Origin of the sequence: Burkholderia sp. F1 (genome assembly GCF_050813845.1) — a bacterium.
GTDB classification, from domain to species: Bacteria; Pseudomonadota; Gammaproteobacteria; order Burkholderiales; family Burkholderiaceae; genus Burkholderia; species Burkholderia ubonensis.
Map to the genome: position 1 here is coordinate 170847 of NZ_CP172421.1, position 886534 is coordinate 1057380.

The window sequence follows — 886534 nt, forward strand, 5'->3', positions numbered from 1 at the left end:
GCCACAGGAGAATCGGAATGAATGAGCAAGTCAGTGACGAAGTCGTTCAAAGCACCATCAACGGTGCGATTTTGCGTGCCCGAGGAGGCAAGGGGGACATCGTGGACCAGGTGAGCCGCGCATTTCGATCGTTGCAGTCGCTCCGTCGTACGGACCGCCCGGAAGACATCAATCTTGCCGCCGCCGAGCACTACATGTATGCCCGGTTCCTGGCGGGGGCGACGGGCGACCCGTTGGTCAAGGCAACGCCGACGCTGTACGGGGCGAAGAAACGGGTCTATTTCGCGCTCGGCATTCAGGACAGGATGGCGACCAGCCCCGGCAATCCCGTGTTAGCCCCGAACAGCTCGGTCGAACGTTGGGGACTCAAGGGGGCAAAGGACGGCTTGCGCGACTACTCGGCCGTCAACAATGGACAACCCGCCGATCGTTTCGGCGCGTCGCTCAGCACGTTGCGCGAGGAAGCATTGCGATACAAGCGAGGCTGATGCGCCATGTGCCGCACGCCGCTGTCCGCAATTGGCACAGCGTGACGCGTGCGAGCCGCTGAAAGTGTTCCGAATCGGCACAATCGCCGGGATGGTGGGCGCGCGGTGCGCGCGCGGGCGGGGCGGTGCACGATGGCATGCATGTTGCTGTGTAGTCAACGCGCGCAACCGGCGCCGCAATTGCACAAAGCAAGATGAACAGGAGACATCTGATGAACCCGTTTGACCTGAAACAACTGGGCCTCGACGTCGAATACCCGTATCGCCAGCAGTACGACAACTACATCGGCGGCAAGTGGGTGCCCCCGGTCAAGGGCGAATACTTCGAGAACGTGTCGCCGATCAACGGCCAGCCGTTCTGCCGCATTCCGCGCTCCGGCGCCGACGACATCGAGGTCGCGCTCGACGCGGCCCACGCCGCGCGCCGCAAATGGGGCAAGACGTCCGTGACCGAGCGCGCGAACCTGCTGCTCGCCGCGGCCGACCGGATGGAAAAGAACCTGAAGCTGCTCGCCGTCGCGGAAACGATCGACAACGGCAAGCCGCTGCGCGAGACGATGGCCGCCGACCTGCCGCTCGCCGTCGATCACTTCCGCTATTTCGCGGGCTGCATCCGCGCGCAGGAAGGCGGGATCTCCGAGATCGACGACAACACGGTCGCGTACCACTTCCATGAGCCGCTCGGCGTCGTGGGCCAGATCATCCCGTGGAACTTCCCGCTGCTGATGGCCGCGTGGAAGCTCGCGCCGGCGCTCGCGGCGGGCTGCTGCGTCGTGATGAAGCCGGCCGAGCAGACCCCCGCGTCGGTGCTCGTGCTGATGGAGCTGATCGGCGACCTGTTCCCGCCGGGCGTGATCAACATCGTGAACGGCTTCGGCAAGGAGGCCGGCGAAGCGCTCGCGACGAGCAAGCGCATCGCGAAGATCGCGTTCACGGGCTCGACGCCGGTCGGCAAGCACATCCTGCGCGCCGCCGCCGACAACCTGATCCCGTCGACGGTCGAGCTGGGCGGCAAGAGCCCGAACATCTTCTTCGCCGACGTGCTCGATCAGGACGACGCGTTCCTCGACAAGGCGCTCGAAGGGCTCGCGATGTTCGCGCTGAACCAGGGCGAGGTGTGCACGTGCCCGTCGCGCGTGCTGATCCAGGAGTCGATCTACGAGCGCTTCATCGAGAAGGCGGTCGCGCGCGTCGAGCGCATCAAGGCAGGCCATCCGCTCGACCTGCAGACGATGATCGGCGCGCAGGCGTCGCAGCAGCAGCTCGACAAGATCCTGTCGTACATCGACATCGGCCGCGGCGAAGGCGCGCAATGCCTGACGGGCGGCGAGCGCACGGCGCCGGCGGCCGACCTCGGCACGGGCTACTACGTGAAGCCGACGATGCTGCTCGGCAACAACAAGATGCGCGTGTTCCAGGAAGAGATCTTCGGGCCGGTCGCGTCGGTGATGACGTTCAAGGACGAGCAGGAAGCGATCGAGCTCGCGAACGACACGTTCTACGGCCTCGGCGCGGGCGTGTGGACGCGCAACGGCACGCGCGCGTACCGGATGGGCCGCGAGATCGAGGCCGGCCGCGTGTGGACCAACTGCTACCACCTGTATCCCGCGCACGCGGCGTTCGGCGGCTACAAGCAGTCGGGGATCGGCCGCGAGACGCACAAGACGGCGCTGTCGAACTACCAGCAGACGAAGTGCCTGCTGGTCAGCTACCAGGCCGAGGCGCTCGGGTTCTTCTGATCGCCGTTGGCGCGGGCGCGCGCCGTTCGCGTTCGCGCGCCGGCGCGCGTCAGCCCGCGCCGGCGCGTCCCGCGAGGAGCCGACATGGCGGAACCGATTCGATCGATTTCCCGGGATCCGGTGTTTCACGACGGCGAGCTCGACGCGCATCGCCGCTTCGGCGTCGTCACGACGCGGCTGAGCATCGGCGTGCGGCATTTCATCGAGACGCAACCGTTCATGTTCGTCGGCGCCGGCCGCGGCGGCCGTGCGCCCGTGACCTGCGACAACGTGCAGTCGATGCGCGACGCGCGCGTCGTGCGGCTGCGGCCGGGAGACGGCGCGTGATCCGGCGGGTCTTCCAGTGCGGCGCGTCGAACGGCAACCGCGCCAGCGCCGCATGCGCAACGGGCGGGCGGCGCTCGCGCGGCTGCACCAGCCGGGTGCGCGTCGTGCGGCATCGCGGTCAGCCCGAATTGCGCGTTCGGGCACGGTGTCGTTGAATGACGGGCTTGTGCCGGGGCCTGTCCGCGATTCGGCACGGGACTTGCGTGACATGCGCGGTTCCGGACGGTTGAAGGAGAAACACGATGAGTGAACGAGTGGAGCGTGCCGGCGAGCCGACGGCCGAGGACACGCAACGCAGCGCGCAAGGCGGTGACGTGCCGGCCGGGCAGGCCGTCGTCAGCGTCGCGCACGACGCCGACGAGCAGGCGCGCAACCTGATCGGCTGGCGGCAGACCTACGACCAGCTCGCGGCGGGCCGCTTCGTCGGCACGCTGACCGAGCTGCCGCTCGACACGATGAAGCTGTTTCGCGAATCGACGAGCCACATGCTGCGCCAGGCGTGCGAGGTGCGCGGCGATGCGTACTGGTTCGGCATCCCGCTCGTGCGCGACGGCGGGGCGCGCGTCGACGCGCACCGGATCGAGGCCGGCGCGCTCGCGTTCCGGCCCGGCAACGTCGAATTCGAATTGCTGACGCCCGCGCAGTTCTCGATCTACGGCGTCGTGGTGCGCGGCGACGTGCTGCGCCGCTACGCGGAGCAGGTCGAGCGCTGCGGGCTCGACGACCGGCTGCCCGCGCAGAGCGTGATGCAGGTCGGCGAGGCGCGGCTCACGCGCCTGTGCGCGCTGCTCGGCGCGCGGCTCGACGACGCGGCCGCCGCCGCGCCGCTGTCGGACCCGCTGCGCAACGACCTGCAGGCCGAGGTGCTCGCGGCGCTGTTCGACGTGTGCGCGCTGCCCGCCGACGGCGCGGCCGGCACGGCGCTGTCGCGGCGACGCCGGATCGTCGAGCAGGCGCGCGACTACGTGCTCGCGCACCGCTCGCGCCCGGTCGGCGTGCCCGAGCTGTGCGAACAGCTGCACGTGAGCCGCCGCACGCTGCAGTACTGCTTCCAGGACGTGCTCGGGATGGCGCCCGCGACCTACCTGCGCACGCTGCGGCTGAACGGCGCGCGCCGCGACCTGTGCGGCCGCGCGGTGGAGTCCGTGCAGGACGTCGCCGAGGCGTGGGGCTTCTGGCACCTGAGCCAGTTCGCGACCGATTACCGGCGGATGTTCGGCAAGCGGCCGTCGGAGACGCTGCGCGACAGCGTGACGATGGTCTCGGTGGGGTAAGGGCGGGGTAGCGGCGTATGCGCGCTGGCGGCGCGGGTCAAATGACCGGCCAGTCCACCGCCTCCCAATCGACCGCGCGATAGGCGGCCGCGACCGCCGCGACGTCGTCCGGCGCTTCGCTGCGGTGCCGCCCGCGCAGCGCGTCCGGCATGTCGAGCGCGACCGGCACGCAATGCGGATAGTCGCGCACGCGCAGCGCCGGCGCGATCGTCGTGAAGCACGCGAGCGTCGGCACGTCGAAACCGTCCGCGAGGTGCGCCGCGGCGCTGTCCGACGCGAACAGCACGCTCGCCCCCTTGATCCATGCGATGAATGCCGCGGTGTCGCGCGCGAATCCGCTCGCGTCGACATAGGCGGGATGCGCGACCGGCCCGAACCCGACCACGGGCAGCCGGTAGCGCCGCGTGAGCCGGTCGACGAAAGCGGCGCGCAACGCCGGCGGAACGCTGCGCACCGCGGTGGTCGCGCTCGGGCAAAACAGCGCGTACGGCCGCCGCCACGCATCGGGCAGCGCGGGGAGCGGCAGGCGTGCGAGCCAGCGGTTGCGCTTGGCCGACGCGGGCAGCGCCGCCGGGTCCGCGCCGAGTGCGGCGAGAAAGAAGTCGATCATCGGCAGCCGCGCGAAATCCGGCCAGTACAGGTGATTGCCGAGATCGATGCAGTGCGTCGCGGCCGGCAGCGCGTCGGCCGGCCACGGCAGCGCGCGCGACGGCGCGACGACGTCGGCCGCGAGCGCATACAGCGTCTCGACGTAGCGCGGCGCGCCGGCAGGGCGGTACAGCGTGAAGCGCAGCCCGGGGTGCGCTTCACGCAGCGCGGCGAGCGCGGTCAGGCCGATCGCCGAATCGCCGAGCGTGACGCCCATGCCGTTGATCACGTGCACGTGCGGCGCACCGTCGTAATCGAGCCGGAATGGCTGCGTCGCCGCGTGCAGCAGGCCCAGCGCGAGGGCGGCCGGCACGTGGCCGACGGCGCGGCCGTGGCCGTGCTCGAGGTCGTAGGGCGCGACGAGCGTGCCGTCCGGCGCGAGCAGCGTGCCCGGCCAGACGAGCGCCTCGTCGGGCGACAGAGCGGCTGTGGCCGGCACGGCGCACGGTCCAACGTCATGCGCCGCGCGCGCGACGCCCCTGCTCCCGGATCTGCGCGAGGGTCGCCGCCGGCGTGCAGGCTTCCTGCGGCACGCGGATCTCGATCAACGCGGGCAGGCCGCAGGTGAGTGCGCGCTCGAGCGCGGGCGCGAATTCGGCGGTGCGCTCGACCGTCTCGCCGTGCGCGCCGAACGCACGCGCATACGCGGCGAAATCCGGGTTCGTGAGCCCGGTGCCGTGCACGCGCCCCGGATAGTTGCGCTCCTGATGCATGCGGATCGTGCCGAAATGACTGTTGTTGACGACGATCACGACGATGTTCAACCCGTACTGCATCGCGGTCGCCAGCTCGCTGCCGGCCATCATGAAGCAGCCGTCGCCAGCCAGCGCGACGACCTGCCGGTCCGGATACAGCGACTTCGCGGCGAGCGCGGCGGGCACGCCGTAGCCCATCGCGCCGCTGGTCGGCGCGACCTGCGAGCGGAAATGGCGGTACGCGAAATGCCGGTGCAGCCAGATCGCGTAGTTGCCCGCGCCGTTGGTCAGGATCGCGTCGTGCGGCAGGCGCTCGCGCAACTGCACCATCACGTCGCCGAGCTGGACGTCGCCGGGCATCGGCAGCGGCGCGTGCCAGTCGAGATACGCGCGGTGCGCGTCGGCGGCGCTGCCGGCCCACGCGGGCGCGGCCGGCGGGTCGAGCGCGGCGAGCGGCGCGGCGATCTCCGGCATGCCGGACACGATCGGCAGGTCGGTCGCGTAGACCCGGCCGAGCTCGTCCGCGCCCTGGTGGACGTGGATCAGCGTCTGGCGGGTCTTCGGGATGTCGAGCAGCGTGTAGCCGCCGGTCGTCGCTTCACCGAGGCGCGGCCCGAGCGCGAACAGCAGGTCCGCCTCGCGGATGCGCCGCGCGAGCGCGGGATTGATGCCGAGCCCGACGTCGCCCGCGTAGTTCGGATGCGCGTTGTCGAAGGTGTCCTGATAGCGGAACGCGCACGCGACCGGCAGCTGCCAGCGCTCGACGAAGGTGCGCAGGTTCGCGCACGCGTCGATCGTCCAGCCGCTGCCGCCGACGACGACCAGCGGCCGCTCGGCGCGCGCGAGCCGCTCGCGCAGCTCGTCCATCTGCGCGGCGGACGGCGCGGCCGCGACGCGCTTCGCGGGCGGCGCGACCGGCTGCGAAGCGCACGGCTCGGACAGCACGTCCTCCGGCAGCGCGAGCACGACCGGGCCCGGCCGGCCCGACATCGCGACGTGGAACGCGTGGCTCAGGTATTCGGGGATGCGGCGCGGGTCGTCGATCTGCGCGACCCATTTCGCCATCTGGCCGAACATGCGACGGTAGTCGATTTCCTGGAACGCCTCGCGGTCGAGGTGTTCGCGCGCGCACTGGCCGATGAACAGGATCATCGGCGTCGAATCCTGGAACGCGGTGTGCACGCCGATCGACGCGTGCGTCGCGCCGGGCCCGCGCGTGACGAACGCGACGCCGGGGCGGCCGGTCAGCTTGCCGACCGCCTCCGCCATGTTCGCGGCGGCCGCCTCGTGGCGGCAGACGACCGTCTGGAGGCGCGCGGTGTGGTCCGCGAGCGCATCGAGCACGGCCAGAAAGCTCTCGCCCGGCACGCAGAACGCGCGTTCGACGTGATTGGCGAGCAACGCATCGACGAGCAGGCGCGCGCCGTTGACGCCGCGCGGCTCGAGATCCTCGGAATGCGACATGGGATGCCGTCTCCCTGGGTAGCGGGACGTACAGCTTACGCCGGTTCGGGGGCGGGTGAAAAGTGCCGGAACGCGGATGGGGGGGAAAGATCAACGGCTGGCCGGACGGCCAGCTTGTGCGCGTCCGCCAACCGGTGAAAAGTACCGCAACGGGTGCCGAGTCGAATCCCGACCCGGATCGCTGAAGTTACGCCGCCAAGTAACAATAAGATGGTCGCTCATTCTTGCACTGCACTGGAATCCGAACGCATGCGAGGATCGTGCCGCCATCATGGACTTCATCGGCCAGGACAACCCCGTGGCCGCGCTGGAGCTGGACGAACTGATCGATGAAATGGCCGACGCGTTGCCGGCGCATGTCGAGCTGTATCGGCCGGGGCGCGTGCAAGGCACGCGCGAGAGGGTGATCGCGCCGAACGACGCGCTCGCGTATCGGATCCGGAAAGCCGAGGGTGTGATCGAAACTCTGCGCGTGCTGCATGCCGGGCAGCAGTGGCCGTAGCGAAAAAGGCCGGGGCTTGAATGAATGATGCCAACCGGAGCCGTCGATGTGTGCTCGGGGGGAGGGCGAGGCGCCCCCGAAGCCAATGCCGCCACGGCGACGCACTCCCGAGCTGTCAGGGATGCATCTTTTCCGATGTGGCAATTGGCGTAGGTCAATGTACACACATGGATTTACATTTTGCCGGAGGTGGACTAATGTACATCCATCGTACATCCGTATTTGGAGGTAACCATGCATACCACCCGAGTATTCAGGAACGGCAACTCCCAAGCAGTGCGTATTCCTGCGGACCTCGCTTTCGAGCGCAGCGACATCGAACTCGAAATCGAGCGAGTGGGCGATGAAATTCGCATTCGACCTGCTCGGCGGCCGTTGGCTGGCGTGCTCGAGAAGTTCGCGAAATTCGGGCCGGATTTCATGTCCGACGGACGTGGCGAGCACGAGCAGGCCGAACGCGAGGGTCTGTGATGCCGCGTTACATGCTCGATACCAACATGTGCATCTACCTGATGAAGAACCAGCCGGAGCAGGTCGCGAAACGCTTTGCGCGGTACTACGTCGGTGACGTGGTGATGTCGGCGATCACCTATGCCGAACTCGAATATGGCGTCACGGTCTGCGCGAATCCCGATCGCGAGCGCCGAAATCTCGCGGCGTTGATCGAGGACATTCCCGTCGCCCCGTTCGGTGTGGCGGCGGCGCGGGCCTACGGGCCGGTCCGGGAGGCAACGCGGGAGCGCAAGAAAGGCCATCTGGACAAGCTGATCGCTGCGCATGCGATTTCGCTTGACGTTGTACTCGTGACCAACAACGAGCGGGACTTTGCCGGCTATCCCGCTGTGAGGCTGGAGAACTGGCTGAACGATTAGGAGCCGTTTCCGCCTTCAGTGGAAACGGCTCTCGCACCCCACCATCAGCACTCGACGATATTCACCGCCAGCCCGCCGCGCGACGTTTCCTTGTACTTCGTCTTCATGTCCGCGCCGGTTTCGCGCATCGTCTTGATCACCGAATCGAGCGACACGTAGTGCGTGCCGTCGCCGCGCAGCGCCATGCGCGCCGCGTTGACCGCCTTCACCGACGCCATCGCGTTGCGCTCGATGCACGGAATCTGCACCATCCCGCCGACCGGGTCGCAGGTGAGGCCGAGGTTGTGCTCCATTCCGATCTCGGCTGCGTTCTCGACCTGTCGCGGCGTGCCGCCGAGCACCGCGGCGAGCGCGCCCGCCGCCATCGAGCACGCGACCCCGACTTCACCCTGGCAGCCGACTTCCGCGCCGGAGATCGACGCGTTCAGCTTGTACAGGATGCCGATCGCGGCGGCCGTCAGCAGGAAGTCGATCACGCCCTGCTCGTTCGCGCCCGGCGTGAAGCGCGTGTAGTAATGCAGCACCGCGGGGATGATGCCGGCCGCGCCGTTGGTCGGCGCGGTGACGACGCGCCCGCCGGCCGCGTTTTCCTCGTTGACCGCGATCGCGTACAGGTTGATCCAGTCGATCATCGACAGCGGGTCCTGCAGCGCGCGCTCCGGGCTGCCCGTCAGCGTGCGATAGAGCTGCGGCGCGCGGCGCTTGACCTGGAACGGGCCGGGCAGGTTGCCGTCCGCGTCCGGGTTGCCGATCCCGCAGCCGCGCGACACGCACGACTGCATCACGCTCCAGATCTTCAGCAGGCCGTCGCGGGTTTCTTCCTCGGTGTGCCACGCGCGCTCGTTATCCCACATCAGCTGCGCGATCGACTTGCCGGTCGACTCGGTCAGCGCGAGCAGTTCCGCCGCGTTGGTGAACGGGTGCGTCATCTGCTCGGCGGCGCTCAGCACCTTGGTGTTCGGCGCGCCGGCCGTCACGACGAAGCCGCCGCCGACCGACAGGTAGGTGCGCTCGACCAGCACCGCGCCACTCGCGTCGGTCGCGCGCAGCTTCATCCCGTTCGGATGCTCGGGCAGCGCCTGGCGGTAGAACGCGATGTGCTCCTTCAGGACGAACGGAATCGGGTGCTTGCCGAGCAGCGCGAGCGTCTTCGACGTGCGCACGGCTTCGAGCCGGGCGGCGATCGTTTCGGGATCGACGGTGTCGGGCGCGTCGCCGAGCAGGCCGAGCATCACGCCGCGGTCGGTGCCGTGGCCCTTGCCGGTCGCGCCGAGCGAGCCGTACAGCTCGACCTTCACGTTGGCGGTCGCGTCGAGCTGCCCGTCGCGCTCGAGGCCCTGGACGAACATCAGCGCGGCGCGCATCGGGCCGACCGTGTGCGAGCTGGACGGGCCGATGCCGATCTTGAAGAGGTCAAACACGCTGACTGCCATTTTGTTTCCTGTGTTGCTGTAAGTAGTCTAGCGCGCCTGCAGCGGCAAGCACGCGGCTAGCCATGCGGGCGGCGTCGGGGATAGCTGCTGCGCGACGCGGGCGTAGCGCCCGTCGAGCCGCGCGGCCAGATGAAAGAGCTCGGTGGCGTTTTTCGGGTCCCACTGCCCCGTGTAGCCGGGAAGGCCGGCTTCGCGCCGCTTCGCGTCGAACGCGACCGGCGAATGCACGAATTCGTCATGCGTTTTCTCGCCGCGCGCGTACGGCACGAGCCAGTCGAGCGCGGCCGCGAGCGTCGCGCCGTTCGCGCCCTTTTCGCGCAGCCAGTTGCGGTTGAAGCGGCGCGCGGCGAGCGCGGCGGTCACGAGCGGCTGCAGGTCGTACACCGCGTAGTGCAGCGCATCGCGCTCCGTGAAGTCGTAGGTCGTGCCGTCCGCGGCGATGTTGTCGGCGAGATGCTCGACGAACAGGCGCTGCGCGGCGTTCATCATCTTGCGGTCGCCGAGCGTGAACGCGGACAGCGCGATCAGCTTGATCCGGTGGCTCTGCCAGTTGTTGCGCCAGGTGCCGGCGAGCGGGCGCTTCTGCGCGTCGATCTGCGCGACGTAGCCGGCGCCGAGCTTCGCGATGAACGCCGACGCGGCGTTGCGGGTCTTCACCGGCAGCGCGCTCGCGGTCATGTCGTACGCAAGGATCAGGCTGTCGAAGCGGGTCTCGTCGATCGGGTTGAAGCTCGGCTGGTAGGTGGCGACCCACGCGGACAGGAAGCGGTCGACGAACTGCAGGTAGCGCGGATCGTTGGTCACGCGCCACGCGAGCGCGGCGTCGCGCATCAGGTCCATGTCCTTCATCGCGGCGACGCTCTGGTCGTAGAGCCCTTCGTGCGGCAGCGTGCCTTCGGTGTGCACGCGCGGCAGCGCCTTCGGCTGCTCGCCGAGATGCGCGTCGACGCCGCGGATCAGCGCCTGCACGCCCGGCTCGGCCTGGGTCGTCTCGCTCGACTGCAGCGCGGGCGCCGCGCAGAAATTCATCGCCGCGCGCGCCGCGCCCGACGCGCCGAGACCGGCGGCGGCGAGCGACAGCGACGCGACGAGCGTCGGCACGAACCGGCGGGCGCGCACGCGCCGCGCGTCGCGGTCCGGAAACATCGGACGCACCATGCGGAACTCCTTCATTGGCTGGATCGCGTGTGATGTTAGCCGGATTGGCGGACGAACGTGAGGCGGATTGGCGCCCCACGCAAAAACCGCACGCAACCCGGAAGATTGCGTGCGGCGCGGCATCGGACGAACCGGGAAAGACGCGCGCGTTACGCGTATTCCGACATCGGCACGCACGCGCAGAACAGGTTGCGGTCGCCATAGGCGTTGTCCGCGCGGCCGACGGGCGGCCAGTACTTGTTCGTGCCGAGCGACGCGACCGGATACGCGGCCTGCTCGCGCGAGTACGCGTGCGGCCATTCGTTCGCGGTGACGACGGCGGCCGTGTGCGGCGCGTGGCGCAGCGGGTTGTCCTCGCGATCGGCGCGGCCTTCCTCGACCGCGCGGATTTCCTCGCGGATCGCGATCATCGCGGCGATGAAGCGGTCGAGCTCCTCCTGCGATTCGGATTCGGTCGGCTCGACCATCAGCGTGCCCGGCACCGGGAAGCTCATCGTCGGCGCGTGGAAGCCGTAGTCCATCAGGCGCTTCGCGACGTCGTCGACGGTGATGCCGCTCGAGTCCTTGATCGGACGCAGGTCGAGAATGCACTCGTGCGCGACCAGCCCGCCCGGGCCCGAGTACAGCACCGGGTAATGCGGCGCGAGGCGCTTCGCGATGTAGTTCGCGTTGAGGATCGCGGTTTCCGTCGCGGCGGTCAGGTTTTTCGCGCCCATCATCGCGATGTACATCCACGAGATCGGCAGGATCGACGCCGAGCCGTACGGCGCCGCCGACACCGCGCCGATGCCTTCCTCGCCCCGCGCGTAGCCGGTCGAGCGCTGGTTCGGCAGGAACTTCGCGAGGTGCGCGCCGACCGCGACCGGGCCGACGCCCGGGCCGCCGCCGCCGTGCGGGATGCAGAAGGTCTTGTGCAGGTTCAGGTGCGATACGTCGCCGCCGAACTGGCCCGGCGCGGTCAGGCCGACCATCGCGTTCATGTTCGCGCCGTCGACGTACACCTGGCCGCCGTGCGCATGCACGATCTCGCAGATCTCGCGCACGTTCTGCTCGAACACGCCGTGCGTCGACGGATACGTGATCATGATCGCCGCGAGGTCCTTCGCATGCTCGTCGGCCTTCGCCTTCAGGTCGTCGATGTCGACGTTGCCCTGCGCGTCGCACGCGACCACCACGACCTTCATGCCGGCCATGTGCGCGGACGCGGGGTTCGTGCCGTGCGCGGACGCCGGGATCAGGCAGACGTCGCGGTGGCTTTCGCCGCGCGACGCGTGGTACGCGTGGATGATCAGCAGGCCCGCGTACTCGCCCTGCGAGCCCGCGTTCGGCTGCAGCGACACGGCCGCGTAGCCGGTTGCCGCGACGAGCATCTGCTCGAGCTGGTCGATCATCTCGCGGTAGCCGACGGTCTGCCCGGCCGGCGCGAACGGGTGGATCTGGCCGAATTCGGGCCACGTGACGGGCAGCATCTCCGACGTCGCGTTCAGCTTCATCGTGCACGAGCCGAGCGGGATCATCGAGCGGTCGAGCGCGAGGTCCTTGTCCGACAGGCTGCGCAGGTAGCGCAGCATTTCCGTTTCCGAATGGTGGCGGTTGAACACGTGGTGCGTCAGGTACGCGCTCGTGCGTTCGAGGCCGGCCGGCAGCGCGGCGGTGCCGGGCAGGCCCGCGTCGAGCGCGTCGACGTCGGGCGCGGTGCCGCCCGCGGCTTGCGCGAAGATCGCGAGCAGGGTGGCGAGGTCGCCGCGCGTCGTCGTCTCGTCGACCGAGATGCCGACCTGCGTGGCGCTCACGCGGCGCAGGTTGATGCGTTGCGCGGCTGCGAGTTCGTGGAGCTGCGCGGTGCGCGCGCCGGTGTCGATCGTCAGCGTGTCGAAGAACGTGTCGTTGACGGTCGCGAAGCCGAGCTGCTTCACGCCGGCGGCGACGAGCGCCGCGATGCGGTTCACGCGCAGCGCGATCGTCTTCAGGCCGTGCGGGCCGTGGTAGACCGCGTACATGCTCGCCATGATCGCGAGCAGCGCCTGCGCGGTGCACACGTTCGACGTCGCCTTCTCGCGGCGGATGTGCTGTTCGCGCGTCTGCAGCGCGAGACGCAGCGCGGGCTTGCCCTGCGCGTCGACGGTCACGCCGACGAGACGGCCCGGCATCTGGCGCTTGAATTCGTCGCGCACGGCCATGTAGGCGGCGTGCGGGCCGCCGAAGCCCATCGGCACGCCGAAGCGCTGCGAGTTGCCGACCGCGACGTCCGCACCCCAGTCGCCGGGCGGCGTCAGCACGGTGAGCGCGAGCAGGTCAGCCGCGACGACCACGTGGCCGCCGGCTGCGTGGATGGCTTCGGTGAGTGCGCGGTAGTCGCGCACGTCGCCGTTTACGCCCGGATATTGCAGCAGCACGCCGAACGCGTTCGACTGCGCGGCGTCGGCGGCGGGGCCGGTCTTGACCTCGATGCCGACCGGCAGCGCGCGGGTGCGGATCACTTCGAGCGTCTGCGGCAGCACGTCGTCGGCGACGTAGAACACGTTCGATTGCGGCTTGCCGACGCGCTGCAGCAGCGTCATCGCCTCGGCCGCGGCGGTCGCCTCGTCGAGCAGCGACGCGTTCGAGATCGCGAGGCCCGTGAGGTCGGCGACCATCTGCTGGTAGTTCAGGAGCGCCTCGAGGCGGCCCTGGGAGATTTCAGGCTGGTACGGCGTGTACGCGGTGTACCACGCCGGGTTTTCGAGCACGTTGCGCAGGATCACCGCCGGGGTGTGCGTGTCGTAGTAGCCCTGGCCGATGTACGAGCGGAACACCTGGTTCTTGTCTGCGAGCGCGCGCAGCGCGGCGAGCGCTTCGGCTTCGCTCTTCGGTTGCGCGAACGGGCCGAGCGGCAGCGTTTCGGCGCGGCGGATCGATGCGGGGATCACGGCGTCGATCAGGGCGGCGCGCGTCGCGAAGCCGAGCGTGTCGAGCATCGCCTGCTGGCTGGCGGCGTCGGGGCCGATATGGCGTTCGGCGAACGCGTCGTGCGTTTCGAGCGCGGCGAGCGAGAGGGGCGTGCGGTTCATCAGGCGGTCCGGGTGTTCGAGCTTCATGGCAATCCTGCGGTCGCGGGGCGCGGCCCGTCCTGCCGGGCCGGCGCGCCGCGCGATTCGTGAGTAGTTGGGTTAGCCGACCAGCTTCGCGTAGGCGGCTGCGTCGAGCAGGTTGTCGGTCGATGCGCCGTCGGCGAGCTTGATCTTGAAGAGCCACACGCCGTATGCGTCGCTGTTCACTTCTTCCGGCGCGTCGGCGGCGTCCGCGTTGATGGCGACCACTTCGCCCGACACGGGCGAGTAGATGTCCGACGCGGCTTTCACCGACTCGACGACGCCGACCGCGTCGCCTGCCTTCACCTGCTTGCCGACCGGCGGCAGTTCGAGGAAGACGATGTCGCCGAGCGTGTTCTGCGCGTGATCGGTGATGCCGATCGTCAGCGTGCCGTCCGCTTCGGTGCGGATCCATTCGTGTTCGTCGGTGTACTTCAGATCGGCCGGGACGTTGCTCATCGGATGCTCCTGAATAGAAAGGGTGTGATTCTTCGTTCGGGCGCGCCGCGCGGACGCGCCGGGTGTCGTTTCGCCGGGCGCCATGCCGCCCGGCCCTCCGGGTCGTTACGCAGCGAGGACCTTGCCGTTGCGCACGAACGGCAGTTTTACCACGCGCGCGGGAAGTTGCTTGTCGCGAATCTGCACCTGCACGGTGTCGCCGATCTGCACGGCCGCGGGCACGCGCGCAAAGGCGATCGACTCCTGCATCGACGGCGAGAACGTGCCGCTCGTGATCTCGCCTTCGCCGTGCGGCGTGACGACCTTCTGGTGCGCGCGCAGCACGCCGCCCGCCTTGCCGTTCTCCTTCTGCAGGATCAGGCCGACGAACGCGGCGCGGGTGCCGTCGCGCTCCAGCGCGTCGCGGCCGACGAACGCGCGCGGCGCCGACAGGTCGACCGTCCACGCGAGGCCCGCGTCGAGCGGGGAAACGGTTTCATCCATGTCCTGGCCGTACAGGTTCATGCCGGCCTCGAGGCGCAGCGTGTCGCGCGCGCCGAGCCCGCACGGGCGCACGCCGTTTTGCTGCAGCGCGTTCCACAGTGCTTCGACATGGACGGCCGGAACGATCACCTCGAAACCGTCTTCGCCGGTGTAGCCGGTGCGCGCGACGGTGAGGTCGCCGAACGGCGTGCCCGCGACCTGCGCGGCGTTGAACGGCTTGAGCTCGCTCGTCGCGGCGCGCGCGGCGGGGATCGTCGTCCAGGCTTTTTCACGGGCGTTCGGGCCCTGCACGGCGACGATCGCGAAATCGCGGCGCGGCGCGATCGTGACGCCGTAGCCGCCTTGCTCGTTGAGCTGGTTGAACCACGCGATGTCCTTCTCGGCGGTGCCGGCATTGACGACGACGCGGAAGAATTCCTCGGTGAAGTAATAGACGATCAGGTCGTCGATGACGCCGCCCTGCGGATTGAGCAGGCACGAGTAGAGCGCCTTGCCGGGCGTCTTGAGCTTGCCGACGTTGTTCGCGACCGCATGCTCGAAGAACGCGCGCACGCGGCTGCCGGTGAAATCGACGACGCACATGTGCGACACGTCGAACATGCCGGCGTCGGTGCGCACGGCCTGATGCTCTTCGATTTGCGAGCCGTAGTTGACGGGCATGTCCCAGCCGCCGAAATCGACCATGCGGGCGTTGAGCGCGCGGTGCGCGGCGTTGAGCGGGGTATGTTTCAGTGCAGTCATCGAGGCCTCAGGCAAGGCGCTTGCGCGCGGGACAATACGGCGATGTGCCGACCGCCGCGGCCTTGGGCCTGCGGGCGGTGCTGTACATGCCCCTCTGTCCTCGATACCTGAGAGATTGCGCCGCGGGCCAGGCCCAACGAACGCGCGCCCCTTCGGTGGGCAGCCTGCCCGCGCTGCATTCGCGCAGCGGGCTACTGCCGCTCTCCAGAGTGCGAAGACCGCGGCCTGCGACGTGCGCAGGCGGGATGCTTCGACGCGGCCGGTCCTTTTGCCTGAGAGTTTGCGGGTGTGCCCCTTCGGCGGCGCGACCGGCGTTTCAGCAACGCGGTCACACGCTCTCCCGACGCGTGCGGGCGACTGTACGCGAGCCCGGAAGCCTTGTCAATTTGGGCAAATCGGTGTCGCTTCGCGACAAGCGGCGGCAGGGCGCCGCCGCGTTTTTCGTCCGGCTGCGGCCGGCGTCACTCGCCGATCGCGCGCGCCGCGGTGTCGAGTTCCTGGTTCAGCACGCGCTGCTCGTCGCCGGACAGGCCGCCGCCGTGCTGCGTGGCCATGTCGTTCGCTTCCTGGCGGATCACGTCGAGGCGGTGGTGGAGCTGCGCGCCGTACGGCGGCGGATAGTAGCCGCCATTGACGCGCGAATCGATCCGGCGATGCAGGTTGTCGATCCGCCCCTGGATCTGCTGCGCGCGCTCGAAGCCGACGACCTGCGGACTGGGTTGCGGGGCGACTTGCGGGGCGGGGCGGGGCGGCGGCGGCGGCGCCGGGCGACGCTGCGGCGGCTCGACGATGCATGCCGCGAGCGAGGAAACCAGGGCGCAGCACACTGCCGCGCGAATCAACCGTTGCATCAAAATTCTCCTGACGGTGTGGTGTCGGTTTGGTGTCGGATCGACTTTTTTGAGAAACGCATCAGACAGGAGCACCGCTGACTTTCGTTCCCGCGCCATTTGTAACCGATTGTTCAGGCTTGGGCCGCTCAGACCATCTTGCGCACGAACGGCAGGCGCCTTCCTTCGTGCTCGCTTTGCGCGGCGAGCTCGATGATCGTCATCACGTCGACCGCGTCTTGCGGCGTGACCGGGAACGGCGCGCCTTCGCGGATCGACGCGGCGAGCGCGCGGTAGAACTCCGCGTACTGGCCGTCGAGCGTCGGCACCGGGCGCTCGGTTTCGACGTCGCCGTCGAGCACGCGCAGCACGCCGGGCGGGTTGCCGCCGCCGAACTCGACGTCGTCGGGCGTGAGGCCGGCCTTCAGCTGGTCTTCCTGCGTGTCGAGCCCGAACTTCTGGTAGCTCCCGCACGTGCCGTGCAGCGTGAAGCGCGCCGGCTCGATCGCCGACAGCGCGCTCGCGTGCAGCGCGACGTCCTTGTCCGGGTAGCCGAGCTGCAGGTGGACGAAGTCGGGCGCCGAACCCTTGTCGCGGCGGGTCTTGACGGTCGCGCTCACCGTGTCGGGCAGGCCGAACAGCGCGAGCGCCTGGTCGATCAGGTGCGGGCCGAGGTCGAGCAGCAGGCCGCCGCCGCGCGCGGCTTCCTCGCGCCAGCGCACGCGCACCTGCGGCCGGAACCGGTCGAAATGCGATGTCGCACAGGTGATGCGGCCGAGCTCGCCGGATTCGACGAGGCGGCGCACGGTGAGGAAGTCGCCGTCCCAGCGGCGGTTGTGGAACGGCGCGAACACGCGGCTGCGGGCGTTCGCTAGCCGCGCGAGCGCGAGCGCCTCGTCGGACGTCAGCGTCACCGGCTTGTCGACGACGACGTGGCGGCCCGCGTCGAGCACCTGCCGCGCGAGCGCGAAGTGCGTGTCGTTCGGCGTGGCGATCACCACGCACTCGATGTCGTCAAGGGCCAGCAGTGCGTCAAGATCGGCCACGATGCGGGCATCCGGATACGCGGCCTGCGCGCGGTCCGGCTGCCCGGTGGCGATCGCGGCGACCTGCGTGCGGCCGCTCGCCGCGATCACCGGCGCGTGGAACGTTGCGCCGGCGAAACCGAAACCCATCAAACCAATCCTGAGCAATGACGACATGGCATTCCTTGGCAACAAGCGAAACGTGAGGACGGCGCGCCGTAACGGCGCGATGACGACCGGCTATTTTGGCACGACGGCGGTCTCGAATCCGGCGCGATTTTTGCGCTCGCGCACGTCGGGGCGCGCGGCGTGGCCCGCGCCGGCTCAGCCGTCCAGCCGCTGCCGCAGCGCGGCGGCCGCCTGCGCGGCCCACGACGCGCACGCGGCCGCGCCCGGATGGAAGCCGTCGGAGGCCATCAGGTGCGGCTCGAGCGGCACCGTGCAGGGCAGGAACGTGCAGCGCGGCTGCGTTGCGGCCCAGCCGGCGAGCGTCGCGTTGAGCCGCTTCGCGCGCAGGCCGAGATACCACCGCAGCGGCTGCGGCAGCGCGGGAAAGCGCTCCATCGGCGGCACCGCGGACAGGATCATGTGCTCGACCCCGAAGCGCGTGGCGAGCAGCGCGACGAGCGTCGCCTGCGCCGCGCGCCAGCGGGCTGGCGGCACGCCCGCCGTCACGTCGTTGACGCCGAGCGACGTGACGGCCGCGTCGAACGCGTCGGCCGGCTCGGCGGCGAGCCAGTCGACGAGATCCTGCGTCGTCATGCCGGTGCGCGCGAGCAGCTTCCAGCTCACCCGGCGAAACGGCGCAAGGGCGTTCGAGAGCTGCCCGGAGAGCGCGTCGCGCTGCGTCGCCACGCCGACGCCCGCGGCGGCGGAATCGCCGAGCACGAGCAGGCGCAGCGGCGGGCCGTCGCCGGTCACGCCGCTGCGCGGGCCGGCCGCTTCCTCGAGGCGCGGGGTGACGCGGCGCACGTAGCGTCCCTGCGCGAGCAGCAGCGGGCCGAGCGCGGCGGTGGCGAACTGGTATCCCATGGTGTCGATCCGGTGACGATATCTCTATATATAGAGGGGGCAATGGCCCGCGGCCGCTCATTGTCGCGCAACCGCCACCGCGCGTACCCGAATTGGCCGAACGGACGGGGACGCTTGCCCCGTCCGCCCGCACAGCCCCGCCCGGCGGGGCTCCGGAATCCGCCGCCGCGGCCGTGTTAGCATGCGCGTCCTGCCCGTGCGTCCGCATGCCCGACCTGACGCCCCGCGCGCGGCATCCTCCCGGCGTCCCGCCGTCAACCGCAACACCATCCGCAACCATGTCCGCAGGCCTCAATCCCGCTCAGAACGAAGCGGTGCGCTATCTCGACGGTCCCTGCCTCGTGCTCGCCGGCGCGGGCAGCGGCAAGACCCGCGTCATCACGCAGAAGATCGCGCACCTGATCGAAGCCAAGGGCTTCGAGCCGCGCCACATCGCCGCCGTCACGTTCACCAACAAGGCGGCCGCCGAAATGCGCGAGCGCGTGTCGAAGCTGCTCGAAGGCAAGACGCTCACGACGCCCGGCAAGGAAGGCCGCAAGGTGCCCGTGAACCAGCTCACCGTCTGCACGTTCCACTCGCTGGGCGTGCAGATCCTGCGCCAGGAGGCCGAGCACGTCGGCCTGAAGCCGCAGTTCTCGATCATGGATTCGGACGACTGCTTCGGGATGATCCAGGAGCAGATCGGCACGACCGACAAGGGCCTGATCCGCAAGATCCAGAGCACCATCTCGCTGTGGAAGAACGGCCTCATCATGCCCGAGGAGGCGATGACGATCGCCGCCAACGAGGACGAGCACCAGGCCGCGCTCGTCTACCGCAACTACGTCGCGACGCTGCACGCGTACCAGGCGGTCGACTTCGACGACCTGATCCGCCTGCCCGCCGAGCTGTTCGCGCGCAACGAGCAGGTGCGCGACCGCTGGCAGAACAAGCTGCGCTACCTGCTGATCGACGAGTACCAGGACACCAACGCGTGCCAGTACGAGCTGCTGAAGCTGCTCGCCGGCCCGCGCGCGGCGTTCACCGCGGTGGGCGACGACGACCAGGCGATCTACGGCTGGCGCGGCGCGACGCTCGAGAACCTCGCGCAGCTCGGCAAGGATTTCCAGAAGCTGCACGTGATCAAGCTCGAGCAGAACTACCGGTCGACGGTGCGCATTCTTACCGCCGCGAACAACGTGATCGCGAACAACCCGAAGCTGTTCGAGAAGAAGCTGTGGTCCGAGCACGGGATGGGCGACTCGATCACCGTCACGCCGTGCAACGACGAGGAGCACGAGGCCGAATCGGTCGTGTTCCGGCTGTCCGCGCACAAGTTCGAGCGGCGCGCGCAGTTCCGCGACTACGCGATCCTGTATCGCGGCAACTTCCAGGCGCGGATCTTCGAGCAGGTGCTGCGGCGCGAGCGGATCCCGTACGTGCTGTCCGGCGGCCAGTCGTTCTTCGACAAGGCCGAGATCAAGGACCTGTGCGCGTACCTGCGCCTGATCGCGAACGCCGACGACGATCCCGCGTTCATCCGCGCGATCACGACGCCGCGCCGCGGCATCGGCAACACGACGCTGGAAGCGCTCGGCTCGTTCGCGGGGCAGGCGAAGGTGTCGTTGTTCGAGGCCGTGTACATGGGCGGCATCGAGGCGCGGCTGTCCGCGCGCCAGGTCGAGCCGCTGCGGATGTTCTGCGACTTCATCCAGCGGCTGACCGAGCGCGCGGACAAGGATCCCGCGACCGTCGTGCTCGACGACATGATGGAGGCGATCCACTACGAGGCCTACCTGTACGACGCGTTCGACGAACGGCAGGCGCAGTCGAAATGGCAGAACGTGCTCGAATTCCTCGAATGGCTGAAGCGCAAGGGCACCAAGCCCGAGGCGGCGGAGGCCGTCGATGGCGAGGCGGAGGGCTTCCACAACGCCGACGGGCTTGCCGATACCGGCAAGAACCTGCTCGGCCTGATCCAGACCGTCGCGCTGATGTCGATGCTCGAAGGCAAGGAGGAGGACCCGGATGCGGTGCGGCTGTCGACCGTGCACGCGTCGAAGGGGCTCGAGTATCCGCACGTGTTCCTGGTCGGCGTCGAGGAGGGCATCATGCCGCACCGCGGCGGCAGCGAGGACGACGGCCCGATCGACAGCGAGCGGATCGAGGAGGAGCGCCGGCTGATGTACGTTGCGATTACGCGCGCGCAGCGCAGCCTGCACCTGAACTGGTGCAAGAAGCGCAAGCGGGCGCGCGAGACGGTCGTGTGCGAGCCGTCGCGCTTCATCCCGGAGATGGGGCTCGACGAAGCGCCGCCGCCCACGCCGGAGGAAGCGCCGATGACGCCGAAGGATCGGCTCGCGAGCCTGAAGGCACTGCTGCAGAAGTGATTGCGGCCGCGTGACGGACGGCCAGGCAAAACCCCCGCGATGCTTGCCGCAGCGCGGGGGTTTTTCGTTGGGCCGGCCTGAGCGCTACTTCGCCGCGTTGACCATGTAGTCGACGGCGGCCTTCACGTCGGCGTCCGACGCGTTCGACCCGCCCTTCGGCGGCATCGCGCCCTTGCCGTGCAGCGCGTAGTTGTAGACCGTGTCCATCGGTTCCTTCAGGCGCGGCGCCCAGTCTTCCTTGCTGCCGAACTTCGGCGCGTTCAGCACGCCGGCCGCGTGGCAGGCCTGGCAGACCTGCGTGTACAGCGCCTTGCCGGCGGACGCGGCGTCGGCGCTGGTCGGCGCGGCCGCCGGCGCTTCGCCCGCCTTCGGGATCGCGGCGATCGCGGCCTGCGCGGCGGCGATCTGCGCGCTCGCGGCCTCGGCGGCGCCCGACGCGGGCGCGGCGCCGGCCGCCGCCGCCGCGTTGGCGGCCGGCGCGGCGGGCTCGGGGAAGTTCGCGCCGTCGTTGTTCGCCATGTAGACGATCGCGCGGGCGATCTCGTAGTCGCTGTAGTCGTCCGGGCTCGTGCCGCCGCGCGGGGGCATCGCGCCCTTGCCGGCGAGTGCGGTCTTCAGCATCGTGTCGAAGCCCTGCGAGATGCGCGGCGCCCAGTCGTCCTTGCTGCCGAATTTCGGCGCGCCCGCGGCGCCCGTGCCGTGGCAGGTCACGCACACGGCCTTGTAGACTTCCTCGCCCGTCTTGTAGGTGCGCGGCGCATTGGCGTCCTTCACGTCGACCTGCGCGAGCGGCGCGATGCGCTTCGCCACCTGTTCGTCGGACAACGCGTCGGTGCCCGCGCCGGAACGGAACGCAACGTTGGCGTAGGTGGCGAACAGGATGATGAGGACGATCGGAATCGCGAACGACGCGATGATGAGGGCGATCAGCTGCCGGGGCGTCTGGATGGGAGATTTGTGGGGTGCTTCGCTCATGCTTGCCTCGTCTCCGTGAATAGGAATTGTGAGCGGTGCAACGGCAAAATGGCTGTGCAAAGAAGCACGGACGATTATAGACGGAACGTTTACATCACGGCGAGCGGCGCGGCGGCGCGTGTTTACCCGCACGATCGCCGCCCGGCGGGCGATTCACCGGCATGGTGGACGCGTCATGGGAAACCGGGTATCCTTGCCGTCTTGCCATCCGTGGTCGGCCAGTATCTGGGGTCGCTCCACTGTCACACAGGCGCCCGTAGCTCAATGGATAGAGTACTGCCCTCCGAAGGCAGGGGTTGCTGGTTCGATCCCAGCCGGGCGCGCCAATCGCAGTAAGGCTTTCAGCGGTATCCCTCCGTCGTCGGACAGACTCGTTGCAGCTAGACTGCAGCCAGCATCGGCGCGGGCTCGGCCGTCAGCGGCGCGACCCAGTGCGCCAGGTGGTCGGCCGACAGGTGCGCGTATCGCTGCACCATTTCCATCGTTTCCCAGCCGCCCAGCTCCTTGAGCACCTGGAGCGGCGTGCCGCGCTGTACGTGCCAGCTCGCCCACGTGTGCCGCAGGTCGTGCCAGCGGAAGTCGTGGATGTGCGCGCGGTCCAGCGCCTTGCGCCAAGCTGTCGTCGTGGTCTGATAGACCGGCTTGCCCTGGTAGACGAACACGCTGCCGGCGAACCCGGGCGCGCGCTTCGTCGCGAGCTGGCGGCGCAGCACGGCGATCGCCGTGTCCGACAGCGGCACCGTGATCGCCTTCTTCGCCTTCGCCTGGTCCGGGTGGATCCACGCGACGCGCCGCGCGAGGTCGACCTGCGACCACTGGAGCCCCGTCACGTTCGAGCGGCGCAGCCCGGTCTCGAGGCTGAAGCGCGCCATGTCGGCGAGATGCCCGGGCAGCGCGGCGAGCAGCCGCTCTGCTTCCGCCGGCGACAGCCAGCGGATCCGCTTCGACACGACCTTCGCGCGCTTCGTGACCGGCGCGCGATCCAGCCATTCCCACTCGACGGCCGCGTTCAGCACGGCCTTCAGCACGCCGAGCACGCGGCGCACCGTGCCGTCGCTGACGGTCCGGCCGGTCTCCACGACGCCGTGCCGGGTGCGCACCACGCGCGGCTCCCGCCGTTTCGCGAGCGCGATCGCGTCGATGCGGTTCCGGTCGATGTCGGCCAGCGCGACGCCGGTGAGATGCCGGTCGAGCCAGCGCAGATGCGTCTTCGACGTTTCGAGGCTCGGCAGCCCGTCGCGGTCGACGACGTACCGGACGACCGCGTCGTTCCACGTATGGCGCGGCTTCGTGCCGAGCCGCGCCTGGTTCCACAGGTCCACCTTCAGCCGGTCGTGGAATTCCTGGGCCTGCGCTTTGTCGCGGGTGCCAGTGCTTCCCTGTATCGGCGCTCCGCCGCCAGGGGGGGACAGCTTGTATTGCCAGTTCGGGCTGGTTTTTCGTTTGTAGAGCGACATTCGTTCACTTCCTCCAGCGGTTCGCCCTGCGCCGCTCGCGGGAGCCATTCTCCGGCGAGGTAGCGCTGCAGGGCAGCGATCGAGAACATCCAGCGCTTGCCGACCTTGCGGCCCGGCAGCGCGCCGGCCTTGGCCTTCAGGCGCACCGTTTCAGGGTGCGCGCCGAGCAGGGCCGCCGCGCCGAACAGGTCGACGGTCGCCGCGGGCGCGGCTTCGGCGTGCCGCGCGCCGGGGGGGCAGGCAGCGCAACTCGTGGATCCGTGGCGTGCACGAGAAATGTTCATAACGCATTGATTTTCATGGGTTTTGTTTGCCATCATTCACGCGTGGCGGCCCCGGCAAACTCATGGCGCGAAAAACGGGCAGCGCGTGCGACCGATGGCGACGCGCGCACGACTCGTGGCATCCGATGCCGGTCGATGCCCGCCGCTTCCCGGTTGTCTTTCTTCTTCTTTTTCAATGAGTTGAAGAGGGAGAAGAAAGAGGCGGCCGCGGCCGGCGCGAAACCCGGACTCGTGGCAAAAACGGCCCGACACATGGCGGATCGTGCGCAATGCGCGGCGGCAGTTCGCTCAAGAATCAAGGACTTGCAAGCGGACCTCCGCAAAATCCACGATTCGCGCGCGCTGCCTGCCGGTTCCCCGCAGAGTGCCCCGCCTGCCGGCCGGTTCAGCGGTTCGCCGTTCATGCGCGGCCTCCCTGCAGCGCGTCGGACGCCAGGTCTTCGCGCACGGACACGTGCAGGCCGAACGCGGCCAGGCGCTCGAGCGAAACCGGCGTCAGGTACGGCACGCGGCGCATGTAGATGCGGCGCTCGACCTCCTTCTCGCCGACCACGACGCCGGCGTGCTTGAGCTGCGCCTTGAACACGCGGTCGGACTTCACCGGCAGGCCGTTCCACTTGTCGCGCAGCGCGCTCGTGTGCGCGAGGTGATCCATCACGTGCCCGGTGCGCAGCAGCAGGCAGAACTCGCCGTCGACGGTGTCGAACGTGTACGGATGCTTGTAGTTGCCGCCGTCGATCTCCGACAGCACGGTTTCCATGATCCAGACCCACGGCTCGCGATCGGCGCTCGTCTCGGCGACGTGGCCGTTCATCTCGGCGATCAGGTCGCGCGGGAAGTCGCCTTCGCTCGGGTCCATGCCGGCGAACTCGCACAGGTAGCGCCACGCCAGCGCGACGGCCGCGTAGTTGCCCGCCATGCGCCGCGCGCCGTCGTCCTCGCCGCTCGCGCGGCAGCTGGCCAGCGCCTTGTCGCGCAGCGTCGCGTACTGGTCGAGCATGGCGCGCTTGTCCAGGCCAGCCAGGAATTCGAGCCATTGCCGGACCGGGAAGCGCGGCAGGTCGTCGGGCAGCAGCGGCCCGCGCTTGCCGGTCAGCGTCGTGCGCACCAGCTTGCCGAGCAGGCTGCGCACCGGCACGTCCTCGCCGGCCAGCATCACCGGCGCGCACAGCAGGTATTCGGTCATGTCGCTGCCGCGCCGCGTCACCGTGTACTGGTAGTTCTCCTGCAAGAGACCGACCGCCTTGTCGATCACGTCCTGCCGGCGCGCGGACAGCTCCTCCCAGCCGACCGGATGGCTCGTGTGGCTGATGCTGGTGAGGAGCCGAAATTCGGTCTGCAGCGACTGTCCGGAGAACATCGTGAACGCGAGCGAGCGCTCGAGCCGCTTGATCAGCGTCGACTTGCCCGCGCCCTTGTTGGCCTGGATCGTGAGGTGCGGCCAGAAGCCGAGCAGCGCCTTCAGATGGCCGCCGAGCGCCCACACGAGCGGGATCGTCGCGGCGTTCTGCCGGAACGTCGTCTGGTACGCGGCGATCACGCGGCGCGCGTCGCTGGCGAGGCCGCTCGGGAACGTCAGGTTGTGATACGGGCACTGCTTGTCCGCTTCGGTGAAGTAGCAGTCCGGGCCTTCGTTGACGATCAGCCGGCCGTCGCGCCACGCGAGCCCGACGAAGTTCGCGGCCTGGCGCGCGCCGAGATCCGCGCCGCGCTCGAGGATGTTGACCATCCGCTTGAACGGCGCCGGCGCCCAGATCGGGCCGAACTTGCCCCACTGGTCGACGTTGTGCAGCTGGTCGTCGAGCATCACGCGGCGGATCAGCTGCGCGCCGTGGCGCGGCGCCTGCACCGACACGGCGAAGTAGACGGTCGGCGCCTGGTCGGCGTCGCCCGTCATCGTCGACGTCGCGCTCGCGACCGACACGCGGCTGATGCCGGCGATGCGGAAGCCGCACAGATCCGTCATCACGGGCGTTTCGACACCGGATTCCTCGTTGCGGTCCAGCTTCGTGATGTAGCTCGTGAAGTCGGGCCGCGTGCGGAAGCGCCAGTACTGAGCGAAGTCGTGCGGCGGCAGGAAGATGCGCGGCCGGCCGCGGCGCGTCGCGTCGCCGGGGAGGCCGGCGACCAGCCACGGCTCGAACTGATCGAGCGCGCGCGCCAGCTCGGCCGGGCCGCGCAGCTGCAGGTAGTCGTTCACGTCGTTGATGGGCTGTTGCGTCGTCTCGCCGTCCGCGAGGTCCGCGAGCCAGCCGGCCTGGTCGACGAGCACGGCGCTGATGTTCAGCGCGGTGAGCCGCTCGTGGAGCGCCCATGCGGCTTCCGGGCCGGGGCGGTGGCCGGCGCGCGGGTGGCCGTCCGCGAACGGCTCGTCGTTGTCGAGGCAGATCACGACGTGCTTGCCGCGCAGGAACGCGAAATCGATGCGCTCGACGTTCGCGAGGCCGCGCAGCGCGAGCGCGGCGGTGCCGGGCAGCGCGCAGGTGTCGACCGACAGCGCGTTGATCGCGCTTTCGACGATGACGACGCGCTTCGCCTTGTCGAGCCGGCGCGCGTCGGCGGTCCAGCCGTAGCCGGCCTTGTCGCCCTGGGTCTGCGTCTTGACGCCGCCGTTGAGCGCGGGGTCGACGTAGCGCATGTCGACCGCGACGACGCGCGCGTCGCCCGGCGCGCGCACCACGAACGCGGCGGCCGGGCCGCCGTGGCCGACGTCGCCGGCGGCGACCTTCGGGCTCGTCCACGTGTTGAAGCCGAGCGTGCGCGCGGCGATCGCCGCGTCGAGCGCCGCGGCGGAAATGCCGCGGCCGCCGAGGTATTCACGCACGCGGCCGCGCTCGGCGACGCAGCGGTCGGCGATGTACTCGACGGTCGACTTCTCGCGGCGTTCCGCCGGCGCCGGCCGCTCGGCCGGCAGGCCGTAGGCGTCGTGGAGATAGCGCACGGCGTCGGCGACGGTGCCGCCGCGCGCATGGATCACGAGGTCGATGCACGAGCCGCCGGCGTCGGCGCTGTGGTCGCGCCAGCCGGTGCCGTGCTTCGGGTGGTTCACGTAGATCGACAGGGACGGGCTGCGGTCCTCGTGCTGCGGCGAGTGGTAGAGGGCCCGGTCGCCGCAGCGGCCGCGCTTCAGGCCGAGGCGGCCGGCGAGGTCGTGCAGGTCGATGTGCCGTTTCAGTTGGTCGATCGAAGCCATCGTTTATTGCTGCTGTTCAGGTTGCTGCCGGGGGTGTTGCGCCGGATTGCCGGTCGTGGCGGGCGATGCGACGAGCGCGCGCAGCGCGGCGGCGGATTGCGGGAAGCCGAGCGCCAGGCGATCGCCGAGGGCCGTGACGAAGCCGGCGAGCGCGCGTTGCCGCGCGGCGCTGTCCGGCGGGTTGTCGAAGCTCGGCACGTCGGCGGCCGCCGCGATCGCGGCCCGGAGCACGGCGTCGTGCGGCGCGGGTTCGAGGGAGCGGTTCATGCGCGGGCCTCCCCGGCGGCCGTGCCGGCGAGGTGCGCCGGGCGGCGGAAAATCGCGTGGCCGGCAGGTCGCCGGGCGGCGCGGCCAGGAAGGGGCGAGACGAGGGTCGTGATCATCGCGTGTCCTTTTCGACGGCAAAAAGAAGCCCCTCGCGCCGTTCAGGCGCGATGCGAGGGGCAAGGCAGGGGCGGGAGCTAGGGCGTCAGACGGGCAGTTCGAGCTGCGCCGCGAGGCGTTCGCGCACGTGCGGCGAGAGCGGCAGCTGCAGCGACAGGTTCGGGATCGCGGACGGCGACAGCGTGCGCGCGAATTCCATGTTCACGACGTACGTGTGGCCGCACTCCGGGTTCGTGCACTGGAAGGTGATTTCGCGAAAGGTCAGCGACATTTCGCGGCTGCTGCGCGCGGTGGCGCGCGTGCGGCAGTGCGGGCAGCGGTTCAGGATTCGCATTTCGTCTTGCTCCGGGCGGCCGGCGCGATGCAACGTTGGCCGATTGGCGAGTGGGTGTGTGCGCGCACGTGGTCCAGAATCGACACGTCGCGCGCGGGATCGAGGGACATGAAGGCGCGTCGGTTCAATGGCGCGCGGTGCGGGAGCGGGGCGCGGCGATCGCGCGCAGATGGCTCGCGCCGATGCGGATCAGCTCGCGCGCCATGCTTGAAATCGAGCGGTTGCGCTGCGCGGCGAGCTGCTCGAGCTCGCCGCGTTCGGTCGGCGTCAGCCCGACGTAGACGGGCTTGCCGGACATCGTGCCGCGCGGCGAACGGCGCGGGCCTTTGGAGGTGGTCATGGTCGGTATACTTTGTTGAGATAGTCTTGCGTTACGGTGAGGCTAGTCTAATGAGCAAAAAACGACGCGTCAATTGTTAATGGGTAATTTATGACACAAATCGGGAGTCGCTTGCGAGACGAGCGCTTGCGGATCGGACTCAGCCAGGATGAGTTTGCGACCGTGGGTGGCGTCGCGAGACGCTCGCAGTCCGCGTACGAGTCGGACGAACGCTCTCCCGACGCGGCCTATCTGCTGGCCGTACGCGAGATCGGCGTCGACATCGGCTACGTGCTGACCGGCGAACGGCTTGCCGCCGACGGCGCGGCGGCGGAGCAGGGCGTGCGCGACGCCGACGAGGCGGAAGTGCTCGCGATGTACCGGCAGCTCAACGAAGCCGGCAAGGCGTCGCTGCATGCGTTCCTCGCCAGCTGCATCAACACGGGCGCGATGCTGCAGACGGCGACGCCGCGGCGCGCGAAGCGCCTGTCGGAGAATCGCCGCGCGGCGCTCGACCAGCGCACGGCCGAAAACGTCGATCGCGCGATGGCCGAGCTCGAGCGGCTGAAGGCCGAGCGCGCGGCGAAAGAGCCGAAGAAGTAGGTTGCGCGGCGCCGCGCGCCGGCGTCGGGTGAATCAGGATCCCGTGCATCGACGCCGGCGGACGCGCGCCGGTCCTTTTGCATCCGGCTGCCGCACGAGGCGGCCCGGAGGGCGTCGGCGTTCCCGCTTCGCCGTCGTCCCGCCATCCCGCCATTCGGCGAAATCCCGGTTTCCGTTCCTGTGAAGCTCCCGCCGCCAGTGGCCCGGGTGCATGCTCCCGCGCCCGGGCACGCGCGGGGCCGTGGCATTCGGACGTTTCGCAAAGGCATCGGATAAAATCCGAACAATCACTGTATATCCATACAGTATTGGTTTAGCATTCTGAAAGCCGGCGAGGCTGGCGACGGTGGGAATTCCGAGGCTACCCCCGTCGCGTCAGGCGGCCCCGCCGGTTGATGACTGTGTTTGTGGAGACCGGAAGAATGAACAGCAACAGTGAGCACAACACCGGCACGATTGGCGCGTCGATGCCGGCTGATCATCACGCGGACACCCGCGGGTCGTCGATGTTCACCCCGCGAGTCCGTACGGACCTGACCGCCGATGAGCGGGCCGACGCGCATGCGGCGATCGACACCGCGATGCAGTCGGTCGGCCAGGTGCTCGAGGCCGCGCTGCAGGCGATGGCGAACCTGCGCGATGCGCGCGCGACGTTGACGCAATGCGGCGACGGGCGGGACGCGCGCCTGAATCTCGGCGGGCAGCAGACCTCCCGCTGAGCCGCGGTCATGCCTGACGCCGTCGCGACCGGTCGCGCGACGACGTCCGGAATCGCCACGCAGGCCGGCTTTCCGTCCGGCCCCTCCGTCCTCTCATTCCTCCCGATCCGAGCCGCGCATCCGGCGCCGCGCTAGTGCTTGCCGGACGTCGCGCCACCTTGCTTCTTCTTCGAATCCTGGCGCACCTCGAGCTCGAGCTCCGTCGTGAAGCCTTCGCTGCCGAGCTTGTGCGTCGCCTTCTTCACGAGCCACGGCGTGTCGTCGATTTCCGGCTTGAAGCCCGACACGGTGACGGGCATCTCGGGAAACAGCTCGGGCCGGCCGAGCGCGAGCGTGCAGGTCAGCGTCGCCTGCTGGCGCTGGATGCGCGCGTATTCGGCCTGCGCCGCCGCGTGCGCTTCCGCTTCGGTCGCATAGTCCTGCGGCAGCACCTTCGTGTTCTTGCCCTTCTCGTCGCCGACCACCACCGACTTGCGCTGCGCCTTGCCGTTCGAATGGTAGTGCGCGCGCACCGCCGCGTAGCTGTCGCGCTGCTCGATCTTGTAGTGATGCTGGTCGCCGCTCGCACGCGTGAGCGGCAGCACGTCGAGCGGCTTGCCGCTCGCCGTCTTGCCGCCGCCGATCGGCAGGAACAGCAGATGTCGGGTCTTCACGGTCATCACGGCGTCGTAGCGCTTCGCAAGGCGCGTCAGGAACGACATATCGGATTCGTGCGTCTGGTCGATGTGGTCGATCAGGATCTGCGCGAGCGTCGCGTCGACGGCCGGCTTCAGCCCGTGGCGCGCGGCGATGGCCTGCACGATCGCGCCGATCGTCTGCCGGTGCCAGCTCTTTTCCCGGCGCTCGTGCATGCGGTTCGTCATCGACGCCGAGCGCGCCCTGATCGTGATGATGTCCGGCGCGCCGCTGTGTTCGACCTGGTCGACGGTGAACGTGCCCTTGTCGACGAGCGGCTCGCCGACCCAGCCGATCGACACCGCGATGCTCGCGCCGCGCAGCGGGATCGCGAACGTGTTCTGCGTGTCGTCGATCACCAGGTCGAGCATGTCGGCCTCGTCCGCGCGCGATTCCACTAGCTGCAGGCTGACGAGATTCGGCGCGATCAGCCGCGACAGGTCGCGGCCGTCGAGCGTGATCCGGTAGTCGGCCTGCGGTTGCGTGCGTCCGGTGCGGGTCGGCCGTTCGCCCGGCTTGCAATCGAACGTGCTCATGGCTTGGCCGCTCCGTCGCCTTCGTTCGCCGGCGCACCGTCGTCTTCCGCCGGCGTCGCTTCGGCCAGCACGCCGTCGTCGACGCGCTTGAGCACCAGCGTGAAGTCGATCTTGCGCGGCACGCCTTCCTTCGTGTGATACGTGCCCGTCACGCTCAGGCTGTCGATGATGTACGCGCCATAGACGTAGCCGTTGCCGTCGACGAGCACGTACGCGTCACCGACGTCGCCCATCCGCGCGAGCGTCTCGATCGACGCGATCTCGCCGATGCCGTTGTCGGGCGCGACCGTGCCGCTGAGGGTGATCGTGTCATCGCCGGCGCCGGTGAACTGGCTCGCGTCGCGCACGCCGATGCGCGCGGTGGCGCGGTGCTTCCAGTTGCGCTGGCGCTGGAGCTGTTTGTACGGCACGGTCGCCAGGCTGAAAACGAACTGGTCGAGCGACATCATCATGGGCGGGTTTCCTTTCGTCGAAGCGGACAATCAATCGGACAGGCGCGAGCCGGCGCGCGAGGCCTTGGCGCGTTCGGCGCGTTCCAGCTCGACGCGCACCAGGCGGGCGAGCTCCGCCGCGTTGACGCCGGGCGGCGGGGTGATGTTGATGGTGATCGGGGCGGGCGCGGGCGGCGCGCTCGCGGCGGCGGCCGGTGCCGTGAGCGGCGCGCGGTTGCCGATCGGCAAGGCACCGGCCGCTGGCGTGTTGGCCGCGAACGCAGGCGCGCTGATCAGGGACGCAGCGGCGGTTCCGAGCGTGGCAAGGATGCTCCGTGCATTTACCGGGCTGCCGAACGGGCTGCCCGGGATCAACGCTTTTATGCCGGAAGTTCCCGGGAACCAATCGAGCGGCATGCTGGGCAGGTTCACCAATGCGTCCAAGCGATTTTTCATCGAGTCGATCGACCAAGGGGGCGTGCCACTGCCCGGTTTCTTGAGATTCGGACTGAGTCCGTCGAGCAACTCGCCGATGCCGTTCGATTTGTCGGTGCCTCCTTTCTTCCACAAGGTGATGCCGCCGGCGATGATTGCCCCTGCCGTGGCCGCCGCGATTACCGGATGCTTCGCCGCAAGCGGGATGACTCTCGGAATGACTCTCGCCGCAACCGGCCTGACATTCCTGAGCGCAGCAGTCGCCAATCGGCCCAACCCCTGGCTGATACCCTGGAACGCACCCGTCGCCAATCGTCCCGCTCCCTGTGCGATACCCTGGAGTGCACCGGTCGCCATTGTTCCGACGCGGGTCATGACGGACTTTCCGAGCGAGGTCGGCAAATGCTCCAGGATCGGCCCGCCGAATTTGAGTACCCCGGCGAGCGCGGCGAAGGCGGTGGCGAAGATGCTGGTGGCCGTGCCATGCTCCTGCATGAGCTTGACGGTCTTTTCGGTCAAGGTTCCCGTGGCGTCCAGCGCCGCGTTGTAATTGGGCTGGAGCGTCTCGCCGGGAATGAGCTTCGCGTCGCTTGCATGCGCACGCACGACGCGCTCGCGGCCCGACGTCGTCTGCAAGGCCATTGCATACGTCGGGTCGACGCCGGGGGTGTCGGCGCTGCCCTGCGCGGTCTCGCGAATCTCCTTCGCCAGCTCGGACACCGCCGTGAGAAGTTGTCGCGCGTCCTTGTCGGGGAGGATCCGCGCAAGCTCGGAATTCACCTGGTCGGGGCGGATGATCCCCTTCGCTTCGAACTTCGGCTTCAGCACCTGTTCGAACCATTCGAACGGCGAGGCCTGCCGCAGGTCGTCGCGCCGCAGCGCGCCTGGCAAGAGCTTGTCGAACGCGCCGTTCTTCTTGTAGGCGACCCGCTTCGGGTCGATCAGGTCGAGCTCGATCATCCGCTTCACGCCGCTGGCGTTGAGCTTGCCCGGGAAGGCGCTGCCGGACAGCGCCGCGAGGTCTTTGCCTGCTTGTTCCCCGCCCAGTTTATGAACGACCGGCTCCATCTGGTAGTAGAACACTTCGCTGCGCAGCCGCTTGGCCGCGTCGCCGCCCGCTTTGGCGAAGTCGTTCCACTTTTCGCCGCTGACCCGGCCGTCGGTTGACCAGATCATCTTCTGCGCGGCATTCAATTCGTTGGCGAACGTCGCCGGGTTCTTAAAGCCGTCGCGCTGTTCGATCACCTTCATCATGCCCAGTATGACTTCGTTTCTCGCCTTCGCGTCTTCCTCGCCGAACAACACGGAGTTCGTGAGCTTTATCCTCGACAGCGCCGGCGCCGCGATCCTGGTGTGCTCCTCGTCGCCAAGATCCTTCTGCAAGTCGGCTATCAGGTCCAGGTTGTCGCTGATCGACTGGCCCTTGACCCGCATCTCGCGCGCGTAGTTCGCCAGTGCCTGCGACCCGCCCGCCAGGCGGATCCGCAGGGCCGCGATCTCGGCCTGTTTCGCTTCGTCGAGCAGCCCGGGCAGCATGTCGAACATTTTCCCGCCGACGTCTTTCATCGCCGAGCCGTACTCCGACAGGGTCCGCTTCGGCGTCTTCTTCTCGCGCTGATCGATGACCTCGTCCAGTTCGCGCTCGTGCTGCGTGAGTTTGCCCGTGTCGGCCGTTGCCACGGCGAGCTGGCCGCGCAACTTGCGCAGCTGGTCGGCTTGCCTGCCGAACGTGACCGCCAGGCGCGAGGCCGCGCTTTGTGCGTTCTCGAAATCCTGGATCATCCGGTGCGACGGCGGGCCGGACGCGTTCAGCGCCTGGCCGAGCGCATCGACGTGCGCACGCGCCGCCTTGAGCGCCAACGCAGTATCGGCGAGGCCGCGGCGCATCTCGCGAAACTCGCCGACGCGCTGCTGCGTCTTCGCCATGTCATCCAGCTCGCGGCGGGCTGCCTTCAGCGAGTCGGCCAGCCCCTTGTTGCCGGTCAGCATCATTTGCAGGGGCTTCGTCATGTTGTCGACCATGTCGAACATGACGCGCAGTTTCAGAGTGTTGTCCATCGTCGATCGTTTCGCTCATTCGGCGCCGGCGCGCACCCGCGCGCGCTCGCGCCAGTCCATCAGCTCGGCCAGGCTGAAGGCATCCATCACGGGTGGTGTCCAGCCGAACACCGTCGCGATGTCTGCCATCGCGTCTTCTATGCGGTCGGGGAGGCCAGTCGGGATTTCACGGCCTTCGGCATCAAAAAACCGGCGAAGATGCCCCCCAGCTGCACGAGGTCGGCGGGGTCGATGTTCGCGACGTCGGCTTCGGTGAGCGTCGGCGAGCTGATGCGCGGCAGCACCTTCGACAGCGCGGCGACGTCGAGGCTGACGAGGTCGGACAGCGACACGCCGCGCAGCTCGCCCGATTTCGGCTTGCGCAGCGTGATCGCGGTGATCGTCTGGTCGCCGCGCACGAGCGGGGTGTCGAGCGTATGCGTGGCCGGATCGTCCTGCGCGGGCGTGGCCGCCGCTGCGCTCACGGCGGCGGCGGGCGCTGCGGACTGCAGGTCGGTCACGGCTTGGTCGGGTTGAATCGGGTTCATGGTGGTCCTGTCGGATAAGAAGGGAGTGACGCAGGTTCAGGCCCGGCCCGCGGATGCGGCCGGGCCCGGGGTTACAGGCCGATCGCCTTGCGCAGTGCCGCGAGCAGGTCGTTGCCGTTGATCTTCTCGACCATGTTGATGAAGTCGATCTCGATCAGGTCCACGCCGTTGACGGACAGCTTGTAGTAGCTGGCGACGGTCGTGACCTTGAACGACGTGTCGTCCTTCGTCTTCGCCGAGCCCATGTCGATCGAGCTGTGACGGCCCTTGATGACGATCTCGATCGCGTCGACGCTGGTCGAATCCGCGGCCTGGTAGGCGCCGGCGAAGCGCAGCAGCACGCCATCGTGCTTCGTGATCGCGTACTGGCTGAGCACCGAGCGCATGAAGCCGCCGCAGGTCCATTCGAGCTGGATCCCTTCCTGGCCCATGTCGAGCTTGATCGGGCCGTTCATGCCGCCGCCCTGATAGTCCTCCATCTTGCGCGTGAGCTTCGGCAGCGTGATGTCGACAACCTGCCCGACGAAGTTCTCGCCGTTCTGGAACAGGTTGAATCCCTTGAGTTTGCGAGGCATACCCATCGTGTTTGACTCCTGGTGAGGCCGACTGTTACGCGCTGACGCGCGCGGCGAAATCGGCGAGATAGCGGTCGGTGATGCGCTGGCGCAGCATCAGGTTTTCGAGCGGCGGAACCGGCGTGTACTCGTAGTCGAGATACGCCTTGCCGGACTTCAGCACGTCGGTCGTGTTCGGCTCCGGGTCGTACCAGGCCGAGCCGCCGATCAGGTAGCCCTGCGACGTCCATTCGCGGAACTTGCCGTTGATGGTCTCGATGATGTCGCGCGGCAGCGAAGGATTGAGCGGGCCGTCGATGATGGCCATCTGCGCTTCGGCGATCGAATCCGCGATGACCTGCGCGGTGCGCGTGTAGTTCTCGAACGCGAACAGCGGATCGTCCGAGCACGTGCGCGAGCCCCAGAAGCGGAAGCCGTTGCGGTTCACGAGCGTCGTCACGTCCTGCTCGTTCAGATAGCCGGCATCGGTCGCCGGATCCTGCAGATCCCACGACACGTCCGCGCTGATGCCCGTGACGCCGTTCACGCCGACGTTCGACAGCGTCTTGTGCCAGCCCGTGTCGTTGTCGATCTTCGCGCGCAGGCCCGCCGCGTACGCGGTGGCCGGCACGACGACGGTCGAGTTGGTCGCGTCGTCCCACGCGAGGAAGTCCGGCCAGATCACCATGATTTCGCGCTGGCTGAACTGCTTGCGATACGCAACGGCGTCTTCCTTCGTCTTGGCGCCGTTGGCCGACACGTACGCGAACGCGCGCAGCGACTGCGCGATCGACGCGAACGCGGCGGCGACCGGCTGCGTGTCGAGGCCCGGCGCCGCGAGAATGCGCGGCTTCACGCCGAAGCGCGACTGCGCGCCGAGCAGCGCCTTCATGCCGGTGTACTTGCCGTCGGCGGTGACGGCGCCGATCACGTTGGTGTTCGTTTCAGCGGCGTCCTTGCCTTCGGCGACGCGCACGACGATCGTGACGGGCTTGGTCTGGCGGCCGATCGCGTCGAGCGTGCGGCGCAGCGTGCCTTTCTTGCCGGCCTTGCCGAGCGCGGCGACGACGTTGGTCAGAAGGACCGGGGTGTTGAGCGGGAACGCGGTGGCGTCGGCGTCGTCGGCCGTGCAGACGATGCCGAGCACGGCCGTCGAGATCGTGCGGATCGGACGGGTGCCTTCGTTGATTTCGATGACGCGTACGCCGTGGTGGTAATCCTGCGGCATGGTGTGTGGCTCCTGTGTTTGCTTGCGGAAGAGAGAAAACGGGATGAATCCCGTGCGGATCAGGTCGCGGTTTCCGCGACCGGAGCTGCAGGTGCGCTCGGCTCGGCCGGTGTGCTGGGCTCGACCGGTGTGCTGGGCTCGGCCGGCGGCGGTACGTACGGCGCGGGCGTGGCGGGCCACGCCACCGCATCGGGGAACGTGTCCGCCTGGATGGCCGACACGAGCGCCATCTGGTACGCGGACCAGGCCTTGAAGTAGTAGGTGCCTTCGTCGTCGAGCAGGCCCGCGGCGTACGCATCGGCCTTGCCGGCATTTGCCTTGCGAGCGGCTTCGAGCCGTCGTTCGAATTCGGCCATCGCCGCGGCGCGCTTCTCCTGCTGGAGCAACTCGGGCGGGACGGTCCAGGTGCCGTCGATCCATGCGTGGCGTGGCGACGGCCGTGCTTCGGTCGTCAGGCCGAGGTCGTCGGGCGTCTTGCCGGCGAGGGCGATTTCGACCGGCTCGCCGGTCTCGGTGCGATAGCAGATCCGCCCGCGGTAATCCGGCAGGAGGATCCACACGCCGTCGCGATGGAACGGCCAGGTGGTCGGCGTGCGCGGCGGCGGCGCGTCGAGCGTTGCGGATGCCGGGACGAGCCAGCGTTGGTCGTTGCGCGGATCGGCGTCGGGCTGGCTGCTGCTCAGGTATTCGCCGGTCGAAGGGCTGTAGTGGTGAATCAGCATGTTTCGGTATCCAGGTTAATAGGCGCGGATCATGGCGAGCAGCGCGATGTTGCGCGGCCGCGCTTCGTTGCCGCCGTCGGCGTTGACGGTGATGGCATGGCTGTGCGTGCCGGCGCCGCCGATGCCGACGTTGTGACCGTGGCTGCCGGCGCCTTCCGTGTTGAATTCGTGGTTGTGGTTGCCGGCCGGACTCGTCAGCCCCCACACGTTGTCGTTATCGGTGCTCGAGGAGCCGACGTTGTTGGGGGCTCCCCATGTTCCCCACGGCGGGCGGTAGCTCGGGTTTTCGCCCCACGGCGAGACGTGCTGGTGATCGCCCACGCCACCCGTCCATCCGTGGTGTCCGTGCCAGCCCTGCGCGTCGGTCCACGCCGAGTGGTTGTGGTCGCCGCTTTCGGCTGCACTCGCGCCGTGGTTGTGCCACGCGTTGACGAAGCCTTGCCATTGGCCGAGGCCGCGATTCGAATCCACCCCGCGCCCGTCATCCCAGCAGCGAATGAAGTCGCCGCGCAGCTCGGGAATTCGAAAGGTCGTCGCGCCATCGCCGATCGAGAAGGTGCCAAACCAGCCGGCGGCCCAGTCCGCTTCGGTGGAGAGCGCGCCACTGGCTTGCGCATAGGCCCAAAGCGCGGGATAGTCGGCGCGCTTCAGAAGCGCTCCGTTCGCCTTCAAGAAACCAGCTCGCACCGTTGTGCGAGGTTCGAAGACGATCTGACCGATCTGCGCGGTCAGCATGGCGTCGGCCACAAACTGCGCTGGATTGAGGTTGGCGCTATCCCAAGGGGTCGCGCCAGCGAACGCGGGCCGCTTCGCGAAGTTCACGACCCCGCTTTGACGGGAAATCCAGAGCGGGTTATCGATCCACGCACCGTCATCGCCGCGCCGGGACAGATACCAGTTCGATCCCGCGTTGCCGCCTGACTCACCGCCGTTGTCCACGCCCATTTCCCATCGCGAGACTCCGGCCGTCAACCAGTTCATGGCGCGGTAGGTTTCAGCGTTGCCGTTTAGGATGAAATAGGAATTGCTTGCGCCCCTACTGACCCATACATCCCCGGTGAAGGTTGCGCCAGTCGTCTGCGCCGGTCTCGGTAGGTTGCCCGTGTGCCACACGGGATAGGTCGCAACGAGGAGGTTCCGTTGGGCAAAGTCGTAGCTCCACGCCCCCTTCGTAGGCGACCACCATCCTGCGCCGTTGGGGTTCGCATAGAAGTAGCCGTCATTCTTGCCGACCAGAAGTCGTCCCTCGTCGCCGTCACGATTTACGGAAACGGACGTACCGTTGACGGCTACGTTACCGCCGAACGCTGCCCCGGAGCCCGAAGCATCGAGCGTCACGAAACCAGTCCCAAGATGTACCGTGAGGGGGCGGGCGGCGTTCCATGCGGCGTCCCTTCCCGTCGCGTTCGACAGGAGCAGGTAGAGGTCGGTCCCGTCATTGCGGAGCATGGCGTCCTGCGTCCCTCGAAGGCGAATCTGAGCGCCCCCCGCATCGAATCCGCCCGCGTCCAGCGAACCGGTGAATCTGCCGCCACCGCTTACCTGGAGCCCAGCCGCGCCGTCATCCATCGTGTCGCCGACCAGCACGCGACCGCCGCAGGTGATGCGCACGGCGCGCGCCTGATTCGCATCGGTGATGGCGTCGTTACCACTGGCCTTGTTGACCCAGACGTCGACGTACTCGCGCCCCCACGCCCCATTGTCGAAGCCCGCCCGCATCGTCGCGACCAGGCGCGTCCCGGTATCGGCGACGTCGCCGCTGAACGTGCCAAACAAGCGCACGCGACTTTCCCGGCCGTTCTTTCCGGACGGCGGACGAATGGTGACGTGCGCGGTTTCCGGGCCGGCGTCGAATTCGGTGACGACAGGACCCGTGAACTTCGCGCCGGTCAATGCCGCGTACCGCGTCGCGGCGGTCTTCGGCGTGACCGCGCGCGTGTCGTCGGCGCCGCCGTCCACTTCCGCCTGCGTCGCCAGCTCGACCACCCCTTGCCGCTCGGTCGTCGCCGGCGGGTTGAGGAACGACGCGTCGCCGAACACGAGCTGCGTCGCGTCGATCGACGCGAACTGCAGGTCGGTCGACAGCAGCAGCAGCGCGGCCGGCGACTTCTCCATGATCGGCGTCGCCTGGCCGTAGGTGGCCAGCAGCACGCCGTTCTCGAGATAGAGGCCGAACCCGTACAGCGAGTACTGGTCCGCCGTGTCGTCCTTCAGCGTCGCGTGAACCGTGTCCGGCGCGATGTTGGCGCCGCCGAACGTCGTGATGCGCTTCAGCTCGTTCGGCAGCTTCGTGAGCCCCTTGTCGGCGACGAAGGGTGCATTCGCAAGACCGATTGCCACGACCTGGTGGGCGCTGGTGCCGCCATTGCCGGGTGCGACGAGCGCTGCGCGGCCGGCGTCGGTGATGAGGATCTGGGTAGCCATATGCGATCAGTAGTCCGTGAGGTTCAGGCGGCGGTAGACCGCCACGCGCGCGGCGGCGCCGACCCGTTGCCGGCCTCGCATCGCGAAGCCCTGCGTGAACGTGTAGTGCGCGCGTACCGGCTTGGTCCGGTCGATTTCCGCGACGATGTCGGCGACGTATTCGGCGGTCGGCGGCTCGCCCTCCTGGCCGCTTACCGTCAGCACGATGTCGAACGTGCCGGGCTTGCCCGGCGGGGTCTGCTCGAACCATTCGCGCAGCACGAGGTTGCCGCCGAAGGTCGCGACGACTTCGCGCACGGCCGCGGCGGTGCCCTTGCGGCGCGCGATCGGAATCGCCTGCCTGACGCGGGCGCGCTTCACGTGCTCGGGCCAGTAGTCCTTCCACGCGTCGACGCCGAGATGCCACGCGAGCCACGGCAGCAGGTCGAAGCGGACGGCGTCCGGGTTCATCAGCGTCGCGAGCGGCGTCGGCACATCGTCGATGCGCGCGTTCACGGCGGCGAGGTTGCGCTCGAGCCGGGTCGCATTCGGCGGCAGGATGTCATTCATTGCTGTACACCCCGGCGTCGATCAGCTCGATCCCGGTGCAGTACGGCGCCTGTTGCTTCGTCGCCGGAATGCCGGCGAGCGGGCTTTCGAGGATCACCTTCTGCACGCCTGCCGCGCGAGCGGCCGCGTAAATGCCGTCCAGCGTGACTTCCATCCCGAGCCGGTGCATGTCGTCCGCGTATTTCTTCATCGCCTTGTTGGCTTGCGCGAGTGCCACGGCGCGATCCGGTCCGGCAAAGAACACCAGCCGCGCGCGAATCGCGTAGCGCAGGATGTCCGCGGCGCGCACCGTCACCTTGTCGGTGAGCGGCCGCACGTCGTCGGCCTGCAGCGCGGCCGTCACGGCGTCGACCAGTTTCTGGTCCGCCGTGCCGTCGCCGTCGCGCGCGAGCACGGTGACGAGCACTTCGCACGGCGCGGGGCTGACTGCCGAAGCGTCGAGCACGCGGCCGTCCGCGTTGCGCGCATGCGAGACATACGCGCCTTCAGGGCCGGCGACGGAGAAGCTTTGCGGCGCGAGCTGCGTGCGGGCGCGCAAGTCGATGTCGCTTTCCATGACTGCCGCAATGTTGTGTTCCGGGTCGGCGTGCGTGATCGTCAGGCGCTGGATGCCGAACAGCGCCGCGAGATGGTCGAGGTCCTCGCCGATCGCGTACGCGAGCATGACCGCGCGCGCTGCGTCGTTCACGCGCTGGCGCAGCACGAGCTCGCGGTACGCGTTCTCCTGCAGCAGCTTCACCATCGGCTCCGATTCGAGCGCGAGCGTGGCGGCGATTTCGGCCTGTTCCGTCGCCGGATACAGCGACACGAGCCGCGCCTTGCGCTCGGCCAGCAGCGTTTCGTAGTCGAGCGTTTCGACGACGTCGGGCGACGGCAGCTGCGAGAGATCGATCGGGGTCGCGCTCATGCCGGGCTCCCGTGCGCGACCGGCACGCGCGTCGTTACGGCCGTGCCGCTCTCGCTCGTCCAGCCTTCGATGTCGAGATAGATCGCGCCGGCTGCGGCGTTCGAGTCGTCCGCGGCGAGCACGACGCGGGTCAGCGTGAGGCGTGGCTCCCAGCGCATCAGCGCCGTCGCGACGGCTGCGTACAGGCGCGTGCGCATGGCGCCGTTGGCGGGCGCGTCGATCAGGTCGGGCAGCTCGGAGCCGAACGTGCGGCGTTTCACGCACGACGCGAGCGGCGTCGTCACGATCTTGCCGATCGACTGGTAGAAGTGGCCGAGGCCCGAAATCGAGCGGCCGGTGTTCGCGTTCATGCCCTTCATTGCGGTTGGCTCACCAGTTGTCCATCGCCCTGTTCGCGATGCGTGTGATGCGGGAGGCTGATGCCTTGCGAGGTCACTTCGCGGGTGAAGCTGGCCGCGCCGTCGATCTGCATCGTGGCGCCGCCTGCGCCGCCCTTGCCGGTCATGCCGGACTCGAACGCGAGCGGCCCCTTGACCGTCATCGCGCCGGTGCAGGTGGTCTGCTGCGCGTCGAGCGTGATGGTCTCGGCCTGCACGGTCGCGGCTTTTGTCTGCACGGTGACCGATCCTGGTGCTACGACGAGCACGGTCGCGCCGGCGGGCAGCTCGGCCTTGAGCGCATGCGTGGCGTGGTCGTACGCGACGCTCGCGCCGTCGGGGTAGACGCGCGTGTGCGTGTCGGGGCTCGACGCCGGCGCCGGGGCGGCGTCGGAATAGAGGCCGCGCAGCGCGACGCCCTGGGCCGGATCGCCCATCGGGCAGAGCAGCACGACCTGCTCGCCCGGGGTCGGCGGCAGCCAGTCGCGCGTGGTGCCCGCGGTGCAGGCGATCCACGGAATCCAGTTGGTCTGCAGTCCGCCGCCGTCTTCGTCGGGAGTGCCGACCGAGACGCGGCACAACGCGGCCGCATGGTCGACCGCGAGGATCGTGCCCTTGCGCACCGCGTTGCGTGCCTGCCGTTGAATTTCGTTAGCGTCCATGTGGTCATGGTGCCGGGCGGGGGCTTGCGGGGCGAGCGATCGCGTGTGTCGTGGCGGTGAGGACGGAACGGGCGTGAGGCGGGGCGCGGCGATGATTGTCGAGGAGCGCGAATCGATTGGCGTGGTGATGGGGGCGGGGCGGGTTGCGCGCTTCTTCTCTGCGTTTAGGGAACTGGAACACGCACGCCGGCCGATGCCATGATCGCGGCCGGGCAGGCGTTTCGTGGAATCGTTGCGTGGGGCAAGACACCGGAGCGCGCGGATCCGGCGTTCTGGAGGATGCGCGCGACTGGCCAGGGTCATTGCATGGGCGAGGCGTGCGCGGAACGTGGCGTTTCCGCCCTGGCGCATCGGCGCGAAGCGGCAGGTGATGGCGAGGTGCATCAAGCTCGCGAGCGAAGTCTTGCTGCGCCGACGTTGGTCAGCAGGGCCAGTGTGTGGGACGGGAGTGCGGTGGCGTCGTCGTCGGCCGTGCAGAGGGTGCTGACGACGATCGGCCAGGTGATGCGGATTCGGCGGGCGCCATCGTTGATTTCGATGGCGCGTACGCCGTGGCGGTCATCCTGCGGCGTGCCGTCGACGCCGGGTTGGCCGATGGGGAAGGGTGATCAGGCAATCCCGGTCACGAAGTCCGGTGTCGGCGGAAGAGCGATATACGGCCAGCCGTCCGCATCGCTGAGATCGCGCAGCGCCTGACGGTATTTGATGAGCGTCGAGAACTGCGCGGCCGAAAGCGTCGTGCCGTTACCGATCAGCTTCTCGTCCTGGTGGCGCGATACGAGCCAGTCGGTCTTGCTCATTGCCAGATCGCGCTGCGTGCGCATGGATGCTGCGACATCGTCACGTGTGAGCGCAGGCGGATCGATCAGCGCGGGGCGCATATTCGCATCGAGTGCTGCGCGCTTGCCACGTGACTGACCGTCGATCAATGTCCGCCACTCGTCGTCCGAAATGTCGACGACCTTCGTGCCCGGCGGGGCGGGACTGTCGATGGTATCGTAGAAGGCAACGATGATGCCCTTTGCGTCGCACGCTGCTTGTTTTTGGCCCATTTCTAATACCCAATCGCGATGTAAGACAGAGTCGCCGTTGAAGAACCGACTCCGTTGACGTAAATGAATTCGGCACCAGTCTTGGATTTGCTCTCAAGTGACCAATTCATGTACGAACCGTATACATTTCCCCCGGCAATTGCCCCAGCCGCCTGCAGGCAGGCATTGGGGAATGCAATAGGCCACGTGAAAGGCGTGAACAGAAATATGCCGGTTGTCGTGTAGCCTACGGATAACGTGCCCCACTGAACAATCAACCCGCTCGGCAGCTTCTGATAACCGATAGGCAAGAGGCTCGCACCAAACGCAGCCGAATACCGCAGGTTCGCCGTCGTCACCTCGATGTTGATGTTGTCCGCGTCGACGACGAACGAAATCGCGTCACCGGGATTCAGGGTGACAGTCGACTCCATCATCCTTGTCACGGCGACAAACTTCGCCGAGCCGTTGATCGCCAGCGTCGTCTGCCCTGCAGCGGTGTAGTTGGCATAGACGGTCATTCGCACACCGTCTTTCAGTTCCGCGAAGTTGATCGTCTGGGTCGTGCCGGGTGCCAGGACGTACACCTGCATACCCGCCTGTGCCGCGCCCAATGTCCCGCTGGTCCTCGTGACGTAGCTGCCACGCATGTTGCCGAGCGACTGCTGCACAAATGCCGTCGGGGCCACCTTGTCGCTGCTGTCGAACTGCGCCGGCGTCGGCGCCCTCGGCGTCCCTTTGAATACCGGCGACTCAATCGGCGCCTTCTGCGCGAGCGCATTCGTCATCGTCGTCGCGAAGCTCGGATCGTTGCCGAGCGCATTCGCCAGCTCCCTGAGCGTATTGAGCGCCTCCGGCGACTGATCGACGAGCGCCGCCACCTTCTGCGCGAGATCCGCCTTCGTCGCGTATTGCGGATACGGATCGACGGCCCCCTCGTGCGCGTCCTGCCTGTCCTTCAAAAACCGCGTCCGATTCGCCAGCTGCCGCAACGGCACGTTGTCGATCCCGTCCGGCCCGCCCTCGACCGGATCGGACGTTTCGAACTGGCGGATGCCGGGTGTCCAGGTCGAGCTTTCAACCAGGTCAGTCATGACTTGATACTCCCTCTGTTGTACTGGCCGTCGCGATGCGCGAAGCCGTTGTAGCGAATCGGTGCCTCGCGGTAGTCCAGCGACACCAGCATCGAGCGTCGCGGCGCATAGCGCTCCAGCACTGCCTTCAGGTTGTCCGCCTGGTCGCGCGTGATCGGCCGCGACAGCTTGACGATGTATTCCGCCCACGCCGATTCACGGCCGTGCACGTAGTCGCCGTTATAGGTCGCCGACCCGTCGCGCCGGCGCACGCGCCGGCCCTCGACGATCGTCACCTCGCCGAAGCCGAGCCGGCGGATCACTTCACGCACCGCCCACGGCGTGCCACGCCTCTGATGCAGCTGGATCGCACCCCGGACGAGCGCGCGGCGCGCATCGTCGGACTCGGCGAGCTCCCACCCGTCGACCGACACTTCGGCGGCGAGATACGGCAACAGGTCCGCCTGGCAGCGATCCGGGTTCCAGTAATCGCGAACCGGAATCGCCAGGTCCTCGGCGGCGGCCAGCGCGCGCGCGGCGCGCCGCTCGAGCGGCGTCGCGTTCGGCGGCAGAAGTTCACTCATAGATGCCGCCGTATTCGATGACGACGTCGACGCAGTACGACGCCTGCGTCGGGCCGATCGCGAGGTCGCCGGCCGGCTCGATCAGCTCGGTCTTCGACAGGCCGGCGGCCTGGCAGACGCCCTTGATCGCCGATTCCGCGACGCCGACGCCGAGGCGGCGCACCTTGTCGGCATACGCGCGGGCGTTCTTCGTCGCCTGGGCGATCAGCACGTCGGCGCCGACCGGCGAGCGCGTATAGCCTTTCGCGCGAATGCGGTAGCGGACGATCTCGGCCGGGCGCGCGAGCACGGTGTCGTTCAGCGGCCGTTGATCCTCGGCCGACAGCGCGGACTCGACCGCGCGACAGAGCGCATCGTCGGCCGTGCCGTCGCCGTCGCGCGACAGCAGCGTGACGAGCACGTCGCCCGGCCGCGGGCGCGTGGCCTTCGCATCGAGCAGGCGGCCGTCGACGGCAAGCGCCTTCGATTCGTACGCGGCAGCCGGGCCGGCCACGCTGAAGCCCTGTGGCGCGAGCTGGATGCGGCGGCGCAGCGCTTCGTCGTCCTCGTAGACGGCCGGGATGTTGTTGGGGATGTCAGCGGGGGAGACGACGAGCCGTTCGATCCCGAACAGCGCCGCGCGCTGGTCGAGGTCGCTGCCCTTCGCGAACGCGAGCATCACGGCCCGCACGGTGTCGTTGATGCGCTGGCGCAGCACGAGCTCGCGATAGCAGTTCTCCTGCAGCAAGCGTGCGAGCGGCTCGGATTCGAGCGCGACCGTCGCCGCGATTTCGGGCTGCTCGTCGGCGGGCCAGAGCGCGATCAGCGCGGCCTTCCGGCGTGCATGCAGCGTTTCGAAATCGAGCGCCTCGAGCGCGTCGGGGGCGGGCAGGCTCGACAGATCGATGAGCGCGGAGGCCGTCATGCGGCACCTCCCTGCGGCACCGCGACCCACGTCAGCGTGTTGCGCGCATCGACCTGCGCGTCGTCGACATGCGTGATCACATGCTTGCCGTCCGGCCCGGTCGTCACGACGACGCTTTCCGTCAGCGCGAGCTTGATCGACAGGTCGGCCGCGGCCTGGTCGCGGGCGATCATCTCGAAGGTGATGCCGTCCGCGCGCACGGCGGGGTTCGTCACGAGGTCCGGCTGGTTCGCGCGCACCCATTCGACCAGCGCGACGAACACGGGGTCCGCGTCGCCGGCGAAATTCGGCGCGAGCACGCGGGCCACGTACCGGTATTCGAACGACGGCGTCAGCGTGCCGGTCGCGGCGAGCGACCCTTGCTCGACGAGCACGGCCAGCTTGCCCGGGTCGGTCCCGAGCGCGGGAACCGCGGCGACGAGCGCGCGGCGCAGGCTGTCGGGCTTATTCATGCGGATGCTCCACGTTATCGGCCGGCTGCGTCTTCGCCTGGCACGTCGCGATCATGTCGACCTTGGCCGCGCACGTCGCCCACGCCGCCTTGACGGTGGTGAGCGCCGCATCGAGGTCACCGTTGGTGCGCGGCGCGAGCGCCGGCAGCGTGCACGGGCTCACCGTCTGGCAGGGGGCCGACGTAATCGTCGGCGCCGGCGAGAGCGGGACTGGCTTGCAGGCGGACAACGTCGTCAGGCAAACGAGTGTCAGCCCAGGCGCGAAGCGCGGCGTTTTCATCGATCAATCTCCGGTTTTCAAGTCGAACGGCGTCGAGCTTCGACGCGATCGCGTTCTGCGTGCGGTCGAGCCGCGCTTGCTGCGTGGCGCGGTCGGCGGCGTCCTGCTGCAGGCGCTGGATCGTGCCGTCCCGGTCGGCCAGGCCCTGCCGCGCGTCGGCGAGTTGCTGCCGGGCGGCGGCCAGATCGGCATGCAGCTCGCGCACGTACAGCGCGGCGGCCGCGCAGGCGGCAAGCACGAGCACCCCCGCGGCGAATTTCGCGGCGAGCTCGCTCATGCCGCGGCGTCGGCAGCGTCGGCGGCTCCGGCCGGCGCAACAGGCTGCGACGCATACCGGTCGTACGCGCGCGCGAGCTTGACGTCGTAGAGGTTCGCCGCGTAATCGGGCCCGTTGTAGCCGCGCGCGAACGCGGCCCAGTCCCGGGCGCGCAGCGCGGCGAGCAGCCTCGCGTCCGCGGCGACGAACCGCACGAACGCGTCGAGGTGTTCCGCCTCGCCGCTTTCCATCCGCGCGACGAAGTCGTCGATGCCCGCATAGCCGAGGCGTTGCCAGTGATAGCCCATCACCTGGAACGCGCCCCAGCTCGCGGACTCCCACGCCGCGCGGGCGTCGATCACTTCGGCCGCGGCGAGGCGCGTGTATTCGGCGGTGCCGCCGCGGTAGCCGCCGCGCGTTTGCGACACGATGTCCGGCTGCTTCGCCGCGAACGGCGCCGGATCGATGCCGCGCGCCTGCAGCCGCTTCCAGAAGACATGACGCTCGAACAGGATGACCGGCCGGCCGTCGGGCAGGAAGCCGGCGCCGCGCGATTCGACTTCGTTGACCGCGCGCACGCAGGCGAGCGGGGTGCCGAGCGTGCGCGCGGCGCGTTCGAGATCGGCCAGCGCCAGGTGTTTCGGATCGCGCTGGCCGGTGGCGAGCGCGGCGTACGTCTTGGGGCCGGCGACGCCGTCGTCGACGAGGCCGGTTTTCCGTTGCAGCGCGATGACGGCGGCTTCGGTGGCCGCGTCATAGACGTGCGTCACCTGCACCGGATAGCCGGCGCGGATCAGGCGGCGTTGCAGCAGGCCCACGTCGTCGCCTTGGTCGCCGAGGCGGCGGGTTTTCATGATTCATTCTCTCCGCAGAAGGCGCGCGACGTTGCCGCGCGCGCCGTACACGAACATCGCCAGCAAGACCGCCGTGGCCGCTTCGAAGAAGCCGACGGCTTCGGCATGCAGCAGCAGCTCGATCGATGCGCCGCCCGTCACCACGACGAGGGCCCACGCGACCCACGACACATGGCGCCGGTGCCGCGCGCCGTTGCGCCGGTAGGTGAGCACGCGTACCAGCGCGGCGACGTGCGCGGCGAGGGCGATCAGCGCGAGCGGGATGTGCATGTCATCCCCCTTTGCGGAACAGCGACAGCAGGTCCAGGGTCTTGACCCGCTCGATGAGCTGCAGCGTGACGGCGATCACGAGCGCGGCCGCGAAGAACGCGGCGACGCCCGTCGAATGGATCGGCGTGGCGCTGACGATTTCCGGCGCGGCGAGATAGCCCATCACGAGCGAAATCAGCAGGTAGGCCGCGCGTCGCGCGACGCCGATCTCCTTCGACGTGACGACGACGAGCGCCGCGCCCGTGAACGCGCCGATCAGCGCGTTGCCGTCGATGCCGGGCGCGAGGCCGGCGAGCCCGATCGCGGTCGACAGCACCGCGGCGGTGGTGGTATTCGGTTCGGCCATGGCGGCGTTCCAGGGTCAGTCAAACAGTTGCAGCAGCGGCTTCGTGCTCGACACGGTGTCGAGCGGCGGCAGGTAGACGGGCATGCCGGCCGGCAGCACGACGCCGAGATCGGCGAGACCGGTGTTGGCCTCGAGCACGGTTTCGACGGTGCCGTCCGTGCGGCCGTAGTGCCGCCAGCACAGCGCGTCGACCGTGTCGCCTTGCAGCGCGCGCACGATCATGGCCGGCCCCCTCGATGCCGGACGGCGCGACCGTCGCGGGCCGCGGGTGCCGACGCGACGCGGAAGAATGTCGATGTCGAGTTGCTTGGCATGGCGAGGTGTCGAACCGTGAGTCAGTGAAGAGGGTTCTCATGTTCGAACTTCGCGCGGCGGGGCTCAACGAGCGGCGTGCGTCGTCCGCCCGGGCACGCAGCGCGGCGCGTGCCCGGGCGAACGGGGCGTCTTACGCTTCAGGAAATGGCGCGGCGCGGTGCCGTGCAGCCGGATTGCAGCTTGGATGAACTGGCGGGGCCTTGATTGACCTTGTGCAGCCTTGGTTTTGCGGCGGGCGAGTGGCGCAGGGCCTTGATGGGCAAGGGAGGGCGATGCGTAGGTAAAACTCCGAAGGCAGGGGTTGGCGCGCCGCTCACCCCTGCTGCGCCAGCCTCTCGAGGAGCGCGTCGATCTCCGTATCCGCGAACACCTCGATGCCATGCTGCCGGAGCAGCGCGGCAGTGACGCCCGCGCCGGCATGTCTGTTGCCCGCAAAGCTGCCGTCGTAGATGAAGCTGCTGCCGCATGACGGGCTGCCGTCGGCCAGCAGCGCGAAACCGCAGTCATGCGCGCGTGCCAGCGCCAGCGCCGCCTCCGCGCCGGCGATGAAAGGCGCCGTGACGTCCGCTCCGGTCGCGTCGACGATGCGGGCGGCGCCCGCCAGCACCCGCTGCCCCGATTCGCCGCCGGCGATTTCGGCCGGCGGCCGCGGCACGCCGAATCCCCCCGACAGCTCAGGGCAGATCGGCACGAGACGTCCTTCGCGCTGCCATTGGTCCAGCGCCTGATGCGCGGCCGTCCTGGCCGAGCCGTTGTAGCGGACCGGCTGGCCGAGCACGCACATGCTGACCAGGATCTTCTGCTTCGTCCGCATGTCGTCTCCTCGCGCGGGATGGTGGAAGGGCCTGAAATTCTACGGCAAGCGTGCCGACGCACGGCGCGTGCTGCGCGCCGCGCCGTCATGCGAGAATCTCCCGCAACGACAACAGCAAGCGTCGATCGCGGCGGCCGTCCGCGCATCGCGCCGACCTCCGATGCCTCCATTCCCGACTTCCGCCGCCGCAGCCGATGCGGATGCGCTGACCGAACCGCAACGCGCGCTGCTCGCGCGCCTGCAGGCCTATGCGCCCGACGCGCCCGATGCACCGCTGCCGTACAGCCGCCGTCTCGCCGAAGCGGAGCACTGGCCATACGCGCATGCGCTGGCCGTGATCGACGAATACAAGCGCTTCGCGTTCCTCGCGCAGGCGGCCGGCCATCCGGTCACGCCGTCGCATGCGGTCGACGCCGCATGGCACCTGCACCTGCAATACACGCGCGAATACTGGGACGTGTTCTGCGCGGACGTGCTGCGCGCGCCGCTGCATCACGTGCCGGGCGCGGGTGTGCCCGACGAGGCCGCGAAGTACGCGCAGCAATACCGGCAGACGCTCGACAGCTACCGGCGGCTGTTCGGCTGCGAGCCGCCCGCGGCGATCTGGCCGCGCCCCGCGGCCGAGCCCGCCGACGTCCCGGCGCAGCGCGCCGAACCGCGCGACGGCCCGTCCGGCGAGCACGCCGCGCCGTCGGGCGCCACACGCACGCAAGGCTGGCGGCGCTTCGCGAAGCCCGCATGGCTGGCGGCGGCGATCAGTGTGGCGGCGACCTGCGCGTCCGCGAGCGACTTCAACGTGCTGGCGTTCGCGGGGCCGGAATTTCTCGCGTTCTACCTGCCGCTCTGCATCGCCGCGCTGCTGCTGATCGCGGGCCTGCAGTGGATCGAGCACCGACGCCGCGCCTGGGGAACGCGCGCCAGCGAATCGTCGCCCGACCTGAGCGCGGAGGAAGCGGCCTATCTCGCGGGCGGCGGCGCGCGGATGGCGCAGGTCGCGACGCTGTCGCTCGTGCATGGCGGTGCGATCGAGCTGGTGCACCAGGCCAACGGCGCGCGGGTGCGGATCGGCGATCCGCAACACGCGGGCCCTTATGGCGCCGACTGGGAATGGCTGAGGAAGCAGCTCGGCGGGGAGACGAGCTACCACGCGTTTCGTCAGCGTCTCGCATGGCGCGAAGGTCACTGTGAGGTCGCATTGCACCGGAAAGGCTGGCTCTGGGCGCCGGGCGAAATGCGGACGGCGCGGATGGCCGCGCGCGCGATCCTGCTGCTCGTGCTCGGCGTGGGAGCGGCGAAACTCGCGATCGGCCTGAGCCGCGGCCGGCCGGTGCTGCTGCTGATGATCTTCATGGCGGCATTCATGGCGGCGTACCACTTCGTGGTCGGACAGCTGCCCGGCTTCGGGCGCGGCGGCATGACGAGCGGCGGCCAGGCGGCGCTCGACGCGCAGCGGAACGAACGCCAGGGCGACCGCGCGACCCCGGACGGGCTGCTGTGGACGGCCGCCTTGTTCGGCGCCGGTGCGCTCGCCGGCACCATTTGGGCCGAGCATCTGAGCGCGCTGATGGCGCCGCCGCCCGTCGTCGCCGCGAAAACCGGCGGGTCGAGCGGTTCGTCCGACTCGGATGCCGGGGACAGCAGTAGTTCGAGTTCGTGCGGATCGTCGAGCTCGTGCAGTTCGTCGAGCTCATGCAGCTCGAGCAGTTGCGGCGGCTGTTCGAGCAACTGAACGCGTCGCGAGCGCGGGCCGGCCGCGCTCGGGTTTTTAATTTGAGATAAAAAGCGGCGGCCGACGACGCCCTGCGATACCACGATGAAATCGATCGAATGCTGCTTCGCACTTAATTAAGTGGCGACTCATCCGTGCCGAAAAATTGCGTCGAAATATTATATTGAGATAATAAAAAATAATTTCGCGTGATGTGCAAATAAATGGATTAAAGAAATTCGAAAGACCTCCGTAAACGACGAATGCATAAGGGGAAATTCAACTTTGCATTGATTCGTACTTTTACGATGAGGCTTGAAATGAAGTACTTCGCGCACAGCATCAAATTCAAGGTCATTCTCGCGTTCGTTGCCTGCGTCGTCCTGATGGCGGCGATCGGCGTATTCGGAATCAACGGTCTTGCCCGCCTCAATTCGAATGTCGCCAACGCGTATTCCGGCAATACGGTGCCGATCAGCGAACTGTCCGAAATCCGCGCCGCCGAGCTCGGCATCCTGCTGAAATTGCGCCAGCTGCAGCTCGACCGCGACCCGGCACGGACCAGGGCGGGCGTCGCGGCGGTGCGCGCCGAGCTGGCGCGGCTCGACGCAACGTGGGCCCGCTATTTCCCGGGCGCGGTCACGAGCGACGGCGAGCGCCGGATCGCCGAGCGGATGCGGGACGTGCTGCCCGGCTTCCGTGCCGGGACGGACGACGCGCTCGCGATGCTGGAAAGCGGCGGCGACGCGCCCGGCGCGGCCGTCGACCGGCTGGCGCCGACTGCCGACGCGCTGCGGCGCGCGATCGACGACAACATCGCGCTGAACATCGTCCAGGCGAAAGCGTTCGCCGAGGACAGCGCCGCGACGTTCGCGCGGATCTTCTATGCCGCGATCGCGCTCGTCGGCGTCGGCGTGCTGGTCGCGGTCGGCGTATCGGCCTACCTGCTGCGGCAGATCACGCGGCCGCTCGATCGCGCGGTGCGGGTCGCCGGCGAGATTGCGGCCGGCCGGCTCGAGAACGGGATCGTCGTCGATTCGCACGACGAATTCGGCCGTTTGCTCGACGCGCTGGCCGTGATGGACCGGCAGCTCGGCGACACGGTGCGGGGCATCAAGCGCAATGCGGAATCGGTGACGATCGCTGCGCACCAGATCGCGAGCGGCAACGCCGACCTGTCGGCACGAACCGAAGCGCAGGCCGCGTCGCTCGAGCAGACCGCGGCGAGCATGACCGAGCTCGCGGAAACGGTGAAGCACAACGCGGACAACGCGCAGCAGGCGAACACGCTGGCGACGCGCGCGTCGGGAATCGCCGACGCCGGCAACGACGCGGTGCTCGGCATGGTCGGCACGATCGAGGAGATCAGTGCCAGTTCGAGCCGGATTTCCGACATCACGGGCGTGATCGAGTCGATCGCGTTCCAGACCAACATCCTCGCGCTCAATGCCGCCGTCGAGGCGGCGCGCGCGGGCGAGCAGGGGCGGGGCTTCGCGGTCGTCGCGACCGAGGTGCGCAATCTCGCGCAGCGCTCGGCCGCGGCCGCGAAGGAGATCAAGGAGCTGATCGCGTCGTCGGTCGCGATGATCCACGACGGCGCGAAACAGGCAACCGACGTCGGCGCGACGATGGGGCAGGTGAAGCTGGCGATCAAGCAGGTGTCCGACATCGTCGCCGAAATCGCCGCCGCGTCGCAGGAGCAGAGCCGCGGCATCGAGCAGGTCAATCAGGCGGTCGTGCAGATGGACGACGTCACGCAGCAGAATGCGGCGCTCGTCGAGCAGGCGGCCGCCGCGGCGCGCTCGCTCGAGGATCAGGCGGACAGCCTGAAGGACGCGATGGCCGTATTCAGCGTCGCGGATGCGCGTGCCCCGGCGCGCGCGCCGGCGGCCGCCGCGATCGCGCACGCCGCACCCAGGCCGCAGAAACTGGCGACGGCGGTCCCGGCGCCCGACGGCGCGACGTGGGAGACGTTCTGACGCCGCCCGCGCCGCAGCACATGCGGCCGGATGCGGCCGCGCGCGCAGGCCGCCCGAAGCCGCGCGCGATCCGGCGCGTCTCTTTCGAATGCCGTTCGCCGTGACGGGGACGGTCGCCTGCCCGATGAACCTTTTCTCGTGCCTGACCAATGACGATCTCACCGTGGAGACGCTCGCCGACGCGTGCCTGCGCTTCGACACGGCCGACCGGGATCAGCGACTGGTCGTGCAAGCGCTGGCGATGCCGATGCTTGCGCGACGCCTGACGTGGCTGCGGCTCGTGCTGCGGGCGAGCCCGGGCAGCGCTGCGACGCGCTCGACGATCGAGCGGATCGAGCGCGCGCTCGCGAGCGCGCGTGCGCGGCTCGGCCTCGACGGCGAATGCGGGGCCGCCGCCGGCGCGGCCGGCCGCCCCGGCACAGGTGGCCGCTGAGGGCGACGGCCGCGTTGCCGCGGCGCGCCTCGTCGACGCCGCCGCCGTTGACGAGGCGTGTGTCGACGCGCGGGATGCGCGGCCATCGGCACGTCGCAAGCCGGTGATCTTGCCGCGATCAGGTCCATCGGCCGCCGCCAAGGCCGAATGTCGGGTTGGGGGGCTGTTTCGTCCCGTTTTTTACGAGGGGTGGCCCGTGATCACGATCTTCAAAGAAACAAGAATTTAATTTTCCGTGAATCGAACGCGTCAATGGCATGGATGCTCGATTGCGCGGTACGCGGGTTCAACCCGACCATGACATGTGAAATATTCTCCGGCAATGCCGAGGGAGCGATAACCGGTCGATCATGCAGTACTGTTCCCTGCAAATGCGGATTTTGATCGATAAAGAACGACACTCGTGCGACATTCCGCAATGAAAGCGCGATGAAATTAGCATAGAAGCCGGCGCCATAGATCGCAACGTGCGCATCTTCCGGAAGCGAGTCTTCGAATTTCCGGATTTTTTCTGCGATACCCTTCCAGTACGCAGACATGTCAGTCGCGCGGGTACGCAAGTCTGCAATGACCGAATCCTCGGGAGCCGATGGAATCCGGTCCATTCCAGCATTGCGCGCCATCACGACATAGGCTGCATCATGCGCCGTCGCGTCGACGGAAACATGGTCAAATCCGTGGCGCTCGAGTGAAACCCGAATCGATGTCTCGCTAAAGTGGTTGATATGATCGGCCACCACGAAATCTGCGATATTTTGATATGCGTTCGGGACGATAAAATAAAAAATCCCGCCCGGCTTCAACAGGTGCTTGATATTGCGGATCGCAGTGTCGAGGTCGCTGACATGCTCCAGCGCATAGAAAGACAAGACCACATCCAATGCACCGTTCCAGTCGGGATCAGGGATGCCCACCGCGGTATGAGGTGGTTTGGGAAACCGCTGCCAGAACCGCTGGTACCTGTCCGTCAAGTCGAAAAGATAAGGCTCGATGCCCGGATTCGATGCCAGCAATTTACGCAGCGTGGGAGCTTTTGCGCAACCGTAATCGAGCACGCGACAGCCATCCGGAAAGGTCAGCTTCGATTGCAAAACGGCGGCTTGATGATCGGCCCGAAACAGAGGCTGGCCATCCACGATTTTATAGACCTGGTCATCGTCTTCGCTGGCGTCATTGATCGCGTATTCAGTGGAATAATACTCGGCCAGGTTAGGGAGCTCGCTGGTTTGCAAATGACCGCAGCGATCGCAAAAATAAACATACGTGCGACCCTGAACCAGGGTGCTCATCGTGGTGATCGAATGATTTTCTGGCGATTCGTAAATTGGCAAAGATAAAGCGCCATGACATGCATTGCAAGTCAAGCTCATTGAACACCTCGAACAAAATAATCGGCAAAAATGGTTTCTATCTCAGTGCCGGCGGCAACGGCACCTTTCCAGCCAATTTCCATGCCGCTGGGATCTCTGAAATTGAAAAAACGCGACTGTATGGACCATCTCGAGCGTACTGATCGATTGAAGCCGGATTGATGAATTGTCAGGTAATCCATCACGATGACATCGCCCGGTTGGGTCAGCGGGGATGACTGCTCGTATTGATTTGCCACCGTTTCTTCGTCCAGCATCGAAATCTTATAGGCGCCGCTTTTGCCGGCATAGGCGTCGTCCTTTATGTACTTGCGCAGCCCGTCCTGATGCGAGCCGAGGCAATAGATGACTGGGCCGGTCTCCGGCAGAATCGGCATCAACGGGGTCCATAGCACGATGCCATCCATGCTCTGTGGCTGAAACAGATACTCCTGATGCCACTGACTGCGGAATTTCTCCTCGCCGGGATTGTCGATGCGAATGCCGTAGCTCGCTGTGCCGATACCTGCGAAGTCCGTGCCCCGTATGCTACAAAACAGGGCCTCGCTACGCTCACCGGATATCAGGCGCAAGAACGCGGGAATCTGCTTGACGATATCGTAGACTTCACCGCCATAATCCCGATTGATTTGGATGAGTTCGCTAAATCCGGAGTCGAAACAAGACGGCGAGAAACGCTCACGTTGAATGCTCAGCCCATGCCGATCCATCACCAGCCCGATAATTTCGTAGATGGCTTTCTGGATCGGCAAAATGTCTCGCTCGACATCATGGAACCCGCGGAGCACGACAACGCCGTTCTGGTTGAAGGCTGCTTTATCGGAGTCGCTCAACATGAATTCAGCCATTCTTGTTTCTCTTGCAAATTAAGATCAGGTTGTCTTTTCGGACAATTACTGTGGCGCCGGCCTCGGAAAGCTGCCGCACGATCTCGCCGCCGAGTATCGAGCTTGCACCGGGGACGACGGCTGATTTCATTGGCATTCCAGTTCCATCAGCAATCCGACACACAGATCCGGAAAATCAACACCAACCCGCAGCATGGCCTGGAGATTGCCATCGAAATCTTCCAGGGTTTTCAGAACACCCAGGGGGAGGGGTTTGAGATAAATGCCTTCCTCATGGGTGATGCGATAGCCGGATCGCTCGACGGCTTCCCTGAGCGTGTCGCGACAATACTGCCGCTGATGACCAAGGGATATATCGTTCTGGTTGAGACTGTATATGTCGTCAATCAATCCAAGCTCCAGCCCAAGCCGGCGATTGAGGGATTTGGCATTGGGGACCGCGACATATACCTTCCCGTTTGGCTTTAAAAATGGCCGGTAGCGCTCCAGGATCAGATCTGGATCGTCGACATGTTCCAGAATAAAACCCATTACGATGACATCAAATTTGGTATCTGGCGTGTAGTCTTCGAAATAGCCTTCAACGATGCTTCCCTTGAAGTCAGGGTGGTTCTTTTTGAACTGCTCGATGACGATGGAAGAACCATCCACTACCACCTGCTCGTCACAAGCCCCGGAGAAAATACGAGCCGTATATCCGTGACCAAGCCCCAGCTCCAACAACGCCGAAGCATGGTGGAAGCGCTCGATGATTCGCTGAGGATACCAATTCAGGATCAGGTTGTTTTCGATCTCCGTCGCGGAATTCGGAAGATATTCAGACGAAACCGCATTCAAATCTTTCTTCATGCTGTGCACTCGTTCCCGTGAATTGCTTCAGGCTGCAGGCTTGCGGCGCAGAAAGCCGTCGCGGGCTACCGTGATCTGCAGCTTCTTCTCCAGCGGAAGATCGATTTCGAACTCCGGATGGGAGGGCAGCCATTCATGCACGGCGGTTTTCGGGCTGTTACCCGGGTGCCAGGGGCGGTTGGTACACAAGGCAGGCGGCATATCCTCAACCACGGTGTCGAACACGACGCAATAGCTGCCTTCCGTGACCATGGGTGCATAGGCGTCCAGTTCTGCCAACACATGATCATGCGTGTGGTTGGAGTCCAGGCAGACAAGAACACGCCTGGCGTCTCCGCAGAGCGCACGCACCTGGCTAACCGTTTCCGGCGCGATGCTCGATCCCTGCACCATCGAGATCAGGTGGCTGAGCGGGTGTGCTTCAATGGCCTCGCGGTTATGTGCGCGAATATCAATATCAACGCCGATCACCCTCCGGCCAGACTGCCCCGGCACGAGTGCGGTTTTGCTGGTCTGGGCATCGCAATAGTCGAGCAGCGCGAGCATCGAGGCACTCAATATCAGCGAGCCACCGTGAGCGATACCGGTCTCGATGATCACATCCGGACGCGTGGCCCAGATGATTTCCTGCATGGCCTGGATGTCCTGCGGGTATTGGATGATAGGGCGGCCCAGCCAGTTGAAGTTGTAGGTATAGGCTCCCACCGTCCCCGCACGGAGCATCCAGTTCATTGTCTGCTGCGACAACACATCGTCGGCGGCCAGGCGCTGGATGTTGGCCTGAACTTCATTCTCGAATTGTTGGGTTGGGCTTGTCATGAATGTTCTGTGTTGGGCTGAATGATTTCTATACGATCAATGCGGCCGCCGATTTGCGCGCCAATATACAAATTCTCATAGCAGAATGGCTCGAAGCCTGCCTGCTTCATTGCCCGGGCCGTGCGGTCGATGTCGTATGGCACGCGTACGAGCGTGACTCGATCGCCCGCCAGAATGGCGTAGGCTGCCCGGGGATCACCATCCCGCGGCTGGCCGACTGAACCAGGGTTGCAATAGCCTCGTTTGCCGAAGTCGGCCAGACACTGAACATGCGTGTGGCCAGAAAACAGCCAGCGCACGTCTTTGGGGATGATGTCTTCACTCACCGTGTACAGATACTGGTCGCGAACATCATCCGGTCCGCCGTGCACAAACAGCGCCCCATGGTCCAGATGGTGATCGACTGATTGCTTGAGCCATTCGACCTGATCGGGGTTGAGGATGCTTTTCTGAAAGTTGATGATCTGCGTGACGACTCGGGATCGGGGGCAGTCTTCGTTAAACGTGATGTAACGGTCGTGGTTGCCGAGAATATTTAGCGAACCTAATGATGTGAGCAGATCAATGCATTCTCCGGGCTGAGCCAGATAGCCCGCGACATCTCCCAGGGAGAGAAACTGGCGGCAACCTCTGTTGCGGGCATCGGCGACGACAGCCTCCAGTGCCGGGAAATTGCCGTGGATATCAGACAGTATCGCGATCATGGATCACATAGTCCTCGGCATACCGCCAGCCGATACCGGTTGAAATGTTCGGCGTGCCGGGCGTCTGATTGAACAGATAGTAATCAATCGCCATAGCCGCTTCGTTAAAGCCGAATGCTGTCCGCAGCGAATTGCTGCTGGAGAACCGTGGGTTGATCTCCAGCAGCCAGGCGGTCTCTCCCTCGATACGGAACTGTAGATTGGTTGGCCCAACAGGCTGGAAATGCTGTACCAGCGTGTTGACCGCGCGGGCAATCACCGGGTGGTCGAGCACCACCTCGGCTTCCTGTGTGTTACCGGCAGTTGACAACTTGCGCCGCAGGATCAGGGGGCCGATCACACGTCCTTCACCTAGACCAAATACGGCCACGGTGTACTCCTCGCCGGCTTGTCCCACGATGCGTTGCAACATCCACTCGGTTTGAGTTTTGTGTTTCCAATAGGCAAAATCGCGCTCGTCCTCCAGAACAACGATGCCGCGCGAGCCGTTGCCTCGCAGGGGTTTGAGCAGCAGTGGGGGCGGGCCGAGGGTGTTCACTGCTTCGGCCCATTCCCGGGGCTGTAATGACGGGATCGCCGGGTAGCCGATAGCGGCCAGCCGCTGCCCGAAGATCCATTTGTCGGCGGTAGCGTCGATCAGGTCCGCACTGTTGAGCACCACACTCGCGGTCCCGCTCTGAAATACTTGCCGGTGCTGGTGAAAGAACCCGGCATCGCTTTCCAGGCCCGGCATGATTAACTGGATGCCGTGAGTCTTGATGATGTGCTGCCAGAAATCCACGTACGCGGGGCTACGCTCATCCACATCTGGCTTTTGTTCGAACACGTCCACCAGGTAAGGGGCAGGCGAGCGGCGACTACGGTCCACGCCGACGATGCGCACACGCCGGCCTGAGCGGCGCAGGCTATTGATGATCCCTTGCCCGATGATCGCCCCGACACCCGTGACGGCGACGGTAATCCCGGAGTCGGCTGCCGACACGGCATTGCTCATGTGCTTTTCCGCGAGCTCATGTCGCGCCAGTTGACGGTCTGCGGACGCAGGAACTGCTTGCCCGCGCGGCCGTGGTTCGCAATCAGATCGAGGCTGCTGACAAAGGGATCGAAGTCACCATGCAACTGCGGATAAGGCAGCTTGGCGTAGTCCATGTATTCAACGGCGATCCCGTGCCGCTCGAATTCATCATGCGCGAGGTAGTTCAAGGCGCCTTGCCCGGTAATGTAGGTCGTACCTTGCAGATGCTGTACGAGGCCAAGAATGCGATCATGTTTGTGGCCGCCCACGTCAAGTTCAGCAGAGTCGTAGAGTTTGTCTTGCAGGGCGATATCGAAGTACCGGCACACCGCCTGCATCGATGCGAGCGACAGTGCGCCAAGATGAGGCTGTGGCTGCGCGTAGACGGATTCGACCAGTGCCAGCATTTCCCGGACGCAGGGTGCCTTGGCATATGCTTGGGAGAGCGTACGTAAATGCCGCTCACGCCAGTCAGAATGGACAGTCTGGATCTGATCGATCCTGGCGCTACGGTCAGACTTCTCTAATGGCACCGTTAGCCAAAGCGAGCCATGTTGAGTTTTGATCTGTACGCGATTGGTAAAGCTCCTGCGAGCAAATTGCACATCCGCGTAATGAACGAATCTGTCCGCAAGGACGATTTGCTCGAGCAGTCCGACCCACGGAAAGAACATCGGTTGGGAAATGACGATCTTCATGTGGCCGACTCTTTTCGGTCGCGAACGATGTCGAGTACGACGTCGGCTACCGCTTGAATGGCTGCATCAGACATGTCGTGGTACGACGGCAGATTGACGGCACGTTCGGCAATCGCGTAACTATTGGGGGTGTCGCGGGCCGGCCCATTGAACAAGCCAGTCTGGGTCAATGGGTAAAAGAACACGCGCGCATCAATACCGCGCCCGGCAAAGTGCGCCATCAGCATTTCACGCGTGATGCCGAGTTCGGCATCGAATACGACACTTGGCATCCAGTAGCCGTTCTGGCCATGTGGGGGTTCGGGATTGAGGTTAAGGCCCGGAATTCCACCGAGCCAGTGTCGATACCCGTCGAAGATGGCCCGCTTGCGGGCGATCAGCTCGTCAATGCGTTCCAGCTGTGCGCAGCCAATGGCGGCCTGCACGTTGGACATTTTGTATTTGAAGCCGATGAACTCAGGCCAGAACTGCTTGCCGCCCGGCACGCGACCGTGGTTACTCAGCGCAAGTACGCGCTCGTAAAGGGCGTGATCGTGTGTGACGAACATCCCGCCTTCGCCGGTGGTGACGGTCTTGGTGCCGTGAAACGAGAAGGTGCCAAAACGGCCTTGCGAACCGGCCGGATGTCCGCGCCAATGAGAGCCGATGGCTTCTGCAGCATCCTCGATCACTGCAATGCCGTGACGACTGCCGATCTCCAGTAGCCGATCCATGTCGCACAGGTTGCCATACAGATGCGTGGCGATGATGGCGCGTGTGCGTGGCGTAATGGCCGATTCGACTTCCGACGGATTCAGACACCAACTGTCGGGCAGTATGTCGACGAATACCGGCGTGGCGCCCAGATGCATGACCGGCGCGACGGTGGCGATCCAATTGGTGTCGGCCAGGATAACTTCATCTCCGGCGCCGATCCCGAGAGCGGCAAGCCCCATATGCATGGCGCCCGTACAGCTGGACGTGGCAATCACGTAGGGTGCCTGAATGTGTGCGGAGAACAATTTTTCGAAGCGCTCGATATACGCGTAGCACTGTTCACCCCAACCATGGCGCGCGGCATCGGTTGCGTATTCGACCTCGCGTTCGGTGATCGACGGCTTGGTGTAGTAGATACGGGACACAAAACGCTCCGCTTAGAAAACGTTGACCGACGGCACCGCCACCGCGAACTCCGCCCCCCACTCGCGCACATGCGCAAGCTGCCGGGTCACCTCGTCGGCGATGTTCCAGGGCAGGATCAGCACGATGTCCGGGCGCCGCTCGCGCAGCACATCGGGTGACAGGATCGGGAGATGGCTGCCGGGCAGATACTTGCCTTGCTTGGACGGCGCGGCGTCACACACGTAGGGCAGCAGGTCGGGGCGCACGCCTGCATAGTTGAGCAGCGTGTTGCCCTTGGCCGCCGCGCCATAAGCTGCGACTGTGCGGCCCTGGCGCTTCTGTTCGAGCAGGAAGTTCAGCAGGCCATCCTTGAGCGCGTTGGCGCGGGCCTGAAAACCTTGATAGGCGCTTCCGGTATAGTGATTGAGGCCGTAGCGGCGCTCTTCTGCCAGCACCGCCGCGACTTGCGCACTGTTGCTGCGCGGGTCGTCGGCATGGCAGCCATAAACCCGCAGGCTGCCGCCATGCGTGGGCAGCAATTCGACATCACAGACGCGCAGTCCGGCCGCAGCAAAGATGCGCGTCACGGTGCCCAGCGACAGGTAAGAGAAGTGCTCGTGGTACACCGTGTCGAACTGAACCTGCTCGATCAATCGCAGCAGATGCGGAAACTCCAGTGTGATGGTGCCGCCGGGCTTGAGCGCCGCCTTGAGGCCGGCGGTGAAGTCATTGACGTCCGGCACGTGCGCATACACGTTGTTACCCGCGATCAGGTCGGCCTGTTTGCCTTCCTGTGCGAGCCGCCGGCCGAGCGCCTCGCCAAAGAATTCGCGCAGCACCGGAATGCCGAGTGCTTCGGCGGCCTGTGCGGTGCTCGCGGTCGGCTCGATGCCGAGGCAGGGAATGCCGGCTGCCACGAAGTTGCGCAGCAGGTAGCCGTCGTTGGATGCCACCTCGATGACCAGGCTGTCGGCGCCGAGTTGCAGGCGGGACGTCACCATTTGCGCGTAGACCCTGGCGTGGGCGAGCCAGCTCTGCGAGACGGAGGAGAAGTAGGCGTAATCGTGGCTGAACAGTTCGTCGGCACGCGCGTAGTCTTCTGTCTGCACCAGTCCGCAGTCGTGACACACGAACAGCTTGAGCGGGAAATGCGTTTCCGGCGCACGCAGAGCGGCTTCGGTCAGGTAGGCGTTGGATGGCGGCGCAAAACCGAGATCCAGAAACACGTGGGTCAGTTCGGTCGCGCAGTGGCGGCACTTCATGAGAGGATTCCGGAAAAATCGCGGGTGATCAACGGGTGCGCCCGGTCGCGCTGCGACAGATCGGCAACCGGCAACGGCCAGTCGATGGCCAGTGCCGGGTCGTCATGGCGGACGCCGCCCTCAGCCTCGGGAGTGTAATGCGCGGTGTGCTGGTAGAGCAGTTCGGAGTCGGGCGCGAGCGCCTGGAAGCCGTGCGCGCATCCTTCGGGAATAACGAGCATGCGGCCGTTTTCGGGTGTCAGCTCAACAGCATGCCAGCGCAGAAAGGTCGGGGAATCGGCGCGCAGGTCGACCGCCACATCCCACACCTTGCCGCGCAGGCAGCGCACGAGTTTCATCTCGGCGTGTGGCGGGCGCTGGTAATGCATGCCGCGTACCGCACCCATCTGGGCCGTGCGCGAGAAATTGGTCTGCACGATGCGCCGCTTGCCGATGGCAGGCGCCAACTCACGGTCACAGTACAGGCGCTGGAAAACGCCGCGGTGGTCGGAGAACGCCGCGCCTTGCACCACCACCACGCCAGAAATGCCAGTGGCTTCGATCTTCATGCTGCGCACCACGCAAGACCGGCGCGTGTGGCTGCGTCGATGTATTGGTCGAGCTGCTGCGTGCTGACGATTTCGCCGCGCTCCAGCCAGGCCCGATACCAGGCGACGGTTGCCGCCAGCGCACCGTCAAGCCCCCACACCGGTTGCCATTGCAGGTCGGCATGCGCCTTGGCGCTGTCCAGATACAGCAGGCGCGCTTCATGCACATTGGCCTGTTCGGCAACGCGCCAGCGCATGCGCGGCCAAAGCTCACTGATGCGGCTCATCACCGTGCGCACGGACTGGTTGCCTTCAGCGGCGGGGCCGAAGTTCCACGGCGCGGCAGCATCCCGTGCCCCATCCAGCAAGCGCTGACCCAGCAGCAGATAACCGCTGAGCGACTCCAGCACGTGCTGCCACGGGCGGGTCGATTCCGGCGAGCGGATTTCGACTTCGCAGCCCGCCTCGGCCGCACGCACGAGGTCAGGGATCAGGCGGTCTTCAGACCAGTCGCCGCCGCCGATGACATTGCCGGCGCGTGCCGAAGCCAGCAACGCCGCATCGGCCATGTGCATGAACGATGAGCGGTAGCTTGCCACCAGCAGTTCGGTGGCGGCTTTGGAGGCGCTGTACGGATCATGCCCGCCCAGCCGGTCAGCTTCCCGGTAGCCCCAAACCCACTCGCGGTTCTCGTAGCATTTGTCGCTGGTTACGACCAGAATGCCGCGCACGTTGGCAGCGTGCCGGCAACTCTCCAACAGGTTGGCCGTGCCAATGACATTCGTGCTCCAGGTGTCCACCGGCTCCCGGTAGGAGCGGCGCACCAGCGGCTGCGCGGCCAGGTGAAATACGATCTCAGGCTGCACGTCGGCCACCACCCGCGCGAGCGCAGCGCCATCGCGGATGTCGAGCCGGTGCTCGGCCATGTCGAGCTTGAGCAGTTCCCAATGGTTGGGCGTGGTCTCGGGTGGCAGGGCCACGCCCGTCACGTCCGCGCCCAGCCGCTTGAGCCAAAGCGCCAGCCAGCTGCCCTTGAAGCCGGTATGCCCGGTCAGCAGGACACGGCGGCCGCGATAGGCATCGCCAAACAGCGTCATGACCACACCTTCCAGCGCGGGTCGTTCGCCCACATGTCTTCAAGCTGGGTTTTGTCGCGCAACGTATCCATGGCTTGCCAGAAGCCACCATGCTGAAAAGCCATCAGCTGGTCTTCGCTTGCCAACTGCTCCAGCGGGGTGGTCTCCCATGCGGTCTGGTCACCATCGATGTAGTCGAGCACCCGAGGCTCCAGCACAAAAAAACCGCCATTGATCCAGGCGCCGTCACCAGCGGGTTTTTCCTGGAAGCTCTGCACGCCTGCGCCGTTCAGGTTGAGCGCGCCGTAGCGCCCAGGCGGCTGGATGGCGGTGACCGTCGCCAGCTTGCCGTGCTGGCGATGAAACCTGATGAGCGCGCCGATGTCCAGATCGGTGACGCCATCGCCATATGTGAAGCAGAAGGACTCGCCTTCCAGGTACTCCCGCACGCGCTTGAGACGCCCGCCCGTGAGCGTATGCGGGCCGGTATCGACCAGCGTGATGCGCCACGGCTCGGCATAACGCTGGTGCACTTCCATCTTGTTCTGCGCCATGTCGAAGGTCACGTTCGACATGTGCAGGAAATAGTTGGCGAAGTACTCCTTGATGACATAGCCCTTGTAGCCCAGGCAGATCACGAAATCATTGATCCCGTAGTGGGAATAGATCTTCATGATGTGCCACAGGATCGGTTTGCCGCCGATCTCGATCATGGGCTTGGGCTTGAGGTGCGATTCTTCGCTGATGCGCGTGCCGAGGCCCCCGGCAAGGATCACGGCTTTCATGCGGCAGCGCATCCATCGAGGTTGATCTCACTCGCCGTAGCGGCCGCTACGCCGTCCGACGCCATCCGCGTCCAGAAATCCAGGTATCGCGCACCGCTGCCGCTGATCACCTCGTACAGTCCGGCGATCTCTTCCAGCATCGTTTTCGGCTCAAACTGCGTTGTCTTCAGATATTTTTCCGCAAGCGCCCGGACATGAATCGCATCCGGACAGGACGTGAACTCGGGACCCACGTAGTAGTTGTCGTTGAGCGAGTGCAGCCAGGCGCCATGCCAACCTCGAAACCACGCGCTCGCCGCGATATTTCTTTGATCGGCGGCGACGGGAAAATCCGGGGACTGGATGAGAAACGCGCCTTCGACGGCCAGCATCAGGCGTGACAAGATCCAGAGGGAAACAGGATGACCGAAGAATTTTGCGTAACGTATTTCGGTGTTGACGGTCTGATCGCGCAGATGATTCGCAATGTTGTAAATAAAATAGGGCTGCGCCGCCAACTTCAGCCGTCCGGAACACGCCACGAACAGGGACATAAGCTGGTCGTGATGTGACATCGGGTTGGGGAAGGCGTGCCACAGCTTGTAGCTTGCGAGCAAAACGTTCCGGTCAACGATCGCGTGAAAAATCGGGTTTCCGAGTCCGATCGTGTTTGCGACGCCCGTAACCCGGGTGCCGAATGCGACATCGTCCACACCGGGCAACTGGTGAAAGTCGTAACCCGTGCCAAGCTCCCGTCCAAATTGCCCCATCGTCCCGATGAAGCTGTTGTCTGCGTTCAGAGCGGCAATCAGCCCGGGAAAGGCGGCGGGCAAGAGCGTATCGTCGTCCCCGACCGCCATCACATAACGCCCCGTAGTCTGCTCGAGTGCGAACAGATGGTTCTTGAGTTCGGGGCCTTTGATTACGCGAAAATTCTCGCTTGCGAACGTGCTCAGAAACGCGAATTTTTCCGGCAGCTCCGAGTTATCGGAGACCACGACTTCAATATTCCTGTTGGTACGTGCGAGCTCGCAAGCCGCCATAATGACGGAGTAGTGCCGCGGTCCGGCATAGTGGGTGGGAATGAAGATCGAGAGGTCAAACATTGACATGCGCCACCAGGCTATTTAGAGACGGTTTCAAAAAGAGCCACAAGTACTGCTAACTTGTCCGGCAAGCTGTAAACCCGAGCCGTCATGACAACCGGGTCAGGGGGATGGGGAAGCCGATCATCGATGACGCGCGGTGGAAACTGATCGAGCCACTTCTGCCGCCAGCCAGGCCACGTCGATTCAAGTATCCCGGGCGCAAGCCGGTGCCGGATCGTGCGGCACTGACAGGCACTCTGGTTGTGCGGAAGACCGGCGTCTCCGTATCCGTTTCGAGCGACGTGCCGACATCCATGAAGCTTTCCTCAAACTCGGCTGCAGGTTGATCTGCTGGAACACCTTGCAGCGGACTCAACAGACTTGATGAAACCGTCTCTTAGATTCTCGCGCCATGCCACCATCGACACGGATTACCTGCCCGGTAACTAACGTCGACGGATCCGAGGCAGGAAACAACGCAACGTTCGCAAATTCCGGCGGCATCGCGGGTCGTTTCGCCGATCATGCAGCGTCAACCGTGGAAAGCCCGACCGACGCTTCGGATGCGCGAGCGCCCCGCTCCACCCCAGCGGCTTTTGTCACCACGTCAATAACGCGGTTTTGCGATGACTCATCGAGGGCGGGATAAATCGGCAAGCACAGTATTTGTCGCGAGATCTCCGTCGCAGCCGGCAGGTTGTCCGTCATCGCCGATGGCAAGTCCCGATAGTCCGGAAACTCGCTGATCAAGGGATAAAAATACCGGCGTGCCCAGACGTTCGCGACGCGCAACTGATCGTAGAGCTCGTCGCGCGTGAGAGGAAACGCTCCCGTGACACGAACGGGAAAGTACGAATGATTGGCTGTAGCGTGTTCCGATACCTCGTGCAACACCAGCCCTTCGATACCTTCAAACGCCGAACGATATCGCTCGACGATGCGCGCCCGCTGATCGAGGAGCTTGTCGATATGCTGCAACTGCAGCAATCCAAACGCTGCTTGCAGTTCGTTCATCTTGGCGTTGATGCCGGGCTTGACAACGGTCACTTCATCGGCAAAGCCAAAGTTCTTCAGGTAATCGATGTGGCGCTTGGTCTCGGCATCGTGGCAAATGATTGCGCCACCTTCGAACGTGTTGAAGACCTTTGTGCCGTGAAAGCTCAGCACCGACATGTCGCCGAATTTCAGCACCGACTGACCGTTCTTGCGCACACCGAACGCATGCGCGGCGTCGTAGAGAACCCGCAGCCCATGGGTGCTTGCAATGCGTTCGATTGCCTCGACGTCGCATGGATTGCCGTACACGTGAACGGGCAAGATGGCTGTGGTGCGCGGCGTGATGGCTGCCTCGATCTTTGCCGGGTCGAGGTTCATGCTCGTCGGATCGATGTCGGCGAAGATGGGCCGAATACCATTCCAGTGCAGCGCATGCGTCGTGGCGACGAAGCTGAAAGGCGTGGTGATCACCTCCCCGGTCACTTTCATCGCCTGCAATGCGGTGATGAGGGCGAGCGTGCCATTCGAAAACAACGAGAGATACTCGACCCCCAGATAGCGGCACAGCGCCTCTTCGAGCTGCGCGTGAAACGGACCGCCGTTCGTTACATGCTTGCTCTCCCAAATTTTTTCCAGGTATGGAAGAAACTCGTCCAGAGGCGGTAGGAAAGGCTGCGTAACCGGTATGAGTTTTTCCATGGCGGTCGAAGGTTGCCGGCTGCGCGGTTCGCGCATGCTATCAATGCGACCTAGGTTACCCGTTCACACACGGCCTCGATCGTGCAATCAGACGCCAGAAAGACACCCTATTCCGTGAATGCCCGTGGCGGCCCGCCGACACGACCTCGGAACTGGCCGGGAAATTGCCGCCTGTTCCGGGGATTGGCGGCATGATCGACCTGCTACGCTCTGCTGCATCGGGCGCGTTCTACGCAGCGTCTGCTTTGGGCCTGGCCTGAAGCCGTCGGGCAAGGCGATGCGCACCCACTTATTTCGGAAAGGATTCGGTTCGATGCCCACGGTCAGCATTCTTATTCCCGCGTACAAGCCGGAGTATCTCCACAAGGCATTGTCCACCGCGCGAGCCCAGACCTTCACGGATATCGAAATCCTGGTGGGTGATGACACGGCCGACGGCAAGCTTCGGGAAATCGTCGAGAGCTTTGACGACCCACGCATTCGATACTTTCATCACGGCTTTCAGGACGGCCTGAAGAATTCACGAGGGCTGTGGGAGAAGTCCACCGGAAAATACGTCAAGTGGCTGTACGACGACGATATGCTGGGTGCGTCGTCTGTCGAAGTCCTGGTCAATGCGCTTCGCCTTCAGCCGGACGCGGTCATGGCGTTTCACGAGCGCGTATTCATCGATGCGGACGACAAGGTGATTCACGTGCCGGCGGCGCTGGTCACGGCCGGCCACATCGCCCGTATCGACCGGAATTTTCTGGTGCAGAACATGGTGGGGCACGCAAGCAATTTTATCGGCGAGCCCAGCAACATCATGATGGTTCGCGAGGGCGTCGATATCGCGGCTGTGATGATGTATCGCTCAAGAACCGTCAAATTTCTCACCGACGTTGCGATGTACCTGAATCTGGCCGAGCAGGCTCCACTGGTTCTGGTCGGCGGCTTTCACAGCGGCTTTCGCTCGCACCCGAACCAGAATTCGAGCGGCACCAGCCCGATCATCGCCGCTGGCTACTACGAATGGGAACTCATGGTGAGAGGCGAGGCTACGGCGGGTCTTTTGTCCGGGGAGGCGTTGAATGGCGCGAGTGAGCGACTGAAGCAGCTTTACGCCCATGGCGTCCAGACGCGCAACATCAGCGAGCTTGACGTATTCATTCAGCACCTCGATGAATTGACGGAGCAGCCCGTGGCCGAGCTTTTCGATTCGCCGCGCTTTCACGCGGATATCGCGCTGGTGCACAAAATGATGGCGGCCCGCGCCGGCGCAACCCAGGCCCCGTCATCGATCCCCCCAGCGGCGTGATACCCGCGGCGCGGGTAGCGACGCTCACCGGCAATTCGAATTGCTCAGCTTTCTCAGCACATAGCTCCCTTCATAGCCGACGAGCTGCCCAATCGCTTCATAGTCCCGGAACAAGCCCGCCTCTCGAATTTCGTCGACGGCCGGGCCGACTTCCGGTGAACACTCGGTGTCCCCATAGTCGTCGAAGACGATATAGCCGCCCGGGACGACAAAGCGCTCGTACAACAAGAAATCGGTCCAGACATGCATGCGCAGATGTCCTCCATCGATGTGGAGAATCTTGATGCGTTTGGTCAGGCTGGCCGTGACGGCAATGGCATTCTGCGAATAGGCCTGAATCAAATTGCAGGAGGGAAACAGCGTGTTATGAAAGTAAGAGACCTCCTGCACCTGCCCCTTCAGCTCGAACGGATCGATTCCAATGAATTTGGTCGTGTCGTTGAGAAACCGTTGCATAAACGCCAGCGATTTGCCCTTCCAGACGCCAATTTCAACGACATCTCCACTTAGAGATGCCACGTCCAGGCACAGAAACCCAAGCAATTTGACATAGGAATGGAACGAAAGCTCCGTCCTGTCCATGAACCGGGCCGGCATGGCCGCATAGGCCGCCTCGTAGTCACGGGAGATTTTCTCCCATTCTTCGTCCACTCGGGCTGCGATTGACGGCGTGTTGATAAACGCCTGCAAACAGACTTGCGACGCGTAGCTCATATGTATTCCAGATTAATCGACACCAAGGGGAAAAGCTGCTGCACGGGGAGCGGAATCAATGAAGTTCAACAGTTCGGGCTCGATGTGAGCTTGCCCGAAGGCTTGCCGGAGGAGCCGCTGCAGGAAGTTCAGCCGGCCGCAGCCGCGCTCAGGCACTGCCTCATCCCATGCCGACGGCGGACCGGATGCGCATCGAAAACGATTGTAGGGCGGCCCGGCGCGCTGATTTCAGGGAATACAACCCCTTATTCCTGTCTTTTCGGTCGTTGCTCGTGGCGTCGTGCGGGCAGATTGCAGCCTGGACGCGGCAGATTTGTCCCGATCTACCCCGTTCAGCCTTGATTTTGTGGTTTGCGAGTTGCGCAAGGTTTTGATTTGTAAGGGGTTGGTGCGTTTTGGTAAAACCTCGAAGGCAGGGGGGCGATCCCGGCCGGGCGCGCCAGGAATTGCAGGCAGAACGAACCGGCTATCGCGTCGGCGTCGTGACGGCCCTTTTCGTTTGACGCACCGTTGTGCCGACCTGTCAGGCACGTTGCCGCGTCGCTCCCTCCGTCAGTCCGCGCGCTCCGGGCCCCGCCTGAAACCTCTAATTGGCGGCTTTTTCCTCGCTAGCTCTCCGATTCGACTTCCTGACGCCGATGACATACTTGTGCCACTGACTCGCAGTGGTGCGCCGTCGCGCGTCCGCTGCGCAAAGGTCTACGCGGCCACGCGGAACATTTCGCGGCGGGTTCGCAGCAACTTACGGTGTTCAAACGTGACACGAAAACTCTTGATCTACGGCGCGGGCGGGTTCGGCAAAGAGGTCATGGACGTCGCGCGTCGTCAGGCCGCCGGGCAGTGGAAGGACATTGCGTTTGTCGATGACATCTGCCCGGAGCGCACGCGCTACGGCGCGGCTGTGCTGCGTTTCGACGATCCTGAAGTGCGCGGCCGCCTTCACGAAATTGAGTTCGTGATCGCCGTCGGAGAACCGGCCGGACGCGAAAAGCTCGCACAGAAGTTGCGCGAAGCGGATGCGCGCCTCGGCAAGGTGGTCGATCTCAGCTCGATCGTCGCCGATACGGCGCGTCTTGGCGATGGTGTCGTCGTTACGCCGTTCTGCTCGGTGTCGAGCGATGCCGTGCTCGGCGCCAATGTCTGCGTGAACACGATGGCCATCGTGGGCCACGACGTGCAGGTGGGCGAGCACACGGTGATCTCGTCGCAGGTGAACGTCGGCGGCGCGTGCACGATCGGCTCCGGCAGCTATATCGGCATGGGCGCGCTCATCAAGGAGGGCGTGCGCATCGGCTCCAATTCGATCATCGGCATGGGTTCGGTCGTGTACGGCGACATTCCCGATGATGTGATCGCGCTTGGCAACCCCGCGCGCGTCGCGCGTCCCAATACCGACCGCAAGGTCTTCAAATAGAACCGGTAGCGAAAATGACCAACAAGGAAACATACGACAAGGTGTTCATGGACTGCTTTTCGGTCCCGCAGGACGCACTCAACGCGGAATTCGTCTATCAATGCGTGCCGTCCTGGGATTCGGTCGGCCACATGGGCATGATCGCTTCGCTGGAAGAAGCCTTCAACATCATGATGGAGACGGAAGACATCATCGAGTTCGGTTCGTATACGATCGGCATCGACAAGCTCAAGAAGTACGGCGTCGAGATATGACATCCGGACTGGTCAGCCGGCAGCACCCCGAGCGCGCCGCCCTCATTGCCGAGGACGGGCGCGTGCTGCGCTATGCGGAACTGCACGCGGCTATCGACCGATGCGCGGGTGATCTGCCGGCTCGCCAGCTGATTTTCATCGTCGGCTACAACGATGTGCCTACGGTGCTGTGCTATCTCGCGGCGCAATCGAGCGGCGCGGTGCCGCTACTGCTCGGCAGTTCGATTCACGTGGATCAACTCGAGCATCTGATCGACGTGTACCGTCCCGCGCTGCTCTTCATGCGTGCTGACGCCGCATGGCCCGACGCGTGGCCGAAGTCGCGCGCGACGCTGGTGCGCGAGACGGATGGCTATGGTCTCTATGCGCTGCCCACCAACTGCACGGCACGTGCGCTTCACCCCGATCTCGCGCTGCTCCTCGCAACGTCGGGCTCAACGGGTTCGCCGAGGCTGGTGCGCCTGTCCGCCACCAACCTGAAGGCGAATGCGGCTTCGATCGCGGAGTGTCTCGAGATCACGCCCGACGAGCGAGCGATCACGACGCTGCCGTTCAATTACTCGTACGGTCTCTCGATCATCAATAGCCATCTGTACGCGGGTGCGTCGGTCATCCTGACGAACCGCTCGCTGATGGACGCCGACTTCTGGCGCACGCTCAACGCGCAGCGCGCGACGAGTTTCGGCGGCGTGCCGTATAGCTACGACATGCTGTTGCGCCTGCGGCTTGCGCGTATCGACATGCCGACCGTCCGCACGCTGACGCAGGCGGGTGGCCGGATGGACCCGGTGAAGCTCCAGCAGGTCATCGAAGCGTGCCATGCAAGAGGCATCCGCTTCGTGCCGATGTACGGACAGACGGAAGCCACGGCGCGCATCGCCTGGGTGCCGGCGGATGAACTGGCGCGCGTGCCGGGTAGCATCGGCCGCGCGATTCCGGGAGGGCGTCTATGGATCGAGCGCGAGGACGGAACGACCGTCGACGCGGCAGGCGAAGTTGGCGAGCTGATCTATGCAGGTCCAAACGTTTCAATGGGATACGCGCAATGCGCCGATGATCTCGCGCTCGGCGACACGCTGAATGGCGTGCTTCGTACAGGCGATCTCGCGCGCCACGGCGAACAGGGCGCGATCTTCATCGAAGGGCGCCTGAAGCGTTTCCTGAAGGTATTCGGCATTCGCGTCTCGCTTGATGCCGTCGAGCGCATGGCGGCGGCGCAAGGCATCGAGTGCGCCGCGAGCGGCTCGGATGACCGTCTCGTCGTCCACGCGATCCTGACGCCCGATTGGACGCCGCAGTCGCTGCGCGACGATCTCGCGCGCCGCATCGGCGTGCATCCCTCTGCGCTCACCGTGAGTGCGGTGCCCGCGCTGCCGCGGCTTCCTACGGGAAAGGTGGATTACCCATGTCTGGCCCGGATGTCCTGAATACCGTCGAGGACGATATCCTGCAGTGGCCCGCCTACGGTCTGCCGAAGGCGCAGAAGGACGCACGTCTGCTTGCCGGGTTGCGCCGTCTGACCGACCTGCATTACGACGCGTGCGTGCCGTATCGCGCGGTGCTGGACAAGATGGGCGGCGAGCGCGCAGCGCTCACGCTCGATGCGCTGCCCTTCCTGCCCGTGCGCCTTTTCAAGCACGAGACGCTGGTGAGCGTGCCTTCTGCCGACGTCGTGAAGACGATGACCTCGTCGGGAACGAGCGGCCAGCGCGTCTCGCAGATCTTCCTCGACCGGCAGACCTCCGCGCTGCAGGTCAAGGTGCTGTCGCGTATCGTCGGCGACCTGATCGGCCCCAAGCGCATGCCGATGCTCGTGATCGATTGCCGCGCGACGATCGCGGACCGCTATCGCTTTTCCGCGCGCACGGCGGGCATTCAGGGCTTCTCGATATTCGGTCGCGACGTCGAATTCGCGCTTGACGACGACATGTCGCTGAACGTCGAACGCGTGCGCCGTTACGTCGACAAGCATGCCGGCTCGCCGATCCTGCTGTTCGGCTTCACGTTCATCGCGTGGCTGCATCTCGTGCGCACGCTGGAGGAATCGGGCGAGACGCTCGCGCTCGACAATGGCGTGCTGGTGCACGGCGGCGGCTGGAAGCAGTTGCAATCGCAGGCCGTGAGCGCCGAGGAATTCAAGCAAAGGCTGCGCGCCGTCACGGGCCTCACGCGCGTGCACAACTACTACGGCATGGTCGAGCAGACCGGTTCGATCTTCGTCGAATGCGAGCACGGCCATCAGCATGCGTCGTCGTGGTCGGACGTGATCGTGCGCGATCCCGTCGACTTCGGCGTGCTTGCGCCGGGCCGGCGCGGGCTCGTCCAGTTGCTGTCGGTGCTGCCGCACAGCTATCCGGGCCATTCGCTGCTGAGCGAGGACGAAGGCGAAATCGTCGGCATCGACGATTGCCCGTGTGGACGCCAAGGCACCTACTTCAGGATTCATGGTCGCATTCAGCACGCCGAAGCGAGAGGTTGCAGTGATACGTATTCCCGCTGAGATCCTCGCGAAGATGACCGTGCTGGCGGGCAATCCGGCGCAGGTCTCGAACGCGCCTGCGCCCGTCTTCGATCCGCTGCGGGTCGATTTCCTCGCCGACATGTCGCGCGCGCTGCTCGCGCATCCGGTTGCGCGCACGATGCCCGACGTCGTGAGCTTCGCGTACTGGAGCCGCCGCGCGAACCTGACCCGACTCGGCGTGGCGCAGCTCGAGAACGACGACCGCGCAAGCGGCGTGCTGCGGCTCGGGCTCGGCCTGTCGTTTCATATCTGCCCGTCGAACGTGCCGGTGAACTTCGCGTTTTCGCTGGCGTTCGGCCTGCTGTCCGGCAATACCTGCGTGCTCAGGCTGCCTTCGAAACCCTCGGCGACGGCCGAACACATCGTCGACGCTGTCGCGATGCTGCTTGCCCAGGACAAATACGCGCCACTTTCGGATGCGATCGTGCTCGCGCGCTTCGACCGCGACGACGATGTCAACCGGTTCTGGCTCGGCGTGGCCGACGCGCGCGTCGTGTGGGGCGGCGACGCGACCGTTGCGCACCTGCGCAGCCTGCCGTGCCGCCCGCGCTCGCGCGAGGTCGCTTTCTCCGACCGCTATTCGTTGTGCGCGATCGCGCCGGAAGCCGTACTCGAACTCGATCAGGCCGGTTTGCGCGCCCTGTGCTCGCAGCTTTACAACGATCTTTATCTGATGGATCAGGCTGCGTGTTCGTCGCCGCAACTGCTCGCGTGGATTGGCGACAAGCGCGCGGTGAAGGCCGCGCAGGCGCGTCTGTGGCCCGAGCTGGCGGCGCATGCGCGCATGCGCTATGTGCCGCAGGCCGTACAGGTGATGGACAAGTATGTGGATGCCTGTCGCCATGCCGTCGGCAACGAGCAGGTGGTCGCGATCGAGCGACACGGCAACGTGCTGTACCGGATCGAAATCGCCGACGTGACGCCCGACCAGGACAGCCGGCGCGGCTACTTCGGCACGATCCACGAGGTCGCGCTCGCGTCGCTCGCGCAGCTTGCGCCAATCGTCAACGAGCGCTACCAGACGCTCACGTACTTCGGCATCGAGCTGGCGAAATTGCGCGCGTTCGTGCTCGACGGGCGCTTGCGCGGCGTCGACCGCGTGGTGCCGGTGGGCCGCGCGCTGGACATGGACGTCATTTGGGACGGCTACGACATCGTGGCCGGCCTGTCGCGTGTCGTCGATCTGCGTTGATCCGCAGCCGGCGCACCCATTACACGAGGAACAGATGGAAACGATCGAGCAGAGCGAAGGCTTCAGCCTCAACTGCGTGGAACTGCAGGCGTACCAACCGAACCGCTACCCGTTTCTGATGATCGATCACGTCGACGAAGTGGTGCCGGGAAAATTCGCGCGCGGCTACAAGAACCTGACAATGAACGAGTGGTACTTCCCCGTTCATTTTCCCGATGGTCCGAACATGCCGGGCGCGCTGCAACTCGAAGCGCTCGCGCAGATGCTGACAGTCGCGGTCACGACGCTGCCCGGCCTGAAGGGCAAGGTCACGCATGCGCTGCAGCACACGGTGCGCTATCGCAAGGAAGTCCTGCCGGGCAAGAAGTTCGAGATCGAAACCGAGGTGCTGTCGTGGCGCCGTGGCATCTGCAAGGGGCGGGGTATCGCGCGCGTGGACGGCGAGATCGCCTGCGAAGCGGACATGATGATAACGATCCCCGAGATCCTCGAGCAGTTTCTGCCGAAGAAGCCTGCGTGAACATGAAGGACATCGCGGACATCGTGATCGTGGGCTCCGGCGCGAGCGGCGCAGCCGCCGCCTGGCGGCTTTCGCGCGATCGCGCGCTGCGTATCGTCTGCCTCGAGCAGGGCGAACGGATGGACCCGGCCGGCTATCCGTCGACTCGTCCCGACTGGGAACTGGAGCGCGCCGGCGCGTTCAGCTCGAACCCGGCCGTGCGCCAGAGCGCGGCAGACTATCCGATCGACGATTCGAACTCGCCGATCGCGATCGCGAACTTCAACGGCTTCGGCGGCAGCACGATCCTGTATTCCGCGCATTTTCCGCGCTTTCATCCGTCGGATTTCCGAACGCGCAGCCTCGACGGCGTCGGCGACGACTGGCCGCTTTCCTATGACGACCTCAAGCCCTGGTTCGCCGAAAACGAACGCCTGATGGGCGTGGCCGGACTGGTCGGCGATCCCGCGAACCCGGATTACGATTCTCTGCTGCCGCCCGTGCCGCTCGGCGAAGCCGGACGCGCGATGGCGCGTGCGTTCAACGCGCTCGGCTGGCACTGGTGGCCGTCGTACGCGGCGATCAATACGCGTCGTCACGGCAATCGCGGCGCGTGCATCAACCTGGGGCCTTGCAATACCGGCTGTTCGCAGGGCGCGAAGGCGAGCGTCGACGTGACCTATTGGCCCGCCGCGCAGCGCCAGGGCGTCGAAGTGCGCACCGGTTGCCGCGTGCGCGAGATCACGCTCGATGGGCGCGGCCGCGCCGACGGCGTCATCTACTTCGACGCGCAAGGCCGTGAACAGCGCCTCGATGCACGCGTGGTCGTGGTCGCGTGCAGCGGCGTCGGCACGCCGCGACTGCTGCTGAATTCGAAGTCGAGCGCGTTTCCCGACGGACTTCTCAACGACAACGGGCTGGTGGGCCGCAATCTGATGCTGCATCCGCTCGCGTACACCGAAGGCGTGTTCGAGCGCGATCTGCGTTCGAGCATGGGGCCGCACGGCGCGTGCATGCTGAGCCAGCAGTTCTACGAGACCTCGGCGGAGCGTGACTTCGTGCGCGGCTACACGATGCAGGTGTTGCGTGGAGCGCCACCAGCGGAAACGGCCGTGTCGGGCTATTTCATGCGCCAGGTGCCGCTCGGTCCGGATCATCATCGGCGCTTCGCGCAGCTCTACAATCGCACGGTCGGTATCGCGGTCATCAGCGAAGACTTGCCCGAACCGGAAAATCGCGTCGAGCTCGATTTCGACCACTGCGATTCGAGCGGAATGCCGGGCGTGAAGGTTTTCTACAGGCTCGGCGAGAACACGAAGCGCATGCTCAAGCATGGCATCGACACGAGCAAAGAGGTGTTCGCTGCCGCAGGCGCGAAAGTCGTGTCATCGTTCGCACCCGTCCGGCATACCGGATGGCATCTGATGGGCACGGCGCGCATGGGCGATGATCCCGTGACGTCGGTCGTCAACCGTTACGGCCAGGCGCACGCGGTGAAGAATCTGTTCATCGTCGACAGCAGCATTTTCGTGACGTCGGGTGCGGTGAATCCCGTTGCCACGGCCCAGGCGCTCACGCTGCTGGCGAGCGACTGGCTCGCGCGCAACCTCGACACGCTGATGAACGGCACATCCGGCGCGACGGACGATGCGCCCGTCCCAACCTTGATGGAGGCGCAATGATCGGGCTCGTACTCGACACGATGCTGCCCGGCGACGCCGAACTCGGACTGCCGGGCGGGGCGCAGGTGGATTTCGAGGGTTACGCGCTACGCCATCGCGTAACGGCGCAGGTGGACGCGTTGCTGGTCGTGCTCGCGCGCGTCGCGCAGGACAGGTTCGGTGCCCCGTTCGAATCGCTCGACGCCACGCAACGTCTTGCCGCGATCAACGCCTGCAAGCTCGCCGACGTGCGCGCCTTCACCGCGTTCGTCACGCACGCGATGCGCGCGTATTACACCGACCGCAACGTGCTCGCGCGCATCGGCGCGGGTGCGGTGCCGCCGTTTCCCGAAGGCAACGCGCTCGACGCCGACGACTGGATGCTGCTCGAGCCCGTCTATGAGCGCGGGCCGATCTGGCGCGACGCGAACGTCTCGTGAGCCGGCGCACACAATGAACCATCAGGACACTTCGATGTTGCTAAAAGACAAGGTGGCTTGCGTCACCGGCGCGAACCGGGGTATCGGCGACGCGATCGTCCGGACCTTCCTCGCTAACGGAGCGCGCGTGATCGCGTGCGTGCGCGACCCGGATGCGTCGCAGACTGCGCATTGGCTCGCGTCGCTCGACGCGGAACACCGCGCGCAGGTGCAGACGGTGCCGCTCGACCTCGCCGACGAGGCTTCGGTGAAGGCGGCGGTGAAGGCGATCGCAACGGCCTCGGCGCGGCTCGACGTGCTTGTGAACAACGCGGGCGCGGCCAGCGGCGCGATCATGCAGATGACCTCGATGGCCGAGCTGCGGCGTCTGTTCGACATCAACTTTTTTGGCCAGATTCTGTTCACGCAAGGTCTCGCGCGTCTGATGGCGCGCAACAAGGCCGGCTCGATCGTCAATCTCGCGTCCACTGCCGCGATGATCGCCGACCCCGGCACGCTGGCTTACGGCGCGAGCAAGGCCGCCTTTGCGCGCGCCACGCAGAGCATGGCAACGGAACTGGGCGCGTCGGGTATCCGCGTGAACGCGATCGCGCCGGGCCCGACCCGCACCGACATGTATGAGCAGATGACGCCTGCCGCGCGGGAGCGGCTCGTCGAATCGTCGGCGCTCAAGCGCGCCGGCGAGCCGCAGGACATCGCGAATGCCGCGCTCTTTCTCGCCTCGGAGCTGTCGTCGTTCGTGACGGGACAGATCCTGCGCGTGGACGGCGGCATCGTTTGAACCGGGAACGCCTATGACCACCTATCCAGAAATCGAGCGCATGGCGCGCACGATACGCCGCAAGATCATCGACATCAGCCATCACTGCAATCTCAGCACGCACCTTGGTGGCGGGCTTTCGATGGTCGAGATCATGGCGACGCTCTACGCGCGCGTGCTGCGCCATGACGCGCGCGACCCGCGCTGGGCACAGCGCGACCGCTTCATTCTCAGCAAGGGCCACGGCGTGCTCGGCTATTTCTCCGCGCTGCTGGCGGCGGGCGTGATCGACGAAGCGACCTTCAACACCTTCCAGACCAACGACAGCGACCTGATCGCGCATCCGGTGATGAATGCCGATCTCGGCATCGAATCGTCGAACGGCAGCCTTGGCCAGGGACTGTCGATGGCCGTCGGCATTGCGCTCGCGGCGAAGAAGCGCCAGCAGGCGTTCAAGACCTACGTGCTGCTCGGCGATGGTGAATGCAACGAGGGATCGGTGTGGGAAGCCGCGATGTCGGCGGCGCAAATGCGCCTTGACAATCTCGCCATCGCAATCGACTACAACAAGCTGCAAAGCGATGGCGATTCACGCCAGATCATCGATCTCGGCGATCTTGCGGCGCGCTTTCGCAGTTTCGGCTGGGACGTGCACGAAGTGGACGGCCATGACGTCGCGCAATTGGTCGCGGCCTTCGAGGCGCCTTCGCAGGGCAGGCCGCGCGCGGTGGTCGCGCATACGGTGAAGGGCAAGGGTGTCTCCTTCATGGAGAACAACAACGAATGGCACCACAACCGCCTGACGAAGGCGAGCTACGAGCAAGCGGTGGCGGAACTGGACGCGCTCGACGCGGGCGCGTCCGAAGCTGCTGCCGCGCTGGCATGACGGAGACGACATGATGCTGGAAATCAATGCAAGCAACGCGCGGCAATGGTCACGTCTCGGCTCGCGCGGCGTATTCGGCCAGGCGGTGCTGGCGCTGGGCGACCGTTATCCGGACCTGATGGTGATGTCCGCCGATCTCGGCAACTCGTCGGGGCTCGATCGCTTCAAGAAGACGTATCCCGAGCAATTCCTGAACGTCGGCATCGCCGAGCAGAACATGATCGGCGTCGCGGCTGGGCTCGCGAAAGAAGGCTACAACGTGTTCGCGACCTCCTTTGCGCCGTTCATCTCGATGCGCGCCGCCGAGCAGATCCGCATGAATCTCGGTTACATGGAGATGAATGTGAAGGCGGTGGCGATCGGCAGCGGCGTGTCGATGGCGTTCCTCGGCAATTCGCACTATGGCATCGAGGACGCCGCCGTGATGCGCGCGATTCCCAACATGACGGTCGTGTGTCCCGCCGACTGCGCGGAAATCGTCAAGACGGTGGAGGCGGCCGCGCAGTTCAAGGGGCCGATGTACATCCGCCTGACCGGCGCGGTGAACAATCCGCCCGTCTATACGGAAGACTATGACTTCCAGATCGGCCGCGCGATTACGCTGCGCGAAGGGGCGGACGTGACGATCGTCGCGACGGGATCGATGGTGCATGAATCGCTGGTTGCGGCGAAGCTGCTCGAAGAGCAGGGCATCGCGGCGGGCGTCGTGAACATGCATACGATCAAGCCGCTCGATACGGCCGCCGTGGACGTGGCGTGCGCGCGGTCGAAACTGATCGTGACGGTGGAAGAGCATTCCATCGTCGGCGGTCTGGGCAGCGCGGTTGCGGAATACAAGGCGGCTCTGCGCAATGCGCCGCCGCAGCTCATCATCGGTTTGCCGGATCGCTTCGACAAGGCGGGCGAATATCGCTACCTGCTCGAAAAGCACGGGCTCGTCGCACCGAAGATCGCGGAACGTATCCGGGCGTTCATGGACGGCTCAAAAGACTGAGCAGGATGCGCCGCCCGGCGAGCGGGCGGCGCAGCGTCGCGCACGATCGACGACGGCCGGTTTGATCAATGGCTCGAGCAGACCGCGTCGACAGGCATCAGCTCAGGTCAGAGCGCGTTCAGGTGCCGCCGACTCTTCCCGATAGCGCGCGATCAGTCGTTCTCGTGCTTGAATGAACCGGTCGAAATACCCGCGGAATCCGGTGATGCCAGCCGCGTATTTCAGGGCGTCGAGTGTGACCATCTCCTCGCGGTATTTGCCGCCCAGTAGTGCATTGTCCGCGAGCAGCAATGTCGAATCGAAATTCCGGACTTTCCATTCGGCCGCTTCGGCGCTCAGGATGATCGACGCGATGCGTTCGATCACGAATACCTTCGCCGGTGTCGGCAGCACGTAGCGCTGGTTGCTGTTCAGTTGCTGGGCAAGCTCGGTATCGCCCGCCTCGGCAACCATGAAAATCCGCTCGCACAGCGTGAGCCAGCGCTGCCAGAAACGCGGTTTCGCGACGAAATAATTGCAGTACACCGTACCGGCGGTGCTCATCACGAGACCGTTCATCAGCGCTGCGCTGTCGTGGTGTGGGGCGATCAGTGTCATCACGCCGGCGAGCGTCGAGGAAATACCCGGATGCCAGTATTCGGCCTGCTCGAACACGTTCTTGAAGAACGCGATATTGCTGAAGTACGGAGAGAACGTCACGACGTCCACGTCGTCGGGCGTGTCGGCCAGAAACCGCTCGACCTGCGCGGAACTCAGTCCTGCCTTTTCTCTGAATTTTGGTGAAAAGAAACCGTAGCGCGCATCCGGGTCGAGTGTGTTTTCCAGCAGGAAACGTCGGATCGGCCAATACTCGTACCAGTCTGGACGCTGTCCGGTGTTGTCGAGCGCGATGAAACCCGGATCGAGTTTCGCGCGCGTCTCGGGCGAGTAGTAAATCTGATGGACGTAATTTCTCATCGAAGTCCCGACGTCTGGCTGGGCGCGGCGAGCGCTTCGACGCGCTTGAGTACGGCCGGCTGCTGTTCCAGGAATTTTCGGTAATACGCTTGATTGCCCGTATGAACGGCGGCCAGCTTTAGCGCGTCGAGTTCGATCAGTTCGTCTCGGCAGGCACTGGCAACGTTCGGGTCAGGCATGGACATCGAGTCGTAAGGCCGGACCTTCCAGGAAGTGGGTTCCAGGCTCAGGATCAACGACGCGATGCGTTCGACGACGAAAGCGCGAGCCAGCGTGGTCGGTTCGCTGCGCACGGGCGCGTTCAGCAAACGGGCAAGGGCGCTGTTGCCGGCTTCGGCTGCAGTGAAGATCGCTTCGCACACGTTCAGCCAGCTTTGCCAGAAACGCGGTTTGGCGACGAAATAGTTGCAGTACACCGTCTCCGCGGAACTCATGACGAGGTTGTCCAGCACCGCTTTGCCGTCTGCGCCCGGCGCGATGAGTTCAATTGCGCCTTCGAACACTGGCGCGATGCCGGGGGAGCAATATTCGGCCTGCTCGAACATGTTCTTGAACAGTGCGCCGCTGCTGAAGCAAGGCGAAAACGTCACGACGTCCACATCGTCCGATGTGGTCGCCAGAAACTGATGGACTTGATCCGCCGTCAGCGACGTCTTCTGGTGGAACGCCGGCGACAGATAGCCGTAGCGCGCCTCCGGGTCGAGCGTGTTTTCCGTCAGGAAACGCCGGATCGGCCAGTACTCGGGCCACTCGGGCCGCTGCCCGGTGTTGTCGAGCGCGATGAAACCGGGATCAAGCACCGCGCGGGTCTCGGGCGAGTCATAAATCTGGTGGACAAAGTTCTTCATCACGATGCTTGCTGGAAAACCGGACGTCGTTTCGTGCAACTGCGGGACGTGCAAATCTTGCTGGCATCGGAATGCGTATCCGTCCGCACGTCGCAAGCCGGACATCTTTCTACGATCAAGTCTATCGATCGCCGCCAGGATCGAATGTCGGATTAGCGGGCTGTTTCACCCTGCTTTTCGACGGATGCGCGGGTGTCCTGCGCGATTTTCGGAGCGCCCGCGGTGGCTGCTTGCAGTCGCGGGAATAGCGACCAATTCCGGCACCTGATCACCGGATTGGAACGCGGTGTGCGCGGGGAGAATTCGGACACAGTCGGAGACTGTAAGTGCGTGCGCCCGCAGGCTGCGGCCGACTCTGGCGCGGCTGCGGCGACGTGCCGCTCGCGCCATTTCCGACAGCGCGCCCCGCGCGGCCGCCGCGTCGGCGCCGCCGCGTTTCGAACCCCGTATTGGCTAGCAGGACGACAGATCTCATGATGCCCATTTCCCCCGCCACCGCCACGATCGAACACGCGCTGGCGCACCATCAGGCCGACCGGCTCGAAGAGGCCGAGACCCTGTACCGGCAGATCCTCGACACCGATCCCCGGCACGCGGACGCGCTCCACCTCCTCGGCCTGATCGGCCATCAGTACGGGCGCTATCAAGAGGCATCCAGCCTGATCATGGCGGCGATCGAGGTCAAGCCCGACGCGATCTACTACTACAACCTCGGCAACGTGATGCAGGCGGACAACCGCCATGCCGCCGCCGCCGAGTGCTTCCGCCTCGCGACCGAACTGCGGCCCGACTACGTCGATGCGTACAACAACCTCGGCAACGCGCAGCGGCTCGCCGGCGACGCCCGCGCGGCCGTCGATGCGTTCTGCAAGGTCATCTCGCTGCAGGCGGACAACGCCAAGGCCTACAACAACCTTGCGAACGCGCTGTTCGACCTGAACGAGATTCCGGCCGCGCTCGAGGCATACCAGCACGCGGTCGCGCTGCACCCCGAACTGCCGGAGCCGCGCAGCAACCTGCTGTTCGCGAGCCACTGCAGCGAGTCGTTCGACCAGGACGCGTATCTTGCCGAGGCCGCACGCTACGACGAACTCGTCACGCGCCGCGCGAAGCCGTGGACGGACTGGCTCGTCGACCTGACCGCCCGCGTCGGGCGGCCGCTCAAGGTCGGCATCGTGTCGGGCGACCTGAAGTCGCATCCGGTCGGCTATTTCATCGAGAGCATGCTGAAGCATCTCGACGCGAACCGGATCGAGATGCATGCGTACCCGACGCGCGACGTCGAGGACGACGTCACGGCCCGCATCAAGCCCTGTTTCTCGACGTGGACCTGCCTCGCCGGCCTGAGCGACGAGGCGGCGGCCGCGCAGATCCGCGCGGACCGCATCGATGTGCTGCTCGACGCATCGGGCCACACGATCTACAACCGCCTGCCGCTGTTCGCGTGGAAGGCGGCGCCGCTGCAGGCGAGCTGGCCCGGCTACTTCGCGAGCACCGGCGTGCGCGCGATCGACTACGTGATCGGCGACCGTCACGTGCTGCCGCCCGCCGAGGCCGCGCATTTCACCGAGCGGCCGTGGCATCTGCCGGACAGCTATCTGTGCTTCACGCCGCCGGCCGATGCGATCGACGTCGGCGCGTTGCCGATGCTCGCGAACGGCCATCCGACCTTCGGCTATTTCGGCAAGCTCGCGAAGATCACCGACCGCGTCGTCGCGGTGTGGTCGCGCGTGCTGCAGGCGGTCGCGGGCGCGAAGCTGTTCGTGAAGGCGGAGCACCTCGACGATCCGCGCGAACAGCAGGCGCTCGCCGAGCGCTTCGCGGCGCACGGCGTCGATGCGTCGCGCCTGATCCTCGAAGGCCGCTCGCCGCGCGCCGAGTACCTGGCCGCGTACCGGCGCGTCGACCTGATGCTGAGCCCGTTCCCGTACCCGGGCGGCACGACGACCGCCGAAGCGCTGTGGATGGGCGTGCCCGTGCTGTGCCGTCGCGGCGACCGCTTCCTGTCGCACATCGCCGAGAGCCTGCTGCATGCGGCGCGGCTGCCCGAATGGATCGCGGACGACGACGACGCGTACGTCGCGAAGGCCGTCGCGCAGGTCGGCAAGCCCGCCGAGCTGGCGGTGCTGCGCACGACGCTGCGCGCGCAGGTGCTCGCGTCGCCGCTGTGCGACGCGCCCCGCTTCGCCCGCAATTTCGAGGACGCGCTGCACGCGATGTGGGCGCGCCACGTCGAAGCCGCACCGGAAGCGTCCGCGTGAACGGCGCATCGGTCCTGATCACCGGCGGCGCGGGCTTCCTCGGCTCGCACCTGTGCGAGCGCCTCGTGAACGCCGGCCACGACGTGATGTGCGTGGACAACTTCCACACCGGCAGCAAGCAGAACATCGCGCACCTGATCGGCCGCGTGAATTTCGAGGTGATCCGTCACGACGTGTGGCTGCCGCTGTACGTCGAGGCGGACCGCGTGTTCAACATGGCGTGTCCCGCGAGCCCGGTCCATTACCAGAGCGACCCGGTGTCGACGGTGAAGACGGCGGTGCTCGGCGCGATCAACATGCTCGGCCTCGCGAAACGGTGCGGCGCGCGCATCCTGCAGGCGTCGACGAGCGAGGTGTACGGCGACGCGCAGCAGCATCCGCAGCAGGAAAGCTACTGGGGCAACGTCAATCCCAACGGGCCGCGCGCGTGCTACGACGAAGGCAAGCGCTGCGCGGAAACGCTGTTCTTCGACTACCACCGGCAGCACGGCGTCGACATCCGCGTGGTGCGGATCTTCAACACCTACGGCCCGCGCATGCGCGCCGACGACGGCCGCGTCGTGTCGAACTTCATCATGCAGGCGCTGCGCGGCGAGCCGATCACGCTATACGGCGACGGCAGCCAGACGCGCTCGTTCTGCTACGTCGACGATCTCGTCGAAGGGCTCGTGCGGATGATGGACCAGGACGACGACACCGGGCCGATGAACCTCGGCAATCCGAGCGAGATCACGATCCGCGAGCTGGCCGAGTGCGTGCTGCGCCTGACCGGCTCGAAGAGCCGCATCGAATACCGCCCGCTGCCGACCGACGATCCGCTGCAGCGCCGGCCCGACATCGGCCGCGCGCGCCAGCGGCTCGACTGGCAGCCGGGTGTCCAGCTCGAGGACGGCCTGAAGGAAACGATCGCCTACTTCCGCAACCTGGTGAAAGCATGAGTCTCAAACTGATCGACGCCGCCTGCCCCGTCTGCGCGCACTCGGTCGCCGCGCCGTTCTTCGATGCCGGCGCCTGCACGCTGGCGACGCTCGCGTGGCCCGATTCCGCGGAAAGCGCGCGCGCGCTGCCGCGCCATGCGCTCGAGTTCGTGCAATGCCCGCGCTGCTCGCACGTGTGGAATCACCGCTTCCGTTACGACGCGATTCCGTACCAGAGCAATCCGAACCGCATGTTCAACAACGGCGGCATCTGGAAGGGGCATCTGGCGGCCACGCGCGACCTGCTGCTCGGCAACCTGTCCGCCGCGCCGACGGTCGTCGAGATCGGCTGCGGCGAAGCGCATTTCGTGCGCGGCCTCGCGCAGGCGAGCGGCGGCGGGCGCTTCATCGGCTTCGATCCGAACGCGAGCGTCGGCACCGGCAACGGCATCGAGTTCCATGCGCGCCTGTTCGAACCGCTCGCCGACATGGCGGCGTTCAGGCCCGACGCGATCGTGATCCGCCACGTGCTCGAACACCTGACCGAGCCGGCGAAGCTCGTCGAGCAGCTCGCGTGGGGCGCGGCGAGCCAGCCGAACCCGTGCTGGCTGTTCGCGGAGGTGCCGTGCATCGACCGCGTGTTCGAGACCGAGCGGCTCGCGGATTTCTTCTACGAGCACGTGTCGCAGTTCACGACCGAATCGTTCCGCGCGCTGATGGCGCGCGCCGGCGAGATCGTCACGCTCGCGCACGGCTACGACGGCGAAGTCGTCTATGCGCTGGTCCGGCTCGGCGTGCCGGCGCCCGTGCGCGCGCGCGCCGACGCGGCGGCGCGCTTCGCGGCCCGCACGGTCGAGCATCGCGCGGGCATCGCGCAACAGCTCGCCGAGCTGGCGACGTCGGGCCGGCGGGTCGCGATCTGGGGCGGTACCGGCAAGGCGGCGGCGTTCATCCATTTCTTCGACGCCGATGCGGCCCGCTTCCCGCTCGTCGTCGATTCCGATCCCGACAAGGTCGGCACCTACGTGCCGGGCACCGGGCAGCAGATCGTGTTCCGCGACGCGCTGAAAGCCGCGCCGGCCGACGTGATCATCATCCCGACCCAGTGGCGCGCGCGCGACATCGTCGCCGAGATGTCCCGCGAAGGGATCGCGGCGTCGGCCGTGATGATCGAGCACGGCGGCAACCTGATCGATTTCGGACGCGACCCGCATCCGTATTGAGCAGGGCGCGAGATGGACGGAACCGCACAGGCATTGCAGGCGGCGCTCGCGCATCACCAGGCGGGACGCCTCGCCGAAGCGAAGACGCTGTACGACGCGATTCTCACCGCGCAGCCGGGCCAGCCGGACGCGCTGCATTTCCTCGGGCTGCTCGCGTGCCAGCTCAAGCAGTACGACGCGGGGATCACGTTGATGCAGCAGTCGCTCGTCGAGCGGCCGGATGCGTCGTACTTCAACAACCTCGGCAATATGCTGCGCGAATGCGGTCGGCTCGACGACGCGATCGCGCACTACCGCCGCGCGGTGGCGTTGCGTCCGGACTATCCGGAGGCGCACAACAACCTCGGCAACGCGCTGCGTGACGCACGCGACCCGGCGGCCGCGATGACGAGCTGCGCGCGTGCGATCGAGCTGCGTCCCGGCTACGCGGAGGCGTACAACAACCTCGGCAATGCGCTGCATGACCTGGGCGAGCACGACGCGGCGGCCGCGAGCTACGGCAAGGCGGTCGTGCACAACCCGCAGTACGCGCAGGCGTACAACAATCTCGGCAACGCGCTGCGCGCGCAGGACAAGCTCGACGCGGCGGCCGACGCCTATCGCCGCGCGCTCGCGCTGCAGCCCGGCCTGCACGTCGCGCGTCACGGCCTCGGCCTCGTGCAGTGGTCGCAGGGCGCACTGGACGAAGCCGTGAGCACGTTGCGGATCGCGGCCGAAAGCGACGATGCGAGCGTCCACAACAATCTCGCCGGCCTGCTGCGCGACACCGGCGACCTCGACGGCGCCGCCGCGCACTTTGGCCGGGCGATCGAACTGGACGCATCGATGGCGGTCGCGCACGCAAACCTCAGCGGCGTGCGTCGCCGGCAGATGCGCTACGCGGAAGCGCTCGCGCATGCGCAGGACGCGATCCGGCTCGCGCCGGACCTCGGCGACGCGCACAACAACGCGGGCAACGCATATCACGGGCTGGAGCAACTCGACGCGGCGCAGGCCAGCTATCGCACGGCCGTCGCACTGAATCCGGCGGACGCCGGCGCGTGCCACAACCTGTCGGCCGTGCTGCTCAAGCTGAACCGGCTCGACGAGGCGCTCGCGTATTGCCGGCGCGCGCTGGACGCCGGCGCGCCGAGCGCATCGATGCACGTCAATCTCGGCGACATCCTGCGCGCGCAGGGCAACGTCGACGCGGCGGTGCCCGCGTATCGCGACGCGCTTGCACGGATGCGCGACGACACCGACGACGGCGCGGCCGACGTGCTGGGCCGGCTCCTGTTCAGCGCGGCGGCGTCCGCGTGCGTGAGCCCTGCCGACTACCTGGACGATGCGCGGCGCTACGGCCGGCACCTGGCCGCGCGTTCGACGCGCTACGCGCACGATCCGCGCGAGCGGGCCGCGCGCGCGCAAGGGCGGCCGCTGCGTGTCGGCTTCGTGTCGGGCGACCTGCGCCAGCACCCGGTCGGCATCTTCCTGGAAAGCGTGCTCGCGCATCTCGATCGCACGCGCATCGACCTGCGCGTCTATGTGACCTCGGACGAGGAGGACGCGATCACCGCGCGGCTGAAGCCGCATGCGGGAGGCTGGCGCTCGATCGCCGGGCTCGCCCCGGACACGGCCGCGCGGATGATTCATGACGACGGGATCGACGTCCTCGTCGACCTCGCGGGTCATACGCAGGACAGCGGGCTCGCCGTGTTCGGCTGGAAGCCCGCGCCGGTGCAGGCGAGCTGGCTCGGCTTCTTCGCGTCGACCGGCTGCGACGCGATCGACTACTTCATCGGCGATGCCCACACGCTGCCGGACGCCGAGGCGCATCACTTCGTCGAAAAGCCGTGGCGGCTGCCGGACAGCTGGCTGTGCTTCACGCCGCCGGCGTACGACGTCGCGGTCGGTCCGCTGCCGATGGCGGCGCGTGGCCATCCGACGTTCGGCTGCTTCGGCAAGCTCATGAAGATCGGCGATGACGTCGTGCGCGCGTGGTCGCGGCTGCTGCATGAACTGCCGGCGGCGCGGCTGCTGCTCAAGGCGCAGGAGCTCGACCGCGCGAGCGTGCGCGACGCGACGATCGCGCGCTTCGCGCGGCACGGCATCGACGCGGCCCGGCTCGAATTCGAGGGCGGCTCGCCGCGTGCGGAATATTTCGCCGCGTACAACCGCATCGACGTCGCGCTGAGCCCGTTCCCGTACCCGGGCGGCACGACCACGGCCGAAGCGCTGTGGATGGGCGTGCCGGTGCTCGGGATGAAGGGCAGCCGGTTCGTCACGCATATCTGCGAGAGCGTGCTGCACGCGGCGGGGATGGGCGACTGGATCGCGGACGACGAGGACGCTTACGTCGCGAAGGCGCTTGCAGCGGTGCGCGACCGCGAGCGGCTCGCCGCGCTGCGCGCCGGGTTGCGCGCGCAGCTGCTGACATCGCCGCTGTGCGACGCGCGCCGGTTCGCGGCGCATCTCGAAGCAGCGTTCCTCGGCATGTGGCAACGCTATACGGATACGGCAAACGAAGCATGAACACAATCCACGACACTCTGCAGTCTGCACTGACGCATCACCAGGCCGGGCGTTTCGCCGAAGCAAAGGCGGTGTACGAGGCGATCCTCGCCACGCAGCCGGGCCAGCCGGACGCGCTGCATTTCCTCGGGCTGCTCGCGTGCCAGCTCAAGCAGTACGACGCGGGGATCGCGCTGATGGAGCGCTCGCTCGTCGCGCGGCCGGACGCGTCGTACTTCAACAACCTCGGCAACATGCTGCGCGAATGCGGGCGGCTCGACGACGCGATCGCACACTACCGCCGCGCGGTGGCGCTGCGGCCGGACTATCCGGAGGCGCACAACAACCTCGGCAACGCGCTGCGCGATGCGCGCGACCCGGCGGCCGCGATGGCGAGTTGCGCGCGTGCGATCGAGCTGCGCCCCGGCTACGCTCAGGCGTACAACAACCTCGGCAACGCGCTGCAGGATCTGGGCGAGCACGACGCGGCGGCCGCGAGCTACGGCAAGGCGGTCGTGCACAACCCGCAGTACGCAGAGGCGTACAGCAATCTCGGCAACGCGCTGCGCGCGCAGGACAAGCTCGACGCGGCGGCCGACGCCTATCGCCGCGCGCTCGCGCTGCACCCCGGGTTTCGCGTCGCGCATCAGGGGCTGAGCGCGACGCTGATTGCGGCCGGCGATCCGCACGGCGCGGTCGAGCATGCGCGCGCGGGGCTCGATCCGCGCGACGCGGACGCGCACTACGTGCTCGGCAAGCTGCTTTGCGGCATGAACGATTTTGACAACGCGACCAGAGTGCTCGCGCAGGCGATCGAGATCGATCCGGCACATGCGCCGGCGTGGGCCCGGCTCGGCGAGCTTGGCTGCCAGCGCGGCGAATACGAGCAGGCGGTGCAGCTGTGCCGTCGCGCGATCGAGCTCGATCCCGAATTGGCCGAAGCGTACAACTTCCTCGGCGTCGCGTATCTCAACCTTGACCGGATGGACGCCGCGGAGCTGAGCCACCGGCATGCGGTCGACCTGAACCCGGGCGATGCCGACGCGCATCACAACCTCGCCGACGCGCTGTATCGGCGCGACAAGCTCGACGAGGCTGCGAAGCATTACGAGATCGCGCGGGCGCTCGGCGCCGATCCGGTGAAGATTCAGCTGACGCTTGGCGACATCCTGTGGGCGAAGCGCGATTTTGCCGGCGCGGTGGACGCGTTTCGCGCGGCGGTCGATCAGGACCCGTATCGCGCGTATGCGCGGCTGATGTTCAACATGTCGAGCTCCTCGGCGTTCGAGCCCGACGAATGGGTCGCGGAAGCGCGCCGATACGGTGAGTATCTTGCGCGTGATGCGCACCCGTTCGAGCACGACCGCGCGCAGCGCGTCGCGCAGGCGCAGGGGCGGCCGCTGCGCGTCGGCTTCGTGTCGGGCGACCTGCGCCAGCATCCGGTCGGCATCTTCCTGGAAAGCGTGCTTGCGCGGCTCGACCGCTCGCGCATCGAGCCGCATGCCTATGTGACCTTCCTCGTCGAGGACGACGTGACCGTGCGGCTCAAGCCCGCCTTCGCGAGCTGGAACACGCTGACCTGCATGAGCCGCGAGCGGGCCGCGCAGGTGATCCGCGATGACGACATCGACATCCTGATCGACATGGCCGGCCACACCAACTGGAGCGGGCTGCCGGTCTTCGCGCACAAGCCCGCGCCGGTGCAGGCGAGCTGGCTCGGCTTCTTCGCGACGACCGGCTGCTACGCGATCGACTACTTCATCGGCGATGCCCACACGCTGCCGGACGCCGAGGCGCATCACTTCGTCGAGAAGCCGTGGCGGCTGCCGGACAGCTACCTGTGCTTCACGCCGCCGGCGTACGACGTCGCGATCGAATCGCGGCCGATGTCGGCCAACGGCAGCGTCACGTTCGGCTGCTTCGGCAAGCTGACCAAGATCAGCGACGACGTCGTTGCGCTTTGGTCGCGCATCCTGCACGCGCTGCCGGACGCGCGCCTGCTGCTGAAGGCGCCCGAGCTGGGCGTCGGCGACCTGAACCAGGTGACCCTCGACCGTTTCGCGCGGCACGGCATCGGCGCGGACCGGTTGATCCTCGAGGGCGGCTCGCCGCGTGCGGAATATTTCGCCGCGTACAACCGCATCGACGTCGCGCTGAGCCCGTTCCCGTACCCGGGCGGCACGACCACGGCCGAAGCGCTGTGGATGGGCGTGCCGGTGATCGGGATGAAGGGCAGCCGGTTCGTCACGCACATCTGCGAGAGCGTGCTGCATGCGGCGGGCATGGGCGACTGGGTCGCGGACGACGAAGCCGCGTACCTGGAGAAGGCGGTCGCGTTCGCGCGCGACCGCGACGCGCTGGCGACGCTGCATGCCACGCTGCGCGAGCGCACGCTCGCGTCGCCGCTGTGCGATGCGGCCCGCTTCGCCCGCAACCTCGAGGACGCGCTGCACGGCATGTGGGCCCGCTATGCGGCCGGTGACGCGCCGGCCAGGGACGCACGATGAGCGGGATCGCCCAGCAACTGGAAGCGGCGCTCGCGCATCATCAGGCCGGCCGCCTCGCCGATGCGCGCGTGCTGTACGAAGCGATTCGCCGCTGTGAGCCCGATCACCCCGACGCGACGCATTTCCTCGGCCTGCTCGCGTGCCAGCTCGGGCAGTTTCCCGCCGGTCTCGCGCTGATGGAACGGGCGATCGCGTTGCGCGCCGATCCGGTCTATCTGAACAATTTCGGCAACATGCTGCGTGCGCACGGCCAGCTCGACGACGCGATCGCGTCCTTCCGGCGCGCGGTCGCGTTGAAGCCCGACTATGCGGAGGCGCACAGCAACCTCGGCAACGCGCTGCGCGACGCGCATGATCCGGACGCCGCGATGCTGAGCTGTGCGCAGGCGCTCGCGTTGCGCCCCGATTACGCGCAGGCGTACAACAACCTCGGCAACGCGCTGCAGGACAAGGGCGAACTCGACGCCGCCGGGCGCGCGTACGACAAGGCACTCGCGCTCGAGCCGGCCTATGCGGCCGCGTGCAACAACCGCGGCAACGTGTTTCGCGCGCAGGGCCGGCTCGACGATGCGGCGAGCTGCTACCGGTGCGCGGTCGAACTGCAGCCGGACCTGTACCCCGCCCATCGCAGCCTCGGGATCGTGCTGTACGAGCGCGGCGAACTCGCGCTCGCGATCGAGAGCCTGACGCGCGCGTCGCAGGGTGGCGACACCGAGGCCCATTTCAACCTGGCCGCCGTGTTCGACCGCGCGGGCGATCTCGACGCCGCGGCGGCGAGCCTGCGGCGCGCGGTGGCCGCGGCGCCCGACCGCGCGGACCTGTATCACCACCTTGCGCAACTGCTGGTCCGGCAGGGCAAGCGGCCCGAGGCGCTCGAATGCTGCCGGATCGCGCTTGCACTGCCCGGCCAGACCGCGCAGATGCACGCGGTGTTCGCGGACATCCTCTGCGCGCTATGGCACTTCGAGGCCGGGTTCGCGAGCTACGATCGCGCGCTCGCGCTCGATCCGGCGTACCGCAATGCGCATTCCGGCCGCATGTTCTATCTGGCCAGCACCGCGTACTGCCCGCCCGCGCAACTGCTCGACCATGCGCGGCAATTCGGCGCGCGGATGGCGGAGCAGGCGTCGCCGAGGCGGCATGCGCCGCGCGCGGCCGACGGGCGGGCGCTGCGCGTCGGCCTCGTGTCCGGCGACCTGAGATCGCATCCGGTCGCGGTGTTCCTGCAGAGCGTGGTGGCGGCGCTCGACCCGTCGAAGGTCGCGCTCGCCGCGTACGCGACGCAGTCGGGCGAAGACGACCTGACGGCCGCGCTGAAGCCGCACTTCGCCATCTGGCGCGACATCACCGCGCTCGACGACCGGGCCGCGGCGGACCTGATCGCGAGCGACGGCATCGACATCCTGATCGACATGAGCGGCCACACGTCGCTGAATCGTCTGCCGCTGTTCGCGTGGAAGCCCGCGCCGGTGCAGGCGACGTGGCTCGGCTACTTTGCGACGACGGGGATCGCCGAGATCGACTACGTCATCGGCGACCGCCATGTGCTGCCGGCCGACGAAGAGACGCACTTCGTCGAGCGGCCGTGGCGGCTGCCGGACAGCTATCTGTGCTTCACGCCGCCGGACCATCCGCTCGTGGTCGGACCGCTGCCCGCCGGACGCGACGGCGTCGTGACGTTCGGCAGCCTCAACAACGCGAACAAGCTCGGCGACGCGGTGATCGCGCTGTGGGCCCGCGTGCTGCATGCGGTGCCGGGCTCGCGCCTGCTGCTGAAATCGCCGCAGCTCGACGAAGCGGCGCTGCGCGCAAATCTGGCCGCGCGCTTTGCCGCGCACGGCATCGCCGCCGAACGCCTGCTGAAGCGCGGAGGCTCGACGCGCGTCGCGCATCTGGGCACGTTCAACGACATCGATATCGCGCTCGATCCGTTCCCATATCCGGGCGGCACGACGAGCCTGGAAGGGCTGTGGATGGGCGTGCCGCTGGTCACGCGGCGCGGCGAGCGGTTCCTGTCGCACATCGGCGAGAGCATCCTGCACACGCTCGACATGCCGGAATGGATTGCGCAGGACGACGACGACTATGTCGCGAAGGCGGCCGCGTTCGCGAGCGATCTGCCGCGGCTGGCGGCGGTGCGGGCGGGGCTGCGGGCGCGCCTGCTGCGCTCGCCGCTGTGCGATGCGCCGCGCTTTGCGCGTCACCTGGAAGCGGCGTTCGCGCAGATGGTCGACGCGGCTGTCGAACGGGCGGCGCGCGGGTAACGGCGACGGTGAGGCACGGCGCGCGTGATCGTGCCGCGCCGCCCGACCGTCGACGACTTCCCGCGATCGACCAAAAAAAGAGCCGCATTGAAGCGGCTCGACGGTACGGCGACAACGGTCCGCTCGACTGGCGGCGTCTTGTGGTTCGAAAGGCGCGGCGCACGACGCGCCGGGCCGGTCACAGCATGCCGGTCGTCTGGTACGCGCTCGCGGCCTTGATCCGGTCGCGGGACTGCGCAAATTCCACGCTCAGACGGTCCCGGTCCGCTTGAGCCTGCTCCGCGATCGTCGCGTCGATCGCCATGATCTGCCGGAGCAGGTCCAGCGCGTCCGGCGTCTGGTCACTGGACAGGCCCATCAGCAGCGGCGAGCGCTCGTCGGCGAGCGCCGCGACGCGCTCCCAGTCGCGCGCGTCGGTCGCCGACTGCATGTCGCGGGTCAGGTCGAATGCGCGGGACAGGGTGTCGATCGTCATGGTCAGGCTCCGTCGGTGCGGTGCAGCGGTGGCTTACTTGTTGGTGGCCATCGCGCCGGCGCTGTTCTGGCCGCCGAACAGCTGCGTCAGATAGCGGGTGTTGTTCGCCATCGTCGCCATCAGCGTGTTCAGCGCGGTGAACTGCGCATTGTACTGATTCGTCAGCTGGGTCGCGTAGGTCGACAGCTGGGTCTGCTGATTCGTCAGGTTCGTCACGTCCGCGTTGATCGCCTTGGTGCGCTGGTCGATCAGGCCGTTCGTCTTCGTGTAGTTGGTGATCGTCGACGAGAGCGTCTGGCCGATGCCGTTGGTCGTGTTGAAGATCGCCGACACCGCGGAGCTGTTCGACGCGAGGGCCGTGGTCAGGGTGGCGGTGTCGACCTTCAGCGAACCGTCGGCGTTCAGGTTGATGCCGATGGAGGCGAGCGAATAGGTATTGCCGCCCGTCGTGACGCCGCTGCTGAGCGCCGTCGCGAGCGTGTTCTGGATCGAGTTCAGCATCGAGTCGCCGAGCAGCGGGCCGGCGTTCGACGACGTCGGGTCGTAGGACGACAGCTGTTTCGCGGTGGTCACGAAGCTGGTGTACGCGTTCGCGAAATTGTTGATCGCGGTCGTCATCGCGGACGTGTCCTGCGACAGCGTGATCGTCTGCGGCGTGTTGAGCGCGAGGGTGCCCGGCGCCAGGTTCAGCGTGACGCCCGTCAGCGCGCCCGACACGCTGTTCGACGCGCTCGTGACCGGCGTGCCGTCGATCGTCAGCTTCGCGTCGGCGGCCGGCGTGGTCGTCGCGTAGCCCGACGTCAGTTTCGAATTGACGCCCGTGCCCGTGATCGCGATGGCATTGGCTGCGCCGGTCTGGTTCGATTGCAGCACGAGGTGCTGGCCGTCCGAACCCGTGATGACCGATGCGGTGACGCCGGGGTTGCCCGACGCGGAGTTGATCGACGTGGCGATGTCGGACAGCGCCGCGCCGGCCGACACGTTGACGTTGAACGCGGGGTTGCTGCCGTACGTGATGCTCAGCGAGCCGGACGAGATCGTATCCGACGACGTGAGGCCGGCCGACGTCAGCTTGTTGGCGGACGCGAACTGCGAGACATTGACTTGGTACGAGCCCGCCACTGCGCCGGCGCCGCTCTTGATCGTCGTCGTGATGCCGGTGCCGCTCGCCGTCGCGGCGAGGCTCGCGAGCGTGCTGCCGTTCGACAGGCCGGTGAGGGCGGTCTGCAGCGCGGACATGGCGGACTTCAGCTGGCCGATCGCGGTCAGTTGGGCGTTGTCGGCGGTCAGCTTGCCATTGAGGATGGCCGCTTGTCCGGCCGTCTTCGACTGAACCAGCGTCGAAACGAGCGAATTGACGTCGAGCGTCGAATTGGTCGAGCCCGCGATGAGCGATTGCCCGGCCTGGGCCAGGATGCTGCTGACATTCGCGCTGGTGATGGGGGTTGTGGTGGTCATGCCGTTGCTCCGGTCGTCCGCGCAATCAACGTACGCGATGCGGCGGGTGGCCGCGGTTCAAAGCAAAGAGGGAGGCGTGCCTCCCTGGAGAATTCGGATTCGGGCTGTTCCGGCGGCGTCGCGATGCGTCGCATGGCGACGCCGCCGGGCCCGGAGGCGGGCGGGCGCGTGGCCCGCCGCGCGTACTGCGAGATTAGCCCTGGAGGAGCTTCAGGACTTGTTGCGGCATCGAGTTCGCTTGCGCCAGAACCGAGATGCCTGCTTGTTGCAGCACTTGCGCCTTGCTCAGGTTCGCCGTTTCCGTCGCGAAGTCCGCGTCGGTGATCTGCGAGCGAGCAGCGCTCATGTTGGTCGACTGGGTTTGCGTCGTCGTGATGGCAGCCTGGAACGTGTTCTGTGCTGCACCCAGCGTTGCCTGGAACGTGTTGACTTGCTTCAGTGCTGCGTCGATCGACGTGAGCGCCGTTTGCGCGACCGTCTGGTCGGTGACGCTGACCGAGCTGACGCTCATGCCCGAGGAGTTCCACGTCGTCGAGCCGAAGTTGACGCTGATGGTCTGGTTCGCTGCTGCACCGATCTGGAACGTGACGGTGCTTGCGCCGCCCAGGACTGCTTGGCTGTTGAACGTCGTTTGCGATGCGACACGGTCGATTTCGCCGAGACGCGTCGTCACTTCAGCCTGCAGGTTCGCGCGGGCGCCCGAATCCAGCGAGCCGTCGCCTGCTTGCTGTGCCAGCACGCGGATACGTTGCAGGTTGTCGATCGTCGACTGCAGCGCGCCGTTGGCGGTCTGGATCATCGAGATGCCGTTGTTCGCGTTCGCAACGCCCTGGTTCAGCGCGTTGATCGCTGCCGTTTGCGACGTCGAGATCGCGAGGCCTGCCGCGTCGTCAGCTGCGGTGTTGATGCGCTTGCCCGACGACAGGCGGTTGATTGCCTGCGACAGCGCGTTTTGCGTGCCCGACAGGTTCGTCTGCGTCGACAGCGACAGGATGTTGGTGTTGATGTTCAGCATTTGCTTCCTCGTTTGGGAAAACGCCTGTGTGAGGCAGGTTTTCAATCTCGGCGTCGCGCTTATCGCGAGTTGCGCTGGCCGCCTTTCCTGGTTGACGGCGGCATCCGGCGAAAACTTTAGAGGGTTGCTGAAGGAAATTCGGGACGGAAAGATCGGGCGGCCCCGCGGACCTCGGCCAACCGTCGGCCAACACAAGGCCGGCGGGCGCGCCGGGCGGTTCCGGCGGCTGATTCGCAAACCGCTCGTCCGGCCGCGGCCGTCGAGGGTCGGCCGCGGGGAACGCGAAAAGGGTGGTTTTCTCTGTGATTCCCTGATATCATGGCGGGCTGAATTGAGATTTTCTGTCACGCCTGTGCCGTATCGGCACGTTTGCTGGCAGTCAAACGCGGCGCTGCACGCGGCTTGTGAAGCGTACTCGCGGTGCTTTCCGCCTCTCTTTTCCGGCCTCCGAGGCCGTATTTCCGCTCGTTTCGCCTGTTGTGGGAACGCCCGGATGGCCGGTGCGTGGCGCTTGGCCGCTACGTTTTTGACCGTTTAAGCAATTTAGGAACGACATGACGACGATTCTTCTGAAAGAAAACGAGCCGTTCGAAGTGGCGATTCGCCGCTTTCGCCGCGCTATCGAAAAAAATGGCCTGATCGCTGAACTGCGCGAGCGCCAGTCCTACGAAAAGCCGACCGCAGTCCGCAAGCGCAAGAAGGCAGCTGCCGTCAAGCGCCTGCACAAGCGCCTGCGCAGCCAGATGCTGCCGAAGAAGCTCCACTAAGAGCGTCTGACGGTTCGCCGCGAAACGGCGGAGCGTGCTTCGAAAGAAGCCGCTCCGCCGTTTTGCTTTTGGGGCGGCGCGCAGGCAGGCGCGAGCGGCGCGGGGGCAAGCCCGCGCCGCCGCCGTCAGAAGTCGATCCGGGCGCTTACGCTCACCGTGCGCGGATCGCCCGGCTTCACGTAGTCGGCGTACTGGAATTCCCAGTAGCGGCGGTTCAGCAGGTTGTCGAGCGACGCACGCAGCGTGACGTCGTGGTGGCCGATGCGGGTCAGGTAGCTCGCGCCCGCGTTGACGACGAGGAAGCCCGGCGCGTCGATCCCGCCCGCCGCGCGCAGCGGCGTGGCGCCGGTGAACTTCGCGTCGACGCCGAGCGTGAGGCCCGGCACGGCCGGCACCGCGTAGCCGAGCTTGCCGGCGACGACGAAGCGCGGCGCGCCCGCGACGCGATTGCCGTTGTTGGCCGCGCCTTTCGCGTACCACGCGTCGAGCAGCATCAGGTCGAGCCCCGCGTTCCAGTGCCGGCCGAGCTGCGCGGTTGCGCCGAGCTCGAGCCCCTGGAACACCGCTTCGCCATCCTGAACGTAGACGTTCGCGGCGTTCGCGTACTCCGCCATGCGCTCGATCCGGAACAGCGCGGCCGTCGCGCTCCAGCGCGCCTGCTCGCTCTTGATCCCGACTTCGTACTGCTTGCTGCGCAGCGGCTTGAGCACCTGGCCCGCGTTCGCGTAGACGTCGTTCACGCGGCTGCCCGGTTCGAGCGATTCGACGTAGCTCGCATAGGCGGTGGTGGCCGGTGCGACCTTGAACATCACGGTGAAGGTCGGCGTCACGACGCCGTTCTGCGCGTAGCCGGGGTTCGCGCCGCCGGTGGGCTTGAACGAGGTCTGCTCGTAGTTCATGTAGCGCGCGCCGGCGAGCACCGACCAGCGCTCGGTGAGCGCGATCGTGTCGCTCGCGAACAGCGACTTCTGCGTGATCTCGCTGTCGCGGTACTGGACGAAGCCATGCGGGCTGTCGAAGCGGTACGGGTTCGGCGCATACAGGGTGCCGGCGCCGAGTGGCTGGGACACGCTGTTCGTCGAGTAGTCGTTCGACTGCTTCTGCCAGGCCGCGCCGATCACGATCCGGTGACTGAACGGGCCGGTGCGGACCTTGCCCTCGAGCATTGCCTGCCACTGGCTGAAGTGGTGGCCCTCCGCCCCGACGTAGCGGCTGTCGGTGTAGTCGCCCGCCGCGTTCTGCAGGGTCAGCGTGCTCTCGTTGCGCTTGCGCGCCGCCTTGCTGTAGCTGTACGTCGCGCTGAGCTGCCAGTCGGGCGCGAGCTGGTATTGCGCGCCGAACGTGTAGAGCTGCAGGTTCGTGTTCAGGTACTGGTCGCTGCCGCCGAGGTTCGTCGTACCGCCGCTGATCGTCGCGGGCAGTGCGCCGCCCTGGTAGCGGCCCATGAAGATCGACGCCGTCTGGCCGGTCGTGCGCCGCTCCTGGTACAGCGCGCCGAAATTCACCGACAGGTCGCGCGTCAGGTTCGCCTGCAGTGCCAGCGACACGCTGTCGCGGCGGATGTTGCCGTCGTTGTACGTCTTGCCTTCCTCGTGCGTCGCGTTCAGCCGCGCGCCGAACATCCCGTTCGGCCCGAAGCGCTGGCCCAGATCGACATGCTCGGTCCAGATGTTCGTGCTGCGATAGCCGACGTCGATGCTGCGCACCGGCGCTGCGCCCGGCTGCTTCGTCACGTAGTTGATCACGCCGCCCGGCGTCGCGAAGCCGTACATGAAGCCGCCGAGCCCCTTCAGCAGCTCGACGCGTTCGAGCTGCTCGTACGGCATCGTGATCCCGTACGCGATGAACGGCAGCCCGTCGATCTTGAAGCCGTTCTGCCAGTCGACCTGCATCCCGCGCACCGTCGCATAGCTGGCCCACGCCCCGTACGCGCCGCTGTTGTCGGACACCGACGCGTCGCCCGCGAACACGTCGCCGAGCTTGTACGGCCGGCGCGCCTCCAGTTCCTCGGACGTGACGATCGTGGTCGAGAACGGCGTGTCGAGCTGCCGCAGGCTGCCGAGCGCGCCGCCCGAGATTTCGTCGCGCAGGTGCTGCGGCGAATCGTGGGTCGCCGTCACGTTGACGGCCGGCAGCGTGGCTGCGTCGGCGGCGGCCTCCCCGGCATGCGCGTGCGATGCGGCGGCGAACGCGAGGACGGCGGCGAGCCGGAGCGGATGGGAGGCGAGGCGGGCGCGAGGCAAGGTCATGATATCGGCTGAGTGAATAATACTGCGAATGATTCGCATTCGTATAAAATGTCGCGCATCGTATCAAACGCGGTCGCGTGCACGTCAAATCCATGCCGGGGAAAAGGACATTCGCTGTCTTGCGTCGCTGTCTTGCCTCGTTGTCCTGCCTTGCGACGCGCGGCAGCGCGCACAACCGCCCGACTTCCAAGAAAAACCGATGATCTGCCCGACTCCTTGCCGGCTCGACCGGCGTCCTTTCGGCGCGCCGGCCGCTTTCGTCCGCGGGTACGCGCGATGACCGCGTTCCTGCGGCCCTGGCTGGTGCGGCTGCACCGCTGGCTCGGTCTCGCCACCGCGCTGTTCCTGTTCGTCGCGGGGCTGACCGGGGCGGTGATCGCGTGGGATCACGAACTCGACGCGTGGCTGAATCCGGCGTTCTACGACGCGCGCAGCGGCGGCGCGCCGCTTTCGCCGCTTGCGCCGCTCGAACTCGCGAACCGCATCGAGGCGGCCGATCCGCGCGTGCAGGTCACGTATCTGCCGCTCGGCGTCGAGCCGGGGCGCACGCTCGTGGTCGGCGTGCAGCCGCGCATCGACCGCGCGACGGGCCAGCCGTATCCGCTCGACTTCAACCAGATCGCGGTCGACCCGGCGACCGGCGCGGTGCAGGCCCGCCGCGAGTGGGGCGCGCTATCGCTGGCGCGGCTCGAGCTGGTCCCGTTTCTGTACCGGCTGCATTACACGCTGCACCTGCCCATGCGCGGCGGGATCGACCTCGGCACGTGGCTGATGGGGCTCGTCGGGATCGCCTGGTGCGTCGACAGCCTGATCGCGCTGTGGCTTGCGTTCCCTAGCCTGAAGAGCTGGCGCAAGTCGTTCGCGTTTCGCGTGAAGCGCGGCGGGTATCCGCTCGTGTTCGACCTGCACCGTTCGGGCGGCGTGTGGATCTGGGGGCTGCTCGCGGTCGTGGCGGTCACGTCGGTGTCGATGAACCTCGGCAACCAGGTCGTGAGGCCGCTCGTCGCGCGCCTGTCGCCGCTTGCCGCGACGCCGTTCACGAACCCCGAGCGGTTTCCGCCCGCGCCGGCCGGCAGCGCGCCGCTCGCGCGCGAGCGGATCGTCGCGATCGCCCGCGACGCGGCGCGCGCCGACGGCATTGCCGCACCGGTCGGCGGGCTGTTCTTCGCGCCGGCGATGAACGTCTATGCGATCGGGTATTTCGCGCCCGGCAACGACCACGGCGACGTCGGCCTCGGCAACCCGTGGCTGTACTGGGACGCGACCACCGGCCGTCGGGTCGCCGCGGTCGTGCCCGGGCGCGGCTCGGCGGGCGACGTGTTCATGCACGCGCAGTTCCCGCTGCACTCCGGACGGATCGCCGGCGTGGCGGGGCGCGTGCTCGTCAGCGCGCTGGGCGTGGTGATCGCGATGCTCAGCGTGACGGGGATCTGCATCTGGCTGAAGAAGCGCGTGGCGCGCGCCCGCGCGGCGAGCGGAGGGCGGGCGGCGGCTGCGCCGCGTATCGTGCGGTGAGTGGTGCGGTGAGCGGCGCGGGGCCCGGCGCACCGCCCGTCCGCGAACGGGCGGCGCCCGCCGCTATCCGCCCGCGCGCCTGCGTGCCGGCCGCTTGCCGCCCAGCGCCGCGCACTGCGCGTGACACGGGCAGCCGACCTCGTGATCGTTGACCATGCCGGTCGCCTGCATCAGCGCGTAGCAGATCGTCGAGCCGACGAACTTGCAGCCGTAAGCCTTCAGCGCTTTGCTGAGCGCGTCGGAGCGCTCGGTCGACGCGGGCGCGTCGCGATACGACTGCCACGCGTTCTGGATCGGCGCGTGATCGACGAACGACCACAGGAACTTCGCGAGCGAGCCGTGCTCGTCGCGAATCCGCTGCACGGCCTGCGCGTTCGCGACCGCGGCCTGCACCTTCGCGCGGTTGCGCACGATCCCCGGATCCTGCAGCAGCTTCTCGATGCGTTGCGGCGTGAAGCGCGCGACGGCGTCGACGTCGAAATCGGCGAACGCCGCGCGGTAGCCCGCGCGCTTGTTCAGGATCGTCGACCATGACAGCCCCGCCTGCGCGCCTTCGAGGATCAGCATCTCGAACAGGTGACGATCGTCGTGCGACGGCACGCCCCACTCGGTATCGTGATAGTGAGCGTCCGCTTCCGTCTTCACCCAGTTGCACCGCTGCGACATCGTGTGCCTCACTTCCAGTGTCGATTCGATCGCGCCAGCATAGCGGAAGCCCGCTACGCGGCAAAGCCGGCCGAACGGCAGATGGGCGCGCGGCGCCGATCCGGTTAAGCTTGGCGCCTGTTCGAATCGGCAGGATGAAGTGATGACGGATATTCTTTTCGCGATCGGCATCGACGGCGGCGGTACCGGCACCCGCGCGGTGCTGGCGGATCGGCAGGGCCGCGAGCTCGCGCAGGGGCGCGGCGGCCCGTCGGGGCTCGGCCTCGGCATCGAGCGCGCGTGGGCGTCGATCGGCGCCGCGTGCGCGGACGCGTTCACGCAAGCGGGGCTCGCGCTCGACTGGTCGCGCTGCGTGCTCGGCTGCGGGCTGGCGGGCGTCAACAACGCGAGCTGGCTCGCGGCGTTCCGCGCGCAGGCGCCGCTCGACGCGCTGGTGGTCGAAAGCGACGCGTATACGACGGTCGTCGGCGCGCACGGCGGCGCGCCGGGGCTGATCGTCGCGCTCGGCACCGGGAGCATCGCGGCGGCGCTCGATCCGGTCGGCGCATGCCGGATCGCGGGCGGCTTCGGCTTTCCGTCGGGCGACGAGGCGAGCGGCGCCTGGCTCGGCCTGCGCGCGCTCGCGCATGCGCAGCAGGCGCTCGACGGCCGCGTGCCGCGCGACGCGCTGGCCGACGCGCTGCTTGCCGAGATTGGCGCCGCGGATCGCGACACGCTCGTCGAGTGGTCGTGCGATGCGAACCAGACGGCCTATGCGCGCCTGGCGCCGATCGTCTTCGCGCATCGCGCGCATCCGTATGCGGCGGCGCTGATCGCGCACGCGGGCGACGAGATCGGCAAGATGATCGACGCGCTCGATCCGCGGCGCGCGCTGCCGGTCGCGCTGTGCGGCGGGCTCGCCGACGCGCTCGCGCCCGCGGTGCCGGCGCGCCACGCCGGGCGGCTGCGCGCGCCGCTCGAGGATTCCGCGCACGGCGCGCTGAGGCTCGCGCTGAGGTTCGCGTTCAAGGCGGCGCCGGGCGGCTGAGCGGCGTGGCTTGCCGGGGCCGGCGCCCGGCAAGCCGCGCGCGAACCTGACAACTTCCCGACGCGGCCCGGCGCGCGACGCTAGAATAGCGATTCCGCATAGCCAGCCGCGCCCTATCCCGTCCCATGTACAAAGTCATCGCCACCGATCTCGACGGCACCCTGCTGAACAGCGATCACCAGCTCGACCCGTACACGATCGAAACCGTGCGCCGTCTCGACCGCGACGGCCTGCAGTTCATCATCGCGACGGGGCGCCACTATGCGGACGTCGCGGGCATCCGCGACCTGCTCGGCATCCGGCCGTACCTGATCACGTCGAACGGCGCGCGCGTGCATGCGCCCGACGACACGACGATCCACGCGCAGGACATCGATCCGGCGATCGTGCGCCGTCTCGTGCAGCCCGATATCGCCGGCACGCATGGCCGCGTGATCGTCAACCTGTTCGCCGATCACGGCTGGCTGATCGACCGCGATGCGCCGCACCTGCTCGATTTCCACCAGGATTCGGGCTTCCGCTACGACGTGATCGACATGGCGGCGCATGCGGGCACGGACATCGCGAAGGTGCTGTACATCGGCGAGCCGGCGGATCTGGCGGTCGTCTCCGAACGGTTGCACGCGCAATTTGGCGACGCACTGTACGTGACGTACTCGCTGCCCGACTGTCTCGAAGTGATGGCGGCGAACGTGTCGAAGGGCCGCGCGCTGCGCGCGGTGCTCGGGCGGATCGGCGTCGAGCCGGGCCGCTGCATCGCGTTCGGCGACAACATGAACGACATCGACCTGCTCGAAACCGCGGGCCACGCGTTCATGATGAACAACGCGAACCCGGATCTCGTCGCGCGCCTGCCGCACATCCCGCGGATCGGCAACAACTTCGACGCGGGCGTCGCGCGCCATCTGCGCGCGCTGTTCGCGCTCGAGGACGGCGCCGCGACGCGCTGAATCCCCCGGGGCACGTTCCCGTGATTAAAAAATTCATTCTGGCGGCCAGCGCAAGCCCGTCATTGGCGTGAGCAGGCCCCAATGAAAAACGGGCGCCGACGGCGCCCGTTGAATTTGCCTGCCTCGCTTTTGTTCGACAGCGTGAGGCTCGCTGCTCCTGCTCGCTTGACCCCGTAGTGTTTTATTCGCTTGTGCGAGCGGATGCCGACGGCAGCAGGCCGGGGGCGTCGTCGCGCCCCGCGACCAGCGGATAGATGACCCCGGCGAGCGCCGCGCCGATCAGCGGCGCGACCCAGAACAGCCAGAGCTGCCCGATCGCCTCGCCGCCGACGAACAGCGCCGGGCCGGTCGAGCGGGCCGGGTTCACCGACGTGTTGGTGACCGGAATCGAAATCAGGTGGATCAGCGTCAGGCACAGGCCGATCGCGATCGGCGCGAAGCCGGCCGGCGCGCGCTTGTCGGTCGCGCCGAGAATCACGAACAGGAAGAAGCCGGTCATCACGACTTCGCAGATGAATGCCGCGCCGAGCGCGTAGTGGCCGGGCGAGCGCTCGCCGAAGCCGTTCGTCGCGAAGCCGCTGCCGACAACGTCGAAGCCGGGCTTGCCGGTCGCGATCAGGTACAGCACGAACGCGCCGAGCGTCGCGCCGATCACCTGCGCGACGATGTACGGCACGAGATCGCGCGCCGGGAAGCGGCCGGCGACCGTCAGGCCCACGCTCACCGCAGGATTCAGATGGCACCCCGAAACATGTCCGATCGCGAACGCCATCGTCAGCACGGTGAGGCCGAAGGCCAGCGCGACGCCGGCAAAACCGATGCCGAGCCCCGGAAAGGCCGCTGCCAGCACGGCGCTGCCGCACCCGCCGAGCACCAGCCAGAAGGTGCCGAATACCTCTGCCGCCAGCCGCCGAGAAAGGTTCATGTAGGAAATTCCGTTCAAATGGTGTGAAAGACGACGGCGGTGCGCTCGACGCCGCCCTGATTTGGTCTGGATTATAGGAAACGAAGCGGGGCCAAGAGGGTCAACGATTGTTAAATAGGAATGCTGGACGAACGGCTTTTATTAGAATAAGTCCGCATTCTCGATATAACCGTTTCGGTTAAAAATGCCAGCATTTATTGCGACGGGTACGGTGGCAGTGCGGATTGCGTAACGGATGCTTTGTGTCTAGGCTGGAATTGCCGGGGCCGCATCATGAAACAGGGAGCCGAAAATGTCTCAATACGCGAAACTCAAGGCGCAGATCGCCGATTTGCAGGCCCAGGCGGATGAAGTGCGCCGCCAGGAAGTCGAGGCGGTAATTGCCGACGTTCAGCGGGTGATCGCCGAATACGGGCTGACCGCCCAGGATCTGGGATTTGCCGAGCGCGCGCGGCGCGGCCGTCCGCCGAAAAAGGCGCCGCTGCCGGCGAAATACCGCGACCCGAAGTCGGGCGCCACCTGGAGTGGCCGAGGCAAGCCGCCGAATTGGATCGTCGGCAAAAACCGCGACCGTTTTCTGATCGGCTGATGCAGAGGACGTAACGAAAAGAGCCGCATCGTCGATGTGGCTCTTTCGTTTTTCGCGGCCGATTTCGGCGCGCATTTCCGCGCCCGTTTCCGGGCGAATTTGCGGAGCGTCAGCCGCCTGCGACCCGACGCAATGCCGGCTGTTTAGTCGCCGCGCAAAGTGTTTCGTAGGTGTCGACGTAGCGCTGCGCCATGGCGCTCGCGGTGAAGCGCGTGTCGAAGCGCGCGCGAATCGCGTCGCGCGACAGGCTGTCGATACGGTGCAGCGCGCCGACCGCGCCCTGCACGTCCTCGACGATGAAGCCGGTCACGCCGTCCTCGATCACTTCCGGCACCGAGCCGCGGTTGAACGCGACGACCGGCGTGCCGCACGCCATCGCCTCGATCATCACGAGGCCGAACGGCTCCGGCCAGTCGATCGGGAACAGCAGCGCCTTCGCGCCGGAGAGAAACGCGGGCTTCTGCGCCTCGTTGATCTCGCCGATGAATTCGACGTGCGCCTCGTCGAGCAGCGGTTCGATCACTTCCTTGAAGTAGTCGGCGTCGGCCTTGTCGACCTTCGCGGCGATCTTGAGCGGCAGTCCGCTTTGCGCGGCGATCCGGATCGCGGTGTCGACGCGCTTTTCCGGGCAGATCCGGCCGAGGAACGCGAGGTACTCGGGCTTCACGCCCGGTTGCGGCGTGAGCAGCGTGCCGGGCAGCCCGTGATACACGGTGCCGGCCCACGCGGCCTGCGGCAGCGGCTTGCGCTGGTTGTTCGAGATCGACACGACGGGCGCGTCGGGGAACGCGTCGAACACCGGCTGCAGCTCCGGCAGGTCGAGCCGCCCGTGCAGCGTCGTCACGTACGGCGTGTCGAGGCGCGACATCAGCGGGAACGGCAGGTAGTCGAGATGGAAGTGCAGCACGTCGAATTCGTGCGCGACCCGGGCGACCTGCTCGAGCAGGCGTATATGCGGCGCCATCGCATCGCGGATCGACGGATCGAGCCGCAGCGCGCGCGGCCAGGCCGCTTCGAGGCGGGCGGACGTGACCGAGTCGCCGCTCGCGAACAGCGTGACGTCGTGGCCGAGCTCGACGAGGGCTTCGGTGAGGTAGGACACGACGCGCTCGGTGCCGCCGTAGAGTTTCGGCGGAACGGCTTCGTAGAGCGGTGCGATCTGGGCAATGCGCATGGACGATCTCCGGTGTCGGCCAGGGCAGGCGTTAGAGTACCTGCTCTGACCCCATGTAAAACGGTCGATCGGAGCGTATGCTTCAACGTTCGGCTCCGATCCCGGACCAAGCTGCTCGGGCGGTGAAATTTGCCGACGCGCGCGGGTGGCGGCGGGCGGCAGCGCTCCGGACGGCAAGCTGCGAGGGGGCGGCCGGCACGCATCGCGCCACCGCCCATCGAAGCCATTATCGGGATCGGTCAGAAGGGTTCGAGTGTTTTTTCAAACACTTAAGGCTTGTTACACGCTGAAATACGAGAAAACCCCGATAAACGGGGCCGGGCGCAGTATGTGAGACGTCCAAGTCAATTGTTGCGCGTCCGTGAAAAAGTACTATAATTTTTACCGATCTCCGCGCCGACAACCCTCTCCCGTCGGCCTTCCGCGGCAATCCGCCACGTCAAATCAACAATTTTCCTTTCAATTGCCTTTGTAGGAAAAATTCCTACACGGTTTACAGACAAATCCTGCGCGGCGCACGCCACTTTGCTGATACCGGCGCAAAACCTGTTTAGCCAAAATCCCGTTGTAAGACCATAAACATGCCGATTGCGCGCCACGAGCCGCCACGTCGAGCAAACGTTTTCATAACACGAATGGCCAAAGGCTCTTAACGGGGAAATCATGAGCGCTACAAGCGAAATGCTCAGTGAGATCAAAGAGGTAAACCTGTCGTACCTCCTGCTCGCGCAACGCCTGCTGCGCGAGGACAAAGCGATGGGCATGTTCCGCATGGGAATTTCCGAGGAACTGGCCGATGTCCTCGGGAACCTCACGCTCGCCCAGACCGTGAAGCTCGCGGCGTCGAACCAGATGCTGTGCCGCTTTCGTTTCGACGATCACGCACTGCTGTCGTCGCTAGCCGACAAGGGGCGCAGCACCGTGGTGTCGCACGCCCATTCGGCGATCCTGATGGCCGGCCAGCCGGTCGAAAGCGTCCGCTGACGCTCCCTGCCCTGCGTTCGTCCCGGTGCGCCGCGCCGGCGGCCGGCGCATGGGCGTCTGATCCGAAGCAACGAGAAGCGGACGGCTAACACTTATGGCAAGCAAAAGCGTCGTGGTCGAGGTGAAGGAAATCACCCTCGCCATCGAACTGATCGAACTGGGTGCCCGGCTGCAGTTGCTGGAGGCGGAGACGAGCCTGTCGCGGGATCGTCTGATCAAGCTGTACAAGGAGCTGAAGGGCGTGTCGCCGCCGAAGGGGATGCTGCCGTTCTCGACCGACTGGTTCATGACGTGGCAGCCGAACATCCACTCGTCGCTGTTCTACAACATCTACCGGTTCATGCAGGATCACGGCCGCTGCGAGCCGATCCAGGCGATCGTGAAGGCGTACCGGCTGTATCTGGAGCACGTGAACCTGTCCGGCGACGAGGCGGCGCTGAGCCTGACCCGCGCGTGGACGCTCGTGCGCTTCTTCGATTCGGGGATGCTGCAGATGACGCCGTGCACGCGCTGCGGCGGCCATTTCGTCGCGCACGCGCATGATCCGCATCAAGGTTTCGTTTGCGGGCTCTGCCAGCCGCCGTCGCGTGCCGGCAAGACCCGCAAGGCAGCGGCCGCGCAGGCAGGGCAGGCGGCGCTCGCGGTCTGAGCCCCTCGGGGCGGGGGGCGCGGGGCAGGAGCCGGGCGCCGCAGGCAGGCCCGAGCCGCCGCGGAATGCTGGTAAACACGGCCCGGCGGCCGCCGCGGGGCGCCCAAAGTTTTCCTGCCGACTGCCGTAAACCACTTAACGGCGGTCTCCCCGCCGGTCATTCGTGAGGGACAGGCAGTGCTGATTATCGTAGGAACACTCGTGACGATTTTGTCCGTCTTCGGCGGTTACGCGCTGGCTGGCGGGCATCTGGGCGCATTGATCCAGCCGATCGAAATTCTGATGATCGTTGGCGCGGGCGTGGGCGCGTTCATCCTCGGCAACGGCATGAAGACCATCAAGGCGACCATGCGCGTGCTGCCGACGCTCTTCAAGGGCTCCAAGTACACCAAGGACGTTTACATGGAGCTGATGGGGCTCCTGTACGTGCTGCTCGCGAAAGCGCGCAAGGAAGGCACGCTGACGCTCGAGGCCGACATCGACGATCCGGACAAGAGCCCGATCTTCACCCAGTATCCGAAGATCCTGGCCGATCGCCACATCGTCGAATTCCTGACCGACTACCTGCGGCTGATGGTCGGCGGCAACATGAACGCGTTCGAGATCGAGAGCCTGATGGACGAGGAGATCGAGACGCATCACGCGGAAGGCGAAGGCCCGGCGCACGCGCTGATGCGCGTCGGCGACGCGATGCCGGCGTTCGGCATCGTCGCGGCCGTGATGGGCGTCGTGCACACGATGGCGTCCGCCGACAAGCCGCCCGCGGTGCTCGGCGCGATGATCGCGCAGGCGCTGGTCGGCACGTTCCTCGGCATCCTGCTGTCGTACGGGCTGATCGGCCCGCTCGCGAGCCTCGCCGAGCAGCGCGTCGCCGAGTCGACGAAGATGTTCCAGTGCATCAAGGTTACGATCCTCGCGAGCCTGAACGGCTACGCGCCGGCGATCGCGGTCGAGTTCGGCCGCAAGGTGCTGTTCTCGACCGAGCGGCCGTCGTTCGCCGAGCTCGAAGAGCACGTGCGCCGCGTGAAGGCGAAGTGACGCGGAGCGCCCGATGAGCAAGAGCAAGGATCGCGCAATCGTCGTCAAGCGGGTGGCCCCGCAGAAGAAGGGCCACCACGGCGGCGCCTGGAAGCTCGCGTATGCGGACTTCATGACCGCGATGATGGCGTTTTTCCTGTTGATGTGGCTGCTGAGCTCGGTGACGCCGGTGCAGCTCAAGGGGATCGCCGAATACTTCAACACGCCGCTGCAGGCCGCGCTGTTCGGCAGCGGCGATCGCAGCTCGCAGGATTCGAGCATCATCAACGGCGGCGGGCGCGACATCTCGAGCGTCGACGCGGGCTCGACGCGCCGCACCGACGGGCAGACGAGCCTCGCGGACCGCGTCGCGAAGAAGAACGACGACGAAGCGCAGGCCCAGGCGCAGGGCGCGCTCGAGCGCCGCGAGCAGGCGCGCCTGCACGACCTGCAGATCAAGCTGATGGCCGCGATCGAGGCGAACCCGACGCTGCGCCAGTTCAAGCAGCAGATCCGCATCGACTCGACGCTGATGGGGCTGCGCATCGAGATCGTCGACACGCAGAAGCGGCCGATGTTCGCGATGTCGAGCGATCACGTCGAGCCGTACATGCGCGACATCCTGCGCGAGATCGGCAAGACGCTGAACGACGTGCCGAACCGCATCATCGTCCAGGGCCACACCGACGCGGTGCCGTACGCGGGCGGCGAAGGCGGCTACAGCAACTGGGAGCTGTCGGCCGACCGCGCGAACGCATCGCGCCGCGAGCTGATCTCGGGCGGCATGGACGAATCGAAGGTGCTGCGCGTGCTCGGCCTTGCGTCGACGCAGAACCTGAACAAGGCCGATCCGCTCGACCCGGAGAACCGCCGGATCAGCGTGATCGTGCTGAATCGCAAATCCGAAGAGGCGCTGATGCGCGACGACGCGACGACCACGACGCTGTCGGCCGACGCCGCGGGCTCGAAGCAGCTCGCGCAGCAGATCGCCGCCCCGGCGACGGCAGGCGTGCGTCCGGCGCTGGCCGGCGTCGCCGCGTCCGCGCCGCGACATTGAGGCTTCCGAGACAGACATGATCCGAACCATTCTTGCCATCGACGACTCCGCGACCATGCGTGCGCTCCTGCAGGGAACGCTTGCGCAGGCCGGCTACGACGTGACGGTTGCGCCGGACGGCGAAGCCGGCTTCGACATGGCGGCCACCGTCGCGTACGACCTGGTGCTGACCGATCAGAACATGCCGCGCAAGAGCGGCCTCGAGGTGATCGCGGCGCTGCGCAAGCTGACCGCCTACGCGGACACCCCGATCCTCGTGCTGACGACCGAGGGCAGCGACGCGTTCAAGGGCGCGGCGCGCGATGCGGGCGCAACCGGCTGGATCGAGAAGCCGATCGACCCGGCCGTGCTGATTGACCTGGTCGCGACGCTGTCCGCGCCGGCCGATTCCTGATTTGACCGCGACGACCTTATCCGGTGACCCGGCATGACTCTCGACATCACTCAGTTCTACCAGACATTCTTCGACGAGGCGGACGAGCTGCTCGCGCAGATGGAGCAGCTGCTGCTGAATCTGGACGTCGACGCACTCGATCCCGAGGACGGGGCGGCGATCTTCCGCGCCGCGCATTCGATCAAGGGCGGCGCGGCGACCTTCGGCTTCACGGCGCTCACCGAGACGACGCACATTCTCGAATCGCTGCTTGACCGCGTGCGCAACCATGAGCTGAAGCTGACGAAGGAGATGGTCGACGTCTTCCTCGAGGCGAAGGACGTGCTGTCCGACCAGCTCGCCGACTATCGCGCGAGCGCGGAGCCCGATGCGGCAGCCGCCGCGGCGATCTGCGCGAAGCTCGAACGGCTGAAGGCCGGCAGCGGCGCGGGCGAGGCGGCGGCAGCCGCTGCGCCGGCAGCACCGGCCGCGCCGGCGGCATCGGCGGGAGGCGGCGCGCCCGATCACGTCATCGAGCAGGCGTTCGAGGCCGCACATCCGGCCGCCGACGCGGCGGCGGACGCCGGCGGCCCGCACCTGAAGATCACGCTGTCCGGCGTCGACGCGAAGGACCGAGAGCTTCTCGCCGAGGAACTCGGCAATCTCGGCCACATCGTCGGCCGCGAGGAGGCCGGCGGCGACCTGACGCTGTGGCTGCAGTCGGACGTGTCGACCGACGACATCGTCGCGGTCTGCTGCTTCGTGATCGACGAGAGCCAGATCAAGATCGGCCGCGGCACCGCGCCGGCCGCGCCCGCGTCCGCGGACGCACCGGCCGCCGCCGCGCAGCCCGCCGCAGCCCCGGCCGCGCCGGCCGCCGCCGCCGCGCCGGCCCCGGCCGCGCAGCCCGCCGCGCCCGCGCCGCAGGCTGTCGCCCAGCCGGCCGCACCGCAGGCCACCGCCGAGCCGGCGCATGCGCCGCAAGCGCATCCGCACCACGACGACAAGCGCGCGCGCCCGGCCGCCGCGGCCGCATCGGGCGGCGAGGGCAGCTCGATCCGCGTCGGCGTCGAGAAGGTCGACCAGCTGATCAACCTGGTCGGCGAGCTCGTGATCACGCAGGCGATGCTCGCGGAAACGGCGAGCGCGTTCGACCCCGCGCTGCACGACCGTCTCTTCAACGGGATGGCGCAGCTCGAGCGCAACGCGCGCGACCTGCAGGAAGCGGTGATGTCGATCCGGATGATGCCGATGGACTACGTGTTCAGCCGCTTCCCGCGGCTCGTGCGCGATCTCGCCGGCAAGCTCGGCAAGCAGGTCGAGCTCGTCACGTTCGGCCAGGCGACCGAACTCGACAAGAGCCTGATCGAGCGGATCATCGATCCGCTCACCCACCTCGTGCGCAACAGCCTCGACCACGGGATCGAGACCGTCGACAAGCGGCGCGCGGCCGGCAAGGACGCGGTCGGCCAGCTCGTGCTGTCGGCCGCGCATCACGGCGGCAACATCGTGATCGAGGTCAGCGACGACGGCGGCGGCCTGAACCGCGAGCGGATCCTCGCGAAGGCCGCAAAGCAGGGGATGCAGATCTCCGAGAACATCAGCGACGACGAAGTCTGGCAGCTGATCTTCGCGCCGGGCTTCTCGACCGCCGAGACGGTGACCGACGTGTCGGGCCGCGGCGTCGGCATGGACGTCGTGAAGCGCAACATCCAGGCGATGGGCGGCCACGTCGAGATCTCGTCGCACGCCGGCAAGGGCACGACCACGCGCATCGTGCTGCCGCTCACGCTCGCGATCCTCGACGGGATGTCGGTGAAGGTCGGCGGCGAGATCTTCATCCTGCCGCTCAATTTCGTGATGGAGTCGCTGCAGCCGTCCGCGGAAGACATCTACACGGTCGGCAACGGCGAGCGCGTCGTGCGGGTGCGCGGCGAATACCTGCCGCTCGTCGCGCTGCATGAAGTGTTCTCGGTGGAAGACGCGCGCACCGACCCGACCCAGGGGATCGTCACGATCATGGAAACCGAGGGACGCCGCTTCGCGATGCTGATCGACGAGCTGGTCGGCCAGCAGCAGGTGGTCGTGAAGAACCTGGAAACCAACTACCGCAAGGTGCACGGCATCTCGGCAGCAACGATCCTCGGCGACGGCAGCGTCGCGCTGATCGTCGATGTCGCGGCGCTGAACCGTGAAACCCGTGCGACGCATGGCGCCAATCCGGCCGCCGCGCTCGCGTTCTGACTCTCGCCATCAACCGATTGGGGGCAAACGTGTCTGCTGAAGTCCAAATGATCAATCCGGCCGCGGCGAACGCGGCCACGAGCCGCCGCGACGCGGAGCATGGCGATGCGACCGGTCAGGAATTCCTCGTCTTCACGCTCGGCGACGAGGAGTACGGGATCGACATCCTGAAGGTGCAGGAGATCCGCGGCTACGACAGCGTCACGCGCATCGCGAACGCGCCCGATTTCATCAAGGGCGTGATCAACCTGCGCGGGATCATCGTGCCGATCGTCGACATGCGGATCAAGTTCCACCTGGGCCGCGTCGAGTACGACCACCAGACCGTCGTGATCATCCTGAACGTCGCGCATCGCGTGGTCGGGATGGTGGTCGACGGCGTGTCGGACGTGCTGACGCTGTCGACCGAGCAGATCATGCCGGCGCCGGAGTTCGGCGCGACGCTGACGACCGAGTACCTGACGGGCCTCGGCACGGTCGACGGCCGGATGCTGATCCTGATGGACATCGAGAAGCTGATGTCGAGCCGGGAGATGGCACTGATCGAGACGCTCGGCGTATAAGCGCGCCGGGCGCAAGGAATTTCGGGAGAACCTGCGATGTTGCAAAACTGGTCGATCCGCACGACGCTCACGGCGGTCGGACTCATCCTCGCGTGCCTGGCCGCGGCGGTCGGCGGGCTCGGCCTCTATGCGCTCCATCACGCGAGCCGCTCGCTCGACGAGATCGCGCATAACGATCTGCCGGCGATCGCCGCGCTCGACGACACGTCGTCGTACCTGCTGCGCGCCCGCGTGTCGCTCGACCGCTTCCGCTCGATGGCCGAAGGCGGCAACGCCGACGAGGCCGCCAAGGTGCTGGCGCGCGCGCAGGAGCTGTTCGCGAAGTCGAACCAGAACTGGCAGACGTTCCAGTCGACACCGAAGAACGGCGTCGACCAGGCGCTCGTCGACGAGCTCGCCGCGCGCTACGCGACGATCGTCAAGGAAGGCATCGAGCCCGAGTTCGCGGCCGCGCACGCAGGCGACATGGCCGCGTATCACGCGATCGCCGACACGAAGATCAGCCCGATGTTCGTCGCGTACGACCAGGCGTCGTCGGCGGTCTTCAACGCGCTGCAGGCGCGCGCGGAAGCGAGCCAGGGCGCGACGCAGTCGCGCATCGCTCTGATGATCGCGCTGATCACGGCGGGCATCGCGCTGTCGCTCGTGATGGTGGTCGCGATCCGCTTCGCGCTGCGCGGGCTGATCATCCAGCCGCTCGAGCAGGCGGTCGCGCACTTCGAGCGCATCGCCGCGGGCGACCTCACCGAGCCGGTGCAGGTCCAGAGCACGAACGAGATCGGGCGCCTGTTCGGCGGCATCCGCCGGATGCAGGACGCGGTCACCGCGATGGTGCAGTCCGTGCATCGCGGCGCGGAGTCGATCGACGTCGGCGCGCGCGAGATCGCCACCGGCAACACCGACCTGTCGCAGCGCACGGAAGAACAGGCCGCCTCGCTGCAGGAAACCGCGTCGAGCATGGAGCAGCTGACCGGCACCGTGCGGCAGAACGCCGAGAACGCGCGCCAGGCGAGCCAGCTCGCGGTCAACGCGTCGGACATCGCGACGCAGGGCGGCGACGTGGTCGGCCAGGTGGTCGAGACGATGCAGGACATCGCGACGAGCTCGGGCAAGGTCGTCGACATCATCGGCACGATCGAAGGCATCGCGTTCCAGACCAACATCCTCGCGCTGAACGCGGCGGTGGAAGCGGCGCGCGCCGGCGAGCAGGGCCGCGGCTTCGCGGTCGTCGCGGGCGAGGTGCGCTCGCTCGCGCAGCGCAGCGCGACCGCCGCGAAGGAAATCAAGCAGTTGATCGGCGATTCGGCCGACAAGGTGCAAAGCGGCTCCGAGCTGGTCGCGCGCGCCGGCTCGACGATGGACGAGATCGTGCAGGCCGTGCGCCGCGTGACCGACATCATGGGCGAGATCAGCGCCGCGTCCGAAGAGCAGTCGACGGGCATCGAGCAGGTCAACCGCGCGGTCGGCCAGATGGACGCCGTCACGCAGCAGAACGCGGCGCTCGTCGAGCAGGCCGCGGCCGCGGCCGCGTCGCTCGAGGAGCAGACGCGCCAGATGAAGGCGGTCGTGGCCGGCTGGCGCGTCATCGGCGGCATCGCGCATGCGGCCGCGCCCCAGCGATCCGCACCGCCCGCGCTGCCCGCCGCGCGCCCGGCGCCGCAACCGGCCGCCGTGCCGGCGCTGCCGCATGCAGGACACGCAGCCCACGCACACACGCATGAACCGCAGCCCGTGAAGCGCGCCGCGCTCGCCGCCGAACCGAAGGCGTCGTCGGGCAGCGCGGCGGCGGCGGGCGGCTATGCGCCGCGCGTCGCGAAGCCGGCCGCAGCGAAGCCCGCCGCGCCGGCGGCGAAGCCCGCGCTCATGCGGCCCGCGCTGTCCGGCGACAAGCCGGCGCCCGCGGCTGCCGGCAGGTCCGACGACGACTGGGAGACCTTCTAAACCATGCTGACCGCGCGCGCTCCACATCGTGCCGAATCCCAGGACGCTTCGCCACGGGCCGGTGAGGCCGGGCGTGACTTCGCGTTCACGGCCGCCGACTTCGCGCGCATCCGCTCGCTGATCCACCAGCGTGCGGGGATTTCGCTGTCCGAGCACAAGCGCGACATGGCGTACAGCCGGCTCGCGCGCCGGCTGCGCGCACGCGGTCTCGACACGTTCCGCGACTATCTCGACCAGCTAGAGCGGGAGGACGATCCCGTCGAGTGGGAGGCGTTCACCAACGCGCTGACGACGAACCTCACCGCGTTCTTCCGCGAGGCGCATCACTTTCCGATCCTCGCCGACTTCGTGAAGGGCCGCGACGCGCCGGTGTCGGTGTGGTGCTCGGCCGCGTCGACCGGCGAGGAGCCGTATTCGATCGCGATCACGCTGATCGAGGCGCTCGGCGACTCGGCTGCGCGCAGCGCGTCGATCCTCGCGACCGACCTCGACACGCAGGTGCTCGCGAAGGCCGAGGCCGGCATCTACACGTACGACCAGGTCAAGCACCTGTCGCCGGAGCGCCTGAAGCGCTTCTTCCTGAAAGGCACGGGCGCGCAGGCCGGCCGCGTGAAGGTGCGCCCGGAGCTGCGCGCGATGATCCGCTTCGAGCAGCTCAACCTGACCGATGCCGACTACGGGATTGGCAAGCCGTTCGACGCGATCTTCTGCCGCAACGTGATGATCTACTTCGACAAGCCGACGCAGGGGCAGGTGCTGTCCCGCTTCGAGCCGCTCGTGAAGCCGGGCGGCCTGCTGTTCGCCGGCCACTCGGAGAACTTCACGTATGTCACGCAGGCGTTCCGGCTGCGCGGCCAGACGGTCTATGAACTGACGCGCGACGCGCCGCGCGCGCGCATGAGCGGGGCCGCGACGCCGGCCGTCGGGGAACGCCGATGAGTGCGCTGCCGATCGCGACCAACCGCTACTTCGACAACCACTTCGGCCTGCCGGGCGTGAAGCTGTTGCCGAACGAGTTCTACACGACCGGCGACGACATGGTGCTGGTGACCGTGCTCGGCTCGTGCGTCGCCGCGTGCCTGCACGATCCGTACGCGGGCATCGGCGGGATGAACCACTTCATGCTGCCCGACGACGGCGCGGACGCATGCGCGGCCGCGTCCGAGTCGATGCGCTACGGCGCATACGCGATGGAAGTGCTGATCAACGAAATGATCAAGGCAGGCGGCCGCCGCGAGCGCTTCGAGGCGAAGGTGTTCGGCGGCGCGGCCGTGCTGGCCGGCATGACGACGATCAACATCGGCGACCGCAATGCGGACTTCGTGCGTCGCTATCTTGCGCTCGAGCGCATCCGGATCACGGCGGAAGACCTGCAGGGCGTGCATCCTCGCAAGGTCGCGTTCATGCCGCATTCGGGGCGCGCGGCAGTGAAGAAGTTGCGTTTGCAGGTGCATGGCGTCACGGAGCGCGAAGCGGCGCTCGCGGCCGAAGCAGGGCGCGCCGGGCGGCCGCGCGCGCACGTCGAGCTGTTCAGCGCGCCGGCGAAGCGTCCCGCGCCGGGCCAGCCCGGCGCGATCAACCTCGCGAAGCAGCCGGGCCCGGCCCGGCCGGCGGCGCGACCGCGTATCGAGCTGTTCGGCGCGCGCGGCGGGGCCGCAGGCAGCCCGCTCGCCGGCGGCGTGTACGCCCAGTCGATATCGAAAAAGCAGGAGGCATGAACGCAGTGCAAAAGATCAAGGTATTGTGCGTCGACGATTCGGCGCTGATTCGCAGCCTGATGACCGAGATCATCAATGGCCAGCCCGACATGGAAGTGTGCGCGACCGCGCCGGATCCGCTCGTCGCGCGCGATCTCATCAAGCAGTACAACCCGGACGTCCTGACGCTCGACGTCGAAATGCCGCGGATGGACGGGCTCGACTTCCTCGAGAAGCTGATGCGCCTGCGGCCGATGCCGGTCGTGATGGTGTCGTCGCTGACCGAGCGCGGCTCGGAAATCACGCTGCGCGCGCTCGAGCTGGGCGCGGTCGACTTCGTCACGAAGCCGCGCGTCGGCATCCGCGACGGGATGCTCGACTACGCGGAGAAGCTCGCCGACAAGATCCGCGCGGCGTCGCGCGCCCGCGTGCGACAGGCGCCGCAGCCGCAGGCCGCGGCCGCGCGCGCGGCAAGCGGCCATCCCGCCGCGCCGATGCTCAACAATCCGCTCGTCAGTACCGAAAAGCTGATCATCGTCGGCGCGTCGACGGGCGGCACCGAGGCGATCCGCGAAGTGCTGACGCCGCTGCCGCCGGATGCGCCGGCGGTGCTGATCGCGCAGCACATGCCGCCCGGCTTCACGAAGTCGTTCGCGCAGCGCCTGAACGGCCTGTGCCGGATCGCGGTGAAGGAAGCCGAGCACGGCGAGCGGGTGCTGCCCGGCCACGCGTACATCGCGCCGGGCCACGCGCACCTGCTGCTGGCCCGCAGCGGCGCGAACTACATCGCGCAGCTGTCCGACGAGCCGCCGGTCAACCGGCACCGGCCGTCGGTCGACGTGCTGTTCCGGTCGGCGGCGACGCACGCCGGCAAGAACGCGATCGGCGTGATCCTGACCGGGATGGGCCGCGACGGCGCGGCCGGCCTCCTGGAGATGAAGCGCGCGGGCGCCTACACGTTCGCGCAGGACGAGGCGAGCTGCATCGTGTTCGGGATGCCGCGCGAGGCGATCGCGCTGGGCGGCGCCGAAGAGGTCGTGCCGCTCGCCGACATGAGCCGCCGCGTGATGGCGCGTCTCGCGGATCGCGTGCAACGCGTATAAGGAATTGTGACGGACGCGCGCTATCATGCACGCGTCCCGACGAAACGAATCTGGAAAGGAACAATGATGGACAAGAGCATGAAAATCCTGGTGGTGGACGACTTCCCGACGATGCGCCGGATCGTCCGCAACCTGCTCAAGGAACTGGGCTACACGAACGTCGATGAGGCGGAAGACGGCGCGGCCGGTCTCGCGCGGCTGCGCGGCGGCACCTACGACTTCGTGATCTCCGACTGGAACATGCCGAACCTCGACGGCCTCGCGATGCTCAAGGAGATTCGCGCGGACGCGGCGCTTACGCATCTGCCGGTGCTGATGGTGACGGCGGAGTCGAAGAAGGAGAACATCATCGCGGCGGCGCAGGCCGGCGCGAGCGGCTATGTCGTGAAACCGTTTACGGCCGCGACGCTCGATGAAAAACTCAACAAGATCCTCGACAAGCTGGCAAAGACCGGGAGCTGACGTGAACGAGCCGATCCACGCGGCGATGGCGGGCGCGGGCTTTGCCGCCGACAGCCATCCTGATGGCGCCGATCTTGCGGCCGACCGCATCCTCGCGCGCATTGGCTCCGTCACGCGCGCGCTGCGCGACTCGATGCGCGAGCTCGGGCTCGACAAGCACGTCGAGCGCGCGGCGGAAGCCGTGCCGGACGCACGCGACCGGCTGCGCTACGTCGCGACGATGACCGAGCAGGCGGCCGAGCGCGTGCTGACCGCGATCGAGCTCGCGAAGCCGATGCAGGAGCGCATGCAGAACGAGGCCGAGGCGCTCGACGCGCGCTGGGCGCAGTGGTATGCGGCGCCGATCGAGCGCGCGGAGGTCCGCGAGTTGATGGACGACACGCGCTCGTTCCTGCGCGCGCTGCCGGACGCGACGTCCGCGACCAGCGCGCAGCTGCTCGAGATCATGCTCGCGCAGGACTTCCAGGACCTGACCGGGCAGGTGATCAAGAAGATCATGGACATGGTCTACCTGATCGAGCAGCAGCTCCTGACCGTGCTGGTCGAGAACATCGCGCCGGAGCGGCGCGAGCAGTTCGCGGCGACCGCGGCCGCGCTCGCGGCCGAGCAGCCGATGAGCAGCACCGGCAGCCCCGCGTCGCTGCTGAACGGCCCGCAGATCAATCCGGAAGGCAAGACCGACGTCGTCCAGGACCAGGCGCAGGTCGACGACCTGCTCGCAAGCCTCGGCTTCTGACTTTCCCGCGGGCGCGGCGCGACGTCAAGCGACGCCGCGCCGCGCGCCCGCCGGGGCTTCGGGCGAATCCTCATACGCGCCGTTGACACTTCGTTACACTCCGCAGGCATACTACGCTTCAAGCTGTATCAGAATCACCGTTCGTCGGTTTGTCTGACATGACGCGACGGCGTCGCGGTTCGCACCGCGCCCGCCGTTGACAACGAGGCAAGTCCCTGGGGGGGAACGTGAAACTGAAACGACTGGGCAGTGCCGTTGCGTACGCGACGGCCTCGATGGGCGTGCTGTGGAGCATCCACGCGCACGCGGAACTGGGCGGCGCACCGATGTCGCCGCCGGCGGACGACCACACCGCCACCGTGCGCGCGCTGCAGCGCGCGATGCGCGCGGCCGACGGCTCGTCGGCAGGCGCGCCCGCCTATACGGTGCGCGAGCTTTCGCTCGCGTCCGGCACCGTGATCCATGAATACACGTCCGCCGCCGGCACCGTGTTCGGCGTCGCATGGCGCGGCCCGACGATGCCCGATCTCGGGCAGGTGTTCGGCAGCTATCTTCCGCAGTACAAGGCGGGCGTCGAAGCGGCGCACGCGGCGCGCGGCTGGCGCGCGCCCGTGTCGGTCGACTCGAGCGCCATCGTGATCCGGACGGGCGGCCACATGGGCTCGTTCACGGGCCAGGCCTGGTTGCCGCCGGCGCTGCCTGCCGGCGTGACCGGCAACGACATCCAGTGACCGGGAGAGCGACCTTGCGAATTTCTCGTACCTTCATTCGCTGGCTCGGCGCACTGAGCCTCGCGGCCGCCACGGCCGTACTCGTCGCCGCGTGCGGCGGCGGCGACAGCGGCGGCTCCCCGCCGCCGCCCGCGCCCGCCGCGTCGAACACCGCGGTCATCACCGTCGGCCGGGGCGTCGCGAACGTCATCAACATCCCGACCGTCAGCGTGACGGTCTGCGCGCCGGGCACATCGAACTGCCAGGTCGTCAACAACGTGCTGGTCGATACCGCGTCGTACGGGCTGCGGCTCGTCAGCGACGTGGTGCCGGGCGTGCTGGGCAGCCTGCCCGTGACGACCGTGAACGGCGCGCCGCTCGCCGAGTGCGGCAAGTTCGTGTCGACCTACACGTGGGGCTCGGTGCGTACCGTCGACCTGAAGATCGGCGGCGAAACGGCCAGCGCGCTGCCGGTGCAGATTCTCGGCGACCTCGGCACCGCCAACGTCCCGACCTCGTGCACGAACAACGGCACGGCCGCCAACTCGGCGGCCGCGCTCGGCGCGAACGGCATCCTCGGCATCGGGCCGGCGCCGTTCGACTGCGGCGCGACCTGCACGACATCGACGTCGTCGTTGAGCAACAACTACTACGCGTGCCCGAACGGCAATGCGAGCTGCAACGTGACGCTCGTGCCGCTCGCGCAGCAGGTGGCCAATCCGGTGCAGCGTTTCGCGAGCGACAACAATGGGGTGATCGTGCAGATGCCGGGCATCTCGGCCAACGGCCAGGGGAGCGCGACGGGGCTGCTGACGTTCGGCATCGGCACGCAGGCCAACAATGCACTGGTCGCATCGGCCGTGCTGCCGTCGACGACGACGGGCGACGTCACAGCCTCGTTCCTCGGCCGCACGCTGTCGCCGGCGGCCGGTGGCGGCGCCTTCTTCGATACGGGTTCGAACGCCTATTTCTTCGACGACACGCAGACGCGTTGCACGAGCAATACATCGTTTTACTGTCCGTCGGGAACCGTGAACTATACGGCGACGCTCACGGGCCAGAACGGTGCGCAGGCAATGGTGACCATGCCGGTCGCGAATGCGGATGCGCTGTTCGCGAATCCGTCGACGTACGCGTTCAATGATATCGGCGGGCCTTTCGGCAAGACGCCGGTCACGAACCCGGCACCATGGCTCGATATCGGCCTGCCGCATTTCTACGGCAAGACGATCTACTTCGGGATGGACCTGCGCGGCAACGGCGGCGCCGCGCCCTACGTCGCATTCTGAGCGGCGGCGGGCGGACCGCATGGCAAAGGGGGCGAGCGATCGCCCCCTTTTTTTATTGACCCGGCGCGGTCGCGCAGCCGGCCGCGAGGGCGCAGGCGAGCGAAACCAGCGAGACGAGCGGGGGGCGGGCCACGGCGCGCCCCCGGCAAAGCGGGAAACGGCGCAACGGTAGCGTGATCACGCCTGCGATTCCGGATTTGCGAAAGCCGGCGATTTTCATGCGTGTGTTTCGTTATTCGTCGATTTCGATTTGTCCATTATCGGGTGCCGCCGGTTTTGTCAGGATGCAATTATTTAAAAATAACGCGCGTGCGGAAGAGGCGGTGCCCGGCGGCCGCCTGCCCCCGTCAGCGGCATGTGTCGCGGCGCGTCGGCCCGGGCGCGCGAATCGCGCTGCCCGCCGGCCTCGTAAAATCGGAATAATCCGAAAAATCCTACCTATACTTTTCGCGTGACTCCGGAGGCGTTGATAAGAACAGGAGGTGAACGAAATGAACTTCACGGATGCCATTCGTTCAGCGCTTGATCAATATCCAGGATTCGAGGGCCGTGCGCGCCGCGCGCAAAGCCCGCTGATCGCCTTCGTCACGCGCGTCGGCAGGACGGTGCCGCTCATGGGGCGGCGCGCGCACCGCGCGGACCATCCCGGCCGCTTCGGCCCCGATCCGCTCGTCACGGGCTGACCGGCGCGGGCCCGGTGCGCCCGTCCGCGCACCGCCGGCCGTCCCCGCGCCGTCATCCGCCCGATTCTCCGAAATACCCCCCTTTCCAGGCTTTGCTCGACCGATCGGCGTTTGACGCGTCCATGAATAATCGGTGTCACTGGAAAGCGGCATCCCGCCGTACCCGTCCGGAGGACCCGTGGCAGACGAGAGCGATCTCGACAAAACCGAAGCCGCCACTCCCAAGCGCCGCGAGAAGGCGCGCGAGGAGGGGCAGGTCGCGCGCTCGCGCGAGCTGGCTTCGTTCGCGCTGCTCGCGTCGGGCTTCTACGGCACGTGGCTGCTCGCGGGACCGATCGGCCAGCACATGCAGACGATGGTGCGCGGCGCCTTCACGTTCGACCGCGCGATCGCGTTCGACACGAGCCGGATGCTGATTTCGGCGGGCAGCGTGAGCCTTGAAGGGCTCGCCGCGCTCGCGCCGCTGCTCGCGATGATGGGGGTTGCCGCGCTGCTCGCGCCGATGGCGCTGGGCGGCTGGCTGCTCTCGACGAAGACGTTCGAGCTGAAGCTCGACCGGCTGAACCCGATTACGGGCCTCGGCCGGATCTTCTCGATCCAGGGGCCGATCCAGCTCGGCATGTCGCTCGCGAAGACGCTGGTCGTCGGCGGGATCGGCGGCATCGCGATCTGGCGCAGCAAGGACGAACTGCTCGGCCTCGCGACGCAGCCGCTCCACGCGGCGTTCGCCGACGCGCTGCACCTCGTCGCCGTGTGCTGCGGCACCACGGTCGCCGGGATGCTGGTCGTCGCCGCGCTCGATGTGCCGTATCAAATCTGGCACTACAACAAAAAGTTGCGCATGACGAAGGAAGAAGTGAAGCGCGAACATCGCGAGAACGAAGGCGATCCGCACGTGAAGGGCCGGATCCGCCAGCAGCAGCGTGCGCTCGCGCGGCGCCGGATGATGGCGGCCGTGCCGAAGGCCGACGTCGTCGTCACGAACCCGACGCACTTCGCCGTCGCGCTGCAATACACGGACGGCGCGATGCGCGCGCCGAAGGTCGTCGCGAAGGGCGTGAACCTCGTCGCCGCGCGCATCCGCGAGCTCGCGGCCGAGCACAACGTGCCGCTGCTCGAAGCGCCGCCGCTCGCGCGGGCGCTGTATCACAACGTCGAACTCGAACGCGAGATCCCCGGCTCGCTGTACTCGGCCGTCGCCGAGGTGCTCGCGTGGGTGTACCAGCTCAAGCGCTTCCGTTCGGAAGGCGGCGCGTTCCCGGCGGCGCCGGTCGATCTCGACGTGCCGGCCGAACTCGACAAGGGCGCGTCGGTGTCCGACGACGACGCGCGCGAGGAAGCCGAAGACGTGCTCGGCGCGCACGCCCGCACCGGCCAGGGGGGTAACGCATGAGCACGCCAGCCGGCCTGTTCGCGAAGCGCCCGAACCTGCTCGCGGGCACCAACCTGCGCGCGCTCGCGGGCCCGGTCCTCATCTGCATGATCCTGGGGATGATGATCCTGCCGCTGCCGCCAGTGCTGCTGGATCTGCTGTTCACGTTCAACATCGCGCTGTCCGTGATGGTGCTGCTCGTCAGCATGTACACGATGAAGCCGCTCGACTTCGCGGCGTTCCCGAGCGTGCTGCTGTTCTCGACGCTGCTGCGGCTGTCGCTGAACGTCGCGTCGACCCGCGTCGTGCTGCTCGAGGGCCACACGGGCCCGGACGCGGCCGGCCAGGTGATCGAGGCGTTCGGCCACTTCCTCGTCGGCGGCAACTTCGCGGTCGGCATCGTCGTGTTCGTGATCCTGATGATCATCAACTTCATGGTGATCACGAAGGGCGCGGGGCGGATCGCCGAAGTGTCCGCGCGCTTCACGCTCGATGCGATGCCCGGCAAGCAGATGGCGATCGACGCCGACCTGAACGCAGGCCTCATCAACGAGGAGCAGGCGAGAAAGCGCCGCACCACGGTCGCGCAGGAAGCCGAGTTCTACGGCTCGATGGACGGCGCGTCGAAGTTCGTGCGCGGCGATGCGATCGCGGGCCTGATCATCATGGCGATCAACGTGATCGGCGGGCTGATCGTCGGGATGATCCAGCACGACATGACGTTCGCGGCGGCCGGCACGAACTACACGCTGCTGACCATCGGCGACGGCCTCGTCGCGCAGATCCCGTCGCTCGTGATCTCGACCGCGGCCGGCGTGATCGTGTCGCGCGTCGCGACCGACGAGGACATCGGCACGCAGATCACCGGCCAGCTGTTCGCGAACCCGCGCGTGCTGACGATCACCGGCGCGATCATCCTGATCATGGGGCTGATCCCCGGCATGCCGCACTTCGCGTTCCTGCTGCTCGGCGGCGGCGCGATCTGGCTCGCCCGCACGCAGACGAAGCGCGCGGCGGCCCGCAAGGCGGCCGGCGACGTCACCGAGATCGCGCCGCCCGCCGCGCTGCCCGCCGACAGCCACGAGGCGACCTGGGACGACGTGCAGCTGATCGACCCGCTCGGCCTTGAAGTCGGCTACCGGCTGATCCCGCTCGTCGACAAGAACAGCGACGGCGAGCTGCTCAAGCGGATCAAGAGCATCCGCAAGAAGTTCGCGCAGGAAATCGGCTTCCTGCCGCCCGTGATCCACATCCGCGACAACCTCGAACTGCGGCCGAACGGCTACCGGATCGCGCTGAAGGGCGTCGAGATCGGCATCGGCGAAGTGTTCCCGGGCCAGTGGCTCGCGATCAACCCGGGCCAGGTGACGGCCGCGCTGCCCGGCGCGCTGACCACCGACCCGGCGTTCGGGCTGCCGGCCGTGTGGGTCGACGTCGCGATGCGCGAGCAGGCGCAGGTGTACGGCTACACGGTGGTCGACGCGAGCACGGTCGTCGCGACCCACCTGAACCACCTGGTCGTCCAGCACGCGGCCGAGCTGCTCGGCCGCCAGGAAGTGCAGGCGCTGATCGAGCGCACCGGCAAGGACGCGCCGTCGCTCGTCGAGGACCTCGTGCCGAAGACGATTTCGCTGACGACGCTGCAGAAGGTGCTGCAGAACCTGCTCGAGGAAGGCGTGCCGATCCGCGACATGCGCACGATCCTCGAAGCCGTGTCCGAGCACGCGGGCCGCATCACCGACGCATTCGACATCACGGCCGCGGTGCGGCTCGCGCTCGGCCGCGCGATCACGCAGCAGTGGTATCCGGGCTCGGGCGAGATGCAGGTGATGGGCCTCGACGCGAATCTCGAGCGCGTGCTGTCGCAGGCGCTCGCCACGGGCGCGAACCCGGGCCTCGAGCCCGGCCTCGCGCACGCACTCCTGACCGGCACGCAGCAAGCGCTGCTGCGTCAACAGAATCTCGGGCTGCCGCCCGTGCTGCTCGTGCAGCACGCGCTGCGTGCGATGCTCGCGCGCTTCCTGCGCCGCAGCCTGCCGCAATTGAAAGTGCTGTCGTATGCCGAAGTGCCGGATACACGCACGATCAAGGTCGTTAACGTCATCGGGGGTTCCGCTTGAACATTCGCAAATTCACCGGGCCGACGAGCCGCGACGCGCTGCGGCTCGTGCGCGAGGCGCTCGGCGCCGACGCCGTCGTGCTGTCGAACCGCACGCTCGATGACGGCAGTGTCGAAATCGTCGCGCTCGCCGACGCCGAACTGTCGGCGATCACGCCGCCGGGCGCGGCCGGCGCAGCCGCGCTGCCCGGCGCGGCGTTCCGGGCCGGCGCGCTGACGCCGGCGGGCGCGGCGCCGCGTTCGGCCGTCAATCCGTATGCGATGGGCGACGGCGGCTTGCCGGACGTGTTTTCGTCGGTGTTCGGCGCGAGCGCCGAGACGACCGACGCGCCGGCGGCGCCGGTGGCGGGTTCTGCCGCCGCCGCTGCGTCCGCCGCAGGATCGCCTGCCGCGGGATCGCCCGCCGCAGGATCGCCTGCCGCCCCTTCCGAACCCGCGCCGTGGCTTGTCGAGCACGCGAAGCGCCTGACGCAGCAGCGCGAAGCGCTGATCGCGCGCGCGCAGTCCGCGCCGGCGGCGGAAGTCGCGCCGCGCGCCGCGCACGAAGCGACGCCGCCCGAGTGGGCGCGCGACATCGTGCGCAACGTCGCGCGCCGCGTGCCGGCGGACGACGCCGCGCCGCGCCGCCACGCCGCCGCGCCGGCCCCGAAGGCGGCGGACCGCGCGCGCGTGCCTGAAGACACGGCCGCCGCGGTGGCCGACGCGGTGAAGGCGCGCATCGAGCGGATCGTCAACGACACGGTGATGAACGAGCTCGGCTCGCTGCGCGGGATGATGGAGGAGCAGTTCGACAGCCTGATGTGGCATGAGCGCCAGCGCCGCAGCCCGGTGCACGGCGCGCTGACGAAGCATCTGTTCGCGGCCGGCTTCTCCGCGCAGCTCGTGCGGATGATGGTCGACAACCTGCCGCAGGGCGAAGGCGAGCAGACGTTCGAGCAGGCGGCCGAATGGGCGCAGTCGGTGCTCGAGTCGAACCTGCCGGTGCTCGACAGCGAGGAAGCGCTGATGGAGCGCGGCGGCGTGTTCGCGCTGATGGGGCCGACGGGCGTCGGCAAGACGACGACCACCGCGAAGCTCGCCGCGCGCTGCGTGATGCGCTTCGGCGCGAGCAAGGTCGCGCTGCTCACGACCGACAGCTACCGGATCGGCGGCCACGAGCAACTGCGGATCTTCGGCAAGATCCTCGGCGTGCCCGTGCACGCGGTGAAGGACGCCGGCGACCTGCAGCTCGCGCTGTCCGAGCTGCGCAACAAGCACATCGTGCTGATCGACACGATCGGCATGAGCCAGCGCGACCGCGCGGTGTCCGACCAGATCGCGATGCTGCACGGCGCGAACACGCCGGTGCAGCGCCTCCTGCTGCTCAACGCGACGAGCCACGGCGACACGCTCAACGAGGTCGTTCAGGCGTACCGCAGCGCGGCCGGCCATCCGGACGCGGCATCCGCGGAGCTCGCCGGCTGCATCCTCACGAAGCTCGACGAGGCGACCCACCTCGGCGGCGTGCTCGACACGGTGATCCGCTACAAGCTGCCCGTCCACTACGTGTCGACCGGCCAGAAGGTGCCGGAGAACCTGTACGTCGCGACGAAGAAATTCCTGATGAAGAGTGCCTTCTGTGTGCCGCGCGACGGCTCGCCCTTCGTGCCGCAGGACGAGGACATGCCGACGCTGCTTTCTGCGTTGACCGCACGTTCGACCGCCGAGCTGCACGAGGTGCGTTTTGGATAAAAGGATGATCGACCAGGCCGAAGGACTGCGGCGCCTGCTGGCCGGGCGCGCATCGAGGATCGTTGCGGTGGCGGGCGGGCCGGCGGGCGTCGGCTGCACGTCGACCGTCGTGAACCTGGCCGCGGCGCTGGCCGCGCTGGGCAAGGACGTGCTCGTCGTCGACGAGCGCGCGGACGTGCATTCGGCCGCCGCGACGCTCGCCGGCTCCTGGCTGCGGGACGGCGAGCGCATGCGCGTGGCCGCCGGGTTCGGCGTGTGCGCCGCGTCGCGGCTCGCGCGCGCGGGCTACAGCGACGCGCAGCTCAGCGACTTCGTCGACGGCCCGGCCGACATCGTGCTCGTCGATGCGCAGCTCGACGCCGACGGCGGGTTCTCGGCGCTCGCGCGCGAAGCGCACGACGTGCTGATCGTCACGCGCGTCGCCGCGCAGGCGATCACCGAAGCGTACGCATGCATGAAGCGGCTGCATTTCGCGCATGCGATCGCGCAGTTCCGCGTGCTGACCAATCACGTCGGCAGCCACGCCGACGCGAAGACCGCGTTCGACAACCTCGCGGGCGTCGCGAGCCGCTACCTGACCGTGTCGATCGCCGACGCGGGCTGCGTGAGCGCCGATCCGCTCGTCGAGCATGCGCGCGAGCTCGTGCGCACGGCGGTCGACGCGTTTCCGTCGTCGCCGGCCGCGCGCGATTACCGGCAGATTGCCGCCGACCTGCTGTACTGGCCGCTGCGTCCGCGGCCGGGCGCCGGAGCGGCGCGCGCGGGCGGCAGCACGTCGTTCGAGGCGGGCGCGGCGCACGCCGCGTGAGGGCCACCGGAGGGAGAGAGCCATGATGTACAACGCTCAAGGAAAGATTTCTCAGGCTGACGTGCTCGCGCAATACGCGCCGCTCGTGCGCCGCCTGGGCCTGCAGCTCGTCGCGAAGATGCCGGCGAGCGTCGATCTCGACGACCTGATCCAGGCCGGGATGATCGGCCTGATGGACGCGGCCGGGCGCTACAAGGAAGACCAGGGCGCGCAATTCGAGACCTACGCGACGCAGCGGATCCGCGGCGCGATGCTCGACGAGCTGCGCAGCAACGACTGGCTGCCGCGCAGCCTGCGCAAGACGTCGCGCGAGGTCGAGCATGCGGTGCACCAGGTCGAGCAGCACCTCGGCCGCGCGGCGAGCGAGGCCGAGATCGCGCAGCACCTGAACATGCCGCTCGACGAATACCAGGGGATGCTGCAGGACCTGCACGGCAGCCAGCTCATCTACTACGAGGATTTCGACCGCGCGGCCGACGACGAGCCGTTCCTCGACCGCTATCGCGTCGATCACGCCGATCCGCTGTCGTCGCTGCTCGACGAGCACCTGCGCGAGGCGCTGGTCGAGGCGATCGAGCGGCTGCCGGAGCGCGAGAAGCTGCTGATGTCGCTGTACTACGAACGCGGGCTGAACCTGCGCGAGATCGGCGCGGTGCTGGAAGTGAGCGAGTCGCGCGTGTGCCAGCTGCACAGCCAGGCGGTCGCGCGGCTGCGCGCGCGGCTGCGCGAGCAGGCGTGGGTCGGCGCGGAGAACTGACCCCTTTCAAGCGCACGCAAGGCGGGTACGCAATATTCCCGCCGATTTGCTACAATCCCACCCGTTTTCCGAGGAGCGTTGCGACGGACCATCCCGTGTCCGCCAGGCTCGGAAAGCTTCACCAAGCGGCCGGGCCGCGGCGCAATGCGCCGGCTCCCGCTTCCTGAACGGCGCTCACGTCACCATTTTCTAGAACTTTTTTTAGAAAGGAGGGCGTGATGAACGCCGTCATCGATTCCAAAGCTTCCAATGATTTCGTCGTCGCCGACATGGCGCTTGCCGGCTGGGGCCGCAAGGAACTGAACATCGCCGAGACCGAAATGCCGGGCCTCGTGCAGATCCGCGACGAATACAAGGCGCAGCAGCCGCTGAAGGGCGCGCGCATCGCGGGCTCGCTGCACATGACGATCCAGACCGGCGTGCTGATCGAGACGCTGAAGGCGCTCGGCGCCGAAGTCCGCTGGGCATCGTGCAACATCTTCTCGACGCAGGACCACGCCGCCGCCGCGATCGTCGAGTCCGGCACGCCGGTGTTCGCGTTCAAGGGCGAATCGCTCGACGAATACTGGGAGTTCTCGCACCGCATCTTCGAATGGCCGAACGGCGAATTCGCGAACATGATCCTCGACGACGGCGGCGACGCGACGCTGCTGCTGATCCTCGGCTCGAAGGCCGAGAAGGACCGTTCGGTGATCGCCAAGCCGACCAACGAGGAAGAAGTCGCGCTGTACAAGTCGATCGCGAAGCACCTCGACATCGACGCGAACTGGTACTCGAAGCGCCTCGCGCACATCAAGGGCGTCACCGAAGAAACGACGACCGGCGTGCACCGCCTGTACCAGATGGAAAAGGACGGCCGCCTGCCGTTCCCGGCGTTCAACGTGAACGACTCGGTCACGAAGTCGAAGTTCGACAACCTGTACGGCTGCCGCGAGTCGCTCGTCGACGGCATCAAGCGCGCGACCGACGTGATGATCGCGGGCAAGGTCGCGGTCGTCGCGGGCTACGGCGACGTGGGCAAGGGCTGCGCGCAGTCGCTGCGCGGCCTCGGCGCGACCGTGTGGGTCACTGAAATCGATCCGATCTGCGCGCTGCAGGCGGCGATGGAAGGCTACCGCGTCGTGACGATGGAATACGCGGCCGACAAGGCCGACATCTTCGTGACGGCGACCGGCAACTTCCACGTGATCAACCACGATCACATGAAGGCGATGCGCCACAACGCGATCGTCTGCAACATCGGCCACTTCGACTCGGAAATCGACGTCGCGTCGACCCGCCAGTACCAGTGGGAAAACATCAAGCCGCAGGTCGACCACATCATCTTCCCGGACGGCAAGCGCGTGATCCTGCTGGCGGAAGGCCGCCTCGTGAACCTCGGCTGCGCGACCGGCCACCCGTCGTTCGTGATGTCGAACTCGTTCGCGAACCAGACCCTCGCGCAGATCGAGCTGTTCACGCGCGGCGGCGAGTACGAGAACAAGGTGTACGTGCTGCCGAAGCACCTTGACGAGAAGGTCGCGCGCCTGCACCTCGCGCGCATCGGCGCGAACCTGTCGGTGCTGTCGGACGAGCAGGCGTCGTACATCGGCGTGTCGAAGCAAGGCCCGTTCAAGCCGAACCACTACCGCTACTGATGCAGAAGCCGCCGCCCGCCGGCGGCGGGGCGCGCCGCGAAGCGTTTTCGCGCGCGTCTCGCAACCGGCGCGGCGGCGCCGCCGTTCCGCCAGAGCGTCCACCGAACCGGAGCATTACATGAGCGTCATCCTGTCCTGGATCATCAATGCCCTCGCGCTGCTGATCATCACCTACCTGGTGCCGTCGATCCACATCAAGAGCTTCGGCACCGCGCTGATCGTTGCGGTCGTGCTGGGGCTGATCAACACGGTGATCCGGCCGGTGCTGATCCTGCTGACGCTGCCCGTCACGGTCGTGACGCTCGGGCTGTTCATCCTCGTCGTGAACGCGCTGTGCTTCTGGTTCGCGTCGTCGCTGCTCAAGGGCTTCGAGGTATCCGGGTTCTGGTCCGCGTTCTTCGGTTCGATCCTCTACAGCATCGTGTCCTGGCTGCTGTCCGCTCTGATCTTCGGCCAGCGCAATATCGGCTGAGCGGGCCCGTCCAGCGCCTCCTGAATCATGAAACCGATCGAACTCTCGTTTGAATTCTTCCCGCCGAAGACGGCGGAAGGCGTCGAGAAGCTGCGCGCGACGCGTGCGCAGCTGCTGCCGCTGAAGCCGAAATTCGTCTCCGTGACGTTCGGCGCCGGCGGCTCGACGCAGCAGGGCACGCTCGATACCGTGCTCGACATGCAGAAGGACGGCCTCGAGGCCGCGCCGCACCTGTCGTGCATCGGCTCGTCGAAGGACAGCCTGCGCGCGATCCTCGACCAGTACCGCTCGCACGGCATCCGCCACATCGTCGCGCTGCGCGGCGACCTGCCGTCCGGCATGGGCGAGGTCGGCGAGCTGCGCTACGCGTCGGAGCTGGTCAGCTTCATCCGCGCGGAGCACGGCGACTGGTTCCACATCGAGGTCGCCGGGTATCCGGAATACCATCCGCAGTCGCGCTCGCCGAAGGCCGATCTCGAGAACTTCGCGCGCAAGGTGAAGGCCGGCGCGAATTCCGCGATCACGCAGTATTTCTTCAACGCGGACGCGTATTTCCGCTTCGTCGACGACGCGCGCAAGCTCGGCGTCGAGGTGCCGATCGTGCCGGGCATCATGCCGATCACGAACTTCTCGCAACTGATGCGCTTCTCCGAGATGTGCGGCGCCGAGGTGCCGCGCTGGATCGCGCGCCGGCTCGAGAGCTTCGGCGATGATCGCGACGCGATCCGCGCATTCGGCGCGGACGTCGTCACGGGCCTGTGCCAGCGGCTGCTCGACGCCGGCGTGCCGGGGCTGCATTTCTATACGCTGAACGGCGCTGCCGCGACCAAGACGATCTGCGAGCGGCTCGGCGTGTAAGCGCCGCGCGGCTGCGCAGGCTGCGACGAAGCCCTGCCGGCATTGCCGGCGGGGCTTTTTTTCGTTTATGGCTACGGGCCACCAGCTGCGGGCGGCCGGCTAGCGGCGCGCGGCCGCGCGCGTCACCCCCGCGCCTGCATCAGCGGCGGCCGGCGGTCGAACCACGGGCGCGCCTGTTCGAGCTGCCGCGCGAGCTTCAGCAGCAGCGCGTCGTCGCCGTGGCGCGCGGCGAACTGCACGCCGATCGGCAGGCCGCGCGCGTTCCAGTAGAGCGGCACCGACATCGCCGGCTGGCCGGTCAGGTTGAAGAGCTCGGTGCAGCCGGCCCACGCGAACGCCTTCTGCGACGCCTTCGCGAGCATCTCCTTCAGCAGCGGCTTGATCGGCAGCGCCGCGAGCAGCTTCATCTGCGCATGCTCGAACGGCGTCGGCTGCAGCTCGCCGATCTTGACCGGCGGGCCGGCGAGCGACGCGCACAGCAGCACGTCGTAGTGCGCGGCGACGCGCGCGACCTGCACGGTGAGCTGGCGCTGCCACTCGAGCACGTCCGGCAGCCGCGTGCGCGCGAGCCGCCGGCCGACCACGGCCATCGCCCACGTCGCCGCCTCGAATTCGCCGCGTTGCGGCGTGCGGCCCGTCAGCGCGCGCGCGCCGAGCACCATCTCCTCGGCGATCGTCGCCCACAGCGTCAGGAAGGTCTCGCCGGTGCGCGCGTAGTCGAGGTTCAGCGTCGCCGGCTCGACGTGATGGCCGAGCGACGCGACGAGCGCGGCGGCGTCGTCGAGCGCCGCGCGCGTATCGTCGGCGAGCGCCGGCGCGAGCATCGGGTGGGTGACGAGGCCGATCCGCAGCGCGGCGGGCGGCGCGCCGAGTTCGCCGAGGAAGGTGCCGGGCGCGCCGGGCGGCAGCGTCCGGCCGGTCGTGACGTCGAGCAGCAGCGCGCTGTCGCGCACGCTGCGCGCGACCGCGTGCTGGACGACCAGGTCGCCGTTCGTCGGCATGTCGACGAGCACCGGGTTGCGGCTCGGCTTGAGGCCGAACAGCCCGCAGCACGACGCGGGAATGCGGATCGAGCCGCCGCCGTCGGACGCGTGCGCGAGCGGCACGATGCCGGCAGCGACGGCCGCGGCCGCGCCCCCGCTCGAGCCGCCGGGCGTGTGGTCGAGGCTCCACGGGTTGCGGCACGCGCCGAACAGTTCCGGCTCGGTATACGGCATCTGGCCGATCTCGGACGTGTTGGTCTTGCCGAAGACGTTGAGCCCCGCCGCGCGGCTTTTCGCGATCAGCGGCGAATCGGCGTCAGGCACGAAATACCGGTAGTGCCGGCTGCCCATCGACAGCGGCAGCCCTGCGACCGCCGCGCCGAGATCCTTGACGAGATAGGGGACGCCCGCGAACGGGCCGCCGGATTCGTGCAGCGCGGCGGCGCGCTCGCGCGCGCTGTCGTAATCCTGCAGCACGACCGCGTTGATCGCGGGATTGACCGCTTCGGCCTGCCCGATCGCGGCGTCGATCAGCTCGCGCGGGCTCGCCTTGCGTTGGCGGACGAGCTCGGCGAGGCCGATCGCGTCGTGGGCCAGATAGTCCGAATGCACCGCTGTCACCCCCGTTGTGACGTGTGGCGATGGAAGCCGGCGGGGCGGGCGGGCCGCACCGCCGTGCCGCTTACAGTTGCTCGGCGAGGAACGTCAGCGTGCGGCCGTGCGCGAGCGCCGCCGCGCGCTGGTTGTACGACGCGCGCTCGGCGCAGTTGAAGCCGTGCTCGGCGCCCGGATACAGATGGAACGCGGCGTTGTCGCGGCCGGCGAACGCGGCCTTCACCTGGTCGACCGCCGTCAGCGGGATCCCGTGGTCGTTTTCCGCGTAATGGAACAGGATCGGCTGCGTGACCTTGCCCGCGACGTCGAGCACGTTCTGGATGCCGCCGCCGTAATAAGCGACCGCCGCGTCGATCTTGCCGGTCGCGGCCGCGAGATACGCGAGGCGGCCGCCGAAGCAGTAGCCGATCGCGGCGACCTTGCCGTCGACTTCGGGCCGCGTGCGCAGCAGGTCGGCCGCCGCGGCGACGTCCGCGACCGCGAGGTTCACGTCGGTCTTCTGCAGGAGCTCGATGCCCTTGTCGCGGTCCGCGCCTTCGTAGGCCAGCTCGACGCGCGGCTGGGTGCGCCAGAACACGTCCGGCGCGAGCGCGACATAGCCGTCGGCCGCGTACTGGTCGGCGACCGAGCGGATATGCGCGTTCACGCCGAAAATCTCCTGCACGATGATGACGGCGGGACCCTTGCCGCGCCGCGGCAGCGCGAGATAGCCGCCGAAGCTGTCGTTACCGGTCGGGATGTCGATCCATTGGGCAGTCACGTTGCACTCCTGGCGAGCGAGGCCGCGCCGCGCGCGCCTCTCGGGATTGAAAAAAGGGACGGTCTAGTGTGCCACCAATCAGCAGCGGTTGCAGTGCGTGCCGCCCGCTTCTCGCGCAGCGAACGTTCCGTTCACGATTATTCATTTTTCGGTGGCGCGGCGCTTCGGTAGAGTCGAACGCATCGACCCATTACAACGCGCTTTCGCGCGCCACCGAAGGATCCGCTCATGTCAGTCCGCTCGCTGTCCACGCCGTTCGCCGAACGCCTCGGCCTGCGCCTGCCGCTCGTGCAGGCGCCCATGGTCGGCGCGACCACGCCCGCGATGGTCGCCGCCGCATCGAACGCCGGCGCGCTCGGCAGCCTCGGCGGCGGCGCGTTCGCGCCCGAACGTCTCGCCGACGAGGTCGCGCAGATCCGCGCGGCCACGGACCGCTCGTTCGCGGTCAACCTGTTCGTGCTGCCGGAGCTCGTGCCCGACGCGGCGACGATCGCGCGCGCGCTCGCGGCGATCGATCCGCTCAACGCGGCGCTCGGCCTGCCGCCGGGCGTCGCGCCCGCGCGCTTCGCGCCCGATTTTCGCGCGCAGCTCGACATGCTCGTGTCGCTGCGCGTGCCGGTCGCGAGCTTCACGTTCGGCGTGCTCGACGCGGCCGACATCGCCCGGCTGAAGGCGGCCGGCACCTACGTGATCGGCACCGCGACGCATGTCGCGGAAGGACTCGCGTGGAAAGCGGCCGGCGCCGACGCGCTGTCCGCGCAGGGCGCCGAGGCGGGTGGCCATCGCGGGACGTTCATCGGCGCGGCCGACGACGCGCTGATCGGCACGCTCGCGCTCGTGCCGCAGCTCGTCGATGCGACCGGGCTGCCCGTGCTCGCGGCGGGCGGCATCATGGACGGCCGCGGCATGACGGCGGCGCTCGCGCTCGGCGCGCAGGCCGCGCAGCTCGGCACCGCGTTCCTGACGTGCGCGGAAAGCGCGATCGCCGCCGACTGGAAAGCACGATTGCTCGCGAGCGCGGACACGTCGACGCAGGTCACGCGCGCGATCACCGGGCGTCATGCGCGGGGGCTGCGCAACACGCTGATGGCGCGGCTCGGCGAGCGCCCCGGCGACGTCGCGCCGTATCCGGTGCAGAACGCGCTGACGCAGCCGCTGCGCCAGGCCGCCGCGCGCGCGAACGACGGCGACTATCTGTCGCTGTGGGCCGGGCAGGGCGCGCCGCTCGCACGGCGGCGCGGCGACGCACTGACGACGTCGCAGCTGATCGATGCACTCGACGCCGAATGGCGAGCGGCGGCCCGCTGATCGCGCGTCATTCGAGTGCAATGAAACGCGCGTTCGGGCGTGCGTTCGGGCGTGCGTTTTGGCGTGCGTTTTGGCGTGCGTTTGGCATCGCGATACCGTGCTTAAAATGATGATCATGAATGTTGCGCGCGCGTGTTGAAAAAGCCTTTCAATAAGGTGTCAGAACTAGCGGAAACCCTTATCCAGCGGGCGTTGTGGCGATGCCGGAGGGTGGCCTGATACGTGCTTGCATCGGTAGTGTTATCACTACCCTAAAAAAGTCCCACAAATTAATTTGATCACCTACACTTCGGCGCAAGTACGGGTGGGCGGCTGCTAAAAGCGGCCGCTTCGCGTGCTTGAGGCCAAGTGCATGAACGATGCAACCGGCGAATCGTCCAGTGATGGCAAGCACAGGGATGGCAGCGGGGCACCGGGCGATGGCGTTTTTGGGGATCGAAACTGGAGACTTATATGAATATCAAGATGCAAAAGCTGCTGCCGATCGCCGCAGCGGCAACGCTGTGCGTTGCTGCCGCAGGCAATGCGTCCGCCGATCAAGTCGTCAAGATCGGCCACGTCGCGCCGTTGACGGGTGGCATTGCACACCTCGGCAAGGACAATGAAAACGGCGCGCGTCTCGCGGTCGAGGAGATCAACGCCAAGGGTCTCACGATCGGCGGCCAGAAAATCACGCTTCAGCTTGATCCGCAGGACGACGCAGCCGACCCGCGCCAGGCGACGCAAGTGGCGCAGAAGCTCGTCGACGACAAGGTCGTCGCGGTGATCGGTCACCTGAACTCGGGCACGTCGATCCCGGCCTCGAAGATCTACAGCGATGCGGGCATCGTGCAGATCTCGCCGTCGGCGACCAACCCGGCTTATACGCTGCAAGGCTTCAAGACGACGTACCGCGTCGTCGCGACCGATGCGCAGCAGGGCCCGGCGCTCGCGAACTACGCGCATTCGAAGGGCATCAAGAGCGTCGCGGTGGTCGACGATTCGACCGCGTACGGCCAGGGTCTCGCGAACGAATTCGAGAAGAAGGCCAAGGCGCTCGGCCTGAAGGTGCTGTCGCACGACGCGACGAACGACAAGGCGGTCGACTTCCGCGCGATTCTGACCAAGATCAAGGGCGAGAATCCGGACGCGATCATGTACGGCGGCATGGACGCGACGGGCGGCCCGTTCGCGAAGCAGGCGAAGCAGCTCGGCGTGCGCGCGAAGATCTTCGCGGGCGACGGCGTGTGCACGGAAAAGCTGGCCGACCTGGCCGGCGACGCGACCGACAACGTCGTGTGCTCGGAAGCGGGCGCTTCGCTCGAGAAGATGCCGGGCGGCAGCGCGTTCAAGGCGAAGTTCGAGAAGCGCTTCGGCCAGCCGATCCAGATCTACGCGCCGTTCACGTATGACGCGGTGTACATCGTCGTCGACGCGATGAAGCGCTCGAATGCGACGGACCCGGCGAAGATCCTGGCCGCGATGCCGGCGACGAACTACACGGGCGTGATCGGCACGACGACCTTCGATTCGAAGGGCGACCTGCAGCACGGCGTGATTTCGCTTTACAACTACAAGGGCGGCAAGAAGACGCTGCTCGACGAAGTGAAGATGTAAGCGAGCGGTCAACGGCAGGGGTAGAAACGCGCATGCGGCAACGCATGCGCGTTTCTTTTTGCGGGGTGCGCAACGCGTGCCGGCCTGCGGTCAGATCTTCAGGTGCGCGAGCACCTTCGGCGCGACGGCCGCGACGAGCGCCGCGCACAGCGCGACGACCGCGAGCCCGATCGTCAGGTTGGCGGCCTGCGCGACCGCGCCGATCACGACCGGACCGAACAGCAGCCCGAAATAGGCGAGGCCGGCCACGTGCGCGAGGCCTTCGGCCGCGTGGATGCCCTTCACGCGCGCGGCCGCGGCGAACAGCACCGGCATCATGTTCGCGAGCCCGAGGCCCATCAGCGTGAAACCTGTCAGCACCGCGGCCGGGTGCGGCAGCAGCAGCGCACCGATCATCCCCGCGCACGCGAGCGACGCGCTCGCGAACACGAGCTGCGGCGCGCCGAAGCGCGCGCGCACCGCGTCGCCGGCGAAGCGCGCGGCCGCCATGCCGCCGGAGAAGGCCGCATACGCGGCGCTCGCGAGCGCGGGGCCGGCCGCGACCACGTCGCGCATGTAGACCGTCGCCCAGTCGTACATCGCGCCTTCGGCGATGAGCGCCACGAGCGCGATGCCGCCGAGCATCCACAGCGCGGGCGAGCGCCAGCGGTTGCCGCCGCCGTGCGCATGCGCGTGATGCGGGACGTGCGGCAGCACCGACGGGCACGCGGCGACGAGCACCGCGGCGCTGGCCGCCGCGGCGAGCGCGAGGTGCGCGGCGGGAGCCATGCCGGCCGACAGCAGTGCGCCGCCGGCCGCCGCGCCCGCCATCCCGCCGACGCTGAACATCCCGTGCAGTGCCGACATGATCGGCCTGCCGATCGCGATCTCGACCGCGCTCGCCTCGGCGTTCATCGCGACGTCGAGTGTCGCCATCGAGAAGCCGAACAGCGCGAGCACGGCGAGCAGCAGCGGATAGTCGGGCACCACGAGGATCAGCGCCGCGCACGCCGACATCACGAGGCCGCCCGCGAGGCACGCGGTGCGCGAGCCGACGCGCGCGATCCAGCGCGCGACGGTCAGCATCGCGGCGATCGAGCCGCCGGCCACCGCGAACAGCGCGATGGACAGCAGCGCGGGGCTCAGCGCGAACTTGTCGCGCACGGTCGGCACATGCACGCCCCACGACGCGTACATCATGCCGGCGACGAAGAACAGCGCCATCGTGGCGGTGCGGGCCCGCTGGCGAACGGGGAGCGAAAGGGCGCGGTGCGCGGCGGGCGCGGCCGCGAGGTCGGGGGAGGAGTCGGACACGTCAAGCTCTGCAGAGGAAAAATGATCGAACGCTCGAGAGACGTCGATCGAGATTCGTCCGATTCTATCGAACCGCTTACGATTTTGCTGGCGCGGTGGTTGTCGTTCGACGCCGCGCGCACGTTGCCCGATTCGCCGCGACGGCGCGAGTAACATCGATCCAACGCGGCGCGCACGATGCGCCGGCTTTCGACCGCAGGAGTTTTCGTGAACATCGACCCCGCCCTTGCCCTGCACCTGCTGCACCGTTGCGCGCTCGGCACGCTCGCGACGCACGCGCGCGAGCCGCAAGGCTTTCCGTATCCGACGGTCGTGCCGTTCGCGCCGGACGCGCGCCACCGGCCCGTGATCCTCGTGAGCGGCCTCGCCGAGCACACGCGCAATCTCGCGGCCGATCCGCGCGCGGGCTTTCTCGTCGTCGATGCACCTGACGGCGACGTGCTGAACGCCGAGCGCGCGACGCTGCTCGGCCGCTTCGCGCCGGTCGACGCCGATCCGCATCTCGTCGCGCGCTACCTGCGCTACGAACCGGACGCCGCACGCTATCTCGCGCTCGGCGATTTCACGTTCTGGGCGCTCGACGTCGAGCGGCTGCGCTATATCGGCGGATTCGGCCGGATGGGCTGGGTGGACGGCGCGACGCTCGACGCGCGGGCGCCGCTCGGCTTCGACGACGAGCAGGCGCTGTGGGCCGCATACGACGCCGCCGACGAGCGCCGCGCCGGGCTCGACCTGCTGGGCGTCGACCGCTACGGCGCCGACTGGCGGCGCGACGGCCGGCGGATCCGCACCGCGTTCGACGCGCCGCAGACGGACACCGGCGCGCTGCGCACGCAACTGGTCGCATGCGCGCAACGTGTGGCGTGACGTCGCGGACATCGATCGTGTTTAATCGGTTGACTATACAAGTCGATTTTTCCGATCCTGTCGTCTGATGAAAGCTTTGATTTTTCAGATGCAGGGTAATTGCGTATGCTGAAAGTCTTAATAGTCGCCTGCTTTTGTCCTAATCTCGCTGTAAGGACATGGAAAATTGAGAAATGGCCGCGACGGGTCAAAATGACCCGGCCGAATGGCAATTCAACTCGGGATTTTCATTGAGTCCGCTTCATTCAATTCTGTTTTGTGCTAATCTCTGCCTTCAAAATCCGAGGCACAAATATTTCAAGAATGGCGAGCCGGCTCAAGACTGGCGCCATTGGTCAGATAAAAAGGGAAACTATGTCTTCTTACAAGGACCTGCTGGCCCAGCGGGAAAAGCTGGAGAAGCAAATCGAAGAGGCGAAGTCGCGCGAATACGCGGAAGTCCTCAATGACGTGAAGCAGAAAATCGCTGACTACGGCTTTACGCTCGCCGAGCTCGGCCTGAGCCGTGCGAAGGCTGGCAAGGTCGGCCGTCCGCGCGCCGGCGTCGCGGCAAAATACCGCGATCCGGAATCGGGCGCGACGTGGTCGGGCCGCGGCAAGCCGCCGCGCTGGATCGCCGGCAAGAACCGCGAACAGTTCGCAATCTAAACGCCTGTTCGACAGTCTTGCACTGAAAGGCCGCGTGTCCTTGACGGGAGCGCGGCCTTTTGTTTGGGTGGGTTGGGTGCCGCCGGCGCCCGCCGGCTGTCACGAAAATGTCACAATCGGTGTGAATGAAAATGCGACCCGTTCGCATAACCGGTTGATTTAAATGAGAAATTTGGGGTTATTGGAATGGCGTGCAACGCGCCTTGGTAGAATCCGATATCGCATCCCCTTATCTCATATTTCATGTCCACCTTTTCCGGCGACGCGCATAGCGGAGAAAAGCACGCGGTTGCGCGCAAGAGCACGCTGGTCAGTATCGTGCTCAATGTCGTGCTGGCGACGTTTCAGATCGTAGTCGGCACGATTGCGCATTCGCAGGCGCTGATTGCTGATGGCATCCATTCAATCTCCGATTTGATCTCGGATTTTGTCGTCCTGGTCGCGAATCGCCATAGTGGCGCAATGCCGGACGCCGATCACAATTACGGGCACAGCCGTTACGAGACGGTTGCATCGCTGTTTCTCGGCGGGATTCTGATCGCGGTGGGGATCGGCATGCTGTGGCGCGCGGGCGATCGCCTCGTGCATCTCGAGGACATTCCGCCCGTGCATTTCAGTGCGCTGGTCGTCGCGGTCACCGTGCTGGTGTCGAAGGAGGCGCTGTTCCGCTACATGCTGCGCGAGGCGCAGCGCGTGCGTTCGGCCATGCTCGTCGCGAATGCATGGCATGCGCGCTCGGATGCCGCGTCGTCGCTCGTGGTCGCGATCGGCATCGTCGGCAGTCTTGCCGGCGTGCGGCTGCTCGACCCGATTGCCGCCGCGATCGTCGGCTTCATGGTCGCGCGAATGGGCTGGACGTTCGGCTATGACGCGCTGCAGGACCTCTCCGACCGCGCGCTCGACGAGACCGACACCGCGGAGATCCGCGCGCTGCTCGCGGCCACGCCCGGCGTGCGCGACGTGCACGACCTGCGCACGCGCAAGATGGGCGACTCGGCGCTCGTCGATGCGCATATCCTCGTCGACCCGATGATCTCGGTATCGGAAGGGCATTACATCGCGGAGACCGCGCGCGCTCGCGTGCTGTCCGACCGGCGTGTGCTCGACGCGCTGATCCATGTCGATCCGGAGAACGACGCGGCGCGACGGCCGGCGCTCGCGCTGCCGCCGCGCGACGAGATCGCGGCACGGCTCGAGGCCGAGCTCGCGCGTCGCGGCCTGCGCGCCGACACGGTGAATCTCCACTACCTGAGCACGGGGCTCGAGATCGACGTGACGCTCGCGCCCGATCCGCACGCAAGCGCCGATGCCGACGCGGCGCTGGCCGAACGGCTCGACGTCGACGCGCTGGCGCGGCAGTTCGGCGCGCGCCGGATCAGTTTCACGCGGGCGGTGCAGGAGCGTCCGTGACGGGGACGCGCTAGAGCGGCAGCTGGGTGTCGAATTTGATCTCGCGCAACACGACGCTCGTGCGCACCTGCGACACCGCCGGAATCTTGAAGATGCGCTCGTGCAGGAACACGTCGTACGCCTTGATGTCGGGCGCGACGATCTTCAGGATGTAATCGGCTTCCCCGGTCGTGCTGTAGCACTCGGTGACTTCCGGGCACGTCGAGATCTCGCGCTCGAACTGCTCGACGCCGCCCTCGTTGTGCCGGGTCAGGTGCACGTGCGCGAGCGCGCACACGTGCAGGCCGAGCTTTTCGCGATCGAGCAGCGCGGTGTAGCGCTGGATCACGCCGGATTGCTCCATGTCCTTGATGCGTCGCCAGCACGGCGTGCTCGACAGGCCGACCTGGTCGGAGATTTCCTGGACGGAACGGCGCGCGTCGAGCTGCAACAGGCGAAGGATTTTTTGCGAAAAGGAATCGAGCGTCACCTGCGCCTCCATGCGGCAGCTACAACACTCCGAATGTTAGAGGGGCGCGAAAAGAAAGGCAATCCGATGCGCCGCCGCTGAGGGAGATTCGCTAATTTGCGCGCGGGTCCGTAGGATTTTGTCCCGCTGTGCCGTCGTCCGCCGCGGCGTCGGCGGACGACGCCCGCGCCGCGAGCGCGGCCTGCTGCACGCGCAGGTCGGCAAGCATGTTGCAGAACAGCGCGCCTTGCTCGATCGCGTCGTCGAGCGCGACGTGCGTGTGCGGATGATCGTCGAACCAGTGCTTCGGGAAGCGCGGCTTGATTGCCTTGCGGTACGGCAGGCCCGTCATCGCGAACGCGAGCGTCTTGATGTCGAGCGCTGACCACGAGAACGGGCAGCGGCCGGCGAAGCGCATCATGTACCAGAACATGAACGTGAAGTCGAAGCCGGCCGGCATCGCGACGAACACCGGCTTGCCGGGCAGCGCCTCGACCCAGTCGACGTACGCGACGAGCGCCGCTTCCGGCGCTTGCAGGTCGCGCCGGCACGCGGCCCACGCATCGGGCTGGGTCTTCCACCACGCGTCCTGCACCGGATGCGGCTGCGCGCCGGGCAGCGTCTCGAGGTTCGCGGAAAACGTCGCGATCAGCTGCTTGTCCTCGGTGTACGCGGCCGACGCGAAGCTCAGCATCGAGTGCGGGCCGGGAATCGGGCCGTCGGCCTCGACGTCGGTGCTGACGTAGATTTCCTGAATCGCCTTCTGGTTCATCCGAACACCTTGTCCGAGACGAACGGATTCGTGCGGCGCTCGTCGCCGAACGTCGAGACCGGGCCGTGGCCGGGCACGAACGTGACGTCGTCGCCGAGCGGCCACAGCTTCTCCTTGATCGAGCGGACGAGGTCGGCGTGGTTGCCGCGCGGGAAATCGGTGCGGCCGATCGAGCCCGCGAACAGCACGTCGCCGACGATCGCGAGCCGGTGCGGCCGGCTGAAGAACACGACGTGGCCCGGCGTGTGGCCCGGGCAGTGGTAGACCTCGAGCGTCTCGTCGCCGAACTGCACGGTATCGCCGTCGTTCAGCCAGCGGTCGGGCTCGAACGCGTCCGCGGCCGGGAAGCCGAAGCGCTCGCTCTGCGTCGGCAGCTTCTCGATCCAGAAGCGCTCGTCTTCGTGCGGCCCTTCGATCGGCACGCCGTAGCGGGTCGCGAGTGCCTTCGCGCCCGCGCAGTGATCGATGTGCCCGTGCGTGAGCAGCACCTTCTCGACCTGCACGTTCTGGCGGGCGACTTCCTGTTCGATCCGTTCGAGATCGCCGCCGGGATCGACGACGGCGGCGCGGCCGGTCGCCTCGCAGACGAGCAGCGAGCAGTTCTGCTGGAACGGCGTGACCGGGATGAGCGTGACTTTCATGGAAGCACCGGCGGGTTGAAAGGTCCGATTGTACCGGGCGAACACGCGGCCGGCCGGCCGCGCCGCGCGGGCCGCGCGACGCGCGACGCGCTCGCGAGCATGTCGATTGTTACAGCCATAGCGAGAATCAATGGTGTGCCGGGGCCGGTTTCCGAGACACGTTTTTGAATTCTGTATAATGGCGCCCATCCTGCGTGAAATTTACGCAATCCGCTGGTGTTCGAACCCCGCTTGACACGGGGTCATGAGCACCGTCAAAGCATCGGCCGCCGGGGAGTCCGGCGGTGAATCCAGCACCGAATGTTCGGTGCTCACGTCTTGTCCGGCCGGGTGCTGCGCGCCCGCTGCGGCCTTGCTGCCGCGCCGCCGGATGAGGCCTGTGCCGCCGTTCCTGTGCGTTGGCTGAATCGACGCGCGCGAACGTGAGAGCCATGTTCGATGGCGGCATGTGGGGTCTGGTCAGGCTGCCGGGGACAGGTTGCGCCAGACGTGAAAGCTAATCAGGACGGTTGCGGCGAGTACGATAGCCGCGTCCATGCTAGCCGCCTGCTCGTGTTCGAGCGGGGCGTGCACGCATTTGCCGTCCGGGCCGCATAGCAATGTTGTGAAGACGCGGCCCGAACCAGAAGGCGACACGTCGATGAAATTTCGATTTCCGAGCCGATTCGGAACTTTGGCTGTATTTTTCGCGCTGACGGGCTGTGCCGTGCCGCCCAGCCAGACGAGCAGCAACACGAACCAGAAGAACGCGGTCAGGACGACCGCCGCGGACAACAGCTCGCAACTGAATTTCGATTCGGCGCTGGCGTCGATGCCGGCTGCCGACAGCAAGGAAGCCAAGGGCACGTCGCTCGCCGATGCGCAGCCGATCGACGGCGCCGACGTATCCGATTTCCGCCAGACCGGCCGGGCGTCGTGGTACGGCAGGGGCTTCCACGGCCGCCGCACCGCGAACGGCGAGCGCTTCAACATGAACGCGTTCACCGCCGCGCATCGCACGCTGCCGCTCGCGTCGTACATCAGGGTGACGAACCCGTCGAACGGCAAGTGGGTCGTCGTGAAGGTCAACGATCGCGGGCCGTACAAGCGCGGCCGGGTGCTCGACCTGTCGTATGCGGCCGCGAAGGTGATCGGTCTCGTGCACGCCGGCACCGGGCGCGTGAAGATCGAAGGGCTGTCGCCGAAGGAAGCACGCGACGCGCGCAACGAAATGCTCGCGTCGATCACGTCGCAGTAACCGTTTCTCGCACGGCCGCGCATCAGCCGGGCGCCAAGGTCGAAAGGGCTGCCTATGGGCAGCCCTTTTTGCATCTGCGCGCATAGGCGTGCCCGGGAACGGCACCCGCCCGGCCTGGCGCGCGGCGCCCGCCGGTCACGCGCCGGTCACGCGCCGGGCCGCGTTCGTCAGTCGTTCCCTTCCTTGAGCACGAGCGCGCGCGCATACAGCGCGTTGCGCGATGCGCCCGTCAGCGCGGCCGCGAGCTTGGCCGCGCTTTTCACCGGCACCTCTTCCAGCAGCAGCCTGAGCAGCGCGTCGTGCGCGGTGTCGTCGGCCGCGCCCTGGTCGGCCGGCGCGCCTTCGACGACGAGCACGAACTCGCCGCGCTGCCGGTTCGCGTCCCCTTCGAGCCACGTCAGCCCTTCGGCCAGGGTGCCCTGGAACAGCTGCTCGTGTAGCTTGGTCAGTTCGCGCGCGATCAGCAGCCGGCGCGCGGGCCCGAATGCGTCTGCGAGCGCGGCGACCGTCTCGACGATCCGGTGCGGCGCTTCGTAGAACACGAGCGCGTACGGATGCGCGGCGAGCGCCTGCAGTTCGGTGGCGCGCTGCTTCGCCTTCGGTGGCAGGAAACCCGCGAACGTGAACGCGCCGGCCCAGTCGCCGGCGACGCTCACCGCGGTCACGGCCGCGCTCGCGCCCGGCAGCGGAATCACCGCGAAGCCGGCCGCGCGCACCGCGTCGACGAGCCGCGCGCCGGGGTCCGAGATGCCGGGCGTGCCGGCGTCCGACACATACGCGACGCGTTCGCCCGCGCGCAGGTGCTCGATCACGCGCAGCGCGGCTTCGCGTTCGTTGTGCTCGTGCGCGGCGACGAGCGGCTTCGAGATCCCGTAGCGGGCGAGCAGCTGGCCCGTATTGCGGGTGTCTTCGGCGGCGATGCGGTCGGCGAGGCCGAGCACGTGGAGCGCGCGCAGCGTGATGTCGGCGGTGTTGCCGATCGGCGTCGCGACGATGTAGAGCGCGGCGCTCGGGTAGTGCTGCGTGTGCGCAAGTTCGAGGAGGGCAGTCATGGCGGGCAACGCGCGCGGTCGCGGCGCAAGCGGAACAAGGTCGGCATTGTGCCACGGGGCGCCGGCCGGATCGGAGGGCGGACGCGCGCCGTCGCGCGCGGATGGGCAGCCGATTGCGCGCACGGACAACTTTTCCGGCGCGGCGCGATCCAAGTCGGTCGGCGCGGCATTCGAGGCGCGGGCGCGGCAGTTCCTCGAACGCCGCGGGCTCGCGTTCGTCGCGGCGAACGTGACGATGCGCGGCGGCGAGCTCGATCTCGTGATGCGCGAGCCGGACGGCACGCTGGTGTTCGTCGAGGTGCGCGCGCGACGCAGCGTCCGGCACGGCGGCGCGGCGGCGAGCGTCGGCTGGCGCAAGCGCACGCGGCTCGTTGAGGCGGCCCAGCGCTTCTGGGCGCGGCACGGTGCAGGCGCGCCGTGCCGCTTCGACGTGGTCGCGTTCGAGGCCGGGCAGCTCGTGTGGCTGCGCGACGCGTTTCGCGCGGACGACGCGTAACGCGAGCTGTGACCAGATGTAAAGAGTTCCGCCGGCCTCCGGGGAGAGGCCGCGGAGTACGGTAAACTCGCCGCACTCACGATGTCGCGCGATGCCCCATCACGCATAGCACCCGATCAGGAATCGATGTCAGTCGAACGTATTCAGCAACATTTCCACGACAGCGCCGCGCTTCACGTCGAAGCCGGCGACGCGCTGTCGCTGCCGATCGCGGCCGCGGTCGACGCGATGTTCGCCGCGCTGGCGAACGGCAACAAGATCGTCGCATGCGGCGACGGCCCGTCGGCCGCCGCCGCGCACTACCTCGCCGTGTCGCTGGTCGGCGGCTTCGAGCGCGAGCGTCCGGGCCTGCCGGCGATCGCGCTTGCCACCGACGCGTCCCATGCCGGCATGACCGGCGCGCTGGCGCCGGATCAGCTGTTTGCGCAGCAGGTGCGCGTGCTCGGGCAGACCGGCGACATCCTGCTGGTGCTGGACCCGACCGGCGCGTCGCCGCGTGTGCTGGCCGCCGTCGACGAGGCGCACGAGCGCGAGATGACGGTGGTCGCGCTCACAGGCGGCAGCAGCCTTGCGCTGGCGGCCGCGCTGTCCGACACCGACATCCCGATCAGCGTGCCGGCCGACCGCGCGGCGCGCATTTACGAAATCCATCTGCTGACCATCCACTGCCTGTGCGACGGCATCGACGCGATGCTGCTGGGTGAGGATTGAACGAAGGAGAGCCGTCAATGAAAAAAAGCCGCGTCCAACAGACGCTCGTCAGAACCACGCTGCTGGCCGCGCTGACGGCCGGTCTCGCCGTGTCGCTACAGGGCTGCGTGCTCGGGGTGGTGGGCGCCGCGGCCGGCGGCGGCGCGCTGATCGCGACCGACCGCCGCACGCTCGGCGCGCAGACGGAAGACCGCGAGATCCAGCTCAAGGCGACGACGCAGATCAACAACAGCCTGCCGGACCAGTCGCACGTGGGCGTGACCGTGTTCAACCGCCGCGTGCTGCTGACGGGCGAAGTGCCGAACGATGCGTCGAAGCAGCGCGCCGAGGAAATCGTGCGCGGCATCAACAACGTGAACGGCATCGTCAACGAGCTGGCGGTCGGGCCGGCCAGCTCGCTGTCGGATCGCGCGAACGACTCGTACCTCGAAGGGCGCGTGAAGACCGCGCTGATCGCGACGAAGGACCTCTCCGCGAACAACTACAAGGTTGTCAGCGAGCGCGGCAACCTGTACCTGATGGGGCTCGTCACGGTCGACGAAGGCAACCGCGGCGCGGAAGTCGCGAGCCAGGTGCCGGGCGTCGAGAAGGTCGTGAAGGTGTTCCAGTACATCAGGTCGCAGGACGCGCAGGCGCTGCAGGCGGCGGCCCCCGCGAGCGGCGCGTCCGCGGCGGCGGCTGCGCCGGCTGACGGCACGACGGTCGGCGCGGTGCCCGACGCGTCGGTGACGGCGACGCCGCTGCAGTCGCCCGCGCCGATCTCGAATTCGACCAACGTTCATCCGGGCAATCCGAAGGCGGCACCGCAATGAAGCTGAAGCAGTGGATTCAAGGCGCCGCGGCCGCGGCGCTGCTGGCGGGCACGTTCGGCGCGATCGCGCACGCGGACGTTGGCGACGGTCTGAAGGTCGCGCGCAGCAATGCGTGCATGGGCTGCCACGCGGTCGACCGCAAGCTGGTCGGCCCGTCGTTCAAGGACATCGCGGCGCGCTACAAGGGCGATCCGCAGGCGGTCGCGAAGCTGTCGAAGAAGGTGAAGGAAGGCGGCTCCGGCGTGTGGGGCGCGATCCCGATGCCCGCGCATCCGCGCATGAGCGATGCGGACGCCCGCTCGGTCGTCGAATGGGTGCTGGCAGGCGCACCGTCGAAGTAATTTGACGCTATTGCCAAGCGCGCGAAAGCGTGTGTATGATGTTTGCTTGTTGGGGCGGTAGCTCAGCTGGGAGAGCGTCGCGTTCGCAATGCGAAGGTCGGGAGTTCGATCCTCCTCCGCTCCACCAACAGAATCCGAAGGGCTCGATCGCAAGATCGAGCCCTTTTTGTTTGCGCGTCGTCATGGCGGCACCGGCGCGACCCGTGTTTGAAATCTGTCACCAAGTGACCTTTCATAGGCAGAGCCGGATGCTTCGAACGTGGTTTTTCATTGCATTGATGATATGTGTACCGGCCGTCGCGGGTATTTATATGTCGACGCAAGCGCCGCACCGGCCGGTGGCGCCGGATCAGCGGCCCGCACTGATTCAATTGGGCGATCCAAAAGCGTTTCTGGTCAACGGGCCGACGACGCGGGTAAGCCGTGACAGCTTCTTCACCTCTGACGACGCCCTCCCCGGGGGAGCGTCCGGCGACCCCGCCGGGATCGACACACATCATGCCGAAGCAATTCCTCACGGTGGTCACGTATCCATCACGAATGAAAGTGGCCTGATGTTCTACGAAGTCACCTGGGCTTCTGATACCGGACGCGTGCAGTACCGACAGGGCCAGGACACGGTTGAGTTTTCAAATGTCTTTTCGGTCCTTGGTGCGGCGGACAGCGACGATGCCGCAGGGATCTATGAATGGACCGTACAGTTTCCCTGGGCGAGCGGCAGTACACAAACTCCACGCGCACTGGAGGCGTTGACCAGGGCCGGCTGGCATCGCTATATCGATGCGGATGATCCGCGACTGACAGGTCGCTGGTCCGTCAAGTATGCGCTGCCCGACAAGTGCCCGCGTAACGAAATGTCCATAGCCGAGGACCGTGGCCACGACCTTTATTCAATGGATCCGGGCTATCCACTCGATGCCGCCGAAAGCAAGTGCATCGATGGCGGGACATGGGTGTTTTAAAAGGATCGTGTGTACATCACTGTCCAAAACATTCCGGTAACCCGAATCGACATCAACAGCGAGGCCTCGTTCTATCGCGCATACTTCGAACCGGGATCGGAGAAATGGAAACGCTGGAGGGAATTTCTTCCCGCCGAACTGCAGAACGCGCAGGCCAAGCGAACTGCACGGGAAAAGGAACTGATGGCGAAAGGGTATCCGATTGACACGGCGTACAAGCCTCCCCCCTTTGAGGTCGAACTGTTGAAGGAAGCACAACGAGGCGGGCACTGACGAGCCAGTGCCGGATGCGCGTTGATTCAAAGGGCTCGATCACGAGGTCGGGCCTTTTTGTTTGCGCGTTGCGTCGCGCGAACCACCGTCTGCGCTGCTCGATGGCGCGCCGCCGCCCGTTCGGTCACGCGCCCCGCAAAAAGCTCGGCCTTTTCGGATCGTAAGTCCACCCCGGCACGAGGCAGCGCATCGCGACCGCATCGTCGCGCGCCGTGCCGCCGACCTGCCGGTACAGCGCATGCGCGGCCTCCACCTGCGCGATGTCGAGCTCGATCCCGAGCCCCGGCCGCTCCGGCACGGCCACCTGGCCACCGACGATCGCGAGCGGCTCGCGCGTGAGCCGCGCATCGCCTTCCTGCCAGATCCAGTGCGTGTCGATCGCGGTAATCGCGCCCGGCGCGGCGGCCGCCGCATGCGTGAACATCGCGAGCGACACGTCGAAGTGATTGTTCGAGTGCGAGCCCCACGTGAGCCCCCAGTCGCGGCACAGCTGCGCGAGCCGCACCGAGCCCTGCATCGTCCAGAAGTGCGGATCGGCGAGCGGAATGTCGACCGCCTGCAGGCGGATCGCGTGATCCATCTGCCGCCAGTCGGTCGCGATCATGTTGGTCGCGGTCGGGATGCCGGTCGCGCGGCGGAACTCGGCCATCACCTCGCGTCCCGAATACCCGGCTTCCGGGCCGCACGGGTCTTCTGCATACGCGAGCAGGCGGCCCTGCCCGCGGCACAGCGCGATCGCTTCATCGAGCGACCACGCGCCGTTCGGGTCGAGCGTCACGCGTGAATCGGGAAAGCGCGCCTTGATCGCCGCGATCGCTTCCATCTCGTCCGCGCCCGCCATCACGCCGCCCTTCAGCTTGAAATCGGCGAAGCCGTAGCGCTCGACCGCCGCCTCCGCCTGACGTGCAATCGCGGTGGGCGTCAGCGCTGCCTCGTTGCGCAGCCGGAACCAGGCTTGCGGCGCGCCCCGTTCGTCGCGGTACGGCAGGTCGGTGCGCTGCCGGTCGCCGACGTAGAACAGGTACGCGAGCATCGGCACCGCGTCGCGCTGCCGGCCTTCGCCGAGCAGCGCCGCGACGGGTACGTCGAGGTACTGGCCGAGCAGGTCGAGCAGCGCGGCCTCGATCGCGGTGATCACGTTGTCCAGCCGCAGGTTGATCTCGTGCGGCTGCCGCAGCACGGCGGCTTCGCCGGCCGACGTCACCTCGTGCCGGATCGCGCGGCCGGCCGCCGGGCCCGCTGCGCTGCCGCCGGCCAGCGCCGTGCGCACCGCGTTGAGCGTCGCCTGGTAGCGCCCGATCGGCTGGCCGACCACGAGACCGGTCATGCGCTCGAGCGCCTGGCGGATCCCTTCGCCGCCCGGCACTTCGCCGACGCCGGTCCGCCCGCTGCTGTCGGCGAGGATCACGAGGTTGCGGGTGAAGAACGGCGCGTGCGCGCCGCACAGGTTCAGCAGCATGCTGTCGCGCCCGGCGACCGGGATCACCTGCATGCGCGTAACCAGCGGGGTGCCCGGCGTCGGGCCGGCGCTGCGGGGTTCGGACATCGCTTCGCTCCTGGTTGGCGCGGGCGGCCGGGCGCGCCGGCGCGAGCCCGCGTCGTTCATTCGAGCTCGACGCGGCGGATCTCGCCGACGACGAGCACGTAACAGATCACCGCGACGAGCGCATGCGCGACGACGTAGACGAGCGCGCCGTTGAACGAGCCGCTGCGCTCGACGATGTAGCCGATCGCGATCGGCGTCGTGATGCTCGACAGGTTGCCGCAGGTGTTGAGCAGCGCGCCGCTCAGGCCGGCGATCTGGCGCGGCGCGGTGTCGGCGTTGACGGCCCAGCCGAGCGCGCCGAGCCCCTTGCCGAAGAACGACAGCGCCATGAACAGCACGACGAGCACATGCGATTCGGTGTAGTTGCAGATCACCATCGACATCGACAGCAGCATGCCGATGACGATCGGCACCTTGCGCGCGACCGACAGCGACACGCCGTGCTTCAGCAGCGCATCGGACACGACGCCGCCGAGGATGCCGCCGAGGAACCCGCACACCGCCGGGATCGACGCGACGAGCCCGGCGTTGAGGATCGACATGCCGCGCGCCTGCACCAGATAGACCGGAAACCACGTGATGAAGAAATAGGTCAGCGCGTTGATGCAGTACTGCGCGACGTAGATGCCGATCAGCATCCGGCTCTTCAAGAGCGCCTTCACGTGGCGCAGCTGCGGGCCGCCGTCGCGCCGGCCGGTCGCCTGGTCGATGTTGACGAGCGCGCCGCCGTCGGCGAGATAGTCGAGTTCGGCGCGGTTGATGCGCGGGTGGTCCTTCGGGTCGTACACGATGCGGTTCCACACCGCGACGAACGCGAACCCGAGCACGCCCATCACCGCGAACACCGACTGCCAGCCGAACGCGTGCACGAGCCAGCCCATCAGCGGCGCGAACACGACGGTCGCCGCATACTGCGCCGCGTTGAAGATCGCCGACGCGGTGCCGCGCTCAGGCGCAGGGAACCACGCGGAGACGATCCGGCTGTTGGCCGGGAACGACGGCGCCTCGGCCGCGCCGACGCAAAAGCGCAGCGCGAACAGCAGCGCGAACGCGGCGCCGCCGCCGAAGAAGCCGATCGCGCCTTGCAGCAGCGTGAACAGCGACCAGAAGAAGATGCTGAACGCGTAGACGATGCGCGACCCGTAGCGGTCGAGCAGCCACCCGCCCGGCAGCTGCGCGACGACGTACGACCAGCCGAACGCGGAAAAGATGAAGCCGATCTGCACGTGGCTCAGGTGCAGCGCGCGGGCGAGGCTCGGGCCCGCGATCGAGATCGCGGCGCGGTCCGCGTAGTTGATCGTCGTGACCGCGAACAGCGCGGCCAGTACGAGCCAGCGCACGCGGGTGCGCGCGACCGTCGCCGACGCGGACGCCGGCAACGCGTGGAGCGGATTCATGCTGTCTCCTCCGGAACGGAAGGGGCCGCGGCGCGGCCGGCGCGTCGGGCGCGCTCGATCTCGTGTCGGTGCTGCCGGTCGGCGGCGCGGATCAGGCGGATGCCCGCCGCCCGCGCGTCGGCCGGACGCCTCTACCGTCGCCGCGATGCGCGACGATCGAGCACGTCCGGGTCATTCTTGCATGGCGAATATTCCGCTTTCATGCCAATTCATGACTTGATCGATTCAGTTTTTGAATCGCCGTTCGAATCGCCGCGCTACGCCGCTTCCGGCGCCGCGGCGCGCGGCCCGGCCACGTGCCGCACGAGGAACTCGACCGCGGCGCGCACGCCGGGCAGCTGGCCGCGGCGGTGCGGCATCAGCAGCGTCGTGGTCACCTGGCCGGCGTGCCACGCGGGCAGCACGCGCACGAGCGCGCCCGTTTGCAGCGCGTCGCCGGCGATCCAGTCCGGCAGGCACGCGATGCCGAGGCCGGCGACGGCCGCCTGCAGCAGCAGCGTCGATTCGTCCGCGTGCAGGCGGGGGCGCGGCGCAATCTCGACGCTGTCGCCCCCGCGGCCGACGCGCCACGGGGCGGATTGAAGGTTCGGATACAGGCCGTCGTGCTGCGCGAGTCCGGCCGGCTCGGCCGGTTCGCCGCACCGCGCGAGATAGGCCGGCGACGCGACGAGGATGATCGGCGAAACCGCGAGCGGGCGCTGCACCAGCGCGGAGTCGGGCAGCGGCGCGAAATGGCTGCGCACCGCGATGTCGAAGCCTTCCTGCGCGAGATCCACGAGCCGGTCGCTCGCATGGATCTGGAGCTGCAGCTTCGGATGGGCGGCGGCGAGCGCCGGCAGGCAGGGCGCGAGGAAATGCTGTGCGACCGGCACCGAGCTCGTGATGCGGACGACCCCGCGCGGCTCGGCGGCCTGCCGCAGCACCGCGTCGCGCGCGCTCTCCGCCTCGATCACTGCCGCGCGGGCGTGCTGGAAGAAGTCGGCGCCGACCGGCGTCAGGCGAAAGCTGCGCGACGTGCGGTGCACGAGCCGCGCGCCGAGCGTGCGCTCGAGCTCGGCGACGCGCTTGCTGACCGTCGATTTGGGCAGGTCGAGCAGGCGGGCGGCAGCGGACATGCTGCCGGCTTCGACCGCCTGCACGAAGAGGTAGAGATCGTTCAGATTCACCGGTCAGCGTCCACAAGTAGAAACGACGGGTTTCGATTTTACCGGCTACAGCGGCATCGTTCGAAATGCGAGCATTCGAACTCGTTCAATCACCCGGATATGTCCGATGTCTCCGATCCTTTTCTATGGTGTTCCCGCAGGCTGCTCGTTCGGCTCGATCGTCGCGCTCGAGTGGGCCGGCCGTCCGTACCGACTGTCCCGCATCACGATGCCCGGCCTCGTGGCGAGCGACGCGTTCCTCAAGCTCAACCCGCTTGCCGAGACGCCGGCATTCATCACCGAGGCCGGCAACGTGCTGACCGAGAGCATCGCGATCCTCGGTCATATCGGCGCGCAGGCGCCCGGCACCGGTCTCGCGTTCCGGCAGGGCACGCACGATTTCGACCGGCTGAACCGGATGCTGGCGTATCTCAACACCACGTTCTTCAGCGCGTTCGGCGCGCTCTGGTACGTCTACGAGCACGCCAGCGAAGGCGCGGAAAAGGAGGCTCTGCAGGCGTACGGCCGCAACCGCGTGATGCGCGCGCACCGGCAGCTCGAGGCGATGCTCGGCGACGGCCCGTGGCTGCTCGGCCGGCAGCGCACGCTCGCCGACGCGTACTTCGCGGGTCTCGCCCGCTGGGCCGACTATCACCAGGTGTTCGACGGCGCCGCCTTCCCGCGCATCGCCGCGCTGCGCGCGCGGCTCGGCGACGATCCCGGCGTGCAATTTGCCCACGCGATCGAGGACGAGCGCCCGCTGCCGGCCTCGACGGCGTTCGAGGGGCACGTCGCGCTCGATGCCGCGCTTGCGCTCGCCCGGTTCGCGCCGGCGTCCGCGCCGGCCTGACGGCGGGAGCCGTCACCGCGCCCGCAGCGCGTCGACGATATTCATCCGCGCGGCGCGCATCGCCGGCAGGAAGCCGCCGATCAGCCCCATCGCCAGCGAGAACAGCAGCGTCTTCACGACGATGGCCGGCGTGAGCACGAAGCGGAACGACAGGTCCGAGAAGGTCTGGAAATTGGTGGTCGAGAACGACGCGAACTGCATCAGCGCCGCGCAGCCCAGCCCGGCGACGCCGCCGACGAGGCCGAGCAGCAGCGCCTCGAGCAGGAACGCGGCGAGCACGTTCGCGCGCTTGAAGCCGAGCGCGCGCAACGTGCCGATTTCCGCGACCCGGTTGGCCACGGACGCGTACATCGTGATCATCGCGCCGATCATCGCCGCGATCGAGAAGATCGACGACAGCGTGATGCCGAGGATGTTGATGAAGGTCGACAGCGCCCGCGACTGGTCGCCGTAGAACGCCTGCTCGCGCTTGGCTTCGTCGGCGAGCCGCGGATCGACGTCGATGTCCGCCTTGAAGCGCGCGAATGCATCGGCTTGCGCGATGCGCACGATCATCGACGAATAGCCGGTGCGCCGGAATGACTGCATCAGCTGGTCGACGTCGCCCCAGATCTCCGAATCGAAGCCGCTGCCGCCGGCGTCGATGTGGCCGACGACGGTCCAGTCGCGCTGCGCGAAGCGCAGCCGGTCGCCGATCCGCGTGCCGCTGAAGCCTTTCGCGATCGCGCTGCCGACGACGATCTCGGACGAACCCGCGTTGAACATGCGCCCGGCCGCGAGCCGCACGCGGGGGCGCAGCCCGAGGCCCGCCGGCGACACGCCGCGGATGACGACGTTCGACGGCTTGCCGGTCGAGGTCTTCACGAGCGAGATGAGCACCACCGCCTCCTTCGACGCGAGCGGCCGGCCGTCGGCCCCGAGCGCGACCGACGGATGCATCTCGATGACGTTGGCCTGCTTGTGGTCGATCGCGCTCTGCACCTCGGTTTCCGCGCCCTTGCGGATCACCACGACGTTGTCGGGCTCGCCGGTCGACACGAGCGTCTTCGTGAGGCCCGCGTCGAGCATCAGCACGGTCGCGAACACGAACACGACGAGCGCCATCCCGCCCGCGGTGAGCACGGTGGTCAGCCGGCGGGCCCACAGGTTGCGCGCGATGTAGGCGAGCGGAATGGCCATCGCCGCGCCTAGCCGATGGCCCGCAGGCCTTCGACGACGCGCACCCGCGCCGCGTGCCACGCCGGCACGAGCGCGGCCGCGACGCCGACCGCGAGCGAGCAGGCGGCCTGCAGCGCGATCGTCTGCGCGGACACGTTGAAGACGGGGAACACGCCGCCTGTCGCCTGCTTGAACAGGTTCGCCGCCGGCGGCATCGCGAGCATGCCGAGGCTGCCGCCGATCGCGGCGATCACGAGCGATTCGCCGAACACGAGCAGCGCGAGGAACCCGGGGCCGAAGCCGAGCGCCTTGAGCGTCGCGTATTCGGTCGTGCGCTCGCGCGCGCTCATCGCCATCGCATTGGCCATCACGGCCATGATGATCACGATCACCACGTAGGACACCACGCGAATCGCCGCGATGATCTGGTTCGACATCGCGACGAAGCCGAGCTGGAACGCCTGCTCGGTTTCGGTGAGCGTCTCGGCGAGCGAGTTCTTGAACACGGCGTCGACGTTGCGGGAGATCGCGGCGGCATCGTCGGAGTTCGCGATCCCGAACACGTACACGCCGACCTGGTCGGCCTGCCGCGGCGTCGTCTTGCGCACCCGCTCGTTCAGGTAGTCCCAGTGGAAGATCAGCTGCCGCGTGATCGTCGATTCGTCGCGCCCGTCCAGGATGCCGCGCACGACGAACTCCCAGGTGCCGGGGTAGATCGTGCCCTTGATCGGGATCACGTCGCCGACCTTGAAGCCGAACTGGTTCGCGAGCTGCCGCCCGATCAGGCAGCCCTTGCGGTCGCGCTGGTAGTCGGCGCGCTGCTGCGCGGGCAGGATGAGCTCTGGATACAGGTCGAGATAGTTGTCCGACACGGCGAACTGCGCGAAGAAGTTCTTCGGCTCCCGGTAGATGCCTCCGAACCAGTTGGAGCGGGCGACGATCGTCACGCCGTCGACGCCGCGTATCCGGTTCTCGTAGCTCACCGGCAGCGGAAACACGAGCGAGATCGCGTTGCGCGTGACGAGCCGCGCATTGGACGCCGCGGCGGCGCCCGCGTACCACGCGTCGACGACCGTGTGCAGCAGGCCGTACGCCAGCACCGCGATGGTCAGGCCGAGCACGGTCAGCAGCGTGCGCAGCTTGTGCCGCAGCGCGTTGCGCACGATCAGCTTCAGCGCGTACATCGTGCGACTCCGCGAGCGTGCTCAGCGGGCCTGCCCATTGGTCAGCTCCCCTTTTTCCAGATGCACGAGCGCCTTCGCCGCGCCGGCCGCATGCGCGTCGTGGGTCACCATGATGATGGTCTTGCCGAGCTCGGCGTTCAGGCGCTGCATCAGCGCCAGCACCTCGGAGGCGGACGCGCGGTCGAGGTCGCCGGTCGGCTCGTCGGCGACGATCAGCGCGGGATCGGTGATCAGCGCGCGCGCGATCGCGACGCGCTGCTGCTGGCCGCCGGACAGCTCCGACGGGTAATGGTCCATCCGGTTCGCGAGGCTCACCATGTCCAGCACCAGCTCGACGCGCTCGCGCCGCTCCTGGCGCGACAGGCGTGTGAGCATCAGCGGCAGCTCGACGTTCTCGAACGCGGTGAGCACCGGCATCAGGTTGTAGAACTGGAAGATGAAGCCGACGTGGGCGGCGCGCCAGTCGGCCAGCGCCGCTTCCGCCAGCCGCGTGATGTCGAGTCCGCCGACGCGCAGCTCGCCGCTGTCGGGCCGGTCGATGCCGGCGACCAGGTTGAGCAGCGTGCTCTTGCCGGAGCCCGACGGCCCCATCAGCGCGACGAAATCGCCTTCGCCGATGTCGAGCGTGATGTCGGTCAGCACCGGCACGGTCTGCACCCCGCGCCGGTACGACTTCGCGACGTGGCTGATCTCGACGAGCGGGGCGGGCAGGGCGGACGGCGCGGTATTCACGCTATTTCTTCGCGACGGTCACCTTCGCGCCGTCCTTGAGCTTCGCTGCGGGCGCCAGCACGAGCGTGTCGCCCGGGTGCACGCCGCGGATCGCGACGAGTTCGCCGATTCGCGCGCCGGTCGTCACGGCCGTCTCGCGCACGGCGTCGTCCTTCACGACGAACACCACGTTGCGGCCGTCGCGCTCGGCGACCGCGCCGGCCTGCACCGCCGTCACGGGCTGCTTGTCCTGCGCCGACACGGGCTTCGACAGGAACGCGATCTTCGCGCTCATGTCCGGCAGCACGCGCTCGTCGCGGTCGACGAAGCGCACCTTGACCAGCACGGTCGCCTTCGAGCGGTCCACCGTCGGCACGATGCGCGACACGCGGCCGGCGAAGCGCTGGTCCGGCAGCGCATCGAGCAGCATCTCGCACGGCTGGTCGACGCGGATCCGCGCGATGTTCGATTCCGCGACGTCCGCCTCGACCTCGAGCGTGGCCATGTCGGCGATCGTCACGACCGCGCCCTTGCTGTCCGACGCGGACGAGAACGGCGTGATGTTGTCGCCGACGTTCGCGTGCTTTTCGAGCACGACGCCGTCGAACGGCGCGCGGATCGCAGTCTGGTCGACCGCGACCTGCGCGGCCTGCGCGTTGGCCTCGGCCGACGCGATCGCGGCCCGGCTGCTGTTGACGGAGGCCCGCGCCTTGTCGACGCGCGCGAGATCGGTGTCGTACTGCGCTGCCGGCACCGCGCCCTTCGGCGCGAGGATTTCGGTGCGATGGAACGCAATTTCGGCGTCCTTCAGTTCGGCCTGCTGCAGCGCCAGGTTGGCTTGCGCGACCTTGACCTGCGCGAGCGCCTGCCCGAGCGCGGCCGCGACGTCCCGGCTCTCGAGGCGCGCGATCACCTCGCCTTGCTTCACCCGCGTGCCTTCGAGCACGCCGAGCCATTCGACGCGGCCCTGGGCCTTCGATGCGACCGCGGCCTTGCGCTGCGGCACGACGTAGCCGGTCGCGTTGAGCAGCGTGTCGTTCTGGAACGGATAGGCGGAGGTCACGGTCGTCGTTTCGACCGTCTGCCGGCCGGTCAGCGCGAACCCCGCGCCGATGGCGACGGCGACGACGAGCGCGATGGCCGCATGGCGGCGCCAGGGGCGCCGTTGCTGCGCGGCCGCGGTGAGCGACGGCCGGTCGATTTTCAACCTGTCCAGATTGTGATCGGGCAATTTGGAGCGCCTCGTGGCGGTCGCGGGCCGGTTTCGGGGGAAGGGACGGAAGCCAGGCCAAGTATAGCGTCGTATCGGCGGCCGGCGACGGGCGCTTCCTGACCCGGCCGGCAGGTTCGCGCGAGCGCGTCAGGGAAAGCCCGGATGCTGCAGGCTACCTGTCAACTCGCCGCGACGGCGGCGCGTTATGCAGCCAGTGCGTCAGTATTCGTCGCGCGGGGAAGGCGAAGGCCGTCCCGGCGGCGCGGCTGGCGTTCCGATGCGGATGCCTCGCATCTTTCATACCGGTTCGCTTGATTTTTTCCCTGACAGAGGAAGAACAATGAAGAAGACGCTCGCTTCGATCATGACCGCAGCATTCGCACTCGCATCGGTTTCGGCATTCGCACAGACTGCAGCGCCGGCCGCCGAAGCACCGGCCGCCGCATCGGCGCCGGCCAAGGCCGACAAGGCCAAGCCGAAGCACAAGCTGAAGTACCACGGTTCCGCGAAGGGCAAGGCGAAGGCCGCCGCCGCTTCCGCCGCCGGCACGAACGACACGGGCACGCAGAACTAAGACGCTACCCGCTCGCGGCCGGGTCATCCGGCCGGATGCCGCAACCCCGCATGTTGGCGCATGCGGGGTTTTGTTTTTTCAGGCGCCGGGCGCGACCGCGCGCATCGCGTCGACGACCGTGCGCATGCGCCGCCAGTGCGAGCCTTCCCAGAATACGCGCTGGCACACGTCGCAGGCGGCGAAGCGCCGGTGGCGCTGTCGCACGCCATCGGGCACGCGCAGGGCCGCGTCTTCGGCGCTCAGCGGATGCAGTGGCGCGTTGCAGCGCAGGCACAGGCGGAACGGCCGCATGTGCGGCGCCAGATCGAGCCGCGTGAACAGCTCGCGCAACTGCGCGGCCGGCTGCAGCGCATGCAGGTAGCAGCCGCGCGCGACCGCGCGCCGCTTGAGCAGCTCGCGGTCGCGGGTGAGGACGATGCGGCCGTCCCGCGCGGCGAGCACGGCGATTTCGTCGTCGCTGAAATGATTGTCGTAGCAGGTATCGAAGCCGGCGAGGCGCAGCAGTTGCGCGAGGCCGCCGAGGTGCGCGTCGGCGACGAAGCGCCAGTCCGGCGGCGCCGGCGCGCGGGCGCCATCCACCTGTTGCGGCGCGCGTTCCGGGTAGACGTCGACGCGGTCGCCGTCCGCGAGCCGCCGGTCGAACGGCGCCGGCGCGCCGTTCACGCACAGCCGCCCGACCTCCGTATGCGGCACGCCGAGCGCCTCGACCATGTGCTTGACGCTCGCCTCGCTCCCGCACGCGCGGGCGAACGCGCGGTCGCGCAGCGTTCGCGCAAGGAACGCGTTCAGTTCGCCGTGGAAACGGAAGGTCGCGGTCGCCATGCGCGCAGTATCGCATTGCGCAGGCGGCGGCGCTGCCTGCAGGTTGCACGCGATTGTGTTTAACTCGCGGATTCACTTGTCGAAGGAGCGTGCGATGGATCTCGGATTTATCGGGCTGGGCGAAATGGGGCAGGCGATCGCGACGAACCTGCTGAAGGCGGGGCACCAGGTGCGGGTCTGGAACCGTTCGCGCGAGCGGACCGGGCCGCTCGTCGCGCTCGGCGCGCAGGCGGTCGACACGCCGGCCGACGCGTTCCGCGGCGACGCCGTGTTCTCGATGCTCGCCGACGATGCCGCCGCGCGCGGGATCTTCGACGACGCGCTGCTCGCGCAGGCGCCGCGCGGCCTGATCCACGTCAACATGGCGACGATTTCCGTCGCGCTCGCCGAGTCGCTCGCGCACGAGCATGCGTCGCGCGGCCTCGACTATGTCGCGGCACCCGTGATGGGGCGGCCGGACGTCGCGGCGGCGGCGCGCCTGACGATCATGGCGGCCGGCCCGGCGGAAGCGATCGACCGGATGCAGCCGCTGTTCGACGCGATCGGCCAGAAGACCTGGCGGCTCGGCTCGCTGCCGCAGCATGCGAACGTCGCGAAGCTCGCCGCGAATTTCACGCTGGCGTCGGCGATCGAGACGCTCGGCGAGGCGTCCGCGCTGCTCGCCGGGCACGGCGTCGCGATGCGCGATTTCCTCGACGTGATCACCCACAGCGTGTTCCCGGGGCCCGTGTACGAAGGCTACGGCTCGATGATCGCCGAGCGGCGCTACGAGCCGGCGCGCTTCAAGGCGCGCCTCGGCCTGAAGGATGTCCGGCTTGCGCTCGTGGCGGGAGACGCGGTGTCGGTGCCGCTGCCGCTCGCGAGCCTCGTGCGCGACAACCTGCTCGATGCGCTCGCGCACGGCGGCGGCGAGCTGGACTTCGCGGTGCTCGGCGAGGTCGCGTCGCGCCGCGCGGGCCGCTGAAGCGGGCGGGCGGCGCGGGACAAATCCGCGCCGCAGGCGGCATAATCGTCGTTTCGTTTTCCTGCGCGCAGAGGCGGCAATGAGCTTGCATACGTGGTGGCTTTTCGTGGCGACGGTGTTTGTCGTGTCGGCGATTCCCGGTCCGAACATGCTCCTCGTGATGACGCACGGCGCGCGGCATGGCCTGCGGCGCTCGTCGGCGACGATGGCCGGCTGCCTGAGCGCGCTGGTGCTGATGCTGTCGGTGTCGGCCGCCGGGCTCGGCGTGTTCCTCGAGGCGTGGCCGGCGATGTTCAACGCGCTGCGCTATGCGGGCGCGGCCTACCTGATCTATCTCGGCGTGAAGGCGTGGCGCGCGCGCGTCGATGCCGACACGCCCGGCGCCGACGTCGAGCCGGTGGCCCGCCAGGCCGCGCCGGCGTCGGGCTGGGCGCTGTTCCGCAACGGCTTCCTGGTCGCGGGCAGCAACCCGAAGGCGATCCTGTTCGCCGCCGCGCTGCTGCCGCAGTTCATCAACGCGTCCGAGCCGACGCTGCCGCAGTTCGGCGTGCTGGTCGCCACGTTCGCGGTGATCGAGGTGAGCTGGTATCTCGTCTATGCGTCGTTCGGCATGCGCATCGGCGCGACGCTGAAGAGCCAGAACGTCGCGAAGGCGTTCAACCGGCTGACCGGCGGCCTGTTCGTCGGCTTCGGCGCGATGATGGCGCTGGTGCGGCACTGATTCCGGCGGTTTTCGGCTGCTTCGGCCCGACGCCCCGTCCTCGTCCGAGGGCGGGGCGTTCGTCTTTCAGGGGCGTGCGCCGGGCACGGCCGCCGTGCCGGGGCGACGCTCGGCCAGGAGCCCGAACGCGCCGGCGGCGCCGGTGAACGCCAGCGCGACGCCGCACACCGCGGGCCAGCCGCCCCATGCCCACGCGCTGCCCGCGAGCGCCGCGCCGAGCGCGCCGCCGACGAAGAACGATCCGACGAACAGCCCGTTCAGACGCCCGCGCGCGGCCGGATTCAGCAGATTGATCGCGCGGCGGCCGAGCGTCTGGTCGGTGACCACGCCCGCGTCGAGCAGCGCCGCGCCGGCCGCCAGCAGCACGAGCGCCGCGCGGCGATGCGTGTGCGCGTCGAAGCCGAACCATCCGGCGCCCGCGACGCCGATCGCGACGAGCGCCGCCAGCATCGCAACGTGCGCGAGCCGCAGCGCGGCGGGGCCGTGGCCGCGATCGCCGGCCCGGCCGGCGAATGGCGTTGCGATCACGCCGCTCGCGCCGGCGAACGCGAACAGCGCAATGCCGTGCAGCCCGAAATCGAACGGCGGCTGCGCGAGCCGCAGCCCGATCGCGGTCCAGAACGCGCTGAACGCGGCCATCACGAGCGCGGCGGAGAGCGCGTGCCGGCGCAGCACCGGCTCGTCGGCGAGCAGGCGCCCCATTGACGCGAGCAGCGCGCGGTAGCCGGCCGTCGCATGCGGCCGGCGCGCGGGCAGCCGCAACGCGAGCACGGCGGCGATGGCCGCGTCCGCGGCCGCGGCCAAGCCGTAGAACGCACGCCAGCCGAACGAGCCGGCGATCAGGCTCGCGAGCGGCCGCGACAGCAGGATGCCGAGCATCAGCCCGCTCATCACGTTGCCGACTGCGCGGCCGCGCTGCGCGTCAGGCGCCATCGACGCGGCCATCGGCACCAGCATCTGGATCACGCTCGACGCGGCGCCGGCCGCGAGCGTCGCAAGCAGGAACACGGTGCCCGACCGCGTGAGCGCCGGAAGCGCGAGCATTGCCGCGCACACGGCGAGCGTCGTCACGATCACCCGGCGATTCTCCAGCAGGTCGACGAGCGGCACGAGCAGCACGAGCCCGGCCGCATAGCCGAGCTGCGGCAGCATCGCGACGAGGCCGGCGAGGCCCGGCGGCAGGCGCAGCTCCGTGCTGATCGGGCCGGTCAGCGGTTGCGCGGCGAACAGGTCGACCACGATCACGCCGACCGTCGCGGCGAAGAACAGCGTCATGCCCGCGCTCAACGCAGGCGTTGCGCCGCCGGACGCGCGCGGCGCGGCGGCAGGGCAGAAGTCGGCACGGCGAGTCATCGTGAGCCCGTCGGGAGTGGAAAGTCCCAATCGTAGGTGGCTGATGTTTATGCGACAATTGAAATATGTCTAACATGATTATGCGAGTTTGTTTTGAATACGCGCGATCTGCAGGCATTCGTCGCGGTGGTCGACAGCGGCTCGATGGTGGCCGCCGCCGCGAAGCTTCATCTGACGCAGCCGGGTCTCACGCGGCGCGTGCAGAATCTCGAAACCCTGCTCGGCGTGCCGCTGCTCGAACGGCAGAGCAAGCCGCTGAAGCCGACCGCCGCTGGGCGTGAGGTCTACACGCTCGCGCGCAACGTGCTGGGCGCGGTGGACGAATTGATGGCGGTCGGCGTACCGGACAGCGAACCGTCCGGCGAGCTGCGCATCGGCGTGCCGCCGTTCCTGTCGGAGCTGGCGCTCGAGCGGCCGGTCGACCGGCTGCGCGACGCGTTCCCGCGCCTGACGCTGCGCGTCACCGCGGGCTGGTCGCCGGCGCTCGTGGAGGGCCTCGAACGGGGCGCGCTCGACGCGGCGGCGGTCATGATGCCGGCGAGCGCGGCGTTGCCGGATGCGCTGACGACGACGCTGCTCGGCACGCAACCGGCCGTGCTGGTCGCGGCGCGCGACTTCCCGCTGCCCGACGGGCCGCTGACGCTCGATGCGCTGTCGCACTTTCCGTGGGTGCTGAGCCAGGACGGCTGCGGGATGCGCTCGGCGCTGAGCCGCGCGTTCGGCTCGGCCGGGCTGCCGTTCAACGTCGCGGTCGAGGCATTCGGGTCGGATCTGCAGCTGTCGCTGGTCGCGCGCGGCGCGGGGGTTGGCATCGCGTCGCCGACTGCGCTCGCGCGCAGCGCGCATCGCGATGGGCTGCGGGTAGTCCGTACCTCCGGGCTGGAGACGCGGATCAACATCTGGCTTGTGCACGGCGCGCTGCCGGGCCGCCTGCTGCGGCCGGTCACGCTGCTGCGGGATGCATTGGCCGAGGTGCTGGCGCAGGAGAAGCAGATGGGGTCAGAAGTGCTGACCGTTTAGAGCCGGCATTCGAGGGAAAATCCTGATTTTCGCAACAGAAATGTTGCATTGCGGAAACCGATTCGCTATAGTTACACCTGTCTCCTCCATGTCTCCTCTGATATGGATTCAGCCCGCCTCTTAGGCGGGCTTTTTTTCGTCCAGATTTTTCCGATCAGCGTCAGAACTTGTACGACATCCCGATGTAGCTGATGATCGGATCGGCCTTCAGGTCCGATTTCGACTCGGCGAGCGTCGTGCCGTCGGCCGCCTTGATCGTCACTGTCGACGTCGTCTTCAGCGGGATGTAGGTGACCGACGCGACGAGCCCGAAATGCTCGGTGATGTTGTACTGCAGGCCCGCGTTGAACACCGGCTGCCACGACGACGACGCCTTCGCGTCCACCGAGGTCTTGCCCGGCTTGCCCGCGCCCGCCGCGAGGATCGCGCCGAGGTTGTCCTGCGTCTGCTTGACGAAGTTCGGGTTGAGCTGCAGGTCGCTGAACCAGTTGTACGACACGCCGAGGCCGAGGAACGGCCGGAACGTCGCGGTGGCCTGCCCGAAGTAGTACTGCAGCAGCACGGCCGGGCTCCACTGCCGCACGCTCTTCACGATCGGGTTGACCGATCCGAGCCCGATGTTCTGCGTGCCGAGCGCGCCGGCCGGGCCCGGCGGCTTGATCGTGCCCTGGCCCGACACCTTGAACACCGGCGGCACGCCCGCCACCGACGTGACCGCGATGTGGTCGGTGAGGAAGTGGCTGACCGTGAGGCCGACGGTGTCCGCGCCGCTCGTGCGCAGCCCGGTGCCCGGCGACGTGAACGACGGCGGCAGGCGCAGCGGCGTGTTGATCGGCGTCGGCGCGACGTTGGTCGTCATCGGCGTGCTGCTCTGCTGCGGCATCACGTGGAACCAGCCGAGCGTGACGACGTTGCTGCCGGCGCTTTGCGCGTGCGTCGCGAGCGGCGCCAGCGCGGCGGCGCCGGCCGCCGCGCCGAGAAGGATCTTCTTCATGACGGCTCCCGTGCCCGCTTACTGGACGAACGCGCCGATCGTGAAATACGGCGTCGGATTCGCGTTGTCGAGGAAGCCGAACACGCCGCCCGTGAAGATGAACTTGCCGGTGGGCGCCGTGCTGCCCGCGCCCGTGTGGACCGTCGTGACCGTGCCCGGCACCTTCTGCGTGTAGTCGAGGTCGAGCGGGGTCGCGAGCGATGCCTGCGCCGGCTGGAACGGATCGAGCAGCGTCGCCTGGTTGTTGATCAGCGCGGTGGTGCGGTAGTTGAACGCGCTGTCGACGCCGATGTACTCGCCGTTCTGCGAGCCGACCGTGATCGCCGTCTGCGGCGCGAGGATCGAGATGCTCGATTCGTCGTCGGCGGTGAGGCCCGGCACGCCGTTGCTGTCGGGCTGCACGTTCGGGTTCGCGACGCCGGTGCGCACGAGGATCGGCACGAGCTGGTTGCGCAGCTTGCCGACGATCATGAAGCCCCTGCCGTGCGGCAGCGTCGACAGCGTCGGCTTGAGCTGGCTCTGGTAGCTGTTGGTCTGGAACGCGCCGCTGCCGTCCGCCGACTGCGCGAGGTTCGTGCCCGGCTGGCGGCACGTGCCGGCGAACTGGCCGGTCGTGTCGCACTTGATCCACGTGCCGTCGGCGTTGATCGTCACCTTCGCGTCGATCGACACCGGCGCGAACTGCTGCGACGGCACTTCGCCGAAGCCGACGTGGCTGTACGTGCCGGCGAGGTTCGCGAGGTTGGTCTCGATTGCCGAGAAGCCGATGAACGGGTAGTACGGGAACTTCGTGTCGGGCACCGCTGCCTGGCCGAGCACGCCGCCGAACTGGATCTCCTTGCCGGGAATCGTGCCGCCCGCGACGCCGAAGCCGACGAAGATGCGCGCCGGGCGCGACGGGTCGAGGCTCGCGCCGTTCAGGCGGAACGCGCACTGGTTCAGCTTGTTGGTCGGCAGCAGCGTTTCCTGCGTGAGCGTGCCGCTGTCGACGGTGCCGGCGCGCGTCGGCGTGACGGTGCCGGTGGTGCGCGGAACCGGCGATTCGATGTAGCTGACCTGCCAGGTCATCCTGATCGTGTCGAGCTGCAGCTTGACGAGCTCGCCGCTGCCCGCGCCGCCGGTGTAGACGGTGCCGTAGTCGAGCGCGGCGGGGCAGAGACGGTCTTCGACGAGCGGCGGCGGATTGTCGCTCCCGCCACCGCATGCCGAAAGAAGGGGGGCGGCCACGGTGGCCGCGAGAATGAAGTTCCGCTTCATGTTGCTCCTCCAGTATTTGTCTTGTGTGGCGGCCGGCTCCCTGTCGGCCGCTTCGTGTTTGTGCGTCGTCCTGCCGGCGCCGTGCCGGGCGCCTCTGGTTCGTTGCCGCGACGGCGTGCGCCGCCGCGGTTCCGCCGTTATTTCGCCGTTACTTGCTGATCTGCGCGCCGACGCCGAAGTACGGCGCCGACGACGTGCTCGCGTTGGCCGACGTCGGCGTGACGCCGCCGTTCACCGTGCCCTGCACGAGCGTCGCGTACAGCCCGCCCGTCGCGATCAGCAATCCTGAATTTGCCGCGTAGCCCGAATTGGCCGGCGGGATCGTCCGCAGGTTCAGCAGGCCCGGCGTCGCCTGGCCGTAGTCCAGCGTGAAGCCGTCCTCCGCGGCCTGCGTCGTCGGGTTCACGAACGTGGCGTTCCCGCCGCGGATCAGCGCGGCCGTGTACTTGAAGTTCGAGTCCGCGCCCGCGTAGCCGCCGTCGATGCCGCCCGACGCGAGCGCCGTCGCGTTGCCGAGCACCGCGATGCCCGATTCGTCGTCGACCTGCGCGTCGGCGTGCAGCGGCGGCGTGCCGAGGTTCACGTTGCCGGTGCGCACGATCACGGGGACCGTCGCGCCGTTGAGCTGGCCGATCACCATGTGCGCGGTGGCCGACCTGCCGGTCTGGCCGACCAGCGGCAGGCTCGTCTGCGGCAGCGTTTGCGGCGCCTTCGCACTGTCGAAGTAGCCGCCCTTCGCGCTGGCCTTCCACGGGGCGCCGGTCGTCTGGCAGCCGCCCGCGCTCGTCGACGTGCACGCGCCGCTCGCGTCGAACGTCTCGCTCGAGTTCGAACCCTTGGTCGCGTAGTTCGACGACGGCACGAGGTGATAGATCAGCGCGTTGTACGTGCCCGGCAGCTTCGTCAGATCCGCCGTCGTGCTCGCGAAGCCGAGGAACGGATAGAAGTCGAAGTGGCGGTTCGGCACCTGGCCGACGTTCTGCACGATGCCGGGGATGATCGTCAGGCCGTCGTACTGCACCGTCGCGCCCGGAATGCCGCCGCCTGCCACGCCCATGCCGACCAGCAGCATCGGCGGATTGGCCTGGTTGAAGTCGGCGGCGGTCGAATACATCGAGCCGTCGCCGGCCGTGCCCGAGCCAGGCGTGAGGACGAACGCGCAGCGCGTCTGCTCGGCGGTCGGCAGCGTGCCGGTCGGCGGGTGTATGACCTTGCCGGCGATCGTGGTGCCGACGCGCGTGGGCGTGACGGTGCCGGTTTTCAGCGGAATCGGCGATTCGAGCCACTTGAGCGTGTAGGTCATCGCGACCGCGTCGATGTTGACGCTGACGATTTCGCCGCTGCCCGCGCCGCCGAGATACGTGCTTTTCACGATGTCCGCGTTGGCCGGGCACAGCGCGCTGTTGACGGGTTGCGACGCAGGCGGTCCCTGCGTGCCGCAGCTCGAGCCGGAACATTGAGGCGCTTCGATCGGGGCGGGCGCGCCGGAATCCCCTCCTCCACATGCGACGAGCAAAGGGGCAATGGCAAAGGCCGTTGCCACCCCCTTCGATAAGGTGTGCGACATGCCGCTGTCTCCAATCGTTTAATTGTGCGAGTTAATGTCGCTGCCCGTATTTTTGCTGTCAATTGATGAACCCGTCTAAAAAAGACGATTGAAACGGCGGCGGTCCGATAAATGCCTTCATGCAGGGGCATTCAGTAAGAATTAAAACGCAAGGTGTGCTGACGATGTGCGCCGGGGCAGGTATGGCGCGGCGCGCGGAGAAATGCCGGGCGGCCTTTTGGCCATTACGGCAGCGTTTAAAGCGGCGGTATCCGGTTTATCCCTATTCGGGATTGACTGGATAAAACTGAAGCGGGATTAATCGAATGGAGGTCGCGCAATTGAAAGCTTGTAAATTATTGTAAATCCGGTCCCGGATTATCATTTATTGCTTATTGCGGGCAAATAAAAAGCCGGCCAGCCGCCGGCTTTGCATCGCATGAGAGGATGATCAGTGATTGAGGCCCGTGTCCTCGGCTGCGCCGATGTTGAGGTTCATGCACTGGATCGCGGCGCCCGACGCGCCCTTGCCGAGATTGTCGAGGCGCGCGACGGTCACGAAGCGCTCTTCGTTGCCGAACACGAACAGGTCGACGCGGTTCGTGTCGTTGTTCGCCTGCACGTCGAAGAAGCCGGTGTCGAGGTTGTCGTCGGCGTTGAACGGTGCGACGCGCACGAACGCTTCATCCGCGTAGTACTCGGCGAAGATGCGCTGCACGTCCTGCGGCGTTGCGCGCTTTGCGAGCTGGCCGGGCGTGAAATACGTCGTCACCGCGAGGCCCTTGAGGAACGGGCCGACGATCGGCGTGAAGATCGGCGCCGTGGCGAGGCCCGTGTGCGCGGCCATTTCCGGCAGATGCTTGTGCGTGAGGCCGAGCGCATACGGGCGCGGGCTCGCGAGCTTCGCGGCCGACGCGGGGTTTTCGTAGTCGGCGATCATCGACTTGCCGCCGCCGCTGTAGCCGGTGATCGAGTGGCTGTGCGCGGCGAACGTCGGCGCGACGACGCCGGCGTCGACGAGCGGACGCATCGCGAGCACGAACGCCGAGGCATGGCAGCCCGGCACCGCGATGCGCTTCGACGTGCGGATCTTCTCGCGCTGCGCGCGGGTCAGCTCGGGCAGGCCGTATGCCCAGTCCGGGCTCGTGCGGAACGCGGTGCTCGCGTCGATCAGCGTCGTGTCCGGGTTCTCGACGAGCGACGCCGATTCGCGCGACGCGACGTCCGGCAGGCACAGGAACGTGACGTTCGACGCGTTGATCAGGCGGCGGCGTTCGTCGACGTCCTTGCGCTTCGCTTCGTCGATGCGCAGGATCTCGATGTCGCTGCGGGCGGACAGGTATTCGAAGATCTTGAGGCCGGTCGTGCCTTCCTGGCCGTCGACAAAAACTTTGGTGCTCATTTCGCTCTCACTGAAACGGGGCCACGGCGCTTGCACGCCGGAAAACCGCCATTCTAAGACTTCATGCGGCGGGCCTGCACCGCACGGGCCGAAAAAAAGACGGCCTCGCGGGCCGTCTTGTGTCCCTTTATCGGGGCAGGCCGCTTCAGCGGCCGCCCGCGATCCAGCGGGCCGTCGCCTCGGCGACGCGCCGGCCGAACGCCTTCGCGGTCTCGAGGTCGCCCGGCAGCGGCGCTTCGTCGGGCGACGCGTCCGACGGCGATTGCGCGAGCAGGCCCGTGAAGCCGCCGACGAAGTTGATGTCGTTGCGCGTGGCCGCCTTCGAGTTGGCCGGCATCAGGCCCGTGCCGACCCACACCATCCCATGCTGCATCGCCAGCGTGACGAAATATTGAATCGTCGAGAACTTGTCGCCGTTCATCGTCGCGGAGTTCGTGAAGCCCGCGGCGATCTTGTCCTTCCATTTCTGCGCGAACCACGGTTTCGACGTCGCGTCGGCGAACGTCTTGAACTGCGCCGACGGGCCGCCCATGTAGGTTGGCGCGCCGAACACGATCGCGTCGGCCGCGTCGAGCGCGGCCCAGCCTGCGTCGTCGAGGTCGCCGACCGCGACGAGGCGCACCTGCGCGCCCGTGTCCTGCGCGCCGGCGTGGACGGCTTCGGCCAGCTTCTTCGTATGGCCGTAGCCGCTGTGATAGACGATGACGATGCTCGACATGAGGTGTTCTCCAGATGAGGACGAAGGGAGCGCCGACGCGCGGCGGCGTGCCGCGATCGGTCACGACGAGTCTAGCAACGCGAAATGACGCAAAAAACTGCAATGGAGCAGGACGGAGTTTCGCGGGCGTCGGCAATCGGCGGCGCGCTGCCGCGCCGGCTTACTGTCCGTAATGCACGACGAGCGTCGCGGTGCCGATCGTCTGCGTGCCGATCTCGTGCTCGAACATCGGCGCGGGGCGGCCCTGGCCGATGCGCAGGTCGGTGCTCTTCAGCGCGTAGATGGTGATGATGTAGCGATGCGGCTTGCCGGGCGGCGGGCATGGGCCGCCGTAGCCGTCGATGCCGAAATCGTTGCGCGCCTCGCTCGCGCCGATGCGCCGCAGGAGGCCCGACGCGCTCGCATCGGCGGGCAGGCTCGTGACGGTGAGCGGCAGGCTTGCGACGGCCCAGTGCCACCAGCCGTGGCCGGGCGCGTCCGGGTCGAATATCGTGATCGCATAGCCGTGCGTGCCGGGCGGCGGGTTGCGCCACGACAGTTGCGGCGAGCGGTTCGCGCCCTTGCAGTCGCCGCGGTCGAACAGCTGCGCGGCGCCGACGCGGCCGCCCGGCGACAGGTCGTCGCTCGACACGGTGAACGCGGAGGAGTCCGCATGCGACGGCATGCAGGCGAAGGCGGCGACGCAGAGGAGGGCAAGGGCGAGCGGAGACGGGCCGTTCGATGACGCAGGCGGAGCGATCTGGCGACCCACACGCATATGGCGCTTCTCCCGTCACATGGGCCGGGCGGGTGAGCCCGGCATCATTTGTTGTCGCGAAGGTGATTGCGGCGATGGAGCAAGTCTAGCATTAGGGTTCGATGAGCGACGCATGTCGTGACAGATGGCCGCGACAGACCCGGGACGCGGCGCGAAAAAAAAGCCGCCCGCCGTGAGGCGAGCGGCTTGTGCCGCGATGGCGCCGGCGTGCCCGCCGGCGCGGCATCACTCCTGGGCGCCGGTCGCGCCGCCGTGCGCGGCCGACCACTCGGCCGGCGAGTGCAGGAATTTCTCGACTTCGTCGAGCGTCTTCGTCTCGAAGTAGCCCGACGCCTTCGCGACGCGCAGCACGTCCCACCAGGTCGCGAGCGCGTGCAGGTCGACGTCGATGTCCTTCAGGACCGACACGCTCTCCTTGAAGATGTTGTAGTGGAACAGCACGAAGCAGTGGTTCACCGTGGCGCCTGCCGTGCGCAGCGCGTTGATGAAGTTGATCTTGCTGCGGCTGTCGGTCGTCAGGTCCTCGACGAGCAGCACGCGCGAGCCTTCTTCCAGATGGCCTTCGATCTGCGCGTTGCGGCCGAAGCCCTTCGGCTTCTTGCGCACGTACTGCATCGGCACCATCATGCGGTCGGCGATCCAGGCCGCGAACGGGATGCCGGCGGTTTCGCCGCCCGCCACCGCGTCGATCTGCTCGAAGCCGACGTCGCGCAGGATCGTCGCTTCCGCCATTTCCATCAGGCCGCGGCGCACGCGCGGATACGAGATCAGCTTGCGGCAGTCGATGTAGACGGGGCTGGCCCAGCCGGACGTGAAGATGAAAGGCTTTTCGGCGTTGAAGTGCACCGCCTGCACTTCGAGCAGGATTTTGGCGGTCGTGTCGGAGATCGTCTGACGATCGAAGCCTGTCATGGGCATTCCTTGGATGGTGAGCGAGGAGCGGGCGCGTGCCCGGTGGCGCAGCAAGGGGAGCCCGCCCGCGAGGGCCGGGGCGCGACCGGGGAGCCGATCGTATCGCTGCGCGCGTAGCCGGTTATTTTACCCGATTCGGGCTGATTTCGACGGACTTTGCATGCGCTTGCCGCCGTGTACGGAACAGTCCGGAATAAACGGGGCTTGATCGGCGGGCCGCTGCGAGGCCCGCGATGCCGCGCCGCAGCAACGCACACTATGCGCGGGGTGTACACTAGTCGGCCCTAGAATAATCGCTCAGTACTTTGTACTTTCCTCTTGCCACCCGCCGAGGTTCGATCGCGCGCCGATCCGGCGTGCAACGGCCGTCGCAATCGAATACCCCCTCGATCCACGCATCCGCGGCTCAAGGTGCTGCGTACTGAGCACTCGCATTTCTCTTTCGCATGTCTCTCGCAGGTCAATCATGGACGAACAACTGAAGCAGGCCGCTCTCGCCTATCACCAGAACCCGAAACCCGGCAAGATTTCGGTCACGCCGACCAAGCCGCTCTCGAACCAGCTCGATCTGTCGCTCGCGTATTCGCCGGGCGTCGCGGCCGCGTGCGAGGCGATCCACGCCGATCCGCTCGACGCGCAGAAGTACACGTCGCGCGGCAACCTCGTCGGCGTCGTGACGAACGGCACCGCGGTGCTCGGCCTCGGCAACATCGGCCCGCTCGCCGCGAAGCCGGTGATGGAAGGCAAGGGCTGCCTGTTCAAGAAATTCGCGGGCATCGACGTGTTCGACATCGAGCTGTCGGAATCCGATCCGGACAAGCTCGTCGACGCGATCGCGATGCTCGAGCCGACGCTCGGCGGCATCAACCTTGAAGACATCAAGGCGCCGGAGTGCTTCTACATCGAGCAGAAGCTGCGCGAGCGGATGAAGATCCCGGTCTTCCACGACGACCAGCACGGCACCGCGATCATCGCGTCGGCGGCGATCCTGAACGGCCTGAAGGTGGTCGGCAAGACGATCGGTGAAGTGAAGCTCGTGTGCTCGGGCGCGGGCGCGGCGGCGATCGCGTGCCTGGACCTGCTCGTGAAGCTCGGCCTGAACAAGGCGAACGTGCTCGTTTGCGACTCGAAGGGCGTGATCTACGAAGGCCGCGGCAACCTCGATCCGTCGAAGCAGCGCTACGCCGTGACGACCGATGCGCGCACGCTCGGCGACGCGATCGTCGGCGCGGACGTGTTCCTCGGCTGCTCGAGCGCCGGCGTGCTGAAGCAGGACATGGTCAAGACGATGGGCGAGCGCCCGCTGATCCTCGCGCTCGCGAACCCGGAACCGGAAATCCGCCCGGAAGACGCGAAGGCCGCGCGCCCCGACGTGATCATCGCGACCGGCCGTTCGGACTACCCGAACCAGGTCAACAACGTGCTGTGCTTCCCGTTCATCTTCCGCGGCGCGCTCGACGTCGGCGCGACGACGATCACGGAAGAGATGAAGCTCGCCTGCGTGCGCGCGATCGCCGAGCTGGCCGAGGAAACCGACCAGAGCGAGGAAGTCGCGAAGGCGTATGAAGGCCATTCGCTCGAGTTCGGCCCGGAATACCTGATTCCGAAGCCGTTCGACCCGCGCCTGATCATCAAGATCGCGCCGGCCGTTGCGCAAGCCGCGATGGATTCGGGCGTCGCGACCCGTCCGATCCAGGACATGGACGCGTACCGCGAGCAGCTCGGCGCGACCGTCTACCGCACCGGCATGGTGATGCGCCCGGTGTTCGCGACCGCGAAGAAGGCCGCGGCCCGCATCGTGTTCGCCGAGGGCGAGGACGAGCGCGTGCTGCGCGCCGCGCAGTTCGTGCTGCAGGAGAAGATCGCGAAGCCGATCATCGTCGGCCGTCCGTCGGTCGTCGAGATGCGCTTGCAGAAGATCGGCTCGAAGCTGAAGGCCGGCGTCGATTTCGAGATCGTCAATCCGGAAGACGACACCCGCTATCACCAGTACTGGCAGGCATACCACGAGATCGGCGCGCGCGACGGCGTGACGCCGGAAGTCGCGAAGGCGGCGCTGCGCAAGTTCAACACGCTGATCGGCGCGATGCTCGTCCACCTGGGCGACGCGGACGGCATGATCTGCGGGATGATCGACACGTACCACAGCCACCTGAAGTTCATCGAGCAGGTGCTGGGCCGCGCGAAGGGCGCCGAGCATTTCGCGGCGATGAACCTGCTGATGCTGCCGGGCCGCAACCTGTTCCTGTGCGACACGTACGTGAACGAGGTGCCGAGCGCCGAACAGCTCGCCGACATGACGATCCAGGCCGCGGCCGAGATCGAGCGCTTCGGCATCACGCCGAAGGCCGCGCTGCTGTCGAACTCGAACTTCGGCAGCGCGCCGTCGGCGTCGTCGCGCCGGATGGCCGAGGCCCGCAAGCTGATCGTCGAGCGCGCGCCGCAGCTGGAAGTCGACGGTGAAATGCACGGCGACGCGGCGCTGTCCGAAGTGGTCCGCAAGGCCGCGTTCCCGGGCACGACGCTGTCCGGCGAAGCGAACCTGCTGATCATGCCGAACGTCGAAGCGGCGAACATCGCGTACAACCTGCTGAAGATGGTCGGCGGCGAAGGCGTGACGGTCGGCCCGCTCCTGCTCGGCGCGGCGAAGCCGGTTCACATCCTGACGCCGGCCGCGACCGTGCGCCGGATCATCAACATGACGGCGGTGGCTGCGGCGAACGTGAACACGAAGTAAGTTCGCACGAGCGGTCGCGCCGCGCTTCGCGCACGGCGCAAAGGAAAACGCCACGGAACCCGGGTTCCGTGGCGTTTTTTTCATGGGGGCCACGAGCAAACCGTGGCTTGCGGGGCCGGCGTGCCGGCCCCGCGCCCCGTCAGGCGACCTGCTGCCGGCTCTGGCCGCCCGTCGGCGAACGCCACTGCGCGAGCAGCGCGTTCCACTTCGTGCGAACCGCGCGCAGGTTGTTCTCCTTCACGTGGCCGTAGCCGCGGATGCCGTCCGGCAGCGCGGCCAGCTCGAGCGCGAGCGGGCGGTTCGCGGCCGTCAGCTTGCCGACGACTTCGCCGATCAGCGCTTCGTACTCGCCGATCAGCGCGCGCTCGGTGCGACGCTCCTCGGTGCGGCCGAACGGATCGAGGCCGGTGCCGCGCAGGACCTTCAGCTTCGCGAGCATCCGGAACGCCGGCATCATCCACGGGCCGTACGCCTTCTTCACCAGATGGCCGTGCGCGTCCTTCTTCGCGAACAGCGGTGGCGCGAGGTGGAATTTCAGTTTCCAGTCGCCTTCGAACTGCGCGGACAGGCGCGCGAGGAATGCCGGATCGGACTGCAGCCGCGCGACCTCGTATTCGTCCTTGTACGCCATCAGCTTGAACAGGTTGCGCGCGACCGCCTCGGTCAGCGGCTCCTGCGCGTCGCCGTCCGCCAGTGCGCGCTCGGCGGTGCGCACCTGGTCGACGAACGCCGCGTAGCGCGATGCGTACGCCGCGTTCTGATACGCGGTGAGGAATTCCACCCGCTTCGCGATCAGCGCGTCCACCGACTTCTTCGTGTGCAGCGCGATCACCGTCGCACCGGCTTGCGCGGCGCGCGCGCCGCCGGTCGCGGCCTGCTGCACGCTCGCGAGGTCATGTGCGGCGCGGCGGCCCCAGTCGAACGCCGCGCGGTTCTTGTCGACCTGCACGGCGTTCAGCTCGATCGCCCGCTCGAGCGACGCGAGCGTGAGCGGCAGCCAGCCCTTTTGCCACGCGTAGCCGAGCACGAACGGGTTCGTGTAGATCGCGTCGCCGAGCAGCGCGACCGTGAAGCGGTTCGCGTCGACGAGATCGACCGCGTCGCCCGCGGCCGCGCGGATGTCCTGCTCGGCCGACAGGCCCGGGAACGACCAGTTCGGGTTCTTGATGAACTCGGCGGTCGGCGTCTGCGCGCTGTTGACGACCACGCGCGTCGCGTTGTGGCGCATCCGCGACGTGCATTCGTCGCCGGCCGTGACGAGCGCGTCGCAGCCGATCACGAGGTCGGCTTCGCCCATCGCGATCCGCGTCGCGTGGATGTCGGTCGGCGCGTGCGAGATCTGCACGTGGCTCATCACCGCGCCGCCCTTCTGCGCGAGGCCGGTGACGTCGAGCACGGTCACGCCCTTGTTCTCCAGGTGCGCGGCCATCCCGAGCAGCGCGCCGATCGTGACGACGCCCGTGCCGCCGACGCCCGTGACGAGCACGCCGTACGCACGGTCGATCGCCGGCAGCGCCGGCTCCGGGATCGGCGGGAGCGCGCTGCCGTCGACCGACACGGCCTTCGGCTTCTTCAGCTGGCCGCCCTCGACCGTCACGAAGCTCGGGCAGAAGCCCTTCACGCACGAGAAGTCCTTGTTGCAGGTCGACTGGTTGATCTGGCGCTTCGTGCCGAATTCGGTTTCCAGCGGCTCGACCGACAGGCAGTTCGATTTCACCGAGCAGTCGCCGCAGCCTTCGCACACCGCGTCGTTGATCACGACGCGCTTCGCCGGGTCCGGAAACGCGCCGCGCTTGCGGCGGCGGCGCTTCTCGGTCGCGCAGGTCTGGTCGTAGACGAGGATCGTCGTGCCTTCGATCTCGCGCAGCTCGCGCTGCACGTCGTCGAGCTGGTCGCGGTGATGGATCGTCACGCCCGGCGCGAGCAGCGCGGTCTTGCCGTCGTACTTTTCCGGCTCGTCGGTCACGATCACGATCTTCTTCGCGCCTTCCGACGCGAGCTGGTGCGTGATCTGCGGCACCGTCAGCACGCCGTCGACCGGCTGGCCGCCCGTCATCGCGACCGCGTCGTTGTACAGGATCTTGTACGTGATGTTCGCTTTCGACGAGATCGCCGCGCGCACGGCGAGCAGGCCCGAGTGGAAGTAGGTGCCGTCGCCGAGGTTCGCGAACACGTGCTTCTCGTTCGTGAACGGCGCCTGGCCGATCCACGGCACGCCTTCGCCGCCCATCTGGCTGAAGGTGCTCGTGTTGCGGTCCATCCACACGGTCATGTAGTGGCAGCCGATCCCCGCGATCGCGCGCGAGCCGTCCGGCACGTTGGTCGACGTGTTGTGCGGGCAGCCCGAGCAGAACCACGGCTTGCGCTCGGTCGTCACGTGCGGCTTCGCGAGCGCGGTTTCCTTCGCGTTGATGACCGCGAGCCGCGCGGCGATGCGCGCGCGCACGTCGGACGGCAGTTCGAACTTCTCGAGGCGCGTCGCGATCGCCTTCGCGATGATCGCGGGCGACAGCTCGTAGTGCGCGGGCAGCAGCCAGTTGCCCATCGGCACCGACCATTCGCCGCCGGCGCCGTCCTTCTCGTCGAACTTGCCGAACACGCGCGGCCGCTGTCCGTCGGGCCAGTTGTACAGCTCTTCCTTGATCGCGTATTCGAGGATCTGGCGCTTTTCCTCGACGACGAGGATCTCGTCGAGCCCGCGCGCGAACGCCTGCGCGCCCTGCGCTTCGAGCGGCCACACGCAGCCGACCTTGTACAGGCGGATGCCGATGCGCGCGCAGGTCTCGTCGTCGAGGCCGAGGTCGGTCAGCGCCTGGCGCACGTCGAGGTACGCCTTGCCGCCCGTCATGATCCCGAAGCGCGCGTGCGGCGAGTCGATCTCGATGCGGTCGAGCTTGTTGGCGCGCACGTAGGCGAGCGCCGCGTACCACTTGTAGTCGAGCAGGCGCGCTTCCTGCACGAGCGGCGGGTCGGGCCAGCGGATGTTCAGGCCGCCGTCCGGCATGATGAAGTCGGACGGCAGCACGATCTCGGTGCGATGCGGGTCGATGTCGACCGATGCCGACGATTCGACCACGTCGGTCACGCACTTGAGCGCGACCCACAGGCCCGAATAGCGGCTCATCGCCCAGCCGTGCAGGCCGAAGTCCAGGTATTCCTGCACGTTCGACGGGAACAGCACCGGCAGGCCGCAGGCCTTGAAGATGTGTTCGGACTGGTGCGCGAGCGTCGACGATTTCGCCGCGTGGTCGTCGCCGGCGAGGACGAGCACGCCGCCGTGCTGCGACGAGCCGGCCGAGTTCGCGTGCTTGAACACGTCGCCGGTGCGGTCGACGCCCGGGCCCTTGCCGTACCACATGCCGAACACGCCGTCGTACTTCGCGCCGGGGTACAGGTTCACCTGCTGCGAGCCCCACACGGCGGTGGCGGCGAGATCTTCGTTGAGACCGGGCTGGAAAACGATCTGGTGGGAAGACAGGTGCTTCTTGGCCTTCCACAGCGACTGGTCGAGGCCGCCGAGCGGGGAGCCGCGATAACCGGAGATGAAGCCGGCGGTGTTGAGGCCGGCGGCGCGGTCGCGTTCCTGCTGGAGCATCGGCAGGCGCACCAGCGCCTGGATGCCGCTCATGTACGCGCGGCCGCGTTCGAGGGTGTATTTGTCGTCAAGCGTGACGGACTTCAGCGCGGCTTCTAGGGACGCGCGTTGGCCTGCGTCTAGCGGGGCATTCATTGATGAGTCTCCTCCACCCAGTCTGGGATCGCCAAAACTTCGTTTGCTTCGGCGTCTTGTGAACACGTCGGCAGTGGCCGGCATATTGGCCGGTTTTAGCCGATGGTAGCACTGGGAAAAACCCGCCGCTCGTCGTCAAAATTGCCGGAGCGGCCGGGCTTCGAGCACGTTTTACGCGTTACAGCATGTAAAAGCATGTAAAGCCGCGCACATCGTCCGGCACTTGTCGTTAATCTGGGCGGCCTGTCGGAGGTGCCCGCCGGCGTCGATTGTCATGACGAAAGCGGGGAGGCGCCGGCAGTTCAACAGGAGGTGCCAATGAACACACGTCATATCCAGAGTTTCCTGATCGTGTCCGCCGCGTTTTTCGCGATGACCGGCCCGGTGCGCGCGCAAGGCGCGAGCGCACTGGCGGCAGCGGGCGTGCAGATGCGCCAGATCGCGCCCGCGCAGCACGCCGATGTGCAGCCGTCGGGCGTGCGCCTGGTCGCGCCGGAGGCGAATGCGCATTGATCGGGCCGGGCGGTCGCACCGGCCGCGTCGATGAACGTCGATAAAAAAGGGCGGAAATCCCGGGATTCCCGCCCTTTCTTTTTGCGCCGGTGCACGCCCGCTGCCGCCGGGCGCGCCGCGCCGTGAGCGTCAGGCCTTGTCCTGCACGACGCCGCGGCGGATCTGGTCGAGCTCGATCGATTCGAACAGCGCCTTGAAGTTGCCTTCGCCGAAGCCCTGGTTGCCCTTGCGCTGGATGATCTCGAAGAAGATCGGCCCGATCTGGTTCTCGGTGAAGATCTGCAGCAGCAGGTCGTCGCGTGCGCCGTCGATCAGGATCTTGCGCTTCTTCAGTTCGTCCAGCGGCTCGCCGTGGTTCGGCACGCGGCGGTCGACGAGTTCGTAGTACGTGTCGATCGTGTCGAGCAGCTTCACTTCCTTGCTGCGCAGGCCGTCGACCGCGCGATAGATGTCCGACGCGCCGAGCGCGATGTGCTGGATGCCTTCGCCGTGATACGCGTCCAGGTATTCCTGGATCTGGCCGGCCGTTTCCGAGCCTTCCTCGTTGATCGGGATGCGGATCTTGCCGCACGGCGACGTCATCGCCTTCGACTTCACGCCGGTCACCTTGCCTTCGATGTCGAAGTAGCGCACTTCGCGGAAGTTGAACAGGCGCTCGTAGAACTCCGCCCATTCCTGCATGCGGCCGCGGTGCACGTTGTGCGTCAGGTGGTCGATGTAGGTGAGGCCGTGGCCGACCGGGTTCGGGGTCGCGCCGGGAATCGGCTCGAAGTCGACGTCATAGATGCTGATGTCGCCGATCGCGCCCGGCTGCGCGCCGTTCTTGCCGCGCCAGCGGTCGACGAAGTAGATCAGCGAATCGCCGATGCCCTTGATCGCCGGGATGTTCAGCTCCATCGGGCCGGTCTTGTTGTCGAAGCCCCATGCGCCGAGTTCGAGCGCGTGCTTGTAGGCCTTCGCGGCGTCCTGCACGCGGAATGCGATCGCGCAGATCGACGGGCCGTGCAGGCGCGCGAAGCGCTGCGCGAACGAATCCGGCTCCGCGTTGATGATGAAGTTGATGTCGCCCTGGCGGTACACCGTCACGTCCTTGTGGCGATGGCGCGCGATCGCGGTGAAGCCCATCCGCTCGAACAGCTGGCCGAGCGCCTTCGGGTCCGGCGCGGTGTACTCGATGAATTCGAAGCCGTCGGTGCCGACGGGGTTGTCCCAGGTGGGGATCTGCATGGTTGTCTCCGGTTCCATGCCGGGCGGTCGACCGCGGCGAGCGCTTGCGCGCCTGCCCGGATCGCCGGCCGGGATTGATGCGCGCCGCGAAGCGCGCGATGAATCAGTGCGTGCGACAGAGTGTAGCGGGCGAGGGGAGGCGGAAACTTGCGAACTTGATCGTGGCTGACTACGATGGCGCAATTTCCAGTCTTGAATTCATGCTTGGGAGGCAGAAGATGGCGCAAGTGGAATTGGATGCCATCGATCGGCGGATTCTCGCGATTCTTCAGGAGAACGGCCGCCTGTCGAACCAGGAGATCGCCGAGCGCGTGAACCTGTCGCCGAGCCCGTGCCTGCGGCGGATCCGGCGACTCGAGGAGATCGGCGTGATCACCGGCTACGTCGCGCTGCTCGATCCGCAGAAGCTCGGGCTCGACCTGCTCGCGTACGTCAGCGTGCGGCTCGAGAAGCGGGGCGGGCTCGCGCCGGTCCGCGCGGACGAGACGCCGGCGCGCGCCGGCGCGACGCATGCGGAGCTGTTCCGCGCGGCGGTGCAGACCTGGCCGGAAGTGGTCGCCTGCCATGCGATGACGGGGGACATGGATTACCTGCTGCGGGTGCAGGTCGAGGACATGGCGCACTTCTCCCGCTTCGTGCAGGAGCAGTTGCTCCACCATCCGTCGGTGATCGACGTGAAGACGAGCTTTTCGCTCGAGTGCTTCAAGGAGACGACGGCGCTGCCGATCCGGTCGATCCGGTAGGGGGCGCGACGTGACGTCGGGAAGTGCGACCGGGTGCGCCGCGTCGGCGGGCCCGGTCGGCCGATGTCAGGCCGTCAGCGCGACGGGCATCAGCGATTCGATGAACTTCGACGTGCGATGCGCCTGGCGCTTGAGCGCGTAGTCGAACACCGCTGCCTGTTCCTGCAGCATCTCGGCGATGATCGTCGAGTGGTCGGCGGGCGGCAGCGACAGGTACGCATCGGCTTCGCCGTACGCATACTCAATCCGCATCCCGGACTTCTTCGCGATGTGCATCATCGTCGCGTTGCGCGACAGGCAATGCATGTACAGCATCGTCACATGCGTGTTGCGGCTGCGGATCGCCGCGCGCTCGAACAGCTTCGAGCCGACGCCGCGGCCGCGCGCGCTTTCGAGCACCGACACGCCGAATTCGGCGGTGCGCTTGTCGCCTTCGGCGGGCAGGTAGGCCAGGTGGCCGACGCCGATCAGCTCGAGCGCGTGATCGAACACGCCGAACACGGTGTCGCGGCCGAAATCGATCGTGCGGACATAGTTCTCGATCACGTGGTCGGGCACCACCTGGCCGAAGCGCAGCAGGCGATCGTCCTCGTCGAGCGAGAGAAAGTGGGTGAGCATCTGCTCACGGTCTTTGGAAGCCAGTTCCCTGACGAGAACCGGCGCAGCACCGGCGGTGCCGACGACATCGGCCGGGCCGTGGATATGCGTGTTCATCGTGGGTTCCTCAATGTGTGACCGTACTGCGGGTTGTGCAATGCAGCAGCATTTTACCCGACAGCAGGCTCCCGGATTGGGGAAAACCCGTACTCGTTTTGGAGGTGGCGTTCTAAATACGCTTAACTAAGTCCGCAACTGTTTGATTTTTAATGATTAAAAAATTCATCATATGAAATGCATGGCGGGGTGTCGCAGTGTCTCCGCCACGCAACGTTTGCTGCTCCGCGGCAATCAGGCCGACGAAGACATCCCGCGCTCGATCATGTCGATCACCTGCTCCGCGAAGTCGCGGTAGCCGAGGCGCCCGCCCGGCTTGAGCCACGTGAACGTCCAGTTGATCATCCCGAACACCATCATCGTGACCGACGTCTGGTTTTCCTTCGAGATCCGCTCCGGATACGCGCGCGCGAGCTGGCGCGCGAAGGCTGCGACGATGTCGCGCTGGCGGTCCAGCACGATCTCGCGCTGTGCGTCCTCGAGGTACTTCACGTCGTTGAGCAGTGCGACGTGGCGGCTGTGCGACGTCTCGTATTCGGAGAGGAACGCGCGCACGAGCTCCGCAAACGCCTCGCGCTCGGTGAGGCCGCGCCGCTGGCTCGTGCCTTCGACCTCGGCGATGATCAGCATCAGCCGCTTCGTGTAGCGGTCGAGCAGGTCGAACAGGATCGCTTCCTTGCTCTCGTAATAGTGATAGAGCCGCGCCTTCGACGTGCCGCTTGCGGTGGCAAGGTCGGACATCGACGTGCTCGGGTAGCTCGTCTGCGCGAACTTTTCGGCGGCGAGATCGAGGATCTGCTCGCGCTGGGATTCGTGATCGGGGGCTCGGGTGCGGGCCATGGTCGAATGCGGGGATTAGCGTTGCGGCACGGTGGCGCGGGCTGCGCGCACCTGCGTGGAATGGAGGTCGGCGGTGTCGTCCTGCAGCTCGAGGCGGCCGGCGGCGGCGAGTTCGCGGCAGCGCCACAGCGCGATCGAATCGCTGACGAACAGCCCGCCGCGGTCGGCGTCGGCCATCACGCCGCCGGCGAGACGCCGCGTCGGCAGCCAGCCGTGTTCCGCATGCGCGAGGATCAGCGTGTCGAGGTCGCCGTAGTGGCCGCTCTTGATCGTGTTGCTGACCCAGTAGCGGAGTTCGGCGTCCAGGTGCTTGGCTTCCTGCCATTCGAGCGCGAGCCGGCCGATGCGCAGCACCGAGATCGGGGCGGCTTCGGGCAGCTTCGCGAGCAGTTGCGCTGGCGAGAACATGCCGGTCGCGCATGCGCGGTCGGCGCGCGTCGACGCCGCGCCGAGATCGGCCTCCGACAGCCGCACTTCGTTCAGGCGCTGCGGCACGTTGCGCAGATGGTAGGCGACGCGCCGCAGCAGCAGCTTGTCGCCGACGCTCGGCGCGTGCCAGACGACCACTTGGCCGGTGTCCATCGCGAGCAGGTCGAGGCGCGCGAATTCGCGCTCGACTTCCGCCTTCCAGTCGGGAATCTGGTCGCCGAGCACGCGTTGCCAGAACGCGGCGCGGGTCTCCGGCGTCTCGTCGACGCCCTTGAGCGGCCCGACGGCCAGGTCGTCGAGCAATCCGACGACGCGCTCGTCGCGTCCCGCCTGGGCGAGCGCCTCGCTGAGCGACGTGGCGGCGCTGCCGCCCTGAATCACGTGAATGGTACTCATCGGCCTGTCGTCAACAAAAGAAAACCGCCGGCCGGCCGGACTTGCATCGTCCGGCGGGCGGGCGGGCCCTAGTGTAAGCGAGATGTGTGACGACGAGAAACCGGCCGGCGGGCGACACCCGGTCGCGGACCCGGCGCCGCGCCGCTCGCTCAGCGCTCGTCGTAGCTGACCACGACCTTGTCGCTGACCGGGTGGCACTGGCAGGTGAGCACGAAGCCGTCCTTCACCTCGCGCTCCTCGAGCGTGTAGTTCTTTTCCATCCGCACTTCGCCCTCGAGCACCTTCGCGCGGCACGTGCAGCACACGCCGCCCTTGCACGCGTATGGCAGCGCGAGGCCGGCGCGCAGGCCGACGTCCAGCAGGCTCACGCCTTCGTACGGCAGGCGCAGCTTGCGTTTCTTGCCGTCGAGGACGATTTCGAGGTCGGCGGCGGGCGTCGCGTCGGTGATCTCGACGGCCGGCACGCCGGCCTGCGGCAGCGGCGTGCCGAAGCGCTCGACGTGGACCTTCGCTTGCGGCACGCCGGCCGCCTTCAGCGCGGCCTCCGCGGCGTCCATCATCGGCGCGGGGCCGCAGATGAACGCCTCGTCGATCGAGTCGGCCGGCACCAGCGCGTCGAGGAACGCCGCGCACTTCGCCTGGTCGAGCACGCCGTTGAACAGCTCGACGTCCTGGAGGTCGTCGGACAGCACGTGATACAGCACGAAGCGGTTCATGTAGCGGTTCTTCAGGTCCTCGAGCTCCTCCGCGAACATGATCGCGTCGACGCTGCGGTTCCCGTAGATCAGCGTGAACGTGCTGCGCGGTTCGAGCTCGAGCGTCGTCTTGACGATCGCGAGCACCGGCGTGATCCCGGAGCCGCCGGAGAACGCGACGTACTGCTTGCCATGCTCCGCGTTCAGGTGCGTGAAGAAGCGGCCGTCGGGCGTCATCACGTCGATCGTGTGGCCGGGCCTCAGCGTATCGAACGCGAAGTTCGAGAATCGCCCGCCGCGCACGCGCTTGATGCCGATGCGCAATTCGCCGTCGCGGTCGTAGTCGGTCGTGCCGACGCAGATCGAATACGAGCGGCGCGTTTCTTCGCCGTCGATATGGGTTTTCAGCGTGACGAACTGGCCTTGCGTGAAACGGTATGCGTCGCGCAGCTCGGGCGGGATCTCGAAGGAGACGGTCACGGCGTCGGCGGTCTCGGGCCGCACGTCGCGGATACGCAGCGGATGGAATTGCGGGGTCGCCATATTAGTAAGGTTTGAAGTAGTCGAAGGGTTCGCGGCAGTCGACGCAGCGATACAGCGCCTTGCAGGCGGTCGACGCGAATTGCGCGAGCCGCTCGGTGCGCGCGGAGCCGCAGCGCGGGCAGACGGGCGCCGCGACCGGCCGCGGCACGAAGCGCACGACGTTCTCGCGCGGCGCGGCACTGCCGCACTGGCCGACCGGCGGCGCGATCCCGTAGGCGCGCAGCTTGTCGCGCGCTTCCTGCGTGATCCAGTCGGTCGTCCATGCGGGTGCGAGCACGGTCGCGACGCGGTGCGGCGGCAGGCCGGCCTGCTGCATCGCGGCCGCGATGTCCTCGGCGATCTGCGACATTGCCGGGCAGCCGGAGTAGGTCGGGGTGATCACGACCTCGAGCTGGCCGTCGTCCGTGCGCCGGACGTCGCGCAGGATGCCCAGCTCGCGGATCGATACGACGGGGATTTCCGGATCGGGCACGGCCTCCAGCACTTCCCACGCCCGCGCGAGCAGCGGATCGGCATGGTGCGGGGCGGGGGCGGCGGCGAGGGCGGATGGGGCGGACATCGCGAGGCTCCGTTTGACGTGCGCGTTACCAGCTCGCGCCCGGATGCTGGCGCGCGAGGCTCTGCATTTCGGCGAGCAGGTAGCCGATGTGCTCCGAGTGCTCGCCCTGCTTGCCGGTGGTGACGTGCTGGACGGGCGCCGGCAGTGTCAGCGTCGCCTCGGCGAGCGCGTCGTCGACGTCGGCGCGCCACGCGGCCTCGAGCGCGGCCGGCGCCGGGCCGATGCACTGTGCGGCGATCGCGTCGTCCACCTGGTCCGCCGCGAAGAACTCGCGCGTATACGGGGTCAGGTAGTCGAGCGCGGCTTGCGCGCGGCGGTGCGATTCGTCGGTGCCATCGCCGAGCCGCGCCAGCCACTCGCGCGCGTGGTGCAGGTGATAGCGGGTCTCCTTCACCGATTTCGCCGCGATGGCGGCCAGCGTCGCGTCGGCCGACGTTTCGAGCGCGCTCCACACATGCAGCATCAGCGCCGCGTAGAGGAAGTTGCGCACGATCGTTACCGCGTAGTCCTTGTCGGCGTGCGCGGTGCCCGACACCGGGCCGTAATGCGGCAGCTCGGCGAGCGTGAAGTTCGCGAACTCGCGTTCGGTGCGGAAGTACGCGTAGTCGTCCTCGGTCTTCGCCGCGCCGTTGAGCTGACGTTCGAGGTCGGCCGCGTGGGTATACAGCATCCGCGCCTGGCCGATGAGGTCGAGGCTCATGTTGGTCAGCGCGATGTCTTCTTCGAGAATCGGGCCGTGGCCGCACCATTCGGCGTTGCGCTGACCGAGGATCAGCGCGTTGTCCGCGAGGCGCAGCACGTAGCAGAGGTGTTCGGGCGTGATCGTCATGGCGCGGGCGTTACATGTGGTTGACTTCATCGGGCAGCGTGTAGAACGTCGGGTGGCGATAGATCTTGTCGCCCGCCGGCTCGAACAGCTCGGCCTTCTCGTTCGGATCCGACGCGGTGATCGCCGCCGACGGCACCACCCAGATGCTCACGCCTTCCTGGCGGCGCGTGTAGACGTCGCGCGCCATGCGCAGCGCCATCGATGCGTCGGCGGCGTGCAGGCTGCCGCAATGCTTGTGGTCGAGGCCCTGCTTGCTGCGCACGAACACTTCCCAGATCGGCCATTCCTTGTTCATCACTCTCTCCTGAATCCTGAATTCGATGGTTGCCGCTCAGGCGGCTTGCTGCTCGGCGCGGGCGCGGCGCTTCGCTTCGTGCGCGAGCGCGGCTTCGCGCACCCACGCGCCGTCGTCGTGCGCCTTCACGCGGGTCGCGAGGCGCTCCCGGTTGCACGGGCCGTCGCCGTTGACGACGCGCCAGAATTCGTCCCAGTCGATCGCGCCGTAGTCGTAATGGCCGCGCGCCTCGTTCCATTGCAGGTCGGGGTCGGGCAGCGTCACGCCGAGCACCTTCGCCTGCTCGACGGTCGCATCGACGAATTTCTGCCGCAGGTCGTCGTTCGTGATCCGCTTGATGCCCCATTTGGCCGACTGGTTGCTGTGGACGGAGTCGGCATCGCTCGGGCCGAACATCATCAGCACCGGCCACCACCAGCGGTTCACCGCCTGCTGGACCATCGCGCGCTGTGCGTCGGAGCCCTTCATCATCGACAGCAGCGCGTCGAAGCCCTGGCGCTGATGGAACGACTCCTCCTTGCACACGCGGATCATCGCGCGCGCATACGGGCCGTACGTGCAGCGACACAGCGGGATCTGGTTCATGATCGCGGCGCCGTCGACGAGCCAGCCGATCACGCCGACGTCCGCCCAGGTCGGCGTCGGGTAATTGAAGATGCTCGAGTATTTCGCCTTGCCGGCGTGCAGCGCGTCGATCAGCGCGTCGCGCGACACGCCGAGCGTTTCGGCCGCGCTGTACAGATAGAGGCCGTGGCCGGCTTCGTCCTGCACCTTCGCGAGCAGGATAGCCTTGCGCTTGAGGCTCGGCGCGCGCGAGATCCAGTTGCCTTCGGGCAGCATGCCGACGACTTCCGAGTGCGCGTGCTGCGAGATCTGGCGGATCAGCGTCTTGCGATAGGCGTCGGGCATCCAGTCCTGCGGCTCGATCTTGCCGTCCGCGGCCATGACCGCGTCGAACCGCGCCTGCTCGGGCGACTCGGCGGCCGCGTCGAGCGGGGCGACGTTGCCGGGGATGTCGAGGGATTGCGTGTACATGGCGAGGCTCTCGTCCGGTTGAATGTGTGCGAAGTATAAGCCAACCGACCGGTCGGTTAATAAATTATTTTGGCGATACGCGAGTGATGCGGGTAAACGACAGGAGAGGGTGGGCGTAGTCGTGCCGATGGGGAACGAGTGGCGGCGCGCAGTGCCGAACCGCATCTGCGGCACAATGCCCGCTTTCCGATGAGGATCTTGCCGATGTCATTTCGCAGCAGTCTTGCCGCGGTCGCGCTGGGCGCGTCCGTTTTCCTGTCGTCGCTAGCGGCCGGCGCTGCGCCGGCGGGGTGGGTTGCCGCCTGGGCTACCGCACTGCAGCCGATTCCGGATCTGGCCTCGCCGCCGCCGCTTTATCGCGCGCCCGACGTTGCAGGCAGGACGGTCCGGCAGATCGTCTACCCGACGGTGGCGGGCCGGGCGGCGCGGATTCGGCTGAGCAATGCGTACGGCAGTGCGCCGTTGGTCGTCGAGTCGACGAGTCTGGCGCGGGCCGGTGACGGCGCGGCGTTGGAGGATGGTGTCCCGGTTGCGGTGCGGTTCGGCGGGCGGGCGTCGGTGACGCTGGCGCCGGGACAGGAAATCGAAAGCGATCCGGTGACGATCGACGTGGCGACCGGGCGTCCTTACGCGGTCAGCCTGTATATGGGAGCGCATCAGCGGATGACGGTCTGGCACCGCGTATCGAACCAGGTCAATTACGTATCGGAGCCCGGTGACCACACGAAGGACGCTGGCGCCGGCGCGTTCCGAACGCGGTTTACCCAATATGCGTGGGTAACGGAACTCGCGGTCGAGGCCGGGCCCGCGCGCGCGAGCGTCGCGGCGATCGGCGACTCGATCACCGACGGGCTGCGCTCGAGCCTGAACCGGAACCGCCGCTGGCCGGACGCGCTGGCGCGCCGGCTGGCGGCGCCGGATGCGATCGGCGTGGTGAATCTGGGCATCAGCGGCAACCGGCTGCTCAGCGATTCGGCCTGCTACGGCACGTCGCTGCAATCCCGCTTCGAGCGTGACGCGCTATCGCGCTCGGGGGTGAAGGCGGCGATCCTGCTGATCGGCATCAACGACATCAACTTTGCGGCGATGCCGCCTCGCGTCGGTCTCGATTGCGATCATCCGCATACGCAGGTGAGCGCGGCGTCGCTGATCGACGGCTATCGCCGGCTGATCGATGCCGCGCATCGCCAGGGCGTGAAAATCTTCGGCGCGACCCTCACGCCGGCGGCGCTGCCGGCCGGGCGCGAAGCGATCCGGCTGGAGGTGAATCGCTGGATCCGGAGCGGCGGGGTGTTCGACGGTGTCGTCGATTTCGACGAGGCCCTGCGCGATCCCGCGCATCCGAGCGTGCTGCAGCGCCGCTACGATAGCGGCGATGGCATTCATCCGAGCGATGCGGGCTATGCGGCGATGGCGGACGCGGTGCCGGTCGAGCGGCTGCAGGCGGCGGTTGCCGGGAAGTGAGAGGCGCACTTCTCTTGCTCTATATATATGTGGGGCATGGTTGAACGTCACACGCCGCCTCCCGATTCGTCATCACCAAAGCCCCCGTGCGCGGCAGCGCACGGGGGCTTTTTAATTTATTTCGCGAAACCCCTTGCGCAGAACGCGGGAGGTGCCTAGAATCACGCCTCTTTCGCGCTCACGGCAACGCGGCGCGGAAGGGGGAAACGGAGCTGGTTGGCGGTCCTGTTGGGACACCCGGTCAGCGAAGGAAGATGAACCCCGCAGTCGCAACGATGTAGTAAAAAAAGTTGTTGACGAACTGCGAAACAGTGTTCATAATCTCGTTTCTCTGCTGCTGACAACGCAGCGCTGCTGAGAAAGGCGAAGTGCTTCTCGCAGAAATGCTCTTTAAAAATTAACAGCCGATAAGTGTGGGCGCTTGATGACCGCGAGCCGATCTTCGGATCGGATTAGCAAAAGTATCAAGAGTCTCACACTAAAGTAAGTCAGGTTTATGAAGCAATTCATATTCCTGTCAGCTTTGAGTGAGCGACCGGTTCTACGGAACCGAAAACAGTAACAGGTTTGAACTGAAGAGTTTGATCCTGGCTCAGATTGAACGCTGGCGGCATGCCTTACACATGCAAGTCGAACGGCAGCACGGGTGCTTGCACCTGGTGGCGAGTGGCGAACGGGTGAGTAATACATCGGAACATGTCCTGTAGTGGGGGATAGCCCGGCGAAAGCCGGATTAATACCGCATACGATCTACGGATGAAAGCGGGGGATCTTCGGACCTCGCGCTATAGGGTTGGCCGATGGCTGATTAGCTAGTTGGTGGGGTAAAGGCCTACCAAGGCGACGATCAGTAGCTGGTCTGAGAGGACGACCAGCCACACTGGGACTGAGACACGGCCCAGACTCCTACGGGAGGCAGCAGTGGGGAATTTTGGACAATGGGGGAAACCCTGATCCAGCAATGCCGCGTGTGTGAAGAAGGCCTTCGGGTTGTAAAGCACTTTTGTCCGGAAAGAAATCCTCTGCCCTAATATGGCGGGGGGATGACGGTACCGGAAGAATAAGCACCGGCTAACTACGTGCCAGCAGCCGCGGTAATACGTAGGGTGCGAGCGTTAATCGGAATTACTGGGCGTAAAGCGTGCGCAGGCGGTTTGCTAAGACCGATGTGAAATCCCCGGGCTCAACCTGGGAACTGCATTGGTGACTGGCAGGCTAGAGTATGGCAGAGGGGGGTAGAATTCCACGTGTAGCAGTGAAATGCGTAGAGATGTGGAGGAATACCGATGGCGAAGGCAGCCCCCTGGGCCAATACTGACGCTCATGCACGAAAGCGTGGGGAGCAAACAGGATTAGATACCCTGGTAGTCCACGCCCTAAACGATGTCAACTAGTTGTTGGGGATTCATTTCCTTAGTAACGTAGCTAACGCGTGAAGTTGACCGCCTGGGGAGTACGGTCGCAAGATTAAAACTCAAAGGAATTGACGGGGACCCGCACAAGCGGTGGATGATGTGGATTAATTCGATGCAACGCGAAAAACCTTACCTACCCTTGACATGGTCGGAATCCTGAAGAGATTCGGGAGTGCTCGAAAGAGAACCGGCGCACAGGTGCTGCATGGCTGTCGTCAGCTCGTGTCGTGAGATGTTGGGTTAAGTCCCGCAACGAGCGCAACCCTTGTCCTTAGTTGCTACGCAAGAGCACTCTAAGGAGACTGCCGGTGACAAACCGGAGGAAGGTGGGGATGACGTCAAGTCCTCATGGCCCTTATGGGTAGGGCTTCACACGTCATACAATGGTCGGAACAGAGGGTCGCCAACCCGCGAGGGGGAGCTAATCCCAGAAAACCGATCGTAGTCCGGATTGCACTCTGCAACTCGAGTGCATGAAGCTGGAATCGCTAGTAATCGCGGATCAGCATGCCGCGGTGAATACGTTCCCGGGTCTTGTACACACCGCCCGTCACACCATGGGAGTGGGTTTTACCAGAAGTGGCTAGTCTAACCGCAAGGAGGACGGTCACCACGGTAGGATTCATGACTGGGGTGAAGTCGTAACAAGGTAGCCGTATCGGAAGGTGCGGCTGGATCACCTCCTTTCTAGAGCTATCTCGCACAAGTTGAGCGCTCACGCTTATCGGCTGTAAATCAAGACAGACTCAGGGGTCTGTAGCTCAGTCGGTTAGAGCACCGTCTTGATAAGGCGGGGGTCGTTGGTTCGAATCCAACCAGACCCACCAATTGTCTGGCGGAACACACCTGAGGAAGTCTCTGTACATGGGGGCATAGCTCAGCTGGGAGAGCACCTGCTTTGCAAGCAGGGGGTCGTCGGTTCGATCCCGTCTGCCTCCACCAATCTTCAATGACAAGCGTTCGACGTGGTCGAATCCTTGTCATTGGCGATTGAGCCAGTCAGAGTGATATGAGTAACACCATATCGGCTGTCGTTCTTTAACAATCTGGAAGAAGTAAGTAATTTGGATAGCGGAAGCGTCTTTGAGATGGACGTGAAAACTATCCGGGTTGTGATTGTATCGATGTATCTCAAGATGATTCGAACTTCATGTTCGGCTCAATTGGAATACGGCACAACGCGAGAACTCAACCTGTAACGAGACAGACTCGTTATAGGGTCAAGCGAACAAGTGCATGTGGTGGATGCCTTGGCGATCACAGGCGATGAAGGACGCGGTAGCCTGCGAAAAGCTACGGGGAGCTGGCAAACAAGCTTTGATCCGTAGATGTCCGAATGGGGAAACCCACTCCTTTTGGAGTATCCATAGCTGAATACATAGGCTATGTGAAGCGAACGCGGTGAACTGAAACATCTAAGTAACCGCAGGAAAAGAAATCAACCGAGATTCCCAAAGTAGTGGCGAGCGAAATGGGATGAGCCTTGTACTCTTTATTTGTATTGTTAGCCGAACGCTCTGGAAAGTGCGGCCATAGCAGGTGATAGCCCTGTAGGCGAAAACAGTATGAAAGAACTAAGTGTACGACAAGTAGGGCGGGACACGTGAAATCCTGTCTGAAGATGGGGGGACCATCCTCCAAGGCTAAATACTCGTGATCGACCGATAGTGAACCAGTACCGTGAGGGAAAGGCGAAAAGAACCCCGGGAGGGGAGTGAAATAGATCCTGAAACCGCATGCATACAAACAGTCGGAGCCTCGCAAGGGGTGACGGCGTACCTTTTGTATAATGGGTCAGCGACTTACGTTCAGTAGCAAGCTTAACCGTATAGGGCAGGCGTAGCGAAAGCGAGTCCGAATAGGGCGTTCAGTTGCTGGGCGTAGACCCGAAACCAAGTGATCTATCCATGGCCAGGATGAAGGTGCGGTAACACGTACTGGAGGTCCGAACCCACTAACGTTGAAAAGTTAGGGGATGAGCTGTGGATAGGGGTGAAAGGCTAAACAAACTTGGAAATAGCTGGTTCTCTCCGAAAACTATTTAGGTAGTGCCTCGTGTCTCACCTTCGGGGGTAGAGCACTGTCATGGTTGGGGGGTCTATTGCAGATTACCCCGCCATAGCAAACTCCGAATACCGAAGAGTGCAATCACGGGAGACAGACATCGGGTGCTAACGTCCGGTGTCAAGAGGGAAACAACCCAGACCGCCAGCTAAGGTCCCCAAATATAGCTAAGTGGGAAACGAAGTGGGAAGGCTAAAACAGTCAGGAGGTTGGCTTAGAAGCAGCCACCCTTTAAAGAAAGCGTAATAGCTCACTGATCGAGTCGTCCTGCGCGGAAGATGTAACGGGGCTAAGCTATATACCGAAGCTGCGGATGCGTGCTTGGCACGCATGGTAGGAGAGCGTTCCGTAAGCCTGCGAAGGTGCGTTGAAAAGCGTGCTGGAGGTATCGGAAGTGCGAATGCTGACATGAGTAGCGATAAAGGGGGTGAAAGGCCCCCTCGCCGTAAGCCCAAGGTTTCCTACGCAACGTTCATCGGCGTAGGGTGAGTCGGCCCCTAAGGCGAGGCAGAAATGCGTAGCTGATGGGAAGCAGGTCAATATTCCTGCACCATTGTTAGATGCGATGGGGGGACGGATCGCGGAAGGTTGTCCGGGTGTTGGAAGTCCCGGTCGCTGCATTGGAGAAGGCGCTTAGGCAAATCCGGGCGCGGAATTCAAGGGTGTGGCGCGAGCTTCTTAGGAAGCGAAGCAATTGGAAGTGGTTCCAAGAAAAGCCTCTAAGCTTCAGTCTAACGATGACCGTACCGCAAACCGACACAGGTGGGCGAGATGAGTATTCTAAGGCGCTTGAGAGAACTCGGGAGAAGGAACTCGGCAAATTGGTACCGTAACTTCGGGATAAGGTACGCCCTTGTAGCTTGACCAGCCTGCGCTGGAAGGGTGAAGGGGTTGCAATAAACTGGTGGCTGCGACTGTTTAATAAAAACACAGCACTCTGCAAACACGAAAGTGGACGTATAGGGTGTGACGCCTGCCCGGTGCCGGAAGATTAAATGATGGGGTGCAAGCTCTTGATTGAAGTCCCGGTAAACGGCGGCCGTAACTATAACGGTCCTAAGGTAGCGAAATTCCTTGTCGGGTAAGTTCCGACCTGCACGAATGGCGTAACGATGGCCACACTGTCTCCTCCCGAGACTCAGCGAAGTTGAAGTGTTTGTGATGATGCAATCTACCCGCGGCTAGACGGAAAGACCCCATGAACCTTTACTGTAGCTTTGCATTGGACTTTGAACCGATCTGTGTAGGATAGGTGGGAGGCTATGAAACCGGAACGCTAGTTTCGGTGGAGCCGTCCTTGAAATACCACCCTGGTTTGTTTGAGGTTCTAACCTTGGCCCGTGATCCGGGTCGGGGACAGTGCATGGTAGGCAGTTTGACTGGGGCGGTCTCCTCCCAAAGCGTAACGGAGGAGTACGAAGGTACGCTAGGTACGGTCGGAAATCGTGCTGATAGTGCAATGGCATAAGCGTGCTTAACTGCGAGACCGACAAGTCGAGCAGGTGCGAAAGCAGGTCATAGTGATCCGGTGGTTCTGTATGGAAGGGCCATCGCTCAACGGATAAAAGGTACTCTGGGGATAACAGGCTGATACCGCCCAAGAGTTCATATCGACGGCGGTGTTTGGCACCTCGATGTCGGCTCATCTCATCCTGGGGCTGTAGCCGGTCCCAAGGGTATGGCTGTTCGCCATTTAAAGAGGTACGTGAGCTGGGTTTAAAACGTCGTGAGACAGTTTGGTCCCTATCTGCCGTGGGCGTTGGATATTTGAAGGGGGCTGCTCCTAGTACGAGAGGACCGGAGTGGACGAACCTCTGGTGTACCGGTTGTCACGCCAGTGGCATCGCCGGGTAGCTATGTTCGGAAGAGATAACCGCTGAAAGCATCTAAGCGGGAAACTCGCCTTAAGATGAGATATCCCTGGGGACTAGATCCCCTTGAAGGGTCGTTCGAGACCAGGACGTTGATAGGTCAGGTGTGTAAGCGCAGTAATGCGTTCAGCTAACTGATACTAATTGCCCGTAAGGCTTGATCCTATAACAAGTCTGTTTTACAGCGGTTGAATGACCGCGATGTGTGCGATACGCACAACCTAAATTACTGCTTCTTCCAAGATTGGTCGCGCTGCGAAGCGACGCGACAACCCTCTTTGCCTGATGACCATAGCGAGTCGGTCCCACCCCTTCCCATCCCGAACAGGACCGTGAAACGACTCTACGCCGATGATAGTGCGGATTCCCGTGTGAAAGTAGGTAATCGTCAGGCTCCCTAAGCCAGAAACCCCCGCCCAAAAGGCGGGGGTTTTTGCATTTCTGCGCCGGATCTGCACGGCGCGCGCTGGCGTGCCAAAACGTAAGCCATCGTTCTGTCCGGGCGCTCCGGGTTGCCGACGCGGATCGGCGCTACGGCCGGTCGATCAATGCACTGGCCTTGCTGCTCGTGTGCCGCTGCACGGCACCATCTCTCGGCTATTCAGCCATCCCCGGCCGCACCGAACACCAGCTGGAAACTACGCGACGTCCGCCGCATGTCTGCGGCAGAAGCGTCGGCGCCGTGCAGCCTTTCTGGTCACGTCCCGGGCGTCGGCAATGCAAGTGTCGCAGCGCGAACGTGGGACGCTCAGGGCGTTATGCAGGGTAGCTTGAACGGCTGTTCGGTGCCAATGCAGCCAGAAGCCGAGTTGAGCCGAGCGAACAGACGGACATGAGCCAGTTTCGTTGACCGGCCGACCGCGAGGCTGATACTCATGGCAGCGTGCGCGGTGCGAGCAAAAGCGCGCGAACGTCGCGCCACGGCAGGAGCACGCCTTCGCCCCGGCAGTTTCTCTCGGCCTCCGAATACGCATTGAACGCGGCAAAGAGTCCTTCCTTCCTGGGCGAAAGCAGGAGTGACCACTTCCAATTCGCCATCTTCTTCGCGCCCTGGTTGCGACATTGCGAGCCGTCACATTCAAAGCTTCGGAACGCTTCGTCAACGCATGCCTTGTCATCGCGCTCGTCCGCAGCGCGTCTTAGCGCGAGCGACACGACGTCGTTTCCTTTCGTGAAGTCGAAGGTTTCGATTCCGGCGGCCGGAAAGCGAACCGTTCGAGTCCAGTCGAGGGGATTGCCGGTCGCGAGATCGTAGGTCGTGGTATTCCAGCCGCTTGACGGGTGAGCTGCGCCTGGCCAATCCCAATAGCATGTCGCGTCGACCGTGAACAATCGGGTATTGGCGAATGCCACCGTCGGTGTGCAGCTCGAGTCGCCTTTCGGTCGCGCCATGAGTGCCAGGCCGACCGTCTCCCGAAACACGCGATCGAGCTCTGCGTTGATGGTTCGCATTGCTTCCGCGGATGGCCCGCTCGTCAACTGAGGAGCGGTTGCGCCACTTCGCTTTTCGGTGATGAATCGCCAGGTGACGGCGCGATCAGCCGACGTCTTCTTGTGTGCGGAATTCTCCGTCGGCCCTTCCACCCGCAAGCAATCGTAACCGCGTTCGGTTGCCGACGATCCGTGAAAGTTCGCGTCGCAGGTGGCGCTCGTGCGCGCCAGCCGGATCGGCAGGGTGGTGACCGTCCGCGCGCTTTTACGCCACGTCCCGGATGCCGATCCGGATGCGAACGAGAGGGACCAGACGCCGGTCGGCTCGGCACAGGCGCTTGGTTCGTCGCCGCCGCCGGAAAGGGGGCACTCAATGAATTCCCCCGCGTTGACGGTCGGGACCAGACCAATGTCGACGCCTTGCGAGCGATAGAAGTAACGGCCGATCGCCTGCTTGTCGTGCTGGTAGAAACGTAGAACGATCGGCGACTTGCCGATCGTGCCGCGGTAGAGGCTTTCATCCGGCGCGGCGTGCGCGATGTGCGTGACGAGTGAGGCGGCGATCAGCAGCGCGCATAAGAGGCGCATGGAAGCTCCTGGTGTCGGGTTCGAGTCGAGCGCCCGGCGTTCCGTTGGTGTCGCAGGCTGCGCATTTGGATCCGGACCCTACACAGACTAACGTGGCGCAACGAAGGGCGCCAGCCGCCGCTGAGTCGCAACGCTCGAGCATCGGGAACGAAGAAATGAGCGTGCCTTGGCATGCGCGGCCATGCGTTCGTGCGACACGGTTGACTGCGGTTGCCACTATGCGCAGCGGTTGGCGGTGTTGGACTGAAAAAGGTGCCGGATCTGGGGCGCATCCGAAATGTGGATGCGAGCGGGCCGCTTCGATCACAAGGGGCGTCTCGCGTGCGCAAAAGAAGGTCTGATCACGTTCGGCACGAAATTTGCGGTTTTTTTGCGTTTACCCGCTTGGCTTTATCGCGCGAAGGTCGTATGATGGCGGTCTTCCGATTTTTCAGCGTGAACTCAGGTTCGCGACGGAACGGTCGGAGTCTGACGAAGATGCGTGCATCGGTGCGCCAGGTGTGACTTTCGTCGTTTGCGAGGGCGTTATCGCTCGACGCGGCGCCGATGAGAGGCTTGGGGCATATCGGTCGGGTGCTGGTGAAGAGAATGAAAATAATCTTCGCGGTGTGCTTGACAAAGGTTCGATGCACCCCCATAATCGTCAGTTCTCTACGGAGGGGTGCCCGAGTGGCTAAAGGGGGCAGACTGTAAATCTGTTGGCTTACGCCTACGTTGGTTCGAATCCAACCTCCTCCACCAAGACATCAACGCAGAGAGCGGTAGGGAATCGTTAGTGGCCCGCGCGGGTGTAGCTCAATGGTAGAGCAGAAGCCTTCCAAGCTTACGACGAGGGTTCGATTCCCTTCACCCGCTCCAGTCTGTGCAGTTGAAGCATGAAATCGCCCATGTGGCTCAGTGGTAGAGCACTCCCTTGGTAAGGGAGAGGTCGGCAGTTCGATCCTGCCCATGGGCACCAGCAGTATAGTCAGTGTCTGTTTGCGCGCGGCGCAACATGTGAAATTCCTTTCGGGAGTTGAAAATGGCCAAGGAAAAATTCGAGCGGACCAAGCCGCACGTGAACGTTGGTACGATTGGTCACGTTGACCACGGCAAGACGACGCTGACGGCGGCGATCACGACCGTGCTGACGAAGAAGTTCGGCGGCGAAGCGAAGGCATACGACCAGATCGACGCGGCGCCGGAAGAAAAGGCACGTGGTATCACGATCAACACCGCGCACGTCGAGTACGAAACGGCTAACCGCCACTACGCACACGTCGACTGCCCGGGCCACGCTGACTACGTGAAGAACATGATCACGGGCGCGGCGCAGATGGACGGCGCAATCCTGGTGTGCTCGGCAGCAGACGGCCCGATGCCGCAAACGCGTGAGCACATCCTGCTGGCGCGTCAGGTTGGCGTTCCGTACATCATCGTGTTCCTGAACAAGTGCGACATGGTGGACGACGCTGAACTGCTCGAGCTGGTCGAGATGGAAGTTCGCGAACTGCTGTCGAAGTACGACTTCCCGGGCGACGACACGCCGATCGTGAAGGGTTCGGCAAAGCTGGCGCTGGAAGGCGACACGGGCGAGCTGGGCGAAGTGGCGATCATGAACCTGGCAGACGCGCTGGACACGTACATCCCGACGCCGGAGCGCGCGGTTGACGGTGCGTTCCTGATGCCGGTGGAAGACGTGTTCTCGATCTCGGGCCGTGGTACGGTGGTGACGGGTCGTGTCGAGCGCGGCATCGTGAAGGTCGGCGAAGAAATCGAAATCGTCGGTATCAAGCCGACGGTGAAGACGACCTGCACGGGCGTGGAAATGTTCCGCAAGCTGCTGGACCAAGGTCAGGCAGGCGACAACGTCGGTATCCTGCTGCGCGGCACGAAGCGTGAAGACGTGGAGCGCGGCCAGGTTCTGGCGAAGCCGGGTTCGATCACGCCGCACACGCACTTCACGGCTGAAGTGTACGTGCTGAGCAAGGACGAAGGCGGCCGTCACACGCCGTTCTTCAACAACTACCGTCCGCAGTTCTACTTCCGTACGACGGACGTGACGGGCTCGATCGAGCTGCCGAAGGACAAGGAAATGGTGATGCCGGGCGACAACGTGTCGATCACGGTGAAGCTGATTGCGCCGATCGCGATGGAAGAAGGTCTGCGCTTCGCAATCCGCGAAGGCGGCCGTACCGTCGGCGCAGGCGTTGTCGCCAAGATCATCGAGTAAGCCAGTTATTCGTTGATCGACAGTTTTGGGGCTGGCATCGGCCAGTCCCAACATGGTCTAGGGGTATAGCTCAACTGGCAGAGCGTCGGTCTCCAAAACCGAAGGTTGGGGGTTCGATTCCCTCTGCCCCTGCCAAAAAATCGCCACGTGTTCTACGTGGCATTTGTTTTAAGGTGTTATGGCGAATCCATCCGTCGAAACTGTAAATACCTCCGGCGATAAGCTGATGCTGGCCCTGGGCGTATTGTTGGTCTTGGCCGGATTCGTGGGCTTCTTCTGGCTGGGCGGCCAGGAGTGGTATGTCCGCGGTGCCGCATTGACGGTGGGGTTGATCGCCGGCGTGGCCGTCGGTCTGATGTCGGCGCCTGGCAAGAGCCTGATCGCATTTGCCAAGGATTCGTACAAGGAAGTCCGGAAGGTCGTTTGGCCCACCCGCAAGGAAGCAACGCAAACCACGCTCGTCGTGTTCGGTTTCGTGCTCGTGATGGCGATTTTCCTCTGGTTGAGCGACAAGTCCATCGAGTGGGTGATTTTCTCGGCGATTCTGGGTTGGAAATGATATGAGCGATACTCCGGCATCCCCGAGCGGAAAGCGTTGGTACGTTGTGCACGCCTACTCCGGCATGGAGAAGAGCGTGCAACGTGCGCTTCAGGAGCGCATTGAACGTGCTGGCATGCAGGACAAATTCGGTCAGATCCTGGTTCCGACCGAAGAAGTGGTCGAAGTCAAGGGTGGCCACAAGGCTGTGACCGAGCGTCGTTTCTTCCCCGGCTACGTGCTGGTGGAAATGGAAATGACGGACGAAACGTGGCACCTCGTGAAGAATACCGCGAAGGTCACCGGTTTCGTCGGTGGTGCGCGTAACCGCCCGACGCCGATTTCCCCCAAGGAAGTCGAGAAGATCATGTCGCAGATGCAGGAGGGCGTGGAGAAGCCGCGCCCGAAGACCCTGTTCGAGGTCGGCGAGATGGTTCGGGTCAAGGAAGGCCCGTTCACGGATTTCAATGGCACCGTCGAAGAAGTGAACTACGAAAAATCGCGTGTGCGTGTGTCGGTCACCATCTTCGGTCGCGCTACTCCGGTCGAGCTCGAGTTCGGCCAGGTCGAAAAAGTTTGATCCCGATTCGGTGGGCAGCCTCGGCTGCCCACCTTCGCGCTTACGGCCCGCGTCATGGCTGTTGAGGAGCGTCAGTAGCCGAGCGGCGAACGCGCGTTATCACTCACCGAGCGCCGCTTGGCGTTCCAACGAGGTTTTCAAATGGCAAAGAAGATTGTCGGCTTTATCAAGCTGCAGATCCCTGCAGGTAAAGCCAACCCGTCGCCGCCGGTCGGTCCGGCACTGGGCCAGCGCGGCCTGAACATCATGGAGTTCTGCAAGGCGTTCAACGCGCAGACTCAAGGCATGGAGCCGGGTCTGCCGGTGCCGGTGGTCATCACGGCATACGCTGACAAGAGCTTCACGTTCGTGATGAAGACGCCGCCGGCGACCGTCCTGATCAAGAAGGCGGCGAAGGTGGACAAGGGCTCGAGCAAGCCGCACACCGACAAGGTCGGTTCGATCACGCGCGCTCAAGCCGAAGAAATCGCGAAGACCAAGATGCCGGACCTCACGGCAGCTGATCTGGACGCAGCCGTTCGCACCATCGCTGGTAGCGCACGCTCGATGGGCATCACCGTGGAGGGTGTGTAAATGGCTAAGATCTCCAAGCGCCGTCAGGCATTTGCCGCCAAGGTCGACCGTCAGAAGCTGTACGCGATCGAAGACGCACTCGCACTCGTGAAGGAATGCGCGAGCGCGAAGTTCAACGAGTCGATCGACGTCGCAGTTCAGCTCGGCATCGATGCGAAGAAGTCGGACCAGGTCGTTCGTGGTTCGGTCGTTCTGCCGGCAGGTACGGGCAAGTCGGTTCGCGTTGCCGTGTTCGCGCAAGGCGAGAAGGCCGAGCAGGCACGTGCAGCAGGCGCGGAAATCGTCGGTATGGAAGACCTGGCTGAGCAGATCAAGGCTGGCCAGATGGACTTCGACATCGTGATCGCTTCGCCGGACACGATGCGTATCGTCGGTACGCTGGGCCAGATCCTCGGCCCGCGCGGCCTGATGCCGAACCCGAAGGTCGGCACCGTGACGCCGGACGTCGCGACCGCCGTCAAGAACGCGAAGGCTGGCCAGGTCCAGTTCCGCGTCGACAAGGCCGGTATCATCCACGCAACGATCGGCCGTGCATCGTTCGAGTCGACCGCGCTGCGTTCCAACCTGTCGGCGCTGATCGAAGCGCTGCAGAAGGCGAAGCCGGCAACGAGCAAGGGCGTGTACCTGCGCAAGATCGCACTGTCGAGCACGATGGGCGTCGGCGTGCGTGTCGACCAGGCTACGCTGGCCGCGCAGTAAGCAAGAAATTCGGGCCGCTTCGCATCGCGTAGCGGCCCTAAAGGGCTTTGGGCGGTTGTCCGTGCAGTAGGCGGGCAACCGGTTATCAAAGACCGTTGGTGGGAGAGCAGCAGTCAGGCGATCCCTTAATTCAAGCCAACGCAGATGGCGAACCCGAAAAAGTTTTGCAGTGGTGAAGCCGCAGGCCGCGAAGCGATTCGCGGCGTGAGGTGGAAATACTCCTAACGAGTCGGACGCCGTTGTTGAACGAGGTACGTGTGGTTTCGCCATACCGGCAGGCTGAACGTATCGTTTCTGGAGGCTAACCGTGCCGCTTAATAGAGAAGACAAGCAAGCCGTCGTCGCTGAGGTTGCCGCGCAAGTCGCGAAGGCCCAGACCGTTGTGCTGGCTGAGTATCGTGGAATTGCGGTTGGCGATCTGACCAAGCTGCGCGCGAAAGCGCGTGAGCAACAGGTTTACCTGCGCGTGTTGAAGAACACGCTGGCGCGCCGCGCCGTCGAAGGTACGCCGTTTGCTCCGCTGGCAGAGCAGATGACTGGCCCCCTGATCTACGGCATCTCGGAAGATGCAATTGCTGCTGCGAAAGTCGTCAACGACTTCAGCAAGAGCAATGACAAGTTGGTCATCAAGGCTGGTTCGTTCGATGGCAAGGTGATGGACCAAGCTGGCGTGCAAGCGCTGGCAAGCATCCCGAGCCGCGAGGAACTGCTCTCGAAGCTGCTGTTCGTTATGCAATCGCCTGTTTCCGGCTTTGCGCGCGCTCTCGCCGCGCTGGCTGAGAAGAAGCAAGCCGAAGCTGCGTAATCGAACGCACATCAGCGTCACTGATCGCTGGCTGTATCCGTATTCAATTTAGGAGTATTTCAAATGGCAATCGCAAAAGAAGACATCCTGGCAGCAGTCGAAGGGATGACCGTTCTGGAACTGAACGAACTGGTCAAGGCGTTCGAAGAGAAGTTCGGCGTGTCGGCAGCTGCTGTTGCAGTCGCTGGCCCGGCAGGCGGCGGCGCTGCTGCTGCTGCTGAAGAGAAGACCGAATTCACGGTCGTTCTGGCTGAAGCCGGCGCCAACAAGGTTTCGGTCATCAAGGCAGTTCGCGAACTGACGGGCCTGGGCCTGAAGGAAGCGAAGGACCTGGTTGACGGTGCACCGAAGCCCGTCAAGGAAGGCGTCGACAAGGCTGCTGCTGAGGAAGCCAAGAAGAAGCTGGAAGAAGCAGGCGCGAAGGTCGAAGTCAAGTAAGTTCCGACGCGCTGTGCGAAGGCTGGCGGTATTTCCACCGCCGGCCTTTTTGTGCTTTGTGGGGACGTTATTCTGGCACTCTTTCTGGAGCCCGAATAAAACGCCCCCAGAAGCCAAAGATAACCGTCTAATCGTCGTGAATGCGTTGCGATTGGCGTTTCTCTTTGTCTTCTGAAGCGACTGCAGAAGGCAAGTTTGGTCGGGTAGCGGGCAACACAGGCATCCGCTGCCGTCAGCCAGCGGTTGGTAGCGGCCAACCACCAAGCTTCTCGGCTCGTTCAAGCCGTCGGACGGCCATCGGGTCTCAGTCGGTGAACACTCGGGTTTGACACGTCCAGGTATTCCGCCTCGATAGCACCCGCCGTGATTCGGAGATCGTATGCAATATTCCTTCACCGAGAAGAAGCGCATTCGCAAGAGTTTCGCGAAGCGCCCCATCGTTCACCAAGTTCCTTTCCTGCTGGCCACCCAGCTTGAATCATTCAGCACGTTTCTGCAAGCTGATGTGCTGACGGCGCAACGCAAGCCTGAGGGTTTGCAGGCCGCTTTCACATCCGTATTTCCCATTGTTTCGCACAATGGCTTCGCGCGTCTCGAGTTCGTGAGCTACGCGCTGTCCTCGCCGGCGTTCAACATCAAGGAATGCCAACAGCGGGGCCTGACGTACTGCTCCGCGCTGCGCGCGAAGGTGCGTCTCGTCATCCTCGACAAGGAATCGCCGAACAAGCCGGTCGTCAAGGAAGTGAAGGAGCAGGAAGTGTACATGGGCGAAATTCCGCTCATGACGCCGACGGGCTCGTTCGTCATCAACGGCACCGAGCGCGTGATCGTCTCGCAGCTGCACCGTTCGCCGGGCGTGTTCTTCGAACACGACAAGGGCAAGACGCACAGCTCGGGCAAGCTGCTGTTCTCGGCACGGATCATTCCGTACCGCGGCTCGTGGCTCGACTTCGAATTCGATCCGAAGGACATCCTGTATTTCCGCGTCGACCGTCGCCGCAAGATGCCGGTCACGATCCTGCTGAAGGCGATCGGCCTCACGCCGGAACAGATCCTCGCGAACTTCTTCGTGTTCGACAACTTCACGCTGATGGACGAAGGCGCGCAACTCGAGTTCGTGCCGGAACGTCTGCGCGGTGAAGTCGCGCGTTTCGACATCACGGATCGCGACGGCAAGGTCATCGTCCAGAAGGACAAGCGGATCAACGCGAAGCACATTCGCGATCTCGACGCCGCGAAGACCAAGTTCATCTCGGTGCCGGAAGACTACCTGCTCGGTCGCGTGCTGGCGAAGAACGTCGTCGACGGCGACACCGGCGAAGTGATCGCGAACGCGAACGACGAAGTCACGGAAAGCGTGCTCGAGAAGCTGCGCGAAGCGGGCATCAAGGACATCCAGACGCTCTACACGAACGACCTGGATCAGGGCCCGTACATCTCGTCGACGCTGCGTGTCGACGAAACGACCGACAAGACGGCCGCGCGCATTGCGATCTATCGCATGATGCGTCCGGGCGAGCCGCCGACCGAAGAAGCGGTCGAGGCGCTGTTCAACCGCCTGTTCTACAGCGAAGAAGCGTACGACCTGTCGAAGGTCGGCCGCATGAAGTTCAACCGCCGCGTCGGCCGTGACGAGATCACCGGCCCGATGACGCTGCAGGACGACGACATCCTCGCGACGATCAAGATCCTCGTCGAGCTGCGCAACGGCAAGGGCGAAGTGGACGATATCGACCACCTCGGCAACCGTCGCGTGCGTTGCGTCGGCGAACTGGCGGAGAACCAGTTCCGCGCCGGTCTCGTGCGTGTCGAGCGCGCGGTCAAGGAACGCCTCGGCCAGGCCGAAAGCGAAAACCTGATGCCGCACGACCTGATCAACTCGAAGCCGATTTCGTCGGCGATCCGCGAGTTCTTCGGCTCGTCGCAGCTGTCGCAGTTCATGGACCAGACCAACCCGCTGTCGGAAATCACGCACAAGCGCCGTGTTTCCGCACTGGGCCCGGGCGGTCTGACGCGCGAGCGCGCAGGCTTCGAAGTCCGCGACGTGCACCCGACCCACTACGGCCGCGTGTGCCCGATCGAGACGCCGGAAGGTCCGAACATCGGTCTGATCAACTCGCTCGCACTGTATGCGCACCTGAACGAGTACGGCTTCCTCGAGACGCCGTACCGCAAGGTCGTGGACAGCAAGGTGACCGACCAGATCGACTATCTGTCGGCGATCGAGGAAGGCCGCTACATGATCGCGCAGGCGAACGCCGCGATCGACGAGAACGGCACGCTGGTCGACGAACTCGTGTCGTCGCGCGAAGCCGGCGAAACGATGATGGTCACGCCGGACCGCATCCAGTACATGGACGTCGCGCCGTCGCAGATCGTGTCGGTTGCAGCATCGCTGATTCCGTTCCTGGAGCACGATGACGCGAACCGTGCACTGATGGGCTCGAACATGCAGCGTCAGGCCGTGCCGTGTCTGCGTCCGGAGAAGCCGGTCGTCGGTACGGGCATCGAGCGCACCTGCGCGGTCGACTCGGGCACGACGGTCCAGGCGTTCCGCGGCGGCGTCGTCGACTATGTCGACGCAGGCCGTATCGTGATTCGCGTGAACGACGACGAAGCGGTCGCAGGTGAAGTCGGTGTCGACATCTACAACCTGATCAAGTACACGCGTTCGAACCAGAACACGAACATCAACCAGCGTCCGATCGTGAAGATGGGCGACAAGGTCTCGCGCGGCGACGTGCTGGCCGACGGCGCCTCGACGGACCTGGGCGAGCTCGCGCTCGGCCAGAACATGCTGATCGCGTTCATGCCGTGGAACGGCTACAACTTCGAGGATTCGATCCTGATCTCGGAGAAGGTCGTGGCCGACGATCGCTACACGTCGATCCACATCGAAGAGCTGAACGTCGTTGCACGCGACACGAAGCTCGGGCCGGAAGAAATCACGCGCGACATCTCGAACCTGGCGGAAGTCCAGCTCGGCCGTCTCGACGAATCGGGCATCGTGTACATCGGTGCGGAAGTCGAAGCGGGCGACGTGCTGGTCGGCAAGGTGACGCCGAAGGGCGAAACCCAGCTGACGCCGGAAGAGAAGCTGCTGCGCGCGATCTTCGGCGAGAAGGCATCGGATGTGAAGGACACGTCGCTGCGCGTGCCGTCGGGCATGAGCGGCACCGTGATCGACGTCCAGGTCTTCACGCGTGAAGGCATCCAGCGCGACAAGCGTGCGCAACAGATCATCGACGACGAACTGAAGCGCTACCGTCTCGACCTGAACGACCAGCTGCGCATCGTGGAAGGCGACGCGTTCCAGCGTCTCGCGCGCATGCTCGTCGGCAAGGTCGCGAACGGCGGTCCGAAGAAGCTCGCGAAGGGCACGAAGATCGACCAGGCTTACCTGGAAGACCTCGACCACTACCACTGGTTCGACATCCGCCTGGCGGACGACGAGGCAGCGGCGCAGCTCGAAGCGATCAAGAACTCGATCGAAGAGAAGCGTCACCAGTTCGATCTCGCGTTCGAAGAGAAGCGCAAGAAGCTCACGCAAGGCGATGAACTGCCGCCGGGCGTGCTGAAGATGGTCAAGGTGTACCTCGCGGTGAAGCGCCGCCTGCAGCCTGGCGACAAGATGGCAGGCCGTCACGGCAACAAGGGTGTCGTGTCGAAGATCGTCCCGATCGAAGACATGCCGTACATGGCCGATGGCCGTCCGGCAGACGTCGTGCTGAACCCGCTCGGCGTGCCGTCGCGGATGAACGTGGGGCAGGTTCTCGAAGTGCACCTCGGCTGGGCCGCGAAGGGCCTCGGCTGGCGTATCGGCGAAATGCTGCAGCGTCAGGCGAAGATCGAGGAACTGCGCGTGTTCCTGACGAAGATCTACAACGAGTCGGGCCGCCAGGAAGACCTGGAAAGCTTCACCGACGACGAGATCCTCGAACTCGCGAAGAACCTGCGCGAAGGCGTGCCGTTCGCAACGCCGGTGTTCGACGGTGCGACCGAGGAAGAAATGGGCAAGATGCTCGACCTCGCGTTCCCGGACGACATCGCGGAACAGCTCGGCATGAACCCGTCGAAGAACCAGGTCCGCCTGTACGACGGCCGCACGGGTGAAATGTTCGAACGTCGCGTGACGCTCGGCTACATGCACTACCTGAAGCTGCACCACTTGGTCGACGACAAGATGCACGCGCGTTCGACGGGCCCGTACTCGCTCGTGACGCAGCAGCCGCTGGGCGGCAAGGCGCAGTTCGGTGGCCAGCGTTTCGGTGAAATGGAAGTGTGGGCGCTCGAAGCGTACGGCGCATCGTACGTGCTGCAGGAAATGCTGACGGTGAAGTCGGACGACGTGAACGGCCGGACCAAGGTGTACGAAAACCTGGTCAAGGGCGATCACGTGATCGATGCAGGCATGCCGGAATCCTTCAACGTGCTCGTGAAGGAAATCCGCTCGCTCGGTATCGACATCGATCTCGACCGCAATTAATCGGACTACGGAGAGAAAGCAATGAAAGCTCTGCTCGATCTATTCAAGCAAGTCCAACAGGAAGAAGTTTTCGACGCGATCAAGATCGGTCTGGCCTCGCCGGACAAGATCCGCTCGTGGTCGTTCGGCGAAGTGAAGAAGCCGGAGACCATCAACTACCGTACGTTCAAGCCGGAACGCGATGGTCTGTTCTGCGCGAAGATCTTCGGGCCGATCAAGGACTACGAGTGCCTGTGCGGCAAGTACAAGCGCCTGAAGCATCGCGGCGTGATCTGCGAGAAGTGCGGCGTCGAAGTGACGCTGGCGAAGGTGCGTCGCGAGCGCATGGGCCACATCGAGCTGGCCTCGCCGGTCGCGCACATCTGGTTCCTGAAGTCGCTGCCGTCGCGTCTGGGCATGGTGCTCGACATGACGCTGCGCGACATCGAGCGCGTGCTGTACTTCGAAGCGTACGTGGTGATCGAACCGGGCATGACGCCGCTGAAGGCGCGGCAGATCATGACCGAAGAGGATTACTACAACAAGGTCGAGGAATACGGCGACGAATTCCGTGCCGAGATGGGCGCGGAAGGCGTGCGTGAGCTGCTGCGCGCGATCAACATCGACGAGCAGGTCGAGACGCTGCGCACCGAGCTGAAGAACACCGGCTCGGAAGCGAAGATCAAGAAGTACGCGAAGCGCCTGAAGGTCCTCGAGGCATTCCAGCGCTCGGGCATCAAGCCCGAGTGGATGATCCTCGAAGTGCTGCCGGTGCTGCCGCCGGAACTGCGTCCGCTCGTGCCGCTGGACGGCGGCCGTTTCGCGACGTCGGACCTGAACGACCTGTATCGCCGCGTGATCAACCGTAACAACCGGTTGAAGCGTCTGCTCGAGCTGAAGGCGCCGGAAATCATCGTCCGCAACGAAAAGCGGATGCTGCAGGAAGCCGTCGACTCGCTGCTCGACAACGGCCGTCGCGGCAAGGCGATGACGGGCGCGAACAAGCGTCCGCTGAAGTCGCTCGCGGACATGATCAAGGGCAAGGGCGGCCGCTTCCGTCAGAACCTGCTGGGCAAGCGCGTCGACTACTCGGGCCGTTCGGTCATCGTGGTCGGCCCGACGCTGAAGCTGCACCAGTGCGGCCTGCCGAAGCTGATGGCGCTCGAGCTGTTCAAGCCATTCATCTTCAACAAGCTGGAAGTGATGGGCGTCGCGACGACCATCAAGGCTGCGAAGAAGGAAGTCGAGAACCAGACGCCGGTGGTGTGGGACATCCTCGAAGAGGTGATCCGCGAGCACCCGGTGATGCTGAACCGTGCGCCGACGCTGCACCGTCTCGGCATCCAGGCGTTCGAGCCGGTGCTGATCGAAGGCAAGGCGATTCAGCTGCACCCGCTCGTCTGCGCGGCGTTCAACGCCGACTTCGACGGTGACCAGATGGCCGTTCACGTGCCGCTGTCGCTCGAAGCGCAGATGGAAGCGCGCACGCTGATGCTTGCGTCGAACAACGTGCTGTTCCCGGCCAACGGCGATCCGTCGATCGTGCCGTCGCAGGATATCGTGCTGGGTCTGTACTACGCGACCCGCGAGGCGATCAACGCGAAGGGCGAGGGCCTGTCGTTCACCGGCGTGTCGGAAGTGCTCCGCGCGTACGAGAACAAGGAAGTCGAGCTGGCATCGCGCGTCAACGTGCGGATCACCGAAATGGTCCACAACGAGGACACGTCGGAAGGTGCGCCGGCGTTCGTGCCGAAGATCACGCTGTACGCGACGACCGTCGGCCGCGCGATCCTGTCGGAGATCCTGCCGCACGGCCTGCCGTTCTCGGTGCTGAACAAGCCGCTGAAGAAGAAGGAAATCTCGCGCCTGATCAACACGGCGTTCCGCAAGTGCGGTCTGCGCGCGACGGTGGTGTTCGCCGACCAGCTGATGCAGTCGGGCTTCCGTCTCGCGACGCGCGCCGGCATCTCGATCTGCGTCGACGACATGCTCGTGCCGCCGCAGAAGGAAACGATCGTCGGCGACGCCGCGAAGAAGGTGAAGGAGTACGACCGCCAGTACATGTCGGGTCTCGTCACCGCGCAGGAACGCTACAACAACGTGGTCGACATCTGGTCGGCGACGTCGGAAGCGGTCGGCAAGGCGATGATGGAGCAGCTGTCGACGGAGCCGGTGACGGACCGCGACGGCAACGAGACGCGCCAGGAATCGTTCAACTCGATCTACATGATGGCCGACTCGGGCGCCCGGGGTTCGGCGGTGCAGATTCGTCAGCTGGCCGGTATGCGCGGCCTGATGGCGAAGCCGGACGGCTCGATTATCGAGACGCCGATTACCGCGAACTTCCGCGAAGGCCTGAACGTGTTGCAGTACTTCATCTCGACCCACGGTGCACGTAAGGGTCTGGCTGATACGGCACTGAAGACCGCGAACTCGGGTTACCTGACGCGTCGTCTCGTCGACGTGACGCAGGATCTGGTCGTGGTCGAGGACGATTGCGGCACGTCGAACGGCGTCGCGATGAAGGCGCTGGTCGAAGGCGGTGAAGTCGTCGAAGCGCTGCGCGACCGTATCCTCGGCCGCGTCGCGGTGGCGGACGTCGTCAATCCGGAAACGCAGGAAACGCTGTACGAATCGGGCACGCTGCTCGACGAAACCGCGGTCGAAGACATCGAGCGCCTCGGCATCGACGAGGTGCGCGTGCGCACGCCGCTGACCTGCGAAACGCGCTACGGCCTGTGCGCGGCCTGCTACGGCCGCGACCTCGGCCGCGGCTCGCTCGTGAACGTCGGCGAAGCGGTCGGCGTGATCGCGGCGCAGTCGATCGGCGAACCGGGCACGCAGCTGACGATGCGTACGTTCCACATCGGTGGTGCGGCATCGCGTGCGGCAGTCGCTTCGTCGGTCGAAGCGAAGAGCAACGGTATCTTGCGCTTCACGGCCACGATGCGTTACGTCACCAACGCGAAGGGCGAGCAGATCGTCATCTCCCGTTCGGGCGAGGCGCTGATCACCGACGATTTCGGCCGCGAGCGCGAGCGTCACAAGATCCCGTACGGCGCGACGCTGCTGCAGCTCGACGGCGCGGCGATCAAGGCCGGCACGCAGCTGGCGACGTGGGACCCGATGACGCGTCCGATCATCACCGAGTACGGCGGTACGGTGAAGTTCGAGAACGTCGAGGAAGGCGTGACGGTCGCGAAGCAGATCGACGACGTGACCGGTCTGTCGACCCTCGTCGTGATCGACGTGAAGCGCCGCGGTTCGCAGGCTTCGAAGAGCGTGCGTCCGCAGGTGAAGCTGCTCGACGCGAACGGCAACGAAGTGAAGATCCCGGGCACGGAGCACGCGGTGCAGATCGGCTTCCAGGTCGGCGCGCTGATCACCGTGAAGGACGGCCAGCAGGTGCAGGTGGGTGAAGTGCTCGCACGTATCCCGACCGAAGCGCAGAAGACGCGTGACATTACCGGCGGTCTGCCGCGGGTGGCGGAACTGTTCGAAGCGCGTTCGCCGAAGGATGCGGGCATTCTCGCGGAAGTCACCGGCACGACGTCGTTCGGCAAGGACACGAAGGGCAAGCAGCGTCTCGTCATCACGGATCTCGAGGGCAATCAGCACGAGTTCCTGATCGCGAAGGAAAAGCAGGTGCTGGTCCACGACGCTCAGGTCGTCAACAAGGGCGAAATGATCGTGGACGGCCCGGCCGATCCGCACGACATCCTGCGTCTGCAGGGTATCGAGGCGCTGTCGCGCTACATCGTCGACGAAGTGCAGGACGTGTACCGTCTGCAGGGCGTGAAGATCAACGACAAGCACATCGAGGTGATCGTTCGCCAGATGCTGCGTCGTGTGCAGATCACCGACAACGGTGATACGCGCTTCATCCCGGGCGAGCAGGTCGAGCGTTCGGACATGCTGGACGAGAACGACCGCATGATCGCCGAAGACAAGCGTCCGGCGTCGTACGACAACGTGCTCCTCGGTATCACGAAGGCGTCGCTGTCGACCGACTCGTTCATCTCCGCGGCATCGTTCCAGGAAACGACCCGCGTGCTGACCGAAGCGGCGATCATGGGCAAGCGCGACGATCTGCGTGGCCTGAAGGAAAACGTGATCGTCGGCCGACTGATTCCGGCTGGTACGGGCCTCGCGTTCCACAAGGCGCGCAAGGCCAAGGAGTCGTCGGATCGCGAGCGTTTCGACCAGATCGCAGCGGAAGAGGCGTTCGATTTCGGCACGCCGAGCACGCCTGCTGCGGAAGAGCCGCAACAGCATCCGGCAGCCGAGTAAGCGCGGGCGGCGCGAGCCGCCTCGCTACGCTGTCGCTGAAACCGCCCAGTTTCGACTGGGCGGTTTTTTTTATCCGTCGTTCACGCGCATGACGGGCTTGCCGCAGGCCCGTCATGCGCGCGAACGGAACCAGTCCGGATGGCCAACGTTGCGCGATTCGCCGCGCGACCCGCGAGCGGGTTGTTAAAATCCGGGTCATCGTTTGCCGTCCTCGTTCTCATTCATGTCCCGCGCCCTCGAAATTCTCGACGAAGTCTTTGGTTATTCCGCGTTTCGCGGCCAGCAGGGCGAGATCGTCGAGCACGTCGCCGGCGGTGGCGACTGCCTCGTGCTGATGCCGACGGGCGGCGGCAAGTCGCTGTGCTACCAGATTCCCGCGCTGCTGCGCCGCGAGGCCGGGCAGGGCGCCGGCATCGTCGTGTCGCCGCTGATCGCGCTGATGCAGGATCAGGTCGCCGCGCTCTCCGAAGTCGGGGTGCGCGCGGCCTACCTGAACTCGACGCTGTCCGGCGCGGAGGCGGCCGCCACCGAGCGCGCACTGCGCGAAGGCGACATCGACCTGCTGTACGTCGCGCCCGAGCGGCTGATGACGGGTCGCTTCCTCGACCTGCTCGACCGCGCGAAGATCGGGCTGTTCGCGATCGACGAAGCGCACTGCGTGTCGCAATGGGGGCACGATTTCCGCCCCGAATACATCCAGCTGTCGGTGCTGCACGAGCGCTTTCCGTCGGTGCCGCGCATCGCGCTGACGGCCACTGCCGACGCGATCACGCGCGACGAGATCGTCCATCGCCTCGCGCTCGACGATGCGCGCGTGTTCGTGTCGAGCTTCGACCGGCCGAACATCCGCTACCGGATCGTCGAGAAGGACAACGCGCGCGCGCAGCTGCTCGACTTCATCCGCGCCGAGCATACGAACGCCGACGGCACGACCGACGCCGGCGTCGTGTACTGCCTGTCGCGGCGCAAGGTCGAGGAGACGGCCGAATGGCTGAAGTCGCAGGGCGTGCGCGCGCTGCCGTATCACGCGGGGATGGAATTCGAGGTGCGCCAGAAGCACCAGGAGATGTTCCAGCGCGAAGAGGGCATCGTGATGTGCGCGACGATCGCGTTCGGGATGGGCATCGACAAGCCGGACGTGCGCTTTGTCGCCCACCTCGACCTGCCGAAGAGCGTCGAAGGCTATTACCAGGAAACCGGCCGCGCGGGCCGCGACGGCCTGCCTGCGAATGCATGGATGGCGTACGGCCTCGGCGACGTCGTCCAGCAACGCAAGATGATCGACGAGTCCGATGCGGACGATGCGCACAAGCGCGTGCAGACGTCGAAGCTCGACGCGCTGCTCGGCCTGTGCGAGACGATCTCGTGCCGCCGCGTGCGCCTGCTGAACTATTTCGGCGAGGCCAGCCAGCCTTGCGGCAACTGCGATACGTGCATCGAGCCGCCCGATTCATGGGACGCGACGCGCGAGGCGCAGATGGCGCTGTCGTGCGCGTTCCGCGCGCAGCGCGCGAGCGGCTTCAACTTCGGCGCGAGCCACCTGATCGAGATCCTGCGCGGCAGCCGCAACGAGAAGGTCCTGCAGCGCGGCCACGACACGCTCAGCACGTTCGGGATCGGGGCGTCGCTGTCCGAGCCGGAATGGCGGGCGATCTTCCGGCAGCTCGTCGCGTACGGCTACCTGGCCGTCGACCACGGCGGCTTCGGCGCGCTGGTGCTGACCGAAGCCGCGAAGCCGGTGCTGAAGGGCGAGGAGAAGGTCACGCTGCGGCGCTACGTGAAGCCGCAGCGCACGCGCCAGTCGTCGAGCCGCAGCGGCACGCGCGTCGACCCGACGACCGGCATGAGCGCGCGCGAACGCGCGCGCTGGGACGCGCTGCGCACGTGGCGCGCGGAGACGGCCAAGGCCGACGGCGTGCCGGCCTACGTGATCTTCCACGATGCGACCCTGGCCGAGATCGCGCGCAACGCGCCGGAGACGATCGACGATCTGCGTCACATTCCGGGCATGGGTATCCGCAAGCTGGAGCGTTTCGGCGACGAGATCATCGACGTCGTCGAATCCGCCTGACGAGACTGTTTCCCGAGCCCCGGCCGCGCGGCCGGGAAATCACGCAAGCCGTTGACTTGCTTGGTATTTCCGGAATATGATGCTAGGTTCCGGTTCTTGGCGGGACAGGTCGCGTGCGAAAGTTCGTGCCCGTTTTCCGGATCCGGAGGTCAATCGCACCTCGATTCTCGCTTTGCCCGAAATCGATGTGCGGATTTTGTTCAATTTCAGGAATAAACAATGCCAACCATCAACCAACTGGTTCGCAAAGGCCGTCAGTCGGAAACGACGAAGAGCAAGAGCCCGGCCCTGCAGGACTGCCCCCAGCGTCGCGGCGTGTGCACCCGTGTGTACACGACGACGCCGAAGAAGCCGAACTCGGCACTCCGTAAGGTCGCCAAGGTTCGTCTGACGAACGGCTTCGAAGTGATTTCGTACATCGGCGGTGAAGGCCACAACCTGCAGGAACACTCGGTTGTGCTGATCCGCGGCGGCCGTGTGAAGGACTTGCCGGGTGTGCGTTACCACATGGTTCGCGGCTCGCTGGATACCCAGGGCGTCAAGGATCGTAAGCAGGCGCGCTCGAAGTACGGCGCGAAGCGTGCGAAGGCTGCGAAGTAAGCAGTGTTCGATTAGGGATCGCCTCTGGGCGGTCAAGGCGGTGGTGCCGGATTACCGGTGCTGTCGAGTAAGTGGTCACCCGGCCAAGCTGGTTAGTCGTGAAGATGTGATCGGGTTAGTTGGTGGCCGCGGGGCTGAGAAACAGCTCCAACTGAACAGGTAAAGGAAGAAACATGCCGCGTCGTCGCGAAGTCCCCAAGCGGGAAGTGTTGCCGGATCCGAAGTACGGCAACGTAGATGTAGCCAAGTTCATGAACATGCTGATGCTGTCCGGCAAGAAGTCGGTCGCTGAACGCATCGTTTATGGCGCGTTCGAACAAATCCAGACCAAGGGTGGCAAGGACCCGCTGGAAGTGTTCACGGTTGCGCTCAACAACGTGAAGCCGGTGGTCGAAGTGAAGAGCCGTCGCGTTGGTGGTGCCAACTATCAGGTTCCGGTCGAAGTGCGCCCGTCGCGTCGTATGGCATTGGCGATGCGCTGGTTGCGTGAGGCTGCGAAGAAGCGCAGCGAGAAGTCGATGGCTCTGCGTCTTGCTGGCGAACTGTCCGAAGCGGCCGAAGGCCGTGGCGGCGCGATGAAGAAGCGCGATGAGGTTCACCGCATGGCGGAAGCCAACCGCGCATTCTCGCATTTCCGTTTCTAAGCGCCAGGCTGGGCTTTTAGCGGAAAAAAATTCCGGGCGGGTGCGCTTTTCAGGCGCCTCGCCCGTTTGTGTTGAGGCGTGATGCGACAGGGTCGCATCACGCCAACCCAGTAGAGGATCAAAGTGGCTCGCAAGACTCCTATCGAGCGCTACCGCAACATCGGTATTAGCGCTCACATCGACGCCGGCAAGACGACGACGACCGAGCGCATTCTGTTTTACACCGGCGTGAACCACAAGATTGGTGAAGTTCACGACGGTGCAGCAACGATGGACTGGATGGAGCAGGAGCAGGAGCGTGGCATCACGATCACGTCCGCTGCTACCACGGCCTTCTGGAAGGGCATGGGCGGCAACTATCCGGAACACCGCATCAACATCATCGACACCCCGGGCCACGTCGACTTCACGATCGAAGTGGAGCGTTCGATGCGCGTGCTCGACGGCGCGTGCATGGTGTACTGCGCAGTGGGCGGCGTGCAGCCGCAGTCGGAAACGGTGTGGCGCCAGGCGAACAAGTACAAGGTGCCCCGTCTCGCGTTCGTCAACAAGATGGACCGTACCGGCGCGAACTTCTTCAAGGTCTACGACCAGCTCCGTCTGCGCCTGAAGGCGAACCCGGTTCCGGTCGTGGTGCCGATCGGCTCGGAAGAGAACTTCAAGGGCGTCGTCGATCTGCTGAAGATGAAGGCGATCATTTGGGACGAAGCGTCGCAAGGCACGAAGTTCGACTACGTCGACATCCCGGCCGAGCTCGCCGGCACCTGCCAGGAATGGCGTGAAAAGATGGTCGAAGCGGCTGCGGAAGCCAGCGAAGACCTGATGAACAAGTACCTGGAAGAAGGCGATCTGCCGGAAGCCGACATCGTCAAGGCGCTGCGCGACCGTACGATCGCGTGCGAAATCCAGCCGATGCTGTGCGGTACCGCGTTCAAGAACAAGGGCGTGCAGCGCATGCTCGACGCCGTGATCGACTTCCTGCCGTCGCCGGTCGACATCCCGCCGGTCAAGGGCGAGCTGGAGAGCGGTGAAGCAGCCGAGCGCAAGGCGTCCGACGAAGAGAAGTTCTCGTCGCTCGCGTTCAAGATCATGACCGACCCGTTCGTCGGCCAGCTGATCTTCTTCCGCGTGTATTCGGGCGTCGTCAACTCGGGCGACACGCTGCTGAACTCGACCAAGGGCAAGAAGGAACGCCTCGGTCGTATTCTGCAGATGCACGCGAACCAGCGTGAAGAAATCAAGGAAGTCCGTGCAGGCGACATCGCTGCTGCGGTCGGCCTGAAGGAAGCGACCACGGGCGACACGCTGTGCGATCCGGCACACCCGATCGTGCTCGAGCGCATGGTGTTCCCGGAGCCGGTGATTTCGCAGGCTGTCGAGCCGAAGACCAAGGCCGACCAGGAAAAGATGGGCCTCGCGCTGAACCGTCTCGCGCAGGAAGATCCGTCGTTCCGCGTGCAGACAGACGAAGAGTCGGGCCAGACCATCATTTCGGGCATGGGCGAGCTCCACCTCGAAATTCTGGTCGACCGGATGAAGCGTGAATTCGGCGTGGAAGCGACCGTCGGCAAGCCGCAGGTTGCGTACCGCGAAACGATCCGCTCGACGGCGAAGGACGTCGACGGCAAGTTCGTCAAGCAGTCGGGTGGTCGCGGCCAGTACGGTCACGCGGTCATTACGCTCGAGCCGAACGAGCAGGGCAAGGGCTACGAGTTCTTCGACGAGATCAAGGGTGGCGTGATTCCGCGCGAATACATCCCGGCGGTCGACAAGGGTATCCAGGACACGCTGAAGTCGGGCGTGCTGGCTGGCTTCCCGGTCGTCGACGTGAAGGTCCACCTGACGTTCGGTTCGTACCACGACGTTGACTCGAACGAAAACGCGTTCCGCATGGCCGGTTCGATGGCGTTCAAGGAAGCGATGCGCAAGGCGAACCCGGTGGTGCTCGAGCCGATGATGGCTGTTGAAGTCGAGACGCCGGAAGACTACATGGGCAACGTGATGGGCGACCTGTCGGGCCGCCGCGGTATCGTCCAGGGCATGGAAGACATGGTCGGCGGCGGCAAGATCGTCCGCGCGGAAGTGCCGCTGTCGGAAATGTTCGGCTACTCGACGTCGCTGCGCTCGCTGACGCAAGGCCGTGCAACGTACACGATGGAGTTCAAGCACTACTCTGAAGCTCCGAAGAACGTTGCCGACGCGATCATCAGCGCGAAGTCGAAGTAAGCTGCATCTACCAACCGATTATTTTTTGATAGAAGAGAATCATGGCAAAAGAGAAGTTTGAGCGGACCAAGCCGCACGTGAACGTTGGTACGATTGGTCACGTTGACCACGGCAAGACGACGCTGACGGCGGCGATCACGACCGTGCTGACGAAGAAGTTCGGCGGCGAAGCGAAGGCATACGACCAGATCGACGCGGCGCCGGAAGAAAAGGCACGTGGTATCACGATCAACACCGCGCACGTCGAGTACGAAACGGCTAACCGCCACTACGCACACGTCGACTGCCCGGGCCACGCTGACTACGTGAAGAACATGATCACGGGCGCGGCGCAGATGGACGGCGCAATCCTGGTGTGCTCGGCAGCAGACGGCCCGATGCCGCAAACGCGTGAGCACATCCTGCTGGCGCGTCAGGTTGGCGTTCCGTACATCATCGTGTTCCTGAACAAGTGCGACATGGTGGACGACGCTGAACTGCTCGAGCTGGTCGAGATGGAAGTTCGCGAACTGCTGTCGAAGTACGACTTCCCGGGCGACGACACGCCGATCGTGAAGGGTTCGGCAAAGCTGGCGCTGGAAGGCGACACGGGCGAGCTGGGCGAAGTGGCGATCATGAACCTGGCAGACGCGCTGGACACGTACATCCCGACGCCGGAGCGCGCGGTTGACGGTGCGTTCCTGATGCCGGTGGAAGACGTGTTCTCGATCTCGGGCCGTGGTACGGTGGTGACGGGTCGTGTCGAGCGCGGCATCGTGAAGGTCGGCGAAGAAATCGAAATCGTCGGTATCAAGCCGACGGTGAAGACGACCTGCACGGGCGTGGAAATGTTCCGCAAGCTGCTGGACCAAGGTCAGGCAGGCGACAACGTCGGTATCCTGCTGCGCGGCACGAAGCGTGAAGACGTGGAGCGCGGCCAGGTTCTGGCGAAGCCGGGTTCGATCACGCCGCACACGCACTTCACGGCTGAAGTGTACGTGCTGAGCAAGGACGAAGGCGGCCGTCACACGCCGTTCTTCAACAACTACCGTCCGCAGTTCTACTTCCGTACGACGGACGTGACGGGCTCGATCGAGCTGCCGAAGGACAAGGAAATGGTGATGCCGGGCGACAACGTGTCGATCACGGTGAAGCTGATTGCGCCGATCGCGATGGAAGAAGGTCTGCGCTTCGCAATCCGCGAAGGCGGCCGTACCGTCGGCGCAGGCGTTGTCGCCAAGATCATCGAGTAATATCGACGATCCGCCGGGTGGTGTATCATTCGGCGTCTGATAGTGCCCGGGGCCGGGCGCCCGCTCTCCGCGGATGCCCGGCCTCACGTTCTTTTCGTGATTCGGCGATGCAATATCGCCTCGCTCTTTTCAAGGAATCGTCATGCAGCAACAGAAAATCCGCATTCGTCTGAAGGCTTTCGACTATCGTCTGATCGATCAATCGGCTGCCGAAATCGTCGACACGGCGAAGCGGACTGGCGCAATCGTCCGTGGCCCGGTGCCGCTGCCGACGCGCATTCAGCGTTTTGACATCCTGCGTTCGCCGCACGTCAACAAGACGTCGCGCGACCAGCTCGAAATCCGTACCCACCAGCGCCTGATGGACATCGTCGATCCGACCGACAAGACGGTCGACGCGCTGATGAAGCTCGACCTGCCGGCAGGCGTCGACGTGGAAATCAAGCTGCAGTAAGGCTTCCAGCGCCGCCCGGCCTGCCGGGTGGCGCTAAGTCTTTGATTGCTTGCAGAAAACGAAGGGCCCGGCTATAATGCTTGGCTTTTCGCGTATTCGCGTAAAAAAGTCGGGCCTTGCGTGCCCGGCATTTTGTAAATCAGCCCCGACCAATCGCAGTCGGGAATGGAGAAAACGATGAGCCTTGGACTCGTAGGTCGCAAGGTTGGTATGACCCGTATCTTCACGGCTGAAGGGGATTCGATTCCCGTCACCGTGCTGGACGTGTCGGACAACCGCGTGACGCAGATCAAGACTGTTGAAACCGACGGCTACACGGCCGTGCAGGTTGCATTCGGCTCCCGTCGTGCATCGCGCGTGACGAAGCCGCTGGCAGGTCATCTTGCCAAAGCCGGTGTCGAAGCCGGTGAAATCCTCAAGGAATTCCGCATCGATGCGGCCAAGGCAGCTGAGCTGTCGAACGGCGCCATCGTTGGTCCGGACCTGTTCGAAGTGGGCCAGAAGGTCGACGTGCAAGGCGTGTCGATCGGTAAGGGCTACGCCGGTACGATCAAGCGTTACAACTTCTCCTCCGGCCGTGCCACGCACGGTAACTCGCGCTCGCACAACGTGCCGGGTTCGATCGGTATGGCGCAGGATCCGGGTCGCGTGTTCCCGGGTAAGCGCATGACGGGTCACATGGGTGACGTGACGGTAACGGTGCAGAACCTCGAAATCGCTCGCATCGACGCAGAGCGCAAGCTGCTGCTGGTCAAGGGCGCGATTCCGGGTGCGAAGGGCGGCAAGGTTTTCGTGACGCCGGCCGTGAAGACCAAGGGGGCGAAATAATGGAACTCAAGCTCCTGAACGCAAATGGTCAGGAAGGTGCAGTGGTTAACGCGTCGGACGTCGTGTTCGGCCGTGACTACAACGAAGCGCTGATCCACCAAGTCGTCGTTGCTTACCAGGCGAACGCTCGCCAGGGTAACCGCGCGCAGAAGGACCGTGAGCAGGTCAAGCACACGACCAAGAAGCCGTGGCGCCAGAAGGGTACGGGCCGTGCTCGTGCCGGTATGTCGTCGAGCCCGCTGTGGCGTGGCGGTGGTCGTATCTTCCCGAACTCGCCGGAAGAAAACTTCTCGCACAAGGTCAACAAGAAGATGCATCGCGCAGGTCTCTGCTCGATCTTCTCGCAGCTGGCCCGCGAAGGCCGTCTGTCGGTCGTCGAGGACATCGTTCTCGAAGCGCCGAAGACCAAGCTGCTGGCCAACAAGTTCAAGGCCATGGGTCTCGATTCCGTGTTGATCATCACCGACACGGTCGACGAAAACCTGTACCTGGCTTCGCGCAACCTGCCGCACGTGGCAATTGTCGAGCCGCGTTATGCCGACCCGCTGTCGCTGATCTACTTCAAGAAAGTGCTGGTCACGAAGGCTGCGGTCGCCCAGATCGAGGAGTTGCTGTCATGAGCGAGATTCGCAAGAACGATCATCGTTTGATGCAGGTCCTGCTCGCACCGGTGATTTCCGAGAAGGCGACGCTGGTTGCCGACAAGAACGAGCAAGTCGTGTTCGAAGTCGCACCGGATGCCACGAAGCAGGAAGTGAAGGCGGCTGTCGAGCTGCTGTTCAAGGTTGAAGTTGATTCCGTCAACGTGCTGGTTCAGAAGGGCAAGCAAAAGCGCTTCGGCCGTTCGATGGGCCGCCGCAAGGACGTGAAGAAGGCATACGTCTGCCTGAAGCCCGGCCAGGAAATCAACTTTGAAGCGGAGGCCAACTAACCATGGCAATCGTCAAAGTCAAACCGACATCGCCGGGTCGCCGCGCGATGGTCAAGGTGGTCAACAAGAATCTGCACAAGGGCAAACCGTTCGCGGCGCTGCTCGACACGCAGAGCTCGACCGCCGGCCGTAACAACAACGGCCACATCACCACGCGCCACAAGGGCGGTGGTCACAAGCAGCACTATCGCATGGTCGATTTCCGTCGCACGAAGGACGGCATTCCGGCGAAGGTCGAACGTCTCGAGTACGACCCGAACCGCAGCGCGAACATCGCACTGGTGCTCTACGCAGATGGCGAGCGTCGCTACATCATCGCTCCGAAGGGTCTGACCGTCGGCCAGCAGCTGATGTCGGGTTCGGAAGCGCCGATCCGCGCAGGCAACACGCTGCCGATCCGCAACATTCCGGTCGGTACGACGATCCACTGCATCGAGATGCTGCCGGGCAAGGGCGCGCAAATGGCGCGTTCGGCTGGTACGTCGGCCATGCTGCTGGCGCGCGAAGGCGTCTACGCGCAGGTTCGCCTGCGTTCGGGCGAAATCCGCCGCGTGCACATCGAGTGCCGTGCAACGATCGGTGAAGTCGGCAACGAAGAGCACAGCCTGCGCCAGATCGGCAAGGCCGGTGCAAACCGCTGGCGCGGTATCCGCCCGACGGTGCGTGGCGTTGCGATGAACCCGGTTGATCACCCGCACGGTGGTGGTGAGGGCAAGACGGCTGCAGGTCGCGACCCGGTGAGCCCATGGGGTACGCCGGCTAAGGGTTATCGCACCCGCAGCAACAAGCGCACGACGACGATGATCGTCCAGCGCCGTCACAAGCGTTAAGGAGTAGGCAATGGCACGTTCTGTTAAAAAAGGTCCGTTCTGCGACGCCCATTTGCTGAAGAAAGTTGAGGCGGCTGCAGCTTCGCGCGACAAAAAACCGATCAAGACCTGGTCGCGTCGCTCGACGATTCTGCCGGATTTCATCGGTCTGACGATCGCCGTTCACAACGGCCGTCAACACGTTCCGGTGTACATCTCGGAAAACATGGTCGGCCACAAGCTTGGCGAGTTCGCACTGACCCGGACGTTCAAGGGTCACGCGGCCGACAAGAAGGCCAAGAAATAAGGGGCAATCAAGATGGAAGTGAAAGCAATTCATCGCGGTGCCCGCATCTCGGCGCAGAAGACGCGCCTTGTGGCTGACCAGATCCGCGGTTTGCCGGTCGACAAGGCGCTGAACGTTCTGACGTTCTCGCCGAAGAAGGCGGCTGGCATCGTGAAGAAGGTTGTGCTGTCGGCAATCGCGAATGCGGAGCACAACGAAGGCGCCGATATCGACGAGCTCAAGATCAAGAGCATCTACGTCGACAAGGCTGCATCGCTCAAGCGTTTCACCGCGCGCGCCAAGGGCCGCGGTAACCGCATCGAGAAGCAATCCTGTCACATCACTGTGACGGTCGGGAATTAAGGAGCCATACGATGGGACAGAAAATTCATCCGACTGGCTTCCGCCTGGCTGTCAGCCGCAATTGGGCGTCGCGCTGGTACGCGAACAACAACAATTTCGCGGCGATGTTGAAGGAAGACATCGGTGTTCGTGAATACCTGAAGAAGAAGCTGAAGAACGCTTCGGTTGGTCGCGTCGTCATCGAGCGTCCGGCAAAGAACGCGCGCATCACGATTTTCAGCTCGCGTCCGGGTGTCGTCATCGGCAAGAAGGGCGAGGATATCGAGCAGCTGAAGACGGAACTGCAACGCCGCATGGGCGTTCCGGTTCACGTCAACATCGAAGAGATCCGCAAGCCGGAAACCGATGCGCAGCTGATCGCTGACTCGATCACGCAACAGCTCGAGCGCCGGATCATGTTCCGTCGCGCGATGAAGCGTGCGATGCAGAACGCGATGCGTCTGGGTGCCCAGGGCATCAAGATCATGAGCGCGGGCCGTCTGAACGGTATCGAAATCGCACGTACGGAGTGGTATCGCGAAGGTCGCGTGCCGCTGCACACGCTGCGTGCCGACATCGACTACGCGACTTCGGAAGCGAAGACGACCTACGGGATCATCGGCGTCAAGGTGTGGGTGTACAAGGGCGATACCCTTGGCCGCAACGACGCGCCGGTGGTGGAAGAAGTAGCCGAAGACAAGCGTCCGCGTCGCAATGCGCGTCCGGGCGATCGTCGTCCGCGCCGTGACGGCGAAGGCGGCGCTCCGGGTGCTCGCCGTGGCGCACCGCGCCGTGGCGCCGGCAAGCCGGAAGACGGCAAGACTGGAGAATAACGATGCTGCAACCGAAACGCAGGAAGTATCGCAAAGAGCAGAAGGGTCGTAACACCGGCAAGGCGACGCGCGGCAACGCGGTGTCGTTCGGTGAATTCGGCCTGAAGGCGATCGGTCGCGGCCGTTTGACCGCGCGTCAAATTGAAGCGGCGCGTCGTGCCATGACGCGTCACATCAAGCGTGGCGGCCGCATCTGGATTCGCATTTTCCCGGACAAGCCGATTTCGCAGAAGCCGGCCGAAGTGCGTATGGGTAACGGTAAGGGTAACCCGGAGTACTACGTCGCCGAGATTCAGCCGGGCAAGATGCTGTATGAAATGGACGGCGTAACCGAAGAACTGGCACGCGAAGCGTTCCGTCTGGCTGCAGCGAAGCTGCCGCTGAAGACGGCGTTCATCGTGCGCCAGCTCGGCGCCTAAGGAGAACACATGAAGGCTTCCGAACTTCTCCAGAAAGACCAGGCCGCGCTCAATAAAGAGCTGGCGGACCTGCTGAAGGCGCAATTCGGCCTGCGCATGCAACTCGCGACCCAGCAGCTCACGAACACGAGCCAGCTGAAGAAGGTTCGTCGCGACATCGCACGTGTGCGGACCGTCATGACTCAGAAGGCGAACCAGAAATGAACGATAGCGTGAAAACCTCGCTGAAGCGGACGCTGGTCGGTCGGGTCGTCAGCAACAAGATGGACAAAACCGTCACCGTGCTGATCGAGCACCGCGTCAAGCATCCGATCTACGGCAAGTATGTCGTGCGCTCGAAGAAGTACCACGCGCATGATGAAGCGAACACCTGCAACGAAGGCGATCTCGTCGAAATCCAGGAGACCCGTCCTGTTTCGAAGACGAAGGCCTGGGCGGTGTCGCGCCTCGTCGAAGCAGCCCGCGTCATCTAAGCGGGTCGAGCGGTAGGGCAGTAACAGGCACTTCGCCACGAAGTGCTTGAAATCGCAAAGTTTTTGCTTGCGTGACCGGGATTGTTTGTTATAATCCCGGTCTTCCCTCTTTATGGGAGCCCCGTCGCGGGCGAAGTTGGTGGGGGAAGCGGACGGGCGCCAGCCTGCTCCGAAAGATTCACCGAATTGCGATGGCGGGTTTCGTTTGCCGTCGCTGCTGTTCCAACCCAAGCAGCCGATTGGCTGACGGGACCAAGACTGACCGAATGCATCATGGTGGTGCATCCGGATTAAGTTGGGAAAGACAAACCATGATCCAGACCGAATCTCGGCTCGAAGTAGCCGACAACACGGGTGCACGTGAAGTCATGTGCATCAAGGTGCTCGGCGGCTCGAAGCGTCGTTATGCCAGCATTGGCGACATCATCAAGGTGAGCGTCAAAGAGGCAACGCCGCGCGGGCGCGTGAAGAAAGGCGAAATCTACAACGCCGTGGTGGTCCGCACCGCCAAGGGCGTTCGCCGTCAAGACGGCTCGCTGATCAAGTTCGACGGCAACGCCGCTGTGCTTTTGAATAACAAGCTCGAGCCGATCGGCACCCGTATCTTCGGGCCGGTCACGCGTGAGCTGCGTAGCGAACGATTCATGAAGATCGTTTCGCTGGCGCCGGAAGTGCTGTAAGGAGTCGCGATGAACAAGATTCGCAAGGGTGACGAAGTCATCGTCATCGCAGGCAAGGACAAGGGCAAGCGCGGCGTCGTGCTGGCTGTCGGTGCTGAGCATGTGACGGTTGAGGGTATCAACCTCGTCAAGAAGCATGTGAAGCCGAACCCGATGAAGGGTACGACGGGCGGCGTGGAAGCGAAGACGATGCCCCTGCATATTTCGAACGTCGCACTGGTCGACGCGAATGGCAAGGCGTCGCGTGTTGGCATCAAGGTCGAGGAAGGCAAGAAGGTTCGCTTCCTGAAGACGACCGGTGCCGTACTGAGCGCCTGACGCAGCGGAGTAAAAAATGGCTCGTTTTCAAGAGTTTTACAAAGAAAAGGTTGTGCCCGGCCTGATCGAGAAGTTCGGTTACAAGTCGGTCATGGAAGTGCCGCGTATCACCAAGATCACGCTGAACATGGGTCTTGGCGAAGCGATCGCTGACAAGAAGATCATCGAGAACGCCGTTGGCGACCTCACGAAGATCGCTGGTCAGAAGCCGGTCGTGACGAAGGCGCGCAAGGCAATCGCAGGCTTCAAGATCCGCCAGGGCTACCCGATCGGCGCGATGGTGACGCTGCGTGGCCGTGCGATGTACGAATTCCTCGACCGTTTCGTGACCGTTGCCCTGCCCCGCGTGCGTGACTTCCGTGGCGTGTCGGGCCGTGCTTTCGATGGCCGCGGCAACTACAACATCGGTGTGAAAGAGCAGATCATTTTCCCCGAAATCGATTACGACAAGATCGACGCGCTGCGTGGGCTGAACATCAGCATCACGACGACTGCGAAGACCGACGACGAAGCAAAGGCTCTGCTCGCCAGCTTCAAGTTCCCGTTCAGAAACTGAGGTTACCGTGGCTAAACTGGCACTGATCGAACGTGAAAAGAAGCGCGCCCGCCTGGTCGCGAAGTTCGCAGCAAAGCGCGAAGCGCTGAAGGCGATCATCGAAGACCAAAGCAAGTCGGAAGAAGAGCGCTACGAAGCACGCCTGGAGCTGCAGCAACTGCCCCGCAACGCAAACCCGACCCGCCAGCGCAACCGCTGCGCGATCACGGGCCGTCCGCGTGGCACGTTCCGTAAATTCGGCCTCGCGCGCAACAAGATTCGTGAAATCGCATTCCGTGGCGAGATTCCTGGCCTGACCAAGGCGAGCTGGTAATAGGAGAAACATAAATGAGCATGAGTGATCCTATCGCCGATATGCTGACTCGCATCCGCAACGCGCAGATGGTCGAGAAGGTATCGGTCGCGATGCCCTCGTCGAAGGTCAAGGTTGCAATCGCGCAAGTCCTGAAGGACGAAGGTTATATCGACGATTTCGCGGTGAAGGCTGAAGGCGCGAAGGCAGAACTGAACATCGCGCTGAAGTACTACGCTGGTCGTCCGGTCATCGAGCGCCTCGAGCGCGTGTCGAAGCCGGGCCTGCGCGTGTACCGCGGCCGCAACGACATTCCGCAGGTCATGAATGGCCTCGGTGTGGCAATCGTGTCGACGCCGAAGGGCGTGATGACCGACCGCAAGGCGCGCGCTACGGGCGTCGGCGGCGAAGTCATCTGCTACGTTGCTTAACCGAAAGGAGAGAGGAACATGTCTCGAGTAGGTAAGAGCCCGATCGCGCTGCAAGGCGCGGAAGTCAAGCTGGCCGACGGTGCAATCACCGTCAAGGGCCCGCTGGGCACCATCACGCAAGCGGTCAACCCGCTCGTGAACGTGGCGAACAACGACGGCACGCTGAACCTGTCGCCGGCGGACGAAAGCCGCGAAGCAAATGCACTGTCGGGCACGATGCGCGCGCTGATCGCGAACATGGTGCACGGCGTGACCAAGGGTTTCGAGCGCAAGCTGACGCTGGTTGGCGTCGGTTATCGTGCGCAAGCGCAAGGCGACAAGCTGAACCTGTCGCTGGGTTTCTCGCACCCGGTGGTGCACCAGATGCCGGAAGGCGTCAAGGCTGAAACCCCGACGCAAACCGAAATCGTGATCAAGGGGATCAACAAGCAACAAGTCGGTCAAGTGGCTGCGGAAGTCCGCGGTTACCGTCCGCCGGAGCCGTACAAGGGCAAGGGCGTGCGCTATTCCGACGAGGTTGTGATCCTCAAAGAAACGAAGAAGAAGTAAGGGTGCGCAATCATGGATAAGACTCAATCTCGCCTGCGCCGCGCTCGCCAGACGCGTATCAAGATCGCTGAGCTGCAGGTCGCGCGTCTCGCCGTGCATCGCACGAACACGCACATCTACGCTCAAGTGTTCTCGCCCTGCGGCACCAAGGTGCTGGCCAGCGCGTCGACCCTCGAAGCGGAAGTGCGCGCCGAGCTCGCCGACAAGTCGGGCAAGGGCGGCAACGTTGCTGCCGCAACGCTGATCGGCAAGCGTATTGCCGAGAAGGCTAAGGCCGCCGGCATCGAATCCGTCGCCTTCGACCGCTCGGGCTTCCGCTACCACGGCCGCGTGAAGGCGCTGGCTGAGGCAGCTCGCGAAGCTGGGCTCAAGTTCTAAGGAAGGAATTCGTCATGGCAAAGATGCAAGCGAAAGTTCAGGCTGACGAGCGCGACGACGGCCTTCGTGAAAAGATGATTTCGGTCAACCGCGTGACCAAGGTCGTGAAGGGTGGCCGTATTCTCGGCTTCGCCGCACTGACCGTGGTTGGCGACGGCGATGGCCGCATCGGTATGGGCAAGGGCAAGGCGAAGGAAGTGCCGGTTGCCGTCCAGAAGGCAATGGAACAAGCTCGCCGCAACATGTTCAAGGTGCCGCTCAAGAACGGTACGCTGCAACACGAAGTGCACGGCAAGCACGGCGCATCGGCAGTCCTCCTCGCTCCGGCGAAGGCAGGTACCGGTGTGATCGCCGGCGGCCCGATGCGCGCAGTGTTCGACGTGATGGGCGTTCAGAACGTCGTGGCGAAGAGCCACGGTTCGACGAACCCGTACAACCTCGTCCGTGCGACGCTGGACGGCCTGCGCAAGCAGTCCACCCCGGCAGACATCGCGGCGAAGCGCGGCAAGTCCGTCGAAGAAATTTTGGGCTAAGCCCGGGTGGTCACCATGTCTGAAAAAACTGTCAAGGTTCAGCTCGTGAAGAGCCTGATCGGGACCCGCGAATCGCACCGCGCGACCGTGCGTGGCCTGGGCCTGCGCCGACTCAACTCGGTTAGCGAGCTGCAGGATACGCCGGCGGTCCGCGGCATGATCAACAAGGTCTCGTACCTGGTTAAGGTCATCGCGTAAGCGGCCGACTACGGATCAAGGAGTTGATATGGAATTGAATAACCTGAAGCCGGCAGCTGGCGCCAAGCACGCCAAGCGTCGCGTCGGCCGTGGCATCGGTTCGGGCCTCGGCAAGACGGCTGGCCGTGGTCACAAGGGTCAGAAATCGCGTTCGGGCGGCTTCCACAAGGTCGGCTTCGAAGGCGGTCAGATGCCGCTGCAACGTCGTCTGCCGAAGCGCGGCTTCACGTCGCTGACGAAGGAATTCGTCGGTGAAGTGCGCCTGGGCGACCTCGAGAAGCTGCCGGTCGACGAAATCGATCTGCTCGCACTGAAGCAAGCCGGCCTGGTCGGCGAGCTGACGAAGAGCGCAAAGATCATCGCCACCGGTGAACTGAAGCGCAAGATCGTCGTGAAGGGTCTCGGCGCCACCAAGGGTGCGCGCGCTGCGATCGAAGCGGCTGGCGGTTCGTTTGCCGAGTGACACGCCTAGCGCGTCGTCTCTAGCATTTGCATCGGAGAAAGTACTTGGCTAACAGCCCGAGTCTTGCAAAACCCGGTCGAAGCACGGCGAAATTCGGCGATCTGCGCCGGCGAGCGATGTTCCTGCTCCTGGCGCTGATCGTCTATCGCATCGGCGCGCACATCCCCGTGCCGGGCATCGATCCGGATCAACTGGCTAAGCTGTTCCAGAGCCAGGCGGGCGGCATCCTGGGCATGTTCAACATGTTCTCGGGTGGCGCGCTTTCCCGCTTCACGATCTTCGCGCTGGGGATCATGCCGTACATCTCGGCGTCGATCATCATGCAGCTGTTGGCGATCGTCTCGCCGCAGCTCGAAGCGCTGAAGAAGGAAGGGCAGGCAGGGCAACGGAAGATCACGCAGTACACGCGGTATTTCACCGTGGTGCTCGCGACCTTCCAGGCGTTCGGTATCGCGGCCGCGCTGGAAAACCAGCCGGGCCTCGTCACCGACCCCGGCATGCTGTTCCGTCTGACGACGGTCGTGACGCTGGTAACCGGCACGATGTTCCTGATGTGGCTGGGTGAGCAGATCACCGAGCGAGGTCTGGGCAACGGTATTTCGATCATCATCTTCGGCGGGATCGCAGCAGGGTTCCCGAACGCCGTCGGTGGGTTGTTCGAGCTGGTTCGTACGGGTTCGATGAGCATCATTTCGGCGATCATCATCGTCGTTCTGATCGCCGCGGTGACTTACCTGGTCGTGTTCATCGAACGCGGTCAGCGCAAGATCCTCGTGAACTACGCGAAGCGCCAGGTCGGCAACAAGATCTACGGCGGGCAGTCGTCTCACCTGCCGCTGAAGCTGAACATGTCGGGCGTGATTCCGCCGATCTTCGCATCGTCGATCATCCTGTTCCCGGCAACGATCCTCGGCTGGTTCAGCACGGGTCAGCCGTCGGGAAGCTGGTTCTCCAACACGCTGCATAACGTGGCGGAGGCGCTGAAGCCGGGCCAGCCGGTCTATGTGCTGCTGTACACGCTGGCGATCGTGTTTTTCTGCTTCTTCTACACCGCACTGGTGTTCAACAGCAGGGAAACCGCGGACAACCTGAAGAAGAGCGGCGCGTTCGTGCCGGGCATCCGTCCGGGCGAGCAGACTGCGCGATACATCGACCGCATCCTCACGCGTCTGACGCTGGCCGGTGCGATCTACATCGTCTTCGTGTGTCTGCTGCCGGAATTTCTGGTGCTGCGCTGGAACGTGCCGTTTTATTTTGGTGGAACGTCGCTGCTGATCATTGTCGTCGTCACGATGGACTTCATGGCGCAGGTGCAGTCGTACGTTATGTCGCAACAGTATGAGTCGCTGCTCAAGAAGGCTAACTTCAAGGGCGGCAACATCCCAATGCGCTAAAAAGGACCTATGGCCAAGGACGATGTAATCCAGATGCAGGGTGAGGTGATCGAAAACCTCCCGAATGCTACCTTCCGCGTGAAGCTGGAAAACGGCCATGTCGTGTTGGGGCATATCTCCGGAAAGATGCGGATGCACTACATCCGCATTCTTCCGGGCGACAAGGTGACGGTTGAATTGACGCCTTACGATCTGTCGCGTGCGCGGATCGTGTTCCGGGCGAAGTGATTTGGAAAAAAGGGTAATATCATGAAAGTGATGGCATCGGTTAAGCGCATTTGCCGCAATTGCAAGATCATCAAGCGCAAAGGCGTCGTTCGCGTGATCTGCAGCTCGGATCCGCGCCACAAGCAGCGCCAAGGCTGACCGCGCGTTTGTTTGCGCTTTTTGTTTGAGGAAAAACAATGGCTCGTATCGCAGGGGTTAACATCCCGAATCACCAGCATACCGAGATCGGCCTGACGGCAATCTTCGGTGTTGGCCGCACTCGCTCGCGCAGCATCTGCGTTGCAGCTGGCGTGGAATTCTCGAAGAAGGTCAAGGACCTGACCGACGCAGACCTCGAAAAGCTGCGTGAAGAAGTGGGCAAGTTTGTCGTCGAAGGCGATCTGCGCCGTGAAGTGACGATGAACATCAAGCGCCTGATGGATCTCGGCTGCTACCGTGGTGTTCGTCATCGCAAGGGCCTGCCGATGCGCGGTCAGCGTACGCGTACGAACGCGCGCACTCGCAAGGGTCCGCGTCGTGCAGCGCAAGCGCTGAAGAAGTAAGCGGAACTGACAGTTACAGGAAAACGTAATGGCTAAGGCTTCGAACACCGCGGCGCAACGCGTTCGCAAGAAGGTCAAGAAGAACGTCGCTGAAGGCGTGGTTCACGTTCACGCGTCGTTCAACAACACGATCATCACGATCACCGATCGCCAGGGCAATGCACTGGCATGGGCGACGTCGGGCGGCCAGGGCTTCAAGGGCTCGCGCAAGTCGACGCCGTTCGCTGCTCAGGTTGCTGCTGAGTCGGCCGGTCGCGTGGCGATGGAATACGGCGTGAAGAATCTGGAAGTGCGGATCAAGGGCCCCGGCCCGGGTCGTGAGTCGGCAGTGCGTGCACTGCACGGCCTCGGCATCAAGATCACCGCGATTTCGGATGTCACTCCGGTTCCGCACAACGGCTGCCGTCCGCCGAAGCGTCGTCGCATCTAACGATGTGTTGGCGCAATGCCTGTCGCCGCTTCGCGTCGACGGGCTGTGCTTTTTTGATTGACTAAGCCCACCGTTCGCCCCAAAGGGCGCGAACTAGCGCGGATCGCGATCCGCGTGACTGATTGATAAAGGAATGCAAAGTGGCACGTTATATCGGCCCTAAGGCCAAGCTGTCCCGCCGTGAAGGCACCGACCTGTTCCTGAAGAGCGCGCGCCGCTCGCTCGCTGACAAGTGCAAGCTCGACAGCAAGCCGGGCCAGCACGGCCGTACTTCGGGCGCACGTACGTCCGACTACGGCACGCAGCTGCGTGAGAAGCAAAAGGTCAAGCGCATCTACGGCGTGCTGGAGCGTCAATTCCGCCGCTACTTCGCTGAAGCCGACCGCCGCAAGGGCAACACGGGTGAAAACCTGCTGCAACTGCTCGAGTCGCGTCTCGACAACGTCGTGTACCGCATGGGCTTCGGCTCGACCCGCGCTGAAGCGCGTCAGCTCGTGAGCCACAAGTCGATCACCGTGAACGGCATCGTCTCGAACGTCCCGTCGCAACAGGTGAAGGCTGGCGACGTGGTCGCGATCCGCGAAAAGGCGAAGAAGCAGGCGCGTATCGTCGAAGCGCTGTCGCTGGCCGAGCAAGGCGGCATGGCGAGCTGGGTTGCAGTCGATGCGAAGAAGTTCGAAGGTACGTTCAAGCAAGTGCCGGAACGCGCTGACATCGCCGGCGACATCAACGAAAGCCTGATCGTCGAATTGTACTCGCGTTAATCTGATTGACGGCCGAGGTACCCCGATTGCGTTCCGCAAGGGGTGACCTCGGCTGTTTATTTTCAGGGTGTTACCGGTCAGCCTTATCGGTGTAACGAGCCGAGGGTATTGAAAAGGAAAACCTATGCAAACCAGTTTGTTGAAACCCAAGATCATCGCCGTGGAATCGCTGGGCGAGAACCATGCGAAGGTGGTCATGGAGCCGTTCGAACGCGGCTATGGCCACACCTTGGGCAATGCGCTCCGCCGCGTGCTGCTGTCGTCGATGGTGGGCTACGCGCCGACCGAAGTGACGATCGCGGGCGTGGTGCACGAGTATTCGACGCTTGATGGTGTGCAAGAGGACGTCGTCAACCTGCTGCTGAACCTGAAGGGCGTGGTGTTCAAGCTGCACAACCGCGACGAAGTGACGGTGACGCTGCGCAAGGAAGGCGAAGGTGTCGTCACGGCAGCCGATATCGAGCTGGCGCACGATTGCGAAGTCATCAACCCGAATCACGTGATCGCGCATCTGTCGAAGGGCGGCAAGCTCGACGTGCAGATCAAGATCGAGAAGGGTCGCGGCTATGTGCCGGGCAACGTCCGCCGCTATGGCGAGGACACGGCCAAGATCATCGGCCGCATCGTACTCGACGCATCGTTCTCGCCGGTTCGCCGCGTGAGCTACGCCGTCGAAAGCGCGCGTGTCGAGCAGCGTACCGACCTCGACAAGCTCGTGATGAACATCGAGACGAGCGGCGTGATCACCCCGGAAGAGGCGATCCGTCAATCGGCGCGCATCCTGGTCGACCAGCTGTCCGTGTTCGCGGCGCTGGAAGGCACGGAGACGGCGGCGGAAGCACCGTCGCGCGCACCGCAGATCGATCCGATCCTGCTGCGTCCGGTGGACGATCTCGAGCTGACGGTTCGTTCGGCGAACTGCCTGAAGGCCGAGAACATCTACTACATCGGCGACCTGATCCAGCGCACGGAAAACGAGCTGCTGAAGACGCCGAACCTCGGTCGCAAGTCGCTCAACGAGATCAAGGAAGTGCTCGCTTCACGCGGTCTCACGCTGGGCATGAAGCTCGAGAACTGGCCGCCGGCTGGTCTCGACAAGTAAGCCCGGTTGTTGCTGTAACTGGCCAAGATGCGGATTTTCCTTTAGAATCCGCATCTTGCTTTTTTTCGTTACCGGCCCGTGCACCCCTATAGGTGCGATAGAAGAGCTGGATCAAAACTTTGAATCAAGGAAACTGAAATGCGCCATCGTCATGGTCTGCGGAAACTGAACCGCACGAGCAGCCACCGTCTGGCAATGCTCCGCAACATGTCCAACTCGCTGATCGAGCACGAAGTCATCAAGACGACGCTGCCGAAGGCGAAGGAACTCCGTAAGGTCGTCGAGCCGCTGATCACGCTCGGCAAGAAGCCGTCGCTCGCGAACCGTCGCCTGGCGTTCAACCGCCTGCGCGATCGTGATTCGGTGGCCAAGCTGTTCGACGTGCTCGGTCCGCGTTTCGCGAACCGTCCGGGCGGCTACCTGCGCATCCTGAAGTTCGGCTTCCGCGTCGGCGACAACGCGCCGATGGCACTGGTCGAGCTGCTGGATCGTCCGGAAGTCGAAGAAACGGAAAACGTGCAAGAAGCTGAATAAGCTTCCCGGCACATCGCAGTATCAAAAAAGGGTCAAGCAATCGCTTGGCCCTTTTTGCTTGGCGGTCGCGGAATGCGGTCGATTGTCGCAGTCGGTCGCCGGCACCATCGCGCAGGGTGCGCTACGATACGGAACAAACAGCTGGTGAATGCGCCGGCGATCGAAACCGGAGGTGCGCGAATGGTCGTGGTGCTGATGCTGACGACGGTGCCGGATGCGGCGACCGCCGACGCGCTTGCCGACGGCGCGCTGGCCGCGCGGCTGGCCGCCTGCGTGTCGCAGCTCGGCGCGATCCGGTCGCGCTATCACTGGCAAGGCAAGGTCGAGACGGCCGAAGAAATCCAGCTGCTGTTCAAGACGAGCCCGGTGCGCTCGCTCGAGCTGGAACGCTTCATCCAGTCGCACCATCCTTATGACACGCCCGAAATCGTCTCCTGGCAAGCGGCGGCGGCGCCGAAGTACGGCCAGTGGGTGACAGGCGAAACTCAACGTCTATTTCATGTTTAACGGTATGGCTCTTCGCGCGCGCATCCATGCGTTGCGGCTCCTCGCGCTGCTGCTGTCGCTCTTCGCGTTCACGCTGGGCGGCATGTCGCTCGCCCGGGCCGCCGACGATTTCCTCGATCCGTCGGTGGCGTTCAAGTTCAGCGCCAGCGAGTCGCCGGGCCAGGTCGACGTGCGCTTCAAGGTCGCGGACGGCTATTACCTGTATCGGGAGCGGTTCGCGTTCGCGGTCAAGAGCGGCCAGGCGACGCTCGGCGAGCCGCAGCTGCCCGCGGGCCATGTGAAGTTCGACCAGACGTTCCAGAAGAACGTCGAGACCTATCGCGGCGACGTGGTGATCCACGTGCCGGTCAAGCAGGCAGCCGGGTCGTTCGAACTTGCGGTGACGTCTCAGGGGTGCGCGGACGAAGGGATCTGCTATCCGCCGGCGGAGCATGTCGTGAAGGTGAGCGGCAACGCGTTGGGCGCGGTGTCCCCGGCGGCGACGGCTGCCTCGCCGGCCGGCCGGGATGAGGCGGCCGGCAGCTGGTTCGACAAGGTCACGAGCGCCGATTATGCGCAGTCGCTGCTCGAAGGCCAGGGCTTCTTCACGGTCGTCGCACTGTATTTCGTCGCGGGCGTGGTGCTGAGTCTCTTGCCCTGCTCCTATCCGATGATTCCGATCGTGTCGGCGATCATCATCGGCCAGGGCACGCGCGCGACGCACGCGCGCGGCTTCGCGCTGTCACTGACCTACGTGATCGGCATGGCGCTCGTCTACACGGTGCTCGGGATCGCCGCCGCGCTGGTCGGGCAGAGTCTCGGGGCATGGCTGCAGAACCCGTGGGTGCTGGGCAGCTTCGGCGTGCTGCTGACCGCCTTCGCGGCATCGCTGATTTCCGGCATCGATATCGCGCTGCCGCAGCGCTGGCAAAACGGCGCCGCCAGCACGTCGAGCGGCCACAAGGGCGGTCACTTCGCGGCGGTCGCGGCAATGGGCGCGCTGTCGGCGCTCGTCGTCGGCGCCTGCATGACGGCGCCGCTGTTCGCGGTGCTCGCGTTCATCGCGCATACCGGCAATGCGCTGCTCGGGGGCGCGGCGCTGTTCGCGATGGGGCTGGGGCTCGGCGTGCCGCTGCTGATCGTCGGCGTCGGCGCGGGCTCGTTGCTGCCGCGCGCGGGCGCGTGGATGGACGGCGTGAAGGTGTTCTTCGGCATCGTGTTGCTCGCGGCCGCGCTGTGGATCGTCTGGCCGGTGCTCGGCGGGGCGTTCCGGATGATGCTGGCCGCGCTGTGGCTGCTCGTCGCGGCGGCCGCGCTCGGCCTGTTCACGCCGCATGCGGGCACGCCGTCGATCTGGCGACGCCTCGGGCGCGGGCTCGGCGCGGCGCTGGCAATCTGGGCGGCCACGCTGCTCGTCGGCCTCGCCGCGGGATCGACCGATCCCGTCAAGCCGCTGGCGGTGCTTGCCGCGCGCACGACCGCGTCCGTGGCTGGCACGCCCGCAGCCGGTACGCCGGGCGCGCAGGAAGGGCCGGCGTTTGCATCAGTGGGGTCGAATGACGAGCTCGATGCGCTGCTGAAGACGTCGGGCCAGCCGGTGATGCTCGATTTCTACGCGGACTGGTGCGTGAGCTGCAAGGAGATGGAGCATCTGACCTTCACCGATTCGCGTGTGCAGGCGCGGCTCGCGCAATTGCACCTGGTGCGCGCGGACGTCACCGCGAACAATCCGGACGATCAGGCGCTGCTGAAGCGCTTCAACCTGTTCGGCCCGCCCGGGATCATCTTCTTCGATCGCAATGGCAAGGAAATCGGGCGGGTAGTCGGCTATCAGGCCGCCGACACGTTCCTGCGCAGCCTCGATCGCGCGGCGGTGCCGACGGTGTAGCCGGCATGCGTCGCTCGCGGGTCGGTGACGTTCGAAGGCCCTGAGCGTACAAAGACGGCGCCGGCCCGCGGCCGACCGGCAAAAAAAACGGCGACGCACCGCAGTGCGTCGCCGTTTCGCTTTCCAGGCTCTGGCTCCGGATCAGCGCTGCGCCTTCAGCAGGCGCGCGGCATCGAGCGCGAAGTACGTCAGCACGCCGTCGGCGCCGGCGCGCTTGAACGCGAGCAGCGATTCGAGCACGACCTTGTCGTGATCGAGCCAGCCGTTCATCGCGGCGGCTTTCAGCATCGCGTATTCGCCGCTGACCTGGTACACGTAGGTCGGGAAGCGGAACTCGTCCTTCACGCGGCGCACGATGTCGAGGTACGGCATGCCGGGCTTCACCATCACCATGTCCGCGCCTTCCTCGATGTCGAGGCGCACTTCGCGCAGCGCCTCGTCGGTGTTCGCCGGGTCCATCTGGTAGGTCATCTTGTTGCTCTTGCCCAGATTCGCCGCCGAGCCGACCGCGTCGCGGAATGGGCCGTAGAACGCCGACGCGTACTTGGCCGAATAGGCCATGATGCGCGTGTGGATATGGCCTTCGCTTTCGAGCATCTCGCGGATCGCGCCGATGCGGCCGTCCATCATGTCCGACGGCGCGACGATGTCGACGCCGGCCTCGGCCTGCGCGCGCGCCTGCTCGATCAGGATTTCGACGGTGTCGTCGTTGATCACGTAGCCGTTGTCGTCGAGCACGCCGTCCTGGCCATGGCTCGTATACGGATCGAGCGCGACATCGGTCAGCACGCCGAGCTCGGGGAAGCGCTTCTTCAGTTCGCGCACCGCGCGCGGGATCAGGCCCTCGGGATTGGCCGCCTCGCGGCCGTCAGGCGTCTTCAGCGCCGGCTCGATGGCCGGGAACAGCGACAGCACGGGCACGCCCAGTTCGACGCACTGCTCGGCAACCTGCATCAGCAGGTCGACGGACACGCGCTCGACGCCGGGCATCGACGGCACCGGCTGGCGCTCGTTCGTGCCTTCGACGACGAAGACCGGATAGATCAGGTCGTCGGTGGTCAGGTGGTTTTCGCGCATCAGGCGGCGGGAGAAGTCGTCGCGGCGCATCCGGCGCGGACGATGAAGCGGATGGAAGCTCATGGCGATTTGGCAGAAATCAGGGCAATAAGGGCCTTACGGAACCCTTAGGTTATTTTCTGGATCGTTGGTATATGATAGCGATCGAGCGTCACGCCTAGCGTGATGCTCCCCGCTTCTCCTCCCTGAGCGGGTGCCTGTCGTTATTCGATTAGGCTGTTTAACCCGCCGCTAAACGGCGGGTTTTTTTATGAGCCGGCCGAAACGCAGGCGCCGTCAGGTGCGCACGGCCGGTGCCGGCCGCGCGGTGCCCGGTCATTGTGCTACAGGCTCGCTTTTTTCGTCGGCGACGGACGGCCGCACCCAGCTCTCGATCAGCGCATGGGCCTCGTCGAGCCCGGTGCGCTTGAGCGCCGAGAACAGCTGGACCGTCAGCTTGCCTTCGACGCCCGCGTCGCGATACGCATCCAGCCCTTTCTGCGTCGTCCGCAGCGCGTTGATGCTTTCCTGGCGCGTCAATTTGTCGCACTTCGTCAGCAGCGTGTGGATCGGCTTGCCGGTCGGCACGAACCACTCGATCATCCGGCGGTCGAGCTCGGTCAGCGGGCGGCGCGAATCCATCATCAGGATCAGCCCGCAGAGCTGCGAGCGGGTTGCGAGGTAGGTCGACAGCAGCATTTCCCAGTGCGCCTTCGCGGCGCCGGGCACTTCCGCGTAGCCGTAGCCGGGCAGGTCGACGAGGTTCGCGACGGGCTCGGCCGCCGGGCCGACCGAGAAGTAGTTGATGTGCTGCGTGCGGCCGGGCGTCTTCGACGCGAACGCGAGCCGCTTCTGGTTGCACAGGACGTTGATCGCGGTCGATTTGCCGGCATTCGAGCGGCCTGCGAACGCAACTTCCGGCTGCACCGTCGGCGGCAGGTCGCGCAAGTGGTTGACGGTCGTATAGAAGCGGGCTTGATGGAGCAGAAAGGCCATGGGAACCGGGGACGGACGGGCGGCGCGAGCCGCTTGGTGGAGGCGGGGTAGCCCCGATAGGCGCGGGGGCTTTCAGCGCGATATTGTACAATACGGCGGTTTTGCCGAAGGCCCCGGGCACCCCGCCTCGCGCGCTTCTGCGGTAGACTGATCGCCGTCGTTTATTGCAGAACCTCAATTCCCACAAGACGAAACAGGGTGTGCGAATGAATCGACTGTGCAAGTCTCTGATGGTGCTTCAGGTTGCAGCAGGGTTCGTAGGTTTCGTAGCAGAGGCAAGAGCGGCGGATGCGGCAAAGCCGGATCTGGATCGTGGCAAGGCGATCGCGGCGCAAGTCTGCGCATCGTGTCACGGCGCCGACGGCAACAGCGCGTCGGGCGGTTTTCCGAAGCTTGCCGGCCAGCATCCCGAATATCTGGTCAAGCAGTTGAACGATTTCAAGGCGCAGCCGGGCGCGAAGGGACCGGCGCGCAACAACGCCGTGATGGTCGGGTTCGCGAGCGCGCTGAGCGCGGACGACATGCGCAACGTCGCGGCGTATTACGGCTCGCAGGCGGCCAAGCCCGGCACCGCGCACGTCGCGGCCAGCGTGCCGCTCGGCCAGAAGATCTATCGCGGCGGCATCGCGGAGAAGGGCGTGCCCGCGTGTGCGAGCTGCCACGGGCCGACGGGGCAGGGGCTGCCGGTCCAGTATCCGCGCCTGTCGGGCCAGTGGTCGGATTACACCGTTGCCCAGTTGACGGCGTTCCAGCAGGGCGCTGGCGCTCGTAGCAACAACGAGGCGATGCATCAGATCGCGTTGCGCCTGTCGGACAGCGAGATCAAGGCCGTCGCGGATTACATCGCCGGCCTGCACTGAGCGTCGGCCGCGAAAGAGCGACCGGGCGCCCGCAGGGCGGCCGGAGTCAGAACAAGAAAAGGGTGGGGCGCCGCATCGTAGCGGCCGCCTTGCCCTTTTTTGTTGTCAGTCGGAGTTTGAATGAGCGTTACCACGTCGGGGTTGCAGTCGAAGTCGGGCCAGGGCGCAACGAAGCGCGCAGTCGAGCTGTTGAGCTCGATGCGCTTTGCGATCGCGCTGCTGGTGGTGCTGTCGATCGCGAGCATCGTCGGTACCGTCCTGACCCAGGACGACCCGTATCCGAACTACGTGAACCAGTTCGGGCCGTTCTGGGCCGACATCTTCCGCTCGCTCGGCCTGTACAACGTGTACAGCGCGTGGTGGTTCATGCTGATCCTGATCTTCCTCGTCGTGTCGATCTCGCTGTGCGTGATCCGCAATGCGCCGAAGATGCTCAAGGACGCGAAGAGCTGGAAGGACAAGGTCCGCGAAGGCAGCCTGCGCGCGTTCCACCACAAGGCCGAATATGCCGCGACCGGCACGCGCGCGGAGGCGACCGCGACGCTCGCCGCGTTCGTCACGAAGGCCGGCTACAAGCACGTCGTGCGCGAAACCGACGGCGCGACGCTGGTCTCCGCGAAGCGCGGCGCAATGACGAAGTGGGGCTACATCTCCGCGCACCTCGCGATCGTCGTGATCTGCGTCGGCGGCCTGCTCGACAGCAACCTGCCGATCAAATTCCAGATGTGGATGTTCGGCAAGAGCCCCGTCAACACGAGCGCGACGATCAGCGAGATTTCGCCCGACCATCGCCTGTCGGCGTCGAACCCGACGTTCCGCGGCTACGCGTGGGTGCCGGAAGGCCAGTTCGTGTCGACCGCGATCCTCAACCAGCCGAACGGCTCGCTGATCCAGGACCTGCCGTTCTCGATCCAGCTCAACAAGTTCATCGTCGACTACTACACGACCGGGATGCCGAAGCTGTTCGCGAGCGACATCGTCGTGATCGATCGCGCGACCGGGCAGAAGATCCCGGCGCGCGTCGAGGTCAACAAGCCGTTCACGTACAAGGGCGTGTCGATCTACCAGTCGAGCTTCCAGGACGGCGGCTCGCAGATGCAGATGACCGCGTACCCGATGACGGGCGCTGCGGCGAAGACATTCCCGGTGCAGGGCGCGATCGGCAGCTCGGTGCCGCTGCAGATGCCGGGCGCCGACGGCGAGACGATCGAATTCTCCGATTTCCGCGCGATCAACGTCGAGAACATGGCCGATGCGAACGGCAGGCCGGACGTGCGCGGCGTCGCGAAGACCACGACGCTCAAGGAAGCGTTCGACGAGCGGCTCGGCTCGGGCGCGAAGTCGTCGAAGCCGATGCAGCTGCACAACATCGGCCCGTCGGTGCAGTACAAGGTGCGCGGCAAGGACGGCCAGGCGCGCGAGTTCAACAACTACATGCTGCCGGTCGACATGGGCGGCGAGCGCGTATTCCTCGCGGGCGTGCGCGCAAGCCCGAACGATCCGTTCCGCTACATGCGGATTCCGGCGGACAGCCAGGATTCGATCGGCGAATGGATGCGCCTGCGCGCGGCGCTCGAAGACCCGGCGGTCCGCACGGAGGCCGCCGCGCGCTTCGCGCAGCGTTCGCTGCCGGGCAGCGAAGCGGCGCTGCGCGGTCGCCTGCAGGACAGCGCGTCGAAGGTGCTGACCCTGTTTGCGGCCGGCGACGACAGCGCCGGGCGCGGGATGGACGGCCAGCCGCTGGGCGGGTTCCAGGCGGTTGCGACGTTCATCGACCGGTCGGTGCCGAAGGCCGAGCAGGAGAAGGCGGCCAGCCTGCTGCTGCGGATGCTCGAAGGCGCGATGTGGGAGGTCTGGCAGATCGCGCGCGAGCGCGCCGCCGAACCGCCGGTGCAGCAGGGCGCGGAGTCGGTCCGGTTCGTGCAGAACGCGATCAACGCGCTGTCCGACAGTTTCCTGTACGGCGCGCCGGTCTACCTGCAGCTCGATTCGTTCAAGCAGGTGCAAGCTTCGGTATTTCAGCTGACGCGCGCGCCCGGCAAGAATCTGGTGTATCTTGGCAGCCTGCTGCTGGTCGCCGGCATCTTCTCGATGTTCTACGTGCGCGAGCGGCGCCTCTGGTTCTGGCTCAAGGACGCCGGCTCCGGCGTCGATGTGGTGATGGCGATGTCCACGGCCCGCAAGACCTTCGATTTCGAGAAAGAATTCGTGCAGACGCGCGACGCGGCAGGCGCCGCCTTGCACGCCGCACCTCGCGATGCCGCGCCGGCTGCTCCGGCCCGCTCAGCATCGGCTCCCCGCCCGCCGGCCGGCGGCGGTTCAGCGGATTCCACCCGGTAACATCATGGATCTCACTCAAGTTTCTCCCGCCCGTGAGGCGTCGGCTCAGGCCCCGATTCTGGCGCCGCTGTTCGACGACCGTCCGTTCCTGCTGCGCCTGTCGCCGCTCGACTGGCTGTTCGCGCTCGCGCTCGTGCTCGGCGCGGGCTATGCGTTCGTGCACTACAACGCGCACATGGATTACTACGACAAGGCGGTGCTGATCGGCACCGTCCCGGCGCTCGTCACGCTCGGCTGGCGCTGGAAGCCGGCCCGGCTGCTGATGGCGTCGATCGCGGTGCTGGCGCTGCTGTCGATCCAGATCTACCAGGGCGACCTGGCGCGCGCGGATTCGGCGTTCTTCCTCAAGTACTTCCTGTCGAGCCAGTCGGCGATCCTGTGGATGAGCGCGCTGTTCGTGCTCGCGACGGTGTTCTACTGGATCGGCACGCTCGCGCGTTCGGCGTCCGCCGCCGCGATCGGCCAGAAGCTCACCTGGGTCGCGGTGCTGATGGGCTTCACCGGGATGATGGTGCGCTGGTACGAGTCGTACCTGATTGGTACCGACGTCGGCCATATTCCGGTGTCGAACCTGTATGAAGTGTTCGTGCTGTTCAGCCTGATCACCGCGCTGCTCTACCTGTATTACGAAGGCCACTACGGCACGCGCGCGCTCGGCGCGTTCGTGCTGCTGATCATCAGCGCGGCGGTCGGCTTCCTGATGTGGTATTCGATCGCGCGCGACGCGCAGCAGATCCAGCCGCTCGTGCCGGCGCTGCAGAGCTGGTGGATGAAGATCCACGTGCCGGCGAACTTCATCGGCTACGGCAGCTTCGCGCTGTCGGCGATGGTGTCGGTCGCGTACCTGATGAAGGAGCGGGGCGTGCTCGCCGACCGCCTGCCGGCGCTCGAGGTGCTCGACGACGTGATGTACAAGTCGATCGCGGTCGGCTTCGCGTTCTTCACGATCGCGACGATCCTGGGCGCGCTGTGGGCGGCCGAGGCGTGGGGCGGCTACTGGAGCTGGGACCCGAAGGAGACCTGGGCGCTGATCGTGTGGCTGAACTACGCGGCGTGGCTGCACATGCGCCTGATGAAGGGCCTGCGCGGCACGCCGGCCGCATGGTGGGCGCTGACGGGCCTGATCGTCACGACGTTCGCGTTCCTCGGGGTCAACATGTTCCTGTCCGGGCTGCACAGCTACGGCAAGCTGTAAGATTCCCGACGCTCGTTCGACCAAAGACCGCCGGCGCACTGCGTGCCCGGCGGTTTTCTTTTGTAACGCGCGGGCGGTCCGGGCGCCGAACGGCGCATGATGGCGCGGGTCGAACGCGCATGGCGCGTGCGCATGCGCACGCAGGAGGAGCAGCACGATGTGGATCAAACGGCCTTTCCGGAGCGCGTTGAGCGGCGACGACATTCCGCGCAGCGAGATTACGCCGCGCGCGGTGTTCGACAACCGCCGGCGCATGCTGCAGGCAGCCGGCCTCGCGGCGGCCGGCGGCATGCTGGGCGGCAGCGGCGCGGCGTTGGCCGCGTACGCGTCACCCGATGCGCGTGCGGCGAAGCTGGCGGCGAAAACCAATCCGAGATTCGTCGTGGCCGACAAGGCGACGCCGTTCAAGGACGTCACGTCCTACAACAACTTCTACGAGTTCGGCACCGACAAGGGCGATCCGGCCCGCAACGCCGGCACGCTGCGCCCGCGTCCGTGGCGCGTCAGCGTCGAGGGCGACGTGCAGCATCCGAAGGTGTTCGATCTCGACGAACTGCTGAAGCTCGCGCCGCTCGAGGAGCGCGTCTACCGGCTGCGCTGCGTCGAAGGCTGGTCGATGGTGATTCCGTGGATCGGCGTGCCGCTTGCCGAGCTGATCAAGCGCGTGCAGCCGACCGGCAACGCGAAATACGTGCAGTTCGTCACGCTCGCCGATCCGTCGCAGATGCCGGGCCTGTCGACGCCGATCCTCGACTGGCCGTATTCGGAAGGCTTGCGGATGGACGAGGCGATGAATCCGCTGACGCTGCTGACGATGGGCGTCTACGGGCAGGTGCTGCCGAACCAGAACGGCGCGCCGGTGCGGGTCGTCGTGCCGTGGAAGTACGGCTTCAAGAGCGCGAAGTCGCTGGCGAAGATCCGCTTCGTCGACAAGCAGCCGCCGACCAGCTGGAACACTTACGCGCCGAACGAGTACGGCTTCTATTCGAACGTGAATCCGAACGTCGACCACCCGCGCTGGAGCCAGGCGACCGAGCGGCGCATCGGCGACGACGGCTTCTTCACGCCGAAGCGCAAGACGTTGATGTTCAACGGCTATGGCGACGTCGTCGCGTCGATGTATCAGGGCATGGATCTGAAGAAGTTCTTCTGACGCGCACCGATGAGAAACGACATGCCCGCTTCGACGCTCGCGCCGGCGCGCGCCGCCGCGTCCCGCCCGGACAAGGCCCGGGCCGCCTCGCCGCGCTGGCTCGCTCCCGCCAGGGTGCTGGCCTTCGCGGCCGGCCTGTATCCGTTCGCGCGCGTCGTGCTGTTCGGGCTGACCGACCGGCTCGGCGCGAATCCGGTCGAATTCGTCACGCGCTCGACCGGCCTGTGGACGCTCGTGATGCTGTGCATCACGCTCGGCGTCACGCCGCTGCGGCGGATGACCGGCGTTGCCGCGCTGCTGCGCTTTCGCCGGATGCTCGGCCTGTTCGCGTTCTTCTACGCGACGCTGCACTTCACGACCTATGTCTGGTTCGACAAGTGGTTCGACCTGGCCGAGATCCTGAACGACATCGGCAAGCGGCCGTTCATCACCGTCGGCTTCGCCGCATTCGTGCTGCTGATCCCGCTCGCCGCGACGTCGCCGCGGGCGATGGTGCGCCGGCTCGGTCGGCACTGGGCGACGCTGCATCGCGCGATCTACGTGATCGTGCCGTTCGGCGTGCTGCATTTCTGGTGGATGAAGGCCGGCAAGCACGATCTCGCGCAGCCGAAGCTGTACGCGGCGATCGTCGTGGCGTTGCTCGGCTGGCGCGTGGCCGCGTGGGGATGGCGGCGCGTGCGGGGCTGACGGGCAGCGAATCGCGGATGCACCAACAACAAAGGCGATGACCGCGCGGTCATCGCCTTGCTTGCCGCCGTTGCACGGTTGCGTGCGGTTGCTGTCTCGCCGCGTTACTGCGGGCTGGCCGAGCCGGATGCGGGGGCCGGTGCAACGGCGCCGGCGCCACCCGACAGCTCGGGCGACAGCGTGAGCGGCGTGCCGGACGTATCGGGCATGCTCTCGGACGACGAGGCGGTTTCGTCGGTCGGCTTGACGTCCGACGGCGGCGTGTCCTGCTGCTGTTCGACCGGTTTCGGCGGCAGCGGCGGCACGTTGGGCATATAGAGCGGACCGCTTTGACCGCAGCCTGCAAGAATTGCCAAAGCCGCTACAATCGCGCTCATCCGGAAAACGACTCGCATGATCGTCCCTGAACAATTGAACCGATAGAGTTTAGCATGTCCGATACCGAATACCTGACCCGTGCCGAGGCCGTGCTGGCGGCCGTCGAGCGCACCGTGGACGCCGCGAACGATGGCGATCACGACATCGATCTCGAGCGCAACGGCAGCGTCCTGACGCTGACGTTCGAGAACGGCTCGAAGATCATCGTCAACCTGCAGCCGCCGATGAAGGAAGTGTGGATCGCCGCGAAGGCGGGCGGTTTCCATTACCGCTACGTCGACGGCGCGTGGCGCGACACGCGCACCGGCACGGAGTTCTACGCGGCGCTCAGCGACTATGCGACGCAGCAGGCCGGGATGCCGATCACGTTCAGCGCCTGAGCGTTCGCGCGGGAGCGCGCCAAACGTCTTATCAAACAAAAAGCGGCCCGAGGGCCGCTTTTTTGCTGATGTCCGCGTGGATGGTCAGTGGCCGCGGAACAGGTTCATGATGTCCTGCTTCTCCTGTTCGTCGACGTGCGGCGCTTCCTCCTCCGCGTCCTGTGCGACCGGCGCCTGCGCCACCCCGACCGTCGACACGAAGCCGTGCCCCGGGGTGAAATCGGCGAAATACAGCTCGCTGCCGAGCGTCTCGACGCCGTCCGGCATCGTCGGCTTGAATTCGGGCACGCCCTTGAGCGCCGCGCCCATGTAGTCGATCCACACGGGCAACGAGAGGCCGCCGCCGGTTTCGCGGTCGCCGAGGCTGCGCGGGTTGTCGTAGCCGATCCAGGCGATCGCGGCGAGCTGGTGCTGGTAGCCGGCGAACCACGCGTCGTGCGAGTCGTTCGTCGTGCCGGTCTTGCCCGCGAGATCGGTGCGCTTCAGCACGTTCGACTTCGCGCCGGTGCCGCGCTGCGCGACGCTCTGCAGCAGGCTGTTCATCACGTACGCATTGCGCGCGTCGATCGCGCGCGGCGCGTTCTGCTCGGCGACGAGCGGCTGCGCGCGCGCGACGACGACGCCGTTCGGATCGGTCACCTCGGCGATCAGGTACGGATTGACGCGGAAGCCGCCGTTCGCGAACACCGAGTACGCCCCCGCCATCTGCAGCGGCGTGACGAGGCCGGCGCCCAGCGCCATCGGCAGATAGGCCGGGTGGCGGTCGGCGTCGAAGCCGAAGCGCGTGATGTATTGCTGCGCGTACTTCGTGCCGATGTGGTTGAGGATCCGGATCGACACGAGGTTGCGCGAGCGCTGCAGCGCGGTGCGCATCGACATCGGGCCGTCGAAGCCGCCGCCGTAGTTCTTCGGCTCCCACGGCTGGCCGCCTGTTTCCGCGGCGCTGAAGTACAGCGGGCCGTCGTTGATGATCGTCGCCGGCCCGAGCCCCTTGTCGAGCGACGCCGAGTAGATGAACGGCTTGAACGACGAGCCCGGCTGCCGCCACGCCTGCGTGACGTGGTTGAACTTGTTCTTGTTGTAGTCGAAGCCGCCGACCAGCGAGCGGATCGCGCCGTCCTGCGGGACGATCGAGATGAACGCGCCTTCGATCTGCGGCAGTTGCGTGATCGTCCACGCGCCGGCGTCGCTCTTCACGACGCGGACGATCGCGCCCGGACGAATGCGCCGGTTCGGCTGGGCATTGGCCGACAGCGCGCCCGCCGCGAAGCGCAGGTTGTCGCCTTCGATCGTCGCGTTGCTGCCGTCGATGAACGCGACGGTGATCTGGCGCGGGCCGGCGGCGGTTACGACCGCCGCGATCAGCTCGCCGTTGTCAGGATGCTCGAGCAGCGCGTCGTCGATCGCCTGCTCGCGGTCGTCGGCGCCGGCCGGCAGCTCGATGAAACCCTCCGGCCCGCGATAGCCGTGGCGCCGCTCGTAATCCATGATCCCCTTGCGCAGCGCGCCGTAGGCGACCTGCTGATCGGCGGAATCGACCGTCGTGACGACGTTGAAGCCGCGCGTGTACGTCTCTTCGCGATACTGCGCGTACATCATCTGCCGCACCATTTCGGCGACGTACTCGGCGTGCACGCTGAATTCGCGGCCGGCGCCCTTGACGACGAGCGGCTGCGCGATCGCCTCGTCGTACTGCCCGCGCGAGATGAAGTTCAGCTCGAGCATCCGCTGCAGGATGTACTCCTGGCGCACCTTCGCGCGCTTCGGATTGACGACCGGGTTGTATGCGGACGGCGCCTTCGGCAGGCCCGCCAGCATCGCGGCTTCCGCCAGCGTGATGTCCTTCAGGTCCTTGCCGAAATAGACGTGCGCGGCGCTCGCGAAACCGTATGCGCGCTGGCCGAGATAGATCTGATTCATGTAGACCTCGAGAATCTGATCCTTCGTCAGCGCGCGCTCGATCCGGTATGCGAGCAGCATTTCGTAGATCTTGCGCGTGTAGGTCTTCTCGCTCGACAGGAAGAAGTTGCGCGCGACCTGCATCGTGATCGTGCTCGCGCCCTGCGATGCGTGGCCGTTGGTCAGCGCGACAAAGCCGGCGCGGATGATCCCGGTGAGGTCGACGCCGCCGTGGTCGTAGAAGCGCGCGTCCTCGATCGCGAGGATCGCCTTTTTCAACGAGTCGGGGACGTCCCTGAAGTGGACGATGTCGCGGCGTTCCTCGCCGAATTCGCCGATCAGCACGTGATCGGACGTATAGATGCGCAGCGGAACCTTCGGACGATAGTCCGTCAGCGCGTCGAGCGACGGCATGTTCGGCGACGCGACGACGAGCGCATAGCCGAGCACGAGCGCGCCGCACAGGACGAGCGCCACGCACACCGTCACGAGGCCGATCAGGATTTTCAGCCACCAGGGGCGTTTCTTCGGCTCCGGGGCGGGGGGCGGGGACGTAGGGGACGTGGATTGCATAGGCATACCGGAAAACAGTCCCGCGATTATAGCTGGCTGGTATGACCGGCCCTGACGGGCGAGCACCCGTGCGCGGCCGCAGGCTGCCGCCCTTCCAGCATAGCGCGCCGGCGCACGCGGTTCGCGGCGTTGGCCGTTTGGCCGACTGCCGGCCGCGCATGCCGCTCGCCAGAATGCGAACCTGGGACTGCGGCAGGGGCCGCGGCGATCGCGGGAGGCTGGAATGGGCGGACGATGGAGGGTGCGATTCGCGATGGGCAGGCGCACGGCGACAGGGATCGACGTCGCTGCGGGCGACGTGAGGGTGGCGGTGCTGAGCCGGCGCAGGCGCGGCGCGGACGTACGCGTCGAAGGGCTCGAGACGGAGCCGCACGGGCTGTCCGACGGGGCCGACGAGGTTCGCTGGGCGGCAGTCGGGCGCGCGCTGTCCGCAGCCGTGTCGCGCCTGGCGGCGCGCGGGGTGCGGTGCGACGCGCGCGGCGTGATGGCGCTGCGGGACGACGAGATGCGCACGGCGACGCTCGACCTGGCCGGGCGCGACGACATCCCCGACGCTGCGCGCCAGGCCGCGGAACGCATCTCCGGGCTGGCGCCGGACGGTCTCGCGTTCGACTGGCGGCACGACAGCGGCGCGCGGCCCGGCGAGATCGCGATCGCCGCCGCGCCGCAGGCCGCGCTGCAGCGGCGGGTCGACGCGGCCGCCGTGGCCGGCGTCGATCTGACGGCGGTCGACGGCGAGTCGATCGCGGCGTTGCGGGCGTTGCGTTTTGCCGCGCTGCGCGAATCGGACGCGCACGAGCCCTGTTTCGCGCTCTGGTTCGGCGACGCGGGCGTGCGCGGCTGGTGGCTGGAAGGCGGGGCGGCCGTGTCGCAGCTCGCGTTTCCGGATCGCACGCATGCCGCACTGCCCGACGCGTTGCGCGCGCTGGCGCGCCGGCCGGCCCGCTGTGCGCTCGTCGCCGGCGACGAGGGCTGTCTCGCACGGTTCGGCACGTCCGTCGCCGAGATCGGCGATCTGCTCGGCGCGAGCGCGATGCCGTTCGAGTGCGCGCGTTGGGGCGGCGAAGCGTCCGCGGCGCAGGCCGGTTCCGTTGGCGGGCCGGCATTCGCGGTTGCCTTCGGGCTCGCGTTGCGCGGAGTGTGGGAATGAACGCGCCGACCGGGTGTCCGGGGGCGTCGCGGAAGCCGGCGGCCGCACTCGCGTGGCTCGATCTCGACGGATTCAACCTGCTGCCATACCGCGACCGCCTCGTACGGGCCATGCGTCGGCGCCGGGCCGCGCAATGCGGTGCAGCGATCCTGCTTGGCATCCTGGGCGTCGGCGCGTGGACGGGTGGGGCGGCGTGGCTGCGCATGCGAACCGACGCCGAACGCGCTGTCGTCGAGGCGCGGCTGTCGAGGCAACAGCCCCAGGTGGACGCGGCGGCGCGCGCTGCGCGGATGGCCGCCGCCGCCGCGCAGCGCGACGCGCAGGCCGCGGAACTGGCGGAGCCTTATCGGCAGGCCACCGAGCTGCTCGCGTTGGCGGCGCGGGTTCGCGACGACGGCATCCGGCTGGAAGCGTTGCGCACGACGGCGTCCGGCGCGGTGCTCGACGCGCGGGCCGCGAGTTATCGGGCGGCGGCGCGTTGGCTCGACCGCATCGCGCGCGAGCAGCACGGGTGGCGCGTCGACGTCGACGCGCTGAAGCCGGCCCCGGCGGAGCCGGCGGGGGCGACGCGGATGCCGTTCCGGTTCTCGGTGCAATTGCGCTGGCACGACGGATCGCTACGCGACGCCAGGCAGGGGGAGCGGACATGACGGCGCTTGCGTATCGACTCGGGATCGGCGGCGGGAGAAGCGGCGCGGCGCGGCGTGCGTTGCCGGTTGCATCGCATGTCGCAGGCTGCGTGCTCGCGTTCGGCGCGGTGCTGGCGGGCGGCGTCCACCTCTCGGAAGCGGCGGACTGGAGCGGCCTTGCCCGCAGCCGCGCGTCGCTGGATGCCGCCGGAACGCGCGCCGCCGCGGCCGAGCGCGCGCTGGCGCAGGCCGCGACGCTTCGCGCGGCGCCCGTCAAGACGGACGACGGCCACGGCGAGCCGGCGGCGCCTGGCTGGCCGGCGCTGATGCTCGAACTGGCCGAGCTCGCCGCGTCGAGCGGGCTGCGGGTCGTCTCGTTCGAGCCGCAGGCCGAGCCAGGCGCCCGGCAGGACGTGCGGCGCACGGTGCGCATCGTCGCGGAGGGCGGCTTTCCGGCGCTGCGGCGGATGGTCGGCGCTCTGGCGACGTTGCCGGTGCTGGTCGTGCCGACGGCGATAAACGCCGAGCGCGACGGGCGGGCAGCGCGCGTCGGGCTGTCGCTCGACGTATTTCCCGCGATGCCGGGCGGCCGCGCGGCATACGGCGACCGGCCGAGCGCCGCGGTTTCGCAGGACGAGGATCCGTTCGGTATCGGGGGCGAGTCGGGAACGGGCGACGCATTGCCGTCCCGCCTCGCCGGCGTGATGCGGGACGCGCGCGCCGGCCTCGCCCTGTTCGACGACGGCGCCGGGGCCATTACCGCCGCGGCGGCCGGCGAGGCGGTCGGGGCGATACGCGTGATGCGGGTCGACGCGGACGCGGTGACGCTGGCGACGACGAACGGGCCGCGCAGGATGGAGCTCGACGACGAGGGCGCGCAATGGTGAGAAGCATGTTGCGCGCGACAGTCGTCTGGATCGGGTTATACGCTGGCGCGGCGTCGGGCGCGTTGCCGCCGCTGCCGCGCGTGTGGCCGGCCGCGGCGTGGCACGCCGACGCGCCGGACGTGCCGCTGCCGCAAGGCGCCGTCGACAGCGTCGGGCACGCGCCGCCGACGGCCGAGATGCCGCCGCAACCGGAGCCGGCGCCGCGCGCCGCGCCCGCGGCGATCGCAGTAACGGCGCCTGCCCTGGAAGGCCCGCCGATCCCGTTGCCGCCGCCGATCCGCATGAGCGACGCCGCGCGCCGGCCCGCCGATGCGGACGACGACCGGCGGATGTCGCTGAACCTGCACGGCGTCAGCCTGGCCGCCGCGTTCGACGCGTTCGCCCGGTTCACGGGGCTCAACATCATCGTCAGCGAGCAGGTGCGCGGCACGGTATCGCTACGTCTGAACCATGTCCGCTGGCGAAATGCGTTCGACACGCTGCTCGATACGCACGGGCTCGCGATGTCCCGGCGCGACAACGTGATCTGGATCACGCCCGCGGCGGAGCTGGCCGCGCGCGAGCGCGAACGCTTCGAGGCGCACGCGCGGGCGGCGGATCTCGAGCCGCTCGCCAGCCGCACCTTCTTGCTCCACTATCCGCGCGCGCAGGACGTGCAGCGGCTCCTGACCGGCGCGGCGGGGCAGCGCCTGCTGTCGAAGCGCGGGGCGGCGGCGGCCGATTCGCGCACGAACCAGCTGTTCGTCACCGATCTCGCGCCGCGCATCACGCAGATTGCGGGCCTGATCGACGCGATCGACCGGCCGTCGAGGCAGGTCCGGATCGAGGCGCGCATCGTCGAGGGCGAGCAGGGCTTTTCGCGCAATCTCGGCGCCCGCCTCGCGTTGCGCGCCCAGGAGCGGGCGGCGGCAGCCGACGGCGCCGCCTTCGCCGCGGGGACGCGCAACGCGCTCGACCTGGCCGCGCGGCCACTCGGCGGCTTCGAAGCGGCCACGGCAGGCTTCACGCTGTTCGCCGCGCCCTTGAGCCGCGTGCTCGACGTCGAACTGAGCGCGCTCGAGGCGCAAGGTCGGGGACAGATCGTGTCGAGCCCGCGCGTCGTGACGGCCGATCGCGCGAAGGCCATCGTCGAACAGGGCGCGGAGCTGCCTTACCAGGCGAAGGTCGGCAACGGCGTGAGCGGCGTGCAGTTCCGCCGGGCGACGCTGAAGCTGGAGGTCGAACCCCAGATCACGCCGGACGGGCGCGTCGTGCTCGACCTCGACGTCACGAAGGACAGCGTCGGCGAGCCGACGGCGGCCGGCCCGGCGATCCATACCAAGCACGTGCAGACCCGCGTCGAGGTGGAGGACGGCGGGACGGTCGCGATTGGCGGGATTTACGAGCAGTTGCGCCGGGACGATGTGACGCGGGTGCCGCTCTTGGGCAAAATACCGATTCTGGGTGCGCTGTTTCGGCATCGCGCGCAGCGCGACCAGCGCAGCGAGCTGGTCGTCTTCATCACCCCGACGGTGGTCGGCGCGCGTTGCGACGCGGCTGGCGGCGGCGAGCCGGCGGCCGGCGAAACCGGCCCGGACGCCGCCGGCCCAGGCTCGACAAGGCAGCCGCTTTGCCAGTAAGCTGCGCCACACACCAGCAAGATTGAAGCAAAGGAAAGCCGTTGCAAGCGCGGGATCCACACCCAAACGTATTTTTCGTCGGCCTCATGGGAGCGGGTAAGACCACCGTGGGCCGCGCGGTCGCGCGCCGGCTCGACAGGGCGTTCTTCGACTCCGACCACGAGATCGAGGCGCGGACGGGCGCACGCATTCCGGTGATCTTCGAGATGGAAGGCGAAGCCGGGTTTCGCGACCGCGAAGCGCAGATGATCGCCGAGCTCGCGCAGCGCGAGAACATCGTGCTCGCAACGGGCGGCGGCGCGATCCTGCGCCCCGAAAATCGCGAATGCCTCAAATCCCACGGCATCGTTGTCTATCTGCGCGCCAATCCGCACGATCTGTGGCTGCGCACGCGCAAGGACAAGAACCGGCCGCTGCTGCAGACCGACGATCCGAAGGCGCGTCTCGAAGCGCTCTACGAAGTGCGCGATCCGCTGTATCGAGAATGCGCGGATTTCGTCATCGAAACCGGCCGCCCGTCGGTCAACGGCCTCGTCAACATGGTGCTGATGCAACTCGAAATGGCGGGCGTCGTCGCCAAGCCTATACAAGCATGATTACTGTCAACGTCGATCTGGGCGACCGCGCCTATCCGATTCATATTGGCGCCGGCCTGATCGGCCGCACCGAACTGTTCGCGCCCCACATCAAGGGCTCGTCCGTCACGATCGTCACGAACACGACGGTCGATCCGCTCTACGGCGATGCGCTGCGCGCCGCGCTCGCGCCGCTCGGCAAGCGCGTGTCGACGGTCGTGCTGCCGGACGGCGAGGCGTACAAGAACTGGGAAACGCTGAACCTGATCTTCGACGGCCTGCTGACCGAACGTGCGGACCGCAAGACCACGCTCGTCGCGCTCGGCGGCGGCGTGATCGGCGACATGACGGGCTTCGCGGCCGCGTGCTACATGCGCGGCGTGCCGTTCATCCAGGTGCCGACGACGCTGCTGTCGCAGGTCGACTCGTCGGTCGGCGGCAAGACCGGCATCAATCACCCGCTCGGCAAGAACATGATCGGCGCGTTCTACCAGCCGCAGGCGGTGATCGCGGACATCGGCGCGCTGACGACGCTGCCCGGCCGCGAACTGGCGGCGGGCATCGCCGAAATCATCAAGACCGGCGCGATCGCCGACGCCGCGTTCTTCGACTGGATCGAAGCGAACGTCGACGCATTGAACCGTCGCGAGCCCGGCGCGCTTGCCGAAGCCGTCAAGCGCTCGTGCGAGATCAAGGCGAGCGTGGTCGCGGCCGACGAACGAGAAGGCGGCCTGCGCGCGATCCTCAACTTCGGCCACACGTTCGGCCACGCGATCGAGGCCGGGCTCGGCTACGGCGAGTGGCTGCACGGCGAGGCGGTCGGCTGCGGGATGGTGATGGCGGGCGACCTGTCGGTGCGGCTCGGCCTGCTGGACGAAGCGTCGCGGCAGCGCCTCGACGCGGTGATCGCGGCCGCGCACCTGCCGACCCGCGCGCCGGCGCTCGGCGACGCGCGCTACATGGACCTGATGCGCGTCGACAAGAAGGCGGAAGCCGGCGCGATCAAGTTCATCCTGCTGAAGCGCTTCGGCGATACGCTGATCACGCCGGCGCCCGACGAAGCGGTGTTCGCTACACTGGCGGCGGCGACCCGGTAACTGCGGCCCGGATGCCCCGGCGCCCCTGACATGGAGGAGACGTGAGCGAGACATCCAGCAGCAAACTGCCCCAGGCCAGCCATGCATCTGCCGCGCCGGTGGCCGAGCCGCCGACGCTGGCGGCGCTGGAAGCCCATCTCGCTCCGTATGCCGCGCACGCGTCGTGCTCGCGCGGCCGGCGCCATCCCGAGCCGCCGCCGGCAGCCCGCACCGAATTCCAGCGCGACCGCGACCGCATCGTCCACTCGACCGCATTCCGCCGGCTCGAATACAAGACCCAGGTCTTCGTCAATCACGAAGGCGACCTGTTCCGCACCCGCCTCACGCACAGCCTCGAAGTCGCGCAGATCGCGCGTTCGGTCGCGCGCAACCTGCGGCTGAACGAGGATCTCGTCGAGGCGATCTCGCTCGCGCACGACCTCGGCCATACGCCGTTCGGCCATGCGGGGCAGGACGCGCTCAACGCGTGCATGCGCGAGCACGGCGGCTTCGAGCACAACCTGCAGAGCCTCGCCGTCGTCGACGAGCTCGAGGAGCACTACGGCGCGTTCAACGGCCTGAATCTCTGCTTCGAGACGCGCGAGGGCATCCTCAAGCACTGCTCGCGCGAGAACGCGCGCAAGCTCGGCGCACTCGGCGAGCGGTTCCTTCAGGGGCGCCAGCCGTCGCTCGAGGCGCAGCTCGCGAACATCGCCGACGAGATCGCCTACAACAACCACGACGTCGACGACGGCCTGCGCTCCGGGCTCGTCACGATCGAGCAGCTCGCGGAAGTCGAGCTCTGGCAGCGCCACTACGACGAGGCGCTCGCCGAATTCCCGCATCTCGAAGGCCGGCGTCTCGTGCACGAGACGGTGCGCCGCATCATCAATACGCTGATCGTCGACCTGATCGACGAAACCACGCGCAATCTCGCGCGCATCGCACCGGCGTCGCTCGACGACGTGCGCGCGGCGCCGCCGATCGTCGCGCACAGCGAAGCGGTCGCCGCGCAGGCGGCGGCGCTCAAGCGCTTCCTGTTCAAGAACCTGTACCGCCATTACCAGGTCATGCGGATGGCGAACAAGGCGCAGCGCGTCGTCACCGGCCTGTTCGACGCGTTCTGCGACGATCCGCGCCTGCTGCCGCCGCCGTACCAGTCGGACGATCCGGCGAAGCAGCCGCGCCTCGTCGCCCACTACATCGCCGGCATGACCGATCGATTCGCGCTGAAGGAATATCAGCGGCTGTTCGTCGTCAGCGACAACTGACTGTCACAATCGATCACTAGACTTCGCCGGTTCGCTGGCAACGGGAAAGCCGTACAAGCGGTTGGTATCGTTTTCATAGGAGAAGAGGTCGATGAAGAACAAGCCCGTAGGGACGCTGGTTCGCTCGCTCGCGCTCGGGGGCGCGCTGTTGGTCGGCGCGCAGCACGCAGCATTCGCGGCGACGGAAATCCAGTTCTGGCATGCGATGGAAGCCGCGCTCGGCGAGCGGGTCAACGACATCGCCGCGCAGTTCAACGCGTCGCAAAGCGACTACAAGATCGTGCCGGTCTTCAAGGGGACCTACGACCAGGCGCTCGCGGCGGGCATCGCCGCGTATCGCAGCGGCAACGCGCCGGCGATCCTCCAGGTCTACGAAGTCGGCACCGCGACGATGATGCAGGCGAAGAAGGCGGTGGTGCCCGTCTACGACGTGTTCAAGCAGGCCGGCGTGCCGCTCGACGAAAAGGCGTTCGTGCCGACCATCGCGAGCTACTACAGCGACGCGAAGACGGGCCATCTGGTGGCGATGCCGTTCAACAGCTCGACGCCGGTGCTGTACTACAACAAGGACGCGTTCAAGAAGGCCGGGCTCGATCCGAACCAGCCGCCGAAGACCTGGGACGAAGTGAAGGCCGATGCGGAAAAGCTGCGCAAGACAGGCATGGCGTGCGGCTTCACGACCGGCTGGCAGGGCTGGATCCAGCTCGAGAACTACAGCGTGTGGCATGGCCTGCCGTTCGCGAGCCGCAACAACGGCTTCGACGGCACCGACGCGGTGCTCGAGTTCAACAAGCCGCAGCAGGTCGCGCACGTCCAGTTCCTGCAGCAGATGGCGAAGGACGGCACGTTTACGTACGCGGGTCGCAAGGACGAGGCGTCGTCGAAGTTCTACAGCGGCGACTGCGGGATCATGACGACGTCGTCGGGCGCGCTCGCGACGCTGCACAAGTTCGCGAAGTTCGATTTCGGCACCGGCATGATGCCGTACGACGCGAATGTGAAGGGTGCGCCGCAGAACGCGATCATCGGCGGCGCGAGCCTGTGGGTGCTGGCGGGCAAGGACCCGGCGACCTACAAGGGTGTCGCGAAATTCCTCGCGTACCTGAGCTCGCCGGCCGTCGCCGCGAAGTGGCACCAGGACACGGGTTACCTGCCGGTCACGACGGCCGCGTACGACCTGACGCGCCAGCAGGGCTTCTACGCGAAGAACCCGAGCGCGGAAACCGCGATCAAGCAGATGATGAACAAGCCGCCGCTGCCGTACACGAAGGGGCTGCGGCTCGGCAACATGCCGCAGATCCGCACGGTGGTCGACGAGGAGTTCGAGCAGGTCTGGGCGCAGAAGAAGGCGCCGAAGGATGCGCTCGATTCCGCGGCCACGCGCGGCAACGAGCTGCTGCGCCGTTTCGAGAAGTCGGGCAGCTGAGCGCGCTTCGCCCTGCGCCGCCGGCCGTGTCGCGCGAACCCGCGCGACGGCCGGCGGCCATTCATCCTTGCCTTCTGGCCTGACCGGACCTCTGCGATGCAATCCCGTTCCCGTTTCGGCACGAGCCTGTTGCCGTACCTGCTGATCGCGCCGCAGCTCGCGATCACCGGCGTGTTCTTCCTGTGGCCCGCCGGCGTCGCGCTGTGGCAGTCGACGCAGATGCAGGACGCGTTCGGCACGTCGAGCGAGTTCGTCGGCGTCGCGAACTTCGCGCATTTGTTCACCGATCCGCTGTATCTCGACTCGTTTCGCACGACGCTCGTGTTCAGCTCGCTCGTCACCGTGAGCGGGCTCGTCGTGTCGCTGCTGCTTGCCGCGTGCGCGGACCGCGTGGTGCGCGGCGCGCGCGCGTACCGCACGCTGCTGATCTGGCCGTACGCGGTCGCGCCGACGATCGCCGCGGTGCTGTGGGCGTTCCTGTTCAACCCGAGCATCGGCCTCGTCACCTACGCGCTCGCGAAGTCGGGAATCGTCTGGAACCACGCGCTGAACGGCGGGCAGGCGATGTTCCTGGTCGTGCTTGCGTCGGTGTGGAAGCAGGTGAGCTACAACTTCCTGTTCTTCTACGCGGGGCTGCAGGCGATCCCGCGCTCGCTGATGGAGGCGGCCGCGATCGACGGCGCGGGCCCGGTGCGGCGTTTCTTCCACGTGGTGCTGCCGCTCTTGTCGCCGACGAGCTTCTTCCTGCTGGTCGTGAACCTCGTCTACGCGTTCTTCGACACGTTCCCGGTGATCGACGCCGCGACCGCCGGCGGCCCCGCGCAGAGCACCAAGACGCTGATCTACAAGATCTTCGCGGAAGGCTTCCAGGGGCTCGACATCGGCAGCTCGGGCGCGCAGTCGGTCGTGCTGATGGCGATCGTCGTCGGGCTGACGGTGATCCAGTTCCGCTTCGTCGAACGCAGGGTGCAATACGCATGATCGAGAATCGCAAGGGCTTCGACCTGTTCTGCCACGCGGTGCTGATCGCGGGCGTCGTGCTGCTCGTGTTCCCCGTCTACGTCGCGTTCTGCGCGGCGACGATGAACGCGCAGGAAGTGTTCACGGTGCCGCTGTCGCTCGTGCCGAGCACGCACCTCATCGAGAACGTCGCGTACATCTGGCGGCACGGCAGCGGCGGCACGACCGCGCCGTTCGGCCTGCTGCTCGCCAACAGCTTCGCGATGGCGCTCGGCATCGCGGTCGGCAAGATCGCGGTGTCGATCCTGTCCGCATACGCGATCGTCTATTTCCGCTTCCCGTTCCGCAATACGGCGTTCTGGCTGATCTTCGTCACGCTGATGCTGCCGGTCGAGGTGCGGATCTTCCCGACCGTGCAGGTCGTGTCGACGCTGCACCTGACGAACACCTACGCGGGGCTCACGCTGCCGCTGATCGCGTCGGCGACCGCGACGTTCCTGTTCCGCCAGTTCTTCATGACGCTGCCCGACGAGCTGATGGACGCGGCGCGCATCGACGGCGCGGGGCCGCTGCGCTTCTTCTGGGACGTCGTGCTGCCGCTGTCGAAGACGAGCATCGCTGCGCTGTTCGTGATCACCTTCATCTACGGGTGGAACCAGTACCTGTGGCCGATCCTGATCACGACGGAGGCGTCGCTGTCGACGTCCGTGGTCGGCATCAAGACGATGATCGCGAGCGGCGACACGGCGACCGAATGGCATTACGTGATGGCGGCGACGCTGCTGGCGATGATTCCGCCGCTCGTCGTCGTGCTGGCGATGCAGCGCTGGTTCGTGCGCGGCCTCGTCGATTCTGAAAAGTAACCACGGACACGCTACGAGGAGAAGGACGACGTATGGCTGCGCTGAGCTTGAGGGGCGTCAGGAAATCCTATGACGGAAAGCAGCAGGTGCTGCACGGCATCGACGTCGAAATTGCCGACGGCGAATTCATCGTGCTGGTCGGGCCGTCGGGCTGCGGCAAGTCGACGCTGCTGCGGATGATCGCCGGGCTCGAGAGCGTGACGGACGGCGAGATCGCGATCGGCGAACGGGTCGTCAACGCGCTCGAGCCGAAGGATCGCGATATCGCGATGGTGTTCCAGAACTATGCGCTGTATCCGCACATGACGGTCGCGCAGAACATGGGCTACGGGCTGAAGATCCGCGGCATCGAGCGCGCGACGATCGACGCGCGCGTCGCCGCGGCCGCGAAGATCCTCGAGCTCGAGCCGCTGCTCGCGCGGCGCCCGCGCGAGCTGTCGGGCGGGCAGCGGCAGCGGGTCGCGATGGGGCGCGCGATCGTGCGCGAGCCGTCGGTGTTCCTGTTCGACGAGCCGCTGTCGAACCTCGACGCGAAGCTGCGCGTGCAGATGCGGCTCGAGATCCAGCGGCTGCATGCGCGGCTCGCGACGACGAGCGTGTACGTCACGCACGACCAGATCGAGGCGATGACGCTCGCGCAGCGCGTGATCGTGATGAATCGCGGCCACGCGGAGCAGATCGGCGCGCCGGTCGACGTCTACGAGAAGCCCGCGACGGTGTTCGTCGCGGGCTTCATCGGCTCGCCGGCGATGAATCTGCTGCACGGGCGGCTGTCCGCGGACGGCGCGACGTTCACTGTCGCGGGCGGCGGGCCGGACCTGCCGGTCGCGGGCGTGCCGGGCCTCGGCGCGGAGATCGCGACAGGCCGCGACTGGGTGCTCGGCGTGCGCCCGGAGCACATGACGCCGCAGCCGGGCTTGCCGAATGTCACACTGCCGGTCGATTCGTGCGAGCTGCTCGGCGCGGACAACCTGGTGCACGGCCGCTGGGGCGCGCACGATGTCGCGGTGCGCCTGCCGCACGCGGACCGCCCCGCGCGCGGCACGGCGCTCGCGGTCGCGCTGCCCGCGCACCGGCTGCATTTCTTTGATCCCGAGACCGGCAAGCGCGCCGGCTGAACCTGTTCCTGTTGCGAGGCGTTCCGATGACTTTCCGTCCTGACTGGCCGTACCCGCGCGTCGTCGCCCATCGCGGCGGCGGCACGCTCGCGCCGGAGAACACGCTCGCCGCGCTCGACGAAGGCGCGCGGCGCGGCCACACGATGGTCGAATTCGACGCGAAGCTGTCGGCCGACGACATCACGTTCCTGCTGCACGACGATACGGTCGACCGGACCTCGGACGGCCACGGGCCGGCGGCCGGGATGCGCTATGCGGAACTCGCGGCGCTCGACGCCGGCGCGTGGTTCGACGCGCGCTTCGCGGGCGAGCGGATGCCGACGTTCGAGGCGGCGGCGGCGCGCTGCGTCGCGCTCGGGCTGGCGGTGAACGTCGAGATCAAGCCGTGCCCGGGCCGCGAGCGCGAAACAGGGCAGCGCGTGGCCGCGGACGCGGCCGCCTGCTGGCGCGGCGCCGCGGTGCCGCCGCTGTTGTCGTCGTTCTCGTTCGAAGCGTTGCTGCAGGCGCGCGAAACGGCGCCCGCGCTGCCGCGCGGGATGCTGTATGAGGCGGTGCCGGACGACTGGCGCGCGCAGGCGGTCGACGCGCTCGGCTGCGTGTCGCTGCATGCGGACCACACGCGGCTCGACGAGCCGCTCGTGCGCGCGATCAAGGCGGCCGGGCTGCGGATCCTGGTTTACACGGTCAATGACCCCGAACGGGCGCGCGAACTCGTGCGCTGGGGTGTCGACGCGGTCTGCACCGACCGGATCGACCTGATCGGCCCGCGTGCGCTGGACGGAATCCTCTAACGAGCGAACCTGACGCGAAAAAACGACGCCCCGGCGGGTTTCCGTCCGGGGCGTTCTGCTTTGCGGAGGGGTAACGCCAGGAAAATTCCGCTACAAATTGCAGCGGGATTAACCATTCCCCAAATATTCGACTACGCTTAGAAGCGGTAGCCGACGTTCAGGAAGGTGACGATCGGGTTGAGGGAGATCTTCGCCTTCGACGTTTCGGTCAGGGTGCCGACCTGGGATCGCTTGGCCGTCGTGAAGGTCGCGGTGACGCTCACCGGGACGTACGAAATCGACAGCCCGGCGAACCAGTGGTCGGTGAAGTTGTACGTGAAGCCGGCGTTGAAGACGGGCGCCCACTGGTTGCTGGTCGTCGCGCTGGTCGGGCCGCCGAGCACGCCGTTTTCGAACGCGCCGTTCGTGATCTTCGCGCCGGTGAACCACACGTAGGTCACGCCGACGCCGACATAGGGCCGGAACTTCGAGGTGGCCGAGTTGAAGTGATATCGGAGCAACACCGCGGGGCTCCACTGGTACGCGCGACCGAGCACGCCGAAACGTTCGAACTGACCCTTGCCGGTGATGTCGAACTTCGGTGGCACCCCGACGACGAGTTCGGTGGAGATGTGGTCGGTCACGAAGTAGCCGGCCGCGAGCCCGAGGGTGTCGGCATCATTGATGCCGGCGCCGGTGTTGGGAACGGATTGGTTGACGGGCGTTCCGCCGACGCGATAGACGAACAGCGGATCGCTGCTGTCCTGCGGCGAAAAATGGAGCCAGCCGTTGCTGACGTAGAAGCTGCCTGCGGATTGTGCGTGTGCCGGACCGCCCGCGAATGTAAACGCGAGCGCTGCGGCCCCCGTAATGGCCAGTTTTCGTTTCATTGTGTCTCCTCCGATCAAAGGCGTGCTCATTATGACTACTGCGTTTAAAACCAAACAAGCTTGTAAGTTAGAGTTTTCTCCCTAGGATTCGCACGACCGTACGATTCAGCGCCGAGAGCGGGAGGATTCTACGCAAGTGCGCACAATTGGACCTTCGGGTATTTCCTAACGCGATCAAACGGACATTCAGCATGGCACGGTTAGCACGACTCTACGTTCCCGACCAGCCGCAGCACGTGATATTGCGCGGCCTGGATCAGCAACCCGCGTTCGTCGACGACCAGGACTACGAGCTCTTCATCGATTGCCTGAAGGCTGCGGCGCGCGATCATCACCTGGCGGTGCACGCCTACGTGCTGCTGCCGCGCCAGGTGCAGCTGCTCGTGACGCCGAGCGACGAGGCCAGCCTGCCGAAGGCGATGCAGGCGGTCGGGCGGCGCTACGTCGCGCATTTCAACCGCCGCTATTCGCGGCGCGGCACCCTGTGGGAAGGCCGCTATCGCGCGACGGTGATCGAAGGCGAGCGGTATTTCCTGCTCGCGAGCCGCGTGGTCGAGATGAGTCCGGTGCGCGCACAGCTCGTCGCGACGCCCGACGCCTATCGCTGGTCGAGCTACCGGCATCACGTCGGGCTCACCGTCGACAGCCTGATCACCGACCATCCGCTCTACTGGGCGCTCGGCAATACGCCGTTCGAACGGCAGCGCTCGTACAAGGAGCTGTGCGAGCAGCCGCTCGACGAGCGGCAGGCCGACCAGTTGCAGCAGGCGACGCTGAAGGGCTGGGTGCTCGGCGGCGAGACCTATCGCGAATGGGCGGCGCGCACCGCGAACCGGCGCGTGTCGCCGCTGCCGCGCGGACGCCCTCGAAAGGTGCGCGAGAACACGCCGCCGATCCAGCAATAAGCGCGGACAGGCGGACCAGGAGGCGGCGCCGCGGGTGCCGCTTCTTTTTGCACCAAAACGATACGGCCCTAATAAAATGGCACCAGATCGATGCATCTGTTTAAGTGGGGTCACATCAAGCGGTTTTTGTTGCTATTCCTTTGATTCGTCGCGTATATTCCGAATTCCGGTGGCCCCGGGCGAAGCCTGCCCAGCCCACTGTCGGCCGCGCCGCCTCCCGCCGGGAGCGGGATCGGCGGCAACAACAAAATGGTTCAACGGCCCTCGAGGCCCCTTTACGACGGTGTCCCCATGAACGACCACCAGCAGCCGCTCACCGCGGTGCCCGCCGCGCAAGGTCTGTACGACCCGCAAAACGAACACGACGCCTGCGGCGTCGGCTTCGTCGCTCACATCAAGGGCAAGAAGAGCCACGAGATCATCGAACAGGGTCTGAAGATCCTCGAGAATCTCGACCACCGCGGCGCGGTCGGCGCCGATCCGCTGATGGGCGACGGCGCGGGGATCCTGATCCAGATTCCGGATGCGTTCTACCGTGAGGAAATGGCGAAGCAGGGCGTGACGCTGCCGCCCGCCGGCGAGTACGGCGTGGGGATGATCTTCCTGCCGAAGGAAAACGCGTCGCGGATCGCGTGCGAGCAGGAGCTCGAGCGCACCGTGAAGGCCGAGGGTCAGGTGGTGCTGGGCTGGCGCGACGTGCCGGTCGACCACGCGATGCCGATCTCGCCGACCGTGAAGGCGACCGAGCCGCTGATCCGTCAGATCTTCATCGGCCGCGGCAAGGACATCATGGTGACGGACGCGCTCGAGCGTAAGCTCTACGTAATCCGCAAGACCGCCAGCCACCGGATCCAGGCGCTCAAGCTGAAGCACGGCAAGGAATACTTCGTGCCGTCGATGTCGGCGCGCACGGTCGTCTACAAGGGCCTGCTGCTGGCCGGCCAGGTCGGCGTGTACTACCGCGACCTGCAGGACGCGCGCGTCGTGTCGGCGCTCGCGCTCGTGCACCAGCGCTTCTCGACCAACACGTTCCCGGCATGGGAGCTGGCCCACCCGTACCGGATGATCGCGCACAACGGCGAGATCAACACCGTGAAGGGCAACGTCAACTGGCTGAACGCGCGTACCGGCGCGATCGCGAGCCACGTGCTCGGCGACGACCTGCCGAAGCTCTGGCCGCTGATCTACCCGGGCCAGTCGGATACGGCTTCGTTCGACAACTGCCTCGAACTGCTCGTGATGGCCGGCTATCCGCTCGTGCACGCGGTGATGATGATGATCCCGGAAGCGTGGGAACAGCACACGCTGATGGACGAGAACCGCCGCGCGTTCTACGAATATCACGCCGCGATGATGGAGCCGTGGGACGGCCCCGCCGCGATCGCATTCACCGACGGCCGCCAGATCGGCGCGACGCTCGACCGCAACGGCCTGCGCCCGGCGCGCTACATCGTGACCGACGACGATCTCGTGATCATGGCGTCGGAAGCCGGCACGCTGCTGATCCCCGAATCGAAGATCGTCAAGAAGTGGCGCCTGCAGCCGGGCAAGATGTTCCTGATCGACATGGAACACGGCCGCATCATCGACGACAAGGAGCTCAAGGACAACCTCGCGAACGCTAAGCCGTACAAGAGCTGGATCGACGCCGTGCGCATCAAGCTCGACGAGATCGAGCCGAAGGCGGAAGAGGTCGCGGCCGGCCGCAGCCAGGGCGCGACGCTGCTCGACCGCCAGCAGGCGTTCGGCTACACGCAGGAAGACCTGAAGTTCCTGATGGCGCCGATGGCGCAGCAGGGCGAGGAAGCGGTCGGCTCGATGGGCAACGACTCGCCGCTCGCGGTGATGTCGAACAAGAACAAGACGCTCTATCACTACTTCAAGCAGCTGTTCGCGCAGGTCACGAACCCGCCGATCGACCCGATCCGCGAGAACATGGTGATGTCGCTCGTGTCGTTCATCGGTCCGAAGCCGAACCTGCTCGACACCAACAACATCAACCCGCCGATGCGGCTCGAAGTGTCGCAGCCGGTGCTCGACTTCAAGGACATCGCGAAGATCCGCGCGATCGACCAGTACACGGGCGGCAAGTTCAGTTCCTACGAACTGAGCATCTGCTACCCGGTCGCGTGGGGCAAGGCCGGCATCGAGGCGCGCCTCGCGTCGCTGTGCGCGGAAGCCGTCGACGCGGTGAAGTCGGGCTACAACATCCTGATCGTGTCGGACCGCAAGACCGACGCGGAGCACGTCGCGATCCCCGCGCTGCTCGCGACCTCGGCGATCCACACGCACCTCGTCCAGCAGGGCCTGCGCACCAGCACGGGCCTCGTCGTCGAGACGGGGTCGGCGCGCGAGACGCACCACTTCGCTCTGCTCGCCGGCTACGGCGCGGAAGCGGTCCACCCGTACCTCGCGATGGAAACGCTCGCGCAGATGGCCGACGGCCTGAAGGGCGACCTGTCGCCGGAAAAGGCGGTGTACAACTTCACGAAGGCGGTCGGCAAGGGCCTGCAGAAGGTCATGTCGAAGATGGGCATCTCGACGTACATGTCGTACACGGGCGCGCAGATCTTCGAAGCGCTCGGCCTTGCGACCGACCTCGTCGAGAAGTACTTCAAGGGCACGGCGTCGAAGGTCGGCGGCATCGGCCTGTTCGAAGTCGCGGAAGAGGCGATCCGCCTGCACCGCGACGCGTTCGGCGACAACCCGGTGCTGCGCGACATGCTCGACGCGGGCGGCGAGTATGCATACCGCGTGCGCGGCGAAGACCACATGTGGACGCCGGATTCGATCGCGAAGCTGCAGCACGCGACGCGCAGCAACTCGTACCAGACGTACAAGGAATACGCGCACCTGATCAACGACCAGACGAAGCGCCACATGACGTTCCGCGGCCTGTTCGAGTTCAAGGTGTCGCCGGCGAAGGCGATCCCGATCGACGAAGTCGAGCCGGCGAAGGACATCGTCAAGCGCTTCGCGACGGGCGCAATGTCGCTCGGCTCGATCAGCACCGAAGCGCACGCGACGCTCGCGGTCGCGATGAACCGGATCGGCGGCAAGTCGAACACCGGCGAAGGCGGCGAGGACGAGAAGCGCTATCGCAACGAGCTGCGCGGCATCCCGATCAAGGCGGGCGAGTCGCTGAAGTCGGTGATCGGCGACGAGATCGTCAGCGACATCCCGCTGAAGGACGGCGACTCGCTGCGCTCGAAGATCAAGCAGGTCGCGTCGGGCCGCTTCGGCGTGACGGCGGAATACCTCGCGTCGGCCGACCAGATCCAGATCAAGATGGCGCAGGGCGCGAAGCCGGGCGAAGGCGGCCAGCTGCCGGGCCACAAGGTGTCCGAGTACATCGGCAAGCTGCGCTACTCGGTGCCGGGCGTCGGCCTGATCTCGCCGCCGCCGCACCACGACATCTACTCGATCGAGGATCTGGCGCAGCTGATCCACGACCTGAAGAACGTGAATCCGAGCTCGAGCATCTCGGTGAAGCTCGTGTCGGAAGTGGGCGTCGGCACGGTTGCCGCGGGCGTCGCGAAGGCGAAGGCCGATCATGTCGTGATCGCCGGCCATGACGGCGGCACCGGCGCGTCGCCGCTGTCGTCGGTCAAGCACGCGGGCACGCCGTGGGAGCTCGGCCTCGCCGAAACGCAGCAGACGCTGGTGCTGAACCGCCTGCGCGGCCGCATCCGCGTGCAGGCCGACGGCCAGATGAAGACCGGCCGCGACGTCGTGATCGGCGCGCTGCTCGGCGCGGACGAATTCGGCTTCGCGACGGCGCCGCTCGTCGTCGAGGGCTGCATCATGATGCGCAAGTGCCACCTGAACACGTGCCCGGTCGGCGTCGCGACGCAGGACCCGGTGCTGCGCGCGAAGTTCTCGGGCCAGCCGGAGCACGTCGTCAACTACTTCTTCTTCGTCGCCGAGGAAGTGCGCGAGATCATGGCGCAGCTCGGCATCGCGAAGTTCGACGACCTCGTCGGCCGCGCCGACCTGCTCGACACCCGCAAGGGCATCGAGCACTGGAAGGCGAAGGGCCTCGACTTCTCGCGCGTGTTCTACCAGCCGGAAGAGTGCGAGGACGTCGCGCCGCGTCACGTCGACGTGCAGGACCACGGCCTCGAGCGTGCGCTCGACCACGTGCTGATCGAGAAGGCGAAGGCCGCGATCGAGAACGGCGAGCACGTGTCGTTCATCCAGCCGGTGCGCAACGTGAACCGCACGGTCGGCGCGATGCTGTCGGGCGTGATCGCGAAGAAGCACGGCCACGACGGCCTCGACGACGACGCGGTGCACATCCAGCTGAAGGGCACGGCGGGCCAGAGCTTCGGCGCGTTCCTCGCGAAGGGCGTGACGCTCGACCTCGTCGGCGACGGTAACGACTACGTCGGCAAGGGCCTGTCGGGCGGCCGGATCATCATCCGTCCGACCAACGACTTCCGCGGCAAGTCCGAGGAAAACATCATCTGCGGCAACACGGTGATGTACGGCGCGATCGAAGGCGAGGCCTTCTTCCGCGGCGTCGCGGGCGAGCGCTTCTGCGTGCGCAACTCGGGCGCGACGGCGGTCGTCGAGGGCACGGGCGACCACGGCTGCGAATACATGACGGGCGGCACGGTCGTCGTGCTCGGCGACACGGGCCGCAACTTCGCGGCCGGCATGTCGGGCGGCGTCGCGTACGTGTATGACCCGGAAGGCACGTTCGCGGCGAAGTGCAACAAGTCGATGGTCGCGCTCGATCCGGTGCTGCAGCAGGCCGAGCAGGAACGCACGGTCGACCGCGCGCTCTGGCATGCGGGCACGACGGACGAAGCGCTGCTCAAGGGGCTCGTCGAGCGTCATTTCCAGTTCACCGGTTCGCCGCGCGCGAAATCGCTGCTGGAAAACTGGGACGCGGCGCGGCGCCAGTTCGTGAAGGTGTTCCCGCACGAATACAAGCGCGCGCTGGGCGAGATCGGTGCGAAGAAGGCGGCGAAGGAAGAGCTGGCCGCCTGAGCGACGAACGACACAGCAGAGGCCGCGCGCGCCTGACGGGCCGCGCGGCTCCCCCACCCGATACACGGAATCAGAAGAGCACCTTATGGGCAAGGCAACCGGTTTTCTGGAGTTCGAACGCCGCCACGAGGCGTACGAGGCACCGCTCACGCGCGTGAAGCACTACAAGGAATTCGTCCAGGCGCTGTCCGACGCGGACGCGAAGGTCCAGGGCGCACGCTGCATGGACTGCGGCATCCCGTTCTGCAACAACGGCTGCCCGGTCAACAACGTCATCCCGGACTTCAACGACCTGGTGTACCACCAGGACTGGCGTCAGGCGATCGAGGTCCTGCATTCGACCAACAACTTCCCGGAGTTCACGGGCCGCATCTGCCCGGCGCCGTGTGAGGCGGCGTGCACGCTCGGGATCAACGATGACCCGGTGGGCATCAAGTCGATCGAGCACGCGATCATCGACAAGGCATGGGCGGAAGGCTGGGTGCAGCCGCAGCCTTCCGCGCACAAGACGGGCAAGAAGGTCGCGGTCGTCGGCTCCGGCCCCGCGGGCCTCGCCACCGCGCAGCAACTCGCACGCGCGGGCCACGACGTGACGGTGTTCGAGAAGAGCGACCGGATCGGCGGCCTGCTGCGCTACGGGATTCCGGACTTCAAGCTCGAGAAGTGGCTGATCGACCGCCGCATGCGCCAGATGGAAGCGGAAGGCGTGACGTTCCGCACCAGCGTGTTCATCGGCAAGGACGCGCTGCCGGACTCGATCGGCAACATGGCGAAGGAAACCATTTCGCCGGCGACGCTGAAGGAAGAGTTCGACGCGGTCGTGATCGCGGGCGGCTCGGAAACGCCGCGCGACCTGCCGGTGCCGGGCCGCGAGCTGGCCGGCATCCACTACGCGATGGACTTCCTGCCGCAGCAAAACCGCGTGAACGCCGGCGACAAGCTCGTCGACCAGCTGCTCGCGAAGGGCAAGCACGTCGTCGTGATCGGCGGCGGCGATACGGGTTCGGACTGCGTTGGCACGTCGAACCGTCACGGCGCGAAGGGCGTCACGCAGTTCGAGCTGCTGCCGCAGCCGCCGGAAGAGGAAAACAAGCCGCTCGTGTGGCCATACTGGCCGATCAAGCTGCGCACGTCGTCGTCGCACGAGGAAGGCTGCGAGCGCGACTGGGCGGTCGCGACGAAGCGTTTCGAAGGCAAGAACGGCAAGGTCGAGAAGCTGATCGCGGCGCGCGTCGAGTGGAAGGACGGCAAGATGCAGGAAGTGCCGGGCTCGGAGTTCGAGATGAAGGCCGATCTGGTGCTGCTCGCGATGGGCTTCACGCAGCCGGCTTCTCCGGTGCTCGAGGCATTCGGCGTCGACAAGGACGCGCGCGGCAACGCGCGGGCGGCGACCGAAGGCGATCGCGCGTACTACACGTCGGTCGACAAGGTGTTCGCGGCCGGCGACATGCGCCGCGGCCAGTCGCTCGTCGTGTGGGCGATCCGCGAAGGCCGCCAGTGCGCACGGTCGGTCGATGCGTACCTGATGGGGCATTCGGAACTGCCGCGCTGAACGCAGTTCGCGTAGTCGTATCAGGCCGGGCGCCCGAAAGGGCACCCGGTTTCTTTGTTGAACCGACGGCAAGACCGGTGACCGAAGGCATGCGGTCCAACGCTTGCTGGCGAATGACGTCATTGCGTCGGCTTTGGCGGCTCGAGAGGAAGTTTTTGAATTTTCCCGAAGCCCGTGACGCGACGGTCGCAATCGATTGTCGCGACATAGTTTCCTTCGCGCGACTTCAGATCGAATCCCCACCAGCCGAGCGTGTCGGCATGGTAGCGGGGTGTGCCGACGAATTCGACCTCGTTCAGATGTATGCCTTGTTCTTTAGCGAACGTGAGAATTTTTGCCTCAAGTTCTCCGACTGGTGCATCAGGACAATGACCTTCATCTCTCTCGTATCTCGCAATCCCAACGATGATAAGAAATAGGAAGACGAGAGCGACGGCAGTCGCACCAAGCATAAGCAAGAGGCGAATGCTGTAGCGAATGACTGTTGAGATCATGATTGTGATTGGATGCCCTCCCGACGAGGGAGGGAGTGATTACAGTTGAAGGTCCCCACTGGCTGCGACCTACCAGCGTCCCGGACGCATGAGCCCGCCGAACGATGGCCGGTGAACTGCTTGGGGCGGACGCGTTTCAGCGTTCTGGACAGGCCGTCGACCTGAAAATGATATTTCCTTTTCGCCAGTGAAGTAGATTTGACAGTCAGTGTGCCCAAACACGGAGCCGATTTCTCTCAAGCGTGTGGTCATCCATTCCTGCAGGAATGGCCGATTGGAGCGGTCTGCATCGAATCTGTCGGGATTCAATGTGTAGGAGCCAACGAACCAATAGGTGTTGTCTTCCCGCATCGTTAATGTTCCTCGAACATGACCCGAGACGCGCCCCACAGTCGTGGCAGACCAGAAATCATGCTCGCCGTGATTGAAGATACTGGTGCTAAATGGTCCGTCGATCGGGTAAGTGCCAGGGCCATATCCAGGATTTTCTATGCTGTCCTGGATTAATTTGAAATCCGAGGTCCCCATTCTTAGATTCATGGATTCAAGATTGAGTGATCTGCGCTCCCCATTTCCGAAAATCCAATAGTAGACGGCTCCAATGAACATGAATGGGCTTCCGTAAAATTGGAATTCTGATATTGGGCGGATTCCATTCAGCTGGTTTGCGTAGATGCCGAATAGTGTCGATGCGTCGGCGTGGCCCAGTGCGACGTTAAGACTATACGAATTTGCGCCTGGGAAATTCTTGTAGCCGCCTCTCGCAAGCCATCCGGTAAATTCGCCTACTAAAGTTAATTGATTTTGACAGAATAATGCGTTTCGACTCTCGAACAGAAATTGGAAGAATTCCTCTGTCGTGGCAATCATGTCGCCATAGTCTGCGTCATTGAAAATTTCGGTGGCGGAACAATATCTGCCGAAGCACAAGAGCTTTGGATAGCCGAGCGAGGCCTCTGACATTGCCCCTCCACCGCCAACCTTGCCGGAAAAACCGTCGAGACTCGGTAAACGCGGCGCAGTGACTGAAGTCGACGGCATCGCATCGGATTGTGCGGAACATGTTGAGTGTTTCAATAATGCCAGGAGGGGGAGGGCTGTCGAGCTTGCTAAAAATCGCCGTCTTTCTCGATGGTGTCGCGTTTGTGCAATTCTCTCAATATTTTCAGGTACTGATTAATCTCGATCCGTCATTTTCAATCCCCGTACTGTTCTTGATTTGCAAAGTAATTCGTTATCCGAAGTGTTTGGCATCAACCTTTGTTGCCTTTGACGCAAGGGGGCTCACCCATCATTCCAGAGATGGCGGTGATGCGACATCCTTCGGTCCGCATGCTTTCGAGGATCTTTCGTGAAAGCTCGCGGCACGACATGCAAACATCCGGGGACTGCTCCGATTGCCGGAGAGCCTTTTCCAGAACGGCATGCCGACCCTGTCAGGGTAAAGATCGTGGTGTTTGGTAGCGGTGAGCGCGGAACGAATGGGCTAAGCAAAGCGACGAATATGAAAGCACCACTCATTGGCCTATATGCGCCATCGAAAACGTTTCGGAATGTCAAAGAGGGCTGGTTCGTTCGCAATCGTGTTGTCGTTTTAGCGGATCGCTTGACCGAACCGGCACGCGCGTATCTTGACATCGGTTAGCTGGCCGATCGCGCCACATTCGTCGTCTTGCAGGTGTGGTGCCTCGACGCGCATGTCATGTGGTCAACAATCATCACGTCGCCGTCCGCGCCCTCGCCGCGTGGCTTCCCCGCATTTTCGCGAAGCGTCGCCTAACCTGATGACATCCAATGCCGATTTCATGTCATCTCTTTTTCTTTCGTTTTGTAAGAAATCTTGCGAATTGTCATATCATGTTGCCCTCCGGCACGTTAATCAGCCGGCCATAACTGACCCCATTTAAAAGGAGACCGGATGGAAGCACTCGTGCATGGGTTGATCGACGTCGTCAACGGCGTGTTGTGGAACTACGTGCTGATCGCGCTGCTGCTCGGCGCGGGCGCGTGGTTCACGCTGCGGTTCCGGATGATCCAGCTGAAGGCGCTGTTCCTCAGCATGCGGCTCGTCGGCAGCAAGGGCGAGCCGGGCAGCATCTCGTCGTTCCAGGCGTTCGCGACCGGGCTCGCGAGCCGCGTCGGCACCGGCAACATCGCCGGCGTCGCGGTCGCGCTGACGGTCGGCGGGCCGGGCGCGATCTTCTGGATGTGGATGACGGCGCTCGTCGGCATGTCGTCCGCGTTCGTCGAGGCGACGCTCGCGCAGATCTTCAAGGTCTCGCACCCGGACGGCACCTATCGCGGCGGCCCCGCGTACTACATCCAGCAAGGCCTGCGCTCGCGCGCGTTCGGCGTGCTGTTCTCGCTGTCGCTGATCCTCGCGTTCGGCTTCGTGTTCAACGCGGTGCAGGCGAACGCGATCGCCGACGCGTTCCATACGTCGTTCGGCTGGAGCCGCGAGACCGTCGGCCTTGCCCTCGTGCTGCTGACCGCGCCGATCATCTTCGGCGGGATCCGCCGGATCGCGGCCGTCGCGCAGGTGATCGTGCCGCTGATGGCGATCGGCTACCTCGCGCTCGCGGTCTACGCGGTCGCGACGCACATCGCGATGGTGCCGGACGTGATCGTGCTGATCGTGAAGAGCGCGTTCGGATTCGAGCAGGCGGCGGGCGGCCTGACCGGTTACGCGGTCAGCCAGGCGATCGCGATCGGCGTGAAGCGCGGGCTGTTCTCGAACGAAGCCGGCATGGGCAGCGCGCCGAACGCGGCGGCGACCGCCAGCACCCGGCATCCGGTCGCGCAGGGGCTGATCCAGATGCTCGGCGTGTTCGTCGACACGATCGTGATCTGCAGCGCGACGGCGTTCGTGATCCTGCTGTCCGGCCAGTACGAGCTCGGCACCGGCATGGAAGGCGCGGCGCTCACGCAGCGCGCGATCTCGAGCCACGTCGGCGACTGGGGCGGCATCTACATGGCGGTCGCGATCTTCTTCCTCGCGTTCTCGTCGGTGATCGGCAACTACGCGTATGCGGAGGGCAACGTCGACTTCATCACGAAGCGGCGCGGCGTGCTGCCGGTGTTCCGCATCGCGGTGCTCGGGATGGTGATGTTCGGCAGCGTCGGCCAGTTGCCGCTCGTGTGGGCGATGGCCGACACCAGCATGGGCCTGATGGCGATCATCAACCTGATCGCGATCCTCGCGCTCGGCAAGTACGCGCACGCCGCATGGCGCGATTACCGTCGCCAGCGCGCCGCGGGCGTCGCCGATCCGGTGTTTACGCGCAACACGATTCCGGAGCTGGCGCACGTGCTGCCGAAGGACGTGTGGGGCGAGCACGGCCCGCTGCCGCAGCGTCCGGCGGCAGCGCCGGCAATCGGCGTCGCGACGGGCGTCGCGGCCAATTGACGATGAACGGCGACCGGCTCCGTGCATTCGTCGCGCTGATGCCCGACGCGGCGTCGCGCGACGCATTGCACGCGCTGCCGGTCGCGCGCGGCGCACGGCGCACGCAGCCGGAGCAACTGCACGTGACGCTCGCGTTTCTCGGCGCGATCGAGCGCGACCGGTGCGACGCGCTCGCCGCGCGGCTGCCGGCGCTGGCGACTGCGCACGCATTGCCGCTGCAGCAGGTCGAGCGGCTTGCGTGGTGGCCGAGTCTGCCGAAGGCGCGCCTGATCGTCGCGGAGCTCGGCGTCGAGCCGGCGCTGGTCGCGCTGAACGACGCGCTGGTGGCGGCGTTGCAGGACGTCGGCATGCCGACCGATCGCCGGCCGTTTCGGCCGCACGTGACGCTCGCGCGGCTGCCGCACTACGCGGTCGGGCAGCCGGCGCGCGGCGGCGAGTTGCGCCAGCCGGTCGAATTGCATTTCGAAGCGCTGACGTTGTTCGAAAGCGTGCTGTCGCACACGGGGGCGTCGCATCGTCCGCTGGTATCGGCGCCGCTTGCGCTGGCGGATGCGGAGGGATGGGGAGAGGGCCCGCCGCCGGCGTAGGCGGGCCACGCCGGCAGCGGCCGGGGCCGGGGCGCTCGACGCGCACCGGCCGCCCGTGCGGGCGATTACGCGGCGACCTTGTCGCTGTCGCTCACGCGTTCGACGTTGATCGTGCCGCCGTGGTACGCGGCGAGCGATTCGCGGTGCGCGATGCTGACGATCGCGGCCTGCGGCAGCCGCTCGTTGAACAGGTGATAGAGGCGCGCTTCGTTGTCCGCGTCGAGCGCGCTCGTCGCTTCGTCGAGGAACAGGAAGTCCGGCTTGTGCAGCAGCACGCGCGCGCCGGCAAGACGCTGCTGCTCTCCCGGCGACAGCACGCGGGTCCAGTGCCCGGTCTCGCCGAGCCGGTCGACGTACTCTTCGAGCCGGCACGCGCGCAGCGCGTCGCGGCACGCATCGTCGCTGTATGCGTCGGCCGTGGCGGGGTAGGTGAGCGCGGCCTTCAGCGTGCCGATCGGCAGGTAGCTCGTCTGCGGCACGAACATCATCCGCGCGCTGACCGGCGCGTCGATCGCGCCGTCGCCGAACGGCCAGAGTCCCGCGAGCGCGCGCATGAACGTGCTCTTGCCGGAGCCCGACTTGCCGATCACGAGCCAGCGCGAACCGGGTTCGATCGTGACGCTGCCGATGTCGGCGAGCGCGTTGCCGTTCGGCAGCGCGAGCTTGAGCGACGACGTCGACAGATGCTCGCTATCGACGTAATGCAGGTTGATGCCGCCGTGCTCGGTCGCGGGCGACACGCTTTCCTTCAGGTGCGACGCGCCCATCACGCGCTTGAATTCGCGCAGACGGTTGACGGTCGCGCGCCATTCGACGAGCGTGCTGTAACTGTTGATGAACCACGAGAACGAGTCGCTGACGGTGTTGAACGCGGACGAGATCTGCATCAGCACGCCGAACGAGAACGCGCCTGCGAAGTAGCGCGGCGCGGCCACGACGAGCGGGAAGATGATCGCGATCTGGCCGTAGAAGCTCAGCACGAACGTGAGCCGCTTCGTGTACTTCATCACGCGCCACCAGTTGTCGCGGATGCGCATGAACAGGTTGCGGGCGTTGCCGTTTTCAGTGTTCTCGCCGTCATAGAACGCGATCTGCTCGGCGTTTTCGCGCACGCGGATCAGCCCGAAGCGGAAGTCCGCCTCGACGCGCTGCTGCTGGTAGTTGATCGACACGAGCGGATGGCCGACCTTCTGGATGATCAGCGAGCCGACCACCGCGTACAGCGCGGCCGCCCACACCATGTAGCCGGGAATCGCGATCGGCGTGCCGCCGAGCGTGAACGTCAGCGCGCCGGCGAGCGACCACAGGATCGTGATGAACGACACGAGCGTGACGACCGTCGACAGCAGGTCGAGCGACAGCGCGAGCGTGGTCGTCGCGAACGACTGGAGGTCGTCGGTGATCCGCTGGTCGGGGTTGTCGGCGAGGCGGTCGCGCTCGATCCGGTAGAACGCGCGATCGCCGAGCCATTCGTTCAGAAAGCGGTTGGTCAGCCATTGCCGCCAGCGGAACCCGAGCATCTGGCGCAGGTAGCGTCCATACACGGCGAGGATGATGAAGCCGAACGCGAGCGCCGAGAACTGCATCAGCAGACCGGGGAAGTCGTGGACATTCTTCGCCTGCAGCGCGTTGTAGAACTGCGCGTTCCACTGGTTCAGCTTGACGTTGATCCAGACGACGCAGAGATTGATCACGACGATCGTGACGAGCAATCCCCACGCGATCTTCCATTCGGACGAGACCCAGTAGGGCTTGACGAGGCTCCACGCGGAGACCGGGCGCTCGTCCTGCGGCGCATCGGGGGCGGTATGGGTCGATTGGGTCATGTGCTTCCTGATGTGTAGCCGGCGCACAGGCCGGGCGGTGCCGGGTGCGCGCCGCAAAACGGCGGGCCGGGAAAAGGTGCCGCATGACGGCGGGCGTCGCGGATTGTGGTCCGCCCGTCTTAAACGGTACTTAACGGCCAGCGGTGAGACGGCAACCGGCGCGCCCAAGCGCACCGGCCTGCGGGCATTGTGCCAGAGCGGCGCGCGGCATCGGTGAAATTGCCGACCGGGGACAGTTTGCGGCGGTTTCCGCTTTTATGGTCTAATGGCCGTCGACGAAACAGGGGTGCTTCGTGCACGGCCGGCAGAGATTCCGGCGCCGCAGCGAGGCTGAGAGAGACCCTTCGCACCCGATCCGGGTAATACCGGCGCGGGAAGTTTCCGATCCCGCCGGGCTGCGCTGGCTGCGTCCCCATTGCCAGCGCGCTGTTCCGTCCGGCCGGCCTTTGCTGCCGGTTTCGTCCTTTTGGGTACGCGCGTCGCGCGTTACGGAAGGATTCGATGGCCGATCAATCTTCAGTCTTTTGTCCCGCCCCTTGCGCGTTCGCACGGGATCACGCACGCGTGTCCGCTCCGCATGGACGCGCTTTTCGCGGGGAGGGCGTCCGATGAGCACGCCGACCTCTCGTCCGGATTTCGCCGTGCTGGGCGGCGGCCTCGTCGGCCGCCTGATCGCGTGGCGCCTCGCGGGCGACGGGCATCGCGTCGCGCTCTACGAGCGCGGCGGCCCCGACGGCGAGCAGTCGGCCGCGTGGGTCGCGGCCGCGATGCTCGCGCCGCTCGCCGAGGCGGCCAGCGCTGAGCTGCTGATCACCGAGCTGGGCGCGGCGTCGCTCGCGCGGTGGCCGCAGTGGCTCGCGGAGCTTCCCGAGCCGGTGTACTTCCAGCACCACGGCACGCTCGTCGTCTGGCATCACGCGGATCGCGCCGAGGCGCCGCTGTTCGAGCGGCGCGTGCGCGCGAACGCGCCGGCCGCGCTGCTCGACGGCGGCCTCGTCACGCTCGCGGGCGCGCAGGTCGATGCGGTCGAGCCGGCGCTCGCGGGCCGCTTCGCGCGCGGCCTGCTGCTGCCGCGCGAAGGCCAGCTCGACAACCGCCAGGCGCTGCGCGCAATTGCCGCGGGCCTTGCGCAGCGCGGCGTCGATACGCACTGGCACGTCGCGATCGACGCGGGCAATTTGCCCGACGCGCATTTCACGATCGACTGCCGCGGGCTCGGCGCGAAGCCGGTGCTGCCCGCGCTGCGCGGCATCCGCGGCGAGGTCGCGCGCGTGCATGCGCCCGGCATCGGCCTGACGCGGCCGGTGCGGCTGCTGCATCCGCGCTATCCGCTGTACATCGCGCCGAAGCAGGACGACCTGTACGTGATCGGCGCGACCGAAGTGGAGGGCGAGGACATGTCGCCCGTCAGCGTGCGCTCCGCGCTGGAGCTGCTGAGCGCCGCGTTCTCCGTGCATCCGGCGTTCGGCGAGGCGCGCATCCTCGAACTGAATTCGCAGTGCCGGCCGACGCTGCCCGACCATCGCCCGGCGCTGATCTGGGACGGCGCCGCGACGCTCGCCGTCAACGGCCTGTACCGGCACGGCTTCATGATCGCGCCGGAGGTCGCGCACGCCGCGGTCGCGTTCGCCGAGGCGGCGCTGTCCGGCGCGCTGGGCGGCGCGGATGGGTTCGCCGCGTGGCGCGGCGCGGCGCGCTGGCCGGATCTCCTTCATCACCGCGACGCCGCGCGCCAGCCGGCCTGACGCGCGTCGCCTCCCGTATTCGACGAAGCAAGCCATGAATATCCAGATCAATCAGCAGACCCTCACGCTGCCCGACGGCGCGACGGTCGCCGACGCGCTTGCCGCGTACGGCGCGCGGCCGCCGTACGCGGTCGCGCTGAACGGCACGTTCGTCGCGCGCACGCAGCATGCGGCGCGCGCGCTCGCGGCGGGCGACAAGCTCGACGTCGTGCACCCGGTCGCGGGCGGCTGAGTGCCGCCGGTGCGTCCCCGATCTTTCCAGGAACACGAGATGACGTCCCTTCCTTCCGCCGATGCGCTGACGCTGTACGGCGAAACTTTCGCAAGCCGCGTGCTGCTCGGCACGTCGCGCTATCCGTCGCTGCAGTCGCTGTCCGATTCGATCGCGGCCGCGCAGCCCGGCCTCGTGACGGTCGCGCTGCGCCGCCAGATGAGCGGCGGCACCGCCGAAGCCGGCTTCTTCGACCTGCTCAAGCGCCACGCGGTGCCGCTGTTGCCGAACACGGCCGGCTGCCAGACCGTCGCCGAGGCGGTGACGACCGCGCACATGGCGCGCGAGGTGTTCGAGACCGACTGGATCAAGCTCGAGCTGATCGGCGACGACTACACGCTGCAGCCCGACCCGGTCGGCCTGATCGAGGCCGCCGCGCAGCTGGTCAAGGACGGCTTCAAGGTGCTGCCGTACTGCACCGAGGATCTCGTGATCGGCCGGCGCCTGCTCGACGTCGGCTGCGAGGCGCTGATGCCGTGGGGCGCGCCGATCGGCACCGGCAAGGGCGTCGTGAACCCTTACGGGCTGCGCGTGCTGCGCGAGCGGCTGCCGGACGTGCCGCTGATCGTCGACGCGGGGCTCGGCGTGCCGTCGCACGCGTGCCAGGTGATGGAGTGGGGCTTCGACGGCGTGCTGCTGAACACGGCAGTGTCGCAGGCGACCCATCCGGAAATCATGGCGCGCGCGTTCGCGCAGGGCGTCGCAGCCGGCCGCGCCGCGTACCTCGCGGGGCCGATGGATGCGCGCGAAACCGCGCACGCGAGCACGCCGGTCGTCGGCATGCCGTTCTGGCACCAGGACGGGGGCGGCGCGTGAGCGCGGGGCTGGCCGCCGCATTCTGGCCGCCCGCGGACGAGCTGACCGAGGCGGCGGAGCGGATTCGCGCGCGGCTCGGCGAGTGGCCGCGCGGCGCGGCGTCGTGGCGGCTGTGCGTCGCGCCGCCCGAGCTGCCGGCCGACGGCGACGTGCTGATCGTGTCGGAGGGCGACCACGCGGCGCGCGCGCTGGCGTCCGCCGCGTCGCGGCCGGCATCGCCCGGCGCGGCCGTCATCGAATACGGCGAGCGCCACGCGGTGCTGCACCGCGCGGGCGAACGCGTCGCGCTCGCCGCCGCGCACCCGCTCGCGGACGACTGGATGCCCGCGTTCGCCGCGTTCCTCGACTGCGGCTTCGCGCCGCCCGACGCGCTGGTGCTTGCGCTCGCGTGGCGCGACGGCGACGAGGCCGCCGCCGATGCGTGGCCGGTGGACCCCGCGCGTTTTCCGCGCGCCGCCGGGCTGCCGCCCGCGCCCGAGCCGGCCTTTAGGCCGTGTCCCGCGCGGCTCGGCCTGTATCCGGTCGTGCCGAGCGCGGAATGGGTCGAGCGGGTGCTGGACTGCGGCGTGCTGACCGTGCAGTTGCGCGTGAAGGGCGCCGCGCCGGACCTGCTGCGCGCGGAAATCGAGCGCGCGGTCGCTGCGGGGCGCCGCCATCCGGACGCGCGCGTGTTCATCAACGACTATTGGCAGATTGCCGCGGACGCCGGTGCATATGGCGTGCACCTGGGCCAGGAGGATCTCGAGACGGCCGACCTGGCGGCGATCACGCGCGCGGGGCTGCGGCTCGGACTGTCGAGTCACGGATATTACGAAATGTTGCGCGCGCTGCACGTGCGTCCGAGCTATCTCGCGCTCGGGCCGGTGTTCGCGACCACGACCAAGGCGGTCGCCGCGCCGCCGCAGGGGCTCGCCCGGATCGCCCGCTACGCGCGCTTCGCGGGCGCGCAGGCGCCGCTCGTCGCGATCGGCGGGGTCGGGCCGGACACGCTGCCGGCCGTGCTGGCGACGGGCGTCGGCAGCGTCGCGGTGGTCAGCGCGGTGACCGGGGCTGCGGATTATCGCGCGAGGATTATTGCGTTGCAGCAATTGTTTCCCGGATAATTTGACATTCATTGACCGGAAGGCCGAGGGCGGCGTCACGACATCATTCCGATGCAGGCCCTATAATTCGGCGTTCTGCGTATAAGGAATGTCAGCTCCGTGAGCGCCCCCACCACCTCAGAGACCCTGCTGGAACTCCGTGACGTCGACTTCGGCTACGGCGACCGTCTCGTCCTGTCGAACCTGAACCTGCGCTTCGCGCGCGGGCAGGTGGTCGCGGTCATGGGCGGCTCGGGCTGCGGCAAGACCACCGTGCTGCGCCTGATCGGCGGGCTCGTGCGCGCGCGCCGCGGCCAGGTCCTGTTCGACGGCGCCGACGTCGGCGCGCAGACGCGCGACGGCCTGTACGCGCTGCGCCGCAAGATGGGCATGCTGTTCCAGTTCGGCGCGCTGTTTACCGACATGTCGGTGTTCGACAACGTCGCGTTCGCGCTGCGCGAGCATACCGACCTGCCCGAGGAGCTGATCCGCGATCTGGTGCTGATGAAGCTCAACGCGGTGGGCCTGCGCGGCGCACGCGACCTGATGCCGTCCGAGGTGTCGGGCGGCATGGCGCGGCGCATCGCGCTCGCGCGGGCGATCGCGCTCGATCCGCAGCTGATCATGTACGACGAGCCGTTCGCGGGCCTCGACCCGATCTCGCTCGGCATCACCGCGAACCTGATCCGCACGCTGAACCACGCGCTCGGCGCGACGTCGATCCTCGTCACGCACGACGTGCCGGAGTCGTTCGCGATCGCCGACTACGTGTACTTCCTGGCCAACGGCGGCGTGCTCGCGCAGGGCACGCCCGACGAGCTGCGCGCGTCGACCGATCCGAGCGTGCGCCAGTTCATCGACGGCGCGCCGGACGGCCCGTTCAAATTTCATTACACGAGCCCGCCGCTCGGCGCGGATTTCGGGCTCGGCGGAGGGCGCGCATGATCAGCGCGATCGGACGTTTCGTCAACGGCGGCCTCGTGCGCGTCGGCTATGGCGCCCGCATGTTCGTGCGGCTCGTGCTGGAGTTCTTCCCGCTGCTGCGCCGGCCGCGGCTCGTCACGAAGCAGATTCACTTCCTCGGCAACTACTCGTTCGTGATCATCGCGGTGTCGGGCCTGTTCGTCGGCTTCGTGCTCGGCCTGCAGGGCTACTACACGCTGAACCGCTACGGGTCCGAGCAGGCGCTCGGCCTGCTCGTCGCGCTGTCGCTCGTGCGCGAGCTTGGGCCCGTCGTCACGGCGCTGCTGTTCGCGGGCCGCGCGGGCACGTCGCTGACCGCCGAGATCGGCCTGATGAAAGCCGGCGAGCAGCTCACCGCGCTCGAGATGATGGCGGTCGATCCGATCAAGACGGTGATCGCGCCGCGCATGTGGGGCGGGATCATCACGATGCCGCTCCTCGCGGCGATCTTCAACGCGGTCGGCGTGCTCGGCGGCTATTTCGTCGGGGTGATCCTGATCGGCGTCGATCCGGGTGCGTTCTGGTCGCAGATGCAAGGCGGCGTGCAGGTCTGGGCCGACGTCGGCAACGGTGTGCTGAAGAGCATCGTGTTCGGGTTCGCCGTGACCTTCATTGCACTGTTTCAAGGGTACGAGGCGAAGCCGACGCCCGAGGGCGTGTCCCGCGCGACCACCAAGACGGTCGTGTTCGCGTCGCTCGCCGTACTCGGCCTCGATTTCCTGCTGACCGCGCTGATGTTCAGCTAAGCCTCAGCCAAGCCATATTTTGGGATGACGATGAAAAAGACTGCTCTCGACTTCTGGGTCGGCCTGTTCGTGGTGGTGGGCTTCCTTGCGGTGCTGTTCCTTGCGCTGAAGGTCGGCAACATGAGTTCGCTGTCGTTTCAGCCGACCTACGCGGTGAGGATGAAATTCGACAACATCGGCGGGCTGAAGCCGCGCGCCGCCGTGAAGAGCGCGGGCGTCGTGGTCGGCCGCGTGAAGGCGATCGGCTTCGACACGAACACCTACCAGGCGCTCGTGACGATCGATCTCGACAAGCAATACCAGTTTCCGAAGGACTCGTCCGCGAAGATCCTGACGTCGGGCCTGCTCGGCGAGCAGTACGTCGGCCTCGAGCCGGGCGGCGATTCCGAGATGCTGAAGGCGGGCGACACGATCGCGATGACGCAGTCGGCGATCGTGCTCGAGAACCTGATCGGCCAGTTCCTGTACAGCAAGGCGGCGGACGCCGGCGGTGCGAAATCGGCTTCCGGCGCGCCTGCCGCGACGGCGCCTGCCGCATCCGGCACCCAATAACCACACGAGAGATCAATAAGAGGGGAAACGATCATGCAGACGATTCGGATCAGGCACGCCGCGCTTGCGGTGGCTGCGGCAGCCGCGCTGAGCGGCTGCGCCACCGTGCAGACGCCGACCAAGGGCGATCCGCTCGAGGGCTTCAACCGGACGGTGTACAAGTTCAACGACACCGTCGACACCTATGCGCTGAAGCCGGTCGCGAAGGGCTATCAGTACGTGGTGCCGCAGCCGGTGCGCGACAGCGTGACGAACTTCTTCTCGAACATCGGCGACGTCTACATCGCGGCGAACAACCTCGTTCAGCTGCGGATCGCCGACGGCGTCGGCGACATCATGCGCGTCGTGATCAACACGGTGTTCGGTGTCGGCGGCCTGTTCGACGTCGCGACGATCGCGAAGCTGCCGAAGCACACGGCCGACTTCGGCGTCACGATGGGCCGCTACGGCATCCCGGCGGGCCCGTACCTGGTGCTGCCGCTGCTCGGCCCGAGCACGGTGCGCGACGCGGCGGGCCTCGGCGTCGACTACGTTGGCAACCCGCTCACCTACGTGAAGCCGGACGGCGTGAGCTATGGCCTCTTCGGCCTGAACCTCGTGAATACGCGCTCGAACCTGCTCGGCGCGGGCGACGTGCTCGAAGCGGCGGCGATCGACAAGTATTCGTTCGTGCGCAACGCGTACCTGCAGCGGCGCCAGATGCTGATCAGCAACGCGCGCGGCGAAGCGGGCGCATCGTCGGACAGCGAAGCGCTGCCGAAGTACGACCTGCCGGACGACAGTGCGGCGGCGCCCGCCGCTGCGTCCGCGCCGGCGGGGGCATCCGGCGCGGTGGCGCCGGGGGCGGCCGGTTCGCCGAATCCGGCCAGCGCAACGATCGTGCCGCCGATGCAGGTGACGCCGCCGGCGCCCGGCGGGCTGCGCATCCCGAGCATCCGGCTGCATTGATCGGACTTACATTCGTTACAGCCGGAAACGATTATGCCGGTGGCGCACGCGAACTTGCGCGTAAGCTACCGGCTCCAACCTCCGCATTGACTCATTCATGCAGGTCAATATTATGAAGAAACTGTTCCTGATCCCGGTTTTCGCAGCGCTCTTCTCGTTCGGCGCGGCAGCTCACGCGGAAGTCGACCAGTCGAACCCGCAGGCGCTGATCAAGACTGCGACGCAGCAGGTGCTCGATGAAGTGAAGCAGCAGACGATCAAGCAGGGCGACACGAACCGCATCATCACGATCGTCAACAAGGACATCCTGCCGTACACCGATTTCCGCCGCACCACGCAGCTTGCGATGGGCCGCCACTGGCGTGAAGCGTCGCAGGCGCAGCAGCAGCAAGTGATGGAGCAGTTCAAGCTGCTGCTGATCCGCACGTATTCGGGCGCAATCGCGCAGCTGAAGCCGGACCAGCAGATCCAGTACCCGCCGTTCCGCGCGAGCCCGGAGGACACCGACGTCGTGGTCAAGACGGTCGCGATGAACAACGGCCAGCCGGTCCAGATCGACTACCGCCTGTACAAGACGCAGCAGGGCTGGAGGGTGTATGACCTGAACGTGCTCGGCGCGTGGCTGATCCAGACGTACCAGCAGCAGTTCAACGAGAAGATCCAGCAAAGCGGCGTGGATGGCCTGATCCAGTTCCTGTCGCAGCGCAACCAGGAGCTTGCCGCCGGCAAGCAGGCGTCGTGAGCGGCTTCGCAGCCGGTTCCACGCTGACCCACGCGAGCGCGAAGGCCGCGCTCGCGGCGGGGCTCGCGCAGATCGGCGCGGGCGCCACCGCTGTCGACTGCGCGGCGCTCGCGGAATTCGACTCGTCCGCGCTCTCCGTGCTGCTCGCATGGCAGCGCGCCGCGCAGGCGCGCGGCACCCGCCTCGACATCCTCAATTTCCCTCCGAAGCTCGCCAGCCTCGCGCAGGCCTACGGCGTCGACGCGCTCATCAACGGGCGACATTGACCCTGTCTGACCGACCGTGTCCGACTGACCGTATCCGGCTGAAGCCGGCCCCTGCGGGGCGCCGGCCTCCAATGGCCGTCCCCTCCCGTCGGTTTGCCCTATAATCAAGCGTTTTGCGGGACTGCCGATCGGCGTCGGGCCCCCATTTTCTTTCGCAGCAAGCACAGAATAGGCGTCGCGGCCGTTGCGCCGCGCACAGTCCATGTCAGCCATAGAAATCCGTCACGTCAAGAAGCGCTACAAGTCGCTTCAGGCGCTCAAGGGCGTCAGCCTGTCGGTCGAGGAAGGCGAGTTTTTCGGTCTGCTCGGCCCGAACGGCGCAGGCAAGACTACGCTCATCAGCATCCTCGCCGGGCTCGCCCGGGCCGACGAAGGCAGCATCTCGGTGCGCGGCCATGACGTCGTCAAGGACTTCCGGGCCGCGCGCCGCGCGCTCGGCGTCGTGCCGCAGGAGCTGGTGTTCGATCCCTTCTTCACGGTGCGCGAGACGCTGCGGATCCAGTCCGGCTACTTCGGGCTGCGCCACAACGACGACTGGATCGACGAAGTGATGGCCAATCTCGACCTGACCGAGAAGGCGGACGCGAACATGCGCGCGCTGTCGGGCGGGATGAAGCGCCGCGTGCTGGTCGCGCAGGCGCTCGTGCACCGGCCGCCCGTGATCGTGCTCGACGAGCCGACCGCCGGCGTCGACGTCGAGCTGCGCCAGACGCTGTGGAAATTCATCTCGCGGCTGAACCGCGAAGGCCACACGATCGTGCTGACCACCCACTACCTCGAGGAAGCCGAGTCGCTGTGCGATCGCATCGCGATGCTGCGCCGGGGCGAAGTGGTCGCGCTCGACCGCACCGACGCGCTGCTGCAGCGCTTCGCCGGCCTGCAGCTGTACCTGCGCCTCGCGCACGGCGCACTGCCCGGCGAGCTGCGCGCGCTGGAAACCGACCCGGCCGCCCGCGCGAGCGGCGAGCACCTGCTGCGGCTCGCGAACTACGACGAGGTCGAACGCATCCTCGCGCAGTGCCGCGCCGCCGGCTGCACGTTCGACGAGATCGAGGTCAGGAAGGCCGACCTCGAGGATGTGTTCGTCCAGGTGATGAACGGGGCCGAGGCGATCGAGGGATTGGCATGAGCGGTTTTCAGACGCTGTTCTACAAGGAAATCCTGCGGTTCTGGAAGGTGTCGTTCCAGACGGTGCTCGCGCCCGTCGTCACGGCGCTGCTGTACCTGACGATCTTCGGCCATGCGCTGTCGGGCCGCGTCGAGGTGTATCCGGGCGTCGAGTACGTGAGCTTCCTCGTGCCGGGCCTCGTGATGATGAGCGTGCTGCAGAACGCGTTCGCGAACAGCTCGTCGTCGCTGATCCAGTCGAAGATCACCGGCAACCTCGTGTTCATGCTGCTGCCGCCACTGTCGTACAAGGACATCTACGGCGCGTATGTGCTGGCGTCCGTCGTGCGCGGGCTCGCGGTCGGTGCGGGCGTGTTCGTCGTGACGGTCTGGTTCATCCCGATGCAGTTCGCGGCGCCCGTGTTCATCCTCGCGTTCGCGCTGTTCGGCGCGGCGATCCTCGGCACGCTCGGCCTCATCGCCGGGATCTGGGCGGAGAAGTTCGACCAGCTCGCCGCGTTCCAGAACTTCCTGATCATGCCGCTGACGTTCCTGTCCGGCGTGTTCTACTCGACGCATTCGCTGCCGCCCGTGTGGCGCGAAATCTCGCGTCTCAACCCGTTTTTCTACATGATCGACGGCTTTCGCTACGGGTTCTTCGGCGCGTCCGACATCAACCCGCTCGCGAGCCTCGCGATCGTCGCCGGTTTCTTCATGCTGCTCGCGCTCGTCGCGATGCGGCTGCTCGCGACCGGCTACAAACTGCGTCATTGATATGAATCGGCCGCCGCGCGCGGCGCCGCTTCCCTCGGGGAGCGTGGCGCCGCGCGCGGTCCGGCGCGCACCGACAGGAGCATCACATGTTGCCGACTCCCGAGCAGGTCAAGCAATACATCGCGGGCGGGCTCGCCTGCACGCATCTGGAAGTCGAAGGCGACGGCCAGCACTTCTTCGCGACGATCGTGTCGCCGGCCTTCGAGGGCAAGCGGCCGATCCAGCGGCATCAGCTCGTCTATGCGGCGCTCGGCGACCGCATGAAGCAGGAAATCCACGCGCTCAGCATGAAGACGCTGACGCCCGCCGAATGGCAGAACGCATAACCGGAACCACTGAGTGCAAGTCACCGTCAACGAGCGCGACGCCGTCGAGAGCGTCGCCGCGGCACACCCGGCCGGGAATCGGGATACGCAGGGACATGGGATGGACAAGCTCGTGATCGAAGGCGGCCGCCGGCTGTCCGGCGAGATCGTCGTGTCGGGCGCGAAGAACGCGGCGCTGCCGATTCTGTGCGCGGGCCTGCTGACGGCCGATCCGGTCCACCTCGACAACGTGCCGAACCTGAAGGACGTCCGCACCACGCTGAAGGTCCTGAACCAGATGGGCGTGAAGAGCGAGACGGACGGCTGCCGCGTGCAGCTCGACGCGTCGCGCGTCGACAACCTCGTCGCGCCGTACGAGCTCGTGAAGACGATGCGCGCGTCGATCCTCGTGCTCGGGCCGCTGCTCGCGCGCTTCGGCGAGGCGAAGGTGTCGCTGCCGGGCGGCTGCGCGATCGGCGCGCGACCGGTCGACCAGCACATCAAGGGCCTGCAGGCGATGGGCGCCGAGATCAGCATCGAGCACGGCTTCATCGAGGCGCGCGCGAAGCGCCTGAAGGGCGCGCGCATCGTCACCGACATGATCACGGTGACGGGCACCGAGAACCTGCTGATGGCGGCGACGCTCGCCGACGGCGAGACGGTGATCGAGAACGCCGCGCGCGAGCCGGAAGTGAGCGATCTTGCGCACCTGCTCGTCGAGATGGGCGCGAAGATCGACGGGATCGGCACCGACCGGCTCGTGATCCAGGGTGTCGAGCGGCTGCACGGCGCGCGTCATTCGGTGATTCCGGACCGCATCGAGGCCGGCACGTTCCTGTGCGCGGTCGCGGCGGCGGGCGGCGACGTGACGCTGACGGGCGTGCGCCCGCACATCCTCGACGCGGTGATCGACAAGCTGCGCGAGGCCGGCGTGACGGTCGAGGAAGGCGACACCTGGCTGCGCGTGAAGATGGACCGCCGGCCGTCCGCGGTGACGATCCGCACGTCCGAATACCCGGCGTTCCCGACCGACATGCAGGCGCAGTTCATGGCGCTGAACTCGGTCGCGGCGGGCACCGCGCAGGTCGTCGAGACGATCTTCGAGAACCGCTTCATGCACGTGCAGGAGCTGAACCGGCTCGGCGCGAACATCACCGTCGACGGCAACACCGCGCTCGTGACGGGCGTCGACAAGCTGTCCGGCGCGATGGTGATGGCCACCGACCTGCGCGCGTCCGCGAGCCTCGTGATCGCCGGCCTGCGCGCCGACGGCGAGACGCTCGTCGACCGCATCTATCACCTCGACCGGGGCTACGACCGGATGGAAGCCAAACTGACGGCCGTCGGCGCGAACGTGCGCCGCGTTTCCGGGAGCCAAGCATGAGCGCGCCGCTGACCCTGGCCCTGTCGAAGGGCCGGATTTTCGAGGAAACCCTGCCGCTGCTCGCCGCTGCCGGGGTGCAGGTAACCGAGGATCCGGAAACGTCGCGCAAGCTGATCCTGCCGACGACCAACCCGGACCTGCGCGTGATCATCGTGCGCGCGAGCGACGTGCCGACCTACGTCGAATACGGCGCCGCCGACTTCGGCGTGGCCGGCAAGGACGTGCTGATCGAGCACGGCGGCTCGGGCCTGTACCAGCCGATCGACCTGAACATCGCGCGCTGCCGGCTGTCGGTGGCGGTGCCCGCCGGCTTCGACTACGCCAAGGCGGTGCGCCAGGGCGCGCGCCTGCGCGTCGCGACGAAGTACGTCGAAGCGGCGCGCGAGCACTTCGCCGCGAAGGGCGTGCACGTCGACCTGATCAAGCTGTACGGGTCGATGGAGCTTGCGCCGCTCGTCGGCCTCGCCGACGCGATCGTCGACCTCGTCAGCTCGGGCGGCACGCTCCGGGCGAACAATCTGGTCGAGGTCGAGGAGATCATGCAGATCTCGTCGCGCCTCGTCGTGAACCAGGCTGCGCTGAAGCTCAAGCGCGCGGCGCTCAAGCCGATCCTCGACGCGTTCGAACGCGCGTCGCAGAATGGCGCGTGAGCGCACACCGTAACGGAACTTCCATGTCCATCACCATCCGCAAACTCGATTCGACGAGCGAAGGCTTCGACGCCGCGCTGCGCGCGGTGCTCGCGTTCGAGGCGAGCGAGGACGACGCGATCGAGCGCTCGGTCGCGCAGATCCTCGCCGACGTGAAGGCGCGCGGCGACGCCGCGGTGCTTGAGTACACGAACCGCTTCGACCGGCTGAACGCGGGCAGCGTCGCCGCGCTGGAGCTGCCGCAGGAAGCGCTGCAGGAAGCGCTCGACGGCCTCGCGCCGAAGGCGCGCGCGGCGCTGGAAGCGGCCGCGGCGCGCGTGCGCGGGTATCACGAGAAGCAGAAGATCGAGTGCGGCAGCCATAGCTGGCAGTACACGGAAAGCGACGGCACGGTGCTCGGCCAGAAGGTCACGCCGCTCGACCGCGTCGGCCTGTACGTGCCGGGCGGCAAGGCGGCCTATCCGTCGTCGGTGCTGATGAACGCGATTCCCGCGCGCGTCGCGGGCGTCGGCGAGATCGTGATGGTCGTGCCGACCCCGGACGGCGTGAAGAACGACCTCGTGCTCGCCGCGGCGCTGCTCGGCGGCGTCGACCGCGTGTTCACGATCGGCGGCGCGCAGGCGGTGGCCGCGCTCGCGTACGGCACCGCGACCGTGCCGGCCGTCGACAAGATCTGCGGGCCCGGCAACGCGTACGTCGCGTCGGCGAAGCGCCGCGTGTTCGGCACGGTCGGCATCGACATGATCGCCGGACCGTCGGAGATCCTCGTGCTGTGCGACGGCACGACGGATCCGAACTGGGTCGCGATGGACCTGTTCTCGCAGGCCGAGCACGACGAGCTCGCGCAGTCGATCCTGCTGTGCCCGGACGCGTCGTTCATCGAGCGCGTCGAGAAGGCGATCGGCGAGCTGCTGCCGACGATGCCGCGCGAGGCCGTGATCCGCGCGTCGCTCGAAGGCCGCGGCGCGCTGGTCAAGGTGCGCGACATGGCCGAAGCGTGCCGGATCGCGAACGACATCGCACCCGAGCACCTCGAGATTTCCGCGCTGGAGCCGCAGCAGTGGGGCCAGCAGATCCGTCACGCCGGCGCGATCTTCCTCGGCCGCTACACCAGCGAGAGCCTCGGCGACTACTGCGCGGGCCCGAACCACGTGCTGCCGACGTCGCGCACCGCGCGCTTCTCGTCGCCGCTCGGCGTGTACGACTTCATCAAGCGCTCGAGCGTGATCGAAGTCAGCGCCGAAGGCGCGCATACGCTCGGCGAGATCGCGTCCGAGCTCGCGTACGGCGAGGGGCTGCAGGCGCATGCGAAGAGCGCCGAATACCGGATGAAAGGCGGCGGCCAGGGCTGATTGCCCGGGCCGCAGACGGGCGCGGCGGCCGCCGCCGCGCCGACGACCCTTTGACGCCGGCGCAACGCACGCCGGCTTGAGACCATGACGACGCCACAAGACATCATTCGCCGCGACGTGCTCGCGATGACGAGCTACCCGGTGCCGGACGCGAGCGGGTTCGTGAAGCTCGACGCGATGGAGAACCCGTACCCGCTGCCCGAGCCGCTCGCGGCTGCGCTCGGCGCGCGCCTCGCGCAGGTCGCGCTGAACCGCTATCCGGCGCCGCGTCCGGCCGCGCTCATCGACAAGCTGCGCCGCACGATGGGCGTGCCGGCCGCGTGCGACGTGCTGCTCGGCAACGGCTCCGACGAGATCATCAGCATGATGTCGATCGCGTGCGCGAAGCCGGGCGCGAAGGTGCTCGCGCCGGTGCCGGGCTTCGTGATGTACGAGCTGTCGGCGAAATTCGCGCAGCTCGAGTTCGTCGGCGTGCCGCTCGCGGCCGACCTGACGCTCGACGTCGATGCGATGCTCGCGGCGATCGCCGAGCACCGCCCGGCGCTCGTCTATCTCGCGTACCCGAACAACCCGACCGGCACGCTGTACGACGCCGCAGGCGTCGAGCGGATCATCGCAGCCGCGCGGCACAGCCTGGTCGTGATCGACGAGGCGTACCAGCCGTTCGCCGAGCGCTCGTGGCTGCCGCGCGCGGCGGAGTTCGACAACGTCGTCGTGATGCGCACGGTGTCGAAGCTCGGCCTCGCGGGCATCCGCCTCGGCTACCTCGCCGGGCTGCCGGCGTGGCTCGCGGAGTTCGACAAGGTGCGTCCGCCGTACAACATCAACGTGCTGACGCAGGCGACCGCCGATTTCCTGCTCGACCATCTCGACGTGCTCGACGCGCAGGCGGCCGAGCTGCGCGCCGAGCGCGCGCGCCTCGCGCAAGCCGTGGCCGCGCTGCCGGGCACGACGGTGTTCCCGAGCGCCGGCAATTTCCTGCTGGTGCGCGTGCCGGACGCGGCGGCGGTGTTCGACGCGCTGCTGACCGAGCGGGTGCTGGTCAAAAACGTGAGTAAAATGCATCCGTTGCTGGCCGAATGCGTGCGGCTGACCGTCGGTTCTCCCGATGAAAACGCCCGCCTGCTGGCCGCATTGAAACTCGCGCTGCCCGGTCGAGCCTGATGGCGCCGCGGCGCGAAACGATCAATCCCCATTTACATCGACTCAGTCAAGGAATTGCCATGCGTGTGGCGGAAGTCGTTCGCAATACCAGCGAAACGCAGATCCGTGTGAAGCTCAACCTCGACGGCACCGGCCAGCAGAAGCTCGCGACCGGCGTGCCGTTCCTCGACCATATGCTCGACCAGATCGTACGACACGGTCTGGTCGATCTCGAGGTCGAGGCGCATGGCGACACGCATATCGACGATCACCACACGGTCGAGGACGTCGGCATCACGCTCGGCCAGGCGGTCGCGAAGGCGATCGGCGACAAGAAGGGCATCCGCCGCTACGGCCATTCGTACGTGCCGCTCGACGAGGCGCTGTCGCGCGTCGTGATCGATTTCTCGGGCCGTCCGGGCCTCGAATTCCACGTGCCGTTCACGCGCGCGCGGATCGGCACCTTCGACGTCGACCTGTCGATCGAGTTCTTCCGCGGCTTCGTGAACCATGCGGGCGTGACGCTGCACGTCGACAACCTGCGCGGGATCAACGCGCACCACCAGCTCGAGACGGTGTTCAAGGCCTTCGGCCGCGCGCTGCGGATGGCGACGGAGCTCGACGAACGCGCGGCGGGGCAGGTCCCGTCGACGAAGGGCAGCCTCTGAACTTCACCTTCTGACCGGACGCACCAACCTCACGGCTTCGGCGCGTCGCGCCGGCTTGCGATGGATCTGCTCAAATCGTTCATTTCGCTGCTCGCGCTGATCAACCCGGTCGGCGCGGTGCCGTTTTTCCTGAGCCTGACCGCGCAGCAGACGGACGACGAGCGGCGCCGGACGATCCGGATCGCGTCGGTGTCGGTGTTCTGCGTGATCACGGTGACGACGCTGCTCGGCCAGCAGATCATCGACTTCTTCGGCATTTCGGTCGGCTCGCTGGAGGTGGGCGGCGGGATCATCATGCTGCTGATGGCGATCAGCATGCTGAACGCGCAGGCCGGCAACACCCGCTCGACGCCGGAGGAGCGCCACGAAGCCGAGCAGAAGGACAACATCGCGGTGGTGCCGCTCGCGATCCCGCTGCTGACGGGCCCCGGCTCGATCAGCACGGTGATCATCTATGCGGCGAACTCGCGCCACTGGTATGACCGGGTGGGGCTGGTCGCGATCGGCGCGATCCTCGCCTGCCTGTGTTTCGTCGCGATGCGGCTCGCCGAGCCGATCGCGAACTGGATCGGCCGCACCGGCATCAATATCGCCACGCGGCTGATGGGACTGATGCTGTCGGCGCTGGCGGTGGAATTCATCGTCAACGGACTGAGGGCGCTACTGCCTGCACTGAGATGAAAACTTCGATTGCGATTGTGGATTATGGGATGGGCAACCTGCGCTCGGTCGCGCAGGCGCTCATGAAGGCCGAACCGGCCGCCGACGTGGCGATCGTCGACACGCCGGCCGCGATTCGCGCGGCCGACCGCGTCGTGCTGCCCGGCCAGGGCGCGATGCCGGACTGCATGCGCTGCCTCGGCGAATCGGGCCTGCAGGAAGCGGTGCTCGAGGCGTCGCGCACGAAGCCGCTGCTGGGCGTGTGCGTCGGCGAGCAGATGCTGTTCGACTGGAGCGCCGAGGGCGACACGAAGGGCCTCGGCCTGCTGCCGGGCAAGGTCGTGCGCTTCGCGCTCGACGGCCAGCTGCAGGACGACGGCTCGCGCTTCAAGGTGCCGCAGATGGGCTGGAACCGCGTGCGCCAGTCGCAGCCGCACCCGTTGTGGGACGGCGTGCCGGACGACGCCTATTTCTACTTCGTGCACAGCTATTACGTGACGCCGGACAACCCGGCGCATACGGTCGGCGAAACGGTCTACGGCGCGCCGTTTACGTCCGCGGTCGCGCGGGACAATCTCTTCGCGACCCAATTCCACCCGGAGAAAAGCGCGGAAGTCGGGTTGCGTCTGTATCGCAACTTCGTACACTGGAAACCGTAAACGTGGCGCGCGAACCACAGTAGGCGGGCGGGAAACGCCCGCCGCACGGGGCTCGCGTGCCAAAGCGCCGAACGAGTTGTACTAAACTAGCGAGACGACGCGGCACCGGATCGGCCGGTGCGCGCCGGATTCCTTTCCTTTTTCCCAGACGACAACCGATTGCTATGTTGCTGATTCCGGCCATCGATCTCAAAGACGGTCAGTGTGTGCGCCTCAAACAGGGCGATATGGACCAGGCTACGATTTTTTCCGAGGATCCCGCGGCGATGGCCCGCAAGTGGGTCGACCTCGGCGCCCGGCGGCTCCATCTCGTCGACCTGAACGGCGCATTCGCCGGCAAGCCGAAGAATCTCGAGGCGATCGAGGCGATCCTCGAAGAAGTCGGCGATGAAATTCCCGTGCAGCTCGGCGGCGGCATCCGCAGCCTCGAGACGATCGAGAAGTATCTCGATGCCGGCCTGTCGTACGTGATCATCGGCACCGCGGCCGTGAAGGACCCGGGCTTCCTGCAGGACGCGTGCAGCGCGTTCGCGGGCAGCATCATCGTCGGCCTCGACGCGAAGGACGGCAAGGTCGCGACCGACGGCTGGAGCAAGCTGACGGGCCACGAGGTGATCGACCTCGCGCAGAAGTTCGAGGACTACGGCGTCGAATCGATCGTCTACACGGACATCGGCCGCGACGGCATGCTGCAGGGCATCAACATCGAGGCGACCGTGAAGCTTGCGCAAGCGGTCGGCATTCCGGTGATCGCGAGCGGCGGCCTGTCGAACCTCAACGACATCGAGAAGCTGTGCGAAGTGGAAGAGCACGGCGTCGAAGGCGTGATCTGCGGCCGCGCGATCTACTCCGGCGATCTCGACTTCGCGGCCGCGCAGAAGCGCGCGGACGAACTGAACGGCGAGCTCGACAACGCCTGAACCGGCCGTCGTCACCCTTGCCGGGGCTGCCCGCCGGGCGGCCCTGACCGGGCGGTCGCTCGCGGCCGCCCCTAATTGCGGCACTTGGCGCACATCATGGCTCTAGCTAAACGCATCATTCCCTGCCTGGACGTTACCGCCGGGCGCGTCGTCAAGGGCGTCAACTTCGTCGAATTGCGCGACGCGGGCGACCCCGTCGAGATCGCCCGCCGCTACGACGAGCAGGGCGCCGACGAACTGACGTTCCTCGACATCACCGCGACGTCCGACCAGCGCGACCTGATCCTGCCGATCATCGAGGCGGTCGCGTCGCAGGTCTTCATCCCGCTGACGGTCGGCGGCGGCGTGCGCGCCGTCGAGGACGTCCGGCGCCTCCTGAACGCGGGCGCGGACAAGGTCAGCATGAACTCGTCCGCGGTCGCGAACCCGCAGCTCGTGCGCGACGCGGCCGACAAGTACGGCTCGCAGTGCATCGTCGTCGCGATCGACGCGAAGCGCGTGTCCGCCGACGGCGAGACGCCGCGCTGGGAAGTGTTCACGCACGGCGGCCGCAAGGGCACCGGGCTCGACGCGATCGAGTGGGCGCGCAAGATGGCCGAGCTCGGCGCGGGCGAGATCCTGCTGACCAGCATGGATCGCGACGGCACGAAGTCGGGCTTCGACCTCGCGCTGACGCGCGGCGTGTCGGATGCGGTGCCGGTGCCGGTGATCGCGTCGGGCGGCGTCGGCTCGCTGCAGCACCTGGCGGACGGCATCAAGGACGGCCGCGCGGATGCGGTGCTCGCGGCGAGCATCTTCCACTACGGCGAACACACGGTCGGCGAGGCAAAGCGCTTCATGGCCGACCAGGGCATTCCGGTGAGGTTGTGATGAGCACGGGTAACGCAATGCCGGCGTGGCTCGACAAGGTCCGCTGGGACGACAACGGCCTCGTGCCGGTGATCGCGCAGGAAGCGTCGACGAACGACGTGCTGATGTTCGCGTGGATGAACCGCGAGGCGTTGGCGAAAACGATCGAAACGCGGCGCGCCGTCTATTATTCGCGCTCGCGCAAGCGCCTGTGGTTCAAGGGCGAGGAGTCGGGCCACGTGCAGCACGTGCACGAGGTGCGCCTCGATTGCGACGAGGACGTCGTGTTGCTGAAAGTCGAGCAGGTGTCGGGCATCGCGTGCCACACCGGCCGGCATTCGTGCTTCTTCCAGAAATTCGAAGGCACCGTCGACGGCGGCGACTGGGTCGCGGTCGAGCCGGTGCTGAAAGACCCCGAACACATCTACAAATGACGCAAACGACCGAAGACACGCTGCTGCGCCTCGCGGCCGTGATCGATAGCCGCAAGGGCGGCGATCCCGATCAATCGTACGTGTCGCGCCTGTTCCACAAGGGCGACGACGCGGTGCTGAAGAAGATCGGCGAGGAGGCGACCGAAGTCGTGCTCGCCGCGAAGGACGTGCGCCAGGGCGGCGCGCCGACGGCGCTCGTCGGCGAGGTGGCGGACCTGTGGTTCCATTGCCTCGTGATGCTGTCCCATTACGACCTGAGCCCGGCCGACGTGATCGCCGAGCTCGAGCGTCGCGAAGGGATGTCCGGCATAGAGGAAAAGGCGCTGCGCAAGCGTCGCGAGCGCGAAGAAAACGGCGGCTGATGCATGTCGCCGTGCGGCGGCGGCCACATCGTGGCAAGCTGTAAGAATTGTCATCGAACGGGGGTAGCATCATGACCGATACGCCAAGCCAGTTCCCGCCGCCGGTTCCGGGCAGCGCGGAAAGCGAGCGCCTGAACGGGCTGCGCACGCTGACTCACGTGCTGTACGCGCTCTATGCGGTGCACTGGCTGACGGGCGGCATCACGGGTCTCATCGCGATCATCATCAACTACGTGAAGCGCGACGACACGGCCGGGACGCCGTACGCGGACCATTTCGAATGGCAGATCCGCACGTTCTGGCGCGCGCTGATCGCGTATGTGATCGGCTTCGCGCTGCTGTTCGTCGGCATCGGATTTCTGGTGCTGGGAGCGGTCTGGATCTGGACGCTGTACCGTATCATCAAGGGCTGGCTGTACTTGAACGACAACAAGGCGCTCGATCCGCAGGCGTGGTTCTGACACCGCGGCGCGCACCTTCAGGAGCATCATGAGTCACGATCCGAATTGCCTGTTCTGCAAGATCGCGGCAGGCGAGATCCCGAGCACGAAGGTGCACGAGGATGAAGAGTTCGTCGCGTTCCGCGACATCCGCCCGGCGGCCGAGACGCACGTGCTCGTGATTCCGCGCAAGCACCTGCCGACGCTGTCGTCGGCCGGGGCAGAGGACGCGCCGCTGCTTGGTAGAATGCTGGTGCTCGTCGCGCGCCTGGCCGAGCAGCTCGGCGTGGCCTATCACGGCGGCGAAACCGGTTTTCGCACGGTGATCAATACGGGCCCCGGCGGCGGGCAGGAGGTGTACCACCTGCACGCGCATATCCTGGCGGGTCCGCGCCCCTGGCACCGGATGGGTTGACGGCGCGGGGCGTTTCCCGCGTCGATGGTCGAGGCCGGCGCACTGCCGGCGATTTGCGCCGCGAGCGGCGTGGTTGAGGAGAGTTTCATCATGGGTGGATTGAGCATTTGGCACTGGCTGATCGTGCTGCTGATCGTCGCGCTGGTTTTCGGCACGAAGAAGCTGCGCAACATCGGCAACGACCTGGGCAGCGCCGTGAAGGGCTTCAAGGACGGCATGAAGGACGGCGATGCACCTTCCGCGGACGCGCAGCAACTGCCGCGTTCGGGCTCGGTGGACGTCAACGCGAAGGAAACGACGCGTTCCGATTCGAACAAGGCGTGACGCCGGCACGCTGACGGGCATTCTCCATGCTGGATCTCGGTCTTTCGAAGATGGCGCTGATCGGCGTCGTCGCGCTCGTGGTGCTCGGTCCCGAGCGCCTGCCGCGTGTCGCACGCACGGCGGGCGCGCTGTTCGGCCGCGCGCAGCGCTACATCAACGACGTGAAGGCCGAGGTCTCGCGCGAGATCGAGCTCGACGCGCTGCGGACGATGAAAAGCGATTTCGAGACCGCCGCGCGCAATGTCGAGACCACGATTCACGACAACCTGCGCGAGCACGAGCAGGACCTGAACGCCGCGTGGAATTCGGCGGTCGGCGGCGCGACCGACACGGTCGACGGCTCCGGCTCGCCGGCCGCGCCGTCGTGGCTCGGCAGCACCGCCGCGCCGGCGCCGAAGCGCCGTAACTGGCGGGTCAAGCAGGCGACGACGCCTGTCTGGTACAAGCGCGCCACCACGCGCCGCACGCACGTGCAGTCCGGCGCCGCGCGCGTCGCGCGCCACCAGCCGGCGAGCCTGCGCCGGCCGGCGCGCTTCTTCTGAGCCGAGCGCATGCTCGCTCGTCAATCCAACCGAGGGCCGGTGTGAGCGACCCCCAGCAGAATCCGGACGAAGGCCCGGAAGAAACCTTCATCTCCCATCTCGTCGAGCTCCGCGACCGCATCATCCGCGCGGGGCTGTCCGTGATTGTCGTGTTCCTCGGGCTCGTCTACTGGGCGCCTGACATCTTCCGGCTGCTCGCGCGCCCGCTGATGGAGAACCTGCCGAAGGGCGGCAGGATGATCGTCACGGACGTCACCGGCTCGTTCTTCGTGCCGATGAAGGTGACGATGCTCGTCGCGCTCGTGATCGCGCTGCCGGTCGTGCTGTACCAGATCTGGGCGTTCGTCGCGCCGGGGCTGTACCAGCACGAGAAGAAGCTCGTCGTGCCGCTCGTCGGCAGCAGCTACGTGCTGTTCCTGTGCGGGATGGCGTTCGCGTACTTCCTCGTGTTCCCGACGATCTTCCGCGTGATGGCGCATTACAACGCGCCGCTCGGCGCGGAGATGTCGACCGATATCGACAATTACCTGAGCTTCGTGCTCGGGATGTTCATCGCGTTCGGCGTGACGTTCGAGGTGCCGATCGTGGTCGTGCTGCTCGTCCGGATGGGCGTGCTGACCGTGAAGAAGCTCAAGGAGATCCGGCCCTACGTGATCGTCGGCGCTTTCGTCGTCGCGGCGGTCGTCACGCCGCCGGATGTGTTTTCGCAGCTGATGCTCGCGCTGCCGCTCGTCGTGCTGTACGAGGCCGGGATCATTGCGGCGCGGTTCGTCGTGCCGAAACAGCAGGCAGCCGAAGCGGAGAATGGCGAGGCGGCCAGCTGACCGCGTGAAGGCGAGGCGGCGCTTGCCGCCGGATCGGCCTGAACCGCGACGCGCAAGCCGATCAATGTCGCGATTCACACAAACAAACAAGAAGGGCAGCCGACCGGCTGCCCTTCTTGTTTGTGGCCCCAACGACGCGGTGGCGTGCCGCCGGCGGCGTCATTCGGTATCGCTGTCCTGCTCGTCGAGCGCCTGCTTCGGCGGCGGCGGGCGCTTGCCGATCACGACGTTCACGTCGAACTCCTTGCCCTTGCGCACGACGTGCACCTTGGCCGTCGCGCCCGGCTTGATCTGCGCGACGACGTTCAGCAGCTTCGTCGTGTCGGTGATTTCCTCGCCGTTGACCGATACGAGGATGTCGCCCGGCTTGATGCCCGCCTTGTCGGCCGGGCCGCTCTGCAGTACGCCCGCGACGATCGCGCCCGATTTCTGCTGCAGGCCGAACGACTCGGCGATCTCCGGTGTGACGTCCTGCGGCTCGACGCCGATCCAGCCGCGCGTGACCGAGCCCGTCGTGATGATGCTCTCGAGCACGGTGCGCGCGGTCGACACCGGAATGGCGAAGCCGATGCCGAGCGAGCCGCCCGAACGCGAATAGATCGCCGTGTTGATGCCGAGCAGGTTGCCGTTCACGTCGACGAGCGCGCCGCCGGAGTTGCCCGGGTTGATCGGCGCGTCGGTCTGGATGAAGTTCTCGAACGTGTTGATGCCGAGGTGATTGCGGCCGAGCGCGCTGATGATCCCCATCGTCACCGTCTGGCCGACGCCGAACGGGTTGCCGATCGCGAGCACGACGTCGCCGACGCGCGCCTGGTCGGAGCGGCCGAGCGTGATCGTCGGCAGGTCGGTCATGTTGATCTTGAGCACCGCGAGGTCGGTCTCCGGATCGATGCCGATCACCTTTGCGGTGGCCGTGCGGCCGTCGGCGAGCGCGACTTCGATCTGGTCGGCGCCGTCGACGACGTGCTGGTTCGTTAGAATGTAACCTTCCGGGCTCACGATAACGCCCGAACCGAGGTTGGCCGCCGGCTCGTCCTGCTGCTTGCGGGTGTTGCGGTCACCGAAGAAATAGCGGAACAGCGGATCCTTCGCGCGTGGATCGGGCGGCAGCGAGCCGTCCTTGCTGGAGAACACGTTGACGACTGCCGGCATCGCCTTTTGCGCGGCGTCGGCGTACGACGTGGTCGCAGGTGCGCCGCCGATACCGGGCGCGACTTCGCGCAGGGCGACGATCGGCGTGGCGAGCTGCTTGCCGAGCTGTCCTTGCCGTTGCAGCCATTGCGGCTTGAGCGTTACGACGATGAACATCAGCGCGAGCAGCACCGTGACCGCCTGCGCGAAGAACAGCCAGAAGCGTCTAAGCATCTGAATGGACTAGAGGTTTATATGGATCGGATCGAACTCGAATTGTACTTGAACAATACCCTCGAAACCGCGCGGTTCAAGGACTATTGCCCGAACGGGCTGCAGGTCGAGGGCCGCCGCAAGATCGAGAAAATCGCAACCGGCGTGACCGCGTCGGCGGCGTTTCTCGAAGCGGCGCTCGAATGGGGGGCGGATGCGGTGCTGGTGCACCACGGCTATTTCTGGCGCAACGAGGCGCCGCAGATCACCGGCCGCAAATACCGCCGCCTGAAGCTGCTGCTCGCGAACGACCTGAACCTGTTCGCGTTCCACCTGCCGCTCGACGCGCACCCCGAATTCGGCAACAACGCGCAGCTCGGCGAGAAGCTCGGGCTGATCGGCGAAGCGCATTTCGGCGACGGCGACCTCGGCTGGATGGCCACGCTGCCCATGCCGGTGACGCTCGAGCACTTCGTCGCGAAGGTCGCGCGGACGCTCGGCCGCACGCCTCTCGTGCTCGGCGACCCGGAGCAGCAGCTGCGCCGCATCGCGTGGTGCACGGGCGCCGCGCAGAGCTATTTCGACGCGGCGATCGACGCCGGCGCCGACGTGTTCCTCACCGGCGAGGTGTCGGAGCCGGTCACGCACGCGGCCGCGGAGAGCGGCGTCGCGTTCGTTGCGGCGGGGCACCATGCAACCGAACGCTACGGAATCCAGGCACTTGGGGTCCATTTGTCCGAGCGATTCGATCTCGAACACCTGTTTATCGATATCCACAACCCGGTCTGAACGGCCGGATTGCGGCGGCGCATCGAAAACACGCAATGTAGCAAACGCTTAAAAGTGAGTTGGATTATTCACTCGGGTGGTGGGGGAAAACCCTTAACTATCAACCACTTCGAAGGGATTTTCATTTCCGGGCCTTGTAAATGACGACTCCATTCGAGCAAACTAGCGGCGGAATGGAAAGTCGTGACGGAAAATCCAACTCAGAAGTGGGGCGTGTGATGCGAGACAAGGAAGAGAAACGCGTCGACAGCGGCCGCCGTACCTGGCTGATTGCGACATCCGTAGCAAGTGGCGTGGGAGGCGTCGCCACCGTCATCCCGTTCGCGGCGTCGCTGGCGCCGTCGGCGAAAGCGAAAGCGGCCGGCGCGCCGGTCGAAGTCGATATCAGCGCGCTGAAGCCCGGCGAGATGCTCACCGTGCCGTGGCGCGGCAAGCCTGTCTGGGTGCTGAACCGCACCGACGCGATGCTCGCCGACGTGACCAAGGCCGACAAGGAAGTCGCCGATCCGACCAGCAAGACCCCCTATTCGATGCCGTTGCCGGCTTACTGCGCGAACGAATATCGCTCGCGGGCCGATCGCAAGAACATCCTCGTCGTGATGGCCGTGTGCACGCACCTCGGCTGCACGCCATCCCAACGCTTCACGCCGGGTCCGCAGCCGAACCTGCCCGACGACTGGCCGGGCGGCTTCCTGTGCCCGTGCCACGGTTCGACCTACGACCTCGCCGGCCGCGTCTTCAAGAACAAGCCGGCGCCGCAGAATCTCGACGTCCCGCCCTACATGTTCACGTCGGCGACGACGCTCGTGATCGGCCGGGACGAGAAAGGAGAAGCGTAATGGCGACGACCGAACACAACGAAGTCACGACGACGACGACGGGTCTCACCGGCTGGATCGATGCGCGCTTTCCGTGGACGGTCATGATCAAGAAGCACATGACCGAGTACTACGCGCCCAAGAACTTCAACTTCTGGTACTTCTTCGGCTCGCTCGCGCTGCTCGTGCTCGTCAACCAGATCGTCACCGGCATCTTCCTGACGATGAACTACAAGCCCGACTCGACGCTCGCGTTCGCGTCGGTCGAGTACATCATGCGCGAAGTGCCGTGGGGCTGGCTGATCCGGTACATGCACTCGACGGGCGCGTCGATGTTCTTCGTCGTCGTCTACCTGCACATGTTCCGCGGGCTGATGTACGGCTCGTACCGCAAGCCGCGCGAGCTCGTGTGGATCTTCGGCTGCGGGATCTTCCTGTGCCTGATGGCCGAGGCGTTCTTCGGCTACCTGCTGCCGTGGGGCCAGATGTCGTTCTGGGGCGCACAGGTGATCGTGAACCTGTTCTCGGCGATCCCGTTCATCGGCCCGGACCTGTCGCTGTGGATCCGCGGCGACTACGTCGTGTCCGACGTCACGCTGAACCGTTTCTTCGCATTCCATGTGATCGCGATCCCGCTCGTGCTGATCGGCCTCGTGATCGCGCACCTCGTCGCGCTCCATGAAGTGGGGTCGAACAACCCGGACGGCATCGAGATCAAGAAAAAGAAGGATGCGAACGGTATTCCGCTCGACGGCATCCCGTTCCATCCGTACTACTCGGTGCACGACTTCTTCGGCGTGTGCGGGTTCCTGATCGTGTTCGCGCTGATCGTGTTCTTCGCGCCGGAAATGGGCGGCTACTTCCTCGAGGCGAACAACTTCGTCCCCGCGAACCCGCTGCAGACGCCGCCGGAAATCGCGCCGGTCTGGTACTTCACCGCGTTCTACGCGATGCTGCGCGCGACCACCGACCCGTTCAAGATCGTGCTGATGATCGTGATCGCGCTGCTCGGCGTGCTCGCGCTGCTGCGCGCGCGCGGCAAGTGGCGGCTCGGGCTGCCGGTGCTGTCGGCCGCGATCGTCGTGTTCATGTACCTGACGGAATCGAAGTTCTGGGGCGTCGTCGTGATGGGCTCGGCGGTGGTGTCGCTGTTCTTCCTGCCGTGGCTCGACCGCAGCCCGGTGAAGTCGATCCGTTACCGTCCGCTGTTCCACAAGGTGTTCCTCGGGATCTTCGTCGTCACGTTCCTGACCCTTGCGTTCCTCGGCACGCGGCCGCCATCACCGACCGCGACGGTGATCGCGCAGGTGTGCGCGCTGATCTACTTCGCGTTCTTCCTCGGCATGCCGGTCTGGACGCCGCTTGGCACGTTCAAGCAGCCGCCGGAGCGGGTGCGCTTCAAGCCCCATTAACGTGAGCGAGGAGAGAACGACATGAAGAAACTGCTTTCGACGCTCGCGCTGATCGGGGTGACCGCCTGTGCGTTGCTGACGGCGCCGGTGGCGGCCGCGGAGGGTAATTTTCCGCTCGACCGCGCGCCCGATAACACGGAAAATCTCGTTTCGCTTCAGCATGGCGCGCAATTGTTTGTAAACTATTGCTTGAACTGCCACAGCGCGAACCTGATGCGCTACAACCGTCTGACGGATCTGGGCATATCCCAGAAGGAGATCGAAAAGAATCTCCTGTTCACGACCGACAAGGTCGGCAACACGATGTCCGTTGCGATGCGGCCCGACGACGCGAACAACTGGCTCGGCGTCACGCCGCCCGACCTGTCGGTCGAAGCGCGGGCGCGCGGCCGGGACTGGCTATATACGTATCTGCGGAGCTTCTACCGCGACGATACGCGGCCGACCGGCTGGAACAACGCGGTGTTCGAGAACGTCGGCATGCCCCATGTGCTCTGGCAGCTGCAGGGGCAGCGCATCGCGAAATTCGAAGACAAGGCGGACGAGGAGACGGGCGAGAAGGTGCGCACGCTCGTCGGCTTCCAGCAGGTGAGCCCCGGGACGCTGTCGCCGGTGGATTATGATTCTGCCGTGGCCGACCTGGTGGCGTACATGACATGGATGGCCGAGCCGGCCCAGCAGACCCGCAAGCGCCTCGGCGTCTGGGTGCTGGTGTTTCTCGGCGTCCTGACTTTCCTGGCCTGGCGGCTCAATGCCGCGTACTGGAAAGATATCAAGTAATCACGCCTGACCGGCGTGGGGCCGGCGCAAGGCGGAACCCGGAGGAGGGTTCTTCCGCGCGCTGGCCCTCGGCTTTTTTGAGGAAACGCAAATATGATGGTTCTGTATTCCGGCACAACTTGCCCGTTCTCCCAGCGTTGCCGGCTGGTGCTGTTCGAGAAGGGCATGGACTTCGAGATTCGCGACGTCGACCTGTTCAACAAGCCGGAAGACATTTCGGTGATGAACCCGTATGGCCAGGTGCCGATTCTCGTCGAGCGCGATCTGATCCTGTACGAATCGAACATCATCAACGAGTACATCGACGAGCGCTTCCCGCACCCGCAGCTGATGCCGGCCGACCCGGTGCAGCGCGCCCGCGCGCGCCTGTTCCTGCTCAACTTCGAGAAGGAACTGTTCGTGCACGTCAGCACGCTCGAGAACGAGAAGGGCAAGGCGGCCGAGAAGAACCACGAGAAGGCGCGCCTCGCGATCCGCGATCGCCTGACGCAGCTCGCGCCGATCTTCGTGAAGAACAAGTACATGCTCGGCGAGGAGTTCTCGATGCTCGACGTCGCGATCGCGCCGCTGCTGTGGCGTCTGGATCACTACGGCATCGAGTTGTCGAAGAATGCGGCGCCGCTGATGAAGTATGCGGAACGGATCTTCAGCCGTCCGGCGTATATCGAAGCACTGACGCCGTCCGAAAAGGTCATGCGTCGTTAATGGCATGACGAAGGGCATGACGGAGCGGGGCGCGCGGAGGGCCGCGCGATCCGCTCCGGTTAGAGGATTGTGATGCAAGAGATTTCAACGAAGCCTTATTTGCTGCGCGCGCTGTACGAGTGGTGCACCGATAACGGCTACACGCCGCACATCGCGGTGAGGGTCGACAATTCGACGCGCGTGCCGCGCCAGTTCGTTCGCGACGGCGAGATCGTGCTCAACATCAGCTTCGAGGCGACGAGCCAGCTGCAGATGGGCAACGAGTGGATCGAGTTCACCGCGCGGTTCTCCGGCAAGGCGCACAAGCTCGAGATTCCGGTGGCCAACGTGCTCGCGATCTATGCGCGCGAGAACGGGCAGGGCATGGCGTTCCAGGTCGAGGCGGTCGCGGAGGATGGTCCGGATTCGGGCGAGTTCGACGACGAAGCGCACGTGGACGAGCAGCACGGCGACACGCGCGGCGCATCGACGGGGCTGACGCCCGTGGCCGACAGCGGCGCGAACGAAGAACCGTCGGAAGGCGCGGATGAACCGCCGACGTCCGACGGCGACGGGTCGAAGAGCGGCAGACCTCGCCTCAAGATCGTGAAATGAGGTAGAATCTCCTGCTTACGCCGGCTTAGCTCATCTGGTAGAGCAGTTGATTTGTAATCATCAGGTGGCGGGTTCGAGTCCTGCAGCCGGCACCATATCCAGCAAGGGGTTACGAGATTGTTTCTCGTAACCCCTTTCTCGTTTGTGGCGACCGTGCCGGAAAACTACTTCGCGGCCTCGAGGCGTACCACGGCACGGCTTCCCGTCGCCTCGGCATAGCGGGACAGCGTGCGCAGCGACGGCATCGTGCGACCACTTTCCATGCGCGCGATGGTCGATTGAGTCGTCTGCATCCTCTCGGCCACCTGTTCCTGCGTCAATCCGGCACGTACGCGCGCAGCGACGAGTTCGCGCGCAACGGCAAACTCCGGCGCTTGTGCGTCATACTCGGCCTGGGTAGCCGGGTCGGCCAGCAGCCGCTTCTTCAGGGTTGCAAGGCTGGTCATCGTTCAATCCTCCTTCATCCGGGCACAGGCCATTTCTATGGCTCTGCGGGGTGTCTTCCGCGTCTTCTTCACGAACCCGTGCAGCACGACCAAGCGCTGCCCCGTGCGTGCGACGTATATCGCCCGGGCGATGCCATCTCGTCCCGTCATGCGGATTTCCCGCAGCTTTCCCTCCACTGGGCGCACATGGGGCATCCCGACGCGTTGTGGACCGAACTCCTCGAGCATCTCCGCGATGTGGAGGAAGCGGGCGCGCATATCGGGCGGCAGCGCCAGCAATTCGGTTGTGGCCTCGGGTATCAACTCGACATGCCAAGTCATCAGTTTATCTCTTTTTTGCTATATTTGGTGGGTTAAGTCACCGACCGCGCAGTCCCGGTGGGACTGCATCGGCAACCACGCTTTGGTGCGGATGTATTGCGTACGCGGCTGGTCGAGCCGCCGGTGGCGGTTATGTGCCGTTCACGTAACGCATTCGCCCTTGGAGGCGTGAGCAGCGAACTCGTCGTGTAGTTCGTTCCCGGCACGGTCGGGCGGCGAGCCCGGCAGTTACATCCCTGGAAGATCGAACTGGAATCCTCTGTTCTGAACGCCTTCCATCACATGCCCCCTGACAAGCGGGTCCGCGTAATCCGGGGTGATGGAAATCTTCCTGCTGGTGTGATTGATGGAGAGATACACGCGCCCACCCGGTTCGAACCCGAACAGCTTGAAGTGCGCGTCGATAACTTCCATCCATGGCATGCAGGGCCGATCGGACCACATGACCGGGTCTGGCGAGCCTCGAAGCGGCAGCCAAAGGGTGGTCTCCGGTTCCCGGCGCTTTGCACGTGCTTTATGATTGGCGTCAGCCATGATCAACTCCTCGTATGAGTTGGTGGTGGTCAGCGGGCCGAGAGTGCTGCAACACTCACGGCCCGCGCTTCGTTTACTGCTTGCCTTTCCTCTTCTCCGCGATCTGATTCTTGACGATCAGCGCATCAAGCAATTCCTGCGCGAGTTCGCGAACACGTTCAGGCATCCTTGAGATTGCTTCGAACTGGTACCGCAAGGCGTCGTCAGGCCCGCGTTCGTCAGCGCCGAAGAGAATCGCATCAGTGCTGACCCGGAGCGCGATCGCCATTCGACGAAACACATTCAGCGACGGATAGGCGCTTCCGGCTTCATAGAGCCGGATTTGCAAGACGGAAACGCTGGCGGCATCGGCCAGATCCAGTTGGGTAAGTCCGCGTGCCGTACGGAGCCGTCTCAAACGCTGTGAAAATTCCATATGCCAGATCCAGGGTGGAGTGTCTTCGTTTTCGACACGAATGGTGACAATCCTTCTTACGCGAGCGAATTCCTCGGTCCATAGCCAATATAGATGGCTTTGATTATTGAGATGCTTTATTGGCCGAACGGCAGATGTTCACCAAGGACCACAGGCGTGTGACGCTGCGGAGCGGCGTGCCCGGGTTCGATGAGTTCAACTGAGCAGTTGGTCGCGCAGCTACAACGACCTATGCAAACAAAAAGGAGGAGCGCCGCGATCCCTCGCAGCGCCCCTCCTCAGGCTTTCTCAGACCGAGCGTCGACACCGTTGCACTCGGTGCCCGCCGCCGAGCCGTACAAGCTTATGGGCGGTGACGGGATGCACTTCCACGAGCATCCGAATGACTCCCGTTACCGGCGCTTGGCGTACCGTATCGCGGGTACGTCATGGCACGGTGAATTCCTGGTCATCGCTCACTGCTTCTTGCAAAAAATTCTAGCGTCGTCTGCGTCGATCCTGATCGGGTATTCACGCTCAATCAGCGCTTTTTCCGCGTCGCTTGGGCTTCCGAGCCATTGCGGCGTGCAGCGATACAGCAGTCGCCCGGCCGTGCGGTGGGACTGTTCGTCAAACAACAGCGCCACATTCGTGACGTTGCATTGATGCTCTTGGCAAATTTGATAGAGCCACTCACGAGACTCGCCTACTTTCCAAAGTGATCCTTCCGTCGCGGGGCCGCTCAGCAAACGCTTTCGAAGCATTTTCACATCCAGGCCGGACAGATTCAGAAAATGATCGAACGCGGCTGACACCGCCCGCCCGGTTGCCGTCCCATATTGGTTCCCGGCCGGATCTACGAGGTTGAAGATCTCGGTTTTATATCCAGAACTCGCCGGCGTGACATTGTTCGGAGCAGGCGCCTGGCTCTGGGCTTTACAACCCAACGCCATGGAGCAAAGCAAAACGACCCACAAGGATTTTGTTCGGGCCCGAATCGAATGAATTCCTGAAAAGCCATTCAAGCGCGCTTCTTTATTGTGGTTTTGCATCATTCCTATGCTCCATCTCCATCGGCAAACCGGTCGAGGTTGACCGTCCCCGGGCACGGCGTGTTTTCAAGTATTTCTCGATCTGCGAGCGTACCCGATAGATCGCATCGCAAGCCATCGTGCACGTGTGATGCTGCCGAGCGGCGTACTTGGGCTTGATGAACGGCGCATCACGCGTCTTCCAACATTTGCGCGACCGGCCGCTATGGCCGATGAAAAAAGAGGGGGCGCCGCGATCCCTCGCAACGCCCCTCCTCAGACATCTTCAAACCGAGTCTCGACCCCGACGCATTCGGGGTTCACGACGCAGCCCCGAGCTCAGTTGTTGTACTGCCAGGTATTGATGTAGTAATCGCCCGCCGCCTGCCAGCCAAGCTGGACCTGAACGGCCGATTCCGCGTGGGCGCCGTTGGCGGTCGAGGTCAGCTGATCGACGTAACCGCTCAGCGTGCTCGAGTACGTCGTGCCGTTGATCGTCGGCGTGATCCAGCGCATCACGTCATACGGCTGCGCCTGATACGCCTCGACGCCGTTCACGAACTGCGCGGCGCCCTGCGAATTGATCGCGATCCACGCATTCGGATAGACCAGGCCGGCAGCCGGCGCCGTCCAGTCGATGCTGGCCGTCGGCATCGTCGTAGACGATGCGGTCGACGTACCCGAGCCGCCGGCCGTCAGCAGGTTCGCGATCACATCGCTGCCCAGCGTCTGCCACGGAACGGTTGCTCCGGCCGACGCATTCATGTTCGGCGCGATGTTGACGACCTTCTGCGGCGTACCGATCTGCTGACCGGCGGCATCGTACAGCGTGATCGTGTACACCCCGTGCTGCCGGATAGTCGATACGTCAACCGGTGCCGAAGCATAGTCCGGCGTGGTCGGCGCGAATGCGCTGGCGCCGCCGGACAGCGACGCCCACGACCACTTGTACTGCGTGCTCATGCCGACGTCCGGCCAGGACGGCACGCTGGTCGACGCCCGCGCGGGCGGCGCCGTGACGGCTTTGAGCGGGAACGTCAGATTCGGTCCGATGCCGGCATTGGGGCTGAGCATGTAGACGCCGCTCGCCGGCAGCCCGGGGCCGCTCACCAGCGCCGACCCGACGGCTTGGCGCGTACCGTTGACAGGCACGTCCACCGGAATCTGGATGTTCAGGCCGGATTCGAAACGGCCGTTGCCGGCGTCCGCTGTGTTGGTGAACTGGACGCGGCCGACGAACGACGCAATGTAGATGTCGAATTGCGCCTGGTTGCCGATGATGTCCCAGGTGCCATTGGGAAGCCGCTGCACGATGTCGCTTGCGAAGTTCGGCGTGCCGTCAGCCTCCGTGATGAGGAAGTACACCAGCGCGGCCGGGTTGCTGATCGCGGGCAGTGTGCCCGCCGGCAGGAACGCCACGGTCTTCACGCCCTGGAGCGTCGTGCCTTTCGTGAACAACGTGTGGCGCGTGCCGAAGCTCGTGAAGCCGTCGTTCTGGTAGCTCGCGTCGATGGCCGACGAACAGGCCGGATTGCTCGTGCCGGGTGAAGCCTGCATCGCGCTCATGCACTGACCGAGTTGCGAGACGAGCGTCGCCAGGTAGTTCGCGGGCTGCGACGGGGCACGCAGCGGCGTCGCGCCGGCCGTGCTCCGATTCAGCGCGATCGCCGTGTCCGGATCGGCCAGGCTCGTGAGCTGCAGCCCCGTGCCTTTGATTGCCGGCCCGACTGCGACCGAATCGATCACGGCGTCCGCGCCGCTCTGGTTGGGCGAGAAGATGCCGCCGACGGGATCGAATGACGCGGCGGACAGGCCGTTCGCGGCCAGGATCGACGCGAGCGCCGTGTCGAGCGTGGCGACCGCCGTCGACACGGAGGACGACGTGACGGCAGTCAGGCCGCCCGATTGCGTCAGCGTGAGCGGATTGCCGCTCGACGTGAGAAGTGCCGCGACTGCGGTTGTCAGCGGGGTGATGTTGGCCGTCACCGGCGCGCCGTTGCTCGTTGCCGTGCTGGCAACCACCGAGTACAGGGTTCCGGACGCGCCCGACGGATCGGTGGCGGTAATCACGAACGGCGCCGTGAGGCCGCTGATCGACACGCTATATGCGCCGTTGCTGCCCGAGGTTGCCGCGGCCGTCTTGCCGGTGGCGTCGATGACCGTGATCGGTGCGCCCGCGAGCGCGTTGCCGATTGCGACCGTGCCGCTCATCGAGCTTGCGGCCGTCGCGCTGGACGAGCTGGATGAGCCAGAGCCTGATCCGCCGCCGCCGCATGCTGCGAGCATCGCGGTCGCGGCAACACACAGCGTGAGCCGTGCGATCCCCGAAGTGCTTCTCTTCTTCATCTTATTGTTCCTGTTGAAGTGGCGGGTTTCGACCGAAACCCGAATGAGCACCTGTCGCGCCGATTTTGGCATCCGGTTATTCGTGACTTGCAGTGCTTGCTCGACAGAAACGTGCGCACTACCGGTGGCGTGCAACATGCTCACTCGGCACTATATCGGCTCCGGAACGTATTGCTGAAGAGTTGGTATTTCAACAAATAGCGTATTTCTCGAATCTAGAACCAAACTTCAGGAATTCTGGTGGGCTGGATTGCAAAATGCTTTATTAAATACCAATCGCGTCAGGTAATTGTCTGGGTGCCGTAATAAATTGATGCGCAAACGGGTTCGGGAAATGTGATTTCACTTTGCAAGTGCGTGATGCGTGACGGCAGCAAAATCATGAATCGCGCTGAGCGGAACCGCAGCAAGTCAGTAAAATGATCGAGGACGGCTATCCGCGATTCGCGCAGGAACAACCGGCCGACGGCGTGAAGCTCGAAACGAGCGCGCCGAAGCCCTTCAACGATGAATTCCACATTGCTTTTGCCCAAAAGAACAAAAATGCAGATCGTTAAGACGTGGTGCGTATCCGTGGTGTTTTCGATGGCAGCGTTGGGTAGCGCGTCTGCCTTTGCGCGTCAGCCTGCGGAGGACTGTCTGACGCAGGCGGAGGTCAAGCAGCTCGACCGCGATTTCTGGGCGACTTTCCCGTCGCCCGAAGGATTCGCGGCGTATGCGGCCCCTAACTTCTCGTTCAGTACCAACGTCGCAGATCTGTCGCAGTCGCTCGCGTATGCGTCTGGGGCCCCGGCGCGTGCGCGGGCCGTTGCTACCTTCCTTGGCCAGCATCCGGACCTGTACGGATCGTTCAAGACGGCGCTCGATTCGACGTATCTGTACTACCCGGGTCGCGATCGCCATCCGGATGCGGTGCGCACGTCCGCGACGTTTCCCGCGAATCGATGCGTGTCCGAATTCAACTTCGCCGGAAACGAGAAAAGCAGCCAATGCGTGTACGGTCAGCGCACCCGTGCATTCCTTCTGTCGTTCATCAAGGATCGCGGGCGTGTCATGCTGCGGACCGGCATGCTCGGAATGGAGGCTTGCGACTGATTGCCGGCTGTCACTTTCCCCGGCCTGACCGGCATCAGGCCGCGTCTGTCAGCAGTTGTCCCGATGTGCTTCCCAACTTGCTCCGAAGTGCCGAGAGAATCTCTGGAACATCGATTTCGCTGACTGCTCCGCGGCTTTGAATTCCGATCGAATTGCAGCTTGGCGTCAACCGGAGATGCATCGGCTCGATATGCGCAAACAGCGTGACGGAGCCTGCATCGGTCGAGTGGGCAACGTGCATCATGCCGCCGTCGCAGCCGACAAACACGGCGCTGCGCGCAACCATCGCGCGCGACTGCAGCAGGCTCAGCTGTCCAACGGACGAGCGTATGTCAAACCGCGCATAGGCGTGCCTGCAAATCGCTTCGGCAGCGTCGGCCCCGTTCGGGGCCCCGAGCAGCACGATGGTCGGCGGTACGTCGATGTCGGTGGCTTCGTCGAGCGCCGACAGCAGTTCGGACCAGCGTTCATAGGTGCGTCGCGGGTCGATGCCTCCGACCGCGATGCACATGTAGCGCGTGTCGGGCACGATGGCGTCGACACTGCGCTCGGTCGACACGTTGCAATGGAGGTATGGCTTCGCGATATTGCGCAGATAAGCGGGCGTCAGGCCGAGCTCGAAAATGTGGTTGATCGCGGCAAAGCTGAATTGAGTCTGGTTGCGGTCCGGGCCGTAGAAATATCCGAACAGGCTCGCGAACGGCAGTCGCTTGAAATGCTCCTTCTTCAGCCGGATCGACGGAAAATTGAACTCGTTCAACAGGATGGCGTCGTAGTCGCGCTTCAGCGCATCGTCGACCTGATCGAAAACGTTCGAGAACACGTCGTCTTCTTCGAACAGCGGACGGAGCTTGGGCAGCGTCAGCAGATCGATGCTCATGCCCGCTCCGCGCAGCAGGCTGCGGCCCGCCATGTCCATCGTCGCGTCGCCGAAATTGCTCTTGCCCGTATATAGCCACAATATCCGCGCATCACGCGGCAAGGTCTGGCGAGCAAGCGGCAGTTGGCCGCCTGCCGCAAGCGACAAGCGTCGATGCAGGAATTTCTTCGCGATCTTCAGTGTCGGCGTGTTGCCGAGATAGCGCGCCGGATCGTGCGGAACCCATTCATACGGAATCCTGGTGGACGCCGCGACACAACGGTCGATCAATCGAAACATGTTTTTCATCGCCCGGCTGAACCCTCTGACTTTCGCCGCTCGGCGAGCACCTGACCCGCGAGACCGGCGATCAGCAGGCCATTGAACGTCGCCGTGTACTTCAGCGTGAACATCTCGAACGCGACGCCCGCGAGCATCAGGCAGATCGTAAGCGCGAGCCCCATGTCGGCTGCAATGCGCGCGCGCGGGCTGTATCGGCGTGCACGCCAGAACGTTGCGATCGGCACCGCGAACAGCGCGACGACCGCGACGGCGCCCGCGATGCCGGAGCGCAGCATGTTGGCGAGCAGTTCGTTATGCGGGCCCGCGGAGATGGTTAGCCGGGCGCTTTGACTCGCGAAAGCGGTGATCCCCGGTTCACCGAGATACGCGCGAAACCCGGTGTCGCCGTAGCCGTGCCAAGGGCTTTGCAGGAACAGCTCCCACGCCATGTGCCACATCGTGAGCCGCAGGCCGCCTGATGTGTCGCGATTCGACCCGTTCAGCCACATGTCGAGTTCGTGGTAGATGCTGACGATCCGCGTCGATGTGTCGTCATGCATGGACAGGACGATCGCGAGCGTGGTGATGCCGAGCGCCGCGAGCGCGACGAAATGCCTGATGCTGATCGACGGACGCTTCAGCCAAAACCACAGCGCCGCGGCGATCGGAATCAACAGGTACGCTGTACGGGTCTGCGAGCCCACCACGAGATACAGGCCGGCGACGACGCCGACGATCGACAATGCGCGCGCGGGCCGCGACTGGCCCGGTTCGATGCCGAACAAGCTGAGCATTCCGAGGATGAATGCATAGACGCCGAACATGTCGGTATCGACGAAGTAGGTCGCGAAACGCCCCCCCCAGGCTGTTGTCGCGCGCGGATCGAGCTTCACCTCGGCGACGAGGATCAGCAGCGCGACGGGCGCGACGACACCGATCAGCCGCGCGAAATCAAGCCGCTTGTAGCGGAAATAGAACAGGACGGCGATCGAGAGCAGGATGCGCGACGGCGCGTCGTAAGCCTTCGCGATCCAGTCGCCGCGCAGCGCTTGCCCGATGAGCACCGAGACGATCGGCAGCGCGAGCGCGATGCACATCCACCCCATTGCCGAATTCGAGCCGCGCTCGCGTGCGTCGCCCCGGATCGAGCCTGCTGCCGCCAGCGTTGGCGCCAGCAGCAGGAGCAGGCTCGCGTTGGTCACGCCACGCAGCGACAGGAGCCCCATGACGCTCGCGGCCGCGATCGCGAGCACATACGCGTCGAGCCAGGGAGCGCCGGGATGTCCGACATAGCGTGCAATACACTTGTTCATCATGATCGGTCGATCGGAGGAGAAACGTTCGTCGCCGGCATGTCAAGGCACTGGCGTGCACGTGTGGGGCGAAGGTGTAGCGCTCAATGCGCGGCCGGCTCGATGAGCCACGTCGCGTACTTGTCGCGAGCGCCGGTAATCTGGGCCGGGAATTGCGGCGCCTCGACGGGCTGCGGCGCGTAGCGCAGCGGTCGGTCAAGCACGTCCTTCCCGGAACGGATCCGGCTCTCGATGAATTGCTGGTCCTGGAATTCCGGCTTCACGAACTTCTGGTCGGCGATGCTCTTCATCTTCACGATCATCATCTCGGGGCTCGTCACCCACGAGAAATGCCAGCCCGCGTCGCGCACGTGCTGCACGCGATACTTGCGGAACCACGAGCGCTTCAGCGAGCGCAGCAGCCCGGACGACTTGTACGAGCGGACCGCGTTGACGTTGTTGAAGAACTGCTTCAGATGACGAAGGGTCGTGATCCGCGTGCCGATCCAGTCCGCGAATCCGTCGTTCTCGAGCAGCCGGTTGTTCAGGAAGTACGCGTAGCAATACTGGTGAAGGTCGGCGCGCAGATAGCGGCTCGGATCGTAGAGACGAATGCACTCGGGGCGCGGAATCTCGTCGAGATCGGACACGATGATCAGGTCATCGGGCCTGGCGTCGTGAAGGCCGTTGATCAGGTAGCTGCGCTGGTAGTTCTCGTTCTTCCAGTAGTCCGGCGGGCCGGGCGGCAGGTGATCGACCTCGAGATAGCGGATCTTGTCCTTGAAGCGCTCGAAGCGCCGGATGTCGAAGTTCAGCGGCTTCGGGTCGCCGACCTGCGTGTAGCGCGATTCGGCGATGACGAAGTAGTCGACGTGATCCCACAGGATCTCCATCCGGAGTTCCAGCAACATGTCTTCGTTGAAGTAGCAGAAGCAGTCGTAAACCTTGGGGGCCGTCGTATTGGACATTCAGCAAACACTCCAGATCACGGATTCGAGCGCGCCGAATCCCGGTACATAGCCGGATGCCGGCATGCGGCGCGGATGTCGCCGCGCCGGAAAGAGTCACGTGCGCAGGCGCACGTCAGAGCCATTCGAAATCGTGCTCCTTGCGGGTGCCGTGCACGGTCATCCCATAGCGTGCGAGCTCCGTGTCGTGCCACGCGCGGTTCTGCCGGACACGCCGCATCTTGTTCAGCTTGCGCGTCAACCAGCTCTGACGGAGCAGCTGGTAGTTCGTGCGGTTGCCGAGGCCGCTTCGCTCGGAGAGTCCGCGCTCGCGCTTCATGGCGGTCTGCGTGATCGAGCCGTAGTGATGAAGCCATGCGCCACCGACGATCGCGGACGGAATCCGTGCCTTGTCCAGCTCGTCGAAGAATAACGTATCTTCATAGCCGAGCAGGCTCGGCGTGGCGCGAAAGTAGCCGGCCTGCATCCAGACGCTGCGGTGCACGAGCAGGCAGACCGCGTGGCGCGCGCCGGGGCGCTGCGCGTCGCGCATCTTGTCGCTCCATGCGGTTGCGAGCGTATCGAAATCGTAGTCGAGCGGGCCTTCGATCATGGCCGGCGACGCGACGAGCAGGCCAAGCCGCTCCGCCGTGCCGATCAGGTTTTCGATCCAGTTCGCGGAGACGAGGACATCGTTGTTCATCACGACCGTCCACTCGGCCTGCTGATGCAGGATCCCCTGGTTCCATGCGGCGCCGCAGCCGAGGTTGTCGCGGTTGTGGACGTAGCCGCCAAGCGGCAGCGTCTGCAGATATTCGCGCGTCGAGTCGGTTGACGCGTTGTCGACAGCAACGACGCGATCAAGCGGTGTCCCGTGCTTGACCATGCTGTCAATACACTGACGGGTATAATCCACCTGGTTGTAGCAGGCGAACGTAATTGAATACTTGTTTTTGTCCATGCGGACGCTTCCCCGTGCGCGGATGAAAATGGTGCAAGGCAGTCGGTTTTTTTGTTGCGGAATTATACACAACCACCCGTGCGGATTCGGCTGGCGCAACGTAGCAAACATCGGCTATTCACTCGCGGCGCAAGGTAAAGACGGCGAGTTTGCTCGAGGAGCGAGCTTCCTGCTCGCGTAAGGATTGAAGGGAATTCCTGGTTGATTGAGAAGGCGTGAAATGAAGATTGAGATTTCATGGATCGCCGCCGCGATGGTGCCGGGTGTCGCGCAGACGGCATGCGCTGACGGCGCGACCGCCGCCGGCCCATGTCGATGAGCGCGTGCAAGCCGCACGACTGCGCTTCGGAGCGCTTGACGGTTCTGTCCGATCCACGGAACAAGACGATGTACGGCGCGCGTTCGGTGGTCGATCCGCAAGACGATACCGGGCGTCCGACCTGGCTGACGGCACGGCGCTTGCAATTCCGACCATGTCATCGTGGGGCGACGTGGCTTGCGCAGGGCGGTTTCGTGCGCGACTGCTTCACCGGTCATGAGCTGCTATTTGCATAGGATGTCGAACTTTGCGGCCGCATGGCGCGCGTGCGACGCAAGTGCCTTGACCCGCACGTCGCGAACAGGAGCCGGATCACCCGGGACGCCCTCCGCGACGTCGGCCGGCCCGGTCCGCCAGGGCGTACGGCCGCGCACCCTGCGCCTGTCTCGAGGATGCGTCGGGAGATTTGATTTCTAGCTCGCTTGCCTTTCTGAAATATATCCTTGATCACCCTTTTAAACTGGTGGGCGGGCTTATGGCCTTGTTTGAGACGGGTGGCAGACTGGATGGAAGCGTCGGCGGAGGCGGTGCAAGTCCGCAGCGCTGGAGTTGAATGCGGTCATGCAAAAGGATGGGGAGAGTGCTTGTCCTCGCTGCCGCAGGATGCCTCATGAAGCAAATTGACGACACTGATCTCGCCGAGGAAATCTGTCCTGTCACGTCGTGCCAGCGCTAATCCACACGACAAGTCACCGAGAGGATTCCATGCTGAAATGCAGGACCGTGCTTGCATCGCTCACTCTTGCCGTTATCCCGGCAGCGCGCGCCGGTGCGTTGCGTGACGCAGGTGCGGCCGTTGCTTCCGAATCGATAATTGAGTGATGTTCGTTAATTCGCTTCACTACGGTAATTGAAAGGGGGGGGCGAATAGCGAGTGCTGAAATATTGGTGTGGGGTGACGAAAATGCCTGGGTTATATCTTCAAATGGATTTATAAAAACTCGGGTCCGACTGGATTTCGATGAATGTCGCGAGTCGTCGCCGCAATATGATGCTGCATCCAGTATTTAAACTCGCGGTCGCATTCTTTGAGTGCAACAAAAGTGATAACTTGTCTGCGGTCGCTGTAATTTAAATTTTTTTGCCGAAAAGAAGAAAAATGCAGATCGTCAAGACGTGGTGCGCATCCGTGGCGCTTTCGATGGTCGTGGCGGGCAGCGCGTCCGTCTTCGCGCGGCCGGTGTCGGAGGACTGCCTGACGCAGACGGAAGTCAGGCAGCTCGACCGCGATTTCTGGGCGACATTCCCGTCGCCCGACGCGTTCGCGGCGTATTCGGCGCCCAAACTCACGTTCGGCACGAACATCGTGGAGCTGTCGGAGTCGCTCGCGCGTGCATCCGGCGGCCCGGCACGCGCGCGTGCCGTTGCGACATTCGTTGGCCGGCATCCGGACGTGTTCGGCGCGTTCAAGACCACGCATGACTCGGCATACCTGTATTACCCCGGCCGGGTTCGCCATCCGGATGCGGCGCGCACGTCGTCGACGCTTCCCGCGAATCAGTGCGTTTCCGAGTTCAATTTCGCGATGGATCCGGGCCGTGCTCAATGCGTAAGCGGTCAACGTATCCGAGCGTTCAGTCTGTCGTTCATCAAGGATCGCGGGCGTGTGATGCTGCGCAGCGGCGTGATCGGGCTGGATGCGTGCAGTTGAACGGCATGCCCCGTTCTTCCCGCCACAAAGGCGTATCCTGACACGGTGTCGTGCAACGGCGGCGGCGCATCGATTCCGGCCGCCGCCCTGGGCGCGGCCGGCCGTTCTCCCGCATCGCCCGCTTCCCCGGGCACCGATATCCGGCCGGCCGCGCACGTCTTTAATGGGGGCGTCATCATGTCAGTCACGCACCATTCAGCAGGCTCCACGGCCACGGCAAGCGAGATCCGCGCGATCGTCGGTCCGATGGAGGACGAAGTCATCGCGCAGATCCTCGACATCGGCCCGACCAGCACCGAAGTGCTGGATGCGTATACGTGGCTCCGGGCCGACGACCGTCAGGAAATCAAGCTCGAACGCGAATTGCACGGCAGGGCCGCACGCGTGCTCGCGATCCTCGAGCAGGAAGAATCCGACGGCGACGACCGAACGCGCTGAGCATCGAATCGCGCCGCACGACGCGCCGCGCATCGCGTGGAGCGCGCGCTTGCGCGCCCCTTTTTGGTGTCACGTACGCGTCACGATGACCCAATATGGTTTGACGTTCTCGCGACGGCGACCTCGCCGTCCCTGCAAACGCGTTGCCCCGGTCCAATGTGCCAGCCGGGAACGTTTCCAGGGGACGGAGCGCATTGCGCTGCGCGGTGGAGCCGCGACGGTTCCATGCACGCGCCGCCGGTGACGCCGCGCGCTTGCACCATTTCATTCCAGAAGATGATCGAAGGCGGTTCGCGCCGAACCGCCGGAGACACAGGGAGACAAGGACCATGCTGAGTCCGCATGAATTCTCGTTGCTGCTGCGCATTGCGCGTGCGCCGGACAGCGTCGATCTGGCCAATCCGGCCTTCACCGTGCTCGTCGAAAAGCGTCTGGTGGACGACACGCAGGTGCATGCGAATCCGGTCGCCGCGCGCCCTGCGCTGACGCCGGTCGGTCAGGCGTTGCTCGCCCGTTTCGACGAGGCCGCCTGAACCGGGAGCAGGGCCATCGACCGCCGGATCGATGCCTGCGCCGCGCGTGACGCCGACCGGGTGACCGGCCAGTCGACGTCACGCGCCGAACGATGTAATCGATTACTGCGCGACCGGCACGGTGACATCGCTGCCGAACCAGTGCATCGAGATCTTCTTCAGCGTCCCGTCCTGCTTCAGCGACGTCAGCGCATCGTTGATCGCCTTCTCGAACTTCGGATTGCCCTTGCGGAACGGGATCGCCATTTCCTGCTTGCCGCCGTTCAGCACCGCGCCCGGACGCAGCGGCAGGTTCGACGTCTTGATCATGTAAGGCAGCATCAGGCGGTCGTCGAGGGTCGCCTCGATCCGGCCGGCCGCGAGGTCGCGCAGCTTCTCCGGCGCGCCCGGATAGGTCTGCACCTCGATGCCGGGCACCGTCCGCGCCATCTGGTCATAGTTGGTGCCGAGCGTCACGCCGAGCTTCTTGCCCTTGAACTCCTCGAGCGACTTGAAGTCGCGCTTGTCGTCCTTGCGCTGGATCAGCTGTGCCGCGGAATACGTGTACGGCTGGCTGAAGTCGAGGACTTCCTTGCGCTGCGGCGTGATGGTGACCTGGTTGACGATCACGTCGAACTTGCCGGCCTGCAGGCCCGCGATGATGCCGCTCCACTCGGTCGGGATGAACTGCGTCTTCACGCCGAGCTTGGCCGCGACCGCCTTCGCGACGTCGACGTCGAATCCTTCGAGCTGCCCCGACGTGCCGCGCGAGTTGAACGGGGGGTACGTGCCTTCCAGGCCGATCCTGAGCACGCCGGCCTGCTTCACCGAATCGAGCAGGTCTTCCGCGTGGGCGGCAACGGCAGTGAAGCCCAGGGCCGACGCGAGCAGCAGGCTCGAGAGCAGGAACTTCGAAGGTTTCATGGCGGATCTCCAGAGTGGTGGTGTAAAAGCCCGGCAGCGACCGCCTGCCGACGACGGGCGCGACGCGCAATCGGGACGGCCGGCGCATCGTCCGGCGGCCGAAACACGGGGTAGCTAGACACTACTCGCAACCAGACGCAACCGGTAGCGGAATTGGCCCTGATTGCAACCGTCCGGGTGGTGGGCGGGTTCGGGTGACCGGCTCCGTTAAATCAGGCTATTTGTCTGATTTAACGTGCATTTTGTCGGTAGAATGCGCGCGAGCAGGAACTTGAAGATGCGCCATCCGGGGGCGCTTTAAAAGAAAAAGCCGAGGCCATAAGTAGCGCAAATGCGATGAATGCAGGCCGCCTGTACGGTACAGGTGCATTGAAAATGGCTGCTTCTGGTGGACTGGATAGTACTGGTTTGGGAGCGCCGGCAGGAGTCGGGGTTGGAGCATGGGCGCTCTGGAACTTTAAGAGTGCGGGCGCGGCGTGGCAGCGCGGACGACAGCAATGCCAAGAGGCGGGCAACGAATAATTTTCAGATGCGCGATGGAGGAATCTCTTGGGCGTTTTGCCATATGGAACGGAATTTGATGATGAGGGTGAGTCATCGCTCTTGGAGTTTGCAAAGAGGAAGGTAGAGGAGTTTAAAGAAAAGTCGCCTGGAATTCTAAGGAAAACTGGAACTCTTTAATTCTAATGGGCGCATTTTCAATTTTAAGTTTATGTGTCGCCATAGGCTTTTCCATAGCGTGGTCAGCGATCTTTCTGAGAAGAGTTTTGAGGCAGAAAAAGATCGCCTGGGGCGACGTCAAGGCGTGGATCAAGAACGTCGTCGATTCGCTTTTTGGGGTGGGATAGCGCGACAAGCATACGGAGGGGCTGCTGCGGACCATAGGCTAATACACATCTCGCCGCGCTCATCGGATACGGCGGTCCTGGTAATTTGCAGGAAATTCTGAGGCTTGCGATGGCCGGGCTGCATTAAACACCAAGGGCCGCTGTCGCGGCCCTTGGTGTTGGCAGGGGGGCGACAACCCTGGCATATGGTGATCGGCGGTCTCTGGAATCAAGCGCAACGTTTTGGCAATCCTGCGGCTGCCAGTTCCTTGGCCATGGCTTCTTCGGGCGTTTTCCAACCAGCGCTTGTGGCGGGGGCAGGTCAACTCGGGGGGGCTGAATATTTGTGCCTACAGGATCAATCCTATTGAATGGACCAATTCACTTGGGCTGGCTATGTGTAGTGCGATAATTATTCGCTTTGGGAAAAACGGTTATGGTGAGACGTTTTCAAGGGGGGTGTTCGATCTCTTGCGCGCAAGGCGTAAATCTAATATGTTATTTTCGCTTGATAATGGGCGGCTTGCGGCTGCGAAGATGATCGGGGTTGATGTAAGTAGTCGATGAGCGACTCCGGATAAAATTAAAAAGGGAGGCGGTCTTGAGAAGATTTTCTGCTGAGAGTGCGGGTAAGACGATATGTCCGAACTGGGTGTGGTGGCAATAAATACGCCTATTGGAATTGTGTGTTCCAGGACGGCTTTTTGGCTTGGCGGTTTTGTCTACAATGCTTCAGATAAAAGCCTGGAATTTTCTGCGCGATTCAGTAAGTCGATGCGGGCTGATGATGGGGGTGCCTACAAGAAAGATTTTCCGTTTTCGGTTGCTTTCAAAGGGGTTGGGCGCTTTGAGTGCATTGATTATGACTCGATGGAGCGTGAATTTGGGGGAATTTCCAAGAGTAATTTCGACCAATTAATTGGTGGTCGGGATGTTGGATCGAGAAATGTATATTTGTTATGGTTTTATGATGAGTGTTTTAGGGTTGAGGCTGATGGCTACTCGATGGCGGGGTTTGGTGAGTAGCGTGATTCGGGTGAATTGAGACTCTTGACTGGATCTTGTCAGCTGGCTCTAGCCGCATCGGGCGTCACGCTCTTTGATGACATCGACGAACATGGCCATTGCAGGCGCGCAGCATTTTCGGGGAAGGGCGACTGCTTGGTCGAGCTGACTGCTTACGGCGATTCGAGGGGCGATGTGGTTGTGTTTGCATCCGGCGTCAAAATTCGCGAGGACCACGATTTGCTGAAAGTGCTGCCGGACGAATTTGTCCAGTGGGGCGAGGCGTATGAAATCGTGTATCTCGGGGCGAGCGCGTAGCTTGGGGCGCAGGATCGGACTGGCAGAGCGCTCACGCATGACCTGCATCTTGCGAGAACGCGTTCGATCCGATATTGAAATGGCGACGAACATGTAATTGCTTAAGACGGGTTACATGAGGTAGAGCCGGGCGGCTGTCCTGTGACATTGCTAGCCAGTGCTGACAATGGCCACGGAACACGTATGCATCGAATGGAGCAGACATGATCGAGCTGAATATTGACCTTGGTAGGGTGAGGGCCAAATTGAGCGCGAAGAACGCAATTGGGGTGAATACCTGCTACGAAAAAGACAACGAATCCGCCACCCGCGGATATTTCCTTCGGCGGAGCGATAGCCGTTTCTCAGTCTGCTATGACGACTATCGGGTCAACTGCGAGGATGCGGTGGACCTGTACTTTTCGTATGTAAGAGCGAGTTTCTCGAACCTGTGTGATGCGGTTGCGTTTTCGCTGAATGGAGGGATGGTCTGTGCTGACGATCTGGTGCGATGACTTTAGCCGTCCCGGCCGCTGCAACGGGGGCATGCCATGAGATCCTGGCAGGAAATCCTGACCGCAGCCGATCCGCTTGTACGTTTCCTGCAGCAGGACGCATTTTACGGTGAGGCATATCGCGGCAACTCCATCGAAAACGAAGTCGTTCTGGACGTTGCGACTGCGCGTCGCTTCGCGACTGACGATTCGTTCGACGACTTCGATGAGTGGGAATCAGTGAGTGAGGGCGATAGCGTGTTTCCGGACTGTTTCGTCTGGAGCCGTCAGATCGAGCATCAACTATGGAGGAACGAATTCTGGGGCATCGAACGGAAGAACTTCAACGGTGCGGATTTCAAATGGCGGAACTCCGTGTCTTGCCCACTGGTGGAATTGATGATCAGGGACATTGGCATCCTCTTCCAGTGCTACGCCAACGAATATTTCCCGGCAGTTTGGGAAAAGATCCTCGGCGCGTATCTGGATGGCGGTTTTCCATGCGGCTGGAACGGCAGATATCCGGACGGCAAGCTGGTCGTCTTTTCAAATTTCCAGTCGGATTGAGTGCTGCCGTGATGCCTGTCAAAGCGAACTGCAATGGATGACTCAAGCGTGATCGATATCTTCGAGGAGGCGGCTGCCTTTGCCACCGGTGACCTCACGCCGAACAGCCGAAAGGAATGGGGGCGCGCTTGTGGACACTCTCCTGGCAGTACAAGGAAGGGGGACATCATTCGAATCGCGTTCCGGGCAATGCCGGCAGAAATCGTCTGCCGTCGGGGAACGTATGTGTGCAGATCCATGTGGAAGACGCATTGCCAGCCGAGGAGCGCGAGCAAATTGATCGCGCGTTTCGCGTGGCGTTGCCCGACGGCGTGGGCGCCGAGGCGGATCAAATCAGGTGTTTCTCTGTACCCGTCAGCATTGGCTTCGCCGCTATCGAAGAGTACTTCCGCGGGCTGTCGGCCTGCTTCGGCAAGGTCAGTTGGTACTACGGAAGTGCTTACGTCGACGACGGAATCACACCGCCAAACTGGTGGGGCTTTACCATGGCAGACATCCAATGCGCGGGCGGAGCCGGAAGATGATTTGTCCAAGATGCAGGCAGGATGAGATCGTCGAAGCAACGATCAAGGAGAAGAATCGTTCGATCTACGTCTGCCCCGAATGTGATGCGACCTGGTCGTCTGTCGAGCAGATTGGCATCGTCAACGCGTTGGACTACGGCACGTACATGATCGAAATGGGCTTGTCTCAACTATGGAGCGAACTCGAGGTCGTCCGGACTATTTGATCGCTGGGCGGTGCTTCGATCTCGGCGCGCAAGACGTGCCCTCATCCGATGCAGGTGAATAACATGAACGAGACCGACCTCAAGCTGATCGTCTTTTCGTCTTTCCTGGGGGCGATACGGAACGGCGTGCGCGCAATTGCATATGACCATTCCGGCTCGACGATATCGATCTACGGCTATCTGGACAGAACGCCAGACGACGAGGACTACGACGTGGTGAGCGTGGCGATTTCGGAAATCATGGCATCCTGCCCGTCGCTGACCCGACAGAAAATCGAACTGCTCGGAACGGATGCGCCGATCGGAAGATTGAATTCGTACAAGGGGTGGGTTTTCGTTCGGTACGAGGGCGACCATGAATGACTCGCGCTGCGAGCGATTCGACGAACCGGCATGCAAGGCGGCTCCCGGAGGAGGCGCGCGCGGGGTGGCAGGGCATCTGTGCGACTGTAGGAGCTGATGTGAAGGAACTCGTGATCGATGAGACGTCGCACGATGCGCTCGAGCCGAGAGTTGGCGGCGGCGCGTTGATTGGCGGCGTCGAAAGCTGGCCCATGTCGTCTTCGGGAGAAGCGCTTCACCTGATCGCGTCGTTGCCGGCCGCGTTCCTGGGTATCGCCGGATGCGGATACGAGTACGTGTCGGTGTTCTCGCTCTATTCGGCGAACGAGTATTTTCTGGACCGGGTGACGTACCACGGTGATTCCGACGAGATGGAGACCATCACAAGGGACCGGACGACGCGTGTGATCTTTCACGCGAGAGGGGCCGAGATGTTTGGCGCACGCATGATTCCGGCGCGAACATTGCGCGTGCGCGACGAAGTCGCCCATCCGTTCCACGGTAGCGGGATCGGCGGCCATCCGGGGCTGCTGCAAGATGAGGACCTGTCTCTCCCGCAGGATTTCGAATTTGCCCTCCAGTTGTACTCGGGCGACTTTCCTGACGGATGGACGGACATCTTCGGATTGAGCGACGCACTGGGTTACCTGTTCGTTGCAACGAAATCCGGCAAAGGTCTTTTCTTTGTACAGGTCACGTGATGTTCGCGGCGACGCGGGCAAGCATCGTTGCCGGTTTGCGCGCGCTAAAAGGTGGTGGCGCCGTCGAGAACCAGAGGTCGGCAATGTCGATGAACGAGCGAACGAGTCTCGCGTACGAATGGGGGCACGTTTTCTGGATCAGGTGAACGCGCGCGATTTCGGCATCGGGCGCGCGATCTGCGACGAGGTGATCGACGCGCTGTCCGGTCACGTCGACGAAATTCCCGCCTGGTCTTCGCCACCGGGCAGAGGCAATGTCGGTGGGGCCGACGCGCCGGGCTTCGACCTTTACGAAATGCACCAGGCGGGTGTCTGGGGCTGGAATGCCGGCTCTGGCATGGCGTGAAGCGCGCAAAGCCGATCCTGCATGCCGAATTCACCGACGACGCGAACGGGTTGGCGATGCATTTCAAGTACATCGAAAACCGGATTCCGGGCCGCATGCGGCAACGGGCCATCGGTCGCGTGTCACCGCGCGCCGTTCATGGAGCTACCGATGAAGATTCCCGCGAACGTTCACGCATACCTGTCGAAAGCGACCGGCGACGTACGGCGCGAAGACCGGCACGCCGCACGCGACGCACTCGATCGTCTGGGCATCGCACACGACACCGGCTTCGCGCAGTTCTACCTCACGTATCAAGGGCCGTTCGTTGGCCCGCGTCCCGTCGCGGAACTATTCGACCTGACCGACTATTCCGGCATTGCCGGCGCGCTCGACTACGTGCGGGACCGCTACGGGTTTCCGGTGCACGTGATTCCGCTGACCTCGGACGAAAGCGAGGGAATGTTTCTGTACGACACGCGAGACGGCGCAGTCTACGATTACGAATTGCACGACCACGCACGCTTCATCGCCGGCGAGACCGATGCGCGGTGGGCGACGTTCACGGCGTTCCTGGCGTGGTATTTCGACGAAACGACCGTGCGCGACGACGGTGACGGGCGCGGATGCCCGACGGGGATGAAATGACCGGGCAGCACATCGACCTTGAAAAAATATCCGGCAAACTGGGCGGGAAGCGCGGCGTCTGGGTCAATCAACGCTACGAGATTGGCGGCGAGCCTGCGACCAGGGAGTGTTTCATCAAGAAGGTCGATAACCAATTTTCGGAATTGAGCCGCGCGGTCGAGTTTGTCGTGCGTGAAGGGTTGGTCGGCGTCGACCATTTGGCGAGGTGAGCAGAGACGCCGTTCGGTACTGCCGTATCCGCGGCTGCCGGTCGGCGTGCGACGACCCACCGGAATGAGCGCGCGGCTCACGTTCGATCGAGATGACCCGGCAGCCCGCCGACGCGCCATGAATCTGGTCTGACCAGTCAGGCCTTCAGATCCCCCGACAGCGGTCGTTAAACATGACGTTGCCCGCCGGTTCGGCGACCCATTCCATATCAAGCGGCAAAGGGGAGATCGACGTCATCATGCTGTCATCGATTCGCACACGGATACTCGCGACTTGCGTCGCCATCGTGGTCACGGCGCTGGCCGCCACGGGCGGCCTTGTCTATTACGTCGTGAAGCATCACAACGACGAGGCAATCGACCAGAACCACAAGTCGATCCTGACCGGGCACGCGCTCGCGATCGACGAGTGGGTCGCGAGCCGGAGCCGGGAAACCCAGGCGCTGGCGGACACGATCGCGATCGGCGAGGGCGATCCGCTGCCGGCGCTGAAGCTGCTCGGCAAGTCGGGCGGCTTCGAGGTGCTGACGCTCGGCCTGCCGGACAAGACGGCTTTCTCGAACGTCCCGCTCGCGCCCGGCTATGACCCGACCGCGCGCCCCTGGTACAAGCAGGCGGTCGACGCCGGCCATCTGGTTGCGACGGCGCTTTACCGCGACGCCACGACCGGCAAGCCGGCCTTCGCCTTCGCGGTGCCCATCGTGCGCGACGGCGCCGTCAAGGGCGTCATGGCCGCAAGCTTGTTCATGCAGAGCGTGAGTGCCATCGTGACCGCCGTGCACCCGACGCCATCGAGCTTCGCGTTCCTGGTGGACAAGAGCGGCCGTGTGATCGCCGCGCCGAAAACCGATCTGATCATGAAGTCGGCGACCGAACTGTCGTCGGCGCTGGATTCCGGGCACCTCGAAGCGCTGAAGGCGGCGTCCGCGCCCGTGGCCGTGGACATCGACGGTGCGACCAAACTGCTGCGCGCCCAGCCGATCGCCGGCACCGACTGGTCCCTCGTGCTCGCGCTCGACAAATCGGACGTGACGACCGGCATGCGCGCCGTGGCGACGACGACGCTCGCCGCGATCGTGATCGTCGCCATCATCGCGGCGGCGCTCGTCGGCACGCTGACGAACGCGGCCTTCAAGCGCATCCTGCTGGTGCGCGACGCGCTCACCGACGTCGCCAGCGGCAGCGGCGACCTGACGAAACGCCTGCCCTCCGGCGGCGAAGACGAAGCCGCGCAGATCGCGCATGCATTCAACCTGTTCGCCGAAAAAATCAGCACGATCCTGCTGCAGATTCGCGAGTTCAGCGAATCGGTCAACGTGGCGAGCGCCGAGATCGCGCAAGGCAACCAGGATCTCTCGAGCCGTACCGAGCATGCCGCCTCGAGCCTTCAGGAGACGGCCGCCGCCCTCGAGGAAATCGCCGGCACGGCCCGCAACTCGGCCGATGCGGTGACCCAGGTGAGCCGGCTGGCGGAATCGGCGTCGGATGTCGCGGTGCGCGGCGGCGCGGTCGTCGGCGAGGTCGTCTCGACGATGCACGACATCACGCAAGCGTCGGCGGAGATCGCCAACATCATCGGCGTGATCGACGGCATTGCGTTCCAGACCAACATCCTCGCACTCAATGCGGCGGTCGAAGCCGCGCGCGCGAACGAGCACGGCCGAGGCTTCGCAGTCGTGGCGGGCGAGGTGCGCGCGCTCGCGCAGCGCAGCGCGCAAGCGGCCAAGGAGATCAAGCAACTGATCCACTCGTCGGTCGAGAAGATCGAGGGCGGCTCAGGCCTCGTGCAGACGGCCGGCGCGACGATGGACGAAATCGTCGAGGGTGTGCGCAACATCACGAGCGTGATTGCCGAAATCACGGTCGCGGCAACGGAGCAGAGCACGGGGCTCGCGCAGGTGAATCAGGCGGTTTCGCAGCTCGATAACGCGACGCAGCAGAACGCGGCGCTCGTCGAGCAGTCGGCCGCCGCCGCAACGCTCTTGCGCGAGCAGGCCGGCAAGCTCGCGGAGACGGTCGGCGAGTTCAAGCTGTCGGAAGGTCGCATGTCGACGCTGCAGACTGGGTGACGGTGCGTGACGTCGGGCGCCGCAAACTGCCGGATTCGATCGTCTTGCGCATTCACACCGCCCGTCGCCGCGGCTCGAGTGGATGCGCATCAGCCCGGCTGACCGGCGGCACGCTCCCGTGCGCCTGCACGTGAATGCGAAGCCGGCCGCGGATCATGCTCGACGCGGTCGATCGCCGCGTGCCGCGATTCGTTGGCATAATCACGGCCCGCCGCGACACTCCGCGGCCCGATCGATCCCTTCTTATTTCTGCGGCAACGATGCTTACCTCGACTTCACCGGCGACTGAGGTGTCGCTGAAACGTATCCTGGAACAGCCCGGCGACTTCTCCGGCTGGCTTTACCTCCCCCCGACGCCGTGGACGCTGGACACCGTCGGCGCGTTTGCGCCCGACACGACGGACCCGGACGAGGACACGGTGCCCGACATCGCGAAGCAACCGGGCTGGCGCATCACGCTCGACAGCGCGACGATCGAGAGCATCGTGATCAACGCGCACGAGCAGGTGGACGACCCAGGCATCCTGCAATTGTTCGATGCATTCGTGTACTACGTCGAGAACGATGCGTTCATTCTGCTTTGAGGCCGGCATCCTGACCGCGCATCCATGCCCTTCCGATACGGGAACACGATGCAGGATCAGGATCTGAACCGGACGGTCGGCGAGATTCGCCGCCTGCTCGGCGGCGCCGCCGCGGCCGCCTTGCCAGGCGTGACCGGTGCGACAGTCGCGTCGGCGCTTTGTGAGGGCGACGTCATCACCGGGTGGCTGGCCGCGCTCGGCGGTGCCGACCTCGTGATCCCGTGGTCCGCCGACGATCTCGTTCTGTACGGAAACGAAGCGAGCCTCGCGGCCGGGCAGGTCGGCTATCGCGTCGACGCAGCAGGCCGCCGTTTTGGCGGCTGGCAGGATGACTGGACCGTGCTCGGTCAGATCGGCAGCGATCCCGTCATCGGCGTGCGCGGCGATGACGGATGCAGGGTGCTTTTCGCGCGCCACGGCGCCGGCTCGTGGACGCCGGCGCAAGTGGCCGGATCGCCGGCGCAGTTCGCGACCGCGTTGCATATCTGGTGTGCGTTGCGAATCGGGCAATATGCGAACGACATCCTCGACGACACGTTCGCGATCCGGCCGGCGTTTCTTGCCGATCTTCGCGCGCGGATCGGCGAAGTGCTGCCGGACGCGGAAGCGGCGGTCTTCCTGGAGATGGTCGACGACTAGCGCCCGGGTTCCGAAACCAGCGGCGAACGATGAAACGCACCCCGATGGGCACCGACGAATACGAGCTGATTCACGTGTACGCCGGTCGCGGCGAACCGGGATCCGGCGAAGGCCGTCTCGGAGCGCAATCGGACCTTCTGCATGAACCGGAAGCCTCATGGACCAAACGTTGACCAAGATCGTCTTCGAGTTGAAGATCGACGCCGACGGCTATCCGCCTGTCGCATTCGAATCGATGTGGGGGATCGAAACGCATCGCGGTGCGCACGTGATCGATAACGTCCCGTACTACGTCTATGGCGTCAGCAAAGGGGATACGGTCGCGGCGCGCGTCGTCGACGGCGAGCATCGGGCGGTATCGGTCGTGGCGCGTGCCGGGCATTCGACGTTGCGGGTCTTCGCCGAGTCACCCGGCGAGCGCGCGGCGATCATCGCGGCGCTGGAGCGGATGGGCGCGCGGTGTGCAGTGACGCATCGCGTGTCGCTGTTTGCGGTCGATATCCCGCCGGATGCCGATTTCGCGACGATCGACGGCTTTCTGGCTGCGAGTTGCGATGGAGATCGGGTTGCGTACGAAGATGCCTGTCTGCAGCATGGCGGGCTCGACCGCGACCGGGTGAGCGAATGTGCGGCCCTTGCCACGATTCCGTTGCGGTTGAACTGACGCCGCGACGGCGTGGCAGGATGCCGGCGCAACCATGCGCCGATGAGGCGAGTTCCCGATGCGAATGATCAATTCGAGTCGGCATCGGGTTCATCTTCTGAACGGAGTGCGACAGTGAGGACACATGCAATCGGAACGTCGACGACTGCAATCGAGGCCGCCGAGGCGGAACTCGGGCGGTCGCTGCCGAAATCCTTCGTGGCGTGGCTGTTGCTGAACAACGGCAGATCGCCGGGCGCGCTGGTTGTGTTTCCGGTCTTCGATGCACGCAACCCGCGCAAGACGTGGGACTCGATCGTGCGGCACGTCAACGAAGACTGGCGGGCGTGGCGGGATGCGCTCGCCGACGTGCCGGTCGACTTGTCCGGCCTGTTGCCGTTTGCCGAGTTCGGAACCGGCGACTACTACTGCTTCGACTATCGGCGGCTTGGCGTGACGGGAGAGCCCGTCGTCGTCCGCTGGTCGCACGAGGCCGGCGAAACGGCTCATGTGGCCGAGGATTTCGCGGCCTTTCTCGCAATACGCGATCGGGTTGCCGGATAGCGGCTCGCGCGTTCCGCGTCGGGCAAGTTGCGTACGAACAGAAGAAGTGGCGAAGACATGTGGATCGAGCGATGACGCCAATGTGCGACGGAGAACCGGCTTGAATGCGAGGCAAATCTTTCGGAAAGCGCTGATGCTGCTCGATCGTGGCGCGGCTGAGCGCGGCGAGGGCGCGTTGCGCATGGCCGTCGATGCGGCGGAGCGTGAAGGTGACCGCGTGGCGCTCGTGCAGGCGCTGGTGTGTCTCGCCGATCTGCTGTGCGGCACGTCCCGCCGCGCGACGGCGCATCCGCTTCTCGAGCGCGCGCTCGACGCGGCAGGCGGCGACGATGGCGACGAGGCGCTCGCCTGCGAACGCGACCGCGCCGCACAACTGCTGGAACGCATGCCGTCTGTCGACTTCAAGAACAGAACCTGCACGATCGCCGATTTCATCGCGCTCGTGCGGGCCAAGGCGGATCGCGCCGAGGGCTACGACCCGACATGCCTGTACGACGTCTATGGCGAGGACACCGATGGCGACGACTTCCGCGGCGCCCAGACGATCTACATCGGCGACACGGTCCAGGTCGATGACGACGATCGCGAGATCTATCCGGAGCCGGTGATCGCGCTCGGCTACGTGTTCCTCTGTTCGGGCGAGCATTTTCAGGACGTCGTCGATCTCGCGTACAGGCAGAAGCCCGACGCGTCGATCGAGGACATCATAAGGTGTCTGAACCATTTCGGCCGCTACGACGATTTCCTCGATCTGGACGCCGGCCCGCCGCCGGAATGAGGAGGCGACGACGACCATGCATCGGTACAAGCTCGACAACGTGCTGAAGCTCGACGCGCCCGCGCGCTGCGACTACTTCGTGCGCAAGGTCGCGGATTTCGCAGTGGTATGGGGGCTGTTCGACGCAGGATGGGCGACGGCGCGGCAGGGCGGCGCGATCGTGATCCCGTTCTGGCCGGAAGCGGCGTTCGCTGCCGTGTGCGCGGAAGCGGCATGGTCGGGCTATCGGCCGAAGGCGGTGGCGCTGGCGGATTTCCTGTCGCGCTGGCTGCCGGGGATGGCGCGCGACGGCCGCCTCTGCGCGGTGTTTCCTGTCCCGGGGCAAGCCGGGCTGCCGATGCAGCCGCCGGACTTGCTGGAGCGGATCGCGCAGGAGGCGCGGCAATACGAATGAGCGGCGCACGGGCCGCGAGACGGCAGGCCCGGAACCGGCGGCGGAGCCGGCGCAACCCCGTCCGCGCCGCCCCTTGCGCCGCTTACGGCAGCGAAATCGTCAGATTCGCCGATTCCGGCCCGACCTTGATGACCTGCGAATACGGCGCAAGCGCCTGCAGCGTCTTGTCCTTCAGGTACGTGTTGAGCCCGAGATACGCGAGCAGCGCGACGAGCCCGAACACCGCGCCGATCGCCCACACCGGCACTTCGCGCTTCAGCCGGTGCGCGATCTGGTCCGGCAGCGTCCAGTGCGGCGCGAACGGCGCGCGCTTGCCCTTCATGTGCGCGATCTCGTCGCCGATGCGCGCGGTCAGGTACGCGAGCTTCTCCGGCCCTTCGAGCAGGTACTTGCCCTGGAATCCGAGCAGCAGGCACATGTGGAACACCTCGAGCGACTGCAGCCGCGCCGCGCCCTGCGCGCGGCAATCCTCGAGATGCTGGAAGAACTTCTCGCCCGCGAGCTGCTCGCCGAACAGCACGAGTTGCAGCGGCCGGCGCTCCCAGTCCGTGCGGATCTTGTACTGCGACGACAGCACCGTCTCGTCGACCGCCGCGCAGAACGCGAACTTCGCGCTGTACACGTCCTCGGCCGCGATGTTCAGCTTCTTCGCGCCGCGCTCGTAGTCGGCGAGGAATTCCTGGATGCGCGTGCTGAACTCGCTCGCGCTCTCCGGCTCGCGGCCGTTCTTGAGCAGGAACAGCATGTAGAAGCCGTCGTACAGCAGGTCGAGCAGCGAGCGCGCCTGGAACGCGGAATCGGTCGACGCCGGGGCGATGGGAGTCGGCGCGTTGTCGCCGAACAGGGAAGGCGCGTAGCTCATGATGTGACCGCGATCAGTTCGAACTTCAGGTCATTGATGCCAGTCGGCGCGTAGATCATCGCGGACTGGGCCTGTAGCATGCGCTCGTACAGCGGGCTGCGGGAGTCGAGCACGAAGTAGCATGCGCCCGGGCGGACCGGAATCGCGGGCGGCACCTGCGGCGTGTACGCGAGGCGCACGCCGGGCATCGCCGACAGCACGAGCTTGTCGACGTCGTCGGGCGCGCCGACCTTGAAGCGGGCCGGCACCGCGTCGACGAGCTCGACGCTCGGCAGGTCCGCGGACACCGCGAGGTAGAACGCGGTCTTCTCGTCGATCTTGCCGGAATCGAGCCGGCCGAGATGGAACGACGGGCGCACCTCGTCGAGCGTGATCGCGAAGTAGCGCGTCGAGATCACGGTGTCGAGCAGCTCGCGCAGGATCAGGTCGAGACGCGCGAAGCCCGGGCCCGGATCGTCGTGGCGGTACGGGGGCAGGTCGGCGAGCGTGTAGCCCTTCGAGAACGTCATCAGCTGGCCCGCGAGGCGCAGCAGTTCCTGGAACAGCCGCTCCGGATGCAGCGCGGCATGCTGGTGCAGGTGCGCGAGCGTCGCGAACGCGGCGTTCGCGGTGTGCAGCAGCCAGAACGACGCGATGTCGCCCGAGCGGAATTCGATGATGTTCTTCGACGGCTCGCGGTGAAAGCCGTACAGCGCGTTTACCTTCGCCTGCAGCGCGTCGATCAGCTGGCGCAGCCGCTGGTGCAGGATCGGCGACGCCTCGATCGCGAGGCACGGCGGCACGAAGCTGTCGTCGATCTCGAAGCCGGACGTCGCGGTGCGGCGCACGCGCACGAGCGGCACCGACAGCAGCTGGTCGCGCGGCTCGCTGTGCGCGATCAGCTTGACCTGCGTCTTCAGGAACGTGACGTCGGCCTCGGCCGCGTCGGTGAAGTTGTCGGCGACGCTCGTCTGTTCGCTGACGAAGCGCGTCGTGAAGCCGGTCGCCGGATCGTCGTTGTAGTTCGCGCCGTTCTCGCGCAGCGGGTGCAGCGCGAGGTAGAACACGAACTCGTTGATGCCCTCCGGCAGCGTGTCGAGCGCGACCGGCGGCGGCAGGTCGTCCGCCTGCGGCGCCGCGTACAGCACGCCGTCCGGGAACACGAGCGACAGCTCGGCCAGGCGCAGCACGTTGCTGCCGAGCGCGTCGCGGTCGAAGCGCACCGTGCGCACGCCCCAGTTGTACGGCTGGATCGCCTGGATGGACTCGAACAGGCGCGCCTCATGGTACGCATCCTGTCGCTGGAAGTGTTGAGGCCGGAGGAACAGCCCCTCTCCCCATAGCACCTTGGCCGAATAACTCATGTCAAACCCGGTTAATGTCGTGATGCGAAGTAATCGATTTGGTCGCGCCCGAATTAAATCGCCAATTGTTAAGTCTTGTTAATTGACATTCATGTGTCGTGCTTAACCGCAGCTGACCGACGAAAGCAAATTGAGCGGCTGCGAAGGCGCCCCTTGTTGCGGTGCGATGACGGTGCCGCCGGTGACGGTCATCGCGCAATTATGCAGGCCGACGATTATGCCGGATTTCTCCGACTTCGCCGGATCGAATGTCAATTTCCAGCGCTGCAGCGCAGGGTCGCGGAACAGCGCGACGATGCCGAACGCCTGCGCTTCGCGCGACACCTTTTCGGTCGCCGTATAGCGCTGGCCCGGAATCAGCGTGATTTCGCGCACGTTCAGCAGGTCGGCGCCCAATGCGGCCTTTTCCTTGTTCGGATCGGTAAAAATGTCGAACGGCGCCTGCTGGAACGAGGTCGGGTCCTTGAGCGCATAGAGGCGCACGACGAGCGCGAGCGGCTTGTTGTCGTTCGCGGCGTTCAGGTTCGGGGCCGCGGCGAGCGTGATGCCGACGTTGCGCGGCGGCTTCTGCGAATCGGGCAGGTCGGGCTTGCCGACGCCGGCGGCCTGCATCACGGCGCTCGCGGCCGAGCCGATGAGCGGGGCGGCCGCGCATCCGGCCAGAAGTGCGCAGGCGGCCAGCGGCAGCGCGTAGCGAATCATGAGCGATTTCATCGTTGTTTCCGGCTTGCCGCCTTTTACTCCCTGTCAAAACTACCAGCTATTGCCGCATCCGTCGGAATGGCGGAATTTCATCGTTCAGCTATTAAGCAACGCGCGTGTCCGTCGCGGCAGTTGATCGGCAAATTTTTCCGCATGCCGGATCGCGTGTCGCGAAATGAGTAAAACTTGCGCGGCCGATCCGGGCAAGCACTTTCCACACTGACGCGCGGCGTCATTCGAGGTGGTGCGCGCGGTATTAAAAGGAGTTACTCTGCACGCGGCGATTGAATTATGAAAAATTGATCGGTACTATACCCGCGCGCTTCTCGCAAAGCAAAAGAACCAGATTCTCAACGATTTAAAACTCACGCGCCGGTGGATATAACGATGAAAGACCGTCTCTTCGCAAAACTTTCTGGGGTCGTGGTGGCTTGCGGCGTGATCGCCGGCTGTGCAAGCACGCCCACGCCGCCGAGCGCCGAGGTGTTCAACAAGTCGCTGGCCGACGCGGACGCCGTTGCGAAGGCGGGTGACCAGGACCGCGCGCTGGGCCTGTACCAGGCGCTGGCGAAGGCGGACCCGACGCGCGAGGAGCCGTGGTCGCGCATCGCGCAGATCCAGTTCGCGCAGAACCATTACGGCCAGGCGATCGTCGCCGCGCAGGAAGCGCTGGAGCGCGACAAGACCGACCGCCAGGCGAAGAGCGTGCTGGCCGTCGCCGGCCTGCGGATCGCGACGCAATCGCTCGGCGAGCTGCGTCAGGATTCGTCGCTCGCGGGCGACGCGAAGTCGGACGCGCAGCAACTCGCGAAGCAACTGCGCGACACGCTCGGCGAATCCTCGCTGTTCCCGCCGGAGCAGCGCACCGGGAAGGTGCGGCAGACGCGCCGCACGGTTCACCGGGCGAAGGGAGCGGCCGCGCCGGCCGCCGAAGCCGCGGCGCCGACCGCGCCGGCCGCCAACGCGGCAGCACCCGCCACCGCGCCGCAGAAGGGCGGGGCGGATCCGTTCAGCGCGCTGCGCTGATATCGGCACGACAACACAATCAATCTGAACCTGGGAGCCGTCGATGGCCAAGAACGAGAGCATTCAGAAGCGCCTGCAGAAAATACGGCCGCCGCGCGTCCAGCTGACCTACGAGGTCGAGAAGGGCGACGCGATCGAGGTGAAGGAACTGCCGTTCGTCGTCGGGGTGGTCGGCGATCTGGCGGGCCAGTCGGAAATCGAGCAGCCGAAGCTGCGCGACCGCAAGTTCGTCAATATCGATCGCGACAACTTCGACGACGTGATGAAGGCGATCGAGCCGCGCGCCGTGTTCCAGGTGGAAAACCGCCTGAGCGAAGGCGGCGGCAAGTTCGGGGTGGACCTGAAGTTCCGCTCGATGTCGGATTTCAGTCCCGATGACGTGGTCCAGCAGGTCGAGCCGCTGCGCCGCCTGCTCGAGGCGCGCTCGAAGCTCGCCGACCTGCGCAACAAGCTCGCCGGCAACGACAAGCTCGAGGACCTGCTTTCCGAAGTGCTGCAGAACACGCAGCAGCTGCAGGAGCTCGCGAAGGGCACGGGCGGCGACAAAGACGGCGAATGACGACGGGGTGTTGAGATGAACCAGCAAACGGCTGCGGCCCAGACGAGCGGCGCGGAATACGCCGCCGGGACTTCGCTGCTCGACGAGATCGTCGAGAAGAGCAAGGTCGCGAAATCCGATTCCGAGCACGCGCGCGCGAAGGACCTGATCGGCGAACTCGTGCACCAGGTGCTCGACGGCACGGTGATCGTGTCGGACAACCTGTCGGCGACGATCGACGCGCGCGTCGCGGAGCTCGACAGCCTGATCTCCGCGCAGCTTTCGGCCGTGATGCACGCGCCGGAATTCCAGCGCCTCGAAGGCACGTGGCGCGGCCTCGAGTACCTGGTCAAGGAAAGCAACACGGGCCAGACGATCAAGATCAAGGCGCTGCACGCGCCGAAGCGCGAGCTCGTGCGCGACTTCAAGAGCGCGAGCGAGTTCGACCAGAGCGCGCTGTTCAAGAAGGTCTACGAAGAGGAGTTCGGCACGTTCGGCGGCTCGCCGTTCGGCACGCTGATCGGCGACTACGAGATTTCCCGCCAGCCGGAAGACATGTACTTCATCGAGCAGATGTCGCACGTCGCGGCGGCCGCGCACGCGCCGTTCATCGCGTCGGCGTCGCCGGAGCTGCTCGGCCTCGAAACGTTCTCCGACCTCGGCAAGCCGCGCGATCTCGGCAAGGTGTTCGACACGGTCGAATACACGAAGTGGAAGTCGTTCCGCGATTCCGAGGATTCGCGCTACGTCGGCCTGACGCTGCCGCGCTTCCTCGGCCGCCTGCCGTTCAATCCGAAGGACGGCCAGATCGCCGAAAGCTTCAACTTCGTCGAGGACGTCGACGGCACCGACCACGACAAGTACCTGTGGTGCAATGCGGCATGGGCATTCGCCGCGCGCCTGACGGCTGCGTTCGACGACTTCGGCTGGTGCGCGGCGATCCGCGGCGTCGAAGGCGGCGGCCTCGTCCAGGACCTGCCGACCCACACGTTCAAGACCGACGACGGCGAGGTCGCGCTGAAGTGCCCGACCGAGATCGCGATCACCGACCGCCGCGAGAAGGAGCTGAGCGACCTCGGCTTCATTCCGCTCGTCCATTGCAAGAATTCCGACTACGCCGCGTTCTTCGCCGCGCAATCGGTGCAGAAACCCAAGAAATACAGCACCGACAGCGCCAACGCGAACGCCGTCCTGTCCGCCCAGCTTCAATACATCTTCTCGGTATCGCGCGTCGCGCACTACCTGAAGGCGATGATGCGGGACAAGATCGGCAGCTTCGCATCGGCGCAGAACGTCGAGACGTTCCTCAACCGGTGGATTTCGCAATACGTCCTGCTCGACGACAACGCGACGCAGGAACAGAAGGCGCAATTCCCGCTGCGCGAGGCATCCGTACAAGTGTCAGAGATTCCGGGCAAGCCGGGCTCGTATCGTTCGGTCGCGTTCCTGCGCCCGCACTTCCAGCTCGACGAACTCTCGATTTCTCTGCGGCTTGTCGCTGATCTGCCCAAACCGGCAAATTCATAAGCGAAGAATCGCCCGGGCGGGCCGCCTGGGTAGGACGTTAAAACCACCTCTTTGGGGAGTCGAAGGCCATGTTAGACATGTATCTGAAGTTCGGTAATCCGGCCATCAAGGGCGAGTCTGCGGACAAAGACCACGATGCCTGGATTGAACTGAAATCCTGGGACCATTCCATCATCCAGCCGCGCTCGGCGACTGCGTCGACGGCCGGCGGCCATACGTCGGAGCGTTGCGAGCACGGCGACATGGTGTTCACGAAGGAGATCGACTCGTCGAGCCCGCTGCTGTACCAGCACGCGTCGGGCGGCACGACGTTCGATGAAGTCACGATCGACTTCATGCGTTCGGATGGCGAAGGCCAGCGCGTCAAGTACCTCGAGGTCAAGCTGAAGTACGTGATCATCTCGAGCGTCACGCCGAGCGTGCAGAAGGAAGGCCTGCCGCACGAGACCTTCTCGCTGAAGTACGCTGCCGTGCAGTGGAAGCAGACGCAGCAGAAGATCGGCGGCAACCAGGGCGGCAACACGCAGGGCGCCTGGAGCCTGACGAAGAACGACAAGACCTACGCGGTCTAAGGTCGGTTGCGGCAACGGGGCGTCGCGTCCCGTTGCCGTTTTCGCGTCGCGTCCCGGCCTAATGAAACGATTCGAACCGAGCTTTCTCGACAAGCTGTTCGACGATGAACCGCACTTGCCGGCTTCCGCGGCGATGCGGCAATTGTCGCTGGAAGAGCTGAAGAACACGGTCGCCCGCGATGTCGAGGCGATCCTCAATACCCGTATCGCGCACACCGATCACGAGCTGGCGACGCTGCCGGAATGCCAGAAGTCGGTGCTGACCTACGGGCTGAACGATTTCGCGGGCCTGAGCCTCGCGAGCCACTACGACCGCACCTACATCTGCAAGTCGATCCAGCAGGCGATCGCGCGCCATGAGCCGCGCCTGCAGCAGGTGCAGGTGACGTTCGAGCTCAACGAGCAGTCGACCAACGCGCTCTATTTCGCGATCCAGGCGCTGCTCGTCGTGCATCCGGCCGAGGAGCCGGTCAATTTCGACGCGATGCTGCAGCCGTCGACGCTGCAGTATTCGGTCACGCGCGCGCGCGCCGCGAAAGCGCAGTAACTTACGCCGCCGCGCGGGCCGGACCGTCCGGCGCGGCAGGCAATGAAAGAGGTTCGGGGTCGTCGATGGAAGAATTGCTGCCGTATTACGAGCGCGAATTATCGTTTTTGCGGCGCTATTCGCGCGATTTCGCCGAACGCTACCCGAAGATCGCGGCGCGTCTCGCGCTCTCCGGCGAGCATTGCGAGGATCCGCACGTCGAGCGGATGATCGAGTCGTTCGCGCTGCTCGGCGCGCGGATCAACAAGAAGCTCGACGACGACTACCCGGAATTCACCGAAGCGCTGCTGGAAGTGCTGTATCCGCACTACCTGCGGCCGTTCCCGTCGTGCTCGATCGCGCAGTTCGCGCTCGGCGCGCCGGGCCAGCAGACCGAGCCGGTCGTCGTCGAGCGCGGCACCGAGCTGAAGAGCCGCCCGATCCGCGGCGTGCAGTGCCGGTTCCGCACCGCCTACGACGTGACGCTCGCGCCGATCCGCATTTCCGAGGCGCGCTACACGCCGGTCGCGCTCGCGCCGAGCGCGACGGTGCTGCCGCCCAACGCAACCGGCGTGATCTCGCTCACGTTCGAATCGCTCGCGCCGCAGCTCGACCTCGGCGCGCTGAAGCTGCCGACGCTGCGCGCGCACCTGCACGGCGAGCAGTCGTTCGTCGCGGCGCTCACCGATTGCCTGTTCGTCAACGTGCTCGGCGCGTACGTCGAGCCGGAGCGCAACGGCCGCTGGACCGCGCTGCGCAAGCTGCCGATCGCGCAGGCGGGCTTCGACGAGGGCGACGCGCTGATCGACTACCCGGCGAAATCGCACCCGGCGTACCGGCTGCTGACCGAATATTTCGCGTTCCCCGACAAGTTCGACTTCGTCGATTTCGACCTCGCCGCGATCGCGCGCGCGTCCGGCCGCTGCCAGCGCTCGACGCTGCATCTCGTGCTGCAGGACGTGCGTGGCGACTCGCACGTCGCGCGCCTGCTCGAACTGCTGACCGCGAAGCATTTCCGGCTGTTCTGCACGCCGATCGTCAACCTGTTCCGCCAGCACGGCGAGCCGATCCGCATCACGCACCGCGCGGTGTCGTACCCGGTGATCGCCGAGGCGCGCCGCGCGTTCGCGTACGAGGTGTATTCGATCGACTCGGTGAAGCTCGTGCGCCAGCAGGCGCACGAGGAATCGGTGATCGAGTTCCGGCCGTTCTATTCGCTGCACCACGGGGAGTCGGCGCGGGTCGGCCATTACTGGTTCGCGCGCCGCAACGACTGGGTCGCGCAGAAGAGCCCCGGCTACGAGACCGAGATCTCGATCGTCGACATCGATTTCGAGCCGACGTCGCCGCAGACCGACACGCTGAGCCTCGACCTGACCTGCACGAACCGCGACCTGCCGGCGATGCTCGCGTTCGGGCTCGAGGGCGGCGACCTGTTCCAGGAAGGCGGCGCGCAGACGAGCAGCATCGCGCTGCTGCGCCGGCCGACGCCGAGCGTGCGCTTCGAGCGCGGCCGCTCCGCGCACTGGCGGCTCGTGTCGCATCTGGCGCTCAACCACGTGTCGCTCGTCGATCACGGCCTCGCGCCGCTGAAGGAAATGCTGACGCTGTACGACCTGCGGCGCACCGCGGTGTCGACGCGGCAGATCGACGGGCTCGCGGGCATCGAGCAGCGCGGCGCCGTGCAATGGCTGCCCGGCAAGCCGTTCGCGACCTTCGTGCGCGGCATCGAGATCCGCGTGACGATCGACGAGGAGCATTTCGTCGGCTCGAGCCTCGCGTCGTTCGTGCGCGTGCTCGACAGCTTCTTCGGGCTTTACGTCCACCTCAACAGTTTTGTCCAACTAGTCGTCGTGTCGAAGCGCACCGGCGAGGAGATCATCCGATGCAAGCCCCGGACCGGCGAATCGATCCTGGCGTAGTCGGCGCGCTGCTCGACGAGCCGCACCGCTTCGAGTTCTTCCAGGCGGTGCGCGTGCTCGAAGGGCTGTTCGCGCGGCAGGCGACCGATGCGCCCGGCGCGTGGCGGCACGGCGACGTCGTCGCGCAGCGCATCGCGTTTCGCAACACGCTGTCGCTGGGCTTTCCGGCGAGCGAGATCGAGCACCTGCGGTCGTTCGACGACAACGGCGCGCCGCTCGACGCCGACGACGCGCGCGACGCGGCGCTCGCGGCCGGCGAGCTCGGCCGCGTCGAGCTGACGCCCGCGTTCTTCGGGCTGCTCGGCGGGCAGGGCGCGCTGCCGCTGCACTACACCGAGCAGATCGTCGCGCGCGAGTACCTGAAGCGCGACCACGCGGCGCGCGCGTTCTTCGACGTGTTCTCGAACCGCGCGACCGCGCTGTTCTACGCCGCGTGGAAGAAATACCGGCTGCCGTTCCATTACGAGCTCGACCGCGACGAGCGCTACCTGCCGCTGCTGCTCTCGATCGCGGGCGTGACGAGCGACGAGGTGCGCGACAGCCTGCAGGCGGGCGCGGGCGGCGTGCTCGACGAGGCGGTGGCCGGCTACGCGCTGGCCGCGCGCCACCGGCCGATGTCGGCCGCTTACCTGCAGCGCACGCTGTCCGACTACTTCCGCGTGCCGGTGAAGATCGACCAGTTCGTCGGCAAGTGGTACGACGTGCCGGCCGACCAGCTGAGCGTGCTCGGCGAGGTCAACGCGGTGCTCGGCGGGACGGCGCTGGTCGGCGAGCGCGTGTGGCAGCGCGACATGCGCGCGCGGATCGTGGTCGGCCCGCTGGCGAAGCGCGACTACGAGGCGTTCCTGCCCGGCGGCCCGCGGGCGGTCGGCCTCGAACGGATGCTGACGCTGCTCGCCGGCGTCACGCTCGAGTACGAGGTGTCGCTCGTGCTGAAGCGCACCGAGGTCGGGCCGAGCCGGCTCGGCGCGGGCGCGCGGCTCGGCTGGGACGCGTTCCTCTGCACCCGCGACGCGCCGGACGACCGCGCGGATGCGCGCTACGAGCTGCACGTGATCCACTGAAGTACCCGAACACAACAACACGCGACGCAAACGAACCTGAGATCGACGCCATGAGCACGCCCCTGAAGACCCTGATCACGAAACTGAATCCGCTGTGCCGTCAGGCGACGCAGCAAGCGGCGAGCGCGTGCCTCGCGCGCGGCCACTACGAGGTCGATCTGGAGCACCTGTTCCTCGCGCTGCTCGACGAGCCGGCGGGCGACCTGCCGCTGGCGCTGCGCGCGAGCCGCATCGATCCGCACGCGCTGCGCGCGGACCTCGAGCGCGAGCTGACGCGCCTGAAGACCGGCAACACACGCACGCCGGTGTTCTCCGTGCACCTGATCGCGCTGTTCGAGCAGGCGTGGCTGATCGCGTCGCTCGATTCGCAGCTCGGCCGCATCCGCTCGGGGCACCTGCTGCTCGCGCTGCTGACTGCGCCGGATCTCGCGCAGTTCGCGCAGCGGATGTCCGCGCAGTTCGCCGAGTTCCGCGTGACGGACCTGAAGCACAAGTTCGACGAGATCACCGCCGGGTCGAGCGAAGCCGAGCCGCGGCAGGCGGACGCGGGCGGCGACGGCGACGCGCCGGCGCTCGACGCTGCGCCCGCGGGCGGCCCGTCGAAGACGCCCGCGCTCGACACCTACACGACCAACCTCACCCAGCGCGCGCGCGACGGCAAGATCGATCCGGTGATCGGCCGCGAGGCGGAGATCCGCCAGGCGATCGACATCCTGATGCGGCGCCGCCAGAACAACCCGATCATGACGGGCGAGGCGGGCGTCGGCAAAACCGCCGTGGTCGAGGGGCTCGCGCTGCGCATCGCGGCCGACGACGTGCCGCCGCCGTTGCGCGGCGTCGCGCTGCACGTGCTCGACATGGGCCTGCTGCAGGCCGGCGCGAGCGTGAAGGGCGAGTTCGAGAACCGGCTGAAGAGCGTGATCGACGAGGTGAAGAAGAGCGCGCATCCGATCATCCTGTTCATCGACGAGGCGCACACGATCATCGGCGCGGGCGGCCAGGCCGGCCAGAACGACGCGGCGAACCTGCTGAAGCCGGCGCTCGCGCGCGGCGAGCTGCGCACGATCGCCGCGACGACGTGGAGCGAATACAAGAAGTACTTCGAGAAGGACGCGGCGCTCGCGCGGCGCTTCCAGGTCGTGAAGGTCGAGGAGCCGAGCGAGCCGCTCGCGGCGGCGATGCTGCGCGGGATGGCCGGCTTGATGGAGACGCACTTCAACGTGCGGATCCTCGACGACGCGATCACCGAGGCCGTGCGCCTGTCGCACCGCTACATCAGCGGCCGCCAGCTGCCGGACAAGGCGATCAGCGTGCTCGACACCGCGTGCGCGAAGGTCGCGCTCGCGCAGAGCGCGACGCCGGCCGCGATCGACGACACCAAGAAGCGCATCGAGCGGATCGACGCGGAGATCGCGTCGCTCGAGCGCGAGGCGGCGAGCGGCGCCGCGCACGACGAGCGGCTCGGCGAGCTGCGCGGCGCGCGCGACGCGGCGCTTGAACAGCTCGCGGCGGACGAAGCCCGCTACGAAGGCGAGCGCGCGATCGTCGCCGAGATCACCGAACTGCGCGCGGCGCTCGACCGCGCGCGCGGCCCGTCGGAGGACGGCGAGCCGGTCGACGTGCAGGCCACGCGCGACAAGCTTGGCGAGCGCGTCGCGGCGCTGCATGCGCTGCAGGGCGGCGAGCCGATGGTGCCGCTGCAGGTCGACGGCCATGTGGTCGCCGAGATCGTCGCGTCGTGGACGGGCATCCCGCTCGGCCGGATGGTGAAGGACGAGATCGGCACGGTGCTGAACCTGCATCCGCTGCTCGCCGCGCGCGTGATCGGCCAGGACCACGCGCTGGAGGCGATCGCGCAGCGCGTGCGCACCGCGTCGGCGAGCCTCGAGGATCCGAACAAGCCGCGCGGCGTGTTCATGTTCGTCGGGCCGTCGGGCGTCGGCAAGACCGAAACGGCGCTCGCGCTGGCCGACATCCTGTACGGCGGCGAACGCAAGATGGTCACGATCAACATGAGCGAGTACCAGGAGGCGCACAGCGTGTCGGGCCTGAAGGGCTCGCCGCCGGGCTACGTCGGCTATGGCGAGGGCGGCGTGCTGACCGAGGCGGTGCGGCGCAATCCGTACTCGGTCGTGCTGCTCGACGAGGTCGAGAAGGCGCACCCGGACGTGCTCGAGATGTTCTTCCAGGTGTTCGACAAGGGCGCGATGGACGACGCGGAAGGGCGCGAGATCGATTTCCGCAACACGCTGATCATCCTGACGTCGAACGTCGGCTCGTCGGCCGTGATGCAGGCCTGCCTGAACAAGCCGGCCGAGGAGCTGCCCGATCCGGACGCGCTCGCCGAAGCGCTGCGCCCGCAGCTGTACAAGACGTTCAAGCCCGCGTTCCTCGGCCGCATGAAGGTCGTGCCGTACTACCCGATCTCCGACGACGTGCTTGCCGAGATCATCGAACTGAAGCTCGACCGCATCCGCCGCCGGATCGACGCGAACCACAAGGCCGTGTTCGAGTGGGACGAGTCGCTGGTCGACGCGGTGCTCGCGCGCTGCACCGAGGTCGATTCGGGCGCCCGCAACGTCGACCACATCCTGAACGGCACGCTGCTGCCGGAGATCGCGGGCCACGTGCTGGGCCGGATCGCCGACGGCGCGGCCATCGCGCGCATCGCGGTGCGCGCGGACGACGCGGGCGAGTTCGTCTATACGGTCGAATGAGCGCCGCGCGCGAAACCTCATGCATCAACGGATTCACTGAACCATGCCGATCAATCTTCCCGAATTGCTGACGCCGATCAGCGACGCGTCGCCGTGCGGCGACGACCTGCTGTTCTCGAACGATTTCGACGCGATCCAGGAGGCGCGGCGCTTCGACGACCCGTCGCTCGACCAGGGCGAATGGGTGACCGAGATCAAGGAAGCCGACTGGGGCTTCGTCGTCGCGCGCTCGAGCGAGCTGCTGCGCACGCAGACGAAGGACCTGCGGCTGGCCGTGTGGCTGACCGAGGCGCTCGCGCTCGAGGACGGCATCACGGGCCTCACCGACGGCTACTCGTTGCTCGAGGGGCTGTGCCGCCAGTACTGGGACACCGTGCATCCGCTGCCGGAAGGCGACGACACCGAATACCGGCTCGGCAATGTCGCGTGGCTCGCCGGGCGCACCGCCGCGCTGCTGCGCGCGGTGCCGCTGACGGACGGCGCGTCGAACGCGTTCAGCACGCTCGACTGGGAAGTCGCGCAGCACGTCGCGCAGGCGGTGAAGCGCGACCCGGATCACGCGAACGACATCGCGCGCGGCAAGCCGTCAGTCGAGCATATCGACGCGTCGCGGCGCGTGACGTCGCTCGCGTTCTACTCGGCGCTGCTCGGGAACCTGAAGGCGTTCGAGTTTGCGCTCGACGCGTTCGAGGAGACGCTCGAAGCGCGTGCCGGCAATGCGGCGCCGAGCTTCCGCCAGGCGCGCGACGCGTTCGAGACCGTGTACCGGCTCACCGAGCGCTTTGCGCGCGAGCAGGGCTACACGGGCGCGCAGCAGCAGGCGCAGTCGCAACCGGCGCCGCCCGCGCAGCCTGAGCGCATCGAGCCGAGTTTCGGCGCCCCGCATTACACGGAGGAGACCCACGTGCAGCAGCAGTCCGTTTCGCGTCCGGTACCGCAGGTGATCGCCGGCATCCAGAACCGCGCGCAGGCGGTCGACCAGCTGCGCGCGGTCGCCCGCTATTTCCGGCAGACCGAGCCGCACAGCCCGGTCGCGTATCTCGCCGACAAGGCGGCCGAGTGGGCCGACATGCCGCTGCACAAGTGGCTCGAGAGCGTCGTGAAGGACAGCGGGTCGCTGTCGCATATTCATGAGTTGCTGGGTGTGAAGCCGGACGAGCAGTCGTAAATGCGAACCGGGCGGCGCACGACTGCCGCCGCCCGGTTCGCGTCGCGCCGGCCCGCCATGGAGCCGGCCGCCTGCTTACTGCCCGACCCGGAAGTCGATCCGTCGATTCCGCGCCCGCCCGTCGGCCGTGTCATTCGGCGCGATCGGCTGATCCGGGCCCACGCCGGTCGTCGTCATCTGCTGCGACGCGATCCCCTTCGTGATCAGATAGCCCTTCACCGCATCGGCGCGCGCCTGGCTCAGCGCGATGTTCGACGCGCGGTTGCCCGAGTTGTCGGTGTGACCGATCAGGTCGACCGTGCGGTTCGGCATCTTCGAGAGCGCCGCGGCCATCTGGTCGAGCACCACCTTGCCCTGCGGCGTGAGCGTCGCGCTGCCGGTCTCGAACTCGATCGTGCGGTTCGCGAGCGTCTGGTCGAGCAGCCCCTGCTCGGACGCCGACACGCGCAGCCCGTTCTTGATCGTGTAGGTCGGGTTCAGCGTGTTCGCCATGTCGCTCGCGAGCTGCTGGCGCTGCGCCTCGTTGCGCACCTCGCCCTTCATGTCGATCTGCGTGCCGTTGATCTTCAGCTGCCCCTTGCTGATCTGCTTGAGCTGCGGGCCGATCAGCTTCTGCACGTTCGCGCTCCAGTTCGGCGGCGTCGCGACGTCGCCGATCTCGATCTGGTCGACGACGTTCGCGGCGCCATAGGTGTCGCGCAGCTTCTGCAGCACGGCGGCCTTGGTCGCCTCGTCGGGCACCTTGCCGCCGACGACGACCTGGCCGGGCGTCGCGTTCGCGGGCGGCGGCGCCAGTGCCGTGGTCGCGGCGGCCGGGTGCGCGGCCGTGCCGGACGTCAGCGACGCGGGCGCGGCGGTCGCCGGCAGCGCGCTCGTCTGTACGGTGCCGTTGCCGACCGGCGTGACGGTCGCGCCGCTGTTCTGCGCGAAGCTGCTGGCGCCACCGGCGAGCAGGCCGGCGGCGAGGAGGGCGGCGAGGACGGGCGAGAAGCGCCCGCGGCGGGCGTGATTCGTGTTGCGCATGCTGTCAGCCTCCGATGAACGCTTCGCGGAACGCGTCGATCGCGAAGCGCAGCGACAGTTGCGGTTGGTCGAGGTAGCTGACGAGCTTGCTGATCTGTTGATCGTTTTGCGCATGGGCGTCGATCCACTCCGGATCGTCGATGTCGATGTTGTGGGCGGCGTAGGTCTGCGGGTCGACGACGCTCAGCAGCGTTTTCGCCGAAGCGCCGTTGAAGCCGATGATGAGCCGTTCGCGCTCGGCGATCGAACCCATGAAGATCGCGAGCTCGAAATCGGCCTGCGCGACGAACGGCGCGACCAGTTCGAGCCAGAACGCCGCGACGAGGCTGCGATAGAACGGGTCGACCGGCAGCGGCAGCGTGAGGCCGCGCTCGATGTGCGACGAGCCGCTCTGCATCACCGGGCGCAGCAGCGAGCCGAGCGCGAGCATCGCGCCGCGCAGCCGCACCGGATGGCCGCTCGCGAGCAGCATCTGCTCGAGGCCGTACAGCGACTGGTGCTCGATGAAATCGTTGAACGTGCCGTCGTGCGCGTTGCCGGGGCCGCTGCCGACCTCGATCGGCACCTGCGTGTCGCCGAGCGCCTGCAGCGCGCCGGGCGGCTCTTCCTTGCCGAGCAGCGGCGGGATCTGCTGCGCGACGCGTGACCACAGCCGCGCGAACGCGAGCGGGCTGCGCGCGAGGAACGCGACGGGCCGCTCGACTTCGAGCGCGGCCGCGCCGAGGAACGGGAAGCGGCGCATCGACACGTCATGGCTCGCGACCATGTGCCCGGCGATCGCGAGCCGGCTGCGCGAGCCGAGGAACGCGAAGTGCATCGGCTGCGCGTCTTCGTAGACGATCTTCCAGCGCGGGTCCTCGGCGAGCAGCTCGAGCGCCTGCGCGATCCAGCGGTCGAGCGTCTGCAGCAGTTGCGGGTTGTGAGGGCTTTTGACGAAATCGCCGCGTGACGGAATCTTGCCGAAGTAGGCGATCTGCGCCTGAACGGTTTGCGTCATTGCGCCCCCTGTGCGTTCGATGCGGTGGCGGCTGCAACAGCCGCCGCGGCCGGGGCGGCGCCCGACGCGCCCGACGCGCCCGCGCCCGGCTGGGCGTTGAGGGCCGAGCCCGCGCCGACGTCGGCGACCGACGACGGCAGGCGCAGGCCGCGCAGGCTCTGCTGCTGCGGCTGGTCGCCGCCGCCGCCCGTCGGCTGCGACGTGCTGATGATGCGCATCGTGACCGACACGTTCACGTTGCCCTGCGTCCACGTGAGGTCGAAGGTGCCGTCCGGGCGGCGCTTGCGCTGCGCGGAGTTGATCAGCTTCTCGAGACCGTAGCGGCCCGGCTCGTTGACGAGCTGGATCGTGCGGCCGTCGAAGGTGGTCGCCGACAGCGTCGCGCCCGGCGAGCCCTGCGGGTTCGGCCACACGAAGTTGGTCCACTGCGGCGGCGTGTTGCGGTAGCGCAGCTGCTGGCCGTCGATCGCGACCGTGTATTCGGTCGTGCCGCTGCTCGGCTGCGGCAGGATCTGGAACACGGTCTGCGGTTCCGACGACGCGCCGCCGCCGGCGCCCGCCGCGCCGCCCGCGAGCGGCGCGACCCAGCGTGCGAAGCCGTTCGTGAAGTCCGGCGCGAGCGCGAGGCCCATGTCGCCCCAGGTGCGGGCCGCGAGCGTGTCGCCGCGGCGCACCGCGAGGGGCCCGAGCGTCGTGCCGACGAACTTCGCGATCGAGCCGTCCGGACCGAACACCTGCGCGATCTCGCTTGCGCCGGCCTCGACCTTCGCGCTCGCCGCGAACGGGTACTTGGTCGCGAGCGAGCCCTGGAACGGCTGGTAGACCTGCGCGTTCCACACCTTGTTGACTTCCGCGCTGGCCGGCTGGATCACGACCGAGAACGCCTGCATCAGCGGCCGCACCAGCAGCGGACGCAGCGACTTGCGTTGCGTGTCGGTCAGGCCGGTCAGCATCTGCTCGTCGACGAACTTCAGCGAATCGGCCAGTTCCGAGCCGTTGCCGTCGAGCGTCTGCTGCATCAGCTGGCGCGCGCCCGGGCCCGGGTCGCCCTGGTTCTTGATCACGTTGAAGCGCGTGCGGACCTTCGACAGCGTGTCCATGTAGCCCTTCAGCAGCGACGTGCCGTCATGCGTCGCGACGATCCGCGCAAGGCCGACGAACTCCTGGCCGACCGGGCCCATCGGCACGTCCGCCGGATTGCCGTTGATGTCGATGTTGGCGGCCGCCACCTGGCCCGCCTTCGAGCGCGTGAACAGCTGCTTGAACCAGTTCACGACACCCGTCTGCGCCTTCTTGATCGTCGCGTTCGCGAGCGACGGGTTGTCCCACGAGGTCTGGTCGTACGCGGTCTCGAGCACCTTGCGGATCGGCGAATCCTGCGGGTCGCCCAGACGGTTCATCCCGTCGACGGCCTGCCCGAAGCTGCTGAAGCCCTGCACGGCGATGCCCTGCATGAATTTCTGCCAGTGCTGCGCGTACTCGGTCTTGTACATGCCGACGAGCGTCTTCTGGATCTGCTCGGGGCTGCCCTCGAGCGTCAGGTCGTCCTGCGTCGACGTGTTCAGCACCCAGTCCTTCGCCTGCAGCTCCTTGGTCGCGGCATCGCGGATCGCCGGCTGCACGTACTCGAACCACGCGTCGCGCGTGAACGTGCCGGGGATCGCGTAGCTGCCGGCGATCAGGCCGCCGTTGCCGTCGCCGACGATGCGCGCGATGGTCATCGGCGCGAAGCGGGTCGACGCGCGCGCCTTGATTTCCTCATACACGCGCTGGCGGGCCGGCATCCCGCGCACGACGCGGCGCAGGTTCTCGCGGGTCTGGTCGACGAGCGAGAGGTTCGCTTCGATCATCGGCCAGTCGTTGTCGTTCACGCGCGCGAGGTAGAACGAGATCATGCGCTCGGCGCTCCTGATCATCTCGTCGCGCGGCATGTTGCCGCGATTCGTCTCCAGCCAGCCGCGCCAGAAGCGCGCGACCTGGTCGGTCAGGTGCGCCTGCTCGACGTGGCGCTTGTCGGACAGCATCAGGTAGGTCTTCAGCGCGTTGTACGCGTCCTGCACGTTGGTCGGCGACGCATCGCTGTACAGGCCGCCCTGGGGGGCTGTGGCCGGCTGCGCGGCGGCGGCCTGCGGTGCGGCCCCGGCCGGGTTGGTCGAGACCGGGACGGCGCCGCCCTGCACCGCGCCGGACTCCGGCGGGCGCGTCATCGGCACGAGCTGGTCCGGATGCGCGTTCACGTCCTTCAGGAACGACGCGAGGTTCTGCGACACCGGGTTCAGCAGGACCTGGCGCACGCCGTTGTAGTACTCGGTCAGCAGGTGCTGCTCGAGGCGGTCGCCCTGGTAGAGGCCGAGCGACACCGACACCGGCTTGTCGCGGCGGAACTGCTCGAGCTGCTCGATGCGGTCCTCGAGGATGTCCATCGCCTGCAGGCGCGACTGCAGGTCGTTGCGGCCCTGCTGCATGCGCGTGACGTTGTCGAGGTCGGCCTGCACGTTCGCGACGAGCTGCTGGTTGCCGATCGTCGACCAGGTCCAGCCGCCGAGCGCGAGCGCGAGCGCCGCGACGAAGCCGAAGAAGGTCGCGTAGCGCAGGCGCGTCTTGGTCGGGCTCGCGAACTGGCGCACCGTCTGGCGATCCGCGAAGATCACCTTCGAGAACAGGTCGCGCAGGAAGAAGCCGTTCTTCGAGAACGCGCTGTGCGGCTTCGGCAGCGCGTTCGCGTCGAGGCCGAAGCGGTGCGCGATGCGCTGCGCGGCGGCGCTGCTGGTCTCGCCTTCCTGCAGCGCGCTGGTGAAGTAGAAGCCGCGGAAGATCGGCTTGTACTGGAACGGGTTGTTCTCGAACAGCGTCGCGAGGAACGCGCGCAGCGCCGGCTTGATCGTCGAGAACTCGAGCGGGAAGCTCAGCTGGCCCGGTGACGCCAGGTTGCCGCGCGACAGCGACAGCTGCGCGACGCTGATCTCCTTCAGCCCGTCGTACAGCTCCTCGAAGCGCTCGTCGAACAGCGCGACGACGTCGCGCTTCTCGTCCGGCTCGTAGGGCAGGGTGGCGCCCCACACGCGGTCGTATTCGTGCTTGTCGCTGCTGCTGAAGAATTCGGTGAAGCCGGTGATCAGGTCGGCCTTCGTGAACATCACGTAGACCGGCGCGAACACTTCGAGCTTCTCGGTCAGCTCCTGCACGCGCTGGCGCAGGTTTTTCGCGAGGTTGATCGCGAATTCGGGGCGGTTGCCGGTGAGTTCGGCGATGCTCGCGGTGACGATGATGCCGTTGATCGGCGCCTTCGGGCGGTAGCGCTTGAGCAGGCCGAGGAAGCCGAGCCACTCGCTGCGGTCTTCCTCGTGCACCGAGTAGCGGCCCGCGGTGTCGAGCAGGATGCCTTCGGTCGTGAAGAACCAGTCGCAGTTGCGGGTGCCGCCGATGCCGTGGATCACCGCGCTGTTCTTGTCCGCGAACGGGAACTGCAGGCCGGAATTGATCACCGCGCTGCTCTTGCCCGCGGCCGGGTTGCCGATCACGATGTACCACGGCAGTTCGTACAGCGCGGAGCCGCCGGACACCTGGCCGATCTTCGACGTCTTGATCGTCTTCACCGCGTCGGACAGGCGCGTGCGCAGCACGTCGAGGTCGGCTGTCTTCGCGTCCGTCGCGGCCGCGGCCGCCGCCGGCGCGGTGATCTTGCCGGTTTCCGCCTGTTCCTCGAGCATCTCGCCGAGCTGGCGGTTCGCGCGCTTCACGCGCCAGTGGCGCCACAACGCGACGCCGAGCCACAGCACGAGGATCGCCGCAAAGGCGAGCGCCGCCCACAGGAGCGGCAGCTGCAGCGTATCGGCGACGATGAAGAGGATCGCCGCGAGCGCGACGATCCCGACGATCGAGAGCGTACGCGGGTGAGTCAGCACGTTGAGGATGCGTTGCATAGGACGTTCAGGTTCCGGTGCGATTCGATGAGGCGACGCAGGCGCGCCGAGCGGCAAGGGTGGCGCCGCGATGTGTCGCCATGCTGTCAAACGGGGTGAGAGAGGCCGGCATCAATGCGCCCGCGGCATCGGAGAAGGCGCGCGCATTGACGAAAGGACGCTGTGAGATTTAAAACGGGACCGGCGGCCCGAGAAAATCGTGCACCGGAATGCACGACCGCTTGCACCGCCCATATCATTTCCTGCCGGGATATTAAAAAGCCCCATGCCGCCCTCATTATTTCCTGTCCGGCCAGCCCTGGCTAGCTGCCGCGTCCCAGTTTAAAACCGGGTTTATGGTATTCGACGTGCCCCAGATCCATCATTTTCCAGCGCCCGCCCCAGGTCAGGCCGACCTGTTCGGCGGTCTGTCCGTATAACTGGTAGCCGCGCATCGCCCACGGATCTTTCTCGGAAATGACCAGCTTGCCGTCGCGCAGGAACGCGTTGTCGGACGCCAGCCCGAATTGGTGATAACTCTGGAACGCCGCCGCATTGGTCACGCTGCTGCCCATTTGCGCCAGCCGGTTTTGCCGTTCCGGGCTCCGGTAACCTTCCAGCAATGCCATTTCGTAACCGTGCTGCTCGCGCATGATCTTGTAGACCAGCAGCAAGCGCGTGCGGAAATCCGGGTCCAGCAGGTTCCAGTCGCGGCTGGCATCCTTCAGCGCCGGCCGTACCTGCTCGACTTCCTTGGTGGCAAAGACTTCCGGCGGCAACGGCGGGGGCGGCACGAGCTGCTCGCCCTCCAGCAGGGCGGCGATCTTCTCGTCAGGCGCGCGCGCCGTGTCGTCGAATTGGAATAACTGCCTGCCGCGCAACGCAATGGCGACCAATGGCGGCGTCGCAAGAATACCTGTCGACACCATAATCAGCAAGCGCCGCCGGACAAGTAAATTTTGCACATCATTTAAAGCGCCTCGGGTAACGTTTGCCGATTTAACAATCTGACTGCGGGTGCGACTGGCGCGATCGCTCGCACGGCGCGTGAGACGGCCGTGAAACTGGGCGACCGATTCAAAAACGGACGCCCGGATGCCGGGTAAAAGCAGCAGCGCCGCGATGGCGACTGCAAGGGCGAAATAGGCGACGAGTGCGACGGCAATCAACGAAATCCCCGGAAATTGGAATTGATTGTGTTTTGCAATGCTTGCTCTTAGAATCAGGCCAGCTCTGAGAGGCCGGGCTATATTATCGCGGTGAATTAAACCAGGATTCAATGAGACACTGAATGAGTGCGCCGGACAATTCGAATTCAAAAACTCCGCCCAGCCTGCTGTCCGACACGAAACAGGCCGACGGGTCCCAGCATTCGCGGATTCTCGCGAACCTGGAGGGACGCGTCGCACCGCAGTCCGAACCGCCGCGCCGTTCGCTGAAGGCGCCGATCGCAGCCGTCGTCGCGCTCGTGGTCGCGGTCGGCGGCTGGGGCGCGTGGCGCATGCAGCAGGCGGACGACACCACCACGCCAGTGGCTGTCGCTGTCGCGCCCGCCGCGCCGGCGCCAGCGCCGGCGAAGGCCGCGCCCGCCAGCGCCGTGGCGCCGCAGGTCGCGCAGCGTGCCGCGAGCGCGCCGCAGCCCGCCACGATCGTCAACGACGACGCGGCTTCCCGGACCGTTGCATCCGCATCGTCCGCGCCCGCCGCGGACAACAGCCGCCTGTCGCACGCGCTCGCGAGCGGCGCCGATGACGCGTCGGGCGCCGCTGCGTCGGGCGCCGCGCCGGCCGCCGCCGCAGCAGCCAAAGCCGACGCCGCGAAGGGCGCGAAATCGGCCGCCCCGGCGACCACGGCTGCCACGGTCGCCGCCCGCAGCAAGACCGACGCCGCGCGCGCGAAGGCCGAAGCGAAGGCCGAGGCCAGGAAGCGTCGCAAGGAGCAGCAGGCCGAAGCCGCGCAGGCCAGGAAGCGCCGTGACGCGGCGACGCGCACGGCGGCTGCGAAGCAGGCCGCGAAGGACGATCCGGATGCCGACCTGCTCGCGGCGCTTGTCGCGCGCACGAAGCCGGCCGACAAGAAGCCCGCGGCGCAGGCTGCGCCGACCAAGACCGCCGCGACGGCGGGTGGCGCGACGCTCGCCGCGCGCGTGAAGGAGTGTTCGGAACGCGGCTTCTTCGAGGATCAGCTGTGCCGGTGGCGCGTGTGCGACGGTCACTGGGGCAAGGATCCCGCGTGCCCGTCCGCCGCGCAGTCGCAGAACCACCAGTAAGCCGCTCCCGTTGCAGACGCACGCGCCGCCCGCCGGGCGGCGCGTTGCCTTCGACGCCGTGACGTCGTCACGAAAGCGTCACATCGGTCGGGCATACGTCGTGGTTCCTTTCCCTGCGCGGCGTCCGGGCGCGGGCGGCGCGCCCGCCGATGATGCCCGTCCGCCGCGCGCCGCACGACCTTCGACATGATCGTACAGACTTACGGCGCGGATACTTCCGGCATGGTGTGCGGGTTCCGGTTCATGCCCGGCGTGCCGGGGGTGATGCTCGACGCCGAGGCCGCCGCCGACTGGCTGCGCGGGCACCGCGCCGTCGCGCCGGACGATGCGTTCGTCTGGCTGCACTTCAACCTCGCGCACGGCGCGAGCGAGCGCTGGATGCGCACGCACCTCGGGCTGCCCGACAGCTTCTTCGAATTCCTGCATGAAGGGTCGCGCTCGACCCGCATTGAACAGGAAGATGGCGCGCTGCGCGCGATCGTCAACGACGTGATGTTCAATCTCGAGCTGACGCCGTTGGAGATCGCGACGCTGTTCGTCCACGTCGAGCGGCGCATCATGGTCACCGCGCGGCTCAAGCCGCTGCGCTCGGTCGACACGCTGCGCGCGAGCGTGCGGGACGGCGAGCGTTTCCGTTCGCCCGCGGAGCTGCTCGTGCATCTGCTGCGCGACCAGGCCGACCTGCTGATCCGGATCATGCGGCGCACGAGCGTCGACGTCGACCGCATCGAGGATCGCTTCCTGTCGCAGCGCCTCACCGCGAGCCGCGTCGAGCTGGGCGCGATGCGCCGCACGCTGACGCGGCTGCAGCGCATGCTCGCGCCGGAGCCGGGCTCGATTTTCCGGCTGCTCGCGAAGCCGCCCGCGTGGCTGCATGCGGCGGACGTGCAGGAGCTGCGCGAGTCGACCGAGGAATTCTCGCGGGTGCTCGCCGATCTCGCCGGGCTCGTCGAGCGGATCAAGCTGCTGCAGGAAGAGATCGGCTCGCGCCTCGACGAGCAGAACAACCGCACGCTGTTCACGCTGACGCTCGTGACCGTGATCGCGCTGCCGATCAACATCGTCGCCGGGTTCTTCGGGATGAACGTCGGCGGGATTCCGTTCTCGGAGAACAAGCACGGCTTCTGGCTGATGGTGCTGCTCGTCGCCGGTTTCACGGGGCTCGCCGCGTGGTGGGCGTTTCGGCGGCGCAACGACCGCTAGCTCCCGCGCCGGCGACGCGCTCAGCGCAGCAGCGCGATCGCGCGCTCGCCGATCACCATCCCGAGCAGGCCGACGAGCGCGACGAGCGGCGGGGCCGGCGAGCGCACGTGGAGCAGCGCGTACAGCGCGCCGACGCCGAGGCCCGCCGCGAGCGAGATCAGATAGTCCGTCATGGCTGTCTCCTTCGATTCCGGTTCGCGCGGCATCAGGGCTTGATGACGACGCGCTCGCGCGCGCCGGCCAGCACGGCCCGGTACGCATCGTGCGCGCGCTCGAGCGGGTAGAGGTGGTCGTCGCCGATCGGGAACGCGCGCAGCGTGCCGTCCTCGAAGCCGGGCGCGAGCGTGTCGAGGATGTGCGCGCAGGCCGCGCCGTCGAGCGCGAGCGAATCGACGCCCACGTACGTGTGCTGGCCGCGATAGAACGCGAAGATGTCGAACGGCACGCTGCGCTCGATCGTCGAGATGAAGATCTGCCGCGCGCCGATTGCCATCGATGCGTTGGCGGCCTCGAAATACGGGCTGCCGACCGTGTTGTAGACGATGTCCGCGCCGCGGCCGCCCGTCGCGGCGCGCACCGCGTCGGCGACGGGCCCGCCCGACGCGTCGATGATGCGCACGTCGGCCGACGCATGGCCGCGATAGCCGCCCGGGCTGCGCTCGACGCCGATCACGGTCGCGCCGCGCGCGGTCGCGAGCTGGATCGCCGCCTGGCCGACCTTGCCGTTCGCGCCGAACACCAGCACGACGTCGCCGGCTTCCGGCATCCCGGCGCGGCGCAGCCCTTCGTACGCGGTGACGAACGGCACGCCGACGCCCGCCGCCTCGTCGAGGGTCAGCGCGCGCGGCTTGCGGCGCACGTGCGCCGCGTCGAGCAGCAGATATTGCGCATGCGAGCCGTCGCGCCGCACGCCGAGGTCGCCGCCCGATCCCCATACTTCGGCGCCGATCCAGTCGGCGGGGCCGCTGCGCACGATGCCGGCCCAGTCGCGCCCCGGCGTTCGGGGCCAGACCGCATGCGGCATGTAACCGAGCGCGGCCTTGACGTCGCTCGGATTGACGCCGGCCGCGCGGACCTCGATCAGCATCTGGCCGGCCGCCGGCACGGGTTGCGGAATGTCCCGGACGCGCGCATCGAGCGACTCGATGTCGGCGGCGGGCGTGTCGAAACGAAGACTGCGCATGATGGGTTCCTTGAAGGGCGCCGCGCCCGCCCGGCGGGCCGGCGCGTGAAGTGGACGGGATGCACGCAGTCTAGTCATCCGGAGTTGACGCGGAAACGCGCAAAGGCGCAGGATTGCTTTGCGCTGTGCACACAGGCAACCGTCAACCCCAGCCACTCATGGACGACTTTCTTTCACCGCATCTGTCGCTGTTCGTCGACGTGGTCGAGCAGCAGAGCTTCTCGGCGGCCGCGCGCCGGCTGGGCGTCGCCGCGTCGTCGGTCACGCGTCGCATCGACCAGCTCGAGGCGCAGCTCGGGATCCGGCTCCTGCATCGCACCACCCATGCGCTCAAGCCGACCGAGGCCGGACAACTGCTGCATGCGCGCGCGACGCGGATGCTCGCCGAGCTGCGCGGCTTGCAGGAGGACCTGCACAGCCAGCACAGCGAGCCGAGCGGCCTGCTGCGCGTCGATTGCCCGGCGCCGTTCGGCCGCCTGCACCTGATGGCCGCGCTCGTCGCGTTCATGCAGCGTCATCCGGCGCTGCAGGTCGAGCTGGTGCTGACGGACAGCATGGTCGACCTGCAGGGCGCGCGGCTCGGCTCCGAAGTGGATCTCGCGGTGCGCATTGGCCCGCTCGAGGACACCCGCTTCGTCGCGACCGTGCTCGCGCCGCAGCGAAGGGTGCTGTGCGCGAGCCCGGGCTACCTCGCGCGGCGCGGCGAGCCCGGGTCGCCCGACGCGCTGGCCGCGCACGATTGCCTCGCGTGGCACGGCGCGCCGCCGCCGGGCGCGTGGCAATTCGACGGGCGCCGCTACGCGCCCGCGCGGCCGCGGTTTCGCAGCAATCATTCGGAAGCGTTGCTCGAGGCCGCGATCGAAGGGCTCGGTCTCGCGCACCTGCCGACCTGGCTCGCGGCCGACGCGCTGCGCGCGGGGCGGCTGCGGGCGGTGCTGCCGCACTACGCGGCCACGCCCGAGCGGGCGACGATCCACGTGCTGCGCCAGCAGGCGCGCGGCAGCGCACGCGCGTCGCGGCTCGTCGCGTTCCTCGGCACCTGGTTCGCGCAGCCGGCATGGGATGCCGCGTGGGCGTGACGGACGGCTGCCAATGAAAACGGGCCTCGCATGCGAGGCCCGTCGAAGCAGCGGGAAGCGCGTTCGCCGTCCGGCGCCGCAGGCTGCGCGGCGCCGGACGGACAGGCGCTTTACTGCGTGAGCACCTTGCGCGGCGTGAACGTACCCTGATAGCGCAGTGCCGGATGTTCCTGCGGCGTCGTGAGCTCGTTGGTCCGCGGCGTCATGCGCAGGATCGTCGCAGCCGGCGACGCGACCGAGCCGATCGACGTCGAGCGCGAGGCCGGCGCGAGGTTGTTCGCGACCAGCAGCGCGGCTTCGCTCTTCAGGTTCGCGAGCAGCACCGGATCGGTCGAGCGGTTGACCTGCGTGAGCAGCCCGCTCCATGCCGCGTCGCTATAGTTCACGACGTAGTAGTCGAGCCCGCTCGGGTCCGCCACCACGCCCGTGCAGCCATCGATCCGGATCTGCGCCTGCGGATCCTTCAGCGCGTAAGTCGTGCGATTGGCGAGACCCTGGCCATACGCGAGCGTGATCGGCACCGTCCACTGCGTGCCCGGATACGGGTTCTTGTTCGGGAACGGCTGCTGCTTCAGCGTGACGATCGTCTGGTTCTTCGTCAGGTCGCACTGCGTGTCGAGCGAGACCAGCGGCACGCCGGTCTGGCGCACGTAGCTGTCGCCGATCGGGCCGACGGCCTGGCCGGTCGACTTCGACACCGCGTCCCACAGACGCTTCGGCGTGCCGTTGCCGAACGAGTAGTCGGTCAGGTACTGCTGCAGGCCCTGACGCAGCGGCTGCTCGCCGACGAAGTTCTCGATCGTCTTCAGCACGTGGGCGCCCTTGTTGTAGACGAACGCGCTCGCGCTCACCACGAAGTCGTTCGATGCCCACCCGTTGAAGTTCGGCGCGACCGGGAACGCGTTCGGGCCGATGTCGCGGTTGATCACGCGATACTTGTTCGTCACCTGGTCGAGCCAGCTGAACTCGTCCGGGAAGAACTGGATCGTCGTCTTCACCTCGAAGAACCGAGCGAACGACTCGTTCAGCCACACGTTGTCCCACCAGTCGGCGGTGACGAGATCGCCGAACCACTGGTGCGCGACTTCATGCGTCAGCACCTGGTTGCCGTAGCGCGACATCGGCTTGCCCGGTTCGGGCAGGATGTCGTCCGCGAATTCGAGGATCGAGCCCCAGTTCTCCATCCCGCCGAAGTTCAGGTTCTTCTCGGCCTTGAACGCGTCGTTCGCGGCGACCGTGTCGAACTTCTTCAGCGGCAGCGAAATACCCGTATAGCGATAGTAGAAGTCGAGCGCCTGCTTGGTCCGCTGCATCGCCGGCTGCGCCCAGCTGCGCATGCCCGGCGGCGTGAACACGCGCAGGTGCAGGCCCTTGCCGTCCGGCAGCGGGCTCGTGAAGTCGTCCTCGTAGGTGTCGAACAGGCCGCCGCCGAAGAACAGCAGGTACGACGGCATCGGCGGGGTCTTCTCGAACGACACGAGCTTGTAGCCGCCGCCGATGGTGGTCGACGGCTTCTCGGCCGCGTTCGACACGACGCGCCAGTTTTGCGGCACTTCGGCCGTCACTTCATAGGTCGGGCGGAACGCCGGCTCGTCCCAGCCGGGGAACCACTGGCGCGACAGGTTGGTTTCGCCCTGCGTGAGGATCGCGCCGCTCGTCGTGCCGTCGGTGCTCTTCAGGTCGACGCGGAACACCCCTTCGGCGGCCGAGCAGCCCGGATACGGATCGTCGCCGCAGCTCCCGCCGGTATGGTTGACCGGATCGTCGTAGGTCTTGAAGTTGATGATGCCCGACCACTCCATGTGCAGCGAGTAGCTGCCGGGCGAGATTGTGCCGCTCACCGGGCGCAGCTGGTAGAAGTCGCCCTTGTCCTGCGGCGTCGCGATCAGCTGGATGTTGCCGGGCTGCAGCGTGACGCGGCCGTTCGTGAACTTGATCCGGTGGCCGGCGACGACGATCGCGTTGACCGGCTTGAGCACCTTGATCTCGACGTCGGCGCGGCCGTCGAACGCGTTCAGCGCGTCGTTCGGGCGGAACCACAGCCGGTAGTTGACCGGCACGACGGTGTCGGGCAGCTCGACCGGGTGCGCGCTCTTGTCGACATTGGCCGCGGCCGGCTGAGGTGCCGCCGGCGTCGACGCGGCGTCCGGTTTGCCGGCCGCGCCCAGCGCGGAGGCCGAGCCGACGCCGCCGTCATCGCCGCCGCATCCGGCGAGCGCGAGCGCGGCGACCATCGGCAGATAACGCATCTTGCGAATGTTCATCCACATACTGAAACCTCGTTATTGAAGGAATCGTTCAGTGCTGCGAAAACGCCCGGCAAAAGCATTCCCCCGCCGTTAATCAACAGCGATGCGAAACGCCAATGACGGATTATTCGAAAAGACGGCCGGCTGACTACGTGAAGATAATCATGGTTTGTTGCCCCCTATTGATTCTCGTTTGTCGGTTGACTTGCCGGTTCGATTTTCCCGGGCGCGCGTTGTACTGAATGGAATTCGCGCGCGCGGCAAGCGGCGGCGCGCCCGGGCGGGCGCGCAACCCCATCGAATCGACGACCCACGAAGCCGGTCTGGCCTTGTGCCGCGCGACCGGAACGCGCGTGCGCCGTTCCGTGGAATCGCCGTCATGCAGCTACAAGGTTCGTCGGCTTGCTCGAAGGATGGGTCAATATACTTGATGGTTTTGAGTAAAGGAAACGAAAAATTTAGAATCTGCATCGATTGAAGTTTTTGCGCTGCATTGCACGATAACAGCGATGGATTTGCATTTCAGTTTGATCCGCGAGTTCGTAGTTTTAATGTATTAATCATATTGGCGATATGCGCGGACTACGAAATCCGGTGCGCCGGCGCGTGCCCGGTACAATGCGACGACGATCGTTCGTCGCGAGGAGCCCGCTCATGCCGCCTGTTTCGTTTCGTGCCGCGCCGCTGCGCGCCGTGCTGTCGTTCATCGTCGCCGTGCTGCTGCTCGGCGGGTGCGCGAGCCTGATGCGCGATCAGGTGCGCGTGTCGGTCGCCGGGCTCGACCCGCTCGTCGGGCAGGGGCTCGAGATGCGCTTCATGCTGAAGCTGCGCGTGCAGAACCCGAACGACACGCCGATCGAGTACGACGGCATCGCGGTGGCGCTGGAGTTGAACGGCCAGCCGTTCGCGAGCGGCGTCAGCGATCGCGCGGGCGTCGTGCCGCGCTTCGGCGAGGCGGTGCTCGACGTGCCGGTCTCCGTGTCCGCGTTCGCTGCGGCGCGGCAGGCATGGAACCTGGCCGGCGCCGCGTCGGCGGGCGAGCTGCCGTACGCGCTGCGCGGCCGGCTCGCGGGCGGCGCGCTCGGCGCCGTGCACTTTTCCGATGCGGGCACGCTGCGCCTGCCGGCGCTGCCGGCGCTGCCGGCGTCGGGCGGGTGAAGGTAGCCGCGATGCGCTGCAGCATGCGCCCGCGCTTTGCCCGTTACGCAAAGCAGGGTAAGGTGTCGTCCGCGCGGCGCATTTCCGCCGCCTGTTGAAGTCAACCGTTCCGAATTCGCGTGACCGATTTTCCCGTTTTCCACTGGACCGACGCCGCCGGCGTCGATCATGCCGTGCGCTGGCGCTCCGAAGCCGGCGTGGCGCCGCCCAAGCGCGCGGTGCCGGCCGACGACCGCATCAACGCCGATGCCGCCTACCGCCTCGCATGCGAGGGCACCGCGCTCGTCTGGCAGGGCGACTTCCAGAATGCGCGCCAGCTCGTGCAGGCGATGGCGCGCCGCGTCGACCGCAAGCCGAAGAAGGCGAAGGCCGCGGCCGGCGTCGAAGCGTTCAACCTGCATCGCCTCGCGCAATCGCAGCGCGCCCGCACGCTCGGGATGCTGCTGATTCCGCTCGACGCCGACTACACGATTCCGCTACGGCGCGCGCCGGACGTGCGCGCCGCGTGCGAGGAAGCATACGGCCCCGGCGGCGCGCCGTCGGTCGTGTCGCTGCGCGAGCTGCTCGGCCTCGTCGGCGCGCATGAATGGCGCAAGAAGGGTGTGCCGATTCCGGCGCTGGGCGGCGCGGCGATCCACCCGCATTACGGCGTGTTTTCGCCGGTGCGCGGCGAGTACGTCGAGCTCGTCGCGCGCGCGCCGCTGCCGGCCGACACGCTGGCGTTCGACATCGGCACCGGCACCGGCGTGCTGGCCGCGGTGCTGGCCGCGCGCGGCGTCAAGCGCGTCGTCGCGACCGACCAGGACCCGCGGGCGCTTGCGTGCGCACGCGAGAACGTCGAGCGGCTCGGCTGCGCGGCGCAGGTCGACGTCGTCGAGGCCGACCTGTTTCCGGCCGGCCGCGCGCCGCTCGTGGTCTGCAACCCGCCGTGGGTACCGGCCCGGCCGAGCGCGCCGATCGAATCCGCGGTCTACGATCCGGACAGCCGCATGCTGCGCGGCTTCCTCGCCGGGCTCGCCGCGCATCTGGAGCCGGGCGGCGAAGGCTGGCTGATCCTGTCCGATTTCGCCGAGCATCTCGGCCTGCGGCCGCGCGACACCCTGCTGCAGTGGATCGATGAAGCCGGCCTCGTCGTGCTTGGCCGCGACGATATCCGGCCCGCGCATCCGAAGGCGGCCGACGCCGACGATCCGCTGCACGCGGCGCGCCGCGCCGAGGTGACGTCGCTGTGGCGGCTCGGCGCGCAGAGCTGAGCGCGCGTTTTCGGTAAACTGTCGCCATTCCTCACGATTTTTCGCCGTCGGGCCGCGCGCATCGTTCGCACGCGGCCCCGCGCCGCTTCCAGATGTCGAACATAACCCACGAAATTCGTCCGGAGCAGTCCGTCGAGCTGCTGAAGGAACTGCACATCCTGACCCGCGACGGCAAGCTGAACCAGGACAGCCGCCGCAAGCTGAAGCAGGTCTATCACCTGTTCCAGTTCATCGAGCCGCTGCTCGCCGGCGTGCAGGCCGACCAGGGCGCCGTGACGCTCGTCGACCACGGCGCGGGCAAGTCGTATCTCGGCTTCATCCTGTACGACCTGTTTTTCAAGCAGCAGCCGGGACACGGCACGCCGGCGTTCGCGTCGCACATCTACGGGATCGAGACGCGCGAGGAGCTGGTCGCGCGCTCGACCGCGCTCGCCGCCCGGCTGGGGTTCGGCGGGATGTCGTTCCTGAACCTGTCGGTCGCCGATTCGATCACGTCGCCGCAGCTGCCCGAAACGGTCGACGTCGTCACCGCACTGCACGCGTGCGACACGGCGACCGACGACGCGATCCGCTTCGCGCTCGCGAAGCGCGCGCGGCACATCGTGCTGGTGCCGTGCTGCCAGGCGGAAATCGCGGGCGTGCTGCGCCGGAACAAGGGCAAGTCGCTCGCGAGCGCGCTGACCGAGGTGTGGCGGCATCCGCTGCACACGCGCGAATTCGGCAGCCAGATCACCAACGTGCTGCGCTGCCTGCAGCTCGAAGCGCACGGCTACCAGGTCAGCGTGACCGAGCTAGTCGGCTGGGAGCACTCGATGAAGAACGAGCTGATCATCGCGCAGTACAAGAACCTGCCGCGCCGGCGGCCGAGCGAGCGGCTCAACGAGATCCTCGACATGTTCGGGCTGGCGGAGCTGCGCGAGCGGTTCTTCGTGCCGCAGGGCGGCGAGGAAACGGCGCCGGCCGCTCACTGAGCCGCTGAGTCACGTTCGGCCGGGGCGCGGCGGCGACGCGACGCCCGCTCAGACGTCGTCGCCGGGGCGGTTCATCCAGTCGCGCCAGCCGTCGTGGCCGAGGCGGCGCAGGGTTTCCTGGTTCCTTTCGTAGATCGCGGACGCGTCCGGGAACGCGTCGGCCGCGCGTGCGATGCTGTCCTCGCGCAGCAGGTGCAGGATCGGATAAGGCGCGCGGTTCGTATAGTTCTCGATGTCGTCCGGCTCCGTGCCGTCGAACTGGTAGCGCGGATGGAAGCTCGCGATCTGCAGCACGCCGTCGAGCTTCAGTTGCCGGACGAGCCGGTCGGCGAAGAACAGCGCGTCGTTGTAGTCGAGGAAATCCGCGAACGCATGCGGGTAGATCACGAGCGTCGTGTCGACCTGCTGCGGGTCGGCGGCGTCGAGCCGGCGCAGTTCGGTCTCGAGATCGGCGAGCGCGTCCTCGAGCGTCGCGGCTTCGCTGATCGCATAGCGCACCTGATCCTTCACGTACACGCTCTTCGCAAACGGGCACAGATTGAGCCCGATCACCGCGCGCGCGAGCCAGTGCCGGGTGGCGGCGAGGATGTCGTCGTGCGAATCGGGGCGGGCGTCGGTCATGGCGGTGCGGGGTGGGGGCAGCGGGAGTCGCATTGTAGCGGGAGGCCGCGCGGCCCAGCGCGTCGCGCGGCCTGTTCGCCGTTGATCACGCGCAAGCGGCCTCGATCAGCTGCGTGACGAGCTCGGGCGCGATGCCGATCGGCGTTTCTCCGTGCCGATACGTCTGGCTTGCCGCATAAATCCCCTCGATCACGAGCGCGAGCGAATCGGCGAGCTTCGCCGGCGCGCGTGCGCCGGCGCTTTCGCACAGCGCCACGAGCCGCGCCATCAGCCGTTCCTTGTTCTGCGCGACGCGTTCGCGCGCCGGATGCGATGCGTCCGGGAATTCCGCCGCGACGTTCACGAACGGGCAGCCGCGATAGTCCTTCTGCGACGCGCGCTCGGCGAGATCGACGAAATACTGGACCAGCTGCGCCTTCGGCTGGCCGGGATGCTTCGCGACGCTCGCGTCGAAGCGCTCGAAAAAGCACGCATCCATCCGCTCCAGGTACGCGAGGACCAGCTCGTCCTTCGACGAGAACTGGCGGTACAGGCTCATCTTGTTGACGCCCGCGAGTTCCACGACGGCCTCGATGCCGACCGCGCGCACCCCTTCCTTGTAAAACAGCTCCTCGGCGGCGCGCAGCAGATGCTCCTGCGCGGCGGCGCCCGGGATCGCCTGTCGCGCGCGTCGCGACGCGGGCTTGGCGGCCTCGATGTCGGACATGTTGCCCTCGATGTCGAAATTGAATGCTTGACATGTTACCGACTGGAAACTACGATCGCAACACACTTGTGACCGATCGGTAACAATTCGATCGGATAAATGACAACCGCCAGACGTCGGCCCGGGCCGGCCGACGTGGCGTGCGGCGGAGGTGGCCCGTTTTGCATGGGACCGGATCAAGCGCTGAAGCGCCAAGTCCGGTCGTCAGGAGAAGTCAGACATGAACTGGGCAGCAAGACGAATCGGCGGGCGTTTCCACTACGGATGGCTCGCGGCGGCGGTGGTATTCCTGATCCTGCTGGCGGCGGCCGGCACGCGCGCGACGCCGAGCGTGCTGATGGTCCCGCTCGAACGGGAGCTCGGCTGGAGTCGCGCGGCAATCTCGCTGGCGATTTCGGTGAACATCGCGCTGTACGGGCTGACGGGTCCGTTCGCGGCGGCGGCGATGCAGCGCTTCGGGCTGCGGCCGACGATCCTCACCGCGCTCGCGACGATGAGCGCGGGCGTCGCGCTGTCGTCGATGATGACGCAGAGCTGGCAGATGGTGCTGATCTGGGGCCTGATGGTCGGCAGCTCGACGGGCGTCGTCGCGCTGACGCTGTCGGCGACCTTCGTCACGCGCTGGTTCCACGCGCGGCGCGGCCTCGTGATGGGGGTGCTGACCGCGAGCACGGCGACCGGCCAGCTCGTGTTCCTGCCGATGCTCGCGGCGATCGCGCAGCGGCACGGCTGGCGGCCGGTCGTGCTGGTCGTCGCGGTGGCGGCGGCGATCGTGATTCCGCTGGTCGCGTTCCTGCTGCCCGAGCGCCCGGCCGACGTGCGGCAGCGTCCGTACGGCGAGCCGGCCGATGCGCCGCCGGCCGCCGAAGCGACGAAGGAGAACCCGCTCGCCGTCGCGCTCCGCACGCTGCTGACCGCGAGCCGCTCGCGCGACTTCTGGCTGCTGTTCTTCAGCTTCTTCATCTGCGGCGCGAGCACCAACGGCTACGTCGGCACCCACCTGATCGCGATGTGCAGCGACTACGGGATGACCGAAGTGCAGGGCGCGTCGCTGCTCGCCGCGATGGGCGTGTTCGACCTGTTCGGCACGACGCTGTCGGGCTGGCTGTCGGACCGCTACGACAACCGCGTGCTGCTGTTCTGGTACTACGGGTTGCGCGGGCTGTCGCTGATCTACCTGCCGCATGCGTTCGGCATCGACTTCTTCGGGCTGCCGCTGTTCGCGATGTTCTACGGGCTCGACTGGATCGCGACGGTGCCGCCGACCGTGCGGCTCGCGACCGACGTGTTCGGCAAGGCGGCCGCGCCGGTCGTGTTCGGCTGGATCGTCGCCGGCCACCAGCTCGGCGCGGCGTTCGCGGCGCTCGGCGCGGGGATGCTGCGCGCGAGCCTCGGCACCTACACGATCGCGTCGATGATCTCGGGCGGGCTGTGCATCGTCGGCGCGCTGATCGTGCTGCGCATCAACCGCGGCACGGCGCGCGCGGCGGCGCAGCCGGTCTGACGCCGGCAACGCAGGTTTGGCGATTTGCATTGATCGGCAGGGGCGGGCGCGCCGGCGCGCAACCGGTTATGCTTGCGGTTCGCCGGGCGTTCGCGCCCTTTCATCGATATCAGCGAGGATCCGCATGTCGGTCAAACCTGCTCCTACTACTGTTTCGATTCACGAATTGATCGCGGGCCGCTGGAGCCCGCGCGCCTATTCGAACGCGCCGGTCAGCGCCGAGCACCTGCGCGCGGTGCTGGAGGCGGCGCGCTGGGCGCCGTCGGCCTACAACGCGCAGCCGTGGCGCTTCATCGTGTTCGATCGCACGCGCGACGAGGTCGCATTCAAGCGCGCGTTCGCGACGCTGGTGCCGTTCAACCAGGGCTGGAATGCGCCGGCGCCGGTGCTGATCGCGGTGGCCGCGCATACGCTCACGCAGAAGGGCGAGCCGGCGCCGACCGCGCTGTACGACGCGGGCGCGGCCGCGCTGTCGCTGGTGCTGCAGGCGCATGCGCTGGGGCTCGCGGCGCACCAGATGAGCGGCTTCGACGCAAATGCGTTCCGCGACGCGTTCGCGATTCCCGAGGATGTCGCGATCCCGGCGCTGATCTCGATCGGCCATTATGGGGACGCCGACAAGCTCGATCCGGTGCTGCGCGATCGCGAGAAGGCGCCGCGCACGCGTCATCCGATCGGCGACGTGGTGTACGCGGGCGCGTGGAAGAAGGGCTTCGAGACGGCGGCCTGACGCGAAGGCCCGTCGGCCGGGCCGAAGCTCACGCTTGAGCGTCGGCCCGGGCAAGCCGCGGCAAGGGCTCGCGACGCCCGCCCGACGGGCGTTGTGGCCCCGAATTCATCGGGCCGGCCCATCCCGGCACTGCGCGCCGCTTGCGGTTGTGATCCCGCGGGCTTCATGTTAAAAAGCCCGTCCTTTCCGTTTTCGCGCCGGCCATGCGGCGGCACCTTCCCATGACTTACTGCGCGATCGACTTCGGCACGTCCAATTCCGCTGTGGCGCTGCCCGACGGCGACGGCATGCGGCTCGCGCCCGTCGAGGGCGACCACCTGACGCTGCCGACCGCCATTTTCTTCAACAACGACGAGGAGACGGTCGAATACGGCCGCGCGGCGCTCGCGTCCTACATCGACGGCTTCGACGGACGCCTGATGCGCTCGATGAAGAGCATCCTCGGCTCGCCGCTGGCGGAGACGACGACCGATCTCGGCGACGGCTCCGCGATCGCGTACACGGAAATCATCGCGCGCTTCCTCACGCACCTGAAGCGCAAGGCGGAAGCCCGCTCGGGCGCGCCGATCGGTCGCGCGGTGCTCGGCCGGCCGGTGTTCTTCGTCGACGACGACCCGCGCGCCGACCGTCTCGCGCAGGATCAGCTCGAAGCGGCTGCGCGCGCGGTCGGCTTTGCCGATGTGCATTTCCAGTACGAGCCGATCGCCGCCGCGTTCGACTACGAGTCGCGCCAGCGCGACGAGCGGCTGGTGCTCGTCGCCGACATCGGCGGCGGCACGTCCGACTTCTCGCTGGTGCGGGTCGGCCCGCAGCGGATGGCGCGCCTCGAGCGCAAGGACGACGTGCTCGCGCACCACGGCGTGCACGTCGCCGGCACCGACTACGACCGCCGCGTCGAGCTGTCCGCGATCCTGCCGGCGTTCGGCTACCGCTCGCTCGACCCGGAAGGGCGCGAGCTGCCGAACCGGACCTATTTCGATCTTGCGACCTGGCACCTGATCAACACGGTCTATACGCCGAAGCGGCTCGGCGAGCTGAAGCTGATGAAGCACCTGTACGTCGACGCGCGGCACTTCGAGCGGCTCGCGCGAGTGGTCGAGCTGCGGCTCGGCCATGCGCTGATGGCGCGTGCCGAAGAAGCGAAGATCGGCGTCGCGGCGGGCGGGGAGACGATGATCGACCTGAACGACGTCGAGGAGGACCTGCAGATCGCGTTCGACGCGGACCGGCTGGTCGACGCGAGCCGCGACGACACCGCGCGGATCGTCGACGCCGCGCGCGAGACGGTGCGGCTCGCCGGCGTGGCGCCGCGCGACGTCGGCGCGCTGTACTTCACGGGCGGCTCGACCGGGCTGGCGTTCCTGTCGGGCGCGCTCGCGGCGGCGTTCGCGGATGCGCAGCCGGTGTTCGGCGACCGGCTGGCGAGCGTGGCGACCGGTCTCGGCATCCACGCGCAGCGCCTGTTCGGCTGAGCGCCGCCGGCGACGAAACAAAAAAAGCCCCGCCGAAGCGGGGCTTTTTCTTTCAGACGAATTCTCGCGCTGAACTTACAGCGGGCGAATGTTCGCAGCTTGCAGACCCTTCGGGCCCGTCTTCACTTCGAATTCGACCTTCTGGTTTTCTTGCAGCGTCTTGAAGCCTTCGACGCGGATTTCCGAGAAGTGCGCGAACAGATCGTCGCCGCCGCCTTCCGGGGTGATGAAGCCGAAGCCCTTAGCGTCATTGAACCACTTGACGGTACCGGTTGCCATGTTACTTGTTCCTAAAAAGATAAAACGGGGCCGAAGCCCATTGGGCGCGGAAATTCAAGGAAGGGGTAATGGGACCAACCGGAGTACCGTTGATGGGCGAACTACGAAAGAACCAATTCACTCGCCGCTTGAAATCCTGCGTGGATCTTTATACGGCGAATTCGCCGCGCGGTCAACCGGATTTCCATGTACTCAGGGTTATTCCGAGTTTGGAGCTTACAAATATTGCGGTTTTCCCGGATTTTTTGTAGGGGCCAATCGATTTTGGCGCAATTGTACAGGTGCAACCGTTAAACTACGCGCCGCGTGGACCGGGTTGCTCCGACCGAGTGATCCGTCCCCCCAAGAATGCGTGCGCGGTGCAGTTCGAGCCGATCCCGGGCTGCGGACCGACCATGCTTTTTGAGACACAGGAGAGGATGTGAAGAGTTCTATTCAACGGAACATCGGCCCGTTTGCACTGATGCTGACGGGGCTGGGTTCGATTATCGGCTCGGGCTGGCTGTTCGGCGCCTGGAAAGCCGCGAAGATCGCCGGCCCGGCGGCGATCTGCGCATGGATCATCGGCGCGGTCGTGATTCTCGCGATTGCGCTGACGTACGCCGAACTGGGCGCGATGTTCCCCGAGTCGGGCGGCATGGTGCGCTACGCGCGCTACTCGCACGGGTCGCTGGTGGGCTTCATCAGCGCATGGGCGAACTGGATCGCGATCGTGTCGGTGATTCCGATCGAGGCCGAGGCGTCGATCCAGTACATGAGCACGTGGCCGTATGACTGGGCGCACAGCCTGTTCGTGAACGGAGAGCTGACGACACCGGGCCTGCTGCTGTCGGCCGTGCTCGTCGTCATCTACTTCCTGCTGAACTACTGGGGCGTGAAGGCGTTCGCGCGCGCGAACACGGCGATCACGATCTTCAAGTTCCTGATCCCCGGCCTGACGATCGCCGGCCTGATGCTGTCGAGCTTCCATTCGGAGAACCTCGGCATGGCGACGAACGACAGCTTCGCGCCGTACGGCTGGTCGGCGGTGCTGACCGCGGTCGCGACGAGCGGCATCGTGTTCGCGTTCAACGGCTTCCAGAGCCCGGTGAACCTCGCCGGCGAAGCGCGCAATCCGTCGCGCAGCGTGCCGTTCGCGGTGATCTCGTCGATCCTGATCGCGCTCGTGATCTACGTGCTGCTGCAGGTCGCGTACATCGGCTCGGTGAATCCGGCCGACGTCGCAAAGGGCTGGGCGCACTTCAACTTCTCGTCGCCGTTCGCCGAGCTGGCGATCGCGCTGAACCTGAACTGGCTCGCGATCATGCTGTACGTCGACGCGTTCATCAGCCCGAGCGGCACCGGCACGACCTACATGGCGACCACGACCCGCATGATCTATGCGATGGAGCGCAACAACACGATGCCGAAGATGTTCGGCAACGTGCACCCGCTGTACGGCGTGCCGCGCCAGGCGATGTGGTTCAACCTGCTGGTCTCGTTCATCTTCCTGTTCTTCTTCCGCGGCTGGAGCTCGCTCGCGGCGGTGATCTCGGTCGCGACGGTGATCTCGTACCTGACCGGCCCGATCAGCCTGATGGCGCTGCGCCGCGCGGCGACCGACATCGAGCGTCCGCTGTCGATCCCGCTGATGAAGCTGATCGCGCCGTTCGCGTTCGTCTGCGCGTCGCTGATCCTGTACTGGGCGAAGTGGCCGCTGACCGGCGAAATCATCCTGCTGATGATCGTCGCGCTGCCGGTGTACTTCTACTTCCAGGCCAAGGCGGGCTGGAGCGGCTGGGGCCGCGACCTGAAGGCCGCATGGTGGCTCGTCGCCTACCTGCCGACGATGGCCGTGCTGTCGCTGATCGGCAGCAAGGAGTTCGGCGGCCACGGTGTCCTGCCGTACGGCTGGGACATGGTCATCGTGGCGGCGATCTCGCTGGTGTTCTACTTCTGGGGCGTGAACACGGGCTACCGCACCGAGTATCTCGACGAGCGCGAAACGCGCGACGAGATCCTCGAAGGGATCGGCGCCTGACGCATGCCGACCTGCCGCCGGAATCGGCGGCGGCAGGGGACGGAAAAAAGCCCGTTCGAGCCTGGCTCGAACGGGCTTTTTGTTTGGGCGGGCGCCGGTCAGTCGTTCGCGCCGGCGAACACGTAGTTCGTCATCGCCAGCACGCGCTGGTAGGTGCCGAGCGACTGGATGCCGAGCCGGTAATCGTCGTCCGCGGCGCCGAGCGCCGCGAACACCGGCAGCAGGTGCTCGTCGGTCGGGTGCATCAGCACCGCGTGCGGCGCCTGGCGGCGATAGTCGAGCAGCGCGTCGAGGTCGCGCGCGGCAAGCTTCGCCTCGAACCAGTCGGTGAATTCGGCGACGCGCGGGTCGGCATCCTCGGGCGCCGCGCCGAAATCCGCCGCGCGCAGGTTGTGCGTGATCTGGCCGGAGCCGATCACCATCACGCCCTCGTCGCGCAGCGGCCGCAACGCGCGGCCGAGCGCGAAGTGATGCGCGGCATCCGCGCGCGGCTGGATCGACAGCTGCGCGACCGGCACGTCGGCGTTCGGGAACATCAGCAGCATCGGCACCCACGCGCCGTGATCGAGCCCGTGCTCGACCGTTTGGGTTGTGATGCCCGCCCCGTTCAGCAGGTCGGCCGCGCGTTCGGCGACGTCCGGCGCACCCGGCGCCGGATACCGGATCTCGTACAGCGCGCGCGGAAAGCCGTAGAAGTCGTGGATCGTTTCCGGCTGCCGCGCGATGCTCGCGACCGGCTGCTGCGTGCCCCAGTGCGCGGACAGCATCAGCACCGCGCGCGGGCGCGGCAACTCGGCGCCGAGGTGCGTGAACGCGCCGGACGGCAACGTCGGATCGATCGGCAGCGTCGGCGCGCCGTGGGACAGGTAGAGCGAAGGCAAGCGGTTCATGGTGGTGGCCCTGCGATGAGGTTGCCTGTGACTATAGGCTCACACCTGTCGTTGATAAATCCGCGCATGCGAATTAGATTCGATCTTGATTGTTGATAATTGACGGGCGTTACGGGGCCATGAAGCAAGCGCCGGCGAGAATCGACGAACTTGGCTGAGAATGCCGGGTGAAGCGGGTGGAGTGGGCGAAGAACGGCGAAGGGGCGCGTTGGGCGCGCGCCGTTACTGCGCGTGCCGGATGCCTTCCCAGGGCGTCGTCAGCGGCGCGCTGAGCGCGAACAGGTCGAGCACGCGCGCGACCGTCTGGTCGACGAGCTCCTCGATCGTTTTCGGCATCGCGTAGAAGGCCGGCAGCGGCGGGAAGACGATGCCGCCCATCTCGGTGACGGCGGTCATGTTGCGCAGATGCGCGAGGTTGAACGGCGTCTCGCGCACCATCAGCACGAGGCGGCGGCGTTCTTTCAGCGTGACGTCGGCGGCGCGGGTGATCAGGTTGTCCGACAGCCCGTGCGCGACGCTCGCGAGCGTCTTCATCGAGCACGGCGCGATCACCATTCCGTCGGTCGCGAACGAGCCGGACGCGATCGTCGCGCCGACGTCGCGCACCGCATGCACGACGTCCGCGCGGCGCTCGACGTCGGCCTTCGACAGCTTCAGTTCGTGCTGGATGTTGAGCCAGCCGGCGCTCGAAATCAGCAGATGCGTTTCGACGCCGCCGGCGGCGCGCAGCATGTCGAGCAGCCGCACGCCGTAGATCGCGCCGGTGGCGCCGGTGATCGCGACGATCAGGCGGCGTGGCGGCGCGCTGCGGAGTTCCATCGGGGGAGGGGGATTACGCGGCGGCGAACAGTTGCTGCAGCTCGCCCGACTGGTACATCTCCATCATGATGTCCGAGCCGCCGACGAACTCGCCCTTCACGTACAGCTGCGGGATGGTCGGCCAGTTCGAGAATTCCTTGATGCCCTGGCGGATTTCTTCGTCTTCGAGGACGTTGACCGTCTTGAACTGGTCGACGCCGCAGGCCTTCAGGACCTGGACTGCGCGGCCCGAGAAGCCGCACATCGGGAATTGCGCGGTGCCCTTCATGAAGAGCACGACCTGGTTTTCGTCGACGATTTGCTTGATACGTTGTTGGGTGTCCATGACTGACCTTGCATTAGCGGGGCGTTAGAACGAAATGATAGCGGATTTCAACCGGGCGGGCCGGCCGTCAGCCGGGCCGCCGGCCGCCTGTCGTGCGCTCGATCGCGGCGAGATCGACCAGCGATTCGACCGCGACGAAGCCATGCGCGGCAAGCAGCGCGCGCACCGCTTCGGCCTGGTCGTAGCCGTGCTCGATCCACAGCGTGCCGCCCGGCTTCAGGCGCGCGCCGGCGCCGGCGACGATCGCGCGGATCGCGGTGAGGCCGTCCGCGTCGTCGGTGAGCGCGCCGCGCGGCTCGAAGCGCAGGTCGCCCTGCGACAGGTGCGGGTCGTGCTGCGCGATGTACGGCGGGTTGCTGACGATCGCGTCGAATGCAAGCGCCGGATCGAGCGCCGCGTACCAGTCGCTTTGCAGCCAATGCAGCGGCCCGCCGGGGCGGTGCGCGTCGAGCAGCTTGTCCGCGTTGCGCCGCGCGACGGCGAGCGCTTCGCCCGAGCGGTCGAGCGCCCACACGCGTGCATCGGGCCGCTCGGCCGCGATCGACACCGCGATCGCGCCGCTGCCGGTGCCGAGATCGAGCACGGCCGGATGCGGGATTCCGTCGATCGCATCGAGCGCCGCTTCGACGAGCAATTCGGTTTCCGGGCGCGGAATCAGCACGCTCGGCGTCACGTCGAACGGCCGGCCGAAGAATTCGCGCATGCCGACCAGCTGCGCGACCGGCTCGCCGGCGGTGCGGCGCGCCTCGAGCGCGAGATAGCGTTCGACGGCGGCCGCGTCGAGCGGCTCGTCGGCGCGCGTGATCAGCTGCGTGCGCGTCCAGCCGAGCGCATGCGCGAGCAGCACGCGCGCGTCGACCGGGTCGAGCGGCGACGCGCGCAGCAGGTCGAGGGCGGTCGTGGCGCTCATCGCGTGCCTCAGTCGGCGTCGCCGAGCGACGCGAGCTGCTCGGCCTGATGCTCGCTGACGAGCACCGCAATCAGCTCGTCGAGGTCGCCGTCCATGATCGCTTCGAGCCTGTAGAGCGTCAGGTTGATCCGGTGATCGGTCATCCGGCCCTGCGGGAAGTTGTACGTGCGGATCCGTTCGGAGCGGTCGCCGGAGCCGATCAGGCTCTTGCGCGTCGCGGCTTCCTTCGCGTGCTGCTCGTGATACTGCTTGTCCTTGATCCGCGCGGCGAGCACCTTCAGCGCGCGATCCTTGTTCTTGTGCTGCGAACGGTCGTCCTGGCACTCGACGACGATGCCGGTCGGCAGGTGCGTGACGCGCACCGCCGAATCGGTCTTGTTGATGTGCTGACCGCCTGCGCCGGACGCGCGGAACGTGTCGATCCGCAGGTCGGCCGGATTGATCTCGACCTCGCCGATCTCGTCGGCTTCCGGCATCACCGCAACCGTGCACGCGGACGTGTGGATGCGCCCCTGCGTCTCGGTCGCCGGCACGCGCTGCACGCGATGGCCGCCCGATTCGAACTTCAGGCGCGAGTACGCGCCCTGGCCCGCGATCCGCACGATCACTTCCTTGTAGCCGCCCAGATCCGACGCGCTCTCCGACATCATCTCGACCTGCCAGCGCTGGCGCTCCGCGAAGCGCAGGTACATGCGCAGCAGGTCGCCCGCGAACAGCGCGGATTCGTCGCCGCCGGTGCCCGCGCGGATTTCGAGGAAGATGTTGCGGTCGTCGTTCGGGTCCTTCGGCAGCAGCATCTTCTGCAGCTCGACCTCGAGCTGGACCATCCGGTCGCGCGCGCTGCGAATCTCGTCTTCGGCGAAGTCGCGCATCGACGCATCGCCGAGCAGCTCCTGCGCCGCCGCTTCATCGCTGAGCGACTGGCGCCACAGCGCGTATTGCCCGACGACCGGGTCGAGCTCCGCGTGCTCGCGGGTCAGTTTGCGGTACTGGTCGAGATCGGCCGTGACGTTCTCGCGGCTCAGCAGGTCGTTCAGTTCGGCCAGCCGTGTGGAAAGCTGGTCGAGCTTGCGTTGCATGCTCGTCTTCATGATGTGGAGCGGCGCTCCCGGGCAAGGTATTCGGAAAGGATAGGCCGGCTGGCGAGCCGGCGGCGCGGCGATCGGTCGGCGCTAGTGGCCTGACTGGTCGTTCGAGCGCGGCGCGTGCTGGTAGAAGCCGCGCATCAGGTCGATCAGCGAATCGCGGTCGGCGCCGTTCACGCGGTTGAGCGCGCTCGTCGGGCCGTGGATCAGCTTGTTGGTCAGCGCCTGCGAAAGCGCTTCGAGCACCGCGGCCGGATCGTCGCCGCGCGTGAGCATCTTCTGGGCCTTCTCGACTTCGGCGCGGCGCAGCGAGTCGGCCTGCGTATGCATGTGGCGGATCACCGGCACGACGCTGCGCGTGTCGAGCCACTGCATGAAATTCTGCACGCGCGTCTCGATGATCGCCTCGGCCTGCGCGACCGCGGCCTGGCGCGACGCGTTGCCTTCGCGCACGATCGCGCCGAGATCGTCGACCGTGTAGAGGAACACGTCCTTCAGCTTGCCGACTTCGGGCTCGATGTCGCGCGGCACGGCCAGGTCGACCATGAAGATCGGCCGGTGGCGGCGCGCCTTGACCGCGCGCTCGACCGCGCCGAGGCCGATGATCGGCAGCGTCGACGCGGTGCACGACACGATGATGTCGAACTCCTGCATCCGTGCCGGCAGGTCCGACAGCGGCATCGCGCGGCCGTTGAAGCGTTCGGCGAGCTTCTGGCCGCGCTCGGCGGTGCGGTTCGCGACGACGAGCTCTCGCGGGCCTTGCGCGGCGAAGTGCGTCGCGCACAGCTCGATCATTTCGCCGGCGCCGATGAACAGCACGCGCTGGTCGGCCACGTTTTCGAAGATGCGCTGCGCGAGGCGCACCGCGGCGGCAGCCATCGACACCGACTGCGCGCCGATTTCGGTCGTGCCGCGCACTTCCTTCGCGACCGCGAAGGTGCGCTGGAACAGCTGGTTCAGGTAGGTGCCGAGCGCGCCGGCTTCCGACGCGGTGCGCACCGCGTCCTTCAGCTGGCCGAGGATCTGGGTTTCGCCGAGCACCATCGAGTCGAGGCCCGACGCGACGCGGAATGCGTGCCGGACCGCTTCCGACTGCGGCAGCGCGTACAGGTGCGGCGCGAGTTCGTCGACCGGAATCCGGTGATACTCCGACAGCCAGCGCACCGCGCCCTCGCGCGCCGCACGGTCGTCGGTCGCGCAGTAGAGTTCGGTGCGGTTGCAGGTGGAGAGGATCGCCGCTTCGGGCGTGTTGGGCGCCTGGGGGCCGAGGAACACGCTCTTGAACGTCGCGAGAGCCGGCTTGATCTGCTCGAGCGGAAACGCCACGCGTTCGCGCAGGGCGACAGGCGCAGTGTGGTGATTGATTCCGATCGTGAGGAGTTGCATATCAAGGGCTATCGTTTAGCCTCATATTATAGCGTTTCAGCGATTTCCTCACTCGACGCGTATCGGGCGTCCGCGAGACTGGGGCGGCGATTCGGGGGTTCGATCGGTACCTGGTCGAGCTGATAGCCGTAGCCGTAGAGCGGCAGCAGCCGGTAGCCGTGCTCCGGGAGCAGCCGCAGCTTGCTGCGCAGCCGGGATGCGTGGGTGTCGAGGGTGCGCGACTTTGTGTCGCGCCGGCGCGCCCAGACCGTTTCGAGGATATGGGCGCGCGACACCGGGCGGGACAGGTTCGCGAACAGCAGCAGCGCGAAGCGGAATTCCTTCGGCGTGAGCGACACGACCTCGTCGCCGAAGCGCACGAGGCAGTGCGTGGCGTCGAATGCGTATTCTCCATACGTATCGCGCGAGCGGTTCGGCGGGCGCCGGACGCCCGCGCGCCGCATCAGCGCGTTGACGCGCGCGAGCAGTTCGGGGCCGCTCACCGGTCTGGCGATGCAGTCGTCGGCGCCCGCGTGCAGGCACGACACGATCTCGCTTTCGCGCGGCATGCGCATCACGGCGATCGCGGGCAGGCCGGGCAGGAGCGCGCGGGCGAGGGGAATGACTTCCTCGGCGGGCTGGTCGCCGGCCCAGTCGCCGGTGATCAGCAGGTCGCAGGTTTCGGTGGCGAGCCACTCGAGGCACCGCGCGCTGGAAGGGAACGGGTGGCAGAGGTGTCCGCCCGCGAAGAGGAGGCGATTCATCAGCGCTGCATGACGCGCATCCGGATCGATCAGAGCGATTCGCATGGGAATTTCTTCATTACGACAGCCGGTGAGCGCTTGCCATGGCGTCGGGTCGGCCCCTAAACTCGAATGTTGCGCGGCAAGTACCCTGCTGATCTCGGGTTCGATGGATAAGTCGATGCTAGCCGCAGGAGTCGTTCACGCCTATGGGACGAATCTGAAATTGTTTGGGGCGTTGAATGAACTGGTTTGGAATCATCGTTCTGGGAACGGCCGTCGGGTTGTTCGGCAGGGGGCTGCACCCGTTGCGGCGCACCGGCCGGCCGACGTGGTGGGTCGTGGCGCTCGTCGGCATCGCCGGCGCGGCCGCCGCCAAGATGGCCGGCAATCTCTCGGGACTCTTTTATGACGGCGAGACGCTCGAATGGCCGGTCTGCACCGGCGTTGCGTTCATCGCCGTGGCCTTGACGGTCGCGCTGGCGGCTCGTCGCTGATTGCCCGCAGGTGAAATCATGAATGCCCGTTTTCCTGAAGACTCGTCGGCGCCGGCGCGTCTCGCGCTGTTGCGCGGCGCGATGGCCCGCGAGAACCTGGCCGCGTATCTCGTGCCGTCCGCCGATCCCCACCTGTCCGAATACCTGCCCGAGCGCTGGCAGGCGCGCCGCTGGCTGTCGGGCTTCACGGGCTCGGTCGGCACGCTCGTCGTCACCGCCGATTTCGCGGGGCTGTGGGTCGACAGCCGCTATTGGGTGCAGGCCGACGCGGAACTGGCCGGCAGCGGCGTGCAGCTGATGAAGATGACGGGCGGCCAGCAGAGCGCGCCGCACGTCGACTGGCTCGCGCAGAACGTGCCGGCCGGCGCGACCGTCGGCGTCGACGGCGCGGTGCTCGGCATGGCGGCGGCGCGCGCGCTGTCCGCCGCGCTGAGCGCGCGCGGCATCGCGCTGCGCACCGATCTCGACCTGCTCGACGCGATCTGGCCCGAGCGGCCGGGGTTGCCCGACGATGCGGTGTTCGAGCACGCCGCGCCGCAGGCCGACACGACGCGCGCGAGCAAGCTCGCCGACGTGCGCCGCGCGATGCGCGCGCAGGGCGCGCAGTGGCATTTCGTGTCGACGCTCGACGATCTCGCGTGGCTCTTCAACCTGCGCGGCGCGGACGTCAGCTTCAATCCGGTATTCGTTGCGCACGCACTGATCGGCGCTGACGGCGCGACGCTGTTCGTGGCCGGCGGCAAGGTGTCGCCGGCGCTTGCCGCATCCCTCGCGCAGGACGGCGTCGACGTGCGGGCGTACGACGCCGCGCGCGCGGCGCTCGCGGCGCTGCCCGACGGCGCGACGCTGCTGATCGACCCGCGCCGCGTGACCTACGGCACCCTCGAGGCGGTGCCGGCCGGCGTAAAGCTCGTCGAGGCGGTGAATCCGTCGACGTTCGCGAAATCGCGCAAGACGTCCGCCGAGATCGAGCACGTGCGCGTGACGATGGAGCACGACGGCGCGGCGCTTGCCGAATTCTTCGCATGGTTCGAGCAGGCGGTGAATCGCGAGACGATCACCGAGCTGACGATCGACGAGCAGCTCACGGCCGCGCGCGCGCGCCGTCCGGGCTACGTGTCGCCGAGCTTCGCGACGATCGCCGGCTTCAACGCGAACGGCGCGATGCCCCATTACCGCGCGACGCCGGAGTCGCACGCGACGATCGCCGGCGACGGCCTGCTGCTGATCGATTCGGGCGGCCAGTACGTGAGCGGCACGACCGACATCACGCGCGTCGTGCCGGTCGGCAGGGTCGGCGACCTGCAGCGGCGCGACTTCACGATCGTGCTGAAGTCGATGATGGCGCTGTCGCGCGCGCGTTTCCCGCGCGGCATCCGCTCGCCGATGCTCGACGCGATCGCGCGCGCGCCGATGTGGGCGGCCGGGCTCGACTACGGCCACGGCACCGGTCACGGCGTCGGCTATTTCCTGAACGTGCACGAAGGCCCGCAGGTGATCTCGCATTACGCGCCGGCCGAGCCGTATACCGCGATGGAAGAGGGGATGATCACGTCGATCGAGCCGGGCCTGTACCGGCCCGGCAAGTGGGGCATCCGGATCGAGAACCTGGTCGTCAACCGCGCGGCGGGGCAGACCGAGTTCGGCGATTTCCTCGCATTCGAGACGCTGACGCTGTGCCCGATCGACACGCGTTGCGTGCTCGTCGAAATGCTGCACGAGGAAGAGCGCGCGTGGCTCAACACGTACCATGCGACGGTGCGCGAGCGCGTCGGCCGGCACGTGAGCGGCGACGCGAAGGCATGGCTGGAGGCCCGCACGCAGCCGATCTGATGCGGGGCGCGAGCGGTTTCCGGTCGAACGACAATCACATCGAGGGCGAAAGATGGCGGACACGGCAGTCCTGGTGATCGACATGCAGCGCGGGCTGGTGCAGCGGGCGAAGCCCGCCTGCCGGCTCGACGACGTGGTGGCAGGCATCAACCGGTTGACGGCGGCGGCGCGGGCCGCGGGTGCGCCCGTCTGCTTCGTGCAGCACGACGGCGACGCGGACGACGACATCGTGCCCGGCACGCCGGGCTGGGAACTGCATGCGGATCTCGCGACCGCGGACGGCGACTGGCGCATTCGCAAGTGTGTCGGCGATGCGTTCCATGAGACGCCGCTCGCGGCGCAACTCGACCGCCACGGCATTCGTTCGGTGCTGATCTGCGGCTATGCGACCGAGTTCTGCGTCGATTCGGCGGCCCGCCGCGCGGCGCTGCTCGGCTACCGGACGACCGTCGTGTCCGATCTGCATACGACGAACGAGCGCGCGCACCTGACGGCCGCGCAGATCGTCGCGCATCATCATTTCATCTGGGCAAACAATTCGTTGTCGGGCAACGCGGTGACGCCGCGTCCGCTCGCCGACGTGCTCGCCACGGAGTTCGCATGACGATCAAGGCAGTCGTGTTCGATTTCGGCGGGGTGCTGATCGACTGGAGCCCGGAGTATCTGTACAAACAGCTGATCCCGGACGACGCCGAGCGCCGCCGGTTCCTGACGCACGTGTGCGGGATGGACTGGGTGATCAGGCAGGACGGCGGGCAGACGATCGACGAAGGTACGGCTGAACGCGTCGCGAAGTTTCCGGAACACGAGACGCTGATCCGCGCGTTCTATGCGCGCTGGCACGAGATGATCGGCGGCGTGCTCGCGGAGGGCGTTGCGCTCGTCGACCGGCTCGACGCGCAGGGGATGCCGATCTTCGGGCTCACGAACTGGTCGGCGCAGACGTTCCCGTATGCGTGGGAGCGCTTCCCGGTGTTGCGGCGCTTCAAGGACATCGTCGTGTCGGGCCGCGTGAAGCTCGTGAAGCCCGATCCGGCGATCTACCGCGAGATGCATGCGCGGATCGAGCCGCATCTGCCGGGCATCGCGCCGCACGAGCTGGTGTTCATCGACGACAACGCGAAGAACGCCGCCGCCGCGACGGCGCTCGGCTGGCACGGCATTCACCACACGAGCGGCGCGGCCACCGAGGCGCGGCTGCGCGAACTGGGCGCGCTCGCGTAGGCGGCGGGCGAGCGGCCGTCAGATGGAAAAAGCGGGCCCAAGGCCCGCTTTTGCGTTTTGCCGATCCACGGCAGCCACCCTCGGCGCCCGGCCCCGCGTTGTCGCCGGGCAGGGCGTCCGGGCCGCGCCGGTCAGCGGCTGATCGGCTTGTAGCGGAGGCGGTGCGGCTTCGCGGCTTCCTCGCCGAGGCGCGCGCGCTTGTCGGCCTCGTACTCCTGGTAGTTGCCGTCGAAGAACGTCACCTGCGAATCGCCTTCGAACGACAGGATGTGCGTCGCGATCCGGTCGAGGAACCAGCGATCGTGCGAGATCACCATCACCGAGCCCGCGAATTCGAGCAGCGCGTCTTCCAGCGCACGCAGCGTTTCGACGTCGAGGTCGTTCGACGGTTCGTCGAGCAGCAGCATGTTGCCGCCCGCGATCAGCGTCTTCGCGAGGTGCAGGCGGCCGCGTTCGCCGCCGGACAGGTTGCCGACGATCTTCTGCTGGTCGCCGCCCTTGAAGTTGAAGCGGCCGATGTACGCGCGCGACGGCGTCTCGTACTTGCCGACCGTCAGGATGTCTGCGCCGCCCGAAATTTCCTCGAACACCGTCTTCGAGCCGTCGAGCGCGTCACGGCTCTGGTCGACGTACGCGAGCTTGACCGTCGGGCCCATCACGATCTCGCCCGAATCCGGCTGCTCCTTGCCCGTCAGCATGCGGAACAGCGTCGACTTGCCGGCGCCGTTCGGGCCGATGATGCCGACGATCGCGCCGGCCGGGATCTTGAAGTTCAGGTTGTCGATCAGCAGGCGGTCGCCGTACGCCTTGCTGACGTTCTTGAACTCGATCACTTCATTGCCGAGGCGGTCGCCGACCGGAATGAAGATTTCCTGCGTCTCGTTGCGCTTCTGGTATTCCTGGCTGTTCAGCTCCTCGAAGCGCGCGATACGCGCCTTCGACTTCGCCTGGCGGCCCTTCGGGTTCTGGCGCACCCACTCCAGTTCCTTCTTGATCGCCTTCTGGCGCGCCGATTCCGACGCTTCTTCCTGCTTCAGGCGCTCTTCCTTCTGGTCGAGCCAGCTGCTGTAGTTGCCCTTCCACGGAATGCCGTGGCCACGGTCGAGCTCGAGAATCCACTCGGCCGCGTTGTCGAGGAAGTAGCGATCGTGCGTGACCGCGACGACGGTGCCCGGGAAGCGCACCAGGAACTGCTCGAGCCAGTCGACCGATTCGGCGTCGAGGTGGTTGGTCGGTTCGTCGAGCAGCAGCATGTCGGGCTTCTCGAGCAGCAGCTTGCACAGTGCGACGCGGCGCTTCTCGCCGCCCGACAGGTGTTCGATCTTCGCGTCCCACGGCGGCAGGCGCAGCGCGTCGGCGGCCACTTCGAGCTGCTGCTCGGGGCTGCCGCCGTCGCTCGACGCGAGGATCGCTTCGTACTTCGCCTGCTCGGCCGCGAGCGCGTCGAAGTCGGCGTCCGGCTCGGCATACGCCGCGTAGATCTCTTCGAGCTTCTTGTTGGCCTGGAACAGGTCGCCGAGACCTTCCTCGACGGCTTCGCGCACCGTCTTCGTCGGGTCGAGCTGCGGTTCCTGCGGCAGGTAGCCGATGTTCAGGTTCGGCATCGGCGTCGCTTCGCCTTCGATGTCCTTGTCGACGCCCGCCATGATGCGGATCAGCGTCGACTTGCCCGAGCCGTTCAGGCCGAGCACGCCGATCTTCGCGCCGGGAAAGAACGACAGCGAGATGTCCTTCAGGATCTGGCGCTTGGGCGGCACGATCTTGCCGACCCGGTTCATCGTGAATACGTATTGGGCCATGTGGGTGTGAGAGTCAGAAGTTGGGGCCGCCGCTCGGCGAACTCGCGTGGCGGCGTCGGGTGATTCGGTACGGAGCGTGCCGCGTGATGTGCGGCGGTGTCGCCGCGTGTCGGCGGCGAGACCGGCTATTGTACTTCGCCGCCGGCCGGCGCTGGCGCGGCGCGGCCGCTCCGCGAGGTCAGAGCCAGGCGGCGACCCCGCCGTGCCCCGAGCACGTGCCGCGCCGGTGGCGGCTGAAACTGTACGTGCCGTCGCGGCAGCGCGCGCTTGCGCCTTCGGGGACGCGGCCCGATTTCGAGCGGGCCGGCGCATGCACGGTTTCGCCGTCGCGGTTCCGGTACGTGTCGTGGCGGTCGAGGTCGGCTTCGTTGCCGGAGGTCTGCGGCGCGCGATAGGCGAACGCGTGGTGCGGGGCGACGGCGGCGCACGCGATCAGCAGCGCGATCGACAGTCGCGCGAGCCGTGTGGTGTGCGTGATGCGCAAGGCGGGCAAGGGCATGGTCTCTCTCGGTTCTTGGTATCGGGCGCGCGACGGCGGCGGGCCGCGCGCGCCAGCATGGTAGCCGAGCCGGCGTGAACCAGGGCGTGACGCCGCCCAAGTCCAGACGCAGCCAACGATGCGCCGGCGATGCCGCGGCCGACATGTCGGCAGCTCTTTCGGCATGGGCCGCCTCGAGAATCCAGCGGCGGAACGCGGCGACCTTCAGCCGCTCCGCGTGATGCGGCGGCGTTTGTCGCATGAGCAGCCGCCTGCGATTTCGCGGCCCTCGACGCGTTCGCGCCGGTGTTCGGCGTGCTCGACGCGAGCATCGCGTTCGGCACGCTGTGGCCCGACGTGTACTGCGTGACCGATCACGACGTCGGCTGGCCGATCGTGCCGGTACGCCTGTCGGCCGCGCATCTTCGCGCTTTGCGCGGCCGCCGCCGGACGGCACGCCTGTTGCATCGGTTCCCGTCGATGCAACAAGTGGTTCTATCGAAATTCATCAATTGGTTCTTAGTTGCGAACCGTTTGATGCTTACACTCCATCGCTTCGAAGGCGGCCGAACACAATGCCGACGGAAGGGCGCCGCGATGCGTCGATACGCATCGCACCCGCAGTTTCGCAGACCTGCGTGGCGCACCCTGTCCGAGCGGCCGAGAATCCGGCCTCGGGTCGACGTGCGACGCACGCCGCGCCGAGTCCGGATCGAGAACGACAATCCCCGCCGCCGCCTTCAAGCGATACCCGGTCATACCGGAACCGTTTTATGGAGAGAGACACATGAATGGAAGCAAGTCAGGGCTCGGTACCGGCCTGAAGCAACGCCACGTGACGATGCTGTCGATTGCGGGCGTGATCGGCGCGGGGTTGTTCGTCGGCTCCGGCCACGCGATCGCGGAAGCCGGCCCGGCATCGCTGATCGCCTACGCGATCGCGGGCGCGCTGGTCGTGCTGGTGATGCGGATGCTGGGCGAAATGGCCGTCGCGCATCCGGACAGCGGCTCGTTCTCGACCTACGCCGATCGCGCGATCGGCCACTGGGCGGGCTTCTCGATCGGCTGGCTGTACTGGTGGTTCTGGGTGCTCGTGATCCCGATCGAGGCGACCGCCGCCGCGACCATTCTCAATGCCTGGTTCCCGGGCGTCGCCACGTGGATCTTCGCGCTCGGCATCACGTCCGTGCTGACGCTCACCAACCTCTTCTCCGTCAAGCATTACGGCGAGTTCGAATTCTGGTTCGCGCTGATCAAGGTCGTCGCGATCGTCGTGTTCCTCGCGATCGGCGGCGCGGCGATCGTCGGGCTGCTGCCGGTGCCGAGCGTATCGGGCGTGTCGAACCTGTTCGCGCACGAGGGCTTCATGCCGAAGGGCAGCGGCGCGGTGCTCGCGGCGATGCTGACGACGATGTTCTCGTTCCTCGGCACCGAGATCGTCACGATCGCGGCCGCCGAATCGGACAACCCGCAACGCCAGATCGTGCGGGCCACCAATTCGGTGATCTGGCGCATCACGCTGTTCTACCTCGGCTCGATCCTCGTCGTCGCGGCGATCGTGCCGTGGAACGATCCGCTGCTGCCGAAGCACGGTTCGTATCAGCGCGCGATGGAACTGATCGGCATTCCGCACGCGAAGGCGATCATCGACGTGATCGTGCTGGTATCGGTCGCGAGCTGCCTGAACTCGGCGCTGTACACCGCATCGCGGATGCTGTTCTCGCTGTCGAAGCGCCAGGATGCGCCCGCGTTCCTGCATCGCACCGATTCGACCGGCACGCCGCGCGCGGCGGTGCTCGCGTCGACCGCGTTCGGCTTCGTGACCGTGATCGCGAACTACCTGATGCCGGAGCAGGTGTTCGGCTTCCTGCTCGCGACGTCGGGCGCGATCGCGCTGCTCGTGTATCTCGTGATCGCGATCTCGCAGCTGCGGATGCGCCGGATCCTCGAAACCAGCGGCGCGAACCTGACGCTGCGGATGTGGATGTTCCCGTGGCTCACGTGGGCGGTGATCGTGTTCATCTGCGGCACGCTGACCGTGATGCTGGTGAGCGAGGATCACCGGATGGAAGTGGGCGCGACGGCGGTGCTTGCGCTGATCGTGCTGGCCGCGTCGTGGCTCAACCGGCGGGCGCGGGTGGCGCGCGAACCGGCGGGGAGGGTGTCGGCGAGCCTGCGGTAAGAGGCGCAGCCCCGGCGGGCGCCGGGGCAGGTCATGCGGGGCAGCAGGACGGAAGGCGCGAATGCCTGGCGTCCTGCTGCCCCGGGCGTCATTGCGTCCGTTTCAGGAACACGACATTGGGCTGCGCGCCCGGCATGGGGCCGCTCGGATAGTAGCCGCACTTCGACGGATCGGTGGCATAGCCAACGGGCTGCCAGTTGGCCGGCCACGAGAAATTCCAGCAGGCGGAGATCGTCGATCCCACGGGCATGTCATTGAAATACGTCATTTCCTTCCAATTGGGACCCGGGAGTCCGCCGGGCGGAATGCACAGTGAATTACTTCGCTGATTGGTTTCGATCCAGCCCGATGCAATCTGGGTGGGAAAGCCGGCGACGACGTGCGTGCGGTAATCATAAAAACACGCGGACACGGTCGGCGCGCCGTTCTGCCCGACGCCCGGGGTGAGCCCGACCGCCGCGGGATTGGGGATCCCGGGGAGGGATTGTGCGTACAGCGGCGCTGCATGCATGCACAACACGGCCAGCGCGACGGAAGCACCTCGGAATGGGTTGTGATGATTTTTCATCGGTCAGCCCCTTATATGATTGATCGTATAAAGCGACTTCATCGCCTCCGCATTTTTTTGTGTGCACGTGCGGGAGGCGGGATATTGTACCGGCGGATTATGGTTTGGTTTTCCGATTTTTATAATCGGCCTGATTTTGTTGATAATGTCGTCGTTTTGAAAATTGGAATAAGTGGCGCGTGAAATAACGATCTGACTATGGCGAGATAATCGGGGGCTGATCGTGGGCATCGGGTTCCGGCGGCCGGCGACGTGGGCGGGCAAGCATTCGGATGACAGGCCAAGTTTTCGCAGGTTGCCGGACAGATATGCCGGGTGTGCTGAAGACTCCGGATTGCAGGGGGAATGGCTCGGGCCGATGCGTCTCGTGCGCGATTCGCGCGATTTCCCCTCGAACGGACCACGCAGGCACGGGGCCGGCATCGACGGATCGGCGCGTGTCGCGTGGCGGAATACTCTCACCAAGGGATAGGCCGTCGAAAGGTCACGCGGGCATCGAGCGCGACGACAGGGTGGGACATCAGGGGCGGGGGGATTCGCGCTTGCCCGAGTCATGAGCCCGCCTCCGGCCCGAAAAGCGTTGCGCGCCATCCTGCTGGATCGGGAGCGGTCTATATGCGTCTGATGCCTCTCGAAGTTAAAGGACTATCCGCTACCGTACAGCAGCCGATGACCGATGCTGCCCCGGTGCAACCTCCCGCGCAGGCGACCGACTCGCACGCACCACGCTCGACGCCGGCGATACTCGCGCAATTGGAGCGATCCCCTTTTCGCTTCAGCAGCACGACTGCATTCAAGAGCCAGGTGACCGAGGTGGGCGCTGTCGTTGCCGAGAACAGTTTTGGCAGGATCTCCCATGATCTCGGCGCGCGTCCCGATGCGAACCTCTGCTACCCCAATATCAGCTCGTGCGTGACGGTGACAGGACTGTCCAGGCAAGGCAGCCTTCGCGGCGGGCATCTGACCACGCCCGAGGGGCTCAAGCGCGACGACATGAAAGCCCTGTCGAACGCGATAGGCGCGGAAGACTGCAAGACGTTCGTGGTGGCGGGACCGATTGCGGACATCAAGGCGCGCACGGAGAAGACGGAGTGCAACACCCGGGAAAAAATGGCGGCGCAATTGAGGGAAGCCTCTCCGAACGCGGAAGTCCTGTTCCTGGATACAGGTGGCCACAAGCCCCCCTATAACATCTACGTCCGGCACGAGCGACAGGAATCCGCCGATAAGCTCAAGCTCCACATCACCGACCAATCCGGGTCGGCTTCTATCGAGGGTGTCCGGACTGCAGCCGTTCCGCGCGATGCTTCGCTACCCGCCAACGCGATCCCCGTTCCCGACAAGGATCTCGTCAACCGGGACGCCGGCAAGTCCTGGTGGAAGAAGTTGTGAACGACGCGGCCATGAAAAAGCCCGCGACCTCGACGGTGCGCGGGCTTGCGCGGACGCGCCGGCTGGCGCGGGGCGGTGCTCAGACGTTGAACAGGAAGTCTGGCCTCGGGAGCCCGTCCGCGCGGCGTGATAGAGCTTGTCGCTCGGTATCGTACCCGGTTTTGTACCCGGTTTTGTTGTCGTTGCCCTTTTGGCCTCAATCGATTGGTAGCTGAGCGCTTGTAGGCTGCCCTTCTATTGTTGGTAGGGCGGGCAAATCCGTTGATTAGGGCGATTCACGGGGGCGAAGCTTGAGTCGTCTCCGACTGCTAGACTTGTGGCTCTGCAGCATTGTTAAACAGAGATGAACGAGTTCCTAAAGCCAGAGCAATTCGAGACCAGTGAGCCGACACTTTCAGAGGCTATAGCGCGACTTCATCGAGAAATCGAGTCCAATTTGGAGATTTCGGATACGCGCTACGACGACTATCGCAGCGCAGCAATCGAAGCGCTCCGAGACCGTCCCGACGACCCGGAGGATTTCGTGGGCGGCCGGTTCCCTACGGTGGCCAGCGATGAGCTTCGGCGCTTTTATCTGGCGCGTGCATGCATTTATGCGATCCAGGCCGATCAGGCCCTGGAGCGTAGTGAGCCCGATTCGGCCTGGTATCGCGTTTCCACGGCTCAGCGTCAGTTGGGACTCTTTGATGGCTCCTACTGCGATCCTTATTCGACGAAGGAGCGCATGGAGTTCGCATCATTAGGCGGGCAGGCGCGAGGTGAAAAAACGGCCCCAGTTCGGAAGGAATTGATTCGCTTGCTCAACGAGCGACGCCCGGAGGATGGCTGGATCAAGCCGCGTGATGTGTTCGCCGCCGTTGGCAAGGAACTTTTCGATTTCAGCAATCGCAATGGCGGGTTTCTGTCAGAGACGGGTTTTCGTCAAACCCTTCGGCGGTGGCTGCAAGACGACAGGGACGTCCGATCGGCTTTCGAGGGCTTCCGTCGCTGAAAGTAGCTATTAATCGCCCGTGCAATGCGCGGGCATGAACCCTTCCCGTTGCCCATTCGGGCAATCCTAGCTGTGCGGCACCTTTATTGGGCGTCGTACATGCGCCTCGCGATCATTGCCACGCCAGCTTGAGCTTAGCTGTCAAGAGGGGGCCGTGCGCGCGCTACGGCCTCCTTTTCCTCTTCCATCTTCCCAATTGCGTCCGGCTGCATCTACTGGACGCCCCGACATAGCTTCCCATTGAAAATCATTACAAGCAATGATTTTTTATAACAAGCTGTGCTGCTGTCCCTGTCGGACCCGCTTCCCTAGACTCGCAGTCAGTCAATCACGTCGCGACGAGTGACACATGGAGAGCGGAAAAATGATGAACAATGCAACGAATTCGCCCCCGACGCGGGCGCTGACGATCAAGATGGTAGGTGAGCGCATCGGGCGCTCGCGTGCGTCCATCTACGAGATGATGGACCGGAAGTCGCCGCGTTACGACGCCGCGTTCCCCGCGCCCTTCAAGATCGGCGTCAAGACCCTGTTCGTGGAAGCGGAAATCGAGCAGTACCTGAAAGCCAAGATCGCAGAGAGCCGCGCCAGCTCGTCGGTGTAAGCGGGCCGACGGCCCATTTGCCGCCGTCGTGGTCCTGGCCTACAACGGAAGTCGGCGCAAACGCTTGCCGACCACATCGGCGATCGACAATCAAACGCAGCATTAGCAATGGCGACTGGGCGTGGTGCATTCCGGATGCGGATCGGTGCGGCCCGCGCCAACGAAGGCGTAGAACATCCGGCGGATACGCGCGCCGATATCGGCATGCCGCAAGGATTGCCCACTCTCATGGAGAACGTGCCGGAACGCCGAACGCCAACATTGGTCGGGGAAAATCGGCACTCTTCAACGCCGTGTAGCAGTGTTGTATTTCCGCAAATCTGAAAAGGATCGGTTGGACCGGGTTGGATTGATTTAGACAAATACGGAAACAGTTGATTAGTTATCCGAATTTTATCGGCCATTGACCGTCAGCAGTGCTTCTATATAGCGTTCGAGATCAACGCCAGTACAGGAGCATCCCGGCGGTTGCTTTTTGAAGAGTTCTTACACGTCGAAGGAGGAATTGCTGGCGTTGGTGCCAAAGCCGGATGCGCGAGATTTGCCGAGAGGAGGCGTTATCCGGATCGAGAAATGTGCTCGGTAAGGTGAGGGCTTATAGCGTACGAATGAATGAAGAAAGTCTGCGGCGTGATGTGGCCGTGACGAGTCTGTCACCGCACATTGCGAGTACAGCGGACACGCGAGCGCGTCGTTCTGCGGTCAACAGATCGCTTGGCGGCAGACGATCAGCGCGATCGAGCAGCAGAAAGATGTGAATCAAGAGAGGGAAATCGATACAAGCTACGACCAATCGACACAAGCTACGACGAAACCCGAACAATTTGCGACCGAAGGCCGGTGCTACCCCTCCCGTAAGCGGTAGCAGGGGATCGTATCGAATGCTGAACGAACCAGGATGCTCTGGCTATCGGCAGGGTGTGTTTCGACTTCTTGTGATGGTCATAAGTATGTATAGAGCGAAGGAGAAGAATTTCCTGATCGGTACCGGCTTCGGATCGTCGAGATCGCGTGAATCGTTGAGCTTTTGTGAGGCGGTATTTAAGGGTCTTATGTAATACAAAGTATTTAATAGCTCTATAGCTAAGGTAGGACATGGGATTCCCATAGAAGATCCATTCTTTCCTGCTTGGCTATGTCTCTGCGAGTACGCATTCGATCCTCTACCTTGTACGCAGGACGGAGAGCATTCAGCTTTCTGATGTGACAGTCAAGCAGTACCGGAAGGCGATGAGTAGAGGATGCTCTCGCCTTGATCACTCCAACGTAAGCAGCAGTGAGCAGCACGTGTAATGCGCTCATGTGATTCAGATCAAAGGTAATTAAAAATGTCATTCGAAGAAGACGACTTCAAGAAGATTTACGAATATGGCGAGTGGGTGAGAAACACCGAGCGAGCCGAGATTGCAGGGGAAGAGAAGATCGTGCTGTTGCCGAGCTTCGATCTGATGAGAACGTCGCTCGCTTCCATGGAAGCGCTAGTGCGTGACATCGAGTTCTCGAAAGACAGCGTGGGCTTCGAAATCACGCGCAACAAGTTAGGTAGGCCGGTTGTCGTGCCCAAGCTGCTGGGTAAGCGCCACTTCTACGCATTGAAGGCGTTTTTCCAGAACCACGCCTTCGCAGAGCGCTACGTGTACAGCACGCATGTGTCGACGGTGCCCGAAGCGTTCCAAGCTTTGGGTCTGCATCCGCATTTGTTCACGTTTCAAGAACCGGGTTCGATCGAGCGTAGTACGGGCAAGACGCATGGCGAGACGTTCAACGAGGTCGTGAAGAAGGTGGCTGAGATCGTCGGTTCGAAGCAGTTCCGTGAGCGTCTGCGTGTGCGTAGGCGCAATGCGGAACGCAATGAGGCGAAGGGTCTCGCAATCGAGCAGCAGGTGTTCGAGAACAAGGCGCGTCAGCTCGTGTTGGTGCTGCACTTCGGCTATCAGGAACAGTATCGCTGGAAGCTCACGCTCGACGAGATTCAAGCGCACCGCAAGAAGTTTTTCAACAACTGCCGCACAAACAAGCTCTTGCGCGGCATCGTCGATTACATCTGGAAGATGGAGGAGGGCGACGAATCCGGGCTGCACCTGCACGTCCTGATCTTCTACACGGCAGATTCGTGCCGTGACGTGTACATCGCGAAACAGTTGGGCGAGTACTGGGTGAAGGTGACGGGCGGCAAGGGGCAGTACTGGAATTCGAACGCCAACAAGGCTTTCCACGAGAAGCACGGGCACGGCGTGGGTACGGGCGAGATCAACTGGGACGACGACGCAAAGCGTGAAGCGCTGCGCGAGAACATCCGCTACATGACCAAAGCCGACCAGTTCCTGAAGATGAAGTACGGCGAACATGGCCGTGTGTTCGGCACGAGCCAAGTGAAGGAAAAGGAGAAGTCGGGTCGTCCGCGCAACGTGAAGCCGAAGCTCGATGGTGATCCGGCAGGCAGCACGCAGGCGAACTCGCTCGACTTCGAATTGCTCGATGACACGGGTGTGGACGCAACGAACCCGGATGCGGACCAGAGCGAATAAATCGCGCCATAACAGTTTCGGTGCATCGGACGGCGGTAGATGTGGCGACGTCCTGCGAGGGCCGTCAGTGGGCTGAAATCGCCTCCTGGCGGTCATTCCATCTAGGCGTGGGTCGATGGTGCCTTGGTCGCTGATGTTGCCTCGTCGGGGCGGCGCGGCCAGCGCAGCAGCGTACTGCTGGGAATGCACTGAAGGCGCAAGGTGAGGCAACGGGAGGTTTTAGCGTGCGTCAGTTACACGCGAAGGAACAGAAACGATGAACAATATCAATCATAAGCTGGTGGCCGATGATCTGCCGGACACGAGCAACGGCACTGCCGTCGCGATGCCGCGCGTGATGTGGACGATCGCGTTGGCGGCGGCGTTGTTTGCCTCCGTCATCTCGCTGGGAATCAACGTGTACGCCGGGATGCTTCGTGCCGGTACGGTGACGGAGCAAATTTGTACCGTTGCAACGTCGCTCGTGGCGGCGCTCTGCATGTATCTCGCACCGATGCTCTGGCGCTTCGCGCCGATGCGTGCCCGCGTCGTGCTGGCTCTCCTGTGGCTGCTCGCCGTGTGTGGCGTGCTCAGAGGGCAGGTGGATGTCCTGGCGTTTGCGAATGTGCATGCGGCCGACGAGCGAGCGCAGACGGTCGCCGTAGTTGCGGTACCGTCGGTCGCGACCGGGCCCGCCGGTCGTAACCTGATGGTAATCGAGCAGGACATGGCGAAGGCCCGCATCGATCTGGCACATGTCGACGCGCGTCGCTGCGTGGGCGAGTGCCGGTCTTTGCGTCTGCGCAAGGTGGAGCTTTCGGCGCAGCTCGCCGTGCTCAATGCAGAGGCGAATGAGGCGAAACGTCGTGCGGCCGAGCAGGACTGGCGGCGCGACCAGATTAGTCGTGCGCAGGCGTTGCATGAGTCGCGTCGCGCCGAACCGGGTACTGCGCTGGTCGCACCGTGGCTCGGCACGACCGAAGCGCGACTGGACCTGCTGATGAATTTCGTGCTGGTGGTCGTGCTTGAAGGGACGGCGTGCTTCTGCTGGTACGTCGTGGGACTCGGGGCAGTCGCGACTCGTTGCGCGGCAGTCGTAGACGACCGGAATGCAACTAAGTTGGAGTCGCACGTGCCGATGCCAGAACCGCTGCAAGGCGGTCGTGACGGTCAAGGCACGACTCACGTGGCACTTGTTGAACCTCAGCCGGTCACCTCCAGTCGTGCGATAGTCGCGTCAAACCGAAATGCGACCGTGTCGCGACTGGAGGTAGTCGAATCAATGCCGAAAGTGACGCCCGCGGGTCGTGTCGAGCAGTGCACGACTCACGTCGCGACCGTTGCCGAGGGAGAGTCGGTCGCGAGCGAAGCTTGTCCCGATCCCATCATGTCGAATGACGACCGCCGGATCGAGGAGATCCACGAGGCCGTTTTGGCAGGTCGTCTGAAGCGCAATCTCAAATCGATCCGCAAGTTCATCGGGTGCGCGCAATCGGAGGCGACCCGCTTGAACCGCTTGTACATCGAGCGTTTCGGTAAAGCGCTGCTCAACTGAACAGAATTGGCATCACGACCAAGCGAGTAGTGAGGAGGTGGCGTGAGTCGCTGCCCCCGAGTTTACTACTCGCTGGTCGCACCGTGGCTCGGCACGACCGAAGCGCGACTGGACCTGCTGCTGGGTTTCGTATGCGCGGTGAGAGACTACGGTCAGCGGGCGGTACCCATGAAAAGTGCCGGTACGACGAGATGGTCGCGGGGGACGGTCATCATCATGGCATTGCTGACGGCAACGAAGCCACCGCTCAGAAGCCGGGTGTTCCAGTGAGTGGGGCCAGCAGCTCATCGTCACCTGCATCCCACGTCGTGCCATCGAGCATCAGCAGGGAAATGCTCATGTCGTAACGATCTGAAACCACCACCATCTCGCGAGTTCTCGCATCGGGAAACCAGATTCCGCATTCATGCTCGATTCCGTCGCGGGAGTCGGCGTCGAAAGTCCCGGAACGAGGCCGCATCGCCAGCGATTGCATCGGCAGTTCCATGCCTTCGCGAAGATGGTTGAAGCCGAACCTCTTCGCGCTCGTGCTGCCCTTCCACCAGTGAAGCATGCCTTCACGCGCGAAAACGATGATCGCGGAGTGCTCGGTGAAGTCGATCCATTTCAGAATCGCCGCCGTCAGAGAAACTCCGTAACGGGCGGCGCATTCGCCGAGAACGTCAAGGGTAATGTGTTTGCCCTTCACTTGGTCCCTGAAATCATCAATCGGCATGAGCAGATACGAGGCGAACAGATCGGCCTCGCGCTCGATGGCCTTTGCCGCCAGTCCGAGCGTTGCGCTCTGGGAACATCGGAACGCCTCCTCGCGCGTGCGATGCAGCACGTAGTGGCCGAACTCATGGCCGATCGTGAAGTTCGCCCGCCCTGGAGCATCTTCATTGGGAGCGTGCAGGATTACCCATTCTTTCCTTTTGGGGAGCCAGAACAGGCCGCCCTCGAAGCCGTCGAGATCCTGGGCTAGAACTTCGCCGATAGGTCGATCCGGCGATACCTGCTTTGACCACTCGATGGCGAGTTCACCGGCCCGGATCGGGAACGCTGAACCATGTACAGCCCGCCAGAGCTGCACCAGTTTCATTGCTTCGCGCTGCGGCGAAAGAGACTGATTAGTCACGTTTTCGGTCAAGCACGTCGAGGATGTCCTGAAGCTGCCGCTTAACGGGTTCGTCTAGCTGTTGATACTTCCGGAAGAACGCCTCGTCGGCAACATTCTTGGAAGGCTCTGCCTGCGTGTCGTCCAGCAGATATGCGGAGGTGACGCCGAGCGCTTGCGCGATGGCGTCGATCCTATCCGCGGACGGGCGCGCCTTCTCTTTATTCTCCAGTTCCCAGATTGACGACTTGGACGCGCTAATCTGAAGAGCCAGTTGATCAAGCGTGAGCCCTTGTTGTTTCCGCAGCGTGCGGATCTTCTCTCCTAGAGTTGGCATGATGTTCGGAAGTTCGATAAAAAAAATGCTTGACTTCTGGTATTCGGAAGTCCAGTATTTTCATTGTCGGACTTCCGAACCGAAAAGGCAAGAAGACCGAACGCCTTTTCGCGTGCGTGTCCGGTGGTCGGATTCGGCGCGAAGCTCTTGAGCGGAAGGAGAGCATCATGCCGAAAGCACTGAAACCGGGGACGCCGGCACCGTCCTCCGGGCTGTACCGCAATAACGCGACGCGTACCGAAGTGACGGGGGTGAAGGGCCGTCCGCTGCCGCCTACGCCCGGGCGTCACCAGACCTACACCCTGGTCGATCCCGCGAAACATAAGCGCTAATTGAGTGCGGGAGGACGGCGGAATGAGTACACCAGCACTGACTATTAGTCCCTTGGGCGGCGGCAGGGAAGACGGTCACGGAGCGACGTCGCAGGTGCCGCAACGGCGGCCGACCTTTTCGCACCGTGCCGCGACGCAGTTTTTTCACCTTGCCGATACCATCGCGCTCTCGCACGAACCCACGTCGACGCAACTTCTGGCGCTCGAGTCCTCCTACATGAGCACCGCGGAGTATCTTGCCGAGAGTGACGAGTTCGCCGGTCTGACAACGAACATTCACGGCCATGGCTCAAGGGCACTGGGGACGTTGCTGAGGCCGTCGGACGAATCGCGTGAAGGCTTCGACATTGATCTCGTCGCCCGGCTCGATCAGCGTGCCATGTCGAAATACAGCGGAAACGGTGGTCCCGGGTTGCTGATCAACCACTTGCATGCGGTCCTGTCACGCTATGCGACCGCACACGGTTTGAAGGTCAAGCGCTGGGAACGGTGCGTCACGCTTGAATATGCAAGCGGCATGTTTGCGGACATCACGCCGGTCGTCGACGATCCGCTATCCTGGGCTCCGTACGGCGACACGCATGGCCGTGTCCCGGATCGCCAATTGCGGACGTACGAACCCACGAATCCGCGTGGGTTGACCCGCAGCTTTGCGCGTGCAGCAGCGATTGCGCCGGTCTTCACTGCCGTCGAGCAACTGACATTCGCGGCCGACTCGGTTCGGAAGTCGATTTCCCCCCTTCCAAAGGCCGACGAGGTCTTCGAGCGGTTGCTGAGCCGACTCATACAGCTACTCAAATTGCATCGGAACGTAGCGTTCGGGAAAGCTACCGGTCATGAGGACTTCGCGCCCTCGTCCGTGTTCATCACTACGCTCGCGGCTGCAGCGTACGTCGACCTGGCTCCGAAACCCCATTCCACACCTCTGGATCTTCTGCTTGATATCGTCGAGGCGATGCCGCGGTACTTCGCGCGGGAGCGCGATTTCGGCGGCAGGGAAGTCTGGTACCTCCAGAACCCGTCGTCGCCTTACGACAACCTCGCGAGCAGCATGAATACGCGTGAGCGCCAGGGCGCATTTGACGAGTGGCATGCTCGAATCTGTCGGGATCTGCGTAGGCTCGTCGACGCGATCGAAACAAACGCGGGTCTGGACGCCGTCGTCCGTATCGTGGCCGCAGTTTTCGGGGAGCGTGCGCGAGCGGAAATTCTCAAGGATGATCGGGCGCGACGTGAAGCGGGCCGGAAAGCAGGGCGCGTGGCGATCATTGGCGGCAGCGCGGCTCCATCTTCCGTCATCGCCAGATCGAAGCCGCACACCTTCTACGGTGATTGAATGCGCCGCGCCCCGCCACCACCAAGTCTTGCCGCACGGGCGCTGGATCTCGCGTCGTTGCAACTGGCGGACAGTTCATTTACCTTGTGTTCCGGCAAGGAACTGCGCTTCGTGTTCGTTGCCTCCCCCGGACCGTATGCGCGCAGATACCGATGCCTTCTTCGGCTGAAGGCCGGACGCAAGGTGCCGGATCTGTTGGTACTGGAGCCCGACCTGAGTGCTCTCGCAAACGGCAAGCGCCCGCCGCATACCTACTTGCACGACGGGCCGGGCACAAAACTTTGCCTGTGGTGGCCGAAGGCGCGTGAATGGTCTACGGGCATGAAGTTATCGGAGACGTACATTCCGTGGGTAGTCGAGTGGCTGGGGTATTTCGAGGAATGGCTCGCCACGGGAAAATGGACGGGCGGCGGTGAGCATCCACCGTCGGCTCCCCGTCGACGGTATGGCATCGGACGAACGGCTGCTTGAGCACTTTCCGGGCGGGCGCGGCGCGACATGACCTGCCGGTGTTATTGATCACTTTCTCTGAAACAAATATGTCCAACGCAGATCCGATACGAAAACGCTACTTCGATGACGTCGAGCGTGCCGATACGGCGACGGACCGGCTGTTTTACTGCGGGGCGGTCTTGTCGGTCCTTTCGCTGCTGCTCGACAAGAGCGTGTACCCCAGGATCTACGATTGGGTTCAGGTCGGTTTTCTGATTGACGCTATTGCGCTGTTTGCCGTGGGTCAGCTTTCCCGGTTGTATCTGACGCCCCGGGCTGAGGATAAACGTCGTCAGGACTTCTTCGGCTGTGCGTTCGACGTCAGTCTTAGTCACGAAGTGACCGACGGGTACTACAACAATGACGCACGTGATCCGAACAGGAAGCTCGCGGCGCAGTTGCTCGAAAATAGCCTCTTCAGCAAAACCATCGCTCTGTCGATGGCGCGAGTTGAGCGCATCAAGCTTCTCGTATACGCGGTGCTCTGGCTCGTTTGTGTAATTAACCGCCAGTCCGATCTCGGGGTGATTCTGGCGGCGTCGCAGGTGATCTTCAGCGAGCAACTGATATCCCGCTGGCTGCGACTCGAGTGGTTGAGGATGCGATTCGAAAAGACATACGACGACGTGTACCGACTGTTTCAGTCTCGCCCCGCTGCCTCGACATTTGCGGCGATGGTCCTCGACTCGGTAACGTCGTATGAAGCGGCGAAATCTACGGCTGGCATCACTCTTTCGTCAGGGACGTTCGATAAATTGAACTCGTCGATTTCGCAGGAGTGGATCTCGATCAAGTCGCTCCTCAAGCTTTGACGGCGCTATCAGGAGTGCGAGGCGCGCACGGTGAACGCTAGTATCGTGATGGGCGGCGTAGGAGCGACGAGGGGAGCCAGTATGCTTCGCTCTCGTTGCCGCAGCTACCTCTTATAACCGGAACAGCCTCCTGATTTCGGCCTCTGCCTTCGCTTGCATGTCACGTCTCTCATATTGCCTGACGTTGGCGATGATCTTCTTCGAACGGCTGATTTCGTCATTCACTCTTTGCGACTGCGACCAACTGGTGCTCAGGTTGTCGATGACGGCAAAGAAGTAATCCTTCTGGTTGGATTGCCGCCAGAAGTTCAGATTGCACACCCATTTCTCCATTGCGAAAGACTCGAACGGGTACCCACTGGTCGCGTTCCAGTATTTGAATAAACGGATGGTCGGCTTGATCAGCGACTTGTTTGCCTTGTTCTTCGCTTCGAGTACGCCGTTGAAATCCTTGGGGTCTGTGCTCATCCAGCGGTCCGGGCCGCTCGGAATTCGCAGTCCACTGAGCCAGGCGGTGGTCGCGGGCACGAGGTCGAACTTGATGTGATTCAGTTCGAGAACGATGGTTGGGTTGGATTGGTAGATTTCCGACGAGCGGTAACGTTTTTCGACAAAGGTTCTCAGGCGGCTGAGGTACGTCTGCGGTGTGGCATTACGGTCATTGAAAACGATCATGTAGTCGATGTCCGATTGCTCGTCCATCGCGCGCGGCAAGATGGTGCTCCGTGTTGACGATCCGAATCGAAAGTGCTGCTTGATCATTCCGGGCGCAAAATGCTGCGCCATCCGGGACTGCAGGCTGGCAATCGACACGTCAATCGATGCCTGTTCGATCGGGGCGAGTATCGCGTTGCTGGCCGTGCTCGTCAGAAAGCTCAATACCGACATTCTGTCGTCCTCTTCGGCTTGCGGCTATCCACACACGTCGCAGGTCACCGCAGGGTTCCGGTAGGTTCGAAAGCCTTGGTGAGGATCGCGAATGCGTTGGGGATGATAATGCGACTTGATGCAATCGGGAGGGATATCCTGGCGGACGACGTAACATGGATCTTCTTCGAGACCCAACGGACGACGGGCTACCGATTGTCCCCACTCCGAAAGCACCCTCGTCGCAACTTCACGCTGCTGTTCTGGCCCGATGAAGGATACAGGCACGTCTACTTCCAGGATCGTTGGAACACCATATTGGCGAAGGCGGAATCGATAGTCTTCGCCCGTGCCTGGACCGCATAGTGCTGCCGCAAGGGCCATCAGAAACTCGCTACCTTGAATGGCGTAGTGCCCGCAGTCTTCGATCAATGAAGCATCGTCGCCGACAAACCAGATTGCGCCTTGTTCCCGGAGACCGCGATCCGCAAACTCCTCGATAACACGGTCTACCTTGTCTCGAGGCACATCGGAAAAAATCTCGCGAAAATTCGCAAACAGGCTATCACTGTTTTGTCCCAATAGGCCGTGCTCGTAGTAGCTGGACAAGGTCACGGGGCGACAGCCGTGAAAGCCTTTGAAGTAGCTGTAGTAGGTCGTGAACCGCAAAACGAATTCGGGGACGACGTCCTTGGAATCCGGCAACCACGACATGTCGTCGGACCAACATTTCGGTCTGTCTCGCTCGATCCGGTTCCGGACCAATGGCCCGAGAAGATCATCCGCATAGTGTTGGATGCTTGCCTGCCAACTTTGACGGGCTCGCCAATCGAAGACTCTGTTTTTCATTGCATTTTTGTGACCTGCGCCGGTGAGAGGTGTATGGGCTGAGTTCAAGCATGCGTACTGTTCCTACCTCCGCATCTTACTGCACCATACTGGCGCACTTTCAACTGAACACTTGAACATCGGCTCGGGACAGGTGCAATGTTCGTACAGCTGGCCACGGCATGTTGTGAGGCGCAAGAGGTGCCCTCGACTTGAGTTATATTCTTCTGCCACGGACTCGTCCACACCTACACGAGAATTCAGAGGCCTAGAGTGCCACAGATCGTCTACGTTCTGACAAACGAGGCTATGCCCGGCCTAATCAAGATCGGCATGACCGCCGATAGCGTTGGGGCTCGCGTCTCCCAATTGAGCGCTCATTCAGGCGTGCCATTGCCTTTCGAGTGCTATTTTGCTGCTGAAGTGCCTGACCACGTGAAGCTTGAGAAGATTCTTCACCAACTCTTCGGAGATTCGCGTCTGAATCCGAAGCGTGAGTTTTTCAAGCTGGACCCGGAGAAGGCAGTCCTGGCCATCAGTATTGGAGACTTCAAGGAGATCACGCCAGGTGTCGCAGAGATCGACAAGGAGGAGCAGCAGGCCCTCGACAAAGTCAAGGCGCGTCGTTCGAAACTCAATTTAGACGCGATCGGTATCAAAGCGGGTGATGTCTTGACATTTTCGCGTGACGAGTCGGTTACCGGCGTGATCGTCGACGGCGGAAAGTTGCTATTTGAAGGGGAAGTCATGAGCCTTTCGGCTGCGGCCTTGAAAGCCCTTCATGCCATGGGCTATAAGACGCCGGCCGCGAGCGGGCCGGGGTACTGGATGTTCGAAGGGGAACTGCTGGGAGAGCGTCGCCTTCGACTCGAAGCGGAACAGTACGGCGACGGCGTTGTCGTGAACTGACGCGCACACGCGACCTGATCCGGTCGCATCGTGCATTCTTGCCGGGGACGCGATCAGATCAGTCCGTTGTAGATGTCCAATCGCGTCCAGCATTGCAGTTACGCGAGCTTCGGTGCGATCCAGTCCCAGCGCTTGTCCTTGACCATCACAAATCGGCAACGCTCTTCGGAAAGGTTGGCCCAGAGCCCACCGATCAGACGATCGTCTTCGGCCGCCGCCCATCGATCTGCGCCCTTGTATTCGACGACGACGATCGGCCCTTGGTTGCCGTCTTTGGCTGGCAGCTGGCACAGAAAGTCCGGATAAAAGCGCCCGTCTGCTTTTTGCAAGAAGAAGGAACTACCTTCACGGCGAACGAGATTGCGCACCCAGAATCGGATGCGTCCCTGCTGGGCCCATTTATCCAGTTCGCACGCGCAGAGGAATTCCTCTTTGCTGTCGAAGTCTCCGATACGTCCGTAAAAATGCTTGCGGAAATCGAAGTGCCCGAACCGGCCGTCATAGTCCCGGACCGGTGCATAGGCCTGGTTGTGGAACTCGAAGACATATTGATCGGTGACTGACACGCGTGATTGCGCGTCTTCGCCGAAAAGCGCGTGTTGGTACGCTTGATGTACAGTCTGTTTTCGCAGATATTGAATCCGGGCTTCGAGAAGTTTACGTATCAGGAACTTCTGAAGGTTGGCCCGGGCCAGAGCGAAACCATCACGGCGCAGCAACTCCGTGAGCCACGCTGCAACGAAAGCCTGTTTGTTCGCGTGCGTAAGCGAAGGCTCTGGCAGGTTGCGGCAGAGCCAGGCAGCAAGTCGAATCTCGTCCCAGTTTTCAGGCTGATAGACGAGTCCAAGATCGCGTTGTAACTCGGGAAGGAAACGGGAGACGAGCTTACCATCGTCGTCGATGTCGATTTCTCCACCTTCGGCGACCTTGAGGCCCGCGTCGAGTATCGACAGGTCGTCGGCCGTCGGCACTCCATCGTACGGCGACAACTCCCATTCGTATTCCAGAACCTCAAGGTCGTCGAACAATTGCAACTCACCCTGCACACGCAAGGCCAGTTGGGGGACACGGAAGTGCTCACCCAATTCGGCGGGGGTCTGGAAGAATTCGATGGCAGTTGTGCGGCTGATTTCAGCCGCCTCGACAATAGCTGCGGCGGCCGTTGGGGAGGCCACAGACGCCTTGAGCGCTTCGGTTTCGTCTTCGGATAGAGGCGCGCTGATGGTCAGCGTGTTGAGCTTGCCGTCCCAGCTCACCTTGTCTCTCACCGGTTTCGGCACGCTCTTGAGGTCCGGCTTCTCGGTCAACGTGATTGCCACGGGCGCGACGACTACGCGTCCGGCATGCCCCTCGAGATCCAACCGTGCTTGTTCCGGCGTAGAAGCGGTAACAAACTGGCTAACGTCGCGCCGCTCGAAACCTGCACCTGTCACGAGCCGATCACGCAGCGCACCCGCCGTCTCTGCGAAATTGCGTGATACAACGAAAGCGTATGACTGGTTCAGTGCCGGATTTTCGCGATGACTGGCTTCGGGTTGTCGCAGGATGCGGCCCAACAGCTGCTCGACTGCGGTCGAGGAACGCAGTGACGCCATGCTTACCAGGATGTAGGCAAACGGGCAGTCCCAGCCTTCAGCGAGCGCCTTCTGTGTGATTACGAATTTCGCTGGGCACGCGGGATCGGCAATACCCAGCTTGTAATCCGCCTCGATCTGCTCGAGTCCATTTTCCTCGCCAGTGGCGACAACGATTTCATTGGCGGGTATGCCTTGGTTGGTGATCAATTCCTGCCGCACCTTGTCCACGTCCAACGTCTCTACACCCGTGCGGCGAGGCTCTGCTTGTATCAGGACGAGCGGGCGCAGGTACGTGGCGCCCGAACGCCGCTCATCTTCAGCCAGCTTGTGCAGGGCGTCCCTGCGTCCAATCGCGTCGGCGAGGCACTGCTGCCAGTTCGGCTCGGTCTCTAGAACCACGGGCAGCTTGATCATTTCTTCCGCTTTGAGCTCTGCAGCGGACACACTGTGAAGTACGTTACTCGGTGTACGTTCTTCGTCTGGCGTGGCAGTCAACTCCATTACGCCGCTTGGGCGAAAGCGTCCGAGCATGTCGAAAGCCAATTCGGTGCGGCTGTTGTGAGCCTCATCCACGATCACGAATGGTCGGTACAACCGCAGCACATTTGCGAGTGAGTACGGGACCGTGCGCTCAGCGCCGTCGCCGTCGGTGAGCAGCTCGTCGCGTTGCGTCGCTGACAGGTTTTCAAAGTGATGCATCAGCGTGCCGCTGCTCTGGTACACCTTACGAGATTCTTCGTCTTCGACCTGGAAGGCCTGTCGTGTCGCTACGATGATAGTCGTCGACGTGTTCAGCGTGGCGCGGCGGACGCTCTTGGCCTCATCGAGGTCCAATACGGTGATTGGACCAGCTTCGCGCAGGGCGCCATGATAGGGGTGCAGGCGGTTTTTAAGCGCCTTTAGCGTTTGCTCGCGGATGGGATTGCTGGGTACCAGCCAGAGAATCACACTTTGCTCGACGCGCAATAAATGCGTATTCACCAACGCGACGCTCTTTGCCGCGAGCCAGGTCTTGCCGCCGCCAGTGGGCACACGCAGGCAAAAGTAGGGCGTGTCCGCAGGAAAACCAGCCAGCGGCCTGTATGGCATCCCTCGTCCCCACAGCCGTTCTGTGGTGGCGGTGAACGCGATCGACGGCGACGGCAGCTCGTGGCAGGCCTTGAAGTAGGCCTCGACGCTCTCGAGGACTTGACCTTGGTATTTCTTTGGTTTGAAGGTGGTCGGAGTTGTCATGGCTCACACACCCAGTGCGTACGGAGTTTGTTTGAACGTAATGCCTTCGCGCGCAGCGCGACCGCCCATGCGATTTGCCGCCGCGTAAATAACCTTCGGTCCGGCGAACTTAGGAAGCACGTTGTAAACGGGACTGGTTAGCACATTGCCTCCAGCAATGGACTTGTCTTTGAGTATGCCGTTGTACAGCAGATAGATTGCGCGACCACCGTTCACGCCGAGGAGCGGACTGTCTGCCCGGCCCGTGTACCCGGTACCTGTTTCGGCGAACCAAACAAACTCTGCGAGTTGGGCGAACGTTACGTCGCTTCGAATTTGCCCGTTCGCGTCGAACAACGGTTCTGGGCACAGTCGACAGAACTGGAAGCCATCACCAAGTCCTTCGACGTGGTCACCGTTCTTGTTGTCGTAGCCGGTGATGACCCGTTTGATTCGGCTAGCAGTAACATTACGCGCGACGTTGTCGAGCATCTCAACCTGAATAAAGCGCCGGGAACCGCCATCTTCGGCGTTTTGTTTTAAAACCGCGTGCCCTGTGGTGCCGGAACCAGCGAAGCTGTCTAGAACGATGGAGTCCTTGTCGGTGGCGATCTGCAGGATGCGCTGGAGCAACCGCGTCGGCTTTGGAGTGATAAAGACGTCGTCGGAAGTGTCGAATTCAACTAGCTCGAGCAGTTCTTTTTTGCCCTCCTGCGTATGCCCGACCTCGTTGTAGAACCACATCGTTTGTGGTACGCGGCCATCTTTAACTTCATGCAGGAAACGCTTGACCTGGGGAATGGCATTTCCCTGTTTTCCCCACCAGATTCGATTATCTTTGTCCAATTTCTCGAAACGCTCCTTGGACACCGTCCAATAGCGTCCCTTCGGAGGTGCATCAATGACCCGACCCGAAGGCGAGGTTACTGGGTAGGTGCCTTCAGAGTAGTAGTTTCGCGCCGACAAGTCACTGGTTTTCCATACGCCACGCGGATCGTTGTCGGGGTTCTTATATGCGGAATTCTGCTCTTCGGTACGCGGCAACAGATTTGGCTTCCATGAATCCGCCTTAGCTGCGTATATAACGATGTAATCGTGATCCTCGGAGAGATGGCGTGCGGAATTCTTGGGCGAATAGACCTTCTGCCAAAGAACGGTCGCGACAAAGTTCTTTGCTCCAAACACCTCGTCCATCAACAACCGGAGTGTCGCGACCTCGTTGTCATCAATGGATACAAAGATTGCACCGTCTTCGCGCAGGAACTGTTTCAGCAATACTAGTCGCGGGTACATCATGCAAAGCCAGCGGTCGTGGCGATCCAGCGTCTCGCCTTCCTTGCCGACTACCGCGCCCAGCCACTTGCGGATCTCAGGACTGTTGACATTGTCGTTGTAGGCCCAACCTTCGTTGCCGGTGTTGTAAGGTGGGTCAATGTAAACGCACTTTACCTGGCCGGCGTAGCGCGGCAACAGGGCTTTAAGAGCATGCAGGTTGTCGCCCTGCACAATCAAGTTGCCGCTATCTGCGGTCCCGCAGGAGAGTTCCGGCACTGGTTCGAGCAAGCGAAACGGTACTTCCTTGTGGTGTTTGACGACGGCTTCTTTGCCGATCCAGTTTAGTGTTGGCATTCATTTCCTCGCCGTTGCGCACGATGGGCACCCGGCGCACATAAGTCGATCAATCGAGTTGGCTTGTTTCGCATCCCTCGCCGGTCCGCGCGGCATCCGCAATCAAACCCAGACGCATCTGCCCCCAGTTTTTGGCGCTACGTGGGGGGTGCTAGGCGGTTTGCCGGACGGGACGCCTACTGCTCGCCGTAGCGGCGCGTCGACCGGCATTGATTGCGCTGTGTGCCGTATTCGGTAGCGAAGGCCGTAATTTATCAGGTCGGGGACGAGCGGGCCATCTGATGCAATGGCTGAACGCCGCTTGTTTGCTCGGAAGCGGTATGTCCGCCTTGGGGCGGGAAAGCATGGGCACCGGAATGGCGAATCCTATGGTTTGGCCTTTTCCTATTCATGTTGAGGCGCGCGTCATGTCGAACCCGCAACAACCTTTTTCTGCGTCGTTGGCTGCGCTGGCTGGTGCGATTACTGGCCTCGCCCCGGGCCTGCAGTCTATTGCAGCAAACGCGACAAGCGCGCGGTCGATGGCACAGTCCGCGCAGGACACGGCCGACGCCGCGATCCCGAAGTCGCGGGCCGGCACGGCAACTGGGGATTACCGTGCTCGACGCAAACGGTAGATTGCCAGCAGTCGACGGAAGCCAACTTACCAATCTGCCGTCGCCACATGGCATCCTGCCCGTGCTAACGATCGAACTTGGCCACAGCTCCCAAGCCAATGGCGGTCAAGGCATCGACATGGGCAACTGGTATCAGCTCGATTTCCGCATTGGGGCCTCGGCGGCAAACGGCTTCCAGTGCACCGCGACTGCGGATGGGTCGATCAACATTCCGTACGGTGTCTATCTGGTAGCTGGTAGCGCGAAAATCCTCGCACCGTCAACGGACGCGTATCAGTTGCCGGCACAAATGGCTTTCGCGATCGGACAGAACTATGCGTATCCAGGCATTTACCAGTACGCCGTGCAGCAATACCCTGATGCGCCGGTGGGCAGTGCCTCAATGTCAGGCGTGCTCGGCTCGCTGCGGGTGCCCGAGAGGGCGACCCCAATACTGGAGGGACTTCAATCAAAGCAGGCGCAAGTTGCGAATCTTCCCGATCTGCGGCGAGCGCTGCTGAATCAAATCGGCAATGTACTCCGGCAACAGCGTTCTGGGGATGTTCGCCGGCACGCCCTCGACGAGTTGCGACGGCACGTGAACAATGAAGTCGTCCGGTGCATTCCCGAGGCTATGTTCGTAGGTGACGCGGTAGTCCATTAATCTCCCGGCTTGTACATGGTCATGTCGTGCAGAATTTTACAAGCTCACGAAACGAGGGCGATCGCGGGGTTCCGCCGTTTCCAGTGACACTCAAACGGGCCGAACCGGATTCTACTGCGCGTCTGCTCAGGGACTACAATATTGCCGGCTCGACGCGGGGTTCGAGCGATGATATCCGGGGCGTTTTCAGGAACCGCACAATCACATAACGACGACGAGACTGCCTTGACAAGCCGCTTTCATTATTGGCTTCCTAAGCCACGGGCCACGACCTCCACATCAGCTAGGACGAAAAAGTTTCCCTCCCGCTTCCCTGACGACTTCGATTCGATTAGGGCATGTCCATTCGACGCGACGCACACGCCACAAACGCGTTCGCGCGTATCTCGCAGCGAGGTGGCTCGTGCTGCGTTCGAGACCGGGTACGGTCCGAAGAAGGACTGGCCATCAACGCTCCTGATGAGCGGGCCGGAACGCGCCGCGCTCTGCTCGTTCCTCAGGGCGCGGGTCGAATGGGTGTTGAGCATGTTCGAGTTTTCGGCCGGCGCGGTCGTACCGCAGCAGTTCTCGCGATACGTTGAAACGTCTGAATGGAGCACCGTGTCCTATTACATGGGGCAGATCGCGACGCGACTTGCGGCAGATCGTTGGTTGCCGCCGAACAGGCGGCCTTGCAAGGTACTGCATCAGGCGATTTTCACGTCAGCGGCATTCGTTCGGTCGGCCGCGGTAATCGGGACTAGAAGCAAGGCGACTGTGGCCACGCGTGCGCGCCCGAGCGCTCGCATTGGCAAGGTGCCGGACTTGCTTGTTCTGGATCAACTCAGCGAGTGGCATCTCTTTGAAGCGAAGGGTGGTCGTACCAACTATCGCTCGCCGGCGGTCATCAAGGCTCTGGACCAGTTGGACGCAATAGCAAGGATTGGGCGACCGGGCGCGCTCTCCAAACCGGTCAGTAGTGTATGCGCGTTTGCAAAACTCAACCGGCCGCGCAAGGCCGCGAAAGCGGTCGAGTTCGATGTGATCGACCCGCCCCCCAGCGAAGCCGGGGACGAGGGGCTGGAGATATTGGTCGAGGTTGCGGAACTGCTCGCCGCATCGTTGCAATACGACATCCTCGATACGCTCGCACAACCGCCTCAACCGCCTGATGCACTTAAGGAACTCATTGGCGCATGGGACATCCGCCAGATCGGTCGTGGCGACACTTATATCGCCCTGCCTGAGCGAGCGTTGATCGATGCGTTCGCATTCGAAATTGGAATATACCAACGCGTGCGTCAGCGCATGGAAATGCCGGGCGGATTCGATGATCTGGCGAAGTCGGGATGGATTGACGAGATGTTTCGGGAGGCGGCACCACCTACGCAACGCACGAACATACTGCGGGGGCGCGGCGAAAAGGCGCGAGAGGCGATTAACCAATCAATGAAGTTGGCGCAAGCGGACCGGCGGCAGCCCCACGTATTGCTGGTTGAACTGGTCAAGCACCTCGACATTGAGCGTCTTCACATGCAGTTCGATGAGCAGCGCAGCATCTACTTTCGGCAATTTAGTGAGAAGATCCCGTCCGCCACTAGTGGTATGCCGTCACCCGGCCAAAGTGGTGCCGTATTTTTTGCTCCCAACGATGGGGAAACGATGCCGGATGATTCTCAAATCGTGAAGCGGCGGTTACGTCGGCGCCAACGCAGTTGACGAGAATTTTCTGATGTACAGTCCGGGGGACCTTCAAAACCGTCGCCGGAGCGATAACGATTGTCGAGTTCCGGTCGAGCCGAATCGAACAATGCTGCCAACCCTGGCGAAAAAACATGACGCTACTTTACAAATATCGCTCGCCGATCAATTTCGCGGACACGCCACACTGCAACACGGCAAGGATTTTTTCGGGGTCGGCACTCTACTATGCGAAGCCGTCGACATTCAATGATCCTTTTGACGGACGTATCTCATTCGATTTCGGCGCTGACAAGGATGAAGCGTACGATCTTCATTTCAGGGTGATACGTCGTCGTGCACGTGAGCGGGCCAAAACAGACCCTTATGCGACTGTTCCCAGCGTTCAACAGACGTGGAGTCAAGCGACGAAAAATGTAGATAGCGTGATGGATATGATCGTCCACGAGCGGTTCGACTACGCACGTTACTATCGGGACGTGATGGATCACTTCGGTGCTTTGGCACTATCAGCAGAGAAGCACAATTTGTTGTTGTGGGCTCACTACGCCAGCGAACATAGGGGGCTGTGTCTCGGGTTCGACTGGGGTGCTACTGGCCTGCCCCCAGCTTCCGAGATGCAGTATTCAACAAGCTATCGAAAGGTTGATTTCTGGGCGCACTCGGAAGCGGAGTTAGGCGCGATTACCCTCTTCCAGAAATCGTCGGAATGGGCCTACGAGCGAGAGTTCCGATCGGTCAACCCGGCTAGGTACGAGTGGTATCAAAAATTTACCCGTGATGCGAGGTCGCGCAAGGCGATGATGGAGGCGAGGGCCGATTACCCTGGTGAAGCAGGGCGTGAGCTCCGAAAGCGGGTGATGAGAGATCACACGTATTCTTACAAGAAAGTGAAAACTGAAGGGTTCGGGGCGCTCAAGTTCGAAAAGGACGCTCTTAGAGAGGTCATCTTTGGTGAGCGGATGAAGCCCGACGATGTCATTCAACACATTGATTTCATCAGGGCAGGGGGCTTCAATCCTGTCTTTCGGATGGCCGTCCGCAACTCAGAGCGCTTCCAAATTGATTTTGTCGATATCGGCGGCCAATGACGAACAGCCTTGCCTTATCGGAGGGCTCGTTTCGTTGAGCGGTTGCATCATACGGGTGGGTCGAGGCATGGAGTTGCGTTGCAGCGAGATATCAGTGTTCCATTTGTAAAGCGGCAGTAACGCTTTTCCTATTTCTCTTTTCCGATCGCCAAAAAAAAGTTGGCCCGACGTAAAGCCAGACGGGTGTGCCATGCGGCACACCCGTCTATGTCCGCCCCGAGTCGCACGTGTGCCATATCTGGACTTGAACTAAAGCCATTCGCCGATATAGAAGCCCGACTGCCGTATCACGTCCAGCAGTGCAGATGCGGGCACCGCATCAAAGGCGACTTCAGCCAGCAACTGGGTGCGCTTCGGGCGGCTACCGGTGATCAGCTTCGTCCGCATCACCTCTGCCTGCGCAAAGCCGTGCAGTGTGGCGAGTTCGAGCAGGGCGTCGAGCAGATCGAGTGCGCATTTGCGTCCCCATGGCGGCGTTTCGCTCGCACCGACCGTTTGCCTGCTAGCAGAAGCAGCGTTGCACCGGCGACGTGGAGGGGGCATCGGGAGTCAGGTCGCCTCGTTGCTTGTCCATTGCTTCAAGCATGTCGGGTAGTGTTATATCTGAATAACGGCAACGAAAGCCTGCCGCTGCGGGGCGGGAAGCAGGCACCAGGGAAATTGCAGGCGAGTCAGCGTGCGGCCTGCCATCCATTGTCGGTCTTGATCATGTCCAGCGTCTGCGCGAACTCCACGTCGACGTCGTCAGCGAGGTCCGCCCACTTCCCCCTGAAAAAATTGCTGAAAAACGGGTAGCCCACATTGGGACACGCCTGCCGGATGCGGCCCTGGAAGAAACTGGCGGGATTGATCTGATTCACCTGGCTTGCCAGATTGCCCACCTCGATCCCTTCGTCGATCATCGGCTTGTACTCGTCCTGATGCTGTTGTTCGAACGTGCGTCCCGCATCCAGATCGCTCGGGTTGGCGTCGACATAGGCCTGCTTGCTGTTGTAGAAATCCGTCGACTTCCGTTCGGCATCGGCTTTCATGGATTGATACCGGTCGTAAAGCGCACTCCATTGCTTTACCCGGTCCCTGACGTCGTTGTCCGGCGACATGCGAACCGTGTAGTGGACCTCGACCCGGTAGCCGTTCCCGCTGTCACCGGGAATACCGTTCACCTTCCGGAAGTCTCTGAGCGCGAAGTACTTGCAGTCCCCGAGTGAGTTTGTGACAGCCTGCTTCGCGTCGCTTTCCGAAGGGGCGCTGTGTCCGCACGCCGAAAGGATGGCCATCGTGGCGGCGCACAGCGCAAAGCGCGCGATTCCCGTATTGCGTTTGTTCTTCATGATTTTCTTTCCTGTTGGAGCGGTGGTGAAGTTGTGGGCGATTCGTGGCGTCCCGCGTCTGCCGGAGAATAGGAAAAAAATGCCGACCGGCGAACCAGTCGGCGGAAACGGTTCTGGCGATCCGAGGGCTAATGTCCGTTGCCAGAATCGGGTAAGGTCAAAGGACCTCGACCTCGACATACGTCGATAGCGCGCAAAGCTATCGACGCTTTCAAGCGTGATGCCGTTGGCTTACGGGTTCTGCGTGAGGCCGAGCTTCGTGGCGGCCGCGCGCATCGATGTCGCAATGGTGTCGGTGACGGACGACGGGAACTGTGCAACGGTCGCCGGCGCGCTGGCTGGCAGCATAAAGCCGCCCATTAGCTTGCCGTTCATGAGCGCCACGACCAGCGAGCCACCGGCGTTGATCGTGTTCTTGATCGTGTCGTCGATCGGCACGGTCGGCGCACCGATCGATGCAGGCAGGCTAATCGTGATTACGTTGGCGGTTCGCGAGTACACAGACCACGAACCCGTGACCGGATAGCTGTTCGTGTCAGTCCCGCTATAGGTGCAGCCCGGCTTTCCGCTTTCGACCACTTGCGCGACTCCTCCCGACTGAATGCTCAGCAGCAGGCAGCCACCGCCGATGTCCGTCTGAGTCCCTACGGCCTGCCGTACCGACGTGTAGGTCGTGTTCGGATCGCCGAGGGTGTAAAGGACCGACCCATTGACGATGTTCGACGAGTTCACGTCCGCGCCATTGATCCAAGGCATACCAAGTCCTTGGTTCACGAGCATCAGGCGATCGTTTGCATAGGCAGTCGTTGCTAGATAGGCGGTCGTGCCGGACGGGAATGTACCAGTCATCGCGCCTCTGACCGGATTGCGATAGTCGATTTGCAACGCGCTCGACAGCGGTTGGCCCGATACATCAGCCGTGCGGTAAGAAACGGTCACCGCGTCGCCCGTGTTCGGATCGGTGCCGACGAGGTTTGAGCCGGCCGCGGACAGGCTGTACGACGGATGCAGCTGCGCTGCTGTCAGCCAACTCGTCCAGGAGCCATCGGCCTTCATCGCGTATGCGCCCACACCGCCGTCGAGCGAAATCCATGAACCGCTGAAGCCGGCGTCGTAGCTACCGACCGGCGAGGCCGCGGACCAACTGCCGCTCGATTGCACCTCCTGCGTCACCGACAGCGTCGAGCCGCTGAGCGTGAAGTTTTCCCGAACAGGAGAGAGTGCCATCGAAACGCTGCTGCCGACGATGAACTGCGTCAGATCACCGTCTACCGTATAGAGCGGGCTCGCGAGCGCCGCCGTCGCGTCGATTGCTTTGCTGAAAGCCGGATTGGCGAGCTGGGCATCGACATCCGACTGCTGGACACCGGCCACATGTCCCTTGGCCGCATAGGCATTCATCGTGGCCTGCACCTGCGACCACGAGATCGGTCCCTGACCGGCGAGCGCCGTCATATGGCTGACCATGCTGGCCGCGGTTGCTGCCGTGCTGTTATCGCCGTTAGCGACGTAGTCCGCATTTGGATCAACGCTATTGCCCACGAGGTTCTTCACGGCCACCGTTGCATCCGCCTGAGACTTCCCGGCTTTCATTTGCGAGACAATCATCGTCGTGAGCGGCGTCACGTTCTGCGTGCTGCCGGAGACGATCGCCGACATTGTGAAGGTGCTAGTGAACTTGTTGCCGCCGTCGGTCGTGTTCGAGGTGACGAGCACGTCAAGCTGCTTGCCGGTCACGTTGCCCGACACCTTGAGCGTGTAATTGCCATTGGCATCGGTCGTGGTTGACGGAAGCGAGGTGTCGCACGCACCTTGACCGTTGTCAAAGCACACGGTAGCACCAGCGAGGTAACCGTCAATCGCCTTGCCCGACAACAGGGAAGTTGGCGTGGATGTAGACCCTGATGAGGAGCCGCCTCCACCACCGCCCCCGCCACATGCAGCCAGCGCAGTCGCGAGCGAGACGCACATCGCCAGCCTCGACATCCCCGTATTGAACGTGTTCTTCATGTTGGCCTGTTCCTTCTTGAGTGACGCTTGATTTGATGATTCCGGCAGTCATGGCTACCGGGCATTCCGAATAAAAAAGCCGACCGGAAAACCGGTCGGCAAATGGTCCTGGCGATCCGAGGGGGACAACGTGCCTTGCCAGAACCGGGCACGAATTCGTTACGGGAACTCTTCGACGAGTGCTGTTAGGTAAGATCGATGCGTGAGACGCACCGGGTGCGAGGGATTGAGAAAGGCAGCCCCGCAGGTGTGTACTTCAGTGGTTGAATGAAGCATCGCTTTTTCCTTATATCGACCGGCCGGCATCCCCGTTGGTGACGCGTGGTAGCTTGGCGTCGTGCGTCGAGGCTGACTCGTCGGTTTCCCCATCCAGCTTGGCCAGACACGCTCGGAAGACCGGCGAGCCCAGCAGGCCACTTTGTTCGAGCGCGATCAGCCGCTCCCTGCGTACATCAGTGGGGTAGGACGCATCCCCAACGAACTGCCATACCGATTCGATCAGCGCCGACCATGCAGCCCGCCGCCGGAACAGATACGCCACCCCGGCAAATGGCCCAACGCACGTCGACGCGATGACCCAGCCGATCGGCCGAAGGCCAACGCGGTTGACGCGCAGCCGGTGCATGTCGAGGGCGATGCCGAGCGCCGTCATAGCGCCACTGATGAACCAGGCCAGTTGAAACATCTAAAATTCCCCAAATATACCGTATACAGATAAAGGATATTTGATATGTGTATCTAGAATTTCTTCATGACCCATCCGATCCACGACCCCCGCTACCAGCGGATCGCGACCCTGCTCGCGGACGTGCGCAAGCAACGCGGCTTGCTGCAACAAGACGTTGCGGATCGACTCGGACGGCCGCAAGCCTTCGTGTCGAAGGTCGAGAGCGGCGTGCGCCGTCTCGATGTCGTCGAACTGCTCGACTTCCTGCGGGTTCTTGATGCCGACCCCCACGCCTTCATCAACGCGCTGCTGGATCAGCCAATGACATCGCTACCGCGCTGATCGCAGCTAGTAGTCTCCAGGCAACAGGAACGTCGTGGCGGAGTGATCCGCCTCCGTAATGACCCAGATCGTCTGTCGGTTCTGCAGCACGTAGTTGGACAACAGACGCGCGCCGGTTTCGACCGATAGCTCATTTTGCTGGCAGTCGGATTCCGACAGGTCGCCCCAGTCGCCCCGCACGTGGCGAATCAGTAGATCGATGATCGAGACGCGCGCGTCGGCAATCGCCTCTAGTGCGGCCGGCGTCGCGAAGATCCGGCCGAGCCTGAAGCGAGGGCCGGCGTGGATCGTGATCGTGGAAGGTAGAGTCATGATGAAGGTTTCCTGAAAGCGGGCGAACACAAACCTCCGGCGGAACCGGATGCGATCTCGCAGACACAGGGGAAAGTCTCGGCGCGGAGTGCGCCTGACGGATGAAAGGGGAGCTACCGTGCTTCCGACGCGAGCGCGTTCGGGAAGTGCATCGCGAGAATCTTGTTCATCTTCTCGACCAGTTCGGTCCGCTTGAACGTCAAGTGGCCGTTACCGTTCTTGAACCAGCGCAGGTGGAAGTACGCATTTTCGGCTTCGGTTTGCCGCACACACTGCGCATCCGAGATGAGGCAGTACGCACCGTGCCGGTGGTCCGGCTCGGGTTGGCCGTCGAGCACGCTGAAGACGCGAATCAGGTCATCCAGCTCGTCGGTGACGCGGTGATTCGTACTGCCCTGCGGGAGCAGATATTTCACGATGATGCGCTTGCCGAACTTAAACGGCTGATTGGTTTTATAGTCCCACGACAGTCGTCGGAAGCACTGGAGCACACCGCGCTCGAACATGTCGCCACGCGCGCCGTAAAGCTGCGCGAAGGTCGCTTCGATATTGGCGGCCGTTAGTTCGGGAACGTCGCCTTCGGTAACTTGGTTACTCCACTGTTCACGGGCTTTGGCGTCCATGAAGGTGCGCAGGCCCGATTCCGACAGCAGGTAGTCCCAGCCGCGAACGTCGATGAGGCGCACGATGGCGGCTTCGGCTTCGTCGCGCTTTGCATATTCTCCCGTGACGGTGGGTCGGCCGCGACAGCCGTAGCTCTCATCGATCACAAGCCGGGGAAATCCGAGATGCGCAGCTTTGGCGAGCACCTGGGCTTCGCCGAGCAGATCGAGGGCGGCGCGCACGCGTTCGACGACGGCGACGCGTTGATTGGCGAGGTTGGTGACGCTGATGCTTGGGACGAGATCGGTTGAGTCCATGGGGCATGACGGAAAAGAAGGTAGACGGAGACGAACAGGAGAAACGCCGGGCACGAAGCCCGGCGGTTTATGCCGCCACGTTGTGCTCGGCAAGCTGACGGCGTAGTTCGGCCGCCCGAGATTGCGAACAGCCCAGATGACGGCGTATGTCGGCGACGGTGGGGCGGACGAGACCCGCAGCCACATCCCGAACGAGTTGCGACAGGTGGTTGTCGATGGGGGCGGCGGTCGGTGACGGCGTAATCGGCTCGTCACGCGGCGCGTGACTGTCGGTGGTACGGTCGTGACTCGGGGTCACGGAATTGCGACTAACGGTCTCGTCGTCGTGACTCGCCGTGACGGGCATGACTACCGGCTGAGTCATGCCGGCCGCGTCGGTGACTGGCACGACTGCAGGTTGAGTCACGGCGGGCGTCACGGTGACTGCCGGCGGCGTAATACCAGTCACGGCCGGTTCAGTCGTCAGTAACGGCGACCGGAGCGCGACGGTCCACAACAGGCAGGCCACGCCCTCCAGTACGGCCGCGAACGCAAGTCCGGTCAGCAGATCGACGCGAGCGATCGTCGCGCCGAGTAACGCGGCGAGTCGTGACGTGATGGGATCGGCGAGTAACGCGTCACGCCGCGCCGTGACTTGATCCACCACGACTTGCTGACGGCGGATGTCGTCGGCTTCGGCGTTCAGCGCGTCGATCTTCGCGGCGAGCGTGACGCGCCGACCTTCCAGCGTCACGCAGTTGCCAACGCAGTAACGGGCGTTGGCTGTCGCGAGCTGAGCGGTCACGGCGACACGCTCTGCCATGACAGCGGTAAGACTACGGGCAGATGACGGAGCGGAAGCCACCTGTACCGTGGACGCCCGTTGCTCACCGGCGTGTTGTTGGGCGAACGCGAAAAACACTGCGTGCCCGTAGCAGGCCGTTACCAGACATGCGCCCCATAAAACGCTACCCGCACTACGAACGACGATCGGCGAGTCACGAATCAACGCCGGCAACAGGTGCGCGCTCGTGACGAGCACCACGCCGATCGCAATCCAGATGAGCCGTTCCGGTAGCGTGCCTCCGCGCTGCCAGCCCGCCAGAATCGACAGGCTGAGCGCAGTCGCCGTCGCCAGGACCGCCAGCGAGAGCGCCCAGTATCGAACGCTCATGCCGCTTTGCCACCGAGCAGGACCGCTTTGCGTTCGAGCTTCTGGCGAAGCGTGGCAGGTGTGTCGGTGGAGCCACCCTCGTCAGTGTCCGATTGAGGCGCATCCTGCGGATAAAACTCCTCTGCAACAGCAGCGCGCTCATCCGGGCTATCCTCGAATGCGCCGTTGGCGAAACCGAGTCGAGCCGCCGTATCGAGCGCCGCCTGATCGAATCCGGCTGCCCGGCGGCGCGTGTCTAGTTCCTTCGCCTCGATCAACGCTTGTTCGAGCTTGCTTCCTGAACGTACGCCTAGGTCGACATAGTAGATGGCCGACCTATAGCTCTGCGCGGTCGACTTCCCGCGCAGCTTCAATTCCAGTGGCAAACAGGCCAACAGGTTGCCGGATGCCGCGCGGAAGTAGTGCAGGCGAGCTGCGAGCGTCCGGATGCTGTTATACGAGGTCGTCCGGAAGATGAACGAACCGAGCTCGTCGTCGTCGCCGATGATCACGTTGAGCCGCCCGTAGGGCTTGCAGCCACCCTGACGGCTGAAGGTGCACCCATCCGGCGACGGGCAAGGAAGGGCTTCCATGCCGGCATCGGTGACACGCCGGCATTGTTCGCCGTTACCGACGCACACTGGTCGGCCGGTATCGCGGTCGAACAGCGAGTACTCGGCGCGCAAGTTCAGATCCGGATCGTTGAACAGCATGCGAACCGGAATCGCGCGCAGCTTGCCCGACGTTGCTTTGCGCAGCGTTTCGTTCAGTGGGTGCAGCATCCATTCGCCGCGCTGCTGGACCTGAGTCGTGAGGGTGAACTGATCGTCCTTTTCCGGCAGACGCTTGCCGTTCTTCTCGACAATCTTGCCAATCGCGATACGGCCAACGACGGGCGGCGTGAGGGCTAAACCCTTGATCATGAGAGGCCTCTAAATAGAAAAGGGGAAGGGAACTGCGCTGACTACCGCGCGAAGTGAGCTTCGAGCTTCGTGTGGATTTCCCGAGCGACGCCCTGCCAGGCTTCGACGCTGATGAGCGGGTGAACGCCGAATTGCTTCCGCAAGGTGTCGAGGGGAACGGTTGCGATGCGTTCGGCATGCTTGCTGAGGGCGTCCATCACGAACGCTTGCGCGAGCGCGCCGTACCGGGAGAACGTCATGATCTCCGTGAGACATTCGAGGTTGGTCATGGGGAATCGGAATCAGGTGGAAACGAGAAAGCGCCGGGAACCGGGCTTCGAGAGGGCGTACTGCTGTTCGAACGACGGGTGGTCCGCCAGCAGTCGCGCTAGGTCGACAGTGGACGAATCCTTGCTGCGCTTGAATGACACGGAGCCGGTTTCGAACACGGCGCGCACGGCGTCGCCCATCGCCTCCTGGATCATTTGCTTGAACTGCGCTTCGAGCTGCTGGCGCGTTTCGATCTCGGCTCGCACCGTGACCAGATCGGCAAACACGGATGACAGGCGAGGGTTGTCGCTGAAGTCGATCGTTTCGCCATTACCGGGATACAGGTGCCGCAGCGCGCGATCGGCCGATTCCGATCCATCCGCAGGCGGCGGCGTATCGGTCTCTACGTAGCGCCAGAAACGAGCTTCCAATTCGACCAGCCGTCCGATCAACGCGTCGTCGCGTTCGATCCGGTGGACTTCCAGCGCTTGTCCGCACAGCAGGACGGCGACATGCGCCGCCGATTTGCCGGTAACTGCGAGCTGATGCTGCACCTGTATTTGGACGTACTCGGGGACACCTTCTCGCCAAAGCCGCGCGCCATACTCGCCGGCGGTCTTGCATTCGAGAATCTGTACGTCGCGCGCACCGACGATTTCTCGATCGATGTTCGCCAGCATCCACGGGATCGTTGGGTGCCGTAGTACGGCGTTGACCTTGCGCACCTTGTTGCCGGTCTGCTGGGTGTAGACGGCGGCGACGATGGGTTCGAGCAGCGTTCCCCAATACGTCGGCGACGTCGTATCGTCCGGATCGGGGCGGGGTAGATCGTCGGCACGGCCGGTTTTGTCGAGCCATAGTTCCAGCGCGCTCATGTAGGGGTTCAGGCCGACAGCAGCAGCGGCATCCGATCCGCCGATGCCTGTTCTGCGAACGGCGAGCCAGTCGTCGCGGCTCAGCTCCTGTGTCTTAACGAGCTTCAGCGCCGGTTTGCGTGCGCGGGGTGGTTCGGGGTGAGGTGTAGTCATGATGGACTCCAGAAGCAAAAAGCCCGGCAGAGCGAATCTGGCCGGGCGAGAGGTGAGGCGATACGCGGGCTATTCCGAACCGATACGGTGAATGGCGTCTCGCAATGCCTCGTACGCGAAGGTCACGAGCTTGCCGTTTCCGAGGTGGACAGTCGTACCCTGGGGTTTGATTTGCAGGATCGTGGCGTAACGGCCGCCGAACCGTAACCCTGCTCCACGCGGAATCTGAATGCGCATGTCGACTGCCAGAGGCGGGATGGGCTTGGTCATGCGACAAGCTTCATCGCCTCGTCCCACGCTTTCTGCTTCAATGTCGCACCTGCCCCGAACCAGGCAGCGTCGAGGCGGTGATCGTCACTGCGCGCGCGGCGATGGTGATCGACATACTCTGTCACTGCGTTCAGAAGGCCCCATGCGCTTCCGGATGCTGAAGCCAGATCCGAGCCTTTTCCATGTCCGGCATAGAGCTGGCCGACCGCCTTGATAGCACGTTCGTTGACGGCCACCGCTTCGCGATCGGGGAGATTGGTCGTCGAGTAGGTCAAGACGCGCCGCAGGAATGCTTCGGCCGCCGAGTCGGTTACCTTGCGTTCGGACAACGCCTTGGCCCGGACCATGAACGCATCCCACGTCGACACCGCGATGCCGAGTTGGCGTTTAACGGCAACTGCATCGAACTGAGAGCGATGCGAGACTTTGATTGCCCCGGCAATGTTACCCAAAGCGATTTGCAAAGTGTTGTTGCAGACGACACGTACTGACGTGAACTGGGCGGTAGTCGCCAAGGTACCGTCGCAGGCGGTGGCCAACAGTAGATAACCGCTGACCTCGTCTTTGCCCTTGAGCGTGCCGGATTGACCAGTGCGCGCGAGCGCCCAGAGCTTGCGGCCTTCCTTCAACACGCCGGCCGTCTCCAGCTGGAACCCACCGATCTCCGTCAGGTCGCGATAAAACTCCAGGATCTCTTCGGGTTGCACGACCTGATAACGGGCCGACACGACGGACAGTGGCGCCTTGTTGTCCGACCGGTAAAGCACCTTCTGTTCGGGAAACGCGTGGATCGAGCCGAGGCTGCGGTTGCCGGCCGCGACGAAGCGTACTTCGGCTTCTTCGATCCGCCAGTCCATCCCGGCGGCGCGCGCCCAGACTTCGAGCGGTTGTTTCGGGGCGAGCTTGTTGCCAAGACCGTGCCAGGGTTCAGCGCCAACATAGGCCATTGTCTGAACGAGATGCATGAGAGAACTCCTATCGAAAAATCACAGTGCATAAAGCCCGGCCGAGGCCGGGCGGAACGAAATCAACGAGGGGAATAAAACGAACAGCGGATTAGCGAGGCTGAACGCTGAAGGTGCGTCCGCAGGCGCGGCATCGCCAGTTGTCGAGAATCTTTTGGTCGACGGCTTCGCCAAAGGCGGCACCGGTTGCACAACCAGCCGCACCAGCGATCAGGCCGGCGAGGATCGCACCAGCCACGCCACCGCACGCTGAGCCGATCGGACCTGCGATTAATCCAGCCGTCGCACCGGCTTCCGCGCCAGACAAAGCGATAGCAACGGCGCCGGTCGCGCCGGCCGCTGCACCGACGGTTCCGCCAATACGGCGTGCGACATGGCGCGGCTCCGTACGGTGCGATTGGCACTGCGGACACGGATAAATCAGCCCCGAGCCTGGGCGGTATTGCGCGGATTCAGCGGTATCCGATCGTGACGGACGTGGCGACCATGATTCCTCGTCGTCATCGAATGCGCGGCGATCATGCATGGGTTGCAATCTCCTTGCGGATCTTGCCGACGTACTTGCAGTGGCATGCGGCCACTAGTACCCCACCGACGAACGCGAGCGCGAACGCGGCAAGATAGTCGAGGGGAGAGGGATAGAGCATGGTTGGCTTCCTGAGAATGGACGAACGCGACGCGGTGCGACGGCCGGCCGATGCTGACCAATCGTTCGGCAATTGAGCGCTGTCGACCTTTTGCGCGGATCAGACGGCACGGACCGGTCTCAATGAAGGGTCGAGCCGAAGCCGTGGCCGCACGTTAGACACCGATAGTTGTTGAACACGTTGTCGTCGAGCACAGCGCCGACAGCCGAGCCGGCAACAGATCCGGCTGCGCTGCCGAGGAGGCCGGCAACGACCGCACCCGCCAGTCCGCCGAACACGGCGCCGACCGGCCCGCCGATTGCACCAACTGCTGCGCCGGCTTCGGCGCCGGACAACGCCATGGCAAAACCACTGGTCGCGCCAGCGACGCTGCCGATCGTACTGCCGGTCTTACGACCGACATTGAGCGTTTCGATACGCGTTGAGCCGCAATGCGGGCAGCCATGTGCGCCCGCTGGGGACGAGGCAGCTTCCGTCGCCGGTTGGGGTGCATAGGAGAAGTAGTCGGAGGGCGGCGGCGCGCGATGCGCCTCCGGTGTGGGCGACGCGGCTTCGAAAACAGGTTCATCGAACTCGGGCGGTGCGAACGACAATCGAGCGGATGTTGTGTGGCTTGACGATACTGAAGCCGGGTTGTGTAGCGCGCCCAGCGCATGATCGGGATACGGTGCCTGCGCTTCCCATTCATCGTGTTCGTCGATTGTGGAGAATACCGGCGAAGACGCAGCAGGCGTAGTAGGGGGTGTCGGACGATCCTTGGTGGCGAGCCAATAGAGTCCGAACGCGAACATGGCGACCAGTACGAGTGCCAGGCCGACCAGCACGACGGTGTAGAGGGTGGAATTCACGAATTCTCCCGAGCGAAGTGCGCCGATGCGGAAATACAGCGGCGGAGCGGCCGTAGCTGGCCGTGCTCAGGAAGGTGATATGTGTTTGAAATACTCTTCAATCCAAGAACGTGCGGAGAGTCATGAGGCCTCCTCCGGAAGTGGAACGCGCTATCTCTGGGAGGGCGTCGACAAACGAGATGACCTTGTGCCGCACGCGTGATCGTAAGGGCAGGTGAAAGAATAGAAGAGCCCCCGAGAGGGGAATCAGCGGGCCTTGGCATGTCGCGTAAGCACAAGCCGGGGGACGAGAAGCGACTGGTCGTGATCTTGCCGCTCGACGACTGGGAGGAATAGCTTGCCACATGGAACGTCGAAGTCGCATGCGCAATGCTCTGTAGTAGCTCCCGGCAGGCGATATGGCATCCAAGCCGGTGCCAGGAGCGACAAACCGCCAGGGTACGGACGGAACGGACGACGAGACCAAGACGCTGCTGCTCTGAATTTGAGTTCCGGTAAAGCAAATATGTCCTGCCGGACCGATTGCGACCGCGGCTCGTGCTAGATCCTACACTTCTTCACCGGGCCACCACGGCTTCCCCGCCCGGTCGATCAGGTAGTCGTCCAGGTTCTTCCCTTCGAGCCATTTCGGACGGGGGCCATGGCCGGACCACGTCTTGCCCGTGGACGAGTCGTAATATTTCGCCGGCGCCCGCTGTTTGCGCGACTTCCGGAAGCCCGCCGCCCTCAATAGTTCGTCTTCCGTGATGCCATACAGGGCAACGCGCTCCTGCACGGCTGCCAAATATGCTTGCTTCTCGTCCTTCTTGACGTCCGCAAGACGGGTATTCAATTCACGCAGTTGCGCTTGGAGATTCTGAAGGTCAGTGGTCACGATTGAACATAGAGCAATTCTAAACCTACGAGATGATAGCGGACCGGGCGCGCGCAATGAAAATTTCCGACATTTCCAGGATGACACAAGGTCATATTGGCGATTTTCATAGCTATCTGAAACGACACGACGCCCGTGGGGTGACGTATGTCGGCGGAGTGGAAGGTGACAGCGCTTGTGCAGGCAGGTTTGAACTATTGTTCATTCAGTCGCACCTTTCGACCACCGTTTCATCGCCCGGCTGAATGCGGATGTATTTTTGTAACCCAATCGTGCTGCGATCTCTTTGATCGAATATTCCTTTGCGGCGAGATATTGCGATGTCAGATCTTGACGTACAAGATTGTGCATGGCACTGAACGACGTTCCCATTTCCTGAAGCTTTCGCTGCAAGCTGCGCAGTGAAATACCGAGCTCTCTAGAAAACTCAGCGACGTCTTGACACGCGGGATTGTCATACATCAGGCCAAGTAGTCGCCCGATGAGGTCAGACGGCACCCAGTGCGCCAGTTCGAATTCTCGCTTCGAGCACGCCTTTTTTGCCAGTTCGAATTCTATCGGATGTGCAAGCGGAAGCTCGATTTCAAGTATTGACCGGTCGAACTCAAGAAAACTTTCACTGGAATTGAATTCGATCGGGCAGTCGAAATAGGCTCCGTAAGATTCTGCATGCGGCGGTTCCGGATAAGCAAACCCTATCCTGAGAAATTCAGGGTATTGTCCAATCAAATCGTGCATTTCCCGGCGAATGGCGGTGAAAACCATGTCGGTATTCAAAACAAGGAGGTCGGCGCGATAGGTATAGCCGCCGACTGTAATTCGGGCCACATCGCCCTTTGTCGTAATCCTCATTCTGAAATAGCTGATTCCCAGCAACGGATGCTCGAAGCCCAGACGCAGCGCGTCGCCCAGCGTCGGGCTCACCAGCATTGCGTGGGCTCGCAGGCCGTACGATGTCACCGGGATCGCGTTTCCGATATGAAGCCCGATCGCGGTGTCGCCGGTCGCCTCGAGTGCATTCGCAAACAGCACCATTTCCTGTGCATGCGTCACCATTGCGTTGGGTCGCTCGACGTCTGAGGGAGAAATGCCCGTGCCTCTCAGCAGGACATCGACGGAAACCCCCAAACGCTTCATGAAGTCGAGCGTGATGAAGATGGTGTGAAGCGGCGCTGGACGTTGCGCTGCAGTGCGGTGACTCACGTCGGCTACCGGCTTCATTCGACTCCTTGTATATCTAATTCGCTAGCGACTTCGTAAACACGATCTGGCATCCATACTCGTCCAGTTCCCCGCGCGTCCAACCCAGACGTTGGTAGAATCCGTCGGCTCGGGAACCCGGATCGGTCACGAGCGTGACTTGCGCCACGCCCTTTTCCTTCAACCATGTCAGCGCACGGTCGAGCAGCTCGCGGCCGATACCCGCGCCATGGAACGACGGCCTCACAAACAACGCGGTGATGAACGGCTTTTCAGTGATGACCGGCAGACAGATCCCGACCGCCTCGTCACGACATTCACAAATCCAGCCGCCACCCTGCCTGATTTTCTCGATCAAGAGGTTGCGGTTGAGTAGGTGAACCTGGTGGGGGTGGATTCTATTCTCGCTCACGGAGAATCGCACGTCATAAAAAGCGCCGATGTCGCGCTCAGTCATCCGGCGGTATTCCAGCTTCTCAGCAATGGCCATATTCGTTATCGTCTCTCATCTCGTTATATGAAATATACATGGTGCGGCTTATGCAACTATCTCACGATTTTTGCAAATCCGCCAACGATCATGTTGGCGGGAGCTGGATAGCTGTCGTGGTGACACATAGCCGCTCAGGCATCGCCGTCGAGGAATGCCTCAAAGGTCAATGATTCAACCAAGGTCGCGTAATCTGGTGTCCGCCAGGGTTGGTTGGTGCCGCCAGGACGTATTGGTATCCACTTGTACCGCTGCGGACCGCGGGTAGGTTTGAGCCTGGTGCCGCACGGCTCGCTAGCCGCGCATCGGCATGCGATTCAGTTTCCCGTAGCCACTCATCGCGATTCGATGATTGGCCAACCTTATAATGCCTCTACATCGTTCTAAATAATGCCTGACTGTGATAATTACTGCATGTGCAATAATTTGCCAAAAAATACAGTCCGTCAAATTTATAATGGTAGTGGCGCTCGGGGGTAACACATTGGCGCGAACGGCACGGGCGACCCCTGTAAATGGCGCAGTCGATTTGATACGCTTCCTGCCAATCGAACCGACTGATTTGAGGTAATCGGTAGTGCGCCAAGTCTCCATCGCCCACCTGCTGAAATCATGGCGGAGGATATATAACCCGGCGATGCTTGTCATGGCCGCAGGTGTTGTTCTTCCCATGATCGTCCTGGCAGTGGTTTCGTTCAGCGTGCCGCTCGACTTCGGCGGCGTCGCGTGGGGCGACTTCACTGCTCGGGCGTACGAGCGGGTTGTCTTCGATCGGGACTGGGATGGTTCGCTTGTGCTTCAGCACGGCTATCTCGCCATTTTTGCCCGGTCGTTGACCATGGCCCTCCTGACCACCGCGGGATGTCTGCTGATCGGATTCCCGACGGCGCTGTTTATGGCGACGCGCTCCCGGAAGTGGAAGGCTGCGTTGTTGATCCTGATTACGATTCCGTTCTGGACCTGCGTCGTCGTTCAGATGTACGGATGGATCATCGTCATTGCGGACAATGGCTTGCTGAACCAGATATTGAGCCGAGCGGGTCTCATGCACGGGGCGCTCGGCCTGCTCTACACCGATCTCGCGACGGTGATCGGCCTCGTCTATGCGTTCACGCCGTTCATGATCCTGCCGATCTTCGCCGCGCTCGATGATTTCGACTGGCGGCTGCTCGAAGCTGCCTACGATCTGGGGGCTGACAAGCCGGCCGCACTGGTCCATGTCGTCGTACCGTGCTGCCGTCCGGGCATCATGGCGGGGGTAGGGCTCGTCTTTGTTCCCGCACTGGGCTCCTATACGATCCCGGGCCTGCTCGGTGGCAACCATGCTTTCATGATCGGCAACCTGATCGACTTCCAGTTCGCCGGCGGACGGGATTGGCCTTTGGGCGCCGCGATGTCGTTTGTCTTGCTCGCGGTTGTGCTCGTGGCAATGCTCGCGTCTCGACTGGGCTCGCTCTTTCAACGACAGGAGCGTGTTCATGAGTTCGCGTGAACTGCGCCGGTTTCCGTTGACCGGGGCAATCGCATGCGCAGCGCTGTTGTTCCTCTATCTGCCGATGCTGACCGTGATAGGGATGAGCTTCAACGCCGGTCCGTCTGCCCTCATATGGGACGGGTTCGGTCTTCGGGGTTACGTTGAGGCGTGGTCCGATCCGACGCTGGTTCGTGCCGCGAAGAATTCACTGTTGCTGGCGTTGGCGTCGATGGTGCTCTCCACCACGCTCGCGACGAGTGCGGCGGTCGCCTGGTGGTCCAGAAGCGATCGGCACGGTCTCGACCCGGCAGGACTTGTCATCGCGCTTCCGCTTGGCATCCCCGAAATCGTGCTGGCGATCGCGACCATGATGCTGTTCTCGATGTTCGAGACCGAGCTTGGATTCGGCGCCGTTCTGTTTGCGCATGTGGTGTTCAGTGTGCCGCTTGCCTACCTGCCGATCAAAGCCAGGCTCAAGACGATCGATCGCACCTTGCTCGAGGCCGCCGCGGACCTGTCGGCCACGCCATGGGCCGCCTTTCGGCAAATCACCGTGCCTTTGGCTCTGCCCGGCATCGTCGCAGGGGCGCTGCTGTCGTTTGTCGCGTCGATGAATGATTACGTCACCAGCTACTTTCTCGCCGGCGCCGGCATGACCACATTGCCGATGTACATCTTCGGTGCATTGAAGCTCGGAATCACGCCAAAGGTCAGTGCCGTCTCGACCGTCGTCATCGGCCTTTCGACGATACAACTGATGGCGGTCTGGATCATCGGTGCGCGAGGTAAAAGAAGATCCATGCCCAAGCAGTCCGAAATAAACCACTCGAATCTCCAAGCGATAGGAACAGTATGAAAAAAACAATCGGGGCGATGTTGCTTCTTGCCGCTGTTACGACGCAGGCCGCCGAGCTTCATATCGGAAGCTGGCCGGGCATCCTGCCTGTGAACTTGCTCAAGAAGTTCCAGGCTGATACCGGTATCGAGACGACACTCGACACCTATGCAAGCGATGCCGCGCTGACCCAGAAGCTGCAGGCGGGAGGAGGCGGCTACGACGTCGTGGTGGCCGGCGACTATTACGTCCCGGTGCTGGTGAAATCCGGCCTGTTGCTCAAGCTCGACAAGAGCAAGTTGCCGAATATCGCGAACATCAAGCCGGAATACCGTCATCCGGCATTCGATCCTCAGCGGGACTACGCGATGCCCTTTACGGTCGTCCTGACCGGGTTTGCGTACGACAGCGCGCGTGTGCCGGGCGGCCGGCTCGACGACAGCTGGAAGTCCTTTTTCGAGCCTCCCGAGGCGCTGCGCGGGCAGATCGGCGATCTGGACGTCGAGGAGGAACTGTATATGGCCGCGAGCTGGTATCTGGGACAGGATGAATGCACGGAGCGTCCCGAGGACGCGAAGCGCGTGCTCGACGTCCTGCAGAAGCAGAAGCCCTTCGTGAAGACCTACAGCAACGACGGAACGATCGACCGTCTCGCCTCCAGGCAAATCACCGTTCAACACGTCTGGAACGGTGCCGCTGCGCGCGCGCAGGATCGTCTGACGACCATCAGGTTCGTCTATCCGAAAGAGGGCATCCGGCTGTTCATGGACAGCCTGCTTATTCCGGCAAAAGCGCGCAATGTCGAATCGGCCTACAAGTTCGTCGACTGGATGATGCGGCCTGAAAACATCGCGCTGGTGACGAACGCGATTCGGTATAGCAACGAGATCGTCGGGTCGGAGCGCTACATCGATCCCGCATTGCTGAACAATCCCGCGATCAAGACGCCCGAGCAATACAAGGATCGGCTCAAGCCGTACAAGATGTGCTCGCCCGCGGCGATTCAGCTACGCAACAAGGTCTGGCTGAAGTTGAAGGGAAATCAATGAGACGCGCTTGAGCTTGCTGACTTCCTGAACGAAGCCTCGCTGCAATTTGCAGAAATCGGGCAGCGAGGCGTCGGCAGTTGAAATTTGAGACGAAGCGGCCGTAGACGATGCTGCGAACATCGCCTACGACCTGACCTTGGCGTACATATCGAGAGACCACCATGGCTGGCCGTATACTACGACAATATCGACCTGACGAAACGCATTGCATAGGCGCCTCCGTGCGTCCATCGGCACGAATCGCCGGATGCGATCGTCGGTCGCAGGGACCGTTGAGCAGGTGTGTGTGGACACAGCATCCTTGCGGCAATTGGAGCGCGGGAGCAACGCCCACGTTTTTGAAATCTCTCCGGTTGCACAAGCCCAGAATGACATCCAGATTCCGCCGTCTTAGCGCTTGTGCGCTCGGCATGCGGCCGGGTCATCAAGCAGCAAGCAGATCGGCCTATTCCCGTAAGAACAACTAGCCTCTGTCGCTGGCCCCGCCTGTCTTCGGCGACAAGTTTGCTCTCAGCGCAGGCGGTTCGCGATCTCCCCTCTCGATCGCGCTTTTTATTCTGAACGACCACTGCATTCGTTAAGTTAACTATTATAAGTATTGCTAAGTTAATGTAATGGCAGTGGTCGCAAATCGACTAGCTAAAATGATTGCACAATCCAAAGGAACTGAGGTGATTACCTACCTGGACCTGAAAGCCAAGATACGCGCACTTCAAGTTCAGGCGGAACTGGCGCGCAAGAATGAAGTACAGCGCATCGTAAAGGAAATTCAGAAGATGATCGCTGAATTCGATCTGACGCCGGAGGACTTGTTTGCTGACATCCAACGTAAGACTCGTAGGGTTAGACGCCGCGCGCCAGCGCTCGCGAAATATCGAGACCCTGCGTCTGGCGCTGTCTGGAGTGGGCGTGGACGTGCACCTCGTTGGATTGCCGGACAAGACCGGGAAAAATTTCTGATTCACACGCCGACCTAGAGGAATACAGGCTTCGGTGCGTTCGAACCGTTTGAGCGTCAGATGCTTCGCTCGCACCGCTGCTCGACAGTTTCACATTGCCACCGCTCGCGTCCCGAAGCGGTACCAGTCGATCACATGAGAGGGGAGGGGAGTAAGGGCATCGCAACAAATGATCCGTTCTGTCGATTTGCGCTATCGTACGAAAATTCCTGACAGATACGAGGCACCGGCAGAACACTGCGGAAGGCGCCGGTGCCGGACAAAGCGGAGTTGTCGAAGTTGCCCGTAGACCAACTGAAAAGATTACGCCAAGCACTGTTGCCTTACGGCCTCAAGCTTCTCGAATCGGAATGGCATGGGTGGAATGCCCAATATCGATTCCGATGTCGACGAGGACATGAGCTGAGTCGTTCCGGGTCGCATCTGCTGTACACGCTCGTGACGTGTCCAGCCTGCCGTGACCAGGAAGCTCTGCTGCATCTGGACCGAGTGGCTCGCAAAGCAGGTGGTCGCTGCCTGTCCGACCGTTACGCTGGTCGCAATGCGCGTTACCGTTTTGTTTGTCATGAGGGGCATATCTTCGAAAAGACGGCCAGCAACCTGTTGAAGGGATCGTGGTGCGTGCAGTGTGCGCGGGCACGTCACGCCAAATTGATGTCCGATCCAGACGGATTGAAGCGCATACAAGCGGTCGCCTATGCCCATGGAGGCAAGTGCCTGTCGACAATCTATACCAAGCAGGCGGATCGTTACCGCTTTCGATGCGCAGAGGGGCACGAATGGGAAACCACTGGTGCAGAAGTCGTGAGAGGTGCTTGGTGTCGTATCTGTGCGAACCAGGAAAAGGTGCACGCATATCGCCTCGCGGACGGTCTGGCACGGCTGCGTCGGAGCGCCAGGAGCCAGGGCGGCGTGTGTTTGGCTTTCGACTACGAGGGGAGCAAGGCGTATTACCGGTTCCGATGTCACGAAGGGCACGAATGGGAAACGCAGGGCGCGAAGATCTTCCGGGGATCTTGGTGCCCGCAGTGCCGGCACGAAGCAAAACGCTTCGGGATTGGTTTCATGCGCGAATTGGCTGCTGCGCATGGAGGTCGTTGCTTGTCCGAAACTTACCGGAATACTGCGACCCGCCTAGAATGGGCTTGCCAGAAGGGCCATCGTTGGTGGGCGTTTCCTGGTGCCATTGTTCGGGGTCGTTGGTGTTCAGTGTGCAGTCGCGATGCCGTGAAGCTGGGTATTGACGTGATGCGTCGTCACGCAGCGGAGCGTGGTGGGAAGTGCATCTCAGACACCTATGCGAACAGTTCGACTCGACTGGAATGGGAATGCTCGCGTGGCCACCGATGGCATGCAACACCGAACACGATCCGGCAGGGACATTGGTGTGCCCGCTGCTATTTCATCAGTATTACAAGCACCGAAGTGACACGCCGAAAACGACGGCATGAGGCCGTGCGGGTATAAGAGGCGTAGAAATAGGGAAGTCGTCTTGTTAAGCCTGGTTAAATCCGATCGCCCAGACTTGATTGTGCCGGAGCGCCTTACGACCTTTTACTGGCGATTTTGCTATCCTTGCATGCTGAATCGGGCATGCCTGTTCTTTTGCGACAGGATAATCGCCTTTCAATAATATTACGTAGTTTCGTGCGTCGGGTGTCTGAGAGCAGACCGGCGTGCGACCCACAGACAGGGTAACCGCATGGTTTCTGATGCGCTGAACAGGGCGCTGCACACCGGGTACGCGCAGCTTGATCGTATTGCCAAGCTCGACACGCCACTCGGTGAAGATTGGCTGGTGCCGCTGTACGTCACGATCAACGCGCGGCTCGGGCGCAATTTTGAGGTGGTCGTTGACGCGGCGTCGACGCAGGTCAACAAGATCCAGCTCAACGCGCTGATGCGCCAGCCCGTCACGCTCTGGATTCGGCAGACCGATGGCGGCTACTTGCCTATCCACGGCAATGTGCAACGCGCCCGCCGGCTCGGCAGTGATGGGGGCATCACGTATTTTCAGCTTCAGTTTTCGTCGTGGCTCAGCTTCCTCAAGCTCAGCAGCGATCGCCGAGACTGGCAGGAAGCACCCGGCCAGCATGTGTTGTCCGACGTGTTCGACAAGCATCCACAGGCGCAAGGCCACTACAAGTTCGATCTGCGCTCGCCGATTCGTTCGTATTCGCATCGCGTGCAGTGGGAAACGGACTGGAATTTCGTGCACCGGAGCATGGAGGAGGTCGGCGTATTCCCGCGCTTCGATTTCGCAAAAGACGGCAAATCGCATACGGTCGTGATCTCGGACGATTTGTATTTTGCTCCGTCGTTGCCTCAATCGGAGATGATGTTCAGCCGCGCGGGTACGGCGGAAGAATTCGATGGGCTGACGCAATTCAGTGAACAGCAGGAAGTGCAAAGCGCAACGCTCACGATCGGCACGGCCGACTACAAGCGGCCGGACCTGGACAAGCAGGTCAGCATGCCCGCGCTGAATACCGACGAGTTGCCCGGACAGGGGGAGGACTACCTGTACACCGGGTCGCAACGCTGGGCCGACAGCGACATGGGTGATCAGGAGGCGCGCATCCGCACTGATGAGTGGGCATCGCGTGCGAAGCGGTATTTCGCAGTCGGAAGCCCGCGTTACGCGTTGCCAGGCTACTGGTTCAAGTTGACCGGTCATCCGGAATTCGACGCATTGCCCGCCGAGGATCGCGAACTGGCGATCCTCGCGAGCGACTGGCTGATCCAGAACAACGTGCCGGGTATGGAAACGCTTGCACGCTTTCCGCAGAGCCTGCGCGCGCAGGTCGAGCAGGCCAAGGCCGCAGGCGCCGGGACGAACGTGCGTCACACGGACGGCGGTGTCGGGTTCATTCGGGTGGAGATCGAGGCGCAGCGCCGTCGCGCCCCGTTTCGCAGCCCGTTCGAGCATCGCAAGCCAGAGATGCATTTGCAGACGGGGATTGTCAGCGCGCCGGGCAACGAGGAAATCTATACGGACGACGGCAACCGGGTCAAAGTCTGGATGACGTATAGCCGCAAGACTCGTGACGAAAAAGCGTCGGCATGGATACGCGCGGCGATGCCGGATGCGGGCGCAAAGCGCGGCGGCTATTTCCCGCTCCGCAAGGGCGATCAAGTCCTGGTCGGATTCGTGAATGGGGACTGTGACCGTCCAGTGGTCATATCGAGGCTGCATGGCGGCGAGACGATGCCCGTCTGGCACACGCACGGCGTGTTGTCCGGCCTGCGGTCGCGCGAGTACGGCGGCGACGGTTTCAATCAGTTGGTGCTGGATGACTCGACCGGCCAGAACCGGGCGCAGCTCTACACGACGAGTTACGCGTCGCACCTCCATCTGGGCTATTTGATCGAGCAATCGGACAACACGCGTGGGGCCTTCGTCGGCAGCGGCTTCGATCTCAAATCCGAGGCGCACGGTGCGATTCGCGCTGTCCAGGGCTTGTCGATTTCGACGCATCCGGCCGCGGTGCAACCGATGAACGTGTCGCCTGCTACCGATCAACTCGCGGCGGCCGAGGCCGTCTTCGACACGGTTTCGCAGGCGAGCGAAACCAATCGGGCCGAAAGCTTGCAAGACGGCAGCAACGCGCTGAAGGAGTTTACCGAGATGACCCAGCATAGTGTGCCGGGTTCAACGAAGGGCGGTCGCACGGCAGGCGGCGGAACGGGTAGCGCCAATGGGTTTTCGAAGCCGGCGCTGCTGCTGTCGAGTCCTGCGGGCGTCGGATTGTCTACCCAGCAGTCGGTTCACGCGTCGGCGAACCAGCAGGTCAACTTGGTGGCGGGCAAAAATGTCAATTTGGCGGCAGGGAAATCGCTGCTCGCGAGCGTGATGGACAAGATCAGCCTGTTCGCACAAAACCTCGGGATCAAGATCTTTGCGACCAAAGGGCCCATCGAAATTCAGGCCCAGAATGATGAGCTGACGCTGCTGGCGCAACTGGATGTCAAGGTCGAGAGCGCAAGTGGGCGACTGATTCTGCGGGCGGAAAAGGAACTGATCCTGAATGTGGGTGGCTCATACATCAAGATCACGCCGAACATGATCGAGAACGGCACGTCGGGCCAGATTCTCGAGAAATGCGCGTCGTGGGACAAGCCTGGCGCGTCGACCATGACGCTGCGCGACCCGCTCCACGGCACGCCGGTGTCACCGCGCGGCGGTTACGCAGATGATTTCTCCGGCTGATTGCAGGCCGACCGAGTATTCAGACTAGCGATTGCTAGCACCGATTCGAGACACCATGACGAAAAAGCATCCTTCCCAGCAACCGCCAAAGCAGCCCGCGCCCGGACCGAAGCCAGCGGGGCCGGCTCCAGCGCGGGATCAACCCGCTTATAAACCCCTTGCGTGGAGTTTTCCGTTTTCGCCCGCCGGTAAAGAGGACGCGGCGGACCCGATGACCTACATGAAGGCGCTCGCGTCTGCCGAGGATGGTTTTTATCCGCTAGGAGCGAGCGGCATCTGGCATGGCGGCATTCACTTCGATCAGAAGACGGGCAAGGTCCTGAAACAGGAGGAGGGCGTGCGCGCGATCGCGAACGGCGAAGTTGTCGCGTACCGACTCGACTCGAAATATCCGGAGCTGGCCTACCAGGACAAGCGTTTCGCGTTGTACTCGACGGGCTTTGTGCTGGTCCGACATACCCTGCAACTGCCGCCGGTGCCGAAGAAGCCGGACCCGGCACCCTCGAAAGCGGCACCGGCGTCGCAAAAGCCAGCTGCACCCAATGGAGCGTCGGCACCGTCCGGCGCGTCAGGGGCGGCCGCGACGCCACCAGCTCCGGCAAGTCCGCCACCCGACGAGACGTTGACGTTCTTCAGTTTGTACATGCATACACTCGATTGGGCGAGCTATAAGGCGGCGTTCGATCAGGCCAAGACGGCGAAACCCGATCCCAAGGCGCCGCAGATCAAGCCCATGTTGTATTGGGAGGCTGACCGCCATTATCGGGTGCGGGACAAGGATAAGCAGGGGGCTCCGAAACCGAAACCGATCGATCACGATGTGCTCGGCGATTTGATCAACGCTGATTTCGACATGAGCAAGCTGTCACCGGAGCAGCGGGAGGCGGATGAGGCTCCTCCGGAGCCGATCCCGGGCATTCGGGTGCGCATTACGCCCAACGGGAAGATTCTCGGTTTGTTGCCGACAGGCTCGGAACTGACCGTGGACGAAACCGACAACGGCGGCACGCCCGGCTGGGCAAAGATTGGGAAGATCAAGTCCGGTCAACCGGTTGGTCCGATCGTAGGGCAACAACCCTCAGAGCATCTTCCGTGGGGTTACGTATTCGTGAAGGAACTGGAGCCTGTTAGCCAGTCCGGTCCGGTCGATACGGTGGTCGTATTGAAAAAGCCGCATCCGGTCGAGGCCGGTGAAGTGATCGCACATGTCGGCCAATATCAGCGCTACAGGGAAGCGAAACTCACACCGCCGCAACCGAATCGGCCGCTGCTGCATATCGAGGTATTCGCGGGATCTGATCTACCCAAGTTCATCAAGAAGAGTCAGGCTCGAGCGAGAGATTTGACGGACAATGCGTTTCTGGAAATCCTGGCGGGTGCAAAGCTGGTGACGGAAATTCCGCGCCCGGATTACACCCTTGAGAAAGCTGGATTGAAGCTGGCGCCGGTTAGCGACCCGAAATCGCATTGGGTCAAGGTGCAGCCGAAGATCGTGACGATGCCTGCGGCACAGCCAGCCCCGGCCGCGACTGGCAAAGGGAAGTCCAAGTCGAAGCCTGCGAAGAAGCCGACACCGATCGAAACATCGACCGGCGATCCGTTCTGGGTCGACAGCGGTCTGGTCAATCAGATGACAACAGGCGCAGTCCAGGGCTGGAGAGATTTTCCGCTGAAGGTGAGCCGCGCGAATGGTCCGGGGACGGATTTCCGCGTCGTATTCCGGCTGACGGATCTCGACAAATTTGAGGTGCAGAATTTTGCGAGAGAAGAGAAGGACACGAGCGGGAAAGCCAAGCGCTGGTGGAATGTGACGGTTGGCACGAAGGAGGGCGGGACGCGTCAAGGCTGGGTGCGTGAAGAAGACCATCCAAAGGCGAATCTGTGCGGCCCGTGGGATTGGCCAGGATTCGATCTGGCTGACAACAGTTCGATCAAGCCGGTCGACATGTTCAAGCGATATCTGTTCGTCGCGGGACTGGCAATGGGTGACGACCAGCAAGCTTTCAAGCCGAGTGCTGATCAGTTGGCCACCAGCGAGCTCGTCCAGAAGCTGGAGAAGGCAATCGATCGCAATCGTGACGGCAACGTGACGGCGGAGGAACTGGCGGCTGCGCAGCAGACGGAGTGGTTGGCCGAAGCGATTTCGCACTTGATCGTGAAGAGCGAGAGCGAGTGGGGCGGCAATATGGGGAAGTGGGAAGAGATCTTGCCCCATATGAAGCTCGTGCCTTGGAAATGGCGGAACGAGATGGAGCGAATCAAGAAGCTCCAGTGGTGGGAACAGGTCCAAGGTGTGAAGGGCTTCCCGCAGGACCCGGTGCCATGGCATCTTCATCCGATTGGTTTGATTGGGAATTTTGTCAGTAATGTGGAGGTCACTGGAAAGATTGCTTGGGGCGCAAAAGTGTCGAGTGAGTTTAAGCAAAAAGTGATTCGTATTTCTGGTGAGTTGGGCATAAATCCAAGTTACCTAATGTCTGCTATGGCCTTTGAAACCGGGGAGTCGTTTAGGGCGGACATACCAAATGCGGCGGGTAGTGGTGCGGTCGGGCTTATACAGTTTATGCCTAATACGGCTATTGGTTTGGGAACCACTACCGCTCAACTTGCGAAAATGACAAGCGTCGACCAATTGGATTACGTTAAAAAATATTTTATTCCGCGACAGGGGCAATTGCACACATTGGAGGATGTGTATTGCATGATCTTCTATCCTAGTGCAATTGGAAGGCCTAACGATTACATCATCGCCCATAAAAAGAAGATCAATAAGAAGGGGAAGGAGGTCGATGACCCAATTTATTGGCAGAATGCTGGATTCGATACGGAAAACGTCGGGTATATCACGAAATACCAGATATCGAGCAAACTTCGCGATAAGTATGCTAAAGGCATGAGCGCGGGCTGCCTGGGCTAGTTTGGAAATTCATGAGGGGGAATTATTCGGTGAAATATGTACATGGATTGTTGTTTTTAATTTTTGCTGCTGCATCTTCTCCTTGTTTTTCTGAGGGGGTGGGTGAAGTATGGGAGGGGGATTATGAGTATAGTAATTCGTTCTGGGATGGGGTGCAATCCGTCATAACGGACATTAATCTGAAAATCTCCTCGAATGGAGGTTGTTCGGTTTCTTGGGAGGGGTTTCAGAAGGATGAGAAAATTATTTGTTCTGTAGGCAAGGATTCGGTGGGAGGTGGTGTAATCATCAGATTCGTTAGTTATTCAAATGGCGATTCTAAAAATGAATATGGCGTTGAAGTCTACAAGCCCAAGGCGCGTCTGTTTTCGCTTGTTCGACTCAACAAAAATCCGATCATCACGACTTGGGGGGAGGCGTATCGCCCCCCTAAGACAAAGAGGTCTGGGGTTTATTTCAAAAAAATAGATTGATTGCGGTGCTTTCTTAAATCATTCAGTTTTTAATGCGAATATCCGGTTGATTAAATGATGAATCTCATCCGCGTCGGCGATGATACCGACCACGGCGGCAAGGTCGAAACTGGCTCAACGAGTATGCGTTTCGATGGCCGCTTTGTCGCTCGCAAAGGCGATCGGGTGTCTTGTCCGCAACATCCCGACCTATCGCCCAACGTGATCGAGGAGGGCGATTCATCGATGACGGACGACGGCATACCGATTGCACGGCATGGTCACCGAGCAACCTGCGGCTGTCACCTGATTTCGAGCCTCATTTGATTCCTTGCAGAATCGGCGAGCGACCAATACGGAACGCAAAGGGCGTGCCGTTCGCGCGCATGTACTTCGATCCGGATGCGACGGAGGCGCTGGGCGTCGAGCGGCTGCTGCGCACGGTTTGCGAGTGCTTGGTCATCCGGGTACTGTGTAACAGATCGGCGGCCACCATCACGCGCGCGACGGCATTGCAATGGCAAAGCAAAAGACGAAGCTGACGTTCGGTGTTGGCTGTGCAATCAACCGAGACATGTTCTACCTGTCCAGTACTTTGGACGAACTGGAAAAGACCGAAGACACTCCTGTGTCGCGGATGGTGTTCTATCAAGGTCAAACGGCCGACAAATGGTTCTACCATGACCTGCCTGCGTGGCGTGTGGTGTCCACCTGCTATCCCGAGCCCGCGCCAAATAGTGTTCGCAAGATCTATGCATTGAGCGAGCAGGGTGACGTCGAATGCTACAGTCGGGAAGGCTCGGTAACCGAAAAGATTGCAGATGCGGGCCTTGATCCGTCATCGCCCAATTACGGAAACGTTACTCGCATCCGCGAAATTGGCACCCACCTTTATGTTTGCGGATATGTTGGCCAAGTCTACCGGCGAAGTGCACCTTCTGGTTGGGTGCATATTGACGCCCAGATACTCCAGAAACGGGCTGACATCGGCAGCATTGAAGATCCCAGCGAGTTGCTCGCGGCGTTGACCAAATCCACGGGCGAAACAATTGGTTTAACAGACATCAATGGCCTAGATGAAGAATCTATCTACGTAGTCGGCAATGACGGATACATGGCATTCTTTGATGGTGCGAGTTGGAGAGAAATGCCAAAAACAACGGCAGCGCATCTCAATTGCGTGCTGCCGGTCTCAGCAGACACGGTCTGGGTTGCTGGAAGCAAAGGAACTCTACTCAAGGGTAGTATCCAGTCCGGCTTTAGCGCTGTAGCCCGCAAGAGTCTCAGTATCGATTTTTATTCACTTGCATGGTTCAACGATCGGCTTTTCATTGGTGCCGGCGACGGCATCTATGAACTTGACGAGAACGGTCCGCAAAGGTTGATGGTAAGCGATAAATTCTCCCTCGACGGTGTTACGACTATCGAAGCGAAGGACGGCGTTTTATGGGTGTTGGCGTCTCGGAGACTCGCTCGGTTCGATGGAGCCCAGTGGGAGGTTTTCGAGAACCCGCACAATCTCCCTTGATGGCGAGTATGGTCACATAGATCGCACGAATCTCGATTTGCATGAACGGCGAGGCCATGGAACTCGTCAGGTGCGGGGAAAGTCATAGGCGGGTCAAAGCATGACGAAGAACCGCAGCCGAGCAGGATTGCCAAAATCAACGCTGCTGCCGCTGCAGGCCGAGAAGGTGCGAGCATTGTCCATTGACCCGTGCCTCCTCCTTGTTAGGATAGATCGTGTCCACGAAAGCGGGTCATCTCCAAGATTCGATTTCGAAAATCTAACCGACTGCTCTGCGGAACTGACCTGCAATGACCGTCGCGCCGTCGCGAAGTGCGTCGAGGGTATCTGCCCACGTCTGCATCATTTTTGCACGGTTCTCAAGGTGAGCAGCGTGGTTATATGTCCCTCTGACTTTGTTCTGGTCGATATGCGCGAGTTGGCGTTCGATCCAGTCGGACGGGTAGCCACGTTCGTTCAGTTGGGTGCTGCCAGTGGTGCGGGTCGCGTGCGGGCTGTACTTTCCCGACCAACCTAGCGTCTTTAGCGCTTGGCGGAGAGCTGCCGTGGTCATCGGTCTTGACCTGTCGTCACGGTTGGGGAAAACAAACTGCTCATTCCCGATAGCATCATGAAGCGCGCGCTGGGCTTTGAGACACTCAATAGCCTGCCTTGGCAGGGGAACAATATGTTCCGCTCTCATTTTCATTCTTCCCGCCGGAATGCGCCAGATACCAATGTCTAGGTCAAACTCGTCCCATTTGGCCTCGACAACTTCATTCGGCCGGCAAAGAGTCAGCCACATCAGTCTGAAAGCCGCGGTGGTCTGATAGTTGGCATCGTAGCTCGCGAGATCCCGCATAAGTTGCCCTATCTCTGCCGTCCCCAATGGGCGCTTATGTTGAGTCTTATTGGGTGGCAACGCTTTCCGTACCGGATGCACGGGGTCAACCTCTGCCCGTAGTGTCGCAATCGCTAGTTCAAATACACCGGACATCGCTCGTTTGGCCTCGGCAGCCACGGTTGGGCCGTTCTTTTCGGACGCGTGTTGCAAAATTTTCAGGATGTGAGCGGGAGTGATGCTGCTCACGGGCAGCTTGCCAATTGACGGAAACACAACGCGTTCTAGGGTGTCAAGCCGTCGGGCCTTTGTATTCTTTTGCCAGTCCTTCATGGCCAGCCATTCTTTCGCGACTACTTCGAATGTAACGGCATTCGCCAATTCCCGGCGGACACGATCAGCCTGTCGCTCATGAGCGGGATTCTTCCCCTGTTTCACCAAGTCACGAGCACGTTGCCGTTCTTGTCGTGCATCAGCAAGACTTATGGCCGGATAGTCTCCGATAGTGTATGTGCTCTCCTTGCCACCTAGCTCGTAGCGATATCGCCAGATCTTCCCCTTGTTCTGCGGTTTGACTTCAAGGTAGAGCCCTTTGCCATCCGTGAGCTTGTAGGGCTTGTCCTTCGACTTTGCGTTTCGGCATTGCGTATCGTTGAGCATTGTGCCACCTATACCCGGTTTTTTCTGAGTTATGGTGGATCATACCCGGTTCGTTACCCGGATTCCACTTGGAGGGGGATGGATGCGATTGGCAAGCTTGGAAAGAAAAAAGCCCGCTGGAGGCGGGCTTGAGGGGAGTCTTAGATCGCTGTAGATGCCCCTGGACGGGACAATTTGTTTAGACGTTGAACAGGAAGTTCATCACGTCGCCATCATGCACGACGTATTCCTTGCCTTCCGCGCGCATCTTGCCGGCTTCCTTCGCGCCCTGTTCACCCTTGTACGCGATGAAGTCGTCGAACGCGATCGTCTGCGCGCGAATGAAGCCGCGCTCGAAGTCGGTGTGGATCACGCCGGCCGCCTGCGGGGCCGTATCGCCGACGTGGATCGTCCACGCGCGCACTTCCTTCACGCCCGCGGTGAAGTAGGTCTGCAGGCCGAGCAGCTTGAAGCCCGCGCGGATCACGCGGTCGAGGCCCGGCTCGTCCATGCCCATGTCGGCGAGGAACGCTTCCTTGTCCGCGTCGTCGAGATCGGCGATTTCCGCCTCGATCGCCGCGCACACCGCCACGACCGGCGCGTTCTCGCTTTCCGCGTACTTGCGTACCGCGTCGAGGTGCGGGTTGTTCTCGAAGCCGTCGTCCTTCACGTTCGCGACGTACATTGCCGGCTTCGCGGTGATCAGGCAGAACGGCTTGAGCAGCGCCTGTTCGTCGTCGGACAGCGCGAGGCCGCGCACGGCCTTGCCCTGGTCGAGTTGCGCGCGCACCTTGTCGAGCACCGCGACGAGCTTCGCCGCTTCCTTGTCGTTGCCCGACTTGGCGGCCTTCGAGTAGCGCGTGAGTGCCTTCTCGACGGTGCCGAGGTCGGCGAGCGCGAGTTCGGTATTGATCACCTCGATGTCGTCGATCGGGCTCACCTTGCCGGCGACGTGGATGACGTTCTCGTCCTCGAAGCAGCGCACGACGTGCGTGATCGCGTCGGTTTCGCGAATGTTCGCGAGGAACTGGTTGCCGAGACCTTCGCCCTTGCTCGCGCCCGCGACGAGGCCCGCGATGTCGACGAATTCGACGACGGCCGGCACGACGCGCTCGGGGTTGATGATCTCGGCGAGCGCCTTCAGGCGCGTGTCCGGCACTTCGACGACGCCGACGTTCGGCTCGATCGTGCAGAACGGATAGTTCTCGGCGGCGATGCCGGCCTTGGTCAGCGCATTGAACAGGGTGGACTTGCCGACGTTGGGCAAGCCGACGATGCCGCATTTGAGGCTCATGGAATCCTTCGAACGGGTGAAGCGGCGCGGCCGGGCGGGGCGCGGCGGCGCGGGACAAGGGGGCGGCCGTCGCATCGCGCGACGAGCCGGCGTTCAAAGGCGCTATTGTACCGTGCCGCCGCGGCGGTTTCCGGGCATCGGCCGAACGGACGGCGCCGCGCGACCGTCCGCGACGGCGCTATCCGACGATTCCCCTGATTTCCCGCAAAGTCCGGCCGCGTAAGGGTTTGGCCCCGCGGCTATAATGCCCGCCATGACTGCCCACCACACCTTCGACGTCGCCGTGGTCGGCGGCGGGCTCGTCGGCAAGACGGCCGCGCTCGCGCTGACCCAATCCGGCTACAAGACCGCGTTGCTCGCCCAGCCGGCGACGCCGCGCCCCGCCGACCTCGCGTTCGACACGCGCATCTACGCGCTGTCGTCCAGCTCGCAGGCGCTGCTCGAACGGCTGCGCGTCTGGCAGGCGCTCGATCACGGCCGGCTTGCCCCCGTCTACGACATGCGCGTCCACGGCGACGCGCACGCCGAACTCCATTTCTCCGCGTACCAGGCGTCGGTGCCGCAGCTCGCGTGGATCGTCGAATCGTCGCTGATCGAGACCTCGCTCGACGCCGCGCTGCGGTTCCAGCCGAACCTGACGTGGTTCGACGCGCGCGCGCAGGGTTTCGACGTGCGCGACGACGCGGCCGTGCTCACGCTGTCGTCCGGGCAGGTGCTCGAAGCCGACCTGGTCGTCGGCGCGGACGGCGCGCATTCGTGGGTCCGCTCGCAAATGGGGGCCAAGGTGGAGCGGCGCGACTACCGGCAGACGGGCGTCGTCGCGAATTTCAAGGCGTCGCTGCCGCACCGCGAGACCGCGTATCAATGGTTCCGCGACGGCGAGATCGTCGCGCTGCTGCCGCTGCCGGACGGCCACGTGTCGCTCGTCTGGTCGGCGCACACCGCGCATGCGGACCAGTTGCTGACGCTCGATCCCGCGCAGCTCGCGGCCGAAGTCGAGCGGGTCTCGCACGGGCAGGTCGGCACGCTCGAATGCGTGACGCCGGCGGCCGGCTTCCCGCTCGCGCTGCAGACCGTCGACAAGCTGATCGCGCCGCGCGTCGCGCTGGTCGGCGACGCCGCGCACCTGATCCATCCGCTCGCGGGCCAGGGGATGAACCTCGGGCTGCGCGACGTCGCCGCGCTCGCCGATGCGATCGCAAGCAAGGAGAGCTTCCGCAACCTCGGCGATACCGTGCTGCTGCGCCGCTACGAGCGGTCGCGCCGCGAGGACATCCGCGCGCTGATGATCGCGACCGACGGCCTGCAGCGGCTGTTCGCGGCGCCCGGCCCGTTCGCGAAGGCGGTGCGCAACGCGGGCATGGCGTTCGTCGGCGCGCAGCCGCTCGTCAAGCGCTGGCTCGTGTCGGCCGCGCTGGGTTGAGCGAACCTTCGTACACTTCCCGGGTCGGAGTCGGTTCCGTTACGGCGTACACTGTGCCGTGCACTCCGAATGAGCTGAAGGAAGACCTCGATGAAAAAAACGATCCGCATCGCCTCGCTGGCGCTGGCCGTCGCCGCGGCGACGCTGGGCTGCACCGCGCAGGCTGACCAGACCACCGACAAGCTGAAAGCGACGCTGCAGACCCGTCTCGGCAGCGACGCGCCGATCAAGAGCGTGGCGAAATCGCCGGTCGCCGGCCTGTACGAAGTGAATCTCGGCTCGCAGATCATCTACAGCGACGCGTCCGGCGACTATGTGCTGCTCGGCGATCTCGTCGACACGAAGACGCGCAAGAACCTGACCGAGGCGCGCCTCGCCGAAATCAACAAGATCGACTTCGCGAGCCTGCCGCTCGCCAATGCGATCAAGGTCGTGAAGGGCAACGGCGCGCGCAAGATCGCCGTGTTCTCCGATCCGAACTGCCCGTACTGCAAGAAGCTCGAGACGACGCTGCAGTCGGTCGACAATGTGACGGTCTATACGTTCCTGTATCCGGTGCTGTCGCCGGATTCGACCGCGAAGTCGAAGGCGATCTGGTGCGCGACCGACCGCGCGAAGACGTGGGAGGGCTGGATGCTCGACCATCGCGTGCCGACGAGTGCCGCGAGCTGCGACACGAGCGCGCTCGACAAGAACCTCGCGCTCGGCCGCGGGATGAACGTCACCGGCACGCCGACGATCTTCCTGCCGGACGGCCGCCGCCTGCCGGGCGCCGTGTCCGCCGAGCAGTTGAATCAGGCGCTCGCTTCGAACAAGTAACCGATTGATGCGCCGGGCCGCCAGGCCCGGCCGGCGAGGGGCGCACGGGGTTTCTGCCCGGCGCCTCTCGTCGTTTCTGACGCCGCCTCCCCGACCGATTCCGACGATGAAAACGCCGATCCGCTATTCGATTGCCCCGAAAGATCCTGCCGCGCACCTGTTCGAGGTGTCGGTGACGGTCGCCGATCCCGACCCCGAAGGGCAGCGGTTCTCACTGCCGGTGTGGATTCCGGGCAGCTACCTCGTGCGCGAGTTCGCGCGCAATATCGTGACGCTGCAGGCGTTCAACGAGGCCGGCCGCAAGGTGCGCATCGCGAAGACCGACAAGCGCAGCTGGCAGGCCGCGCCGGTGCAGGGCGCGCTGACGCTGCGCTACGACGTCTACGCGTGGGACCTGTCGGTGCGCTCCGCGTACCTCGACGACACGGGCGGCTTCTTCAACGGCACGGCGGTGTTCCTGGGCGCCGTCGGCCACGAGGATGCGCCGTGCGAGGTGGAGATCGCGAAGCCCGCGGGCACGGCGCTCCGCACGTGGCGCGTCGCAACCGCGCTGCCGGAGGCGCGCGGCACGAAGCGCTACGCGTTCGGCGCGTATCGCGCATCGAACTATGACGAGCTCGTCGATCATCCGGTGACGATCGGCGAATTTGCGCTCGGCACGTTCGACGCGCACGGCGTGCCGCACGACATCGTGGTCGCGGGGCGCGTGACGCAGCTCGACATGGAGCGGCTGCGCACCGACCTGAAGCGCGTGTGCGAAGCGCAGATCGCGCTGTTCGAGCCGAAGTCGAAGAAGGCGCCGATGGACCGCTACGTGTTCATGACGCTCGCGGTCAGCGACGGCTACGGCGGCCTCGAGCATCGCGCCTCGACCGCGCTGATCTGCAATCGCACCGATCTGCCGGTGAAGGGCCGCCCGGAAGCGTCGGAAGGCTATCGCACGTATCTCGGCCTGTGCAGCCACGAGTACTTCCACACGTGGAACGTGAAGCGCATCAAGCCGGCGGCCTTCGTGCCGTATGACCTCGCGCAGGAAAACTACACGTCGCTGCTGTGGCTGTTCGAAGGCTTCACGTCGTATTACGACGACCTGATGCTGGTGCGCAGCGGGCTGATGTCGCAGGCCGAATATTTCGCGGCGCTCGGCCGCACGATCGGCGGCGTGCAGCGCGGCACCGGCCGCCTGAAGCAGAGCGTCGCCGAAAGCTCGTTCGACACGTGGATCAAGTACTACCGGCAGGACGAGAACGCGACGAATGCGATCGTCAGCTACTACACGAAGGGTTCGCTCGTCGCGCTCGCGTTCGATCTCGCGATTCGCGCGCAGACTCGCCAGCGCAAGTCGCTCGACGACGTGATGCGGCTGCTGTGGCAGCGCTACGGCCGCGACTTCTATCACGGCAAGCAGGCCGGCGTCGGCGAGGATGAAGTCGCGGCGCTGATCGAGGAAGCGACCGGCGTCGCGCTCGGCCGCCTGTACGCCGATGCGGTGCACGGCACGCGCGACCTGTCGCTCGCCGACCTGCTCGCGCCGTTCGGCGTGACCCTCGAGCCGGATCTTGGCGTGAACGGCGCGCAGGCGAAGCCGACGATCGGCGCGCGCCTGCGCGGCGGCGCGGACTGCACGCTGGCGGCAGTCTACGAGAGCGGCGCCGCGTACCGCGCGGGGCTGTCGGCCGGCGACACGCTGATCGCGCTCGACGGGCTGCGCGTGACCGGCACGAACCTCGATGCGCTGCTCGCGCGCTACCGGCCGGGCGACAAGGTCGAGATTCACGCATTCCGCCGCGACGAGCTGCGCACCGCGAAGCTGAAGCTCGACGGCCCCGAGGTTGCGCGCTACAAGCTCACCGCCGCGGCGAAGCCGGCGGCGCAGCGCACCGCGCGGGAAGCCTGGCTGAAGGGCTGAGCGGGCGGGCTCCAGCAATCAGGGCGCAATGAGGGCTCAATCAGGCATTGTTCTGCTGCTGCAACAATCCGTCGCCCTGAACCTGCTTTTTCGGGATGAGGGCGCCGAGCACAATGGCGTCACTCGCGCTGCACAAGCGCAGACCAACTGGAGCCCGACATGACGACCATTCTGCAAATCAATTCCGCAGCGCGTACGCAAGGCGCGCAGTCCACGCTGCTGGCCAATGAACTGACGGCAAAGCTGCAACAATCGAACCCCGGCGCGAAGGTCGTGGTCCGCGATCTGCTGGCCGATGCGCTGCCGCATCTCGACGAATCCGTGCTCGGCGCGTTCTTCACGCCGGCCGACCAGCGCAGCGCGGAGCAAAATGCGATCGTCGCGAAGAGCGATGCGCTGATCGCCGAGCTGCAAGCGGCAGACGTCATCGTGATCGGCGCGCCGATGTACAACTTCGGCATCTCGTCGCAGCTGAAGACGTACTTCGACTGGATCGCACGCGCCGGCGTCACGTTCCGCTACACCGAGAACGGCCCGGAAGGCCTGATCAAGGGCAAGAAGGTGCACGTGGTGACGGCGCGCGGCGGCAAGTACCTCGGCACGCCTAACGACAGCCAGACCCCGTTCCTGCGCACGTTCCTCGGCTTCCTCGGCATGACCGACGTGAACTTCATTCATGCGGAAGGCCTGAACCTGGGGCCGGATGCGCAGAGTGCGGCGCTCGCCAGCGCACGCGAGGCGATCGCCGCCGCGTAATGCGGGTTGGCCGGTTGCGACGGGCGCGATGCGTCCGTCCTCCCGGACGATAAAAAACGCCGCGCACCGGAAGGTGCGCGGCGTTTTTGCATGTGGGCCGGAAGCGCGGCGGCGTTACGCGAACGTCTCGGCCTCGTCCGGCAGGCGCCAGTCGATCGGCGCGCGATCGTGCGCCGCGAGGTAATCGTTCGCGAGCGCGAAATGGCGGCAGCCGAGGAAGCCGCGATGCGCGGACAGCGGCGACGGATGCGGCGCCTCGAGCACGCAATGCGCGTTCGCGTCGAACAGCGCGCGCTTGGCCTGCGCGTGCGCGCCCCACAGCATGAACACCAGCCCGCGATGGCGGTTCGCCAGCTCGTGGATCAGCGTGTCCGTGCATTGCTCCCAGCCGCGTTTCGCATGGCTGGCCGCCGCGCCGCGCTCGACCGTCAGCACGGTGTTGAGCAGCAGCACGCCCTGGCGCGCCCACGAGTCGAGGCAACCGTGGCGCGGCGTGTCGTGGCCGAAGTTCGCGGCGATTTCCTTGAAGATGTTGCGCAGCGACGGCGGCGGCTTGACCGCCGGCGGCACCGAGAACGCGAGGCCGTGCGCCTGCGGCGTGCCGCGGTCGTCGCCGTGATACGGGTCCTGGCCGAGGATCACGACTTTTACGTCGTCCGGGCTCGTGAGCCGCAGCGCGCGGAACACGTCGGTCGGATAGACGGTCTTGCCGGCGGCGCGTTCGCTGTCGACGAAGCGGCACAGCGGGCCATAGGCGTCGCTGGCGACGAACGGCGCGAGGACCCCGCGCCATGCGTCCGGCAGCGCGTCGAATTGGGCGGCGAGATGCTGGATGTCGCCCGGCGTCGCGGCCGAGGTGGCCGACGTGACGACAGGCGCCGGAGTAGCGGGGGCGGCGGCCGTGGATGACGGGGAGCCGGCGGGTGTATCGGTGACGAGATCGTCGAACAGCGACGCCTGTTGAGGCGCGCGGGAAGTCTTACGGGTTGCCATGCGTGATTATTGCGCGCGCAGCCGGTAGCCGCGCTGCGCCTTGCTGATGTTGTCGGGGGCGAGGCCGGGCAGCGCTTGCTGCAACTCGGCGGCGAGCGTCGCGAGCGCCGACTCCGGGCCGTCGATCAGTTCGAGTTCGATTTCGCTGATCGGTTCATGGCGCGTTTCGCTTTCCGCCTGAACGACGATCTCGCCGAGATCCACCGCCGCTTCGACGATCGCGCCGCCGATCGCGATGCGCCACAGCGTGCGCGTGAAATCGGTGCGGAATAGCGCGTGCAGCGCGGGCGCCGCGCCGCGCAGCGCGTCGGCGGCTTCAGCCACGTCGCACGCTGCGACGAGCGCGTCGATCTCGAGCGCGTCGCCGGCCACCGGCAGCTCCCATTCGTGACGCCGATGCAGCCCGCCCTCCGCGGTGCCGACCGTCTTGAACGTCTGCAGCCAGCCGTGCGGCGCGCGGCGGACCCGCACCGCGCTCTTCGAGCGGGCGAGCGCGAGATCCGGCGTGTCGTAATAGACGTTCGCGAGCGCGATCTCGCGGCCGGGCTCGCCGGTCAGCGTCGCGAAGAATTGCTGCGCGGCTGCGGCCTGTCCGGCCGGCAGCGCGAGCTTGATTTCCTTTTCGATCGCCATCAGAAGAACATCCGCGCGAGCTCTTCGCCCGGGTGCTCGGCGCGCATGAACGCCTCGCCGACGAGGAACGTGTTCACGTTCGCCGCGCGCATCGTATCGACGTCGATGCGCGACAGGATGCCCGACTCGGTCACGACGATCCGGTCCGGCGGGATCATGTCGAGCATGTCGAGCGTGGTCCGGATCGACGTTTCGAACGTGCGCAGGTTGCGGTTGTTGATGCCGAGGAGCGGTGTCTTGAGCGTCAGCGCCTGCTCCATCTCGTCGCGGTCGTGTACTTCGACCAGCACGGCGAGACCGAGCGAGTGCGCGTACGCCTCCAGATCCTGCATCAGCGGCGTGTCGAGCGCGGCGGCGATCAGCAGGATCGCGTCGGCGCCCATCGCGCGCGCTTCGAGGATCTGGTACGCGTCGACGATGAAGTCCTTGCGCAGCACCGGCAGCGTGCAGGCCGCGCGCGCTTCCTCCAGATAGCGGACGCCGCCCTGGAAGAACTGCTCGTCGGTCAGCACCGACAGGCAAGCGGCGCCGTGCGTCGCGTACGACCGCGCGATGTCGGCCGGCACGAAATGCTCGCGCAGCACGCCTTTCGACGGGCTGGCCTTCTTGATTTCGGCGATCACGGCGGGCTGGCCGGCCGCATGCTTCGCGCGCAGCGCGCCGACGAAGTCGCGCAGGTCGCGCGCGGACGCGTCCAGCTTCAGCGCTTCGAGCGGCGTGCTGCGCATGGCCGCGGCGACTTCTGCGCGCTTGACGGCAATGATTCGTTCGAGGATGTCGCTCATGGGAGTCTCGTGCTTGATTCGGTTTCGAAAGGGCGGATCAGCGCTTGAACTGCTGCGTGAAGCGCACCAGCTCGTCGACCTTCGTGCGCGCCTTGCCGCTCGCGATCGCCTCGCGGGCGAGCTGGATGCCGTCGGCGATCGACGCGGCGACGTTCGCCGCATACAGCGCGGTGCCCGCATTCAGCGTGACGATCTCGCGCGCGACGCCCGGCTGGTTGTCGAGCGCGCCAAGCAGCATCACGCGCGATTCGTCGGCATTTTCCACCTTCAGCGAGCGGTTCGACACCATCTGCAGGCCGAAGTCCTCCGGATGGATCTCGTACTCGTGCACCTCGCCGTCGCGCAGCTCGCCGACGAGCGTCGCGGCGCCGAGCGACACCTCGTCCATCCCGTCCTTGCCGTATACGACGAGCACGTGCTGCGCGCCGAGACGCTGCATCACGCGCACCTGGATGCCGACGAGGTCCGGGTGGAACACGCCCATCAGCTGGTTCGGCGCGCCTGCCGGATTGGTCAGCGGGCCAAGGATGTTGAAGATCGTCCGCACGCCGAGCTCGCGGCGCACCGCTGCGATGTTCTTCATCGCCGGATGGTGGTTCGGCGCGAACATGAAGCCCATCCCGGTCTCGGCGATCGACGCGGCCACCTGGTCCGGCTGCAGGTCGATGTTGACGCCGAGCGCCTCGAGCACGTCGGCGCTGCCGGACTTGCTCGACACGCCGCGGTTGCCGTGCTTCGCGACCTTCGCGCCGGCCGCGGCCGTGACGAACATCGTCGCGGTCGAGATGTTGAACGTGTGCGAGCCGTCGCCGCCGGTGCCGACGATGTCGACGAAATTCGAGTTGTCCGCCACGTGCACGTGGTTCGCGAATTCGCGCATCACGGTCGCGGCGGCGGTGATTTCGCCGATCGTTTCCTTCTTCACGCGCAGGCCGGTGATGATCGCGGCGGCCATCACCGGCGACATGTCGCCGCGCATGATGAGCCGCATCAGGTGCAGCATCTCGTCGTGGAAGATCTCGCGGTGCTCGATCGTGCGCTGCAGCGCCTCCTGTGGGGTGATCGTCATCGTGAGTCTCCGGTCAGGCAGTGTGCGCGGCGGCGGCGCGCGTCTCTTTCAGGAAGTTTTCGAGCAGCGCATGGCCGTGCTCGGACAGGATCGATTCCGGATGGAACTGCACGCCTTCGATCGGCAGCGTCTTGTGGCGCACGCCCATGATCTCGCCGTCGTCGGTCCACGCGGAGATCTCGAGGCAGTCCGGCAGCGATTCGCGCTCGATCGCGAGCGAGTGGTAGCGCGTGACGTCGAAGTGCTTCGGCAGGTCCGCGAACACGCCGCGGCAGTCGGTTTCGATCCGGCTCACCTTGCCGTGCATGATGGTCTTCGCGCGCACGACGCGGCCGCCGAACGCTTCGCCGATCGCCTGGTGGCCGAGGCACACGCCGAGGATCGGCTTCTTGCCCGCGAATTCGCGCAACACGTCGAGCGTGATGCCCGCGTGCTGCGGATTGCTCGGCCCGGGCGACAGACAGATCGCAGCGGGATTCAGGCGCGCGATTTCGTCGAGCGTGATCTCGTCGTTGCGATAGGTGCGCACGTCCTCGCCCAGTTCGCCGAAGTACTGGACCAGGTTGTAGGTGAACGAGTCGTAGTTGTCGATCATGAGCAGCATGGTCAGTCTCCGGTCAGAAGTCGCTGTCGAGGCCGTCTTGGACCTGTTCGGCCGCACGCAGAACCGCGCGCGCCTTGTTCTCGGTCTCTTGCCATTCGGATTCGGGCACCGAATCCGCGACGACGCCGGCCGCCGCTTGCACGTACAGGTTGCCGTTGTGGATCAGGCCGGTGCGGATCGCGATCGCGAGATCCATCTCGCCCGAGAACGACAGGTAGCCGACGGCGCCGCCGTACAGCCCGCGCTTGACCGGCTCGAGCTCGTCGATCAGCTCCATCGCGCGCACCTTCGGCGCGCCCGACAGCGTGCCGGCCGGGAACGTCGCGCGCAGCACGTCGTAATTCGTCATGCCGGGCTTCAGCTTGCCCTCGACCGAGCTGACGATGTGCTGCACGTGCGAGTACTTCTCGATCACCATCTTGTCGGTCACCTGGACCGAGCCGATTTCCGCGATGCGGCCCACGTCGTTGCGCGCGAGGTCGATCAGCATCACGTGCTCGGCGATCTCCTTCGGATCGTTGAGCAGTTCGGTCGCGAGCTCCGCGTCGCGTTCGGGCGTGTTGCCGCGCGGCCGCGTGCCGGCGAGCGGGCGGATCGTGACGATCTGGTCGTCGCCGCGCTTCTCCTGGCGCACGAGGATTTCCGGCGATGCGCCGACCACGTGGAAATCGCCGAAGTTGTAGTAATACATGTACGGCGACGGATTCAGCGAGCGCAGCGCGCGATACAGCGACAGCGGATTGTCGCGATACGGCTTCGTCAGGCGCTGGCCAACCTGGATCTGCATCAGCTCGCCGGCCGCGATGTATTCCTTCGCCTGGCGCACGGCGGCCAGATAGTCTTCCTTCTTGAACTCGCGGAACGTCTCGGTGCGCACGCTCGGCGACGTGACGGGCGGCTGCACGGTCGCGCGCAGCCGCTGCTTCAGCTCGCGCAGGCGCTGCTTCGCCTTCGCGTATGCCTCGGGCTGGCCCGGATCGGCGTAGATGATCAGGTACAGCTTGCCCGCCAGGTTGTCGATGACGGCGACTTCCTCCGTCAGCAGCAGCTGGATGTCGGGCAGGCCGAGATCGTCGCGCGGCGCGGTGTGCGCGAGCTTCTTCTCGATGTAGCGCACCGCGTCGTAGCCGAAGTAGCCGGCGAGACCGCCGCAGAAGCGGGGCAGGCCCGGACGCTGCGCCACCTTGAAGCGCGCCTGGAACGCCGCGATGAATTCGAACGGATCGCCGTCGTGCGTCTCGACGACCTGGCCGTCGCGCACCACTTCGGAAACGCCGGCGCGAGCGCGCACGAGCGTGCGCGCCGGCAGGCCGATGAACGAGTAGCGGCCGAAGCGTTCGCCGCCGACCACCGATTCGAGCAGGAACGAGTTGGCGCCGGTGCGTTCTGGCTGCGCCAGCTTCAGGTAGAGGGACAGCGGCGTTTCGAGATCGGCCAGGGCTTCCGCGATCAGCGGAATGCGGTTGTAGCCTTCGTTCGCGAGCGATTGGAATTCGAGTTCGGTCATGTTCCGGTCCTGTTCTGGACGAGCGGCGGGATGCGCCGGGGATCACGTGGTGCTGCGCGGGCGCTGTCGGCGGAACGGCGGTCGATCGTGGTGTGCCTGGTGCCGGCGGGCGGGTTCCGGAGCGCGAGCGTCGCGAGCCTGCGACCGTCCCTGAACGCAAGCGTTCGGGTGCGGTAGGACTCGAGGTGGTGCGGCGATCGGCGCGCGGATGCGCAGCGAGACAAAAAACGGCGCTGAAGACGTGCTTCAGCGCACCTCATCGAAGAGGTTAGCGTGACCAGCGACGCCAGGGCCAGGCTCCCCGGTCGATGCTGCTCAGACTCCGTTTTTTGTTCAGAAACATGCGGATGGAAGAATTAGATCAGACGGTTGGCCGGCCGGCGTTGTGCGCGGCGATCGCGCGGGCTGCGACCAGCAACGAGCCGACTATACCATCCGAATTTATCGTTTGTATAGCCTTGCCATGGTTGTAGCCGTACGGCACCGTCAGCGTCGCCATGCCCGCCGCGCGGCCCGCGAGCGCGTCGTTTTCCGAGTCGCCGATCGCCACCGCGACGTCCGGCGCGACGCCGAGTGCATCGCACGCGGTCAGCATCGGCAGCGGGTCGGGCTTCTTGCGCGGCACGCTGTCGCCGCCGAGCACGATGCCGAAGCGGTCGATCAGCCCGTATTGCTCGAGCAGTTCGATCGCGAAGCGGTGCGGCTTGTTGGTCACGCACGCGAGCTTGATGCCGTCGGCGCGCAGCGCGTCGAGACCGGCCGCGACGTCCGGGTAGAGGCGCGTGTGGCGGCCGTTGATCTTCGCGTATTCGGCCTGGTAGATCGCGAGCGCGTCGTCGAAGCGCGCGTGCGCTTCGTCTGCGGAAAAGCGCGGTTTCAGCACGCTCTGGATCAGATGCTCGGAGCCCTTGCCGACGTAGCCGATCACTTCGTCGCGCGACGTCGCCGGCGCATCGAGCTTCGCCAGCATGTGGTTCAGGCCGACGGTGAAATCGTCGGCGGTATCGACCATCGTGCCGTCGAGGTCGATCAGCGCCGCGTCGATGCGCGGCGCAGCGAAGTGGATCGGCGCGGCCGGCTTAGGCGCGGCCGGCTTAGGTGCGGCCGGCTTAGGTGCGGCCGGCTTAGGCGCGGCCGGATGCGCTTCGGATGGGTTCGATTCGCTCACGGCGTCAGCTCCGCGTGACTGTCGCGAGCTGGCTGCGCATCTCGTCGATCACCTTGCGGTAGTCAGGCTTGCCGAAGATCGCCGAGCCCGCGACGAAGGTATCCGCGCCGGCCGCCGCGATTTCCGCGATGTTGTCGGCCTTCACGCCGCCGTCGACCTCGAGCAGGATCTCGCGGCCGGTGCGTTCCGTGTAGGCGTCGATGCGCGCGCGCGTCTCGCGCAGCTTGTTCAGCGTTTCCGGAATGAACGACTGGCCGCCGAAGCCCGGGTTCACCGACATCAGCAGCACGAAGTCGAGACGGTCCATTACGTAGTCGAGATAGTTCAACGGCGTCGCCGGGTTGAACACGAGGCCGGCCTTGCAGCCGTGGTCGCGGATCAGCGACAGCGTGCGGTCGATGTGATCGGAGCCTTCCGGGTGGAAGCTGATCAGGTTCGCGCCCGCTTTCGCGAAATCGGGCACGATCCGGTCGACCGGGCGCACCATCAGGTGCACGTCGATCGGCACCTGCACGTGCGGACGGATCGCTTCGCAGACGAGCGGGCCGATCGTCAGGTTCGGGACGTAATGGTTGTCCATCACGTCGAAGTGGATCCAGTCGGCGCCGGCGGCGACCACGTTGCGGACTTCTTCGCCGAGCCGTGCGAAGTCGGCCGACAGGATGCTGGGAGCGATGCGGAATTGAGTCATGGCTGAGGAGCGGGGACGGTGCGGCGCAAAAGTGCCATTCTACCGCCGGGCGGCGCCGTGCGCGGTTGCGGGTCGGTGCCGCATGAAGCAGAATGCCGAACCAAAGCGGCGCGTCCGCGGCCCCGCGTCGCACGATGCTGGCGCGGGCCGGTCACTACCCAGCGGAATCACCATGAGTCAGTATCAGTTCACCGTGACGGTGAAAACCAGCTACTTGCCGGAACAATCCGACCCCGAACGCCGTCAATACGCATTCGCGTACACGCTGACGATCCGCAACAGCGGGCAGGTCGCGGCGCAGCTGATCGCGCGTCACTGGATCATCACGGACAGCGAGAGCCACGTGCAGGAAGTGAAGGGGCTGGGCGTCGTCGGCCACCAGCCGCTGCTGCAGCCGGGCGAGCAGTTCGAATACACGAGCTGGGCCGTGATCGCGACGCCGGTCGGCACGATGCGCGGTTCGTACTTCTGCGTTGCCGAGGACGGCGAGCGCTTCGACGCGCCGATCGACGAGTTCGCGCTGCACATGCCGCGCACGCTCCATTGAGCGTGCACGGCGCGGCGCGCTCAGCGGGACGGGCGGTCGTTGTTGCGGGCGTGCTTCTTCCGGCCCGAGGCTGTCCACGCGACGATGAAGATCAGCAGGGCGAGCGCGAGGAAGGCTTCCAGCGCGAAGATGAGCATCGGATATTGGTCGAGAAGATCTGACATGGCGGTTTCCATCAAGAACGAACATTGTATGTGGTTTGGTCCCCGGTTAGCGGGCTGGGCGGCGGCGGTCGCGACGGCGGCGCTGCTTGCAGCGTGCGGCGGCGCGCCGCCGCGGACGTCTTCCCTGAAGCCTCCGACCGGCGCCGCGATCGTGCCGGGGCAAGTCGCCGCCACGCGGCTGACGCCGGTTGCCTGGCAGCAGGTGCCGGGCTGGCAGGACGACTCGCTGATCGGCGCGACGGTCGCGCTGCGGCAGAACTGCGCGCGGCTGGCGCGCCAGGCCGCATGGCAGCGCGCGTGCGCGGCAGCCGAGCGGCTCGACGAGCTCGACGTCAGCAGCGCGCGCGCGTTCTTCGAAACGTATTTCACGCCGTTCCAGTTCGCGAACAGCGACGGCACGCTCGATGGCCTCGTCACCGGCTATTACGAGCCGCTGCTGCGCGGCTCGCGCGTGCGGCGCGGGTCGTATCAGACCGCGCTCTACCGCTGGCCTGCCGGCTATCGCGCGGGCGCCGCGCTGCCGGCGCGGGCGCAGCTCGAGCGCGCAGGCGTCCTGAACGGCAACGAGCTGGTGTGGGTCGACGATCCGATCGAGGCGTTCTTCCTGCAGGTGCAGGGCTCCGGGCGCGTCTTGCTCGACGACGGCTCGGTGATGCGGGTCGGCTACGGCGGCACCAACAACCAGCCGTACCGTTCGATCGGCAAGTGGCTGATCGACCGCGGCGAGCTGACACCGGCCCAGGCGACGATGCAGGGCATCAAGGCGTGGGCGAAGGCGAACCCGACCCGCATCGACGCGCTGCTCGACACGAATCCGCGTTTCGTGTTCTTCCGCGAGATGCCGTCGAAGGAAGAGGCGCCGCATGGCGGCGCGGACGGTCCGGTCGGCGCGCTCGGCGTGCCGCTGACGCCGGAGCGTTCGATCGCGGTCGATCCGTCGGCGATTCCGCTCGGCACGCCGGTGTTCCTGCAGACGACGCGTCCGTTGACCAACACGCCGATGAATCGCCTCGTGTTCGCGCAGGATACGGGCAGCGCGATCAAGGGCGGTGTGCGGGCCGACTACTTCTGGGGGCTCGGCGACGATGCCGGCGACCAGGCGGGGCGGATGAAGCAGATCGGCCGGATGTGGCTGCTGTTCCCGAACTCATGATGCAGGTGGCAGGCAGGCGCCTCGCGGAAGTCGCTTGACGCGCCAGGCTGGACGAAAAGCCCGATCGATTCGAAAAACCGATCGGGCTTTTTGCATTGGCGGGCGACGCCCGCGTCAACCCCTGCGTTTGTCGATGACCCGGCGCGCCTTGCCGACCGAGCGCTCGATGCCGTTGACCGGCAGCACGTTGATCACCGCGGTCACGCCGATCAGCGACTTGATGTCGTGCGCGAGCGCCTGCTTCGCCGCGTTGATCGTCGCCGTGTCCGGCGCGGTCTCGGGGCAAGGCTCGACGTTCAGCGTCAGCACGTCGAGCGGGCCCTCCTTCGTCAGCACGATCTGATAGTGCGGCGCGAGCGCGCGCTGCCGGAGCAGCTGTTCCTCGATCTGCGTCGGGAACACGTTGACGCCGCGCACGATCATCATGTCGTCCGAGCGCCCGGTGATCTTTTCCATCCGGCGCATCGTGCGCGCGGTGCCGGGCAACAGGCGCGTCAGGTCGCGGGTCCGGTAGCGGACGATCGGCAGCGCTTCCTTCGTCAGCGACGTGAACACGAGCTCGCCCAGCTCGCCGTCTGGCAGTACCTCGCCCGTTTCCGGATCGATGATTTCCGGATAGAAGTGGTCTTCCCAGATCGTCGGGCCGTCCTTGGTCTCGACGCATTCGGATGCGACGCCCGGGCCGATCACCTCGGACAGCCCGTAGATGTCGACTGCGTCGATGCCCATGCGGCGCTCGATCGCGGCGCGCATGTCGTTGGTCCAGGGCTCCGCACCGAAGATGCCGATGCGCAGCGAGCTTTGCGCGGGATCGACGCCCTGCCGCTCGAACTCGTCGGCGATCGAGAGCATGTAGCTCGGCGTCACCATGATGATGTCCGGACGGAAATCCTGGATCAGTTGCACCTGCTTCTCGGTCTGGCCGCCGCCGAACGGAATCACGGTCAGCCCGGCGCGCTCGGCGCCGTAATGTGCGCCGAGCCCGCCCGTGAACAGCCCGTAGCCGTAGCTGATGTGCACCTTGTCGCCCTGGCGCGCGCCGGCGGCGCGGATCGAACGGGCGACCAGATTGGCCCAGGTGTCGATGTCGCGCGCCGTGTAGCCGACGACCGTCGGCTTGCCGGTCGTGCCTGACGACGCGTGGATGCGCGAGATCTGGTCTTGCGGCACGGCGAACATGCCGAACGGATAGCTGTCGCGCAGGTCGCTCTTGGTGGTGAACGGGAAGCGGGCCAGGTCGGCCAGCGCTTTCAGGTCGTCCGGATGCACGCCCGCTTCGTCGAACTTGCGGCGATAGACCGGGGAATGCAGGTAGGCATGCCGGAGCGACCACTTGAGGCGCTCGAGCTGCAGCGCGGTCAGCTCGTCGCGAGTCGCGGTCTCGATCGGCTCGAGCGGTAGCGGGGTAGTCATGCGTGTCTCCAGGTTTTGTTCTGTGCGGGCCGTTGCGTCAGCGGTCGTCCGGAATGACCGTGCCCTTGATCTGGGCTGACTTGCCGCGGAACATCGCAACCGTTTCGCCGGCCTGATTCGTGACGCGGATGTCGTAGATGCCGTATCGGCCGTTGCGGGTCTGCTCGACAGCCTCGGCGGTCAGTATGTCGCCGCCGTGCACCGGGCGCAGGAATTCGATCGAGCAGCCGGCCGCGACCGTGTTGAGGTTGTACGAATTGCAGGCGAACGCGAACGTCGAATCGGCGAGCGTGAAGATGAGCCCGCCGTGACAGATCTGATGGCCGTTCAGGAAGTCGGCCCGCACCGGCATGCGCATGCGCGCGTAGCCGGGACGCACTTCGGCGAGCTCGATGCCCAGTGCGCGGCTGCACGTATCCGCGTCGTACATCGCCTGCGCGGTGGCCCGTGCGAGCGCGTCGGGGCTGCGCGTTTCGGCGGAGCCGCTCATGTCAGCGCCCCTCGAAGCGCGGCGCGCGCTTCTCGATGAAGGCCTTCACGCCTTCCGCATAGTCGTGCGATTGGCCCAGCTTGCGCTGCAGGTCGCGTTCCACGTCGAGCTGCTGATCGAGCGTATGCGTGGTGCTTTCGCGCATCGCCTGCTTGACCGAAGCGATCGCGAGCGTCGGTTGCTGCGCGAGTTGGGCGGCGAGCTGGCGGGCGGTCGCGGCGAGCACATCGTCGTCGACGGCGCGCCAGATCAGTCCCCATTGCTCGGCCTGCTCGGCGCTCAGCTTGTCGCCGGTCAGCGCGAGCCCGAGCGCGCGCGCCATGCCGACACGCTGCGGCAGGAACCAGGTGCCGCCGGAGTCCGGCACGAGCCCGATCTTGACGAAAGCCTGGATGAAACTGCTCGAACGCGCGGCCAGCACGAGGTCGCATGCGAGCGCGAGGTTGGCGCCCGCGCCGGCGGCCGTGCCGTTGACGGCGGCGATCACCGGTATCGGCAGGCGCTGCAGACGCCGGACCAGCGGATTGAAATGCTCGTCGATCAATGCGCCGAGATCGGTCGACGCACCGGGCGTGAAATCGAGATCGGCGAGGTCCTGGCCGGCGCAGAAGCCGCGCCCCGCGCCCGTCAGGACCAGTGCGCGCGCGCCGCCGGATTCGACGTCATCAAGCGTCGACTGCAGTTCGCGATGCATCGCCCGCGTAAAGCTGTTCAGCTTGTCCGGACGGTTGAGCGTGATCGTCGCCACGTGGGTGGCCTGATCGATATCCAGCTGGATCGCCTGATATGACATGCAGTATCTCCTTGATGACTTCGTTATAGGCGCGTCACGCTTCGGTTACACCCGCTCGATCGCGAGCGCGATACCTTGCCCGACGCCGATGCACATCGTGCAGAGCGCGAAACGACCGCCGGTGCGCTCCAGTTGATAAAGCGCCGTCGTGACGAGACGCGCACCGGATGCGCCGAGCGGATGGCCGAGCGCAATCGCGCCGCCGTTCGGGTTCACGCGCGGATCGTCGTCCGCGACGCCCAGCGTCCGCAGCACCGCGAGCCCCTGCGATGCGAACGCCTCGTTCAGCTCGATCACGTCGAACTGGTCGATCGTCATGCCGAGGTGAAGCAGCAGCTTTTGCACGGCCGGCGCCGGGCCGATGCCCATCACACGCGGCTCGACGCCGGCGGTCGCCATGCCGACGACGCGCGCGCGGCGGCGCAGGCCATACTGGTCGGCCGCTTCGGCATTCGCGAGCAGCAGCGCCGCTGCGCCGTCGTTGACGCCCGACGCGTTGCCGGCCGTCACCGTGCCGTCCGGGCGCACGACGCCCTTGAGCTTCGCCAGCGTCTCCAGTGACGTCTCGCGCGGATGCTCGTCGCGCGACACGACGAGCGGGTCGCCCTTTTTCTGCGGGATCGTCACCGCGACGATCTCCTCCGCCAGCGTGCCGTCCTGCTGCGCGCGCGCGGCCTTCTGCTGGCTGCGCAGCGCGAACAGGTCCTGGTCGGCGCGGCTGATGCGGTAGTCGGTCGCGACGTTTTCGGCCGTTTCCGGCATCGAGTCGACGCCGTATCGCTGTTTCATCAGCGGATTGATGAAGCGCCAGCCGATCGTCGTGTCGAAGATGTCGGCCTGGCGCGCGAACGCACTCGCGGACTTGCCCATCACGAACGGCGCGCGGGTCATGCTTTCGACGCCGCCCGCGATCATCAGCCGCGCTTCCCCGGACTTGATCGCGCGTGCGGCGGAGCCGACCGCGTCCATCCCGGAGCCGCACAGGCGGTTCAGCGTCGTGCCCGGCACGGCGGTCGGAAGGCCCGCCAGCAGCGCGGACATGCGTGCGACGTTGCGGTTGTCTTCGCCCGCCTGGTTCGCGCAGCCGTAGATCACGTCGTCGATCGCCGACCAGTCGACGTCGCGGTTGCGCTCGATCAGCGCCCGGATCGGCACCGCGCCGAGATCGTCGGCACGGACATCTTTCAAGGCGCCGCCGTAGCGGCCGATGGGGGTGCGAATCGCATCGCAGATGTAGGCGTCAGTCATGGGCGTATCGGTGGAAAGCGAGCCCGCCGCGCCGGGCGGCGGATTCGTTCATGGTAGAGGACGGCGCGACGTTTGCGCGTCGGTCGTACGGGTTATGCCGTTTGGCCGGCTTCCGCAGGCACGGCCTTCGGCGCAACATGGACACGGCTCTGCACCACGCGGAACCGGTTGGCGACGAATGCCGAATCCGCGAGCGCCGCATTGGCGGCCGGATTCGCGCCCGTGCCGTGGAAGTCCGAGAACGCGGCGGACTGGTTGACGAACACGCCCCCTGTCAGGTTGATGGACAGGGCGACGCCGCCGCGCACCGCCGCGTCATGCGCCGCGTCGATCACGGCATCGTCCGTGCTGTAGGCGGAGAGCGTGAGCGCGCCGTGTTCCGCGGCGATCGCGCCGGCGAAATCGAGCGACTGGGCCGTCGAGTCGGTCGCGATCACGAACGAGATCGGCCCGAACCATTCCTGCGTGAATTTCTCGCGGTCGGCGGCGTCGAGCTGGAGCACGAGCGGGGTGCGAACGCGCGCATCGGGGAAGGCGGGGTGCTGTAACGCTTGGCTGTCCGCGAGCACGCGGCCGAGCTTGCGCGCGTCGTCGATTCGCGCCGTGACGCCGTCGTTCTGAATCGCGCCGATCAATTCAACCGAGCGCGCCGGGTCGCCGGTCAGCTTCTGCACTGCGACGGCGATCGCCTGCGCGACTTCGTCGAAGCTCGCGTGCCCGTCGGCGGTCCGGATGCCGCCGCGCGGCACGTAGATGTTCTGCGGTGCCGTGCACATCTGGCCGGAGTACAGCGACAGCGAGAAGGCGATGTTCTTGGCTGCGGCCTTCAGGTCGTCCACCGAGTCGATCACGATCTGGTTGACGCCGGCCTTCTCCGTATAGACCTGGGCTTGATGGGCATGCCGTTCGAGCCACGTGCCGTTCTGCGTGCTGCCGGTGAAGTCGATCAGCTTGATTTCAGGGCGGAGCGCGAGATCCTGCACGAGGGCGCCGTCGTTCGGCTCGGTCGCGAGCAGCGTGACGACGTTCGGATCGAAACCTGCTTCGCGCAGCACGTCGCGCGCGATCCGGACGGTGATTGCCAGGGGCAGGATCGCGCCCGGATGAGGTTTGACGATGACGGTATTGCCGGTCGCCAGATCGGCGAAGAGGCCCGGATAGCCGTTCCAGGTCGGGAACGTGCAGCAGCCGAGCACGAGCCCGGTGCCGCGCGGCACGACCGTGTAGCGCTTGTGCATCGCGAGCGGCGGATTCTTCCCTTGCGGCTTTTCCCAGTGCGCATCGGCAGGGATGCGTCGCAGTTCGTCCCATGCGTAAGCGACGGCCTCGAGCGCGCGGTCTTGTGCGTGCGGGCCGCCGGCCTGGAACGCCATCATGAACGCCTGGCCGGTGGTGTGCATCACGCTGTACGCGATCTCGAAGCTGGCGCGATTCAGGCGCGCGAGGATTTCCATGCAGACGCCGATCCATGCGGTCGGTCCGGCCTTGCGCCACGCGGGCTGGGCTGCCGCCGCCGCGGCGATCAGCGCATCGGGCGTCGATTTCGGGTACCGCACGCCCAGGCCGATGCCGTACGGCGACCGCTCGGCGCCGACCGTTTCGCCGGCCGCGGGCTGGTCGAGCGCGAAGGTCTTGTCGAGGTGCGACCTGAACGCCGCCTCGCCGTCGGCGTTGGCGCTTTCCCCGTACACTTTGGGACTGGGCATTTCGACGAACGGGCTCCAGTAGCCGCGGCTCTCGATGGCGGCGAGTGCGTGCTTCAGCGTGTCTTCGTGCTTCGTGAACAGTGGGTGGGTCATGGCGGCAGCCTGATGAACGTTAAGGGGAATTGGACCGATTAATTAACCGACCGGTTGGTCGGAGAATGGTAGCATCAATCTATTCGCATGTGCGAGGCGTTTCGCATTTCATTGATCGAGGAGAAATAGATGGCTTACGAGAACATCCTGGTGGAGACCCGAGGCCGCGTCGGCCTCATTACGCTGAACCGGCCGAAGGCGCTGAATGCGCTGAACGACGCGCTGATGGATGAGCTGGGGGCGGCGCTCAAGACGTTCGATGCCGATGACGGCATCGGCGCGATCGTCGTGACGGGCAGCGAGAAGGCGTTCGCGGCGGGCGCGGACATCGGCATGATGGCGACCTATTCCTATATGGATGTATACAAGGGCGACTACATCACGCGGAACTGGGAAGTCATCCGCCAGATCCGCAAGCCGATCATTGCTGCGGTCGCTGGGTTTGCGCTGGGCGGTGGCTGCGAGCTGGCGATGATGTGCGACATCATCTTCGCGGCGGACACGGCGAAGTTTGGTCAGCCCGAAATCAAGCTCGGCGTCATGCCGGGTGCGGGTGGCACGCAGCGCTTGCCGCGCGCGGTGTCGAAGGCCAAGGCGATGGACATGTGCCTGACCGCGCGTTTCATGGATGCCGCTGAGGCCGAGCGGGCAGGGCTGGTGTCCCGGGTGCTGGCGGCGGACAAGCTGCTGGACGAGGCCATCGAGGCTGCGACGACGATCGCCGAGTATTCGTTGCCGGCGGTCATGATGGTCAAGGAGTCGGTGAACCGCGCATACGAGACCACGCTGGCCGAGGGCGTGCATTTCGAGCGCCGGCTGTTCCACTCGATGTTCGCGACGGAAGACCAGAAGGAGGGGATGGCTGCGTTCGTCGAAAAGCGGAGGCCGGTGTTCAAGCACCGCTGACGGGCGGTCATGCTGGACGAGCACTCGATTCGTCATCACCAAAGCCCCCGTGCGCGGCAGCGCACGGGGGCTTTTTAATTTATTTCGCGAAACCCCTTGCGCGGAACGCGGGAGGTGCCTAGAATCACGCCTCTTTCGCGCTCACGGCAACGCGGCGCGGAAGGGGGAAGCGGAGCTGGTTGGCGGTCGTGGTTGGACACCCGGTCAGCGAAGGAAGATGAACCCCGCAGTCGCAACGATGTAGTAAAAAAAGTTGTTGACGAACTGCGAAACAGTGTTCATAATCTCGTTTCTCTGCTGCTGACAACGCAGCGCTGCTGAGAAAGACGAAGTGCTTCTCGCAGAAATGCTCTTTAAAAATTAACAGCCGATAAGTGTGGGCGCTTGATGACCGCGAGCCGATTTTCGGATCGGATTGGCAAAAGTATCAAGAGTCTCACACTAAAGTAAGTCAGGTTTATGAAGCAATTCATATTCCTGTCAGCTTTGAGTGAGCGACCGGTTCTACGGAACCGAAAACAGTAACAGGTTTGAACTGAAGAGTTTGATCCTGGCTCAGATTGAACGCTGGCGGCATGCCTTACACATGCAAGTCGAACGGCAGCACGGGTGCTTGCACCTGGTGGCGAGTGGCGAACGGGTGAGTAATACATCGGAACATGTCCTGTAGTGGGGATAGCCCGGCGAAAGCCGGATTAATACCGCATACGATCTACGGATGAAAGCGGGGGATCTTCGGACCTCGCGCTATAGGGTTGGCCGATGGCTGATTAGCTAGTTGGTGGGGTAAAGGCCTACCAAGGCGACGATCAGTAGCTGGTCTGAGAGGACGACCAGCCACACTGGGACTGAGACACGGCCCAGACTCCTACGGGAGGCAGCAGTGGGAATTTTGGACAATGGGGAAACCCTGATCCAGCAATGCCGCGTGTGTGAAGAAGGCCTTCGGGTTGTAAAGCACTTTTGTCCGGAAAGAAATCCTCTGCCCTAATATGGCGGGGGATGACGGTACCGGAAGAATAAGCACCGGCTAACTACGTGCCAGCAGCCGCGGTAATACGTAGGGTGCGAGCGTTAATCGGAATTACTGGGCGTAAAGCGTGCGCAGGCGGTTTGCTAAGACCGATGTGAAATCCCCGGGCTCAACCTGGGAACTGCATTGGTGACTGGCAGGCTAGAGTATGGCAGAGGGGGTAGAATTCCACGTGTAGCAGTGAAATGCGTAGAGATGTGGAGGAATACCGATGGCGAAGGCAGCCCCTGGGCCAATACTGACGCTCATGCACGAAAGCGTGGGGAGCAAACAGGATTAGATACCCTGGTAGTCCACGCCCTAAACGATGTCAACTAGTTGTTGGGGATTCATTTCCTTAGTAACGTAGCTAACGCGTGAAGTTGACCGCCTGGGGAGTACGGTCGCAAGATTAAAACTCAAAGGAATTGACGGGGACCCGCACAAGCGGTGGATGATGTGGATTAATTCGATGCAACGCGAAAAACCTTACCTACCCTTGACATGGTCGGAATCCTGAAGAGATTCGGGAGTGCTCGAAAGAGAACCGGCGCACAGGTGCTGCATGGCTGTCGTCAGCTCGTGTCGTGAGATGTTGGGTTAAGTCCCGCAACGAGCGCAACCCTTGTCCTTAGTTGCTACGCAAGAGCACTCTAAGGAGACTGCCGGTGACAAACCGGAGGAAGGTGGGGATGACGTCAAGTCCTCATGGCCCTTATGGGTAGGGCTTCACACGTCATACAATGGTCGGAACAGAGGGTCGCCAACCCGCGAGGGGGAGCTAATCCCAGAAAACCGATCGTAGTCCGGATTGCACTCTGCAACTCGAGTGCATGAAGCTGGAATCGCTAGTAATCGCGGATCAGCATGCCGCGGTGAATACGTTCCCGGGTCTTGTACACACCGCCCGTCACACCATGGGAGTGGGTTTTACCAGAAGTGGCTAGTCTAACCGCAAGGAGGACGGTCACCACGGTAGGATTCATGACTGGGGTGAAGTCGTAACAAGGTAGCCGTATCGGAAGGTGCGGCTGGATCACCTCCTTTCTAGAGCTATCTCGCACAAGTTGAGCGCTCACGCTTATCGGCTGTAAATCAAGACAGACTCAGGGGTCTGTAGCTCAGTCGGTTAGAGCACCGTCTTGATAAGGCGGGGGTCGTTGGTTCGAATCCAACCAGACCCACCAATTGTCTGGCGGAACACACCTGAGGAAGTCTCTGTACATGGGGGCATAGCTCAGCTGGGAGAGCACCTGCTTTGCAAGCAGGGGGTCGTCGGTTCGATCCCGTCTGCCTCCACCAATCTTCAATGACAAGCGTTCGACGTGGTCGAATCCTTGTCATTGGCGATTGAGCCAGTCAGAGTGATATGAGTAACACCATATCGGCTGTCGTTCTTTAACAATCTGGAAGAAGTAAGTAATTGGATAGCGGAAGCGTCTTTGAGATGGACGTGAAAACTATCCGGGTTGTGATTGTATCGATGTATCTCAAGATGATTCGAACTTCATGTTCGGCTCAATTGGAATACGGCACAACGCGAGAACTCAACCTGTAACGAGACAGACTCGTTATAGGGTCAAGCGAACAAGTGCATGTGGTGGATGCCTTGGCGATCACAGGCGATGAAGGACGCGGTAGCCTGCGAAAAGCTACGGGGAGCTGGCAAACGAGCTTTGATCCGTAGATGTCCGAATGGGGAAACCCACCTTTTGGAGTATCCATAGCTGAATACATAGGCTATGTGAAGCGAACGCGGTGAACTGAAACATCTAAGTAACCGCAGGAAAAGAAATCAACCGAGATTCCCAAAGTAGTGGCGAGCGAAATGGGATGAGCCTTGTACTCTTTATTTGTATTGTTAGCCGAACGCTCTGGAAAGTGCGGCCATAGCAGGTGATAGCCCTGTAGGCGAAAACAGTATGAAAGAACTAAGTGTACGACAAGTAGGGCGGGACACGTGAAATCCTGTCTGAAGATGGGGGACCATCCTCCAAGGCTAAATACTCGTGATCGACCGATAGTGAACCAGTACCGTGAGGGAAAGGCGAAAAGAACCCGGGAGGGGAGTGAAATAGATCCTGAAACCGCATGCATACAAACAGTCGGAGCCTCGTAAGGGGTGACGGCGTACCTTTGTATAATGGGTCAGCGACTTACGTTCAGTAGCAAGCTTAACCGTATAGGGCAGGCGTAGCGAAAGCGAGTCCGAATAGGGCGTTCAGTTGCTGGGCGTAGACCCGAAACCAAGTGATCTATCCATGGCCAGGATGAAGGTGCGGTAACACGTACTGAGGTCCGAACCCACTAACGTTGAAAAGTTAGGGGATGAGCTGTGGATAGGGGTGAAAGGCTAAACAAACTTGGAAATAGCTGGTTCTCTCCGAAAACTATTTAGGTAGTGCCTCGTGTCTCACCTTCGGGGTAGAGCACTGTCATGGTTGGGGGTCTATTGCAGATTACCCCGCCATAGCAAACTCCGAATACCGAAGAGTGCAATCACGGGAGACAGACATCGGGTGCTAACGTCCGGTGTCAAGAGGGAAACAACCCAGACCGCCAGCTAAGGTCCCCAAATATAGCTAAGTGGGAAACGAAGTGGGAAGGCTAAAACAGTCAGGAGGTTGGCTTAGAAGCAGCCACCCTTTAAAGAAAGCGTAATAGCTCACTGATCGAGTCGTCCTGCGCGGAAGATGTAACGGGGCTAAGCTATATACCGAAGCTGCGGATGCGTGCTTGGCACGCATGGTAGGAGAGCGTTCCGTAAGCCTGCGAAGGTGCGTTGAAAAGCGTGCTGGAGGTATCGGAAGTGCGAATGCTGACATGAGTAGCGATAAAGGGGGTGAAAGGCCCCTCGCCGTAAGCCAAGGTTTCCTACGCAACGTTCATCGGCGTAGGGTGAGTCGGCCCCTAAGGCGAGGCAGAAATGCGTAGCTGATGGGAAGCAGGTCAATATTCCTGCACCATTGTTAGATGCGATGGGGGACGGATCGCGGAAGGTTGTCCGGGTGTTGGAAGTCCCGGTCGCTGCATTGAGAAGGCGCTTAGGCAAATCCGGGCGCGGAATTCAAGGGTGTGGCGCGAGCTTCTTAGGAAGCGAAGCAATTGGAAGTGGTTCCAAGAAAAGCCTCTAAGCTTCAGTCTAACGATGACCGTACCGCAAACCGACACAGGTGGGCGAGATGAGTATTCTAAGGCGCTTGAGAGAACTCGGGAGAAGGAACTCGGCAAATTGGTACCGTAACTTCGGGATAAGGTACGCCCTTGTAGCTTGACCAGCCTGCGCTGGAAGGGTGAAGGGGTTGCAATAAACTGGTGGCTGCGACTGTTTAATAAAAACACAGCACTCTGCAAAACACGAAAGTGGACGTATAGGGTGTGACGCCTGCCCGGTGCCGGAAGATTAAATGATGGGGTGCAAGCTCTTGATTGAAGTCCCGGTAAACGGCGGCCGTAACTATAACGGTCCTAAGGTAGCGAAATTCCTTGTCGGGTAAGTTCCGACCTGCACGAATGGCGTAACGATGGCCACACTGTCTCCTCCCGAGACTCAGCGAAGTTGAAGTGTTTGTGATGATGCAATCTACCCGCGGCTAGACGGAAAGACCCCATGAACCTTTACTGTAGCTTTGCATTGGACTTTGAACCGATCTGTGTAGGATAGGTGGGAGGCTATGAAACCGGAACGCTAGTTTCGGTGGAGCCGTCCTTGAAATACCACCCTGGTTTGTTTGAGGTTCTAACCTTGGCCCGTGATCCGGGTCGGGGACAGTGCATGGTAGGCAGTTTGACTGGGGCGGTCTCCTCCCAAAGCGTAACGGAGGAGTACGAAGGTACGCTAGGTACGGTCGGAAATCGTGCTGATAGTGCAATGGCATAAGCGTGCTTAACTGCGAGACCGACAAGTCGAGCAGGTGCGAAAGCAGGTCATAGTGATCCGGTGGTTCTGTATGGAAGGGCCATCGCTCAACGGATAAAAGGTACTCTGGGGATAACAGGCTGATACCGCCCAAGAGTTCATATCGACGGCGGTGTTTGGCACCTCGATGTCGGCTCATCTCATCCTGGGGCTGTAGCCGGTCCCAAGGGTATGGCTGTTCGCCATTTAAAGAGGTACGTGAGCTGGGTTTAAAACGTCGTGAGACAGTTTGGTCCCTATCTGCCGTGGGCGTTGGATATTTGAAGGGGCTGCTCCTAGTACGAGAGGACCGGAGTGGACGAACCTCTGGTGTACCGGTTGTCACGCCAGTGGCATCGCCGGGTAGCTATGTTCGGAAGAGATAACCGCTGAAAGCATCTAAGCGGGAAACTCGCCTTAAGATGAGATATCCCTGGGGACTAGATCCCCTTGAAGGGTCGTTCGAGACCAGGACGTTGATAGGTCAGGTGTGTAAGCGCAGTAATGCGTTCAGCTAACTGATACTAATTGCCCGTAAGGCTTGATCCTATAACAAGTCTGTTTTACAGCGGTTGAATGACCGCGATGTGTGCGATACGCACAACCTAAATTACTGCTTCTTCCAAGATTGGTCGCGCTGCGAAGCGACGCGACAACCCTCTTGCCTGATGACCATAGCGAGTCGGTCCCACCCTTCCCATCCCGAACAGGACCGTGAAACGACTCTACGCCGATGATAGTGCGGATTCCCGTGTGAAAGTAGGTAATCGTCAGGCTCCCTAAGCCAGAAACCCCCGCCCAAAAGGCGGGGGTTTTTGCATTTCTGCGCCGGATCTGCACGGCGCGCGCTGGCGTGCGAATACGTTACCCATCGCCTCGCTCGAGGCTGGTGGTCAGAAGGCCTGTAGACATCCCAGCCTTCTCGCGAACGTCCGTTCGCCCCCGATTCTCGCAATTCCCCCCATCCCCATCGAAAGCGCGAGGCGATTTCTCGTCACGAAATCGACACTTCGCCGCTCGCCTCCGCCGTAGAATTCTCCAATCCCCAATCCGCGAATAAAACGATGAACGCCCCTACACAGATGGCCAGGGCCGTATGCCCCCACGATTGCCCTGATACGTGCGCGATGCGCGTCACCGTCGAAAACGGCAAGGCGCTCAAGGTATCCGGCGATCCCGATCATCCGCCGACTCAGGGTGTGTTGTGCACCAAGGTCAGCCGCTATGCCGACCGGGTGCATCATCCCGATCGCTTGACCGTACCGCTCAAACGCATCGGTGCCAAGGGAGAAGGGCGTTTCGCGCCGATCAGCTGGACTGAGGCATTCGACGAGATCGGCCGCCGCCTCGGGGAGATCGCGAAGCGCGCGCCGGAAGCGATCGTTCCGTACAGCTATGCGGGGACGATGGGGCTCGTGCAGGGCGAAGGCATCGCCCAACGGTTCTTCCACAAGCTGGGCGCGTCACGGCTCGAGCGCGCGATCTGTGCTGCAGCGGGCGCGGCAGGGCTGCGTTACACCTATGGCGGCAGTCTCGGGATGCACCTCGAATATTTCGACGAGAGCGAACTGATTCTGATCTGGGGCGCGAACCCGATCGCGTCGAGCCTGCATTTCTGGACGCGGGCCCAGGAAGCGAAACGGCGTGGCGCGCATCTGGTCGCGATCGACCCGTACCGCTCGCTGACAGCGGAAAAGTGTCACCAGCACATTGCATTGCGGCCCGGCACCGACGGCGCGTTCGCGCTCGGCATGATGCATGTGCTGATCACGGAAAACCTGCTCGATCACGACTATATCGCCAGCCATACGGTCGGCTTCGACGCGCTCAAGGCGCGCGCAATGTCCTATCCGCCGGAGCGGGTTGCGCAGATTTGTGGTGTCGACGCGTCCGAGCTGATCGAACTCGCACGCCGCTACGGCGCCACCCGGAAAGCGTCGATCCGGCTCAATTACGGCATGCAGCGCGTGCGAGGCGGCGGCAACGCAGTGCGCGCGATCGCCAGCTTGCCCGCGCTGACGGGCGCATGGCGCGACCGGGCAGGCGGATTGCTGCTGTCTTCTTCGGAGTGGGCGCCGGTCAATCAGCCCGCACTGTTGCGTCCCGACCTGATGCCGGGATGGCCGCACAAACTGCCGCGCATCATCAACATGAACGCCATCGGCGATGCGCTGCTGCACCCGGGCGACGAGGCCTTCGGACCGAAGGTCGAGGCGGTGATCGTCTACAACTCGAACCCTGTCGCCGTCGCGCCGGATTCGTCGAAGGTAGCTGCAGGGTTTGCACGTGAGGACCTGTTCACCGTCGTTCTCGAACATTTCAAGACAGATACCGTCGATTTCGCCGACATTGTGCTTCCGGCGACCACGCAGCTCGAGCATCTCGACGTCCACAAGTCGTATGGCCACACCTATGTGATGGCGAACCTGCCGTCGATTCCGCCGGTGGGCGATGCGCGGCCGAACACGGAGATTTTCCGCGGCATCGCGCGCAGCATGGGGCTCGATGAACCTGCGCTCTACCACAGCGACGAGGAGGTCGCGCGCGCGGCCCTCAGGTGGGACGATCCGACGCTCGACAGCAATTGGGACGCGCTGAAGCAGGCAGGATGGCTCAAGCTCAAGCTGCCTGACGCGCCGTTTGCGAACGGCGGTTTCAGGACTCCGTCCGGCAAATGCGAGTTCTACAGCGCGCGGCTGGCGGAGATGGGGATGGATCCGGTGCCTGACTATCTGCCGCCGTTCGAGTCGGCCGAAGCGGCGCCGGAACTTGCGGCGCGCTATCCGCTTGCGATGATCTCGCCGCCGGCCCGGAATTTCCTGAACAGCACCTTCGTCAACGTCGACAGCCTGCGCAATACGGAGGGCCGGCCGCATCTCGACATTCACCCCGTCGACGCCGACGCGCGGGGGATCGCGGACGGCGATGTCGTGCGCATCTTCAACGATCGCGGTTCGATGCAAGCGCGCGCACGGATCACCGACCGCGCCCGGGCCGGACTCGTGGTCGGCTTGTCGATCTGGTGGAAAAAATTGTCGCCGGACGGTCGGAACGCGAACGAGGTGACGAGCCAGGCACTCACCGATCTTGGCAATTCGGCGACGTTTTACGACTGCTTGGTCGAGGTAGAGAGAATTTGACGGAGGATCGATACAGGCGTGCGCCGGAAGTTCGAAGGGGGTGTCTAACCCTGTTGTGCCAAGTCGAGCGAGCCGCTAGGATGCGTTTTCGCACGACCATTCGAAAATCTGTGAGGAGACGCGCAGTATGGACAAGATTTGGCTGAAATCGTACCCGTCCGGCGTTCCGGCCGAAATTGATCCGTCTCCGTATCCGTCAGTTCCCGACCTGCTCGCCGAAAGCTTCACCCAGTACCGTGATCGGACGGCCTTCGTCTGCATGGGCAAGGCGATCACGTACGGTGAACTGGACGCCCTGTCGCGCCAGTTCGGCGCGTGGCTGCAATCGCGGGGGCTGGCGCGCGGCGCCCGCGTCGCGCTGATGATGCCGAACGTCCTGCAGTATCCGGTGGCGATCGTCGCGGTTTTGCGTGCCGGGTATACCGTCGTCAACGTCAATCCGCTCTATACGCCGCGCGAACTCGAACACCAGCTCAAGGACAGCGGCGCCGAAGCGATCGTCATCCTCGAGAATTTTGCGACGACGCTGCAGGCCGTGATCGCCAATACGTCGGTCAAGCATGTGGTGGTCGCTTCGATGGGCGATCTGCTGGGCCTCAAGGGGTGGCTCGTCAATTACGTCGTGCGCAACGTCAAGAAGATGGTGCCGGCGTGGCAGCTTCCGGCCTATACCCGATTCAAGGCGGCGCTGGCCGAGGGGGCGCGGCAGGCCTTCAAGCCGCAGAAGCTCGGCCCGGACGACGTCGCGTTCCTGCAATACACGGGCGGCACGACGGGCGTCGCGAAGGGCGCGACGCTGCTGCACCGGAACATCGTCTCGAACGTGCTGCAAGCGGGGGCATGGCATCACCCCGCGCACGAGAAGTATCCGGACGTGAAGCAGTTCGTGACCGTGGTCGCACTGCCGCTCTACCACGTGTTCGCGCTGACCGTCTGCGGTTTCCTGACGATGCGCACCGGCGGCATGGGGATCCTGATTCCGAATCCGCGCGATATCGGCGGCATGATCAAGGAGCTGAAGGGCTACCAGATCTCGACGATCCCGGCCGTCAACACGCTCTACAACGCATTGCTGAACCACCCGGATTTCGACCAGCTCGATTTCTCGAAGCTCGCGATCGCCAACGGCGGCGGCATGGCGATCCAGGAAGGCGTGGCGAAGCGCTGGTACGAGAAGACGCACACGGCGATCGTCGAGGGCTACGGCCTGTCCGAAACATCGCCGGTCGCAACTTGCAACCCGGTGACCGCCACGGAGTACAGCGGAACGATCGGCCTGCCGCTGCCGTCGACCGAGGTGTCGATCCGCGATGACGCCGGCAACGAGGTGTCGCTCGGCGAGCCCGGCGAAATCTGCATCCGTGGGCCGCAGGTGATGGCCGGCTACTGGAATCGTCCGGAGGAAACCGCCAAGGTCATGTTCCCGGACGGCTTCTTCAAGACCGGCGACGTCGGCGTGATGGATGCGCGCGGCTATGTGAAGATCGTCGACCGGAAGAAGGACATGATCCTCGTTTCCGGCTTCAACGTGTATCCGAACGAGGTGGAGGACGTCGTGGCGTCGCACCCGGGCGTGTTCGAGGTGGCGGCGGTCGGCGTGCCGGACGAGCATTCGGGGGAAGCGGTGAAGCTCTTCGTCGTGAAGAAGGATCCGGCGCTCACGGACAAGGACATTCTCGCGTACTGCAAGGAGCGGCTCACGGGATACAAGCGTCCGAAGCTCGTCGAGTTCCGCACCGAATTGCCGAAGACGAACGTCGGCAAGATCCTGCGGCGCGAATTGCGCGACGGACGCGCCTGACGGGGCGAACGACCGACAGAGCCCGGCTTCGGCCGGGTTTTTTTTGTTTTCAGGCCGCCCCGACTCGACAACTACCCGCGTTTCCGATCGCCACAGTTCGCTGCAGAACAAAGAAAAAGGCGCCCGAAGGCGCCTTCAATGGACTGCGGCTTGTCAGGCAAGCCGATTAGAACTTGTGACGGATGCCGACGCGAGCCGCCACCTGGTTGCTGGTGCTCGACGGGTCGAGGCCGTTGATCGAAGCGGTTGCAGCGACAGGCAAATTCGACTTTGGATCAAGCGTATTGCCCGACGCATGCTGATACACGCCGATCACATAGACGTCGGTACGTTTCGACAGGAAGTAGTCGACGCCCACTGAGCCCTGGTGGTACTTCGCCGCCGACGCGTTGTCGATCTTGCTGCCCTGCGTATAGTCGTACGCCGCGCCCAGGATCAGCGCCGGGGTCAGTTGATACTTGAAGTTGATTTCGCCGTTGTTGAACGTCGCCGTGCCGGAGAACCCGCCGGCGGTAAAGCCCTTGAACTTCGTGTTCGAGTACGTTGCCCCGATCGTCGCCGCGCCGAACGTGTAGGCACCGCCGGCACCGATAACCTGGTACGTGTTGGCGGTCGCTGCGTACGGACCATAGATCGGTGTCGAAGCGATCGTCGTCGATGCGGTCGAACCGTTGTTGAACATGCCGCCGAAGTTCGCCGGCGTGCGCGCGTTCAGGTAGCCGACGCCGAGGACCAGCGGGCCGTTGTTGTAGCCGGCGCCGAGCGACCAGACCTGGTTCTTCGCGAACTGGCCGGCTTGCCCGCCGAAGCTGTACAGGCCGCCGAACGAGAAGCCGTTGTAGGTCGGGCTCGTGTACTTGATCGCGTTGTTCACGCGATAGGCGTTGTTGAAGTTGTCGAGGTCGCCCGGGTGTGCGGCGATGTAGCCGCCCCATTGGTCGCCTGCCTCGAGCGGGCCGACGAAGTCGACGACGGAATCGTACTGGCGGCCCAGCGTGACCGTGCCGAAGCTGCTCCCCAGGCCGACGTATGCCTGGCGGCCGAATTCGAGGCCGCCCTGCTTGAGGCCGCCGGTGTTCACGTCAAAGCCGTTTTCGAGCACGAAGACCGCCTTCAGGCCGCCGCCCAGGTCTTCCGTGCCGCGCAGGCCCCAGCGGCTGCCTTGCAGCACGCCGCTCGACAGGCCGTACAGGTGCTTGCCCTTGGCGTTGTTGTTGAAGATGAAGCCTTCGTCGATGATGCCGTAAAGCGTCACGCTGCTCTGCGCATGGGCAGCGCCAGCGAACGCGCCCAGCGCGACGAGCGCGAGAAGCGACTTTTTCATGAACGGATCTCCAGAAATCATAGAATTTATTGTTGCGGGGCAAATAGTTATGTTCTGCAGACGATCCCCGCTGCAACTTCGCACGAAGTCCGACGTAATGTAGCAAAAGGACTTTTTGCAACAAAGCAAGATGCCCCGGCCCGGGGTCGCCATGTTTCCTTTATGCAACAATGGTTAAAATCACGGGTTAACCGCAATTTCCGCTGAAGAATCAAGTCGGTTACGCAGCGGACACGCGCTTTCGCCGGGTGCGGAAACGCAAGCACTAGCAGCCAGGAGAACAGGATGGTGTTGGATGAATTGATCAGCGAATTCGATCGCGGTCTGCGCTCGATGGCGGGCGTGAATCGCATGAGCCGCCCGGTGCCCGCGCCGGCCGAACCCCCGACCGTCGAGCTCACGCCGGCGGAGCGCACGCATGCCGCAGGACTGATGCGCGTGAACCATGTCGGCGAGATCTGCGCGCAGGCGCTGTATCAGGCGCAGAAGCTGACCGCGCGCACGCCGGCGGCCAAGGCGATGTTCGAGGAGGCTGCCCGCGAGGAGGAGGACCACCTCGCGTGGACTGCACATCGGCTCAAGGAGCTCGACTCGCGCCCGAGCGTGCTCAATCCGCTGTGGTACGCGGGCGCGCTGGCGATCGGCGTCGCGGCCGGCGCGCTTGGCGACAAGGTGAGCCTCGGCTTCATGGCCGAGACGGAGCGCCAGGTCGAAAGCCATCTGGAAGGTCACCTGTCGACGCTGCCGGCGGGCGACACCACGTCACGCGCGATCGTCGACCAGATGCGCATCGACGAGGTGAAGCACGGCAAGGCCGCGACCGACGCGGGCGGCATCGAGCTGCCGCTGCCGGCGCGGATGCTGATGCGCGCCGCATCGAAAGTCATGACGAGCACTGCGTACTACCTGTGACGAAATTCGCGGGGGCGGAGCGGTCTGCCGCCCCCCGATCGAGCCTGCCGATACCGCCCGCTTTTTCCGCGTTTTCCCGCCCCCGAAAGCCCCGTCCGCACGCCCATCTGGCCGGCCTTGTTCACGTATCACCTTCACAAGTTGCACTAGCTCATTCATTTATAACGGTTTTTGGAATGAGGGTGCGCATGAGCTTGTGCGCGTAAGTCCTTGTTCTAACTAACAAAATTCGTCAAAAAACCGGGCCGCTCCCTTGACCGTGTCACACCCTTCCTCTAAAGTGGGAGACAGTGTGAGAAAGTGTATTTTTGTGTGATTTGGCAGGCTATTCCGGCTAAATTCTGAGCATTGAGCGGGTGCTTCGGTGCCCTGAACGGGAGAGCGGAAAGTGTTCCAAGGGGCGTCAGCGCTGACGCTCGATGCGAAAGGGCGGATGTCGGTGCCGGCTCGCTATCGCGAAGCGCTGCAAGGACAGGCAGAAGGACGGGTGACTGTGACCAAGCACCCGGACGGCTGCCTGTTGCTGTTTCCGCGCCCCGAATGGGAGGTGTTCCGCGCCAAGATCGCTGCGCTGCCGATGGATGCGCACTGGTGGCGGCGGATTTTTCTCGGCAATGCGATGGATGTCGATCTCGACAGCGCGGGCCGGATTCTCGTATCGCCCGAGCTGCGCATGGCGGCCGGGCTGGAAAAGGAAGTCATGTTGTTGGGAATGGGTAGTCACTTCGAGCTGTGGGATTCGCAGACCTACATCGCGAAGGAGCAGGCGGCGATGGCGCAGGGCATGCCCGACGCGCTGAAGAATTTCACGTTCTGATTGCGGTGACGGAGACGCCCGCGATGGGAAACGAATTGCAGCATCGGACGGTGTTGTTGGACGAGGCGGTCGACGCGCTCGTGACGCGGCCGGACGGCATCTATGTCGACGGCACGTTCGGGCGGGGCGGCCATAGCCGCGCGGTGCTCGCGCGGCTCGGGGCCGCCGGGCGGCTGATCGCGTTCGACAAGGATCCGCGTGCAATCGAGACGGCGCAGGGCATCGAGGATGCGCGCTTCTCGATCGTGCACGACAGCTTTGCGTCGATGCAGGGCGCGCTGGCGGCGCGCGGCATCGCGAAGGTGTCGGGTGTGTTGCTGGACCTGGGCGTGTCCTCGCCGCAGGTGGACGATCCGCAGCGGGGCTTCAGCTTCCGCGCGGATGGCCCGCTGGACATGCGCATGGATCCGACACGCGGCGAGTCGGCGGCCGAATGGCTCGCACGGGCGTCGCTGCAGGAACTGACGGAGGTGATACGAGATTATGGGGAAGAACGGTTTGCTTTTCAGATTGCAAAGGCGCTTGTTGCTCGCCGGGCAGAGTCCGACCGTCTCGGGCCCCTCGACAGCACGGGCGAGCTTGCCCAAATCGTGGGTCACGTCGTCAAGACACGTGAGAAGGGCAAGGACCCGGCAACCCGCACCTTTCAGGCTATACGGATTCACGTCAATCAAGAGCTTGCGGACCTGCAAGTCGTACTAGACGCGGCATTGTCGTTGCTGGAGCAAGGGGGGCGGCTGGTGGTCATCAGCTTTCATTCACTCGAGGACCGGATCGTCAAGCGATTCATGCAGGCGCACGCGAGTGCGCCTGCGGTCGATCGTCGCCTGCCGATCCGCGCCGTCGACCTTCCGAGCCCCCCGCTGAAGATCATCGGCCGTAAATTCCCGAGTGACGCCGAAGTGGTCGCGAACCCGCGCGCGCGCTCGGCGGTGATGCGCATTGCGGAGCGCGTCGCGCCATGAGCCGCTTCAACATCTTCCTGCTGATCATCGTGATGGGCTGCGCGCTGTCGGTCGTCAATTCGACGAACCAGCAGCGCCAGATCTTCATTCAGCTGCAGCGTGCGCAGTCGCAGGAGCACCAGCTCCAGCAGGACTATGCGCAGCTTCAGTATCAGCAGAGCGCGCTGTCGAAGACCTCCCGCATCGAGCAGCTCGCTAACGATTCGTTGAAGATGCAGCCGATCATGACCGGCCGCACCCAGTACCTGACGCTGGCGCCGGGCGCCGCGAAGGCGATCGACGCGCCGATCCCCGCATCGGCCGATGCGGCGACGGGCAAGGCCAGGGGAGGCGCGCGATGAAGCCGTCGCAGAAGCGCCAGAACGTGAAGTTCGCGTCGAGCCCCGTGCTGTCGGTGCACCTGCCGATGTGGCGCTCGAAGCTCGTCGTGTTCCTGCTGTTCATGGCTTTCGTCGCGCTCGCCGCGCGCGCGTTCTGGATCCAGGGGCCCGGCAACGCGTTCTATCAGAAGCAGGGCGAAAGCCGCTACCAGCGCACGATCGAACTGCCGGCGACGCGCGGCAAGATTCTCGACCGTAACGGGCTCGTGCTCGCGACGAGCCTGCCCGTGCGCGCGATCTGGGCGATTCCCGACGCGGTGCCGGACGATCTCGGCGCGGACAAGCTCGACCAGCTCGGCAAGCTGCTCGGCATGACCCAGAAGGAGCTGCGCGCGAAGCTGTCGGAGGACAAGGGTTTCGTGTACGTGAAGCGCCAGGTGCCGATCGACATCGCCGACAAGGTCGCGGCGCTCGACATCCCCGGCGTGTACCAGCGCAACGAATACAAGCGCTTCTATCCGGAAGGCGAGATCACCGCGCACCTGATCGGCTTCACGAACGTCGAGGACGAGGGCCAGGAAGGCGTCGAGCTCGGCGACCAGAAGCTGCTGTCCGGCACCTCGGGCGTGCGCCGCGTGATCAAGGACCGGCTTGGGCACATCGTCGAGGACGTTGCCGAGCAGCTGCCGCCGCACAACGGGACGGACGTCGACCTGTCGATCGACAGCAAGATCCAGTACATCGCGTACGCGAACCTGAAGGCCGCGGTCGACAAGTTCAAGGCGAAGGCGGGCGCGGCGATGGTCATCGACGTGCGCACCGGCGAGGTGCTCGCGCTCGTCAACTACCCGACGTACAACCCGAACGACCGTTCGCACCTGACGGGCGAGCAGCTGCGCAACCGGATCCTGACCGACGTGTTCGAGCCGGGCTCGATCATGAAGCCGTTTACGGTGTCGCTCGCGCTCGACCTGCATCGCGTGACGCCGAACACGCTCGTCGAGACCGGCAACGGCCACTTCGTGCTGGACGGCGCGCCGATCACCGACGACGCGGGCTTCGGCACGCTGACGGTCGGCGGCGTGATCCAGAAATCGAGCAACATCGGCGCGACGAAGATCGCGATGACGATGAAGCCCGAGGAAATGTGGAATATGTATACGAGCATTGGCCTCGGCCAGGCGCCGAAGGTCGGCTTCCCGGGCGCGGCGGCCGGCCGCCTGCGGCAGTGGAAGAACTGGCGCAGGATCGAGCAGGCGACGATGTCGTACGGCTATGGCTTGTCCGCGTCGCTGTTCCAGCTCGGGCGTGCGTACACGGCGATCGCGCACGACGGCGAGCTGATGCCGGTGACGATCTTCAAGACCAACAGCGCGCAGCCGGTCGCGGGGCCGCAGATTTTCGCCCCGTCCACTGCGCGCCAGGTGCGGGCGATGCTCGAAACGGTCGTGGCGCCGGGCGGCACGTCGCCGGACGCCGCCGTGCCGGGCTACCGCGTCGGCGGCAAGAGCGGTACCGCGTACAAGCACGAAGGGCACGGCTATACCCGCAAGTACCGGGCGTCATTCGTCGGGATGGCGCCGATGCCGAATCCGCGCATCGTCGTCGCGGTGTCGGTCGACGAGCCGACGGCGGGCAGCCACTTCGGCGGACAGGTATCCGGGCCGGTGTTCTCGACGATCGCGGGCGACGCGCTGCGCGCGCTGAACGTGCCGCCGAACATGCCGGTCAAGCAGCTCGTCGTGTCTGACGATACGCCCACCGCGACCGGGCCGCAAAAGCTGGCCGCGGGTGCGGGCGCGAAGCATATGATCGTGTCCAGCACGACACGCAATTCTCCTGGAGTCATTCGATGAGCGCCGCTCGCAGTTCCCATCCGGCGCACCAGCAGATCGCAGCCGCGCTCGCGTGGCTGCGTCAGCATGTGGCCCCCGCGGCGCAACTGCATGCGGATACGCGCAGCCTCGAAGCAGGCGACGTGTTTCTCGCGTATGCGGTCGACGGGGCCGACAACCGCGCCTTCATTGCCGATGCGGTCGCGCGCGGCGCCGCCGCCGTGCTGTATCAGCCGGACGGCCTTGCCGTTGCACCTGCCGCGCCGGTCGCGCTCGCCGTGCCGGCGCTGAACGAACTCGCCGGCGACATCGCCAGCGGCTGGTACGGTGATCCGAGCGACAGCCTGTTCGCGGTCGGCGTGACCGGCACGAACGGCAAGACGTCGTGCACGCAGTGGATCGCCGCCGCGCTGACGGCGCTCACTCGGCCGTGCGCGTTGATCGGCACGCTCGGCAGCGGGATGCCGGGCCATCTGGTGCCGACCGGCTTCACGACGCCCGATGCGCCGCAACTGCAGCGCAGCCTCGCGCAGCTGCGCGACGCGGGGGCGAAGGCCGTGGCGATGGAGGTGTCGTCGCACGCGCTGCATCAGGGCCGCGTGAACGGCACCGCGTTCGACATCGCCGTGTTTACGAATCTCACGCAGGATCACCTCGACTATCACCGCACATTCGACGCGTACGAAGCGGCGAAGGCGAAGCTGTTCGCGTGGCGCGGCCTGCGCGCCGCGGTCGTCAATCGCGACGACACGGCCGGCAGCCGTCTGCTCGCGAGCCTGTCCGGCCGCGTGCGCACGATCGCATACGGGATCGGCGATGCGTCGGCGGCGGACGCGGATCGCGAGCTGACCGCGCATGACGTGCGCGCGACCGCGACCGGCACCGCATTCCGCCTGCGTTCGTCGTGGGGCGACGCGGACGTCGAGGTCGGCACGCTCGGCACGTTCAACGTCAGCAACCTGCTCGCGGTGCTCGGCACGCTGCTCGCGGCCGACGTGCCGTTCGACGCGGCGCTCGCCGAGATCGCGCGGCTCGAGCCGGTCAACGGCCGGATGCAGCGCCTCGGCGGCCGGCTGCAGAACGACGAGCCGCTCGTCGTGATCGACTATGCGCACACGCCCGACGCGCTCGAGAAGACGCTCGACGCGCTGCGCCCGATCGCCGTCGCGCGCGGCGGCGCGCTCGTCTGCATGTTCGGCTGCGGTGGCGACCGCGACGCGACCAAGCGTCCGCTGATGGGCGCGATCGCCGAGCGGCTGGCCGACGAGGTCGTCGTGACGAGCGACAACCCGCGCAGCGAGGACCCGCAACGCATCATCGACCAGATCGTCGCCGGGATGACCGTGCCGGACAAGGCGCGCCGGATCGAGGACCGCGCGAGCGCGATCCTGCAGGCGGTGCGCGGCGCGGCGCGCGAGGACGTCGTCGTGCTGGCCGGCAAGGGGCACGAGGCGACGCAGGAAATCATGGGCAAGAAGCGCGCGTTCTCCGACCAGGACCACGCGCGGCTCGCGCTGGCGGCGCGCGCGACGCACGGCAAGGGAGGCGGAGAATGACGATGCTCAGCCTCATTGAAGCCGCTCGCCTGATTCCGGGCGCGACCGTCCAAGGCGACGCGAGCGTCACGTTCGAGCGCGTGTCGACGGACAGCCGCACGGTCGGCCCGGGCGACCTGTTCGTCGCGCTGAAAGGGGAGCGCTTCGACGCGCACGATTTCCTCGCCGACGTGGCGGCGCGCGGCGCAGCCGCGGCGCTCGTCTCGCAGGTTCCGGCCGGCTCGGCGCTGCCGTCGATCGTGGCCGCCGATACACGCACCGCGCTCGGCGCGCTTGCGCACGGCTGGCGCAAACGATTCCCGTTGCCGGTCGTCGCAGTGACGGGCAGCAACGGCAAGACGACGGTCAAGGAAATGATCGCGTCGATCTTCGCCGCCGCGGTCGGCGCGGATGCGCGGCTCGCGACGGCCGGCAACCTGAACAACGACATCGGGCTGCCGCTGACGCTGCTGCGTCTTTCCGCTGCACACCGACTCGCGGTGATCGAGCTCGGGATGAACCATCCGGGCGAGACGGAGATCCTCGCACGCCTCACGGCGCCGACGGTCGCGCTCGTCAACAATGCGCAGCGCGAGCACCAGGAATTCATGGCGACGGTCGAAGCCGTCGCGCTCGAGCATGCGGCCGTGATCCACGCACTCGCGCCGGACGGCGTCGCGGTGTTCCCGGCCGACGACGCGTACGCGGGCATCTGGCGCGTCGCGGCGACCGGCAACCGGATCGTCGACTTCGCGCTCAACGACGGCGAGCGGCACACCGACGCGCAAGTGACGGGCCGCGTCGACGGCGGCGCGCTCACGATCGACACGCCCGCCGGGTCGATCACGGTGCGGCTGCGTGCACTCGGCGAACACAACGCGCGCAACGCGCTGGCGGCGACGGCCGCCGCACTGGCGGCGGGCGTCGCGCTGACGGCGATCCGGCAGGGCCTCGAGGCGTTCGAGCCGGTCAAGGGCCGCCTGCAGGTCCGGCAGGCAAGCGCCGGCAGCCTGGCGGGCGCGACGGTCGTCGACGACACGTACAACGCGAACCCCGATTCGATGCGCGCGGCGATCGACGTGCTTGCGGCGCAGCCGGCGCCGCGCGTGCTGGTGATCGGCGACATGGGCGAAGTCGGCGACGAAGGCCCTGCGTTCCATCGCGAGGTCGGCGCGTACGCGCGCGAACGCGGCATCGACGCGCTGTTCGCGCTCGGCGACGCATCGCGCGACGCCTGCGCGTCCTACGGCGACACGGCCCGCCACTTCGGCGACGTCGGCGCGCTGGTCGACGCGCTGTTGGCGGCGGGCTACGGCGCGCAGGCGACGGTGCTGGTGAAGGGCTCGCGGTACATGAAGATGGAGCGCGTGGTCGACGCGCTGACGAACCAACCCGCGGCGGGCACGGCGCCCGCCGCACCTTGAGTAGAAGGAAGGAAGCATGCTGCTGGCGCTGGCGCAATGGCTGCAGGGCGACGCAAGCTTTTTGCGCTTGTTCACGTACCTGACGTTCCGTGCGGTGATGGCCACCATCACCGCGCTCGGGATCGGGCTCGTGTGCGGACCGTGGGTGATCCGCAAGCTGACTCAAATGAAGGTCGGGCAGGCCGTGCGCAAGGACGGCCCGCAGACGCACCTCGTCAAGTCCGGCACGCCGACGATGGGCGGCGTGCTGATCCTGATCGGCATCGCGGTCGCGACGCTGCTGTGGGGCGACCTGACGAACCGTTTCATCTGGATCGTGATGCTCGTCACGTTCGGTTTCGGCGTGATCGGCTGGGTCGACGACTACCGCAAGGTCGTCCACAAGGACCCGCGCGGAATGTCGTCGCGCGAGAAGTACTTCTGGCAGTCGGTGATCGGCCTGTTCGCGGCCGTCTACCTGGCATTCAGCGTGTCCGAGGCGAACAACGTGCGCGTGTTCGACCTGTTCATGGCGTGGGTGAGGAGTGGCCTGTCGATGGGGCTGCCGGCGCGCGCCGACCTGATGCTGCCGTTCCTGAAGTCGATCAGCTACCCGCTCGGCGTATGGGGCTTCATCGTGCTGACCTATTTCGTGATCGTCGGCGCGAGCAACGCGGTGAACCTGACCGACGGCCTCGACGGCCTCGTGATCATGCCGGTCGTGCTGGTCGGCGCATCGCTCGGTGTGTTCGCGTACGTGATGGGCAGCGCGGTCTATTCAAAATACCTGCTGTTCCCGCATATCCCGGGCGCGGGCGAACTGCTGATCTTCTGTTCCGCGATGGGCGGGGCGGGGCTCGCGTTCCTCTGGTACAACACGCATCCCGCGCAGGTGTTCATGGGCGACGTCGGCGCGCTGGCGCTCGGCGGCGCGCTCGGTACGGTCGCGGTGATCGTGCGCCAGGAAATCGTGCTGTTCATCATGGGCGGCATCTTTGTCGCGGAAACGTTGTCGGTGATGCTGCAGGTCTCGTGGTTCAAGTACACGAAAAAGCGCTACGGCGAAGGGCGACGCCTGCTCAAGATGGCGCCGCTGCATCACCATTTCGAATTGTCCGGCTGGAAGGAAACGCAGGTGGTGGTGCGTTTCTGGATCATCACGCTGATGCTGTGCCTGTTCGGTCTGACCACCCTCAAGCTGCGGTAAAGGAAAGGTAACAAGGATGTCTGGCGAGATGTTTGGAGATCGGCAGCGGCCGATGGTGCTCGTGCTGGGGCTCGGGGAATCGGGTCTCGCGATCGCGCGGTGGTGCGCGAGGCACGGGTGCCGCCTGCGTATTGCCGATACCCGCGAGGCGCCGCCGAACCTTGCCGCGCTGCAGGCAGAAGGCATCGACGCGGAATTCGTCGGCGGTCCGTTTTCGCCGGCGCTGCTCGACGGCGGCATCGAGATCGTCGGGCTGAGCCCCGGCCTGTCGCCGCTCGAGCCGGCGCTCGCGGCGCTGATCGCGGCGGCGAACGAGCGCGGCGTCGCGGTGTGGGGCGAACTGGAGTTCTTCGCGCAGGCGCTGCGCGCGCTCGGCGCGAGCGGCTATCAGCCGAAGGTGCTGGCGATCACGGGCACCAACGGCAAGACCACGACGACGAGCCTGACCGGCCTGTTGTGCGAACGGGCGGGCAAGAAGGTCGGCGTCGCGGGCAACATCAGCCCGGCGATGCTCGACCGGCTCGCCGACGCGATCGACGCCACCGCACTGCCGGACGTCTGGGTGCTGGAGCTGTCGAGCTTCCAGCTCGAGACCGCGCGCACGTTCGCGCCGGACGCGGCCGCGATCCTCAACATCACGCAGGACCACCTCGACTGGCACGGCAGCTTCGACGCATACGCGGCCGCAAAGGGCCGGATCTTCGGCGCGACGACGACGCGCGTGCTGAACCGCGACGATGCGGCCGTGATGAAGTTCGCGCCGGCCGCGGGCGCGGCCGATGTGCCGCGCACGGTCACGTTCGGCCTGAACGAGCCGGTGCATGAGGGCGATTACGGCCTGTCTCGCGACAACGGGATCGCGTGGCTCGTCGAGGCGATCGATCGCGACGCGACCGACGAGCCGGCGACGGGCCGCCGCCGCAAGCGCGACGCCGTCCATACGCCGGACATCGCGCAGAAGCGCCTGATGCCGGTCGACGCGCTGCGCATCCGCGGCCTGCACAACGCGGCGAACGCGCTCGCCGCGTTCGCGCTCGCGCGCGCGATCGACCTGCCGGCCGCGCCGCTGCTGCACGGGCTGCGCGAATACCGCGGCGAGGCGCATCGCGTCGAGCTGATCACGACGCTCGACGACGTCGATTATGTCGACGACAGCAAGGGCACGAACGTCGGCGCGACAGTTGCCGCGCTCGACGGGCTCGCGCAGCGGATCGTGCTGATCGCCGGCGGCGACGGCAAGGGCCAGGATTTTTCGCCGCTCGCCGCTCCAGTCGCGCGCTGGTGCCGCGCGGTGCTGCTGATCGGCCGCGACGCGCCGGCGATCCGCGACGCGCTCGCCGACACCGGCGTGCCGCTCGTCGATCACGCGACGCTCGAGGAGGCGGTGCGCGCGGCGAGCGAGCTCGCGGAGCCGGGCGACGCGGTGCTGCTGTCGCCCGCGTGCGCGAGCTTCGACATGTTCAAGAGCTACGCCCATCGCGCTGACGTGTTCCGCCGCGCGGTGGAGGATCTCGCCCTCGATCAAGGAGCGACGCCATGAGCTGGTCCGATCGCCTCGTCTCCCGTTTCAACGATCGACGCGATGGCGGCGGCAATGTGGCCGGCGGCCGCGTCGCGTCGGCCACGCGGGCCGCGACGGGCGGCCTCGCGAGCGTCGTCAACGGCGTGCGGCCGGGCCGTTCGCGGATGCTCGATTTCGACTACTCGCTGCTGTGGGTCGCGGTCGCGCTGCTCGGGCTCGGCGTCGTGATGGTGTATTCGGCGTCGATCGCGATGCCGGATTCGCCGAAGTACGCGTCGTATCACGATTACGCGTTCCTGCTGCGCCATTGCGTGTCGCTCGGCGTCGCGTTCATCGCGGCGGTGATCGCGTTTCGCGTGCCGGTGTCGACGTGGGACAAGTACGCGCCGCATCTCTTCCTGATCGCGCTCATCGGCCTCGTGATCGTGCTGATCCCGCACGTCGGCAAGGGCGTGAACGGCGCGCGCCGCTGGATCCCGCTCGGCATCACGAACATGCAGCCGTCGGAAGTCATGAAGCTCGCGGTGACGATCTACGCGGCGAACTACACGGTGCGCAAGCAGGAATACATGCAGAGCTTCGCGAAGGGCTTCCTGCCGATGGCCTGCGCGGTCGGCCTCGTCGGCGCGCTGCTGCTGCTCGAGCCGGACATGGGCGCATTCATGGTGATCGCCGCGATCGCGATGGGCGTGCTGTTCCTCGGCGGCGTGAACGGCAAGCTGTTCGGCGGCCTCGTCGCGACCGCGGTCGGCACCTTCACGATGCTCGTCTGGCTGTCGCCGTGGCGTCGCGAGCGGATCTTCGCGTATCTCGACCCGTGGGACGAGCGTTACGCGCAGGGCAAGGCGTACCAGCTCACGCACTCGCTGATCGCGTTCGGCCGCGGCGAATGGTTCGGCGTCGGCCTCGGCGGCAGCGTCGAGAAGCTGAACTACCTGCCCGAAGCGCATACCGACTTCATCCTCGCGGTGATCGGCGAGGAACTCGGCTTCGTCGGCGTGATGGTCGTGATCCTGCTGTTCTACTGGATCGTGCGCCGCGCGTTCGAGATCGGCCGCCAGGCACTCGCGCTCGACCGCACGTTCGCGGGGCTGACAGCGAAGGGCATCGGCATCTGGTTCGGCGCGCAGGCGTTCATCAACATGGGCGTGAACCTCGGCCTGCTGCCGACCAAGGGCCTGACGCTGCCGCTCGTGAGCTACGGCGGCTCGGGCATCCTGCTCAACTGCGTCGCGCTCGCGGTGCTGCTGCGGGTCGACTATGAAAGCCGGGTGCTGATGCGTGGAGGGAAGGTATGACCGCGACGCATCGCACGCTGATGGTGATGGCAGGCGGCACCGGGGGCCACGTGTTCCCGGGGCTCGCGGTCGCGCACCGGATGGAAGCGGCGGGCTGGCGCGTCGTGTGGCTCGGCAATCCGGCCGGGATGGAGGCGACGCTCGTGCCGAAGCACGGCATCCCGATGGAATACGTGCGGTTCGGCGGCGTGCGCGGCAAGGGTCTGAAGACCAAGCTGTCGCTGCCGTTCAACCTGCTGCGCGCGTGCTGGCAGAGCCTCGGCGCGCTGCGCCGGGTCAAGCCCGACGTCGTGCTCGGGATGGGCGGCTACATCACGTTCCCGGCGGGCGTGATGACGGCGCTGTCCGGCCGTCCGCTCGTGCTGCACGAACAGAATTCGATCGCCGGCCTCGCGAACAAGGTGCTCGCGAAGCTCGCGAAACGCGTGCTCGTCGCGTTCCCGGACGCGCTGCCGCACGCCGAATGGACCGGCAACCCGATTCGCGCGGAACTTGCGCGCACGGAACCGCCCAAAGCACGCTATGCGGCGCGCAGCGGTCCGCTGAACGTGCTGGTCGTCGGCGGCAGCCTCGGCGCCGCCGCGCTGAACGAAGTGGTGCCGCGTGCGCTGGCGATGCTTGCGCCGGGCGAGCGTCCGCGCATCGTGCATCAGGCGGGCGCGAAGCATATCGACGTGCTGAAGGCGAACTACGAGGCTGCCGGCCTCGTGTGCGGCAGCGACGTGCAGCTCGTGCCGTTCATCGACGACATGGCCGCCGCGTACGCGGCGGCGGATCTCGTGATCTGCCGGTCGGGCGCGATGACGGTATCGGAGATCGCGGCGGTCGGGGTGGCGGCGCTGTTCGTGCCGTTCCCGTATGCCGTCGACGATCACCAGACGACCAATGCCGCGTTCCTCGCCGAGGCGGGAGCAGCGGTGCTGGTGCAACAACGCGACCTGTCGGCCGACCTGCTCGCCGACTGGCTGCGCAGCCAGTCGCGGGCGTCGCTCGCGGACATGGCGGAGCGTTCGCGCTCGCTGGCGAAGCCGGATGCCACCGACGAAGTCGCGCGGGTCTGCGCGACGGTGGCCGGCGCGAACCTGGAAAAACTGCAATGAAACACATCGTCAAACACATTCATTTCGTCGGGATCGGCGGCGCCGGCATGAGCGGCATCGCGGAAGTGCTCGTCAATCTCGGCTACCAGGTCAGCGGCTCGGACCTGTCGCGCAACGCGGTGACCGACCGTCTCGAGGCGCTCGGCGCGCGGATCGCGATCGGCCACGACGCGGCGAACATCGAGGGCGCGAACGCGGTCGTCGTGTCGACGGCGGTGCGCTCGGACAACCCGGAAGTGCTGGCCGCGCGCGCGAAGCGCGTGCCGATCGTGCAGCGCGCGGTGATGCTCGCCGAGCTGATGCGCCTGAAGCAGGGCATCGCGATCGCGGGCACGCACGGCAAGACCACGACGACGAGCCTCGTCGCGAGCGTGCTCGCGGCGGGCGGCCTCGATCCGACCTTCGTGATCGGCGGGCGCCTGATCAGCGCCGGCGCGAACGCGCGGCTCGGCACGGGCGACTTCATCGTCGCCGAGGCCGACGAGTCGGACGCGTCGTTCCTGAACCTGTACCCGGTCATCGAAGTCATCACGAACATCGATGCCGACCACATGGACACCTACGGGCACGACTTCGCGCGGCTCAAGCAGGCGTTCATCGAATTCACGCAGCGCCTGCCGTTCTACGGCAGCGCGGTCGTGTGCGTCGACGATCCGAACGTGCGCCAGATCATCCCGTTCATCTCGAAGCCGGTGGTGCGCTACGGGTTGTCGCCGGACGCGCAGGTGCGCGCGGAAGACATCGACGCGCGCGATGGCCGGATGCACTTCACGGTGATCCGCGAAGGGCGCGAGCCGCTGCCCGTCGTCCTGAACATGCCGGGGCTGCACAACGTGCAGAACGCGCTCGCGGCGATCGCGATCGCGACGGATCTCGGCGTATCGGACGACGCGATCCAGCAGGCGCTCGCGGAGTTCAACGGCGTCGGCCGGCGCTTCCAGCGCTACGGCGAGGTGCCGGCGGCGGACGGCGGCAGCTACACGCTGATCGACGACTACGGCCATCATCCGGTCGAAATGGCGGCGACGATCGCGGCCGCGCGCGGCGCGTTCCCCGGCCGCCGCCTCGTGCTCGCGTTCCAGCCACACCGCTATACGCGCACGCGCGACTGCTTCGACGATTTCGTCAACGTGCTGTCGACGGTCGATGCGCTGGTGCTGACGGAAGTCTACGCGGCCGGCGAGGCGGCGATCACGACCGCCAACGGCGACGCGCTGTCGCGCGCGCTGCGCGCGGCGGGGAAGGTGGAACCGGTATTCGTCGCGACGGTCGACGACGTGCCGAACGCATTGACGAAGGTCGCGCAGAACGGCGACGTGGTGATCACGATGGGCGCGGGCTCGATCGGCGGCGTGCCGGCGAAGCTCGCGCAACACACTCAACAGAAGGCATGACATGAGCGGGATTGATCCGAAACGTTTCGGCAAGGTGGCGGTGTTGCTCGGCGGCGTGTCCGCGGAGCGCGAGGTGTCGCTCAATTCGGGCCGGCTCGTGCTGCAGGGCCTGCGCGACGCGGGCATCGACGCGCATCCGTTCGACCCGGCCGAGCGTCCGCTGGCGGCGCTGAAGGACGAAGGGTTCGTGCGCGCGTTCAACGCGCTGCACGGCGGCTACGGCGAGAACGGCCAGATTCAGGGCGCGCTCGATTTCTACGGGATCCGCTACACGGGCAGCGGCGTGCTCGGCTCGGCGCTCGGCCTCGACAAGTTCCGCACGAAGCTCGTGTGGCAGCAGACGGGCGTGCCGACGCCGCCGTTCGAGACGGTGCTGCGCGGCGACGACCTCGCGGCGCGCGCGCCGGAGATCGTCGCGAAGCTCGGCCTGCCGCTGTTCGTGAAGCCGGCGAGCGAGGGATCGAGCGTCGCGGTGCTGAAAGTGAAGACGGCCGACGCGCTGCCGGCTGCGCTCGCCGAAGCCGCGAAGCACGACCCGATCGTGATCGTCGAGAAGAGCATCGAGGGCGGCGGCGAATACACCGCGTGCATCGCAGGCGATCTCGACCTGCCCGTGATCAAGATCGTGCCGGCCGGCGAGTTCTACGACTATCACGCGAAGTACATCGCCGACGACACGCAATACCTGATTCCGTGCGGGCTGCCCGCCGACAAGGAGGCGGAGCTGAAGCGCGTCGCGCGCCGGGCGTTCGACGTGCTGGGCTGCACCGACTGGGGCCGCGCGGACTTCATGCTCGACGCCAACGGCAACGCGTACTTCCTGGAAGTGAACACCGCGCCGGGCATGACCGATCACTCGCTGCCGCCGAAGGCGGCGCGCGCGGTCGGCATCAGCTATTCGGAGCTGGTGGTGAAGGTGCTGTCGCTCACGCTCAACGACTGAAGCAGGAACGGAAAGACGTCATGTGGAACAACGTTCGCCAACTCAACCTTGCCGCCAGCGCGCTGTACGCGCTGCTGCTGCTCGTGTTGGCGGCGGCCGGCTGCTACTGGCTGATCCAGCGTCCGGCGTTCGCGCTGCGCGCGATCCAGATCGACGGCGACACCGACCACATCAACGCACCCATCGTGCGCGCGGGCGTGGTCGGGCGGCTGAAGGGCAACTTCTTCACCGTCGATCTCGATACGGCGCGGGTTGCGTTCGAGCAGATGCCGTGGGTGCGCCGCGCGAGCGTGCGCCGGGTGTGGCCGAATGCGCTGGCTGTCACGCTCGAGGAGTACAAACCGCTCGGGACCTGGGGCAGCGACCAGCTGGTGAGCGTCGACGGCGAGTTGTTCACCGCGAACCAGGGCGAGCTCGACGAGGCGCTGCCCGCGTTCGACGGGCCGGAAGGCAGCGCGAAGGAAGTCGTCGTGCGGTATCACGACTTCGCGAAGTGGTTCGCGCCGCTCAACGCGACGCCGGAAGAGGTCACGCTGTCGGCGCGCTACGCATGGACGGTGAAGCTGTCGAACGGGATGCAGGTGGAGCTGGGCAAGGAGCGCAACGGCGACACCCTGCACGACCGGAGCCAGCGTCTCGTCGCCGCGTGGCCGGCCGTCACGCAACGCTGGGGCAACGACATCGAGTACGCGGACCTGCGCTATCCGAACGGATTCGCGATTCGCGCGGCGGGCATGCGGTTCCTGACCGATACCGACAAGCGCAAGAAGTAACGAGAGATCACACGCAAGAGCACTCTATGAGCAAAGACTACAAGGATCTGCTGGTTTCCCTCGACATCGGCACGTCGAAGGTGGTGGCCGTCGTCGCCGAGCTGAAGGGCGAAGGTCACTACGAGGTGATCGGTCTCGGCCAGAGCGAATCGAAAGGTCTGAAGAAGGGCGTGGTGGTGAACATCGAGGCCACCGTGCAGTCGATCCAGCGCGCGCTCGAGGAAGCCGAGCTGATGGCCGACTGCAAGATCACCAACGTGTTCACGGGGATCGCCGGCAGCCATATCCGCAGCTTCAATTCGAGCGGGATGGTCGCGATCAAGGACAAGGAAGTCACGCAGACGGACGTCGCGCGCGTGATCGAGACCGCGAAGGCGATCAACATCCCGACCGACCAGCAGGTGCTGCACATCCTCACGCAGGAATTCATCATCGACGGCCAGGAAGACGTGCGCGAGCCGATCGGCATGAGCGGGATCCGCCTCGAGGTGAAGGTGCACATCGTGACGGGCGCGGTGAGCGCCGCGCAGAACATCGTCAAGTGCGTGCGCCGCTGCGGGCTGGAAGTGAACGACCTGATCCTGCAGCCGCTCGCGTCGTCGCTCGCGGTGCTGACCGAGGACGAGAAGGATCTCGGCGTGGTGCTCGTCGACGTCGGCGGCGGCACGACCGACATCGCGATCTTCGCGGAAGGCGCGATTCGCCACACCGCGGTGATTCCGATCGCCGGCGACCAGATCACGAGCGACATCGCGATGGCGCTGCGCACGCCGACGCCGGACGCGGAAGACATCAAGGTCAGCTACGGGATCGCGAAGCAGGCGCTCGCCGATCCGGACGAGATGGTCGAAGTGCCGGGCCTCGGCGAACGCGGCCCGCGCACGCTGTCGCGCCAGGCGCTTGCGGCGGTGATCGAGCCGCGCGTCGAGGAGCTGTTCTCGCTCGTGCAGCAGGTCGTGCGCGAGTCGGGTTACGAAGAACTGCTGAGCTCCGGCGTGGTCATTACCGGCGGCGCGGCGATGATGCCGGGGATGGTCGAGCTCGGCGAGGACATTTTCCTGAAACCGGTGCGCATCGGCGCGCCGGAATACGCGGGCGGCCTGGCCGACGTCGTGCGCAATCCGCGCTATTCGACGGCGATGGGCCTCCTGGTGGAAGGCAGCGCTCAGCGCATGCGCGGCCGCAAGGTCGCGGTGCAGTCCGGCAACGCGGGGCAGATCTTCTCGCGGATGAAGGAATGGTTCCTGAGCAACTTCTGACGAACCGAATCGAAATTCGCGCCGGTGCCGGCGGCCGGCGCGCGACAGGGGGTTGCCCGATCTCCTGCCGAATAACGGCCGAGTAGCAGTAACTTTCTTGACGGAGGCAACAATGGAATTTGAAATGCTGGAAACCGAAACCAACGGCACCATCATCAAGGTGGTGGGCGTTGGCGGCGCTGGCGGCAATGCCGTGCAGCACATGATCAATCGCGGTGTGCAGGGCGTCGACTTCATCGTGATGAACACCGACGCGCAGGCGCTGTCGCGTTCGCGCGCGCCGTCCGTGATCCAGCTCGGCAACACCGGCCTCGGCGCCGGCGCGAAGCCGGAGATGGGCCGTGCGGCAGCCGAAGAGGCGCGTGAGCGCATCGCCGACGGGCTGCGCGGCGCGCACATGGTGTTCATCACCGCCGGCATGGGCGGCGGCACCGGCACGGGCGCGGCGCCGGTCGTCGCGCAGATCGCGAAGGAGATGGGCATCCTGACGGTCGGCGTCGTCAGCAAGCCGTTCGAGTTCGAAGGCGGCAAGCGGATGCGCGTCGCGGAAGCGGGCTCGCAGCAGCTGGAAGATCATGTCGACTCGCTGATCGTCGTGCTGAACGACAAGCTGTTCGACGTGATGGGCGACGACGCGGAGATGGACAAGTGCTTCCAGTGCGCGGACGACGTGCTGAACAACGCGGTCGCTGGCATCGCGGAAATCATCAACGTCGATGGCCTGGTCAACGTCGACTTCGAAGACGTGAAGACGGTGATGGGCGAGCAGGGCAAGGCGATGATGGGCACGGCGACGGTCGCCGGCGTCGATCGCGCGCGTCTCGCGGCGGAACAGGCCGTGGCGAGCCCGCTGCTGGAAGGCGTCGACCTGTCGGGCGCGCGCGGCGTGCTGGTCAACATCACGTCGAGCCGTTCGCTGCGCCTGTCGGAAACGCGCGAAGTGATGAACACGATCAAGAGCTACGCGGCGGAAGACGCGACGGTGATCTTCGGCGCGGTGTACGACGACGCGATGGGCGACGCGCTGCGCGTGACGGTCGTCGCGACGGGCCTCGGCCGCGCGGCGAAGAAGCAGCAGTCGGCGCCGATGACGCTGCTGCGCACCGGCACGGACAACCAGCCGGTCAACGCGGTGTCGCACAACAGCTACGCACCGGCGCATCATGTCAGCACGGCCGACTACGGCGCGCTCGACACGCCGGCCGTGTGGCGCAATTCGCGCGAAACCGCGGCATCGCACGTGCAGGCGCTGCAGGAGAAGGGGGTCGACACGTACGACATCCCGGCATTCCTGCGCAAGCAGGCTGACTGAGGCACACGGGCGAAGCCGCGGCGGTGTCGCCGCGGTGAAACCGGCGTGACGGATGCTACGGACCGCGACAGGCCGCGTCGAATGCGACGCCCGGCCGGGAGACGTGCCCTCTTCGCTTCGGCGAGGCGGAATGGGCCGTGCTGTCCGTGTCACGCAAGAAACCGTATCGCTATGAGGGACCAGGCATGATTCAAGTGGGCGACGCGCTGCCCGACGCGCAACTGTTCGAGTTCATCGACGACGCGCAGGCGGGTTGTACGCTGGGGCCGAACGCCCGCAGCGTGCGCGAGCAGACGGCGGGCAAGCGGGTGGTGATCTTCGGATTGCCCGGCGCTTTCACGCCGACCTGCTCGGCGCAGCATGTGCCGGGCTATGTCGAGCACGCCGAGCAGTTGCGCGCGGCGGGCATCGACGAGATCTGGTGCGTGTCCGTCAACGACGCATTCGTGATGGGCGCTTGGGGACGTGATCTGCACACCGCGGGCAAGGTGCGCATGATGGCGGACGGCAGCGCGGCTTTCACTCATGCGCTGGGGCTGACGCAGGATTTGTCCGCGCGTGGCATGGGGATTCGTTCCCTGCGCTACGCGATGGTGGTCGACGACGGTGTGGTCAAGACGCTGGCCGTCGAAGCGCCGGGCAAGTTCGAAGTGAGCGATGCGGCGAGTGTGCTGGCGACGTTGAAGTCCTGATTGCGCGATGCGCCGTTGCTTGCAGGCAACGTTGCGTATCGGCCGCAGGGCAGTTGTAACACGGGCTGATGACCGGGAACGCCTCCGTTCCGGGCGTCGGCCCGTCCCGTATCGGCAGGGGTAAACAGCGGAAACAGATTGATACGCAGTTTCAAACAGCGTTGAATGAGGAATTACGCTATAATCTCATCTATCGAATATAACTCCTGATTGAAATCTTCAATCAAGACGAAGAACACCATGCTGAAGCAGCGCACCATCAAATCCATCGTCAAGACCGTGGGGATCGGTGTCCACTCGGGCCGCAAGATCGAGCTGACGCTCCGTCCCGCCGCGCCGGGCACGGGCATCGTCTTTTCGCGCGTCGACCTGCCCACGCCCGTCGACATTCCCGCGTCGGCGACGTCGATCGGCGACACGCGGCTCGCGTCGGTGCTGCAGAAGGATGGCGTCCGCGTGTCGACGGTCGAGCACCTGATGTCCGCGTGCGCGGGCCTCGGCATCGACAACCTGTACGTCGACGTGACGGCCGAGGAAATCCCGATCATGGACGGCAGCGCGGCGACTTTCGTGTTCCTGATCCAGTCCGCCGGCATCGAGGAGCAGAACGCGCCGAAGCGCTTCATCAAGGTCAAGAAGACGGTCGAAATCCGCGACGGCGACAAGTTCGCGCGTCTCGATCCGTATTTCGGCTTCAAGCTGAAGTTCTCGATCGATTTCCGTCACCCGGCCGTCGACAAGACGGGCCAGGAGCTCGAGGTCGATTTCGCGAATACGTCGTACGTGCGCGACATCGCGCGTGCGCGCACGTTCGGCTTCGCGCACGAGGCCGAGATGCTGCGCGAGATCGGCCTGGCGCGCGGCGGCAGCATGGACAATGCGATCGTGCTCGACGAGTACCGCATCCTGAACAACGACGGGCTGCGCTACGACGACGAGTTCGTGAAGCACAAGATGCTCGACGCGATCGGCGACCTGTACGTGATCGGCCATCCGCTGCTGGCGTCCTATACCGCATACAAGTCGGGGCACGGGCTCAACAACGCGCTGCTGCGCGAGCTGCTCGCGCACGAGGACGCGTACGAGATCGTGACGTTCGACGATCCGCAGTCCGCGCCGAGCGGCTTCGGGTTCGATGCGCAGACGGCGTTCGCCTGAGCGGGCGCGCTCCGTGCGCAGATGAAAAAGCGGCCCGAGGGCCGCTTTTTTTCGTTTGCGCGGATCGAGCGGCGCGCGTGGTCAGCGCGGGGTCTTCGCCCCATGCCGCGCCGCCATCCGGGCGAGCGCCGCCTGCAGCGGCGACGGCTCGAGGTGATCGGCGAGGTCGCGCAATGCCGCGGCGCCGACGGACGTCATCCGCGCCTGCTTCACGTGCGGCGGCGGCGGCGCGTCCTTCGGACGCACGCGCACGCGCAGCGTGCTCACCGGCCAGCCGCGCTTTTGCAGATCCGCGAGCAGCCGCGGCTCGACCTGCCGCAGCCGCGCGGCCAGCGCGTTGTGCGCGGCAAACAGGGTCAGGACACCATCCTTCACGAACCCCGGCTCGACGTGGCTGGCGAGATAGTCGGGCAGCAGCGCGGCGAGATCGCGCTGCAGCGACGCGATCTGCTCGACGCCGGCGCGCAGCGCCGCGAACGCGTCGGTACGGCCGAGCACCTCGGACACGGGTTGCGGGCGATACGGGCCGAGCGGGCCGAAACGCTTGGAAAATCGGTTCATCGAGGCTTTCTTCGGGGAGGCGGCAGCGCGCGGTGGTTGACGCCGATTGTACCCGCGGCGGCCGGCGCGCGGCCGGATTTGCGGCGGTGTGGCCCGTCGGCACGGCGAGGCTGCCGTCCGCCCGAGTCACGGGCGCATGCGCCCCCGCGTGCTAAAATTCGCTGTTTGTATCCACTATTACGCTAAGCCGCCGAGGCTCGGGCGTCGGGGCGCGCAACACGCGCCGGGCGCCGGTGCTGCGACGCAGGATCCGATCCGATGACAACCGGTTTTCTCCAGAAAATTTTTGGCAGCCGCAACCAGCGGCTCGTCAAGCAATATCAAAAGACCGTCGCGGCGATCAATGCGCTCGAAACGCAGATCGAGAAGCTGACGGACGACCAGTTGCGCGGCAAGACGGACGAATTCCGCCAGCGGGTCGCGGCCGGCGAGTCGCTCGACAAGCTGCTGCCGGAGGCGTTCGCGGTCTGCCGCGAGGCGAGCCGCCGGGTGCTGAAGATGCGTCACTTCGACGTGCAGCTGATCGGCGGGATGGTGCTCCACTACGGCAAGATCGCCGAAATGCGCACCGGCGAGGGCAAGACGCTGGTGGCGACGCTGCCGGTGTACCTGAACGCGCTGTCGGGCCACGGCGTACACGTCGTGACGGTCAACGACTACCTCGCGCAGCGTGACGCCGAGTGGATGGCGCGTCTCTACAACTTCCTCGGGCTGTCGGTCGGCATCAACCTGTCCGGCATGGAGCACGAGCAGAAGCAGCAGGCGTACGCGTCCGACATCACGTACGGCACGAACAACGAGTTCGGCTTCGACTACCTGCGCGACAACATGGTCTACGAGACCGACGCGCGCGTGCAGCGCGCGCTGAACTTCGCGGTGGTCGACGAAGTCGACTCGATCCTGATCGACGAAGCGCGTACGCCGCTGATCATCTCCGGCCAGGCCGAGGACCACACCGAGCTGTACGTGCGGATGAACGCGCTGCCGCCGCTGCTCGAGCGCCAGATCGGCGAGGAGAAGGCCGACGGCACCGGCGTCGAGAAGCCGGGCGACTATACGCTCGACGAGAAGTCGCGCCAGGTGTTCCTGACGGAAGCGGGCCACGAGAAGGCCGAGCGCCTGCTGTCGGAGTGGGGCCTGATCGGCGAGGGCGAGAGCCTGTACGCGCCGCAGAACATCACGCTGATGCACCACGTGTACGCGGCGCTGCGCGCGCACACGCTGTTCCACAAGGACCAGCACTACGTCGTGCAGGACGGCGAAGTGATCATCGTCGACGAATTCACGGGCCGCCTGATGGCCGGCCGCCGCTGGTCCGACGGCCTGCACCAGGCGGTCGAGGCGAAGGAGCACGTGAAGATCCAGAGCGAGAACCAGACGCTCGCGTCGATCACGTTCCAGAACTATTTCCGCATGTACGCGAAGCTGTCGGGCATGACCGGCACCGCGGACACCGAAGCGTACGAATTCAACGAGATCTACGGTCTCGAGACGGTCGTGATCCCGACCAACCGTCCGCCGAAGCGGATCGACAAGCAGGATCAGATCTACAAGACGGCCAAGGAGCGCTACGACGCGGTGATCCGCGACATCCGCGAATGTCACGAGCGCGGCCAGCCGGTGCTGGTCGGCACGACGTCGATCGAGAACTCCGAGCTGCTGTCGCACCTGCTGAAGCAGGCCGGGCTGCCGCACGAGGTGCTGAACGCGAAGCAGCACGCGCGCGAAGCGGCGATCGTCGCGGAGGCGGGCCGTCCGCAGCGCGTCACGATCGCGACCAACATGGCGGGCCGCGGCACCGACATCGTGCTCGGCGGCAATGCGGAGAAGCAGGCCGCGTTCATCGAGGCCGACGCGTCGGTTCCGGCGGACGAAAAGGCGCGCCGCATCCAGCAGCTCCATGACGAATGGGAAACGCTGCACGAGCAGGTGAAGGCAGCGGGCGGCCTGCACATCATCGGCACCGAGCGTCACGAGTCGCGCCGGATCGACAACCAGCTGCGCGGCCGTGCGGGCCGTCAGGGCGACCCGGGTTCGTCGCGCTTCTACCTGTCGCTCGACGATCCGCTGCTGCGCATTTTCGCCGGCGACCGCGTGCGCGCGATCATGGACCGCCTGAAGATGCCGGAAGGCGAGGCGATCGAGGCCGGCATCGTCACGCGTTCGATCGAATCCGCGCAGCGCAAGGTCGAGGCGCGCAACTTCGACATCCGCAAGCAGCTGCTCGAATACGACGACGTGTCGAACGACCAGCGCAAGGTCATCTACCAGCAGCGCAACGAGCTGCTCGAAGCGCATGACATCACCGAGACGATCGGTGCGATGCGTCACGGCGTGATCAGCGAGGTCGTCCGCCAGTTCGTGCCGGCGGGGAGCATCGAGGAGCAGTGGGACGTCCCCGAGCTCGAGGAAGCGCTGCGCAACGACTGGCAGCTCGATCTCGCGATCCAGGAAATGGTGAACGAGTCGTCGTCGATCTCGGCGGACGAGATTCTCGACGCGGTGACCACCGCGGCCGACGAGCAATACGAGTCGAAGGTCGCGCTGGTCGGCCGCGAATCGTTCAGCGCGTTCGAGCGCTCGGTGATGCTGCAGTCGGTCGACCGCCTGTGGCGCGAGCACCTCGCGGCGCTCGACCACCTGCGCCAGGGCATCCACCTGCGCGGCTACGCGCAGAAGAACCCGAAGCAGGAATACAAGCGTGAGGCGTTCGAACTGTTCGCGGCGATGCTCGAGGCGATCAAGCAGGAAGTCACGCGGATCGTGATGAACGTGCAGATCCAGTCGCCGGAACAGCTCGAGGAAGCGGCCGAGCAGATCGAGGAGCGCAGCGGGCATCTCGAGAACGTCGAGTACCAGCATGCCGAGTTCGCCGAGGCAGGCGCGCCGGTGGCGGGCGGTGCGGCGGTAGCCGCCGCGACGGCCGCCGAGGAGATGGTCGGCAGCGCGATGAGCCACAGCGGCCCCGGCGGCGAGATGCCGAAGGTCGGCCGCAACGACCCGTGCCCGTGCGGCAGCGGCAAGAAGTACAAGCATTGTCACGGCAAGCTGTCGTAACACGACGACCCCACGCTCACGTCGTTCGCTGCCCCCGAGGGGGCGGTCAGCTTCCTTGGGGCGGCCCGGCGGAAGCTGACAGGCGGCGCGCGATGAGCGCGCCGCGTCGTTTGTAGCGTTGATTTGTGGTGAGAGTTGCGGCGGTCCGCGCGTGCGGCCGCCGGTTCGTTCAATCGATGCCGGCGCGCGCCGGCATTTTCCCTTCCGGCAGGTGTTCCACATGGCTGTCAATTTCCCGTCGATCGATCCCGCCCAACTGCATCCCGTCGCCGGCGTCACGCTGGGCTGGGCGGAGGCGAACATTCGCAAGCCGAACCGCAAGGACGTGCTGGTCATTTCCGTCGACGATGGCGCGACGGTCGCCGGCGTGTTCACCGAGAACCGCTTCTGCGCGGCGCCCGTGATCGTCTGCCGCGAGCATCTGGCGAAGGTGCGCGCGGGCGGCGCGGGCATTCGCGCGCTCGTCGTCAACACCGGCAACGCGAACGCGGGCACCGGCGAGCCGGGTCTCGCGCACACGCGCGAGACCTGCGCGGAGCTCGCGCGCCTCGCGGGCATCGAGCCGGCCCAGGTGCTGCCGTTCTCGACGGGCGTGATCCTCGAGCCGCTGCCGATCGACCGCCTGAAGGCCGGCCTGCCGGCGGCGCTCGCGAACCGCCAGGCCGCGCACTGGTTCGACGCCGCGCAGGCGATCATGACCACCGACACGCTGCCGAAGGCGACGTCGCGCCAGGTGACGATCGACGGCCACACGGTCACGCTGTCCGGCATCAGCAAGGGCGCGGGCATGATCAAGCCGAACATGGCGACGATGCTCGGCTTCCTCGCGTTCGACGCGACGGTCGCGCAGCCGGTGCTCGACACGCTCGTGAAGGAGGTCGCCGACCGCTCGTTCAACTGCATCACGATCGACGGCGACACGTCGACGAACGACTCGTTCATCCTGATCGCATCCGGCAAGAGCACGCTGCCGGCGATCACGTCGACCGATTCGCCTGCCTACGCGGCGCTGCGCGACGCGGTCACCGAGGTTGCGCAAGTGCTGTCGCAGCTGATCGTGCGCGACGGCGAAGGCGCGACGAAATTCATGACGGTGCAGGTCGAAGGCGGCCGGAGCGTCGCCGAATGCCGCCAGATCGCCTATGCGATCGGCCATTCGCCGCTCGTGAAGACGGCGTTCTACGCGTCGGACCCGAACCTTGGCCGCATTCTCGCGGCGATCGGCTACGCGGGCGTCGCCGATCTCGACGTCGGCAAGATCGACCTGTATCTCGACGACGTGCTGGTCGCGAAGGCGGGCGGCCGCAATCCGGCGTACCAGGAAGAGGACGGCCAGCGCGTGATGAAGCAGAGCGAGATCACGATCCGCGTGCTGCTCGGCCGCGGCGATGCGCAGGCGACGATCTGGACGTGCGACCTGTCGCACGATTACGTGAGCATCAACGCGGATTACCGCTCCTGACCGGGAGCGCCGGAACATCATGGACAAGCTCGAACAGTTCCTGACGCGCGCGGAAACGCTGCTCGGCCGGCTCGAGGCGATGCTGCCGCCCGCGCCGGCGGCAGTCGACTGGAACGCCGCGAACGCGTTCCGCTGGCGCAAGCGCCAGGGGCGCGGCTATCTGCAGCCGGTGCCCGCCGTGTCGTCGATCACGCTCGCCGACCTGCACAACATCGATCGCCAGAAAGGGCTGATCGAGCAGAACACGCGGCAATTCGTGCAGAAGAAGCCGGCGAACAACGTGCTGCTGACCGGCGCGCGCGGCACCGGCAAGTCGTCGCTGATCAAGGCGTGCCTGAACGCCCATGCGAACGACGGGCTGCGCCTGATCGAAGTCGACAAGGACGACCTGCACGATCTCGGCGACATCGTCGACCTGATCGCGCAGCGTCCCGAGCGCTTCATCGTATTCTGCGACGACCTGTCGTTCGAGGAAGGCGAGTCGGGCTACAAGGCGCTGAAGGTTGCGCTCGACGGCTCGATCGCCGCGCAGTCGGACAACGTGCTGATCTACGCGACGTCGAATCGCCGCCATCTGCTGCCCGAGTACATGAGCGACAACGAGACGTACAAGCACCTGCCCGACGGCGAGATCCATCCCGGCGAAGTCGTCGAGGAGAAGATCTCGCTGTCCGAGCGCTTCGGCCTGTGGGTCAGCTTCTATCCGTTCAAGCAGGACGATTACCTCGGCATCGTCGCGCACTGGCTGCGCCACTTCGGCTGCGGTGACGCCGAGATCGAGCAGGCGCGCGGCGATGCGCTCGTGTGGGCGCTCGAGCGCGGTTCGCGCTCGGGACGCGTCGCGTGGCAGTTCGCGCGCGACTGGTCGGGTCGCAAGGAGCAGGCATGAGCACGGATCTCGCACAAGGCGCCGTGCGCGCGCCCGACGGCCGGAAGGTGACCGAGGTTGCGGTCGGCATCATGGTGCAGCCGGACGGGCGTTACCTGCTCGCGCAGCGCCTGCAGGGCAAGCCGTACGAAGGCTACTGGGAGTTTCCGGGCGGCAAGCTGGAGGCGGGGGAAAGCGTCGAGGACGCGCTCGCGCGCGAACTGCACGAGGAGCTCGGGATCGCCGTCACCGCTTGCCACCGCTGGCATACGCTCGAGCACGACTACCCGCATGCGTACGTGCGGCTCTACTTCTGCAAGGTGACGGGCTGGACCGGCGAGCCGCACAGCAAGGAAGGGCAGGCGTTCGTCTGGCAGCATCTGCCGGTCGACGTCGCGCCGCTGTTGCCCGCGGCGCTGCCGGTGCTCGAACTGCTCGCGAAGGACGAAGCGCAACGCTGAGGCCGGGCGGCTCGCCGGGAGGCGGGCCGCAGCGCGCGGGACGCATGGCGCCGCGCGGCGGCTAACTCGGGCGGCGTCTGTCCTTGTCGTCCTCTTCCTCGGACAGCGGCGAGTCGTCCGAACCGCCGATCCGGTATTTTTCCGCGGCCCACGCGCCGAGATCGAGCTGCTTGCAGCGGGCGGAACAGAAGGGACGGAAGCGATTTTCAGGCGTCCAGCGCACCTCGGCGCCGCAGGACGGGCATTTCACAACAGTAGTCATACGAAAGCGTCGATCCGGCACACGGCCGTTACAGATTGCACAGGGTCAGGTGGAACGGCACGTCGATGTCCACGGCACGCGGCCGCACGTCGCCGTCCTGCATGGTGAACCGCACCCACAGCATGTACTTGTTCGCGCTGGCTTCCGGAATCACGCGCAGTTCCGGCGCCACGCGCACCTGCATCAGTTGATAACTGCGACCGGACAGCATCTGCTGATAGCTGCCCTGCATGGCCATCACCTTCGATGCCTGCCCCGATTCGCGCGCGAGGCGCAGCACGATCGTCACCGCGTCGCGCAGCGGCAGGAGCGGCAGGATCCATTTGGCGATGTCCTGGCGCCGCTGCTCGGCGGGCCACTGTTGCCACGCGTAGTACGACGGCAGATCGAATTTACAGGTTCCGCCGGGAATCACCGCGCGGCTGCGGATGCTCGCGAGCCACTCGTTGTCGACCAGATGCTGGCCCGTCTTGCCCTGCATCTGCCCGAGGTTCGCGAGCGTCTGCTCGATTTCGCCGAGTACGGCTTCAAGCGCGTTCTGTTCGATACCCGGATTGCCGCGAAAGGGGGCGAGCGTCTGGCGTTGACGTTCGAGTTCTTTCATCAGATCCGATTTCAGGTCCGCGCGGCCCGTGACTTCGGCGATCTCGAACAGCGTCGTCAGCGCGACGTGATGTTCCCGCGCATCCTCCTGAGCCAAAAAAAACGCAAAGCGCTCGAACAGGTCTTCGAGGCGCAGCAACGTGCGAATTCGCTCATTGAACGGGTACTCGTAAAGGATCAAGCGCGCTCGCCTCTTGCGTAGGGTATGAAACAATGCAGGACATTCTAATGCTCACTCTCCACCCTAGCAACGCGCCAATTTCGTGCGCCATCGCGGCGCGTCGCACGCACATGGTGCTTACTTTGCAGCGGCCGCAGCGGCGAGATAGCGCTGGTGCAGCGCGTCGACCTGCGCGGCGAGCGCGTCGGGCATCGTCGCATCGTTGACGATGACGTCGTCGGCGGCAGCGAGACGGGCGTCGCGCGTCGCCTGCCGTGCAACGATTGCCTCGACCTGCTCGCGCGTGAAACCGTTGCGGCGCATCACGCGCGCAATCTGGGTCTCGACCTTGCAATCGACGAGGAGCACGCGATCGACGCGCGACTTCCAGTTGCGGGATTCGACGAGCAGCGGCACGACGAACATGACGTACGCGCCTTGCGCTTCCCGGCCTTCGCGGTCCGTCTCCGCACGGATCAGCGGATGCGTGATCGACTCGAGGCGCCGTCGCGCGGCATCGTCGCTGAAGATCAGCGTGCGCATCTTCGCGCGGTCGAGCGAGCCGTCCGCCGCGACGAAGTCCGGGCCGAACGCCTGCTCGATCGCGGGCATCGCGAGCCCGTCGGGCGCAGTGATGCGATGGGCGATCAGGTCGGTGTCGACGATCGACGCGCCGCGGGCCGCGAACAGGTCGGCCACGGTGGTCTTGCCGCTGCCGATTCCGCCGGTGAGTCCTACTGCAAACATGTCAGTCTCCGCCTGGCCATCCCAAGGGCGTAGCAGGGAATTCGCGGAGCAGTGCTCCGCGCCTGCAAAGCCCGCCGTGGGCGGCCGATCGCGCCCACGGGGAGCAGCGAAAAAAGTGAGCGTGGGGGGCGTTTCATTTCAGCCTCCGAGCGCCGAATAGAAAGGGGTGCCGAAAAACAGCGTCGCGACGCCGCCGGCCGCAAGAAACGGTCCGAACGGAATCGGCTCCTCGAAGCGCATGCGGCCGCGCCACGTCGCGACGAGCCCGACGATCGCGCCCGTCACCGCCGCGAACAACACGACCTGCGGCAATGCGGCCCAGCCCATCCATGCGCCGAGCGCGGCGAGCAGCTTCAGGTCGCCGAAGCCGATGCCCTCGATGCCGCGCAGCCACCTGAACAGCCAGTAGATCGACCACAGGAACAGGTAGCCGGCCATCGCGCCGATGACGGCCGCGCGCAGCGACGCGAACGTGCCGCCGAGGTTCAGCGCGAGGCCGGCCCAGAGCAGCGGCAGCGTCATCGAATCGGGCAGGTAGCCGGTCTGGATGTCGATCGCGCTCATCGCGAGCAGCGCGGCGCACAGGCCGAATGCGGCGAGTGCGGCCATCGTGGGGCCGAACGCCGCGAGCGAGCCGGCGGCGAGCAGCGCGCCCGCGAGTTCGATCAGCGGGTAGCGCGCGCCGATTGCGTGGCCGCACTGCCGGCAGCGTCCGCGTTGCAGCAGGTAGCTGACGAGCGGGATGTTCTCCCAGGCGCGCAGCATGTGGCCGCAATGCGGACAGGCGCTGCGCGGGCGCCACAGATCGTAGCGCGGCGGATAGCCGTCGTCGGACTCCGCGTTCGTGCCGGTGGCCTCGGCGATCTCGGCCTCCCACGCGCGCTTCATCATGACGGGCAGCCGGTGGATGACCACGTTGAGGAAGCTGCCGACGCACAGGCCGAGCACGACGGCGAATGCATACTGCGCGGCGGGCGGCAGCATCGCGAACGCGGACAGCGCTGTCACGGGCGAATCGGGGGCGGCGTACAAGGGTTCGGGCGTCATGTTGCGGGGCGGTCGGACAAATCGGCGACGGATTCGGTAGCGATGCTACACCACGTTGCCGAGCTGAAGGATGGGCAGATACATCGCGACGACGAGGCTGCCGACCAGTGCGCCCAGCACGATCACGATCAGCGGTTCGCCGAGCGCGGCGAGCGTATCGAGATGCGCGTCGAGCTGGCGTTCGCACAGTGCGGCGAGGTCGGCGAGCATCGTGCCGAGCGCGCCGGTTTCTTCCGCGACGGCAATCGGCTGGACGACGTCGTCCGGAAAGCAGCCGGCCGCATGCATCGCGTCGGCGAGCCGTGCGCCGCGCAGCACGCGCGCGGCGATGCGCGCGGTGGCCTGCTCGAACACCGGATGGCCGGCGGTGCGCTCGAGCGTCGCGAAGGCGTCCGCGAGCGGCACGCCGGCCCCGAGCAGCGTGGCGAGCGACCGGCACCATCGTGCGGCCGCGAAGCGGCTCAGCATCGGGCCGACGAGCGGCGTGCGCAGCAGGTGCCGGGACAGCGAGAGGCGCAGCGCGGGCGAGCGCCGGATCGCTTGCCGCGCGGCCAGGCCGGCGACCACGACGCAGGCAAGCAGCGGTGTGCCCCATGCAGCTGTGGCGGATGCGAGCGCGAGCAGCATGCGTGTCGGCGCCGGCAATGCGGCGCCGAAACCGTCGAAGATCTGCCGGAAGGTCGGCACGACCCACAGCATCAGCGCGATCGTGATCGCGAGCGCGAACAGGATGACCGACACCGGGTAGGCGAGCGCGGCGCGCAGCTTGCGCCGCTGCGCGTCCGCGCGTTCGCGGTGATCCGCGACACGCGCCAGCACCGGGCCGAGCGCGCCGGACGTCTCGCCGATCTCGATCAGCTGGCGATACAGCAAGCCGAATTGAGACGGGTAGCGGGCGAGCGCATCGGCAAAGCGCCGCCCGCCGGCGATCTCCCGTGCGAGGCCGGCCGCGATGCGCGGCATGCCGTCGGGCCCGCGGGTGCGCGCGAGCATCTCGAGCGCCGGCGCGAGCGGCAGGCCGGCCTGCAGCAGGCTGGCGAGTTGCTGCGTGAAGCGGGTGATCTCCCGTGCGCGTGCCGTCGGCGGCCGGGCCGCGCCGCGCGGATCGAGCGACAGCACGGTGATGCCGGCGCGCGCGAGCGTCGCGCGTGCGCTGGCGGCATCGAACGCGACCACGGTGCCGCGGCGCGGCGCGCCGTCGGGGCGGCGGCCGCGCCACGCGAAGCGGGTCTCCCGCGGCGGCGTGTGCGCGTTCATGCGTCGGGCGTGGCGGCGAGCGCTTCCGCCAGACTCGTCGTGCCGTCCCGCACGCGCGCAAGCGCGGCATCGCGCAGGTTGCGCACGCCTTCGCCGGCCGCATGGCGGGCGAGTTCGCCGACGCTCGCGCGCGCGACGATGTGTTCCGCAAGCCTGGGCGACACCGGCATCGTCTGGTGGAGGCCGATGCGGCCGCGGTAGCCGATGCCATGACAGGCGGGGCAGCCGCGCGCGACCAACGGCCGCCAGCCGGACGCGAGCGCCGACGGGTCGCAGCCGGATTCGCGCAGCACGCGCGGCGGCGCGTCGGACGGCGAGCGGCAAGCCGCGCACAGACGGCGCACGAGCCGCTGCGCGGTGACGAGGCGCAGCGCCGCCGCCAGGTTGTATGGTGCGACGCCGATGTCGAGCAGCCGCGTGATCGCGGCCGGCGCGTCGTTGGTATGCAGCGTCGACAGCACGAGGTGTCCGGTTTGCGCGGCCTTGATCGCGACATCGGCCGTCTCCGCGTCACGGATCTCGCCGACCATGATGACGTCGGGGTCCTGCCGCAGCAGCGCGCGCAGCGCGGTCGCGAAGGTCAGCCCGGCCTTCTCCGCGACGCCGACCTGATTGATGCCGTCGAGCTGGATCTCGGCCGGATCCTCGACCGTGCAGACGTTGTGCGCGTCGCGATCGAGCATCTGCAGTGCGCAGTAGAGGGACAGTGTCTTGCCGCTGCCCGTCGGCCCGGTGACGAGCACGAGCCCGTGCGGTGCGTGGATCGCCGCCTCCATCGCGCGCGCCTGCAGCGCGTCGAAGCCCAGGCGCGCGAGCGTGAGGTCGGGCGGCAGCGTTTCGAGCCGGCGCAGCACGAGCTTTTCGCCGAACAGCGTGGGCAGCGAGCTGACCCGGTAGTCGCCGCGCCGGCCGACGGCGAGCGCGACGCGCAGCCGGCCGTCCTGCGGGATGCGGCGTTCCGCGATGTCCATGCGCGCGAGCACCTTGACCCGCGTGACGAACGCATCGCGCAGGTGCACCGGCGGCCGCGCGTGTTCATGCAGCACGCCGTCGATGCGCAGGCGGATCCGCCAGCCCGTTTCGAACGGCTCGACATGGACGTCGGAGGCTTCGCGGGCGCACGCGGCGTGCAGCGTGTCCGTCAGCAGCCGCACGGCCGGCGCGTCGTCGAGCTGGGCCGCGTCAAGCGGGCGGGAGTCGGATGAAGGCGCGGGGCCGGGAGCGGCGGGCATCCCGCCGGAAGGTGTGAGCAGCATGCATGCCGGCGCGTCGGCCGCCTGGTAACCGTGACCGTTGCATGGTCGCGCGACAGGGGCTGCGCCGGCAGTCGGCTATCCGGCTAGCGCTTGGCGAGACTGCGCACGCCGCGCGCCGGGCGCGGCTTAAAGAGCTTGACGGTGCGGACCGCCTGGTCGTCGCTGCGCATCACTTCGAGCATTACGTCGCCGATCTTCAGGCACACGTCGTCTTCCGGAATGTCCTCGAGGACCTCGAGGATCAGCCCGTTGAGCGTCTTCGGTCCGTCGGTCGGCAGCTTCAGGTTCAGCCAGCGGTTCAGCTCGCGCAGCGGCATGCTCGCCGCGACGATGCATTCGCCGTTCTCGTCCCAGCCGCCCTTGCGCTCGCTGCGCGGCATCGAGGTCGTGAACTCGCCGATCAGTTCCTCGATGATGTCCTCGGGCGTGACGAGACCTTCGAGCTCGCCGTATTCGTTGACGACGAGCGCGGTGCGCTGGCGGCTTTCCTGGAAATACTGGAGCTGCTGGACCACCGGCGTGCCCGACGGCACGTAGTACGGCTCGGCGAGCAGCGTGCGCAGCGTCTCGCGGTCGAAATCCTGGTTGTGCAGCGCGGTCAGCGTCTTGCGCACGTGCAGCACGCCGAGCACCTTGTCGATGTCGCCTTCGTAGACGACGAGCCGGTTGTGATAGCAGGTCTCGAGCTGACGCAGGATGTCGTCGAGCGGCGCGTAGAAATTGAGCGATTCGATCTGGCGGCGCGGCACCATCACGTCGTCGACCGTGATGTTCTCGAGATCGAACAGGTTCAGCAGGATGCTGCGGTGCTTGGTCGGCATGAAGCTGCTCGATTCGAGCACGATGGTGCGCAGCTCGTCGGCCGACAGCCGCAGGTCGCGGCCCTTGGCCGTGTTGATGCGCAACACCCACAGCACGCCGTGCGCGAGCGCGTTCACGAACCAGACGATCGGCTTCAGCACGCGCATCAGCGGCGCGATGACGAGGCTCGCGGGCAGCGCGATGCGCTCCGGGAACGTCGCGCCGGCGATCTTCGGCGCGATTTCGGCGAACACGATGATCAGGAACGCGACGATGCCGGTCGCGATCGACAGCGCGAAGTTGTTACGGCCGAACGTGTGCAGCGCGATCGACGTCGTGAGCACCGGGATGATCGTGTTGAACAGGTTGTTGCCGATCAGGATCACGCTGAGCAGCTGGTCGGTGCGCGTGAGCAGGCCCTGGGTGGTCTTCGCGCCGAGCGCGCCCTGGCCGGCGAGATGCTTGAGCCGATGGCGGTTGAGCGCCATCATCGCGGTCTCGGAAATGGAAAAGAAACTGGAGCAGAGGAGAAGCAGGAAGACGGCGCCGATTTGCGCCCATAAGGGAATTTGGTCCACGCGTCGGAAAGGGCAGTGAAGGACAGGGATGGAGGGACTATAGCAGAGGCCGGTGGCAGGGGCGTGTCGCGCCGGCGGCACGGGTCGCGCGGCGCGCAGGCAAAAAAAAACCGTGCACCTCGGTGCACGGTTTTTCACAAATCTGGTCGGGGTGAGAGGATTCGAACCTCCGGCCTCTACGTCCCGAACGTAGCGCTCTACCAGGCTAAGCTACACCCCGATTTGGACTCTTCCGACTTCGCAGTCTTCTTCAAGACCGCTGCGTCGTCGAGCAAGAACATAACTATAACAGCGCTTTTTCTAAAATGGAATACTTTGGTGAAAATATTTTTTGAGCCGCGTGTCCGAAGCGCGCTCAGGACTGCCGCGACGTCGAATACGAGCACAGCTCGAGCAGGCTTTCCTTGTAAACGGAATTCGGGAACGCGGCGATCGCGGCCGCCGCGGCCTGCGCTTCCTGCCGCGCGCATTCGAGCGTGTGGTCGAGCGCGCCCGAGCGCGTGATCGCGTCGAAAATCGTTTCGAAGCGGTCGGTGCCGCCCTGTTCGATCGCCTCGCGCGCCAGCGCGGCCTGTTCGGGCGTGCCGCGCTCGATCAGATAGATGAGCGGCAGCGTCGGCTTGCCTTCGCGCAGGTCGTCGCCGGCGTTCTTGCCCATCGCCTCGGCGGTGCCCGTGTAGTCCAGCCAGTCATCCATGATCTGGAACGCGGTGCCGATGCGGCGCCCGTACTCGGCGGCGGCGGCCTCGGTCGTCGCGTCGGCGCCCGCGAGCACCGCGCCCAGCCGGGCGGACGCTTCGAACAGCTTGGCCGTCTTGTAGCGGATCACCTGCATGTAGCGGGCCTCGTCGACGTCCGCGTCGTGCATGTTGAGCAGCTGCAGCACTTCGCCTTCGGAGATGATCGTCGTCGCTTCCGACAGGATCTCCATCACGCGCATCTTGCCGACGCCGACCATCATCTCGAACGAGCGCGAATAGAGGTAGTCGCCTACCAGCACGCTCGCGGCATTGCCGAACAGCGCATTGGCCGTCTGGCGGCCGCGCCGCAGCTCGGATTCGTCGACGACGTCGTCATGCAGCAGCGTGGCCGTGTGGATGAACTCGACGACGGCCGCGAGCACGTGCCGCTGGTGCGACGTCTCGCCGAGCGCGCCCGCGACGAGCAGCAGCAGTGCCGGACGCAGCCGCTTGCCGCCCGCGCCGATGATGTACTCGGCGATCTGGTTGATCAGCAGCACGTCGGACGCGAGGCTTTGCCGGATGACGCGATTCACCTGCTCCATATCGCTCGCGATCGGGGCGAGCAGATGGGCGGCGCTGAGGGTGGGGGAGGCGGTGGACGACGACATGATCATGGAATTGGGTGATGCCGCGGATTATAAGTCGAATCCGCCGCATCCCGGTCTGTCGCGCGTGCCGTGGGCGCGATTTTGGCCATCCGGCCGAGGGGCCGGCGCGGCAATCGTCGATCGGCTTTGACAGCGATGCTAACTCTCTGTATAATCACGCCTTTTCCGCGCGTGGTGTGCGGAAAAATTGGATCCAGAGTGAGGTTCTCAATGTACGCGGTCATAAAAACCGGCGGCAAGCAGTACAAGGTTGCCGTTGGCGAAAAACTGAAAGTAGAACAGATACCGGCTGACATTGACGCTGAAATCACGCTCGACCAGGTTCTCGCAGTGGGCGAAGGCGAATCGATTAAGTTCGGTACGCCGCTGGTCAGTGGGGCTTCCGTCAAGGCCACCGTTGTGTCGCACGGTCGTCATGCCAAGGTCACCATCTTCAAGATGCGTCGCCGGAAGCACTACCAAAAGCACGGCGGCCACCGCCAGAACTACACTGAGCTGCGCATCGACGCGATCAACGCGTAAGCGCCTCGGTAAAGGAGCAATCAGATGGCACACAAAAAGGCAGGCGGCTCTTCCCGGAACGGCCGCGACTCCGAGTCGAAACGTCTCGGCGTGAAGGTGTACGGCGGCCAGGCGATCAACGCAGGCGGCATCATCGTGCGTCAGCGCGGCACCCGCATGCACGCTGGCGAGAACGTCGGCATGGGCAAGGATCACACCCTGTTCGCGCTGGTCGACGGCCACGTGAAGTTCGCGACGAAGGGCGCGGACAAGAAGCATATGGTCATCGTCGTCCCGGCGGCTGCCTAAGTTCAGGCACCCACGGGCTTCGTAGCCGAAAGGCCCCGCAGTTGTCGCGGGGCCTTTTTTTATTTTGTCGCTGCGCAAGCGCAGGCGGTCGGTCGCGGCGGTTGGCCGGACGGCCGATTGTTCAAGCGCGGCGGAGCGCGGCACAATAGCGAAAATACTGGGCGGAGTAACGAATGAAGTTCATTGACGAAGCGCGAATCGAAGTCATCGCCGGAGACGGAGGCGATGGCAGCGCGTCGATGCGCCGCGAGAAATTCGTTCCGTTCGGCGGGCCGGACGGCGGCGACGGCGGCCGGGGCGGCAGTGTCTACGCGATCGCCGACCGCAACATCAACACGCTGATCGACTACCGTTACGCGAAGAAGCACCTGGCGCGCAACGGCGAGAACGGTCGCGGCTCGGACTGCTACGGCAAGGGCGGCGACGACATCACGCTGCGCATGCCGGTCGGCACGATCATCAACGACATGGACACGGGCGAGCTGATCGCCGACCTGACCGAGCACGACCAGAAGGTCATGCTCGCGCAGGGCGGCGCGGGCGGCCTCGGCAACCTGCATTTCAAGTCGAGCACGAACCGCGCGCCGCGCCAGAAGACCGACGGCAAGCCGGGCGAGCGGCGGATGCTGCGCCTCGAGCTGAAGGTGCTGGCCGACGTCGGCCTGCTCGGCATGCCGAACGCGGGCAAGTCGACGTTCATCTCGTCGGTGTCGAACGCGAAGCCGAAGATCGCCGACTACCCGTTCACGACGCTGGCCCCGAATCTCGGCGTCGTGCGCGTCGGGCCGAGCAAGAGCTTCGTGATCGCCGACATTCCCGGGCTGATCGAGGGCGCGGCCGAAGGCGCCGGCCTCGGGCATCAGTTCCTGCGCCACCTGCAGCGCACCGGGGTGCTGCTGCATCTTGTCGATCTTGCACCGTTCGACGAAAGCGTCGATCCGGTCGCGGAAGCGACGGCGATCGTCGGCGAACTGCGCAAGTACGACGAGTCGCTCTACGAGAAGCCGCGCTGGCTCGTGCTCAACAAGCTCGACATGGTGCCGGAGGACGAGCGCGAGGCGCGCGTCGCGGATTTCCTCGAGCGTTTCGGCTGGGACGGCCCGGTGTTCGAAATCTCGGCGCTGACCGGCCAGGGCTGCGAGGCGCTGTGCTACGCGATCTACGACTACCTTGCGGAGCATTCGGATGCGCATCGCGCGGCCGAGGCGGAAGACCTGGCGGCGGACGTGCGCTTCCGCGACACGCCTTCGCGCGACGGGCAGGCGGCATCGGACGCCGACGCCTGAGCGGCGCTGCGCGCCGGGCGCGAGCCGCCCGGCGCCGGAATTCAATCGCGCCCGGCCAGGCCAGGCATCACATACAGGAGACAGCGCACGATGCGTTCGATCATCGCGGATTCGAAGCGACTGGTGGTGAAGGTGGGGTCCAGCCTCGTGACCAACGACGGGAAAGGGCTCGATCATGCCGCAATTGGCCGCTGGGCCGCCCAGATCGCCGCGCTGCGCGATCAGGGCAAGGAAGTGGTGCTCGTCAGCTCGGGCGCGATCGCGGAAGGGATGCAGCGGCTCGGCTGGAGCAAGCGTCCGCGCGAGATCGACGAACTGCAGGCCGCTGCCGCGGTCGGGCAGATGGGGCTCGCGCAGGTCTATGAAAGCCGCTTCTCCGAGCATGGCATCCGCACCGCGCAGATCCTGCTCACGCACGCCGACCTCGCGGACCGCGAACGCTACCTGAACGCACGCTCGACGCTGCTCACGCTGCTGCGGCTCGGCGTCGTGCCGATCATCAACGAGAACGACACGGTCGTTACCGACGAAATCAAGTTCGGCGACAACGACACGCTCGGCGCGCTCGTCGCGAATCTGATCGAAGGCGATGCGCTGATCATCCTCACCGACCAGTCCGGCCTGTTTACCGCCGATCCGCGCAAGGACCCGGCCGCGACGCTCGTCGCGGAGGCGAATGCGGGCGCGCCCGAACTCGAGGCGATGGCGGGGGGCGCGGGGTCGAGCCTCGGCCGCGGTGGCATGCTGACGAAGATACTCGCGGCCAAGCGCGCGGCGCACAGCGGCGCGAACACCGTGATCGCGAGCGGGCGCGAGCCGGACGTGCTCGCGCGTCTCGCGACGGGCGAGGCGATCGGCACGCAGCTGATCGCGCGCACGGCGCGGATGGCGGCGCGCAAGCAATGGATGGCCGATCACCTGCAGGTGCGCGGGCATGTCGTGATCGACGCCGGCGCGGTCGAGAAGCTGACGGCGGGCGGCAAGAGCCTGCTGCCGATCGGCATCGTCGACGTGCAGGGCGTGTTCGCGCGTGGCGAGGTGATCGCCTGCGTCGGGCCCGACGGGCGGGAAGTCGCGCGCGGGCTGACCAACTACAGCAGCGCGGAGACGAAACTGATCCAGCGCAAGCCGAGCGGCGAGATCGAAGCCGTGCTCGGCTACATGATGGAGCCGGAGCTGATTCACCGAGACAACCTGGTGCTCTTGTGACCTGTCCGGTCCGGTGATCGTCGATACACAAAAGCCCGCGAAAACGCGGGCTTTTTGCATGGCGGCTTCGGCCGACCGGCGCGATCAGCGCAACTGGTTCAGCGCGGTGCGGTGATACTTGATGTTCTCAAGGATCGACTGCGTCGTACCCAGCGGCATCTTGTTCGCGCAGAAGTAGTCCTGGTAGAGCGCCGCGTGATACGCGTTCAGCTCGCCGTTCTCGATGCGGCGCCAGTCGTTCTCGACCGTGCGGTCCCAGCCGTCGTGATCCGAATTGAGGCCCGCATACTGGCGCCATTCATACGTGTCGCAGCGGATGCCCTCGTAATTCACGTTGCGCGCGCCGGCCGGGCTCGTGACGACCACCGTATACCGCACGATGCCGTCGGTGCCGACCGCCAGCGACTTCGCGTCGACGAAGAACTTGAGCGGCGTGTTCTGCGACACGTTGAACGACAGCAGGTCGCCCGGCTGCGGCAGCGGCGGCAGCGTGTCGACGGTGTTTTCCTTCCACGCCGGCTGGCGGTCCAGCAGATACACGAACGCGCTGTCGTCCTTGTTGGTCGGCGTGTTCGAATGCGCGCAACCGGCCAGCACAGCCGCTGCGGCGATCGACGTGAGCGCGAGAGCAATCGCTTTCAATATGCATTCCTCGTAAAAAAAGGGCGCGACACCAAGGTCGCGCCCGGTCATGCAGTCCGACTTGTCAATCGCCGAGGATCAGGCGAGGAGGCGCCTCGTCGAGCGTGCTCGCTTCCACTTCGATCTCGGAACAGACCACCGATGTGTCGACAACCGTCAACGTCTGCCGGTGCTGCGATTCCACGACGCGCGGATAGCGCGGACGCGGACCCCGCGGCTTGTCGGCCCGCTGCGCCGGGCGGCGCAGGAAGCGCGACAGTTCCGTCAGCGCCAACTGATAAACATCCCGCTTGAACTCGATCACCGCATCGAGCGGCACCCAGTACTCGTTCCAGCGCCACGCATCAAACTCCGGGTGATCGGTCGCGCGCAAGCAAATGTCGCAATCGCGTCCTACCATCCGCAGCAGGAACCAGATCTGTTTCTGGCCGCGGTAATGACCGCGTACTTCACGCTTGATGAACTTGTCAGGCACCTCGTAACGCAACCAGTCGCGAGTGCGGCCGATTATCTTGACGTGTTCCGGGTGCAGGCCGGTTTCCTCGTGCAGCTCCCGGTACATCGCCTGCATGGGGGTCTCGCCGTACTTGATCCCACCTTGAGGAAACTGCCAGGAATGCTCGCGGAGCCGCTTGCCCCAAAACACCTCGTTGCGCGCGTTCAAGAGGATGATGCCGACGTTCGGGCGAAAGCCTTCACGATCCAGCATACAACCACCTTCGAATCCTTTAAAATTGCTTTGATTATAAACAGATAACGGGCGCCGCGCACCGTAACGGAGCGAATCCGCGCCGGGCGCGCCAGTTGAGCTGTCCCTGATTTGTCTGCCAAGTCATCTGCGCGATCGTCGTTCGCCGTGCGCAGCTTTTTCACCTTGAATCTTTTTCGGGCGCCCCGCCTGGGGGCGCCGTTTTTGGAACCGTCCGCATGAAAGCTTCCCGTTTCTTTATCGGCACCCTGAAAGAAGCACCCGCCGACGCAGAGATCGTCAGCCACAAGCTGATGGTGCGCGCCGGCATGATCCGCCGCGTCGCCGGCGGCATCTACAACTATCTGCCAATCGGCCTGCGCTCGATTCGCAAGGTCGAGGCGATCGTGCGCGAGGAAATGAACCGGGCCGGCGCGATCGAGCTCCTGATGCCGGCGGTGCAGCCGGCCGAGCTGTGGCAGGAGTCGGGCCGCTGGGAGCAGTATGGTCCCGAGCTGCTGCGCTTCAAGGACCGCAAGGACAACGAGTTCGTGATCGGGCCGACGCACGAGGAAGTGATCACCGATATCGCGCGCAACCAGATCAGGAGCTACCGGCAGATGCCGGTGAACTTCTACCAGATCCAGACGAAGTTCCGCGACGAGATCCGTCCGCGCTTCGGCGTGATGCGCGGCCGCGAGTTCATCATGAAGGACGCGTACTCGTTCGACAAGGATGCCGACGGCCTCGCCGAGTCGTATCGCAAGATGTACGACGCGTACGTGCGCATCTTCACGCGCCTCGGTCTCGAGTTCCGTCCGGTTGCGGCCGACAGCGGCTCGATCGGCGGCAACTTCTCGCATGAGTTCCACGTGATCGCCGACACCGGCGAGGACGCGATCGCCTACTGCCCGACCTCCGATTTCGCGGCGAACATCGAGGCGGCCGAAGCGCTGCCGCTGACGCTCAAGCGCGCCGCGGCCGCGGAGCCGATGGCGAAGGTCGCGACGCCGGGCAAGGCGAAGTGCGAGGCCGTCGCCGAGCTGATGGGGATTCCGCTCGAGCGCACGATCAAGTCGATCGTGCTCGCGACCGACAACGAAGGCGCCGAACCGACGATCTGGCTGCTGATGCTGCGCGGCGACCACGACCTGAACGAGATCAAGGCGTCGAAGCTGCCGGGCCTGAGCCACCACCGCTTCGCGACCGAGCAGGAAATCGTCGAGTGGTTCGGCACGCCGCCGGGCTACCTCGGCCCGATCGGCACGAAGAAGCCGGTGAAGGTGATCGCCGATCGCACGGTCGCGAACATGAGCGATTTCGTCGTCGGCGCGAACGAGGTCGACTACCACATCGCCGGCGTGAACTGGGGCCGCGACCTGCCGGAGCCGGAAGTCGCCGACATCCGCAACGTGCAGAAGGGCGACCCGTCGCCGGACGGCAAGGGCGTGATCGACATCTGCCGCGGCATCGAGGTCGGCCACGTGTTCCAGCTCGGCACCAAGTATTCGGAAGCGATGGGCGCGACGTTCATCGACGAGTCGGGCAAGCCGCAGCCGATGCTGATGGGCTGCTACGGCGTCGGCGTCACGCGCATTCTCGGCGCGGCGATCGAGCAGAACTTCGACGACAAGGGCATCATCTGGCCCGAGTCGATCGCGCCGTTCGAGGTCGTGCTGTGCCCGATGGGCTACGACCGCAGCGACGCGGTGCGCGAAGCGACCGACAAGCTGTACGCGGAGCTGGCCGCGGCCGGCGTCGACGTGATCCTCGACGATCGCGGCGAGCGTCCGGGCGTGATGTTCGCCGACTGGGAGCTGATCGGCGTGCCGCATCGCCTCGTGATCGGCGAGCGCGGCCTGAAGGAAGGCAAGCTCGAGTACCAGGGCCGCCGCGACACCGAAGCGACGCTGCTGCCGGCGGACACGGCCGCGGCAACGGTCGTGGAGAAGGTCCGCGCGGCGCTCGCGCGCTAAGCCGGCCGACCGGGGGACACGGTGGAATACACCTTCCTGTCGGCCACCGTGCTCCTTCTGCTGATCACCGATCCGCTCGGCAACATTCCGCTGTTCATCTCGGCGATGCGGAGTGTGCCGCGCGAGCGGCGCGTGAAGCTGATTCTGCGCGAAGTGGGGATCGCGTTCGTGATCCTGCTGTTCTTCATGGTCGTGGGCGACCGCTTTCTGCGGATGATGAACCTCACCGACCTGTCGCTGCGCATCGGCGGCGGCATCGTGCTGTTCCTGATCGCGCTGCGGATGATCTTCCCGCATCCGGACGGCGCGCTCGGCAACGATCCGCGCGCGGGCGGCGAGCCGTTCATCGTGCCGCTCGCGATTCCGGCGCTGGCCGGGCCGTCGGCGCTCGCGACGGTGATGCTGCTGACGTCGCAGGCGCCCGGCAAGATGCTCGAGTGGGCGGGCGCGCTGACGGTCACGATGATCGTCTGCGCGGTCACGCTGGTGCTGGCCGAGCGGATCCAGCAATGGCTCGGCGAGCGGACGGTCGCCGCGTTCGAGCGGCTGATGGGCCTCGTGCTCGTCGCGATCTCGGTCGAGATGATGCTGGGCGGCATCCGCGTGTTCGTGCACCAGCTGTAGCGCGGCGACGCCCCAACGTAAAAAGCGGCGCTCCGGAAGAACCGGAGCGCCGCTTTTTTATGCGGGCCGCGCGGGCGTCAGGCGTTCGCGGTCAGTGCGCGGATCGTCGGCAGGTTGCGCCAGTAGCCCTTCGCGTCCATTCCGCAGCCGAACACATAGCGGTCGGGCACGGCGAAGCCGCAGAAATCCGGGTGCAGCGGCTTGGCCTTCGTGAGCGTCTTCTCGCACAGCACGGCCGACATGAAGCGTTTCGCGCCCATGTCGAGAATGCGGTCGCGGATCGCGGCCATCGTCTCGCCTTCGTCGAGGATGTCGTCGAGCACGAGCACGATGCGGTCCTTCACCGATTCGCGCGGCGCGACGCGCCAGTGCATCTCCGGGCTGCCCTGCGTCGTGTTGCGGTAGCGGGTCAGGTGGATGTAGTCGAATTCCAGCGGGAAATCGAGATGCGGCAGCAGCATCCCGGTAAACACCGCGGCGCCGCCCATCACCGAGAGGACGAGCGGGAACGCGTCGCCTATCTCGACGCGGATCGCGTCGGCCATCCGGGCGATCGACGCGTTGACGGCGTCCGCCGAGACGATCTCTTCGGAGTGTTCGAAAATGTGGAGGGCTTCTTCGCGGTTCATGAGTTCTGGCGGGCAGTCGGTATACAAATAAGAATGAAGCAGATCGGGCGGCGCGCGCTACAGCAAAAACCCGCGCGCCGGCCGACGGGCGGAATCAGCGCAGGCCGGGCATCATGCCCTTCAGGCCGCGCATCATCTTCTGCATGTTGCCGCCCTTCAGCTTCTTCATCATCGTACGCATCTGGTCGTACTGGTTCAGCATCCGGTTGACTTCCTGCACCGGCACGCCCGCGCCGGCAGCAATGCGGCGCTTGCGCGTCGCCTTGATGATCTCGGGTTTCGCACGTTCGGCGGGCGTCATCGAGCTGATGATCCCCTCCATCCGGCGGATCTGCTTTTCGGCCTGGCCCATGTCGGCGCCGGCGGCCGCCTGCTGGAATTGCGCGGGCAGCTTGTCCATCAGCGACGACAGGCCGCCCATGTTCTTCATCTGCGAGATTTGCGCGCGGAAATCGTTCAGGTCGAAATCGCCGCCTTTCTTCACCTTGTCGGCGAGCTTCTGCGCGGCCTGCACGTCGACGCCGCGCTGCGCTTCCTCGACGAGCGCGAGGATGTCGCCCATGCCGAGGATCCGGTTCGCCATCCGGTCCGGGTGGAAGATCTCGAGGCCGTCGAGCTTCTCGGCGACGCCGACGAACTTGATCGGCTTGCCGGTGATGTGGCGCACCGACAGCGCGGCGCCGCCGCGCGAGTCGCCGTCGAGCTTGGTCAGCACGACGCCGGTGAGCGGCAGCGCGTCGTTGAACGCCTTCGCGGTGTTGACGGCGTCCTGGCCGAGCATCGCGTCGACGACGAACAGCGTTTCGGCCGGCTTCAGCGTGCCGTGCAGCGCGGCGATCTCCTGCATCATCGCTTCGTCGATGCCGAGACGGCCGGCCGTGTCGACGATCAGCACGTCGTGGTAGTGGCGCTTCGCCCAGTCGACCGCGGCGACCGCGATGTCGACCGGCTTCTGGTCCGGCGTCGACGGGAAGAAATCGGCGCCGACCTGTTCGCTCACCGTTTTCAGCTGCATGATCGCGGCGGGGCGGTACACGTCGCACGACACCGTCAGCACTTTCTTCTTGTACTTCTCGCGCAGCAGCTTCGCGAGCTTGCCGGCGGTAGTCGTCTTGCCGGCGCCCTGCAGGCCGGCCATCAGGATCACCGCGGGCGACGTGACGGCGAGGTTCAACTCGGCGGCCTTGCCCTCGTAGTCGCCGCCGATCACGGCGGTCAGCTCCTTCTGGACCACGCCGACGAGCGCCTGGCCCGGCGACAGGCTGCTGATCACTTCCTCGCCGAGGGCCTTTTCCTTGACCTTGGCGATGAATTCGCGGACGACGGGCAACGCGACGTCGGCCTCGAGCAGCGCGAGGCGCACCTCGCGGAGCATCTCCTGGGTGTTCGCCTCGGTGAGCCGGGCCTCGCCGCGCAGCGTCTTGACGACGCGCGCCATCCGTTGAGTGAGATTGTCGAGCATGGGGAGCGATGGACAGTGGGGCCCGAAGGCGCGGCGGAACTCAACAAGGGAGCCGTCGCGGGAAGGGGGCCTAGTGTAAACTTCGAACATGGATATTGTACTGTATGCCCTCACCGCATTCCTGTACGGCGGCCTCGCCGTTGCCGGCTGGCGCACGCACCGCCAGGGCGCGGCGTCGCCGCTCGTCGCGAGCGTGCCGGCCGTGCCGGTTCCGGCTTCCGCCGCCTCCGGGATGAGCGGGCCCGGCCGCGCGCTGCTGTTCGCCGCGCTCGTCGCGCATGGCGTGCTGCTCCACATGACGATCTTCCCGCACGACGCGATGGTGTTCGGCTTCGCGTTCGCGCTGTCCGCGATGTTCTGGCTCGGCGCCGGCATCTACTGGATCGAGAGCTTCTTCTTCCCGCTCGACAGCCTGCGGCTGCTCGTGCTGCCGCTCGCGTGCGGCGCGTCGCTGCTGCCGCTGGTGTTCGGCGGCGTGCGGGTGCTGCCATATGCCGCAGCGCCGCTGTTCAAGCTGCACTTCCTGATCGCGAACATCGCGTACGGCCTGTTCGCGATCGCGGCGCTGCACGCGATCCTGATGCTGATGGTCGAGCGGCGCCTGCAGTCGCTTCGAAGCGGCGGGCGCGACGGCTCGACGGGCTGGATCGCGAGCTGGCTCGAGACGCTGCCGCCGCTGCTCACGCTCGAGAAGCTGCTGTTCCGCCTGATCGGCGCGGGCTTCGTGCTGCTGACGCTGACGCTCGCGTCCGGGATCCTGTTCAGCGAGCAGGTCGACGCGCGCGCGATGCGGCTCGACCACAAGACCGTGTTCGCGATCCTGTCCTGGCTGATGTTCGGCGGGCTGCTGATCGCGCGCAGGACGTCGGGCTGGCGCGGGCGGGGCGCCGCGCGCTGGGTGCTCGTGTCGTTCGCCGCGCTGCTGCTCGCGTACGTCGGCAGCCGGTTCGTTTTCGAGGTGCTGCTGCACCGCTCCGTGGTTTGACCGACTGATTCCCGATGCGACAGATTCTTCTCCTCATCCTCCTGTTCTTCGCGACCTCGTGGGTCGCGCGCAAGCTGCGCCAGGCGCAGGCGCGGACCGGGCAGGGCGCCGGTCGCGAAGCGGGGCCTGGCGCCGGTGCGCAAGGCTACGGCGGCGCCGCGCGCGCGGGCGACGCGCACCCGCTTCCCGAGCCGATGGTACGCTGCGCCGAGTGCGGCGTGCACGCGCCGAAGGGCGACGCGGTCGCCGCGGGCGGCGAGTATTTCTGCAGCGCCGAGCACGCGCAGCGCCACGCCGCGCGCACGAACGACCGCGGCGCGCGATGAGCGGCGCGCGGTTCCTGTCGATCGACGCGAACGGCTGGGTGCGCGACGCGCGCCATGCGCCGTCGCCGAACTTCGAGGCGCGGCCCGCGGGTGCGGTGCCGACGCTCGTCGTCGTCCACAACATCAGCCTGCCCCCCGGCGAGTTCGGCGGCGATGCGATCGAGGCGCTGTTCCTGAACCGTCTCGACTGCGACGCGCACCCCTATTACCAGGCCCACCTGCGCGGCGTGCGGGTGTCCGCGCACTTCCTGATCCGTCGCGACGGCGAGCTCGTGCAGTTCGTGTCGTGCGACGAGCGAGCATGGCACGCGGGCGCGTCCGAGTTCTTCGGCCGGCCACGCTGCAACGATTTCTCGATCGGCATCGAGCTCGAAGGCGCGGACGACGTGCCATTCGAAGCCGCCCAGTACGCGACGCTCGGCGCGCTCTCGCGCGGGCTCGCAGCCCGCTATCCGGTCGACGCGTTCGCCGGTCATTCCGATGTCGCGCCGGGCCGCAAGACCGACCCCGGCCCGCACTTCGATTGGCAACGCTTCGCAAGCGATGCCGGCTTTTCTGCCGAATACTTTCCTTTCCGGCAGCACTGATCGCGGGGTTTTTTGACGCGCGGGAGCTATTTTTCCGTCGAATGCCTTGTCGCGTCTGACCGTTCGCGATGTCAAGGGTTCTATCGCAAATTCTCTGGTTGGACGTCGTTCGAATGTCCACTATACTTGGTGCCGGTTGAGCAGTTCTGCACTAGATATAGTGTGTGCCGCGGGGAAAACCCGAGCGGCACGGACCGGCGGGCAACGCCGGCGGACAGAGTTCTCAGGGCGACGCGTCAGGCCGGCGGTCCGGGCGTCGCGATCAGCGCAGCAAGTGTCGACGGGGCGCAGGACACATGACGAAGCACCAGACCGGATCACGTGCATCACGACGACCGAACCGGCCCCCTCGACGCGTCGCTCGCGTCTTACCGCTCGCGCACCGCATTGCGCAGCGATCGTTTTAATCCGCGGTTCCCCCCGCATCACCCAACACCAGGAGCTTTGCACATGCAAACCACCGACAATGCGACGTCCCAATACGAGAGCGCATCGAGCCGCCCTCTCGGCGGGACCGAACAAGGCGCGCAGGCGCTCGCGCCGCAGGCCACGTTCGCCGACTACAAGGTGATCCGCCGCAACGGCAGCGTGGTGTCGTTCGAGCCGTCGAAGATCGCGATCGCGGTGACCAAGGCTTTCCTGGCCGTGAATGGCGGGCAGGGCGCGGCCTCGGCACGCGTGCGCGAACTGGTCGAGCAGCTGACGCACAACGTGGTGCGTGCGCTCGTGCGCAGCCGTCCGAACGGCGGCACGTTCCATATCGAGGACATCCAGGACCAGGTCGAGCTCGCGCTGATGCGCGGCGGCGAGCACAACGTCGCGCGCGCGTACGTGCTGTACCGCGAGAAGCGTCACCTCGAGCGCCAGCACGCGGGCGAGGAAGCACCGGCGGTCGAATCGAGCGGCGGCGCGATCAACGTCGTCGACAACGGCGTGACCCGTCCGCTGGACCTGAACGCGCTGCGCGCGCTGATCGTGTCCGCGTGCGACGGCCTCGGCGCTGCGGTTAACCCTGACCCGATCGTCGCGGAGACGGTGAAGAACCTGTACGACGGCGTGCCGATGAGCCAGGTCTACGACTCGGCGATCCTGGCCGCACGCACGATGATCGAGAAGGACCCGGCGTACAGCCAGGTCACGGCACGCATCCTGCTGCACACGATCCGCCGCGAGATTCTCGGCGAGGAAGTGGTCCAGGCCGAGATGTCGGCCCGCTACACGGAGTATTTCCCGCAGTTCCTGAAGCGCGGCGTCGACGCCGGGCTGCTCGACGACAAGCTGCTGCAGTTCGACCTGAAGCGCCTCGGCGACGCGCTCGACGCGAGCCGCGACCTGCAGTTCGGCTACCTCGGCCTGCAGACGCTGTACGACCGCTACTTCCTGCACGTCGACGGCAGCCGCATCGAAATGCCGCAGGCGTTCTTCATGCGCGTCGCGATGGGCCTCTCGCTGAACGAGATCGACCGCGAAGCGCGCGCGATCGAGTTCTACAACGTGCTGTCGAGCTTCGACTTCATGAGCTCGACGCCGACGCTGTTCAACTCGGGCACCCACCGCTCGCAGCTGTCGTCGTGCTACCTGACGACGGTCGCGGACGACCTGGACGGCATCTATGAGGCGCTGAAGGAAAACGCGCTGCTGTCGAAGTTCGCCGGCGGCCTCGGCAACGACTGGACCCGCGTGCGTGCGCTCGGCTCGCATATCAAGGGCACGAACGGCAAGTCGCAAGGCGTGGTCCCGTTCCTGAAGGTCGTCAACGACACCGCGGTCGCGGTCAACCAGGGCGGCAAGCGCAAGGGCGCGGTCTGCGCGTACCTGGAATCGTGGCACCTCGACATCGAGGAATTCCTCGAGCTGCGCAAGAACACGGGCGACGATCGCCGCCGCACGCACGACATGAACACGGCGAACTGGATTCCCGACCTGTTCATGAAGCGCGTGATGGAAGGCGCCGACTGGACGCTGTTCTCGCCGTCGACCTGCCCGGACCTGCACGACAAGTTCGGCGCCGAGTTCGAGACGGCCTACACGGCGTACGAGGACAAGGTCGCTCGCGGCGAGATCAAGCTGTTCAAGAAGATCCCGGCGCAGCAGCTCTGGCGCAAGATGCTCGGCATGCTGTTCGAAACGGGCCACCCGTGGATCACGTTCAAGGATCCGTGCAACGTGCGCTCGCCGCAGCAGCACGTCGGCGTCGTCCACTCGTCGAACCTGTGCACGGAAATCACGCTGAACACGAGCGACACCGAGATCGCGGTCTGCAACCTGGGTTCGGTGAACCTGGTCGCCCACCTCGTGAAGCAGGCGGACGGCAGCTACGCGCTCGACCACGACAAGCTCAAGCGCACGGTCAGCGTCGCGATGCGCATGCTCGACAACGTGATCGACATCAACTACTACGCGGTGCCGAAGGCGCGTAACTCGAACCTGAAGCACCGCCCGGTCGGCATGGGCATCATGGGCTTCCAGGACTGCCTGCACCTGCTGCGCACGCCGTACGCGTCGGAAGCGGCGGTCGAGTTCGCCGACCGCTCGATGGAAGCGGTCTGCTACTACGCGTACTACGCGTCGACCGAGCTGGCCGAGGAGCGTGGCCGCTACTCGAGCTACCGCGGCTCGCTGTGGGATCGCGGCATCCTTCCGCAGGACACGCTGAAGCTGCTGACGGAAGCCCGCGGCGGCTACGTCGAGGTCGACACGTCCGAGTCGCTCGACTGGACGGAACTGCGTTCGCGGATCGCCGCGCACGGGATGCGCAACTCGAACTGCGTCGCGATCGCGCCGACGGCGACGATCTCGAACATCATCGGCGTGTCGGCATGCATCGAGCCGACCTTCCAGAACCTGTACGTGAAGTCGAACCTGTCGGGCGAGTTCACGGTGGTCAACGAGTACCTGGTGCGCGACCTGAAGGAGCGCGGCCTGTGGGACGAGGTGATGGTCGCCGACCTGAAGTACTTCGACGGCATGCTGTCGCGCATCGACCGCGTTCCGGCCGACCTGCGCGCGATCTACGCGACCGCATTCGAGGTCGATCCGACGTGGCTGGTCGAGGCGGCGTCGCGCCGTCAGAAGTGGATCGACCAGGCGCAGTCGCTGAACATCTACATGGGCGGCGCATCGGGCAAGAAGCTCGACGAGGTCTACAAGCTCGCGTGGCTGCGCGGCCTGAAGACGACGTACTACCTGCGCACGATGGCGGCGACGCACGTCGAGAAGTCGACGGTCGCGCACGGCGCGCTGAACGCGGTGCCGACGAGCGGTGGTGCAGGCGGCGCGCAGGGCGCGGCGGGCGGCTTCGGCGCAACGGGCGGCGAAGCGTCGTCGGCGGGCACGGTGAATGCGGCGCCGGTCGAAGCGGAAGGTCCGGTGTGCATGATGCGTCCGGGCGACCCGGGCTTCGACGAGTGCGAAGCGTGCCAGTAACGCGGCGCGTCTGACTCGGCAGGGCTCCGGGCGGCGCGCACGGCAACCGATAAAGGTTGAAGTGCGCGCCGCTCTCAACTAAAAAAATGATAAGGAATCTGTAACGCGGCAAGCGCGTTGCAGGCAGTGACAAGCGATCGAAGCAGCCCCGACGGCGTCACGTTTCGATCCGCGTTCGATGCGTCGAGCGCACCTCGCGATACATGTGCGACACACGTCGCGCGCTGCATGAACGACGATGCGTTGCTCAAAGTGTTGTATCGAGGTCGCAACGCGAATCGAAAAAGGGATTTTTCGTGAGCGAACCCTTTTATCGCTCAGGAAAAGATGGTACAAACCGTTCTAAATTGATGGTGAGAATTTATGCTCAACTGGGATGACGAGATGACCGCCGTAACTCCCGCGAGCGGAGCGCAGCAGAACGCGATGCGCACCCCCGCAGGAATGGCTGTCGGAATGCAGGCTGCAGCGCCTGCCGCCCAACAGGCTCGTGACATTTTCGAAGGCGATCTCGCGGTCGCACCGCACGCATCGGCGGCTCCCGCTGCCGGTTCGGAAGCGCGCGTGAATGTCGCCGACAAGCGCATCATCAACGGCCAGACTGACGTCAATCAGCTGGTGCCGTTCAAGTACAAGTGGGCGTGGGAAAAGTATCTGGCCGGTTGCGCGAACCACTGGATGCCGCAGGAAATCAACATGTCCCGCGACATCGCTCTGTGGAAGGATCCGAACGGGCTGACCGAGGACGAGCGCCGCATCGTCAAGCGCAACCTCGGCTTCTTCGTGACGGCCGACTCGCTGGCGGCGAACAACATCGTGCTCGGCACGTACCGCCACATCACGGCGCCCGAGTGCCGGCAGTTCCTGCTGCGCCAGGCGTTCGAAGAGGCGATCCACACGCACGCGTATCAATATATTGTCGAATCGCTCGGTCTCGACGAAGGCGAGATCTTCAACGCGTACCACGAGGTCGCGTCGATCCGTGCGAAGGACGAATTCCTGATCCCGTTCATCCATACGCTGACGGACCCGGCCTTCAAGACCGGCACGCTCGAAGCGGATCAGAAGCTGCTGAAGTCGCTGATCGTGTTCGCCTGCATCATGGAAGGCCTGTTCTTCTATGTCGGGTTCACGCAGATCCTCGCGCTCGGCCGCCAGAACAAGATGACGGGTGCTGCAGAGCAATATCAGTACATCCTGCGCGACGAGTCGATGCACTGCAATTTCGGCATCGACCTGATCAACCAGATCAAGCTCGAGAATCCGCATCTCTGGACCGCGGAATTCCGCGCGGAGATTCGCGAGCTGTTCAAGCAGGCTGTCGATCTCGAATACCGCTACGCCGAAGACACGATGCCGCGCGGCGTGCTGGGTCTGAACGCGTCGATGTTCAAGAGCTATCTGCGCTTCATCTGCAACCGTCGTTGCCAGCAGATCGGCCTCGATCCGCTGTACCCGAACGAGGAAAACCCGTTCCCGTGGATGAGCGAAATGATCGACCTGAAGAAGGAACGCAACTTCTTCGAGACGCGAGTGATCGAGTATCAGACGGGGGGCGCGCTGTCCTGGGAATGACCCGCAGCAGCGACTACGTCACGACGATGAGAAGCCGGCCGCCTCACGGCGCCGGCGCAAGGTTTAGGAGCAAGAACGCCTGATGCAAAGCACGCCCGGTGCCTTAGCGGCCCAACGACATGACAGGCACTTTGCGAACCCTTCAGTGGGATGGGCAAACTTCCCTCCGGAAAAAGCGAACCGCCGTGTGGCGGTCCGCTTGATCAAGCGATCTGGGGTGGCGGCGCGTGGCGCGCCGGCCACCGACTTGATTTGGCGCGCGAGGCCCGGTGGCCACGTGCGCCATACCGTATTCATTAGCGTAAGCGTGTGGTATCCGCGTACGCCGATGAATAGCCCGCTTCGAAGCGCACGTCCTGAACAGCGTCCGCGGGAAGCGGGTTTTGACGAAGGGTGTAGTTTGAACTGACTCTCATCTGAACCTGAAGGAGAAAAAACATGGCTACCGCCAAGAAGAAACCGGCTGCGAAGAAGGCAGCTGCGAAGAAGACCGTTGCGAAGAAGGCTGCTGCGCCGGCGAAGAAGGCTGCTGCAGTGAAGAAGGTTGCTGCGAAGAAGGTCGCGGTGAAGAAGGTTGCTGCAAAGAAGGCGGCACCGGCGAAGAAGGCAGCAGCGAAGAAGGTTGCTGCGAAGAAGGTCGCGGTGAAGAAGGTTGCTGCAAAGAAGGCGGCACCGGCGAAGAAGGCAGCAGTGAAGAAGGTTGCAGTGAAGAAGGTCGCTGCGAAGAAGGTCGCTGCGAAGAAGGCAGCACCGGCCAAGAAGGCCGCTGCGAAGAAGGCTGCACCGGCGAAGAAGGCTGCTGCGAAGACGGCAGCGCCGGCGAAGAAGGCTGCTGCGAAGAAGGCAGCGCCCGCCAAGAAGGCTGCAGCGCCGAAGGCGGCCGCAGCTCCGAAGGCGGCTGCAGCTCCGAAGGCGGCCGCAGCTCCGAAGGCGGCTGCAGCGCCGAAGGCGGCCGCAGCTCCGAAGAAGGCTGCTGCTCCGAAGAAGGCTGTCGTGAAGAAGGCCGCACCGGCGACGACCGCGTCGACGGCATCGGTTGCACCGGCATCGGGCGTGAAGACCGCGCTCAACCCGGCAGCAGCATGGCCGTTCCCGACCGGCAGCCGTCCGTAATCGCGGATCGCTTTGCCACCCGGACACTCATGCGGTGTCCGCGGGTTGAGTAGCGCTACTCAATCGGTCCCGCCACCTGGTCTGGGTGGCGGGATTTTTTTCGCCCGCGCGCGGCAGCACGGGACGTACAGGCGAAAAAAAACGCATGCGCAGCTTCGCGCATGCGTTCGACCGCGGCTTGCGCCGCGTGCTGAGGATACCGGTTAGTGCGTGACGCGCGTGACGCCGCCGCTCGACAGCAGCCGCACGCGTTCGCCGGCGCGGAACGCCTCGCCGCTTGCCGCTTGGGTGATCGAGCGCAGGTCGCCGTTGTCGAGGCGCACGGTGATTTCCACACCGTTCGCGGTGCTGAGGTTTTCGCCGATCGCATTGCCGGCGACCGCGCCGGCGAGGCCGCCCGCGATCGCGGTGATGATCGAGCCCTTGCCGCCGCCGATCGCGCTGCCCGCGACCGCGCCGAGCGCGCCGCCGCCGAGCGTGCCGATCGCACTGCCGCCGCCGTCGGACTGGATGCGAACCGCGCGGACGCTTTCGACCGTGCCCATGCGGACTGTCTGTTCGCGCTGCGCCTGGCCGACGCTATAGACGTCGGCCGAGCCCGGCGGCGTGAAGCAGCCGGCCAGGGTCACAGTGGCGGTCAGCATGGCCGCGAGCGTGAGGGTGTTCTTCGTCAACATTGTTGCTCTCCCACAAAATTCACTTGAGACTGTAGCCGAATGCAGTCTCGAAGCGTGTGTCGATTTCCGCGCGGGTCAGCGAGTAGGATTGCGGCCCCTGGTGGGCGATTTTGATCGAGCCCATCAGGCTGGCCAGGCGCCCCGTGGTCGCCCAGTCGAGGCCCTTGTCGATGCCGTACAGGAGACCGCCCCGGAAGGCGTCGCCACAGCCCGTCGGATCGGCGATACGCTCGGCCGGCACGACGGGGATCTGCTCCACGCCCTGCTTATGGCGGATTGTCGCGCCATGCTCGCCGCGCGTGATGACGAGCGCGTCGACCCGGCTGGCGATTTCATCTTCGGACCATCCCGTCTTGTCGCTCACCAGCTTGGCCTCGTAGTCGTTGACCGCAACGTAGGTCGCAAGTTCAATGCTGCGGCGCAGCGTCGCGCCGTCGAACAGCGGCAGGCCCTGGCCCGGGTCGAACACGAACGGCACGCCGGCCTTCGCGAGCTCTTCCGTATGCTGCACCATCCCGTTGAAGCCGTCCGGGCCGACGATTGCCAGCGTGATGTCCGGCGCGTCGCCCGCGTGGTTCAGGTGCGACTGCATCATCGCGCCCGGGTGAAACGCCGCGATCTGGTTGTTGTCGAGATCGGTCGTGATCATCGCGTGCGCCGAGTGCATGTCGGGCAGCACGCGAACGTGGTCGCGGCGCATGCCGAGCCGGTCGAGCCGCTCGAGATACGGTTGCGCGTCGAGCGCGCCGAGCGTGCCCATCATCCGTGCGTCGCCGCCGAGCAGATGCAGCGCGTAGGCGATGTTGCCCGCGCAGCCGCCGAATTCGCGACGCATCGTCGGCACGAGGAAGCTCAGGTTGATGAGGTGCACCTGGTCGGGCAGGATGTGCTCGCGGAACCGCCCTTCAAAGGTCATGATGGAGTCGTAGGCGATCGAGCCGCAAATCAGCGTAGCCAAGGTGTGCGTTCCTGTAGAAGTGAGGGACCCTGCGTGAAAGCGCCGCGCGAAAAGGGCGCGGCGCGACAGGGGTGAGCGGGAGAAAGGCTTACTTCAGCGCAGCGAGCGCAGCGTCGTAGTTCGGCTCGTCCTTGATCTCGCCGACGAGCTGCGCGTGGATCACCTTGTCCTGCGCGTCGAGCACGACGACGGCGCGCGCGGTCAGGCCGTTCAGCGGACCGCTCGTCACGTCGACGCCGTACGCGTTCGCGAATGCGCGGCCGGTGCGGAACGTGGATGCGGTCAGCACGTTCGCGAGGCCTTCGGTCGTGCAGAAGCGCGTCGCCGCGAACGGCAGGTCGGCCGACACGACGATCACGACGGTGTTGTCGAGCGACGACGCGGCTTCGTTGAACTTGCGGGTCGACGTCGCGCAAGTCGGGGTGTCGAGGCTCGGCACGATGTTCAGCACCTTGCGCTTGCCGGCGAAGCTGGCGAGCGACAGGTCGTTGAGGTCCTTGCCGACCAGCGAGAAGTCAGGGGCCTGCGAACCGGCGGACGGGAACGTGCCGGCGATGTCGATCGGGTTGCCACCCAGCGTAACTTTGCTCATGTTCGTGCTCCGAAGTAGCGCGTCGTCAGGACGCGCGGGTTGAACCGGCGCGCGTCAGCGCGCCGCGGGGCGTCACGGATAGAAGATCTGGACGCGGAAATTCGAGGCGGCCGCGCCGTTCGTTTCGAGGCGGACGATCATCGTCTGCGTCGCGCCGGCCGGCAAGCCGGCGTTGATCGGCGTGCCCGGCCGGACGTAATCGCGCGGGGCGAGGACGCGGCGCACGGTGACGTGATTGGTGTCGTCGAGCAGCGTCAGCTCGAGCGACGGATACGCGAGCGCGACGCGGTAGCGGTTCGTCAGCGGCGCCTTCAGCTCGAGCACGCGCGGGCCGTCGACCTGGCGCAGATCGGTCGCGTCGAGCCGCAGCCCGTCGATCGCGCGCGGCGGCGCGACGGTGCAGCCGAGCGGCGCGCAGACGCGCTGGAACCAGCCGAGCGTGATCGGCCAGTAGATCATCAGCGTTTCGCGTTGCCACCACGCGAGCTGGAGCGCCAGCAGTACGGCGAGCACCGCGGCCACGAGGCCGCCGAAAAAGCCGCCGAGCAGGCCGCGGCGCTGCGGCGCGCGGGCCTCGCGCGTGACGGTGAAGGGCGGACGGTCGTCGTCGGCCGGGATGGCCGAAAACGGTTCAGGGGCCGCACCGGCGGTGAAACGCGGTTCGCGTTGCGTGCGGGTGGCGGCATGATCGGCGTCAGCGGATGCATCGGCTGCGAAGCGGGGCTCGTGCTTGTCGTGTGCGGCGGCGAGCGGTGAGCGTTCGTCAGCGGTCGGTGCGTGTTCGTGCGTCGTGAACGGTGCTTCGGCGGCGAGGTGCGGCTCGCGCGCATCGTGTTGTGCGTCGTGAGCCGGGCCGAGGTCAGCGGATGCCGACGGTGCCGCCGGCTGCGCGGCAGCGGCTGCCGCAGAAACCGGGGACGGTTCCGGAGTTGCAGTCAGGCGAACGACGCCCGGTGCGGTTTCGAGCGCGGCATTCGCGTCGGGCAGCCCGACGGGAATCAGCGGTTCGGCGCTGATGTTCTGGCCACTGTGCTGCAACGACGGATCGACGTTGCCGTCGAGCCACGGCGCCCACATGTCCCAGTGATCCGGACGGAAGTCGGCATGCGTCGGGTGTTCGCCGGGCGCGTTGTCGACGAACAGCCGCGGCGGGGGCGTCGCGGGCAAGTCCGCAGCGTGATGGGCTTCGGTTTCGGGAACGGGGCTTGCGGCCGCAGGCGTTTCGGCCGCGGGCGCTTCGATAGCCGGAGATTCGGTAGCAGTCGCTTCGAAAGCAGCTGCTTCATCGGCGAGCGCTTTGACAGCAGGTGTTTCGATGGCGAGCGCTTCGGCAGCAGGCGCTTCGACAGTCGGAGATTCGATCGCAGCCGCTACGAAAGCAGCCGCTTCATCGGCGGGTGCTTTGACCGCAGGTGTTTCGATAGCGGGTGCTTCGGCAGCAGGCGCTTCGACAGTCGGAGATTCGAGCGCAGTCGCTTCGAAAGCAGCCGCTTCATCAGCGGGCGCTTTGGCAGCAGGCGCTTCGACAGTCGGAGATTCGATCGCAGCCGCTTCGAAAGCAGCCGCTTCATCAGCGGGTGTTTTGACCGCAGGTGCTTCGAAAGCGGAGGCTTTGGTCAATGGTGCTTCGTCAACGGGTGCTTCGACCCTGGCCGCTTCTACGGCAGCCGCGTGGTTAGCGCCGGCCGCCTCCGCGACAACGCGCTCATGATCCGCGTTGCCGGCGAGCGCCGCCTCCGGCTGCGGCGCATGCTCGTGGACGAGCGATTCCGCCGCGTCGAAGATTTGCCGGCAGTGCCCGCAGCGCACCAGCCCACCGTGCAGCACGAGCTGTTCCTGCTGCAGGCGGAAGACGGTTTCGCAATGGGGGCAGCGCGTCGCAAGAAGCATGTCGAGCCGGGCGGCCTGCTGGCCAGAGTGAAGGACAGCGCTATTCTAATGGCTTTCGCGCCGGGTTCCGGCAAGGCATACCCAACCTTCGTGTTCGCGCCAGACCGAGATGTCGACGTAGCGCGCATAGACGGCCGCGACTTCGTCCGCCTGGCGCGCGAGCACGCCCGACAGTGCGATGCGCCCGCCCGGCTTCACCTTCGACGCGAGCATCGAGGCCATCAGTTTCAGCGGATTCGACAGGATGTTGGCGACGACGATGTCGAATTCGCCAGCAGGGCATTCGTCCGGCAGGCCGTACGTGACGTCCGCGCGGTTGCGCTCGCTGTTCTGCCGCGCCGATTCGACCGCTTGCGGATCGATGTCGATGCCGACGACGGGGTTCGCCCCGCATTTTTTCGCGAGGATCGCGAGAATTCCGGAGCCACAGCCGTAGTCGAGCACCGACTGGCCGGGCTGCACGGATTGCTCGAGCCATTCCATGCAGAGGCGCGTCGTCGGGTGGCTGCCGGTGCCGAACGCGAGGCCGGGGTCGAGCTCGAGCACAAGCGCGTCGGGATCGGGCGCATCGTGCCACGACGGCACGACCCAGATCCGCTCGCCGATCGGAATCGGCTCGAATTGCGATTGCGTGAGACGCACCCAGTCCTGTTCCTCGACTTCGCGCACGCTGAACGCCGGCGTCGCTGCAAGGCCGACGTCGTTCGCGGCCGCCGCGAGCAGCACGGCGGGGTCGTGCTCGGGCGGCAGCAGCGCGATCACGCGCGAGTGCTGCCATGCGGTGCGCTCGGGCACGAGGCCCGGCTCGCCGAACAGCGGCTGCTCGTCAGGCGTGTCCGCGTCGGCGTCCTCGACGGACACCGACAACGCGCCCAGCTCGAGCAGCACGTCGGACAGCGCCTCCGCGTGCTCCCGGGCCAGTTCAACGACGAGTTCGCGATAGCTCATGCGTTACGCTTCTTCCGGTGCGACCTGCTGCTTCTGCGCGAGCCGGTTTTCGAGGTAGTGGATGCTGGTGCCGCCTTCGACGAACTTCGAGTCGATCATCAGCTCGCGGTGCAGCGGGATGTTGGTCTGGATGCCTTCGACCACCATTTCCGACAGCGCGATGCGCATCCGGCTGATCGCCTGCTCGCGGGTTGCGCCGTAGGTGATCAGCTTGCCGATCATCGAATCATAGTTCGGCGGCACGAAATAGCCATTGTAGGCGTGCGAGTCGACGCGCACGCCCGGGCCGCCCGGCGTGTGCCACGACGTGATCCGGCCAGGCGACGGCGTGAACTTGAACGGATCTTCGGCATTGATCCGGCATTCGATCGCATGTCCGCGGAACTGGATGTCGCGCTGGCGCAGCGTGAGCTTCTCGCCGGCCGCGATGCGGATCTGTTCCTGCACGATGTCGACGCCGGTGATCAGTTCCGACACCGGGTGCTCGACCTGCACGCGCGTGTTCATCTCGATGAAGTAGAACTCGCCGTTCTCGAACAGGAATTCGAACGTGCCCGCGCCGAGGTAGCCCATCTTCTTGCACGCGTCCGCGCAGCGGTCGCCGATCCGGTCGATCAGGCGGCGCGGGATGCCCGGCGCCGGCGCTTCCTCGATCACCTTCTGGTGGCGGCGCTGCATCGAGCAGTCGCGCTCGCCGAGCCACAGCGCGTTCTTGTGCGCGTCGGACAGCACCTGGATCTCGATGTGGCGCGGGTTCTCGAGGAACTTCTCCATGTAGACCTGCGGGTTGCCGAACGCACGGCCGGCTTCCTCGCGGGTCATGTTCACCGCGTTGACGAGCGCCGCCTCGGTGTGCACGACGCGCATCCCGCGGCCGCCGCCGCCGCCCGCCGCCTTGATGATGACCGGATAGCCGATCGAGCGGGCAATCTTCACGATCTCCTTCGGATCGTCGGGCAACGCGCCTTCCGAACCCGGCACGCACGGCACGCCGGTCTTGATCATGGTCTGCTTCGCGGTGACCTTGTCGCCCATCAGGCGGATCGTCTCCGGACGCGGGCCGATGAACGTGAAGCCGGATTGCTCGACGCGTTCCGCGAAGTCGGCGTTTTCCGACAGGAAGCCGTAGCCGGGGTGGATCGCCTCGGCGTCGGTGACTTCCGCGGCGCTGATCAGCGCCGGCATGTTCAGGTAGCTCAGGTTCGACGGGGCCGGGCCGATGCAGACCGCTTCGTCCGCGAGGCGCACGTACTTGGCCTCCTTGTCGGCTTCCGAGTAGACGACCACCGTCTTGACGCCCAGCTCGCGGCACGCGCGCTGAATGCGCAGCGCGATTTCACCGCGGTTGGCAATGAGGATTTTTTCAAACATAGCGAGTATTCGTCTCTTCGAGGGGCGCGCGAATGGCGCCTGGAGAGCATCGGCGGCGCGCGGCGCAGCGGCCGCGCGGCGGACTTTAGCCGATCACGAAAAGCGGCTGGCCGTATTCGACGGCCTGGCCGTTCTCGACGAGGATTTCCTTGATCACGCCGGCCTTGTCGGACTCGATCTCGTTGAGGAGCTTCATCGCTTCGATGATGCAGAGCGTCTGGCCTTCCTTGACCGTGTCGCCGACCTGGGCGAACGGGTCGGCGCCCGGCGACGGCGCGCGGTAGAACGTGCCGACCATCGGCGACGTCACGACGTGGCCCTGCGGCGCGGCGGGCGCGGCAGCGGCGCCCGCGGCCGGCGCGGCAGCGGCGCCATCGGTCGGCAGCGCCACCGCCTGCGCGGGCGCGCTGATTTGCGGGACATACCCGCCCGTCGGCTGCACGTAGACCGGCGGCGCGTTCTTGACGATGCGCACCTTGCCTTCGCCTTCCGTCACTTCCAGCTCGGAGATGCCGGATTCGGAGACGAGGTCGATCAGAGTTTTCAGCTTACGAAGATCCATCGGGAATTCCCCTTTCAATACGTGAAAGCGCCGGTTGGAGCCGGCGCTGAATCTAGATCGTGAAATCAGCCGCGCGACGCGCCTTGCAGCTTGTCGAGCGCGTATTCGAGCGCGTACAGATAACCTTTCCAGCCGAGCCCGCAGATGACGCCTTCGGCCTGGTCGGAAAAGTAGGAGTGGTGCCGGAACGCTTCGCGGCGGTGCACGTTCGACAGGTGAATCTCGACGAACGGGATGCCCACGCCGGCAAGCGCGTCCCGGATCGCGACGCTCGTGTGCGTATACGCGGCCGGATTGATCAGAATGAAATCGGTCTGTTCATCCCGCGCGGCCTGGATGCGGTCGACGAGCGCGCCTTCGTGGTTGCTCTGGAACGACGTCAGCTCGACACCCGCTTCCTGCGCCCGCGCGGCAAGCGCCTGATCGATCTGCGCCAGCGTGACGCGGCCGTACACCTCCGGTTCCCGGGTGCCGAGAAGGTTCAGGTTGGGGCCGTGCAGCACCAGCAATCGTGTCATGGTCGCTTCTATTTCTGCGGAATTGCGCGAACTTTAGCGCTATTTAGAGAAATTTGTCCAGTTTCGCCGAACGGCCAGCCGCGCGGCGCCGGCAAGATTTACCGGCGCGCCGACAAAGTGTTCGCGAATTCACGCGATTTTGATGCGATCGCTATCCAAATCGCCGACAACGTGCAGCGCGTTCGTCGGGCGGCTCAAAGCGTGTCGAGGGTCTTTTTCAGCTCCGCGGGTTGGATTTGTCCTAATTTCGTCTCGCGGATTTTGCCATGCTCGTCGATGACGACCGTAAACGGCAGCGCGCCGGCCGTGTTCCCAAAATTGCGGGCCAGATCAGCACCCGCATAGCCACTGACGAACACCGGGTAGTCGACCTTCACCTTCTGCAGGAAATTCTTCACGTTCTGCCCGGAATCGACGCCGATCCCGATGAAGCGGATTCCTTTCTGCCGGTATTCGTGCGACAGCGCGACGAGCTCCGGCATCTCCTGGACGCACGGGCCGCACCACGACGCCCAGAAATTGACGACGACCTTCTGGCCCTTGAACGACGCGAGCGTCGCCGGCTTGCCGTCGGCGTCGGTCAGCGCGGCGGCCCACAGCTGGGCGACCGCGTCGCCCGGGGCGGGCGCCGCCTCGGCGACATTCTCGACCGGGCCGCCCCGGAACCAGTGGCCGGCGGCGAGGCCGCCCGCGACGGCGACCGCGGCCACGACGGCGAGCGTCAGCATGCGTTTCATGTTCATCATCGGATCAAGTGGGTTCTGAAGAGGTGTCGCTGGCCGCGAGGAGCGCGCGCAAGGCGGTTGCGTCGGCGCGCGGCAGCCGGCCGCGCGCGTCGGCCTTCACCGCGCCGCGCAGGTCGTCGCTCGCATACAGCGCGACGTGGATGCCGACCGGCTCGTCGCCGCGCCGGCCGCGCCACAGGAAGCTCAGCGTCTCGACGTCGCCGCGGCCGGCGAAGTGCCGGGTTTCAGACACGTCGTACTGGACATTCTGGTTCAGCAGCGAAATTGCGACATCCTTCGGGTTGTCAGTAAATGTCTGCAGGTGAATATCCGAATGCGCGTTCGCGGTGCCGTTCAGCACCGCGCCCGTCACGTACGGATTGAAATCGGCGAGCCGACGCATCCAGTCGAGCGCGACCTCGCGTAGCCGCCGCAGTTCGTCCGGCTGCGTGTCGCCCTGGAACAGCGCGAGGTATTCGTGGAGTTCTTCCTCGATCTGGTCGTTATCCGGCAGCCATTCGCCGGCAACGCGCGAATCGCCGAGCAGCTGGCGCGCGGCCTTGCGCTTCGCGCCGGCGTAGTCCAGGCCGTCCTCCGCGATCAGGCGCGCGGCGGCCTGGGCAATTTCCTCGCGGACGCGCCGCGGGTCGACTAAGGGTTTGCGAGACATGATGCGGCAATCATACTCGATCGACGCCGCGGCCGATGGTGGTGCGGCCGCTTGCCACCGGGCGCGGCAGGCCGTCAGTTACAATAGCGACCTGCGCCGGCCGCGCGGCCTGTCCGGCGCCTCGCCCATCCACTTTCCGAATCGACGGCGCCCCGGCGGCGCGAAAGCATTCTTCTATGCACATCCATATTCTTGGCATCTGCGGCACCTTCATGGGCGGTCTGGCCGTACTCGCGCGCGCGGCGGGGCACACGGTCACCGGCTGCGACGCGGGCGTCTATCCGCCGATGAGCACGCAGCTCGAGGCGCAGGGCATCCGGCTGATCGAGGGCTATGGCGCCGAACAGCTCGACCTGAAGCCGGACCTGTTCGTGATCGGCAACGTCGTGACGCGCGGCAACCCGCTGATGGAGGCGATCCTCGATCGCGGCCTGCCGTACGTGTCGGGCCCGCAGTGGCTCGGCGAGCATGTGCTGGCGGGCAAGTGGGTGCTTGCGGTGGCAGGCACGCACGGCAAGACGACCACGTCGTCGATGCTCGCATGGCTGCTCGAGGACGCGGGCCTGAACCCGGGCTTCCTGATCGGCGGCGTGCCGCTGAACTTCGGCGTATCGGCGCGGCTGACCGATTCGAGCTTCTTCGTGATCGAGGCGGACGAATACGACACCGCGTTCTTCGACAAGCGCTCGAAGTTCGTCCATTACCGGCCGCGCACCGCGGTGCTGAACAATCTCGAGTTCGATCACGCCGACATCTTCCCGGATCTCGCCGCGATCGAGACGCAATTCCACCATCTCGTGCGCACCGTGCCGGGCGTCGGGCGGCTCGTCTCGAACGGCCGCGAGGATGCGCTCGAACGGGTGCTCGCGCGCGGCTGCTGGAGCGAGGTCGAGCGCTTCGGCGTCGACGGCGGCTGGCAGGCGCTGGCGGCCGAGGACGGCGTGCCGGTCGACGAGCGCTTTGCCGTCTACTGGCGCGGTGAGCGGCTCGGCGAAGTCGCGTGGCAGGTGCAGGGCGAGCACAACCGGATGAACGCGCTCGCGGCGATCGCGGCCGCGCGCCACGTCGGCGTGCCGCCGGCGCAGGCGGCAGCTTCCCTCGCGTCGTTCCGCAATGTGAAGCGGCGCATGGAAGTGCGCGGCAGCGTGAACGGCGTGACCGTCTACGACGACTTCGCGCACCATCCGACCGCAATCGAAACCACGATCGCCGGCCTTCGCGCGCGCATCGGCCAGCAAAATACCCGCATCCTCGCGGTGCTCGAGCCGCGTTCGAACACGATGAAGCTCGGCGTGATGAAGTCGCAATTGCCGGCGAGCCTCGCCGATGCCGACCTCGTGTTCGGCTACGGTGCGCCGGCGGGCCGCGACGCGCTCGGCTGGAACCTCGGCGAAGCGCTCGCGCCGCTCGGCGACAAAGCCCGCGCGTTCGACGACCTCCATCAACTGGTGAAGGCGGTCGTGGCGGCCGCGCGCCCGGGCGACCACGTGCTCGTGATGAGCAACGGCGGTTTCGGCGGCGTCCACCAGAAGCTGCTCGACGCGCTCGACACGGTCGGGAGCCGCGCGTGATCCTGTATCTGCACGGCTTCCGCTCGTCGCCGGAATCGATGAAGTCGCGGCTGCTCGCCGCGCGCATGGCCGAACTGGGCCGCACCGACGAATGGCGCTGCCCGTCGCTGTCGATGTCGCCGCTCGCGGCGATCGCGGCGGCGCAAGCCGAGGTCGCCGGCGCGCGCGACGTGACGGTGATCGGCAGCTCGCTCGGCGGCTATTACGCAACCTGGCTTGCCGAGCAGCACGGCTGGAGGGCGGTGGTGCTGAATCCCGCCACCGAGCCGCAGCGCGACCTGGAGCAGTATCTCGGCGAACAGCCGCTGTGGCACGGCGGCGGCACGATCGTCGTCGAGCGGCATCATCTGGACGAATTGAACGCATTGCGCGTGACGGCAATCACGCGCCCCGAGCGCTACTATCTGTTCGCGGCGACAGGCGACGAAGTGCTCGACTATCGCGAGATGCTCGCCCATTACCCCGGCGCAAAAACCCGCGTGATCGCCGGCAGCGATCACGGGATCAGCGAATTTGCCGACTACGTCGACGACGTACTCGCGTTTTGCGACGGGCGTGCGACGTAAGCGGGCCGCAGGCCATCGAATCCCATTATCACGAGGCGCCGTCGTTCGGCGGCGGCGCCCGGCAGTCTGAACGAGAGTACTGAGTGAACGTTTTCTTCGAGGAATCGGGCAGTTTCAAGGCGGGCAGCGTGCTGTCGCGCCAGGGCGACGCGTTTCAGGTCGAGCTGCCCGGCGGGCGGCGCGCGAAGGTGCGCGCGAAGGACGTGCTGATCGAATTCGAGAAGCCGGCCGCGAGCGAGCTGATGCAGCAGGCCGATGCGGCCGCGCAGCAGATCGACCTGGATTTCCTGTGGGAATGCGCGCCGGCGGAGGAATTCGCGTACACGGCGCTCGCCGACGAGTATTTCGGCGCGTCGTACGGCCCGGTCGAGCGCGCGGCGCTCGTGCTGCGCCTGCACGGCTCGCCCGTGTACTTCCGCCGCAAGGGGCGCGGGCAGTACCAGCGCGCGCCGGAAGAGCAGCTGAAGATGGCGCTCGCGTCGCTCGAGCGCAAGCGTCAGCAGGCGCTCGTGCAGGCGCAGTACGAGGAAGAGCTGAAGGCCGGCAAGCTGCCCGCCGCGTTCGACGGCAAGGTGCTCGGGCTGTTGACCCGCCCGGACAAGAACGCGATCGAATACAAGGCGCTCGAGGCGGCGGCCGGCGCGCGCGGCGTGTCGCCGGCGCGGCTGATGCTCGACTGCGGCGGCATCGCGTCGGCGCGCGCGCTGCACGAGGCGCGCTTCCTCGCCGAATTCTTCCCGCACGGCACGGGCTTCCCGCCGGTGACGGTCGGCGGTCTGCCGGACGACCTGCCGCGCGCCGACGTCAATGCATTCTCGATCGACGACATCACGACGACCGAAATCGACGACGCGTTCTCGGTCGAGCACCTGGCCGACGGCCGCGCGCGGATCGGCGTGCACATCGCGGCGCCGGCGCTCGGCGTCGTGCGCGGCGACGCGGTCGACGCGATCGCGCGCACGCGCCTGTCGACCGTCTACATGCCCGGCGACAAGATCACGATGCTGCCGGACGACGTCGTCGACGTGTTCACGCTGAAGGAGGGCGACTACCGTCCGGCGCTGTCGCTGTACATCATCGTGAACCGCGAGACGCAGGAGATCGTCGCGAACGAGACGCGCGCGGAACGCGTGTTCGTCAAGAACAACCTGCGCCACAACACGCTCGACGAGCTCGTCACCGAAGAGACGCTCGCCGACGGCAGCGGCGACTATCCGCACAAGGACGACATCGCGGTGCTGTGGCCGCTCGCGCAGGCGCTGTTCGAGAAGCGCCAGCTGGCGCGCGCGGGCTACGGCCTGAAGCGCGAAGTGCAGCGCAACACCGACTACAACTTCTACGTCGACGGCGAACACGTGACGATCACGCCGCGCCGGCGCGGCTCGCCGCTCGACCTGATCGTGTCGGAGCTCGCGATCCTCGCGAACTCGACGTGGGGCGCGTTCCTGCACGACCACACGGTGCCGGGCATCTATCGCTCGCAGCGGGGTTTCGGCGCGCCGGGCCCGAAGCGCACGCGCATGCAGACGAGCGCCGCGCCGCACGAAGGCCTCGGCGTGCCGCAGTACGCGTGGAGCACGTCGCCGCTGCGCCGCTACGTCGACCTCGTCAACCAGTGGCAGCTGCTCGCATGCGTGCAGCATGGCGTCACCGCGAAGCTCGCCGCGCCGTTCAAGCCGAAGGACGCCGACCTCTACGCGGTCGTGCAGGGCTTCGACGACACCTATTCCGCGTACGCCGACTACCAGCGCCGGATGGAATATTTCTGGTGCCTGCGCTGGCTCGTCCAGGAAGGCAAGAAGCAGGTCGTCGCGAGCGTCGTGAAGGGTGACCTCGTGCGTCTCGAGGACGTGCCGCTGCTGCTGCACGTGCCGGCGCTCGGCGTGCATGCGCGCGGCACCCGCGTGCTGCTCGACGTGATGTCGATCGACGAGCTGACGATCGAGGCATCGGTGCGGCTGCTCAACGTGCTCGACGCGCCGGTCGTGTCGGGCGGCGAAGCGGCCGAAGAAGAGGAAGACGGCGAGAACGGCGACGACGTGCTGCTCGACGCGGGCGACGCGTCGGCGCAAGCCGAGGCCGAAGCGCTCGCCGAGGCGGATGCCGGCCCTGCGGAGGGCGACGCCGCCGCAGCCGAAAGCAACGGCAGCGAGGAGGAGCGCGCATCATGAATCCGGCCGCGTCGACGCGCGGGCCCGACCGCTACGTCGTGTTCGGTAACCCGGTGGCGCACAGCAAGTCGCCGTTCATCCACGCGCAGTTCGCCGCGCAGACCGGCGAGCCGGTCGTCTACGAGCACCGGCTCGCGCCGGTCGACGGCTTTGAGCCCGCCGTGCGCGCGTTCATCGCCGAAGGCGGCCGCGGCGCGAACGTGACGGTGCCGTTCAAGCTGGACGCGCATGCGCTCGCCGGCACGCTGTCGCCGCGCGCGGCGGCCGCGGGCGCGGTGAACACGCTGCGCTTCGACGCCGACGGCATCTTCGGCGACAACACCGACGGCGTCGGCCTCGTGCGCGACATCGAGACGAATCTCGGCGTGCGCCTCGCCGGCGCGCGCATCCTGCTGCTCGGCGCGGGCGGCGCCGCGCGCGGCGTCGTGCTGCCGATGCTCGATCGCGCGCCGCTGTCGATCACGATCGTGAACCGCACGGCCAGCAAGGCGGAAGCGCTCGTCGGCCAGTTCACGCAGGCGGCGCACGACGCGGGTTGCACGCTCGCGGGCGGCGGCCCGGACACGGTCCGCGGGCAGCCGTACGACGTGATCGTCAACGCGACCGCGGGCAGCCTCGACGCCGCGCTGCCGGAATGCAACCCGGCCGCGTTCGGCCCGGATACGCTCGCGTACGACATGATGTACGGCGCGCAGCCGACCGTGTTCATGCAGCATGCGGCGTCGCTCGGCGCGCATGTGGCGGACGGGCTCGGGATGCTCGTCGAGCAGGCGGCCGAATCGTTTTTCATCTGGCGCGGCGTGCGGCCGGACAGCGCGCCGGTGCTCGCGGCGCTGCGCCAGGCGCTCGCCGCCCACTGAGCGGCGGCGGCGGCAGGTGGTCGCGGCAAGCGGTGCGCAGCGGCGCGAGCGGGCGATCGGCCCGGCGCGCTGGCTCGTCTACGCGGGCTCGGTGTTCGCGGGCGCGTGGTTCGCGACGCAGCTCTACTATTTCGCGCAGATTGCGATCTGGTCGGTCGTGAACCCGGGCTCGACCGCGTTCATGCGCACCGACGCGTGGTGGCTGTCGCGCGACAATCCACCGGCGTCGATCCAGCATCAATGGGTGCCGTACGACCAGATCTCGCGCAACCTGAAGCGCGCGCTCATCGCGTCGGAGGACGCGACCTTCGCGACCAACAACGGCTATGACGCCGACGCGATCCTGCAGGCGTGGGAGAAGAACAAGGCGCGGGGCCGCATCGTCGCCGGCGGCTCGACGATCACGCAGCAGCTCGCGCGCAACCTGTTCCTGTCGCGCGAGAAGAGCTACATCCGCAAGGGGCAGGAGCTCATCATCACGTGGATGCTCGAAACGCTGCTCGACAAGGAGCGGATCTTCGAGATCTATCTGAATTCCGTCGAATGGGGGCGGGGCGTGTACGGCGCCGAGGCGGCCGCGCGCCATTACTACCGGGTTCCGGCCAGCCGGCTCGGCGCATGGCAATCCGCGCGGCTCGCGGTGATGCTGCCGAAGCCGCGCTATTTCGACGCGCATCGCGGCACCGCCTACCAGGCGCAGCGCGCGGCCGTCATCGCCCGGCGCATGGGCGCGGCCGCGCTGCCGCAGTCGGAGTGAGCGCGCCGCGCGTCCGGGCCCGATTGGCACGATTGGCCATTCAGTAGTTCCTGCCTCATTTTTGCGCCGCAATCCATGCGCGCCGTCATGCATTGCGCACGCATTATCTAGACGAATCCCTCTATTTCGGTTTGCTGACCAATTCCCGTGTTCAGGCCCTGTTTGGTTGCAGGCACAACGAAAAATCCGGCAGTTTTTAGTGAATTCGGATAAACACGCAGCTTGTTGAAAGCCGAGCGAAATACAACGGTTCGGAAGTCGAATCATTTCTGAAAGCTTCGCGCCGCATCGAATTTGCTTCGAATATTTCCAAATTTTTCAAAGCGGACCGGCTCACGTATATTGGCCTGCGCCTCGGCCTATCGGCCGTGCCTTCGAGGCAGGGGGCGGCCTATCCGACCGCTCGACACAACAACATTCGAGAGAAGGAAAACAACGATGCCAGCGAGCAAAGCGAAGTTGTTATTGGGTGCAGTTCTCTCTTCGCTGATCCTGGCGGCGTGCAATGGAGACGACGTGACGTCGGCCTCCAGCCCCGCAAGCGCCGACAGCTCAGCCGATGCCGCTTCCACGGCGGACAAGCCGTACAACGATCCCAACCGCTATTCGTCAGACCCGGGCGCGTCGCTCGCCGCGTCGGCCGCGCTCGAACGCGCCGCCGTCACGCATCACCAGATCACGCTGAACGGCAAGACGATCCGCTACACGGCCACTACCGGCCACCTGATCGCGCGCAATCCGCAGACGGGCGCGCCCGAGGCGTCGTTCTTCTACGTCGCGTATACGGCCGACAACCAGCCGGCGGCGCAGCGGCCGGTCACGTTCTTCTATAACGGCGGGCCGGGTTCTGCATCGGTGTGGCTGCATCTCGGCTCGTTCGGCCCGCGGCGCATCCAGACCGGCGACCCGAACGCGAACACGTCGTCGTTCCCGTTCGTCGACAACGCGGAGAGCCTGCTCGACACATCCGACCTCGTGTTCGTCGACGCGATCGGCACCGGCTTCTCGGAAGCGATCGCGCCGAACACGAACCAGTCGTTCTGGGGCGTCGACGAGGACGCGGGCGCGTTCCGCGACTTCGTGACCCGCTACCTGGCCGTGAACCAGCGCAGCAGCTCGCCGAAATACCTGTTCGGCGAATCGTACGGAACGCCGCGCACCGACGTGCTCGCGCACCTGCTCGAGAGCGCCGGCGTGAATCTCACGGGCATCGTGCTGCAGTCGTCGATTCTCGACTACAACAGCAACTGCGACATGGCGAGCAACAACGTCGGCAGCTCGAACAACGGCGCGAGCCCGGTGAGCTGCGCGGGCTACGTGCCGAGCTATGGCCAGGTCGGCGCGTACTACCAGCTCGACAATCCGAACCCGTCCAGCATGCCGCAGTATGCGGACCAGATGCGCCTGCTGACGGCGGGCTCCTACGTGCCGGCGGTGAACGCCTACCTCGCGAGCCATACCGCGCCGTCGGGCAGCCTCGTCACGACGATGTCGAATGCGACCGGCGCGAAGGCGTCGATGTGGCGCGCCGATTTCAACGTGATCCCGACCTACTACGACAACAGCTACCAGCTGTCGCTGATCCCGGGCACGCTGATCGGCCGCTACGACGCGCGCGTCAACGTGCCGGTGTCGAGTCCGCTCGCGTCGGAAGGCGATCCGTCGAGCACGTTCATCACGAAGCCGTTCACCGACACGATCGGCCGCTATCTGCCGAACGAGCTGAAGTACACGGCGCAATCGGCCTATTCTGTAAGCAGCAATGCGATCCAGACGTGGGACTGGAGCCACGACGGCCTCGCGATGCCCGACACGATCCCCGATCTCGCCGCGGCGCTGACGCTGAATCCGGCGCTGAAGGTGCTGTCGCTGAACGGGTATCACGACATCGCGACGCCGTTCTACCAGACGGAGCTCGATCTCGCGCGGCTCGGGTCGCAGCCGAACCTGACGATCAAGGACTATCAGGGTGGACACATGGTCTATCTCGACGATACGTCGCGTCCGCAGGAGAAGGCCGACCTCGTGACCTTCTACAACGCGATCGCGCATTGACCCGATGCGCGGACCGGCGGCGCGTGCCCCACGGCGCGGCCCGCCGGCTGTCGACGACCTCAATCCAGACTGGAGCCTGACATGAAGAAGCGATTTATCGTCATCGCCGCAGCGCTCGCCTGCGGCAGTCTCGTCACCTCGTTCTCCGCGTTCGCGCAGGCGAGCGACGCCGCCGCACCGGTGCGATCCCGCCAGGCGCAGCTCGGCGATCCGTACGTGCCGCCGGCCGCGCGCAAGCCGACCGCGGGCACGCAGACGACCGGCGCCGCGCTGCACGCGCAGGTGGTGGCCAAGCTCGCCCGGCAGTTCCGCGCGGCCGACACGCAGAACACCGGCTCGGTGACCGAAGCGCAGGCGCGCGCGGCCGGACTCGGCTACGTCGCGAACCACTTCCGGCAGATCGACTCGACCGGCAGCGGGCGCGTGTCGTTCAGCGACGTGCAGCGCTACATGCAGACGCGCGACGCGAACCAGCAGTAAGCGCATCGCGAGCACGACAAACGGGGGCGGAACCTGCGACGAATGCGGGTTCCGCCCCCGTATTACATCGTAGTCATGCATCGTGGCCGCGCACTGGCGCCGTGAATCACGGCGGCACACGGGTCACACGGTGTCGCGCCGCAATATCTCAGTATCTGGACAACGCATTCAAATATTGGAGCCGAATGCGCGCACTCCTACAATCCGAAGCACATCGATAGGCTTCGGACTTCCGCATCGCGCGGTGCCCGACGCACACGGAGACACTTTCCATGACGTTCGCCGGGCGCTTTACTCGGTGCATCGACCGCCGCCTTGCCGCGGCGCCGGATCACGGTTCGGCGCGCGCAGCGGCATGACCGATTCCGTTGAAGACAGCCCGCTCATGACCAACATGCCCGTATCTTTTGCCCTCGACGTCCGCCGTCCGGCACCGGACGGCGCGCCGCCCCTCACCGACAGCATCGGCGCGACCAGCACGCCGCTCGATCTCGCCGCGCAGCAGGCCGGCACGCAGACGCTCCTGCGCGGCCTCGCGATCCTCGAGGCGATCGCGAACGGCGCGCGCGACATGCGCGCGATCGGCGCGGCGCTCGGCACGACGCGCAGCACCACGCACCGCCTCGTCAGCAGCCTCGTGCAGGCGCGCTACCTGCGCCAGGTGCAGGGCGGCTACCTGCTCGGCCCGAAGCTGATCGAGCTCGGCACGATCGCGCTCGAGCAGATGCCGCTGACCGCGGTCGCGCGGCCGCACCTGGAGGCGCTCGCCGAAGCGACGCTCGACACGATCCACCTCGGCGTGCGCGACGGCGACGACGTGCTCTACATCGACAAGATTCCCGGCACGCGCGGGCTCGAGATGCGCTCGCGCGTCGGCCACCGGATGCCGCTCGCGTCGACCGGCATCGGCAAGGCGATGATGCTCGACCTCGAGCCCGACACGTGGCGCACGCTGTTCGAAGCCGCGCGGCGCGCGCTCGCCGGCGTGAATTTCAAGCCGGACCGGCGCCCCGACGCGAGCGCGTTCCTGCAGCGCATGGCGCATTACGCGGCGGGCGGCTACACGTTCGATCTCGAGGAAAACGAAGCGTCGATCCGCTGCGTCGCCGCGCCGATCCGCGACGCGTCCGGCGCGACCGTCGCGGCGGTGTCGGTCGCGAGCACGATTCCGTACATGCCGCACGACCGGATGGACGAACTGATTCCGCTCGTGCAGCGCGAAGCGCGAGCCATTTCCGCGGAACTGGGCTGGAGCCCGCCGCAGGGTACCCGCAGGATCAAACGATGACGAACCCGCCCCGGATCGTTCCGGAAACCTTCACCGCCGCCCCGTCGCTGATCGCGCTCGACTGGGGCACGACGTCGCTGCGCGCGTACCTGTACGACGCGCACGGCGCACTGCTCGCGACACGCAGCCGCGCGGCGGGCGTGATGCACCTGCCGGCCGGCGGTGCGCGTGCGTTCGACGCCGCGTTCGAGGACGCGTGCGGCGACTGGCTCGACCGCGCGCCCGGCGTGCCGGTGCTCGCCGCCGGCATGGTCGGCAGCGCGCAGGGCTGGCGCGAAGCGCCTTACGTCGAAGCGCCGGCGGGCGCCGACGCGCTGGTCGCCGGCATCGTGACGATCGAAAGCGCGCGCGGCGCGACGGTGTCGATCGTGCCGGGCGTGATCGCGACGGGCGAGCTGCCCGACGTGATGCGCGGCGAAGAAACGCAGATCGTCGGCGCGCTCGACGAAGCTTCTTCTATTGGATCCGATCATTCAGGTCTACTGATCGGTCTGCCGGGCACGCATGCGAAATGGGCGTGGGTGAAGCGCGGGCTGATCGAGCGCTTCCAGACCTTCATGACGGGCGAGCTGTTCGCCGCGCTGCGCGATCACACGATCCTCGGCCGCACGATGCGTTCGCCCGATGAACCCGATCGCGCGGCGTTCCTGCGCGGCGTGTCGGTCGCGCGCGGCGCGCAGCGGGCCGGCATGCTCGCGACGATTTTCAGCACGCGCACGCTGGGCCTCACCGGCCGCCTCGCGCCGCAGGCGCAGGGCGACTACCTGTCCGGCCTGCTGATCGGCCACGAACTGAATGCGCTCGACGCGATGCTCGCGGAGCGCGGCGTCGCGCTCGCGAGCCAGCCGCTGCTGCTGGTCGGCGACGACGCGCTGTGCGCGCGCTACGCGGCCGCGCTGCACGCGCTCGGCTGCCCGCACGCGCGGGTCGTCGCCAACGCGGCCGAACGCGGGCTGTGGCGGATCGCGTCGCGCGCCGGGCTCGTGCGCGCGGACGGTGCGCCGGTTTGCGCCGATCAATGAACCGAACCGATTGCGGAGGAAAGCCATCCATGTCGTCCGAACTCACGCTGCCCGCGCCATATGCGCCGCATCCCGCGCTGATGCGGGCGTTCGCCGCGTGCCCGCTGATCGCGATCCTGCGCGGCATCGCGCCCGCCGACGCTGCGGCGCACGGCCACGCGCTTTATGAAGCGGGCTTCCGGATCGTCGAAGTGCCGCTCAACTCGCCCGAGCCGTTCGACAGCATCACGGCGCTGCGTCGCGCGTTGCCCGACGACGCGATCGTCGGCGCGGGCACCGTGCTGCGGCCCGAGTACGTCGATCGCGTGCGGGACGCGGGCGGCGGGCTGATCGTGATGCCGCACAGCGACGGCGCGGTGATCCGCCGCGCGCGCGAGCGGGGCCTCGCGAGCGCGCCCGGCGTCGCGACGCCGACCGAGGCGTTCGCCGCGCTCGCGAACGGCGCGGACGTGCTGAAGATGTTCCCGGCCGAGCAGCTCGGCGTGACGGTCGTGAAGGCGTGGCGCGCGGTGATCGATCGCGCGGTGCCGCTGGTGCCGGTCGGCGGCGTCACGCCCGACAACATGCAGCCGTTCCTCGCCGCCGGCGCGAACGGCTTCGGGCTCGGCTCCGCGCTGTACCGGCCCGGCCAGTCCGCCGCCGCGACCGCGGCCCACGCGCGCGCGTTCCAGGCCGGGCTGCGCGCGGCGCGCGGCGGAGCCGCATGATGGGCCGCCTCGCGGGCAAGGTCGCGATGGTGACGGGCGCGGGCCGCGGCATCGGCGCAGCGATCGCGCATGCGTTCGCGCGCGAAGGCGCGGCGGTGGCGCTCGTCGACGTCGATCTTCCGCAGGCTTGCACGACCGCGGACGCGATCGCGCGCGAGATCGACGGTGCGCGCGTGCTGCCGCTGCACGCGGACGTCACGCAGCAGGACTCGGTGCGCGACGCGCTCGCGCAGATTGAAGCGTCGCTCGGGCCGCTCGACGTGCTCGTCAACAACGCGGGCGTCAACGTGTTCTGCGATCCGCTGACGATGACCGACGACGACTGGCGCCGCTGCTTCGCGGTCGATCTCGATGGCGTGTGGCACGGCTGCCGCGCGGCGCTGCCGGGCATGGTGGAGCGCGGGCGCGGCAGCATCGTGAACATCGCGTCGACGCATGCGTTCCGGATCATTCCGGGCTGCTTCCCGTACCCGGTCGCGAAGCACGGGGTGCTGGGCCTGACGCGCGCGCTCGGCATCGAATACGCGGCGCGCAACGTGCGCGTGAACGCGATCGCGCCGGGCTATGTCGACACGCAGCTCACGCGCGACTGGTGGGACGAGCAGCCGGATCCGGCCGCCGCGCGGGCCGATACGCTCGCGCTGCAGCCGATGAAGCGGATCGGCAAGCCGGAGGAAGTCGCGATGACGGCCGTATTCCTCGCGTCCGACGAGGCGCCGTTCATCAACGCGACCTGCATCACCGTCGATGGCGGGCGCGCGGCGCTGTACCACGACTGAAGGACCGAATCGAAAGACCGCAGCGCGAGATGGCCGCGTGCGCGCTGCGTCGATACAAATAAGCGGCCGTATTCCGATCGATGAAGACAAGGAGACACTGGAGATGAAACGCAGATCGTTCGTCACGCTCGCCGCCGCCGCCGCGGTGCTGATGGGCAGCCCGCTCGCGCACGCGGCCGACCCGGTCAAGATCGGCTTCCTCGTGAAGCAGCCGGAGGAGCCGTGGTTCCAGGACGAGTGGAAGTTCGCGGAGAACGCCGCGAAGGACAAGGGCTTCGCGCTCGTGAAGATCGGCGCGCCGTCCGGCGAGAAGGTGATGAGCGCGATCGACAACCTCGCCGCGCAGAAGGCGCAGGGCTTCATCATCTGCACGCCCGACGTGAAGCTCGGGCCGGGCATCGTCGCGAAGGCGAAGTCGCACGGGCTGAAGATGATGACGGTCGACGATCGCCTCGTCGACGGCGCCGGCAAGCCGCTCGAGGCCGTGCCGCACATGGGCATCTCCGCGTACAACATCGGCAAGCAGGTCGGCGACGGCATCGCGGCCGAGATCAGGAAGCGCGGCTGGAACATGAAGGAGGTCGGCGCGATCGACATCACCTACGAGCAATTGCCGACCGCGCATGACCGCACCGCCGGCGCGACCGACGCGCTCGTTGCAGCGGGCTTTCCGAAGGCGAACGTGATCGCCGCGCCGCAGGCGAAGACCGACACCGAGAACGCGTTCAACGCCGCGAACATCGCGCTCACGAAGAACCCGCAGTTCAAGCACTGGGTCGCGTACGGCCTCAATGACGAAGCGGTGCTCGGCGCGGTGCGCGCGGCCGAAGGGCGCGGCTTCAAGGCGGCCGACATGATCGGCATCGGCATCGGCGGCTCCGACTCGGCGCTGAACGAGTTCAAGAAGCCGCAGCCGACCGGCTTCTTCGGCACCGTGATCATCAGCCCGAAACGCCACGGCGAGGAAACCTCGGACCTGATGTATGCGTGGATCACGCAGGGCAAGGCGCCGCCGCCGCTCACGCTGACGACCGGCATGCTCGCGACGCGCGAGAACGTCGGCAAGGTGCGCGACGAGATGGGGCTCGCGTCGAAGTAACCGTCCCGGGCGGCTGCCGCGCGCTGCGGCGGCCGTCGGTCGATCGATCGTAACTGGAGAGGCGAAGTGTCAGCGGCACTGCGTTTTGACAATATCGGCAAGGTGTTTCCCGGCGTGCGCGCGCTCGACGGCATCTCGTTCGACGTGCGTGCGGGTGAGGTGCACGGCCTGATGGGCGAGAACGGCGCGGGCAAGTCGACGCTGCTGAAGATTCTCGGCGGCGAATATCAGCCCGACGCGGGCAGCGTGCTGGTCGATGGCCGGCCCGTGCATTTTCCGAATGCGGCCGCGTCGATCGCGGCCGGCATCGCGGTGATCCACCAGGAGCTGCAGTACGTGCCGGACCTGACGGTCGCGGAGAACCTGCTGCTCGGCCGCCTGCCGAACGCGTTCGGCTGGGTGAGGAAGGGCGAGGCGAAGCGCTACGTGCGCGAGCGGCTCGCCGCGATGGGCGTCGATCTCGATCCGGACGCGAAGCTCGGCCGGCTGTCGATCGCGCAGCGGCAGATGGTCGAGATCTGCAAGGCGCTGCTGCGCAACGCGCGCGTGATCGCGCTCGACGAGCCGACGAGCTCGCTGTCGCACCGCGAGACCGAGGTGCTGTTCAAGCTCGTCGACGACCTGCGCGTCGAAGGCCGTGCGCTGATCTACATCTCGCACCGGATGGACGAGATCTACCGGCTGTGCGACGCGTGCACGATCTTCCGCGACGGCCGCAGGATCGCGTCGCACGCGTCGCTCGCCGACGTGCCGCGCGAGCGCCTCGTCGCGGAGATGGTCGGGCGCGAGATCGCCGACATCTATCACTACGCGCCGCGCGCGCTCGGCGACGTGCGCCTGTCGGTCGACGGAATCGAAGGCGACGCGCTGCGCGAGCCGGCGAGCTTCGCGGTGCGCGCGGGCGAGATCGTCGGCTTCTTCGGGCTCGTCGGCGCGGGGCGCAGCGAGCTGATGCGGCTCGTGTACGGCGCCGATCGCAAGCGCGCGGGCGCGCTCGCGCTCGACGGCGCGCGCATCGACGTGAAGCGCACCGGCGACGCGATCCGCCACGGCATCGTGCTGTGCCCGGAGGACCGCAAGGAGGAAGGGATCATCGCGATGGCGTCGGTCGCGGAGAACATCAACATCAGCTGCCGCCGCCATTCGCTGCGCGCGGGCTTGTTCATCGACCGGAGGACCGAGAGCGAAACCGCCGACCGCTTCATCCAGCGGCTGAAGATCAAGACGCCGAGCCGCCGCCAGAAGATCCGCTTCCTGTCGGGCGGCAACCAGCAGAAGGCGATCCTGTCGCGCTGGCTCGCGGAGCCCGACCTGAAGGTCGTGATCCTCGACGAGCCGACGCGCGGCATCGACGTCGGCGCGAAGCACGAGATCTACGACGTGATCTACCGGCTCGCGGAGCGCGGCTGCGCGATCGTGATGGTGTCGTCGGAGCTGCCGGAAGTGCTCGGCGTGTCCGACCGCATCGTCGTGATGCGCGAAGGGCGCATCGCGGGCGAGCTGCCGCGCGCGCAGGCGAACGAGCATGCGGTGCTGAGCCTCGCGCTGCCGCAGACGAGCGCCGCGCAGGCGGCCTGAATCCACCACGACATTCGATGACGTGCGGCCGCCGCGCCGCACGATGCAGGAGCAGGAGACACCACCATGCAAGTCAGGGAAAACCTCGCCAGTGCCGCAGTGAAGCCGTCGGTCGACGCACTGGCCCCGCAGGCCGACCGCCGGAAATGGTGGCAGCAGCTCACCGACTACAGCCTGATCGCGATCTTCGCGGCGATGTTCGTGACGATGTCGCTCACCGTCGATCACTTCTTCTCGATCGACAACATGCTCGGCCTCGCGCTGTCGATCTCGCAGATCGGGATGGTCGCGTGCACGATGATGTTCTGTCTTGCGTCGCGCGACTTCGACCTGTCGATCGGCTCGACCGTCGCGTTCTCGGGCGTGCTGTGCGCGATGGTGCTCAACGCGACCGACAACACGTTCGTCGCGATCCTCGCCGCGGTCGCGGCAGGCGCCGCGATCGGCTTCGTGAACGGCGCGGTGATCGCGTACCTGCGGATCAACGCGCTGATCACGACGCTCGCGACGATGGAGATCGTGCGCGGGCTCGGCTTCATCGTGTCGAAAGGGCAGGCGGTGGGCGTGTCGTCGGACACCTTCATCGCGCTCGGCGGCCTCACGCTGTTCGGCGTGTCGCTGCCGATCTGGGTCACGCTGCTGTGCTTCGTCGTGTTCGGCGTGCTGCTGAACCAGACCGTGTACGGGCGCAACACGCTCGCGATCGGCGGCAACCCGGAGGCGTCGCGGCTCGCGGGGATCAATGTCGAGCGCACGCGCGTCTGGATCTTCCTGATCCAGGGCGCGGTGACGGCGCTCGCGGGCGTGATCCTCGCGTCGCGCATCACGTCGGGCCAGCCGAATGCCGCACAGGGCTTCGAGCTGAACGTGATCTCCGCGTGCGTGCTCGGCGGCGTGTCGCTGCTGGGTGGGCGCGCGACGATCTCGGGCGTCGTGATCGGCGTGCTGATCATGGGCACCGTCGAGAACGTGATGAACCTGCTGAACATCGACGCGTTCTATCAATACCTGGTGCGCGGCGCGATCCTGCTGGCGGCGGTGCTGCTCGACCAGCTGAAGAACCGCGGCGGGCGCGACTGAACCGATGGAGCTTACCGGCATGCATAACGTATCGTCCGCGCGCTATGCGCGCTATGCGCGCTATCCGAGCCTCGCCGACCGCACCGTGCTGATCACCGGCGGCGCGACCGGCATCGGCGCCGCGTTCGTCGAGCACTTCGCGGAGCAGGGCGCGCGCGTCGCGTTCGTCGATCTCGACGCCGCGGCGGGCCGCGCGCTGGCCGCGCGTCTCGCGCATGCGCGCCATGTGCCGCTGTTCGCCGAATGCGACCTCACCGACATCGGCGCGCTGCGCCGCACGATCGATGCGATCCGCGCACAGGCCGGCGCAATTGCGGTGCTCGTCAACAACGCGGCGAACGACGTCCGCCACGGGATCGGCGACGTGACGCCCGAATCGTTCGACGCGGGCATCGCGGTGAACCTGCGGCACCAGTTCTTTGCCGCGCAGGCGGTGATCGACGACATGAAGCAGCTCGGCGGCGGCGCGATCATCAATCTCGGCTCGATCAGCTGGATGCTGAAGAACGGCGGCTATCCGGTGTACACGATGGCGAAGGCGGCCGTGCAGGGGCTCACGCGCGGGCTTGCGCGCGACCTCGGCCCGTTCGGCATCCGCGTCAATTCGCTGGTGCCGGGCTGGGTGATGACCGACAAGCAGCGCCGGCTGTGGCTCGACGACGCGGGCCGCGCGGCGATCAAGGCCGGCCAGTGCCTCGACGCCGAGCTGCTGCCCGCCGATCTGGCGCGCATGGCGCTGTTCCTCGCGGCCGACGACAGCCGGATGATCACCGCGCAGGACGTGGTCGTCGACGGCGGCTGGGCCTGAGCCGCGACAGCGCGACGCGAACCGACACTTCGACGAAGGAGCCCCTCATGACCGCTACGTCCTCGCGCGCCTCGTCGGCGGCGACGCAATCGCGCCGCGCGCGCCTCGCGGCCGCCGCGCATCCGGTCAGCGCCGGACCGCAGACCGCCGCGCTCGCGCAGGGCGTCGGCGCGTCGCACACGGCGGCCGTCACGCTGTCGAACGCGGCGCTGCGGGTCGACGTGCTGCCGCATCTGGGCGGCGGGATCGCGCGCTTCGACTGGCGCGACGACGGCGCCCTCACGCCGGTGTTCCGCCGCTGCGAACGGCCCGACGCCGCGACCGATCCGAACGAGCTCGCGTGCTATCCGCTGCTGCCGTACTCGAACCGGATCGGCGGCGCGCGCTTCGAATGCGACGGCCGCCGCGTCGCGGTGCCGCGCAATCGCGTCGACGAGCCGCTGCCGATCCACGGCGACGGCTGGCTCGCGCGCTGGCAGGTCGACGCCGCGACCGACACGACGCTGCGGCTGTCGCTCGATCGCGGCGACGGCGCGCCGTATGCGTTTCGCGCGACGCAGACCTTCGTGCTCGACGACGCGACACTGTCGATCGCGCTGACGATCGAGAACGCCGGCCGCGCGCGGCTGCCGTTCGGGCTCGGCGTGCATCCGTTCCTGGTGCGCGACGACGCGACCGCGCTCGCCGCCGCGGCGGGCGGGCTGTGGCTGTCGGGCGCCGACTTCCTGCCGGTGCGGCACGTGAGCGTGCCGCCGGCGTGGCAGTTCGGCGTCGCGTATCCGCTGCCGGCGACGCTCGTGAACCATGCGTTCACCGGCTGGGGCGGCCATGCGACGGTGAGCTGGCCGCGCCGCGGGCTTACGCTGACCGTCGCGGCCGATGCGGATGCCTACGTGCTCTATACGCCGCCGGGCGAGGATTTCTTCTGCTTCGAGCCGGTCGATCATCCGATCAATGCGGTGAACCTGCCGGGCGGCGCGGCCGCGCACGGGATGACGCTGCTCGCGCCGGGCGAGCGCCTCGCGCGGCGTTTCGCGTTCACCGTCGAGCGCAGCGACGCACGCGGCGACGCGTCCGCACGCGAAAGCCGCCGGCGACGCGGGTAAAATACGCGGTTTACCAATGGTCAGCCGCGAGTACCCGCCATGTCTTCCCCGCTTACTTTCATCGAATCGCTGCGCGCCGCGTGGCAGCGCACGAATTCGCTGCTGTGCGTCGGCCTCGATCCCGAGCCGTCGCGCTTCCCCGTGCAGTTCGACGGCCAGCCCGACGCGATCTTCGAGTTCTGCCGGCAGATCGTCGACGCGACCGCGTCGTACGCGAGCGCGTTCAAGCCGCAGATCGCCTACTTCGCCGCGCATCGCGCGGAAGACCAGCTCGAGCGGCTGATCGCGCACATCCACCTGCAGCATCCGGGCCTGCCGGTGATCCTCGACGCGAAGCGCGGCGACATCGGCAGCACCGCCGAGCAATACGCGCGCGAAGCGTTCGAGCGTTACCGCGCGGATGCGGTGACGGTGAATCCGTACATGGGCTTCGACTCGGTCGAGCCGTATTTCGAGCACGAAGGCAAGGGCGTGATCGTGCTGTGCCGCACGTCGAACCCGGGCGGCTCGGACCTGCAGTTCCTGGAGACCCATGGTCGCCCGCTGTATCAGGTGGTCGCCGACCTCGCGGCGAACAAGTGGAACGCGAAGAGCGGCCAGCTCGGCCTCGTCGTCGGCGCGACGTTCCCGAACGAAATCGAAGTCGTGCGCGGGATCGTCGGCGACATGCCGCTCCTGATTCCGGGCATCGGCGCGCAGGGCGGCGATGTCGAGGCGACCGTCCGCGCAGGCCGCACGGCCGACGGCGCCGGGATGATGATCAACTCGTCGCGCGCGATCCTGTACGCGAGCAAGGACGAGGATTTCGCCGAAGCCGCGGCGCTCGCCGCGCAGAAGACCCGCGACGCGATCAACGCGCATCGTTGAGCGGGGCGGGCCGCCGATCGCGGCCCGTATCATGGGCCCACCTCATGCGACCCATCTGATGCGGCCCGCGTCGGGCCGCCGGCGCGTCAGCCTTCGCGCTCTTCGAGCAGCTTCAGCAGCCCGCGCAGCGCATGCGTGGCGGCCTGCGTGCGGATCTGCTCGCGATCGCCCTTGAACACGAGCGTCTCGGCGTCGGTATGCAGCCGGTTGCTCCACGCGAACGACACGGTGCCGACCGGCTTCTTCTCGCTGCCGCCCGCGGGCCCGGCGATGCCGGTGACGGCGAGCGACACCTGCGCGCGGCTGTTGCGCAGCGCGCCTTCGGCCATCGCGCGCGCGACCGGCTCGCTGACGGCGCCGTGCTTGTCGATCAGCTCGGGCGGCACGCCGATCATCTCGCTCTTGGCCTGGTTCGAATAGGTGACGAATCCGCGCTCGAACCACTGGCTGCTGCCGGAGATGTCGGTGATCGCCGCGGCGATCATCCCGCCGGTGCAGGATTCGGCAGTCGCGAGCAGCAGGTGCTCGTCGCGCAGCTTGTTGCCTGCGCGGATCGCAAGCTGATGGACGACGGAATCGGTTGGCATGCGAAAGGGGAGAACAGGAGTCGGAAAGGTCAGCCGGCGAAGGACCGCCACAGCGCGATCACGAGCAGCGACATGAACGCGGCGATCAGGTCGTCGGCCATGATGCCGAGGCCGCCCTTCATCCGGCGTTCGATGTAGCGGATCGGCGGCGGCTTGAGCATGTCGAAGCAGCGGAACACGACGAAGGCCCAGAGCTGGCCGATGAACGTCGCCGGCGTGACGAACAGCATCACGATCCAGATCGCGACGATCTCGTCCCAGACGACCGGGCCCGGGTCGGCGTTGCCCAGCTTCTTCGCGGTGAAGCCGGTGAGCCAGACGCCGGCGACGAAGCCGGCCGCGATCAGCCCCCACCATTCGGGCACCGTCAGGTAGCGGCTGAGCGCGACGAATGTCAGCCAGCCGAACAGCGTGCCGAACGTGCCGGGCATGATCGGCGCGAGCCCGCTGCCGAACCCGAGCGACAGCAGGTGCGCGGGATGCGAGAACATGAAGCGCACGGTGGCGCGTCTCGGCGCGTGGGGCGTTGCGCCGGCGTCGGCCGCGGCGCGCGGGGGCGTCGGGTCAGTCTGCATGGAAGTGGTCGAAACCGTGCAACGTGAGAGCCAGGGGCGCGCCGGCGGCGTCGCGCCACGCGATCGCGGGCCGCTCCGACGGCGCGGACAACGCGCGTATTGTACCGATTCGGGTGACCGCGACGCCGGCGCTGGCGCCCGCCGCCTCGACCGCCGCGCGGGCGGCGGCGGGCGCGGTGAAGCACAGTTCGTAGTCGTCGCCGCCGGCGAGCGTGCAGCGGCGCTGCACGTCGGGCGGCAGCGTCGCGAGCGCGGCCGAGCGCGGCACCGCGTCGGCGTCGATGTCCGCGCGCACGCGCGAGCGCTCGAGGATGTGCTGCAGGTCGCCGGCGAGGCCGTCCGAGAGGTCGAGCGCCGCGTGCGCGACGCCCGCCAGCGCCAGCCCGAGCGCGACGCGCGGCTCGGGGCGCTCGAGCGCCGCCCGGAACACGGCCGCCTGCTGCGCGCCGGCCGCCCATTCGCCGCGCGCGACGCCGAGCCCGGCACGCGCGTTGCCGAGCGTGCCGGACACCCAGACGTCGTCGCCGTCGCGCGCGGCATCGCGGCGCAGCGCGGCGTCGGGGGCGACTTCGCCGAACACGGTCACGCACAGGTTCAGCGGCCCGCTCGTCGTGTCGCCGCCGATCAGTTCGCAGCCGAACCGCTCCGCGAGCGCGAAGAGCCCGTCGCTGAACGCCTCGAGCCACGCCGCGTCGGCGCGCGGCAGCGCGCACGCGAGCGTGAACGCGCGCGGCTCGGCGCCCATCGCCGCGAGGTCGGACAGGTTGACCGCGAGCGTCTTGTGGCCAAGCGCGTGCGGCGCGACGTCGGGGAAGAAGTGGCGGCCCTCGACCAGCATGTCCGTCGAAATGGCGAGCAATTTCCCGGATCGCGGCGCGAACAGCGCGCAATCGTCGCCGATCCCGAGCGTCGCGGCGCGTGCGCCCCGGGCCGCGCGGCGCGCGAAGAAGCGGTCGATCAACGAGAACTCGGAGAGGGAGGCTGGCACGGCGGACGGACCCGAAGCGATTGAGTGAACGGCACATTGTACGAGGCGAACCGGCGCGTTCCTGCACCGTTCAGTACAATTTTGTCGCGGCTGTTGCACCTGAATCGAGGTTTTGGCGACTTCGATTGGCGCTACAATGCGTCGACTAGGTATTCTAATCCGCACGCCACGAGACACATGTCCACGCAAGCCTCCTCCAAAGCCAAGCTCCGCGAAGCCGCTCTCGATTACCACGAATTCCCGACCCCCGGCAAGGTCGCGATTGCGCCGACCAAGCAGATGATCAACCAGCGCGACCTGGCGCTCGCCTACTCGCCGGGCGTCGCGTTCGCGTGCGAGGAGATCGTCGAGAATCCGCTCAACGCGGCCCGCTTCACCGCGCGCAGCAACCTGGTCGGCGTCGTCACGAACGGCACCGCGGTGCTCGGCCTCGGCAACATCGGCCCGCTCGCGTCGAAGCCGGTGATGGAAGGCAAGGCCGTGCTGTTCAAGAAGTTCGCCGGCATCGACGTGTTCGACATCGAGCTGAACGAGTCCGATCCGCACAAGCTCGTCGACGTGATCGCCGCGCTCGAGCCGACCTTCGGCGGCATCAACCTCGAAGACATCAAGGCGCCGGACTGCTTCATCGTCGAGCGCGAAGCCCGCAAGCGGATGAAGATCCCGGTCTTCCACGATGACCAGCACGGCACCGCGATCGTCGTCGCCGCGGCCGTCACGAACGGCCTGAAGGTGGTCGGCAAGGACATCAAGAAGGTCAAGCTCGTCGCATCCGGCGCGGGCGCGGCCGCGCTCGCGTGTCTCGACCTGCTGGTCGACATCGGCCTGCCGCTCGAGAACATCACGGTGACCGACCTGGCCGGCGTGGTCTACAAGGGCCGCACCGAGCTGATGGACCCGGACAAGGAGCGTTTCGCGCGCGAAACCGAAGCCCGCACGCTCGCCGAGGTGATCGACGGCGCGGACATCTTCCTCGGCCTGTCGGCCGCCGGCGTGCTGAAGCAGGAGATGGTCAAGGGGATGGCCGAGCGCCCGCTGATCCTCGCGCTCGCGAACCCGACGCCGGAAATCCTGCCGGAGCTCGCGCTCGAAGTGCGCCCGGACGCCGTGCTCGCGACCGGCCGCACCGACTATCCGAACCAGGTCAACAACGTCCTGTGCTTCCCGTTCATCTTCCGCGGCGCGCTCGACGTCGGCGCGACGACGATCACGCGTGAAATGGAGATCGCCGCCGTCAACGCGATCGCCGAGCTCGCGCAGCAGGAGCAGAGCGACATCGTCGCGACCGCGTACGGGATCCAGGACCTGTCGTTCGGCCCCGAATACCTGATTCCGAAGCCGTTCGATCCGCGCCTGATCGTGAAGATCGCGCCGGCTGTCGCGCAGGCCGCGATGGACGGCGGCGTCGCGACGCGCGCGATCGAGGACATGGACGCGTACAAGCAGCACCTGCAGCAGTTCGTGTACCACAGCGGCACGACGATGAAGCCGATCTTCCAGCTCGCGCGCAGCGTGCCGGCCGAGAAGAAGCGCGTCGTGTTCGCGGAAGGCGAGGAAGAGCGCGTGTTGCGCGCCGTTCAGATCGTCGTCGACGAAAAGCTCGCGAAACCGATCCTGATCGGCCGTCCGGCCGTGATCGAGCACCGTATCCAGCGCTACGGCCTGCGCCTGACGCCGGGCGTCGACTACACCGTCGTCAACACCGAGCACGACGAGCGCTACCGCGAGTTCTGGCAGGACTACGCGAAGATGATGGCGCGCAAGGGCATCAGCGAGCAGCTCGCGCGCGTCGAGATGCGCCGGCGCACGACGCTGATCGGCGCGATGCTGGTGAAGAAGGGCGAAGCGGACGGGATGATCTGCGGCACGATCAGCACGACGCACCGCCACCTGCACTTCATCGACCAGGTGATCGGCAAGCGCCCGGGCTGCAGCGTGTACGCGGCGATGAACGGCCTCGTGCTGCCGGGCCGCCAGATTTTCCTCGTCGACACGCACGTGAACGTCGATCCGACCCCGGAACAGCTCGCCGAGATCACGATCATGGCGGCGGAGGAAGTGCGCCGCTTCGGCATCGAGCCGAAGGTCGCGCTGCTGTCGCACTCGAATTTCGGCACGAGCAACGCGCCGTCCGCGCAGAAGATGCGCGATACGCTCGCGATCCTGCAGGAACGCGCGCCGGACCTGAAGGTCGACGGCGAGATGCACGGCGACGTCGCGCTCGACGCGGCGCTGCGCAAGGAAATCCTGCCGGAATCGACACTGGAAGGCGAGGCGAACCTGCTGGTCCTGCCGAACATCGACGCCGCGAACATCGCGTACAACCTGCTGAAGACGGCCGCGGGCAACAACATCGCGATCGGGCCGATCCTGCTCGGCGCCGCGCGGCCGGTGCACGTGCTGACCGAATCGGCGACGGTGCGCCGGATCGTCAACATGGCCGCGCTGCTCGTGGCCGACGTGAACGCAACGCGTTAAGCGAATTTGTAAATAAAAGAAAAAACGGCGTGCCCGCAATGGGCACGCCGCCGGGCAGGGCGCGCATGCGCTTCCCATAAGCAACAGCAGCATCTCTCCACTCCGGGTTAGAGCGTGGCAAGGAGGCAGGGTCTTGCCATGCGAGAGATGCTGTCGGCATTCTATCTCATGAAAGATAAAAGTAGCCATATTTCGGTAAAAATTGCTCGGGGCCCGATCCAGTCGGGCTTTCAATCCCCAAACGAACATTGATTCGCGCGGACAATAGCGCTACGCTAACGCCTTTGTTGGTCGTCAACTACTTGATTTAACAGCGGGAACCCTGGTTCATGGCACGCAAGTGGCTCCGCAACGGCGCGCTCGCGTCCGTCTTCGCGTTGTTCGCGATGGGTATCGTCGGCACGCCGACGGGCAGTCTGGTTTCCGCCGCCTACGCACGGCAGGCCGTTACGGCCGACGTGGCCGCCGGCGGGTTCGACACGATCCCGACCGCCCGCCTTCCGCGCGAGGCCGTGACCACGCTCGGCCTGATTGCCGGTGGCGGTCCCTATCCGTACGAGAAAGACGGCGTCGTGTTCGGCAACCGCGAGCGGATCCTGCCGAAGGCGAAGCGCGGCTTCTATCACGAGTACACCGTGCCGACGCCGCGCGCGCGCAATCGCGGTGCGCGCCGGATCGTCTGCGGCGGGCCGCTGCGCCGGGTCGACAACTGTTATTACACGGACGACCACTACAACAGTTTCAAACGCATTGTTGAATGACTTCGGGATGAACGGCATGAGCGACTCCATCTACACGCACGACACGGCGTCGACGGCGGATCTGTTCGCGGCCGGCGACGGCAATCTGTTTCAGCGCGTGATGCAGCTGCGCGCGGCGGTGCAGGCCGGCGACGCGCCGGCAGAGCAGGAAGCCAGCCCCGGGCTTTCATCGAACGAGGAGCCTATGAGCCTTTTCACGACCGTGCGACCCAATCTCGTGCAGTCGATCCGCGCGTTTCGCGTGCAGGATCTCGCCGACGAGGCCGGCCGGCTCGGCCAGCATTTCCTGTATGCGTATTGCGGCGCCGCGCAGTCGAAGCAGGAAGTGATGGAAACGATCGCGACGTCGTTCCTGTTTCCGAAGCATTTCGGCAAGAACTATGACGCGCTGTACGACTGCCTGACCGATCTGGTCGCGAAGGCGGGCGCGCAGCCCGGTTTCGTGATCGTGCTCGAAGGGCTGCCGATCGCGCAGAAGTTCGACAAGGAAGGCCGCGAAACGCTGCTCGACGTGTTCCGCGAGGCGGCCGAATTCTGGGCCGAGCGCAAGGTCGCGTTCCGCGTGTTTTATTCGTTCGCGTAAAAGTCCGGCGCTCGTCCCGGTCGCACAAGAAAGCCCGCCTTCGCGCGGGCTTTTTTGCGTCTGTGGAACCGGCGCGGGTGCGGTGCTTGCGACGTGAGCCCGTCGATGCTTTCATCGTGCGCTGTTTTTCGGGACAATCTGCCGCGGTCCGGCGTGTCGGGGCTTGCGGTGACGCAGCCGACCTCGCGTGCCGGACCGACAATTCGATCAATCCGAGAGAGGGCTGTATTCCCATGACCGATTTCCGTCTCGCGCGGCGTGCCGCCGTGCGCGCGCTCGTCCTGTCGGCGCTCGTCGTCGCAGGCGTCGCCAATGCCGCACCGGTTTCGCCGACCCGCACCACCGAACTGTTCCTTGGCCTGTTCGTGAACGGCGACCTGTCGAAGGGCCGTGAATACAACGATGCGATGCGCGACTATCTGCACGGCAAGAACGCGCTCGATCTCGATGCGTACGCGAAGACGAGGACCGACCTGCGCAAGCAGCTGGCAGACCGGCTCGTGGATGCGCTGCCGCCCAACGTGCGCGCGCGCCAGGAAAAGCCGGCCCGCGACATGATGGCCGCGTTTGGTTCAACGACGAGCCGGTCCCGGTGCAGGGTGACGGGCGAGACGCGTGTGCCGAATCCCGGCCGCGACGGGCAGTCGATCGCGACCGTGACCTATGCGTGCGACGTGGCGAATGTCGGGCCTGGCGTGAAGCAGGTGGAGGCCGCGGTGCAGCCGGCGCTGGGCAAGTCGGAACAGCAGCGCAGGGCGGCGTTCGATACGATGTTCGCCGACATGGCCCGGGCGATGAACGATGCACCGGTCGATCTGCCGATGACCGGTTCGATCGAACTGTTCGGCAGCGACGACACGGCGTGGGCGAGTCCGTACGCCGGCGACATGTACCAGGCCGTGGTCGACTCGATTTTCAAGTCGGTCAGGATGCCGCGGATGGAGAGCGGCGACGAATGACGCGGCCAGCAAAGGCGCGGCCAGCAAAGGCGCGGCCAGCAAAGGCGCGGCCAGCAAAGGCGCGGCCAGCAAAGGCGCGGCCAGCAAAGGCGCGGCCAGCAAAGGCGCGGCCAGCAAAGGCGCGGCCGGCAAAGGCGCGGCCGGCGTCGGTCACCACCCGCCCCAGCGCGCCGCCAGCGCGGCCAGCACCGCCGCGCCGGCCGTCTCCGTGCGCAGCACGCGCGGCCCGAGCGACAGCGCGGTGAATCCGTGCGCGCGCGCTGCGTGTTCCTCGTCGGGCGACAACCCGCCTTCCGGGCCGATCAGCAGCGTGACGGGCGCCGCGGGCGGCGCATCCGGCAGCGACGCAAACGGGATGCTCGCGCGCGGCGACAGCAGCAGCCGCAGCTCGCCGTCGGCCGGCGCGGCCGGCAGCGCATCGAGCCAGGCGTCGAAGCCGCGCACCGGCGCGACGTCCGGCACGCGGTTGCGTCCGCACTGTTCGCACGACGCGCGCACGATGCCGCGCCAGTGCGCGACGCGCTTCTCCGCGCGCTCGCCCGACAGCCGCACGACGCCGCGCGACGTCGACAGCGGCACGATCGCGGCGACCCCGAGCTCGACCGCCTTCTCGATCACCCAGTCCATCTTGTCGCCGCCTGCGATCCCTTGCGCAAGCGTCACGCGATACGGCGGCTCCGCCTCCGCCGGCTCGAACGCGTCGAGCCGGGCGACCGCGCTGCGCTTGTCGATCTCGACGAGCCGCGCGCGGTACTGGCCGCCCGTGCCGTCGAACAGCGCGAGCGCATCGCCCGGCTGCAGCCGCAGCACTTGCGCGTGACGGGCGACGTCGGCCGGCAGCGCGAGCACGGCGCCGGCGCTCAGCGCCGCTTCGACGAAAAAGCGCGGCACGGCCGCGGTCGTGGTGGCTTCACTCATGATTCGAGACGGCGCGCGAGCGCCCAGCGGTAGCCGTCGAGATCCTCGACCTGCGCGAAGCGGTCGCCCCAGAACTGGTCCTGCGGCGCGCTCAGCGATTTCGCGCCGGCGTCGAGCGCGCGCTGCCAGGTCGCGTCCACGTCGTCGACGTACAGATAGAACGATTGCGGCGCCGTCTCGCCTGCGCTCCGCGGCGTGCGGGCGGTCGAGCCGAAGGCGCCTTCGGGCGCGAACATCACGATCAGCTGGCCGCGATAGACCATCTCGACGTGCATGATCGCCCCGTCCTCGTCGAGCACGTCGCGCAGCGCGAAGCCGAACGCGGCCTTGAAGAAATCGATGGTCGCGTGCGCGTTGCGCACCGCCAGGTAAGGCGTCAACCAAGGTACGTCGGCCGGACGTGGATCGGCCATGAAAACCTCCTGCAGGGGGAAAGCGGAACGGCGCGACAGCTCAGCGGCGCGCGCCCAGTGTATCGCGCAGCGCGCGCGGCAACGCGAACAGCGCCGGGTGCAGCCGCGCGTCGTAGTAGCGCAGCCCCTCGACGCCGCGGCTCGCGAGGCGTTCCTCGATGTCGTGCATGAACAGCGACGCGGCGTCGAGCGTGTCGCTCGCGATCGCCATCAGCCACACCGAGCCGTACAGCGGCACGTGCGCGGACAACGGATCGACGACCGCGAAGCTCGCGCGCAGGTCGGCGAGCAGCGCGGCGATGCGCGGCGCGTGAAAGACCGGCGAGCCGAGATGCATCGTGATCGCGCCGCACGGCGTCAGGATCCGCTTGAGATGCGTGTAGAAGTCGCGCGTGTAGAGGCCGGCCGCCGGCGAATCCGGCGGCGTGAGATCGAACACGACGAGATCGAAATGCTCGACGGTCGATTCGACGAAGTGCGCGGCGTCGCCGATCACGACCTCGACGCGCGGGTCGTCGAGCGCGCCCTGGTGCACGTCGTCGAGGTAGCGGCGCGCCATGCCGACGACCTCGTCGTCGAGCTCCGCGACGACGATCCGCTCGATGCACGCATGCTTGAGCAGCTGGCGCGCCGCGCCGCCGTCACCGCCGCCGAGCACGAGCGCCTTGCGCGGCGACGGATGCGCGAGCGCGGCCGGGTGGGTCATGCATTCGTGATAGATGTACTCGTCGCCGACCGACGTCATCGGCCGGCCGTCGAGCGTGAACAGCCGGCCGAGCTGCGGGGTCTCCCACACCTCGATCTGCTGGTGCGGGGACGCGACGTGCGCAAGCCGACGCGCATGCGGAAAGCCGTAGGCGGAGTCAGGCGTCGGGTGAAAGAGAAGCGTCGTGCTCACGGGCGGGGCGGACAGTTCCAACGTCTGAATTATAGAGGGCGTGAAACGGACAGCGGGAAGTTTGACGGAAAACCGTGCCGGAACGCCGACCGTTCGGAAGGGAAATGCCGCCCCATCTGGTAAAATGATGAGCTTTGCAGCCCCGTCCGTTGGCTCCGTCCGCTTCGCGTCCACCCTGGCGCCGCACTGCGCGCCGGGAGCGGCTGACTAGCGAGCTTCCGGATACCGCACGTGCCCCGTTTTCTCGACTCGTTCTCCGGACTCGACATGACGACTTCGTCTCCCGCCTCCACCACCCTGATGGCCAACGCGATCCGCGCGCTCGCGATGGATGCCGTCCAGCAAGCGAACTCCGGCCACCCCGGCATGCCGATGGGCATGGCCGAGATCGGCGTCGCGCTCTGGTCGCGCCACCTCAAGCACAACCCGTCGAACCCGCACTGGGCCGACCGCGACCGCTTCGTGCTGTCGAACGGCCATGGCTCGATGCTGCTGTACGCGCTGCTGCACCTGACCGGCTACGACCTGCCGATCGAAGAGCTGAAGAACTTCCGCCAGCTGCACTCGAAGACGCCGGGCCACCCGGAATACGGGATCACGCCGGGCGTCGAGACGACCACCGGCCCGCTCGGCCAGGGTCTCGCGAACGCGGTCGGCATGGCGCTCGGCGAAGCGCTGATGGCTGACGAGTTCAACCGCGACGGCGCGAAGATCGTCGATCACCACACGTACGTGTTCCTCGGCGACGGCTGCCTGATGGAAGGCATCTCGCACGAGGCCTGCTCGCTCGCGGGCACGCTGAAGCTGAACAAGCTGATCGCGCTGTACGACGACAACGGCATCTCGATCGACGGCGACGTCGTCAACTGGTTCCACGACGACACGCCGAAGCGTTTCGAGGCATACGGCTGGAACGTGATCCCGAACGTGAACGGCCATGACGTCGACGCGGTCGACGCGGCGATCGCGAAGGCGAAGCTGTCGGACAAGCCGACGCTGATCTGCTGCAAGACGGTGATCGGCAAGGGCGCGGCGACCAAGGCGGGCGGCCACGACGTGCATGGCGCTGCGCTCGGCGCGGAAGAAATCGCGAAGACGCGCGAGGCGCTCGGCTGGAAGTGGGAGCCGTTCGTGATTCCGCAGGAAGTCTACGCGGCGTGGGATGCGAAGGAAGCGGGCAAGCGCAGCGAGTCCGACTGGGACGCGGTGTTCGCGCAATACCGTGCGAAGTATCCGCAGGAAGCCGTCGAATTCGAGCGCCGGATGGCCGGCAAGCTGCCCGCCGACTGGGCGGAGAAGGCGAAGGCGATCATTGCCGGCGCGAACGAGCGCGGCGAAACCGTCGCGACCCGCAAGGCGTCGCAGCAGGCGATCGAAGGGCTGGCTGCGGTGCTGCCCGAACTGCTCGGCGGCTCGGCCGACCTGACCGGTTCGAACCTGACCAACTGGAAGGCGTCGAAGGCGGTCCGCGCGAACGTGGACGGCCCGGGCGTCCAGCTGGGCAACCACATCAACTACGGCGTGCGCGAATTCGGCATGAGCGCCGCGATCAACGGCCTCGCGCTGCACGGCGGCCACAAGCCGTTCGGCGGCACGTTCCTGACGTTCTCCGACTACAGCCGCAACGCGCTGCGCGTCGCCGCGCTGATGAAGGTGCCGTCGATCTTCGTGTTCACGCACGACTCGATCGGCCTCGGCGAAGACGGTCCGACGCACCAGTCGATCGAGCACGTGTCGAGCCTGCGCCTGATTCCGAACCATGACGTGTGGCGTCCGGCCGACACGGTCGAGACGGCCGTCGCGTGGACCCACGCAGTCGCCGCGGATCGTCCGTCGAGCCTGATCTTCAGCCGTCAGAACCTGGCGTTCAACCCGCGCACCGACGCGCAGATCGCGAACATCGAGAAGGGCGGCTACGTCCTGAAGGACTGGGACGAGGAGATCGTCGCGCGCAAGATCATCCTGATCGCGACGGGCTCGGAAGTCGAGCTCGCGATGAAGGCCGTCGAGCCGCTCGCGCAGCAGGGTATCGCCGCGCGCGTCGTGTCGATGCCGGCGACCACCGTGTATGACCGCCAGGACGCCGAATACCGCGAGCGCGTGCTGCCGCACGGCGTGCGCCGCGTCGCGATCGAAGCGGGCGTGACGAGCTTCTGGCACAAGTACGTCGGCCTGGAAGGCGGCGTGGTCGGGATCGACACGTTCGGCGAATCGGCGCCGGCCGGCGTGCTGTTCAAGCACTTCGGCTTCACCGTCGACAAGGTCGTCGAGACGGCCAAGGCCGTGCTGGCCTAAAAGCACTCGCGGCGCGCGCGTTCCCCGTGCGCGCGCCGCACCGTGAAGCTGCACGAAACGAATTTTTTTCAGCCATCAGGAGATAGACATGACGATCCGCGTCGCAATCAACGGCTACGGCCGCATCGGCCGCAATACGCTGCGCGCGTTCTATGAAAACGGCAAGAAGCACGATCTCGAGATCGTCGCGATCAACGACCTGGGCGACGCGAAGACCAACGCGCACCTGACCCAGTACGACACCGCGCACGGCAAGTTCCCGGGCGAAGTGTCGGTCGACGGCGACTACCTGGTCGTCAACGGCGACAGGATCCGCGTGCTGGCGAACCGCAACCCGGCAGAACTGCCGTGGGGCGAGCTGGGCGTCGACGTCGTGATGGAGTGCACGGGCTTCTTCACGACGAAGGAAAAGGCGAGCGCGCACCTGAAGGGCGGCGCGAAGAAGGTCATCATCTCGGCGCCGGGCGGCAAGGACGTCGACGCGACGGTCGTCTACGGCGTGAACCACAACGTGCTGAAGGCCGAGCACACGGTCATCTCGAACGCATCGTGCACGACGAACTGCCTCGCGCCGCTCGTCAAGCCGCTGAACGACAAGATCGGCCTCGAAACCGGCCTGATGACGACGATCCACGCGTACACGAACGACCAGGTGCTGACGGACGTCTACCATGAAGACCTGCGCCGCGCGCGTTCGGCCACGCACAGCCAGATCCCGACGAAGACGGGCGCGGCTTCCGCGGTCGGCCTCGTGCTGCCGGAACTGAACGGCAAGCTGGACGGCTACGCGATCCGCGTCCCGACCATCAACGTGTCGATCGTCGACCTGTCGTTCATCGCGAAGCGCGACACGACGGTCGAGGAAGTCAACGCGATCATGAAGGAAGCGTCGGAAGGCGCGCTGAAGGGCATCCTCGGCTACAACGACGCGCCGCTGGTGTCGATCGACTTCAACCACAACCCGGCTTCGTCGACGTTCGACGCGACGCTGACCAAGGTGTCGGGCCGCCTCGTCAAGGTGTCGAGCTGGTACGACAACGAGTGGGGCTTCTCGAACCGCATGCTGGATACGGCAGTCGCATTCGCGAACGCGAAGTAATCCCGCCCGCGCACGGCCGCCGCAAGGCGGCCCGCGCCGCGATCGGGCCCGGCTCGGCTTCTCGCCGGCCGGGCCTTTTTGCATTCGGGCGGGCGGCGCACCCGCACCGATCGGATACCCTGTCCGCGTCGCCGTCAGCGATCCGCGTTCGGCGCAACCTGCTCGACGGCATCGACGAAAGCCCGCTTGACCGGGCTGTCGAGGTCGGTCCACGCGAGGCCGATGCCGCTGCGGTGCCCGCCGAGATCGAGCGGCCGCGCGAGCACGTTCGGCGGCAGCGCGCTTGCCGCTTCCGCCGGGATCAGCCCGATCCCCATTCCCGCCGCGACGAGCGCGAGCATCGTCGTGAATTCCCCGAACTCCTGCGCGATCTCGAGCGTCGTGCCGGCGCGGCTCAGCGCGAGCAGCATGTCGTCGTGGAAGCCCGGCGCATAGCGCCGCGCGAGCACGAACGCCGGATGGCCGCGCAGGTCGGCCGGCGCGATCGCGTCGCGCGCGGCGAGCGGATGCTCGAGCGGCAGCGCGACGATGAACCCTTCCTCGAGCACCACGCGCGTGTCGATGCCCGCATACGCGGCCGGCAGACGGATCATCCCGAAGTCGATCCGCCGGTCGCGCAGCGCCGCGACCTGGTCGGGCGTCGGCATGTCCTTCAGTTCGAGCGTGATCAGCGGGTAACGCGCACGCATCTCGCGCAGCACCGCCGGCAGCAGCGCCGGCAGCACCGATGACACGAACGCGATGCGCAGCGTGCCGATCTCGCCGCGGCTCGACAGCCGCACGATCTGCTCGGCGCGTGCGGCCTGCTGCAGCGTCGCGCGCGCCTCGGGCAGGAACACCCGCCCGGTGTCGCTCAGTTCGACCTTGTGCCGGTCGCGCTCGAACAGCCGCGCGTCGAGCTCCTCCTCGAGCGCCTTGATCTGCATGCTCAGCGCGGACTGCACGATGAACAGGCGCTGCGCCGCGCGCCCGAAATGCAGTTCTTCCGCGAGGGTGACGAAGGCGCGCAGTTGCTTGAGTTCCATGGGCGGTGGGGCGAAGGGAGACGGAAATCCGGTGATCGGATTCGATGATAACCACATCAAAAAAGACCATTGGCGCAGTGCCGGGCCAGGGATCGAAGATACGGTCAGCGCGAGACCGGCCGCGATGGGCGGCCGGCTCGCCCGGCACTCGAGGAGACAGACATGGCGAATGCGCTTGACCGGTTCCGCCTGGACGGCCGCCGCGCACTGATCACCGGATCGGGACGCGGGATCGGGCTGACGCTCGCCCGCGGCCTGGCCGAAGCGGGGGCGGCGATCGTCATCAATGATCGCGATGAGGGCAAGGCGGCGTCGCTCGCGCGGCAGTTCCGCGAGGAAGGCTTCACGGCCGACTATGCGGTGTTCGACGTGACCGGGCATGGCCAGGTGCGCGCGGCGATCGACGACTTCGAGGCGCGCGTCGGCGCGATCGACATTCTCGTCAACAATGCCGGCATCCAGCGCCGCGCGCCGCTCGACGCGTTCGATCCCGACGACTGGCACGCGCTGATGCGCGTGAACCTCGACGGCGTGTTCAACGTCGCGCAGGCGGTCGCACGCCACATGATCGCGCGCGGACGCGGCAAGATCATCAACATCTGCTCGGTGCAGAGCGAGCTCGCGCGGCCGTCGATCGCGCCGTATGCGGCCACCAAGGGCGCGGTGCGGATGCTCACGAAGGGCATGTGCGCGGACTGGGCGCGCCACGGCATCCAGGCCAACGGCCTCGCGCCCGGTTATTTCGAAACCGAACTGAATCGGGCGCTGGTCGACGATCCCGGGTTTTCCGACTGGCTGTGCAAGCGCACGCCGGCCGGCCGCTGGGGGCGCGTCGACGAGCTGTGCGGCGCGGCGATCTTTCTGGCGTCCGCGGCGTCCGATTTTGTGAACGGCCAGACGCTGTTCGTCGACGGCGGCATGACGAGCGCCGTATAAGGGGAACCATCATGCGCATGCGTTGCATGTGTCTCGTGATTCATGGGCCGAACGACCTGCGGCTCGAGGAGCAGGACCCGGGCGAGATCGGCCCGGGCCAGGTGCGGGTCGACGTCGCGATGGGCGGCATCTGCGGGTCCGACCTGCATTATTTCCGGCACGGCGGTTTCGGGACGGTGCGCCTGCAGCAGCCGATGGTGCTCGGGCACGAGGTGGCCGGCACGGTCGCCGCGGTCGCGCCGGACGTGACGTCCGTGCAGGTCGGCGACCGCGTCGCGGTCAATCCGAGCCGGCCGTGCGGCGCATGCCGCTACTGCGCCGAAGGCTTGCCGAACCAGTGTCTCGACATGCGCTTCTATGGCAGCGCGATGCGGATGCCGCACGTGCAGGGCGCGTTCCGCAATGCGCTGGTGTGCGACGCGCGCCAGTGCGTGAAGGTCGCGGATCACGTGCCGCTGTCGCTCGCCGCGCTCGCGGAGCCGTTCGCGGTCGGCCTGCACGCGGTGTCGCGCGCCGGTCCACTGATCGGCCGCCGCGTGCTGGTGTCCGGCTGCGGGCCGATCGGCGCACTGGCCGTGGCGGCCGCCCGCGCCCACGGCGCGGCGGAAGTGGTTGCGACCGACGTCGTCGACGAGCCGCTCGCGATCGCGCGCGCGCTCGGCGCCGACTGCACGATCAACGCGGCGACCGATACGGCGTGGGTTGCGCGCTACGGCGCGGACAAGGGCACGTTCGACGTGATGCTCGAATGCTCGGGCAATGCGCGCGCGCTGCGCGACGGGCTCGACGTGATGCGCCCGCGCGGCGTCGTCGTGCAGCTCGGGCTCGGCGGCGACGTGAGCCTGCCGCAGAACGTCGTGGTCGCGAAGGAGCTGTCGATCTGCGGGTCGTTCCGCTTCCATTCGGAGTTCGCGCTGGCCGTGCAGCTGATCAACGAAAGCCGCGTCGACCTGCGGCCCGCCGTGACCGGGGTGTTCCCGATGCGCGACGCGGGCCGCGCGTTCGAGCTGGCGGGCGACCGGCGGCGCGCGATGAAGGTGCTGATCGATTTCGCGGACGCGGCGGCGTGACGCCGGCGGGGCGGATGGGTGGTCGGGCGGCTGCCATCCGGTCCTGCGCGATCCCGCGACAGATTGCGTCCTGCCGACGGAAGTCGCGTTACTGCGTCGCCTGCCGTGCGCCGACGCGCTGCGACGCAAGCCAGAGCGCGATCAGCGCGCCCGCCAGCACCGCGCCCGCGACACACACGCCGCGCCAGCCGTCGACGCCGAACGCGGCGCTCGCCGCGAACGACCCGAGCGCGCCGCCGAGGAAGTAGCTCGTCAGGTAGATCGTCGTCACGCGGCTGCGCGCGTCGCCGGCGAGCGCGTAGATCACGCTCTGGTTCGAGATGTGCATGCCCTGCACGCCGACGTCGAGCAGCAGGATCCCGGCGATCAGCGCCGTGAGCGAGTGCGCGCCGGCGGCGATCAGTGCGAACGACGCGAGCACCGCGGCGGCGAACAGGCCCGTCGCCGCGTTGCCGTGCCCGCGGTCGACGAGCCGCCCCGCCGATGTCGCCGCCAGCGCGCCGACCGCCCCGACCACGCCGAACAGGCCGATCTGGCCTTCCGTATAGCCATAGGGCGGCTGGCTGAGCAGGAACGTGAGGCCGGTCCACAGCAGGCTGAAGCACGCGAACACGAGCGCGCCGTAGGCGGAGCGCAGCGCGATCAGCGGCTGCGCGCGCACGAGCGCGGCGAGCGACTTCATCAGCGCCGCGTAATCGAGCCGCGCATCGCGGCGGTCCTTCGGCAGCTTCGCCGCGAGCACGCCGGTCAGGCCCAGCACCATCAGCGCGGCGATCGCGTACACCGCGCGCCAGCCGAGCCAGTCGGCGATCGCGCCGGCCGCGACGCGCGCGAGCAGGATGCCGAGCAGCAGGCCGCTCATCACCGTGCCCACCGCGCGGCCGCGCGTGCGCGCGTCGGCGAGCGACGCGGCGAACGGCACCAGGAGCTGCGTCGAGCAGGTGACGAAGCCGACGGCGACGTTCGCGGCGATGAACGTGGTGAAGTTCGTGCTGCAGGCCACCGCCACCAGCGCGACCACGTTGAGCGCGAGCAGCCGGACGATCAGCGTGTGCCGGTTGAGCGCGTCGCCGAGCGGCACGATCAGCAGCAGGCTTGCCGCGTAGCCGAGCTGCGTGAGTGTGACGAGATAGCCGAGTTCGGCCGGCGCGCGTCCGAAGCTGCGCGCGATTGCGGCGAGCAGCGGCTGCGCGTAATAGATATTGCCGATGACGATGCCGCACGCGCAGGCGAACAGCAGCGTCATGCCGCGCGTCAGGGGCGGGTGGGTGTCGTGGTGCGGTTTCATGAGTCGGGAAAGCGGCGGCGCGGACCGGCGGCATGTGTCGCCGGCGTGGCGCGGGTTACAGGAAACGGGCCGGCGCGGATCTGCCGGCCAGGTGTGCCGGGCGGCGCGGTTGCCGCATTCGCGGGTCGCACCGATGCGGCGGCAGGCACGGCGTGCCGGTATCGAAGTGCGTATGATGCGGACATCCGACCATAGCGTCCAAGACTGGATTGCTATGGTTTCGATTGGTTGAACCAATACCTGATCCGCGATGCTCCTCCGCCACATCCGCTATTTCCTGGCCGTCGCCGAACAGCGCAATTTCACGCGCGCGGCCGAGGTGCTGCACGTGTCGCAGCCGACGCTGTCGCAGCAGATTCGCCAGCTCGAGGATCAGCTCGGCGTGCAGCTGTTCGACCGCTCGGGCCGTGCCGTGCGGCTCACCGAATTCGGCGAGGCCTACGCGCGGCATGCGCGCGCCGCGTTGCACGAGCTCGACGCGGGGCAGCGCGCGGTGCATGACGTCGCGGACCTGAGCAGCGGGTCGCTGCGGCTCGCGATGACGCCGACCTTCACCGCGTACCTGATCGGCTCGCTCGTCGATGCGTTCAACACGGCGTACCCGAACGTCACGCTGACGATCGACGCGATGCCGCAGGAGCGGATCGAGGCGCTGCTCGCCGACGACCGGCTCGACGCCGGCTTCGCGTTCACGCCCGCACGGCTGCCGGACATCGACGTGACGCCGCTGTGGGACGAATCGCTCGTGCTCGTGGCGGGCCGCACGCACCGTCTCGCGCGCCGCCGCCGCGCGCTGACGCCGGCCGAGCTCGGCGACGAGCCGCTGATCCTGCTGAGCCGCGCGTTCGCGACGCGCGCGAGCATCGACCAGTATTTCGTCGACCACGGCGCGCGGCCGCGCATCGCGATCGAGGTGAACGCGATCAACGCGATTCTCGAGATGGTGCGGCGCGGCCGCCTCGCGACGGTGCTGCCGGACGCGATCGCGCGGGCGAGCGGCGATCTGTGCGCGCTGGAACTCGATCCGCCGCTGCCGACGCGCACGGCCGCGCTGCTGACGCGCAAGGGCGCGTACCGCAGCGTCGCGGCGCGCGCGTTCGTCGAACGCACGCTCGCGCATCGCGATGCGCAGGCGTTAGCGGACGTTGGTTGACGTTAGTGGACTTTGGCCGGAACGATCGCGGAGACCGGAAAGGCTGAAGAGCGCCGGAAGCGCCGGAAGCGCCGGAAGCGCCGGAAAGGCGGAACGACCGGCCGACCGGCCGCTCAGGCGCCCGGCGTCGGGAAGAACACGCCCGCGCGCTGCGCCGCGTTCGAGATGTGCGTCTCGATCGCCGCGCCGGCGGCGGCCGGATCGCGCGCGATCAGCGCGTCGACGATCGCGCGGTGCTCGTGCCACGTCGAGAACAGCAGCTCGCGCCGGTAGAACGGCATCCGCTGGCTTTCCTTCATGATGTCGGCGCTGCTGCGCAGGATCGATTCGATCGCCGCGTTGCCGGCCACGTTGACGATCCGCATGTGGAATTCGAAGTCGAGCTGCGACGCCTCGTCGAGCGCGTTGTCGGTCAGCGCGACGTGCAGTTCGGCGAGGTTGTCCTCGAACCACGCGATGTCGTCGTCGGTGACGACGCGCGCGGCCATCCGCGCGGCGAAGCCTTCGAGCGCATAGCGCATCTGGTAGGTGTCGGGCGGCGACGACTGCTCGGCGAAACGCCACGCATGGCCGGCCGTCGCCTGCGCGCTTTCGACATAGACGCCCTTGCCCGCGCGGATGCGCAGCATCCCGAGCGCCTCGAGCGTCGACAGCGCCTCGCGCAGCGACGCGCGGCTGATCTCCAGCTCCTCGGAAAGCTGGCGCTGGGCCGGCAGCAGGCTGCCGACCGGATACACGCCTGCCTCGATCCGGTCGCGGATCGTCGCGATGGCGGCGTCGGTCACGGTGTGCGGAACGTTTTTCATGATGCGAATGATGGCCGGTCTGACCGGCATTGTAATCCGCACGCGCGCGGTGCATCGCCGGCCTACGGGAAAGTCACGATCCGGCTCGCGCTCCAGCCCCGCCGGAGGGGCTGGAAAGGGGCGGGAAATCCCTATTTTGTTCTTCCTTGACTCGACTATATCGGCTTCCTACTATCGTCCATAACATCACTGGTCTTACCAGTATGAACAGACGAAACTGCAACCGTTGGTTCGGGAGAGCGCCGTGTCGAAATTCCTCAATTCGCTGTTTGGCCGGGTAGTTGTCGCATTGGTCCTCGGGGTCGCGCTAGGCGCGTTCTTCCCGCATTTCGCCGAGTCGCTGCGGCCGCTCGGCGACGGTTTCCTGAAGCTCATCAAGATGGTCATCGGCCCGATCGTGTTCTGCGTCGTGGTCAGCGGGATGGCCAATGCGGGCGACCTGAAGAAGGTCGGCCGGGTCGGCCTGAAGGCCGTCGTCTACTTCGAGGTGATGACCACGCTCGCGCTCGGCATCGGGCTCGTGCTCGCGTGGCTGACGCGCCCCGGCGTCGGGATGAACATCGATCTGCATTCGCTCGACGCGGCGTCGCTCGCGTCGTACGCGAAGAACGCCGAGAGCCTGAAGGACACGGCCGGCTACCTGATGAAGATCATCCCCGACACCGCGATCGACGCGTTCGCGAAGGGCGACATCCTGCAGATCCTCGTGTTCGCGGTGCTGTTCGGCTCGGCGCTGTCGCTGCTCGGCGACAAGGCGAAGCGCGTCAACTCGCTGATCGAGGAGCTGTCGCACGTGTTCTTCCGCGTGATCGGTTTCATCATCAAGCTCGCGCCGCTCGGCGTGCTCGGCGCGATCGCGTTCACGACCGGCAAGTACGGCGTCGCGTCGTTGAAGCAGCTCGGCTACCTCGTCGCCGTGTTCTACCTGAGCTGCATCGTGTTCGTCACCGTGGTGCTCGGCATCGTGATGCGGTTCGCCGGCTTCTCCGTGTTCAAGCTGATCCGCTACCTGCGCGAGGAGCTGTCGATCGTGCTCGGCACGGCGTCGTCGGACGCGGTGCTGCCGCAGGTGATGCGCAAGCTCGAATACATGGGCATCAAGGACTCGACGGTCGGCCTCGTGATCCCGACCGGCTATTCGTTCAACCTCGACGGCTTCTCGATCTACCTGACGCTCGCGGTGCTGTTCATCGCGCAGGCGACCAACACGCCGCTGTCGACGCACGACCTGATCGTCGTGCTGCTGGTGTCGCTCGTCACGTCGAAGGGCGCGCACGGAATTCCGGGCTCGGCGATCGTGATCCTCGCGGCGACGCTGTCGGCGATTCCCGCGATTCCCGTCCTCGGCCTCGTGCTGATCCTGCCGGTCGACTGGTTCGTCGGCATCGCCCGCGCGCTGACCAACCTGATCGGCAACTGCGTCGCGACGGTGGTCGTCGCGGTGTGGGAGAACGATATCGACAAGGCTCGCGCGAAGCGCGTGCTGAACCGCGAACTGCGCTACGTGCCGGCCGAGGAGGAGGATGTCGCCGGCACCGCGCCGCTTGCCGGCGACCAGGCTCACGCGATCTGAGCGCGCTTCGACCCGCATTCCCGTCATGCCGCCGGCGTCTCGACGCGCCGGCGTTTCAGCCAGAATTGAGGAGACGACATGGCAGCCCCTATTCTCGATCCGAACGCGCCGGCCTTCACGCGGCGCTACATGAACCTCGCCGATCCGCGCCTCGGTGCGAAGGCGCTCTACGCGAGCGACGAGTTCTTCGCGCCGAAGGAGCGCATGCTGAACCCGGAGCCGGCCGTGTTCATTCCCGGCAAGTACGACGATCACGGCAAGTGGATGGACGGCTGGGAGACGCGCCGCAAGCGCACGACCGGCCACGATTTCTGCGTGATCCGGCTCGCGCGGCCGGGCGTGATCCACGGCGTCGATCTCGATACCAGTCACTTCACCGGCAACTTCCCGCCGGCCGCGTCGATCGAAGGCTGCATTGCCGACGCCGAGATGCCGCCCGACGATGCCGAATGGCGCCCGATCGTGCCCGCGACGACGCTGCAGGGCAACAGCCACCACTACGTCGACGTGACCGATCCGCAGCCCTGCACGCACCTGCGCGTGAACCTGTACCCGGACGGCGGGCTCGCGCGGCTGCGCGTGTATGGCCAGCCGCAGCGCGACTGGAGCCGCGCGCCGCACGGCGAGCTGACCGACCTCGCGGCGGCCGAGCACGGCGGCTGCGTGGTCGCCGCGAACAACCAGCACTTCGGCGCGGCGTCGCAGATGCTGATGCCGGGGCGCGGCGTGAACATGGGCGACGGCTGGGAAACCCGCCGCCGCCGGGAGCCGGGCAACGACTGGGCGATCGTCGCGCTCGCGCGGCCGGGCGTGATCCGCCGCGTCGAGGTCGACACCGCGTTCTTCAAGGGCAACTTTCCGGACCGCTGTTCGCTGCAGGCCGCCTATGTCGCGGGCGGCACCGACGATTCGCTGGTCACGCAGGCGATGTTCTGGCCCGAACTGCTCGGCGAGCAAAAGCTGTCGATGGACCACGTCCATGCGTTCGACCAGCTCGCGGCGCTCGGCCCGGTCACGCACGTGCGCTTCAACATCTTCCCGGACGGCGGCGTGTCGCGCCTGCGCCTGTGGGGCGAACCGGTCTGACGGAGGGGAAGGACATGAGCGGACCGCACACCTTGCGCGTCGAGCGCCTGACCCGCGACGCGTTCGCGCCGTTCGGCGACGTGATCGCGCTCGACGGCGCCCGGCATTTTCCGATCAACGGCGGCACGACCGAGCGCTTCCACGACCTCGCGACGATCGACGTGTGCGAGGACGGCGGGCGCCCGCTCGTCAGCGTGTTTCGCGCGCAGCCGCGCACGCTGCCGATCGCGATCACGATGATGGAGCGCCATCCGCACGGCAGCCAGGCGTTCATTCCGCTCGCGGCGGTGTCGCGCTACGCGATCGTCGTCGCGCCGGCGGGCGAGTTCCGGCCGGACGCGATGCGCGCGTTCCTGGCGGAAGGCTGGCAGGGCGTGAATTACGCGAAGGGTGTCTGGCACCATCCGCTGCTCGCGCTCGATGCGGTGAGCGACTTCGTCGTCGTCGACCGCGGCGGCGCGCAGCCGAACTGCGACGAGATCCCGCTCGACGGCGTCTGGCGGCTCGAACTCGCGCCGGCCTGCGCGAGCGCGGCCTGACCGGCACCGGAACGCGCCACAAAAGACGACGGCCCGGCCGGCGGGATGCCGGGCGGGCCGTTTCGCGTGCGCGTGCGCGCGGATCAGTGCTTGCGGTGCGGGCAGTTCTCGGTCGTGCAGGAGCCGTACATCGCGAGCGAGTGCTCCTGGAGCTTGAAGCCGCGTTCCCGCGCGATCGACTGCTGGCGGCTCTCGATCTCCGCGTCGAAGAACTCCTCGACCCGGCCACAGTCGAGGCACACGAGGTGGTCGTGGTGCGAGCCCTCGTTCAGCTCGAATACCGCCTTGCCGGACTCGAAGTTGCTGCGCGTCAGCAGGCCGGCCTGCTCGAACTGCGTCAGCACGCGGTAGACCGTCGCGAGCCCGATGTCGAGCTGCTCGTTGAGCAGGTTGCGGTAGACGTCTTCGGCCGTCAGGTGGCGGACGGGGCTTTGCTGGAAGATCTCGAGAATCTTGAGGCGCGGTAGGGTGGCCTTCAGCCCGATATTCTTGAGATCCGTCGGATTGGTCATGGCTAGGCATCCCTAGAGTACAATGCAGGGCTTCAATGTTACCGGCTTTTCGCCGTTACAGAAACACGCGCGGCCTGCGAGGCGGGTCAGCACGGTGAGGGAAATGATTCCAGAATCTCTTTCGCACTTTCAGAGGAGCCGCATGCGGAGTGCCATCATCGCTGCCGCCGCCGTTGCCGCGCTGGCTGGTTGTTCGTCGTACGACAGCGTGACGCAGCGCATCGCGCAGCGCATCACACCCTACCGGATCACGGTCGTGCAGGGTAACTTCGTGTCGCAGGAGAAGGCGTCGCAGCTGCAGACCGGGATGACGCGCGAGCAGGTGCGCGCGCTGCTCGGTACCCCGCTGCTTTCGGACATGTTCCACGCCGACCGCTGGGATTACCTGTTCTACTTCAAGCGCGGCTCGACGTCCGTCGTCCAGCAGCGCGATCTCGTGCTGACGTTCTCGGGCGACCGCCTCGCAGGCTGGACGGGTGCCGACAACCTGCCGTCGGAGCTCGACCTGCTGGCCGACATCGACGGCGACAAGCGCGGCAAGAAGGCGAAGCAGGCGGCTGCCGCACCGGCGGCGGTCGTGGTGCCGGAAGCGGCGAGCGCCAGCGCCGTCGCCGACCAGGACGCGAACGCGCAAGCCGCGCGCGCGGCCAACCGCGCGACCAGCCAGGTGTCCGGGCAGGGCGGGTCCTCGCGGCGCTTCACGCCGTCCGCGCAGGCGTCGGCCGGTGCGCCGGTGCCGGGCGGGCAGCCGCCGGGCGCGAACCCGACGATCCAGCCGCAGTTCCAGTTCCATCGCCCGCCGCAGCCGACCGTGTCGAACGAGGCAGCGCCGCCCGTCGGCCCGCAGGGGTCCGATGCGCTGCAGAATCAGTCCGTCACCACACCGGCGCAATAAGCGCGCGGCGCGCGGAAACGGGGCGGCATGCGCCGCCCGCTCTTGACCCTTTCGTGTAGAAAGCCATGAAGATTGCGATTGCCGGGGCGTCGGGCCGCATGGGCCGGATGCTGATCGAAACCGTTCTTAACGATTCCGACGCGCAGCTCGTCGGCGCGCTCGACCGCGCCGGCTCGCCACATCTCGGCCAGGACGCGGGCGCGTTCCTCGGCAGGGAAACCGGCGTCCGGCTGACCGACGACCTCGACGCCGTGTTCGCGCAGGCCGACTACCTGATCGATTTCACGCGTCCGGAAGGCACGATCGCGCACGTCGAGGCCGCGCTGCGCCACGACGTGAAGCTCGTGATCGGCACGACCGGCTTCACCGACGAGCAGAAGGCGACGCTGCGCGCCGCGTCGGACCAGATCGGCATCGTGTTCTCCGCGAACATGAGCGTCGGCGTGAACGTCACGCTGAAGCTGCTCGAATTCGCCGCGAAGCACTTCTCGCACGGCTACGACATCGAGATCATCGAGGCCCATCACCGTCACAAGGTCGATGCGCCGTCGGGCACCGCGCTGATGATGGGCGAAGCGGTCGCCGGCGCGCTCGGCCGTTCGCTCGACGACTGCGCGGTGTACGGCCGCCACGGCGTGACGGGCGAGCGCGATCCGTCGACGATCGGCTTCTCGGCGATCCGCGGCGGCGACATCGTCGGCGACCACACCGTGCTGTTCGCCGGGATCGGCGAGCGGATCGAGATCACCCACAAGTCGTCGAGCCGCGTGTCGTACGCGCAGGGCGCGCTGCGCGCGGTGCGCTTCCTGTCGGCGCGCGGCGCCGGCCTGTACGAGATGCAGGACGTGCTCGGCCTGCGCTGACGCGCGCCGGACACTCCGATGGCGATTCCCACCGGCGTTATCCACTACCTCGAAAGCGGCGATGCGGTCACGCACGCCGTCGCCTACGTGCTGGCGGCGATGTCCGTCGCCAGCTGGTGCTTCCTCGTCGTGAAGGCGTGGCTGCTGGTCCGTGCGAAGTGGCAGGGGCCGGGCGCGCTCGCCGCGTTCTGGCGGGCGCCGACGCTCGACGCGGGCATCGCGGCGCTTGCCGGCGCCGATCGCGAGCGCGTGTTCGTGCCGCTTGCCGAAGCCGCCCGCGACGCCGCCCACGACCACGACCCCGCCGCGCTGGCCGCGCGCGTCGAACGCAGCGAGCGGGTGCTGCGTGCGCTGCGCCATGCGATGCTGCGCTCGCAGCGGCGGCTCGAGTTCGGCCAGGTGCTGCTCGCGTCGATCGGCAGCACCGCGCCGTTCGTCGGGCTGCTCGGCACCGTCTGGGGCATCTATCACGCGCTCGGCAGCATCGCCGCGAGCGGGCAGGCGCAGATCGAGAGCGTCGCGGGGCCGGTCGGCGAGGCGCTGATCATGACCGCGTTCGGGCTCGTGGTCGCGATCCCGGCCGTGCTCGCGTACAACATCCTCGGGCGGCTCGTGCGCCAGCTCGCCGAGGAGCTCGACGGCTTCGCGCGCGACCTGCACGTGTTCGTGTGCGCGAGCGACGCCTGACGCGCGCTTTCCGAAAAGGGGCAACCATGGCATTCGGCGGACTGGAGCACCACAAGACGTCCGCGCCGATGGCGGAGATCAACATGACGCCGCTGATCGACGTGATGCTCGTGCTGCTCGTCATTTTCATCGTGACCGCGCCGCTGATGACGCATGCGATCCGGCTCGACCTGCCGAAGGTTGCGGCCGAAGCCGCGCGCGACACGCCGCAGGCCATCACGCTGTCGATCGACGACGCGGGCAAGCTCTATTGGGAAGACACGCCGGTCGCGCTCGACGCGCTGCCGGCGAGGTTCAGCGCGGCCGCCGCGGGCGGCTCGCCGCCCGAGCTGAGGCTGCGCGCGTCGCGCGCGACGCGCTACGACGTGATCGCGCAGGTGATGGGCGCGGCGCAAGCCGCGGGCCTCGCGCGGATCGGTTTCGTGACCGACCTGCCAATGCCGCAGGGCGGTTCCGTCGCGCCGCCCGCCGCGCCGGCGAACCGCTGAGCGGGCCGGGGCCCGCCACGCCGCCGTTGCGAACGGGCCGCGGCCCGCGAGACCGGCCGTGCGGGCCGGCGCGGACGGTATAATCGTCGTTTTTCCCCGGTTGGCAGAAATTCTCCAGGTAACCCGGGCAAGCACGATTTTCGATCCACACTCCCGCGCGTGTCCGTCACGCCGCTTAAAGCCTAGTCCGAACCACACCATGCACGAGAGATACGTACCCGCCGACGTCGAAGCCGCCGCCCAGCGCGACTGGCGCGCAGCCGATGCTTACAAGACGAAGGAAGACACGCAGAAGCCGAAGTTCTACTGCGTGTCGATGCTGCCGTACCCGTCCGGCAAGCTGCACATGGGTCACGTGCGCAACTACACGATCAACGACGTGATGTACCGCTATCTGCGGATGAACGGCTACAACACGCTGATGCCGATGGGCTGGGACGCGTTCGGGATGCCGGCCGAGAACGCCGCGATGGCGAACGGCGTGCCGCCCGCGAAGTGGACCTACGACAACATCGACTACATGAAGGGCCAGATGCAGTCGATGGGGCTCGCGATCGACTGGTCGCGCGAGATCGCGACCTGCAAGCCCGACTACTACAAGTGGAACCAGTGGCTGTTCCTGAAGATGCTCGAGAAGGGCATCGCGTACAAGAAGACGGGCACCGTGAACTGGGACCCGGTCGACCAGACCGTGCTCGCGAACGAGCAGGTGATCGACGGGCGCGGCTGGCGCTCGGGCGCGCTCGTCGAGAAGCGCGAGATCCCGATGTACTACCTGCGCATCACGCAGTACGCGGATGAGCTGCTGAACGATCTCGACGGCCTCGGCTGGCCGGAGCGCGTGAAGATCATGCAGCAGAACTGGATCGGCAAGAGCTTCGGCGTGAACTTCGGCTTCCCGTACGCGCTCGACGGCGAGCAGAAGCTGCTGCGCGTGTTCACGACCCGCGCGGACACGATCATGGGCGTGACGTTCTGCGCGATCGCGGCCGAACACCCGCTCGCGACGCATCTCGCGCAGGGCAAGCCGGAACTGCAGGCGTTCATCGACGAATGCAAGCGCGGCGGCGTCGCCGAGGTCGACATGGCGACGATGGAGAAGAAGGGCGTCCCGACCGGCTTCACGGTCACGCATCCGCTGACGGGCGAGCCGGTCGAGGTGTGGATCGGCAACTACGTGCTGATGAGCTACGGCGAAGGCGCGGTGATGGGCGTGCCCGGGCACGACGAGCGCGACTTCGCGTTCGCGAAGAAATACCACCTGCCGATCAAGCAGGTGATCGCGGCCGAAGGCCAGACCTGGTCGACCGACGCATGGCAGGAGTGGTACGGCGACAAGGACGTCGCCGTGTGCGTGAACAGCGGCAAGTACGACGGCCTGAACTACGGCGCGGCGGTCGACGCGATCGCGGCCGACCTGAAGGCCGGCGGCTTCGGCGACAAGCAGGTCACGTGGCGCCTGCGCGACTGGGGCGTCTCGCGCCAGCGCTACTGGGGCACGCCGATCCCGATCATCCACTGCCCGTCGTGCGGCGACGTGCCGGTGCCGGAGCAGGACCTGCCGGTCGTGCTGCCGGAAGACCTCGTGCCGGACGGCTCGGGCAACCCGCTCGCGAAGTCGGAAGCGTTCCTGAACTGCGCGTGCCCGAAGTGCGGCGCGGCCGCGAAGCGCGAGACCGACACGATGGACACGTTCGTCGATTCGTCGTGGTACTTCTCGCGCTACACGGCGCCGGACGCCGCCACGATGGTCGACGCGCGCACCGACTACTGGATGCCGATGGACCAGTACATCGGCGGCATCGAGCACGCGATCCTGCACCTGCTGTACTCGCGCTTCTGGACCAAGGTGATGCGCGACCTCGGCCTCGTGAAGTTCGGCGAGCCGGCGAAGAACCTGCTGACGCAGGGCATGGTGCTGAACGAGACGTTCTACCGCGAGGACGCGTCGGGCAAGAAGACCTGGTACAACCCGGCCGACGTGACCGTTGCGTTCGACGAGAAGGGCCGCCCGGTCGGCGCGACGCTGAACGCGGACGGCCAGCCGGTCGTGCTCGGCGGCATCGAGAAGATGTCGAAGTCGAAGAACAACGGCGTCGATCCGCAGGTGCTGATCGACCAGTACGGCGCGGACACCGCGCGCCTGTTCACGATGTTCGCCGCGCCGCCGGAGCAGCAGCTCGAGTGGTCCGGCGCGGGCGTCGAGGGCGCGAGCCGCTTCCTGCGCCGCGTGTGGAGCTTCGGCGCCGCGAACCGCGAAGCGCTCGCGGAGCGCGCGGCGTTCGACGCGGCCAAGCTCGGCGACGCCGACAAGGCGCTGCGCCGCGAGATCTACAGCGTGCTGAAGCAGGCCGACTTCGACTATCAGCGCCTGCAGTACAACACGGTCGTGTCGGCCACGATGAAGATGCTCAACGCGATCGACGGCGCGAAGGGCGCGACGCCCGCCGTGCTGCGCGAAGTGTACGGCGTGCTGCTGCGCGTGCTGTACCCGGTCGTGCCGCACATCACGTTCGAGCTCTGGAAGACGCTCGGCTATGCGGACGAATTCGGCCCGCTGCTCGACGCGCCGTGGCCGAAGGTCGACGAGGCTGCGCTCGAGCAGGCCGAGATCGAACTCGTGCTGCAGGTGAACGGCAAGGTGCGCGGCGCGCTGAAGGTCGCGAAGGACGCGAGCCGCGAGGCCATCGAGGCCGCGGCGGTTGCCGACGAGGCGTTCGCGAAGTTCGGCGAGGGCAAGCCGGCGAAGAAGATCGTCGTCGTGCCGGGCCGCCTCGTGAACATCGTCGTCTGAGGGCCGGCAGGCCCTCGGCGAATTCTGAAGGAGCGAAGGTGATCCGCAGATCGTTTTTGATGCTCGTCGGCAGCGCGGTCATGCTGTCGGCATGCGGTTTCCAGTTGCGGGGCCAGCAGGACTATGCGTTCAAGCACCTGCTGATCGCCGGTGCGCCGGCACCCGTCGAGGCGCGGCTCACGCGCCTCGTCGAGGCCGGCAGCGACACGAAGGTCGTCAAGGTGCCGGACGAGGCCGACGCGGTGCTGCACATGTCGGAATCGCGCGCGCAGGGCACGCTGACGCTGAACCAGTACGGCGCGGTCGCGGAATACGTGCTCAATTACTCGCTGGGCTACACGCTGACGAGCAAGGACGGCACGGTGCTGATTCCGCCGAGCCTGATCGCGCTGAACCGCGCGATGACGTACAGCGACCAGTACACGAACGCGAAGGCGCAGGAAGCCGATATTCTCTACGGCGACATGCAGCGGGACGCGGTCGACCAGCTGATGCGCCGTCTCGCGATCGTGCATTCGCTGAATCCGGCGCCGGAAGACGTGGTGCCGGGCGTCGCGCCGCGCGCGCCGCTGCCGCCGCCGCCGCTGTGAAACGCGGGCGCACGAACCGATGCAACTGCGACTAGACGCGCTGGAGCCGCACCTCGCGAAGGGGCTGGCCGGGCTCTACACCGTATTCGGCGACGAGCCGCTGCTCGCGCAGGAAGCGTGCGACCGGATCCGCGCCGCCGCGCGCGCGGCCGGCTTCACCGAGCGCTCGGTGCACACGGTCGAGCGCGGCTTCGACTGGAGCCTGCTGCTCGGCGCGACCCAGGCGATGTCGCTGTTCGGCGAGCGCCAGCTGATCGAGCTGCGCATTCCGTCGGGCAAGCCCGGCAAGGAAGGCGCCGACGCGCTGAAGGCGCTCGCCGCCGCGAGCAATCCGGACGCGCTGGTGCTCGTCACGCTGCCGCGCCTCGATGCGGCGACGCAGAAATCCGCGTGGTTCACCGCGCTCCTGAACGGCGGCGTCGCGCTGAAGATCGATCCGGTCGACCGCGCGCAGTTGCCGAACTGGATCGGCCAGCGCCTCGCGATGCAGGGCCAGCGCGTCGCGGCCGGCGAGGATGGCCGGCGCGCGCTGCAGTTCATTGCGGAGCGCGTCGAGGGCAACCTGCTCGCCGCGCACCAGGAAATCCAGAAGCTCGGCCTGCTGTATCCGCAGGGCGCGCTGTCGTTCGAGCAGATGCACGACGCGGTGCTGAACGTCGCCCGCTACGACGTCTTCAAGCTGAACGAGGCGATGCTCGCCGGCGACGCCGCGCGGCTCGCGCGGATGATCGACGGCCTGAAGGGCGAGGGCGAGGCGATCGTGCTCGTGATGTGGGCGGTCGTCGAGGAGCTGCGCACGCTGCTGCGGATCAAGCGCGGCGTGACGGCCGGCAAGCCGCTCGCAACGCTGCTGCGCGAGAACCGAGTATGGGGGCCGCGCGAGCGGCTGGTCGGCCCCGCGCTCGGCCGCGTGACCGAAGCCGCGCTCGAGAAGGCGCTGGCGTTCGCCGCGCGGCTCGACCGGCAGGTCAAGGGCCTGTCCGCGGTGACGCCGGGCCGGCGCACGCAGGACGAACCGCCGCCCGATCCGTGGGACGGCCTGTTCCAGCTCGCGATGACGGTCGCGGGCACGCAGGGCGAGCGACCGTCGACCGCGGGTCGCATGCGGCGCTAAGTCCCGGCTCCGGCCTCAGCGCGCCGTCCGCAACCCGCTTACAATTGCTTCGACAGCCGGCGCGGCCGATGCCGCCGCGTCGCGCCTTTCCCGACGAATTCACGCCGCGTTGCGCGGCCCGCTTTTCGAGTCACACGATGGATATCGATCAGTACATGACGGACCTGGGGCGCCGCGCCCGGCAGGCTTCCCGCGCGATGGCGCGTGCGAGCACGGCGGCGAAGAACGCGGCGCTCGATGCGGTCGCCCGCGCGATCGAGCGCGATGCGCAGGCGCTGAAGGACGCGAACGCGCGCGACGTCGCGCGGGCCCGCGACAAAGGGCACGATGCGGCGTTCATCGATCGCCTGACGCTGTCCGACAAGGCGCTGAACACGATGGTCGAAGGGCTGCGCCAGGTCGCGTCGCTCGCCGATCCGATCGGCGAGATCGGCAATCTCAAGTTCCGTCCGAGCGGGATCCAGGTCGGCCAGATGCGCGTGCCGCTCGGCGTGATCGGCATCATCTACGAATCGCGCCCGAACGTGACGATCGACGCGGCGGCGCTGTGCCTGAAGTCCGGCAACGCGACGATCCTGCGCGGCGGCTCCGAGGCGCTCGAATCGAATGCCGCGCTCGCGAAGCTGATCGGCGAAGGGCTCGCGTCGGCGGGCCTGCCGCAGGACGCGGTGCAGGTTGTCGAAACCGCCGATCGCGCAGCGGTCGGCAAGCTGATCACGATGACCGAATACGTCGACGTGATCGTGCCGCGCGGCGGCAAGAGCCTGATCGAGCGCCTGATCAACGAGGCGCGCGTGCCGATGATCAAGCACCTCGACGGCATCTGCCACGTATACGTCGACGATCGCGCGGACCTGGCCAAGGCGATCACCGTCTGCGACAACGCGAAGACGCACCGCTACGGCACGTGCAACACGATGGAGACGCTGCTCGTCGCGAGCGGCATCGCGCCGGCGGTGCTGCCGCCGCTCGGCCGCCTGTATCGCGAGAAGAACGTCGAGCTGCGCGTCGATGCGGCCGCGCGCGCGGTGCTCGCCGACGCCGGCGTCGGCGAGCTCGTCGACGCGACCGAAGAAGATTGGCATACCGAATATCTCGCGCCGGTGCTCGCGATCAAGATCGTCGACGGCCTCGACGCCGCGATCGAGCACATCAACCATTACGGCTCGCACCACACGGACGCGATCGTCACCGAGGATCACGACCGCGCGATGCGCTTCCTGCGCGAAGTCGATTCGGCGAGCGTGATGGTCAACGCATCGACGCGCTTCGCCGACGGCTTCGAATTCGGCCTCGGCGCGGAGATCGGCATCTCGAACGACAAGCTGCATGCACGCGGCCCGGTCGGTCTCGAGGGGCTGACGTCGCTGAAGTACGTCGTGCTCGGGCACGGCGAAGGACGTCAGTAACGCGAGGCGCGCAACCGATGGCAATGCTCTGGGTCAAGACGTTCCATATCGTACTGATCGCGTCGTGGTTCGCGGGGCTGTTCTACCTGCCGCGCATCTACGTGAACCTCGCGATGGAAACCGATCCCGCCGCGATTCGCCGGCTGCTCGTGATGGCGCGCAAGCTGTTCCGCTTCATGACGTTCATCGCGGTGCCGGCGCTCGCGTGCGGCATGTGGCTGTGGCTCGTGATCGGCATCGGCCAGGGGCAGGGCTGGGTGCACGCGAAGGTCACGGTCGTGCTGCTGCTGATCGTCTATCACGCGTATTGCGGCCACCTGCTGAAGGTGTTCGAGCGCGGCGAGAACCGCCGCTCCGACCGGTGGTATCGCGTGTTCAACGAACTGCCGGTGCTCGGGATGCTCGCGGCGGTCGCGCTCGCGGTCATCAAGCCGTTCTGATCCGGCCGCGCGGCACGCGTGCATGCGCAACGGCGCCCCTCGGGGCGCCGTTTTCCGTTGTGCGCGCGGATGCCGCTATTCCTTCGAGTTCGCGTCGATCCGGCGGCGCGTGATCGCTTCCTTCGCGCGGCCGACCCGTTCCATCAGCGCGGGCCCGCGCGACAGCGCGACGCCGACCGCGAGGATGTCGCCGATAGCAAGGTGCGACATCCGCGACGTCATCGGCGAGAACACGTCGGTTTCCTCCGCGACGTTCGACGCCAGGCTCACCGTCGCCAGCTTCGCGAGCGGCGAGTGGCTTTGCGTGATCGCGACGACTTTCGCGCCGCACGCGAGCGCCGCGCGCGCGGCCTCGACGATGTCGCGCGTGCGGCCGGTGTTCGAGATCGCGACGACGACGTCCTGCGGGCCGAGCAGCGCCGACGACATCGAGAACGTGTGCGGATCCGAATACGCGACGCTCGGCACGCCGAGCCGGAAGAACTTGTGCTGGATGTCCTGCGCGGCGATGCCCGAGCCGCCCGCGCCGTAGAACTCGATCCGCGACGCGTTCGACAGCAGCGCGATCGCATCGGCGACGCTGCCCGCCGACAGGCTGTTGCGCACCTCGATCAGCGCGCCGATCGTGCGGTCGAACACCTTGCCGATGATGCCCGGCGCGGGCTCGTCCGGCTCGACGTCGCGGTAGACCGACGACACGCCCGGCGCGACGCTCTGCGCGAGCCGGATCTTGAATTCGCGAAAGCCGCTGCAGCCGAGCGCCTGGCAGAAGCGCGCGATCGTCGGCTGGCTGACGCCGGCGCGCGCGGACAGCTCGGTCATCGCGAGGTCGAGCACCTCGCGCGGCGCGGCGAGGATGTAGTCGGCGAGCTTGCGCTCGGACGGGCGCAGTTCGGGGCGGATCGCTTCGATGCGGGGCAGCATGGGACGGCAGGTGGAAATCGGGTTCGGATGAGCGAGTGTATCGCAATCAAATTGTAGAAAATCTACATGAAAATGCTAGCTCGAATTGACGGGCTTGGCGGCGGGCTCGAGATGTATGGTTAGGGTTTTCACTAGTCAATGCCTTGTCTGAGGCGGGAATTCGAGTTTCGGGCCTGCCAACCCGCATTGCATGCGTGTAGTTTTTCTACTAGACTGGCTTCGTTCAGTCGTTGCATTCGACCGTCCCCACGATTCCAACCGCCGGTGTCGGCCGGCATACAGGAGCGCCCAGCATGACCTCGCTGCATCCCACCCTGGCGAAAGTCACCGAACGCGTGATCGCGCGCAGCCAGTCGACCCGTTCCGCTTACCTGAAGCGCATCGACGGCGCGCAGGGCCGGTTCCCCGCACGCGGCGCGCTGTCTTGCGCGAACCTCGCGCACGGTTTCGCGGGCCTCGAAGGCAACGACAAGTTCGAAATCAAGGCGATCAAGCAACCGAACATCGGCATCGTGTCCTCGTACAACGAGATGCTGTCCGCGCACGCGCCGTACAAGGATTTCCCCGACATCATCAAGGCGGCCGCGCGCGCGAACGGCGGCGTCGCGCAGTTCGCGGGCGGCGTGCCGGCGATGTGCGACGGGGTTACGCAGGGCAACCCGGGGATGGAGCTGTCGCTGTTCTCGCGCGAGGCGATCGCGATGGGCACCGCGATCGCGCTCACGCACAACATGTTCGACGCGGCGCTGTGCCTCGGCATCTGCGACAAGATCGTGCCGGGCCTGTTGATCGGCGCGCTGCAGTTCGGCCACCTGCCGACGATCTTCGTGCCGGCCGGCCCGATGACGAGCGGCCTGTCCAACGACGACAAGGCGAGGATCCGCCAGCAGTTCGCGACCGGCCAGGTCGGCCGCGACGCGCTGCTCGAGGCCGAGTCGGCCGCATACCACGGCCACGGCACCTGCACGTTCTACGGCACCGCGAACAGCAACCAGATGCTGATGGAGCTGATGGGCCTGCACCTGCCGGGCTCGGCGTTCGTCCATCCGCATACGCCGCTGCGCGACGCGCTGACGGCCGAGGCCGCGCGCCGCGTGCTCGACCTGACCGTCGAGCGCGGCCACTACACGCCGATCGGCCACGTGATCGACGAGAAGGCGATCGTCAACGGCATCGTCGCGCTGCTCGCGACGGGCGGCTCGACCAACCACACGCTGCACCTCGTCGCGATCGCGCGCGCGGCCGGCGTCCTGATCGACTGGGACGACTTCGACGAGCTGTCGGGCGCGGTGCCGCTGCTCGCGAAAATCTATCCGAACGGCAAGGCCGACGTGAACCACTTCCACGCGGCGGGCGGCATCGCGTTCCTGGTGCGCAACCTGCTCGAAGGCGGGCTGCTGCATGAGGACGTGACGACCGTCGCCGGCAAGGGGCTTTCGCACTACACGAAGGAGCCGAGGCTGATCGACGGCAAGCTGACGTGGGTCGACGGCGCGGCCGAGAGCCACGACGCGAAGGTGCTGCGCCCGATCGGCGAGCCGTTCCAGCCAGACGGCGGGCTGCGCCTGATGCAGGGCCGCCTCGGCCGCGGCGTGATCAAGATTTCGGCGGTCGCGCCGGAGCACCGCAAGGTGAAGGCGAGCGCGATCGTGTTCGATTCGCAGGAGGCCGTGCAGGAAGCGTTCGATCGCGGCGAGCTGAAGCGCGACTTCGTCGCGGTGGTGCGTTTCCAGGGCGCGCGCGCGAACGGGATGCCCGAGCTGCACCGTTTGACGCCGCTGCTCGGCGTGCTGCAGGATCAGGGCTTTCATGTCGCGCTCGTCACCGACGGCCGCATGTCCGGCGCGTCGGGCAAGGTGCCGGCGGTGATTCACGTGTCGCCGGAGGCGCTGCTGAGCGGCCCGCTCGGCAAGGTGCGGACGGGCGACACGCTCGTGATCGACGCGGAGGCGGGCGTGCTCGACATCGAGATCGACGACGCCGAATGGCACGCGCGCCCGGTCGCGCAGCCGCTGCACCAGGCGGACAACGAGGTGGGCTTCGGGCGCGAGCTGTTCGGCGTATTCCGCGCGGCGGCCGCGCCGGCGGAGCAGGGCGCATCGGTTTTCGGGGCGCTGGTCGGCGAAGCGGCCGCCCGCGTCACCGCGTAACTTCGAGATTCAAGGAGAGGCATCGATGAAGACGATTGGCGAAATCGTGAAGCTGGGCCCGGTGATTCCGGTGCTCGCATTCGACTCGGTCGAGCAGGGCGAACAGGTGTCGCGCGCGCTGCACGCGGGCGGCGTGAAGGTGCTCGAGATCACGCTGCGCACCGCGGCGGGCCTGGAGGCGATCGAACGCGCGAGCCAGCTCGCGGACGACATCGTCGTCGGCGTCGGCACCATCACGAAGCCCGAGCATTGCGCGCAGGCGAAGAAGGCCGGCGCGCAGTTCGGCGTGTCGCCGGGCCTGACGAAGGACCTGCACCTCGCCGCGCTCGACGCGGGCCTGCCGCTGCTGCCGGGCGTGATGACGCCGAGCGACATCATCCAGGCGCTCGAATTCGGCTACGAGATCGTCAAGTTCTTCCCGGCCCAGCAGGCGGGCGGCGTGCCGATGCTGCAGGCGTTCCACGGCCCGTTCCCCGCGCTGAAGTTCTGCCCGACGGGCGGCATCACGGTCGACACCGCGCCGAATTTCCTCAAGTTGCCGAACGTCGTGTGCGTCGGCGGCTCGTGGCTGACCCCGAAGGCGGCGCTCGCCGCGCAGGACTGGGCGGAAGTCACGCGCCTCGCGCAAGCCGCCAGCCAGCTCCCCCGTTGAACTTGTACGAAATGGCAGCTTCACCCTCGGTCGAACAGCGCTTAGTGCTTGTTTTGCCGAGGGTTTTTGCTGATGGAACCGGTTCTATCGCTCGGCGGTAAAGATAAGTAAAATTCAGCGTCCTGACGGCGGGGGGCACCCCGCCATTTCGGAGACCTGCATAGCCGGGCATACTCGCAACCAGCCTCGCGCATGGCGCAAGGCGGCCCGATTCGAATAAATCCCAAGGAGGAGTCCACATGGGCGCTGTCCAAGGCAGCATGCTGCTCATTTACACCGTGATCGCGATCGTGGCGCTGATCGTGATGATCGCGCGGTTCAAGATCTATCCGTTCCTGGTCCTCATCATCGTGTCGCTCGGCCTCGGCCTGGTCGTCGGGATGCCGATGGACAAGATCGTCAAGTCGTTCGAGACGGGCACCGGCGGCACGCTCGGCCATATCGCGATCGTCGTCGGCCTCGGCACGATGCTCGGCAAGATGATGGCCGAATCGGGCGGCGCGGAGCGGATCGCGACCACGCTGATCGACTGGTTCGGTGAAAAGAACATCCACTGGGCGATGATGTTCGTCGCGATCATCGTCGGCCTGCCGGTGTTCTTCGAAGTCGGCTTCGTGCTGCTGATCCCGATCGCGTTCAACGTCGCGAAGCGCACCGGCAAGTCGCTGCTCGTCGTCGGCCTGCCGATGGTCGCGGGCCTGTCGGTCGTGCACGGCCTGATTCCGCCGCACCCGGCCGCGCTGCTCGCGGTGCAGCAATACGGCGCCGACATCGGCAAGACGATCGCGTTCGGCCTGATCGTCGGCGTGCCGACCGCGATCGTCGCCGGTCCGCTGTTCGCGCTGACGATCTCGAAGTTCGTGAAGCTGCCGGAAAACAACCCGCTCGCCGCGCAATTCGTCGAATCGCACACCGAGGGCAAGAAGCGCGAACTGCCGGGCTTCGGCATCACGCTGTTCACGATCATGCTGCCGGTGATCCTGATGCTGGTCGGCAGCTGGGCCGACCTCGTGTTCGCACCGAAGACGCTGCCGAACAGCCTGCTGCGCTTCGCCGGCAACTCGGACGTCGCGCTGCTGATCGCGGTGCTCGTGAGCTTCTTCACGTTCGGCAGGCTGCAGGGCTTCAACCGCGAGCAGATCCAGAAGTTCTGCGGCGAGTGCCTGGCGCCGATCGCAGGGATTACGCTGATCGTCGGCGCGGGCGGCGGCTTTGGCGGTATCCTGCGTGACAGCGGGATCTCGCAGCAGATCGTCGCGACCGCGACGCAGGCGCATCTGTCGCCGCTGCTGCTCGGCTGGTTCGTCGCGGCGCTGATTCGTCTGGCCACGGGCTCGGCGACGGTCGCGATGACGACCGCCTGCGGCATCGTCGCGCCGATCGCGGCCGCGTCGGGCGTGACGGTTCGTCCGGAACTGCTGGTGCTGGCGACGGGATCGGGTTCGCTGATCTTCTCGCACGTCAACGACGGCGGCTTCTGGCTGATCAAGGAGTATTTCGGGATGACGGTCGGCCAGACGTTCAAGACCTGGACGCTGCTCGAAACGATCATCTCGGTGCTCGGCCTCACGTTTACGCTGGTGCTGAGCGCGTTTCTGTAACAAGGGGTAGTCAATGATTCTGATCGCAATGGGCGTGTCGGGCGCGGGCAAGTCGCGAATCGGCGAGATGCTGGCGGAGCGCCTGTCGTGCAGCTATACCGACGGCGACGCGTTTCACAGCGCCGCCAACAAGGAGAAGATGCACCAGGGCATTCCGCTGACCGACGACGACCGCTGGCCGTGGCTGCGGACGATCCGTGCCGCCATCGAGGACAAGCGGCGCGCGGGCGAGACGGCCGTCTTCACCTGCTCGTCGCTGAAGCGTTCGTACCGCGATGTGCTGCGCGGCAACGACGCCGATGTGCGGTTCGTGTACCTGAAGGGCTCGTTCGACGTGTTGCACGAGCGCCTGAAGAGCCGCACCGGCCATTTCTTCGATCCGTCGCTGCTGCAGAGCCAGCTCGACACGCTCGAGGAGCCGGGCCCGGACGAAGCGATCGAGGTCAGCATCGAGCTGACGCCGGAGCAGATCGTCGATCACGTGATCCGGACGATCGGCGTCGCGCAGCAGCACTGAGCGCGGTTCGCGGCAATCGGACTGGCAAGGGCGCTCGTCGGAGCGCCCTTGCTCATTCTGCGGCCGGCGTTCGCGCGTGGTGCGCGATCCCGTCGAGCAGCACGTCGAGCATCGTGTCGTGCACGACGGCCGGGTCGAGGCGCGCGTAGAGCGGCGCGGCGGATTTCACGAGCGGGTGGCTGGCGTCGGACAGCGCGCCGATTTCCGCGAGCTCGACGTCGTTGGCGGGCCGCGTCAGGCCGCCGGCTTCGGCCGCGGCGAGCCCGATCACGCTCGCATACCAGCCGACGCACACGCACGGCCGCGCCGCGCGCGGGATGCCGGCGTCGGCCAGCGCACGGTGCACGGCCTCGATATGCGCGAGATCGGCCGGCCCGGTGCTGACGTGACGCTGCAGCAGGCCGAACGCGGCCGGATAGCGGAGCGCGAGCCCGCGGTACTGGCGCGCGAGGTCGCGCAGCCGTTCGCGCCACGGCAGGCTGTCGTCGACCGGCGTCAGCGAGCGCGACAGCGCGTTCGCGATCGCCCGGCTCAGCCCTTCCTTCGACTTGAAGTGATAGAGCACGCTCATCGGATCGCAGCCGACCGTTTGCGCGAGCTTGCGCACGCTGAATGCCGCTTCGCCGACGTCTTCGAGCAGCGTCAGCGCGGCCGCGACGATCGCGTCCTTGTCGAGGCCACGCGGGCCTTGGGCGGGTTTGTCCTTCATCGGTGCGGGGATTGGCCGGCGCACGCCGGAGGGCGTGTCGAACCGTAAGCTTGACGAAAGCAGATTCTACACTGTAGAATTATTTCTGCGGTGTAGAAATTGGGTGTCCCGGCACCTTTCAATACGTGCTTTCGCACAGTCCGGGATTCTGGCGACACGAGCGTGTCCGCCGTCAACACGGGCCATTGCGCCCCTTTTATCGTTGACACCCATGTGGAACCGGCTGCCCCACCCGCGAAGCCAGAAGGCTCTTCGACAGGCGGCCCAAGACCATGCAAGTGCAAACATGACTTCGAGCAAACCCCTGATTCAGGACGATTCGCGCTTTGAACAAACGCAACTGAATATCGAGAAAGACAACTGGAACTGGTGCGATCCGGCCCGTTACGACGGCGATCAACCGGCCAACTACTACGAGGCATCGCTGTCGCGCTGGGAAAACAGCGCGCCGCTCGCGCGCGATGCCGTGTGCGACGTGCTGGTGATCGGCGGCGGCCTGCTCGGCGCGTCGGCGGCGCTGCACCTGGCCGAGGCGGGCGTCGACACGATCCTCGTCGACAAGCATCACATCGGTTCGGCCGCATCGGGCCGCAACGGCGGCCAGCTGACCCCGGGCCTCGCGCGCTGGGAAGCGGCCGACATGATCGAGCAGCTGTCGCACGACGACGCGAAGCGCCTGTGGCGTTTCGCGTCGGCCGAGTCGATGGACCTGATCGACGCGATCGGCGCGCGCTACGCGCTCGATCTCGACCGCAAGCGCGGCCACATTACGGCGGCCGTCCACCCCGGCCACATGAGCGCGCTGCTCGACGGCGCGGATGCGCGCCGCAGCCTCGGCGACGCAAGCGTGACGCTGGCCGGCAAGCATCAATTGCAGGACGAATACGTGCGCTCGGCGCTGTATCACGGCGCGGCGATCGACGCGCTGGGCGGCCAGATCCACCCGCTCGCGCTGGTGCGCGGCCTCGTCCACGGCTTCCGCCAGAACGGCGGCGAGCTGTACGAGGGCACCGAGGTGCTCGAGCTCGACGAGACGCCGGACGGCGTCGTCGCGACCACCGCGGGCGGGACGATCACCGCGCGCAAGGGCGTCGTGCTCGCGCTGCACAACACGACCTTCCGGCTGCTCGACGACGGCGGCGCGACGACCGTGCCGTTCTTCACGTACGTGAGCGTGACGGCGCCGCTCGACGTCGACGTCGCGACGCTGATGCCGGCCGGCATGCCCGTGTACGACACGCAGTTCCAGATCGACTATTACCGGCCGGTGCGCGGCAACCGCCTGCTGTTCGGCGGGCAGGGCACCGGCACCTGCTGGGCGCAGCCGGACGTCGACGCGTACCTGCTGACCCGGCTGAATACGGTGTTCCCGCAATATGACGGCCGCTTCGCGCTCGATTACTGCTGGAGCGGCGTCAGCGACTTCACGCTGAACGGCGCGACCGACAGCCGCAAGACCGACGGCCGCGTGCCGATGTACATGGTGCAGGGCTGGAGCGGCCACGGGGTCGCGCAGACGGTGCGAATCGGCAAGGCGATCTGCGACGACTTCGTCGGCCATAACGACGATTTCTCGATGCTGACCGGCATCGACCACCGCGCGATTCCGCTCGGCCGCCAGCTGTCGCCGATCGCGATTCCGGCGGCGAAGGCCGCGATGACCATGATGACGGCGCTGAATCCGGGGAAGATGATCTCGTTCTGATCGCGTAATGCAGGTCGCCGGCCGGAAAAACAAAAACGCCCGATGCGCAATGCATCGGGCGTTCTTCCTTGGCGCGGCGGGGTGTTACGCGATCCGCTTCGCGAGTTCGACGGCCTTGCCGATGTACGACGCGGGCGTCATCGCGAGCAGGCGGTCCTTCGCGTCCTGCGGGATCGCGAGCGTGCCGACGAACTGCTGCAGCGCTTCGCGCGTGATGCCCTTGCCGCGCGTCAGTTCCTTCAGCTGCTCGTACGGGTTCTCGATGCCGTAGCGGCGCATCACCGTCTGCACCGGCTCCGCGAGCACTTCCCAGCAGTTGTCGAGGTCTTCGTTCAGGCGCTGCGGATTCACTTCGAGCTTGTCGAGGCCGCGGATCAGCGAGTCATACGCGAGCAGCGAGTAGCCGAGCGCGACGCCCATGTTGCGCAGCACCGTCGAGTCGGTCAGGTCGCGCTGCCAGCGCGACACCGGCAGCTTGTCGGCGAGGTGGCGCAGCGTCGCGTTCGCGAGGCCGAGGTTGCCTTCCGAGTTCTCGAAGTCGATCGGGTTGACCTTGTGCGGCATCGTCGACGAGCCGATTTCGCCGGCCTTCGTCTTCTGCTTGAAGTAGCCGACCGAGATGTAGCCCCACACGTCGCGGTCGAGGTCGAGCAGGATCGTGTTCGCGCGCGCGACCGCGTCGAACAGCTCGGCCATGTAGTCGTGCGGCTCGATCTGGATCGTGTACGGGTTGAACGTGAGCTTCAGGCGGTTCTCGATCACGTCGCGCGAGAACGCTTCCCAGTCGAATTCCGGATACGCGGACAGGTGCGCGTTGAAGTTGCCGACCGCGCCGTTCATCTTGCCGAGGATCTCGACCTTCTCGATGCGCGTGATCGCGCGCGAGAGGCGCGCGGCGACGTTCGCGAGCTCCTTGCCGAGCGTCGTCGGGCTGGCCGGCTGGCCGTGCGTGCGCGACAGCATCGGCTGGTCGGCGAGCGCGTGCGCGAGCGCGACGAGGCGCTGGTGGACGGTGCGCAGCGCGGGCAGGATCACGTGCTCGCGCGCGCCGGCGAGCATCATCCCGTGCGACGTGTTGTTGATGTCCTCGGACGTGCACGCGAAGTGGATGAATTCGCTCGCCTTCTCGAGTTCGGCCTGGCCCTTCACCGATTCCTTCAGCCAGTATTCGACGGCCTTCACGTCGTGGTTCGTCACGCGCTCGATGTCCTTGATGCGCGCCGCGTCGTGCGCGGTGAAGCGCTCGACGAGCTGCAGCAGGAACTGCTCGGCGGCGTCGGAGAAGCGCGGGACTTCCGCGAAGCCGGCGCGCGACAGCGCGATCAGCCAGTGCACCTCGACGGTGACGCGGTGGCGCATGAAGGCGGCTTCGGAGAGCCAGTCGCGCAGCGCTTCGGTCTTGCTGGCGTAGCGGCCGTCGATGGGCGAGAGCGCGGTGAGGGCGAAAAGCGTATCGGGACGAGTGTCGGACATGATCGGGCGGGCCTTGGGGCCGGGTCGAACGAGGGGGAGGAGAATCTATGATTTTACCATCGGCGCGGGGCGGCCCCCCCCGGCCGCGCGGCGAGCGCGGCCCGGCCCGGCTTTCGGGCGCGTGCGCGCGGGTGTTCCGCCGGCAGCGCGAGCGCCGCTGCCGGCCTGCGCCGCGCGCTATTCGGCCACGCTCGCCGCGCCGCCCAGCGCGACCGGCGGCGCGTTCGCGGGCGCGACGTCGCCGGCCGGCGCCGCCCAGCGCAGCCACTGCGCGCGCAGCAGCACGAGCGCGCCGCACGCGCAGGTGGCGAGCGCGCCGAACGTCGCGAAGCCGAGCTGGTAGCTGCCGGTGCTTTCCTTCGCGATGCCCATCACGACCGGCAGGTAGAAGCCGCCGATCCCGCCCGCCGCGCCGACGATTCCCGACAGCAGCCCGGTCTTGCCCTGCCAGCGGTGCGGCACGAGCTGGAACGTCGCGCCGTTGCCGAGCCCGAACGCGATGTACAGGCAGATCAGCAGCGCGATGCCGCCCGCGACCGGCGGCATCCACGCGGCGAACGCGAAGTCGGCGGCGGCGATCGCCGCGAGCAGCACGATCAGCGCGCGCACGCCGGTGACGCGGTCGGCGAGGTGTCCGCCGAACGGCCGCACGATCGCGCCGAGGAACGCGAGCAGCGACATGAACAGGCCGGCCTCGATCTTCGGCATCTGATAGAGGTTCGTCAGCAGCAGCGTCACGTACGACGACATGCCGACGAACCCGCCGAACGTGATGCTGTAGATCAGCATGATGACCCACGTGTCGCGCTCGGCGAGCACCGCGCGGTAGCGCGCGGGCAGCACGGCGATCGCGAGCAGCGCGCCCATCGCCGGCAGCAGCAGCACGCCCGTCTTGCCCGCGCCGAACACGCCCGCGTGCACCGCGAGCACCAGCGCGACGAGGCCGGCGAGCGTGATCGCGAACGCGCCGAGCGCGCGCGGCGCGCTGCCCGATTTTTCGCCGCGGTCGTCGGCCCACGCGAACAGCGCGAAGCCGGCGATCGCGAGCAGCGGCAGCGCGGCGGCCGTCGAGAACTGCCAGCCGAGCGCGGCCGCGATGCGCGGAAACATGAAGCCGTCGAGCACCGCGCCGATGTTGCCGGCCGCCGCGAGGCCGAGCACGAGGCCCTGCACCTTCGGCGGATAGCTGCTGCCCGCCATCGGCAGCGCGACCGCGAAGCTTGCGCCGCCGATCCCGAGGAACACGCCGAGCACGAGCAGCAGCGCGTACGACGGCGTGCCGGGCACGCACGGCAGCACGACCGCGGGCAGCGCGGACAGCAGCACGCCCATCAGCGCGATGCGCCGGCCGTTCGCGGACTGGTACAGGTTGCCGAGCGTGACGCGCAGGATCGCGGCGGCGAGCACCGGCACCGCGACGAGAAAGCCCTGCTGCGCGGCGGACATCGCGATGTCCTTGCCGATGAACGGCGCGAGCGGGCCGTACAGCACCCAGACGGTGAAGCCGGTGTCGAAATACAGGAAGCACGCGAGCAGCGAACGCCAGTTGCCGCTCTGCAGGGAAGTGCGCAGGTTCTTCATCGGTGGAGCCTCTTCGGGGTGCCGGCCGCAAGGCCGGGCGAGGTCGGACGGACGAAACGCCGGACGGGGTGGTCCGAGTGTGCGTTCCGCAATGTCCGTGCCAACCACCGGCAAGTTTTGCCGGGCGCGGCGCGTGGCCCGCTCCGGCAATGGGTAGCGGGAACCACCGGCCGCCGGCGCGGGCGTGGCGCCGGCACCGCGCGCGTGCGTGTGGCGCGGCGCTGGTGCGGCAATGCACAACGAGCGTCATGCGCGGCGCACGGCATGAGGGCGCGCATGCGGGACGGGCGGCCCCGCCGGGGCCGCGCCCGCCCCGGTGCGCCGGTAGAATGCAGGCTTCTTCCTGATCGCCGCCCGCCGCGGCCGCCCGCATGGAACTGAAATGGCTCGAAGACTTCGTCTCGCTCGCGGAGACGCGCAGCTTTAGCCGGTCCGCCGAATTGCGGCACGTGTCGCAGCCGGCGTTCTCGCGCCGCATCCAGGCGCTCGAGGCGTGGCTCGCGACCGAACTGATCGATCGTTCGGTTTATCCGACCCGCCTCACGCAGGCCGGCCAGATCTTCTACGAGCAGGCGCTGACGATGCTGTCGCAGGCCCACGAGGCGCGCACGCTGCTGCGCGGCCACGTCGGCGCGCCGGTGCCGACGATCGAGTTCGCGGTGCCGCACACGCTGTCGCTCACCTATTTCCCGCGCTGGCTGCAGCGGATCGAGGCGAAGATGGGGCCGGTTCACACGCGGCTGCGCGCGCTGAACGTGCACGACGCCGTGCTGTCGCTCGTCGAGGGCGGCTGCGATCTCGTGATGGGCTATCACCATCCGAGCCATCCGGTCGCGCTCGACCCCGCGCGCTACGACATGCTGACGCTCGGCAGCGAGCCGATCAGCCCGTTCTCGGCGCCGGGCCGCGCGGGGCGGCCGCGCTACACGCTGCCGGGCGCGGCCGATGCGCGCGTGCCGTACCTGTCGTATACGCCGAACGCGTATCTCGGCCGGATGACCGAGGTGATCATCGCGAACGCGCCGACGCCGCTGTTTCTCGACCGCGTGTACGAAACCGACATGGCGGAAGGGCTGAAGGCGATGGCGCTCGCCGGCCACGGCATCGCGTTCCTGCCGCACAGCGCGGTCGAGGACGCGGTCGCGGGCGGCCGGCTGATCCGGCTCGACCGCGCGGCGCGCGGCGCGCATCCGTACACGCTGACGATGGAGATCCGGCTGTACTGCGACAAGCTCGCGCTGCAGGGCGACGAGCCGCGGCAGAAGCTGGTGCGGGCGCTGTGGGAGGTGGTGAGCGACGAGCTGCGCGAGGCGGCGGGCTAGGGCACGCACGGCCGGCACGATCTTCGGCGCACCGGATGCAGGGCCGATCGCGGCCGTTCTTGCGTAAATCGACCGCGTACTTGCGAAAAATCGCGATCATGCAGGAAACGCATAATCGAATAAGCAAACGGCATTGGATAAAAAAAACGGGTTTTTCGACAATGTGCGCCATCCGTTGACCGTTGGAGAATCCATGTCTTCGCAACTGCAGTCCATCCCGTCCTACTTGCACGCCGACGATCTCGGCCCGTGGGGCAACTACCTTCAGCAAGTCGATCGCGTCGCGCCGTACCTCGGCTCGCTGTCGCGCTGGCTCGAAACGCTGAAGCGTCCGAAGCGCATCCTGGTCGTCGACGTGCCGATCGAGCTCGACAACGGCACCGTCGCGCACTTCGAGGGCTACCGCGTGCAGCACAACGTGTCGCGCGGCCCGGGCAAGGGCGGCGTGCGCTACCACCAGGACGTGACGCTGTCGGAAGTGATGGCGCTGTCCGCGTGGATGTCGGTGAAGAACGCAGCAGTGAACGTGCCGTACGGCGGCGCGAAGGGCGGCATCCGCGTCGACCCGCGCAAGCTGTCGCGTGGTGAGCTCGAGCGCGTGACGCGCCGCTACACCAGCGAAATCGGCATCATCATCGGCCCGAACACCGACATTCCGGCGCCGGACGTCAACACCAACGAACAGGTGATGGCGTGGATGATGGACACGTACTCGATGAACCAGGGCCAGACGGCCACCGGCGTCGTGACCGGCAAGCCGATCTCGCTCGGCGGTTCGCTCGGCCGCAAGGAAGCAACGGGCCGCGGCGTGTTCGTGGTCGGCTGCGAAGCGGCGAAGAAGAAGGGTCTCGAAATCGCCGGCGCGCGCATCGCGGTGCAGGGCTTCGGCAACGTCGGCGGCATCGCGGCGAAGCTGTTCCAGGAAGCGGGCTCGAAGGTGATCGTGGTGCAGGATCACACCGGCACGATCTACAAGCCGTCCGGCCTCGACGCGAACAAGCTGCTCGACCACGTGGCCCGCACGGGCGGCGTCGCGGGCTTCGAAGGCGCTGAGCCGATGCCGAACGACGAGTTCTGGACGGTCGAGACCGACATCCTGATCCCGGCGGCGCTGGAAAACCAGATCACCGAGAAGAACGCGGCGAAGATCCGCACCAAGATCATCGTCGAAGGCGCGAACGGCCCGACGACGACCGCGGCGGACGACATCCTGACCGCGAACGGCGTGCTGGTGATCCCGGACGTGATCGCGAACGCGGGCGGCGTGACCGTGTCGTACTTCGAGTGGGTGCAGGACTTCTCGAGCTTCTTCTGGACGGAAGACGAGATCAACCACCGTCTCGAGCGCGTGATGCGCGAAGCGTTCGCCGGCGTGTGGGCGGTCGCGGAAGAGCACAAGGTGTCGGTGCGTACCGCGGCGTTCATCGTCGCGTGCAAGCGCATCCTGATGGCGCGCGAAATGCGCGGCCTGTACCCCTGATCGGTCGACCTCGGTCGATCCTGATCAGAACATGACGCAATCGACCCGATTGCGAACATGACCCCTCGCGGGCGGCACCGGATCCGGTGCCGCCCGCTTGCGCATTCGGGCGCCCGGAGCCGGGAGGAAGGCTTCGCACGGGGCGCGCCGCAGTGCGGAAAACAACCAGTACTTTCAGAAAAATTACTTTGATACACTGGCGCGGGTTTTAGCCAAGGAGATGAACAAAATGAAATACCACAAGGCAATCCTGATGGCCGCGGCGCTGTGTGCGTTCGCAAGCGGCGCGCATGCGCAGGAGACCGGCACGCTGAAGAAAATCAAGGACACGGGTCTGATCGCGCTGGGACACCGCGAATCGTCGATCCCGTTCTCCTACTACGACCAGAACCAGCAGGTGGTCGGCTATTCGCGCGACTTCCAGATGAAGGTCGTCGACGCGGTGAAGAAGACGCTGAACCTGCCGAACCTGCAGGTCCGCAACATTCCCGTCACGTCGCAGAACCGCATCCCGCTCGTGCAGAACGGCACGATCGACATCGAGTGCGGCTCGACGACGAACAACCTCGACCGCCAGAAGCAGGCGGCCTTCTCGGACACGATCTTCGTGATCGGCACGCGGCTGATGACGAACAAGAGTTCGGGCGTCAAGGATTTCCCGGACCTGAAGGGCAAGACCGTCGTCACGACGGCCGGCACGACGTCCGAGCGACTGCTGCGCGCGATGAACAACGAGAAGCAGATGGGCATGACCATCATCAGCGCGAAGGACCACGGCGAATCGTTCCAGACGCTGGAGACGGGCCGCGCGGTCGCGTTCATGATGGATGACGCGCTGCTCGCGGGCGAGCGCGCGAAGGCGAAGAAGGCGGACGACTGGGTGATCGTCGGCGCGCCGCAATCGCAGGAAGCTTACGGCTGCATGATGCGCAAGGACGATCCGGCGTTCAAGAAGGTCGTCGACGATGCGATCGTTCAGGTCGAGAGGTCCGGCGAAGCCGCGAAGATCTACGCGAAATGGTTCGAGAACCCGATCCCGCCGAAGGGGCTGAACCTGAAGTTCCCGCTCTCCGATGCGATGAAGAATCTCTACGCGAACCCGAACGACAAGGCCCTCGACTGACCGCGCGTCCGTTGAAGCAGAGTTGACGCTGACGAAACGGAAGAGGCCACGCTTCTTCCGTTTCTTTTTGCAGGAGTCTTGTCCATGTCATACCACTGGAACTGGGGCATCTTCCTGAGCCCCGTCTCGACCGGCGAGCCGACCACTTACTTTGGATGGCTGATGTCCGGGTTCTGGGTGACGATCAAGGTGTCGCTCGTCGCCTGGGTGATCGCGCTGATCGTCGGCTCGCTGTTCGGCGTGCTGCGCACGGTGCCGAACAAATGGCTGTCGGCGATCGGCACGGCCTACGTGTCGGTCTTCCGGAACATCCCGCTGATCGTGCAGTTCTTCGTCTGGTACCTCGTCGTGCCGGAGCTGCTGCCGCCGTCGATCGGCACCTGGATCAAGCAGTTGCCGCCGGGCACGCAGTTCTTCACCGCGTCGATCGTCTGTCTCGGCCTGTTCACGGGCGCACGCGTGTGCGAGCAGGTGCGCTCGGGCATCAACGCGCTGCCGAAGGGCCAGCGCGCCGCCGGCCTCGCGATGGGCTTCACGCAGTGGCAGACGTACCGCTACGTTCTGCTGCCGGTCGCGTACCGGATCATCGTGCCGCCGCTCACGTCGGAATTCCTGAACATCTTCAAGAACTCCGCGGTCGCGTCGACGATCGGGCTGCTCGACCTGTCCGCGCAGGCGCGCCAGCTCGTCGACTACACCGCGCAGACGTATGAATCGTTCATCGCCGTCACGCTCGCGTACGTGGTCATCAACCTCGTCGTGATGGCGTTCATGCGCTGGGTCGAAAGCAAGTCCCGGCTGCCCGGCTACATCGGAGGCAAGTGATGCATCAGTTCGACTGGAGTAGTATTCCCGGCGCGCTGCCGACGCTCTGGACGGGCGCGATCATCACGTTCCAGATCACGGCGCTCGCGATCGTCGTCGGCATCGTCTGGGGCACGCTGCTCGCGCTGATGCGGCTGTCGGGCGTCAAGCCGCTCGCGTGGTTCGCGCAGGGCTACGTGACGGTGTTCCGCTCGATTCCGCTCGTGATGGTGCTGCTGTGGTTCTTCCTGATCGTGCCGCAGCTGCTGCAGGGCGTACTCGGGCTGTCGCCGACGATCGACATCCGGCTCGCGTCGGCGATGGTCGCGTTCTCGCTGTTCGAGGCCGCGTATTATTCGGAGATCATCCGCGCCGGCATCCAGGCGGTGCCGCGCGGGCAGGTGAACGCCGCGTTCGCGCTCGGCATGAACTACGCGCAGGCGATGCGCCTCGTGATCCTGCCGCAGGCCTTCCGCGCGATGGTGCCGCTGCTGCTCACGCAGGCGATCGTGCTGTTCCAGGACACGTCGCTCGTCTACGTGATCAGTCTCGCGGACTTCTTCCGCACGGCCGCCAACATCGGCGATCGCGACGGCACGAGCGTCGAGATGATCCTGTTCGCGGGTGCATGCTATTTCGTGATTTGCTCGGTGGCGTCCGCCCTCGTCAAAGGTCTCCAGAAAAAGGTCACAAGATGATTTCCATCAAGAACGTTTCGAAGTGGTACGGCCAGTTTCAGGTCCTCACCGATTGCACGACCGAGGTCAAGAAAGGCGAGGTGGTCGTCGTCTGCGGTCCGTCGGGTTCGGGCAAGTCGACGCTGATCAAGACCGTGAACGGCCTCGAGCCGTTCCAGCAGGGCGAGATCCTCGTCAACGGCCAGTCGGTCGGCGACAAGAAGACGAACCTGTCGAAGCTGCGCTCGAAGGTCGGGATGGTGTTCCAGCACTTCGAGCTGTTCCCGCACCTGTCGATCACCGAGAACCTGACGCTCGCGCAGGTCAAGGTGCTCGGCCGCGGCAAGGACGAGGCGGCCGAGAAGGGCATGAAGCTGCTCGACCGCGTCGGCCTGAAGGCGCACGCGCACAAGTATCCGGGCCAGTTGTCGGGCGGCCAGCAGCAGCGGGTCGCGATCGCGCGCGCGCTGTCGATGGATCCGATTGCGATGCTGTTCGACGAGCCGACGTCGGCGCTCGATCCCGAGATGATCAACGAGGTGCTCGACGTGATGGTCGAACTCGCGAAGGAAGGGATGACGATGATGGTCGTCACGCACGAGATGGGCTTCGCGAAGAAGGTCGCGCACCGCGTGATCTTCATGGACAAGGGCGCGATCGTCGAGGACGACCGCAAGGAAGACTTCTTCGCGAATCCGCGGTCGGACCGCGCGAAGGACTTCCTCGCGAAGATACTGCACTGACGCGGGCAGGGCGGCGGGGCCGCCCTTCGCGTGCCGCTGCAAACGGAAACGCCCGGCGCTGAACTGAACCCCGGAAGTTGGACGGTTCAAGAATGCTGGGCCAAGAAGGGCTGAGTTCTGTACTGCACAGGACTCAGCCCTTTTAGTTTCAGCCGGATACGTTCGTGGTTGTAGTAATGGATGTACTGCTGGATCCCAGCCTGTAGCTGTTCAACGCTGTCGAACTCGTTCAAGTGGAAGAACTCTGCCTTGAGCGTACCAAAGAAGCTTTCCATCGCGGCATTGTCCAGGCAGTTGCCCTTGCGCGACATGCTCTGGCGAATCGCCCGCTGATCCAGCAGTCTTCGATAGGCAGCCATCTGGTACTGCCATCCTTGATCGGAATGCAGCAGAGGGCGCTCGCCTTGCCCGAGACGGGAGAACGCTTTGCTCAGCATGCTTCCAACCAGATCGAAGGTCGGCTGGACAGCACTCTGCCAGGCAATGATCTCCCCGTTATACAGATCCATCACCGGCGACAGGTATAGCTTGCGGCCTTTCACGTTGAATTCGGTGACATCCGTGACCCACTTCTCGTTAGGTCGCTGCGCCTTGAATTGCCGGTTGAGCAGGTTCGGGGCAACACGGCCTACCGTTCCTCGATAGGAGCGGTACTTCTTCGGCCGCACCAGCGACTTCAAGCCGAGCTGAACCATCAAGCGCCGAACCAGTTTGTGATTGATCTGTTCTCCAGCCTGTCGGACTACCGCCGTGATACGCCGATAGCCATACCGGCCCCGGTGGGACTCGTAGATCGCACGGATGCGTTGCTTGAGCCCGGCGTAACGATCTCCGGCTTGAAGCGCTTTCTGCTGGTAGTAAAAAGTACTGCGCGCCAATCCCGCTACGTCCAGCAGGATGGCCAATGCATGGTCTTGCCTCAATTCGAGCACTACTTGCGCTTTGCGCGTCGTGTCTGACGTTGCTCCGCCCGAATCAAGGCATCGAGTTTTTTTAGATAGGCCACCTCCGCGCGCAGGTATTCGTTCTCCTTGAGCAATTGCTCGCGGGTACGGGTATCCGATTCGGCGTCCGACGGCGTAGGTTCGGTAGGCGGTAAAGTCGACATCTTGTTGGGGCGGCGCCCCTTGGGGCGCGGTAACAGGGCTGGGAAACCGCCGTCATGATACTGGCGTTCCCAACGGGCAAGTGCTCCAGGATCTCGGATACCCAGTATCGCCTGCATCTGCGTACGGGACAGATTCTCTCGCTGCATACGCTCCAGCGCCTCACGCTTGAATTGCGCGCTGTACTCGCTGTGACCCTTGCGGCGCAGCCCATCAATACCGTGCAGTTTGTACTCCGCAACCCACTGCCGCGCCAAGGTTCGGCCCACCCCATGGGCCTGGGCCAAGGCTCTGAAGCCTATCCCTCCCGCCAAATACTGCTTCACTACTTTGAGCTTTAATCGCTCGTCGTGCTTCAACATGAAAAAAACCCAAGGGTCGGATCTATGTCCAACTCCTGGGGTTCAGTTCAGGCGCTGCCGGGCGTTTCCGCTTCGTCTGCGCGTGTCGGGCCGTGCTATCAGAAGTCGAACGCGTCCTCGCTGACGTCCGCCTCGACGGCCGGCAGCGGCCGCGTGGGCGCGGACGCCGACGCGTCGAGCGCCGGGTTGCGCAGCTTCTCGAGCACGGCGGGCGGCACCGGGATCTGCATCCGCGCGGCGACGTCGCCGCACTGGAACATGATCAGCTCGCCCGGCTCGAACGCGGTCCACACTTCGTTGTCGGTGAGCGGCTGCGTCGCGATCACCGCGACGCGGTCTTCCGGCGTCGTGTATTTCGCAAAGTCGATCGACAGGTCTTCGTCGACGAGATGCGCGGTCGAGAACGGCCAGCGGCGCACGATGTAGTGCAGCCGCGTCGAGCAGTGCGCGAACAGCGCCTGGCCGTTCGACATCAGGAAGTTGAACACGCCGTGGTCGGTGATGCCGCGGGTCAGCTCGCCGACCCGCTCGAACAGTTCCGGCAGCGGCGGCTGCGCGCCGGGGAACGCTTCGCGCAGCCCCTGCATCAGCACGCAGAACGCGCGTTCGCTGTCTGTCGTGCCGACCGGGTGATAGACGCTGCCTTCCATGTCCGGCGCGTAGTCCTGCAGGTCGCCGTTATGCGCGAAGATCCAGTGCCGGCCCCACAGCTCGCGCATGAACGGGTGGCTGTTCTCGAGCAGGATATGGCCCTGCGTCGCCTTGCGGATGTGCGCGATCGTGTTCTTCGACTTGATCGGGTAGCGCTTGACCATTTCGGCGATCGGCGACGTGGCCGATGCCTGGTGATCGATGAACAGGCGGCAGGCTTTATCTTCGAAGAAGGCGATGCCCCAGCCGTCGGCATGGTGGTCGGTGAGCCCGCCCCGGGCCGCGAAACCGGTGAAGGAGAATGTGACGTCCGTCGGCGCGGCGCAGTTCATTCCTAGGAGTTGGCACATTTTACTTGGGGCGGCAGGCTGAAGCGGATAACGCACCGGGCGAACCCCGGTACAATGCATGCTTCTAGCATATCACCGAGCCAATAGCGGTAAAAAGCGGATTCCGCCGACGAACGGCCCCGTGTTGCGGTTAGCCGTCAGTCGGCCCGCGCGGCGGGATTCGGCACCGTTTTCCCGCTCCCGCTTTTCCGCCCCGTTCCTCACGACGCCTCCTATGACTGCCTCGAACGCATCCTCCCCGGCGACGCTGACGCTCGCCCGTCCCGACGACTGGCACCTGCACGTCCGCGACGGCGAGATGCTCGCCGCCGTGCTGCCGCACACCGCGCGCCAGTTCGGCCGCGCGATCATCATGCCGAACCTGAAGCCGCCCGTGACGACCACCGCGCAGGCGCAGGCGTACCGCGAGCGGATCCTGGCCGCGGTGCCGGCCGGCGTGACGTTCGAGCCGCTGATGACGCTGTACCTGACCGACAACACGCCCCCCGACGAGATCCGCCGCGCGCGCGAAAGCGGTTTCGTGCACGGCGTGAAGCTGTATCCCGCGGGCGCGACGACCAACTCGGACCACGGCGTGACCGATCTCGCGAAATGCGCGAAGACGCTGGAGGCGATGCAGGAAGCCGGGATGCCGCTGCTCGTGCACGGCGAGGTGACCGACGCGTCGATCGACCTGTTCGACCGCGAAAAGGTCTTCATCGACCGCGTGATGACGCCGCTGCGCCGCGATTTCCCTGGCCTGAAGGTCGTGTTCGAGCACATCACGACGAAGGATGCGGCCGACTACGTGCGCGACGCCGACGCGGCGCCGGGCCTGATCGGCGCGACGATCACCGCGCATCACCTGCTGTACAACCGCAACGCGATCTTCGTCGGCGGGATTCGCCCGCATTACTACTGCCTGCCGGTGCTCAAGCGCGAGACGCACCGCGTCGCGCTCGTCGAGGCGGCGACCTCGGGCAACCCGCGCTTCTTCCTCGGCACCGACAGCGCGCCGCATGCGCGCAACGCGAAGGAAGCCGCGTGCGGCTGCGCGGGCTGCTACACGGCGCTGCACGCGCTCGAGCTGTATGCGGAGGCGTTCGACAACGCCGGCGCGCTCGACAAGCTCGAAGGCTTCGCGAGCTTCTACGGCGCCGATTTCTACGGCCTGCCGCGCGCGACCGAGACGGTCACGCTGCGCCGCGAACCGTGGGAGCTGCCGCTCGAAATCCTCGCGGGCGACACGCCGGTCGTGCCGCTGCGCGCGGGCGAATCGATCGGCTGGAAACTCGCGTGAGCGCCGCGCCGCCGCACGCGGCCGGTGAGCCGGACAGCGGGGTGGCGGCGTTCGCGCGGATCGACTGGTCCGCGCCGTGGCTCGCGGGCTTTGCCGCAACGGGGCGCGTCGCGCAGGCGGGGGCGCTCGACGGCGAGTCCGCGCTGCTCGCCGCGCTGAATGGCACGACGGGCGGCTCGCCGCTCGTCAACGGCCGCGGCGCGCCGCTGCGCTTCGTGCCGCAAGCCGACCTGCCGGCCGGCGTCGCGTACGAGACCCATATCGCCGCAACGGGCGGCGTGCCGACCCGGCGCAATCTCCACGATTTCTTCAATGCGCTCGCCTGGTTCGCGTATCCGCGCATCAAGGCGGCGCTGAATGCGCGCCAGGCCGCGGCGATCGACGCGGCGGGCGGCGTCGGGCCCGTGCGCGGCTCGTTGCGCGACGCGCTGACGCTGTTCGACGAGAATGCCGCACTGTTCGTGACGGCCGATCCGACACTCGCCGACGCGCTGCGCGGCTTCGACTGGCGCGCACTGCTGGTGGCCGCGCGCGACGCGTGGGGCGCGCGCTGCGAGGTGCGGCTCGTCGGGCATGCGCTGCTCGAGAAGCTCGTCGCGCCGTACAAGTCCTGCACCGCGCACGCGTGGATCGTCGAAGTGAGCGGCGACTATTTTTCGTGGCCGGCCGCGCGCCAGGCCGCGCACGTCGATGCGCAGGTCGCGCAGATGCTCGCGACGCGAGACCTGACGAGCCGCGATTTCGCGCCGCTGCCGGTGCTGGGCGTGCCGGGCTGGTGCGCGGCGAACGTCGATCCCGGGTTCTACGACGATTCCGCGGTGTTTCGCAGCGGGCGGCGGGCGCGTCCGGACGCACGGTGCTAGAATGCGCGTCGCAAAGCAGGCCAGGCAGTCGCGGCCTCGCCGCCTTCGGGCAGGCGGGGGCGAGGAAAGTCCGGACTCCACAGGGCAGGGTGATGGCTAACGGCCATCCGTGGCGACACGCGGAACAGGGCAACAGAAAGCAAACCGCCGATGGCCCGGCGCAAGCCGGGATCAGGTAAGGGTGAAACGGTGCGGTAAGAGCGCACCGCGGCGACGGCGACGTTCGCCGGCACGGTAACCTCCACCCGGAGCAATTCCAAGTAGGCAGGCGCGCATCTCCGGATGCAGGACGGGGCCCCCGTCTCGTCTGCGGGTAGGAAGCTTGAGCGCGTCAGCAATGGCGCGCCTAGAGGAATGGCTGCCACGCGCCGCGCGCTTCGGCGTGCAGCGTGCACAGAATCCGGCTTATCGGCCTGCTTTGCCGTTCGAATGCGACAGGGCCGGCGTCTCCTTGCGGGACGCCGGCCCTTTTTATTTCCGGTGCCGCGCGGCGTTCGATCAGGCTGCGACGATGTCGAACGCGTGCGTGAGCTCGGCCGTCTTCGCGATCATGATCGACGCCGAGCAGTACTTGTCGTGCGACAGGTTGATCGCGCGCTCGACGGTCGCCGGGTTCAGGTTGCGGCCGGTGACCGTGAAGTGGAAGTGGACCTTCGTGAAGACCTTCGGGTCTTCGCTCGCGCGCTCGGCCTTCAGCGTGACCGAACAGCCGGTGACTTCCTGGCGGCTCTTCTTCAGGATCAGCACGACGTCGTACGCAGTGCAGCCGCCGGTGCCGAGCAGCACCATCTCCATCGGCCGCGGCGCGAGATTGTGGCCGCCGCCTTCGGGCGCGCCGTCCATCGTGACGAGGTGCCCGCTTCCGGTCTGGGCGGAAAACGCCATGCCGTCCTGACCCAACCAGCTAACTTTGCATTCCATGCTTGCGCTCCAGCGTTGCCTGATTCGAATTCGATCCGGCATTGTAGCCCGCACGGCCGCGGCCGGCTGATGCGCCGCACGATGCGGATCGGCGTGCGCCGACGTGGGCCCCGTGACGGCGCATGGGAACGCGAATTCCCTTCGGGTTTTAGGGGTTTTGCTCTAGCCAGGGGCGGCCGGCGCGGCTTGCGTGAATCTGCAAGTGTTTGATTTAAAATGAAAAGCCAAATGGCGGGCTTGGGGCTCCATGATTTCGCATTATGGTTGTGGATTTCGTAATGCAAATTTTCTTGTGCTGCCGGGCACCCGTTCGTATAATGCGACTCATTGGTTGTCGCGCTGCGGCAACCTCCGAATGTCTCCTCCACCCTCCTCCTATGGTGGATTAAGCCCGAACCAGCCGTTCGGGCTTTTTTTCGTCCCATGCAAACATCGGCGCGCAATGTGCGCGTCCCGCGAGCGTCAGGCGCCAGGAGCGTCGACGGCCGATGCATGGTCGGGGCGGCGCGCGCAGAAGTGGCGCACCCGTTCGCGCACGGCGCGCAGTTTCGCGACGCGGTCATCGGCGCGCGCTTCGCGCGCGGCGGCGATGCGTGCGTCGAGTGCGTCGAGCTTCGCGTTGCAGCCGGCCGGGTCTGCGGCGGCCGATGCGGCGCTGCCCAGCAGGGCGGCCGCCAGGAGTGGCGTGAGTCGTTTCTTCATCGTGATTGTTGTTTTCCTTGTCCGGCACGTTCTTGCGTTCTTGCGTGTGCCGATGGGTGCCCCCCGTGCGCTCGGAATCGCCGGATATAACGGGGCGGGACCGGATTTTGGCCGATTTCCGGCGAGCCGGACACCCGGGTGCGGATTCCCTTTGACCGCGGCGCGGCAATTCCTTTATAATTCAGAGCTTTTCCGCATTCATGCCCACGGAAAAAGAACAGGGAGAGCCTGCACCGCGCCTCGAAGCGCACCTACACAAGCAGGAAAGAACACATCGGGCAAAGCATTTTTTTTGGATCGATCATGAAGACGTTTTCCGCAAAAGCCCATGAGGTGACGCGCGAATGGTACGTGATTGACGCGACGGATAAGGTTCTCGGCCGTGTTGCCAGCGAAGTGGCACGCCGTCTGCGCGGCAAGCACAAGCCTGAGTTCACCCCGCACGTCGACACCGGTGATTTCATCATCATCATCAACGCGAGCAAGTTGAAGGTCACGGGCAACAAGACTCTGGACAAGAAGTACTACCGTCACTCGGGCTACCCGGGCGGTATCTATGAAACGACGTTCGGCAAGATGCAGGAACGCTTCCCGGGCCGCGCGCTCGAGAAGGCGGTCAAGGGCATGCTGCCGAAGGGCCCGCTCGGCTACGCGATGATCAAGAAGCTGAAGGTCTACGCTGAAGCGACGCATCCGCACTCGGCTCAACAGCCGAAGGCGCTCGAGATCTAAGGGGACCCACATGATCGGTAACTGGAACTACGGTACGGGCCGCCGCAAGAGCGCCGTTGCTCGCGTCTTCATCAAGGCTGGCAAGGGCGACATCGTCGTCAACGGCAAGCCCATCGCTGACTACTTCTCGCGCGAAACGTCGCTGATGATCGTGCGTCAACCGCTGGAACTCACGAACCACGGCCAGACGTTCGACATCAAGGTGAACGTGACGGGCGGCGGTGAAACGGGTCAGGCAGGCGCAGTGCGCCATGGCATCACCCGTGCACTGATCGACTACGACGCGACGCTGAAGCCGTCGCTGTCGAACGCAGGCTTCGTCACGCGCGATGCGCGTGAAGTCGAGCGTAAGAAGGTCGGTCTGCGCAAGGCACGCCGCGCCAAGCAGTTCTCGAAGCGTTAATTCCGCTTCGTGGCCGCGCCGCTTTCGGGCGGCGTCCGCCGGAAAAACCGCCAGCTTTCACGCTGGCGGTTTTTTTTATGCGCGTCCGTTTCGCGGTCGCGCGCCGCCGCTGGCCGCCGGTTTGACGAAATCGACAAGAACCTGTTGATTTCATGGACTTCGGCACGATCTTGAGATCGGCCCTACAATAGCGGCTAAAGCTTTTTGGAGAGTTCGCATGAACGCTGTTACCGAATCCGCAGCCACGACCGAAATGCCGGCACCGTTCGTCTTCACCGACGCGGCGGCCGAGAAGGTGAAGCAACTGATCGACGAAGAAGGCAATCCTGACCTGAAGCTGCGCGTGTTCGTGCAGGGCGGCGGGTGCTCCGGCTTCCAGTACGGCTTCACGTTCGACGAGGAAGTCAACGAGGACGACACCGTGATGAACAAGAACGGCGTCCAGTTGCTGATCGACTCGATGAGCTACCAGTACCTGGTCGGCGCAGAGATCGACTACAAGGACGATCTGAACGGCGCGCAGTTCGTGATCAAGAACCCGAACGCGACGACCACCTGCGGGTGCGGTTCGTCGTTCTCGGTCTGAGCACACGAGGCGTCCGATCTGGTTCGCCGGAATGAAAAAACGGGGCATGAAGCCCCGTTTTTTTTGCCCGGCTGATGCGCGCATGCCGCGTCAGCGCGGATAGAGCGCGCCCAGCACGCGGTCGCCGGCCGCGCCGGTGACCGTCGCGAGGCTGCCCGGCTCGCGCGCGGCGAAGCGGTACGCGAGCCACGCGAACGCGAACGCTTCGACCTGCTGCGGCGGCACACCGAGCGCGGCCGTCGTGTCGACTGCCGCGCGCACGCCACGGTCGCGCAGCGCGTTTGAAAGCGCGTCGAGCAGCACGGGGTTGCGGGCGCCGCCGCCGCACACATAGACGGCCGTGCAGTCGGGCGCATGCTGCGCGATCTCGTGCGCGATCGACACGGCCGTCAGCGCCGTGAGCGTGGCCTGCACGTCCTCCGGCGCGAGTTGCGCGAATGCGGCCAGCCTGGCGTCGAGCCAGGCCGGATTGAACAGGTCGCGTCCGGTGCTCTTGGGCGGCGGCGCGTCGAAATAGGGCTCGTCGAGCAGCGCATCGAGCAGTGGCGCATGGACCGTGCCGCGCGCGGCGAACTTGCCGCTTTCGTCGTAGGGCTTGCCGAGGTGGCGGCTCGCCCATTCGTCGATCAGCGCATTCGCGGGGCCGCAGTCGAAGCCGCGAACGTCGCCGTCGTCGCCGGGCAGGATCGTGATGTTGCTGATTCCGCCGAGATTGCAGACGACCCGCGTCTCGCGCGGCGCGCCGAACAACGTCGCATGGAACGCCGGCACGAGCGGCGCGCCCTGGCCGCCCGCGGCCACGTCGCGGCTGCGGAAGTCGGCAATCACGTCGATGTGCGTCAGTTCGGCGAGCAGTGCCGGATTGTTGGTCTGCCGCGTGTAGCCGCGCTCGGGGCGGTGGCGCACCGTCTGCCCGTGCACGCCGATCGCGCGCACCTGGTCGGGAGAAAGACCGGCCGCGCGCTGCAGTTCATGGCAGCACACCGCGTAGCGGGCCGCGAGCGCGTTGGCGGCCAGCGCCTCGCGCTCGATCTCGTCGTCGCCCGGCTGCTGCAGCGCGAACAGCGCGTCGCGCAGCGTCTGCGCGAACCCGACGAAGGCCTCGGCCAGCACGACCGGCGGCTTGCCGGTCTCGAAGCGCACGGCGACGCCGTCGACGCCGTCCATGCTCGTTCCCGACATCAATCCGAAATAAACGCCGTCGGCCGGGTGGCCGGGTGATGGACGTCGCAGCGGCACGTGAACCCTCCTGGATCGTGCGGCGACGGCCGGTGCCGCGCGCCTTGCGGCCGATTATCCGCGCAAGCGGGGCCGCCGTTAAGCGATGCGCGCGCAAGTTATGGGAAAATCCCTGTTTTTGCGACCTTCTTCCTGGCACCGATGAGCACCGAACCCAGTTCCAAGCCTGTTTTCCCGATCACCGATGAAGTGCGGCATGCGCTCGCCGTCACGAAGCGCGGCGTCGACGAGCTGCTGATCGAGGAAGAGTTCGCGCAGAAGCTCGCGCGCAGCGCGGCCACGGGCAAGCCGCTGCGCATCAAGCTCGGCCTCGACCCGACCGCGCCGGACATCCACATCGGCCACACGGTCGTGCTGAACAAGATGCGTCAGCTACAGGACCTCGGTCATACGGTGATCTTCCTGATCGGCGACTTCACGTCGCTGATCGGCGATCCGTCCGGCCGCAATGCGACGCGCCCGCCGCTCACGCGCGAGCAGATCGAGGCGAATGCGAAGACCTATTTCGAGCAGGCGGCGCTGGTGCTCGACCGCGACAAGACCGAGATCCGCTACAACAGCGAATGGTCGATGCCGCTCGGCGCCGACGGGATGATCAAGCTCGCGTCGCGCTACACGGTCGCGCGTATCCTCGAGCGCGAGGACTTCACGAAGCGTTTCCAGGGCGGCGTGCCGATCTCGATCCACGAGTTCCTGTACCCGCTGATGCAGGGCTACGACTCGGTCGCGCTGAACGCCGACCTCGAGCTGGGCGGCACCGACCAGAAGTTCAACCTGCTGGTCGGCCGCGAGCTGCAGAAGCAGTACGGCCAGGAGCAGCAGTGCATCCTGACGATGCCGCTGCTCGAGGGCCTCGACGGCGTCGAGAAGATGTCGAAGTCGAAGGGCAACTACGTCGGCATCAGCGAGAAGCCGAACGACATGTTCGGCAAGCTGATGAGCATCTCGGACACGCTGATGTGGCGTTACTTCGAGCTGCTGTCGTTCCGCAGCATGGACGAGATCGTCGGCTTCCGTCGCGAGATCGAAGACGGCCGCAACCCGCGCGACTTCAAGGTGCTGCTCGCGCAGGAAATCGTCGCGCGCTTCCATTCGCAGGCCGACGCCGAGCGCGCGCTCGAGGACTTCAACCACCGCGCGAAGGGCGGCGTGCCGGACGACATCCCGTCGGTGACGCTCGCGGGCGCGCCGCTCGCGATCGGCCAGCTGCTGAAGCAGGCGGGCCTCGTGCCGTCGACGAGCGAAGCGCTGCGCAACATCGAGCAGGGCGGCGTGAAGATCGACGGTACGGCGATCACGGACAAGGGCCTCAAGATCGAGGCGGGCGAGTATGTCGTGCAGGTCGGCAAGCGCCGCTTCGCGCGCGTGACGCTGACCGCATGATCGCGCTGATCCAGCGCGTGAAGCGCGCCGACGTGCGCGTCGGCGACCGCGTGACGGGCGAGATCGGCGCGGGCCTGCTCGCGCTCGTCTGCGCGGAGCGCGGCGACACCGACGCGGCGGCCGACAAGCTGCTCGCGAAGGTGCTCGGCTATCGCGTGTTCAGCGATGCGGCCGGCAAGATGAACCTGCCGGTGTCGAACATCGACGGCGCGGGGCGCGCGGGTGGCCTGCTGCTCGTGTCGCAGTTCACGCTCGCGGCGGACACCAACAGCGGCCTGCGTCCGAGCTTCACGCCCGCGGCGCCGCCCGACGAGGGCGCGCGCCTGTTCGACTATTTCGTCGACGCGGCGCGTGCGCGCCATCCGCTCGTCGCGACCGGCGAGTTCGGCGCCGACATGCAGGTCTCGCTCGTCAACGACGGGCCCGTGACCTTCTGGCTGCAAGTGCGGCCCTGATCATTCCCGGAGGCGCCGCCGCGATGGCCACCACGCAGATTCTCTTCATCCGTCATGGCGAGACGGCCTGGAACCGCATCAAGCGCATCCAGGGCCATATCGACATTCCGCTGGCCGACTCGGGCCTTGCGCAGGCGCAGCGGCTGGCCGTGCGTCTTGCGCGCGAAACGCGCGACGGTGCGCGCGTCGACGCGATCTATTCGAGCGACCTGATGCGTGCGCAGCAGACTGCGCATCCGGCCGCCGATGCGCTCGGCCTGCCGCTCGTGCTGCGCGCAGGCTTGCGCGAGCGTGCGTACGGCATCTTCCAGGGGCACGACAGCACGGAGATCGAGGCGCGGTTTCCCGACGCGTACGCCGCGTGGCAGACGCGCGACCCCGGCTTCGAGCCGGAAGGCGGCGAGTCGCAGCGCGCGTTCTACCACCGCGTGCTGCACGCGATCGAGCCGATCGTCGCCGCGCATCCGGGCGGGCGGATCGCCTGTGTCGCACACGGCGGCGTGCTCGATTGCGTGTACCGGTTCGCGAACGGGCTCGATCTCGCCGCGCCGCGCAACTATCAGCTGCTCAACACGAGCATCAACGTCGTCGACTACGTGGACGGACGCGCGAACGTCGTGCAGTGGGCGGACGTGTCGCACCTGGACGAAGCGAGCGACGACGACGGGTACCGCCAGGTGCTCTGAGCGCAGGCTGCGCCCGGCCGCTCACTGCAGGCCGTGGCGCGCCTTGTAGTCGAGCGCGTAGGCGATCTTGCCGGGCTTGCCGGCCGTGATCGGCTGACGCAGCTTGTCGAATTCCCCCTTGTTGTATTTCTTGCCGCCGTTGATCGCATCGGCGCGTCCGAGGTCGGCGCCGGTCCTGCCGTCGATGACGGGGTCGGTGGCCGCGACCATGCGCGTCGACGCGTTCCAGACCGCGTTCAGGTAGCCCGTATCGGCGTTGGCGGGATCGGGGTCGGTCGCGCCGAGCCGCGTCAGGTCGTAGCTCGCGAGCGAGAACGTGGCGGGCTGCGCGCGCAGCCAGTCGGCCCAATAGAACTCGAGATAGTCGGTCGCCTGCGCGGGCTTGCTGTAGCCGATGTCGCGCGTGAAATAGACGAGCGACCGGTGGCGGTCGTTCGTCATGCCGAGCTTCAGGCCGAGCCCCGCAGGCAATTGCGCGGCCGTGATCGGCTGGCCGTTGCCGTCCTTGAGCCGCAGGTAGCCGCGGCTTTGCATCTGCCGCCAGAACGCGTCGCCCGTGTAGCCGCTCAGGTTGTCCTTGACGACCACGTGGACGTGCAGCGCCGCACCGCCGTCAGGCGTCTCGTAGTAGGTCGACAGCCCGTGGTGGCCGTCGGTCACGTACAAGGTGTCGCCATTGGGGCCGATCACGACGGGATTCAGCACCGTGCGGTCACGGGCGTTCGCGTCGGTCGTCGTGCACGCGTAGCTCGCGGGCTCGCGCAGCGTCGACTGCGCGGTGTAGCCGTTTGACGCGACGCCGCCGAGGCCTTCGTCGGCGCAGAACTCGTCGAATTTCTTGTCGGGCTGCAGTTCGTAGCGGCCGAGCTTGTAGTAGATCTGGTCGTAGCCTATCGCGCCCTGCGTCGGATGCAGGTCGCCGAGCGCGACGTCGAGCAGGTCGCCCGTGCGGGCGGCCTTCCACTTGCCCGGTTGCGGCGTGACGGGCGGCGGGGGCGCCGGTGTCGCTGGAGTCGTTGCCCCGCCGCCGGCCGGCGCCTGCACGTCTGCCCGTGCGACGGGGGCCGCCCCGTCGCCGCCGCAAGCGGAGAGGGCGAAAACGGTGGTCAGGCTGGCGGCAAGGGCGAAGCGGATCGGCAGGTGGGCCATCGCGGTCGTCGGTCGTTAGAGTGGAGGGGGCGCGGCGCGCACGCGCGCAGCAGCCAGCCTGTCATCTTGTCAGACGAATGTGACGGCAAATCGAAATATTTGGAAGGCGGCTGTCAGGCAGAAGGCTTGCCGCTTTGCGGCGCTGCGGTCGCACGCCGCCGGGCGCGCCTCGATGCGCCATTGATGAGCGCCCAGCGCAGCACCGGCGCGACCACGCGCACGCCCGGCCGGACCACCGCGCGCCGCAGCGGCGCGAATCTCGACACCCCGAGCATCTCCTGGGCCCACGGCGGCAGCAGGTCGATGCCGGCGTGCATCACGAGGGTCGCGGCGGGACGCATCGCCGGCCGTGCGACCGGCGCATTCAGCAGGATCCGCATCACCTCGAACGTGCGCGGTCCGGCTTCGAGATCGGGCCGCATGCGCGCCAGATACGCGTCGACCTCGGCGCGCGAGCGGGGCACGTCCTGCGCGCCGAGCATCTCGGCGATGCGCGCCGTTTCCGCGTAATAGCGGTCCTGCAGCTCGCCCGGCAAGGCCGGGTTCACGTAGCGCAGATGCGCGGCGAGAAAGCTCGATACTTCCGCGACATGCACCCAGGTCAGCAGCGCCGGATCGTCGGCCCGGTAGGGCCGTCCGTCGGGCGCGGTGCCGTGCACCTTCGCGTGAATCGCCTTCACGCGCTCGATCAGCGCGAGCGCGTCCGCGCGGTTGCCGAACGTGGTGCCGGAAATGAACGTCGCGGTGCGCCGCAGCCGCCCGAGGATGTCGGTGCGAAACGACGAGTGATCCCATACGCCGGCGAGCGCGAGCGGATGCAGCGCCTGCAGCAGCAGCGCGGAGATGCCGCCCGTCATCATCGACGCGAAGTCCGCATGCACGCGCCAGCAGACCGCGTCGGGGCCGAACAGGCCCGGATCGCCGGGCGGCGACGAAAAGTCGAGCGACGGGCCGCTGCCCGTCGTCAGATGCGTGACGCCGGCCACGAGCCGCTTGCGGAGCGGCTCGAGCCAGCGCGGGTGCGGCACCGGCGCGCCGGGGGGCGGGTTGGATGGCGTCGTCATCGCCGGCGTAGCGTCGGGCGGGCGGTCACTGCCCGTCGGACGCCTCCCATGCGCCGCGCACCGGGTTGCCCGTATCCGGCGCGGCGAGCCCGAAGTGGCGGTAGGTCAGCAGCGTCGCGACGCGTCCGCGCGGCGTGCGTTGCAGGAAGCCTTGCTGGATCAGGTACGGCTCGAGCACGTCCTCGATCGTGTCGCGCTCCTCGCCGATCGCCGCGGCGAGGTTGTCGATGCCGACCGGGCCGCCGTCGAACTTGTACAGGATCGCTTCGAGCAGCTTGCGGTCCATCAGGTCGAAGCCGACCGGGTCGACGTCGAGCATCGCGAGCGCCGCATCGGCGACGGTCGCGGTGATGTTGCCGTCGGCCTTCACTTCCGCATAGTCGCGCACGCGGCGCAACAGCCGGTTCGCGATTCGCGGCGTGCCGCGCGAGCGCTTCGCGATCTCGAGCGCGCCGTTCGGATCGATCTGCGCGTTGAGCAGCGACGCCGAGCGGCGCACGATGCGCGACAGCTGCTCCGCATCGTAGAACTCGAGGCGCGCGACGATCCCGAAACGGTCGCGCAGCGGGTTGGTCAGCATCCCGGCGCGGGTGGTCGCGCCGACGAGCGTGAACGGCTGCAGGTCGAGCTTCACGCTGCGCGCGGCCGGACCCTCGCCGATCATGATGTCGATCTGGTAGTCCTCGAGCGCCGGATACAGGATTTCCTCGACGACCGGCGACAGCCGGTGGATTTCGTCGATGAACAGCACGTCGTTCGCTTCGAGGTTCGTCAGCAGCGCCGCGAGGTCGCCCGCGCGCTCGAGCACCGGGCCCGACGTCTGGCGCAGGTTGACGCCCATCTCGCGCGCGATGATGTGCGCGAGCGTCGTCTTGCCGAGACCGGGCGGGCCGAACAGCAGCACGTGGTCGAGCGGCTCGGAACGGCGCTTCGCGGCCTCGATGAAGATCTCGAGCTGGCCGCGCACCTTTTCCTGGCCGACGTATTCGTCGAGCTGGCGCGGCCGCAGCGCGCGTTCGAACACCTCTTCGTGCGACGAGGCGGGCGTGGCGGCGATGATCCGCTCGGTGGCGAGTTTGTCGGTTTCAATCATGCGGCCATTGTACCGCGCGCCGCTGCCGGGCAAATCTGGCCGAACGGCCGACTGGCGCGCCGCAAGCAGCGGCGCGACACTGCGTCGGACGCGTGGCCGTTACGCCTTCGACAGCGCCTTGAGCGCGAGCTTGATGCCTTCGGACACGCCGGTGCCGGCCGGCACGTTCTTGATCGCGGCGAGGCCTTCCTTCTCCGAGTAGCCGAGCGCGAGCAGCGCGTTGAGGATGTCGGTCGCGTGGTCGGACGGCGACGCGGCGCCGGCGAGCGTGCCGAGATCGGCGCCGAGCTTGCCCTTCAGTTCCAGCAGCAGGCGCTCGGCCGTCTTCTTGCCGATCCCGGGCAGGCGGGTCAGGCGGGCGGCGTCCTGCATCGTCACGGCCTGCGCGAGCTCCTGCACGCTCATGCCGGACAGCACGGCGAGCGCCATGCGCGCGCCGATGCCGGTGATCTTCAGCAGCTCGCGGAAGGTCGTGCGCTCCTGCGGGCTCAGGAAGCCGTACAGCAGGTGCGCGTCCTCGCGGACGATCTGCTGCGTGAGCAGCACGACCCGCTCGCCGGTCTGCGGCAGGTTGTAGAAGGTGCTCATCGGCACGTCGATTTCATAGCCGACGCCGTTGCAGTCGACGAGCAGGTGAGGCGGGTTCTTTTCGAGGAGGATGCCGGCGATGCGACCGATCATGGATTGAGCGAGGCGATGAGGAAAGCGCGAGTGTAGCGCACGCGCGGCGGAAAACCGATGGGCCGGCCGTTCGGCCGGGAGCGCAGGAAGCAGGGCGCGCAGCAGGGTGATCGCCCGTTGCGCGCCGCCGGGCGTCAGCCGACGAGCCGGCCGCGCCGCACGCGCAGCCCTTTCTTCGCGAGCGCCGGCGCGAGGCCGCCGAGCATGCCGAGCGTGTTGCCGCCGTGTGCGTGGCAGATCGCCATGCCGAGCGCGTCGGCCGCGTCGGTGCCGGGCTGCCCGGAGAGATTCAGGAGCCGCGTGACCATCTCCTGCATCTGCGCCTTGGTCGCGCGGCCGTAGCCGACGACGGCCTGCTTGAGCTGCAGCGCGGTGTATTCGGCGACCGGCAACCCGCCCGTGACGAGCCCGCAGATCGCGGCGCCGCGCGCCTGGCCGAGCAGCAGCGTCGACTGCGGGTTGACGTTGACGAACACCTTTTCGATCGCGGCCTGATCGGGCGCGTGTTCGCGCACGAGCGTCGAGACGCCCTGGAAGATCGTGCCGAGCCGGGTGGCCAGATCGGCCGTCGGCGTGCGGATCACGCCGCTCGTGACGTAGGCGAGCCGGTGGCCGCTGACGTCGATGACGCCAAAGCCGGTGACGCGCAGGCCGGGGTCGATGCCGAGAATTCGCATGTAAGGAGGGAATGGCGTGATGCAGCGATACTACAACGAAAGGCGCGGCAGGCCGCCGCGATGCGGTGCGCAATAAAAAACCCGGCGGGTGCGACGCCGCCGGGCTCCTGTATCGCGGCCCCAAGGGCCGCGCGCCGTCGATCAGTGACGGAAGTGGCGCACGCCCGTCAGGATCATCGCGATGTTGTGCTCGTCGGCCGCGGCGATCACTTCGTCATCGCGCACCGAGCCGCCCGGCTGGATCACGCAGGTCGCGCCCGCCGCCACGACGACGTCGAGGCCGTCGCGGAACGGGAAGAACGCATCCGACGCGACTGCCGAACCCGCGAGCGTGAGGCCCGCGTTCTGCGCCTTGATGCTCGCGATGCGCGCCGAGTCGACGCGGCTCATCTGGCCCGCGCCGACGCCGAGCGTCATGCCGTTGCCGCAGAACACGATCGCGTTCGACTTCACGTACTTCGCGACGCGCCAGGCGAACAGCAGGTCGTCCATTTCCTTCGGCGTCGGGTGGCGCTTCGTGACGACGCGCAGCTCGTGCGGCTGCACGTTCTTCGCATCGAGCGACTGCACCAGCAGGCCGCCGCCGACGCGCTTCAGGTCGAACGCGTTATGGCCTTCGCCCAGTGCGATCTCGAGCAGGCGCACGTTCTGCTTCGCGGCGAACACCTGCTTCGCGGCGTCGGTGAACGACGGCGCGATCAGCACTTCGACGAACTGCTTCGCGACGGCCTGCGCGGCCGCTTCGTCGACTTCGCGGTTGAACGCGATGATGCCGCCGAACGCCGACGTCGGATCGGTCTGGAACGCCTTCGCGTATGCGTCGGCCGGGCCGTTGCCGACCGCGACGCCGCACGGGTTCGCGTGCTTGATGATCACGCAGGCCGGCGCATCGAACGTCTTCACGCATTCCCACGCGGCGTCCGAATCGGCGATGTTGTTGTACGACAGCTCCTTGCCCTGCAGCTGGCGGTAGTTCGCGAGCGCGCCGGCTTGCGGCGCGACATCGCGGTAGAACGCGGCGCTCTGGTGCGGGTTCTCGCCGTAGCGCAGGTCCTGCACCTTGTCGAACGCGATGTTCAGCGTCGCCGGGTACGGATTGCGCGACGTGTGCTTGAGCTCGTCGGTCAGGCTCGTCAGGTAGTTCGTGATCGCGCCGTCGTACTGCGCGGTGTGCGCGAACACCTTGGTCGCGAGACGGAAGTTGGTCGCATAGCCGACCGTGTTGTCGTTCGCCTTCATCTCGTCGAGCACGACCGCGTAGTCGGCCGGATCGACGATCACCGTCACGTCGCGGTGGTTCTTCGCCGCCGAGCGCAGCATCGTCGGGCCGCCGATGTCGATGTTCTCGATCGCGTCCGCGAGCGTGCAGTCGTCCTTCGCGATCGTCGCGACGAACGGGTACAGGTTCACGACGAGCAGGTCGATCGTCGGGATGTCGTGCGCTGCGAGCGCCTGCATGTGCTCGGGCAGGTCGCGGCGCGCCAGGATGCCGCCGTGCACCTTCGGATGCAGCGTCTTCACGCGCCCATCGAGCATTTCCGGGAAGCCGGTGTAGTCGGCCACCTCGGTGACGGGCAGGCCCGCGTCGGCCAGCAGTTTCGCGGTGCCGCCGGTCGACAGCAGCTTGACGCCGAGGTCGGACAGCGACTTTGCAAAATCGACGATGCCGGTCTTGTCGGAAACGGAAATGAGCGCTTGCTTGATCATGATGGAACCACCAATAGCCAGGGAAACGGGGACAGGGCGGCCGGCTACAGCAGGCCGTGCTGCTGCAGCTTCTTGCGCAGCGTATTGCGGTTGATGCCGAGGTACTCCGCGGCGAGCGACTGGTTGCCGCCCGCCTGTTCGAGCACGACCTCGAGCATCGGCTTTTCGACGCAGGACATCACCATTTCGTAGACGTCATGCGGATTGGAGCCGTCTAGATCCCGGAAATACACGTCCAGGCTCTCGCGGACACATTGTTCGATGTTGTGCTTGCTCATGCTGCTAACTGGTTATGGTCGTCCGACTCGCCTTGGTCATCCCCTTCCTCGTCGACGTAGACGAGGTGATCGGACAGCGCCTTCTGCGCCTCGAAGAACGCATTGACGGCGGCGAGCTGCTCGCGGGTGGAATCGAGCGTGTTCATCCGGTGCCGGAACCCGTTGGCTCCGGAAAGGCCGCGAGTGTACCAGCCGATGTGCTTGCGCGCAGTACGGACTCCCGTGAATTCTCCGTAGAACGCGTAGTGATCTTCCAGATGCTCGTTCATCACCTGCTGGATCTCGTCGATCAGCGGCGGCGGCAGCAGCTCGCCGGTTTGCAGGAAATGATCGATTTCACGGAACAGCCACGGCCGGCCTTGCGCGGCACGACCGATCATCAGCGCGTCGGCGCCCGTCGCGTCGAGCACCGCCTTCGCCTTCTGCGGCGACGTGATGTCGCCGTTCGCGACGACCGGAATGCCGACCGCCGCCTTCACGGCCGCGATGGTCTCGTATTCGGCTTCGCCGCGGTACAGGTCGGCGCGCGTGCGGCCGTGCACGGTGAGCATCGAGATGCCGGCGGCCTCGGCGAGGCGCGCGACCGTGATCGCGTTCTTGTGCTCGCGGTCCCAGCCGGTGCGGATCTTCAGCGTGACGGGCACGGCGTCAGGCCCCGTGCCGACCGCGCCGACGACCGCCTCGACGATCTGCTTCACGAGCGGCTCGTTCTGCAGCAGCGCGGAGCCCGCGGCGACGTTGCAGACCTTCTTCGCCGGGCAGCCCATGTTGATGTCGATGATCTGCGCGCCGTTGTCCACGTTGTAGCGGGCGGCTTCGGCCATCATCGCCGGGTCGGCGCCGGCGATCTGCACGGCGATCGGCTCGACTTCCCCTTCGTGGTTCGCGCGCCGCATCGTCTTGGCGCTTTTCCACAGCTGGGCGTTGGACGCGACCATTTCGGACACGGCATAGCCGGCCCCCAGCCGTTTGCACAGCTGGCGGAACGGCCGGTCCGTCACGCCGGCCATCGGGGCGACGAACAGGTTGTTGCGTAATACGTGAGAGCCGATAACGGGCATCGCAATGACATCGCCCGCGGACCAGCGCGGGCATGAAAACGGCGGAGGGAAACGCGCATTTTACCGTATTCCCCTGCCGTGCCGATTTGACCCGGTTTGTCCGGCGCGCGGCGCGTGGCGCGCATCGGACACCGCGCGGCCCGGCGGGGGCGGCGGCGCGCGCGTCAGCGGCGCTGGCCGAACATCATCTGGCGGGCGATCGCGGCCTTGAGCGGCGGCACGAGTTCGAGCGCGGTCAGCGCCGCGCCGCGCAGCAGCGTGAGCGGGCCCGCCTCGATCGTGAACAGCCGCGCGAGCGTGTCGGTCGCGCCGATCGTGAAGCGCCGGTCGAGCGCGCGCCGCGCGTTGAAGGCCGCGAGCGCGGCCGGCTCGGCGCCGTGCCCGGACAGCGTGTCGACGAGCGTATGCGCGTCGCGCAGGCCGAGGTTGAGCCCCTGGCCCGCGACCGGATGCAGCGTCTGCGCGGCATTGCCGACGATCGCGGTGCGGCGGTCGACGAGCGTCTGCGCGGCGTTCAGGCCGAGCGGGAACGACGCGCGCCCGGCGATCGCGACGAAGCGGCCCATGCGCTCGCCGAACGCGGTGCCGAGCTCGCGCAGAAACGCGTCGTCGGGCAACGCGGCGCGGCGTGCGGCTTCGCCGGGCTCGCAGCACCACACCAGTGCGTAATCGGCACCGCCGAGCGGCAGCAGCGCGAGCGGCCCTTCGTGCGTGAAGCGTTCCCACGCGACGTTCGGGCGCGGCGCGGACACCGTCGCCGTGCCGACGAGCGCGGTCTGGCCGTAGTCGCGGCGGTGCTTGCTGTCGTCGTCCTGCTGCTCGTGGAACAGCCCGCCTTCGGCGTTGACGACGATCCGCGCGCGCAGCGTGCGTTCGCCCTGCGGGCCGTCAAGTGTCAGCGTGACGCCGCCGGCGTCCTGCTGCGGCGTGCGCGCCGAGGTCGACGTGAGCCAGTCGACGCGCGTGCCGCGCACCGCGCCCGCCAGCGCCTGCACGATCGAGCCGTAGCGCACGACGTAGCCGAGCGCCGCCACGTCGTGCTCGTCGCGGTCGATCAGCGTGCGGCCGAAATGGCCGCGCTGCGACACGTGGATGTGTTCGATCGGCGTCGCGTCGGCGGGCCACGCGAGCGTGTCGAGCAGCACGCGGCTGCCATGCGACACCGCGATCGCGCGCGGATCGTCTGCGCTCGCGGCGGGCTCGCGCGCGTCGATCAGCGCGATCGACCAGTGTCGTGTCGCGCTGCGCCGCGCGAGCCAGCCGGCCAGCGCGAGCCCGACGGGGCCCGCGCCGACGATGGCGATGTCGTGGTCCGGCGTGGCCGGGGAGGAATCGGTCGTCATCAGGAATCGTGAAACGAATGAAACGGTCGGCGCCGCCTGCTCAGGCGTCGTGCGCCGCGCCTGCGCGCATCAGCGCCTCGATCTCGGCGGCCGCGACGGGCACGTCGCGCGTGATCAGCTCGCAGCCCTGCTCGCGCACGATCGCGTCGTCCTCGATGCGGATGCCGATATTCCAGTATTCGGGCGGCACGTCGTCGGCGGCGCGCACGTACAGGCCCGGCTCGACGGTCAGCGTCATGCCGGCCTGCAGCGTGCGCCACGGCAGCGCGCCGTTGGCGTCGCGCGCGGCGAGCCGCTCGCGGTAGTCGCCGCAGTCGTGCACGTCCATGCCGAGCCAGTGGCCGGTGCGGTGCATGTAGAAGCGCGCATACGCACGCTCCGCGATCACGTCGTCGACGTTCGAGAAGCGCGTCTTCGGGATGATGCCGGTATCGAGCAGGCCCTGCGCGAGCACGCGCACCGCGGCGTCGTGCGGCGCCTCGAACGGCACGCCGGCGCGCGTCGCGTCGATCGCCGCCTGCTGCGCGGCGAGCACGACGTCGTACAGCGTGCGCTGCGCGGGCGAGAAGCGTCCGTTGGCCGGGAACGTGCGGGTGATGTCCGATGCGTAGCCGTCGAGCTCGCACGCCGCGTCGATCAGGATCAGGTCGCCGTCGCGCGCGGCCGCGTTGCCGGCCGGGTAGTGCAGCACGCACGTGTTCGCGCCCGCCGCGACGATCGAGCCGTAGGCCGGCGCCTGCGCGCCGTGCTTGCGGAACGTGTAGAGCAGCTCGGCCTCGAGCTCGTATTCGCGCACGCCCGGCCGGCACGCCTGCATCGCGCGGCGATGCGCGAGCGCCGAGATGTGCGCGGCGCGCATCATGATCGCGAGCTCGTGCTCGTCCTTGACGAGCCGCATGTCGTCGACGAGGGGCGTGAGGTCGAGCAGCGCGTCAGGCGCTGCGACGCCCGTGCGTGCCTGCGCGCGCACCGCATCGACCCAGCGGCCGAGCTGGCGGTCGAACTCGGCCGACGTGCCGAACCGGTAGTGCACGGTGCCCGCATCGGCGAGCAGGCGCGGCATTTCCGTGTCGAGCACGTCGGTGGCGAATGCCGAGTCGACGCCGAACGCATCGCGCGCAGCCTCCGGGCCATAGTGGAAGCCTTCCCAGATCTCGAGGTCGGGATTCTTCGCGCGGCAGAACAGGATCGATTGCGGCGCGCCGTGCGGCGCGGACGCGTTCAGCACGAGCACGGCGTCCGGCTCGGCGAAGCCTGTCAGGTAGTAGAAGTAGCTGTCGTGGCGATACGGGTAGCCCGTGTCGCGGTTGCGCAGCACTTCCGGCGCGGTGGGGACGATGGCGACGCCGCCGCCCGCGGCGCGCAGTGCGGCAAGCACGCGCTCGCGGCGCTGGCGGTAGACGTCGACGGCGATGGCGGTATCGAGGGGCGCATTCATCGTGCGATTGTAGCGCCGCCGGACGCGGCGCGTGAGAGGGCGTGGGAAGGGGGCCGCAACGGCGCTGGCGCGGTTGTTGCAAACCATCCACAGGCCGGATGGGCGATTTTCTACCGGCTGTCGCCGGCCGGTTATGATCGGCGACAACGTATACTCTCGGCGGTTCCTCAACAAAGGCAGATGATGAAATTAATCGGTTCGCTCAGCAGCCCGTTCGTCCGAAAGGCGCGGATCGTGCTTGCTGAAAAGAAGATCGACTACAAGCTGGAGCTCGAGAACGTCTGGGCGCCGGACACGAACATTCATGCCTCGAACCCGCTCGGCAAGGTTCCGTGTCTCGTGATGGAAGACGGCGCCGCGGTGTTCGATTCCCGCGTGATCTGCGAGTACGTCGACACGCTGTCGCCGGTCGGCAAGCTGATTCCGCCGTCGGGCCGCGAGCGCGTCGAGGTGCGCTGCTGGGAGGCGCTGTGCGACGGCGCGCTCGACGCGTTGGTCGCGATCCGTATCGAAAACGTGCGGCGCGACGCGCATCAGCGCAGCGAGAGCTGGATCGTCCGCCAGCAGCGCAAGATCGACGACGCGCTCGTCGCGATGTCGCAGGGCCTTGGCGGCAAGACGTGGTGCGTCGGTAATCATTACACGCTCGCCGACGTCGCGCTCGGCTGCGCGCTCGGCTATCTCGACTTCCGGATGCCCGAGCTGAACTGGCGCGAGCGCCACCCGAACCTCGACAAGCACTTCGCGAAGCTGATGCAGCGCCAGTCGTTCATCGACACGGTGCCGCAAGGGTGACCCGGCCGGCGCAGGCGCCGCTGTCGCCCGCGTAGTGAGCAGACGAAAAACGCGCCCCTCGGGGCGCGTTTTTTTGGGCCGGTCGGCCGATCGAAACGGCCGGCGCCGTCACTCGATCGACGCGTAGACGGCGTCGCCGAGCGTGAACGAGTCGCTGCGCGCGAGCGGCCACCATTTCTCGTACAGCGTATAGCCGCAGTGGCCGCCGTCGAGCAGCGCGCCGGGCTTCAGGTACTTGAGCAGCTGCGACATCAGCCGGACCTCGTGCGGCGCGATGCGCTGCACGATGTGATGCGCGCGCAGCTCGGACGGATGGGCGAGGCCGGCCGCCTGCACGAGCTCCTGCAGCGCGTGCAGCGTGTTGCGGTGGAAGTTGTACACGCGGTCGGCCTTGTCCGGCACGACGAGCGCGCGCTGGCGCACCGGGTCCTGCGTCGCGACGCCGGTCGGGCAGCGGCCGGTGTGGCAGGTCTGCGCCTGGATGCAGCCGACCGCGAACATGAAGCCGCGCGCCGAGTTCACCCAGTCGGCGCCGATCGCGAGCGTGCGCGCGACGTCGAACGCGGTGATGATCTTGCCGCTCGCGCCGATCTTCACGCGGTCGCGCACGCCGATCCCGACGAGCGTGTTGTGCACGAGCAGGAGCCCTTCCTGCAGCGGCACGCCGACGTGATCAGTGAATTCGAGCGGCGCCGCGCCGGTGCCGCCCTCGGCGCCGTCGACGACGATGAAGTCCGGCACGATGCCGGTCTCGAGCATCGCCTTCGCGATGCCGAAGAATTCCCACGGATGGCCGATGCACAGCTTGAAGCCGGTCGGCTTGCCGCCGGACAGCGTGCGCAGCCGCTCGACGAATTCGAGCAGCCCGCGCGGCGTCGAGAATTCCGAATGCGTCGCGGGCGAGATGCAGTCCTTGCCCATCGGCACGCCGCGCGTCTCGGCGATCTCGGGCGTGATCTTCGCGGCCGGCAGCACGCCGCCGTGGCCGGGCTTTGCGCCCTGCGACAGCTTGATCTCGATCATCTTCACCTGCGGATCGGCCGCCTGCTTCGCGAACTTGTCCGGGCTGAACGTGCCGTCGTCGTTGCGGCACCCGAAGTAGCCGGACGCGATTTCCCAGATGATGTCGCCGCCGTTCTCGCGGTGGTATTTCGACAGCGAGCCTTCGCCTGTATCGTGCGCAAAGCCGCCTTTCTTCGCGCCGAGGTTCAGTGAGCGGATCGCGTTCGCGGACAGCGAGCCGAAGCTCATCGCCGAGATGTTGAAGATCGAGATGTCGTACGGCTGCGCGCGGCTCGCGCCGACGCGGACGCGGAAATCGTGGTTCGGCAGCTTCGTCGGCGCGAGCGAATGGCTGATCCATTCGTGCGCGAGCGCCTTCACGTTCAGCTCGGTGCCGTACGGGCGGTTGTCGCCGACGTTCTTCGCGCGCTGGTAGACGAGGCTGCGCTGTGCGCGCGAAAACGGCTTTTCGTCGGTGTCGTCCTCGACGAAGTACTGGCGGATTTCCGGCCGGATGAATTCGAACAGGAAGCGCAGGTGGCCCCACAGCGGGTAGTTGCGCAGGATCGCGTGACGGTCCTGGTTCAAGTCGTACAGGCCGAGGGCGACGAGGGCGGCGGGGATGGCGAGCCAGAGCCACGCGATCGCATGGCCGGCGGCGAGGGCCGCGACCGCCAGGAACAGGACGACGGCGCACCACATCGCGAGATAGCGTCGGGAAAACATTGGGGACTCCCTATACATTTTCTGGATCGCCGCGCTGCGCCATGCATCGGCGCGGCGGCGGGCGCAACAGTCGGCGGCCGCCTTGTGCCGGGTGCGCGGCGACATCCGTCTCGCGGGGCCGCGCATGCAGGCTGCGACCGGCGCCGATGCTGGGCCAGAGTCTACTACGGGAATCGCCAGGCCTGCGCTGACGCGCCGGCAGGACAGGGCGCGTCAGCCCTCGCGTCGCGCGTGGCGGATGAACGGGCTGTACACGGGGGCGTCCGGCTTCAGCGTGACGCCGGCATCGAAGTCCTCGTCCCGGTTGAACGGCACCCGCGGCCACGCGGACCAGTCGCGCACCCGAGCGCGATAGGCGTCGACCCGTTCCCGCAGGGCGGCGACACGTCGCCGGGCAGCCGCGCTGTCGGGATCGTCGCGCACGTCGTGGATCAGGTGCGGCTCGAGCACGTCGAAGCCGACATAATGCAGCGCGTACATGAGCGGCCACAGCAGCAGGCGCGTATCGCCTTCGCGTCCGTCGGGCGAACAGGCCGTCGCCGACGATCCGGTCGTCACGCTCAACAGCGCGCGGCGTCCCCGCATGACGCCGCGTTCGTGGCGCCGGCGGCTGTCGTAGAGGCCGCCATACACGAATACGCGGTCCATCCAGCCTTTGAGGATCGCGGGCGCGCCGAACCACCACAGCGGGAATTGCAGGATCAGCGCGTCGGCCGCCTGCAGCATGTCGAGGTGCTGCCGGATCTCGGGGGCGAGCGAGCCGCGCTGCCAGTGATGGCGTTGCTCGCGCTGCGCGTCGAAACGCGCCGGATCGTGTCGGTCGGCGTGATGCCACGGTGCCTCGCGCGCGTCGAAGCCCTCCGCGTACAGGTCGACGACGGTTGAGGCATGTCCCTGTTCGAGCCAGGTCGCCGCCGCCGCGCCGGCCAGGTGCGCGTTGAACGAGCGAGGTTCTGGATGGGCGACGAGGATCAATGCGTGCATGAGCGGGCTCCGGTGATGTGCGACGATGATGGCCCGCGGCTGCCGGCCGCGCAATTACGTACCCGGAGGTAACCATGGCATTCCCCGGCGATGTCTACGCGGCCGACTGTTCGGCGCGTGACGCGCTCACGCTGATCGCGGGCAAATGGACGCTGCTGATCCTGCCCGCGCTGGCGGCGGGGCCGTTGCGCAACGGCGAGCTGCTGGCGCGCATCGGCGGCATTTCGCAGAAGGTCCTGACGCAGAATCTGCGCGAACTGGAGCGCAGCGGCCTGATCGAGCGCGAGGATTTTCGCGCGCGGCCCGCGCGCGTCGAGTATCGACTGACGCCGGTGGCGGAAACGCTGGTGGCGACGCTGATTGCGCTCGACCGATGGGCCGAGCGGCATTTTCCCGAACTCGACGCGGCGCGCGAGCGCTACGACGCCGAGTTGTGCCGCACGGCCTGACGGACGGCGGCGCGGTTCGGGGGAGGACAGGGAACGGGCCGGCGGGCCGCTCAGCGTGCGTCGATGAGCGTCGGCGCGCCGGCTTCCGCGGGCGCCGCATTGCCCGGCTGGCCGGTCGACGCGAACTCGATGATGCCGCCGCCGAGGCAGATCTCGCCGTCGTACAGCACCGCCGACTGGCCGGGCGTGACCGCCCATTGCGCGTCGCCGAAGGTCAGCGAGAAGCGCTCGCCGTCCGCCCGTGCGAACGAGCAGCCCGCGTCCGCCTGCCGGTAGCGGGTCTTCGCGCCGCACGCGAAGCCGTCGGCCGGCGGCTCGCCGGCGGTCCAGCTCACGTTGCCGGCGACGAGCCGGCGCGACAGCAGCCACGGATGGTCGTGGCCCTGCACGACGTACAGCGTGTTCGACGGGATGTCCTTCGCGGCGACGAACCATGGTTCGCCGCTGCCGTCCTTGCTGCCGCCGAGGCCGATGCCCTTGCGCTGGCCGAACGTATAGAACGCGAGGCCAATGTGCTCGCCGACCGTCTTGCCGTCGGGCGTCTTCATCGGGCCGGGTTTCGTCGGCAGATAGCGGTTCAGGAAATCGCGGAACGGCCGCTCGCCGATGAAGCAGATGCCCGTCGAATCCTTCTTCTTCGCGTTCGGCAGGCCGATCTGCGCGGCGATCTCGCGCACCTTCGTCTTCGGGATCTCGCCGAGCGGGAACATCGTCTTCGACAGCTGCGCCTGGTTCAGCCGGTGCAGGAAATACGACTGGTCTTTCGTATGATCGAACGCCTTCAGCAGTTCGAAGCGGCCGTCGCGCTCGCGCACGCGCGCGTAGTGGCCGGTCGCGATCGTTTCCGCGCCGAGCGTCATCGCGTGATCGAGGAACGCCTTGAACTTGATCTCGGCGTTGCACAGCACGTCCGGGTTCGGCGTGCGGCCGGCCGAGTATTCGCGCAGGAACTCGGCGAACACGCGGTCCTTGTATTCGGCGGCGAAGTTGACCGCCTCGACGTCGATGCCGATCAGGTCGGCGACCGACACGACGTCGATCCAGTCCTGGCGCGTCGAGCAGTATTCGCCGTCGTCGTCGTCTTCCCAGTTCTTCATGAACAGGCCGACGACGTCGTATCCCTGTTCCTTCAGCAGCCACGCGGTCACCGACGAATCGACGCCGCCCGACATGCCGACCACGACACGTCGTTTGCTCATTTGCTCACCATCTGACGATCGAATGCGTCCGGCCGCGGCGCGACCGAATGCGTATGCACGAAATCGAGCGGCACGCGCCGCCCGGCGAGATAGTCGTCGACGCAGCGCATCACCGCGGGCGAGCGGTGACGGTCGCTGCATGCGCGCAGCTCGTCGGCCGTCATCCACAGCGTGCGGACGATGCCGTCGTCGAGCGGGTGCCCGGGCAGCGGCTCGCCCGCCGCGCCGCAGAACGTGAAGCGCAGATAGGTGGCGCCTGCGTTGCCGGGGCGGTCGTAGTGGGCGAGGTACACGCCGACGAGCGCGTCGGGCGCGAACGGATGCGCGGTTTCCTCGAGCGTTTCGCGGATCACGGCGTCGGCGAGCGATTCGCCGGCTTCGAGGTGGCCGGCGGGCTGGTTGATGCGCAGGCCCGTCGAGGTTTCTTCCTCGATCACGAGAAAGCGGCCGGCGCGCTCGATGAGCGCCGCGACGGTCACATGCGGGGTCCAGATTTCGGGTTTCATGGGATCGCATTTTACCGGTTGCGCCCGGACACTGCCGGGTACGCCGCGATGGATGTTCCGACCCCGCTTGACCATCAGCGCGGACGGCGCGCATCTGTCAAGTGCTGCAACGCAACAGTGCCGCACGATCGTGCGGAAACTGCTGGCGCGGCCCCCGCTTTCGGTTAAAGTGCAGCGTTATAGCCGTTGCTCGTGAGCCGGTATGCAAGCCTGTCCGGCTCGCCGTCGCAGTAAGAATCGAATTAAAGAATTAATTACTGTAATGACTGGAGGAATCGACAATGCATATCGGAGTGCCTGCTGAAACGCGGGCGAACGAGGCGCGCGTAGCTGCGACGCCGGAGACCGTCAAGAAATACGCGGCCGCCGGCCACCGCGTGAGCGTGGCGAAGGGGGCGGGCGTCGCGGCCAGCTATCCCGACGCGGCGTACGCGGACGCCGGCGCCGAATTGACCGACCAGTCGGCCGCATTCGACGCCGACATCGTGCTGAAGGTCCAGGCGCCCACCGAAACCGAGATTCCATCGCTCAAGCGCGGCACCGTGCTGATCGGCATGCTCGATCCGTTCAACGGCGAACAGGCCGCGCAGCTCGCGGCGGCCGGCGTGACCGGCTTCGCGCTGGAAGCCGCGCCGCGCACCACGCGCGCGCAGAGCCTCGACGTGCTGTCGTCGCAGGCGAACATCGCCGGCTACAAGGCGGTGCTGGTCGCCGCCGAACTGTATCCGCGCTTCCTGCCGATGCTGATGACGGCCGCCGGCACCGTGAAGGCGGCGCGCGTGCTGATCCTCGGCGCGGGCGTCGCGGGGCTGCAGGCGATCGCGACCGCGAAGCGCCTCGGCGCGGTGATCGAGGCGTCCGACGTGCGGCCTGCGGTCAAGGAGCAGATCGAGTCGCTCGGCGCGAAATTCCTCGACGTGCCTTACGAAACCGACGAGGAGCGCGACGCCGCGCAAGGCGTCGGCGGCTACGCGCGGCCGATGCCCGCATCGTGGCTCGGCCGCCAGGCCGCGCTCGTGCACGAGCGCGCAAAGCAGGCCGACATCATCATCACCACCGCGCTGATCCCGGGCCGGCCCGCGCCGACGCTGATCTCGGTCGAGACCGTGCAGTCGATGAAGCCCGGCTCGGTGCTGGTCGACCTCGCGGCCGGCCGCGGGCCGGAATTCGACGGCAGGAAGAGCGGCAACTGCCCGCTGACCGTCGCCGATCAGGTGATCGTCCACAACGGCGTGACGATCGCGGGCCATACCAACCTCGCCGCGATGGTCGCGTCGGATGCGTCCGCGCTGTACGCGCGCAACCTGCTCGACTTCATGAAGCTGATCGTGAACAAGGAAGGCGCGCTGAACATCGACCTGACCGACGACATCGTCGCCGCGACGCTGCTGTGCCGCGACGGCGAAGTCGCCCGCAAATAACCGGAGGGGACCATGGAAGTCATCAATCACACGGTGATCAACGTGATCATCTTCGTGCTGGCGGTGTACGTCGGCTACCACGTGGTGTGGAACGTCACGCCCGCGCTGCACACGCCGCTGATGGCGGTGACCAACGCGATCTCGGCGATCGTGATCGTCGGCGCGATGCTCGCCACCGCGCTGACGGTCGGCACGGCCGGCAAGGTGTTCGGCACGCTCGCGGTCGTGCTCGCGGCGGTCAACGTGTTCGGCGGGTTCCTCGTCACGAGACGGATGCTCGAGATGTTCAAGAAGAAGGAGCCCAAGCGCATTGAAGGCTGCAAGGAGGGCGCGCGATGAGCATGAACGTCGTTACGCTCCTCTACCTGATCGCGTCGGTCTGCTTCATCCAGGCGCTGAAGGGGCTGTCGAACCCGAAGAGCGCCCGGCGCGGCAACCTGTTCGGGATGGTCGGGATGGCCATCGCGATCCTCACGACGGTCGCGCTGATCTTCAAGCAGGCCGCGTGGCTCGGCGCAAACCTGCCGCTCGGCCTCGGGCTCGTGCTCGGCGCGCTGGTGGTCGGCGGCACGGTCGGCGCGGTGGTCGCCGCGCGCGTCGAGATGACGAAGATGCCGGAGCTCGTCGCGGCGATGCACTCGCTGATCGGTCTCGCGGCGGTGTGCATCGCGTATGCGGTGGTGGCCGAGCCGGAAGCGTTCGGGCTCGTGCCGCAGGACGCGACGGTGTCGAACTTCATCCCGTACGGCAACCGGATCGAGCTGTTCATCGGCACGTTCGTCGGCGCGATCACGTTCTCCGGGTCGGTGATCGCGTTCGGCAAGCTGTCGGGCAAGTACAAGTTCCGGCTGTTCCAGGGCGCGCCCGTCGTGTATGCGGGGCAACACCTGATCAACCTGATGCTCGCGCTGGCGATGCTCGGCTTCGGCGCGCTGTTCGTGCTGACGCAATCGTGGCTGCCGTTCGTGATCATGACGGCGATCGCGTTCGTGCTCGGCGTGCTGATCATCATCCCGATCGGCGGCGCGGACATGCCGGTGGTCGTGTCGATGCTGAACTCGTACTCGGGGTGGGCGGCCGCGGGCATCGGCTTCTCGCTGAACAACGCGATGCTGATCATCGCGGGCTCGCTGGTCGGCTCGTCGGGCGCGATCCTGTCGTACATCATGTGCCACGCGATGAACCGCTCGTTCTTCAACGTGATCCTCGGCGGCTTCGGTGGCGAGGCGTCGGCGGGCGCTGCCGGCGGCGCGCAGGAGCAGCGGCCGGTGAAGTCGGGCTCGGCGGAGGACGCGTCGTTCATGCTCGGCAACGCGGAGACGGTCGTGATCGTGCCGGGCTACGGTCTCGCGGTGGCGCGTGCGCAGCATGCGCTGAAGGAGCTGACCGACAAGCTGGTCGAGAAGGGGATCGACGTGAAGTACGCGATCCACCCGGTCGCCGGCCGGATGCCGGGGCACATGAACGTGCTGCTCGCGGAAGCGGAGGTGCCGTACGAGATCGTGCACGAGATGGAGGACATCAACGGCGAGTTCGGCCAGGTCGACGTGGTGCTGGTGCTCGGCGCGAACGACGTGGTGAACCCGGCGGCGAAGAACGATCCGAAGTCGCCGATCGCGGGGATGCCGATCATCGAGGCGTACAAGGCGCGCACCGTGATCGTGAACAAGCGGTCGATGGCGGCGGGGTATGCGGGGCTCGACAACGACCTGTTCTACATGGACAAGACGATGATGGTGTTCGGCGATGCGAAGAAGGTCATCGAGGACATGGTGAAGTCGGTCGACTGATGCGCTTGCTTCGTCAAGCAGTCAGCCGGACCGAGACGGCCCGATCGGCATTGCGCCGATCGGGCTTTTTTCATGGCTTGACGATCCGTTCGATGCACGCGGCGATGGTGTCGCGCACGCGCACGATCGCCGGATCGCGCTGCGCGCTCGTGCGCCAGCCGATTTCCACCGGATAGCCCGGCAGCTCGACCGGGCATGCGACGCAGCGCAGCGGCGTCGCATGCGCGATCGCCCGCGCCGCATGCGCGGGGATCGTCGCGACGGCGTCCGTGCCGAGCAGCAGGTACGGCAGCACGGCGAAATGCGTGGTCGACGCGGCGACGCGCCGCTTGTGGCCGAGCGCGGCCAGCGCCTCGTCGACGATGCCGATCACGCCCCCCGACGACACCAGCAGATGGTCGCGCAGCAGATAGTCGGCGAGTGTCAGCGTCCTGACCGGCCGCGCGCCGGCGGCCGGATCGATCAGGCATGCATAGCCGCCGGCGGCGACCGACCGCCGGCTCAGCCCCGTCGCCGAAAACCCGCCCGACGCGATCGCGAGGTCGACGCCGTGCCGCAGCAGCGCGTCGCCGGCGATCCCGCTGTGCGTCTGCCGGAAGATCAGCCGGATGCCGGCCGCCTCCTTCGCGACCGCGGCGATCAGCGCGCTGCCGAGCGCGATCTCGAAGTCGTCCGACAGCCCGATCGAGATCGTGCGGCCGAGCCGGTCGCCGCTGTCGGCCGCGATCGCGAGGCTCTGCCGGCAGCGGTCGAGCGCATCGGACAGGAGCGGCTTCAGCTCGTCCGCGCGCGGCGTCGGCGCGAGCCCGCGGCCGGTGCGCACGAACAGCGGATCGGCGTAGAGCACGCGCAGCCGCGCGAGCGCCGCGCTGACGGCCGACTGCGTCAGGTCGAGCCGCAACGCCGCGCGGCTCGCGCCGCCTTCCTCGTACAGCGCCTCGAACACCTTCAGCAGGTTCAGGTCGATGCGAGAAATATCATCGCCGTTCATATCACTTATCGTTCCATCGATTTGATCGATGACATCTTATCGACAAAGATGGCGTCATTCCCATCACCGGAGACACCGTCATGTCCACCTCGGTCATCGCCGCGCTGCAGCTCGGCACATCGCCCGCCGGCACGCGCGCCACGCTCGACAAGATCCTCGGCTACGAAGCGGCGATCCGCGACAGCGGCGCATCGCTCGTGGTGCTGCCCGAAGCCGTGCTCGGCGGCTATCCGAAAGGCGAGATCTTCGGCACGCGGCTCGGCTACCGGCTGCCCGAAGGCCGCGACGCGTACGCGCGCTACGCCGCGCAGGCGGTCGACGTGCCGGGGCCGGAAACCGACGAGCTGGCCGCGCTGTCGCAGCGCACCGGCGCGAGCCTCGTGGTCGGCGTGATCGAGCGCGGCGGCAGCACGCTCTATTGCACGGCGCTGTTTTTCGATCCGCGCGACGGGCTCGTCGCGAAGCATCGCAAGCTGATGCCGACCGGCACCGAGCGGCTGATCTGGGGGCAGGGCGACGGCTCGACGCTGCCCGTCGTCGAGACCGCCGCGGGGCGGGCCGGCGCCGTGATCTGCTGGGAGAACCACATGCCGCTGCTGCGCTGCGCGATGTATGCGAAGGGCGTGCAGGTCTGGTGCGCGCCGACCGTCGACGAGCGCGACGTCTGGCAAAGCTCGATGCGGCACATCGCGCACGAGGGGCGCTGCTTCGTCGTGAGCGCGTGCCAGGTGCAGCCGTCGCCGCGCGCGCTCGGGATCGACGTGCCGGGCTGGGACCCGGAGCGGCCGCTGATCCGCGGCGGCAGCGTGATCGTCGGGCCGCTCGGCGACCTGCTGGCCGAGCCGCTGATCGGGGAAGAGGGGCTCGTCACCGCGCGCATCGATCTCGACGAGCTGGTGCGCGCGCGCTATGACTTCGACGTGGTCGGGCACTATGCGCGCGCCGACGTGTTCTCGCTGCACGTGGACGAACGGCCGAAGCGCGCGGTGGTGTTCGGGGAATGAGCGAACCGGCGGCGCGCGCGACTGTGTCGCGGCGTGCCGCCGCCCGGGCGCGTCAGCGCATCGGCGCTTCCGCGATCCGCATGTAATCCGCGATGCGGCGCCCTTCCATGTCCGGAAACTGCTCGTGCACGGTGATGTCGCCCATCCGCGCGATGTCGAAGGTGCGAAAGTCGTCGCGCAGCTCGCACCACGCGCCGATCGTCCAGCGCCCGCCCCAGTACACGAGCCCGAGCGGCCACACGCGGCGCTGCGTGTGCGCGCCGAGGCGGTCGCGATACGCGAAGCTGACGACGTGCCGCGTGTCCACCGCCTGGTGGATCGCATCGACCTTCGCGCAGAACGCCGCGTCGATGTGGAACGACGGCGCGAACACCGGCAGGCGGTCGAGCGCGGTGCGCTTGTCGGCCGGCATCGCCGACGCGATCTTCGCGAGCGCCGAGCGCGCGCCCCCCGCGAAGCGCGCGCCGCCCCACGTCTCGAGCATTCGCGCGCCGGCGGCGAGCGCCGCGAGCTCCTCCGCGGTGAAGGTGAGCGGCGGCAGGCTCGCGTTGCGGTTCAGCCGGTAGCCGATGCCGGCCTCGCCTTCGATCGGCACCCCTGACAACTGCAGGTCGCGCACGTCGCGGTACACGGTGCGGGGTGACACCGACAGCCAGTCGGCCAGTTGCTGCGCGGTCGTCAGGCGACGCCCGCGCAGCAGCTCGGCGATCTGGAACAGGCGATCGGCACGACGCGTCATTGCTGCACCTCGATTCCGTCAAAAGCGGCGACATCGCGATGATAGCGCCGCGCCCGCCGCCCGGTGGACGGCGTCAGTGGCATTTCGGCGCGTGCAGGCCGACGCGGTTGCCTTCGGTATCGATCAGGTACCCGATGTAACCGTAGTTGTTCGGCAGCTCGACGACCGACCCCTGCACGATGCCGCCCGCGCGCTTCGCGCGGTCGAGCGCCGCGACGACCGATTCGCCCGCGTTCAGGTAGACGAGCACGCCGGTCGCGCTCGGCTTCATCTGCTGCGGGTCGTAGACGATGCTGCCGCCGGTCGCCGACGCTTCGTGGCCGAACACGGCCATCGGCACGCCGCCGATCACGTCGCGATGCAGCGTCGTCTGCAGCACGGTTTCGTAAAAACGGATCGCGCGGTCGAAATCGAGGGACGGAATGTCGAACCATGCGATCGCACGTTGTTCCTGGGTTGCGGACGTCATGACCTGCTCCTTTTTACGTCTGATTTTGTCTGGGAAACCAGCGTTGCATTGCGCCGGGATTGCAGTGTGATCGAGGGCTACTGACAGCGTGCTGTCAGTAGCCTCGTCAGTCCTGACAGGCCACCGTCCGGTCGCGTCAGGAGCGGGTCATGCGGGGAAAGGCGTGGGTCGGCCGGGCGCGCGCCGGGAACGTCGGGACCACGGCGATCCGTCACGGGCGACGGTCCCGCGTCCGGTTCCGAGAGGGAGTGGGGGAATGCGCGGGGCCGTGCGGCCGGCCCCGGGGGCGGGCGGCGGCAGGCGCCGCCCGGTGTGTACGCGAACGCGCGGCGCTCAGGCGTCGCCGTCCTGCGCGGCCGGGCGCGCCTTCACGCTGCCCGCGATCAGGTCGAAGCGGAACAGCCGGCATTCGAGCGCGCCGTTGAAGAGCGGCGTCTTCGCCGATTCGCGCAGCCGGAGCTGGCCGGGCAGCGCGCGGTCGGACGTCAGCAGGAACGCCTGCCAGCCCGCGAAGCGCTGCTTCAGCGCATCGCCGAGCGCGTTGAAGAACTCGCTGTCCGGCGCATCGATGTGCGTGCGGCGGAACGCGTCGTCGTTGCCGCGATTGCGGCCCGTCTCGCGCGCGTCGCCGCGCGGGCCGCGGCCGCGCACTTCGATCCGCTCGCCGTACGGCGGGTTCGCGACGATGACCCCCGGCGCGTCGCACGGCGGCGTCATCGCGCGCGCGTCGACCTGCTTGAGCCACAGCGACGGCACGCCCGCGCGTTCGAGGTTCGCGCGCGCCTTCTCGAGCATGTCGCCGGAAATGTCGCTGCCGTAGACCAGCAGGTCGTCGCGCTTGCCGCGCGCCGCGCGCTTCGCGTCGAGCGCCGCAACCTTCAGGCCCTGCCACGCGGTGATGTCGTACTGCTTGAGCTTTTCGAAGCCGAACCGGCGCTCGACGCCCGGCGCCACGCCGAGCGCGATCTGCGCCGCTTCCGCGAGGAACGTGCCGCTGCCGCACATCGGGTCGTACAGCGGCGTGCCGGGCGTCCAGCCGGTCAGGCGCAGGATGCCGGCCGCGAGGTTCTCGCGCAGCGGCGCCGCACCCTTGTCGAGGCGCCAGCCGCGCTTGAACAGCGGCTCGCCGGACGTGTCGAGGTACAGCGTGCAGTCGGTGGCGGTCAGGAACGCGAACACGCGCACGTCGGGCGCGCCGGTGTCGATGCTCGGGCGTGCGCCGGTCTTGTCGCGCATCCGGTCGCAGATCGCGTCCTTCACGCGCAGCGTCGCGAACTCGAGGCTCTTGAGCGGCGACTTGATCGCGGTGATGTCGACGCGCAGCGTCTGCGTCGCCGCGAACCAGCGCTCCCACGGCTGCTCGAGCGCGAGCGCGTACACGTCCTGCTCGTTGCGGTACGGGCGGTGCGCGATCTTCAGCAGCACGCGGCTCGCGATTCGCGAATGCAGGTTCGCGGCCATCCCGGCGGCCCAGCCGCCCTGGAAATGGACGCCGCCCGGCACCTGCGCGCCCGCGGCGAACGGCGCGCCGTTCAGATGGCTGCCGGCGATCTCGGCCAGCTCGGCGGCAAGCGCCGCTTCGAGGCCACGGGGGCAGGGGGCGAAGAATTCGTACTGGGTGGGCGAGGACATAAGGCGGGGGAAGACGGACAAAAGTCCATTATTGTACGCGGCGCGGGCGGCAGGGCCGGCGCATCGTGCCGCGAGGGTCGCCGGCGGCCGGAAAAGGACGGTTTGACGGGGACGGCCGGCCGCCCCCCGTGGAATCTGCCCGGCGTGCGGCGGCGTGCGGCCCGACCTGGCAGGCCGCGCCGCGCGCCGCGCTCAGTGCGACTCCGACTGACCCGTGCGGGCCGTCGCGCCGGCTGCCGGCCAGACCAGCACCAGCGGATTCGCGAGCACCGCCCGGCCGATCGCGGCGACGAGCGCGCGCACCTTGGTCGGCCGCAGGCTGCGCGAGCGCACGGCCATCGTGAACGCGAGCGCGAAGCTCACCGCGACGTTGAGGATCGCCATGCTGAACACGCCCGCCGCCGCCCACCACAGCTCGGGCGAGCCGAGCGTGTCCCTGCCGAGCACGCCGAGCGCGATGCCGATCGAGCCCGCGGACAGCGTCACGTGACGCACCTCGAACGAAAACGCGATGGCGGTGACGATCGCCGGCACGAGGCCGAGCATCAGGCCGAGGCCGACGTTGCCGACCACGCCGGCGACGTTCGAGCGGCAGAAACGCGCGAGCTTCGCCGCGCCGGCCGCGCCGAGCGTGAGGCGCAGCCGGCGGTTGTACGCGAGCGCGTCGCCGACGCGATGCAGCACGAACCAGTTGTCCGCCCAGCCGGCGAGCAGGCTCGACGACCACAGCAGGACGCCCGTGAGCGCCGCATAGAACGGCGTCGGGCCGAGCAGCGAGAACGACTGCAGCGTCGCATGCGCCTTCTGCGGCGAGATCAGGTTCGCATGCAGCACGCCGCTGGAGAACAGCTGCACGAGCAGGCACACGGGCAGCACGACGAGCACGTTGCCGCAGATCGCCGCCGCCTGCGTGCGGATCAGCGCGATCACCGACGACACGAACTGCTTCACGCCGTCGTCCTGGGCCGTGCCGTCGAGCTCGCGCGCGAGCGTCGGCGCGGTCATCGCCGGCTGCTTGGTCGCGAGCGTGAAGTGCAGGAAGTGCATCACCATGAAGCTCGCCGCGTAGTTGATGCCGGCGAGCAGCCCTTCGAGCATCGACTGCAGGTGCACGCCGGTGATCGCGAACTTCAGGCAGACCGTCGCGACGGTGACGAGCCCGCCGCCCGCGGCCATCCGCAGCATCTTCAGGTACTCGGCGCGGCCGCGCGTGATGTAGTGCTCGCCGGTGTCCGCGTTGGTCTCGACGAGCTTGCGCGCGAACAGCGAGAAATTGCTGCGCACGAGGTGCGATACGCTCTGGCTGTTCTGGTTGGCGTCGACGAGCTCGGCCGTGAGGCGCGCCATCCCGCGCAGGTCGTCGCGCGCCATCCACGCGTTCAGCAGCATTTCCGCGCGCTGGATGCGCATCCGCATCCGCTCGACCTGGAACACGATGTCGACCGACACGCCGTTGCGGTACAGGTGCGCGAACACGTCGTCGACCGCGGCCCGGCATTCGTCGAGCAGCATGCGCAGGTAGTTGACCTCGTGCAGCAGCTTGCTCGGGTCGCCGCCTTCCTCGACCGCGGCGTGCGCGGTTTCGACCGCGAGCATCGCGCCCGTCAGCCGGTAGAACGGCTGCGCTTCGAGCGGCTTGGGCGCGTCGTCGTCGGACAGGCGGCTGCGCACGGTCTGCGACAGGCCGGTCGAGCTGATCTGGCAGGTCAGGTTGTGCAGCGCCGCGAGCAGGTCGCGAGACAGCGAGCCGGGCTCGTGACGCTCGTCGTCGGTCACGTCGAACGACAGCAGGTCGGCGAGGCGCGCGAGCAGGTCGTCGGGCAGCGCGCCGATCCACTGGGCGTCTTCCGGCGTCGGGAACATCAGCGTGAACAGCGCGGACAGTTCGCGGCGATTCGGCGCGGGCGGGATCATCGACGAGTCGAGCCGCTCGAACAGCGCGCCGAAGAAGCCCGAGTGCACGGGCATGCCCGCGTCGCACAGCAGCGAGATGCCGTCGCATTCGCGCAGGATGCCGCGCAGGGTCCGCGCGGCATGCGATTTCCACGCCGGGTTGCGGTCGAGCACGTGGAACAGGTAGCGCAGCCGCGCATGCGCGGGGAACGTGCGCGCGTCGTCTTCGCGTTCGGCGGCATCCTGCGCCGCGGCCTGCATCGCGCCGCTGCGGCGCAGCCAGTGCGCGAGCTCGATCAGCCATTCGCTGCGCTCGGCGTAGCGCGCATCGGCATCGGCGTGCGCCAGCAGCGCATCGAGCTGGTGGCTCGCACTGCGCGACGCGCGCCACTTCTTGATCAGGGTCGTCAGGGAACGAAACATAAACGGAATAGCGAAAGCCCTGGACGGGCGGGTTTCGGATGCGGCGACGGCTTGGATCACGGGCGTGGCTGGCCGGAACGCCTGGCAGGGCGCGGTGGCCCTAAGCGACCCGCAAGCGGTCCGCAAGAGTCCCGTTCGATGCGGCTCGCGTGGCGTCACGGGCGCGTGCGAAGGGCGACGCGGCTTGCCGGCGGCGCGGGCTGCCCCGGCGAAGGGCGCGATCGACGGCCGGCGCAAGCAGGGAACCTGCGTAGGATCGTCAATCAGTCTCAAAAATGCAAGCCGACCGGATTGCCTGTCGCCGGTTCACGCGGATTATGACAAAGAATGCAAGATCGGTTGGTCGCCGTGGGCCGCGCGTCATGCGGGGCGCGGCCCACGGCGCGGGGAGCCGGGCCCCGGCCGGCACGGCGCGGCGATGCGCGCGCACGTCGAAGGCGCACGCATGCCGTAGTCGCTGCCGGTTACGTCCCCGCTTTGCCGGTCGCGCCGGCTGCATCGCCGGGCGTCGGGTTCGCCGGGCACGGGACGAGCGGCGCGGCGGACTTGCCGCCGGAAGCCGTCGCGGCCGGCCCGCCACGCCGCGCGGCCAGCGCGCGCACGCCGGCGGCCGCCTGCGTCGCGATCGCGTCGAGCGCGCGCCGATGACCGGCGACGAGCGCGTCGTAGCCGTCGCCGACCGGCTCGGCGACGCTCGTGCGGCAGGTCATCACAACCTGCGTGCCGACCGCGCGCACGCTCCACACCGCGTCGATCGCCGCGCGCTGGCCGGGCCAGGATTCGAAGCGCTGCACGTTGACGCTGACCCGGTACACGGGCACGCCCGCCGGATACGCGGAATTCACGACGTCGATCGTGCCGAGCTGCGCGGCCAGGTCGTCGGACAGCGCGCGGCGGATCTCGTCGGCGGGCGGCGACGCCCAGCGCTCCAGCTCGAGCACGTCGACCTGCGCTGCGTTCTTCTGCACGACGAGCTGGCTCTTCGCGACCTGCTCGGGCACGCCGACGGACGGCACCTCGATCAGGAACGGCGGGTTGGCGGGCGCCGTGCGCACCGCGAGCGCCGCGTCGGCGGGGGTGAGCGTGTAGAACCGCGCGGGCGGCGAGCTGCACGCGGCGAGCGCCAGCGCGGCGAGTACCGCCGCCGCGCCGCTCGCGAAACCGTTCACGCGTGTCGTCATTGCTTGTCTCCTGGCTTGCCCTTGAGCAGCGATTCGGGGTGGCGCTCCAGATAGTCCGAGAGCGCGTTCAGCGATTGCAGCGTGCGCGTGAGTTCCTTCAGCGCGCCGCGCACGTCGGACTGCAGCGGCGAATCCTGCTGCAGCGTCGCCTCGGCGGCCGAGAAGGTCTGCTTCGCGGCCGACAGCGTGTCGCGCGCCTCGGGCGCGACCTGCGTGTCGAGCTGCTTGAACAGCTTGTCGGCGTTCGCGAGCGTGCTGTTCAGGTTTGCGCCGATCTGCTCGAACGGCACCTTGTCGAGCTTTTTCGCGATGTCGGCGACCACCACCTGCAGCTCCTCGAGCTCGTTCGGCACGGTCGGCAGCTCGAGCGGCTGGCGCGCCGGATCGATCTTCGCGGTCGCCGCCTTCGGGAAGAGGTCGAGCGCGACGTAGAGCTGGCTCGTCAGCAGGTTGCCGGTGCGCAGCTGGCCGCGCAGCCCGCGCTCGACGAGTCGCTCGACGATCCCGCGGCGGGCGGCCTCGCCCTTGCTCTGGGTCGTTTCGCGGAAGCGCTGGCCGAGCCGTTCCGGATAGATGTTCATCGTCACCGGCATTGTGAAGTTCTTCGCCTTCGGATCGTAGTCGATGCCGATGTTCGTGACCTCGCCGAGCACGATGCCGCGGAAGTCGACCGGCGCGCCGACCGCGAGCCCGCGCAGCGACTGGTTGAAGTTCATCACGACCTGCAGCGGCGGGCCGTCCGGCTCGCGCATCGCGTCGGCCTCGTCGGAGCCGAGGTGGAACACCGTGTTGTTCGGTGCGGTCGTGCCGTTCGTCTGGTTCGGCGGCGCCTGGAACGCGATGCCGCCGAGGATCACGGTCGCGAGCGACTGCGTGTTCAGCTTGAAGCCGCTCGAGTCGAGCCGCAGGTCGACGCCGCTCGCCTGCCACCAGCGCGAATTCATGCCGACGTACTGGTCGTACGGCGCGTTGACGAACACGTTGAAGGTCACGCCCGTGCCGTCCTTGTCGAGCGCGAAGCCGACCACCTGGCCGACCTGCACGCGCCGGTAGTAGACCGGCGAGCCGATGTCGACCGAGCCGAGCGACGCGCCGCGCAGCACGTACTGCGTGCCCTTCTGGTCGCCGGTGACGGCCGGCGGCGTCTCGAGGCCCGTGAAGTCGGTTTGCCCTTCAGGCGAGCGGCCGGCGTCGACGCCGATATACGCGCCCGACAGCAGCGTGCCGAGCCCCGACACGCCGGTCGCGCCGATCCGCGGACGCACGACCCAGAAGCGCGAGCCCTTGACCGCGAAGTCCTCGGCTTCCTTCTTGAGCTGCACGTCGACCAGCACGCGCGCCAGGTCCTTCGACAGCGAGATCGTCTTGACGATGCCGATCTCGACGTCCTTGTACTTGACCTGGGTCTTGCCGGGCTCGAGGCCCTCGGCGCTGCGGAAGCTGATCGTGATTTCGGGGCCGCGCTCGCGCACGGACTTGATCACGAGGCCGATGCCGATCAGCGCGGCGATCAGCGGCACGAGCCAGACGAGCGACGGCAGCCAGCCGCTCTTCGACGAGATCGCCGGATCGGGTGGCCGGGGCCGGTCGTGCTGCGGGCCTTGCGGACTATTCATGGTGTTTCCCTGAGGTTGCGACGGGATCCCAGATCAGGCGGGGATCGAACTGCATCGACGCCAGCATCGTGAGGATCACGACCGAGCCGAACGCGAGCGCGCCGGGGCCGGCCGTGATGGTGGCGAGCGATCGGAAGTGGACGAGCGCGACAGTGAGCGTCACGACGAAGATGTCGAGCATCGACCAGCGGCCGATGCGCTCGACGATCCGGAACAGGCGCGTGCGCTGCAGCGGCCGCCACGGCGAGCGGCGCTGCGCGCTGATCACGAGGATCACGAGCACGCCGAGCTTGAGCATCGGCACGAGGATGCTCGCGACGAACACGACGACGGCGAGCGGCCAGTCGCCCGATACCCAGAACAGGACCACGCCGCTCATGATCGTGTCCTGCTGCGAGCCGACGAGCGACGCGGTGCGCATGATCGGCAGCAGGTTCGCCGGAATGTAGAGGATCGCGGCCGCGATCAGCAGCGCCCAGGTGCGCGCGATGCTGTTCGGCGTGCGGAAATGGAGCGCGGCGCCGCAGCGTGCGCAATGCGCGTGTGCGCGCGTGCGGTCGAGCGGCTGCACGAGGCCGCACGTGTGGCAGCTGGCGAGGCCCTCGCGGGCGGCGGTCGGCGTCGTCATCGGCGGGGCGTCTCCGGCAGCGGCGCTTCGTCCTCGCGGAACCCGGCGCGCAGGTCGTCGGCGATGTCCCACAGCCTCTGCGGATCGAACATCAGCACGACCGCGATCATCAGCGTCAGCGCGGCGAACGCGAACAGCGCGGCTTCCGGCACGACGCGCGCGATCGTGACCATCTTCACGATGGTCACGACGATGCCGAGCATGAACACCTCGATCATCCCCCACGGGCGCACCAGCTGGATCGCGCGCAGCACGAAGTTGAACCCGGGCGGCACGTGCCCGCGCTGCATCGGGAACAGCAGGTACAGCAGCGCGGCCATCTCGACGAGCGGAAACAGCACGGTCGAGCAGAACACCATCACGGCGACGAGCGCCATGTCCTGGCGCCACAGCGATTCGATCGCGCCGAGCAGCGTCGTCTGCACGCGGTTGCCGTTCACGTCCATCTCGAGGATCGGGAACGCCTGCGCGATCACGAACGTGATCAGCCCCGCGAGCGCGAGCGCGCAGATCCGCTCGAGCTGGGCCGAGCTGCTGCGGTACAGCACCGCGTCGCAGCGCGGGCAATGCGCGACGTCGCGGCCGCTAAGACGCGGTTTGTGCAACAGTGCGTCGCATTCGTGGCAGGCAATCAGGTCGTTTCGTTGCATGGGGAAGGCGGTTGAGCGACGGCAGGGACACGCGTCGGCGGGGCCGGAACCCGCGCCAATCTTACCAAAACGCGCTTTTTGCGGTGTCAACACCGGGATCGGATGTGACCGGTCGGTCACGCCGGGAACGGGGCCGCGCGGGCGGCCGTGTCCGTGGTGAGAGTCCGCGCGCGACAAAAGGTTGCGGTAGCATGGCGCCCTTGGCATGCGTCGGACGATTGACGGCGCGGCCGTTTGCTGAATTGAGGAATCCATGGCATCGAATTCGCTGCCGGCCGCACCGGCCCGCTATACGAGCACCGCGATCGCGCTGCACTGGCTGATCGCGCTGCTGATCGTCTGCGGTTTCGCGCTCGGCTGGGTGATGACCGACATCCCCGGCTTCACGCCGACGAAGCTCAAGTATTTCTCGTGGCACAAGTGGATCGGCGTGACCGTGTTCGCGCTGGCGGCCGTGCGCGTGCTGTGGCGCGCGACCCACCTGCCGCCGCCGGCGCCCGCGGGCATGCCCGCGCTGCAGCGGATCGCCGCGCATGGCGTGCACATGCTGCTGTACGTGCTGATGATCGTGATCCCGGTGACGGGCTACCTGTACAGCTCCGCGTCGAACATTCCGGTCGTGTATCTCGGCATCGTGCCGCTGCCGCGCCTGATCGACCCCGATCCGGCGCTGAAGGAAACCTTCAAGACACTCCACGTGTCCTTGAATTACATTTTGCTTGCGCTCGTCGCGCTGCACGTGCTCGCGGTGGTCAAGCATCAGTTGTTGGACCGTGACGGCCTGCTGTCGCGGATGCTCCCCTCTGCCAAATGAAGGATCCCATGAAAGTGTCTTTCTCCCGCTCCGTACTGGCCGCATTCGCCGCGGCGTCGTTCGCCGCATCGGGCGCCGCGCATGCCGACGTCGATCTGGCGAAAAGCAAGGTGTCCGCCGTGTCGAAGCAGATGAACGTGCCGACCGAAGGCGTGTTCAAGAAATTCAGCGCGCAGGTCAAGTTCGATCCCGCGAAGGCCGCGCAGGGCAGCGCGCAGGTGGCGATCGACATTGCGAGCTACGACCTCGGCGACAAGATGTACAACGACCAGGTCGCCGGCAAGGACTGGTTCGACGCGAAGGCGTATCCGCAGGCGACCTTCCAGTCGACCGCGATCGCGCCCGCCGGCGGCAACAAGTACAACGTGACCGGCAAGCTGACGATCAAGGGCAAGACCGAGACGCTGACCGTGCCTGTCACCGTCACGCAGAGCGGCGCGACGCAGGCCTTCGACGGCGTGCTGCCGATCAAGCGCTCGGCGTTCAACGTCGGCACCGGCGAATGGAAGGACACGTCGATTGTCGCCGACGAGGTGCAGATCAAGTTTCATATCGTTGCCGCGAAGTAAGCGCGGCGGCGTGGCATCACAACCCGAAGCCGCACCGGCGTGCGGCGACGTTCCAAGGAGATTGAATTGAGCAAGCATCTGATGATCGCGGCGGGCGCGCTCGCCGCAGCCCTGTCGTTCCCGGCGTTCGCCGACGTGTCGACGTACCAGTTCGACCCGACCCACACGTACCCGAGCTTCGAGGCCGACCACTTCGGCGGCCTGTCCGTGTGGCGCGGCAAGTTCGACAAGTCGAGCGGCACGGTGACGCTCGATCGCGCCGCGAAGACGGGCACGGTCGACGTGACGACCCAGCTCGGGTCGATCAGCACCGGCAACACGAAGCTCGACGAGCACCTGCAGACGAACGAGTTCTTCGACGTCGCGAAGTACCCGGACGCGGTCTACAAGGGCACCGTGAAGTTCAAGGGCGACAAGCCGGCCGAGGTGGTCGGCAACCTGACGCTGCATGGCGTGACCAAGCCGCTGACGCTGAAGATCGATTCGTTCAAGTGCATGCCGCACCCGATGCTCAAGCGCGAAGTGTGCGGCATCGACGCGGTGGGCGAGTTCAACCGCGACGAATTCGGCCTCGACTACGGCAAGCAGTACGGCTTCAAGATGCAGACCAAGCTGCTGATCACGGCAGAAGCGGTCAAGCAGGACGCCGCCAAGCAGTAAGCCGGGCCGCGCCGGCGCCGGTCGCGCCGGCCGCCTGCGAGAAACCGCCGCGCTCCGTTGCCGGGCGCGGCGGTTTTTTATTGCGCGCCGCCGGCGCGCCGGCAGCGCAGGCGGGCCGTCTATAATCGCCCGAACCGTCGACGGCGGCGCGCGGGCCGCACCGCCGCGCGAATGCGAACGAACAACAAGGACAAGGAGATTGCCCATGCATGCCGCTGTCACGCCGTCTCGTTCCATCGCCTCGTCGCCGCGCGTGTGGCGCGCGGTCGTCGCCGCGTCGATCGGCAATGCGCTCGAGTGGTTCGACCTCGTCGTCTACGGCTTCTTCGCGGTGACGATCTCGAAGCTGTTCTTCCCGGCCGGCAACGACGCGGTGTCGCTGCTGTTCACGCTCGGCACGTTCGGCGTGTCGTTCTTCATGCGGCCGCTCGGCGCGATCGTGCTCGGCGCGTATGCTGACCGCGCGGGCCGCAAGGCGGCGCTGACGCTGTCGATCCTGCTGATGATGGCCGGCACGCTGATCATCGCGGTGCTGCCGACCTACGGCACGATCGGCGTCGCCGCGCCGCTGATCCTCGTCGCCGCGCGGCTGCTGCAGGGTTTTTCGGCGGGCGGCGAGTTCGGCAGCGCGACCGCGTTCCTCGCGGAGCACGCGCCGGACCGGCGCGGCTTCTTCGCCAGCTGGCAGGTTGCGAGCCAGGGCCTCACGACGCTGCTCGCGGCGGGCTTCGGCACCGTGCTGAACGCGCAGCTCACGGCCGCGCAGATGGCCGCATGGGGCTGGCGGATTCCGTTCTTCTTCGGGCTGCTGATCGGGCCCATCGCGTACTACATCCGCGCCAAGGTCGACGAGACGCCGGAATTCCTCGCGGCCGGGAGCGCCGAGCATCCGCTGCGCGACACGTTCGCGTCGCACAAGGCGCGCCTGGTTACGTCGATCGGCGTGATCGTGCTCGGCACCGTCGCGACCTATCTCGTGCTGTTCATGCCGACCTACGGCGTGAAGGAACTGGGCCTTTCGCCGTCGGCCGCGTTCGCGGCGATCCTCGTCGTCGGCGTGATCCAGATGGGGTTCGCGCCGTTCGTCGGCCACTGGTCGGATCGTTACGGCCGCGTGCGCGTGATGGTCGCGCCGGCCATCGGCATCCTCGTGCTGATCCATCCGGCGTTCGCGTATCTGGTCGCGCATCCGGGCTTCGGCGCGCTGATCGCGGTGCAGATCGTGCTCGCGTTCCTGATGACCGGCTATTTCGCGGGGCTGCCGGCGCTGCTGTCCGAGGTGTTTCCGGTACAGGCCCGCACGACGGGGATGTCGCTCGCGTATAACGTCGGCGTGACGATCTTCGGCGGCTTCGGGCCGTTCATCATCGCGTGGCTGATCCGCGCGACCGGGATGAAGACCGCGCCGAGCTTCTACCTGATGTTCGCGGCGGTGCTGAGCCTCGCGGCGCTGGTCGTGCTGCGCAGGCGGTTCGGGTTTCGGTGACGCGGAGGAGGGCGGTGCGCAAAAACAAAAAGACCGGTTCGAGAGAACCGGCCTTTTCCGTTTGCCGAAGCAGCGACGCGCTTACACCTGCGCGCCCGCGTTCGGATCGTCCGGATCGTGCGCGAGCTTCTTGTCCTTGATCAGGTCTTCGCGCTTGATGCCGAGCCACATCGCGAGCGAGCCCGCGACGAACACCGACGAGTAGATGCCGAACAGAATGCCGACCGTCAGCGCGAGCGCGAAGTAGTGCAGCGTCGGGCCGCCGAAGAAGAACATCGACAGCACCATCATTTCGGTCGACGTGTGCGTGATGATCGTGCGCGACATCGTGGTCGTGATCGCGTGGTTGATCACTTCCTGCACGGTCATCTTGCGTTCGCGGCGGAACGTCTCGCGGATCCGGTCGAAGATGACGACCGACTCGTTCACCGAGTAGCCGAGCACCGCGAGGATCGCGGCGAGCACCGCGAGCGAGAACTCCCACTGGAAGAACGCGAAGAAGCCGAGAATGATCACGACGTCGTGCAGGTTGGCGATGATACCGGCGACCGCGTACTTCCATTCGAAGCGGAACGACAGGTAGATCACGATGCCGATCACGACGCACGCGAGCGCGAGCAGGCCGTCGGTCGCGAGCTCCCGGCCGACCTGCGGGCCGACGAACTCGACGCGCTGCAGCGTGACGTCCGGGCTTTGCGCCTTCAGCGCGGTCATCACCTGGTCGCTCTGCTGCGCGGACGTGAGGCCCTGCTTGAGCTGCAGGCGGATCAGCACGTTGCGCGACGTGCCGAAGTTCTGCACCTGCGCGTCGGCGTAGCCGAGCTTGCCGAGCGTCGCGCGCACGGGCTCGAGCTGCGCGGCCTGCTGGTACTGGACCTCGATCACCGTGCCGCCGGTGAACTCGACGGACAGGTGCAGCCCGCGATGGAGCAGGAAGAACACGGCGGCGAGGAACGTGACCAGCGAGACCACGTTGAACACCAGCGCGTGCCGCATGAACGGGATGTCTTTACGGATGCGGAAAAATTCCATGATCGTCTCCGGGGCCTTATTGGGTCGAGCCCGGTTTCTTCGGCGGCAGGCCCGCCTGCGCGCGGTTGCGCAACTGCGGCTTGCCGGCGCGCGGCGCGTTGCCCTTCGCGGGCGCGGCGAGCTTCGCGGCGCGCGCGGTGTCGGTCGATTCGTCCGCGGCGTCGAACGACGCGGCGCCGGCGGTCACGCCTTCCGGCTTCCACACCTGGCCGATCGCGAGCGACTTCAGCTTCTTGCGGCCGCCGTACCAGAGGTTGACGAGCCCGCGCGAGAAGAACACCGCGGAGAACATCGACGTCAGGATGCCGAGGCAGTGCACGATCGCGAACGCGCGCACCGGGCCCGAGCCGAACGCGAGCAGCGCGAGGCCGGCGATCAGCGTCGTGACGTTCGAGTCGAGAATCGTCGCCCACGCGTGCGAGTAGCCGGCCTGGATCGCGAGCTGCGGCGGGTGGCCGGCGCGCAGTTCCTCGCGCACGCGCTCGTTGATCAGCACGTTCGAGTCGATCGCCATGCCGAGTGCGAGCGCGATGGCGGCGATGCCGGGCAGCGTCAGCGTCGCCTGCATCAGCGACAGCACCGCGACCAGCAGCAGCAGGTTCACCGACAGGCCGATCACCGAGATCATGCCGAACAGCATGTAGTACAGGGCCATGAACACGGCGATCGCGGCGAAGCCCCAGATCACCGAGTGGACGCCCATCTTGATGTTGTCGGCGCCGAGGCTCGGGCCGATCGTGCGTTCCTCGATGATGTCCATCGGAGCGGCGAGCGAGCCGGCGCGCAGCAGCAGCGCGAGGTCGGCCGCGGCCTGCGGGGTCGGCTGGCCGGTGATCTGGAAGCGGTCGCCGAGTTCCGACTGGATCGTCGCGACGGTCAGCACCTCGCCCTTGCCCTTCTCGAACAGCACCATCGCCATCGGCTTGCCGATGTTCTCGCGCGACACCGCGCGCACTGCGCGGCCGCCTGCCGAATCGAGGCGGATGTTGACCGACGGGCGCTGGTGCTCGTCGAAGCCGGCCGACGCGTCGATGATGCGGTCGCCGGTGAAGATCACGTCCTTCTTCAGCAGCACGGGCGCCTGGTTGCCCTGCGTGAACAGCTCCTCGCCCGGCGGCACGGGGTCGTTCGGGTTCGGGTGCGTGTTGATCGGATCGGCGAGGCGCGCTTCGAGCGTCGCGGTGCGGCCGATGATGTCCTTCGCCTTCGCGGTGTCCTGCACGCCCGGCAGCTCGACGACGATGCGGTCGCTGCCCTGCTGCTGCAGGATCGGCTCCGACACGCCGAGCTCGTTGACCCGGTTGTGGAGCGTGGTGAGGTTCTGCTTGAGCGCCGCGTCTTCGACGGCCTTCTGGACGGCCGGCGTGAACGTGCCGACCACCTGGACGCCGCCGCCGCCGGGCTGGGTTGCCCATTGCAGCTCGGTGACCGACGACGCGAGCACCTTGCGGGCGTCTTCGGCCGTCTGCGGATCGCTGAAGTTGACGACGACGGATTGATCGACGCGGCTCACGCCGCCGTCGCGGATGTTCTTGTCACGCAGCAGCGTGCGGGCGTCGGACGCGTCGGAATCGAGCTTCTTCGTCAGCGCGCCCGTCATGTCGACCTGCAGCAGGAAGTGGACGCCGCCGCGCAGGTCGAGGCCGAGATACATCGGCAGCGCGTGCAGTGCGGTCAGCCAGCGCGGCGACGCGCTCTGCAGGTTCAGCGCAACGACGTACTGCGGATCGTTCGGGTCGGCGTTCAGCGATTTCTGCAGCAGGTCCTTCACGCGCAGCTGCGTATCGGTGTCCTTCAGGCGCACGCGGATGTTCGCGTTGGCGGCCGTGTTCTCGAAGGTGACGTCGTCCGGCTTGATCTGCGCGGTCGTCAGCGCGGCTTCGACCTGGCTCAGCGTCGCCGAGTCGAGCTTGACCGTGGCCTTGCCGCTCGACACCTGCACCGCCGGCGCTTCGCCGAAGAAATTGGGCAATGTGTACAGAAAGCCGATGGCGAGCGCCACGACCATCACGACATATTTCCAGATTGGGTAACGATTCATGAGGGGGCCGAACGGGGTAGTTGGCTTGAAAGCGTCGCGTCCGGCGCCGCGGCGGCCCGCTTCTCGGGCGGGCGCGGCGCGGGGAGCCGGACGCTCGGACCAGGGCTTACAGCGACTTGATCGTGCCCTTGGGCAGAATGGTCGTGACAGCGGCCTTCTGCACGGTGATTTCGGTGCCTTCGGCGATCTCGACGCCGATGTAGGCTTCCGACACCTTGGTCACCTTGCCGACAAGCCCGCCGCTCGTGACGACCTCGTCGCCCTTGGCCATGGCCGAGAGCATGTTGCGGTGTTCCTTCTGACGCTTCATCTGCGGGCGGATCATGATGAAATAGAGCACGGCGAACATCAGGATGAGCGGCAGGAAGCTCATCAGGCTCGATTCGGCGCCACCCGCGGCACCTTGCGCGAAGGCATTGGAAATGAACGGCACGTTGGTCTCTCCGTAAGGGAAGATCGAAAATTAAGCCGGATATTCTACCACCGGCCCCAAGCCGCGACGGCGTGGCAAATGCGCTTTGGGATCAAGCTGTTAAAGCGGAAATCGGCGCCATTGCGGCTTGTTAAGAAAGGCAATTGTAATATTTGCCGGTCCGGGTCGATAGTTTTCCGGACTTTTTTTAGTACCCGTCTCAATCCGCGGGCCGCGCCGGCGTGTCGCGCGGCCCGCCGGCCCGTCAGTCGACGCCTCTCGCGCGGTCCTCCGCGAAGCGCTGGCGGAACGCGTCGAACGTGTGGGTCTCGATCGCCTCGCGGATCTCGCTCATCAGCTGCAGGTAGTAGTGCAGGTTGTGGATCGTGTTGAGCTGCGCGCCGAGGATCTCGCCGACGCGGTGCAGGTGGTGCAGGTAGCCGCGCGAGAAGTTCCGGCACGTGTAGCACGCGCAGCTCGGGTCGAGCGGCTTCAGCGAATTCTTGTGCGTCGCGTTGCGGATCTTCACGTCGCCGAAGCGCGTGAACAGCCAGCCGTTGCGCGCGTTGCGGGTCGGCATCACGCAGTCGAACATGTCGATGCCGTTGGCGACGCCGTCGACGAGGTCCTCCGGCGTGCCGACGCCCATCAGGTAGTGCGGCTTGTGCGCGGGCAGCTTCGGGCCGACGTGCCGCAGCACCCGCATCATGTCTTCCTTCGGCTCGCCGACCGACAGCCCGCCGATCGCGAGGCCGTGGAAATCCAGCTCGGCGAGGCCCGCGAGCGATTCGTCGCGCAGGTCCTCGAACATCCCGCCCTGGACGATCCCGAACAGCGCGTTCGGGTTGCCGAGCCGGTTGAACTCGTCGAGCGAGCGCTTCGCCCAGCGCAGCGACATCCGCATCGAGTCGGCCGCTTCCTTGTGCGTGGTCGGCACGCCGTTGGTCGCGTAGGGCGTGCACTCGTCGAACTGCATCACGACGTCCGAGTTCAGCACCTTCTGGATCTGCATCGACACTTCCGGCGACAGGAACAGCTTGTCGCCGTTGATCGGCGACGCGAACGTGACGCCGTCCTCGGTGATCTTGCGCAGGTCGCCGAGCGAGAACACCTGGAAGCCGCCCGAATCGGTCAGGATCGGCTTGTTCCAGCCCATGAAGCCGTGCAGGCCGCCGTGCGCGTCGATCGTGTCGAGGCCCGGGCGCAGCCACAGGTGGAACGTGTTGCCGAGGATGATCTGGGCCTTGATCTCGTGCAGCTCGCGGGGCTGGATCGCCTTCACGGTGCCGTAGGTGCCGACCGGCATGAAGATCGGCGTCTCGACGACGCCGTGGTTGAGCGTCACGCGGCCGCGCCGCGCGTGGCCGTCGGTCGTCAGCAGGTCGAATTTCAGGCCGTTGTGCGGGCGGATGTGGGCGTGCGTATCGTGATCGTGGGATGAGCCTTCGGTCATCGCTTTGTTCTCCTTGCCACCGGAAAACAGTCCGGCGCATGTTGGAAACACCGCCGGGATGCCGGCGGCGGTAAAAAAAATCGGATGCGCGCTACTGTAGCGCGCTGCGCAGGTGGCCGGCCGCATGCGGCCGGCGCGCGATGCTTACGCTTCCGGCGCGCTGCGCCGCGTGAGCAGCATCGCGTCGCCGTAGCTGAAGAAGCGGTAGCGTTGCTCGATCGCGTGCCGGTACGCGGCGCGGATCGTCTCGACGCCCGCGAACGCCGAAACGAGCATCAGCAGCGTCGACTTCGGCAGGTGGAAGTTCGTCACGAGCCGGTCGACCACGCGAAACGCGTAGCCGGGCGTGATGAAGATGTCGGTCTCGGCCTGCGTCGCCGCGAGCGGACAGCCCGCGGCGTCGGCGTCGCGCGCCGCGGCTTCGAGCGCGCGCATCGACGTCGTGCCGACCGCGATCACGTTGCCGCCGCGCGCGCGGGTCGCGGCGATCTTGTCGACGAGCGACTGCGGCAATTCGTACCACTCGCTGTGCATCTTGTGCTCGGCGATGTTGTCGACCCGCACCGGCTGGAACGTGCCCGCGCCGACGTGCAGCGTCAGCGTCGCGCGCTCGACGCCCATCGCGTCGAGCTTCGCGAGCAGCGGCTCGTCGAAGTGCAGGCCGGCCGTCGGCGCGGCGACCGCGCCCGGGTTGCTCGCGTAGACGGTCTGGTAGCGCGTCTCGTCGGTCGCGTCGGGATCGTGCTCGATGTACGGCGGCAGCGGCAGGCGGCCGTATTGCTCGATCAGCGTCAGGCACGGCGCCGGGAAATGCAGCGTGAAGAACGGTTCGACGCGCTCGCCGACCGTCACGTCGAACGCGTCGGCCAGCGTCAGCGTCGTGCCGGGCCCGGGCGACTTGCTCGCGCGGATCTGCGCGAGCGCGGTGTGGGTGCCCGTCACGCGCTCGATCAGCACCTCGACCTTGCCGCCGCTCGCCTTGTGGCCGAAGAAGCGTGCCTTCAGCACCTTGGTGTCGTTGAACACGAGCAGGTCGCCGGCCGCGATGCACGACGGCAGCTCGGCGAAATGGCGATCGACGAGACGGGCCGGCGCGGTCGTGTTGTCGACCTCGAGCAGGCGGCTCGCGGTGCGGTCGGGCAGCGCGGTTTGCGCGATCAGCTCGGGCGGCAGAATGAAATCGAAATCGGAAAGCGTGAGCATGCGGGCTGGTTCGAAGCGGCCGGCGCGCGCTGCCGATAGGCTAAAACGCGTAAATGGGGCGCGCGAGCCGCTATGATGGCGGAGTCGCGGCTTGGCCGGCGTCGCTCGTTCGGACGACGTGAAAGCCGCTATTGTACTTGCGAAGCCCTCTGCCGATCCGATGCCTGTGTCACCACGCCGTTCCACCGCCGCCGCCGTTGACGATTCCGCCGACCCGTTCGACGCGGGCGAGGCCGTGCCGCCCGCGCCCCGCACGGGGGCGCGCCGCGCGGCGCCGCGTCGTGGCGCGGACGGCCGGCTCGCGCAGCCGGCGGCGGCCGCGCCCGACGTGACGGCTGAGCCTGCTGCATCAGAGCCTGCCGCGGCCGAGCCGGCGGCCGCGCCGAAGCGCAGGAAGGCCGCGGCCGACAAGCCGGTGAAGACTGCCGACAAGCTCGCGAAGCTCGGCCTCACGCGCTCGATCGATCTCGTGCTGCACCTGCCGATGCGCTACGAGGACGAGACCACGCTCACGCCGATCGACGCGCTGCTGCCCGGCGGCATCGCGCAGACGGAAGGCGTCGTGTTCGACAACGAGGTCGCATACCGGCCGCGCCGCCAGCTCGTCGTGAAGATCCAGGACGACGACGGCGCGCAGCTCGTGCTGCGTTTCCTGAATTTCTACGGCTCGCAGGTCAAGCAGATGGCCGTCGGCCAGCGGCTGCGGGTGCGCGGCGACGTGCGCGGCGGCTTCTTCGGGATGGAGATGGTGCATCCGGCGGTGCGGGTCGTCGACGAAAACGCGCCGCTGCCGCAGGTGCTCACGCCGGTCTATCCGAGCACGGCGGGCGTGTCGCAGGCGTACCTGCGCAAGGCGATCGAGAACGCGCTCGAGCGCACGCCGCTGCCGGAGCTGCTGCCGCCCGAGATCGACCGCACGTACCTGCAGCCGCTCGACGTGCCGTCGCTCGCGGACGCCGTGCGGATCCTGCATCACCCGGGCGTCGACTCGGACGAAGCCGCGCTGATGGACGGCTCGCATCCCGCGTGGACGCGCATCAAGTTCGACGAGCTGCTCGCGCAGCAGCTGTCGCTCAAGCGCGCGCACGAGGAGCGCCGCACGCGCGCCGCGCCGGCGATGCCGCGCCGCGCGGCGGGCGACGCCGGCGCGTTGACGACGCGGCTCTACGCGGCGCTGCCGTTCACGCTGACGGGCGCGCAGGCGCGCGTCGTCGACGAGATCGCGCACGACCTGACGCTGCCGCACCCGATGCAGCGCCTGTTGCAAGGCGACGTCGGCAGCGGCAAGACCGTGGTCGCGGCGCTCGCGGCCACGCAGGCGATCGACGCCGGCTACCAGGCCGCGCTGATGGCGCCGACCGAAATCCTTGCGGAGCAGCATGCGCGCAAGCTGCGCGGCTGGCTCGAGCCGCTCGGCGTGTCGGTCGCGTGGCTCGCGGGCAGCCTGAAGGCGAAGGAAAAGCGCGCGGCGATCGAAGCCGCCGCGCTCGGCACCGCGCAGCTCGTGATCGGCACGCACGCGATCATCCAGGATGCGGTCGAGTTCGCGCGGCTCGGCCTCGTGATCGTCGACGAGCAGCATCGCTTCGGCGTCGAGCAGCGCCTTGCGCTGCGCGCGAAGGCGGCGAACGCCGCGGACGGTGCGCAGGGTTTCCAGCCGCACCAGCTGATGATGTCCGCGACGCCGATCCCGCGCACGCTCGCGATGACCTACTACGCGGATCTCGACGTGTCGACGATCGACGAATTGCCGCCGGGCCGCACGCCGATCCTGACGCGCCTCGTCGGCGACGCGCGGCGCGAAGAGGTGATCGCGCGGGTGCGCGAGGCTGCGCTGACGGGCCGCCAGGTCTACTGGGTCTGCCCGCTGATCGAGGAAAGCGAGACGCTGCAGCTGCAGACGGCCGTCGAAACCTACGAGACGCTCGTCGCCGCGCTGCCCGAGCTGAAGGTCGGGCTCGTGCACGGGCGCCTGTCGACCGCCGACAAGGCGACGGTGATGGACGCGTTTACGCGCAACGAGGTGCAGCTGCTCGTTGCGACGACGGTGATCGAGGTCGGCGTCGACGTGCCGAACGCGTCGCTGATGGTGATCGAGCACGCGGAGCGCTTCGGCCTCGCGCAGCTGCACCAGCTGCGCGGCCGGGTGGGGCGCGGCACCGCGGCGTCGGTGTGCGTGCTGCTGTACAGCGGGCCGCTGTCGCTCGCGGGCCGCGCACGGCTGAAGACGATGCGCGAGACCACCGACGGCTTCGAGATCGCGCGGCGCGACCTTGAGATCCGTGGGCCCGGGGAATTCCTCGGCGCGCGCCAGTCGGGCGCGGCGATGCTGCGCTTCGCGAACCTCGAAACCGACGGCTGGCTGATCGAGCCGGCCCGCGAAGCGGCGGCGCGGCTGATCGCCGCGTACCCGGACGTCGTCACGCAGCATCTCGCGCGCTGGCTCGGCGCGCGCGAGCAGTACCTGAAAGCGTGATGGCAGATTGAGGGCCGGATTTAAAAACGCCGTTTTGCGTGTCGCGATGCGGAGAAACTTGGCGAACCGGTGCCACAGGGTGTATAAAATAAACCTATCGCCTGTATATATTTGATTGACCCGCAATGACACTGACTGAACTGAAATACATCGTCGCAGTCGCGCGCGAGCGGCATTTCGGCCGCGCGGCCGAAGCGTGCTTCGTGAGCCAGCCGACGCTGTCGGTGGCGATCAAGAAGCTGGAAGACGAGCTCAACGTACAGATTTTCGAGCGCGGCGCGAGCGAAGTGAGCGTCACGCCGATCGGCGACCAGATCGTCACGCAGGCACAGCGCGTGCTGGAACAGACCTTCGCGATCAAGGAGATCGCGAAGCAGGGCAAGGACCCGCTCATCGGGCCGTTCCGGCTCGGCGTGATCTATACGATCGGACCGTACTTGCTGCCGACGCTCGTCAAGCAGATGATCCAGCGCGTGCCGCAGATGCCGCTGATGCTGCAGGAGAACTACACGCTCAAGCTGCTCGAACTGCTGAAGCAGGGCGAGATCGACGCCGCGATCATGGCGCTGCCGTTCCCGGAAACGGGGCTGATGGTGCGGCCGCTGTACGACGAGCCGTTCGTCGTCGCGCTGCCGGCCGGCCATCCGTGGGAGAAGCGCCACCAGATCGACGCGGAGGATCTGAAGCAGGAGACGATGCTGCTGCTCGGCAACGGCCATTGCTTTCGCGATCACGTGCTCGGCGTGTGCCCGGAACTGATGCGCTTCTCGCAGACGGCCGACGGCATCCAGAAGACCTTCGAGGGCTCGTCGCTCGAAACGATCCGCCACATGGTCGCGAGCGGCGTCGGCATCACCGTGCTGCCGCGGATGTCGGTCACCGAGATCGGTCCGCGCGCGAACGGCCCGGACGCCGAACTGCTGTCGTACGTGCCGTTCAACGAGCCGGTGCCGGACCGCCGCGTCGTGCTCGTGTGGCGCAAGAGCTTCACGCGGATGCCCGCGATCGACGCGATCAGCGAGGCAATCGCCGCGTGCGAACTGCCGGGCGTCGCGAAGCTCGACATGCCGGCGACGATGAACTGAGCGGGCGCGGCCCGTGGTCGCAGTTCAGGGGCGGGGCCTTGCGGCCCCGTTTATTTTTGTCTATCGTATAGATGAAATTTATTGATTTCAAAAAATCAATAGCAATGTATAGAATCCTCTGCATGGATCGAGCGGCGCCGCGCACTGGCCCGCATGTTCAATGCAAGCGTCAAAGGAGGATGTCATGATGCACTCGGTCATGCAGCACGCGCAGCGGAACATCCCGTCGCGCGGAAAGGTCGTCGTTCGCGCCAGGGCCGCGATCCGGAGCTTGCGCCCGATTGCGTTCGCCTACCTGGCGGAGCGCACGTACGGCGGCTGAGCGCGCCGCCCGGCCCGGCATCGATTCCGGCATCACGTAGTACACGGGAGAGGGTCTCCTGTTTTTTTCCCCGCAGTGACCGTCCGCCGACGGTGCCGGTTTCCGGGCCGAGCAGGCGGACGCAGATGATCATAGGAGAAGACGCATGTCGACTGAAAGCAAGTGCCCGTTCCATCACGCCGCAGCCGGCGGCACGTCGAACAAGGACTGGTGGCCCGAACAGCTGAACCTGAACATCCTGCACCGGCATGCGTCCGTGTCCGATCCGATGGACGCGGATTTCGACTATGCCGAAGCATTCGGGAAGCTCGATCTCGCGGCGCTCAAGCAAGACCTCCGCGCGCTGATGACCACGTCGCAGGACTGGTGGCCGGCCGACTTCGGCCACTACGGCGGCCTGTTCATCCGCATGGCGTGGCACAGCGCCGGCACGTATCGCACGGGCGACGGCCGCGGCGGCGCGGGCGGCGGCCAGCAGCGCTTCGCCCCGCTCAACAGCTGGCCCGACAACGGCAACCTCGACAAGGCGCGCCGGCTGCTGTGGCCGATCAAGCAGAAGTACGGCCGCAACATCTCGTGGGCCGACCTGATGATCCTCGCCGGCAACGTCGCGCTCGAATCGATGGGCTTCAAGACCTTCGGCTACGCGGGCGGCCGTGCGGACACGTGGGAACCGGACGACGTGTACTGGGGTGCGGAAAAGATCTGGCTGGAGCTGAGCGGCGGCCCGAACAGCCGCTACTCGGGCGACCGTGATCTCGAGAACCCGCTGGCCGCCGTGCAGATGGGCCTGATCTACGTGAACCCGGAAGGCCCGGACGGCAACCCCGACCCGATCGCCGCGGCGCGCGACATTCGCGAGACCTTCGCGCGGATGGCGATGAACGACGAGGAAACCGTCGCGCTGATCGCGGGCGGCCATACGTTCGGCAAGACCCACGGCGCGGGTCCCGCGTCGAACGTCGGCGCCGAGCCGGAGGCTGCGGCCATCGAGGAGCAGGGGCTCGGCTGGAAGAGCAGCTACGGCACCGGCAAGGGCAAGGACGCGATCACGAGCGGGCTGGAAGTCACGTGGACGACCACGCCGACGCAGTGGAGCAACAACTTCTTCGAGAACCTGTTCGGCTACGAATGGGAGCTGACGAAGAGCCCGGCCGGCGCGCACCAGTGGGTTGCGAAGGGCGCCGACGCGGTGATTCCGGACGCGTTCGACCCGTCGAAGAAGCACCTGCCGACGATGCTGACGACCGACCTGTCGCTGCGCTTCGATCCGGCGTACGAAAAGATCGCGCGACGCTTCTACGAGAACCCGGACCAGTTCGCCGACGCGTTCGCCCGGGCGTGGTTCAAGCTGACGCACCGTGACATGGGCCCGCGCGCCCGCTATCTCGGCCCGGAAGTGCCGGCTGAGGCGCTGCTGTGGCAAGACCCGGTTCCGGCCGTCGACCACACGCTGATCGACGCCGCCGACGTCGCGGCGCTGAAAGGCAAGATTCTCGCGTCGGGGCTGTCCGTGTCGGAGCTGGTGTCGACCGCGTGGGCGTCGGCGTCGACGTTCCGCGGCTCCGACAAGCGTGGCGGCGCGAACGGCGCGCGCATTCGCCTCGTGCCGCAGAAGGACTGGGAAGCGAACCAGCCCGCGCAGCTGGCGAAGGTGCTGGCGACGCTCGAAGGCATCCGCGGCGCGTTCAACGACGCGCAGACGGGCGGCAAGCAGGTGTCGCTCGCGGACCTGATCGTGCTGGCCGGCGCCGCGGGCGTCGAGCAGGCTGCGAAGAACGCGGGCCAGACGGTGACGGTGCCGTTCGCGCCGGGCCGCACGGACGCGTCGCAGGAGCAGACCGACATCGAAGCGATGGCGGTGCTCGAGCCGCCCGCGGACGGCTTCCGTAACTACCTGAAGGGCAAGTACCGGGTGCCGGCGGAGGCGCTGCTGGTCGACAAGGCGCAGCTGCTGACGCTGACCGCGCCGGAAATGACGGTGCTGCTGGGCGGGCTGCGCGTGCTGGGCGCGAACGTCGGGCAGAGCGCGCATGGCGTGTTCACGGACCGGCCGGAGGCGCTGACCAACGACTTCTTCGTGAACCTGCTCGACATGGGCACGGAGTGGAAGCCGGTCTCGGCCGACAACGACGTGTTCGAAGGGCGCGATCGCGCGACGGGCAAGGTGAAGTGGACCGGCACGCGCGTGGACCTGGTGTTCGGCTCGCACTCGCAGCTGCGGGCGCTGGCCGAGGTCTACGGCAGCGCGGATGCGCAGGAGAAGTTCGTGCGCGACTTCGTCGCGGTCTGGAACAAGGTGATGAACCTCGACCGCTTCGACCTCGCGTAATCGCGACGCATCGCTGTTGACGCACTGACAGCGGGAAACGGCCGGTCGCGAGACCGGCCGTTTTCGTCTGAGGGATGGGTTTTGTGGTTCTCTTTGAAGGAGTAACGACCATGACGCAATTGATGCTGGATAGGCGCGTCGCGCTCGCCGCGCCGGTGACGCGCGCGCCCGCCGCCGCGCTGCGGCGCTTCGTCGGTTTCGCGATCGCCGGCAGCGGCGCGGCCGTGCTGGTCGCGCAGGCGCTGCACCACGTCGCCGCCGTCGCGGCCGGTTGAGCGCGCGAACCGGTTTCGCTCAAGGGGACCGATCACGATCCCCGCTGCGCAGGCGCCGGGCGCGAGCCGCCCCGACATGACGCGAACTGCCGCCCGGCTCTAAAATGCCGGGGTTATCTTCCCGGTGCTTCGCCATGCTCGCCCGCTTTCCCCTTTATCTACGGCTCGTCCGGATGGACAAGCCGATCGGCAGCCTGCTGCTGCTCTGGCCGACGCTCAACGCGCTGTGGATCGCGTCGAACGGCCAGCCGCGCTGGTCGCTGCTCGTGATCTTCGCGCTCGGCACGCTGCTGATGCGTTCGGCCGGCTGCGCGATCAACGACTACGCCGACCGCGACTTCGACCGTCACGTGAAGCGCACGGCCGACCGTCCGCTGACGTCCGGCAAGATCCGGGCGTGGGAAGCGATCGCGATCGCGGTCGGGCTGGCGCTCGTCGCGTTCCTGCTGATCCTGCCGCTCAATACGCTGACGAAAGAGCTGTCGGTCGTCGCGGTGATCGTCGCGGGCACCTATCCGTTCATGAAGCGCTTCTTCGCGATCCCGCAGGCGTACCTGGGCATCGCGTTCGGCTTCGGCATCCCGATGGCGTTCGCGGCCGTGCAGGACACGGTGCCGATGCTCGCGTGGGTCATGCTGATCGCGAACGTGTTCTGGTCGGTCGCCTACGACACCGAATACGCGATGGTCGATCGCGACGACGACATCAGGATCGGCATCCGCACGTCGGCGCTCACGTTCGGCCGCTTCGACGTCGCGGCGGTGATGGCGTGCTATGCGGTCACGCTCGGCATCTACGTGTGGGTCGGGCTGACGCTCGGCTTCGGCCTCGTCTACTGGGCGGGGTGGGCGGCTGCGGCGGGCTGCGCGGTGTATCACTACACGCTGATCAAGGATCGCGAGCGGATGCCGTGCTTCGCCGCGTTCAGGCACAACAACTGGCTCGGCGGCGTGCTGTTCGTCGGGATCGCCGCGCATTACGCGGTGGCCGGGCTCTGAGCGCCGGTAACGGCGGCGCATCCTGCGCCGGAAAAGAGAAAGCGGCCTGCGGGCCGCTTTTCTGTTTGCGCGAAGGGTTGAGCGGGTGCGGAGCCGCAACCGCCCCGCACGTTCCGCTCAAGCGCGCCCGAGCTCGTCGCCCATTTCCTTCGCGCGCGCCTCGGCCGCGAGCGCGCCGCGCACGATCGCTTCCTTGACCCCCTGCGCGTCGAACGACGCGAGCGCGGCCGCCGTCGTGCCGCCCTTCGACGTCACGCGCTCGCGCAGCACGCTGGCCGGCTCGCCGGATTGCGCGGCGAGCTGCGCGGCGCCCGTGAACGTCGCGACCGCGAGCGCGCGGCCCTGCTCGTCGTTCATCCCGAGGCGGCGCGCCGCTTCCTGCAGCGCTTCGATGAAATAGAACACGTATGCGGGGCCGCTGCCCGAGATCGCGGTGACCGCGTCGAGCTGCGACTCGTCGTCGAACCAGACGATCTCGCCGACCGCGCCGAGCACGTTCGACGCCAGTTCGCGGCCCGCCGCATCGACGCCCGGCAGCGCGGCGAGACCCGTCACGCCCATGCCGACGAGCGCCGGCGTGTTCGGCATCGTGCGCACGACGCGCGGATAGTCGCCGAGCCAGCGCGCCAGGTCCGCGCCGCGGATGCCGGCCGCGATGCTGATCACGAGCTGCGAGGTCAGGTGCGGCGCGAGCGCCTGCGCGACGTCCTTCAGCACTTGCGGCTTGACCGCGAGCACGATCGCGTCGTAGCCGGCGACCGCCGCGTCGACCGCCGCGCCGGTGCGGATGCCGAATTGCTGCGCGGCGCGCGCGCGCACGTCTTCGTTGACGTCGATCGCGTACAGGCCGTCCGCGCCGACGCCGCGCTTGACGAGGCCGCCGATCAATGCCGCGGCCATGTTGCCGCCGCCGATGAATGCAATCTTCATGATGTCGGGAATGAGAAGTGGATCAATGGGAATAGTCGCGCGCGCCGAAGATCGCGGTGCCGACCCGCACGATCGTCGCGCCTTCGAGCACGGCCGCCTCGAGATCGGCGGACATGCCCATCGACAGCGTGTCGAGCGGCAGCCCGTCCGCGCGCAGCGCGTCGAACAGCGCCCGCAGCGCGCGATGCGGCGCGCGCTGCGCTTCGGCGTCGCCCGCGGGTTCGGGAATCGCCATCAGGCCGCGCAGCCGCAGCGACGGCAGCGCGGCCACCGCGTGCGCGACCTCGGCGACGTCAGCCGGCGCGACGCCGCTCTTCGACGCCTCGCCGCTGATGTTCACCTGCACGCACACGTTGAGCGGCGGCAGGTGCGCGGGCCGCTGCTCGGCGAGCCGCTGTGCGATCTTCAGCCGGTCGATCGAATGCACCCAGTCGAAGCGCTCGGCGACGGGGCGCGTCTTGTTCGACTGCAGCGGTCCGATGAAATGCCATTCGAGCGCCGCGCGCAGATCGGCGAGTGCGTCGATCTTGTCGATCGACTCCTGCACGTAGTTCTCGCCGAACGCGCGCTGGCCGGCTGCGTGCGCGGCGCGCACCGCATCGGCGGGAAAGGTCTTCGAGACGGCGAGCAGCGTGACGGCGGCGGGGTCGCGCCCGGCCGCGCGGGCGGCGTCGGCGATGCGGCGGTGGACGGATTCGAGGTGAACGGCGAGATCGGACATGACGGGCGCGAGAGCAGGCACTGGAGCGGTCGCGCCGCCGACGCGCGGCGCTTCGATGCGCATCATTATACGGACGCAGTGCCCGTTAGCCGTACAGCAGGTGCTCGACCAGCTGGACCCAGTGCGCGACCGGAATCGGCGTGCCGCTTTGCAGGTGCGCGATGCAGCCGACGTTCGCGGAGACGATCATCTGCGGCTCGAGCGCCTGCAGCTTCGCGAGCTTCTGCTTGCGCAGCTTGTACGACAGCGACGGCTGCGTCAGCGAATAGGTGCCGGCCGAGCCGCAGCACAGGTGGCTGTCGGCAGGCAGGCGCACGTCGATGCCGAGCGTCTCGAGCAGCCGCTCGACCTTGCCGCGCGATTGCTGGCCGTGCTGCAGCGTGCACGGCGGGTGGTAGGCGACGGTGTGGATCGCGCGGCGCCGCGCGAGCGTCGCGAGCTCGGCCTCGAACGCGAGCAGCACGTCGGACACGTCGCGCGTCAGTGCAACGATGCGCTGCGCCTTCTCCGCATAGGCCGGATCGTCGCGCAGCAGGTGCGCGTATTCGAGCACCGTCGCGCCGCAGCCGGACGCGTTCATCACGATCGCCTCGGCGCCCTGTTCGACGTAGGGCCACCAGGCGTCGATGTTGCGGCGCGCGTCGTCGAGCGCCTCGTCGTGATAGTTCAGGTGCAGCCGGATCGCGCCGCAGCAGCCGGCCTCGGGCGCGACGATGGTCTCGACGCCGAGCGCGTCGAGCACGCGCGCGGTCGCGATGTTGATGTTCGGCAGCATCGACGGCTGCACGCAGCCGGCCAGCATCAGCATCTTGCGGGGATGGGTGCGGTTCGGCCATTCGAGCAGCTTCGTGCGCGGCGGCACCTTGTCGCGCAGGCGCTTCGGCAGCAGCGGCCGCACGTGCTGGCCGAGCCGCATCACCGGCGAGAACAGCGCGCTGTTCGGCACGAAGCTCGCGAGCGCGCGGCGCACGAGCCGCTGCGACAGCGGGCGCCGCACCTGCGCCTCGACGTGCTTGCGGCCGATCTCGACGAGGCGGCCGTACTGGACGCCGGACGGGCAGGTCGTCTCGCAGCTGCGGCACGTGAGGCAGCGGTCGAGATGCTGCTGCGTGCTGCGCGTCACGGGTGCGCCTTCGACCATCTGCTTGATCAGGTAGATGCGCCCGCGCGGGCCGTCGAGCTCGTCGCCGAGCAACTGGTAGGTCGGGCAGGTCGCGGTGCAAAACCCGCAATGCACGCACTTGCGCAGGATCGCGTCGGCTTCGTCGCCGTCGGGCGTATTGCGGATGAAATCGGCGAGGTTCGTCTGCATCGAGCCCTCAGAGATCGGGGTAGAGCCGGCCGCGGTTGAAGATGCGCGCCGGATCGAACGCCGCCTTCAGCCCGCGGTGGATTTTCATCAGCGGCGCGGGGAGCGGCGTGAACACGCCGGCGCTGCGGTCGTACGATTCGCCCGCGCGGAACAGCGTCGCATGGCCGCCCGCCTGTTTCGCGCTCATGCGGACGGTCTGCGCATCGGCGTCGGTGATCCACCAGCGCTGTGCGCCGCCCCATTCCATCAGCTGGGTGCCCGGCAGGTGCATCGGCTCGGTGATGCTCGGCAGCGACAGGCGCCACAGCGCGAAGCCCGGCGGAATGCCGTTGAAGAACGGATCGGTGTGTTCGCGCAGGCCGGCCCAGAAGCGCTCGGCTTCGACCGCGTCGACGACTTCGCCGCCGAGCAGCGTCTTCGCGGTCTTCACCGCGGCCTCGGCGCCGGACAGGCGCAGCACGAGGGTGCCGTTGCGCCACGCGCTCGCGCTGACGGGCAGCGGGTGGCCGCCCCATTCGTTGAGCTTGCGCACCGCATCGGTCGCGCTCATCTCGAACTTCAGCGTGATTTCGGCGACGGGCACCGGCAGCACCTTGATCGACAGCTCGAGCATCAGCCCGAGCGTGCCGAGCGAGCCGGCCATCAGTCGCGACACGTCGTAGCCGGCGACGTTCTTCACGACCTGGCCGCCGAACCGCAGCACTTCGCCGCGGCCGTTCATCAGTTCGACGCCCAGCACGAAGTCGCGCGGCGCGCCGCAGGTTGCGCGCCGCGGGCCGGCGAGCCCCGCCGCGACGCAGCCGCCGACCGTGGCCGCGCGGCCGAAATGCGGCGGCTCGAACGGCAGCATCTGGCCGCGCTCGCCGAGGATGGCTTCGAGCTGCGCGAGCGGGGTGCCGGCGCGGGCCGTGACGACGAGTTCGGCCGGGTCGTACGACACGATGCCGTGAAACGCGCGCGTGTCGAGTATCTCGCCCTCGAGCGCCTGGCCGTACCAGTCCTTGGTGCCGCCGCCGCGCAGGCGCAGCGGCCGGCCGTCGGCGCTGGCCGCGCGAACGCGCTCGGCCCATCCGGCGACGATGTCGTCCTCTTCCATGATCGGTTGTCGTTTCGTCTCGTGTCGTTGTCCGGTCGATTGTACCGGGGTCGCGCGAATGCACATCGCGACTATCCCTAAGCCCGGATCCGGCGGCACGCAGCCACGCCGCCGGAACCGGACCGGTCCGGCTCAGGCGGCAGGGCGCGTGCCGCGCCGGCGGCTCAGAAGCGCGGCAGGTCGGGGTGCGGCAGCAGTCCGCCGCGGACGTGCTGGCGGCCGTATTCGGCACAGCGCGCGCGGGTCGGAATGCCCTTGTCGGGATTGAGCAGCCCGGGCGGATCGAACGCGCGCTTGACCGCGAAGAACGCGTCGCGCTCCTGCGGCGAAAACTGCACGCACATCGAGTTGAGCTTCTCGACGCCGACGCCGTGCTCGCCCGTCACGGTGCCGCCGAATTCGACGCAGCACTCGAGGATGTCCGCGCCGAACAGCTCGACGCGGTGCAGCTCGTCCGGATCGTTCGCGTTGTAGAGGATCAGCGGATGCATGTTGCCGTCGCCCGCGTGGAACACGTTGATGCAGCGCAGTCCGTAGCGCGCCTCCAGCTGCTCGATGCGGGCGAGCAGCGGCCCGATCGCGCGGCGCGGCACGGTGCCGTCCATGCAGTAATAGTCGGGGGAAATCCGCCCGGCGGCCGGAAACGCGTTCTTGCGGCCGGACCAGAAGCGCAGCCGCTCGCTTTCGTTGCGCGACACCTGGATGCGCGTCGCGCCGTGTTCGCGCAGCACCGCCGTCATCCGGACGATCTCCTCGGCGACTTCCTCGGGCGTGCCGTCCGATTCGCACAGCAGGATCGCCTTCGCGTCGAGGTCGTAGCCCGCGTGCGTGAACGTCTCGACCGCCTGCGTCGCCGGCTTGTCCATCATCTCGAGGCCGGCCGGGATGATCCCCGACGCGATGATCGCCGCGACCGCCTCGCCGCCCTTGACCACGTTGTCGAAGCTCGCCATCACGAGCTGCGCGGTCTGCGGTTTCGGGATCAGCCGCACCGTGACTTCGGTGACGATCGCGAACATGCCCTCGCTGCCGATCGTGACCGCGAGCAGGTCGAGGCCCGGCGTGTCGAGCGCGAGCGAGCCGAATTCGACGATTTCGCCGTCGATCGTCACCGCGCGCACGCGCATCACGTTGTGCACGGTCAGGCCGTACTTCAGGCAGTGCACGCCGCCGGAATTCTCCGCGACGTTGCCGCCGATCGTGCAGGCGATCTGCGATGACGGATCGGGTGCGTAATACAGGCCGTACGGCGCGGCGGCCTCGGAGATCGCGAGATTGCGCACGCCGGGCTGTATGGTCGCGGTGCGCGCATACGGGTCGACCTCGACGATGCGCGTGAAGCGCGCGAGCGACAGCACGACGCCGAGCGAGATCGGCAGCGCGCCGCCCGACAGGCTCGTGCCCGCGCCGCGCGGCACGATCGGCACTTCCATGCGCCGGCAGATCTGCACGATGCGCTGCACCTGCGATTCCGTCTCGGGCAGCGCGACCGCGAGCGGCAGGCGCCGGTACGCGGACAGGCCGTCGCATTCGTATGGCGCGGTGTCTTCCTCGCGATACAGCAGGCAATGCGTCGGCAGCACGGCCATCAGCGCCTGCACGACCTCGCGCTGGCGCTGCGCGCGCATCTCGGCCGACAGTTCGGGGGCGTTCATGAGGTCTCCTGCGTGGTCAGCACGTGAAGATCTTGCCGGGGTTCATCAGGTTGCGCGGGTCGAGCGCGAGCTTGATCGCGCGCATCGCGTCGATCGCGTCGTCGCCGTGCTCCTTCGGCAGGAAGCGCATCTTGTGCAGGCCGACGCCGTGCTCGCCCGTGCAGGTGCCGCCCATGCGCAGCGCGCGCTCGACGATCCGGTCGTTGATGCGCTCCGCTTCCTCGAGCTCCTCGGGCCGGTCGGGATCGATCAGGATCGCGACGTGGAAATTGCCGTCGCCGACGTGGCCGACGATCGGGCACGGCAGCGTCGACGCGCGCAGGTCGGTCTCGGTTTCCTCGACGCACGCGGCGAGCCGGGAGATCGGTACGCAGACGTCGGTCGTCACCGCGCGGCAGCCGGGCTTCAGCTGCAGCATCGCGAAGAACGCGTTGTGGCGCGCGGCCCAGAGCCGGCTGCGGTCTTCGGGCCGGGTCGCCCATTCGAAGCCCTGGCCGTGGTTCTGGCCGGCGAGCGCCTCGACCAGTTCGGCCTGTTCCTTCACGCCGGCGCCGGTGCCGTGGAATTCGAAGAACAGCGTCGGCGCCTCGGCGAGCGTCAGGTTCGAGTGGCGGTTGATCGAGCGGATGGCGAGCGCATCGACGAATTCGACGCGCGCGATCGGCACGCCGATCTGGATCGTCTCGATCACGGTGCGCACGGCGTCGCCCATCGACGGGAACGTGCAGGTCGCGGCCGACACGGCTTCCGGCATCGGGTGCAGGCGCAGCGTGATTTCGGTAATCACGCCGAGCGTGCCTTCGGAGCCGACGAACAGGCGCGTGAGGTCGTAGCCGGCCGACGACTTGCGCGCGCGCGAGCCGGTCTTCACGACGCGGCCGTCGGCGAGCACCGCGGTCAGGCCGAGCACGTTCTCGCGCATCGTGCCGTAGCGCACGGCGTTGGTGCCGGACGCGCGGGTCGCGGTCATGCCGCCGATGCTGGCGTCGGCGCCGGGATCGATCGGGAAGAACAGGCCCGTGTCGCGCAGCGCTTCATTGAGCGCCTTGCGCGTGATGCCGGGCTCGACGGTCACGGTCAGGTCTTCCGCGTTGATCGACAGCACGCGGTTCATTTCGGACAGGTCGAGCGACACGCCGCCGCGCACCGCGAGCAGGTGGCCCTCGAGCGACGAGCCCGCGCCGTACGGGATCAGCGGCACGCCGTAGAGCGCGCAGAGCGCGACGACCTGCCGGACGTCGTCGGCGCTGTGCGCGAACACGACCGCGTCGGGCAACTGCGGGTCGAACGGCGATTCGTCGCGGCCGTGATGCGCGCGCACCGCGTCGGCCGTCGACACGCGCTCGCCGAACGCGGCGCGCAGCGCATCGAGCAGGGCGGGGGCAGGGGGCGGCGCGTTCCGGTCGGTGCGGCCGGCGGGGCGGGGTGGTTCACGCAAGTCTCCTCTCGATCAGCATGGGCGCTTCGGCACCGGGCGCGGTCCCATGCAAGGCGGCGAGCGCCTCGGCACCGACTCCGATCCCGCGCCTTGCGCCTGATCCCGTGCAAGGTCCGACAGCTTGCCGGGCGGTACCGCGGCAGGGCGGTTTGCTTTCATTCTACGCTGGAACACCTGCTGCGAGCCGCGCGGCGGGCTGCGATAATCGGCATGCAATGCAACCCGGGCCGCGCCGCGGCCGAGCACGAGAGGACTTCGCATGGGCAACCGCTTGAGCAAGATCGCCACGCGCACCGGCGACGACGGCACCACCGGCCTGGGCCACGGACGGCGCGTCGGCAAGGACGACGTGCGGATCGCCGCGATCGGCGACGTCGACGAATTGAATTCGACCATCGGCGTGCTGCTCGCCGAAACGCTGCCCGACGACGTGCGCGCGGCGCTCGTTACGATCCAGCACGACCTGTTCGACCTGGGCGGCGAGCTGTGCATCCCGGGCCACACGGTGCTCGGCGATGCGCATCTCGCACGCCTCGACCAGTGGCTGGCCGACTACAACGCGACGCTGCCGCCGCTGAAGGAGTTCATCCTGCCCGGCGGTTCACGCGCGGCGGCGCTCGCGCACGTGTGCCGGACCGTTTGCCGGCGCGCGGAGCGCACGATCGTCGCGCTCGGCCGCGTCGAAACGCTGCAGGAGACGCCGCGCCGGTACGTGAACCGGCTGTCCGACCTGCTGTTCGTGCTCGCGCGCGTGCTGAACCGCACGGACGGCGGCGCGGACGTGCTGTGGGAGCGCGGCCGGGCGACTTGATTGGCGTGGGGGCCGGGGAGCCGGCCCCCAGTTGATGCGCTGCGACAATTTGTCCAGGCCGACGCGGGATTTTAAAGATGTATCGTACGTGCATGTTTAACGGAGAACGAACATGACCCACATCACCGCCGACCAGATGGCCCGAGTGAAAGCCACCGCCCCCGTCCTTGCCGAGCACGGCGCGACGATCACGAAGCATTTCTACGGGCGCATGTTCGCGCGTCACCCCGAGCTGAAGAACCTGTTCAACCAGACGCACCAGAAGACCGGCAGCCAGCCCGAGACGCTTGCGAAGGCGGTCTACGCGTATGCGGCGAACATCGACAACCTGGGGGCGCTCGGCGGTGCGGTGTCGCACATCGCGCACAAGCACGCGAGCCTGAACATCCGCCCCGAGCATTACCCGATCGTCGGCGAGAACCTGCTCGCGTCGATCGTCGAAGTGCTCGGCGACGCGGTCGATGCGGACACGCTCGAAGCGTGGCGCGTCGCGTACGGCCAGCTCGCGCAGATCCTGATCGGCGCCGAGGCGGACCTGTATGCGGGCGCGGCATGGAGCGGCTTCCGTCCGTTCAGGGTCGCGCGCAAGGTGCGCGAGAGCGACGAGATCACGTCGTTCTACCTGACGCCGGCCGACGGCGGCGCAGCGCCTGCGTTCGAGCCGGGCCAGTACGTGACCGTGAAGCGCTTCGTCGGCGACCTGGGCGTCGATCAGCCGCGCCAGTACAGCCTGTCCGACGCGCCGCACGGCAAGTGGCTGCGCATTTCGGTGAAGCGCGAGGCGGGCCGGCACGAGGCGATTCCGGCGGGCAAGGTGTCGACGCTGCTGCACGACGGCGTCGAAGAGGGTGCGATCGTCGAGGTGACCGCGCCGATGGGCGAGTTCTCGCTGAAGCGCGGCGTGCAGACGCCGGTCGTGCTGATCTCCGGCGGCGTCGGGCTCACGCCGATGGTGTCGATGGCGTCGACGCTGGTCGCGGAAGGCAGTCCGCGCGAAGTGCGCTTCATCCATGCATGCCGTTCGGGCGCGGTGCACGCGTTCCGCGACTGGCTCAACGACACCGTGCGCGAGCACGCGAACGTCAAGCGGACCGTGCTGTACGAGCTGGTCGGGCCGAACGACCGCGCGGGCATCGATCACGATCTCGAAGGGCGGCTCACGCCGGAGCGCGTGAAGCAATATGCGCTGGTGCCGGACGCCGACTATTACATCTGCGGCCCGATCGCGTTCATGAAGGCGCAGCGCGATGCGCTCGTCGCGCTGGGTGTCGCGCCGGAACGCGTGAATACCGAGATCTTCGGCTCGGGCGCGCTCGAATGACGCGTTGACGCTTCTCCTCCCCAAAGAACGAAAAAAACCCGGCGCAAGCCGGGTTTTTTTCGAAGCGAACCGACGGGGGCGCCGCCCCGGCCGTGCCGGATCAGTTCCCGCTGCCGCGCGCGACGCGCCGCGCCTTGACGGATTCCGCGAGGCCCTCGAGCACCTTGACGCTGTCCTCCCAGGCGATGCACGCATCGGTGATGCTCTGGCCGTAGGTCAGCGGGCAGCCTTCCTTCAGGTCCTGGCGGCCTTCGACGAGGTGCGACTCGACCATCACGCCGACGATGCGCTCGTCGCCCGCCGCGATCTGGCGGCCGATATCCGCGCACACCGGGATCTGGTTCTCGTGCTTCTTCGAGCTGTTCGCGTGGCTCGCGTCGATCATCAGGCGCGCGGCGAGGCCGGCCTTGCCGATGTCCGCGCACGCGGCGTTCACGCTTTCCGCGTCGTAGTTCGGCGTCTTGCCGCCGCGCAGGATCACGTGGCAGTCCTCGTTGCCGGCCGTCGACACGATTGCCGAATGGCCGCCCTTCGTCACCGACAGGAAATGGTGCGGCTGCGACGACGCCTTGATCGCGTCGACCGCGATCTTCACGTTGCCGTCGGTGCCGTTCTTGAAGCCGACCGGGCACGACAGCCCCGACGCCAGCTCGCGGTGCACCTGCGATTCGGTCGTGCGCGCGCCGATCGCGCCCCACGAGATCAGGTCCGCGATGTACTGCGGGCTGATCATGTCGAGGTATTCGGTCCCGGCCGGCAGCCCCAGCTCGTTGATGTGCAGCAGCAGCTCGCGTGCGGTGCGCAGCCCTTCGTTGATCTTGAAGCTGTTGTCGAGGTGCGGATCGTTGATGAGCCCCTTCCAGCCGACCGTCGTGCGCGGCTTCTCGAAGTACACGCGCATCACGATTTCCAGCTCGTTCTTGAGGCGCTCGCGCTCCTTGACGAGTCGCCCCGCGTACTCGAGCGCCGCCTTCGTGTCGTGGATCGAGCACGGCCCGATCACGACGATCAGCCGGTCGTCCATCCCGTGCAGGATCCGGTGCATCGACTGCCGCGCGTTGTAGATCAGCTCGGACGCGGCTTCGGAGCACGCGAACTCGCGGATCAGGTGGGCGGGCGGCGTCAGCTCCTTGAGTTCACGAATGCGGACATCGTCGGTATTGTGCGGGGGCATGCTGTTTCTCCTTGATAGGGCTAGCCGTTCGGTCAGTGCGCGTGCGGCAAATTCATCAATTCAGGCAATTCAGTCGTTTCGGCCAGCGCTGCGGGGTGGCTGCGGCGACGACCGGGTGGCGAAGGGCGAAAAAAAACCGCCGGGTTCGCCGGCGGTTTTTTCGGGAATTTTGGTTGCGCTTTACGCGCCATCAACCCTCTCGATCCGCCAGCGGTCTGAGATGCCAAAAAAAGTAAAAGTAAAACTTGGCGGACATGACGGAAAGTTGGTTCGTCAAAAAAGTTGATTCGGAATTTATACCCGCTCGCCGTGCGGCTGGCAACCGGGGTGCGACGAAAATGCGGACATTCCGCGCGTTTTTCGCAAAATGCGCGGAATGTCTGCGCGGCGATGCGGTTATGCCGTGCCGCCGACCGTCATCTTGTCGATCCGGAGGGTCGGCTGGCCGACGCCGACCGGCACGCTCTGGCCTTCCTTGCCGCATACGCCGACGCCGGTGTCGAGCGACATGTCGTTGCCGATCATGCTCACGTACTTCAGCGATTCCGGGCCGCTGCCGATCAGCGTCGCGCCCTTGACCGGGTACGTGATCTTGCCGTTCTCGATCATGTACGCCTCGGATGCCGAGAACACGAACTTGCCGTTCGTGATGTCGACCTGGCCGCCGCCGAAGTTCACCGCGTACAGGCCGTTCTTCACCGACGCGATGATTTCCTGCGGGTCCTTGTCGCCGTTCAGCATGTAGGTGTTGGTCATGCGCGGCATCGGCAGCGCCGCGTACGACTCGCGCCGCGCGTTGCCGGTGACGGGCATCTTCATCAGGCGCGCGTTCAGCGTGTCCTGGATGTAGCCCTTCAGGATCCCGTCCTCGATCAGCGTCGTGCACTGCGTCGGGTTGCCTTCGTCGTCGATGTTCAGCGAGCCGCGGCGGTTCGGCAGCGTGCCGTCGTCGACGACGGTCACGCCCTTCGCTGCGACCTGCTCGCCGATCCGGCCCGCGAACGCCGACGAGCCCTTGCGGTTGAAGTCGCCCTCGAGACCGTGGCCGATCGCCTCGTGCAGCAGCACGCCCGGCCAGCCCGGCCCGAGCACGACCGTCATCGCGCCGGCCGGCGCGGGGCGCGCATCGAGGTTCACGAGCGCCGCGTGCACCGCGTCGTCGACGTAGCGCGACAGCACGTCGTCGGTGAAGTAGCCGTAGTCGAAGCGGCCGCCGCCGCCGCCGCTGCCGATCTCGCGGCGGCCGTTCTGCTCGGCGATCACCGTCACCGACACGCGCACCAGCGGGCGGATGTCCGCCGCGAGCGCGCCGTCGCTGCGCGCGACGAGCACGACATCGTATTCGCCGGCGAGGCCCGCCATCACCTGCGTGATGCGCGGGTCGCGGCCGCGCGCCATCTGCTCGATGCGCTCGAGCAGCTTGACCTTGGCCGTGGCGTCGAGCGACGCGAGCGGGTCGGACGGCAGGTACAGGTCGCGGCCCGAGATGCCCTTCAGCGACGTGGCCGCCTTGACCTTCTGCCGGCCGCCGCCCGCGGCCGCGATCGCCTTGGTGGCCGCGGCCGCCTGTGCGATCGCCTCGGGCGACAGGTCGTCGGAATACGCGAACGCGGTGCGGTCGCCCGCGACCGCGCGCACGCCGACGCCCTGGTCGATGCTGAAGCTGCCCGATTTGACGATGCCTTCCTCGAGACTCCACGCTTCGCTGCGGGTTGCCTGGAAGTACAGGTCCGCGTAGTCGACGCGATGCGTGAAGATGTCGGCGATCGTGCGCGTCAGGAGGCTCTCGTCGAGGCCATAGGGCGTGAGCAGGATGTCCTTCGCCAGCGCCAGGTTGCGGATGCCGGGTTCGATGATGTTCATGCGGGTATCGGGGTTTCTCAAAAAAGTGTCGGGTGCTGATCGGGTGCGGATAGGGGGCAGATGGTTCGCCCGGGCCGGGGTTTCAAGGGGGCAGGCCGGTGAGGGCGGGCGTCAGCCGAGCACGCGGTGCCGCCACGCGGGCAGGCTCTGGCGCACGTCCGCGATGCGTTGCGGGTCGAGCGTGCCGATCACGACGCTCGCGCCTTCGGCGCGCACCGCGACGATCTCGCCCCACGGGTCGACCAGCATGCTGTGGCCCCAGGTGCGCCGGCCGTTCTCGTGCCTGCCGCCCTGCGCGGCCGCGAGCACGTAGCACTGGTTCTCGACCGCCCGTGCGCGCAGCAGCGTTTCCCAGTGCGCGCGGCCGGTCGTGTAGGTGAACGCCGACGGCACGACGACCAGCGCGCAGTCGCCCATCTTGCGGTACAGCTCCGGAAAGCGCAGATCGTAACAGACCGACAGCCCGACGCGGCCGAACGGTGCGTCGAACGTGACGACCGTGTCGCCCGGGCGGATCGTGCGCGCCTCGTCGAACGACTCGTTGCCCTTCTCGAAATTGAACAGGTGGATCTTGTCGTAGCGGGCCGCCTCGGTCCCGGACGGATCGAACACGAGCGTCGTGTTCAGCACGCGGTTCGCCTCCGGCGCCTTCAGCGGCAGCGTGCCGCCGATCATCCAGATGCCGTGGCGGCGCGCGGCGTCGGCGAGGAACTGCTGGATCGGGCCGTCGCGGTAAGGTTCGGCGAGCGCGAGCTTGTCGGTGTCCTGGTGCCCCATGAAGCAGAAATACTCGGGCAGCAGCACGAGCTGCGCGCCTTCGCCGGCCGCCTCCGCGATCAGGCGGCGCGCCTCGGCGAGATTGCGCGCGACGTCCGGCGTGCTCACCATCTGCAGCGCGGCAATCCGGACGGGCGTGGCGGAAAGGGCGGGGTCGGTCATCGCGAAATCGGTTGCGTCATAAATGGGGTGCGGCCTGTGCGGCTCAGGGGTTCGACGTGCCGGCCGCGTCGTGATTCATCTTACCCTGATCGCCCCGTACCCGCTCGATGTGCGGATGCGCCCACGAGCCGTTGATCGCGTAGTCGATCGCGAATGCGCGCGACAGCGTCTCCGACAGCGCGTAGTTCGCGGCCAGCACGCCGACGCCGAGCAGCGGGTTGATGATCGCGGCCGCGATCGCCGCCGTGCCGGCGCCGATCTTCGGCGCAACGTGCGCACGCAGGTCCTGCGTCTCGGCGCCGAGGTCGACCGAGCCCTTCAGCGTGACCTTCGCGGGCGACGTCGTCATCTCGAAATCGTCGGTGCGCGCGATGCCGTTGGTGATCTGGCCGGTGCCGGTGATTTTCTCGAACGGCAGCCCCTTGCCGACGACCTCGCGGAAATTGAGCGTCAGGAAGCGCGCGAGGCTCTGCAGGCTCAGCACGCCGAGCAGCTTCGCCGCGCCCGGATCGACCTTCAGGATCTCGCCGTGCTCGAGGTCGAGCGCGAGATGGCCGTTGAGCGACGGGTAGTCGAGCGCCGTCGGGCCGCCGCGCCAGCCGACCTTGCCGGTCAGCGTGCCGTGGCCGTCCCCGACGGTGCGGGGCAGGCCGACGCGGTCGAGCAGCGCGCCGGCGTTGTCGATGTCGAGCTTGAAGTCGAATACGGAGCGGCGTGGCGCGTCGGCTTCGTCGGCGCCGCGCGCGAGCGCCCGGCGCGACGTGCGCCAGTTGCCGGTCGCGGTGAGCTTCGCCGCCGGGTTCGACAGCTCCAGCCTGTCGAGCAGCCAGACCGGCACGCCGTCTTCCTCGACGTTGCGCGCGTTGACGACCAGCCGGCCGATGTCGTGGCCGCGCTCGACGACTTCATCGACGACCAGGTCGATCGACGGAATCGGGCGGTCGGCCGGCGTCGGCAGGTTCATCGCGCGGCCGACGAGATCCTGCTCGGCGCTCTGCGGAATCACGAGCTTCGCGAGCCGCGCGTTCAGCACGCCTGCGCCGTTGTTGCCGCCGCCCGGCGCCCACGACAGGTAGCCGGATACCTGGTTCGACGCGATGTTCGCCTGCCACAGCTCGTCGACGTGCGACGCGCCGACGATCACGTTTTCCCAGTTGCGCTTGAGCAGCTTCAGCGTGCCGAAATGGAACGCAAAGCGCTTCGGCGCGAAGCTGGCGAGATCGATGCGTTCGGCCGCCTGCGGCTCCTGCGCGCGCTGCGGGCCGCGCAGCGTGTGCGCGAGCGCGAGCCACGCGTCGGCGTCCAGCTCGCCGACGTCGACGGCCGCGCTCACGCCTTCCTGCGGCACGTCGGGCATCCGGTGGATCCCCATCGCACCGCGCACCGCGCGCAGCGGCTGGCCGGGCGTCGCGTCGAGCATGTAGGTCGCGGCGATCGGGCCGAGCGTCAGGTTGGCGCGCACGAGGCGCCGCGCGTCCGTCTGCGGCGTCGCCGGCTGCAGCGTGAAGCTGAACGGCATCGGCGTGCCCGCGGGCTTCGCGAACGGCGCGGGGAAGTTCAGCGCGACGCCCGTCAGGTCCGAGCGGGCCGTGACGTCGGGCAGGCGGCCCGGCATGCCGCGCACCGCGATCCGGTACGGCGCGTCGCCGACCACGTGCTCGAGCAGCGCGGCCGCGGGGCCGTGCAGGTTCAGGCCGCGCGCGGCGTCCAGCGCGAGCCGGCCGTCGATGTCGAACGCGTACGGGCCGTGCGACGTCAGGCTGCCGTTCGCGCGCACCGGGCCGCCGAGGAAGCGGGCGGAGAGGTTGTCGAGCGCCGCGCCGGACTGCGTGAATCGAACGCTGCCGCGCAGCGCGGACAGCGGCGGCACGCCGTCGGTCGACAGCGTGTTGCCGCCGAACGCGAGCGAGCCTTCGACGCTCGTGTGCTGGTGCGCGATCCGCTGCGGGATCGTCAGCTTGAGCGCGAGCGTCGCGGGCCCTTGCGCGTCGATCCGTTCGCCGACGTGGCCGCTCAGGCTCCCGAGCGTGCTGTTGTTCGCATAGTCGATCAGGTCGGCGAGCGGGCCGTGCGCGTCACCTTCGATCACGAGCGGCGACGTGACCGGGCGGCCGAGGTCGTCGATCCGGCCGCGGACCTTCGTCAGCACGACCTGCTTGTAGGACGCGCGGGCGATGTCGAAGCGCAGCTTGTTCTGCTCGAGCTCGAACACGCCGTCGATGCCGGTGAGTGCGGGCCACACGCTCGGCGTGCCGTTCGCGAGCTTGTGCGGCGGGAACGGGGTCGGTTCGAACTGGCCGCCGGTGAACGGCGCGACGATGCGGAACACGCCGCCGCTCGGGTCGTGCTCGTACGGGAAGGTCTCGAGCGGGCCGTGCGCGACGATCGACGCGCCCTTGGTGACCTGTCCCGCCTGCAGCGCGTGGCCGAGATACTGGCGCAGGTGCTCGGCCATGCCGGTCGGCAGGTAGCGCGGGATGCGGGCGACGGCGGCGCGCGCGAAGTCGGCGCGCAGGTCGAGGGAGCCGCGGCCGTGGCCCGGGTTCGTGTAGCTGCCCGATACCGCGATCTCGGCGTCCGGGTTCGACACGAGCAGGTCGGGCACCGTCACGTCGACGCGCGCGTGCTTCTCGCCCGGCGCCGGCGTGACGACCCATTTCGCGTTGCCGCGCAGCCGGTCGAACGCGAGGCGCGGCTCGTCGAACTCGCCGGGCACCGTGACCGCGGCGTTGACCGTGTCGAAATGCGCGACGCCGCCCGTCTCGGTCGCGTCGACGCGGCCCCACAGGTTTTCGATCCCCGGCCAGCCGGCGCGCGGATGGCCGTGCGCGGACAGGCCGGGCGGCGGCTCCTGCGCGGCGAAGCTGATGCCCTGCAGGTCGCCGAGGAAGCGGTAGCGGACGACCGGCGCGGCGCCGGTACGCTTCTCTTCTTCGGCGAGCTCGGCCTTCTCCGGCTTCGCGCGCTCGACCTCGATGTGATAGTTCGACACCATCCCGCGCGGGTCGACCCGCACGAGCTCGTTGCGCAGGTGGGCCGGCAGCGGCAGCCCGCGGATGAATTCGCTGAGGATGCCGAGATCGACGCGGTCGCCGGCCACGCTGATCAGCTGCCCCTGGCTAGCGGACGGCACCCGGTAACGCGCGGCGAGCGTCGCCATGCCGAGCGAGCGGGCGAGCGGCGTGCCGTCCGGCAGCGGCGGCTGGCCCAGCTCCGCGTGAAAGCGCGACAGGTGCAGCGTGTAGTCGTGGCCGGGGTCCATCGTCATGTCCCAGCCGAAGCGGGCGATCGGCACGTCGAGGCGCGGCTGCGTCGGCCGCACGCGCAGCGCGACGTCCGCGCCCTGCAGGTTGCCGCCCGCCGAGCGCAGGCGGCCGTCCCGGAAGGTCGCCCAGATCGCGTTGTCGATCCGGCCCGCGTACATCGTGAACGGCATGTTTACGTAGCGGGCAAGGGTCGGCAGATCGACGGGACCGGTCGACAGGTACGCATCGCCGGTCCAGTTCGCCGGCTTGCCGATCGGCCCGAGCGCCTTGTGCGTGAAGCGCGCGCGGAAATCCAGCGGGCCGCGCAGCAGCGTGCCGTTCGCGGGCGCCTGCAGCGCCGCCCGGTGGACGCGCCCGTCGTTGAGCACCGCGAGCCGGATCCCGGCCAGCGCGAGCTCCGGCGCGTCGTGCCGCGCGTCGCGCCAGCGCAGCGTGCCGCCGCGCAGCACGATCGCTTCCTGCTTGAGGAGCCAGGTGCTGAACGTGTCGTTGCCGCCGTGGGTGGTCGGCACGCCGACCCCGGCGATGAACAGCTCGCCGTCCGCGTTGCGCTCGACGACCAGGTCCGGCTGGTCGACGATCAGGCTCGACAGCGCCGGCGACAGGCGCAGCAGCGACCACCAGGACAGCGCAGCGGTCGCATGCGGCACCGACAGCGCGTCCCGGCCGTCGCGGCCGCGGATCGTCAGCCCGGTGACTTCGACGCCCGGCTGCATGCCGGACCAGTGCGGTGCCAGCTTGCCGATCGACAACTGCGCGTGGAGCTTGTCGGAAACGAACTGCTCGATGCGCGGCCGGTAGTCGTCGACGCGGGGCAGCAGCACGTAGCGAAGCCCGAGGAATGCGCCCGACGCGACGAAGTAGGTGCCCGCCCCGATCGCCAGCGTGATCCTGAACACGCGGCGCAATACCGGATGATCGTGCTTCGGAGGTCCCGCTTTGGGCACTGCTACGGCGGATTCCTGACGGTCGGACATGCGGCGGACGGGCGGCGGTGTGGTAGTTTGCGAACTGACGTTGAAATGTATCACACGGGTCCGTGCCGGCGGCCGTTGCGGCGGCGCGGCACGGGCTTCCCGGTGCGCGATCGTGCGCCTGCCGCGCTCGCGGCAGCGCGTGCACGTTCCTTTATCGCCCGATCCTTGCGCAAGGCCCGCATCTCGATGACCGACGCTTCAGCCCTGATCAGCACGTCCTATTCCCACTATCTGGCGCGCGCGGTCGCGGCGCGCCCGGCGCTCGCCGGCCGGATCGCCGCGTGGGCGGCCGCGCCCTTGTCCCGCGCGCAGCTCGAAACGCGGCTCGACGAGCTGCTCGCGGCGCCAGCCGGAGCGGCCGCGCCGACCGAGGACCAGTTCAAGAAGGCGCTCCGCCAGTTGCGCGCCGAGGTGTTCGGGGCGGTCGCCGAGCGCGACCTGCGCGGGCTTGCCGACGTCGCCGAGGTCACGGGCGCGATGACCGACCTCGCCGAGGTGGCCGTGCAGCGCGCGCTCGCGCTGCTGTCGGCCGAGCTCGACGCGCTGTACGGCGAGCCGCGCGGCGCCGACGGCCAGCGCGTCGTGCTCGGCGTGGTCGGGATGGGCAAGCTGGGCGGGCGCGAACTGAACGTGTCGTCCGACATCGACCTGATCTTCGTCTACGAGGACGACGGCGAGACGGCGGGCGGCGCCCGCGCGGCGCTGTCGACGCAGGAATACTTCACGCGGCTCGGCCGGCGCCTGATCGGCGTGCTGTCCGAAGTGACGGCCGACGGCTACGTGTTCCGCGTCGACATGCGGCTGCGCCCGAACGGCGATTCCGGGCCGCTCGTCTGCAGCCTCGGGATGCTCGAGGAGTATTTCTACGTGCAGGGGCGCGAGTGGGAGCGCTACGCGTGGATCAAGGGCCGGCTCGTGTCGGAAGGGCAAAGCGACGCGGCCCGGCGGCTCGCGACGCAGCTCGACGCGATCGTCAAGCCGTTCGTCTACCGGCGCTACCTCGATTTCGGCGTGATCGGCGCGATTCGCTCGCTGCACCAGCAGATCCGCCAGGAAGCGGCGCGCCGCGCTTCGATGCGGCCGGACAAGGCCGACGACATCAAGCTCGGGCGCGGCGGGATCCGCGAGATCGAATTCAGCGCGCAGGTGTTCCAGCTGATTCGCGGGGGCCAGGACGCGGGCTTTCGCGTGCGGCCGACGCTCGCCGTGCTGCGCCATGCGCAGGCGCGCGGGCTGATCGGCGACGACGTCGACGCGCGGCTCGCCGACGCGTACCGCTTCCTGCGCACGCTCGAGCACCGGCTGCAATACCGCAACGACGCGCAGACCCACGCGATGCCGGTCGACGCCGACGAGCGCGCGGCGCTGGCGGCATCGCTCGGCCTGGCCGACTATGCGGCGCTGATGACGGTGCTGGACGGCCACCGGACCTTCGTCGAGGCGCAGTTCGACCAGATCTTCGCGGACAAGGTCAGCGGCGGGTCATGCGGGGCCGCCGACGACAGCGCGGCGGCCTGGATCTGGAGCGGCGCGCTCGCCGACGACGGCGCGGACGATACGCTGGCGGCCCGTCTGGAAAGCCTTGGTTTCGGCGATCCGCAGGCCGTGCTGACGCGCCTGCGCGCGGTCTGGCGGTCGTCGCGCTACACGGGCCTCGCGGAAAAGAGCCGCCAGCGCTTCGACAGCGTCGCGCAGCGCGCGCTCGAGGCCGCGCCGCGAATCGACGCCGCGCACCGCGACGACACGATCGTGCGGCTCTTTGACCTGCTCGAGACGGTCAGCCGGCGCGGCGTCTATCTCGCGCTGCTGACCGAGTACCCGGCGGCGCTCGACCGCGTGCTGTCGGTGCTCGGCGCGACGCGCTGGGGCGGCGGCTACCTGATCCGGCATCCGCAGCTGCTCGACGAGCTGCTCGACGACGAGGCGATCGCGAGTCCGTTCGACTGGCCCGCGTTCAAGGACGCGCTGCGCGCGCGGCTCGCGGCGGCCGACGGCCCCGAGCAGCAGATGGACCTGCTGCGCCACGCGCAGCACGCGGAGGTGTTCCGCATCCTGCTGATCGATCTCGCCGGGCAGCTGTCGGTCGAGCACATCAGCGACCGCCTGTCCGAGCTGGCCGACGCGGTGCTCGACGTGACGATCGAGATCGTCTGGTCGCAGCTCGCGAAGCGCCACCGCGACGTGCCGAAGTTTGCGGTGATCGCGTACGGCAAGCTGGGCGGCAAGGAGCTCGGCTATGCGTCGGATCTCGACCTGATTTTCCTGTACGACGACCCGGACGAGCGCGCGGCGGACGTCTACACGACCTTCACGCGGCGGCTGATCACGTGGCTGACGACCGCGACCGGCGCGGGCGCGCTGTTCGACATCGACCTGCGGCTGCGGCCGAACGGCGAGGCCGGGCTGCTCGTCACCGATCTCGACGCGTTCCGCCGCTACCAGCTGCGCGAGGGCGACGCGGCGAACACCGCGTGGGTCTGGGAGCATCAGGCGCTGACGCGGGCGCGCTACAGCGCGGGCGACGCGCAGATCGGCGCGGCGTTCGAGGCGATCCGCCAGCAGGTGCTGACGATGCCGCGCGACGCGGCCGTGCTTGCGAAGGAAATCGTCGACATGCGCGACAAGGTGTTCGCCGGCCATCCGAACCACGGCGAGCTGTTCGACCTGAAGCACGACCGCGGCGGGATGGTCGACATCGAGTTCATCGTCCAGTACTGGGTGCTGCTGCATGCGTCGCGCGATCCGGAGCTGATTCGCAATACCGGCAACATCGCGCTGCTGCGCGAGGTCGCGCGCTTCGGGCTGATGAGCGAGGCGGAGGCGGAGTGCGTCGGCGCGGCCTATCGCAGGTACCGGAAGCTGCAGCACAAGCTGCGGCTCGACGGGATGGAGAAGGCGCGGGTCGATCCGGCGACGGTCGCCGACGAGCGGGCGGCGGTGACGGCGCTGTGGGAGCGGGTGTTCGGGGAGGCTGGGGCTGCGGGCTGACGGCGGTTCGGCTGAAACGGGCGTTTGAATGCGGTTGGGGGCCGGACGGCCGAAGCCCCCGGCTTGCAGCCCTGGCCCGAGGCCGAATCTGAATCCGGGATCGAGCCTCGAGCCCCAACCGCTTTCGGTGCCAGAACGGCCCGTCAGGCCGCCAGCATTTCCTTCGCGTGCTTGCGCGTCGTTGCCGTGATCTCGAGCCCGCCGAGCATCCGCGCGACTTCCTCGACGCGGCTCGCCTTGTCGAGCGGGACGACCGTCGACACGGTGCCGCCGTTGTCGTCGGCGCCCTTGGCGACCTGGAAATGCTGGTCGCCGCGCGCCGCGACCTGCGGCAGATGGGTCACGCACAGTACCTGCCGGTCGCGGCCCAGCTGGTGCAGCAGCCGGCCGACCACTTCGGCGACGCCGCCGCCGATCCCCGTATCGACTTCGTCGAAGATCAGTGTCGGCGTCGGGCTCGCGGCGCTCGCAATGACCGCGAGCGCGAGGCTGACCCGCGCGAGCTCGCCGCCCGACGCGACCTTCGCGAGCGGCCGCAGCGGCACGCCCGGGTGCCCGGCGACACGGAACTCGACCTGCTCGAGGCCGTGCGGACCGCCGTCGGCGAGCGGCACGAGCGCGACCTCGAAGCTGCCGCCCGCCATCGACAGCTCCTGCATGCCGGCGGTCACGGCCGTGCCGAGCGCCCTGGCCGCCTGCGCGCGCGCCTTCGACAGACGTTTCGCGTCGGCGACGTAAGCGTCCCACGCCTTGGCCTGCGCGGCCTGCAGCGCGCCGAGGTCGGCGGCGGCGTCGAGCGCGGCCAGCTGCGCGCGCCGTGCCGCGTGCTCCTCGTGCAGCGTGTCGGGCGGCAGGCGGAATTTGCGTGCGGTCGAATGCAGCGCGTCGAGACGCGTTTCGACCTGGGCGAGCCGGTTCGGGTCGAGGTCGAGGCGCTGCGCGTAGTGCGACAGCGAGTACACGGCCTCCTGCAGCTGGATTTCGGCCGGCTCGAGCGACGCGAGCGCATCGCCGAGCGCCGGATCGTAGTCGGCGAGGCTGCGCAGCTTCGACACGATCGCGCCGAGCTGCGCGAGCATCGCGTCGTCCGCTTCGGACAGCGCGTTGAGCGCGCCCTGCACGCCGTCGATCAGGTTCGCCGAATGCGACAGGCGCTTGTGTTCGTTGCTGACCTCGTCCCATTCGCCGGGCTGCGGCGCGAGCTTGTCGAGCTCGGCGAGCTGCCACGCGAGCTTTTCGCGTTCGAGCTGCAGTTCGCGCTCGTGCGCCTTCGCCGCGTCGATCGCCTGGGTCGCGTCGCGCGACACGCGCCACGCGCGCGCGACGGTCGCGGCGTCGGCGACGAGGCCGGCATGGGTGTCGAACAGCTCGCGCTGCGCATCCGGCCGCATCAGCAACTGGTGCGCATGCTGGCCATGGATGTCGACGAGCATCTCGCCGACTTCGCGCAATTGCGCGAGCGTCGCGCTGGTGCCGTTGATGAACGCGCGCGAGCGGCCGTTCGCGTCGATCACGCGGCGCAGCATCACGGTGTCCTCGGCGTCGAACGCGTGCTCGTCGAGCCAGCGCGCGACGCGGTCGTGCTGGGTGAATTCGGCGGTGATGTCGGCGCGACCGCAGCCGGTGCGCACGACGCTCGCGTCGGCGCGTTCGCCGAGCGCCAGCGCGAGCGCGTCGATCAGGATCGATTTGCCGGCGCCGGTTTCGCCGGAGAAGACGGTAAGGCCGCTGTCGAATTCGAGATCGAGCGCGGCGACGATGACGAAGTCGCGGATCGAGAGGTGGCGGAGCATGGTATCGGGGCGGTTGGGCGTCAGGATGCCGTGTCGTCGTCTTCGTTCGATGCGTGCTCGTTCCAGTGCAGCTTCTTGCGCAGCGTCGCGTAATAGCTGTAGCCGATCGGGTGCAGGAACGGCACGGTGTGCTTCGAGCGGCGCACCTCGATCGTGTCGTTCAGTTCGAGCGCGGTAAACGACTGCATGTCGAAATTCACGTTGACGTCGCGCCCGCCGACGATCTGGATCGCGATCTTGGTGTCGTCGGGCAGCACGATCGGCCGGTTCGACAGCGCATGCGGCGCGATCGGCACGAGCACGATGCCCTGCAGCTGCGGATGGAGGATCGGCCCGGCCGACGACAGCGCGTACGCGGTCGAGCCGGTCGGCGTCGCGACGATCAGGCCGTCCGAGCGCTGGTTGTACATGTACCGGCCGTCCACCGACGCGCGCAGCTCGACCATCCCGGAAAAGCCGCTGCGGTTCACGACGACGTCGTTGAACGCGAGCGCGTGGTAGATCGGTTCGCCGTTGCGCATGATCCGGGCCTCGAGCAGCGACCGCTCCTCGCGCTCGAACTTGCCGGACAGCATCACGGGGACGAGCGCCTGCATGTCGGCCGCCGCGATGTCCGTGATGAAGCCGAGCCGGCCGTGGTTGATCCCGATCAGCGGCGTCTTGTACGGCGCAAGCTGCCGGCCGATGCCGAGCATCGTGCCGTCGCCGCCCAGCACGACCGCCACGTCGGCGCGCGCCCCGATTTCGGCCGGGGTGAGCGCCGGGTAGCTGGCGATGCCGATCTCGCGCGCGGTGTCGGCTTCGAAGACGACCTCGAACCCCTGCTTCGCGATGCAGGCGGCCAGCGTGGCGAGCGGCTCGGCGATGACGGGCGTGTTGCTCCGGCCGACGAGCGCGACAGTATGGAACTGATTACCGGTTTTCATGGCGGCATTACACCATAGCTCGTTGACGAAAAGAACCGTTTGCGGCCCCGGGCGCCGCGCCCGGCCCGTGTGCGTGCCGGGCGCGGCCACTCGCCGCAGTCGCGCGGTTGCGCTAAAATTTTCTACCATGCTAGATCCTCGCGCACGAACCCTCCTGAAAACCCTGATCGAACGGTATATCGCCGACGGTCAGCCGGTCGGATCGCGCACGTTGTCTCGTTATTCTGGGCTGGAACTGAGCCCGGCGACGATCCGCAACGTGATGTCCGACCTGGAGGAGCTCGGCCTCGTCTCGAGCCCGCACACGTCGGCCGGCCGGGTGCCGACCCCGCGCGGCTACCGCCTGTTCGTCGACACGATGCTGACGGTCGAGACGCCGATCGACGCCGAGGCGGTCGCCCGCCAGGTCCAGACCACGCTGCAGGCCGGCGAGCCGCAGCAGAAGGTGGTCGCGGCTGCGGCGAGCGTGCTGTCGAACCTGTCGCAGTTCGCGGGCGTCGTGCTGACGCCGCGCCGCAGCCACGTGTTCAAGCAGATCGAGTTCATGCGGCTGTCCGACAAGCGCATCCTGCTCATCATCGTCACTCCCGAAGGCGACGTGCAGAACCGGATGCTCGCGACGCCGCGCGACTACTCGCCGTCGCAACTGACCGAGGCGTCCAACTACATCAACGCGCATTTCGCCGGCCTGTCGTTCGACGAAGTGCGGCGCCGCTTGCGCGACGAGATCGACCAGCTGCGCGGCGACATGACCGCGCTGATGCACGCGGCCGTGACCGCGAGCACCGAGGTGCCGGATACGGAAGACACCGTGCTCATTTCCGGCGAGCGCAACCTGCTCGAGGTCGCCGACCTGTCGTCCGACATGGCGCGGCTGCGCAAGCTGTTCGACGTGTTCGACCAGAAGACCGGCCTCCTGCAGCTGCTCGACGTGTCGAGTCATGCGCAGGGCGTGCAGATCTTCATCGGCGGCGAATCGACGCTCGTGCCGATCGAGGAAATGAGCGTCGTCACCGCGCCCTACGAGGTGAACGGCCAGATCGTCGGCACGCTCGGCGTGATCGGCCCGACCCGGATGGCGTACAACCGGGTGATCCCGATCGTCGACATCACCGCGCGCCTGCTGTCGCTCACGCTCAGCCAGCAATAATCGGTCTGATGGCCAGTCCTGCCATCGTGCCGCAGCGCGCGGCGCGCCGCAATCGGCCGAACGGCCAGTCACCCCTTGCAGGACGGCCCGCTATAATTGAAAGCCGTCCGGTTTCGTGCCCCGAGCACGTCCTTGCTTATGCGCTTCGATCTTGAGCCGCCATCGAGCGTCGCGGCCGCCCATCGCATCGCGGTGCTGCTGATCAATCTCGGCACGCCCGACGCCCCGACGCCGCGCGCGGTCCGCCGCTATCTCGCCGAATTCCTGTCCGATCCCCGCGTGGTCGAAATCCCGCAGGCCGTCTGGCAGGTCCTGCTGCGCACGCTGATCCTGCCGTTGCGCGGCCGCGCGTCCGCGAAGAAATACGCGGCCGTGTGGATGCCGGAAGGCTCGCCGCTGCGCGTGCACACCGAGCGCCAGGTCGAAGGCGTGCGCCACCTGCTCGCGTCGAACGACTATCACGTGCTGGTCGACTACGCGATGCGCTACGGCAGCCCGGGCATTCCGCAGGTGCTCGCGCAGCTCAAGCGCGCGGGTGTCGAACGCGTGCTGCTGATGCCGATGTATCCGCAATACTCGGCGTCGACGACGGCGACCGCCTTCGACGCGGCGTTCAACGCGCTCGCGCGCATGCGCAACCAGCCGGAAGTCCGCACCGTGCGTCATTACGCCGATCATCCGGCGTATATCCACGCGCTCGCCGAGCAGGTGCGGCAGTACTGGGCGCAGCACGGGCGGCCCGATTTCGCGGCCGGCGACAAGCTGGTGCTGAGCTTCCACGGCGTGCCGAAGCGCACGCTCGACCTCGGCGATCCCTATCACGACCAGTGCCAGCAGACGGCCGCGCTGCTGATGACGGCGCTCGGGCTGTCGACGATCGAATGCCGCGTGACCTTCCAGTCGCGTTTCGGCAAGGCCGAATGGCTGCAGCCTTACACCGCGCCGACGCTGCGCGAGCTCGGCGAAGCGGGCGTGCGGCGCGCGGACGTGTTCTGTCCGGGCTTCACGGCCGACTGCCTCGAGACGATCGAGGAGATCGGGATGGAAGTGCGCGACGAATTCATCGCGGGCGGCGGCAAGGCGTTCCACCGTATTCCGTGCCTGAACGGCGCGCATGCGTGGATCGGCGCGCTCGGCGAGATCGTCGCCGAGAATCTGCAGGGCTGGCCGGTCAAGGCGGCGCAGCCGGAAATCATAGGCTGAAATGAAACGACCCCCACGCTCAATTCGTTCGCTGTCCCCCGAGGGGGCGGCCCGGCGGAGGCTGACATGAACTACCAGATTTCCACCGAGCCGGGCGCGCGGCTGCGCATCGACAAGTGGCTGTGGGCCGCCCGGTTCTTCAAGACGCGCTCGCTCGCGGCCGACGCGGTCGACAAGGGGCGGGTGCGGATCGGCGGCGCGCCGGTCAAGCCTGCCAAGGAGGTGCGCGTCGGCGACGAGGTCGAGATTGCGATCGACGGCATCGTCTGGCACATTGCCGTGCTGGGCGTGTGCGACGTGCGCGGGCCGGCGAGCGTCGCGCAGACGCTTTACGCGGAGACGGAGTCCGGGCGGGCCGCGCGGCTCGCCGAACAGGAGCGGCGACGCACGTTCCACGAACCGGCGGCCGAACTGCACGGCCGGCCGACGAAACGCGACCGTCGCATCATCGACAGATTTTCGGGTGGGAGCTGAACATCTGGTCCAGCGTCGCCTGTACGCTGCCGTATTCGGTCGTGCGGTCGGTGACCGCCCCGGACAGACAGATGGTGGTGGTGCCAGCAATGAGTACCAGCGCGACCACCGATATGGCAAAGGTCAGTTTCACGGTACTCCCCTCGAGAAGACGGGTGAAAATGGCGCCTGGTGGAGTTCGGGCAACGGTCGGGTCAGGGTAAACGCGCCGCTCCGATGCCTGAAGTGCAGTGTAGTGCAGCGTCCGGAGGCGAGCTAGTACTCGCCGGGTAAGCGTTGTTACAGGCCGTTTCGACCGCCCGGGCGGCGGTTGCCGCGGACGGCGCGGTTGATTCGCGACGCTGGCGAATGCGCGCGAATAACCCTCTTGAACTTGGTGTTTTCGCCCTTATCTGCACCAGTAATGTGCGGTGCCGTCGACGATTCGTCAGACGGTTTCCGATTTGGCTTCAACCTCTAATCGACTTTCAGCGACATGGAAAACACGCAAGAGAACCCGGCTACCCAATCGGCCGAAGACATCGGCAGCGAGACGCAGGCGGCGCAGGGCGCCGCGCCGGCAGCCGTTGCCGCCGAAGCGGCGCTCGCCGAGGCTCAAGCCAAGGTCGCCGAGCTGCAGGAAAGCTTCCTGCGGGCGAAGGCCGAGACCGAGAACGTGCGCCGCCGCGCGCAGGACGACGTCGCGAAGGCGCACAAATTCGCGATCGAGAGCTTTGCGGAGCACCTGCTGCCGGTGCTGGACAGCCTCGAGGCGGCGGTCGGCGACACATCCGGCGACCTCGCGAAGGTGCGCGAGGGTGTCGAGCTGACGCTGCGCCAGCTGACGAGCGCGCTCGAGAAGGGCCGCGTCGTCGCGATCAACCCGGTGGGCGAGAAGTTCGATCCGCACCAGCACCAGGCGATCTCGATGGTGCCGGCCGAGCAGGAGCCGAACACCGTCGTCGCCGTGCTGCAGAAGGGCTATACGATCGCCGACCGCGTGCTGCGCCCGGCGCTCGTCACGGTCGCGCAACCGAAGTAAGGCTGCCATGGTGCCCGCCGGCGTCGATCCGGCCGCATTCGTCGCGTTCGACATGCAGGCGCTGTCGGCTGAAACGTTCGACGCCGGCCTCGCGGGAGCGGGCGACGCGCTCGCCGTGGTGTTCTTCTGGGGCGTCGACTGCTTCAACTGCGAAATCGCGAAGAAGGCGATGCTCGCGCAGCCGGACGCCATCCGCGCGCTGGGCCTGAAGTGGTTCCACAGCAACGTCTACGAACACCGCGACCTCGGTCGACGCTTCGGGCTGCACGGCGTGCCGACGTGGTTCTTCTTTCACCGCGGCAGGCGGCTCGGCCGCGCGACCGGCTGGCACGGTCTCGCGCAGTTCCAGGCGGCGGTGGCGGCAGCGCGGGCGAAGGTCGTGACGGCCGGCGCTCCGGCGGACGGCAACCCGGCGCCGTCCGGCGATTGAAAAAATTTAATAGCCGCATCGCTTGTCGGGTCTTGAAAACGGCGCGAGCGGACTTATTTCGGGAACAGAGTTGAATTCGGCGCGCGAAACGGCCAAAAAAAGCAGGTTTTCGCGCAGCAATCAAGGATTTCTGGAGATTAGGAAAAATGGGAAAGATCATCGGTATTGACCTCGGCACCACGAACTCGTGCGTCGCCATCATGGAAGGCAACCAGGTCAAGGTCATCGAGAACTCGGAAGGTGCGCGCACCACGCCGTCGATCATCGCCTACATGGACGACAACGAAGTGCTCGTTGGCGCGCCGGCCAAGCGTCAGTCGGTGACGAACCCGAAGAACACGCTGTTCGCGGTCAAGCGCCTGATCGGCCGCCGCTTCGAAGAGAAGGAAGTCCAGAAGGACATCGGCCTGATGCCGTACGCAATCGTCAAGGCGGACAACGGAGACGCGTGGGTCGAAGCGCACGGCGAGAAGCTGGCGCCGCCGCAAGTGTCGGCCGAAGTGCTGCGCAAGATGAAGAAGACGGCCGAAGACTACCTCGGCGAGCCGGTCACGGAAGCCGTGATCACGGTGCCGGCGTACTTCAACGACAGCCAGCGCCAGGCAACCAAGGACGCGGGCCGCATCGCGGGCCTCGAAGTCAAGCGGATCATCAACGAGCCGACCGCGGCCGCGCTCGCGTTCGGTCTCGACAAGGTCGAGAAGGGCGACCGCAAGATCGCCGTGTATGACCTCGGCGGCGGCACGTTCGACGTGTCGATCATCGAGATCGCGGACGTCGACGGCGAAATGCAGTTCGAAGTGCTGTCGACCAACGGCGACACGTTCCTCGGCGGCGAGGACTTCGACCAGCGCATCATCGACTACATCATCGGCGAGTTCAAGAAGGAGCAGGGCGTCGACCTGTCGAAGGACGTGCTCGCGCTGCAGCGCCTGAAGGAAGCCGCTGAAAAGGCGAAGATCGAGCTGTCGTCGAGCCAGCAGACCGAAATCAACCTGCCGTACATCACGGCGGATGCATCGGGTCCGAAGCACTTGAACCTGAAGATCACCCGCGCGAAGCTGGAAGCGCTGGTCGAGGATCTGGTCGAGCGCACGATCGAGCCGTGCCGCATCGCGATCAAGGATGCGGGCGTCAAGGTGTCGGACATCGACGACGTGATCCTGGTCGGCGGCCAGACCCGCATGCCGAAGGTCCTGGAGAAGGTGAAGGAATTCTTCGGCAAGGATCCGCGCCGTGACGTGAACCCGGACGAAGCCGTCGCGGTCGGCGCGGCGATCCAGGGCCAGGTCCTGTCGGGCGACCGCAAGGACGTGCTGCTGCTCGACGTGACCCCGCTGTCGCTCGGCATCGAGACGCTCGGCGGCGTGATGACGAAGATGATCAACAAGAACACGACGATCCCGACGAAGCACGCGCAGGTGTATTCGACGGCGGACGACAACCAGGGCGCCGTGACGATCAAGGTGTTCCAGGGCGAGCGCGAAATGGCGGCCGGCAACAAGCTGCTGGGCGAGTTCAACCTGGAAGGCATCCCGCCCGCACCGCGCGGCGTGCCGCAGATCGAAGTGACCTTCGACATCGACGCGAACGGCATCCTGCACGTCGGCGCGAAGGACAAGGCGACCGGCAAGGAAAACAAGATCACGATCAAGGCGAACTCGGGCCTGTCCGAAGCCGAGATCGACCAGATGATCAAGGACGCGGAAGCGAACGCGGCGGAAGATCACAAGCTGCGTGAGCTGGCCGATTCGCGCAACCAGGGCGACGCGCTCGTCCACAGCACGAAGAAGGCGCTGACCGAGTACGGCGACAAGCTGGACGCGGGCGAGAAGGAGAAGATCGAGGCCGCGCTGAAGGAGCTCGAGGAGGTTCTGAAGAGCACCGCGAGCGACAAGGCCACGATCGATGCGAAGGTCGAAGCCGTGGCGACGGCCTCGCAGAAGCTCGGCGAGAAGATGTACGCCGACATGCAGGCCCAGCAGGCAGGCGCGGCCGGTGCGGCGGGCGCAGCGGAAGGTGCGGCCCACGCGGGCGGCGCGCAGCAGGCTGCGGACGACGTCGTCGACGCCGAGTTCAAGGAAGTGAAGAAGGACTGAGCCGGGTTGCAACAGCACCGTACGCCGCGCGCGAGCCGCGCGCGGCGCGGCTGACAAGCGGTCTGTCTTTCCTTCCGGATGGCCGGATCGACTCTACGCCTGGCGGGCTTCGCGGCCCTCCGGGCACATTTGTTTTTTGGCGGGCGCTGCGCACGCCGTCCCCGGACGGCGCGCCGCAACGCCAGACGAGTCGCGAGACTTTACTGCAGGCGAAAGGAGCCGTTGCGTGCATCAGGCGTGGCGGCAGTGAATCGATATGGCGAAACGGGATTACTACGAGGTTCTGGGCGTCGCGAAGAATGCGAGCGACGACGAAATCAAGAAGGCATATCGCAAGCTTGCGATGAAGTATCACCCTGACCGCAATCCGGACAACAAGGATGCGGAAGAGCATTTCAAGGAGGCGAAGGAAGCCTACGAAATGCTGTCGGACAGCCAGAAGCGGGCCGCGTACGACCAGTACGGCCACGCGGGCGTCGATCCGAACATGGGCGGTGCGGGCGCACAGGGCTTCGGCGGCTTTGCCGACGCGTTCGGCGACATCTTCGGCGATATCTTCGGCCAGGCGGCGGCGGCGGGTGGCCGTGGCGGCCGGGGCGGTCCGCAGGTGTATCGCGGCGCGGACCTGCGCTACAGCATGGAAATCACGCTCGAGCAGGCCGCGCACGGCTACGACACGCAGATCCGCGTGCCGAGCTGGGTGTCGTGCGAGATCTGCCACGGTTCGGGCGCGAAACCGGGCACCAAGCCCGAGACCTGCCCGACCTGTCACGGCCAGGGCACGGTGCGGATGTCGCAGGGCTTCTTCAGCATCCAGCAGACCTGCCCGAAGTGCCACGGCAGCGGCACCTACATTCCCGAGCCGTGCGCGCATTGCCACGGGTCGGGCAAGGTGAAGGAAACCAAGACGCTCGAAGTGAAGATCCCGGCGGGGATCGACGACGGCATGCGGATCCGTTCGGCCGGCAACGGCGAGCCGGGCATCAACGGCGGGCCGCCGGGCGACCTGTACGTCGAGATCCACATCAAGCCGCACTCCGTGTTCGAGCGCGACGGCGACGACCTGCATTGCCAGATGCCGATCCCGTTCACGACCGCCGCGCTCGGCGGCGAGATCGAGGTGCCGACGCTGGCCGGCCGCGCGACGTTCCCGGTGCCGGAAGGCACGCAGTCGGGCAAGACGTTCCGCCTGCGCGGCAAGGGCATCAAGGGGCTGCGCTCGAGCATCGCGGGCGATCTGTACGTGCACGTGCAGGTCGAGACGCCGGTGAAGCTGACCGAGCAACAGCGCGATCTGCTCAAGCAGTTCGAGAAATCGCTGGCCGAAGGCGGTGCGCGCCACAGCCCGCAGAGCAAGAGCTGGTTCGACCGGGTGAAGAGCTTCTTCGAGTAACGGCATGACTGAAGGCAGCGAGAGCGCGTCGTTCGCGCTCTTGGACGATTGCGACTCGACCGCGTCCGCGCGGTCGAGTCGCTTGTATGCGGGCTTCGTGCGCGAGCGGGTGTGCGCCGATCCCGCGCAGCTCGACGCGATCGATGCGGCGCTTGCGCAGGACCTGCGCGACGGGCTGCACGCGGTCGTGGTCGGCGATTACGAATTCGGACGCAACCTGCAATGGGCGCAGCCGGGCGAGGCCCCGCTGCGCTTTTTGCTGTTTGCGCGCTGCGAGCGCCTGTCGCGCGACGAGGTCGATGCGTGGCTCGCGCAACGCGACGGCGGTGCGCAAGCGCCGTCGATCGCGGGCGTCGCGCACGTGACGAAGAGCGTGACGCGCGACGCGTTCGATGCGGCGATCGCCGCGGTGCACGACGCGCTGTGCGCGGGCGACTCGTATCAGGTCAACTACACGTACCGGCTGCATTTCGACGCATTCGGCGCGCCGCTCGCGCTGTACCGGCGCCTGCGCGCGCGCCAGCCGGTGCGCTACGGCGCGCTGATCGCGCTGCCGGACGGCGCGTGGGTCGTGTCGTGCTCGCCGGAGCTGTTCGTCGAGCGGCACGGCGACGTGCTGCGCGCGCGGCCGATGAAGGGCACCGCGCCGCGTTCGGGCGATCCGCAGCGCGACGCGCAAGCCGCGGCATTCCTCGCGAACGACCCGAAGAACCGCGCCGAGAACGTGATGATCGTCGATCTGCTGCGCAACGATCTGTCGCGGATCGCGCGCACGGGGACGGTCAGGGTGCCGGCGCTGTTCTCGGTCGAGCCGTATGCGTCGGTGTGGCAGATGACGTCGACCGTCGAAGCCGGATGGCGCGACGGCACGACGTTCGCCGACATGCTGCGCGCGCTGTTTCCATGCGGCTCGATCACCGGCGCGCCGAAACACAAGACGATGCAGCTGATCGACGCGATCGAGTCGACGCCGCGCGGCCTCTATACGGGGGCGATCGGCTGGGTCGACGCGCCGCCCGAACCCGCGGCGGGCTGCGGCGATTTCTGCCTGTCGGTGGCGATCCGCACGTTGACGCTCGGCGCGGCCGGCCTAGGCGCGGCCGGCGAAGGCGCGGCCGGCGAAGGCGCGGCCATTGCCGGCGGCTGGCGTACCGGCACGATGGGTGTCGGCGCGGGGATCGTGCTCGACAGCGTCGCCGCCGACGAATATGCGGAGTGCGAATTGAAAGCGCAATTCCTGACCGATGCCGATCCCGGCTTCCAGCTGTTCGAAACGACCTGCGCGACGCGCGCGGACGGCATCCGCCATCTCGACCGGCATCTCGCGCGGCTGCAGCGCAGCGCGGACGCGTTCGGCTTCCGCTTCGACGCCGCTGCGCTGCGCCGCGAGATCGACGCACGCTGCGCGTCGCTCGACGGCGGCGGTCCGCACCGGATGAAGCTCGCGCTCGCGAAGGACGGCGCGTTCGAGATCGTCTCCGCGCCGCTCAAGCCGCTGCCGGCGGGCCCCGCAGGCTTGCTGCTCGCCGCCGATCACGGCTTCGCGCCGACGCACTCCGCCGATGCGCTGCTGCTGCACAAGACGACCCGCCGCGCCGACTACGATCGCGCGTGGCAGGCCGCCGAGGCGCTCGGCTGCTTTGACATGCTGTTCGCCAACGAACGCGGCGAAGTGACGGAAGGCGGCCGCTCGAACCTGTTCGTGAAGCTCGATGGCCGATGGGTGACGCCGCCGCTGTCGAGCGGGGTGCTGCCGGGCGTGATGCGCGGCGTGCTGCTCGACGATCCGTCGTTCGGCGCGACGGAGCGCGTCGTGACACGCGAGGACCTGTCGCGTGCGCAAGCGCTGCTGCTGACCAATGCGCTGCGCGGCGCGCTGGATGCGGTGCTGAAATGATGTGACCGGCGAGGGCGCGCCGGTCGTCCCGAATGCAACGATAAAAAAACGCGGCGCCTTTTACGGGGCGCCGCGTTTTTTTGTCTGCGAGCCGACGGCAAAGCGCCGTCCATGCGTCAGAACGAATGTTCCGGCCCGGGGAACGAGCCGTCCTTGACCGACTTCACATAAGCGTCGACCGCCGCCGCAATGTTCGGCTGGCCCTGCATGAAATCCTTGACGAAGCGCGGCCGCTTGCCGGGGAAGATGCCGAGCATGTCGTGCAGCACCAGCACCTGGCCCGAGCAGTCGGCGCCCGCGCCGATGCCGATCGTCGGAATGCGCAGCATGTGCGTGACTTCGGACGCGACGAGCGTCGGCACGGCCTCGAGCACCACGAGCTGCGCGCCCGCGTCCTCGATCGCGCGCGCGTCGCGCAGCAGTTGCGCGGCGCTGGCTTCGGTCTTGCCCTGCACCTTGAAGCCGCCGAACGCGTGCACCGATTGCGGCGTCAGGCCGACGTGCGCGCACACGGGCACCGCGCGCTCGACCAGGAAGCGCACGGTGTCGGCGAGCCACTCGCCGCCTTCGAGCTTCACCATCTGCGCGCCGGCGCGCATCAGCTTGACCGAGCTCGCGAACGCGTCGGCGGGCGTGCCGTACGTGCCGAACGGCAAGTCCGCGACGATCAGCGTGCGCGGCTGCGCGCGTGCGACGCAGGCGGTGTGATACGCGATGTCGTCGAGCGTGACGGGCAGGGTGGTGGTGTGGCCTTGCAGCACGTTGCCGAGCGAATCGCCGATCAGGAGGACGTCGACGCCCGCGCGGTCGAGCAGCGCGGCGAAGCTCGCGTCGTAGCAGGTCAGCATCGCGATCTTCTCGCCGGCGTCGCGCATCGCCTGCAGCTTCGGCACGGTCACGGCAGGCCGGCTCGATTCCTGGAGATAGGTCATGGGAAATCCGGTTCGATGGGTGAAAACAGCGGCGAGACGCGTCAGCGCGTCGTCTCGCCCTTGACGAAGAATTCCTTGCGGCCGCGCATCGTTGCGATGTGCTCGACCAGCAATGCGAGATCTTCGGGGGAGTCCAGCGGATTCAGGTGTTCGGCGGCGACCGTCAGCACCGGCGTGCGGTCGTAGTGATAGAAGAATTCGTTGTACGCGTCGACGAGCGCACGCAGGTAGGCATCGCTGATCTGCAGCTCCATCGGCAGGCCGCGCTTCTGGATCCGCGCGAACAGCACCTCGGGGCTCGCCTGCAGGTAGACGACGAGATCGGGCGCCGGTGCCCGGGGCGCGTCGACGTGCGCCGCGAGCGCGCGATAGAGCTGCCACTCGTCGTCCGGCAGGTTCAGCCGCGCGAAGATCTCGTTCTTCTGCGGCATGAAATCGGTGACGACCGGCCGGCCCGTGTCCAGCGCCGCGCTCAGTTCGCGCGCCTGCTGCGCGCGCTGCAGCGCGAACGCCAGCTGCGTCGGCAGCGCATAGCGCGCGGTGTCGCGATAGAAGCGCTCGAGAAACGGATTGTCCTGCGGGCGCTCGAGCAGCGTCTGCATCGACCAGCGTTCGGCGAGCAGGCGGGCAAGCGTCGTCTTGCCGACGCCGATCGGGCCTTCGATCACGAGATAGCGGTGCGGTGCGCGCAGGTCCGGCGCGGTGACGGTCAGCGGTGTCGGGTTCATCGGCAGGGGTTCTTGTCGGCGCCGTCGTCAGCAGCGGCGAGCGCTCTCTGCATCAGGCACTTGCAGGTCTGGACCTTCTCGATGCGCTGGCTCGCGACCGCGGCGAGAAATGCCTCGGCGCGGCCGCGCGCCGGGATGTGGAGCGCCGGGTCGAGCTCGACGAGCGGCACGAGCGCGAACGCGCGGTCGGTCAGGCGCGGGTGCGGCACGATCAGGTCGGGCTCGTCGATCGAGTCGACGCCGTACAGCAGGATGTCGATGTCGAGCGTACGGGGCGCGTTGCGGTACGGACGTTCGCGCCCGAAGTGATGTTCGATCTTCTGGCAAAGGGCGAGCAGCTCGCGTGCGGCGAGCGTCGTGTCGATCTTGACCGCGCAGTTGTAGTAGTCGTCGCCCCCGGCGTCGACCGGGGCCGTGCGATACAGGCTCGACTTGTCGAGCACGGCGACCGTGCGCTGCTGCGCAAGGCATACCACCGCGTCCTTCAAGGTCTGGCGCGCATCGCCGAGATTCGCCCCCAGTCCGAGATATGCAACCGTCATGGCATCACTTCCTACGTCGTTCGCCGGCGCGCGTCAGTCGTCGGAACCGGCCGGGCCGTCCGACGCCTGTTCCGCGCCGTCGGTGTCCTTGCGGTTCTTCGCGCCGCCGCGGCGGCGCCGCTTGCGGGGCGATTTCTCCTTGCTGCCGCCCTGCGTGAGCAATGCCTCGCGCGCGGCCGCGTCGCCTTCGATGAAATCCGTCCACCACTGCCCGACGGCAGGATCCAGCTCGCCGGATTCGCAGCGTAACAGGAGGAAATCATACCCCGCTCTGAATCTTTGGTGTTCCAGCAGCCGCAGCGCGCCGCGGCCGGAGCGCTTCTCGAGGCGCAGCTGCAGGCCCCAGATCTCGCGCATGTCGGCCGAGTAGCGCTTGTGGATCGCGAGCTTCTCGGTCTGCATGTCGAGCACGTCGTCCATCGCGCGATGCAGCGCGGGTACCGGGAACTCGCCGTCGGCCGTGTACTGCTCGAAGCGCTGGCGCATGTCGTGCCACAGCAGCGTCGCGAACAGGAAGCCCGGCGACACCGGCTTGCCGGCGCGCACGCGCGCGTCGGTGTTGTTGAGCGCGAGCGTGATGAACTTCTCGCCCTGCGGCTGTTCGAGCACGACGTCGAGGAGCGGCAGCAGCCCGTGGTGCAGGCCTTCGCTGCGCAACTGCTTCAGGCACGCGAGCGCGTGGCCGGACAGCAGCAGCTTCAGCATCTCGTCGAACAGGCGCGCGGCCGGCACGTTGTTGATCAGGTCGGCGAGCGCGTTGATCGGCTCGCGCGTATGCGGCTCGATGTCGAAGCCGAGCTTCGCCGCGAAGCGCACCACGCGCAGCATCCGCACCGGGTCCTCGCGATAGCGCGTGGCCGGGTCGCCGATCATCCGCAGCAGGCGGGCGCGCACGTCGGCCATCCCGTCGTGGTAGTCGAGCACCGTCTGCGTCGACGGGTCGTAGTACATCGCGTTGATCGTGAAGTCGCGGCGCGCGGCGTCCTCGTGCTGTTCGCCCCACACGTTGTCGCGCAGCACGCGGCCGCTCGCGTCGACCGCGTGCGTGCGGCGGTCGAGTTCGTCGCGCTTCAGGCGCTTCGGCGGCTCGGCCTCGGCAGGGGGCGGATCGACGAGCGCGCGGAACGTCGACACCTCGATCAGCTCCTGGCCGAACTGCACGTGGACGATCTGGAAGCGGCGGCCGATCAGGCGCGCGCGGCGGAACAGGCGCTGGACTTCGGTCGGCGTCGCGTCGGTCGCGACATCGAAGTCCTTCGGCGCGATGCCGAGCAGCAGGTCGCGGACCGCGCCGCCGACGATGAACGCGCGGAAGCCCGCCTGTTGCAGCGTGTCGGTCACGCGCACCGCGTTCTTCGAGATCAGCGCGGGATCGATGCCGTGCACGCTCGCGGGCACGACGGTCGGCTTGTGGTTGCTGCGCGGACGCTTCGCGGCGGCGCCGCGGGCGCCCTTCGCGGTGCGCGGGGCGGGCGCCGCATCGGTGGCGGCGGCGGAGGGCGTTTGCGCGGCGTCGTCCTGGCCGAGCAGCTTGCGGATGAATTTCTTGATCACGACGTTCAGAAGAGATCGAGGATGCGCCAGCCGCGAGCGCGTGCATGCGCGCGCAGCGTGTCGTCGGGGTTGGTCGCGATCGGGTCGGTGACTTTCTCGAGCAACGGGATGTCGTTGTGCGAGTCGCTGTAGAAGTAGCTGTGCGCGAAGTCGTCCCAGTGCTTGCCGAGCGAAGCGAGCCACGCCTCGGTGCGCACGATCTTGCCTTCGCGGTAGCTCGGCGTGCCGGTCGGCCGGCCCGTGTACGGGGAATCGGGGTGGCCGTCGGTCGTCTCGACCTCGCAGGCGATCAGCGTGTCGACGCCGAAGGCGGTCGCGATCGGCCGGGTGATGAATTCGTTGGTCGCGGTGACGACGCAGCACAGGTCGCCCGCGTCGAGGTGCTCGCGCACGAGTTCGAGCGCGGCGGGCGTCATCGCGGGCCGGATCACCTCGTGCATGTACTGCTCGTGCCACTCGGCGAGTTGCGCGCGCGAATACTTCGCGAGCGGCGTGAGCATCGCCGTGAGGTACGCGTGGATGTCGAGCTTGCCGGCCTTGTAGTCGGCGAAGAACTGATCGTTCTGACGCGAGAAGCTTTCCGCGTCGACGATGCCGAGCTTCACCATGAAGCGGCCCCATTCGTGGTCGCTATCGGTCGGGATCAGCGTGTGATCGAGGTCAAAGAGTGCCAGATTAGTCATGGAAGCGCATTTTACTCGAAGCGGTTCGGGCCCGCGCCCGGCGGCGCGATGTCGTCGCCGGGGCGGGCCAGCATTCGGCGCAGCAGCGGCAGCGTGACGGCGCGTTTCTGCTCGAGCGAGAAACGGTCGAGCGCGTCGAGCAGCGCCATCAGGCTTGGCATGTCGCGGCGGAAATGGGTCAGCAGGTAGGCCGCGATGTCGTCGGTGAGCGCGATCCCGCGCTCCTTCGCCGCGAGCTTCAGCACGGCGATCTTGCCGGCGTCGGACGGCGGCGACAGGTGGAACACGAGCCCCCAGCCGAGGCGCGTGCGCAGATCCTCGCGGACGTCGAGCGCGAGCGGCGCCGCGGGGCCCGCCGCGACGAACGCGCTCGACGGATGCGCGCGAACCTCGTTGAACAGGTTGAAGAGCGCGACCTGCTGCGTGTCGCTCATCCGGTCGCAGTCGTCGATCGCGTAGATGCCGATGCGCGGGTCGAACGTGAACGCGCCGAGCGGGCTTTGCGGCGTCAGGTAGCGCGCGTAGCCGTACGACGCGTCGCTCACGAGCGCCTGCAGCAGGTGGCTGCGGCCGCTGCCGGGTTCGCCCCAGATGTAGAACGACCGGTCCGGCACGGGGCCCGCTGCCAGCGCGAGGTCGAGCTTCTGCAGCCGCGTGATGAGCTCGCCGTTTTCCTCGCCCGTGATGAAGTTGTCGAACGTGGCGGGGGGCGGCGTGCCGAGATCGAGCGTCAGTTGACGGGACACAGTCACAATGCGGATCGGTTGGAAAAACGTGCGCCGGGGAGCGCGGTGTCGAAGGCTGCACGCGCGGCCGCACGCACGGCGGCGCGCGGGTTCCGGCGCGGCTCGCTCAGCGGTGAAAACGGGGACGTGTTGGCCAAGATGCAATCCCTGACGAATCGATGCGGGGAATTCCGGCCAGCGGGCCGGCTTCGGGTAAAATCGCATTTTACCGACCTTCTCGCATTCCCCCATGAATCCTCCGAAATCCGCTCCTGACGCTCAAGGTCTGTCCTATCGTGACGCGGGCGTCGACATCGACGCGGGCGACGCGCTCGTCGACAAGATCAAGCCCTTTGCGAAGAAAACCCTGCGCGACGGCGTGCTCGGCGGCATCGGCGGGTTCGGCGCGCTGTTCGAAGTGCCGAAGAAGTATCGCGAGCCGGTGCTCGTGTCGGGCACCGATGGCGTCGGCACGAAGCTCAAGCTCGCGTTTCATCTGAACAAACACGACACGGTCGGCCAGGATCTCGTCGCGATGAGCGTGAACGACATCCTCGTGCAGGGCGCCGAGCCGCTGTTCTTCCTCGACTACTTCGCGTGCGGCAAGCTCGACGTCGACACGGCCGCGACCGTCGTCAAGGGCATCGCGCAAGGCTGCGAACTGTCGGGCTGCGCGCTGATCGGCGGCGAAACCGCGGAAATGCCGGGCATGTACCCGGACGGCGAATACGACCTCGCGGGCTTCGCGGTCGGCGCGGTCGAGAAGAGCAAGATCATCGACGGCAGCACGATCGCCGAGGGCGACGTGGTGCTGGGTCTCGCGTCGAGCGGCATCCACTCGAATGGCTTCTCGCTCGTGCGCAAGATCATCGAGCGCGCGAACCCGGACCTGTCGGCCGATTTCCACGGCCGCTCGCTCGCCGACACGCTGATGGCGCCGACCCGCATCTACGTGAAGCCGCTGCTCGCGCTGATGGAAAAGATCGCGGTGAAGGGGATGGCGCACATCACCGGCGGCGGCCTCGTCGAGAACATTCCGCGCGTGCTGCGCGAAGGCCTGACGGCCGAGCTGGACCAGAAGGCGTGGCCGCTGCCGCCGCTGTTCCAGTGGCTGCAGGAGCATGGCGGCGTCGCCGACGCGGAAATGCATCGCGTGTTCAACTGCGGGATCGGCATGGCCGTGATCGTGTCGGCGGCGGATGCCGACGAAGCGGTCAGCCAGCTGACGGCGGCCGGCGAGCAGGTCTGGAAGATCGGCGTCGTGCGCGCGAGCCGCGAAGGCGAGGCGCAGACGGTCGTGGTCTGACGCGCCGCCCGACGCGCAATGTCACAGGAAGCCGCCCGGAGTCGATCCGGGCGGCTTTTTTTTTCGCCGCGTGCCGGGCGCGGCGGCCGGATTCCGCTCACACGGCCGGACGCTCTCGCGCCGGCCGCGCGTGGGCCAGCAGCGGCGGCACCAGCAGGTTGAGCAATGCGGCCGCGGCCCAGACGAGCCCGGGCCACGCGTCGCGGGTTGCCGCATAGGCCGCGGTGATGACGAGCGGCCCGGCGACGCCGATCAGGCTCGCGATACTCGCGAGCGTGCCTTGCAGTTCGCCCTGCCGGGCGTCGTCGACCTGGCGCGCGAGCATCGCCTGCAGCGCCGGCAGCATCATGCCGCCCGCCGCGAACAGCGGCAGCAGCGTGAACGGCACCCAGGCCGCGTTGGCGAACGCGATGACCACGAGGCCGAGCGCGTCGCCGGCGAGGCCCAGCGCGAGCGCGCGGCGCTCGCCGAGCCGCGCGATCAGCGGCCCGATCGCGAATGCCTGCGCAAGCGCGTGGCATGCGCCGTAACCGGCGAGCGACAGGCCCGCGACCGCCGTCGACCAGCCGAAATGCGCCTGTCCGTACAGGATCCACAGCGTCGCGGGCGCCTGCGACACCAGCGCCACGATCACGTAGACGCCGATCAGCGGGACGAGCGCCGGGCCGCCGCGCAGCCGCCGCAGGCTCGCGAATGCGTTGAGGCTCACCGTGGCGCCGCCGTCGCGCGCGGCCGGCGGCCGCGATTCCGGCAGGCTCCGCCAGACGAGCGCGAGATTGAGCGCGTTGAGCAGCGCCGCGGCGGCGAACGGCGCGCGCAGATGCCACGCGCCGAGCAGGCCGCCGAGCATCGGGCCGGCGATGAAGCCGATCCCCATCGCGGCGCCCAGTTGACCGAAACGGCGCGCGCGATCGGGTTCCGCGGTCACGTCGGTGACGTACGCGGTCGCGACCGCGACGTTCGCGCCCGTGATGCCCGCGATCAGCCGCCCGGCGTAGAGCCATGCGAGCGTCGGCGCATACGCCATCAGCAGATAGTCGAGCGCGGCGCCCGCGAGCGATGCGAGCAGCACGGGCCGGCGGCCGAAGCGGTCGCTCAGCATGCCGAGGACGGGCGCGCACACGAACTGCGCCAGCGCGTACAGCGCGAGCAGCATGCCGTAGTGCGTGTCGGCGCCGCCCGCGCCGGAGAGCGTGCGCAGCAGCCCGGGCAGGATCGGCATCACGAGCCCGACGCCGATCGCGTCGAGCACGACGGTCGTCAGGATGGCAATCATGGAAGGATTCAAGACCGTTCTCTATCGATGATAGAGTAGCGATTATTCCATAACTTCCCTATCGGTGATAGAGATGAAAGACACGGGCGCGCGACTGACGCGCGACACGGTCCTGCGCGCGGCGCTCGAACTGCTCGACGAGGTCGGCATCGATGCGCTGTCGACGCGTCGGCTCGCCGAACGGCTCGGCGTGCAGTCGCCGACGCTCTACTGGCATTTCAAGAACAAGGGGGAGCTGCTCGACGCGATGGCGGACGCGATCATGCTCGAACGGCGCCGCGCGTCGCTGCCGCAGCCCGGCGATGCATGGGATGCGTGGCTCGTCGCGAATGCGTGCAATTTCCGCGAGGCGCTGCTGGCCTATCGCGACGGCGCGCGCCTGCATGCCGGCACGCGGCCGCGCGGGGCGCATTTCGACGGGATTGAATGCAAGCTGGCGCTGTTGTGCGACGCGGGTTTCACGCCGGAGCAGGCGATCGACCTGATGTTCGCGATCGGCCGTTTCGTGGTCGGCTGGGTGCTGGAGGAGCAGGCGGAACCGGAGCGCGCGCCCGATGCGGACGCGCCGGATCCGGCCGCGTATCCGCTCGTCGCGCAAGGGTGGGCCGCGCTGCACGCGCGCAGCCCGGACGACGCGTTCGAGCGCGGCATCGCGCTGATCGTCGACGGCGCGCGTGCGCAACTCGCTGCGCGACGAGCCGGGTGACGACGCGCGCGGTCGCGCGCCGATGCGGTGGCGTCAGTCCGGCGCGCGGCCGTCGAGCACGTGTTCGAGCGCGTCGACCGCTCGCGCGGTCGCATCGGCCGCGACGCAGTCGACGACGATCCGCTCCGGCATCGCGCGCAGCCACGTGAGCTGCCGCTTGCAGAGCTGGCGCGTCGCGAAGATGCCCTTGTCGCGCATCGTCCGATAGTCGGTCACGCCGTCGAGGAATTCCCATGCCTGCCGGTAGCCGACGCAGCGCATCGACGGCAGCCCGAGATGCAGGTCGTCGCGGCGGCGCAGCCGTTCGACCTCGTCGATGAAACCCGCGTCGAGCATCGCGTCGAAGCGCTGCGCGATCCGCTCGTGCAGCACCGCGCGGTCGGAAGGCTCGAGCGCGACCGGCACGAACCGGTAGCGGGCCGCCGCATCGTCCGCGCGGGGCGGCGCGGCGAGCAGCGCCGACATCGGCCGGCCGCTCAGCATGAAGACTTCGAGCGCGCGCTGGATGCGCTGCGAGTCGTTCGGCGCGAGGCGCGCGGCCGTCTCCGGGTCGACCTGCGCGAGCCGCGCGTGGAGGGCCGGCCAGCCGTCGCGCGCGGCATCCGCGTCGAGTTCCGCGCGCACGGCCGGGTCCGCGGTCGGCAGGTCGTTCAGCCCCTGCGTCAGCGCCTTGTAGTACAGCATCGTGCCGCCCGCGAGCAGCGGCGTGCGGCCGCGCGCGGCGATCTCGCCGATCAGGCGCAGCGCGTCGGCGCGGAACTGGGCGGCCGAATACGCGTCGGCCGGGTCGATGATGTCGATCAGGTGATGCGGCGCGCGCGCGCGTTCGTCGCGGGTCGGCTTCGCGGTGCCGATGTCCATGTCGCGGTAGACGAGCGCCGAATCGACGCTGACGATCTCGATCGGCCGGCGCGCCGCGAGCGCCAGCGCCGCGGCCGTCTTGCCGGACGCGGTGGGCCCGAGCAGGCAGGCGATCGTCGTTTGAGCGGAAGACTGCGACACGCTCATTGGCCGCGCATGAACAGGCGGTCGAGGTCGCCCAGCGTGAGCTGGTACCAGGTCGGCCGGCCGTGGTTGCATTGGTCCGCGCGCTCGGTCGCTTCCATCTGGCGCAGCAGCGCGTTCATCTCGTCGAGCGTGAGGCGGCGGTTCGCACGCACCGCGTGATGGCAGGCGAGCGTGCCGAGCAGCTCGTGCTGGCGTTCGGTGAGCACGCGCGAGCCGCCGAACGCGTGCAGGTCGGCGAGCACCGCGCGCGCGAGCGCCTGCAGGTCCGCGTCCTTCAGCAGCGCGGGCACCGCGCGGATCGCGAGCGTCGTCGGCGACAGCACCGCGAGGTCGAAGCCGAGCGATTCGAGCGTTTCGCGCTCCTCCTCGACGGTGCCGATCTCGACCGGCGTCGCGTTCATCGAAACCGGCAGCAGCAGCGCCTGCACCGCGACCGAGCGATCGGAGAGCGCATTCTTGAACTGTTCGTACAGGATCCGCTCGTGCGCCGCGTGCATGTCGACGATCACGAGCCCGTGCGCGTTCTGCGCGAGCACGTAGATGCCGTGGATCTGGCCGAGCGCGAAGCCGAGCGGCTGGTCGTCGTGCGCGGTGTGGGCGAGCGACGGCGCGGCGGCGAATCCCGCCGGCGGTACGACCGGCGCTTCGCCGGCGTCGGCTGCGTCGTGTGCGACCGCCGTCGTGCCGGCCGGCGTGCCCGCGCCGCTGTCCTTGCGGCCGAACAGCGCGTCGTAGAGCGCGAGCGGCTGCGCGACGGGCAGCGTGCCTTGCGTCATCCGCGCCTGGCGCAGCCACGTGCTGCCTTGCGACGGCGTGGGCGCGGGGCTCGCGCCGCCGCTCGCGGCCTGGCCGAGCGGCGTGCCCTGGAACGACGCGGGGCCCGGCGCCGCTGCGATATGCGCGGCGTGGCCGCCGGCGGTGGTTTCGGGCGACGCGCCCGCATGGCGGGCCAGCGCCCGCTGCACCGCGTGGAACACGTACTGGTGGATCGAGCGCGAGTCGCGGAACCGCACCTCGATCTTCGACGGATGCACGTTCACGTCGACGGCCTCGGGCGGCAGGTCGAGGAACAGCACGTAGGACGGGTAGCGGTCGCCGTGCAGCACGTCCTCGTACGCGGCGCGCACTGCGTGCGTCAGCAGCTTGTCGCGCACGAAGCGGCCGTTCACGAAGAAATACTGCTGGTCGGCGCGGCCGCGGCTCGCGGTCGGCAGCCCGGCGCAGCCGTAGACGGCCAGCGGCCCGGCGCGCTCGTCGAGCGGCAGGTACGCAGTTGCGAAGCCTTCGCCGAGGATCTTCGCGACCCGCTGCGTGGGCTCGGTCGCGTTCCAGTGCTCGACGGCCTTGCCGTTGTGCAGCACCGAGATCGCGACGTCCGGCCGCGCGAGCGCCGCGCGGCGGATCATTTCGACGCAATGGCCGAACTCGGTCTGCTCGCTCTTCAGGAACTTGCGCCGCGCGGGCGTGTTGAAGTACAGCTCGCGCACCTCGATCGTCGTGCCGACCGCGCCGGCGGCGGGGGCGAGCACGCCGGTCTGCGCGTCGATGCGCGTCGCGTGCGCCGCATCGGCCGTGCGGCTCGTGATGAACATCTCGGCGACCGACGCGATCGATGCGAGCGCTTCGCCGCGGAACCCGAGCGTCGCGACCGCCTCGAGCTCCTCGAGCGAGCGGATCTTGCTGGTCGCGTGGCGCATCAGCGCGAGCGGCAGCTCGCCGGGCGGGATCCCGCAGCCGTCGTCGGTGATCGAGATGCGCTTGACGCCGCCTTCCTCGAGCACGATGCGCAACGTGTTCGCGCCGGCGTCGAGCGCGTTCTCCAGCAGCTCCTTGACGACCGACGCCGGACGCTCGACGACTTCGCCCGCGGCGATCTGGCTGATCAGCTGGTCGGGCAGGGGCTGGATCGCGCGCAGCGGGCGCGGCGAGTGCGGATCAGGGGCGGGCGTGGCGCCCGCGGCCGTTTCGGTGAATTCGGACATGGCCGAATTATAGCGAGGCCGCCGGCGCGCGCCGGGCCGGCGATCCGTTACGTTTTTTCACGGAGCCTTAAGGCAGTTTCGGTATGATGACTGCGTTTCACGCGCCGCCCTTGCCGGGCGGGCGATTTTGCCCTTTATGCCGTCACCGGCCCGCTTGCCCTGAAGGAACCGCATTTGGATACGCTGCTTCATTTCGTCAATCTCGTCCTGCACATCGACGCATTCCTCGGCGACTTCATCCGGCAATACGGCGCCTGGGTGTATCTGGTGCTGTTCCTGATCGTGTTCTGCGAAACGGGTCTCGTCGTGTTTCCGTTCCTGCCGGGCGATTCGCTGCTGTTCATCGGCGGCGCGTTCGCGGCGACCGGCGAAATGAACGTCGGCGCGCTGATCGTGCTGCTGCTCGTCGCGGCGATCACCGGCAACACCGTCAATTACCTGATCGGCCGCTGGATCGGGCCGAAGGTCTTCAATACGCACATTCCGGTGCTCGAGCGCTTCCTCGACCGCGCGGCGCTGCAGAAGACCCACAGCTTCTACGACAAGCACGGCGGCAAGACGATCGTGCTCGCGCGCTTCATCCCGGTGGTGCGGACCTTCGCGCCGTTCGTCGCGGGCGCTTCGTCGATGAGCGTCGCGCGCTTCCAGCTCTTCAACGTGCTCGGCGCGCTGGTGTGGGTGCTGCTGCTCGTGCTGCTCGGCTACTTCTTCGGCAACATCCCGTTCGTTCGCCAGTACCTGAACGTGATCGTGCTGGCCGGGATCGGCGCGGCGGTCGTGCCGGTCGCGCTCGGCGCGCTGTGGAAGCTCGTGCGCGGCCGCTCTGGCGGCGCGGGCAAGACCAGCGGTCACTGATCCGCGCGGGTCGCGCGGTTCGTCGCGGCAATAAAAAAAGCGTGGCTCGCAAACTGCAGCCACGCTTTTTTCATGTCCGCCGACGCGTCGCGCCGTCACGCGGTGCGGTGCGAAATCGGCGTTTCGGGCGTCGGGTACTGCGCGTCGCGGAACGTCTCGAGGATCACGCGGTTGGTGTCGCAATACACCTGCCAGTAGTTCGCCGGCTGCGTGAACGGGCGCACGAACAGCAGCGGGCCTTCCGGCGTGAACTGCAGCACGCCGACGTCCGGCGCCGGGGTCGTCAGCACGTTCGGGATCGTCTGGATCGCCGACTTCAGGCGGTTGATCGCGTCGACCGCATCGACGCCGTTCGCGATCTTCGCGGACAGGTCGACCCGTCGGTACGGCGTCGCGCTGTAGTTCGCGATGTTGTCCGAAAAGATCTTGTTGTTGCCGACGATCGTGACGATGTTGTCCGGCGTGATGATCGTCGTGCCGAACAGGCCCAGTTCCTTCACGGTGCCGGTGACGCCGCCCGCGTTGATCACGTCGCCGATCTTGAACGGACGCAGCACCTGCATGAACACGCCCGCCGCGAAATGCGCGAGCAGCCCGCCCCAGGCCGTGCCGATCGCGAGGCCGAGGCCGGCGAGCAGCGCGGCGAACGACGTGGTCTGCACACCGAAGATCTGCAGGATCGCGAGGATCAGCAGGACCGTCAGCAGCACGCCGACGACCGAGGTCAGGTAGTCGGAGAGCGTCGGGTCGACCTTGCCGCTGCGTTGCACGATCTTGCCGAGCAGCCGCGTGCCGATGCGGATCGCCCAGCGGCCGACGAACCACAGGGCGATCGCGGCGACGAGATTGAGGCCGAAGTCCAGGCCGCGGGTCATCAGGAATTGCTGGGCGGTGGCGAGGTCCAGGGTCAAGGTTGGTTCTCCATAAGACGTTGAACGGGGGAACGGTCATGCCCGGAAGTGCGGCATGCCGAAAATCCTCGGGCTTTTATAGCCGACGCGCGGCGCCAAGGCAACCGGCCGCGCCACGCCTACGCGTGACGCCGCGGCTCGAACGGCCGCTGCTCGACGTCGCCGCCGCGCGCAATGATCGCCGTGCTTTCCGGAATCTCCTCCCACGCGCCGCGCAGGTCGACGAGCGGCTCGGACAGCACCATGAACGCATCGTCACCCGCTTCGGTGATGCGCGGGTTGTGCGGATACAGTTCGTGCAGGTGCCGGAACGACGTGCTGTGGTACAGCGAGCGCGATTGCCGCTCGCTCGAGTAGCGGACCGCGATGATCTGCTCGCCGTCGGTCACGCAGACCGTCATGTTGAGCGGCAGGTCCACGCGGTGCCGCGCGGCGATGTCCTCGACGACGCCGGCCATCCGCTCGAGCGCCGGGAGCGGCGTTTGTTCGAGGCCGAACGTCAGCGCGAGGCGGAACATCAGCTCCGAATCGGTCGACCCTTCGATCGTCGGGAACAGCGCCGGATCGATCTTCATCGCGAGGTCGCGGTGCAGCTTCGGCAGATCGCGGATCAGGCCGTTGTGCGCGAACAGCCACCGGCCGTGCCGGAACGGATGACAGTTGGTTTCCTGCACCGGCGTGGCGGTCGCTGCACGGATGTGCGCGATGAACATCCGCGAGCGGATCGCGCGCGCGGCTTCGCGCAGGTTGCGATCATTCCACGCGGGATGCACGGAGCGGTAACGGAACGGGAGTTCGTCCGGGTGACCGTACCAGCCGATGCCGAAACCGTCGCCGTTGGTGGTCGTCGCGCCCAGCTCCGAATGCAGGCTCTGGTCGATCAGCGAATGCTTCGCGCGGAACAGGACGGTCTCGAGGTGGATCGGGTTGCCCGTGTAGGCGAGCCAGCGGCACATGGGGCGCTCCTTCTCGGCGGATCGTCCGAGCATGGTAGCCGAGTTCGCCGTCGCCGGGTTCACCGCGGCGGCGGGCGCCCGCCTGCACGCGCTCCGGCGCGCCGGCCGGGGCCGGCCGCCGGAGCCTGCCCTCGGTCGCGGGCTCAGTCGCCCATCGCATCCATCACGCGCGCCGAATAGACGAGCGCTGCGCCCGCGTTCAGCGCGACCGCCACGCCGAGCGCTTCCGCGACTTCCTCCTTCGTCGCGCCGTGCCTGGCGGCCTCGGCCGTGTGCACGGCGATACAGCCGTCGCAGCGCGTCGTGACCGCCACGGCGAGCGCGATCAGCTCGCGCGTCTTCGCGTCGAGATGGCCGGTCTTCGCGCCGGCGCCGGACAGCGCCTTGTAGCCGGCGAGCGTATCGGGCGACAACTTCGCCAGGTCGCCGATGCGCGTCGAGAGTTCCTTGCGATATTCGTTCCAGTTCAGCATGGCTCGTCCTTTTTCACGGGTAGGTGACCGCGGCGGGGGCCGCGTGCTGCGGAGATGCACGGCTATTCTGAGCGTCAGCGGTGATGGTTTCGATACGCTAAAGTGTCAATTTTTAGCGCGGGCGTCTCATGGATGCGCTGAGTCAACTGCTGCTGATGGGCCGCAGCCATGTCGAGCTGGACGTGCGCTGCCTGCTCGACGGCCCGTTCGCGATGGCGCACGACGCGCTGCCGGCCGGCGAGGCCGCGTTCCATCTGCTGTTGGCCGGGCAATGCCGTCTGCGCACGGCGGACGGTCGCACGCTGCGGCTCGTCGAAGGCGATTTCGTGCTGCTGCCCGCGGGCGACGCGCACGAGATCCACGATGCGACGGCCGGCCCGGCGGCCGCCATGCCGATGCGCGAGCTTGCCGCGGCCGGCGGCGCGGTGCTGCCGGTCAAATGCAATACCGACACGCCGGACGGCGCGAGCGTGGATCTGCTGTGCGGGCGCTTCGTGTACGAGCGCGGCGCGGGCGAGCTGCTGATGCGCGCGCTGCCGGGCCTGCTGCACGTCGGGCTGGGCGAGCCATCCGGGCTCGCATCGCTGCAGATGCTCACCGGGGTGCTGCGCGCCGAGGCGTCGAATCTGCAGCCGGGCGCCCGCGCGATCGTCAACGCGCTCGGCCAGGCGTTGCTCGCGTATGCGCTGCGCGCGTACGGCCGCGACACGCAGGTGCCGTCCGGCTGGCTCGCGCTCGCCGCGGATGCCCGGCTCGGGCCGTCGATCCAGGCGGTGATGCAGGCGCCCGCGCAGCCGTGGACGGTCGCGTCGCTCGGCGACGTGTCGGCGATGTCGCGCGCGACCTACGCGCGGCATTTTCGCGAGAAGGCGGGGATGAGCGTCGGCGCGTTCGTTACGCGGATCCGGATGATGCACGCGTGCGCGTTGCTGCGGGACACGCGCCGCGGGCAGGCGGAGATCGGCCAGGCGGTCGGCTACCAGTCGGAGGCGGCGTTCGGCAAGGCGTTTCGCGAGGTGTTCGGCACGACGCCGGGGCGCTGGCGGCGCGCGCATCGCGGCGAGTGAGCGCGCCGGCGGCGGGTTGTCGATGCAGGGGCCGACGCTGGCCGCCGACCCGGACATCGTCCGGCGCCCGCGGCCGGGCGACAGATCGATTCGGACGACAGACGGCCTGGCTGCCGCGTTGCGGCGGCCGGTTCGTCGCGGGCCGTCGATCCGGTCATTTCATGTGACAAAACTGCTACCATGCTCGCGATTCATTTCAACAAGAAAGAGAGGGCAACACCATGAACCAGACCACTATCCAGCAGCCGTCGTTCGCGTTTGTCGCGGCCTCGTGGGCGGCATTGATCGCGGGCTTCGCCGCGTTTCTCGTCGGGCTCTGGAACGCGGGCATGCAGCTCAATGAAAAGGGCTACTACTTCACCGTGCTGGTGTTCGGCCTGTATGCAGCGATCTCGCTGCAAAAGAGCGTGCGCGATCGCGCCGAAGGCATTCCGGTCACCGGCATCTACTACGGGCTGAGCTGGTTCGCACTGCTGCTCTCGATCGCACTGCTGATCGTCGGCCTGTTCAACGCGACGCTGCAGCTCAGCGAAAAAGGCTTTTACGCGATGTCGTTCGTGCTCGCGCTGTTCGGCGCGGTGACCGTGCAGAAGAACACGCGCGACCTGCAAGGCGCGAAGCCGCGGCCGACCGACATCGACCCGGCGCAGCCGACGCAGGAGTGAACGCAGGGTAGACGCTGTCCGCCTGTCTACATCGGAATCCTTGCTATTGGCAGAGCGGGATGCGCCGGATGGCGCGCAATACCCGAAGGGCGGGCAGTGACGACGCGTCGAGCTGCACGCCCGCCGGCCGGACCGGCGTTGACCGCATCTTCCCGGATATGACGTCGCGCTCAGAGATCGCTGCGTTTCTCCGACGCGAGCGTGAACTGGAGCAGATCCCAGGCGTTCAGGTGCGCCTGATTGGCAAGGCCGGCGTGCTGCCGTACTTCATCCAGTTGCGAATCGTCGTTGTCACGCGCGTCGCGCTGGAGAGCGGACTGGGCGGCGCTCGCATGAACGCGGGCACGCGTCGCATGTTCGCGCGCCTTCCTGGCGCGCTCCCGAACCAGCTGCTTTCTGGACAGCGTGCTCGGAAGGTCGTCAGCCGCACGTTCGCTGGTCGCATGCTCGTTGGCCGCACGCGTCGATCCAGCCGAGGCCAGTCGTTCGAGCTCGGTGGCGCACGCATCCGCGGCACGCGCGTCCAGCGTGGCAAACCGGGCCGCTTCTTGCGCGGTGTCGCGTACCGTATCGTGCGGATGAAGAAGCGCGTGATTTCCGCGCGCCGGCGCCCGCGTGCCGCCGGGCAGTCCCTTGCACCATGCCCGCATCAGCCGCGGCGATGCGACCGTGAGCAGGATTACCGTACCAACGACGCTGATCAGAATGGTCATCGACATTGCGTGCGTGCGACGAGTGAAGTGGGCACAGGAGAAATCGACAGGCGATTCATGCGTGTCGCGCTGCCGATCCGCGACACGCTTGAACACGATCACGCCGACGAGTCGATCAGGAACTGTTCGCGGCTCTGCCCGTTGATCCACAGGGGCTCGCGGCCGCGGCCGCTCCATGTCGCTCCGCTCTGCGGGTCACGGTACTTCGGCGGAACCGGGCCGCGCTTCACGCGCCGACGCGGCTTGCGCGGCAGATCGCCGAACAGGTCCCTGGGCGTCAGGTCGTACAGCGCGATCGCGTCCCTGATCCTCGATACGGCGGCTTGTTTTTCTTCCAGCCGGACCGACTCGGCGTGTGCTTGAAGCATTTCTATTTGCGCCTGGAGCTCTCGATAGGTTGTCACGGTATTCCCATTGCGGTGTCATCGATCCGCCAACGGCCCCGATTGGATCGCTGTCGGGGCGCTGTCGAATCTGGAATGCAAAACGTGTCGGACGCAGCATCCGGGGCATCGTCTAAACCGGATGCGCGACGGATGCCGCTTCGAGTCGTTGATTGGCCGCCAGCTTCATCCGGATTGCGGCAGGCGACCCTGTCGTGTGAGGCTCGAGCCGTCCTTCGCACGGGGCGGGTGTTTCGATTGCAGGAAGCATCGGCGATACCGCCGGCATGGCGGTCGGGGGCGATGCCGCATTCCGCTCCCATGTCGGAATGCAGGAATCAACCGGCCCGATCGCGTGCTGGTGTTGCAAGAATGCAATGCCTGTCTTAACGAAGATAATATGGATGAAGCGGTGACCATTTAAAACTAGTAAATATGACAGGAAGATTGTTGTTTTTTTGGCTGGATGCGCGTGGATGCCGACCTGTCAGCGGTGCCGCCGATCCGTTGCGGCGGGCTTGCATGAAATAATCAAACGGATTTGCTTTATTTGCTTTTATGATGCCGTATTGCGCTTGTCACGCTCAGGCCGGGTCGGTCGTCGACTTGAGCCGGTTATCAAGGGATGAAAAGAAATGGCTACGGTATCATGGCGAAGTTGGCGGCGTAACCGGCAATCAAGCCCTCGCGCATTTAAATAATCGCACTAAATTTATCGAAAAATAAAATACTGAAATCGAAAATTCAAAGACATGAACTCGCTATCCAATCAAGGCACCCTGGAGCTCGGCAAGCAATCCAAGTACGAGTCGATTTACAACCCGGAAAAGCTCTATGCGATTCCGCGCACGATCAAGCGCGAGGAGATCGGCATCACGGATACGCTGCCGTTTTTCGGCGTCGACGTATGGAATCACTACGAGGTGTCGTGGCTCACGCCCCGCGGCGTGCCGCGCGTCGCGATCGCGACGATCGTCGTGCCGTGCGCGTCGCCGAACGTGATCGAATCGAAATCGATGAAGCTGTACTTCAACACGTTCAACAACACGTCGTTCGAGAGCCGGGAGGAAGTCGAGCGCATCGCTGCGAGCGATCTGTCGCGCTGCGCCGGTGCACCCGTTTCGGTCACGCTCGAATCGCTCGAATACGCCGCCGCCTTGCAGATCGGCGCGCCGGTCGGCACCTCGATCGACGAGCAGGACATCGACATCGCGCAGTTCAGCGTCGACCGGCAACTGCTCGCGACGCATGACGAGCACGTCAGCGAAACGCTCTATTCGAACCTGCTGAAATCGAACTGTCTCGTGACGGGCCAGCCCGATTGGGGGACCGTGTCGATCGAGTACGAAGGGCGCCGCATCGACCGCGACGCACTGCTCCGGTATGTCGTGTCGTTCCGCAATCACGAGGAATTCCACGAGCAATGCGTCGAGCGGATCTTCAAGGACATCCAGGATCAATGCGCGCCGGCCCGCCTGACCGTGTCGGCCCGCTATACGCGCCGGGGTGGCCTCGACATCAATCCGGTGCGCAGCAGCGCGCCCGTTCAGGACGTTCCGAATACGCGCCTGATCCGACAATGACTTCGCACCGCGAGCCGATCATGGAATCCGCTTCTCACGAAATCGAAGCCGTCATCGAGCCGTCGCTCGAGAGCGATGCGCTGCAGGTCCTGGTGCGGGTGCGCGATTCCGGCACGACGTTCAAGATGTCGCCGCGCGAGCTGAACACGAAGGCGTGGCTCGACAAGTTCTCGCGCGAGGACGTGGCACACATCGGCTTCCTGAACGCTGCCACGTATACGGACCAGCCCATCCCCCTGTCGTACTTTCCGACGCGCAAGCATCAGCTGACGCCCGCCGTCCTGCTGCTTGCGCTGCTTTATGCAGGCTTCCTGATGCTGTCGAACGTGACGGGCGCGCGCGTCATCGCGGTCACGCTCGATGGCATCACCTTCGGCATTCCGGCCGCGCTGATCGCGTTTCCGATGACCTATGCGTTCAGCACGATCATCACGGAAGTGTACGGATATCGGGTCAGCCGGATGGTGATCTGGGGCGGTCTTGCCGTGAACCTGATGTTCATCATCGGGACCTGGCTCCTGTCGTTGCCGCCGGGCTTGCCCAGCTGGGAGGCGCAGAATCCGACGCTCGCCGCGGCCTATCCGGCGCTCGCGCTGGAGTTCGCGCGGACGTTCGTCGCGTCGACCGTGGCCTACTTCTGCGGCGAATTCGTCAACACGACCTTTCTCGCCAAGCTCAAGATCGCAAGCGCGGGCCGCCATCTGTGGGCGCGCATCGTGTCGAGCACCGGCGTCGCGATCGTGATCGACAGCACGCTGTTCTGCATGATCCTGTTCTGGGGCCGGCTGCCGAACGATGTCGTGCTGACGATGATCGGCGTTCAGATCGCGGTCAAGGTGACCTACGAGCTCGTGCTGCTGCCGGTCGTCACGACGGCTTCCAGGCGCCTCAAGCAAATGGACCAGATCGACTACTACGACTATCACACGAGCTTCAATCCGTTCTCGTTCAAGGATTGACCAGGCGCGACTCGGTGACGACGCCGAGCACCACGACGCTCGCTCCGAAAGCGTTGATCATGTCTGCCGGCGAAGGGGCGAGGCCTTTGAGCCAGACCGCTTCGCCGTCCTTGGTGACGCGGCGCAGCGTCGGCTCGCCGCCGTCGATCGCGGCGACGACGACCTGTGCGTCGCGAAACGCGACGCCCGGCTCGACGATCACGATCGAGCCTTCGCGGAATCGCGGCGCCATCGACGGCTTCGTGCGCGCCGCGAACGTGCCCGGCCTGCGCGGCGTGTCGACGGTCAGCCAGCGCGTGTTGCGCGCGACGTCGTAGACGCCGCGCGCATAGCCGAGCATCTCGTCCCAGTCGAGAATCGGAATCGGATAGACCCGCTCGCTCTGAAGCAGATACCCGACGGTCGATCCGAGCGCATCGGCGATCGCCATGACGGTGCTGATGCGCGGGTCCTCGGTCGCCATCGACAGCACGCGGCTCAGCGTCGCGGGCGACACGCCGGTCTTGCGGGCGAGGTCGGCGTCACTGAGGCCTTGCCGCTGCATCAGCGCGCGTATTCTCGCGACCATCAGGACCAGCCGCTGGCTCATTTCCATAGTGCGTTCTTGCCTCTCCCGGCGTGCTTGCGTCATTTTAGGGGCAGGCCGGGGCGCCGCGTGGGGCGGGGCTCAAAAGGGGTGATCGTACCCTAACAAGTTTGTAATGTGCGAGGTCGGTCGCGACGGCCGTTCCCGGGGACTCAATTGGCGTGATGAAAGCAGGCAAGTCGAAATCGCGCATCTGGCCATTGGCATTCAGGCTGACGGTCGGCGCGAATGACGATTTGTTCGACCGCCTTGCCCGCAACAATGCGGACAGGTTCACGGATCATGCGCTTGTCCGGGAGTGACCGCGAATTCGAAGGCGATTCGCATGCGTCGCTGTCGTCGATGCGACAGAATCAGTTTTTTAAAATCTCGCGCAGAGTACAGGCGGACGGATCAACTCAGCTCGCCATTTTACGGAAATCGAAAGGGCTCATGTTCAAGGCTATCGCAGGCATTGTGATCGGAGTCGTTTTTCTCGTGATCGCGGCTTTTACTGCGCGGTCGACATGGGATTTTCTGCGGACGGCGATCGCGGTGCCTGGGGAGGTCGTCAGCTTGAATGCGGGTGGCAGCCATCCCCAGGTTGAATTTGTGACAAGAACCGGCGAACGCATTTCCTATCCGCAGGGCGGGATGATCTACGGAACGAAGGTCGGCGATAAGGTAACCGTGTTGTATCAGCCGGAGGCACCCTCCCGGACGGCCACCATTAACCCGTTTGGCGCGGTGTGGAACTGGACGCTGTTGGCGTTGATTTCTGGCGTCGGGTTCATCTTCTTCGCGCTGGTGAACTTCCCGCCCAGAAAATAACAGCGCCTGAGAGGACGCGGGCCGTGAGACCGATTTCTATTGTGGTGGCGTGGGTGTGGGGCTGGGCTTTGGTCTTCGCATTCCGAAGATCAAGCTTCCGAGATTCGCGTTGCCGGAGATCAGGATTCCGAAAATCGCCGGGCGTGAAGCGGGAGGGGCAGGCTTAAACGAGAAAGGTATCTTTGGTTCGGCAGCCAAGGAGCAGGCTGAAGCGATGGCGGCTGACCAGATGAGGACATTGGCTGCGTTGCATGATCCGACATGGTTGCCGGTGGCAAGGACGTTATCGCCATGATGCATCTTGGCGCTGCGGCGTATCTTGGGGCACTCCGACCTCAAGATGACCATGCGTTACGCGCACTTCGCACCAGATCATCTCGAGGAAGCCCGGCGGCTGAATCCGCTAGCGAAAGGGCGGGGCAGAGTGTCCCTGACAGGGCCACTCTGGTGGCAAGACGAAACGCCGCCGAAGCTGCGTTGGAAGTTTGGGCAGCCTGAAAAGAAAAAGGGCTTAGCATTGCTGCTAAGCCCTTTCCGTACATCTTGGTAGGCCGTGCGTGACTCGAACACGCGACCAACGGATTAAAAGTCCGCTGCTCTACCAACTGAGCTAACGACCCAAAGAATAAAATTATAGCTGTGGGTTGCGAACCTGTCAACAACCCCCGGCCATCGTTATTTGATGGTCTGCAGCTTGCCTTGTGCCGTCTGCGCCGCGCTCGTTCCGTTGTACTGCGAAACGACCTGTTCGAAGGTCTTCTTCGCCGCCGCCTTCTGGCCTTGTTCGAGCTGGTTCGTGCCGATCGCGACGAGCGCGTCGGCCGCGCGCGGATGCTGCGGGAACTTGCTCACGATACCCTGCCACGTCGCCGTCGAGCCGCGGTAGTCGCGCAGCGCATACTGCGCATTGCCGAGCCAGTACTGTGCGCTCGGCTGGTACGGGCTCTGCGGATACTTGGCGATGAAGCTGCGGAACGACGCGGCGGCAGCCTTGAAATTGCCGTCGCGGAACTGCTGCTGCGCCGCATTGAACGCATCGGTCTCGCCCGGCTGCACGGTGCCTTCGACACCGTCGACCGTCTTCTGCTCCGGCTCGAACTTCTTGAGCCGCGCATCGAGATCCGTGTAGTACTCCTTCTGCTGACGTTCCAGCGTCGTGAGGCGGTTCGTCAGATCCTCGTTCTCGCCGCGCAGCGTCGCGACCTGCTGGTTCAGCTGGTCGAGGCGGGCGGTCTGATCGAGGATCGTGCGTTGCGCCGCCGTGAGCTGGCTCGCAAGATTGTCGCTCTTGCTGCGCAGATCGAGCACGGCGCGACGCGCCTCGTTGTCGTCGAACATGCCGGCGTGCGCCGGCGCGGCCGACCACGCCGCGCCGACGACGCAGAGGGCTGCGGCCACGCGCAGCCAGGATTCACGGTGCGTCATACAGCGAACCTTCCGTTACTTACTGTTGGTAGACGAGATCCGAGCGGCGATTCTGCGCCCACGATGCCTCGTCGTGACCCGTTGCCTGCGGCTTTTCCTTGCCGAGGCTCACGGCTTCCATTTGCGAATCGGCGACGCCGAGCAGCGCCATCGCGCGGCGGACGGCTTCCGCACGCTTCTGGCCCAGCGCGAGGTTGTACTCGCTCGTGCCGCGGTCGTCGGTGTTGCCCTGGATCAGCACGTGACGCTGCGGATGGCTCTTCAGGTACTGCGCGTGTTGCTGCATCAGCGGCTGATATTCATCCTTCACCGAGTAGCTGTCGAAATCGAAGTAGATGCTGCGCTTCGCGAGCGGGCTGTTCGGGTCGTTCAGCGGATCGACCGTCACTTGCGCGACGTTCTCGGGGTTCGGCTGCGTGCTAATCGCACCGGCGTTGGCCTTCTCGTCGAGCTTCACGCCCGACTTGCATGCTGCCAGCGCGCCGACCATCATCACGGCCAGGGCCAGACGAACTTTTTTCGACATCATGGTTACTCTCCTTGTGGTCATTGCATGAAGGGTCCCCACGACGGCTCGCGTACGGAGCCGCCCTGGACGGACAGAATCTGCGGCGGCGCACTGCCGTCGGATGGGACGGCGGCCAGCACGTTGCGGCCACCCGACTGGGTGGCGTACAGAACGTATTGGCCGTTCGCCGCGAAGCTGGGCGACTCGTCATGACTGGTATTCGTGATCGCGTTCGCCGCGCCCGTCTGCAGATCCTGAACGTACAGCTTGAAGCCCCCGCCCGTGCGGGAGATGTAAGCAAGCAGCTTGCCGTCCGGGCTGACGCGCGGACTCGTGTTGTAGCTGCCGGTGAAGGTCACGCGCTGGGCCGCACCGGCGCTTTCGCCCTGGGCGGGCATGCGGTAGATTTGCGGCGCGCCGCCGCGGTCGCTCGTGAAGTAGATCCAGCGGCCGTCCGGAGAGTAGAACGGCTCGGTGTCGATCGAATTGCTCTGGGTCAGCCGGCGCAGGCCGCCGCCGGTCGAGTTGACCGCATAAATCTGCGTGTTGCCCGTCAGCGACAGCGCGACCGACAGCGTCTGGCTGTCCGGCGACCACGCCGGCGCGCTGTTGTTGCCCTTCTGGTCGGAAACGATGTAGCGGCGGCCGGTCGGCAGGTCGTGGATGTAGACGATCGGCTTCCTGCGCTCGAACGACACGTATGCAACCTTCGTGCCGTTCGGCGACCACGCCGGCGAGATGATCGGCTCGGTGCTCGACAGCGCGATGCGCGGGTTCTGGCCGTCCGAATCGGAAATCTGCAGCTGGTAGCGGTTGCCGGACTTGATCACGTACGACAGGCGCGTCGCGAACACGCCGCGCGTGCCGAGCAGTTTCTGGTAGATGTAGTCGGCGATCTTGTGGCCGGCCGTGCGCAGCGTGCCGTCGTTCGCCGTCAGCGACAGGCCGCCGAGGCTTTGCTGCTTGACGGTGTCGTACAGGATGAAGTTGACCTTGTACTGGCCGTTCGCGTCGCGGTTCACGCTGCCGGCGACGAACGCATTCGCGCCCTTGGCTTTCCATGCGCCGAGGTCGACCGATGCGGTCTCGGGCACCGGCGTGCTGCCGGCGTCGATGTTGGTGAATTTGCCGCTGCGGGCGAGGTCCGCGCGGACGATCGACGTGACCTGCTGCGGCAGGCCCGCCTCGTTCGCGAAATTCGCGGTGGCGATGGGGAACTGGGTCGAACCGACGCCGGTGATCAGCACGTTGACCTGCGCGTTAGCGGCGCTGCCCGCCGCAATCAGACACGAGGCCACGAGTGCCCTGAAACCTAGCTTCGTCATCAAACTCATGCTTCTTGCTTCCCGTATGACTTGTATCGCTGCGCAACCGCACAGACTGTAAAAATACCCGATTCGTTCCCGTCTTACAGCGACGGCGGGAGTGTAAGCGCATTTCCGTTCACTCCGCCGCCTTGAAGGTAATCGTAATGTCCGATGGAGTACGACCGTTAGAATCGGGCGGCAACGGGACCGACGCCTGGATCGCACTGACCACGGCTTGATCCCACCCCGAATTTCCGCTCGAACGGCGGATCGATACGCTCAATACGTCGCCCGACGGCGTGCAGCGGATCGCGACGACGGTCGTCAGGCTGTCGCGCTCGCCGCCCCAGACGATGTGCGGCTTGACGCGGCGGCGCACCTTGTCCGGATAGCCCGGGGAGGCCGCGTTGCCGCCGGAGCCCGTGCCGGTGCCGCTCTTCGCGAGACCTTCGCCACCGCCTTCGCCGCCGCCCGCCAGGCCTTGCATCTGCGCGAGGCGCACACGCCGCTCCTGGTCGAGCTTCGCCTTCGACGCCGCATCGGCCTTCGCGCGGGCCGCCGCTTCAGCCTTCGCCTTGGCCGCGGCCTCGGCTTTCGTCTTCGCGGCCTGCTGCTGCGCCTCGAGCTTTGCCTGCTTCTGCTGCTCGAGTTTCTGCTGTTCCAGTTTTTGCTGCTCGGCGAGCTGCTTCTGCCTGAGCTTTTCAGCCTGCTTCTGCTTTTCCAGCTCGGCGGCCTTCTGCGCGGCGAGCGCAGCGGCCTGCCTGGCCGCAAGCTGCGTGCGTTTGGCCTGCTCTTCCTGTTGCGCCTCGAGCTGCTGCGCGCGGCGCTGTTGTTCGAGCAGCGCTTCGCGTGCGGCGGCTTCCTGCTGACGCTTCTTCTGCTGCAGCGCGATGTCCGCTTCCTCATTCTTCACCGGGGAGGGGGCGGGGCGACGCGGGCAGGCGGCGTCGGGGCCGGCTGCGGCGCCGGCATGTCGGGCACCGTCGTCCAAAGCTCGGCCTCGGCGCCGGCCGGGGTGCTGTTCTGCCATTGCACGCCGTGATACAGGAACAGCGCGAGCAGCACGTGCATCAACGCCGCGAGCGCGAACGCGCGCCACGTGCCGCGCTCGCGCGGCGGCATCGGCGGGTAGGCGGTGCTGCGCGGGGGTTGCCGTTTCATTGCGATTTGACGAGGAGGCCGACGCGCTTGACGCCGCGCGCCTTCAGATCCGACATCACGGTCATGACCGCATCGTACTGCACGGTCTTGTCGGCCGCGATCACGACCGGCTGGTCAGGATGATCCGCCTGACGGGCGGCGATGAAGCTGTCGAGCTCGGCCTTCGTCATCGTGTCTTCCTGCGTCGCGCCCGCGTTGCCCTTGTACTTGACGCTCATCGTGCGGTCGGCCTTGATGTTGACGACGACGGGCGGCGTCTGCTCCTGCGGCGCGGCATTGCCGACGGTCGGCAGGTTGATGATCGACGGTGCGACGAGCGGTGCGGTGACCATGAAGATCACGAGCAGCACGAGCATCACGTCGATGTACGGCACGACGTTGATGTCGGCCATCGCGCGGCGCGAGCGGCCGCCGCGCATGCTGGATCGGATGGGAGTTCCGGCCATGTCGCGCTCCTTACTGGGCCTGACGCTGCAGGATGTTCGAGAACTCTTCGATGAAGGTCTCGAAGCGGATCGCGAGGCGGTCGATGTCGTGCGCGTAGCGGTTGTAGGCGACGACGGCCGGAATCGCGGCGAACAGGCCGATCGCGGTGGCGACGAGCGCTTCGGCGATGCCCGGCGCGACGTTCGCGAGCGTTGCCTGCTGGACGTTCGCGAGGCCGCGGAACGAGTTCATGATCCCCCAGACCGTGCCGAACAGACCGATGTACGGGCTGACCGAGCCGACCGACGCGAGGAATGCCAGGTTCGCTTCGAGCACGTCCATCTCGCGCTGGAACGACGCGCGCATCGCACGCCGCGCGCCGTCGAGCACGAGGCCCGGGTCGCTGATGCGCTTTTCCTTCGCCTTCAGGAATTCGCGCATCCCCGATTCGAAGATCCGCTCGAGCGCGCCGATCGTGTGGCGGTTGTTCGCCGCACTCTGATACAAGGCCTGCAGGTCGCCGCCCGACCAGAAATCCCGTTCGAAACGCTCGGTCTGTGCGCGTGCGCGGCGGATCGCGAACCACTTGCGGAAGATGAAGGTCCACGACATCAGCGACAGCAGCAGCAGCAGTCCCATCACGGCCTGGGCCAGGACGCTCGCATTGAGGACGAGGGAAATGATCGACAGGTCTTGAGAAGTGTTCATAGAGGTTTGAGTAACGTCCCTTCGGGGGCGCCCGGCTAAGGGGCCCGGCTAGGCGTTCCCGGCCGGGGTTGCCCGGCGCGGGCGCTGCGCTGCGCGCGGGGTGCCGCTGCCGCGCCTGACGCCGAACCTTGCTTAGTATCGGTTCAGGAAGGCAAGTTCATAGGCTTTGTCTAAACGGGGCTCACGCGAGCCTCGTTGACAACACAGTGTGCCCGGCGTCGATGACGGGCCCGCGTTGCAGCGCGTCGAGCACCGTCGGCGGGATTGCCGCCGGCCGGATGCCCGTGCGGTCGACGCAGCCGATGCGGATCTGCCCGGCGACGAGCAGCGTGTCGCCATGCCACGCTTCCTGCATGAATTCCACCGACGCGCGGCCGATCCGTCCGGGCCGGCTCGTGATCGCGAGCGTATCGTCGAGCCGCGCCGGCGCGCGATAGTCGAGCGCCGTGCTGCGGACGATGAAGATCGCGCCCGTTTCGTCGGCGAGGCGCCGCTGGTCGATGCCGCAGGCGCGCAGCCATTCGGTGCGCGCGCGCTCGAAGAATTTCAGGTAGTTGGCATAGAAGACGATGCCGCCTGCGTCGGTATCCTCGTAATACACGCGAACCGGCCAGGTGAAGCCGGAAGGCGCTTCCGGGGGGCGGGTAGGCTGAGTCATGGCGCGCATTTTACCGGAAGCGGGGAGGCCGCCTTGCAACCGATTCGTAACGGAATGTTCCGGGCCGCGAGCCGGCCGCCGGGGCGGCTCGCGGCGGACCGTCAGCCGCGATGGACGGTGAGGCCGGCCGGCGCCTGGGCGACGGGCATCATCTCGATCGTGTTGATGTTCACGTGCGCGGGACGCGTCGCGATCCAGTAGATCGTGTCGGCGATGTCCTCGGCCGTGAGCGGCTGGACGTTCGCGTACACGCCGGCCGCCTTCGCGTCGTCGCCGCGGAAGCGGACGTTCGAGAATTCGGTGCCGCCGCACAGGCCCGGCTCGATGTCGGTGACGCGCAGCGGCGTGCCGATCAGGTCGGCGCGCAGGTTCAGGCTGAATTGCCTGACGAAAGCCTTGGTGGCGCCATAGACGTTGCCGCCCGGGTACGGGTAGGTGCCGGCAACCGAGCCGAGGTTGAAGATATGGCCGCGACCGCGCGCGATCATGCCCGGCAGCAGCGCGTGCGTGACCGTCACGAGGCCCGAGCAGTTGGTGTCGATCATCGTCTGCCACTCGTCGAGGCTGGCCTTGTGGGCAGGCTCGACGCCGAGCGCGAGACCGGCGTTGTTGACAAGCACGTCGAGCGCGGCGAACTCGGCGGGAAGGGCGGCCGGCACGGCTTCGACGGCGGCGCGGTCGCGCACGTCGAGCTCGAGCGGCAGCAGTGCGTCGCCGAGCTCGGCCGCGAGCGCGTCGAGACGATCCTTGCGGCGCGCGGTCGCGACGACGCGATGGCCGCCCTTGACGAAGGCACGGGCGATGGCGGCGCCGAAGCCGGCGGACGCGCCTGTGACGAACACGATCATTGCTGCTCCTGGTCGGTAGGGTAGCGGGTGGGGAACCTGCAAGCCTACTGAGATTGCCGCACCGCGGCAAGGCGCAAAGCTCAGCCGGCGCGGGTGGCGCAACTCTGTCCCCGTTTGTTTGCGGTGGCCGCCGCGCGGTTGCCTATTCATGACGCATCCAATAAACTAACGCGCTCATCACCCCTGCGTGACTGGCGATAGAACCCCCGGGTTCAAGGTGGAGCATCCCACCGTGAAGCGCAGGGCGCCGTTTTTGCCGTTCGCCTGGGCAGCCGTTGTGCGCCGTCGCGTGCATCGCCGGTGGCTGTCCCTGCCTCACGTCATACGGATTCTTCCGCCACGTCGAGCTGGTGCCGCCAGCAGCGCAATGTACTCGGCCACCCCGGTCAACCTGTACACACTTAACGGAAACCGTATGTTTGACAGAGCCCAAAGCACCATTGCGAACGTCGATCCCGAAGTCTTTGCAGCGATCGAGCAGGAAAACCGCCGCCAGGAAGATCACATCGAGCTGATCGCGTCGGAAAACTACACGAGCCCGGCCGTGATGGCCGCACAGGGCTCGCAGCTCACGAACAAGTACGCCGAAGGGTATCCGGGCAAGCGCTACTACGGCGGCTGCGAATACGTCGACGTCGTCGAGCAGCTCGCGATCGACCGCGTGAAGGAGCTGTTCGGCGCCGAAGCCGCGAACGTCCAGCCGAACTCGGGTTCGCAGGCGAACCAGGGCGTGTTCTTCGCGATGCTCAAGCCGGGCGACACGATCATGGGCATGAGCCTCGCGCACGGCGGCCACCTGACGCACGGCTCGCCCGTGAACATGTCGGGCAAGTGGTTCAACGTCGTCAGCTATGGCCTGAACGAAAGCGAAGACATCGATTACGAAGCGGCCGAGCAGCTTGCGCAGGAGCACAAGCCGAAGCTGATCGTCGCGGGCGCGTCGGCGTTCGCGCTGAAGATCGACTTCGAGCGTCTCGCGAAGATCGCGAAGTCGGTCGGCGCGTACCTGATGGTCGACATGGCGCACTACGCGGGCCTGATCGCCGCGGGCGTCTACCCGAACCCGGTGCCGCACGCCGATTTCGTCACGACCACGACCCACAAGAGCCTGCGCGGCCCGCGCGGCGGCGTGATCCTGATGAAGGCCGAGTACGAGAAGCAGATCAACTCGGCGATCTTCCCGGGCATCCAGGGCGGCCCGCTGATGCACGTGATCGCCGCGAAGGCCGTCGCGTTCAAGGAAGCGCTGTCGCCGGACTTCAAGGCATACCAGCAGAAGGTGGTCGAGAATGCGCGCGTGCTGGCCGAGACGCTGGTCAAGCGCGGCCTGCGCATCGTGTCGGGCCGCACCGAAAGCCACGTGATGCTGGTCGACCTGCGTGCGAAGCAGATCACCGGCAAGGCAGCGGAAGCCGCGCTCGGCGCCGCGCACATCACGGTCAACAAGAACGCGATCCCGAACGATCCGGAAAAGCCGTTCGTCACGAGCGGCGTCCGTCTCGGCTCGCCGGCGATGACGACGCGCGGCTTCGGCACGGCCGAGGCCGAGCTGGTCGGCAACCTGATCGCCGACGTGCTCGACAACCCGGAAGATGCAGCGACGATCGAGCGCGTGCGCGCGCAAGTGGCCGAGCTGACCAAGCGTTTCCCGGTCTATCGCTGATCGCTCATGCGCTGCCCGTTCTGCCGCAGCGACGACACGCAGGTGGTGGATTCGCGCGTGTCCGAAGACGGCGCCGCGATTCGCCGGCGCCGCCGCTGCTCCGCCTGCGACAAGCGTTTCACGACGTACGAACGGGTCGAACTGGCCCTGCCGGCCGTCGTGAAGAAGGACGGCAGCCGCACGGAATTCGACCGTCGCAAGATCGTCGCCAGCATGCAACTCGCGCTGCGCAAGCGGCCGGTTGCGGCTGACGCGATCGATGCGGCGGTCGCCCGCATCGAATATCTGCTGCTCGCGACAGGCGAGCGCGAAGTGCGTAGCGAGAAGCTCGGCGAACTCGTGATGAACGAGTTGCGCGGCCTCGATACGATTGCCTATGTGCGCTTTGCATCGGTGTATCGCCGGTTCGAAGACGTGTCCGAATTTGCCGACGTGATCGAAGAGTTCCGTCGCGCCTCTCCGGCTGCCAAGCCCCCGCGTAAGCGCTGACGCGCTGCGTCGTTTCATCGCATTCCCTCCGAGTTCATGCTGCGCCGATTGTGGCCGGCGTGGCCGTGCGCCGCCAGCTGGCCGTTCGGCAGATGGTGCGCCAGCGTGCGCGCCGCTACAGTCGTCGCATGACGTTGACGGAGGACGGCGATGTGGCGCAGCGGAGCAGCGTGGAGGGCGGGGGGATTCACGCTCGTCGAACTGATGGTCACGGTCGCGGTGCTGGCCGGGCTCGGCCTGTACGCGGCGCCTTCGTTCGAGCAGTGGCGGATGCGCGAGCGGGTCGACGCCCGCTCGCGCACGCTGCTTGGCGCGCTGTCGTTCGCGCGGGCCGAAGCGGCGCGCCTTGGCGTGCGCGTCACACTGTGCCGGGCAGGGAATGACGGCGCCTGTGTGCATCCCGGCCAGCGCTGCGACGACGGCGAATGGTCGTGCGGCTGGCTCGTGAGCGGACATTTCGACGAGCGGGCGCAGGTGCTGCGGCGGTATCCGCGCGATCCGGACGTGATCGTCGCGGGCGTCGCGCACGAGCTGGCCTTTGCGCCGCCGGCCGGTCAGGCAATCGGCGGCATCCGGCGGTTCGAGCTGCGGCCGCGCCGGAGCGGGCCGGAGGCCGATGCGTCACGCGCGGCGCGTTGCGTGCGGATCGCGGCGGGCGGCCGGGCGCGCGTCGTCGCCGGTCGTTGCGAGGCGGCCTGATGAGCCCGCGGCGCACGATGCGCGGCGCGTCGCTGATCGAGGCGGCGGTGGCGGTCGCGCTGCTCGCCGTCATGATGCTCACGGTGGCTGGCGGCCAATTCGCGATGGCGCGTGCGCAGCGCTCGACGATCTGGCGCGAACGTGCATTGTGGCTGGCCGATGCACGCATCGAAAGCGCGCGGGCGACACCCGGCGCGGATGCGGGCCTCGCGGCGCTGGCCGTCGCGTCGTTGCCGGATGGCGCGATGACGATCGATGGCGGGCCGGGTGGCGTCCGGCTGGCGACCGTCGGCTGGCGTGACGGCGATGCTGCGGGATGCGAAACGGTCGACCGATCGGCGCGTTCGCCGTCATGCGTGCGGATCCCGTTCCGCGAGGTGCCGACCGATGGGCATTGATCGTCGCGCTCGTGCGCATACGCTCCTCGAATTGCTGATCGCGATGTCGGTCGGCCTGCTCGTGCTCGCGGCAGTCGGCGCGCTGTATCACGCGCAGCGTGTCGGGCAACGCCGGGCCGACGATGCGTTTCGCATGCGCGACGCCGCAAGCACCGCACTGACGCTGATCGGCCAGCAGATCCAGATGGCGGGCTTTCAGCCGCTCGACCTCTCGAGCTCGCCGCTGCCGCCGCTGTTCGGGTGCGCATCGGCTCGCGTGCGCGGCGAAGATGCCCAGGTGCGCTGCGAACCAGCACCTGCGTCGTCCGACGCGCTGCTGGTTCGCTATGTCGGCGACACAATGTCGACGTGGCCGACGGTGAACGGCCAGGTATCGGATTGCCTGGGGCAGGGCGTCGGCGCGCCGGCGGACCGAACGCTCGTGTCGAACCGCTTCGACGCCCACGTCAGCCCGACGACGGGCGAGCCCGAGCTGTATTGCGAAGGGAACGGGCGCCTGGGGACCGCGCAGCCGGTCGTATCGGAAATCGACCAGCTGCGCCTGCGTTTTCTGCGACGTGGCGAGACGCGGTTCGTCGATGCCCGCGCGATGCGCGCGGACGACTGGCGCGACGTGATTGCCGTCCATGTCTGCGTGCGGGCGCGGGGTGAACCGATGCGGGAGCGCGTCAGTCATGTCGATTGCGACGGCCATGCCGCCATCGCGCCGGATCGCCGCGCGCGGTTGACGCTGCATCGTGTCGTGGCGTTGAGGAATGCGTCGACCGAGCGCGAAGATCACCAGACCGGGATGCGGCGCGCATCCGGAGCATCGCGTTGAGCCGGGCCGAACAACGGGCGACGGGGCACACGCCCCCTATGCGCGTTTGCCGCGAGGCAGGGATGGCGCTGCCGGCCGTGGTGGCGGTCGGTGCGGCCATCGCGGCGCTGACGGGCACGTGGTTCGAATCCGCATTGACGGAGGCGCACCGCACGCGCGCGCTGTCGGACCGCCTGATCGCGTTTCACGCGGCCGATGCTGCGCTTGCCGCGTGTGTCGAGCGCTTGCGGCAGGGCTCGGCGCCATACCTGAGCGCGGGCCTGTCGCATGCCGAGCCTGACGCTTGGCGGCGAATACCCGCGCTGGACATGCCTGAAGCGTTCGCGCCGTTTGCCGGATGGCCGGTGGCCGCGCAGCCGCCGCGTTGCCTGATCGAGGCGTGGCGCATCGCACGGCCCGCCGCCGGTCGTGCGTACCTCGTCACCGCGCGTGGCGTCGGCGCGCATGCGTCCAGCGCCGTCTGGCTGCAGATGCAGGTCGAGATGCGCGACGGACGGATCGTCGCGCAGAGATGGCGTCGCGTCGCCGCGCAGCCCCGATGAGCATGGAGGCACGCATGCGTCGGCGGGCTGGATTCACGTTGCTCGAATTGATGATCGTGCTGGCGATCATCGCGGTGCTGGCGGGCGTGGCGGTTCCGTCATACCGTCAACAGGCCGCGCAAGCGCATCGCACGTCGGCCGTGACCGCGCTTTACCGGGCGGCGCAATATCTCGAGACGCTCGACGGCATACCGCCACCCACATTGCCGGACGCACTCGCGCACGCGCCGCCGGACGGGCGGGCCGTCTATCGGCTGGCGATCCGGCGCCCGGACGACGGCGCATTCGTGTCCTATGAACTCGACGCGCGTCCGCTCGACGACGGGCCGATGCGCGACGACCGCTGCGGGTCGTTCACGTTGCGCTCGGACGGAACGAAAGGCAATGTGCTGCCGGACGGCGCGCGCGAATGGGAGCCGACGTGCTGGGGCGTGCGATGACGTGACGCGACACGCATGTCGTCACGCTGCTGGCGGCGGGCATCGGCTGGCGACGCGGCAAGCCGTGCGTCAATCGTTGTCGGCGGTGTCGCCGTCGCTCCCGTCGCGCGATTGTTTGAAGAACCGGTAGATTTCCCACGCGGCAAATCCGAGCGAGCCCCACTTCAGCACCGGGCTCGCGCTCGCGCGCAGCAGCGAGCGCACGGGTTTCGCGAGCACCAGCGACGCAAGCGAGCTCAGCATCGGATACTGGTTGACGAGGTTGCCGATGCTCGCGTTGAGGTTCTTCGCGGACTGCCCGAGCGAGCCGCCCGTGAGCCCGGGGACCAGCAGCTTGAGCCAGCGGAAGCGGGTGACGGCCTGCCGTATTTCCGCGCCTGCCTCCGCGAGTTCCAGGCGCTCGACTTCGGAGCGCAGGATCAGCAGCTCCTTGCGGATCGCGCGGTTCTGTGCGGCATTCAAGCGCGATTGCGGCGAAGCCGTGCGGTATCGGTTGCCTGTGGCGTTGTAGCTCATGGCGCGTCGGCGAAGTGGATGAAGGAAACGAACGCGTGCGCGCTCACGACTTGCCGCGGAACAGTTCGCGGTCTTTCTCGAGTTCGGCCAGCGTGGCCTCGAACACGATCGGCGCGTCGCGCAGGCTCGTACGCGCCTTCAGCGCGCAGGCGAGGCCGGCGATCGCGTACAGCGCGGTGACCACCGCGAGCGATTGCCAGCGATAGGTATCCCAGAACGCGATCGCGACGAGCACGGTCAGGCTGATGAGAGCCATCGTCGCCAGCATCATCGCGGCGAGCCCGAGGAACAGCACGCCCATCAGGCGCTCCTTCTCCTCGGCGAGCTCGATGCCCGCGAGTTCGAGGCGCGTTTGCAGCAATCCGATCACGGAGCCGATGAGGCGGCGCAACGGGCCCTGGCCGGATGACTGCGAGGTGGTGTCTGTCGTCATGAATGATGTGCTTGCGCGTGCAGAAAGCGGCTAAGGCAAAGCCGACCGGCGTGTCGCCAGTCTCGGCTTTGGCGCCCGCGAGCCGCGTCGGGCGGCCCGCCGGGCGGTTTGGTGCTGGCCGCGCGTTACTTGCGGTTGACCAGCAGGCCGATCAGCACGCCGACACCGGCCGCGATGCCGATCGACGTCCACGGGTGCTCATGCACGTAGTCATCGGTCGCGCGAGCGGCTTTCTTGCCTTTCTCGACCACGACGACCTGGACGTCGGTTGCCTTTTCCTTGGCCTGCTTCAGACGCGACATCGCTTTCTCGCGCAGCTCGGCCGCACGGTCGCCCGTGCTGCTCGCGGCTTGCTTGAGCAGGTCTTCGGCGTCCGCGAGAACGGTTTTGATATCCGACATCAGTTTCTCCTTGTTGATTTCCGACATTGCAACTCCCTTCATGCTGTCATGCTGCAGGTTCACATCGTAGCGAAACGCCTGCCTGCTGGCGAGCCGGGATGATGCGGCGCGGTGGCGCAAGACTGCATGGTAAACGACTTGTAATTCTTGGGCAGAGAGGCAAATGGGCGGAAAAGTTTCCCGACGCGGGCGCGCGCCGGACAAAAATGACAAAAATGTATGAATATCGAACGGAATAATCGTTCGCACGGCTGTCCGCTTCCCGTAAGCTACCCGACTGTCCCGCGCAAGTGGCGCGGGGTTCACCACGCATCGTTCAAGGAGAGAACAACATGGGTCTGCGTCTTGGCGACATCGCGCCGGATTTCGAACAGGATTCGAGCCTCGGCCGCATCAAGTTCCACGAGTGGCTGGGCAACGGCTGGGGCGTGCTGTTTTCCCATCCGGCGGACTACACGCCGGTGTGCACGACGGAACTCGGGCTGACCTCGAAGCTGAAGGGCGAATTCGAGAAGCGCAACGCGAAGGTGATCGCGCTGTCGGTCGACAGCGTCGAGTCGCACCAGGGCTGGATCAACGACATCAACGACACGCAGGCGACGGTCGTCGGCTTCCCGATCATCGCGGACGCGGATCGCAAGGTGTCGGAGCTGTACGACATGATTCACCCGAACGCGAACGAGACGCTCACCGTGCGCTCGCTGTTCGTGATCGATCCGAACAAGAAGGTGCGGCTCATCATCACCTATCCGGCGAGCACCGGGCGCAACTTCGACGAAGTGCTGCGCGTGATCGACTCGCTGCAGCTGACCGACAACTACAAGGTCGCGACGCCCGGCAACTGGAAGGACGGCGACGACGTGGTGATCGTCCCGTCGCTGCAGGATCCGGAAGAGCTGAAGCAGCGCTTCCCGAAGGGCTTCAACGCGGTACGTCCGTATCTGCGTCTCACGCCGCAACCGAACAAGTGAGCACGGCGCGCCGCATCGCGCGGCGCATGCCCGCGGCCGCAGGCAGTCCGCCCGCTGGTTTACGGCGAACGGAGCCGTCCCGCTCCTAGACAAACGGCCTGCCCGGCATCGACGCCGGGCAGGCCGTTTCGTTTGCGGCGCGACGTGATGCGCGCGCCGGCGAGGCGTCCGGCGGGCGCGTTCAGAAGAACGCCTGGATGCCCGTCTGCGCGCGGCCGAGGATCAGCGCGTGGATGTCGTGCGTGCCTTCGTACGTGTTGACCACTTCGAGGTTCACGAGATGGCGCGCGACGCAGAACTCGTCCGAGATGCCGTTGCCGCCGAGCATGTCGCGCGCGAGCCGCGCGATGTCGAGCGCCTTGCCGCACGAGTTGCGCTTCATGATCGACGTGATCTCGACGGCCGCGGTGCCTTCGTCCTTCATGCGGCCGAGCCTCAGCACGCCTTGCAGGCCGAGGGTGATTTCGGTCTGCATGTCGGCGAGCTTCTTCTGGATCAGCTGGTTCGCGGCGAGCGGCCGGCCGAACTGCTTGCGGTCGAGCACGTACTGGCGCGCGGTATGCCAGCAGGCTTCGGCGGCGCCGAGCGCGCCCCAGGCGATCCCGTAGCGCGCCGAGTTCAGGCACGTGAACGGGCCGCGCAGGCCGCCGACGTGCGGCAGCCGGTTCTCCTCGGGAACGAACACGTCGTCGAGGACGATTTCGCCGGTGATCGACGCGCGCAACCCGACCTTGCCATGGATCACCGGTGCGGACAGGCCCTTCCAGCCCTTCTCGAGGATGAAGCCGCGGATCGTGTCGTGGCCGTCTTCCTCGAGCTTCGCCCAGACGACGAACACGTCGGCGATCGGCGAGTTCGTGATCCACATCTTCGAGCCGGACAGCGAATAGCCGCCGGACACCTTCTTCGCGCGCGTGATCATGCTGCCCGGATCGGAGCCGTGGTTCGGCTCGGTGAGGCCGAAGCAGCCGATCCATTCGCCGGTCGAGAGCTTCGGCAGGTATTTCTCCTTCTGCGCATCGGAGCCGAACTCGTAAATCGGCACCATCACGAGCGACGATTGCACCGACATCATCGACCGGTAGCCGGAATCGACGCGCTCGACCTCGCGCGCGATGAGGCCGTAGCTCACGTAATTGAGGCCGGGGCCGCCGTACTGCTCGGGGATCGTCGGTCCGAGCAGGCCGAGCTCGCCCATTTCACGGAAGATCCCGACGTCCGTGCGTTCGTGACGGAACGCGTCGGTCACGCGCGGCGCGAGCTTGTCCTGCGCGTATGCGCGCGCGGCGTCGCGCACCATCCGCTCGTCCTCCGTGAGCTGCTGGTCGAGCAGCAGCGGATCGTCCCAATGAAAAGTTGCAGCGCTCATCGTGTCATCTCCTGATCCCATGCCTATGGTTCACTTGACTTGTGTTCCGCTGTGCGGAACAATGTTTTGCAAATTGACTTCAGTGTAGCACCGGATGACGCTTTCAACCATCGACGACCAACCGATCGACGAGCGCAAGTTCGTTGTCGCGCTCGCGCGCGGGCTGGACCTGCTGCGCGCGTTCCGTCCCGGCGAGACGATGCTCGGCAACCGCGATTTCGCCGAGCGCACCGGCCTGCCGAAGGCGACGGTGAACCGGCTCGCGTACACGCTGACGGTGCTCGGCTACCTGCGCTACGACGACACGCTCGGCAAATATGCGCTCGACGCCGGCGTGCTGTCGCTCGGCTATGCGCTGCTGTCCGGCGCGGGCACGCTCGACCTCGCGCGGCCGCACATGCAGGCGCTCGCGCGCGAGATCGGCGCGGCGGTGTCGCTCGGCTGCCGCGACGGGCTCGACATGATCTATCTGGAGACGATTCGCAGCGAGACCGCGCTGACGCTCGGGCTCGCGCCGGGTTCGCGGCTGTCGATGCTGACGAGCTCGATGGGGCGCGCATATCTGGCGGTGCAGCCCGAGGACGTGCGGCGCGCGCTGTACGCGGAGCTGCACCGGGCGGCCGGCGCCGGGCCGGACGCCGACGCGCTCGTCGGCGACGCGCAGCAGGCGGTGGCCGAGTTCGCGTCGGGCGGCTGCTGCTATTCGTTCCGCGCGTGGCACGCGGACGTCAACGCGGCGGCCGTGCCGTTTCGGGAGCCGCGCGAGGGGCGCTGGCTGATCCTGAGCTGCAGCGGGCCCGCGTCGTCGATGGGGGAGGACGTGTTCCGGTCGCAGGTGGGGCCGCGTCTGAAGGCGCTGGCGCAGCGGCTGGGGCAGGTTGCCTGATCGCGCGGTATCGCGCGTCGTGAACAGCCCCCGTTGCGGATCCGGCGCGCGGCGCTCATCATCGGTCGCCTGACACCCGAATACGACGAGGTTCGCCATGTCGCACCCGGAAACGCTCGAAGGCGGCTGCGCCTGCGGCGCGATCCGTTACCGGATCAAGCACATCCCGACCGACGCCGGCTTCTGCCATTGCCGGCTATGCCAGAAGACGACCGGGGCGGCGGTGGTCGCGTCCGCGTCGCTGCCGCTCGATGCGTTCGAATACCTGAGCGGCGAGCCGGTCGTCTATGCGTCGAGCGCGTGGGGCGAGCGACGCTTTTGCGGGCGCTGCGGCGCGCAGCTCGAATACCGGCTGCGCCACGCGCCGCAGACGGTCGAACTCAACTACGCGACGCTCGACGACCCGTCGCGGATTCGCCCTGCGTGGCATATCTGGTACGCCAGCCGGTTTCCCGGCATCGAGATCGGCGACGACTTGCCGAAGCATGACGACGGTGGCGAGGACTGACGCACGCCGCCGAGCGGCCACAACCCGCCACGCATCGCCTCAGGCCGACACCACCTTCGCAAACACCGGCCCCTGCATGAACCGCACGTCGTGCTGGCGCAGCAGCTCGCACTGCGTCTCGTCGACGACGCCGTCGAAGATCAGCGGAATCCGCACGCGCTGCGCATACCCGACGAGCGCCTTGACCATTCCGTCGCGCAACGCGATGCCCGCGTCCATCTTGATGTAGTCCGGCCGCGCCATGTCCGATTCGACCGCGAGGATGCGGCCCGGGTCGGGCAGCTTGTCCGCGACCCGGAAGCCGTGATGCTGGTAGCTGCGCGTCAGGTAGCCGAGGAAGGTCTTGTGCGCGACCGCGGCGGCCGGCAGCTCGATCACGACCCGCTCGGGCGGCAGCCCGAAGCGCTGCAGCACCGACGAGAAGTGCTTGCCGTGGTCGTACTTTACGCTCTTCAGCAGCCGCTCGTGCACGCGCAGGAACAGCAGCCCGTGGCGCTGCGCGCCGAAGAAGTTGATCGCGTGCAGCGCGCGCGACAGGCGGTCGACCGCGACCAGCGCCTGATCGTCCGCGGCCGAATCGAACGGATCGGGCGCGGTGCCCGCCGCCAGCGTCACCGCCTGGAAGCCCAGCTCGTCGCCGTAGCGTTCGATCGCGTCGGCGAACGACGTCGACTGTGGTACGCCCGGCATCGTCACGTCGTAGATCGGCTCGTACGCGCTGTTCAGCGTCAGCTCGGGCAGGTGCGCGCACGCGGTGCCGCCCTCGGCGAGCGCAACGTGATCCCGCAGGAACGGCAACTGCCCGGCGCGGGTGACCAGCTCGGGAATGGTAGGCGGAATCATGGGGAAGTCGGCATGGAAAAACGGCGGCCGAACGGGCCGCCTCATCACTCGATAGTAGCAGCGTGCGCCGCGCTCGGCTTGGCGATTCGCTCATATGGTTATCCCGTCGCCAGGCGATGCTTAGGGTTTACGTTGATTTCACTATGCGTAATTGGTTTTACTATTCGTAAATCCTGAGTTTGTCGTCGATCAAGAAAGACAGCATGCGGGCGTCGTCGGACGATGCCCTGTCCCCGATTCAACAGGAAGCAAGGAGCGAGACGTGGCGGGTGAGACGAAATGGACGTTGCAGGCGGGCATGGTGTTGCCCGCGCGACAGGGTTGAGCGGACGGATGGCGACCATGAGCACCGATTACCAGACCCTGAAGTTTGCGTACCGGCCGCGCGCGGAGCGCGGCGCCGACAGCGACGCGGCGATCCATCCGGTGATCGTCGTCGGCGCGGGCCCGGTCGGCCTGTCCGCCGCGATCGACCTCGCGCAGCAGGGCGTGCCCGTCGTGCTGCTCGACGACGACGACACGCTGTCCACCGGCTCGCGCGCGATCTGCTTCGCGAAGCGCACGCTCGAGATCTTCGACCGGCTCGGCTGCGGCGAGCGCTTCGTCGACAAGGGCGTGAGCTGGCACGTCGGCAAGGTGTTCCTGCAGGACGAGCAGCTCTACGCGTTCGACCTGCTGCCCGAGGCGGGGCATGCGCGTCCGGCGTTCATCAACCTGCAGCAGTACTACGTGGAAGGCTATCTGGCCGAGCGCGCATTCGCGCTGCCGAATCTCGACATCCGCTGGAAGCACAAGGTGACGGGCCTCGTGCAGTCGGACGCGTGCGCGGAACTGACGGTCGAGACGCCGGAAGGCGTCGAGACGCTGCGCGCGCAGTACGTGATCGCGGCGGACGGCTCGCGCAGCCCGGTGCGCACGATGATGGGGCTCGAGAGCCACGGCCGCACGTTCAAGGACCGCTTCCTGATCGCCGACGTGAAGATGAAGGCGGAGTTTCCGACCGAGCGCTGGTTCTGGTTCGATCCGCCGTTCCACCGCAACCAGTCGGTGCTGCTGCACCGCCAGCCGGACAACGTGTGGCGCATCGACTTCCAGCTCGGCTGGGACGCCGATCCGGTCGCGGAGAAGCAGCCGGAGCGCGTGATCCCGCGCGTGCGCGCGCTGCTCGGCGCGGACGTCGAGTTCGAACTGGAGTGGGTGAGCGTCTACACGTTCCGCTGCCAGCGGATGGATGCGTTCCGCCACGGCCGCGTGCTGTTCGCCGGCGACTCGGCGCATGGCGTGTCGCCGTTCGGCGCGCGCGGCGCGAACAGCGGCGTGCAGGACGCCGACAACCTCGCGTGGAAGCTGAAGCTCGTGCTCGACGGCCGCGCGCCCGCGCGCCTGCTCGACACGTATGCGAGCGAACGCGAGTTCGCGGCCGACGAGAACATCCGCAACTCGACGCGCTCGACCGATTTCATCACGCCGAAGAGCCCGGTGTCCCGCGTGTTCCGCGACGCGACGCTGAAGCTTGCGCGCGACTGCGAATTCGCGCGCAAGCTCGTCAACAGCGGGCGCCTGTCGGTGCCCGCGGTGCTCGCCGATTCGCCGCTGAACACGCCCGACCGCAAGGGCGACGCGTTCGCGTGCGCGCTGCGTCCGGGCGCGGCGGCCGCCGACGCGCCGGTGCATGCGCACGGCGCGGCCGGCTGGCTGCTGCGGCATCTGTGCGACGGTTTCACGGGCGTGCTGTTCGGCCTGCCCGGCGACGCCGCCGCGCTCGCGCAGGCGCTCGCCGGCCACGCGCTGCCGGTGAAGCCGGTGCTCGTCGTGCCGAAGGGCCAGGCGCGCGACGTGCCCGGCGTCGACGTCGTCGAGGACGTCGACGGGCTGGCCGCTGAGCGCTACGACGCGCAGCCCGGCACGTTCTACCTGCTGCGGCCCGACCAGCACGTGTGCGCGCGGACGCGCACGCTCGACCGGCATGCGGTGGGCGACGCGCTCGCGCGCGCGACCTGCGCGGCCTGACTGACTACAAGACATCGGAGACACCCGTCATGCATCACCATCTCGACACCCGCCTGCGCCTGGCCGATCCGGACGCGTTCTACGAAGCGCTGATCGACATGCATCGCGACCTGACCGACAGTGACAGCCAGCTCGTCAATGCGAAGCTGATCCTGCTGCTCGCGAACCAGATCGGCGATCTCGGCGTGCTGCGCGAAGCGATGGCGCTCGCGCGCCAGGGCGTGACGCCGCCCGTGCATCCGGCCGCGGAGGCCGTGCAATGAGCGCCGCGCCGGGCGCGGCACGCACGCTCGAAGTCGAGTGCGTCATCGACGACACCCATCGTCCTGCGTTTCACTGGATGCTGCTCGCGTTGTGCGGGCTGTGCCTCGTGATCGACGGCTTCGACGCGCAGGCGATGGGCTACGTCGCGCCGAGCGTGATCGCCGAGTGGGGCGTGCCGAAGCAGGCGCTCGGCCCGGTGTTCAGCGCGAGCCTGTTCGGGATGCTGCTCGGCGCGCTCGGCCTGTCGGTGCTGGCCGACCGGATCGGGCGGCGTCCGGTGCTGATCGGCGCGACGCTGTTCTTCGCGCTGACGATGCTCGCGACGCCGTTCGCGGGCTCGATCCCGGTGCTGATGGCGCTGCGCTTCGTCACGGGCCTCGGCCTCGGCTGCATCATGCCGAACGCGATGGCGCTCGTCGGCGAGTTCAGCCCGGCCGCGCATCGCGTGAAGCGGATGATGATCGTGTCGTGCGGCTTCACGCTCGGCGCTGCGCTCGGCGGCTTCATCAGCGCCGCGCTGATCCCGGCGCTCGGCTGGCGCGCGGTGTTCTTCGTCGGCGGCGCGGTGCCGCTCGTGCTCGCGGTCGCGATGGCCGCGCGGCTGCCGGAGTCGCTGCAGTTCCTGGTGCTGAAGGGCCGCGACGTGCAGGCGCGCGACTGGCTCGCGCGCTTCGCGCCCGAAGCCGGCATCGACGCCGGCACGCGCATCGTCGTGCGCGAACAGGCGGCGAGCGGCGCGCCCGTCGCCGAGCTGTTCCGTGACGGCCGGCTGCCGGTCACGCTGCTGTTGTGGGCGATCAGCTTCATGAACCTGATCGACCTGTATTTCCTGTCGAACTGGCTGCCGACCGTGATGCGCGACGCCGGCTACGCGCCCGGCACTGCGGTGATCGTCGGCACCGTGCTGCAGACGGGCGGCGTGGTCGGCACGCTGTCGCTCGGCTGGTTCATCGAGCGCTACGGCTTCGTGCGCGTGCTGTTCGCGTGCTTCGCGTGCGCGGCGGTGTCGGTCGGGCTGATCGGCTCGGTCGCGCATGCGCTGCCGTGGCTGCTGATCGTCGTGTTCGCGGGCGGCTTCTGCGTGGTCGGCGGCCAGCCGGCCGTCAACGCGCTCGCGGGCCAGTACTACCCGACGTCGCTGCGCTCGACGGGCATCGGCTGGAGCCTCGGCATCGGCCGGATCGGCTCGGTGCTCGGGCCGCTCGTCGGCGGACACCTGATTGCGCTCAACTGGTCGAACGGCGCGCTGTTTCATGCTGCGGCGGTGCCGGTGCTGTGCTCGGCGCTGTTTGTTCTCGGCCTTGCAAATGTGACGCGGCGGCGCGGTGCTGAAGCGCCGCGCGCCGTCTGAATTGATGGAGAAAGGAAACGATGACGCTTGACCTGTCGAAACCGGCCACCGCCGGCTACCTGAGCGGATTCGCGAACGAATTCGCGACCGAAGCGCTGCCGGGCGCGTTGCCGCACGGCCGCAATTCGCCGCAGCGCGCACCGTACGGGCTGTACGCGGAGCAGCTGTCCGGCACCGCGTTCACCGCGCCGCGCAGCCACAACCGCCGCTCGTGGCTGTACCGGATCCGGCCGGCGGCCGTGCACCGGCCGTTCGAGCCGTTTGCGGGCCCGCAGCGGCTCGTCTCGGAATTCGGCGATTCGCCGGACGTGCCGCCGACGCCGCCGAACCAGTTGCGCTGGGACCCGCTGCCGATGCCGGTCGAGCCGGCCGATTTCATTGAAGGCTGGGTGACGATGGCGGGCAACGGCTCGGCGGCCGCGATGAACGGCTGCGCGATCCACCTGTACGCGGCGAACCGCTCGATGCAGGACCGCTTCTTCTACAACACCGACGGCGAGCTGCTGATCGTCCCGCAGCAGGGGCGCCTGTTCATCGCGACCGAATTCGGCCGGCTCGACGTCGAGCCGTTCGAGATCGCGGTGATCCCGCGCGGCGTGCGCTTCACGGTCGCGCTGCCGGACGGCGACGCGCGCGGCTACATCTGCGAGAACTTCGGCGCGCAGCTGCGCCTGCCGGACCTCGGGCCGATCGGCTCGAACGGCCTCGCGAACCCGCGCGATTTCGTCACCCCGCAGGCCGCCTACGAGGATCGCGAAGGCGCGTTCGAACTGGTCACGAAGCTGAACGGGCGCCTCTGGCGCGCGGACATCGGCCATTCGCCGCTCGACGTCGTCGCGTGGCACGGCAACTACGCGCCGTACAAGTACGACCTGCGCCTGTTCAACACGATCGGCTCGATCAGCTACGACCATCCCGATCCGTCGATCTTCCTCGTGCTGCAGTCGCCGAGCGACACGCCGGGCGTCGACTCGATCGACTTCGTGATCTTCCCGCCGCGCTGGCTCGCGGCCGAGGACACGTTCCGTCCGCCCTGGTTCCACCGCAACGTCGCGAGCGAATTCATGGGCCTCGTGCACGGCGCATACGACGCGAAGGCCGAAGGCTTCGTGCCGGGCGGCGCGAGCCTGCACAACTGCATGTCGGGCCACGGCCCGGACGCGGAGACGTTCGAGAAGGCGTCCGCGAGCGACACGACGAAGCCGCACAAGGTCGACGACACGATGGCGTTCATGTTCGAGACCCGCACGCTGATCCGGCCGACGCGCTTCGCGCTCGACACCGCGCAGCTGCAGGCGAACTACTTCGAATGCTGGCAAGGCATCCAGAAACACTTCAATCCGGAGCAACGATGAGCATGTCCCCTGAACTGCGCGCGACGCTCGACCCGGCGCGCAAGAGCTGGGTCGAAGCGGCGAACGATCCCGCGTGCGACTTCCCGATCCAGAACCTGCCGTTCGGCATTTTCAGCGATGCGAAGCAGACGGCGCGGCGCGCGGGCGTCGCGCTCGGCGACCACATCGTCGATCTGGCGGCGCTCGCGCACGCGGGCCTCGTGACGCTGCCGGCCGGCGCCGGCGACGTGTTCGCGCAGCCGACGCTGAACGCGTTCATCGCGCTCGGCCGCGACGCATGGCGCAGCGTGCGCGTGCAGTTGAGCGACCTGTTCGCGCGCGACACCGCGCGGTTGCGCGACGACGCGGCGCTGCGCGCGCAGGCGCTGGTGCCGCAGCGCGACGCGACGCTGCATCTGCCGGTCGAGATCCCGGGCTACACCGATTTCTACTCGTCGAAGGAGCATGCGACCAACGTCGGCTCGATGTTCCGCGATCCGAAGAATGCGCTGCTGCCGAACTGGTCGGAGATGCCGATCGGCTACAACGGCCGCGCGTCGTCGGTGATCGTCAGCGGCACGCCGGTGCGGCGCCCGAACGGGCAGCTGAAGCTGCCCGACCAGGAGCGTCCGGTGTTCGGCGCGTGCCGCAAGCTCGACATCGAACTGGAGACGGGCTTCATCGTCGGCACGGGCAATGCGCTCGGCGAGCCGATCGCGTGCGAGGACGCGGAGGCGCACATCTTCGGGATGGTGCTGCTGAACGACTGGAGCGCGCGCGACATCCAGCAGTGGGAATACGTGCCGCTCGGGCCGTTCAATTCGAAGGGCTTCGCGACGACGATTTCGCCGTGGATCGTCACGCTCGACGCGCTCGAGCCGTTCCGCACCGCGCAGCCGGCGCAGGCGCCCGAGCCGCTCGCGTATCTGCGGCATCGCGGCGATCATGCCTTCGATGTCGAGCTCGCGGTGACGCTGCGCGCCGCAGGCGCGGCCGAAGCGACGACGATCTGCCGCACCAACTTCAAGCACATGTACTGGACGATGGCGCAGCAGCTCGCGCATCACACGGTCGCGGGCTGCAACACGCGCGTCGGCGACCTGATGGGCTCGGGCACGATCAGCGGGTCGACGAAGGATTCGTTCGGCAGCCTGCTCGAGCTGACGTGGAACGGCAAGGAGCCGGTCGCGCTGACGGGCGGCGGCAGCCGCGCGTTCATCGAGGACGGCGACGAGCTCACGCTCGCGGGCTGGTGCCAGGGCGACGGCTACCGCGTCGGCTTTGGCACGTGCGTCGGGAAGATCCTGCCGGCGTTGAAGGCGTAACCGAAGGTGGAGTAACAAGGCGCGGTGCGCAACGCGTAGTACGCATGCGCCGGGCGGCCCGCATTGCGCGGGCCGCTGTCGTTTCATCCGGAATGATGCGCCGGTCGGCGAAGCAGCCGGCGCTGTCGTCAGACCGCGCGCTGCGGCGCGGCGCGGCGCTCCCACAGCACGGCGGCGACGAATGCCGCGATACAGACGATCAACACGCCGACGAGCGCGTTGCTGCCCAATTGCTCCATCAACGCGCCCGCGACGAGCGGGCCGCCGAAGCTCGCCGCGCTCCACGACGCGGACACGAGCGAGCTCGCGGTGACGAGCGCGGCGCCCCGGAAGCGCTCGCCGCAGGCGACGAGCGACAGCGTGTAGATGCTGCCCGCCGCCGCGCCGAGCACGAGCAGGAGCGGCCAGCACAGCCACGGATTCGTGATGACGAACGGCAGCAGCGGCAGGCCGGCGAGCACGATCCAGCCGGCGCCGAGATGCACGCGTTCGCGGCCGAGCTTGTCCGCGAGCCAGCCGATCGGGAACTGCATCGCGGTGTCGCCGAACAGCATGATCGACGCGAGCAGCACCGCGGTCCCGCTCGCGACGCCGCGATCCATCGCATAGAGCGGCAGCAGCGACAGCGCGAGCGTGTCGAACAGCGCGAAGAAGCCGGTGCCGATGATGAGCGCGGGCATGCGCGGCAGCACGCTGCGCCAGTGATCGTGGCCAGCGTGATGCGCGTCGTCGCCGGCGAGCGGCGCGCGGCGGATCGACGCGAGCGACGGCAGCGCGAGCAGGAACAGCGCGCCGCACAGCGCGAAGCGGATGCCGGTGAAGCCCGAAATCTGGCTGACGAGCACCGGGCCCGCCATCTGGAACAGCGTGAAGTTGGTCGCGTAGATCGCGACGACGCGGCCGCGCGTCGAATCGTCGGCGAGCTGGTTGACCCATGCCTCGCCGATCGTGAACAGCAGCATCAGCGCCGCGCCGCACAGCACGCGCAGCACGCCCCAGACGACGAGGCTCGACGTGAACTGCATCACGGCGGTCGCCGCGGCGAGCAGCAGCACCGACGCGACGATCGCGCGGCGCGCGCCGAAGCGGCGCGCGAGCGCGGTGACGAACGGTACGATCGCGAGGCCGCCGCCGGCCTGCGCGGCCGTCAGCATGCCGACGACGTTGGTGCCGTGCCCGGCTTCGGTCAGCGCGAGTGCGGTGAGGGGAAGGGTGGCGCCGGTGCCCAGGCCGACGACCGCGACGCTCAGGATGAGCGCCAGGAAATCTCGATTAAGAATGGCTTTCATCGGCCGAGATGCTACACCGGCGGCCCGCAACGGTCCATGAAGGCCGTCATGCGCGCGGCGTGTTCGCCCGCGCGGCGCAGCCGCACCGGCGTTATACGTATTCGGTCGGCGCGGCGACCGGGCGGCGTTCGAGCGATGCCGACCACAGCGTGAGCGCGAGCGCCGCGACCGCCATCGCGACGCCGACCCACGGCAGGTCGACGAGCGGAATGCCGGCGCCGATCGCCATCCCGCCGAGCCACGCGCCCGTCGCGTTGCCGAGATTGAACGCGCCCTGGTTGAGCGTCGACGCGAGATTCGGCGCGTCGCTCGCGCGATCGACGATCAGGATCTGCAGCGGCGGCACGATCGCGAACGCGAGCATCCCCCACACGAAGATCGTCGCGAGCGCGGCGAACGGCACGTGCATGGTGCCGGCGAACAGCGCGAGCACGACGCCGATCAGCGCGAGCGACGCGATCAGCGACGGCATCCGGCGCCAGTCGGCGAGCTTGCCGCCGAGCGTGCCGCCGACCGTCAGGCCGAGGCCGAACAGCAGCAGCACGTAGGTGACCTGGCGGGGCGAGAAGCCGGTGACGTCCTCGAGGATCGGCGTGATGTAGGTGAACACGCTGAACAGGCTCGCGGACGCAAGCACGCTGATGCCGAGCACCATCAGCACCTGCGGATGCTTCAGCACGCTGAATTCGCGGGTGATGCTGGTGTCGGGCATCGCCAGGTTCCTCGGCAGGCAGACCGCGAGCGCGGCGGCCGCGGCGACGCCGATGCCGGTCACCGCCCAGAACGTCGCGCGCCAGCCGAACGCCTGGCCGAGCGCGGTGCCGAGCGGCACGCCGAGCACGTTCGCGAGCGTGAGGCCGGTGAACATCAGCGCGATCGCCTGCGCGCGCCGGTTCGGCGCGACGAGGTTGCTCGCGACCACCGAGCCGATGCCGAAGAACGCGCCGTGGCAGAACGCGGTGACGACGCGCGCAGCCATCAGCACCGTGTAGCCGGGCGCGATCGCGCAGAACAGGTTGCCCGCGATGAACAGGCCGATCAGCCCCATCAGCGCGCGCTTGCGCGGCATCTTCGCGGTGACGACCGCGAGGATCGGCGCGCCGATCGTCACGCCGAGCGCGTAGCCCGATACGAGCATCCCGGCGGCCGGGATCGACACGCCGAGATCGCGCGCGACGTTGGGCAAGAGGCCCATGATCACGAATTCGGTGGTACCGATTCCAAATGCGGCGACGGCAAGGGCGAAAAGAGGCAAAGGCATCGGCGTGGGCCCGGGAAAAGCCGCCGGGCGCGGGATGCGCGGGGCAGGCGGAGGGAGGACGTCAGCCGCGATTCTACTTCAGTGAAAACCCCTATGTTTGGGGCCGGAACGGTTGTTGCCGGCTTGCGACGGGGCGCGATGCGAGTGTCCGGATGGTGGGATCGCGCAGGGCCGGCGGGGGTGTGGATAACGGGGTCGCAACTCCAGCGTCAACGCTGTGGGCGGACGCTCAGACGGCGTTTCGTGCCTGCGTGGCGGCCTTGCCTGAGTCTCCGGACTCTTCGGACTCCCCGGACTCGATCGATTCGCCGGTTTCACCTGCCGCACCGTTCCAGCCATTCTCGGACACACAGGTTTCGATCGGCATCCGCGCGGCCCAGCGCTCTTCCTCGAGCATCGGCTTTGCATAGAACGCATCGACGTGCCCGAGGCACAGCACCGCGATCGGTTTCGCGCCGTCGGGCATCCCGAGCAGCGCGCGCAGCGCGTCGACGTCGAACAGCGACACCCAGCCCATCCCGAGCCCTTCCGCGCGGGCCGCGAGCCACATGTTCTGGATCGCGCACGCGGCGGACGCGAGGTCCATCTCCGGCAGCGTGCGGCGGCCGAAAACGTGACGTTCGCGGCCGTCGGCGAGCGCGACGACCAGCAATTCCCCGCATTCGCGGACGCCTTCGACCTTGAGCCGCATGAATTCGTCCTGGCGCTCGCCGAGCGCGTCGGCGGTCGCGCGGCGCTCGGCTTCGACGAGCGCGTGGATGCGCGCGCGCAAGGCGGGATCGGTGATGCGGATGAAGCGCCACGGCTGCATGAAGCCGACGCTCGGCGCGTGGTGGGCCGCGCGCAGCAGCCGGGCGAGCATGGCCGGATCGACGGGCGCCGACGTGAAATGGCGCATGTCGCGCCGCTCGAAGATGGCGCGGTAGACAGCGGCGATGGCGGGATCGTCGAAACGCATGGGCGGCAGTGGCAGGGATGACGTCGGCGCAACGATAGCAGACTGCGCGCGGCCGGCGTTACGGAAATGGAATCAAATCGAAGAATTGATGCGAATGTCGAAATGATGTGCGGTGAACCGCCAAATCGGCACGGTGAAACGCCATGGCCGAACGACGCGGCACGCGCATCCGGCCGCCTGCCGTCAGCGATTCGACGTCACCACGTTCTGCGGGGTCCCCGCGTACCACGCCTCGATGTTGAGCAGCGTCGTGTGCGCGATTTCCGCGAGCGCCTCGCGCGTGAAGAACGCCTGGTGCGACGTCACGATCACGTTCGGGAACGTCAGCAGCCGCGCGAGCACGTCGTCCTGCAGCGGCAGGTCGGAGTGGTCCTCGAAGAACAGCCCGCTTTCCTCTTCGTACACGTCGAGCCCCAGGTGCCCGAGCTGGCCGCTCTTGAGCGCGTCGATCAGCGCCTGCGCGTCGACGAGCCCGCCGCGGCCGGTGTTGATCAGCATCGCGCCGTGCTTCATCTGCGCGAGCGTGCGCGCGTTGATCAGGTGATGCGTCGACGGCAGCAGCGGGCAGTGCAGGCTGACGATGTCGGCGTGACGCAGCAGCTCGTCGAGCCCGACGTAGCGGGCGCCGGACGCGATCAGCTCGTCGTTGTGCGGCGGCACCGAATGCGCGAGCACGTGCATCCCGAAGCCCATCATGATCTTCGCGAACACGCTGCCGATGATGCCGGTGCCGATCACGCCGACGGTCTTGCCGTGCAGGTCGAAGCCGAGCAGGCCGTTCAGCGAGAAGTCGCCTTCGCGCGTGCGCGCGACGGCGCGCGGCAGGCGGCGGTTGAGCGCGAGGATCAGCGCGACCGCGTGCTCGGCGACCGCATGCGGCGAATAGGCGGGAACCCGCACCACCGTGATGCCGAGGCGTTCGGCGGCGGCGAGGTCGACGTGGTTGAAGCCCGCCGAGCGCAGCGCGATGAGCCGCGTGCCGCCGTCCGCGAGCCGTTCGAGCACCGCCGCGTCGACGGTGTCGTTGACGAACGGACAGACCGCTTCGTAGCCGTGCGCGAGGATCGCGGTTTCGGCGTCGAGATGCGACGACTGGAAATGCAGCCGGTAGCCGAACTGCCGGTTGGCGGCAGTAAACGAATCGTCATCGTACTGCCGGCTGCTGAACAGGATTACGCGCACGCTGCACCTCCGGAAACTGAGGTGCGCAGTTTACTTCACTGGAGACCCGTGACGATGTCGGCGCGCTCCTGGGTGCGCGGGTCGCGCAGGAACACGTAGCTTGCGTGCGTGCGCGCCGCCTGCGTGCTGAAATGGTCGAGCGCGTGCTCGACGAAGCTGCGGGTGCGCGCGGGCACGAACTGGCGGTTCGGGTAGACGAGCGACAGCTGCGCGTCCGGATCGTCGATCCGGTAGCCGGGCAGCAGCCGCACGAGCGTGCCGCTGTCGAGCGCGTCGGCGACGACGTTTTCCGGCAGCACGGCGATGCCCGAGCCCGCGGCGGTCGCAGCCTGCACGAGCGACAGCTGGTTGACCGTATAGATGGGGCGCACCGTCACCGGATGAACCGCATCGTCCGGGCCGACGAACCGCCACGCGGGCGCGTGCTGGTGCGGCGCGAGCGCGACCCAGTCGTGGCGCGGCAGGTCGTCGGGCACGAGCGGCTCGCCGCGCCGCTGCAGATAGGCCGGCGCCGCGCACGCGACGAGCGTGTTCGGCGACAGCGCGTGGCCGATCAGCGCCGGATTGCCGTCGAACCGGTTGCCGGTGACGATGCCGACGTCGTAGCCCGCGTCGAGCACGTCGAGCGGGCCCTCGGCGACGGTGAGCTGCACGCGCACCTGCGGGTAGCGGCGCTGGAAGCCGTTGACGAGCGGCGTGAGCGCGAGCGGCGACAGCGTGCCGGACGCGACGATGCGCAGCGTGCCGACCGGCTCGCGCACCGCATGTACGACCGACGCTTCGAGGTGATCGAATTCCTCGAGCAGTGCCCGGCACCCGTCGAGGTAGCGTACGCCGGCCTCGGTGAGCGACAGGTTGCGCGTGGTGCGGTGGATCAGCCGCGTATTCAGATGACCTTCGAGCATTGCGATCGAGCGCGTGACAAGCGCGTTCGATACGCCCAGTTGGTGTGCTGCGCGCCTGAAGCTTTGCTGTTCGGCGACGCAGACGAATACACGCATGGTCTGAATCTGGTTCATAGCTTGTGTATTTTATCGGCCCGGTTGATTGATTATGGTTGTGTTTTTGCGTTGCGCAAGTCTGAAAATCGCTGCTCAACCCTATTTCGACTTCGCGTCGAAAAGAACGGTTTTCGATTGCGCCACTGATTGTTCATTACGGCGGCAATATCCGTCAACCTGAGAAAAGGGGCGGGTTGCATAAAATCGGGATCGGGCGTATCGAAAAAGAGGCCGGTACGACAAAATTCGGCACGTGGCGCGCAGCTCTTTTCTTGATCCAAGGAACCGGATTGAATTGAAATATCGTTAATAATCAATGCGTTGTGTTTCGCATGCGCGGGCGGAATACGACATTGCAAGAATGTCAGGCCAAAGTGCGCTGCAATAGTGTCTTTTTGGGCTGGATCGTCTAAATGCACCGAAAATGGATGGGCGCAATTTTTGATGCAGCGCATTTTTTTCGAATGGCGCGGAACATGCATGGGCGGCGGGCGTTCGGCAATCGTGTCGGTACGCGCGAAAAATATCGTGCGCGCGGCACTGGCGGATGGAACCGATTCACGCCGGATTGGGGCGCGCGACGAATCGTTGGGCGATTCGGCGGGCGAATTGAGCGCGGGCCGTGCGGTCGACGTCCTTATCCGGCGTCGGCGGCACGTATTTTGCTGATTTAACGTACGCTCCTCTTGCGCATTGCAGCGGAACGCGGAATGATCGATGGATTCGCTGCGGTGCGCGGCGACCTTTCGCGCCTTTTCGTCCTTCATCCTGTTCCAGTCATGTCCATCGATTACTCGCCGATTCCCTGCCCCGTCGTCGTGCCGCTCGACGCGATCCTGCCCGAAGAACCGCTGCTGATGATGGGGGCCGGCCCGGTTCCGATCCCGGCCGCCGTCGCGAAGGCGAACACGATCGTGATCAACCACCTCGGCGCGACGATGGCGAAGATCATCGAGCAAGTGAAGGAGATGGCGCGCTACGTGTTCCAGACCCGCACGAAGTGGGTGCTCGGCGTCGCCGGCCCCGGCTCGGCCGCGATGGAAATGGCGATGTCCAACCTCGCGTGGCGCGGCACGCGCGTGCTGTCGATCCGGAATGGTTTCTTCAGCGCGCGGATGGCCGAGATGGCCACGCGCGTCGGCGCCGACGTCGCGGTGCTCGAGGTGCCCGACCGGGCCGTCGCGAGCCTCGACGAGATCGCCGACGCGATTGCGCGCGAGCGCCCGGAGATCGTCACGATCGTCCACGGCGAAACGTCCAACACCGTGTGGAACCGCGACCTGCGCGACATCGCGGCGCTCGCGAAGTCGGCGGGCGCGCTCGTCGTCGTCGACGCGGTCTGCACGCTGTCGACGATGCCGCTCGAGATGGACGCGTGGGGCATCGACGCGGTGATCACCGGCGGGCAGAAGGGCCTGTCGTCGATCCCCGGCGTGTCGCTGATCGCGTTTTCCGACGCCGCGTGGGAGCGGATGAAGAGCCGGCCCGAGCCGAACGCGCACTGGTGCCTCGACATGGCGCTCGCGGAGAATTTCTGGCACAACGCCGGCTACCACTACACCGCGCCGGTGTCGGGCGTGCTCGCGCTGCACGAGGCGCTGCGGCTCGTCTGCGCGGAGACGCTCGAAAGCCGCTTCGCGCGTCACCAGCGCTGCTCGCTCGCGCTGCAGGCGGGCATCGAGTCGATGGGGCTCAAGCTTTACGCGCCGAAGTCGTGCCGGCTCAATTCGGTGGTCGGGATCGAGACGCCCGAAGGTCTCACGCCGGGCATGATCTGCGGGCACATCTCGAAGCAGTACCAGGTCGAGATTTCCGGCTCGTTCGGCCTGCCGATCGTGCGGATCGGCCAGATGGGCGAGCAGTGCCGCGAGCACAACCTGTTCCGCACGCTGCACGCGTTCGGCCGCACGATGGTCGATCTGAAGGTGCCGGTCGATCTGCCCGCCGGCGTCGCGGCGCTCGAGCAGGAATTGTCGCGGCGCGGCGAGTAACTCAGCGGGGCATCGAGGCGGCCTCAGCCGCCTCGCATCGCCCGCCGGTACGTATTCGGCGTCGTGCCGTGCGCGTCGCGGAAGCGGTGGCTGAAGTGGCCGGCGTTCGCGTAGCCGCAGGCCGAGGCGACCTGCGCGAGCGGCAGCGACGTCGTGCGCAGCAGCAGGCGCGCTCGCTCAAGCCGCTGCTCGGCGATCCACGCGTGCGGCGCGCGGCCGAACGACAGCCGGAACATCCGCGAGAAATGGTATTCGGACAGCGCGGCGACCTCGGCCAGCTCGCCGAGCGTCAGCGGCTGCGTCAGGCAGGCGTCGATGTAGTCGCGCACGCGGCGGCGCACGGCGGGCGCGAGGCCGCCCTTGAACGGCGCGTCGGTGCGCATCGCGCTTTGCCCGCGCAGCAGCAGGCTCAGCACGTCGTGCGCGGTTTCGTTCACGCGCAGCCGGCCGTCGGTGTCGTCCCAGCTTTCCAGCGCGAGCGAACGGCACAGCGCCGCGACGCGCGCATCCTCGAAGTAGGTGCGGTCGGCGAGCTTCAGTTCGCGCGGCTCGCGGTCGAGCTCGCGGATCGCCCGCTGCGCGAAGTGCTCGGGCAGGAAATACAGGTGGACGAAGTGCATCTCGCCGCGCACCCACCAGCGCGATTCATGGTCGCCCGGCAGCGCGCACAGCAGGCTCGGCGCGCCGTAGCGCGGCACCTTCTGCCGCTCGGTCCGGTAGCCGCCGTCGAGATAGCACGACAGCGTGTGATGCCCGGGCTGGTCGTAGATCGTCTCGGCCTCTTCGGTGATCCGCGTCCATTCGGCGATCGCGAGATTGTCGCCGAGCCACGCGAAACGCTCGAGCGTCGCGTTCGCCTCCGCGAGCGTGCGGCACACCGACTGCAGGCCGAACGGCATCTCGCCGCCGGCGGCAGCGGCGGCAACGGCCGGTGACGGCACGGCGGGCGGGGCGGAAGGCGGGACACGCATGATGACGGAGTATAAGCGCGCCTGCGCCGGCCCGTTCCGCCGGCCGGCAAAAGACCGCAATTCCGGACAATCGGCGCGCGCCGCGCGGCGGCATAGTCGGAGATCCCGCGTTCGTCCCGTTTTCCGTCATGAACCTTTCGCTTTATATCCTCACCGTGCTGATCTGGGGCACGACCTGGATCGCAATCAAGTGGCAACTCGGCAGCGTGCCGCCGCCCGTGTCGATCGCGTGGCGCTTCTGGCTCGCCGCGGCGGTCATGTTCATGCTGCTGCGCGCAATGCGCCGGCCGATCCTGCCGCCGCGCGACGCATGGCGCTACCTCGCCGCGCAGGGCTTCGCGCTGTTCTGCCTGAACTTCCTGTGCTTCTACTATGCGGAACGGGTCGTGCCGAGCGGGCTCGTCGCGGTGATCTTCTCGACCGCGCCGCTCCTGAACTCGATCAACGGCCGGCTGTTCATGGGTCGAGCGCTGCGGCCATCCGCGGTGGCCGGCGCGCTGCTCGGCCTGACCGGCATCGCGTGCCTGTTCTGGCAGCAGATGGCGGGCCATCTGGACGACCATGCGACCTGGATCGGGCTCGCGATCGCATTTGCCGGCACGCTGTGCTTCTCGGCGGGCAACCTGCTTTCGAGCCGGATGCAGTCGATGGGGCTCCATCCGTTCGCAACCAACGGCTGGGCGATGCTGATCGGCGCGACGATCCTGACCGTCGGCAGCGCTGTGGCCGGGCTGCCGTTCGCGCTCGACCCGAGCCCGCGCTATCTCGGCGCGCTCGTCTATCTGGCGGTGCCGGGCTCGGTGATCGGCTTCACCGCCTACCTGACCCTCGTCGGCCGCATCGGGCCGGAGCGGGCCGCGTATTGCACCGTGCTGTTCCCGATCGTCGCGCTGGCGGTGTCGACGGTGTTCGAGGGCTACCAGTGGTCGCCGCTGGCGGTGGTGGGCTTGCTGCTGGTGCTGGCCGGCAACCTGGTCGCGTTCGATCTGGCGCGGCGGCTGTTTCCGCGCATGGCGTGACGGCCGCCGCGTGGCGCGCGGGCCGGCTCCGGCCCGCGCGCCCGCTTTCCGCTTCCTTTCCGCCTGCATCCGGCATAAAAAACCCCGCGTTCCGGAGAACGCGGGGTTTTGTCATTCATGCGCGCCGCCAGCGCGCTCAGGCCGCCGCGCCGCTCCCCGCGACGCGCGCCTGCCGCTGGTACAGCAGCGCCGACAGTGCGACGCCGGCCACCGACGCGACCGCGGCGAACAGGAACACCTGCGGATAGCCGAACGCGCCGGCGACGTAGCCCGCGAGCGGCCCGGTGATGCCGAGCGACAGGTCGAGGAACACCGAATACGCGGACAGCGCCGCGCCGCGGCTCGCGGGCGGCACGAGCCCGACCGCCTCGACGCCGAGCGCGGGGAAGATCAGCGCGAAGCCGAAGCCGGTCAGCGCGGCACCGACCAGCGCGACGTGCGGCACCGGCGCGAGCCACAGCAGCAGCAGCCCGGCGGCTTCGAACGCGAACGACACGATCGCGACGCGGAAGCCGCCGTAGGTCTTGATCGTGTTCGCGAACAGCAGGCGCGCGCCGATGAACAGCGTGCCGAACACGGTCAGCGACAGCGCGGCGTTCGGCCAGTGGCGCGCCGCGTAGTACAGCGTGACGAACGTCGCGATCGAGCCGAAGCCGGCCGAGCCGAGCGCGAGGCCGAGGCCGTGCGGCAGCACGCGGGTGAACACGCTCGCATACGACATCCGTTCGCCGTGCACGAGCGGCACCGCGGCGATCAGGCGCGCGAGGGTGTAGCCGAGCGCGGCGAGCGCGATCACGATCACGCCGATCAGCGCCGGGTTCAGCGCATGCGCGATCGCCACGCCGATCGGCGCGCCGAGCGCGAGCGCGCCGTAGGTCGCGATGCCGTTCCACGAGATCACCTTCGCGTTGTGCGCGATGCCGACGCGGCCGATCCCCCACAGGATCGCGCCGGTGCCGCACAGGCTCTCGCCGACGCCCAGCACGAGCCGGCTCGCGACCAGCAGCACGAGGCTCGCGGCGGGCCAGTGCGCGAGCAGCAGCGCGACGAGCAGCAGCACGCCGGACACGCCGCAGCCGATCAGCCCGCGCAGCACCGTCTGCTTCGGGCCGAGCGTATCGGCGAAGCGCCCGGCGAGCGGCCGCGACGCGAGCGTCGCGAAATACTGGACGCTGATCGCCGCGCCCGCGACGATCGCCGAGAAGCCGAGATCGTCGTGGACGAAGCCCGGCAGCACCGCGAGCGGCAGGCCGATGGTCAGGTAGCAGATGAACGTGAAGCAGACGACGGAGACGATTTGCAGCGTGACGGCGAACCCGCTGCGCGGCGTTGAGGCGGAATCGGTGGACATGTGGGGTCGGAACTGATGAGCGAAACGGCGCGGAAGTGGGCCGAAAACGGAATCGGGATTTTCCCATGGAACCGGTTTTCCCGCAGGTACCATTTAGTTCATCCGTCACCGCGCGGCATATCGCCTCAGTTATATGGGCCGCATGCGTGATGGGCTATGGGTTGCGGAATTTGACGGTGATAGCGTTCAAACTGTCAGAGAAGACGACGGTCCACCGCATCGGCGCGGGCCGCCTTGCCCAACTTGAAGAACGTTACGAGACATGAGTGAGCCGATCCGTTTCTATCATCGTCATGCGATCCGCGAAGTCGGCGGCGCGGACGTCACCCGCACGGTGCTGCAATACCTGCGCGAGGACGCGCATTGCACCGGCACCAAGGAAGGCTGCGCGGAAGGCGACTGCGGCGCGTGCACGGTCGTCGTCGGCGAGCTGACCGACGCGGGCGCGGTCGCGTTCAAGGCCGTCAACGCGTGCATCCAGTTCCTGCCGACGCTCGACGGCCGTGCGCTGCTGACGGTCGAGGACCTGCGCCAGCCGGACGGCTCGCTGCATCCGGTGCAGCAGGCGATGGTCGATTGCCACGGCTCGCAGTGCGGCTTCTGCACGCCCGGCTTCGTGATGTCAATGTGGGCGCTGTACGAGAAGCACGGCCACGAGGGCTGCGGCAACGCGTGCGCGAAGGCGAAGGACATTCCGACGCGCACCGAGATCGCCGACGCGCTGACCGGCAACCTGTGCCGCTGCACGGGCTACCGGCCGATCGTCGACGCGGCGGTGCAGATGTTCGGTGCGACCGGCGAAGGTGCTACCGGCGAAGGCGCGCCGTCGCCGGCCGCGCCGGTCGATACCGCCGCGCTCGCGCGCACGCTTGCGTCGCTGAAGCGCGACGGCACGTTCGACTACGAGATCGACGGCGCGCGCTTTGCCGCGCCGCGCACGCTCGACGCGCTCGCCGCGCTGAAGGTCGAGCGCCCGGACGCGCGGATTCTCGCGGGCAGCACGGACATCGGCCTGTGGGTCACGAAGCAGATGCGCCGGCTCGACGACCTGATCTATGTCGGCCAGGTCGCCGAACTGCGGCGCATCGTGCACGGCGAAGACTGGATCGAGATCGGCGCGGGCGTGACCGTCGAGGACGGCTACGCGGCGCTCGCCGGCACCTATCCGGAACTGACCGAGATGTGGAAGCGCTTCGCGTCGCTGCCGATCCGCAATGCGGGCACGCTCGGCGGCAACGTCGCGAACGGCTCGCCGATCGGCGACGCGATGCCGGGGCTGATCGCGCTCGGCGCGCGCGTCGTGCTGCGCGGCGGCGACGTCGTCCGCGAGCTGCCGCTCGAGGCGCTCTATACGGGCTACCAGCAGAAGGACATGGCGCCGCACGAATTCGTCGTCGGCCTGAAGGTGCCGACGCGCCGCGGCGCGCGCGCGAACCTGCGGTTCCGCACGTACAAGCTGTCGAAGCGCTTCGATTCGGACATCTCGGCCGTGTGCGCGGCGTTCGCGTTCATCGCGGACGGCGATACGATCCGCGAGCCGCGCATCGCGTTCGGCGGGATGGCCGCGACGCCGAAGCGCGCGACGCACGCGGAAGGCGTGCTCGACGGCGCGCCGTGGCACGAAGCCACCGCACAGGCCGCGATGCAGGCGCTCGAGCGCGACTACCAGCCGCTCACCGACATGCGCGCGACGAGCACGTATCGTCTCGAGACCGCGAAGAACCTGATGTATCGCTTCTGGCTGGAGACGCGTGGGCACGACCCGCTGCCGCCGCAGGCGTTGAGCGTGCGCGAGGTCGCCGCAGAAGCGGCGCGCGTCTGACGAGGGAGGGCACACGATGAACCAGCAAGCCGAAGCATTCCTGAACACCCTCGATCCGCAGACCGACGCAGCGCAGGTGCATGTGTCGCGTCCGCACGAATCCGCGCATCTGCACGTGAGCGGGCGCGCGACCTACACCGACGACATCCCGCTCGTCGCCGGCACGCTGCACGCGGCGCTTGGCCTGTCGACGAAGGCGCACGCGAAGATCGTGTCGATGAACTTCGACGCGGTGCGCGCGACGCCCGGCGTCGTCGCCGTGTTCACCGCCGACGACATTCCCGGCGTCAACGATTGCGGCCCGATCATCCACGACGACCCGGTGCTCGCGAAGGGCGTCGTGCAGTTCGTCGGCCAGCCGGTGTTCCTCGTCGTCGCGACGTCGCACGAAACCGCGCGGCTCGCCGCGCGCCGCGCGAAGATCGACTACGACGAGCTGCCCGCGCTCCTGACCGCGCAGGACGCGCGCCACGCGGAGTCCTACGTGATTCCGCCGATGAAGCTCGCGCGCGGCGACGCGGCCGCGCACCTCGCCGCCGCGCCGCATCGCCATGCGGGCGGGATGAATCTCGGCGGCCAGGAGCAGTTCTATCTCGAAGGGCAGATCGCCTACGCGGTGCCGAAGGACGACGACGGCATGCACGTGTACTGCTCGACGCAGCACCCGAGCGAGATGCAGCACCTCGTCGCGCACGTGCTCGGCGTCGCGTCGCACAACGTGCTCGTCGAATGCCGCCGGATGGGCGGCGGGTTCGGCGGCAAGGAATCGCAGTCGGGCCTGTTCGCGTGCTGCGCGGCGCTCGCCGCGTGGAAGCTGCTGTGCCCGGTGAAGCTGCGTCCGGACCGCGACGACGACATGCTGATCACCGGCAAGCGGCACGATTTCCACTACCACTTCGACGTCGGCTACGACGACGACGGCCGCCTCGACGGCGTGGCGGTCGACATGACGTCGCGCTGCGGCTTCTCGGCCGACCTGTCCGGGCCGGTGATGACGCGCGCGGTGTGCCACTTCGACAACGCGTACTGGCTGCCCGACGTGTCGATCGCCGGCTACTGCGGCAAGACCAACACGCAGTCGAACACCGCGTTTCGCGGCTTCGGCGGCCCGCAGGGCGCGTTCGCGATCGAGTACATCCTCGACGACGTCGCGCGCGCGCTCGGCCGCGATCCGCTCGACGTGCGCTACGCGAACCTGTACGGCAAGACCGAGCGCAACGTGACGCCGTACGGGCAGACGATCGAGGACAACGTGCTGCCCGAGCTGCTCGCCGAGCTCGAGGCGACGAGCGGCTACCGCGCGCGGCGCGCCGGCGTGCGCGAATTCAATGCGCGCAACGCGGTGCTGAAGAAAGGCATCGCGCTCACGCCGGTGAAATTCGGCATCGCGTTCAACGTCACGCACTTCAACCAGGCGGGCGCGCTCGTCCACATCTACACCGACGGCTCGGTGCTCGTGAACCACGGCGGCACGGAGATGGGGCAGGGGCTCAACACGAAGGTCGCGCAGGTCGTCGCGCACGAGCTCGGCATCCGCTTCGAGCGGATTCGCGTGACGGCGACCGACACGAGCAAGGTCGCGAACACGTCGGCGACCGCCGCCTCGACCGGCTCGGACCTGAACGGCAAGGCCGCGCAGGATGCCGCGCGGCAGCTGCGCGAGCGGCTTGCGGCGTTTGCCGCGAAGCATTACGGCGGCGGCGCGGTCGACGCGGCGGCCGTCAAGTTCGGCAACGATCGCGTGTGGATCGGCGAGACCGGCGTGCCGTTCGGCGAGGTGATCGCGAAAGCGTATCTCGCGCGCGTGCAGCTGTGGTCCGACGGGTTCTACACGACGCCGAAGCTGCACTGGGACCAGGCGAAGCTGCAGGGCCGGCCGTTCTTCTACTACGCGTACGGCGCGGCCGTGTCGGAAGTCGTGATCGACACGCTGACGGGCGAGATGCGCACGCTGCGCGTCGACGCGCTGCACGACGTCGGCGCGTCGCTGAACCCGGCGCTCGACATCGGCCAGGTCGAGGGCGCGTTCATCCAGGGGATGGGCTGGCTCACGACCGAGGAGCTGTGGTGGAACGCGGGCGGCAAGCTGATGACGCACGCGCCGTCGACGTACAAGATCCCGACCGTCAACGACACGCCGCCCGAATTCAACGTGCGCCTGTTCGAGAACCGCAACGTCGAGGAGAGCATCCACCGCTCGAAGGCGGTCGGCGAACCGCCGCTGTTGCTGCCGTTCTCGGTGTTCTTCGCGGTGCGCGACGCGGTCGCGGCGGTCGGCGACTATCGCGTGAATCCGCCGCTCGACGCACCGGCGACCGGCGAGTCGATCCTGCGCGCGGTGCAGGCCGTGCGCGCGGCGCGAGGCTGAGATGACGTTCGCCAAGGGCACCGGCCAGCGCAACCGCGCCACGGGCGCGCCCCCGCTGATGCACGTCGTGCTGTTCGGCGCGGGCCACGTCGGCCACGCGCTCGCGACGCTGCTCGGCGCGCTGCCGTGCGTCGTGCAGTGGGTCGACACGCGCGACGAGCTGTTCCCTGACGAATGCCCGCCGAACGTGCAGCCCGAGCCGACCGACACGCCCGAGGCGATCGTCGACGAAGCGCCGCCGGGCGCGTACTTCCTCGTGATGACGCACAACCACGCGCTCGATTTCGCGCTGGCGGAACGGATCATGCGGCGGCGCGAATTCGCGTACTTCGGGATGATCGGCTCGCGCACGAAGCGGGTGAAGTTCGAGCGCCGGCTCGTCGCGCGCGGCGTCGATCCGGCGCGGATGCGCGAGATGGTATGCCCGATCGGCATCGCCGGGATCGTCGACAAGGCGCCCGGCTCGATCGCGGTGGCCGTCTGCGCGGAGCTGCTGCAGGCGCGCGCGGGCGTGCCCGTGGCGGACGTGAAGGCCGCGGCGTCGGGGCGCGTGGCGGACGGCCTGTCCTGCGTGCGCTGACGGCGCGCCGTCACGTCGTCGCCGCGCGTTTTTGTCTACACTGACGAATCGCGCGGCATGGGGCTGCGCCTTTCCGTTCAGGTGACCATGTCCGATTCCCAGGTCTTTCTCGACACGCTCGACGCGAGCCTCGCGGCCATCGAGCGCTGGCTGTCCGGCGCCGCCACCGAGCCGGCCGCACTCGACGCGCTGATGGCATCGTTCGCGCCCGGCTTCACGATGATCCTGACCGACGGCCGCGAGGTCGACCACGACGGCACGCGCGCGCTGTTCGCGAAGCTGGCCGGCGCGAAGCCCGGGTTGCGCATCGGGTTGTCGGAAACACACGTGCTCGTGTCGGACGACCGCCACGCGGTCATCACCTATCTCGAAGCACAGCACGCGGCGGCGGGCGAGCTGCCCGCGCGGCGCGCGACCGCGGTGTTCGAACGCGATGCGGCGGGCGCGGTGCGCTGGACCCATCTTCAGGAAACGTTCTGCACCGCGTGAGCCGGGTCGTGGCGGCGCAGCGTCAGCGCTTGCGCCCGCCACGCGCGGCGGTCAGCTCGTCCGATACGCTTTGCATCAGCGCGCGCAGCCACGCGATGTCGGTCGGGCGATCGGGCTGCGGATGCGTGAGCAGATAGCTGCGAATGCGCGGGAACGGCACCGGCGGCGCGACGACGACGAGCGGCAGCAGCTGAGCGTAGTGCGTCGCGAAGCGCCGCGTCGTCGTGAAGATCAGGTCCGATTGCAGCAGCACCTGCGGCACGAGCCCGAAGTACGGCAGCGTCGTCACGATCCGCCGCGTGAGGCCCGCGCGCGCGAGGCCGATCTCGATCGCGTTGCGCTTGTCGCCGGTGTAGGGCGTCGGCGCGAGATGCGCGGCCCCCGCGTAGGCGTCGCGCGTGAGCGGCGCCTGCGCGAGCGGATGGGAGTCCCGCATCAGGCAGACGACGGTGTCGGAGAACAGGTCGTCGCGCGCGAAGCGCGGGTCCGGCTTCGGCCAGTTGCCGATCACCAGATCGAGCGCGCCGGATTCGAGCGCGCCCGCGTGATCGAGCGTCGGATTCAGCGAATCGATTTCCAGATGCGCGTGCGGCGCCGCGTCGCGAAAGCGCGCGATCAGCGTCGGCATGAAGAAGTCGTTCAGATAGTCGGGCGCGGCGACGCGGAACGTGCGGCGCGCACTTTCTGGCGCGAACTCGCCGTGCGGCGTCGCGATGAAGTCGACCTCGCGCAGCGCGCGCTGCGCGGCGTCGAGCAGCGACGCGCCGTATTCGGTCGGCACCATCCCGGACTTGCCGCGCACGAGGATCGGGTCGTTCAGCGTCTCGCGCAGCTTGCGCAGCGCGGTGCTGATCGCGGGCTGGGTCTGGTTGAGCCGGAGCGCGGCCTGCGTGACGCTGCGCTCGAGCAGCAGCGTGCGCAGCACGCGCACGAGCCAGATGTCGAGCGAGGCGGTACGGTCGTCGTCTTGCATGGGTGGGGGGATGAGGCGGGCGAGGCGTAACCTTACCGCAGGCGCGCGACCCCGTGCATCGTGACCGGTTGATGACCGCTATTACGCGCTTACGCGCGCCCCTTCGGCAGCGCGCTGATGCGCTTCACCTCGCGCGTCTCGAGCCAGGTCGGCGTGCGCGCGCAGTACAGCACCATCGGCAGCGCATCCTCGCCCCAGAACAGCTGCTTGCTCATCCAGAACGTCGGCACGCCGAACACGCCGAGCGCGATCGCGTCGTCGATGTGGCGGCGCAGCTGCGCGGCGGTTTCCTCGAATTCGATCAGCTGGTCGCCATGTCCGACGCCGACCCGCTCGCACAGCGCCGCGAAGCCGTCCGGCGTCGACGGGTCGTTGCCGTCGCGCCAGATGAAGCGGAACATCTCGCGCACCGTCGCGAGGTCGGCGCGCAGCGCGATCGCGAGGCGCAGCGCCTTGTCGGAGTCGAACGGGTGCGCGGGCGGCATCTTGAAGCGGATGCCGAGCTGCTCCGCGCGAAAAAGCGCATGCCGATACGTGAAGATGCGCTTGGCCGGCACGTCCGCGCCCGAGCGCTGGCCCCAGTGGCGCTGCAGGTCGTAGAGGGACACCGCGACCGGCGCGAACGGCACGTCCGGCCAACGTTCATACTGTTCGAGCAGCAGGTAGGAGAACGGCGAGACGAAATCGAAGAACCAGGCGGGCTGGGCGGTGTCGAGGCCGGTTGTCATGACGATCTCCAGAGGATGGGGCCGGGGCCGGCCGTCCCGCGCGCGGCGCCTGGCGGCGGCCTCCATGTTACGGGCGGCCGGCCGATGCGGCAATGATCGCGGATCGCGCGCTCAGGCGGAACCCGGTGTCGCCCGGGGGGGCGCGCCGTCGCCGCCGGACGCGTGCGGCGCGTCGTGCGGGCGGCCGTGCGGATCGGCTTCGTGCGCGGTCAGCCGCTCGCGCACGAAGCCGATGTGCTCGCGCAGCACGTAGAACTGCCCGGCATACGCGAGCGGCATCTTCATCCGGTTCACCGATTCCTCGATGTCGTCGAGCCGGTCGAGCAGCTCGACGCGCTCGGCGGCCGTGTGCTCGCCGAGCGCGTTGCGCTCGAGCGCGATCAGCGCGCCGTACCAGCGGTAGATCCGCGAGCGCACGCGCCAGCCGTACAGCGCCGGCACGACCCGCACCCCGGGAATCAGCACGACGATGAGCGGCACGACGATCACGAGCAGCCGGTCGACGAGGCTCGCGACCCAGAACGGCAGCCGCCGGTACAGGAAGGTCTTGCCCGACTTGTAGTAGCGCGCCGCGTCGTCCGACAGCGGGAAGCTGCGCGTGAGCGCCGACGGGAATTCGCCCGCGTGCTGCAGGATCGTCGCGTGGCCGTGCACCTCGCGCGCGGCCTCGATCAGCAGGTCGGACAGCGCCGGGTGCAGCGTGTCGCGCGCGACCAGCTCGATCGTCGGCGCGACCGTGTGGATGTCGGCGGGCGGCAGGTTCCGGCCGAGATCGTAGACCCCTTCAGGCAGCGTGATCGCGGTCAGGTACGGGAAGCGGCGCGCGTAGGCTTCCGCCTGCGTGAACGAGTACACGTGCACGCCGGGCGCGCGGAACAGCTTCGCCATCACCGGGATCTGCGTCGAGTCGCCGGACAGGAACGCCGCGTCGATCTTGCCGGCGAGCAGCGCCTCGGCGGCGTCCTCGCCGGAGATCGGCAGCAGCGCGGTCGTCCCGCCCGGCGCGATGCCGTTCATCTTCAGCAGCGCGAGGCTCAGCTCGCGCGCGCCGCTGCCTTCCGGGCCGAGCGCGAGCCGCTTGCCGTTGAAGTCCGACAGCCGCGCGACGAGCGGGCCGCGGTACATGATCGCGAGCGGCACGTAGCCGATGCTGCCGAGCGCGACGAGGTGCTCGTCGCGCGTCTTCGGGCCGATGCCGCTCTGCACGAAGCCGACGTCCACCGTCGCATTCGGGTTGGACAGCCGTTCGAGGTTCTGCGCGGAGCCTTCGGACGACTCCACGTCGAGCGTCACGCCGTTCTTCGCGAGGATCGCCTTGTACTTCTGCGCGGCGTTCCAGTAGGTGCTGCCGGGCGGCCCGGACGAGATCACCAGCGTGGACGGCGGCGCGGGCTGGATCATCCTGATCGCGAGCCAGACGGCGGCGACCGCGAGCAGCACGGTCGGCCCGACCGACAGCGCGAGGTCGCGCCACGATACCGCGACGAAGCGGGCGAGGATGCGGGGCGGCCGGCGAGGGCGCAGGAGTGGCTTCATGAGCGGGGATCGGCGAATGGCGCACGCATGACGGATCGATGACGCGGACGGGCCACGGATCGCATGCATTCGCGGCGATGGTAACCGGTTTCGCCGCACGTGCGCGAATCCGGCGGGCCCGGCCGGCTCCGGCGCCGCGTCAAAAGCTTTGCGCTTCCGCGGACGCTGGATTACATTGTGCGACGCAGCCACGCCCGACTTGCGCGACCCGGCACCCGACCAGACCGGGCGCGCCCGGCCGGCGGCTGCCCGGCCCGGCCGGCCCGCCTTCGCGTGCGCCGGCCGCCGGTCCGTCCCGCCTCTCTCGCATCGCCGTGGAAATCACCGGCTGTCCCGCCGCGCTCGCGCGTGCAGGCCGGCCGCCTTTGGGGGTAGTCGGCCGCACTGTGCGCGGCCGTTCCGATTCACTAGGAGATAGCATGAAGTCGATCGTGTCGAGAGCGTTGGGAGCGTTGGGAGTGGCCGCGGTGGCCGTGTGTCTGTCCGGCAGCGTCTACGCGCAGTCGAGCGAGCCGGCGGCGTCTGAAGCGCCCGCCGCCGCGAAGAGCGCATCGAAGGCCGCCGCGAAATCCGCGAAGCAGGCGAACCGCAAGCTCGGCTATGCGGTGCGCAAGGCGATTTCGAAGGAGAGCGGCGTCGACGTGTCGAACATCGTCGTGCGTTCGAAGGGCGGGGCGATCACGCTCGAGGGCTCGGTGCCCGACGCCGCACAGATCGAGAAGGCCGAGGCCGCGGCCAAGGGCGTGCCGGGCGTCACGTCCGTCAGCACCAAGCTGCACGTCCAGCCGCAATGACGCGGGGCGGCGCGTTCGCGCCGCTCGCGCTCGCATCCAGGCGGGCCTCGGAAATCCGGGGCCCGTTTTCGCTTGGAGTCCATCCGACATAACGAGAGAGAGGGCGACAATGACGAAGCTACTGTGGGGCAGGCGGGTCGGGTTCGGAGCGGCGCTGGCCGCCGTCGTGACGCTGTTCGGGGCCTGCAACGGCAACGAGACGCGCGACGGCAACCAGCTGCCCGGTTTCATCGCGGGCAGCGTGCGCACGACGGCCTACGACGGCACGAGCGACGATCTGCTGACGGCCGGCCTCGGCAAGAGCGGCCTCGCGAGCGCCGCGCCGCCCGCGTTCGCGAACCCGGCCCGGCCGACGGCGGCCGAGCTGCGCCGCCTCGCGATCTGGTCGAACTACCGCGCGATCGTCGACATGAGCGCGAACGGCGGCTACGGCCGCTTCTGGGGGCCGAACGTCGACCTCGACGGCAACGACACGCTCGGCGAAGGCCGGATCGCCGGCACCGAATACCTCGCTTACTCCGACGACGGCAGCGGCCGCAGGAACGTCACGCTGCTCGTGCAGGTGCCGACCCGCTTCGACCCGGCGCAGCCGTGCATCGTCACCGCGACGTCGTCCGGCTCGCGCGGCGTGTACGGCGCGATCTCGGCCGCCGGCGAATGGGGCCTGAAGCGCGGCTGCGCGGTCGCCTACAACGACAAGGGCGGCGGCAACGGCGCACACGAGCTCGGCTCGGACACCGTCACGCTGATCGACGGCACGCTCGCGAACGCGGTGCTCGCCGGCAACGCGAGCCTCTTCACCGCGAACGTGTCGAGCGGCGAACTGGCGACGTTCAACGCGCAGTTCCCGAACCGCTATGCGTTCAAGCATGCGCATTCGCAGCAGAATCCGGAGCAGGACTGGGGGCGCGTGACGCTGCAGGCGGTCGAGTTCGCGTACTGGGCGCTCAACGAGCAGTTCGGACCGCTGATCGACGGCACGCGCCACGGCGTGCGCTATCGCCCCGGCGACATCACGACGATCGCCGCGTCGGTCAGCAACGGCGGCGGCGCGGCGCTCGCGGCGGCCGAGCAGGATACGCGCAACTGGATCACCGCGGTCGTGGTCGGCGAGCCGCAGATCAATGTGCGGCTGGCGCCGAATGCGGTGGTGCGGCAGGGCGGCGCCCCCGTGCCGTCGTTCGGGCGGCCGCTTGCCGACTATGCGACCTTCGCGAACCTGATGCAGCCGTGCGCGGCGGCGGCGTCCGCGCTGGCCGGCGCGCCGTATCTCACCGCGCTGCCGTCGGCCGTCACGCAGTCGATTCGCGCGCAGCGCTGCGCGACGCTGGCCGCGGCCGGGCTCGTCGCGGGCGCCGACCTGCAGAGCCAGGCCGCCGACGCGCTCGCGCAGCTGCATGCGGCCGGCTATCTCGCCGATTCCGACATGCTGCAGGCGCCGATGTGGGATTCGCAGGCGACGCCGGCGATCGCGGTGACCTACGCGAACGCGTACACGCGCTCGCGCGTCGTCGACAACCTGTGCAATTTCAGCTTCGCGACGACGAATGCGGCCACCGGCGCGGTGGCGCCGCCCGCCGCGTCGCCGATGCCGAGCGTGTTCGGCGCGGGCAACGGCGTGCCGCCCACCAACGGCATCAACCTCGTGTTCAATACGGGCCCCGCGAGCGGCGTCGACCACCGCCTCGCGACGCCCGACGCGAGCTTCGCGGGCGCGCTGTGCCTGCGCCAGCTGTGGACGAACGGGCAGCTGAACCTGCCCGCGAACGTCGACGCGGTGCGGGTGAACGCGAACCTGCAGGGCAAGCCCGCGATCATCGTGCACGGCCGCAGCGATGCGCTCGTGCCGGTCAACCACGCGTCGCGCGCATATGTCGCGCAGAACAGCATCAGCGAAGGCGGCCGCAGCCAGCTGGCGTTCTACGAGGTGACGAACGGTCAGCACTTCGACGCATTCCTGCCGGTCGCCGGCTTCGATACGCGCTTCGTGCCCGTGCATTACTACGACCTGCAGGCGCTGAACCTGATGTGGCGGCACCTGAAGAACGGCGCGCCGCTGCCGCCGTCGCAGGTGATCCGCACCGTGCCGCGCGGCGGCACGCCGGGCGCGGCGCCGGCGCTCACGACCGCGAACCTGCCGCCGATCTCGGCCGCGCCGGGCGGCAATGCGATCACGGTCGGCGCGGGGGCGCTCGACGTGCCGTTCTGAACGTGCACTGCCGCCCGCCCGAAGCCGGACGCTCGCGTCCGGCTTTTTTTCGGCCGTACGCGGGAATCGCTTCCGGATTCGATTTCCGGCGAAAAGCCGCTGCCGTAACAAATTGTTACTTTACGACCGAAAACCCGGAATCTATTATGCGCCGGTGTTTTCACTTAATTTAATAAATTATCCGGGACACATATTCCTTTCCTTTCTATTGGATAATCATTTCGATTTTATTAATTTGGCTTGAGCCGCGATTGAACGCGATTTTGCGATTAATCGGCGCTCCGCCGAACGGGATTGTTCGCCCTTTCGAAGCGAAGCGGCCTTGTCCGGCCGGGTTTTGCGGGGCGTTGCCTTGCCTTCGATCCGCATGCGGTTCGCCATGGCCGGGAATCGCAAGTGAAATCGCGGGTGATTTTGAATTGCCGTTCTCAATGGAATTGATTCCATTGGGTTGCTGTTGAATATCGGGTGGGGTAAATCATGCCGGTCGATTCGCGTCGATCCGGTAAAAAACTCGGAGTGCGTCGCATAACGAATGCGCTCCCGGTGCGGAACGCCGGATCAAATCATCCTTTGCGTCCGGCGATATTTATCGTTCTGTTCGAGAGGCAATAATGACGACACTGAAGTCCTTGAAAGACGGTTTCGCGCTATTTGGAACGACGCTGAGCGGCCCGCTCGTCGCGGCGACGGCCGCCGCGCTGCTCGTCACCGGGTGCGGCGGCGACGACGGCGCGAGCCCGTCCGCCGCGGCGGCCGCGGCCACGGCCGCGAATACGCCGGCGTCCGGCGCGGCGACGAACGCCGCGCAGGCCGACCAGCCGTTCGTCGACACCGACGTCTACGGCACCGGCCCCAACGACGCGGTGACCGACGCCACGGAAGGCGCGGCGGTCGTGCACCGGCAGGTGTCGATCGGCGGCAAGGTCATCAAGTACACGGCCACCGCCGGCCACCTGACGACGATCGATCCGGTCACGTCGCAGCCGAACGCGAAGATGTTCTACGTCGCGTACACGCAGGACAATCCCGACCCGTCGAAGCCGCGCCCGGTCACGTTCTTCTACAACGGTGGCCCGGGCTCGTCGTCGGTCTACCTGCTGCTCGGCTCGTTCGGCCCGAAGCGGCTGCAGTCGTCGTTCCCGAACTTCACGCCGCCCGCGCCGTACAAGCTGCTCGACAACCCGGACAGCCTGCTCGACCGCTCCGACCTCGTGTTCATCAACCCGGTCGGCACCGGCTACTCGGCGGCGATCGCCCCGGCGAAGAACAAGGACTTCTGGGGCGTCGACCAGGACGCGCGCTCGATCGACCGCTTTATCCAGCGCTACTTGACCAAGTACTCGCGCTGGAACTCGCCGAAGTTCCTGTTCGGCGAGTCGTACGGCACCGCGCGCAGCGCGGTCGTGTCGTGGGCGCTGCATGAGGACGGCATCGAGCTGAACGGGATCACGCTGCAGTCGTCGATCCTCGACTACTCGAACGCGCTGTCCGCGACCGGCATCTTCCCGACGCTCGCCGCCGATGCGTTCTACTGGAAGAAGTCGACGGTCACCCCGACGCCGACCGACCTCGACGCGTACATGGTGCAGGCGCGCAACTACGCGGACAACGTGCTGACGCCGCTCGCGCAGGCGCCGAATCCGCAGGACGGCGGCTTCGTCAACGTGCGGCTGAACCTGAACCTGCAGACCGCGCAGCAGATGGGCTCGTACATCGGCACCGATCCGGTCTCGCTGATCCAGACCTTCGGCAACCCGGCGGCGCTCGGCAACGTGCCGTCGTCGAACAACAACCCGCCGTACACGTTCTTCCTGACGCTCGTGCCGGGCATCCAGATCGGCCAGTATGACGGCCGCGCGAACTACACGGGCCAGGGCATCGCGCCGTTCATCCTGCCGAACTCGGGCGGCAACGATCCGTCGATCAACAACATCGGCGGCGCGTACACCGTGCTGTGGAACAGCTACCTGAACACCGACCTGAAGTACACGTCGACGTCGTCGTTCGTCGACCTGAACGACCAGGTGTTCAACAACTGGAACTTCAGCCATACGGACCCGACCGGTGCGAACCGCGGCGGCGGCAACACGCTGTACACGGCGGGCGACCTCGCGTCGTCGATGAGCCTGAACCCGGACCTGAAGGTGCTGTCCGCGAACGGCTACTTCGACTCGGTGACGCCGTTCCACCAGACCGAGCTGACGCTCGCGCAGATGCCGCTCGATCCGACGATCAAGGCGCAGAACCTGACGATCAAGAACTATCCGTCGGGCCACATGATCTACCTGAACGACGCGTCGCGGACCGCGCTGAAGGGCGATCTCGGCAACTTCTACGACGGCATCCTCGCGAACCGCGCGGCGTTGCAGCGCGTGCAGAAGCTGCAGATGCGCGCGCAGCAGCTGCGCCAGCAGAAGCTGGAGCAACAGGAGCAGCTCCACTGAGCGCGGGCGGCGCACGCGCCGCCTGACGCGACGTAAAAAAAAACGCCGCCCGGTCACGAGCCGGGCGGCGTTTTTGACTGGAGCGGCGCGCGCGTGGCGCGCCTGCCGTCACGCGAGCACGAGCCGCAGGCCGACCGCGACGAGGGTCGATGCGAGCAGGTTGCGCAGCAGGCGCTCGGGCGCGCGCGTCGACAGCACGCTGCCGATCACGATGCCGGGCAGCGAGCCGATCAGCAGCGACAGCAGCATCGACCAGTCGACCGAGCCGAGCAGCCAGTGGCCCATGCCGGCGACGAGCGTGAGCGGGACCGCGTGCGCGATGTCGGAGCCGACGATGCGGGTCGTCGCGAGCGCCGGGTACAGCAGCAGGAGCACGGTGACGCCGATCGCGCCGGCGCCCACCGACGTCATCGACACCAGCACGCCGAGCACGACGCCCGTCAGCACGGTCGACCACAGCGTGCGCGCCGGGCTCGGCGCGAACGGGTTGCGCGCGGCGAGCGCCGCGAGCTGCGGGCGGAAGATCAGCGCGAGCGACGTGAGCAGCAGCGCGCCGCCGAGCACGAGCTGGATCAGCCGCGCGGCGGCCGGCGTGTGCATCCCGTACGTGTGCAGGATCCACAGCGTGACGGCCGACGCCGGGACGCTGCCCGCGGCGAGCCGGCCCGTGATGCGCCAGTCGACCGAGCCCTTGAGGCCGTGGACCAGCGTGCCGGTCGCCTTGGTCGCGGCCGCGTACAGCAGGTCGGTGCCGACCGCGGTCGCCGGGTGGACGCCGAACAGCAGCACGAGGATCGGCGTCATCAGCGAACCGCCGCCGACGCCCGTCAGGCCGACGAGGATGCCGACGAACAGGCCGGACAGGGAGTACAGCAGATCGATATGAGGGAGCGACATCGGCAGCAGGCGATTGGGTGGCGTTCGGCGGCGTTCGGCGGCGGCGCGCGCGTCAAAGTCCGACATTGTCGCAAAACTGGCGGGGTGGTGTACGACTGCGTTAAAAATCCGCCGCCCGGCCGCCTGCGGCCGATGCCCCAAATCAGTGCATCGCGCTGCCGACGCCGCTTCCTGCCAAGGCTTGCCGCCGGATGCGCAGCGCGAGGCCGATCAGCGCGGCCGCGGCCGCGAACACCGCGCCGAACGCGACGTGATAGCCGCCGTTCAGCGCGTCGAGCGGCGCGGCCTGGCTTGCGGCGAGCGCATCGGTGCGCGCGGCCGCGAGGCTCGCGAGCACGGCGAGCCCGAGCGCGCCGCCCATCATGAACGCGGTGTTGACGATGCCGGATGCGAGGCCCGAATCCGCGGGGTCGACGTCGCCCATCGCGGCGAGCAGCACCGGATTGAACGCGACGCCCGCGCCGACGCCGAGCAGCGTCATGCCGGGCAGCACGTGCCACACGAAGCCGCCGTCGGCCGGCGCGCGCGCGAACAGCGCGAGGCCGCACGCGGCGATCAGCAGGCCGGCGGCGATCGGGCCGCGGATCCCGAAGCGCATCACGATCCGCGCCGACAGCCCGAGCGAGAACGCGGCCATGATCAGGTTGGCCGGCAGGAACGCGAGGCCGACCTCGAGCGGGCGGTAGCCGAGCACGCGCTGCATGTACAGCGCGGACAGGAAGAACCACGCGAACATCGCGGCCGCCCACAGCACGCCGATCACGTTCGCGAGCGCGACGTTGCGCTTGGCGAACAGCGTGAGCGGCATCAGCGGGTGCGCGACGCGCGCCTCGATCGCGATGAACAGCGCGAGCAGCGCGGCGGCCGCGCCGACGAGCGCGACGGTCTGCGTCGACAGCCAGCCGGCCTCGTTGCCGTTGACGATCCCGTAGACGGCGAGCATCAGCGACGCGGTCACGGTGATGGACCCCGCGACGTCGAGCCGCGCGCCGGCGGCCTGCGCGCGCGTGCGCGGCAGCAGCGCGGTGCACAGCGCGTAGACGGCGATGCCGATCGGCAGGTTGACGAGGAAGATCCAGTGCCACGACAGCGCGCTCGTCAGCAGCCCGCCGAGCAGCACGCCGATGCTGCCGCCGCCCGCGCAGACGAAGCCGTAGACGCCCATCGCGCGCGCCCGCTCGCCGGTCTCGGTGAACAGGTTCATGATCAGCGACAGCGCCACCGCCGACACGATCGCGCCGCCGAACCCCTGCACCGCGCGCGCGGCGATCAGCATCGCCTGCGACTGCGCGACGCCGCAGGCGAGCGACGCGAGCGTGAACACCGAGAGGCCGGCGAGGAACATGCGCCGGTGTCCGTACAGGTCGCCGAGCCGGCCCCCGAGCAGCAGGCAGCCGCCGAAGGTCAGCATGTATGCGTTGACGACCCAGACGAGCGCCGTCTCGCTGAAGTGCAGGTCGGCGCTGATCGACGGAAGGGCGACGTTCACGATCGTGTTGTCCAGCACGATCATCAGCACGCCGAGGCAGAGGACGATCAGCGTGTACCAGCGCTTCTCGCCGTGGATGCCGTGGGTCATGGGGAGGTGGCCTCTCTGATAGTTATTTGAATGAAAGGCAACATTGTAGGCGCCGCACGGCGCGGCTTCCTGCCGGTTTCTGTCAGCAGCGGGGCGGACCGTTACGCGTTCGGCGGCAGCGCGCAGCCGTCGGGGCCGCATGCGGCCGCGTCATCGCCGCCGATGGCGACGATGCCGTCCTGCCACGCCTGCTCGAGCGCCTGCGCGAACACGTCGGCCGGCTGCGCGCCGGACACCGCGTAGCGCCCGCCGAACACGAACAGCGGCACGCCGCGGCCGCCGATCTGCTCGGCCCGCGCAACGTCGGCGTCGACTTCGCTGCGGTACGCGTCGCTGCGCAGCACCGCTTCGACCGCCGCGCGCTCGAGCCCCGCGTCGACCGCGAAATCGGCGAGCGCGCCGTGATCGAACAGCGAGCCGTGCTCGCTGAAATACGCGCGATACAGCCGCTCGGTCAGCGCATGCGCGCGGCCGGTGGTTTCCGCGAGCTTCACGAGCCGGTGGCCGTCGAGCGTGTCGCCGACGAGCGTGCCGGGCAGGTCGTAGCGCAGCCCGACGCCTGCGGCCGCGTCGGTTACCTGCCGCAGCATCTGGTCGACCTGCGCGGGCGCAAGCCGATACTTGCCGCCGAGCATCGCCTCGACCGGCTCGACCGGCTGGCCGGGGAACAACCGGTACGCGCGCAGCGCGACGTCGACGCGGTCCGCGTGCGCGAACGCGGCGAGCGCCTCGTCGAAACGGCGCTTGCCGATCCAGCACCACGGGCAGATCAGGTCGGACCACATTTCGACGGTCAGCGTCGGGCGAAGCGCGGGGGAGGAGGCGGTCGGCATGGGCTGGAGGTTCGGAAAAAGTGTAACCGCGACTATATCATTTTTTGCATCGACGCCTATGCGTCGCCCTGCGTGTCCTTCAGATGCTTGAGATGCTTGTAGACCGTCGCGCGTCCCATCCCGAGCACGTTCGCGACGTAGTTCGCCGCGCTCTTGCCGCGGAACGCGCCTTCCGCGTAGAGCGCCTCGACGAGCTCGCGCCGATGCTCGCGCGTGAGTCCGTTCAGGCCGATCTGCCGCTCGCGCAGCCAGCCGTGCAGGAACGTGTTGATGCGCTCCTGCCAGTCGTCGCGGAACAGCTCGTCCGGCTGCGCGACGACACCCGCGCCCTTGATGAACAGGTCGAGCGTCGCGCGCACTTCGTCGAACACCGCGATGTTGAAGTTGATGCACATCATCCCGGCCGGATGCCCGTCGTCGTCGAACAGGATGTTGCTGACGCAGCGCATTCGCCGGCCGTCCCAGTTGAGCTTCTCGTACGGGCCGATCACGCGCTCGCGCGCCGAGTGGTCGGTTTCCTCGAGCGCGGAGTCGTCGCCGACCTCGCGCTTCGACAGGTTGTTCGCGAGGTACAGCACGGTCTGGTCGTGCAGGTCGTGAATCACGACTTCCGCGTAGGGGAAGAACAGCGTCGCGATGCCGTCGGCAAGCGGCGCGTAGCGGGACAGCAGCAGGTCTTTGACGGGAGATTTCTTCTTGCGCATCGGGATCGCACTCTCGGGTGAGCCGCGGCCCGGCGAGCCGGCACGCCGAGGCGCGGCCGCCGCGGCGGTTGCGCCATTGTATCGGGCTCGCGTGCGCGCGCTGCTCATGCGTGCGCCAGGTGCGTGTAGAGCGCATGCGCGATCGCGACGTCCTCGAGACCGAGGCCGATCGAGCGGAAGAACGCATGGCGCGTGCGCGACGGCGCCGGGCATGCGCCATGCACGAGCGCCGGCAGGTCGCCTGCGATGCGTTCGGCGCTCCAGCCGTGCTCGGCGACGGCGCGCTGCATCTCGCCCGCGCTCGCGGGCGTCGTGTGCCGGTAGTCGCAGTACACGTCCATGCCGGGCAGCCACGCGGGCGGGATCTCGTGCGCCTGCGCGACGTTCGTGCTGATCGACGTGACGAGCGCGGGGCGCGTGAGCATCCCGTCGCCAAGCACCGGCACGCCCGACGACGTGCACAGCATCACGACGTCCGCGTCGCGCACGCACGCGGCGACACTTTCGGCCGGCCGCGCACGCGGGTCCAGCCGCGCGAGTTCGGCCTGCAACGCCGCGTTGCCGGCAAGCGCCGGCGAATGGACGCGGATCGTCTCCCAATCGCGCAGCGCCGCCGCGTGCCGCAGGTGCGCGAGGCCGACCGCGCCCGTGCCGATCACCGCGAGATGCTTCGCATCGCCGGGCGCGAGGCAGTCGACCGCGAGCGCGGTCGTGCCGGCGGTGCGCTCGATCGTCAGGCGCTGCGCGTCGCACCACATCAGCGGCTGGCCGGTCTGCATCGACATCAGCGCGGTCCATGCGGTGACGATCGGTTTCCCGTCGGGTCTTCCGCCCGTCACGATGTACGGCGACAGCTTCGCGCCGAACACCTGCTCGTCGGCGAGCGCGCCGAGATAGGTGATGAAGTCGCCGGCCTGGTCGGGGAACAGCGTGAGCGTCTGCGGCGGCTGCACCGCGCGTGCTTGCCCGAGCGCGGCGAACATGCGGCGCAGCGTGCCGAGCACGTCGAGCGACGGCAGGGCGGCGCGCACCATCGCGTCGTCGACGGTCAGCGGCAGGGTCGGGGCGGCTTGCGTCATGGATGCGTCTCCAGTGGGGCCGGACGAGCAGTCTCGCGACGTGGCGTCCGGCGATGTTCGTAATGGACGAAAAGTCTAATATAGACTCGCGAAGTCGGGTGAGCTTTTCTTTTCAGGCTGTCCGTCGTTCGGAGAGACTTTGAAAAAACGCCTGAAATCAATGCCTTGGATGGACGGGTGTCGATTCCGGCGCAGCGAAACCGGGGCGCGATTATCGTATCCCCTATAGTCTATAGTAGACTTTCAGTCTATATTTCGCGTGCATGGAATCGCGCTGCCGATCTTCATTGCCTCAACCCGGACAGGACCCGACATGAACTGGAAGCTTGCTTTTTGCGCCGCCGCGGCCTTCGCGGGCGCGGCCGTCACGGCCCACGCGGAACAATCCGCCAATACGTTGCGCTTCGGGATCGAAGCCGCCTATCCCCCGTTCGAGAGCAAGACGCCGTCCGGGCAGCTGCAGGGCTTCGACGTCGACGTCGGCAACGCCGTGTGCGCGAAGCTGAAGATGAAGTGCGTGTGGGTCGAGAACGCGTTCGACGGGCTGATTCCCGCGTTGCAGGCGCGCAAGTTCGACGCGATCAACTCGGCGATGAACGTCACCGCGAAGCGCCGGCAGAGCATCGATTTCACGCCGGCGATCTACGTCGTGCCGATCGTGATGGTCGCGAAGCGCGGCTCGCCGCTGCTGCCCGACACGGCGAGCCTGCGCGGCAAGCGCGTCGGCGTGCTGCAAGGGTCGTCGCAGGAGGATTTCCTGAAGGCGCACTGGGCCGGCGCGGGCGTGTCGGTCGTGTCGTACCAGGATCAGGACCAGATCTACGCGGATCTCGTCGCGGGCCGCCTCGACGCCGCGGTGCAGGAAGCGCAGACCGCGCAGGACGGCTTCCTCGACAAGCCGGCCGGCCACGATTACCAGATCGTCGGCGAGCCGCTGAAGGACCCGGTGACGCTCGGCGAAGGCACGGGCTTCGGGATGCGCAAGGGCGACAAGGCGCTGCAGGCGAAGATCGTCGGCGCGCTCGATGCGCTGAAGAAGGACGGCACGCTGAGCGCGCTGTCGCAGAAGTACTTCAAGCGCGACATCATCGCGAAGTGAGCACGGCCGCGCCGGGCGCACGACCCGGCGCGCGCCGCACCGAATCTCGACGCAGTGCGAGGAAGCATGGATTTCGACGTCATCGTCCTGGGGGCCGGCATTGTCGGCGTGTCGTCGGCGCTGCACCTGCAGGATCGCGGCCTGCGCGTCGCGCTCGTCGACCGGCGCGCGCCGGGCGAGGAAACGAGCCACGGCAACGCGGGGCTGATCGAGCGTTCGTCGGTCGTGCCGTATGCGTTTCCGCGCAAGCTCGGCACGCTGCTGCGCTACCTGCGCAACCGCTCGGTCGATCTCTACTGGGACTACAAGGCGCTGCCCGCCTATGCCGGCTGGCTCGCGCGCTTCTGGCGGGAATCGTCGCCCGAGCGGCTCGCGGCCGCCGCGCGCGACATGCTGCCGCTCGTCGCGGCGAGCGTTGCCGAGCATGACGCGCTGCTCGCGCGCACCGACGCGCAGCCGCTCGTGCACGACGGCGGCTGGATCGAGGCGTTCCGTTCGCCCGCGCTGTTCGACGCGGAGGCGCGCGCACAACGGCGCGTCGCGGACGAACATGGCCTGCGGATGACCGTGCTCGACGCCCGCGCATTGCGCGACCGGGAGCCGGGCCTCGGCGACGCGTTTTGCGGCGCGTTCCACTGGCAGGACCCGAAGACCGTGTCGAATCCGGGTGGACTGACGAAAGCGTATGCGCGGCTGTTCGAGCGCGAAGGCGGCACGTTCGTGCTCGGGGACGCGACGACGCTTGCGCAGGAACGCGACGGCTGGAGCGTCGACACCGCGCATGGACGGATCGCGGCCCGCTCGGCGGTGCTCGCGCTCGGCCCGTGGTCCGACCAGGCGTTTGCGCCGCTCGGCTACCGGATTCCGCTGCGCGCGAAGCGCGGCTATCACATGCATTACCGGCAGACGCGCGCGCCGCTCGCCGTGCCCGTCTGCGACACCGAGGAAGGTTTCGTGGTTGCGCCGATGGACGGCGGCCGCCTGCGGCTCACGACCGGCGTCGAGATCGCGCTGCGCGGCGCACCGCCGACCGGCATCCAGCTCGCGCGCGCGGAGCCGCTCGCGCGCGACGCGTTCGGCATCGGCGAGCGGCTCGATCCCGCGCCCTGGCTCGGGATGCGGCCGTGCACGCCCGACATGCGCCCGGTGATCGGGCCGGCGCCGCGCCATCCGCGCCTGTGGTTCGCGTTCGGCCATTGCCACCACGGGCTGACGCTCGGCCCCGCGACCGGCCGGCTGCTCGCCGAGATGATGACGGGTGCGCCGACCTACATCGATCCCCATCCGTATCGCCCGGCGCGCTTCGGCTGAGCGGGCCGGATGTCCGGCCGGCGCTCACGCTCGCGCGACACAGTTTTTCATTCGGCTGTCGGCGATATCGATGCTTGCGTGATTTTTGATCGTCCGCGTAATTGTCCGGAAAGACGCCTCGTAATATCAATAAAAGATTCGGCGTGCGGAGGAATTTTCCATTGCATTTTCATATTCCGGAAATGAGCGATGACCAGTCAATCCGATTGACATGCCGACGCCATGAAAAGCGATCTTGCAGGGGCATTCTGAATGTACCTGAACACGTTACGTCGGCCTCGCAAACGTTACGTTACACGGCGTGTCCGCGGCGTCTGTTTCTTCACATCATTAAGCGAGTATGTGGAATTTTTCGTAATGAAATCAATTGACGGAGCGTTATTGCAATGCAGTAAACGAGAAATGGAAGCGTGATTTTCCAGATGGCACGCTTCGTGCGACCCGTCCCGGTGCTTCATCAACGTAGTGCCAACCGAGACGAGGTTACGATGGGAAAAAACTTTAAATTGACGGGTGCGGCGCTGTCGGCAGTGACGGCGTTCGGGGTGCTGGCATCGGGGTCCGCGGCAGCCGGATCGCTCGATGTGCTGTCGATTCCGCAGGTGATCGTCAATCCGCCGTCGAACGGCGTGTCGGCGAGCATCACCGCGGCGGGTACGACGCCGCTGGGATCGATCAGCGTGACCGCGTCCGGGGCGGGCGCCATTCAGACGTCGTTCGGCGATCCCGCCGGCGCGCCGGCCGGTGCGGTGAATACCGTGACGGGGGCGCTTGGCGGCAGCGGCGGCACGATGAATCCGCTGATGCCGGTGCAAGGGGCAGTGAATCAGGTCGTGGGTACGCTGGGCGGCAACAATCCGGCTGGCGCGCTGACGGGTGCGCTGGGCAATGTTGGCGGCGGTTCGAACCCGCTGGCTCCGGTCCAGGGCGCGGTGAATCAGGTCGTGAGCACGCTGGGCGGCAACAACCCGGCCGGCGCGCTGACGGGTGCGCTGGGCAACGTTGGCGGCGGTTCGAACCCGCTGGCTCCGGTGCAAGGCGCAGTGAATCAGGTCGCAAGCACGCTGGGCAGCAACAACCCGGCTGGCGCACTGAGCGGCGCGGTCGGTACGGTCACGGGTGCGCTGGGCAACGTCGGCGGCGGTTCGAACCCGCTGGCTCCGGTACAGGGCGCAGTGAACCACGTCGTCGGCACACTCGGCAGCGGCAACCCGGCCGGTGCGCTCAGCAATGCGGTGAACACGATCACCGGCGCGCTGGGCAACGTCGGTGGCGGTGCAAACCCGCTGGCGCCGGTCCAGGGCGCGGTAACGCAACTGGCCGGCACGTTCGGCGGCAATGATCCGGCAGCCGCGCTGGGCAACGCCGTGAACTCGCTGAACGGCGCGTTCGGCAACCTCGGCGGGTCCAATCCGCTGGCGCCGGTGCAAGGCGCGGTGACGCAGGTCGTCAACACGCTGTCCGGCGCGGGCGGCGGCAGCCCGATCGCACCGATCACGACCCTCGTCAACGGGCTGCAGAACGCGCTGCCGACCGGCGGCAATCCGGCCGGCGCGCTGAGCAACGCCGTCAGCACGGCGACGGGCGCACTCGGCAACGCGGTGAATTCGCTGACCGGCGCGCTGGGCAACCTCGGCGGCGGCGCAAACCCGCTGGCGCCGGTCCAGGGTGCGCTGAACCAGATCGTGGGCACGTTCGGCGGCGGCAACCCGGCCGGCGCGCTGACGGGCGCGCTAGGCAACCTCGGCGGCGGCACGAACCCGCTGGCCCCGGTTCAGGGCGCAGTGACCCAGGTCGTGAACACGCTGTCCGGCGTGGGCGGCGGCAGCCCGATCGCGCCGATCACGAACCTCGTCAACGGGCTGCAGAACGCGCTGCCGACCGGCAGCAATCCGGCCGGCGCGCTGACCGGTGCGCTCGGCACGGCGACGGGCGCGCTGAGCAACGCGGGCGCGCCGCTGTCGCAAGCGCCGGGCGCGCTGACGGGCGCACTCGCGAACGGTCCGGCGGCACTGTCGCAGGCGGGCGGCGCGCTCGCGGGCGCGGCCGGTTCGACGGCGGCGGCGGGCGGCGGCCTGATGGGCGCGGGCGCAGGCGCGGCCGGCAGCACGGCCGGCGCAGTCGGCTCGGTGCTGACGACCGGGGCGACCGCGACGGCCACGGTCGTCAACTCGGCCGGCACCGCAGTCGGCACGGCGCTCGGCTCGACGCCGAGCGTGTCGGTCACGCCGCATTCGGGCAGCGGCTCGGCGAACAACCCGCTCGCGCCGGTGTCGTCGCTGCTGACGACGCTGACGAGCGCACTGCCGAGGTAATGCAGCCGGACCCCCGGGCAGCGGCGCGCATCGCCGTTGCCCGCCGGCGGTCAGCCAAGGTGGTATGACAGCGATGTCATGCCGCCTTTTCCATTCGACCCCGTTCGCGCACCCCGCGCACCCCGCGAACCCGGCCGTCAGTCACCGCTTCCACGCATTTGTCGGGTCGCGATGGAATAACCGGCCGCGCTCGTCCGTTTATCTACTGAGTCACGGCGCGGCCGCGCGGCGGGATAATTTCCGCGATGGCGTCGATTCTCCCGTTTCGCGACGGCCGTGTCCGCGCCCGGCGGCGCGGTGTGCGTCGCCATGTCATGCGAAGGAGAGCGGGAATGAAACGGATGCTGTTCGTCGCCGCGCTGACGATCGGGGCTGCGCTGCCCGCCGCCGCAGAGCCGCCGCAGGTCAGTGGCGGGAAGCTGGTCGACGAAGACCGGATGACGCTGTACACGTTCGATCACGACGCGCCGGGCAAGAGCCAGTGCGACAGCGCATGCACGGCCAGCTGGCCGCCGGCGCTCGCCGATGCCTACGACAAGGCGTCGGGCGCATGGAGTTTCGTCAAGCGCGATGACGGCAAGAGGCAATGGGCGTACAAGGGACACCCGCTGTACCGGTGGAAGATGGACGGCAAGCCGGGCGACGCGGGCGGCGACGGGATGGGCGGCATGTGGCACGTTGCGCGGCCGTGACGGCGCGACCCTGCGCGAGGCGTCCGGATGAGCTACGAATCGGACCTGCTGGTGTGGCTGCCGCGCCTGACGCGGTACGCGCGTGCGCTGACGGGCGACCCGGCCTGGGCCGACGATCTCGTGCAGGACACGCTCGAACGCGCGCTGAACAAGCCGCCGCGCGTCGACGGCAACCTGTGCGCGTGGCTGCTGACGCTGCTGCGTCACCGTTTCATCGACCAGCTGCGCGCGCGGCGCGAGATCGCGGTGGATGACGCGACCGCGCCCTGGCAGACGATGGCCGCGCCCGCGGGCGAGATCAGCGGGCTCTTGCTGCGCGACGTGCAGCGCGCGCTGTACCGGCTGCCCGTCGAGCAGCGCGAGGTGCTGCTGCTGGTGGCGCTCGAGGAGTTGAGCTACCAGGAGGCCGCGCAGGTGCTGGCGGTGCCGGTGGGCACCGTGATGTCGCGGCTCGCGCGGGCGCGCGAGCACATGCGCGCGCTGCTGTCGGACGATGCGTCGGCGAGCCGGCACGCCGCGCTACGGGTGATCAGGAAGGCATGATGGACGATTCGCACAAGCCCTCGAACGAACACGACGCGGACGCGTCGGCCCGGCTGCTGTCCGCGCTGCTGGACGGCGAGCTGTCCGGGCCGGAGCGGCGCGAGGTGCTCGAACGCCTACAGGCGAATCACGAGGATGCCGAACGATTCGCGCATTACCGCGCGCAGCGCGCCGCGCTGCAGGCGCTGTTCCCGCTGCCCGGCGCCGCGCCGGTGCTGTTCGTGCAGCGCCGCGCATCGTGGCGTCGGGGCGTCGCGGCCGGTCTCGGCGGGCTCGCGGCCGGGCTGCTGCTCGGCCTCGCGCTGCATGCCGGATGGACGACGTTCGGCGGGACGCCGGCCTTTGCCGCGCGCGCGGACGTCGCGTACGCGGTCTACGCGATCGATCTCCAGCACCCGGTCGAAATCGGCGCGAGCGAGCCGGAGCGGCTCGCGGCGTGGCTGTCGGAACGCGTCGGCCAGCCGGTCCGCGCGCCGTCGCTCGCCGAATACGGCTACACGCTGATCGGCGGGCGGCTGCTGCCCGGCGTATCGGGGCCGGCCGCGCAGTTCATGTACCAGCGCGCGGACGGCGAGCGCGTGACGCTGTACGCGACCGTCTTCGGCGGGCGCAGCGTGGCGCCGCGCGCGCTCGTCGCCGACGGCCGCCGCACCTACTTCTGGTCGGATCGCGGGATGGGCTATGCGCTGTCCGGCCGCGGCGACGAGCCGCGCCTGCGCGAGATCGCGATGGAAGCGTGCGGCGCGCTCGGCGGCTCGACCGACGCGTGGAAGGGATGACGAGTCGCGTAGCGCGGAAACGGAGGATGCGATGCGGCGGACGGTCCGGTTCCTGTTGCTTGCGCTGGCGGCCGCTGCAGCCGGCATGGGCGCCGCGCGCGCCGCCGACGATACGCCGGTGCGCGTGCCGGTCGACGCGGACGGCGTGCAGCGGGTCGCGATCGTCGGCGGCAGCTACTTCTTTCGCCCGAGCCACGTGATCGTGAAGGCCCGCGTCCCGGTCGAGCTGACGGTGTCGAAGGAGGCCGGGCTGACGCCGCACAGCTTCGCGATCGACGCGCCGCAGGAAGGCATCGCGGTGCGCGCCGAGCTGTCGGCCACGCCGAGGACCTTCCGCTTCACGCCGACGCAGGCGGGCCGCTTCGCCTACTATTGCACGCATCGGCTGCTGTTCCTCAAGAGCCATCGCGACCGCGGCATGGAGGGCGTGCTGGAGGTCGAGGAGGCGCCGTGATCGCCGGATGGCTGGCCGCCGCCGCGTTGCTTGGAGCGAGCATGACCGCAGATCCCGTGACCGTCGCGCAGACGCATTTCGAGCAGGCGAGCTCGTACCGGGCGACGATCCGTTCGTGGCCGCGGCAGGGCGAGCACACCGAGATCCACTACGCGTATCGGAAGCCCGGCTACATCCGGATGGATTTCGTTGCGCCGCATCATGGCGCGGTGCTGGTCTACGATCCGGTCAGCCGCAAGGTGCGGGTGCGGCCGTTCGGCGCGCACCTGCCGCCGGCGCTGTCGCTGGCGCCGACCAATCCGCTCGTGCGCGACCCGAGCGGCCACCGGGTCGACCAGTCCGATGTCGGCGAGCTGCTGCGCAACGTGCGCGCGCTGCAGGAAGGCGGCCTGACCGTGGTGCTGGGCGAGGAGCCGGTCGGCGGCCGGACCGCGCTGCGGGTCACCGTCACCGGCGCGCCCGCGCATGCGGTGGCGGGCGTGCATCGCTACCAGCTGTGGCTCGACGCCGAGGACGGCTTTCCGCTGAAGGTGGTCAGCTTCGCGGACGACGACGACCGGCCGCTCGAGACCGTCACGCTCGACGACGTCGAGATCGACGTCGCGTTCCCCGATCATTTCTTCGATCCCTGATATGCCGGAGGCGGCATGGCTGAGTACCGGTTCTCGACGACGTGGCGGGTGGACGCGCCGTTGGCGGCGGTCTGGAACGCGATCTACCAGGCCGACATGTGGCCGGACTGGTGGAAGGGGGCGGAGCGGACCGTCGAGGTCGAGTGCGGCGACACGCACGGCGTCGGCGCGCTGCATCGGTACACATGGAAGGGCGCGCTGCCGTACCGGCTGAGCTTCGACATGCGCGTGCTGCGCGTCGAGCCGATGCGGGTGCTCGAGGGCCGCGCGAGCGGCGCGGTCGAGGGCGACGGCCGCTGGTCGTTCGCCGGCGATGCCGAGCGCACGGTCGTTCGCTACGACTGGCACATCCGCACGCACGTGCGCTGGATGAACTGGCTCGCGCCGCTGGCCCGTCCGCTGTTCAAATGGAATCACGACGTCGTGATGCGCGAAGGCGCGCGCGGGCTCGCGCAGCTGCTCGGCGCCTGCGTCGAGGCGGACGGTCGTTCGTTCGCGCCGGTCGCCGGTGCGTGCCGTGCGTGCTGTGCGGACCCGCAGGGCGGGCCGGCGGGCCATGGCTGACGCGGGGCCGGCAGCGGAGCAGGCGTCTGTCAGCGGCGCGCCGGCCGTGTCGGCGAATCCCTACACGACGGCCGGCAAAAGTATGACGCGCGGGCCCGCAAAAATATGACGGGAAGATCAGCATTCGATGATTTGAATCCCGCCTGCCGTTGCCGATACTCTCCTCACAACAAACGCATTCCGTTTTTCGTCCGACGTGATCGCCCCTGCCTCGACGCGGGTGCCGATATCCCCACAACGGACGCCTCCGTGCCCGGTTTAGCGATCGAACGCTGCATGAGGCTTGAGTGGCTGGCTTCCTTCTTGTCGAACCAGCAGCTTGACATTCCGTATTCCACACCACACGGAGACCATCATGAGCCGCGCAGCCCAGGACCTGATCGAATTGCAACGCCTCGCCCAGAGCGGCGCCGGCGCATTGACCGAGCACCTTTTACGCGAACTGGCGAAGAGCCTCATCGCCGAGGGCGTGTCGGACGTGCGCGACGGATGCTGAACGCCGGGTACGTCCGACGGTGCGCGTGACGGCGCGCCGATGGAGCGAAGACGAACGGCAGGCCGGCGATGCGCGCCGGCCACACGCGGCGCCCCGCCGCAACGGAGAGAGACGTGAACCATAACAACGAGACGCTGGATTCGATTCGGGACCTCAACCTGTCTTACCTGATGCTCGCGCAACGCCTGCTGCACGACGATCGCGAGGCGGGCATGTTCCGGCTCGGCCTGTCGGCGCCGCTCGCCGACCTGCTGTCGACGCTGACGTTCACCCAGACGACGCGGCTTGCAGCCTGCGACCAGCTGCTGTGCGGCTTCCGGTTCGGCGATCACGCGATGCTGTCCGCGCTCGCGAAGTCGCCGATGCATGCCGACGTCGCGCACACGCATGCGGCGATCCTGCTGGCGGGCCAGCCGGCCGCTCAGTTCGCGTGACGGGGGCGGCGATGTCGAAGGCGAGCCTCATCGAATACGCGCGCGAAGTGTCGCGCGCAGTCGCCCTGATCGAGCTCGGCGCGCGCATGCAGCTGCTCGAATCCGAGCTCACGTTGTCGCGCGAGCGCCTGATCCGGCTCTACCGCGAAGTGAAAGGGGCGTCGCCGCCGAAGGGCATGCTGCCTTCGTCGGCCGACTGGTACATGACGTGGCAGGCGAACATCCACGCATCGCTGTTCTACAACACCTATCTGTTTCTCAGGGACGAGGCGCGCTGCTCGCACCTCGACGCGCTGACGAAGGGCTACCGGCTGTATCGCGAGCACTGCACGCATGCGGGCATGGACGTGCAGCTCGACCTGACGCGCGCGTGGACGCTCGTGCGCTTCTTCAACGGCGGGATCCTGCAGATGACGCTGTGCCCTCGCTGCGGCGGCAGGTTCATCGGGCACAAGTACGAACTGCACGGACGCAAGGCGTGCGCGATCTGCCGGCCGCCGCCGCGCGCGGGCAAGACGGCGAAGCACGCGATGCATTGAATGTCCGCGTGCCGGCGTGCGGGGGGAGGTGCGGCGCCCCGCGCCGCGAACCTCAGCGCTGGTACGCCATCACCGCGCCGTCGACCGCGAGCGAGACGCGCTCGCCGACGGCCGGACAGCGATGGCCGGGCACCCGCGCACGCACGAGCGTATCGGGCGCGGCCGCGAGGCGCGCGAACACGTCGGCGTCCTGCCCCGCGAATTGCGCGGATTCGACCTGCGCCGGATGGCTGCGCGCGGCGTCGGCAAGCGCAGCAGGCACGACGTGGATCTGCTCGGGGCGCAGCATCGCATCGGCCGGGCCGTCGGGCAGCGGCGCGACGAGCGGCAGCTCGCCGAGCGCGCACGCGAGGCGGCCGTCGCGCACCTGTCCCGCCAGCAGCACGGCCTGGCCGACGAACGACGCGACGTCGCGCGTGACGGGCTGCCGGTAGAGCGTCTGCGGGGCGGCCGTCTGCACGAGGCGCCCTTGCCACAGCACCGCGACCTCGTCGCCGAGCGTCATCGCCTCGGGCTGGTCGTGCGTGACGAGCACCGACGTCGCGCCGGCCGCGGCGAGCGCGGCGGTGACCGCGCTGCGCGTCTCGTGCCGCAGCGACGTGTCGAGCGCCGAAAACGGCTCGTCGAGGATCACGAGCGACGGCTCGGGCGCCAGCGCGCGCGCCAGCGCGACGCGCTGCTGCTGGCCGCCGGACAGCTGCTGCGGCGCGCGGCTCGCATACGACGCCGGCAGGCCGACCATCCCGAGCAGTTCGCCGACGCGTCGTTGCGCGCGCCGCGCCGCGCGCGGCAGCCCGAATGCGATGTTGTCCGCGACCGTCAGATGCGGAAACAGCGCGCCTTCCTGCGGCACGTAGCCGATGCGCCGGCGCTCGGGCGCGACGTGCGTGCCGGCCGACGCGACGCAGCGGCCGTCGATGTCGACCGTGCCGCGGTCCGCGCGCTCGAAACCGCACAGGATGCGCAGCAGCGTGGTCTTGCCGCTGCCCGACGGGCCGAGCAGCGCGACGAGCGTGCCGCGCCGCACCGTCAGGTCGACGTCGTGCAGCACCGCGTGCGCGCCGAAGGACTTGGAGAGGCCGCGGATTCGGAGTTCGCTCATGGAAGGATCGGGTAGGGCGGGGCGGGGCGGGGCGGGCGGGTCGGGCGGACGGCGGCTCACGCGCGCACGGAGGCCCGGCCGAGCAGCAGGAACAGGACGACGGACGCGCCGAGCGACAGCGCGACGAGCAGCGCGGCATACGGCGCGGCGGCCGCGAACGCGAGCTGCGACGTGTCGCTCCACACCTGCGTCGCGAGCGTGCGCGTGCCGGTCGGCGACAGCAGCAGCGTCGCGTTCAGCTCGGTGACGACCGAGATGAACACCATCGTCGCGGCCGCGCCGAGCCCCGGCGCGACGAGCGGCAGCACGACGCGCATGAAGGTTTGCCGCCAGCCGAGCCCGAGCGCGCGCGCCGTTTCCTCGAGCTGCTGCTGCACGTGCAGGAACGCCGCGCGCACGCTGACGACGGCGAGCGGCAGGAACAGGATCGCGTATGCGCCGATCAGCATCGGCGCGCTCTGGTACAGCGGTTCGACGAGCCGCACCGTCAGCGAGACCAGCGCGAGCGCGATCACGATGCCCGGCACGCCCTGCGCGGTCATCGCGATGCGCTCGAACGCCGTTGCGACGCGGCCCGGAAAGCGCGCCAGCAGGAACGCGATCGGCAGCGCGAGCAGCGTCGTCAGCGCGGCGCCGGCGAGACCGTAGCCGGCGGACGCGAGCGATGCGTGCCACAGCAGCGCGGGCGACACGTCGGCCGGCGTCACCGCGGCCGCGCCTTGCTGCGTGAGCCAGTAGCCGATCGTCGCGAGCGGCACGCCGAGCGTCGCGGCCGTGAGGGCGACGAAGGCCGCGACGGTGACGCCGCGCCACGCGCCGAGCTCGTAACGCAGCGCGGCGCGGCGCGCCGCGCGATGCGTGAGGCCGTAGCGTGCGCGGCCGCGCACGCGCGCTTCGACGACCACGCAGACGAGGCACAGCGCGATCAGCACGCAGCCGAACAGCGATGCGCCGCCGCCGTCGAACGACGTGCGGTATTCGGCGTAGATCTCGGTCGTGAACGTGCGAAAGCGCAGCAGCATGAACGCGCCGAATTCGGACAGCACCCCGAGCGCGACGAGCAGCATGCCGCCGTAGAGCGCCGGGCGCAGCTGCGGCAGCACGACCCGCATGAAGATCTGCCGCGGCGAGCAGCCGAGCGTGCGCGCGCTTTCCTCGAGCGCGGGATCGAGCTCGCGCAGCGCGGCGGCGACCGGCAGGTAGACGAGCGGAAAGTACGCGGCGCTCAGCACGATCAGCGCGCCGAGGAAGTCCTGCAGGTCGAGGCTGATCGACACCCACGCATAGCTCGTGACGAACGGCGGCACCGCGAGCGGCGCGGCGGCGAGCGCGGCCCACAGCGGCCGCAGCGGCAGCGTCGTGCGTTCGACGCACCACGCGACGGCCGTGCCGAGTACCGCGCAGGCGAGCGTTGCCGCGAGCGTGATCAGCAGCGTATTGACGAGCAGTTCGCCGACGAGCGGCCGCCACAGCAGGTCGAGCGCATCCTGCGCGCCGAGCGTTGCCGCGCGATACAGCGTGAAGCCGATCGGCAGCAGGATCGCGAGCGGCCCGAGCAGCGCGGCCGCGACGAGCGCGCGCGGCGCACGCCGCCGCGCCGCGCCGCGGCCGGCGCCGGGCGCGACGGCGGGCAAGCCGGGAACGGCGTCGAGCATGCTCAGAGCAGGCCGGCCTGGCGCAGCAGCTTGCCGGCCTGGCTGTCGTCGCCGAGCTGCTCGAACGACAGCGACGGCGGGCTCAGCTCGTTGAACGGATTGAGGATCGGGTCGGGTGCGACGCCCGGGTGGAGCGGATACTCGAAGCTGACGTGACTCGTCGCCATCAGCTTCTGCGCACGCTCGCTGACGAGATACGCAACGAACTTCTGCGCATCGGCCGCACGCTTCGACGCCTTCAGCACCGCTGCGCCCGACACGTTGACGACGCCGCCGACATCGCCGCGCGTGAAGTGATGCACGGCGCTCTTCGTCGACTTGTCGCCGAGCTCGGCATGCAGACGTGCCCAGTAGTAGTTGTTGACGATGCCGGTGACGACGCCGCCCCGGTTGACCGCCGCCGTCACGCCTTCCTCGTCGTCGAAGATCTGCGCGTTGGTCTTCAGGCCTTTCAGCCATTGCAGCGTCGCGGCCTCGCCGTGCAGCGCGAGCACCGCGCTCACGAGCGGCAGGAAGTCGGCGTCGCTCGGCGCGACGCCGACCTTGCCCTTCCATTCCGGCTTCGCCAGATCGAGCAGCGATGCGGGCAGCTGCGTCGGCTGGAGCTTGCCGGTGTTGTAGATCAGCACGCTTTCGCGCGCGAGCACGCCCTGCCAGTTGCCGTCGGTCGCGTTGAAGCGCGCGGGCACGGCTTTCAGCGCGTCGGCGTCGACTTTCGCGAGCAGGCCCTTGTGGTCGAGCAGCACGAGCTCGGGCGAGTTCTCGGTGAAATACACGTCGGCCGGCGTGCGGTCGCCTTCGGCGACGAGCTGCGCAGCGAGCGCCGGGCCTTCGCCCGAGCGCACCTTCACGCTGATGCCGCTCTGTGCTTCGAAGTCCTTGACGAGCTGGTTGACCACCTGCTCGTGCTGTGCGTTGTACAGCGTGAGCGTGGCGGCGTGCGCGGATGTCATGTGCAGCGCGCCGGTCAGCATCAGCGCGGCGGCGGCCGCGGCGACGAGGTGCCGCATCGGGCGGCTGACGGGAGATGTCTTCATGTCGGTAATCGGGTAGTGAATCCGGAAGGGTCGGCTTGCGTGTCGAACTACGCGTCGAACAGCGCGGCGCCGATGAACGAACCAGGCCGCGCGCCCGGCGGGCACGCGAAGATCGCGCTGCCGACGTGCGTGGTGAACTGGTTCATGATGTCCAGCTTCGCGAGCTTCTCGTTGATCGGGATGAAGCCCTTGCGCGGGTCGCGCTGGTGCGCGACGAACATCAGCCCCGCGTCGTACTCGGTCTGCTGGCGCCACGGCGGCCAGCGCTCGATGTAGAAGTTGGTGCTGTCGTTGTACGAATACGCGCGGCGCAGGATCTGCGCGCCGTCGTTCAGTTGCGGCGACGCGAGGCGCGCGTGCGAGTTGTCCGGGATCACCGGGTTGCCGTCCTTGTCGGCCGCGTCGAGGTCGAGCGGCTCGAACTCGTGCTTCCGGCCGAGCGGCGCGCCGCTGTACTTGTGGCGGCCGACCACCTGCTCCTGGAAGCCGAGCTCGGTGTTGTCCCAGTGCTCGAGCGTGATGCGGATGCGGCGCACGACCGTGTAGGTGCCGCCGTTCATCCATGCGGGGCCTTCGCCGCCGGCCCACACGAACTCGTTCATCGCGGCCGGATCGGACATCGGCGGATTCATCGTGCCGTCCTTGAAGCCCATCAAGTTGCGCGGCGTCTCGCCGGGCTTGCCGGACGTGAAGCCGGCCTGGCCCCAGCGCATCTGCGTGGCGCTCGCGCCGAGGCGCACGAGCTGGCGCACCGCGTGGAACGCAACCTGCGCGTCGTCCGCGCACGCCTGGATGAACAGGTCGCCGCCGGTCTTCTCGGGCAGCAGCTGGTCGCCGTTGAAACGCGGCAGGTCGACGAGCGCGGCGGGGCGGTGCTTCGCGAGGCCGTAGCGGTCCTTGCCGGCGAGCGTGAACATCCCCGGCCCGAAGCCGAACGTGATCGTCAGCCGCGCGGGGCCGAGGCCGAGCGCGTCGCCGCCATCGACGGGCGCCGCGTCGTCGCCGCCCGACGTCACGAGCGGCTGCGCGGTCTCGCCGCGCGACATGCGCGCGGCGGCGTCGGTCCAGGTCTTCAGCAGCGCGATCACGTCCGCGCGCTTGGCCGTCGTCAGGTCGAGCGCCGCGAAATACGCGTGGCGCTGCTGCGGCGTCGTGATGCCGCCCTGGTGCTTGCCGTAGAACGGCTCGACGTCGTCGTGCGCGGCCGCGTTCGGCGCCGGCGCGTCGGCCGCATGCGCGGCGGGCATCGACGCTGCCGCGAGGCCCGCGGCCACCGCGGCGCCGCCGGCCTTCAGGAAGCCGCGTCGCGCGGGGCGCGGCGGCTGGTCGAGATCGTCTGTCATGGTCGGTTCCGTCACTTCGCGAGCATCAGCGTGTTGACGTCGTCGGCGACGAAGTAGAAACCGTCGCCTTCCGGCGTCATCGCGATGCCGAACAGGTCGCCGCTGCCGGGCGGCGTTTGCGCCTTGTCGGTGTTGATCCAGCGCGCATACAACTGCTTGCCGGCGACGGGGTCGATCTCGACCACCTGGCCGTTCAGCGCGTTGGTCGCGAGCAGATGGCCGTTCGGCGCGGTTGCGAGCGCAAGAGGGCGGTGCAGGAAGCCGTCTGCCGTGACCTGGCGGCCGACGCCCGCGCTCGAGTCGCGGGTCAGCGGATCGTCGATCTCGACAATTCGGTTGCCGATCGCGTCGGACACGTACAGCTTCTTCTGGTCGCCGGACAGCGCGAGCCCGGTCGGGCCGACGAGGAACACGCTCTTGTCCGCCTGCGCGCCGAGGCCGCTCGCGATCACCGTCTCCTGCTTGATCACCGGCGGCTGGCCATTGGGGATCGCAAGGTCGATGCGCAGCACGGTCGCCTGCTTGTAGACGGGCGGGTTGCCGTCGGCGCCGCCGACGCCGAAGCCGGCCATGCTGACGAACAGCGTCGCGCTGTCGCCGCGGTCGACCACGGCCATGTTGCCCCACGGGTCGTTGATGTTCGGGGTCGACCACGTCGACGCGACGTTGCCGTGCGGATCGAGCACGACCAGGCAGCCGGCGCCCTTGGTGTTCGTCGTGCCGTCGTTGCTCGGCGTGCTGCCGACGATCACCCAGCCGGACTTCAGCATCGTCATCGCGGTCGACAGGCCGACGCCGCCCGGGCACGCCTTCAGGTCGCGCGGGATCGACGCGAACAGGCTCATCTGCTTCGTCGACGGGCGATAGTTGACGATCGTGCTGCCGGTGCCCTGCAGGTTCGCGGCGTTGTTGAAGTTGTCGACGAGCACGTCGCCTGCCTGGATCGTGCCGGCCGTCACCGGCGCGACCGCGATCGCGTACGGGTTCTGGTCGCCGTTGTCCGGGACCGTGTTGACGAGCGTCGCGTGGCGGTGCAGCGTCTCGAGGAAGCCTTGCGGCTCGGCGTGCGCGAAGGCTGCGGCGGCCAGCGCGGCCGCGGCCAGCGCGATCGTCGCGAGGCGGCGAAGCGGGGCGGATTCGATCATGCGGAGTCTCCTGGGAGGCGCGCCGGCGGGCCGGCGCGCGAAAGCGGGTACGGGACGGATACGGAGCGGGCAGGCGGCGCGCGGGCGCTCAGAACGTGATGACCGTGCGCGCGCCGAGCACGAACGTGTTGCGCAGCGGCTGGGTCGGGTCGTTCGGGTTCTGGCCGGCGCCTGCGTTGAACGTGTACTGCGCGTCCGCCGCGATCACCCACCACGGGTTGACCTGGTACTGGTAGGTCGCCTCGACGGCCGTCTCGCGGGTACGCACGCCGTACGGGCCGCCGGAGAACGCGAGCTGGTCGCGGTCGAGCGAGCTCACGTGGTTGCCGACCTGGATGTAGGTGACCGCGAGGCCGACGCTGTCGTTGTCGCGGCCTTCGAACGGCGCCTTCAGCACGACGCCGGCGTTCGCCGCGAAGCTGACGAGGTTGCGGTCGCCGGGCGCGCCCATCACGCGCGCGAACACGCCGAGGCTCTTCGCGCCGGTCGGGTCCGGGCGCCAGACCATCTGGTCGGCGACCGCGTAGAAGCTGTAGTTGCCGTGGTGCTGCCGCCCGTTTCCGTTCGCGGTGGAGTTCGGATCGGCGAGCGACAGGCCGTCGGTGCCCAGGCGCTGATCGGCGAAGCGCCCGTTGTGATACCAGACGCCGATCTTGTAGGTGCCGGGCAGCCCGTTCGAATGGCCGGTGTCCATCTCGCCTTCGGCCGGCTGGTTCAGCGCGTACTGCAGCTCGCCGATGTAGAGCGCGCCGTTGTGCAGGTTGAAGTTCGTGCCGCTCAGGTTGTTCGGGTTGTTGCCGAGCGGATCGCCGTCGAACACGCCCGCGAGCGCGGTGAGCTTCGGCGTGAGCTGCGCGCGCACGCGCACGCCGAGCCCGGCGAGCGGATACGCGGGGCCGCCGCTCGGCAGGTCGTACGACGGCAGCGCGGGCCAGCCGAACATCGTGTTGATGAACGTGTTCGCGTAGGTGCTGACCATGAATTCCTGGTCGAGGCTCTGCTGGCCGATCTTCACGTCGACGCGCTTGTCGAGGAACGACTGCTGGTACCACAGCTCCCACAGCCGCGTCGTGTCCTGCGCTTCGATGCCGCTCGCGGTGTTGAGCGTGCCGAGGTTGTATTGGCTCAGGTTGCGGCCGTGGATCTGCAGCGCGCTCGCGTTGAACGTGCCGCCCGGCAGGCCGATCGCCTTGCGGGTGTCGACGGTCAGCGTCATCGTCGTCAGGCCGTCGTAGGTGCCGCCGCGATTCAGGCCGCCGCGCAGGTTCGCGAGGTATTCGCTGGTTTCGGTGATCTGCAGCGTCGCGCCGTACTTGCCGAGCCACGGGCGGATGCCGCCCATGTCGCCGAGCAGGCTCTGGCGGGTCCAGACGCCGGTCCACATGTCGGTCGGCTTCGCCTGGATCGCGAGGTCGGCTTCGGGGGCCTCAGGCTGCGCGTCGACGGACGCGGCGGCGAACGCGGCGGCGCTGGCGAGCCACATGCTGGCGGCGAGGACCGCGCGGGAGGCCGGGCGCATCCGTGGCCGGACGCTGTCTCCGATGAACGGCACACACTTCATTGCAAATTCCTGGTTTTGTTTGATCTGGTGTCCTACCTGATCGGCGTTCCCCGGGTGCCCGCGATCGGGTGTGCGGGGCGCATCGGCGAGCACGACGCGCCGCATCGTAGGGGCCAAGAATAAGAAAGTCAATGTAAACGAGAATGATTCGCATCTACGTTACAAAAAGAAAGGAAGTTTCTTGCGAAAGTGTGTTTGATGGCTCAAATAAGAGTGAGAAATGAAAAATAGACGTAATACGAATGAATGGTTATGCGCAGGGTGGCGGTCGAGCGACGAACGACGCAGATGGTCAACGCTTTTTGACGCAAATTCACACATCCCGAAATCTGGCGATCAGGTCGTGAGGCTGGCTGCGGGCAGTGACCGCATGCCGCGCCGACGAGCATCGGCTTGCCTTTCGAGCGTTGGTTCGATGTGTTACCTTACCGCCGATCATCAAGATGCAGGCGACGAAACGGGGCCGCAAAACGGGGCTCGAGATTGCGACGTTTACATATTTGTTGTAGGGCGCACTGGTATTGCCCCGTTACTGGAGGATGACATGCCACGGAACCGGACAACGCACGGTGATTGTTGATATCAGCGAGTAGACGATTGAAAGCAAATTTGAGGCGGCTCGCCGTCGAAATGGTCGGACGGTCGGATAACCGGCAGCCGACGTTTATTAGCGCAGATCTCCTTGACGACGTTCTGAGCTTCGTGCGGGCGAATGCGTCCGTCTCGCTGGTCGATCTCGGCGTGCATTCGTCGCCGACGGCACATCCGGGCTTCACTCACTTCGCCGCGACGATTGCGAAACTGCTGAAGGAACGCGGCGGCGTGACGTCCGTCTGGTGCAACCCGACTCAGGACCTGCCGCAGATCGAAGCCGTCGCGAAATTGGCGGATTCGATCGTCGCCTTCTCGTTGCCGGGCGTGGAGTCGCTACGCACGGCGCCGCTTGAGCGGAGCGACCGGGTGATCGTCGGCGACGGCGATCTCGAGGATCGGCATGGTCTCGGCGTGCCGCTCTGCGCGCGCCCCGACGCGATCCCGCCGATCGGCACGACGGAAATCAGGGGCGGCTGCCCGATCGTCGAGCAGCGCGCGTTGTTCATCGGCGCGGACGGCCGGGAATATGCGTGCCAGCAACACCTGCTCCTGCAGGATGCACTTGGCGAGACGAGCGGCGTGATCGCCGGCGAGACGACCATGGCGCACATCGCTTCAATGCGCTCGACGCTGCGGCTCGACCGGCGCGCGGAAGCAAGTCAGGGCTGCGCGAACTGCAGGTTCTCCTATCTGCAATGGGAGGACGAACAGCAACTGCGGGCGTTCTGGATCGCGCGGGACGACGGCGGCGACGTCACGAACGAGGAAGAGCGCCGCTATCTGTTCGGCAAAGCGGTTCCGACTCCACAGCGCATCGTGAAGGTCGACCTGGGTTGCGGTCCCGTGAAGCGAGACGGCTTCGTCGGCATCGACCGTTTCCCGATGCGGGGCGTCGACATTGTGTGCGACCTGGATCAAGGCATCCCGTTGCCCGATGATTCGGTCGACTATCTGGTCGCTTCGCATTCGCTCGAACACTTCCGCGATCTCCCCAGCGTCATTCAAGAGATTCATCGAATCTGCAAAGATCGCGCGCTGGTCACGATCGTCGTGCCGTATGCGGCAACGGGGCTGAATCAGGCCAATCCCTACCACATCCAGACGTTCAATGAGCACACCGCGCGATTCTTCACGAACGCCGTCGAGACTGTGCTGCCGATCGAGGATTATGACTTCCCGGGGTCGGGTATCTGGGGTCTCGGTTCGTCCGATCACAGCAACTGGCGGGCGGATCTGCGCCTTCTGAAGTGCGAATTTTTCTACATGCCCGCCTATCGCGGGATGGATCCGGCGGTCCAGCGTGTGTTGCGCCAGTCGCTCAACGATGTGTGCGAACAGATGGTTCTGCAATTGCTCGTGGTCAAAAGCCCGATCGATTCTGCAGAGTTTGCCGACCGCATTCGCGACACGATCTTTCAGGAGCCGCCGGGGATCGCCGCGCGACGCGAAGAAGAGTGCAGGCCAGCGAAGCCGAATGCATTTACCCGGTTGATGGACGTGCCGGAAAAGCTCGCCCATATCGAGGCGACTTGCGGGCGGCTGGAGGAGCAGATCGGCCGCCTCGGCGGAATCGAGGAACGTCGCGTCGCTGAAAGCGCGCTTCGCGAGCAAGTGCGCGTCATTGATGACGCGACCCGAGTGCTCCAGGAAGCGGCGGAGTTGACCCGCAAACGCATCGCATCAGTCAACGCGGAAATGGTTCGTCGTGATGCCGAGATCCACCGCGCGCTGGCCGAGCACATGGCCTGCATGCCTGCGGCAATCGGTCACATTTCCACGGGTATGCAGGAGCAGATCAACCAGCTTCAGTCGGCAACGCGGTCGCTGCGAGATCATGTCGACGCACTCGTCGCATCCGATGCACTGGTGGACGCGTTAGCCGATCAGCCTTTGCCTGCAGGCGCGGCTGATGCAGCAATGAACTGGAAAGTCATGGCTGCCATGCTTGCCGAGCGCAATGGCAACGTCGTTGCTCGCGGGCTTCGCCTGTTCCGGCGGCGCGCACAGGATCTGTCGACGCTGATCGCGCCTGCGTTTGCGCAATTGAAAGCATATGGCGAGGCGCATGATTTTGGCGGCCACGGAGTCGTCATCCAGGAGAGCGAGCTTTGGCAAGCGGGGCAGGAGTGGATCTACGACATGCCCGTCGAAGCGGGCAGGCTTGCCGGTTTGCGCCTCGCGATCACGGTGCTGAGCGCGCCACGTATTCCGACCATACTATTCAATTGTGAACTGTGGTCGGCGGATTCGGCTGCCGTACTCGGGACGGGGCCGGTGGTCGTATCGAGCGAGTGCGGAATTCGCCCGGTCCATGTGACGTTCGCGAGCGTCACGATTCCGGCCGGCAAAATCCGTGTCCGTTTGCAGGCGCTCCCGGGAATCGAGAACTTCGGCGTTCGAACGATCGAATGGCGCAGATTGAACATGCTCAGACAGGTACGCGGCATGCACCTGTATTGTGAGCCTGTCTATTCGCGCGAGAGCACGTCGTGATCTTGCGTCCGGTTGAGGAAGGATGTCGGGATGAAGACCCGCAAGCGCCATCCGAGTGACGCGGTCAACGGAGGGCGGTCGTTCGCTGTGTCGTATCAGGCGCTGATTCGAGAAAGCAGCGAACAGCGTCGTCGCCGACGTTGCGAAGTCTCCAATGGATTGCGTTGGCAGATCGGGAGCGGCGCGCCGTGGCGCAAGCTGCCTCACGACCTGCAGGGCCTGTTGCGCGTTTGCGATGGGCGCAAGACTCAATCTGGTGCCTCGCTTCCGGACATCAGCGCTTTGCATCGGGCGCCGGAATCTGGTGCGCAGCGGGGTATGACGAACTTGGAGGTGTCCGCGTGTCCCGGGATACGGAGACAAGTCCAGCCATCCTCGCGATGCGGCTCGACTGATCCCTCAAAGCCATGGTATTGCGCCCGAGGCGGAGTTTGGCTGCGAGTTGCTGCCCGCACGCCGGAGCGTCGACCCAAGCTTCGCGCTGGCGGCTCGCTTCCAACGCATCGCTCGCGAATGAATGCCCTGCTCAAGTTATCGCCGGGCTTTACTTCCTCGCTTTCGCCTGTCTCATGTCGCAAAAGTCGCTGGTTTCATGCATTCGTGTTCATGACACGCGCCATAAGCGGCACACCGGATGCGCGACGCGACCATGTCGTGTGTAAGTCAAGAGTGATTCAAGAGGCGCTTCAGCGTCCGCTTGAGCACAAGCCGTGGGTGACGGAATCGGGAGGCTGCATGAATGTTGCTCCCGCATCACGCTGCGCGGCGGTATTCCAAGAAGTATATATCTGCATTGCAGGCTTATTTTTGATTCGAGATAGATAATGCACAAAAAGACGATAACGACAATTGTTCCGCTCGTCGGGGATTACGTACTTGTGCAGTCGGCGGTAACCGCCCTGTGTGCGGACCTTGCTCGAATTGTCGGTAGCGACTCTGCTCGCTTCGAGTATATTTTTGTCGGTGACGGCGCATACTGGATGCAGGTGGTAGATGTCGCCGGGCTTGAAACATTTCAAGTCGCAAAGTTTATCTCATCCACTGAGCGATCCACGCCGGCGATCCTGTTCAACATCGGGGCACAAGCCGCACACGGAGACTTTCTTTCATTCCTGTGGCCGGGAGTGGATGTGGGCGCCTGGCATGCGTCAATTTGCGAGTTGGCCAAGAGCATCGACGAGGAGACGATTGCTTTGGCTGGCCCTCCGGCGATGTCAGTGCATCGACGCGATGACACCCGATCATGGCTGGCTGATCCGACCGGTGGCGATTACCGGAGCTACCCTCCGGGATGGGTCGAGATGGCCGATTACGTCCCGATGTCCAACTGCGTCATCCAGAGGAAAGCATTTCTTTCAAGCGGAGGCTTTTCGACGTCTCCGATTCTGCAGCGCGCATTCTGGTGGGAATATTCGCTCCATTTGAGCAGAAGTAACATGCTCCGGCGTGCAGCGACCATTCCGCAACCCGAGCCGAAATGGACGTGGTACGAGTATCCGTTCTCGGCCGACATGTTGATCTCGGGCGATATGGCTGCGCGCCGTGCCATGTTTCAGCGCCCCTTGCCGGCAGCACCCTGTCTCGTAGATTGGGACAGCGCAGATGTCGCGTCTTTCACGAGAAACCTGTCGCACCGCGACGCCGGCATCTTGTCGCGCGCGGCATCGATGTTCACGCGTTCCGACGATTCATCCAGCGAGCATCATGCCGCCGATTCCGGCACCAGGGCGTTGCGCATTACCGTCTTGGGCGGGCCGGGTGAGCCTGCCCACAACCAGCTCTGTTTTTTTAATTTCTTTGCCAAAGATCTGATGTCGGTGCCAGTGACCTGGCGCAGCATTCTGGATACTGCTGCGACGCGGGCAGACGTATTCGGCAGCGATGTGGTTATCTTCAGCAGAACGAAGTCGCGGCAGGCGTGCGACCTGATGGATTTTTGCAATAAGGCTGGCATACCCACGGTCTACATGCTTGACGATAACTGGTTTACGGTCGGCAAGGACTGGAAGGAGTATGAAGCGGTATTCCATGAAGATGGCGAGATATACAAGACTTTTACGTACTGCCTCCGTCATGCGGACGTAGCGCTTACGTATAACGAGATTCTCGCGGAAGACATGCGGCGCGTCGCGAAGCAGGTGGTCGTGCTTCCGACGAACATCGATCTGACGCATTTCGAACCAGCATTGAAGGAAGCGAGCGGCCGCCTGACGGTCGGTTATGCGGGATCGCCGCGTCCTGACAATGTAGCGTTCCGCGCGCTGAAGGAACTCAGCGAAGAACGGGATGATTTCGACATCCTGTACATGGGGCATGCGGTACCCGACGCGCTGTCGACTATCGACAACGCGCGAATCAAGTTCGAGCCCTACGTCTATGGCTATCGCGCGTACGCGCAGATGTTGTCGCGACGCGCCCCCGATATTTTGCTGGCCCCGCTCGGCAGCACGAGATTTGAAGCATCAAAGTGCCCTAACAAATTTCTGGAAATTTCGGCAGTTGGCGCGGTCGGCATATACAGTAACGTCGAACCATATCTGTCCGCGGTGGAAAATGGCCAGACGGGCATCATGGTCGCCGACACCGTCGACGACTGGAAACGCGCAATTGTCCAGCTGCTCGACGATAACGCGGTGCGCCAGCGGATCAGCGCGGCCGCGCGCGAGGTGCTGCACGCACGCTATGCGACGGATGTGGTTGCTCCCGTATTTTGTGCTTTCATCAAAGACGTCGCCGAGCGACGCAAAAAAAGCGTCGCCGACGTGCGAGTCGCATTTGTTGCTCATTCCCCGTATCCCGCCGGCGCGGAGCGCGCATTGGCCAACTTCCTGCGAAACATTTCGCCGTCGATTGAGGCGGTCTCCATCTTTCCGAAGGTGACTGGCCCAATCAGGGACGAAATTGAGCAGGCAGGGATTCCGGTTATCGATGCCGATTTTCGGCCTTGGGTGCCGACGCAAGGCGACGCGTGGCATAGGGAGTCGGAAGACGACCAGGTACGGTCCGCTACGCAGAGAATGAGCGCTTTGCTGCGCGAGCTTGAGGTGGATGCCGTCCTGGTCAACACGAACGTCATTCCTGCGGCGGTTTTTGCCGGGGTCCAATGTGAGATCCCGGTCATTCTGCATTCGCACGGGTTGATTAGTTCCAGGCTGGCTACCCGCCTGGACCCCGCCCGATGGGCTGCAATCGACATGCGGCAACTCAGTGCAGCCAGCATGGTCGTCAGTCCGTCGCAGATAACCGCTGACGGCTGCCGGGCTTTATACAATCTCGAACCCGATCGGGTTGCCGTTATCCCGAACGGAACGCATTGCGGAAAATGGTCGCCACTTTCGACCGACCAGGACGTCGTTCGGAAATTTGTCATGCTCTGCACCATGGAGCCTAACAAGAATATACCGATGTTCATTGCGGCCGCATCGATATATATGTCATTTTCGCCCGGGGAAACCGAATTCCACGTCTATGGCGTCGGGGGCGACGAGTATGTGTCGCATCTGCATGATTTGGTGTGGCGCGCCGGTCTCACGTCCGTTTTTCATTTTCACCCGAAGGAAAGCAACGTCGACAGAATTTACGATGATGCGTTAGCGGTCGTCGTGACAAGCCACCTCGAGTCATTTTCATTCGTGACGATCGAGGGCATGAGCCGCGGGCGACCGGTCATCTCCACGAGATGCGGTGGACCGGAAGGTATTATCACGGACGGGTTCAATGGTTATCTGGTCGATCAAAACGACGAGGCGGCGCTCGCTGAGCGTATGCGTTGGTTGAGAGCGGACATCAACGGTGCGGCCGAGATGGGAAGAAATGCGCGTATTTCGATCGAGGACAATTTCGAGATCGCCCGTATTGCTGATGAGTATTCATGCCTGATAAAGCAGGTGGGAACGGAGGTTGACCGGGTTGTGTTGCGCAAGCGACGTCTGCTCCATTCGCGTGAGATGGCGCGAAGGGAGCAGCCGATCCAGATTCAGCCGGATACATCGGATACGAAGAAGCTTGCCGAGCACCGTATCGTGTCGATTCGGCACGCAAGTGTGTTGGCCGCGCATTCGCGCGGCTTGGCGCAACGTCTCAAGAGGAGACTTGTGCTGGGTCGAAATATTTGGCCGATGATCGATCCGGTGTTCCTGAAGATTAAATCGTATTGTCAGCTTAGAAAGTGGAATTTCTCACGAAAGCTGATGCTCAGCGAAAATCTGTCCGAGCTTCCGTATGTCGAATATTCGGTGGAAGTTGATGAGGCGCCGTTTGACAGAGTCGAATTTGCGGTCGAGATGGCGTCAATTGGTATGGCTGGAGTCATTGGTCTCGAGCTTGTCGACGAGGGCGGTGAGATTGTTTCCCATGACGTTCAGGCGCTTGAACGGGTCGATCCATTCCAGCCGGTGGGTTTCGCGGTAGGTGGAGTTGACGGGCTTCAGCCGGGGAGATTCCTGATTAGATTCTTTGTAAAGGATGCGGAAGGGCCGGTGTGGATCTACGAGCTGTGCAGGCGGAGATGGTTGGGTCTGTCCAGGCCGAATAAGCTCCCTTTTATCAAAATTTCTTGAGCTTTTGAACGTCGGAAATTTCTGTCGTTGATGGTTCTGGTCGCCGCTTGAAGTCGCGGGCAATACGAGAATGCCAGGGTGAGGCGCGTGGCCGTTGACACGAAAGTGAGCGCGAAGGCGATTGCCGCTCTGACCGATTCGCGCTTGCGCAACGCACTATTGGCGATTGGAAAGGGCGTGACGGAAGTTGAAATCGCACGCCTGCAATTTCCGACGACGAACACCACACGGCAGCGGTCATGGAAAGGAATGCAGGGTCGTTGAGCACATGCATGCTTGGCTACCCCGCTTCCAGGGGCTGTGTGCTTGCGTCGAGCGGCGCGCCGACATTGACGAAGCGTTCCTCGAAAGCGGCTGCTGCGTGATCTGCCGGAATACCCCGCACCTTGCAGCCTGCTCTGAAGCGTGGACGCGAAAGTCCTGCATTGAAAGAGAAAGCATTTCGGTGATCAATTTTCAGCGGGATGCCTTGGCATTCGTGCACTGTCTCGTGCAATGGCAGCCATTAGGATTGCAGAAAGTGTTTCGAAGCCAGGAATCAGGTGCTGCGGAAGGCGGTCAGAAGGTGCTCGTGTAATCAATCGGTAAGTTTTCGGGCGGCATCTCCGCTACCGTCGCGGATGGCCCGGAACGCTCCGTTTGCTATACTCCGGCGCACTATCTGAACACCCATCTCGAGAGATCCGCATGCTGGTGAAAGACCTTGTTCGCGATACGATCTGGACGCCCGGAGCGGGCTACGATCCATCGCACAAGCCAAAGATTTCCGTATTGCTGCCAGCGTACAGGCGCGCGAAGAGCGGTATGTTCCGACGTTGTGTCGAGTCGATTTTGTCCCAGACCCTAAAGGACATCGAACTAATCATAATCGACGACGCGAGTACGGATGGCACCGCGGATCAGGTCGAGGAGTTTCAGCAAAAGGATGGCCGGGTCAGCTCGCTGCGGCACACCAGGAACATCGGGTTGCCGGCGATCTCCGAATATGAGGGCTACCTGAAGGCGCGCGCAGATCGCCTGGCGTTCGCGTTCGACGACACGATGTTCAACGAGGACGCGCTCGAGAAGCTCCTGCGCGAATCCGAGAAAGCCCCGCATGCGATGATCTACGGGCATGTCGAGATGTCGCTGCGCAATGACGCGACGGGCGAAGTGCTGACGACGCGTCTGGGCGCGCCGCGGTCGCAGGGCATGCTGCGCATCGAGAACTTCATCCCCAACAACGGCGTGCTGTTGACGAAGGAAATCATCGAGGACGTCGGGTTCTATGATCCGCATGTCCTTATTGCACGCTTGTGTGACTGGGATCTCTGGCGCCGCGTCGCCGAGCGCTACGAGGTCAAGGCCGTCGACGTGTCCGTCGGCATCGAGGACGGCCCCATCACGAACGATAGCCTGGGGCACACCTACGCGCTCGACAGCTGGGCAGTCAACGAATGGATGCACACGTCGCGCAACGAGCGGCTGCACCCATCGAAGCTCGACGATTACGACGTCTTCGAGCCCGATCCGACGCATGGCGTCAGCACGAAGGCCGTGTCGCGGACGCTTGCGGTCAAGCACGCACACGGCCGTGGCTGGCCGCTGGCTCCCAAGGCCGACGCACCGCCGGGCGACGGCTACATTCTCGTCGTCAACCTGCACTATGACGCGTCGACGTATCTGTACTTCAACATGCTGCCGCCGGATGTCGCCAAGCGCGTTCGCATCATTTCGGCCAGCACGGGCTACGGTGTGGAGGAACTCGCCCGCGCGAGCTGCGTAATTTTCGTCCGGCACATTGCCCATTTCGGCGGATGGATCGACGCGGCACGCGCAATGAAGGTGCCGGCCTACTACTTCCTGGACGACAATCTCGCGCTTCTCGCGCAGGCGGGCGAGCTCGCGCACGGAGGCGAAGATTACCGCCTCGAACAATACAGGACGGATCTGTCCGCGTTCGATGGCGTCCTCTTATCGAGCAAGAACCTCGTCGAATACTTCGACGAGCATTCGCTGCATGACCAGCTTTATTGCTTCCCTGTTTCCTTCTTCGATCAGCGTACTTTGTCGATCGACTACCACGAGGAGAAGAGGGAGGGCGAGCTTGTCATCGCCTGCGCAACCGGTTCGCACCGTGCCAAGGGGCTGTGGGAAGTCGTGTTTCCGGCGCTTCAGAAGCTCGCGAACGACGACGGGATGCGCATCCACCTCGTCGCGCCTGCGCCGAGCGAGGACGAATACAGGAAGCAGCTCGACGATCTTCCGTCTTCGTTCCGGGTGACCCTGCTGCCGTTCGAGCTCGACTATCTGTTTGCGATGCGCCGGTTTGCCCGTTACTCGCCGGACTTCCTGCTGCATGCGCCGAGTTCGACGGTCAACAACGCGTACAAGACGCTGCACCCGCTCGTGTCCGCGCTCATCATGAACGCGGTGCCCGTGCTGCCCGATACGCAACCGTACGATCAGGTCGCCGGCTGCGGGAATGCGGTGTTCGTGCACGATTCCGGCAAGTCGCTGTCTTGGTACAACGCACTCGTCGATGCGTTGAAAGACAGCGCCGGCCTCGAGCAGATCCGCAAGAAGAACGAGGCGTACTGCGCGGCCAATTTCTCCGGGGAAGCGAACGCCGCGGTTCTGCAAACCATTCTCCAGAACCCCGGCAGCGAAGTGTCGTGGGAAACACAGGCGACCCGGTTGCACAAGCTGGCTTCCTGGTCCCGGCAGGGACCGGGCGTGGCCGGGGGCGGTGTATTGGCGCTTGCGTCGGCAACCGAACAAGCGTGCGAACTGGCTGCGCTCCGAAGGCGCTGCCGGTATTCGTGGCGCCACCGCGTCTTCGCCGCCAAGAGCAACCTGTGGGACATGATCTCTCCGCAGTACGCACGACTGAAGTCGTTCAGCGAGAAACAGGGCTGGCGGCGCACCGGATCCTCGCTCGAATTGAGCGATTCGCTCCACGACATGCCGTTCCGGGAATATCGCGTCTCGCTCCCGCCCGGCAAGCTGTCGGCGCTGTACTTCGCGCTCGCGGTCGATTTCGTCAAGCAAGGTCAGGTGGGCATCGAGCTGGTCTCGCCGGAAGACTACATCAAGGACCACATCGTCATCGACATTCAGAAGCTCGATTTGACGAAGCCGGTGCGATTCGATTTCCAGAACATCGAGATCAAGCGCGGCGAAACGTGGGGAATCCGGGTCTTCGCAAAATCGAAGACGCCGGTCTACGTATACGAGTTCATCAACAGGAAGTGGTTCGGACTGAAGTTCGCCGCGCCGACGCCATTCCTGGAAATGGTGACGTCCGCGTAACGCGGAAGCCCGGGCGGTGCAAAGCCGCCCGGCGATTTCACAGGCCGTTCGACGGAAAGGGCCGGGTGCGGCCCTGTCCACACCATGCGGCACTGGCATCGATGCTGTCCCGCGCACGATTCCTCATGGCGGGCCATCCTTTGCTTCAAGGGAGTCATGCGGGCCAGGTTCGACCGGCGCCCTGGTCACGTGCAGCATTTCATACGATTGCGTTCAGCGCGGGTGGTTCTCCCAAGGTATTCGGATGGCAGGCGTTCAATGGCATCCTGCTGTCGTGGTTTGCGGCTGCCGGGATTGCATGGCCGGGCGCAAAAAGACGTCGCCATGACGAACGGGCATTTTCCATCGAGTCCACGTGATAGGCGACACGGTCGATCGACGCGTCGTCCATACACGTAAAGCCGTTCGTTTGAGCGCAGCGGATGCGGCGCGAGGGAGCGCAGACCTCGTTGCGCCTGACCCGATCCAGCAGCGTCTGCGGCGGACAGCCGTCATTGGCGGGATCGATTCGACTGCCGCCGGCATCGGCGAATGTTTGCTACGCTGTTCGCGCACCAGACGCGCTGCGCGCTTTCGAACTTCAGGGGGGGGCTTGCGTGGCTTCTTGCTCATGGCTCCATTCGCTCGCGAGTTGGAGCCCCCACCAAATCCGGTGGCATTTCAAGGTGCGACCCCGAAAGTTGGCCCGCGGCATCCGGGAATTCCCGAGTCACGGTCTCGAAGGTCGCGCGCAAGGCCGGATTTGCGTTGGCGCGTCATGCGATCGCTGCCGCTGAAGGATCTGTGTAAAGATATGATCAAATTGTAACAATTTGATTTATAACAAGAAATTTCCTGGTGCGGGCGTTCTGCAGCGCTGTCGAGTACAAACTTGAACGAACAAAGTTCAAAGTTGAACGAACCTCGACGGCACCGCCGTCCCCTTCTTGAATTTGTCAAAACCCGTCCATATAATTAGCACTCGCTGCACGAGAGTGCTAACAATTCTCTGCCTGGCGAACCGCCGGGCAGATTCCCTAAGCGTTCTTCAATCTCAGTCAAGAGAGGAGTGAATATGAACCTTCGTCCTTTGCACGATCGCGTGATCGTCAAGCGCCTGGATCAGGAAACCAAGACCGCCTCGGGCATCGTGATCCCCGACGCAGCTGCCGAGAAGCCGGATCAGGGCGAAGTCCTGGCCATCGGCCCGGGCAAGCGCGACGACAAGGGCGCGCCGATCGCGCTCGACGTGAAGGTCGGCGATCGCGTCCTGTTCGGCAAGTACGCTGGCCAGACCGTCAAGGTCGACGGCCAGGAACTGCTGGTGATGCGCGAAGAAGACATCATGGCCGTGGTCAACGCCAAGTAAGCGTCCACTGACGGTACATATTCCCAAGAATCCAAGGAGTTAGAAGATGGCAGCTAAAGACGTCGTATTCGGCGATTCCGCCCGCTCGAAGATGGTCGAAGGCGTGAACATTCTCGCCAACGCAGTGAAGGTCACGCTGGGTCCGAAGGGCCGCAACGTGGTGCTCGAGCGCAGCTTCGGCGGCCCGACGGTCACCAAGGACGGTGTGTCGGTCGCGAAGGAAATCGAGCTGAAGGACAAGCTCCAGAACATGGGCGCGCAAATGGTCAAGGAAGTCGCTTCCAAGACCAGCGACAACGCAGGCGACGGCACGACGACGGCAACCGTCCTCGCGCAATCGATCGTCCGCGAAGGCATGAAGTACGTCGCATCGGGCATGAACCCGATGGACCTGAAGCGCGGCATCGACAAGGCAGTCGCAGCGGCAGTCGAAGAGCTGAAGAAGATCAGCAAGCCGTGCACGACGAACAAGGAAATCGCGCAAGTCGGCTCGATCTCGGCGAACAGCGATTCGTCGATCGGCGATCGCATCGCTGAAGCGATGGACAAGGTCGGCAAGGAAGGCGTGATCACCGTCGAAGACGGCAAGTCGCTGGCCGACGAGCTGGACGTCGTCGAAGGCATGCAATTCGACCGCGGCTACCTGTCGCCGTACTTCATCAACAACCCGGACAAGCAAGTCGCCGTCCTCGACAACCCGTTCGTGCTGCTGCACGACAAGAAGGTGTCGAACATCCGCGATCTGCTGCCGGTGCTCGAGCAAGTCGCGAAGGCTGGCCGTCCGCTGCTGATCATCGCTGAAGACGTCGAAGGCGAAGCGCTCGCAACGCTGGTCGTCAACAACATCCGCGGCATCCTGAAGACCGTTGCGGTCAAGGCACCGGGCTTCGGCGACCGCCGCAAGGCGATGCTGGAAGACATCGCGATCCTGACCGGCGGTCAAGTGGTTGCGGAAGAAACCGGCCTGACGCTCGAGAAGGCAACGCTGGCAGAACTGGGCCAGGCGAAGCGCATCGAAGTGGGCAAGGAAAACACGACGATCATCGACGGCGCAGGCGAAGCCGTGAACATCGAAGCGCGCGTGAAGCAAGTGCGCACGCAAATCGAAGAAGCGACGTCGGACTACGACCGTGAAAAGCTGCAAGAGCGCGTGGCCAAGCTGGCCGGCGGCGTGGCAGTGATCAAGGTCGGCGCTGCGACCGAAGTCGAAATGAAGGAAAAGAAGGCACGTGTCGAAGACGCACTGCACGCAACGCGCGCAGCTGTGGAAGAAGGCATCGTGGCAGGCGGCGGCGTTGCGCTGATCCGCGCTCGTACCGCGATCGCAGGCCTGACCGGCGCGAACGCCGACCAGAACGCCGGCATCAAGATCGTGCTGCGCGCAATGGAAGAGCCGCTGCGCCAGATCGTCACGAACGGCGGCGAAGAAGCGAGCGTCGTGGTGGCAGCGGTTGCTGCAGGCAAGGGCAACTACGGCTACAACGCAGCGACGGGCGAGTACGTCGACATGGTCGAAGCCGGCGTCGTCGACCCGACCAAGGTCACGCGCACCGCACTGCAGAACGCAGCGTCGGTTGCTGGCCTGCTGCTGACGACGGACGCAGCGGTCGCAGAACTGCCGAAGGAAGACGCTCCGATGCCGGGCGGCATGCCGGGCGGCATGGGCGGCATGGGCATGGACATGTAATCGACTTCGGTCGATGTGTCCGGAACGCACGGCGACGCGCGTTCCAGCCAAAGAAAAAGACCCGCAGAGATGCGGGTCTTTTTTTGTTTGTGCCGTTCGCCGCAGCGGGTGCGGCGGCGTCAATCGACGACTCAATGCCGGTGCGTCGTCCTCGGCAGCGAGTCCGGCGTCATCGCGCGCGGCGACGCATCCTCGTCGTTGCTGCGCGCCCAGAAGAACCGGTCCGGCAGGTACGCGCCCATGCCCGGCCGGAACGCGTCGCGCACGGCCTGGTACAGGTATTCCTGCGCCTCGCGCACCGCTTCGGGCGGTTCCTGGCCGTTCGCGAGCAGCGCCGCGATCGCCGCGCCGAGCGTATCGGTGATGCCCATCAGCCGGTGCGGCGTGCGATCCCACATGTCTTCGCGGATCTGGCCTTCCTCGCCGTACAGCGTATTGACGAGCCGGTGCGAGCCGGCTTCGGACGCAAGGATGTACTCGCAGCCCTGCGACAGCAGATGCGACAGCGCGGCGTCGAGATTCGGCGCTTCCGCGTCGCCGTCCGGCTGCGCGAGCGCGATCAGCGTCGCATGGTCGGCGACCAGCAGCGTCGTCTGCGGCGCAAGCAGGTCGGCGATCGATTCGCGCAGGTCGTCGGCGGCAAGCACGTGCTCGTCGTCGAGCGTGAAATCGGGCGCGAGCACGAGCGGCACGCCGTCATAGTCGGCGACCACCTCGGCGATCGCGCTCACGACTTCCGCGCGCGTGGTCGCGCCGATCTTGAACGCGGCGACCGGCATGTCCTCGAGCAGCATGCGCGCCTGCGCGGCGACGACGTCGGGATCGAGGCCCGTCACCTCGTCGCAGGCAGCCGAGTCGCGCACGGTGTAGCCCGTCAGGACGGACACGCCGTGACAGCCCATGCTCGCCAGGGTCATCAGATCGGCTTGGAGGCCGGAGCCGCCGGTGGGATCGGACAGGCCGAAGGTAAGGACGATCGGAGGGGCGTTGCTGGACATGGACAAATGGGGCAAGAAGAAACGGTCAAGCGGGGCGGGCCGCACCAGCGGAGTGAGCCCTTTGCAGCCATTATGCGGCGGAAAGCCGGCACGCAGAACGGATTTTTTAGCGCGGCGCAACGAAGGCGTGCGCCTGGAGCGCGATCGCTAGGCAGTCCGGCCCCGACACGGTACCATCATGGCTCCCGAATTTACCGACCTTCCCTACGCGGCTTAAGATGGAATACAAGAGCTGGATGTGCCTGATTTGTGGCTGGATTTACGACGAAGAAGCCGGGCTGCCCGAAGAGGGCATCGCCCCGGGCACGCGCTGGGAAGACGTCCCGATCAACTGGACGTGTCCGGAATGCGGCGCGCGCAAGGAAGACTTCGAGATGGTCCAGATCTGACCGGACCGTCGCCTTCAGGACATTCCGCTCCGGCCTCGGTGCCGTCGGCGCTTTGGCGCCGCGGCAACGCGAGCAGCTTGGCCATGACCAGCGCGAGTGTCCTCGATGTCCGATCCGGCAATAATCCCCGTTATTGATGCACTGCCCAACCCGCGCGGCGGGGCGGTGCGGGCAGCCGACGCGTGGCTCGCGGCGGCCGAGGCGGCGTTCGACCGCCATGATGATGCGGCCGCGCCGTTGTCCGCGGCTGCGGCCGTGCTCGCCGAAGCCGGCTGGCTGCCCGCCGCCCGCTTCGCGGGCCAGCTGGCGCAGGCCGCCGCGCTCGTTGCCACCGAGCCGAGTTCCGGCGGATGCCGGGCCGCGCTGCGCGATTTCCGGGCCGCGGTCGCGCGGCACAACCTGCGCGAGCTCGCCTGCTCGCCGATCCTGTTCGACCATTTCCGCACGCTGCGCGCGCAAAGCGCGGCAGACCTGCGCGTGCAGGTGCCGTACGACACGCTCGCGCTCGCCGGCCGTTCGGTGCCGCCCGCATCGCTGCGTGTGCTGCCCGCCGCCGCCGCCGCGCGGACGCGCGCACGCTACGAGCAGGCGCTGCTCGCCGCGCTGCGGGCGCAGCAGGTGCCGCCCGAGGCGGCGCTCGACGCGCTCGACGCCTGCATGACCGAACTCGCCGCCGACGTGCCCTACGACTTCTGGCGGCTCGCGGCCGCGTGCCTGCGCGCGCTCCGCGCAACCGGCGCGGGCGAGCTGAAGCGCTTCCTCGCGCGCACCAACCTGCTGCTCGGCGAGCACGCGCAGGGCCGCCGGGCCGCGCCGCCCGACCTCGTGCGCGAGACGGTGGCGCTGCTGTGGCGCGATTTCGCGCTGTTCGGCGCGGCGGCCGAGGATGTCGCGCTCGTCGACGTGCTGCACGACTACGGATTGACGGTCGACTGGCACGTGGCCGGCACGCCGGCGTCAGAAGCGCTGTGGGAAGCCGACGCCGCGCGCGCCGAACAGGACGCGGTCGCGGCGGCGCCGACCCGCGAGCTCGGCGTCGTGACCGTCAACGCGCATGCGTATGAGGATTTCCTGCAGACCGCCGACGCGTCGATGGCCGACCTCGCTACCGATCCGGCGACGGCCGACGCGAGCGCCGCGTGGCGCGCGGCCGAAGCCGCGTACCGGGTGGGCGCGGCGGCCTGTGCGCTCGGCCTCGGCCACGCGGCGCTGCTGGCCGACGCGCTCGGCCTCGCGTGGCGCCGCGCCGCGCATGGCGTGTCGGCGGCCGAAGGCGGCCTTGCGGCGCACCGGCACGCGTCGGACATGCTGCGCGCGGCGCTGCTCAAGATCGCGGCTGGCGTGGCGCCGCCGGACCTGACCGCCGCCGGCGAAGCACTCGGCGCCGCGCTCGGCCGGACCGGGCACGGATGATGCACGCGCGGGCGCCCCTGCCGCACGCCCGGCAATGCGCTGCCGCCGGCTCCCGTGTGCATGTTAGAGTGCCGTGTGATCCGTGCGCGCCGTTGCCAGCGCGGCGCGGCGTTGCTTGTTGATCGCGGCCGCCAACAGGCCGCGGTGTCTTTGCTAAAATCCAAACCATGTCAAAGCCTTCCGATCGCATCAACCTTACCAACCAGTTCCTGATCGCCATGCCGAACATGGCCGATCCGACGTTCTCGGGAACGGTGGTCTACCTTTGCGATCACAGCGAGCGCGGCGCGCTCGGCCTCGTCATCAATCGTCCGACCGACATCGACCTCGAATCCCTGTTCAACCGCATCGACCTGAAGCTCGAGATCGAGCCGCTCCTGCACATCCCCGTGTACTTCGGCGGCCCGGTGCAGACGGAGCGCGGCTTCGTGCTGCACGAGCCGGTCGAGGGCGCGAGCTACAACTCGTCGATGTCCGTCGAGGGCGGGCTGGAGATGACGACGTCGAAGGACGTGCTCGAGGCGGTTGCGACGGGCACGGGCCCGAAGCGCTTCCTGCTGACGCTCGGCCACGCGGGCTGGGGCGCGGGGCAGCTCGAGGAGGAAATCTCCCGCAACGGCTGGCTGACCGTTGCCGCCGATCCGCGGATCGTGTTCGACACGCCGGCCGAGGAGCGCTTCGAGGCCGCGCTCGGCCTGCTCGGCGTCAGCTCGTCGATGCTGTCCGGCGAAGCAGGGCACGCATGAACGGCACGAGCGCGCGTGACGCGACGCTCATGGCGTTCGACTACGGCGAGAAACGCATCGGCGTCGCGATCGGCAATGCGCTGACGCGCTCGGCCCGCGCGCTCGTCGTGATTCCCAACCTGAACCGCGAACACCGCTTCAAGGCGGTCGGCGAACTGCTGGCCGAATGGCGGCCGGACGCGCTCGTCGTCGGCCTGCCGATGCATCCGGACGGCACGCCGCACGACATGACGCAGCAGGCGAAGCGTTTCGGCAACCAGCTGAACGGCCGCTTCGGCCTGCCGGTGACCTGGGTCGACGAGCGTTATTCGTCGGTCGAGGCCGAGGCCGCGCTGCGCGCGCGGGACGTCCGCGGCCGCGCACGGGCCGGGATGCTCGATGCCGAGGCCGCGCGCGTCATCCTTCAACAGTATCTCGACCAATTGTCCGACCATGAGCACCATTGACGCCGAGGCGCTATACCGCGTCCTGCTGGACCAGATCCGCGACGCGTACGGCGCGGCCTTCGCCGACGCGGGCGGCCCCCGGCTCGCCGGCATCCACAGCGGCGGCGCATGGCTGGCCGAGCGGCTCGCGCGCGATCTCGGCGCGCCCGGCTTCGGCGTGGTGAACGTCGCGCTGCACCGCGACGACTACGCGAAGAAGGGACTGCACAGCCAGGCGAGCCCGACGTCGCTGCCGTTCGACGTCGACGGCGCGCGCATCGTGCTCGTCGACGATGTGCTGTACACGGGGCGCACCGTCCGCGCGGCGCTCAACGAACTGTTCGACTACGGCCGTCCGGCCGCGGTCGAGCTGGCGGTGCTGGCGGACCGCGGCGGCCGCGAGCTGCCGGTCGCCGCACGGTTCGCCGGCGGCGCGCTCGACGTGCCGGCCGACGCGACCCTCGTGCTCGCGCGCGACGACGCGGCGCAGTTCACGCTGCGCGTCGAGGCGCACGGCGGCTGAGCGCCCCGAACCAGGATCCCGGGCCGCCGGTTCGCGCCGCGGCCCGTTTGCATACGTTGGACTCACGCACATCATGACCACCGACACGACTGGCCGCACCGGCAATCCCGCTGCGGCCGCGAGCCCCGAGCGATTCCGCTACGGCTTCCTGAAGGGCAACCCGCAGCTCACGAAAAACGGCGAGCTGAAGCACCTGCTGTCGATCGAAGGGCTGCCGCGCTCGATCGTCACGCACATCCTCGACACCGCCGAGCAGTTCGTCAGCGTGACGGACCGCGAAGTGAAGAAGGTGCCGCTGTTGCGCGGCAAGTCCGTGTTCAATCTGTTCTTCGAGAACTCGACGCGCACCCGCACGACCTTCGAGATCGCCGCGACGCGCCTGTCGGCCGACGTGCTGAACCTGAACATCAACGCGTCGTCGACGAGCAAGGGCGAGTCGCTGCTCGACACGATCAACAACCTGTCGGCGATGCATGCGGACCTGTTCGTCGTGCGTCATGCGTCGAGCGGCGCGCCGTACCTGATCGCCGAGCACTGCGCGCCGCACGTGCACGTGATCAACGCCGGCGACGGCCGTCACGCGCACCCGACGCAGGGCCTGCTCGACATGTACACGATCCGCCACTACAAGCGCGACTTCACGAAGCTGCGCGTGGCGATCGTCGGCGACATCCTGCACTCGCGCGTCGCGCGCTCGGACATCCATGCGCTGACCACGCTCGGCGTGCCGGAAGTGCGCGCGATCGGCCCGCGCACGCTGCTGCCGGGCGGGCTCGAGCAGATGGGCGTGCGCGTGTTCCACAACCTCGACGAAGGGCTCAAGGACGTCGACGTGATCATCATGCTGCGCCTGCAGAACGAGCGGATGAGCGGCGCGCTGCTGCCGTCCGCGCAGGAGTACTTCAAGACCTGGGGCCTGACGCCCGAGCGCCTCGCGCTCGCCGCGCCGGACGCGATCGTGATGCACCCGGGCCCGATGAACCGCGGCGTCGAGATCGACTCGCAGGTCGCGGACGGCCCGCAATCGGTGATCCTCAACCAGGTCACGTTCGGCATCGCCGTGCGGATGGCGGTGATGGGCATCGTCGCCGGCAACAACGACTGAGCCCGCGCGCCGCGCCTCCCTTACACGCATTCAACGCATTCACAGACAGCGCATGAAGATTCATATCAAAGGCGGCACGCTGATCGACCCGGTCGCCGGCACCGAACGGCAGGCCGACGTTTTTGTCGCGGCAGGCAGGATCGCCGCGATCGGCGCCGCGCCGGCCGAATTCAACGCCGCGAAGACGATCGACGCAACGGGCATGATCGTCGCGCCCGGCCTCGTCGACCTGTGCGCGCGGCTGCGCGAGCCCGGCTACGAGCACAAGGCGACGCTCCAGTCGGAGATGGCCGCGGCCGTCGCGGGCGGCGTGACGAGCCTCGTGTGCCCGCCGGACACCGACCCCGTGCTCGACGAGCCGGGCCTCGTCGAGATGCTGAAGTTCCGCGCGAGCAACCTGCGTCAGGCGAACGTCTATCCGCTCGGCGCGCTGACGGTCGGCCTCAAGGGCGAAGTGATCACCGAGATGGTCGCGCTGACCGAATCGGGCTGCGTCGGCTTCACGCACGCGAACGTGCCGGTGCGCGACACGCAGGTGCTGCTGCGCGCGCTGCAGTACGCGAGCACGTACGGCTTCACCACGTGGCTGCGTCCGCTCGACGCATTCATCGGCAGGGGCGGTGTCGCGGCAAGCGGCCCGCTCGCGTCGCGGCTCGGGCTGTCCGGCGTGCCGGTTGCGGCCGAGACGATCGCGCTGCATACGATCTTCGAACTGATGCGCGTGACGGGCGCGCGCGTGCACCTCGCCCGGCTGTCGTCGGCGGCCGGTCTCGCGCTCGTGCGCGAGGCGAAGGCCGAAGGGCTGCCCGTGACCTGCGACGTCAGCGCGAACCACCTGCACCTGATCGACGTCGACATCGGCTACTTCGATTCGCAGTTCCGCCTCGATCCGCCGCTGCGCAGCGAACGCGACCGCGAAGCGATCCGCGCGGCGCTTGCCGACGGCACGATCGACGCGATCTGTTCCGACCATACGCCCGTCGACGACGATGAGAAGCTGCTGCCGTTCGCCGAGGCGACGCCCGGCGCGACCGGCCTCGAGCTGCTGCTGTCGCTGACGGTGAAGTGGGCCGACGAGACGGGCACGCCGCTCGCGCAGGCGCTCAAGCGCATCACGTCCGCGCCCGCCGACGTGCTGAAGCTGCCGGCCGGTCGCGTGATCGAAGGCGGCGCGGCCGACCTGTGCGTGTTCGATCCGCGCGCGCACTGGCGCGTCGAGCCGCGCGGGCTGAAGAGCCAGGGCCACAACTCGCCGTTCCTCGGCTACGAACTGCCGGCCCGCGTGCGCGCGACGCTCGTCGCCGGGCAGGTCGCGTTCGAGAACTGAATCGCCGGATCCGCGCCATGACAGCCCTTCGCAAGTTGCGCCTCGTCTTTCACCTGCTGCGCGGCATGGCGATCGTCGCGCTGCGCTTTCCGCGCCTCGCGCCCGCGCAACGCGTCGAGATGACCCGGCGCTGGTCGGTCAAGCTGCTGCGGATCTGCGGGATGCGTCTCGTGGTCCACAACGACGGCGCGCGTCTCGATTCGAGCGCGCTCGTCGTCGGCAACCACGTGTCGTGGCTCGACATCTACGCGATCAACGCGTGGCGGCCGACGCCGTTCGTGTCGAAGGCGGAGGTGCGCCAGTGGCCGGTCGTCGGCTGGCTCGCGGCGCAGCTCGACACCGTGTTCCTGCAGCGCGAAAAGCGCACCGAGGCGATGCGGATCATGCACGAGATGGCCGATCGCCTGCGCAACGGCGGGTTGATGTGCGTGTTCCCGGAAGGGACGACCTCCGACGGGCAGGGGCTGCTGCCGTTCCATGCGAACCTGTTCCAGTCCGCGGTGTCCGCCGGCTGCGCGGTGCAGCCGGTCTGCCTGATGTACGAGGATGCGCAGGGGCGCCAGTCGGTCGCGCCGGCATATATCGGCGAGCTGTCGCTCGGCAAGTCGCTCGACATGGTGCTGAGCGGCGGCCCGCTCGTCGCGCACCTGTACGTGTGCGATCCGATCGAGCCGGGCGGCGACCGGCGCGCGACGTCCGCCGCGGCCCGCGAGTCGATCGCGGCGGCGCTCGAAACGATGCAGGCCGGCGTCGGCCGGCCCACGGCCGATGTGCTCGAGCAACTGGCCCGGGATGCCTACCCGGCGACCGAAGTCGGCGCCGGCGCGGCCAACGAGGGCGCGGCCGACGAGCCGGTGCCCGGCCGCGAAGGCTAGGGCCGGCGCAGGCTCGTTGTCCGCGTGAACGGGCGCCAGCGCGCCCGTGCGCTCACTCTCCTCACTCTCCCGGCGTGCGGCACGCTTCGCATTGCACCTGCGTGACCGTGCGCTCGGCCGGATCGGCCGTCAGGCGCACGGCCGACAGCTGATTTCCCCATACGCACCCCGAATCGAGCGCGATGACGTTGTCGCGCAGCATCAGGCCGAGCGCGGCCCAGTGTCCGAACACGACTGTCACGTCTTCGGTGCGGCGGCCGGGCACGTCGAACCACGGCAGGTAGCCGGGCGGCGCGCTGGCGGGGCCGCCGCTCGCGCGGAACTCCATCGCGCCGTCCGGCGTGCAGAAGCGGATGCGCGTGAACGCGTTGAAGGCGACGCGCATCCGGTCGCGTTTTTTCAGGTTCGGATGCCATTGGTTCGGTTCGTTGCCGTACAGGTGCGAGAGCGTGTCGCGCCAGTCCGGCGCGCGCAGCGCGCGCTGCAGTTCATCGGCGAGCTCCAGCGCGAGCGTGACGTCCCATTGCGGCAGGACGCCCGCGTGGACGAGCAGCATCCCGTGCTCGAAATGCGCGAACGGAAGATGGCGGACCCATTCCAGCAACGCTTCGGCGTCCGGCGCGTCGAGGATCTCGCCGATCGTGTCGCCGGGGCGCTCGGTGCGGATGCCCGCTGCGGCGGAGAGCAGGTGGAGGTCGTGGTTGCCGAGGACGACGGTGGCGCGAGGGCCGAGGTCGACGAGCGCGCGCAGGGCGGCGAGGGAGGCCGGGCCGCGGTTGACGACGTCGCCGGCAATCCAGAGCGGGGTGTCGGGCGGGGCAGCGAGCTTTTCCGTCAGCGAGAGGAAAGCGGAGTGACAGCCTTGGATGTCGCCGATGGCGATGGGGGCAAGGGGCATGAGGTCGGAGGAGCGCAAGTCTGGGTGGTTTGGTAGAGAAAATTCGACAAAATGGTCCGTTCGCGCAATCAACGAGCTATGCGAAATGATTGATTGGACAAGTGTTTTTGTGGTCGATGCGGGTTCGAACCGCTGTTTCAAGTTGTTAGCGGCATGGCTTTTGCGTCAGGGGGCTTCTTATAATTGTCGCTTTCCCCGCGAAAATTAACATCAGATGACTATGGCGGGCATGGCGACCGGTTAAAATGCCGGGCTTGAGGTGGCTCGGACGATGTCGCCACTTGCAATATCCGACGCGGCAAGGTCCGGAGCGATGCTTGTCGTGAATTTCTAGAGGGAGCCTCATGATCCTGGTTACGGGCGGCGCGGGTTTTATCGGTGCCAATTTTGTACTCGACTGGCTGCATCAATCCGATGAAGCCGTGCTCAACGTCGACAAGCTGACCTACGCTGGCAACCTTCGCACGCTTCAGTCGCTGGAAGGGAATCCGAAACACGTGTTTGCGCGCGTCGACATCTGCGATCGCGCCGCGCTCGATGCTTTGTTCGCCGAGCACAAGCCGCGCGCTGTCCTGCACTTCGCAGCCGAAAGCCACGTCGACCGCTCGATCCACGGGCCGGCAGAGTTCGTGCAGACCAACGTCGTCGGCACGTTCACGCTGCTCGAGGCAGCACGTACGTACTGGAATGGCCTGGACGAGGCCGACAAGGGCGCGTTCCGCTTCCTGCACGTGTCGACCGACGAAGTGTTCGGCTCGCTGTCCGCGACCGATCCGCAATTCTCCGAAACGACGCCGTACGCGCCGAACAGTCCGTATTCCGCAACGAAGGCGGGCTCCGACCATCTCGTGCGCGCCTATCATCACACGTATGGTCTGCCGACGCTGACGACGAACTGCTCGAACAACTACGGTCCGTACCAGTTCCCCGAAAAGCTGATTCCGCTGATGATTGCGAATGCGCTCGCGGGCAAGCCGCTGCCGGTCTACGGCGACGGCCAGAACGTGCGCGACTGGCTGTACGTCGGCGATCACTGCAGCGCGATTCGCGAAGTGCTCGCGCGCGGCGTGCCGGGCGAGACGTATAACGTCGGTGGCTGGAACGAGAAGAAGAATCTCGACGTCGTGCACACGCTGTGCGACCTGCTCGACAAGGCCCGCCCGAAGGCGGCAGGCTCATATCGCGACCAGATTACCTACGTGAAGGATCGTCCTGGCCACGACCGCCGCTATGCGATCGATGCGCGCAAGCTCGAGCGCGAGCTGGGCTGGAAGCCGGCCGAGACGTTCGAGACGGGGCTCGCGAAGACCGTCGACTGGTATCTCGACAATCAGGTGTGGGTCGACGAAGTGGCGTCGGGCGAATACCGCAATTGGGTATCGCGCCAGTATGGCTGACCAGGGCGAATTGACGCGTCCGGCGATTCTGCTTACCGGCGCGCGGGGACAGCTCGGCTTCGAGCTGCGCAGGGCATTGAGCCTGCTGGGTGACGTGACGGCACTCGATCGCGCCGCGTTCGACCTGACCGACCGCGCGAAGATTGAGCAGGTCATGCAGAACCTGCGGCCTCGAATCGTCGTGAACGCTGCCGGCTACACGGCTGTCGACCGCGCCGAATCGGAGCGCGAGCTCGCGCAAGCGATCAACGCCGAAGGGCCGGCGGTGCTGGCTCGCGAGGCGGCGCGACTGGGCAGCCTCGTGGTCCACTATTCAACGGATTACGTGTTCGACGGCGCGAAGGACGGCTGGTATCGGGAGTCCGACACGCCCAATCCGCTGTCGGCGTATGGGCAGTCAAAGCTCGACGGCGAGCGCGCGGTCGAGGCGAGCGGTGCCGCGCACGCGATCATCCGCACGAGCTGGGTATTCGGCCTGCACGGCGGCAACTTTCTGAAGACGATCGTCGGCGCTGCGCGGCGCCGCGATGCATTGTCGATCGTCGCCGACCAGTTCGGCGCACCCACGCCGGTGCACTTGATCGCGGACATTACCGCGGTGATGATCGCGCGCTACCTCGCGGCGCCGGAGCAGTTCCCGTCGGGTGTCTATCACGCGGCGGCGGCCGGCGAGACGACCTGGTTCGCATATGCCGACTATGCGCTCCGTTTGCTGCGGGCGAAAGGCGTTGAACTGCGCGTCGCTGAAGACGCGGTTCGTCCGATTCCCGCGAGCGCGTATCCGGGGGCCGCGCCCCGACCTGCGAATTCGCGGCTGGATACGGCAAAACTGCGCGAAACGTTCGCCATCGCGCTGCCAACCTGGGAGCACGGTGTGGACTACGTCCTAGATCAGCTGGTCGAAGCGGCGCAGCTCATGATGTAACGCGGGTGTATGACCAACTCTCCGAGAGTCACATGAAACGTAAAGGAATTATTCTGGCCGGGGGATCGGGGACGCGCCTGTATCCGATCACGCGTTCGGTATCGAAGCAGCTGCTGCCAGTCTACGACAAACCGATGATCTACTACCCGCTGAGCACGCTGATGCTGGCGGGGATTCGCGACATCCTGATCATCTCGACGCCGCAGGACACGCCGCGCTTTTCGGACATGCTGGGTGACGGCAACCGCTGGGGGCTCAACATCGAGTATGCGGTGCAGCCGTCGCCGGACGGTCTCGCTCAGGCGTTCATCATCGGCCGCGACTTCGTCGGCAACGATCCGTCCGCGTTGATCCTCGGCGACAACATTTTCCACGGTCACGATCTGCACGCGCTGATGGCGCGCGCCACGGCCGTCGAAAACGGCGCGACCGTGTTCGCGTATCACGTGCACGATCCGGAGCGCTATGGCGTGGTCGAATTCGATGCGAATTTCCGCGCCATGTCGCTCGAGGAGAAGCCGAAGGTGCCGCGCTCGAACTACGCGGTGACGGGCCTCTACTTCTACGACAACCAGGTTTGCGACATCGCGGCAGGCATCAAGCCGTCGGCGCGCGGCGAACTGGAAATCACCGACGTCAACCTGACCTACTTGCACGCGCAACAGCTCGACGTCGAGATCATGGGCCGCGGCTACGCGTGGCTCGATACCGGCACGCACGATTCGCTGCAGGAGGCGTCGACGTTCATCTCGACGCTGCAAAAGCGGCAGGGGCTGATGGTCGCGTGCCCGGAGGAGATCGCCTACCGCAACAAGTGGATCTCCGCCGACGACCTCGGGCGGTTCGCGAGCGAACTGTCGAAGAACGAGTACGGTCAGTACCTGAGCCGGCTGCTTAAGGAATCGGTAGCATGAATTTCACCATCGAAGCGACCACGCTGCCGGAAGTCTTCGTCCTGGAGCCCAAGTGCTTCGGCGATGCGCGCGGCTTTTTCTACGAGAGCTTTAACGCGAAGGCCTTCAGGGAAGGCACCGGGGTCGACCGCGAATTCGTTCAGGACAATCACTCTCGGTCCGCGAAGAACGTGCTGCGCGGGCTGCACTACCAAATCCAGAATCCGCAGGGCAAGCTGGTTCGCGTCGTCTCCGGCAGCGTGTTCGACGTCGCCGTCGACATCCGCCGCAGTTCGCCGAATTTCGGCCGCTGGGTCGGCGTCGAGCTGTCGGCCGAGAACCGCAAGCAGCTGTGGGTGCCCGAGGGCTTCGCGCACGGGTTCGTCGTGCTCTCCGAGTACGCGGAATTCCTGTACAAGACGACGGATTACTACGCGCCGCAATACGAGCGCTCGATCCTCTGGAACGATCCTGCGCTCAAGATCGACTGGCCGATGGACGGCGAGCCGATCCTCTCAACGAAAGACCAGCAGGCTCTCACTTTGGCAGACGCCGAAACATTCGAGTAAAGACTAGGAGAATTACAATGGCCATTCAATTGTTCGTGCCGCATTTTCGCGTCGACGAGTGCCTGGAAGCAATCCGCGAGTGCCTGGAGAAGGGCTGGACGGGACTCGGTTTCAAGACCAACCAGTTCGAAGATGCATGGAAGGCCTACACCGGGCTGCAGCATGCTCACTTCCTGAGCTCGAACACGGTCGGGCTGCATCTGGCTGTCGAACTGTTCAAGACGAAGTTCGGTTGGGCGGACGGCGACGAAGTCATCACGACGCCGCTGACGTTCGTGTCGTCGAACCACGCGATCCTGTACTCGAACCTGACGCCGGTCTTCGCCGACGTCGACGATTCGCTGTGCCTCGACCCGGCAAGCGTCGAGGCGCGCATCACCGACAAGACGCGCGCGATCATCTTCGTTGGCATCGGCGGCAACGTCGGTCAATACGCGCGCGTGCTGAAGCTGTGCCGCGAGCGCGGCATCAAGGTGATCCTCGACGCGGCGCACATGTCGGGCAGCCGCTATGAAGGCAAGCACGTCGGCCATGACGCCGACGTCACCGTGTTCAGCTTCCAGGCGGTGAAGAATCTGCCGACGGCCGACTCGGGCATGATCTGCTTCAAGGACGCAGAAGACGATGCACGCGTGCGCAAGATGAGCTGGCTCGGCATCAACAAGGACACGTACGCCCGGACTGCATCGCAGGGTGCGTACAAGTGGATGTACGACGTCGAGGAAGTTGGCTACAAGTACCACGGCAACTCGATCATGGCCGCAATCGGCCTCGTCCAGCTCAAGTATCTGGACAACGACAACGCATATCGCCGTCAGCTCGCCAACTGGTACGAAGAGCTGCTGTCCGGTCACGAGAAGATCCGCCTCGTCACGATCTCGGAAGGCTGCGAATCGTCGCGCCACCTGTTCCAGGTCCGCGTGAAGAACCGCGACGAGCTGATGCTCGCGCTGAACGAGCACGAGGTCTACCCGGGCGTGCACTACCGCGACAACACCGAGTACCGCATGTACGCAAGCGGCAAGGGCCAGTGCCCGAACGCGCACGCGGCGTCGAACGAGATCCTGTCGCTGCCGATGCACATGCGCGTGTCGCGCAAGGACGTCGAGCTGATCGCCGAACTCATCATTCGCTACGCAGCATGAAGCACGCGCACGAACCGTACACACACGGACGCATCCGGCTGAGTCTGCTTGCGGAGGCCGATCTGCCGGCAACGCTGGAATGGCGCAACCGGGACGGTGCGCGCAAGCAGTTCAAGAACTCTGACCTGCTTGCATACGAACAGCATCATGGATGGTTCGTGCGCTACACCGAAAAGCCGGACGATCTCGTATTCATCGCCAAGCTTGCCGCCACCGGGGAGCGGGTGGGGCAGGTCGCGATCTATGCAATCGACCGCGACGCGCGGACGGCCGAGGTCGGCCGTTTCGTTGCGGCGCCCGAGTTCCTCGGGCAGGGGCTGATGAAGGAGGCGATCGACGTGCTGATGCGATTCTCGGCGCGTGAATTGTCGCTGACGTCCGTCTATCTCGAAGTGCTCGAATCCAATGAGCGGGCGCGGCAGTTGTACCGGAAGCTCGGCTTCGAAGAGTGCAGCCGCGCCGATGGTTTGGTTCGAATGGATCGGAGAATCGATGATTACCTATAACAGTGCTAGTGCGAATTCATCGTTGAGAGAGTTCGTCAGCGCTGCCAAGTTGTGGCGTGTTTGGCTCCACATGGGGCTTCAGGACGTGAAGAGCCGGTTTCGCAGCTCGGCCCTCGGGCCGGGCTGGATTCTCGTCAACCTGGCGGCCGTGGTCGGCGCGGTCGGGTTGATCTACGGCCGTCTGTTTCACCAGCAGATGAACGAGTTCCTGCCGTTCCTCACGCTTGGTATCGTGATCTGGACGTTCATCACGTCGTCGCTGGTCGACGGCGGAATGGCGTTCGTCGCGGCGGAAGGCTACATCAAGCAGTTTCCGTTTCCGAAGCCGATCTACCTGTTCCGGGCGCTCGTGCCGCCGACGATCGTATTCGCGATCGGCTTGCTGGTTTTCTTCGCCGTGATGGCGTTCTATGAGCGCCACGTCGGCTGGGGCACGCTGTGGGCGATCCCCGGGTTCGTGCTGTTCATCATGATCAACTTTTTTCACCTGGTGATCGTCTCGCACGTTGGCGTGCGCTTCCGGGACCTGCCGCACCTGCTCGGCAGCTTGTTGCAGATCGCTTTCTACATGACGCCGGTGATTTTCACTGTCACGATGCTGAAGGACCGCGGGCTGTCGTTCGTCTATGCGTTCAATCCGCTTTATTACTTGATCGAGATCATGCGCTATCCGCTGCTCAACAGCGCATCGGCGCCGCTCGACGTCATCTACGTAGCGCTCTGCTATTGCGCGGTGGTCGGCATTCTCGCGATGATCGTGGTGAAAAAAATGTCTCGGCGGATCGTGTACGTGCTATGACGCAAAACCTCAATATCAGCCTGCGCGACGTCGGCGTCTCGTTCGACGTATCCGCGCGCACGGACAGTCTGAAGTCGACAGTGATCAACGCGCTGCGCCGCCGGCAGGCGCCGAGCATCACGCACGAGCGCCGTCACGTGCACGCGCTCAAGGGCATCAATCTCGAGATCACGCACGGCGAGCGCGTCGGCCTGATCGGCCTGAACGGCGCCGGCAAGAGCACGATCCTGAAAGTGATGGCCGGCATCTATCCGCCCACGACGGGCGTCACCGAGATCAACGGCCATGTGTCGGCGATGTTCGAACTGGCGACCGGCTTCGAGATGACGCAGACCGGCTGGGACAACATCCGCATTCGCGGTATGTTGCTTGGCCTCACGCCGGCGCAGGTCGAGGAACGCATCCAGCAGATCGGCGAGTTCTCCGAGTTGGGCGAATTCCTTGACTACCCGGTGAAGACCTATTCGGCGGGCATGTTCATCCGCCTCGCGTTCTCGGTCTCGACAGCGATCAACCCCGAGATCCTTCTGCTCGACGAGGTGATGGGGGCGGGCGACGTGCAGTTTGCGAACAAGGCGAAACGCCGGATGCACGAATTTATGGAGCAGGGGAAGATCCTCGTGTTCTCCAGCCACAGCCTCGAGATGCTGGAGCAGTTCTGCGAACGCGTGATCTGGCTGCGCAAGGGCGAAATCGTGATGGACGGCCCGGCGAAGCAGGTGCTCGAAGTGTATGAACGCACGGCGGGGCAATAAGGCGCGCTGGTAACGATGGAAAGTGTCGAACGGGATTCTGGTTGGGCGCGTTGAAGGAAGTGCAATGAAATTCGAGACGGTAGCCCGGGAAACACGATGGTTTGCCGAGTCAGCGTACGCGCAGCCTGACGTTTCCGTGCTGTTGTATGCGGGCGAACCCGATGTACTTCAGCTTGCCCGTTCCGTCGAATCGGTGCTGGCCCAATCGCTTGCGGCGCTCCAGCTCGTCGTCATCGATGATACCGGCAGCGCGCAGGTGGCGGAGTGGCTCGACGACGCGCAGAAGCGCGATGCACGTGTCGGCGTGCTGCGCCACCCAAAGACGCTCGGCCTTGCCGCCGTCGGCTGGCTCGAGGCGTTCACCCGCGCGCGCGCGCCGTGGGTCGTGATCGCGAAGACCTGCGACCAGTTCTACGCCGATGCGCTCGACAGCTTGCTCGCCTGCGCGCGCACGGATGCCGCGTCGGTTCATTTTGGCTACGTCGAGACGGCGGAGCACGTCGATGAGGACCGCGCCACCGCTGCGGCGTCGGAGATGGGTGTCTCGATGGCCGAGCTGCGTACGCGGAATTTCGTCGGCCGGCATGCGGTGCTGATTCCGCGCCACGCGATCGAGGCGATCGGATTCGTCGATCCGCACGTCCTGCTCGTCCATGCCGCCGAATGGGATTTCTGGCGCAGGCTGTCCGAGCACTTCGAACTGAAGGCGGCCGGTGTCGCGGTTGGTGTGACCGCGCGCGTTTCGGCTGTGTTCGGAGACGACGGGTGGGCGCTCGAGGAGTGGATGCGCACGCGCCGCAATGACCGTCTCCGACCGAGCAGCATCGGCGGCTACGAGATGACTGCGCCGAATTCGGCGCACAACCGCGCGACGCGCGAAGCCTGCGCGGACCTCGCGCGACGCATGGTCGGCGAGCATCTTGACGCCGGCGCCGATGTGGCCGAAGGCGCGGACGGCTGCATTCTGATCGTGACCACGCAGTACGACGCGTCGACCACCCTGTATTTCGACATGCTGCCAGAGCCGTGGCGGCATCGCGTGCGCGTCGTGGTCCACGGTCCGAATGCCGATTTCGAGGTGCTTGCGCGTGCGACCGTGCTGATCGTGTCGCGTGCGATCCGCGTCTATCGCGCGTGGCTCGACGCCGCATACGATCTGGGCGTGCCGACCTACTACTTCCTTGACGACAACATGCCGGTGCTCGTCGCGGCCGGAGACACGCGCGTGGCGGGCGAGGACTTCACGCTCGACGCGTTGCGTCAGGATCTGCGGCAGTTCGACGGCGTGCTGTTGAGCAGCGTGCCGCTGGTCGACTACTTCCGTGAGCACGATCTGCATCCGCGCCCGTTGCATTTCCCGGTCGTCTGCGCCGAGCTCGAGCCGACGCGCGCGCAGCTGACTGCCGGTCGTCGCGGGGCCGACTCCGACGAACTGGTGTTCGCGTTCATGGGCGGCCTGCACCGCTCGAGCACCGTGTGGGATGTGATTGTGCCCTCGCTCGTCCGGATCGCCGAGGAAGGGCAGCGTATTCATTTCGTCGCGCCTCGCACGGGGAGCGATACCGGGATGCTGGAAACGCTGCCGCCGACAATGCGCGTGACGCTGCTGCCGTGGGACCACGGCTACGCATTCGCGCTGCGGCGGTTCGCTGCGTTGTCACCCGATTACATGCTGCTCGCGCCGAGCAAGACGCGCAACAACACGTACAAGACCCTGCATCCGCTGCTGACCGCGACGCTGGTCGACGCGGTGGCCGTGCTGCCGCGCACCGATCCGTACCTGGATCTCGACGACGGATCGATTGCGCTGATGGTCGACGAGCCTTTCGAGCGCGACGGGTGGTACGCGGTGCTGCGCCGGATCGTCGACGCACACGTCGATGCGGCGGCAATCAAGCGAAACAACGACGCATTCTGCCGACGCGAATTCTCGGGCGATATCAATGCGGCCGCGTTACGCGATATCGCAGCGGCCGCGCATGGCGTTCCGGCATGGCCGCTTCAGTATCGCCGCCTGAACATGCTGTTGCACAGCGCGGCGATCGTCGACGGTCAGGGGCAGGTCCATGCCGATCGCGACGGCGCGTGGGCGCGGAGCGTCGAGGAGCTTCATACGCTGCGCCACATGCGCCGCCATTCGTGGCGGCATCGGGTGCTGGCACGCCCGTCAGATGTGTGGGATGAGTGCAGCCCCGCGTTCTGGGCGCTCAAGCGCGACACCGTGAAGTACGGCTGGCGCTGCCGTGGCAGCTCGCTCGAATTCAGCGACGGGCTGCACGTGCTGCCGCACCGCGACTACGACGTCGCGCTACCTGCCGGTCCGATCGGCGGCTTCGCGTTTGCGTTCGTGGTCGACGGGCCGCGTTCCGGCACGGCGACGGTTGAGCTCATTTCCCCGGCCGGCCAGCGCGTCGCGCGAGCGGAGCGCGATCTCGCGCGTGCGGACCTGGGCCAGCCGCTGCGTTTCACGTTCGATCCAGTCGAGATCGCGGAGGCGGGGCTCTGGCGCATTCGCGTGCGCTGCCGCGCGTCATCGCCGGTGTATGTCTTCGAGTTCGTCAATCGCCGCGGGCTGGGCATGTTCTACGGGCCGCCGAGCCCATTTATGGAAATCCTCGCGCCCGATCCTGCGCGCAGGCAGGTCCGTCGCCTCCCCGGCGAGGACGCTGCCGCGGCGGACGGCCCGGCGCGTATCGACGTCAAGTTCGTCGTCGACGGCAACATTCCGACCAACCAGATTATTCACCGCTTGATGACCGAGGCGCTTGGCGCGGACGGTCACGTCACGCGGCTGCTGCTGTCGCAGTTCTCGCCGGAGACGCTCGAGGAAGGCGGGCTCGTGATCATGAGCCGGACCGCGAGCCCTGCGGCGCTGCCGATGCTTGAATGGATGCGCGTGCACGACGTGCCTTACGTGTGCTACCTCGACGACAACTTCTGGGAACTGACGGGTGATACGCCGCTCGCGCACTTCTACCAGAGCGCGCCCGTGCGGATCACGCTCGACCGTGCGATGCAGGGCGCACGCCACATTCTCGTCAATGCGCCGCGACTCGGCGAATACATCAAGGCGCGCTACCCTTCCGCGCGGATCACGCATCTGAACGCGCCCTTCGACTTTGCGCTGATCGACGGTCTACCCGCACCGGTCAAGCCGGACGGGGAGGTGCGTGTCGGCTTCGCGGGCAGCATCTCGCGCGCCGAGGATTTCGTCGAGATCCTGCCGGCTCTCAAGCGCTTGCGCGATACGTTTTCGAATGTGACGCTGGTGTTCTTCGGGTATTGTCCGCCCGAGTTGATCGGCGAGAGCCGCGTCACATTCGTTCCGCACGTCTCGTCGTATTCGGAATTCATCAGGCTGAAGGCGTCGTACGGGCTCGATATCGGGCTCGCGCCAATGGCGGGTCTCACGTCGAACCTGTACAAGACCAACAACAAGTACCGGGAGTACGGTGCGATGCGAATCGCCGGCATCTACACGAATGTCTCGCCGTACAAGGAGAGCGTGACCGACGGCGTGACGGGGCTCCTCGTCGAGCACAATCCGGATGCGTGGTATCGCGCGCTTGAGACGCTGGTGAATGACGCCGCGCTGCGCGAGCGGATCGCGGACGCGGCCTGTGCGGACATCCGGCGGAACTACGCTCAGAACGTGGTCGCTGCGCAATGGCGCGAGTTCCTGCTTGCCGCTGCCGCCGAAGCGCAGGCCGCCGGCCGCGCGGGCGCCGCACAGACTGGCCGTGCGGGCGTTGCCTACATCCGTGCGCAGCGTTGGCTCGGCCACACGAGGATTCGCGCGCTGGTGCTGCGGGCGCGCGCCCGGACGAAAGTCGCGCGTGCGGCGAAGCGCTTCTCGCGGAAGCGCGGCCGATGATCGCGAATTCCGCCAACGAACCGGCGCGCCACGCCGTCGGCGAAGACCGGGTCGCGGCCGTCATCGTCACGTACAACCCGGATCTGCCGACACTTGGCGCAATACTCGCCGCGCTCGGCACGCAGGTCGACCGGATCGTGATGGTCGACAACGGCTCGCGGCCAGATGTCGCGGGCCCGCTCGCCGCGCTCGCGGCGCAGTACGATTGCGTGCTCGATGCGCTTGGTGAGAATGCCGGCATCGCGACCGCGCAGAATCGCGGCATCGAGCGGGTCCGCCGTCTCTACGAAGGCGTGCAGCCCGAGCGGCAGTACGTGCTGCTGCTCGATCACGATAGCGTTCCCGCTGGCGACATGGTCGCGCGCCTCGTTGCGTCGGACCGCCAGCTACGCGCGAGCGGCCGGCGCGTTGGCGCGGTCGGCCCGGTCACGATCGACCGCCGCACGGGTACGCACGCGCGCTTTATCGTCGCGGGCCGCTTCTGGCTGAATCGGGTGCCGGTTGTCGGGACACAGCATGCCGTCCGGCGTGTCGATTTACTGATCGCGTCCGGCACGCTTGTGCGTGTCGACGTGTTCGATACAGTCGGCACGATGGACGAACGCCTGTTTATCGACCATGTCGACACCGAGTGGTGCCTGCGCGCCTCGCATTGCGGCTACGGGCTGTTCGCGGTGCGCGATGCATTGCTCGATCATTCGCTCGGCGACGAAGTGATTCCGATGTGGCTGGGCCGCCGGCGCGATGTGTTCGTGCATTCGCCGGTCCGCGACTACTACATGTGCCGCAATACGTTGCTCGTGTTGCGCAGCAATCCGATGCCAGTGGCGTGGCGCGTGTTTCTCTTCGTGCGCATGATCGGCTCGATCGCATTTTTCGGCCTGGGTGTCGCGCCGCGGAGTGTCCGCTTGCTGCGGATGTGGCAGGGGCTGCGTGACGGCCATGCAGGGCGGGGTGGTGCGAGGGTGTTCTGAGTGGCGCGGAGAGGCCATCCGTAGAGCGGTCTGCAGGCTTGTACGGATGGAAGCGACGTCAGTCTTTCGAAAGGTGACGTCATGGCGGTAAGATTGTTCGCCTGCGATTCGACGTCGCTAAACCGTCCGCCGGACGGGCGGGCCCGTCGTCAGTTGCAGCAACGTGGCAGATAAAGGAAAAGGTACGGAGCCGATCGGACAATCGTGCGACTCAGGCGGGCTCCGTGCTGGACCGCCGCAGTCACCCCGCGTAACGAACGGCCGGCCAGCGCGCCCTGACGGCGACGTATCCATGATTTCATGACTTCAAACAACTTGCCGCCAATCCAGGGCGCCAGCCTCTCCATTTCGATCGTCGTGTACCGGCCGGACAAAGCGTTGCTGGAGCGAACGATGTCGAGCCTCGCGCAGGCTTGCGCCTACGCGTGCGAGCGCGTGCCAGGTTTCGAGGCGGAACTGGTGCTGGTCGACAACGGCGGCCTCGGCGACGTGTCGGACGCCAAGCGCGCGCTGTCTGCAAACCGCGTCACTTGCTCGACGGTGTCGGGCCACGGCAATGTCGGCTACGGACGAGGCCACAATCTGGCGATCGAGCGAACGTCAAGCCGCTATCACCTGGTGTTGAATCCCGACATCGAACTTGCGCCGTCGGCGTTGTTCACCGCGCTGGCGTTCCTCGATGCGCATCCGCAGGCGGGCCTGTTGACGCCGGGCATCCGCGACGATGACGGCGGGCTGCAGTATCTGTGCCGCCGCTTCCCGACGCTGATCGACTTGCTCGTGCGCGGCTTTGCGCCCGTTGGCGTGCGCCGCCGCTTCGCGGCGCGGCTTGCGCGCTACGAGATGCGCGACGTAATCACCGAGTGCGCTCCGCTATGGGACCCGCCGATCGCCAGCGGCTGCTTCATGCTGTTCCGCACCGACGTGCTCAAGCGGCTCAATGGCTTCGATCCGCGCTACTTCCTGTATTTCGAGGACTATGACCTGAGCCTGCGCACGCACGACGTCGCGCGGATCGCATATGTGCCCGCCGTGCAGGTCGTTCATCACGGCGGCGGCGCGTCGCGCAAAGGCTGGGCGCACATCCGGATGTTCGCGGCATCCGCGGTCCGGTTTTTCAATCGCTTCGGCTGGAGGTTATGGTGAGTCGCATCGTCGTGAGCGGCGCCAACGGTTTCGTCGGGCGCGCATTGTGCAAGCTCGCGCACGAGCACGGCCATCACGTGACTGCGCTCGTGCGCCAGCCGAGTGACTGCGTACCGGGGGTTCGCGAATGGGTCCATGCGCCGGCCGATTTCGACGGCCTCGACGCGGCGTGGCCCGCGGACCTGCACGCGGACTGCGTCGTGCACGTCGCGGCGCGCGTGCACGTGATGCGCGACGACGCAGCCGATCCGCAGGCCGCGTTCGATGCGACCAACGTCGCCGGCACCCTGCGTCTCGCGCGTGCGGCGCGCGCGCATGGCGTGTCGCGTTTCGTCTTCGTGAGCAGCGTGAAAGCTGTCGCGGAACTGGACGACGGCGTGCCGCTGACCGAGGACGTGCCGCCGCGTCCGGGGGATCCGTACGGGCTGTCGAAGCTGAAGGCGGAGCGCGCGCTGGCCGAATTGCGCGCGGCGAATGGCCTCGATGTCGTGATCGTGCGTCCGCCGCTCGTCTACGGCCCCGGCGTGCGGGCCAACTTCCTGCAGATGATGAACGCGGTGTCGCGCCGGCTGCCGCTGCCGCTCGGTGCGATCGACGCGCGACGCAGCATCGTGTTTGTCGACAATCTGGCCGACGCGCTGTTGCGTTGCGCGATAGATCCACGTGCCGCGAACGGTTGCTTTCACGTCGCCGACGACGATACGCTTTCGGTCTGCGACATGCTGCGGGAGATTGGTCGGGCGCTCGGCAAGCGGGCCGTGCTCGTGCCGGTTCCGGTGGCGGTGCTGCGCGCAATCGGCGCGCTGACCGGGCGCGCGAACCAGATCGACCGGCTGACGCGGAGCTTGCAACTGGACACGTCCCGCCTGAAGGACGTGCTCGCCTGGCAACCGCCTTATACGACAGCGCAGGGCCTCGCGCGGACCGCCGCATGGTTCAACGCGCGCCACCACGAAGAATGATCCGATGCAGATCGTAATGCACTCCTGGAGCGGCGCGCTGGTCGTCGCGCTCGCGGCGGCGGTCGCCACCACGGCGATCCTGCGGATCTTGCTCGCGACCGGCCTCGCATGGCGCCTTGCGACCGACGTGCCGAACCAGCGTTCGCTCCATGTGCGTCCGACGCCGCGCGTCGGCGGCTGGGGCATTGCGCCGGTGTGCGTCGCGGCGTTTCTGTGGGTTGCGCCGCACCTGTGGGTGATCACGGGCGGCGTGCTTGGGCTCGCCGCCGTTTCTCAGGTCGACGACCGGCGGGGCTTGCCCGCGCGCGTGCGGTTCGCCGCGCATTTGTGTGCAGTGTGCGCGCTCCTCGTCGCGTATCCGGCCGCGCCATGGTGGGCGTTGATCTGCGTTGGCTTCCTGATGGTCTGGCTGATCAACCTGTACAACTTCATGGACGGCGCGGACGGCCTCGCCGGCGGCATGGCGATGTTCGGCTTCGGCGCATATGCGTACGGAGCGCTGGCCGGAGGCGGGCAGGCGTTGCCGGATCTGGCCCTTGCATCAGCGGCTGTCGCGGGAGCCGCATTCGGTTTCGTGCTGTTGAATTTCCATCCTGCACGCCTGTTTCTTGGCGATGCGGGGTCGATCTCGCTGGGTTTCCTTGCGGGAGCGCTTGGCTACTGGGGATGGCGGGGGGGGGCCTGGCCCGTCTGGTTTCCCGCGATGGTGTTCGCGCCCTTTATTGCTGATGCATCTGTAACACTTCTGCGACGTTTGTTACGGGGCGAGAAATTCTGGGAGGCGCACCGCGAGCATTACTATCAACGCATGGTGCGTTCCGGTATCGGACACGGGCGCACGGCCATGTACTGGTACGTGGTGATGCTCGCAGGCATAATGGTTGCCATTTGGGCACTGGGCCGTCCCACGCTACAGCAATGGAGTCTCGCCGCCGCCTGGTATGGCGTGCTGGCCTGCATCGGTGTTGCGATCGATCGTCGCTGGCGCCGTACACGGATTTCCGCTGACAATAATTCTTGAGGTCTCTCGCCGATGTTGCGCTCCAAAGCATCGTGGCTTTCACTGAGTGCTTTTCTGTTCGACGTGTTGGCTGTGGTTGCCGCCTGGATATTCGCCTATCTTGTCCGCTTCAACGGCAGCATCCCGCCCGATTTCCTGCGCGGCGCGCTCACGGCGCTCGCATGGGTGCTGCCCGTCTACGCGTTGATGTTCCACACGTTTGGCCTGTATCGTGGCCTTTGGGTGTTCGCGAGCCTGCCGGACCTGATGCGCATCTCGAAAGCGCTCGCGGGAGGCGGCGTGATAGTGATGATCGGCGCGGTCATGTTCCAGCCGCATCCGATCATTCCACGCTCAGTACTGCTGCTCTCCCCGCTGATGCTGTTCCTGGTCATGGGTGGCGCCCGTGCGCTGTATCGCGCGACCAAGGAGTTCTACCTGTACGGCGGCCTCGTCGGCCAAGGCAAGCCGGTGCTGGTGCTCGGCGCCGGCACGGCGGGCGCGAACCTCGCACGCGAACTGTCGCGCTCGGGCGAATGGCGCCTCGTCGGGTTGCTGGACGACGACGTCACGAAGCAGGGGCGCGAGATATACGGCTACAAGGTGCTCGGATCGTTCAACGATCTGAAACACTGGACCGATGCGATGAAAGTCGAGTATGCGATTATCGCGATCCCGTCCGCATCGGTCGAAACGCAGCGTCGCGTCGCGACGTTGTGCGTGCGCGCCGGCGTCAAGGCGATGGTGCTCCCGTCGCTGACCTCGCTGATGCCTGGCCAGGCGTTCCTGTCCCAGGTCCGCCAGATCGACCTCGAAGACCTCCTCGGCCGCGACGCCGTGACGATCGACACGCCGCACGTCGAGGCGCTCTTGCGCGGCCGCGTCGTGATGGTGACGGGCGCCGGCGGCTCGATCGGCTCGGAGCTGTGCCGGCAGATCCTGCGATTCGCGCCCGCGCAGCTCGTGGCATTCGACCTGTCCGAATACGCAATGTACCGGCTGACCGAGGAATTGCGCGAACGCTTCCCGGAGCAGCCGGTCGTGCCGATCATCGGCGATGCGAAGGATTCGCTGCTGCTCGACCAGGTGATGTCGCGCCACGCGCCGCACATCGTGTTCCATGCGGCCGCGTACAAGCACGTGCCGCTGATGGAAGAGCTCAACGCCTGGCAGGCGCTGCGCAACAACGTGCTCGGCACGTACCGCGTCGCGCGCGCGGCGATTCGCCATGACGTCCGCCATTTCGTGCTGATCTCGACGGACAAGGCCGTCAACCCGACCAACGTGATGGGGGCGAGCAAGCGCCTGGCGGAGATGGCGTGCCAGGCGCTGCAGCAGACGAGCGACCATACGCAGTTCGAGACCGTGCGTTTCGGCAACGTGCTCGGCAGCGCGGGCAGCGTAATCCCGAAGTTCCAGCAGCAGATCGCGAAGGGCGGGCCGGTGACGGTCACGCACCCGGAGATCACGCGCTTCTTCATGACGATTCCGGAAGCGTCGCAGCTCGTGCTGCAGGCGTCGAGCATGGGGCGGGGCGGCGAGATCTTCATCCTCGACATGGGCGAGCCCGTCAAGATCGTCGATCTCGCGCGCGACCTGATTCGCTTGTACGGGTTTTCCGAGGACCAGATCCGCATCGACTTCACCGGGTTGCGCCCGGGCGAGAAACTCTACGAGGAACTGCTCGCCGACGACGAGACGACGACCCGCACGCCGCATCCGAAATTGCGGATCGCGCGGGCCCGCGAGGTGCCGGACCACCTGCTCGACGAGCTGCTGCCGTGGCTGATGCAGCATCGCGTGCTCAGCGACGACGAGGTGCGGCGCGACCTGCGGCGCTGGGTGCCCGAGTATCAGTCGACCGTCGCGCCCGTGCTGCACAGCGTGCCGGTGCGTGCGGCGTCGAGCGGCTGAATCCCGGACCCCGCCGGCGGGCGGGGCGCGGCAACAAAAAAGCGCCTTGTCAGGCGCTTTTTTGTTGCAACCGGCAGGCCGCTCAATCGTTACGTCGCCGTACCTTCCGCACCACCATCCACCGCGGCGCCTTGAACCGCACGATGCTCACATACAGCCACACATAGGTCACCGCGAACAGCACGACGAACGTGAACAGGTGCACCGTATGCCGCCAGAACAGCGTCGCCGGAATCACCGCGACCAGGCACAGCAGCCACAGATACGGCGACGTCAGCGAATTGCGCCGCGTCAGGTCGTGCGCGGTCTTCGTGCCGACCGCCCAGCGCATCAGGCGCTTGTAGACGAGCATGTGCAGGTGCACGCCGTCCGGAATCCCCGGCGACATCCCGCGCACGAACTTCTTCCGGTAGATCGAGAAGCAGGTCTCGAAGATCGGATACATGAACAGCAGCACCGGGTACCACGCGGACACCTCGCGGTTGCGCATCACCAGCAGGATCGCGAGCTCGGCGAGCATGAAGCCGATGAAGTAAGCGCCGCCGTCGCCGAGAAAGATCAGCCCGGCCGGAAAGTTCCACACGAAGAAGCCGAGCACCGCGCCCATCATGATGAACGACGCCGACATCACGACCGGGTCGCCGACCTGGAACGCGACGTACGCGAGCGACGCGAACATCATGAAGCTGACCATCGACGCGAGCCCGTTGAAGCCGTCGATGATGTTGACCGCATTCGCGAGCGCCGCGACGGCCAGCACCGTCACGAACGCGGAAATCGCGACGTAGCCGAGCAGGAAGTCGAGCGGCGGCACGCTGATGCGCGTGACCGCGATGTGCAGCACCCCGAACGCGAGCGCGGCCGCGCCCATCGTGCACAGCAGCCGCGCGCGCGGCGACACGCGCTTGGTCAGGTCTTCGACGAGTCCGGACAGGAAGGCCGGCATCCCGCAGCCGACCAGCCCGAGGATGCTGCCGGCGATCGTCGGGTAGCGCTGCGTCAGCAGCAGCGCCGACGCGACGACCCCGGCGAGGATCCCGATGCCGCCGACGCGCGGCACGGGCCGCACATGGAATTTCTGCACGCCGGCCAGATCGCTGTCGATCGAGAACTTCTCGTGCAGATGGGCGTAGCGCACGATGAAGAGCGTGACGAGCAGGGAAACGATGAAACCGGACGCGAAGCTGAGCATGGGATTGCTCGGAAATGGGACAGCGGATTATACAAAACCGTGCGGGTTGTTTTCCTGCCAGCGCCAGTGGTCGACGCACATTTCATCGAGGCCGAACTTCGCACGCCAGCCGATGACGTCGGCGGCGGCCTGCGGGTTCGCATAGCATTCGGCGACGTCGCCCGGACGGCGCGCGACGAGCTCGTACGGAACCGGCCGGCCGGACGCCTTCTCGAACGCGCGCACGACTTCCAGCACGCTGTAGCCCTGGCCCGTGCCGAGGTTCACGACGAAGCTCGCGTCGCGCTTCACCAGCGCGTCGAGCGCGGCGATGTGTCCTTGCGCGAGATCGACGACGTGGATGTAGTCGCGCACGCCGGTGCCGTCCGGCGTCGGATAGTCGGAGCCGAACACGCGCAGCTTCGCCAGCTTGCCGACCGCGACCTGCGCGACATACGGCATCAGGTTGTTCGGGATGCCGGCCGGATCCTCGCCGATCAGGCCGCTCGCGTGCGCGCCGACCGGGTTGAAGTAGCGCAGCGTCGCGATCCGCCACGACGGGTCGGACAGTTCGAGATCACGCAGCATCTGTTCGGCGATCAGCTTCGACTGGCCGTACGGGTTGGTTGCCGACAGCGGGAACGATTCGTCGATCGGCGAGCGCTCCGGCACGCCGTAGACGGTGGCCGACGAGCTGAACACGAACTGCTTCACGTTGCGCTCGCGCATCACCTTGAGCACCGTCAGCAGGCCGCCGATGTTGTTGCGGTAGTACTCGAGCGGCTTCGCGACCGATTCGCCGACGGCCTTCAGCGCCGCGAAATGAATCGCGCCGGTGATCGGGTGCGCGTCGAACACCTTGCCGAGCGCCGCCTCGTCGCAGACGTCGACCTGATGGAACGCGGGCGTCTTGCCGGTGATCTGCGCGACGCGCCGCACGGCCTCGGCCTTGCTGTTGACGAGGTTGTCGACGATGACGACGTCGTAGCCGTGATCGAGCAATTCGACCGCGGTGTGCGAGCCGATGTAGCCCGCGCCGCCCGTCACGAGAATCGTTCCCTTCGTGGTCATGGCTTCGTGCTCCTTCAGAGAGTGACGCCCGTCAAGGCGCGTATCGTGATTGTGTAGCGTTCGACGACCTTCTGCTCGTCGAACTCGGCGACGACCTTCTGCCGGCCGCGCCGACCCATCGCCGCGCGGCCGTCGGGGCCGAGCGCGATCATCTGCATGACGCGCTCGGCGAGGCTCGCGCTGTCGCGGACCCGGCACAGCAGGCCGGTGTCGCCGTCGGCGACGACGTCGCGGCAGCCCGGCACGTCGGTCGCGACGATCGGGCGGCCCATCGCGGACGCCTCCATCAGCGTGCGCGGCACGCCTTCGCGGTACGACGGCAGCACGACGCAGTCGGCGGCGGCGATGTGCGGCCGCACGTCGTGCGCCTCGCCGAGGTATTCGACGACGCCTTCGCGCACCCACGCGTCGACGTCGTCGCGGCCGATCGCGCTCGGGTTGTCGACGCCGAGCGGGCCGAGCAGCTGGAAGCGCGCGCGCGGATGCTGCGCACGCACGACGCGCGCGGCCTCGACGTACTCGCGCACGCCCTTGTCCCACAGCAGCCGGCCGATCAGGATGAACACCGGCGCGTCATCGGCCGGCAGCGGCGCCGGCGCGAACTGCTCGAGATCGACGCCTTCGCCGTGCAGGAGGCGCGCGCGCTCGGGATGCGCGAGCAGCCGCTCGTCGGTGAAGGTCGCGAGGTCGTCGCGGTTGAGGAACCAGACCTCGCGCGGGAAGCGGAACGCGAACCGGTAGAGCCGCTTCGCGATGCTCGCCGCGCGGCTCTTCTGGATGAACACGTAGCCGAGCCCGGTCGTCACGGCGACCGACGGCACGCGCGCGAGCCACGCGGCGACGGAGCCGTAGATGTTCGGCTTGATCGTGTAGTGGAACACGAGGTGCGGCTGCAGCGCACGGTAATGGCGATACAGCGCGGCGAGCGTGCCGAGATCCTCGCGCGGGCTCGTGCCCTTAGACGCGACCGCGAGCGGCACGTAGCGGCAGCCCATCTGCTCGAGCAGCGGCACCGTGCGGTCGTCGGGCGCGGCCACGATCACCTCGGCGCCGCGCGCGACGAGCATGCGGATCAGCCCGTGGCGATACGTATAGATCGCCCAGGCCGTGTTGCAGACCAGCACGATGCGCAGCGGGGAAGAGGCGGTCATGAAAAAAACCAAAAAATAAAGCGTCGAAAAAGCCGAATATGCGTTAAGCGGACGGCCGCGCGGCGAACAGCGTCTGCTTGATCCGCTGCAGCGTGCGGTACGGCGTCACGAAATGCAGCAGGTTCTTCGCGAGGCCGGCCCAGTCGTACGGGTTCAGCGCGTCGAAATGGCGCAGCAGCAGCGCGAGCGTCGACATCAGCTGGCGGCGCCGCTTGGTCGCGCTGATCCCGCCTTCGTTGAGCTCGTAATAGAGACCGAGCTCCGGCAGGTTCGCGCAATCGTAGCGTTGCATTAAGCGTAAAAAAAGGTCGAGATCCTCGGCGGCGCGGTATTTCGCGCGATAGTTGCCGACCTCGCGCACGGCGTCGACCCGCAGCATCACCGACGGATGCACGAGCGGCGAGCGCAGGAAGCGCGTGCGGCGCAGCGCGCGCGGATCGGCGGGCGGCGTCAGCATGAAGCGCGGCTCGCCGGCGCGCGACACGACCTGCGTCCACATGCCGACGCAGGCGACGCGCGGATGCGCATCGAGATACGCGCGCTGCTTCGCGAGCCGCCCGGGCGCGGCGAGATCGCCCGCGTCGATGCGCGCGGCATAGCGGAAGCCGCGCGCCGCGAGCGCGTCGATGCCGGCCTCGAGCGCGCGCTCGATGCCGCCGTTCTGCGGCATGCGCAGCACCTCGATCACGAGGCCGGGCAGGTCCGGCACGGCCAGCGGCGGCGTGCTGCCGTCGTCGACTATCAGCACGTGCACCGGCGCGTCCTCGCGAAACGACGCAAGGGTCCGGACGACATCGTCATGCGCGTTGTAGGCCGGCATCAGCACGGCCACGTCGCCGAGCGGGCCGGCATCGCGCGGCGCGGAAATAGGGGGCGTCATGGGCGCAGCTTGAAACGAATGTAATAAAAATTTACCGCGGCGGCGGCAAGATAGCCGCCTGCCAGCCCGACGAGCGCGCCGTACAGGCCGAGCCGCGGGATCGCGAACAGGTTGACGAGCGCGGCGATCGCGAGCGCGAGCGCCCATTTCGACAACAGGACGAATTTTGCTTGATATTTGAGAACGATAAGATTGCCTATCGCTTCGATGCCGGCCGGCACGGACAGCCAGACGGCCCAGCGGAAGATGTCGACCGACGCTTCGTAGCCGGGCCCGAACACCTTGCCGATGATGAGCGGCGCGGCGGCATCGAGCACGAGCGCGCCGGCGGTCATCAGGGCGGCCGTCATCGCGATCAGCCGGACGATGTTGCGGCGCAGCCGCGCGACATCCTCCACGCGGTAGACGAAGGCGGGCGCGATCGTCTGCGCGAGCATCAGCGCGAGCGTGATCCAGTTCTCGTTGAGCTGCTGCGCGGCCGCATAGCGGCCGAGATCGGCGAACGACACGTGGCGCTCGAGCATCAGGCGATCGAGCTTGAGGAACAGGTACATGCAGATGAGGCCGAGCCAGAACACCGTGCCGGCGGTCGCGAAGTGCCTGAACGTCGGCCGGTCGACGCGCCAGCCGAGCGTGCCGCCGTGGCGCTGCCGGTAATACAGCAGCAGCACGATGCCGATCGCGGCCGCTTCGAGCGCCCACAGCCACGCGAAGCGGGCGGGGCCGGCGGCGGCGCGCACCAGCAGCCAGACGAGGAGCGCCTTGACGAGCGCCGCGGCCATGCTGGTGACGAGCTGCGGCTTGCTGTAGGTCATGCTCTGCAGCCACGCGTTGACGACGCCGACGAACGGCTCGCGAAAGACCATCGTCACCGCGAGGCCGGCGAGCATCGCGCCGACGAGCGGGTCGAACGCGCCGGCGGCGATCGCGGCCCAGGTCGCGGCGAGCGCGGCGGCCGACACGGCGATGCGCAGCGCGAACGCGCTGCCGAGCACCGCGCCGAGCTGTCCGGCGCTGCGCTGCACGATGGTCGGAACGAGGATTTCCGCGCCGCACACCCAGGTGAGCGGCGCCAGCACGAGGAGCAGCGTATTCGCATACTGCCATTTGCCGAACACGTCCGGCCCGAAATAGCGGGCCAGGAGGCCGCTGATCGCGATCGCGACGCCGATCTGCGTGAGCCGTTCGAGCCCCAGCCAGACGAGGTTCGCGACGGCTTTCGCGACGTCCGGATTGGCGAGGCGCTTCAGCATGGCGTGCTGCGCCGGCGCGCGCGTCGGAAGGGCGCAGCGGCGCCGGCGGGCGAGCGCGTTGCGGCGGCGGGACGGCTAGGCATTAAAATGGGCGGTATCCGCGTAATCAAAACGAGCGATTATAAGTTGGTTCGGGATCGCTCCCGCCATCCCGGCCCATCCGGACAAGCCCCGGGCGCGAGGCCCGGCGCCGGCGACGAGGCGGCCAACGTTTTCCATGCAGGCAACCGAGAGTGAATCGATGATTTCCCAATCCATCTTCAAGGCATATGACATTCGCGGCGTGATCGGCAAGACGCTCGACGCCGACACGGCGCGCGCGATCGGCCGTGCGTTCGGCAGCGAAGTGCGCGCGCACGGCGGCGACGCGGTCGTCGTCGCGCGCGACGGCCGGCTGTCCGGGCCCGAACTCGTCGGGGCACTCGCCGACGGCCTGCGTGCGGCGGGCGTCGACGTCGTCGACGTCGGCATGGTGCCGACGCCGGTCGGTTATTTCGCGGCCAGCGTGCCGCTCGCGCTGAAGGGCGGCGAGCGCCGCGTCGATTCGTGCATCGTCGTCACCGGCAGCCACAATCCGCCGGACTACAACGGCTTCAAGATGGTGCTGCGCGGCGGGGCGATCTACGGCGAGCAGATCCAGGCGCTGTACCGCCGCATCGTCGACGAGCGCTTCGAGACGGGCAGCGGCACGTACGAGCAGATCGACGTCGCGGAGCAGTACATCGCCCGCATCGCCGGCGACATCAAGCTCGCGCGGCCGATGAAGCTCGTCGTCGATGCCGGCAACGGCGTCGCCGGGCCGCTCGCGACGCGCCTGTTCAAGGCACTCGGCTGCGAGCTGGTCGAGCTGTACACCGACATCGACGGCACGTTCCCGAATCACCATCCGGATCCCGCTCACCCGGAAAACCTGCAGGACGTGATCCGCGCGCTGAAGGAAACCGATGCCGAGCTCGGCTTCGCGTTCGACGGCGACGGCGACCGCCTCGGCGTCGTCACGAAGGACGGCCAGATCATCTTCCCGGACCGCCAGCTGATGCTGTTCGCCGAGGAAGTGCTGTCGCGCAACCCGGGCGCGCAGATCATCTACGACGTGAAGTGCACGCGCCATCTCGCGCCGTGGGTGAAGGAGAAGGGCGGCGACCCGCTGATGTGGAAGACCGGCCATTCGCTCGTGAAGGCGAAGCTGCGCGAGACCGGCGCGCCGCTCGCGGGCGAGATGAGCGGCCACGTGTTCTTCAAGGACCGCTGGTACGGCTTCGACGACGGCCTCTACACGGGTGCGCGCCTGCTCGAGATCGTCGCGAAGTCGGCCGACCCGAGCGCGCAGCTGAACGCGCTGCCGGACGCGATGTGCACGCCGGAGCTGCAGCTGTGGCTCGACGAGGGCGAGAACTTCCGCCTGATCGAGAAACTGCAGAGGGAAGCGAAGTTCGACGGCGCGGACGAGGTCGTGACGATCGACGGCCTGCGCGTCGAGTATCCGGACGGCTTCGGTCTCGCGCGTTCGTCGAACACGACGCCCGTTGTCGTGCTGCGCTTCGAGGCCGAGACGCAGGACGGCCTCGCCCGCATCCAGGAAGACTTCCGCCGCGTGCTGACGGCCGCGAAGCCGGACGTGAAGCTGCCGTTCTGAACGCGGGCGGCGGCACGTTCGCCCCCGAAAAGCGGCGCACGCGCAACGCGTGCCGCCGCTTTTTGCCGGTCGGGCCGGCCGGGCGCGATAAAATCCGGTCTTTATGCCTGTCGCCGGCTGTCCGCCGGCGTTTTTTCAGCGTGCAAAAGATCCTGATCGTGCGCGTGTCGTCGCTGGGCGACGTCGTGCACAACATGCCGGTGATCGCCGATATCCGGCGACGCCATCCCGATGCGCAGATCGACTGGCTCGTCGAGGAAAGCTTCGCCGACCTCGTGCGGCTCGTCGACGGCGTGCGCGACGTGCTGCCGTTCTCGCTGCGCCGCTGGCGCAAGAAGCCGTTCGCGGGCGCGACGCGGCGCGAAATCCGCGCATTCCGCAAGCGGCTCGCCGCCGAGCGCTACGACCTCGTGATCGACTGCCAGGGGCTCATCAAGACCGCGTGGGTCGCGAGCTGGGCGCGCGGCCCGCTCGTCGGCCTCGGCAACCGCACCGACGGCGCCGGCTACGAGTGGCCGGTGCGCTTCTTCTACGACAAGCGCGTGCCGATCGAGCCGCGCACGCACGTCGTCGAGCGTTCGCGGCAGCTCGTCGCGGCCGCGCTCGGCGACCCGGCGCCGACGCCCGCCGATCCGATCGACTTCGGCCTCGACACGCGCGCGGCGTCGCGCGCGGTGGCTGCGCTCGGGCTGAACCTGCCGGTGCCGTACGTGGTGTTCGTGCATGCGACGTCGCGCGCCGACAAGCAATGGCCGGACGCCGCGTGGATCGAGCTCGGCCAGTCGCTCGTGCGGCGCGGCGCGTCGCTCGTGCTGCCGTGGGGCAACGACGCGGAGCGCGCGACCAGCGAGCGGCTCGCGAAGGAGTTCGGCGCGGCGGCGATCGTGCCGCCGAAGCTGTCGCTGCCGGCGGTCGTCGGGCTGATCGACGGCGCGGCGGCAACCGTCGGGGTTGACACAGGTCTGGTTCACATCGCGGCCGCGCTGAAGCGCCCGACGGTCGAACTGTACAATTTCGCGACGGCCTGGCGGACCGGCGGCTACTGGTCGCCGAACGTCGCCAACCTGGGCACGGCGGGGCAGCCCCCGTCGATCGCGCAGGTGAAGTCGGCGCTCGCGGGCTTCGGTCTCCTGTAACTGCACGCATCCCAAGACCATGAGCGAATCCCAGATCATCGAAGTCTCGTCCGCCGACTGGCGCGGGCACAATCTGTCGGTGCCGCGCGAGCAGCTGCTGGCCGCGGTCGAAGAAGGCAAGGTGCTGTATTTCCCGCACCTGCGCTTTGCGATCGAAGGCGGCGAGGAAGCGCTGCTCGATCCGGCGCTCGCCGATCCGAAGCGCAAGAACATCAGCCTCGCGCCGAACGGCGGCGCGCTCGCCGGCGTGCTCGGCGACAGCGTCACGCAGTCGGCGGTGCGCGCGCTCGTCGCGCGCTTCCAGCAGCAGGCCGGCTCGCTCGTCGACGGCCTGTTTCCCGAATACCGCGGCAAGCTGCGCGTCGCGCCGACGAGCCTGCGCCTGATGCAGGTCGAGACGCGCCAGACGTCGTGGCGCAAGGACGACAGCCGGCTGCACGTCGACGCGTTCCCGTCGCGCCCGAACTACGGCGAGCGGATCCTGCGCGTGTTCACGAACGTCAATCCGGCCGGCGCGCCGCGCGTGTGGCGCGTCGGCGAGCCGTTCGAGGCCGTCGCGAAACGCTTCCTGCCGCGCATCCGGCCGCAGGTGCCGGGCTCCGCGTGGCTGCTGAACCTGCTGCACGTGACGAAGACGCCGCGCAGCGCGTACGACCACCTGATGCTGAACCTGCACGACAGCATGAAGGCCGACCTCGACTACCAGAAGAACAGCCCGCAGGAGACGATGCCGTTTCCGCCGGGCAGCGTGTGGATCTGCTTCTCCGACCAGGCGTCGCACGCGGTGATGTCCGGCCAGTTCATGCTCGAGCAGACGTTTTTCCTGCCGGTCGACGCGATGGTCCGGCGCGATTGCGCGCCGCTCGGCATTCTCGAGCGCCTGACGGGCAGGGCGCTGGTTTGAACGCGCGCCGCAATCGAAGTCAGGAGGTGGCCGGTTCATGCTGAGGGTGATCTATCGCGCGCTGTGGTGGCTCGTCGCGCCGCTGGCCGTCGTGCGCCTGTACGTACGCTCGCGCAAGGAGCGCGGCTACCGCGAGCATATCGGCGAGCGCTTCGGCTACGGGCCGGGCCGCGCGCCGGACGACCGCGCGCCGCTGATCTGGGTGCATGCGGTGTCGGTCGGCGAGACGCGCGCCGCGCAGCCGCTGATCGACGCGCTGATGAAGGCGCGCCCGGACGCGCGCATCCTGCTCACGCACATGACGCCGAGCGGCCGTGCGACCGGCACGCAGATCTTCGGCGATCGCGTGCTGCGCTGCTACCTGCCGTACGACATGCCGGGCGCGGTGCGGCGCTTCCTGCGCGCATGGCGGCCGACGCTCGGCCTCGTGATGGAAACCGAGGTGTGGCCGACGCTGATCGACGAATGCCGCCGCGCGGACGTGCCGCTCGTGCTGACCAATGCGCGGATGTCCGCGCGGTCTTACAAGCGCGCGGCGAAGTTCGGCGCGGCGACGCGCGACGTGTTCGGCGGCTTCTCGCGGGTGCTCGCGCAGAGCCCGGCCGATGCGGAGCGCCTGAGCTCGCTCGGCGCGCGGCAAGTGACGGTGCTCGGCAACCTGAAATTCGACATGACGACGCCGCCCGAACTCGCGGCGCGCGGCCATGCATGGCGCGACGCGATCGGCGCGCGCCCGGTGTGGGTCGCGGCGAGCACGCGCGAGAACGAGGAAGCGCTGGTGCTGCAGGCGTTCGAAGCGGTGAGGACGCCGGACGCGCTGCTGATCCTGGTGCCGCGTCATCCGCAGCGCTTCGGCGAAGTCGAGGCGCTCGTCGCGCGCAGCAATCTGACGTGCGTGCGGCGTTCGGCCTGGGCGGCGGATGCCGCCGCGCTCGCGGCAGGCCAGCCGGCGGCGGCGCAGTTGCCGGCCGACGTGACGGTGCTGCTCGGCGATTCGATGGGCGAGCTGGGCGCGTACTACGCGGCGGCCGACGTCGCGTTCATCGGCGGCAGCCTGCTGCCGCTCGGCGGGCAGAACCTGATCGAAGCGTGCGCGGTCGGCGTGCCGGTGCTGATCGGGCCGCACGTGTTCAACTTCACGCAGGCGACCGCCGACGCGGTCGCGGCGGGCGCCGCGCAGCAGGTGCAGGATCCCGCGGATCTCGCCCGCGTGCTCGACGCGCTGTTCGCCGACAAGGCGCGGCGCATCGCGATGGGCGCGGCCGGCGCGGCCTTCGCGGCGCGCCATCGCGGCGCGACCGCGCGGACGGTCGACGTGCTGGCGGCGCTGCTGCCGGCCGCCGGGAACGGCGCGCGCGCGACGCAGGACGAGTAGGCACGGCACGGCGGTAGGCGCGGCGCGCTTTCGCATCGGCGGGCGCGCGCCGCGGCTTGCGACGCATGCGTGCCCGCGAGCGCGGGCCGGCGTCCTCGCTCAGACCTTCAGCAGTCCTTTCTTCTCGATGAACGCGACGACGTCCGCGACGCCGTCGAGCGCCTTCAGGTTCGTCATCACGTACGGCCGTTCGCCGCGCATCTTCCTCGTGTCGGACGCCATCACGTCGAGGTTCGCGCCGACGAGCGGCGCGAGGTCGGTCTTGTTGATCACGAGCAGGTCCGACTTCGTGATGCCCGGCCCGCCCTTGCGCGGGATCTTCTCGCCGCCCGCGACGTCGATCACGTAGATCGTCAGGTCCGACAGCTCGGGGCTGAACGTCGCCGCGAGATTGTCGCCGCCGGACTCGATGAACACGATGTCCGCGTCCGGAAAGCGCGCGAGCATCCGGTCGACCGCTTCGAGGTTGATCGACGCGTCCTCGCGGATCGCGGTGTGCGGGCAGCCGCCCGTCTCGACGCCCATGATCCGTTCCTCGGGCAGCGCGCCCGCGACCGTCAGCAGGCGCTGGTCTTCCTTCGTATAGATGTCGTTGGTGATTGCGACGAGGTCGTAGGTGCCGCGCATCGCCTTGCACAGCATTTCGAGCAGCGTGGTCTTGCCGGAGCCGACCGGGCCGCCGATGCCGACGCGCAGCGGCGGCAGCTTCTTCGTGCGGCGGGCGGACGGGGAGTAGGGTGCGTTCATGGCGGGTGGCGTGTGGGTCAGGAGCGGAACAGCCGCGAATACTGGGTCTCGTGCCGCGCGGACAGGATGCCGAGCTGCGGCGCGAACGTGTTGATCCGGTCGGGCGGCGTCGCGAGCGCGCGCTGCACGGCCGCGTCGATCGCGCCGCGCAGCGCGACGATGATTTTCTGGCCGGCGAGCTGGCCGAGCGGCACCGCTTTCAGCGCGGCGGACGTCTGGTTCTCGACCCAGCCGAACGCATACGCGGCGAGCGTCGCGTCGGCGTGCGCGCCGTGCGCCGCCGCCGCATACGCAAACGCGGTCGGCAGCGCGATCGGCGTGATCGCCGCAAGCGTCGCGCGGCGCGCGGCGTCACCCCATTCCAGCGACGTGCACAGTTGCGCGAGCGACCAGCCCATCTGTTCGGTCTCGCGACGCAGCTCCGCCGATTCGCGGCTCGCGACGAACCATGCGTTTTCGCGGGCGAGCGCGTCGGCGTCGTGCGCATGCCAGCGCGCGAGCTGGTGCGCGAGGAACGGCAGCTCGCCGTGCGCGAGCACGTCGGCGAGGCCGCTCGCGATCCAGTCGCGCGCGCTGTCGGCGTCGCGAATCAGGTTCGCGTCGAGCGCCGCTTCGAGGCCCTGCGAGTAGCTGAACGCGCCGATCGGCAGCGCGGGCGACGCGAGGTGCAGCAGCGCGACGAGTTCAGTGGTGTTCATGGCCGTGGCCGTGTGCGCATCCGGGGCCATGCTGGTGATCGTGATCGTGATCGTGATCGTGATCGTGCGAATGCGAATGGCCGTGGTGCTCGCCGAACACCTGCTGCGCGAGCGCATAGTCCTCGGCGAAGGTCGCGTCGTGGCCGTGCCGGTGCCCGCCGCCGTATGCGCCGGCTTCCGGCTGGAACGGCGCGTCGACCTGCTCGACCTGCGTGCCGAGCCGGCGCAGCATGTCCGCGAGCACGGGATCGGCTTCGAGCAACAGGTAGCCGTCGCCGATCTCGACCGGCGTGTGGCGGTTGCCGAGGTGGTAGGCGGCGCGCATCAGCGTCAGCGGATCGGCCGCGCGCACGCGCAGCACGGTTTCGGGCGCGGCGGCGACGCGCACGAGCGCGCCGTCGTCGGCGACGAGCACGTCGCCGTCGCGCAGCACGGTGCCGCGCGGCAGCACGAGCGCGACGTCTTCGCCGGTGTCGAGCGTGGCCGCGAGGCGGCTCCTGCAGCGGGCGTCGTAGGCGAGCGTGAGCGTCGGCGCGCGCGCGACGAGCGACGCGGCAAGCTTCACGTTCGGGGCAATGCGTTTGTCGAGGGTGCGCATGAGTCGAAATCGTCAGAACAGGAAATAGCGCTGCGCCATCGGCAGCACCGCGGCCGGCTCGCAGGTGAGGAGCTGGCCGTCGGCGATCACGTCGTAGGTTTCCGGATCGACGCTGATCGCGGGCCGCCACGCGTTGTGGATCATGTCGGCCTTCGTCACGTTGCGGCAGTTGCGCACCGGCACGATGCGCTTCGCGAGCCCGTAGCGCTCGGCGATGCCGGCGTCGGCCGCCATCTGCGACACGAACGTCAGCGACGTGCGCGCGAGCGCGCCGCCGCGCGTCGCGAACATCTCGCGATAGTGGACGGGCTGCGGCGTCGGGATCGACGCGTTCGGGTCGCCCATCTGCGCCATCGCGATCATCCCGCCCTTCAGGATCATCGTCGGCTTGATGCCGAAGAACGCCGGTTCCCACAGCACGAGGTCCGCCCACTTGCCGGGCTCGATCGAGCCGACCTCGTGCGCGATCCCGTGCGTGAGCGCCGGGTTGATCGTGTACTTCGCGACGTAGCGCTTCGCGCGGAAGTTGTCGTGGCGCGCGTTGTCCTCCGGCAGCGCGCCGCGCTGCACCTTCATCTTGTGCGCGGTCTGCCAGGTGCGGATGATCACCTCGCCGACGCGGCCCATCGCCTGCGAGTCGGACGACAGCATCGACAGCGCGCCGAGGTCGTGCAGGATGTCCTCGGCCGCGATCGTCTCGCGGCGGATGCGCGACTCGGCGAACGCGAGATCCTCGGCGATCGACGGATCGAGGTGATGGCACACCATCAGCATGTCGAGGTGCTCGTCGAGCGTGTTGATCGTGTACGGGCGCGTCGGGTTGGTCGACGACGGCAGCACGTTCGCCTCGCCGCACACCTTCAGGATGTCGGGCGCATGGCCGCCGCCCGCGCCTTCGGTGTGATACGTGTGGATCGTGCGGCCCTTGAACGCGGCGACCGTCGATTCGACGAAGCCGGCTTCGTTCAGCGTGTCGGTGTGGATCGCGACCTGCGTGTCGGTGTCGTCCGCGACCGACAGGCAGTTGTCGATCGCGGCGGGCGTCGTGCCCCAGTCCTCGTGCAGCTTCAGCCCGATCGCGCCGGCGGCGATCTGCTCGACGAGCGGCTGCGGCAGGCTCGCGTTGCCCTTGCCGAGAAAGCCGAGGTTGATCGGCCAGCCGTCGGCCGCCTGCAGCATCCGCTCCATGTGCCACGGGCCCGGCGTGCAGGTGGTCGCGTTGGTGCCGGTCGCGGGCCCCGTGCCGCCGCCGAGCATCGTCGTGACGCCGGAAGCCAGCGCCTCGTCGATCTGCTGCGGGCTGATGAAGTGGATGTGCGTGTCGATGCCGCCCGCGGTCACGATCAGCCCTTCGCCGGCGATCACTTCGGTCGCCGCGCCGATCGCGATCGTCACGCCCGGCTGGATGTCGGGATTGCCGGCCTTGCCGATCGCGGCGATGCGGCCGTGCTTGATCGCGATGTCGGCCTTCACGATGCCCCAGTGATCGAGGATCACCGCGTTCGTGATCACCGTATCGGGCACGTCGGCGGCGACGCGCTGCGACTGGCCCATCCCGTCGCGGATCACCTTCCCGCCGCCGAATTTCACTTCCTCGCCGTAGATCGTGCAGTCGCGTTCGATCTCGATCAGCAGCTCGGTATCGGCGAGACGGATGCGGTCGCCCGTCGTCGGCCCGAACATCTCCGCGTACGCGCGGCGGCTCAAGCGTAGTGTCATGTCGTGCTGTTCCTGAAGAGCGGCCCCATTACCTTGCCCTGAAAACCGTAGACGGCACGGTCGCCCGCGAGCTCGACGAGCTCGACCGTGCGCGTCTGGCCCGGCTCGAAGCGCACCGCGGTGCCGGCCGCGATGTTGAGCCGGAAGCCGCGCGCGGCCGCGCGATCGAACGACAGCGCGTCGTTGACTTCGTGGAAGTGATAGTGCGAGCCGACCTGCACCGGCCGGTCGCCGGTGTTCGCGACCGTCAGCGTGAGCGTCGCGCGGCCCGCGTTCAGCTCGTGCTCGCCGTCGTCGGTGAGGATTTCGCCGGGAATCATGCTGGGTGCCTCAGGGAATCGGATGGTGGACCGTGACGAGCTTCGTGCCGTCCGGAAAGGTCGCTTCGACCTGGATGTCGGGAATCATCTCGGGCACGCCGTCCATCACGTCGTCGCGCGTGAGCAGCGTCGTGCCGTAGTGCATCACCTCGGCGACGGTCCGGCCGTCGCGCGCGGCTTCCATCAGCGCGGCGGTGATGAACGCGACCGCCTCCGGATAGTTGAGCTTGAGGCCGCGCGCACGGCGGCGCTCGGCCAGCAGCGCTGCCGTGAAGATCAGCAGCTTGTCTTTTTCGCGGGGAGTCAGTTTCATGAAGGCAAGCGTTCAGGAAAACGTAATTATTTCTCGGTGCACTGCTGCCGTGCAGAAGCGCGATTCATCGTAGCACCGCATCATCCGGCGTGCCGTGCGTATCGGATATGTAAGGAGCAAGCAGCGTGCCATGCACGCGGAACGGCGCCGGATGCGCGTTCGTGGTGCGCGGTGCATGAGCGGTGTGCGGCGCCGGGTGCAGCGCTGCGCCGAAATGGGGCGTTAAGGCGGGCGGGATCAGGTCTGCCAGAGCCGCAGCGGCCGCGCGGCGACGCCGTGCACGATCGGGCGCAGATGCAGCCAGCAGTCGACGAAGTGCCGTTGCAGCGCCTCCATCGACACCGCGAGCGCGCGCACGAGCACGACGCCCGGCGTCACGCAGGTCGCGCCCGCGCGCAGCATGGCGTCGAACGGCATCCGTTCGGCGAGCGATTCCGCGAGCGCGGCGTCGCACGCGGCGCCGATCGCCCACAGCGTGCCGTAGGCCGGGAAGCCCGCGAGCGCCTGCGGCGCGCCGCGCAGCGCGTCGTCGGCTTCGAGCAGCGCGCGCTCGGTCCACAGCGGCCGGCCGGCGGCGTCGACGATGGCCGACGTCGATGCGACGCGGCCCGCCGACCATGCTTCGCCGGCCGCTTGCCGGCCGAGTTGCGTCGCGTCCCAGCCGAGCGCGCTCGCTCCTGCGCCGAGCGTCAGCGTGAAGTCGAGCGATGCGTGCGCCGAGTCGAAGAACAGGTTGTTCTGCGGCAGCCAGTCGAGCTTCGCGTGGTCGCCGAGCACGATGCCGATGCGCTGCGTCGCGTCGAGGCCGTTCGACTTGTACCACTTGGTCGCGCCGGGCGTCGTCAGCACCGCGTGCGTGCCGTCGCCGAGCGCGATGTCGAGGTCGAGCCGGTCGCCGCCCGCGACGCCGCCCGGCGGATGGACGATCACCGCGTGGCAGATCGCGTCGCCTTCCGGATACAGCGGCCGCTGCACGCGCAGCGGGCCGTCGTGCAGGCGGTGGACGAGCGTGGTGCGCGCGCCGTGCCGCTCGAAGCCGAGTTCGAGACGGGCGCGCCATGACTTGGCGACGGCGGGGCGGGACAGCGACACGTGGGAATCGGGGGCGGACATCGGCGGAAAGCGGGCGCGGGGAACGTGGATGCTACCGGAACAATAATCCCTCTGCCGCAACCGCGATCCGGCGCCGCTTGCTACACGGCGATCAACTCCCGCACGCCATTGCTTTCCATGTCCCGCGCATCGCCGCCCGCGACGATCTCCCCGCGGCTCATCACCCAGTAATGGTCGGCGATCGAGCGCGCGAAATCGTAATACTGTTCGACGAGCAGCACCGTCATCTTCGTTTCGTCGACGAGCTGCCGCAGCGTGCGGCCGATGTCCTGGATGATCGACGGCTGGATGCCCTCGGTCGGCTCGTCGAGGATCAGCAACTGTGGTTCGCTCATCAGCGCGCGGCCGATCGCAAGCTGCTGCTGCTGGCCGCCCGACAGGTCGCCGCCGCGCCGCGCGCGCATGTCCTTCAGCACCGGAAACAGGTCGTAGATGCGGTCCGGCACTTTCGACGGCGCGCGTCGGCTCGCCGCGCCGACGAGCAGGTTCTCCTCGACGGTGAGGCGCGGAAAGATGTCGCGGCCCTGCGGCACGTAGGCGAGCCCGGCCGCGACGCGCGCATACGGTGGCAGCGCGCCGAGCGTCGCGCCGCGCCACGCCACCGTGCCGCTCTTCGCGGCGACGACGCCCATCAGGCAGCGCAGCAGCGTCGTCTTGCCGACGCCGTTGCGGCCGAGCAGCACCGTCAGCTTGCCGTCGTCGGCGGAAAGCGTCACGTTGCGCAGGATATGGCTGCCGCCGTAATACTGGTTCAGCGAGTCGATCTTCAGCATCGCGTCATCGTCCGAGATAAGACTCGATCACCGCGTCGTCGCGCTTGACCTGATCTAGCGTGCCGTGCGCGAGCACCGCGCCTTCGGCCATCACCGTCACGCGCCCCGCGTCACCCGCGAGCGCCGCGACGAATTCCATGTCGTGCTCGACGACCATCATCGAGCAGGTGCCGCGCAGCGTGTTCAGCAGGTCCGCGAGCTCCATCGTCTCGTGATCGGTCATGCCCGCCGCGGGCTCGTCGAGCAGCAGCAGCGCGGGGCGCTGCATCAGCAGCATGCCGATCTCGAGCCGCTGCTTCTGCCCGTGCGACAGCTCGCCGGCCGCGCGGAACGCGTGCGCTTCGAGACCGATCAGCGCGAGCGTCTCCTCGATCTTCGCCTGCGCGGCCTTGTCGAGCCGCGCGCGCAGCGACGCGAGCCAGCCCTTGTCCGTCTGCATCGCGAGCTCGAGGTTTTCCCATACCGGGTGCTGCTCGAACACGGTCGGCTTCTGGAACTTGCGGCCGATGCCCGCGCGCGCGATTTCCGGCTCGCTCATCCGCGACAGGTCGAGCGTCTGGCCGAGAAACACCTTGCCCGCATCCGGACGCGTCTTGCCGGTGATCACGTCCATCATCGTCGTCTTGCCCGCGCCGTTCGGGCCGATCACGCAGCGCAGCTCGCCGGCATCGATCGACAGCGACAGCTTGTTCAGCGCGCGAAAGCCGTCGAAGCTGACCTCGATGTCCTCGAGGTAGAGGATCGTGCCGTGCGACGTGTCGATGCCGGGCGTGACGACGCGTGCGAGCGACGCGGTGCCGCTGACGGCGAGCAGCTCGTCCTCGCTCGGCGGCGCGAACTGGTAGAGGGCGGTTCCGTTCATGCGCGTTTCCCCTTGGCGATGGCGGCCTCGACGAGGCCCATGATCCCGCGCGGCAGCAGCAGCGGCACGAGCACGAAGATCAGGCCGAGGAAGAACAGCCAGTACTCGGCGAAATAGGCGGTGAAAAAGCTCTTCGCGCCGTTCACCGCGAACGCGCCGACGATCGGCCCGATCAGCGTGCCGCGCCCGCCGACGGCGACCCAGATCGCCATCTCGATCGAATTGCCGGGCGACATCTCGCCGGGGTTGATGATGCCGACCTGCGGCACGTACAGCGCGCCGGCGACGCCGCACAGCACGGCCGACGCGGTCCACACGAACAGCTTGTACGCGAGCGGGCTGTAGCCGAGGAACATCAGCCGCGTCTCGCCGTCGCGCACCGCGGTCACGACGCGCCCGAGCTTGCTCGTGACGATCGCGCGCGCGGCGACGAACGCGAGCACGAGCGTCGCGAAGGTCAGCAGGAACAGCACCGTGCGCGTGCCGGGCGACGTGATCGGGAAGCCGGCGATGCGCTTGAAGTCGGTGAAGCCGTTGTTGCCGCCGAAGCCCGTCTCGTTGCGATAGAACAGCAGCATCGCGGCGAACGTCAGCGCCTGCGTGATGATCGACAGGTACACGCCCTTCACGCGCGAGCGGAACGTGAAGAAGCCGAACACCCACGCGAGCACCGCGGGCACGAGCACGACGAGCGCGAGCGCGACCGCGAGATGCTGCGTGCCGCTCCAGTACCACGGCAGCTGGTGCCAGTCGAGAAACACCATGAAGTCGGGCAGGTCGCTGCCGTACTTGCCGTCGCGGCCGATCTCGCGCATCAGGTACATGCCGATCGCATAGCCGCCGAGCGCGAAGAACAGGCCGTGGCCGAGACTCAGGATGCCGCAGTAGCCCCACACGAGATCGAGCGCGAGTGCGGCGATCGCGTAGCACATCAGCTTGCCGGCGAGCGTCATCGCATACGCGGACAGGTGGAATGCGCTCGAATCCGGCGCGACGAGCGCGGCGAGCGGCACGCCGACGCCGACCGCGATGCACAGCGCGACGAGCGCGAGCCACGCGCGGCGCGACAGCAGCGCGGGGCGGGGCGGCAGGCCGAGCGCGAAGCCGCCCTGCACGCGCGCGGCGGCGGGCGGCGTGGCCGCGGCGGCCGCGTTCGGCAACGAATCGGTAAATGCAGTCATCTTATGCCTCCGCGCTGCGTCCCTTCAGGGCGAACATGCCCTGCGGACGTTTCTGGATGAACAGCACGATCATCACGAGCACCGCGATCTTCGCGAGCACCGCGCCCCAGAACGGCTCGATCGCCTTGCTGACGAGGCCGAGCCCGAAGCCGCCGAGCACGGTGCCGGCGATCTGCCCGACGCCGCCCAGCACGACGGCCATGAACGAATCGATGATGTAGTTCTGGCCGAGGTCCGGGCCGACGTTGCCGATCTGCGACAGCGCGCAGCCGCCGAGGCCCGCGATGCCGGCGCCGAACGCGAACGCATACGCGTCGACGCGCGCGGTCTTCACGCCGACGCACGCGGCCATCCGCCGGTTCTGCGTGACCGCGCGCACGAACAGGCCGAGCCGCGTCTTCGTCAGCACGGCCCACGCGATGAAGACCACCGCGAGCGCGAACGCGAGGATCACGAGCCGGTTGTACGGCAGGATCAGGTTCTGCATCACGGTCACGCCGCCGCTCATCCACGACGGGTTCACGACCTGCACGTTCTGCGCGCCGAACAGCATCCGCATCGCCTGGATCAGGATCAGGCTCACGCCGAAGGTTGCGAGCAGCGTCTCGAGCGGGCGGCCGTACAGGTGCCGCAGCACGAGCCGCTCCAGCACGATGCCGACGAGCGCGGCCGCCGCGAACGACGCGGGCACCGCGACGAGCGGATACCAGTCGAACGCGGCCGGCGCGAAGCGCTGCACCAGCGTCTGCACGACGTAGGTCGCATATGCGCCGATCATCAGGAATTCGCCGTGCGCCATGTTGATCACGCCGATCAGGCCGTAGGTGATCGCGAGGCCGAGCGCCGCGAGCAGCAGCACGCTGCCGAGCGACAGGCCCGCGAACAGCGTGCCGGCGATCTCGCCGCACCGCTGCAGCGAATGCAGTGCGTCGAGCCCTTGCTGTGCGGCGTCGCGCACGCGCGCATCGGGTTCCGCGTAGCTGCCGTCGGAATTCCTTGCGACGAGCGGGCGCAACTGCTCGATCATGTCGAGATCCTTGCGCGCGGCGACGACCTTCACTGCTTCGAGACGCTTCGCCGGATCGGCATCGTGCAGCGCGGCGATCGCCCACAGCGCGTCGAGGCGGCGCTTCAGCGACGGGTCGGTCTCGTTCGCGCGGGCGCGGTCGATCATCGGCTTCAGCGCGGGATCGGGCGATTTCAGCAGCGCGTCGATCGCGTCGCGCCGCGCCGCGACGTCCGGCGACGCGAGCGCGAGGCCCGACAGCGCGGCGGCGATCTTCGTGCGCAGCAGGTTGTTGAGCATCACCGGCTGCGCGTCGCCGGGCTGCGCGGCCGCTTGCGTCAGCGCGTCGCGCACGGCGTCGCCGGTCTGGATCAGGATGCGGCCGTCGCCGGTCGCGAGCGCGTCGCCGGACGACAGCGCATTGAGCAGCGTCACGGCGTGCGGATCGGGATCGGCTGCGAGCCGCTCGATCGCGGAAGTCTTCGCGTCGAAGTCGTCGCCGGCGAGCGCGGCGGTGTCGGCGGCCGTCAGCGCGAAGGCCGTGCGTGGCGCGACGCCGGCGAGGGCGGCGCACGCAACGAGCGCGACGGCGGCGCGGCGGAAAAGAGTCGGCATCAGGATGTCCTGGCAGGCGTGGAGAGGAGGTCTCGCGCGGCGAAACGTGCAGCTGGCCGAACCCGGCGTCAGGGCGGCAGCGGGCTTGCCGCGGCCGGCGCACCGCTCGCATGCGCGCGGTGCGCCGGATCGCATCAGGCCAGCGCCGCGCGCTGCCGGCGCAGGAACGCCGGGATCGAGCTGACGACGTCCGGCTTGCCCTGGTTGCCCGCGATGAACGGGCTCCACGGCTGTGCGCGAATCGCGGTCTTGGTCTTCCACACGACGTTGAACTGCCCGTCGCCGCGGATCTCGCCGATCATCACCGGCTTGTGCAGGTGATGATTGCCGTCCATCGTCAGCGTGAAGCCGGACGGCGCGGTGACGCTCTGGCCGATCATCGCGGCACGCACCTTGTCGACGTCGGTGCTCTTCGCCTTCTCGACCGCCTGCTTCCACATGTGGATGCCGACGAAGGTCGCTTCCATCGGGTCGTTGGTCACGCGCTTCGCGCCGCCGGGCAGGTTGTTCGCCTTCACCCACGCGGCGAACTGGTCCTTGAACTTCGTGTTCGCCGGGTTCTTCACCGACATGAAGTAGTTCCACGCGGCGAGATGCCCGACGAGCGGCTTCGTGTCGATCCCGCGCAGCTCTTCCTCGCCGACCGAGAACGCGACGACCGGCACGTCGGTCGCCTTGATCCCCTGGTTGCCGAGCTCCTTGTAGAACGGCACGTTCGAGTCGCCGTTGATCGTCGAGATCACGGTCGTCTTGCCGCCTTGCGAGAAGTTCTTGATGTTCGCGACGATGGTCTGGTAGTCGCTGTGGCCGAACGGCGTGTAGACCTCCTGAATGTCGGCCTCCTTCACGCCCTTCGATTTGAGGAACGCGCGCAGGATCTTGTTGGTCGTGCGCGGATACACGTAGTCGGTGCCGAGCAGGAAGAAGCGCTTCGCGCCGCCGCCTTCGGCGCCCATCAGGTACTCGACCGCGGGAATCGCCTGCTGGTTCGGCGCGGCGCCCGTGTAGAACACGTTGCGCGACATTTCCTCGCCCTCGTACTGCACCGGATAGTAGAGCAGGCCGTTCAGCTCCTCGAACACGGGCAGCACCGACTTGCGCGACACCGAGGTCCAGCAGCCGAACACGCACGCGACCTTGTCCTGCGTGAGCAGCTGGCGCGCCTTCTCCGCGAACAGCGGCCAGTTCGACGCGGGATCGACGACGACCGGCTCGAGCTTGCGGCCCAGCACGCCGCCGCTCTTGTTGATGTCGGCGATCGTCATCAGCGCGGTGTCCTTCAGCGACGTCTCGGAGATCGCCATCGTGCCGGACAGCGAATGCAGGATGCCGACCTTGATCGGGCCGCTGCCCGCATCGGCCGCGCGGGCGAACGGGCTCTTGCCCGCGAGCGCGAGCGCGCCGGCCATCGATCCGAACTTCAACAGACTGCGACGTTTCATCGAGTTCCCCTTGACGTGTTGGATGTGTGTGCGCCGTTGCGGCGTCGACCGTCGGTACTACGCAAGGCATGTGCCAGTTGCGCGCACGCACGGCGGACGTGCGTCACGCGGGCGGCGGCGCGGTGGGCGCGACGCGTCGTGCGGCACGAATGATTCGTCGCGGTGCGGGGCGCGGGCGCAAATGGTGCACGGTTGTGCTTCACCGTCGTGGTGCTTACACTCGGGTTTCGCATTGCTTTGCATCATGTCTTCGCATCACGCCGGTGCGCCCTGCCTCCGCGCAGCCGCGCCGAACGATTCCACCGAGGAGCCGCCATGAGTCAGCAGCAAACGAACACCCCCGACCTGTCCGCCTTCTGGATGCCGTTTACCGCCAACCGCCAGTTCAAGGACGCGCCGCGCCTGCTGGTATCGGCGAAGGGGATGTACTACACGTCGCACGACGGCCGTCGCATTCTCGACGGCACCGCCGGGCTCTGGTGCGTGAACGCCGGGCACGGGCGCGACGAGATCGTCGCGGCGGTGAAGGCGCAGGCGGAAGAGATGGATTTCGCGCCGACCTTCCAGATGGGTCATCCGAAGGCGTTCGAGGCGGCCACCCGGATCGCGCGCCACACGCCCGGCGACCTCAAGCACATCTTCTTCACGAACTCGGGCTCGGAAGCGGTCGATACCGCGCTCAAGATCGCGCTCGCGTATCACCGCGCGCGCGGCGAAGGGCAGCGCACCCGCTTCATCGGCCGCGAGCGCGGCTATCACGGCGTCGGTTTCGGCGGCATCTCGGTCGGCGGGATCGCGCCGAACCGCAAGGCGTTTTCGGGCGCGCTGCTGCCGTCGGTCGACCACCTGCCGCATACGCTGAACCTCAACGAAGCCGCGTTCTCGAAAGGGCAGCCCGCGTGGGGCGCGCACCTCGCCGACGAGCTCGAGCGGCTCGTCGCGCTGCACGACGCGTCGACGATCGCCGCGGTGATCGTCGAGCCGGTCGCCGGCTCGACCGGCGTGCTGATTCCGCCGAAGGGCTATCTCGAGCGCCTGCGGGAGCTGTGCGACAGGCACGGCATCCTGCTGATCTTCGACGAGGTGATCACCGGCTGGGGGCGGCTGGGCGCGCCGTTCGCCGCGCAGTTCTTCAACGTGACGCCCGACCTGCTGACGATGGCGAAGGGCACCAACAACGCGGCGGTGCCGATGGGCGCGGTCGCGGCGAGCGACGCGATCCACGATACGATCGTGGGCGGCGCGCCCGCCGGCATCGAGCTGTTCCACGGCTATACGTATTCGGGCCACCCGCTCGCGGCCGCCGCCGCGTGCGCGACGATCGACCTGTACGAGCGCGAGAAGCTGTTCGACCGCGCCGCGCGGATGGCGCCGGTGTTCGAGCGCGAGATCCACAAGCTGAAGGACGCGCCGCACGTGATCGACGTGCGCAATCTCGGCCTCGTCGGCGGCGTCGAGCTGAAGCCGCGCGACGGCAAGCCCGGCGCGCGCGCGTACGACGTGTTCGTCAAGTGCTACCAGAAGGGCGCGATGGTGCGCTATACGGGCGACATCCTCGCGTTCTCGCCGCCGCTCATCGTCGAGGAGGCTCAGATTGCCGAGCTGTTCGCGATCGTCGCGGAAGCGCTGAAGGAAACGGAGTAGGGCGGAAAGAGAAACGGGCGCGCAGCGCGCGCCCGTCGGGCAATTCGTGTGGCCGGCGAGGTGTGGCCGGCCGGTCAGTCAGGTCAATACCGCGGCACCGACGGATCGACGTCGCGCGACCACGCGTCGATCCCGCCCTGCAGGTTGTAGAGCCTCGTGAAGCCGCGCGATTCGAGGAACATCGCGACCTGCGCGCTGCGCATCCCGTGATGGCACACGCAGACGATCTCGGCTTCGTCGTCCAGTTCCTCGCTGCGCGCGGGAATCTGCTGCATCGGGATCGACACGCTGCCCGCGATCTGCGCGGTCGCGATTTCCCACGGCTCGCGCACGTCGAGCACGACGGGCGCGGGGCGGGTCTGGTCGGCGAGCCAGTCCGCGAGCATCGCGGGCGTCAGGATCTGCATGACGGGGCTCAGAACTTGAAGCGCGACGGCTCGATCGCGTTGACGAGGTGCTCGACGTAGGTTTCGAACACGTCGGCGACACGGTACTGCGTGTCGTCGATGCGCGTGATGACCTGCGCCTTCATCACCGGACGGCCGCCGACGAACGCCGACAGGCGGCCGCCGACCTTGAGCTGCTCGAGCATCTCCTGCGGCACGACGGGCAGGCCGCCCGCGACGCAGATCACGTCGTACGGCGCCTTCGCCGGCCAGCCGCGCGAGCCGTCGCCGAGCGCGACTTCGGCGTTCGTCACGCCGTTGTTGCGCAGGTTGTCTTCCGCGAGCTTCGCGACCACCGGATCGATGTCGACGGCCGTCACATGCTGCGCGCGCGCCGCGAACAGCGCGGCCAGGTAACCCGAGCCCGCGCCGATCAGCAGCACGTTCTCGTGCTTCTTCACCGCGAGTTCCTGCAGCACGCGTGCCTCGACGCGCGGGAACAGCATCTTGTGACCGCCCGGCAGCGGCAGCTCGAGATCGGCGAACGCCAGGTCGCGGTACGCGGCCGGGACGAAATTCTCGCGCTTGACGATCGACAGCAGGCCCAGAACTTCCAGATCCAGAACGTCCCATGGACGGATCTGCTGTTCGATCATGTTGAAACGCGCTTGTTCGATATTCATGGTGGTCATGCAGCCTGGTCGGCTATCAGCGGGGATAGAGAAACGTGTCGATTGTACCAAACCGGGTGGCCGGCCAGCCTTCAGAAGCCCTGCAATGCAGCTTATCGCTTGCTGTTCTTGATCTGTTCCTCGAACGCGAGGTCGAGCTTGCTGGCCTTGCGCGGTTTTTTGGGGCCAAGGTCGTCGACGACCTTGACGAACTCGTCGAGCGGCAGCGGCTCGCAGCGCTTTTCGGCGGCGCCGCCCGAGCGGTCGACGAGATAGAACAGGCCGCCGGGCATCGCGACCGCCGCGAGGTGGGGGTTGCCGGAGCGGGTTTTCAGGCGTTCGACCGCGTGGGTCGCCTTGGTGGTGCGCATGGTGCGGGTTCTGCAGCGGACTCGAGGCCCACACTTTATCAACAACCGGCCGCGCGTGCGCGGCCGGCGCCCCGCTCAGACCGTGCGCGAGTAGCGCTGCTGCGGCGTGCGGGCGAGATACGCGTCGAACGCCATCGCGATGTTGCGCACGACCATCCGGCCGGCCGGGTGGATCGTCAGGCGGTCGCCGGCGATCGTCAGCAGGCCGTCGCGCTCGAACGCGCGCAGCGCGTCCAGCTCGCGCGCGAAATGGTCGGCGAAGCGGATGCCGTGCGCGGCCTCGACGTGCGAGAACGGCAGGTCGAGGTTGCACATCAGCTGCGTGATCACGTCGCGGCGCAGCCGGTCGTCGGCCGTGAGCCGCACCCCGCGCGCGACCGGCAGCCGGCCCGCGTCGAGCGCCGCGCCGTAAGCGGGCAGGTCTTTCGCGTTCTGCGCGTAGACGTCGCCGACCTTGCCGATCGACGACACGCCGATGCCGATCAGGTCGGTGTCAGCGCGCGTGCTGTAGCCCTGGAAATTGCGCTGCAGCGTGCCGTTTTCCTGGGCCGCCACCAGCTCGTCGCCCGGCCGCGCGAAGTGGTCCATGCCGATGTACACGTAGCCCGCCGAGGTCAGCATCTCGATTGCGAGCCCGAGCAGCGCGACGCGCGTCGCGGGCGACGGCAGCGCGGCGTCGTCGATCTGCCGCTGCATCTTGAACAGGTGCGGCATGTGCGCGTAGCCGAACACCGACAGCCGGTCCGGCGCGAGCTCGATGATCGTCTCGAGCGTGCGGCCGAAGCTCGCGACCGTCTGGTGCGGCAGCCCGTAGATCAGGTCGACGCTGACCGAGTGGAAGCCGGTCGTGCGCGCGGCGCTCAGCAGGTCGGCCGTCATCGCGAGCGGCTGGATGCGGTTGATCGCCTGCTGCACCGCCGGATCGAAGTCCTGCACGCCGAGGCTCAGCCGGTTGAAGCCGATCGTGCGCAGGTGGACGAGCGTCGCCGGCGAGACCGTGCGCGGATCGATCTCGATCGAGAACTCGGCGTCGGCGTCCTGCGCCAGCGTGAAATGCTCGCGGGTCGCCGCCATCAGCTCGGCCGTCTCGTCGTCGGACAGGAAGGTCGGCGTGCCGCCGCCCCAGTGCAGCTGCGTGACCGGGCGCGCCGGGTCGAACAGCGCGGCCTGCAGCGCCATCTCGCGCTTGAGCTGGTCGAGATACGGGCGCGTGCGGCGGCGGTTGCTGGTCGCGATCTTGTTGCAGCCGCAGTAGAAGCAGGCCGTGTTGCAGAACGGGATGTGGAGGTAGAGCGACAGCTCGCTCGACGATGCGCCCGGGTCGCCGGCCGCGCGCACGTAGTCGGCCGGGTCGAAGTCGTCGCGGAACTGCAGCGCCGTCGGGTACGACGTGTAGCGCGGCCCGTTCGCGCCGTACTTCGCGAGCAAATCGGGACGGAACAAGGTGTCGGCTGAGCTCATCGCGGTCTCGCGCATTTTAGATGCTTCCGAGTATATAAACGCGCGATTCGTCCGCATTGTGTAATAACGTCGCAGCCGGGGATGGCACAATGCGGGGTGCGGCGGCCGGACCCGAGGTGCGGCGCCGCGTTGTTGCCGTCGTTCCGTTCGAGAGAGCCGAGTTGTCCGTCGAAATGCCCGTCCGCCCGGCGCCCGCCGAAGTTCCGCCGCCCCATGCGTGCCGCGAGGCCTGTGGCGCGTGCTGCATCGCGCCGTCGATTTCCAGCCCGATTCCGGGGATGCCCGGCGGCAAGCCGGCCGGCGTGCGCTGCGCGCAGCTCGGCGACGACCTGCGCTGCCGGATCTTCGGCCGGCCCGAGCGCCCCGCGTGCTGCTCGGGGCTGCAGCCGTCGGCCGAGATGTGCGGCGCGTCGCGCGCCGACGCGCTCGCGTGGCTCGCCCGGCTCGAAACCGCGACGCAGCCGTCGCAGCCGCGCTGACATCGGCATGGGGCCGGAGCGCGAGGCATGGGACCGGCGTCATTGTCCAAGTACCGGCTCCGATCGACCAGGCGCCCATTCCGGCAACCATAGGAGATTCAGCATGACCGTCAGCCGCGCGTCCAGTCGGCGCCGCTTCCTCATCGCATGCACCGCCGCCGTCGCCGTGTCGGTGTCGCTCGCCGCGTGCGCGTCGACGTTTCCGTTCATTCCCGACCACTACACGTTCTCGCGCGGCGACGTGCAGAAGGCGGTCGCGCGCAAGTTCCCGTACCAGAAGACCGTCGCGACGGTGCTCGACGTGTCGCTCGCGAATCCGGTCGTCGGCCTGCTGCCGGACCAGAACCGCATCGCCGTGCAGCTCGACGCGCGCTTCGTGAGTCCGTTCCTGCGCGCGCCGGTCAACGGCAAGTTCACCGTTTCCGGCCAGCTCGCGTATGACGTGCCGAGCCGCTCTGTCGTGCTGAAGGCGCCGGCCGTCGACAACCTGACCCTCGACGGCGACGCGCAGATGTACGCGCAGCAGATCGGCGCGGCCGCCGGGATGATGGCCACCCAGTTGCTGACCGACTATCCGATCTACACGTTCAAGCCGGAGCAGCTGCAATTCGCCGGCGTGAATTACGAACCCGGTACAATCACAATTCTTACAAACGGCATACGCGTGGCGATCGTCGAGAAGTGACGACACGCCGCGCGCGGCCGGGCGGGCCGCGGCGGGTGCGTGGCCCATTTCTTCGACCACTTCGAAACTGGGCCACGGATGGACTGGATACTGATCTGCAAGACACTGATCCTCGGCGTCGTCGAGGGGCTGACGGAATTCCTGCCGGTGTCGAGCACCGGCCATCTGATCGTCGCGGGCAGCTTCCTGAATTTCAACGATGCGCACGCGAAGACCTTCGACGTCGTGATCCAGTTCGGCGCGATCCTCGCGGTGTGCTGGGAGTATCGGCGCCGGATCGTGTCGGTCGTCGCCGGGCTGCCGAGCCGGCCGGATGCGCGGCGCTTCGCGCTCAACGTCGTGATCGCGACGATTCCCGCGGTCGCGCTCGGCCTGCTGTTCGAGAAGAAGATCAAGGCGGTGCTGTTTTCGCCGGTGCCGGTTGCGTTCGCGCTTGTCGTGGGCGGCGCGATCATCCTGTGGGCCGAGGCGCGGCAGCGTGAGCGAGGCGAGACGCCGCGCGTGCAGTCGGTCGATGCGCTGACGCCGCTCGATGCGCTCAAGGTCGGCCTCGCGCAATGCTTCGCGCTGGTTCCCGGCATGTCGCGCTCGGGCTCGACGATCATCGGCGGGATGCTGTTCGGCCTCGACCGGCGCGTCGCGACCGAATTCTCGTTCTTCCTCGCGATTCCGATCATCTTCGGCGCGACGCTCTACGAAACCGTCAAGGACTGGCACGCGTTTACGGTCGATTCGCTCGGGCTGTTCGCGCTGGGGCTCGCGGCGTCGTTCGTCAGCGCGTTCGCGTGCGTGCGCTGGCTGCTGCGTTACGTCGCGTCGCACGATTTCACCGCGTTCGCGTGGTACCGGATCGTGTTCGGCCTGTTCGTGCTGCTGGTCGGTTACAGCGGCTGGCTGAACTGGGCGTGATACAGGGCGGCGCACGCCAGTCCTGACGCCTGACGCACGGTTCGGCGAGCCCAATGACGGACGGCCCGACCGGCAGATGCCGGTCGGGCCGTCGTTGCTTGTGCGGTATGGGTGGCGCGTGCCGGATGCGGCCGCGCGGATGCGGCCGCGCGGATGCGGTCGCGCGAATGCGGTCGCGCGAATGCGCGCCGCGCGGCGATCAGCTCGCGCGCTTCCGGAAGATCAGGTCCCAGACGCCGTGGCCGAGCCGGATCCCGCGCCGCTCGAATTTCGTCACCGGGCGGTAGTCGGGGCGGGGCGCATAGCTGTCGGCCGTGTTCTCGAGCGACGGCTCGGCGCCGAGCACTTCGAGCATCTGTTCCGCGTAGTTCTGCCAGTCGGTCGCGCAATGCAGGTACGCGCCGGGCTTCAGGCGCGACGCGAGCAGCTTGACGAGCGGCGGCTGGATCAGCCGGCGCTTGTGATGCCGCGCCTTGTGCCACGGATCCGGGAAGAAGATGTGCACGCCGTCGAGGCTGTCCGGCGCGAGCATGTGCTCGAGCACTTCGACCGCGTCGTGCTGGATGATGCGGATGTTCGTCAGGTCCTGCTCGCCGATCAGCTTGAGCAGCGCGCCGACGCCCGGCTCGTGCACCTCGACGCCGAGGAAGTCGTCGTCCGGGCGATGCGCGGCGATTTCGGCGGTCGACGCGCCCATCCCGAAGCCGATTTCGAGGATGCGCGGCGCGTTGCGGCCGAACACGGCGCTCCAGTCGGGCGTTTCCGGCGCATACGGGACGACGAAGCGCGGGCCGAAGTCGTCGAGCGCGCGGCGCTGGCCGGTCGACACGCGGCCGGCGCGGGTGACGAAGCTGCGGATGCGGCGGTGGTGCAGCGGATTGACCGCGTCGTCGCCGGTGGCGGCTTCGTCGGGGATGGCGTCGTCGTGCGGCGGCAGGCCGGCTTCGTTCGGGTCGTCGTGCATCATCGGTGACAGAGAAAGGCTCGGTTGCGGGCGAGGGCCCGTGGCGCGGTTGCGGCGCCGGCCGGGCCGGCGCGCGGTACAAAAAAGCCGCCTTCGACGAGGCGGCTGACGCGCAGGCTGCGATGCAGCCGGAAAGTGGAGCGGGCGACGGGACAGTCAGCCATCGACCTGAAATTCCACTTGCATTCAACTGCTTGCCCAGTTGCCTGCCTGAACGTCGAGCAGGCGGCCACGGGCAACAGGCCTGCCATGCAGGGGTCGGTAGAGTAGCACAACGCAAAATCGTCCGTCCAGTTGCCGGGCAATTGAGTAGACTCGCTGGCTCAGCCGGAGTAACCGGTTGCGGCGCTGCATGGCGGGCTGTTGACGAAGGCCGGGTACGTCGAACGAATCGCACGGCGTGTGTCGTGCGCGTTGTTTCTGTTCGTGGCTTTCTGCCTCGTCCGTGCGTGCCTGCATTCGAATATCGGCGCGAAGTCCATTTGAAGGGAATAGGTGAATGCGAAACTCGGCCTTGGCGCTCATCCTGATTGCGGGTTCGATCGCGAGCCTGTCGGTGGCGAGGGCAAGCGAAACCGCATCTGCGCGGCCGCTCGTGCAGCGCGATCAGCCGCTCGCGTATCGACTCGCCGACGCTGCGTCGGCGGCGCCGTCCGCCGTGAAGGAGGATGGGTCGCTCTACGGCGTGCAAAGATGGAATGCCGCCACTGGGAGAAGCTATCTAGGACTGCGATTTCCCGGGCTGTTGTCGTGCGCGTACACGGTGAGCGCGATCCTCAGGGAAGCGGGTCATCCGATCGGCAACCGCGCGTCCGTGTCCGCGGTCGATTCGGCGTTGTCAGCCTGGCCGAAGATTCGCAAGGCCGAGGACCTGAGGCCGGGCGATGTCGTGTTCTGGAAACCCCGGACCTCGGGTGCGTTGGGGCTGAAATGTCCGTCGGACCATTGGCACGTGGGGGTTGCGATCGGCGACGGGAAAACGGTCGATAACGACTGGTGGTCGGGGAAGCCTGTCACGGGTTCGATCGATCGGCTTTGCGTGGCGTTCGCGTATGCACGCCGGGCGCCTGGCAATGTGCGATAGCAGGAAGCTTGTACGGAAACAATCCACGGCGTCGCCGGGGCTTCCTGGCCGGCAACGAACGCGTCTGAAGCAGGTATCGCGTTCAGTTCTTGGGTGGCTCGATCTCGATTGAGCTAAACGCTTCCTTGAGGCTGAATGCGTTTTCCAGCTGGCCGTCCGTGATCTCCTGTCCCTTGCCGTCAAGAAACTTGATATCGGTATCGATGACCAGCGTGACAGGAACATTTCCCGCGCCACTGTGCCATATGGCCTGAAATTCGTACGGCCCCATTCGAGCGCCACCTAGATGCGGCATCGCTTCATTGCCGATACGGGTGCCCCAGCCGGTATCCGCAATATCGAACGTCTCGTCGATAAACTTTTCGAACGTCGGCCTGGCCTTGATGAGCGGTCGGATATCTGCCGAAAAACTGACGGAACCATCCGCCGACGCAGGTCCGGCAAGCAAGCCAAGCGCGCTTGCAACCGCAAGCAAGGTGAACGAGGATCGACACCACCGCATCATGTTCAATCGCCCCCGATAAACTCGACCTAACGCTGTGTTTGACTCTTTACCCCGTGAGTCCGCCAGTCTTGAGCGATCGCGCTGATTGCAGACCTTCCCGAGGCGTCCCGCAAGGATAGCCGGAAGTTCGTGGCGCAAGAAATGTCCGCCCGATTTGCGGTCACGGTGCAGCCGTGGTGTCTTGACAGGCAAGGAAGGCTCCTGGCGCCAATTCTCGGACAGGAGTGAGTAGCAGGTGTGAGAAAAGTATGGGTGCGGCCACTTCCGGCCGACCGGCAGAGCCTTGCGAGACAAGGCTCAGGATGATTTGGAGCGGGCGATGGGAATCGAACCCACGTCATCAGCTTGGGAAGCTGAGGTAATGGCCATTATACGACGCCCGCAGAACGCGTAATTCTACATGGAACTCGGTCGCGATGGCAACGGGGTGCGTTCCAACGCCGACGCGACGTCCGGCGACGCCCGCAGGCATTGTCCGCGCAGAGGCATTCCCGCCATCGGTGTTAATCTTGGCTCCCCTCCGCCTTGCCATCCCCGAACGGAAATCCCCCTCATGAAAAGCTGGACGATCGGCGTGCTGCTCGGCATGGCGACCATTCTGGTCCACGCGACCGCGATGGTTTTTCTGGCGGTCGTCGCCCGTCGGGTTCGCGATGCGCTCGACGTGCGACGCGACAACATCCACGCGCAACTGCGCAAGGTGATCGCCATCATCGCGTTGATCTGCATGGCTCTTGGCCTGCTGCACACGCTGGAGGCGGCTGCATGGGCCGCGGTGTTCGTGTGGCTCGACGCAATGGGCGCGTTCGGCGACGCGCTGTTCTACTCGATCGATACGATGGCGACGCGCGGCGCGTCGGGCCTTGCGCTGGCCGGCGACTGGCGGATGCTCGGCGCGATCGAGTCGTCGTGCGGCGTGCTGCTGTTCGGCATGTCCACCGCGTTCATCTTCGCCGTCATCCAGGCCGATTTCGGGGCGATCACGGAGGCGCTGCATCGCGACCGCCGCGGCGGTTAGCGATTGCATCCGGGCGAGCGGATCGAACCGACCGCCGCCACGCTAGTGCGAACCGTCGCCCGGATTGAGCGCGACGATTCCGCAGACCGCCAGCGCGACGCCGGCCAGCTTGATCGGCGAAGCGGATTCGCCGAAGCAGACGATGCCGGTGACGACCGTTGCCGCGGTGCTGGCGCCCGCCCAGATCGCGCAGGCGAGCCCCATTTCGAGGCGCTTCGTGGCGAGCGCCATCAGCCATACGGCGCACGCGTAGCGGATCCGCAGCGCATTCACGGCTCGATCCCGCTCCCCGCCGCCCACTCCGGCCGCTTGCCGAGCGCATCGAACAACCCGACGATCTCCGCCTTCACCTTCAGCACCGCATTGCTGACCAGCGCCGTGTCGTGCCAGCACAGCGACACGTCGCGCACGAACGCCCGGTGCGCGATCTTCGCGAGCTTGAGCTTGCGTTCGTCGATTTCCACGTGCGCGGCCGTCCACGGCAGGATCGTCACGCCGAGCTGCGCCATCACGGCCGCGAACAGCAGCCCGGTCGAGCTCGCCTCGAAACCGATCTCGTACGACAGCCCCGCCTCGCGCATCGCCCAGTCGACGCGATTGCGGATCGTGTTCGGCGCGCTCGGCAGCACGAGCGGCATGCGCGCGATCGCGTCGAGCGGCACGGGCGCGTCCGGCACCGGAAACCCGGGCCACGTGATCAGGTACAGCGTTTCGGTCAGCAACCGGCGGATCGCAATGCCGCGCGTGTCGACTGCGTCGACGACGATCGCCAGATCGAGCCGCGCGCTCGCGAGCAGCGTATCGAGGTCCGCGCTCGGCGCCTCGATCAGCTCCAGCATGATGCCCGGATAGCGTTCGCGCACCGCACGCGCGAGCGGAATCGCGAGCACGCGCGCGGTGCTCGACGGCATGCCGACCGTCACGCGCCCCTGCGGCGTGTCGGCGTCGCGACGCAGCAGTTCGCGCGTGCCGTCGGCCTGGCGCAGCAGCTCGAGCGCATGCCGGTACAGCGTGCGGCCGGCCGCCGTCGGCGCGACGCCGCGCACGCTGCGCTCGAGCAGCTGCATGCCGAGGTCCTGCTCGAGATTGCGCATCTGCTGGCTCACCGCCGGCTGCGCGACGTGCAGCGCCTCGCTCGCATGCGTGACGTTGCCGCATTCGACCACCTTGACGAAGTAGCGCAGCTGCCTGAGATCCATCCTCGTCCCCCTTCGCTTCAAGCCATAAGCCGATCCGATGGCTCAAGACAAATATCATATTTTTCGGCGATCGATCGGATTCCTATACTGGCCTCACAAAAATGCCAGCGCGCCGGTCATCCCGGGTCGGCGGCGGCGACGAACGCCGGCGCGACCGGCAAGGAGACGAAGATGTTCAAGGCGATCGACGCGCCCGCTGCCGGCGCGAAGCCGCGGCGCACGCCGCTCACGCGCGAGCAGGTCAGGGGCTTCTGGGCGGTCTATGCGGGCTGGGTGCTCGACGGCGTCGATTCGGTGATCTACGCGCTCGTGCTGATTCCCGCGCTGACCGAACTGCTGCCGGCGTCCGGCATCGCAGCGACGCCCGCGAACCTGGGCATGTACGGGTCGATCCTGTTCGCGCTGTTCCTCGTCGGCTGGGGGCTGTCGTTCATCTGGGGGCCGCTCGCCGACCGCTTCGGCCGCGTGCGCACGCTCGCCGCGAGCATCCTGATCTATTCGGTGTTCACGGGCGCGGCCGCGTTCGTGCACGACGTGTGGATGCTGGCCGCCTGCCGGCTGATCGCCGGCATCGGCGTCGGCGGCGAATGGGCGCTCGCCGGCACCTACGTCGCGGAGAGCTGGCCGGAAGACCGCCGCAAGATGGGCGCGGGCTACCTGCAGACCGGCTATTACTTCGGCTTCTTCATCGCCGCGTGCCTGAACTACACGATCGGCGCGACGTATGGCTGGCGCGCGATGTTCCTGTGCGGCCTCGCGCCCGCGCTGCTCGCGGTCTTCACCGTGATGCGCGTCAAGGAGCCGGGGCAGTGGCGGCGGCACGACGTGGGGCATGCGGACGCGCGGCCGGCGCATCCGCTGCGCGAAATCTTCGCACCCGCGCATCTGCGTCGCACGCTGACGAGCGCGAGTCTCGTCGGCGTCGCGATCGTCGGCCTGTGGGCCGGGTCGGTCTACGAGGCGAGCGCGGTCAGCACGCTGGCGGCGCGCGCGGGCATCGACCACGTCGGCGCGTTGCGGCTCGCGTCGATCGGCGCGGCGATCCTGTCGTGCGCGACGATCGCCGGCTGCGTCGCCGCGCCGTGGCTTGCGGAGCGGGTCGGCCGGCGCGCCGCGCTCGGCCTGTACTTCGCGGGCATGGCCGGCGCGATCGTGTTCGCGTTCGGCTGGGCGTTCTACCAGCCGAACGGGCTCGGCGCGTTCATGGTCGCGCTCGCGTTCCTCGGCTTCTTCGGCGGCAACTTCGCGATCTTCTCGCTGTGGCTGCCGGAGCTGTACCCGACGCGGGTGCGCGCGACGGCGTTCGCGTTCAACGCGTCGGCCGGCCGCTTCATCGGCGCCGGGGTGAACTTCGTGCTGGGCGCGGCGATTCACGGCTACGGCTCGCTCGGCGTGCCGATCGCGTGGACCGCGGCCGCGTTCGTGCTCGGCATCCTGATCCTGCCGTTCGCGGTCGAGACCCGTCACCAGACGCTGCCCGAATGAGCGGCGCTATCACTCTCCCTATCTTCAGGAGTTCAGGATGCAGGCATTACAAGGAATCCGGGTCGTCGACCTGAGCCGCGCGCTGTCGGGGCCGTTCTGCTCGATGGTGCTCGCCGATCTCGGCGCGGACGTGATCAAGGTCGAAGCGGGCCCGCACGGCGACATGAGCCGCACGTGGGGGCCGTTCGATCGCGGCGTCAGTACGTACTACCTGTCCTGCAACCGCAACAAGCGCGGCATCTGCGTGGATCTGCGGCAGCCGGCGGGCCTCGACGTCGTGCGGCGGCTGATCGCGCAGGCGGACGTCGTGATCGAGAACTTCAAGGCCGGCACGATGGACGCGATGGGGCTCGGCTACGACGCGCTGAGCGCGCGCGATCCACGGCTCGTGATGGGCAGCGTCACCGCGTTCGGTCCGCGCGGCCCGCTGCGCGACTGGCCGGGCTTCGACCAGATCGCGCAGGGCTACGCCGGCCTGATGAGCCTGACGGGCTTCCCGGACGGGGAGCCGACCCGCACCGGCACCGCGATCGGCGATCTCAGCTCGGGGATGTGGGTCGCGACGGCGGTCGTCGCCGCGCTGTTCGAGCGCACCCGCACCGGGCGCGGCCGGCATGTCGGCACGTCGTTGCTCGAGAGCCTCGTCGCGCTGCTGAGCGTGCACGGGCAGCGCTACCTGAGCCTCGGCGACGTGCCGCGCCGCACCGGCAACGCGCATTCGGTGATCGCGCCGTACGGCGTGTTCGAGACGGCCGACGGGCCGCTGAACCTCGCGCCGATCACGACCGACATGTGGCTGCGCCTGTGCCGGCTGCTCGATCTGCCGGCGCTGCCCGACGATCCGCGCTTCGCGACCAACGATGCGCGCGTCGCAAACCGCGACGCGCTGAAGGCCCTGCTCGAGCAGCGGCTGCGCACGCGCGGCAAGCGCGAATGGACGCAGCGCTTCGTCGAGGCCGGGCTGCCGGCGGGGCCGATCCATACGCTCGACGAAGTCTTCGACGATCCGCAGGTCGCGCAGTGCGGGCTCGTCGAGACTGTCGCGCATCCGACGCTCGGCGCGTTGCGGCAGGTGGTCACGCCGCTCGGCGACCTGGAAGACGACGCGCCGGCGGCGCGCACGCGCCGCGCGCCGCCGCTGCTCGGCGAGCATACGATCGCCGTGCTGCGCGAAGCGGGCTTCGATGCCGACGCGATCGACGCGCTGCTGGCGGGGCGCGCGGTGTTTCAGGCGGAGACGGCAGAGCGGGCCGACGCACCGGCGGGAGCGATGCAATGAGCCGCCCGACGCAGGATGCCGCGCCGTCGCGCGTGACGGTCGAGCGGCTCGACGAACGGATCGTGCGCGTCGCGTTCTCGAATCCGGCACGCCGCCACGCGCTCGACGCGACGCTGCTCGACGCGCTGGTCGAGCACCTCGATGCGCTGGCGCACCTTCGGCCGCCGCCCGTCGTCATTCTCGCGAACGACGGCAGCGGTGACGTGTGGAGTGCCGGCCACGATCTGCGCGAACTGGCCGACGACCGCGATCCGCTCGCGTACGACAAGCCGCTCGAGCGCGCGCTGCGGCGCGTGCGCACGTATCCCGGCGCCGTGATCGCCGCGGTGTCGGGGTCCGCGTGGGGCGGGGCGGTCGATCTCGTGATGAGCTGCGACCTGGTCGTCGCGGACCGGCGCGCGAGCCTGGCGATGACGCCGGCGAACATCGGCCTGCCGTATTCGACGAGCGGCTTGCTGCGCTTCTGCGACAACCTGCCGATTCACGTGCTGAAGGAGATGTTCTTCTGCGCGCAGCCGCTCGACGCCGAACGCGCCGCGCACCATGGCGTCGTGAACCGGCTCGCCGACGCCGGCCAGCTCGATGCGGCCGCGCTCGACGTCGCGCGCACGATCGCCGCGAAGGCGCCGCTCGCGGTGCAGGCGGTGAAGGAGCAGCTGCGCGTGCTGCAGGACGCGCGGCCGCTGCCGGTCGACGCGCTCGAGCGGATCGCCGAGTTGCGGCGGCAGGCCTGCGCGGGCGCGGATTTCGACGAAGGGCTGCGCGCGTTCGCGCAGCGGCGGCGGCCAGTGTTTCGAGGCGAATAGGCGGCGAATGGGCGGCGAATGGGTGGCGAATGGGCGACGAATAAGCGGAAGCGGGCGTTCGTCGCCGGGGCGGCGTGCGCGTCAGTGCCCGATCATGCGCAGCGCGACGAACAGGCCCGCGCCCGCCGCGATCAACGCCAGCGCATGGATGCGCGTGCGCATCACGCACACCGTGGAAGCCAGCGCGAGCGCGCGCGCCGGCCATCCGCCGTCGAGCCCCCGCAGCAGCACCCAGGCCGACGCGACGAGCATGCCGGCCGCCACCGGCCGCAGCCCGGCTTCGAGCGCGATCTGCCAGCGCGCGCCTTCGTGCCGCCGCCACAGGTGGGCCACGCCGTAGATCAGGAACGCGGTCGGCCCGAACAGCCCGAGCGTCGCGATCACCGCGCCCCAGACGCCCGCGACCTGCCAGCCGATCAGCGTCGCGAGCAGCGAGCCGGGGCCCGGCGCCATCCGGGCGATCGCGAAATCGTTGACGAACTGCGTGGCGGTCATCCAGTGATGGACGTCGACGACCTGACGCTGGAGATCGGCGATGACCGCCTGCCCGCCGCCGATCGTCGCGATCGACAGCGGCGCGAACACGCCGAGCAGCGCGGCGTAGCGGTGCGCGGCCGACATCAGCGATCGCTCCGTGCCGATGCGCGTGCCGCGCGCCGGTATTCGAGCGCGACGCTCGCGCCGCCGCCGATCAGCACCGTCCACACCAGCGGCCAGTGCAGCACGGCAACCGACACGAACGTGAGCGTCATCACGACGAACGGCAGCGTGCGGCGCGGCAGGCGGCGCACGGCGGTCAGCGCCATCGCGATCGACAGCCCGATCGCCGCGGCCGCCGCGCCGGCGAGCGCGACGTGGGTCAGCGGGAAGCGCGTGAGCGTCGCGAACGCGACGCCGAACAGGACGATCAGCACGGCCGGCGGCACGATGACGCCGGCAAAGCCGGCCACGGCGCCGCGCCATCCGCACAGGCGGTAGCCGATCCAGATCGCGAGGTTCTTCACGTTGACGCCGGGCAGCGCCTGCGACAGCGCGAGGCCGTTGAGAAATTCTTCTTCGCCGAGCCAGCGCCGCGTGTGGACGAAGTCACGCAACATCCGGACGCTCAGGCCGCCGCCGAAGCTGGTCAGGCCGATCTGCGCGAAGGCCAGGAACAGCGCCAGCGCGCTGGGGCGCGGGGCAGGGTGTGCGGACGGTGTGGAAGGCGTGGGCATCGCGTGGCGGCGGAAGCGGCAAGCGTGTCATCTTACCGAGTTCCGTCGTAGCGGCGCGCCGCTGTGTGCGGCTAAGCGCGCACGACCGTCACGCCCGCCGCCTCGATCGGCTTCGTCAGCGCGGCGTCGGTCGCTTCCTCGACGACGATCGTCTGCGCGAGCGCGAGCTCGCCGATCACGAACGGCGACGCCGCGTTGAGCTTGGACGACGACGCGAGCACGACGGTTTCCGCCGCGCGTCCCGCCAGCGCGCGCTTGATGCCCGCTTCCTCGAAATTGCCGGTGGTCAGCCCGGCCACCGGATGAACGCCCGTCACGCCCATGAAATACAGGTCCGCATGCACGCGTGCGATCGCCTCCATCGCCGCCGCGCCGACCGTCACGATCGAGTGCTTGAACAGCTGGCCGCCGATCAGGATCACGTCGACCAACGGATGCGCGACGAGCGCGACGGCGACGCTCGGACTGTGCGTGACGATCGTCGCCGACAGGTCCGCGGGCAGCTGGCTCACCAGCAGCGCCGACGTGGTGCCGCCGTCGACGATCACGACCTGACCCGGCGCGATCATCTCGGCGGCGCGCCGCGCGATGCGGCGCTTGGCGGCCGCTTCGAGATCCTGGCGCTGCGCGAACGGCGCGGTCGCGGGCGACGCGGGCAGCGCGCCGCCGTGAACCCGCTGCAGCAGGCCCTCCGCGGCGAGCTCGCGCAAGTCCCGGCGGACGGTGTCTTCCGACACGCCGAAGGTCGCGCTCAGTTCGCCGGCCAGCACCTGGCCGTCGCGGCGGAGCATGTCGAGGATGGCTTTCTTGCGTTGCGTCGTCAGCATGGCGTTGCACGAATTTTCTTGATGTTGCACGAATGTGCACGTTACCATCAGCGCCGTCATCTGTCGAATGGAGGCTGTCATGGCTGCAACGCAGGACCGGGTGCGCATCGTCGATACCGTCGTGCTGTCGGACGACTGGTACGTGCTGAGGAAGGTGACGTTCGATTTTCGCCGCCGCGACGGCACCTGGCAGCGGCTCAGTCGGGAGACCTACGACCGCGGCAACGGCGCGACGATCCTGCTGCGCCATCCCGAGACCGGCAACGTGCTGCTGACGCGCCAGTTCCGGATGCCGGCGTTCGTGAACGGCCACGACGGGATGCTGGTCGAGGCCGCGGCCGGCCTGCTCGACGACGCGACCCCGGAAGAGCGGATTCGCGCGGAAGCCGAGGAGGAGACCGGCTATCGCGTGCGCAACGTCCGCAAGGTGTTCGAGGCGTTCATGAGCCCGGGATCGGTGACGGAGAAGCTGCACTTCTTCGTCGGCGAATACGACGCGTCGCTGCGCACCGGCGACGGCGGCGGGCTGGCGGACGAAGGCGAGGACCTGGAAGTCGTCGAGATGCCGCTCGATGCGGCGCTGCAGGCGATCGCGCGCGGCGAGATCGTCGACGGGAAGACGATCATGCTGCTGCAGTACGCGGCGTTGCAGTACGCGGCGGGAGGGCGGAGCGCATGACGCCGCAACTCATCCTGGTGGCCGGCCCGTACCGCAGCGGCACCGGCGGCGACGCCGCCCGCATCGCCGCGAACCTCGCGCGGCTCGAGCAGGCGGCGCTGGCCGTCTATCGGCGCGGGCACGTGCCGCTGATCGCCGAATGGGTGTCGCTGCCGCTCGCCACGATGGCCGGGTCGACGCAGGTCGGCGACGCGATCAGCGAGACGTTCCTCTATCCGGCCGCGCACCGGCTGCTGCACCGCTGCGACGCGGTGCTGCGGATCGACGGCGAATCGCGCGGCGCGGATGCCGACGTGGCGCTCGCGCGCCGCCTCGGCAAGCCGGTCTATCGCTCGCTCGGCGACGTGCCGCAGGCGCTGCCCGAAGCGCGCGGCGACGGCGGCCCGTGACGCCACGGCCGACGGAGTCGTCATGCGGGGCGCGTCGGCGTATGATCGCGACGGCGAAAACCCTGCCGCCCCGCACCCGACCACCGAGCCCTCATGCCGTCCCTCGATCCCGCCGCCGGCGAACCGCCGCTGCCTGACTCCCTGATCGACGCCGCCGTCGCCGCGCTGTCCCGTGCCGATGCGCTGCTCGTCACGGCCGGCGCCGGCATCGGCGTCGATTCCGGCCTGCCGGACTTCCGCGGCACGGACGGCTTCTGGCGCGCGTATCCCGCGCTGCGCCAGGAGCGCTTCGAATTCCACGAGATCGCATCGCCGCAGGCGTTCCGCGCGCGGCCGCAACTCGCGTGGGGCTTCTACGGCCACCGCCTCGGGCTTTACCGGGCGACCGTCCCGCACGCGGGGTTCGCGATCCTGCGCCGCTGGATCGACGCGATGCCGAACGGTGGCTTCGTGCTGACGAGCAACGTCGACGGGCAGTTCCAGAAGGCCGGCTTCGATCCGGCGCGGATCGTCGAGATCCACGGCTCGATCCACCGGATGCAATGCCTGCGTTCGTGCACGGACGACACGTGGACGGCGGACCCGTTCACGCCGGTCGTCGACGAAGCGACCTGCCGCCTCGTCGGCGACCTGCCGGCCTGTCCGCACTGCGGCGGCATCGCGCGGCCGAACATCCTGATGTTCGGCGACGCCGGCTGGATCGGCGCGCGCTACGACGCGCAGGAGCGCGCGCTGGAAGAGTGGCTGGCCGGGGCCGGGCGCGTGGCCGTCGTCGAAGTCGGCGCGGGCACGGCGATTCCGACCGTGCGGCTGATCAGCGAACGGGTCGGCGCCGACGTGATCCGCATCAACGCGCGCGAAGCGCACGCACGGCGTGCGGACGTGATCGGCCTGAAAGGCGGCGCGCTGGCGATCCTGACCGCGCTCGAGCGCGCGTGGCGCGGCGGCTGACCTGCGCGGACCGCCGCCGGCTGCGCGCCTACGGCCGGGCGACGAGCGCCTGCACGAGCGACGGCGCGAGCGGCGAACCGAGGCCGGTCACGTAGTCGTAGCCGCCCGCGGCGGTGCAGATCGTGCCGCAGTTGCCGTTGGTGCCGGTCGTCACGTCGTGATAGTCGCTGCCGTACGCGGTTTTCCCGACCGCATACAACGCGTCGTACGTGCCGCTGAGGCGCGCCTTGCCGGCCGCCGCGCGCAGCGAATTCGCGATCGCGACGAGCGCCGACCATTGCGGCGCGCCCGCGCTCGTGCCGCCGACCTGGAACCAGCCCGCTTGCCGCTGATAGGTGACCGAGTCGTAGACCGCAAACCCGGTGGACGGATTCGCGTCGTAGCTGACGTCCGGCACCCCCCGCTTGCCCGCGACCGGAATCGGCCACGCGGACTGTCCGGCGGGCTCGGCTTCGCCGCTGCTCACGCCGCCGCCGCTGCCGCTCCAGGCCGCCTCGCCGACGTAGTTGCCATACGGATCGGTGGACAGCGTCGTGCCGCCGACCGCGACCACGTACGGCGATGCCGCCGGGTATTCGACGCCGGTGCCGCTGTCGCCGGACGACGCGACGAAGGTGACGCCCGGCGCGCCGAAGTGGCCGTCGAAGCTGGATTCGCCGCTGAACTCGTTGCCGCCGAAGCTCATCGACACGACCGACGCGCCGCGCTGCACCGCGACGTCGACCGCGGCCATCAGGTCGTTGAAGCTGGCCGACGCGGCTTCGACGAGCACGATCTTCGCCTTCGGCGCGATCGCGTGCACCCATTCGACGTCGAGGGCCATTTCGAGCGACCAGCCGGCGTCGCCGCGGGGCTTGCTGCCGCTTGCGTACACCTTCGTGAAGCAGCCGTTCGACGTGGTGCACGGCGGCAGCGAGAACGCGCTGCTGAACACGCCGAGATCGGATTCGATCCGCGGGTCGTCGTACGCGTCGACGATCGCGACGACCATGCCGTCGCCCTGGTTGGCGATCGCGTCGAAGCCGTACGCGTGGCGCGCGAGCGCGGGCGTGAGCCCGGAAACCGTGGCCGTGCTCGCGCGCGGCTTCGTGTGGAACGGCGGACGCGCAAACCCCTTCGGCGCGCGGTTGCCTTCGACGTAGGACGGCGGTCCGCCGCCGTCGGCGAACGCGACGGTCGACGCGAGCAGCGACGCGCACAGCGCCGGAATCAACATGGACGACAGGCGGATATTGTTCATTTTCGAGTCTCCATGTCGAATGGAGTGGATGGGTCGAATGAAGTCTAATAAATCGGCGGATTCAATTGCATGAAATATCGGCGAAATTCGGGAATGTCTGATAAGGGAAAATACGTGGATGGCCGATGAGAGAGGCCCCGTGCAGGGTTGAGGCGAGAATTCTCCAATCGGGTTCGCGTTTTTTTACGATCGATAATCGATTTATTAATTAATTAGTAATGTCCAGCGTAATGCGCGGGAAAAGAAGAATATCCGTCCGCGCGCCTGCAGGACGCATCGCTGCAGGCACCCGCGACATCGTTCGGCATGAGCCGATCCGGGCCGTCTGCATTGCCGGCGCGGCGCAAATCCGCATACAGTTCAGCGTGTCCTGCATGCGTCGCGCATCGGGCGTGGCGCCGCATTGTCAGCGAGGCATTTCCTTGTTCTATTCGATCGTCGCGATCTTCGTCGGCGCCGGGCTCGGCGCGCTGCTGCGCTGGTTCCTGAGCCTCGCGCTCAACGAATTCTTCCCCGAGGTGCCGCTCGGCACGCTCGCCGCGAACCTGATCGGCGGCTACGTGATCGGCGTCGCCGCCGTCGTGTTCACGATGCGCGCGGGATTGCCGCCCGAGTGGCGGCTGTTCGTGATCACCGGCTTCCTCGGCGGGCTGACGACGTTCTCGACGTATTCGGTCGAGGTGATGACGCACGCGCTGCAGGGCGAGTTCGGATGGGCGTTTGCGGTGGCTGCCCTACACTTGATGGGATCGTTCACGTTGACGGCCCTCGGCATGTGGACCGCCCGTGCGTGGCTTGCCGCGGCCTAGCATCGGAGGAGGCGATGGACAAGATTTTCTTGCGCTTCTACGTCCACGAGCAGCACCGCCTGCACTGGAAACCGCTGTGGGAATGGCTGCTCGAGGAAGGGCGGCGGATGGGCGTCGCGGGCGGGTCGGCGTTTCGCGCGATGGCGGGCTTCGGCGAGCACCGCGTGCTGCACGAGGACCGCTTCTTCGAGCTGCAGGGGTCGCTGACGATCGAGGTCGAGTTCATCGTCACCGACGACGAGGCGCGGCGCCTGCTCGAGCGGCTCGGCCAGGAGAAAGTGCGGGTGTGCTACGCGATGATTCCGGCGCGCTTCGGCGTGATCGACACGCTCGGCGCGCCGGCGGCGCAGGGGCGGGCTGGCGGGCGTTAGATGCTGAACAGCATGAGCGCCGCGGCGGCGCGCGACACGATCATCAGCAGCACCTGCACGATCACGAACAGCAGGATCGGCGACAGGTCGAGGCCGCCGAGATTCGGGATCACGCGGCGCAGCGGATTGAGGAACGGCGCGGTCAGCTGGTAGAGGATCGGCATCGCAGGCGAGCGCGGGTTCAGCCACGACACCAGCGCCATCAGGATCGTCATCCAGATCACGAGATAGAGCACCCACTCCACGACGTGGAGCAGCGCGGCGACGACGATCGTCGGAATCAGCCCGAGCGGGTCGACGCCCGCGATCACGACCAACAGCACCACGTAGACGAGCGCCGTCAGCATCGCGGCGACGATGCTCGCCCAGTCGATCCCGCGCACGCCGGCGATCACGCGGCGCAGCGGCAGCACCAGCCAGTTGGTCGCCTGCAGCACGGCCTGCGTGACGGGGTTGTACGGCGGCACGCGCACGGCTTGCATCCAGACGCGCAGGATCAGCGCGGCGCCGAACAGCGTGAAGAGGGTATTGAGCAGAAAACGGGCGATCTCGCCGAACATCGTTGGCTTCCTTTTCCTTTTTATACAGTCGGGTAGCGTGCGGCCGCCAACGCCGGATGGCGGCGCATCGGCCGACACCTTATCACGCCTCGTCTTGCGAGGGGGAGGGACGCGTCGCCGCGCGCGCGAGCGACGCTTCCACGGCATTCGCGAGCGCCGGCAGGGCCGCGGGCGGGGCCGCGCGCTTCGCGGCGAGCGCGACGGCGCGGCGGGTCAGCAGCGCGTAGAGCGTCGCGTGATCGCCGCCGCACGCCTCCAGCAGCGCGAGCTGGCGTTCGACGATGCCGGTGTCGCCGCGCGACACGGGGCCCGAGAGCGCATTCGACAGACCCTTGTCGCGCGCGGTCTCGATCGTGCCGGCCAGCATCGGCAGCAGCGCGCGCAGCGCGGCGTCTTCGTCGAAGCCGAGCGAGCGCCACAGCTCGACTGCTTCGGCGAGCCCGCACAGCGCGAAGCTCGCCGCATAGTGCGCGGCCGCGTGGTAAAGCATCCGGCCGCCCGCCGGGATCGACAGCGGATGGCAGCCGAGCGCGGCCGCGAGACGCACGAGCGTCGCGTGCAGCGCGCCGTCGGCCTCGATCGTCACCGAGCAGCCGTCGATGCGGGTCAGGTCGGCGTCGCCGCCGCCGAACAGGTACAGCGGATGGAAGCCGCCCGTCGCCGCGCCTTGCCGTTTTGCCGGATCCAGCAGGTCGATGTCCGACGCACCGCTGCAATGCACGAGCGCCTGCCGCGCGGCGCGCGATGCATCGAAGCGCAGGCTCGCGGCGCTCGCCGCGAGATGGTCGTCGGGGACGGTCAGGAAGATCAGGTCGGCCGCGTCGACGACCTCCTGCGGCGTCGCGACCGCGCGGCAGCCGTCGAGGCGCTCGACGAGCGCGGCGGCGGACGCCTGCGTACGGCTCGCCACCGCGACGACGGGAAAGCCGGCCCGCGCGAAACGCTGCGCGACGCAGCGCGCGAGGCGGCCGGCGCCGACGAAGCCGAGACGGGGCGTGACGGGGAGGGACATGGCGGTCGACGAGGCAAAAAACGGGAAGCCGTCAGTATCGCAGGAATGGTGACGCGGTCGCGGCAGCCGCGGTTCAGCGCCACGCCGTGATCCGGCCCCGCGCGACGGCTTCGCGAACTGTCGGGCTCTTGTCTCAAATTTGTAATTGTTGATTACGACGCGTCGCACGCGGCGCGCACGGCGATCGGTAAGACTGACCTGACGAAACCGCTTCCGCTGTCCGGTCCGACGGATTGCCGCGATCCGCGGCGGCCCCGGGCGGCCCGTCGCGCCGCGTGGCGCGGGGCCCGCGCGGGGGCGCGATTGCAATTTGCAACAAATGCCCGACACGGGGATTCCGGGTTTTCGCTACATTGCTTGCATGCGACGCGCATGCCTGCCGTTGCCGACAGGAGCGCCTGAAATGATCGCTCCAGCAGGAGAATCGAAGTGAAAAAGCTCGTTCCGTTCATCGCCGCCGCCGCGCTGGGCCTGGGTGCCGCAAGCGCCGCGCAGGCCCACGTGTCGATCGGGGTCGGCATCGGGATTCCGGTCGCGCCCGCGTATCCGGTCTATGCGGCGCCGCCGCCCGTCTATTACGCGCCGCCGCCGCCTGTCTACTACGCACCGCCGCCAGTCTACTATCCGCCGCCCGCCGTGGTCGTCGGCGGCTACGGTGGCGGCTACTATGGTCGCCCGTACTGGCGTCATCACGGCTACTACGGCCACGGCTACTGGCGTCGCTGATTGATTCCCGCGCGGCTTGACCGCGCGTGGCGAACGGCGCAGCGTCTCGTGACAGGGCGCTGCGCCGTTTTTTGCTGGCGCGGCGCGCGGGCGACCGGCAAAACGGGGACAATGCAAATTCCGTCAACTTGCCGATGTGCCCGAATCCGATGTCCGTCCTGCCCGCTCCCACCTTCGACGATGTCACCGATGCCGCCGCCCGTCTCGCCGGCGCCGCCCACCGCACCCCCGTCCTGACCTCCCGCACCGCCGACGCGCGCACCGGCGCGACGATCTTCTTCAAGTGCGAGAACTTCCAGCGGATGGGCGCGTTCAAGTTCCGCGGCGCATACAACGCGATCGCCCATTTCGATGCCGAGCAGCGCAAGGCCGGCGTCATCACGTACTCGTCGGGCAACCACGCGCAGGCGATCGCGCTCGCGGCCAGGCTCGCCGGCATCCGCGCGACGATCGTGATGCCGCACGACGCGCCCGCGGCGAAGCTGGAGGCAACCCGCGGCTACGGCGGCGAGGTGATCACCTACGACCGCTACACGGAGAGCCGCGAGGAAATCGGCGCACGGCTCGCGCAGGAACGCGGGATGACGCTGGTTCCGCCGTACGACCACCCGCACGTGATCGCGGGGCAGGGCACGGCGGCGAAGGAGCTGATCGAGGAAACCGGGCCGCTCGACCTGCTCGTCGTGTGCCTCGGCGGGGGCGGGCTGCTCGCGGGCAGCGCGCTGTCGGCCGCCGCGCTGTCGCCGGATTGCCGGGTCGTCGGCGTCGAGCCGGAAGCCGGCAACGACGGCCAGCAGTCGCTCGCGCGCGGCGAGGTCGTGCACATCGCCACGCCGCGCACGATCGCGGACGGCGCGGCGTCGACCCACCTCGGCGCCTGCAACTTCCCGATCATCCGGCGGCTCGTCGAGCAGATCGTCACGGTCAGCGACGCGCAGCTCGTCGAGACGATGCGTTTCTTCGCGGAGCGGATGAAGATGGTCGTCGAGCCGACCGGCTGTCTCGCCGCCGCCGCGGTGCTCGACGGTGTGCTGCCGGTCGAGGGAAAGCGGGTCGGCGTGCTGGTGAGCGGCGGCAACGTCGATCTCGCGCGCTACGCCGAGCTGCTGCGCGGCTGAGCGCGGTTGCCCGGGCAGGGCGCGCGTTGCGCGCGCCCGCTCAGACCGCGTGTGCGATCAGGTCGCGATAGCCGCCGACGATCACGCTGTACGAGAAATACGCGAACAGCAGCGCCGACGCGATATGGCAGGCGCGCATCAGCCCCGCGCCCGCGCGCTTGCGGCCCTGGCTCGCGAGCGTGCACATGAAGAGGGTCCACGCGAGGCCGCCGAGGAAGAAGCCGGACAGGAACACCGACGCGGTCGCCGGCGTGGTCGCGCCGGCTTTCGCGATCAGCGCGCCGCCGACCGCCGCGAACCACAGGATCGCGCTCGGCGACGACATCGCGAGCAGCATCCCGCGCATGAAGCTGCGCCGCGCGCTCGCGCGGGGCGGCGCGGCTGCGTCCGCGCCGTCGTCGTCAGGCGCCTTGGCCGGCGCCAGCGCTTCGCGCGCCATCTTCCACGTCAGGAACAGCAGCACCGCGCCGCCGCCGATCCACACCACCCAGCGCACCGCGTCGAACTGCAGCAGCACGGCCATCCCGGCGAGCGCGAGCGCCGCGTAGACGAGATCGCCGATGCACGAGCCTACGCCGAGCCAGAAGCCCGGCCGGAAGCCGTGCGACAGCGTGAGCGACAGCATCGCGACGTTGACGAGGCCGATGTCGAGACACAGCGACAGCGACAGGAAGAATCCGTCGGACAGCATCGAGGCGGATGGAAAGCTCATCGTCGTTGTTCTTGTTGCGATTCTCGGAATGGCGGGAGTCGGGCGGCGCGCGGCCTCACAGGCCGAGGTCGCGCCAGATCCGATCGACGCGCGTCTTCACGGCAGCGTCCATCTCGATCGGGCGGCCCCATTCGCGGGTCGTCTCGCCGGGCCACTTGTTGGTCGCGTCGAGCCCCATCTTCGAGCCGAGGCCGGCGACGGGCGACGCGAAATCCAGGTAGTCGATCGGCGTGCTGTCGACCATCACGGTGTCGCGCACCGGATCGACGCGCGTCGTGATCGCCCAGATCACTTCCTTCCAGTCGCGCACGTTCACGTCCTCGTCGACGACGACGATGAACTTCGTATACATGAACTGGCGCAGGAAGCTCCAGACGCCGAACATCACGCGCTTCGCATGGCCCGCGTAGCTCTTCTTCATCTGGACGATGGCCATCCGGTAGCTGCAGCCCTCGGGTGGCAGGTAGAAGTCGGTGATCTCCGGGAACTGCTTCTGCAGCAGCGGCACGAACACCTCGTTGAGCGCGACGCCGAGCACCGCGGGCTCATCAGGCGGCTTGCCGGTGTAGGTCGAGTGATAGAGCGCGTCGCGGCGCATCGTGATGCGCTCGACGGTGAACACCGGGAACCACTCCTGCTCGTTGTAATAGCCGGTGTGGTCGCCGTACGGCCCTTCGAGCGCGTGCTCGTAAGCGGCGGATGCGGCGTTCGCCGGACGCGGCGGCGCGCCGGCGGGGGCGGGCTCGGGCGCGCCGTCCTGCGGGTAGATGAAGCCCTCGAGCACGATCTCCGCGCGCGCGGGCACCTGCAGCGTGTCGACGCCGGGCGTCAGGCACTTCGCGAGCTCGGTGCGGCTGCCGCGCAGCAGGCCCGCGAACTGGTACTCCGACAGCGAGTCGGGCACGGGCGTGACCGCGCCGAGCGTCGTGGCGGGGTCCGCGCCGAGCACGACGGCGACCGGATACGGCTTGCCGGGGTTGCGCAGCGCGAATTCGCGGAAGTCGAGCGCGCCGCCGCGATGCGCGAGCCAGCGCATGATCAGCTTGTTGCGGCCGATCAGCTGCTGCCGGTAGATGCCGAGGTTCTGGCGCGGCTTGTTCGGCCCGCGCGTGACCGTCAGGCCCCACGTGACGAGCGGGCCCGCATCGCCCGGCCAGCAGGTCTGGATCGGCAGCTTGGCGAGGTCGACGTCGTTGCCTTCCCAGACGATCTCCTGGCACGGCGGCGACGACACCGTCTTCGGCGCCATGTCCCACACGGCCTTCGCGAGCGACAGCAGCTTGCCGGCATCCTTCAGGCTGCGCGGCGGATCCGGCTCCTTCAGCGCGGACAGCAGGCGCCCGAGGTCGCGCAGCGACGCGAGCGCGGCCTCGTCGCCCGCGTCGACGCCCATGCCGAGCGCGACGCGCCGCGGCGTGCCGAACAGGTTGCCGAGCACCGGGAACGCGTAGCCGGGCGGCGCATCGAACAGCAGCGCGGGGCCGCCGGCGCGCAGCACGCGGTCGCACAGCTCGGTCATTTCGAGTACGGGCGACACCGGCTGCGTGATGCGCCGCAGTTCGCCGAGCGCCTCGAGGCGCTGGATGAAATCGCGTAAGTCTTTGTATTTCATGAATAAGGTCCGGGCCGCCCGCACGGCGGGCGGCGATGGGCGGGCGCAGCGGCCGGCTGCGGCCCCGAATCGACCGACGATTTTACCCGGCCGGCCGCGCGGCTGCCCGGCCGAGAAAAAAGTCGATGGGGCGCAAACCCCCTACGGCAAGGGGCTCGCGCTTCTGAAGGGGGCTGCATAATTACTTTTTGTTATGATTTAGATGTTTTATAGTGTTGACGATCTATAAAACCCTGTTAGAATCCGCTGACATTGGTTGCAGGGTACAAGGCTTCAAGCCGCCAATCACCGATCCTTTGACGCAGCGCGTCACCGTCTGCCGAAACCTGCACGGCTTGCCGACGGTTCTAGTCGTAGTCACAGCCAGCGCCACCTGACGCTGGTTTTTTGCGTGAGTGCCACCGCATTTGCCCGCCTTGAGAAAAGGCGCCGGCCCTGTTCTGCCGTGGCCTCGAACGGTACTTATACCGTTTCTCCGATGCCTGCCGTCCAAACCAAGACGTGCGGCGTCGTGATTCCGCGGTCCATTCTGTCTCGCTATCGAGCTGAGCGAGCCGCACGAATCATGTTCATGGGAGATCTGAATGAACGCTTGGTTATCGTGGCGTCCCAGTGAGCAGCATGCACAAATCGTGCGCGATATGCTGCGTCGCGGGACGCGTGTCAGTCACCACTTATTCAGCGTCGTAGGCTGTCTCGCCGTCGCGATTGCGCTTGCCCTCTGGCTGCTGCCAACCGCGCGCGGCACGCTCGCTGCGAAGCTGATGCCGGTCGTATCCGCGGCCGTGCAGGCTGGTCCGGCGCGCTTGCTGACCGGCCATCCGCTGCCGAATTTCGCGCCGGCCGGCGCGCAGGCGCAGCAGGACGACGGTCCGGAAACCGACGCGCTGGCGGTCGGTCTCGACGTCGCGTCGGACGCCGTCGCGCAGAACGACGCGGGCGATGCGTCCCGCAACAGCCCGTCGCCCGTTACGCTCGCGAAGCTGATCCCGGCCCAGCGCGTCGCCGCCGATGCGCGCGACGACCGCTCGCTCGCGTCGAACCGCCAGCAGGCGCTCGTCGCCACCTACCTGTCGCGCCGCTACCGGGTCGCGCAGGAGCCGGTTGGCCAGCTCGTGAAGGCCGCGTTCCAGACCGGCCACGACATCGGTCTCGATCCGCTGCTGCTGCTGTCCGTGATGGCGATCGAATCGGGCTTCAATCCGTATGCGGAGAGCGGCGTCGGCGCGAAGGGCCTGATGCAGGTGATGTCGAAGGTCCATTCCGACAAGTTCGAGTATTTCGGCGGCACCGACACCGCGCTGCAGCCGCTTGCCAACCTGCAGGTTGGCGCGCTCGTGCTGAAGGACTGCATCGCGCGCGGCGGCTCGCTCGCGACCGGCCTGCGCATGTACAACGGTTCGACGAACCCCGAGGACAACGGCTACGGCTCGAAGGTGATGGCCGAGCGCGGACGCCTGCGCGACGTGGCGCGCGGCCGCAGCGTGTCGGTCAATGCGCCGCAGGCGCCGGCAAAGCCGATCGTCACCGCCGCGGTGACGGCGGCGGCGGCAGGCGGCGCGAAGCGCGTCCACGCGACGCTTGAGACGGCCCAGCCGATGACGGCGAAGACGGCCGCGCCGAAGGCGCCGCAGCAGGACGATGCAAGCGTCGACACCGCGAAGCAGCCGCGCGGCGATCACTCGGAGCTGGGCGCGTAACGCGCGCAGCATTCCCGCCGGAAACGAAAAAGCACCCCCGTGGGTGCTTTTTTCGTTTCTGCGCCGGCTGAACGGCTGGTTTCGCGGCGGGGTTCGCCGTGACGCGCGCCGCCACGCTTCGGCGCGCGCCCGCGCGGCGATGTGCGCGGACGGTCAGCGCAGCCGGAACAGCGTCGCGAGCCGCTCGACCGCCTCTTCGAGGCGCGAGTAGGCGGTCGCATAAGACAGCCGGATATAGTCGCGCGGCGCATGTACGCCGAAGTCCATGCCCGGCACGAGCACGACGCCGGCGTCGTGCAGCATTGCCTGCGTGAGCGCCGCGCTGTCGCCGGCCGCCGGATGCGCGACGCCGCCGCAGCGTGCGTATACATAGAACGCGCCGTCCGGCATCACGGGCACCGTGAAGCCGAGCTGCCCGAGCGCCGGCGCGATGAAGTCGCGGCGCCGCTTGAACTCGAGGCGGCGCGCTTCGTAGATGTCGAGCGTGGCCGGCTCGAAGCATGCGAGCGCCGCATGCTGCGCGAGCGCGGACGGGCAGATGAACAGGTTCTGCGCGAGCTTCTCGAACGTGCCGACGAGCGCCGGCGGGACGACCAGCCAGCCGAGCCGCCAGCCGGTCATGCTGAAGTACTTCGAGAAGCTGTTGACGGTGACCACGTCGTCGCCGAACGACAGCGCCGACACGGGCGGCGCATCGTAGCTGAGCCCCTGGTAGATCTCGTCGACGATCGTGAAGCCGCCGCGGGCGCGCACCGCCTCGACGATCCGCTTCATCTCGTCGGGCTCGAGCGACGTGCCGGTCGGGTTCGACGGCGACGCGAGCAGCACGCCGCGCGTCCGGTCGCCCCATAGCCGCCGGACGTCGTTCGCGGTGAGCTGGAAGCGCGCGGCCGGGCCGCTCGGCACGAGCACCGCGCGGCCTTCGGCCGCCGCGACGAAGTGCCGGTTGCACGGATACGACGGGTCGGGCATCAGCACCTCGTCGTCGCGGCCGACGAGCGCGAGGCACGCGAGCAAGAGCGCGGCGGATGCGCCGGCGGTCACGACGATCCGCTCGGGGCTGACGGTGATGCCGTACGCGCGCGCGTAGTGCGCGGCGATCGCCTCGCGCAGCGGCGCGATGCCGAGCGCGCTCGTATATTGCGTGACGCCCCGGCGCAGCGCCGCGGCGGCCGCCTCGACAACCGGCTCCGGCGCGGTGAAGTCCGGCTCGCCGATGCCCATGTGAATGATGTCGCGACCGGCGGCTTCGAGCCGCTGCGCCTCTTTCATCAGTTCCATCACGTAGAACGGCTGGATCGCGTCGACACGCGCTGCGAGCGTGACGAGCGAATCGGCGGTGGTATTCATCGGCGGGTCGGGGAGGGGAGCGATAAAAAAAACGGGCGCATGCGCGCCCGTCGGAGGATCAGCCGTTGCGGCGCGCCTGCGTTTCGGCGGGGCGCAGCTGCGCGGCGAGCTTGTCGAGCACGCCGTTCACGTACTTGTAGCCGTCGGAGCCGCCGAACGTCTTGGTCAGCTCGACCGCTTCGTTGATGATCACGCGGTATGGCGTTTCGACGTGGTGCGTGAGCTCGAACGTCGCGATCAGCAGCACCGCCCGTTCGATCGGGGAAAGCTGGTCGATCGGACGGTCGAGGCACGGCGTGAGCGCTTCCGCGAGCGTCGCGTGCTCACGGATCACGCCGTGCAGGATTGCGTCGAGCAGGTCCTTGTCGGCCTTGTCGTAACCCAGCGCGCCGCGCAGTTGCGCGTCGATCTCGCCTGAAGACGCGTTCGACAGCAGCCACTGATACAGGCCTTGCGTCGCCAGCTCGCGCGATTGTCGGCGGGCGCTCTTCTTCATGCGCGCTCCTCTTCGTCGTCTTCGTCCTCTTCTTCGTCTTCCTCGTCGCCGAGCTGGTCGAGCGCCATCGTCAGATTGGCCATCTCGACCGCGACGCGCGCCGCGTCACGACCCTTTTCGGTCATGCGCGCGACGGCCTGCTCGTCGGTGTCGGTCGTCAGCACCGCGTTCGCGATCGGCAGGTTGAAGTCGAGGCCGATGCGGGTGATGCCCGCGCCGCTCTCGTTCGACACGAGTTCGAAATGGTAGGTCTCGCCGCGGATCACCGCGCCGAGCGCGATCAGCGCGTCGAACTGGCCGCTTTCCGCGAGCTTCTGCAGCGCGAGCGGGATTTCGAGCGCGCCCGGCACCGACACCAGCAGCACGTCTTCGCCGGAGACGCCGAGGCGCTCCAGCTCTTCGACGCACGCATCGGCGAGGCCGTTGCACACGGGCTCGTTGAAGCGGGATTGCACGATGCCGATACGCAGGCCGTCGCCTTCGAGATTCGGTTGGTATTGTCCGATTTCCATGATCTTTGTCCGTGGTGTGGATAAGCGGTTATAAGGCGAAAATGCCGTGACGGGTTACGCGTGCGGCGCCGAGCCGCAGGCCTTGGCTTCGCCGCCGGGCATCGGCACGAAGCCCGTGACTTCGAGGCCGTAGCCGGACATGCTGCCCAGCTTGCGCGGATTCGACAGCACCTGCATCTTGCCGACGCCGACATCGCGCAGGATCTGCGCGCCGATGCCGAACGTCTTGAAATCGACCGGCCGGCGCTTCAGCGCCGCGGCCCTCTCTTCCTCGTCGAACGCCTTGAAGACGTCGACCAGATGTTCCTTCGTGTCGCCGCAGTTGAGCAGCACGATCACGCCGTGGTCGCGCTGCGCGATCTCGCGCATCGCGGCGTCGAGCGTCCACGAGTGCGTCGAGGTGCCGGTCTCGAGCAGGTCGAGCACCGACAGCGGCTCGTGCACGCGCACCGGCGTGTCGACGTCCGGCGACGGCGTGCCGCGCACCAGCGCGATGTGCGGCGAGCCGGTCGGCTGGTCGCGGTACAGCACCGCGCGGAACGTGCCGTGCGCGGTGTGCATCGTGCGCTCGGCGACGCGCTCGATGATCGACTCGGTGCGGCTGCGGTAGTGGATCAGGTCGGCGATCGTGCCGATCTTCAGCCCGTGTTCCTTCGCGAACTCGATCAGGTCGGGCAGGCGGGCCATCGTCCCGTCGTCCTTGATGATCTCGCAGATCACCGCGGCGGGCGTGAGGCCCGCGAGCGCGGTGAAATCGCAGCCGGCCTCGGTATGGCCCGCGCGCACGAGCACGCCGCCCGGCTGCGCCATGATCGGGAACACGTGGCCCGGCTGCACGATATGCTCGGGGCGCACGTCGTGCGCGACCGCCGTGGCGATCGTATGCGCGCGGTCGGCCGCCGAGATGCCGGTCGTCACGCCTTCGGCCGCTTCGATGCTGACCGTGAACGCGGTGCCGTACTGCGTGCCGTTGCGGTACGTCATCAGCGGCAGGTGCAGCTGCTTGCAGCGTTCCTGCGTCAACGTCAGACAAATCAGGCCGCGGCCGTACCTGGCCATGAAGTTGATCGCTTCCGGCGTCACGAATTCGGCGGCGATCACCAGATCGCCTTCGTTTTCGCGGTCTTCTTCGTCGACCAGGATCACCATCCGGCCGGCTTTCAGCTCGGCGATGATGTCGGGCGTGGAGGCGAGCGTCATAAGGGGGCGAGAAAGAGGAAAGTGCGTATTTTACGCCAGCCGGACCGGGTTTCGGCTGGCGCGGGCGGCGCCGGCCGCAGGGCCGGTCCGGCACGGCCACAGCGCCGCCCGGACAAGCGGCCGGGGCGCGTCACATGCGGCCGTCGCGGCCGCCGAGGAAATCGAGCTTGCCGAGCTCGACACCGTTGTGACGCAGGATGTCATACGCGGTCGTCACGTGGAAGAAGAAGTTGGGCAGCACGAAATTCAGCAGGTACGACTGGCCCGAGAATTCGAGCGGGCCGACGCGCATCTTGAGCACGATCTCGCGCGTTTCCGAGCCGTCGATCTGCGCCGCGTCGAAGCCGTTCAGGTAGTCGATCGTCTTCTGCAGGCGCGCGTGCAGTTCGTCGAACGTCTGCTCGACGTCGGGGTAGCTCGGGATCTCGGCGCCCGCGAGCCGCGCGGCGCAGCCCTTCGCGGTGTCGGTCGCGATGTAGACCTGGCGCGCGAGCGGCGCCATGTCCGGAAACAGCCGGGCGCCGATCAGCACCGACGGATCGATCTGCTTTTCGGCCGCGTGCGCCTGGGCTTTGCCGAGGACATGCTGCAGGTTGGTCAGGCCGCGGATCAGGACAGGCACCGAGGCCTGATACATCGAAATGGACATGGGCGTTTCCTCGAAAGGGACGATCGTGCGCGCGCCGGCGCGTGATAGGTGTGGTGCAGAGAAGCGGTGCAATGGCCGCTGCAGCATCATAGCGCGGCGGCATCGCGCGTGCGCGACGCTGGCCGAACGGACAGGGCCGCGTCGCGCAATCCCGATGCCGCGGCGGTTCAGGTCGACTGCAGCCAGTCGATCCGCTGCCGATGGCCGTCCGCGATGTTGGCGGGCGACAGCGGCACATGATCCTGGCCCCAGTAGCGGACGAGGCGGACCGTGCGTTTCAGCCTGGTCAGCGCGGCGAACATCCGCTCGCTCTGTTCGAGCGGCACGTAGTCCGCATCGCCGTGAAGGAGCAGCAGCGGGGCCGTGATCCGGTCCGCGTGCGCGATCGGGCTGATCGCCCGATACGCGTCGGCCGCGGCCCATGGCGGCGCGTCGATGCCCCAGCTGTTGTCGCACAGCGTCTTGCCGACGAGCTCGAATCGTTCGCGCCGGCCGCTCCCCGTGGTTTCGTAGCGGGTGCGCGGGTCCAGCGACGTGTAGAGCGCGGCCGGGTCGCTGATGCCGGCCGATGCGATGCCGGAACGGAACATCGACGTGTGCGCGAGCAGCATCATCGCCGCCCAGCCGCCGAGGCTCTGGCCGTACACGTGAAGCCGGGCGGGATCCGCGTAGCCCGCGTCGACGGCGGCGTTCACGGCCGCGCGGACGTCGTCGGCCATGAGGTCGGCGATGGCCGGCGGCGAGGCCTTCAGCGAATCCGTCATGCTGACCTCGATGACGGCGTAGCCGTGCGCCGCGAGCAACTGGAAATTGAACGGCGCCGGGCAACTGATGTCGTGAAGCGTGCGCCGGCGGCCTTTGACTTCCGAGCCGGGGTAGATCCATACGACCGCCGGCACCGGCGTGCCGGAGAAATCCGGCGGCAGCAGGACGTCGACGAGCCGGTCCTGGCCCGGCGCCGGGCCGCGGCAGGCCAGCCGGCGCGTCTCGCCGGCCCGGATGTCGCGAAACCAGCGATTGGTCTCGAAGACGATCGTCGGTTCAGGCGAGTCCGGGGTGCGGACCAGCAGACGGGTCGCGTCGGCGTCCTGCGCGATGAACGCGGCGTAGCGCCCGCTTTCGTCGACGGCCACGCGTTCCCATTCCGGGTGGTCGTTCGCGCGGGCGCGGGCGCCGGCGGGATCCGGCGGCGCCGGCGGGTTTGCTTCGCGCGCTGCGCGCAGACGCTCGGTCTCGACGCGTTCGTCATCCGACAGCGCGCGGAGCGTGTGCGCTTCGATGTCGAACAGACGCCACTCGGGGGGCGGCTCCTGCGGCGCATCGAACGACGCGCTGTCCAGGACGTCGGCGGTCGGCCGCAGGCCGCGCGAGGATTCCGCCCAACGGGCCGCCGCGTGATCGAACAGGCGGCGCTGCAGGTGCGAGACGACCGGGGTTTCACCGTCGGCGAGAAGCGGCATCGCGACGCGGTTGCGGTCCAGCCAGAGGAACGACCCGTCGACGGTGAAGACCGTGATGTCGACGCTTTGCGATGCCGTCATCGGCGTCACGCGTCCCGTCGCCGCTTCGATGAGCACGGGCGTGATCGCGCAATCATCGGTCGATGCGCTGGCCGCCGCGATGAAACGTCCGTCCGGCGACCAGGAAGGCGCGAAGCACGCTTGCCCCTGTTCCGCGTTGCCGGCCAGGCGGCGTCCGGTGCGGCGGGTGAGGTCGAAGAGATGGAGCTCGGCCCGATCCAGCCCGCCGAGAAATTGCCGGTCGAAGCGGACGCCGCTGCGAAGCGAACGGATGACGGCGAAGCAGACTGCGGTGCGATCGGGAGAGAACGCGCAGGCCTTGCCGTAGTACTGCGGGAATTCGTCGATCGACAGCAGGTCGTCGACGGTGAATTTGCGCCGTTCATCATCGCGCCCGGCGAGCGTGGTATTGGTGGGACTGTCCGTCATGCGTGCGCCTCGTCTTTGTTATGAGGAATTCGCATAGACCGGGTGAGCGTCCACCGGGTTCCGGCGCGACGCGGTGGGACGCATGGCGTGCCGGCAGAGCGTGCAGGCCGGGGCGCTCCGGCGCGCTGTCGACAGGCGCGCGCCGGAGCAGGGCGATCAGTCCTGCGGCGTGCTTGCCGAAGGCGACGTCGACAGCATCCGTTCGACATAGCGCGCGATCATGTCGATTTCGAGATTCACCTGGCTGCCTGCCTTCAGGTGACGCAGCGTCGTCACCTCGACCGTATGCGGAATCAGGTTGATCGAGAACTCGCAGCCGTCGGCGCGGTCCGCAACCGAGTTCACGGTCAGGCTTACGCCGTTCACCGTGATCGAACCCTTGTACGCGAGATAGCGGCCGAGCTTGCGCGGCGCGACGATGCGCAGCTCGTGCGACTCGCCGACCGGCGCGAAGTGCGAGACCGTGCCGAGCCCGTCCACGTGGCCCGACACGATGTGCCCGCCGAGCCGGTCGTGCGCGCGCAGCGCTTTCTCGAGATTGACGTCGCCCGGCTCCGCAAGGCCGACCGTGAGGTTCAGGCTCTCGCGCGACACTTCGACGTCGAACGCGTCGGCAGTCTTCTCGATCACCGTCATGCACGCGCCCTGGATCGCGATGCTGTCGCCGAGCGCGACGTCGGCGAGATCGAGCCCGCCGGCTTTCACGGTCAGGCGCACGCCCGCGTCCGGCGACGCGCCCAGCGGCTTGATCGATTCAATGCGGCCGACTGCCGCGACAATTCCGGTAAACATCGTGACGATTCCGTTCAATGAGAGGCGGTGGGCGGCGCGAAGCGCGCCAGGATCCGCAGATCGTCGCCGATCCGCTCGATGCCGTGAAACGTGAGCCGCGCGCGCGCGTCGAGGCTTGCCGGCGCGGCGAGGTCGAACATGCCGGCCGCGTCGGCGCCGAGCAGGCTCGGCGCGAGGTAGACCAGCAGTTCGTCGACGCAGTGTTCGCGCAGCAGCGAGCCGTTCAGCTTGTGGCCCGCCTCGACGTGCAGCTCGTTGATGCCGCGTGCGCCGAGCGCCGTCAGCATGCCCGGCAGGTCGACCTTGCCGTGCGCGTTCGGCAGCGGCACGATTTCCGCGCCGCGCGCCTTCAGCGCCGCCGCGCGCGCAACGCCCGCTTCGTCGAGCCGGCCGCAGAAGATCAGGAGCGGCGCGCCTTCGAGCAGACGCGCGTCGAGCGGCAGCTCGAGCCGGCTGTCGACCAGCACGCGCCGCGGCTGGCGCGGCGTGTCGATGCCGCGCACGGTCAGCTGCGGGTTGTCCTCGCGCACGGTGCCGATGCCGGTGAGGATCGCGCACGCGCGCGCGCGCCATGCGTGGCCGTCGAGCCGCGCGTCGTCGCCGGTGATCCACTGGCTCTCGCCGGACGGCAGCGCGGTGCGGCCGTCGAGCGACGCGGCGGTCTTCATCCGCACCCACGGGCGGCCGCGCGTCATCCGCGACACGAAGCCGATGTTGAGCTCGCTCGCTTCATGCGCGAGCAGCCCGCAGCGCACGTCGATGCCCGCGTCGCGCAGCATCCCGAGGCCGCGCCCCGATACCTGCGGATTCGGGTCTTCCATCGCCGCGACGACCTTCGCGACGCGCGCGTCGATCAGCGCGTTCGCGCACGGCGGCGTGCGGCCGAAATGGCTGCACGGCTCGAGCGTCACGTAGACGGTCGAGCCCGCGACATCGTGGCCGCGCGAACGCGCATCCTTCAGCGCCTGCACTTCCGCGTGATCCTGGCCGGCCGGCTGCGTGAAGCCTTCGCCGATCACGTTGCCGTCCTTGACGATTACGCAGCCGACGCGCGGGTTCGGCGTCGTCGTATACATGCCGCGCGCCGCGAGCGCGAGCGCGCGCTGCATGTGGGCGAAATCGGTATCCGAGAACATCCGCGCGGCCCCGGGTTACGCGGCCGCCAGCGCGGCGAACGCGCGGCGCGCGGCGGCGAGCGTCGCGTCGATCACCGCGTCGTCGTGCGTGCTCGACACGAAGCCGGCTTCATATGCGGACGGCGCGAAGTAGACGCCCTCGTCGAGCATCAGGTGGAAGAAGCGGTTGAAGCGCTCGATGTTGCTCTGCGTGACTTCGGCGAAGCTCGCCGGCACGCGCTCGGCGAAGTAGAGGCCGAACATCGCGCCGATCGAATCGGCCGCGAACGGCACGCCGGCCGCGCGCGCCTCGGCGGCAAGGCCGTCGGCGAGGCGTTTCGTCTGCGCGGTCAGCGCGTCGTAGAAGCCGGGCGCCTGGATCAGCTGCAGCGTCTTCAGGCCCGCGGCGACCGCGATCGGGTTACCCGACAGCGTGCCCGCCTGGTAGACGCCGCCGAGCGGCGCGAGGTGGGCCATGATGTCGCGGCGGCCGCCGAACGCGGCGGCCGGCATCCCGCCGCCGATCACCTTGCCGAGGCAGGTGAGGTCGGCCGTGATCCCGTAGTACGCCTGCGCGCCGCCGAGCGCGACGCGAAAGCCGCACATCACTTCGTCGAAGATCAGCACCGCGCCGTGCTTCGTGCACAGCGCGCGCAGCGCATTGAGGAATTCCGGCGTGCCGCGCACGAGGTTCATGTTGCCGGCGACCGGCTCGACGATCACCGCGGCGATCTCGTCGCCGAACGCGGCGAACGCTTCCTCGAGCTTGGCGACGTTGTTGTATTCGAGCACGGTCGTGTGCTTCGCGATGTCGGCGGGCACGCCGGCCGACGTCGGGTTGCCGAACGTCAGGAGGCCCGAGCCGGCCTTCACGAGCAGGCTGTCCGCGTGGCCGTGGTAGCAGCCCTCGAACTTGACGATGCGGCTGCGGCCCGTGAAGCCGCGCGCGAGGCGCAGCGCGCTCATCGTCGCCTCGGTGCCGCTCGACACCATCCGCACCTGCTCGATCGACGGCACGAGCTTGCAGATTTCCTCGGCGATCTCGATCTCGGCTTCGGTCGGCGCGCCGAACGAGAAGCCGTCGGCAAGCACCTTCTGCACGGCCGCGAGCACTTCCGGATGGACGTGGCCGACGATCATCGGGCCCCACGAGCCGATGTAGTCGATGTACTGCTTGCCGTCGGCATCCCAGAAGTACGGGCCTTGCGCGCGCGACACGAAGCGCGGCGTGCCGCCGACCGAGCGGAACGCGCGGACCGGCGAGTTGACGCCGCCGGGAATGGTTTGCTGCGCGCGTTCGAAGAGGATCTGATTGTTGGACATGAGCGAAACCTGCGAGAGAGCGGCGCGGGCGGGCCTGTGCACGGGCCGCGGCGCCTGGGCGGAACGATCGTCTGATTGTACCGGAGACGCGCGCGGCGAGCCGGCGGGCGGGATGCGGCCATTCGGCGCGTGGGGGATTGGGGCGGTTCGGGGCAGGCCCTAGCGCGGCGGCTTGCGCTTGCCGGTCAGCTCGGCCCAGCGCTTCTCGAGCGGGCCTTCGACCATCGGCTTGATCGACGTGCCGGAGGTTTGCGCGTCCCAGGTCTGCACCGAGTACGGGTGCACGCGCAGCGCATCGCGCGGAATCGCGACCTCCTGGTGCGCGTCGACGAGCCAGTCGTAGACGAAGTCGATGCACAGGCGATAGCCGCGCTTCGTCGACGGATCGGGCACCTCATACGGCGCGCGCGTCACGTAGCCGGAGCCGAACACGCCCTTGGGCTCCTTCGCGACCCGGTGCAGGAAGACGCGGTCGCCCGGCAGGATGCCGCGCGCGAAGCCGCAGCCCCATACGTCGTGCACGGCCTCGCCGGCCTTCACGCGCGCGGCGACGTCGGGCAGCTCGGGCCACGGCCATTTCTTGGGGCTCCAGATCAGCAGGAAAGCAGTCATCGGTTCGGTCGAGGCGGGGATTGGTCAGACAAGGGAGGCAAGCTTAATCCAATCGGCGCGCGCGGCGCGCCGCGCGCGCCGGTTGGCGCCGAATCAGGTAGCCTGAAAAAGTTGCGCGTACAATCATGGACCTGGCGGCGCCGCACCCGGCTGCCGCGCTCCCGTCTTCACCGCCGCGCGCCCCGATGCGCGCGGGCTCCATTGCGGATTCCCATGCCTCACGTCGTCCGTCGCCGGCCCGATGCCCGGCTGATCCTGTTGCTCGGCGCGCTTGCCGCCTGCGGGCCGATCGCCACCGACATGTACCTCCCGAGCCTGCCGTCGATCGCGCAAGGCTTCTCCGTCAGCGCCGGCGTCGCACAGCGCACGCTGACGAGCTTCATGGCCGGCTTCTCGATCGGCATGCTGCTGTACGGCCCGCTGTCCGACACCTGGGGCCGGCGCCCGGTGCTGCTCGGCGGCATCGCGCTGTTCACGCTCGCGAGCATCGGCTGCTTCGTGGCCGGCTCGATCGACATGCTGATCGTCGTGCGCTTCCTGCAGGCGCTCGGCGCCGGCGCGGCGTCGGTGCTCGCGCGGGCGATCGCGCGCGACGCGCACGAACCGAGCGATGCGGCGAAGGTGCTGTCGATGGTGGCGATCGTCACCGCGGTCGGGCCGCTCCTCGCGCCGCTCATCGGCGGCCAGATCCTGCGCTTCGCCGGCTGGCGCGGCGTGTTCGTCGTGCTCGCGGCGTTCGGCGCGCTGTGTGCGGCGACCGCGTACCTGCGCGTGCCCGAGACCTGGCCGAAGGAGCGGCGCAAGAGCGCGGCGGTGCTCGCGTCGTTCGCGTCATACGGGCGCATCCTGTCCGATCCGGTCGCATGGGGCCACATGCTGTGCGGCGGCATGGCGTTCGCGTCGATGTTCTCGTACATCACGGCCACGCCGTTCGTCTACATCGAGTACTTCCACGTGTCGCCGCAGCATTACGGGCTGCTGTTCGGCCTGAACGTGGTCGGCATCATGATCGGCAACTTCTCGAACACGCGGCTCGTCGGGCGGGTCGGCTCGCTGCGGCTCATCGCGGCGGCGTCGCTCGTCAGCTGCATCGCGTCGCTCGCGGTCGCGCTCGTCGCACTGACGGGGTGGGGCGGGCTGTGGTCGATCGTGGTGTGCCTGTTCTTCGTCGTCGGCGTGGTCGGGATCCTGTCGGCGAACTGCACGACCGACCTGATGCACCGCTATCCGCACAACGCGGGCGCGTCGGCGGCGGTGTTCGGCGCGATGCAGCTCGCACTCGGCGCGCTCGCGAGCGTCGCGATCGGCGCGCTGGCGGACGGCACGCCGTTCGCGATGGGCGTGACGATCGGCGTGACGGGCATGCTGTGCTTCGTCGGGCGAACCCTGTTGCTGCGCTGGCATGACCGGCCGGCGAGCGCCGGCGCCTGAGCGGCGGCCCCGAATAAAAAAAACGCCACCCGCGCGATGCGCCGGTGGCGTTTTTTCATGGAGCGGGCGACGCAACCGCGCGCGTCAGTCCCTCGCCGCGTCCCGCGCCGCCGGCGACGCGCCGTGGCTCAGCCAGTCGAGCACGTCGGCGGTCTCGTCGTCGTTCGCGCGCGCCTTCGCCTGCGCGATGGCCTCGGTCAGCTCCGCGTTCGGCGCCGCGCGGCGGATCGCGACGCCGACCGCGAGGATGTCGATCATCAGCAGATGCAGGATCCGCGAGATCATCGACAGCTGCGATTCGCGCATCTCGATGTGATCGGTCTCGAGCGCGACGGTCGCGCGCTTCGCGAGCGGCGTGTTGCTCGACGTGATCGCGATCACCTTCGCGCCGGCCTGCATCGCGACTTCGAGCACGCGCAGCAGCTCGGGCGCGCGGCCCGACTTCGACACCGCGACGATCACGTCGCCCTTGCCGAGCAGCGCGGCCGACGCGGCCTGCATGTACAGGTCGCCGTACGCGATGGTCGGGATCCCGAAGCGGAAGAACTTGTAGTGCGCGTCCTGCGCGACGATGTTCGAATTGCCGAGCCCGTAGAACTCGATGCGCCGCGCGCCGTTCAGGATCTCGATCGCGTTCTCGACGTGCTCGAAGTTCAGGTGCTCGCGCAGTTGCAGGATCGACGACACGGTGTTGTCGAGGACCTTCGCGCCGAAGTCGGTCGCGGTGTCGCCGAGATGCACCTGGCTGTGGCTCATCGGGATCGTGCCGGTGAGGCCCGTCGCGAGCTTCAGCTTGAAGTCGGACAGCCCCTGGCAGCCGAGCGAGCGGCAGAAGCGGATCACCGTCGGCTGGCTCACGTCGGCCTTGCGCGCGATGTCGACGATCGGGTCGTTGATGATCGAGCGCGGATGGTTCAGCGCGAGGTCGGCGACGCGGCGCTCGGCTGGCGTGAGCGCGTCGCGCATCTGGCGGATCCGCTCGAACACGGCCGACGACGCGCCGCCCGAGCGGTTCGACAGCTGTTCCGCGAGGATCGCCGACACGCCGAGGAACGCCGGATATTCGGCGGTGATCAGGTAGGTCGGGATGTTCGCGAGATACGCTTCGAAGCGGCCCTTCGCCTCGAAGCGCGCGCGGAACGGCGAGCGCGTGAACAGCTCGCCGAGCTTCAGCGCGACCCCGCCGCCGATGTAGACGCCGCCGAGCGAGCCGAGCGTCACCGCGATGTTGCCGGCGAACGTGCCGAGGATCGAGCAGAAGCACTCGACCGTCTCGAGCGCGAGCGCGTCGCCCGCATGCGCGCGCTCGACGATCTCGGCGGTGTCGACGGTTGCCGCGACGCGCTTCTTGTCGCGCGCGGCGAGCGCGCGATAGATGATCTCGATGCCGGGCCCCGCGCACACGCGTTCGAACGATACGTGCGGAAACTTCTTGCGCGCGTACTGCAGCACGAGATCCTCGCGCTCGTCCTGCGGCGCGAACGACGCATGGCCGCCCTCGCTGCCGAGCGCGATCCAGCGGTCGTCGGCCGGAATCAGCCCGGACACGCCGAGCCCGGTGCCGGGGCCGAGCAGCCCGATCACGCCGTTCTGGCGGCGCGCGCCGCCGCCGATCTGCACGCGCTGCGCGTCGGTCAGGCCCGGCAGCGCCATCGCGAGCGCGGTGAAGTCGTTGACGACGAGCAGCGTGTCGAAGCCGAGCGCGCGGCGCGTCGCCTCGATCGAGAAGCTCCAGTCGTGGTTGGTCATCGTGACCTGGTCACCGTCGACCGGGTTTGCGATCGCGATCGCCGCGTGGTTCACGCGGGCGATCTTCACGTCCTTCAGGTATTTGCGGATCGCGTCGGTGAGCGTCGGATACTCGGCGCCCGGGTAGACGCGAATCTGCGTGATCTCGCCCGGGCCGGTTTCCAGCGCGAAGCGCGCGTTGGTGCCGCCGACGTCCGCGAGCAGGCGCGGGCCGTCGGCATGCTGGCCCGCGGCGGCAACTTTACTTTGCGCACCAGTAGACATCGAGCTGGGTCCCCTTGTCGTTGGCCAGTTGCGAAATGGCGTTCTTCTGCGGCGACGAGGCGGCGGCCTCGAGCACCTCGCGTTTGCGGCTGCCCGCGATCAGCAGGAACAGCCGGTCGATGCGCTTGAGCGCGTCGAGCGAAAAGCTCACGCGCGCATGCGGCGCGGCGCCGGGATGCACGGTGACGAAGCGTTCGGCAGTCGTGATCGCGTGATCCCATTCGGGCGCGTCGGCGAAGATCGACGCGGTATGGCCGTCCTCGCCCATGCCGAGCACCGCGACGTCGGGCAGGCGGTGCGCGGGGTTCGCGTTCAGCGCGGCGACGTGCGCGTCGAGCGCGGCGCCGGTGTCGACGAGCGGCAGGAACGTGGCGGGCGCGGCCGCATGCTGCAGCAGCGTGTCGCGCACGAGGCGCGCGTTGCTCGCGGCGTCGTCTTCCGGCACCCAGCGGTCGTCGACCAGCGTGACGTCGACGCCGGTCCAGTCGAGTGCCGCGTGCGACAGCGTCTGCAGGAACGGGCGCGGGCTGGTGCCGCCGGACACCGCGAGCGTCGCGCGCGCGGGGCGGGCGAGCGCCGCGCGCAGCGCGTCGCCGACGGCCTGCGCGAGCGCCTCGCCTTGCGCTTCCTGGGTGTCGAAAGCGTGAATCTCGATCACATCTCCTCCGGACTGCTGTTGTCTGTTGAATCGTATGGTGTTTGGGTACGACGGCGGGCGCCGCGTGCGCAGCGCCCGCCCATTGCATCAGTTCTCTTCTTCGAGCCAGCAGGTGCCGTGCTGCGCGAGCATCGCGCTCGCCGCGGCCGGCCCCCACGTGCCGGCCGCATACGGCTTCGGCGGCTTCAGCGAGCGCGCCCATTCGTTCAGGATCGGCTCGACCCAGCGCCATGCGGCTTCCTGCTCGTCGCGGCGCACGAAGAGGGCGAGGCGGCCGTTGATCACGTCGAGCAGCAGGCGCTGGTACGCCTCCATCTGCCCTTCCTTGAAGAACTGGTCAAACGCGAGGTCGAGGTGCACGCTCGCGAGGTTCATCCCTTCGCCGGGCTGCTTCGCGAGGCAGTACAGGCGGATCGTCTCGTTCGGCTGCAGGCGGATCACGAGGCGGTTCGCGCCGGGGCGCAGCGCGGTCGGCCCGAGGGCCGAGTGCGGCACCGGACGGAAGTTGACGACGATCTCCGCGACGCGGTCGGCGAGCCGCTTGCCGGTGCGCAGGAAGAACGGCACGCCGGCCCAGCGCCAGTTCTCGATTTCCACCTTCAGCGCGACGAAGGTCTCGGTCGGGCTGTCCGGCTTCACGCCCGGCTCGGTCGCGTAGGCCGGCACCTGCGCGCCCTTGATCACGCCCGCGTGATACTGGCCGCGCACCGCGACCTTGCCGATGTCGCGCGGATCGACGGGCTTCAGCGCACGCAGCACGCGCAGCTTCTCGTCGCGCACCGAATCGGAATCCATCGAGTGCGGCGGCTCCATCGCGACGATCGACAGCAACTGCAGCAGGTGGTTCTGCACCATGTCGCGCAGCGCGCCGGTGTTGTCGTAGAAATCGCCGCGCGCCTCGACGCCGAGCTCCTCGGCGATCGTGATCTGGATGCTCTCGACCCACTCGCGGCGCCACAGCGGCTCGAACAGCGCATTGCCGAAGCGCAGCGCGAGCAGGTTCTGCACCGGCTCCTTCCCGAGGTAGTGGTCGATGCGGTAGATCTGGTCTTCCGCGAAGATCTCGCCGACCGCGTCGTTGATCGCGTTCGACGAGCGCAGGTCGTAGCCGAGCGGCTTCTCGAGCACGATGCGCGAGCCCTGGTTCAGGCCGACCGACGCGAGCGCCTTGCAGATCGGCACGAACAGCGACGGGCCCGTCGCGAGATAGAACACCCGGATGCCGGACAGCTGGCCGACCGTGTCGCGCAGCACTGCGTAGTCTTCCGCACGGCCGAGATCGAGCTTCACGTACACGATGCGCTCGACGAAGCTTTTCCAGGCGGCCTCGTCGAATGCGCCGCGCGATGCCTTCGCCGCGTGCGGCTTCACGTGTTCCTCGACCCACTCGAGATACTCGGCGAGATCGGCCGAATGCCGCGCGACCGCGACGATCTTGCCGCCTTCCGCCAGCATGCTTGCGCGGTGCGCCTCGAACAGCGCCGGGAGGATCTTGCGCATCGACAGGTCGCCGGTGCCGCCGAAAAGTACGAAGGTAAAGCTGGAATCGGTATGCATGTGTCTCCGCCCGGGTTGGGGTGCTTTGAAGCGATCCGTAGTGCGATAAAAATATTTTTGACACTGAATTGTAGTTTAACTACAATCCGCCGCAAGGGGTAGCACCCGGACGAAGAAAAAATGAAGCGCGGTCGATGCAACAGCGCGTCCTTCGTCGCCGGGAGCACCATGTGCCGAATGTTATCGGACATTGACGACGCGCATCGTGCGCACGTCGTCGGCCCCGGGCTCGCGCCGCGTCGTGGCGGGCCAGAAACACAAGAGGAGACACGCCGTTGAATCTCAAGTCACGCTTTCTGTAAGAGCCCGGCCGGTCGTCGGCCCCGTACGCGCGCAGCGTCTCGCGGCTCGATTTCCCCGTCGTCACCAAGAAGCCGGTTCCCCCGAGGGGACCTCACGAGTTGATTCAGTCTGGAGGAGATAAGTAATGAAAGTTCGCGCGATCATGGGCGCGCTGTGCGCCGCAGGCCTGATGGCTGGCGCCGCGGCGGCGCAGGCGGCCGAGAATGTGACGGTGCTGCACTGGTGGACCTCGGGCGGCGAATCGAAGGCCGTCGGCGTGCTGAAGGACGACCTGCAGAAGCAGGGCTACGTCTGGAAGGACTTCGCGGTCGCGGGCGGCGCGGGCGCAGCGGCGATGACCGCGCTGAAGACCAAGGTGATCAGCGGCGACGCGCCGTCGGCCGCGCAGATCAAGGGTCCGCTGATCCAGGACTGGGCCGACCAGGGCGTGCTCGTCAATATCGACCAGGCAACCGGCGACTGGAAGCAGAACCTGCCGCCGGAAATCGACAAGATCATGAAGTACAAGGGCCACACCGTCGGCGCGCCGTTCTCGGTGCACCGCGTGAACTGGCTCTATATCAACAAGGCCGCGCTCGACAAGATCGGCGCGAAGGCGCCGGCCACCTGGCCCGAATTCTTCGCAGTCGCCGACAAGCTGAAAGCCGCGGGCATCCAGCCGATCGCGATGGGCGGCCAGCCGTGGCAGGACCTGACGCTGTGGGAAGACGTCGTGCTGTCGCAGGGCCCCGCGTTCTACAAGAAGGCGCTCGTCGATCTCGACCCGGCGACGCTGACGTCGCCGCAGATGCTCGACGTGTTCAATACCGTGCGCAAGATCCAGGGCTACTTCGACAGTGGCCGCAACGGCCGCGACTGGAACCTCGCGACGGCGATGGTCATCAACGGCAAGGCCGGCATGCAGTTCATGGGCGACTGGGCGAAGGGCGAGTTCGAGGGCGCGGGCAAGAAGGCGGGCAAGGACTACATCTGCGCGCCGGTGCCGGGCACCGCGAATTCGTACACGTTCAACGTCGATTCGTTCGTGTTCTTCCAGCAGAAGGGCCAGAGCGCCGCGACGCCGGGCCAGCTCGCGCTCGCGAAGACGATCATGACGCCGGACTTCCAGGAGCAGTTCAGCCTGCTGAAGGGCTCGGTGCCGGTGCGCCTCGGCGTGAAGATGGACAAGTTCGACGACTGCGCGAAGAAGTCGTATGCGGACGAGCAGACCGCGATCAAGTCGGGCGGCTTCGTGCCGTCGCTCGCGCACGGCATGGCGCAGGGCGACGCGACCGCCGGCGCGATCACCGACGTCGTGACGAAGTTCATGAACTCGCAGCAGGATTCGAAGAGCGCGGTCGCCGCGCTCGCGAAAGCCGCGAAGGTGAAGTAACGCACGCGACGAACGCCCGGCCCGCTCCGTTTCATCCGCCGGGCGTTTTTGCATGCGCAGCAAACGGGCCCGCCCGCCGGGCCCGCGCCGCACCCGACGCCGGCCCCGGTCTGGCCGGCGTCACTCTCGT

The 886534-nt window shown here is 66.5% G+C and carries 852 protein-coding genes, 14 tRNA genes, 6 rRNA genes, 1 other RNA gene, 6 pseudogenes and 5 riboswitches; of the genes and pseudogenes, 503 read left to right on the top strand and 376 right to left on the bottom strand.

The genetic code is table 11. From position 1 onward, the window contains the following. The first annotated feature begins 17 nt into the window (after nt 1-17). The 4 genes and pseudogenes from ACFIMZ_RS00740 (at nt 18) to ACFIMZ_RS00755 (ending at nt 3828) form a co-directional block, all read left to right on the top strand. Complete coding sequence (locus ACFIMZ_RS00740) at nt 18-488, top strand: hypothetical protein (protein WP_431820979.1); 471 nt, start codon at nt 18-20, stop codon at nt 486-488. A gap of 212 nt (nt 489-700) precedes the next feature. Continuing rightward, the gene (gene exaC / locus ACFIMZ_RS00745) at nt 701-2227 is read left to right on the top strand and encodes an acetaldehyde dehydrogenase ExaC (RefSeq protein WP_431820980.1); all 1527 of its coding nucleotides are present in this window, start codon (nt 701-703) and stop codon (nt 2225-2227) included. 84 nt (nt 2228-2311) lie between these two features. Continuing rightward, a pseudogene (locus ACFIMZ_RS00750) lies at nt 2312-2518 on the top strand (hypothetical protein); the annotation flags it as partial. Nucleotides 2519-2796: 278 nt separating this feature from the next. Then, nucleotides 2797-3828, top strand: a complete 1032-nt coding sequence (locus ACFIMZ_RS00755; RefSeq protein WP_431820981.1) for a helix-turn-helix domain-containing protein — start codon at nt 2797-2799, stop codon at nt 3826-3828. A gap of 37 nt (nt 3829-3865) precedes the next feature. On the opposite strand, the gene ACFIMZ_RS00760 is transcribed toward ACFIMZ_RS00755, so the two are convergent. Next, complete coding sequence (locus ACFIMZ_RS00760; protein WP_431820982.1) at nt 3866-4915, bottom strand: ADP-heptose--LPS heptosyltransferase; 1050 nt, start codon at nt 4913-4915, stop codon at nt 3866-3868. Between the two features lie 16 nt (nt 4916-4931). Beyond that, a complete protein-coding gene (locus ACFIMZ_RS00765; RefSeq protein ID WP_431820983.1) occupies nt 4932-6635 on the bottom strand; it encodes a thiamine pyrophosphate-binding protein in 1704 nt (567 codons plus the stop codon). A gap of 271 nt (nt 6636-6906) precedes the next feature. Here ACFIMZ_RS00765 and ACFIMZ_RS00770 point away from each other — a divergent pair, with 271 nt between their 5' ends. The 3 genes from ACFIMZ_RS00770 (at nt 6907) to ACFIMZ_RS00780 (ending at nt 8009) form a co-directional block, all read left to right on the top strand. After that, entirely contained in the window at nt 6907-7137 is a 231-nt protein-coding gene (locus tag ACFIMZ_RS00770; RefSeq protein WP_431820984.1) for a type II toxin-antitoxin system RelE/ParE family toxin, read from the top strand. A gap of 234 nt (nt 7138-7371) precedes the next feature. Further along, nucleotides 7372-7608 (top strand): type II toxin-antitoxin system VapB family antitoxin, encoded by a 237-nt coding sequence (gene vapB, locus ACFIMZ_RS00775; RefSeq protein WP_431820985.1) that lies wholly within the window; start codon nt 7372-7374, stop codon nt 7606-7608. Beyond that, the gene (locus ACFIMZ_RS00780; RefSeq protein ID WP_431820986.1) at nt 7608-8009 is read left to right on the top strand and encodes a type II toxin-antitoxin system VapC family toxin; all 402 of its coding nucleotides are present in this window, start codon (nt 7608-7610) and stop codon (nt 8007-8009) included. The genes vapB and ACFIMZ_RS00780 overlap by 1 nt, the downstream gene beginning before the upstream one ends. A gap of 44 nt (nt 8010-8053) precedes the next feature. On the opposite strand, the gene ACFIMZ_RS00785 is transcribed toward ACFIMZ_RS00780, so the two are convergent. The 8 genes from ACFIMZ_RS00785 to ACFIMZ_RS00820 all read right to left on the bottom strand — a co-directional run bounded on the left by ACFIMZ_RS00785 (nt 8054) and on the right by ACFIMZ_RS00820 (nt 18241). Then, on the bottom strand, nt 8054-9442 hold the full coding sequence (locus tag ACFIMZ_RS00785) for an L-serine ammonia-lyase (protein ID WP_431820987.1): 1389 nt from the start codon (nt 9440-9442) through the stop codon (nt 8054-8056). Between the two features lie 27 nt (nt 9443-9469). Continuing rightward, the gene (locus ACFIMZ_RS00790) at nt 9470-10600 is read right to left on the bottom strand and encodes an alginate lyase family protein (RefSeq protein WP_431820988.1); all 1131 of its coding nucleotides are present in this window, start codon (nt 10598-10600) and stop codon (nt 9470-9472) included. A gap of 149 nt (nt 10601-10749) precedes the next feature. Then, the gene (gene gcvP, locus ACFIMZ_RS00795) at nt 10750-13677 is read right to left on the bottom strand and encodes an aminomethyl-transferring glycine dehydrogenase (protein ID WP_431820989.1); all 2928 of its coding nucleotides are present in this window, start codon (nt 13675-13677) and stop codon (nt 10750-10752) included. 72 nt (nt 13678-13749) lie between these two features. Continuing rightward, on the bottom strand, nt 13750-14130 hold the full coding sequence (gcvH, locus tag ACFIMZ_RS00800; RefSeq protein WP_431820990.1) for a glycine cleavage system protein GcvH: 381 nt from the start codon (nt 14128-14130) through the stop codon (nt 13750-13752). Nucleotides 14131-14235: 105 nt separating this feature from the next. Further along, nucleotides 14236-15354, bottom strand: a complete 1119-nt coding sequence (gene gcvT, locus ACFIMZ_RS00805) for a glycine cleavage system aminomethyltransferase GcvT (RefSeq protein ID WP_431820991.1) — start codon at nt 15352-15354, stop codon at nt 14236-14238. Nucleotides 15355-15438: 84 nt separating this feature from the next. Then, nucleotides 15439-15572, bottom strand: a riboswitch (glycine riboswitch). A 32-nt stretch (nt 15573-15604) separates the two neighbouring features. Continuing rightward, nucleotides 15605-15707, bottom strand: a riboswitch (glycine riboswitch). Nucleotides 15708-15815: 108 nt separating this feature from the next. Continuing rightward, the gene (locus ACFIMZ_RS00810; protein ID WP_431820992.1) at nt 15816-16205 is read right to left on the bottom strand and encodes a hypothetical protein; all 390 of its coding nucleotides are present in this window, start codon (nt 16203-16205) and stop codon (nt 15816-15818) included. A 128-nt stretch (nt 16206-16333) separates the two neighbouring features. Next, the gene (locus ACFIMZ_RS00815) at nt 16334-17386 is read right to left on the bottom strand and encodes an oxidoreductase (RefSeq protein WP_431820993.1); all 1053 of its coding nucleotides are present in this window, start codon (nt 17384-17386) and stop codon (nt 16334-16336) included. A gap of 147 nt (nt 17387-17533) precedes the next feature. Beyond that, nucleotides 17534-18241, bottom strand: coding sequence for an SGNH/GDSL hydrolase family protein (locus tag ACFIMZ_RS00820; protein ID WP_431820994.1), 708 nt, complete (start codon nt 18239-18241; stop codon nt 17534-17536). Between the two features lie 278 nt (nt 18242-18519). Between ACFIMZ_RS00820 and ACFIMZ_RS00825 the strand changes: the two genes are divergently transcribed. Continuing rightward, on the top strand, nt 18520-20610 hold the full coding sequence (locus ACFIMZ_RS00825) for a UvrD-helicase domain-containing protein (RefSeq protein ID WP_431820995.1): 2091 nt from the start codon (nt 18520-18522) through the stop codon (nt 20608-20610). An 84-nt stretch (nt 20611-20694) separates the two neighbouring features. Here the strand turns inward: ACFIMZ_RS00825 and ACFIMZ_RS00830 are convergent, their stop codons facing one another. Beyond that, nucleotides 20695-21585 carry a c-type cytochrome gene (locus tag ACFIMZ_RS00830; protein ID WP_431820996.1) on the bottom strand — a complete coding sequence of 297 codons (891 nt, stop codon included), beginning with the start codon at nt 21583-21585 and terminating at the stop codon, nt 20695-20697. 250 nt (nt 21586-21835) lie between these two features. Between ACFIMZ_RS00830 and ACFIMZ_RS00835 the strand changes: the two genes are divergently transcribed. Continuing rightward, nucleotides 21836-21911, top strand: a tRNA-Arg gene (locus ACFIMZ_RS00835). A 54-nt stretch (nt 21912-21965) separates the two neighbouring features. Here the strand turns inward: ACFIMZ_RS00835 and ACFIMZ_RS00840 are convergent. The 7 genes from ACFIMZ_RS00840 to ACFIMZ_RS00870 form a co-directional block, all read right to left on the bottom strand. Beyond that, nucleotides 21966-22997, bottom strand: a complete 1032-nt coding sequence (locus tag ACFIMZ_RS00840; RefSeq protein ID WP_431822408.1) for a tyrosine-type recombinase/integrase — start codon at nt 22995-22997, stop codon at nt 21966-21968. After that, a complete protein-coding gene (locus ACFIMZ_RS00845) occupies nt 22910-23359 on the bottom strand; it encodes a helix-turn-helix domain-containing protein (RefSeq protein WP_431820997.1) in 450 nt (149 codons plus the stop codon). The genes ACFIMZ_RS00840 and ACFIMZ_RS00845 overlap by 88 nt, the downstream gene beginning before the upstream one ends. Continuing rightward, the gene (locus ACFIMZ_RS00850; protein WP_431820998.1) at nt 23359-23730 is read right to left on the bottom strand and encodes a hypothetical protein; all 372 of its coding nucleotides are present in this window, start codon (nt 23728-23730) and stop codon (nt 23359-23361) included. The genes ACFIMZ_RS00845 and ACFIMZ_RS00850 overlap by 1 nt, the downstream gene beginning before the upstream one ends. Further along, the gene (locus ACFIMZ_RS00855) at nt 23727-26519 is read right to left on the bottom strand and encodes a toprim domain-containing protein (RefSeq protein ID WP_431820999.1); all 2793 of its coding nucleotides are present in this window, start codon (nt 26517-26519) and stop codon (nt 23727-23729) included. The genes ACFIMZ_RS00850 and ACFIMZ_RS00855 overlap by 4 nt, the downstream gene beginning before the upstream one ends. A 3-nt stretch (nt 26520-26522) precedes the next feature. Next, on the bottom strand, nt 26523-26786 hold the full coding sequence (locus ACFIMZ_RS00860) for a hypothetical protein (protein WP_431821000.1): 264 nt from the start codon (nt 26784-26786) through the stop codon (nt 26523-26525). A gap of 202 nt (nt 26787-26988) precedes the next feature. Next, a complete protein-coding gene (locus ACFIMZ_RS00865; protein WP_010095912.1) occupies nt 26989-27237 on the bottom strand; it encodes an ogr/Delta-like zinc finger family protein in 249 nt (82 codons plus the stop codon). A 124-nt stretch (nt 27238-27361) separates the two neighbouring features. After that, nucleotides 27362-27577 carry a hypothetical protein gene (locus ACFIMZ_RS00870; protein WP_431821001.1) on the bottom strand — a complete coding sequence of 72 codons (216 nt, stop codon included), beginning with the start codon at nt 27575-27577 and terminating at the stop codon, nt 27362-27364. A gap of 126 nt (nt 27578-27703) precedes the next feature. Here ACFIMZ_RS00870 and ACFIMZ_RS00875 point away from each other — a divergent pair, with 126 nt between their 5' ends. Together ACFIMZ_RS00875 and ACFIMZ_RS00880 are read left to right on the top strand one after the other, a co-directional pair. Next, entirely contained in the window at nt 27704-28159 is a 456-nt protein-coding gene (locus ACFIMZ_RS00875; protein WP_431821002.1) for a helix-turn-helix domain-containing protein, read from the top strand. A gap of 422 nt (nt 28160-28581) precedes the next feature. Further along, the gene (locus ACFIMZ_RS00880) at nt 28582-28878 is read left to right on the top strand and encodes a hypothetical protein (protein ID WP_431821003.1); all 297 of its coding nucleotides are present in this window, start codon (nt 28582-28584) and stop codon (nt 28876-28878) included. A 131-nt stretch (nt 28879-29009) separates the two neighbouring features. Here the strand turns inward: ACFIMZ_RS00880 and ACFIMZ_RS00885 are convergent, their stop codons facing one another. From ACFIMZ_RS00885 to ACFIMZ_RS01005, 25 genes are all read right to left on the bottom strand, one after another. Beyond that, complete coding sequence (locus ACFIMZ_RS00885) at nt 29010-30089, bottom strand: phage late control D family protein (RefSeq protein WP_431821004.1); 1080 nt, start codon at nt 30087-30089, stop codon at nt 29010-29012. Further along, nucleotides 30086-30541 (bottom strand): phage tail protein, encoded by a 456-nt coding sequence (locus tag ACFIMZ_RS00890; protein ID WP_431821005.1) that lies wholly within the window; start codon nt 30539-30541, stop codon nt 30086-30088. The genes ACFIMZ_RS00885 and ACFIMZ_RS00890 overlap by 4 nt, the downstream gene beginning before the upstream one ends. Nucleotides 30542-30571: 30 nt before the next feature. Further along, complete coding sequence (locus ACFIMZ_RS00895; RefSeq protein WP_431821006.1) at nt 30572-33013, bottom strand: hypothetical protein; 2442 nt, start codon at nt 33011-33013, stop codon at nt 30572-30574. Between the two features lie 15 nt (nt 33014-33028). Further along, complete coding sequence (locus tag ACFIMZ_RS00900; protein ID WP_017334850.1) at nt 33029-33142, bottom strand: GpE family phage tail protein; 114 nt, start codon at nt 33140-33142, stop codon at nt 33029-33031. Nucleotides 33143-33150: 8 nt separating this feature from the next. Further along, nucleotides 33151-33540, bottom strand: coding sequence for a phage tail assembly protein (locus tag ACFIMZ_RS00905; protein WP_431821007.1), 390 nt, complete (start codon nt 33538-33540; stop codon nt 33151-33153). Nucleotides 33541-33611: 71 nt separating this feature from the next. After that, on the bottom strand, nt 33612-34121 hold the full coding sequence (locus tag ACFIMZ_RS00910) for a phage major tail tube protein (RefSeq protein WP_431821008.1): 510 nt from the start codon (nt 34119-34121) through the stop codon (nt 33612-33614). 28 nt (nt 34122-34149) lie between these two features. Continuing rightward, nucleotides 34150-35322 (bottom strand): phage tail sheath protein, encoded by a 1173-nt coding sequence (locus ACFIMZ_RS00915; protein WP_431821009.1) that lies wholly within the window; start codon nt 35320-35322, stop codon nt 34150-34152. 59 nt (nt 35323-35381) lie between these two features. Beyond that, the gene (locus ACFIMZ_RS00920) at nt 35382-36044 is read right to left on the bottom strand and encodes a tail fiber assembly protein (RefSeq protein WP_431821010.1); all 663 of its coding nucleotides are present in this window, start codon (nt 36042-36044) and stop codon (nt 35382-35384) included. 15 nt (nt 36045-36059) lie between these two features. Then, nucleotides 36060-38468 (bottom strand): phage tail protein, encoded by a 2409-nt coding sequence (locus tag ACFIMZ_RS00925; RefSeq protein ID WP_431821011.1) that lies wholly within the window; start codon nt 38466-38468, stop codon nt 36060-36062. A 6-nt stretch (nt 38469-38474) separates the two neighbouring features. Continuing rightward, the gene (locus ACFIMZ_RS00930; protein ID WP_431821012.1) at nt 38475-39017 is read right to left on the bottom strand and encodes a phage tail protein I; all 543 of its coding nucleotides are present in this window, start codon (nt 39015-39017) and stop codon (nt 38475-38477) included. Further along, the gene (locus tag ACFIMZ_RS00935; RefSeq protein ID WP_431821013.1) at nt 39010-39924 is read right to left on the bottom strand and encodes a baseplate J/gp47 family protein; all 915 of its coding nucleotides are present in this window, start codon (nt 39922-39924) and stop codon (nt 39010-39012) included. The genes ACFIMZ_RS00930 and ACFIMZ_RS00935 overlap by 8 nt, the downstream gene beginning before the upstream one ends. Further along, complete coding sequence (locus ACFIMZ_RS00940; RefSeq protein WP_431821014.1) at nt 39921-40283, bottom strand: GPW/gp25 family protein; 363 nt, start codon at nt 40281-40283, stop codon at nt 39921-39923. The genes ACFIMZ_RS00935 and ACFIMZ_RS00940 overlap by 4 nt, the downstream gene beginning before the upstream one ends. Continuing rightward, the gene (locus ACFIMZ_RS00945; RefSeq protein WP_431821015.1) at nt 40280-40963 is read right to left on the bottom strand and encodes a phage baseplate assembly protein V; all 684 of its coding nucleotides are present in this window, start codon (nt 40961-40963) and stop codon (nt 40280-40282) included. Before ACFIMZ_RS00945 ends, ACFIMZ_RS00940 begins: the two co-directional genes overlap by 4 nt. A 608-nt stretch (nt 40964-41571) precedes the next feature. Continuing rightward, nucleotides 41572-42015 carry a phage tail assembly chaperone gene (locus ACFIMZ_RS00950; RefSeq protein WP_431821016.1) on the bottom strand — a complete coding sequence of 148 codons (444 nt, stop codon included), beginning with the start codon at nt 42013-42015 and terminating at the stop codon, nt 41572-41574. A 2-nt stretch (nt 42016-42017) separates the two neighbouring features. Next, a complete protein-coding gene (locus tag ACFIMZ_RS00955) occupies nt 42018-43088 on the bottom strand; it encodes a gp53-like domain-containing protein (protein WP_431821017.1) in 1071 nt (356 codons plus the stop codon). Further along, the gene (locus tag ACFIMZ_RS00960; RefSeq protein WP_431821018.1) at nt 43085-43651 is read right to left on the bottom strand and encodes a phage tail protein I; all 567 of its coding nucleotides are present in this window, start codon (nt 43649-43651) and stop codon (nt 43085-43087) included. The genes ACFIMZ_RS00955 and ACFIMZ_RS00960 overlap by 4 nt, the downstream gene beginning before the upstream one ends. After that, nucleotides 43644-44555: a baseplate J/gp47 family protein gene (locus tag ACFIMZ_RS00965; protein WP_431821019.1), complete on the bottom strand. Its 912-nt coding sequence runs from the start codon at nt 44553-44555 to the stop codon at nt 43644-43646. Before ACFIMZ_RS00965 ends, ACFIMZ_RS00960 begins: the two co-directional genes overlap by 8 nt. Beyond that, nucleotides 44552-45007, bottom strand: coding sequence for a phage tail protein (locus ACFIMZ_RS00970; RefSeq protein WP_431821020.1), 456 nt, complete (start codon nt 45005-45007; stop codon nt 44552-44554). The genes ACFIMZ_RS00965 and ACFIMZ_RS00970 overlap by 4 nt, the downstream gene beginning before the upstream one ends. Further along, nucleotides 45000-45236, bottom strand: a complete 237-nt coding sequence (lysC, locus tag ACFIMZ_RS00975; protein WP_431821021.1) for an Rz1-like lysis system protein LysC — start codon at nt 45234-45236, stop codon at nt 45000-45002. The genes ACFIMZ_RS00970 and lysC overlap by 8 nt, the downstream gene beginning before the upstream one ends. Further along, a complete protein-coding gene (gene lysB / locus ACFIMZ_RS00980) occupies nt 45124-45564 on the bottom strand; it encodes an Rz-like lysis system protein LysB (RefSeq protein ID WP_431821022.1) in 441 nt (146 codons plus the stop codon). The genes lysC and lysB overlap by 113 nt, the downstream gene beginning before the upstream one ends. Then, nucleotides 45561-46397 carry an N-acetylmuramidase domain-containing protein gene (locus tag ACFIMZ_RS00985; protein ID WP_431821023.1) on the bottom strand — a complete coding sequence of 279 codons (837 nt, stop codon included), beginning with the start codon at nt 46395-46397 and terminating at the stop codon, nt 45561-45563. The genes lysB and ACFIMZ_RS00985 overlap by 4 nt, the downstream gene beginning before the upstream one ends. Before the next feature lie 3 nt (nt 46398-46400). Continuing rightward, nucleotides 46401-46667, bottom strand: a complete 267-nt coding sequence (locus ACFIMZ_RS00990) for a phage holin family protein (RefSeq protein ID WP_431821024.1) — start codon at nt 46665-46667, stop codon at nt 46401-46403. A 1-nt stretch (nt 46668) separates the two neighbouring features. Next, nucleotides 46669-47013, bottom strand: coding sequence for a putative holin (locus ACFIMZ_RS00995; RefSeq protein ID WP_059609396.1), 345 nt, complete (start codon nt 47011-47013; stop codon nt 46669-46671). A gap of 15 nt (nt 47014-47028) precedes the next feature. Continuing rightward, the gene (locus tag ACFIMZ_RS01000) at nt 47029-47235 is read right to left on the bottom strand and encodes a tail protein X (protein ID WP_431821025.1); all 207 of its coding nucleotides are present in this window, start codon (nt 47233-47235) and stop codon (nt 47029-47031) included. A 406-nt stretch (nt 47236-47641) separates the two neighbouring features. Then, the gene (locus ACFIMZ_RS01005; RefSeq protein WP_431821026.1) at nt 47642-48142 is read right to left on the bottom strand and encodes a DUF523 domain-containing protein; all 501 of its coding nucleotides are present in this window, start codon (nt 48140-48142) and stop codon (nt 47642-47644) included. A 160-nt stretch (nt 48143-48302) separates the two neighbouring features. Between ACFIMZ_RS01005 and ACFIMZ_RS01010 the strand changes: the two genes are divergently transcribed. From ACFIMZ_RS01010 to ACFIMZ_RS01020, 3 genes are all read left to right on the top strand, one after another. After that, nucleotides 48303-49871, top strand: coding sequence for a TIGR04222 domain-containing membrane protein (locus ACFIMZ_RS01010; RefSeq protein WP_431821027.1), 1569 nt, complete (start codon nt 48303-48305; stop codon nt 49869-49871). Between the two features lie 299 nt (nt 49872-50170). Beyond that, nucleotides 50171-51829, top strand: a complete 1659-nt coding sequence (locus ACFIMZ_RS01015; RefSeq protein WP_431821028.1) for a methyl-accepting chemotaxis protein — start codon at nt 50171-50173, stop codon at nt 51827-51829. Nucleotides 51830-51953: 124 nt separating this feature from the next. Further along, nucleotides 51954-52262, top strand: a complete 309-nt coding sequence (locus ACFIMZ_RS01020; protein WP_431821029.1) for a hypothetical protein — start codon at nt 51954-51956, stop codon at nt 52260-52262. Between the two features lie 209 nt (nt 52263-52471). Here ACFIMZ_RS01020 and ACFIMZ_RS01025 read toward each other — a convergent pair whose 3' ends face one another. The 14 genes from ACFIMZ_RS01025 to ACFIMZ_RS01090 form a co-directional block, all read right to left on the bottom strand. Beyond that, nucleotides 52472-53551 (bottom strand): class I SAM-dependent methyltransferase, encoded by a 1080-nt coding sequence (locus ACFIMZ_RS01025; protein WP_431821030.1) that lies wholly within the window; start codon nt 53549-53551, stop codon nt 52472-52474. Between the two features lie 77 nt (nt 53552-53628). Next, nucleotides 53629-54480 (bottom strand): phytanoyl-CoA dioxygenase family protein, encoded by an 852-nt coding sequence (locus ACFIMZ_RS01030; RefSeq protein WP_431821031.1) that lies wholly within the window; start codon nt 54478-54480, stop codon nt 53629-53631. Continuing rightward, nucleotides 54473-54610, bottom strand: coding sequence for a hypothetical protein (locus tag ACFIMZ_RS01035; RefSeq protein ID WP_431821032.1), 138 nt, complete (start codon nt 54608-54610; stop codon nt 54473-54475). The genes ACFIMZ_RS01030 and ACFIMZ_RS01035 overlap by 8 nt, the downstream gene beginning before the upstream one ends. Beyond that, nucleotides 54607-55329 carry a class I SAM-dependent methyltransferase gene (locus tag ACFIMZ_RS01040; protein WP_431821033.1) on the bottom strand — a complete coding sequence of 241 codons (723 nt, stop codon included), beginning with the start codon at nt 55327-55329 and terminating at the stop codon, nt 54607-54609. Before ACFIMZ_RS01040 ends, ACFIMZ_RS01035 begins: the two co-directional genes overlap by 4 nt. Nucleotides 55330-55356: 27 nt before the next feature. Then, nucleotides 55357-56148, bottom strand: coding sequence for a cephalosporin hydroxylase family protein (locus ACFIMZ_RS01045; protein WP_431821034.1), 792 nt, complete (start codon nt 56146-56148; stop codon nt 55357-55359). Next, nucleotides 56145-56852: a metallophosphoesterase family protein gene (locus tag ACFIMZ_RS01050; protein ID WP_431821035.1), complete on the bottom strand. Its 708-nt coding sequence runs from the start codon at nt 56850-56852 to the stop codon at nt 56145-56147. Before ACFIMZ_RS01050 ends, ACFIMZ_RS01045 begins: the two co-directional genes overlap by 4 nt. Then, a complete protein-coding gene (locus tag ACFIMZ_RS01055; RefSeq protein ID WP_431821036.1) occupies nt 56833-57846 on the bottom strand; it encodes an ATP-grasp domain-containing protein in 1014 nt (337 codons plus the stop codon). Before ACFIMZ_RS01055 ends, ACFIMZ_RS01050 begins: the two co-directional genes overlap by 20 nt. Further along, nucleotides 57843-58565 (bottom strand): WbqC family protein, encoded by a 723-nt coding sequence (locus ACFIMZ_RS01060; RefSeq protein ID WP_431821037.1) that lies wholly within the window; start codon nt 58563-58565, stop codon nt 57843-57845. Before ACFIMZ_RS01060 ends, ACFIMZ_RS01055 begins: the two co-directional genes overlap by 4 nt. Continuing rightward, nucleotides 58562-59686 carry a DegT/DnrJ/EryC1/StrS family aminotransferase gene (locus ACFIMZ_RS01065; RefSeq protein WP_431821038.1) on the bottom strand — a complete coding sequence of 375 codons (1125 nt, stop codon included), beginning with the start codon at nt 59684-59686 and terminating at the stop codon, nt 58562-58564. Before ACFIMZ_RS01065 ends, ACFIMZ_RS01060 begins: the two co-directional genes overlap by 4 nt. A 12-nt stretch (nt 59687-59698) precedes the next feature. Then, complete coding sequence (locus ACFIMZ_RS01070) at nt 59699-60928, bottom strand: methyltransferase domain-containing protein (RefSeq protein WP_431821039.1); 1230 nt, start codon at nt 60926-60928, stop codon at nt 59699-59701. Further along, on the bottom strand, nt 60925-61476 hold the full coding sequence (rfbC, locus tag ACFIMZ_RS01075) for a dTDP-4-dehydrorhamnose 3,5-epimerase (protein ID WP_431821040.1): 552 nt from the start codon (nt 61474-61476) through the stop codon (nt 60925-60927). The genes ACFIMZ_RS01070 and rfbC (ACFIMZ_RS01075) overlap by 4 nt, the downstream gene beginning before the upstream one ends. After that, complete coding sequence (rfbG, locus tag ACFIMZ_RS01080; RefSeq protein ID WP_431821041.1) at nt 61473-62552, bottom strand: CDP-glucose 4,6-dehydratase; 1080 nt, start codon at nt 62550-62552, stop codon at nt 61473-61475. The genes rfbC (ACFIMZ_RS01075) and rfbG overlap by 4 nt, the downstream gene beginning before the upstream one ends. Continuing rightward, complete coding sequence (rfbF, locus tag ACFIMZ_RS01085; protein ID WP_431821042.1) at nt 62549-63316, bottom strand: glucose-1-phosphate cytidylyltransferase; 768 nt, start codon at nt 63314-63316, stop codon at nt 62549-62551. Before rfbF ends, rfbG begins: the two co-directional genes overlap by 4 nt. Beyond that, nucleotides 63313-64401: a glycosyltransferase gene (locus ACFIMZ_RS01090; RefSeq protein ID WP_431821043.1), complete on the bottom strand. Its 1089-nt coding sequence runs from the start codon at nt 64399-64401 to the stop codon at nt 63313-63315. The genes rfbF and ACFIMZ_RS01090 overlap by 4 nt, the downstream gene beginning before the upstream one ends. A 110-nt stretch (nt 64402-64511) precedes the next feature. On the opposite strand from ACFIMZ_RS01090, the pseudogene ACFIMZ_RS01095 reads away from it, so the two are divergent. Further along, nucleotides 64512-64664: pseudogene (locus ACFIMZ_RS01095) on the top strand (IS5/IS1182 family transposase); the annotation flags it as partial. Then, a pseudogene (locus tag ACFIMZ_RS01100) lies at nt 64655-64768 on the top strand (IS5/IS1182 family transposase); the annotation flags it as partial. The pseudogenes ACFIMZ_RS01095 and ACFIMZ_RS01100, both read left to right, overlap by 10 nt. Here the strand turns inward: ACFIMZ_RS01100 and ACFIMZ_RS01105 are convergent. After that, nucleotides 64756-64887 carry a hypothetical protein gene (locus ACFIMZ_RS01105; RefSeq protein ID WP_431821044.1) on the bottom strand — a complete coding sequence of 44 codons (132 nt, stop codon included), beginning with the start codon at nt 64885-64887 and terminating at the stop codon, nt 64756-64758. The pseudogene ACFIMZ_RS01100 and the gene ACFIMZ_RS01105 overlap by 13 nt on opposite strands. Before the next feature lie 18 nt (nt 64888-64905). Further along, on the bottom strand, nt 64906-66078 hold the full coding sequence (locus tag ACFIMZ_RS01110; protein ID WP_431822409.1) for a DegT/DnrJ/EryC1/StrS family aminotransferase: 1173 nt from the start codon (nt 66076-66078) through the stop codon (nt 64906-64908). Nucleotides 66079-66391: 313 nt separating this feature from the next. Here ACFIMZ_RS01110 and ACFIMZ_RS01115 point away from each other — a divergent pair, with 313 nt between their 5' ends. Continuing rightward, nucleotides 66392-67375 carry a glycosyltransferase family 2 protein gene (locus tag ACFIMZ_RS01115; protein WP_431821045.1) on the top strand — a complete coding sequence of 328 codons (984 nt, stop codon included), beginning with the start codon at nt 66392-66394 and terminating at the stop codon, nt 67373-67375. Between the two features lie 24 nt (nt 67376-67399). On the opposite strand, the gene ACFIMZ_RS01120 is transcribed toward ACFIMZ_RS01115, so the two are convergent. Beyond that, nucleotides 67400-68089, bottom strand: coding sequence for a class I SAM-dependent methyltransferase (locus ACFIMZ_RS01120; protein ID WP_431821046.1), 690 nt, complete (start codon nt 68087-68089; stop codon nt 67400-67402). A gap of 757 nt (nt 68090-68846) precedes the next feature. Between ACFIMZ_RS01120 and ACFIMZ_RS01125 the strand changes: the two genes are divergently transcribed. From ACFIMZ_RS01125 to ACFIMZ_RS01175, 11 genes are read left to right on the top strand one after another with little or no spacing between them, the layout of a single operon-like run. Beyond that, the gene (locus tag ACFIMZ_RS01125) at nt 68847-69503 is read left to right on the top strand and encodes an acetyltransferase (RefSeq protein WP_431821047.1); all 657 of its coding nucleotides are present in this window, start codon (nt 68847-68849) and stop codon (nt 69501-69503) included. 14 nt (nt 69504-69517) lie between these two features. After that, a complete protein-coding gene (locus ACFIMZ_RS01130) occupies nt 69518-69757 on the top strand; it encodes an acyl carrier protein (protein WP_431821048.1) in 240 nt (79 codons plus the stop codon). Next, nucleotides 69754-71184 carry an AMP-binding protein gene (locus ACFIMZ_RS01135; RefSeq protein WP_431821049.1) on the top strand — a complete coding sequence of 477 codons (1431 nt, stop codon included), beginning with the start codon at nt 69754-69756 and terminating at the stop codon, nt 71182-71184. Before ACFIMZ_RS01130 ends, ACFIMZ_RS01135 begins: the two co-directional genes overlap by 4 nt. Further along, nucleotides 71163-72257 carry an acyl-protein synthetase gene (locus ACFIMZ_RS01140; RefSeq protein WP_431821050.1) on the top strand — a complete coding sequence of 365 codons (1095 nt, stop codon included), beginning with the start codon at nt 71163-71165 and terminating at the stop codon, nt 72255-72257. Before ACFIMZ_RS01135 ends, ACFIMZ_RS01140 begins: the two co-directional genes overlap by 22 nt. After that, nucleotides 72238-73470 carry an acyl-CoA reductase gene (locus ACFIMZ_RS01145; RefSeq protein WP_431821051.1) on the top strand — a complete coding sequence of 411 codons (1233 nt, stop codon included), beginning with the start codon at nt 72238-72240 and terminating at the stop codon, nt 73468-73470. Before ACFIMZ_RS01140 ends, ACFIMZ_RS01145 begins: the two co-directional genes overlap by 20 nt. A gap of 34 nt (nt 73471-73504) precedes the next feature. Next, a complete protein-coding gene (gene fabZ, locus ACFIMZ_RS01150) occupies nt 73505-73990 on the top strand; it encodes a 3-hydroxyacyl-ACP dehydratase FabZ (protein WP_431821052.1) in 486 nt (161 codons plus the stop codon). A 2-nt stretch (nt 73991-73992) separates the two neighbouring features. Beyond that, entirely contained in the window at nt 73993-75651 is a 1659-nt protein-coding gene (locus ACFIMZ_RS01155; RefSeq protein ID WP_431821053.1) for a GMC family oxidoreductase, read from the top strand. Further along, nucleotides 75648-76070, top strand: coding sequence for a hypothetical protein (locus ACFIMZ_RS01160; protein WP_431821054.1), 423 nt, complete (start codon nt 75648-75650; stop codon nt 76068-76070). Before ACFIMZ_RS01155 ends, ACFIMZ_RS01160 begins: the two co-directional genes overlap by 4 nt. Nucleotides 76071-76104: 34 nt before the next feature. Continuing rightward, nucleotides 76105-76851 carry an SDR family NAD(P)-dependent oxidoreductase gene (locus ACFIMZ_RS01165; protein WP_431821055.1) on the top strand — a complete coding sequence of 249 codons (747 nt, stop codon included), beginning with the start codon at nt 76105-76107 and terminating at the stop codon, nt 76849-76851. 13 nt (nt 76852-76864) lie between these two features. After that, nucleotides 76865-77716 (top strand): transketolase, encoded by an 852-nt coding sequence (locus tag ACFIMZ_RS01170; protein ID WP_431821056.1) that lies wholly within the window; start codon nt 76865-76867, stop codon nt 77714-77716. Between the two features lie 10 nt (nt 77717-77726). Next, nucleotides 77727-78710: a transketolase family protein gene (locus ACFIMZ_RS01175; RefSeq protein ID WP_431821057.1), complete on the top strand. Its 984-nt coding sequence runs from the start codon at nt 77727-77729 to the stop codon at nt 78708-78710. A gap of 102 nt (nt 78711-78812) precedes the next feature. On the opposite strand, the gene ACFIMZ_RS01180 is transcribed toward ACFIMZ_RS01175, so the two are convergent. Both ACFIMZ_RS01180 and ACFIMZ_RS01185 read right to left on the bottom strand, forming a co-directional pair. Next, nucleotides 78813-79667, bottom strand: coding sequence for a hypothetical protein (locus ACFIMZ_RS01180; protein ID WP_431821058.1), 855 nt, complete (start codon nt 79665-79667; stop codon nt 78813-78815). Next, nucleotides 79664-80515 (bottom strand): hypothetical protein, encoded by an 852-nt coding sequence (locus ACFIMZ_RS01185; RefSeq protein WP_431821059.1) that lies wholly within the window; start codon nt 80513-80515, stop codon nt 79664-79666. Before ACFIMZ_RS01185 ends, ACFIMZ_RS01180 begins: the two co-directional genes overlap by 4 nt. A gap of 473 nt (nt 80516-80988) precedes the next feature. Between ACFIMZ_RS01185 and ACFIMZ_RS01190 the strand changes: the two genes are divergently transcribed. Genes ACFIMZ_RS01190 through ACFIMZ_RS01215 form a run of 6 tightly spaced genes read left to right on the top strand, consistent with a single transcriptional unit; the run spans nt 80989 to nt 92177 of the window. Next, on the top strand, nt 80989-82776 hold the full coding sequence (locus ACFIMZ_RS01190) for a tetratricopeptide repeat protein (RefSeq protein ID WP_431821060.1): 1788 nt from the start codon (nt 80989-80991) through the stop codon (nt 82774-82776). Further along, entirely contained in the window at nt 82773-83714 is a 942-nt protein-coding gene (locus ACFIMZ_RS01195; RefSeq protein WP_431821061.1) for a UDP-glucuronic acid decarboxylase family protein, read from the top strand. The genes ACFIMZ_RS01190 and ACFIMZ_RS01195 overlap by 4 nt, the downstream gene beginning before the upstream one ends. Continuing rightward, nucleotides 83711-84916: a class I SAM-dependent methyltransferase gene (locus tag ACFIMZ_RS01200; RefSeq protein WP_431821062.1), complete on the top strand. Its 1206-nt coding sequence runs from the start codon at nt 83711-83713 to the stop codon at nt 84914-84916. Before ACFIMZ_RS01195 ends, ACFIMZ_RS01200 begins: the two co-directional genes overlap by 4 nt. 12 nt (nt 84917-84928) lie before the next feature. Beyond that, a complete protein-coding gene (locus ACFIMZ_RS01205; RefSeq protein ID WP_431821063.1) occupies nt 84929-87427 on the top strand; it encodes a tetratricopeptide repeat protein in 2499 nt (832 codons plus the stop codon). Then, a complete protein-coding gene (locus ACFIMZ_RS01210) occupies nt 87424-89913 on the top strand; it encodes a tetratricopeptide repeat protein (RefSeq protein ID WP_431821064.1) in 2490 nt (829 codons plus the stop codon). The genes ACFIMZ_RS01205 and ACFIMZ_RS01210 overlap by 4 nt, the downstream gene beginning before the upstream one ends. Next, nucleotides 89910-92177, top strand: coding sequence for a tetratricopeptide repeat protein (locus tag ACFIMZ_RS01215; RefSeq protein ID WP_431821065.1), 2268 nt, complete (start codon nt 89910-89912; stop codon nt 92175-92177). Before ACFIMZ_RS01210 ends, ACFIMZ_RS01215 begins: the two co-directional genes overlap by 4 nt. A gap of 178 nt (nt 92178-92355) precedes the next feature. On the opposite strand, the gene ACFIMZ_RS01220 is transcribed toward ACFIMZ_RS01215, so the two are convergent. From ACFIMZ_RS01220 to ACFIMZ_RS01230, 3 genes are all read right to left on the bottom strand, one after another. Then, complete coding sequence (locus ACFIMZ_RS01220) at nt 92356-92652, bottom strand: flagellar protein FliT (protein ID WP_431821066.1); 297 nt, start codon at nt 92650-92652, stop codon at nt 92356-92358. Nucleotides 92653-92685: 33 nt separating this feature from the next. Beyond that, nucleotides 92686-94110 (bottom strand): flagellar filament capping protein FliD, encoded by a 1425-nt coding sequence (gene fliD, locus ACFIMZ_RS01225; protein ID WP_431821067.1) that lies wholly within the window; start codon nt 94108-94110, stop codon nt 92686-92688. A gap of 193 nt (nt 94111-94303) precedes the next feature. After that, nucleotides 94304-95125, bottom strand: a complete 822-nt coding sequence (locus tag ACFIMZ_RS01230) for a flagellin domain-containing protein (protein ID WP_431821068.1) — start codon at nt 95123-95125, stop codon at nt 94304-94306. A 554-nt stretch (nt 95126-95679) separates the two neighbouring features. Between ACFIMZ_RS01230 and rpsU the strand changes: the two genes are divergently transcribed. Continuing rightward, entirely contained in the window at nt 95680-95892 is a 213-nt protein-coding gene (rpsU, locus tag ACFIMZ_RS01235) for a 30S ribosomal protein S21 (RefSeq protein ID WP_006401410.1), read from the top strand. Nucleotides 95893-96017: 125 nt separating this feature from the next. Here the strand turns inward: rpsU and ACFIMZ_RS01240 are convergent, their stop codons facing one another. Next, nucleotides 96018-98141 carry a TonB-dependent siderophore receptor gene (locus ACFIMZ_RS01240; RefSeq protein WP_431821069.1) on the bottom strand — a complete coding sequence of 708 codons (2124 nt, stop codon included), beginning with the start codon at nt 98139-98141 and terminating at the stop codon, nt 96018-96020. Nucleotides 98142-98417: 276 nt separating this feature from the next. Here ACFIMZ_RS01240 and ACFIMZ_RS01245 point away from each other — a divergent pair, with 276 nt between their 5' ends. Further along, complete coding sequence (locus tag ACFIMZ_RS01245) at nt 98418-99656, top strand: PepSY-associated TM helix domain-containing protein (protein WP_431821070.1); 1239 nt, start codon at nt 98418-98420, stop codon at nt 99654-99656. Nucleotides 99657-99719: 63 nt separating this feature from the next. Here ACFIMZ_RS01245 and ACFIMZ_RS01250 read toward each other — a convergent pair whose 3' ends face one another. Next, nucleotides 99720-100322, bottom strand: a complete 603-nt coding sequence (locus tag ACFIMZ_RS01250) for a DNA-3-methyladenine glycosylase I (RefSeq protein WP_010093035.1) — start codon at nt 100320-100322, stop codon at nt 99720-99722. Between the two features lie 142 nt (nt 100323-100464). Here ACFIMZ_RS01250 and ACFIMZ_RS01255 point away from each other — a divergent pair, with 142 nt between their 5' ends. After that, nucleotides 100465-101349, top strand: a complete 885-nt coding sequence (locus ACFIMZ_RS01255; RefSeq protein WP_431821071.1) for a BadF/BadG/BcrA/BcrD ATPase family protein — start codon at nt 100465-100467, stop codon at nt 101347-101349. A 125-nt stretch (nt 101350-101474) separates the two neighbouring features. After that, a complete protein-coding gene (locus ACFIMZ_RS01260) occupies nt 101475-102299 on the top strand; it encodes a Cof-type HAD-IIB family hydrolase (RefSeq protein WP_431821072.1) in 825 nt (274 codons plus the stop codon). A 181-nt stretch (nt 102300-102480) separates the two neighbouring features. Here ACFIMZ_RS01260 and aqpZ read toward each other — a convergent pair whose 3' ends face one another. Next, nucleotides 102481-103224 carry an aquaporin Z gene (gene aqpZ, locus ACFIMZ_RS01265; protein ID WP_431821073.1) on the bottom strand — a complete coding sequence of 248 codons (744 nt, stop codon included), beginning with the start codon at nt 103222-103224 and terminating at the stop codon, nt 102481-102483. A gap of 292 nt (nt 103225-103516) precedes the next feature. On the opposite strand from aqpZ, the gene ACFIMZ_RS01270 reads away from it, so the two are divergent. Beyond that, nucleotides 103517-103813, top strand: a complete 297-nt coding sequence (locus ACFIMZ_RS01270; RefSeq protein ID WP_010093030.1) for an H-NS histone family protein — start codon at nt 103517-103519, stop codon at nt 103811-103813. Nucleotides 103814-103922: 109 nt separating this feature from the next. Here ACFIMZ_RS01270 and ACFIMZ_RS01275 read toward each other — a convergent pair whose 3' ends face one another. Continuing rightward, the gene (locus ACFIMZ_RS01275; protein ID WP_431821074.1) at nt 103923-104987 is read right to left on the bottom strand and encodes a glycosyltransferase family 4 protein; all 1065 of its coding nucleotides are present in this window, start codon (nt 104985-104987) and stop codon (nt 103923-103925) included. A gap of 663 nt (nt 104988-105650) precedes the next feature. On the opposite strand from ACFIMZ_RS01275, the gene flhD (ACFIMZ_RS01280) reads away from it, so the two are divergent. From flhD (ACFIMZ_RS01280) to ACFIMZ_RS01350, 15 genes are all read left to right on the top strand, one after another. After that, the gene (flhD, locus tag ACFIMZ_RS01280; RefSeq protein WP_010093028.1) at nt 105651-105971 is read left to right on the top strand and encodes a flagellar transcriptional regulator FlhD; all 321 of its coding nucleotides are present in this window, start codon (nt 105651-105653) and stop codon (nt 105969-105971) included. A gap of 94 nt (nt 105972-106065) precedes the next feature. Then, nucleotides 106066-106620 carry a flagellar transcriptional regulator FlhC gene (gene flhC / locus ACFIMZ_RS01285; protein ID WP_042586778.1) on the top strand — a complete coding sequence of 185 codons (555 nt, stop codon included), beginning with the start codon at nt 106066-106068 and terminating at the stop codon, nt 106618-106620. A 177-nt stretch (nt 106621-106797) separates the two neighbouring features. Next, complete coding sequence (motA, locus tag ACFIMZ_RS01290) at nt 106798-107658, top strand: flagellar motor stator protein MotA (RefSeq protein ID WP_124598841.1); 861 nt, start codon at nt 106798-106800, stop codon at nt 107656-107658. 13 nt (nt 107659-107671) lie between these two features. Then, nucleotides 107672-108694, top strand: a complete 1023-nt coding sequence (gene motB, locus ACFIMZ_RS01295; protein WP_431821075.1) for a flagellar motor protein MotB — start codon at nt 107672-107674, stop codon at nt 108692-108694. 16 nt (nt 108695-108710) lie between these two features. Further along, nucleotides 108711-109088 (top strand): response regulator, encoded by a 378-nt coding sequence (locus ACFIMZ_RS01300; RefSeq protein ID WP_431821076.1) that lies wholly within the window; start codon nt 108711-108713, stop codon nt 109086-109088. 33 nt (nt 109089-109121) lie between these two features. Then, on the top strand, nt 109122-111311 hold the full coding sequence (gene cheA / locus ACFIMZ_RS01305) for a chemotaxis protein CheA (RefSeq protein WP_431821077.1): 2190 nt from the start codon (nt 109122-109124) through the stop codon (nt 111309-111311). A gap of 47 nt (nt 111312-111358) precedes the next feature. Further along, nucleotides 111359-111874, top strand: coding sequence for a chemotaxis protein CheW (cheW, locus tag ACFIMZ_RS01310; protein WP_431821078.1), 516 nt, complete (start codon nt 111359-111361; stop codon nt 111872-111874). A gap of 36 nt (nt 111875-111910) precedes the next feature. After that, on the top strand, nt 111911-113815 hold the full coding sequence (locus tag ACFIMZ_RS01315; RefSeq protein WP_431821079.1) for a methyl-accepting chemotaxis protein: 1905 nt from the start codon (nt 111911-111913) through the stop codon (nt 113813-113815). Nucleotides 113816-113818: 3 nt separating this feature from the next. Further along, a complete protein-coding gene (locus ACFIMZ_RS01320; RefSeq protein WP_431821080.1) occupies nt 113819-114754 on the top strand; it encodes a CheR family methyltransferase in 936 nt (311 codons plus the stop codon). Next, on the top strand, nt 114751-115533 hold the full coding sequence (cheD, locus tag ACFIMZ_RS01325; protein ID WP_431821081.1) for a chemoreceptor glutamine deamidase CheD: 783 nt from the start codon (nt 114751-114753) through the stop codon (nt 115531-115533). The genes ACFIMZ_RS01320 and cheD overlap by 4 nt, the downstream gene beginning before the upstream one ends. Further along, the gene (locus tag ACFIMZ_RS01330; protein ID WP_431821082.1) at nt 115530-116615 is read left to right on the top strand and encodes a protein-glutamate methylesterase/protein-glutamine glutaminase; all 1086 of its coding nucleotides are present in this window, start codon (nt 115530-115532) and stop codon (nt 116613-116615) included. Before cheD ends, ACFIMZ_RS01330 begins: the two co-directional genes overlap by 4 nt. Before the next feature lie 66 nt (nt 116616-116681). Next, nucleotides 116682-117077 carry a chemotaxis response regulator CheY gene (cheY, locus tag ACFIMZ_RS01335; protein ID WP_431822410.1) on the top strand — a complete coding sequence of 132 codons (396 nt, stop codon included), beginning with the start codon at nt 116682-116684 and terminating at the stop codon, nt 117075-117077. A 1-nt stretch (nt 117078) separates the two neighbouring features. Continuing rightward, nucleotides 117079-117813 (top strand): protein phosphatase CheZ, encoded by a 735-nt coding sequence (gene cheZ, locus ACFIMZ_RS01340; RefSeq protein WP_431821083.1) that lies wholly within the window; start codon nt 117079-117081, stop codon nt 117811-117813. A gap of 227 nt (nt 117814-118040) precedes the next feature. Beyond that, nucleotides 118041-118544, top strand: a complete 504-nt coding sequence (locus ACFIMZ_RS01345; RefSeq protein WP_431821084.1) for a DUF2844 domain-containing protein — start codon at nt 118041-118043, stop codon at nt 118542-118544. A gap of 14 nt (nt 118545-118558) precedes the next feature. Then, nucleotides 118559-119812 carry a DUF3443 domain-containing protein gene (locus ACFIMZ_RS01350; protein WP_431821085.1) on the top strand — a complete coding sequence of 418 codons (1254 nt, stop codon included), beginning with the start codon at nt 118559-118561 and terminating at the stop codon, nt 119810-119812. 52 nt (nt 119813-119864) lie between these two features. Here ACFIMZ_RS01350 and ACFIMZ_RS01355 read toward each other — a convergent pair whose 3' ends face one another. Beyond that, entirely contained in the window at nt 119865-120032 is a 168-nt protein-coding gene (locus ACFIMZ_RS01355; protein WP_431821086.1) for a hypothetical protein, read from the bottom strand. Between the two features lie 271 nt (nt 120033-120303). On the opposite strand from ACFIMZ_RS01355, the gene ACFIMZ_RS01360 reads away from it, so the two are divergent. From ACFIMZ_RS01360 to metF, 9 genes are all read left to right on the top strand, one after another. After that, nucleotides 120304-120495, top strand: a complete 192-nt coding sequence (locus tag ACFIMZ_RS01360; RefSeq protein ID WP_431821087.1) for a hypothetical protein — start codon at nt 120304-120306, stop codon at nt 120493-120495. A 178-nt stretch (nt 120496-120673) separates the two neighbouring features. Further along, a complete protein-coding gene (flhB, locus tag ACFIMZ_RS01365) occupies nt 120674-121888 on the top strand; it encodes a flagellar biosynthesis protein FlhB (RefSeq protein WP_431821088.1) in 1215 nt (404 codons plus the stop codon). After that, a complete protein-coding gene (gene flhA / locus ACFIMZ_RS01370; RefSeq protein ID WP_431821089.1) occupies nt 121885-123987 on the top strand; it encodes a flagellar biosynthesis protein FlhA in 2103 nt (700 codons plus the stop codon). Before flhB ends, flhA begins: the two co-directional genes overlap by 4 nt. After that, nucleotides 123984-125717, top strand: a complete 1734-nt coding sequence (gene flhF / locus ACFIMZ_RS01375; RefSeq protein WP_431821090.1) for a flagellar biosynthesis protein FlhF — start codon at nt 123984-123986, stop codon at nt 125715-125717. The genes flhA and flhF overlap by 4 nt, the downstream gene beginning before the upstream one ends. Then, on the top strand, nt 125710-126525 hold the full coding sequence (locus ACFIMZ_RS01380) for a MinD/ParA family ATP-binding protein (protein ID WP_431821091.1): 816 nt from the start codon (nt 125710-125712) through the stop codon (nt 126523-126525). The genes flhF and ACFIMZ_RS01380 overlap by 8 nt, the downstream gene beginning before the upstream one ends. 22 nt (nt 126526-126547) lie before the next feature. Continuing rightward, on the top strand, nt 126548-127282 hold the full coding sequence (locus ACFIMZ_RS01385; RefSeq protein WP_059609364.1) for an RNA polymerase sigma factor FliA: 735 nt from the start codon (nt 126548-126550) through the stop codon (nt 127280-127282). Nucleotides 127283-127346: 64 nt separating this feature from the next. Next, nucleotides 127347-127465: riboswitch (S-adenosyl-L-homocysteine riboswitch) on the top strand. A gap of 35 nt (nt 127466-127500) precedes the next feature. Next, complete coding sequence (ahcY, locus tag ACFIMZ_RS01390; protein ID WP_431821092.1) at nt 127501-128919, top strand: adenosylhomocysteinase; 1419 nt, start codon at nt 127501-127503, stop codon at nt 128917-128919. Nucleotides 128920-129037: 118 nt separating this feature from the next. Then, on the top strand, nt 129038-129391 hold the full coding sequence (locus tag ACFIMZ_RS01395; RefSeq protein WP_010093000.1) for a phage holin family protein: 354 nt from the start codon (nt 129038-129040) through the stop codon (nt 129389-129391). Between the two features lie 27 nt (nt 129392-129418). Continuing rightward, nucleotides 129419-130249 (top strand): methylenetetrahydrofolate reductase [NAD(P)H], encoded by an 831-nt coding sequence (gene metF, locus ACFIMZ_RS01400; RefSeq protein ID WP_431821093.1) that lies wholly within the window; start codon nt 129419-129421, stop codon nt 130247-130249. Between the two features lie 122 nt (nt 130250-130371). On the opposite strand, the gene ACFIMZ_RS01405 is transcribed toward metF, so the two are convergent. Beyond that, on the bottom strand, nt 130372-131844 hold the full coding sequence (locus tag ACFIMZ_RS01405) for an amidase (protein WP_431821094.1): 1473 nt from the start codon (nt 131842-131844) through the stop codon (nt 130372-130374). 70 nt (nt 131845-131914) lie between these two features. Next, complete coding sequence (locus ACFIMZ_RS01410; RefSeq protein ID WP_431821095.1) at nt 131915-132607, bottom strand: dienelactone hydrolase family protein; 693 nt, start codon at nt 132605-132607, stop codon at nt 131915-131917. A gap of 228 nt (nt 132608-132835) precedes the next feature. On the opposite strand from ACFIMZ_RS01410, the gene ACFIMZ_RS01415 reads away from it, so the two are divergent. Then, complete coding sequence (locus tag ACFIMZ_RS01415) at nt 132836-133915, top strand: NAD(P)H-dependent flavin oxidoreductase (protein ID WP_431821096.1); 1080 nt, start codon at nt 132836-132838, stop codon at nt 133913-133915. Nucleotides 133916-134368: 453 nt separating this feature from the next. After that, on the top strand, nt 134369-135511 hold the full coding sequence (locus ACFIMZ_RS01420) for a branched-chain amino acid ABC transporter substrate-binding protein (protein WP_431821097.1): 1143 nt from the start codon (nt 134369-134371) through the stop codon (nt 135509-135511). A gap of 90 nt (nt 135512-135601) precedes the next feature. On the opposite strand, the gene ACFIMZ_RS01425 is transcribed toward ACFIMZ_RS01420, so the two are convergent. Then, complete coding sequence (locus tag ACFIMZ_RS01425) at nt 135602-136804, bottom strand: MFS transporter (protein ID WP_431821098.1); 1203 nt, start codon at nt 136802-136804, stop codon at nt 135602-135604. A 207-nt stretch (nt 136805-137011) separates the two neighbouring features. On the opposite strand from ACFIMZ_RS01425, the gene ACFIMZ_RS01430 reads away from it, so the two are divergent. The 3 genes from ACFIMZ_RS01430 to ACFIMZ_RS01440 all read left to right on the top strand — a co-directional run bounded on the left by ACFIMZ_RS01430 (nt 137012) and on the right by ACFIMZ_RS01440 (nt 139729). Beyond that, on the top strand, nt 137012-137671 hold the full coding sequence (locus tag ACFIMZ_RS01430) for a HugZ family protein (protein WP_431821099.1): 660 nt from the start codon (nt 137012-137014) through the stop codon (nt 137669-137671). A 354-nt stretch (nt 137672-138025) separates the two neighbouring features. Beyond that, nucleotides 138026-138319: an H-NS family nucleoid-associated regulatory protein gene (locus ACFIMZ_RS01435; protein ID WP_010092987.1), complete on the top strand. Its 294-nt coding sequence runs from the start codon at nt 138026-138028 to the stop codon at nt 138317-138319. A 243-nt stretch (nt 138320-138562) separates the two neighbouring features. Continuing rightward, complete coding sequence (locus ACFIMZ_RS01440) at nt 138563-139729, top strand: cation diffusion facilitator family transporter (RefSeq protein ID WP_431821100.1); 1167 nt, start codon at nt 138563-138565, stop codon at nt 139727-139729. A 10-nt stretch (nt 139730-139739) separates the two neighbouring features. Here ACFIMZ_RS01440 and ACFIMZ_RS01445 read toward each other — a convergent pair whose 3' ends face one another. The 3 genes from ACFIMZ_RS01445 to ACFIMZ_RS01455 all read right to left on the bottom strand — a co-directional run bounded on the left by ACFIMZ_RS01445 (nt 139740) and on the right by ACFIMZ_RS01455 (nt 141590). After that, nucleotides 139740-140210 carry an Lrp/AsnC family transcriptional regulator gene (locus tag ACFIMZ_RS01445; RefSeq protein WP_011882933.1) on the bottom strand — a complete coding sequence of 157 codons (471 nt, stop codon included), beginning with the start codon at nt 140208-140210 and terminating at the stop codon, nt 139740-139742. 79 nt (nt 140211-140289) lie between these two features. Next, nucleotides 140290-140949, bottom strand: a complete 660-nt coding sequence (locus tag ACFIMZ_RS01450; protein ID WP_431821101.1) for an exonuclease — start codon at nt 140947-140949, stop codon at nt 140290-140292. Continuing rightward, entirely contained in the window at nt 140946-141590 is a 645-nt protein-coding gene (locus ACFIMZ_RS01455; RefSeq protein ID WP_431821102.1) for an MBL fold metallo-hydrolase, read from the bottom strand. The genes ACFIMZ_RS01450 and ACFIMZ_RS01455 overlap by 4 nt, the downstream gene beginning before the upstream one ends. Nucleotides 141591-142230: 640 nt before the next feature. Here ACFIMZ_RS01455 and ACFIMZ_RS01460 point away from each other — a divergent pair. Next, nucleotides 142231-142827, top strand: coding sequence for a septal ring lytic transglycosylase RlpA family protein (locus ACFIMZ_RS01460; protein WP_431821103.1), 597 nt, complete (start codon nt 142231-142233; stop codon nt 142825-142827). Between the two features lie 167 nt (nt 142828-142994). Here ACFIMZ_RS01460 and rsmI read toward each other — a convergent pair whose 3' ends face one another. Beyond that, nucleotides 142995-143879, bottom strand: a complete 885-nt coding sequence (gene rsmI, locus ACFIMZ_RS01465; RefSeq protein ID WP_431821104.1) for a 16S rRNA (cytidine(1402)-2'-O)-methyltransferase — start codon at nt 143877-143879, stop codon at nt 142995-142997. Between the two features lie 46 nt (nt 143880-143925). On the opposite strand from rsmI, the gene ACFIMZ_RS01470 reads away from it, so the two are divergent. The 7 genes from ACFIMZ_RS01470 (at nt 143926) to ACFIMZ_RS01500 (ending at nt 147474) form a co-directional block, all read left to right on the top strand. Next, nucleotides 143926-144375, top strand: coding sequence for a YraN family protein (locus ACFIMZ_RS01470; RefSeq protein ID WP_431822411.1), 450 nt, complete (start codon nt 143926-143928; stop codon nt 144373-144375). 126 nt (nt 144376-144501) lie between these two features. Continuing rightward, nucleotides 144502-145086, top strand: coding sequence for an SIS domain-containing protein (locus tag ACFIMZ_RS01475; protein WP_431821105.1), 585 nt, complete (start codon nt 144502-144504; stop codon nt 145084-145086). A gap of 17 nt (nt 145087-145103) precedes the next feature. Beyond that, nucleotides 145104-145898 (top strand): BON domain-containing protein, encoded by a 795-nt coding sequence (locus ACFIMZ_RS01480; RefSeq protein ID WP_431821106.1) that lies wholly within the window; start codon nt 145104-145106, stop codon nt 145896-145898. Further along, entirely contained in the window at nt 145895-146239 is a 345-nt protein-coding gene (locus ACFIMZ_RS01485; RefSeq protein WP_431821107.1) for a c-type cytochrome, read from the top strand. Before ACFIMZ_RS01480 ends, ACFIMZ_RS01485 begins: the two co-directional genes overlap by 4 nt. Before the next feature lie 51 nt (nt 146240-146290). Continuing rightward, nucleotides 146291-146366, top strand: a tRNA-Ala gene (locus ACFIMZ_RS01490). A 121-nt stretch (nt 146367-146487) separates the two neighbouring features. Next, entirely contained in the window at nt 146488-147201 is a 714-nt protein-coding gene (locus ACFIMZ_RS01495) for a hypothetical protein (RefSeq protein ID WP_431821108.1), read from the top strand. Between the two features lie 9 nt (nt 147202-147210). Further along, nucleotides 147211-147474: a hypothetical protein gene (locus tag ACFIMZ_RS01500; RefSeq protein ID WP_431821109.1), complete on the top strand. Its 264-nt coding sequence runs from the start codon at nt 147211-147213 to the stop codon at nt 147472-147474. Nucleotides 147475-147598: 124 nt separating this feature from the next. On the opposite strand, the gene ACFIMZ_RS01505 is transcribed toward ACFIMZ_RS01500, so the two are convergent. The 3 genes from ACFIMZ_RS01505 to ACFIMZ_RS01515 all read right to left on the bottom strand — a co-directional run bounded on the left by ACFIMZ_RS01505 (nt 147599) and on the right by ACFIMZ_RS01515 (nt 151583). Beyond that, a complete protein-coding gene (locus tag ACFIMZ_RS01505; RefSeq protein ID WP_431821110.1) occupies nt 147599-149020 on the bottom strand; it encodes an enolase C-terminal domain-like protein in 1422 nt (473 codons plus the stop codon). Nucleotides 149021-149076: 56 nt separating this feature from the next. Next, a complete protein-coding gene (locus ACFIMZ_RS01510; RefSeq protein ID WP_431821111.1) occupies nt 149077-150417 on the bottom strand; it encodes an MFS transporter in 1341 nt (446 codons plus the stop codon). 257 nt (nt 150418-150674) lie between these two features. Further along, on the bottom strand, nt 150675-151583 hold the full coding sequence (locus ACFIMZ_RS01515; protein WP_431821112.1) for a LysR substrate-binding domain-containing protein: 909 nt from the start codon (nt 151581-151583) through the stop codon (nt 150675-150677). A 106-nt stretch (nt 151584-151689) separates the two neighbouring features. Here ACFIMZ_RS01515 and ACFIMZ_RS01520 point away from each other — a divergent pair, with 106 nt between their 5' ends. After that, on the top strand, nt 151690-152412 hold the full coding sequence (locus ACFIMZ_RS01520; protein ID WP_431821113.1) for a glutathione S-transferase family protein: 723 nt from the start codon (nt 151690-151692) through the stop codon (nt 152410-152412). A gap of 12 nt (nt 152413-152424) precedes the next feature. Here the strand turns inward: ACFIMZ_RS01520 and ACFIMZ_RS01525 are convergent, their stop codons facing one another. The 4 genes from ACFIMZ_RS01525 to ACFIMZ_RS01540 are packed head-to-tail and all read right to left on the bottom strand — an operon-like array spanning nt 152425 to nt 156696. Next, entirely contained in the window at nt 152425-153591 is a 1167-nt protein-coding gene (locus ACFIMZ_RS01525; protein ID WP_431821114.1) for an ABC transporter permease, read from the bottom strand. Between the two features lie 8 nt (nt 153592-153599). Next, nucleotides 153600-154754 (bottom strand): ABC transporter permease, encoded by a 1155-nt coding sequence (locus tag ACFIMZ_RS01530; protein ID WP_431821115.1) that lies wholly within the window; start codon nt 154752-154754, stop codon nt 153600-153602. 21 nt (nt 154755-154775) lie between these two features. Beyond that, on the bottom strand, nt 154776-155486 hold the full coding sequence (locus ACFIMZ_RS01535; RefSeq protein ID WP_431821116.1) for an ABC transporter ATP-binding protein: 711 nt from the start codon (nt 155484-155486) through the stop codon (nt 154776-154778). Nucleotide 155487: 1 nt separating this feature from the next. Next, nucleotides 155488-156696 (bottom strand): efflux RND transporter periplasmic adaptor subunit, encoded by a 1209-nt coding sequence (locus ACFIMZ_RS01540; RefSeq protein WP_431821117.1) that lies wholly within the window; start codon nt 156694-156696, stop codon nt 155488-155490. Nucleotides 156697-157018: 322 nt separating this feature from the next. Here ACFIMZ_RS01540 and ACFIMZ_RS01545 point away from each other — a divergent pair, with 322 nt between their 5' ends. Next, entirely contained in the window at nt 157019-157252 is a 234-nt protein-coding gene (locus ACFIMZ_RS01545; protein ID WP_431821118.1) for a hypothetical protein, read from the top strand. Between the two features lie 78 nt (nt 157253-157330). Here ACFIMZ_RS01545 and ACFIMZ_RS01550 read toward each other — a convergent pair whose 3' ends face one another. Next, a complete protein-coding gene (locus ACFIMZ_RS01550; RefSeq protein WP_431821119.1) occupies nt 157331-158074 on the bottom strand; it encodes a Mut7-C RNAse domain-containing protein in 744 nt (247 codons plus the stop codon). 94 nt (nt 158075-158168) lie between these two features. Here ACFIMZ_RS01550 and ACFIMZ_RS01555 point away from each other — a divergent pair, with 94 nt between their 5' ends. Together ACFIMZ_RS01555 and ACFIMZ_RS01560 are read left to right on the top strand one after the other, a co-directional pair. Further along, nucleotides 158169-159038 carry an NAD(P)-dependent oxidoreductase gene (locus ACFIMZ_RS01555; RefSeq protein WP_431821120.1) on the top strand — a complete coding sequence of 290 codons (870 nt, stop codon included), beginning with the start codon at nt 158169-158171 and terminating at the stop codon, nt 159036-159038. 79 nt (nt 159039-159117) lie between these two features. Next, on the top strand, nt 159118-159759 hold the full coding sequence (locus tag ACFIMZ_RS01560) for a LysE family translocator (protein WP_431821121.1): 642 nt from the start codon (nt 159118-159120) through the stop codon (nt 159757-159759). Nucleotides 159760-159825: 66 nt separating this feature from the next. Here the strand turns inward: ACFIMZ_RS01560 and ACFIMZ_RS01565 are convergent, their stop codons facing one another. Then, the gene (locus ACFIMZ_RS01565; RefSeq protein WP_431821122.1) at nt 159826-161112 is read right to left on the bottom strand and encodes an MFS transporter; all 1287 of its coding nucleotides are present in this window, start codon (nt 161110-161112) and stop codon (nt 159826-159828) included. Nucleotides 161113-161205: 93 nt separating this feature from the next. Between ACFIMZ_RS01565 and ACFIMZ_RS01570 the strand changes: the two genes are divergently transcribed. Then, nucleotides 161206-162132, top strand: a complete 927-nt coding sequence (locus ACFIMZ_RS01570; RefSeq protein ID WP_431821123.1) for a LysR family transcriptional regulator — start codon at nt 161206-161208, stop codon at nt 162130-162132. Nucleotides 162133-162292: 160 nt separating this feature from the next. Here the strand turns inward: ACFIMZ_RS01570 and ACFIMZ_RS01575 are convergent, their stop codons facing one another. The 7 genes from ACFIMZ_RS01575 to ACFIMZ_RS01605 form a co-directional block, all read right to left on the bottom strand. Beyond that, nucleotides 162293-163126, bottom strand: a complete 834-nt coding sequence (locus ACFIMZ_RS01575; protein WP_431821124.1) for an OmpW/AlkL family protein — start codon at nt 163124-163126, stop codon at nt 162293-162295. Nucleotides 163127-163144: 18 nt separating this feature from the next. Then, nucleotides 163145-164383 carry a DUF2957 domain-containing protein gene (locus ACFIMZ_RS01580; protein WP_431821125.1) on the bottom strand — a complete coding sequence of 413 codons (1239 nt, stop codon included), beginning with the start codon at nt 164381-164383 and terminating at the stop codon, nt 163145-163147. 148 nt (nt 164384-164531) lie between these two features. Beyond that, nucleotides 164532-165950 carry a DUF2957 domain-containing protein gene (locus ACFIMZ_RS01585; RefSeq protein WP_431821126.1) on the bottom strand — a complete coding sequence of 473 codons (1419 nt, stop codon included), beginning with the start codon at nt 165948-165950 and terminating at the stop codon, nt 164532-164534. A 430-nt stretch (nt 165951-166380) separates the two neighbouring features. Next, entirely contained in the window at nt 166381-167331 is a 951-nt protein-coding gene (gene argC, locus ACFIMZ_RS01590; protein ID WP_431821127.1) for an N-acetyl-gamma-glutamyl-phosphate reductase, read from the bottom strand. 145 nt (nt 167332-167476) lie between these two features. After that, a complete protein-coding gene (locus ACFIMZ_RS01595; RefSeq protein ID WP_431821128.1) occupies nt 167477-168049 on the bottom strand; it encodes a flavodoxin family protein in 573 nt (190 codons plus the stop codon). Nucleotides 168050-168209: 160 nt separating this feature from the next. Further along, on the bottom strand, nt 168210-168806 hold the full coding sequence (locus tag ACFIMZ_RS01600) for a YbhB/YbcL family Raf kinase inhibitor-like protein (RefSeq protein ID WP_431821129.1): 597 nt from the start codon (nt 168804-168806) through the stop codon (nt 168210-168212). A gap of 225 nt (nt 168807-169031) precedes the next feature. Beyond that, nucleotides 169032-169718, bottom strand: a complete 687-nt coding sequence (locus ACFIMZ_RS01605; protein WP_431821130.1) for an orotate phosphoribosyltransferase — start codon at nt 169716-169718, stop codon at nt 169032-169034. A 466-nt stretch (nt 169719-170184) separates the two neighbouring features. Here ACFIMZ_RS01605 and ACFIMZ_RS01610 point away from each other — a divergent pair, with 466 nt between their 5' ends. Continuing rightward, a complete protein-coding gene (locus ACFIMZ_RS01610; protein ID WP_431821131.1) occupies nt 170185-172455 on the top strand; it encodes an NADP-dependent malic enzyme in 2271 nt (756 codons plus the stop codon). Nucleotides 172456-172594: 139 nt separating this feature from the next. Here ACFIMZ_RS01610 and ACFIMZ_RS01615 read toward each other — a convergent pair whose 3' ends face one another. Continuing rightward, nucleotides 172595-176185 (bottom strand): indolepyruvate ferredoxin oxidoreductase family protein, encoded by a 3591-nt coding sequence (locus tag ACFIMZ_RS01615; RefSeq protein WP_431821132.1) that lies wholly within the window; start codon nt 176183-176185, stop codon nt 172595-172597. A 318-nt stretch (nt 176186-176503) separates the two neighbouring features. Here ACFIMZ_RS01615 and ACFIMZ_RS01620 point away from each other — a divergent pair, with 318 nt between their 5' ends. Next, nucleotides 176504-176698, top strand: coding sequence for a hypothetical protein (locus ACFIMZ_RS01620; protein WP_431821133.1), 195 nt, complete (start codon nt 176504-176506; stop codon nt 176696-176698). 129 nt (nt 176699-176827) lie between these two features. Here the strand turns inward: ACFIMZ_RS01620 and hppD are convergent, their stop codons facing one another. Further along, nucleotides 176828-177925 carry a 4-hydroxyphenylpyruvate dioxygenase gene (gene hppD / locus ACFIMZ_RS01625; protein WP_431821134.1) on the bottom strand — a complete coding sequence of 366 codons (1098 nt, stop codon included), beginning with the start codon at nt 177923-177925 and terminating at the stop codon, nt 176828-176830. A 218-nt stretch (nt 177926-178143) separates the two neighbouring features. On the opposite strand from hppD, the gene ACFIMZ_RS01630 reads away from it, so the two are divergent. Further along, on the top strand, nt 178144-178668 hold the full coding sequence (locus ACFIMZ_RS01630; RefSeq protein WP_060234787.1) for an Lrp/AsnC family transcriptional regulator: 525 nt from the start codon (nt 178144-178146) through the stop codon (nt 178666-178668). Between the two features lie 66 nt (nt 178669-178734). On the opposite strand, the gene ACFIMZ_RS01635 is transcribed toward ACFIMZ_RS01630, so the two are convergent. From ACFIMZ_RS01635 to paaA, 8 genes are all read right to left on the bottom strand, one after another. Further along, nucleotides 178735-179382, bottom strand: a complete 648-nt coding sequence (locus tag ACFIMZ_RS01635; RefSeq protein ID WP_431821135.1) for a GNAT family N-acetyltransferase — start codon at nt 179380-179382, stop codon at nt 178735-178737. Between the two features lie 234 nt (nt 179383-179616). Next, nucleotides 179617-180222: a TetR/AcrR family transcriptional regulator gene (locus ACFIMZ_RS01640; RefSeq protein WP_431821136.1), complete on the bottom strand. Its 606-nt coding sequence runs from the start codon at nt 180220-180222 to the stop codon at nt 179617-179619. 15 nt (nt 180223-180237) lie between these two features. Then, a complete protein-coding gene (locus ACFIMZ_RS01645) occupies nt 180238-181047 on the bottom strand; it encodes a DUF1835 domain-containing protein (RefSeq protein ID WP_431821137.1) in 810 nt (269 codons plus the stop codon). A 149-nt stretch (nt 181048-181196) separates the two neighbouring features. Next, on the bottom strand, nt 181197-182285 hold the full coding sequence (paaE, locus tag ACFIMZ_RS01650) for a 1,2-phenylacetyl-CoA epoxidase subunit PaaE (protein WP_431821138.1): 1089 nt from the start codon (nt 182283-182285) through the stop codon (nt 181197-181199). A gap of 1 nt (nt 182286) precedes the next feature. After that, nucleotides 182287-182844: a 1,2-phenylacetyl-CoA epoxidase subunit PaaD gene (gene paaD, locus ACFIMZ_RS01655; RefSeq protein ID WP_431821139.1), complete on the bottom strand. Its 558-nt coding sequence runs from the start codon at nt 182842-182844 to the stop codon at nt 182287-182289. 25 nt (nt 182845-182869) lie between these two features. Beyond that, nucleotides 182870-183673, bottom strand: coding sequence for a 1,2-phenylacetyl-CoA epoxidase subunit PaaC (gene paaC / locus ACFIMZ_RS01660; RefSeq protein WP_431821140.1), 804 nt, complete (start codon nt 183671-183673; stop codon nt 182870-182872). A gap of 10 nt (nt 183674-183683) precedes the next feature. Continuing rightward, a complete protein-coding gene (gene paaB / locus ACFIMZ_RS01665) occupies nt 183684-183968 on the bottom strand; it encodes a 1,2-phenylacetyl-CoA epoxidase subunit PaaB (RefSeq protein ID WP_089439024.1) in 285 nt (94 codons plus the stop codon). 36 nt (nt 183969-184004) lie between these two features. Further along, a complete protein-coding gene (gene paaA / locus ACFIMZ_RS01670; RefSeq protein WP_431821141.1) occupies nt 184005-185003 on the bottom strand; it encodes a 1,2-phenylacetyl-CoA epoxidase subunit PaaA in 999 nt (332 codons plus the stop codon). 204 nt (nt 185004-185207) lie between these two features. Between paaA and ACFIMZ_RS01675 the strand changes: the two genes are divergently transcribed. The 6 genes from ACFIMZ_RS01675 (at nt 185208) to rrf (ACFIMZ_RS01700) (ending at nt 192211) form a co-directional block, all read left to right on the top strand. Continuing rightward, a complete protein-coding gene (locus ACFIMZ_RS01675; RefSeq protein ID WP_431821142.1) occupies nt 185208-186467 on the top strand; it encodes an SGNH/GDSL hydrolase family protein in 1260 nt (419 codons plus the stop codon). A 569-nt stretch (nt 186468-187036) separates the two neighbouring features. After that, nucleotides 187037-188569, top strand: a 16S ribosomal RNA gene (locus ACFIMZ_RS01680). Nucleotides 188570-188632: 63 nt separating this feature from the next. Next, nucleotides 188633-188709 (top strand) — tRNA-Ile (locus tag ACFIMZ_RS01685). Nucleotides 188710-188748: 39 nt separating this feature from the next. Continuing rightward, a tRNA-Ala gene (locus ACFIMZ_RS01690) sits at nt 188749-188824 on the top strand. A 276-nt stretch (nt 188825-189100) separates the two neighbouring features. After that, a 23S ribosomal RNA gene (locus ACFIMZ_RS01695) occupies nt 189101-191982 on the top strand. 116 nt (nt 191983-192098) lie between these two features. After that, a 5S ribosomal RNA gene (rrf, locus tag ACFIMZ_RS01700) occupies nt 192099-192211 on the top strand. The 16S, 23S and 5S rRNA genes sit together here with 2 tRNA genes alongside, the layout of an rRNA operon. A 479-nt stretch (nt 192212-192690) precedes the next feature. Here the strand turns inward: rrf (ACFIMZ_RS01700) and ACFIMZ_RS01705 are convergent. After that, nucleotides 192691-193836: a hypothetical protein gene (locus ACFIMZ_RS01705; protein WP_431821143.1), complete on the bottom strand. Its 1146-nt coding sequence runs from the start codon at nt 193834-193836 to the stop codon at nt 192691-192693. Between the two features lie 655 nt (nt 193837-194491). Between ACFIMZ_RS01705 and ACFIMZ_RS01710 the strand changes: the two genes are divergently transcribed. From ACFIMZ_RS01710 to dsbD, 49 genes are all read left to right on the top strand, one after another. Continuing rightward, nucleotides 194492-194577, top strand: a tRNA-Tyr gene (locus tag ACFIMZ_RS01710). A gap of 43 nt (nt 194578-194620) precedes the next feature. Next, nucleotides 194621-194694, top strand: a tRNA-Gly gene (locus ACFIMZ_RS01715). A gap of 25 nt (nt 194695-194719) precedes the next feature. Beyond that, nucleotides 194720-194794: transfer RNA gene (locus tag ACFIMZ_RS01720), tRNA-Thr, on the top strand. A gap of 63 nt (nt 194795-194857) precedes the next feature. Next, nucleotides 194858-196048: an elongation factor Tu gene (gene tuf, locus ACFIMZ_RS01725; protein ID WP_011882996.1), complete on the top strand. Its 1191-nt coding sequence runs from the start codon at nt 194858-194860 to the stop codon at nt 196046-196048. A 59-nt stretch (nt 196049-196107) separates the two neighbouring features. Further along, nucleotides 196108-196183 (top strand) — tRNA-Trp (locus ACFIMZ_RS01730). 43 nt (nt 196184-196226) lie between these two features. Beyond that, nucleotides 196227-196607 (top strand): preprotein translocase subunit SecE, encoded by a 381-nt coding sequence (gene secE, locus ACFIMZ_RS01735; RefSeq protein WP_431821144.1) that lies wholly within the window; start codon nt 196227-196229, stop codon nt 196605-196607. Between the two features lies 1 nt (nt 196608). After that, nucleotides 196609-197166, top strand: a complete 558-nt coding sequence (gene nusG, locus ACFIMZ_RS01740) for a transcription termination/antitermination protein NusG (RefSeq protein ID WP_006765424.1) — start codon at nt 196609-196611, stop codon at nt 197164-197166. A gap of 141 nt (nt 197167-197307) precedes the next feature. Continuing rightward, complete coding sequence (rplK, locus tag ACFIMZ_RS01745) at nt 197308-197739, top strand: 50S ribosomal protein L11 (RefSeq protein WP_006400671.1); 432 nt, start codon at nt 197308-197310, stop codon at nt 197737-197739. Beyond that, on the top strand, nt 197740-198438 hold the full coding sequence (gene rplA, locus ACFIMZ_RS01750) for a 50S ribosomal protein L1 (RefSeq protein ID WP_017333534.1): 699 nt from the start codon (nt 197740-197742) through the stop codon (nt 198436-198438). It begins immediately after the preceding gene. A 307-nt stretch (nt 198439-198745) separates the two neighbouring features. Next, on the top strand, nt 198746-199243 hold the full coding sequence (gene rplJ, locus ACFIMZ_RS01755) for a 50S ribosomal protein L10 (RefSeq protein WP_084899887.1): 498 nt from the start codon (nt 198746-198748) through the stop codon (nt 199241-199243). Between the two features lie 63 nt (nt 199244-199306). After that, a complete protein-coding gene (gene rplL, locus ACFIMZ_RS01760; RefSeq protein ID WP_006477198.1) occupies nt 199307-199681 on the top strand; it encodes a 50S ribosomal protein L7/L12 in 375 nt (124 codons plus the stop codon). A 379-nt stretch (nt 199682-200060) separates the two neighbouring features. After that, the gene (gene rpoB / locus ACFIMZ_RS01765) at nt 200061-204167 is read left to right on the top strand and encodes a DNA-directed RNA polymerase subunit beta (RefSeq protein ID WP_431821145.1); all 4107 of its coding nucleotides are present in this window, start codon (nt 200061-200063) and stop codon (nt 204165-204167) included. Nucleotides 204168-204188: 21 nt separating this feature from the next. Next, nucleotides 204189-208436: a DNA-directed RNA polymerase subunit beta' gene (rpoC, locus tag ACFIMZ_RS01770; protein WP_084899892.1), complete on the top strand. Its 4248-nt coding sequence runs from the start codon at nt 204189-204191 to the stop codon at nt 208434-208436. A gap of 223 nt (nt 208437-208659) precedes the next feature. After that, a complete protein-coding gene (gene recQ / locus ACFIMZ_RS01775; RefSeq protein WP_431821146.1) occupies nt 208660-210507 on the top strand; it encodes a DNA helicase RecQ in 1848 nt (615 codons plus the stop codon). A 219-nt stretch (nt 210508-210726) separates the two neighbouring features. Then, nucleotides 210727-211107: a 30S ribosomal protein S12 gene (rpsL, locus tag ACFIMZ_RS01780; RefSeq protein ID WP_006400662.1), complete on the top strand. Its 381-nt coding sequence runs from the start codon at nt 210727-210729 to the stop codon at nt 211105-211107. Between the two features lie 173 nt (nt 211108-211280). After that, entirely contained in the window at nt 211281-211751 is a 471-nt protein-coding gene (gene rpsG / locus ACFIMZ_RS01785; RefSeq protein ID WP_004198359.1) for a 30S ribosomal protein S7, read from the top strand. A 123-nt stretch (nt 211752-211874) separates the two neighbouring features. Further along, complete coding sequence (gene fusA, locus ACFIMZ_RS01790; RefSeq protein WP_431821147.1) at nt 211875-213977, top strand: elongation factor G; 2103 nt, start codon at nt 211875-211877, stop codon at nt 213975-213977. Between the two features lie 41 nt (nt 213978-214018). After that, nucleotides 214019-215209, top strand: a complete 1191-nt coding sequence (gene tuf, locus ACFIMZ_RS01795) for an elongation factor Tu (RefSeq protein ID WP_011882996.1) — start codon at nt 214019-214021, stop codon at nt 215207-215209. Nucleotides 215210-215351: 142 nt separating this feature from the next. Then, nucleotides 215352-215663 carry a 30S ribosomal protein S10 gene (gene rpsJ / locus ACFIMZ_RS01800; RefSeq protein ID WP_004199280.1) on the top strand — a complete coding sequence of 104 codons (312 nt, stop codon included), beginning with the start codon at nt 215352-215354 and terminating at the stop codon, nt 215661-215663. A 177-nt stretch (nt 215664-215840) separates the two neighbouring features. Then, nucleotides 215841-216491: a 50S ribosomal protein L3 gene (rplC, locus tag ACFIMZ_RS01805; RefSeq protein ID WP_059759922.1), complete on the top strand. Its 651-nt coding sequence runs from the start codon at nt 215841-215843 to the stop codon at nt 216489-216491. Beyond that, the gene (gene rplD / locus ACFIMZ_RS01810) at nt 216491-217111 is read left to right on the top strand and encodes a 50S ribosomal protein L4 (RefSeq protein ID WP_431821148.1); all 621 of its coding nucleotides are present in this window, start codon (nt 216491-216493) and stop codon (nt 217109-217111) included. Before rplC ends, rplD begins: the two co-directional genes overlap by 1 nt. Further along, nucleotides 217108-217422, top strand: coding sequence for a 50S ribosomal protein L23 (gene rplW / locus ACFIMZ_RS01815; protein WP_009687194.1), 315 nt, complete (start codon nt 217108-217110; stop codon nt 217420-217422). Before rplD ends, rplW begins: the two co-directional genes overlap by 4 nt. 2 nt (nt 217423-217424) lie before the next feature. Next, nucleotides 217425-218252 carry a 50S ribosomal protein L2 gene (gene rplB / locus ACFIMZ_RS01820; RefSeq protein ID WP_431821149.1) on the top strand — a complete coding sequence of 276 codons (828 nt, stop codon included), beginning with the start codon at nt 217425-217427 and terminating at the stop codon, nt 218250-218252. Nucleotides 218253-218262: 10 nt separating this feature from the next. Next, nucleotides 218263-218538, top strand: a complete 276-nt coding sequence (gene rpsS / locus ACFIMZ_RS01825; protein ID WP_004199273.1) for a 30S ribosomal protein S19 — start codon at nt 218263-218265, stop codon at nt 218536-218538. Nucleotides 218539-218550: 12 nt separating this feature from the next. Next, a complete protein-coding gene (gene rplV, locus ACFIMZ_RS01830; RefSeq protein WP_004199272.1) occupies nt 218551-218880 on the top strand; it encodes a 50S ribosomal protein L22 in 330 nt (109 codons plus the stop codon). An 11-nt stretch (nt 218881-218891) separates the two neighbouring features. After that, nucleotides 218892-219692: a 30S ribosomal protein S3 gene (rpsC, locus tag ACFIMZ_RS01835; protein WP_084899906.1), complete on the top strand. Its 801-nt coding sequence runs from the start codon at nt 218892-218894 to the stop codon at nt 219690-219692. Nucleotides 219693-219694: 2 nt separating this feature from the next. Then, a complete protein-coding gene (gene rplP / locus ACFIMZ_RS01840) occupies nt 219695-220111 on the top strand; it encodes a 50S ribosomal protein L16 (protein WP_006482873.1) in 417 nt (138 codons plus the stop codon). A gap of 9 nt (nt 220112-220120) precedes the next feature. Next, nucleotides 220121-220315, top strand: a complete 195-nt coding sequence (rpmC, locus tag ACFIMZ_RS01845) for a 50S ribosomal protein L29 (RefSeq protein ID WP_006400652.1) — start codon at nt 220121-220123, stop codon at nt 220313-220315. Further along, nucleotides 220312-220584, top strand: a complete 273-nt coding sequence (rpsQ, locus tag ACFIMZ_RS01850) for a 30S ribosomal protein S17 (protein WP_047899582.1) — start codon at nt 220312-220314, stop codon at nt 220582-220584. The genes rpmC and rpsQ overlap by 4 nt, the downstream gene beginning before the upstream one ends. Nucleotides 220585-220895: 311 nt before the next feature. Continuing rightward, on the top strand, nt 220896-221264 hold the full coding sequence (gene rplN, locus ACFIMZ_RS01855) for a 50S ribosomal protein L14 (RefSeq protein WP_004197951.1): 369 nt from the start codon (nt 220896-220898) through the stop codon (nt 221262-221264). 9 nt (nt 221265-221273) lie between these two features. After that, entirely contained in the window at nt 221274-221582 is a 309-nt protein-coding gene (gene rplX / locus ACFIMZ_RS01860; protein ID WP_010092943.1) for a 50S ribosomal protein L24, read from the top strand. 16 nt (nt 221583-221598) lie between these two features. Continuing rightward, a complete protein-coding gene (gene rplE, locus ACFIMZ_RS01865; protein WP_006482882.1) occupies nt 221599-222138 on the top strand; it encodes a 50S ribosomal protein L5 in 540 nt (179 codons plus the stop codon). A 7-nt stretch (nt 222139-222145) separates the two neighbouring features. Beyond that, on the top strand, nt 222146-222451 hold the full coding sequence (rpsN, locus tag ACFIMZ_RS01870) for a 30S ribosomal protein S14 (RefSeq protein ID WP_006400648.1): 306 nt from the start codon (nt 222146-222148) through the stop codon (nt 222449-222451). A gap of 14 nt (nt 222452-222465) precedes the next feature. Next, entirely contained in the window at nt 222466-222861 is a 396-nt protein-coding gene (gene rpsH / locus ACFIMZ_RS01875; protein WP_034183605.1) for a 30S ribosomal protein S8, read from the top strand. 18 nt (nt 222862-222879) lie between these two features. After that, the gene (gene rplF / locus ACFIMZ_RS01880) at nt 222880-223410 is read left to right on the top strand and encodes a 50S ribosomal protein L6 (RefSeq protein WP_084899911.1); all 531 of its coding nucleotides are present in this window, start codon (nt 222880-222882) and stop codon (nt 223408-223410) included. A 12-nt stretch (nt 223411-223422) separates the two neighbouring features. Continuing rightward, nucleotides 223423-223788 (top strand): 50S ribosomal protein L18, encoded by a 366-nt coding sequence (gene rplR, locus ACFIMZ_RS01885; RefSeq protein ID WP_006400645.1) that lies wholly within the window; start codon nt 223423-223425, stop codon nt 223786-223788. A 14-nt stretch (nt 223789-223802) separates the two neighbouring features. After that, nucleotides 223803-224321, top strand: a complete 519-nt coding sequence (rpsE, locus tag ACFIMZ_RS01890) for a 30S ribosomal protein S5 (RefSeq protein ID WP_006482895.1) — start codon at nt 223803-223805, stop codon at nt 224319-224321. Nucleotides 224322-224336: 15 nt separating this feature from the next. Further along, entirely contained in the window at nt 224337-224519 is a 183-nt protein-coding gene (gene rpmD, locus ACFIMZ_RS01895) for a 50S ribosomal protein L30 (protein ID WP_006400644.1), read from the top strand. Between the two features lie 28 nt (nt 224520-224547). Then, on the top strand, nt 224548-224982 hold the full coding sequence (gene rplO / locus ACFIMZ_RS01900) for a 50S ribosomal protein L15 (protein ID WP_006482880.1): 435 nt from the start codon (nt 224548-224550) through the stop codon (nt 224980-224982). 44 nt (nt 224983-225026) lie between these two features. Next, complete coding sequence (gene secY, locus ACFIMZ_RS01905; protein WP_026045042.1) at nt 225027-226376, top strand: preprotein translocase subunit SecY; 1350 nt, start codon at nt 225027-225029, stop codon at nt 226374-226376. Between the two features lie 9 nt (nt 226377-226385). After that, entirely contained in the window at nt 226386-226604 is a 219-nt protein-coding gene (gene infA, locus ACFIMZ_RS01910; protein WP_004521905.1) for a translation initiation factor IF-1, read from the top strand. 21 nt (nt 226605-226625) lie between these two features. Beyond that, nucleotides 226626-226742 carry a 50S ribosomal protein L36 gene (rpmJ, locus tag ACFIMZ_RS01915; RefSeq protein ID WP_004199844.1) on the top strand — a complete coding sequence of 39 codons (117 nt, stop codon included), beginning with the start codon at nt 226626-226628 and terminating at the stop codon, nt 226740-226742. A gap of 38 nt (nt 226743-226780) precedes the next feature. Then, complete coding sequence (rpsM, locus tag ACFIMZ_RS01920; RefSeq protein ID WP_034183606.1) at nt 226781-227146, top strand: 30S ribosomal protein S13; 366 nt, start codon at nt 226781-226783, stop codon at nt 227144-227146. 28 nt (nt 227147-227174) lie between these two features. Continuing rightward, nucleotides 227175-227576, top strand: a complete 402-nt coding sequence (gene rpsK / locus ACFIMZ_RS01925) for a 30S ribosomal protein S11 (RefSeq protein WP_010092939.1) — start codon at nt 227175-227177, stop codon at nt 227574-227576. 140 nt (nt 227577-227716) lie between these two features. Further along, a complete protein-coding gene (gene rpsD / locus ACFIMZ_RS01930) occupies nt 227717-228340 on the top strand; it encodes a 30S ribosomal protein S4 (RefSeq protein ID WP_431821150.1) in 624 nt (207 codons plus the stop codon). A gap of 124 nt (nt 228341-228464) precedes the next feature. After that, the gene (locus ACFIMZ_RS01935; protein WP_010092937.1) at nt 228465-229442 is read left to right on the top strand and encodes a DNA-directed RNA polymerase subunit alpha; all 978 of its coding nucleotides are present in this window, start codon (nt 228465-228467) and stop codon (nt 229440-229442) included. A gap of 138 nt (nt 229443-229580) precedes the next feature. Next, nucleotides 229581-229976: a 50S ribosomal protein L17 gene (rplQ, locus tag ACFIMZ_RS01940; protein ID WP_004197924.1), complete on the top strand. Its 396-nt coding sequence runs from the start codon at nt 229581-229583 to the stop codon at nt 229974-229976. Nucleotides 229977-230156: 180 nt separating this feature from the next. Further along, nucleotides 230157-230483 carry a divalent-cation tolerance protein CutA gene (cutA, locus tag ACFIMZ_RS01945; RefSeq protein ID WP_431821151.1) on the top strand — a complete coding sequence of 109 codons (327 nt, stop codon included), beginning with the start codon at nt 230157-230159 and terminating at the stop codon, nt 230481-230483. After that, nucleotides 230476-232350, top strand: coding sequence for a protein-disulfide reductase DsbD (gene dsbD / locus ACFIMZ_RS01950; RefSeq protein ID WP_431821152.1), 1875 nt, complete (start codon nt 230476-230478; stop codon nt 232348-232350). The genes cutA and dsbD overlap by 8 nt, the downstream gene beginning before the upstream one ends. 141 nt (nt 232351-232491) lie before the next feature. Here dsbD and hemB read toward each other — a convergent pair whose 3' ends face one another. Together hemB and yihA are read right to left on the bottom strand one after the other, a co-directional pair. Then, nucleotides 232492-233490, bottom strand: a complete 999-nt coding sequence (gene hemB / locus ACFIMZ_RS01955) for a porphobilinogen synthase (protein WP_431821153.1) — start codon at nt 233488-233490, stop codon at nt 232492-232494. Nucleotides 233491-233742: 252 nt separating this feature from the next. Beyond that, on the bottom strand, nt 233743-234402 hold the full coding sequence (yihA, locus tag ACFIMZ_RS01960) for a ribosome biogenesis GTP-binding protein YihA/YsxC (RefSeq protein ID WP_076477759.1): 660 nt from the start codon (nt 234400-234402) through the stop codon (nt 233743-233745). Nucleotides 234403-234608: 206 nt separating this feature from the next. On the opposite strand from yihA, the gene ACFIMZ_RS01965 reads away from it, so the two are divergent. The 5 genes from ACFIMZ_RS01965 (at nt 234609) to msrQ (ending at nt 240637) form a co-directional block, all read left to right on the top strand. Further along, nucleotides 234609-235262 carry a c-type cytochrome gene (locus tag ACFIMZ_RS01965; RefSeq protein WP_431821154.1) on the top strand — a complete coding sequence of 218 codons (654 nt, stop codon included), beginning with the start codon at nt 234609-234611 and terminating at the stop codon, nt 235260-235262. 120 nt (nt 235263-235382) lie between these two features. Beyond that, nucleotides 235383-237602, top strand: coding sequence for a cytochrome c biogenesis protein ResB (locus tag ACFIMZ_RS01970; RefSeq protein WP_431821155.1), 2220 nt, complete (start codon nt 235383-235385; stop codon nt 237600-237602). Nucleotides 237603-237606: 4 nt separating this feature from the next. Continuing rightward, a complete protein-coding gene (gene ccsB / locus ACFIMZ_RS01975; RefSeq protein WP_431821156.1) occupies nt 237607-238797 on the top strand; it encodes a c-type cytochrome biogenesis protein CcsB in 1191 nt (396 codons plus the stop codon). Between the two features lie 157 nt (nt 238798-238954). Beyond that, on the top strand, nt 238955-239950 hold the full coding sequence (gene msrP / locus ACFIMZ_RS01980) for a protein-methionine-sulfoxide reductase catalytic subunit MsrP (protein WP_431821157.1): 996 nt from the start codon (nt 238955-238957) through the stop codon (nt 239948-239950). 21 nt (nt 239951-239971) lie between these two features. Next, on the top strand, nt 239972-240637 hold the full coding sequence (gene msrQ, locus ACFIMZ_RS01985; RefSeq protein WP_431821158.1) for a protein-methionine-sulfoxide reductase heme-binding subunit MsrQ: 666 nt from the start codon (nt 239972-239974) through the stop codon (nt 240635-240637). A gap of 104 nt (nt 240638-240741) precedes the next feature. Here msrQ and lptM read toward each other — a convergent pair whose 3' ends face one another. Beyond that, complete coding sequence (gene lptM, locus ACFIMZ_RS01990; protein ID WP_431821159.1) at nt 240742-241032, bottom strand: LPS translocon maturation chaperone LptM; 291 nt, start codon at nt 241030-241032, stop codon at nt 240742-240744. Nucleotides 241033-241068: 36 nt separating this feature from the next. Between lptM and cyaY the strand changes: the two genes are divergently transcribed. Continuing rightward, nucleotides 241069-241395, top strand: coding sequence for an iron donor protein CyaY (gene cyaY, locus ACFIMZ_RS01995; protein ID WP_010092926.1), 327 nt, complete (start codon nt 241069-241071; stop codon nt 241393-241395). An 84-nt stretch (nt 241396-241479) separates the two neighbouring features. Here cyaY and ACFIMZ_RS02000 read toward each other — a convergent pair whose 3' ends face one another. Next, nucleotides 241480-243867 (bottom strand): penicillin-binding protein 1A, encoded by a 2388-nt coding sequence (locus ACFIMZ_RS02000; protein ID WP_431821160.1) that lies wholly within the window; start codon nt 243865-243867, stop codon nt 241480-241482. 223 nt (nt 243868-244090) lie between these two features. Between ACFIMZ_RS02000 and ACFIMZ_RS02005 the strand changes: the two genes are divergently transcribed. The 12 genes from ACFIMZ_RS02005 (at nt 244091) to ugpQ (ending at nt 256232) form a co-directional block, all read left to right on the top strand. Next, nucleotides 244091-245017 (top strand): competence protein ComA, encoded by a 927-nt coding sequence (locus tag ACFIMZ_RS02005; protein WP_431821161.1) that lies wholly within the window; start codon nt 244091-244093, stop codon nt 245015-245017. Further along, a complete protein-coding gene (locus ACFIMZ_RS02010) occupies nt 245014-245667 on the top strand; it encodes a fimbrial protein (RefSeq protein ID WP_431821162.1) in 654 nt (217 codons plus the stop codon). Before ACFIMZ_RS02005 ends, ACFIMZ_RS02010 begins: the two co-directional genes overlap by 4 nt. Next, nucleotides 245664-246533, top strand: coding sequence for a pilus assembly protein (locus ACFIMZ_RS02015; protein ID WP_431821163.1), 870 nt, complete (start codon nt 245664-245666; stop codon nt 246531-246533). Before ACFIMZ_RS02010 ends, ACFIMZ_RS02015 begins: the two co-directional genes overlap by 4 nt. Before the next feature lie 5 nt (nt 246534-246538). Beyond that, a complete protein-coding gene (locus ACFIMZ_RS02020) occupies nt 246539-248152 on the top strand; it encodes a type IV pilus secretin PilQ (protein WP_431821164.1) in 1614 nt (537 codons plus the stop codon). 41 nt (nt 248153-248193) lie between these two features. Then, complete coding sequence (locus ACFIMZ_RS02025; RefSeq protein ID WP_431821165.1) at nt 248194-248748, top strand: shikimate kinase; 555 nt, start codon at nt 248194-248196, stop codon at nt 248746-248748. Then, complete coding sequence (aroB, locus tag ACFIMZ_RS02030) at nt 248745-249824, top strand: 3-dehydroquinate synthase (protein ID WP_431821166.1); 1080 nt, start codon at nt 248745-248747, stop codon at nt 249822-249824. The genes ACFIMZ_RS02025 and aroB overlap by 4 nt, the downstream gene beginning before the upstream one ends. A gap of 41 nt (nt 249825-249865) precedes the next feature. Continuing rightward, on the top strand, nt 249866-251074 hold the full coding sequence (locus tag ACFIMZ_RS02035; RefSeq protein WP_431821167.1) for a deoxyguanosinetriphosphate triphosphohydrolase: 1209 nt from the start codon (nt 249866-249868) through the stop codon (nt 251072-251074). Nucleotides 251075-251165: 91 nt separating this feature from the next. Next, nucleotides 251166-252500 carry a sn-glycerol-3-phosphate ABC transporter substrate-binding protein UgpB gene (gene ugpB / locus ACFIMZ_RS02040; RefSeq protein ID WP_431821168.1) on the top strand — a complete coding sequence of 445 codons (1335 nt, stop codon included), beginning with the start codon at nt 251166-251168 and terminating at the stop codon, nt 252498-252500. A 96-nt stretch (nt 252501-252596) separates the two neighbouring features. Next, nucleotides 252597-253481 carry a sn-glycerol-3-phosphate ABC transporter permease UgpA gene (gene ugpA / locus ACFIMZ_RS02045; protein WP_431821169.1) on the top strand — a complete coding sequence of 295 codons (885 nt, stop codon included), beginning with the start codon at nt 252597-252599 and terminating at the stop codon, nt 253479-253481. Continuing rightward, a complete protein-coding gene (gene ugpE, locus ACFIMZ_RS02050; RefSeq protein ID WP_431821170.1) occupies nt 253478-254323 on the top strand; it encodes a sn-glycerol-3-phosphate ABC transporter permease UgpE in 846 nt (281 codons plus the stop codon). Before ugpA ends, ugpE begins: the two co-directional genes overlap by 4 nt. A 32-nt stretch (nt 254324-254355) precedes the next feature. After that, the gene (locus ACFIMZ_RS02055; protein ID WP_431821171.1) at nt 254356-255441 is read left to right on the top strand and encodes a sn-glycerol-3-phosphate import ATP-binding protein UgpC; all 1086 of its coding nucleotides are present in this window, start codon (nt 254356-254358) and stop codon (nt 255439-255441) included. Between the two features lie 26 nt (nt 255442-255467). After that, nucleotides 255468-256232, top strand: a complete 765-nt coding sequence (gene ugpQ / locus ACFIMZ_RS02060; RefSeq protein ID WP_431821172.1) for a glycerophosphodiester phosphodiesterase — start codon at nt 255468-255470, stop codon at nt 256230-256232. A 137-nt stretch (nt 256233-256369) separates the two neighbouring features. On the opposite strand, the gene ACFIMZ_RS02065 is transcribed toward ugpQ, so the two are convergent. Then, nucleotides 256370-257101, bottom strand: a complete 732-nt coding sequence (locus tag ACFIMZ_RS02065) for an OmpW/AlkL family protein (protein WP_431821173.1) — start codon at nt 257099-257101, stop codon at nt 256370-256372. A 191-nt stretch (nt 257102-257292) separates the two neighbouring features. Between ACFIMZ_RS02065 and ACFIMZ_RS02070 the strand changes: the two genes are divergently transcribed. The 3 genes from ACFIMZ_RS02070 (at nt 257293) to ACFIMZ_RS02080 (ending at nt 264553) form a co-directional block, all read left to right on the top strand. Further along, nucleotides 257293-258006: a transposase gene (locus tag ACFIMZ_RS02070; RefSeq protein ID WP_431821174.1), complete on the top strand. Its 714-nt coding sequence runs from the start codon at nt 257293-257295 to the stop codon at nt 258004-258006. A 291-nt stretch (nt 258007-258297) separates the two neighbouring features. Beyond that, the gene (locus ACFIMZ_RS02075) at nt 258298-263001 is read left to right on the top strand and encodes a glutamate synthase-related protein (RefSeq protein WP_431821175.1); all 4704 of its coding nucleotides are present in this window, start codon (nt 258298-258300) and stop codon (nt 262999-263001) included. Nucleotides 263002-263086: 85 nt separating this feature from the next. Next, nucleotides 263087-264553, top strand: coding sequence for a glutamate synthase subunit beta (locus tag ACFIMZ_RS02080; RefSeq protein WP_431821176.1), 1467 nt, complete (start codon nt 263087-263089; stop codon nt 264551-264553). 119 nt (nt 264554-264672) lie between these two features. On the opposite strand, the gene ACFIMZ_RS02085 is transcribed toward ACFIMZ_RS02080, so the two are convergent. Further along, on the bottom strand, nt 264673-265047 hold the full coding sequence (locus tag ACFIMZ_RS02085; RefSeq protein WP_431821177.1) for a hypothetical protein: 375 nt from the start codon (nt 265045-265047) through the stop codon (nt 264673-264675). A 69-nt stretch (nt 265048-265116) separates the two neighbouring features. Beyond that, nucleotides 265117-266010 (bottom strand): lipid II-degrading bacteriocin, encoded by an 894-nt coding sequence (locus ACFIMZ_RS02090; RefSeq protein ID WP_431821178.1) that lies wholly within the window; start codon nt 266008-266010, stop codon nt 265117-265119. A 98-nt stretch (nt 266011-266108) separates the two neighbouring features. Between ACFIMZ_RS02090 and ACFIMZ_RS02095 the strand changes: the two genes are divergently transcribed. The 3 genes from ACFIMZ_RS02095 to thpR all read left to right on the top strand — a co-directional run bounded on the left by ACFIMZ_RS02095 (nt 266109) and on the right by thpR (nt 269040). Then, nucleotides 266109-266402: a hypothetical protein gene (locus ACFIMZ_RS02095; RefSeq protein ID WP_431821179.1), complete on the top strand. Its 294-nt coding sequence runs from the start codon at nt 266109-266111 to the stop codon at nt 266400-266402. A 563-nt stretch (nt 266403-266965) separates the two neighbouring features. Next, nucleotides 266966-268453 (top strand): alanine/glycine:cation symporter family protein, encoded by a 1488-nt coding sequence (locus tag ACFIMZ_RS02100; protein ID WP_431821180.1) that lies wholly within the window; start codon nt 266966-266968, stop codon nt 268451-268453. A gap of 2 nt (nt 268454-268455) precedes the next feature. Further along, the gene (gene thpR / locus ACFIMZ_RS02105) at nt 268456-269040 is read left to right on the top strand and encodes an RNA 2',3'-cyclic phosphodiesterase (protein WP_431821181.1); all 585 of its coding nucleotides are present in this window, start codon (nt 268456-268458) and stop codon (nt 269038-269040) included. 65 nt (nt 269041-269105) lie between these two features. On the opposite strand, the gene ACFIMZ_RS02110 is transcribed toward thpR, so the two are convergent. Then, nucleotides 269106-270866 carry an ABC transporter ATP-binding protein/permease gene (locus tag ACFIMZ_RS02110; RefSeq protein ID WP_431821182.1) on the bottom strand — a complete coding sequence of 587 codons (1761 nt, stop codon included), beginning with the start codon at nt 270864-270866 and terminating at the stop codon, nt 269106-269108. A gap of 272 nt (nt 270867-271138) precedes the next feature. Beyond that, nucleotides 271139-271260, top strand: a riboswitch (TPP riboswitch). 214 nt (nt 271261-271474) lie between these two features. Here ACFIMZ_RS02110 and ACFIMZ_RS02115 point away from each other — a divergent pair. The 29 genes from ACFIMZ_RS02115 (at nt 271475) to tatC (ending at nt 292809) form a co-directional block, all read left to right on the top strand. Further along, a complete protein-coding gene (locus tag ACFIMZ_RS02115) occupies nt 271475-272611 on the top strand; it encodes an FAD-dependent oxidoreductase (RefSeq protein WP_431821183.1) in 1137 nt (378 codons plus the stop codon). A gap of 34 nt (nt 272612-272645) precedes the next feature. Then, nucleotides 272646-272843, top strand: a complete 198-nt coding sequence (gene thiS, locus ACFIMZ_RS02120; protein WP_431821184.1) for a sulfur carrier protein ThiS — start codon at nt 272646-272648, stop codon at nt 272841-272843. Between the two features lie 39 nt (nt 272844-272882). Then, nucleotides 272883-273698 carry a thiazole synthase gene (locus tag ACFIMZ_RS02125; protein ID WP_059614082.1) on the top strand — a complete coding sequence of 272 codons (816 nt, stop codon included), beginning with the start codon at nt 272883-272885 and terminating at the stop codon, nt 273696-273698. Then, nucleotides 273695-274801: a thiamine phosphate synthase gene (thiE, locus tag ACFIMZ_RS02130; protein WP_431821185.1), complete on the top strand. Its 1107-nt coding sequence runs from the start codon at nt 273695-273697 to the stop codon at nt 274799-274801. The genes ACFIMZ_RS02125 and thiE overlap by 4 nt, the downstream gene beginning before the upstream one ends. Nucleotides 274802-274900: 99 nt before the next feature. After that, nucleotides 274901-275725 carry an ABC transporter ATP-binding protein gene (locus ACFIMZ_RS02135; protein ID WP_042582942.1) on the top strand — a complete coding sequence of 275 codons (825 nt, stop codon included), beginning with the start codon at nt 274901-274903 and terminating at the stop codon, nt 275723-275725. After that, entirely contained in the window at nt 275722-276489 is a 768-nt protein-coding gene (gene mlaE, locus ACFIMZ_RS02140; protein ID WP_431821186.1) for a lipid asymmetry maintenance ABC transporter permease subunit MlaE, read from the top strand. The genes ACFIMZ_RS02135 and mlaE overlap by 4 nt, the downstream gene beginning before the upstream one ends. A 24-nt stretch (nt 276490-276513) precedes the next feature. Further along, a complete protein-coding gene (mlaD, locus tag ACFIMZ_RS02145) occupies nt 276514-277041 on the top strand; it encodes an outer membrane lipid asymmetry maintenance protein MlaD (protein ID WP_431821187.1) in 528 nt (175 codons plus the stop codon). Between the two features lie 33 nt (nt 277042-277074). Beyond that, nucleotides 277075-277989: an MlaA family lipoprotein gene (locus ACFIMZ_RS02150; protein ID WP_431821188.1), complete on the top strand. Its 915-nt coding sequence runs from the start codon at nt 277075-277077 to the stop codon at nt 277987-277989. 112 nt (nt 277990-278101) lie between these two features. Continuing rightward, nucleotides 278102-278731 carry an MlaC/ttg2D family ABC transporter substrate-binding protein gene (locus ACFIMZ_RS02155; protein WP_431821189.1) on the top strand — a complete coding sequence of 210 codons (630 nt, stop codon included), beginning with the start codon at nt 278102-278104 and terminating at the stop codon, nt 278729-278731. Continuing rightward, nucleotides 278728-278997 (top strand): STAS domain-containing protein, encoded by a 270-nt coding sequence (locus tag ACFIMZ_RS02160; protein WP_431821190.1) that lies wholly within the window; start codon nt 278728-278730, stop codon nt 278995-278997. Before ACFIMZ_RS02155 ends, ACFIMZ_RS02160 begins: the two co-directional genes overlap by 4 nt. A gap of 202 nt (nt 278998-279199) precedes the next feature. After that, nucleotides 279200-280126 (top strand): ABC transporter ATP-binding protein, encoded by a 927-nt coding sequence (locus ACFIMZ_RS02165; RefSeq protein WP_431821191.1) that lies wholly within the window; start codon nt 279200-279202, stop codon nt 280124-280126. Then, on the top strand, nt 280123-280878 hold the full coding sequence (locus ACFIMZ_RS02170) for an ABC transporter permease (protein WP_431821192.1): 756 nt from the start codon (nt 280123-280125) through the stop codon (nt 280876-280878). Before ACFIMZ_RS02165 ends, ACFIMZ_RS02170 begins: the two co-directional genes overlap by 4 nt. Before the next feature lie 86 nt (nt 280879-280964). After that, nucleotides 280965-281204, top strand: coding sequence for a BolA family protein (locus ACFIMZ_RS02175; protein WP_006406983.1), 240 nt, complete (start codon nt 280965-280967; stop codon nt 281202-281204). Between the two features lie 13 nt (nt 281205-281217). Next, nucleotides 281218-282567: a UDP-N-acetylglucosamine 1-carboxyvinyltransferase gene (gene murA / locus ACFIMZ_RS02180; RefSeq protein ID WP_431821193.1), complete on the top strand. Its 1350-nt coding sequence runs from the start codon at nt 281218-281220 to the stop codon at nt 282565-282567. Beyond that, complete coding sequence (gene hisG / locus ACFIMZ_RS02185) at nt 282564-283217, top strand: ATP phosphoribosyltransferase (RefSeq protein WP_431821194.1); 654 nt, start codon at nt 282564-282566, stop codon at nt 283215-283217. Before murA ends, hisG begins: the two co-directional genes overlap by 4 nt. Before the next feature lie 23 nt (nt 283218-283240). After that, nucleotides 283241-284569: a histidinol dehydrogenase gene (gene hisD / locus ACFIMZ_RS02190; protein ID WP_431821195.1), complete on the top strand. Its 1329-nt coding sequence runs from the start codon at nt 283241-283243 to the stop codon at nt 284567-284569. A gap of 84 nt (nt 284570-284653) precedes the next feature. Further along, nucleotides 284654-285733, top strand: a complete 1080-nt coding sequence (gene hisC / locus ACFIMZ_RS02195) for a histidinol-phosphate transaminase (protein ID WP_431821196.1) — start codon at nt 284654-284656, stop codon at nt 285731-285733. Nucleotides 285734-285792: 59 nt separating this feature from the next. Continuing rightward, a complete protein-coding gene (gene hisB / locus ACFIMZ_RS02200; protein WP_431821197.1) occupies nt 285793-286380 on the top strand; it encodes an imidazoleglycerol-phosphate dehydratase HisB in 588 nt (195 codons plus the stop codon). A 60-nt stretch (nt 286381-286440) separates the two neighbouring features. Continuing rightward, on the top strand, nt 286441-287061 hold the full coding sequence (locus tag ACFIMZ_RS02205) for a YchE family NAAT transporter (RefSeq protein ID WP_431821198.1): 621 nt from the start codon (nt 286441-286443) through the stop codon (nt 287059-287061). Then, nucleotides 287058-287699: an imidazole glycerol phosphate synthase subunit HisH gene (gene hisH / locus ACFIMZ_RS02210; RefSeq protein ID WP_431821199.1), complete on the top strand. Its 642-nt coding sequence runs from the start codon at nt 287058-287060 to the stop codon at nt 287697-287699. The genes ACFIMZ_RS02205 and hisH overlap by 4 nt, the downstream gene beginning before the upstream one ends. Before the next feature lie 164 nt (nt 287700-287863). Continuing rightward, nucleotides 287864-288619: a 1-(5-phosphoribosyl)-5-[(5-phosphoribosylamino)methylideneamino]imidazole-4-carboxamide isomerase gene (gene hisA / locus ACFIMZ_RS02215; protein ID WP_059753747.1), complete on the top strand. Its 756-nt coding sequence runs from the start codon at nt 287864-287866 to the stop codon at nt 288617-288619. Between the two features lie 96 nt (nt 288620-288715). Continuing rightward, entirely contained in the window at nt 288716-289489 is a 774-nt protein-coding gene (gene hisF, locus ACFIMZ_RS02220) for an imidazole glycerol phosphate synthase subunit HisF (RefSeq protein WP_431821200.1), read from the top strand. Continuing rightward, on the top strand, nt 289489-289902 hold the full coding sequence (gene hisI / locus ACFIMZ_RS02225; protein ID WP_431821201.1) for a phosphoribosyl-AMP cyclohydrolase: 414 nt from the start codon (nt 289489-289491) through the stop codon (nt 289900-289902). Before hisF ends, hisI begins: the two co-directional genes overlap by 1 nt. Beyond that, the gene (locus ACFIMZ_RS02230; RefSeq protein WP_084900054.1) at nt 289899-290264 is read left to right on the top strand and encodes a phosphoribosyl-ATP diphosphatase; all 366 of its coding nucleotides are present in this window, start codon (nt 289899-289901) and stop codon (nt 290262-290264) included. The genes hisI and ACFIMZ_RS02230 overlap by 4 nt, the downstream gene beginning before the upstream one ends. A gap of 71 nt (nt 290265-290335) precedes the next feature. Next, a complete protein-coding gene (locus ACFIMZ_RS02235; protein ID WP_431821202.1) occupies nt 290336-290725 on the top strand; it encodes a DUF4870 family protein in 390 nt (129 codons plus the stop codon). Between the two features lie 28 nt (nt 290726-290753). Continuing rightward, a complete protein-coding gene (locus tag ACFIMZ_RS02240) occupies nt 290754-291119 on the top strand; it encodes a histidine triad nucleotide-binding protein (RefSeq protein ID WP_431821203.1) in 366 nt (121 codons plus the stop codon). 90 nt (nt 291120-291209) lie between these two features. Further along, nucleotides 291210-291443 (top strand): Sec-independent protein translocase subunit TatA, encoded by a 234-nt coding sequence (gene tatA, locus ACFIMZ_RS02245; RefSeq protein ID WP_059558397.1) that lies wholly within the window; start codon nt 291210-291212, stop codon nt 291441-291443. 26 nt (nt 291444-291469) lie between these two features. Beyond that, entirely contained in the window at nt 291470-291985 is a 516-nt protein-coding gene (gene tatB, locus ACFIMZ_RS02250) for a Sec-independent protein translocase protein TatB (RefSeq protein ID WP_431821204.1), read from the top strand. A gap of 41 nt (nt 291986-292026) precedes the next feature. Then, the gene (gene tatC / locus ACFIMZ_RS02255) at nt 292027-292809 is read left to right on the top strand and encodes a twin-arginine translocase subunit TatC (RefSeq protein WP_431821205.1); all 783 of its coding nucleotides are present in this window, start codon (nt 292027-292029) and stop codon (nt 292807-292809) included. 159 nt (nt 292810-292968) lie between these two features. Here tatC and ACFIMZ_RS02260 read toward each other — a convergent pair whose 3' ends face one another. Then, nucleotides 292969-294174, bottom strand: a complete 1206-nt coding sequence (locus ACFIMZ_RS02260; RefSeq protein ID WP_431821206.1) for a Do family serine endopeptidase — start codon at nt 294172-294174, stop codon at nt 292969-292971. Nucleotides 294175-294195: 21 nt separating this feature from the next. Between ACFIMZ_RS02260 and ACFIMZ_RS02265 the strand changes: the two genes are divergently transcribed. The 7 genes from ACFIMZ_RS02265 to ACFIMZ_RS02295 all read left to right on the top strand — a co-directional run bounded on the left by ACFIMZ_RS02265 (nt 294196) and on the right by ACFIMZ_RS02295 (nt 299346). After that, nucleotides 294196-294942: a Nif3-like dinuclear metal center hexameric protein gene (locus ACFIMZ_RS02265; protein ID WP_431821207.1), complete on the top strand. Its 747-nt coding sequence runs from the start codon at nt 294196-294198 to the stop codon at nt 294940-294942. 218 nt (nt 294943-295160) lie between these two features. Beyond that, complete coding sequence (gene petA / locus ACFIMZ_RS02270; RefSeq protein WP_431822412.1) at nt 295161-295781, top strand: ubiquinol-cytochrome c reductase iron-sulfur subunit; 621 nt, start codon at nt 295161-295163, stop codon at nt 295779-295781. Next, complete coding sequence (locus ACFIMZ_RS02275) at nt 295781-297172, top strand: cytochrome b (RefSeq protein WP_431821208.1); 1392 nt, start codon at nt 295781-295783, stop codon at nt 297170-297172. Before petA ends, ACFIMZ_RS02275 begins: the two co-directional genes overlap by 1 nt. Before the next feature lie 21 nt (nt 297173-297193). Next, on the top strand, nt 297194-297952 hold the full coding sequence (locus ACFIMZ_RS02280; protein ID WP_431821209.1) for a cytochrome c1: 759 nt from the start codon (nt 297194-297196) through the stop codon (nt 297950-297952). 93 nt (nt 297953-298045) lie between these two features. Further along, nucleotides 298046-298657, top strand: coding sequence for a glutathione S-transferase N-terminal domain-containing protein (locus ACFIMZ_RS02285; RefSeq protein ID WP_006400565.1), 612 nt, complete (start codon nt 298046-298048; stop codon nt 298655-298657). Between the two features lie 72 nt (nt 298658-298729). Further along, nucleotides 298730-299251 carry a ClpXP protease specificity-enhancing factor gene (locus tag ACFIMZ_RS02290; protein ID WP_431821210.1) on the top strand — a complete coding sequence of 174 codons (522 nt, stop codon included), beginning with the start codon at nt 298730-298732 and terminating at the stop codon, nt 299249-299251. Between the two features lie 19 nt (nt 299252-299270). Continuing rightward, nucleotides 299271-299346: transfer RNA gene (locus ACFIMZ_RS02295), tRNA-Thr, on the top strand. A gap of 69 nt (nt 299347-299415) precedes the next feature. On the opposite strand, the gene ACFIMZ_RS02300 is transcribed toward ACFIMZ_RS02295, so the two are convergent. The 6 genes from ACFIMZ_RS02300 to ACFIMZ_RS02325 form a co-directional block, all read right to left on the bottom strand. Next, nucleotides 299416-299697, bottom strand: coding sequence for a helix-turn-helix domain-containing protein (locus ACFIMZ_RS02300; RefSeq protein WP_076479648.1), 282 nt, complete (start codon nt 299695-299697; stop codon nt 299416-299418). A 3-nt stretch (nt 299698-299700) separates the two neighbouring features. Further along, the gene (locus tag ACFIMZ_RS02305) at nt 299701-300018 is read right to left on the bottom strand and encodes a type II toxin-antitoxin system RelE/ParE family toxin (RefSeq protein WP_431821211.1); all 318 of its coding nucleotides are present in this window, start codon (nt 300016-300018) and stop codon (nt 299701-299703) included. Nucleotides 300019-300246: 228 nt separating this feature from the next. Next, entirely contained in the window at nt 300247-300552 is a 306-nt protein-coding gene (locus tag ACFIMZ_RS02310) for a hypothetical protein (RefSeq protein WP_431821212.1), read from the bottom strand. 73 nt (nt 300553-300625) lie between these two features. Further along, on the bottom strand, nt 300626-300967 hold the full coding sequence (locus ACFIMZ_RS02315; protein ID WP_431821213.1) for a helix-turn-helix domain-containing protein: 342 nt from the start codon (nt 300965-300967) through the stop codon (nt 300626-300628). A gap of 455 nt (nt 300968-301422) precedes the next feature. After that, entirely contained in the window at nt 301423-302001 is a 579-nt protein-coding gene (locus ACFIMZ_RS02320; protein WP_431821214.1) for a hypothetical protein, read from the bottom strand. A gap of 315 nt (nt 302002-302316) precedes the next feature. Then, the gene (locus ACFIMZ_RS02325; protein WP_431821215.1) at nt 302317-304188 is read right to left on the bottom strand and encodes a cell wall anchor protein; all 1872 of its coding nucleotides are present in this window, start codon (nt 304186-304188) and stop codon (nt 302317-302319) included. Between ACFIMZ_RS02325 and ACFIMZ_RS02330 the strand changes: the two genes are divergently transcribed. Next, a complete protein-coding gene (locus tag ACFIMZ_RS02330) occupies nt 304178-304501 on the top strand; it encodes a hypothetical protein (RefSeq protein WP_431821216.1) in 324 nt (107 codons plus the stop codon). The two genes, ACFIMZ_RS02325 and ACFIMZ_RS02330, sit on opposite strands and share 11 nt — an antisense overlap. Nucleotides 304502-304604: 103 nt before the next feature. Here the strand turns inward: ACFIMZ_RS02330 and ACFIMZ_RS02335 are convergent, their stop codons facing one another. Then, the gene (locus ACFIMZ_RS02335) at nt 304605-304841 is read right to left on the bottom strand and encodes a hypothetical protein (protein ID WP_431821217.1); all 237 of its coding nucleotides are present in this window, start codon (nt 304839-304841) and stop codon (nt 304605-304607) included. On the opposite strand from ACFIMZ_RS02335, the gene ACFIMZ_RS02340 reads away from it, so the two are divergent. Further along, a complete protein-coding gene (locus tag ACFIMZ_RS02340) occupies nt 304831-305418 on the top strand; it encodes a hypothetical protein (RefSeq protein ID WP_431821218.1) in 588 nt (195 codons plus the stop codon). The two genes, ACFIMZ_RS02335 and ACFIMZ_RS02340, sit on opposite strands and share 11 nt — an antisense overlap. Before the next feature lie 34 nt (nt 305419-305452). Here the strand turns inward: ACFIMZ_RS02340 and ACFIMZ_RS02345 are convergent, their stop codons facing one another. From ACFIMZ_RS02345 to ACFIMZ_RS02360, 4 genes are all read right to left on the bottom strand, one after another. Then, a complete protein-coding gene (locus tag ACFIMZ_RS02345) occupies nt 305453-306577 on the bottom strand; it encodes a glycosyltransferase family 9 protein (protein ID WP_431821219.1) in 1125 nt (374 codons plus the stop codon). A gap of 5 nt (nt 306578-306582) precedes the next feature. Beyond that, on the bottom strand, nt 306583-307875 hold the full coding sequence (locus tag ACFIMZ_RS02350) for an O-antigen ligase family protein (RefSeq protein WP_431821220.1): 1293 nt from the start codon (nt 307873-307875) through the stop codon (nt 306583-306585). 80 nt (nt 307876-307955) lie between these two features. Further along, nucleotides 307956-308819 carry a beta-1,4-mannosyl-glycoprotein beta-1,4-N-acetylglucosaminyltransferase gene (locus tag ACFIMZ_RS02355; protein ID WP_431821221.1) on the bottom strand — a complete coding sequence of 288 codons (864 nt, stop codon included), beginning with the start codon at nt 308817-308819 and terminating at the stop codon, nt 307956-307958. 115 nt (nt 308820-308934) lie between these two features. Beyond that, nucleotides 308935-309759: a glycosyltransferase family 2 protein gene (locus tag ACFIMZ_RS02360; RefSeq protein ID WP_431821222.1), complete on the bottom strand. Its 825-nt coding sequence runs from the start codon at nt 309757-309759 to the stop codon at nt 308935-308937. Nucleotides 309760-310074: 315 nt separating this feature from the next. On the opposite strand from ACFIMZ_RS02360, the gene ACFIMZ_RS02365 reads away from it, so the two are divergent. The 4 genes from ACFIMZ_RS02365 (at nt 310075) to ACFIMZ_RS02380 (ending at nt 312700) form a co-directional block, all read left to right on the top strand. Continuing rightward, nucleotides 310075-310314 carry an Ivy family c-type lysozyme inhibitor gene (locus ACFIMZ_RS02365; RefSeq protein ID WP_431821223.1) on the top strand — a complete coding sequence of 80 codons (240 nt, stop codon included), beginning with the start codon at nt 310075-310077 and terminating at the stop codon, nt 310312-310314. 863 nt (nt 310315-311177) lie between these two features. Continuing rightward, the gene (locus ACFIMZ_RS02370; RefSeq protein ID WP_431821224.1) at nt 311178-311729 is read left to right on the top strand and encodes a hypothetical protein; all 552 of its coding nucleotides are present in this window, start codon (nt 311178-311180) and stop codon (nt 311727-311729) included. A gap of 177 nt (nt 311730-311906) precedes the next feature. After that, nucleotides 311907-312167, top strand: a complete 261-nt coding sequence (locus tag ACFIMZ_RS02375; RefSeq protein ID WP_431821225.1) for a hypothetical protein — start codon at nt 311907-311909, stop codon at nt 312165-312167. A gap of 329 nt (nt 312168-312496) precedes the next feature. After that, nucleotides 312497-312700 (top strand): hypothetical protein, encoded by a 204-nt coding sequence (locus ACFIMZ_RS02380; protein ID WP_431821226.1) that lies wholly within the window; start codon nt 312497-312499, stop codon nt 312698-312700. Nucleotides 312701-312802: 102 nt separating this feature from the next. Here ACFIMZ_RS02380 and ACFIMZ_RS02385 read toward each other — a convergent pair whose 3' ends face one another. After that, nucleotides 312803-313603: a transporter substrate-binding domain-containing protein gene (locus tag ACFIMZ_RS02385; protein ID WP_431821227.1), complete on the bottom strand. Its 801-nt coding sequence runs from the start codon at nt 313601-313603 to the stop codon at nt 312803-312805. Between the two features lie 1466 nt (nt 313604-315069). On the opposite strand from ACFIMZ_RS02385, the gene ACFIMZ_RS02390 reads away from it, so the two are divergent. The 18 genes from ACFIMZ_RS02390 to ACFIMZ_RS02475 all read left to right on the top strand — a co-directional run bounded on the left by ACFIMZ_RS02390 (nt 315070) and on the right by ACFIMZ_RS02475 (nt 325419). Continuing rightward, entirely contained in the window at nt 315070-315456 is a 387-nt protein-coding gene (locus ACFIMZ_RS02390; RefSeq protein WP_431821228.1) for a hypothetical protein, read from the top strand. Nucleotides 315457-315591: 135 nt separating this feature from the next. Then, the gene (locus ACFIMZ_RS02395; protein ID WP_431821229.1) at nt 315592-315753 is read left to right on the top strand and encodes a hypothetical protein; all 162 of its coding nucleotides are present in this window, start codon (nt 315592-315594) and stop codon (nt 315751-315753) included. Nucleotides 315754-315956: 203 nt separating this feature from the next. After that, nucleotides 315957-316247, top strand: coding sequence for a hypothetical protein (locus tag ACFIMZ_RS02400; RefSeq protein ID WP_431821230.1), 291 nt, complete (start codon nt 315957-315959; stop codon nt 316245-316247). A 36-nt stretch (nt 316248-316283) separates the two neighbouring features. Further along, nucleotides 316284-316793: a hypothetical protein gene (locus tag ACFIMZ_RS02405; protein ID WP_431821231.1), complete on the top strand. Its 510-nt coding sequence runs from the start codon at nt 316284-316286 to the stop codon at nt 316791-316793. Between the two features lie 128 nt (nt 316794-316921). Further along, complete coding sequence (locus tag ACFIMZ_RS02410; protein WP_431821232.1) at nt 316922-317317, top strand: hypothetical protein; 396 nt, start codon at nt 316922-316924, stop codon at nt 317315-317317. Between the two features lie 269 nt (nt 317318-317586). Then, complete coding sequence (locus tag ACFIMZ_RS02415; RefSeq protein ID WP_431821233.1) at nt 317587-317886, top strand: hypothetical protein; 300 nt, start codon at nt 317587-317589, stop codon at nt 317884-317886. A 98-nt stretch (nt 317887-317984) separates the two neighbouring features. After that, complete coding sequence (locus ACFIMZ_RS02420) at nt 317985-318566, top strand: hypothetical protein (RefSeq protein WP_431821234.1); 582 nt, start codon at nt 317985-317987, stop codon at nt 318564-318566. Between the two features lie 118 nt (nt 318567-318684). Continuing rightward, nucleotides 318685-318912 carry a hypothetical protein gene (locus ACFIMZ_RS02425; protein WP_431821235.1) on the top strand — a complete coding sequence of 76 codons (228 nt, stop codon included), beginning with the start codon at nt 318685-318687 and terminating at the stop codon, nt 318910-318912. 150 nt (nt 318913-319062) lie between these two features. Then, nucleotides 319063-319539, top strand: a complete 477-nt coding sequence (locus ACFIMZ_RS02430) for a hypothetical protein (protein WP_431821236.1) — start codon at nt 319063-319065, stop codon at nt 319537-319539. Beyond that, the gene (locus ACFIMZ_RS02435; RefSeq protein WP_431821237.1) at nt 319536-319748 is read left to right on the top strand and encodes a hypothetical protein; all 213 of its coding nucleotides are present in this window, start codon (nt 319536-319538) and stop codon (nt 319746-319748) included. The genes ACFIMZ_RS02430 and ACFIMZ_RS02435 overlap by 4 nt, the downstream gene beginning before the upstream one ends. A gap of 239 nt (nt 319749-319987) precedes the next feature. After that, the gene (locus ACFIMZ_RS02440) at nt 319988-321817 is read left to right on the top strand and encodes a methyl-accepting chemotaxis protein (protein ID WP_431821238.1); all 1830 of its coding nucleotides are present in this window, start codon (nt 319988-319990) and stop codon (nt 321815-321817) included. Between the two features lie 260 nt (nt 321818-322077). Continuing rightward, nucleotides 322078-322401, top strand: a complete 324-nt coding sequence (locus tag ACFIMZ_RS02445; protein WP_060190150.1) for a DUF7716 domain-containing protein — start codon at nt 322078-322080, stop codon at nt 322399-322401. A 48-nt stretch (nt 322402-322449) separates the two neighbouring features. Next, on the top strand, nt 322450-323040 hold the full coding sequence (locus ACFIMZ_RS02450) for a hypothetical protein (protein WP_431821239.1): 591 nt from the start codon (nt 322450-322452) through the stop codon (nt 323038-323040). 29 nt (nt 323041-323069) lie between these two features. Continuing rightward, complete coding sequence (locus ACFIMZ_RS02455) at nt 323070-323213, top strand: hypothetical protein (protein ID WP_431821240.1); 144 nt, start codon at nt 323070-323072, stop codon at nt 323211-323213. A gap of 17 nt (nt 323214-323230) precedes the next feature. Next, the gene (locus ACFIMZ_RS02460; protein ID WP_431821241.1) at nt 323231-323704 is read left to right on the top strand and encodes a DUF4265 domain-containing protein; all 474 of its coding nucleotides are present in this window, start codon (nt 323231-323233) and stop codon (nt 323702-323704) included. A 42-nt stretch (nt 323705-323746) separates the two neighbouring features. Further along, a complete protein-coding gene (locus ACFIMZ_RS02465) occupies nt 323747-324247 on the top strand; it encodes an SMI1/KNR4 family protein (protein ID WP_431821242.1) in 501 nt (166 codons plus the stop codon). Next, on the top strand, nt 324237-325025 hold the full coding sequence (locus ACFIMZ_RS02470) for a DUF7716 domain-containing protein (RefSeq protein WP_431821243.1): 789 nt from the start codon (nt 324237-324239) through the stop codon (nt 325023-325025). Before ACFIMZ_RS02465 ends, ACFIMZ_RS02470 begins: the two co-directional genes overlap by 11 nt. 16 nt (nt 325026-325041) lie before the next feature. Then, on the top strand, nt 325042-325419 hold the full coding sequence (locus tag ACFIMZ_RS02475; RefSeq protein ID WP_431821244.1) for a DUF2750 domain-containing protein: 378 nt from the start codon (nt 325042-325044) through the stop codon (nt 325417-325419). Between the two features lie 82 nt (nt 325420-325501). Here the strand turns inward: ACFIMZ_RS02475 and ACFIMZ_RS02480 are convergent, their stop codons facing one another. From ACFIMZ_RS02480 to tssJ, 3 genes are all read right to left on the bottom strand, one after another. Further along, nucleotides 325502-326281, bottom strand: a complete 780-nt coding sequence (locus tag ACFIMZ_RS02480; RefSeq protein WP_431821245.1) for a DotU family type IV/VI secretion system protein — start codon at nt 326279-326281, stop codon at nt 325502-325504. Beyond that, a complete protein-coding gene (gene tssK / locus ACFIMZ_RS02485) occupies nt 326278-327624 on the bottom strand; it encodes a type VI secretion system baseplate subunit TssK (protein WP_431821246.1) in 1347 nt (448 codons plus the stop codon). The genes ACFIMZ_RS02480 and tssK overlap by 4 nt, the downstream gene beginning before the upstream one ends. Before the next feature lie 102 nt (nt 327625-327726). After that, nucleotides 327727-328326 (bottom strand): type VI secretion system lipoprotein TssJ, encoded by a 600-nt coding sequence (gene tssJ / locus ACFIMZ_RS02490; RefSeq protein ID WP_431822413.1) that lies wholly within the window; start codon nt 328324-328326, stop codon nt 327727-327729. Between the two features lie 387 nt (nt 328327-328713). Here tssJ and ACFIMZ_RS02495 point away from each other — a divergent pair, with 387 nt between their 5' ends. The 9 genes from ACFIMZ_RS02495 (at nt 328714) to tssA (ending at nt 339386) form a co-directional block, all read left to right on the top strand. Next, complete coding sequence (locus ACFIMZ_RS02495) at nt 328714-329352, top strand: tetratricopeptide repeat protein (RefSeq protein WP_084900208.1); 639 nt, start codon at nt 328714-328716, stop codon at nt 329350-329352. Between the two features lie 43 nt (nt 329353-329395). Further along, on the top strand, nt 329396-329911 hold the full coding sequence (tssB, locus tag ACFIMZ_RS02500; protein WP_431821247.1) for a type VI secretion system contractile sheath small subunit: 516 nt from the start codon (nt 329396-329398) through the stop codon (nt 329909-329911). A gap of 15 nt (nt 329912-329926) precedes the next feature. Further along, a complete protein-coding gene (gene tssC, locus ACFIMZ_RS02505) occupies nt 329927-331417 on the top strand; it encodes a type VI secretion system contractile sheath large subunit (protein WP_431821248.1) in 1491 nt (496 codons plus the stop codon). Nucleotides 331418-331485: 68 nt separating this feature from the next. After that, nucleotides 331486-331989, top strand: a complete 504-nt coding sequence (locus tag ACFIMZ_RS02510) for an Hcp family type VI secretion system effector (RefSeq protein ID WP_010096526.1) — start codon at nt 331486-331488, stop codon at nt 331987-331989. Between the two features lie 61 nt (nt 331990-332050). Next, on the top strand, nt 332051-332536 hold the full coding sequence (tssE, locus tag ACFIMZ_RS02515) for a type VI secretion system baseplate subunit TssE (RefSeq protein WP_042582988.1): 486 nt from the start codon (nt 332051-332053) through the stop codon (nt 332534-332536). A 65-nt stretch (nt 332537-332601) separates the two neighbouring features. Then, on the top strand, nt 332602-334437 hold the full coding sequence (tssF, locus tag ACFIMZ_RS02520; RefSeq protein WP_431821249.1) for a type VI secretion system baseplate subunit TssF: 1836 nt from the start codon (nt 332602-332604) through the stop codon (nt 334435-334437). Next, nucleotides 334401-335501 carry a type VI secretion system baseplate subunit TssG gene (tssG, locus tag ACFIMZ_RS02525; protein WP_431821250.1) on the top strand — a complete coding sequence of 367 codons (1101 nt, stop codon included), beginning with the start codon at nt 334401-334403 and terminating at the stop codon, nt 335499-335501. The genes tssF and tssG overlap by 37 nt, the downstream gene beginning before the upstream one ends. 50 nt (nt 335502-335551) lie before the next feature. After that, the gene (gene tssH / locus ACFIMZ_RS02530; RefSeq protein WP_431821251.1) at nt 335552-338218 is read left to right on the top strand and encodes a type VI secretion system ATPase TssH; all 2667 of its coding nucleotides are present in this window, start codon (nt 335552-335554) and stop codon (nt 338216-338218) included. A gap of 43 nt (nt 338219-338261) precedes the next feature. Beyond that, complete coding sequence (gene tssA, locus ACFIMZ_RS02535; RefSeq protein WP_431821252.1) at nt 338262-339386, top strand: type VI secretion system protein TssA; 1125 nt, start codon at nt 338262-338264, stop codon at nt 339384-339386. Nucleotides 339387-339461: 75 nt separating this feature from the next. Here the strand turns inward: tssA and ACFIMZ_RS02540 are convergent, their stop codons facing one another. From ACFIMZ_RS02540 to ACFIMZ_RS02555, 4 genes are all read right to left on the bottom strand, one after another. Continuing rightward, nucleotides 339462-340409: an OmpA family protein gene (locus ACFIMZ_RS02540; RefSeq protein ID WP_431821253.1), complete on the bottom strand. Its 948-nt coding sequence runs from the start codon at nt 340407-340409 to the stop codon at nt 339462-339464. 4 nt (nt 340410-340413) lie between these two features. After that, on the bottom strand, nt 340414-341406 hold the full coding sequence (gene tagF / locus ACFIMZ_RS02545) for a type VI secretion system-associated protein TagF (protein WP_431821254.1): 993 nt from the start codon (nt 341404-341406) through the stop codon (nt 340414-340416). Then, nucleotides 341403-345329 (bottom strand): type VI secretion system membrane subunit TssM, encoded by a 3927-nt coding sequence (gene tssM / locus ACFIMZ_RS02550; RefSeq protein ID WP_431821255.1) that lies wholly within the window; start codon nt 345327-345329, stop codon nt 341403-341405. The genes tagF and tssM overlap by 4 nt, the downstream gene beginning before the upstream one ends. A gap of 302 nt (nt 345330-345631) precedes the next feature. Beyond that, nucleotides 345632-346477 carry a M15 family metallopeptidase gene (locus tag ACFIMZ_RS02555; protein ID WP_431821256.1) on the bottom strand — a complete coding sequence of 282 codons (846 nt, stop codon included), beginning with the start codon at nt 346475-346477 and terminating at the stop codon, nt 345632-345634. Nucleotides 346478-346599: 122 nt separating this feature from the next. On the opposite strand from ACFIMZ_RS02555, the gene ACFIMZ_RS02560 reads away from it, so the two are divergent. Beyond that, on the top strand, nt 346600-347577 hold the full coding sequence (locus ACFIMZ_RS02560) for a phage tail protein (RefSeq protein WP_431821257.1): 978 nt from the start codon (nt 346600-346602) through the stop codon (nt 347575-347577). A 186-nt stretch (nt 347578-347763) separates the two neighbouring features. Beyond that, nucleotides 347764-348780: a transporter gene (locus tag ACFIMZ_RS02565; RefSeq protein WP_431821258.1), complete on the top strand. Its 1017-nt coding sequence runs from the start codon at nt 347764-347766 to the stop codon at nt 348778-348780. 20 nt (nt 348781-348800) lie between these two features. On the opposite strand, the gene ACFIMZ_RS02570 is transcribed toward ACFIMZ_RS02565, so the two are convergent. Beyond that, on the bottom strand, nt 348801-348953 hold the full coding sequence (locus ACFIMZ_RS02570) for a DUF1427 family protein (protein ID WP_431821259.1): 153 nt from the start codon (nt 348951-348953) through the stop codon (nt 348801-348803). 32 nt (nt 348954-348985) lie between these two features. After that, nucleotides 348986-349963 (bottom strand): quinone oxidoreductase family protein, encoded by a 978-nt coding sequence (locus ACFIMZ_RS02575; RefSeq protein ID WP_431821260.1) that lies wholly within the window; start codon nt 349961-349963, stop codon nt 348986-348988. Nucleotides 349964-350121: 158 nt separating this feature from the next. Between ACFIMZ_RS02575 and ACFIMZ_RS02580 the strand changes: the two genes are divergently transcribed. Further along, nucleotides 350122-351042: a LysR family transcriptional regulator gene (locus ACFIMZ_RS02580; RefSeq protein ID WP_431821261.1), complete on the top strand. Its 921-nt coding sequence runs from the start codon at nt 350122-350124 to the stop codon at nt 351040-351042. 110 nt (nt 351043-351152) lie between these two features. On the opposite strand, the gene ACFIMZ_RS02585 is transcribed toward ACFIMZ_RS02580, so the two are convergent. After that, a complete protein-coding gene (locus ACFIMZ_RS02585) occupies nt 351153-353312 on the bottom strand; it encodes a M1 family metallopeptidase (protein WP_431821262.1) in 2160 nt (719 codons plus the stop codon). 633 nt (nt 353313-353945) lie between these two features. On the opposite strand from ACFIMZ_RS02585, the gene ACFIMZ_RS02590 reads away from it, so the two are divergent. The 3 genes from ACFIMZ_RS02590 (at nt 353946) to ACFIMZ_RS02600 (ending at nt 356673) form a co-directional block, all read left to right on the top strand. Continuing rightward, nucleotides 353946-354449 carry an LEA type 2 family protein gene (locus ACFIMZ_RS02590; protein WP_431821263.1) on the top strand — a complete coding sequence of 168 codons (504 nt, stop codon included), beginning with the start codon at nt 353946-353948 and terminating at the stop codon, nt 354447-354449. A 119-nt stretch (nt 354450-354568) separates the two neighbouring features. Continuing rightward, nucleotides 354569-355702: a methyltransferase gene (locus ACFIMZ_RS02595; RefSeq protein WP_431821264.1), complete on the top strand. Its 1134-nt coding sequence runs from the start codon at nt 354569-354571 to the stop codon at nt 355700-355702. Between the two features lie 92 nt (nt 355703-355794). Further along, nucleotides 355795-356673, top strand: coding sequence for a class I SAM-dependent methyltransferase (locus ACFIMZ_RS02600; RefSeq protein WP_431821265.1), 879 nt, complete (start codon nt 355795-355797; stop codon nt 356671-356673). A gap of 48 nt (nt 356674-356721) precedes the next feature. On the opposite strand, the gene ACFIMZ_RS02605 is transcribed toward ACFIMZ_RS02600, so the two are convergent. Together ACFIMZ_RS02605 and ACFIMZ_RS02610 are read right to left on the bottom strand one after the other, a co-directional pair. Further along, on the bottom strand, nt 356722-357294 hold the full coding sequence (locus ACFIMZ_RS02605) for a DUF1415 domain-containing protein (protein WP_431821266.1): 573 nt from the start codon (nt 357292-357294) through the stop codon (nt 356722-356724). Nucleotides 357295-357379: 85 nt separating this feature from the next. Then, nucleotides 357380-358000, bottom strand: a complete 621-nt coding sequence (locus ACFIMZ_RS02610) for a TetR/AcrR family transcriptional regulator (protein WP_431821267.1) — start codon at nt 357998-358000, stop codon at nt 357380-357382. 220 nt (nt 358001-358220) lie between these two features. Here ACFIMZ_RS02610 and ACFIMZ_RS02615 point away from each other — a divergent pair, with 220 nt between their 5' ends. From ACFIMZ_RS02615 to ACFIMZ_RS02625, 3 genes are all read left to right on the top strand, one after another. Next, the gene (locus tag ACFIMZ_RS02615) at nt 358221-359504 is read left to right on the top strand and encodes an MFS transporter (protein ID WP_431821268.1); all 1284 of its coding nucleotides are present in this window, start codon (nt 358221-358223) and stop codon (nt 359502-359504) included. A gap of 124 nt (nt 359505-359628) precedes the next feature. Beyond that, on the top strand, nt 359629-360234 hold the full coding sequence (locus ACFIMZ_RS02620) for a nitroreductase family protein (protein WP_431821269.1): 606 nt from the start codon (nt 359629-359631) through the stop codon (nt 360232-360234). Between the two features lie 221 nt (nt 360235-360455). Continuing rightward, complete coding sequence (locus ACFIMZ_RS02625) at nt 360456-361706, top strand: Hsp70 family protein (RefSeq protein WP_431821270.1); 1251 nt, start codon at nt 360456-360458, stop codon at nt 361704-361706. A 75-nt stretch (nt 361707-361781) separates the two neighbouring features. On the opposite strand, the gene ACFIMZ_RS02630 is transcribed toward ACFIMZ_RS02625, so the two are convergent. After that, nucleotides 361782-361985 carry a cold-shock protein gene (locus ACFIMZ_RS02630; RefSeq protein WP_006400508.1) on the bottom strand — a complete coding sequence of 68 codons (204 nt, stop codon included), beginning with the start codon at nt 361983-361985 and terminating at the stop codon, nt 361782-361784. A gap of 421 nt (nt 361986-362406) precedes the next feature. Between ACFIMZ_RS02630 and ACFIMZ_RS02635 the strand changes: the two genes are divergently transcribed. Next, nucleotides 362407-364005, top strand: a complete 1599-nt coding sequence (locus ACFIMZ_RS02635) for an APC family permease (RefSeq protein ID WP_431821271.1) — start codon at nt 362407-362409, stop codon at nt 364003-364005. 98 nt (nt 364006-364103) lie between these two features. Here the strand turns inward: ACFIMZ_RS02635 and ACFIMZ_RS02640 are convergent, their stop codons facing one another. The 7 genes from ACFIMZ_RS02640 to ACFIMZ_RS02670 all read right to left on the bottom strand — a co-directional run bounded on the left by ACFIMZ_RS02640 (nt 364104) and on the right by ACFIMZ_RS02670 (nt 370208). Beyond that, entirely contained in the window at nt 364104-364895 is a 792-nt protein-coding gene (locus ACFIMZ_RS02640; RefSeq protein ID WP_431821272.1) for a DODA-type extradiol aromatic ring-opening family dioxygenase, read from the bottom strand. Between the two features lie 222 nt (nt 364896-365117). Beyond that, complete coding sequence (locus ACFIMZ_RS02645; protein WP_431821273.1) at nt 365118-365714, bottom strand: UbiX family flavin prenyltransferase; 597 nt, start codon at nt 365712-365714, stop codon at nt 365118-365120. A 13-nt stretch (nt 365715-365727) separates the two neighbouring features. Further along, nucleotides 365728-366039, bottom strand: a complete 312-nt coding sequence (grxD, locus tag ACFIMZ_RS02650; RefSeq protein ID WP_010092833.1) for a Grx4 family monothiol glutaredoxin — start codon at nt 366037-366039, stop codon at nt 365728-365730. A gap of 67 nt (nt 366040-366106) precedes the next feature. Next, nucleotides 366107-366949, bottom strand: a complete 843-nt coding sequence (gene prmC, locus ACFIMZ_RS02655; RefSeq protein ID WP_431821274.1) for a peptide chain release factor N(5)-glutamine methyltransferase — start codon at nt 366947-366949, stop codon at nt 366107-366109. Nucleotides 366950-366957: 8 nt separating this feature from the next. Next, on the bottom strand, nt 366958-368040 hold the full coding sequence (gene prfA / locus ACFIMZ_RS02660; protein WP_084900302.1) for a peptide chain release factor 1: 1083 nt from the start codon (nt 368038-368040) through the stop codon (nt 366958-366960). 81 nt (nt 368041-368121) lie between these two features. Then, a complete protein-coding gene (hemA, locus tag ACFIMZ_RS02665; protein ID WP_431821275.1) occupies nt 368122-369420 on the bottom strand; it encodes a glutamyl-tRNA reductase in 1299 nt (432 codons plus the stop codon). A 26-nt stretch (nt 369421-369446) separates the two neighbouring features. Continuing rightward, nucleotides 369447-370208: a response regulator transcription factor gene (locus ACFIMZ_RS02670; RefSeq protein WP_431821276.1), complete on the bottom strand. Its 762-nt coding sequence runs from the start codon at nt 370206-370208 to the stop codon at nt 369447-369449. Nucleotides 370209-370384: 176 nt separating this feature from the next. Here ACFIMZ_RS02670 and ACFIMZ_RS02675 point away from each other — a divergent pair, with 176 nt between their 5' ends. Genes ACFIMZ_RS02675 through ACFIMZ_RS02690 form a run of 4 tightly spaced genes read left to right on the top strand, consistent with a single transcriptional unit; the run spans nt 370385 to nt 373696 of the window. Then, nucleotides 370385-370639: a hypothetical protein gene (locus ACFIMZ_RS02675; RefSeq protein ID WP_431821277.1), complete on the top strand. Its 255-nt coding sequence runs from the start codon at nt 370385-370387 to the stop codon at nt 370637-370639. Nucleotides 370640-370657: 18 nt separating this feature from the next. Continuing rightward, a complete protein-coding gene (locus tag ACFIMZ_RS02680) occupies nt 370658-372472 on the top strand; it encodes an aminopeptidase P family protein (protein ID WP_431821278.1) in 1815 nt (604 codons plus the stop codon). 52 nt (nt 372473-372524) lie between these two features. Further along, nucleotides 372525-373076, top strand: coding sequence for a cysteine hydrolase family protein (locus ACFIMZ_RS02685; RefSeq protein WP_431821279.1), 552 nt, complete (start codon nt 372525-372527; stop codon nt 373074-373076). Next, nucleotides 373073-373696, top strand: coding sequence for an HAD-IA family hydrolase (locus tag ACFIMZ_RS02690; RefSeq protein ID WP_431821280.1), 624 nt, complete (start codon nt 373073-373075; stop codon nt 373694-373696). Before ACFIMZ_RS02685 ends, ACFIMZ_RS02690 begins: the two co-directional genes overlap by 4 nt. Nucleotides 373697-373827: 131 nt before the next feature. Here the strand turns inward: ACFIMZ_RS02690 and ettA are convergent, their stop codons facing one another. The 3 genes and pseudogenes from ettA to ACFIMZ_RS02705 form a co-directional block, all read right to left on the bottom strand. After that, nucleotides 373828-375495 carry an energy-dependent translational throttle protein EttA gene (gene ettA, locus ACFIMZ_RS02695; RefSeq protein WP_431821281.1) on the bottom strand — a complete coding sequence of 556 codons (1668 nt, stop codon included), beginning with the start codon at nt 375493-375495 and terminating at the stop codon, nt 373828-373830. A gap of 178 nt (nt 375496-375673) precedes the next feature. Then, nucleotides 375674-375994 carry a DUF3761 domain-containing protein gene (locus ACFIMZ_RS02700; RefSeq protein WP_431821282.1) on the bottom strand — a complete coding sequence of 107 codons (321 nt, stop codon included), beginning with the start codon at nt 375992-375994 and terminating at the stop codon, nt 375674-375676. A 130-nt stretch (nt 375995-376124) separates the two neighbouring features. After that, nucleotides 376125-376223: pseudogene (locus tag ACFIMZ_RS02705) on the bottom strand (transcriptional regulator GcvA); the annotation flags it as partial. 537 nt (nt 376224-376760) lie between these two features. On the opposite strand from ACFIMZ_RS02705, the gene gabP reads away from it, so the two are divergent. Next, nucleotides 376761-378155 (top strand): GABA permease, encoded by a 1395-nt coding sequence (gabP, locus tag ACFIMZ_RS02710; RefSeq protein ID WP_431821283.1) that lies wholly within the window; start codon nt 376761-376763, stop codon nt 378153-378155. A gap of 88 nt (nt 378156-378243) precedes the next feature. On the opposite strand, the gene ACFIMZ_RS02715 is transcribed toward gabP, so the two are convergent. Further along, nucleotides 378244-378666, bottom strand: coding sequence for a hypothetical protein (locus ACFIMZ_RS02715; protein WP_431822414.1), 423 nt, complete (start codon nt 378664-378666; stop codon nt 378244-378246). Between the two features lie 672 nt (nt 378667-379338). Between ACFIMZ_RS02715 and ACFIMZ_RS02720 the strand changes: the two genes are divergently transcribed. From ACFIMZ_RS02720 to ACFIMZ_RS02740, 5 genes are all read left to right on the top strand, one after another. Continuing rightward, complete coding sequence (locus tag ACFIMZ_RS02720) at nt 379339-380115, top strand: hypothetical protein (protein WP_431821284.1); 777 nt, start codon at nt 379339-379341, stop codon at nt 380113-380115. 343 nt (nt 380116-380458) lie between these two features. After that, nucleotides 380459-381106: a hypothetical protein gene (locus ACFIMZ_RS02725; RefSeq protein WP_431821285.1), complete on the top strand. Its 648-nt coding sequence runs from the start codon at nt 380459-380461 to the stop codon at nt 381104-381106. 364 nt (nt 381107-381470) lie between these two features. Further along, nucleotides 381471-381710 carry a helix-turn-helix transcriptional regulator gene (locus ACFIMZ_RS02730; RefSeq protein ID WP_431821286.1) on the top strand — a complete coding sequence of 80 codons (240 nt, stop codon included), beginning with the start codon at nt 381471-381473 and terminating at the stop codon, nt 381708-381710. Between the two features lie 1328 nt (nt 381711-383038). Next, on the top strand, nt 383039-384238 hold the full coding sequence (locus ACFIMZ_RS02735) for a hypothetical protein (RefSeq protein ID WP_431821287.1): 1200 nt from the start codon (nt 383039-383041) through the stop codon (nt 384236-384238). A 256-nt stretch (nt 384239-384494) separates the two neighbouring features. Next, complete coding sequence (locus ACFIMZ_RS02740) at nt 384495-385772, top strand: hypothetical protein (RefSeq protein WP_431821288.1); 1278 nt, start codon at nt 384495-384497, stop codon at nt 385770-385772. 247 nt (nt 385773-386019) lie between these two features. Here the strand turns inward: ACFIMZ_RS02740 and ACFIMZ_RS02745 are convergent, their stop codons facing one another. After that, a complete protein-coding gene (locus ACFIMZ_RS02745; RefSeq protein WP_431821289.1) occupies nt 386020-386853 on the bottom strand; it encodes an ImmA/IrrE family metallo-endopeptidase in 834 nt (277 codons plus the stop codon). A gap of 28 nt (nt 386854-386881) precedes the next feature. Beyond that, entirely contained in the window at nt 386882-387205 is a 324-nt protein-coding gene (locus ACFIMZ_RS02750; RefSeq protein ID WP_431821290.1) for a helix-turn-helix domain-containing protein, read from the bottom strand. A 167-nt stretch (nt 387206-387372) separates the two neighbouring features. Between ACFIMZ_RS02750 and ACFIMZ_RS02755 the strand changes: the two genes are divergently transcribed. From ACFIMZ_RS02755 to ACFIMZ_RS02770, 4 genes are read left to right on the top strand one after another with little or no spacing between them, the layout of a single operon-like run. Then, nucleotides 387373-387537: a hypothetical protein gene (locus tag ACFIMZ_RS02755; protein ID WP_431821291.1), complete on the top strand. Its 165-nt coding sequence runs from the start codon at nt 387373-387375 to the stop codon at nt 387535-387537. 22 nt (nt 387538-387559) lie between these two features. After that, nucleotides 387560-388873 carry a nucleotidyltransferase domain-containing protein gene (locus ACFIMZ_RS02760; protein ID WP_431821292.1) on the top strand — a complete coding sequence of 438 codons (1314 nt, stop codon included), beginning with the start codon at nt 387560-387562 and terminating at the stop codon, nt 388871-388873. Then, nucleotides 388874-389344, top strand: coding sequence for a hypothetical protein (locus ACFIMZ_RS02765; protein ID WP_431821293.1), 471 nt, complete (start codon nt 388874-388876; stop codon nt 389342-389344). Beyond that, a complete protein-coding gene (locus tag ACFIMZ_RS02770; protein WP_431821294.1) occupies nt 389341-390177 on the top strand; it encodes a hypothetical protein in 837 nt (278 codons plus the stop codon). Before ACFIMZ_RS02765 ends, ACFIMZ_RS02770 begins: the two co-directional genes overlap by 4 nt. A gap of 111 nt (nt 390178-390288) precedes the next feature. Here the strand turns inward: ACFIMZ_RS02770 and ACFIMZ_RS02775 are convergent, their stop codons facing one another. Both ACFIMZ_RS02775 and ACFIMZ_RS02780 read right to left on the bottom strand, forming a co-directional pair. Then, nucleotides 390289-391065, bottom strand: a complete 777-nt coding sequence (locus ACFIMZ_RS02775) for an SMODS domain-containing nucleotidyltransferase (RefSeq protein WP_431821295.1) — start codon at nt 391063-391065, stop codon at nt 390289-390291. Nucleotides 391066-391089: 24 nt separating this feature from the next. Continuing rightward, the gene (locus tag ACFIMZ_RS02780) at nt 391090-391893 is read right to left on the bottom strand and encodes a hypothetical protein (protein ID WP_431821296.1); all 804 of its coding nucleotides are present in this window, start codon (nt 391891-391893) and stop codon (nt 391090-391092) included. 252 nt (nt 391894-392145) lie between these two features. On the opposite strand from ACFIMZ_RS02780, the gene ACFIMZ_RS02785 reads away from it, so the two are divergent. Further along, a complete protein-coding gene (locus tag ACFIMZ_RS02785) occupies nt 392146-392781 on the top strand; it encodes a GIY-YIG nuclease family protein (protein ID WP_431821297.1) in 636 nt (211 codons plus the stop codon). Between the two features lie 98 nt (nt 392782-392879). Here ACFIMZ_RS02785 and ACFIMZ_RS02790 read toward each other — a convergent pair whose 3' ends face one another. Together ACFIMZ_RS02790 and ACFIMZ_RS02795 are read right to left on the bottom strand one after the other, a co-directional pair. Next, nucleotides 392880-395591 (bottom strand): DEAD/DEAH box helicase, encoded by a 2712-nt coding sequence (locus tag ACFIMZ_RS02790; RefSeq protein ID WP_431821298.1) that lies wholly within the window; start codon nt 395589-395591, stop codon nt 392880-392882. Between the two features lie 3 nt (nt 395592-395594). Then, nucleotides 395595-397199 (bottom strand): site-specific DNA-methyltransferase, encoded by a 1605-nt coding sequence (locus ACFIMZ_RS02795; protein ID WP_431821299.1) that lies wholly within the window; start codon nt 397197-397199, stop codon nt 395595-395597. 281 nt (nt 397200-397480) lie between these two features. Between ACFIMZ_RS02795 and ACFIMZ_RS02800 the strand changes: the two genes are divergently transcribed. Further along, nucleotides 397481-397816 carry a hypothetical protein gene (locus tag ACFIMZ_RS02800; protein ID WP_431821300.1) on the top strand — a complete coding sequence of 112 codons (336 nt, stop codon included), beginning with the start codon at nt 397481-397483 and terminating at the stop codon, nt 397814-397816. Between the two features lie 448 nt (nt 397817-398264). Here ACFIMZ_RS02800 and ACFIMZ_RS02805 read toward each other — a convergent pair whose 3' ends face one another. Continuing rightward, on the bottom strand, nt 398265-398456 hold the full coding sequence (locus ACFIMZ_RS02805; RefSeq protein WP_431821301.1) for a hypothetical protein: 192 nt from the start codon (nt 398454-398456) through the stop codon (nt 398265-398267). Between the two features lie 462 nt (nt 398457-398918). Here ACFIMZ_RS02805 and ACFIMZ_RS02810 point away from each other — a divergent pair, with 462 nt between their 5' ends. Further along, nucleotides 398919-400157, top strand: coding sequence for a hypothetical protein (locus ACFIMZ_RS02810; protein ID WP_431821302.1), 1239 nt, complete (start codon nt 398919-398921; stop codon nt 400155-400157). A 116-nt stretch (nt 400158-400273) separates the two neighbouring features. Beyond that, a complete protein-coding gene (locus ACFIMZ_RS02815; RefSeq protein WP_431821303.1) occupies nt 400274-401230 on the top strand; it encodes a DUF2971 domain-containing protein in 957 nt (318 codons plus the stop codon). 249 nt (nt 401231-401479) lie between these two features. Here ACFIMZ_RS02815 and ACFIMZ_RS02820 read toward each other — a convergent pair whose 3' ends face one another. From ACFIMZ_RS02820 to ACFIMZ_RS02835, 4 genes are all read right to left on the bottom strand, one after another. Next, complete coding sequence (locus ACFIMZ_RS02820; RefSeq protein ID WP_431821304.1) at nt 401480-401773, bottom strand: hypothetical protein; 294 nt, start codon at nt 401771-401773, stop codon at nt 401480-401482. A gap of 128 nt (nt 401774-401901) precedes the next feature. Beyond that, a complete protein-coding gene (locus tag ACFIMZ_RS02825; protein ID WP_431821305.1) occupies nt 401902-402561 on the bottom strand; it encodes a hypothetical protein in 660 nt (219 codons plus the stop codon). 231 nt (nt 402562-402792) lie between these two features. Then, on the bottom strand, nt 402793-404571 hold the full coding sequence (locus tag ACFIMZ_RS02830) for a hypothetical protein (RefSeq protein ID WP_431821306.1): 1779 nt from the start codon (nt 404569-404571) through the stop codon (nt 402793-402795). A 286-nt stretch (nt 404572-404857) separates the two neighbouring features. Next, a complete protein-coding gene (locus tag ACFIMZ_RS02835; RefSeq protein WP_431821307.1) occupies nt 404858-405256 on the bottom strand; it encodes a hypothetical protein in 399 nt (132 codons plus the stop codon). A gap of 66 nt (nt 405257-405322) precedes the next feature. On the opposite strand from ACFIMZ_RS02835, the gene ACFIMZ_RS02840 reads away from it, so the two are divergent. Next, a complete protein-coding gene (locus ACFIMZ_RS02840; protein ID WP_431821308.1) occupies nt 405323-405580 on the top strand; it encodes a helix-turn-helix domain-containing protein in 258 nt (85 codons plus the stop codon). Between the two features lie 6 nt (nt 405581-405586). On the opposite strand, the gene ACFIMZ_RS02845 is transcribed toward ACFIMZ_RS02840, so the two are convergent. The 14 genes from ACFIMZ_RS02845 to ACFIMZ_RS02910 all read right to left on the bottom strand — a co-directional run bounded on the left by ACFIMZ_RS02845 (nt 405587) and on the right by ACFIMZ_RS02910 (nt 415438). Next, the gene (locus tag ACFIMZ_RS02845) at nt 405587-405892 is read right to left on the bottom strand and encodes a hypothetical protein (RefSeq protein ID WP_431821309.1); all 306 of its coding nucleotides are present in this window, start codon (nt 405890-405892) and stop codon (nt 405587-405589) included. 113 nt (nt 405893-406005) lie between these two features. Continuing rightward, entirely contained in the window at nt 406006-406812 is an 807-nt protein-coding gene (locus ACFIMZ_RS02850; protein ID WP_431821310.1) for a DUF4942 domain-containing protein, read from the bottom strand. Nucleotides 406813-406879: 67 nt separating this feature from the next. Further along, nucleotides 406880-407965, bottom strand: a complete 1086-nt coding sequence (locus ACFIMZ_RS02855) for a hypothetical protein (protein WP_431821311.1) — start codon at nt 407963-407965, stop codon at nt 406880-406882. Further along, complete coding sequence (locus tag ACFIMZ_RS02860) at nt 407962-408867, bottom strand: phage capsid protein (protein ID WP_431821312.1); 906 nt, start codon at nt 408865-408867, stop codon at nt 407962-407964. The genes ACFIMZ_RS02855 and ACFIMZ_RS02860 overlap by 4 nt, the downstream gene beginning before the upstream one ends. A 41-nt stretch (nt 408868-408908) precedes the next feature. After that, complete coding sequence (locus tag ACFIMZ_RS02865) at nt 408909-409136, bottom strand: hypothetical protein (protein ID WP_431821313.1); 228 nt, start codon at nt 409134-409136, stop codon at nt 408909-408911. Between the two features lie 12 nt (nt 409137-409148). Beyond that, nucleotides 409149-410144 carry a YqaJ viral recombinase family protein gene (locus ACFIMZ_RS02870; RefSeq protein WP_431821314.1) on the bottom strand — a complete coding sequence of 332 codons (996 nt, stop codon included), beginning with the start codon at nt 410142-410144 and terminating at the stop codon, nt 409149-409151. Between the two features lie 69 nt (nt 410145-410213). Continuing rightward, nucleotides 410214-410414 carry a hypothetical protein gene (locus ACFIMZ_RS02875; RefSeq protein ID WP_322041458.1) on the bottom strand — a complete coding sequence of 67 codons (201 nt, stop codon included), beginning with the start codon at nt 410412-410414 and terminating at the stop codon, nt 410214-410216. Further along, nucleotides 410411-411379, bottom strand: a complete 969-nt coding sequence (locus ACFIMZ_RS02880) for a DUF932 domain-containing protein (RefSeq protein ID WP_431821315.1) — start codon at nt 411377-411379, stop codon at nt 410411-410413. Before ACFIMZ_RS02880 ends, ACFIMZ_RS02875 begins: the two co-directional genes overlap by 4 nt. A 91-nt stretch (nt 411380-411470) precedes the next feature. Then, on the bottom strand, nt 411471-411905 hold the full coding sequence (locus ACFIMZ_RS02885) for a hypothetical protein (RefSeq protein ID WP_431821316.1): 435 nt from the start codon (nt 411903-411905) through the stop codon (nt 411471-411473). Continuing rightward, nucleotides 411898-412026: a hypothetical protein gene (locus tag ACFIMZ_RS02890; protein ID WP_258179705.1), complete on the bottom strand. Its 129-nt coding sequence runs from the start codon at nt 412024-412026 to the stop codon at nt 411898-411900. The genes ACFIMZ_RS02885 and ACFIMZ_RS02890 overlap by 8 nt, the downstream gene beginning before the upstream one ends. A gap of 119 nt (nt 412027-412145) precedes the next feature. Further along, entirely contained in the window at nt 412146-412874 is a 729-nt protein-coding gene (locus ACFIMZ_RS02895; protein WP_431821317.1) for a hypothetical protein, read from the bottom strand. A 547-nt stretch (nt 412875-413421) separates the two neighbouring features. Beyond that, nucleotides 413422-413748, bottom strand: coding sequence for an H-NS family nucleoid-associated regulatory protein (locus ACFIMZ_RS02900; protein WP_059890333.1), 327 nt, complete (start codon nt 413746-413748; stop codon nt 413422-413424). A gap of 201 nt (nt 413749-413949) precedes the next feature. Continuing rightward, nucleotides 413950-414969 carry an AraC family transcriptional regulator ligand-binding domain-containing protein gene (locus ACFIMZ_RS02905; protein WP_431821318.1) on the bottom strand — a complete coding sequence of 340 codons (1020 nt, stop codon included), beginning with the start codon at nt 414967-414969 and terminating at the stop codon, nt 413950-413952. Nucleotides 414970-414985: 16 nt separating this feature from the next. Continuing rightward, nucleotides 414986-415438, bottom strand: coding sequence for a GNAT family N-acetyltransferase (locus tag ACFIMZ_RS02910; protein ID WP_420291481.1), 453 nt, complete (start codon nt 415436-415438; stop codon nt 414986-414988). Nucleotides 415439-416084: 646 nt separating this feature from the next. Between ACFIMZ_RS02910 and ACFIMZ_RS02915 the strand changes: the two genes are divergently transcribed. The 10 genes from ACFIMZ_RS02915 to ACFIMZ_RS02960 all read left to right on the top strand — a co-directional run bounded on the left by ACFIMZ_RS02915 (nt 416085) and on the right by ACFIMZ_RS02960 (nt 428862). Further along, entirely contained in the window at nt 416085-416930 is an 846-nt protein-coding gene (locus ACFIMZ_RS02915) for an ABC transporter permease (RefSeq protein WP_431822415.1), read from the top strand. Further along, nucleotides 416917-417768: an ABC transporter permease gene (locus tag ACFIMZ_RS02920; protein ID WP_431821319.1), complete on the top strand. Its 852-nt coding sequence runs from the start codon at nt 416917-416919 to the stop codon at nt 417766-417768. Before ACFIMZ_RS02915 ends, ACFIMZ_RS02920 begins: the two co-directional genes overlap by 14 nt. Continuing rightward, nucleotides 417765-418796, top strand: a complete 1032-nt coding sequence (locus ACFIMZ_RS02925; RefSeq protein WP_431821320.1) for an extracellular solute-binding protein — start codon at nt 417765-417767, stop codon at nt 418794-418796. The genes ACFIMZ_RS02920 and ACFIMZ_RS02925 overlap by 4 nt, the downstream gene beginning before the upstream one ends. Nucleotides 418797-419440: 644 nt before the next feature. Continuing rightward, on the top strand, nt 419441-419773 hold the full coding sequence (locus tag ACFIMZ_RS02930; RefSeq protein ID WP_431821321.1) for an H-NS histone family protein: 333 nt from the start codon (nt 419441-419443) through the stop codon (nt 419771-419773). Between the two features lie 1684 nt (nt 419774-421457). Further along, complete coding sequence (locus tag ACFIMZ_RS02935) at nt 421458-423965, top strand: type VI secretion system Vgr family protein (RefSeq protein WP_431821322.1); 2508 nt, start codon at nt 421458-421460, stop codon at nt 423963-423965. Between the two features lie 55 nt (nt 423966-424020). Then, entirely contained in the window at nt 424021-426882 is a 2862-nt protein-coding gene (locus tag ACFIMZ_RS02940; RefSeq protein WP_431821323.1) for a lytic transglycosylase domain-containing protein, read from the top strand. Between the two features lie 29 nt (nt 426883-426911). Further along, nucleotides 426912-427355: a DUF5991 domain-containing protein gene (locus ACFIMZ_RS02945; RefSeq protein ID WP_431821324.1), complete on the top strand. Its 444-nt coding sequence runs from the start codon at nt 426912-426914 to the stop codon at nt 427353-427355. Between the two features lie 54 nt (nt 427356-427409). Then, the gene (locus ACFIMZ_RS02950) at nt 427410-427661 is read left to right on the top strand and encodes a PAAR domain-containing protein (RefSeq protein ID WP_431821325.1); all 252 of its coding nucleotides are present in this window, start codon (nt 427410-427412) and stop codon (nt 427659-427661) included. Nucleotides 427662-427720: 59 nt separating this feature from the next. Then, nucleotides 427721-427876 (top strand): hypothetical protein, encoded by a 156-nt coding sequence (locus ACFIMZ_RS02955; protein WP_431821326.1) that lies wholly within the window; start codon nt 427721-427723, stop codon nt 427874-427876. Continuing rightward, a complete protein-coding gene (locus ACFIMZ_RS02960) occupies nt 427852-428862 on the top strand; it encodes a hypothetical protein (RefSeq protein WP_431821327.1) in 1011 nt (336 codons plus the stop codon). The genes ACFIMZ_RS02955 and ACFIMZ_RS02960 overlap by 25 nt, the downstream gene beginning before the upstream one ends. Nucleotides 428863-429121: 259 nt before the next feature. Here ACFIMZ_RS02960 and ACFIMZ_RS02965 read toward each other — a convergent pair whose 3' ends face one another. Both ACFIMZ_RS02965 and ychF read right to left on the bottom strand, forming a co-directional pair. Next, nucleotides 429122-430342, bottom strand: a complete 1221-nt coding sequence (locus ACFIMZ_RS02965) for a tyrosine-type recombinase/integrase (protein ID WP_431821328.1) — start codon at nt 430340-430342, stop codon at nt 429122-429124. A gap of 178 nt (nt 430343-430520) precedes the next feature. Then, the gene (ychF, locus tag ACFIMZ_RS02970; RefSeq protein ID WP_029226615.1) at nt 430521-431615 is read right to left on the bottom strand and encodes a redox-regulated ATPase YchF; all 1095 of its coding nucleotides are present in this window, start codon (nt 431613-431615) and stop codon (nt 430521-430523) included. A 244-nt stretch (nt 431616-431859) separates the two neighbouring features. Between ychF and ACFIMZ_RS02975 the strand changes: the two genes are divergently transcribed. From ACFIMZ_RS02975 to ACFIMZ_RS02990, 4 genes are all read left to right on the top strand, one after another. Beyond that, on the top strand, nt 431860-433038 hold the full coding sequence (locus ACFIMZ_RS02975; protein WP_431821329.1) for a UbiH/UbiF family hydroxylase: 1179 nt from the start codon (nt 431860-431862) through the stop codon (nt 433036-433038). A gap of 90 nt (nt 433039-433128) precedes the next feature. Continuing rightward, nucleotides 433129-433857, top strand: a complete 729-nt coding sequence (locus tag ACFIMZ_RS02980) for a DsbC family protein (RefSeq protein ID WP_431821330.1) — start codon at nt 433129-433131, stop codon at nt 433855-433857. Between the two features lie 106 nt (nt 433858-433963). After that, on the top strand, nt 433964-435766 hold the full coding sequence (locus tag ACFIMZ_RS02985) for a M61 family metallopeptidase (protein WP_431821331.1): 1803 nt from the start codon (nt 433964-433966) through the stop codon (nt 435764-435766). A 159-nt stretch (nt 435767-435925) separates the two neighbouring features. After that, nucleotides 435926-436522 carry an FMN-dependent NADH-azoreductase gene (locus tag ACFIMZ_RS02990; protein ID WP_084900354.1) on the top strand — a complete coding sequence of 199 codons (597 nt, stop codon included), beginning with the start codon at nt 435926-435928 and terminating at the stop codon, nt 436520-436522. 114 nt (nt 436523-436636) lie between these two features. On the opposite strand, the gene ACFIMZ_RS02995 is transcribed toward ACFIMZ_RS02990, so the two are convergent. From ACFIMZ_RS02995 to rpe, 8 genes are all read right to left on the bottom strand, one after another. Continuing rightward, the gene (locus ACFIMZ_RS02995; RefSeq protein ID WP_431821332.1) at nt 436637-437515 is read right to left on the bottom strand and encodes a uracil-DNA glycosylase; all 879 of its coding nucleotides are present in this window, start codon (nt 437513-437515) and stop codon (nt 436637-436639) included. A 6-nt stretch (nt 437516-437521) separates the two neighbouring features. Continuing rightward, a complete protein-coding gene (locus ACFIMZ_RS03000; protein WP_431821333.1) occupies nt 437522-438148 on the bottom strand; it encodes a CYTH domain-containing protein in 627 nt (208 codons plus the stop codon). Beyond that, nucleotides 438148-438933: an indole-3-glycerol phosphate synthase TrpC gene (trpC, locus tag ACFIMZ_RS03005; protein WP_431821334.1), complete on the bottom strand. Its 786-nt coding sequence runs from the start codon at nt 438931-438933 to the stop codon at nt 438148-438150. The genes ACFIMZ_RS03000 and trpC overlap by 1 nt, the downstream gene beginning before the upstream one ends. Nucleotides 438934-438970: 37 nt before the next feature. Beyond that, entirely contained in the window at nt 438971-440002 is a 1032-nt protein-coding gene (gene trpD, locus ACFIMZ_RS03010; protein ID WP_431821335.1) for an anthranilate phosphoribosyltransferase, read from the bottom strand. A 13-nt stretch (nt 440003-440015) separates the two neighbouring features. Then, complete coding sequence (locus ACFIMZ_RS03015; RefSeq protein ID WP_431821336.1) at nt 440016-440606, bottom strand: aminodeoxychorismate/anthranilate synthase component II; 591 nt, start codon at nt 440604-440606, stop codon at nt 440016-440018. A 13-nt stretch (nt 440607-440619) separates the two neighbouring features. Further along, complete coding sequence (gene trpE, locus ACFIMZ_RS03020) at nt 440620-442113, bottom strand: anthranilate synthase component I (RefSeq protein WP_431821337.1); 1494 nt, start codon at nt 442111-442113, stop codon at nt 440620-440622. Between the two features lie 361 nt (nt 442114-442474). Further along, a complete protein-coding gene (locus ACFIMZ_RS03025; RefSeq protein ID WP_431822416.1) occupies nt 442475-443179 on the bottom strand; it encodes a phosphoglycolate phosphatase in 705 nt (234 codons plus the stop codon). Between the two features lie 106 nt (nt 443180-443285). Continuing rightward, nucleotides 443286-443972, bottom strand: a complete 687-nt coding sequence (gene rpe, locus ACFIMZ_RS03030) for a ribulose-phosphate 3-epimerase (RefSeq protein ID WP_010092804.1) — start codon at nt 443970-443972, stop codon at nt 443286-443288. 172 nt (nt 443973-444144) lie between these two features. On the opposite strand from rpe, the gene apaG reads away from it, so the two are divergent. Beyond that, nucleotides 444145-444519, top strand: a complete 375-nt coding sequence (gene apaG / locus ACFIMZ_RS03035) for a Co2+/Mg2+ efflux protein ApaG (protein ID WP_017333705.1) — start codon at nt 444145-444147, stop codon at nt 444517-444519. 84 nt (nt 444520-444603) lie between these two features. After that, entirely contained in the window at nt 444604-445836 is a 1233-nt protein-coding gene (mltA, locus tag ACFIMZ_RS03040) for a murein transglycosylase A (RefSeq protein WP_431821338.1), read from the top strand. A 114-nt stretch (nt 445837-445950) separates the two neighbouring features. Here mltA and paaK read toward each other — a convergent pair whose 3' ends face one another. From paaK to paaN, 5 genes are all read right to left on the bottom strand, one after another. Further along, the gene (gene paaK, locus ACFIMZ_RS03045) at nt 445951-447249 is read right to left on the bottom strand and encodes a phenylacetate--CoA ligase PaaK (RefSeq protein ID WP_431821339.1); all 1299 of its coding nucleotides are present in this window, start codon (nt 447247-447249) and stop codon (nt 445951-445953) included. A 37-nt stretch (nt 447250-447286) separates the two neighbouring features. Next, nucleotides 447287-447739 (bottom strand): hydroxyphenylacetyl-CoA thioesterase PaaI, encoded by a 453-nt coding sequence (gene paaI, locus ACFIMZ_RS03050; protein ID WP_431821340.1) that lies wholly within the window; start codon nt 447737-447739, stop codon nt 447287-447289. A gap of 1 nt (nt 447740) precedes the next feature. Beyond that, nucleotides 447741-448532, bottom strand: coding sequence for a 2-(1,2-epoxy-1,2-dihydrophenyl)acetyl-CoA isomerase PaaG (paaG, locus tag ACFIMZ_RS03055; RefSeq protein WP_431821341.1), 792 nt, complete (start codon nt 448530-448532; stop codon nt 447741-447743). 45 nt (nt 448533-448577) lie between these two features. Next, nucleotides 448578-449780: a 3-oxoadipyl-CoA thiolase gene (gene pcaF, locus ACFIMZ_RS03060; RefSeq protein WP_431821342.1), complete on the bottom strand. Its 1203-nt coding sequence runs from the start codon at nt 449778-449780 to the stop codon at nt 448578-448580. Nucleotides 449781-449872: 92 nt separating this feature from the next. Further along, nucleotides 449873-451579 (bottom strand): phenylacetic acid degradation protein PaaN, encoded by a 1707-nt coding sequence (paaN, locus tag ACFIMZ_RS03065; RefSeq protein ID WP_431821343.1) that lies wholly within the window; start codon nt 451577-451579, stop codon nt 449873-449875. Between the two features lie 129 nt (nt 451580-451708). On the opposite strand from paaN, the gene ACFIMZ_RS03070 reads away from it, so the two are divergent. From ACFIMZ_RS03070 to ACFIMZ_RS03105, 8 genes are all read left to right on the top strand, one after another. Further along, nucleotides 451709-452485, top strand: a complete 777-nt coding sequence (locus ACFIMZ_RS03070; protein WP_431821344.1) for an enoyl-CoA hydratase — start codon at nt 451709-451711, stop codon at nt 452483-452485. Between the two features lie 532 nt (nt 452486-453017). Next, nucleotides 453018-454544: ribosomal RNA gene (locus ACFIMZ_RS03075) — 16S ribosomal RNA — on the top strand. A 63-nt stretch (nt 454545-454607) separates the two neighbouring features. Then, a tRNA-Ile gene (locus ACFIMZ_RS03080) sits at nt 454608-454684 on the top strand. A gap of 39 nt (nt 454685-454723) precedes the next feature. Further along, a tRNA-Ala gene (locus ACFIMZ_RS03085) sits at nt 454724-454799 on the top strand. 275 nt (nt 454800-455074) lie between these two features. After that, nucleotides 455075-457944: ribosomal RNA gene (locus ACFIMZ_RS03090) — 23S ribosomal RNA — on the top strand. A 115-nt stretch (nt 457945-458059) separates the two neighbouring features. Continuing rightward, nucleotides 458060-458171, top strand: a 5S ribosomal RNA gene (rrf, locus tag ACFIMZ_RS03095). A gap of 288 nt (nt 458172-458459) precedes the next feature. Continuing rightward, on the top strand, nt 458460-460535 hold the full coding sequence (locus tag ACFIMZ_RS03100; RefSeq protein WP_431821345.1) for a molybdopterin-containing oxidoreductase family protein: 2076 nt from the start codon (nt 458460-458462) through the stop codon (nt 460533-460535). Between the two features lie 127 nt (nt 460536-460662). Next, the gene (locus ACFIMZ_RS03105; protein ID WP_431821346.1) at nt 460663-462336 is read left to right on the top strand and encodes a long-chain fatty acid--CoA ligase; all 1674 of its coding nucleotides are present in this window, start codon (nt 460663-460665) and stop codon (nt 462334-462336) included. A gap of 166 nt (nt 462337-462502) precedes the next feature. Here ACFIMZ_RS03105 and ACFIMZ_RS03110 read toward each other — a convergent pair whose 3' ends face one another. Further along, on the bottom strand, nt 462503-463660 hold the full coding sequence (locus ACFIMZ_RS03110; RefSeq protein ID WP_431821347.1) for a porin: 1158 nt from the start codon (nt 463658-463660) through the stop codon (nt 462503-462505). A gap of 285 nt (nt 463661-463945) precedes the next feature. Between ACFIMZ_RS03110 and coq7 the strand changes: the two genes are divergently transcribed. The 18 genes from coq7 (at nt 463946) to lpxC (ending at nt 484105) form a co-directional block, all read left to right on the top strand. Further along, the gene (coq7, locus tag ACFIMZ_RS03115) at nt 463946-464572 is read left to right on the top strand and encodes a 2-polyprenyl-3-methyl-6-methoxy-1,4-benzoquinone monooxygenase (protein WP_059760434.1); all 627 of its coding nucleotides are present in this window, start codon (nt 463946-463948) and stop codon (nt 464570-464572) included. 388 nt (nt 464573-464960) lie between these two features. Then, nucleotides 464961-465389, top strand: coding sequence for a division/cell wall cluster transcriptional repressor MraZ (gene mraZ / locus ACFIMZ_RS03120; RefSeq protein ID WP_006400450.1), 429 nt, complete (start codon nt 464961-464963; stop codon nt 465387-465389). A 23-nt stretch (nt 465390-465412) separates the two neighbouring features. Next, a complete protein-coding gene (gene rsmH / locus ACFIMZ_RS03125; RefSeq protein ID WP_431821348.1) occupies nt 465413-466354 on the top strand; it encodes a 16S rRNA (cytosine(1402)-N(4))-methyltransferase RsmH in 942 nt (313 codons plus the stop codon). Next, on the top strand, nt 466351-466695 hold the full coding sequence (gene ftsL, locus ACFIMZ_RS03130; RefSeq protein ID WP_431821349.1) for a cell division protein FtsL: 345 nt from the start codon (nt 466351-466353) through the stop codon (nt 466693-466695). Before rsmH ends, ftsL begins: the two co-directional genes overlap by 4 nt. Continuing rightward, nucleotides 466692-468530: a peptidoglycan D,D-transpeptidase FtsI family protein gene (locus tag ACFIMZ_RS03135; protein ID WP_431821350.1), complete on the top strand. Its 1839-nt coding sequence runs from the start codon at nt 466692-466694 to the stop codon at nt 468528-468530. The genes ftsL and ACFIMZ_RS03135 overlap by 4 nt, the downstream gene beginning before the upstream one ends. Next, nucleotides 468527-470065 (top strand): UDP-N-acetylmuramoyl-L-alanyl-D-glutamate--2,6-diaminopimelate ligase, encoded by a 1539-nt coding sequence (locus tag ACFIMZ_RS03140; RefSeq protein ID WP_431821351.1) that lies wholly within the window; start codon nt 468527-468529, stop codon nt 470063-470065. The genes ACFIMZ_RS03135 and ACFIMZ_RS03140 overlap by 4 nt, the downstream gene beginning before the upstream one ends. Continuing rightward, on the top strand, nt 470062-471468 hold the full coding sequence (locus ACFIMZ_RS03145; protein ID WP_431821352.1) for a UDP-N-acetylmuramoyl-tripeptide--D-alanyl-D-alanine ligase: 1407 nt from the start codon (nt 470062-470064) through the stop codon (nt 471466-471468). The genes ACFIMZ_RS03140 and ACFIMZ_RS03145 overlap by 4 nt, the downstream gene beginning before the upstream one ends. 16 nt (nt 471469-471484) lie before the next feature. Next, nucleotides 471485-472654 carry a phospho-N-acetylmuramoyl-pentapeptide-transferase gene (mraY, locus tag ACFIMZ_RS03150; protein WP_006477019.1) on the top strand — a complete coding sequence of 390 codons (1170 nt, stop codon included), beginning with the start codon at nt 471485-471487 and terminating at the stop codon, nt 472652-472654. A gap of 28 nt (nt 472655-472682) precedes the next feature. After that, nucleotides 472683-474194 (top strand): UDP-N-acetylmuramoyl-L-alanine--D-glutamate ligase, encoded by a 1512-nt coding sequence (murD, locus tag ACFIMZ_RS03155; RefSeq protein WP_431822417.1) that lies wholly within the window; start codon nt 472683-472685, stop codon nt 474192-474194. Further along, the gene (gene ftsW / locus ACFIMZ_RS03160) at nt 474191-475474 is read left to right on the top strand and encodes a putative lipid II flippase FtsW (RefSeq protein ID WP_431821353.1); all 1284 of its coding nucleotides are present in this window, start codon (nt 474191-474193) and stop codon (nt 475472-475474) included. Before murD ends, ftsW begins: the two co-directional genes overlap by 4 nt. After that, the gene (gene murG, locus ACFIMZ_RS03165) at nt 475471-476574 is read left to right on the top strand and encodes an undecaprenyldiphospho-muramoylpentapeptide beta-N-acetylglucosaminyltransferase (protein ID WP_431821354.1); all 1104 of its coding nucleotides are present in this window, start codon (nt 475471-475473) and stop codon (nt 476572-476574) included. The genes ftsW and murG overlap by 4 nt, the downstream gene beginning before the upstream one ends. Further along, nucleotides 476571-477968, top strand: coding sequence for a UDP-N-acetylmuramate--L-alanine ligase (gene murC / locus ACFIMZ_RS03170; protein ID WP_431821355.1), 1398 nt, complete (start codon nt 476571-476573; stop codon nt 477966-477968). Before murG ends, murC begins: the two co-directional genes overlap by 4 nt. 1 nt (nt 477969) lies before the next feature. After that, the gene (locus ACFIMZ_RS03175; protein WP_431821356.1) at nt 477970-478911 is read left to right on the top strand and encodes a D-alanine--D-alanine ligase; all 942 of its coding nucleotides are present in this window, start codon (nt 477970-477972) and stop codon (nt 478909-478911) included. A 20-nt stretch (nt 478912-478931) separates the two neighbouring features. Next, complete coding sequence (locus ACFIMZ_RS03180) at nt 478932-479684, top strand: cell division protein FtsQ/DivIB (protein ID WP_010091241.1); 753 nt, start codon at nt 478932-478934, stop codon at nt 479682-479684. A gap of 26 nt (nt 479685-479710) precedes the next feature. Continuing rightward, nucleotides 479711-480943 (top strand): cell division protein FtsA, encoded by a 1233-nt coding sequence (gene ftsA / locus ACFIMZ_RS03185; protein WP_010091242.1) that lies wholly within the window; start codon nt 479711-479713, stop codon nt 480941-480943. Between the two features lie 112 nt (nt 480944-481055). Beyond that, nucleotides 481056-482255, top strand: a complete 1200-nt coding sequence (ftsZ, locus tag ACFIMZ_RS03190) for a cell division protein FtsZ (RefSeq protein WP_010091243.1) — start codon at nt 481056-481058, stop codon at nt 482253-482255. Nucleotides 482256-482440: 185 nt separating this feature from the next. Beyond that, on the top strand, nt 482441-482947 hold the full coding sequence (locus ACFIMZ_RS03195) for a peroxiredoxin (protein WP_431822418.1): 507 nt from the start codon (nt 482441-482443) through the stop codon (nt 482945-482947). A 240-nt stretch (nt 482948-483187) separates the two neighbouring features. Then, nucleotides 483188-484105, top strand: a complete 918-nt coding sequence (gene lpxC / locus ACFIMZ_RS03200) for a UDP-3-O-acyl-N-acetylglucosamine deacetylase (protein WP_431821357.1) — start codon at nt 483188-483190, stop codon at nt 484103-484105. 81 nt (nt 484106-484186) lie between these two features. Here lpxC and ACFIMZ_RS03205 read toward each other — a convergent pair whose 3' ends face one another. Then, nucleotides 484187-484666, bottom strand: a complete 480-nt coding sequence (locus ACFIMZ_RS03205; RefSeq protein ID WP_431821358.1) for a DciA family protein — start codon at nt 484664-484666, stop codon at nt 484187-484189. Between the two features lie 258 nt (nt 484667-484924). Between ACFIMZ_RS03205 and secA the strand changes: the two genes are divergently transcribed. The 4 genes from secA (at nt 484925) to ACFIMZ_RS03225 (ending at nt 490514) form a co-directional block, all read left to right on the top strand. Continuing rightward, nucleotides 484925-487723: a preprotein translocase subunit SecA gene (gene secA / locus ACFIMZ_RS03210; RefSeq protein ID WP_431821359.1), complete on the top strand. Its 2799-nt coding sequence runs from the start codon at nt 484925-484927 to the stop codon at nt 487721-487723. A 220-nt stretch (nt 487724-487943) separates the two neighbouring features. Then, nucleotides 487944-489185: a bifunctional glutamate N-acetyltransferase/amino-acid acetyltransferase ArgJ gene (gene argJ, locus ACFIMZ_RS03215; protein ID WP_431821360.1), complete on the top strand. Its 1242-nt coding sequence runs from the start codon at nt 487944-487946 to the stop codon at nt 489183-489185. A gap of 19 nt (nt 489186-489204) precedes the next feature. After that, entirely contained in the window at nt 489205-490074 is an 870-nt protein-coding gene (locus ACFIMZ_RS03220) for an ATP-binding protein (protein WP_059760468.1), read from the top strand. Further along, nucleotides 490071-490514 carry an NUDIX domain-containing protein gene (locus ACFIMZ_RS03225; protein WP_010091252.1) on the top strand — a complete coding sequence of 148 codons (444 nt, stop codon included), beginning with the start codon at nt 490071-490073 and terminating at the stop codon, nt 490512-490514. Before ACFIMZ_RS03220 ends, ACFIMZ_RS03225 begins: the two co-directional genes overlap by 4 nt. A 61-nt stretch (nt 490515-490575) precedes the next feature. On the opposite strand, the gene ACFIMZ_RS03230 is transcribed toward ACFIMZ_RS03225, so the two are convergent. The 9 genes from ACFIMZ_RS03230 to ACFIMZ_RS03270 form a co-directional block, all read right to left on the bottom strand. Then, on the bottom strand, nt 490576-490776 hold the full coding sequence (locus tag ACFIMZ_RS03230) for a DNA gyrase inhibitor YacG (protein WP_431821361.1): 201 nt from the start codon (nt 490774-490776) through the stop codon (nt 490576-490578). A gap of 28 nt (nt 490777-490804) precedes the next feature. Continuing rightward, nucleotides 490805-491560: a cell division protein ZapD gene (gene zapD, locus ACFIMZ_RS03235; RefSeq protein ID WP_431821362.1), complete on the bottom strand. Its 756-nt coding sequence runs from the start codon at nt 491558-491560 to the stop codon at nt 490805-490807. 117 nt (nt 491561-491677) lie between these two features. After that, the gene (coaE, locus tag ACFIMZ_RS03240; protein ID WP_431821363.1) at nt 491678-492286 is read right to left on the bottom strand and encodes a dephospho-CoA kinase; all 609 of its coding nucleotides are present in this window, start codon (nt 492284-492286) and stop codon (nt 491678-491680) included. A gap of 138 nt (nt 492287-492424) precedes the next feature. Further along, nucleotides 492425-493333 (bottom strand): prepilin peptidase, encoded by a 909-nt coding sequence (locus tag ACFIMZ_RS03245; protein ID WP_431821364.1) that lies wholly within the window; start codon nt 493331-493333, stop codon nt 492425-492427. Nucleotides 493334-493378: 45 nt separating this feature from the next. Beyond that, on the bottom strand, nt 493379-494590 hold the full coding sequence (locus ACFIMZ_RS03250) for a type II secretion system F family protein (RefSeq protein WP_431821365.1): 1212 nt from the start codon (nt 494588-494590) through the stop codon (nt 493379-493381). Beyond that, the gene (locus ACFIMZ_RS03255; RefSeq protein WP_431822419.1) at nt 494587-495822 is read right to left on the bottom strand and encodes a GspE/PulE family protein; all 1236 of its coding nucleotides are present in this window, start codon (nt 495820-495822) and stop codon (nt 494587-494589) included. Before ACFIMZ_RS03255 ends, ACFIMZ_RS03250 begins: the two co-directional genes overlap by 4 nt. Before the next feature lie 107 nt (nt 495823-495929). Further along, entirely contained in the window at nt 495930-497225 is a 1296-nt protein-coding gene (locus ACFIMZ_RS03260) for an HlyC/CorC family transporter (RefSeq protein ID WP_431821366.1), read from the bottom strand. A 143-nt stretch (nt 497226-497368) separates the two neighbouring features. Further along, nucleotides 497369-497445: transfer RNA gene (locus ACFIMZ_RS03265), tRNA-Pro, on the bottom strand. Between the two features lie 135 nt (nt 497446-497580). Then, on the bottom strand, nt 497581-498576 hold the full coding sequence (locus ACFIMZ_RS03270) for a polyprenyl synthetase family protein (protein ID WP_431821367.1): 996 nt from the start codon (nt 498574-498576) through the stop codon (nt 497581-497583). A gap of 210 nt (nt 498577-498786) precedes the next feature. On the opposite strand from ACFIMZ_RS03270, the gene rplU reads away from it, so the two are divergent. The 4 genes from rplU to proB all read left to right on the top strand — a co-directional run bounded on the left by rplU (nt 498787) and on the right by proB (nt 501881). Further along, a complete protein-coding gene (gene rplU / locus ACFIMZ_RS03275; protein ID WP_006025184.1) occupies nt 498787-499098 on the top strand; it encodes a 50S ribosomal protein L21 in 312 nt (103 codons plus the stop codon). 24 nt (nt 499099-499122) lie between these two features. Then, nucleotides 499123-499386, top strand: coding sequence for a 50S ribosomal protein L27 (gene rpmA / locus ACFIMZ_RS03280; protein WP_010091262.1), 264 nt, complete (start codon nt 499123-499125; stop codon nt 499384-499386). 173 nt (nt 499387-499559) lie between these two features. Next, nucleotides 499560-500672, top strand: a complete 1113-nt coding sequence (gene cgtA, locus ACFIMZ_RS03285) for an Obg family GTPase CgtA (RefSeq protein WP_431821368.1) — start codon at nt 499560-499562, stop codon at nt 500670-500672. Between the two features lie 90 nt (nt 500673-500762). Continuing rightward, complete coding sequence (proB, locus tag ACFIMZ_RS03290) at nt 500763-501881, top strand: glutamate 5-kinase (protein WP_431821369.1); 1119 nt, start codon at nt 500763-500765, stop codon at nt 501879-501881. Nucleotides 501882-501965: 84 nt separating this feature from the next. Here proB and ACFIMZ_RS03295 read toward each other — a convergent pair whose 3' ends face one another. Next, nucleotides 501966-502574 (bottom strand): CNP1-like family protein, encoded by a 609-nt coding sequence (locus ACFIMZ_RS03295; protein ID WP_431821370.1) that lies wholly within the window; start codon nt 502572-502574, stop codon nt 501966-501968. A gap of 13 nt (nt 502575-502587) precedes the next feature. Then, nucleotides 502588-503232: an RNA pyrophosphohydrolase gene (locus ACFIMZ_RS03300; protein ID WP_431821371.1), complete on the bottom strand. Its 645-nt coding sequence runs from the start codon at nt 503230-503232 to the stop codon at nt 502588-502590. A 218-nt stretch (nt 503233-503450) separates the two neighbouring features. On the opposite strand from ACFIMZ_RS03300, the gene ACFIMZ_RS03305 reads away from it, so the two are divergent. Together ACFIMZ_RS03305 and ACFIMZ_RS03310 are read left to right on the top strand one after the other, a co-directional pair. Beyond that, nucleotides 503451-505187 (top strand): proline--tRNA ligase, encoded by a 1737-nt coding sequence (locus ACFIMZ_RS03305; RefSeq protein WP_431821372.1) that lies wholly within the window; start codon nt 503451-503453, stop codon nt 505185-505187. 21 nt (nt 505188-505208) lie between these two features. Then, nucleotides 505209-505811 carry a MarC family protein gene (locus ACFIMZ_RS03310; RefSeq protein ID WP_042583062.1) on the top strand — a complete coding sequence of 201 codons (603 nt, stop codon included), beginning with the start codon at nt 505209-505211 and terminating at the stop codon, nt 505809-505811. 77 nt (nt 505812-505888) lie between these two features. On the opposite strand, the gene ACFIMZ_RS03315 is transcribed toward ACFIMZ_RS03310, so the two are convergent. Next, entirely contained in the window at nt 505889-506440 is a 552-nt protein-coding gene (locus ACFIMZ_RS03315) for a hypoxanthine-guanine phosphoribosyltransferase (RefSeq protein ID WP_431821373.1), read from the bottom strand. Nucleotides 506441-506534: 94 nt separating this feature from the next. Then, the gene (ffh, locus tag ACFIMZ_RS03320; RefSeq protein WP_431821374.1) at nt 506535-507902 is read right to left on the bottom strand and encodes a signal recognition particle protein; all 1368 of its coding nucleotides are present in this window, start codon (nt 507900-507902) and stop codon (nt 506535-506537) included. An 88-nt stretch (nt 507903-507990) separates the two neighbouring features. On the opposite strand from ffh, the gene ACFIMZ_RS03325 reads away from it, so the two are divergent. From ACFIMZ_RS03325 to ACFIMZ_RS03355, 7 genes are all read left to right on the top strand, one after another. Next, nucleotides 507991-508887, top strand: coding sequence for a cytochrome C assembly family protein (locus tag ACFIMZ_RS03325; RefSeq protein WP_431821375.1), 897 nt, complete (start codon nt 507991-507993; stop codon nt 508885-508887). Between the two features lie 14 nt (nt 508888-508901). Further along, nucleotides 508902-509213 (top strand): PP0621 family protein, encoded by a 312-nt coding sequence (locus tag ACFIMZ_RS03330; protein ID WP_431821376.1) that lies wholly within the window; start codon nt 508902-508904, stop codon nt 509211-509213. Next, entirely contained in the window at nt 509210-509800 is a 591-nt protein-coding gene (gene ampD / locus ACFIMZ_RS03335) for a 1,6-anhydro-N-acetylmuramyl-L-alanine amidase AmpD (RefSeq protein WP_431821377.1), read from the top strand. The genes ACFIMZ_RS03330 and ampD overlap by 4 nt, the downstream gene beginning before the upstream one ends. Nucleotides 509801-510250: 450 nt before the next feature. Then, nucleotides 510251-513226: a ribonucleoside-diphosphate reductase subunit alpha gene (locus ACFIMZ_RS03340; RefSeq protein WP_431821378.1), complete on the top strand. Its 2976-nt coding sequence runs from the start codon at nt 510251-510253 to the stop codon at nt 513224-513226. Between the two features lie 363 nt (nt 513227-513589). After that, a complete protein-coding gene (locus ACFIMZ_RS03345) occupies nt 513590-514801 on the top strand; it encodes a ribonucleotide-diphosphate reductase subunit beta (RefSeq protein WP_431821379.1) in 1212 nt (403 codons plus the stop codon). Nucleotides 514802-514883: 82 nt separating this feature from the next. Beyond that, nucleotides 514884-515210: a hypothetical protein gene (locus ACFIMZ_RS03350; RefSeq protein ID WP_431821380.1), complete on the top strand. Its 327-nt coding sequence runs from the start codon at nt 514884-514886 to the stop codon at nt 515208-515210. Between the two features lie 29 nt (nt 515211-515239). Then, nucleotides 515240-515914 carry a histone H1-like repetitive region-containing protein gene (locus tag ACFIMZ_RS03355; RefSeq protein WP_431821381.1) on the top strand — a complete coding sequence of 225 codons (675 nt, stop codon included), beginning with the start codon at nt 515240-515242 and terminating at the stop codon, nt 515912-515914. Between the two features lie 203 nt (nt 515915-516117). On the opposite strand, the gene ACFIMZ_RS03360 is transcribed toward ACFIMZ_RS03355, so the two are convergent. The 10 genes from ACFIMZ_RS03360 to ACFIMZ_RS03405 all read right to left on the bottom strand — a co-directional run bounded on the left by ACFIMZ_RS03360 (nt 516118) and on the right by ACFIMZ_RS03405 (nt 524825). Next, complete coding sequence (locus ACFIMZ_RS03360) at nt 516118-516591, bottom strand: glycine zipper 2TM domain-containing protein (protein WP_431821382.1); 474 nt, start codon at nt 516589-516591, stop codon at nt 516118-516120. A gap of 19 nt (nt 516592-516610) precedes the next feature. Continuing rightward, on the bottom strand, nt 516611-517549 hold the full coding sequence (locus ACFIMZ_RS03365; RefSeq protein WP_431821383.1) for a carbohydrate kinase family protein: 939 nt from the start codon (nt 517547-517549) through the stop codon (nt 516611-516613). An 88-nt stretch (nt 517550-517637) separates the two neighbouring features. Further along, nucleotides 517638-518141: a thiol peroxidase gene (tpx, locus tag ACFIMZ_RS03370; RefSeq protein ID WP_084900522.1), complete on the bottom strand. Its 504-nt coding sequence runs from the start codon at nt 518139-518141 to the stop codon at nt 517638-517640. Between the two features lie 72 nt (nt 518142-518213). Beyond that, nucleotides 518214-520031 (bottom strand): zinc-ribbon and DUF3426 domain-containing protein, encoded by a 1818-nt coding sequence (locus ACFIMZ_RS03375; RefSeq protein ID WP_431821384.1) that lies wholly within the window; start codon nt 520029-520031, stop codon nt 518214-518216. Between the two features lie 45 nt (nt 520032-520076). Then, nucleotides 520077-520979 carry a 50S ribosomal protein L11 methyltransferase gene (prmA, locus tag ACFIMZ_RS03380; RefSeq protein WP_431821385.1) on the bottom strand — a complete coding sequence of 301 codons (903 nt, stop codon included), beginning with the start codon at nt 520977-520979 and terminating at the stop codon, nt 520077-520079. Between the two features lie 3 nt (nt 520980-520982). After that, complete coding sequence (accC, locus tag ACFIMZ_RS03385; protein WP_431821386.1) at nt 520983-522350, bottom strand: acetyl-CoA carboxylase biotin carboxylase subunit; 1368 nt, start codon at nt 522348-522350, stop codon at nt 520983-520985. A gap of 85 nt (nt 522351-522435) precedes the next feature. Next, the gene (accB, locus tag ACFIMZ_RS03390; protein WP_431821387.1) at nt 522436-522912 is read right to left on the bottom strand and encodes an acetyl-CoA carboxylase biotin carboxyl carrier protein; all 477 of its coding nucleotides are present in this window, start codon (nt 522910-522912) and stop codon (nt 522436-522438) included. A 65-nt stretch (nt 522913-522977) separates the two neighbouring features. Next, nucleotides 522978-523430 carry a type II 3-dehydroquinate dehydratase gene (gene aroQ / locus ACFIMZ_RS03395; protein WP_029226401.1) on the bottom strand — a complete coding sequence of 151 codons (453 nt, stop codon included), beginning with the start codon at nt 523428-523430 and terminating at the stop codon, nt 522978-522980. A gap of 194 nt (nt 523431-523624) precedes the next feature. Beyond that, on the bottom strand, nt 523625-524173 hold the full coding sequence (locus ACFIMZ_RS03400; protein ID WP_431821388.1) for a TlpA family protein disulfide reductase: 549 nt from the start codon (nt 524171-524173) through the stop codon (nt 523625-523627). A 7-nt stretch (nt 524174-524180) separates the two neighbouring features. Beyond that, nucleotides 524181-524825 (bottom strand): UDP-N-acetylmuramate--alanine ligase, encoded by a 645-nt coding sequence (locus ACFIMZ_RS03405; RefSeq protein ID WP_431821389.1) that lies wholly within the window; start codon nt 524823-524825, stop codon nt 524181-524183. Between the two features lie 176 nt (nt 524826-525001). Here ACFIMZ_RS03405 and mpl point away from each other — a divergent pair, with 176 nt between their 5' ends. From mpl to pyrF, 17 genes are all read left to right on the top strand, one after another. Then, nucleotides 525002-526396, top strand: coding sequence for a UDP-N-acetylmuramate:L-alanyl-gamma-D-glutamyl-meso-diaminopimelate ligase (mpl, locus tag ACFIMZ_RS03410; protein ID WP_431821390.1), 1395 nt, complete (start codon nt 525002-525004; stop codon nt 526394-526396). Continuing rightward, entirely contained in the window at nt 526393-526962 is a 570-nt protein-coding gene (locus tag ACFIMZ_RS03415; RefSeq protein ID WP_431821391.1) for a YqiA/YcfP family alpha/beta fold hydrolase, read from the top strand. Before mpl ends, ACFIMZ_RS03415 begins: the two co-directional genes overlap by 4 nt. A gap of 83 nt (nt 526963-527045) precedes the next feature. Beyond that, on the top strand, nt 527046-529133 hold the full coding sequence (locus ACFIMZ_RS03420; RefSeq protein WP_431821392.1) for an RNB domain-containing ribonuclease: 2088 nt from the start codon (nt 527046-527048) through the stop codon (nt 529131-529133). After that, entirely contained in the window at nt 529130-529993 is an 864-nt protein-coding gene (gene aroE, locus ACFIMZ_RS03425; RefSeq protein ID WP_431821393.1) for a shikimate dehydrogenase, read from the top strand. Before ACFIMZ_RS03420 ends, aroE begins: the two co-directional genes overlap by 4 nt. A 16-nt stretch (nt 529994-530009) precedes the next feature. Further along, nucleotides 530010-530750 (top strand): monofunctional biosynthetic peptidoglycan transglycosylase, encoded by a 741-nt coding sequence (gene mtgA, locus ACFIMZ_RS03430; protein WP_431821394.1) that lies wholly within the window; start codon nt 530010-530012, stop codon nt 530748-530750. Between the two features lie 438 nt (nt 530751-531188). Further along, entirely contained in the window at nt 531189-532805 is a 1617-nt protein-coding gene (locus ACFIMZ_RS03435) for a S10 family peptidase (protein WP_431821395.1), read from the top strand. A gap of 81 nt (nt 532806-532886) precedes the next feature. Further along, nucleotides 532887-533285, top strand: coding sequence for an EF-hand domain-containing protein (locus tag ACFIMZ_RS03440; protein ID WP_059961069.1), 399 nt, complete (start codon nt 532887-532889; stop codon nt 533283-533285). A 385-nt stretch (nt 533286-533670) separates the two neighbouring features. After that, nucleotides 533671-534573 (top strand): IclR family transcriptional regulator, encoded by a 903-nt coding sequence (locus ACFIMZ_RS03445; protein WP_431822420.1) that lies wholly within the window; start codon nt 533671-533673, stop codon nt 534571-534573. Then, on the top strand, nt 534570-535595 hold the full coding sequence (locus ACFIMZ_RS03450; RefSeq protein ID WP_431821396.1) for a 2-dehydro-3-deoxygalactonokinase: 1026 nt from the start codon (nt 534570-534572) through the stop codon (nt 535593-535595). The genes ACFIMZ_RS03445 and ACFIMZ_RS03450 overlap by 4 nt, the downstream gene beginning before the upstream one ends. A 29-nt stretch (nt 535596-535624) precedes the next feature. After that, entirely contained in the window at nt 535625-536302 is a 678-nt protein-coding gene (locus ACFIMZ_RS03455) for a 2-dehydro-3-deoxy-6-phosphogalactonate aldolase (protein ID WP_431821397.1), read from the top strand. Then, nucleotides 536302-537081 (top strand): SDR family oxidoreductase, encoded by a 780-nt coding sequence (locus ACFIMZ_RS03460; protein WP_431822421.1) that lies wholly within the window; start codon nt 536302-536304, stop codon nt 537079-537081. Before ACFIMZ_RS03455 ends, ACFIMZ_RS03460 begins: the two co-directional genes overlap by 1 nt. 103 nt (nt 537082-537184) lie before the next feature. After that, nucleotides 537185-538180 (top strand): arabinose ABC transporter substrate-binding protein, encoded by a 996-nt coding sequence (locus tag ACFIMZ_RS03465; protein WP_431821398.1) that lies wholly within the window; start codon nt 537185-537187, stop codon nt 538178-538180. A gap of 66 nt (nt 538181-538246) precedes the next feature. After that, nucleotides 538247-539758 carry an L-arabinose ABC transporter ATP-binding protein AraG gene (gene araG, locus ACFIMZ_RS03470; protein WP_431821399.1) on the top strand — a complete coding sequence of 504 codons (1512 nt, stop codon included), beginning with the start codon at nt 538247-538249 and terminating at the stop codon, nt 539756-539758. A 66-nt stretch (nt 539759-539824) separates the two neighbouring features. After that, nucleotides 539825-540838, top strand: a complete 1014-nt coding sequence (gene araH, locus ACFIMZ_RS03475) for an L-arabinose ABC transporter permease AraH (RefSeq protein WP_431821400.1) — start codon at nt 539825-539827, stop codon at nt 540836-540838. Nucleotides 540839-540857: 19 nt separating this feature from the next. Further along, the gene (locus ACFIMZ_RS03480; protein WP_431821401.1) at nt 540858-541646 is read left to right on the top strand and encodes an SDR family NAD(P)-dependent oxidoreductase; all 789 of its coding nucleotides are present in this window, start codon (nt 540858-540860) and stop codon (nt 541644-541646) included. 47 nt (nt 541647-541693) lie between these two features. Continuing rightward, nucleotides 541694-542752 (top strand): aldose 1-epimerase, encoded by a 1059-nt coding sequence (locus ACFIMZ_RS03485; RefSeq protein WP_431821402.1) that lies wholly within the window; start codon nt 541694-541696, stop codon nt 542750-542752. Between the two features lie 39 nt (nt 542753-542791). Then, nucleotides 542792-543619 (top strand): orotidine-5'-phosphate decarboxylase, encoded by an 828-nt coding sequence (gene pyrF / locus ACFIMZ_RS03490; protein WP_431821403.1) that lies wholly within the window; start codon nt 542792-542794, stop codon nt 543617-543619. An 86-nt stretch (nt 543620-543705) separates the two neighbouring features. Here pyrF and ACFIMZ_RS03495 read toward each other — a convergent pair whose 3' ends face one another. The 3 genes from ACFIMZ_RS03495 to thiL are packed head-to-tail and all read right to left on the bottom strand — an operon-like array spanning nt 543706 to nt 545769. Continuing rightward, entirely contained in the window at nt 543706-544206 is a 501-nt protein-coding gene (locus tag ACFIMZ_RS03495; RefSeq protein WP_431821404.1) for a CinA family protein, read from the bottom strand. Between the two features lie 29 nt (nt 544207-544235). Further along, nucleotides 544236-544781 (bottom strand): phosphatidylglycerophosphatase A family protein, encoded by a 546-nt coding sequence (locus ACFIMZ_RS03500; RefSeq protein WP_431821405.1) that lies wholly within the window; start codon nt 544779-544781, stop codon nt 544236-544238. Continuing rightward, nucleotides 544771-545769, bottom strand: a complete 999-nt coding sequence (thiL, locus tag ACFIMZ_RS03505; RefSeq protein ID WP_431821406.1) for a thiamine-phosphate kinase — start codon at nt 545767-545769, stop codon at nt 544771-544773. Before thiL ends, ACFIMZ_RS03500 begins: the two co-directional genes overlap by 11 nt. 177 nt (nt 545770-545946) lie before the next feature. Between thiL and ACFIMZ_RS03510 the strand changes: the two genes are divergently transcribed. From ACFIMZ_RS03510 to ACFIMZ_RS03525, 4 genes are all read left to right on the top strand, one after another. Further along, nucleotides 545947-548247 carry an NADP-dependent malic enzyme gene (locus ACFIMZ_RS03510; RefSeq protein WP_431821407.1) on the top strand — a complete coding sequence of 767 codons (2301 nt, stop codon included), beginning with the start codon at nt 545947-545949 and terminating at the stop codon, nt 548245-548247. Nucleotides 548248-548576: 329 nt separating this feature from the next. After that, a complete protein-coding gene (locus ACFIMZ_RS03515) occupies nt 548577-549008 on the top strand; it encodes a ribonuclease (protein WP_431821408.1) in 432 nt (143 codons plus the stop codon). A 16-nt stretch (nt 549009-549024) separates the two neighbouring features. Then, entirely contained in the window at nt 549025-549591 is a 567-nt protein-coding gene (locus ACFIMZ_RS03520; protein ID WP_431821409.1) for a barstar family protein, read from the top strand. A 233-nt stretch (nt 549592-549824) separates the two neighbouring features. Further along, nucleotides 549825-550550, top strand: a complete 726-nt coding sequence (locus ACFIMZ_RS03525; RefSeq protein ID WP_431821410.1) for a hypothetical protein — start codon at nt 549825-549827, stop codon at nt 550548-550550. 150 nt (nt 550551-550700) lie between these two features. Here ACFIMZ_RS03525 and ACFIMZ_RS03530 read toward each other — a convergent pair whose 3' ends face one another. From ACFIMZ_RS03530 to speE, 3 genes are read right to left on the bottom strand one after another with little or no spacing between them, the layout of a single operon-like run. After that, on the bottom strand, nt 550701-551468 hold the full coding sequence (locus tag ACFIMZ_RS03530) for a 16S rRNA (uracil(1498)-N(3))-methyltransferase (RefSeq protein ID WP_431821411.1): 768 nt from the start codon (nt 551466-551468) through the stop codon (nt 550701-550703). Further along, a complete protein-coding gene (locus ACFIMZ_RS03535; RefSeq protein WP_431821412.1) occupies nt 551465-551881 on the bottom strand; it encodes a VOC family protein in 417 nt (138 codons plus the stop codon). The genes ACFIMZ_RS03530 and ACFIMZ_RS03535 overlap by 4 nt, the downstream gene beginning before the upstream one ends. Before the next feature lie 40 nt (nt 551882-551921). Beyond that, the gene (speE, locus tag ACFIMZ_RS03540; protein WP_431821413.1) at nt 551922-552779 is read right to left on the bottom strand and encodes a polyamine aminopropyltransferase; all 858 of its coding nucleotides are present in this window, start codon (nt 552777-552779) and stop codon (nt 551922-551924) included. Between the two features lie 222 nt (nt 552780-553001). On the opposite strand from speE, the gene tkt reads away from it, so the two are divergent. After that, nucleotides 553002-555074 (top strand): transketolase, encoded by a 2073-nt coding sequence (gene tkt / locus ACFIMZ_RS03545; protein WP_431822422.1) that lies wholly within the window; start codon nt 553002-553004, stop codon nt 555072-555074. A gap of 88 nt (nt 555075-555162) precedes the next feature. Continuing rightward, nucleotides 555163-556173, top strand: coding sequence for a type I glyceraldehyde-3-phosphate dehydrogenase (gap, locus tag ACFIMZ_RS03550; protein WP_431821414.1), 1011 nt, complete (start codon nt 555163-555165; stop codon nt 556171-556173). Nucleotides 556174-556307: 134 nt separating this feature from the next. Here gap and ACFIMZ_RS03555 read toward each other — a convergent pair whose 3' ends face one another. Beyond that, entirely contained in the window at nt 556308-557198 is an 891-nt protein-coding gene (locus ACFIMZ_RS03555) for a LysR family transcriptional regulator (protein ID WP_431821415.1), read from the bottom strand. 162 nt (nt 557199-557360) lie between these two features. On the opposite strand from ACFIMZ_RS03555, the gene ACFIMZ_RS03560 reads away from it, so the two are divergent. Both ACFIMZ_RS03560 and ACFIMZ_RS03565 read left to right on the top strand, forming a co-directional pair. Then, the gene (locus ACFIMZ_RS03560) at nt 557361-558134 is read left to right on the top strand and encodes an SDR family NAD(P)-dependent oxidoreductase (RefSeq protein ID WP_431821416.1); all 774 of its coding nucleotides are present in this window, start codon (nt 557361-557363) and stop codon (nt 558132-558134) included. Between the two features lie 11 nt (nt 558135-558145). After that, nucleotides 558146-559204, top strand: a complete 1059-nt coding sequence (locus ACFIMZ_RS03565; protein WP_431821417.1) for an L-idonate 5-dehydrogenase — start codon at nt 558146-558148, stop codon at nt 559202-559204. A gap of 88 nt (nt 559205-559292) precedes the next feature. Here ACFIMZ_RS03565 and ACFIMZ_RS03570 read toward each other — a convergent pair whose 3' ends face one another. Next, nucleotides 559293-560492: an MFS transporter gene (locus ACFIMZ_RS03570; protein WP_431821418.1), complete on the bottom strand. Its 1200-nt coding sequence runs from the start codon at nt 560490-560492 to the stop codon at nt 559293-559295. Nucleotides 560493-560742: 250 nt separating this feature from the next. Between ACFIMZ_RS03570 and cynR the strand changes: the two genes are divergently transcribed. After that, complete coding sequence (gene cynR / locus ACFIMZ_RS03575; RefSeq protein ID WP_431821419.1) at nt 560743-561645, top strand: transcriptional regulator CynR; 903 nt, start codon at nt 560743-560745, stop codon at nt 561643-561645. Nucleotides 561646-561758: 113 nt separating this feature from the next. On the opposite strand, the gene ACFIMZ_RS03580 is transcribed toward cynR, so the two are convergent. After that, nucleotides 561759-562481, bottom strand: coding sequence for a FadR/GntR family transcriptional regulator (locus ACFIMZ_RS03580; RefSeq protein ID WP_431821420.1), 723 nt, complete (start codon nt 562479-562481; stop codon nt 561759-561761). Between the two features lie 214 nt (nt 562482-562695). On the opposite strand from ACFIMZ_RS03580, the gene ACFIMZ_RS03585 reads away from it, so the two are divergent. From ACFIMZ_RS03585 to ACFIMZ_RS03595, 3 genes are all read left to right on the top strand, one after another. Beyond that, nucleotides 562696-564024 (top strand): C4-dicarboxylate transporter DctA, encoded by a 1329-nt coding sequence (locus ACFIMZ_RS03585; RefSeq protein ID WP_431821421.1) that lies wholly within the window; start codon nt 562696-562698, stop codon nt 564022-564024. 78 nt (nt 564025-564102) lie between these two features. Further along, nucleotides 564103-565110: an allantoicase gene (gene alc / locus ACFIMZ_RS03590; RefSeq protein ID WP_431821422.1), complete on the top strand. Its 1008-nt coding sequence runs from the start codon at nt 564103-564105 to the stop codon at nt 565108-565110. Between the two features lie 14 nt (nt 565111-565124). Next, the gene (locus tag ACFIMZ_RS03595) at nt 565125-565649 is read left to right on the top strand and encodes an ureidoglycolate lyase (RefSeq protein WP_431821423.1); all 525 of its coding nucleotides are present in this window, start codon (nt 565125-565127) and stop codon (nt 565647-565649) included. Between the two features lie 83 nt (nt 565650-565732). On the opposite strand, the gene fur is transcribed toward ACFIMZ_RS03595, so the two are convergent. Further along, the gene (fur, locus tag ACFIMZ_RS03600; protein WP_010091326.1) at nt 565733-566161 is read right to left on the bottom strand and encodes a ferric iron uptake transcriptional regulator; all 429 of its coding nucleotides are present in this window, start codon (nt 566159-566161) and stop codon (nt 565733-565735) included. Between the two features lie 142 nt (nt 566162-566303). On the opposite strand from fur, the gene ACFIMZ_RS03605 reads away from it, so the two are divergent. The 9 genes from ACFIMZ_RS03605 (at nt 566304) to ACFIMZ_RS03645 (ending at nt 575441) form a co-directional block, all read left to right on the top strand. Beyond that, nucleotides 566304-567056, top strand: coding sequence for an outer membrane protein assembly factor BamE (locus tag ACFIMZ_RS03605; protein ID WP_431821424.1), 753 nt, complete (start codon nt 566304-566306; stop codon nt 567054-567056). 65 nt (nt 567057-567121) lie between these two features. After that, nucleotides 567122-567919 carry a 4-hydroxy-tetrahydrodipicolinate reductase gene (gene dapB / locus ACFIMZ_RS03610; protein ID WP_431821425.1) on the top strand — a complete coding sequence of 266 codons (798 nt, stop codon included), beginning with the start codon at nt 567122-567124 and terminating at the stop codon, nt 567917-567919. Between the two features lie 18 nt (nt 567920-567937). Continuing rightward, entirely contained in the window at nt 567938-568606 is a 669-nt protein-coding gene (locus ACFIMZ_RS03615) for a MotA/TolQ/ExbB proton channel family protein (protein WP_059533500.1), read from the top strand. 26 nt (nt 568607-568632) lie between these two features. Continuing rightward, nucleotides 568633-569094 (top strand): ExbD/TolR family protein, encoded by a 462-nt coding sequence (locus ACFIMZ_RS03620; protein ID WP_431821426.1) that lies wholly within the window; start codon nt 568633-568635, stop codon nt 569092-569094. Nucleotides 569095-569293: 199 nt separating this feature from the next. Continuing rightward, nucleotides 569294-571888, top strand: coding sequence for a leucine--tRNA ligase (leuS, locus tag ACFIMZ_RS03625; RefSeq protein ID WP_431821427.1), 2595 nt, complete (start codon nt 569294-569296; stop codon nt 571886-571888). Nucleotides 571889-571926: 38 nt separating this feature from the next. Next, nucleotides 571927-572478: an LPS assembly lipoprotein LptE gene (gene lptE, locus ACFIMZ_RS03630; RefSeq protein ID WP_431821428.1), complete on the top strand. Its 552-nt coding sequence runs from the start codon at nt 571927-571929 to the stop codon at nt 572476-572478. Nucleotides 572479-572497: 19 nt separating this feature from the next. Then, on the top strand, nt 572498-573592 hold the full coding sequence (holA, locus tag ACFIMZ_RS03635; RefSeq protein WP_431821429.1) for a DNA polymerase III subunit delta: 1095 nt from the start codon (nt 572498-572500) through the stop codon (nt 573590-573592). 137 nt (nt 573593-573729) lie between these two features. Beyond that, a complete protein-coding gene (locus tag ACFIMZ_RS03640; protein WP_431821430.1) occupies nt 573730-575001 on the top strand; it encodes a glutamate-5-semialdehyde dehydrogenase in 1272 nt (423 codons plus the stop codon). Nucleotides 575002-575018: 17 nt separating this feature from the next. Then, nucleotides 575019-575441 (top strand): CopD family protein, encoded by a 423-nt coding sequence (locus tag ACFIMZ_RS03645; RefSeq protein WP_431821431.1) that lies wholly within the window; start codon nt 575019-575021, stop codon nt 575439-575441. 75 nt (nt 575442-575516) lie between these two features. On the opposite strand, the gene ACFIMZ_RS03650 is transcribed toward ACFIMZ_RS03645, so the two are convergent. Beyond that, nucleotides 575517-576365 (bottom strand): MurR/RpiR family transcriptional regulator, encoded by an 849-nt coding sequence (locus ACFIMZ_RS03650; RefSeq protein WP_431821432.1) that lies wholly within the window; start codon nt 576363-576365, stop codon nt 575517-575519. Between the two features lie 293 nt (nt 576366-576658). Between ACFIMZ_RS03650 and edd the strand changes: the two genes are divergently transcribed. From edd to ACFIMZ_RS03670, 4 genes are all read left to right on the top strand, one after another. Next, complete coding sequence (gene edd / locus ACFIMZ_RS03655; protein ID WP_431821433.1) at nt 576659-578515, top strand: phosphogluconate dehydratase; 1857 nt, start codon at nt 576659-576661, stop codon at nt 578513-578515. Between the two features lie 25 nt (nt 578516-578540). After that, entirely contained in the window at nt 578541-579167 is a 627-nt protein-coding gene (gene eda / locus ACFIMZ_RS03660; RefSeq protein WP_431821434.1) for a bifunctional 4-hydroxy-2-oxoglutarate aldolase/2-dehydro-3-deoxy-phosphogluconate aldolase, read from the top strand. Nucleotides 579168-579406: 239 nt separating this feature from the next. Beyond that, complete coding sequence (locus ACFIMZ_RS03665) at nt 579407-580768, top strand: GntP family permease (RefSeq protein WP_431821435.1); 1362 nt, start codon at nt 579407-579409, stop codon at nt 580766-580768. Nucleotides 580769-580781: 13 nt separating this feature from the next. Beyond that, nucleotides 580782-581285 carry a gluconokinase gene (locus ACFIMZ_RS03670; RefSeq protein WP_431821436.1) on the top strand — a complete coding sequence of 168 codons (504 nt, stop codon included), beginning with the start codon at nt 580782-580784 and terminating at the stop codon, nt 581283-581285. A 52-nt stretch (nt 581286-581337) separates the two neighbouring features. On the opposite strand, the gene ACFIMZ_RS03675 is transcribed toward ACFIMZ_RS03670, so the two are convergent. Continuing rightward, nucleotides 581338-581994 (bottom strand): TetR/AcrR family transcriptional regulator, encoded by a 657-nt coding sequence (locus ACFIMZ_RS03675; RefSeq protein WP_431821437.1) that lies wholly within the window; start codon nt 581992-581994, stop codon nt 581338-581340. 286 nt (nt 581995-582280) lie between these two features. On the opposite strand from ACFIMZ_RS03675, the gene ACFIMZ_RS03680 reads away from it, so the two are divergent. Continuing rightward, complete coding sequence (locus ACFIMZ_RS03680; protein ID WP_431821438.1) at nt 582281-583699, top strand: NAD(P)/FAD-dependent oxidoreductase; 1419 nt, start codon at nt 582281-582283, stop codon at nt 583697-583699. An 84-nt stretch (nt 583700-583783) separates the two neighbouring features. On the opposite strand, the gene purB is transcribed toward ACFIMZ_RS03680, so the two are convergent. After that, nucleotides 583784-585172, bottom strand: coding sequence for an adenylosuccinate lyase (gene purB, locus ACFIMZ_RS03685; RefSeq protein WP_431821439.1), 1389 nt, complete (start codon nt 585170-585172; stop codon nt 583784-583786). Nucleotides 585173-585349: 177 nt separating this feature from the next. After that, the gene (locus ACFIMZ_RS03690) at nt 585350-586753 is read right to left on the bottom strand and encodes an MFS transporter (protein ID WP_431821440.1); all 1404 of its coding nucleotides are present in this window, start codon (nt 586751-586753) and stop codon (nt 585350-585352) included. Between the two features lie 371 nt (nt 586754-587124). Between ACFIMZ_RS03690 and ACFIMZ_RS03695 the strand changes: the two genes are divergently transcribed. From ACFIMZ_RS03695 to ACFIMZ_RS03720, 6 genes are all read left to right on the top strand, one after another. Continuing rightward, the gene (locus ACFIMZ_RS03695; RefSeq protein ID WP_431821441.1) at nt 587125-588075 is read left to right on the top strand and encodes a LysR substrate-binding domain-containing protein; all 951 of its coding nucleotides are present in this window, start codon (nt 587125-587127) and stop codon (nt 588073-588075) included. Between the two features lie 193 nt (nt 588076-588268). After that, on the top strand, nt 588269-589555 hold the full coding sequence (locus ACFIMZ_RS03700; RefSeq protein WP_431821442.1) for a Glu/Leu/Phe/Val family dehydrogenase: 1287 nt from the start codon (nt 588269-588271) through the stop codon (nt 589553-589555). Between the two features lie 229 nt (nt 589556-589784). Beyond that, nucleotides 589785-590678 carry a glutamate/aspartate ABC transporter substrate-binding protein gene (locus ACFIMZ_RS03705; RefSeq protein WP_431821443.1) on the top strand — a complete coding sequence of 298 codons (894 nt, stop codon included), beginning with the start codon at nt 589785-589787 and terminating at the stop codon, nt 590676-590678. 84 nt (nt 590679-590762) lie between these two features. Beyond that, nucleotides 590763-591503, top strand: coding sequence for an amino acid ABC transporter permease (locus tag ACFIMZ_RS03710; protein WP_431821444.1), 741 nt, complete (start codon nt 590763-590765; stop codon nt 591501-591503). Next, nucleotides 591503-592180: a glutamate/aspartate ABC transporter permease GltK gene (gltK, locus tag ACFIMZ_RS03715; RefSeq protein ID WP_431821445.1), complete on the top strand. Its 678-nt coding sequence runs from the start codon at nt 591503-591505 to the stop codon at nt 592178-592180. Before ACFIMZ_RS03710 ends, gltK begins: the two co-directional genes overlap by 1 nt. After that, entirely contained in the window at nt 592177-592902 is a 726-nt protein-coding gene (locus ACFIMZ_RS03720; RefSeq protein ID WP_431821446.1) for an amino acid ABC transporter ATP-binding protein, read from the top strand. Before gltK ends, ACFIMZ_RS03720 begins: the two co-directional genes overlap by 4 nt. Nucleotides 592903-592988: 86 nt before the next feature. On the opposite strand, the gene ACFIMZ_RS03725 is transcribed toward ACFIMZ_RS03720, so the two are convergent. Continuing rightward, a protein-coding gene (locus tag ACFIMZ_RS03725; RefSeq protein ID WP_431819772.1) for an IS3 family transposase occupies nt 592989-594370 on the bottom strand; the annotation gives its coding sequence in 2 pieces (ribosomal slippage) (nt 592989-593890 and nt 593890-594370; 1383 coding nt in all). Nucleotides 594371-594468: 98 nt separating this feature from the next. After that, a complete protein-coding gene (locus ACFIMZ_RS03730) occupies nt 594469-595371 on the bottom strand; it encodes a class II glutamine amidotransferase (protein ID WP_059760598.1) in 903 nt (300 codons plus the stop codon). A 214-nt stretch (nt 595372-595585) separates the two neighbouring features. Between ACFIMZ_RS03730 and pyrC the strand changes: the two genes are divergently transcribed. From pyrC to rnpB, 3 genes are all read left to right on the top strand, one after another. Then, nucleotides 595586-596650: a dihydroorotase gene (pyrC, locus tag ACFIMZ_RS03735; RefSeq protein ID WP_431821447.1), complete on the top strand. Its 1065-nt coding sequence runs from the start codon at nt 595586-595588 to the stop codon at nt 596648-596650. Continuing rightward, the gene (locus ACFIMZ_RS03740; RefSeq protein WP_431821448.1) at nt 596647-597513 is read left to right on the top strand and encodes a DUF3025 domain-containing protein; all 867 of its coding nucleotides are present in this window, start codon (nt 596647-596649) and stop codon (nt 597511-597513) included. The genes pyrC and ACFIMZ_RS03740 overlap by 4 nt, the downstream gene beginning before the upstream one ends. 12 nt (nt 597514-597525) lie before the next feature. Further along, nucleotides 597526-597937: RNase P RNA component class A (rnpB, locus tag ACFIMZ_RS03745), an RNA gene on the top strand. 74 nt (nt 597938-598011) lie between these two features. On the opposite strand, the gene ACFIMZ_RS03750 is transcribed toward rnpB, so the two are convergent. After that, nucleotides 598012-598476 carry an OsmC family protein gene (locus tag ACFIMZ_RS03750; RefSeq protein ID WP_431821449.1) on the bottom strand — a complete coding sequence of 155 codons (465 nt, stop codon included), beginning with the start codon at nt 598474-598476 and terminating at the stop codon, nt 598012-598014. Between the two features lie 420 nt (nt 598477-598896). After that, entirely contained in the window at nt 598897-599136 is a 240-nt protein-coding gene (locus ACFIMZ_RS03755; RefSeq protein ID WP_431821450.1) for a DUF1090 family protein, read from the bottom strand. Between the two features lie 303 nt (nt 599137-599439). Here ACFIMZ_RS03755 and rplM point away from each other — a divergent pair, with 303 nt between their 5' ends. The 3 genes from rplM (at nt 599440) to erpA (ending at nt 600857) form a co-directional block, all read left to right on the top strand. Then, nucleotides 599440-599868 (top strand): 50S ribosomal protein L13, encoded by a 429-nt coding sequence (gene rplM, locus ACFIMZ_RS03760; protein WP_009687896.1) that lies wholly within the window; start codon nt 599440-599442, stop codon nt 599866-599868. Between the two features lie 10 nt (nt 599869-599878). Next, entirely contained in the window at nt 599879-600271 is a 393-nt protein-coding gene (gene rpsI / locus ACFIMZ_RS03765) for a 30S ribosomal protein S9 (protein ID WP_010091355.1), read from the top strand. 217 nt (nt 600272-600488) lie between these two features. Then, nucleotides 600489-600857 (top strand): iron-sulfur cluster insertion protein ErpA, encoded by a 369-nt coding sequence (gene erpA / locus ACFIMZ_RS03770; RefSeq protein ID WP_010091356.1) that lies wholly within the window; start codon nt 600489-600491, stop codon nt 600855-600857. Nucleotides 600858-600947: 90 nt separating this feature from the next. Here erpA and ACFIMZ_RS03775 read toward each other — a convergent pair whose 3' ends face one another. Then, on the bottom strand, nt 600948-602096 hold the full coding sequence (locus ACFIMZ_RS03775; RefSeq protein ID WP_431821451.1) for an anhydro-N-acetylmuramic acid kinase: 1149 nt from the start codon (nt 602094-602096) through the stop codon (nt 600948-600950). Nucleotides 602097-602237: 141 nt separating this feature from the next. Between ACFIMZ_RS03775 and tyrS the strand changes: the two genes are divergently transcribed. Genes tyrS through ACFIMZ_RS03790 form a run of 3 tightly spaced genes read left to right on the top strand, consistent with a single transcriptional unit; the run spans nt 602238 to nt 604620 of the window. Continuing rightward, nucleotides 602238-603479, top strand: coding sequence for a tyrosine--tRNA ligase (tyrS, locus tag ACFIMZ_RS03780; RefSeq protein WP_431821452.1), 1242 nt, complete (start codon nt 602238-602240; stop codon nt 603477-603479). Then, complete coding sequence (gene dtd / locus ACFIMZ_RS03785; RefSeq protein WP_431821453.1) at nt 603476-603934, top strand: D-aminoacyl-tRNA deacylase; 459 nt, start codon at nt 603476-603478, stop codon at nt 603932-603934. The genes tyrS and dtd overlap by 4 nt, the downstream gene beginning before the upstream one ends. Nucleotides 603935-603957: 23 nt before the next feature. Continuing rightward, nucleotides 603958-604620, top strand: coding sequence for a histidine phosphatase family protein (locus ACFIMZ_RS03790; RefSeq protein ID WP_431821454.1), 663 nt, complete (start codon nt 603958-603960; stop codon nt 604618-604620). A 21-nt stretch (nt 604621-604641) separates the two neighbouring features. On the opposite strand, the gene ACFIMZ_RS03795 is transcribed toward ACFIMZ_RS03790, so the two are convergent. The 10 genes from ACFIMZ_RS03795 to ACFIMZ_RS03840 form a co-directional block, all read right to left on the bottom strand. Further along, a complete protein-coding gene (locus ACFIMZ_RS03795; RefSeq protein ID WP_431821455.1) occupies nt 604642-605769 on the bottom strand; it encodes a ParB/Srx family N-terminal domain-containing protein in 1128 nt (375 codons plus the stop codon). Nucleotides 605770-605882: 113 nt separating this feature from the next. After that, nucleotides 605883-606833, bottom strand: a complete 951-nt coding sequence (locus ACFIMZ_RS03800) for an oxygenase MpaB family protein (RefSeq protein ID WP_431821456.1) — start codon at nt 606831-606833, stop codon at nt 605883-605885. 25 nt (nt 606834-606858) lie between these two features. Then, the gene (gene ruvB, locus ACFIMZ_RS03805; protein ID WP_431821457.1) at nt 606859-607926 is read right to left on the bottom strand and encodes a Holliday junction branch migration DNA helicase RuvB; all 1068 of its coding nucleotides are present in this window, start codon (nt 607924-607926) and stop codon (nt 606859-606861) included. 99 nt (nt 607927-608025) lie between these two features. Then, nucleotides 608026-608607: a Holliday junction branch migration protein RuvA gene (ruvA, locus tag ACFIMZ_RS03810; RefSeq protein ID WP_010091363.1), complete on the bottom strand. Its 582-nt coding sequence runs from the start codon at nt 608605-608607 to the stop codon at nt 608026-608028. 134 nt (nt 608608-608741) lie between these two features. Beyond that, the gene (gene ruvC / locus ACFIMZ_RS03815; protein WP_174964841.1) at nt 608742-609284 is read right to left on the bottom strand and encodes a crossover junction endodeoxyribonuclease RuvC; all 543 of its coding nucleotides are present in this window, start codon (nt 609282-609284) and stop codon (nt 608742-608744) included. Between the two features lie 141 nt (nt 609285-609425). Beyond that, entirely contained in the window at nt 609426-610991 is a 1566-nt protein-coding gene (gene purH, locus ACFIMZ_RS03820) for a bifunctional phosphoribosylaminoimidazolecarboxamide formyltransferase/IMP cyclohydrolase (RefSeq protein ID WP_431821458.1), read from the bottom strand. Between the two features lie 44 nt (nt 610992-611035). After that, nucleotides 611036-611269, bottom strand: a complete 234-nt coding sequence (locus ACFIMZ_RS03825; RefSeq protein ID WP_006401675.1) for a Fis family transcriptional regulator — start codon at nt 611267-611269, stop codon at nt 611036-611038. Then, the gene (dusB, locus tag ACFIMZ_RS03830; protein WP_431821459.1) at nt 611266-612330 is read right to left on the bottom strand and encodes a tRNA dihydrouridine synthase DusB; all 1065 of its coding nucleotides are present in this window, start codon (nt 612328-612330) and stop codon (nt 611266-611268) included. The genes ACFIMZ_RS03825 and dusB overlap by 4 nt, the downstream gene beginning before the upstream one ends. Before the next feature lie 164 nt (nt 612331-612494). Beyond that, nucleotides 612495-613673 carry a UbiH/UbiF/VisC/COQ6 family ubiquinone biosynthesis hydroxylase gene (locus ACFIMZ_RS03835; protein WP_431821460.1) on the bottom strand — a complete coding sequence of 393 codons (1179 nt, stop codon included), beginning with the start codon at nt 613671-613673 and terminating at the stop codon, nt 612495-612497. A gap of 40 nt (nt 613674-613713) precedes the next feature. Next, the gene (locus ACFIMZ_RS03840) at nt 613714-615111 is read right to left on the bottom strand and encodes an aminopeptidase P N-terminal domain-containing protein (RefSeq protein ID WP_431821461.1); all 1398 of its coding nucleotides are present in this window, start codon (nt 615109-615111) and stop codon (nt 613714-613716) included. 180 nt (nt 615112-615291) lie between these two features. Between ACFIMZ_RS03840 and ACFIMZ_RS03845 the strand changes: the two genes are divergently transcribed. Next, complete coding sequence (locus ACFIMZ_RS03845; protein ID WP_431821462.1) at nt 615292-615906, top strand: glutathione S-transferase family protein; 615 nt, start codon at nt 615292-615294, stop codon at nt 615904-615906. 108 nt (nt 615907-616014) lie between these two features. Here the strand turns inward: ACFIMZ_RS03845 and ACFIMZ_RS03850 are convergent, their stop codons facing one another. Both ACFIMZ_RS03850 and ACFIMZ_RS03855 read right to left on the bottom strand, forming a co-directional pair. After that, nucleotides 616015-617634, bottom strand: a complete 1620-nt coding sequence (locus ACFIMZ_RS03850; protein ID WP_431821463.1) for an FMN-binding glutamate synthase family protein — start codon at nt 617632-617634, stop codon at nt 616015-616017. Nucleotides 617635-617847: 213 nt separating this feature from the next. Continuing rightward, the gene (locus tag ACFIMZ_RS03855; RefSeq protein ID WP_431821464.1) at nt 617848-618618 is read right to left on the bottom strand and encodes an NAD(P)H-dependent oxidoreductase; all 771 of its coding nucleotides are present in this window, start codon (nt 618616-618618) and stop codon (nt 617848-617850) included. 74 nt (nt 618619-618692) lie between these two features. On the opposite strand from ACFIMZ_RS03855, the gene ACFIMZ_RS03860 reads away from it, so the two are divergent. Further along, nucleotides 618693-619067 (top strand): winged helix-turn-helix transcriptional regulator, encoded by a 375-nt coding sequence (locus ACFIMZ_RS03860; RefSeq protein ID WP_431821465.1) that lies wholly within the window; start codon nt 618693-618695, stop codon nt 619065-619067. 50 nt (nt 619068-619117) lie between these two features. Here the strand turns inward: ACFIMZ_RS03860 and mnmA are convergent, their stop codons facing one another. Beyond that, complete coding sequence (mnmA, locus tag ACFIMZ_RS03865) at nt 619118-620266, bottom strand: tRNA 2-thiouridine(34) synthase MnmA (RefSeq protein WP_431821466.1); 1149 nt, start codon at nt 620264-620266, stop codon at nt 619118-619120. Beyond that, nucleotides 620263-620772 (bottom strand): NUDIX hydrolase, encoded by a 510-nt coding sequence (locus ACFIMZ_RS03870; RefSeq protein ID WP_431821467.1) that lies wholly within the window; start codon nt 620770-620772, stop codon nt 620263-620265. Before ACFIMZ_RS03870 ends, mnmA begins: the two co-directional genes overlap by 4 nt. 281 nt (nt 620773-621053) lie before the next feature. Between ACFIMZ_RS03870 and ACFIMZ_RS03875 the strand changes: the two genes are divergently transcribed. Genes ACFIMZ_RS03875 through ACFIMZ_RS03885 form a run of 3 tightly spaced genes read left to right on the top strand, consistent with a single transcriptional unit; the run spans nt 621054 to nt 623983 of the window. After that, nucleotides 621054-622193 carry a Re/Si-specific NAD(P)(+) transhydrogenase subunit alpha gene (locus ACFIMZ_RS03875; protein ID WP_431821468.1) on the top strand — a complete coding sequence of 380 codons (1140 nt, stop codon included), beginning with the start codon at nt 621054-621056 and terminating at the stop codon, nt 622191-622193. Between the two features lie 12 nt (nt 622194-622205). Beyond that, on the top strand, nt 622206-622532 hold the full coding sequence (locus ACFIMZ_RS03880; RefSeq protein ID WP_431821469.1) for an NAD(P) transhydrogenase subunit alpha: 327 nt from the start codon (nt 622206-622208) through the stop codon (nt 622530-622532). Next, complete coding sequence (locus ACFIMZ_RS03885; RefSeq protein WP_431821470.1) at nt 622529-623983, top strand: NAD(P)(+) transhydrogenase (Re/Si-specific) subunit beta; 1455 nt, start codon at nt 622529-622531, stop codon at nt 623981-623983. Before ACFIMZ_RS03880 ends, ACFIMZ_RS03885 begins: the two co-directional genes overlap by 4 nt. Nucleotides 623984-624053: 70 nt before the next feature. On the opposite strand, the gene ACFIMZ_RS03890 is transcribed toward ACFIMZ_RS03885, so the two are convergent. Then, a complete protein-coding gene (locus ACFIMZ_RS03890) occupies nt 624054-624974 on the bottom strand; it encodes a LysR family transcriptional regulator (protein ID WP_431821471.1) in 921 nt (306 codons plus the stop codon). A gap of 80 nt (nt 624975-625054) precedes the next feature. Between ACFIMZ_RS03890 and ACFIMZ_RS03895 the strand changes: the two genes are divergently transcribed. Then, nucleotides 625055-625978, top strand: coding sequence for a carbon-nitrogen hydrolase family protein (locus ACFIMZ_RS03895; RefSeq protein WP_431821472.1), 924 nt, complete (start codon nt 625055-625057; stop codon nt 625976-625978). Nucleotides 625979-626030: 52 nt separating this feature from the next. On the opposite strand, the gene ACFIMZ_RS03900 is transcribed toward ACFIMZ_RS03895, so the two are convergent. The 8 genes from ACFIMZ_RS03900 to ACFIMZ_RS03935 all read right to left on the bottom strand — a co-directional run bounded on the left by ACFIMZ_RS03900 (nt 626031) and on the right by ACFIMZ_RS03935 (nt 635209). Then, nucleotides 626031-626717, bottom strand: a complete 687-nt coding sequence (locus tag ACFIMZ_RS03900; protein WP_059742885.1) for a helix-turn-helix transcriptional regulator — start codon at nt 626715-626717, stop codon at nt 626031-626033. 73 nt (nt 626718-626790) lie between these two features. Next, complete coding sequence (locus ACFIMZ_RS03905; protein ID WP_431821473.1) at nt 626791-627186, bottom strand: VOC family protein; 396 nt, start codon at nt 627184-627186, stop codon at nt 626791-626793. 333 nt (nt 627187-627519) lie between these two features. Next, nucleotides 627520-628818 carry a THUMP domain-containing class I SAM-dependent RNA methyltransferase gene (locus tag ACFIMZ_RS03910; protein WP_431821474.1) on the bottom strand — a complete coding sequence of 433 codons (1299 nt, stop codon included), beginning with the start codon at nt 628816-628818 and terminating at the stop codon, nt 627520-627522. A gap of 192 nt (nt 628819-629010) precedes the next feature. Next, nucleotides 629011-631134 carry a site-specific recombinase gene (locus tag ACFIMZ_RS03915; RefSeq protein WP_431821475.1) on the bottom strand — a complete coding sequence of 708 codons (2124 nt, stop codon included), beginning with the start codon at nt 631132-631134 and terminating at the stop codon, nt 629011-629013. A 464-nt stretch (nt 631135-631598) separates the two neighbouring features. Continuing rightward, nucleotides 631599-632315 carry a PqiC family protein gene (locus tag ACFIMZ_RS03920; protein ID WP_431821476.1) on the bottom strand — a complete coding sequence of 239 codons (717 nt, stop codon included), beginning with the start codon at nt 632313-632315 and terminating at the stop codon, nt 631599-631601. After that, nucleotides 632312-633931: an intermembrane transport protein PqiB gene (locus ACFIMZ_RS03925; RefSeq protein WP_431821477.1), complete on the bottom strand. Its 1620-nt coding sequence runs from the start codon at nt 633929-633931 to the stop codon at nt 632312-632314. Before ACFIMZ_RS03925 ends, ACFIMZ_RS03920 begins: the two co-directional genes overlap by 4 nt. Next, complete coding sequence (locus ACFIMZ_RS03930; RefSeq protein ID WP_431821478.1) at nt 633924-634559, bottom strand: paraquat-inducible protein A; 636 nt, start codon at nt 634557-634559, stop codon at nt 633924-633926. Before ACFIMZ_RS03930 ends, ACFIMZ_RS03925 begins: the two co-directional genes overlap by 8 nt. Further along, complete coding sequence (locus ACFIMZ_RS03935) at nt 634556-635209, bottom strand: paraquat-inducible protein A (RefSeq protein WP_431821479.1); 654 nt, start codon at nt 635207-635209, stop codon at nt 634556-634558. Before ACFIMZ_RS03935 ends, ACFIMZ_RS03930 begins: the two co-directional genes overlap by 4 nt. Before the next feature lie 253 nt (nt 635210-635462). On the opposite strand from ACFIMZ_RS03935, the gene ACFIMZ_RS03940 reads away from it, so the two are divergent. The 4 genes from ACFIMZ_RS03940 to ACFIMZ_RS03955 all read left to right on the top strand — a co-directional run bounded on the left by ACFIMZ_RS03940 (nt 635463) and on the right by ACFIMZ_RS03955 (nt 638738). After that, nucleotides 635463-636023: a cytochrome b gene (locus ACFIMZ_RS03940; RefSeq protein ID WP_095400228.1), complete on the top strand. Its 561-nt coding sequence runs from the start codon at nt 635463-635465 to the stop codon at nt 636021-636023. Nucleotides 636024-636031: 8 nt separating this feature from the next. Beyond that, nucleotides 636032-636592: a YceI family protein gene (locus tag ACFIMZ_RS03945; RefSeq protein ID WP_431821480.1), complete on the top strand. Its 561-nt coding sequence runs from the start codon at nt 636032-636034 to the stop codon at nt 636590-636592. Nucleotides 636593-636658: 66 nt separating this feature from the next. Then, nucleotides 636659-637252 (top strand): YceI family protein, encoded by a 594-nt coding sequence (locus ACFIMZ_RS03950; protein ID WP_431821481.1) that lies wholly within the window; start codon nt 636659-636661, stop codon nt 637250-637252. A 205-nt stretch (nt 637253-637457) separates the two neighbouring features. Further along, nucleotides 637458-638738, top strand: coding sequence for an MFS transporter (locus ACFIMZ_RS03955; protein ID WP_431821482.1), 1281 nt, complete (start codon nt 637458-637460; stop codon nt 638736-638738). 81 nt (nt 638739-638819) lie between these two features. On the opposite strand, the gene secF is transcribed toward ACFIMZ_RS03955, so the two are convergent. The 5 genes from secF to queA form a co-directional block, all read right to left on the bottom strand. Beyond that, a complete protein-coding gene (gene secF / locus ACFIMZ_RS03960; RefSeq protein ID WP_431821483.1) occupies nt 638820-639770 on the bottom strand; it encodes a protein translocase subunit SecF in 951 nt (316 codons plus the stop codon). Between the two features lie 16 nt (nt 639771-639786). Continuing rightward, a complete protein-coding gene (gene secD, locus ACFIMZ_RS03965; protein ID WP_431821484.1) occupies nt 639787-641811 on the bottom strand; it encodes a protein translocase subunit SecD in 2025 nt (674 codons plus the stop codon). A 106-nt stretch (nt 641812-641917) separates the two neighbouring features. Further along, nucleotides 641918-642244 carry a preprotein translocase subunit YajC gene (gene yajC, locus ACFIMZ_RS03970; protein ID WP_010091397.1) on the bottom strand — a complete coding sequence of 109 codons (327 nt, stop codon included), beginning with the start codon at nt 642242-642244 and terminating at the stop codon, nt 641918-641920. Nucleotides 642245-642488: 244 nt separating this feature from the next. After that, nucleotides 642489-643676: a tRNA guanosine(34) transglycosylase Tgt gene (gene tgt, locus ACFIMZ_RS03975; RefSeq protein WP_431821485.1), complete on the bottom strand. Its 1188-nt coding sequence runs from the start codon at nt 643674-643676 to the stop codon at nt 642489-642491. Between the two features lie 144 nt (nt 643677-643820). Continuing rightward, complete coding sequence (gene queA, locus ACFIMZ_RS03980) at nt 643821-644879, bottom strand: tRNA preQ1(34) S-adenosylmethionine ribosyltransferase-isomerase QueA (protein ID WP_431821486.1); 1059 nt, start codon at nt 644877-644879, stop codon at nt 643821-643823. A gap of 160 nt (nt 644880-645039) precedes the next feature. Between queA and recG the strand changes: the two genes are divergently transcribed. The 6 genes from recG (at nt 645040) to ubiA (ending at nt 652367) form a co-directional block, all read left to right on the top strand. Continuing rightward, entirely contained in the window at nt 645040-647355 is a 2316-nt protein-coding gene (gene recG, locus ACFIMZ_RS03985; protein WP_431821487.1) for an ATP-dependent DNA helicase RecG, read from the top strand. A 125-nt stretch (nt 647356-647480) separates the two neighbouring features. Then, the gene (locus tag ACFIMZ_RS03990; protein ID WP_431821488.1) at nt 647481-648440 is read left to right on the top strand and encodes a hydrogen peroxide-inducible genes activator; all 960 of its coding nucleotides are present in this window, start codon (nt 647481-647483) and stop codon (nt 648438-648440) included. 184 nt (nt 648441-648624) lie between these two features. Beyond that, entirely contained in the window at nt 648625-648762 is a 138-nt protein-coding gene (locus tag ACFIMZ_RS03995; RefSeq protein WP_431821489.1) for a hypothetical protein, read from the top strand. 145 nt (nt 648763-648907) lie between these two features. Then, nucleotides 648908-651094: a catalase/peroxidase HPI gene (katG, locus tag ACFIMZ_RS04000; RefSeq protein WP_431821490.1), complete on the top strand. Its 2187-nt coding sequence runs from the start codon at nt 648908-648910 to the stop codon at nt 651092-651094. A gap of 110 nt (nt 651095-651204) precedes the next feature. After that, entirely contained in the window at nt 651205-651369 is a 165-nt protein-coding gene (locus tag ACFIMZ_RS04005) for a hypothetical protein (protein ID WP_431821491.1), read from the top strand. Nucleotides 651370-651503: 134 nt separating this feature from the next. After that, nucleotides 651504-652367 carry a 4-hydroxybenzoate octaprenyltransferase gene (gene ubiA, locus ACFIMZ_RS04010; protein ID WP_431821492.1) on the top strand — a complete coding sequence of 288 codons (864 nt, stop codon included), beginning with the start codon at nt 651504-651506 and terminating at the stop codon, nt 652365-652367. Nucleotides 652368-652484: 117 nt separating this feature from the next. On the opposite strand, the gene proC is transcribed toward ubiA, so the two are convergent. The 6 genes and pseudogenes from proC to ACFIMZ_RS04040 all read right to left on the bottom strand — a co-directional run bounded on the left by proC (nt 652485) and on the right by ACFIMZ_RS04040 (nt 659515). After that, nucleotides 652485-653297 (bottom strand): pyrroline-5-carboxylate reductase, encoded by an 813-nt coding sequence (gene proC / locus ACFIMZ_RS04015; protein ID WP_431821493.1) that lies wholly within the window; start codon nt 653295-653297, stop codon nt 652485-652487. A 22-nt stretch (nt 653298-653319) separates the two neighbouring features. Beyond that, on the bottom strand, nt 653320-654018 hold the full coding sequence (locus tag ACFIMZ_RS04020) for a YggS family pyridoxal phosphate-dependent enzyme (RefSeq protein WP_431821494.1): 699 nt from the start codon (nt 654016-654018) through the stop codon (nt 653320-653322). An 85-nt stretch (nt 654019-654103) separates the two neighbouring features. Further along, nucleotides 654104-655330: a glycolate oxidase subunit GlcF gene (glcF, locus tag ACFIMZ_RS04025; protein WP_431821495.1), complete on the bottom strand. Its 1227-nt coding sequence runs from the start codon at nt 655328-655330 to the stop codon at nt 654104-654106. Between the two features lie 7 nt (nt 655331-655337). Then, complete coding sequence (glcE, locus tag ACFIMZ_RS04030) at nt 655338-656426, bottom strand: glycolate oxidase subunit GlcE (RefSeq protein WP_431821496.1); 1089 nt, start codon at nt 656424-656426, stop codon at nt 655338-655340. Between the two features lie 164 nt (nt 656427-656590). Continuing rightward, entirely contained in the window at nt 656591-658081 is a 1491-nt protein-coding gene (locus tag ACFIMZ_RS04035; RefSeq protein ID WP_431821497.1) for an FAD-linked oxidase C-terminal domain-containing protein, read from the bottom strand. Between the two features lie 16 nt (nt 658082-658097). Beyond that, a pseudogene (locus ACFIMZ_RS04040) lies at nt 658098-659515 on the bottom strand (FAD-binding oxidoreductase). Between the two features lie 263 nt (nt 659516-659778). On the opposite strand from ACFIMZ_RS04040, the gene ACFIMZ_RS04045 reads away from it, so the two are divergent. Continuing rightward, the gene (locus ACFIMZ_RS04045) at nt 659779-660330 is read left to right on the top strand and encodes a cob(I)yrinic acid a,c-diamide adenosyltransferase (protein WP_431821498.1); all 552 of its coding nucleotides are present in this window, start codon (nt 659779-659781) and stop codon (nt 660328-660330) included. 112 nt (nt 660331-660442) lie between these two features. After that, nucleotides 660443-661651 carry an NO-inducible flavohemoprotein gene (gene hmpA, locus ACFIMZ_RS04050; protein WP_431821499.1) on the top strand — a complete coding sequence of 403 codons (1209 nt, stop codon included), beginning with the start codon at nt 660443-660445 and terminating at the stop codon, nt 661649-661651. A 100-nt stretch (nt 661652-661751) separates the two neighbouring features. Here the strand turns inward: hmpA and aroG are convergent, their stop codons facing one another. Further along, on the bottom strand, nt 661752-662825 hold the full coding sequence (gene aroG / locus ACFIMZ_RS04055; protein WP_431821500.1) for a 3-deoxy-7-phosphoheptulonate synthase AroG: 1074 nt from the start codon (nt 662823-662825) through the stop codon (nt 661752-661754). Between aroG and ACFIMZ_RS04060 the strand changes: the two genes are divergently transcribed. Next, the gene (locus ACFIMZ_RS04060; RefSeq protein ID WP_431821501.1) at nt 662824-663111 is read left to right on the top strand and encodes a hypothetical protein; all 288 of its coding nucleotides are present in this window, start codon (nt 662824-662826) and stop codon (nt 663109-663111) included. The genes aroG and ACFIMZ_RS04060 overlap by 2 nt on opposite strands. A gap of 110 nt (nt 663112-663221) precedes the next feature. Here the strand turns inward: ACFIMZ_RS04060 and tldD are convergent, their stop codons facing one another. From tldD to ACFIMZ_RS04075, 3 genes are all read right to left on the bottom strand, one after another. Further along, nucleotides 663222-664688, bottom strand: a complete 1467-nt coding sequence (gene tldD / locus ACFIMZ_RS04065; protein ID WP_124649656.1) for a metalloprotease TldD — start codon at nt 664686-664688, stop codon at nt 663222-663224. Between the two features lie 111 nt (nt 664689-664799). Further along, a complete protein-coding gene (locus tag ACFIMZ_RS04070; protein WP_431821502.1) occupies nt 664800-665627 on the bottom strand; it encodes a carbon-nitrogen hydrolase family protein in 828 nt (275 codons plus the stop codon). A gap of 43 nt (nt 665628-665670) precedes the next feature. Continuing rightward, a complete protein-coding gene (locus ACFIMZ_RS04075; RefSeq protein WP_431821503.1) occupies nt 665671-669870 on the bottom strand; it encodes a YhdP family protein in 4200 nt (1399 codons plus the stop codon). 186 nt (nt 669871-670056) lie between these two features. Between ACFIMZ_RS04075 and glnE the strand changes: the two genes are divergently transcribed. Beyond that, complete coding sequence (gene glnE, locus ACFIMZ_RS04080) at nt 670057-672858, top strand: bifunctional [glutamate--ammonia ligase]-adenylyl-L-tyrosine phosphorylase/[glutamate--ammonia-ligase] adenylyltransferase (RefSeq protein ID WP_431821504.1); 2802 nt, start codon at nt 670057-670059, stop codon at nt 672856-672858. Between the two features lie 143 nt (nt 672859-673001). Here the strand turns inward: glnE and recN are convergent, their stop codons facing one another. Then, complete coding sequence (gene recN / locus ACFIMZ_RS04085) at nt 673002-674651, bottom strand: DNA repair protein RecN (RefSeq protein WP_431821505.1); 1650 nt, start codon at nt 674649-674651, stop codon at nt 673002-673004. Nucleotides 674652-674671: 20 nt separating this feature from the next. Next, a complete protein-coding gene (locus tag ACFIMZ_RS04090; RefSeq protein WP_431821506.1) occupies nt 674672-675577 on the bottom strand; it encodes an NAD kinase in 906 nt (301 codons plus the stop codon). A gap of 127 nt (nt 675578-675704) precedes the next feature. On the opposite strand from ACFIMZ_RS04090, the gene hrcA reads away from it, so the two are divergent. From hrcA to ACFIMZ_RS04105, 3 genes are all read left to right on the top strand, one after another. After that, the gene (gene hrcA, locus ACFIMZ_RS04095) at nt 675705-676727 is read left to right on the top strand and encodes a heat-inducible transcriptional repressor HrcA (protein ID WP_174964085.1); all 1023 of its coding nucleotides are present in this window, start codon (nt 675705-675707) and stop codon (nt 676725-676727) included. Between the two features lie 138 nt (nt 676728-676865). Continuing rightward, nucleotides 676866-677930 (top strand): ferrochelatase, encoded by a 1065-nt coding sequence (gene hemH / locus ACFIMZ_RS04100; protein WP_431821507.1) that lies wholly within the window; start codon nt 676866-676868, stop codon nt 677928-677930. 66 nt (nt 677931-677996) lie between these two features. Next, complete coding sequence (locus ACFIMZ_RS04105) at nt 677997-678404, top strand: RNA-binding S4 domain-containing protein (protein ID WP_431821508.1); 408 nt, start codon at nt 677997-677999, stop codon at nt 678402-678404. Here ACFIMZ_RS04105 and ACFIMZ_RS04110 read toward each other — a convergent pair. Beyond that, nucleotides 678376-678537 (bottom strand): hypothetical protein, encoded by a 162-nt coding sequence (locus ACFIMZ_RS04110; protein WP_174964088.1) that lies wholly within the window; start codon nt 678535-678537, stop codon nt 678376-678378. The two genes, ACFIMZ_RS04105 and ACFIMZ_RS04110, sit on opposite strands and share 29 nt — an antisense overlap. 342 nt (nt 678538-678879) lie before the next feature. Here ACFIMZ_RS04110 and grpE point away from each other — a divergent pair, with 342 nt between their 5' ends. The 5 genes from grpE to ACFIMZ_RS04135 all read left to right on the top strand — a co-directional run bounded on the left by grpE (nt 678880) and on the right by ACFIMZ_RS04135 (nt 685244). Continuing rightward, entirely contained in the window at nt 678880-679425 is a 546-nt protein-coding gene (grpE, locus tag ACFIMZ_RS04115; RefSeq protein WP_431821509.1) for a nucleotide exchange factor GrpE, read from the top strand. Between the two features lie 7 nt (nt 679426-679432). After that, nucleotides 679433-679855: a thioredoxin family protein gene (locus tag ACFIMZ_RS04120; protein ID WP_431821510.1), complete on the top strand. Its 423-nt coding sequence runs from the start codon at nt 679433-679435 to the stop codon at nt 679853-679855. 146 nt (nt 679856-680001) lie between these two features. Beyond that, nucleotides 680002-681954 carry a molecular chaperone DnaK gene (dnaK, locus tag ACFIMZ_RS04125; protein ID WP_431821511.1) on the top strand — a complete coding sequence of 651 codons (1953 nt, stop codon included), beginning with the start codon at nt 680002-680004 and terminating at the stop codon, nt 681952-681954. 256 nt (nt 681955-682210) lie between these two features. Continuing rightward, entirely contained in the window at nt 682211-683347 is a 1137-nt protein-coding gene (dnaJ, locus tag ACFIMZ_RS04130) for a molecular chaperone DnaJ (protein ID WP_431821512.1), read from the top strand. Between the two features lie 4 nt (nt 683348-683351). Continuing rightward, on the top strand, nt 683352-685244 hold the full coding sequence (locus ACFIMZ_RS04135; protein WP_431821513.1) for a chorismate-binding protein: 1893 nt from the start codon (nt 683352-683354) through the stop codon (nt 685242-685244). Nucleotides 685245-685360: 116 nt separating this feature from the next. On the opposite strand, the gene panB is transcribed toward ACFIMZ_RS04135, so the two are convergent. From panB to hda, 6 genes are read right to left on the bottom strand one after another with little or no spacing between them, the layout of a single operon-like run. Further along, entirely contained in the window at nt 685361-686176 is an 816-nt protein-coding gene (gene panB, locus ACFIMZ_RS04140) for a 3-methyl-2-oxobutanoate hydroxymethyltransferase (protein WP_431821514.1), read from the bottom strand. 41 nt (nt 686177-686217) lie between these two features. Beyond that, nucleotides 686218-686904: a deoxynucleoside kinase gene (locus tag ACFIMZ_RS04145; protein ID WP_431821515.1), complete on the bottom strand. Its 687-nt coding sequence runs from the start codon at nt 686902-686904 to the stop codon at nt 686218-686220. Then, a complete protein-coding gene (gene folK, locus ACFIMZ_RS04150; RefSeq protein WP_084900875.1) occupies nt 686901-687446 on the bottom strand; it encodes a 2-amino-4-hydroxy-6-hydroxymethyldihydropteridine diphosphokinase in 546 nt (181 codons plus the stop codon). Before folK ends, ACFIMZ_RS04145 begins: the two co-directional genes overlap by 4 nt. Nucleotides 687447-687479: 33 nt before the next feature. After that, on the bottom strand, nt 687480-689000 hold the full coding sequence (gene pcnB, locus ACFIMZ_RS04155; RefSeq protein ID WP_431821516.1) for a polynucleotide adenylyltransferase PcnB: 1521 nt from the start codon (nt 688998-689000) through the stop codon (nt 687480-687482). A gap of 5 nt (nt 689001-689005) precedes the next feature. Next, complete coding sequence (locus tag ACFIMZ_RS04160; protein WP_431821517.1) at nt 689006-689683, bottom strand: HAD family hydrolase; 678 nt, start codon at nt 689681-689683, stop codon at nt 689006-689008. An 11-nt stretch (nt 689684-689694) separates the two neighbouring features. After that, nucleotides 689695-690435, bottom strand: coding sequence for a DnaA regulatory inactivator Hda (gene hda / locus ACFIMZ_RS04165; protein WP_431821518.1), 741 nt, complete (start codon nt 690433-690435; stop codon nt 689695-689697). Nucleotides 690436-690658: 223 nt separating this feature from the next. On the opposite strand from hda, the gene purM reads away from it, so the two are divergent. After that, nucleotides 690659-691714, top strand: a complete 1056-nt coding sequence (gene purM, locus ACFIMZ_RS04170) for a phosphoribosylformylglycinamidine cyclo-ligase (protein WP_431821519.1) — start codon at nt 690659-690661, stop codon at nt 691712-691714. Nucleotides 691715-691811: 97 nt separating this feature from the next. On the opposite strand, the gene tet(64) is transcribed toward purM, so the two are convergent. Continuing rightward, nucleotides 691812-693002 (bottom strand): tetracycline efflux MFS transporter Tet(64), encoded by a 1191-nt coding sequence (tet(64), locus tag ACFIMZ_RS04175; protein ID WP_431821520.1) that lies wholly within the window; start codon nt 693000-693002, stop codon nt 691812-691814. A gap of 61 nt (nt 693003-693063) precedes the next feature. Between tet(64) and tetR the strand changes: the two genes are divergently transcribed. Then, a complete protein-coding gene (tetR, locus tag ACFIMZ_RS04180; RefSeq protein ID WP_431821521.1) occupies nt 693064-693696 on the top strand; it encodes a tetracycline resistance transcriptional repressor TetR in 633 nt (210 codons plus the stop codon). A gap of 33 nt (nt 693697-693729) precedes the next feature. On the opposite strand, the gene miaA is transcribed toward tetR, so the two are convergent. Continuing rightward, entirely contained in the window at nt 693730-694704 is a 975-nt protein-coding gene (gene miaA / locus ACFIMZ_RS04185; protein ID WP_431821522.1) for a tRNA (adenosine(37)-N6)-dimethylallyltransferase MiaA, read from the bottom strand. Then, nucleotides 694701-696686, bottom strand: coding sequence for a DNA mismatch repair endonuclease MutL (mutL, locus tag ACFIMZ_RS04190; protein WP_431821523.1), 1986 nt, complete (start codon nt 696684-696686; stop codon nt 694701-694703). Before mutL ends, miaA begins: the two co-directional genes overlap by 4 nt. Nucleotides 696687-696860: 174 nt before the next feature. On the opposite strand from mutL, the gene ACFIMZ_RS04195 reads away from it, so the two are divergent. Then, on the top strand, nt 696861-697541 hold the full coding sequence (locus tag ACFIMZ_RS04195) for a DedA family protein (protein ID WP_431821524.1): 681 nt from the start codon (nt 696861-696863) through the stop codon (nt 697539-697541). Nucleotides 697542-697636: 95 nt separating this feature from the next. Here ACFIMZ_RS04195 and ACFIMZ_RS04200 read toward each other — a convergent pair whose 3' ends face one another. The 3 genes from ACFIMZ_RS04200 to ACFIMZ_RS04210 form a co-directional block, all read right to left on the bottom strand. Continuing rightward, on the bottom strand, nt 697637-698416 hold the full coding sequence (locus ACFIMZ_RS04200) for a mechanosensitive ion channel family protein (RefSeq protein WP_431822423.1): 780 nt from the start codon (nt 698414-698416) through the stop codon (nt 697637-697639). A 155-nt stretch (nt 698417-698571) separates the two neighbouring features. After that, a complete protein-coding gene (locus ACFIMZ_RS04205) occupies nt 698572-699408 on the bottom strand; it encodes a class II glutamine amidotransferase (RefSeq protein WP_431821525.1) in 837 nt (278 codons plus the stop codon). Between the two features lie 143 nt (nt 699409-699551). Continuing rightward, complete coding sequence (locus tag ACFIMZ_RS04210) at nt 699552-699881, bottom strand: carboxymuconolactone decarboxylase family protein (protein WP_010091464.1); 330 nt, start codon at nt 699879-699881, stop codon at nt 699552-699554. A gap of 128 nt (nt 699882-700009) precedes the next feature. Between ACFIMZ_RS04210 and ACFIMZ_RS04215 the strand changes: the two genes are divergently transcribed. Beyond that, nucleotides 700010-700948: a cupin domain-containing protein gene (locus tag ACFIMZ_RS04215; RefSeq protein WP_431821526.1), complete on the top strand. Its 939-nt coding sequence runs from the start codon at nt 700010-700012 to the stop codon at nt 700946-700948. Between the two features lie 221 nt (nt 700949-701169). Next, the gene (gene yiaA / locus ACFIMZ_RS04220) at nt 701170-701613 is read left to right on the top strand and encodes an inner membrane protein YiaA (RefSeq protein ID WP_431821527.1); all 444 of its coding nucleotides are present in this window, start codon (nt 701170-701172) and stop codon (nt 701611-701613) included. Nucleotides 701614-701783: 170 nt separating this feature from the next. Here the strand turns inward: yiaA and ACFIMZ_RS04225 are convergent, their stop codons facing one another. Further along, nucleotides 701784-702428, bottom strand: coding sequence for a hypothetical protein (locus ACFIMZ_RS04225; RefSeq protein WP_431821528.1), 645 nt, complete (start codon nt 702426-702428; stop codon nt 701784-701786). Next, complete coding sequence (locus ACFIMZ_RS04230; RefSeq protein WP_431821529.1) at nt 702425-702694, bottom strand: H-NS family nucleoid-associated regulatory protein; 270 nt, start codon at nt 702692-702694, stop codon at nt 702425-702427. The genes ACFIMZ_RS04225 and ACFIMZ_RS04230 overlap by 4 nt, the downstream gene beginning before the upstream one ends. Nucleotides 702695-703461: 767 nt before the next feature. Between ACFIMZ_RS04230 and queF the strand changes: the two genes are divergently transcribed. Then, nucleotides 703462-704292 (top strand): NADPH-dependent 7-cyano-7-deazaguanine reductase QueF, encoded by an 831-nt coding sequence (gene queF, locus ACFIMZ_RS04235; protein WP_431821530.1) that lies wholly within the window; start codon nt 703462-703464, stop codon nt 704290-704292. Between the two features lie 20 nt (nt 704293-704312). Next, nucleotides 704313-705251, top strand: a complete 939-nt coding sequence (locus tag ACFIMZ_RS04240; RefSeq protein ID WP_431821531.1) for a queuosine precursor transporter — start codon at nt 704313-704315, stop codon at nt 705249-705251. Here ACFIMZ_RS04240 and ACFIMZ_RS04245 read toward each other — a convergent pair. Both ACFIMZ_RS04245 and ACFIMZ_RS04250 read right to left on the bottom strand, forming a co-directional pair. Continuing rightward, entirely contained in the window at nt 705241-705846 is a 606-nt protein-coding gene (locus ACFIMZ_RS04245) for a LexA family protein (RefSeq protein ID WP_431821532.1), read from the bottom strand. The two genes, ACFIMZ_RS04240 and ACFIMZ_RS04245, sit on opposite strands and share 11 nt — an antisense overlap. 143 nt (nt 705847-705989) lie before the next feature. After that, a complete protein-coding gene (locus ACFIMZ_RS04250; RefSeq protein ID WP_431821533.1) occupies nt 705990-706121 on the bottom strand; it encodes a hypothetical protein in 132 nt (43 codons plus the stop codon). A gap of 148 nt (nt 706122-706269) precedes the next feature. On the opposite strand from ACFIMZ_RS04250, the gene ACFIMZ_RS04255 reads away from it, so the two are divergent. Both ACFIMZ_RS04255 and ACFIMZ_RS04260 read left to right on the top strand, forming a co-directional pair. Further along, on the top strand, nt 706270-706647 hold the full coding sequence (locus ACFIMZ_RS04255; RefSeq protein WP_431821534.1) for a DUF3592 domain-containing protein: 378 nt from the start codon (nt 706270-706272) through the stop codon (nt 706645-706647). Between the two features lie 55 nt (nt 706648-706702). Next, nucleotides 706703-706942 carry a hypothetical protein gene (locus ACFIMZ_RS04260; protein ID WP_431821535.1) on the top strand — a complete coding sequence of 80 codons (240 nt, stop codon included), beginning with the start codon at nt 706703-706705 and terminating at the stop codon, nt 706940-706942. 249 nt (nt 706943-707191) lie between these two features. Here ACFIMZ_RS04260 and ACFIMZ_RS04265 read toward each other — a convergent pair. The 9 genes and pseudogenes from ACFIMZ_RS04265 to ACFIMZ_RS04305 form a co-directional block, all read right to left on the bottom strand. Then, a tRNA-Lys gene (locus ACFIMZ_RS04265) sits at nt 707192-707267 on the bottom strand. Between the two features lie 55 nt (nt 707268-707322). Continuing rightward, entirely contained in the window at nt 707323-708072 is a 750-nt protein-coding gene (gene ybgF, locus ACFIMZ_RS04270; protein WP_431821536.1) for a tol-pal system protein YbgF, read from the bottom strand. A 19-nt stretch (nt 708073-708091) separates the two neighbouring features. After that, nucleotides 708092-708601, bottom strand: coding sequence for a peptidoglycan-associated lipoprotein Pal (gene pal / locus ACFIMZ_RS04275; protein WP_431821537.1), 510 nt, complete (start codon nt 708599-708601; stop codon nt 708092-708094). A gap of 17 nt (nt 708602-708618) precedes the next feature. After that, a complete protein-coding gene (gene tolB, locus ACFIMZ_RS04280) occupies nt 708619-709914 on the bottom strand; it encodes a Tol-Pal system beta propeller repeat protein TolB (RefSeq protein ID WP_431821538.1) in 1296 nt (431 codons plus the stop codon). 109 nt (nt 709915-710023) lie between these two features. After that, a pseudogene (gene tolA, locus ACFIMZ_RS04285) lies at nt 710024-711048 on the bottom strand (cell envelope integrity protein TolA). Continuing rightward, the gene (gene tolR, locus ACFIMZ_RS04290; RefSeq protein ID WP_431821539.1) at nt 711045-711494 is read right to left on the bottom strand and encodes a protein TolR; all 450 of its coding nucleotides are present in this window, start codon (nt 711492-711494) and stop codon (nt 711045-711047) included. Before tolR ends, tolA begins: the two are co-directional and overlap by 4 nt. Nucleotides 711495-711504: 10 nt before the next feature. Beyond that, complete coding sequence (gene tolQ, locus ACFIMZ_RS04295) at nt 711505-712182, bottom strand: protein TolQ (protein ID WP_010091489.1); 678 nt, start codon at nt 712180-712182, stop codon at nt 711505-711507. A gap of 181 nt (nt 712183-712363) precedes the next feature. Next, nucleotides 712364-712849 carry a tol-pal system-associated acyl-CoA thioesterase gene (ybgC, locus tag ACFIMZ_RS04300; RefSeq protein WP_431821540.1) on the bottom strand — a complete coding sequence of 162 codons (486 nt, stop codon included), beginning with the start codon at nt 712847-712849 and terminating at the stop codon, nt 712364-712366. A gap of 92 nt (nt 712850-712941) precedes the next feature. Next, the gene (locus ACFIMZ_RS04305) at nt 712942-713688 is read right to left on the bottom strand and encodes an SDR family NAD(P)-dependent oxidoreductase (protein WP_431821541.1); all 747 of its coding nucleotides are present in this window, start codon (nt 713686-713688) and stop codon (nt 712942-712944) included. 177 nt (nt 713689-713865) lie between these two features. Beyond that, a riboswitch (ZMP/ZTP riboswitch) is annotated at nt 713866-713965 on the top strand. Between the two features lie 138 nt (nt 713966-714103). On the opposite strand from ACFIMZ_RS04305, the gene glyA reads away from it, so the two are divergent. The 7 genes from glyA to ACFIMZ_RS04340 all read left to right on the top strand — a co-directional run bounded on the left by glyA (nt 714104) and on the right by ACFIMZ_RS04340 (nt 718739). Then, nucleotides 714104-715351, top strand: a complete 1248-nt coding sequence (gene glyA / locus ACFIMZ_RS04310) for a serine hydroxymethyltransferase (protein ID WP_431821542.1) — start codon at nt 714104-714106, stop codon at nt 715349-715351. 6 nt (nt 715352-715357) lie between these two features. After that, nucleotides 715358-715840, top strand: coding sequence for a transcriptional regulator NrdR (gene nrdR / locus ACFIMZ_RS04315; RefSeq protein ID WP_431821543.1), 483 nt, complete (start codon nt 715358-715360; stop codon nt 715838-715840). A gap of 150 nt (nt 715841-715990) precedes the next feature. Continuing rightward, nucleotides 715991-716539, top strand: a complete 549-nt coding sequence (locus ACFIMZ_RS04320) for a GspH/FimT family pseudopilin (RefSeq protein ID WP_431821544.1) — start codon at nt 715991-715993, stop codon at nt 716537-716539. After that, a complete protein-coding gene (locus tag ACFIMZ_RS04325; protein WP_431821545.1) occupies nt 716539-716937 on the top strand; it encodes a hypothetical protein in 399 nt (132 codons plus the stop codon). The genes ACFIMZ_RS04320 and ACFIMZ_RS04325 overlap by 1 nt, the downstream gene beginning before the upstream one ends. Continuing rightward, nucleotides 716927-717757, top strand: a complete 831-nt coding sequence (locus ACFIMZ_RS04330; RefSeq protein WP_431821546.1) for a PilW family protein — start codon at nt 716927-716929, stop codon at nt 717755-717757. Before ACFIMZ_RS04325 ends, ACFIMZ_RS04330 begins: the two co-directional genes overlap by 11 nt. A gap of 62 nt (nt 717758-717819) precedes the next feature. Further along, the gene (locus ACFIMZ_RS04335) at nt 717820-718299 is read left to right on the top strand and encodes a hypothetical protein (RefSeq protein ID WP_431821547.1); all 480 of its coding nucleotides are present in this window, start codon (nt 717820-717822) and stop codon (nt 718297-718299) included. Nucleotides 718300-718313: 14 nt separating this feature from the next. After that, nucleotides 718314-718739: a type IV pilin protein gene (locus tag ACFIMZ_RS04340; RefSeq protein WP_431821548.1), complete on the top strand. Its 426-nt coding sequence runs from the start codon at nt 718314-718316 to the stop codon at nt 718737-718739. Between the two features lie 69 nt (nt 718740-718808). Here the strand turns inward: ACFIMZ_RS04340 and ACFIMZ_RS04345 are convergent, their stop codons facing one another. From ACFIMZ_RS04345 to ACFIMZ_RS04355, 3 genes are all read right to left on the bottom strand, one after another. Continuing rightward, nucleotides 718809-719255, bottom strand: coding sequence for a DUF3318 domain-containing protein (locus ACFIMZ_RS04345; RefSeq protein WP_431821549.1), 447 nt, complete (start codon nt 719253-719255; stop codon nt 718809-718811). Between the two features lie 43 nt (nt 719256-719298). Further along, nucleotides 719299-719688: a phage holin family protein gene (locus tag ACFIMZ_RS04350; protein WP_431821550.1), complete on the bottom strand. Its 390-nt coding sequence runs from the start codon at nt 719686-719688 to the stop codon at nt 719299-719301. 125 nt (nt 719689-719813) lie between these two features. Next, nucleotides 719814-720116, bottom strand: coding sequence for a DUF883 family protein (locus ACFIMZ_RS04355; RefSeq protein WP_010091502.1), 303 nt, complete (start codon nt 720114-720116; stop codon nt 719814-719816). Between the two features lie 305 nt (nt 720117-720421). Here ACFIMZ_RS04355 and ACFIMZ_RS04360 point away from each other — a divergent pair, with 305 nt between their 5' ends. Continuing rightward, the gene (locus tag ACFIMZ_RS04360; protein WP_059591620.1) at nt 720422-721060 is read left to right on the top strand and encodes a peroxiredoxin; all 639 of its coding nucleotides are present in this window, start codon (nt 720422-720424) and stop codon (nt 721058-721060) included. Nucleotides 721061-721241: 181 nt separating this feature from the next. Here ACFIMZ_RS04360 and ACFIMZ_RS04365 read toward each other — a convergent pair whose 3' ends face one another. Next, entirely contained in the window at nt 721242-722429 is a 1188-nt protein-coding gene (locus ACFIMZ_RS04365) for an acyl-CoA dehydrogenase (RefSeq protein WP_431821551.1), read from the bottom strand. Between the two features lie 94 nt (nt 722430-722523). Here ACFIMZ_RS04365 and ACFIMZ_RS04370 point away from each other — a divergent pair, with 94 nt between their 5' ends. After that, on the top strand, nt 722524-723315 hold the full coding sequence (locus ACFIMZ_RS04370) for an IclR family transcriptional regulator (RefSeq protein WP_431821552.1): 792 nt from the start codon (nt 722524-722526) through the stop codon (nt 723313-723315). 97 nt (nt 723316-723412) lie between these two features. Next, the gene (locus ACFIMZ_RS04375) at nt 723413-723823 is read left to right on the top strand and encodes a GFA family protein (protein ID WP_431821553.1); all 411 of its coding nucleotides are present in this window, start codon (nt 723413-723415) and stop codon (nt 723821-723823) included. A 39-nt stretch (nt 723824-723862) separates the two neighbouring features. Here the strand turns inward: ACFIMZ_RS04375 and ACFIMZ_RS04380 are convergent, their stop codons facing one another. Further along, nucleotides 723863-724666, bottom strand: coding sequence for an EAL domain-containing protein (locus ACFIMZ_RS04380; protein ID WP_431821554.1), 804 nt, complete (start codon nt 724664-724666; stop codon nt 723863-723865). A 333-nt stretch (nt 724667-724999) separates the two neighbouring features. Between ACFIMZ_RS04380 and ACFIMZ_RS04385 the strand changes: the two genes are divergently transcribed. The 5 genes from ACFIMZ_RS04385 to fahA are packed head-to-tail and all read left to right on the top strand — an operon-like array spanning nt 725000 to nt 730950. Further along, on the top strand, nt 725000-726676 hold the full coding sequence (locus ACFIMZ_RS04385) for an FAD-dependent oxidoreductase (RefSeq protein WP_431821555.1): 1677 nt from the start codon (nt 725000-725002) through the stop codon (nt 726674-726676). 29 nt (nt 726677-726705) lie between these two features. Continuing rightward, the gene (locus ACFIMZ_RS04390; protein WP_431821556.1) at nt 726706-726939 is read left to right on the top strand and encodes a DUF2783 domain-containing protein; all 234 of its coding nucleotides are present in this window, start codon (nt 726706-726708) and stop codon (nt 726937-726939) included. Further along, a complete protein-coding gene (locus ACFIMZ_RS04395) occupies nt 726936-728291 on the top strand; it encodes an MFS transporter (protein WP_431821557.1) in 1356 nt (451 codons plus the stop codon). Before ACFIMZ_RS04390 ends, ACFIMZ_RS04395 begins: the two co-directional genes overlap by 4 nt. Nucleotides 728292-728311: 20 nt before the next feature. Further along, entirely contained in the window at nt 728312-729646 is a 1335-nt protein-coding gene (hmgA, locus tag ACFIMZ_RS04400; RefSeq protein WP_431821558.1) for a homogentisate 1,2-dioxygenase, read from the top strand. Beyond that, on the top strand, nt 729643-730950 hold the full coding sequence (fahA, locus tag ACFIMZ_RS04405) for a fumarylacetoacetase (RefSeq protein ID WP_431821559.1): 1308 nt from the start codon (nt 729643-729645) through the stop codon (nt 730948-730950). The genes hmgA and fahA overlap by 4 nt, the downstream gene beginning before the upstream one ends. A 128-nt stretch (nt 730951-731078) precedes the next feature. Here the strand turns inward: fahA and ACFIMZ_RS04410 are convergent, their stop codons facing one another. The 6 genes from ACFIMZ_RS04410 to ACFIMZ_RS04435 form a co-directional block, all read right to left on the bottom strand. Continuing rightward, the gene (locus ACFIMZ_RS04410) at nt 731079-732239 is read right to left on the bottom strand and encodes an MFS transporter (RefSeq protein ID WP_431821560.1); all 1161 of its coding nucleotides are present in this window, start codon (nt 732237-732239) and stop codon (nt 731079-731081) included. A gap of 91 nt (nt 732240-732330) precedes the next feature. Further along, nucleotides 732331-733500 carry an MFS transporter gene (locus tag ACFIMZ_RS04415; protein WP_431821561.1) on the bottom strand — a complete coding sequence of 390 codons (1170 nt, stop codon included), beginning with the start codon at nt 733498-733500 and terminating at the stop codon, nt 732331-732333. Between the two features lie 229 nt (nt 733501-733729). Next, on the bottom strand, nt 733730-734458 hold the full coding sequence (gene bluB, locus ACFIMZ_RS04420) for a 5,6-dimethylbenzimidazole synthase (protein WP_431821562.1): 729 nt from the start codon (nt 734456-734458) through the stop codon (nt 733730-733732). Nucleotides 734459-734641: 183 nt separating this feature from the next. Further along, nucleotides 734642-735640, bottom strand: coding sequence for a 2-hydroxyacid dehydrogenase (locus tag ACFIMZ_RS04425; protein WP_431821563.1), 999 nt, complete (start codon nt 735638-735640; stop codon nt 734642-734644). A 35-nt stretch (nt 735641-735675) separates the two neighbouring features. Beyond that, nucleotides 735676-736659 carry a LysR family transcriptional regulator gene (locus ACFIMZ_RS04430; protein WP_431821564.1) on the bottom strand — a complete coding sequence of 328 codons (984 nt, stop codon included), beginning with the start codon at nt 736657-736659 and terminating at the stop codon, nt 735676-735678. Between the two features lie 32 nt (nt 736660-736691). Continuing rightward, nucleotides 736692-737408 (bottom strand): hypothetical protein, encoded by a 717-nt coding sequence (locus ACFIMZ_RS04435; protein WP_431821565.1) that lies wholly within the window; start codon nt 737406-737408, stop codon nt 736692-736694. Between the two features lie 12 nt (nt 737409-737420). Between ACFIMZ_RS04435 and ACFIMZ_RS04440 the strand changes: the two genes are divergently transcribed. Beyond that, nucleotides 737421-738632 carry a pyridoxal-phosphate-dependent aminotransferase family protein gene (locus ACFIMZ_RS04440; RefSeq protein ID WP_431821566.1) on the top strand — a complete coding sequence of 404 codons (1212 nt, stop codon included), beginning with the start codon at nt 737421-737423 and terminating at the stop codon, nt 738630-738632. Nucleotides 738633-738655: 23 nt separating this feature from the next. On the opposite strand, the gene ACFIMZ_RS04445 is transcribed toward ACFIMZ_RS04440, so the two are convergent. After that, nucleotides 738656-739603, bottom strand: coding sequence for a helix-turn-helix domain-containing protein (locus tag ACFIMZ_RS04445; protein WP_431821567.1), 948 nt, complete (start codon nt 739601-739603; stop codon nt 738656-738658). A 128-nt stretch (nt 739604-739731) separates the two neighbouring features. Between ACFIMZ_RS04445 and ACFIMZ_RS04450 the strand changes: the two genes are divergently transcribed. Continuing rightward, nucleotides 739732-740622 carry a DMT family transporter gene (locus ACFIMZ_RS04450; RefSeq protein ID WP_431821568.1) on the top strand — a complete coding sequence of 297 codons (891 nt, stop codon included), beginning with the start codon at nt 739732-739734 and terminating at the stop codon, nt 740620-740622. 136 nt (nt 740623-740758) lie between these two features. Here the strand turns inward: ACFIMZ_RS04450 and ACFIMZ_RS04455 are convergent, their stop codons facing one another. Beyond that, entirely contained in the window at nt 740759-741973 is a 1215-nt protein-coding gene (locus tag ACFIMZ_RS04455) for an MFS transporter (protein ID WP_431821569.1), read from the bottom strand. Between the two features lie 65 nt (nt 741974-742038). Here ACFIMZ_RS04455 and ACFIMZ_RS04460 point away from each other — a divergent pair, with 65 nt between their 5' ends. The 5 genes from ACFIMZ_RS04460 to ACFIMZ_RS04480 all read left to right on the top strand — a co-directional run bounded on the left by ACFIMZ_RS04460 (nt 742039) and on the right by ACFIMZ_RS04480 (nt 747232). Next, a complete protein-coding gene (locus tag ACFIMZ_RS04460; protein WP_431821570.1) occupies nt 742039-742239 on the top strand; it encodes a hypothetical protein in 201 nt (66 codons plus the stop codon). Next, complete coding sequence (gene xdhA / locus ACFIMZ_RS04465; protein WP_431821571.1) at nt 742236-743795, top strand: xanthine dehydrogenase small subunit; 1560 nt, start codon at nt 742236-742238, stop codon at nt 743793-743795. The genes ACFIMZ_RS04460 and xdhA overlap by 4 nt, the downstream gene beginning before the upstream one ends. Before the next feature lie 16 nt (nt 743796-743811). Beyond that, the gene (xdhB, locus tag ACFIMZ_RS04470) at nt 743812-746163 is read left to right on the top strand and encodes a xanthine dehydrogenase molybdopterin binding subunit (RefSeq protein ID WP_431821572.1); all 2352 of its coding nucleotides are present in this window, start codon (nt 743812-743814) and stop codon (nt 746161-746163) included. A 1-nt stretch (nt 746164) separates the two neighbouring features. Further along, the gene (xdhC, locus tag ACFIMZ_RS04475) at nt 746165-746743 is read left to right on the top strand and encodes a xanthine dehydrogenase accessory protein XdhC (protein WP_431821573.1); all 579 of its coding nucleotides are present in this window, start codon (nt 746165-746167) and stop codon (nt 746741-746743) included. A gap of 87 nt (nt 746744-746830) precedes the next feature. Further along, nucleotides 746831-747232: a nuclear transport factor 2 family protein gene (locus ACFIMZ_RS04480; RefSeq protein WP_431821574.1), complete on the top strand. Its 402-nt coding sequence runs from the start codon at nt 746831-746833 to the stop codon at nt 747230-747232. A gap of 22 nt (nt 747233-747254) precedes the next feature. On the opposite strand, the gene ACFIMZ_RS04485 is transcribed toward ACFIMZ_RS04480, so the two are convergent. From ACFIMZ_RS04485 to ACFIMZ_RS04495, 3 genes are all read right to left on the bottom strand, one after another. Beyond that, a complete protein-coding gene (locus ACFIMZ_RS04485; RefSeq protein WP_431821575.1) occupies nt 747255-748205 on the bottom strand; it encodes a LysR family transcriptional regulator in 951 nt (316 codons plus the stop codon). A gap of 89 nt (nt 748206-748294) precedes the next feature. Next, nucleotides 748295-748933 carry a DsbA family protein gene (locus ACFIMZ_RS04490; protein ID WP_431821576.1) on the bottom strand — a complete coding sequence of 213 codons (639 nt, stop codon included), beginning with the start codon at nt 748931-748933 and terminating at the stop codon, nt 748295-748297. A 111-nt stretch (nt 748934-749044) separates the two neighbouring features. Further along, nucleotides 749045-750469 carry a TAXI family TRAP transporter solute-binding subunit gene (locus ACFIMZ_RS04495; RefSeq protein WP_431821577.1) on the bottom strand — a complete coding sequence of 475 codons (1425 nt, stop codon included), beginning with the start codon at nt 750467-750469 and terminating at the stop codon, nt 749045-749047. A gap of 419 nt (nt 750470-750888) precedes the next feature. Here ACFIMZ_RS04495 and ACFIMZ_RS04500 point away from each other — a divergent pair, with 419 nt between their 5' ends. The 3 genes from ACFIMZ_RS04500 (at nt 750889) to ACFIMZ_RS04510 (ending at nt 755919) form a co-directional block, all read left to right on the top strand. Continuing rightward, nucleotides 750889-751263, top strand: a complete 375-nt coding sequence (locus tag ACFIMZ_RS04500) for a BON domain-containing protein (protein WP_431821578.1) — start codon at nt 750889-750891, stop codon at nt 751261-751263. A 109-nt stretch (nt 751264-751372) separates the two neighbouring features. Further along, complete coding sequence (locus ACFIMZ_RS04505; protein ID WP_431821579.1) at nt 751373-753472, top strand: D-(-)-3-hydroxybutyrate oligomer hydrolase; 2100 nt, start codon at nt 751373-751375, stop codon at nt 753470-753472. Nucleotides 753473-754086: 614 nt separating this feature from the next. Then, nucleotides 754087-755919: a S10 family peptidase gene (locus tag ACFIMZ_RS04510; protein ID WP_431821580.1), complete on the top strand. Its 1833-nt coding sequence runs from the start codon at nt 754087-754089 to the stop codon at nt 755917-755919. 108 nt (nt 755920-756027) lie between these two features. On the opposite strand, the gene ACFIMZ_RS04515 is transcribed toward ACFIMZ_RS04510, so the two are convergent. The 5 genes from ACFIMZ_RS04515 to ACFIMZ_RS04535 form a co-directional block, all read right to left on the bottom strand. Continuing rightward, nucleotides 756028-756816, bottom strand: a complete 789-nt coding sequence (locus tag ACFIMZ_RS04515; protein ID WP_431821581.1) for a sulfite exporter TauE/SafE family protein — start codon at nt 756814-756816, stop codon at nt 756028-756030. Nucleotides 756817-756958: 142 nt separating this feature from the next. Continuing rightward, nucleotides 756959-758395, bottom strand: a complete 1437-nt coding sequence (locus ACFIMZ_RS04520; RefSeq protein ID WP_431821582.1) for a DHA2 family efflux MFS transporter permease subunit — start codon at nt 758393-758395, stop codon at nt 756959-756961. Between the two features lie 101 nt (nt 758396-758496). Beyond that, entirely contained in the window at nt 758497-759228 is a 732-nt protein-coding gene (locus tag ACFIMZ_RS04525; protein ID WP_431821583.1) for a DsbA family oxidoreductase, read from the bottom strand. A 56-nt stretch (nt 759229-759284) separates the two neighbouring features. Next, nucleotides 759285-760040: a helix-turn-helix transcriptional regulator gene (locus tag ACFIMZ_RS04530; RefSeq protein WP_431821584.1), complete on the bottom strand. Its 756-nt coding sequence runs from the start codon at nt 760038-760040 to the stop codon at nt 759285-759287. After that, nucleotides 760037-761011 carry an ornithine cyclodeaminase family protein gene (locus ACFIMZ_RS04535; RefSeq protein WP_431821585.1) on the bottom strand — a complete coding sequence of 325 codons (975 nt, stop codon included), beginning with the start codon at nt 761009-761011 and terminating at the stop codon, nt 760037-760039. Before ACFIMZ_RS04535 ends, ACFIMZ_RS04530 begins: the two co-directional genes overlap by 4 nt. Nucleotides 761012-761324: 313 nt before the next feature. On the opposite strand from ACFIMZ_RS04535, the gene ACFIMZ_RS04540 reads away from it, so the two are divergent. From ACFIMZ_RS04540 to flhC (ACFIMZ_RS04595), 12 genes are all read left to right on the top strand, one after another. Continuing rightward, on the top strand, nt 761325-762110 hold the full coding sequence (locus ACFIMZ_RS04540; RefSeq protein ID WP_431821586.1) for an ABC transporter substrate-binding protein: 786 nt from the start codon (nt 761325-761327) through the stop codon (nt 762108-762110). 66 nt (nt 762111-762176) lie between these two features. Next, on the top strand, nt 762177-763421 hold the full coding sequence (locus ACFIMZ_RS04545) for an NAD(P)/FAD-dependent oxidoreductase (RefSeq protein WP_431821587.1): 1245 nt from the start codon (nt 762177-762179) through the stop codon (nt 763419-763421). A gap of 488 nt (nt 763422-763909) precedes the next feature. Beyond that, entirely contained in the window at nt 763910-765736 is a 1827-nt protein-coding gene (locus tag ACFIMZ_RS04550) for a beta strand repeat-containing protein (RefSeq protein WP_431821588.1), read from the top strand. A 332-nt stretch (nt 765737-766068) separates the two neighbouring features. Beyond that, nucleotides 766069-766428 carry a COG4315 family predicted lipoprotein gene (locus ACFIMZ_RS04555; protein ID WP_431821589.1) on the top strand — a complete coding sequence of 120 codons (360 nt, stop codon included), beginning with the start codon at nt 766069-766071 and terminating at the stop codon, nt 766426-766428. Nucleotides 766429-766455: 27 nt separating this feature from the next. Next, on the top strand, nt 766456-766971 hold the full coding sequence (locus ACFIMZ_RS04560) for a sigma-70 family RNA polymerase sigma factor (protein WP_431821590.1): 516 nt from the start codon (nt 766456-766458) through the stop codon (nt 766969-766971). Beyond that, entirely contained in the window at nt 766971-767750 is a 780-nt protein-coding gene (locus ACFIMZ_RS04565) for an anti-sigma factor family protein (RefSeq protein ID WP_431821591.1), read from the top strand. The genes ACFIMZ_RS04560 and ACFIMZ_RS04565 overlap by 1 nt, the downstream gene beginning before the upstream one ends. 31 nt (nt 767751-767781) lie before the next feature. After that, nucleotides 767782-768204, top strand: coding sequence for a quinol oxidase (locus tag ACFIMZ_RS04570; protein WP_431821592.1), 423 nt, complete (start codon nt 767782-767784; stop codon nt 768202-768204). Between the two features lie 41 nt (nt 768205-768245). Beyond that, nucleotides 768246-768836, top strand: coding sequence for a LolA family protein (locus ACFIMZ_RS04575; protein WP_431821593.1), 591 nt, complete (start codon nt 768246-768248; stop codon nt 768834-768836). 15 nt (nt 768837-768851) lie between these two features. Further along, nucleotides 768852-769400 carry an SRPBCC family protein gene (locus ACFIMZ_RS04580; protein WP_431821594.1) on the top strand — a complete coding sequence of 183 codons (549 nt, stop codon included), beginning with the start codon at nt 768852-768854 and terminating at the stop codon, nt 769398-769400. A gap of 355 nt (nt 769401-769755) precedes the next feature. After that, complete coding sequence (locus tag ACFIMZ_RS04585) at nt 769756-769896, top strand: hypothetical protein (protein WP_431821595.1); 141 nt, start codon at nt 769756-769758, stop codon at nt 769894-769896. A 113-nt stretch (nt 769897-770009) separates the two neighbouring features. Next, the gene (flhD, locus tag ACFIMZ_RS04590) at nt 770010-770330 is read left to right on the top strand and encodes a flagellar transcriptional regulator FlhD (RefSeq protein ID WP_431821596.1); all 321 of its coding nucleotides are present in this window, start codon (nt 770010-770012) and stop codon (nt 770328-770330) included. A gap of 11 nt (nt 770331-770341) precedes the next feature. After that, nucleotides 770342-770869 carry a flagellar transcriptional regulator FlhC gene (flhC, locus tag ACFIMZ_RS04595; protein ID WP_431821597.1) on the top strand — a complete coding sequence of 176 codons (528 nt, stop codon included), beginning with the start codon at nt 770342-770344 and terminating at the stop codon, nt 770867-770869. A 52-nt stretch (nt 770870-770921) separates the two neighbouring features. Here flhC (ACFIMZ_RS04595) and ACFIMZ_RS04600 read toward each other — a convergent pair whose 3' ends face one another. The 6 genes from ACFIMZ_RS04600 to ACFIMZ_RS04625 all read right to left on the bottom strand — a co-directional run bounded on the left by ACFIMZ_RS04600 (nt 770922) and on the right by ACFIMZ_RS04625 (nt 778712). Then, on the bottom strand, nt 770922-771971 hold the full coding sequence (locus tag ACFIMZ_RS04600) for an ABC transporter ATP-binding protein (protein ID WP_431821598.1): 1050 nt from the start codon (nt 771969-771971) through the stop codon (nt 770922-770924). 56 nt (nt 771972-772027) lie between these two features. Continuing rightward, the gene (locus ACFIMZ_RS04605) at nt 772028-773626 is read right to left on the bottom strand and encodes an ABC transporter permease (RefSeq protein WP_431821599.1); all 1599 of its coding nucleotides are present in this window, start codon (nt 773624-773626) and stop codon (nt 772028-772030) included. A 2-nt stretch (nt 773627-773628) separates the two neighbouring features. Beyond that, a complete protein-coding gene (locus ACFIMZ_RS04610) occupies nt 773629-774663 on the bottom strand; it encodes an iron ABC transporter substrate-binding protein (protein ID WP_431821600.1) in 1035 nt (344 codons plus the stop codon). A 47-nt stretch (nt 774664-774710) separates the two neighbouring features. Next, complete coding sequence (efeB, locus tag ACFIMZ_RS04615; RefSeq protein WP_431821601.1) at nt 774711-776006, bottom strand: iron uptake transporter deferrochelatase/peroxidase subunit; 1296 nt, start codon at nt 776004-776006, stop codon at nt 774711-774713. An 11-nt stretch (nt 776007-776017) separates the two neighbouring features. Beyond that, nucleotides 776018-777151: a hypothetical protein gene (locus tag ACFIMZ_RS04620; RefSeq protein ID WP_431821602.1), complete on the bottom strand. Its 1134-nt coding sequence runs from the start codon at nt 777149-777151 to the stop codon at nt 776018-776020. 88 nt (nt 777152-777239) lie between these two features. Next, nucleotides 777240-778712, bottom strand: a complete 1473-nt coding sequence (locus tag ACFIMZ_RS04625; protein ID WP_431821603.1) for a carbohydrate porin — start codon at nt 778710-778712, stop codon at nt 777240-777242. A gap of 597 nt (nt 778713-779309) precedes the next feature. Here ACFIMZ_RS04625 and ACFIMZ_RS04630 point away from each other — a divergent pair. The 6 genes from ACFIMZ_RS04630 (at nt 779310) to groL (ending at nt 792684) form a co-directional block, all read left to right on the top strand. After that, nucleotides 779310-781799 carry a class I SAM-dependent methyltransferase gene (locus tag ACFIMZ_RS04630; protein WP_431821604.1) on the top strand — a complete coding sequence of 830 codons (2490 nt, stop codon included), beginning with the start codon at nt 779310-779312 and terminating at the stop codon, nt 781797-781799. Between the two features lie 824 nt (nt 781800-782623). Then, a complete protein-coding gene (locus ACFIMZ_RS04635) occupies nt 782624-786358 on the top strand; it encodes a glycosyltransferase (RefSeq protein WP_431821605.1) in 3735 nt (1244 codons plus the stop codon). Between the two features lie 268 nt (nt 786359-786626). Next, complete coding sequence (locus ACFIMZ_RS04640; RefSeq protein WP_431821606.1) at nt 786627-786935, top strand: hypothetical protein; 309 nt, start codon at nt 786627-786629, stop codon at nt 786933-786935. Between the two features lie 110 nt (nt 786936-787045). After that, nucleotides 787046-789649: a glycosyltransferase gene (locus ACFIMZ_RS04645; protein ID WP_431821607.1), complete on the top strand. Its 2604-nt coding sequence runs from the start codon at nt 787046-787048 to the stop codon at nt 789647-789649. 1054 nt (nt 789650-790703) lie between these two features. Then, nucleotides 790704-790997, top strand: coding sequence for a co-chaperone GroES (groES, locus tag ACFIMZ_RS04650; RefSeq protein ID WP_004186661.1), 294 nt, complete (start codon nt 790704-790706; stop codon nt 790995-790997). 46 nt (nt 790998-791043) lie between these two features. Beyond that, nucleotides 791044-792684 (top strand): chaperonin GroEL, encoded by a 1641-nt coding sequence (groL, locus tag ACFIMZ_RS04655; RefSeq protein WP_431821608.1) that lies wholly within the window; start codon nt 791044-791046, stop codon nt 792682-792684. Nucleotides 792685-792815: 131 nt separating this feature from the next. On the opposite strand, the gene ACFIMZ_RS04660 is transcribed toward groL, so the two are convergent. After that, the gene (locus ACFIMZ_RS04660; RefSeq protein WP_431821609.1) at nt 792816-793682 is read right to left on the bottom strand and encodes a hydroxymethylpyrimidine/phosphomethylpyrimidine kinase; all 867 of its coding nucleotides are present in this window, start codon (nt 793680-793682) and stop codon (nt 792816-792818) included. A 218-nt stretch (nt 793683-793900) separates the two neighbouring features. On the opposite strand from ACFIMZ_RS04660, the gene ACFIMZ_RS04665 reads away from it, so the two are divergent. The 8 genes from ACFIMZ_RS04665 (at nt 793901) to ACFIMZ_RS04700 (ending at nt 800485) form a co-directional block, all read left to right on the top strand. Then, the gene (locus ACFIMZ_RS04665) at nt 793901-794071 is read left to right on the top strand and encodes a rubredoxin (RefSeq protein ID WP_004186709.1); all 171 of its coding nucleotides are present in this window, start codon (nt 793901-793903) and stop codon (nt 794069-794071) included. Nucleotides 794072-794176: 105 nt separating this feature from the next. Continuing rightward, complete coding sequence (locus ACFIMZ_RS04670; protein WP_431821610.1) at nt 794177-795484, top strand: hypothetical protein; 1308 nt, start codon at nt 794177-794179, stop codon at nt 795482-795484. 167 nt (nt 795485-795651) lie between these two features. Continuing rightward, nucleotides 795652-796230: a YqgE/AlgH family protein gene (locus ACFIMZ_RS04675; RefSeq protein WP_059611337.1), complete on the top strand. Its 579-nt coding sequence runs from the start codon at nt 795652-795654 to the stop codon at nt 796228-796230. Then, on the top strand, nt 796227-796676 hold the full coding sequence (gene ruvX / locus ACFIMZ_RS04680; RefSeq protein ID WP_431821611.1) for a Holliday junction resolvase RuvX: 450 nt from the start codon (nt 796227-796229) through the stop codon (nt 796674-796676). Before ACFIMZ_RS04675 ends, ruvX begins: the two co-directional genes overlap by 4 nt. After that, nucleotides 796663-797178, top strand: coding sequence for a bifunctional pyr operon transcriptional regulator/uracil phosphoribosyltransferase PyrR (gene pyrR / locus ACFIMZ_RS04685; RefSeq protein WP_431821612.1), 516 nt, complete (start codon nt 796663-796665; stop codon nt 797176-797178). Before ruvX ends, pyrR begins: the two co-directional genes overlap by 14 nt. Before the next feature lie 73 nt (nt 797179-797251). Next, nucleotides 797252-798283 carry an aspartate carbamoyltransferase catalytic subunit gene (locus ACFIMZ_RS04690; protein ID WP_059483352.1) on the top strand — a complete coding sequence of 344 codons (1032 nt, stop codon included), beginning with the start codon at nt 797252-797254 and terminating at the stop codon, nt 798281-798283. 52 nt (nt 798284-798335) lie between these two features. Further along, the gene (locus tag ACFIMZ_RS04695; RefSeq protein ID WP_431821613.1) at nt 798336-799610 is read left to right on the top strand and encodes a dihydroorotase; all 1275 of its coding nucleotides are present in this window, start codon (nt 798336-798338) and stop codon (nt 799608-799610) included. A 17-nt stretch (nt 799611-799627) separates the two neighbouring features. Next, entirely contained in the window at nt 799628-800485 is an 858-nt protein-coding gene (locus ACFIMZ_RS04700) for a lysophospholipid acyltransferase family protein (RefSeq protein ID WP_431821614.1), read from the top strand. 61 nt (nt 800486-800546) lie between these two features. Here the strand turns inward: ACFIMZ_RS04700 and ACFIMZ_RS04705 are convergent, their stop codons facing one another. Beyond that, nucleotides 800547-801383, bottom strand: a complete 837-nt coding sequence (locus ACFIMZ_RS04705) for a symmetrical bis(5'-nucleosyl)-tetraphosphatase (RefSeq protein ID WP_431822424.1) — start codon at nt 801381-801383, stop codon at nt 800547-800549. A gap of 344 nt (nt 801384-801727) precedes the next feature. Here ACFIMZ_RS04705 and rfbB point away from each other — a divergent pair, with 344 nt between their 5' ends. The 14 genes from rfbB (at nt 801728) to ACFIMZ_RS04775 (ending at nt 818242) form a co-directional block, all read left to right on the top strand. Next, the gene (gene rfbB, locus ACFIMZ_RS04710; protein WP_431821615.1) at nt 801728-802780 is read left to right on the top strand and encodes a dTDP-glucose 4,6-dehydratase; all 1053 of its coding nucleotides are present in this window, start codon (nt 801728-801730) and stop codon (nt 802778-802780) included. Continuing rightward, the gene (gene rfbD, locus ACFIMZ_RS04715) at nt 802773-803705 is read left to right on the top strand and encodes a dTDP-4-dehydrorhamnose reductase (protein WP_431821616.1); all 933 of its coding nucleotides are present in this window, start codon (nt 802773-802775) and stop codon (nt 803703-803705) included. Before rfbB ends, rfbD begins: the two co-directional genes overlap by 8 nt. A 32-nt stretch (nt 803706-803737) precedes the next feature. Next, complete coding sequence (rfbA, locus tag ACFIMZ_RS04720; RefSeq protein ID WP_431821617.1) at nt 803738-804619, top strand: glucose-1-phosphate thymidylyltransferase RfbA; 882 nt, start codon at nt 803738-803740, stop codon at nt 804617-804619. Further along, nucleotides 804616-805167 carry a dTDP-4-dehydrorhamnose 3,5-epimerase gene (gene rfbC, locus ACFIMZ_RS04725; protein ID WP_431821618.1) on the top strand — a complete coding sequence of 184 codons (552 nt, stop codon included), beginning with the start codon at nt 804616-804618 and terminating at the stop codon, nt 805165-805167. The genes rfbA and rfbC (ACFIMZ_RS04725) overlap by 4 nt, the downstream gene beginning before the upstream one ends. Nucleotides 805168-805184: 17 nt before the next feature. Then, entirely contained in the window at nt 805185-806312 is a 1128-nt protein-coding gene (locus ACFIMZ_RS04730; protein ID WP_431821619.1) for a DegT/DnrJ/EryC1/StrS family aminotransferase, read from the top strand. After that, nucleotides 806309-806818, top strand: coding sequence for a GNAT family N-acetyltransferase (locus ACFIMZ_RS04735; RefSeq protein WP_431821620.1), 510 nt, complete (start codon nt 806309-806311; stop codon nt 806816-806818). Before ACFIMZ_RS04730 ends, ACFIMZ_RS04735 begins: the two co-directional genes overlap by 4 nt. Next, nucleotides 806805-807617 (top strand): ABC transporter permease, encoded by an 813-nt coding sequence (locus ACFIMZ_RS04740; RefSeq protein ID WP_431821621.1) that lies wholly within the window; start codon nt 806805-806807, stop codon nt 807615-807617. Before ACFIMZ_RS04735 ends, ACFIMZ_RS04740 begins: the two co-directional genes overlap by 14 nt. Beyond that, on the top strand, nt 807614-808372 hold the full coding sequence (locus tag ACFIMZ_RS04745; RefSeq protein ID WP_431821622.1) for an ABC transporter ATP-binding protein: 759 nt from the start codon (nt 807614-807616) through the stop codon (nt 808370-808372). The genes ACFIMZ_RS04740 and ACFIMZ_RS04745 overlap by 4 nt, the downstream gene beginning before the upstream one ends. Before the next feature lie 64 nt (nt 808373-808436). Next, entirely contained in the window at nt 808437-812246 is a 3810-nt protein-coding gene (locus ACFIMZ_RS04750; RefSeq protein WP_431821623.1) for a glycosyltransferase, read from the top strand. Next, on the top strand, nt 812243-813220 hold the full coding sequence (locus tag ACFIMZ_RS04755; protein WP_431821624.1) for a rhamnosyltransferase: 978 nt from the start codon (nt 812243-812245) through the stop codon (nt 813218-813220). Before ACFIMZ_RS04750 ends, ACFIMZ_RS04755 begins: the two co-directional genes overlap by 4 nt. Before the next feature lie 300 nt (nt 813221-813520). After that, the gene (locus tag ACFIMZ_RS04760) at nt 813521-814366 is read left to right on the top strand and encodes a glycosyltransferase family 2 protein (protein WP_431821625.1); all 846 of its coding nucleotides are present in this window, start codon (nt 813521-813523) and stop codon (nt 814364-814366) included. Further along, nucleotides 814363-815328: an NAD-dependent epimerase/dehydratase family protein gene (locus ACFIMZ_RS04765; RefSeq protein WP_431821626.1), complete on the top strand. Its 966-nt coding sequence runs from the start codon at nt 814363-814365 to the stop codon at nt 815326-815328. Before ACFIMZ_RS04760 ends, ACFIMZ_RS04765 begins: the two co-directional genes overlap by 4 nt. 4 nt (nt 815329-815332) lie before the next feature. Then, complete coding sequence (locus ACFIMZ_RS04770; RefSeq protein WP_431821627.1) at nt 815333-816349, top strand: MraY family glycosyltransferase; 1017 nt, start codon at nt 815333-815335, stop codon at nt 816347-816349. A 12-nt stretch (nt 816350-816361) separates the two neighbouring features. Further along, the gene (locus ACFIMZ_RS04775) at nt 816362-818242 is read left to right on the top strand and encodes a polysaccharide biosynthesis protein (protein WP_431821628.1); all 1881 of its coding nucleotides are present in this window, start codon (nt 816362-816364) and stop codon (nt 818240-818242) included. Nucleotides 818243-818324: 82 nt separating this feature from the next. Here ACFIMZ_RS04775 and ACFIMZ_RS04780 read toward each other — a convergent pair whose 3' ends face one another. Genes ACFIMZ_RS04780 through ACFIMZ_RS04800 form a run of 5 tightly spaced genes read right to left on the bottom strand, consistent with a single transcriptional unit; the run spans nt 818325 to nt 823768 of the window. Then, entirely contained in the window at nt 818325-819434 is a 1110-nt protein-coding gene (locus tag ACFIMZ_RS04780; RefSeq protein WP_431821629.1) for an MraY family glycosyltransferase, read from the bottom strand. A 27-nt stretch (nt 819435-819461) separates the two neighbouring features. Further along, the gene (galE, locus tag ACFIMZ_RS04785; protein WP_431821630.1) at nt 819462-820484 is read right to left on the bottom strand and encodes a UDP-glucose 4-epimerase GalE; all 1023 of its coding nucleotides are present in this window, start codon (nt 820482-820484) and stop codon (nt 819462-819464) included. A 14-nt stretch (nt 820485-820498) separates the two neighbouring features. Further along, nucleotides 820499-821635, bottom strand: a complete 1137-nt coding sequence (locus ACFIMZ_RS04790; RefSeq protein WP_431821631.1) for a glycosyltransferase family 4 protein — start codon at nt 821633-821635, stop codon at nt 820499-820501. A gap of 43 nt (nt 821636-821678) precedes the next feature. Beyond that, complete coding sequence (locus ACFIMZ_RS04795) at nt 821679-822515, bottom strand: glycosyltransferase (protein ID WP_431821632.1); 837 nt, start codon at nt 822513-822515, stop codon at nt 821679-821681. Continuing rightward, nucleotides 822512-823768 (bottom strand): lipopolysaccharide biosynthesis protein, encoded by a 1257-nt coding sequence (locus ACFIMZ_RS04800; RefSeq protein ID WP_431821633.1) that lies wholly within the window; start codon nt 823766-823768, stop codon nt 822512-822514. The genes ACFIMZ_RS04795 and ACFIMZ_RS04800 overlap by 4 nt, the downstream gene beginning before the upstream one ends. Nucleotides 823769-824009: 241 nt before the next feature. Here ACFIMZ_RS04800 and ACFIMZ_RS04805 point away from each other — a divergent pair, with 241 nt between their 5' ends. From ACFIMZ_RS04805 to waaA, 4 genes are all read left to right on the top strand, one after another. Continuing rightward, entirely contained in the window at nt 824010-825404 is a 1395-nt protein-coding gene (locus tag ACFIMZ_RS04805) for a phosphomannomutase/phosphoglucomutase (protein ID WP_431821634.1), read from the top strand. Between the two features lie 140 nt (nt 825405-825544). Then, nucleotides 825545-826540 carry a lipopolysaccharide heptosyltransferase I gene (gene waaC / locus ACFIMZ_RS04810; protein ID WP_431821635.1) on the top strand — a complete coding sequence of 332 codons (996 nt, stop codon included), beginning with the start codon at nt 825545-825547 and terminating at the stop codon, nt 826538-826540. Between the two features lie 19 nt (nt 826541-826559). Beyond that, nucleotides 826560-827444 carry a Kdo hydroxylase family protein gene (locus tag ACFIMZ_RS04815; protein ID WP_431821636.1) on the top strand — a complete coding sequence of 295 codons (885 nt, stop codon included), beginning with the start codon at nt 826560-826562 and terminating at the stop codon, nt 827442-827444. Between the two features lie 37 nt (nt 827445-827481). After that, nucleotides 827482-828819: a lipid IV(A) 3-deoxy-D-manno-octulosonic acid transferase gene (waaA, locus tag ACFIMZ_RS04820; protein ID WP_431821637.1), complete on the top strand. Its 1338-nt coding sequence runs from the start codon at nt 827482-827484 to the stop codon at nt 828817-828819. A 99-nt stretch (nt 828820-828918) separates the two neighbouring features. Here waaA and ureG read toward each other — a convergent pair whose 3' ends face one another. From ureG to urtA, 12 genes are all read right to left on the bottom strand, one after another. Then, nucleotides 828919-829566: an urease accessory protein UreG gene (ureG, locus tag ACFIMZ_RS04825; RefSeq protein ID WP_431821638.1), complete on the bottom strand. Its 648-nt coding sequence runs from the start codon at nt 829564-829566 to the stop codon at nt 828919-828921. A gap of 17 nt (nt 829567-829583) precedes the next feature. After that, on the bottom strand, nt 829584-830264 hold the full coding sequence (locus tag ACFIMZ_RS04830; protein WP_431821639.1) for an urease accessory protein UreF: 681 nt from the start codon (nt 830262-830264) through the stop codon (nt 829584-829586). Beyond that, the gene (ureE, locus tag ACFIMZ_RS04835) at nt 830251-830862 is read right to left on the bottom strand and encodes an urease accessory protein UreE (protein WP_431821640.1); all 612 of its coding nucleotides are present in this window, start codon (nt 830860-830862) and stop codon (nt 830251-830253) included. The genes ACFIMZ_RS04830 and ureE overlap by 14 nt, the downstream gene beginning before the upstream one ends. 12 nt (nt 830863-830874) lie before the next feature. Beyond that, nucleotides 830875-832581 carry an urease subunit alpha gene (gene ureC, locus ACFIMZ_RS04840; RefSeq protein ID WP_084901215.1) on the bottom strand — a complete coding sequence of 569 codons (1707 nt, stop codon included), beginning with the start codon at nt 832579-832581 and terminating at the stop codon, nt 830875-830877. Continuing rightward, the gene (locus tag ACFIMZ_RS04845) at nt 832578-832901 is read right to left on the bottom strand and encodes an urease subunit beta (RefSeq protein ID WP_431821641.1); all 324 of its coding nucleotides are present in this window, start codon (nt 832899-832901) and stop codon (nt 832578-832580) included. The genes ureC and ACFIMZ_RS04845 overlap by 4 nt, the downstream gene beginning before the upstream one ends. A gap of 10 nt (nt 832902-832911) precedes the next feature. Then, nucleotides 832912-833214, bottom strand: coding sequence for an urease subunit gamma (locus ACFIMZ_RS04850; RefSeq protein ID WP_006491064.1), 303 nt, complete (start codon nt 833212-833214; stop codon nt 832912-832914). A 237-nt stretch (nt 833215-833451) separates the two neighbouring features. Beyond that, nucleotides 833452-834327 (bottom strand): urease accessory protein UreD, encoded by an 876-nt coding sequence (locus ACFIMZ_RS04855; protein ID WP_431821642.1) that lies wholly within the window; start codon nt 834325-834327, stop codon nt 833452-833454. An 80-nt stretch (nt 834328-834407) separates the two neighbouring features. Continuing rightward, complete coding sequence (gene urtE, locus ACFIMZ_RS04860; RefSeq protein WP_431821643.1) at nt 834408-835100, bottom strand: urea ABC transporter ATP-binding subunit UrtE; 693 nt, start codon at nt 835098-835100, stop codon at nt 834408-834410. 4 nt (nt 835101-835104) lie between these two features. After that, nucleotides 835105-835962 (bottom strand): urea ABC transporter ATP-binding protein UrtD, encoded by an 858-nt coding sequence (urtD, locus tag ACFIMZ_RS04865; protein ID WP_431821644.1) that lies wholly within the window; start codon nt 835960-835962, stop codon nt 835105-835107. After that, nucleotides 835959-837143 (bottom strand): urea ABC transporter permease subunit UrtC, encoded by a 1185-nt coding sequence (gene urtC, locus ACFIMZ_RS04870; protein WP_431821645.1) that lies wholly within the window; start codon nt 837141-837143, stop codon nt 835959-835961. The genes urtD and urtC overlap by 4 nt, the downstream gene beginning before the upstream one ends. A 1-nt stretch (nt 837144) precedes the next feature. After that, nucleotides 837145-838764 (bottom strand): urea ABC transporter permease subunit UrtB, encoded by a 1620-nt coding sequence (urtB, locus tag ACFIMZ_RS04875; protein ID WP_431821646.1) that lies wholly within the window; start codon nt 838762-838764, stop codon nt 837145-837147. A 134-nt stretch (nt 838765-838898) separates the two neighbouring features. After that, the gene (urtA, locus tag ACFIMZ_RS04880) at nt 838899-840206 is read right to left on the bottom strand and encodes an urea ABC transporter substrate-binding protein (protein WP_431821647.1); all 1308 of its coding nucleotides are present in this window, start codon (nt 840204-840206) and stop codon (nt 838899-838901) included. A 315-nt stretch (nt 840207-840521) separates the two neighbouring features. On the opposite strand from urtA, the gene ACFIMZ_RS04885 reads away from it, so the two are divergent. Then, nucleotides 840522-841850, top strand: coding sequence for an aspartate aminotransferase family protein (locus ACFIMZ_RS04885; protein ID WP_431821648.1), 1329 nt, complete (start codon nt 840522-840524; stop codon nt 841848-841850). 83 nt (nt 841851-841933) lie between these two features. On the opposite strand, the gene ACFIMZ_RS04890 is transcribed toward ACFIMZ_RS04885, so the two are convergent. The 4 genes from ACFIMZ_RS04890 to hemN all read right to left on the bottom strand — a co-directional run bounded on the left by ACFIMZ_RS04890 (nt 841934) and on the right by hemN (nt 844739). After that, nucleotides 841934-842257 carry a rhodanese-like domain-containing protein gene (locus ACFIMZ_RS04890; RefSeq protein ID WP_431821649.1) on the bottom strand — a complete coding sequence of 108 codons (324 nt, stop codon included), beginning with the start codon at nt 842255-842257 and terminating at the stop codon, nt 841934-841936. Nucleotides 842258-842265: 8 nt separating this feature from the next. After that, a complete protein-coding gene (locus tag ACFIMZ_RS04895; RefSeq protein WP_431821650.1) occupies nt 842266-842919 on the bottom strand; it encodes a protein-L-isoaspartate O-methyltransferase family protein in 654 nt (217 codons plus the stop codon). 101 nt (nt 842920-843020) lie between these two features. Then, a complete protein-coding gene (locus ACFIMZ_RS04900) occupies nt 843021-843278 on the bottom strand; it encodes a hypothetical protein (protein ID WP_431821651.1) in 258 nt (85 codons plus the stop codon). A 75-nt stretch (nt 843279-843353) separates the two neighbouring features. Beyond that, entirely contained in the window at nt 843354-844739 is a 1386-nt protein-coding gene (gene hemN, locus ACFIMZ_RS04905) for an oxygen-independent coproporphyrinogen III oxidase (protein WP_431821652.1), read from the bottom strand. Nucleotides 844740-844912: 173 nt separating this feature from the next. Here hemN and ACFIMZ_RS04910 point away from each other — a divergent pair, with 173 nt between their 5' ends. From ACFIMZ_RS04910 to ACFIMZ_RS04920, 3 genes are all read left to right on the top strand, one after another. Continuing rightward, nucleotides 844913-845218 carry a YkgJ family cysteine cluster protein gene (locus tag ACFIMZ_RS04910; RefSeq protein ID WP_033355322.1) on the top strand — a complete coding sequence of 102 codons (306 nt, stop codon included), beginning with the start codon at nt 844913-844915 and terminating at the stop codon, nt 845216-845218. Between the two features lie 103 nt (nt 845219-845321). Beyond that, on the top strand, nt 845322-845903 hold the full coding sequence (locus ACFIMZ_RS04915) for a DUF1439 domain-containing protein (protein WP_431821653.1): 582 nt from the start codon (nt 845322-845324) through the stop codon (nt 845901-845903). A 78-nt stretch (nt 845904-845981) separates the two neighbouring features. Continuing rightward, entirely contained in the window at nt 845982-846812 is an 831-nt protein-coding gene (locus ACFIMZ_RS04920) for an undecaprenyl-diphosphate phosphatase (protein WP_431821654.1), read from the top strand. Between the two features lie 199 nt (nt 846813-847011). Here ACFIMZ_RS04920 and trmB read toward each other — a convergent pair whose 3' ends face one another. After that, on the bottom strand, nt 847012-847779 hold the full coding sequence (trmB, locus tag ACFIMZ_RS04925) for a tRNA (guanosine(46)-N7)-methyltransferase TrmB (protein WP_431821655.1): 768 nt from the start codon (nt 847777-847779) through the stop codon (nt 847012-847014). Nucleotides 847780-847962: 183 nt separating this feature from the next. Beyond that, nucleotides 847963-848301, bottom strand: a complete 339-nt coding sequence (locus tag ACFIMZ_RS04930) for a hypothetical protein (RefSeq protein WP_431821656.1) — start codon at nt 848299-848301, stop codon at nt 847963-847965. On the opposite strand from ACFIMZ_RS04930, the gene ACFIMZ_RS04935 reads away from it, so the two are divergent. Further along, nucleotides 848291-848860: a hypothetical protein gene (locus tag ACFIMZ_RS04935; RefSeq protein WP_431821657.1), complete on the top strand. Its 570-nt coding sequence runs from the start codon at nt 848291-848293 to the stop codon at nt 848858-848860. The genes ACFIMZ_RS04930 and ACFIMZ_RS04935 overlap by 11 nt on opposite strands. Nucleotides 848861-848942: 82 nt before the next feature. On the opposite strand, the gene ACFIMZ_RS04940 is transcribed toward ACFIMZ_RS04935, so the two are convergent. Further along, a complete protein-coding gene (locus ACFIMZ_RS04940) occupies nt 848943-849557 on the bottom strand; it encodes a hypothetical protein (RefSeq protein WP_431821658.1) in 615 nt (204 codons plus the stop codon). 116 nt (nt 849558-849673) lie between these two features. Then, nucleotides 849674-849748 (bottom strand) — tRNA-Gly (locus ACFIMZ_RS04945). Nucleotides 849749-849765: 17 nt separating this feature from the next. Here ACFIMZ_RS04945 and ACFIMZ_RS04950 point away from each other — a divergent pair. Then, nucleotides 849766-850383 (top strand): two pore domain potassium channel family protein, encoded by a 618-nt coding sequence (locus tag ACFIMZ_RS04950; RefSeq protein WP_431821659.1) that lies wholly within the window; start codon nt 849766-849768, stop codon nt 850381-850383. A 42-nt stretch (nt 850384-850425) separates the two neighbouring features. Here ACFIMZ_RS04950 and ACFIMZ_RS04955 read toward each other — a convergent pair whose 3' ends face one another. Then, complete coding sequence (locus tag ACFIMZ_RS04955; RefSeq protein ID WP_431821660.1) at nt 850426-850656, bottom strand: DMT family transporter; 231 nt, start codon at nt 850654-850656, stop codon at nt 850426-850428. Continuing rightward, nucleotides 850653-851582, bottom strand: coding sequence for a LysR substrate-binding domain-containing protein (locus ACFIMZ_RS04960; protein ID WP_431821661.1), 930 nt, complete (start codon nt 851580-851582; stop codon nt 850653-850655). Before ACFIMZ_RS04960 ends, ACFIMZ_RS04955 begins: the two co-directional genes overlap by 4 nt. Before the next feature lie 171 nt (nt 851583-851753). Here ACFIMZ_RS04960 and ACFIMZ_RS04965 point away from each other — a divergent pair, with 171 nt between their 5' ends. From ACFIMZ_RS04965 to scpB, 3 genes are read left to right on the top strand one after another with little or no spacing between them, the layout of a single operon-like run. Beyond that, nucleotides 851754-853067 (top strand): MFS transporter, encoded by a 1314-nt coding sequence (locus ACFIMZ_RS04965; RefSeq protein WP_431821662.1) that lies wholly within the window; start codon nt 851754-851756, stop codon nt 853065-853067. Between the two features lie 37 nt (nt 853068-853104). Beyond that, nucleotides 853105-854346: a CaiB/BaiF CoA transferase family protein gene (locus tag ACFIMZ_RS04970; protein WP_431821663.1), complete on the top strand. Its 1242-nt coding sequence runs from the start codon at nt 853105-853107 to the stop codon at nt 854344-854346. Continuing rightward, complete coding sequence (scpB, locus tag ACFIMZ_RS04975; RefSeq protein WP_431821664.1) at nt 854343-855152, top strand: methylmalonyl-CoA decarboxylase; 810 nt, start codon at nt 854343-854345, stop codon at nt 855150-855152. Before ACFIMZ_RS04970 ends, scpB begins: the two co-directional genes overlap by 4 nt. A gap of 81 nt (nt 855153-855233) precedes the next feature. Here the strand turns inward: scpB and ACFIMZ_RS04980 are convergent, their stop codons facing one another. From ACFIMZ_RS04980 to ACFIMZ_RS04990, 3 genes are all read right to left on the bottom strand, one after another. Next, a complete protein-coding gene (locus tag ACFIMZ_RS04980) occupies nt 855234-855773 on the bottom strand; it encodes a chromate transporter (RefSeq protein WP_431821665.1) in 540 nt (179 codons plus the stop codon). Beyond that, on the bottom strand, nt 855773-856366 hold the full coding sequence (locus ACFIMZ_RS04985; protein WP_431821666.1) for a chromate transporter: 594 nt from the start codon (nt 856364-856366) through the stop codon (nt 855773-855775). The genes ACFIMZ_RS04980 and ACFIMZ_RS04985 overlap by 1 nt, the downstream gene beginning before the upstream one ends. Nucleotides 856367-856437: 71 nt before the next feature. After that, nucleotides 856438-857193 (bottom strand): DeoR/GlpR family DNA-binding transcription regulator, encoded by a 756-nt coding sequence (locus ACFIMZ_RS04990; RefSeq protein WP_431821667.1) that lies wholly within the window; start codon nt 857191-857193, stop codon nt 856438-856440. 79 nt (nt 857194-857272) lie between these two features. Between ACFIMZ_RS04990 and ACFIMZ_RS04995 the strand changes: the two genes are divergently transcribed. The 3 genes from ACFIMZ_RS04995 to ACFIMZ_RS05005 all read left to right on the top strand — a co-directional run bounded on the left by ACFIMZ_RS04995 (nt 857273) and on the right by ACFIMZ_RS05005 (nt 859212). Next, nucleotides 857273-857872 (top strand): NUDIX domain-containing protein, encoded by a 600-nt coding sequence (locus ACFIMZ_RS04995; RefSeq protein ID WP_431821668.1) that lies wholly within the window; start codon nt 857273-857275, stop codon nt 857870-857872. Beyond that, complete coding sequence (locus ACFIMZ_RS05000) at nt 857869-858261, top strand: DUF4406 domain-containing protein (protein WP_431821669.1); 393 nt, start codon at nt 857869-857871, stop codon at nt 858259-858261. The genes ACFIMZ_RS04995 and ACFIMZ_RS05000 overlap by 4 nt, the downstream gene beginning before the upstream one ends. A 93-nt stretch (nt 858262-858354) precedes the next feature. After that, entirely contained in the window at nt 858355-859212 is an 858-nt protein-coding gene (locus tag ACFIMZ_RS05005; protein WP_431821670.1) for an SIR2 family NAD-dependent protein deacylase, read from the top strand. Nucleotides 859213-859240: 28 nt separating this feature from the next. On the opposite strand, the gene ACFIMZ_RS05010 is transcribed toward ACFIMZ_RS05005, so the two are convergent. Continuing rightward, nucleotides 859241-860452: a S53 family peptidase gene (locus ACFIMZ_RS05010; protein ID WP_431821671.1), complete on the bottom strand. Its 1212-nt coding sequence runs from the start codon at nt 860450-860452 to the stop codon at nt 859241-859243. 422 nt (nt 860453-860874) lie between these two features. On the opposite strand from ACFIMZ_RS05010, the gene crcB reads away from it, so the two are divergent. Next, the gene (crcB, locus tag ACFIMZ_RS05015; RefSeq protein WP_042583344.1) at nt 860875-861261 is read left to right on the top strand and encodes a fluoride efflux transporter CrcB; all 387 of its coding nucleotides are present in this window, start codon (nt 860875-860877) and stop codon (nt 861259-861261) included. A 14-nt stretch (nt 861262-861275) separates the two neighbouring features. Next, a complete protein-coding gene (locus tag ACFIMZ_RS05020; RefSeq protein ID WP_431821672.1) occupies nt 861276-861632 on the top strand; it encodes a DUF190 domain-containing protein in 357 nt (118 codons plus the stop codon). Here ACFIMZ_RS05020 and ACFIMZ_RS05025 read toward each other — a convergent pair. Continuing rightward, the gene (locus ACFIMZ_RS05025; RefSeq protein ID WP_431821673.1) at nt 861629-862192 is read right to left on the bottom strand and encodes a YggT family protein; all 564 of its coding nucleotides are present in this window, start codon (nt 862190-862192) and stop codon (nt 861629-861631) included. The two genes, ACFIMZ_RS05020 and ACFIMZ_RS05025, sit on opposite strands and share 4 nt — an antisense overlap. An 82-nt stretch (nt 862193-862274) precedes the next feature. Continuing rightward, complete coding sequence (locus tag ACFIMZ_RS05030; RefSeq protein WP_431821674.1) at nt 862275-863204, bottom strand: Rossmann-like and DUF2520 domain-containing protein; 930 nt, start codon at nt 863202-863204, stop codon at nt 862275-862277. A 429-nt stretch (nt 863205-863633) separates the two neighbouring features. Between ACFIMZ_RS05030 and ACFIMZ_RS05035 the strand changes: the two genes are divergently transcribed. Together ACFIMZ_RS05035 and ACFIMZ_RS05040 are read left to right on the top strand one after the other, a co-directional pair. Continuing rightward, on the top strand, nt 863634-863930 hold the full coding sequence (locus ACFIMZ_RS05035) for a hypothetical protein (RefSeq protein WP_431821675.1): 297 nt from the start codon (nt 863634-863636) through the stop codon (nt 863928-863930). A gap of 149 nt (nt 863931-864079) precedes the next feature. Further along, the gene (locus tag ACFIMZ_RS05040; protein ID WP_431821676.1) at nt 864080-865048 is read left to right on the top strand and encodes a threo-3-hydroxy-L-aspartate ammonia-lyase; all 969 of its coding nucleotides are present in this window, start codon (nt 864080-864082) and stop codon (nt 865046-865048) included. Nucleotides 865049-865088: 40 nt separating this feature from the next. Here the strand turns inward: ACFIMZ_RS05040 and ACFIMZ_RS05045 are convergent, their stop codons facing one another. Together ACFIMZ_RS05045 and ACFIMZ_RS05050 are read right to left on the bottom strand one after the other, a co-directional pair. Continuing rightward, entirely contained in the window at nt 865089-865760 is a 672-nt protein-coding gene (locus ACFIMZ_RS05045) for a LysE family translocator (RefSeq protein WP_431821677.1), read from the bottom strand. Between the two features lie 55 nt (nt 865761-865815). After that, nucleotides 865816-867372 carry a UbiD family decarboxylase gene (locus ACFIMZ_RS05050; protein WP_431821678.1) on the bottom strand — a complete coding sequence of 519 codons (1557 nt, stop codon included), beginning with the start codon at nt 867370-867372 and terminating at the stop codon, nt 865816-865818. 584 nt (nt 867373-867956) lie between these two features. On the opposite strand from ACFIMZ_RS05050, the gene ACFIMZ_RS05055 reads away from it, so the two are divergent. Beyond that, a complete protein-coding gene (locus ACFIMZ_RS05055) occupies nt 867957-869072 on the top strand; it encodes a transglycosylase SLT domain-containing protein (RefSeq protein ID WP_431821679.1) in 1116 nt (371 codons plus the stop codon). Nucleotides 869073-869225: 153 nt separating this feature from the next. Here the strand turns inward: ACFIMZ_RS05055 and ACFIMZ_RS05060 are convergent, their stop codons facing one another. The 10 genes from ACFIMZ_RS05060 to ACFIMZ_RS05105 form a co-directional block, all read right to left on the bottom strand. Next, the gene (locus ACFIMZ_RS05060) at nt 869226-870422 is read right to left on the bottom strand and encodes a pyridoxal phosphate-dependent aminotransferase (protein ID WP_431821680.1); all 1197 of its coding nucleotides are present in this window, start codon (nt 870420-870422) and stop codon (nt 869226-869228) included. 58 nt (nt 870423-870480) lie between these two features. Continuing rightward, nucleotides 870481-870918, bottom strand: coding sequence for a transcription antitermination factor NusB (gene nusB, locus ACFIMZ_RS05065; RefSeq protein ID WP_431821681.1), 438 nt, complete (start codon nt 870916-870918; stop codon nt 870481-870483). Further along, entirely contained in the window at nt 870915-871430 is a 516-nt protein-coding gene (gene ribH / locus ACFIMZ_RS05070; RefSeq protein ID WP_010091647.1) for a 6,7-dimethyl-8-ribityllumazine synthase, read from the bottom strand. The genes nusB and ribH overlap by 4 nt, the downstream gene beginning before the upstream one ends. A gap of 54 nt (nt 871431-871484) precedes the next feature. Next, the gene (gene ribBA, locus ACFIMZ_RS05075; protein ID WP_431821682.1) at nt 871485-872630 is read right to left on the bottom strand and encodes a bifunctional 3,4-dihydroxy-2-butanone-4-phosphate synthase/GTP cyclohydrolase II; all 1146 of its coding nucleotides are present in this window, start codon (nt 872628-872630) and stop codon (nt 871485-871487) included. 130 nt (nt 872631-872760) lie between these two features. After that, a complete protein-coding gene (locus ACFIMZ_RS05080; protein WP_431821683.1) occupies nt 872761-873279 on the bottom strand; it encodes a DUF1993 domain-containing protein in 519 nt (172 codons plus the stop codon). A 167-nt stretch (nt 873280-873446) separates the two neighbouring features. Then, nucleotides 873447-875228 carry a prolyl oligopeptidase family serine peptidase gene (locus tag ACFIMZ_RS05085; RefSeq protein ID WP_431821684.1) on the bottom strand — a complete coding sequence of 594 codons (1782 nt, stop codon included), beginning with the start codon at nt 875226-875228 and terminating at the stop codon, nt 873447-873449. A gap of 156 nt (nt 875229-875384) precedes the next feature. Next, nucleotides 875385-876020, bottom strand: coding sequence for a riboflavin synthase (locus tag ACFIMZ_RS05090; protein ID WP_431821685.1), 636 nt, complete (start codon nt 876018-876020; stop codon nt 875385-875387). Between the two features lie 14 nt (nt 876021-876034). Beyond that, nucleotides 876035-877156, bottom strand: coding sequence for a bifunctional diaminohydroxyphosphoribosylaminopyrimidine deaminase/5-amino-6-(5-phosphoribosylamino)uracil reductase RibD (gene ribD / locus ACFIMZ_RS05095; RefSeq protein WP_431821686.1), 1122 nt, complete (start codon nt 877154-877156; stop codon nt 876035-876037). Between the two features lie 15 nt (nt 877157-877171). Beyond that, nucleotides 877172-878458 (bottom strand): glutamate-1-semialdehyde 2,1-aminomutase, encoded by a 1287-nt coding sequence (gene hemL, locus ACFIMZ_RS05100; protein ID WP_431821687.1) that lies wholly within the window; start codon nt 878456-878458, stop codon nt 877172-877174. Between the two features lie 159 nt (nt 878459-878617). Further along, nucleotides 878618-879070 carry a hypothetical protein gene (locus ACFIMZ_RS05105; RefSeq protein ID WP_431821688.1) on the bottom strand — a complete coding sequence of 151 codons (453 nt, stop codon included), beginning with the start codon at nt 879068-879070 and terminating at the stop codon, nt 878618-878620. A gap of 213 nt (nt 879071-879283) precedes the next feature. On the opposite strand from ACFIMZ_RS05105, the gene ACFIMZ_RS05110 reads away from it, so the two are divergent. Then, complete coding sequence (locus ACFIMZ_RS05110; protein WP_431821689.1) at nt 879284-880501, top strand: Bcr/CflA family multidrug efflux MFS transporter; 1218 nt, start codon at nt 879284-879286, stop codon at nt 880499-880501. An 84-nt stretch (nt 880502-880585) separates the two neighbouring features. Here the strand turns inward: ACFIMZ_RS05110 and ACFIMZ_RS05115 are convergent, their stop codons facing one another. The 3 genes from ACFIMZ_RS05115 to zwf all read right to left on the bottom strand — a co-directional run bounded on the left by ACFIMZ_RS05115 (nt 880586) and on the right by zwf (nt 884729). Continuing rightward, complete coding sequence (locus tag ACFIMZ_RS05115) at nt 880586-882514, bottom strand: bifunctional transcriptional regulator/glucokinase (protein WP_431821690.1); 1929 nt, start codon at nt 882512-882514, stop codon at nt 880586-880588. Then, a complete protein-coding gene (gene pgl / locus ACFIMZ_RS05120; RefSeq protein WP_431821691.1) occupies nt 882492-883172 on the bottom strand; it encodes a 6-phosphogluconolactonase in 681 nt (226 codons plus the stop codon). The genes ACFIMZ_RS05115 and pgl overlap by 23 nt, the downstream gene beginning before the upstream one ends. 87 nt (nt 883173-883259) lie before the next feature. Next, a complete protein-coding gene (gene zwf, locus ACFIMZ_RS05125; RefSeq protein ID WP_431821692.1) occupies nt 883260-884729 on the bottom strand; it encodes a glucose-6-phosphate dehydrogenase in 1470 nt (489 codons plus the stop codon). 427 nt (nt 884730-885156) lie between these two features. Here zwf and ACFIMZ_RS05130 point away from each other — a divergent pair, with 427 nt between their 5' ends. Beyond that, nucleotides 885157-886404: an ABC transporter substrate-binding protein gene (locus tag ACFIMZ_RS05130; protein WP_431821693.1), complete on the top strand. Its 1248-nt coding sequence runs from the start codon at nt 885157-885159 to the stop codon at nt 886402-886404. The last annotated feature ends 130 nt before the right edge of the window (nt 886405-886534 follow it).

What these genes read in the sequence shown, in the direction of transcription:
- mlaE (WP_431821186.1), top strand. Translation starts at nt 275,722, where the DNA reads ATGATCAGCGCGATCGGACGTTTCGTCAACGGCGGCCTCGTGCGCGTC.
- petA (WP_431822412.1), top strand. Translation starts at nt 295,161, where the DNA reads ATGCGAGACAAGGAAGAGAAACGCGTCGACAGCGGCCGCCGTACCTGG.
- ACFIMZ_RS03700 (WP_431821442.1), top strand. Translation starts at nt 588,269, where the DNA reads ATGTCTTCGCAACTGCAGTCCATCCCGTCCTACTTGCACGCCGACGAT.
- aroQ (WP_029226401.1), bottom strand. Translation starts at nt 523,430, where the DNA reads ATGACACGATTGCTGGTGCTGCACGGCCCCAACCTGAACCTTCTCGGC.
- rpsU (WP_006401410.1), top strand. Translation starts at nt 95,680, where the DNA reads ATGACGACGATTCTTCTGAAAGAAAACGAGCCGTTCGAAGTGGCGATT.
- alc (WP_431821422.1), top strand. Translation starts at nt 564,103, where the DNA reads ATGGCAGCCCCTATTCTCGATCCGAACGCGCCGGCCTTCACGCGGCGC.
- ACFIMZ_RS02750 (WP_431821290.1), bottom strand. Translation starts at nt 387,205, where the DNA reads ATGCCAACTCTAGGAGAGAAGATCCGCACGCTGCGGAAACAACAAGGG.
- ACFIMZ_RS03295 (WP_431821370.1), bottom strand. Translation starts at nt 502,574, where the DNA reads ATGACCGGGCGCGACCTTGGTGTCGCGCCCTTTTTTTACGAGGAATGC.
- ACFIMZ_RS01300 (WP_431821076.1), top strand. Translation starts at nt 108,711, where the DNA reads ATGATCCGAACCATTCTTGCCATCGACGACTCCGCGACCATGCGTGCG.
- trmB (WP_431821655.1), bottom strand. Translation starts at nt 847,779, where the DNA reads ATGATGCACGACGACCCGAACGAAGCCGGCCTGCCGCCGCACGACGAC.
- ACFIMZ_RS04620 (WP_431821602.1), bottom strand. Translation starts at nt 777,151, where the DNA reads ATGATCGAATCCGCCCCGCTTCGCCGCCTCGCGACGATCGCGCTGGCC.
- ACFIMZ_RS01185 (WP_431821059.1), bottom strand. Translation starts at nt 80,515, where the DNA reads ATGAAGAACTTTGTCCACCAGATTTATGACTCGCCCGAGACCCGCGCG.
- flhD (WP_010093028.1), top strand. Translation starts at nt 105,651, where the DNA reads ATGAGCGCTACAAGCGAAATGCTCAGTGAGATCAAAGAGGTAAACCTG.
- mraY (WP_006477019.1), top strand. Translation starts at nt 471,485, where the DNA reads ATGCTGCTGGCGCTGGCGCAATGGCTGCAGGGCGACGCAAGCTTTTTG.
- ACFIMZ_RS01675 (WP_431821142.1), top strand. Translation starts at nt 185,208, where the DNA reads ATGTCATTTCGCAGCAGTCTTGCCGCGGTCGCGCTGGGCGCGTCCGTT.
- ACFIMZ_RS01565 (WP_431821122.1), bottom strand. Translation starts at nt 161,112, where the DNA reads ATGACTCGCCGTGCCGACTTCTGCCCTGCCGCCGCGCCGCGCGCGTCC.
- hemA (WP_431821275.1), bottom strand. Translation starts at nt 369,420, where the DNA reads ATGCAACTCCTCACGATCGGAATCAATCACCACACTGCGCCTGTCGCC.
- rplE (WP_006482882.1), top strand. Translation starts at nt 221,599, where the DNA reads ATGGCTCGTTTTCAAGAGTTTTACAAAGAAAAGGTTGTGCCCGGCCTG.
- hemH (WP_431821507.1), top strand. Translation starts at nt 676,866, where the DNA reads ATGCGCTTCGATCTTGAGCCGCCATCGAGCGTCGCGGCCGCCCATCGC.
- ACFIMZ_RS01635 (WP_431821135.1), bottom strand. Translation starts at nt 179,382, where the DNA reads ATGAACACGCATATCCACGGCCCGGCCGATGTCGTCGGCACCGCCGGT.
- cheA (WP_431821077.1), top strand. Translation starts at nt 109,122, where the DNA reads ATGACTCTCGACATCACTCAGTTCTACCAGACATTCTTCGACGAGGCG.
- miaA (WP_431821522.1), bottom strand. Translation starts at nt 694,704, where the DNA reads ATGAGCGTGTCGCAGTCTTCCGCTCAAACGACGATCGCCTGCCTGCTC.
- ybgF (WP_431821536.1), bottom strand. Translation starts at nt 708,072, where the DNA reads ATGACGCACCGTGAATCCTGGCTGCGCGTGGCCGCAGCCCTCTGCGTC.
- ACFIMZ_RS02680 (WP_431821278.1), top strand. Translation starts at nt 370,658, where the DNA reads ATGAATGCCCGTTTTCCTGAAGACTCGTCGGCGCCGGCGCGTCTCGCG.
- hisI (WP_431821201.1), top strand. Translation starts at nt 289,489, where the DNA reads ATGAGCACGGGTAACGCAATGCCGGCGTGGCTCGACAAGGTCCGCTGG.
- ACFIMZ_RS03990 (WP_431821488.1), top strand. Translation starts at nt 647,481, where the DNA reads ATGACACTGACTGAACTGAAATACATCGTCGCAGTCGCGCGCGAGCGG.
- ACFIMZ_RS02115 (WP_431821183.1), top strand. Translation starts at nt 271,475, where the DNA reads ATGAGCACGCCGACCTCTCGTCCGGATTTCGCCGTGCTGGGCGGCGGC.
- ACFIMZ_RS04505 (WP_431821579.1), top strand. Translation starts at nt 751,373, where the DNA reads ATGACGAAGCTACTGTGGGGCAGGCGGGTCGGGTTCGGAGCGGCGCTG.
- rplR (WP_006400645.1), top strand. Translation starts at nt 223,423, where the DNA reads ATGGATAAGACTCAATCTCGCCTGCGCCGCGCTCGCCAGACGCGTATC.
- hisA (WP_059753747.1), top strand. Translation starts at nt 287,864, where the DNA reads ATGTTGCTGATTCCGGCCATCGATCTCAAAGACGGTCAGTGTGTGCGC.
- ACFIMZ_RS03910 (WP_431821474.1), bottom strand. Translation starts at nt 628,818, where the DNA reads ATGTCCTCGCCCACCCAGTACGAATTCTTCGCCCCCTGCCCCCGTGGC.
- ACFIMZ_RS02940 (WP_431821323.1), top strand. Translation starts at nt 424,021, where the DNA reads ATGACGAAAAAGCATCCTTCCCAGCAACCGCCAAAGCAGCCCGCGCCC.
- ACFIMZ_RS01135 (WP_431821049.1), top strand. Translation starts at nt 69,754, where the DNA reads ATGACATCCGGACTGGTCAGCCGGCAGCACCCCGAGCGCGCCGCCCTC.
- ureE (WP_431821640.1), bottom strand. Translation starts at nt 830,862, where the DNA reads ATGCGCACCCTCGACAAACGCATTGCCCCGAACGTGAAGCTTGCCGCG.
- ACFIMZ_RS00940 (WP_431821014.1), bottom strand. Translation starts at nt 40,283, where the DNA reads ATGAAGGGCATGAACGCGAACACCGGCCGCTCGATTTCGGGCCTCGGC.
- ACFIMZ_RS02425 (WP_431821235.1), top strand. Translation starts at nt 318,685, where the DNA reads ATGGGGGCACGTTTTCTGGATCAGGTGAACGCGCGCGATTTCGGCATC.
- ACFIMZ_RS03015 (WP_431821336.1), bottom strand. Translation starts at nt 440,606, where the DNA reads ATGCTGCTCATGATCGACAACTACGACTCGTTCACCTACAACCTGGTC.
- trpE (WP_431821337.1), bottom strand. Translation starts at nt 442,113, where the DNA reads ATGACCGAACTCGAATTCCAATCGCTCGCGAACGAAGGCTACAACCGC.
- ACFIMZ_RS01260 (WP_431821072.1), top strand. Translation starts at nt 101,475, where the DNA reads ATGTACAAAGTCATCGCCACCGATCTCGACGGCACCCTGCTGAACAGC.
- ACFIMZ_RS04360 (WP_059591620.1), top strand. Translation starts at nt 720,422, where the DNA reads ATGGGTCTGCGTCTTGGCGACATCGCGCCGGATTTCGAACAGGATTCG.
- ACFIMZ_RS04045 (WP_431821498.1), top strand. Translation starts at nt 659,779, where the DNA reads ATGGGCAACCGCTTGAGCAAGATCGCCACGCGCACCGGCGACGACGGC.
- ACFIMZ_RS02015 (WP_431821163.1), top strand. Translation starts at nt 245,664, where the DNA reads ATGACGGCGCTTGCGTATCGACTCGGGATCGGCGGCGGGAGAAGCGGC.
- ACFIMZ_RS04560 (WP_431821590.1), top strand. Translation starts at nt 766,456, where the DNA reads ATGAGCTACGAATCGGACCTGCTGGTGTGGCTGCCGCGCCTGACGCGG.
- ACFIMZ_RS04775 (WP_431821628.1), top strand. Translation starts at nt 816,362, where the DNA reads ATGTTGCGCTCCAAAGCATCGTGGCTTTCACTGAGTGCTTTTCTGTTC.
- paaK (WP_431821339.1), bottom strand. Translation starts at nt 447,249, where the DNA reads ATGACTACCCCGCTACCGCTCGAGCCGATCGAGACCGCGACTCGCGAC.
- ACFIMZ_RS03515 (WP_431821408.1), top strand. Translation starts at nt 548,577, where the DNA reads ATGGCACGCAAGTGGCTCCGCAACGGCGCGCTCGCGTCCGTCTTCGCG.
- ACFIMZ_RS02385 (WP_431821227.1), bottom strand. Translation starts at nt 313,603, where the DNA reads ATGAAACCTTCGAAGTTCCTGCTCTCGAGCCTGCTGCTCGCGTCGGCC.
- prmC (WP_431821274.1), bottom strand. Translation starts at nt 366,949, where the DNA reads ATGAGCGCCACGACCGCCCTCGACCTGCTGCGCGCGTCGCCGCTCGAC.
- ACFIMZ_RS04160 (WP_431821517.1), bottom strand. Translation starts at nt 689,683, where the DNA reads ATGACTAATCTGGCACTCTTTGACCTCGATCACACGCTGATCCCGACC.
- proC (WP_431821493.1), bottom strand. Translation starts at nt 653,297, where the DNA reads ATGAAGATTGCATTCATCGGCGGCGGCAACATGGCCGCGGCATTGATC.
- xdhA (WP_431821571.1), top strand. Translation starts at nt 742,236, where the DNA reads ATGAGTGAGCCGATCCGTTTCTATCATCGTCATGCGATCCGCGAAGTC.
- rplF (WP_084899911.1), top strand. Translation starts at nt 222,880, where the DNA reads ATGTCTCGAGTAGGTAAGAGCCCGATCGCGCTGCAAGGCGCGGAAGTC.
- ACFIMZ_RS04625 (WP_431821603.1), bottom strand. Translation starts at nt 778,712, where the DNA reads ATGAAGTGTGTGCCGTTCATCGGAGACAGCGTCCGGCCACGGATGCGC.
- tyrS (WP_431821452.1), top strand. Translation starts at nt 602,238, where the DNA reads ATGAGCACCGAACCCAGTTCCAAGCCTGTTTTCCCGATCACCGATGAA.
- aroE (WP_431821393.1), top strand. Translation starts at nt 529,130, where the DNA reads ATGAATCCGGCCGCGTCGACGCGCGGGCCCGACCGCTACGTCGTGTTC.
- ACFIMZ_RS02315 (WP_431821213.1), bottom strand. Translation starts at nt 300,967, where the DNA reads ATGGAATTTTCACAGCGTTTGAGACGGCTCCGTACGGCACGCGGACTT.
- ACFIMZ_RS03345 (WP_431821379.1), top strand. Translation starts at nt 513,590, where the DNA reads ATGCTCAACTGGGATGACGAGATGACCGCCGTAACTCCCGCGAGCGGA.
- ACFIMZ_RS02830 (WP_431821306.1), bottom strand. Translation starts at nt 404,571, where the DNA reads ATGAAGAACACGTTCAATACGGGGATGTCGAGGCTGGCGATGTGCGTC.
- panB (WP_431821514.1), bottom strand. Translation starts at nt 686,176, where the DNA reads ATGACCTATCTCCAGGAATCGAGCCGGCCTGCCGTGACCGTGCCGAAG.
- ACFIMZ_RS04895 (WP_431821650.1), bottom strand. Translation starts at nt 842,919, where the DNA reads ATGAATATCGAACAAGCGCGTTTCAACATGATCGAACAGCAGATCCGT.
- ACFIMZ_RS05030 (WP_431821674.1), bottom strand. Translation starts at nt 863,204, where the DNA reads ATGTCCCTCCCCGTCACGCCCCGTCTCGGCTTCGTCGGCGCCGGCCGC.
- purB (WP_431821439.1), bottom strand. Translation starts at nt 585,172, where the DNA reads ATGTCCGACACTCGTCCCGATACGCTTTTCGCCCTCACCGCGCTCTCG.
- ffh (WP_431821374.1), bottom strand. Translation starts at nt 507,902, where the DNA reads ATGCTCGACAATCTCACTCAACGGATGGCGCGCGTCGTCAAGACGCTG.
- rplW (WP_009687194.1), top strand. Translation starts at nt 217,108, where the DNA reads ATGAGCGAGATTCGCAAGAACGATCATCGTTTGATGCAGGTCCTGCTC.
- ACFIMZ_RS03675 (WP_431821437.1), bottom strand. Translation starts at nt 581,994, where the DNA reads ATGAAGGACAAACCCGCCCAAGGCCCGCGTGGCCTCGACAAGGACGCG.
- ACFIMZ_RS03955 (WP_431821482.1), top strand. Translation starts at nt 637,458, where the DNA reads ATGCATGCCGCTGTCACGCCGTCTCGTTCCATCGCCTCGTCGCCGCGC.
- ACFIMZ_RS01090 (WP_431821043.1), bottom strand. Translation starts at nt 64,401, where the DNA reads ATGTTTGACCTCTCGATCTTCATTCCCACCCACTATGCCGGACCGCGG.
- ACFIMZ_RS02430 (WP_431821236.1), top strand. Translation starts at nt 319,063, where the DNA reads ATGAAGATTCCCGCGAACGTTCACGCATACCTGTCGAAAGCGACCGGC.
- rpsM (WP_034183606.1), top strand. Translation starts at nt 226,781, where the DNA reads ATGGCTCGTATCGCAGGGGTTAACATCCCGAATCACCAGCATACCGAG.
- ACFIMZ_RS03730 (WP_059760598.1), bottom strand. Translation starts at nt 595,371, where the DNA reads ATGTGCCAACTCCTAGGAATGAACTGCGCCGCGCCGACGGACGTCACA.
- mlaD (WP_431821187.1), top strand. Translation starts at nt 276,514, where the DNA reads ATGACGATGAAAAAGACTGCTCTCGACTTCTGGGTCGGCCTGTTCGTG.
- ACFIMZ_RS03995 (WP_431821489.1), top strand. Translation starts at nt 648,625, where the DNA reads ATGATGCACTCGGTCATGCAGCACGCGCAGCGGAACATCCCGTCGCGC.
- ahcY (WP_431821092.1), top strand. Translation starts at nt 127,501, where the DNA reads ATGAACGCCGTCATCGATTCCAAAGCTTCCAATGATTTCGTCGTCGCC.
- ACFIMZ_RS02370 (WP_431821224.1), top strand. Translation starts at nt 311,178, where the DNA reads ATGCAGATCGTCAAGACGTGGTGCGCATCCGTGGCGCTTTCGATGGTC.
- metF (WP_431821093.1), top strand. Translation starts at nt 129,419, where the DNA reads ATGAAACCGATCGAACTCTCGTTTGAATTCTTCCCGCCGAAGACGGCG.
- ACFIMZ_RS01645 (WP_431821137.1), bottom strand. Translation starts at nt 181,047, where the DNA reads ATGAGTACCATTCACGTGATTCAGGGCGGCAGCGCCGCCACGTCGCTC.
- ACFIMZ_RS04980 (WP_431821665.1), bottom strand. Translation starts at nt 855,773, where the DNA reads ATGTCGGCCGCGCACCGCTACGCCGCGCTGCTCGGCGTGTTCGCGCCG.
- ACFIMZ_RS00910 (WP_431821008.1), bottom strand. Translation starts at nt 34,121, where the DNA reads ATGGGTATGCCTCGCAAACTCAAGGGATTCAACCTGTTCCAGAACGGC.
- ACFIMZ_RS03535 (WP_431821412.1), bottom strand. Translation starts at nt 551,881, where the DNA reads ATGGCCGATCCACGTCCGGCCGACGTACCTTGGTTGACGCCTTACCTG.
- msrP (WP_431821157.1), top strand. Translation starts at nt 238,955, where the DNA reads ATGTGGATCAAACGGCCTTTCCGGAGCGCGTTGAGCGGCGACGACATT.
- ACFIMZ_RS04705 (WP_431822424.1), bottom strand. Translation starts at nt 801,383, where the DNA reads ATGCCCCTTGCCCCCATCGCCATCGGCGACATCCAAGGCTGTCACTCC.
- ACFIMZ_RS04695 (WP_431821613.1), top strand. Translation starts at nt 798,336, where the DNA reads ATGAAGATTCATATCAAAGGCGGCACGCTGATCGACCCGGTCGCCGGC.
- gcvT (WP_431820991.1), bottom strand. Translation starts at nt 15,354, where the DNA reads ATGACTGCACTGAAACATACCCCGCTCAACGCCGCGCACCGCGCGCTC.
- thiS (WP_431821184.1), top strand. Translation starts at nt 272,646, where the DNA reads ATGAATATCCAGATCAATCAGCAGACCCTCACGCTGCCCGACGGCGCG.
- tolR (WP_431821539.1), bottom strand. Translation starts at nt 711,494, where the DNA reads ATGGCCGGAACTCCCATCCGATCCAGCATGCGCGGCGGCCGCTCGCGC.
- ACFIMZ_RS01220 (WP_431821066.1), bottom strand. Translation starts at nt 92,652, where the DNA reads ATGACGATCGACACCCTGTCCCGCGCATTCGACCTGACCCGCGACATG.
- ACFIMZ_RS02390 (WP_431821228.1), top strand. Translation starts at nt 315,070, where the DNA reads ATGTCCGAACTGGGTGTGGTGGCAATAAATACGCCTATTGGAATTGTG.
- ACFIMZ_RS03340 (WP_431821378.1), top strand. Translation starts at nt 510,251, where the DNA reads ATGCAAACCACCGACAATGCGACGTCCCAATACGAGAGCGCATCGAGC.
- ACFIMZ_RS01000 (WP_431821025.1), bottom strand. Translation starts at nt 47,235, where the DNA reads ATGATCGTGCGCGCGCTGCAAGGCGACACGGTCGACGCGCTGTGCTGG.
- ACFIMZ_RS01060 (WP_431821037.1), bottom strand. Translation starts at nt 58,565, where the DNA reads ATGAAGATCGTCATTTCCCAACCGATGTTCTTTCCGTGGGTCGGACTG.
- ACFIMZ_RS02230 (WP_084900054.1), top strand. Translation starts at nt 289,899, where the DNA reads ATGACGCAAACGACCGAAGACACGCTGCTGCGCCTCGCGGCCGTGATC.
- grpE (WP_431821509.1), top strand. Translation starts at nt 678,880, where the DNA reads ATGGAAAACACGCAAGAGAACCCGGCTACCCAATCGGCCGAAGACATC.
- ribBA (WP_431821682.1), bottom strand. Translation starts at nt 872,630, where the DNA reads ATGACGCTCGCCTCCACGCCCGACATCATCGCCGAGCTGAAAGCCGGC.
- rfbA (WP_431821617.1), top strand. Translation starts at nt 803,738, where the DNA reads ATGAAACGTAAAGGAATTATTCTGGCCGGGGGATCGGGGACGCGCCTG.
- ACFIMZ_RS04855 (WP_431821642.1), bottom strand. Translation starts at nt 834,327, where the DNA reads ATGTCCGCCCCCGATTCCCACGTGTCGCTGTCCCGCCCCGCCGTCGCC.
- vapB (WP_431820985.1), top strand. Translation starts at nt 7,372, where the DNA reads ATGCATACCACCCGAGTATTCAGGAACGGCAACTCCCAAGCAGTGCGT.
- ACFIMZ_RS03620 (WP_431821426.1), top strand. Translation starts at nt 568,633, where the DNA reads ATGGCATTCGGCGGACTGGAGCACCACAAGACGTCCGCGCCGATGGCG.
- nrdR (WP_431821543.1), top strand. Translation starts at nt 715,358, where the DNA reads ATGCGCTGCCCGTTCTGCCGCAGCGACGACACGCAGGTGGTGGATTCG.
- rpsH (WP_034183605.1), top strand. Translation starts at nt 222,466, where the DNA reads ATGAGCATGAGTGATCCTATCGCCGATATGCTGACTCGCATCCGCAAC.
- ACFIMZ_RS02590 (WP_431821263.1), top strand. Translation starts at nt 353,946, where the DNA reads ATGCCGCCTGTTTCGTTTCGTGCCGCGCCGCTGCGCGCCGTGCTGTCG.
- ACFIMZ_RS02580 (WP_431821261.1), top strand. Translation starts at nt 350,122, where the DNA reads ATGGACGACTTTCTTTCACCGCATCTGTCGCTGTTCGTCGACGTGGTC.
- ACFIMZ_RS01355 (WP_431821086.1), bottom strand. Translation starts at nt 120,032, where the DNA reads ATGAAAATCGCCGGCTTTCGCAAATCCGGAATCGCAGGCGTGATCACG.
- ACFIMZ_RS03855 (WP_431821464.1), bottom strand. Translation starts at nt 618,618, where the DNA reads ATGCACGCATTGATCCTCGTCGCCCATCCAGAACCTCGCTCGTTCAAC.
- ACFIMZ_RS04525 (WP_431821583.1), bottom strand. Translation starts at nt 759,228, where the DNA reads ATGCCGACCGCCTCCTCCCCCGCGCTTCGCCCGACGCTGACCGTCGAA.
- ACFIMZ_RS00965 (WP_431821019.1), bottom strand. Translation starts at nt 44,555, where the DNA reads ATGACGGCCTCCGCGCTCATCGATCTGTCGAGCCTGCCCGCCCCCGAC.
- trpC (WP_431821334.1), bottom strand. Translation starts at nt 438,933, where the DNA reads ATGAGCGACATCCTCGAACGAATCATTGCCGTCAAGCGCGCAGAAGTC.
- ACFIMZ_RS02980 (WP_431821330.1), top strand. Translation starts at nt 433,129, where the DNA reads ATGAAAAAAACGATCCGCATCGCCTCGCTGGCGCTGGCCGTCGCCGCG.
- ACFIMZ_RS05080 (WP_431821683.1), bottom strand. Translation starts at nt 873,279, where the DNA reads ATGTCCATTTCGATGTATCAGGCCTCGGTGCCTGTCCTGATCCGCGGC.
- rfbB (WP_431821615.1), top strand. Translation starts at nt 801,728, where the DNA reads ATGATCCTGGTTACGGGCGGCGCGGGTTTTATCGGTGCCAATTTTGTA.
- ACFIMZ_RS02615 (WP_431821268.1), top strand. Translation starts at nt 358,221, where the DNA reads ATGAACTGGGCAGCAAGACGAATCGGCGGGCGTTTCCACTACGGATGG.
- ACFIMZ_RS04510 (WP_431821580.1), top strand. Translation starts at nt 754,087, where the DNA reads ATGACGACACTGAAGTCCTTGAAAGACGGTTTCGCGCTATTTGGAACG.
- rfbC (WP_431821618.1), top strand. Translation starts at nt 804,616, where the DNA reads ATGAATTTCACCATCGAAGCGACCACGCTGCCGGAAGTCTTCGTCCTG.
- ACFIMZ_RS03900 (WP_059742885.1), bottom strand. Translation starts at nt 626,717, where the DNA reads ATGACGCGTCGTGCCGATCGCCTGTTCCAGATCGCCGAGCTGCTGCGC.
- ACFIMZ_RS02990 (WP_084900354.1), top strand. Translation starts at nt 435,926, where the DNA reads ATGACGACCATTCTGCAAATCAATTCCGCAGCGCGTACGCAAGGCGCG.
- ACFIMZ_RS01015 (WP_431821028.1), top strand. Translation starts at nt 50,171, where the DNA reads ATGAAGTACTTCGCGCACAGCATCAAATTCAAGGTCATTCTCGCGTTC.
- ACFIMZ_RS03720 (WP_431821446.1), top strand. Translation starts at nt 592,177, where the DNA reads ATGATTTCCATCAAGAACGTTTCGAAGTGGTACGGCCAGTTTCAGGTC.
- ACFIMZ_RS01585 (WP_431821126.1), bottom strand. Translation starts at nt 165,950, where the DNA reads ATGTCGCACACCTTATCGAAGGGGGTGGCAACGGCCTTTGCCATTGCC.
- ACFIMZ_RS04605 (WP_431821599.1), bottom strand. Translation starts at nt 773,626, where the DNA reads ATGCTCGACGCCGTTCCCGGCTTGCCCGCCGTCGCGCCCGGCGCCGGC.
- erpA (WP_010091356.1), top strand. Translation starts at nt 600,489, where the DNA reads ATGAACGCTGTTACCGAATCCGCAGCCACGACCGAAATGCCGGCACCG.
- recG (WP_431821487.1), top strand. Translation starts at nt 645,040, where the DNA reads ATGCCTGTGTCACCACGCCGTTCCACCGCCGCCGCCGTTGACGATTCC.
- ugpA (WP_431821169.1), top strand. Translation starts at nt 252,597, where the DNA reads ATGCAATCCCGTTCCCGTTTCGGCACGAGCCTGTTGCCGTACCTGCTG.
- ACFIMZ_RS03330 (WP_431821376.1), top strand. Translation starts at nt 508,902, where the DNA reads ATGCGACAGATTCTTCTCCTCATCCTCCTGTTCTTCGCGACCTCGTGG.
- tagF (WP_431821254.1), bottom strand. Translation starts at nt 341,406, where the DNA reads ATGACGCAAACCGTTCAGGCGCAGATCGCCTACTTCGGCAAGATTCCG.
- ACFIMZ_RS02450 (WP_431821239.1), top strand. Translation starts at nt 322,450, where the DNA reads ATGCAGGATCAGGATCTGAACCGGACGGTCGGCGAGATTCGCCGCCTG.
- secD (WP_431821484.1), bottom strand. Translation starts at nt 641,811, where the DNA reads ATGAATCGTTACCCAATCTGGAAATATGTCGTGATGGTCGTGGCGCTC.
- ACFIMZ_RS01615 (WP_431821132.1), bottom strand. Translation starts at nt 176,185, where the DNA reads ATGAATGCCCCGCTAGACGCAGGCCAACGCGCGTCCCTAGAAGCCGCG.
- pyrR (WP_431821612.1), top strand. Translation starts at nt 796,663, where the DNA reads ATGAGCACCATTGACGCCGAGGCGCTATACCGCGTCCTGCTGGACCAG.
- hemB (WP_431821153.1), bottom strand. Translation starts at nt 233,490, where the DNA reads ATGAGCTTCCATCCGCTTCATCGTCCGCGCCGGATGCGCCGCGACGAC.
- ACFIMZ_RS02375 (WP_431821225.1), top strand. Translation starts at nt 311,907, where the DNA reads ATGTCAGTCACGCACCATTCAGCAGGCTCCACGGCCACGGCAAGCGAG.
- ACFIMZ_RS04455 (WP_431821569.1), bottom strand. Translation starts at nt 741,973, where the DNA reads ATGTCCACCGATTCCGCCTCAACGCCGCGCAGCGGGTTCGCCGTCACG.
- ACFIMZ_RS04410 (WP_431821560.1), bottom strand. Translation starts at nt 732,239, where the DNA reads ATGAAAGCCATTCTTAATCGAGATTTCCTGGCGCTCATCCTGAGCGTC.
- ACFIMZ_RS03945 (WP_431821480.1), top strand. Translation starts at nt 636,032, where the DNA reads ATGAAAGTGTCTTTCTCCCGCTCCGTACTGGCCGCATTCGCCGCGGCG.
- ruvA (WP_010091363.1), bottom strand. Translation starts at nt 608,607, where the DNA reads ATGATCGGTCGCATCGCCGGCATCCTCCTCGAAAAGAACCCGCCTCAC.
- ACFIMZ_RS02020 (WP_431821164.1), top strand. Translation starts at nt 246,539, where the DNA reads ATGTTGCGCGCGACAGTCGTCTGGATCGGGTTATACGCTGGCGCGGCG.
- rpsE (WP_006482895.1), top strand. Translation starts at nt 223,803, where the DNA reads ATGGCAAAGATGCAAGCGAAAGTTCAGGCTGACGAGCGCGACGACGGC.
- ybgC (WP_431821540.1), bottom strand. Translation starts at nt 712,849, where the DNA reads ATGCGCGCCATGACTCAGCCTACCCGCCCCCCGGAAGCGCCTTCCGGC.
- ACFIMZ_RS03930 (WP_431821478.1), bottom strand. Translation starts at nt 634,559, where the DNA reads ATGACGACGCCGACCGCCGCCCGCGAGGGCCTCGCCAGCTGCCACACG.
- ACFIMZ_RS02110 (WP_431821182.1), bottom strand. Translation starts at nt 270,866, where the DNA reads ATGACCCAATCGACCCATACCGCCCCCGATGCGCCGCAGGACGAGCGC.
- ACFIMZ_RS03650 (WP_431821432.1), bottom strand. Translation starts at nt 576,365, where the DNA reads ATGCTGCCCCGCATCGAAGCGATCCGCCCCGAACTGCGCCCGTCCGAG.
- secE (WP_431821144.1), top strand. Translation starts at nt 196,227, where the DNA reads ATGGCGAATCCATCCGTCGAAACTGTAAATACCTCCGGCGATAAGCTG.
- murC (WP_431821355.1), top strand. Translation starts at nt 476,571, where the DNA reads ATGAAACACATCGTCAAACACATTCATTTCGTCGGGATCGGCGGCGCC.
- urtB (WP_431821646.1), bottom strand. Translation starts at nt 838,764, where the DNA reads ATGCCGACTCTTTTCCGCCGCGCCGCCGTCGCGCTCGTTGCGTGCGCC.
- ychF (WP_029226615.1), bottom strand. Translation starts at nt 431,615, where the DNA reads ATGAGCCTCAAATGCGGCATCGTCGGCTTGCCCAACGTCGGCAAGTCC.
- ACFIMZ_RS04005 (WP_431821491.1), top strand. Translation starts at nt 651,205, where the DNA reads ATGACGCAATTGATGCTGGATAGGCGCGTCGCGCTCGCCGCGCCGGTG.
- ACFIMZ_RS02175 (WP_006406983.1), top strand. Translation starts at nt 280,965, where the DNA reads ATGTTGCCGACTCCCGAGCAGGTCAAGCAATACATCGCGGGCGGGCTC.
- ACFIMZ_RS02620 (WP_431821269.1), top strand. Translation starts at nt 359,629, where the DNA reads ATGTCGGTCAAACCTGCTCCTACTACTGTTTCGATTCACGAATTGATC.
- tssC (WP_431821248.1), top strand. Translation starts at nt 329,927, where the DNA reads ATGAACCAGCAAACGGCTGCGGCCCAGACGAGCGGCGCGGAATACGCC.
- ACFIMZ_RS01200 (WP_431821062.1), top strand. Translation starts at nt 83,711, where the DNA reads ATGAGTCTCAAACTGATCGACGCCGCCTGCCCCGTCTGCGCGCACTCG.
- cutA (WP_431821151.1), top strand. Translation starts at nt 230,157, where the DNA reads ATGGTCGTGGTGCTGATGCTGACGACGGTGCCGGATGCGGCGACCGCC.
- ACFIMZ_RS04690 (WP_059483352.1), top strand. Translation starts at nt 797,252, where the DNA reads ATGACCACCGACACGACTGGCCGCACCGGCAATCCCGCTGCGGCCGCG.
- ureC (WP_084901215.1), bottom strand. Translation starts at nt 832,581, where the DNA reads ATGACACTACGCTTGAGCCGCCGCGCGTACGCGGAGATGTTCGGGCCG.
- ACFIMZ_RS01320 (WP_431821080.1), top strand. Translation starts at nt 113,819, where the DNA reads ATGCTGACCGCGCGCGCTCCACATCGTGCCGAATCCCAGGACGCTTCG.
- ACFIMZ_RS04760 (WP_431821625.1), top strand. Translation starts at nt 813,521, where the DNA reads ATGACTTCAAACAACTTGCCGCCAATCCAGGGCGCCAGCCTCTCCATT.
- ruvX (WP_431821611.1), top strand. Translation starts at nt 796,227, where the DNA reads ATGAACGGCACGAGCGCGCGTGACGCGACGCTCATGGCGTTCGACTAC.
- ACFIMZ_RS04750 (WP_431821623.1), top strand. Translation starts at nt 808,437, where the DNA reads ATGAAATTCGAGACGGTAGCCCGGGAAACACGATGGTTTGCCGAGTCA.
- ACFIMZ_RS00755 (WP_431820981.1), top strand. Translation starts at nt 2,797, where the DNA reads ATGAGTGAACGAGTGGAGCGTGCCGGCGAGCCGACGGCCGAGGACACG.
- ubiA (WP_431821492.1), top strand. Translation starts at nt 651,504, where the DNA reads ATGCTCGCCCGCTTTCCCCTTTATCTACGGCTCGTCCGGATGGACAAG.
- ACFIMZ_RS04985 (WP_431821666.1), bottom strand. Translation starts at nt 856,366, where the DNA reads ATGCCCACGCCTTCCACACCGTCCGCACACCCTGCCCCGCGCCCCAGC.
- ACFIMZ_RS03455 (WP_431821397.1), top strand. Translation starts at nt 535,625, where the DNA reads ATGTCGTCCGAACTCACGCTGCCCGCGCCATATGCGCCGCATCCCGCG.
- rplK (WP_006400671.1), top strand. Translation starts at nt 197,308, where the DNA reads ATGGCAAAGAAGATTGTCGGCTTTATCAAGCTGCAGATCCCTGCAGGT.
- ACFIMZ_RS01155 (WP_431821053.1), top strand. Translation starts at nt 73,993, where the DNA reads ATGAAGGACATCGCGGACATCGTGATCGTGGGCTCCGGCGCGAGCGGC.
- ACFIMZ_RS00790 (WP_431820988.1), bottom strand. Translation starts at nt 10,600, where the DNA reads ATGGTGCGTCCGATGTTTCCGGACCGCGACGCGCGGCGCGTGCGCGCC.
- ACFIMZ_RS04915 (WP_431821653.1), top strand. Translation starts at nt 845,322, where the DNA reads ATGACCGTCAGCCGCGCGTCCAGTCGGCGCCGCTTCCTCATCGCATGC.
- ACFIMZ_RS02920 (WP_431821319.1), top strand. Translation starts at nt 416,917, where the DNA reads ATGAGTTCGCGTGAACTGCGCCGGTTTCCGTTGACCGGGGCAATCGCA.
- paaN (WP_431821343.1), bottom strand. Translation starts at nt 451,579, where the DNA reads ATGACCCACCCACTGTTCACGAAGCACGAAGACACGCTGAAGCACGCA.
- ACFIMZ_RS02240 (WP_431821203.1), top strand. Translation starts at nt 290,754, where the DNA reads ATGAGTCACGATCCGAATTGCCTGTTCTGCAAGATCGCGGCAGGCGAG.
- ACFIMZ_RS01175 (WP_431821057.1), top strand. Translation starts at nt 77,727, where the DNA reads ATGATGCTGGAAATCAATGCAAGCAACGCGCGGCAATGGTCACGTCTC.
- flhC (WP_431821597.1), top strand. Translation starts at nt 770,342, where the DNA reads ATGTCGAAGGCGAGCCTCATCGAATACGCGCGCGAAGTGTCGCGCGCA.
- ACFIMZ_RS04200 (WP_431822423.1), bottom strand. Translation starts at nt 698,416, where the DNA reads ATGACCCGCGGCCTGGACTTCGGCCTCAATCTCGTCGCCGCGATCGCC.
- ACFIMZ_RS01035 (WP_431821032.1), bottom strand. Translation starts at nt 54,610, where the DNA reads ATGAAATCAGCCGTCGTCCCCGGTGCAAGCTCGATACTCGGCGGCGAG.
- ACFIMZ_RS04610 (WP_431821600.1), bottom strand. Translation starts at nt 774,663, where the DNA reads ATGAAGACATCTCCCGTCAGCCGCCCGATGCGGCACCTCGTCGCCGCG.
- ACFIMZ_RS03135 (WP_431821350.1), top strand. Translation starts at nt 466,692, where the DNA reads ATGAAGCCGTCGCAGAAGCGCCAGAACGTGAAGTTCGCGTCGAGCCCC.
- ACFIMZ_RS04570 (WP_431821592.1), top strand. Translation starts at nt 767,782, where the DNA reads ATGCGGCGGACGGTCCGGTTCCTGTTGCTTGCGCTGGCGGCCGCTGCA.
- ACFIMZ_RS02885 (WP_431821316.1), bottom strand. Translation starts at nt 411,905, where the DNA reads ATGCATGATCGCCGCGCATTCGATGACGACGAGGAATCATGGTCGCCA.
- ACFIMZ_RS01110 (WP_431822409.1), bottom strand. Translation starts at nt 66,078, where the DNA reads ATGGAAAAACTCATACCGGTTACGCAGCCTTTCCTACCGCCTCTGGAC.
- ACFIMZ_RS04345 (WP_431821549.1), bottom strand. Translation starts at nt 719,255, where the DNA reads ATGAGCTACAACGCCACAGGCAACCGATACCGCACGGCTTCGCCGCAA.
- ACFIMZ_RS00845 (WP_431820997.1), bottom strand. Translation starts at nt 23,359, where the DNA reads ATGGCAAACAAAACCCATGAAAATCAATGCGTTATGAACATTTCTCGT.
- ACFIMZ_RS02755 (WP_431821291.1), top strand. Translation starts at nt 387,373, where the DNA reads ATGCCGAAAGCACTGAAACCGGGGACGCCGGCACCGTCCTCCGGGCTG.
- ACFIMZ_RS04210 (WP_010091464.1), bottom strand. Translation starts at nt 699,881, where the DNA reads ATGCTGAACTGGAACGAATATCGCAAGGAACTCTCGACGCGCATCGGC.
- ACFIMZ_RS04745 (WP_431821622.1), top strand. Translation starts at nt 807,614, where the DNA reads ATGACGCAAAACCTCAATATCAGCCTGCGCGACGTCGGCGTCTCGTTC.
- ACFIMZ_RS01010 (WP_431821027.1), top strand. Translation starts at nt 48,303, where the DNA reads ATGCCTCCATTCCCGACTTCCGCCGCCGCAGCCGATGCGGATGCGCTG.
- ACFIMZ_RS01450 (WP_431821101.1), bottom strand. Translation starts at nt 140,949, where the DNA reads ATGAACCAGAAGGCGATTCAGGAAATCTACGTCAGCACCGACGTCGAG.
- rplO (WP_006482880.1), top strand. Translation starts at nt 224,548, where the DNA reads ATGGAATTGAATAACCTGAAGCCGGCAGCTGGCGCCAAGCACGCCAAG.
- ettA (WP_431821281.1), bottom strand. Translation starts at nt 375,495, where the DNA reads ATGGCCCAATACGTATTCACGATGAACCGGGTCGGCAAGATCGTGCCG.
- ACFIMZ_RS05050 (WP_431821678.1), bottom strand. Translation starts at nt 867,372, where the DNA reads ATGAAATACAAAGACTTACGCGATTTCATCCAGCGCCTCGAGGCGCTC.
- ACFIMZ_RS03195 (WP_431822418.1), top strand. Translation starts at nt 482,441, where the DNA reads ATGATTCAAGTGGGCGACGCGCTGCCCGACGCGCAACTGTTCGAGTTC.
- secF (WP_431821483.1), bottom strand. Translation starts at nt 639,770, where the DNA reads ATGGAATTTTTCCGCATCCGTAAAGACATCCCGTTCATGCGGCACGCG.
- ACFIMZ_RS01580 (WP_431821125.1), bottom strand. Translation starts at nt 164,383, where the DNA reads ATGAAGCGGAACTTCATTCTCGCGGCCACCGTGGCCGCCCCCCTTCTT.
- ACFIMZ_RS04060 (WP_431821501.1), top strand. Translation starts at nt 662,824, where the DNA reads ATGCTGTTTCTCCTTGATAGGGCTAGCCGTTCGGTCAGTGCGCGTGCG.
- argJ (WP_431821360.1), top strand. Translation starts at nt 487,944, where the DNA reads ATGGCTGTCAATTTCCCGTCGATCGATCCCGCCCAACTGCATCCCGTC.
- ACFIMZ_RS00810 (WP_431820992.1), bottom strand. Translation starts at nt 16,205, where the DNA reads ATGCAACGGTTGATTCGCGCGGCAGTGTGCTGCGCCCTGGTTTCCTCG.
- paaC (WP_431821140.1), bottom strand. Translation starts at nt 183,673, where the DNA reads ATGACGATCACGCCCGAACACCTCTGCTACGTGCTGCGCCTCGCGGAC.
- ACFIMZ_RS02955 (WP_431821326.1), top strand. Translation starts at nt 427,721, where the DNA reads ATGTACTTCGATCCGGATGCGACGGAGGCGCTGGGCGTCGAGCGGCTG.
- ACFIMZ_RS01970 (WP_431821155.1), top strand. Translation starts at nt 235,383, where the DNA reads ATGAGCGTTACCACGTCGGGGTTGCAGTCGAAGTCGGGCCAGGGCGCA.
- ACFIMZ_RS05110 (WP_431821689.1), top strand. Translation starts at nt 879,284, where the DNA reads ATGCCTCACGTCGTCCGTCGCCGGCCCGATGCCCGGCTGATCCTGTTG.
- glcF (WP_431821495.1), bottom strand. Translation starts at nt 655,330, where the DNA reads ATGCAGACGAACCTCGCCGATTTCATCCGCAATACGCCCGACGGCGAC.
- ACFIMZ_RS04540 (WP_431821586.1), top strand. Translation starts at nt 761,325, where the DNA reads ATGAACTGGAAGCTTGCTTTTTGCGCCGCCGCGGCCTTCGCGGGCGCG.
- ACFIMZ_RS02010 (WP_431821162.1), top strand. Translation starts at nt 245,014, where the DNA reads ATGAACGCGCCGACCGGGTGTCCGGGGGCGTCGCGGAAGCCGGCGGCC.
- ACFIMZ_RS01935 (WP_010092937.1), top strand. Translation starts at nt 228,465, where the DNA reads ATGCAAACCAGTTTGTTGAAACCCAAGATCATCGCCGTGGAATCGCTG.
- hisC (WP_431821196.1), top strand. Translation starts at nt 284,654, where the DNA reads ATGACGACGCCACAAGACATCATTCGCCGCGACGTGCTCGCGATGACG.
- ACFIMZ_RS02700 (WP_431821282.1), bottom strand. Translation starts at nt 375,994, where the DNA reads ATGCCCTTGCCCGCCTTGCGCATCACGCACACCACACGGCTCGCGCGA.
- ACFIMZ_RS01250 (WP_010093035.1), bottom strand. Translation starts at nt 100,322, where the DNA reads ATGTCGCAGCGGTGCAACTGGGTGAAGACGGAAGCGGACGCTCACTAT.
- ACFIMZ_RS00780 (WP_431820986.1), top strand. Translation starts at nt 7,608, where the DNA reads ATGCCGCGTTACATGCTCGATACCAACATGTGCATCTACCTGATGAAG.
- dtd (WP_431821453.1), top strand. Translation starts at nt 603,476, where the DNA reads ATGATCGCGCTGATCCAGCGCGTGAAGCGCGCCGACGTGCGCGTCGGC.
- tssA (WP_431821252.1), top strand. Translation starts at nt 338,262, where the DNA reads ATGCCGATCAATCTTCCCGAATTGCTGACGCCGATCAGCGACGCGTCG.
- ACFIMZ_RS03690 (WP_431821440.1), bottom strand. Translation starts at nt 586,753, where the DNA reads ATGAAGAACCTGCGCACTTCCCTGCAGAGCGGCAACTGGCGTTCGCTG.
- ACFIMZ_RS01705 (WP_431821143.1), bottom strand. Translation starts at nt 193,836, where the DNA reads ATGCGCCTCTTATGCGCGCTGCTGATCGCCGCCTCACTCGTCACGCAC.
- ACFIMZ_RS03840 (WP_431821461.1), bottom strand. Translation starts at nt 615,111, where the DNA reads ATGAATGCGCCCCTCGATACCGCCATCGCCGTCGACGTCTACCGCCAG.
- ACFIMZ_RS02100 (WP_431821180.1), top strand. Translation starts at nt 266,966, where the DNA reads ATGGAAGCACTCGTGCATGGGTTGATCGACGTCGTCAACGGCGTGTTG.
- ACFIMZ_RS04530 (WP_431821584.1), bottom strand. Translation starts at nt 760,040, where the DNA reads ATGAGCAGCGCGCGCACGCGAGCCCGATACAATGGCGCAACCGCCGCG.
- tssJ (WP_431822413.1), bottom strand. Translation starts at nt 328,326, where the DNA reads ATGATTCGCTACGCGCTGCCGCTGGCCGCCTGCGCACTTCTGGCCGGA.
- recN (WP_431821505.1), bottom strand. Translation starts at nt 674,651, where the DNA reads ATGCTCCGCCACCTCTCGATCCGCGACTTCGTCATCGTCGCCGCGCTC.
- tatA (WP_059558397.1), top strand. Translation starts at nt 291,210, where the DNA reads ATGGGTGGATTGAGCATTTGGCACTGGCTGATCGTGCTGCTGATCGTC.
- gabP (WP_431821283.1), top strand. Translation starts at nt 376,761, where the DNA reads ATGAATGGAAGCAAGTCAGGGCTCGGTACCGGCCTGAAGCAACGCCAC.
- tolQ (WP_010091489.1), bottom strand. Translation starts at nt 712,182, where the DNA reads ATGAACACTTCTCAAGACCTGTCGATCATTTCCCTCGTCCTCAATGCG.
- paaB (WP_089439024.1), bottom strand. Translation starts at nt 183,968, where the DNA reads ATGAACAAGGAATGGCCGATCTGGGAAGTGTTCGTGCGCAGCAAGCAG.
- ACFIMZ_RS02350 (WP_431821220.1), bottom strand. Translation starts at nt 307,875, where the DNA reads ATGATGAACAAGTGTATTGCACGCTATGTCGGACATCCCGGCGCTCCC.
- ftsL (WP_431821349.1), top strand. Translation starts at nt 466,351, where the DNA reads ATGAGCCGCTTCAACATCTTCCTGCTGATCATCGTGATGGGCTGCGCG.
- rplV (WP_004199272.1), top strand. Translation starts at nt 218,551, where the DNA reads ATGGAAGTGAAAGCAATTCATCGCGGTGCCCGCATCTCGGCGCAGAAG.
- purH (WP_431821458.1), bottom strand. Translation starts at nt 610,991, where the DNA reads ATGATCAAGCAAGCGCTCATTTCCGTTTCCGACAAGACCGGCATCGTC.
- ACFIMZ_RS03520 (WP_431821409.1), top strand. Translation starts at nt 549,025, where the DNA reads ATGAGCGACTCCATCTACACGCACGACACGGCGTCGACGGCGGATCTG.
- ACFIMZ_RS04090 (WP_431821506.1), bottom strand. Translation starts at nt 675,577, where the DNA reads ATGAAAACCGGTAATCAGTTCCATACTGTCGCGCTCGTCGGCCGGAGC.
- ribD (WP_431821686.1), bottom strand. Translation starts at nt 877,156, where the DNA reads ATGTTCTCGGATACCGATTTCGCCCACATGCAGCGCGCGCTCGCGCTC.
- ACFIMZ_RS04670 (WP_431821610.1), top strand. Translation starts at nt 794,177, where the DNA reads ATGTCCGATCCGGCAATAATCCCCGTTATTGATGCACTGCCCAACCCG.
- secA (WP_431821359.1), top strand. Translation starts at nt 484,925, where the DNA reads ATGACAACCGGTTTTCTCCAGAAAATTTTTGGCAGCCGCAACCAGCGG.
- ACFIMZ_RS02690 (WP_431821280.1), top strand. Translation starts at nt 373,073, where the DNA reads ATGACGATCAAGGCAGTCGTGTTCGATTTCGGCGGGGTGCTGATCGAC.
- ACFIMZ_RS02005 (WP_431821161.1), top strand. Translation starts at nt 244,091, where the DNA reads ATGGGCGGACGATGGAGGGTGCGATTCGCGATGGGCAGGCGCACGGCG.
- fabZ (WP_431821052.1), top strand. Translation starts at nt 73,505, where the DNA reads ATGGAAACGATCGAGCAGAGCGAAGGCTTCAGCCTCAACTGCGTGGAA.
- rpoB (WP_431821145.1), top strand. Translation starts at nt 200,061, where the DNA reads ATGCAATATTCCTTCACCGAGAAGAAGCGCATTCGCAAGAGTTTCGCG.
- ACFIMZ_RS00985 (WP_431821023.1), bottom strand. Translation starts at nt 46,397, where the DNA reads ATGAAAACCCGCCGCCTCGGCGACCAAGGCGACGACGTGGGCCTGCTG.
- ACFIMZ_RS05010 (WP_431821671.1), bottom strand. Translation starts at nt 860,452, where the DNA reads ATGAACAATATCCGCCTGTCGTCCATGTTGATTCCGGCGCTGTGCGCG.
- ACFIMZ_RS01485 (WP_431821107.1), top strand. Translation starts at nt 145,895, where the DNA reads ATGAAGCTGAAGCAGTGGATTCAAGGCGCCGCGGCCGCGGCGCTGCTG.
- ACFIMZ_RS02085 (WP_431821177.1), bottom strand. Translation starts at nt 265,047, where the DNA reads ATGATCTCAACAGTCATTCGCTACAGCATTCGCCTCTTGCTTATGCTT.
- ACFIMZ_RS02565 (WP_431821258.1), top strand. Translation starts at nt 347,764, where the DNA reads ATGATCGTACAGACTTACGGCGCGGATACTTCCGGCATGGTGTGCGGG.
- tpx (WP_084900522.1), bottom strand. Translation starts at nt 518,141, where the DNA reads ATGAGCAAAGTTACGCTGGGTGGCAACCCGATCGACATCGCCGGCACG.
- lptM (WP_431821159.1), bottom strand. Translation starts at nt 241,032, where the DNA reads ATGCGAGTCGTTTTCCGGATGAGCGCGATTGTAGCGGCTTTGGCAATT.
- ACFIMZ_RS04815 (WP_431821636.1), top strand. Translation starts at nt 826,560, where the DNA reads ATGAGCGAATCCCAGATCATCGAAGTCTCGTCCGCCGACTGGCGCGGG.
- ACFIMZ_RS00925 (WP_431821011.1), bottom strand. Translation starts at nt 38,468, where the DNA reads ATGGCTACCCAGATCCTCATCACCGACGCCGGCCGCGCAGCGCTCGTC.
- ACFIMZ_RS02880 (WP_431821315.1), bottom strand. Translation starts at nt 411,379, where the DNA reads ATGCATCTCGTTCAGACAATGGCCTATGTTGGCGCTGAACCCTGGCAC.
- aqpZ (WP_431821073.1), bottom strand. Translation starts at nt 103,224, where the DNA reads ATGAACCTTTCTCGGCGGCTGGCGGCAGAGGTATTCGGCACCTTCTGG.
- ACFIMZ_RS02400 (WP_431821230.1), top strand. Translation starts at nt 315,957, where the DNA reads ATGATCGAGCTGAATATTGACCTTGGTAGGGTGAGGGCCAAATTGAGC.
- ACFIMZ_RS03350 (WP_431821380.1), top strand. Translation starts at nt 514,884, where the DNA reads ATGCAAAGCACGCCCGGTGCCTTAGCGGCCCAACGACATGACAGGCAC.
- ACFIMZ_RS03495 (WP_431821404.1), bottom strand. Translation starts at nt 544,206, where the DNA reads ATGCCAACCGATTCCGTCGTCCATCAGCTTGCGATCCGCGCAGGCAAC.
- ACFIMZ_RS04635 (WP_431821605.1), top strand. Translation starts at nt 782,624, where the DNA reads ATGCACAAAAAGACGATAACGACAATTGTTCCGCTCGTCGGGGATTAC.
- flhA (WP_431821089.1), top strand. Translation starts at nt 121,885, where the DNA reads ATGAGCACGCCAGCCGGCCTGTTCGCGAAGCGCCCGAACCTGCTCGCG.
- xdhB (WP_431821572.1), top strand. Translation starts at nt 743,812, where the DNA reads ATGAACCAGCAAGCCGAAGCATTCCTGAACACCCTCGATCCGCAGACC.
- ACFIMZ_RS04305 (WP_431821541.1), bottom strand. Translation starts at nt 713,688, where the DNA reads ATGATCGTGTTCGTCACAGGCGCGTCCGCCGGCTTCGGCGCCGCCATC.
- rsmI (WP_431821104.1), bottom strand. Translation starts at nt 143,879, where the DNA reads ATGACTGCCCTCCTCGAACTTGCGCACACGCAGCACTACCCGAGCGCC.
- ACFIMZ_RS00850 (WP_431820998.1), bottom strand. Translation starts at nt 23,730, where the DNA reads ATGAACGGCGAACCGCTGAACCGGCCGGCAGGCGGGGCACTCTGCGGG.
- ACFIMZ_RS00900 (WP_017334850.1), bottom strand. Translation starts at nt 33,142, where the DNA reads ATGGCAGACATCGCGACGGTGTTCGGCTGGACACCACCCGTGATGGAT.
- ACFIMZ_RS04330 (WP_431821546.1), top strand. Translation starts at nt 716,927, where the DNA reads ATGGGCATTGATCGTCGCGCTCGTGCGCATACGCTCCTCGAATTGCTG.
- glcE (WP_431821496.1), bottom strand. Translation starts at nt 656,426, where the DNA reads ATGGAAGAGGACGACATCGTCGCCGGATGGGCCGAGCGCGTTCGCGCG.
- ACFIMZ_RS03445 (WP_431822420.1), top strand. Translation starts at nt 533,671, where the DNA reads ATGACCAACATGCCCGTATCTTTTGCCCTCGACGTCCGCCGTCCGGCA.
- ACFIMZ_RS02080 (WP_431821176.1), top strand. Translation starts at nt 263,087, where the DNA reads ATGGGCAAGGCAACCGGTTTTCTGGAGTTCGAACGCCGCCACGAGGCG.
- mltA (WP_431821338.1), top strand. Translation starts at nt 444,604, where the DNA reads ATGAAGATCAGCAGGGCGAGCGCGAGGAAGGCTTCCAGCGCGAAGATG.
- ACFIMZ_RS03755 (WP_431821450.1), bottom strand. Translation starts at nt 599,136, where the DNA reads ATGAAGAAACGACTCACGCCACTCCTGGCGGCCGCCCTGCTGGGCAGC.
- ACFIMZ_RS04600 (WP_431821598.1), bottom strand. Translation starts at nt 771,971, where the DNA reads ATGAGCGAACTCCGAATCCGCGGCCTCTCCAAGTCCTTCGGCGCGCAC.
- dnaK (WP_431821511.1), top strand. Translation starts at nt 680,002, where the DNA reads ATGGGAAAGATCATCGGTATTGACCTCGGCACCACGAACTCGTGCGTC.
- ACFIMZ_RS03890 (WP_431821471.1), bottom strand. Translation starts at nt 624,974, where the DNA reads ATGAACGGCGATGATATTTCTCGCATCGACCTGAACCTGCTGAAGGTG.
- ACFIMZ_RS03645 (WP_431821431.1), top strand. Translation starts at nt 575,019, where the DNA reads ATGGCAATGCTCTGGGTCAAGACGTTCCATATCGTACTGATCGCGTCG.
- ACFIMZ_RS02925 (WP_431821320.1), top strand. Translation starts at nt 417,765, where the DNA reads ATGAAAAAAACAATCGGGGCGATGTTGCTTCTTGCCGCTGTTACGACG.
- ACFIMZ_RS02845 (WP_431821309.1), bottom strand. Translation starts at nt 405,892, where the DNA reads ATGACTCTACCTTCCACGATCACGATCCACGCCGGCCCTCGCTTCAGG.
- ACFIMZ_RS04965 (WP_431821662.1), top strand. Translation starts at nt 851,754, where the DNA reads ATGTTCAAGGCGATCGACGCGCCCGCTGCCGGCGCGAAGCCGCGGCGC.
- ACFIMZ_RS01575 (WP_431821124.1), bottom strand. Translation starts at nt 163,126, where the DNA reads ATGAAGAAGATCCTTCTCGGCGCGGCGGCCGGCGCCGCCGCGCTGGCG.
- rpsK (WP_010092939.1), top strand. Translation starts at nt 227,175, where the DNA reads ATGGCTAAGGCTTCGAACACCGCGGCGCAACGCGTTCGCAAGAAGGTC.
- ACFIMZ_RS02320 (WP_431821214.1), bottom strand. Translation starts at nt 302,001, where the DNA reads ATGATGCAAAACCACAATAAAGAAGCGCGCTTGAATGGCTTTTCAGGA.
- ACFIMZ_RS03225 (WP_010091252.1), top strand. Translation starts at nt 490,071, where the DNA reads ATGAGCACGGATCTCGCACAAGGCGCCGTGCGCGCGCCCGACGGCCGG.
- ACFIMZ_RS04910 (WP_033355322.1), top strand. Translation starts at nt 844,913, where the DNA reads ATGCCCGTCCGCCCGGCGCCCGCCGAAGTTCCGCCGCCCCATGCGTGC.
- ACFIMZ_RS05025 (WP_431821673.1), bottom strand. Translation starts at nt 862,192, where the DNA reads ATGTTCGGCGAGATCGCCCGTTTTCTGCTCAATACCCTCTTCACGCTG.
- ACFIMZ_RS02435 (WP_431821237.1), top strand. Translation starts at nt 319,536, where the DNA reads ATGACCGGGCAGCACATCGACCTTGAAAAAATATCCGGCAAACTGGGC.
- ACFIMZ_RS05130 (WP_431821693.1), top strand. Translation starts at nt 885,157, where the DNA reads ATGAAAGTTCGCGCGATCATGGGCGCGCTGTGCGCCGCAGGCCTGATG.
- ACFIMZ_RS05090 (WP_431821685.1), bottom strand. Translation starts at nt 876,020, where the DNA reads ATGTTTACCGGAATTGTCGCGGCAGTCGGCCGCATTGAATCGATCAAG.
- ACFIMZ_RS02480 (WP_431821245.1), bottom strand. Translation starts at nt 326,281, where the DNA reads ATGAGCTACGCGCCTTCCCTGTTCGGCGACAACGCGCCGACTCCCATC.
- gap (WP_431821414.1), top strand. Translation starts at nt 555,163, where the DNA reads ATGACGATCCGCGTCGCAATCAACGGCTACGGCCGCATCGGCCGCAAT.
- ACFIMZ_RS03245 (WP_431821364.1), bottom strand. Translation starts at nt 493,333, where the DNA reads ATGACGCCCGAACCCTTGTACGCCGCCCCCGATTCGCCCGTGACAGCG.
- tolB (WP_431821538.1), bottom strand. Translation starts at nt 709,914, where the DNA reads ATGAGTTTGATGACGAAGCTAGGTTTCAGGGCACTCGTGGCCTCGTGT.
- ACFIMZ_RS02795 (WP_431821299.1), bottom strand. Translation starts at nt 397,199, where the DNA reads ATGCCAACACTAAACTGGATCGGCAAAGAAGCCGTCGTCAAACACCAC.
- urtA (WP_431821647.1), bottom strand. Translation starts at nt 840,206, where the DNA reads ATGAAACGTCGCAGTCTGTTGAAGTTCGGATCGATGGCCGGCGCGCTC.
- ACFIMZ_RS01050 (WP_431821035.1), bottom strand. Translation starts at nt 56,852, where the DNA reads ATGATCGCGATACTGTCTGATATCCACGGCAATTTCCCGGCACTGGAG.
- rpmJ (WP_004199844.1), top strand. Translation starts at nt 226,626, where the DNA reads ATGAAAGTGATGGCATCGGTTAAGCGCATTTGCCGCAATTGCAAGATC.
- ACFIMZ_RS03920 (WP_431821476.1), bottom strand. Translation starts at nt 632,315, where the DNA reads ATGACGACACGCGTGAACGGTTTCGCGAGCGGCGCGGCGGCGGTACTC.
- ACFIMZ_RS00955 (WP_431821017.1), bottom strand. Translation starts at nt 43,088, where the DNA reads ATGACTGACCTGGTTGAAAGCTCGACCTGGACACCCGGCATCCGCCAG.
- coq7 (WP_059760434.1), top strand. Translation starts at nt 463,946, where the DNA reads ATGGTGTTGGATGAATTGATCAGCGAATTCGATCGCGGTCTGCGCTCG.
- ACFIMZ_RS03460 (WP_431822421.1), top strand. Translation starts at nt 536,302, where the DNA reads ATGGGCCGCCTCGCGGGCAAGGTCGCGATGGTGACGGGCGCGGGCCGC.
- ACFIMZ_RS03825 (WP_006401675.1), bottom strand. Translation starts at nt 611,269, where the DNA reads ATGAGCAAGCACAACATCGAACAATGTGTCCGCGAGAGCCTGGACGTG.
- ACFIMZ_RS04395 (WP_431821557.1), top strand. Translation starts at nt 726,936, where the DNA reads ATGAGCGCCGCGCCGGGCGCGGCACGCACGCTCGAAGTCGAGTGCGTC.
- ACFIMZ_RS03070 (WP_431821344.1), top strand. Translation starts at nt 451,709, where the DNA reads ATGGCTTACGAGAACATCCTGGTGGAGACCCGAGGCCGCGTCGGCCTC.
- ACFIMZ_RS02935 (WP_431821322.1), top strand. Translation starts at nt 421,458, where the DNA reads ATGGTTTCTGATGCGCTGAACAGGGCGCTGCACACCGGGTACGCGCAG.
- ACFIMZ_RS02875 (WP_322041458.1), bottom strand. Translation starts at nt 410,414, where the DNA reads ATGACCAAGCCCATCCCGCCTCTGGCAGTCGACATGCGCATTCAGATT.
- ACFIMZ_RS02090 (WP_431821178.1), bottom strand. Translation starts at nt 266,010, where the DNA reads ATGTCAGAGGCCTCGCTCGGCTATCCAAAGCTCTTGTGCTTCGGCAGA.
- ACFIMZ_RS01105 (WP_431821044.1), bottom strand. Translation starts at nt 64,887, where the DNA reads ATGCCGCCGGAATTTGCGAACGTTGCGTTGTTTCCTGCCTCGGATCCG.
- ACFIMZ_RS02915 (WP_431822415.1), top strand. Translation starts at nt 416,085, where the DNA reads ATGGCCGCAGGTGTTGTTCTTCCCATGATCGTCCTGGCAGTGGTTTCG.
- ACFIMZ_RS02300 (WP_076479648.1), bottom strand. Translation starts at nt 299,697, where the DNA reads ATGACCAGCCTTGCAACCCTGAAGAAGCGGCTGCTGGCCGACCCGGCT.
- ACFIMZ_RS04245 (WP_431821532.1), bottom strand. Translation starts at nt 705,846, where the DNA reads ATGGAAATGAGCCAGCGGCTGGTCCTGATGGTCGCGAGAATACGCGCG.
- ACFIMZ_RS03695 (WP_431821441.1), top strand. Translation starts at nt 587,125, where the DNA reads ATGGAACTGAAATGGCTCGAAGACTTCGTCTCGCTCGCGGAGACGCGC.
- rplB (WP_431821149.1), top strand. Translation starts at nt 217,425, where the DNA reads ATGGCAATCGTCAAAGTCAAACCGACATCGCCGGGTCGCCGCGCGATG.
- gcvH (WP_431820990.1), bottom strand. Translation starts at nt 14,130, where the DNA reads ATGAGCAACGTCCCGGCCGATCTGAAGTACACCGACGAACACGAATGG.
- tssG (WP_431821250.1), top strand. Translation starts at nt 334,401, where the DNA reads ATGCAAGCCCCGGACCGGCGAATCGATCCTGGCGTAGTCGGCGCGCTG.
- tssB (WP_431821247.1), top strand. Translation starts at nt 329,396, where the DNA reads ATGGCCAAGAACGAGAGCATTCAGAAGCGCCTGCAGAAAATACGGCCG.
- ACFIMZ_RS03935 (WP_431821479.1), bottom strand. Translation starts at nt 635,209, where the DNA reads ATGCAACGAAACGACCTGATTGCCTGCCACGAATGCGACGCACTGTTG.
- ACFIMZ_RS04325 (WP_431821545.1), top strand. Translation starts at nt 716,539, where the DNA reads ATGAGCCCGCGGCGCACGATGCGCGGCGCGTCGCTGATCGAGGCGGCG.
- ACFIMZ_RS02275 (WP_431821208.1), top strand. Translation starts at nt 295,781, where the DNA reads ATGGCGACGACCGAACACAACGAAGTCACGACGACGACGACGGGTCTC.
- ACFIMZ_RS04365 (WP_431821551.1), bottom strand. Translation starts at nt 722,429, where the DNA reads ATGAGCGCTGCAACTTTTCATTGGGACGATCCGCTGCTGCTCGACCAG.
- ACFIMZ_RS02745 (WP_431821289.1), bottom strand. Translation starts at nt 386,853, where the DNA reads ATGAAACTGGTGCAGCTCTGGCGGGCTGTACATGGTTCAGCGTTCCCG.
- glyA (WP_431821542.1), top strand. Translation starts at nt 714,104, where the DNA reads ATGTTTGACAGAGCCCAAAGCACCATTGCGAACGTCGATCCCGAAGTC.
- ACFIMZ_RS01420 (WP_431821097.1), top strand. Translation starts at nt 134,369, where the DNA reads ATGAATATCAAGATGCAAAAGCTGCTGCCGATCGCCGCAGCGGCAACG.
- ACFIMZ_RS00855 (WP_431820999.1), bottom strand. Translation starts at nt 26,519, where the DNA reads ATGGCTTCGATCGACCAACTGAAACGGCACATCGACCTGCACGACCTC.
- ACFIMZ_RS02775 (WP_431821295.1), bottom strand. Translation starts at nt 391,065, where the DNA reads ATGTCGGTATTGAGCTTTCTGACGAGCACGGCCAGCAACGCGATACTC.
- rpsG (WP_004198359.1), top strand. Translation starts at nt 211,281, where the DNA reads ATGCCGCGTCGTCGCGAAGTCCCCAAGCGGGAAGTGTTGCCGGATCCG.
- ACFIMZ_RS04535 (WP_431821585.1), bottom strand. Translation starts at nt 761,011, where the DNA reads ATGACGCAAGCCGCCCCGACCCTGCCGCTGACCGTCGACGACGCGATG.
- zwf (WP_431821692.1), bottom strand. Translation starts at nt 884,729, where the DNA reads ATGCATACCGATTCCAGCTTTACCTTCGTACTTTTCGGCGGCACCGGC.
- tatB (WP_431821204.1), top strand. Translation starts at nt 291,470, where the DNA reads ATGCTGGATCTCGGTCTTTCGAAGATGGCGCTGATCGGCGTCGTCGCG.
- mutL (WP_431821523.1), bottom strand. Translation starts at nt 696,686, where the DNA reads ATGTCCGAATTCACCGAAACGGCCGCGGGCGCCACGCCCGCCCCTGAT.
- aroB (WP_431821166.1), top strand. Translation starts at nt 248,745, where the DNA reads ATGATTACTGTCAACGTCGATCTGGGCGACCGCGCCTATCCGATTCAT.
- hrcA (WP_174964085.1), top strand. Translation starts at nt 675,705, where the DNA reads ATGCTAGATCCTCGCGCACGAACCCTCCTGAAAACCCTGATCGAACGG.
- ACFIMZ_RS02765 (WP_431821293.1), top strand. Translation starts at nt 388,874, where the DNA reads ATGCGCCGCGCCCCGCCACCACCAAGTCTTGCCGCACGGGCGCTGGAT.
- rplP (WP_006482873.1), top strand. Translation starts at nt 219,695, where the DNA reads ATGCTGCAACCGAAACGCAGGAAGTATCGCAAAGAGCAGAAGGGTCGT.
- rpsI (WP_010091355.1), top strand. Translation starts at nt 599,879, where the DNA reads ATGATCGGTAACTGGAACTACGGTACGGGCCGCCGCAAGAGCGCCGTT.
- murG (WP_431821354.1), top strand. Translation starts at nt 475,471, where the DNA reads ATGACCGCGACGCATCGCACGCTGATGGTGATGGCAGGCGGCACCGGG.
- tuf (WP_011882996.1), top strand. Translation starts at nt 194,858, where the DNA reads ATGGCCAAGGAAAAATTCGAGCGGACCAAGCCGCACGTGAACGTTGGT.
- ACFIMZ_RS04105 (WP_431821508.1), top strand. Translation starts at nt 677,997, where the DNA reads ATGAACTACCAGATTTCCACCGAGCCGGGCGCGCGGCTGCGCATCGAC.
- ACFIMZ_RS01505 (WP_431821110.1), bottom strand. Translation starts at nt 149,020, where the DNA reads ATGTCCGAACCCCGCAGCGCCGGCCCGACGCCGGGCACCCCGCTGGTT.
- ACFIMZ_RS03905 (WP_431821473.1), bottom strand. Translation starts at nt 627,186, where the DNA reads ATGACGTCCGCAACCCAGGAACAACGTGCGATCGCATGGTTCGACATT.
- queF (WP_431821530.1), top strand. Translation starts at nt 703,462, where the DNA reads ATGAACTCGCTATCCAATCAAGGCACCCTGGAGCTCGGCAAGCAATCC.
- ACFIMZ_RS02860 (WP_431821312.1), bottom strand. Translation starts at nt 408,867, where the DNA reads ATGATCAAGGGTTTAGCCCTCACGCCGCCCGTCGTTGGCCGTATCGCG.
- ACFIMZ_RS00885 (WP_431821004.1), bottom strand. Translation starts at nt 30,089, where the DNA reads ATGAGCACGTTCGATTGCAAGCCGGGCGAACGGCCGACCCGCACCGGA.
- ACFIMZ_RS04990 (WP_431821667.1), bottom strand. Translation starts at nt 857,193, where the DNA reads ATGCTGACGACGCAACGCAAGAAAGCCATCCTCGACATGCTCCGCCGC.
- lysB (WP_431821022.1), bottom strand. Translation starts at nt 45,564, where the DNA reads ATGAGCGAGCTCGCCGCGAAATTCGCCGCGGGGGTGCTCGTGCTTGCC.
- galE (WP_431821630.1), bottom strand. Translation starts at nt 820,484, where the DNA reads ATGACCACGAAGGGAACGATTCTCGTGACGGGCGGCGCGGGCTACATC.
- pal (WP_431821537.1), bottom strand. Translation starts at nt 708,601, where the DNA reads ATGATGTCGAAAAAAGTTCGTCTGGCCCTGGCCGTGATGATGGTCGGC.
- ACFIMZ_RS02855 (WP_431821311.1), bottom strand. Translation starts at nt 407,965, where the DNA reads ATGAGCGTTCGATACTGGGCGCTCTCGCTGGCGGTCCTGGCGACGGCG.
- ACFIMZ_RS01460 (WP_431821103.1), top strand. Translation starts at nt 142,231, where the DNA reads ATGAAATTTCGATTTCCGAGCCGATTCGGAACTTTGGCTGTATTTTTC.
- ACFIMZ_RS02280 (WP_431821209.1), top strand. Translation starts at nt 297,194, where the DNA reads ATGAAGAAACTGCTTTCGACGCTCGCGCTGATCGGGGTGACCGCCTGT.
- ACFIMZ_RS03105 (WP_431821346.1), top strand. Translation starts at nt 460,663, where the DNA reads ATGGACAAGATTTGGCTGAAATCGTACCCGTCCGGCGTTCCGGCCGAA.
- nusG (WP_006765424.1), top strand. Translation starts at nt 196,609, where the DNA reads ATGAGCGATACTCCGGCATCCCCGAGCGGAAAGCGTTGGTACGTTGTG.
- ACFIMZ_RS03325 (WP_431821375.1), top strand. Translation starts at nt 507,991, where the DNA reads ATGGATATTGTACTGTATGCCCTCACCGCATTCCTGTACGGCGGCCTC.
- ACFIMZ_RS03510 (WP_431821407.1), top strand. Translation starts at nt 545,947, where the DNA reads ATGTCCACGCAAGCCTCCTCCAAAGCCAAGCTCCGCGAAGCCGCTCTC.
- ACFIMZ_RS02760 (WP_431821292.1), top strand. Translation starts at nt 387,560, where the DNA reads ATGAGTACACCAGCACTGACTATTAGTCCCTTGGGCGGCGGCAGGGAA.
- ACFIMZ_RS02495 (WP_084900208.1), top strand. Translation starts at nt 328,714, where the DNA reads ATGAAAGACCGTCTCTTCGCAAAACTTTCTGGGGTCGTGGTGGCTTGC.
- ACFIMZ_RS04845 (WP_431821641.1), bottom strand. Translation starts at nt 832,901, where the DNA reads ATGATTCCCGGCGAAATCCTCACCGACGACGGCGAGCACGAGCTGAAC.
- paaE (WP_431821138.1), bottom strand. Translation starts at nt 182,285, where the DNA reads ATGGCGACCCCGCAATTCCATCCGCTGCGTATCCGCGACGTGCGGCCC.
- rpsL (WP_006400662.1), top strand. Translation starts at nt 210,727, where the DNA reads ATGCCAACCATCAACCAACTGGTTCGCAAAGGCCGTCAGTCGGAAACG.
- tetR (WP_431821521.1), top strand. Translation starts at nt 693,064, where the DNA reads ATGAAAGACACGGGCGCGCGACTGACGCGCGACACGGTCCTGCGCGCG.
- ACFIMZ_RS02685 (WP_431821279.1), top strand. Translation starts at nt 372,525, where the DNA reads ATGGCGGACACGGCAGTCCTGGTGATCGACATGCAGCGCGGGCTGGTG.
- tldD (WP_124649656.1), bottom strand. Translation starts at nt 664,688, where the DNA reads ATGAACATCATCGAACCCGGCATCCGCAACCTGGCGCTGGCGAAGGAC.
- ACFIMZ_RS01270 (WP_010093030.1), top strand. Translation starts at nt 103,517, where the DNA reads ATGTCTCAATACGCGAAACTCAAGGCGCAGATCGCCGATTTGCAGGCC.
- ACFIMZ_RS02605 (WP_431821266.1), bottom strand. Translation starts at nt 357,294, where the DNA reads ATGACCGACGCCCGCCCCGATTCGCACGACGACATCCTCGCCGCCACC.
- tgt (WP_431821485.1), bottom strand. Translation starts at nt 643,676, where the DNA reads ATGACCGAAGGCTCATCCCACGATCACGATACGCACGCCCACATCCGC.
- ACFIMZ_RS04380 (WP_431821554.1), bottom strand. Translation starts at nt 724,666, where the DNA reads ATGATTCCGCCTACCATTCCCGAGCTGGTCACCCGCGCCGGGCAGTTG.
- ACFIMZ_RS03580 (WP_431821420.1), bottom strand. Translation starts at nt 562,481, where the DNA reads ATGCCGGTCAGACCGGCCATCATTCGCATCATGAAAAACGTTCCGCAC.
- ACFIMZ_RS00935 (WP_431821013.1), bottom strand. Translation starts at nt 39,924, where the DNA reads ATGAGCGCGACCCCGATCGATCTCTCGCAGCTGCCGTCGCCCGACGTC.
- ACFIMZ_RS03220 (WP_059760468.1), top strand. Translation starts at nt 489,205, where the DNA reads ATGGACAAGCTCGAACAGTTCCTGACGCGCGCGGAAACGCTGCTCGGC.
- ACFIMZ_RS01530 (WP_431821115.1), bottom strand. Translation starts at nt 154,754, where the DNA reads ATGTACGCGCTGAAGCTGATCGTGCGCAACGCGCTGCGGCACAAGCTG.
- ACFIMZ_RS04435 (WP_431821565.1), bottom strand. Translation starts at nt 737,408, where the DNA reads ATGAAGGACGAAAAGGCGCGAAAGGTCGCCGCGCACCGCAGCGAATCC.
- ACFIMZ_RS04780 (WP_431821629.1), bottom strand. Translation starts at nt 819,434, where the DNA reads ATGCTCAGCTTCGCGTCCGGTTTCATCGTTTCCCTGCTCGTCACGCTC.
- ACFIMZ_RS02065 (WP_431821173.1), bottom strand. Translation starts at nt 257,101, where the DNA reads ATGAAACGAAAACTGGCCATTACGGGGGCCGCAGCGCTCGCGTTTACA.
- ACFIMZ_RS02070 (WP_431821174.1), top strand. Translation starts at nt 257,293, where the DNA reads ATGGCACGGTTAGCACGACTCTACGTTCCCGACCAGCCGCAGCACGTG.
- ACFIMZ_RS01555 (WP_431821120.1), top strand. Translation starts at nt 158,169, where the DNA reads ATGGATCTCGGATTTATCGGGCTGGGCGAAATGGGGCAGGCGATCGCG.
- fur (WP_010091326.1), bottom strand. Translation starts at nt 566,161, where the DNA reads ATGACCAATCCGACGGATCTCAAGAATATCGGGCTGAAGGCCACCCTA.
- ACFIMZ_RS04830 (WP_431821639.1), bottom strand. Translation starts at nt 830,264, where the DNA reads ATGAACACCACTGAACTCGTCGCGCTGCTGCACCTCGCGTCGCCCGCG.
- mpl (WP_431821390.1), top strand. Translation starts at nt 525,002, where the DNA reads ATGCACATCCATATTCTTGGCATCTGCGGCACCTTCATGGGCGGTCTG.
- ACFIMZ_RS04740 (WP_431821621.1), top strand. Translation starts at nt 806,805, where the DNA reads ATGATTACCTATAACAGTGCTAGTGCGAATTCATCGTTGAGAGAGTTC.
- ACFIMZ_RS02805 (WP_431821301.1), bottom strand. Translation starts at nt 398,456, where the DNA reads ATGGACTACCGCGTCACCTACGAACATAGCCTCGGGAATGCACCGGAC.
- ACFIMZ_RS04495 (WP_431821577.1), bottom strand. Translation starts at nt 750,469, where the DNA reads ATGAAGCCACTCCTGCGCCCTCGCCGGCCGCCCCGCATCCTCGCCCGC.
- ACFIMZ_RS01610 (WP_431821131.1), top strand. Translation starts at nt 170,185, where the DNA reads ATGGACGAACAACTGAAGCAGGCCGCTCTCGCCTATCACCAGAACCCG.
- ACFIMZ_RS04350 (WP_431821550.1), bottom strand. Translation starts at nt 719,688, where the DNA reads ATGACGACAGACACCACCTCGCAGTCATCCGGCCAGGGCCCGTTGCGC.
- ACFIMZ_RS00960 (WP_431821018.1), bottom strand. Translation starts at nt 43,651, where the DNA reads ATGAGTGAACTTCTGCCGCCGAACGCGACGCCGCTCGAGCGGCGCGCC.
- exaC (WP_431820980.1), top strand. Translation starts at nt 701, where the DNA reads ATGAACCCGTTTGACCTGAAACAACTGGGCCTCGACGTCGAATACCCG.
- ACFIMZ_RS01215 (WP_431821065.1), top strand. Translation starts at nt 89,910, where the DNA reads ATGAGCGGGATCGCCCAGCAACTGGAAGCGGCGCTCGCGCATCATCAG.
- ruvB (WP_431821457.1), bottom strand. Translation starts at nt 607,926, where the DNA reads ATGATTGAAACCGACAAACTCGCCACCGAGCGGATCATCGCCGCCACG.
- ACFIMZ_RS01605 (WP_431821130.1), bottom strand. Translation starts at nt 169,718, where the DNA reads ATGACAGGCTTCGATCGTCAGACGATCTCCGACACGACCGCCAAAATC.
- ACFIMZ_RS02585 (WP_431821262.1), bottom strand. Translation starts at nt 353,312, where the DNA reads ATGTGGATGAACATTCGCAAGATGCGTTATCTGCCGATGGTCGCCGCG.
- ACFIMZ_RS04255 (WP_431821534.1), top strand. Translation starts at nt 706,270, where the DNA reads ATGTTCAAGGCTATCGCAGGCATTGTGATCGGAGTCGTTTTTCTCGTG.
- thpR (WP_431821181.1), top strand. Translation starts at nt 268,456, where the DNA reads ATGAACGGCGACCGGCTCCGTGCATTCGTCGCGCTGATGCCCGACGCG.
- ACFIMZ_RS04645 (WP_431821607.1), top strand. Translation starts at nt 787,046, where the DNA reads ATGCTGGTGAAAGACCTTGTTCGCGATACGATCTGGACGCCCGGAGCG.
- ACFIMZ_RS03530 (WP_431821411.1), bottom strand. Translation starts at nt 551,468, where the DNA reads ATGAGTGAAGCCACCACGACCGCGGCCGTGCCGCGCTTTTTCGTCGAA.
- ACFIMZ_RS01600 (WP_431821129.1), bottom strand. Translation starts at nt 168,806, where the DNA reads ATGCGTGTGGGTCGCCAGATCGCTCCGCCTGCGTCATCGAACGGCCCG.
- ribH (WP_010091647.1), bottom strand. Translation starts at nt 871,430, where the DNA reads ATGGAAATCGGACAATACCAACCGAATCTCGAAGGCGACGGCCTGCGT.
- lpxC (WP_431821357.1), top strand. Translation starts at nt 483,188, where the DNA reads ATGCTGAAGCAGCGCACCATCAAATCCATCGTCAAGACCGTGGGGATC.
- ACFIMZ_RS04500 (WP_431821578.1), top strand. Translation starts at nt 750,889, where the DNA reads ATGAAGTCGATCGTGTCGAGAGCGTTGGGAGCGTTGGGAGTGGCCGCG.
- ACFIMZ_RS03270 (WP_431821367.1), bottom strand. Translation starts at nt 498,576, where the DNA reads ATGTCGTCGTCCACCGCCTCCCCCACCCTCAGCGCCGCCCATCTGCTC.
- ACFIMZ_RS04230 (WP_431821529.1), bottom strand. Translation starts at nt 702,694, where the DNA reads ATGCTTCAAGCACACGCCGAGTCGGTCCGGCTGGAAGAAAAACAAGCC.
- ACFIMZ_RS01205 (WP_431821063.1), top strand. Translation starts at nt 84,929, where the DNA reads ATGGACGGAACCGCACAGGCATTGCAGGCGGCGCTCGCGCATCACCAG.
- ACFIMZ_RS04960 (WP_431821661.1), bottom strand. Translation starts at nt 851,582, where the DNA reads ATGGATCTCAGGCAGCTGCGCTACTTCGTCAAGGTGGTCGAATGCGGC.
- ACFIMZ_RS03175 (WP_431821356.1), top strand. Translation starts at nt 477,970, where the DNA reads ATGAGCGGGATTGATCCGAAACGTTTCGGCAAGGTGGCGGTGTTGCTC.
- ACFIMZ_RS04885 (WP_431821648.1), top strand. Translation starts at nt 840,522, where the DNA reads ATGAGTCAGCAGCAAACGAACACCCCCGACCTGTCCGCCTTCTGGATG.
- ACFIMZ_RS04020 (WP_431821494.1), bottom strand. Translation starts at nt 654,018, where the DNA reads ATGTCCGATCTCGCCGTTCACCTCGAATCCGTCCACCGCCGCATCGCC.
- ACFIMZ_RS04920 (WP_431821654.1), top strand. Translation starts at nt 845,982, where the DNA reads ATGGACTGGATACTGATCTGCAAGACACTGATCCTCGGCGTCGTCGAG.
- ACFIMZ_RS03605 (WP_431821424.1), top strand. Translation starts at nt 566,304, where the DNA reads ATGCGGAGTGCCATCATCGCTGCCGCCGCCGTTGCCGCGCTGGCTGGT.
- ACFIMZ_RS04460 (WP_431821570.1), top strand. Translation starts at nt 742,039, where the DNA reads ATGGAACCGGTTTTCCCGCAGGTACCATTTAGTTCATCCGTCACCGCG.
- ureG (WP_431821638.1), bottom strand. Translation starts at nt 829,566, where the DNA reads ATGAACGCACCCTACTCCCCGTCCGCCCGCCGCACGAAGAAGCTGCCG.
- ACFIMZ_RS03845 (WP_431821462.1), top strand. Translation starts at nt 615,292, where the DNA reads ATGATGAAATTAATCGGTTCGCTCAGCAGCCCGTTCGTCCGAAAGGCG.
- ACFIMZ_RS02625 (WP_431821270.1), top strand. Translation starts at nt 360,456, where the DNA reads ATGACTTACTGCGCGATCGACTTCGGCACGTCCAATTCCGCTGTGGCG.
- rpsS (WP_004199273.1), top strand. Translation starts at nt 218,263, where the DNA reads ATGGCACGTTCTGTTAAAAAAGGTCCGTTCTGCGACGCCCATTTGCTG.
- ACFIMZ_RS02950 (WP_431821325.1), top strand. Translation starts at nt 427,410, where the DNA reads ATGATGAATCTCATCCGCGTCGGCGATGATACCGACCACGGCGGCAAG.
- ACFIMZ_RS02465 (WP_431821242.1), top strand. Translation starts at nt 323,747, where the DNA reads ATGAGGCGAGTTCCCGATGCGAATGATCAATTCGAGTCGGCATCGGGT.
- ACFIMZ_RS01415 (WP_431821096.1), top strand. Translation starts at nt 132,836, where the DNA reads ATGTCAGTCCGCTCGCTGTCCACGCCGTTCGCCGAACGCCTCGGCCTG.
- ACFIMZ_RS02645 (WP_431821273.1), bottom strand. Translation starts at nt 365,714, where the DNA reads ATGGAACTCCGCAGCGCGCCGCCACGCCGCCTGATCGTCGCGATCACC.
- rfbF (WP_431821042.1), bottom strand. Translation starts at nt 63,316, where the DNA reads ATGAAAGCCGTGATCCTTGCCGGGGGCCTCGGCACGCGCATCAGCGAA.
- ruvC (WP_174964841.1), bottom strand. Translation starts at nt 609,284, where the DNA reads ATGCGAATTCTCGGCATCGACCCCGGCCTGCGCGTCACCGGCTTTGGC.
- ACFIMZ_RS05040 (WP_431821676.1), top strand. Translation starts at nt 864,080, where the DNA reads ATGTCCGTCCTGCCCGCTCCCACCTTCGACGATGTCACCGATGCCGCC.
- rfbD (WP_431821616.1), top strand. Translation starts at nt 802,773, where the DNA reads ATGGCTGACCAGGGCGAATTGACGCGTCCGGCGATTCTGCTTACCGGC.
- ampD (WP_431821377.1), top strand. Translation starts at nt 509,210, where the DNA reads ATGAGCGGCGCGCGGTTCCTGTCGATCGACGCGAACGGCTGGGTGCGC.
- infA (WP_004521905.1), top strand. Translation starts at nt 226,386, where the DNA reads ATGGCCAAGGACGATGTAATCCAGATGCAGGGTGAGGTGATCGAAAAC.
- ACFIMZ_RS01245 (WP_431821070.1), top strand. Translation starts at nt 98,418, where the DNA reads ATGACCGCGTTCCTGCGGCCCTGGCTGGTGCGGCTGCACCGCTGGCTC.
- ACFIMZ_RS04355 (WP_010091502.1), bottom strand. Translation starts at nt 720,116, where the DNA reads ATGTCGGAAATCAACAAGGAGAAACTGATGTCGGATATCAAAACCGTT.
- msrQ (WP_431821158.1), top strand. Translation starts at nt 239,972, where the DNA reads ATGCCCGCTTCGACGCTCGCGCCGGCGCGCGCCGCCGCGTCCCGCCCG.
- xdhC (WP_431821573.1), top strand. Translation starts at nt 746,165, where the DNA reads ATGACGTTCGCCAAGGGCACCGGCCAGCGCAACCGCGCCACGGGCGCG.
- ACFIMZ_RS03835 (WP_431821460.1), bottom strand. Translation starts at nt 613,673, where the DNA reads ATGACGACCGATTCCTCCCCGGCCACGCCGGACCACGACATCGCCATC.
- coaE (WP_431821363.1), bottom strand. Translation starts at nt 492,286, where the DNA reads ATGTTTGCAGTAGGACTCACCGGCGGAATCGGCAGCGGCAAGACCACC.
- rpe (WP_010092804.1), bottom strand. Translation starts at nt 443,972, where the DNA reads ATGACTCAATTCCGCATCGCTCCCAGCATCCTGTCGGCCGACTTCGCA.
- ACFIMZ_RS05060 (WP_431821680.1), bottom strand. Translation starts at nt 870,422, where the DNA reads ATGAATACCACCGCCGATTCGCTCGTCACGCTCGCAGCGCGTGTCGAC.
- holA (WP_431821429.1), top strand. Translation starts at nt 572,498, where the DNA reads ATGCAACTGCGACTAGACGCGCTGGAGCCGCACCTCGCGAAGGGGCTG.
- ACFIMZ_RS00915 (WP_431821009.1), bottom strand. Translation starts at nt 35,322, where the DNA reads ATGCCGCAGGATTACCACCACGGCGTACGCGTCATCGAAATCAACGAA.
- ACFIMZ_RS02985 (WP_431821331.1), top strand. Translation starts at nt 433,964, where the DNA reads ATGAAAACGCCGATCCGCTATTCGATTGCCCCGAAAGATCCTGCCGCG.
- ACFIMZ_RS02840 (WP_431821308.1), top strand. Translation starts at nt 405,323, where the DNA reads ATGACCCATCCGATCCACGACCCCCGCTACCAGCGGATCGCGACCCTG.
- ACFIMZ_RS04445 (WP_431821567.1), bottom strand. Translation starts at nt 739,603, where the DNA reads ATGCGTGTCCCGCCTTCCGCCCCGCCCGCCGTGCCGTCACCGGCCGTT.
- waaA (WP_431821637.1), top strand. Translation starts at nt 827,482, where the DNA reads ATGCTGAGGGTGATCTATCGCGCGCTGTGGTGGCTCGTCGCGCCGCTG.
- fahA (WP_431821559.1), top strand. Translation starts at nt 729,643, where the DNA reads ATGAGCATGTCCCCTGAACTGCGCGCGACGCTCGACCCGGCGCGCAAG.
- ACFIMZ_RS03525 (WP_431821410.1), top strand. Translation starts at nt 549,825, where the DNA reads ATGACCGATTTCCGTCTCGCGCGGCGTGCCGCCGTGCGCGCGCTCGTC.
- ACFIMZ_RS00890 (WP_431821005.1), bottom strand. Translation starts at nt 30,541, where the DNA reads ATGATGATGTCGCTCGACCAGTTCGTTTTCAGCCTGGCGACCGTGCCG.
- grxD (WP_010092833.1), bottom strand. Translation starts at nt 366,039, where the DNA reads ATGGACACCCAACAACGTATCAAGCAAATCGTCGACGAAAACCAGGTC.
- ACFIMZ_RS01210 (WP_431821064.1), top strand. Translation starts at nt 87,424, where the DNA reads ATGAACACAATCCACGACACTCTGCAGTCTGCACTGACGCATCACCAG.
- gltK (WP_431821445.1), top strand. Translation starts at nt 591,503, where the DNA reads ATGCATCAGTTCGACTGGAGTAGTATTCCCGGCGCGCTGCCGACGCTC.
- ACFIMZ_RS04545 (WP_431821587.1), top strand. Translation starts at nt 762,177, where the DNA reads ATGGATTTCGACGTCATCGTCCTGGGGGCCGGCATTGTCGGCGTGTCG.
- ACFIMZ_RS02205 (WP_431821198.1), top strand. Translation starts at nt 286,441, where the DNA reads ATGGATCTGCTCAAATCGTTCATTTCGCTGCTCGCGCTGATCAACCCG.
- ACFIMZ_RS01455 (WP_431821102.1), bottom strand. Translation starts at nt 141,590, where the DNA reads ATGAAAGTCACGCTCATCCCGGTCACGCCGTTCCAGCAGAACTGCTCG.
- ACFIMZ_RS03665 (WP_431821435.1), top strand. Translation starts at nt 579,407, where the DNA reads ATGGGCGCTGTCCAAGGCAGCATGCTGCTCATTTACACCGTGATCGCG.
- ACFIMZ_RS02815 (WP_431821303.1), top strand. Translation starts at nt 400,274, where the DNA reads ATGACGCTACTTTACAAATATCGCTCGCCGATCAATTTCGCGGACACG.
- ACFIMZ_RS01045 (WP_431821034.1), bottom strand. Translation starts at nt 56,148, where the DNA reads ATGACAAGCCCAACCCAACAATTCGAGAATGAAGTTCAGGCCAACATC.
- ACFIMZ_RS02560 (WP_431821257.1), top strand. Translation starts at nt 346,600, where the DNA reads ATGAGTGCGCCGGACAATTCGAATTCAAAAACTCCGCCCAGCCTGCTG.
- prfA (WP_084900302.1), bottom strand. Translation starts at nt 368,040, where the DNA reads ATGAAGACGAGCATGCAACGCAAGCTCGACCAGCTTTCCACACGGCTG.
- ACFIMZ_RS02510 (WP_010096526.1), top strand. Translation starts at nt 331,486, where the DNA reads ATGTTAGACATGTATCTGAAGTTCGGTAATCCGGCCATCAAGGGCGAG.
- ACFIMZ_RS01510 (WP_431821111.1), bottom strand. Translation starts at nt 150,417, where the DNA reads ATGAATCCGCTCCACGCGTTGCCGGCGTCCGCGTCGGCGACGGTCGCG.
- scpB (WP_431821664.1), top strand. Translation starts at nt 854,343, where the DNA reads ATGAGCCGCCCGACGCAGGATGCCGCGCCGTCGCGCGTGACGGTCGAG.
- rpmA (WP_010091262.1), top strand. Translation starts at nt 499,123, where the DNA reads ATGGCACACAAAAAGGCAGGCGGCTCTTCCCGGAACGGCCGCGACTCC.
- mnmA (WP_431821466.1), bottom strand. Translation starts at nt 620,266, where the DNA reads ATGAGCAAACGACGTGTCGTGGTCGGCATGTCGGGCGGCGTCGATTCG.
- ACFIMZ_RS02415 (WP_431821233.1), top strand. Translation starts at nt 317,587, where the DNA reads ATGAACGAGACCGACCTCAAGCTGATCGTCTTTTCGTCTTTCCTGGGG.
- cyaY (WP_010092926.1), top strand. Translation starts at nt 241,069, where the DNA reads ATGTCCGATACCGAATACCTGACCCGTGCCGAGGCCGTGCTGGCGGCC.
- ACFIMZ_RS01190 (WP_431821060.1), top strand. Translation starts at nt 80,989, where the DNA reads ATGATGCCCATTTCCCCCGCCACCGCCACGATCGAACACGCGCTGGCG.
- hmgA (WP_431821558.1), top strand. Translation starts at nt 728,312, where the DNA reads ATGACGCTTGACCTGTCGAAACCGGCCACCGCCGGCTACCTGAGCGGA.
- murD (WP_431822417.1), top strand. Translation starts at nt 472,683, where the DNA reads ATGTTTGGAGATCGGCAGCGGCCGATGGTGCTCGTGCTGGGGCTCGGG.
- ACFIMZ_RS04385 (WP_431821555.1), top strand. Translation starts at nt 725,000, where the DNA reads ATGGCGACCATGAGCACCGATTACCAGACCCTGAAGTTTGCGTACCGG.
- ACFIMZ_RS03915 (WP_431821475.1), bottom strand. Translation starts at nt 631,134, where the DNA reads ATGTTTCGTTCCCTGACGACCCTGATCAAGAAGTGGCGCGCGTCGCGC.
- ACFIMZ_RS03880 (WP_431821469.1), top strand. Translation starts at nt 622,206, where the DNA reads ATGGAAGTCATCAATCACACGGTGATCAACGTGATCATCTTCGTGCTG.
- urtE (WP_431821643.1), bottom strand. Translation starts at nt 835,100, where the DNA reads ATGCTGAAGATCGACTCGCTGAACCAGTATTACGGCGGCAGCCATATC.
- ACFIMZ_RS03405 (WP_431821389.1), bottom strand. Translation starts at nt 524,825, where the DNA reads ATGTCTCGCAAACCCTTAGTCGACCCGCGGCGCGTCCGCGAGGAAATT.
- ACFIMZ_RS02820 (WP_431821304.1), bottom strand. Translation starts at nt 401,773, where the DNA reads ATGCCCCCTCCACGTCGCCGGTGCAACGCTGCTTCTGCTAGCAGGCAA.
- ugpE (WP_431821170.1), top strand. Translation starts at nt 253,478, where the DNA reads ATGATCGAGAATCGCAAGGGCTTCGACCTGTTCTGCCACGCGGTGCTG.
- dapB (WP_431821425.1), top strand. Translation starts at nt 567,122, where the DNA reads ATGAAGATTGCGATTGCCGGGGCGTCGGGCCGCATGGGCCGGATGCTG.
- ACFIMZ_RS03375 (WP_431821384.1), bottom strand. Translation starts at nt 520,031, where the DNA reads ATGCTTCTTGCGACGCGCTGCCCCCATTGCGAAACCGTCTTCCGCCTG.
- ACFIMZ_RS03570 (WP_431821418.1), bottom strand. Translation starts at nt 560,492, where the DNA reads ATGAAACCGCACCACGACACCCACCCGCCCCTGACGCGCGGCATGACG.
- ACFIMZ_RS01025 (WP_431821030.1), bottom strand. Translation starts at nt 53,551, where the DNA reads ATGAGCACCCTGGTTCAGGGTCGCACGTATGTTTATTTTTGCGATCGC.
- ACFIMZ_RS02305 (WP_431821211.1), bottom strand. Translation starts at nt 300,018, where the DNA reads ATGACTTGGCATGTCGAGTTGATACCCGAGGCCACAACCGAATTGCTG.
- dnaJ (WP_431821512.1), top strand. Translation starts at nt 682,211, where the DNA reads ATGGCGAAACGGGATTACTACGAGGTTCTGGGCGTCGCGAAGAATGCG.
- ACFIMZ_RS02170 (WP_431821192.1), top strand. Translation starts at nt 280,123, where the DNA reads ATGAGCGGTTTTCAGACGCTGTTCTACAAGGAAATCCTGCGGTTCTGG.
- ACFIMZ_RS02910 (WP_420291481.1), bottom strand. Translation starts at nt 415,438, where the DNA reads ATGGCCATTGCTGAGAAGCTGGAATACCGCCGGATGACTGAGCGCGAC.
- glnE (WP_431821504.1), top strand. Translation starts at nt 670,057, where the DNA reads ATGACCGACGCTTCAGCCCTGATCAGCACGTCCTATTCCCACTATCTG.
- ACFIMZ_RS01965 (WP_431821154.1), top strand. Translation starts at nt 234,609, where the DNA reads ATGAATCGACTGTGCAAGTCTCTGATGGTGCTTCAGGTTGCAGCAGGG.
- ACFIMZ_RS03230 (WP_431821361.1), bottom strand. Translation starts at nt 490,776, where the DNA reads ATGACTACTGTTGTGAAATGCCCGTCCTGCGGCGCCGAGGTGCGCTGG.
- ACFIMZ_RS02995 (WP_431821332.1), bottom strand. Translation starts at nt 437,515, where the DNA reads ATGGCAACCCGTAAGACTTCCCGCGCGCCTCAACAGGCGTCGCTGTTC.
- ACFIMZ_RS02345 (WP_431821219.1), bottom strand. Translation starts at nt 306,577, where the DNA reads ATGTTTCGATTGATCGACCGTTGTGTCGCGGCGTCCACCAGGATTCCG.
- ACFIMZ_RS04450 (WP_431821568.1), top strand. Translation starts at nt 739,732, where the DNA reads ATGAACCTTTCGCTTTATATCCTCACCGTGCTGATCTGGGGCACGACC.
- ACFIMZ_RS03670 (WP_431821436.1), top strand. Translation starts at nt 580,782, where the DNA reads ATGATTCTGATCGCAATGGGCGTGTCGGGCGCGGGCAAGTCGCGAATC.
- ACFIMZ_RS02720 (WP_431821284.1), top strand. Translation starts at nt 379,339, where the DNA reads ATGCGTCTGATGCCTCTCGAAGTTAAAGGACTATCCGCTACCGTACAG.
- rsmH (WP_431821348.1), top strand. Translation starts at nt 465,413, where the DNA reads ATGGGAAACGAATTGCAGCATCGGACGGTGTTGTTGGACGAGGCGGTC.
- ACFIMZ_RS02890 (WP_258179705.1), bottom strand. Translation starts at nt 412,026, where the DNA reads ATGCTCTATCCCTCTCCCCTCGACTATCTTGCCGCGTTCGCGCTCGCG.
- rfbC (WP_431821040.1), bottom strand. Translation starts at nt 61,476, where the DNA reads ATGAAGATCGAAGCCACTGGCATTTCTGGCGTGGTGGTGGTGCAAGGC.
- ACFIMZ_RS03795 (WP_431821455.1), bottom strand. Translation starts at nt 605,769, where the DNA reads ATGGCCCACCTGCCGATCCGCTTCGCCCTTGCCGCCAGCCTGACCACC.
- ACFIMZ_RS04770 (WP_431821627.1), top strand. Translation starts at nt 815,333, where the DNA reads ATGCAGATCGTAATGCACTCCTGGAGCGGCGCGCTGGTCGTCGCGCTC.
- ACFIMZ_RS04640 (WP_431821606.1), top strand. Translation starts at nt 786,627, where the DNA reads ATGCATGCTTGGCTACCCCGCTTCCAGGGGCTGTGTGCTTGCGTCGAG.
- ACFIMZ_RS02310 (WP_431821212.1), bottom strand. Translation starts at nt 300,552, where the DNA reads ATGGCTGACGCCAATCATAAAGCACGTGCAAAGCGCCGGGAACCGGAG.
- ACFIMZ_RS04335 (WP_431821547.1), top strand. Translation starts at nt 717,820, where the DNA reads ATGGCGCTGCCGGCCGTGGTGGCGGTCGGTGCGGCCATCGCGGCGCTG.
- ACFIMZ_RS02575 (WP_431821260.1), bottom strand. Translation starts at nt 349,963, where the DNA reads ATGCGCAGTCTTCGTTTCGACACGCCCGCCGCCGACATCGAGTCGCTC.
- ACFIMZ_RS02285 (WP_006400565.1), top strand. Translation starts at nt 298,046, where the DNA reads ATGATGGTTCTGTATTCCGGCACAACTTGCCCGTTCTCCCAGCGTTGC.
- ACFIMZ_RS01040 (WP_431821033.1), bottom strand. Translation starts at nt 55,329, where the DNA reads ATGAAGAAAGATTTGAATGCGGTTTCGTCTGAATATCTTCCGAATTCC.
- bluB (WP_431821562.1), bottom strand. Translation starts at nt 734,458, where the DNA reads ATGCGTTTCGACGATCCCGCCATCGCCGCTGTCTACCGCGCCATCTTC.
- tssE (WP_042582988.1), top strand. Translation starts at nt 332,051, where the DNA reads ATGAAACGATTCGAACCGAGCTTTCTCGACAAGCTGTTCGACGATGAA.
- ACFIMZ_RS04205 (WP_431821525.1), bottom strand. Translation starts at nt 699,408, where the DNA reads ATGTGCCGCTGGCTCGCCTACACGGGCAACCCGATCCACCTCGAGACC.
- ACFIMZ_RS02960 (WP_431821327.1), top strand. Translation starts at nt 427,852, where the DNA reads ATGGCAAAGCAAAAGACGAAGCTGACGTTCGGTGTTGGCTGTGCAATC.
- ACFIMZ_RS03940 (WP_095400228.1), top strand. Translation starts at nt 635,463, where the DNA reads ATGGCATCGAATTCGCTGCCGGCCGCACCGGCCCGCTATACGAGCACC.
- motB (WP_431821075.1), top strand. Translation starts at nt 107,672, where the DNA reads ATGAGCAAGAGCAAGGATCGCGCAATCGTCGTCAAGCGGGTGGCCCCG.
- accB (WP_431821387.1), bottom strand. Translation starts at nt 522,912, where the DNA reads ATGGATCTTCGTAAGCTGAAAACTCTGATCGACCTCGTCTCCGAATCC.
- ACFIMZ_RS02570 (WP_431821259.1), bottom strand. Translation starts at nt 348,953, where the DNA reads ATGACGGACTATCTGATCTCGCTCGCGGCGGGCCTCGGCGTCGGCGCG.
- ACFIMZ_RS02975 (WP_431821329.1), top strand. Translation starts at nt 431,860, where the DNA reads ATGCCCGCCATGACTGCCCACCACACCTTCGACGTCGCCGTGGTCGGC.
- ACFIMZ_RS04970 (WP_431821663.1), top strand. Translation starts at nt 853,105, where the DNA reads ATGCAGGCATTACAAGGAATCCGGGTCGTCGACCTGAGCCGCGCGCTG.
- rpsQ (WP_047899582.1), top strand. Translation starts at nt 220,312, where the DNA reads ATGAACGATAGCGTGAAAACCTCGCTGAAGCGGACGCTGGTCGGTCGG.
- ACFIMZ_RS03560 (WP_431821416.1), top strand. Translation starts at nt 557,361, where the DNA reads ATGGCGAATGCGCTTGACCGGTTCCGCCTGGACGGCCGCCGCGCACTG.
- accC (WP_431821386.1), bottom strand. Translation starts at nt 522,350, where the DNA reads ATGTTTGAAAAAATCCTCATTGCCAACCGCGGTGAAATCGCGCTGCGC.
- cheW (WP_431821078.1), top strand. Translation starts at nt 111,359, where the DNA reads ATGATCAATCCGGCCGCGGCGAACGCGGCCACGAGCCGCCGCGACGCG.
- ACFIMZ_RS01445 (WP_011882933.1), bottom strand. Translation starts at nt 140,210, where the DNA reads ATGGAGGCGCAGGTGACGCTCGATTCCTTTTCGCAAAAAATCCTTCGC.
- ACFIMZ_RS01435 (WP_010092987.1), top strand. Translation starts at nt 138,026, where the DNA reads ATGTCTTCTTACAAGGACCTGCTGGCCCAGCGGGAAAAGCTGGAGAAG.
- ACFIMZ_RS01240 (WP_431821069.1), bottom strand. Translation starts at nt 98,141, where the DNA reads ATGACCTTGCCTCGCGCCCGCCTCGCCTCCCATCCGCTCCGGCTCGCC.
- ACFIMZ_RS00765 (WP_431820983.1), bottom strand. Translation starts at nt 6,635, where the DNA reads ATGTCGCATTCCGAGGATCTCGAGCCGCGCGGCGTCAACGGCGCGCGC.
- rplA (WP_017333534.1), top strand. Translation starts at nt 197,740, where the DNA reads ATGGCTAAGATCTCCAAGCGCCGTCAGGCATTTGCCGCCAAGGTCGAC.
- ACFIMZ_RS04735 (WP_431821620.1), top strand. Translation starts at nt 806,309, where the DNA reads ATGAAGCACGCGCACGAACCGTACACACACGGACGCATCCGGCTGAGT.
- ACFIMZ_RS03440 (WP_059961069.1), top strand. Translation starts at nt 532,887, where the DNA reads ATGAAGAAGCGATTTATCGTCATCGCCGCAGCGCTCGCCTGCGGCAGT.
- ACFIMZ_RS03450 (WP_431821396.1), top strand. Translation starts at nt 534,570, where the DNA reads ATGACGAACCCGCCCCGGATCGTTCCGGAAACCTTCACCGCCGCCCCG.
- ACFIMZ_RS03360 (WP_431821382.1), bottom strand. Translation starts at nt 516,591, where the DNA reads ATGTTGACGAAGAACACCCTCACGCTCGCGGCCATGCTGACCGCCACT.
- ACFIMZ_RS02630 (WP_006400508.1), bottom strand. Translation starts at nt 361,985, where the DNA reads ATGGCAACCGGTACCGTCAAGTGGTTCAATGACGCTAAGGGCTTCGGC.
- ACFIMZ_RS03500 (WP_431821405.1), bottom strand. Translation starts at nt 544,781, where the DNA reads ATGCAGACTGACCCGACGCCCCCGCGCGCCGCGGCCGACGCCGGCGCA.
- ACFIMZ_RS03140 (WP_431821351.1), top strand. Translation starts at nt 468,527, where the DNA reads ATGAGCGCCGCTCGCAGTTCCCATCCGGCGCACCAGCAGATCGCAGCC.
- ACFIMZ_RS01330 (WP_431821082.1), top strand. Translation starts at nt 115,530, where the DNA reads ATGAACGCAGTGCAAAAGATCAAGGTATTGTGCGTCGACGATTCGGCG.
- ACFIMZ_RS02325 (WP_431821215.1), bottom strand. Translation starts at nt 304,188, where the DNA reads ATGAGCGGCACGGTCGCAATCGGCAACGCGCTCGCGGGCGCACCGATC.
- cynR (WP_431821419.1), top strand. Translation starts at nt 560,743, where the DNA reads ATGCTCCTCCGCCACATCCGCTATTTCCTGGCCGTCGCCGAACAGCGC.
- ACFIMZ_RS04480 (WP_431821574.1), top strand. Translation starts at nt 746,831, where the DNA reads ATGTCCGATTCCCAGGTCTTTCTCGACACGCTCGACGCGAGCCTCGCG.
- ACFIMZ_RS01360 (WP_431821087.1), top strand. Translation starts at nt 120,304, where the DNA reads ATGAACTTCACGGATGCCATTCGTTCAGCGCTTGATCAATATCCAGGA.
- ACFIMZ_RS02365 (WP_431821223.1), top strand. Translation starts at nt 310,075, where the DNA reads ATGAGCGCGTGCAAGCCGCACGACTGCGCTTCGGAGCGCTTGACGGTT.
- ACFIMZ_RS04555 (WP_431821589.1), top strand. Translation starts at nt 766,069, where the DNA reads ATGAAACGGATGCTGTTCGTCGCCGCGCTGACGATCGGGGCTGCGCTG.
- ACFIMZ_RS01030 (WP_431821031.1), bottom strand. Translation starts at nt 54,480, where the DNA reads ATGGCTGAATTCATGTTGAGCGACTCCGATAAAGCAGCCTTCAACCAG.
- hppD (WP_431821134.1), bottom strand. Translation starts at nt 177,925, where the DNA reads ATGCAGATCCCCACCTGGGACAACCCCGTCGGCACCGACGGCTTCGAA.
- ACFIMZ_RS02715 (WP_431822414.1), bottom strand. Translation starts at nt 378,666, where the DNA reads ATGCATGCAGCGCCGCTGTACGCACAATCCCTCCCCGGGATCCCCAAT.
- tssF (WP_431821249.1), top strand. Translation starts at nt 332,602, where the DNA reads ATGGAAGAATTGCTGCCGTATTACGAGCGCGAATTATCGTTTTTGCGG.
- ACFIMZ_RS04850 (WP_006491064.1), bottom strand. Translation starts at nt 833,214, where the DNA reads ATGAAACTGACTCCCCGCGAAAAAGACAAGCTGCTGATCTTCACGGCA.
- ACFIMZ_RS05085 (WP_431821684.1), bottom strand. Translation starts at nt 875,228, where the DNA reads ATGACGGACAGTCCCACCAATACCACGCTCGCCGGGCGCGATGATGAA.
- ACFIMZ_RS05000 (WP_431821669.1), top strand. Translation starts at nt 857,869, where the DNA reads ATGACGCCGCAACTCATCCTGGTGGCCGGCCCGTACCGCAGCGGCACC.
- ACFIMZ_RS04430 (WP_431821564.1), bottom strand. Translation starts at nt 736,659, where the DNA reads ATGAACCAGATTCAGACCATGCGTGTATTCGTCTGCGTCGCCGAACAG.
- ACFIMZ_RS04240 (WP_431821531.1), top strand. Translation starts at nt 704,313, where the DNA reads ATGGAATCCGCTTCTCACGAAATCGAAGCCGTCATCGAGCCGTCGCTC.
- ACFIMZ_RS02340 (WP_431821218.1), top strand. Translation starts at nt 304,831, where the DNA reads ATGAATTCCACATTGCTTTTGCCCAAAAGAACAAAAATGCAGATCGTT.
- leuS (WP_431821427.1), top strand. Translation starts at nt 569,294, where the DNA reads ATGCACGAGAGATACGTACCCGCCGACGTCGAAGCCGCCGCCCAGCGC.
- ACFIMZ_RS04890 (WP_431821649.1), bottom strand. Translation starts at nt 842,257, where the DNA reads ATGCAGATCCTGACGCCCGCGATGCTCGCGGACTGGCTCGCCGACCAG.
- rpoC (WP_084899892.1), top strand. Translation starts at nt 204,189, where the DNA reads ATGAAAGCTCTGCTCGATCTATTCAAGCAAGTCCAACAGGAAGAAGTT.
- ACFIMZ_RS03875 (WP_431821468.1), top strand. Translation starts at nt 621,054, where the DNA reads ATGCATATCGGAGTGCCTGCTGAAACGCGGGCGAACGAGGCGCGCGTA.
- ACFIMZ_RS03250 (WP_431821365.1), bottom strand. Translation starts at nt 494,590, where the DNA reads ATGAACGCGCACACGCCGCCGCGGGAGACCCGCTTCGCGTGGCGCGGC.
- argC (WP_431821127.1), bottom strand. Translation starts at nt 167,331, where the DNA reads ATGAGCACCAAAGTTTTTGTCGACGGCCAGGAAGGCACGACCGGCCTC.
- urtC (WP_431821645.1), bottom strand. Translation starts at nt 837,143, where the DNA reads ATGACTGCATTTACCGATTCGTTGCCGAACGCGGCCGCCGCGGCCACG.
- ACFIMZ_RS03555 (WP_431821415.1), bottom strand. Translation starts at nt 557,198, where the DNA reads ATGGAACTCAAGCAACTGCGCGCCTTCGTCACCCTCGCGGAAGAACTG.
- ACFIMZ_RS04930 (WP_431821656.1), bottom strand. Translation starts at nt 848,301, where the DNA reads ATGAGCGCCAAGGCCGAGTTTCGCATTCACCTATTCCCTTCAAATGGA.
- ACFIMZ_RS04440 (WP_431821566.1), top strand. Translation starts at nt 737,421, where the DNA reads ATGTCCATCGATTACTCGCCGATTCCCTGCCCCGTCGTCGTGCCGCTC.
- ACFIMZ_RS03800 (WP_431821456.1), bottom strand. Translation starts at nt 606,833, where the DNA reads ATGACGACGCCATCCAACCCGCCCCCCGGCGCGCCGGTGCCGCACCCG.
- ACFIMZ_RS02790 (WP_431821298.1), bottom strand. Translation starts at nt 395,591, where the DNA reads ATGACAACTCCGACCACCTTCAAACCAAAGAAATACCAAGGTCAAGTC.
- ACFIMZ_RS04250 (WP_431821533.1), bottom strand. Translation starts at nt 706,121, where the DNA reads ATGATCCGTGAACCTGTCCGCATTGTTGCGGGCAAGGCGGTCGAACAA.
- hisF (WP_431821200.1), top strand. Translation starts at nt 288,716, where the DNA reads ATGGCTCTAGCTAAACGCATCATTCCCTGCCTGGACGTTACCGCCGGG.
- ACFIMZ_RS02095 (WP_431821179.1), top strand. Translation starts at nt 266,109, where the DNA reads ATGTTGAGTGTTTCAATAATGCCAGGAGGGGGAGGGCTGTCGAGCTTG.
- ACFIMZ_RS00770 (WP_431820984.1), top strand. Translation starts at nt 6,907, where the DNA reads ATGGACTTCATCGGCCAGGACAACCCCGTGGCCGCGCTGGAGCTGGAC.
- ACFIMZ_RS04340 (WP_431821548.1), top strand. Translation starts at nt 718,314, where the DNA reads ATGCGTCGGCGGGCTGGATTCACGTTGCTCGAATTGATGATCGTGCTG.
- ACFIMZ_RS04120 (WP_431821510.1), top strand. Translation starts at nt 679,433, where the DNA reads ATGGTGCCCGCCGGCGTCGATCCGGCCGCATTCGTCGCGTTCGACATG.
- ACFIMZ_RS01070 (WP_431821039.1), bottom strand. Translation starts at nt 60,928, where the DNA reads ATGAAGTGCCGCCACTGCGCGACCGAACTGACCCACGTGTTTCTGGAT.
- hisH (WP_431821199.1), top strand. Translation starts at nt 287,058, where the DNA reads ATGAAAACTTCGATTGCGATTGTGGATTATGGGATGGGCAACCTGCGC.
- ACFIMZ_RS04390 (WP_431821556.1), top strand. Translation starts at nt 726,706, where the DNA reads ATGCATCACCATCTCGACACCCGCCTGCGCCTGGCCGATCCGGACGCG.
- apaG (WP_017333705.1), top strand. Translation starts at nt 444,145, where the DNA reads ATGAGTCAGTATCAGTTCACCGTGACGGTGAAAACCAGCTACTTGCCG.
- ACFIMZ_RS03465 (WP_431821398.1), top strand. Translation starts at nt 537,185, where the DNA reads ATGAAACGCAGATCGTTCGTCACGCTCGCCGCCGCCGCCGCGGTGCTG.
- aroG (WP_431821500.1), bottom strand. Translation starts at nt 662,825, where the DNA reads ATGCCCCCGCACAATACCGACGATGTCCGCATTCGTGAACTCAAGGAG.
- ACFIMZ_RS01170 (WP_431821056.1), top strand. Translation starts at nt 76,865, where the DNA reads ATGACCACCTATCCAGAAATCGAGCGCATGGCGCGCACGATACGCCGC.
- ACFIMZ_RS01385 (WP_059609364.1), top strand. Translation starts at nt 126,548, where the DNA reads ATGATGTACAACGCTCAAGGAAAGATTTCTCAGGCTGACGTGCTCGCG.
- ACFIMZ_RS04585 (WP_431821595.1), top strand. Translation starts at nt 769,756, where the DNA reads ATGAGCCGCGCAGCCCAGGACCTGATCGAATTGCAACGCCTCGCCCAG.
- ACFIMZ_RS03400 (WP_431821388.1), bottom strand. Translation starts at nt 524,173, where the DNA reads ATGAACATGAAACGCATGCTGACGCTCGCCGTCGTGGCCGCGGTCGCC.
- ACFIMZ_RS02930 (WP_431821321.1), top strand. Translation starts at nt 419,441, where the DNA reads ATGATTGCACAATCCAAAGGAACTGAGGTGATTACCTACCTGGACCTG.
- ACFIMZ_RS02670 (WP_431821276.1), bottom strand. Translation starts at nt 370,208, where the DNA reads ATGCGAATCGCTCTGATCGATCCGGATGCGCGTCATGCAGCGCTGATG.
- ACFIMZ_RS03710 (WP_431821444.1), top strand. Translation starts at nt 590,763, where the DNA reads ATGTCATACCACTGGAACTGGGGCATCTTCCTGAGCCCCGTCTCGACC.
- ccsB (WP_431821156.1), top strand. Translation starts at nt 237,607, where the DNA reads ATGGATCTCACTCAAGTTTCTCCCGCCCGTGAGGCGTCGGCTCAGGCC.
- rplQ (WP_004197924.1), top strand. Translation starts at nt 229,581, where the DNA reads ATGCGCCATCGTCATGGTCTGCGGAAACTGAACCGCACGAGCAGCCAC.
- ACFIMZ_RS04665 (WP_004186709.1), top strand. Translation starts at nt 793,901, where the DNA reads ATGGAATACAAGAGCTGGATGTGCCTGATTTGTGGCTGGATTTACGAC.
- ACFIMZ_RS01630 (WP_060234787.1), top strand. Translation starts at nt 178,144, where the DNA reads ATGGCGCAAGTGGAATTGGATGCCATCGATCGGCGGATTCTCGCGATT.
- rplL (WP_006477198.1), top strand. Translation starts at nt 199,307, where the DNA reads ATGGCAATCGCAAAAGAAGACATCCTGGCAGCAGTCGAAGGGATGACC.
- ACFIMZ_RS04800 (WP_431821633.1), bottom strand. Translation starts at nt 823,768, where the DNA reads ATGCTGAAGCGCCTCGCCAATCCGGACGTCGCGAAAGCCGTCGCGAAC.
- purM (WP_431821519.1), top strand. Translation starts at nt 690,659, where the DNA reads ATGAATCCTCCGAAATCCGCTCCTGACGCTCAAGGTCTGTCCTATCGT.
- ACFIMZ_RS05105 (WP_431821688.1), bottom strand. Translation starts at nt 879,070, where the DNA reads ATGACTGCTTTCCTGCTGATCTGGAGCCCCAAGAAATGGCCGTGGCCC.
- ACFIMZ_RS03315 (WP_431821373.1), bottom strand. Translation starts at nt 506,440, where the DNA reads ATGAACCGCGAAGAAGCCCTCCACATTTTCGAACACTCCGAAGAGATC.
- ACFIMZ_RS00825 (WP_431820995.1), top strand. Translation starts at nt 18,520, where the DNA reads ATGTCCGCAGGCCTCAATCCCGCTCAGAACGAAGCGGTGCGCTATCTC.
- ACFIMZ_RS05055 (WP_431821679.1), top strand. Translation starts at nt 867,957, where the DNA reads ATGAACGCTTGGTTATCGTGGCGTCCCAGTGAGCAGCATGCACAAATC.
- ACFIMZ_RS04700 (WP_431821614.1), top strand. Translation starts at nt 799,628, where the DNA reads ATGACAGCCCTTCGCAAGTTGCGCCTCGTCTTTCACCTGCTGCGCGGC.
- ACFIMZ_RS02870 (WP_431821314.1), bottom strand. Translation starts at nt 410,144, where the DNA reads ATGACTACACCTCACCCCGAACCACCCCGCGCACGCAAACCGGCGCTG.
- ACFIMZ_RS04075 (WP_431821503.1), bottom strand. Translation starts at nt 669,870, where the DNA reads ATGTCCGACCGTCAGGAATCCGCCGTAGCAGTGCCCAAAGCGGGACCT.
- ACFIMZ_RS03565 (WP_431821417.1), top strand. Translation starts at nt 558,146, where the DNA reads ATGCGCATGCGTTGCATGTGTCTCGTGATTCATGGGCCGAACGACCTG.
- ACFIMZ_RS02730 (WP_431821286.1), top strand. Translation starts at nt 381,471, where the DNA reads ATGATGAACAATGCAACGAATTCGCCCCCGACGCGGGCGCTGACGATC.
- paaI (WP_431821340.1), bottom strand. Translation starts at nt 447,739, where the DNA reads ATGAGCGGCTCCGCCGAAACGCGCAGCCCCGACGCGCTCGCACGGGCC.
- ACFIMZ_RS01315 (WP_431821079.1), top strand. Translation starts at nt 111,911, where the DNA reads ATGTTGCAAAACTGGTCGATCCGCACGACGCTCACGGCGGTCGGACTC.
- ACFIMZ_RS02235 (WP_431821202.1), top strand. Translation starts at nt 290,336, where the DNA reads ATGACCGATACGCCAAGCCAGTTCCCGCCGCCGGTTCCGGGCAGCGCG.
- ACFIMZ_RS00740 (WP_431820979.1), top strand. Translation starts at nt 18, where the DNA reads ATGAATGAGCAAGTCAGTGACGAAGTCGTTCAAAGCACCATCAACGGT.
- ACFIMZ_RS01520 (WP_431821113.1), top strand. Translation starts at nt 151,690, where the DNA reads ATGTCTCCGATCCTTTTCTATGGTGTTCCCGCAGGCTGCTCGTTCGGC.
- rpmC (WP_006400652.1), top strand. Translation starts at nt 220,121, where the DNA reads ATGAAGGCTTCCGAACTTCTCCAGAAAGACCAGGCCGCGCTCAATAAA.
- ACFIMZ_RS04415 (WP_431821561.1), bottom strand. Translation starts at nt 733,500, where the DNA reads ATGCCTTTGCCTCTTTTCGCCCTTGCCGTCGCCGCATTTGGAATCGGT.
- hisD (WP_431821195.1), top strand. Translation starts at nt 283,241, where the DNA reads ATGTCCATCACCATCCGCAAACTCGATTCGACGAGCGAAGGCTTCGAC.
- ACFIMZ_RS03925 (WP_431821477.1), bottom strand. Translation starts at nt 633,931, where the DNA reads ATGAATAGTCCGCAAGGCCCGCAGCACGACCGGCCCCGGCCACCCGAT.
- ACFIMZ_RS02835 (WP_431821307.1), bottom strand. Translation starts at nt 405,256, where the DNA reads ATGTTTCAACTGGCCTGGTTCATCAGTGGCGCTATGACGGCGCTCGGC.
- ACFIMZ_RS04730 (WP_431821619.1), top strand. Translation starts at nt 805,185, where the DNA reads ATGGCCATTCAATTGTTCGTGCCGCATTTTCGCGTCGACGAGTGCCTG.
- ACFIMZ_RS01055 (WP_431821036.1), bottom strand. Translation starts at nt 57,846, where the DNA reads ATGAGCAATGCCGTGTCGGCAGCCGACTCCGGGATTACCGTCGCCGTC.
- rplM (WP_009687896.1), top strand. Translation starts at nt 599,440, where the DNA reads ATGAAGACGTTTTCCGCAAAAGCCCATGAGGTGACGCGCGAATGGTAC.
- ACFIMZ_RS03000 (WP_431821333.1), bottom strand. Translation starts at nt 438,148, where the DNA reads ATGGCGATCGAAAAGGAAATCAAGCTCGCGCTGCCGGCCGGACAGGCC.
- ACFIMZ_RS03750 (WP_431821449.1), bottom strand. Translation starts at nt 598,476, where the DNA reads ATGCCGGATCGAATTCGAATCAGGCAACGCTGGAGCGCAAGCATGGAA.
- flhC (WP_042586778.1), top strand. Translation starts at nt 106,066, where the DNA reads ATGGCAAGCAAAAGCGTCGTGGTCGAGGTGAAGGAAATCACCCTCGCC.
- ACFIMZ_RS03680 (WP_431821438.1), top strand. Translation starts at nt 582,281, where the DNA reads ATGACTTCGAGCAAACCCCTGATTCAGGACGATTCGCGCTTTGAACAA.
- ACFIMZ_RS02905 (WP_431821318.1), bottom strand. Translation starts at nt 414,969, where the DNA reads ATGAAGCCGGTAGCCGACGTGAGTCACCGCACTGCAGCGCAACGTCCA.
- ACFIMZ_RS02440 (WP_431821238.1), top strand. Translation starts at nt 319,988, where the DNA reads ATGCTGTCATCGATTCGCACACGGATACTCGCGACTTGCGTCGCCATC.
- gcvP (WP_431820989.1), bottom strand. Translation starts at nt 13,677, where the DNA reads ATGAAGCTCGAACACCCGGACCGCCTGATGAACCGCACGCCCCTCTCG.
- rpsJ (WP_004199280.1), top strand. Translation starts at nt 215,352, where the DNA reads ATGCAGCAACAGAAAATCCGCATTCGTCTGAAGGCTTTCGACTATCGT.
- groES (WP_004186661.1), top strand. Translation starts at nt 790,704, where the DNA reads ATGAACCTTCGTCCTTTGCACGATCGCGTGATCGTCAAGCGCCTGGAT.
- ACFIMZ_RS01230 (WP_431821068.1), bottom strand. Translation starts at nt 95,125, where the DNA reads ATGCTGAACATCAACACCAACATCCTGTCGCTGTCGACGCAGACGAAC.
- ACFIMZ_RS02380 (WP_431821226.1), top strand. Translation starts at nt 312,497, where the DNA reads ATGCTGAGTCCGCATGAATTCTCGTTGCTGCTGCGCATTGCGCGTGCG.
- ACFIMZ_RS03850 (WP_431821463.1), bottom strand. Translation starts at nt 617,634, where the DNA reads ATGTTTTCCCGACGCTATCTCGCGATGTGGTGCGCCGTCGTCCTGTTC.
- ACFIMZ_RS03615 (WP_059533500.1), top strand. Translation starts at nt 567,938, where the DNA reads ATGGCGATTCCCACCGGCGTTATCCACTACCTCGAAAGCGGCGATGCG.
- ACFIMZ_RS02455 (WP_431821240.1), top strand. Translation starts at nt 323,070, where the DNA reads ATGAAACGCACCCCGATGGGCACCGACGAATACGAGCTGATTCACGTG.
- ACFIMZ_RS04490 (WP_431821576.1), bottom strand. Translation starts at nt 748,933, where the DNA reads ATGACAACCGGCCTCGACACCGCCCAGCCCGCCTGGTTCTTCGATTTC.
- ACFIMZ_RS02675 (WP_431821277.1), top strand. Translation starts at nt 370,385, where the DNA reads ATGAACTGGTTTGGAATCATCGTTCTGGGAACGGCCGTCGGGTTGTTC.
- rfbG (WP_431821041.1), bottom strand. Translation starts at nt 62,552, where the DNA reads ATGACGCTGTTTGGCGATGCCTATCGCGGCCGCCGTGTCCTGCTGACC.
- ACFIMZ_RS03180 (WP_010091241.1), top strand. Translation starts at nt 478,932, where the DNA reads ATGTGGAACAACGTTCGCCAACTCAACCTTGCCGCCAGCGCGCTGTAC.
- ACFIMZ_RS02810 (WP_431821302.1), top strand. Translation starts at nt 398,919, where the DNA reads ATGAGCGGGCCGGAACGCGCCGCGCTCTGCTCGTTCCTCAGGGCGCGG.
- ACFIMZ_RS03485 (WP_431821402.1), top strand. Translation starts at nt 541,694, where the DNA reads ATGACCGCTACGTCCTCGCGCGCCTCGTCGGCGGCGACGCAATCGCGC.
- ACFIMZ_RS03640 (WP_431821430.1), top strand. Translation starts at nt 573,730, where the DNA reads ATGGATATCGATCAGTACATGACGGACCTGGGGCGCCGCGCCCGGCAG.
- ACFIMZ_RS01020 (WP_431821029.1), top strand. Translation starts at nt 51,954, where the DNA reads ATGAACCTTTTCTCGTGCCTGACCAATGACGATCTCACCGTGGAGACG.
- ACFIMZ_RS02265 (WP_431821207.1), top strand. Translation starts at nt 294,196, where the DNA reads ATGGATCGGATCGAACTCGAATTGTACTTGAACAATACCCTCGAAACC.
- pyrF (WP_431821403.1), top strand. Translation starts at nt 542,792, where the DNA reads ATGTCTTCCCCGCTTACTTTCATCGAATCGCTGCGCGCCGCGTGGCAG.
- ACFIMZ_RS03205 (WP_431821358.1), bottom strand. Translation starts at nt 484,666, where the DNA reads ATGAACCGATTTTCCAAGCGTTTCGGCCCGCTCGGCCCGTATCGCCCG.
- ftsA (WP_010091242.1), top strand. Translation starts at nt 479,711, where the DNA reads ATGAGCAAAGACTACAAGGATCTGCTGGTTTCCCTCGACATCGGCACG.
- ftsW (WP_431821353.1), top strand. Translation starts at nt 474,191, where the DNA reads ATGAGCTGGTCCGATCGCCTCGTCTCCCGTTTCAACGATCGACGCGAT.
- urtD (WP_431821644.1), bottom strand. Translation starts at nt 835,962, where the DNA reads ATGAACGGAACCGCCCTCTACCAGTTCGCGCCGCCGAGCGAGGACGAG.
- ACFIMZ_RS02800 (WP_431821300.1), top strand. Translation starts at nt 397,481, where the DNA reads ATGCAATGGCTGAACGCCGCTTGTTTGCTCGGAAGCGGTATGTCCGCC.
- ACFIMZ_RS00880 (WP_431821003.1), top strand. Translation starts at nt 28,582, where the DNA reads ATGAACAGCAACAGTGAGCACAACACCGGCACGATTGGCGCGTCGATG.
- ACFIMZ_RS02965 (WP_431821328.1), bottom strand. Translation starts at nt 430,342, where the DNA reads ATGCTCAACGATACGCAATGCCGAAACGCAAAGTCGAAGGACAAGCCC.
- ACFIMZ_RS04565 (WP_431821591.1), top strand. Translation starts at nt 766,971, where the DNA reads ATGGACGATTCGCACAAGCCCTCGAACGAACACGACGCGGACGCGTCG.
- ACFIMZ_RS03790 (WP_431821454.1), top strand. Translation starts at nt 603,958, where the DNA reads ATGGCCACCACGCAGATTCTCTTCATCCGTCATGGCGAGACGGCCTGG.
- queA (WP_431821486.1), bottom strand. Translation starts at nt 644,879, where the DNA reads ATGCTCACGCTTTCCGATTTCGATTTCATTCTGCCGCCCGAGCTGATC.
- folK (WP_084900875.1), bottom strand. Translation starts at nt 687,446, where the DNA reads ATGACGGTTGCATATCTCGGACTGGGGGCGAATCTCGGCGATGCGCGC.
- ACFIMZ_RS02610 (WP_431821267.1), bottom strand. Translation starts at nt 358,000, where the DNA reads ATGTCCGACATCGAGGCCGCCAAGCCCGCGTCGCGACGCGCGCGACAG.
- ACFIMZ_RS01160 (WP_431821054.1), top strand. Translation starts at nt 75,648, where the DNA reads ATGATCGGGCTCGTACTCGACACGATGCTGCCCGGCGACGCCGAACTC.
- ACFIMZ_RS03860 (WP_431821465.1), top strand. Translation starts at nt 618,693, where the DNA reads ATGGCATTCCCCGGCGATGTCTACGCGGCCGACTGTTCGGCGCGTGAC.
- ACFIMZ_RS03255 (WP_431822419.1), bottom strand. Translation starts at nt 495,822, where the DNA reads ATGCCCGCCGCTCCCGGCCCCGCGCCTTCATCCGACTCCCGCCCGCTT.
- ACFIMZ_RS01480 (WP_431821106.1), top strand. Translation starts at nt 145,104, where the DNA reads ATGAAAAAAAGCCGCGTCCAACAGACGCTCGTCAGAACCACGCTGCTG.
- ACFIMZ_RS04900 (WP_431821651.1), bottom strand. Translation starts at nt 843,278, where the DNA reads ATGCGCACCACCAAGGCGACCCACGCGGTCGAACGCCTGAAAACCCGC.
- ACFIMZ_RS00995 (WP_059609396.1), bottom strand. Translation starts at nt 47,013, where the DNA reads ATGGCCGAACCGAATACCACCACCGCCGCGGTGCTGTCGACCGCGATC.
- ACFIMZ_RS00990 (WP_431821024.1), bottom strand. Translation starts at nt 46,667, where the DNA reads ATGCACATCCCGCTCGCGCTGATCGCCCTCGCCGCGCACGTCGCCGCG.
- ACFIMZ_RS03885 (WP_431821470.1), top strand. Translation starts at nt 622,529, where the DNA reads ATGAGCATGAACGTCGTTACGCTCCTCTACCTGATCGCGTCGGTCTGC.
- cheY (WP_431822410.1), top strand. Translation starts at nt 116,682, where the DNA reads ATGGACAAGAGCATGAAAATCCTGGTGGTGGACGACTTCCCGACGATG.
- hemL (WP_431821687.1), bottom strand. Translation starts at nt 878,458, where the DNA reads ATGTCCAACAATCAGATCCTCTTCGAACGCGCGCAGCAAACCATTCCC.
- ACFIMZ_RS04135 (WP_431821513.1), top strand. Translation starts at nt 683,352, where the DNA reads ATGACTGAAGGCAGCGAGAGCGCGTCGTTCGCGCTCTTGGACGATTGC.
- proB (WP_431821369.1), top strand. Translation starts at nt 500,763, where the DNA reads ATGCGTTCGATCATCGCGGATTCGAAGCGACTGGTGGTGAAGGTGGGG.
- dsbD (WP_431821152.1), top strand. Translation starts at nt 230,476, where the DNA reads ATGTTTAACGGTATGGCTCTTCGCGCGCGCATCCATGCGTTGCGGCTC.
- ACFIMZ_RS02360 (WP_431821222.1), bottom strand. Translation starts at nt 309,759, where the DNA reads ATGGACAAAAACAAGTATTCAATTACGTTCGCCTGCTACAACCAGGTG.
- tssM (WP_431821255.1), bottom strand. Translation starts at nt 345,329, where the DNA reads ATGCAACGCATCCTCAACGTGCTGACTCACCCGCGTACGCTCTCGATC.
- ACFIMZ_RS00970 (WP_431821020.1), bottom strand. Translation starts at nt 45,007, where the DNA reads ATGAATAAGCCCGACAGCCTGCGCCGCGCGCTCGTCGCCGCGGTTCCC.
- ACFIMZ_RS03895 (WP_431821472.1), top strand. Translation starts at nt 625,055, where the DNA reads ATGTCCACCTCGGTCATCGCCGCGCTGCAGCTCGGCACATCGCCCGCC.
- ACFIMZ_RS01525 (WP_431821114.1), bottom strand. Translation starts at nt 153,591, where the DNA reads ATGGCCATTCCGCTCGCCTACATCGCGCGCAACCTGTGGGCCCGCCGG.
- ACFIMZ_RS02780 (WP_431821296.1), bottom strand. Translation starts at nt 391,893, where the DNA reads ATGAAAAACAGAGTCTTCGATTGGCGAGCCCGTCAAAGTTGGCAGGCA.
- ACFIMZ_RS01640 (WP_431821136.1), bottom strand. Translation starts at nt 180,222, where the DNA reads ATGGCCCGCACCCGAGCCCCCGATCACGAATCCCAGCGCGAGCAGATC.
- ACFIMZ_RS02165 (WP_431821191.1), top strand. Translation starts at nt 279,200, where the DNA reads ATGTCAGCCATAGAAATCCGTCACGTCAAGAAGCGCTACAAGTCGCTT.
- ACFIMZ_RS01120 (WP_431821046.1), bottom strand. Translation starts at nt 68,089, where the DNA reads ATGAGCTACGCGTCGCAAGTCTGTTTGCAGGCGTTTATCAACACGCCG.
- ACFIMZ_RS02740 (WP_431821288.1), top strand. Translation starts at nt 384,495, where the DNA reads ATGAACAATATCAATCATAAGCTGGTGGCCGATGATCTGCCGGACACG.
- recQ (WP_431821146.1), top strand. Translation starts at nt 208,660, where the DNA reads ATGTCCCGCGCCCTCGAAATTCTCGACGAAGTCTTTGGTTATTCCGCG.
- ACFIMZ_RS01595 (WP_431821128.1), bottom strand. Translation starts at nt 168,049, where the DNA reads ATGTCGAGCATCGTCATCGTCTATCACAGCGGCTACGGCCATACGAAG.
- rplU (WP_006025184.1), top strand. Translation starts at nt 498,787, where the DNA reads ATGTACGCGGTCATAAAAACCGGCGGCAAGCAGTACAAGGTTGCCGTT.
- pyrC (WP_431821447.1), top strand. Translation starts at nt 595,586, where the DNA reads ATGACTGCCTCGAACGCATCCTCCCCGGCGACGCTGACGCTCGCCCGT.
- yiaA (WP_431821527.1), top strand. Translation starts at nt 701,170, where the DNA reads ATGAACCAGACCACTATCCAGCAGCCGTCGTTCGCGTTTGTCGCGGCC.
- ACFIMZ_RS04215 (WP_431821526.1), top strand. Translation starts at nt 700,010, where the DNA reads ATGGATGCGCTGAGTCAACTGCTGCTGATGGGCCGCAGCCATGTCGAG.
- ACFIMZ_RS03100 (WP_431821345.1), top strand. Translation starts at nt 458,460, where the DNA reads ATGAACGCCCCTACACAGATGGCCAGGGCCGTATGCCCCCACGATTGC.
- ACFIMZ_RS02125 (WP_059614082.1), top strand. Translation starts at nt 272,883, where the DNA reads ATGACGTCCCTTCCTTCCGCCGATGCGCTGACGCTGTACGGCGAAACT.
- ACFIMZ_RS04370 (WP_431821552.1), top strand. Translation starts at nt 722,524, where the DNA reads ATGACGCTTTCAACCATCGACGACCAACCGATCGACGAGCGCAAGTTC.
- ACFIMZ_RS02725 (WP_431821285.1), top strand. Translation starts at nt 380,459, where the DNA reads ATGAACGAGTTCCTAAAGCCAGAGCAATTCGAGACCAGTGAGCCGACA.
- paaD (WP_431821139.1), bottom strand. Translation starts at nt 182,844, where the DNA reads ATGTCCGCCCCATCCGCCCTCGCCGCCGCCCCCGCCCCGCACCATGCC.
- ACFIMZ_RS04070 (WP_431821502.1), bottom strand. Translation starts at nt 665,627, where the DNA reads ATGACCGACCCCGCCCTTTCCGCCACGCCCGTCCGGATTGCCGCGCTG.
- ACFIMZ_RS00830 (WP_431820996.1), bottom strand. Translation starts at nt 21,585, where the DNA reads ATGAGCGAAGCACCCCACAAATCTCCCATCCAGACGCCCCGGCAGCTG.
- fliD (WP_431821067.1), bottom strand. Translation starts at nt 94,110, where the DNA reads ATGACCACCACAACCCCCATCACCAGCGCGAATGTCAGCAGCATCCTG.
- rplN (WP_004197951.1), top strand. Translation starts at nt 220,896, where the DNA reads ATGATCCAGACCGAATCTCGGCTCGAAGTAGCCGACAACACGGGTGCA.
- ACFIMZ_RS02155 (WP_431821189.1), top strand. Translation starts at nt 278,102, where the DNA reads ATGAAGAAACTGTTCCTGATCCCGGTTTTCGCAGCGCTCTTCTCGTTC.
- ACFIMZ_RS02445 (WP_060190150.1), top strand. Translation starts at nt 322,078, where the DNA reads ATGCTTACCTCGACTTCACCGGCGACTGAGGTGTCGCTGAAACGTATC.
- ACFIMZ_RS01620 (WP_431821133.1), top strand. Translation starts at nt 176,504, where the DNA reads ATGAACACACGTCATATCCAGAGTTTCCTGATCGTGTCCGCCGCGTTT.
- groL (WP_431821608.1), top strand. Translation starts at nt 791,044, where the DNA reads ATGGCAGCTAAAGACGTCGTATTCGGCGATTCCGCCCGCTCGAAGATG.
- ACFIMZ_RS00785 (WP_431820987.1), bottom strand. Translation starts at nt 9,442, where the DNA reads ATGGCAGTCAGCGTGTTTGACCTCTTCAAGATCGGCATCGGCCCGTCC.
- rplD (WP_431821148.1), top strand. Translation starts at nt 216,491, where the DNA reads ATGGAACTCAAGCTCCTGAACGCAAATGGTCAGGAAGGTGCAGTGGTT.
- trpD (WP_431821335.1), bottom strand. Translation starts at nt 440,002, where the DNA reads ATGACGATCACCCCACAGGAGGCGCTGCAGCGCACGATCGAGCACCGC.
- tssH (WP_431821251.1), top strand. Translation starts at nt 335,552, where the DNA reads ATGAGCACGCCCCTGAAGACCCTGATCACGAAACTGAATCCGCTGTGC.
- ACFIMZ_RS01550 (WP_431821119.1), bottom strand. Translation starts at nt 158,074, where the DNA reads ATGGCGACCGCGACCTTCCGTTTCCACGGCGAACTGAACGCGTTCCTT.
- tuf (WP_011882996.1), top strand. Translation starts at nt 214,019, where the DNA reads ATGGCAAAAGAGAAGTTTGAGCGGACCAAGCCGCACGTGAACGTTGGT.
- ACFIMZ_RS00905 (WP_431821007.1), bottom strand. Translation starts at nt 33,540, where the DNA reads ATGAACCCGATTCAACCCGACCAAGCCGTGACCGACCTGCAGTCCGCA.
- hmpA (WP_431821499.1), top strand. Translation starts at nt 660,443, where the DNA reads ATGACCCACATCACCGCCGACCAGATGGCCCGAGTGAAAGCCACCGCC.
- ACFIMZ_RS04515 (WP_431821581.1), bottom strand. Translation starts at nt 756,816, where the DNA reads ATGTCGCTCCCTCATATCGATCTGCTGTACTCCCTGTCCGGCCTGTTC.
- ACFIMZ_RS03355 (WP_431821381.1), top strand. Translation starts at nt 515,240, where the DNA reads ATGGCTACCGCCAAGAAGAAACCGGCTGCGAAGAAGGCAGCTGCGAAG.
- ACFIMZ_RS02075 (WP_431821175.1), top strand. Translation starts at nt 258,298, where the DNA reads ATGAACGACCACCAGCAGCCGCTCACCGCGGTGCCCGCCGCGCAAGGT.
- ACFIMZ_RS02055 (WP_431821171.1), top strand. Translation starts at nt 254,356, where the DNA reads ATGGCTGCGCTGAGCTTGAGGGGCGTCAGGAAATCCTATGACGGAAAG.
- ACFIMZ_RS04550 (WP_431821588.1), top strand. Translation starts at nt 763,910, where the DNA reads ATGGGAAAAAACTTTAAATTGACGGGTGCGGCGCTGTCGGCAGTGACG.
- ACFIMZ_RS04145 (WP_431821515.1), bottom strand. Translation starts at nt 686,904, where the DNA reads ATGAACCCGACACCGCTGACCGTCACCGCGCCGGACCTGCGCGCACCG.
- ACFIMZ_RS02260 (WP_431821206.1), bottom strand. Translation starts at nt 294,174, where the DNA reads ATGCTTAGACGCTTCTGGCTGTTCTTCGCGCAGGCGGTCACGGTGCTG.
- tssK (WP_431821246.1), bottom strand. Translation starts at nt 327,624, where the DNA reads ATGAGTTATTCGGCCAAGGTGCTATGGGGAGAGGGGCTGTTCCTCCGG.
- ACFIMZ_RS03110 (WP_431821347.1), bottom strand. Translation starts at nt 463,660, where the DNA reads ATGAAAAAGTCGCTTCTCGCGCTCGTCGCGCTGGGCGCGTTCGCTGGC.
- ACFIMZ_RS03870 (WP_431821467.1), bottom strand. Translation starts at nt 620,772, where the DNA reads ATGAAACCCGAAATCTGGACCCCGCATGTGACCGTCGCGGCGCTCATC.
- ACFIMZ_RS04755 (WP_431821624.1), top strand. Translation starts at nt 812,243, where the DNA reads ATGATCGCGAATTCCGCCAACGAACCGGCGCGCCACGCCGTCGGCGAA.
- ACFIMZ_RS05020 (WP_431821672.1), top strand. Translation starts at nt 861,276, where the DNA reads ATGGACAAGATTTTCTTGCGCTTCTACGTCCACGAGCAGCACCGCCTG.
- ACFIMZ_RS03305 (WP_431821372.1), top strand. Translation starts at nt 503,451, where the DNA reads ATGAAAGCTTCCCGTTTCTTTATCGGCACCCTGAAAGAAGCACCCGCC.
- ACFIMZ_RS03435 (WP_431821395.1), top strand. Translation starts at nt 531,189, where the DNA reads ATGCCAGCGAGCAAAGCGAAGTTGTTATTGGGTGCAGTTCTCTCTTCG.
- ACFIMZ_RS01255 (WP_431821071.1), top strand. Translation starts at nt 100,465, where the DNA reads ATGACGGATATTCTTTTCGCGATCGGCATCGACGGCGGCGGTACCGGC.
- ACFIMZ_RS01395 (WP_010093000.1), top strand. Translation starts at nt 129,038, where the DNA reads ATGAGCGTCATCCTGTCCTGGATCATCAATGCCCTCGCGCTGCTGATC.
- ACFIMZ_RS00815 (WP_431820993.1), bottom strand. Translation starts at nt 17,386, where the DNA reads ATGTCGTCATTGCTCAGGATTGGTTTGATGGGTTTCGGTTTCGCCGGC.
- ACFIMZ_RS02150 (WP_431821188.1), top strand. Translation starts at nt 277,075, where the DNA reads ATGCAGACGATTCGGATCAGGCACGCCGCGCTTGCGGTGGCTGCGGCA.
- hisB (WP_431821197.1), top strand. Translation starts at nt 285,793, where the DNA reads ATGCGTGTGGCGGAAGTCGTTCGCAATACCAGCGAAACGCAGATCCGT.
- ACFIMZ_RS04485 (WP_431821575.1), bottom strand. Translation starts at nt 748,205, where the DNA reads ATGCAAGACGACGACCGTACCGCCTCGCTCGACATCTGGCTCGTGCGC.
- ACFIMZ_RS03595 (WP_431821423.1), top strand. Translation starts at nt 565,125, where the DNA reads ATGAGCGGACCGCACACCTTGCGCGTCGAGCGCCTGACCCGCGACGCG.
- yihA (WP_076477759.1), bottom strand. Translation starts at nt 234,402, where the DNA reads ATGGCCTTTCTGCTCCATCAAGCCCGCTTCTATACGACCGTCAACCAC.
- ACFIMZ_RS04950 (WP_431821659.1), top strand. Translation starts at nt 849,766, where the DNA reads ATGGAACTCGGTCGCGATGGCAACGGGGTGCGTTCCAACGCCGACGCG.
- ACFIMZ_RS04790 (WP_431821631.1), bottom strand. Translation starts at nt 821,635, where the DNA reads ATGACCGCCTCTTCCCCGCTGCGCATCGTGCTGGTCTGCAACACGGCC.
- ACFIMZ_RS02600 (WP_431821265.1), top strand. Translation starts at nt 355,795, where the DNA reads ATGTCGAACATAACCCACGAAATTCGTCCGGAGCAGTCCGTCGAGCTG.
- ACFIMZ_RS01275 (WP_431821074.1), bottom strand. Translation starts at nt 104,987, where the DNA reads ATGCGCATTGCCCAGATCGCACCGCTCTACGAAGCCGTTCCGCCGAAA.
- cgtA (WP_431821368.1), top strand. Translation starts at nt 499,560, where the DNA reads ATGAAGTTCATTGACGAAGCGCGAATCGAAGTCATCGCCGGAGACGGA.
- ACFIMZ_RS01115 (WP_431821045.1), top strand. Translation starts at nt 66,392, where the DNA reads ATGCCCACGGTCAGCATTCTTATTCCCGCGTACAAGCCGGAGTATCTC.
- efeB (WP_431821601.1), bottom strand. Translation starts at nt 776,006, where the DNA reads ATGACAGACGATCTCGACCAGCCGCCGCGCCCCGCGCGACGCGGCTTC.
- edd (WP_431821433.1), top strand. Translation starts at nt 576,659, where the DNA reads ATGACCTCGCTGCATCCCACCCTGGCGAAAGTCACCGAACGCGTGATC.
- ACFIMZ_RS01545 (WP_431821118.1), top strand. Translation starts at nt 157,019, where the DNA reads ATGAAGAAGACGCTCGCTTCGATCATGACCGCAGCATTCGCACTCGCA.
- ACFIMZ_RS02355 (WP_431821221.1), bottom strand. Translation starts at nt 308,819, where the DNA reads ATGTCCAATACGACGGCCCCCAAGGTTTACGACTGCTTCTGCTACTTC.
- ugpQ (WP_431821172.1), top strand. Translation starts at nt 255,468, where the DNA reads ATGACTTTCCGTCCTGACTGGCCGTACCCGCGCGTCGTCGCCCATCGC.
- ACFIMZ_RS04660 (WP_431821609.1), bottom strand. Translation starts at nt 793,682, where the DNA reads ATGTCCAGCAACGCCCCTCCGATCGTCCTTACCTTCGGCCTGTCCGAT.
- dusB (WP_431821459.1), bottom strand. Translation starts at nt 612,330, where the DNA reads ATGCCCGTTATCGGCTCTCACGTATTACGCAACAACCTGTTCGTCGCC.
- ACFIMZ_RS03300 (WP_431821371.1), bottom strand. Translation starts at nt 503,232, where the DNA reads ATGCTGGATCGTGAAGGCTTTCGCCCGAACGTCGGCATCATCCTCTTG.
- ACFIMZ_RS04675 (WP_059611337.1), top strand. Translation starts at nt 795,652, where the DNA reads ATGTCAAAGCCTTCCGATCGCATCAACCTTACCAACCAGTTCCTGATC.
- ACFIMZ_RS02825 (WP_431821305.1), bottom strand. Translation starts at nt 402,561, where the DNA reads ATGAAGAACAAACGCAATACGGGAATCGCGCGCTTTGCGCTGTGCGCC.
- rplC (WP_059759922.1), top strand. Translation starts at nt 215,841, where the DNA reads ATGAGCCTTGGACTCGTAGGTCGCAAGGTTGGTATGACCCGTATCTTC.
- paaA (WP_431821141.1), bottom strand. Translation starts at nt 185,003, where the DNA reads ATGTACACGCAATCCCTCGACATCCCCGGCAACGTCGCCCCGCTCGAC.
- ACFIMZ_RS04035 (WP_431821497.1), bottom strand. Translation starts at nt 658,081, where the DNA reads ATGAACGCCCCCGAACTGTCGGCCGAGATGCGCGCGCAGCGCCAGCGC.
- ACFIMZ_RS00820 (WP_431820994.1), bottom strand. Translation starts at nt 18,241, where the DNA reads ATGGGATACCAGTTCGCCACCGCCGCGCTCGGCCCGCTGCTGCTCGCG.
- ACFIMZ_RS04805 (WP_431821634.1), top strand. Translation starts at nt 824,010, where the DNA reads ATGATTTCCCAATCCATCTTCAAGGCATATGACATTCGCGGCGTGATC.
- hemN (WP_431821652.1), bottom strand. Translation starts at nt 844,739, where the DNA reads ATGAGCTCAGCCGACACCTTGTTCCGTCCCGATTTGCTCGCGAAGTAC.
- hisG (WP_431821194.1), top strand. Translation starts at nt 282,564, where the DNA reads ATGAGCGCGCCGCTGACCCTGGCCCTGTCGAAGGGCCGGATTTTCGAG.
- araH (WP_431821400.1), top strand. Translation starts at nt 539,825, where the DNA reads ATGCAAGTCAGGGAAAACCTCGCCAGTGCCGCAGTGAAGCCGTCGGTC.
- ACFIMZ_RS05045 (WP_431821677.1), bottom strand. Translation starts at nt 865,760, where the DNA reads ATGAGCTTTCCATCCGCCTCGATGCTGTCCGACGGATTCTTCCTGTCG.
- ACFIMZ_RS02475 (WP_431821244.1), top strand. Translation starts at nt 325,042, where the DNA reads ATGCATCGGTACAAGCTCGACAACGTGCTGAAGCTCGACGCGCCCGCG.
- nusB (WP_431821681.1), bottom strand. Translation starts at nt 870,918, where the DNA reads ATGAAGAAGAGCGCCCGCCGACAATCGCGCGAGCTGGCGACGCAAGGC.
- ACFIMZ_RS01560 (WP_431821121.1), top strand. Translation starts at nt 159,118, where the DNA reads ATGAGCTTGCATACGTGGTGGCTTTTCGTGGCGACGGTGTTTGTCGTG.
- ACFIMZ_RS02540 (WP_431821253.1), bottom strand. Translation starts at nt 340,409, where the DNA reads ATGCGCAACACGAATCACGCCCGCCGCGGGCGCTTCTCGCCCGTCCTC.
- paaG (WP_431821341.1), bottom strand. Translation starts at nt 448,532, where the DNA reads ATGTCATATCAGGCGATCCAGCTGGATATCGATCAGGCCACCCACGTG.
- ACFIMZ_RS01140 (WP_431821050.1), top strand. Translation starts at nt 71,163, where the DNA reads ATGTCTGGCCCGGATGTCCTGAATACCGTCGAGGACGATATCCTGCAG.
- ACFIMZ_RS04520 (WP_431821582.1), bottom strand. Translation starts at nt 758,395, where the DNA reads ATGACCCACGGCATCCACGGCGAGAAGCGCTGGTACACGCTGATCGTC.
- ugpB (WP_431821168.1), top strand. Translation starts at nt 251,166, where the DNA reads ATGAAGAACAAGCCCGTAGGGACGCTGGTTCGCTCGCTCGCGCTCGGG.
- ACFIMZ_RS00860 (WP_431821000.1), bottom strand. Translation starts at nt 26,786, where the DNA reads ATGAACCGCTCCCTCGAACCCGCGCCGCACGACGCCGTGCTCCGGGCC.
- pcaF (WP_431821342.1), bottom strand. Translation starts at nt 449,780, where the DNA reads ATGACTGACGCCTACATCTGCGATGCGATTCGCACCCCCATCGGCCGC.
- rplX (WP_010092943.1), top strand. Translation starts at nt 221,274, where the DNA reads ATGAACAAGATTCGCAAGGGTGACGAAGTCATCGTCATCGCAGGCAAG.
- katG (WP_431821490.1), top strand. Translation starts at nt 648,908, where the DNA reads ATGTCGACTGAAAGCAAGTGCCCGTTCCATCACGCCGCAGCCGGCGGC.
- ACFIMZ_RS01475 (WP_431821105.1), top strand. Translation starts at nt 144,502, where the DNA reads ATGTCAGTCGAACGTATTCAGCAACATTTCCACGACAGCGCCGCGCTT.
- eda (WP_431821434.1), top strand. Translation starts at nt 578,541, where the DNA reads ATGAAGACGATTGGCGAAATCGTGAAGCTGGGCCCGGTGATTCCGGTG.
- ACFIMZ_RS04580 (WP_431821594.1), top strand. Translation starts at nt 768,852, where the DNA reads ATGGCTGAGTACCGGTTCTCGACGACGTGGCGGGTGGACGCGCCGTTG.
- ACFIMZ_RS02290 (WP_431821210.1), top strand. Translation starts at nt 298,730, where the DNA reads ATGCAAGAGATTTCAACGAAGCCTTATTTGCTGCGCGCGCTGTACGAG.
- ACFIMZ_RS03480 (WP_431821401.1), top strand. Translation starts at nt 540,858, where the DNA reads ATGCATAACGTATCGTCCGCGCGCTATGCGCGCTATGCGCGCTATCCG.
- ACFIMZ_RS04320 (WP_431821544.1), top strand. Translation starts at nt 715,991, where the DNA reads ATGTGGCGCAGCGGAGCAGCGTGGAGGGCGGGGGGATTCACGCTCGTC.
- ACFIMZ_RS05115 (WP_431821690.1), bottom strand. Translation starts at nt 882,514, where the DNA reads ATGTCTACTGGTGCGCAAAGTAAAGTTGCCGCCGCGGGCCAGCATGCC.
- ACFIMZ_RS01005 (WP_431821026.1), bottom strand. Translation starts at nt 48,142, where the DNA reads ATGCGGACGAAGCAGAAGATCCTGGTCAGCATGTGCGTGCTCGGCCAG.
- ACFIMZ_RS00870 (WP_431821001.1), bottom strand. Translation starts at nt 27,577, where the DNA reads ATGACCACCTCCAAAGGCCCGCGCCGTTCGCCGCGCGGCACGATGTCC.
- prmA (WP_431821385.1), bottom strand. Translation starts at nt 520,979, where the DNA reads ATGAGCTATCGCGAACTCGTCGTTGAACTGGCCCGGGAGCACGCGGAG.
- ACFIMZ_RS02000 (WP_431821160.1), bottom strand. Translation starts at nt 243,867, where the DNA reads ATGCAATCCACGTCCCCTACGTCCCCGCCCCCCGCCCCGGAGCCGAAG.
- ACFIMZ_RS01130 (WP_431821048.1), top strand. Translation starts at nt 69,518, where the DNA reads ATGACCAACAAGGAAACATACGACAAGGTGTTCATGGACTGCTTTTCG.
- ACFIMZ_RS02640 (WP_431821272.1), bottom strand. Translation starts at nt 364,895, where the DNA reads ATGAACCGCTTGCCTTCGCTCTACCTGTCCCACGGCGCGCCGACGCTG.
- ACFIMZ_RS04795 (WP_431821632.1), bottom strand. Translation starts at nt 822,515, where the DNA reads ATGACGCCCCCTATTTCCGCGCCGCGCGATGCCGGCCCGCTCGGCGAC.
- ftsZ (WP_010091243.1), top strand. Translation starts at nt 481,056, where the DNA reads ATGGAATTTGAAATGCTGGAAACCGAAACCAACGGCACCATCATCAAG.
- ACFIMZ_RS04995 (WP_431821668.1), top strand. Translation starts at nt 857,273, where the DNA reads ATGGCTGCAACGCAGGACCGGGTGCGCATCGTCGATACCGTCGTGCTG.
- cheD (WP_431821081.1), top strand. Translation starts at nt 114,751, where the DNA reads ATGAGTGCGCTGCCGATCGCGACCAACCGCTACTTCGACAACCACTTC.
- ACFIMZ_RS02865 (WP_431821313.1), bottom strand. Translation starts at nt 409,136, where the DNA reads ATGACCAACCTCGAATGTCTCACGGAGATCATGACGTTCTCCCGGTAC.
- ACFIMZ_RS00950 (WP_431821016.1), bottom strand. Translation starts at nt 42,015, where the DNA reads ATGGGCCAAAAACAAGCAGCGTGCGACGCAAAGGGCATCATCGTTGCC.
- rpmD (WP_006400644.1), top strand. Translation starts at nt 224,337, where the DNA reads ATGTCTGAAAAAACTGTCAAGGTTCAGCTCGTGAAGAGCCTGATCGGG.
- ACFIMZ_RS05005 (WP_431821670.1), top strand. Translation starts at nt 858,355, where the DNA reads ATGCCGTCCCTCGATCCCGCCGCCGGCGAACCGCCGCTGCCTGACTCC.
- ACFIMZ_RS01180 (WP_431821058.1), bottom strand. Translation starts at nt 79,667, where the DNA reads ATGAGAAATTACGTCCATCAGATTTACTACTCGCCCGAGACGCGCGCG.
- ACFIMZ_RS03145 (WP_431821352.1), top strand. Translation starts at nt 470,062, where the DNA reads ATGACGATGCTCAGCCTCATTGAAGCCGCTCGCCTGATTCCGGGCGCG.
- ACFIMZ_RS01440 (WP_431821100.1), top strand. Translation starts at nt 138,563, where the DNA reads ATGTCCACCTTTTCCGGCGACGCGCATAGCGGAGAAAAGCACGCGGTT.
- ACFIMZ_RS00895 (WP_431821006.1), bottom strand. Translation starts at nt 33,013, where the DNA reads ATGGACAACACTCTGAAACTGCGCGTCATGTTCGACATGGTCGACAAC.
- ACFIMZ_RS04575 (WP_431821593.1), top strand. Translation starts at nt 768,246, where the DNA reads ATGACCGCAGATCCCGTGACCGTCGCGCAGACGCATTTCGAGCAGGCG.
- ACFIMZ_RS00930 (WP_431821012.1), bottom strand. Translation starts at nt 39,017, where the DNA reads ATGAATGACATCCTGCCGCCGAATGCGACCCGGCTCGAGCGCAACCTC.
- rpsC (WP_084899906.1), top strand. Translation starts at nt 218,892, where the DNA reads ATGGGACAGAAAATTCATCCGACTGGCTTCCGCCTGGCTGTCAGCCGC.
- ACFIMZ_RS00920 (WP_431821010.1), bottom strand. Translation starts at nt 36,044, where the DNA reads ATGCTGATTCACCACTACAGCCCTTCGACCGGCGAATACCTGAGCAGC.
- ACFIMZ_RS00945 (WP_431821015.1), bottom strand. Translation starts at nt 40,963, where the DNA reads ATGGACGCTAACGAAATTCAACGGCAGGCACGCAACGCGGTGCGCAAG.
- ACFIMZ_RS02735 (WP_431821287.1), top strand. Translation starts at nt 383,039, where the DNA reads ATGTCATTCGAAGAAGACGACTTCAAGAAGATTTACGAATATGGCGAG.
- ACFIMZ_RS01495 (WP_431821108.1), top strand. Translation starts at nt 146,488, where the DNA reads ATGCTTCGAACGTGGTTTTTCATTGCATTGATGATATGTGTACCGGCC.
- ACFIMZ_RS02405 (WP_431821231.1), top strand. Translation starts at nt 316,284, where the DNA reads ATGAGATCCTGGCAGGAAATCCTGACCGCAGCCGATCCGCTTGTACGT.
- ACFIMZ_RS01165 (WP_431821055.1), top strand. Translation starts at nt 76,105, where the DNA reads ATGTTGCTAAAAGACAAGGTGGCTTGCGTCACCGGCGCGAACCGGGGT.
- ACFIMZ_RS02850 (WP_431821310.1), bottom strand. Translation starts at nt 406,812, where the DNA reads ATGGACTCAACCGATCTCGTCCCAAGCATCAGCGTCACCAACCTCGCC.
- ACFIMZ_RS03705 (WP_431821443.1), top strand. Translation starts at nt 589,785, where the DNA reads ATGAAATACCACAAGGCAATCCTGATGGCCGCGGCGCTGTGTGCGTTC.
- ACFIMZ_RS04375 (WP_431821553.1), top strand. Translation starts at nt 723,413, where the DNA reads ATGTCGCACCCGGAAACGCTCGAAGGCGGCTGCGCCTGCGGCGCGATC.
- ACFIMZ_RS00865 (WP_010095912.1), bottom strand. Translation starts at nt 27,237, where the DNA reads ATGCGAATCCTGAACCGCTGCCCGCACTGCCGCACGCGCGCCACCGCG.